The following is a 797,771-nucleotide window of genomic DNA, read 5'->3' as shown; positions in this document are numbered from 1 at the left end:
ACCGAACAGTTCCTGTCCTGGAACCTTGAGGTTCTTATGGTAGAAGTCTATATTCATATAGACATCATACTCTTTGTTTGTAATCTTCCCCTTGAATAGGGTGCTGTCTGTTTGTGCCATACTAGATATACTAATTAGGCATAATAATGTTGCTAAAATCTTTCTTTTCATCTCTTTTTTCAATTAACTGCGACAAAGTTATTCATTTAAATCAAGAAAACTGCATTTTTTTTAGGATTTTAATAAGATTAATTCGTTTTTTTGCAAATATTTATCTATCTTTGCGGTGTTTATTGATAATTATATATGGAAAAGAAAAGATTATTTCCAGATTACATATTTGAGTCTAGTTGGGAAGTGTGTAATAAAGTTGGTGGTATCTACACCGTTCTTTCAACTCGAGCTAAGACTCTTACGGAAAGGTTAAAGGATCAGCTAATCTTCATTGGTCCTGATTGCTGGGGAGACAAGGTGAATCCTTATTTCTCTCAAGATGATACGCTTTATGCGGAGTGGAAAGCAGAAGCTCTGAAAGAGGGCTTAAAGGTTAAAGTAGGTAGATGGAATATACCGGGAGAGCCAGTAGCTGTTTTGGTAGATTTTAATCCTTACTATGCTGTTAAAGACCAGATCTATGGACAACTATGGCAGGACTATCAGGTTGATAGTCTTCATGCTTATGGTGACTATGACGAAGCATCGATGTTCTCTTATGCTGCCGCTCTGGTAGTAGAGAGTTTTTACAAACATGTTGTTGGAAAAGGCAAGAAAGTTATCTATCATGGAAATGAATGGATGACAGGACTTGGTGTGCTCTATGTGAACAAGCATCTTCCTGAGGTGGCTACTGTGTTCACCACGCATGCTACAAGTATCGGTCGTAGTATTGCCGGTAATAATAAGCCTCTTTACGATTATCTTTTTGCCTATAATGGTGATCAGATGGCGCAGGAACTCAATATGCAAAGCAAGCATTCTATAGAAAAGCAGACTGCTAAGTATGTTGATTGTTTCACAACAGTGAGTGATATTACTGCCAACGAGTGCAAGGAATTGCTCGATAAACCGGTAGATTTCGTTTTGCCTAACGGATTTGACAATAGTTTTGTACCTAAAGCAAGTACCTTTACAAAGAAACGTAAGGAGGCAAGAAAGCGTTTGCTCGATGTAGCCAATGCTTTGATGGGTACAGATTTGGATGATGATACGCTCATCGTTTCTACCAGCGGACGCTACGAGTTCCGCAACAAGGGTATCGATGTCTATATTGAGGCTATGAACCGACTGCTTCGTGACAACAATTTGAAGAAGAATGTATTGGCATTCATTGACGTACCTGGTTGGGTAGGAGATCCACGTCAGGATCTGTTGGATCGTCTGAATAGCGGTAAGAAGTTTGACACGCCATTGGAGGTTCCGGAGATTACCCATTGGTTGCATAATATGAGTCATGATAATGTATTGGGTATGCTGAAGTACTTCAACATGCATAATAATAAGGAAGACAAGGTGAAACTGATATTCTTACCTTGCTACTTGACAGGCGATGATGGTATTATCAACAAGAGCTACTATGATGTAGTGTTGGGTAATGACCTCTGTATCTATCCTTCTTATTATGAGCCATGGGGATATACTCCATTGGAGGCTGTTGCGTTCAAGGTGCCTTGTATCACCACCGATTTGGCTGGTTTCGGTCTTTGGGCTAACTCAGAGAAAGGAAGTTACAGTGAGATAGAGGATGGTGTGAAGGTTATCAAGCGTACCGACTATAATTATTCTGAGGTAGCTGATGCTATCAAGGATACCGTAGCTAAGTACTCGGGATTCACCAAGACACAGGTGAACAAGTGTCGTAAAAATGCTGAGATTCTTTCAGAAAAAGCATTGTGGAAACACTTTATCGAGTATTACTATGATGCTTATGACTTTGCCCTGCGCAAGGCTGAAGTTCGTATGAAGAAATAATAATCTCTCTTTCTTGATGGCGTAAGCCATAAAACAAATATTTGGATTCTGCAAGAATCGCTATGTTTGCAAGATAGAAAATATACATCTTAAAAATAAAACACAATGAAAATTAAGGCAGACTATGCTAATGCTCCTCAATGGAAGGAGACAACCATTAAATCAAGCCTTCCTAAGGAGTTGAAGTGCTTGGATGAGATCGCTCACAATATGTGGTGGGCATGGAATTATGAAGGTCGTGACTTGTTCAAGAGCCTCGATGCTGATTTGTACGAGAAGTGCAATGCTAACCCTGTATTGCTCTTGGAGCGTTTGAGCTACGACCGCAAGGAGGCTATTGTTAAGGACAAGGAGACAATGGCTAAGGTTAAGAACGTCTATAAGATGTTCCGCGAGTACATGGATGTGAAGCCTAATGCTAAGCGCCCATCTGTAGCTTACTTCTGCATGGAGTATGGTATTAACCAGGTGGTTAAGATTTACTCTGGTGGTCTTGGTATGCTTGCTGGTGACTACTTGAAGGAGGCTTCTGACAGCAACGTGGATATGTGTGCTGTTGGTTTCCTCTACAGATATGGTTATTTCAAGCAGTCTTTGAGTATGGATGGTCAGCAGATTGCTAACTATGATGCTCAGAACTTCAACTCTCTCCCTATCGAGCGAGTATATGATGAGAATGGTAACCCATTGGTAGTTGATGTGCCTTACACAAACTATCAGGTACATGCATACGTATGGCAGATGAATGTAGGTCGTATCAAGTTGTATCTCCTGGATACAGATAATGATATGAACTCAGAGTTCGACCGTCCTATCACTCACTCTCTCTACGGTGGTGACTGGGAGAACCGTTTGAAGCAGGAGATTCTGCTCGGTATCGGTGGTATGCTCGCATTGAAGAAGATGGGTATCAAGAAGAATATCTATCACTGCAATGAAGGTCATGCAGCTCTTTGCAACTTGCAGCGTCTCTGCGACTATATCGAGGAGGATGGCTTGAACTTCAACCAGGCTCTCGAGTTGGTTCGCGCTTCTTCTCTCTATACTGTTCACACTCCAGTGCCAGCTGGTCATGACTACTTCGACGAGGCTCTCTTCGGCAAGTACATGGGTGGCTATCCACAGCGTCTTGGTATCTCTTGGGATGAGTTCATCGGTATGGGTCGTGAAAATCCAGACGATCACAACGAGCGTTTCTGCCTCTCTACATTCGCATGCAACACTTGCCAGGAGGTTAATGGTGTAAGTAAGCTTCACGGTTGGGTAAGCCAGCAAATGTTCTCTAACATCTGGAAGGGCTACTTCCCAGAGGAAAACCACGTAGGTTATGTAACCAATGGTGTTCACTTCCCAACTTGGACTGCAACAGAGTGGCGTAAGCTCTACGATACATATTTCGACAAGAACTTCATGAACGACCAGAGCAACGAGGAAATCTGGCATGCTATCTACAATGTTTCAGATGCTGAAATCTGGAATACCCGTATGACATTGAAGAAGAAGCTCGTAGCTTATATCCGTGAGAAGTTCACCCAGACATGGTTGAAGAACCAGGGTGATCCTGCTCGTGTAGTATCTTTGCTCGAGCGTATCAACCCTAACGCTTTGATGATTGGTTTCTGCCGTCGTTTCGCTACATACAAGCGTGCTCACCTGCTCTTCACCGACTTGGAACGCTTGTCTAAGATCGTTAACGATCCTGAGCACCCAGTATTGTTCTTCTTCTCAGGTAAGGCTCACCCAGCTGATGGTGCAGGTCAGGGCTTGATCAAGAAGATTTTCGAGATCAGTCAGCGTCCTGAGTTCCTCGGCAAGATTATCTTCCTCGAGGACTACGATATGACTTTGGCTCGCCGTCTGGTTTCAGGTGTTGATATCTGGATGAATACTCCTACACGTCCATTGGAGGCTTCTGGTACATCTGGCGAGAAGGCTGAGATGAATGGTGTTGTCAACCTCTCTGTACTTGATGGTTGGTGGGTAGAAGGTTACCGCGAGGGTGCTGGTTGGGCTCTTCCTGAGAAGCGTACATACCAGAACCAGGGTTACCAGGATCAGCTTGATGCTGCTACTATCTACAACCTCTTGGAGAACGACATCATCCCTATGTATTACAACAAGAATAAGGAAGGCTTCAGCAAGGAGTGGATCCAGGTAGTAAAGAACTCTATTGCTACTATCGCTCCTCACTATACAATGAAGCGCCAGTTGGATGACTACTATGATAAGTTCTACAATAAGGAGGCTGCCCGCTTCAAGAAGTTGAGCGCTAACGACAATGCACTTGCTAAGGAGATTGCACTCTGGAAGGAGAGCGTTGCAGAGCGTTGGGATGGTATCCACGTTGTATCTAAGGACGACTGCATGCTGATGGCTGCTGAGACTGGTCAGAAGATTAAGGTTCAGTATGTTATCGATGAGCAGGGCTTGAACGATGCAGTAGGCTTGGAGCTTGTTGTATTGAAGGATCAGCCAGAGGATGGCAAGCAGATTTATGCTGTTTATCCATTCAAGATGGTTGGTCACGAGGGTAACAACTTTACATTCGAGGCTGAGATTGAGCCAATCAATGCTGGTTCATTCAAGACAGGCGTACGTATGTATCCTAAGAATGATAAGTTGCCACACCGTCAGGACTTCTGCTACGTGAAGTGGTTGAACTAATATAATAGCGACATTGTCACATTATAAATATATGAATCCTGTATCTCTTTTTGGGATACAGGATTTTTTTTGTTGAAATCGAAAAATGAACAGTGTTATTGTAGTTGTGAAAAGTGAATTGTGAAAAGTGAATTGTGAAAGTAGATTAGAAACAGGGGAAGAATGGAATCATAAAAAAGGAGTCTTCCTTTTTAAAAGAAAGACTCCTTGTAAACTTGTATGATGATATTTCCTTATACCAGATACTGGGAAGAGATACTCTCGTTATCCTCAACACGGCGAATGGTTTCTGCAAACATATCTGCAATAGAAATCTGCTTAACCTTTGCGCAACGCTTGGTGTAAGGGATGGAATCAGTGAATACTATCTCCTCAAGAGCTGAATCCTGAACACGCTCAGATGCAGGACCACTCATCACGCAGTGAGATGCACATGCACGAACAGTCTTTGCACCAGCCTGCTTCATGATGTCGGCAGCCTTCGTGATAGTACCGGCTGTATCGACCATATCATCAATGATGACAACATTCTTGTCTTTTACATCACCGATAATCTGCATGCTTGCTACTACATTGGCGCGAGCACGGGTCTTGTTGCAGAGCACGAGAGGGCAGCCGAAGTACTTAGCATAAGTGTTGGCACGCTTAGAACCACCAACATCTGGAGAAGCAATGACCATATCCTTGAGGCGTAAGCTCTGCAGGTATGGCAAAATAACGCCAGATGCATAGAGGTGATCTACAGGAACATCAAAGAAGCCCTGAATCTGGTCGGCATGGAGATCCATGGTGATGAGACGGTCGATACCGGCAACGCTGAGCAAGTCGGCTACCAGTTTAGCGCCGATGCTGACACGTGGTTTGTCCTTGCGATCCTGACGGGCCCATCCGAAGTAAGGAACAACAGCAATAATATTGCGGGCAGAAGCACGCTTTGCTGCGTCAATCATCAGGAGCAACTCCATCAAGTTGTCTGAATTAGGGAATGTGCTCTGTACGAGGAAAACATCGCGTCCGCGGATAGACTCCTCGAAAGATACGCCAAATTCACCATCAGAGAACTTGGTTACAACCAAATTACCCAGTGGGCAACCTAAACTAGCGCAGATTTTTTCTGCAAGGTATCTCGAGTTAGTACCAGAGAATACCAAAAAAGAGTTTTTGTCACTCATTTCTATTAGTGTTTATGTGTATTAATAGTTATTTTTATCTGTTTTCATGTAGGGGGATGAATCTTTTTTCGGGAACCTCAGTATTAGCTGATAGCCTTTCTCAATTTCTCGAAGTGAAGAATCAACTCTTTGAAATCGCGCTCGTTGTGAATGTCGAAACGGTTCCAGAGATCTCCACAGATTACTACTCCTCCAAATCCGAGTTCCTTGGCAATCTTGAGATTTTCCAGACTCATGCCTCCCAAGGCGTATACCTTCTTGTCTATGAGTCCTGCCTTGGCTGCATTCTCAAGCTGCTGCAGATTGAAGGAAGACTTTTCGTCTTTAAACTCAATACAGTCGAAGATGTTTTTCAGAAACACATAGTTTGATTTCTTCTTCATCTCTTTCAGCATCGAGAGATCTGTGCAGGTGCGACTGAACTTGCCTTTGTATCCATCCGGTACCGGTGCTAGCGGATCGTCTATATGGATTCCTGCTAAATCATACTCCTGTTTGAGGTAATAATGATCATGAACAGTAATCTTGCGAAGATAGTCTTCAGGCAGTAACGTGAGCAGTCGCTCAGCATACATTGGTGACGAACCTGGCTTGAAAAGATGCAGGTTGTCCATGCCCTCGTCGAACAGCGAGGATAGTATTTTATCTTCTTCCACAAAGAATGTGGACTTGGTCATTATCGCTAATTTCATCGTCAAAATGATTTTTATGATGCAAAAGTATTAAAAAAAACGCAAACTAGCAATTATATTCGGGATAAAAAGCTATCTTTGCACCATAAAATTAATATTTATCAAGTTATGCAAGTAAATTTAGCGAATTTTAATGAGATTCATCGACCAATTTACGTTTTAGAGGAAGAACGTTTGCGACACAATCTGTCGCTCATCAGGAGTGTGGCTGAGCGTGCCGATATGGAAATTATTCTAGCTTTTAAGGCTTATGCTCTTTGGAAGACATTTCCGATTTTCAGAGAGTATATTTCTTCGACCACGGTCAGCTCTCTTAGCGAGGCAAAACTGGCGTATCATGAATTTGGCAGTAAGGCGCATACTTTTTCGCCGGCTTATACCGATTATGAGATTGATGAGATAGCACAATGCTCAAGTCATCTTACTTTCAACTCGCTTACGCAATATGAGCGATATCATGAACGGGCTCGTAGGGCAAATTCTGACATCAGACTGGGATTGAGAGTAAATCCGGAATATTCTGAAGTCGGAACATTGCTGTATAATCCGTGTGCACCTGGAACCCGATTCGGTGTATCGGCAGATAAATTGCCTCAAACTTTGCCTTCAGATATAGAAGGTTTCCATTGTCATTGTCACTGCGAGAGTGGGGCGGATGTCTTTGAACGTACGTTAGCTCATATCGAAGAGAAATTCTCTCCTTGGTTTCCGCAGCTGAAATGGATTAATTTCGGTGGAGGTCATCTGATGACCAGGAAGGATTATGATGTGGAACACCTTATTAATATAATTAAGGGATTTCATCAGCGTTATCCTCATCTTAAAATTATCATGGAACCTGGTAGTGCCTTTGGGTGGCAGACCGGGCCGCTTGTAACTCAAGTAGTAGATGTGGTTGAAGATAAAGGTATCAGGACAGCTATCATAAATGCCAGTTTTACCTGTCATATGCCCGACTGTCTGGAGATGCCGTATATGCCAGCTGTCAGAAATGCAGAAACCCTGGAGGTTGATGATCCGACGAAGGCTCCTGAGGGCGCACATATATATAGAATAGGTGGCAACAGTTGTCTGAGTGGAGATTTTATGGGCTTCTGGAAATTTGACCATGAATTGCAAATAGGCGAGAATGTTATTTTCGAAGATATGCTGCATTACACTACGGTAAAGACAAATACCTTTAATGGAATCACTCATCCATCAATAGGAATCGTACATTTAGATGGAAAATTGGAAATTCTAAGAGATTTCAGCTACGAAGATTATCGCAGTAGGATGGATTAGTATAATTTCCATTTTCCCGATTTTTCTGCCGGATGAGTTTAAAAATCGGCAAAATAAGGCTTAAAATGTGTGTTTTGCTCACTAAAAAGGGCAAAATGCACATTTTTTTTCAAAAAAATCGAAGAAAAGTTTGGTAATTCAGAAAAAAGTAGTACCTTTGCACTCGCATTCAGAGGAACGCTCCTAAGTAATAGGAAAAACTGCGGAAATAGCTCAGTTGGTAGAGCACAACCTTGCCAAGGTTGGGGTCGCGGGTCCGAGTCCCGTTTTCCGCTCATTTTTTTTGAAAACAACATCAAGTTTTATCTTGGTTAGATAATTGATGACAATATACTTGGAGAGGTGGCGGAATTGGTAGACGCGCTACTTTGAGGGGGTAGTGACAATTGTGTCGTGGGAGTTCGAGTCTCCTCCTCTTCACTGGTATTGTTATCTTACAAGCGGAAATAGCTCAGTTGGTAGAGCACAACCTTGCCAAGGTTGGGGTCGCGGGTCCGAGTCCCGTTTTCCGCTCGATCATTTTTGTATTAAACCAAGATAGGTTTAAGTTTAGGGCCCAAGTGGCGGAATTGGTAGACGCGCACGTTTCAGGTGCGTGTGTTTCACAACGTGCAGGTTCGAGTCCTGTCTTGGGCACAATGTTTAAATTAGCTTAGTGTTGGAGAGGTGGCGGAATTGGTAGACGCGCTACTTTGAGGGGGTAGTGACAATTGTGTCGTGGGAGTTCGAGTCTCCTCCTCTTCACTTTTATTGTTGTTTTATAAGCGGAAATAGCTCAGTTGGTAGAGCACAACCTTGCCAAGGTTGGGGTCGCGGGTCCGAGTCCCGTTTTCCGCTCTTTTTTTTGAACTCGAGAAACATACCCATTTATGAATTTATATTTAAGATATTTTGATCAGGAGACATTAGTTACTAGTGTTGATGATGCTATTGGTTTTTTAAAGAGTATTCCTGAGATTGAGATGGATGCGGAGCTAGAGGCAGATGTTCGTGAATATGCCGCTAGCGATTTGACGTATCCAAAAAGATATAAGGTACGCCCACGTGTTTATTTTATTGTGATAAAGACTACGGCGCAAACTATGCAGGATTTTAAGGATAAGAAAGCATTGCGTACTCCTACTCCTGCAGAGAGAATGGAGAATCCTGTTGTTGCCAGTTTGGCTCAAGAGGCTCCAGGCTGGTATGAAGGATCACTTGATTTCAAGCGTGTTGTGATGGTACCGGCTACAGGAAAGTTTGAGTACCGTGATACTCATTTCGTTGCGGATGTTAAAGCTGAATCAGGTTTGGATTGCTACAATCGCATCGTAGATTATCTGCGCGATTGTGTAGATTCACGCAGCCAGTTCCCATCTGCAAAAGGTAAGAATTTCCATTTCCGCTATCTGGGAATGTGGAAATAAAATATTCAGAAATTTAAAAGATTCGTGTCATGAACAAGGTTATGCTAATTGGTAATGTAGGTAAAGATCCTGACATTCATTATTTCGAAGCAGATCAGGCAGTAGCTCAGGTCTCTCTCGCAACTACAGAGAAAGGATATACTTTGCCTAATGGTACCCAAGTGCCAGACCATACAGATTGGCACAATCTTGTTTTTTATCGTGGGCTTGCAAAGGTAGTAGAGAAGTATGTGCATAAGGGTGACCGCCTTTATGTGGAAGGAAGAATCCGCTACCGCTCCTATGATGACAAGCAGGGTAGAAGACAATATATTACGGAAATCTATGTAGATAATATGGAGATGTTGAGTACTCGCCCTGCTACTAAAGAACAATAATTATTAATTTTTAGCTCAGAAATTGGATATATCCACCATAACTGATGCCTTTGGTGATGTGATGCTGATGCAGCCTTCCGCCGGGGTTATTGTAGCTGCTGTACTTGCAGCTATATTGTTAGGCATGTCTGCTTTTGCCAGTGGTTCCGAAATTGCTTTTTTCAGTTTATCACCAACTGATGTTGCGGAACTTGAGGATGAAAAGACTGATGCTGATAAGAAAATACAGATGTTGCGTGATGATTCTGAACGTACGTTGGCTACCATTTTGATAACCAATAATTTTGTGAATGTCACAATCATCATGCTCCTTAATTATGTATTCGCAGGAATCGTAGAGTTTGGTCCTAAAGCTTATTGGCTTCAGTTCCTGATTATTACGGTTATTCTTACTTTCTTGCTTTTGCTTTTTGGTGAGATTATGCCGAAAGTGTATGCCCGCCAGGATTCTCTGAAGTTCTGTCGCCGGTGCGTAGGGGGAATTCTGTTTGCCAGAAAGTTGTTTTGGCCTTTAGAAACTATCTTGCTGAAAAGTGGAATTCTTGCAGAAAAGATTATACAGAAGGAAAATCATGTGCTGAGTGTTGATGACTTGGAACAAGCTCTTGAACTGACTGATAAAAATGATATCAAGGACGAGCAGAGCATGCTGAAGGGTATCATCCGCTTTGGCGATGAAACAGCCAAGGAGGTGATGACCAGCCGACAGAATATTGTTGACCTGGATATCCGTAGTTCTTATCCAGAAGTATTAAAGTGCATTGAAGAGAATAATTACAGTCGTATTCCTGTTTATCAGGATAATACAGATAATATTCGTGGTGTACTGTATATCAAGGACTTATTGCCTCATCTTACGAAGTCTTCCAACTTCCGTTGGCAGAGCCTGATTCGTCCTCCTTACTTTGTTCCTGAAACCAAGAAGATAGATGATCTGCTTCGCGAGTTCCAGGACAACAAGGTTCATATCGCCATTGTGGTAGATGAGTTCGGAGGAACATCGGGTATTGTTACTCTCGAAGATATTCTGGAGGAAATTGTAGGTGAAATCAATGATGAATACGATGAGGAGGAGAAGTTCTACTCGAAATTAAATTACAATACCTTTGTTTTTGAAGGTAAAACGCTTCTTTCTGATTTCTGCAAAATCCTGAATGTAGATGACGAAGAGTTCGAGGAGGTTGAGGGTGATGCTGATTCTCTGGCTGGTCTGCTCTTGGAAATCAAAGGCGATTTCCCAAGTATGCACGAGAAGATAGATTATAAGAACTATACTTTCGAGGTTATGCAGATAGAGGAGCGTCGCATCAGCAAGATTAAGGTGACGGTACATCCTTTGAAAGATAACGTGGAGGATTCTTCTAAGTAATCATCAGTATTCATCAATATCAGAATATAAAAAATATGGCAGTTGTCAATATACGAGAAGTTTATCCGGGAGTGAGTCTTGGTTTATGGCAGATGGATGAAACTGTAGAACAGTTGTTCGAGCAGTATCCTCATCTGCAGGCTTACCGTTCTCAGGTGGAAGAGAAATATAAGAACGATGGCAGGAAACTGGAGTTTCTTGCCATTCGTGCATTAATGTATGAGATGCTCAAGACGAACGGGGCTTCCAAGGGCTTGCTTTCTCATGCGGGTGACATTACCCACAACGAGGCTGGCAAGCCATTGTTCCGTGGTTATCATATCAGCGTTTCGCATACCAAGGGTTATGCTGCGCTTATCCTTTCCAAAAATCAGGAAGTGGCGGTGGATATCGAATACTTCAGCGATAGGGTAGAGCGCATCGCATCCAAATTCCTGCGCAAGGATGAGAAGGCGGAAGATCTGGATGCCAAGCTGGTGCATTGGTGTGCCAAGGAAACGGTCTTCAAGTTATTCTCTGAAGAAAACCTGATGTTTGAGGATATGCGGGTGAAGCCGTTTGATACGATGGCAGATTGGTCGTGTGATGTGGAGAATCTTAAGAGCAGGAAGACGGCGCATGTAGATTTCGAGTTAACCATGGAATTTGTTCTGACTTATGCTGCGCTGTAATATCCTGTCTGTCTTCCTGGCATTCAGCTTGCTGGCTGGGGCACAGGATTGGAAAGTAGTGAGAGAGAATTCTCAGAAAGCTTTTCCGAAAACCGTGGCTGCGGGTAACTACAGTGGCATTGCTCATCTGCATGATGATATCTATGCAGTGGTAAGCGACAAGTCGGATAGTGCCCTGTACTTCAACTTCCGGATTCAGGTGAATCCCAAGACCGGCGAACTGGAACAGGTAGAGAACCTTGGGTTTACCGAGAGAACAGATGGAACGCTGAACGATGGAAAGTTTTGGCAGGGGCAGGAGAAAGGTTTTGACCACGAAGCCATCGTGAAGGCTTCTGATTCTACCTTGGTGATAACAAGCGAAGGATATTGCCGTTTAAAGGAGTTTCCTGTTCTGTCTACTTCGGCTAATGCTCCCAAGATTAGCTATCAGCAGAACCTTTGGGAGAGCAGATGGCCTTCTTCTGATTTTTATCAAAATTATAATTTTGAGTCTTTGGCTTTTGATTCCGTCCGTCAGTATCTCTGGACGATTCCTGAGAGCACGCTCCGCAAAGACGGACAGCCTGCTACTCCTCAAAACGGATTGGCCAACCAGCTTCGTTTGATGAGGTATGATTGGGGAAAGATAAAGGAAAATCGTAACAAGGAAAATAATGGCAAGGAAGACTGTAGCGAGCAAGAGAGTAGCAAGAAAGCCTCTCGTTACATGACAGCCTATGCCTATCAGATGGATCAACCTTCTACCCATAAGAAAGCAGATATCTATGTGATGGGGGTGAGTGAGCTTTGCGCCTTGTCCGATGGACAGCTTCTGGTTCTGGAGCGTGAGGCCTTTATCCCGAAGATTAAGATTGGGGCTTTCTGCAAGTGTAAACTCTATCAGATTAATCCTTTGAATTCTGAGGAGTTTGCTTTGAAAGAGAAGTTTTCATCAGATACTCCTTTCTTGAAGAAGAGATTGCTCACGGAATGGAAAACCGGCTTGTCACTTTCCAAGCGTTCCTTTGCCAATTACGAAGGTATGTGTCTGGGACCCAAGTTAGAAGATGGTTCCCAGGTTGTCATCCTGCTGTCTGATTCGCAGGATCAATATGCGGGAGTATTGAAAGACTGGTTCAAGACGATTGTCATCAGAAAGGAATAAAGTTGTTATGTTGTAATCTTCAATCTCGTCCATAACCATCTAGGAATGAGTCGCCAGAGGAAGACGAGGATATCATATCTCCAGTCTATCACCTTAACTTCCTCTCCGTTTTCGATGGCACTTACGATATGCTTCGCCACATCTTCCGGTTTGAGTTGCAGCGGATAGCTGCTGCCTGCGATAAGGTCGGTCTTTACGAAGCCTGGTCGGATATCTGTGATGGCGATAGGGAGATGACGCATCCGTGCCTGCTGCGACAGGCATTCCAGATAATGGTTCTGGAATCGCTTGGTGGCAGAGTAGGCTGGGGCGGCACCGAGACCTTTGGTTCCGGCAATGGAAGTGATGCAGGCAATGCGGGCTTTTGAATTGCTCTGATGATGAGTAGCAAACCAGTTGAATGCCGTATCCACCATTCTTGTGAATCCCAAGCCGTTGGTTTCCACAGTCTTCAACTCCTTTTCTATATCCAGCGAGTTGTTCTGCCAGCCAATGCCGGAACTATGGAAGTAGAGGTCCATGCCTCCCAACTTATCGATGAGTTCGAGAAGTTGGGCAGGAGCATCGGGAGAAGTTACGTCTATTTGCTGGTAGCAGGTAATGCCGCTCTGCGAAGTCAGAGCCTGCAATCTTTCAATTCTTCTTCCGGCAATTCCGACCTGCCATCCTTTTGCAGCAAGCAGTTTTGCCACTTCCATTCCGATGCCCGATGTGGCACCCATTACAATTGCTTTCTTTGCCATATAGTCCTATTATATAAGGTGAAATTTTGATAGTTCTATTTAAATAAGGTGAAGTTTGGTCTAAATTTATCTAAATATCTAAATCGCTTTTACTCTTCAGCAGGTCTTCCGCCTTCTTCACGCTTCCTGCTTTCAGTATCAGTTGCTTCACTTTCTCGTAATCCGTATATTGCGGATTGCGTTCCATGAAGATGCGGCAGGCACGGTCGATGAGTTTATGATTGATGAGCTTGGCGTTCACCATCTTGTTGCCTTCCACCCGTCCTTGTCTTATCAGTAGGGAAGTGCTGATCATATCCAGAATCATCTTCTGCGATGATCCTGCTTTCATGCGGGTACTTCCCGTTACGAACTCCGGTCCCGTGATTACTTCTACGGGATAATCGGCTGCTTGGGCGATGGGAGCGTGGGGATTGTTGACGATGCAACCCGTAGGAATGCCTGTCTCCTTGCAATGCTGCAAGATGGAAAGCACGAAGGGGGTTGTTCCGCTGGCAGAAAAACCGAGCACGAAATCCTGCTCTGAGATATGCTTGTCGCAGAGCTGGTGCCAACCATTCTCCAGGTCGTCTTCTCTGGATTCCCTGGTTTGTGTAAGGCAGCCGATGCCTCCGGGGAAGATGGCTTGTATCTGCGAACCGTCGATGCCATAGGTGTTCTGCACTTCGATGGTATCGAGCGTAGCCAGTCTTCCGCCCGTTCCGCAACCGGCATAGAAGAGTCTTCCGCCCTTCTTCAGCTGCCCTTCGATGGCGGAAATCAGTTGGTTAATGGCAGGTAATGCTTGTTCTATTGCCACAGCCACCTTCTTGTTTTCTGCATTGATATGAGCGGTGAGTTCATCCACGCTCATCTTTTCCAGATGTTCGTAGAGCGAGCTCTGCTCTGTTATTCTCTTTTCTTCTTTATTTGGCATATTACTTTATCTTTAGGGGGTAGATTTAATGTAATGAAGCCTAGATGGTCGCGGAGGCTATGGCTTGCAGTCATCTAGAGAGTTCTATCATGATGAGACCTATCATCCGATGGGTTCCTATTCTTCAGCCAGGAAATAAACCGGCGCATTCCGGGAACCTTCTTTAATCAGGAAACCGGATTTTTCCAGTTTCTTCAGCCAGTTGAGTGCTGTCTGTTTACGGATATGAAATTCCGCTTCCAGTACTTTTCTGTTAATGGAACGGTTATGCTTCAGATACTCTCTTATTTTCTCCTTCAATGCATCTTCAGAGAAAGGGTAGGAGCGGGAAGTATACTGTGATTTCTCGAAATGAGTATTATATTTCACCTGTTTCAACAGGTCTGCATTGGGGCGAAACTTGATGCCTCTTACGCTTACATATTCAGCTCTCACTTTATTGTCGGGTTTCAGGTCATCCATATCCAGATCTACCGAGAGCGAGAGATAACCTATTTCCGGAATGTTGACACGTTTTCCATCCTGCAGGTCTTCTTCTATGATATCACGCAGTTTCATGAGTACGGACGAAACTTCTCCTTCTCCCAGACAGCTATGTCTGGCGATTCGGCTGATCATCTCCTTGTCAGTCATAGCTGTTTGCTCAAAGATATGGGCGAATCGGCGAGTCTCTTCATTTCCTCCTGCATTGGGAAGATAATGGATTTCATATTTTATAGCCATCGTATTCTTCTTTCTGTTTAGCGATACAAAGGTAATCTTTTATTCTTAAACTACCAAATAAAAATGGCACTAATATGGATGAACGGTTTGATTGATACGAATGAGCGGTGTTATTGATGTGGGTTAGAACTGCTTATCAATAGGAATAAGCATCGTAAGAAGCCTTTATAAGTTGTCGGAAGAAGTAGGATAAGTTGTTGGAACAGTAAGTATATGTTGCTGGGAAAGTCACTTCCGTCAGTCGCACAACAGCTGTTGTGCGCTTGCATATCAGCTGTTATGCGCTTGCACAACACGTGTTGTGCGAGCGTAAAACAGTTGTTGTGCAGTAAAATTTGTAACTCCCTTCATCATATTGCAATTCCTTCCTTATTTACGTTATGATTGAATAAGGTATAATGGTTCTCCTCCCATTCTTTTTGGGAGAAGAGTACAGGGTTGATGATTTCATCAATATCCCAGCCTAATTCTCTTAGTGGATAAGAATACTTATCGTAATCTTGAAGCGTAACTTTTGGTTTGTCTAGAAGAATCAATACATCCCAATCACTTCCTTCATGTTCTGTACCTCTAGCGCGGGAACCAAACAAGATAGCTTTTGCATGAGGATCAATCTCATGCAATCTATTGTGCATTGCTTCTATGATTCGTTTCTTCTCCATATCTATCAATATTAATATATGTGTTGCAAAAATACAATAATAATACGAAACTGCAAGGACTTTTTATAACTTTTTACGGTTAATTTTCTGTAATTATATAATGTGGCATTATCGTAATTGCAAAAAAAAATGTATTTTTGTAGGCAAGAATCGTATAAAAACAAGACCCGATAGCTTGACGAATCAGAGGCTACCGGGAATCAACGCTACAAAGATAGTGCTTTTTCTTGTTAAAACCAAGTAAATGAACGAATTTTATGGAATATTCAGAATAGCTTATGAATAAAGAAAAAGAAGATTTCTTCCTCCATTCCAACGAGGTGAATCATATCAACAGAGAAGATTACGACAAGATAGAATTATTGGTGAATGCGGCAAAGGCTTTTGCCCGCAGCACCTACCAGTGCGTCTATATCATCGACTATTTTCATCAGGACTTCATCTATGCATCAGACAACCTCGCTTATCTCTGCGGATTGGAACCGGAGCAGTTGATGGAGGCTGGTTATCAGATGTATATCGACCATGTTCCGGATGCTGACCTGCAGATGCTGCTCGAAGTGAACAAGAAAGGTTTTGATCTTTTCAATGAATTGCCTGTGGGCGACCGTCTGGACTATACCATCTCGTACGACTTTCATCTTACCAATGGCAGACATAGCCGATTGATTCATCATCACCTCACTCCGATACTTCTTTCTGATGATGGAAGAATCTGGCTTGCCCTCTGCACCGTATCATTGGCAGCAACCGATGAACCGGGACATATCATCATGCAGAAGAATGGTGAGCGTAGCTATTTTGAATATTCCACGTTACGTCATAAGTGGGAAAAGAAAGAAGGCATAACCTTGAGCGAGACAGAGAGAGATGTTTTGAGATTGTCTGCCCAAGGTTACACGATGAATGATATTGCCGACCGACTATGCAAGTCGGTGGATACGATAAAGGCTTGCAAGCGCAACCTTTTCGCTAAGATGGGCGTGAAGAACATTGCCGAGGCGCTGTTTCATGCCACAAACTATCAGATGATATAATCGCAATCATATCTCTTCCAACAATGGCGAGAGATAGAACTTGGGGAAGTATTTTACCTCCTTGCCTTCCGCAAGGTTTGCGAGGATGTTGGCACAATAGCCGGCGGCTATGTATGCCCCGATGCCCAGTTGCGGGAAAGACTCCTTGGAATAGTGCCTGATGGCTTCATCTATCCAAGGCACAGGCATCTGCCAGAACATACCGTACTGCGAGATATACTTGCCCAGTGAGCACCGGAAATCATCCGTTCCTTTTTTCACTACTTCGCTGAATGGATAGCCTTTCGGTTTCTCTATAGCGAGAAAGGCAGCCTTGCCAAGATTGACGGCATGGATAACGGGGATGCCCTGCTCCTTACATTTCTCATCGAAAGCGAAAGAGGCTTCGTTGTCATGTAAGGTTGCATTCACCGCATACCGGATGCCCGACAAGTCGCATGCATCCACATCTTCCATCGTCAGCGTATCCTTTTCTATGCGATAGATTTGAAATCTATCTTCCTGCCGAGGGCTTTTATGGAAGTCATGGTGCAAAGCACAGGAGGCTATCAAGCCTCCCATGTCTGCGCCACTAATCAACAATTTTATTGGGTTGTTCATTTATAGAGAGATTTATTGTCATTACACCATTGCTGGATTCAGCAGATAGACAGATTACATTCTGTTCTTCTGGCTTTCTCCTGCACCTGTACCCTTATACTTGCTTCTTGCAGTGTTGAACTTATACCGTACAGTAAGCGACACTTTGCTTGTTGACAGTCCATCATACACCATTTCCTTTATTTTGCCAAAATGAGCAATCATATGACTATCGTTTGTCCCGAACAAATCATAGATGAAGAGCTGAAACGACAAACGATCCTTCAAGAAAGCCTTATACGCGGAAATATTCGTGCAAAACATTGGCTTGTACAGATACTGATTCTCTTCATGGCCTTTCGTGATATACGACATCATCAACGTAAACATTCCTAATTTGGTGTTGAGCGTATTGTCAAAACGGAATGAAGCCATTGGTTTATTGAGCGATTTCCCATCGTGCGTCTCCATATCAAACCATTGCTTGTCAACGGATGCTGTAAGCGAAGGATACCAGATGCCAAACGAAGGGCGCAAGTTGATGGATGCAGCTACGTCATTATACGAATTCCCATTTACTGGCTTCATCAAGCCTATTGCAGGATTATCCTTATAAGTCTCCACTGTGGATATAATCGGATTGGAAGTATGGCTGTAGGTCATATCGAATGTCAACCATTTGTAAGCCAACTCGTAGTTGAGATTTCTGCTTATCTGAGATACCAGAAATGGATTTCCCGTTTCATACGTGTATCGGTTGTCATACTGAATGCCACTGCGCAAATTATGATAGGAAGGACGATTAATGTCGGCTGCATAGCTCAATTGCATCTGTATCTTGCCTACAGGCATCGATAAGCTAAGCGATGGGAACCAATTGCCGTACGACTTGCTTTGCCCAGGCACATACTTGCCATATTCATAGTAATTGAAGTCGATGTACTCGTATCTCATACCTGCCTCCAAACTCAGATTACCGAAATCTCTTGAATAGGTCAAGAATGAAGATGTCATACTTTCTGTAATACGGCTGTCGTCATCCGATACCAAGTTAGTTGGCACCACTTGATACTTTGAGGTACGATGGGTGTTGGAATATTCACCACCCAAAGACAAATTACCACCTAATAATGGATAAGAAAGCACCAGTTTGGAAGCGAGCAGATGATAGTCCTTGTTAGTCAAGCTATGAGCCGTCTGGCTTTGCGCATCCATTCCCACTTCCTGGTATTGCTCTTTGGTAACATCGTTCTGGTATTCCTTCGACCATAGCCAATCTGTATTGAAATCGATGCTGAGCTTACCAATCTTTCCTACATAGTAAATATTGCTTGAAAGATTATTCTTCTGCCAAAAGAAATCAGCATGACTATCAGAATTTTCAGACAATTCTTCGTCTTGCAATATAGAAGAACTCATATCGCCGTTCCATGTTTGCTTAGGATTTCTAAGAAAACCAAAGTTGGCACCTATAGAGTTGTTGGCATCCAACTGGTAGCTGGCATCCAGGCGAAAGTTCATGGCTTCGATAATACCTACTTGTCTTATCTCACTTTTCTGGTTCCAAGTCTTGTCAAGATAAGTCTTCTGCTGTAAGTCTTTATTGTCTGGCTGGTATTGTCTTGCTCCAAAGGCGTATGCGCCCAGCTCTAAGCCATTCTTGCGATAGCTCATATTCAATTGGCTAAACCCGCCGAAGTTTTTCTTTTCATCATATTCACCAGTAGTCTTCGCATCAAATCCGAAACCCTCGCCCTGTATCTTCTTCGTTGTGATACGGATGACCGCCTTGGTGCTGGCTGCGTAACGAGCACCAGGGTTAGTGATGACTTCCACCGACTTGATGTTATCTGAATGCAAACGGTCCAGCTCGCTCTTGTCTCTCATCTGTCGTCCATTGATATAGATAACAGGCTCACCGCGTCCGAATACCTTGATGCTGCCATTCTGGGCAGACACGTTGGGGATGCGGTCGAGCAGGTTCTCCATGGTTCCTGCCTTCTCAAGTACGGATCCGACGACGGTTGTCGTCATTCCGCCATTCTTCAGGATAGTCTTAGGCAGGGATGACTTCACGACAACTTCGCCGAGCATCTTGCTGTCTTCTTCCATCTTGATGATGCCCACATTCTCGCCTGTGCAATCCTTGCAGATTGTCTTATAGCCTACGGATGTCACCTTGATGATTCCACCGTTGCAGGAAGAGTCGATGACAAAGCTGCCATCCTCTCCACTCACTGCGCCCTTGATGAAAGCCGAGTCTGTTCTATTCAATAATACTACATTGGCAAACGCCAAAGGTTCTCCCTTGGTGTTCATCACCTTGCCGATGATATTCTGCGCCATCATCGGAGTCATAGCCGAGAGGCACAACGCTGTGGTAAAAATTACTTTTTCCTTCATATTGCTACAGTTTTGCTTGATTTTTTTATTTTTCTGCTGCAAAAGTATAGCTTTTAAGGAAAAAGCCTTTGACACAAAAGTGTATTTCTCAAGAGTGTGGCTTAAGAATTACACTTTTGTGTATAAAAAGAAAGGATAAATAGTGTTTGGTGATAGATTTTTGATGAATTTACCTTATTTTTTCATCACCAAATCAGCGAGCACGATGGCGGATTCCTTCTCATCCCTCGGTGCATCCTTTGACTTCCATGCCACGATGAAGCGGATTCGGGCATCGGTTACCTTGTAGCCTTTCAACTCCCATTTGCCTAGTTTCTCCTTCATCTTGATGGAGAGCTGGGCTATGTCTCTGCCTGTTGATGGGAGACAGAGGCAATGGTCGTGGTAGGTTAGCGGCATGCCACTTCTCAAGGAAAGAATAGCGTCCTTGTGAGGCTTGGAGAAGCCCAGGTTTACATCCTTGTGTGAGAGCTGGAGTACTATTTCGTTGGGCTCATCGTAGGCTTGGGCATCATAGAGATGCTGGGCACTTTTCAGGCTGTCGAAGAGATTGCCGTTGGTGTGGATGGCAAGCGTACGCTTGGCACGGGTCATACCCACATAGTATCGGCGCAGTATGTCATCGGTAGGATGTTCGGGATGGGTAATGAGCATCAGTACATGGTCGAACTCATGACCTTTTGCCTTGTGGATGGTGCTGACCACGATGTCTGATTTCGAGATATCACAGAAGTCTTCTACTGATGATTCGAACACGAACTCCCTCAGGTCGCTGTAGTACTTGGCACGATTGGTCTGCTCAAATACCTGGAGGCTGTGGCGCAGATATGGCAAAGCCTGGCTGGTGGCATACTTTTGGAATGTCTGCTGCTTGGCTGTTTCCCAAATATCATCAGGGATGATAGGGGATTTCGTTTCCTTGATACCTTGGTCTATCTTTTTCAAGAAGTATCTTACCTCTGCCAGATTCCAGAAGCGCAAGCCGTCCATTGATTGCACCAGTTTGGCCTTGATGTTATGGCAGTGAAGAAGAGCCAGCATGATGACAGCCTCCTCATTCGTCTGCGTGAGGATACTGATGGTTTCGTTCTTCTTTCGGGAAGATGCATCGGCTTCTTTTGAAGCGTTACTTCCTAGTAATCGCGTAACATCTTCAAGGATAGGCTGAAACATATAAACCTTTTTCTCCTGAATCTCGTATGGATGCTTCACGATTCTTACCTCTCCATCTTCTTGACTCATGGAGATGATAGGGGTAGATTTGATTCGCTGACGGATGTTGCGGGCGAAGTCGTTGGCAGCATTCACGATGTGGCGAAGGCTGCGGTAATTCTCCGTCATCTCGATGAAACGGCTGTGCTCTGTCTGGGTCAGTTCATAGAGATACTGCGAGTTGGACCCCCTAAACTCATAGATGTTCTGGTCATCATCGCCTACGGCTATCACCCTCATCTCTTCGTTGGCTTTCATCAGAGCAGAGACAAGGGCATAGTCATCCTTGCTCATGTCTTGTGCCTCGTCAATAACGAGCACAGTCTTGCTGATGCGATTGGGTTCAACTTCTCCATTGTTTATCATTTCGGCGGCTTGCTTAACCACATCTCCAGCCTCATCCAGATTGCCAACCCTGCCCAGCAGGTCGAAGCAGTAGGAATGGAAGGTCTTGATCTCAACGAAATGGGCGGCATTGCCGATGAGTTGCATCAGTCGCTGCTTGAACTCGGTAGCGGCTGCACGTGAGAAAGTGAGCATCAGGAGTTGTTCGTGCTTTACATCTTCCAACAGCAGGAGAGAGGCAAGCTTATGTACGAGCACACGTGTCTTGCCGCTGCCAGGACCGGCAGCGACTACGATGCAGCGAGACTCATGGTCGTCGATGATTTCCTTCTGTCGCTTGGAGAGCATTCCGAAGAGTTTCTTATACTTCGAAGGTGTTACGTTGCGCTCTATCTCAGTCTCCCGGTTGCCCTTGAAGTACTTTAAGATGAAGCAGTGGTAGTCCATCTGGAAGTAATCCTGCACATATTGCAGGGCAGCGTCGTAATCTCTTACCATCAGGTTGGCATATTCGCCCACGATGTGAATCTGCTGAATCTTCTGCTTGTAGAATTCATTGAGCATGCGATAATCTTCCTGTTTATAGCGGAGGCGAAGTTCCTTGGTACGCTTAATCGCCATTGCATTGTAGAGTACCAGGAATCCTCCTTCCAGCTTCATGGCTCCTATCTTGGAGAGATAGAGCAAGGCTTCCTCCACGTCTTCCAACTGCAAGGAAGAGAAGTCGGAGAAGAGTGACTGGTTGCTGGATTTCAGATCGTTCAGAAGTTCAACTACCGAGAATTGGAGAGGCTTCTCTTTTGAATCTACAGAAGAGCTATTATTGCTCTCTTCTGTTATAGTTTTATTGTTTTCTTCAGCCAGGCTGTATAGTCTTTCGATGATGAATCGGCAAACCTCAATTCGTCTTTCGAATCGCTTGATGATGGTCTCTATATCCTTGTCTCTTGTTACGATGAGATTGCGACCACCGTCTTCCTTCTTGTGCGCATATCTCTTCACTGCCAGGAAGTATAGCAGTGTGCGGATTTTCTTTTCGGTTGAAGTGTTGATGCCGTCATGTACGGCATTGTCATTGAGTTGTTTGTATGTGATGTGCAGCGATTCATCCGGGATATGTTCCAGGATGTATCTTTCCAGTTTGGCGTAGTTCTCCAGCATCTGCTGAGGCTTGCGTTGTTTGTCGCTGATGTCTTGCAGATAGGCTGAGATGTCACGGGTATCGGCAAGAATGCCTTCCTGTCGCATTCGGTCAACGGAAGAGATGACGTCTCGCTTGCTGAGTCCGAGGATGTCGGCGAGGTAATCGATGCGGGATTCTGCCTCGCTATCCTGCGCCCTGGCTATATGCTTCTGGGTGATAAGCGACTTGATGATGCGGATGGCATTCTGCATCTCATCTTCTGAGAACAGGGGGGATTCGGTGAGGCGCAGTCTTGCCTCGTCCATGTTCTTGACGGTGATACCTGTGGCATAGACGTGCGGAATGTTGTTGCCACGCTCTATGTATCCGCTCTGTTCTAGAGCAGAAAGGGCGGTGCGAACACGGGTTTCTATGTCGGATACCGAGTCATCCCAACCGGCTTGACGGGCTATCTCCAGTGCCGAACAACTTACATGTGGGCGCTGCTTGGTAAGAACTTTGATGGTATTCCATACCTGTTGTATCTCGCTGATGCTCAGCTTGGTTTGGTTGAGCAGGATGAAGTGCTTGTCCAAGTCCTCATCGCTATAGAGTACATAGCATTTGGCATTGAGGTGTGGGTCTCTTCCTGCACGTCCAGCCTCCTGTACATAGTTCTCCAGAGAGTCAGAGATGTCGTAGTGGATAACCAGCCCCACATCGCTCTTATCTACTCCCATACCGAAGGCGGAGGTGGCAACGATGATTCTTACCTTGTCGCTCATGAAGGCATCCTGATTGTGTATCTTCTCATCGGCATCCATCTTGCCATTATAGGGCAGGGCGGATATACCATCACGTGTCAGTTTCAGGGCGAGTTCCCGGGTTCGCTTGGTGCGGGATACGTAGATGATGGTAGGGCAATCTGTCTGCTCTACCAGCGAGCGCAGTAGATTGTATTTGTTGCCGTCACTATCTACGTGGATAACGGAATAGTGCAGGTTGGTACGTGAGGCTGATGAGGCGAAGAGCTGGAGGTCGGTACCCAGCCAATGCTTGAAATAGTCGCAGATGTCCTGCACCACCTTCTGTTTTGCTGTGGCGGTGAAGCAAGATACGGGTATCAAGGTTTGACCATGGTTGCGGGCCATAGCATCCTTGCCAAACTTGCGTTCCTGATATTCCTTGATAAACTTGCCGATGTATAGGTAATCCACCCGGAAGTCTTGTCCCCATGCAGAGAAGCAGTGAGCTTCGTCAATGACGAATCTCACCACATGCCGTGCCATCAGGATGCGCTCGATGGTTTTGGAGCGCAACATCTCTGGTGCTATATATAATAAGGTGGCATCTCCGCTCTGTACTCGTTCGATGGCTAGGGAGCGGGAGATAGGGTCGAGGAGACCGTTAATGGTTACGGCATCAGTGAAGCCGCGGTCTGCGAGGTTATCTACCTGGTCTTTCATCAATGATTGCAGAGGCGAGATAACCACAGTGAGTCCATGTACGGTTCTGCCATCCATCAGGGCTGGCAACTGGAAGGTGAGCGACTTGCCGCCACCTGTAGGGAATATCGCCAATAATGACTTGCCATCCACTGCTGCCTGCGATGCCTGTTCCTGCAGCGGTTCGCCGTCATAGGTACGGAAGGCATCATAGCCAAAGAGTTGCTTCAGGTTGTGATGAATGTCGAGCATGCGGTTGCAATACTCGCAGCCATCGGTGCATTGGGTATGGCAGAGCATATAGATGATATGTTCTACTTCGGGATAATGGAAGAGTACCCAACCTGGGGTTACAGATTGGTAATCGTCTGTGCCTATGAGAGCCAAGGCGTATGCCAAGCCGCAAGGCGACTGGGCTGCAAGAGCCGGAATGTCGGCATGGGCGCAAATATGATTCTTGTATTCAGAAAGGATGTATTCTGAAACGCCTATCATTGCGTCATCCTTTTCGATGGCTCCCACATACATCAGGAATCCTCTGAATTCCTCTTCATTCTGTAGCAGCAAGGTGAAGATTTTCCTCTTCCTTTCTGATAATTGATTCCATGCAGCGATTTCATCCATCAACAGCTCCTTGGCTTTCTCGCAGTCGTTGACAGGATTGTTCATCTGCTCGCTCATCAGTTTGTCGTCCTTTACCAGATGATGGTAAGGGCGCTTGGGGAAGAGGAGTGGGGAGAGATAGAGGGTATCTATCAGTATGCCGTTGAGTTGGAGATAGCGGGCATCGTGATGAATGAGGTTATGCCCGCAGATATAGTCAACCTTTCTTTCCTGCAGGAACTTGTTCAGTGCCGTCTGCGATGCTTGGTGAAAGGTAGCTCCGTCATAACTTAATGCCCCGATATCGTGTATTTTATGGTCTTTCAGTCCCACTTCGGTATCCACGAAGGCAATGTTCCTGCTTCTGGCATCTTTCTTCTTGATGTCAGAGTTTACGGTGAGATTGTTCTTCCTTCCAAAGAGGTGACTGAATATTGACATAATCTTCGATGTTTATATTTACACCGCAAATGTACAATTATTATTTGATATATGCAAATAATCAAGCGCTTTTATCTTCTTTGAAAGCTGTTTTTATACAATCCCAAGAGGCTCGTGAGGATATCTTCAAGGCAGATTAATATGCCCCTAGAACCTTCCAGTCGTCTATGAGTTTGAACAGGCGGGGCATGGCTGGCTTGTAGCTGTCGGGATAGGTGAGGGAATAAACGAAGAGTATTCTGCCACTCTTGATGAATTTATCGTAATGACTGTAGCCATCTACTCTTACTCCGTTTTCATAAACAGGACCGGAGAGTATGAATGCTTTATTCGATGCCTGCATCGTCCGCTCCGAATGAAGCTTCTGGGCAAGAGAATCGGCACAAGCCTGGAGGGTGTTGCTATAGTTGGGGGTAACGTAACTCTCCAGGATGATGTTGGCATGATTGGTGAATGAGAAGCGGGCATAGCCCTGGTATCCCGATACCGAAGTATCCTCCTGCTGGAAGAAGCAAGGATATTTGACAACGTAGCCGAAGTCCGGGTCATTGTATTCCTTCATGGGTGCCATCTCTACCTTGGTTTTGAAATCCGCCATCGGTGTATGCTTCTCTTTCGTAACCTCATGGTGATAGTTGATGATGAAGTTTATCATCATCAGCAAGACAACTGCTATCAAAAAAATCTTCTTCATATCTTTGTCACTTTTATATTTTAGCAGCAAAGGTATGAAGAAGATGGGAAACAGCCAAATAAAAAGTATGACATTTGGCTGACATTTCTGAACTTATCTGATTATCAGTCGGTAAGACTTGCCTCTTTCCGACTCAATCATGAGGTTGCTATTCTGCTCAATCACCGGTTTGATACGGCGAATCAAGGTATAGAGCGTTTCGCTGGCATCCGGTTTCTTGGGCCAAAGAGCATCACAAATCTCCTGTTTGGAGAGTTGATGATGCGTATTGTTGAAGAAGAGTTGCATCAGCTGGTGCTGCATCGGAGTAAACTTGACGGCTTGTCCGTTTTCCTGATTGTAGAAGGAATCCTCGTCTTGAGTATAGCACATGGTGCCGAACATATCAGCCTCATGATTCCAGGGTTGTTTTCTGCGATGATAGTATAGCGATCCAATAGCCCAAATCATAGCCATGAGGGTAAGCGTCAAAGAGGTCCGCTGGTTGCTCATACTCAAAACATCTGCCATCGAACAGTTAGCATAACTTTGGATAGAATGCTCGTTGAGAAGCATCTCTTTGCTGCTGAGCAGGTTGGCGCTATTTACCAGCTGGGAATTGTTCTTGCCTCTTCTTCTGTCTTCCATCACATAGCAGAGATAACTGGTCGACTTCAGCAGGTCGATGCTGAGATGCGAGCGGTAGCTCTGGATGGTATCAGGCGTAATCCATTGATATTTATTTTCCTGAAGAGTCAGAGCCAAAGCTTTGTTCATATCTTGTACAATGGCATACTGTGCCTTGCGGTAGTTGCTTACGCTGGAGAATGCCGCAGACATCACAAGGATGGCAAAGATGAGGATGGAATGATATGCTTTCAGTTTCATATTATCTATTCTGTTTAAATGATATACTGTTTAAAGATTCAAATGCAAAAGTACAGAAATTCTATGAAAGATGGTATAAAACTAGATATAATATTCGTTAATTGATAAATGTCAGACTCATGTCAGTCATATTTTTCGCTTCGGTCTTCTCTTTTTGATACCTTTGCAGCAGAAAACAAGTTTTAGGAAAGTATATGATGACAATGAAGAAAAGTAAATTGTTAACAGCTATGGTGATGCTGTGGGCATTGATCTCTTGTGTAGAAATACGTGCCCAGGAGATCCAGAAGGTATCGAATGATTCTATAGCCTTGCAAGAGGTTGTTGTGAAGGCGGCACGAGTGGTCAACAAGGAAGATGGCAAGTTGATATTCCCAAGCGATATTCAGAAGCAGCGTTCTTTTTCTGGTTTTTCGCTTTTAGGAAAGTTGGCTTTGCCTCATATCAGGGTTGATGAGGCTGGTCGTTCCATTTCTGCTACCGATCATAAGGGAGAAGTGCAGATTCGTATCAATGGCATTCTCGCCAATAAGCATGACGTGCAGATGCTGGATGTAGCTTCTATTATGAGTGTAGATTATATCGATAGCCCTGGCGTAAGATATGGAAAGAATATTGCATACGTGATAGATATTCATACCCGCAGGGCTTCATCGGGTGGCAGTTTGGGCTTCAACCTGACTAATGCGCTAACTACCAAGCTCGGTTCGAACGATGTCTATGCATCTGTCAATAGGGGCAAGAGCCAATTGAATATTTTATATGAGCAGACTTATGTGGATAATAAGGCATCCGAATATAATGAGGATGCTCAGTATCTTCTACATGATGGTTCTGAGTATCAGATATCTCGAAAAATCATGAATGTGGCAACTCGAAATTATGATAATACATTGCAGTTGAAGTATAATCTGGCTGATTCTGCCTTATATGTATTCCAGACAACGCTTACCACGGATTTCAGCAATCAGCCTTATACATCGAATGAGATGTGGTTTTCTGAATCTGGAAAGCCTGCGTATCCTGTTTACAGAACCAGCAAGGGTAGGGATTTTACTCCTGCTCTCGATTTGTATTTCTATCATCAGTTGGGCGAGCATCAGTCTTTGTCGGCAGATGTTTTGGGCACTTATATCCACACCAAAGGAGCCTATTATGAAGGTGAGGGCGAACCCTATCAATATCTGGTAGCTGGAAAGACCTATTCGCTCATAGCTGAGGCTATCTATGAAAACCGGTTGAAACCCTTTACTTTTTCTGCAGGAACCAACTTGAACTGGAAATATATGGATAATCAGTATTTGGGTGATGTGGTTAGCGAGAATGGTATCCGTTCATTGGGTATTTATGGCTTTGCACAAATCAAGGGAAGTTTGGGACAATTCAAGGAAGGAACATCACGTTTAACTTATGTGGCTGGCTTCGGGTTGAGTAATCAGTCTTATCGACAGGGAGATGAGGAATTTAGTTTTTGGCTTTGTCGTCCGAAACTCACATTGGCTTATTCCTTGACATCTTCGTTTCAGATCCGCTTGGGAAGTGAATTATCACAGCATATTTCGCAGATAGCTATGATTTCGGATACCCGTATTCGAAAGAACAGTATGGAATGGACTGTGGGTAATCCTTCGCTTAAGCCTAACAGTATATATGAGAACTGGGTGGTATTCTCTTTCAGTAAACCAAGGATAAATACTGATTTTACCTTGAATTATCGCATCAATCGTCATTGTAATTTGGCGAAATACACCCGCACGGAAGATGATCAGTTTCTTTATACCCAGGAGAATCAGCCCCATTGTAATATGTTGTATCTTACGAATGATACCCGGTTTGACATTATCCCCGACCACCTTATATTATCTGTGAACGCAGGTATTTACCGTTTTTTCAATAAGGGCGATGAGTACAGTCATTGTTATACCGCTTATAATTATGGTGGAACATTACAGGGGTATTGGGGAAAATGGACAGTGATGCTGTATGCTGATAACGGTTGGAACTTTATGGAGGGAGAGAACATCGGGCATAATCCTCCTTCATTGGCAGTCTCAGCCAGTTATCATATAGGTGATTTCGATTTTACGCTCTATATGCATAATCCGTTTATGGCTCATCCGAAATCCTATTCAGCAGAAATCGTCAATGCCTTGCTCCGTAAGCAGGTTCGTGGTTATGACAATTCGGGAGGTAATTTGTTCCGTATCGGTGTTGCCTGGAATATCAATCGGGGAAAGGAATACCGTAAGATACAGCGGAATATCAACAATGAGGAGCGCGAAACGGGTATCTTGAAATAGGTGGCTTTGCTTTCTATATGGGTTGCATGGGCAACAGCCGGAATTTATTTCTTCCCTTTATTGATGATATAAATTCCGGCAGTAGCCAATGCGCCTGCTATCAGATACTTCCAGTAGAAGGCTTCACCAAGACAGAGACAGGAGGTGATGGCTCCTACTACGGGGATGAGCGAATTGTATATCGCTACCTTTCCTACGGGATTGCAGCTCAATAGTTTGTTGTAGAGAGCGAAACTGATGGTTGAGATGGCAATGAGCAGCAGAAGGATAGTGATGCCCCAGAGGCTGATGACTGGCAGATAGCCACCCATTAACAATGCAGGAATCACCAGCAAGGCTCCACCGATGCTCAGCGAATAACCGGTTCCAACGAAAACATCCACCCTCTTGCTCAATCCTCGGGTCAGCAGGGAAGCACTGGCTCCACACAGGGCATTGAGGATAATCATACCATCGCCCAGGAATGTGAAACTTCCGCTTTCCTTTCCGCCAAGGTTCAAGGCAAGGATGCCCAGGAAGCCGATGATGCAGCCCAATGCCTTTCGCCACGTCATCCTGTCGCTCTTGAAGAAGATGCAGGCAAGGATAACCACCGTGAAGACGCTCATCGAATTGAGTATCGCCGAACGTGCTCCTGCATTATGCGAGAGTCCGAAATAGAAGAAAGCATAATGAAGGGTGGTGTTGAGGAGTGCATAGAGGAGAAGGAACCAGACATTCTCTTGAACAGTTTTCTTCTTGAATCCGAATTTACGGTGTGAACTTCTGGCGATGGCAAGGATGATGATGCCGGAGATGAAGAAGCGGATGCCGGCAAAAAGCATCTTGCTTCCGGTCATGTCTGCTGTAATCTGATATTCCTCCATTCCCATTTTTATCAATGGGTAAGCCCATCCCCACGAGATAGCAGCCGTAAGGGCGAACAGGCTTACCCATACCGGGCGCTGAAATAAACTGAGTGTATTTGTTTCTTTCTTTTCCATTATAACTTAATTGATATTCCCTTGCTAATTGCTTCTGTGTTTGCTAAATGGCAATCTACAAGTCCCCCAGATGCCTTTCTATAGGAATTCCGCGGTTCTTGTCCTTGTCATCCTTGTTGATGTCTATCCAGTTGCGCAGGGTATCCATGGCGATGCGGGTGGCATGGCGGAGATGATCGCCGTCCTTCAGTCTGCCCACGATGATGCTGGAGAAGATGTCGCCGGTGCCCGGGAACTGAACAGGGATTTCTTCGTAGGGCAGGAGGAAATACTCTTCTGTAAGATGATTGAAACCTACCACGGCATGCTGACCCTCTACGATGCACGAGGTGATGAGCACGGAGTGGGAACCGATGGCTCTCAGTTTATCTATCAGTTCATAGGCTTCCTTCTCCGAGATTCCCTCTTCCTTGTATTCCGAATCCGTCAGCAGGCAAGCCTCGGTATAGTTGGGAAAACAAAGATGCGATACGCTCAGCATCTCCTTCATGCATCTCACGGTACTCTCACTGGCTCCACCATAGAGCTTGCCGTAATCGCCCATCACGGGATCCACATAGATGTCGGTGCCCAGTGCAGCCTGTTCTCTGCAATAGTGTGCCACCAGCTTAGCCTGACGCTCCGAAGCCATGAAACCCGTGGTGATGGCATCGAAGTGAATGCCCAGTTCGTTCCACTTTTGCAAGGCTTCCTCGATATACGAAGTGCATTCCAGAATGGCGTACTTGCCGTATGGGAAGGTGTTGCTGATGAGCATGGTTGGCAGATTGAACACGTCGAGTCCCATATAAGAGAGGATAGGCATCTGAACTGCAGCAGATACCTTTCCGTAGCCACACATATCGCTGATAATAAGGATATTACTTTTCGCTTTCATTCTTTCTTTTTTCTACTTGCTTTTCTTTCTTATCCTGATTATCTCTTAATAGCTGGCTGTACACTTGATGCCCAGTGCCTCTACACGGTCCTTGATGGCATCGAGTACTTCCTTTGGTGCCTTTTCCAGCAACTTGTCTGGTGTTTCGCGGGCGATGGTATAAACCATTACCTGCTGAGGCTGGATGTCTTTCACTGCCTCCAGCCAAGGAGCTACGAAATGTTCGCTGGTATTGTCCAAACCGTCACCTCTCAGGAACATGGTCTGGATGATGACGTGCCCCTTGAACATCTTCAGATATTTGATCACATCCTTCACGTCGTAGTTAGGCTGCTGAGGGCGGTCCAGCTTCTTGATGTAATCCATATCCACGGTATCCAGTTTCAGGATGTTGTTATCCACGAGCATCAGCGCCTCTCTCACTTCCTCCTTATATATATAGGTGGCGTTGCTGAGTACGGATACTTGTGCTTCAGGGAAATATTTCTTGCAGAGTTCCATCGTATCTTCCACGATTCCCTTGAAGTCAGGGTGTCCCGTAGGTTCACCGTTTCCTGCGAAGGTGATGTCGTCCAGAGGCTGGTTGTTGTCGTGGCGCTCTTTCAGAACCTTCTCCAATCCTTCTCTTACCTCCTCGCGGGTAGGGCGCTTCTTCTTAGGACGGAAGTCGGCGTTGAATCCGCATTCGCAATAAACGCAGTCGAATGAGCAGACCTTGCCATCAGATGGCATGAGGTTGATGCCTAGTGAAACTCCCAGACGGCGGGAGTTTACCGGACCGAATATCGGTGATGGATAAATAATCGTTGACATAATCTTATTCTCCTTTATCTAATCTATTCTTTATTTTATCTTGGTAATACCTATTTTTATACCAATCTTATTTACTTGTTCGTAATTTGATGGGCAAAAGTACTAAAAAATGTTGGAATGAACAAATAAATCAACAGAAAATCGATTTATCCTTACCATTTGTCTTCTATCTCCGATAGATTGTGTACTTTTGCATTCAAATTCGGAGAGATTCTTGGTGATTTCGATTCGGATTTAAAGGAAAAAACAAAAAAGTTATTGTTTTGCTTAGTTTTTTGCTTGGCTCAACTGTATAGATAGTATATGAACAGAAAAAAGGACATAGAACAGTTATTCCGTCAGCATTACACGAAGATGTACAATCTGGCCAGATGCATTCTTTCGGATGATGACGAGAGCAAGGACATCTCCTTGCAGGTTACGTATAATTTCAATGCCAAGCGCAGTAAGTATAAGGGTACGGGAGCAGGCAATGAAGAAAAGAGCCGATTGTAGCTCTTGTTAGGAAGAAACTCTCTTAATAAACAATGAATATATGACAATCGGTCAAGCGAAGGCAAAACCATGTTGGTTTGCTCTTTGCTTGACCGATGTTTTTTACTTCTCTTCTGTTAGATACTCCTTTATTTGTTGCTCTAATATCGGAAGGTCGTTTGTAATCACATCCCAAACAACGTTGTTATCAACTTGGAAATATTCATGAACGATATAGTTCCTCATGCCGTTCACTTGTTTCCAAGGAGTCTTAGGATGCGCTTGTCGAAATTCTTCAGTTAGCATATTCGATGCTTCTCCAAGAATTTCTATGTTCTTGACTACTGCGTAATACATCATGTCGTCTGCGATAAAATCCTCAAAGTTTTTACCTTTTGTATATCGGCAGATTCTTTCTATTGCCTGGAGCATGTGCTCTAAGCGGTTTTTATCTCTACTTCGTTCTCTCATAAACTAAGATTTTATCACGTTCTACTGATTCCTGTGCAAAAGGGAGTAAGGTTCCTTCTGATACCAAATCAACTTTTCTACCTAAGAGTTCTTCCAAATCACTCCACATGCCGAAGAATTTTAAACCAATAGGTTTGCTCTTGTCCAAAGAAACCATAATATCGACATCGCTATCCTTCGTTTCTTCCCCTCTGGAGAAAGAACCGAACAGCCAGGCTTTCAGTACGGGTTGGGTGCTGAAATAATGGCGTAAAGCTTCTATGATGGCTCGTTTACCCATAATATAATGATGTTGTTTCTTGGTGCAAAGATACACTTTTTATTCGAAAGAGCAAGCTTTTTTCCAGTTTTTTATTACCTTTGCATTGGTTTTTCCAAAGGAAGTAGAAGATTTCTTCATTTTAGGGGTAATTGATTTCAGGAAAGCTTGTATATAAGAGTAGAAACAAGAAGAAAATGACGTGATGACAGAAGAAAATGAACAGCGGATGGAACGGCTGTTCCACGACCATTACGAACAGATGTATCGCTTCGCCTTTGCCTTGCTCCATGATAATGAGGAGGCGAGGGATGTGGTGAGCGACGTGTTCTCCAGATTGTGGGATAAACAGCTGGTTCCAGACCGGGCTTACCTGATGCGGAGCGTGAAGAATGCCTGCATCAATCTTATAGCCAGAAAGAAGAGAGATGAACGACTGAAACGGCTTCTCCCTCTCTCGGAAGAGAAATTGACGGAGGAAGAACCTTCTCGTCTGGAAGAGCGATGGCAGGCTGCCGTGGATTGCATCGACCATGACCTGACCGACCAGACTGCTTCCGTCATCCGATTGTGCTATCGGGAAGGAATGTCGTATAAGGATACGGCGGAGGAACTGGGCATCAGCGTCTCTGCAGTGAACAAGCATATCGTGAAAGGTTTGCGAACGCTCAGAGAAAAGTTGAAAGGAAAATAATAACCCTAAAATGAAGAAAGGAAAAGAAAATGAAACATGAATTATCTGACATAAATCCTCAGAAGATGGATTCTCAGAAATGGGATATGCTCCTCGATCTCCTGGAGCATCCCGAAAAGTATTCCGAAACCCAGAAGGATGAACTTCTGGGCGATGAGGAAGTGAATGAACTCTATCAGCAGTTGGTAGAGACCCGACAGTCTCTGGATTTCGCCAAGTCGAAGGAAAAGATGAAGATGCCTTCGATTGATGCAGAATGGGAGAAGCTGAAAGATGAGATGAAACTGAAAGAAAAGCAGCAGAAAGAAGAAAAGCAGCAGAAAGAAGAGATGAGTCAGAATGCAGAAAACCAGCAAACCGCCAAGTCGTTTCCTCTCTGGAGCCCGATGAGAAAGGTGGCTGCCGTTGCTGCCGTCCTTGTCGTCTCCGGCATCACCTTTGCTGCCATTCATCTGGTAACCCGTTCTCATCAGGCATCAGATAAGAACAATACCGAACTCGTGTCATCCCGAAAGGATTCTATCCAGCAGGTTTCTGCTCCTCAGAAATCCAACATAGAAGAAAAGACAGATTCTGCAAGTCTTGCCCAGCTCCCATTGGTTTACGAAAACGCTGAGCTTCAGAATATCCTGACTCCCATTGCCGGGCATTTCCATCTCCAGGTAACTTATCAGAACGAGTCGGCTCGCCATATCCGTCTCTTCCTGCAACTGGAGAAGAACATGAGTCTGGATGATATCATCGAACTGTTGAATCATTTCGAGAAAGTGAATATTCGTCATGAAGGTCAAACTTTAATCGTGGAATAAGATGAAAAGATTAAGATATATCATGCTGCTGGCAGGTCTGATGACCCTTTCTCTTCAGACCATCTATGCCCAACGCATCACTCGCAGCTTCCGCAACACTTCTATGTCAGAAGCGCTCACCATCCTTGCCAAGAGCACCAAGGATTATCGTATCAACTTTATGTATGATGAACTGGAGGATTTCACGGTTACTACGAGTATCGTGAAGCGAACCGCTCCGGATGCCATCCGCCAGATTATGGGCTTCTATCCGATGAAGATGACGATAGATGGCGAAAACATCTTTGTGGAGTGTACGCAGAAGACTCCCACCAAGATGATAGGTCGCATTGTAGATGCGCATCATCGCCCTGTAGATTTCGCCAATGTTGCCCTGCTGAATGTTCGTGATTCTTCATTGATAAATGGCGGTGTGACGAATGAAAACGGCCAGTTCGTGATTCCCTGTGGAGCCAGAAAGGTGATAGTAAGAGTAAGTTGCGTGGGCTATAATACGACAAGCAATACATATAATACAGGTAAGATTGGTTCAATTACTCTGAAGGAGGCAACGATGAACCTGCAGAAGGTGATAGTGAAGGCGGTTCGCCCCAAGACAAAACTGACTCGCGAGGGATTCCAGACCCAGGTGCAGGGTACAATACTGAGTGATGCAGGTATGGTTGCCGACTTGTTGAAGCAGGTTCCAAGAGTGCGTGTGGATAAGGATGGAAACTGTTCGGTGTTTGGAAAAGGCACACCGGAGATTTATGTCAATGGCAGAAAGCTGACCGACAAAAATGAATTGCAAACCATATCTTCAAAGGATGTGAAGAACGTGACGGTTATCACGACTCCTGGTGCGCAGTATGATGCCCAGGTCAATTCGGTGATTCGTATAACCACGGTCAAGAAGCAAGGTTATGGATGGAGTGGTAATTTCCAGGCAAAATATGGTTTTGCCATGAAGAATACCTGGCAAGAGCAGGCTAATCTCAATTACCGTGTGGGTGGACTGGATGTATTCGGTGGATTGATGTGGTCAGATTCGTATTTCTATGATAAGTTGGGATTGGATGAATATATCAATGGAAATCAGCATCAGATATATCAAAAATCAGTAGGGCGCATTGATTCTAGAGATTATGGACCTGATGCCAATCTGGGTTTCAATTATGAATTCAACGAAAATCATACCATCGGTCTGAAATATAAGTTTGGTTCTGGCAATACTAAGTATTTTACTGTTAGGCAGAACTATTCCATCTTTCAGGATGGAGTTCACCAGGGAGATGTAAATTATCTCAACGATGAGTCTGATTCCAAGCAGACTCCTATTCATCAGGCTGACTTTTATTATAATGGTAAGATAGGCAAGTGGAGTATAGACCTGAATGCATCTGCTATGTGGCGGACGAAAGACCAGATACAGAAAGCCACCGAAACCAGTACTGAGTTGGGCGACCAGATTGTATGTTCAGATAGTCATACCAAAGGAAAGTTGCTTGCCGGTAAATTGGTTGTTTCTTATCCTTTGACCGACCAGTTGAACATAGACTTTGGTTCGGAATACACAAATTCTGATAGTCATACCAACAACCAGAACGAGGGTGGTGTGGCTGCATCCAATGATTCCAGAATCAAGGAACAGAACATTGCCACCTTTGCTGAGGCTGCATGGTCGTTGGGAGATTATTCTCTGAATGCCGGTGTGAGATATGAGCATGTGAAATCAGACTATTATGCCGATGGAGTGCTCAATCCGGATATGAGTAGAAAGTATGATAATGTATTTCCTAATGTATCCTTGGGATATGACAAGGGCAAGTGGCATTCTTCGTTGAGTTTTACGGCGAAGACCTATCGACCAAGTTACTTCCGTCTTTCCGGTTATACCCGATATACGAGTCGTCATTCCTATGAAAGCGGCAATCCGAACTTGCGTCCTACGGATGCCTATCATCTGGAATGGGATGCGCAATATTCCTGGCTGAGTTTCTCTGCTGAATATATCTACAACAAGAATGCCTCGGTATATATGATGAAGCCATTCCAGGGCAATAAGGATATAGCCCTGTCATATTACGAGAATGTAGATAAGATTCAGAACCTGAAGTTCTATCTTGAGGCTACTCCTGTGATAGGCTTATGGCATCTTGACTATACGGTAGGTCTGGTCAATCAGTTCTTTAATGCCGAGAAATATGTCAGCGACTATAATGCCAACCGTCCTTCTCTCTATCTGGATTTGGAGAATACCTGGGTATTGCCACATCATTGGAAGGCTCGATTGGAATACGCTTACCAGTCGCGTAATTATAGCGAATTGGGTGTCAACTATGCATGGAATTCCCTTGATGCGTCTATTTCCAAGTCGTTCCTGAACAACCGACTGGTTGTGAGATTGGAAGCAGAGGATTTGCTTCATGGTCAGAACGAGAGTTGGAAATATAATAATTCGTATGCGCACTTCACCAGAACCGGTATAGATAATACCCGCATGTTCTTGGTCAATGTAACTTATAACTTCAATGCCACCAAGAGCAAGTATAAGGGTACAGGTGCTGGTAATGCAGAAAAGAGCAGATTATAGCTCATTTTTAAAACACGGACAAATTCAATTTGTCCGTGTTGTTTTTTTCTATGCTTCAGGCTAGGAGGGATGAAGAACTGGATGGAATTGGTAATTTGATGCAGTTATACAAATTTAACGGAAGAGATGTAATGGCTTTGGATAATAATGTGTACTTTTGTACTAGATAATGATGAATTAAAAACATATTGTAAGAATGAAGACGGTTTTTTGCTCTTTTGGACTGCTGATGGCTGCTGTACCCGTGTTCGCTCAGAACACTGGGAAGGACTCTATAGTCTCTACTAAAGCTTTGGATGATGTGGTGGTATCAGCCTCCAATATCAGTCGTGTGGGTGATCATCTCGTCATCTATCCCAACAGCCAGCAACGAAAACATGCGGTTAATGGATTCGAGGTGTTGGAAAACCTGAATATCCCAGGACTCATCATCGACGCGAAGTCGAATCAGGTGGATGTGATGGGACTGCAAGCCACCTTGTATCTGAATGGGCAGGAATGCGACATCCGGGAAATACAGATGCTCCGACCTCGTGACATCGAGAAGATAGAATATCATGATGCTCCATCGGGAAAATACGCCAAGGATAAGCTTGTCGTCAACTTCATCACCAAACAATACCGATATGGAGGATATGTGCAGGCTGACGGACTGCAGACAATAGGATATGACCATGGCGACTATAACGTTGCCACCAATTATGTAAAAGGTAACAATTCCTATACTGTATTTGCTGGTGCAAACTATAGTCATGTAGATGGTACTGAGACCTGGAACAATGAGAACTATCTGTTTCCGCAATCCCTATTTGATAGGGAGAGCTATAGTAAGAATTCTTACCGGAATCATCAGGAATATATGCAGTTCCGCTATCAGAACCAGAAGGGAAAGAGATATTGGGTGGGTAAGTTTACGCTCGTCAACCTCTCTACTCCAAGAAATGCATCTTCTGGTTTTGCGAGGGAAAGCACAGAGACGGACATCTTCTCAAATATCCGGAAGAAGAGTCTGTCTCCTAAGATTGATCTGAACGCCAACTTGCCATTAAGCAAGAATCAGACGCTTACCTTGGGAGTACATGGCAAGTATTCTGCCAACTCCTATCATCGTCTTTATCAGGAACAGCCTTTCGAGGCAATGACCGATGAAGACGAGAAAGCGCTGTCGTTCCAGCTGTCTGCCATCTATAATTATTTCTCTCAAAAGCATTCCTTATCTGTGGAACTGTTTCATTACCACGATGTCTGGAATGCCGATTATTCCGGCAATTGCGAACTTTGGCAGCATCTGTGGAAAGGGGAGTCGTTGGCTTTCTTCTCCTATAATTTCCAGGCTAGCAGGCGCTTGAGCCTGAAAACCCGCATCGGATTGGATTGGCTTCAATATCATCTGCACGGAGACAACAGTTTTAGCCAGCTGTCTCCTCGCATCAATACGAATGTGCAATACCAGCTGAATAAGGGAATGCTCTTGTGGTCATTCAGCTTTGTGAACTCCAATCATGGTATGGATGTCATCAACCGGGCTATGATTCAGGTCAATTCCCACATGATGGAAAAGGGAATGCCCGAACTGAAGAAATCGCATGACATCAACACCTATTTGTATTATATGGGGCGTTTCAACAGGTTGAGTGTTTCTGCCATCGGACAATTCCGTTACAATCATCATCCTGTAACTGATGATTATTACCTGGATGAGGCAAACGGGAAAATAGTGAAGACTTACTCGAATGGTGGAAATGCTCAATATTATTCTGCTATCCTCGCCTTGCAGTACAAATTGTGTAAGTTTGCCAATCTGTCGGGAGATATCAGATATAACCATGCGGAGGTGAAGACTACCTGGTCGAAGCATAACAACAATTTGACGGGTAATCTTGGGTTGAATATGTTCATGGGTGATTTTGCCTTGAAGCCTTACCTGCATTTTGGCAAGAAGTCTTTAGATGAAGCTGCTTTGGTGATAAGCAAGACTCCTGTCGACTATGGAATGTCGGGTTCTTACAGCAGGGGCAATCTCTATGTAGAACTTCAGGCAGCATCGCCTTTCAAAAAGCAGGAGAAGCGATATTGGTTGGATTTGCCTATCTACAGCTACAGTAAGAGCATCAAAGACCAGACGGCTTCGCAATATGCCAGCATCAAGGTTGCTTACTCCTTCGACTTTGGCAGGAAAACCCAAAAAGTAGAGAAGGATGTTAATAAGAACATAAACAGCTCTTTGTTAAGAGTGGAGTAGAGTTTTATAAAACAAAAGATATAGGAACGGATGAAAATGTTAGATTTTAAGGTAAAAAGATTTGTTGGTATTATATTTCATTTGATTTTAGCTCAAATCTGTTTAGCTCAGACTGGTATCGCTAACCAAAATTTTGGAAAGGATACTCTGCAATTAAGGGAGGTTGTTGTTAGAGCCACCCGTCCTTTGGCAAAGTTGAACAGCGAAGGCTTTGTGACAGAAGTCAAAGGTACCGTTTTGGAAAAACTTGGTTTTGCAAAAGACGTTATGGGTATGTTGCCTGGTGTACTGAATAATAATGGTTCCATTGAAGTTTTTGGCAAGGGAAAACCAGTCTTCTATATCAATGGACATATTGTCCGCAATAATATAGAAGTTGAGCAATTGAAGGCTAACCAAATAGATAAGATAACAGTTATAACGAATCCAAGTTCACGTTATGCTTCAACCGTAGGTTCCATCATAAAGATAACAACCATTAAAAAGGTTGGGGATGGTTTCTCCTTTGATAACATCGCGACTATTGGTTATCGTAATTATCTGTATGGCAAAGACAATTTGGACTTGAACTATAGAATTGACAATTTGGATGTTTTTGGAACGTTGGGATTTGAGAAAGGTAAGGATACGAACTCTAGCAAAAATGTTCAGAATTCATGGCTCTCGTCACATCATCAGCAGAATACGACTATGAAATCGACACAGCACTCAAAGTTGATTGATGGTAAATGGGGATTTGATTTTTCCTCATCTCCAAAACTCTCATTTGGCGCATTTTACCAAGTATCTTATGCTCCAACAAAGACCAATTCGAGCATTATGTCATCATTGTATTCTGATGATGTAATTGAAAGTGAGACTTCTGCATACAAGGATATCAAATTAAGAGATTTGGAACATTTGTTAGATGGATATTGCCATGGGGCTTGGGGAAAATGGAATTTGGAAATGACTTTTGATTTAATGTGGAAAAAAACACATGAAAATCAAAACGTTATAGAGCAAACCGGCATCAATCAGAATTTCGGAATAAAAGATGTTGGGCATGCTAGGTTAATGGCAACGGAATTATATGCGTCACACCCATTTCTTAAAGGTAATTTTAGCTTTGGAGTAGATTTCACCAATAGTAGCCGTGAGGAAAATTCAGAAAGTGAAAATAGCATTATGGCAGGCGAGAACAATAAAATACAGGAGCTGAATATGGCATATTACGTTGAAACAATGCAGCATCTAGGCAATGTAACATTCCGTATCGGTGGCAGGTATGAGCATGTGAACAGTGAATATTTTATAGGTGGCAGAAAAAATCACGAACAGTCACATGTTTATGATAAGTTTTTCCCGACTGCTTCATTGTCTCTGCCCATTGGAAAAACTATGGTGCAGCTGAGCTATTCTAAGCAGTGCTATCGTCCATTGTACTCTCAGTTGAGCAACACGGTTCACTATGTTAACAAATATCTCTATCAAAGTGGAAATCCGTATTTGCAACCATCCTATAGCGACAACATCTCTTTAAATTTGAGGTATCGCTGGCTGGCATTAACTGCTAATTATAAAAAGGTGCAAAACCAAATAATAACATCATATACATATTATGATGATGCGAAGACTATTGCTTTGCTCAAAAAGGAAAATTCTAGAAACAGTCTGTCTAACTTACAGATAATGGCTTCTTTTATGCCCGGATTCCTTTGGAAATGCTATTATCCTGTATTGGCATGTGGTGTTGTCTCGCAATTTTACAAGATTGATTACAGAGGAAATATAAAACACGTGGACAATCCTTTGGTTGTAGTTAAGTTCAATAATATTTTCAAATTCCATAACAACTATATGGCGACAGTAAATTACAGTTGGCGTAGTGAGGGAAATAGTGAGAATATTAAGATGGGGAGTGTTGGACAGATAAATCTTTCTTTGGCTAAGGACTTATCTGAAAAATGGAATGTCAAGTTGTCTGCAAATGACATCTTTAATACTGCCCGCAAAAATACTTTTACCATTTTCAGCGGAATGAATGATGTCTATCTTGAAAAGGCTGCGTCTGTAAGGGCAGTGGAATGTATCGTAAGATATAAGTTTAATACAGTTAAAACAAAATATAAAGGTAAAGGGGCAGGGAAAAAGGAAATGGATAGATTGTAACTGTTTAAACTCTATCCATTCCGGGATATGCTTATCGATTGTTTGTCGTAGTTCATATACCCTTATAAATGCAGCTTTATGCTTCAATTTAACAGGATTTTTCCCTCCGTTTCCTGACTTTGACTATGCGTCACCCATCTTGGATTTTTCTATTTTTCGGGGGCAGAATCGTCACTTTTGCCCCCGTCTAGTATCTTTTGAACATCAAACAAGGGCTTGATAGAGTGTTGGGCAGGAGTCAGCAGCAATGTTTCTTGCCTGACCTTCCCATTATTCGGCATGTTGATTCTGATAGTAGCTATGGTCTTAGCAATTTTCAAAACTGAATCTACACTTTTGTTTATCTTGGCAATTTTTAAGATACGCTCCAGTTCTTTATACACCTTGTATGCAATGAAGCATATGCAGATATGTGCCTCTATTCTTTTCTCTGTGAAATGAAAGATGGGGCGTGCCTCCAAGTTCCCTTTGGTTACACGAAAGGCTCGTTCCACGACCCATAGACCGTGGTATTGTTCGACAACTTCCTTTGGTGTGATGGAAGTATTGGTTATATAACCTTTCAAGCCATCCCACTGTGAATCTTCCTTGATTTTGTCTTCGCTGATAACTACATCTATGTCTTTGCTGATTTCCAAGAATTTATTATAGCCACGCTTATTTACGGAGGCTTTTGTGATTTTTCCATTTGCATATGCCTTCTTGAGCCTTGCCACTCCCTTATCACGATTATGTGCATCCTTCTTTGCTCGTTCTTCGGAATAGCCGAGGATCAATCTTGCATTGTCACCATATCTGTATTCGTGAAATTTTCCAGGCATCTTGTCTTGCTGCAAGATCCATTCTTTTATCTGCTCAGACTCTGTATGAATACGAGCACCTATTATATATTTGTATCCTGCATCCTCCAGTAACTTTACATTGCGCTTACTCATGAGCCCTGCATCAGCCACCACTACAAAATCGTCCAGAAAGAAGCGTTGTATGAAATCATCTATGATAGGTAGCATGGTGTATCCCTCGTATTGGCTTCCATTGAAAATACAATACGACAGAGGATAGCCATCACGGCTGACCAAGAGGCCTAGCACTATCTGCGACTCTGATGTCTTGCCATCCTTTGAAAAACCAGACTCTCGCAGCACATCTGTTCTACTGGTCTCAAAATACAGTGTGGTCACATCATAGAACATCAGACCTACATGTCCACCGAGTATGCGCTTGGTGTGCTCTACACTGATGCGTTGTACCTCTTCTTTTTGGGTATAGTACAACTTGTCCATGTAGCGATAAAGCTTATACAACTCGACATCTTCATCAAAGTATGACTTCAGGTAATCTACTGTTGCGTGTTTGCTCATGGGTTGAGAGATGCGAGCGATAACCAAATGGCGAAGTATGGAATCTTGAATTTGGTTGAAACCTATGCTGTCATATACTTGGTTTAGGATAATTTGGTGTCCATTTAGAAGCAGGGAGTCTATGTTAGACAGTACTCGTTCTGTCTCTTCCTCTTCGTTTTGCTTGATGTCTGGTTCTGTGAAGTTAATCTCTTGCTGTCCACCATAAGTTCTTATCCATTTGTTCGCTTCTAGGCACAGAGCATCCGCTTCGGCATCTGTCTTCGCAACACCGAAACTCTTGATTTCACGGAACTTGCCATTGCTCTTGTCCACCACAAGCACTCCGATATGCCCACTGCGGTGCTTCTTCTTACGTACAAACATGGTGCAAAGATACAAAAAATAGTCGTTGCGTCACCCATTTACAGAGATTATTTTTGCTAAATGCCTGAAAATTAGGATATGTTATTTTATAGGTACACATTTTGTCAAAGTCAGGAAATGCAGCTTTATGCTTCAATTTAACAGGATTTTTCCCTCCGTTTCTTTGCCATTTCCATCTTTTTCCTTAATTTTGCAGCGGAAACTTTATAATAGATATATGTAATGGCAATAAGAATGAAGATGAAACAGAAAAAGATGAGAAAGATAGGCATCGCTTCGGCTCTGGGCCTGGTGGTGCTCGTGATGCTGGGACTGTATGGTGCCAGCAACTATATGCTCAATTATTCGCTCAACTATCCGAAGGAGGAGAGAATGACGGCTGAGCATTGGAAGAACAGAATGAAGAACGAGTGCCCCTGGATGATTGGCTGGATGGACTCTGTGTATCAGCACCATTGCGTGAAGGATACCTTTGTCACGATGCCATCGGGCTACAAGGCACATGCCATCTATCTCTATGCACCGAAGACTACGGAAAAGACAGCCGTGGTGGTGCATGGCTATCAGGTGCGCTCCGAGGGAATGCTGCACATCGCCTATCTCTATAATCACGATATGGGGTATAATGTACTCCTGCCAGATCTGTATGGACATGGAGAGAGTGAGGGCGACCATATCCAGATGGGATGGAAGGATAGATGGGATGTGATCAAATGGTCGGAAATCGCCAATGAGATTTTTAAAGTGAAGGGTGAAGAACGAAAAGTGAAGAATACCCGTCAGGTGATTCACGGTATTTCGATGGGTGCGGCAACCACGATGGCAGTTTCGGGAGAGAAGACTCCCGATTACGTGAAGTGCTTTGTGGAGGACTGCGGCTATACCAGCGTATGGGATGAGTTTGCTGCTCAGCTCAAAGACCAGTTTGGCTTGCCTTCCTTCCCGCTGATGAATACTACTTCCGCCCTTTGCCAGTATCGCTACGGCTGGTCGTTTGCCGAGGCTCAGCAGATAGAGCAGGTTCGCAAGAGCACCAAACCGATGCTCTTTATCCATGGCGACAAGGATGCCTTCGTGCCCTACGCCATGCTTCATCCCCTTTACGAGGCAAAGACGAAAGGCAGAAAAGTCATCTTCATCGCTAAAGGCTCCGTTCATGCTATGGCATATCGCGACCATCACGAGGAATACACCCGCATCGTGAAAGCCTTTGTTTCGAAAGAGGAATAGGCTATTCTCCGATATGTTGTCCCACCACATACCCCGTGGTCCAGGCTGCCTGCAGATTGAAGCCGCCGGTGATGGCATCAATGTCGAGCACTTCGCCGCAAAGAATCCTGCGGCACCCCCACCAATAATTGCAATATGTAGTGATTGTGGCATATCGTATTTTTGGTTGATTAGGGTGCAAAGGTACTGCTTTTCTTTGATAAAAGAAGAAAAGTTCTCCTTTTTCTTTTGCAGACACGATAGATTTTTGTAACTTTGCGCAAAAATCATAGTATATTAAGTATCAAATAGATTTATGGCAAAAAGAGAATATGTTGAGGCCAACAAGCGTTGGCTGGAGGAAAAGGCAAAGGAGGAGGGCGTTATGGCGCTGCCTCGTGGTATTTATTATAAGGTGTTGAAGCAGGGCGACCCGAAGGGAGCACAGCCTAGCCGACGCAGCATCGTGACAGCTCATTACACCGGTTGGACCATCAACGGCAAGAAGTTTGATTCCAGCCGTGGCGGCACGCCGTTCGCCATGCGATTGAGCGACCTGATTGATGGCTGGATTGTTGCCATGCAGCAGATGCACGTGGGCGACCAGTGGGAACTTTACATCCCAGCCGAAATGGGCTACGGCAAGTTCTCGCAGCCGGGCATCCCAGGCGGTTCTACCCTGATATTCGAAGTAGAACTGCTGGGAGTGGGATAACCCGGATACTTGAAATTATAAAGATCATTAAGATAAGAGAGTCTTGTCCGGCTATAGTCGGTTCAATTCATCTTCCGCACTGTTCATGCCGTTGTATCTTCCCTTGCGCTTGTTGAATTTCCAGGTTACGGTCAACTTGTAGCTCCATAGCTTGTAATCCTCAGTCTGGGAGAAGTCAACGGCATGCTCGTGGGTTCGCTCCTTGAAGAACTGCTGATGGAAGAGGTCGTTGGCACTGAAGGCAACCTGTAATCTGCCGTCCATCCACGATTTGTTGGCACCAAGACTCCAGTTCTGAGTGGGGCTGAACTTCGTTTTGCCCACTTGTCCTCCGTTGTCAAAACTGTAGGAGAGCGACAGCTGATAGTCGTTTGGTAGCGTGAAGTAATTATCAAACGATGCATTCCAAGTTGCTCCGTTGTAACTGATTAGCTCTCCATGATCATTTACGGAGAAGCGCTGGTAAGTGATGCTTGCATTGACATTCGGACGCCAGTAGCCGAAGACGTGTCCCCAGTTGAGATATGCCATGTATTTCTGCATCTTATTGAAGTTCATGAATGTACTCACGTATCTTACGGGCTTGTCCTCCGGCACTTCATGCACGTACATGATGGAGTGGTCGATACGGGTATATCTCAGCATTCCCATGAAATCTTTCCACTGTACCGAGTAGGTCAGACGATAGGTGTTGACAGGCTGCAGCTTCGGATTGCTGATCTGATATTGAAAGCGCGAGATATAGTAGATGTTCCCACTGAGCTGACTGAAAGAAGGTCGGGCGGTGGTAGTTCGGAAACTGAGCGAGTGATGCCACGATGGTTCGTTGAGAGTGATACCGAACGATGGAAACCATTGGTCGTAATGGCGCTCCATATTGTCGGGAGATTCCTCCGACAGATTGGTGTATCGGGAGGTGAGATGCTCGTATCGGATGCCTGCCCACCAACTCCATCTGCCAGCTTCACCTTGATATTGCAGGTAAGCAGCCGTCTTGGTATCGTGGTTTTTGTATTCCGTAGTTCCGAGCTTATCGGCAGAACTTTCGGTTTTTCCCTTGCCATCCATCAGGCTCCATTCACCACCATAGTTGATGGAATGTTTGTCTGAGATGAGTTGCTTGACTTCGATTCTTCCACTATAGATATCGTAGTTGGAATTAGAGCGGTTGAGGGTTTCCTGCATCTCGCTACCTTCTTTCTCCGTGATAGGCTGTCTGTCAGAATCCTTGTTTCTGGCATAGTCCAGATAAATCTGTGACGAGAGATGTTTCGACCATTTAGCCAGATGGAAGAGATTGAAGTGGTGGCTGCGCTGGTGTCCCCATTGCTGGCTCTCCGCATCAAAATACTTCATTTCGCCATCCGCATCAGAAAGCTTCATCTTGCTATTTGTATCTTCTCCTGCTGGGTTAGGATAGCGATAGTACTGCTGCTGTTTCTCGCTTCTACCGCCATTCAGCCAAAGCCCTTCCCATTGTATTCCCACTTCGTGCTGCTTGCAGATTAACCAGTCGAAGTTGAGTTCCGTAGCGTTATAATTTGCTTTGTTCTTGCCATGGCGGTCGGCTCCGAAGAGATATTCGCCATCATTGGCTCTTACGAGCGCTTCCTGTGGCTGATGCACATTGTATCGGTTGTCTGTGTAACCGTAAAATCCTGTGAGCGAAATTTTCTTCGTTACCCAACCCAGAGTCAATTCCTCGTGGTTGGTGTTCACCTCGCTCAATTTATCATACACCTGCATCTTGCCGAATATACCTTCGTCTGTTCTTCTTGTCAGGATTCTCAGTACGGCTCCCGTCGTTGCATCATATTTTGCACCAGGAGAGGTAATGAGTTCTATTTCATCTATCAGCTTCACATCGAGATGAGAGAGTTCGGCAGAGGTAGCCTTCTTGTCGTTGAGATAGATGGTGGGTGCTCCCAGTCCGTTTACTTCCAGAGTTCCATCGACGGTTTGTTTCATGCCGGGGATGTGCTTCAATACATCTTCCAGCGTTGGCTCCTTTGCCAAAGGAGTGTTGCGGACACGGGTAACCAGGGCATCGTTTCTCATCTTGTACATCGGGCGATGACCTGTTACGGTTACGGCTTGAATCTCGGCTTCCTTGTCTGCTTTGATTTCAGCTTCTTGGTTAGCTTTGATCGAATCTTTTTCCGTCTGTATTGAGTCTGCGGAAACTCCGGATGTCGGGAATTTCCCGTATTGTGCAGTTGCACAGGTGGTGGTGGCTAGCATCGCCCATAAAACTGTTTCTTTCTTCATTTTCTTCCTTGTTTTTGTTTTCGTCTGCAAAGGAACAGTTTTTTGGGCTCAAAATCGCAAATAATCATTACTGAAACATTACGCTGGCAAAATAATCTTGCTTCACCTTATTATATATAATGAAATCTTCGTACCTTTGCACTGAAAAAAGAAAAAATGATATGAATAGAAGAATCAAACAAGTCTGGCTGCTCGCCATCCTTTCCTCTTTCCTGCTGATAGGCTTGCAGACCTATTGGCTCTATAATAGCGTGACCTATTCGATGGGAGAGATGGGGAAGAAAAATGCCGAAAAGGCGGAACAGGCAATAGTCACTTATCAGACAAATATCGGAGCAGCGGTAAAAGAAAAATCACATATCGGTTATGTCGTTACGGCATATTTTTCAGACTTCAAGCGTCCCTGTACTACGATTTGCTCTCCGCTGGATATGGATACAATCATTGGTGGAGTGGTGTATAGCAAGCCGGGATTCGGCAACGTGATGGAGAAGAGAGATACTTTCGATTTGCGTGAGACGGATTCCAACAATTCTTTTGATTGCCTGAATACTTACATCACTTACCAGCTTACCCGCTTTGACAAGGCGCATTTTGATCGTTTCATCAGTAGGAAACTGGGCAATGATTTCATCGGGGCAGAGATGAAGACGGGAAAGCATCGTCTGTGGCAGACAAGAATCGTAGAGCCTCCTACCTTGTTTCATCACGAAATGCTGGTAGAAGTGCCTTTCAATCCTATCCAGTATCAGTCGATGCAGATGAGGATGCAGGTGCCGATGCTGCCCATCCTGAAGGGAATGATGTGGCAGATGATAGGAAGTCTGCTGGTTACCATCATGCTTCTCCTGAGCATAGCTTATCTCATCAAGGTGATGCTCCTGCAGAAGAAGGTGGATAAGATGCGAAGCGACTTCGTGCATACGATGATTCACGAGTTGAAGCGCCCCGTGCAGACGTTGAAGATGTGTGTATCCGTATTCTCTGCTCAAAAGACTGATGAGAAGGATGAGAATGCCCTTATCATGGAGACCGTAAGAGAGGAGAGCGATAACCTGACCGCCTATCTCGCCAAACTCCGAGAAGTAATCAGGGCAGAGGAACATATCCCACTCCAGATAACTTCTTTCGATATCCATGCCGCTTTACTGAATCTGGTGGCAGTTTATCGAAAGAATAAGCAGAAGGAGGTGAATGTTTCGCTCGATTACCAGCGCACTTCCGACCGGATGATGGGAGATAGAGACCAGCTTCTGAATGTGGTCAGCAATCTGATGGAAAACTCGGTGAAGTATTCTGGCGACATAGTCAATATCCATGTTGCCTGCCGAGATACCGAGAAGGAGGAAGTCATGATTTCTGTATCAGATAATGGCATCGGCATCTCGTCCGATGAACAGCAGAGAGTCTGGACGAAGTTCTATCGCAGCAATGCTTACCCGGATATGATGCAGCCGGGCATCGGATTGGGTTTGAGTTTTGTGGATATGATTGTGAAGGCCCATGGGGGCAGGAAAATGATGCAGAGCGAAGTGGGCAAGGGAACCAGGATTTCGATTGTCATCCCGCAGCACTCCTGATGCATCCGGTTTAACGCTATAAAGAACAGAAAAAATGATCAAGATATTATTTGCAGACGATGACTTGAAGTATTCCATGTTGCTGAAGAGTTTCCTGCAGCAGCATGGCTACGATGTGACTTATGCCGGCAATGGCAAAAAGGCATGGGAACAGTTCCCGGAAGTGAAGCCCGACCTGGTATTGCTCGACATCAATATGCCGGAGATGGATGGCTATGAGGTGGCTGAGTGCATCAGAACCATCGACCCGAAGGTGCTTATCTTCTTTCTCACTGACCGTACGGAGAAGAACGATCGACTGAAAGGTTTCTCCCTAAAGGCAAACGATTATCTTGCCAAACCCTTCTATCCGGAAGAGTTGCTGGCAAGAATAGAGGAGCGGTTCTCCATGAATGAGAGTGAGACGATAGAAGAGGAGGTGTATCATTTCGGAGAAACCACCTTCTGCTATAACAACAATGAGCTTCGTACCCGTTCCTCTCGTGTGCTCATCACCAGCCGACAAGCCGACATCCTCCGTCTGATGGCGAAGAATATCGGCAATGTAGTAAGCAAGGAGATGATACAGGAGGCGGTGTGGGGTACCGTAAGCTATGCCAACTCCCTGGCTGTGAATGTGCAGATGACGTATCTTCGCCATGCTCTTCAGCATGATGCGACCGTTAAGATTGAGTCGCTGAAGAAAAAGGGATATGTCTTGTCTGTTATTTCTCCAGAGTAACGATGATGTAGCTTCTGCCATCGTCTTTTAGACCTCTTTCCAGAATGGCCTTGGTGCCCTCTTTCAAGACCTCGATGGCTCTGATCTTGCTGGGAGAAATCTTGTAGAATTCCTCTTTAGTCAGTTCCTGCTCTCTGCCCTTGATCAGATAGTGAGGGGCTGGCTTGGGGGCAGGAGGTGTGGTAGTGGTGATGATATGAATCTCTATCACATCTCTTTTGGGTGCCGGCAGGACGTTGGTGTTTACCTGGTAATTCTTGATGGTTTTACCGATGAGTTCCTTGCCGGTGAAGTTTGGAATGCGCTCACCGTCAATGCTGTAGATACGCAGGGTATCTGCCTTGGATGCCATACTGCTGGTTATGCCCAGCAGAGCAAATGCAATGGTGAAAATATACTTTTTCATAAGCGTGAAATGTTTATAATTCAGCGTGAAATGTTTTATCATTCGTTTAACTGTGCCAGTGGAAGTAGTTGATAACTACCATCTTGTGTTTCTGCGACATTGATGGTGTAATGCAGCATGTTGCCTTCGTTGTCCAGGGTTGAGATAACGATGTTATCGCCTTGGCGGTTGATGGTAAGCTGCTCGGCAGAAGGCAGGGCGGCAGAGGCTACTTCATAAATCTGATTGAAATCTTCATGAATGCTTCTTTCTGTTTCAGAAGAGGTCTCTTCTGTATTTTCTGCAGTCTTCCCTGCATGTTTCTCGCTTCTTTCTGCGATATTCTTTCTTTTGGCAAGGGCCATCTTGCTTGACTTCATTTCCTGCGGGGTCACGATATCCTGGGTTGCAGCCAGGAAGAGGGAGTCGGCACGTTCCATCTTTTCGTACGCATTCAGGTTCCCGTCTTCATCCTCGGAAGATGGCTGCGAGCGAACCACCTGCTCTGTAGGAACCAGGTTGGCAAGGCCAGGTTGTTGTTCAGAAGAGGATGAGAAATAATCCTTGATAGGGAAGAGCAGGAAGATGAGTCCTGCCAGCATCGCCGTAGCGAGAAGAATGGCAGAGAGGCGTACCCATCTTGTTTCGTGTTTTTTTGAAGCTGCAAGGGACATCTCTTTCGTTTGCAGCTGTCCATCAGCTTCTTCTTTTCTGTCCAGTTCTTTCATCTCTTCTTTTCCGTCCAATTCTTCCATCATTTCCATTTCTGTTTGATGGAAATTCGGAGTATAGTTCTCCATTCCCAGCATCAGGTTTCTGATGTCGAGATCCTCATCCGTTAAATCCTTATTCTCGCAATGGCGATAGAAATCAGCCAATGCCTGTTCTTCCTCCACGCTGGTATCAGCATCGAGGTAGCACTCTATCAGCTCGTGGCGATAGGTTATATCTTCTAGTTTCTTCATTTCTTTCATTTTTAGAGTTCCTTTTTTAGAATTCAATTTGAAGTTTAATATAGAGCTCAATTTGAGCACCAGCCTTTTATGACTTCATCATTTTCAACAATGATCTTCTTGCTGCAGAAATCATCGTCTTGGTGCTCGTCTTGTTGGCTCCACAGATTTCGGCAATCTCATCGAGGCTCTTTCCCTCGCTTCTCAATAGCAGCATTCTTCTCTGCGTATCCGGAAGCCTGTCCATCGCTTTGTTGAGTCGCCTTTGCGTATCTTCGCCGATGATTGTCTGGTCGGTACGTTCGGTTGCCGTACAGATTTCTGCAGGATGCTTCATCTGTTCCAGCGATGCCGTCTGGGCTTTGTTGCGTCTCAGATGGTCGATGCAGAGATTCCTGGCTATCGTCATACCTAGGGCCTCGATGCTCTGGTATTCAGAGAGCCTTTCGCGCATCTTCCAGAGCTTCACCAGGGTTTCCTGCACGATGTCATCGGCTTCTTCGGCAAGGGTTCCTGCCGAGAGATAGCGTTGACAATGTGCCGTCAACCTGGGGCGCATTTCCTGGGCGATATGTTCAAATTCTGTTTCTTCCATTTGTTTCTTTTTATGTGTATGACGCAAGAAGAGGCGAAAGGTAAACAAAAAAATGCTACCTTCGCACATTTCCGTGCAAAGATAGCATAAAAATTTGAGATATAGACATATCTTTTATTTTATTTGTGGATGAAGTGGTTTATTCCTCTGTTTTAGCCATCATTACAATGATATTACAGGTGCAGAAAATCAGTGATGTAACAGCTTTGTAATACTTATGTTTTACGGTAGAAATATCTTCTCCTTACCTTTGCAGTCGAAATGAAGAAGATGTCTTTCCGCATCATCGGAAAAGATTTCATTCGGAATAAAGAAAATCAGATTTACGTGTATATATAATAAGGTAAGAAATGAAGAAGAAAACGTATTTGTTGATGGCACTCACGATGGTGTCGATGGGAATGAATGCCCAGAATTTTGGAAAAAGCTCTGTTGAGAAGGGTATTGAGAATTTCGCCAAGACCATGACCATTGGTGGAACCATCCGCTCTAAGTATGAGTACCAGACCGAAGAGGGGGAGGGACGATTCGAGGTGCGTACAGCCCGCATCAACGTGGCTGGCAATGTAACACCTCAGGTAAGCTATAAGGCGGAAATCGACCTCTGCGACGAGGGTAAGATCAAGATGCTCGATGCCTATACACGCATCAAGCCTTGGAAGACCCTGCAGTTCACTATCGGTCAGGAGCGTGTGCCATTCACCATTGACGCTCACCGTTCTCCTCATCAGCAGTATTTCGCCAACCGTTCGTTCATCGCCAAGCAGGTGGGTAACGTGCGCGACGTGGGTGCCGAAATCGGATACACCTGGAATGTAGGTTTCCCTATCGTGGTGAATGCCGGTATCTTTAACGGTTCGGGTTTGACCAACCAGAAGGATTACTGGACCAAGGGTGTCAACTATTCAGCCAAGGCTCAGTTCCTCTTTCCGAATGTCAATCTGGTGTTGAGTACCCAGAAGATCAAGCCATCTGATGTTACGGTAACGATGTATGATGGCGGTATCACCTTCCACAAGGGCGGTTTCATTGCTGAGGCTGAGTATCTTTACAAGCATTACAGCAAGGATGCCTTCCACGATGTTCATGCATTCGATGGTTTCGTATGCTATGACATTCCGGTGGCTAATCCTAAGAGCCTCATCAGGAAGGTTTCGCCTTTGGCAAGATATGATTTCATGAGCGACCACAGTGATGGTACAAGATATGGCGGTTCTGATACCGAACTCGGTGCCTTGAAGATTAATGATTATAAGCGCCATCGTGTTACGGGCGGTGTAACCCTGAGTCTTGCCAAGCCATTCATCTCTGATATCCGTATCAACTACGAGAAGTATTTCTATCGCAAGGGTGGTATAGCTAAAGTTTCAGAAAAGGATAAGATTGTTGTGGAGTTCATGACAAAGTTTTAGTCAAGATAAAACTTGTTTTTGGATGTAATAGGCGAGGGTGTGTCATAAGCCACATCCCATACGCCCTGAAAGGGCAGAAGCTCCTAGCCCAGGGTAACACCCTGGGTTACGCATAAGCAAGAAAGACGCCCTGTAAGGGCAAAAGCTTCTCAAATACAAAGCTTTTGCCCTTACAGGTAGGGTGTTCAAAATCCGTTTAAAATCCGACGCATTTATTCCCTAAGGTATTGATGCGTTTCACGGTCAAATTAGGAGAGAGGTTTGTACTAGTCCATTCTTTGATGTGACGATGTCTTCCTTTCTCCAAACGTTCTTTAAATTCGAAACCAACTCGCCTATTTTTGTCAGCCAAGGCTATGCGCAGAGGTATTATAAGAATCATTGGGGTAACACCAGTAAGTTTGTCGTTAGACATTCTAGCCTTAGTCACTCCAAATGTTGATTCTATTGGGTCAGAACTTGCATTGTGTACATCTCCTTCATTTAAGAGAGAGAGCTCACGTTCTAAATATCCCAAGATATAAGAGCCAACTTTTCGCTGTCGCTCATGCTTCAACATCAAGCTTTCTGTCACGAGTTTTTTGCAACGGGCAATAGAGACTTGAGACCACCCGTTGTTTTTTATGTCTTTTTCAATCTTCGTTATACAGTCCATCGTTTCGGCCAATTCATCAACCAGAGAAGCATTCTGCGGAATAAAGGCATATATGCTCTTTATATCCTCTTGCAATGTATGATATACATACTGCATCCTGCTTATCCAGTCAATCCATTTTGACATGTTCATAAAACGTGCAATACTTCGTTGCGATGGAGGTTGTATATAAGCAACATCTTGCATGTTATATTTAAGACGTGCCATCTGAACATTACTTGAAAGCTCCTGAAAATCAAGATCATTCTTGTAAACTCTTTCAAGAAACATGCCAAGAGTATGACTAATATCATGGTGATGTTTATAGCCAGCATCTCTAATGGCCTTACATATACTGGAGCCGTTGTCGCTGATAACATATTCTGGCTCATGCCCAATTTTAGCTGCGACTTTCTCCAATACTTCCTGAATAGTTTTTCCATTCCAACTCTTAGCGATAGATATGTCTACAATGGATATGTCTTTTTCAGTAATAGCCATTCCTATATTATCTGCCGCAACAGCAAGTGTAAGCAGCATCTTCTCACTGCCAATCATCATGCTTTCATCGACAATCAAGGCATAACGCTTACCCTTGAAAAGGGTACACGATTCCTTATAGACACTAAGCCCTAACTCTTGTGCCCAATAGCCAATTGTCGTATAAGCTGGTACTTTACCGAAAATATTGTCCATAAACTCATTCAGGATATTGAATATTTCAACAATCTGACGTGAACCTATAGACAGACGAGCATAAAAAGCCGTACTCAAAGCAACCATTAAGGATGAATAATGATGTCGTCTAATAGACTCATCATTTGTTCGTAAGTCTCCTTGTCCAATCCTACGTTCGGCTTTTCTTTTTTTTTAAGTTCAGAACGATACTTATTGGACTTATTCTGAGAGGTAGACAATCTTCTCTCAAGATTACGTTTGTCCCTTTTTAGAGACTTATTTTCCTTCTTTAGTTTTTCGGCATACTTTTGAAGCTCTTTTGGCTCCATATCTTTGACTGATTTTTTCATATCTTATGTATTTGTTTTTATTTGCAAAGATACTAAAAATCAGCGAGTTATACAAATTTTTAAAGAACTATTTTGTATATTAAAGTGTTAAATATCAGTAACTTAAATACACCTATATAACACCATTTTTTTATACCAGATTTTGATTCGGATTTTGAACAGCCTACCTTACAGGGCGACTTCTTTATCCCATTATATACCCAGGGTGTTACCCTGGGCTAGGAGCTTCTGCCCTTTCAGGGCGTGCTGCTAATAACAGGGCGTGCTGCTAATAATAACTATTTGTTTTTCTTACAGCATTCCCTTAGAGCTAGGAAGCTCGAAGTGGTAGATGTCTCTCTTTACCGCCATTTTCAGCGAACGGGCAAGCGCCTTGAAGATGCCTTCTATCTTATGATGCTCGTTCTCGCCCTCAGCCTTGATGTTGAGGTTCATCTTTGCCGCATCACTCAGACTCTTGAAGAAATGCTTGAACATCTCTGTAGGCATTTCGCCCACCTTCTCTCTGTGGAACTCGGCATCCCAAATCAGCCATGGACGGCCACCGAAATCCAATGCTACCTGACAGAGACAGTCGTCCATCGGCAGACTATAGCCGTATCTTTCTATTCCGCGCTTGTCGCCTAAAGCCTGCAGCAGGCATTCGCCCAGAGCAATACCCGTATCCTCAATGGTATGATGCTCATCCACATAGAGGTCGCCCTTGGTGTGGATGGTGAGGTCCATCATGCCGTGCTTGCCTATCTGTTCCAGCATGTGGTCGAAGAAACCAAGACCGGTAGAAATGTCGCATTTTCCTGAACCATCGAGATTTACCTTGATGTAGATATCCGTTTCCTTGGTGGTGCGCTTCACCTCTGCGATGCGGTCGCCGGCAAAGAGAATCTCAGCAATCTTATCCCAGTCCATGCCGTCTTTTCCGAGAATCAGACTCTTGCAACCCAAGTTTTCGGCAAGCTGGGCATCGGTTTCACGGTCGCCGATTACATAACTGTTTGCCATATCGTAGGCAGGGTTGTCGATATATTCAGTCAGCATGCCTGTGCCCGGCTTTCTCATTGGTGAGTTATCCTCAGGGAAGTGGCGGTCGATGTGCTGCTTGGCAAAGTGGATGCCTTCGCTCTCCAGGGTCTGGATGATGAAGTTGTGGACTGGCCAGAAGGTATCTTCCGGGAAGGAGTCGGTACCCAAGCCGTCCTGGTTGCTCACCATCACCAGTTCGTAGTCGGTGTGCTGGGCAATGAAGGCGAGATTGCGGAACACGCCCTTGGTGAATACCAGCTTCTCGAAGCTGTCAATCTGTTCGTCCTCTGGTTCCTGAATCAGAGTTCCATCGCGGTCGATGAAGAGTAATCTTGTCTGTTTCATGTCTCTTATATATTATGTTAATACGATTAATATTTTTCTATCTCTGTAGTTGCCATTTTCTGGCTTTCCTTCATTCTCTTCTTCTCTTCGTCTTGCACCTTGTAAGAGCCGAATTGATAGGCAAGTGAAATGCCGAGCCAGCTCAGGGCGTATATGATGAGCAGGAAGGTGATGGTGAACACCAGAAAGAGGAGTGGGGTGAAATAACCCGGCACACCGAGCGGGTCGCCATCAAGTGCACCGAGCTGTGAATAGAACTGTGCGATGATGAGGATGATGGAAGGCAGGGCTGCGATAAAGGTAGCGATGCCTACGATAATCATGCCGAGAAAACTGGTCAGAAAGAAACCTCCGAAGTGGCGGAGAATGCGGAGGAGGGATTTTCCTATCTTGCGCTTTTCGCCCTTAGGACACAGTTGCTTTCTTGGCAGAAGATGCCAGAATGATACGATAGCCATCATGATAGTGGCTCCGTAAATGATGGTTTGCAGAATGAACGAAGCCATCGGATTCACGGCTCCCCAATCGTGAAGCGGTTTGTTGGGGAGGAGGAAATAGAGTACGATAGCCAGCAATACAGCAAATGGAATATGGGTAGTCCATGTCTGTTTTACGAGTGATCTGAAGTCACTTGTTATGGTATCGTATGATGCTCTCATGCAGGAAGTTATACTTCGGTGCTTAAATAATTCATTTACTTCCATAACTATCTTGTTTTAATTTCTAATTATCGCTTTTTTATTTTTTTACCTTTTTACTTTTTTACCCTTTTACCTTTAAAAGTTTCTTCTGAATTCAGAGCAAGTAATGGCGGTAGCGATAGCCACATTCAGACTGTCGGCTGTAGCTCTACCTTCCGGAAAGTTAGGGATGAGCAACTTGTGGTTCACCTTCTTTGCCAGTTCTGGCGAGATGCCTTTTCCTTCGTTTCCCATCACGATAAGTCCTCGGTTTTCGAGTTTTTGCTGATAGATGTTGTCGCCATCGAGCAGGGTGCCGTAAACGGGAACATCAGCAGGAAGTGATTCTACCAGTCCCAGCAGGTCTCCGTATTCTACCTTCACTCTTGCTATGCTGCCCATCGTGGCCTGCACTACCTTCGGATTATATACGTCGGCAGTATCCTGACTGCAGTAGATATGGGTGATGCCAAACCAGTCGGCGATGCGGATGATGGTGCCTAGGTTGCCCGGGTCCTGAACGCCGTCGAGCGCCAGACTCAGTTCGCTGGTATTAATAGAGTAATCTCCTGATGTTGCCTGTTTGAATACGGCAAGCACCTGTTGCGGATGTTGCAGGAAACTTACCTTCTTCAGTTCTTCATCAGTAACCTCTATCACTTCGGTTTCAGCCCCGAAGTGTTTGCCCCGGAGCCATTCGCCGGTAGCCACAATCAGGTCGGCAGGTTGCAGAGCGAGCAGATCGTCTACCACCTTGAAACCTTCTGCCACGAACTTTCCTTCTTTATTTCTGTTCTTCTTCAGTTCGAGCGAACGTATGTACTTTATTTTATTCTTGCTAATCATTTATTTTTTGTCTATATGTGTGCAAAGGTAACATAAAATATAGACATTTCAAAATAAAAAGTGCTAAATATTTTGTATTTAATTTGTTTTGCATTATCTTTGCATATCAAAAACGATAGATATTTTGAAAATACAGAAGATTTCATTACTTGCCTTGCCGCTGCTCATAGCATCTTGTTCTTCAAGCAAAATGGTGCCGGAAGGGGAGTATATATTAAATAAGGTAGAAGTGAAGAGCGACTCGGCAGGGTATAATGCCGGGGCGCTCAAGCAGTATGTGCGCCAGAAAGAGAAACCGAAACTCTTCTCGCTCTTCAAGAATCCTTTCAGCAAGAAGCCTGTCATCTACGATACTTTGCAGGCGCGGCTCTCCTGTCAGGATCTGCTTACCGCCATGCAGAACCAGGGCTTCATGCATGCCGGGGTGTCGCTCTATACCACCAAGAAAGGAAAGAAACTGGATGCTACCTATCTGTTGCATCCCGGAGAACCTTTTGTGATAGGTAAGGTGAAATATGAAGTGGAAGATGAACATATCCAGCAACTTCTGCATCTCGATAATCCCGATAATCAGCAGATTAAGCCGGGAATGAGATTTACGGTAGAAACATTGGATAATGAACGCAGGCGTATCTCCAGCCTTCTGACCAATGATGGCTATTTCCGCTTTCATAAAGATTTTATCCAGTTTTCTGCCGATACGATTGCGGGACAGAAGGATATCGCCCTGACGCTCCACCTGATGAAGTATAAGGCAAACAGTAATGCTCCTGAGGTTGATCATCCCCGATATGAAATCAGAAACATCAACTATCTGAGTAATGACAGCGACCGAATCCATCTGCGCCATCAGGTTTTGCTCAATGCCACTGCCCTCAGAGAAGGCCGTCCCTACAGTGCTGCTGCCTTGCAGCGCACCTATAACAACTTTGCCCGTCTGCAGGCGGTGAAGTATACCAACATCAGTTTCTCGGAAGTTCCTGACAGCAACCAGGTTACGGAGAACGGAATGGAGAGGGACAGCATCAGCCGGCAGATGGATTGCAATATCCAGATCAGTACCAACAAGCCTTCTACCATCGCCTTCCAGCCGGAGGGAACCAATACGGCGGGCGACTTGGGAGCTGCTGCATCGCTCACTTATACCAACCGAAATCTCTTCAGAGGCAGTGAGCAGCTGAGCATCGAACTTCGTGGAGCTTACGAGGCTATTACCGGTCTGGAGGGGTATCAGGACCAGAACTATACTGAATATTCGGTTGAAGGCAAACTGGTTTTCCCTCGTTTCTTGGCGCCTTTCCTTTCAAGAAATTTCAGAAGAAGACAGACGGCAAACAGCGAGTTGTCGGCAAGTTGGAATCTTCAGAACCGTCCGGAGTTTCATCGCCGCGTATTCTCTACTGCTTGGCGTTATCGCTGGACAGAACCGCGTCATCACCTGGCTTGGCGTTTCGACCTGCTCGATCTCAACTATGTGTATATGCCATGGATATCCGAGACTTTCAAGAGAGACTATCTCGATAATGCAGAAAACAGAAATGCCATACTCCGCTACAATTACGAAGACCTGTTTATCATGAAGATGGGTTTCGGTTTGAGTTATAGCGATGGGGTAGATGCTGTGCGAGTGAATGTAGAGAGTTCGGGCAATCTGCTGAGTGGTGTTTCCAAGACTTTCGGTTTCAAGGTGAACAGCCAGGGGCAGCGTACATTATTTAATATAGCTTATGCCCAGTATGCCAAGTTTGATGTAGATTATACCCATCTGATGCAGTTTGATAAGCGCAATGCTCTGGCGCTGCATGCGGGCATCGGTGTGGCTTATCCTTACGGCAACAGTACGGTGCTACCTTTCGAAAAGCGTTATTTCTCGGGGGGTGCCAACTCGGTAAGAGGTTGGGGCGTAAGAGAATTAGGTCCGGGCAAGTTTAAGGGAACTGACGGCAGAATAGATTTCATCAACCAGACGGGTGATGTGAAGCTCGACTTGAATGCAGAATACCGCACTTCGCTCTTCTGGAAGTTTGAGGGTGCAGCGTTTATCGATGCCGGTAATATCTGGACACTTCGCAATTATCAGGATCAGCCTGGTGGCCAGTTCAAGATAGATGAATTCTACAAACAGATAGCTGTAGCCTATGGCTTAGGTCTCAGGTTGAATTTCGATTACTTCATCCTCCGTTTGGATATGGGTATGAAGGCAATCAATCCAGCTTACGGAACGAAGGAAGAGCATTGGGCGATTATCCACCCGAAACTAGACCGCGATTTCGCCTTCCATTTCGCAGTTGGTTTGCCGTTCTAAATGCAGCTAATAGTTGATAGTTTATAGCTAATAGTTTATAGCCAGGAGTTTCTGTAGGGCATTTTTTTTGATTATGATGCCCCTCAGAAACTCCTTACTTTTTTCAAGGCAATTTTTCCAACTTAATCTTCCAGAGTCCCTTTTCCATACACATCGGCAGTTGGAAATCGGCCTGTTCTATGAGCTGCGGGTCCTGCCCGATGCTGTCCATCTGCAGAAAATTATGAACCGTAAGGGTTATGGTGGCACTTGTTTCATCGTCACCGAAATCAATATCCGTAATCTCGATGCTGGCATCCTCCGGTTTCTGGCGCAGCAGTTCCACGTCGGTCTCGTTCACATTACTTGCAGCATAACGCAGCCAGCGCTCCGATTTCTGGGTGCAATACTTCACGGCTTTCGGGAAATGCCAGTTGAAATAATTGTTGGCAAACGAATCAACGTCAGCCTTCAGCTGGTCCTCGCTGCCTTCGTGAGGTTCACAGCCCGAAAGGCTGAATATACTTGCGGTCATGCATGCCACAGCTATGCATAAACCTATCATCGACTTCTTCATCATGATTCTCAAATCTTAAAAATTCTATTTTTTTGCGATATTTCGGCACAAAGATAGTAAAAAACTTTGTAATAAGAATCTTTTTTGCTAACTTTGCATGGAAAATAACAATTAAAATGCTGAAATTTATATCCTTTGGCAGTGGAAGTAGTGGCAATTGCTATTATCTTTACACTGATACGGATTCGATACTGATAGACGTAGGAGTAGGAATAAGAATATTGAAGAAGCATTTCCATAACTATGGACTTCGCTTCGAGGATGTGCATCACGTCCTCATCACCCATGACCACGCCGACCATGTAAAGTCGGTGGGGAGTCTGAGTACTGACTATCATCTACCGGTATATACGACCCGTAAAGTACATCAAGGCATCGAGCGCAACTATTGTGTTCGAAAGAAGATAGAGCCTAACCATGCTCGTGTGATAGAGAAGAACGTAACTTTCACACTGGGCGAGTTTAAGATTACTCCGTTCGGCGTACCCCACGACAGTACCGACAATGTTGGCTATTTCGTGGAGTGCGGAGGTGTGAACTTCTGCCTCATCACCGATGTGGGCCATATTACCGAAGAGATGCACGACTTTATCGGCCGTGCCAACTATCTTGTACTCGAGGCGAACCATAGTGTAGAGATGCTCCAACAGGGTCATTATCCCCAGTATCTGAAGGAGCGCATTCTGGGAGATAACGGTCATCTGAGCAACGACGATTGTGGCGAGGCGCTTGCCAATTATGCTACACCGGAGCTTCATCACGTCTGGCTCTGTCATCTCAGCGAGGAGAACAACCATCCTGAGCTGGCACGCAAAACCGTGGAGCAGATCCTGCGCAGCAAAGGCATCATAGCCGGCAAGGATTTCCAGCTGGAAGTATTGAAGCGCAAGACGCCGAGCGAAATCTATAACCTGGTGTAGGGCAGGTGTAAAACTAAAAAAGTAGCCGGATAAGGAGTTATATTGAGTTAACTCCTTATCCGGCTATTTCATGAATACGAAATAAATGGCTGCAATCAGGCAGCAGAAGGCTGCGAAATGATTCCAGTGCAATCCCTGTCCCTGAAAGAGGATATTGGCGATGATGGCGAAGACGATAAGCGATACGCATTCCTGTATCACCTTGAGCTGGACCAGATTAAACGGTCCGCCATTATCCACGAAACCGATGCGGTTGGCTGGTACCTGACAGCAATATTCGAAGAAGGCGATGGCCCAACTGAAGGCGATGACACCGATAAGAGGCCAGTTGCTGCTCACGCCCGTTTGTTGCAACTTGAGGTGTCCGTACCAAGCCAGCGTCATGAAGATGTTGCTCAGCACCAATAATAATATAGTATACAATCCGTTCATAATCTTATTTTTTTGCGGGTGCAAAGGTAATATATTTTTTTAAACCCTCCAAATTTCAGGGAAGTTTCATTGCGGTTTTAGTTTTATATCTCGGTTTTTGGCAGATAAATTTCCGATGTTCTGATATTTATCTCTGAAAGATAAGTGTGCTGTTTTCTTATGGCCAGTCGGCTGTTTGGGGCGAACAGCCTACTAGCGGAATAGGGAACAGTAGACTGTTCCTATAAGACAGTCATCGCAGACGGGGAAACCAGATTTCCCAATCCTATCAATATGATTTATGTTTAGCATTCTGCAAAAATCTCTTCACTCTTCACCTTTCTTCCCAAATCCCCTGTGTTTATCGGCATTTCGGGAGGTGAAGAGTCATCAGCAACTCTTCACCCGCTCTTCACCACTCTTCACCTCCGTCAACCTCCCTGTTTATCTGGGGTAGGGTGAAGAGCTTTATCTTGATTACAAAGACTCATCCACTTCTTTCCAATCTATCAATCCCTTGCCCTTTTCATCGAGTTCCACTGCCAGGGCGATAACTTTGCGTTTGTCTGCCTTGAATGGTTCTGTGTAGCTCTTTTCCTTTATCTGGCTCTCGGCAGCAGAAATGCCGCCATTGTTCGATAGCTTCAGCTCCAGGACGTAGATGAAGGATGGAACCTCTACAATCATATCAATCCTGCCAGTGGCCAGCATCCTTTCTACTTCCACCCTAAAGCCCAAGGCTCTGAATATCGTACTCATTATCAGTCGGTAACGTTCCTCCATATCCATACTTGCCATCTTCTTGTTGCTGTATGGAACATCGGCGATAAGAGCCTTTAATGCCTTTTTGGCTTCAGCGGTATTGCCGTCCTGCATCATTTTTCTGAGGAAGCTCTGCGCAGAAACCACTTCCGAATTCGACTTCATGGTCAAGGCAGGAACCACTACCCGGTATAATGCCTTGCGAACTTCAAAGTTAGGGAAGCCCAGGATGTAAACGCCATCGTCGTAACCCTTGATGGTGAGATAACCCGACTGATAGAGGAAGAGCTCGGCTCCGCCATTCACCACATCCGATGTCTCCAGGGTATCGCCCTCGATAAAACAATGGTCAAAGTATTCCATCCTCATCTCCATATTATCCACAAATTTTGGTAATAGGGAAGTGGCGCCAGATGAAGCCCAGTAATTTCTCAATTCCCTATCCGATAAGGCGTTGATGAGGCTGAATGGATTGAAAATATCTACCATGTTTCTGTGGCAGAAATGATATCCGTCGTAATAGGCCGTGAGCTGCTTCAGCGTCTCTTCCGGAGTCCATCCGTTTTCTTCACCCATCGCCTCAATCTCCGGCATGAAGTTTTCGGCAACTTCCTGCTTTGAAATACCGCAGATGGTAGTGTATGGTGCATCAAAGCTGATGTTGCTCAGGTTGTTGAGCACGGAGAAGAGGGAGATTTGAGTGAACTTGGTGATGCCCGTGATGAAGACGAAGCGCTCGTGCTCGTCCTCTTTTTTCAAGACGGCAAACACGGACTTGTAGATGGCTGTGCAGGCATCATGCTCTGGAGTCTTCCAAGAATGCTGCAAAGGTGAATCATATTCATCGATGAGAATAACTACCTGTTTGCCTGTCTTGTGAAATGCCGTTTCGATGATGTTCTGGAAACGGACAGCAAGGGAAACCTCTGGGCGCACCGCTACTTCATACTTCTGTTCGAGTTTATAGAAGGCGTCGTCGAGATAGGAGTTGAGTTCTTCGGGTGTTGCACCTCCGCAACTCATGTCGAGTCGAATGACGGGATAGCAGGTCCATTCTTTCTCCAACTCCATCACCTTCAATCCTTCGAAGAGTTCCTTTTCCCCCTCGAAGTAAGCCTGGAGTGTATCCACGAGAATGGACTTACCGAAGCGGCGTGGGCGGCTTAGGTAATGATAAGTCTTGTTGCTATGAGCAAGTCTCCATACCATATCAGTCTTGTCAACATATAGGTATCCTTCTCTTCTTATTTTAGCAAAAGACTGGATGCCTACCGGCAATCTTCTATCGTTCATTTCTGTCATAATCTAATCTCCTATGTTTTCAGGATAGCTTTTTGCGAGCTATTCGCCTTACTACAAATTCTTTCTGCAAAGATACGATAAATATTTTGGTTTCGCAAGAAAAAATGGGGGATAATATAAAAAAATGGCGAATCTTTTTGTTATCTCTGATTTTTGCAGTATCTTTGCAGAAGCAAAGTTGCACTTGGTAATTTGAAAGCAAGCTTTCATTGCGCTCGTTTGCATTTACTTTGCATTCGGATTGATTCGCCCTAAGGGGCGATGACGTCTGTTTTTGTGGGTTAAAATAATAGCGTTTGCTGTTTATTCGATAATAATGTTCCTGAAGTTTGGCCGCGGAAGAACATGTGCAACAGAATAAATAAGTAAGCGTCCGCTATAGCGTGGACGTAAAACTTATCTGTTGCATATAGGTTAGGCCAAACACCTTGGAACGTTGGATAAGTGGATCGTCCACGTTTCTGCGTTCTAATGGGGGATGAGGCTGGTCTTGATGTGCATCAGGGTTGGCTTTGTTGCTATGGATAAGGGTGTTTGGCTGTAGCTTTTATTTTCTGAATACTATCAAAAAGACTATTTTTGCAAAATCATTATGAAGGGTGATGCTCACAAGGGTAGAATAATATGTAGCAACTGCATAGCAAATGTGTCGCTAGGCAAATGTCAAGTGAAGATGTCTACGCTTTGTTATTGCAGGAAAAAGAACTTATAAACGTTTTAAATTAAAGTTTGCAGGACATCCAAACTTGTTGTTGTAATTAATTATGAAGAGAACATTACTTGTTTCCGCTTTTGCAGTCATGGCTTTGGCTGCTAGTGCACAGATTTCTGAAGTGACTAAGGTGAAAGGTGATGGATTTGATTTCATCCCTAAAGGGCTTACTACTACAGGTGTTATTACTCCTTATTCAACTATCGGAGTTGAAAATAATAGTAGCAACCAAACACCTGAGTTTACTGTTTATGATGCTTCTTTTAACGTGGAGAAAACTTTTCAGTATGACCCTAGGGTATTCAAAAGCAATTTGGTACCAATGAAAGCGTTAGCTGATCAGACTGCATTTCCTGCAACTTCTCATTACTCAGTTCGCCAGATTCCCAAAGCTTATCTAATTCTTGCTGCATCCGCTCGTTCATGCGCTTCACTTGTGTTGCCATAATTGTTAATTTTAAATATTTCATGTGCAAAGATACAGATATTTGCTAATACTCCAAAGATTTTAAGAAGAAAAATTAATACAGGGTGTTTTTTTATCCAACTTAATCCGTATAATCTATTAATTTTCAGCGTTCTCTGCCATTTTCTTGTAGATTTTCTTGCAAGTTCCAATCTTTCTTCGTATTTTTGCACCAATAAGTAACGTGGAACTTTAAAAGCGAAAGAAATATGGAGGAAAAGAAATATCATATCGATGAATCGAAGATAGCCGGGGATAAGGTTTGTGAGCCATCGCCTGTTTATGCATCTGTTGCATCAGAGTCTGTATCTCATCACGTGATTGATTCTGAAATAGAGCAGAAAGATGAAATTCCTGTTCTTAAAAATCATTTTAGCTATGAGGGTCTTTTGGGTAGTATCGATTATTGTGAAACCATTAAGGATGATCCTTCTAAATGGGAATCTGTTGATGCCTTTAACGAACGTTTATATGAGGAATTCCCATGGCTGAAATAGTTGTTCACAAACTGTATGAAGAAAAGGAACGCCAGTATATTATCGATGCTTATGAGAATTTTGGTAAGAAAACAGCTCGAAGATGGAAAGAGGAACTGATGAAAATCCAGAACTTCCTGAGAAAATATCCTGAAGGTAAGCCCCCTTTTCTTGGTGCTCCAAAGTTTAGCTATTTGCTTCGGGGTGCTAATTTTATGCGTAATTTCAAGTTGGTTTATTATTATGATGAATCCTTGGATGTGGTGCATATTGTTGATATTTGGGATATGAGACAGAATCCAAAAAGGTTCTCTGTCTCAAAATACAAGTGATTTTATATAACTTTAAAAGCGAAAGAAATATGGAGGAAAAGAAATATCATTCTTCTCTTTTCTGTCGGATTCTTGAAAAAGCATTTAGGTGAAGAGTGGTGAAGAGTGGGTGAAGAGCTTCTGAGAACTCTTCACCTCCGATAACCGCCCTGTTTATCGGTATTCCGGAGGGGTTGGTGAAGAGTGAAGAGTATTTGCTGTGTCAGTTATTCATTTTAATAAGGAGCAATATGATGGTACATCGAGATAATATATTATGTTTTTGGGTTTTATTCTGCTGCTTCTTTGCATATACTCCTCTGCAAGCCCAGCAGCCACGCAAGAAGGTGGGACTGGTGTTGGGTGGAGGTGGTGCCAAGGGTGCGGCTGAAGTAGGTGTGCTCAAGGTGCTGGAAGAGGCTGATATTCCTGTAGATTATATTGCCGGAACCAGTATCGGTGCCATCGTGGGCGGACTCTATGCCATCGGATACGATGCTGCGGATATTGATAGCCTCTACCGTAACCAGGACTGGCTTTTCCTTTTGAGCGACCAGGTGAAACGTGAATCGGAGACTTTTCTTTCTAAAGAAGAAAGGGAGAAATATATCGTTCATATTCCTCTTTCCAAAGAGAGGAAGGTCTCGTTGCCAACCGGTTATGTGAAGGGGCAGAATATCTTTAACCTTTTCTCTAAACTTACCGTGGGGTATCATCAGGTGGATGATTTCTCCAACCTACCTATTCCTTACCGTTGCGTGGCGGTAGATCTGGTAGAAGGCAAGGAGGTCGTGTTTTCATCGGGCTCGTTGCCATTGGCGATGCGTGCCAGCATGTCGATACCGGGCGTGTTTGCTCCGGTAGAATGGAAAGGGAAGATGCTGGTGGATGGCGGCGCCTTGAACAATCTGCCGGTTGATGTGGCAAAGGAAATGGGAGCGGATGTGATTATCTGTGTAGATTTGAGTACCGGTTGGAAGAAAAAGGAAGAGCTGAAATCGGCTTCTTCTGTTGTAGAACAGCTCATAAGTATGATGGGGCAGAACAAATACCGGAAGAATATGGCAGAAGCCGATCTTTATATCAATCCTTCTCTGAAAGGTTATTCGGCAGCCAGTTTCCAATCTGAAGCCATTGATACCATGATACAGCGGGGAGAACAGGCTGCCCGCCAGAAATGGGATGAACTGATGGCTCTGAGAAAGTATATCTATGCTGATGCTTGTGATTCAGTAGCCTCTGATGATACATTACAGGATAAACGCCTCAAACAGCCGAAACCTTCTCAGACGGAAGCTTATCATATAGGAAGCATCCGGATAGAAGGCATCAGCGGAGAGGAGGAAAAGTGGATTAGAAAGAAAATTGCTTTACGGGAGAATTCGGAAGTCAGTCCTGAGGAGATAGATGGCACACTTGCTATGCTCAGGGGACTGAATATCTTTTCGCGTGTAGAATACAGACAGTCTAACGAGGAACCTTATGACCTGGTATTCATGCTGGAACCCAACGAATCGAGAAGAATCAGTGTAGGTGCACGTTTTGATACGCAGGATCTGGCAAGCGTCATTGCTCAGATATCCAACAACCAGCAGTTTTCTACCCGTCATCACTATGCCTTTACAGGACGCATTTCCCGTAATCCATATCTGGAAATGAAATATGCCTATGGCAACCTTTTCGGAGCGAAAATTGGCATTTCCTATCGTATGGCTCATTATGATTTCGACCTTTATGCGGACAAGCATAAGTTGGATGCCCTGGAGTTTCTTTCGCATTCTTTCGCTGGATTCTATACCCGCGATATCGGTAATTTCAGATTGAAATCGGGAGTGCAGTTTGATTATTATCATTATCATTCTGATATGTTCGAACGCGACGGAAGCATCCAGACACGTTCGTCAGACCATTTTCTGAACTACTTTGCATCTGTTGTGATGGATACTTACGACCGCCGTTATTTCCCGACCCGTGGCAGTCGCATTCAGGTTCAGGGCATTCTGCATACGGATGACGGAATACATTATGCTGATGGTAATCCTTTCGGCGAGGCTGCTTTTCAAGGAGAATGTGCCGTACGTCTCAATTCCAGATTCTATCTGCTTCCTAAGCTCAAGAGCCGCTTCTTGTTTGGCAGTTCCGTACCTGCCATTTATCAGAATTATGCAGGTGGAGTAGCTGACGGTTACTATCTGCCTTGGCAGGTGGCATGGGAGAGTGCGCAGCATGTCCATCTGCTGGAGCGCAATGTGGTGACAGGTCAGCTCGGTTTCCGCTATCGGGTGAAAGGAAAGTTCTATCTTACCGCTTTGGGAGAGTATGGCAAGGAAGCCCGCAAGTTTTCCCATATTCTCATCGGTGATGATTTGTGGGGAGGAGCCTTGAGAGCATCCTATGATTTCGTATTGGGTCCGGTAAGCATTCAGGCTAATTATTCTAGCTTGGGTAAGAATGTAGGATTCTATATCAATGCAGGATTCTTGTTCTGATTTTAGAAAACATATAGAATGTATTTTGCAATCTTGAATTTTAGAATATAATAAATAAAAAGAGAGAATCAGATGAAACTGAGATTTTTGAAATTGATGCTGCTGCTCTTCATCCTGCCATTGCAGATGCTGGCGGCAGAACTGGGCGTGGCTGGTAAGCAACTGGCTGCATTGCCTGGAGTAAGTAACGTGGAAACGCTGAAAAGTACGCATTTCCCGGAAAAGTATGTGTTCTTTATCAGGCAACAGCTCGATGCCAAGGATGCATCCAAGGGCTATTTCGAACAGAGGGTGGTGCTCTGCCATAGAGGATTCGACCGTCCTACCGTGCTCGTGACAGAAGGATATAATGCCAACTATGCGCTGCGCGAAGGATATATTGAAGAACTTTCCAAACTCTTCGATACGAATATCATTACCGTAGAGTATCGTTATTTCGACAAGTCGATGCCTAGTCCTTGCAACTGGGATTATCTTACCGTTGAGAATTCGCTCTATGACCTGCATCATGTAAACCAGACTCTGCATGCGATGTACAAGGGAAAATGGATTGCTACTGGCATCAGCAAGGGCGGACAGACTACGATGTTCTACCGTTCTTACTTCCCTGATGATGTAGATATTTCTGTGCCATACGTAGCTCCGCTCAACAAGGGTGTGGAGGATGGACGACATGAGAAGTTCCTGCAATATCAGGTATCAACCAAGGAAAACCGACAGAAGGTGCTCGATTTCCAGTTGCTCCTCTTCAAGCGAAAGGCTGCGTTGCTGCCAATGTTCGAGAAATATTGCAACGATAAGAAATATGTATTCAATGCTCCGCTGGCAGAGATTTTTGATTACTCTGTATTCGAATACGCCTTTGCTTTCTGGCAGTGGGGAGAAGACATCAACAAGATTCCTGCAAGAGAGGCAGATGACAAGACGGTGTTTGATTACTGGATTAATATGTGTGAGCCTGACTATTTCACCAATTATAATGCCACAGCCTCGTTTGATGTGCAGGCAGCCCGGGAGTTGGGTTATTACGGCTATTATACCAAACCATTCAAGAAATATCTCAGTATCAAGACAGCTAAGGGTTATCTGAAGAAACTGATGGTGCCAAAGGGGGCAGAAAACGTGAAGTTCTCGCCAGCACTCTATAATCATACGGTAGAGTTCCTGACCAAGAATGATCCGAAGATGGTTTATATTTATGGCGATATCGACCCATGGGGAGCTTCGGGCATTTATGGCTTGCCTTTCACCAAGAACAAGAAGAACCTGCATGTTTATATGTGTCATGGCGGTTCGCACAAAACTCGCATCTTGTCGTTCCCTGAGCCTACAAGACAGGAAATCATCAGTCTGATAGGTAGTTGGCTGAAGGAATAATGCTTCCATGAACCAATCATAATGGATAAAATGAAAGATTTTTTCAAAAAAATATCCATAAAAGTTTGGTGGTTTCAGAAAAATGTATTACCTTTGCACTCGCTTTTGAAAACAAAGCTTTTAGCAGAGGCACCCTTAGCTCAGTTGGTAGAGCAACTGACTCTTAATCAGTGGGTCTAGGGTTCGAATCCCTAAGGGTGTACAAAAAACTCCGAAGAATCAATCTTGGTTCTTCGGAGTTTTTTTTATGTATGTCCGGTATGAGGTAACCACGGCTCCGTGAATGTTGGTGATATATCACAAATTTGCAGAATTTGAGAAAAAATAAGTAAGATAGTCTTGCTTTTTCTGTTTTTTATAGTATCTTTGCAACCGATGAATAGAATAGACTTGACACAAGGTAGCATTTGGGGGAATATCACGACCTTTTTGTTACCTTATATTCTGGCTTATTTCCTACAGATTCTCTATGGTTTGGCCGATCTTTTCGTGATAGGTAGATATTGTGGTGTAGATAGTACTACGGCTGTATCTAATGGTGCGCAGGTAATTATGGGCTATCATTTTGGACTTCGTTCTGGAAGCAACAGAGCGTTACTCTATAGATGCTACAGGGTTGCTGGCAGATTTCATCGAAAGTAATCCTGTTGCCCATACGCTACGTAATATGTATATTTATAAACAAGCAAGTTGATATTTATTCACTTGCGAAACTTCAGTAATTTACAATTAATAGTTTATAGTTAATAGTTTATAGGTTGCTGTTTACTGATGATTTTTGGGGAATTGGCTGATAAGTTGCTGATGGGCTGGGGGCGATAAAGGGGCGTCGGTCTGAGAATATTAACAAAAAAGAGTGTGTCATGAATTTATGATACACTCTTTTTTTTATTCTGTTTAATTACATCTTCTTTATCCGTTTGCGATATTTCCGAAGAAATCGAATGAGGCATCCCAATCCTTCCAGACTGGCTCTCTGCCCAATTCCTTCAATCTCGCATTGATTACCTTGGCGGTACGCTCATCGCTTACGGTGAACTGCTCCAATGCCTGAGGATAGGTATGGTAACCGCCAGGATTTACCTTTGATTCTGCCGACATGGTGGTGACACCCAGTGTTGCCATGTTGTCACGGATGTAGGCTGGCTCACGGGTAGAGTAGGAGATATCTACATCGTGGTCGAAGATACGCATGGCGAAAGTTGCCTGGGCCAACTGCTTATCGGTCATGAAGCAGTTTGGCTGGAAACCTTCGTTCTGTGCAGGGCGCATACGAGGGAAGTTCACGCTGTACTTGGTCTTCCAGTAGTGCTTCTGAAGGTAGCGCAGGTGATGAGCCATCATCACTACATCCGTGCGCCACTCCTTCTCCAGTCCGATGAGCACACCCATACCGATGGAGTGAACGCCTGCCATACCCATGCGGTCGAAACCATCGCAGCGCCACTCAAACTTGCTCTTCATGCCACGTGGGTGGTAGAGCTTGTAGTGCTCGTGGTTGTAGGTCTCCTGGAAACAGATGACGCCGTTCATACCATGGTCGGCGAGGGTCTTGTAATCCTCTGTAGAGAGCGGCATCACCTCTATCTTCACGTTAGAGAAATACTTCTTGGCGATGTCGATGGCCTTGGCAAGATAAGGGGTGCCAGCCTTGGCTGGGTTCTCGCCCGTAACGAGAAGGATGTTCTCGAATGGAGCCAGCTGCTTGATGGCTTTATACTCGTTCTCAATCTGCTCTGGGGTGAGGATGGTACGAGCCATCGGATTCTCACGATGGAAACCGCAATACACGCAGGAGTTGGAGCATGAATTGGTGATGTAGAGAGGAATGAACATCGACATGGTCTTGCCGAAGCGCTCCTCGGTATATTTGCGGGAAAGACGCGCCATTACCTCCAGGTATGGCTCGGCTGCCGGTGAAATCAGCGCCATGAAGTCGTTCACATCGCAATGGTCCTTGGCAAGGGCACGGCGCACGTCATTATCGGTCATTCGAGCTATGCGCTCCGTGGTCTCCTCCCAACTGATATTCTTTAATTCGTCTGAAAACATTTTCTTACTTTTTAAACTTTCTCAAATCGTGTGTCAACTTGGCTGCACAGAAGTTTGGACCACACATGGTGCAGTACTCACCGTCTGTATGACCTGCCTCCTCGAAATACTTCAAGGCAAGCTCTGGGTCGAGTGAGAGGTGGAACTGGTCTCTCCAGCGGAACTCGAAGCGGGCCTTGGAGAGGGCGTTGTCGCGGATGGTTGCACCTGGATGACCCTTTGCCAAGTCGGCTGCATGAGCGGCAATCTTATAGGTTACCACACCTGTGCGCACATCTTCCTTGTTAGGCAATGCGAGGTGCTCCTTAGGTGTTACATAGCAGAGCATTGCGGTGCCGAGCCATGCTATCTGGGCGCCACCGATGGCTGAAGTGATGTGGTCGTAACCTGGAGCGATATCGGTAACCAATGGGCCGAGGGTGTAGAATGGTGCCTCGTGACAGTGGTCGAGCTGGCGCTCCATGTTCTCCTTGATCTTCTGCAATGGCACGTGACCAGGGCCCTCGATGAATGCCTGCACGTTCTTGTCCCAGGCACGGGTAACAAGCTCGCCCATGGTATCCAACTCGGCAAACTGGGCTGCATCGTTGGCATCGGCAATACAGCCTGGGCGCAGACCATCACCCAAAGAGAGGGCTACGTCGTACTGTGCCACGATGTCGCAGATATCGTCGAAGTGCTCATAGAGGAAACTCTCCTGGTCGTGGTAGAGACACCACTTGCTCATGATACTACCGCCACGGCTCACGATACCGCAAAGACGGCTGTCGGCGAGATGCACGTTGTGGCGACGGATGCCGGCATGGATGGTGAAGTAGTCAACACCCTGCTCGCACTGCTCGATGAGGGTATCACGGAATACCTCCCAGTTCAAATCCTCTACCTTGCCGTTCACCTTCTCCAAAGCCTGGTAGATAGGCACGGTTCCTACCGGTACAGGACAGTTGCGCACAATCCATTCACGGGTTTCGTGAATGTTGTCGCCGGTAGAGAGGTCCATCAAGGTATCGCCTCCCCACTTGCAAGACCATACAGCCTTATCCACCTCTTCCTCGATGCTGGAGGTAGTGGCAGAGTTGCCGATGTTGGTATTGATCTTCACGAGGAAGTTGCGGCCGATGATCATCGGTTCGCTCTCCGGGTGGTTGATGTTGGCAGGAAGAACGGCACGTCCGCGGGCAATCTCATCACGAACATACTCAGGGGTGATATGGGTATCGATGCCCAACTCCTGGCAGTTCATGTTCTCGCGGATAGCCACGTACTCCATCTCTGGAGTGATGATGCCAGCCTTGGCATAAGCCATCTGGGTGATGTGCTTGCCAGCCTGAGCACGGCGAGGCAACTGGATGTGCTCGAAGCGGAGGTGGTCGAGGCTATGGTCAGCAAGGCGCTGCTTGCCATACTCGCTGGTAACCTCCTTGAGCTGCTCGGTATCGTTGCGGTCGAGAATCCACTGCTCGCGCATTCTTGGCAAGCCCTTCTTCAAATCTACCTGATAGTTAGGGTCGCTGTAAGGACCGCTGGTATCGTAGATGTAAACCGGAGCGTTTGGCTCTGTATGAGGAATGCCGCGCTCATCCTTCACAACAGTAGGAGTGAGGTTTACCTTGGTCATTCCAACCTTGATCTGTGGGAAGAGTTTTCCCTGCATATACGCCTTTTCTCTCTGGGCGTAAGCTTTCTTATCGTTTGGCATAATTTTTTAAAGGTAAAAAGGTAAAAGGGTAAAAAGGTAAAAAGAACATTCTGCTTCTTTGCCTTCATCCTTCATGCCTTTGTATTATCTATATTATAATTAGTCGTTGAGGAATGCGGTGAGAGGAGAACTTGCCTCAGCACAATCGCTGATGGCTCCGAGACCTGCCTCGTAAGCACGGCGACCGCATACTACTGCTTCCTTGAATGCCTTAGCCATCTCTACAGGGTCACCGGCAACGGCGATAGCTGTGTTAACCAAGCAAGCGCTGGCACCCATCTCCATGGCTTCGGCAGCGTGGCTAGGTGCACCGATACCTGCATCTACTACAACTGGAACAGTAGCCTGCTCGATGATGATCTGTAGGAAGTCCTTCATTCTCAATCCCTTGTTAGTACCGATAGGTGCAGCAAGTGGCATCACGGTAGCAGCACCAGCCTCTTCGAGGTGCTTGCAGAGGGTTGGGTCTGCCTGACAATATGGCAATACCACGAAACCGAGTTTTACCAGTTTCTCGGTAGCCTTCAGTGTCTCGATAGAGTCTGGAAGAAGATAGCGAGGGTCTGGGTGGATTTCGAGCTTGAGCCAGTTGGTTCCGAAAGCCTCGCGAGCCATCTGTGCTGCGAATACAGCCTCCTCGGCGTTGCGCACGCCACTGGTGTTAGGAAGGAGCTGGATATTTGGGTTCTGCACGATATGAGAGAGCAGATCGTCCTGCTTGTCTTCGAGTTCGATACGTTTCATAGCAACAGTAACCATTTCTGTTTCTGATGCTTTGATGGCTTCAGCCATGAGGGCATTGTTGTTAAACTTTCCTGTGCCCAAGAAGAGGCGTGAGTTAAACTCTCTGCCTGCGATTACTAATTTTTCCATTGTTTTATTATAGAGTTGTTATTTTTGTTTTCATTTCTGTAGGAAAAGTACTTTTGGGTGATTCTTTTCCGCAGTATTCTGGGACCGTTATCCTCCGCAGAACGCTTTTACGATAACGATGTCTGCTCCTTCTGCGATGAGTGTGTTTTCCCATTCATCACGAGGCACCATTTCGTTACTGATAGCTACTGCAACTCCTGTAGCTGGCAAATCGAGTTCCTGGGCTAACTCCCTGATGGTTTTAGCCTGTGTCTCGGTCTCTTTGTTGTTGATAGTTACTTTCATATTCTGTTCGTTTTATATGATGAATAATCCGTTTGTTTACGCTTTTTCTATCGCCCGAAAGCGATGATAAGCTAATATGTGATCAAACACGGTGAACTTCCAGATGAAAGCCTTAAGAGAAAAAATAAAGCGCTATCAAATATCCCTGCGACAGCATTACCTGCATCAGGTTCAATGGGTATCATCTCAGCCGAATCTTTCAGCACCCCGTGATAATCGCTTGCAAAAGTAATGATAATATCGGAAAAACAATAGAATTTCAAAAATATTTATGCTAAATTAACGCAGAATGTACCTTTCGCTTTACTGGTGTTTCTTTCTGCAATCCGGGCATTCGCCTTTGATGACAAAGGAAATAGAGTGGGGGTAAAAGCCTTCGGGCAGCTCGAAACTTGGAATATGGATATCCTCCATACAGAAGGAACGCTGGCAAGATTCGCAGTAGAAATGAATATGCCCGTCGTGATGATCGCAAGCCCCTTTTTCTTCGCAGAGTTCGTAGCAGAGTACGCCTCGCCCATCTTCGAAGGCATGTACCACATCATGTTCCAGAAAGAGGGTAAGGGTACGGAAGATGCTCGACTTGTCCATCGAAACCATCTTTCGTTCCAGATTGCTCAGACTCTGCGGGTTCTGTTCGCCCATCAGGGTCTTCATTACGAGTATGCGGTTGGCGGTTGGCCGAATGCCTTTCGATTCCAACCTGCTGATCATATCTTGTGAGTTCATCGTTTCTTCTTTTTAAATTTTTACTAACCGGTTGCAAAGATACAAAAAAAGCGTGTAAGTATGGTAACTTACACGCTTTTTCTTTATTTAAACGTAATTACTTTTTGCTTTCAATCTGGTTTATGCCGCAGCATGAAGGGATTGGAACCCTTATGCGCAAGCACAGCCACGGCTTCTGTTCAAAGCCTCACCATACATTTCCATTGCGGTCATGTAATTTGCAAGAATAGCCTTCAAGACCTTCTTGATGTTTGCATACATTGTTTTCATAATCGTTATCCTTTTTTAAAAAATTAATACTCGGCATTTCTGCCATTTCCTTTATCCTTTTGTTCATGAACGGTGGTCAATTTTACTTGCCCATCTCCATGTTGTTGTTTACATTTACAGCCTTGGCAATCATTGCTGCCATAACTGCAAGAATCATTACTGTCGTCATCATAATTTGTTTCCTTTCTTTCTTTGTGGAGCCTCCATGTGAGGTCTCCTGTTTTACATTATCCTTTTACAATCTCACTGTTTTCTGGTGCAAAGGTAATGCCTTTTTCTTGAATATCTGTCACAAAGACATGACAAAATGATGAAAAAGGGGCTTTTTTTGATACACGTCAACTAAACAGCAATGGCGGCTTGATATACGTCAAGCCGCCATGCTGTCATATTGAGAAATGTGTCATATTTCTTATGTTTCTTCGGATTTCTGATGCTAGATCAGTTCCAGAATCTTGTCGAGAATCTTTTCTACGGTTGAAGAATCGGTTGCTTCATCGAGTTTCTGGTTGATTTTCTCTTCCAGTTTCTTGCTCACCTTGTCGGCAGCCTGATCCATGGCCTGGTTTGCCTTGTCTTCCAGTTTCTTCTGAACGGAAGCGCCCAGTCCGTCTTCTTCTGAACCATCGTTGCTATTATCGCTTACCGAAGGGGATTCATCGGTTGATGAGCTGGTGGTTTCTTCTATCTGCAGATTGTCGGCACCTTCCAGCGCCTTCACCATATCATCAGCATTCATCGTGTAAACGCTGCCAAGGATTCCGAAGCTTACGGTGTGCTGCTTGCCATTAAACTCAACGGTTCCCTTAGAGCATACGATATAGTTGTGGTATTCGAAGAGCTGGTTCATCACTTCATCAATAGCGCTTCCTGCCATCATCTTGGCAATGGAACGGATGCTTTGGGTGAAGAAGTTGTTATCACTGGTTTCTGTAGCCTTGTCGATAGCCTTGGCTGCCTCAGTCTTTACCTTTTCTTTGTGGGCATCAGGTCCTGGATTGGTTATGGCGAAAACCAGGAAGAGAAGTACGATAAGACCTAAGATGATTTTCCAGAGGGTCTTGCTCGATTTTTTCTTTTCCGGTTCCTGTCTGTAGCCCTGGTTCATTGCTGCGCCGTGCTGAAAGCCTTGCTGGTAAGCTTCCTGCTGTGCCTGCTGGAAACCCTGCTGGTTTGCAGCCTGAAAGTTTGCTGCTTCTGTCCCGTTGTTGCTGGCTGCATCTGCTGATGTTCCTTCTGCATTTTCTTTGTTGGCTGTATTAGCTTTGATTGCTTCTACAGTTTCAAGAACAGTCTTCAGTTCTGCTATTTTCCAAGCTGGAGTCCAGTCTTTCATGCCTTGTGCCCAAACAAGGGTTTCGGGTGTAATAGCCTTCTGGACGAGTTGCTCCAGGCTGAATGGACCCGCTTGTTGTCCGTTATTCTCAATGATAAAATATTCCATCATGTATTCTTTTATATAATATTTTTTTGAAAAGCCAATAAGGAGTTTCTTTCACTCTTCATTGCTTATTAGTGTGTAGCTTTCCACCATGCTGTTTTCTCTCTGCCCTTGATAGCTACGCTGTGCTGGCTAGGGTCGGAGATAGAAAGACCGCAATAATTTTTCACTTTAAAGGTTGTACCTCTATAACTCATTAACATTGTATAAGCTTCATCTGTATGAGCAGCAGCTTTGATTGTGAGTTTCATCTGTGAATTAAATTTGTCTTTCAGAGAGCCGCTTGGAACAAGACTATCTACGTATACGCTCATGTCGTAGAAGAGGTTGGGAGAGAAACCATCCAAAGGCTGTATGGAATCGAGCGGAACGGATGATGAGAGGGTATATTTGCTATTGATTTCCTTCATCACTTGGGCTAGATTATCCATCTGTCTGCAGTCGATGGCCGCCATGTTGCAGAATGGATCGCTACTATTCTTGTAGAAATTGACAACTCCGTTGACAAATCCTGAGTAGTTGGGCGCAGAACTGTTGAGGTAACTCCACATGGTTTTGTATGGAACGCCGGCTCCCATTATTTCGCTACTTGAACTGATCATGAAATTAGTGACATCTTTCAGTTCGTATGCAGTCTCTACATTGCCCATATAGCATGCATCGAAGAGGATGTACTGCATCTTGGTGCCGCTGAGTTTGATTCCTTCGGCTAGGGTAGGAACGTCGAGAGCGTTTTCTTCTAAACTTACGCTTCCGAAGAAACGGGTGACAGGGTTGTTGGGATCGGGACCATACTGTATTCCGCTGAAATTGCCGGTAGCGGTAGGGTAGCTGGTACTTCCTTTCTGAGCAAAACCGGCATTAGGTCTTGCCATATAGGGATAGTGAACCCAATCGCTCTTGTAGGTCCATCCGCAGCCATGAGCTCCGATGATGAGCGAATAATTCAGGGCTTCAGCACGGCGTTTCACCTCATTCAGAATCTCTGCAAATCCTTCTGCTGTAGTATATGTAGCTTCATCGTAAGTCTTCAACGTGTCGCGGATTACGGCTTTCTTATTGCCGTCATACTGAAGATCTATGAGATAGCTCTTCCTGTAATTCTGGCTCATGAAGACCATTACACGCGAATTATTCAAGCCTTTCTTGGCAACAATACCTTCGCAGATACTGTCAACGTTGTTTTCCAAAAAACTTGTGAGACCGGAAGTGTTGGTTCCACCCGTCCAAGGATAGAAGACGAAGATAGTCTGCTTATTGACGCTTTCTACATCAATAGCTTCATCGCCACAACTGGTGAAAGTTGCTGCTAGAGATAGCGTACATATAAATAAGGTGAAAAGCTTCTTGATCATAATTAAAAATGTTGAATGTTGAATGTTGAATGTTGAGTTGCAATCTTGCTAACGAATCAGCTTGACTAATTCAACATTCTACACTCAACATTCAACATTAAATATAATACTATTATTTCTTCTTGAGTTCCTCGATGGTTGCCTTGAGGGCAGCAATCTTCTCAACAGAGTCGCTTTCCTTCTTGCGCTCCAGAGCTACTACCTTCTCAGGTGCGTGAGCTACGAAGTTCTCGTTGCTGAGCTTCTTGCGTACGCCCATCAGGAAGCCTTCCAAGTGCTTGAGCTGAGCCTCTGCCTTCTCAATCTCGGCAGCAACGTCGATCAGGTCGCCCAATGGTACGGCAAACTCGTCGGTACCTACCATGAAGCTTGATGCATCGGCACTCTTCTCAGCGATGACCTCAATCTTATCAAGGTTCGCCATCTTCAGAGTTACGTCGTTGTAAGCCTCGAAATCGTTCTTGCCTACTACCTGGAGAGACAACTGCTCCTTCTGGGCAATGTTCTTCTGGTTGCGAACGGTACGAACACCGGCGATAATCTGCTTCACAGCCTCTATGTCGGCTGCCAACTTCTGCTCCTCGGCTGTAGGTGCAGGAATCTCCAGCTTCTCGCGCATGATGCTCTCGCCATCCTTGCGGTCGTAGATGTGCTGCCACAACTCCTCGGTGATGAATGGCATGAATGGATGCAACATCTTCAGAAGTGCATCGAAGAAACGGAGGGTAGCATCGTAGCTCTTCTGGTCGATAGGCTGGCCGTAAGCTGGCTTCACCATCTCCAGGTACCAGGATGAGAACTCATCCCAGAACAGCTTATATACAGTCATCAATGCCTCAGAGATACGGTAGTCCTTAAACTGCTTCTGCATCTCCTCGTTCACCTCCTTGAGCTTGGCATCAAACCACTTCACGGCGATTTCTGCACTCTTAGGCTGCTCGATATCTGCAGTCTCCCAACCCTTCACGAGGCGGAAGGCATTCCAGATCTTATTGTTGAAGTTACGTCCCTGCTCGCAGAGGCTCTCGTCGAAGAGGATGTCGTTGCCGGCAGGAGCGCTGAGCATCATACCCATACGAACACCATCGGCACCAAACTTGTCAATCAGAACCAATGGGTCAGGTGAGTTACCGAGGCTCTTGCTCATCTTGCGGCCGAGCTTATCGCGAACGATACCTGTGAAATATACGTGCTTGAATGGCATCTTGCCACGATACTCGTAGCCAGCCATGATCATACGTGCTACCCAGAAGAAGATGATATCCGGACCAGTTACGAGGTCGGAAGTAGGGTAGTAGTAGTTGATCTCCTCATTGTCAGGATGCTCGATACCATCAAACAGAGAGATAGGCCACAACCATGAAGAGAACCAGGTGTCGAGGCAGTCGCTCTCCTGCTCAAGATCCTCTGCCTTGATGTTGGCATTCTTCTCCTGAGCGAGTTTCAGAGCCTCCTCTGCAGTCTCAGCTACCACGAAATCCTTCTTGCCGGCATTGTCGAAATAGTAGGCAGGGATGCGGTGACCCCACCAGAGCTGACGGCTGATACACCAGTCCTTGATGTTCTCCAACCAGTGGCGATAGGTGTTCTTGTACTTCTTAGGATAGAACTCGATATCATCGTCCATTACTGGAGGAAGGGCGATGTCAGCAAAGTGCTGCATCTTGAGGAACCACTGTGTAGAGAGCTTTGGCTCGATAGGCACATTGGTACGCTCAGAGAAGCCCACCTTATTATTATAGTCCTCAATCTTCTCCATCAGACCGGCGTTCTGAAGGTCGATGGAAATCTGCTTGCGCACGTCCATGCGGTCCATACCTACATAGAGACCTGCTGCCTCGCTGATGGTACCGTTGTCGTTGAAGATATCGATGGTCTCCAAACCGTGCTTCAAACCGAGGGCGTGGTCGTTGATATCGTGAGCTGGAGTTACCTTCAAGCAACCAGTACCGAACTCGATATCTACGTATGTATCCTCGATGACAGGAATCTCGCGGTTTACGAGAGGAACGATTACGTGCTTACCCTTCAGCCAGGTATTCTTCTTATCCTCTGGGTTGATACACATGGCAGAGTCGCCCATGATGGTCTCAGGACGGGTGGTTGCTACTACTGCATAGTATCCCTTCTCATCCTTGTGTATCACGTTCTCCTCATCCACCTGCTGGCAGTCCTGCTCTACTACATAATACTTCAAGTGGTAGAGCTTAGAGTGCTCGTCCTTGTAGATAACCTCCTCGTCAGAGAGCGCAGTCTGAGCCTTAGGGTCCCAGTTAACCATGCGCACGCCACGATAGATGAGACCCTTCTTGTACAGGTCGCAGAATACGTGGATGACGGCACGAGAGCGGGTCTCGTCCATGGTGAATGCTGTGCGGTCCCAGTCGCAGCTGGCACCGAGTTTGCGGAGCTGCTTGAGGATGATGCCACCATGCTCGTGAGTCCAGTCCCAAGCGTGCTTGAGGAACTCCTCGCGGGTAAGGTCGGTCTTCTTGATGCCCTGCTGAGCGAGGCGGTTAACCACCTTAGCCTCGGTAGCGATACTGGCATGGTCGGTACCTGGTACCCAACATGCGTTCTTGCCCTCCATGCGAGCACGGCGAACGAGAATATCCTGGATAGTATTGTTGAGCATGTGTCCCATGTGGAGCACACCCGTTACGTTTGGTGGAGGGATAACCACTGTATAAGGTTCACGACCATCTGGCTTAGAGCTGAAAAGCTTGTTGTCGAGCCAGTACTGATACCATTTACTTTCCACTGCTTGTGGATCGTATTTACTTGCTAATTCCATTGTTTATATCTAATTTTTATTCTTTTTCTTTCTTTTTCTTTAAAAAACGGTGCAAAGATACTAATTTTTGGGCGAAAAATACTATCTTTGCATCAAAATTATTAATTTTTGCACAAAACGATGGTTAGTAATACAGGAAAAGGACATACGAAAGAAGAAAAACTGGCGGCGTTCAGCCGCTTGCTGGATGTGCAGGACCGTTTGCGCCTGCAGTGTCCATGGGATAAAAAGCAGACATTCGAGAGTCTTCGTCCGAATACGATCGAGGAGACTTTCGAGCTTTGTGACGCCTTGATGAAGCGCGATTACAAAGATATCAAGAAGGAGTTGGGCGATGTGTTGGAGCACGTGATGTTCTATAGCATCATCGGCAGAGAAGACGGCGAGTTCGATATCTGTGATGTTTGCAATCAGGAGGCAGATAAATTGATGTTCCGCCATCCTTTCATCAATTGGAAGGAGGAAGGAAATTGGACGGTTTCGAATCCTGATATGTATATCAACGATGAGGGACAGGTGATATATAGAGAGTCTGAAGAAGCAGAAACCGGGAAGGCTGGAACTGCCAGTTCGGAAGAAACCTTGGCTCTTGGCGGCAGCAAGCCGAAAACTGCTACTTCTGTTGAGAAAACCTGGGAACAGATCAAGCAGCAGGAGAAGGATGGAAATGAGCGGGTGTTGAGCGGTGTCCCTAATTCTCTTCCGTCTCTTATCAAGGCTTATCGCATTCAGGACAAGGCTAGAAATGTAGGCTTCGACTGGAAAGAAAAAGAAGATGTGTGGGACAAAGTGCAGGAGGAACTGGAAGAACTCAAGGTGGAACTGGCTAAAGGCGACAAAGAGAATTCTACCCAGGAATTGGGCGATTTCATCTTCTCTGTAATCAATGCAGCACGTCTCTATAAACTCAATCCGGATAATGCGCTGGAGAAAACCAACCAGAAATTTATCCGCCGTTTCAACTACGTAGAAGATCATAGCTTAAAGCAAGGTAAAAACTTGAAAGATATGAGCTTAGAAGAAATGGATAAACTATGGAATGAAGCAAAACTTCAGGAGAAAAAGGATGATAAATAACGGTGAATCAGATAATCTTATCGACTCATCAATATAATAATAAAAACAAAAGTGTTATGAAGAAATTAGTTTATGTAACAATAGCTTTGGTGGCGCTTTTCGCTGCCAACAGTTGTAAGAACAAAAATAATGTTCCTGTTATCAGTGCAGCAGATTCGGTAGAGGTAGAGGATGCAATGAACGATTCTACCATCTATGGTGTATGCGGTGAGGGAACCTCTATGCATAGCCTGGAGCTGATTTCTGATGATGGTGACACCCTTTCGGTGTTTATTGACGATGAGAATCCTGATGTTGTTCAGGGAGGATTGCTGGCTGGCGACCGTATTGCTCTTATCGGTTATAAGGCAGAGGATGGAGAGATGATGGCCCAGAAGATTATCAACCTGACATCCCTCTTGGGTAAATGGACTTCTCTGGATAAGAATTTTGATATCTTGGAAGGTGGAGAGGTGAAGAATAATGTGAAGGCTGAAACTAATCCTTGGACTAGCTGGAAGATACTCAATGGTAAACTTTTGCTGAATAAGGATACTTTTGCCATTGACAAGTTGGGTTCTGACAGTCTTATGTTGGAGAACACTCAGGGTATCTTTGTTTTCAAGCGCCAAGAGTAAGGTCATCATGTTGAACCTGTAAATTATGATTTAGTTTTGGAACCATTTAAAGTACATATATTGGGGTGTGGCAGTGCTTTGCCCACCCTTCAGCATAGTGCCTCGGCCCAGATTATTGAGATGCGTGGCAAATGCTTTATGATGGATTGTGGAGAGGGTGCCCAGATGCAGTTCCGTCGCACTCATGTTCACTTTGCTAAGATAAATGCTATCTTTATTTCGCATCTTCATGGTGACCATTGCTTTGGCTTGCTGGGACTTCTTTCTACCTTAGGCATGCTGGGCAGAACGGCTAAGTTAAAGGTATATGCGCCAGAAAGTTACGAAGATTTATTTAAGCGTCAGATAGATTTCTTCATGCAGGGAATGGAATATGAAATCGAATTTGTTCCTGTAGATACCGAGAAGTCGCAAGTAGTATATGAAGATCATTCTGTAACCGTAGAAACCGTTCCTCTGCAGCATCGTGTGCCTTGTTGTGGTTACATTTTCAGAGAGAAACCGACATTGCCTCATATCCGTCGTGATATGATAGATTATTACGAGATTCCTGTAAGCCAGATTAATAACATCAAGAATGGAGCTGACTGGACTACGAAGGAGGGGGATGTAATACCTAATGCCAGATTGGTAAAGCCTGCCGCTACTCCCCGCAGTTATGCTTATTGCAGTGATACCCGGTTTGTTCCGGGGTTGGCAGAAAAGGTAAAGGGGGTTACGGTGCTTTATCATGAGAGCACCTATACTTCGGAGAATGAGGACAGGGCTAAACTCTATTATCACAGTACGGCTCGACAGGCAGCAACTATAGCCAGAAATGCGGGTGTAGGCAAACTTCTTCTGGGACATTATAGTGCAAGATATAATAATGAAGAGGTATTGTTGAATGAAGCTAAAGAGGTGTTTACGGAAAGTTATCTTACTCAGGAAGGTAAAGTGTTCTCTATAGAATAATATAGAAATATAAAAAAAATGCCTTGCATCAAAAAAAAAGTTCATTTTTGATGCAAGGTTTTCTCTTTATATCGTTTAATCTTTAAAAAGGATTTGAAATTGGAATCGGAAAAGAAACTCTTAGACGACATCAATAGCGGCAGTCGGGCAGCCATGCACAGATTGTACGAACGCTATGTGGGGTATGCCATGGCCGTAGCGCTGAGGTATGTCCCTATGCGCGATGATGCTGAGGATGTAGTGCAAGATAGTTTTATAAAAGTCTTTTCCGGCATTTCAAAGTTTGAATATCGGGGTGAGGGTGCTCTTCAGGCTTGGCTTTTGCGGATAGTGACAAATGAAGCTGTCAACTTTGTAAGGCAGCAAAAGCGCTTCACTATCGTGGACGAAGTTCCCGATGATATTGAGGATGAAGAGCCTGAAGTAGAAAGTGTTCCGCCTGCAGAACTGACTAGAATGATAGGAGAATTGCCTGATGGGTACAGACTGGTTCTTAACATGTTTGTTTTTGAACAGAAAAGCCATAAAGAAATTGCACAGCTGTTAGGCATCAAAGAAAGCAGTTCTGCTTCACAATATTTGCGGGCGAAAAAGCTGTTGGGCAAAAAGGTGAAAGATTATCTGAGCCAGGCAGATTGTAGTGATAATAAAGAGTTGAATCATATAAATGAGAAAAGTAATGAGTAACGATTGGACAAATAAACTTCGAGATCAGTTGGCAGACTACCAAGAGCCTGTCAGCCACGACATGTGGGCTGAGATAGAACAATCGCTTGCTCAGTCTAAAAAGGTTGGTGATGAGGAAACTGATGTAAAAAAGAGACCACAGACTCGTTATGTTGTCTTGAAAAGATGGTCAGTAGCTGCAGCGATTGCTTTATTGGGAGTAGGAGGCAGTTATGTTTATCTGCATGATGATGAACCGGGACAGGCTAACTTAGCTGTTCAGAGTTCTTTCTCTACAGCACCAGGTTCAAGCAGGACTTCTTCTGCTGTCCGTGCAGAAGCACAATCGGCAGGAAGTAAAAATGCTATCTTGCTTGCTGAAAACAATGCATCTGCACATCAGGTGAATCGCCATTCATCGGGGCGTCAATTGAACCATAGTAAATCTTCTGTCTCTTTCCAGGAGCGGACTGTTGCTGCTGATAATGAAGTAATGCTTGCAGCAGAGGTAGAAATGCCAGAACAGTCTGTTAATGCAGAGGTAAATGGTCGGGAATTATCTGTTTTGCAAAAGCAAAATGAGGATTCTGAAAGACAGATGGCAGTTTCTCCTAATCATGCAACCAAGCCGTTGGAAGCAGATAGTGGGCAGAAGCTTTATGCAGGTAGGGCGCAGGATGGTCATTTTGAACGCAGTTATAAGGACAAGCATGAACAGAACTGGACCATGAACCTGTATGCAGAGAATGTAAGTCTGGGCTCTGGCAGTGATGGAATGTCAAACGGCATGTATGCGTCTTCAGATCCTCTTGCTGGTGGCGGCTTTGCTGATCATGGTGTTTTCCTGGCTGCTGCTTCTCCTTTAAGATATGCAATACCGAAATATGTTGAAGCGAAACATCATGCTCCTTTGGCTATAGGTGCTCAGGTTGGTATCGGACTTGCGCCCCGTTTGTCTTTGAGTACCGGTGTCGTTTATACGCGTGTTGCTTCTGATTTCAAATCTTATGGTGTTTCAGAATTTGATACACATCAGGTTTTGCATTATGTGGGTGTTCCACTTGGTTTAAACTATGAGGTTTGGAGCACGGGAGGCTTTCATGCGTACGTAATGGCGGGTGGAGAAGCCGATTTCAACGTAAAGAATGATACAAAGGTTTCTGGTCATAAAGAGGACGTGAAACGTGATGGCGTTCAGTTCTCGGGTAAGGCTTCGCTTGGTGCACAGTATGATGTTACACCACAAGTGGGCTTCTATATTGAGCCAGGTGCAAAATATTATTTTGATAATGGCAGCGAAATAGAAAATACGTTTAAAGATAAGAAGTGGAATTTTAATCTCCAGTTCGGACTCCGTATTAATCTGAAATAGTGTTTGAGTCCAATTATTAATAAATATATGTACGAACTACATTTCATTTTATAACATTACATACGAGAAAAGGAAAGGGCAGTCTGCGTGATGCATGGCTGCCCTTTATTGTTTCCCGTTTTCTTATTTCTTATTCAATAATTTTTCGCTCATATTGAGAGCGGCCTTTCTGCCGTCTCCCATGGCAAGAATTACTGTGGCTCCTCCTCGTACGATATCGCCGCCAGCGTAGATTTCTTCGATGGAACTCTGCATCTGGTCGTTTACGGCAATGGTGTTCTTCCGGCCGAGTTCCAAACCTTCGATACTCTGTGGAACGAGTGGATTAGGACTTACTCCTACGGCAACAATTACCTGGTCGCACTCCAGCGTGATGGTCTCGCCTGTAGCTTCTGGACGACGACGGCCGCTGGCATCAGGTTCGCCAAGCTTCATCACATCGAGAACTACAGCCTTTACTGCGCCCTTCTCATCTGCCTCATATTCTTTAGGATTGTGCAATGTAAAGAAGTTGATTCCTTCTTCCTTGGCATGCTTCACTTCTTCGAGTCGGGCTGGCATTTCTGCCTCCGAACGGCGATATACCAAGGTTACGTCTGCTCCGAGTCGTTTTGCAGTACGGCAACTGTCCATAGCTGTATTTCCGCCGCCTACAACAACCACCTTCTTACCCAAGTTGATAGGGGTGTCGCTATGAGGATTGGCTGCATCCATCAGGTTTACACGGGTAAGATATTCGTTAGAAGACATGATGTTCAAGGCATTCTCTCCAGGAATATTCATGAAGTTTGGTAGACCCGCACCTGAGCCAACGAAGATTCCCTTGAATCCTTGTTCTTTCAGATCTTTTACGGAAATGGTCTTGCCTACGATGCAGTCTGTAATAAACTTTACGCCCATCTTCTGGAGATTCTCAATCTCTACATCTACGATAGCATTAGGCAAACGGAATTCCGGAATACCATATTTCAATACACCGCCAATCTCGTGAAGCGCTTCGAAAACAGTAACATCGAATCCCTTCTTTGCCATATCGCCTGCAAAACTCAATCCGGAAGGTCCTGAACCAACTACGGCTATCTTGATGCCATTAGGTTCATCGCACTTTGGTACAGAGATGTTGCCACTCTGGCGTTCGTAATCGGCAGCAAAACGCTCCAGGTATCCGATAGCTACAGCAGGCTCGTTCATCTTGAGATGTACGCACTTGCTTTCACATTGCTTTTCCTGTGGACAAACTCGTCCGCAAACGGCAGGTAGGGCAGAGGTGTTCTTTAAAACCTTGGCTGCGGCAAGGAACTGGCCCCGCTCAATATTCTTGATGAAGGAAGGAATGTTGATGCTTACCGGACAACCTTCCATACAGGTAGGCTTAGGACAGTCGAGACAGCGCTTGGCTTCGGTCAAAGCCATTTCCTTGGTTAAACCGATATTTACCTCTTCCGTACGGGTTGTGGCACGATAAAGAGGGTCAAGCTCTGGCATCTTTACGCGCTCTATAGCTGTACGTTCTTTTGCTTTCATCGAAGCGCGTAACTCCTTGCGCCACTCAGCGTTACGGTCGGTCAACTCTTCGATGCTCGCATCTGTAGGTTCTACGTCCATGATTACATCCGTAGTTTCTTTCTTCTTTCCTGCGTCTACAGTTGCAAGGTGCTCTTCGAAGTGTTCCATCTCTTCGCGTTCAACATCCTTGAAAGTGCCCATGCGCTTGAACATCTCGTCCCAATCTACCTGGGCGCCGTCAAATTCAGGACCGTCGATGCAGACAAACTTGGTCTTGCCACCGATGGTCAGGCGGCAGGCACCGCACATACCGGTTCCATCCACCATGATGGTATTGAGCGAAACGTCTGTGGAAAGATTATATTTCTGGGTCAGGAGACAGCAGAACTTCATCATGATAGGAGGACCGATGGCGAAAACCTTATCGATATGCTCCTGATTGATAAACTTCTCGATTCCTACGGTTACAACACCCTTCTCGCCGTAACTTCCGTCATCGGTCATGATGATGAGTTCATCGCTAGATGCACGCACTTCATCTTCCATAATCACGAGGTCTTTGTTCCTACCCGCAATTACGGAAAGGACTCTGTTTCCTGCGGCTTTCAGTGCCTTGATGATAGGGAGCATAGGAGCTACGCCTACACCACCTCCGGCACAAATGACTGTTCCGAAGTTCTCGATATGTGTAGGATTTCCAAGTGGTCCCACCACATCGTGAATCTCATCGCCTTCATTCAATGCACAGAGTTTGGTAGATGAAAGACCTACCTTCTGTACAACCAGCGTGATGGTTCCTTTCTCAATGTCAGCATCTGCGATGGTCAGCGGCATGCGCTCGCTGTTGTTGTCTACACGGATGATAACAAAGTTACCTGCCTTTCGGCTCTTGGCTATAAGCGGTGCTTCTACATCGAAGCGGAATACTTTCTCTGAGTATTGTACTTTCTTGATAATCTTGTTCATGGGCTATTAAAATTCTTAATGCTGATATATTAATATTTCTGGTTAGCTGTTTAGAGTTTGCTTCATGGTACATAAAAATGCAAAAGGATAACATCGGCTACCTTTGTGGCAGTCGAAGTTATCCTCGTACAATATATGTTATTTTTGTTTTTCGAATGTTTTGTATAATCGAGAAAAACTGAAAGTCTTACCGATACTTCAAATTAATCGAAATTTTTGTCATCAAGCATCTCGAAACCGCAATATGGAACCAATACCTTAGGTACGCGGATTCCTTCTGGGGTCTGATTGTTCTCCAAGATGGTTGCTACGATACGTGGCAAGGCAAGTGCTGAACCATTCAATGTGTGGCAAAGTTCAATCTTCTTGTCATCTGTATGGCGATAGCGGCAGTGGAGACGGTTAGCCTGATAGCTCTCGAAGTTAGATACTGATGAAACTTCCAACCAGCGGCCCTGTGCAGCACTCCATGTCTCGAAGTCGTAGCAGATAGAAGAGGTGAAGCTCATATCACCACCGCAGAGACGGAGGATATGGTATGGCAATTCCAACTTCTTCAAAAGACCTTCAACATGGTCGAGCATCTCGTTCAAACTCTCGTAAGAGTGACCTGGCTTATCGATGCGAACAATCTCTACCTTGTCGAACTGGTGCAGGCGGTTCAAACCGCGAACGTCCTTACCATAGCTACCTGCTTCACGACGGAAACAAGCTGAGTAAGCACAACGCTTGATAGGGAGATCTTTCTCATCAAGAATAACATCGCGGAAGATGTTGGTTACAGGAACCTCAGCAGTAGGGATGAGGAAGAGATTATCCAGATTAGCATGATACATCTGACCTTCCTTGTCAGGCAACTGACCGGTACCACGACCAGAGTCCTCGTTTACTACGTAAGGAGGCTGAATCTCCAGATATCCGCTCTTGCGAGCCTCATCGAGGAAGAATGCCTCAAGCGCACGCTGGAAACGAGCCATCTTACCGATATATACAGGGAAACCTGCGCCAGTAATCTTAACGCCGAGGTCGAAGTCTACAAGATTATACTTCTTCAAGAGATCCCAATGGCAGAGAGCATCCTCGCCGAGGTTTGGCTTTTCGCCGCCTTCTTTCACAACAACGTTGTCGGCTGCGTCCTTACCTTCAGGAACCTGCTCGCAAGGGATGTTAGGAATTTCGAGCAACTGGTTGGTCATATCGTTCTGTGCTTTCTCCATGATCTCTTCAAGAGCCTTAGCGTCTGCCTTGAGCATAGCTACCTGAGCCTTTGCGCTCTCAGCTTCCTCTTTCTTACCTTCCTTCATAAGGGCACCAATCTGCTTAGCATACTGGTTAGCCTGCTGCTTGTTGTTATCCAACTTCTGCTGAGCTTCACGACGAATCTTGTCGTACTCCAAAACTTTCTCTACGGCCTCACGAGCATTTGGAAAATGCTTCTTTTCGAGACCCTTAACTACACGTTCAGTTTCCTCACTGATAAGTTTAAGTGTAAGCATAAAATGTCTTTTAATTAAATAATTTACTATTTGTAGGCAAAAGTACAAAAAATATTTGTGATAGCGTAAAAAATTGCTGACTTTTTTACAGGGAAGGGTAGAATTAAAGTTTTTTTGTTGTTTTACAGGGTTAAGGAGCTTAGAGAAAGGGGGTGTGGTGTAATCCGTGCCTAAAAACTTATATAAACGAAGAAAGCCTGCTCTAGGTATGAGCAGGCTTCTATGTTGTTTGTTTGGAATAGTTTTTTCTAAAACTTTAAAAATTAAGCGTCAGCTTTTTTGGTCTTCTCAGCGTAAACCTCTGGAGAGAGAACAGAAACTGTACTCTTGTCCTTGCGGCCCTTGTGGAAGTAAACGATACCATCTGCCAAAGCATACAATGTATCATCCTTACCCTGAGCTACATTCTCACCTGGGAAGTGCTTGTTACCACGCTGGCGAACGATGATGTTACCTGCGATGATGCTCTGACCACCCCAGATCTTAACGCCTAATCTTTGTGAAGCTGATTCACGGCCGTTCTTAGAACTACCAACACCTTTCTTATGTGCCATTTTCTAATTCCTCCTAATTTTAAGCGATTACAGATTTGATTGATACTTCAGTGAACTGAGCACGATGACCGTTCTTCTTGCGATAGTCCTTGCGGCGCTTCATCTTGAAGACGATTACCTTGTCACCCTTTACGAGTGGGTTCACTACTTCTACTACTACTTTTGCACCCTCTACAGCTGGTGCACCGACAGTGATTGAGCCGTCTTTGTCAACGAGCAAAACCTTGTCGAACTCAACAGTCTGACCTGCCTCAACATCCTTGATGTGATGTACGAAGAGCTTCTTGCCCTCCTCAGCCTTGAACTGCTGACCGTTAATTTCTACAATTGCGTACATTAAATTAATTATATAAACGGGTTTCTTCGGGAGGCGTCCTGCATTGTGCCGGATCTTCTTTGAGCCCCTTCGAACTAAACTTTTCTGTAACATTTGCCCAATCCATGAGCATTCGGGGTGCAAAATTACAAATTATCTTTGATATGAACAAAATGTTGGGGAAATAAAGATTGCTTTTTAGAAAGATTTAACAGAAAAGCCTGTTTTTTATAAGAATACCGATTATTTGCTACCAGATAAGGGACTCGTGAATAGTATAATGTTCTTTATTGGGTTCAATAATATACTTCCTTAGGCTCAATGATACGTCTCCTCTGGTTCAATGATATACTTCCTCTGGTTCAATGATATGTCTCCTCTGGTTCAATGATATGTCTTCTTAGGTTTAAGGATACGACTTCTCAGGTTCAAGAAGATACCTTCGTTAAAGTTATGACTAGTGTCAGCAGCTCTGCTGAGCCTAGTCAGCAGGTCTGCTCACTATAGTCGACAGGTCTGCTGACTGCAGTCAGCAAGTCTTCCGACTCAAGTGATATTACCTTTTAATTGTATACTTTCTTCTTGGGAACAATATATGCTATATGCTATTTGATGGAGGAGGTGTATAAAAAGAAAAAAGCGATGACCTTCACAGGCTACCGCTCCAAATCTTCAATAGGTATTAGTTTCCATTAAGGTAAAAAGATTGTTTTCAGGATAACTGGCTGCAAAGATACACGATTTTTTTCAAATCACCAAATATTTATTTGATTATTTTTGTCGTAATTTAATTGTGTGGGCGCACAAGGGCATAAATTAACTTATTTTAGTAAGAAAAACTGTGTAATCGATTGCAATTCTGTTTTCTTTTTGTTTTTGTTTAGATATCTTCAAAAGTATAAAGAGACGAACTTTCGAGACGAGTAGTGAAGTAGAGAAAATAAAAACAGGTTGGCGCAGAAGCGCCAACCTGTTTATGGAAAATACTATTATCTTATTCTGTTTGTTCGAATCAGGAAAAAGAAGTGATTACTTCTGCTTCTTGATTTTCTCTACGTAAGCATCAATGACAGCTACTGCTGTGATGTTTACGATATCCTGTACACTACTTTCTGAGTCAGTGAAGTGGATAGGCTTATTCAATCCCATCTGGATAGGGCCGATAATCTCTGCTTCAGGATTCAAACCCTGGAGAAGTTTGTATGCACCATTGGCGCTACTCAAGTTAGGGAACACCAAAGTGTTGACGTCTTTGCCCTTGAGGCGGGAGAATGGGTACTTCTCGTCGCGCAGATCCTTGTTGAGTGCATAGTTTACTTGCATCTCACCATCGATAGCAAGTTCTGGGAACTCCTTCTGCATCTCAGCAACGGCTTTCTTTACCTTAACAGGTGAGCCAATATTGTCTGTACCGAAGTTAGAGTAGCTTAACATGGCCATAACCGGCTCTTCGTTGAAGAACTTCACTGTACCTGCAGACAACTTGGCAACATCGATCAGCACATCTTCGTCTGGGTGGCGGTTGATGAGCGTATCTGCGATATAATAAATACCTTTCTGGGTGTTAAGGATATGCATGGTACCGAAAGTCTTATATGGCTCACGGATTCCAATTACATCTTTTGCCACCTTAATAGTATTGCTGTACTTTGTGTAAAGACCAGTGATGAATGCGTCAGCGTCACCCTGTTCTACCATTGACATACCGAAGTAGTTGCGCTCGTACATTTTATCATAAGCTTCCTCGAAGCTGTAGCCCTCGCGAGCACGCTTCTCTGCCAGATGCTTGGCAAACTTAGCACGGCGGCCCTGTTCGTTATCGGCACGCATATCTACAATCTCAATATCTGAAAGGTCAAGTTTCAAACGGCTAGCAACACGGTTCAGACGGTCAGGGTTACCCAACAGGATTGGCTGGCAGATACCCTCTTGCTTTGCCTGGACTGCAGCCTTCAGCATAGTTGGGTTGCCACCTTCAGCGAATACTACACGCTGTGGGTGAAGGCGCGCTGTATCGTTGAGCTTGCGGGTCAGTTTGGTCTCCTGACCAAGCAGCTGGCGCAAATCCTGCTTGTACTTCTCCCAGTCTGTGATAGGGGTGCGAGCCACACCACTTTCCATTGCAGCCTTAGCTACGGCAGCAGAAACTTCTGTAATCAAACGTGGATCTACAGGTTTCGGAATGAAGTATTTAGGACCGAATGTTAGGTCGTTAACGTGGTAAACATCGTTTACTACATCAGGAACCGGCTGCTTAGCCAAATCGGCAATTGCATAAACAGCAGCCATCTTCATTTCTTCGTTGATAGCACGGGCGTGAACATCGAGTGCACCACGGAAGATGTATGGGAAACCGATTACATTGTTAATCTGGTTAGGATAATCTGAACGGCCAGTTGACATCAATACGTCAGGGCGGCTGTCCATAGCGTCCTCGTAGCTGATCTCAGGTACTGGATTAGCAAGAGCGAAAACGATAGGGTTGTCTGCCATAGAGCGAATCATATCCTTGGAGAGCACGTTACCCTTGCTGAGTCCTACGAATACATCGGCGCCTTTCACAGCCTCTTCGAGTGTATGGACATCGCGGCGGTCTGTTGCAAAGAGCTTTTTCTGCTCTGTCAGATTTTCGCGGTCGCTGGTAATGACACCCTTAGAGTCGAGCATAATGATGTTCTTTACCTGTGCACCGAGCGCTACGTAGAGTTTTGTACAGCTGATAGCAGCTGCACCAGCACCATTTACGACAATCTTCACATCGGCAATGTTCTTGCCAGCTACCTCAAGAGCGTTCTTCAAACCTGCTGCGGAGATGATAGCAGTACCATGCTGGTCATCGTGCATTACAGGGATATCGAGAGTTCTTTTCAGGCGTTCCTCGATGTAGAAACATTGAGGTGCCTTGATGTCCTCCAAGTTGATTCCACCAAATGTAGGAGCGATTTTCTCTACGGTTTCACAGAACTTTTCTGGGTCTTTTTCATCGATTTCAATATCGAAGACATCCACACCACCGTAAATCTTGAAAAGCAATCCCTTACCTTCCATCACTGGCTTTCCGCTCATGGCACCGATATCGCCAAGTCCGAGCACTGCTGTACCATTACTGATAACAGCAACCAGGTTACCCTTGTCAGTATACTTGTATGCATCGTCTGGGTTCTGCTGAATCTCAAGACATGGGAATGCCACGCCAGGAGAATAAGCAAGGCTCAGATCCGTTTGTGTGTGATAAGGTTTTGTTGGCTTAACCTCAATCTTGCCAGGACGGCCAGTCTCGTGATAACTTAAAGCCGCCTCTTTTGTAATTTTTACCATAACAATATATTGGTTTAAAGTTTATTTTTCTTTCATATTCGTGGATTTTACGTACGAAATTTAAAAGTTTGTGCAAAGGTACAAAAAAACTTAGTAAAAAAGAATGGTTTTTTGATTTTTTTTGTATCTTTGCACAAAAATAGTCTTCAAACAAGTAAAATGGCAGAAATCAATCAATATAGACAAGAACTGAAAGACAGAATCATCTCTTATGCGATGCCTGAATTCTATAAGCGTGGGGTAAAAGCTGTCAAGATGGATGAAATCTCACAGGGACTTCATGTATCTAAGAGAACTGTGTACGAGATTTTTGGTGACAAAGAAGAATTGTTGCTTGCTGGTATGATGCGTCAGCTAGAAGAAAATCGTTCGAAGTTAGAGAATTTCGCCAAGACCCAAGCGAAGAATGTGATAGATATTATCAGCTATGTCTATAAATTGCAGATGGAGCGCAATGGGATGGTGGGCGTTCTTTTTTATGAGGAGGTTCATAAGATGCCTCGTGTAGTGAAATTCTTCCAGGAAAATCATGCTCATGAACGGGAGGAGAGTGTGCGTTTCTTTGAGGCTGGTGTCAAGGAGGGGCTTTTCCGTAAGGATGTAGACTTCAATGTTGTTATGGACATAGGACATGTGATGATGGAGGAAATCATGCATCATCAGCTCTATCGTGTTCATTCGATGCAGGAGATATACGACAATTATATTTTGTGCCTGATTCGTGGATTCTGTACAGAGCGCGGCTTGGAGCAGCTTGACCGTGCTTTGAAAGAGTAGAGGCGTTGGCTTTCATATACAAAATGTACTTTTTGAGCGTATGTGTAATTACGCTTAAAAAGAGAAAGAGGTTTCGGAGATGCTTTATATAGGCTCACGGAACCTCTTTTTCTTAATCCTTGTATAGCCAGTGGAGGAGCAGGTTTATAACTTTTGGATAGAAGCGGAACCAGCGAAACTTGGTAACAGGTTTGCCTCCGAAACCGAGAATGAATTCACGGTAGAGATTACTCTTAAGCGGAAGTCCTGCGTCCATAAAGTGGAGGTGTTGGGCATCCTGCTCCTGTGCATCAGAGAGTGCTTGCCAGATGGTCATTGTGTCCGGATGCAGATGGATGTAAGTCTTTCTCTTGAATGCAGAAAACCAAAGAAAGGCATTGCCTTGGTTGTAGATGCAGGTATAGCCGCCAATCACTTTGTCCTTATAGGTGATGATGACGTTTCTGGCATTACTACTTGTACTCAGTTTCTGAAAGAATGTTTCGTCAGGAACATAACGGCGAAGTTTCAGCCGATAATAATTTTTGAGCAACTGGTGATAACGATGGATGTCTTCGGGTGAAGTTGCCTCTCTACAACTTATTCCCTTTTTTTTCATTTTTTCAATCATAGCAATTTGTTTGTCTGAGAGTCGCTCTTGGGGAAGTTTGCTGTGTAGGGAGTTATGTATCTCTTGCCAGGCAATAGGTACATAGCCCAATTTTCTGAATTCCCGGTAACCCAGCATCTTTTTGCTCATTCGGGAGAACTCGATGTAAAAGCAGAGTCGTTTGTGTAAGTGGATAGTTAGGCTGCGGAGTAACAATGGGAAAATAGCATTCTGTTCAGCATCGGGTGCATAAAATCCCTCTCCATACGCGTGCGCGTGCGTATATAAATAAGGTGGAAATAAAGATTTGCGGTGATAGAGGATGACGAGCATTTGTCCTACCACCTTGTTCTCCTGTGTGGCGACAGCCATAAAAGGGGTTATGCCGGGTGTTTTTTCAAGAATCTGAAAAAGCTCCAAGCTATGAAAAAAGTCGCCTTCCAATAAATGCGGCATTTCTTCCAGTTTACCATATATTTCTACATCATATTTTCTCACGAAGGCAAAAATAATAAATTTATCATAAAAAAGCAAGAAAAAGGGCTCCTCTATCGTTATTTTTTAGTATTTTTGCATAAAAAGTAGAACTTTAAACAAAATTACGTATGAAAATAGTGTTTATTGGGGCAGGTAATCTTGCTACCAATCTTGCGCTCGAAATATCGCAATCAGAACATCAGATTGTGCAAGTTTTCAGTAGAACTAGGGAGTCGGCCTCTCTATTGGCCGAGAAGGTGAATTGTGAGCCTGTCAATGAGATGAGTAAGGTGGTCTGTGATGCAGATTTGTACATAGTTTCAGTGAAGGATGATGCGCTTGAAATGCTTATTCCTGAACTGTGCAAAGGAAGAGAAGATAAGATGTTTGTTCATACAGCTGGTTCCATGCCGATGGATGTTTTCAAAGATTATGCCCGTCATTATGGCGTATTTTATCCGATGCAGACATTTACGAAAGATAAAAAGGTTGCATTCGAAAATATTCCTATTTTCATTGAGGGATGTGGTGCTTTCGAAACTTCTTTCCTTAAGAGGTTGGCAGAACAGATTTCTCGTAGTGTCTATGAATTGGATTCTGATAATCGTAAGTATCTGCACCTGTCAGCTGTTTTTGCTTGTAATTTTGCGAATCATTGCGTAGCTGTAGGCCAGCAGATTCTCGAAAATCATCATATTCCTGGCAGTGTTCTCCGTCCTCTGGTTATGGAAACTATGGACAAGGCTTCTTCGCATTCGGCAGCTGAAGTGCAGACAGGACCGGCTATTCGCGATGATCGGAACGTAATGGAGAAACAAATGCAACTTCTTGAAAAACAGCCAGAACTACAGCAGATTTATGAAATGATGAGCAAAAGTATATTCAACTTCAAGAAATAAAACGGTTGTCGGTTTAAGTTTGCAGTTAGTAATTTAAGTTCTAGAAACAGAAATAAATATGATAAATTACGATTTAAATAAGATAAAAGCAATCATCTTTGATGTTGATGGAGTACTGTCAAGACAGACCATCACGCTTTCCAGTGCCGGCGAACCTTTGCGTACTGTTAATATCAAAGATGGCTATGCCATTCAGTTGGCTCAGAAGAAAGGTGTTCGTATCGTAATTCTGACAGGCGGTAATTCTCATGCCATACAGGTACGCTATGAAAATCTTGGTGTAGAGGATATCTTTATGGGGTGTTCTGTAAAGATAAAGACTTATGAGGAGTTCAAGCAGAAATACTCAATTACAGATGAGGAAATAATATATGTAGGTGATGATATTCCTGATTATGAGATAATGCGTCGTTGCGGATGTCCATGTTGCCCAGCAGATGCATGCTCCGATATTAAAGAAATTTCTACTTATATCTCGGCTTGTAACGGAGGTGATGGTGTGGGACGTGACGTCGTAGAACAGGTACTGAGAGCCAAGGGTTTATGGCTTTCAGATGCTAAGGCGTTTGGCTGGTAGTATTTAGTTAATAGTTGAAAGTTGATAGTTTATAGTAGAAAGTTTGCAACTGAATTTTAATCATAAAGTTCAAAGTAATAAGGTTTAAAATAGATGAATTATAAGATCATTTTGGCGAGTAATTCGCCTCGTCGCAAGGAACTTCTGGCAGGTTTGGATATTCCTTTTGAGGTGAAGGTGATTAGTGGTATTGATGAAAGTTATCCTGCTGACCTCGATGCTTATCAGGTGGCAGAATTCATCTGCAAGAAAAAGGCTGAGGCTTACCGTCCGCTTTTGAACGGAAATAATAGTGTTGAAGAGTTGGACGAGTCAGAAACTTTGATTCTTACAGCAGATACGGTTGTGATTGCGCCAACAGCTGGCGAACAGAATGATCTGGAAGGAAAGGGAGTCATTCTCGGGAAGCCTCGTGATGCTGAAGATGCCAGACGAATGCTGAAGATGTTGAGCGGAAAGACGCATCATGTAGTTACAGGTGTTTGTCTTACTACCCAGCATAAGCAGCGTTCCTTTTCAGTAACAACAGAAGTGACGTTCAAACCGCTTTCTGATGATGAAATCAGTTATTATATAAATCATTATCAGCCGTTTGACAAAGCTGGCGCCTATGGTATTCAGGAATGGATTGGCTACATAGGTTGTACGGGGTTGAAGGGGAGTTATTTTAATGTGATGGGGCTTCCGGTTCAGCGTATCTATGAGGAATTGAGGCGAATTTAGATTTTTTAAAATTAAATATTGTTCTATGTCGTAGATAATGAGTATCTTTGTGCGTTTTATGTAACTAACAAGGATTATGAGTGAAGAAATTTTAGCAAAAGCTCATGAGGTTTTGGACAATTATATGGAGAGCAATCATCACCGGCGCACTCCGGAGCGTTCCACTATCCTCGACACCATTTATTCTATGGGAGAGCATTTCTCGATAGAAGATTTGGGCAGAGAGCTACTGAAAAAGAATTTTCGCGTAAGCAGGGCTACGCTTTATAACACATTGCATCTGTTCCTGGAACTGAGGCTTGTGGTAAAGCACAGTCTGGCAGACGGCACCAAGTATGAGGCCAGTTATAGCGAGGACAATCATGTGCATCAGGTTTGCACGATTTGTGGCAAGGTAACCGAAATTGTAGCACCGCAGGTTACGGCTGCTGTGAAGGATATCAGGATGCAGCGCTTTCGTAAAGATGCTTATGCTCTTTACATCTATGGCGTATGCAGCGGCTGTCAAAGCAAGATGACTCGCAAACGCAAAAAAGAATAAGTATCAAGATAAAAAGATAAAAAATGAACACAGGTAAAGTAGATGTCCTGCTGGGTTTGCAGTGGGGCGATGAAGGTAAAGGTAAGGTGGTTGACGTGTTGACCCCTAAGTATGATGTCATTGCTCGTTTCCAGGGTGGTCCTAATGCTGGACATACATTGGAGTTTGAGGGCGAGAAGTATGTGCTTCGCTCTATCCCTTCTGGTATTTTCCAGGGTGGTAAGGTGAACATCATCGGCAATGGCGTGGTTTTGGCTCCAGACCTCTTTATGGGTGAGGCTAAGGATCTTGAGAAGAGCGGTCATGATTTGAAGAGCCGTCTTTACATCTCTAAGAAGGCACATCTCATCATGCCTACTCACCGTGTACTCGATGCTGCTATCGAGGCTTCTAAGGGAAAGAACAAGGTAGGTACTACTGGTAAGGGTATCGGTCCTACTTATACTGACAAGGTTAGCCGTACCGGTCTTCGCGTAGGCGATATCCTTGACAATTTCGAGGAGAAGTATGCTGCTCACAAGGCTGCTCATCTCAAAACCATCGCAAGTCTCGGTTATACCGACTTCGATATTACAGAGGTTGAGAAGACCTGGATGGAGGGCATCGAATACTTGAAGCAGTTCAAACTTATTGATAGCGAGGTAGAAATCAATAAGGTGCTCCGTTCTGGCAAGGATATCCTCTGCGAGGGTGCTCAGGGTACTATGCTCGATGTTGATTTCGGTTCTTATCCATTCGTTACTTCTTCTAATACCATCTGTGCAGGTGCTTGCACCGGTTTAGGTGTCGGTCCTAACCGTATCGGCAATGTTTATGGTATCATGAAGGCTTACTGTACACGTGTTGGTGCAGGTCCATTCCCTACAGAGCTCTTCGATGAGACAGGTGCTAAGATCCGTGAACTCGGTCATGAGTATGGTGCTGTTACTGGTCGTGAGCGTCGTTGTGGCTGGTGCGACCTCGTACAGCTCAAGTATTCTGTCATGGTGGACGGTGTTACTGAGCTTATCATGATGAAGAGTGATGTGCTCGATGGCTTCGATACCGTTAAGGCTTGCGTGGCATATAAGTTGAAGGATGGTTCTGTTACAACAGATTTCCCATACGAAATCGATGATGTTGAACCAGTTTACAAGGAGTTCAAGGGCTGGAAGACAGATATGACTAAGTTCACATCTGAAGATCAGTTCCCACAGGAGTTCAAGGATTATATTGCTTTCATAGAAGAGTTCCTTGAGACTAAGATCGGTATCATTTCTATCGGTCCAGACCGTGCTCAGACTATTGTACGCAAGTAAATTATATAGTGTTTAATGTTTAGTGTTTAATGTTTACTTTGAGGGGTTTACATGGCGCTAGACATTAAACATTTAACATTCATATTAAACATTAATAAATGGCTCAGAAACCAAGTATACCAAAGGGCACGAGAGATTTTGGTCCTGTTGAGATGGCGAAACGCAACTACATCTTCAACACCATCAAGGAAGTGTATGCTCTTTATGGATTCCAGCAGATTGAAACCCCTGCCATGGAAACCCTTCAGACTTTGATGGGCAAGTATGGTGAAGAGGGTGATAAACTGCTTTTTAAGATATTGAATTCAGGCGACTATATGAATAAGGTGAGCGATGAGGATATTCATTCTCTCGGATCACTTAAATTAGCAGCGAAACTTTGTGAGAAGGGTCTTCGTTATGACCTGACTGTTCCTTTCGCACGTTACGTTGTGCAGCACCGCGAGGAGTTGCAGATGCCTTTCAAACGTTATCAGATTCAGCCAGTATGGCGTGCAGACCGCCCTCAGAAAGGACGTTACCGTGAGTTCTATCAGTGTGATGCTGATGTGGTTGGCTCTGATTCTCTCCTGAACGAGGTCGAATTGATGCAGATTGTTGATACCGTGTTCACCAAGTTTGGTGTTCGTGTATGCATCAAGATTAATAACCGCAAGATTCTTACCGGTATTGCAGAGGTTATCGGCGAGGCTGAGAAGATTGTAGATATCACAGTAGCCATCGATAAGCTTGATAAAATCGGACTTGACAATGTAAACGAAGAGTTGCGCAGTGACGGCATTTCTGAAGATGCCATTGAGAAGTTGCAGCCAATCATCTCATTGTCAGGAACTAATGATGAGAAACTTGAAGTGATAGCGAAGGTTCTCGAAGGTTCAGAAGTTGGTTTAAAGGGTGTAGAGGAAACCAAGTTTATCCTCGATACCTTGAAGACTCTTGGCTTGAACAACGAGATAGAACTGGATCTCACTCTGGCTCGTGGCTTGAACTATTATACAGGTGCAATCTTCGAGGTGAAAGCGCTTGATACTCCAATGGGAAGTATTACAGGTGGTGGTCGTTACGACAACCTCACCGGCATTTTCGGTTTGCCAGGTTTGAGCGGTGTTGGTATCAGTTTTGGTGCTGACCGTATTTATGATGTGTTAGGTGCGCTCGACCTTTATCCGAAGGAGGCAGTAAATGCTACTCAGATACTGTTTATCAACTTCGGTGAAAAGGAGACAGCTTACTGCCTGCCTATAGTAAGTGCAGCTCGTGCAGCCGGTATCCGTACCGAAATCTTCCCTGATAAGGCGAAGATGAAGAAGCAGATGAGCTATGCCAATGCCAAGAATATTCCGTTTGTGGTGCTTGCAGGTGAGAATGAGATGGCTCAGGGCAAGGTTACGCTTAAGAATATGGAAACTGGCGAACAAACCTTGGTTACTGCCGAGGAATTGATAGCCAAAGTAAATAAATAATACTCTCTTTCTCGTCCTCTCGTGCTTGTATATGTGAATATGCAGTGCGGCAGGGCGAGAGCTTTTTATGTGTTAGCGTGTATGCCTAACTATAATTTTAGTAACTTCTAAAAACTACAGACAAATGAAAAAAATAAAAGCTATTTTATGTGTATTCATACTGGCGTTGCTGATGACATCCAGCACAAAGACAACAACGATTTTCGTAATCGGTGATTCTACTGCTGCCGAGAAAGCCGGTTTTAGAAATAGTCCAGAGCGAGGATGGGGGATGGTATTGCAAGGCTTTTTTGATGACAAGGTGATTGTTGACAATCATGCTGTTAATGGTCGTTCTTCTTTGAGCTTTATCAATGAAGGAAGATGGAAAAAGGTTTTGGATAGAATAAAGCCAGGTGATTATGTGTTTATCCAGTTTGGGCATAACGATGAGAAGTCAATGCCTGACCGTCATACTGATCCGGGATCTACTTTTGATGCAAACCTTGCCAGATATGTAAATGAGACCCGTGCCAAGGGTGGCATTCCTGTACTGTTCAATGCGGTGGTTCGTCGCTGCTACTATTCTGCAGAATTGAAGAATGATGATGACGAGAAGCTTCGCAATAAAGTATATGATGGAAAGGAGCAGATTAATAGCGATACGCTTATCGACACCCACGGAGCTTATGTGATAGCTCCCCGCAATGTAGCAAAGCAGCTGAATGTTCCGTTTGTTGATGCTACCAAGATTACCCACGATATAGAAACGGGCATGGGTATTGAAGGTAGCCGTAAATTACATATGTGGTTTATGCCTGGCGAGAATCCGCAGGTTCCTAAGGGTAAGAAAGATAATACCCATTATAATGTATATGGTGCACGTGTGGTTGCCGGTGCGCTTGCTGATGCTGTAGCTGAGCAGGTGCCAGCGCTGAAGTCTCATGTCTGCCATTATGATTATGTAGTCTCTGCAGAAGGTCGAGGCAATTTCATGGATTTGCAGAAGGCTATAGATGCGGTTCCTGTAGGCAAGAAGGCTGTTATCCGTATTTTGGGTGGTGAATGGAAGAAGCCAATCATCGCAAAAGGCAAGAAGATTAAGTTTGTAAAGTCATTTGGTGCTAAAATCAAATAGTAACAGGCTTTTTTAAAACTCCCGATATCTTTGAAATTACATGGCGATGTAGAAGTCTGTGCGTCGTGACATAGAACAAAATGCATCGCCATGTAGTAAACCTATACATAAAAGGAGTACTTTCACAAGCACTCCTTTTCATATTATACAAAAACATTATGAATTATTTCTATTAGCGAACAAGATTTTAATTTCTATCTTTGTCTCAATTATCTAAAAGTTTCAAACGTTCACCAGAATTGCTTTTGGCAAGGGGCAATTCCTACTCATAGGATAACCTCAGTTCTGATGTTTATCATTTACGGTTGCAAAGGTACGAAGATTTTTATAATTGTGCAATACCTAAAAATGGGGGTTTTGATGAATACCTAGAAATGAGGAATGAAAATGGGGGAGAGTAGATATGAAAAAAGGAAGTCCTTATTGAAGAACTTCCTTTTTTTATGAGGTGTCTAGCGGAGTCGAACCGCTCTACACGGTTTTGCAGACCGTTACCTAACCGCTCGGTTAAGACACCTTGTGTAGAACAATCATTTCTGATTTGCGAGTGCAAAGGTACTACTTTTTATTGGTTCTACCAAATTTTTATGCAACTTTTTTAATTAAAACAATCACTTTCTTTGTATCTTGCTCATAATGAACGGGTTCTGAAATGCTTTAATTTTTGTCTGGTTTCCTCGCTGCATGACAGTAAAAGTAGTTTTAGCAGCTCTTTTATGAGAGCTACTCTTGTTCTTTCCGCTGAGTAGCCTCTTTCTTTTTATTCTTTTGGCATTTCTCAACGAACGGGCAACCTGAACATTGATAGTTTTTACACTCTCGTGCTTGTTTGATGGAGCGGTAGATACAAATGGCGGCATACGTGATGCATGCCGCCAATATGATTGCTATGATGATATACTGTATCATAAGCATAGGTAAATTAACATAAAACTAACCTACGGCGTTATAACCATTGGTTGAGTTTTTGCGCATGATGTCGCGGATGTTCATCTCCTTGAAACCCTCTGCGCGTTTCTGCTCTTCAAGCTCTTTCTCTTCCTCGATGTCCTTTTCTGAACGGGTGAAAGTGAAAGCCTTGTACTTAAATTCTGCAATCGCCCAACCTACGAGGCCCATAGCGATTAATGCAACAAATCCAATTAATGCGTTCATTTCTCTTTATATTATAATAATGTATAAACTGAATTAATAATCATCGTCGGCTACGTCTTCTGCATCATCAAGACCGAGGTTCTCCGGGTCTTCGAAGGTAGTACGGTAGCTTTCCTCAGTAAGCTTGTCGTCATCGAATGCATCGTCATCCTCATCTGGATCGTTGTAGTGATCCTCGATTTCAGGTGCATCCTCGTCTTCATCCTCGTCTGGGTCGAGCAGGTCGTCGTTGCGTTTCAAATCATTCTCATCTTCGAATCTCATGCGAACCTTTTCTACCTTTGGCTTCTCCTTGGCAAAGATAGCTTCAACCCAAGAACCTTTTGGTACTACGAGCACTTCGTAGTCATCGGCGAGTTTCTTCTCGTACAGACCTCCTGGCTTTTTCAGGCGGTCAGCAGGAAGAGTAGTTGTGCTGATGTCGAAATTACTTTCGATGATGTCCTGGATGCTCTGAGGCAGACTCTCCCAGCCACCACCAAAGTTGCGCTCCAAGAGTTCGATGAGCTTATTGGCGGTGATGTGACTTACATTTTCGTAAGTAAGATCGGTAACACGCATGATAGGGCGCTTTTTGATGGCATACTTTTCTTTCTTGTCGTTGATACGGAAAGTGCCAATCTTAAAGCCGCGTGCCATCAGTTTGTCAATCACTTCAGGACGGTCTACCGTCACTGGTTCCATTTCGAATGCGCTGCGGATCACTGCGATATACTTGTTCTGGTAATCCTTGAGGTCAGCATCCTTTTCAGCTGCTTCCCAAAGACGGAACACATCGTTCTCCTGCAATTCCCAAATGCTACTTTTAGTAACATTCTTCAGTGTTAATATTTTATCTTTATTCATCTTCAATTATGTTTGTGTGTGCAAAAGTAAGTACTTCTTTTTATATATCCAAATTTTCTTGCTGTTTTTTTGTGTTTTTGGTCACTTTTTTATTTGGAATTCGATTTTTTTCATTACCTTTGCACGTACTATGAGTGAACCGTTAGCTGAAAGAATGAGACCTCACACGCTTGCTGACTATGTAGGACAGCAGCATTTGGTAGGTGAGGGGGCCGTGCTGCGCAAGATGATTGACGCAGGGCGCATATCCTCTTTTATCCTCTGGGGACCCCCTGGAGTGGGCAAGACTACCCTTGCTCAAATCGTGGCACAAACCATCAAGGTGCCGTTCTTCACCCTCTCTGCGGTGACCAGTGGCGTAAAGGATGTCCGCGAGGTGATAGAAAGAGCAAAAAGTGGTAGATTCTTTAATTCGGCTTCTCCTATATTGTTTATTGATGAGATTCACCGTTTCTCCAAGAGTCAGCAGGATTCGCTTTTGGGTGCGGTAGAGAAGGGTATTGTTACGCTGATAGGTGCTACCACCGAGAATCCTTCATTCGAGGTGATTCGGCCGCTGTTGTCCAGATGTCAGCTCTATGTGCTCAAACCGCTCGAAAAGGCTGATCTTGAAGGACTCCTGCATCGTGCCATTACGCAGGATGTAGAACTCAGAGAAAAAAATATTAAGTTGGAAGAGACGGGCGCGCTGCTGCGATATAGTGGTGGAGATGCCCGCAAACTGCTCAATATCTTGGAACTGGTGGTAGAATCTGCCGGATCTTCAGAGATTGTGATTACCGACAAGATGGTAGAAGAGCAGTTGCAGCAGAATCCGCTGGCTTACGATAAACAGGGTGAGATGCATTATGATATTATCTCAGCCTTTATCAAGAGTATTCGCGGAAGCGATCCCGATGCTGCGCTTTATTGGATGGCGAGGATGATAGAAGGAGGAGAAGACCCGCAGTTTATAGCCCGTAGGGTTGTAATCAGTGCCTCTGAGGATGTGGGACTTGCCAATCCGAATGCACTCCTGCTTGCCAATGCTGCCTTCGATACGGTGATGAAGATAGGGTGGCCCGAAGCGCGTATCGCCCTTGCTGAGGCTGTGGTTTATCTGGCCACGAGTCCGAAGAGCAACAGTGCTTATCTGGGCATTAATGATGCGCTGGCTACTGTACGGCAAACGGGGAATCTGCCTGTTCCGCTGCACATCCGCAATGCTCCTACCAAACTGATGAAAGATTTGGGCTATCATGACGGATATAAGTATCCTCACGATTATCCTGGACATTTCACTGAGCAGCAGTATCTGCCAGACGAACTGAAGGATGCCCGCTTCTGGCATGCGCAGCATTCGCCTTCCGAGGAGCGCCTCTACAACTGGATGGTTACCTGCTGGGGAGAAAGATTCAAGAATTAGTGATTAGAAAGAATAATTAGAAATTGATATTTAGAGCAACTAACTGATACGAGAAAATGATGATACATGGCGATCCTGAATTCGTGCTCACGCTTCATAGCGTGATAGAATTCATCGGAACATTTGCTTTTGCCCTTTCGGGCATTCGTCTGGCAGCAAGTAAGCACTATGATTGGCTGGGCGGTTTTGTTTGTGGTGTGGCTGTAGCCATAGGTGGTGGAACCATACGAGATGTGATGCTTGGTGTGCGTCCGTTTTGGATGTTGAGCCCTATCTACCTGATTTGTACGCTGTTTGCGCAGTTGGTAGTGATTGCTTGCCACCGCTATCTCAAGCGTCTTGACAATACCTGGTTTCTGTTTGATACCTTGGGCTTGGCGCTTTTCAATATTGCGGGCATCCAGAAGTCGCTCGAATGTGGTTTCTCTTTTTGGGTAGCCATCATCATGGGCTGTATCACGGGTGCTGCAGGCGGTGTTATCCGCGATGTGCTTCTTAATGAAGAGCCGGTCATCTTCCGAAAGGAGATTTATGCGATGGCTTGTGTCGCCGGTGGTTTGGCTTATTGGGGATTGAGCTATCTGGGTGTGAGCCTCTATATTACGGTGATTGTTGCTTTCAGTGTGGTCTGCGCCATCCGATTGCTGGCTGTAAGATACCATATTTCACTCCCGAAGCTGAGGGATGAAGAACAAACTGTAGAATGAAAAGGAAAAAATGAAATTGATAAATAACAGATAACAGATGAAAAGACTGAAAGCGATTTTGATGCTCGTTGTTGCAATGATGCTGATGTCGTCGGCAACAATGAAGGCTCAGAACAAACGAGAGTTTCGTGGAGCTTGGATACAGTGTGTTAACGGACAGTATCTGGGCAAGAGTACGCAGCAGATCCAGGCGATGCTTACCAGACAGCTTGATGAACTGCAGAAGGATGGCGTGAATGCGATAATCTTTCAGGTTCGAGCTGAGTGTGATGCTCTGTATAAGAGTGATTTAGAGCCTTGGAGCAAGTTTCTTACGGGGGTGCAGGGAAAGGCTCCTTCTCCTTATTGGGATCCGTTGCAGTGGATGATAGAGCAGTGTCACAATCGTGGCATGGAGCTTCATGCCTGGATTAATCCTTATCGTGCCAAGCATAGCGTAACTTCCTATGAGCAGGTTTCGCCGAAGAATATCGTGAAGAGGCGTCCTGATCTCTGTTTTCAGTATGGCAAGCTGACGCTGTTGAACCCTGGGTTGCAGACTGCAGCCGACTATATTTGCGAGGTGGCTGTGGACATTGTAAGCCGATATGATGTTGATGGATTCCATATTGATGATTATTTCTATCCATATCCAGAGGCCGGACGACAGATTCCTGATCAGCAGCTCTTCCGCCAGCAGTCGCGCGGCATGCGAAACATAGGTGATTGGCGCCGTGATAACGTGAGCCGGTTTGTAAAGCAGCTCAGCGAATCCATTCATGCCGTTAAGCCTTGGGTCAAGTTTGGTGTTTCCCCATTCGGCATCTACCGCAACAAACGTACCGATCCTAATGGTTCAGAAACCTTCGGCCTTCAGAATTATGATGATCTTTATGCAGATGTATTGCTTTGGGTGAATAATGGTTGGATAGACTATTGTGTGCCTCAGATTTATTGGGAGATAGGCAATCGTGCTGCCGATTACAAGACGCTCATAACCTGGTGGAATAAGCATGCTGGCAACCGCCCATTATATATAGGTGAAGATATAGAGCGTACAGCCAAGTTTGCTGACCCAGTCAATCCGCGCAGTCATCAGTTGCCTGCCAAGCACCGTTTGCATCAGCAGATGAATAATGTGAAGGGCACTGTGCTCTGGTATGCGCAGACTGCTGCCGATAATGTAGGTAATATCGGACATACACTCCGCAATAATTATTGGAAGTATCCAGCATTGCCACCCTCTATGCCTTTCCTTGATAATAAGGCGCCAAAGGGGGTAAAGGGTCTCAAACTGATGTGGACTGAGAAAGGTCCGCTGCTGGTATGGAAGGCTCCTAAGGCTAGAAAGAAAAAGTGGGGCGATCAGGTGAACCGTTTTGCTATCTACCGTTTTGAGAAAGGAGCTAAGGTAAATCTCAATGATGTTTCTGCACTCCAGGCAGTTACTTATGATAATTTCTATCGCATCCCTTATGTGAGTGGCAAGAAATATGTGTATGTAGTAACTGCTCTCGACCGTGTAGGAAACGAAAGTAAAGGTAAGAAAAAGAAAATTTCTTTTTAGATTGGTTAGATGATATAAACGGAAAGACCATTAAAAACAGAAAAACCGTTGTACTCGATAGGAGAGAGTGCAACGGTTTTTTATTTTGTTGGGATGGGGGAGCGGGTAGTCCTTACATCCTGTATTTTTTTTATTCTTTCAGCAGGTCGTTCAGGAAGTTATCCAGATCGTTGTCCAGATTCTCCATCAAGTCACCACCTACGATGATTGTATCATCGTCAGCAAGATAGAGCTCGCCAATATGCTCTTTATCCTCATCTTCGAGCACAAAGCTGTATGGCTTGAGAATGCCGAGATGATCTATGATATCAGCCTGTTTGCGCAATACATCGCGAAGCAGCTTTGCTACCTCGTCGTAGAAGTCTTCATCCTTGTTTTCTATCCATTGCTCAACAACGCAGCGGGTAATCTCGTTGTCATCGTCGTCAAAGGCCAGGAGTTCGCCACTGTCTTGCGAAACCCTTACGTGGATGTCGGTCATTTGAGAAGTCTCGTCGTCAGATTCTGGCGCAGGGAACTTTTGAGCTACTTTTCTGATAAAGCGCTCTACTTGCATGATTGTTTGCTCTAATGTTTCCATATCAATTCTTTAATAATCAATGCAAAGATACATAAAAAATTGATATCACCAAAAGAAGTTGCTAAAAAAAAGCATTTTTGCTTTTAATTTGTTTTCAAATACCCCGATTTTTAGGGCATAGATAACGTTTACGCTCCTTTTTCATATTTTCTTTTCGATTTTGTTTGCCATTTCTAAATAATGTAGTATCTTTGCACTTGAATTGCAAAAATGCAATCTCAACATTACAAATGAATAACAAAATAAAACATTCTGGCATCGTAGAGAGCGTAGAAGAAGGTTGTGTGTGCATTCGCATCGTACAGTCGTCAGCCTGCAGCGCTTGCAAGGTGGCTGCTCATTGTACTGCATCTGAATCGAAAGAGAAGATGATTGAGGTTTCTACCTCAGAGGCGTCTCTCTACCACAAAGGCGATAGCGTAGTGGTGACGGCTGATTCGGCTGTAGGATTCAGAGCCAGTTTCTATGGCTATCTGTTGCCGCTGATACTGATGGTGATTGCTTTGGTCGGTGTACTGAAAGCTACTCACTCAGAGGGAGCCGCTGCGCTCTCGGCATTGGGCATTCTCATTCCATACTATGTGGTGCTCTACTTATTCAGAAACAAACTTAAAAACAAACTGAGCTTCTCTATAGAAACATAGGGTACGTGATGTGCTTCTGTGGCTTCAGCGATGAGCTTTTATTTTAAAACAAAGAAAATAACAAAACAAAACACAAAAAATTATGAATTTTATTTTGATTGCTGTCTTGGTTCTCGGAGCAATCGCGCTGATTGCAGCGCTGGTTCTCTTCGGAGTATCTAAGAAGTTTGCCGTCGAAGAAGACCCTCGCTTGGGCCAGGTAGGAGAGGTTCTGCCAGGTGCCAACTGTGGTGGTTGCGGTTTTGCCGGATGTTCCGGTATGGCTGCAGCTCTGGTGAAGGGTGCTGATGCCGGTTCTATCGATGGACTGATGTGTCCGGTAGGTGGTGCCGACGTGATGGACAAGGTAGCCGACCTTTTAGGTATGGCTGTAGCCAATACCGAGCCAAAGGTGGCTGTGGTTCGTTGTAATGGTACTTGCGAGAATCGTCCTCGCATTGCCGAGTATGATGGTTTGCACACTTGTGCAGCTATGAATTCATGTGGCGCTGGCGAAACAGGCTGCGGGTTCGGCTGTCTGGGTTGTGGCGATTGCGTGGCAGCCTGCCAGTTTGGCGCAATCTCTATCAATCCTGAAACTGGCATTCCTGAGGTTGATGAAGAGAAGTGTACGGGTTGTGGTGCTTGCGCCAACGCTTGTCCACGTCATATCATCGAGCTCCGCAAGAAGGGTCCTAAGGGCCGTAGAGTTTACGTTCAGTGTGTAAACCACGACAAGGGTGCTGTTGCCAAGAAAGCTTGTAGCGTTGCTTGCATCGGATGCGGTAAGTGTCAGAAGGTCTGCAAGTTTGATGCTATCACCATTGAGAACAATGTGGCTTATGTTGACTTCAATAAGTGCCGCATGTGTACCAAGTGTGTTGACGAATGCCCAACAGGTGCTCTCGTAAAAGTTAATTTCCCAGTTAAGAAAAAGGAGGAATAATCATGAATTTGAGAACTTTTAGAATTGGTGGAGTTCACCCAGAAGAGAATAAGATTACTGCCGAGATGGCTACTCAGGTAGCTCCTCTCCCTAAGCAGGCTATTTTCCCACTTGGTCAGCACATCGGTGCTCCTGCCAAGCCTGTTGTTGCCAAGGGCGACAAGGTGAAGGTGGGTACACTTATTGCTGAGGCTGGTGGCTTTGTGAGTGCTCCTATTTACAGTTCCGTATCAGGAACCGTGTTCAAGGTAGATACATCTATTGATGCTACCGGTTATCGCAAGCCTTGTATTATTATTAATGTAGAAGGCGATGAGTGGGAGGAGAGTATCGACCGCTCTGATAAACTCGAAACGCTTGAGGCTCATACTGAGCTTACTCCAGAGGAAATCGTAAACCGCATCAAGGTAGCAGGTGTCACGGGTATGGGTGGTGCCGGTTTTCCTACCTTCATCAAGCTTTGTCCTCCTCCAGGAGCCAAGGCTGAGTGCGTCATCATCAACGGTGTAGAGTGTGAGCCTTATATCACAGCCGACTATCGCCTGATGATGGAGCATGCTGATGAGATTCTCGTTGGCTTGAACCTCCTGATGAAGGCGGCTAAGGTAGAGAAGGGCTACATCGGTATCGAGGATAACAAACCTGCTGCCATCAAACTCTTCGAGGAAAAGACTGCTAATGACGCTCGTATCGAGATTGTTCCTCTAGCCAAGAAATATCCACAGGGTGGTGAGAAGCAGCTGGTGGATGCCGTTATCCGCCGTCAGGTTCCTGCTCCTCCAGCTATCCCGGTCAACGTTGGAGCAATTGTTCAGAATGTAGGTACTGCCTTCGCTGTTTATCAGGCAGTTATGAAGAATAAACCTCTCTTCGAACGCTATACTACCGTTACCGGTAAGCAGGTGAAGAACCCGGGCAACTTCCTCGTACGTATGGGTACTCCATTCTCTCAGATGATAGAGAATTGCGGCGGTTTGCCAGAGGGCGACAACAAGGTATTGGCTGGTGGTCCGATGATGGGTAAGGCTGTAATCAGCCTCGATGTACCGGTAACCAAGGGTACCAACTCAATCACCGTATTGACCGATGCTGATGCTCATCGCAAGAAGGCTCAGCCATGTATCCGCTGTGCCAAGTGTGTGGATGCCTGCCCAATGGGCCTGGAGCCATACTTGCTCGCTACCCTGAGCGTAGTGAAGGATTATGAGCGCCTGGAGGCAGAGGAGGTTACATCCTGCATCGCCTGCGGTTCATGCCAGTTCACCTGTCCATCTCATCGTCCTATCCTCGATAATATCATCAACGGTAAGGCAGCGGTAATGGGCATCATCAGAGCTCGCAATGCCAAGAAGTAAGCTTTCACGTCAAGAATGAATTTCATTTAAGAAAGAATTTAAAAGATAAAATGGGAAAATTAATCGTTTCATTATCGCCACACGCTCATGGAAATGAGAGCGTAGAGAAGAACATGTACGGAGTGATTATCGCTCTAGTGCCTGCCATCCTCGCATCTTTCTATTTCTTCGGCTTGGGTTCAGCAGTCGTACTGCTCTCCTCTGTGGCAGCCTGCGTCTTCTTTGAGTGGGCAATTACAAAATATCTCCTGAAGGAGGAGACCAGCTTGCTCGATGGTTCTGCCATCATCACCGGTCTCTTGCTCGGCATGAACTTGCCAAGTAACCTTCCTCTCTGGATCATCATCATCGGTGCCCTGTTTGCCATCGGTGTAGGTAAGATGAGCTTCGGCGGTTTGGGTAACAATCCTTTCAATCCCGCTTTGGTAGGCCGTTGCTTCCTGCTCGTCAGCTTCCCTGCCCAGATGACTTCATGGCCTATAGCCGGACAGATGCTCAACTATACTGATGCTACAACGGGTGCTACTCCGCTGGCTATCATGAAGACAGCCATCAAGACGGGCGATGCTTCAGTTCTCAACCAGTTGCCTGATGCGCTGAGCCTGCTCTTCGGTGCCACTGGCGATACCTTCGGTGCCGGTACTACCGGTGAGGTTTGTGCATTCGCCCTCTTGCTCGGTTTGGCTTACATGCTCTGGAAGAAGGTCATTACCTGGCATATTCCAGTCAGCATCATCGCTACCGTATTCGTTTTCAGCGGTTTGATGCATTTGGCTAATCCTGTTTATGCCAATCCTCTGGCTGTCATCTTCAGTGGTGGTCTGATGCTCGGTGCCATCTTCATGGCTACTGATTATGTAACCTCTCCGATGACCCACAAGGGCATGCTTATCTACGGTGTATGTATCGGTCTGCTGACCGTCATCATCCGTAACTGGGGTAGCTATCCAGAAGGTATGTCGTTCGCCATTCTTATCATGAATGCGTTCACACCTCTTATTAACACATACGTTAAACCAAAGCGCTTCGGTGAGAAGCCTGTTAAGAAATAAGGAGGACAGAGACATGCAGAAATTAGAATCATCATTAAAGAACATGGTGCTTGTGCTGGTGGGCGTTGCGCTCATCGTAGGTGCCGTGCTTGCATATATCAATCATCTTACATCTGGTCCTATCGCCGAGAAGGCTGCACAGAGTCTGGCTGCCGGTATCAAGAGTGTGATGGGTACTGAAGACCTCCAGGTGGCTGAGCCTGAAGAGGTAAAGCAGGAGTTTGGCGGTAAGGAATTCTCTTTTACCATCCACAAGTGCTCTGACAAGAGCGGCAAGCAGCTGGGTGCTGCCGTAGAGAGTACTACCGGTGGTTTCGGTGGCGATCTGAAGGTGCTCGTAGGTTTCGATACCGAGGGCAAAATTATGGGTTATACCGTGCTTCAGGCTTCAGAAACTCCAGGTCTGGGTGCCAAGGCTGCTACCTGGTTCCAGAAGGACGGAAAGGGTAGCATCATCGGTAAGACTCCAAAGGATGGCGACCTCCACGTATCTAAGGACGATAAGAGTGGCAATGCAGTAGATGCCATCACCGCTTCTACCATTACCAGCCGCGCCTTCCTCAAGGCTATCAATCAGGCTTATGCTGCCTATGCAGGTAAGAGTGTTGACGGCGAGAGCGGTGCATCTCAGAAAGCAGATGCAGAGAGTGGTGCATCTAAAGTTGAACATAACGAAAAGAAAGGATAAACCGATATGAGTAATGTTAAGATTTTGATGAACGGACTCATCAAGGAGAATCCAACCTTCGTGTTGCTTCTCGGTATGTGTCCTACTTTGGCTACAACAACCAGCGCCATCAACGGTCTCTCTATGGGATTGGCTACCATGGCGGTGCTGATCTGTACCAACTTTGTTATTTCCTGTATCAAGAAGATTACCCCGGATATGGTTCGCATTCCAGTTTTCATCGTCGTGATTGCAGCCTTCGTAACCATCCTGCAGATGTTGATGAGCGCCTATGCTCCTGACAGCATCAACCAGGCTCTGGGTATCTACATCCCATTGATTGTAGTAAACTGTATCATCCTGGGTAGAGCAGAGAGCTTTGCTGCCAAGAATTCGCCTATTGCCAGCCTCTTCGATGGCATTGGTTGCGGTTTGGGTTTCACCCTCGGTTTGACCATCCTGGGTAGTGCCCGCGAGATTCTCGGTGCAGGTAGTGTGTTCGGTATCACTCTGTTGCCGGAGACTACCAACATTCTGATGTTCATCCTGCCTCCTGGAGCTTTCCTCACCTTGGGTTACATCATTGCTATATTTAATAAGGTAAAGAAGTAAGCGTAGGCATCGCTTCAAATCAATGAAATAAAATAGAAATTATGGAATATTTATTGATATTTATCTCTGCGATATTCGTCAACAACATCGTCTTGTCGCAGTTTCTCGGTATCTGTCCATTCCTGGGCGTATCGAAGAAAGTTGATACAGCCATCGGTATGGGTGGTGCCATCGCCTTTGTCTTGACCCTGGCAACCATCATTACCTGGTGTGTTCAGAAGTATGTACTCGATCCGTTCGGATTGCAATATCTCCAGACCCTGGCATTCATCCTCGTGATTGCAGCCTTGGTTCAGATGGTAGAGATTATCCTGAAGAAGGTTTCTCCTGCGCTTTATCAGGCACTCGGTATCTTCCTGCCTCTGATTACTACCAACTGTGCCGTGCTGGGTGTAGCCATCCTGGTTATCCAGAAGGATTACAATCTGCTTGAGAGCGTGGTTTACGCCTTCTCTACCGCTCTCGGTTTTGCCCTGGCGCTTATCGTTTTCGCCGGCATTCGCGAGCAGCAGGCGTTGGTTCGCATTCCTAAGGGCATGCAGGGCGTAGCTATCGTCATGGTAACAGCCGCTCTCCTCAGCCTTGCCTTCATGGGCTTCTCGGGCGTAGATGGCGGTTTGAAATCGCTCTTCGGATTGGAGTAAATCTTTTACTGGAAGTTGATAAAATAATAATGGGAATTTGCGAACGGTATGAACCGATGCAAATTCCCATTTTTTGTACTTGATTTTTCTTACTCTCTTACTTGAGGTCTTGATTTTTTCTTAACTCTCTGTCTTTATAAACTTGAAATTTTAACTCTTTCTCTTTTCTTATCTTCTGTGTCCGAAGCTTCCACCGCCATTGTTCTTGCTTGGTGTAGAAGAGCGAGGGGTGAACCCGCCGCCACGGTTGCCAGACCCGCTGCTGAATGAACGGCTCATGCTGCTGCGGTTGCCCCCGAAGATATTGCTTCTTCCGCTTCCGAAGCTGCTGTTGCTCTGACGGCTGTTGTTTCCAAAGCCACGGTTGTTGCTGGTGCTGCTGTTGCTGCTGCCGAACCCGCGGTTAGGGCGACTGTTGCTATTGCCGAAGCCACGGTTGCTGCTGTTGCCGAAGCCTCCGTTGTTATTTCCGAAGCCTCCGTTCTGAGGGCGGCTGCTGTTTCCGAAGCCAGCGTTGTTGTTAGGGCGGCTTGCATTACCGAAACCACGGTTTGGATTCATCTGAGGTCTGTTCTCGCGGTTCAGATTTCCGAAAGATCTTCCTCTGCCGTAATCGCCGCGGTTGAATCCGTCTCTCATACCTATTCTCGGATTTCCTCCAGGGCGAGGGCCGCCGAAGCTTCTTCCGTGATACCAGCTTCTGTTTCCGTTTACTCGCCAGCTATGACCTCCACGGTAAGATACGTAGAAGTGAGGGCGACCGAAGTAGAAGTAGTCGCGGCGAGGATAGCGGGCGTAGATACCGAAGTGCCAGTAGCCTGCATTCCAGTAGAGCGGACGGTAGAAATAGGTGGCATTGAGATATGTTCTATACTGCCAGTCGAGCAGGATATAGCTCAAATCCATATTGCGCTGGCGCCAGTAAGCACCATATAGGTCATCGTATGTATCTACACTCATCAGGTAGTCGAGGTTCACCTCGTAAGCTGCCTCATACTGATCTTCCGTAAGATTGAGCTCGTAAGCCATCTTGTCTGTCAGGAAGAGAGCCTGCTGTCTTGCCTGCTCATAACTCATTGCTGAAGCGGTAGTGAATGTCATCATGAACATGGCTACCAGAGCTATTATCATTCGTTTCATAATCGTATATTTTTTAATTGTTATACTTCATGTTTCTTTTTTCTGGTGCAAAGATACGATGTTTTTTGCTTCTACGGTCGGGATTTCCCCTAAAGGGGTGGGGGAAAATCCCTACTTCTTTATTTTGTGCCTGCGCAGTTCTATATATAATAAGGTATAGAACCGGGGCGGAGCGTAAAGGTTTGCGTGAAGATTTTCGCAGTTTTTGGAACAATCAAACGAAATATTTACTACCTTTGCACTCAGAAAAAAACAATCTGATGAATAGATTGGAATTTAAAACGGAAAGTAAAAATAATAAAAACAAAATAAACAAATCATGAAAGAGCTAAAAGCATTAAACAAGCGCACCGCTCCTAAGAGCGTCGCTCCAGAGAAAATCATTCAGTTTGGTGAAGGTAACTTCCTCCGTGCATTCGTAGATTGGATTGTATGGAATATGAATAAGAAGACCGACTTCAACGGTTCTGTCGTTGTAGTTCAGCCATTGGCTGGCGGTATGGTTGACTGGTTGAACGGTCAGGACTGCCTCTATCACGTAAACCTTCAGGGTAAGGAGAACGGCCAGGCTATCAACACATTGGAGCGTATCGACGTTATCAGCCGTGCATTGAACCCATATTCTCAGAACCAGGCATTCATGGCTTTGGCTGAGCAGCCAGAGATGCGTTTCATCATCTCTAACACAACAGAGGCTGGTATCGCATTCGATGACTCTTGCAAGTTTACAGATGCTCCTGCAGCTTCTTATCCAGGCAAGTTGGTTCAGCTCTTGTTCCACCGCTATAAGTTCTTCGAGGGCGACCCAACCAAGGGTATGATCCTGATGCCATGTGAGCTGATCTTCCTCAACGGTCACCACCTCAAGGAGTGTATCTATCAGTATATCGAGCTCTGGAAGGGCGATATGGGTGCTGATTACGAGGGCTTCAAGGAGTGGTTCACAAACCACTGCTACGTTTGCGCTACATTGGTAGACCGCATCGTTCCTGGTTTCCCACGCGATACCATCAAGGAGATTCAGCAGAAGGTTTGCTACAAGGACAACCTCGTAGTTAAGGCAGAAAGCTTCCACCTCTGGGTTATCGAGAAGGCAGAAAATATGACTGTAGAGCAGATGCAGGAGGAGTTCCCAGCTCACAAGGCAGGTCTCCACGTGCTTATCACAGATAACGAGAAGCCATACCACGAGCGTAAGGTTACCCTGCTGAATGGTCCTCACACCGTATTGAGCCCTGTTACATACCTCAGTGGTGTAAACATTGTTCGCGATGCCTGCGAGCACCCGGTATTGGGCAAGTACATCCACAAGGTACAGTTTGAGGAGTTGATGCAGACGCTGAACCTCCCAATGGATGAGTTGCAGAAGTTCGCTTCTGACGTATTGGAGCGTTTCGAGAATCCATTCGTAGATCATCAGGTAACCAGCATCATGCTCAACTCATTCCCTAAGTTTGAAACTCGCGACCTGCCTGGTGTCAAGATTTATCTTGAGCGTAAGGGCGAGTTGCCACAGGGATTGGTATTCGGTCTCGCTGCTATCATCACTTACTATAAGGGTGGTGTTCGCGAGGATGGTGCCCCTATCCAGCCAAACGATGACCAGAAGATTATGGACAAGCTCACCGAGCTTTGGGCTACCGGCGATACTCAGAAGGTAGCTGAGGGCGTATTGGGCTTCGACTATATCTGGCACGAGGATTTGAACAAGACAGTTCCTGGCCTTACCGAGTTGGTTAAGAAGGATCTTGACCTTATTCAGGAGAAGGGCATGCTGGAGGCTGTTAAGACTATCCTCTAATTAAAAAAAATGTTCGTTCATAGGTTCAAATAACGATTTAGATTTGAAAATAGTTATAAGGTTTTGTGTTAGTTGTTAGCTATAATCTTCTAGCTAATAGGTTAAAGGCGGGGAGCTTGTGAAAGCGCCTCGCCTTTTTGCTTATTGTCAGCTTTGTGATGTTTCAGAATCCTTAATGACCTTAATGACCTTGTCCTTAACGACCGGATGGTTGATGATGAGCGGCACTCTTTCTACCACTACCATGGAAGTGTCGAGGCCCAATGCCTTAGGCTCGTCAATACCTATCTTGCTGATAAGAGCGTAGATACTCATCAGCAGGTTCTGTTGGCGATTATCTGAACTCTCCGGGTAATATACGCGGTGAATGATGATGAATCGGAAATCGCCCGGAATTCCGTATTTGCGCAGCGAAGGATAGGTGCTTTGCAAATCTACCTTTCCGTCTGTTACCAGATCTTCCACTACTTGTCGCAGATAGAGACTCACCCTAGGCTCTATGCGGAAACCAATGTGCATGGTTACGCTGTAGAGGGTGTCGGGAATCAGGGTCTCGCAGTTGTACTCCAGCGTGTCAGGAGTGTCAACAAACTCCATGTTGATAAGCCAGTAATGGTCAGCACGTTTCGGCTGCTTGTTGATGATGGAGTAGAGCAACTTGTCATCTACGGCACCTTCCTTGTTGGCATGGTTCACATAAACCAGGTTGGAAGCGTACTTAGGGATGCTCTCGTCGGCCTTGATGTCGGAGATAATCTGATAATAATCATCCAGCGGTTTGGTACTGATATAATGGCGTCGTATCTTCATGGCTTTCACCCACACGTACATCATCAGGAACAGGATTCCTCCAATGAGCATCGTACACCATCCACCTGCAAGAAACTTTGACAGATTGGCAGTCAGGAAGATGGCTTCGATGATGCAGTATGCGCCCATAAACAGCATCGTGAAAATCCGTGCCACACCCTTGCTGTGCAGGTAGAAACCGAGCAGCAGGGTAGTCATCAGCATGGTGATGGTGATGGCGAGTCCGTAGGCTGCCTCCATGTGCGAGGAGTCGCGGAAGAGCAGGATGATGAGAACCACGCCGATGTACATGGCGAGGTTGATCATCGGGATATAGAGCTGCCCCTTAACATGGGTAGGATGCTTGATTCGCATGCGCGGCCAGAAGTGCAGGTTCATGGCTTCGCTCAATATGGAGAAGGTTCCGCTGATGAGTGCCTGGCTCGCAACGATTGCCGCACCCGTGGCCATGATGATGGCGAAGAACAGCATGCTCTGCGGCATGATGGCAAAGAACGGATTCGCTGCCAGTGCCGTATCAGCATGATTCAGCACCCATGCTCCCTGTCCCAGATAGTTGAGAATGAGCATGGTCTTTACGAAGCCCCAGCTGATGGCGATGTTCTTTCTGCCGCAATGTCCCAGGTCGGAATAGAGAGCCTCTGCACCGGTAGTACAGAGAAATACGGCACCCAGAATCAGAAACCATTCAGGCGATTTTGCCAGCAGCATGGCTGCATAATAGGGGTTGAAAGCCTTCAGTATCAATGGGTAAGACGTGATGCTGAAAGCTCCCACTACGCCCAGCAGCAGGAACCATAGCAGCATAAATACGCCAAACGATTTGCCAATACTCTCTGTGCCAAACCGCTGCACGAAGAAGATGATGGTGATGATGGCAAGGGTGATGGGGATAACTGGCAGGTTGGGACTGATGCTTTCGAGTCCTTCGATGGCTGTGGTCACGGTGATGGCAGGGGTGATGATTCCGTCTGCCAGCAGGGTGCTTGCGCCAATGATGGCCAGTAGGTAAATCCACTTGTACTTGAGTCGGCGCAGCAAGGCATAGAGGGCGAGGATGCCTCCCTCGCCATTGTTGTCGGCACGCAGCGCCACGCATACATATTTGATGGTGGTCTGGAGGGTGAGTGTCCAGATGATGCATGACAGTGCGCCCAGGATGGTGCTCTCGCTGATGCTTTCGCCCGTATGCAGGATAGCCTTCATCACATAGAGAGGTGATGTTCCGATGTCTCCGAATACAATGCCTAATGTAACGAGCAATCCCAGAAAGCCTACTCTGTGATGATTGCAGGCTACTGAACTTTCTGCTTTTTCTTTCATTTTTCTTCTCTTATTTAAATTAAATATTATCCTTTTTGGGACATGAAAATGTCCTTTGTGATTATAAATTTGCGTGCAAAGGTATAAACATAAGCGGTAAGATAGAATTTGTTTAACAAGATTTATCGGATTTAACCTTTATTCTTTGGCGATATGAAGAGACGAATAAAGGCGAACGCCGATAAGACTACTCCCGAGAAACTTCTGAACCTAGCGAAACTTGAATAATTAATAAAGGCGGGGAGCTTGTGAAAGCGCCTCGCCTTTTACGTATGTTTTGTAAGTTTCTTTTCAAGTGACTGTTGTAAAGAAAAACAGTTATTCAATGATGTGGTTGATGACCATTCCTGCGATAGCCATTCCGAAGGTTGCGGTGATGTGGCAGAGCGAACCGTTGATCTGTGCCTTAGTAGAGCACCATTCGTGTTCTACCAGTTGCTGGTCGCCCGGAGCATCATATACGGCAGTATCGGTACCCCTCTCTCCGCTAATGAGTTTGGCTTTCGGGCATAGGCATCCGCCCGTGCCGCAGGCTTTGTTCACCCCTTGGTTCTGCATCGGTTTTTCTTCACTGTATACGCACTGGAATTTTCGTCGTGGGAAGGTCTTGTTCTTTTTGAATTTCTTTCGCAGTGCTCTTGCCAGCGGGTCTCCATCCACCTTCCAGAATTCAGATTTTCTTACCATGAATGGGTCGGTGCGCAGGGCAGCTCCCATAGAAGATATAAAGGTGATTTCCTTAGGCAGGGCAGTGGCACGCAGAATGAGGTCAGCCTTATCCTTGAGCGAGTCGATGGCATCGATGATGAAGTCGTATTGCTCCATGTGGAATTCATCGGCAGTTTCTGCCTGATATATTTTCTGATAGGCTGTGATGTTGGCATCGGGGTTGATTTCGAGCAGTCGGTTGCGCAGCGCCTCTACCTTCACATCGCCTATGGTTCGGCTTGTAGCCATCAGCTGGCGGTTGCAGTTGGTTACGCATACCCTGTCGCTGTCTACGATAGTGATGTTTCTCACGCCGCTTCTCAGGAGTCCTTCTGCGCACCATGATCCTACTCCTCCGATACCGAAGATGAGCACTCTTGCCTTCTGAATTTTCTCAAGATTATCTTTTCCCAGGAGCAGTTCGGTGCGTCGCTGCATTCCCCGCTCCATTTTCGTTATTTTATTCTCCATTTTATTGTTTGTAAAGAATTCTAATGTATATTCTGATGCAAAGTTAGTGAATAAAATCCGATGTCGGCTGATATGAATAAATGTTTATAATTCTTTAACTCATTTTTTTTATCCCATGCAGCTCGTTACTCCGAGCGTAGTAGCGATAGCGGTCAGAATGCTGATGGCTATCTGCAGAATTGTTTTCCAGGTGTTCGCTTTCATTTTTTTTGAATGTTGAATATTGAGTGTTGAATGTTGACTTTTTGTGGGCGGATAGGCTGGGGCTAGGGGCTAGCACCCTAGCCAGTCTATCCTTGGACTATTCAAGGCCGTCGCCAGTATCGTCCTTGCCGGTAGTGCCGCCGCCTGATTCAGAGCCTTGGCCGTCGCTGCCCGTGCCACCGGTGGTTCCTGAGCCGCCCTGGGGTGAGCCGCCAGGAGTGCCGGTGTTGTCGGTGCCGATGAAGGCGCCATACTCTTCAATCTTGCACTTCTTTCTGAGCTCGGAGTTGCTCCAGGTTTTGGTGTTGCGTACAATCAGGTGAACGCCCTCAACGCTGGCAGCGGTTACTTTGTCGCGGGTGTCTTCCGCTTTTGAACTCATGCCGATGGAGAAGAGGCCGAGACCTGAGAGGCGGACGCTCTTGCCGTCGAGAATCAACTCCTGCAAGTGGTCGAGAGCATCCATCAGTACACCGTGGATGGTGCCTCGGCTGTATGGCGATCCGTGGTCGGCGATGTGAGAAACGAAGCCTTCGAAATCTACTTCGCGGTCGGTTACTGAGGTGGCATACCACTTTTTCTTACCTGCGTTTTCTCCACTCTGTGGTGTACGCTGAATCTTACGATACTTCAATGTTCCTTTCTGTTCCATGTTCTTTTAGTGTTTAATGTTTAGAGTCTGGTGTTATGGGAAGCCGCCGCCATCTTTTGTCCGGAGCTTGATGAGGCTTTTCCTAATCACGATGCAAAGATACGCATTTTTTCTGTAACTGCCAAATTTCAGGTTGCAGATAAGGGCTGTTTTCAGCAAAGGGGATGGAGGGAGGAAGAGAAGGGAGGGGGACCTGCGATGGAACCGCAGGGAACGGGGGCAGGCGGGGGAGGCGAGGCGAGAGGGCGGGGGAAGAGCGATTCTCGTTAATAAAACAAAAAATATAGAGTAGGGGCTCGCTACTCTTAGAGTTATGAGGGATAAGTCATAGATTAGCGCAGAGAGAAACGCTATGGAGGGTGATTCTGGTGCTGCGTTTTGCTGACACTGACACTGACAGTTTTTGTTTCTGCTAGCTGCTCTAATAGGTAAAAGAATGTTAATATAATATTTTATATTTATATATATAAATATAACTTTTCTTCTTACTCTTTTACTACCCTCGGAAAAAATAACTGTCAGTGTCAGTGTCAGAAAATGATAGAAAAAATGTGTTCATTTGTTTGGTCATTCAAAAAATTATATATACCTTTGTGCTACTTTTCGCTTTAAGCGGGAATTGTATTAACAACTATATATTTTTAGATAAAGGATGAGGCCCTGCAGCTTTGTTTCCCGAGCCCAAGCTCAACAAACTTGAACCCCCGAACCGGAACCGCATCTTATACTTTACCCTAAAAACACAATTTAAACAAAAATTATATTTATGAGAGAAGTATTCGAAGGGGACCATAGCCTTAATTATGGAGCTGATGATGAACATTACTTTGTTTATCCTAAGGAGAAAACTCCTTTTGAGTTGTATAAGAAAAAAAATACAACAGCGGAGAAGCAGAAAGAGAAGGTGGAGGATAAAAATGGGCAAAAACAGGTTTCTGTCAGCACCTACCACGACATGATTGATGACGTTAGCCAGAAACTGAAGATTGGATTCGAACAGTATATAATGGCGAAGGAAGGAGAGATTAACAAGCTGAAGAAGGAGCTAGCTAAAGAGAAGAGTATCTCCGATAGTCTGCTATCGAATAACCTGCAGCTGGTTCAGAATCTGGATGAGGCTAAGGAGGAAAATAAGGTTCTGTCTCAGAGTCTTGATAAGGTTCAGGCGGGATACAGGCAGCTGGCGCATAGACTTCGCGAGGTTCAATCGGAAAAACAGCAGCTGGCTCAGAAGCTGGATAAGGTTCAATCGGAAAAACAGCAGCTGGCTCATGACTTGGAAGCAACTCAAGCGGAAAACAGGCAGTTGGCGTATAAACTATATCAGGCTCAGGAATCAAACAAGCTGCTGGCGAAGAATAGTGAAGATATTCTGAAAGCAAACCAGCAGCTGGCTCAGAAACTTGATGAGACTCAAAAGGAAAACCAGCAGCTGGCTCATGACTTGGGTGAGGCTCAGACGAAAAATAAGGAGCTGGCTCGGGGTCAGGGAGAGGCTATGGCGGAATGCAGTATGCTGGAATATAAACTGGAAGAGGCTCAGGCGGAAAACCAGAAGCTCAGTAAGAAACTTGATGAAGCAAGAGATGAAATCAGCAGTCAGGATATCGCCATTCGTCGCATGAAGAAAGATGCAGAACGTAAAGATACAGCCATGCAGGTCGATGTATCTGAGGTGAAAGAAAAATTTGCCAGAGAAATGATTGACTCCGGTATCAGATTTGTTAAAGATATGAAGACTGCGATAGATGATTCGCAGACTTTTAAATGTATGGGGCTGTTAAACCATATGACAGATGATTGCTTTGGCAAACATGAACCTATACATCGCGAACTGAAGGATATGATTCAAGGCATTTTTGGCAGTCGTGAACAAGTTGCAAAGGAGCAGAATGAACCTAGGCCTAACAATGTTACGGTAGAAAAAGGAGGGGTGTACAATGCTGAGGTTCATCATCAGGATATTCATCCTAAGGTGGACAAGCGGGATTCTCTTCCTGAGGCGGACCTGCCGGGTTCTCTTCCTGAGGCGGATTTGATGGATTCTCTGCCTAGATACAAACGTAGAAGATTTAGATTAGAAGGAGAAGATTATGAGTGGAAATAAGATTATTATATGCCCTGGGGCTTATTACAACGAGCATGTTGAACAGCAGAATATCTTTGGCGTGGTGAATGTATATCCGCCGAAAGATGGAGGGAGAGGCGGACAGACGGTTTCTTCTGTACAGCTGATTGACTGTTCGGAGGATGAGGACCTCGAGGCGGAAGATGTTGCTGCTGCTGACATCAGCCAGAAGGAAACCGGTAGGGGCAGAAAGAGCGAGTGTCTCTTTGCCCGTGATGAAAACTACTGCGTCAAGGACGAGGCGGAAACCCGCAAACAGGCTGATCTCTTCTGCAGATTCCTAGAGCAGAATGAGTTGGCAGGGCTGCCTACCAGTTCTAGTAGAAATTCGCCCCTGAACATCGCCATCTTCTCCTTCCTTGATCATTGGAAAGAATATGGGGTAATTCCCCGCAAGCGAGCGGTAGGAGTGAACACCATCTTCCGATTCCTGACCGAAGACTGCAAAATCAAGAAGGATGCAATAAAGAAGTCGTTCAATAATGCCTTCTGTAACAAGCCCCTGGAAAAGGATTCCGATATGGAGAAGCTGGTGGATGCATTTTTTGAAGAGAATATGTAGGATTAATGACTGAAAAAAAGAAAAAACGTAGGAAAAAATAATTAATCCTATTTTGCCTATTTATCCTAAAGGTGAAAAAGCCGTATCTTTGCCCCGTAATCAGATGACAAGTCTGGTTGCGGGGCATTTTTTTTGTCCGTAAATATGATTTATTAATTTTTAATTATTAAGTTTATGAAAAAGATGAAAGTAGTCAAGCTTCTTGACGTTCAGAGTGGTGTAAGCCAGCAGACAGGTAATCCTTGGAAATCTCGCGAGGTAGTGGTGGAATCAATGGAGAATGCGGTTCATCCCGACCGGTATGTGGCGCGGCTCTTCGGCGATGCGGTAGACAAGTTTACGGCTAAGGAAGGCGATGTACTGGGCATCGGGCTCCGCCACAGCGTGAGGGAGTATAACGGCAGATATTATGGCGAGACGCATATCTCGGAGTTTGAGCAAGTACAGCCATTCTGATGTTAGTTAATAGTTGACAGTTAATAGTTTATAGAGTTTTGCTTATTATAAAAAAATAAAGAATTATGTATATTAAGATTCAGATTTCAGATGCTGTGTATCAGGCTCTCCTGACGCAGGGCAAACGCAAGAAGGGCTCTATCGCCCTGGTCAGCCCCAAGGAGGGTAATTTCAACGCATTCGCCAGCAATAGCGAAACGCGGAAACAACGCAAGTTTATACGGCTGGCTCATGGAAGTGCCAGCGTGGGCGATGAGGATGTGAGAATGCATCTGCGTATCAGCCGCAGAGAAGCCGAGGTTATGCCGGCTCAGGTTATCTGCGAAGAGAGTGAGATTGCCGGTGAGTTTGTAATGAAAAATTGCTAGTCTATGAGTTTTGGAATATCCGAAAGTGTAAGGAGCAGGGCGGTACAGGTTTGTACGCCCCAGCTCTTTCATCAGGCAGCCCAGAGCGGTGTGGTGGTGAAGACTTGCGCCGAGATAGAAGACGCACTTGAGAGCCTGCGCAGAGGCGAGATGAGCAAGGATGATTATGTGGCGCTGAAGACGAAGTTGAAGGCTAAACTCCCGATTCTCACTCCGCATGCTACCTTCAAGAACGGCCGACGACTGAATGCGGATGCCATCCCCAGCGGGCTTTCTATCTACGACAAAGACCATATTCCCGACCCGAGAGGGTGGTGGAAGACGAAGAGCCAGGAGCTGAAGCAGAATAAGCCTGAGGTGCTGGAATGCATCCTGCTGGTTCATGTTACGCCTTCGCTCGAGGGACTGAGGCTTGTCTTCGTTATCCCGGGGGGAATGAACCTGGCTGATGCGCAGAAATGGATGTCGGAGCAGCTGGAGGATAAGGATTATGATTCTTGCGTGAAGGACCTGGCTCGGCCTTCGTTCATCGTGCCCGAAGACTATATCCTCTTTATTAATGAAGAGGAGCTGTTTAAGGATAGAGAGGCTGCAACCCCGAGCGAGAAGCTGAAAAAGGACGGAGAGCTGAAGGGGAACGGAGAACTGAAGGGGGACGGGGCTTGGAAAGCCCCGGAACGGGGGCTGCCTGACGGGAGACCGGAGGGAGCTGCTGAAGGAGACGGAGCTGGTGCTGAAGGCAAGCAGGCTGACGGCGGAGCTGCTGAAGGAGACGGAGCTGGCGCTGACGGCAAGCAGGCTGACGGCAAGGGTGCTCCTGCCAGCTATCCCAAGGAATACCAGGGGGTGCCTTATCCGGTTATCATAGAGAAGCTGATAGAGCTGCTGGGAGGAGAGCCGCAACATGGCTCCAGAAACTCGTTTATCTTTACATTAAGCTGCTATCTCCGTTATCTCTGCGATGATAATGCGGAATGGATCAAGCAGGTGATTCCAACCTTTGGCGAAGACCGGAAGAGGGCGTTCATAACCGTGGAGAGTGCCTGCAACAGAAAGCAGAGCTACCGAATGCCCAGCATCGTGAGCAAGGCCGTAGAGCTGGTAAGGAATGAAGAGATGAATACGCTTTCTGCCAACTATGATGACAGCGATTTCGGCGATATCAACAATCCGGAATCTTACTTCTATCATATTCATCAGATGCCGGAAAAATTGCCCAAACTCATCAGACTCCTGATTTCGAAAACACCGGGGATTTACCGTCCAGCCGTATCGCAGGCCATCTTCCCGCCACTGGCATCGCATCTCTGCGAAACCCGATTCCGCTATCTCGATAATGTAGAGCATGAGGCTACCATTTCTTCTATCTTGTGTGCCCCTACAGGAAGCGGAAAGGAAGCCATCACGCAACCTATCAACCACATCATGGCTGACATCAGAAAGCGGGATGCTGAACAGAGAGAAAGAGAGCGACTATGGAAAGATGAATGCAACCGCAAAGGCTCGAACAAAGACAAGAGAGAAAGACCGCAAGGACTTGTTATACAAGAGGTTAATATTGATATGACGAACCCTGCCTTTGTGCTCAGAATGAAGGAGGCTGAGAACCATTTCCTCTATTCAAAACTGAACGAGCTGAACCTCTTCGATGCGCTGAAGGGCAAGACTAACCAGCACTTCCGCATCATGGAGCTTGCCTTCGATCTGGGTAATTACGGACAGGACAGAGTGGGCACACAGAGCGTTACCGAAACCATCAAGGTGCGCTTCAACTGGAATGCCTGCTGCACCCCGAAAAAGTGTCGCGAATATTTCAAAAGGGTGGTAACGGATGGTCCTATCAGCCGTATCTCGTTCAGCACCATCGAGCGCCGTCCATGCGGTTCGGAGCTTCCGGTATACGGCACTTATGATGCAGCCTTCGATGAACAGCTGAAGCCCTATATCGACAATCTGGTGAAGGCTAGAGGACTGGTAGACTGCCCTGGAGCCCGCAAGCTGGCTCAGACGCTTCTGGATGAAAATGCCCAGTTTGCCCGTCTGTCGCAGGATGTGGTATTCGAGAATCTCTCGTTCAGAGCCAATGTCATCGCCTATCTGAAGGCATGCGTGCTGTATGTGGCAAACGGCATGAAATGGGAGAAATCCATCGCAGATTTCGTGCGCTGGAGCGAGCGTTATGACCTCTACTGTAAGTTGAAATTATTTGGACAGATGATTTACGATGCAGACAGAGAGCAGGACAGCGTGCCTAAGACAGCACCGAGGGGTCCGAAGAATATGCTTGAGATGCTGCCCGAACAGTTCTCGCTCAAGGATTATGCCAATCTGCGCAGGGAGCAGGGGTTCGACGACAACCGCAAGCGTACGATGGATGCTGTTTACCAGTGGGTATCGCGCGGATATGTGGTGAAGCTGCTTAAAGATGAAACTGCTGACACTGACACTGACAGTTTAATTTTCCGCAAGGTACATTACAACAGAAGTTATCTTCTCAATAAAGAATAAGCTTATGGAAATAATAGTAAAGCGAATAGCCAAGAAGAAGACCTATACGATAGGTCATCTTTATCTTCTGAAAGAGGAGGAGGTAGAGAGCCGCCAAAGTTTCAGCAAGCGTCTGGAAGACAAACGTGAATTTCGCGATACCTTCTCTGAGACGCTGCTGGATAAGGAGCATTATTTCTGCGATACGCTGGAGCCTACCTGGCGCAATCTGCTGGGCATCACGTTGAGTGCTGGGGAAGTGGATGCCCGTTCGGGCAGGGTGAGCGGCAAGATAGCGCGCAAGGTTCGGGGCAAGACGGCGATACCCGAGGGCACTTATCCGCTGCTTGTTACCCCGTCGCCCAGGTTTAAGTGTTTTCTGCCTCTCGTTCAGGGAGTGCCCGGTTTCGAGGGCATCCGCATCCATGCAGGCAATTATCCTGACGACACGCAAGGCTGCATCCTGGTGGGCGAGAACAAGTTCAGGGGAATGGTTGTGAACTCCCGCATCTGGCTCAACCGCCTCATCAGCCGCATCGCCGAGGCTAGGGAGCAGGGGGAATCTGTATGGATTACGGTTATCTGAAAATAAAAAAGAGGGTGAGTCATCTGGTTATGACACACCCTCTTTTTGGCTTTTATTTCTTTTTCTTCTTCTTCTTTTTGATGCCGAAGAAATCGCGCCAGCCGTTGAAGTCTTTCTTCATGATGAGACCGAGACCCTGCGTGTTCAGACTGTTGCGCGTAAAATAGCGGTCGTTGGTCTGATTGTACATGCGTATGGCGAGGTTGCCGTTAGGGAAGATGAGGTAGCGGAGGTCAAAATCACCGATGAAACTCTGCGTGGCATTCGGATTGTCGCGATAACCGAACTGGCCATTGAAGAGTAACCGGTTGTTGAGCAGCTTGCCACTCAGAATGCCCTCATATTCGGCATTGTTGAAACCTTCATCGCCCGTGGATATGTTGGCACCGAAATTCCAGTTGTTGCTCTTCACCACGTTGGAAAGTACGGTGTTCAGCTGCTGCGAGATGGTGCCGCTCAGCAGGCTCTGCATCGCCAGCGAAGTCTGACTCTGCTGTTCACCGTCCTCGCTCACCTGGTTGTTGTTGGTCTGGGCGTAGAACCGGCCGATGCCCAAGAGATAGAGCACCTGCTGGTTCATCTCTTCCTGAGAATTGATGATAGAGTAGATCATCTGCTTCGCATCGCTGTTAACCGTAGGCAGGTCCATAGAGAAATCTACCTTAGGCGATTGAGGCGTGCCGGTGATGTCCATCAGGCAGTCTACGCGGATGTTGTTGCCCGAGAACGAACGGCCTATGCGCAGGTCGCTCAGCGGCACTCCGTTTACGGTATATTTAGCCCGCAGATTGAGTGGGGCGTTGTATGGGTTGCCACCGAAGGCGATGGTGCCGCCCGGCATAAACTCGAACTCCTTCTTGATGAGATTCTGGATGGTGAGCTTGTAGGTGCCGTGGTCTACCACATAGTTGCCAAACATGTCGAACGAGCCCTTGTTGAAGTAGTTGGCGCGAATTACGCCATCTCCGTTCAGGGTGATGTAATCGCCCGACTGCTCGTCCATAATCAGCTTGAGCGTGAGGTTCTGGTTGGTGTTTACGAGGAAGTTGATGCGCATATCCGATTCGAAATCGATGTCATCCTCTCTCTGTTTCGTGGTTGGAGCCCCGTTCAGGCTGTCCATGATATCCGGCACAATCTCGTGCCAGTGGATAAAGCTCTTGTCGCTGATGGCGTCCGGACTTGCCACATTATATACAAAGATGCTGCCCGGTTCGGGCTCGGCGTTGATATCGATGACGGTTTCGCCGCTCTTGCCGTGGATGCCTACCTCGCCCGTGGCATAGATGGTGCCATAGAAGGTGTTGTCGCCAAACTCGCGGGTATCGAAGCCCAGGAAGTTGTGCGCCTTGATATCGAGGTCGTAGCTCAGCCTGGTGAGGTGCTTGTGGTGGATGCCTCCGCTCAGGATGGCTATGTTGCGGTTGCGGTCGAAGATGGTATCATTCTCTATGAGGATATCATCTGGGATAGCGTGGGCACGGAGCGCATCGAAGGTATAATCGGTGTTGAGCTGCTTGAGGTGTACCTTGCCGTGAGCGGTAATATCGCCCACGAGATTGATGTTTTTCAAATCGCCCACCACATTGAGATGGCCATCGCCCCAGGCTTCTACCTGGTTCATGAAACTGCCGCAGAAATTCTCGAGGAATTTCATGCTGGTGCCCTGGGCATCAATACCCAGGTCGATATAGTTGCGCTTAGGCGAGACGTATCCGTTGATGAGCGTCTGATGCTCAGGACCATCATCGGCAACTGCATGAATATCAATCTGTTCAAGCTCCTTGTTGAAGTTGACACCAGCATGGAGCACACCGAGCGGTCCGTTTTCGAAGGTAAACTCCTTCACGTCTAGCTGGGCGTAGGCATCAGGGTCGTTGAAGAGGCTCTTGATGATAGCCTTGCCCGAAGCCTTGCCGGTGAAATCTACCGAATGGAAATTGACGAGGTTCAGCACGTATGCCACATCCACATCCTTCAGGTCGGCTACGATAGAATCGGTTTTCTCGGGTGTAGCAAGACCGGAAACGATGACGTGCTGCTGGTCGTGGCTCACGGCGAAATGATCTACCAGCAGGCGGTTCTTGCTGTAGATGATGTCGGCAGGATGAACCTTCCACGGTGTGCCGTCGATTCTGATTTCAGACGGGTGTATGGTTACGTGGGCGGTAGAAACATGATTCTCGTTCTTGAAGAACTGCGCCCTGGTATCGATGATGCCCTGGATAGGGAGCTTAGCCGAATGGTTGTTGTAGAAGAGCTTGGCGAAGAGCTGGTTGTCGGCAGCGGCTGCCTTTACGTGGATGCCCGGTCCGTTATCTCCCCATTTGCCCTGCCTGATTTGTGCATCTATCTTGAGCGAATCGTTGATGGTATGCAGTCGCACTTTGGCTCCATGATAGTCTTTTGCGTCATAGCTGAAGTCAGGCACGCTGGCATAGATGTTGACGGTTTTCTCGGCATCGTTCATGAATCCATCGGCAAAGACGGGCTGCTCTATCTTCAGCGGAATGCCCAGCATGCGCTGCAGTATCTCGGTAGAGGTGATTTCTGCCTGGAAGGTGAAATGGTTCTTCGCACTCCTGTCTACCTTGCCGATGCCCGGAAGGGTAGGCAGTTTGCTGGCTACCAGGTTGGTGAAGCTCTTGGTGAGGGTAGCGTAATCGTACTCTCCGTTAACATGGATGCTGGCGAACGGGGCTTCGAGGTCGAAATAGCTGTCCTTGCCCTGATTCTTGGCGCTTACGGTGATGTCATCGAGACTGTAGGTCTTGTCAGAAACCTTCAGTCCCAGGATGGTTGGCAGCAGATGCTGTACATGGGCAGTAGCTGCATACTGCTTGCGGGGGATGGAGTAGGAGCCTTCTACCTGGATGTTGGCGTTAGGGTCGGCGATGGATGCGAGTCCCTCGAGCAATCCCCGGTTATAGCTGCCGTCTATCTGAATGTTGCGGTAGCTGTACTTGTTGAAATCGAAGCGCGGAATGCTGCCCTTGGCATAGAAATGCTGCTTGTTGCCGTGAGCCGAAAGCGATGCTGCCAGAATGCCGAACTGCCCGTTGTCGAGGATTCGGCCCAGGTTGATGCCCTGGGTGTTGATGCTAGCCTTGAGCTCGGAGCCAGCCTTTTCGGCCTTGATGGCTACTTCGCCCACGCCGGTCTTCAGCTGGCCGCGGGTGCCTGCCTTCTTGCCAGCACCATATACTTCACCTATATAATATATGTCGCCCAAGCGCAGCACTTCTTTCGGAATGCTGATGCGTTTGCCCAGATTTCTGGAAACCTCTCCGATGCCATCGCCTGATATCTTGAGGGCTGAGATGTTTGCCTTCCAGCGCAGAAGGCGGTCCCAATCGCTCACACGGCCGTTAGCCCTGAGCAGCAGACTGCCGCTCTGAGTCTTGAATTCGAGGTTATGGATGCGGGCAGATGTACTGGTGCCCGAAAACTGGAGATGAAGCTGCAGGGCATCCTTGAACTTGCGGAGTTCAGGCACGAAGCAGGCAATATCGGCAAGCGTGATGACGGATGGCTTGATGCCGCCCTGAAACTGGAGTGTAGGCTTTACGATATGCTTGTTCTCGATGCGGTAGGTAGCGCGCAGGTCATCAAACTGCAATTGCGAATGAGGGAGCTCGATGCTGAAGTCTCTGAGCAGGGCTTGCTGCTGGTCGGCATCGAGTTTGAATCTCAGATTTCTGAGTTGAAGTCCTGATTTATCTTTCAGCGCTATCTTCTTGACAGCCAGATGGATATCCTTGTCGGTGAGATGGCCCAGAATAATGTGGGCAGAGAGGTCGGTGATGCCTAGATGCTGCGGCGAAAAGACGCCCGGCTTAGGTGCAATATCGCGCTGGTTGTAGGCAACGGCACCATGCCGGATAATCAGGCTTCCGATGTGCAGGTCGAGCGGAGTATGGCGGGTGGTATCTTTCGAAGCCAGCGAATCGAGCACGAACTGGATGTTCATCGGGCTCTTGGCATCCTGCTTGTAGATGTTGGCATTGAGCCCGAAGAGCTGGGCAGATGAAACCGAAATCTTGCCATCCTTCAAAGGCAGGAAATCGAGCTTTGCCGATACGCGCGAAGCACAGATCATGCTGTCGCCCTTCTGGTCGAGCATCATCACGTCATCTATGATAATGCGGTTGAAGAAGCCCAGATTCACCTTTCCGATACTTACCTGAGTGCCGAATTTCTGAGCCAGTGCACCGGCTACTTCAGAGCCGATGAAGGCCTGTACTGGTGGCACGTGCAACAGTACGACAAGCAAGAAATAGACAGCAGCCAGCGTCCATATAATGCTATTGATGATATGTTTTAAATGTTTCAGAGTTGCTTTCTCTAGTTTACAAAAATGTTACTAATTTGAATTTTGCGACAAAATTACTGAAAAATCGGCATAAAATCGAATAATTCACACAATTTTTCTTTTTTATATCACTTTTTTTCACTATTTTTGCAGCACGTTAGAAGTTTCAGCATAGAAGTAGATAAAATATATGTTTTATGGCAGATGGCCAGTATAGCGTCTTGATGAGGGCGCTGACGCATATATCTTGAAGTGATTAGTAAATTTATATTTAATATTTTTTAATGTAGTTATGGCAAATGTAATTAAGTTACGTAAAGGCTTGGACATTAACCTTACGGGTAAGGCTTCCAAGGATGTAACGCTCCAGGTGGCTCAGGCTGGCGAGTATGCGCTGGTTCCTGCGGCTTTCACGGGTGTGACTCCTAAGGTAGTGGTACGCGAGGGCGATCATGTCAATGCCGGAGATGCCTTGTTTGTGAACAAGGCTTGCCCGGAGGTGAAGTTTGCCTCGCCAGTGAGCGGAGAAGTAACCGCCATTGAGAGAGGTGAGCGCCGAAAGGTGCTCTGCGTGAAGGTGAAGGCCGACGCAGTACAGACCTCTACGGATTTTGGTAAGAAAAACGTTGATGCGTTAGACGGTGAGGCTGTCAAGCAGGCGCTGCTTGAGGCTGGTCTCTTCGGATACATCAACCAGTTGCCTTATGCTGTGTCCACAACTCCCGACACCAAGCCTAAGGCAATTTTCGTTTCTGCCCTCCGCGACATGCCGCTCGCAGCCGACTTTGAGGTAGAACTCGAAGGCAACGAAGAGGCTTTCCAGACGGGTTTGACAGCCTTGAGCAAGATTGCGAAAACTTATCTTGGTGTTGGCGTTGACCAGCACAGCAATGCGCTCGGCGAGGCTAAGAACGTAGAACTCAATGTATTCGACGGTCCTTGCCCAGCAGGTAATGTAGGCGTACAGGTGAACAACATCGACCCGGTTAACAAGGGCGAGGTGGTTTGGACAGTAGATCCAGCATCGGTTATCTTCTTCGGAAGACTCTTCCTGACAGGTAAGGTTGATTTGCACAAGACTGTAGCTGTGGCTGGTAGTGAAATCAAGACTCCTGGCTATGCTGAAGTATTGGTAGGTACACCTTTAAGCAGTTTTGTAGCCAATCAGCTGAAAGCTACTGACCATGTGCGACTTATCAATGGTAATCCTCTTACAGGTGTAAAGACAACTGTAGCCGATTTCGTAGGTGGTCATACGTCAGAGATTACAGCTATCCCAGAGGGTGATGACAATGACGAGATGCTAGGTTGGATTCTTCCACGTACCGATCAGTTCTCTACATCGCGTTCATATCTCTCCTGGCTCTTCGGCAAGAAGAAGGAGTATAATCTCGATGCCCGCGTGAAGGGTGGCGAGCGCCACATGATCATGAGCGGCGAGTATGACAAGGTGCTCCCGATGGACATCTATGGTGAGTATCTCATCAAGGCAATCATCACCGGCGATATCGACAAGCAGGAGCAGCTCGGTATCTACGAGGTAAGTCCTGAAGATTTTGCTGTGGCTGAGTTCGTGGATTCATCTAAGCTCGAATTGCAGAAGATTGTACGCGAGGGCTTGAATACCCTGCGCAAGGAGAACGCTTAGTTTTAGTTTACAGTTGACAGTTTATAGTTGATAGCAATGCTGCTAAACCCCTATAAACTTTTAACTATTAATTATTATAATAATGAGTGCATTAAGAAATTATCTCAATAAGATAAAGCCTAACTTCCAGAAGGGAGGTAAGCTGCATGCCTTCGAGAGCGTGTTTGACGGTTTTGAGAGCTTCCTGTACGTGCCTAATACGACAGCGAAGAGCGGAGCCAGCATCCACGATTCCATCGACTCGAAGCGCATCATGAGCTTTGTGGTAATCGCCCTGATTCCTGCTTTGCTCTTCGGTATGTATAATGTGGGATACCAGAATTTCAAGGCTGCAGGTACACTGGATGCTGCCAGCTTCATCGAGGTCTTCGGCTTCGGATTCCTGGCTGTCCTCCCTAAGTTGCTGGTAAGCTACATCGTGGGTCTCGGCATCGAGTTTGCCTGGGCTCAGTGGAAGCACGAGGAAATCCAGGAGGGTTACCTCGTCAGCGGTATCATCATCCCATTGATCATTCCTATCTCTACACCGCTGTGGATGCTCGCTCTGGCGTGCGCCTTCGCAGTCATCTTCTGCAAGGAGATCTTCGGTGGTACCGGTATGAACATCTTCAATGTGGCTGTGGGTGCCCGTATGTTCCTCTTTTTCTCATATCCATTGGCTATGAGTGGTGATAAGGTTTGGGTGGCTAAGGATGCTATCTTCGGTCTGGGTAACACCCTGCCTGATGGCTTCACAGCTGCTACTCCTCTCGGTCAGCTGGCTCAGGGCAGCATGCCTTCAGCTAGTCTCTGCGATTCTATCATCGGTTTCATTCCTGGCTGTATCGGTGAGACTTCAGTCATCGCCATCGCCATCGGTGCCATCATCCTTCTCTGGACAGGCATCGCATCATGGAAGACCATGGGCTCAGTATTCGCAGGCGGCATCGTGATGGCCCTTATCTTCCAGGCTCTCGGCATGACACCTATCGCCTGGTATGAGCACATCGTTCTCGGTGGTTTCTGCTTCGGAGCCGTATTCATGGCTACCGACCCTGTAACCTCTGCCCGTACTGAGAAGGGTAAGTACTTCTACGGATTCTTCATTGGTGCCATCGCCGTTATCGTACGTGTGATGAACCCAGGTTATCCAGAGGGTATGATGCTCGCTATCTTCTTCGGCAACATGTTTGCTCCACTCATCGACTACTGTGTAGTTCAGAGCAACATCTCTCGCCGTGCTAAACGTGCTATTAAATAATGTAGGAGGAATGTAGATATGAAGACAAATTCAAATAGCTATACTATTATCTATTCGGTTATCATCGTGGTAATCGTGGCATTCCTGCTCGCGTTCGTGTCTTCTTCGCTGAAGGCAACACAGGATGCCAACGTGGCTCTTGATACTCAGAAGCAGATTCTGAACTCGCTGAACCTGCGCGACCTTGACAACGCTACTGCGGCTGCCAAATATAAAGAGGTGGTGAAGGACGAGAAGGAGAAAGACGGCATGAAGTATTACGAGTGCGAGATTGATGGTCAGAAGAAGACCGTTTACTCTGTAAAGGGTAGGGGTCTCTGGGGCGGCATTTCAGGCTTCATCGCCGTGGATGCCGACAACAACACCATCTATGGCGTATATTTCAACCACGAAGGCGAGACAGCCGGACTCGGTGCTGAAATCAAGGACAACTTGAAGTGGCAGCAGAAGTTCCAGGGCAAGAAGATTCACAAGGATGGAGTAGAGGGCATCGCTCTGGGCGTAGAGAAAGACGCTCCTGCCAGCGACCCTAACAATGTGGATGCCGTTACCGGTGCTACATTGACATCCAACGGTGTGGATGCCATGCTCAAGGAAGGTCTTGCTAAATTCATTAAATAATTAAGTGAAATTATGGCATTATTTAGTAAACAAAATAAGGAGGCATTCATCAAGCCACTGAACGGCGACAACCCTATCCTCGTCCAGGTGCTTGGTATCTGTAGTGCCCTGGCTGTTACTTCCCAGCTGAAGCCAGCCATTGTGATGGGACTTGCCGTTACTATCATCACGGCATTCTCTAACGTGATTATTTCCATCATCCGCAACACCATTCCTCAGCGCATCCGTATCATCGTCCAGCTGGTGGTAGTTGCTGCCCTGGTTACCATCGTGAGCCAGGTGCTGAAGGCTTTCGCCTACGACGTGAGCGTGCAGCTCTCAGTGTATGTGGGTCTTATCATCACCAACTGTATCCTGATGGGTCGCTTGGAGGCGTTCGCCATGATGAACAAGCCTTGGCCTTCATTCCTCGATGGTATAGGTAATGGTTTGGGTTACGCCCTTATCCTCGTGATTATGGGTGCTGTTCGTGAGCTCCTGGGCCGCGGCTCATTGCTCGGTTTCCAGCTGATACCGGAGGGAGCTTACGACTTTGGATATGTTAACAACGGTATGATGACCATGCCAGCCATGGCATTGATTCTCGTTGGATGTGTAATCTGGGTACATCGTGCCTATATTTATAAGGAGGAGAAGTAAGATGGAGCACGCAATAAGTTTGTTTTTCCGTTCGATTTTCGTCGATAACATGATCTTCGCCTACTTCCTGGGTATGTGTTCATACTTGGCAGTATCCAAGAACGTGAAGACCTCTTTGGGCCTGGGCTTGGCAGTAACCTTCGTGTTGCTCATTACCGTGCCTGTAGATTACCTGTTGCAGACCAAGGTGCTCAGCGCCGATGGAATCCTGGGTGTTGACCTCACTTACCTGAGCTTCATCCTCTTCATCGCCGTCATCGCCGGTATCGTGCAGCTGGTCGAGATGATTGTAGAGAAGTTCTCACCATCGCTCTATGCAGCGCTGGGTATCTTCCTGCCATTGATTGCCGTAAACTGTGCCATCATGGGTGCATCGCTCTTCATGCAGCAGCGCATCCTGATGGAGCCTACCAATACTCAGGCTATCACCTCTGTATGGGATAGCATCGTTTATGCCGTAGGTTCCGGTCTGGGTTGGACTCTCGCCATCGTGCTGATGGGAGCCATCCGCGAGAAGATGCAGTATTGCGACGTGCCAAAGCCATTGCAGGGACTCGGCATCACATTTATCACAGTAGGCCTCATGGCAATGGCTATGCTTTGCTTCTCAGGCTTGAAAATCTAAAATAGGAGGACTATAGATATGGGTAATACATCATTTATATTGGCTAGTATCGGAGTTTTCCTCGTGGTGATTCTCCTGCTGGTTATCATCCTGCTCGTGGCTAAGAAGTATCTGAGCCCTAGCGGAAATGTAAATATCGAAATCAATGGCGACAAGACCATCAACGTGCCTCAGGGCAGCAGTTTGATGACTACGCTGAATGAGAACGGCATCTTCCTGCCTTCTGCCTGCGGCGGTAAGGCAAGCTGTGGCCAGTGTAAGGTTCAGGTGCTCGAGGGCGGCGGCGAGATTCTCGATTCAGAGAAGCCTCACTTCACCCGCAAGCAGATTAAGGACCACTGGCGTCTGGGATGCCAGTGCAAGGTGAAGGGCGACCTGAAGATCAAGGTGCCTGAGAGTGTGATGGGCGTGAAAGAGTGGGAGTGCGAGGTTATCTCCAACAAGAACGTTTCCAGCTTCATCAAGGAGTTCAAGGTGGCATTGCCTCCAGGCGAGCACATGGACTTCGTTCCGGGTTCTTACGCTCAGATCAAGATTCCTGCATACGACTGCATCGATTACGACAAGGACTTCGACAAGGATCTCATTGGCGAGGAGTACATCGGAGCATGGAAGAAGTTCAACATTCTTTCCTTGAAGGCTCACAACCCAGAGCCTACCGTTCGTGCTTACTCTATGGCGAACTATCCTGACGAGGGTGATATCATCACCTTGACGGTTCGTATCGCCACAACTCCATTCTTGCCACGTCCACAGGTAGGATTCCAGAACGTACCAACAGGTATCGCTTCTTCTTACATCTTCTCATTGAAGCCAGGCGACAAGGTAATGATGAGTGGTCCTTACGGAGACTTCCATCCTAACTTCACATCAGGCAAGGAGATGATCTGGATTGGTGGTGGTGCCGGTATGGCTCCATTGCGTGCGCAGATTATGCACATGACCAAGACCCTGCACACCACCGACCGTGAGCTTCACTTCTTCTACGGAGCGCGTGCATTGGGTGAGGCATTCTTCCTTGAGGACTTCTGGGAGCTTGAGAAGGAATTCCCTAACTTCCACTTCCATCTTTCACTCGACCGCAAGGACCCAGTGGCAGATGCTCAGGGCGTGAAGTACTACGAGGGATTTGCTGTTAACTGCATCCGTGATACCTACTTGAAGGATCACGAGGCACCAGAGGATTGCGAGTACTATCTCTGCGGACCTCCAATGCTGATCAAGACAGTAACAGATTATCTGGATTCTCTGGGAGTAGATCCTGAGAGCATCATGTATGATAACTTCGGATAAAACGATAATTCAATCAAAAGAGCAATGCTTGTTCTCAAAAAATGAGAGGCAAGTGTTGCTCTTTTTTTATTTTTCTGAATATATACAATATAATAGAGATAATTACGTTTTTATCTTGAAAGTATAGATTTAATTATGAATAAGATAAAGGTAGGTGTATGTTTTGCCCTTTGCAGTCTGGCAGCCCCATCTATGGCACAGTATATGTGGCAAGAGGAGGATGGCACGGAGAAGCTAGATCTTCGGGCAGATATACAATATGGTGTTGAGATGCAAGGGTCGTTTTCGAAAGGTAAAACCCCATTGTGGCTTAACGCAAACAAACATGGATTAAGTTCTTTAGAGAAGAATAACGGCTATCTCAGAGGTAGTCTGGTTCGTCCGCTTTCTGCAGATTCTGCTCGCCGCTGGGCTGTAGGATATGGAGTAGATGTGGCAGTACCGGTAAACTATACCAGCCATGTAGTGGTGCAGCAGGCTTATGTGGAGGCCCGCTGGCTTTATGGTGTGCTGACTGCAGGTGCCAAGGAATATCCGATGGAGCTAAAAAACCAGTCGCTCTCCAGTGGTAGCCAGTGTCTGGGTATCAATGCCCGTCCGATACCTCAGGTTCGTCTGGCGCTTCCTGAATATTGGACGCTTCCGTTTGGTAGAGGCTGGCTGCAACTGAAAGGTCATCTGGCTTATGGTATGACTACGGATGATGGCTGGCAGCATGATTTTACGAAACGGCAGACTAAATATTGTGACCACATGCTCTATCACAGCAAAGCTGGTTTTCTGCGTATCGGAAACGAGAATGCTTTCTGTCCGCTCAGCATAGAAATGGGCTTGGAAATGGTTGCTCAGTTTGGTGGCAATGCATATCGTCCAATAGGTGACAGTATGGTACAGATTCCTACCGAGAAAAATCTGAAAGGCTTCTGGCATGCGCTGTCGGCAACGGGATCTGATGCAGGTGAAGGGGCTTATGCCAATGTTGCCGGCAACCAGTTGGGCAGTTGGCTGATGCGTATCAATTATGACACTGACAGTTGGAAAGCTGCCATCTATGCCGATCATTATTTCGAAGATCACAGCCAGATGTTTCTCCTCGACTATAATGGATATGGTGAGGGCGCAGACTGGAATAAGAAAGTAAAACGCCGTTTCTTCATGTATTCGCTGAAGGACATCATGCTGGGCTTCGAACTGAATCTGAAGTATTCGCGCTGGCTGAAAAATGTGGTGCTGGAGTATCTCTATACCAAATATCAGAGTGGTCCGTACAATCATGACCGTACATCGGGTATCGCAGACCATATAGCGGGTACTGATGATTATTATAACCACAGCATCTATCCTGGATGGCAGCATTGGGGCCAGGTGATAGGAAATCCACTCTACCGTTCGCCTATTTATAATAATGACGGATATATTGATATCAGAAACAACCGTTTCATAGCTTATCATCTGGGTTTTGATGGTCAGCCTACACAGCGGTTGGGCTATCGTATATTAGGCACCTATCAGAAAGGTTGGGGTACATATAGCAACCCGTTTACAAAAAAGCATCATAATGTAAGCTTTCTGGTAGAGGGTCATTACGATTTCCCGCATCAGTGGCAGTTGAAGGCAGGCTATGCGATGGATTTCGGTAGCGAAAAGATGCTGGGGCATAATGCCGGTATGCAGATAACCATCAGCAAAAGAGGTTTGCTGACGAAAAGAAAATAATAATCGATAAGATAGAAAATATGAAAAAGATAATAGGGGTGCTTTCCCTTGCTGTTATGATGCTCACTCTAAGCTCATGTGAGGTAGAAACAAGCCAGAATGGTGATTTGGATGGTTTCTGGCATCTGGAGCAGGTAGATACTTTAGCTACAGGGGGTACTTGTAACTTTGCAGATAAGCGCGTGTTCTGGGGCTGCCAGTATAAGTTGATTCAGGTTGCTGATTATGACTATTTTGGTGATGGAAGAGGATTTTATCTGCGTTTTGAGCAAACCTCCGACAGTTTGCTGATTACATCTGTTTATCGTAATAAATGGCATGAAGATTATGGAGGCGATGTACTTTTAACAGAAATGAATGATTCTTTGCGTAGCTGTGGCATCAATCATCTGAATGAGCATTTTGCCAAGGAGGTAATGACCGGAGGTAAGATGCAACTGAAGAGTAAAACCCTGAGATTGCGGTTCAGAAAATTCTGAAAAAAAGCCCTCGATGCATGTAGCACCGGGGGCTTTTTGTATGCTCGGTTTCTTACTTCTTCCTTTCTGATTCCTTGATGAAACCATGTCGGTAAGCATAGAGAAGCTCTTTCAGGTCTTCTATCTGCTTACGGAGTTCGCAACCTATATCTGTGTCGGCTACCAGCATTCGGCGGTTCGACATTTCTACAATCTGTGTGGTACTCTTGATGTCGGTACCTTGCTTGATGGCATCTTCCATACTCGTAAATGGCTCGTGCTGGACCAGCTGAAATCCGCGGGAGTGATATACTAAGGTGTAGCCGGCAATGCCAGTCTCGTTGTGGTAGGCTTTAGAGAAACCTCCATCAATAACCATCAGCTTGCCGTTTGCCTTGATAGGGTTCTCGCCCTTGGTTGTGCGAACGGGCACGTGCCCATTGATGATATGGCGGTTAGGACCGGTTACCCCAAACTCATCCATAATATGGTCGATAACCTGTTCGTTATCGCGCAACAGGAAGTAGTATCCCTTCTCTTCTTTATGAGTCTCCTTATCGGTAATGAAATAGCGCTCGAAGGTGGCCATCTTACTCTTGTCGAAGAGCGGACTGTCAGGACCGCACCATAGGTAGATGAAATAATCGATGGCATATTCCTTTTCATTCGGATCAGAATCTGATTGGAAAGCTGTGCGTATCTGCATGCCCGTATGATGCATCAGGGCTCTGCCGCTGAATTTCTTGCCAGGATATATTTCTACCTCTTTTAATGAACCATCTTCGTTGAGCGGACAGGAAGCATGGAAAAGCAGGTTGTTGTTGAAGATAGCGTACATGCAACCATGCTGCAGCATAACCTTGATATGCTTGTGCAGCTTCTCGCAGACCATAAACGAATGATGCAGTTTCTGAATCAGAATTTCCTCTTCTTCAGATAGTTTGTCCGGATTGTCCGGATCGATGGTAGGGAAGTGGCATGAGGTCATGTCATACTCTTTTCCGTCAATCTCTACCTTGCCTTTCCTGTAATCGATATGGTCAAAAAGACAACGGTCTTTCATCTTCCATTCCGGATGCTTCTTGAAAAGCTGGCTCTCTAATTTAAACTGGATGACAGCTATAGCCTTGTGCATCTGAGAGGTGAGCCGCTGGGTCTTTTCATCCATTGCTGCTGCACCTCCGCTGAGCTTAGGCAGAAATTCTTTGCAATCATCCTCCTTGTAGGTTTCCATCGCAAAAGTAGCGAGTGGTACGAGGTTGATGCCATAGCCTTCTTCCAATGTCGAGAGGTTGGCGTATCGCAGGGAGAGACGGATCACATTACAGATGCAGGCATTATTGCCGGCAGCTGCTCCCATCCATAGTACATCGTGATTACCCCACTGGATGTCCCAACTGTGGTAGCGGCGCATCTTGTCCAAGATGATGTGGGCTCCTGGACCTCTATCGTAGATATCGCCCAGAATATGGAGCTGGTCGATAGCCAGGCGCTGGATGACGTTGGCTATAGCGATGATGAAATCATCGGCTCTGCCTGTGCTGATAATCGTATCAACAATAACATTGACATAGGCTGTCTTGTCATGATCTTCGGTGTGCTCGTGCAAAAGCTCCTGGATAATATACGAGAAATCGCATGGCAGCGATTTGCGCACCTTGCTTCGGGTATATTTGCTGGAAACATCACGGCATACAGCCACCAACTGGTGCAGGGTGATGTGATACCAGTCGTTGATGTCGGGTTCGTTCTGCTTGACGAGTTCCAGTTTCTGCTCAGGATAGTAAATAAGAGAGCAGAGTTCTCGCTTCTCCTGTTCGCGAAGGGTATTGCCAAAGAGTTCGTTCACCTTACGCTTGATATTTCCTGATGCATTTTTCAGTACATGCAGGAAGGCCTCATACTCACCATGGATGTCGGCAAGGAAATGCTCGGTACCCTTTGGCAGGTTGAGGATGGCTTGCAGGTTGATAATCTCGGTGCTCGCCTCTGCTATAGTAGGGAACGACTGAGAGAGCAACTGCAAATATCTCATGTCTTGTTCTATATTATAATGTTTCATGTTTTTTTCCATTTTCTTAGAGCCTTTTTACTATTTATTATCTTTTGCAAAGATAGTATAAATAATAGATAAAACAAAGGAAAAAAGTATTTTTTTGAAAAATCTTTCTGTTTTTTCAGATTTTTGCAGTACTTTTGCAGAAGAAATATAATAATTCTTCAAACTAACTATATTTGATTATGAAACAAACTATTCTTGTTACAGGTGGTACAGGCTTCATAGGTAGCCATACTACAGTAGAGTTGCAGCAGGCAGGCTACAATGTTGTTATCGTAGATGATCTCTCAAACTCAAAGATTGAAGTACTCGATGGTATCGAAAAGATTACTGGTATCCGCCCTGCTTTTGAACAGGTTGACTTGCGCGACAAGGCTGCTACCGAGGCAGTATTCCAGAAATATCCTGATATTAAGGGTATCATTCACTTTGCTGCAAGCAAGGCAGTAGGCGAGAGCGTACAGAAACCATTGTTGTATTATCGCAACAATATCGTATCGCTCATCAATCTCTTGGAACTTATGCCAAAGTATCAGGTAAAGGGTATCATCTTCTCTTCTTCTTGTACCGTTTATGGTCAGCCGAAGCCTGAGAATTTGCCTGTAACAGAAGAGGCTCCTCATCAGAAGGCTACTTCACCTTATGGCAATACTAAGGAGATTAATGAGCAGATCATAGCTGATTATATCCATAGTGGTGCAGCCATCAAGAGCATTGTATTGAGATATTTCAATCCTATCGGTGCACATCCTTCTGCTGAGATTGGTGAGTTGCCAAATGGTGTGCCAAACAATCTGATTCCATACGTTACTCAGACAGCTATGGGTATCCGCAAGGAACTCACTATCTTTGGTAATGATTATGATACTCCTGATGGAACCTGTATCCGCGACTATATTTATGTTGTAGACTTGGCTAAGGCACATGTAGCTGCTATGGCACGTGTTCTTGATAAGGAGACTGAGCCTATCGAATATTTCAATATCGGTACAGGTAATGGAAACTCAACTCTCGAAATTGTTGAGACTTTTGAAAAAGCTACAGGTGTGAAACTGAATTGGAAGTATGGTCCACGAAGAGAGGGCGATATTGAGAAAATTTGGGGTGATTGCACCAAGGCGAACAAGGTACTCGGCTGGAAGGCTGAGGCTAAGCTTGAAGATGTGTTGGCTTCTGCTTGGAAATGGCAGCAGAAACTTCGCGCTGATGGCATCATGTAAAGTGTTGGTTGTTTTAGAAAATAATATGAATTGGCTTCTTTTTTCCGTAACTACTCAGCACCCCTATGGGCATGAGTAATCGTCTTACTGTTGTACTACAGCAAGAATTGCATTAAATTTAGAATTTCCGTTCTTCATAGCAGTTTCAGCAATGGAGTGCAACTTGGCAAAATCATCGGCACCGCTGTCTGTTCGGAAGCAACCGCTGACTTTCTGCTTTATCTTGATTTTCCTAACTCCCCGCTCACTGGCATTGTTCTCGTAAGGCACACTTGGATTGGAGAGAAAGGTAAATAGGTAGTCTTTGACTTTAAGGATACCCCTCTTGAATTTCTCAAACTCGTTATCTAAATGCGTGAGGCTTTCACCCAAGAGGTTCTTCATCTTTGTCTTCAGTACCTTTATCTTTCTAGAGGTAATGTTGTCCTCTCTTCTGAGATTTATAGAGTGTTCTATCAGATGGATGAATCTCCGTGACCAGTTCTGGTTTGGATCCAGTTCGTTCAGATACTCTGCATTCCTAAGAAGATGAGCCAGGCAGACCTGATGGTCCTTAACATTCATCTTGAAGTAGCTCTGATGTCTGTCAGTCACAAGTGTCGAATAGGGAAGTCCCTTTGGAAACCTGGAATCTATGGCCTTCTGACCTCGCGATTCTGACTGGAACACGTATGTAAGCAGGTCGTTCTGGAATATCCAGTTCCAATGCAGATGCTTTCCTACCGTAGCACCAGTTTCATCGGCTCCTACGACAGACGCTGTTTCCAGCCTCTTGCGTATTTCCTCATATGCACAGTCTGCCTTGCCGCTATTCTCTTTGAGTATGTTCTGCACTGTACCCTCACTTATATTCTGGCCGGACAGGTCGGATATAAGTTCTGCAATCCTTTTGAACGGAATACACTGCACTACATTAAGGTATGTCACCAGTGCACGGAGGTTGTCACCATACTTGATACGACAGTTGGGAGCTTCGCAGTTGTTTACGCAACCGCATTCACAGACCTTCTCGTAATACTGTTCCTCGCAGGTCTCTACGACCACCTTGATATCAACAATTTGTGTCTTACGGATCTTCTGGCATGGTATATCAATCAAGAGCCGACCACAGCATTTACAATAGACTGGTTCGTGCTTTACAATTACGTCTGGTTCTGCTATAGTCTGCAGTGTGTGACCCTTGTGGCCAGGCTGTCCACCGCTCGGCTTTCCGCTTGGCTTGCGAAGAGACTTTGTCCTGCGCAGCTCACGGGAAGCGATACTTTCTTGGGATGGAGGGATACTGCTGTTACTGCTGTTTTTCTCGGGCTTTCCTGGTGTACTTGATGTATCGTCATCAGCTCCCTCGAGTTCCTTGATGCGCTCTTTAGCAACGGCAAGTTCTGCCTTTGTGGAAGCAAGTTCTGTCTTTAGATTATGTATCTCCACGTCCTTCTGGTTAATGACACGGTTGAGGCGTCCGATCTCCTCAGTCTTCTCGGAGTCGGACTTCTCAAGTTTGCGCAGACGCTGGTTTATCTGGCGCAAAACAACATCTATGTCAGTACAGTCGCTTGCCATTTTTTTGGTGCAAAGATAAGCATTTTTCTCCACATGGCAAAATCACGATTTACATCCATTAACGCAGACTTTTGACTTACGGGGAATGCAAAAACGCATCTCCTGGCAGATAATCTGTTGAAAGGCGATAATAGACAAAGGAGACATGTTGGAGGCATCATCGGAAAAGAACTCGTTAAATGAACTGTTTTAAACAGCCTACGTCCTCATCGACTCAATCATTAAAAAGTTTGTAATGATGAAGAAAATAAGCAAAATCAAGTTTATGCTTTATTAACGAGAAGTTTTCTATAGGGGTGCTGAGTAGTTACTTTTTTCCTCTGAAAGGTTAAAAAAGCTAATTTTTGGGAAACTTATCGTCGGGAAGACGGTAAGTTTCCTTTTTTTTATATATCTTTGCAGAAAGAACTATTGGTTTAACGAAACTTGAAAATATATGAAACGGACTTTACTTTCAATATTGACAATTGCAATGTTAGCACTTTCTGTTCCTTCGGATGCTATGGCCAACGAGGGAAACATAGAATGGGCAGACCTTGATGTGGCAGATATCAACTTGAACTATGCTGGGGGCGTGATGCATATCACAGGCGCTAGCGGGCAAGTGGTGAGAATATATAATGTGGCAGGTGTTACTATCAAGACCTTCCGCATAGAAGGTAATGACAAGCGCGTAAACTTGCCATTGGCTGATGGTATCTATATTGTAAAGGTGGGAAATACCTTTACGCGCAAAATTTGCGTAAAGCATTAATAGTATTATAGAGGCCTTAGAATGCCGTTTTACTTTAATCAGAAAGTAAAAGTCTTTCATTTTTCGTTACTTATCATTTCTTGCTGTTTGATGTTCTGTTCTTGCCACGACAGGGTGCCAAACAGCAATTTCCAATTATCGTTAGATGATTATCAGGACTTACGTTCTTCTGCCTATGCTATCAATTCGAGGGCGGTAAGGAATCTGATAGACAGCATCATGCGAAATGATAAAGACCGACATGCTGCTGATTTGCATACCCGTCGCTATTATCAGAATGAAGGTAATCTGCTTTGGATTACACGTCATGGGGTAAATAGTCAGGCTGACTCCCTGGTGACTTGCCTGCGTACTGTAGCGGATATGGGATTTGATAAACGTCGGTTCTATGTGGATGCTATTGCCCGAGATATTGATAGGTTACGAGATTTAAATCTAGATTCAGCTGATAATCAGATAAATCAAGTGATAGCCCGACTGGAGTATCGCTTGACCAAAGCTTACTTCAGATATACGATGGGGCAGAATTTTGGATTTATGAATCCTAGTTTTGTTTTCAATCGTTTAGATACTCTTGCTCCCAATCCTTATGATAGTAGCAATAGACCCGTTAGGTTCAGAGGTCTGTTTGATGTAAAAATGGCTCATGCAGATGATGCGTTCTATCAGAAGGCTATGCAAATGGTTAGATGCGACTCGGTGGCTTCCTTCCTGAAAGAAGTACAGCCTAAGAATCCTTTCTATTATCAACTGCTGGAGAAATTGAAGGCTGGAGGACTGGGCAAGGCGATGAGAATCAAAATTCTCTGCAACATGGAACGTTGCCGCTGGAGACAGTATGATAATCCCTGGCAACACGAAAAATATGTGGTTGTCAATATACCATCGTTCCATCTGATGGCTATTGATCATCAGGATACGCTCTCGATGCGCATAGGATGTGGAGCCAGTAAAACCAAAACCCCGATATTGAACAGTCATATCAAACGTATGGAGTTGAATCCTCAATGGTTTGTTCCCCGTAGTATCGTTCTCCATGATATGATACACCGGGTGGGGAATCATGGCTACTTTCGCGCGCGTAACTACTATGTAAGGGAAGTGGCAACAGGTAAGGAGGTTGACTTAAACAGAGTAACTCGATCTATGCTTATTTCTGGTGCTTATGGCATCGCCCAGCGGGGCGGAAAGGGGAATGCTCTGGGAAGAATCATCTTCCGTTTTGATAATAATTTCTCGGTCTTCCTGCATGATACTAACAGTAAGGGCGTGTTTGGACAAGAGGATAGAGGAGTATCGCATGGATGTATCAGAATAGAAAAACCATACGATTTCGCAGTCTTTCTATTGGCTGACAAAAACGAGAAACTGAAGGAAAAGATATACTATTCGATGACAGCAGATTCGCTAGCCAATAAAAAACTTGTTGTGAATAACGTAAAGGTTAATCCTCAAGTTCCTCTCTTCATAACCTATTATACACTCTATCCGTTAGCAGGAGGCAGAATAGCTGAATATTCTGATGTGTATGGATTTGATGCGGTAATATTCGATATGTTGAGAAAATATCTATAAACAACACATTTGTAAAAGCAATGATAAACGATAAAGAACTCTTGGCGATGATTAGGGATCCTAAGACCCAACGCGAAGGCTTTGCTGTACTGGTAAGTCAGTATAGCGAGCCGTTGTATTGGAAGGTTCGCCATATTGTTTTAGATCATGATGATGCTGATGATGTGTTGCAGAATGCCTTTGTTAAGGCTTGGACCAATCTCGATTCGTTTCAGGGAAAGTCTTCGCTCTCAACATGGCTTTACCGTATAGCAATTAACGAAGCGCTTGATTTCTTGAGACGCAAGAAGCAGATGGTAAATGTCAGTACCGAAGACGAGCCGGGCTTGGCTTCACGTCTTCTTGCCGATGACTATTTTGATGGAGACCAGATTCAGGCAGAATTGCAAGAGGCTGTAGCCCAACTGCCCGATGTACAGCGCACAGTTTTCACTCTAAAATATTATGATAATATGAAATATTCAGAGATGAGCAAGGTGCTGTCAACAAGCGAAGGCGCTCTGAAAGCTTCCTATCATCTTGCTGTGAAAAAAATAATTGTTTTTTTCAATCGTAAGGATTAAACCTTTTCGGTTAGTTTTCGTCTATTTAATAAAGTATAAAAGAAAGGAATGAGGAATATGTTAAAAGAAGACAATATATTGAATAGCCGTTTTGGTAAGAAAAACCATTTCCAGGTGCCGGCTGGTTATTTCGACCAGCTGACGGATAGGGTGATGGCAAATTTGCCGGAGCAGGAACCCCGCATCATTCACATGCAGCCTAGCTTATGGCAGCGTATGCCGATTCGAAAGATTGCGGCGGCTGTTGCTGTTTTGGCTGTGATGGGAGGTGGTTCGGTACTGGCGCTGAAATATACGGGAAGCAGTAAGCCTGCTATGGCACATGTGGACCATATAGTTCAGAAAGCTGCTGTGAATAATAATGAAGATGCTACTTTTAATGAGATGGCCGATTATACGATGATGGATAATGAAACTATCTATGCATCGCTGATTGCAGAAAATTAATGGTTGGTATTTCTTTTTGTCTACAGATAAAGATTAAAAAAAGATAAGGTATGAGAAAGATAATGCAACATAGGTTTCTTGCGCTTTTAGCTATGCTGATGATTAGCCTGGTTTCACTTGCTTCACAGCCTCAGGGTAGAAAACATCATGATGGATTTGATCCTAAAAGGTTTCAGGCAGAACTAGAACAGTTTATTACGACTAATGCCTGTCTTACTCCGAGAGAAGCTGCTAAATTCTTCCCGGTATATAGACAGATGGGTAAGAAAATGCGTATGATATTCGATGAAATGCGCCGATTCCGTCATGTGAATCCGAATGATAATGAGGCATGTGCCGAAGCTATCAGAAGACAGGATGAGTTGGATATTCAGCTGAAACAGTTGCAGCAAGAGTATCATTCTAGATTTATGACCATCTTGCCACCTAATAAGGTGTTCAGTGTCATCAAGGCAGAGGAACGGTTCCATCGGCAGGCATTCAGGCGGATGAAGAAATAAATCTCTAAAAAAGTAGAGATAAAACTATTTAATATGTATTTATGTGACTTTTGGTCACATTAATAGGGTCGCGAAGATATTTTTAATAATATTTTCGCGATTTTATTTTGTCCTTTCCGTTATTTGTTGTACTTTTGCACTTTGGAAAATAATAATATAATATAATAAGGTATGTACAGAAGTAATACGTGTGGAGAGTTACGTCTCTCTGATGCCGGCAAGGAAGTGACACTTGCCGGTTGGGTACAGCGCTCAAGAAAGATGGGTGGTATGACATTCGTCGATTTGCGCGACCGTTATGGTATCACACAGTTGGTCTTCAACGAGGCTGATAACAAAGACTTGTGTGATGCAGCTAACAAGCTAGGTCGTGAATTCTGCATTCAAATAAAGGGTGTAGTAAGTGAACGACAGAGCAAGAATCCTAAAATGGATACTGGTGACATCGAAATCCTGGTGAAGGAACTCAATGTCCTCTCTCAGAGCCAGACCCCTCCTTTCACTATCGAAGATAATACTGATGGTGGTGATGATATTCGTATGAAGTATCGTTATCTTGATTTGCGTCGTCCTGCAGTGCGCAAAAATCTGGAGTTGCGTCATCGTATGTGCATCTTGATTCGTAACTTCCTCGATGCACAGAACTTCATGGAGGTTGAAACTCCTATTCTTATTGGTAGTACACCAGAGGGAGCACGCGACTTTGTTGTTCCTTCCCGTATGAATCCAGGTCAGTTCTACGCTCTTCCACAGAGTCCTCAGACTTTAAAGCAGCTCTTGATGGTTGCTGGCTTCGACCGCTATTTCCAAATTGCCAAGTGCTTCCGTGATGAGGATCTTCGTGCTGACCGTCAGCCAGAGTTTACACAGATTGACTGTGAAATGAGTTTTGTTGATCAGGATGATGTCATCAACCTTTTCGAGGAAATGGCTCGCCATTTGTTTAAGGAGATTCGTGGTGTAGAACTTCCTAAGTTGGAGCAGATGACCTGGCACGATGCTATGCGCCGTTTCGGTAGTGATAAGCCAGACTTGCGCTTCGGTATGGAATTTGTTGAGTTGAAAGATGCTTTCACAGGTAAGGGTAATTTCTCTGTATTCGATGAGGCTAAGTATATTGGCGGTATCTGTGTTCCAGGTTGTGCTGATTATAGCCGTAAGCAGTTGAACGAATTGACCGATTTTGTTAAGCGTCCTCAGGTCGGTGCCAAAGGATTGGTATATATCAAGTATAATGCTGATGGTACCGTAAAGAGTAGCATAGATAAGTTCTATTCTCCAGAGGAACTTGCAGAAATCAAGACCGTAATGGGAGCCAAGGATGGTGACCTCGTTTTGATTTTGAGCGGTGATAATGCTAACAAGACACGCATTCAGCTTTGCTCTTTGCGTTTGGAAATGGGTGATCGTCTTGGTCTTCGTGATAAGAACGTATTCAAGTGTCTTTGGATTATTGACTTCCCTCTCTTTGAGTGGAGCGATGAGGAGCAGCGCCTGATGGCTACGCACCATCCATTCACTATGCCAAATCCTGATGATATCCCATTGCTCGATGAGCATCCTGAGCAGGTTCGTGCCAAGGCATACGACTTTGTTTGCAATGGTATCGAAGTAGGTGGAGGTTCTCTCCGTATCCATGATACTCAGTTGCAGGAGAAGATGTTCGAGGTTCTCGGCTTTACTCCAGAGCGTGCTGAGGCTCAGTTCGGTTTCTTGATGAACGCTTTCAAGTATGGCGCACCACCTCACGCAGGTCTTGCTTTCGGTTTGGACCGTTTTGTCAGCATTTTGGCTGGTCTCGACAGTATTCGCGATTGTATTGCCTTCCCAAAGAACAACTCAGGTCGAGATGTTATGCTCGATGCTCCTTCTGAACTTGACCCTAAGCAGTTGGATGAATTGGAAATCAAACTTGATTTGAAGGCTGAATAAAAATAGAGAAACGAAGGTATTCACTCCATAAAAGAGTATGCGTAAAATGCCTTGAGAAAAAATCAATGATTTATAATAAGTAATTGATTTTTAGTAAATAAAGTGCTGCGCTTCTTGACGTAAATCAAGAAATGCAGCACTTTTGTTTATAAGTAGTAGTTTTTTCTATTTTTCTAACACTATTTCGAAATAAAAGTTATAAATTTGCAGCAGATATTAAGGTTGAGCTGACGAAATGAGGCTCAATAGAATCATAAAATTCTTAAAACATGGTAGAAAAGAAAGCGACAACTAAGACTGCTGCAAAGAAGCCAGCAGCAAAGAAGGCTCCAGTAGCAAAGAAGGCTCCTGCAGCAAAGAAGGACGTTCTTTACTTGAACGCAGAGAACGCAGGTTTTAGAGCTGGTGATGTATATCAGGCATTGGCAGCTTCAGAAAAAGCTCTCACAGTAGCAGAAATTGCTAAGGCTGCTAAGATTAGTACAGAGGATGTAATCCTTGGTATCGGTTGGCTCTTCAAAGAGGGTAAGATTAAGGATGAGGACAACAAGGTTGCTCTCGCTTAAATAAGGTTTATTTTTCAAAGAGCCGCGGTTGCTTGTAAGTGAGTAACCGCGGTTTTTTCTTTTTCTGTCTTCTCTCTTGAAAGAGGACGAATGTTATGATTATTATATGAAACTTGATCAGGAGATATTCAATGTTCTTTTGGCTGCGGGTGCAAAAGGGTTGAAAGTAGAAAAAATAGCTCGTCATGTATATAATTCCTGTAATTCGATTTTTACACCTCTGAATTACAAGGATGTTCATAGCTATGTTACACAATATCTCACCAGATGCGCTAAAGACCCACAATCGCTTATAGAAAAAGGTAAGGGGTATGGTGTATATCATGTTAATTTTGATTCAAAGGCCGTACAGCAACTGATGCTTAATTTTTCTTCTTCTGTATTAGAAAATAGTAATGAAGGGGAGGACAAGGCTGACGATAGTGCTCCTCAAAGTCTTTTTGATGAGAATATGTTCTAAATTATTTTTTTTATGAGGGGAATGTTGTAGTATGTTCGTATAATATATGTAGACTTTATAATAACTGATAAAAGTTAAACAATAAACATATAAACGAATAAACTATGGCTAGTAGATATTTATTAGGTTTTGACGTAGGCTCAAGTTCTGTAAAGGCTTCGCTTACTGATGTTGACAATGGAGAAATCGTAGCTTCTGCATTCTATCCGGATCATGAAGCACCCATTATGGCTGTAAAGACTGGTTGGGCAGAGCAGGATCCTCAGATGTGGTGGGATAATGCTAAGTTGGCGCTTAAGAAAATCATGGCAGAATCTGGTGCCAAGGGTGAAGATATCCTTGCAATTGGTATCTCGTACCAGATGCATGGCTTGGTTTGTGTTGATAAGAATCAGCAAGTTTTGCGTCCTAGTATCATCTGGTGCGACTCTCGTGCCGTACCTTATGGCGAGAAGGCTTTTCATGATTTAGGTGAGGACTTCTGCTTGCGTAATCTGCTCAATTCTCCTGGAAACTTTACTGCATCTAAACTTGCTTGGGTAAAGGATAATGAACCGGAACTGTTTGATAAAATTGATAAGATTATGCTTCCTGGTGATTATCTGGCAATGAAACTTTCAGGTGAAGTTAAGACTACTATCAGTGGCCTTTCTGAAGGTATGATGTGGGACTTCAACCAGAAAAAGCCTGCTAAATTCCTGCTTGATTACTTTGGCTTCGATGAAAGCATTCTGGCTGATATTGTTTCTACATTCTCTGTACAGAGTGTAGTAAGTAAAGCAGCAGCTGAAGAACTTGGTCTGAAAGAAGGTACACCAATATCTTATCGTGCGGGTGACCAGCCAAATAATGCTGTGAGTCTGAATGTGTTCAATCCGGGTGAAATTGCAAGTACGGCAGGTACATCAGGAGTTGTATATGGTGTATTGGGTGATGTTAACTATGATCCAAAGAGCCGTGTCAATACTTTTGCTCATGCTAATTATACTACAGACCTTGACCGTCTTGGTGTATTGTTGTGTATCAATGGAACTGGTATCTTGAATGCGTGGGTTCATCGAAATATCACTCCAGATGTAAGCTATGCGGATATGAATGATCTTGCAGCTTCTGTGCCAATAGGTAGTGATGGTGTTAAGATTATCCCATTTGGTAATGGAGCTGAGCGTGTATTAGAGAATAAGGAAGTTGGTTGTTCTATTCGTGGCATCAGCTTTAATAAGCATAATCGTGCTCATATTGTTCGTGCAGCACAAGAGGGTATCGTCTTCAGTTTCTGCTATGGAATGGAAATCATGCAGCAGATGGGTATGGATATTAAGAATATTCATGCAGGTAAGGCTAATATGTTCCTCAGTCCGTTGTTCCGAGATACCTTGGCGGGTGTGAGTGGTGCTACTATCGAACTTTATGAGACAGATGGTAGTGCAGGTGCTGCTAAGGGTGCTGGTATTGGTGCCGGTATCTATAAGGATCATAATGAGGCTTTTGCTTCATTGAAGAAACTTGCAGTCATAGACCCTGATGAGGCTAACCGTTCTGCTTATCTCGAGGCTTATTCTGCATGGAAAGAAGAGCTGAAAAAACTTTAAACGTTTGTAATTTACTTTAGACAAACTTTTTTTATAATATCAGATAAAGGGTGGGAGAAGTCTCACCCTTTATTTTTCTTTTTCCCGATTCTTTTGACTTTTGGGGGAGCTTCCGTCTTATTTAAGGATTGGATTTAAATATCTGTAGTTGATGTTTCTGAGTATCTATCCACCTATGTTTTGCCATGATGAACCGCTTTAGAAGATAGATAAGTGATTATACAATGAAAAAATCCCCCAGCCCGCTTGAGAAAGCAGGATGGGGGATTGGTATTTTGAATCAAAACAGTTTAATTCTTGAAACTGTGGATTGGAGCCGGAATACGACCGGCACGGTTTACGAATGCCTCGCAACTGAATGGGTTTACAGGCATGATTGGAGCATGACCGAGCAAACCGCCAAAATCTACATTGTCGCCTACCTTCATGCCCACAACTGGGATGATACGTACGGCAGTAGTCTTCTGGTTAACCATACCGATGGCAGCCTCGTCGGCAATGACACCGGAAATGGTGGTGGCTGGAGTATCGCCAGGGATGGCAATCATATCCAAACCTACTGAGCAGACACAAGTCATCGCCTCAAGCTTCTCGATGGTCAGCGCACCAGCCTCTACAGCGTTGATCATACCCTGGTCTTCGCTGACAGGGATGAAGGCACCGCTCAAACCACCTACATAAGAAGAAGCCATGATACCGCCCTTCTTAACTTGGTCGTTCAGGAGTGCAAGAGCTGCTGTGGTACCAGGAGCACCGGCATGCTCAAGACCGATGAGCTCGAGAATATCGGCTACACTATCACCGATTGCTGGGGTAGGAGCCAATGAAAGGTCGATGATGCCGAAAGGTACGTTCAGACGGCGTGAAGCCTCCTTGGCTACCAACTGACCTACACGGGTAATCTTGAAAGCGGTGCGCTTGATGGTTTCGCAAAGAACCTCGAAGCTTTCGCCCTTTACCTTCTCCAATGCATATTTTACAACGCCAGGACCGCTGACACCGACACTCACTACCGCATCGGCCTCAGAAACACCATGGAAGGCACCAGCCATGAACGGATTGTCGTCTGGCGCATTGCAGAGAACAACGAGTTTGGCGCAACCCAGAGAACCTCTGTCCTTGGTTGCCTCGGCTGTATCCTTTACGATTTCGCCCATCAGTCGGACGGCGTCCATGTTGATACCGGTCTTGGTAGAACCCACATTGACTGAGCTGCAGACGAAATCGGTCTGTGCCATCGCCTGAGGGATAGAACGGATAAGGAGCTCATCGCTCTTGCTCATACCCTTGCTTACGATGGCAGAATAGCCGCCCAGGAAGTTGACACCGAGCTCCTTGGCACACTGGTCGAGGGTCTTGGCAATCTTCACGTAATCGTCGGTAGTCTTGCAGGCAGAACCGCCTACCAGCGAGATAGGAGTGATGGAGATACGCTTGTTGACGATAGGCACACCAAACTCCTTGGAGATTTCTTCGCCGGTCTTCACCAGGTTCTTTGCCAGACGTGTAATCTTATTATGAATGTTCTGACAGAGCTCATCGAGATCGGTAGATGCGCAATCCAAAAGGTTGATACCCATGGTGATGGTACGCACATCGAAATTCTCCTGCTCTATCATCTTATTGGTTTCGATAACCTCAGATATATTGATCATATTGTTTGCTTTTTAAATTCTGTGCATCATATTGAAAATTTCCTCGCGCTGGCATTTGATCTGCACGCCCATAGCCTTACCAACATTGGTGAGTTCATCGGCTACTTCCTCGAAAGTTTTCTGCATCTTGCCCATGTCTACGATCATCATCATGTTGAAATACTCCTGTACGATGGTCTGAGAGATATCCAAGATGTTGATACTGTTCTCTGCCAAATAGGTACATACCTTGGCGATGATACCAACGGTATCCTTGCCCACTACTGTAATAATCGTTCTGTTCATGTATTTATTCCTTATTTTAAATTGGTAAGTTTTCGGCTGCAAATTTACAACTATTTTGTTAGACTACCAAATAAAAAGTCAGAAAACTTGTAAAATCACTAACGTTTTGCAAGTTTTCTGACTCATTTTTACCTTTCTTGTTTCCTTATCTTACTTGATACCTCTTTCGTTGAGTGCCTTAGAATATTTGGCTGCATTCTGCAGGTGCTCATCGTAAGTGCGGGCAAAATTATGAGTGCCGCTGAAATCCTCCTTGGCACACATGTAGAGGTAATCGTGATGCACATGGTTGAGGACGGCATCGATACCTGCTACGCTCGGAATACGGATAGGCCCCGGTGGCAAACCTGGGTTCTTGTAGGTATTATACGGGCTCTTGATAGACAGGAGGTTGTTGTAGATGCGCTTGAGGTCGAATCGCTGCCAGGCATATTTAATGGTAGGATCGGCCTGCAATGGCATTCCCTCTGGATATTCGGCATTGCGAAGCATCAGGCGGTTATAATACATGCCGGCTATCATCGGTTTCTCGCCGTTGTTGGCTGTTTCTTCGTCCACGATGCTGGCAAGGGTGATGATCTCCACCGGTGTCAGCTTCATAGCCTTTGCCTTTTCGGTACGCTCAAAGTTCCAGAACTTGTCGCTTTCTTTCTTCATGCGCTCCAGAAATTTATCTACCGAGATGTTCCAGTAGAGATCGTAGGTGTTAGGTACGAACATGCAGGCGATGGTGGCAGTATCGTAACCGTATTTCTGACAGACGCTCTCGTCGCGCAGGGCATGGTAGAGGTCGTTGCTGCCAAACATCATCTTCTTGCCAATCTCATCAGAGAGTTTGTCGAGCGTGCGGACCGAAGGGATGGTTAGGCTAACCGGTTCCTGCAAACCGTTCTTCATGTGGCGCCATGTCTTGAGGGCACCATCGCCCGGAGCAATGGCGTATCTGCCGGTGCGGATATGATCGGCATAGCCGGAATGGAGAGTCAGGGTCTTGAATGCCTGGAACGGAATGCTCTTGGCAAATGGGCGGAGCTTGTTGTATACAGAGTCGATGTTATCATCGCTGTCGATGTAAACATACTCGGTGTTGCTGCTCTTCGAGAAGGAAGAGAAACAGTAGATGTAGCCCACGATGGCGATGACTGCGATGCAGCCTATAGCACCATACAGATAGAGCTTAGAAAATGATTTTTTCTTTTTCATATTCTTCTTGTTTGTTATTTTTCGGGTGCAAAAGTACAGTAAAAATAGGAAATAGCAAAGTATAGGAATTTAAAATAGGTTAATTGTCATCTTTCTTTATCCGTTGTGTCTGCTTTTTTGTTACCTTTGCACTTGACATTGAGAATCAACATGTGTATCGGTGCTTTCGGGCACATTATTATAAAAGGATTATGAAAATGAAGTTTTCTATAGCGTATGCTGCCAAGTGGGGTCATGCCCTGCATGTAGAATTAACTTTTGCCGCCGCTGACGGCTATCAAGATACGATGGACTTGCCGATGACCACCCGGGACGGTTATCTCTGGGAGGTGGAAATGGCGTCAAGGCAGAACCGCCATCATCCTTTCGTAGCTGTGGCTTACTGCTACTGCGTGAAAGATGCTGAGGGAAAGGTGCTGCGTAGGGAATCGCTCGCTTCTGCCCGCCAATATGTTTTTGATGAGAGTAAGAATTTCTATTTCCAGGACTATTGGCTGGAGGAGGATAATCCTTACGTGGAAAAAAATGCCTTCGTATTGCAGCAGGTAAAGTTTACTGATGTCAAGCCAGCGCGTCTGCCTCTCTTCGACCGTACTATCATCTTCAAGATTCATGCCCCGAAACTCTATGAGGGTGAGGCTGTAGCTCTGTTGGGAAATCATCCTACGCTGGGCAAATGGAATCCTGCTCATTTCCTGAAGATGCAGAACAATCATGGCAAGGACTGGGAAATATCTGTGAATGTGCAGGCTATCGATGAGCCGATAGAATATAAATATGTGGTGATTGATGCACAGACCCAGAAACTGAAGAGATGGGAATTTGGGGATAACAGAATCTTTGGCATTTCGGGTAATGAACAGGCTGGTGGACAGGGAACTCCTCAGGGTGAAATCCGTGTATACCATCAGGATGTTTATGTGCTACACGGCGGTGAGTTCCGCATCAAGAGGGTTCCGGTTCATGCCCAGTTCAATTTCGATACCTATATCTTCGATCTTGACGGAACCCTGATTTCTTCTCTCCACGACCTGGCTGCAAGCTGCAATTATGCGCTGAAGCTGAACGGGATGCCTGAACGTACGCTGGAGGAGGTACGCATGTTTGTAGGAAACGGGGTGAAGAAACTGATGGAACGTGCCGTGCCGGGAGGATTGGAGAATGAGAAGTTTGAGAAAACCCTGCAGGATTTCCGCCAGCATTATATGGTGCACAATATGGATAATACGAAACCTTATCCGGACGTGATGGAGATGCTGGAGGAACTGAAAAACAGAGGAAAGAACATTGCGGTGGTAAGCAACAAGTTTTATGCAGCTACCCAGGAAATCTGCCGCCATTTCTTCGGCGATCTGGTAGATGTGGCGATAGGAGAGCGGGAGAATATCAAGAAAAAACCGGCTCCAGATACCGTAAACGAAGCCTTGCGACAGCTGCATGCGGATAGAGACAGGGCGGTTTATATCGGCGACAGCGATGTGGATGTGATGACGGCGAAGAACAGCGGAATGCCTTGTATCTCAGTGCTGTGGGGGTTCAGAGATCACGATTTTCTGTTGGCGCATGGAGCTTCTATCCTGGTATCATCACCCTTGCAGATATTATAAGAAAGGTAGGATAGAACTATCTGGAAGACCATCATAGAGAATGGTCTTCCAGATATTTCTTGATAAATTCAAAGTAGGTTTCTGATATCGGAATGCTCTGGTCGCCATAGGTAATGTGCTGCTGGTCTACCGTATCGAACTTTGTCATGTTGGCAAGGAACGAACGGTGTACACGCTTGAATTTCTCTCTTGGCAGCCTTTCTTCCAACTGTTTGAGGTTGCCCAGGGTTCTGATGTTAGGCCTGCCCTCAAGATGGAAACGGATGTAGTCTTTGTCGCAGTCAACAAACAGAATATCATCTATCGGGATTCTTACGCATTTGTAATCTCGTTTTACCACCAGAAAACCGTCGCGCTTGATAGGGTTGTAGTTATCGTCCTGCATGTAGCTTTCGAAGACTTTCTGGCATGATCCCATAAAATCATCGTAGGTGATGGGCTTGAGCAGATAGTCGAATGCATTCACTTTGTAGGCTTCGATGGCATACTCCTTGAATGCGGTGGTGAAGACAATCTTCACGTTCTTGGGTACAACCTTTGCAAATTCCAGACCGCTGATCTGCTGCATGTGGATGGCGAGAAAAAGTATGTCGAGATGGTTGTGATGGATGCCGTCTACAGCATCTATCGCACTTTTGTAGGCTCCGATCAAATGCAGGGTCGGAGTTTTCTCTATATACTGTTCCAGGAGTTGCAAAGCTTCCGGATCTTCATCTATGATGGCGCAATTTAAAATCATAATTTTACTGTTTTAGTGATTTTATTCTCGATTTCCGTAAAAACGAAAATTGTGTTTGTTTATTGTGTCAAGCTGCAGATTTTTTCAGATAAAAATCTATTTTCATGATTTTACCTTAAATTTGTTTAATCTATTTGGCTATTTGAGGAAAAAACCGTAATTTTGGAGATTGATAAGTCAGACTATAACTGTAGAATATGAAATACAATAAGAAACAACATACCAAATTGTCCTGTCGGAGCAAGTGTTTTTTCCTTGCCTTGGCTTTGGCTATGGCATCGGTTGATGCCTCAGCCCAGAAGATTTCGCTAGGCTCTTGCATCACCCGTGACGGAGGTCAGTTTAAAGGCGAAATGGTGAGCGGAAAGCCGCAGGGAAAAGGTACTACCATCTATAAGAATGGGGATACCTACGAAGGCTCTTATATGAAAGGTAAGCGCGAAGGTTATGGCGTTTATACCTTCAGTGATGGCGAAAAGTATGAGGGACAGTGGATGCAGGACCAGCAGCATGGTAAGGGTACCTACTATTTCCAGAACAACAACAAATATGTAGGCCTCTGGTTCCGCGATTACCAGCATGGTCATGGCGTCATGTTCTATTATAATGGTGATAAATATGACGGCGACTGGTATAAGGACAAGCGTCAGGGACGCGGCGTTTATACTTATGCCAATGGCGCACAGTATAAAGGCCAGTGGATGAACGATATGAAGAATGGAAACGGCTTCTTCAACTGGGGAGACGGAACTACTTATGACGGTCAGTGGCTAGACAACCAGCGCTCAGGAAAAGGTACTTTCAAATATGCTGATGGCGATGTGTATATCGGCGACTGGAAGGATGATATCCAGGACGGAAAGGGTATCTATAAATTTCATAATGGCGACATTTATGAAGGCGATTATGTGCAGGGAGAACGCACGGGTATAGGCATCTTCCGCTCTGCAAAGGGCGCCAAGTATAACGGACAGTTTAAGGATGGCCTGCGTACCGGTCAGGGTACCTTCATCTGGAAGAATGGCGATATCTATGTAGGCGACTGGAAGGATGATCTGCAGAACGGCAGGGGCAAACTGACCAAGAAGAACGGCGACGTGTTTGAAGGTGAGTTCAAGAACGGTCTGGTTGATGGTAATGTCGTGATTCATTATGCTGATGGCAGAAGATTCAAGGGTGCCTATCACAAAGGTAAGCGCCAGGGACCTTGCATAGAAGAAGATAAAAACGGTAAGCGTTTCGAAGGAACCTACCGTAACGATGTGCGTGACGGAAGATTTGTAGAAAAAGACCGCAACGGACAGGTTACAGCCAAGGGAGCCTACGAAAACGGCAAACGATTTGAAGACTAATCTCTTCAGAAAATTAGAAAAATACAAAGAAATTATAAATAACGAGATAGAGAACCTTTATATTTTAAATAATGAGAAAAAGAACATATTATAATCTTGAATATTGAATGTTCAATGTTCTGTTTTCAAATCTCAAAGTTAAAAGTAAATGTTCAAATCTCAAAGCTTAAACTAGAATTATGGTAGTAGATACTTTAGACAATCTGGAGAAATACGTTTCTCTCAATCCGCTCTTCGCTGATGTCGTGAAGTTTATCAAGGAAAATGACCTCTCTAAATTGGAGGACGGTAAGCATTTTATCAAGGAGAGTAACCTCTTTGTTAACATAACGACAGCTCACGGAAAAAGCGAGGAAGATGCTGTTCTTGAAACACATCGCAAGATGATTGATATTCAGATTCCTCTTGACAACGAGGAGACTTATGGCTATACTCCTCTTGCTGATCTTCCTGAAGTGGAATATAACGAGGCTAAGGATGTAACCAAGTATCCTGGTGTGAAAGCGCAGACGCTCGTTACCTGCAAGCCAGGTCAGTTTGCTATCTTCTGGCCACAAGATGGTCATCAGCCATGCATCGGTAGTGGTGATATCCACAAGGCTATCTTCAAGATTAAGAATTAAATAAGAAATCTTCAAGATAAAATTAAAGAATAATATAGAGTAACCATCTAAAATCATGATATATGGCAACAGAAAAGAAAACTACAGCCCAGAAGGCTGCAACTAAAAAGGCAACTGCAAAGAAAACAGTTGCAAAAAAGGCAGCGAAGGCTGTGGTAAAGCATATCGGACTCGTGAAGAACGACCCATATCTGGCAGACTATGAGAATGCCATCAAGGGCCGACACGACCATGCACTCTGGAAACTCGGTCAGCTGACTAATAACGGCAAACAGACATTGAGCGATTTTGCCAATGGATACGAGTATTTCGGACTGCATAAGACTGCCCGTGGATGGGTGTTCCGTGAGTGGGCACCTAATGCTACAGACATCTATCTGATAGGTGACTTCAACAACTGGCAGGAAACCGAAAAGTATCGTGCCAAAAGAATAAAGAATACCGGTAACTGGGAACTCAAACTTCCGGAGAAAGCGATGAAACATGGCGATCTCTTCAAGATGAAAGTTCATTGGGAAGGTGGTGAAGGCGAGCGTATTCCAGCATGGGCACAGCGCGTAGTACAGGACGACCAGACTAAGATTTTCTCTGCTCAGGTTTGGAATCCGGAACCATATAAATGGAAGAAGAAAACCTTCAGACCAAATGTGGCACCTCTGCTCATCTATGAATGCCATATCGGTATGGCACAGGATGCTGAGAAGGTTGGCAGTTACACAGAATTTAAGGAGAATGTGTTGCCACGTATCATCAAGGATGGTTATAACTGCATTCAGATTATGGCTATCCAGGAGCATCCTTATTATGGCTCCTTCGGCTATCATGTAAGCAGTTTCTTTGCTGCAAGTAGCCGCTTCGGAACTCCTGAAGAGTTGAAGGATCTCATTGATACAGCTCACCAGAATGGTATTGCCGTCATCATGGACATCGTTCACTCTCATGCCGTAAAGAATGAGGTGGAAGGACTGGGTAATCTCGCTGGCGATCCTAACCAGTATTTCTATCCTGGCGACCGTCATGAGCATCCGGCTTGGGACAGTCTCTGCTTCGACTATGGAAAGGATGAAGTCATCCACTTCCTGCTGAGCAACTGCAAGTATTGGCTCAATGAGTTCCATTTCGACGGTTTCCGTTTTGACGGTGTAACATCCATGCTCTATTACAGTCATGGCTTGGGTGAGGCATTCTGCAACTACGGCGATTATTTCAATGGTCATGAGGATGATAATGCCATCTGCTATCTTACCCTTGCCAACTGTCTGATTCATGAGGTTAACAAGCATGCCATTACGATTGCCGAAGAGGTGAGCGGAATGCCGGGACTGGCAGCCAAGTTTGAGGATGGCGGTTATGGTTTCGATTATCGCATGGCGATGAATATTCCAGATTATTGGATCAAGACCATCAAGGAACTGAAGGATGAAGACTGGAAACCATCCAGCATCTTCTGGGAGGTAAAGAACCGCCGTTCGGATGAGAAAACCATCTCTTATTGTGAGAGTCATGACCAGGCATTGGTGGGCGATAAAACCATCATCTTCCGTCTGATTGATGCCGATATGTACTGGCATTTCAAGAAGGGCGATGAAAACGAAATGGCTCATCGTGGTATTGCTCTGCATAAGATGATCCGTCTGGTTACCGCCTCTACAATCAATGGCGGTTATCTCAACTTCATGGGTAATGAGTTCGGTCACCCAGAGTGGATTGATTTCCCTCGCGAGGGTAATGGCTGGAGCCATAAATACGCCCGCAGGCAGTGGAATCTGGTAGATAATCATGAACTCTGCTACCACTATCTTGGAGATTTCGACCGAGAAATGCTCAAGACGATTACAAGCGAAAAGAATTTTAACAAGACACCAGTTGTAGAAATCTGGCATAATGATGGCGATCAGGTTCTCGCCTTTATGCGTGGCGATCTGCTCTTCGTGTTTAACTTCTCGCCAACCCGCTCTTTCACCGACTATGGCTTCCTGGTTCCAACCGGTTCCTACAGCGTAGTGCTTGATTCTGACAGCAAGGATTTCGGCGGTAATGGCTTGAATGATGACACGATGACGCATCTGACTAATTACGATCCACTTTATGTGAAAGACCGTAAGGAGTGGCTGAAACTTTATCTGCCAGCTCGTACAGCTTTGGTGCTGAAGAAAAATTAATAGATTGATTTATGAAAAATAAAAGGAGTAGTACTGCGAAGATGCAAATCGCCTGTGCTATCATCTTTATCACATTTACCTACGTCTACCTGGCATTTTACCAGGCAGACGTACTGGCTGTGGCTCAGCATGTTTTCTCAGGCGGTTTGACCAACTACAGTTACACGCTGGCTCCACTGCTTATCACGCTCGTACTCTATCTGCTGCAAGTGGGAGTGTACGCGGTAACCCGTGTGAAACGCCGTTTCCACGGGCTTACTTATTTCCCTTCGTTCCTCATCCTGACGATGATTACCGATATCCCCGTTGATATCGACCGTTATCATTCGCTGGGGGCGTGGTGGATTATCCTGCCACTCTGTCTGATTCTATGGGGCGGATTGATATGGATAGCCCGCCAGTTGGAGCCGATAGAAACAGAGCCTCACAGCAACGGCTGGTTCTCCCGCTATATGTGGGTGAATTTGCTCCAGATGCTGGTGATGATATTGCTTGTCAACTTTGTTGCTAGCAATGATCGGCTGTTTCATGAACGTATGCGCATGGAACATCTGATGAAAGAAAAACAGTATGAAAAAGCTTTGGAAGTAGGTGAAAAATCTCTGAAAACAGATTCTTCGCTGACGATGCTCCGTATAGCCTGTCTCAACGAAACAGGCGAGCTGGGCAGCCGTCTCTTTACTTATCCGCTGGTAGGTGGAAGTAAGGCGATGATGCCGGATAGCGTAACCGTGAAGGCTATGATGTGGAAGGCGCCAAAATGGATGCAGAAACCTTCGGCATGGATGGTTAAACATCATCTCAAGTATCGTCTGCCTGTTGACTATCAGCTTTGTGCACTCTTGCTGGACAAGCAACTAGACAAGTTCGTAGCAGAGGTGCAGAAACATTATAAAGTAACTTCGGGCAAACTGCCTGTTCATTATAAGGAAGCGTTGGTTCTTTATACGCATCGCCGCAGTAATCCAAGTATCGTTTATCACGATAATGTGATGGATACAGACTTTGAGGATTTCCAGCAGATGGATCACAAATATGCTAATGAGACAGAAAAGCAGAATGCTCTTCGGGATACTTATGGAAATACCTACTGGTATTATTATGAGTATGGAAATAAATGAAAGTTTTAATTTAGGAGATTAATATGAAAATGCAGATATTCAGAAACTTATGGGTTTTACAGATAGCTTTTCTTCTGTTGGCGCCATTAGGGTTGCAGGCACAGAAGAAGGAGATTTCTGCAGCCAAAGATCTGGTAAAGGCGGGCAAGGATTTGGCGAAAGCCGAATCCAGTATGCGTAAACTCCTGACGGATTCTGCCAACCGGAATAACAAGAAAATTTGGAATATTCTCTTCGATGCTGTGAAGAAGCAGTATGAACAGGGTAATGAGAAACTCTACCTCAAACAGGCGTATGATACAGCCCAACTCTTCAATGCAACCCGACAGCTCTTCGTTATAGCCCAAGGACTTGATTCCGTTGAGATGATTCCTAACAAGAAAGGAAAATGTGAGTTTGATTTCCGTAAGTCTCATTCTGAATATTTGAACAGGATACGTCCGAACCTCTATAACGGAGGAACCTGGTTTATCAGGAAGCAGAAATACAAGGAGGCTTATCAGTTCTTTGACCAGTACATAGAGTGCAGTACAGCTCCGATGTTCCAATCTTATAAGTATGTCCAGAAAGACAAATATCTTTCTTCGGCAGCTTATTGGGCTGTATATGCCGGATATAAGATGAAAGATACCAAAGCTACGCTTCATCATTCTTATGAGGCGCTGAAAGATACGGCTCATTATAACTATATGTTACAGTATCTGGCAGAGACTTATAAACTGGAGAAGGATACTGCGCGCTATCTCTCGACCTTGAAGGAAGGTTTTGAGCGGGATCCGAAATTCCCGTTCTTCTTCCCGCGTCTGGTAGAGTATTATTCGCAGAAAAACCAACTCGATTCTGCACTCGCCGTAGCAGATAAGGCGCTGGCGATAGCTCCCGACAATGATATCTATCTCTTTACCAAGGGAACCATTCTCCTGAATATGGGTGATTTCAAGCAATGCATCGAAGTGAGCAAAAAGGCACTTGCCGTGAACGATTCTTTGGCTGGTGCTTATTATAATATAGGTTTGGCTTATTTCAATCAGGCGGTTGAAATGGATAAGAATTCGCAGCAATCCCGCAAAACTCATCAGGAGATAGACGGACTTTACAAGAGTGCGATGCCTTATCTGCAGAAGTACAGAACGATGGCGCCTGATATGCAGGACCAGTGGGCTTTGCCGCTATATACCATCTATCTGAACCTGAACATGGGTAAGGAGTTTGATGAGATAGACAAACTTCTCAATCAGAAAAAGAAATAATGCCTCATGATGAGGAATTTATGAAAGCTTCTCTTGAAAAGAAAACTTCTCTTTAATAAAAGAATACTTCTCTTTAGAAATTGATTATTAGAAATTTATGATAGACAGAATTTTAGATAAACTGGGCATTGAGCTCAATGATATGCAGCAGGATTCCATGCAGGCAATCTTGCACGGGAGCAAGGATGTGGTGATACTTTCGCCAACAGGTAGTGGCAAGACACTGGCTTATCTTTTGCCTCTTACCCAACTTATAGATGCTACTGATGACGAGGCACAGGCGGTGGTGGTAACTCCTGGTCGGGAACTCGCTTTGCAGTCGGCTAACGTATTGAAGAATATGGGCAGCGGTTTGCGTGCGATGGCTTGCTATGGTGGTCGTGCTACGATGGATGAGCATCGCGTGATGAAACAGGTTCGTCCTCAGATCGTATTTGGAACTCCAGGTCGTCTCAATGATCATCTGGATAAGGGAAATCTTTCTCCATATCACATCAAATACCTGATTATTGATGAGTTTGACAAGTGTCTGGAGATGGGTTTTCAGGACGAAATGAACCGACTGATCAAGTCTTTGCCTGGCTTGCGTCGACATTTCCTGCTTTCTGCTACCGAGGCAGAGGAAATTCCTCATTTCGTACACATGGGTAGGGTAGAAAAGATAGATTACCGTGTGGATGAAGATCAGGTTCCTGACCGTGTACATATATATAAGGTGGAAAGTCCGGTAAAGGATAAACTGGAGAGCCTGGCACTTTTGCTACGCAGTTTAGGCGATCAGAGTACCATTGTATTCCTCAATTATCGCGACAGTGTGGAGCGCACCAATAAATATTTGGTGGAGCAGGGATTTTCAACTTCTTTCTTCCATGGTGGATTGGAACAGAAGGAACGCGAGGCTTCTCTCTATCGTTTCAGCAACGGTAGTGCTAATATCCTGGTGAGTACGGATCTGGCTTCGCGCGGACTTGATATTCCTGATATAGATAATATTATCCATTATCACATGCCGGAGAGCGAAGATGGTTATATCCATCGTGTAGGACGTACGGCACGATGGGAAGCCCAGGGAAAGGCTTTCTTCCTGTTAGGTCCTGAAGAGCATATTCCGGAATATGTGGATGCAAAGATTGAGAATTATGAGATGCCCGTTGCTGATCAGCTTCCTGCGCCAGCCAAACCTAAGATGGCTACTATATATATAGGTAAAGGCAAAAAGGATAAAATCAGTAAGGGTGACATCTTAGGCTTCCTTTGCAAGAAGGGTGGGCTGCAGTCGGCTGAAATCGGTAAGATTGATGTTAATGACCGTTATGCTTATGCTGCCATTTCCCGAACGAAGTTGCGCAGCGTACTGAATAATGTAAAGGGCGAAAAGATAAAAGGCGTCAAAACGATAGTGGAAGAGGTAAGGTAGTTGACAAACTGCTATTATCTTTTCTCTGTTGCTTGCTAATGTATAATAAATGTAAAAATAGACATAAATATGCAGTTATTATACTAAAATGACTAACAAAATGAAAGAAATCTGCGCAAAACGCTAAAAATGTGCAGAAAAGTTTGGTAGTTTCAAATAAAAAGTGTAATTTCGCAGTCGTAAATACAATCCAAAGGTTTACTATGTATCCTATATGGGTGTATTGTGCACTAATTTTTCCTGCTAACAGGATTATATCGTATAAAACTTAAATAATTATACAAAGATGAAGAAGTACAATTTTAACGCAGGTCCATCAATGCTTCCACGCGAAGTGATTGAGAACACAGCAAAGCAGATTTTGGATTTTAATGGTTCAGGTCTTTCATTGATGGAAATCAGCCACCGTGCTAAGGATTTCCAGCCAGTAGTTGATGAGGCAGTCTCCTTATTCAAGGAGCTTCTTGACATTCCTGAGGGTTATTCCGTAATCTTCCTTGGTGGTGGTGCGTCATTGCAGTTTATGCAGATTCCAGCAAACTTCCTCATCAAGAAGGCTGCCTACATTAATTCTGGCACTTGGGCTAAGAAGGCAATGAAAGAGGCGAAGCATTTTGGTGAGGTCGTGGAGATCGCATCATCGTCCGACGCCAATTTCACTTTCTATCCACAGGTTCCTAACACTGTACCAGCCGATTGTGATTACTTGCATTTGACAAGCAACAATACTATATATGGTACTGAACTCCGTGTTGATCCAGACGTAAACGTACCATTGATTTCTGATATGTCTTCAGATATCATGAGCCGTCCAGTAGATGTTTCTAAGTATACTGCCATCTATGCAGGTGCTCAGAAGAATCTTTCTATGGCAGGTGTTACCGTTATCATCGTAAAGGATGATATGCTCGGCAAGGCTCCTCGCGAGCTTCCTACAATGCTCGATTATCGTACTCACGTTGAGAAGGGCAGTATGTTCAATACTCCTCCTGTTGTTCCTATCTATACCTTGATGGAGAATCTCCGCTGGTTGAAGGCTAATGGTGGTGTTGAGGCTGCTGATAAGCGTGCTCACGAACGTGCTGAAGTTCTTTATGCTGAAATCGACCGCAACAAACTCTTCAAGGGTACTGTTGAAGAAGCATCCCGTTCTTTGATGAACATCTGCTTCGTGATGAACGATGAGTACAAGGAGTTGGAGAAGCCATTCCTCGACTTCGCTACAGAGCGTGGCATGGTAGGTATCAAGGGTCACCGCTCAGTGGGTGGTTTCCGTGCCAGCTGCTACAATGCACAGACCATGGAGGGTGTTCAGGCACTCGTCAAGGCCATGCAGGATTTTGAAGCACAACATTAATTTTTGAATTTGTATGAAAGTATTAGTTGCAACAGAAAAGCCATTCGCAGCGGCTGCTGTGGACGGCATTAAGAAAGAAATAGAGGGAGCAGGCAACGAATTGGTGCTGCTCGAAAAATATACAGAGAAGGCTCAGCTTCTCGATGCAGTGAAGGATGTGGACGCGATGATTATCCGTTCTGACAAGGCTGATGCCGAGGTGCTCGATGCAGCAAAGAACCTGAAGATTATCGTTCGTGCCGGTGCGGGTTATGATAACATTGACCTTGCTGCTGCTACTGCTCATAATGTAGTGGCTGAGAATACTCCTGGTCAGAACTCTAACGCAGTAGCTGAGTTGGTATTCGGCTTGTTGGTCTTTACTGTACGTAATTTCTACAACGGCAAGGCTGGCAGCGAGTTGAAGGGTAAAAAACTGGGTATTCTTGCTTTTGGTAATGTAGGTCGAAATGTGGCTCGCATCGCCAAGGGATTCGGCATGGAAGTAGCTGCTTACGATGCATTCTGCCCAGCTGATGTTATCGAGGCTGCCGGTGTGCATGCTGTAAAGTCACAGGATGAGTTGTTCCAAACTTGTGACATCGTTTCTCTTCATATCCCTGCTACTCCAGAGACTATCAAGAGCATCGACTACAAGACTGTAAACCAGTTGCCTAAGGGTGGCATCCTCATCAATACAGCGCGTAAGGAGGTTATCAATGAGCCTGAGCTCCTGAAACTTCTTGCTGAGCGTGAGGACTTGAAGTTCATCACTGATATCAAGCCTGATGCTGATGCAGACTTTGCCAAGTTCGAGGGTCGCTACTTCTCAACTCCTAAGAAGATGGGTGCACAGACAGCTGAAGCAAATATCAATGCCGGTATTGCAGCAGCTAAGCAGATTAATGCGTTCTTTGCTGATGGCTGCACAAAATATCAAGTAAATAAATAAAAATTAGGATATAAAAAAGCTCATAGAGGGTGCTTTAACTAGTGCCCTTTATGGGCTTTTATCTTTACAGACTTCATGATATACTTACCCTTCGTGGGCTTTTATTCATTAAAATCAATAAAACATTATGGCTATAGTTAAACCATTTAAGGGTATTCGTCCCCCAAAAGATTTAGTTGAGCAAGTTGAGTCTCGTCCTTACGATGTTCTCAATTCTGAGGAAGCACGTGCCGAGGCAGGCGATAACGAGAAGAGCCTTTATCATATTATTAAACCTGAAATCAATTTCGAACCAGGAACTTCTGAGTACGATCCACGAGTGTATGAAAGCGCTGCCGAGAACTTCAGAAAGTTCCAGGAGAATGGCTGGTTAAAACAGGATGATAAGGAACAGTATTATATCTATGCACAGACGATGAATGGCAAGACTCAGTATGGTCTTGTGGTAGGTGCGTATGTAAACGACTATATGACGGGTGTCATCAAGAAACATGAGCTGACACGCCGCGATAAGGAAGAAGATCGTATGAAGCATGTGCGTGTATGCAATGCCAATATCGAACCAGTATTTTTCGCTTATCCTGATAATGAGGTGCTTAACGGACTTCTGATGCGTTATGCAGCAACAACACCGGAATATGATTTCATTGCTCCAATTGATGGTTTCCGTCATCAGTTCTGGGTTGTAAGCGATGATCAGGATATTGCCACAATTACAGCGGAATTTGCCAAGATGCCTAGCCTTTATATTGCTGACGGTCATCACCGTAGTGCAGCAGCAGCTCTGGTAGGTGCAGAAAAAGCTAAGCAGAATCCTAATCATACAGGTAAGGAGGAATATAACTACTTTATGGCAGTTTGTTTCCAGGCAAGTCAGCTTACCATTCTCGATTATAACCGAGTTGTGAAGGATTTGAATGGCCTGACTTCTGATCAGTTCCTCGATGCTTTGACAAAGAACTTCGAGGTGATAGATATTGATGCAATCAATGTGAATGTATCTGGTGATGAAGAGGGCATACCTTGCTATGAAAAGATGGCTATTGATGATGCTATTAGCCAGTTTGGCTTGGATATTCTGAAACCAGCAGCTCTCCATTCTTTCCTCCTGTATCTGGATGGTAAATGGTATGGTTTGTTTGCCAAGCCGGGAACCTATGATGATGCTGATCCAATCGGCGTGCTTGATGTGGATATTTCATCTCGTCTGATTCTTGATGAAATTCTGGGTATCAAGGATTTGCGTTCTGATAAGCGCATCGATTTTGTGGGCGGTCTTCGCGGTCTCGGTGAGTTGAAACGTCGTGTGGATAGCGGCGAGATGAAGATGGCACTTGCTTTGCATCCGGTTACTATGCAGCAGATTATGGACATCGCTGACAGTGGTAAGATTATGCCACCTAAGGCAACATGGTTTGAACCTAAGTTGCGTAGCGGTTTGATTATTCACAAGTTGGATTAATGATAGACGAATTTAAGACTATATCAGATACGATAGGCGAGGGATATTACACCGAGAAAAGGAGTAAGTTTCTCGCCTTTGCTCACCATGTTACAACTGTTGACGAGGTGAAGGAAATTGTTGCCGGGTACCGTAAGAAATATTACGATGCCCGACATTGTTGTTATGCATATATGCTAGGTCCTGAACGGACAGAGTTCCGTGCCAATGATGATGGCGAACCTTCTTCTACGGCAGGAAAACCAATCCTCGGCCAAATCACGAAATCAGAATTGACGGATATTTTAATTGTCGTCATCCGATATTTTGGAGGAGTGAAATTGGGAACCAGCGGACTCATTGTTGCTTATCGTGAAGCTGCCATTGATGCTTTGGCTCATTGTGAGGAGGTTACGCAACAGATAGAGGAAATAGTAACCTATGATTTTACTTATCCGATGATGAATGATGTGATGAGGATAGTCAAAGATATGAATCCGCGTATCCTGGATCAGACTTTCGATAATACTTGCAGCATCAAACTTTCTATCAGAAAGAGCGAGGCTGAGCAGTTACGTTCCCGTCTGAAAAAGCTGTCGTTTGAATAGCAGATAACTGACAGACAGATGAATAACTGCTGGGTAAACAAAAAGAGGGTGAATCATTAATTTATGATACACCCTCTTTTTGATGGTTATTTCTTTTGAATTTATCCCTTTTCTTCCAATTCCTTCTGCAATCGGATGATTTCATCGCGATATTGGGCAGCTTGCATGAAGTCGAGGTCTTTGGCAGCTTGCTTCATCAATGCCGTAGTATTGGCAATGCTCTTCTCCAATTCTTCCTTGCTCATACTGCGAACAATAGGGTCGGCAACGAAGGCTGCACTTTCCGGTTCCACGTAAACGCGAGGCTTGGAACCCTCGGCTCCCATCGGAACAATCTTTGCTCCTTCTTCCTTGCTAGTAGGCAGAGCTGAGGTTATTGCTTTCACAATCTGTTTTGGAGTAATGCCATGGTCGGCATTGTATTTCAACTGGATGCTTCGGCGGCGGGCAGTTTCATCTATCGTTTTCTGCATGCTGTCTGTGATGTTGTCTGCATACATGATTACCTTGCCGTTCACGTTTCGGGCAGCACGGCCTGCCGTCTGGGTCAGAGAACGGTGACTGCGAAGGAAGCCTTCCTTGTCTGCATCGAGAATAGCTACGAGCGAAACTTCCGGCAAGTCGAGTCCTTCTCGTAACAGGTTGACGCCCACCAGCACATCGTAGACGCCAGCACGTAGATCGTTCATAATCTTTACTCGGTCTAAGGTTGCCACATCACTGTGGATATAGGCAGCCTTTACGTTGTGGTTGAGCAGGAACTCTGTGAGTTCTTCTGCCATGCGCTTTGTAAGAGTCGTAATCAGAACTCGCTCGTTGCGGTGTGTTCTTGTTAATATTTCGTCCAGAAGATCATCTATCTGATTCTCACTTGGACGGACTTCGATTTCCGGGTCCAGGAGTCCTGTAGGACGAATCAACTGTTCTACAACCACGCCTTCGGCTTCTCTCAATTCATAGTCTGCTGGAGTTGCGCTTACATAGATGGCCTGCGGAATGAGATCGTGAAATTCCTCGAATTTCAGCGGACGGTTATCGAAGGCTGCAGGCAAGCGGAAACCATATTCTACCAGGTTTTTCTTTCGTGCCCGGTCGCCTCCATACATGGCTCCAATCTGCGGGATGCTCACATGGCTCTCGTCAACCACAAGCAGGAAATCTTTAGGGAAGAAATCGAGCAGGCAATACGGGCGTTCGCCTTCGTGTCTGCCATCAAAATAGCGGGAATAGTTCTCGATGCCCGAACAGTGGCCCAATTCCTTGATCATTTCCATATCATATTCTACACGTTCCTTGATGCGCTGTGCCTTGATTCCATCTCCAATACTCTTGAAGAATTCTACTTGTTTAACCAGGTCGTCCTGAATTCTGCGAATGGCACTTTCCTGCTGTTCTTTTGTTGTTACGAAAAGGTTGGCTGGATAAATCTCGTAATCTTCGAACGAGGCAAGGCGGTGATAAGTGAGCGAATCCACTTCTTCGATACTGTCAATCTCATCGTCCCACCATGTTACGCGCAAAACATGATCGCTGTAAGCCATAAAGATGTCAACCGTTTCGCCTTTCACTCTAAAGTTGCCACGTTGCAGTTCTATGTCATTTCTAACGTAAAGTGCATCAACGAGTTTCCTCAGAAATTCATTTCTGTCGAGTCGCTGCCCGCGATGAATCTTGATGATGTTCTCCTGCATCGCCACAGGTCCGCCCATACCATAGATGCACGATACGGATGAGACAACGATGACATCCTTTCTGCCCGAGAGAAGGGCAGAAACAGCACCGAGTCGCAACTTGTCTATTTCATCATTGATGGCGAGGTCTTTTTCTATATATGTATCAGTCGTTGGCAGATAAGCTTCCGGCTGATAATAGTCGTAGTATGAAACATAATATTCTACAGCGTTCTCAGGGAAGAAACCCTTCATCTCCTGATACAGTTGGGCGGCAAGAGTCTTGTTGTGGCTCAAGATGAGCGTAGGCTTCCCCACGTTGGCAATCACGTTTGCCACCGTAAAGGTTTTACCCGAGCCGGTTACACCCAACAACACCTGTGCAGGGTCTCCTTTAAGCACCCCCTCTGTGAGTTGCCTGATGGCTTGCGGCTGGTCGCCAGTCGGCTTATATTTCGATGTAATCTTAAAATCCATTTTCTTCCTGATTTCTTCTCAAAAGTTCTGTTTCAAGGTGCAAAATTACAAAAAAAACGCCATTAATCGTTATAAAGATTAATTTTTTACGAAAAAATGTATCTTTTCTTTTGATAATAAGTAAATTATGAGTAACTTTGCAGTTCAAAATGAGAATTATGAAAAAATTGACTCTTATTGCATCGTGTGTTGCATTGCTCTTGTCGAGCTGTGCCCACGAATATAACCAGGTATTGAAATCAGGCGATTATACTTATAAGTATGAGTACGCCAAGCAGAGCTATGCCCAGGGCAAGTATTCCCGTGCCATTCCTCTTCTGCAGGAACTGGTAACGATGAAGAAAGGTTCTACCGAGGGTGAGGAATGTTTGTACATGCTGGCTATGGCCGAGTATGGTATGAAGGATTATGAGACTGCTGCAGAGTATTTCAAGAAGTATTACTCTTCTTATCCTAAAGGTAAGTTTGCTGAAAATGCAAAGTACTTTGTGGGAGAGAGTCTGTATCAGAATGCTCCAGAGCCTCGTCTTGACCAGAGTACCACGATTACCGCCATCGCAGCCTTCCAGGAGTTCCTGGATCTTTATCCAGATGCCCGACTCAAGCAGCAGGCTACAAACCGCCTTTTTGCTCTTCAGGACCTCTTGGTTGAGAAGGAGTATAAGAGTGCCAAGCTCTATTTTGATATGGGTACCTATTTCGGGAACTGTACCAGCGGAGGCAACAATTATGAGGCTTGTATCGTAACTGCACAGAATGCGCTTAAGGATTATCCTTACAGCAACCGACGCGAGGAGTTTGCATCGCTCATCATGAAAGGTAAATACGAACTGGCAAAGATGAGTGTCGAGAAAAAGCAGCTGGAGCGCTATCAGGATGCTGAGGATGAGTGTTATGGCTTTATCAACGAATATCCTGATTCAAAGGACCGTGCACTTGCCGAGAAGTATATCGAGAAGTGCAAGCAGTACGAGAAAGAGCATCCGGAGTCAGCTCTCGACCAGCTTGGCAATAATGCCAATTAAAAAAAGCATATATATAATAAGGTAAAAACAATATAATAATAATAGTACTATAATTATGGATTTCAAAAAATCAAAGGCACCAGTAAACACAGTAACTCGCAACATTATGGATCTCTGCGATGATACCCATAATATCTACGAGAGCGTAGCTATCATTGCAAAGCGCGCTAATCAGATTTCTATCGAAATCAAGCAGGAGTTGAGCAAGAAACTTCAGGAGTTTGCTTCTTATAACGATTCTTTGGAGGAAGTTTTTGAGAACCGCGAACAGATTGAAATCTCTCGCTACTACGAGAAGTTGCCAAAGCCAACTTTGCTCGCTACAGAAGAGTTTATTGAGAATAATATTTATTGGCGCGATCCTACCAAGACATCTGCACCAATGGTTCACGAGAGCGAAATTTAATATTCCTGAGCTATATGATACAGCGTAAACAGACATTATTTCTGCTCTTTGCTGTCATCGCCATTGCTATCTGTCTTTTCCTTCCTATCGCCAGCATCGCAGCTAAGACGATGGGAGGAGACGCTATGGTTTATAATCTCGGAGTGGTAGGGGAGGCAGGAATGCAGATTTCAACTACTTGCATTCCTCTGTTCCTTCTGCTCGCCGTTTCTGCCATCATAGCATTGGTAAACATCTTTTTGTACAAGAATCTGAAGCTTCAGAAATCACTCTGTACTCTGGCCATGCTTTTTGCAGGTTTATGGTATGTAGATTATATCGTGATGTTTATGGGCTTGATTCCTGTTCCTGAAGCAGAAGGAACGATGAAGTTTCAATTTGCCGCTTGCCTTCCTTTGGTAGCAATCATATTCGAATGGATGGCAATGAAAGGTGTGAACGATGACATCAAACTCTTGAGAGCAGCAGACCGAATCAGATAAAAAATGCTAAAAAAGCATTTGAATATCGATAAAAGTTTGCTCAATTCAAATAAAAGTAGTAATTTTGCACCCGCTGTCACGAGATGGCAGCATAAAATTCAAACCTCATTATAAATTAAATTAAAATTAAGATTTAAAAATGGCAACAAAAATCAGATTGCAGCGCGGCGGTCGTAAGAGCTATGCTTTCTACAGCATCGTAATCGCTGACGTTAGAGCACCACGTGATGGTAAATTTACTGAGAAGATTGGTACTTTCAACCCTAACACCAATCCAGCTACTGTAGATTTGAATTTCGAGCGCGCACTCTACTGGGTAGAGACTGGTGCACAGCCAACAGACACAGTTCGCAACATCCTCAAGGGCGAGGGCGTATACTTGATGAAGCACCTCAAGGGTGGCGTTAAGAAGGGCGCATTCGACGATGCTGAGGCTCAGAAGCGTTTCGACGCTTGGAAGAATAGCAAGGACGCTAAGATTTCTGCTGTTCGCGAGGGCGATGCTAAGGCAAAGAAGGAAGCTGCTGCTAAGGAGCTCGAGGCTGAGAAGAAGATGAACGAGGCAATCGCTAAGAAGGTAGCTGATAAGAAGGCTGCTGCAGCTGCTGCTGAGGCAGAGGCTAAGGCTGCTGAGGAAGCTCCTGCAGAGGAGGCTCCAGCTGAGGCTTAATCTTCGACAGAATCTTCTTTTGAGATTTTAAAGTATAAAGGTTGAATTTCTCTTTCGGGAAATCCAACCTTTTTTTTGTTTCTTTTGATTATGGGTGATAAAAAGGAAAACAGTTATTCGCATATTCTGAAATATACAGGATTGTTTGGCAGTGTGCAAGGATTGGGAATTCTTGTAGGAGTTTTGCGTAATAAATTTACGGCGCTCTTCCTCGGACCTTCTGGAATGGGACTGCTGTCTCTTTTCAGCTCAACGATTTCTGTTCTCAGTTCTGCGTGTAATTTCGGCATTCCTACAAGTGGTGTTAAATTTATTTCTGAAAAGGAACATGCTGCAGATGAATCGCAGTCCGAAAAGGCTGATATCGCCGGGGCGGTTCTTCTTGTCCGCACCTATAGTCTGCTTGCTGCATTTTTCGGAGCCATCGTCTGTGTTCTTCTGGGGCCGTTACTCAATGGGTTTACTTTTTCCTGGGGCAATCATACGCTACATTTCATTCTCCTGGCACCAACCATTTTCTTCACGATTCTGGCTGGAGGTGAAACAGCCATTCTGAAAGCTACCGGACAGTTGCGTGCGTTGGCGATGCAGGCAAGTCTTCTGGCTATTCTTCTGCTTTTGGTTTCGGTTCCGGTTTATTGGATATTTGGTGAGGGAGGTATTCTGCCCGTTCTGTTCATTTTGGCATTTATGCAATGGGCTCTGAATTTTCGATATTCCCGACGAGTTGTAAGGTGGGGCGTAAATATGCGAAAAATGACGCTAGTTGCAGGTTTCCCACTTTTGCGACTTGGCGGGGCATTTGTACTTTCGGGTTTGATGAATAGCGGATGCGAATTTCTGATTCGTGCCTTTTTGAACCAACAAGGCGATCTGGAAGTTGTCGGACTTTTCAATGCCGGTATAACGATTGTCTTTGTTTATGCGGGAATGGTGTTCTCGGTCATGGATCAGGATTTTTATCCCCGTCTCTCCGGCATTTCGGGTTCCAGAAAAAACGAGGAGTCTGTAAAAGAACGCAATCTCTGTGTAAACCGCCAGCTTGAGATGAATGTCCTGTTGTTGGGGCCTATCGTTGCAGCTATCATTTTAGGTCTACCTCTCATTATTCCGATTTTATACAATGCCCAGTTTATGGGGATGCTCCAGATGACTCAGCTTGCTGCTGTTGCCATGTTGTTCAAGGCGGTTTATCTTCCAATAGAATATCTCCCGCTGTCAAGAGGCGATTCCAGACTTTTTCTCATTCAGGAAAGTTTTTGTGTTATCTTGCTGATAATCTGTGAAATAGCTGGTTATCAGTTAGATGGATTGAGAGGAGTAGGGGGAGGCATTGCTGTGGCTTATGCCATAGAGACCTTAGCTGTATTGGCTTTCAGCAGAGCCGTTTACGGTTATCGGTTATCCGCTCTTGGTTTCAGATTCAGTATTTTTCAACTTCTGATTCTGCTTCTGGTGTTGTTCCTGGTTTTCATGATCTGTTATCGTGATTGGCTTTACTGGCTGATTGGCGTAATCATTGCACTTATGAGCACATCGTTTAGTTTTAGGAAAATTCGAAAACTTGTTAGATAAGAATAGAAATACTGTAGGATAAATTATTTTTTCCGAAAGATAGAAGTATATCTCCGAAAGATAAAAGAATATCTCTCGGAGATATTTTTTTATTCCAGTAGGATATAGGATTATTCCAGTAGGATAAATAAGAAAAAGCCTTGAGAATCAGTTGATTCTCAAGGCTTTTATATGTTTTGTATCTCAAAGAAATTACTTCTTGTTGATAGCGAGGTCGATAGCTACAGCGATAGCAACAGTAGCACCTACCATAGGGTTGTTACCCATACCGAGGAAGCCCATCATCTCTACGTGAGCAGGAACTGAAGAAGAACCTGCGAACTGAGCGTCTGAGTGCATACGACCCATAGTATCAGTCATACCGTAAGAAGCAGGACCTGCAGCCATGTTATCTGGGTGCAAAGTACGACCTGTACCACCACCAGAAGCTACAGAGAAGTATGGCTTACCAGCAGCAATACGCTCCTTCTTGTATGTACCAGCTACTGGGTGCTGGAAACGTGTAGGGTTGGTAGAGTTACCAGTGATTGATACGTCTACATCCTCGCTCCAGTTGATAGCAACACCCTCGCGAACGTCGTCAGCGCCATAGCAGTTAACCTTAGCACGTGGACCGTCGCTGTAAGCGATGCGGTTAACAACCTTCAACTCACCTGTATAGTAGTCGAACTTTGTCTGTACGTATGTGAAACCGTTGATGCGGCTGATGATCTGAGCAGCATCCTTACCAAGACCGTTCAAGATAACGCGCAATGGGTTCTTGCGAACCTTGTTTGCCATCTCAGCAATCTTGATAGCACCCTCAGCAGCAGCGAAAGACTCGTGACCAGCCAAGAAAGCGAAGCACTGAGTCTCCTCACGGAGCAAACGAGCAGCCAAGTTACCGTGACCAAGACCAACCTTACGGTCGTCAGCTACAGAACCTGGGATGCAGAAAGCCTGCAAACCGATACCGATAGCCTCAGCTGCATCAGCAGCAGTCTTAACACCTTTCTTGATAGCGATAGCAGCACCAGCTACATACGCCCACTTAGCGTTCTCGAAGCAGATACGCTGAGTATCTTCACACATCTGATAAGGGTCAACACCTGCGTCCTCGCAGATTTGATTAGCCTCTTCCAAGCTCTTGATACCGTTAGCATTAAGAGCAGCAAGAACCTGCTTCTCGCGACGTTCCTGACTTTCGTAACTTACTTTTCTAATCATATCTGTATCTCCTTATTATTCTTTACGTGGATCAATAGCTTTAACAACACCCTGCTCAGCAGTTGTACGACCGTAGCTACCTGTGAACTTCTTGACAGCCTCGTTAGCGTCCATACCGTTCTTGATAGCTTCCATCATCTTGCCGAGGTGAACATACTCATAACCACAAACCTGGCTGTCCTTATCGAGGAACTGCTTTGTGATGTAACCCTCTGTCAGCTCGAGGTAACGTGTACCCTTAGCTACAGTACCATAGAGAGTACCAGTCTGTGAACGAAGACCCTTACCCAAGTCCTCAAGACCTGCACCGATAACGAGACCGCCCTCAGAGAAAGCGCTCTGGCTACGACCGTAAACAATCTGGAGGAAGAGCTCGCGCATAGCTGTATTGATAGCATCGCATACGAGGTCAGTGTTCAAAGCCTCAAGAATAGTCTTGCCTGGGAGAATCTCAGAAGCCATAGCAGCTGAGTGAGTCATACCAGTACAACCGATAGTCTCAACAAGAGCCTCCTGAATAACGCCTTCCTTGATGTTCAAAGAGAGCTTGCAAGCACCCTGCTGAGGAGCACACCAACCCACACCGTGAGTATAACCAGAGATGTCTTTGATCTCTTTTGCCTGAATCCATTTTCCCTCTTCAGGAATTGGAGCTGGTCCGTGGTTAGGACCCTTAGCGACAACGCACATGTTGTCTACTTCTTTAGAATAGATCATATTCGCTAAATTTTATATTAATGAATATTATAAGTATAAAGTTCTGTACTTAATTCATATTGTTTTGCTGAAACATCGGTGCCATCACCTCAATTCCGAGCACAAAAGTACAAAAAAAATCCGGAAAATACCTAAAAATGGGTATTCTTTTTAACTCTTTAACCTAATATTTAGATTTTTTCTTGGGTTTATGCACAATTTCATGTATCTTTGCAAACTGAAAATTGCAATTTTGTAGATTATGATCGAAGTAAAGATAAACGATGCCAAGCTTCAGCATGCTGCCGAGGCGGGCATGGATGAATTTGTAAAGGCTTTCGTGGACGCTATCCGCGAAGCGATTGGTGGTGAACTGACTGCCGAAACCATGGCGCAGCTCAACAGCGACCAGATTACTCTTCTGGCTTGGGATATCCTGCATGAGGAGATGATGGATGGCGGAATGGTTCAGCTCATACATAACGGTTACGGTGCTTTCCTCTGGAAGAACCCTACCGACAAGGCGTTTAAAAACTGGGGATTGACAGAACTCGCCAAACTCATCAAGAAGAGTCATTTCCTGTATAAAACAAACCATGAGGAGATTGAGCGCGATCTGACCGATGAGGAGTTTATGGCGCTCTACGAGAAATTTCCTGAGTTTGATGATTTTGACGATGAGTTCGTTGAGAACGAAGAAGAGTGGACCAGCAAGGTTGCCTTCTACATCGATGATCATATCGACAATTTCTGCGAAATTGTCAAACTATAAACTTATAATACATTATTATATATATGAACAAGCAAGAACAGGAACTCCGTAAGAAGAGTCCGATACAGATACGCAACAAGAAGGCTTCGTTCGAGTACTTCTTCGTTGATACTTATACCGCAGGCATTGTGCTTACGGGAACAGAGATTAAGTCAATCCGTGGCGGAAAGGCTTCGCTGGTAGATTGTTATTGCGATTTCTATCAGGGCGAACTTTGGGTCAAGGGAATGAACATCTCTCCTTATTTCTATGGCTCTTTCAGCAATCATGAGGCTCGCCGCGACCGCAAGCTTCTTCTCACCAAGCGCGAATTGCGCCGTCTTGAAGAGGACAGCAAGCAGCCTGGTTTCACCATTGTTCCAACCCTCATCTTTATCGATAATCACGGTAGAGCCAAGGTGGATATTGCCCTCTGTAAGGGAAAGAAGGAGTATGACAAGCGCCAGACTCTGAAAGAAAAGGAAGACAGAAGGGAGATGGATAGAGCAATCAAGCACTTTTAGGCAATGAAGAATTTAAGAGAGATTGTGAAGGAGAAGATTCTGATTCTCGATGGTGCCATGGGTACTGAGATTCAGAAGTATCATCTTACAGAAGAAGACTTCAGAGGAGAGCGGTTCCGCGATTTGCCGGGTATGATGAAAGGCAACAACGATATGCTCAACATTACTCGTCCTGATGTGATATCTGATATTTACCGACGCTACCTGGAGGCTGGCGCCGATATTATTACCGCGAATACTTTTTCCTGCCAGCGCATTTCGCAGGCTGATTATCACCTGGAGAACTGCGCCCGCGAAATGGCATTCGAGGGTGCCCGACTGGCACGTATCGAATGCGATAAGTTTTCTACACCTGATAAACCACGCTTCGTTGCAGGAGATGTGGGACCAACCAACAAGACTTGCTCCATGAGTCCGGACGTCAGCAATCCTGCCGCCCGCGAGATTACCTACGATGAGCTTTTCACCGATGTATGCGAACAGGTGGACGGACTTATCGAAGGAGGTGCTGACGTGATTCTCATCGAAACCATCTTTGATACACTCAACTGCAAGGCGATGATAGATGCAGCGCTCACCATGATGAAGAAACATGGAGTAGAGTTGCCTGTTATGATCAGTCTTACGGTGAGTGATCTGGCGGGCAGAACGCTCAGCGGTCAGACCGTAGATGCTTTCCTTGCTTCGCTTTCTCCTTATCCTATCTTCTCTGTCGGCATGAACTGCGCCTTTGGTGCTCCTCAGATGAAACCTTTCATCGAGCACATGGCTCAGGTTGCACCTTATTATATTAGTGCGCATCCTAATGCCGGTTTGCCTAACGAAATGGGCGAATATGACGAAACAGCCGAATCGATGGCTCCGCAAATAGCCGAATTCATCGATGAAGGCATCGTGAACATCATAGGCGGATGCTGCGGTACTAGTCCTGAATTTATCGCGCATTACGCCCGTATCGCTGAGGGTAAGAAGCCGCATCAAGTGGTGGAGAAACCTAAGTATATGTGGCTCTCGGGATTAGACCTTCTGCAGGTCGATGATTCCGTACATTTGCCGGTTGACGCCAGCCGGTTCGTCAACGTGGGCGAACGCTGTAACGTAGCTGGTAGCAGGAAGTTCCTGCGTTTGATTAACGAAAAGAATTATGAAGAAGCCATCGGTATTGCCAGAAAGCAAGTGGCTGATGGAGCGGCTGTCGTTGACGTGAATATGGACGATGGTTTGCTCGATGCGAAAGCCGAGATGGTTAATTTCCTGAATATGATAGCAGCCGAACCAGACATTGCGAAGGTTCCGGTGATGATCGACTCTTCCAAATGGGACGTCATCGTGGCTGGCTTGAAGTGCTGCCAGGGCAAGTGTATTGTCAATTCCATCAGTTTGAAGGAGGGTGAGGAAGTATTCCTTTCTCATGCCCGCGATGTGTTGCGCTATGGTGCAGCCGTTGTTGTGATGTGTTTTGATGAGGTAGGACAGGCTACCACTTTCGAGCGCCGCATCGAGATAGCAGAACGTGCTTATCATCTTCTGGTAGACAAGTTGGGCATGAATCCGCTCGATATCATCTTCGACCCGAACGTACTTGCCATAGCTACCGGTATGGAGGAGCATGATAATTATGCCGTTGAGTTCATCCGTGCAACGGAGTGGATTCATCAGAATCTGCCTGGTGCACATGTCAGCGGAGGTGTCAGTAACCTCTCGTTCTCATTCCGTGGCAATACTTACATCCGTGAGGCTATCCATTGTGTTTTCCTGCATCATGCCCAGCAGGTAGGTATGGATTTTGGTATTGTAAATGCCAAAGCCAGAATGGATTACAATAAAATTCCTGAAGAACAGCTTCAGCTCATCGAGGATGTGGTGCTGAATAGGAGAAAAGGTGCAGCTGATGAACTCATCGAGCTTGCGGCAGAGATAAAAGCCCAGGCTGATGCTGCCAAGGCTGCAGCTAAGGCAGGCGGTGTTGCTCCCAAGAAACCGGCTGCTCCTGAATGGCGAAAGGAGAGTGTGGAAGAACGTCTGAAGTATGCGCTGAGAAAGGGAATCACCGATTTCCTGCAGCAGGATATTGACGAAGCACTTGCCAAATATCCTCATGCAGTAAACGTAATTGAGGGTCCTCTGATGGACGGCATGAACCTGGTAGGCGAACTTTTTGGAAAAGGCGAAATGTTCTTGCCGCAGGTTGTCAAGACGGCTCGCACGATGAAATCGGCAGTTTCTATCCTTCAGCCTCATATCGAGGCAGAAAAACAGGGTGGAGCAACAACTGCCGGCAAGATTCTGATGGCAACCGTGAAGGGCGATGTTCATGATATCGGAAAGAACATCGTCTGCGTGGTTATGTCATGTAACAATTACGAAATCATCGACTTAGGTGTGATGGTTCCAGCCGAACAGATTGTACAGAAAGCTATCGATGAAAAGGTAGATGCAATCGGTTTGAGCGGACTTATCACTCCTTCGCTTGAAGAAATGGTTCATGTGGCCCGGGAAATGCAGAAAGCTGGTTTGCGCATTCCTATCATGGTGGGTGGGGCAACGACGAGCGAACTGCATGTGGCTCTGAAGATTGCGCCTGAATATGACGGACCGGTCATCTGGGTGAAGGACGCATCGCTCAATGCCGGAATCTGTGCCCGCTTCCTCAACGAGGCTGAATGTCCTAAGTTTGAGGCGGAACTGAAGGAACGCTACGAGAAACTTCGCCAGAACTATCATGAAGAGCAGGCTAAGATAGCCTCGCTCTCAGAGGCAAGAAAGAACAAGCTGGAGCTGTTCTGACAAGATTAAAGAATACAACGTTTTTAGGATAATTATATGATTAAAACTGTGATTTTTGATATGGGTGGTGTCATCATCACCCTCGACGAGAATGAGGCAGGCAAACGTTTCATTGAGTTGGGTATGAAGGAGTTTGCGGAGAAGATGGACCCTTATAAACAGGTTGGCTTAAACGGCCAGCTGGAAGAGGGCAAGATTTCCGAGGAGGAATACCGTCGGGAAGTGTGCAAGAAGATTGGCCGCGAGGTAACCTTCGAGGAACTGCAGCATTGCTGGCTGGGCTACATGAAGGAAATTCCAGAACGCAATCTGGTTACTCTCCGCAATCTTAAGAAGCAGGGCTACCGTGTAATCTTGCTCAGCAATACCAACCCTTATGTATCAGCCTGGGTAGACAGCGAGGCGTTCTCCGGCGATGGTCATCCTATCGGCGATTATTTCGATGCGATGTATCGTTCTTATGAAGTAAAGTATATGAAGCCGGATGAGAATTTCTTCCGTTATGTCCTTTCTCAGGAGCAGATTATGCCAGAGGAGTGCCTGTTTATTGATGATGGTCCCCGTAACTGCTGTGCAGCCTCTGAACTGGGACTGTTTACTTATTGTCCACAGAATGGCGAAGACTGGTGCGATAAGATTTACGAGCATTTGAAGTAATTATTTGTGGTGATTATTTGCACTAAAATGCAAATAATTGCCATTTTATTTTGTGCTCTGCAATAAAAAATGTACTTTTGCAGTCGCAAATATTAAATACATAATACAATGATTAAGAAGAAAAGATGGCATTGCTTGCCAGGTCAGCCTCTTACAGAGCTCGACAAGCAGGTAATGTTTTGGGAAAACAAGGGTAAACTTGTTCCTACCCGTGACTTGATTAAAACTCCAGAACAGATAGAAGGCATCCGCAAGAGTGGTGTCGTAAACACCGGTTGTCTTGATGCGGTAGCCGAGATGATCCGTCCGGGAATCAACACCCAGGAGATTGATGATCTCTGCATGCAGTATTGCAAGGATCATAATGCCATTCCTGCGTGTCTCAATTACGAAGGCTATCCTAAGAGCGTTTGTACCTCTATCAACGAGGTGGTTTGCCATGGTATTCCTAAGGAAGAGGATGTGCTCGAAGAGGGTGATATCATCAATGTGGACATGACAACCATCGTAGATGGCTATTACGCTGACGCCAGCCGTATGTTCATCGTTGGCGGCAAGACTACTCCTGAAAAGGAGCAGCTGGTTCGCGTAGCCAAGGAATGCCTGGAAATCGGTATGGAGGTTGCCAAGCCATACTCGTTCGTAGGTGATATCGGTCATGCTATCGAGAAGCATTGCAAGAAGTATGGTTATGGTGTGGTTCGCGATCTTTGCGGTCATGGCGTAGGTTGCCAGTTCCATGAAGAGCCTGAGGTTCTTCACTATGGTCATAGAGGCACGGGCATGCTGCTCGTTCCGGGCATGGTATTCACCATCGAGCCAATGATCAACATGGGCACCTGGCAGGTTTTCCTCGATGCCGATGATCCGTACGGTTGGGAAGTAATCACCGGTGATGAGAAGCCATCTGCGCAGTGGGAACACACGCTTGTGATGACAGAGACAGGTGTGGAGGTTTTGACTTATTAATGTTAAATGTTAAGAAATGAAGGATATATATATATTAGGTATAGAGAGCAGCTGCGACGATACCTCTGCTGCAGTGCTCAAGAATGGTGTGCTGCTGAGCAATGTAACCGCCTCTCAGGAGGTTCACAAGGCTTATGGCGGTGTTGTTCCGGAGTTGGCTTCCCGTGCCCACCAGCAGAATGTGGTTCCTGTCGTTGACCAGGCCATCGCGCGTGCCGGCATCAAGAAGGAAGATCTTTCTGCCGTAGCCTTCACCCGTGGTCCGGGTCTGATGGGTTCGCTTCTCGTGGGTGTAAGTTTTGCCAAGGGATTCGCCCGTTCGCTCAATATTCCGATGATAGATGTAAACCATCTGCAGGGTCATGTGATGGCTCATTTCATCAAGGAAAGCGATGATGACCAGAGTGCACCTCCATTCCCGTTCATCTGTCTTCTCGTGAGCGGTGGAAATTCGCAGATTGTAAAGGTGAATGCCTACAACGATATGGAAGTGCTGGGCCAGACCATTGATGATGCGGCTGGCGAGGCTATTGACAAGTGTGCCAAGGTACTGGAGTGGGGCTATCCTGGTGGTCCTGTCGTAGATAAGTATGCACGCCAGGGCAATCCGAAGGCATTCAGTTTCTCTGAGCCTCATATTCCGGGTTTGAACTACAGTTTCTCAGGCTTCAAGACAAGTTTCCTCTACAGCCTGCGCAAATGGGTGGCTGCTGATCCTGATTTTGTTGAAAAGAACAAGTACGATCTGGCTGCCAGCATAGAGTTTACCATCGTTGATATTCTGATGAAGAAACTCCGCATGGCTGTCAAGCAGACCGGTATCAAGCATGTGGCTGTAGCTGGAGGTGTGAGCGCCAATAATGGTTTGCGCAACGCTTTCCACGACCATGCCAAGCGCTTCGGCTGGACTATCTACATCCCAAAGTTCAGCTATACTACCGACAATGCGGCGATGATAGGCTGCGTGGGAACCTTCAAGTATCGTGATGGCGAGTTTGCAACCATCGACTTGCCAGCCTATAGTAAAGTAACATTTAAGTAATTAACAAAACAAGATGGAATTTGAAACAAAGATATTGAGCAAGGGCATCCAGGAGATGCTCTACAATAGTGACAAGACAGTAGGCACAGCAGAGAGCTGCACAGGCGGTCGTATCGCCGAGGCGCTGATTTCTGTGCCAGGTGCCAGCAATTACTTCAAGGGTGGTGTAATAAGCTACACCAACGAGGTAAAGGAGAATCTTTTGGGCGTGAGCCATGAGGTTCTGGAGGAGCAGACTGCCGTTTGCGAAGAAGTGGCTAGGGAGATGGTGCTCGGCACAATCAAGACCCTGAATGTAGACTTCGCCATTTCAGCAACGGGTGTGGCTGGTCCAACGGGTGGAACTCCAGCCATTCCTGTGGGCACAATCTATGTAGGTTATGGCGATAAGAACGATGTTCGCGTGGTAAAACTCACCGAAGATTTCGGACGCGACATCAACCTTGCAATTGCCACAAATACAGCGCTTAAAGGCATGCTCGAATTCTTGAAAGAACATGCTGAAGAACTTAAAAAAGAGGCTTAAATTGCTAATTTAAGGCTATCAAATATTAATAATCCTTAAAAGACAGCGTTCTTTTAGGGATTATTTTGTTATTACCAAATTATTTTGTAATTTTGCACTCTGTTTGGAATAGGTATCAATTAACGAATTACAAAATTAAAGATAGAAATGTCTAAGATTTGTCAAATTACAGGTAAGAAGGCACAGTTAGGTTGCAATGTGTCTCACTCAAAGCACCGTACAAAGAGAAGCTTTGATGTTAACCTCTTCAGCAAGAAATTCTACTATGTAGAAGAGGGTTGCTGGATCAGCCTCAAGATCAGTGCTGCTGGTCTTCGTCTTATTAATAAGGTAGGTCTCGATGCTGCTTTGAATCAGGCAGTAAAGAAGGGCTACGTAGATTGGAAGGACATTAAAGTTATAGGAGAATAAATATCATGGCAAAGAAAGCAAAAGGTAATAGAGTACAGGTTATCCTCGAGTGCACTGAACACAAGAACAGTGGTATGCCAGGTACAAGCCGTTACGTGACTACAAAGAATCGTAAGAACACTCCTGAGCGTCTTGAGTTGATGAAGTACAACCCAATCCTTAAGAAGATGACTCTTCACAAGGAGATTAAGTAAGCTTAGCTTACAAGTTTAATAATTTTATCAATTTAAATAGACTATGGCAAAGAAAGCGGTCGCTACCCTCCACGAAGGTAACATGGATGGTCGCGCATATACAAAGGTTATCAAGATGGTTAAGAGCCCTAAGACTGGTGCATACGTTTTCGATGAGAAGATGGTACCAAACGAGGCTGTTAAGGATTTCTTCAAGGATTAATTTCCTTGCAGATGATGCATCGTTGAATTTAGATTACATCAAAATTCAAATATAAAGATAAAGGTCGCTACCTAGATAGGGGAGCGACCTTTTTTTCTTCTTTTTCTTTTCTAAGGTCAAGAAAACAGCTTTTGGCCTTTTACAATACTACTTGAAGCTTCTTTCATCGTCTCTTACGAATCTTCTTAGCGTTTGCTTCTTCTTCTTATCATCGTTTGACACCTCTCACGGCCTGGCTCTCTAACGGATTCTCCGGCCAGAAATGCTTAGGGTATCGGCGCTTCAGTTCCTTGCGCACTTCGAAATAAGTGCCTTGCCAAAAACTTGCGAGATCCTGAGTAAGCTGAACGGGCTTGAAACCGGGAGATAACAACTCAAGCAGAAGAGGCTGTCTGCCAGCATCGACAGTGGGAGTTGATGTCATTCCGAAACACTCCTGAAGCCGCACACTCAGAACCGGGGCTTCGGCCCCCAAGCGATAATCGATGCGGATATTGCTGCCCGATGGTACACGGATGTGAGTGGGAGCAAGGCGGTCTATCTCCTGCTGAAGCTCATAAGGAAGGATGTTCCAAAGGATTTCGCACAGGTTGAGTTTCTTCAGCTCTGTAACAGAAGTCTTCATCTTACCACCTTCTTCGAGATAGAAAGGGAGCCACGCTCGGGCTGTTGTCAGGAGATGCTCTGTTGACAGGTCGGGAATCTCCAGTTCCGGATGCCATTCAGCTACTTGCGCCACGCGCTGTTGCAGACGATGAACCGATTCGTTCCAATCGAACATGCTGAGTCCGTCTTTTCTGGCAGCTTCGCAGATAATATTAGAAACAGTCTCTCGGCTGGCATTCTGTATCGGCTTGCTGTCTATGACGAGTGCTCCTATCCGTGTTTCCTGTTGCATCTTTACTGCCAGCGCTTTGCTGTCCCATGAAATATTCTCGCAGGTTTGTGCCGGCAAGTTCTTCCAGTTGACGGGGGCTGAGAGAAATACCCTTCCTTTCCGCCCCTGCCTAGAACTGGATGATGAGGTTGAAGCGAGGTTGAGTGATGCGATGGCAAGCCATTCGTTTGCTGCCATGCTGTCGCACGGGTCGATGAAAATCGTGTTGCCATTCGACATCTTGAAGTTGCCCGCATGGTCGGTGGCATGGGCGATGCGCTCAGGGTAGGCTAGGGCGATGAGATGGCCCACTTCCTCAGCATCAATTGGCTCGTTGTCTTCCCTGATACGCAGCATCTTCCTGTATTCCTGGGCAATCTGAGCGATACGGTTCCAACGTCCCAGATTCTTCTTGCAGCGTGCGGAACGTAGGATAGAAAGGCGGAGCGTCATGTCTGAATCCTCATTTTCGCCCATCGGGTCTTTCTCTTCCAGCAGAGCAGCAATGTCGCAGGCCAGGGCTTGGCTCGCCGGAGAATCGCTGCTGATCATCATCTTGGCAATGCGCGGATGACAAGGAAGTTGAGCCATTCTGCTGCCTTCTGCGGTGATGCTGCCACTGAGAGCGTGAGCATCATGATCAGGAGTGAGGGCGTTGAGCGACATAAGAAGTTGCTGTGCCAATACGAGGTTGCCCTTGGGAGGAAGGGTGAGCCAAGGCAGCAGTTCCGGTTTGTTTTCGCCGAAAGCTGCAATGTCGAGAACCAGCGAAGAGAGATCTGCATCCAGTATTTCGGGCAGCCGTTGTTCTGGCATCAGATGTTCCGAGGTCTGTGTCCAAAGCCGGTAACATACGCCTGATGTTATTCTGCCCGCACGCCCCCTTCGTTGCGTAGCCATGTCCTGACTGATACGAACGGTTTCGAGATGGCTCAAGCCTGTACGGGCATCATAAACCAGTTTTCGGCAGAGTCCGGAATCCACAACGATTCTTACTCCTTCGATGGTGAGAGATGTTTCGGCGATAGGAGTGGCCAGTACGATTTTTCGTTCACCCGGTTTGGAAGGAGCGATTGCGAGCCGCTGCTTTTCTGGCGAGAGGTTGCCGTAGAGTGGATAGATTTCCGTTGAAGATAAGGCAGAGCGAAGCAGTTCTTCGCATATCATGATTTCTCCCTGTCCCGGCAGAAAGGCAAGAATGTCACCTTCCTGGTTTCTGAAAGCCTGACAGATAGTGGCTGCCATTTCCTGCGCTACCTGATATCTGTCGATGTCGTGGTCTGCATAAATGGTTTCTATCGGAAACATTCTGCCTTCACTCTCGATAAGCGGAGCCTGGAGTGCTTGACAGATACTGGAAGCATCGATGGTTGCCGACATGATGATGAGCTTCAGGTCGGGGCGGATGATTTCCTGTGTTTGCCGGGCCAGTGCTAACGCCAAGTCGGAGTTGATGCTGCGCTCATGAAACTCATCAAAGATAAGGCACGAAATGCCTTCGAGTGTAGCATCATTGACCAGCATTCGGGTGAGAATGCCCTCGGTAAGGACTTCGATGCGTGTTTCATCCGAAACCTTGCTTTCGAATCTTACCCGATAGCCGATGGTTTTGCCCACGGGTTCTCCCAGAATCTGTGCCATCCGTTCGGCTATCTGGCGAGCAGCCAGGCGGCGCGGTTCGAGCATCAGAATCTTACCCTGACTTTTAAGATGATTATGGATGAAGCCTTCCAATGCCTGATCACTCATGCCCCGCAGAATGGTGAGCGGGAGGAGGGTAGATTTACCGGCTCCAGGAGGAGCTGTAATAACAAGGTTAGCCGACTCCATCAATGCTTCATTGACAGAGTCGGCTATCTGGTAAGCTGGCAGATGACCAGCCTGCTGTTCTATTCTATCTAAGTTCATTTCTTCTTATTTCACAAACTTCAGATTTCTTTTATTTCACAAATTTCAGAATCTCTTTACTCTTTCTGCCCTTTTTGGCAGGAATCGGCATGAAGCCTTCTGTGAGTCCTGTTTTATCTGTCATGGTCTGGAAAACGGAGGCGGCATAGGAAGAGAGTTTCTTCTCTGCCAGTTCTTGCTTGATAGCATCCTCATCATAATCATCAGCATAGAGGAGAGTGTGTAAATCGTCAAGATATTTTTGCGGAATATTCTGATGCGGCATGCGGCTTTTTATCTGCATAATCTGTGCGATGATTGCCTGTTTGGTTTGGGCAGCGATGGCTTCTGCCTTTTGCTGCTCGAAGACTGCCAGCGTCTCCTCATCCGTCTCCTGCCAGTTTTGCATCATGGCTTCAGTGTTGGTAAGATGACTGTAGCCTGCATAGCGAATCAGGGCGATGCGCTTGTTCCAACCTTTCTTTTCCAGATAGTTTTTCTCCATAGGGGTAGTAGCTACTATGAGGTTGGCTTTGGCGTACATGGCTTTCTGATACATAGACTGTTGCAGTGAACGCTTCAAGTAAGGGTTCTTGCAGTTTCTCTCAGAAATATCACCTAGTGGACAAACGATGTAGGGAATGTCCATCTGCTTTGCTTTCTTGGCTATCTGGGCTCCCTGCCATGTCCATGCTCCTATAATCAACACAATGTCGGCATCAACCAGGCTGTTGGTGATGTCGAGCTGCTTATTCAAGGCTTCGATGTATGGAAGATACATCTTCAGCAACTTCTTATGGTTGGAAATGAACAAATATACTTTCATCGTTCTGTCGGTTATTTTTAACTGTTATTATTCTGATAGACTGTTACTTCCTTATTACCCTGTTTAGAGTTTATGAGAAGTGAAATCGTTTTTGTCAGCTCGCCAATAGCGCAATTTGGTAGCCAGATTTCTCCAGATAATTCCATATTCGAAGAATGGCAGTTTGAACATCGCTATTCCGTCATCAAAGTGTTTGATGGCCTTGTTGGCTATCAGCATTCTCACGATAAACAGCAGGAGGAAACTGAAACCTGCGCATCCTGTAAGAATCCAATTCTTCATGAGGATAGAGTAGGCTGCAACGGCCAGTGTTGCTATCAGGCTGAGATGTGGCATGAGATGGTCGAAGAACATGAGGGTTCGCATGGAACCGGCTCTTTCCAAACTCTTGCGTGAAGCCTGCAGATAGAGGTGGGCATTGTGCCAGCTCTTGTTCGATGGTGCTTCGCGGATGAGCCATGCATCGCAATCCAGTTCTGTAGCAGTATCGCCATAAAGGGCATACTTGTTGACGAGAAAATCGTATTCGCCGCGAACATATTCCAGGTTGCCCTGATAGCCCTGTTCCTTCATGAAGTCGCTCTTGCGGAACGCTACGTTTGGCATGTGGCTGCGATAGCCGTAGGTCTGCTGGGCACGGCGCAAAACATAGTAAGCCTTGCGGATGCTGTCGAAACGGCGTACGCTCTTGGTTTCCTCATCAAGGGCTACATATCCCAATACCAGATGGTTTGGGTCCTGACATTGACGGACCATGGTTTGCAGCCACTTGTCGTTGCTTGGGCGGCAATTAGGTTCTGTCAGAATAATCCATTCATGTTTGGCTGCCTTCACACCCAGTGTAATCTGCAATTTCTTGCGGCTCATGTAGCGTGAACTCTCAGGAATGTAAGTATAATACAGATGAGGGTTCTCGGCTGCTGTTCGCTTCAGAAAATCCTGTGTCTCGCCATCTGTACTCTGGCAGACTACGATTACCTGATAGTCGGCAGCATACTGCTGACGCAGGAACATAGGGAGATTCCTCTCCAATTCTGCAAGATTATCGTGTGCGGTAATGAGTATACTGACAGGAGGCTGATTCTCTGCCGTTTCTGTTTTTTGAAAGCGCAACGAGCGCAGAAATGGATTTATCAGCGATCCGAGAACCGCCAATAAAACCACCACTGCGCCTGCTATTATAGTAGTTGTACTAATGATCATCATATTCTTTTTCTCGTAATATAGAAAGCTAGAGAAAGGAGAATCCTATAAACTCTTAACTTTTAACTTTCAACTATATTAAAAGTCTTCTGTAATATAACCCTTTGGCAACTGGCGACAGTTATACTGGCTCGCCATAATCTCACCATAGGCTCCGGCTGAGCGGAGGGCGATGAGGTCGCCGCGATGGGCTTTGTTGATGTCGACAGCCTTGCCGAAGACATCGCTTGATTCGCAGATAGGACCTACTACGTCGTAAGTTTCTACAGGTTCATCGCTTGAGATGTTCTCAATCTTATGGTAAGCCTGATAGAGTGCTGGACGGATGAGGTCGGTCATTCCTGCATCCACAATGGCAAACTGCTTGGCTGTGCCCTGCTTGATGTAGAGTGTCTTTGTGATGAGAGAACCCATCTGCCCCACTACGGCGCGGCCCAACTCGAAGTGAAGTTTCTGACCATTGCGCAACTTCAGTTTCTTTGCGTATGTATCGAAATAATCCTTGAAATTAGGGATTGGCTGGCGGTTTGGATGATTGTAGTCAATGCCCAGTCCGCCGCCCACATTGATGTTCTTCACAACGATGTGATGTGCTTCAAGCTGGTTCTGAAGTTCGTTGATACGGTTGCAGAGTGCCTCGAAATCCCCCATGTCGAGGATCTGGCTTCCGATGTGGAAGTGCAGTCCGAGGAACTGGATGTTCTTCATCTTGGCAGCCTCTTCGATTACGGCTTCCATGTCGCGCATGGCAATTCCGAACTTGTTTTCTGCCAGACCTGTTGTGATGTTAGCGTGCGTATGGGCGCCGACATCCGGATTGATGCGGAAACAAACCTGCGCAATCTTATTCTGTTTTTCAGCCAGTTCGTTGATGATTTCCAACTCCGGAATACTCTCTACATTGAAGCAGAAGATGTCTTTTTCCAATCCGAGGTTGATTTCCCAATCGCTCTTGCCTACACCAGCGTAAACAATCTTGCTGGCTGGGAATCCGGCTTTGATGGCAGCCTGAATTTCTCCTCCGCTCACACAGTCAGCTCCTAAACCAGCCTGACAGATGATATTGAGCACCTTAGGATTGGCATTTGCCTTTACGGCATAGTGCACTTCAAATCCCTCGTGCTTGCCAGCCTCTTCATTGATGGTTTTCAATGTCTGGCGCAACACATTGGTGTCGTAATAGTAGAACGGAGTCTGTATCTCCTGAAACTTATCTATCGGAAATGTACCTTTCATTTCGCTTAATCTTAAATTAATACCTTATTATAGTTAAATCAGAATATCCAATTTATAGTAAATCAGAATATCCAACGAAGAGTGGATAGGAAGCATTACATACGAATTCTTCACTCTTCACTCTTCGTTTTCATTTGCATTACTTCTTCTCGAACAATACGTTGCTCAAGTTCTGCAATGCCTGCTTCTTATCTTTCTCTCTGATGAGGAATGAGATGTTGTAGTTAGAACCACCGTAAGAAATCATGCGTACAGGAATGTTCTTCATCGCATCGGTAGCGATGGTCTCGAAGCCAACGTTGCTCCAGTCCAAATCACCTACAACGCAGATGATGCACATATCAGAATCTACAGTTACTGTACCATATTTCTTCAGCTCGTTTACGATGTCGTTAAGATGAGAATCATTATCAATACTCATGCTGACACCCACCTCAGAAGTGGCAATCATATCAATTGGAGTCTGATAGCTCTCGAAGATTTCGAATACCTTGCGGAGGAAACCTGTAGCGAGCAACATGCGGCTACTCTTGATCTTGATGGCTGTGATGTTGTCCTTGGCAGCAACAGCCTTGATCTTGCCGCGTACGATGACATTGTCGATGATTGTACCGTCGGCCTTAGGATCCATGGTGTTCTTCAAGCGTACAGGGATGCCTGCATACTTAGCTGGCTGAACACAGGTAGGGTGGAGAATCTTGGCACCGAAGTAAGCCAACTCAGCAGCCTCCTCGAAGTTCAACTGGCGGACAGCTTCAGTGTGCTCTACGACACGAGGGTCGTTGTTGTGCATTCCGTCGATATCGGTCCAGATCTGAATCTCTTCTGCTGGGAGAGCTGCACCGATAAGAGATGCGGTGTAGTCGCTACCGCCACGCTGCAGATTGTCAACCTCGCCGTATGCGTTGCGGCAGATGAATCCCTGAGTGATGTAAATCTGATAGCCCTGGTTCTGCTCCATGATAGCAGCCAACTTCTCCTTGATGTACTGAGGATCCGGTTCTGCGTTCTTGTCAGTACGCATAAAGTCTAATGCACTGAGCAATACGGCCTTTACACCCTGTTCCTTCAAGTAGTTTGCAACCATGTTGGTGCTCATCATCTCGCCCTGAGCCACGATGCTCTTCTCCTCGAAAGAAGTGAAGAGGTCTTTGGTAAATGAGCGGAGATAGTTGAATTCGCCCTGCAAGAACTCACGAGTCGTATTTTTCATCTCCTCGGTAGAGTAGAGTTCTTCTACATGCTGCATGTATTTTTTCTCCAAGTTGTTGATTACCTCGTTGGCGCCCTCTGGATTCTTCTTGTAAAGATAGTCAGAGATCTCAACGAGAGAGTTTGTTGTACCGCTCATCGCAGACAATACGATGAAAGTTGGTTCACCTGATTCTGTAACCAAAGAGGCTACTCCCTTCATGCGCTCTGGTGAGCCTACAGAAGTACCTCCGAATTTCATTACCTTCATAGTCGTAATTTTATTTAATTATTTCACTTAATTATCTTCTCCATCCTCTGTGAGGTCGATGTGGTTGTACTCGTTGGTTACGTCGTAGAGCACACCTTCCTTACAGCGGTAAACGATGCCTGGGAATTTGTCGAGCATCGGGATGTTATGGGTTGTCATCACAACAGCTGTGCCTTGTTTGGTGATGTCTTTCAGCAGACTCACGATGTTGCTGGCTGTCTCTGGGTCGAGATTGCCTGTAGGCTCATCGGCGATGATGATCTTAGGATTATTGAGAATGGCGCGGGCGATGGCTACACGCTGCTGCTCACCACCTGAGAGCTCATGAGGCATCTTGTCGATTTTATCAATCATGCCTACTTCATTGAGCACCTCTTCGATACGCTTTTCTCTGTCTTTTTTGTTTTTCCAGCCTGTTGCCTTGAGTACGAATTCAAAGTTCTTGCGAACGGTGCGGTCATGTAGCAGCTGGAAATCCTGAAAGATGATTCCCAATTCCTTGCGCAGAGCCGGAATCTCCTTTCGTCTGATAGTTTTGAGGTCTCTGCCGAGGATTTCAGCCTTCTCGGTTTCGCCTTCTACAAGGTCTAGTTCGCAATAAAGTGTCTTTAATAGCGAACTTTTACCAGAGCCGACTTTTCCAATAAGGTAGGCGAATTCTCCTTCGTCAATATGAAAATTGATGTTTTGGAGCACGCACTTGTCGGCCTGATATATGCTGACGTTCTGATAATCTATTAACATCTTCTATTTTTTTCTCCTTAATGTTGGTTTGTTATTTCATTTCGCCCTTGCTCTTGGCAACGCGGCGTTTTTTATCCCATTCCGGATCGTGACGCATCTGAAGTTCTTTCACTACATCTTCTATTCTCAAGCCTTTGCTTGTGAGCAGAACGATGAGGTGATAGAGAAGGTCTGAACTCTCGTAAACGAGTTTTTCGTTGTTGCCGTTTGTGGCTTCGATAATGGTTTCAACAGCTTCTTCTCCAACCTTTTGTGCCATTTTATTAACGCCTTTCTTGAAGAGGCTGGTAGTGTAGCTTCCCTCTGGCATTTCTTCGTGGCGCTTGTTGATGAAGTCCTGAAGCTCTGAGAGGAAGAGAATAGGGTTGAGCGTATTCTCTTCTGCCCAGCAGGTGTCTGTACCTTTGTGGCAGGTTGGACCATCAGGGTGAACCTTAACCAGCAAGGTGTCGTTATCGCAGTCGTTCTGAATGCTAACGAGATTCAGGAAGTTGCCTGATGTTTCACCTTTTGTCCAGAGGCAGTTGCGTGAACGGCTCCAGAATGTTACCTTTTTGGTTGCTATTGTCTTATCGTATGCTTCCTGATTCATGAAGCCAAGCATCAAGACGTTCTTTGTAACTGCGTCTTGGATGATGGCAGGAACCAGTCCGCCTAATTTTTCGAAATCTATTTCCATTTTATCTTGTTTTTATTTTCTTACATTATTATATACCCCGTGTTCTATATTCTCACGTTGATTCCTTCTTCTCTCAGGTATTTCTTGAGGTCAGGAATGGCAATCTCGCCAAAGTGGAACACGCTGGCTGCCAGGGCAGCATCTGCTTTGCCTTGGGTGAACGCATCGCGGAAATGCTCCATCTTTCCAGCACCTCCTGAGGCGATGATAGGAATGCTTACTTCTTCAGCAAGACGGGCGAGGGCCTCGTTTGCGAATCCCTGTTTCACACCGTCATGATCCATACTGGTAAAGAGAATTTCACCGGCACCCCGGTCGGCCACTTCCTTTGCCCAGTCAAACAGTCCTAGTTCCACCCGTTCTCTTCCGCCTTTCACATAACAGTGCCAGCCGTCAGAATCGAGACGTGCATCAATGGCGCATACGCAAACCTGTGAGCCATAATGGTTGGCAATTTCATCGATGAGCTCCGGATGTCGGATGGCAGCACTGTTGATGCTAACCTTGTCGGCTCCTGCGTTGAGCAGGCGGTCAACATCTTTGAGTTCATTGATTCCACCTCCCACAGTAAATGGGATGTTGATTTCGGCTGCCACACGGGTTACCATATCCGTAAAGGTTTTGCGCTCTTCGAAACTCGCTGTAATATCGAGGAATACGAGCTCATCGGCTCCAGCATCGCTATAAGCTTTTCCCAGTTCTACCGGGTCACCAGCGCTGCGAAGGTTTACGAAATTGGTTCCCTTTACCGTCTCGCCGTTCTTTACATCAAGACAAGGAACGATTCGTTTAGCTAATCCTTTGCTTTTACTTTGAATTTTCACCATTGTATTTTAATTCTTATCGATTGAAGCTATTAACTAGTTTCTTAACATCGATTTTCCCTTCGTAGAAAGCTTTTCCAAATACTACGGCAGGAATTCCTGCAGTTTCCAATGCTTCGATGTCTTCGTTGCAACTCACTCCGCCTGAGGCGATAAGATGCAGTTGAGGATAAGCAGCCATTACTTCTTTGTAGAGTTCTATGGCAGGTCCCTGCAGCGTTCCGTCTTTGCTGATTTCTGTGCAGAGAACATAGCGTACTCCTTTATCGATGTACTTTTTCAGGAAAGGAAGGAGATCTTCAGAAGAATCTTCTTTCCATCCGTTGATAGAAATCTTTCCGTTTCTTACGTCGGCTCCCAGAATCAGGCGGTCAGCTCCATACTTGTCCAGCCATTGCATGAAGAGTTCAGGATTGGTGACGGCAATACTGCCCACTGTAACCATGCTTGCTCCCGCAGCAAAAGCTTTTTCAATATCTTCTTCGGTCTTGATTCCGCCACCGAAATCAACCACGAGAGAGGTTTCTGTGGTAATGGCCTTCAACACCGCATCATTTACGATGTGCTTTGACTTGGCTCCATCGAGGTCTACTACATGAAGGCGTTTGAAGCCCATCTGCTCAAACTGTTTTGCAACATCGGCAGGATTGTCATTGTAAACCTTCTTCTGGTCGTAATCGCCTTTTGTAAGACGAACACACTGGCCATTTATCAAGTCGATAGCTGGAATTAATTCTATCATATTAGTATTTCCTCTTTTATTTTATCTCAAAAAAGTTCTTTAAAATCTGTTCTCCCACCTTTCCGCTCTTTTCCGGATGGAACTGGCAGGTATAGAAATTGTCTTTGTGGAGCGATGCGCTATAAGGAAGAATGTATTCTGCCTTGGCAATGGTCTCCTCGCAGAGTGGCACATAATAACTATGTACGAAATAGGAGTAGGGATGAAGCAGCGCATCAGCGGTAGACTTGTCTGAGTCAGAATCTATTCTGTTTCCGAACCCCTTATAAAGGTCAGTCTTCAAATCATAGATTTCATTCCATCCCATAGCAGGCACCTTGTCTTCGTGTTTCTGAGGCTGGAATCGCTTTACATCTACATCAAAGATTCCGATGCAATCTACGTCACCTTCTTCCGAATGGCGGCACAAGAGCTGCTGTCCTACACAAATGCCCAGGACGGGTTGCTTCAAGTTCTTGATTACTTGATCAAGCTGATGAGCCTTCAGATATTCCATTGCTTCTCTTGCCTGGCCTTGTCCTGGGAAGAGAACGCGGTCAGCCTTCTGGAGCATTTCTGCATCATCTGTAAGTACAGGTTCGATGCCTAAACGCTTCATGGCGTTGACTACGGAATAGATATTTCCGGCATTATATTTTACGATTGCTACATCCATAACCTAACGTAATTCATTTCTATTTCTTATATTCCGATGCAAAGGTACACATTTTCTTTTAATTTAAAGAAAATAAAAGCAAAAAGATTACGAAATATAGTAGATTTCTTTCAGAAAGTTAGAAATATGGCGGGATTTTACGTTTTCGTTAAGTGAAAAAGGAGCAATTAGATGTAAACCAACATCCAATTGCTCCTTTTGAAGTGTTTATTTTGATAATCGAAACTTCTTAGTTTTCTTCTTCACTGTCTGCTGTGCGGAGAATGATAGAAGTTGCTCCGATGGTGAACAGGGTTCCGTCTTCGATAACGCGGCGTTCTCTGTCGCCCAGAATCTCATTGTCAACGAAAGTTCCTGTATAACTTGGTCCATCACGGAGTACATATTTCAATTTGCCTTTCTTGTCGCGGCTAACGTTGATTACGCAATGGTTCATGTCAACGCTTGGGTCTACGGTTTCGATAGGGCAGTTGATTCCGCTGTTCTTCATGTAGCGGCCGATGATGTTGTCGCCTAACTGGAGCGGGATGACCTGTTTGTAAGCGAATACGTTCTCGATGACAACGATAGAACCGTATCCCTTCTCGTTGGCATTCTCATCAAGTTTTTCCTCCTTGCGAGTTTCGCGGAGCTTGGAAACTCCCATTCGGATACCAAACTGCTTATTGCAATTAGGACAAACGAAAACGAGACTCTGACCTGCCTGATACTTGGTCTCATCGAAGGTGATAAAATTATCGCATTTAGGACAACGTACTCTTTTCATATTCTTTTTCTTACTTTTCTGTCTTTATTATAATAATGTGTTGTAGAAGTTTCCGATACTCCTTGCTCTTTGTTCTAGCTAAAAACTATAAACTCTTAACTATCAACTATTCTTTCACTTTCGTAATCCAGCCGTCAGTAAAAGCATCATAGTTGTGTAAACGGTTGAGAGCAGTATAAGCTTCGCCCTCGGTAGAGTATGTTCCGTATATAACTTTCACATTATTATCCGTAATCAACACCCTAGCTTCCTTGAATCCCTTGTTTTGGAGGAGTTCAGCATAGCAGGCAGCATTGCGCTTGGTAACACGACTTGCCAAAACGATGCTATAGTAAGAAGAAGCTGTTTGCAATTCGTTGTCCTGAGTCATGTTGACAGACTTGGCAGGAATGCTCTCTTCTGCCTGCGATTCTGTACTAAGTACCAGTTCTTGAGGTTGCGCAACCTTATTAATCTCCTTAGGCATGATGCGGTTCAGCATGCCTGTGTCGATTTGGCTCTTCTGAACGGTTGGGGTTCCCAATGGAGAAGAGTAGGTGAAGAATGCAATGAGAGCAATGCAGGCTGCTGCAATATTGCGCAACCAGCTCTTCTTGATGCTGATAAATTCGGCATTTGATTCTTCATCTTCTTCGTTAACGAACACAGAATTGTTGACAGAGAGTCCACTCTCCATCTTCTGGTTACTATCCTGATTCTTGACTTCGCTTTCTGTACGATTGCTTTCTACTGTCTTTGCTGGCATTTCAATGATTGAAGCAGCAGAATCTTCAGCCTTCTGAACCTCTTCTGCAGAAATCTGCGCGAGTGGGAGCATGTTTAAGCCACCCAAACCATACAACTCAGGAGTAAGAATGCCCGCCTCGCATGGTTCGAAGGTATAATTTCCGTCTTCGTTCAATATGATGGTGCCAATATCATTCAGTTCAAATTTTCCTGAATTCTCCAGAGTCTGACGCATCTCTGTCACTTCATCAGCAATGCGGTTCAAAGCTTCCGGATAGCTGATGTCGTATGCTTCAACATACGAAAGTGCAAGGAGAGAATCGTTCATCTGGAGCTGTGGGTTAAATCCAATAGTTCTCAGCGGTGGCAAAAACATGCTGTCTCTGCCATCGTAACGCGCATCTACATGATGAGCCATGAAGCCACCAAATCCTGGGACAATCACGCAATCGTTGCTCAAAAGTAGGATCTCTATATGTCTTTCTAGTCTATTCACGTTTGCAAAGGTAGTGATTTTTTCGGAAATGACCAACAGAAAATAGAGAAAATTTTCGATGAAATCATAAAAAGTCTAATTTGTTTTGTCGTTTCGGGAAAAAGTATTACCTTTGTGCCTAAAATAAATAAGGTATAAATCAATGAAATATACAGAGACAGAAATTGAAGGAGTCTGGCTGATAGAACCTCGGGTATTTGATGATGCTCGCGGCTATTTCTTTGAAGCATGGAAGCAGGCTGACTTTGATGCTCACGTTGGAGGGCATGTGGAGTTTGTGCAAGACAATGAATCTATGTCGGCTCGTGGTGTGCTCAGAGGTTTGCATTATCAGAAAGGTGAATTCTCGCAGGCTAAGTTGGTGCGTGTCATCAAAGGCCGCGTGCTGGATGTAGCTGTTGACTTGAGAAAGGGCAGTAAGACTTTCGGTAAATATGTAATGGTTGAACTGAGTGGAGAGAACAAACGTCAGTTTTTCATTCCTCGCGGTTTTGCCCATGGTTTCCTGGTACTGAGTGACGAAGCCATCTTTACTTATAAAGTAGATAATGTTTATGCTCCTGATTACGAAGCCAGTATTCATTGGGATGATCCTACTATCGGAATAAAATGGCCTATTGAAGGAGTTAAGGTGCTTACGTCAGAAAAAGACAGAACCAAGGCAAAGTCTTTCGAAGAGGCTGATTATTTCGAGTAGAATTGGTATCAGCTTTTATCGGTTAATTTATTTAAAGAACTCATCATGAAAAAGATAGTTAATTTATGGCTGCTCAGTTGTATCTTGACTCTTGTTGCTTGTGGGCAGAAGACCGAAAAGCAACAGGAAGTGAAGGAAGATACTGCGGCTAAGAAGATGTTGCAAGGCATTTGGCTGAACGATGACGATGAGGATGATGTGGCGTTCCGCGTAAAAGGCGATACGATTTATTATCCTGATTCTACCAGTCAGCCTGTCTACTTCTACATTGCTGGCGATACGCTTGTAATGAAGGGTGCTAATATTGCAAAATATCCGATCGTAAAACAGGCTGAGCATATTTTCCAGTTTAAAGTGCAGAATGGGGATGTGGTTAAGCTGGTGAAGACGGAAGATAAGTCTTATTTGCAGCAGTTCATCCACAACCATGTTTCCGTGGCGCTGAATCAGAATACGCTGATTAAACGTGATACTGTGGTTGTAAGGGGCGATGAGAAATATCATCTCTACGTACAGGTTAACCCAACAAGTTATAAGGTCTACAAGAGTTCTTATAATGATGATGGTGTTGAGGTAGACAATGTTTATTATGATAATATTGTGAACTTGCATGTTTATCATGGTGCCAACTGTCTGTTCTCTCGTGATTTTCATAAGAAGGATTTCGATAAGCAGGTTCCTGCTTCTTTCTTGAACCAGTCTATATTGAGCGACATCGTATTCAATAAGATAGATGAATCTGGCATTCATTATCTTGCTGTTCTGGCAATGCCTGACAGCAGTTTGAGTTATCAGGTTGAGGTTATCATTTCCTTTGAAGGAAAAATGAGAATGCGGGTTAAGAGCTAAAAAAAGAAATAAAAAAGTCGCCCTGAAAGGGAAAGCATTGAATGTAAGATGCTTTTGTCCTTTCAGGGCGATTCTATTTTTTATGTGCTTATCCTGGAGGGATAGCTTGGTGGCTCAACTTTTAATTGAAGAATCCCAGCAAAGCTCCGGCTGCAACGGCAGAACCGATGACTCCCGCAACGTTTGGTCCCATGGCGTGCATGAGAAGGAAGTTGTGGCGGTCGTATTCCAGACCCAGGTTGTTGGAGATGCGTGCACTCATTGGTACGGCACTCACTCCGGCGTTTCCGATAAGTGGATTCAGTTTCTTGCCTTTTGGCAAGAAGAGATTCATCAGCTTGACGAATAAGATTCCGCTTGCCGATGCGATGATGAAAGCAAGAGCACCGAGAGCAAAGATTTTGATGGTGTTTAATGTCAGAAACTCTGAAGCCTGGGTAGAACAGCCTACGGTCAGGCCGAGGAGGATAACGACAATATCATTCAAGCTGCTGCTTGCTGTCTTGGCGAGTCGGGTTGTCTTTCCACTCTCTTTCAGAAGATTTCCGAAGAACAGCATTCCTAATAATGGCAAACCGGATGGAACGATGAAGGTGGTGAGAAGCAGACCGATGATAGGGAAGAGAATCTTTTCGGTCTGTGAAACCTGACGTGCCGGTTTCATCTTGATGACGCGCTCTTTCTTGGTTGTAAGCAGTCGCATCAAAGGTGGCTGGATTACAGGCACCAGTGCCATGTAAGAGTAGGCGCAAACCGCAATGGCTCCCATGAGGTTCGGACTCAGTTTGCTGCTCAGGAAGATGGCGGTTGGTCCGTCTGCTCCTCCGATAATGGCAATACCAGCTGCCTGGTTAGGTTCGAACCCAAGAGCCAGTGCAATCATATATGCGCCGAAGATTCCAAATTGGGCAGCGGCTCCAATCAGGATGAGCTTCGGGTTGGAAATGAGCGCAGAGAAGTCGGTCATGGCTCCAATGCCCAGAAATACGAGTGGCGGGTACCAGCCCTGTTTCACTCCCTGGTAGAAGATGTTCAGAACGGAGTTGTCTTCGTATAAACCTATTTCGAGTCCTGCATCGGCACGGAATGGAATGTTGCCAAGAATGATTCCCAATCCGATAGGAACCAGGAGCAGCGGCTCAAAATCTTTCTTGATGGCGAGCCAGATAAAGAGTGCTCCCACCAGAATCATGATGAGGTTTCCTGCCGAGGCGTTGGCAAAGCCCGTAAAGGTAAGAAACTCATTGAAGTTTTGTATGATGAAATCCATAATTTACTTTGAACTTTGAAAGTTAGACATTGATTTACTTTGAACTTTGAAAGTCGAACATTGAACTTTATGATTAGTCTTTTGATTGGAAGAGTAATCATTAGCTTTTGTCTAAACAGCTTATTACGCGATTGTAACAAGCGTGTCTCCTTCCATTACTGCGTCTCCCTTGTTCACGTTGATGCTGGTAATGGTTCCCGAAGTTTCTGCATCGATGTTGTTCTGCATCTTCATGGCTTCGAGAACGACAACAGTATCGCCTGTGTTCACCTTGTCACCGACTTTCACCTTGATTTCGTTGATAGTGCCAGGCAGAGGGGCAACAACTGGTTTGCCTGCAGCAGGAGTTGCCTGTTTGCTTGATGAAGCAGAATCAGAACTTGTTGCAGAACTGGAACCTGCAGCAGAACCTGCGCTTGCAACAGAGCTGGCAGAAATGTTGTTTTGTCCATCACTTAACTTTACTTTCTGCTTACTGCTCTTAACCGGCTGTTTCATTTCCACTTCGAATGGAATTCCATTCACGGTTACATTGGCGATATTGCCTTCAATATCCTGTATTTCAACGACGTAATCTACGCCTTTAACCTTATATTCGTACTTTGCCATAGTTTTATATTTTAACGTTGTTATTGTTGTTGTTGAATTTCGGAGCATTCCATCTGGTCTGTTTTGGCTTGATGGTGATAATGCCTGGTTCTACATCATGAACATCTTCCAGATATTCCTGTAGTGCAAGGGAGATGACTGCCATGTAAATCTCCTTATCAATACCCTTGGTTTCTAAACCATCTTTCAGAATCACGTTGGTCTTATGACTGAGGTCATGAGTAACCTCGATGGTCTTCTTTCCTGTCTTATATAATAAGGTGGCGTGCTTCTCAGTAGCACGGGCGATGCGCTGTTTATGTTTCATGTAGGCTCCGAAAACCCAGAACACGATGAAGAGGAGAGCAAGGCAGGCAAATACGATTCCCATTGAAAGTACGGCGATTCCTATTCCGTATGGGTCGCTTTTCTTCAATTGCTGGGCTTTACTCAAACCTGTGTTTTGAGGCAGATAGCCTGGAGTTACTGATCCGGCAATGGCTTTCTCCCATGTCTTGAAGTCCTTACTCAGTTCAAAACTCTCATCGGCAGCCAACACTGGCACGCTTACGGAATCTATCAGGTCAACGGCATTTCCGTCATAGAGTGCTATCCAGTTGGACATCTTTTCCTGTAGAATAAGATTGAGATGAAAAGGTCCCGAGTTGGAAGAATTCTTTGCCTTCCAATGTTGTCCGTTCCTGCCATTCTGGTACCAGGAACTGCTGTCGAAGATAACGATGCTCTTCTTGCCTCCCAGTGTGGTTCGTGGTTCATTGTTAGGCAATGGACACATCAACTGTCGGCGAGCTTCAGGCGACATTTTCTTGTCGAGAACCCTTCGGTCGGTGGTTAGGAACATACCACGCACATTATACGTGGTAAAGGAGGAATTGCTCAATTCCACCCATGGTTTGTGCTGCCCGTACTCATCTACAAGATTGGTACGGTTGTCGGTCATCACCTCCGTAATACGGATACTTTTGGCTCCTTGACTCCAAGCGGGCAAGGACGTGATGACTAGCATGGTTATCAGAAATCCCAATTTCTTCATACGCTTACTAACGTTTATAGGGTTATTGTTTCATATTTCGAAAAAATCTGCATCATATAGGAACGATAGCTGTTCCTAGAAGATTCATTAGGTTTGTTTCTTGTGCTCAAAGGTACGAAGAATTTCTGAAAGGACAACAAAAAAGGTGCACAATTTTTAGTCATTGTGCACCTCTTTTATAATTTATAACTATTTCCAGTTGTTTTGTTAACTTTTGTAAGTCTTACGCTCCGCAGAAGAACAGCACCACTATCTGGGCTGTAAAGATACGGAGGAACATGCTCAATGGATAAACCGTAGAGTATCCTACAGCTGGAGCCTCTTTAGAGCAAGAAGCATTTGCATAAGCCAATGCAGGAGGGTCTGTGTAAGTACCGGCGAGCATACCCATGATGGTGAAGTAGTTGAACTTAAACTTCAGGCGGGCAATCGTACCGATGATGAAGATAGGAATAACGGTGATGAGGAAACCGCATCCCACATATTTCAAACCGTCACCCTGTACTACTGTGTCCCAGAATCCGGCTCCAGCCTTGATTCCCACACTCGCCAGGAAGAGTACAAGTCCTATTTCTCGCAGCATCATATTAGCCGAAGTCGTCGTATAAGTTACCAGCTTCATGCGATAGCCGAAACGACCGATGAGGATGGCGATGATAAGCGGACCTCCGGCAATACCCAACTTCAAAGGCACCGGCATTCCCGGAATGGCAAATGGGAGAGAACCGAAGATAATACCTACCATAATGCCTACGAAGATAGTGGCAATGTTAGGCGCATCGAGGCGCTTTACAGAGTTACCCATGATTTCAGCCACACGGTTCACATTCTCTTCAGGACCTACAACCAGAATCTTATCACCTACGTGGAAGTGGTGGTTTCTACCTGCAAAGATGTCCATTCCCTGACGGGAAATACGGGTTACGTTAACGCCGTATACGCTGGAGAAGTGCATCTTACCCAAGGTCTTACCGTTCATTTCCGGACGGGTAACGATGATACGGCGAGAAACAAAGTGCTGTACTTCATCCTTCTCGCGGTCCCATTCAGCTTCAACCTCTGGTCCGATGAAAGCCTTGATGGCTTCAGCATCAGCCTCTGCACATACAACGAGCAATTCATCTCCAACCTCAAATTTAGTCTTGCTGTTAGGAATACTCACCTCGCCATTGTGGAGCAGTCGTGAACATACAATGTCACGGTTCAAGAATTCTGAAACTTCTCTCAGCGTTCTGCCTGTAATATAAGCATTTTCCACGCGCAAGTGCATGTTATGGGCCTTAGCGTGTGGGTTGGCAGCATCTTCTTCGTTAAGCTGTTCTTCCTCATCAGCAGTATTAATCTTACAGATGTACTTGATAAGGATAGTAGCACCGATAATGCCCACTACACCAAGAGGATAAGCACAAGCATAACCATTGGCAATACTTGGAGCGCCATTAGGGAAGACGCTGAGCAAAGCCTCGTTGGCTGCACCAAGACCCGGAGTATTGGTAACCGCACCATAGAGTGTACCTATCATCATAGGCAGGTTGTTAGGGTTGCTCGTATCAAAGAAGAGATAATAGCAACCAAACATCACGAGAATGTTGAGCAGAATAGCGCTAGCCGAAAGCATGTTGAGCGTAACACCACCTTTCTTGAAACTCTCGAAGAAGCCAGGTCCTACCTGGAGACCAATCATGAAGACGAAGAGGATCAGGCCGAAGTCTTGCACGAAAGTGAGAATTTCCTTTGGACCGGTGAAGCCAACGTGGCCAGCCAAAATACCTGCGAAGAGAACGAAGGTGACACCTAACGAAATGCCGCCAATCTTTAGCTTTCCGAGGTAAACACCAATAGCTATCACGATAGCGTAGAGTAGGGCGATGTGAGCCACCGACTCGGTATTGGTGAAGAGATTAACAATCCAATCCATGTATTCGTTTTAAAATCAGAAAATTATATTCCTGTAGTTTACCAAATTATTTTAGAATTTATGTTTTCTGTTGCTTGTTTTAAATGAAAGATACAGTTCTGTTTATAGAGAGAATCTGTAGATTATTAGGGGATTCAGTTAAAACTGAAAATTGGAGGACATCACATAGGATGCCCTCCAACCTATTTTTTCTTGTAAAAAATCAAGCCCTTTTTACAAATGGCTTTCTTTTTGACATGAGATTACTTCTCGATAGCTGCTACACCTGGCAATACCTTACCCTCGATAGCCTCGAGGAGAGCACCACCACCTGTAGAGATGTAAGATACCTGATCAGCCAAACCGAACTTGTTGATACAAGCTACAGAGTCACCACCACCGATGAGTGAGAATGCACCTTCCTTAGTAGCCTCAGCGATTGCGTCAGCGATAGCCTTAGAACCACCAGCGAAGTTGTCGAACTCGAATACACCTGCAGGACCGTTCCAGAGGATAGTCTTGGCACCCTTGATGGCAGCTGCGAAAGCCTTGCGAGTCTCAGGACCTGCGTCCATACCCTCCCAACCGTCAGGGATGTTGTTAGATGGGCAAACCTGAGTATTGCAGTCGTTCTTGAAGTCGTCACCGCAGATAGAGTCTGTGCCGAGTACGAGGTTTACACCGTTCTCCTTAGCCTTCTTGATTACGTCGAGAGCAACGTCGAGTTTGTCATCCTCGCAGATAGACATACCAATCTTGCCGCCGAGAGCCTTAGAGAATGTATAAGTCATACCACCGCAGAGAATCAGGTTGTCAACCTTAGTCAACAGGTTCTCGATGATACCGATCTTAGTAGAAACCTTAGAACCACCCATGATAGCTGTGAATGGGCGCTTGATGTTGCCGAGAACTGCGTCAACAGCCTTAACTTCCTTCTCCATCAAGAAGCCGAGCATCTTGTGATCCTTGTCGAAAGAATCAGCGATGACAGCTGTAGAAGCGTGCTTGCGGTGAGCTGTACCGAATGCGTCCATTACATATACGTCAGCGTAAGAAGCCAACTTGGCAGCGAACTTCTTCTGACGCTCCTTCATCTCAGCCTTAGCAGCATCGAATTCTGGAGTACCCTTCTCAACGCCAACTGGCTTGCCTTCCTCTTCAGGATAGAAGCGGAGGTTCTCGAGCAAGAGAGCCTCACCTGGCTTCAAGGCAGCTGCCTCAGCATCAGCGTTACCGCAGTCCTTAGCGAACTTAACGTCTACGCCGAGAGCGTCTGATACGTTCTTAACAATCTGTGAGAGAGAAAGCTCTGGTTTAACCTTGCCCTTTGGCTTACCCATGTGGCTCATCATGATGAGCGCACCGCCGTCTGCAAGTACCTTCTTCAATGTAGGAAGGGCACCGCGGATACGAGTGTCGTCTGTTACATTACCATTTTCATCCAATGGCACGTTGAAGTCAACGCGCACGATTGCCTTGTGACCGGCAAAGTTAAAATCTTCAATTTTCATTTTACCTAAATTTTATTTAGTTTATGTACTAATTTATTGTTCTAAACCTTTCTGCTGGTTTCAAAAACCGAAGGCAAAGATACAAATTATATTTGAATCAGCAAAATATAGTAGCGGTTTTTATGATTTTTAGTAGATGAAATCGTCTGTTTGCTATATCGGGTTTGCAAAATTCGTGTTTTGCGCTTCCTTCTGCCTGATTTGTTAAACAAAATGGAGAGAAATGAAATATATTCTTAACAAATTACTTTTTTTTTGGATTTTTCGATAATAAATAGTACCTTTGTGCGCAGTTAAAACGTTATTACATATAAATGAGATAAAATGGCGAAAGATAAAATTGCTTTTGTGTGCAGCAATTGCGGACAGGAAAGTGCCAAATGGATGGGCAAATGTCCTAGCTGCGGACAATGGAATACATTTAAGGAAATTCGTATTGCTGCTGATTCCGGATCGCAGGCTGCGAAGAACGCCGGAATGACCATGCGTCATGGTGGGGCTGCCACGATGTTTGGCGGGCAGCACAGCGAGCATGATGCTGCGCCGATGAAGCTTCGCGATATTTCTGCGATTGATGAACCGCGCATCGATATGAGGGACGAGGAGCTGAATCGTGTGCTGGGTGGCGGAATGGTTCCTGGCAGCATTACGCTCCTGGGCGGTGAACCGGGAATCGGTAAGAGTACGCTCACCTTGCAGACTATTCTGAACATGACTGACCGCCGCATCCTGTATGTGAGCGGAGAGGAAAGTGCCCATCAGATTAAACTCCGTGCCGACCGGTTGGCTAAAGGACAGGCGATGCTCAGAGAGGGTTCTTCTGCAGACATTCTGAAAACGGCTTCTCTTTCATCAGAAGGAGCCTTTGATCATATTACGGTCCTCTGTGAAACGCAGTTGGAGAAAATCTTCAGCCATATTCAGGAAGTGGCTCCACAACTGATAGTTATAGATTCTATCCAAACTATTGCTACGGAAGAAGTAGACAGTTCGCCGGGTTCTGTTTCCCAAGTTCGTGAGTGTGCAGCCTCCCTGCTCCGTTTTGCCAAGACGAGTGGCATTCCGGTTATTCTGATAGGACATATTAATAAGGAGGGAACGCTTGCCGGACCAAAGATTCTGGAGCACATCGTAGATACGGTGATTCAGTTTGAGGGCGACCAGCATTACATGTACCGCATCTTGAGAAGCATCAAAAACCGATTCGGAAGTACTTCTGAGTTGGGAATCTATGAGATGATGCAAGGCGGACTCCGACAGGTGAGCAATCCTTCAGAGTTGCTGCTTACTGAAGATCATGACGGGCTTTCGGGTGTTGCCATCAGCGCAGCCATCGAGGGTGTCCGTCCGTTTCTGGTAGAGACGCAGGCTTTGGTTTCAACAGCAGCCTATGGAACTCCGCAGCGTTCGGCAACTGGTTTTGACCAGCGCCGTTTGAACATGCTCCTGGCGGTTCTAGAGAAACGTGTGGGGTTCAAACTGATGCAGAAGGACGTGTTCCTGAATATTGCCGGAGGATTGAGAGTAACCGATCCTGCCATGGACTTGAGTGTATTGGCAGCCGTATTAAGCAGCAATGTTGACACGCCTATCGAGCAAGGTTGGTGTATGGCAGGCGAGGTAGGTCTGAGCGGTGAGGTTCGTCCGGTGAGCCGTATCGAGCAGCGTATTGCTGAGGCCGAGAAACTGGGATTCCAGCACATCATCATTCCGAAGTACAACAATCATGGTTTCGACCATAAGAAATATAAGATAGAAATTCATCCCGTAAGGAAGGTGGAAGAAGCATTCCGCTGCCTGTTCGGGTGAAGTAATAGTAATCAAACAGTTCAAATTTCAAAATTCAAAGTTCAAAGTAAAATGAAGGATTCAGTAATCATTGTGAGCGGCGGCATGGATAGCATCACGCTGCTCTATGACAAGAAGGACGAGATAGCCCTGGGTATCAGTTTTAACTATGGAAGTAATCATAACGAGCGTGAAATTCCTTTCGCCAAGATGCATTGTGAGCGTTTGGGAATCAAGCATATTACGATAGATTTGGGTTTCATGCATCAGTATTTCAAGAGTTCTCTTCTTGAAGGTGCCGATGCGATTCCTGAAGGTCATTATGCTGATGATAATATGAAGAGTACGGTGGTTCCTTTCCGTAATGGAATCATGCTGAGCATTGCCATCGGCATTGCTGAGAGTAATAATCTGAAGAAAGTTTTCATCGCTAACCATGGTGGCGATCATACGATTTACCCAGACTGCCGTCCGGAGTTTATCAAGGCGATAGATGAGGCTGCTGAAGCAGGAACGTTCGTTGATGTGCGCGTGGTGGCTCCTTATACGAATATTACCAAAGGGCAGATTGCGGAGATAGGTAAGAAGTTGGGCATTGATTATGCTGAAACCTGGAGCTGCTATAAGGGTGGTGAGAAGCATTGTGGCAAATGCGGAACTTGCGTTGAGCGCAAGGAGGCTTTGGCCGAGGCGGGTATTGAGGATACTACCGAGTATGAAGAATAAGGATGACGACGAACCAGGCGTTCTTCGTTCCCTATATATAATAAGGTGTAATCAGAATAAATATAATAAAAGAAAATGAAAACAGCGATTTTATCTGCGGCTCTGATGCTTGCATCAACCGTTGCGATGGCTCAGAAGAGCAACTTCCAGTTGAAGGTGGATTTGAAGAATTTCAATTCCGATTCTGTACTTGTTTACAAGGGCAGAAATGTTAAGATGGATACGGTTTTGGTGAAGAATGGCAAGTTTACCTATTCTGCAGACCTTGATAAGGCAGCCGGATACGTTTTCCTCTCACCTGAAGCTTATCGTGGTGCAGGTCAGTTTATGTTCAACCTGCCTTGTGTTCCTGGCGAGAAGGCTGAAGTTAAGGGCGATGCAAAGACCCGCTTCGATATTTCGGGTTCTAAGTTCTATCAGCAGTATCATGAAGTAGATGTTCTGCTGGAGAATGCTAATAAGGAGTTGAGAGATTACGAAGCTTCCCTGGACCAGAGAATCAAGAATGGTGAGACCCAGCAGAGCATCATGGCAGAATATGAGCAGAAGGCTCCTGCCCTGCAAAAGGCAAAGGACGATAAGATTTTCGATTTCGTAAAACAGCATCCTGATTATGAGGCTTGTGCTACTATCATAGAGCAGTTTGATGATGTCAGCAAGATGGAGAAACTGCTGGGCTTGCTCTCTGAGAATGTGAAGAACGGCAGAATGAAGGCTTTCTACCAGCCAATGATTGATATGGCTAAGAAGCGTGCTGAGGCTGAGGAGAAGGCAAAGAAGGTGCAGGCTGCCGGTGTTGAGGCTCCTGACTTCACGCTGAAGGATATTAAGGGAAATGATTTCAAGCTTTCCAGTCTTCGCGGCAAGATTGTAGTTCTCGACTTCTGGGGTTCATGGTGCGGATGGTGCATCAAGGGAATGCCTAAGATGAAGGAGTATTACGAGAAGTACAAGGGCAAGTTTGAAATTCTTGGTGTAGATTGTAATGATACAGAGGCTAAGTGGAAGGCTGCTGTTGAGAAGCATCAGTTGCCATGGATTCATGTTTACAATCCTAAGGACAGTAAGGTTCTCAGCGACTATGCTGTTCAGGGTTTCCCTACTAAGATTGTGATTGATGCTAACGGTAAGATAATCAAGACCATCGTTGGTGAGGATCCTGCTTTCTACACTTTGCTTGATGAAGTGTTGGGCAAGTAATGTTAATATAAAACAATGTCGCCCTGTAAGTGCAAAATTACATTTGCTCTTACAGGGCGATTTTTTGTTTGTTCAGTATTTTATTTCTTTTTCTTCTTCAATTCCAGTTTCGGAATCTTGATTTTCTGTCCGGCTTTTACGGTGCTTGTACCATTCAGGGCTTCTACGTAGCATTCCATGCCAGAACCTAAATAGCGGGTGCTGATCTGTTCGAGGGTCTGACCGGCGCCAACCGTAACGGTCTGGGCAACTCCTATGATTCGGTAAGCTCCCGTGCGTACGCGAGCATCCTTGTCAAACTGGGATGATGCTATTTTCGAAGTAGCCTTTTCTTCGGCTTTATCTTTAGCCTTTTCTTTCGCTTCAGCCTTAGCTTTTGCTTCAGTCTGCTTAGCTTTTTCAGCGTTAGCACTTTCCTCATCCGAATTTTCAGCCAGTTTTACTGCTTCTGCAGTTTTAGCCATACGGATGCTGTCTTCCATCGCTTTCTGGCGGAGTTTCTGTTCCTGAGAGAGTGGGGCGGCAACTGGTTTGGCTGGGACTTTCTTGGCTGGAGCCTGATGATACTGGTTTAGCTGCATGGCTAGATGATCGCGCTGGGCAGTCATCTGACCATAGTTGAAGGCAAACCATCCCATTCCGCCAATCAAAGCTACTACGATGAGACAGACTGCAACGACCAGATAGCGAGGAATAACAATATGATGAGAATTGGAAGATTCTTCTTCCTCCTCTTCATCTTCAGATTCATCTGATGCAGGTACTGCGGGTTCAACAACTGCTTTCAGGGCTTGCTGTTGCTGGGCTAATTCAAGCTTCTCTTGCTCCAGTCTTTCCTGCTCAAGTCTTTCCTGTTCCAGTCTTTCCTGCTCAAGTCTTTCTTGCTCAAGTCTTTCCTGCTCCAGTCTTTCCTGCTCCAGTCTTTCCTGCTCCAGTCTTTCCTGTTCCAGTCTTTCCTGCTCAAGTCTTTCCTGCTCCAGTCTTTCCTGTTCAAGTTTCTCCTGCTCAAGTCTTTCCTGTTCCAGCCTTTCCTGCTCTTGCTTTTCTTTCTGTATTCTTTCCTGCTCCAGTTGAGCTTGTTTTAATCTTTCCAGTTTAGCTTGTTCAATAGCAATTTGCTTTGCCAGTTCGTCTTCGGCTTCTTTTTCCTTTTCCTTTTCAGATCCGTTTACGACAGCCTCCGGATTTGGAGTTGCAGTTTTTTCTTCGTCCAGAAAATCGATTACTTGTGCAGGAGCATCTTCTGTCTGTTCTTCTCCAAACTTCTCATCTATTTCATCGAAATCTACGCCGTCATTTACCACCACCGTTTCAAATTGGGCGAATGGCTTGTTCACGATTTCTTTCAGGATGTTGTCAGGCGTGAAGGTGAGTTTGTCTCTGCCTTCAATGGTGAAGCGCTCGCCCGTGTTCACATTGATGCTTTCACGGTCTTTCGTGGCCTGTACCTTAAAGGTGCCCAGCCATTTTATCTTCACCTGCTTGTCGGCTTCGAGTCCCTGGTTGCACACATCAAACATCTTTCGGATGAAGAGTTCTGCTTCCACCTGGCTCAGACCGCTCTTATCTGCCAGCAGTTTTCCGAGTGTATTTAAACTGAATTTGCTCATTGCTCATCCCCTCCATTCTTTAGTTTTTCCTTGACCGAAGCAACCGGTCGGAAACCCAACACCAACTTAGGCGGCACCAGCTGGCGCTTCTTGGTAGTAGGATTAACCACCACTCGCTCCATGCGCTTCTTCACTTCGAAGGTGCCAAAATTGGGGATAGAGACAGCTTCTCCATCCTCAAACTCGGCAATCATAGCGTCTATCGCCTTGCGCACCAACTTCTGGGTGTCTTCCTGCGAATAGCCGGTTTGCTGAGCCAGTTCAGCGATGTATTCCTTATTGTTCATATTTATTTAATATGTAGTCAAAATTTCTTAAACTCCAGGCTATGGGGGAGAGAATGATTATTTCACCACCTTGCCATAGAGGTCAAATTCCTCGCTTGCAGTAATTTCTACCTGATAGAAACAGCCCACGCGCAGACGCTTCTCATCGGCACGGATCAGAACCTCAGGGTCTACTTCCGGAGAGCAGAACTCTGTTCGTCCGATGTAGTAATCGCCTTCCTTGCGGTCGATGATAACGGTCATGGTTTTGCCCACCTTATCTGCCTCAATCTCAGAGCTGATGTCTTGCTGCAGAATCATCAGTTCGTCCAGCCGGCGCTGCTTTACCTCGGCAGGCACGTTGTCTTCGTAGTGGGTGGCGCTGTAGGTTCCTTCTTCCTCAGAGTAGGCAAAGGCGCCCATGCGCTCAAATCTCTGTTCGCGTACGAAGTCGAGGAGCTCGTGGAAATCCTCATCTGTCTCGCCTGGGAACCCAACCATCAGCGTAGTGCGGATGTGAATGCCTGGCACGCGTTCGCGGATGGCCTTCAGCAGATTGATGGTTTCCTGCTTCGTTACGTGGCGATGCATGCTGGTGAGCATGTGGTCGCTGATGTGCTGGAGGGCAATGTCGAGATATTTGCATACGTTTGGCTTCTCGCGCATCACGTCCAGAAGATCCATAGGGAACTGGTTTGGATAAGCATAATGCAGGCGAATCCATTTCACGCCCGGAATATCAGCCATCTCGCTGATGAGTTCGGTAATATGATGCTTGCCGTCAATATCTACGCCGTAGTAGGTGAGTTCCTGAGCGATAATCTGAAACTCCTTCACGCCTTCTGCCACCAGTTCGCGCACCTCCTGCAGAATCTCTTCCTTCGGACGGGAAACGTGCTTGCCGGTGATGATAGGAATGGCGCAGTAGGCACAGTGGCGGTTGCAGCCCTCAGCTATCTTGATGTAGGCATAATGGTGCGGAGTGGTGAGATGACGCTGGCCGTTGCAGGATGAAACTTCCGCCTTGCCGAGTTCCTGCAGGAGCTGCTTGTAGTTGAATTTGCCGTAGAACTTATCCACTTCAGGCATTTCTTCTTCCAGTTCCTTCTGGTAGCGCTGCGAGAGGCAGCCCATTACGTAGAGCTTTCTGAGTCGGCCTTCTTCCTTAGCCTGGATAAACTCCAGGATGGTGTCGATGCTTTCCTGCTTTGCATCCTCGATGAATCCGCACGTATTGATGACGGCTATCTCGCCCTGAGGGCGCTTTGAATCGTGAACGCAATGGTAGCCGTTTGCCTCAAACTGCTTCATCAGCAACTCGCTGTCTACGAGATTCTTCGAGCAGCCCAGGGTAATAATATCTATCTGATTTTTCTTCATTTTCTAATTTTTAAAGAGCGAGTCTACGAATTCTGTCTTGTTGAAGAGCTGCAGATCTTCCATACCTTCGCCCAGTCCGATGTATTTTACAGGCACCTTGAGCTGGTCGCTGATGCCGATGACAACGCCGCCCTTAGCGGTTCCGTCGAGCTTGGTGATGGCGAGCGAGGAGATGTTGGTAACGGCAGAGAACTGCTTAGCCTGCTCGAATGCATTCTGTCCGGTACTTCCGTCGAGCACGAGCATTACCTCGTCTGGTGCTTCAGGCATTACCTTCTTCATCACTTCCTTTATTTTCTTGAGCTCATTCATCAGGTTCACCTTGTTGTGCAGTCGGCCTGCCGTATCGATGAGCACCACGTCGGCGCCGTTTGCCTTGGCGCTCTGCAGGGTGTCGAACGCCACGCTTGCCGGATCGCTTCCCATCTGCTGTTTCACTACAGGCACACCCACGCGCTCGCCCCAGATGCAAATCTGCTCTACGGCAGCGGCACGGAAGGTGTCGGCTGCTCCCAGAACAACCTTCTTGCCAGCCTTCTTAAACTGGTAAGCCAGCTTGCCGATGGTGGTTGTCTTGCCCACGCCGTTTACGCCTACTACGAGGATAACGTAAGGCTTATGGTCGGCAGGAAGTTCCCAGTCTGCCAGGTCATCGCTGTGATTCTCAGAGAGGAGAATGGCGATTTCCTCGCGCAGAATGCGGTTGAGCTCGCTGGTTGAAACATATTTATCGCGGGCCACACGTTCTTCGATGCGGCGGATAATCTTGACCGTGGTTTCTACACCTACGTCTGAAGTGATGAGTACCTCTTCGAGATCGTCGAGCACATTATCATCGACGGTAGACTTTCCGGCAACGGCGCGCGCCAGTTTGCCAAACACACTCTCCTTGGTTTTTTCAAGTCCCTTATCGAGAGTTTCCTTCTTTTTGTTGCTGAATAATCCGAATAATCCCATAATTTTGTTTTTTATCTTCTGCAAAGATAATGCAAACGAGCGCAATGAAAACTTGCTTTCAAATTGCCGAGTGCAGCTTATCTTCTGCAAAGATACTCATTTTTTTTTATTTTATGGCTTTTTCACTTGCTTTTTCGCCCTTTTCGAGAAAAAAAGTAAAGATTTAGAGGGTTTTATGTCATGATGGAAGAGTTTTCGCCGATATTGTGGGTTAATAAGGTTTAATAAATAATGTTGTCAGATACAAAAACAAATCGCCCTGCAAAGGGACAGAAGTGGTTTGGCTTCTGGACCCTTGCAGGGCGTTCTGTTTATTTCTTCATCATTTCCTTTACGGCTCTTTCGAGCTGGGTATCATGGCCATTGATGAAATCTTCCGGACTGTTGTAAACCTCAATGTCTGGGTTCAGCTGGGTGTTTTCGCCGAACACGCCACGCATGTCGCGGCAGCCTACCTGAGGAATACCGAATACCAGCGTGTTGTCCATCAGCGTTTCCCACCATACGGCTGTCATGGTTCCTGCTACAGGAGCACCAATCAGCTTGCCGATTCCGAGTTCCTTGTAAACCCATGGGAAACCATGACCGTTGCTGTAATCATTCTCGCAGATCATGACGCAAGATGGCTTCACCCATTTGTTGAACGGATCGCGGCCAACTACCTTACCGTGAGGTACAAACTCCTGATACTGCTTGCCGTTGAGTAGGGTGCAGAGATCATCGTGCAACCAGCCGCCACCATTATGGCGCTCGTCTACGATTACAGCGTCTCTGTTTCGGTTCTTGTCGCTCAGCAGTTCGCTGTAAACGGTGCGGAAACTCTCCGAATCCATCGCCTTAACGTGAACATAAGCGATGCGTCCGCCCGAAATGCTGTCAACGAAAGCGCGGTTGCGGTCTACCCATCGCTTGTAGAGCAGGTTGTTGAGTTTGCCCTGAGAGATAGCCTTCACCGTAACCTCCATCTTCTTGCCCTTGGCGTTTCTGATGCCGAGGCGTACATTCTTGCCAACCTTTCCGTCGAGCAATGGGAAGTAGTCCATTCCGGCTTTAATCTCCTCGCCGTCGATGCTCTCGATGATGCTGCCGGCTGTAACGCCCGTATTCTTCACATCGAAAGGACCACGCTTGATAATCTCCTGAATCTTCAGGCCGTCGCCCTGGTACTGAGGGTCGAAGAATACTCCCAGGTTGGCGGTGGTAAACGCACTGTTCGAAGCGTAGTAGCGGGCTCCTGTATGCGAAGCGTTCAGCTCGCCAAGCATTTCGCTCAACATCTCCTGGAAGTCGAAATTGTTGTTGATGTAAGGCAGGAACTTCTCATAGGTCTTGCGGTAACCTTCCCAGTCAACACCATGAATCTTAGGGTCATAGAACTTGTCTTTCACCTGTCGCCATATGTGGTCGAAGAGATACTGGCGCTCCTCGGCTGGCTTATAATTGAAGTTAGCCTCAAAGCTGATATCCTTGGTGCTGAATCCGCTCAGATCCACCTTCTTGATGCTGCTTCCGTTGCAGATGAAGAGGTTCTTCACATCCTTGTCGGTCTGCAGGTTGCCCTGGCCTACGCCCTTCATCACGAGCTTGGTAGAGCCGTCCTTCAGGTCGTGCTGCCAGAGGTCGTAATCATCCTCGAAGGCTGCCTGGTAGTAGAGCTTGTCGCCGTCTTTAGAGAGCACAGCATCGCCCATGTGCGAAGAGTTTGCGGTGAGGCGTACGATTCTGTCGCGGCAGTTTTCGATGTCCAGCTCCAGTGGCTTTACCTTTTCCACCTCTATCTTTCCGGTCTTCTTCTGCTTTTCGTCAGCTTTCTTTTTTGCCTCTTCCTTCTTCTCGTCTTCCTTCTTCTCCTTTTCGTCCTTGTTGGCGTCAGCCAGTTCTATCTCTTCCTTGCTCATGTTGAAGCGGTTGTAGGCGTCCAGGTCGAAGAACATGATGTAGGCATCGTCTTCTGCTCCCCAGCTTCCATGACTGCGGTAGCCGGCTCTGTCGCTCTGGAAGAGCATTGCCTTGCCGTCGAGCACCCATTTGCCGTTGCTGTCGCTGTAGCCGGAATTGGTCAGGTTGTGAACCTCTTTGCCGTCAGCCTTTACCAGCGCAATATCCTGGTTGTTCCAGCCGCCGTTGCCGATATAGGTTGAAAGGAGCCATTTGCTGTCTGGCGACCATTCGAAAGCGATGTCTCCATCGCTGTAAGAGTAGACGTATTTGCCATCGAGCACGGTGCGGATTTCCTTCGATTTCAGATTGATGATGCGGAGTGCTGCACGGTCTTCGAAGAAAGCCACTTCCTTGCCGTCAGGAGAGTATTGCGGATACTGCGATGTAATGCCTGTTTTCACCAGCTGCTCTTCCTCGATATCGGTAGCGTAGGTGAAGTTCTTCTCTTTCTCGTTCTTGATTTTAGACTGGTAAATCTGCCATACGCCGTTGCGCTCGGCTGCATAGACCAGGGCTCTGCCGTCTGGCGAGAAGCTCAGGTCGCGCTCCTGCTGCGGTGTGTCGGTAATGCGCTTGGTAGTGGTATATTCTACAGAAGTTACGTATACGTCGCCATGCATCACGAAAGCCACTTCCTTGGCGTCTGGCGAAACGGAAATCTCTGTAGCTCCCCAGCTTTTAATCTGACGTACGAGGCTTGGAGCATCGTTATCTGTTGTAATGGAGATGTTCACCTTCTGAGGCTCTCCACCTTCTTTCACGGTGTAGATTTCGCCATCATATCCGTAGCAGAGCAGGTCGGCGCTGGATGCAGTGAGGAATCTTACCGGATTGCCTTTGTGGTGGGTAATCTGCTTGTCGCTTGAACTTTTGAGGCTGCGGCGGTAGATATTGAATGTGCCGTCCTGCTCGCTCAGATAGAAGAATGATTTCTCGTCTGATGTCCATACTGGCGAGCGGTCTTCGCCGGCAAAGGTAGTCTGCTTGGCAAACTTACCGTTGCTCTTCAGCCAGATGTCGCGAGCGATAGGTGATTTCTGGTGTTTGCGCCAAGGGTCTTCGTATCCCTTTTTGTCGTGGTAGAGAATGTCGCCGTTCTTGGCGATGCTGATATTCTCCATGGTGAGGGTAGAGAAGAGTTCCGGTCTTCCGCCCTTGGTGCTTACCTTATATACTTGTGGGAATGTGTTGTCGCCGAAGATGATGCTCTGGGCTGTAGGCTGCAGACTGGCAGAGTAGAGCACATGGTCGTTGTCTGCAAAGGCGATAGGTGTTTCGCTGCCGCTGTTGGTGGTGAGTCGGGTAGGAGCACCGCCTTTTGCATCGATTACGAAGATGTCGAGACTTCCTTCGCGGTTAGACTGGAAGGCAATTTTCTTGCTGTCAGGGCTCCATACAGGATGCGAATCGAAGGCTGCATGGGTTGTGAGCTGTCGTGCTTCACCGCCGTTGACAGAAACACTGTAGAGGTCGCCTTTATAAGCGAAGGCGATGGTAGTGCCATCAGGCGAGATGGCTGGGTAGCGCATCCAGAGCGGATGTTCTTCTGCGCTGGCAGAGAGTGCTGCTGAGAGCAGGGCTACTGAAAAGATTAACTTTTTCATTTGCGTATGTTTTATGTTTGAATATGCGTTATAAAAATCTCTTCTCTTTCGGGGCCAGAATGCTGTTTCTTGCTCCTAACGGATGCAAAGGTAGTTATTTTTTGCGATATTTAAGCATAAAAAAAGAAAAAAGTGAGAAAAAGTTTGGTGTATTCAAAAAATATATGTACCTTTGCAGCCGCAAATAAGAAAAGTGGCTGATTGCGTTATTGGTTAGCTGGTTTGCGATTTAAAAGTGTTGGTTCCGTAGCTCAGTTGGATTAGAGCAACAGCCTTCTAAGCTGTGGGTCTTGGGTTCGAACCCCAACGGAATCACTATAATAGGCAAAATGAAACTTATTTGTACAAAAATAGCGTGAGAGAACAATAGTAGTAAGTTACTTATTCATAGGTACTTATCTCTGTTGTTCTTTTTTGTTTTTAAATATATTTTATCACTTATTCCTCTTTTATATACTCTTTTTGTAAATGGCTATTAATCAATATGTTATGAATTTGACGTATTGAGAAATCATCCATGTGTGTTACAAATGTGTTATCAAAAAGCGCTAATGTGTTACCAGAATAGAGAAGTTGAAATCCTTAATGACCTTAATGACCATGACCTTAATGACCGGAAAATGGCCCTAAACATTCATTTGTTTTTCTGATGAAATTCCTTCCTTATCTTAGCCATTGCTTCCGTAGCTATGTCATGGGTTTCTATCAGCAATGGGCTCTTGTGGTATTGCACGATTTTGACTCCGACTGAGTTGTGCCTTTTCTTTACCTCGATGCATTGAATGATCAAGTCCGGATTGGCTGATTTAGCCGTTGGAGTCTTGTCAAAGTTCTGAATATAGGCAGCGTTGGTCAGGAAGAAAATGTCGGAACCTTCCGGTATTTCCTGCATTACTTTCACCATGAGGGTTAGCATCATGCGGAATTCCGTGGTGTGTAGGTCGCTGATTACATTACGGCTGATGATATTGCCGTTATGCTCAATCACAACGGCTGCACCACCAGCTCGCTCTTTATGGTCATAATCACATGAGCCACCTATCCAAACGTAATATGTTGATGTATCTTGTGTCATAATTATTTTATCTTCAATGTCCGCAGATATTCCTTCTGTTCGGGCGTGATTCTGTAGCTCTCGATGGCCTTTTGGATGGTCTTGTTGTGCGTCCAGGGAGCAAGGCGGTGTTGCTCGATGTAGGGAATCGCCTGGTCCCATTGCTTGGCAAGGGCGGTGGCGAAGAACCAGGCTACCATCATTCTTACGTAATACTCTTCGCTCCTTACTGATGCAGGAATTTCAAGATATTCTGCCTTGAAGTCTTTATCCAGGTAATGAGACATAAGTGTCTCTATTCCAAAACGACAAGTATAAACGTGTGACGATTTACTCCAAGTCTTAATCTTCGCCAACAGTTCCTTCTTGTGTTTGGCAAATACCTTCGGAGACATGATGTCGCACACTGCCCAGTTGTCCACGAAAGGCAGGAAACTGTCTGTAAGACGAATGCATTCTTCGTAGTCCTTCACCTCGGAAATGAGGAGACCGTGAAGCATGTTCTCATCGTAGTATTCGTGAGGAAGCAGATGAAGGAATTCCTCGCATTCAGCCTTTTTTGTAAATTCTTTTGCGAACTTGCGAAGCACAGGCACACGAATGCCTATGAAACTCTCCACAGGCACTCCCGGTGTCAGTTTGGCTTGGAAAGCAGCATACTGCTTATCCTGCATGGCGAACAGTCTTTCTTGAAGTGAAGTCATAAATCTTATTGTTATTTTATCTTGTTATATTCCTCATCGCTCACAGCCTCCTGCCACTCGTTGGATGTGTTCTCGCCAGGAATTTCAAAGGCGAGGTGGGCAAACCAGCTGTCTTTTGCTGCACCGTGCCAATGCTTCACGTTGGCAGGAATATGGATGACTGTGCCGGGGAGGATTTCCTGCGCAGGCTTTCCTTCCTCCTGATACCAGCCACGTCCGGCTACGCCTACCAGCATTTGCCCGCCACCCTTTGTAGCGTGGTGCGTGTGCCAGTTATTGCGGCAACCTGGCTCAAAGGTAACGTTGAAGAAAGGTATCTGACTATCAGATATTTGTGCCAGATAACTGTTGCCTTTGAAGTATTTGGCGTAAGCGGTGTTGGGTTCGCCAATAGGGAATATCATCTCGCGCTGGAAAGCAGCCTTGGCGTCTTCTCCTTTCACATCTTCATTCCATACCTCCTTTGCCAGATTGAAGGCAGCCCAGGCCTTTGGCCAACCGGCGTAGAAGGCGATGTGAGTAATAATCTCTGCTGCTTCCGTGCGGGTAATTCCATTGTTCTTTGCCGACTGCAAGTGATATTTCAGCGAGTTGTCGGTGATTCCTTGGCTGATGAGCGAAGTGATTGTTACCAAACTGCGGTCACGCAATGAAAGCAGGTCATTGCGGCTCCATACTTCTCCGAAGAGAATGTCGTCGTTGAGGTGGGCGAACTCCGGGGCAAACTCACCCAGCTGGGTGCGCCCTGCTGTCTGTACTATTTTCTTCATTGTATCATATTTTTAAATTCTTCTTCAGGAACATCTTCAATGTATTAAAAATAACAGTTATTCTATATATACATCATTATATCTACATATCTATGCTGTTTTGCGATACTCGCTTGGAGTCTTTCCCGTCTGCGCCTTGAAAAAGCGGACGAAGTGCTGAGAATATTCAAAGCCGAGGCGCTGGCTGACTTGCGTAATGGTTAAGGTTTCATCTACAAGTAGTTGGCGGGCTGCAGAAAGCAGTCGGTCGTTGATCAGACTCTTGGCGGTTCTGCCAGTCTCTGTCTTGACTAATTCACCGAAATATTTGGTAGAATAGCAGCATTTGTCGGCAAAGTAGGCTACGGTAGGTAGCCCTTCATGCTCCGCTTTCCGGACAATGTATTCATCGAGCAGAGAGATGAACTTCTTTACCACCGAATGATTAATCTCCTCGCGTGTAATAAACTGTCGGTCGTAGAAGCGCAGGCAGTAGTTTAGCAGCAACTCGATGTTTGAAACGATGAGTTCACGCGAATGTCTATCTATAGGATGCTCGAGTTCCTGCTTGATCATTGAGAGCACGTCACGGAAGATGTTTACCTCGGCAGCGGATAGATGTAGTGCTTCGTTGCTTGTATAGTCGAAGAACTCATAGCGGGAGATGTTCTTGCCAAGCTGGGTGCGGTTGAGCAACTCGGGATGGAAAGCCAATACCGTATATTTGGCAAGCGGTACTCCTGGATTAGGTTCTACTTTAACCGACTGTCCTGGAGCAAACGAGGTGACGGTCATCTCGTCAAAATCATATTCTGTTCTGCCGTATGACAATTTGCAGCCCTTGTTTTCCTTCAGGAAGAGGGCATAAAGTCCGTAATGGTGCACAGCCTCCTGTATCGGAGAGGTGTTCTCTACACGTGCAATGCTTACCAGAGGATGAAGCGTTTTCACCCCAATGTAGTCGTTGAACTCCTGTATCGTATTAAAGAATAATTCCTTCATAATCCTAAGCCTTTTAAATTTCTTGGGTGCAAAGATACGCACATTCTCCAAAAAAACTTATACCTGGTTTCCGGAAGATTTTACCATTATCGGAGATTTATTCCATTCTTCCATATTTCATCTCCACGCCTTCTTTATCATACTGCTTGCGCTTGCCGGTTGGTGGCTCAGTAAGTGTGATGCGAACTACAGCCGTGCGTGACAAGGAACGGGCGATGCTCTCGTCGAAAGCATCCATGTGTTGAGGAAGGAAGCACCATGAAAATACCAATTCACATCATCATCTGATGCGAGTGACAGGGGTAAGCCGTAAGGTTTGCCGTCTTCGTCAATAAAACTGACCGTTATATACGGAGCCTTGTGCATTACTTCCAAAGCCCACTCACTATCCATTGCTCTTGATTCCTTTCTCATTTTTATCCAATTAATTTAATGATCTGTTTATCCGAAGCATCAGGCAGGATTTCTTTCAGATGCTCGAAAATCCTCTGATAAGATTCCTGGGGAGTGCGATTGCATTGGCAAACCTCCCTGCCATAGAGATCTTCGGGAGTATTGAGCAGCGACCATCCCCAGCCATATTCGTGATTGTGCTTGTCACGAGGGTAGATGAAATCCTCGGTCACGATGTAAGTCGCCATTTCCAGTCGGGTGAGATAACCGTCAAACTTGCTTCTCATTCCCTTGCCGGTGAAACCGCAGGCTGCCCGAAGTTCTCTTGTGATGAGACTGCCGGTAGATTGAAGCGTGCAGAGAATGGCTCCTTCTATCGATTCTTCATTCGGGCGAGGAAACTTGCTTCTTCTGTAGTTACAGAAGTCCGGCCACCATTCCTGGCTGATGAATCCAGCCTTCTTGTTAAAGAACTTTCCGTACATACACGGCATTTCCTGCACAATCTCGCCCTTCCATTTCCAAAGCGGCCAGTCCCAACCGCCTTCAGGAAATGTTACATAACCGCAGTCTTCCGCCACAATGTCTTCGGCAGAGAAGCCTTCAATGCCGCTATCAAGGAGAGGGAGAAAGCCGATCTTCTGAATCAGCTCCATCATGCCTGTTGCTGAATATATTTCCGGAAAATTCATATTCATTTATTTTTTATCCGTTGAACTTAAATAATCTTGACGTTACATCTGTCTTCTTATGTATCGTGCCAGTCCGTAAACATATCTTCGGCAACCTGGACGATAGTGGAGCAGGCGGTCGAACCATGCAAGATGTTTGTTGAATAGGCGAACTGTAACACCTACATAGACCATGGCGAAGAGCGTTCCGATGCCCACGATCTCCCATTTCCATGAACCGAGAAGCAGGAAACAGAACAAGACGGCCAAGACCACGAGCGTGATGTCCACCCGAATCTTGGCTTTAGGGAAAGGCCAGCCGGTAACCTTGTGAATGGCGATGGAAATGCCCTCGCCAGGCATGGTTACTGAGCCGCACTTCACCTCCATGGCAATTCCGAAACCGAGGATGGTGCAACCGGCAATCTGCACAAGGGCATTGACCAGGATATATTCTGAAACCATCCACTGTGTAAGCACCATATTGAGGTCTATGAACATTCCGAAGATAAAGCCGATAGCGAGCTGGAAGAGTTGCACCCACTCGAAGTTTCTTCTCAGAATCAGAATCTGCAGCACCACGAAGATCGCATTCATCATGATGGTGTAGCCGCCGATAGTCCATCCTGGGATGTAATCAAGCATCTTTCCTGCCGAAGCCATCACGTAAGGGATGGTGGAAATAACGCTTGAACCTAACTGACTTCGCACACATGCTGCGACTCCGAAAGTCATTACATACAGCGAAGCGAGCAGCAGAATATGCTGCCATACAAAAGATATAACTTCTTCTTTCTTAATCATCTATATTATTTTCTTAATCAATTCATTCAAATTGTCCTCTCTGATAATCTTAGGCTGAGCCTTGCCAGCGAGAACGAGAATCTTTTTACCATTACGATAAATATGAAGCTGTCGTGAGCGAACCGCGGCAGTCAACTCCTCATCGTTCTGCATGGCTTGCCAGATAGGATAATATACTCCCTCAGGTTCAAACAACTTCTTTTGAAGATGCGAGCAGAGGTTTGTTGTATCAATAGTTATTGCCATATTTCCTTCAACTTCTTCTTATCACTTTAAAATCCCAACTCCACATCCTTGCCGAATGGTGCGAGCGAAAGCGCGGCCATCTTGAAATGCTGTTTTCCCCAAGGAATGCCGATGATGGTACATGCAAGAGCCAGACTTCCGGTGAAATAACCGATGGCAGCTTCGAGACCTCCGAAGAGCCACCAAAGTAAGTTTCCTATTATGCGCATAAGATTATTCTTTTATATTTTTGATTATATCAAGAATGGATCAAGCGTAGCCAGCAGTTCGGCTTTATCTACCACACCGCTTGTGCGCCACAATACTTCTCCGTTGCGGAAGAGCATCAGCGTAGGCACGGATTGGATGCGGTATTGGCTTGCTGTTACGCCGTACTTGTCCACATCCACCTTGATGATTCGGATACGGTCGCCCAACACACTCTTCACCTGTTCCAGAATGGGGTGCATCGCCTTGCAAGGTTGGCACCAGGTAGCAAAGAAATCGACCAGAACAAGCTGGCCACTGTTTATTACATTATTAAATGTCTCCATAATTATTTATCTATTTCTGTGAAACGATTAAAAGTTCTGCCGTCCCTCGTAACTTTCCCGAAGAACATGTTTTCCGGTCTTACCCAATAGGCTTGGTCTCCATAGAGAGCCTGATAAACCACCATGCGCTCCTGAGTCTCGGAGTCGAAGGCAGAATGGATGAACTTGTATTTGCCGCCCTTAAAGTGCTGGAAATATCTTTCTTCCTTTGCCGAAAACTCCATCAGCATTTTCTGGGCAAGGGGAGCGTACCAGGTCTTTACCTCCTGTTCAGTAGGCGTATGACCGCCAGGGAAATGGAAGGCTTGGTTGTAATGCTGCAGGAAAAGAGGGGAGAAGTGAGCCAGGGTGTCCTGCTCACCAAAAAGTCCCCACACACGATCCTTATAATAGGGGTTGCAATGGTCAAACTGCACGGCTTCCAGCTCCGCAAACTCCTCAATCAGCGCCTCGTCAATCACAAGCCGTTGATTTCCGTCCCTTCTCGGTGCTTTGTATTCATGCTCGCCGATTCGCTCCTTCAGAAACTCCGTCATCATGAAATACGGATTGCCGAGCAGGGCAGGAATGCCCACCACCGGAGCCAGCATCTGGGCGAGGAAAGAGCCGCAGCTGTTGCCCAGAAGCAAGTCGGGCTGTTCGCGGTCGATGATGGAGCGAATCTCCTTCAGTGCCTCCTTGGGGTGCAATGGGAGGTCGGGAGTCAGCACCACCGCCGTCCCCTCAAACGCCTCTTTCAAGGCTCTCGCCATCGGACAGCTGCCCGTGGCGAAGAATCCGTGTAGGAATAATATCTTCTTCATGCTCTAATCATTTGATAATGATGCGCCTGTAATTTAGGGAGATAAGCCATGCTCAACTCCCATATTAGGCAATATATCTGCAAAAATACAAAAAATATTCAGAAAAGTGATTTTATGGATGGATTTTGTTGGCAGGGCGAACTTGATTTAACCTTATTTTATAAGATAGAGGGATATTTTGATAATCAGAAATCCTTAATGACCGGATTCATGAATATATGTACACATATACACCAAGGGGAGTTTGCTCGTGATGAGTAAACTCCCCTATAATTATCTTAAAAAATCTTATTTATTCTATAGAAAGTTTTGATATTCAGAATATAATCATTATATTTGCACGTAATATTAGTGGTGTTATTATGTGCAATATTAAATATTATATAGCTGAAACTGCTGCATATTTCGGCAACATGTTGGGCGAAAAAGTAGCTTTGGAACCAGCAGATAAAGATTTGCTGGAAGGAATCCCTATGAATGTTTCTTCCAGGTTCTCTTTTTATAAAGGATGTATTTGGGGGCAGCACATTTTGATGGCTTACCTAAAGGATGGTGACTCTGTGCCACCTGCCCAGTTGAAGAAACTATTGGATATTATAGGTCGACAGACACAGCTCGTCGTCGTTTTAATCACTCCATGCATTTCATCTTATAATAAGGTTAGATTGGTGGCACAAAAAGTTAACTTTGTTATCCCCAACAGGCAAATGTTCCTGCCATCTCTTTTGCTTGACATCAAACCAGACAGAAAGGTTGGCTTGGATTTGAAAGAAACTATTCCTCCCTTTGCCCAATGTTTGTTGCTTTATCATTTGCAGATTGAATCCATTGTTGGGGCAACAGGTTATGGACTGAGCGATAAGTTTGGCGTTTCTTATGCGACCGCAAACAAATCATTGCGCTGGCTTGTCTCCAAAGATCTGATTAAGTTGGAAGGAACAAAGACCAAGACGGTGCAAATTGATATAAGCAATAGGGAACTTTGGAATAAAGCATTGCCAATGTTGGTTTCTCCGATTGAGCAGCTTTATTATACGGATGCAGTACTTGAAGGACAACAGATAAGTGGGGTGAATGCGCTGGCTTTCTACACGATGCTTAATGAAGAATCATGGCAGTGTTGGACTGTTACAAAGAAAGAGCTGAAAACTCTGGCCATCGTAACCGACAAGCAGTTCGGAGAAAATGAAATTCAAGTATGGAAGTATAACCCAAAAATATTAAGTACTGAAGGAGTGGTTGATAAGCTTTCGCTTTATCTGTCATTGAAAGACAATGAAGATGAGCGAATACAAATAGAGTTAGAACGATTAATAAATGAAATGTCATGGTAAGAGGAATAGATACTTTCAAGGAGTTCTTCAAAGGTTTTGAGGACAATTATGTTATAATAGGTGGCACGGCATGCGAAATTCATGAGGATTTGTATGCTCAGGTACCTCGTGCTACTAAGGATATTGACATTATCTTAGTGGTTGAAGCTTTGTCGGCTGAGTTTGTTGCTAAATTCTGGGAGTTTGTAAAAAAAGGCAATTATGAGCAGCGAAACAAGGGTGTTAATGAGAATGTTGAGCCCAAACATGAATATTTCCGCTTCATGAAGCCTGCTAATTCTGCTTTCCCATATCAGGTTGAACTCTTCTCACGTAGTCTTGGCTTGATGAATTTCCCAGAGGAGGCTCGTATCACACCGATTCCAGTGGATGAAGACCTTTCAAGTTTATCGGCAATACTCATGGATGAAGACTATTATCGTTTCACGATAGAACATAGCTTGCAGGAAGATGGCGTGCATATCGCCAATATCGAGAGTCTTATCTGTTTGAAAAGCAAGGCTTTCTTGGATTTAAGTCAAAGAAAAGCTAAAGGTGAAAGTGTTGATAGCAAGCATATTGCAAAGCATAAGAAAGATGTCTTTCGTCTTGCAGCAATGCTTACTCCAGCAAGTAGATATGAATTGCCCGACACATTAAAAACTGATGTTAGTGACTTTTGTGATGCTATCATGCAGGATTTGCCTAATGCCGATTTCATCAAGTCTGCAGGACTTGGCAATGTGACAAGCCTGCAGATTATAGAACAACTTAAGGAATCAATGTTGTAGTTATGGTTAAGATACAATATGCTTCAGATTTGCATTTGGAATTCATGGAGAATACCCTGTATTTGGAGACTTATCCTCTTCAGCCTGTTGCTGACATCCTGGTGTTGGCTGGAGATACTGGCTATTTAGGTGATGAAGGCTTTGTCAAGCATCCATTCTGGGATTGGGCTTCAGAGAATTTCAAGCAAGTAATAGTAATACCAGGTAATCATGAGTTTTATTTGGGTTATGACTTGGGGCAACTCCATGATGGATGGTGCATGGAAATTCGGCACAATATCAGATGCTATTATAATGCTGTAATACATCTTTCGGATGATACAGACCTTATCGTTTCTACACTATGGGGATATATAGAGCCGCAGGATGCTTTTTCAACCGAGCGCAGAGTAAATGATTTCTACCGTATTAAGGATTGTGGCGTTGTGATAAATAGTGAACGGTTTAATCAAGAGCATGCTAAGTGCCGTGCTTTCATCGAAAAGGCTGTTAGTGAAAGCCAGGCAAAGCATATTGTTGTGGCAACGCATCATGTTCCATCATTTCAACTGGTGTCTCCGGATTTTAAGGGAAGTCCGATAAACGGTGCTTTCACAGCAGAGCTGGGGAACTTCATTGCTTATAGCCGAATAGACTATTGGATTTATGGTCATTCTCATCGTAACATAGACAGGATAATAGGAAATACTCAATGTGTTTCGAATCAGCTTGGGTATGTGAATCATGGAGAATCTGAGTCTTTTGATTCAAAGAAATGTATTAATTTAATGCTTTAGTTGAGGCTCTACATTATATAGAGAAGCAATAGCGTCCGTACTGCGGACGCTATTGGCTTAAGCTCATAAAAAGACACTGCCCCTTCATGACACCCTTGGAAATTCGTAATTTGGCACTTAAGTTATACGTGTCGAATGGCATTCTGTTAGTTACCAGTGTATTCGCATTTTGCCCCCCAAAAAATCCTTAATGACCGAAAATGACCGTGACCTTAATGACCGGACCCTTTGGGGGGATTGAAAATGAAAATGACCCTTAATGACTTTGACCCTTCATGACCGGAATTCTCGGTAGAACGAAAACGGCCGCTCTCCTCATGATTTTTACTCAGAGGTGAGCGGTCTATTTTTATGGTTGAGTCTCCTTATTATAATAAGGTAGACTCCATGTTCTTTATCCCATGCAGCTCGTTACTCCGAGCGTAGTAGCGATAGCGGTCAGAATGCTGATGGCTATCTGCAGAATTGTTTTCCAAGTTTTCATTTTTTTTTGAATGTTGAATGTTGAATGTTGAATTTTTTGTGGGCGGATAGGCTGGGCTAGGGGCTAGCACCCTAGCCAGTCTATCCTTGGGCTATTCAAGGCCGTCGCCAGTATCGTCCTTGCCGGTAGTACCGCCGGTTGATTCAGAGCCTTGGCCGTCGCTGCCGGTCTGACCGGTGTTTGAACCACCTGGGGTAGGACCGTCTGGCGTATTATCCGGAGTAGTTGGCGCGTTGAGGTCAACGTTGGTCTTACCCTCCTTAATCGCCTTGATAACGGCTGCCTGAGCGCTGCGGCTGGCTACGAGGTTGAACTCGGCGTCATCGCGAAGGTTCTTGAACTCCTGACCAGGCTCCCACTGAACCTTCACACCGGTGATGTTCTGCGAGGTGAACTTGTCGGCATCCTCGGCACCCTTTGAGGTGAGAAGGAGAGAGAAATCGCCGAGGTCGCCCAGACGGATTTTCTTGCCCTCAAGCAACATCTCACGCATGCAGTCTACGGCGATGTAGAGGATGGCGCTGATGTCGGCTCTCGAATAAACACTTCCATGAGAGGTGATGTGCTTGGCAAACTTCTCGATGGTCATGATGTCAGTGTACTGTGAGATAGCGAAAGCGTTCTGCTTCTCAGTCTTCACGAGTTCCAGGTCCTTTGGGTCAGGGGTAGTACCCTCCTTCTTTGCCTGGTTGATGCGTGACTTAGCCTGGTTGATTTCCAGAAGATTTGCGTTCACGCTACGCATTACGATGCTGTAATTAATCATAGTCGTTTGTAGTATGTTTAGAGTCCTTTGTTTTGCAACTCCCCAGAACGCCCCGTTCCTGCCGTTTTCGGGGTCTTCATTGATGACCGGCGCCTGCCATCATTTATGACCCGTGTTGGTCTTAATAGAAGACCCGAGCAAGGCACAAAAGGCTGTTCTTTCGATTGCCGGTGCAAAGATACAACATTTTCGGGCAGAATACAAGCTTTTACCCTAACTTTCTATGCAGAAAATGACGTAAGTAGCTGATAGATAATACTTTCTATCGTTTTCTATCAGAACTTTATTGCAGAAACATAGCAAAACAGGAAAATACGCATTGAAGGTAGCCGAAGAAACGTGAAAAAGCGGTCATTAAGGTCAAGGTCATTAAGGTCATTAAGAAAATGGGAATCGGTCATTTTGAGCTATAGTATATATAAATATTATTTATATATATACTATAGGAAAATGTTTTTCCCCCGAAACCTTAATGACCTTAATGACCTTGACCTTAATGACCGGATAGAATATTTCTGTTTTAAAGACTTGCAGTAAATAAGGTAACGTATCGTAATTAGTTGTTTATTACACATTTATACCTGTATATTAAAGTTGCTATTAATGTTTTTATGTATAAGTATAATCTACATTCTCTAGTGCCGGAAATGAGTTCTTGCATTGCTTTATCTCCTCTGTTTACCTCATTCTACCCCTTATTTACCCCTCGAATTTGTCAAAAATACGTCAAGTCTGAGACAGATTTATGTCTGAGGAGGGGCATTTTTCATCCTTTGGAGAGGGGGTAAAACATCTTCCTAACCTCCATATTTTGCATTTTTCCGTTAAATAACGTGATAAAATTCTTTGGTTTGCCTGCTTTTTATTATCTTTGCTAGTAATTGACAAATTATTGACGTATCAATAGTTCGGAAAGCTAGAAACTACATAACAACAATGCTGAGATGGAAATGGGTAATCTATTGTTATATAGCTATTTTGTATGTATATTTCGTGTGTAAAGTGAAGTCTGTATGTTGGGTTACGAATGGAATATATATTTACTTTTTAAATCATAGCGCTCGCTTTTTATGCATTCTCCCAATACCTGTTTTCAGCGATGAAAAACGGAAAAATTAGAGTTTTCTGATTACATAAACCCGTTTTTTAGCCCATGAATAGCCGATTTTGCCCTTTAATTCATGCCCTCATTGAGCAGCTGATGGAGGAATATCCATTAGCCACGATTCATGGTCATAATGAATTTGCCAACAAAGCTTGCCCTGCTTTGATGTGAAGAAGGAGTGGGGCTAACAGATAGGGAACGCGCTGCGTTCCCTATTTATACTTATTTCCCGATGCAACATGTGGATGTTGCTGATAGTTAAGCTTTTATCTTTTAAACGGTACAACTACCCTTTTTACAAGTGCAGAGAAAATGAACAACAAATGTAATATGCTTATTCTCAGCCTGTTAGCGATGAAGTTGTACCGCTCCTTTTTAGCCTTTTTTGTAAGATTCTGGAAACAAATGCAATGCATTGTTTCTCAGCCTCTTCCGTTTCTTGTGTTACAGAACGCTTATCTGGTTGCAAAGATACAGATTTATATTGGATTAGAGCAAACTATTATCTTAAAAAATATTATTTTATTCCTTGTGTTATTTCATCAATACAGGCTTATTATCGTAGCCGTTCATCTTGTTTGTCACTATTGTCGTTCCAAATAACCTCTGGTTCATGTATAGTTTGCAATGGTACTTTAACAAGAGAGTCAGAAGCCACTTTCTCATAGTCATTTGGTGAGTGATTGGTTTGCTCTACAAAGGTTTTAAAGAGAAAATTTCTTCCCATACCATTACCGAATATTACATCCAATGGTTCTCCTGTATCTTTCCATATTCTGACTCTTGCTGCAAAACCAAAATCAAATTTAACGGCACATTGTCTGCAACTCATTGACTGTGGCATTAACCTCTACATTCAAAAGGAACAGCTTATATTATTGGACGATGAAGGACATCCGTCCCTCTTTGCTCCGATAATGATAGCCACGCTTTCAACCTGTGCGCAATTGGAACGTGATAATATCTCATTCCGATTGCAGTCAGGAAGGAAGCGGTATATAGAGAGAAGGTGGAAAACTCGGACGCAATGTAGGCTCTGTAAAAACGGCAGAACAGATGAAAGCCGAATATAGGGAAGTTATTAGTTTGCTCCGCAAGGGGTATTCCATTCGGGATGTGGCGAAGTTAAGTGGAAGGGGCGTGAGTACGGTGCAACGAGTTAAGCGATTAATAAAAGTGCAATCACCGCAATAATACTATTGATTTTACGTTCTTTTCAAAGAAAGGGGTTTGTGCAATAGTGGCTTATAGGCTAAAAGCACTACCTTTGAATGCTGTTAAATATGGTAATGTTCAAAGTCACAATTTGTGATATTGGAAAAATGAATATAAATATGACAGATAAAATAGAAAAAAAGGAGAGCAGCGAACTGTGTATATCACATAGGTGCATCCATTAAGGACTTAGGCAAAAAGCGGTTTGGCTTCTCCAAGATGGAGATATATAGTATTAAGGCGCATCGCCAGTAAACGTCCTTTGTTATTTGATCAAAAATAGAACACTTTAAAACGGAGGTAGAATGAATAGATATTTCGACTCTTACGGTTCAGACCCACGCCGCATCCAGTATGCTGGTAGTGAGACTGATGGCTTTTTTGTTGATTATAAGGTTATTGAATTTTCACTTGCGAAACTTCAATTAATTACACCTAAGCGAATTTCCACAAGTAAAAGGTTCTACTATCTTGCTGGATGAGTTTTATAATTTAAAATACACTATCTTCATGAATAAGTTATTAAAAATATTTTGTTTTTGTGGGTTGTTTTGCCTATGGAATTGTAGTAAAAATAGCATACATCCTAATCTTATAAACAAAAAAGTTTGTAAGCAAATATTAGTGAAAAATTATTTTAATGATAATGAATACATTATTAATAATAATGTTTCAATTCAAGAACTGTATGAACTCTTACAGAATGCAACTCTCTGTGATATAATCAAATTGCCTCCAAGATTAGTATTAACTATAAAAGGTACAAATTATCATCAGACTTTTTTCATATGTGATGATTATATAAAAGATGACAAAAGAAAAATATATAGATGTAAAAAAAATATAGAAAAGGAGTTAAAGAAAATCATCAAAGATAATCGTTCACACAACGGTTTGGAACGTAGTGAATGGCAGGCTGTATATAGTGAGAATATTTCGCGTGGTCAACTAAATCGACCTTTAAGAACTTATTATATAACAACAAAAGCCCCGTCAGGTAATTATGTAGGGGGCGATGGTCCTTCTATTTTAGCAGACAAAAATATTCCAATTTCGCTATATTGGTATAAAAAGTAAAATAATTCGTACGATAAAATTGCTTACATATTTCATCGTACGAACATGTTGTTATCAAAAATATAGAACAGATGAAAATAAAGTTTACATTATTATTTTTGTTATTAGTAACATTTTCTGCAATTGCAAATTATAATTTGCCTAAGGAGAAACTCAAAAAAGTCAAGTTACAATTAAATAATAAAACTTTCGAACTCTGTGTACCTGAAGGATACATGTTGTCAATCAACTATACAACAGAAGAAATCGAATATTTGTTTAGATATCAAGATTCTTCATGTATCTATTTAAGTGGTTTCTTTTATTGTAAAAATGAACGAAATATAAGTCTTTTAGGGGATAGTATATATAATCTTCGTTTTCAAAACTCGAAACTAATTAAAGAAATTAACGAGCTTCTTACAAAGAACAAAATTCCTATAAAACCAGATACTATTAAATTGAAGGGAATTCAAGAAAATCAATTAATGTGGAAGGATATTCTATTGAAAGATATAAGTGTAGGCTATTATAATGTGTCGAAATTAAATGTCGCCTTATTTGATAGGTCAATATCATCATTGAAACAGAAAATGAAATAATTAAAGAATGAAACATCCACATGAAGAATATGAGGCATCCAGGCTTTGGGAATTTGTAAAATCTTCAATAGAAGATTTAGTTGAGAATAATGATATTGAGCTTTTTACTCCGATAGAGTATATTGTAGGTCATATTTGCAAAATATATCCTCAACCGATATAAATAGTGGAGAAAAGTCGCCCAAATAGAGCATTTCATCATATTAGAAATGTCTAAATGGAAGAGAGTGTAAAACAGTGTCAAGCGAGAGTGTAAATTAAACTGTGTCAAGCTACAATAAAAGTAGTTTAACACAGTTTTTATATTATGGACAACTTAGAAATTGATTACAAGAAAGCAGCTCAGCAGTTGCGTAGTGGTGAAGCCTTATTTGGCAAGGACGGAGCATTAGCTCCATTGTTAGAGCGTATTCTCAACTCAGCTCTCGAAGGTGAGATGGATGCTCATTTAAGTGAAGAGGAACGCTCTTCCGGCAACCGTCGTAATGGTAAGATGAGTAAGAAGGTTCAAACAAAATATGGTGAGGTCACTATAGAGACTCCTCGTGACCGAGACGGAACTTTCCAACCTGAGACCGTAAAGAAGCGTGAGACTATTCTTGCCAATGGCATGGCAGACCAGATTATTGAGATGTACGCCATGGGCACCAGCACACGTGACATCAGCAGCTACTTTGAGCGTGAGTTCAACACAACTCTATCAGCCGATACTATCAGCTCTATAACAGACCGTGTATTACCCGAAATCACCGCCTGGAAGTCTCGCATGCTCGATCCTGTATATGCCATTTGCTGGCTTGATGCTATCCATTATAAGGTAAAGGATGAGAATGGCAGAGCTGTCACACGAGCCATTTACAACATTCTTGGTATCAACAAGGAAGGCCAAAAAGAACTGTTAGGTATGTATGTGTCTAAGAGTGAAGGAGCTAACTTCTGGCTAGAAGTTCTTACGGATCTTCAGAACCGTGGTGTTCGAGACATCTTGATTTGTTGTATTGATGGTCTCAAAGGCTTCCCAGATGCCATCCAAAGCGTATTTCCTGAGAGTTCTGTGCAGCTCTGTATTGTCCATCAGATACGCAATTCTATCAAGTATGTTGGCAGTAAGCATCAAAAGGAGTTTATCAAGGATTTAAGAACAGTATATGGTGCAGTAAACAAAGACTCCGCTGCTGCTAATTTAGACCTGTTAGAGTCTAAGTGGGGAGAGATGTACCCAATTGTCATCAAGTCATGGCGTGACAATTGGGAACGTCTGACAGAGTATTTCCAATATACTCCAGCCATCCGTAAACTCATTTATACGACCAATACGGTTGAGGGGTATCACAGACAGGTAAGAAAGGTCACAAAGACTAAAGGGGTCTTTCCTACGGATAATTCTTTGGAGAAGCTTGTATACTTAGCTTACCGCAACATCCGTAAGAAATGGACTATGCCACTGGCAAATTGGGGACAACTTTCTCAACAATTGGCAATAAAATTTGGAGATAGATTTAAAATTATGTAACTTTGCAGCCGAAAAGACTTCCCTGCTGGGGGCATGCCCCCAGCAGGGAGTGGGAATGAAAGTTAAGAACAAGCCTTGACACAGTTTAATTTACACCCCCGTGTCAAGCTATAACAATTATAGTCCAACACAGTTTATTTACACTCTCCATACTTTCTTATTCAGAATATAGTTCTTTCCATCCTCTTTTTTAGTTTCATTGCTAAACGAGTCTATAAGAATAATGTAGTTTGTATCAATCACCTTATGGAAAAAATGTCACCACTCAAAGGATGCACAAGCATCAATATGTTGCCGTCAAGCACTTGGAAAGAACCTTTTAACCTTTCCTGTTCGTTCTGCTTTTCTTTGAATGTCCGTATCAACAAGTAGGAACCATCAGCATTTAACGTGAGAGTTGTTTCCACATTCGGCGGTAACACACCGTTATAAGTTTCAGCTATGGAATCCAAGCTAACTCTATTTTATAAAGCATATCATTCGATTTTAATTGAAATATATGCATGTCGCCAAGTTTTCTATGATTATTTAAATATAGCGTAATACGTATAAAACCATTGATAGATCTGTATTTTGAGGTAATGCTGCAATTCTATGCAATAAAATCAAATGTCTATCGTTCTTTAGATAAAACATAAAATAAAGACGTATGAAAGTATCAACAAAACAAAGTAGCAAGATTGAATGTCTAAAATTTCTTGAACCGTTCATAAAAAAAGAATGGTTCAAGAAACTTGTGTGCTTTGTTAAACGCATGAGAAAGAATAAGATTATGAGGTGGGTAACAAATATTGCTTTTATCTTTATTGTAATGAGGATTGGTCTTTATTACAGTTACATTTCTGCACATACAATCCTTGAATTTCCATTTTGGGTGTGGGGAATCATACCTGCCATAGCTATTTATGTATTGTTGTTCGTTGTTGGAGCTAAGGGAAAAGAAGTTCCATTTGCTATATTTTTCGGGTGCTGTGTCGGTATTTTTATTACTGGATTGCTGATTATGCTGGTTCAATCAACTAACTATTGGTTTGCTAATTCGGAATCCTATCATAGAGAAGCGTATGTTATGGGGAAGAAACATATAACAAACCATGGTTATAGACATTGGTTTTCAAAGCTAAAGTTTCGCAAGTGAAAATTCACAAGCGTGATTTAACGTAATTTTGGAATAAAAAAGGCTCTGAAGTTTGTATAACTCACAGAAAATGAGTATCTTTATAATCGCTAAACAATAAAGATAAAACTTCAAAGCCGTGAGCAAAGATACAAAAATTATTTCAGATCTGCGAAGCTTTTTCGCAAAAAATGACGATAATCGTGCAATTAAGTGCATTATGGGTGTGATGGAACATATAAATATACGCTCCAGCCAGATTGGAGTAGAGAAGAAAGAGAACTGCAAGTTCACTACCTTGCAGGTACTCAACCTCCTCATGCTCTTCCCGTTCTTCGTAGTCAAGAATGCGAGTCGATACTCAAACTCGTCCTTGAGTAAATTGTTCAATTGTGATAAAGACATGTTCTATCGTTTTATGAATGATGGCAACGTCAAGTGGCGCAAGTTACTATATGCAATGAATCTTCAGCTGATAAAGAAGATATCAAGCAGCACAACTGTTCATCATGACAAGCCAGTTTGTTTGATTATTGATGATACTGATGCACCTAAGACTGGTATGACGACCGAACTCATAGGAAGAATCTGGTCTCATGTTCATCAAAAGAGCATCCTTGGTTATAAGTGCCTGACCATGATGTTGTCCGATGGCGTTAGCCAGCTCTTTCTCGATTTCTCTCTTCATGTTGAGGAGGGAAAGGACAAGCAAAAGGTTCAGGGACTTACTGCTAAGCAACGCAAAGCTCGCTATACCGAGGACCACGAAGGGCAAACGGTAAAAGAGCGTGTGGATGAATATCTGATGAAGAAGACAGACAAGGCCATAGATATGGTCAAGTATGCCATCAAGCGAGGTGTTCGCTTTGATTACTTGCTCGTAGATAGCTGGTTTACAAACACTAAGCTCGTGCGTTTCATTTCCAGCAGACATATCAAGTGTCACCTGTTGGGCATGATTAAACTGGGCAAAACCAACTATGCAACGAAGCATGGTAAGATGAATGCCAAGCAAATCATCAAGCACCTGCAAAAGGAAAAGGCATGCAAATACAACAAAATGCTTCGCTGTACCTATTGTACAATGGACGTCAAGTTGGATGGTGTGCCAGTCCGTTTGTTCTTTTGCAAACGAGGACGCAAGGGAAACTGGAATGGGTTGTTGACCACAGACCTTTCTCTTAGCTTCCTTGAAGCGTATCGTATTTATGCCAGACGATGGGCTACCGAAGTTGCATACAAGGATTGTAAGACCTTGCTGAACTTTGGCAAATGCCAGTCTGTACATTTTGCCGCTCAAATTGCTAGCTTCACTTTGACAATGATGCAGTATAACATCTTGTGTACAGTGAAGAGATTTGAAGCGTATGAAACCATCGGCGGCCTCTTTACAGAGGTTACCAATGACACTCTCGAGTTGTCCGTAACGGACAAGATATGGGCTATCATTTTGGACTTCGTTCTGGAAGCAGCAGAGCGTTACTCTATAGATGCTACAGAGTTGCTGGCAGATTTCATCGAAAGTAATCCTGTTGCCCATACGCTACGTAATATGCATATTTATAAACAAGCAAGTTGATATTTATTCACTTGCGAAACTTCAGAAAGTTTAATGTGAGTCTAATATTTTTAGATAATAAAGAATACTTTAGATTGGATGATTCTGATATTTATAAAACATGTGACCAGGGTGATACCGTGAATGTAACTTTGTGTAAAGGTCTTTATGGCATACCTATTGTCAAGGATTTGAAAACTGAAGTTGTCCCTGCGGATTGACAGTCGTAAGGACAATTAGTAAAGATTCTATATCTGTTTTTGACTTTATGTGCCTTTTAATGGCACGAAATTTATTTGTGTATAATCATTATTTGGTGGAAAATATGGTAAAAAAGATAATTTTATTATTGGTGGTCATTTTGCCCCTTTGTGGTTGCAATCAAAAAGTCCAATGCACAGAAACCTCTGAGAATGACAGCATAGCGGAATTTTTTAGGAAGTTTTATGTTGGCTGTAATGACTATTATGCTCAAAGAGTTAATGTCGATGATTCTAAAGGCAAAGCCTACTGTCAAGCTTTGCAAGACGATTTTGTATCATTCCTCAAAAACTTCTGCTGTGATGATATTGTTGCTGACGTTAATAGGATGAATTTTGATATATATGGGTGCGATATAGATACCCTTAATGATAGTGTATTTGGTTCTTTGTATGTGGAAAAGATGAAATATGACAAGAATGTTTATATAGTGCATCTGCAAACAGATTCCCTACATATTCAAAGACCATATACACTTACCAAACAGGGTGGAAAAATGAAAATCTCTGCCATTGGCAAACGCAAACTTCCCATGGTATTTTGTAATGACACATTATGGATAAAGGATAGTCCTCAATGTATTGATGAATTTAATAAATGGCATGGAGTTGCTATCTCAACCAATTATGATGTAGTTGATAGCTTAAAGCTCGCTAAAGATTTTAGGGTGGCAATTTTGTCTCCTAATTTTGATAGTTGGAAAGATGCTCCTATACCTCCGATTTGCTCTGATCGTCTCTTGCTTGTTGAGTATAAAAATAAACAGGAGGTTTATGATAATGTGATAGGCAATGGAGAGCCTACTGGTGGGTGGTTACCATATGAAATGCTGGTTAAACCATGGAAAGACAAAACTACGGATTTTGTAGAACGCAGTGACTTCATTCTTTCATATGGTGATGGTAATGGGTACAAGATTTATTATACAATAGGTATCAAAATGATAGAAGGTAAGGCTTATGTGACGGGCATAAAGTGGGAAGAACATGACTCTGGACTTTTATTTCGCAAACAAATCGTACAAGAGTATGATGGCAAGCAAATGCCTTTATCTTCATATAGTAGGTGTATGCCTTGGGAGTTGTCGCAAGAATAGGAATCATTAATCGATGACATATATAGTAGAAAGAAAAAATTGGCTTTTTCTACTCATTCCATGTAAAACGTTTTATCATATGACATGCATATATATACGACAGTAAATCAATGAATCTATACGACAGTAAGTCATCATATATGCAATTCTCTGCTTACCGATAGGTTGATTCAGATACTCGACTTTGGAGAGGTATCTACCGATAGGCAAGTGCTTTCGAGAGTAACTCGAAAGGTTTTGAGTAACTCAAAACATAACTTGCTATCGTCAGATACCTCGATTTTTCAAATCATCTCAGAGTCTGAAACCACGTTGCCTTTTAGGAGTGCGGAAACGTGGTTGAGGCTCGTCAACAATTTCGAGTTTGAAGACATCTATCAACTTCCGAATGGCAGGATTCTGTTTGATGAGGGCTTGAAGTTTTGCTTCTGCAGGCTTGATTTTGAGCAAATAATCAGCAATGTCCAAGCCTTTAGCTTTATCTTCTTCGCAGGCTTGATGCTCTAAAAAGTCGAAAAGCGTTGCACGGATGCCGAGAACTTGCATCATTGGCAGCTTGTCTTGCCAAACTGTTGTCGCTCCCAAATCAGGGAATAAGACCACATCTCTGTTTTTCAGAACAGATAACGACTTCGTGTTAAAGCAACCATTCTTACCACCACTTGCTATCCATAAGAATTGAGGAAGATAGTAGGAGGCTATCAAGGCTGTCTTCTCACTTTCAACCAATGCTATAGGCTTGGTCTTGTCTTTATTGATAAGATGTTCGCCAAAGAAGCATTGACAGAGATTGAAATCCTTGTGGGGGATAAGCGAGTGTACCCATGAAATATGGTTGTATGGTTCTTTTACTCGCTTACCAGTCTCGGGATAATAGAGCATTACCTTACCAGTTCTCACCTTGCCTTGATTGTCAACTTGCCAAAATACCGTGGCACCAGTCCAGTGTTTGGAAGTTCCGACATGATATTTCTCCATCAAAGAAAGAGTAGCTGTTTCACCGAATTGAGAAGATAGAAACAAGAAAAGGTTGTTCGCCTCATAACATTTCTGAGAACTTCGCATGATGTTCTCGTCTATATAAGAAGTGGGTAATGGCTTCGGCATTTCTCTCTTCTTATATGAAATAGTATCATCCTTTGTGAATGTCTCATTCTTTTCGGGATTTTTCTCAAAAAAATCCTTGGGAGTGAAGTGATAACCACAACTTTGCTCATGGTTGCAGCGCCCTACGTAAGGAGGAAACTCAATCTTCCCTTCTGTGTCAATATATCGGGCGAAGCTACGTTTCTTATGACATTCTGGACATGTATGTCGGGTAGTGATGCCTTTGTATGGCTCTAATATGAATCTATGTGTACTCATTTCATTTCTTTTTTTATGTGGCGGTTCTGTCGGTTTTGTCGCTTTTGGTATTAAAACCGTCAAAAGCGACAATTCCGACAATACCGTCACGAGTTAATCTTTGAATATTCTCCATGCTTCTCTTTGCGAAATAGGACTCCGATGTTATCATTCAGAAATCTTTCCAATGTCCTTGGCTTCATGTCGTTCTCTTTGGCGACATCATGAGCTTGGGCCGTGGTGAATGTTGCAGGAAGATGGTTGACGATTGCTTGTTGTTGAGCGGTGAGCATATTCTCGTTGAGGATATTTTGTACTGATATGGCAGAGTTCTTGAAATAATCTGTCAATCGGATGGCTCGCTCTACACTCAGCAGGTCGATGGCTTCCTTATCACATTCTCCACACGTCCATCGTGCCAATTGAATAATCAGACTGAAACGGATGATGTATATCTCCAACTTGCAATAGATGCTGACAATTGTATCATTTGTTTCATTGTCGCATTGCTCGGAGAAATGATGCTGCCATTCATAGAGCCTTGTCTTAGCTTCTTCAGTGAATGATAAGACATGAGGCTCGATTTCCTGTTGCTCATTTATTGGACACTCCATATCAATAAGGTGTTGAATGATGGTTTGCCAATCTCGCTCTATATTATCGGGCAACTCTCGGTCACTCCATCTCGCTTTCTGCTGAAGGTTAGGCATGACGAACAAAATGCGATCGATGAAGCCGTTGCTGGAGCGTTCGCCTTTCGCCAACTCACTAAGTATCTTCTTTTGGATGGTTCCGATTACTGAGATATAGGGGCGTTTAATGAAGATGGAACTCTTGGAACTTCTTCTGTCTGATATGGTTGTCTTGGCGCTAAAGACAGATAGCCAGAACTGTTCCTCTGAACCATTGTTATAGCGGTTGAAGTTTTTGAACCATGCAGATAGCTCGTCTGTCCATAGACATAAACCCCTCTTGTTCTGCGCATGAATATAGCTCAAGCCTTCTGGTGTGACATCAGAGACCAAGAAACGTTTGCGTACAGGTTCTTGCGGAAATCCATCCTCTCCATTTTCAATGCGTTCCTTGCGAGACATGCACATCTTTTCCTCAAACTTACTGTATTGCTCCTCGAACAACTTGTTTTGCTCATAGTCGTAATCGAGGAATGGCTTCATAGCGAAGCTAAGTGGGTGACTCTTGTTGGCTCCTGGTCTTCCGATAAGAGCCATGTATAAGATAGGACTTTCAAGCCAACCTTGTTTCATCTGTGCCAAGTGCGTATTGCCGATACCAACAGCCAATGCAGTGAGTATGGCTGCTGATATATAGTCGGTAGGAAAACTGTGGCATTCGTGTACCTCCTTGATGATTCTCTGAATCTTGGCAGGAAAGATGCTTACGGGAAACTGGCTTCCTGATAGGCGAGTACCCACATCAATAGCCTTATCCATGATAATCATTGGATTGATGGAAGTTTCCTTATTGTTATTTAAAGCTGTCATTTGGCATAGAGTTAAAAATTATACATTGACTTGGGTTTGCGCTTCATTCCTCCTTGCATGGCTTTTAGCATTTCAGAATGGTTCTGCTCCTTGGTAGCTTTTCGACCATTCTCAATCCATGCAAGTAGCTCATCCTTATAGAAGTATAGCTTCTTACCTTTTTTATAGGATGGCAGAATGCCTTGGTTAACCAATCGATAAATGGTTGGCTTCGACTTCATTATAATAATAGCAGCCTCATCAATCTCAACCAATATATGGTTATTTGCTGATGATGTAGGTTGAAGTGCTGATACCATTTGCTTCAACTCGATAACTTGTTCTGTTAAATAAGATACCGCTTGTGGTAACTTATCAAAGGTGATACTTTCATTTATCATATCTGTTCATTTTTTATTATTCGGGTACAAAGTAAATGAGTTATGTAATGGGGATAAATATCACTGAGATATAAACTCTGAATAACCGCTCAATGCTTATCAGCAACAATAATTTGTCTTGATTCCGCCTTGAACATCTAAGCTTGGTAGTAATTCAATGATGCAGGTACCTTCCATTCTTAACTTCCTTATAATAGTGGATATTTCCACATCAACCAGCGCATCAGCAAAAACTTGTTTTATAAAGGTTGCTGTATCAATGCCTTTCTTCTTGAAGAGATTTCCTATATTCCAAGCATAATGCATTAAGTCTATAGTACGAATAGCCTTATCAACAATCAATGAATGATGTCTCATGTGTGTAGAGGCACAACACTGGAAAATAGCGATGTTGTCACAAAGTTGGTTCAAATGCTCCTCTTTCATGTAGGCAGCAAAAGTTCTTCTGGTATAATCGATAGCTGAGTTTAACAAGACCTTTTCCTTTTTGGCTTTGTCTTCCAATGCTTCCTGTCTCAACTGTTCATAGCTTGTAATACAAGAAGAGGCTTCATCTGCATAGACGAAAGTTACATCTTCCAGGTTTAGCTCTTCCCCCTCGTCATATGTATTTGTTTCATTGATGGCAATAGAAGACAGACGCTTTCTTTCTGTATTGTTTACTGTATTACAAAAGATATGCTTAAACCATGGGGCAAGCAATCGTACGATACTATCTAATGCATGGAGATAAACAACCATCAGTATGGTGGTTGAGATAACGAACGTCAAGTTGCAGCTAAAGGTGTCTACGCCATATTGCATAGCTTCGTTGCGAACAAGTGCACCAATGATAGACATTGCACACAAAACCAATAAATGCTGTGTCAAAAATTCTTTTTTAAACTGTTTCATATTGCGTATTATTAATCATTTGTGGCGCAAAAATAGGAAAAACTGCAGAAACAGACACGTGAGTCACGCGTGACTCACGTAAAACTTTTAGGATCCTTTAACTAAAAAGCCCGATATTGAACATTTTTTCAATATCGGGCACCATGAAATGAATGCAATGGCTTTATTTAAGAGAAATCTTATTTGCTGTCTCTCTTTTCTTTGCGTTCACGAGGTCGGCATATATCTGTGTTGTGCTTACATTCTTATGGGTAAGCATCTTCGAAACCGTGTAAATGTCTGTGCCTAAGGCGATTTGGATTGTTGCATACGAGTGCCGGAAGCAATGCACAATTTAAGCAAAAGCAACGGAAAGTGAATATGAGAGGATTGAACTGCAAGTGGTTGAGAATGAGCAATATTTCATAATTCTGCCAATTGGCTGCAAAGCAAAGCCGAGCAGGATATTGAGTTATTTCAGTTACCAAACCGTTAGCGGTCAGTTACCGAAACCAACACTGCTAACGAGGTGAAAAACAAATAGTTTGTCACCAGTGTTTGTTGCACTGTTCTGCACAACTTTCAATGACAGAGAATGCTTACTGATTGATTATTTTTGCAAACTAAAAAAGTAAGCAGATGAAAGTTAAAAAATTCAAGGTGCTGCTCTACCTCAAAAAGAGCGGATTGGACAAGAACGGTAAGGCTCCCATCATGGGACGCATCACCCTCAACCGAACAATGGCGCAGTTCGGTTGCAAGTTGTCATGTACGCCAAAGTTATGGAATCCACGTGAGAGCAGACTTGACGGCAAGAGCAAGGAGGCTGTGGAAGTGAACGCCAAGATTGACAAGCTGTTGCTGGCAATAAACTCAGCCTACGAGTCACTTGTGGAGCGCAAGACGGATTTTGACGCAAAGGCGATAAAGGATCTGTTTCAATGCAGTGCAGACACTCAGATGACCTTGTTGAAGCAGCTTGACGCCATCATTGCGGACATTGAGTCAAGAATCGGCATCGACTACAAGAAAGGCACGCTGCCAAACTACCAGTACACTCGCCTGACATTGGGATTGTTCATCAAGAAGCGTTATGGAACTGACGATGTGGCATTCGGTGAGCTTGACGAGCAGTTTATCCGTGAGTACATGGACTTTTGCTTGGACGAGAGAGGTCTTGCACTTGATACAGTCCGCCACTATCTCGCCATCTTGAAGAAGACCTGCCGAATAGCTTTCAAGGCAGGACACTCCGAGCGTTATCATTTCATGCACTTCAAGCTACCTCAAAAGAAAGAAAATCCACCAAAGGCATTGACACGTGAGGACTTCCTGAAAATTCGTGACCTCGAAATACCGGAGCGAAGAAAATCGTTGGCTTTGACCCGTGACCTTTTTCTTTTCGCCTGCTATACAGGCACGGCTTATGCCGATACTGTTTCTATCACGGAAGAAAACCTCTTTCGTGATGAGGAGGGTAGCCTTTGGCTGAAATACCACAGAAAGAAGAACAAGATGCTTGCACGTGTGAAGTTACTGCCAGAGGCGCTTGCCATGTTGGAGAAATACAAAGACCCGACAAGACCTACTCTTTTACCGCCACAGGAATTTCGAGTGCTGAGAGGTAACATGAAAAGTCTCCGAGTACTATCTGGCATAAGTATGGATTTGGTCTATCATGTTGGACGGCACAGTTTCGCATCGCTCGTTACGCTCGAAGAAGGTGTTCCGATAGAGACTATCAGCAGAATGCTTGGTCACAACAACATTCAGACCACGCAAATCTATGCACGTGTCACCCCGAAAAAGCTATTTGAGGATATGGACAAGTTCATCGAAGCTAACAAGGACTTCAAGTTTGTCCTGTAATATTATCACAAAATAAGAAAGGAACATAACAATGAGAAGTACATACAAGCAGTTTTATTATATCAACCGTGGCAGAGTAAAGGCAGACGGAACCACATCTATATTTTGCCGTATCACGATTGACGGCAAAGTGTCAGCCATAGCAACAGGTCTTTACTGTGCTCCCGAAGAATGGGACACGAAAAAAGGTGAAGCCAAGAATGCAAGAGTGAACGGACAACTGCAAGCGTTCAGACAAAGAATTGACGAAGCCTACGAGCAGGCTACAAAGGAAAAGGGCATCGTCACCGCCGAGATTCTGAAGAATGTTATTGTTGATGCAAATACTATCCCGATGACATTGCTTGCCACTGGCGAGGAGGAGCGTGAACGCCTTAGGCTGCGCTCCATCCGTATTAACTCAACATCTTCTTATCGCCAATCTAAGACATCGCAGCTAAACTTGCGAGAGTTCATCGGGTTACGAGGAATGAATGACATTGCATTTGAAGATTTGACTGAGGAATTTGGCAAATCTTATAAGTTGTTCTTGATTGGCAAAGGGTATAGTGCATCCAATACGAACCATAATCTTTGTTGGCTGCAACGCTTGGTTTATATCGCTGTTGACAGAGGTCTGCTGAAATTCAATCCATTGGAAGATGTCGGATATGAAAAGAAAGGCTCACCAAAGCGTAGACATATATCCAGAAATGACTTGCTGCTCATTATGGAGACTCCTATGGAGGATAAGGCTTTGGAGTTGGCACGCAGAATGTTTGTTTTCTCCAGCCTTACAGGTTTGGCTTATGTCGATTTACGTAACCTGTATCCACACCATATCGGGATGACGGCAGACGGTAGAAAATACATCCGTGAGAAAAGAGCAAAGACCAACAACGAAGCGTTCATTCCTTTGCATCCGATAGCTGAACAAATAATGTCGCTATACAATACAGCGGATGATAGCAAACCAGTTTTCCCTCTTTCTTCACGTGATTCCATGTGGTTTGAATTTCATTCACTCGGTGTGGCTTTGGGTATAAATGAGAACCTTACCGCACATGTTGCAAGACATACATTCGGAGTAAACATGGTTACTTCGGGCATATCAATGGAAAGCGTTGCCAAGATGATGGGACATTCCAATCTGCGAAGCACCCAAATCTATGCCGTTATCACCGATAACAAGATTTCCATAGACATGGACAAACTGATGCAACGCAGAAAAACAAAAGAAACTGACCAAAAGAGAAATAAGGAGGACGAAAAATGAACAGAGGTGTTATAACTATCAGCGAGAGCGGAACGGTATCCATGCCGACCAATACTGTATGGATGACCATGCAGGAGATTGCCGACATGTATAATGTATTCGGCTGCTATGTGCGCAAGGCTGTCAAGGCTGTATTCAAGGATGGCATTCTGAAAGAGCAGGGTGTACGCCGTCATGTCAGGAAGAACGACCGCATCAGCTATGATGTGTATAGCCTTGAACTCGTCATTGCGGTAGCCTTCCGTATAGACAGCATTGAGAGCAGAGCCTTTCGGGAGTTCATTATGCAGTCCGTCATCGGCAAGCAGACAAGCCGCACTAAACTGGTCTGTATCTTTACAGAGAACGCAATGGCATAGACCTGCCTAAAGCAACGTTCCTTGGAGGCTTTGCGCCTCCAGCCACTTGGGCGAACCACCGCAGTGTTTTAGCATGGTATTAGATTTTATACAGACCATACGGAGAACACTCGGCAAACACGACCAACTCGGTATAGCCAATAAAACGAGGCGACAACCTATAACAGCCACACTCGGTAAGTTATACGTTGTCGCCTTGTTCATTTCACACACTCATCAAGGACATTCTCCTACACACTTTTCATTCTGTACGCTTCACGATAGTTAGCCATCAGAATCTTCTGAATGTCGGACTCGCGGTAGAGTATCTTTCCGCCAAGCTGGATATACGGGATGACACCGTTGTTTCGGTAGTCCTGCAGGGTTCTTCGGCTCAGTTGCAGCCTGGCGCAAAGCTCCTTGTCCGTCATGAACCGCTCACCGCCAAGCATGGGGCGGTAGTTCATCACGGCACGTTCAAAATTGTCAACCATTCGGTTGAGGTGGTTCACGATGTGGTTCATCCACTCGCTGTTTCTTGTCATTACTTCATTGCTCATAGTTGTCTCGTTTTATTGTTGATACTTACGTTACTCGGTTTACTTGCTGCATTGGATAAAGTGGCTGTTGTATATTGACTGCCTAACCTGTGCGCTTGCGAAAGCGCATGTCCTTTTTCTTGTCCTCCACTACTGCTACGATAGCCATCACGTCCTCCGGCTTGTAGTAGGTCTTGTGGCTGATTTGCGTATAAGCCAAAGTTCCGTTGTCCCGAAGCGTCTGTACTGTCCGTGGGCAGATGTTGAGCGTCTGACACACGTCCTGCGTGTCGAGCCACTTGTTCATGGTCTTGTCCTCACTGCGCTCACGGATTCTGTCCATGCGCTTCACGAAGTTCTCCAACTGGGCATCAAGATAGTTGAATGCCTCTTCCTCGAATACGATGAATCCCATACTTTTCTTTTTTCTAAGTTAATACTATGTTGTATGTCGCAAAGCTCCACGCATATGCAGTGCTCCACGTTTGTGAGTGCAAAGATAAGGCACGGCAATCTAAAAACAAGCGTTTTCAATTTCTGTGGCAGTATGTTGCCGGGGTTTGCCGACTTCAACGCCAAAAACAACAAGAAAAACTTGCACGACTGCAACGGATACATGAACGATGATGAGTTGAGAAATACGTAGAAGTTCTCACAACTATCTCGGTATGCAAATAAGCAAGCCACAACTAAATTGCCACGTTACACCCAATCAGTTGCATGGCTGCACTCAGTACACTTACTTTGCACCCGACAATCGGTCAATGGTGCAAACCGTGACCACTATACTAACAAATAAAACAGCATAAGCTATGGCAAGAACAAAAGAAACGAAAATGTTTCCTGAACAGCAGGAGAAAATGACACAGGAGGTGATGGCTTCGCTTCACCCATCCACTTATGGTAAAGACTATGCCCAAAAACATAGCTCTTTCTTTGAAGAGGTGGAGAACTCCGATTTAGAAGTTGTGACAGAGAATGTGGCTGCAACAACCTCCAACATGGAGGACGAGCTTACGAACGAGGTTCAATCGCCACCGAATCCGCAGAAGCGCATCAGTGGCAAGCAGCGCAAGGCGACATTAGAGGAGTATCAGCAGACCTTCCTCCAAGTTCCAAGGATTGACGACCGCAAGCCAGTCTTCGTCAGTTCCGATGTACGAGACCGTCTTGATCGTGTCGTCCGCATCCTCGGAGGGAGACGCATGAGCGTATCGGGCATCATCGAGAACATCGTGCGCCACCACCTAAGCCTTTATGAAGAGGACTTCGAGGCTTGGCGCAAATTGTGAGAATTAAGGTCTGCGACCTTGGGCGTGGATAGCTGAAAGGCAGTAGTTCCAACTAACGTGTTCTGAGAGGGAGCGAGGTTATGTTTTGGGAACCCCAAAACGCCTCGCTCCACCATGAGGGCGGAGGAATTTTGCTCCCAACGGTCGCAGAAAGTGAGTGTACCAACTGTAATCAGTATATAGAATGACAAACATACAGGAACAAGACAAGAGAAAGGGCGGAAGACCGCCCACAGGCAGGGTTCGCAAGCTGTCGAAGTCTGTCACGGTGAAGTTCTCGAAGCCAAGCTACGAGGCTTTGAGACTGAGGGCGAGAAAAGCCAACCGCAAGTTGGCGGAGTACATCCGTGAGTCCGCCTTGAACGGCGAGGTGGTCAGTGGACACAACACTGAGACGATAGCCATCGCCAAGAATCTCATTGGCATGGCGAACAATCTCAACCAACTTACCAAGCTGTCGCATCAGAAAGGTTTCCATAAGACCCATGTGTACGTGATGGACTTGTTGAGAAGATTGAAAGCCATCCTTGGTGAGTATCACCAAGCAAGTCCAAAATCGAAGTCATGCGGAATAGGCAGAAAGGAGGATACCACATGATAGGCAAGCTAAAGAAAGGCAGCTCATTTGGTGGTTGCATCCGCTATGTTACAGGCAAGGACGAGGCGAAAATCATCGCCTCGGATGGTGTGTTACTCGGCACGAATGCCGAGATAACGCAAAGTTTCGAGCTACAAAGGCAGCTAAATCCAAGGATTAAGAAGCCTGTAGGGCACATAGCTTTGAGCTTCAAGCCCGAGGACAAGCCACGTTTAACGGATGAATTCATGGCTAAGATAGCCCTTGAATACATGCAGATGATGGGCATCACCGATACCCAATTCATCATCGTAAGGCATCACAACACGGACAATCCACATTGTCATATCGTGTATAACCGCATCAACAATGAGAGCAAACTCTTATCAGACAGGAATGATTACAGGCGTAATGAGCAGGTGACCAAGGCTCTTAAATCCAAATATGGACTTACTTACGGAACGGACAAGAGCAATACTAATACTCGTAAATTACGCAATGCCGAGCGTGCAAAATACGAGATTCACAATGCAGTCAAAGATGCCTTAAAAGTTGCAGATAGCTGGCAGAAGTTCAAGAATGAACTTGCAAAACGAGGTGTTTGCTTGGAGCTTGTCTATAAGGACAAGGAGAGAACCAAGGTACAAGGCATCCGTTTCAGCAAGGATGGATATAGCTTCAAGGGTACACATATTAGCCGAGACTATAGCTTTGGCAAACTGAATGCGAGATTTGAGGGAACGGAGAACCATGTATCAGCAAGAGCCATTTCTACTCAACAATATGAGCAAGGTAGTTTCAAGGACGAGCTGTTGCCATTCATGTCGGAGAGCAGCCAGAACCCATGGAATGGTATTTCTTCCATAGGACTTTTTGCTTCTGCCAATGCACAGACCTTTGAGCAATTCCCAGAGGATGAATCATCCAAGAAGAAAAAGAAGAAACGCAGAAGAGGCTTTAGCCTTTGATGCAAGTTACAAACCATTCAAACAACATAAGAAAGATGAAAGAAGAACTATTGGAAGCCATCTACGGCACAGTTGAGAGATTGGAGCAGAAAGTCGATGAACTTTCTGCCTCACCAAAGAATACAGAGGTAGGAAGTACTCCTGTTCCTGTAAGTGTTGATACGAGCATACTTGAAAAAGCCATACTTGCTATGGCTGCAAAAGAAGGGGAAGCTATTGACAAATTGGCAAGATTAAGAGAGGCAATTTGCATCTTTACCGACCTTACCAAGAAAGAAGCAAGCAACGGCGAACAGCGAAGCAAAGTCTTGTTTGACACAGTTAAGCAGTTGAAGCAAGAGCAAGATGCTACTTCACAAGTAGTACACGAAAAGCTACATGCTATGGTCAACACGCCTCAGAAGAAGATTGTTATCCACCGCTTTGAACCTACCTCCAAGTATGTTCTTCTTTTCATCGGTAGCTTGGTTCTATCTCTCGTTATTTCCATTTGGGGCAACCTCACCCAATGGCGAGAGCACCAAAATTGGGAGGAAGCAGACTTGAAGTATCGAGCATTGCGAATGGTACTGCCATCTGATGACCCGAATATTCGCTACATAGAAAAACACTTTTCAGTACAACGTGATGATGATACTATTAATAATGTTAGAAATCGTGTCGCTGTTTATGAGGATTCTATCCGCCGACATTATGAAATGATTGAAATGGCTGCTTACAAGGATAGCCTTGCAAAACAATTAAACAAAGAAGCTAACGACATAAAAGAAAGGCTTAAAAAGTAAAAGAGCCTATGCCTATTTTCTTCATTCTTACAATGTAATAGATTCTTAATGTTGATGCAATGATACTGTAACTAAAAAGCCGTACTTTTGCAGCCGAAGTATCCTGAATCATTCAGACTCATTCGATACTACGATGAAGAAGATGATCGTGAGTTTACTTTTCTGACGAATGCAAAGCATCTTTCTGCGTTGGATGTCGCGAATCTATATAAAAAAGATGGTTGGTCGAGCTGTTTTTCAAATGGCTAAAGCAGCATCTTAAGATAAAGAGCTTCTGGGGCACAACGGAGAATGCTGTACGCATACAGATTAGTGTTGCCATTATCACTTATTGTCTCGTGGCTATTGTTCACCATGATATGCAATTGAAACGCTCAACATATGAAGTTTTGCAGATTCTAAGCATTTCATTGACGGACAAAACCCACCTAAGAGATCTATTTGATAAGACTATTTTCAACGATGTCAAAGAACTCGATTATTCCCTCTTTAAGGGACTAATGTCTTAAATTATATAATAAGGGGTAGACATATATATATAATATGCATACCTCTTATTATATGGTTTTGTATATGTTTGTTATACAAAATACGAATTTGTAAGTACAAACCGTTTATTATGTTGGTTATATTTCACTTTGTTAAAAATAACGCTTTATATGTGTCAAATTAACACATTGCATTGATTAACAAAAATATTTTGATTGACACATTTTGATGAAATAGTTTTTTTATTAATTTTGCAAATGAAAACTTACATGACTTGGCTTTAATAGACCTCGACCAAGCTGTGCTATTATTGTAGAGGTTGCATAAGGAGTAAAAAAATGAAGAAGTTTTTCATGGGCATGATTGCCGTTATTGTGTGTGGTACTGCATTTGCAGGAAACTTAAATGAGATTAAGGCTTCAGCAGTATCAGATGATGATCTTAGCTCATCTACACCAGACAAGATTGTATCTACTTTCTATGGTTCAAAGGCTTCAACTAACGCAAACAATCCTTGCAAGGGAGCAACTATCAGAAAGTGCGGAACCATAGAGTCAAGTTTGGTGTCATTTGAAGACCAAACTTTGGTGATGCAGCAGGTAAAGGATGCTGATGGTAACACATTATTTACAAACAATTTCTTTGCTCCATCTTCCGTGTCAGAAACAAAGGCAAATATTAAGCTTGAAACAATGAAATTGGGTGGAACGTTCAAGGCAAATGTGGCAGAATGAAAATAAGGCATATTTTAGCACTCCTTTTCTTTATGTTTTGCACGACCATATTTGCACAGGGGCGTGATTATATAAATGAAATGGAGCAGAACGACTTGCAAATCAGACAGAAGCCTAACACTGAAGGGCTTCTGTCTGATTATTTGCATTCAGCAAACATTAAGGAAGATACAATTTTTGCAATTCTTTATAGTCCTGCTGAATGTTTTAGATGTGAAGCTGCAATTCCTGCATTTTATGATAAACTGAAACGCAATAATCCGAACAACAAGTTATTACTAATAACTGCATATGGGGATTCTAAAACAGCAAGTTGGTATAATTCTAAAAACAACTATAAGGCTGATTATTACATTTATGATACGAAATCAGTTTATAGCAACATCTTCAGTTTCAACTCTGAAGGAATGTACGGATTGTATATACTCAAATTAGTTCCAAAAGAAGGCGTGTTCGTCACAGGTGGACAATATACGGTCTTAGGGGCAGAGTTTGTGAAGCAGTTGGTACTTTGTAAAAAGAGAATTGCTCCTCACATGTATGAATTGGATAAGAAAGACTCATATAAAGAGGTGTCAGACCAGATTGCGATGATAAATGTTCCTATGCCGAAATGGAAACAAACGGACATTGAGGTCAACACGAAAGATGGAGTAGAAATATCGTCAATATATGATATTCCCAAAATAGAGAATGGACACCTTTTTTTTAACGACATGCTGAACAATGGTATAATGCTGTTTAATAAAGAAAATGGTTTGTTTAAATTCAAGCGACTCTTCCAAGCAGACGAAGCGGAGAAAAAGAAATTTGTTTCCGTGCCAGATAAGGATTTCAGAAACTTAGTAAAACAAGGACAAGTCTTTTACATAGCATTGTCTGCAAATATGTTGGACTCTTCTCATATCGGAATTTCCTATTCCCTGCCAAAGATTCTTCGAGAAAAAGTAGGCAACGAATGGAACTTTAGCTTTTACAATGCCCCTGCTGTCTTGATACGAGACATCAACAATTATACGTCAGGCAAGATGATTTCACCAGATTTCGATTTGGAACATTCCAAGTATTTCTATCTTCACTTTGTGTTCGACTTGTTCAATAACAAATTATGGACAGGAAGCGAAAAGTTGACATGGCCTATGGATGGATTTGAGAAAGAGGATATTGTAGGACAGAAAGATTTAGACCCTTTTAATGGCAGCTTTTATAAGACCTTCAATCCAATAATAGCTTCTTTTCGTATCAATGACGGAAAGTGTGATGGACATTACGGCAAATTAGAGCGTATTCAAGAAAATAGCAGAACAGGCTATTATTATCTTAATAATGTATTCGCACATGAAGGAAAAACTTTCTTGTATGGAAATGGTTACACAGGAAAACTGTATGTGACAGATAGCCTTCATCTTGACAAATATAAGGTTTACATGGTGTTTGACACAGATACAGTTCCTATGATTGCACCAGACTCCACAAAATTTTATACGCATGAATATGGAAATCTGTATCGTTCTTACTTCACAAAGTGCATCACAACTGTAAAAATGGATAAAAGGAACATCTATTGTCTTGTAAAGCATGGTATGCCAAGGACTGACAACTTCCAAAAAGACAGATATTCCTTTGTTATTGTAAATAGGAAAAATGGGAAGACTAAGGAATATCCACTTCCGCCTATTGCTCCTGCTGAATACAAATGCTTGGGGTATGGAATAAATGCACAAGATAAGCATTTCAACCCATTCATGTTTATCAAGAAAGATGGTAAGTACATTATAAGGATGTTAGAAATCTAAGCGTCATTATCGTGTGGATATTTTTTATCAATAAAGCCGTATCTCGCCCCAAACAAGTCTTGATACGGCTTTATTCTATTTAATTCATAGGATTATGACAAATAATAGAAATCTATAAGTGTAAGTGTTTGCATCCGTATCACGGAATGAATATCCATTGTAGGATATTTTTTCCTGTAATCGTCTGTCAAGTCTTCATATAAGTACCATTGAGTTCTTTTGCCCTCTTGGCTGATAGAAAAAGCAACATCATATTGAGCAATTATAGTGTCTTTTTTATCCGTCATTAAATGAAATGTCCAATGTTCATAACTTGGAAGAGTCTTTTGGTCTGTTTTGATAAAGCTATATTTTTCAGACCATTCTATGGAGGAAGTTGTTTCTATATAGGCTTTCCACTGTTCTTCTCTTGCACTATTGAGGAGTGAAACAGTTCTTTCAGCCGACAAAGCAGACGACAATTTCCTCATGTAAAAATAGTAAACATCAGATGGCAAAGCAGGAGGATTGTCTTCTAATTCCTTTTTTATCTTTTCTGCATTAAAAGGTGCATCGACATAAACCTCAGTTTTCACAGACCAATAACTCTCAGATACATAGGGAGTAAATTTCGGTTGGTCAGGAACCTCATCATTCACCTTGTCACAAGCTGTTATCGTGTAAACACACAATAAGCATAATATATATTTTAGAAAAATACGTTCCATATTCGACTCAGACTAAAAGATATTTTGAATTTGGTTACAAATTTACAAAAAAAATTCATAAACATGAATTTTTAAAGTCGCATTGTAAGGAAGCAAAATGCTTTTTAACACTTTCCATGTTTATAATGCCGAATATGAAACTTGTAAGCACTTCATAAGATGGCAACTTTGCTTTTGTGAAGAACAATTATGTTCTTTTCAAAATTTAATAATCTATAAAAACAAAGCAAAATACATTGCTTTTCATATTTTTGATTTATCTTTGCACTTGTAATTGAAGCGTTCTTTGTATATCGCAAAGTTGTAAAAGATAAAGAAGATTGCTCGTTTCTAAATCGTTAGCAGTTACATTATTTAAAGTGTTTAACTCGCTGATATTCAATCAATAAAAGATTTTATTGTGACTCCACGAATGGAAAGTTATCTTTTTGTCTATTCCTGCCCTCAGTACCCATCTTTTGATTGTTTCGTTGGTGCAAGTAGGAGAATGGATGTCTGTAAACATATGCTCATCGGGCTTACCTCTCTCTCCAAGGAGTTCTGCTGCTTGTGGGGTAATGTCGAGGTATTCTTGCCCTCCTGTTTTCTTCTGACGGAATATAATGCGAGTGAAATCTCCCTGCTTTTTGATTTCTGACCAAGTGAGACGTAAAACATCGCTTCGTCTGAGTCCTGTAAGGCAAGAGAAAAGAAATGCTCGCTTGATGTTTGGGTATTCGCATTCAGTCTGGGCGAGTTTCTTCACCTCTTCAATGGTAAGATACATTCTCGTACCCTCTTCCTCTTTGAAGTTCTCGATACCCCTTATCGGGTTGTATTGGATGATGCGCTCTTCGTATGCCTGTGTTAGGCAAGCACGCAATTTGTTGAAGTAACTCAGCTTTGAGTTTCTTGATAGGGGATGGTCTTTTATCCTCTTTCGATAATCATTGCCCCATGCTACCGCATCATTCTCCAAGTAGTCACGGAAGCCTTGCACCCATTGAGGGGTGATTTCGGCAAAGGTGATATTCTGGTTAGGGTCGTACTTCTCCAAATGCTTCAAGCATGACCGCCAATTTCCCCAATTACCTCTGCTTTCCTTTCCGAGTCTCTTCTCACACATCATTCTATAATAAGGATAGAATAATGTATCTTCCTTGTATGCCGACTTGAAACCAAACTCCCCATTTTGCAAGTCCACCGTACGCTTTGCTCTGATGGAGTTTGCAAGAAGCATGGTTCGTTTGTTCTTCTCCTTGTCCTGCTTTGTCTTCTCTGGGATAAGGTAGAGTTTCAAAAACTCATACTCACGCTTGCCATTTCTGTAAATGTCGAGATAGAGAGATATGTTTCCATTGGCAAGTTTCTTCTCTCGTATCTTAATCGGTTCTTTGCTGATGTCTGCCATATCCTTATGCGTTGAATTATTGTTACTTTTGTTACCCATTTTGTTACGAGTAACAGAATAGTAACGCAAAGATAGCACATAAACGGCATACTGCCGACACAATACCCAATAATTTATATTTGCTTAACAAATCGTAAATAATTGATACCTATGTTGTTTATGTGCGGTGGTATGCCGTTTGTGTGATTTCTTGTTTTCAAAGAAAATTCGCCTTACTTTCCGATGCATCATACGTAACCAACTGAGTACCAGTTGTTTAATGCATGTTTGAGCCATATGAAAGCCGGACTGAAATGTAAGGATTTTTATCTCCTTAATTATCTGATATTCAGTGCTTTTTAGTCCTACTTTCCTACTTTTTTCAAGTATCTTTTTAAGCCCTTTTCTACGCCTTTCACTTTCCCACGCAAATAATGAATGTCGTTGATTCTCAATCGGTTAAGTACTGACGTGCTATTTGTGAGCCGCTTTCCTTCTGAATGAAAAGAATGTTGATTATCAGATACTTACGATTTTCGTATTTTCACTTGGTTTCACTTGATTTCATTCATTTCGTTTGTTATATATCTTTACAAATGCCCATTTTTAGGGGGCGAAGATTTAACATATTTAACCTTTGTAAACACTCAAAATCTGCATTTTCGTGCTAAAACGTGTTTTTTTACCATTTTTGAGAGGTCGGCTTTTATCTGAATAAATCTGCCATCGTCAGCTGGCATTGGATGTCATCAGAATAGCCGCCTGGCGCAAGTCCAAAGGAGGTGATCATCGTGATGAGTACCGTTTTCTCGGTACCTGTTTTCCTGATGAAGGTCTCCCTTCGGTTACGGATGCGGTTGTCCTCTTCTTCTGTAATAACGTAAGGGGCGTTGGATTATTGCATCGTCTTGGAATGTATCTCACGACTTATCTGTACGGTCATTATCTGTCCATGATGCTTTTTGCAAGTAAATAAACTCTGGTTCCAGTAGTCTGCGGCCATCTGTCTTTTGGGTTTATATCCAGCTTTTCAGCTCTACATATAGCCTCTTCGACATGTGGAAGCAAGATGGATGGATCATAGTCTGATTCCTGATAATGTCCCATCAGTTTGCGAAGATGATATTTCGTCCATGTACCATGAGTTGACAAGCGAGGATTTTCAAAGAGGTTCTTCTTTTCCTCTTCCGAATAATCTTCGATGTCTTCAAGGTGTAATATCAACCAAAGTTCGAAACATGGATTGCTCATGCAGAATCTGAGATTGCTGTTTTGCTGACATAGCTGTGCAATGTCGGCAAGCATCTTTTCCTTCCAGTCGTCACGATCGATAACAATCCACAGTTGGTCATCATCCAAGATGTTGTATTCATCCATGAAATCCTTAATCTGGCGATGAACATTGGCTGGATTAGAGTTGTCATCTTCTCGGTTTAGAACAACCAGCTGTACATTAGTTGCACATAGTTCCTGGCGCATAGCCTCGAAGTAAATGTTTTCGGTTGCTCTTCCTTCGGCAGCTATGACGATGAGTCGAGAAGATTTAACTCCTTCTATTCGTTGAAAGTCTTTTCTTTGTCTCATAGCTGTTACCATTTTAATTGACTTATAGGCGCGAAGAACGGAATGGCTCCGTAGCGTCCTAAAAGATAACCCTTGCGAACATCTTCACGAGGTTTGAATTCTGCCAAGGATGTAAGATGTGATGCTCCATCTTTTCCCTTCTCGACAAACCAGACTTCATCAGCTCTGATAAGGTCGAGGTTGAGCAGGTTACATTCATGAGTGGAGAAGATGAGCTGAGTGTCTCTTCCAGGCTCCAGTCCTGAAAAATAGCACTCTAAGATTTTCTGCGAGAGCATAGGGTGCATACTGCGGTCAATCTCATCGATGAGATAATCAACTTCATTTTGCTTCAAATCGATGAGCATTGGGATGAAGTCGAGCAATCGGATGCTGCCATCAGATTCTTCGCTCAGATCAAAAACAACCTCTGTGCCGGAAGTAAGATTCCGGTGGACAGCCTTCTGCTTGTAAATCTCATATCCTCCGTTGGCATTTACCTCGAATAGAAGCATTTCGCCTCCAACTGTGGCAGCCATGCTGTACGCCTTGCCGTTCTTGGCCTTGCTGAGTATGTTGTCAAGTAAATCGGAAGATAAGTTCACATCCTCTTTCTTGATTTTGTACAGGCGCACGTCTGAAATGCCCGTGTTGAAGTAGGCAAGAAGCGAGCGAGTCGTTTCCTGCAGCTCGTCATTGTTTTCAGTAAGGAAAGAAATTCCCTGCAGGCGTGTGCTTGGAAAGATGATCTTCAAGCCGTCTGCAAACCAGTTTTTGGCCATGCGTATGGTTTCAAGTCCCTTGCCGTTTCTGCGTACATACTCTGAAAGGAAGCTGGAATCGGAAGGAGTACTGTGGGCGATGAACTTCAGGAGCATGGATGTTTCTTCATTTCCATCCACCTTGCCAAACGTGAACTCGTTGCCGTCATCAGTAACCTTTCTTGTGAAAACTTCCTTGTCGGTACGGCTGTTGATTTCAAACAACCATTCCTCCTTGATTCCTCCGACGGTGAACTCCATGCCATAGGCGAAGCACTTACCCTTGGTCTTGAACTCGATTTCTACCTTGGAGTTTTTCTCTTCGGTATCAGCAAGTTTGAAAGGTTCCACCTTGCTTTGCGGAAAGCTTCCATTGGCTATCTGCTGGAGCAGGGCAATGGCCTTGATAACGTTACTCTTTCCGGAAGCATTGGCACCATACACGATACCAGCCTTCAGCACAGAAATATCGTCACGCTTCTCTGCACGGGAAACATGAGACGGATGTGCGTTGCTCTTACCTGCCACAAAGCTGATTTGAGTCTCATCCTTGATGGAATATATATTTTCAAATGTAGCTCTAAGTATCATAACAATGTCATTTTCTTATTAATGTTGATGCAAAGATAAGCTTTTTCTTTGAAAAATGAATAGCTTAATGTCGAATACTTGCAAAAGCGTTGCAGAATTAACACAAATTAGCTGATTTGCGACCTTTTGCTTGTCAAAAGCTGTCGCTATTTGTGGAAGTTACTGGTTGTATAAAAATACATTTATCCTGCAAAAACCTCCAAAATATATCGATAAGTCGTGGAAATCTATTGAAATCCGATAGATTTCCACGACTTATCGGCATGTTTTTGCGATTTTCATCCTAATATGGATGAGTTTTCCCTCTCCATTTCGTATAACTATTCTTGCATTTCAGCAAGGAAAAATAGATTTTCCCAAATTCCTTGATTATATGTTAATAAACAAGTTTATTTCGGCATATATACATATATGGTTTTCTTAAACTTGTAAACTTCCTGGTTTAAACGGTTGTAAGAGGGTAGAGGTTTACTATTTGAGTTTGAAAGAACCTGTATATATACATGGGTAAACTTAAACCTTAAACTTGTATGCGCCCTAAGCTTTGCCTTGGCTGCTCCTTACTGGTGCATGGCTTTACTTATCTTCTCCTTGCTGAAATTCTGTTGTCCTTTTAGATATACAACAGCTTCATGTCACAAAAAAACATCGTTTATGTGACAAAAATCATTGGCTTGCCTCTTGTCTCAGGCATCATGCTTCTCTGATTAGCTGTCCTCTACATGCTGATGCTTACCCTTGGCAGTCGTAGGTCTGATCGTTCTTTCCTTAGCTTGCCCATATTCTTGTTCATGATGAAGTTTGAGTTTTCCTGCCAGTCTCTTGAACTTATAAGCCATATAGAGCAACCAGTTTGCTTGAACAAACATCGAGGAGGATGCAGCTTTCCTTTACCCAACCAACTGCAGATATTTTCTATTCATCCTTTTCATTCATATTTTTGGACGAAGCATCCACACTTACTTTTTCCGCTGCAAAGTTAGTGCAAGCCACATTTCTGCAAGTACCAGGTGCCTTATTCTCTGAATTTTTTCAAAAACTTTTCCGTCTGCTGCTCATCCAAAAAACTTTTCCTGCCCAAGGGTGAAATAATTCGATAATTCCTTGCTTCCTATGTTTTCCTTGCTAACTCTGATAGCATCGTAAAAAATAAATGTTTCACTTCTAAAAATATTGAATTATGAAAAAGATGGAAAATTCTTTCGCAGTAACTGGTTTCGTAGGTAAGGATGCAAGCATCCATCAGTTTACAACAGCAAGCGTAGCTCGCTTCTCACTGGCCATCAGCCGCAATGAGAAGAATGGCGATGAAAACTCTCGCACTTCTGCCTTCATGAATGTAGAGGCTTGGCGCAAGAACGAGAACACCTCTTCATTCGACCGTCTGGTCAAGGGAGCACTCCTCACTGTAGAGGGCTACTTCAAGCCAGAGGAATGGCAGGATGCCGAGGGAGTCAAGCACAACCGAGTGATTCTCGTAGCCACCAAGTTCTATGAAGCTGTAGAGAAGGAGAATGCTCCTGATTCTCAGCAGGGCAAGACCCAGAAGGATAAGTAAATCCTTCTCTCCAGATGATAGAGCGGCCTTCGGGTCGCTTTTTTTGTGCTTATACTTTTCCTTGCTGAAAGGGGAAACCTATTATAAGGAGATTCTTGCAGGATTGATAATCCCTCAGCATCTTGTCATTCACTCTATTATTTTGTTATTTTATCCATATACCAAACCTTATCTCCCCATCCTTCGCCAAAGAGAGCAGGAGAGAGGGATGCAATAAAATACTGAGCCTTGTAGTTGAGATGAGTGAGCGTAGTGGCTAACTTGAATTGCCATTCAATATCTAGTGAGTATGTAGGCTCATCTATCATTACGATGGCTTCGTTTCCATTTAGCAGGAACACTCTCAGCAAAATCAATAGAATTTGCTTTTCGCCAGAAGACAGTGCTTCTACAGGTAATATTCCATTGTCTGTAAAAACAGTAAACTTGCTGCCTTCTATTTCGATGCGTTTGCCAGTCATGGCAAAGAAATCGTTTATTACCTTCTGAAAATCAGCTATCTTGGCTTTCATTTCAATTCTTCTCTCCTCTGAACTGTCTAGCATAGACATGCGGAGGCTCATGAGTGAAGGTCCGGTCTTCATGTCATATATATAGTAATCCAACTCCTGCGATAGGACATTGCTTGTCTTACGCTTGTCTCTCAATGCAATGTTGTCAATGGAGGGAAGATAGATTATATGATCTTTGCTTTCTTTGTCTTCTGCTAAAGATTGATATAGATTTCTCAGAAATGTGGTCTTGCCACTTCCATTGCTGCCCATAATGATATTAACATCAGAATGTGGCTGCAACTGAACGTGTAGATTATTCCTGATTTCAACATCTATATGATTCAATATTATCTGTTTCATATTTCAATATATTTTCCTGGATTGAATGATTCATGTTCCCCATGAAATACATATCCCAGCTGATTTGACATACAGTTGGTATTGCCAATCTTCACATCCACGTTGTAGTGAGAGTGACCGAATATCCAGTAATCTATGCCGCTATTCTTGATGTACTCTTCCAATTCCACCGTGAAGGCACCGTTGGCTTGACTGTCTGCGAACTTGGGACATTGCATCTGAAAAGACGGAACATGATGTGTGACAACTATCTTTCTTCTGGCCTTGCTGCATGAAACAGCATCTTTCAAGAAAGACAGGCATCTTTCATGTTCACGGTTGAAGTCTGCAAATGTGAGAAGATCTTCATTGAAGATGATGCGTCGAAAGTCGCTTATGACTTCTTCTGTATAGTATGCCTCCTTCAGTGGAATTTTAGACCACAATGTTGTTATGAAGAGGTCGATGTCTCCTATGTGTACGACAGCATTGTAATAGCTGTGAACATTGGGACGTATTTCAAGACAATAGCCATCGTTAAGCTTGGCAATGTCATAGTATTTGTAGAACTCATGGTTGCCCATGCAGGCTATGACTTGCTGATAGTTCTCAGAAGCCCAGTCCCAGAAGGGATGCTTGGAATAGTTCTCGTCTCCCAGGTAGCCAATGTCTCCAGCCAGAACGAGAATATCTCCTGTTACTTGCAGGGGATTCTCCTTCAGGAATCTCCAGTTGTCGGCAAATTCCAGGTGGAGGTCAGATGCATATTGTATTTTCATAATTGTTCTGTTGTAAATAATTCGTCTAATTGTTCCAATAAAGCCTCAATGAATGATGAATTCTGATCAAGAGAAGTTGGCTTCAAAAGCCTCACGAAATTTCTCTAATTCTTCCATTGTCTTTCAGACGAAGGAACTATCGCTCGGCAGAATTGATGTAAACATCATTCTGCTCTCGCTTAACCGTTCCATTCTATTTCATTAATTAAACGTTCAACTTCGCCTTCCACTCGTGGGTCTTCATCCTCACTCAGTGAAATGGCCAATGATAATCTGTCCACCCATTCGGCTTTGGTACCAATGGCTGTGACAGGTGGGTATTTCCATGCCTCAATGATGATGTTGCCATCAAATTCGTTAGGACGCACCAAAGCTCCTGATGATTTGAATTCCCGGAGTTGTTTGACTGGCATCATGATCATCCTTTCTGAATCAGGATTCAGCCATGTATAATGTGCAAGTGCATTGATTCCGCATCTTGGGAAAGAATCGTTAGAAAGCAGATCGTCACAGAAGATGCGTTCTTCTACAGGATTGAGAAGGTAAGGCTGGGCTTGTTTCCACAGTTCTTTTCCCTTCTTGTCGAAGTGAACGACCTTTCGCTTAGATCCATCGGATACTTTCTGGCAAAGTCCCAAGTCTTCAAGGCAGGTTATTCCAAGCGTAATGCTTGCATAGGAATATGGAATCTTATCCTCCATGTCACGTGCAGCCAATCCTTCAATACTCTCTATCTGCAGATGATAGAGAAGCAGGTATTGGGCTACTGGTGACAGAGCCTTAGCCTGTTTGGTCTTGCGGATACGCTCATTAGCCAGAAGCATAGGCAAATGAACGTATTTATCCGAGACAATGAAATAAACATCTTTGTCTATGAGTCTCTGCCTTTCATAAGCAGGACAGGTTGGCAGAAGAAATACGACAGGAAGCTGGAACAGTGAAGCGAGATTGCTTGCTGTAATGGCCAAACTTCGTGGTGGAGCTACCTTTCCTTTAGGTTCGGCGAAAAGCAAGGACATACCGTGGTATTCGCCATCGAAGAACTTGTATGCAAGTGAATCTCCAATGGTGACACCTTTCATCTGCGCCTTCTTCCGTTCTTGCAGCTGTATAGGTCTTCCTAATATGATGACATCATTTCTCATTTTAATCATTCTGCTTCATTTTAACACCCTATTAAAACGATGCAAATATATTAAAATAAACTGGTAATACCAAAGTTTTTTGCATTTTTTATGCAGAAAGGTTAAAATGTATGCAAAAACCAGATTTTCTTTGAGATAAACATGGTTATTTCCAAATAAAAGAGTATTTTTGCACTTTACATAAATATACGTAAAATCACTAGTGTCCCGTTTAAACGAGACGACATCTATTTAATTTATTTATAATCAATTAGTTATTCATTTAAAATCGTGTATTCGATTTGATTTTGTATCTTTGCACGCAACTAAAAAGAAGCGTGCGATGAACAACGGAAAAACAATATTCTCTCAAATCATGTCAAATATCCCAGAACGAGAATTCAAGGCTTGTGTTGACCGATACAAGGGCAATTATAGATCAAGGAACTTTACATGCAAGGATCAGTTTCTTGTGATGAGCTATGCTCAGCTAACTAATCGTGGTAGCCTGAGAGATATTGAAAATTGTCTAACGGCATTGTCAAGCAGACTGTATCATTGCGGTATCAGCTATGCTGTTCCTCGTAACACACTTGCCAAGGCTAATGAGAAAAGAGACTGGAGAATCTATGCCGATTTCGCTCAAGTTCTTGTTAAGAAGGTTCGCCCTCTCTATGCAAAGGATGACTTTCGCCTTGATCTTGATAACATGATTTATGCTTTTGACAGCAGTACCATCAGCCTTTGTCTTAAACTTTGCCCTTGGGCTAAGTTTCGCAAGCATAAAGGAGGTATCAAGATGCATACATTATTAGATTTGAGAGGTAACCTACCAGTATCAGTTTATCTAACCGAAGCATCAGTTCATGATATTAAAGCATTGGACTATCTTTATATTGAACCATCTGCTATATACTTGATGGACAAGGGATATGTTGATTTCTATCGCTTGTTCCACCTCATTCATGAAAAGAATGCATTCTTCGTAACCCGAACAAAGGACAATATGCGTTTTGATATTACCGCCTGCTGTGAAGTTGACAAGTCTACAGGTGTCATTGCAGATGAGAAAATAAAACTCATCGGTCTACGTACATCACAATGGTATCCAGAAGAAATAAGGATGGTTACCTATGAAGATTATGCTACCAACAATGTCTATCGATTTCTCACAAACAACATGGAGTACGAAGCGCTTACAATCTCAGAACTTTATAGGGAAAGATGGAATGTGGAGCTTTTCTTCAAATGGATCAAGCAACACTTGCACATCAAATCCTTCTATGGAACATCTGAGAATGCTATCTATCTCCAGATTTGGATTGCCGTTTGTACATACCTTCTATTGGCTCTAACCAAAAAGAAGATGCACATGAATCAATCTTTACACACAATTTCAAAGAACGTCGGGTTGTTCCTTACGGATAAAACCCCAATTAATGAATTATTTAACAAGACTGTTCCCGAGAAAGAGTCAACCGATTACTATATGCCGAGCCTATTCGGACCGGAAGATTTCTAAACGGGACAGCAGTGACGTAAAATATAAGGATAGAGCCGTGATGCGGCTTAGCAATATAGTAATAATGAAATATATTTGGTTGATTATCTTTCTGGTATTGTCGATAGTCGGTATTCTTTATACCGCTTGGCGAATGTGGCATTTACTGCCTTTTTCCATTGCCATGAAATGGGTGGCAGTGGGAGTTTTAGTTGTATGGTTCAGCACCATATTCATCGCCTTTTCGGGAGCGTTAGAGAAAATGCCACTTTTTGCGGCAACAGCAGTTTATGAAGTGGGCTTTTCCTTCATCTTCATCCTGTTGTATCTGGTAATGCTGTTCCTCGTGCTCGACGTTGGACGCCTTGTTCATATAGTGCCTAAAGCTTGGCTATTTGACAATGGTTATACTTCCATCGGCATTTTTGCCTTCATGCTGCTGATTTTCGGCTATGGCAGCATACACTATAATAATAAGGTGAGAGAACAGATTGATATCAAGACCGATAAGGCTATCAGTTTAGAAAAGAAGAGTACAAAGATTGTACTTCTTAGCGATCTTCATCTCGGTTATCACAACCGCCGTTCTGACTTCAGGAAATGGGTGGATATGATCAATGCTGAGCAGCCCGACCTCATATTGATAGCTGGAGACATCATAGATAACAGCGTCCGTCCTTTGATGGAAGAGAACGTAGCAGAAGAGTTTCATCGTTTCAAAGCCCCTATCTATGCTTGTCTTGGCAACCATGAGTATTACAGCAACCAACCTAAGGCAAGGCGATTTTATCGCGAAGCTGGCATTACGTTGCTGCAGGATAGCGTGGCAAAGATAGGCAATCTGTGCATCATCGGCAGGGACGACCGCACGAATATGCAGCGCAAATCCCTGGCGATGATTATGGAAGAGGCAAGAAAGAAGGGCTACATTTCTGACTTGCGTCATGGGAAATCTTCGGATGAGTTTTTCATTCTTCTCGACCACCAGCCTTATCATTTGGAAGAGGCAGAACAAAACGGCATTGACTTCCAGTTTAGTGGTCACACTCACCACGGACAGGTTTGGCCTGTCTCCTGGGTTACCGATGCATTATACGAGAAAGCCTATGGCTCACTTCAAAAAGGAAACACTCAATACTACATTAGTTCGGGTTTGGGAATTTGGGGTGGAAAATTCCGCATTGGTACTCAGTCAGAATATGTAGTGCTGACAATTGAGTAAAAGTAAAATATAAAATCAGTGTATTTATAAAGAGCGGCCTTCGGGTCGCTTTTTTTTATGCTTATACTTTTCCTTGCTGAAAAGATAGTCTTGTTATAGGAGGATTTCATTCATCGACTTCTGGGAATCGGTAAGAATTCTGTTGCGAAGGTAACGGTTCTGTCTTATCTTTACAAGGTCAGGGCGTTGCTTTGCTGAAAAATCTCCACACCATTCGGGTAGTATTTTGCAGACAAAACCTTGTATGGATAGCCATAACACCTTCTGAATGCAACATAATTTTTAACCATCCCCGAAGTAGTTGATCTACGAAAGGGAGATAAAATCAGATGGCATTATGACAACAATGAAATCAATTCTCAGCCGACTTACCCAGGCAGTGAGCGGCACAGACAAGGAGCTCTTCAATGAGCAGGAGTTGAACCAGTTTGCTTCATTCTATCTTGACAAGTGGGATGAAAACACAAGCGAGGACGTGGTGGCAGAGTCTTTCGTGGACTATTGGTGGAACACCGACAGGGCTTGCAGACGATGCTCTGAATGCGGCAAGCTGATGCGTGAGGGTTATTGTGCAGACATGGGAGTAGCCTACTATTGCAGCAAGGACTGTCTGCATAGCGACTTCACAGATGAGGAATGGGCAGAGGAATGTGAATCCAACGACCAGAGTTATTATACAGAATGGTAATCAAATAAATATACAAGACAATGGCTAATCAGGCAACAACAACCTATAAGGTTACAGGAACCCAAAAGGCAGTAAGCAACCTTTGGAACACCCTTCAGCGCATGGAGGTGAACAGCAGGAACATCTGGCTGGATGACCTTGCCAAGCACTATGGAATCGACTATCAGAAGAAGCACATCAGCGTGCGTGGTCACATCTACTGGGCAGAGTATGAGGAGGATGAAGACACCAGTCTGCTTTCCTTCGAGACCGAAACTGCCTGGGATGCTTGCAATGACCTCTTCTTTGAGATAAACCGACTCCTGGATGATGAACAGAGCATTTCCTACAGATGCTGCGAGTGTGGATGTGAGGTCTATTACACACACGATGAAGGCGATTATTTTCCCGAAGAATGTTGTGTCAGCGCATCCGGCGAACCATTCGAGGATTGTTGTGATGATGTTTACGGCACTATCGGAGAAGCCATCAGGGAATGGACTTCCAAGACCGGCATTGAGCAGGGAGAGCGAACCGATGAGCAGATGATGGACTTCATCAATGAATATGAGTATGAGGACGATGACACCTATTTCTACATCCGCACCTTCACTTTTGAATAAATGATACCTCAAATCCTGACGTTTCCCCTGACACTTTGGGTTGTTAGGGGAAGCGTGAAGGAACTTTCGCCAGATACCCGTACCTTTGTACACGTTAATACATGTAGCCACGTACACGTGGAGCCATGTACACATGAATACGTTAATACATATATACAAAAGATTTTATATTATGTCATTGAAAATCATTACATTCGCCAATCATAAAGGTGGCGTTTCGAAGACCACCTCTACAGCCTCCATCGGGGCTTGCATGGCACGTATGGGCAAGAAAGTCCTGCTTATAGACCTTGACGGTCAGGCAAATCTTACCCTGTATTTCATTCCGAATGAAGATGAAGTGCAGGCAAGCATCTTTGACTCTCTGGTTGATGGCGCACCCCTGCCAGTGAAACACATCAGGGAGAACCTCGACCTCGTTCCTTCCTCCCTCGAAATGGCAAGCGCAGAGATTGCCTTGACCAATCTCCTGGCAAGAGAACAGCTGCTGAGCCGACTGCTCGAACCCGTGAAGCAGAACTATGACTACATTCTCATAGACTGTCCTCCATCTTTGGGAATCGTCACCACAAACGCTTTCCTTGCAGCTGATGAGATTATCGTTCCGATGACTCCCGAACTTCTTCCTCTGAAAGAAATGAGAATGCTCGATTCCTTTGTCTCTACATTGCAGCGAGTGAAGCCGAACCTCAGACTGGGAGGAGTTTTCATCGCCAGATTCAACCATCGCAAATTAAACAAGGTGGTTGAGCAAGCTGTGAAGTCCCGTTATGAGACTATCACCATGAAGACTTGCATCCGTGAAAACATCGCCCTGGCAGAATCGGCAGGCAGTGGTCAGAGCATCTTCGAGTACGACCCTCAGTCGAACGGAGCGAAGGACTATCAGGCATTGACAGAAGAAATTATTTCACGTAATCAGTAAAGACTATGGCAAAGAAGAATATGGACATCTTGCTTGGCAACATTCTCGGAAAGGCTGCCATTCATCCGCAGGACAGATTTGACAAGTCTCCTGGGAATCCTCAGGAGCAACAGATTTCTGCTCCCAACCCTCAGACAGAGAGCAATTCGCCAAATGATGAACCCTGGCGACATTTCTCCTTTATCTGCTCAAAGGAACTCGTTGACAAGGTTCAGACCATCGCCCGAAAGGAAGGTTTCACCATCCGCTCGTTCATGGAATACGTCATGAAACAAGGCATTGAAGCTTATGAGTCGAAGTATGGTAAGGTCAAGAAAATCAGGACTAAAACCATCCGGGAAGTCATGTAGAATGTGTGGACGTGTAGCCATGTACACATGAATACAATGATACACGTGTACGTTGATACATATATACATATAGACGTTGATACATGTCCACGTGTGGATATGAATACAATGAAATTAAATAACATCAAAAACGAAAAGTCATGAAAATGAAAAAGTATCTTTCAATCGCCATCCTTCTGATGATGATGGCTTTACCAGTAGTATTCACCTCTTGCGGCAATGATGACCCGATGGGGGAGGTCGAGAGTCCGGAAACAAAACTGGACGTTTGGACAGAGCCATTCCACATCATGGGTGCGAATGTGGATGAGGTCAAGAGCTATATGGCTCAATCCATGAAGCGTTACCGCCAGGTAGCTGAGACTTCCGGCGACAACATCCAGTTGACCTTTATGACTGGGCAGGGTAGTGAAGGCATTCTTTACAGTTTCTCCCGTCTTGACGGTTCGCTTTATTCTGTCATTGATACGGAGCGAAGTGTGAACCGTGGGCTTGTCATTGACTATCTGAAGAAGCACTACACGCTTGTTTCTGCTGATGAACCCAGCCTGCAGTATTGCTTCACCAACCAGGACAAATCCATGGTGATTACAACCATGAAAATTTCAGATTCCTATTTCAATGTGAACTATTCATTGGTTTATTGATAGAGAAAAATAAGATTTCCGCCATCAGAACTTCGTGCTCTGGTGGTGGTAGTTTTAGATGTCTGTGCGTGCTTGAAGGAGCATCCTGCTCTTTGTTTTGCTAAATAATAATAAAAATAACGTCTGATGGATATAAAAACAAGTTTTATTTCTTATATTTGCTATCAAATTACAAATATCGAGGTTAAAATGGTTTTAGAGATACGTTTAAGCAATATGCTCTCGTTTCGAGACGAGGTGACTTTGGACTTGCAGGCTGCCAAGATTCAGACAAAGAAGGCAAGGGAGCTTGAAGGTAATCTGTTTTCCGTGGATGGAGAACAGATGTTGAAGAGCGTTGCCTTATTTGGAGCCAACGCTTCGGGTAAAAGCAATGTGATTAAAGCCATCAGAGCTTGTGTGAACATGGTTCGTTCATCACATAATTATAATGTTGACACCAGGTTTGCCATCTCACCTTTCAAGTTTGAGGATTATGCCAACAAGCCAAGCTCTTTCTACATCCGTTTCCTGCTGAATGGAGTAGAGTATGAGTATTCCTTCTCCTTTATGCATGATGAAATCATCACCGAGACTTTGTACTATTATCCGAATGGTCGCAAGTCGCTGGTATTCAGCCGTGATGAAAGTAGAGGAACAGAGAAGAAAGACATCTATGAGTTTAAGACTGTCATCAAGCGTCCTTTCGATGTAGCTGACAATACATCGAAGAAGACTCTCTATATTTCTCGTGCCAGCCAGATGGACAGGGAAATAGCCCAAAAGATTTTCCTGTTCTTCTGCAATGACATCGTACTTGATTATCAGGTGGCTAACATTGATTCTCTGGATAATTTGTTCAAGGAACGAAAGGAGCAGATGCTGGAGGTGTTGAGAACGGCAGATAGCGACATCATTGACTTCAAGATTCAGAACAATGCCATCACGACGTTTCATCGTACCAACCCTTCCGTTGCGTTTGATTTCGAGACGGAAGAGTCGGAGGGAACCATGACTTTGTTCCGGATGATGGTGAGGATGATCGGTATTATCCATGAGGGCAAGATGCTTCTTGTCGATGAGATAGACAACAGTCTCCATACCCAGCTGGTGGAATTTGTGATAGGTATGTTCAATCATAGCGACCATGCCCAGCTCATCTACACCACTCATAACACCCATTTGCTGAACACCGATTTCCAGCGAAGGGATCAGGTGTATTTCGTGAACAAGCGAGAGGATGGAAGCAGTGATTTGTATTCTCTTTTTGATTTTAAGGATTTCCGGGACACGCTTGATATGGAGAAGGCTTATCTGCAGGGACGCTTTGATGCTATTCCTACTATATCTAATCTCGCTATTTAGTTTAGTATGGAGCATTTTACTTATCTTCACACATAAATAAAAAATATATGGCACAGATGAATCTTACTCCATTGGATGATGTGCTTGACAAGCACTTTGGAAAAGTTGGTACTCCGAAACGTGACGCTTTTGAGAGTGACGTGGACGAAGCTTTACATGCTTACCGTTTGGAAAAAGCCGTTAAGAATACTCGTATAGAGCAGAACAAGCCTCTCGATTAGAAAAATGTTACTATTTATAAGATACGTTTAAACGAAATACTGCGATATAAAATAAATAAGATGAAAGAATTATTGGGTATTATATTATTGACATTATTGGTAGTGCTTGGTTCGTGCAACTCCAATACAAATGTGTCTCTTATGGAAACATCTCCGCAACTATTTGGTGTACGCCAAGTAAGCACAGGTAATCCTGGTTATAGAAATAGAGAGTTGTTCATAAACGAATTGGAAAAAAAGTGTAAATATCCTATTGAGTTTCAAAAAAATAATTTGGAAGCATACGTTGCTGTTGAATACAAAACAGACCAACGAGGATATATTGTAAAAAAAAGAGTGGTTGCTTGCGACAACAAAAAATTCAAAAAAATAACATTGGATATATTCGACGAAGTTAAAACTCTCAAAATAGCCACAACAGAGAAAATAGATACAATCTACTTCCAATACAAGATACAAGGTTCACCAACTTTAATCCATTCAAAAGTAGATGTCAAGATTATCGGCTATGGCAGCAATAATAAATCAATTTTAATGAAGTAACTCGATTTATCATAAATAATAATTATTAAAGAGTCATGAAAGTATATTAGTCTTTCGTGACTCTTTAATGTCTAAGTATTATAATTTTCCTATAATGCCAATTTTATTTTCTTTTTTTTTACTTTTTAGTTAAAAATCGCTCAAAAAACAACTTTTTTGAAACTTTTTTCTTGCTACGAAAAAAGACTTCACTCTCCCTTTCTACCTTTGCATCGTCAAAACAAGGAAGTATGGGTGAGCGGCTTAAACCAGCACACTGCTAACGTGCCGGACCGAAAGGTTCCGAAGGTTCGAATCCTTCTGCTTCCGCACATTGGCTCGTTAGCTCAGTTGGATCAGAGCACGACGCTACGAACGTCGGGGTTGGGAGTTCGAGTCTCTCACGAGTCACAACATTGGAGGTTTGGCAGAGTTGGTCTATTGCACCGGTCTTGAAAACCGGCAGGCGGCAACGTCTCAAAGGTTCGAAATCGCCTTAAGCGAGTGCAGAAGCCAAGCTTGCTTGGGTTATGCCGAGTGTCTGGCGATTCTCATAGAAATCCTTTAGCCTCCGCAAACTTGCCCTATCGCATAACGGTAGTACGGCAGATTCTGGATCTGCAAGTGGTGGTTCGATTCCATCTGGGGCAACATCAGTAAGGAGCTTTGGCAGACTTGGTGTATGCGCGGGACTGAAAATCCCGAGAACGTGGTTCGACTCCACGAGGCTCCACTTTAAAATTCGGGAGTGCTCCAGTGGCAACGAGGGCGGACTGTAAATCCGCTGTCTGATGACTTCGTAGGTTCGAGTCCTACCTCCCGAACTCAACTTGCCCTATGGTATAATGGTAGCACAACGGGTTTTGGTCCTGTTAGCGAAGGTTCGATTCCTTCTGGGGCGACAAGTTAAGAAACAACTCCATGGTGTAATTGGTAGCATACCAGATTTCAGATCTGGAGGTGGTGGTTCGAATCCATCTGGAGTTTATATGGAGTTTGTAGCTCAGTTGGTAGAGTGCCAGGTTGTGGCTCTGGTGGTCATGGGTTCGATTCCCATCAAACTCCCAAATGCTTCAATAGCACAGTGGTAGTGCAGCTCCCTTGTAATGAGCAGGTCGTAGGTTCGAATCCTACTTGAAGCTCCACATAAGAAAGGCTTCTCTTCAGGCAGTTTAGCTTGAAAAGAAGCCTTTTAGCTTTCTTGTAAGACGATGTCTCGTTGATGTTCGTTCATAATTTTCCTCCTTTATCCTTACACAAAGTTCAGAATAGATTTGAGTCTGTCCTGTACCTTGTTGAGCACCTGGATGGTGTCTTCGTTGTTCTTATCCTTCTTGTTTTCAAGAAGAATGATAGCCTTCTTTATCAGCTTGCAGTCCTCTATGGATAAAGGCATTTCAGTGATAGAATAGTCAGGATCAGCGTATCTGTAGTATATTCTATCATAAACCTCTATAGGAGCATTGTAGCCCAGTTTGTCAGATCTCATAATCTGTATGTCCATCTGAACAGTTCTGGCGCATACTCCTTTGGTGATTCCCTCCATGTCGTAGAGAGCATCGCTACATGCCTCCACGAGATCATCGAGAGTCCATCTTCTGTATCTGTTTCTCAAACAGTTGTCTATAGTTTTGTACCTTATTAAGGCATTCTTATTTGCTGGCATAGTTCTTTCATTTTAAGCGTAAAAAAATGGTTGGATTTCATCCAGCTTTTTCTCGCCATGTCAGAGCTGAAGCCAAGAATTTGGCTAAAAAGAAAAAGTTGGATTCTCCCGGCAAGGAAACTCCAACTCTTTCGTATTATCTTTATTCTCTGTGGGGTACGCTGCTACGATGCCCGATAGAAATAACTATGCGAATAATGATGTGGGAATCCTATACCGGCTGTATCTGATGTACTTGATGTATGTACATAACTATTCCGCTCAAAGCGTCGATAGCTCTGAACGAATGATTGTGATGTTATGTGCATATTTAAATTCATTTCCGTATAGGATTTTTATTGTATTTTACTTCTAAATTCTTTTAACGGGTGCAAAGATACAAAATTAGTGCGAAATCTTTTTGCGTAGCAGCAAAAAAATGGTATAAACATGCGTATTTTAACCTAAATGAGCTGTTCTTATAGTGATAATCGGCTGATTTTCCCTGATAATGCTTCGCCCCACGCCATGAAGGATGCTACTGGAGTTCCACCTAATAGACTTTGCATTTATGTCAGCAGAGCATGACGTAAGTGCAAAGTCCCTCAGTCGGAAGGTGCCCACGAAACGACATCCGGTAGCTTACAAACTGAGTAGGTGGGACGCAAGCGATTCCCACTTAATCAGTTTGCCACTACTGCATGTCCATTCGTCGAGAAGGGCACTGGCTCACAGCATCAACCTTCATTTTCCCTCCCTTCCACCTTATTATAATATTCTGGTCTTCCTCTTATAAAATGTATTCATGTGGACGTGAATACATATATACATGGATAGGTGTGTACGTGTACACATGAATACACCTTAAACCCTCATACCATGATGAGTAGCAGGTCTTTATAGATTTACATTTTTATAAACAATATGATAATGCTTCGCCCCACGCCATGAAGGATGCTACTGGAGTTCCACCTGATAGACTTTGCAGTTATGTCAGCAGAGCATGACGTAAGTGCAAAGCCCCTCAGTCGGAAGGTGCCCACGAAACGACATCCGGTAGCTTACAAACTGAGTAGGTGGGACGCAAGCGATTCCCACTTAATCAGTTTGACACTACTGCATGTCCATTCGTCGAGAAGGGCCCTGGCTCACAGCATCGTCCTTCATTTTCCCTCCCTTCCACCTTATTATAATGTAATGCATTTCGTTTTTATAGGCATTCTGTCATTTCTCCTTCTAAAATGTATTCATGTGGACGTGAATACATATATACATGGATAGGTGTGTACGTGTACACATGAATACACCTTGAAACTCATACCATGATGAGTAGCAGACCTTTATATATTTGCATTTTTATAAACAAGATGATAATGCTTCGCTCCACACCATGAAGGACGCTACTGGAGTTCCACCTGATAGACTTTGCATTTATGTCAGCAGAGCGTGACGTAAGTGCAAAGCCCCTCAGTCGGAAGGTGCCCACGAAACGACATACGGTTGCTTACAAACTGAGTAGGTGGGACGCAAGCGATTCCCACTTAATCAGTTTGACACTACTGCATGTCCATTCGTCGAGGAGGGCACTGGCTCACAGCATCAACCTTCATTTTCCCTCCCTTCCACCTTATTATAATATCCTGGTCTTCCTCTTTATAAGCATTCTGTCTTTCCTTATAAATCTTTCGGTTTTTCTTCTTTATAATCTTCGCCCACGCCATAGTCCAGTAAGCATGAACAGTTAGCCAGGGTGTTGTTCTTTCGCAGGCCGATTTTATCGACTTACGAAGGAGCAACACGCTGGCTTTTAAAACTGTTGATACTTGCTTGGACTATTCCCACCCGGCTTTTTATCCCTGCAGTCATTCCCTGTTATATTTTTTCTTCTTACTGAAGCCAGAAGTCTTTGATTCCGTATCGTCTTTGGGATTTCGGGATTCTTTTTCTGCAAAGTTATCGCGTATCTGGCAAATAGCAAGTCGTGATTCGGTAACAATCTTCCTTTTCCTTGAAAAGAGTATTCTTCCCATCAGACTTGCCTTATTGCCTTATACGCACTTTGAAAAGCAGAAAAAGCTTCCCGATCCCAAGTCCGAAAGGACTTAACGAAAGGGAGAAAATAAATTTAGAGACTATGGCAAAAGATTTCAACAACCGCCTGATTACTCCAGAATTGGAGAAGGCAATGCAGGACTATCCGCTCTATTCCCAGGATAGCAAGAAGAAGGATGCAGTTTGCATCGCAGTGTTTTTCATCGGCAATGCTCGCTGGTACATTCTTGAAGGACAGCGAGAGAATGATGATTTTGTGCTCTTTGGCATCGTTGTAGGTCTGGCTGAGACTGAATACAGCTACATTTCTGCCAATGAAATGGCAAGTGTGGAACTGGACGCAACCAAGTTCGGACTCGGCATAGTCAGAGTGGAGCAGAGAAAGCCATTCCAACCATGTCAGCTTTCTGAAATCATCGACAGAGAGTTGCAGTCTTTCCTCAGCAGACTTTACGATTGAAAACATTTTTCATGGTGGGTAGTGGCTGATGGCTGCTACCTGCCAAGTAACAACACTTAAAGCAATGAACATGGTACAGGTTTACATCAAGGGGCAGGAGGATAAGGAGTTGAGCAGCTTTTTGCGCTATTATCCGGTACGTATCAAGAACATCGGTATGGATGCTTTCTTCGACCGCCAGGTTATCTATGATTTCAAGGATGGTCGAAACCATGCTGATGTGGCGAAGTGCGTGGCAAAGATGCTTGTCAAGAAGTTTGGTCGCAAGGTTCGCAGCGTTGTCTTCTCTTGCGTTCCTGCAAGCAGCCAGGAGCGTAACGAGGCACGCAACAAGAATTTTTCTGAACTTGTCTGCAAGTTTTCAGGAGCAATCAACGGCTTTTCCCATGTCAAGGTTGTTGGCGAACGTACCGCAGTTCATGGCACAAAGGTCAAGAAGGAAGAGCGAGCAAAGCGCTTGAAGGAAAAGAATAATATTGAGGTGGATGCGAACTTCTTTAAAAACAAGATAGTCTGCATTTGGGACGATGTGGTCACTACCGGCACTTCTTTCTGTGCCTACACCGCACAATTGGAACAAGTAGGGGCGCACGTAACAAACGGTATTTTCCTTGGCAAAACATCATATAAATATGTACAGCAATGAAAAGAAAGAATATGACAAAGTTTGACAAGGCTGTTTCGGCAGCCTTTACAGGTCATCGCTTTTACAACTTCTCACAGCAGGAGGTCATAAGAGAGCGATTGACCAAAGCCATCCTCGAAGCTTACGAGCATGGCATCAGCAATTTTATTTCGGGATTCGCCATCGGTATTGACTTGATGGCAGCCCAGATTGTGCAGTCGCTGAAACCTTCCTGCCCAGGAATGACGCTTACCGCAGCCATTCCTTTCAGAGGTCAGGCTGATAGGTTCAAGTCCGGTGATAGGGTGGTTTATGATGGATTGATGGCTTCAGCAGATGAGGTGATCATCCTTTCAGAATACTATTACAACCGATGTTTTCTTGACCGAGACGAGTTCATGGTTGAGAATGCGTCCCTTCTCATAGCCTTCTATGATGGGAGAGAGAAGGGTGGAACCTACTACACTTTCAAGAAAGCCAACTGTTTGGGCATTCCTGTGGTAAATGTATATTGAATAACTCGCTAAATATCAAGCTTATGAATGAATTTGTTGACATCATCGTTATCTACATTGTTCTCCGTGCCATCCTCGCCTTCCTGGGCGCATGGTGGCATGGAGACGGACGCAACGATTTCAGACGAGACCGATAAAAGGATTGGTCTCAATAGTTTTGTGTACTGTTTCTCAATGACCTATACGAGCATCATTGCTACAGAAAGTATTGTGACAATCTGGATGAATCTTCGGAAGGCTTTTTCTGGGAAGAGTTTTACCAGACGGATTCCGAGCAAGGCTCCGATTCCAATTACCGGTAGCATCAGGAGGTTCAGTGAGAGCGAGCCCCAGGTGATATTGTCCCAGGCAAAGATTTGGAAAGGAACTTTCAGCAGATTGACAACGAGGAAGAACCAGGCGTTAATGCCGATGTATTCCATCTTCTCCTTGCGCATCGAGAGCAGATAGACTGACATTACCGGTCCGGCAGCATTGCCAATCATCGTGGTGAAACCGCCGAGCAGACCGAAGAGGGCAGAATACCACCATTTATGCATCCATCTGTTTTCCTTGCCGAATATTTCGCTCCAAATCATCACCGCCATCGCCAGGGCGAGCGTCCAACCCATCAGTTGGCGGAATCCCTGTGCCGGGACGAGCTTGTCAACAAAAAGTGCTACGAGAAAGCCTAATAAGGCTGTTGGCAAGAGCTTTGCTACTACTTTCCAGTCGGCTATGCGCTTGTAGTAAGCCACAGCCATGATGTCGGCCATGCAGAGCATCGGCAGGATAACGCCTGTTGATTCCTTGGCTCCAAAAGCCATTGCCATGTAGGGCACGATAAGGAGCATCATTCCCTGCACACCGGTTTTCGACATTCCTATGCACAATGCAGCCAGTGCCAGGATTGACCATTGAAATACGGATAAAGTTTCTAACATTTTCTCTCTTCTTTTAATTTGTTTCTATTCTATTTTTATTTGTGGGTGCAAAATTACGGCTAATCTCGCACAATATTATCCATTATATTTGCGTTATCATAGTGGATATTTGCACAAACGCAGATAAATGGAGATTATGCCTATATTAGAACGAAAGATTGCGCACAAAATGACAACCTTGTGCAGCCATATTACTTATCCGGAGTTCGTTCTGCCCCTGCATAAGCATGCGGAGTATGAACTCATGATTTTCACCCACGGCAGCGGAAAGCAGTTCGTGGGCGAGGGTGTTGCGCCTTATGCTGAAGGCGATGTGGCATTGATTGGAAGCAATGTTCCGCATCTTCATCTTTGTAAAAGCCGGATGAAGAGTGGGGAGAATGCTGGGAAAGAAGAACTTAAACCAGGGCTTGAAACAGAACTTGAAGATAGGCTCTATAGTAGTGGCGAAGCCATCCAGTTCAGTCCCGATCTGTTTCCTTCGTCTCTTTTGAATCTACCCGATTACGCCCATATTTCAGAGCTTCTTTCAAAGAGCCAGTATGGAATACGGTTCTATGATGAGGGTTTGTATGATGAACTCTTAGAGATGATGAAGGCTTTCGATTCATCCACCCACACCTCACGGCTTATCATCCTGCTCCAGATTCTCGACCGTCTGCATCATTGCAAGGAAACGCAACTCTTGTCATCAACAGCTTATAACAATGCCAACAGACAACCCGAGTTGGAGGAGCCTGTCGGCAGAATCTACACCTATTTATATAATAACTTCCGTGAGAAGGTGGTGCTGAAGGATGTTGCCGATTTTGTAGGTCAGAATCCGACTTCGCTTTGCCGCTATTTCAAGAAATCCACCGATAAGAGCATCTTCCAGGTATTGGCAGAAATCCGTATCGAATACGCCTGCAAGCTGCTTGCCAATTCTGATTTGACCATCACAGAAGTGGCTTTCAGTTCCGGCTACAATACGCCGACTCTCTTCTTCGAGCAGTTTCAGAAGATCATCCATCTTACTCCTGCAGAATATCGCAGGGAAATCAATGGGGCTGCCAAATAGAGCAGATTAGCTGTTGAACATCTGCAAAATCTAAAGACTTTGCAAAGATACACGATGATATTGCAAACATACAGAACTTTGTTAAGCGGAAAAGTCAGTAACTTTGCACCGTCAAAAGAATAGTTGAAATTTAAAAGATTAGTTTAATTATGGAAAAGGAAATATTATTGAATAATGGAGTGAAGATTCCTACACCGGGCTTCGGAACGTTTCTTACTCCTGATGGAGCAACCTGCGTTGAAGCTGTGAAGGCTGCCATCGCTGCAGGCTACACCCACATCGACACCGCTGCTATCTATAAAAATGAGAAGAGCGTGGGCGAGGGAATCAAGGAAAGTGGAATCAAGCGTGAGAATCTCTTCGTTACCAGCAAGGTTTGGAACACGGAGCGTGGCTACGACAAGACCTTGAAGGCGTTTGACAAGACTTTGAGCGATTTGCAGCTTGATTATCTCGACCTCTATCTCATTCATTGGCCAGCCAACGAATTTCAGTTTGGTAAGGATGCTAATCAGCTGAATGTAGATACTTGGAAAGCGATGGAGCGTCTGCATGAAGAGGGCTTGATTTGCAGCATCGGTCTTTCCAACTTCATGCAGCATCATGCAGAGCCAGTAATGGCGAAGGCAAACATCTGTCCGATGGTTGACCAGATAGAGTATCATCCTGGATTCACCCAGAAGGAGTGCGTGGAGTTCTGCCAGAAGAACAACATTCTCGTGGAAGCATGGAGCCCATTGGGAAGAGGCAATGTCTTGGACAATCTTCTCTTGAAGTCGATTGCTTCTAACCATGGCAAGAGCGTGGCTCAGGTAGTTATCCGCTGGGTGATGCAGACAGGCGTGCTGCCACTGGTAAAGTCGGTTACTCCAAGCCGAATCAAGGAAAACTTCGATGTCTTCGACTTTGAACTCTCTCAGCAGGAAATGCTTGAAATCGCATCGCTGAAGGCTGACAGAATCGGTTCTGATCCAGATACTTGTGATTTCTAAAATAGCAAAACCGACTGATTATAGTGTCAGTCGGTTTTACCTATTCTTGCTTGTAAAGGGGCTATATTGATTTGGAATACAAATGTTAGCTTCTTACAATCCAACCTTCAACCCCCTTTGTTTGAAGTTGAATTCATCGAAGACGTCACCTGCTTCCACTTCCACTTTCATAAAGCGGTTAGCATCCAGTGTTGTAGGCTGAATGGTTACAGTCAATATATTTCCTTCACTTTTAGCAGTCAGCCAATCTGTGGTAATGGATGCATCCTTGTTGTCATCATAGTTGGGAGAAAATCTCTTTACTTCACCTCCAGCTTCTTTTTCTGTAGCCGACACTACCCAAAAAGAACTATAGTTTGTGCAATATAATATCTCCGAGTGCTCGCTGCTTGCGTTAAAATGTCAAGACCGACACACCTAAAATCTTGCATCAACGTGCTCTAAGTCACAAATTATATTTATCTTTGGGTGAAATTTTACCCCCAAAATATGCGCCTATGAAAGCAGTATGCGGTCTTGACGTGCACAAAGATAACGTTTATCTTTGTATTTTGAATGAGTTTGGAGAACTTATTGAAAAAGTTCTCGGAGTTTTAACTTTTCAGTTGGAAGATATGCGTGATGAAGGCTATCAGCCCATCGTGGAGCTACAGATCTATAATCTCTCCATCTTCGGGAATATGAATGCGGTCTGCCTTGCCGCACTTCAAGACTTCTTCTCTCATGGCAGCACGGGTGACTTGATTGTGGTTGACACCTTCAAGATGGGTTGCCACGAAGGTTGCCCAAGGAGCATAGTCCATTGACTTTATAACATCAGGAATGTGCATGATGACATGTCCGCCTATATAGAATTTGTTTCCTCCAGCGTTCACGATAATAACCTGTGGATGCCAGCGGTCTATGTTTCGGCGTACTCCGCTGTACCAGATGGTGTCACCTGCCAGATAGCAGACCGGTTCTGCCTCATGACGCAGCACATAGCCGCAGGTGTGACCTGCCAAGGGGAGCATCCACCAGTGACCGTGACGGCTTTCTGTCTTTGACAGACGGATGTCGCCGAAACGTGAGTCTTCGCCAATGATTTCCACGTTGGTAAATCCATGACTCTTAACAGTATTCCTATCTTGCTCGTCTTGCACAAAGATGTGAACCTTCTTGTTCAGCAGCTTGTAGGCGGTATTGTCGATGTGGTCAAGGTGCAGATGGGTAAGTAGCACGCAGTCTATGTTGTTGACAATTTCTTCTGCCTTCATGGGCAGGTCGTGTAGCGGGTTTCTCAACTCCTGATGGTGAGAGAACGGAAAAGGGGCAAACGACCCTTTCTCGCCGAGCACGGGGTCAACGAGAAATCGCTTTCCCGCATACTCGATAATGATGGTGGCATTTCTAATCTGTTGAATCTTCATAATCTTAATGTTTTATTTCTAACTATGGTGCAAAGGTAGCCTGAAATGTTAAATTTATCTATACCATTTCATTCTCCAGTTGTGCCATTTTGATAAATCATCGAAAAAATGTACCTTTGCATAAAAAATAACTGATTAAGATTATGGCAAAGCAAAGACAGCGTCTGGTAGAAGTGCCATTCAGCAAGACGGACTGTGGCGTAGATTTCTACATCAACACAGCTTATGGCGGCGAGTGCCCTTGGGTGCTAACGGAGCATGAAGTGTTCAAGACCGACTTCTTCGAAATATTTTTCATCAAGAAAGCCAATGGCTACGTGCTGATAGACTACAGGAAGATAAACCTGAAAGACGGCATGGTGCTTATTGTGAAGCCTCACCAGCAGCAGGAATGGCACATCGATGAGGAGGCTCTCGACTACGAGTTTTTGATATTTCGCGAGGATTTTATGCGAACGTTTATTGCCGACAAATTCTTTGTCTATCGTCTGCAATACTGCCAGCAGACCGAAATACCGCCCTATTTGATGTGTTCGGGAAATGAATGCGAAGAATATCAGCGGCTGCTCAAGAAAATACGGACAGAACTTCGGCAGCCGCAAGCCGACAGCTACAACATTATCGTCAGTGTGCTCTACTATCTGTTGGCAATTATGAATCGCCATTATGCCCTTGAGTATCAATTGCCTCTGGCTGCTCCTAAGAATTATTATGCCTTTCAGTTTGTGGAATTGATGGAAACCCACATCCGGAAGTTGCAGCGTGTGCAGGACTACGCCTCGCTACTCAAGATTAGCCGCATCACCCTGAACCATAGCGTGATGGCGCAGTATGGAGTATCGGCTACCTATCTGCTGAAACAGCGACTGTTGGCAGAAATCAAAAATGAACTTCTATTCACCAGCAAGTCTATAAGTGAGATAGCCTATGCTTTCAACTTCTCCGAACCACCCCACCTGATGCGTTTTTTCAAGCAGCAGACGGGCAAGACATGTAGAGAATTCCAAGATGACTATAAGAATGGTGTGTATGAATGAGAATGATTTATCATTTTGGCATTTTTGGCGTTCAGAAAAGAGCGTGGGCATTGCTTGTCGGATGAGTCACAATTAATTCTTTTCTCAAAATGGTAGAGAAGAAATTGTATATGGTATAATGTGTCTTTGTTTTATGCACTACCTTTGCACCGTAATCAAAACAAATAGAAATATGACAGAAATACTTATTGAAGCGAAAAAGTCAGTAACTTTGCACCGTCAAAAGAATAGTTTAAATTTAAAAGATTAGTTTAATTATGGAAAAGGAAATATTATTGAATAATGAAGTGAAGATTCCTACACCGGGCTTCGGAACGTTTCTCACTCCTGATGGAGCAACCTGCGTTGAAGCTGTGAAAGCTGCCATCGCTGCCGGCTACACCCACATCGACACCGCTGCTATCTATAAAAATGAGAAGAGCGTGGGCGAGGGAATCAAGGAAAGTGGAATCAAGCGTGAGAATCTCTTTGTTACCAGCAAGGTTTGGAACACGGAGCGTGGTTACGACAAGACCTTGAAGGCGTTCGATAAGACTTTGAGCGATTTAGGGCTTGATTATCTCGACCTCTATCTCATTCACTGGCCAGCCAACGAGTTGCAGTTTGGCAAGGATGCAAATCAGCTGAATGCAGATACTTGGAAAGCGATGGAGCGTCTGCATGAAGAGGGCTTGATTCGCAGCATCGGTCTTTCCAACTTCATGCAGCATCATGCAGAGCCAGTAATGGCGAAGGCAAACATCTGTCCGATGGTTGACCAGATAGAGTATCATCCTGGATTCACCCAGAAGGAGTGCGTGGAGTTCTGCCAGAAGAACAACATTCTCGTGGAAGCATGGAGCCCATTGGGAAGAGGCAATGTCTTGGACAATCCTCTCTTGAAGTCGATTGCTTCTAACTATGGCAAGAGCGTGGCCCAGGTAGTCATCCGCTGGGTGATGCAGACAGGCGTGCTGCCACTGGTGAAGTCGGTTACTCCAAGCCGAATCAAGGAAAACTTCGATGTATTCGACTTTGAACTCTCTCAGCAGGAAATGCTTGAAATCGCATCGCTGAAAACTGACAGAATTGGTTCAGACCCAGATACATGTGACTTCTAATACTGTATAGTTTTGGAGTGAAATGCTCCCAAAAACATATAAGATGAAAATGTAAAAAGTTACGGAGATAATTCATATTCTCCGTAACTTCTTACATTAAGCCTCCATTTTTGAAGTTATTGGGTTTCCCTCAGTTCTTCTATGAGGTTTTCAAGAATATAATCATCACTCATAAGCTGTAAACCATATTTCGGGTCAGACAGTTGCTGGTACACCTTAGTAGTGTAAAACAAGTTGAGTGCCCTTTCTGCATCAATATGCAGAGTTTCTGCCAGCATCATTATTATTCGGCTTTGTTTGCGCCATAATACAGAATCCCTCATAGTCAATCCTCCTTTTCTATTTGTTCTGACGAAATAAACGACAGATAGTTGTCAACAATCTCTTGGTTCAATATGCAGAGTTGATGATTTACAGCCTTGTATTTCAATTGTCCTAGGGCTTGCTCGGCTGTAATGACATTGTTCTCGTAGTCTTCTACTGTATCAATGACATTATCGTTGGCAACACCACCTTCCACGATGTCATACATGGTTTGCTTTGTACCTCCTTTGCGGCAATCTACAACATATTCCAGCCATTCAAGGTTGTAACTGTCGAAGATTTTAATGCGATAATCCTTATTCTTTACTGCGTCATAATCAAATGAATATATAGATAAAGTCGGTAGGGCGTTGCGTCCTTTTCTTTCAGCAATAGTTTTTGCCCATGAGGAAGCCTGTTGGCGCAATTTGGTAAGGTAGAAACCTTGCCCAAAGTCCACCTTCTTTCTTCCTAATTTTACAAGTGGTTTTCCAACTTGTATATAAGAGCCATGATATAGTGTAATCATACTTCTTTCTCCCAGTTTAATAATGTTTCACTAATGTCGTCTGCCACCCAGTCAAGGCTTTGCGTATGCAGGTCTTCATACCGTTTAATCAGCCTACGATGAATCAGTCCCTGCTTCAGCAGGCGGTCGTGCATCTCCTTTCCGGAAATGCCCAGTTTCCGTGCTCCACTCTCTATTGCCATAACGGCGAAGTGAATATGTCTGTATGTATCGTTGTCTGTATATGCCATATTCTGTATTCCGTTAATTTTGTATTCATTATTGTTTCTTCATGCTCTAATCATTTGATAGATATGCGCCTGAATCTATGGTATAAGCCAAGTTAAACCCCATATTGGCACTATATATCTGCAAAAATACAAAAAATATTCAGAAAAGTGGTTTTATGAATGAATTTTGTTTGCAGGGCGAACTTGATTTAACCTTATTTATATGCTAGATAGGCATTGAGGGACAACTTGGGGGCATCTTGAATAACCAGAAATCCTTAATGACCTTAATGACCGTGACCTTAATGACCGGAAAACGCCCCTAAACATTTACTTGTTTTTCTGATGAAACTCCTTCCTTGTCTTAGCCATTACTTCTGTAGCCCTATCATGGGTCTCTATAAGCAATGGGCTTTTGTGATATTGCACAATCTTGACACCAACAGAGTTGTGCCTTTTCTTTTCCTCGATGCATTGGACAATCAAGTCCGGATTTGCCGACTTTGATGTTGGAGTCTTGTCAAAGTTCTGAATATAGGCAGCGTTGGTCAGGAAGAGAATGTCGGAACCTTCCGGGATTTCCTGCATTACCTTAACCATGAGGGTTAACATCATGCGGAACTCTGTAGTGTGAAGGTCGCTGATTACATCACGGCTGATGATATTGCCGTTATGCTCAATCACAACGGCAGCACCACCAGCTCGCTCTTTATGGCCATAATCACATGAACCACCTATCCAAACGTAATATGTAGATGTGTCTTGTGTCATAATTATTCTTTACTTACAGTTTCATTTGTAGATAATTTCCCAGGATGTTGCCAACACGCAATTGTCGGGCATAATCCATTAGTTTACTGATATTTCTTCCTGGTCTGGAAAGATAGTTATCGATGATTTCAGAACAGACGTCAATGCCCACCTTATTGCGGAACTTTACTGCATCGCATACGCATCGTTCTACATCATATACCTTTACCTTAAATCCATCTATGACTTTCTCCATCACGCCGATTTCAAGAATGTTGGAAGTATAGTGATGGAGCTCTATCTTTGGGAATGAAGGAACTTTTACTTTTCTATCCCTTTTGATGGCGACATGATAAGCCTGCGGCATGGATGTCGTAAGCTGATGGATATTCCAGGCAGACCAAAGGCAGAGAATGCCGTTTGGGACAATAGACTCAATATCAACCATACATGCTGACAATTGGTCTATGTTAGCATATACTCCTCGACAAACCTGAATCAGTTCACCTTGGCGAACGGCTTCTAGCATTTTGTAGTAAGCTGTTCGTCCTTGCACTTTGACGTTTGCTGATGATATGAATGAATTCTTTGTTTCCATAATTGTTCTCCTAATTTTGGTACAAAAGTACCACAAATATTTTTAATTGTGGTACTTTTGTACGGAAATCTTTTAAAATCCACCTAAATTTTAATACCTTTCAACAGTTTTATAGCTATTTTAGTACAAAAGTACCACAAATATTGCTAAGTGTGGTAGTTTTGTACAGGATATTAAAAAGGATCTTTCTCCAATGTATGGTTATTCGCCTTTTCCATATTTTTCCTTTTATTTTATCTTCAACGTCCGCAGATATTCCTTCTGCTCGGGAGTGATTCTGTAGCTCTCGATTGCCTTCTGGATTGTCTTGTTGTGCGTCCAGGGAGCAAGGCGGCGTTGCTCGATGTAGGGGATTGTTGCGTCCCATTGCTTGGCAAGGGCTGTGGCAAAGAACCAGGCTGCCATCATTTTTACGTAATACTCTTCGCTCATTATTGATGCTGGAATTTCAAGATATTCTGCCTTGAAGTCTTTATCCAGGTAATGAGACATAAGTGTCTCTATTCCAAAGCGGCAAGTATAAATGTGTGACGATTTACTCCAAGCCTTGATCTTCGCCAACAGTTCCTTCTTGTGTTTGGCAAACACCTTCGGCGACATGATGTCGCAAACCGCCCAGTTGTCCACGAATGGCAGGAATCTGTCTGTAAGACGAATGCATTCCTCGTAGTCCTTTACCTCGGAAATGAGGAGACCGTGAAGCATGTTCTCGTCGTAGTATTCGTGAGGAAGCTGATGAAGGAAATCTTTGCATTCTGACTCCTTTGTAAATTCTTTTGCGAACTTGCGGAGCACAGGCACACGAATGCCTATGAAACTTTCCATAGGCACTCCCGGTGTCAGCTTGGCCTGAAAAGCAGCATACTGCTTATCCTGCATGGCGAACAGTCTTTCTTGAAGTGAAGTCATAATTTCTTTGTTTTATATTGAACCTTAGTTAGAGCGATAGTTACTTATTCTGTAGGTTTCACCACAGCTCTCCACTCCATAAACTGCTTGGTTGTTTCTCCGCTATGATGGTCGAGGAAGAGACTGTGGGCGGTGTCGAGCGCAGCTATCTTCTGCATGTCTTCAGCATCAAGTTCGAAGTCGAAGAGATTCAGATTCTCCTGCATTCGTTCCTTATGAACGGTCTTCGGGATGATGATTACATCGCTCTGCAGCAGCCAGCGTAAGGCTACCTGTGCAGCAGTCTTTCCGTACTTCTCGCCAATCTGGGTGAGGGTGGGGTTGGTGAACAGTCCGTTCTGTCCTTCTGCCAACGGAGCCCATGCCATAAGCTTGGTGCCAATCTCATCCATGAATTTTCGGGTCTCATGCTGCTGGTTGAACACATGCGTCTCCATCTGGTTCACCATTGGTGCAATCTCCATGTTTGAAGCCAGGTCTATAAGGTGATCAGGGAAGAAGTTGCTCACTCCGATGGCACGAACCTTTCCTGCTTTGTAAGCTTTTTCCAAGTCGCGATAAGCACCGTAGCGGTCGCAGTAAGGCTGGTGGAGGAGCATCAGGTCGATGTGGTCGGTCTGCAGCTTGCGCAGACTCTCGTCGATGCTCTTCATGGTCTGTCCCTCGCCATAGTTGGAATGCCAGACCTTGGAAACGAGGAAAATCTCATCACGATTCACACCGCTTTTCTTCCATGCGTTGCCCACGGCTTCCTCGTTGAGATAAGCCTGTGCAGTATCTATCATCCGATAGCCCACGCTGAGAGCATCTACCACACAACGCTCACACTCATCAGGTTCCACCTGATAAACACCATAACCCAGTTGCGGCATTTCCACGCCATTGCTTAACTTTATCTTCTTCATAATCAATATGTTTTAAAGTTCATTTATTCCATTCTTCCATATTTCATTTCCACGCCTTCCTTATCATACTGCTTGCGCTTTCCGGTTGGAGGCTCAGTAAGCGTGATGCGAACAACAGCCGTGCGTGATAGGGAACGGGCGATGCTCTGGTCGAAAGCATCCATGTGTTGAGGAAGGAAACGCTCACAGATTAGTCTAAGACCATGAATCTTCTCTGCATCCTCGGTCACGATTTCTGCCTTGCCGAATGCAATGGCTGATTTGAATTGCAGGGTAAAACTGCCGTCCTTCGGACCAACCGTAGGCGCACAACGGGTTACGGCTGAAAGGCAGACCTCTGGATGAGCCTTGATTACCTCCAACTTCTTGCCTTCCAAGGCACCATGAAAATACCAGTTCACATCATCATCTGATGCGAGTGACAGGGGTAAACCATAAGGTTTGCCTTCTTCGTCAATAAAACTTACAGTTATATACGGAGCCTTGTGCATTACTTCCAAAGCCCACTCACTATCCATTGCTCTTGATTCTTTTCTCATTTTTATCCTATTAATTTTATGATCTGTTTATCCGAAGCATCAGGCAGGATTTCTTTCAGATGTTGGAAAATCCTCTGATAAGATTCTTGGGGAGTGCGATTGCATTGGCAAGTCTCCCTGCCATAGAGATCTTCGGGAGTATTGAGTAGCGACCATCCCCAGCCATATTCGTGATTGTGCTTGTCACGAGGGTAGATGAAATGCTCGGTCACGATGTAAGTCGCCATTTCCAGTCGGGTGAGATAACCGTCAAACTTGCTTCTCATTCCCTTACCCGTAAAACCGCAGGCAGCTCGAAGTTCCCTTGTAATGAGACTGCCCGATGATTGAAGCGTGCTGAGAATGGCTCCTTCTATCGAGTCATCATCTGGACGGGGGTATTTGCTTCTTCTGTAGTTGCAGAAGTCCGGCCACCATTCCAGACTGATGAATCCCGCTTTCTTGTTGAAGAACTTTCCGTACATACACGGCATTTCCTGCACAATTTCGCCCTTCCATTTCCACAATGGCCAATCCCAACCACCTTCTGGAAGTCTTACATAACCGCAATCCTCTGCCACGATGTCTTCGGCAGAGAAGCCTTCAATTCCACTATCAAGGAGAGGGAGGAAGCCGATTTTCTGAATCAGCTCCATCATGCCTGTTGCTGAGTATATTTCTGGAAAATTCATGTTCATCTATATTTACCTGTTGTACTTAAATACCTTGACCTTATATCTGTCTTCTTATGTATCTTGCCAGTCCGTAAACATATCTGCGGCAACCTGGGCGATAGTGGAGAAGGCGGTCGAACCACGCAAGATGCTTGTTGAATAGGCGAACCGTAACGCCTACATAGACCATGGCGAAGAGAGTGCCGATTCCCACAATTTCCCATTTCCATGAACCGAGAAGCAGGAAACAGAACACAACGGCTAAGACCACGAGCGTGATGTCCACCCGAATCTTGGCTTTAGGGAAAGGCCAGCCGGTCACCTTGTGGATGGCAATGGAAATGCCCTCGCCAGGCATGGTTACTGAGCCGCACTTCACCTCCATGGCGATTCCGAAACCGAGGATGGTGCAACCGGCAATCTGCACAAGAGCATTGACCAGAATGTTTTCTGAAATCATCCACTGTGTAAGCACCATGTTGAGGTCTATGAGCATTCCGAAGATAAAGCCGATAGCGAGCTGGAAGAGTTGCACCCACTCGAAGTTTCTTCTGAGAATCAGAATCTGCAGCACCACGAAGATTGCGTTCATCATGATGGTGTAGCCGCCGATAGTCCATCCTGGAATGTAGTCAAGCATCTTTCCTGCCGAAGCCATCACGTAAGGGATGGTGGAAATAACGCTTGAACCTAACAGACTCCGCACACATGCAGCGACTCCGAAAGTCATTACATAGAGCGATACGAGCAGCAGAATATGCTGCCATATAAAAGATATAACTTCTTCTTTTTTAATCATTATTTCTTCTTTATCGTTTCTTTAAATATTTTCCATTGCTTCTCAAATGACAAATCTTTTTCTGTCGAATCAAAGTAACTGATGTTGAGATTTTTCTCCCAAGGATTCCAGTTGCCGCAAATTCTGCCATCATGGGCGATAACAGGAAAGAAAATGCCATTATTAGTGTATGCAGACGGCATTTAATGTGGATGGATTACTAATTCCCGGCTTTTATAACCAATCAGATATTCATCAAAGGGAGCTATCAGATGAGTCTTTCCTCTTCTGAATCCACGTGTTCTACATGATTCATGCAGATAGAACCGATAGTTTTTCCATTTTTCAATCCTCAGTTCTGAACCAAGCAACTCAATGCCTCGTTGGCAATCAGAAGTGCTCAGTCCTGACCACCAGACATAATCTTCGAATGTGGCTGGCGAATGACTCTGAAAATATTTTCTTGCCAGAAGCATCAGCATTTCATCACGTTCCAGCCTGGCTGTTCGGGGAATCTTCTTCTCCGTGAGACTGTATGTTGCCTTTGTGGGAAGAAGATTGCCGCTGCAGAAAGTACCGTTCAATTCGTTAAAACGAATGTGGTAGGATAGGCGATGACTGTCCATAACGATGCCTCTTTCGAGCAAAGCGTCGTTCAGGTCTTTGCTTGTCACAGACTGCAACTCTTCGGTTTTTTGAACAAATATGTCGTGAATCTGATTGAGCTCAGAATCATCGATACTGATTTTGTTACTCTTCATCCATCCTTTTACAACGGAAGTTGCCTTAGGTGAAATCAGGTCCAGCATCCACCAATAGTCTTCATTTGAAACCAGTTGCCAAGTGCCACGCAGCAGGTGAAGACGGACAATCTCACCCTCATCGAATGCTTTTTTGAAAGCTGTAGAAGAAGGTTTGCGGGTACGCATCATCACTGCCCATCTTACCATCCGGTAATCCTGGGCTTGCATGGCCCCAAAATGAGACACCACCTTTTGGGGAGTATCAAATTGAGGGCAGATGAGTTGCTGTGAAAGCAGGCGTATTGCTATTGGATTCATTGTTTCTTACAAGCTATTTGTTATTAATTCATATGTAAATACGCCATCAGCGCAATCTGCATCAGCAGAATGGCAGGAATGCCGTATTTGAATTTCTTGTGCATCGTCTTATGGTGCCAGACTTTCATTCCCATCCATGCTCCGATGCTTCCTCCAAGTACAGCCAGCAACAAAAGCGTGGCTTCCGAAATGCGCCACTTGGCTTTCTTCGCCTTGTACTTGTCAATGCCGTACATGATGAATGCAACTGCATTGATGGCCAGGAGATAGTAGATGAGATAACTATGTAATGTGTTCATACTCTTCAACTGCGTTTTCTTATCTCTTTAAAATCCCAACTCCACATCCTTGCCGAATGGTGCGAGCGAAAGCCCGGCCATTTTAAAATGCTGTTTGCCCCAAGGAATGCCGACAATCGTGATACATAAGAGAAAGCCGAAGAACAGATGCATGAGGCAAGCCCACAATCCTCCGAAAATCAGCCAAAGTAAATTCAGTGGGATGCGAATGCAACCTGTTGGACTATTCGATTCTCTTACTGTAGAGCCAAAAGGGCATAGACAGAGCAGGCCAATCTTGAATGTCTGTATTGCAAATGGAATGCCGATGATGGTACATGCAAGAGCCAGACTTCCGGTGAAATAACCGATGGCAGCTTCGAGACCTCCGAAGAGCCACCAAAGTAAGTTTCCTATTATGCGCATAAGATTATTCTTTTATATTCTTGATAATTTCTTGCCATTCCTGATGCTCTTCCAGATGATTGGTCTTTACCAGTACGCTCTGGAAACCAAATCGCTTGCCAGCTTCGGCATTCTCTGCACGGTCATCGAAATAGAGAGTGGTGGCAGGATTCAATCCAGTCTGCTGTGTCATCTCTTCGTAGATTTCGATGGATGGCTTCTCCTTCCGCATGGCGTATGAGAGAAAAACTTCATCAAACAGCTCGTCTGTGGAATATCCCAGCTGATTCATCAGACTGATTGATTTCTGCCAAAGCGTGTCGTTGATGTTGCTGAGCAGATAGACCTTGTATCGCTTCCGTAGTTTGACCAATGCTTTCAGTCTTTCCACGGGCAGATTGCCACACAACTTTTCCAGGACTTTCTCAATATCCTCGGTTGTGGTTCCTTTGCGGCAAAGGCTCAGCATCTCTTTCAATGTTTCTGCTTCTGCTACCAGACCATTGATATATTGGTGCATCAGTCTCTTGATTTTGCGGACATGGATTAGCCGCTTGAACGTCGTAACGCCCAGGCTCTCCATGGCTTTTACAACAGAGGCATCATCAATGTTCACGATGACACCTCCATAATCAAAGACGAGTGTTTCTATCTGTTTCATGCTCATTTTCCTGTTGTTAGAATTTATCTATTTCCGTGAAACGATTAAAAGTTCTGCCGTCCCTTGTTACTTTCCCGAAGAACATCTTTTCCGGTCTTACCCAATAGGCTTGGTCTCCATAGAGAGCCTGATAAACCACCATGCGCTCCTGAGTCTCGGAGTCGAAGGCAGAATGGATGAATTTGTATTTGCCGCCCTTAAAGTGCTGGAAATATCTTTCTTCCTTTGCCGAAAACTCCATCAGCATTTTCTGGGCAAGGGGAGCGTACCAGGTCTTTACCTCCTGTTCAGTAGGCGTATGACCGCCAGGGAAATGGAAGGCTTGATTGTAATGCTGCAGGAAGAGAGGGGAGAAGTGAGCCAGGGTGTCCTGTTCACCAAAAAGTCCCCACACACGATTCTTATAATAGGGGTTGCAATGGTCAAACTGCACGGCTTCCAGTTCCGCAAACTCCTCTATCAGCCCCTCGTCAATCACCAGCCGCTGATTACCGTCCCTTCTCGGTGCCTTGTATTCATGCTCGCCGATTCGCTCCTTCAGAAACTCCGTCATCATGAAATACGGATTGCCGAGCAGGGCAGGAATGCCCACCACCGGAGCCAGCATCTGGGCGAGGAAAGAGCCGCAGCTGTTGCCCAGAAGCAAGTCGGGCTGTTCCCGGTCGATGATGGAGCGAATCTCCTTCAGTGCCTCCTTGGGGTGCAATGGGAGGTCGGGAGTCAGCACCACCACCGTCCCCTCAAACGCCTCTTTCAAGGCTCTCGCCATCGGACAGCTGCCCGTGGCGAAGAATCCGTGTAGGAATAATATCTTCTTCATGCTCTAATCTTCAATGTCTTGTTTACTTTGTGTCTCTTTTCTTGATTGGTCCGGAGTGGTTGCCTCTATTCAGCTTGATTCCGTGCTTGTTGAGAATGCGGAATACGGAACTTCGGCTTCTGAATCCGCTGGCTCTCCAGATTTCATCTATCGGATGTCCTGCAACATAGAGGTTCACCACAGTCTTCTCTCTGTCGAGCTTCTGCATCTTGCTGGCAGAAACAGGAGGGAGAGACACAATCATCTTCTCCTGCAGCTTGATTACATGCTCTGCAGATTTTCTGAGAGCAAGTACTTCGTCGGGCAGGGAACCCATCATTACCAATACGTCAGATGGCTTGGTTTCCGGAAACAGAATGTTGCTGGAGTCAATCCGGTCGTGGATGCTGATGATGCGAATAACCTTGACCCGGCAGAATTCCAGGAATATTGCCAGTTCACGACTGCCACGCAAGGCGTTGGAAAATTTCGGAATCACCAGTTCATCGCCTCTTTGCAATGCTGCCATCAGTTGTTTCCACAGCGGTCTGTGGCGTTCGTTATCATCACTTTCTTCGATGATTCTTACACAACCGAACTCGTTCATCCATTTGCGGTCTTCTTCCAGTTTGTCATACTGGGATGTAGCCATGATGTAGCCTACTTTTGCCATATCAAAATGTTTTATTGACTGATAACTTGATAGTTATGCGCCTTTTTACGGCAGGATAATACCTGCTCAGGCACGATTCTTCTGCAAAGATACAAATTATATTCAGAAATGGATTCATACTGTCTGGTTTTGTTGGGTCAGCAGACTTGATTTAACCTAATTTATAAATTAGGAGCACTCCTAAAAGAATCATACTGCAAAGAGTATGAAACATAAAATAACATAAAGTCTGATTGTAGTGTCGTTAATGTGGAATTTTATCTGTATCTTTGCACGCAAAATTTTCAATTACATGCCAATGGATAATAGGAATACAGTACAGTTGAACAGTTTTGTCGGTTGCCTCGGTAACTCCTCAGCAACAGGTCTCAAAAACCAAATGAAAGAAAGTAAAGCAAGTGAAAGAAAAACAACTCAGCAGAGTTTATTCTTTCACTTGCTTTTTTTATGTGCCTTACTCATGATCACCTCCTGCAGTGGAAGTCGTCAATATGATTTCAAGTCTTCTGAAGATGCCTTGAAACAGTACCAGGCTTTCTTTCAGACGATAAAAGGGCATTCAGACTCTGATTCAGAGCAGCTTGCAGGTTTCATCAACCAGTGGCACGAGTATGGAGACACCGTCTTGAACTACATCAGGAAGGATCCTTCGTTCTCTGCGCACAGTGGACTTTCCATGAAGTATGATCTGATTTCAGACTCCATCCGCACAGAACTGCTGGGGATGACTGGCAACTGTACTTTGAGCGATGTGGCTTATGTAAAGCTCCACACCTCTTTATATAAGGACAACAAGGAACTCGGCTCTTTGAAGGAAAATGCCACAAAGTTCTTCGCCACATTGGATAAATCGCCAGTCTATGACCTGGAAGTTCACAGAGCCTTGACCAACTACTCCAAGTTCCTGCTGAGCACTAAGTCGCAAGGAATCAAATCCAGGAAAGAACTCGTGGCGTTCCTGCATGAGGAAGACCGCCATTTCCGCACGTTCCTCGCCCATATCGACGAATGCTCATCCATCGGAATGACGGAAATCACCAACCATACGGCAGAAATCTGTTCTGCCATCTACAAATCCGCTTCCAGGAATAAGCTGCCAGCTTCTGAGACCCTCGTCCTCATGTCGATGCGAACAGACCGCCGTCTGATTCTCAACGCTCAGGTTTGTCGTGATGCTTTGAAGCGAGGAAAAATCAGAGATGCTATCCAAGCCAATGCCTATCTCTGGATGATATTGCAGCCCTATCTCTCGATGGATGCGCTGGCCATTGCCATGCTCACCCCGGAGCAGGCTCAGCTGATGACGGACATCGCCAAGGATTATCCTGCCATCATCACGAGACTTGAAGGCAAGCACCTTGTCAACAAGGAAGTGTCCAACAAGATTCCAGCCCAGCTGATGCGTCTTTACATATCAACCTTCTAATCTTTCATTATCATGTTACAGGAAGCTATCTACAAATTCAAGGCATCCGGCCCCATGCTGTTGCCAGAGCTGATTGACAATTATTGGATTGGCGAGATAAAGGCATACGAAGATTATGCCATTCTTCCCTACGAAGTGCATATCCCACAACCTATAGACAAGGTGATTGATATGTTCGAAATGAATGCCGACCTTGCCATTCTCTACCATCTGGAGCCATCAGTCCATACGGTGTTCGGACATGAATGCTGCGCCTACTGCTATCCGGTCACCGAAAGGATGTTCAAGATCAACTGCAAGACTTCCGCCGATGGACTCATCCACGAGTTGAATGTGACGATTTACAACTCCATCGAACTCATGTCGGCTGATCTTTTTGAAGACCTCCGGCTGCACGAGCGTCGCGGCACGTTCCGGGCTAAGCGAGAACACGTACAGATCATGAATGATTTCAACTGCGGTCTCTAGATGAACAACAAGACGTATTACCTGATTGCAGACATCATACAAAGATACAGAACATGGATAATAGTTAAAGATACGGAACAGCTGGTAGAGATGAGAATCCTGCAGGATGGGGTGTTGAAGACCCTGTTTTACAAGGGACTCTCGCTCCAGAGTTACAGAGATCATTACTCTTTCAGAAAGAAGCGAACCTGGAAAATCAATGAATACGACTTGAACCAGGGTCTGGCAGCTCTTTGTAGAAAAGATCCGAGTGCCAAGGGTAGAGTAGAGAAGGGCACTCTCACCCGGCGTGATGTCGAATACATTATAGAGAAAGCATCCTTCGGAATCATCAAACTTGAATTAAGCGATTATGAGTACTAAAAGAAAAGTATATACATTCTATATAATAGCCATCCTGGTAATGGTGCTTGTTCTGATGCTCTTTGATTTAAACATCATGGCCAAGGCGATTGTCGGACTGATGATAGTCTTCTGCATCTTCGTGATGCGAAGCATTCAGACGGCTTACCAACTTCCAGATGACATCGACCCTGATACGATGCAGCTGATAGAGCCTCATGGCAAATCGACTGCAGCCATGCCTACAGAGAAGTCAGACCACAATTCCAATGTGGATCTCTATCTCCGTCTTCTTATAGAAGCTGATGAAGAACTGGCAAAAGACCCTACCATAGACCAGATGTCGCCCAGTTACAACATCCAATTAAACAACAGAATAGCTGAGCGACTTGAATCACTCGACAAAGGTAATAACAAGTAAAAAAGAAAATTATGATACAGATATTAACCCTCATCCGGTTCGCTTTTCCCTTCCTCTTGCTGACAGCGTTCTTCTGTCTTTACAAGAAGGAATATGGATTCATGAAGCGGTTTATGTGGAAGATGCCCATGTTTCAGAGCGCAAGAAATCTCTATGCCTACCTGGTCGTGCTGATGCTTATCTTCATCAACTGGTGTTGCCATGTCACGGCTCCCAATCTCTCAGTAGTAGTGTCAACACTCCTGACTTTGGTGCTTCTGAATAGAAAAATCGCAGAAAGCACTTTCCATCTTTTGCATGAGAGAAAAAAACTGTGGTTCGCCACCTTGCTGCTCTCGATGGTTTGCTACGCCTTACCTTACATGAACAGCATGTCTCTGTTCCTCTTTACCGTCAGCGTGGCAGCAGTCTTCTATCCATCTGGAAAAGTGCTCAGCATGAAGAGCCATCCTGAGGCCATCAACAACCCGAAGGATCTGCTCGCGCTGATTATCAGAAATTACTATTAGGTGCCACTTACAACTGGCACAATACAATATCCACTTGCTCTACATTCCACATTCAAAAATGACTCAAATGACTCATCATCACAATCAACAGACACCAGAAGCAGACAGATGCAGAGGTGTTGACCGTTCGTTGCTGGAGTTTCTGAAGCCGAAAGCAGAGGAACGTTACAGCAAGCTGGAAGCCTACTGCGACCTGCTTTCGAAAGCATCCTCAGGAGCCTATCAGTCTCCTGGAACCGATGGAGCCCTCCAGCTGTTGCCCGGTCAGTTTGTTGCCACTATTTCCGAACTTGCCCGTCAGTGGCAATGGCAGCGTGCCACGGTTCGCCAGTTTATCTCCGGACTCACCAAACTTGGTCAGCTTTCCGTAGAGCCATACTCCAAGAGCTTCATCTTCTCAGTCAATCTGGAGCAACGTCTGTCTCTTCTTATCGAGAGTCCGGACGACATCCTCGACTTCTGCGCCATGCAGTTCATCCGCTTCATCAAAGGCAGATCCACCGCCGAGGATGTAGCCGATTCCTACAGCCGTTATTACGACTTGAAGATGAACATGGCCAAGCAGGAAGGATATGGCGGCATTCCTGAAAGGCGTGTAGTCAATCAGCAAGCCCAGGTGTTCGATTCACTGGCAGTTTCCATCCTCCGTTATCTCAATCAGGAGAAAGAACTGCCCGAGGAACTTTCCGATTCCGTGAGCCTGCTCTTCGGAAAAGACCATGTCTGGGACTGGCACAAAGTGATAGATTCTCTTGACATTCTGGCTAAAGCCATCAGTGGCAACACCAAGCCGAGTTATATGGACGAAGTGGCATCCCGATATTCGAAAGCGGAGATAGTACTCCTGGATTGCATCTTCGAGCACTACATCTCCGGCTCCGCATCCCACTACTATGTGAATCCCCCTCGTCCTCTTATTGAGGCCAGGGAGCCATCCGAAAAGGTAGCACCTGCGGAGTCTTCCGACGATTAAAAACAACAGTCATATTCCCCTTATTCCATGCGAGGCACGCTGATGGCGATCAGGACGCCCGTTAGCACATCGCTGAATGATTTCAAGCAACGTGAGGCAGCGTGCTTGCACCTGCCACTTTTTTTCAGTCTTGGGAAGCCTAATACCCCGACCTACTGAAGTAGTCGGGAGGGCTGACCAGATAAACAGCAAGCTGGGTCAGATTTCCTGGTGTTGCCAAGACTGAAAAAGGCTCCTGGAGTAAGGGCATTAGCAAAGAAATACGATATGGGAACATCATCAAAACAGGTCATGGACATCAAGGTCACCAAAGGTCTTGCTTCGGTAGGTAACGAGGAGTTGAGAGACTGGACGGAGAAGGGATGGAACCAGGCCATGCGTGAAGGCAACTATGACCGTAGCCGTGAGCATCTCAACTTCGAGATCCGTCCAGGTGGCATTGTCGCCCCGATAGACAAGAGCCGTCCGCTTATAAGGCGTATGGCAGAAAATCTCGCCTCACGTGGCATCAAAGACCCCAACGAAGGACTGGCAGAGCCACGTTTCCGAACCGTGGTGAATTTCATCTTTGGCGGTTCAACGGAACGCATGCGAGAGCTTGCCTTTGGCAATCAGAAGGTAGATTTTGAAAGCAAAGGTGGCAACGAGCATATCCAGCGAAAGCCCGAAATAGAAAAGTGGGCACAGGACATCTACCGCTTTGTGGCAGATAAATATGGAGAGGAAAACATCGTCTCCTTCATCGTCCACTGCGATGAGAAGAATCCGCACGTCCACTGTGCGCTTCTGCCGATAGACAAGGACAAGAAGTTCGCCTTCAAGAAAATCTTCCATGGTCAGAACCGCATAGATTACAAGAACTATCTTCTTGCCCTACACGACGAACTTGCCAAGGTCAATGAGAAATGGGGACTCACGAGAGGGGTGTCGATAGCAGAGACGGGAGCACGTCACCGTTCTACTGAAGAGTATCGACGATGGCTCGCCAACGAGTGCGTGACACTCGAAGCCCAGATGCTGAACACCCGGAAAGCCCTCGAAGATCTGAATGTGGAACTCTCCATCGCCCAGAAGAAACAGAAATCCTTCACCTCCATGATCGAGAATCTGAAGGCTGAAATTAACCGCCTCGAAGCTGAACTCAAACCGCTGAGAGCCTTGCAAGCCAACAGCGACAATATCAGTGCCGACATCGCCCGTAAGATTCAGAGCCTTGAACAGCAGAAGGCTTTGGTGGAAGATAAACTGGCAGACAAGGAGAAGAAACTTTCTGAGACCAACCAGTTGCTTGATACCCTCCGCAAGGACAAGGAAGAGATTGAGAAGCAGGCGAGTGAACTGGAAGACAAAGCCAACCAGTCTGAACTTTCCTGGGCTCACAACATGAGCTACCATCTCAACGGAGTGATGCTCGACACCATGGCACATGAGTTTGCCACTCGCTTCCCGAATCTCCCTGACAGCGTAAAACTCGACTTCGACGGCACGCTTCTCTGTCAGTTGGCAGAAGACGGAAACCATGTCGTCAAGGTAGCCTTGAACCTCGTGTGCGGTTTCGTGGATGATGCCACGACCATCGCACAGACGCATGGAGGTGGAGGCGGCAGCCCAGGCTCAGGATGGGGCAAGCGACCGGATGAAGACGATAGGGAGTGGGCAAGAAGATGCCTGGCAATGGCACGCAAGATGTGCGCTCCGTCCGTCGGAAGAAGAAAGAAGATGTAACACCATGCTCATTTGTTTACGCAAGTAATCAATCATCAAAGACAACAACATGAGAAAGAAAATATTATCAATAGCAATGATGTGCCTGGCTGTAATGACAGCTTCGGCGCAAACTGCCAGACAGAGTTCTGACAGTCTTTATATCCAGAAATCATACAGTCAGGAGCAGATGCTCATGCCTGTAAATCCTACATATCTCAAGCATGTAAGCGAAGCAGCCAACTGGGGTAGAAATTGGTTTATAGAAGCAAAGGGCGGAGCTTCAGCTTTTCTTGGGACGCCCATTGGTTGCGGTGACGTGTTCGACCGTGTCACTCCTCTCTTGCAGATAGGAGTCGGCAAATGGTTCACGCCCGCAATCGGTGGACGAATAGGATTTCAGGGACTCAGCTTCAAGAACGCAGAGTTCCAAACGATGAAGTATCAGTTTGTCCATGCAGACTTTCTGTACAACATCACGTCCGGCATCCGTCAGAACGAAAGCGGAATCCCTCTTTGGGATGTGATTCCCTTCGTAGGAGTCGGCATGATTCATAATTCCGACTGGATCAACAACTGTACCTGCCAGGGCGGTTCAAGTGGCAGTCATCCGTTTGCCTTCACCTATGGTGTGGAAGCCCGTTACCGCATCAGCGACCGGGTTCATCTTGTAGGAGAGGTGAGTGGAATGCTGACCGCCAGGAACTTTGACGGCATCGGAACTTCAACCAAGTTCGGCGACAACATGATTTCCGTATCAGCCGGTCTTTCCTTCACGATAGGCAAGACGGGATGGAAGAGAGTAGTGGATGCAACTCCTTACATCGAGCAGAATCTCGCCCTCCAGGACTACATAGCCTACATGAGGGATAGGAATGCTCATCTGGAAAAGCGACTTGCAGGAAATGATGATGGCAAGACCGTCTATCCGAAAAACAGCTACAGCGGTCTCAACTCCCTCCGTGCCCGACTCTCGATGAATGGCAACAGTAAGCAGGGTGCAATGGGCAGCGGTGATGGCAATATGGCTGGTCATGCTGATGGCTATCGCTCAGATTCCCTTTCATCTTCTGACCACCTGAAAGTAAGCATTGGTGTTCCGGTGTATTTCTTCTTCAAGCTCAACACTGATAAATTGGTTGACAAGTCTCAGCTCGTGAACCTCGATGACATTGCGAAGATGGCCAAGCAGGAAAATCTGAAGATTAAAATATCCGGTGCAGCCGATAGTGCTACCGGTACTCAGTCCGGCAACCAGGATTTAGGTAAGCGGCGTGCCAAGTTTATAGCCAAGGCTCTCATCAAGCGAGGTGTAGATAAGAGCCAGATTAAAGCCTACAACTTAGGCGGAATAGACAAATATGCGGCGAATGAGGCAAACCGCTTCACAACCGTTGTCTTGCTGAAATAGGCTGAAACGTGTATTCATGAATACGTGAATACATGTACACATATATACATAATATATACTGAATGTAGCTTTTGAGTAAAAGCACTAAAATTCTTCTCTCATACACCAAGGGGAGTTTGCTCGTGATGAGTAAACTCCCTAATTTTGTTTTAGGAAGATACGGAATTGTACTGGATGTCAGTAATTTATTCTTGGGTATCATTTGAGTATCATCTTCAGTATCAGCTTGGGTATCTTGGGTGCCACTTTGAGTGCCATTACATCATTTCTCTTTACCTCACCTTAACCTCACTTAACCTCACCTTTACCTCAATTTACCTCACCTTAACCTCACTTTATCTCATCTTAACCTCACTTTACTCCATCTTAACCTCACTTTACTCCATCTTAACCTCACTTTACTCCATCTTAACCTCACTTTGCAAGTGACACCTCTCCTTACCAAAATGAAATCTCATGAAATTATAATTTTTCATAAAAAGAACATTATATGATACTTTTCCTTGTTAAATCCAAAAATATTTCTTATCTTTGCACGAAAAGTACAATATAATACACTACTTGATATGAAAATTCAAGAAGTAATGAAATTGCAGCGTAAGGCCTTGGGGATTACCCAGCAAGACCTCGCAGACATGTCTGAGATAGCCATTTCAACCATCAAGAAAATAGAGAGCGGCAAAGGCAACCCATCCCTTTCGACGGTTGAAAAAATCATGGATATCCTTGGCATGGAGGTTAAATATGAGATTCGTCAAACAGTTTAAATATAGTAGGATATGAGAAAAGCTATCGTTTATTGTCACGACAAAGAGGCAGGACTCTTAGAGGAAGCTACTCCTGGCAGAGGTTATACCTTCACATACGACAAGCAGTATATGATGGATAAGACCCACGATCCTGTCTCACTTACCATGCCTTTCAGAGAAGAGCCTTATCAGTCTGATTATCTATTCCCGGTTTTTACCAATATGCTTCCAGAAGGAGCAAACAGAAAGATTGTCTGCAGAAGTTGGCGATTGGATGAGAAGGATTTCTTTGGACTTCTTCTGAAGATAGCAACCCATGATACGATAGGAGCAATAACTGTAAAAGAAGTAGAATCATGAAAGAATTAAATCATTGCCCATCCACCCTTGCAGATGGTTTTTCCACTTACTCTCCTACAGCTTGCAAAAAACTGTTTGATGGTCAGAAAGTGTCGCATTTGCTTGATTTTGAAATAGATGAAATCAGTAAGACATCAGAGACTATGATAGCCATGAGACGTATCTCTGTTTCTGGAGCTCAGGAGAAATTTCCTGCAGTGATAGAAAATGGAATCATCAGAATCTCGCAGACAGATGAACGCTCTCGCTATATACTGAAGCCAGCACCTTGGGACAACACGCTCTATACCAGGAAGCAGATTCCTGCCAATGAGCATCTTACCATGCAAATAGCTTCACAAGTATATGGTATCATTACTGCAGAAAACGGTCTTTGCTTTACCCCTCATGGAGATATGGTATATATTACCAAGAGATTTGACATAGCTAAGGATGGAAGCAAATATCACATGGAGGATTTCGCTTCTCTGGTTGGTAAGAATGAAGCCGAGCAAGGTACTTATTTCAAATATGATGGATGCTTCGAGGATATTGCCTGTGCAATAAAGCGATTTATTCCTGCCTGGATGATAGCCATGGAACGTTTCTTTAAGTTAGTTGTATTCAATTACATCTACGGCAATGGCGACGACCATCTGAAAAACTTCTCCATCATGAGAATTGGCGAGCATTACCAGCTTGCTCCCGCCTATGACCTGATGAACACCTGTCTCCATATCGAGGGCGATGATCTGGGGTTGAATGGAGGGCTTTCCTTGACTCTGGAGAAAAGTGATGTGTATGAGCGAACAGGACATCCATGCCGTCTGGACTTTGAGAGATTCGGAGAACTTATCGGTTTGAAGAAGAAGCGTATAGAAATGATTCTTGACTCTTTTTCTGTCTTGCCTGACGAAGCAGAACATTTGGTCAACAAGTCTTTTTTGACAGACAAGATGAAACGTACCTATTTACGAATAGTCAAAGAACGAATTCAGCGATTCAATCGTAAATCTGAATGAGAAATATTTTGGTTAGGAGAGGTGTCTATCCACGGACTATCTCCCCTGAGCCAAGAAAAGGTTTAGGTAGCCCAACTGACAATAGCGTCCGCAGTGCGGACGCTATTGAATTAAAACTATTATATGTTGGTCATATCTGTATAAAACGTGTTATTGGGTGACATCTTGGGTGACACCTTGAGGGACACCTTGGGGGACATCTTGAGGGACATTGAGTGACATTTTATAGATTCGGTTAGAGCGCATTCGTTTTTATTGCTGTTCTTACAATACTGCTTGAAAAGTAAATCCCCATATTTATTGCATCAAAAAAGACAGCCAACAAAGTGACTGTCTTTAATTGAATGGGATGAATTATCGTCCTCGATGGTAATGTTGCTCTTCTTCCTGAGCAACAACCTCTTCTTTTTCCATTTGCTTGGCAACTTCCTTTACGTCGTCCGTTGCATCTTCTGGGAGACCATAGCGGATGATGTTATCCTTGATTTCCTCTGCGCTTACCTTGCGCATCACATCGTATGTGCCTCCAACAGTCGGATTATATACCACAGCATAATGCTCATCCTCAACAAGGAGATCATCGCCACGGTATTTAGTTGGAGAGAGATTGATTTTGGAGAGGTCAGGAGCATCACCTTGGTCGTATTCCTTAGCCTCAGTAAGGAGTGCATCGTAGTTGCCGTCATTTTTGAACTTGTCGAGACGGTCTGTAGCATCGGTAGTCTGGAGATACGCCACTGAAGCGTAATACATCGTTGGAGCTATCTCTTGCTTCTGCTCAGCCTCTTGACTTTGCTCCTGGTCTATTTTCAGCTGCATGGCATCGATATGCTGGTTGATCATGTGAGAAGCTTTCTTCACATCGGTAAGCGTAGTCTTGATAAACTCAGGTGATTCTTTCAAACTGTCCAACCAGTTTTTCAGATAACTGGCACTGTCTTCCTTCAAGTGCTTGGTCATACCAAAACGCTGGGCCACCAGGGCGGCACTCAGTTCGGCAACTAGTTCCTCACGGGCATATTCTGCGCTTCCGAAAGATGCAGGCTTCAATCTGCCCAAATGGTTCTCTGACCCCGTAGAGTGAGCCATCTCATGTCCGAGATTGGTGTAGAAGGACTCTCCATCCTTGAACTGGCGTTTCTCAGGAATGACAATCTCATTCTTCGAAATGCTGTAGTAGGCATTGTCACCATAGACAGGCTTGATAGGACAGATCCATCCGTTTTCCTTGATCATCTTATCCATGGCAGGGAAAGAGAAGTCATCACCCTGATTCAAAGGTCGGTTCACTCCTGCAGCTGCCTCCAGCTTCTTATAGAGTTCCGGACGAGCCTCCTGCAAGTTGGTCTGCGCCACATTAAACACATTGTAAACCTGCAATTTAGGATATACGTTATACTCCTTGCGTCGCTCCTCGGACATCAGGCGGTAGTCATCGTATTTGATTTTCTCTCTTGTCTCCTTGTTCACAACGGTGAAAGTTGTGATGAAAACCGGGAAACTCTTTTCGCCTTTGAGGATTGTCACCTGAGGCAAAGCTTCTCCGTTGTTGTCCTTCACCTGCTGTCTTCTTCCTTGCTTGTCCTTATTGAAGTTCAGACCGGCCACTCTGTCGAAGGTGCAGAACACAGGCAACTTATAACCCTGCTTCTCACAGTGCATCATGAGCATCAGGGCATTCATGCCGTTATACTCACGCCCCGACAGGTTCTTTGGCCATGTCAGGGAACCTTCAGTGAACCAAGGCTTCTTCCAGTCGTTCTGTAAGGTATTGATTTTCTCAATCATCATCTCGGCAAACTTGTCCAAAGCCCGGTCTTCACTGCTACGGCCATCTGTATTATATTTCTTGTAATCAGCCATAATTATTCATTATTGGTTGGTGGATGCTGCTTTCTTATCCCATGGAGTAAGCTCGGTGATACGGCAAGTGAGGTCGAGGCGGTCGTTGTAGGCTCCCACCTGCAAATCACCCTTGGCATTGATGCCTGCCTTTGCCTGTACCCAGTCTGCCTTTGTGGTGTCGAACTGCATGAAACGAATCCAGGTGTAGGCATAGTTGTCACCGTCTTTCTCGCTGCTGTAGGCAGAGAATAGGGTATAAGGCTTGCCCTTCTTGTCGGTCTTCACATCAACCTGCTTACCGATAGTTCCTCTGAACTCGATGGTGCCGGTGATTGCGTCCTGGCTTCCTGCATTGAAGGTATTCACTCCCGAAGCCGAGAGATTGAGGTAAAGCGCATCGCCTTTCTTATGGAATTGGAGAACTCCTGTCACCTCGATACGGGAACCTACTGGATAGTTGACCAGTTCAGCCTGGTTGTCACCATCCTTGGCCACGCTGATTTCTACAGTCTTGTTGATACCGGTCTTGGCTTGAACCACTACGCTGATTCCAAAAGAGATAAACTGCTTACCTTCCTTGTTGGCACGCATCTGTGCCTGGCGACACACCGTGCCGCATACGGTTACATTACATTTAATCATAATAAACTTGGCTTATTGTTTTACTTCATTATTTGATTTGAACAGATTCCTGTCTGTCCTGCTGATTGTCAACGCCTTTCTGATAGTTCTGTGACATCTGCTGAGAAACTGTCGCTGCCTGGATGATAGAGGCAACACCTCTTCGCTTGTCTTCATCGCTCAGATTGGCATTGCCGAGCGTCTGCTGGAGCTTTGTCATTTCTGCCTGGGTCATTTCTCTTGTAAACTGGACGGTTCCGTTATCTACATGGAGATAAGGCTTTCCATCCTGAATGTTCACGGAACAGGCTTTATAAGAGGGAAGGAGCGAGGAGAGGTCGATGCTCTTGCTGACAACCGAGTCGGTCACTTTTTGCATTTTCTCTTCTTCGCTCTTGTTGTCTATCTGCAGGGCAAGTGCCATGAGAGAGGTGAACATGGTCATAGCCATCTCAATGACAGGGTCATCGCCTGGCATTTTCACTCCGCTGTCCTCTGATGACAGAAGCTTCTTCATCCAGTCTTCAGGACTTTGTGCCGTGTCAGTCACTTCGCCTTGTGAGGCAGGATTGCTAACCTTGTACTGAGCGGTGATGTCCTTGCCGTTGTGGAGAGTCTGCAACTGGATGTTTCCCTTTTGAGAGATTTCTGCAAGATATGCCGCTGGGTCTATATCCCGTGCCTTGCCATCCGCAGAGATGCTTTTCACCCCAAAATGCAGATGCTCACCAGTGGTTCTGGTTCCTGTATTGCCAGTCACGCCCAATCGCTGACCGGCATTTACAGAGTCGCCTATCTTGACGGCAATGCTGCTCAGGTGCATGTAGGTACATTGATACTTGCTGCCGTCATTTCTGTTGTATTCTACAGTTACAGACAGACCACCTGCAGTATTTGGATTGTTATTGACCTGAGTGACCTTGCCCTTGTCTTCCGTTGCCAGTACATTGTCATGCTTGGCTTGAATGTCGATGCCCTTGTGCATTTGCGTGTTGGCAGGATTGAGCGGATCTTTCCTCATTCCGAAGGGTGAGGTGACGAGCATAAACTCGTTTCTCTTCAAGGGATAGGAATACTTTTCGCTCTCAGTAGGCTTTGAAACACTCGTTTTCTGGCTGCTTTGTTCTCTTTGCTGACGAGGATTGGCTTCGGTACCGAAGGATTTGCCTTGCGATTTCATTTCCTTCATGACCATCTGGTCATACTTCTGCAGGTTGTTCTTCTCGATGATGCTTTGAAGACTTGAAGCGTACTTCTTGTTGGAGGCATAACCGGAGTTCTGCAGTCCGTTTGTCCATCCCTTGTAGTCATCGGGGGATAGCTTGAAGAGTGCGCTGTACCTCTTGTTTCCCTTCAGAAACTGGGAATGATGCTCATATGAGTCGCCAACAGAAGCGTATTGACAGAACTTCTCGTTGGGACGGTCGTCGGTATATACGAGGTACTTGCCTCCGTTCTGAACCCAACCGGAAGTTGCCTTGATACCGAAATGATTGTTTCCCTTTCGGGACAACTCGCTCTGTCCGCTTGCACTCTCGCAGATACCTTGTGCAAGGGTGACAGAAGCAGGTATGCCATATCGGCGCATCTGCTCCATGGCATACTCTGCATATTGTTCTACATATTCTTGATTCCTTGACATGATGATTACATATTATCTGTGTATTCCTGAAGAATTGTTCTGTTCCTGCTGAGGACTCTCTACCTTGGAGGGAGAAATTTCCTCAGTAGCACGTTTGGGGGCTTCCAACTGGTCGCAGATGGCAACCCGTTCTCCTGCACGGATGAGTTTCGGCAGATAGGTGTCGAGAGCATGATATGGGAAACCAGCCATGGACAGAGGCTTGCCGTCAGCATCCTTGGTATGGGAACTCTTGGTGAGTGTGATGCCCAGGATTTTTGAAGCTTTCTCTGCATCCTGGCTATAGGTCTCGTAGAAGTCTCCACAACGGAAAAGTAACACAGCATCAGGATGTTTACCTTTTAGCTCGTAGAATTGCTTTAACATCGGAGTCATTGCTACAACGGCAGCCTTTGTCTCAGCCTTCGTCTTCTCTTCCTTTGCCTTTTCTTCCTTCTGCTTCTGCTCTTTCTTTTCTGTAGTTTCCTCTTCCTGTTCCTCCGTAGCCTTGTCTTCCTCTTGCTGAACGGTGTTCTGCTTTACCTCATTGCTCTGGGCTTCCTGCTCCGATTTTTCAGTGCCTACAGCTACCGCATCGGTCCGGTCTTTGCGCAGTACATCGGCAAAAAGACTGGCAGCAAGGTGTTTCTTGTAATCCTGCATGTTCTCGGCGAGCCACATACGTTGCCACTGGGATGGTGAAATCTCACGAGGTTTGAGCTTTTCACCATTCACTGTAGGCATACAGAGGATGACACTCGGCTGATTGTCCGTCTCTTTGGTCTTGAAGATGTTGACACGTTGGATTTTGTCCACTTCTTCGGCAGGAACGTTGCTCTTGAAAAGGTCAACCTTTATTTCCGGCTTATTGGAAGCTTCCATGTAGTATTTCTGTGCCATGTCCTGACGCATAGTGTCTGAAAGCTCCTCGTCTCCTTGCTTTACTGTGGTGAAGAACAGGTTGACATCGGCCTTGTCTGGATATACGCTGAAAGCCTTTTCATTCTCAGGTTTCAGATAGAGAGCCCACTTGCCTTCATCGTCACGCAGCATCAGGATCTTGTCGAAGTCCACGGCTCCAGAGCGTTTCACTGCATCTGAGACATCAAGCAGGGTGATGGTCTCCAGGCTCCAGTTGTTGAGTCTGGCAACAGAGACTGCCTTGCCGTCAAAGAAACTGTCGTCAGGACGGTAGCCCATGGAACCATCAACATTGTAGAAGGTGACAGTTTCATATCCTTCCTTCTGTAGGGCATGCTCGATACGTCCTTTCTTCATGCCAGGGATGTCGTTATCCATACCTAAGGATGCACCTTCCGGAAGTACCACGTCAGCCATCTTACCCTCTGCGTCCTTTACGAGGACAAACTCCTTGGTGGACTTGTTGGGAAGGGTCTTGATCTCGTCAGCCACATAGTAGTGCTTTGGAAGGATGCTCTTGATGGCATCTGCCTGGTTTCTGGCAGTCTTGCTGTTCAATTCAACCTTTTCGCCACGTTCTGCCTTGTGGAGCATATCCACGGCATTGTTGACATCTCTCTCCAGTATATCAATGAGACATGGGTTCTCTTTCAGTTCTCTTGACCAATAATCGGTCATAGCCATGCTTTCCGGGGAGAGCTTGGCTGAGATTCCCAATTCCTGAAGCTTTACGGCTGTAGCAACCTCTGTGACCAGACGCTCCTGCTTCATGGCATCCTCTGCAGAGACCTTTCCGTTCTTCGTTACCATACCTTCACGAGCCAGTCGTTGCCCATGCCCAGTGGCTGTAACAAGTAGCGATACTGCATCACGGGCATAATCCTCATAGTGTTCGTATGAAGATGCCTTGGGCAGGAAGACAATGTCTTTCTTGCTGTCGTAATGTGCCACACCTGTAGAGTCACTGCGGATTTCGACCATGTTCTTACGTGCCTTCTCCAGAAGTTCTTCTACACTGTTGCGAATGGCTGTGGAGGCTGACTCTACATCCTTTCGGTCGTTCAACCTGCCATATTCCTGGACTGTTGCTTCAAAGGCGGTCTTGTCAACCATGGGTAGGGTAGTCTGCTCGATATTGAACAAGGCTCTTACTTCACGGCTTCTGATACCTTTGTAATCTGCTTGCTTGTCTGAAGGGAGAGCCTGGTAGTCTGCACGGCTGATTTTGTCCTCAGGGTTGTGCTTGTTGACATACTCGTTCCAGTTGTACCAGAGGAATGGTACTCCTTTCTCTTTTGATTGAACAGACTCGCCACGTTTCTTCGCTTCCGAAAAAAGCGTATATTGGTTGGTCTTGTAGCCGTTTTGAGCGGCGTGCATTCCTAAGATGATGGCATTGAAGGCTGATACCTGCAAATGCTTCTGGTAGAGTCCAGGAGCCTTGCGACCATTGTTGTCCAGCCAAATGCCATTATCTTCCTTGGCTTTCCCGAACGCCTTGGTGAACAGTTCCACCTGACGTTCTGCTGCCATCTTTTCTTGCTGATTCTTTTCTGTCATGGATATGATGTTTTTGTGATCATTGCTTATAGCCAAGAACACCAAGAACCTTGGTCTCGGCTATGGATTTGATTTCCCACTCTGTCACACTGCTGCTCATGTGCTGACGTAGCATGCGGTCTGCTTCCTTTGTCGAAGGAGCATTGACGTAGATGGTCTGTGGTGAGAACTTCTTTACGCCAGTGTCTTCATCCTCAGTGACAGGGGAGACGACGGTCTTGTACCAGTGGCTGCCTTCATTCTCGTCTTCTTTCAGAATCTCCGTGATAGGTTCACGTGAGATGGCCGTGATGTCGAAGTCTCTGGTACCGATAAGCTCTGTAGCAGCTTTGGTGGCACGTTTCTCTGTCTCGGTGAAGCTCTCGGCATCTACCAGGTATTCTTCACTGACTTTCTTATTCTTTCCGGTGTCAAGGGCTTTACCGTATTTGACACGGAATTTATACCAGTATCTTTTCATCTTTGTTCTATGTTATCTTTGAGCAAGTGGTCTCTCGATGACTGTCTGTCGTTCGCCAGCCTCGTATTTCTCGGATGCTATCTGTCGCATCTGGTCGTTCTTGGTCAATACCGCATTGACAAGGGTGTTGAGAGGCAGCGCTCCTTGACGGTAGGCATCCACAACTTTTTCTGGAAGGGCTATGGTGCAGGGCACTCTGTCAATGGTTGCAATCAGGCAGTTGGCTCTTATCTCCGGATTCTGGATGCGTGCATTCAGAGGCTCTTCGGGATAGATACGATAGTTGACTCTGCCACCAGCTTGTTGCGGATGATCCTGTGCCTTGAAGTTGTCCAAGGCTTCATGTCCTGCCTTATTGAGAAGATTCATGCCTCCCATGCCAATGAGCACCATTTTGAGAATCGGGTTCTTGACAAACATACCTGCAACAATGCTTGCAATAGGCATCATGTTGTCCTTGATATTGATGGACTTGATCTTACCGGTGAACATGCCGACGAGCATATCAGGAAGCATGGCCAATACATATCCAAGATTATGGCCTATGTCACTGATACCGTTGAGGCCGAATGATGTGAGAAGCCCTTGCCAACCGTTCATGTTAGTCTGTTCGGGCTGCGTGTTATTGGCTTCACCTTCAGATTGGTTCACTCCTTCTGTTGGTTTTGCCTGCTGTGCTCCTTCCTCAGATTGTGGCTTGTTCTGCGGTTTCTGCTCCGCTTGTTTCTTCTTTTCCTGCTGCGTTCGTCTGTATTCATCCTCCTTTCCCGGTGCAATGATCATGGGAACATCGGAACGGTCATTGAGTTTGTCACTAACATGGGTGACGAGCATGTCGCTTCCAATCCATGTGGCGGCAGTCTTCAAGCCACCTCCCAATCCTCCCATACAGGCAAGGTCGGTTACAGAGCCAAGGGCTATACCAGCGTTCTTTTCCCAGACCGATGGCTTATACCGCTTCTCTGCCTCCGAGTCAATCTTGTGCTCCAATGGCGATTTTGCGACTTCCTGCGGTAGGTAGAAGATGGTACTGGTGGCAGCCTTTCGCATGATGTAGTCGATGGATGATTTCGGTATTTTGTCCTTTATCATCTTGTCGATCATCTTCTGTTCCATGGAAGCATTGACCGTGATATGCTGTCGCTTCAACTCTTTCTTGACCATCGCAATATAGTCTTCCGTGGTTTTGGATGTCCATTTGCCTGTGTATTTGAGAGTGTCATTTTGCGCCTGCATGGATGCCATACCACCGTCAGGTCCAGCTGCTGCTGCCATCAGACCTGCAAACGAATTGGAGTTTGACCGCAACTCGTCTGCAAGCTTGTTCTGCAGGTCATTCCGAACTTTATTCATTATCGGTATGACCTTAGTATTGAATATCTTATCCTGTTTTGACTCTACCATAGCTTTATGTTTACAAGTTTAATTGGTTGAGGATTTGTTCCCTGGTCTGTTCGATGGCGTTGTGATAGACTTCCATCTGTTTCGGGAAATATTCTTCCAGCCATTCGTCCTTCTCGATGTTGTCGTTGATGAACTTGATGGCCAGATTTCTTTCTATCTCAATAGCTGCTTCGCCTTTCTCGCTGTTGTTGAACCAAGCCTTAGTCCACCATCTGATTCCCGATTTATCGGGATAGACGCTCACCAGGCGTGGAATGTCGAAGCTTTGAACATCGATGTCCAGTTCTGCCAGTGGGTCAACTATTCCGCTTGTCGCTATTGCCCGGTCTTGTGCTTTTTTTTTTCGATGGCGCTCATGCTCGACAGAAAGATCTGATGGCGCAAGGCGAGATAGTTGAGGAAATCTCCAATGAGGAGGTTCTGTACTCGCTCGGCTATTGGAATGCTTCTAGATCCCATTCCCAATGGATTCGCCATGGAAGGCAGAGTTTCATAGAAGTAATTCTTCATGGCCGACATGGTGAAGATGTTGCGAAGTGCAAGTTCTGTATGCTCTGGTAGGGCATAGATGCCTTGGCTCATGTCGCTCATGTAGTCGGGGAAGAAGCGCATCATGAGGTCTTCAATCTCCTTCTGGTCTTTGTCATACATGGTATGAACATCCATGTCAAGGGTAACGAACTGAGGTGCAGCACCTGGCTTGCCGTTCTGTTCCATCACTTTCAGATTGCTATAGATCATGGTGAGGAACTCCAGTGGATTGAGTTCTTCGCCCTTGTATTTGACTTCTACATGGAGGGACTTGGCACTGACGGCGATGACTTGCCCTGCCTTTACCTCTTTGCCGTAGTTGGCAAACACGTTGCTCAGGTGGGCATAGGTCACTTCATAGTCACCGTATCTGGTAATCTGGTAGATGCCATGAATGGCATCGTTGCCCAGACCTGTCACCTTGCCGGTAGCTACAGCAGACAGCAGATAGTTCCTGACCTTGAAGTCAACTCCATGATGGAAAAATGACTCTCCAGTGTGCGGATGCTTCTGTTTGCCGTAGCCCAGGGACATGGTCACTTCTCCGTTTCTTTCCTCGAATGGCATGCAATAGCCACTGTCGGAATGCAGTATCATTTCTTGTGTATAGTGCATTGTATAATACTTTATTATAGTGTTTGTTATCTTCGTCTGCTTACAGTATTGGTTTGTTCTACTTCTTGCTGCTTTTCTTCTTCCTTGTGGTTGCTTGCCTTACGGCCACTGTTGCCACCAAGTAGGCTGCTTAGATTGGCATTGTTGCCTATCATCATCATTCCGAGAACGGCTCCAGCTATCTTGCCTAACCATCCGAAGCGACCGAAGACGAGGAGGGCAGAGACCACAAGTCCTACAAGGCTGAGACCTGAAACGTTGCCTTTGCCGATGTTGCTGAAGAAGTTTCCGAACATGTCACCACCATGACCAGAGAACATGGCTCTAAGGAAGCCAGACATCCCGCTCCACTTGGAATCCACGCTGCTGATAGCCCCATTAACATTGTCAGAGAGTCCTGTAACAGAGTCTTTCAAGTCTTTCACGCCATCGCCAATCCCAGATACGGTGTCGCCAATCTTCTTGGTGGTGTCTTCTCCTATGACGGCATCGCTGACAATGCCAACAACGCTTTTGTCCGTGGTGAGCTTCTCCCAACCAATGTAACCGAGACTTCCTCCGACTACTGCGCTTTTAGTGGCAGTACCTACGCCTTTCAATGTCTGCTGAGGATGAAGCACAGCACTGCCCACAGTGTGTGCAGTTGCACTGGTCATCCTTCCTCCCAATCGGAGGGTTGATTTTAAAAATGAACCCCAACCCATAATGCTTTTTATTTCTAAATTATTGTACTATTGTTTGTTAACCGAATATATTGAACCTTTACTTCATTGTCTTGCATTCCTTCGCCATCGTTCTTTGCATCGCTGTACAATGGTAGGCTTGTCAACTTCACTCCTGGCTCCATAGTCTATTTCTGCCCATACGTCTGACAGTCTGGTATATTTCACTGCCCGTATCAACCGTTTGAGTTTCTGGTTCATCAGTTTGAGTTTCGGTCGTATGCCAAAGACTATCTCCAGTCGCTGCTTCTCTGTCATCTTGCTATTAGAGAGGCATACCTGCCTAACGTCATTGACTATCTCGACACTGCTCATGACAAGTTCCCGATAGAGCTTATTTCTATTTGCCGATAGAGCTACGGCCAGAGCATTGGTCGTCTGATGGCTGAGCTGGTGGCTGTAAGTGCCGAGCTGTCCAACGAGTCGGTCTATCTCATGATAGAAACCATAGATCTGAGCTGCATAGCTGATGATGCTGTTGAACCGGTCAAGATAGTTATTGAACTCCTTCTGTAGCTTGGTTGTACCTTCTACCTCTTCCTTGATCCATATATGGCCTGTAGAAACAAGTTGCATCATCTGTTCCTGCTGCTTCAACTCTTTCTTGGCTTTGTCGGTATATTGGAATATCATACCTGCCAGGACAGGGTCATTGCCCTGGGCACGGAGAAAACTCCCATCCTGCCCATCAAAGGGAAGAATGAGAGAAAAGAGAAGTAATATGAGAGCATAGAGACGTTTCATAAATGTTATCCTCAAATAATCTTTCTTATGGTGTTACAACTCTGGCGCATCTGCGCCATCTGCCAAGGGCTTGACTGGCTATTTCGGCATTGCTCCGGTCGAGCATTCCTGCCGTGACATTGTTCCAGACATCGGCCATGGTGTAGTATCTGATGCTTAGACATAGCCTTGACAGCTTCTTGTTGAACTGTGCCAGACGGTCGTTCAGTTCCCAGAGGGTTTTGCTTCGTTCTGCACCAGTGAGCATATTCTCATTGCCACCTTTGGCTATGGCATCCTTTAAAGTGGTATATATCGTGACGAGCTCTGTGGCCGTCTCGATATAGAGATTGTTCATGCTCGCTGTCGCCACAATGCCCTGTGGGTTGCTTGCTATGGCCTTCTTCAGATTGCACAAGTTGATGAAGATCCTCACACCGTCATCATAGAGCGAGGTGCAGGCTTTCAACGTGGAAGCATAACCCGATGCCGTTTTCAAATAGCTGTTGTACTTCTTTTCCCATTTGTGAATCTGCGAGAACTCGGCTGCGATGGTGTTCTGCAGGAATGCAGTCTTCTGCTGGTCTTCTATCTGGCTCTTGATTTGACCGTTGATACGTTCGTTTCCCTCAGCCAAGGCAACATACTCCAATGGATTGCTGGAGGCAACCTGAGCATGAGCTATAGTAGGCAGCAGCATTAACGCCAAGGTAATGGTTGCAACAACCTTGCTTCTTCTGTTATCTGTTGGTAATTTCATATATGCCTTTTCTCTTTTTGTTGTATTCTACACGTTCACGGATGATTCTCACCACGTCCAACCTTTCTTTCACACCGTAGATGTCCAGTTTGGGATTGGAGCGGTCTCCGCTGAATATCCATACTGTCTTTAAGCCGAACAACTGTTCCAGGATGTCACGGTTCTCGCTGAAATCTATCACTCGGTACAGCTCGATGTAGTCACTGGTTCTGGTCAGTACTCCATGCTGGATGATGAGCTGCTCAGAGGTGATGATGTATCTGAGTTTGTAGAGATATAAGCATCTATAGAGCATGATGCAGGTCATCACACCTCCAAGTACCACGAAAGGCATCTTGTAGGTGATGCTTTCGTGACCGGCAACAAGGAACAGGGCACAGCTGATGATGAACGACATCCCTTGCGAGATGATATACTGCGCCCAATGAGGGCGTAGGGTGATGATGTTGTATCGTCTGATTGGGTCTGCCATATTCATTATCGTTTAAATCCATGATGTTTGGTTTCCTCGTTCTCTTCTTGCCGTTCAATGGTTAAGTCCACACCGTTCTCGTCAAATGCGGTCTCTACTACGTCGGTCATAGAGAACTGTTTCTTGTCAAGTAGCTCATCGTTGAAGTCCTTGTAGCCTTCCGATGGCTCTTCCCGTATAATCTTCACGGGAACGAGGTCTTGGTCTTCGTGCAGGTTGAGCTTCTGTATCAGTGCATCCTTGAAGTCCTTGAAAGCTTTATTCATCTTGTCAGCAGCTTCCTGCTTGTCTTCTTTACACAAGAAGGGAGAGTAGTGATACTCCAATGCCTCTTCTTTTGCAGAATCGTAAATTAGGTAGAGCTGTTTGAGTTCTTGGGGTAGTAAGCTGTAGTTCTCATCATTGAAACTTAGCAGTTCCTTGATGTTTCTCGGCTGTTTGTCGAAGCTTTCCATGAACTCCCTCATTTCAGCAGGTACATTTCCTGGAGCTACAGGACTCTGTTTGCTTGCTATATCCTTGAAGTTTGCCACAAACTGCTTTCCTGCCACATCCTTGTCAAAGCCAAGGTGGAAGGTGGCTTGGGGTGCTGCTTTCAGCAATCCCTGTATCTGCCCATAGCTTGGGTTACCTCCAGTAGAGACATAGACTCCGGCTTTCAGATCCTGCCGTCCACGCTGGTCCAATCCTGATTCCTTGCGCATCTGCAGCTGGTAAAATGCCATGGCATCGTATGCGCTTTCAAAGACAAGTACGATACGGGCATCCTGGAGTGCCGTATTCTTGGGACTTGCCATCCATAATCCTTCGCTGGCGTTGGTGCCGATAGCCATGCCTTTTCGGGCAGAACCGTCCTTTCGTGGATAGCCTCTTTCCTCTAAGCCTACACATTTGTCCGGTTGCCCAGGGATGTACATGGGGAAGGAGAGATTCTTATAGGTGCTGCCATCTTTTGCTGTTTTCGATGCGAGGAAGAAGCTGTAATGGAAGGCACAACGGGTGGCGAAATCAATTCCTCTTGACTTGAAGAAGGCGTAGAACGGCTTCTGTGACTCGAAGTCTTTGGGATTGAAACGGTCAATCTTGTAGTCATTGATATCAAATGGCTTGCTGCTGACAGTTGGATTATGCACGTCCTGACTCCGATGTTCTACCGGGATGTTAAGCAGGCGTTGGCAGACCTTATGGACAAGGGCTGATTCCTTGATGCCATACTTGTACTCCTTGAAAAGGTCTGGATGTTCCCAGATGAAGGAGGTAACAGAGTAGAGCTTGATGATTGGCGGCTGGAAACAGCAGTTTTTGTTGGGCATGACAATGTACTTGTCTCCACTGATTCTTTTTCCGTCGCTGCCCAGACGTACATACGCAGGATAGCGCAAGCCATCACGCTTGTAAAACGTGTAGCCTGCGTCCTCCAATACGTCCTTGATGTTAAGACGGCTTCTGTAGTCTGCAAATGTCTGTTCGTCTGTCATCTCTTGAATGTGAATTATTGTTTATCTGCCATGACCTAAGCCTACACAGTGTTCTCCTGCATTGAGTCCTGCATCGAAGGCTCGTGAAGCAAGGTCTTGCGGTGAATCCACGCTGCCCTTGAAATAGACATGTGGCCCATGGGCATGGTCATGATGGTGTTCTACAAATACTGCCGGTGCTGGACGGTCTCTGCCCAGTTCGCTCATCACAGCAAGTCCTGCAAGGAGAGCTCCTCCAATCTGAGCCCCGATATTCTTGCCTTCTCCAGGGATGGTTTTCATATCCACCTCCTTGAAGATGTGGGAAAAGAGTTTCATGCGGTGGTAGTCATCGATAGCCATGAACTTGTCATACTGCTTTTGGGTAATCTCATGGCTGATGCTCTCTCCGTTGATGACGGCTGTCATGCGAAACTTGGCGTTGCCTTTCTCATCTTTCTGGATTTCTCCCTGCTCATTACGCACTGGTTCAACCTTGATGTCATCAACCTGAACCTCTCTGCCATGCTTGCCTTCACGGAACCATCCCTTGCTTTCGTTCTGCTCATACAGGCTATTGCCATCTACATGGGCAACACTGCGGTCTTCTGGCTCAATAGTAATCTGGTCGCCATTAGATGGGAGTGACTGGTCAATCACCATCTGTTGGCGGTTGTTGAGTTCTGCCTCAATCTCTGGTCTGAGCTTCAAGCTGATCTGCTCTTTGGAATTGAGCATATCCATCGTCAGTTTGTCCTGGAAATCGTTTCTGATGGCATTGTTGATGATGTCGATACGGTTCTGGACTGGTACTTGCTTGATGGAATTGTTGGTCAACTTCTTCACCTCATCCTCAGTGAGATCATAGACAAAATCCTGCTTGGCAGCTGTGGACTGGATGGTCAGAGTCTTGTTGGCTGCATCTACGATAATGCCATGAGACGAAAGACACTCCTGCCATTTGTCATTGCTGAAATAGACCTTGGAGGTGATGAGTTCTTTGTATGGCTTGGCAGGTTCCTGGGGACGTGGACGAACCACTACAGGGGTAATGACTGATTGCAGGTCTGCCAACACATCCTGCGAAGGTTGCTGTACCATGTTTTGCTGACCACCTTTATAATAGAAGCCATAACCGCCATTTTGCAACTCGCCCGGCTTCATTCTGCCATCAGGACGTTCTGGTACGATCGGAGCACCCTGCATGAACATGGCTCCTCCAACTCTGCGCATGTGGAATCCTTCCTGACAACGTGGAGTCCAACCGAGGAATCTTCCGTGATATGGATCCATCATCATGTGGGCATGTCGTTTGTTCCAGGGAAGTCTGCCGTATTCGCCAACGCCTATGCGGTAGCCGTGGAGTCCCATGGCAACACGGCCATTGGCATTTCTGGCATGAACGAAGTCACGTGGCATGTAGAAATCATTCTTCACGAGTTCTGCCACGGTGTTATAGGCTTGCTTGTTGGCTGAGTTTGCTCCCCAGTCAACCAAGGCCCTGTGCTGCTGTGCTGTGATGGCGTAGGTCAGCAGAGGGGAATCGTGACCTTGAACAGCCAACTGATAACCTTCTCCTTGTCTGATGATATGTGCTTGCATACCATTCTTTCTGAGAATCTCCTGAAGCTCTGGAGCCAGGTCTCTGCCTACTGGTAATGCATTTGATCTGATAGACATATTCTAATGCTGTTTATTGTTTCTGTACTGTGTGATTATTCGCCAGCTTCAATCTGCTCGCCCTTCCAATCGACAAATTCCTCTGCCGACTCCTCATTGACAATGAGATCCTTCTCTTTGCAGAAGGCAGTGTATTCCTCCTGCCATTCAGGGGAGTGGTGGTTGATGTAGTCAAGCCAGCCATATTCTCCGCTCTGGACTTTCTCCACGAGCACGTCTTCTGGATAGTACTTTACATTTGCCATGAAATCTTGTTTTATGGGTTAATACTTTGGGTTATCGCTGCATCATGCGCATACCCAGTTTCTTCTGTTCGTTCCACATCTCTTCGGTATAGTTCTCTTCTGGGATGTAGTCGAGATTGCCATCTTCATCCATAGTCCAACAGCCGAAGATGCCAAAGTTGAACTTATCCCAGTCACGCTTGGCTTCTCTCTTCCAGACAAGTTCGTTGCCTGCTGCGAAACGGATGCCGGTGTTGGAGTTGAGGTCGATACCGATGGATTGTTCCTCGTCATCCTCTACGATGGTAAGAATGTCACCATTCTGCAACTTCTGCATCTCTGCGCCAGTAAGGTGGTAGCGGTCTGCTACATACTGGATGTTTCTGCCGATGACTGGGGTTGGAACACTGAGCACCTGCTTGCTTTCTGGATCAAGCTGGAAGAAACACTTACTGCCGAGTTCCTTGCCAACCTCGTTGCTCTCCAAATGGCCAACGATAGGCTTTCCTGCAACAAGGTTCTTCTCCTGCTGCTCGTTGAAGAGTTTCAAGTCCAACTCATCGAGCTGTGGATAGAAAAGCACGTCAACGCCACCTTCGGCTGTTCTTACCAGGCTGAATCTGGTTCGTGCTTTGACTTCCTCACCATCATCGGCTGTGATATGAACTGGCAGGACTGGCGACTTGCGGCCATTGTAGATGTTCTGGAGGACATCGGTGGGTAAGTCGTCAATCATTGTCTGGGTGAGTCCGAAACGTTCAAGGATGCCATAAGGCATCTCGTTCTCATCGAAATTGTAATTCATTTGCTTCTGTTTTATTCGTTTTTTATTTGGTGGCTGACCTATGACAAGTCTTATTCAGACTGCGCTTAAAGCCAAACCGACAACAAAGTTACATTGTAGATATAGAAGAAGTTAAACATGTACGTTAGTATCATCAAAGTTTTATAGATAGTTATGAAAGTAGTATGATTATTCTTCAATTATCATACTATAAACATAAATAAAGTTAGATATAATAGGGAAGAGGTAACTTCTTTCGTGTTATTGAACTGAGTCTGATTACCTTTGCAACATGAAAGCAATAAAGACACTCATATTGATACTGACAATGATGTTCACAAAGACTCCTTCACATGCCCAATTCAATACGATTGGGTATGTGAAGAAGCATAGTATATCTAAAAAGAAGAGTCCACAAGAAACAACTCATGTTGCCACTGTGGACTCTGTGATGAAGGCAGATTCTTCCCGAGATGTTCTTCCTTATCTTCGGGCTTCGTTTCCGTTGAAAAGCATTCAGATCAATTCAAGGTTTGGAATGCGTAATCACCCGGTGAAGCACAAGACCATCATGCACAATGGCGTGGATCTGGCAGCTCATTACGAGAAAGTGTTTTCCATGTTTCCTGGAGAAGTGACTGGCGTTGGCCATGACAATCGCTCAGGTAAGTATGTCACAGTCAGAACTGTCGGCTATACCATCAGCTATTGCCATCTTTCTTCTTCCTGGGTATCAAAGGGGATGTTTGTCAATGCAGGAGAGGTGCTTGGGGTATCTGGAAGTTCCGGAATGTCAACTGGCCCTCATCTGCACCTGACAACAAAAAAGGATGGCAAGGTGTTTGACCCTGTCATCCTTCTGAAGTATGTTCAATGCATTACAAAGTAGTGCTTGATTGGTATTATTGCTTCTTGCATTTTACCCAAATAGATTCGTCACCAATAGACATTTTCATTTCTGATACTGTAGAAGTCGCAGAAATGATGGTGTAAGAAGCAAATAGTTACCCCAGTTCGGGATAAAATAGCGATTAGTTGCATGTGAAGACAGATACGCGAGTTCTCTTCCCATGCCATCAGACATGGGCTGTATATAAAGAATCGAAAGAGATTATTCTGTCTTTAGAACAATGAAAGTTGCTTCGTGTCTTCGATGCAGTATCCTTGCAATGCCATTGGCTTGTTGTCAAAGAAACAATATGCTCCCAATGCTGAGATGAGGTTCATGACAAAGTTGTTCACAGACCTATGACGCGAATGTACAATCTGTGCCGTATTCTTCAGCATGTCGTTAATTGTTTCGATAATGTATCTCTTGCGCAGCATCATTCTGTCATAGAACGGCATCAGCTTGTTTTTCATGTTTACGCGCAACCCTGTCACCAGCTGTATTCCATCCTCAAAGAGGAAGTCAAACAGCTTCTGTGAAATATAGCCTTTGTCAGCGAACAGCTTGCCATACAACCGTTTAGCAAGAACCTTGAATACATTCGGGTCCTTATCACTGACATTTGTGCCAGTAAGTACAAACGCAATTATCTCGCCTCTGTCATTACACGCAAGGTGGAGTTTAAAGCCATGGCACCAACCCATTGTTCCTTTTCCGTCAGTGGCAATTCCCTTGAATACCTTATTGGCATATCTCCTGAGATTATGGCATACGGGTATCATCGTGGAATCAACGAATGTTATGCCAGTACATCTTCCGAAAGCTCCCAGATTAAGGAAGAACATGAGCTGGAAGAACACGCGGCTTTCCAACTCCACAAAGCGGTTGTACGACACAGCTTTCGGAAAATACGACTTCATCGTACCCTTAATGAAGAACAGGTAGTAGTGCTTAAAATTGCGGAATGTACCAAAATGAAAATACAACAGAATGGTCATGATTTCACTGTCGGACAACGACGCTTGACGACGTCTACGCTTGGTTCCGCTATTGTCTTCAAGTAGGTTTCCTGCATTTTCTGCATCAAAATGTTTACAAAACTCGTCTATAATACAAAATAATTCTGTAACTTTGTAATCGGTAGTCATATCAAATATATTTGTAACTTGTTGTAAATCACCTATAAAGGTACAAAATATTTGTGAGACTACCAACTTTTTTATGAACTATTCTTATCCCGAACTGGGGTAAATAGTTCACCTTCAACATATGTATTCAGTGTGTTTCCTTTCAAAGACCATGTTCCTCGACCTGTTCCGAAATATCCGGAGCCGTAATATGAACCGTCTGCATTGAATGTGGCGTAAGTCTTTCTGAAAGGCCAGTCAACATACGTACCAGACTCCGATGTCTTTACTGCTGTCATTTCCCAGGTTCCCACAATCATAGACTTGTCATAGTCTCCATTGTCATCATCGTCACTGCTGCATGATATGAATGCAAAAGATGCTACCACGAGGGTAAGAAGGAAAAATAAATACTTTTTCATAATGTTCTTGTTATTTTGAATTTACCAATTGTCGTTTTCATTACCAGATAAGCCATTCTTGATGCACTCCTCAATCTTGTCCATTACAACATTAGAGTAGGCATGAGCCATGACAAGTGCTTTGCAGGAAGTCTTCTTGTGAGAGTCCTTCTTGGCAAAAGGATAACATTTATCAAGTGGCCAATTCTGATCAGAACGGGTAGGGATAGTGCCTCCCATTGCACCCATCCAACCGCCACCAACGGCAACATTGACAGAATAGAATGGTACTGTATAGGTAACACGAACCTTATTGTCCTTTATATCACACTTGATAACTGGTCTTAAATTAACGTTGTAAGAGTTAGTACCACCTGCATGTTGTGCAATACTCTCTACAAAACCCTGTGCGATGATGGTTCCCAATTCCTTGTCATTCAATTTGATGACGGAGTTCGCATCATTGAAAGTTGCGGTGAACCAATAGTTAAGCAACACATAAAGCTGATCTTTGGTCTTGCCTTCAGCAGGGATTACCTGAGTATAGGTGATGGCATTGTTCTTATCCAATGTCAACTGGGTACCGAGATTAGTTGCTGCATCAACCCATTTCTCTCCATACTTTTCTTTTGCGTACTTTTCCAACTCTTCTGCTCGCAGGATTTGAGCATCTACCGCACTGCATACAAATAATGCAGCAAATGCAACTAAAATAAACTTTTTCATTTTTCTATATTGTTTTGATATACATTATTCTTTTAAAAATCAAATCCAAGTTTGACGCTAACAGACTCTGTATCATATGTAGCAGGCTTGCGAGTATAACTCATATCATATCTGCCATTGAAACGTTCAAATGTTTCAAATTCAAGTTTCTCAGCAGCATATCCTACAGACAAGCTAAGTCCCTGTTTGTTATTCAATGCATATCTAACACCCAATGATGCCACCACGTAAAGACCACCATTATTGGTAACAAACGTTCCTCCTTTGATGTCAAAGAAAGGCGAAATCTTGCCTTTCGTGAAATTGCTGCGGAAGTTTGCGAAAACCGGAATATCTACTTTGCTATCTCTTACATCAAGTGGTATTTCCATATCACCAGTTTTATAAGATGACATAAAATGCAAGCCAGTACCAGCACCAAGGAAGATATAAGGATTTACTTGATAGCCATGTGTTGTATTGACTTCAAAACGACCAAAGTCATAGTCACCGATACCAACAGAATAACCTGCGTCAACATGGCCTTTATAGCCAGATTGCATACTTTGCGCATTGCTATTGATGGCTAAAGCCATTGTAGCTGCTAAAAGAATTGCTATTTTTTTCATAACCTTATAATATAATAATGTGAATAATCCATTTTCAGAAGGTAACTACCAACCGCAATTATCGTCATAGCACTCATCATTCTCGCAGCCTTCATACTCATCACGATCGCAATAACTACTATCATGATAGTCTTCATAAGAACAATCATGTTCGCAGCAACAGTCATCATAACCATCTTCATAGCCACGAGCATAATTTTCATGGTCTGAGGTATTATTACCAGCGTTGCGATGCGCTTTCTTTTGGCTGTTTGAAACGCCGCTTGAAAATAAAAAATCGAATAGTCCCATACCTTTTTCTATTAATGTTTAACTTCTGGTGCAAAGGTATGAATTGATTGTGCAGTCTATCTGCACAATCAAAAGAATGTGCAAGAATGAAAGAAAAAAAGCAGAAAGAACTATTTCTTCCTGCTTTAATAAGTTGTTTTGACTAATTATAATTGTCTTAATGTATCTACAAAGAATGCTTCTTTTGCTTTCATCTTTTCACAGAAGTCTGCATAAGATGTGGACGTATGACAAATCTCAATACCTAATATATATAGTGATGCAGATGAGTCCTTCAATCGTGATTTTGGAATTTTCTGCTGTCTTTCAGTCAAAGGAGCTATAAAAACTCCTTTCGATGCCTGTAAGTTAGTGATGTATGTAATTAACTGATGAAGGTCATTGCGATTTACTTTTGAAACTTTTTCATAACTTTCAAGCTTCTTGTATTTTGCATCGAGAACAATATCATCTTTATAGAAATCTGGATAACGGATTCCACTATGATCTTCAAACAAATAGATGCCACCTTTATGTTTCTTGTTTTCTGGATGCTTGAAGCCCTCTTTTTGTAGAATGGTATACAGATACTCTTCCCAAAGCCAGGCTCCATCAAACAGAATACCGCAAATCTCCTCATCTGTTTCTCCGTACTTTACTTCTTCCATTCTTAGAATCTGTAAGCAAAGGCATTGCAGGGGCTGGTATTCCGTATAGTAAGGATGACTCTTATGTCTAAGGTTCTTACCAATAATTGCACCACGCTCATTTTTGTTATATGAAGGAGTTAGTGAAATTATAGATTTTACATTGTCTATAGTTTCCTGGTCTAAACCTAATACGGATTGACCATATCTCTTTGACTTCATAAACTCAATTGTATGACGGATTAACTCTGTCATGTCATTATCATAGGTATATTCACGAGTGGAGTATGCCACATTTCCTGCAAACGGAATGTTTTGGGCAATATGCCGTCCCCAGTCAATCGTACCTTTTAATTTTGAGTCGTTATGTTTGAAGTTCTGATACTCTCTGTATATGCCCTGGCGCATTGCGTTCCTTAGCAAGTGAGGGAACATAAACATGATAAAGTCAAATACATCCTCTTTTTCGTTGTTGTGATTAAGGTCAAAGAGATTGAATGAAAAGACCTTTTGAAGCATGTAATGTAAGAGATAGTCGTCGCGTCCTTCGTCAAAGCGGGATTTGATTTTTATCTGCAGGTTTCCAACACCGATAAACCCCATCACATTTCCTGTGGTAATACGTACCTTTTCAGAGTCACTTGTATTTAGAATGGTCATAACTGAAGCTTCACCGACTTTGTCGTCTGAATCCTCTATACTAAAGGGAAATACTAGCAGATTCTCATTTTCATGACATAATTGAGCTATTGTCTTGTCGGCAATAGGGAATAAAGCTGAGATATCTTTACGAAGAAATATCCCAGCTTTTACCTGTCCAATATTATTGTCTGTTAAGTTAATTCTCATCGACCAATTCGTTATCATTAATATTTGAGTTGCTTTCTTTGGTATTGAAGTAAGCATTTCTCAACTTTTCCATGATTTCTTCTGATTTGCGGAAACCACGGATATATTCTCTAAGCAATGGTTCGATATTCATATTCCATAGCTTTTCAAAGTTTCCACCATTATCACCCAACTTTAAGAAGTATGATGGGCCAACTTGGTAGGCTGGACCAAGCCCTTCAATCTTGGATATCTCATTATTCAATCTTACCATAACGCTCTTTGCCTTAGTGGCACATTCGAGTTTGTCGAGCATAGATTGTGTATCTTCTGGCTTTATCTCCTTCCAGGTGAATCTGCGACGCATAGCAAAGTCCATGCTCTCGATACTACGGTCTATATCATTCATTGTACCAAGAATGAATACGTTTTCAGGAATATAAAATCCTTCTGTAAATACATCTGTTTCAGGGACAAGGTTCTGATATTGAGTCTTTACTCGTATATCTTTCTTGCCTCTATAACCAGGGTCAATGGCGTAGAATAACTCTCCAAATATTTTTGAAGCCTCTCCACGATTGATTTCATCAATGATGAAAACAAAATCTTTTTTAACTACGTTACTTGCTGTTAATGTTGAAATGTTCTTTTGTTTGTACACTTCTTTAAGTACAGCCCAGTAAGCAGAAGCATGACAACCTCCGATAGCATTCCTTACAGCATCGCTAATGTTTGAAATATTGTTCAAAGCCTCTGTTGTAGTAAATACTTTTGCAAGTTTTGCTAATCTGTCAAAAGAAACGGTATAAGTACGATTACTACTAGTTCCAGGAGTTTTCAGTTCTATATTATTAAAGTCTGTAACCTTAACCACCTCCATGGATTTTCCGTTTGTTTTAAGCTTAAATTCATTCAAATCACCATTATTAATTTTATCAATAACTGTATTATATTTATCATTCAGTGATTTTTCTTCCGATAACTCAGTGAGAGTTTTTTTGCTGTCCTCCAAATTCTTGATAGCTTTTTTACAAAACTCTTTAAAAATACCATCTTTACGCTCAAATCCCATCTGTCCATCAGACATCATAATAGGTCTCAGCCCTTCTACAAAATCAGTATAGTCGTAAGAGGGATGAAATTGCACAAAGCACATTTCGTCCTTACCACATCCCATTTCTCTTGCTATGGCCTGAGCCATAAAGGTCTTACCGGTACCAGGAGCACCAGTTAGAACTAAGTTCTTGCTTTCTTTAAGCAAGTCAATATATTTTTGATACATCATAGTGTTGTCTATTTTTGTTTCAACAAGATCATTTTCATTATCTTCCTTGTCAGTATCTGTATTTTTTAATAATGTCCTATTATAGTACCACAATACCGTTTGGGCTGTAAGTGGCATACTTTGAATACATCCATTATTCTTTATTTCGTCATTGATGGACAAAATCAATTCATTCTCTTTCTCAATCTCTGGAATAACGTATTGATCCAGTAATTCGTAAAAATGAACAAGCTTTAGACCTGCCTTTCGTGGCTTAACCTCTAAAAGTTTACATAAATTCTTATATACGTCATTTTTATAAAAAGTATATTTCTGAGGATTATGGAATGCCAAGAAACAACTGATAAGTCGCTCATCACACATTGCACTCGTATGATTGGTAAACTTTGCTTTGATCTTATCATCCCATAATGTTTTGCAACTTTCAGTAAAATTTTCTACTCTTTCTTGCAGAAGGATGTTTTCATCAAACAGTGCTCTAAAGAGTTTTCTATACTCTTCAGGTTCATATTTCGCAAAATTTCTAATTGCGGTAATCTGTGAACTAAAACATAGATTCTTAAATTCCAGTGAATTAATCTCTTTAGAAAAATTTACAGCATTAGGGTCAGGGTGTCCATTTTGTTTGGACACCAATTCCCATTTATATAATTCTTGCATTTGGTTTTCAGAATCACCATTTAGCCCATATTGGATTTGATGATTCTTGAATAATGTAACTATATCTCTTAAATTCATTTCGTATCTTCTATTGCTATATCAAATTTAATATCCTTATTACGATAGAGATAAATCTTTGTATCGTAGGTTATTGTCTCTACTTCAAATCGTTCGCCATTTGGCTGACGGGCAATGTTCCACTCGTTTATGAAACCTCCATCAGGATAGATAGAGAGCTTCTTGTTACCACAAGTAATTGACAAAACACGCCAATGGGTGAGGGTACGCTTAGGAACGGAAACGACAGGGAGTAAATGACCTTCTATGTTCTGATCATATTTGAGGTCATCTATCCATGCATTTGTGAAGTTCGTCAACCATTTGTCGCGCACTTCAGAAGATGGCATGTTGGTGCATATCTTGTTTGCATTGCCCTTGTCGTCTCTGTAGGCTTCAACTTTGAACTCGATGTCGAAGTTTGAACCAATCTGTTTCACTATGTGCCAGATGGTCTGTATGGTAATCATCATACCCATGATGCTCTTCAGATGTTCGTCCTGATAGCTAATCTTCAAATTGCCACCGTTCTGCTTAGCATAGGAAATGAACTCATCAATGAGACCATTCGATTTTGTTTGGAGAATTTCACCCAACTGATAGGTATGAATCTCCTTGAACTCATCACCAGCCAGTTTCAGCAGCATAGCCGATGGTTTATAAGACAAGTCCATAGACTTCGCAGAAGCAATAGGATTATCCGTGCGAACAAAGAACATGGTGTCATTGCCCCATTGGGCATTCAGTTGTGTATGTTCCTTATTACTCATGAAGTAAAGGCTGCCGTCAATGTAAGCAATAGGGTAGAGACCCTTGCTTGCCCATGGATTCTTCATATTCTTGACATCGCCGCCTTTAGCCCATGCTTTTATCTCACGGCACATTGCCACAACAGGTTCCACTATTGCAGTCTGTTCCGATTCCATCAGACAGAAAGTCGTAGTCTGGCTCTTTATCACAAAACGATTCATGAACTGTGGTTGCCATCCGTTTTCTCTATCCTCATAATCCCATTCGGCATAGTCATTGTCAGCAAACAGAACCAGTTCTTGATGGGATGCTGCAAATGCCTTCTCCAAATCGTATAATGTGGTTTGTGATGGCGAAGTACCAGGGAACGCATCCTTGATATTTTGTGGAACAGTATCACCCACCTCTTCCTCTTCTTCTATCCAAGCCAAAGCTGCATCTACATCAACGAACTTGGCATATCTGAGTGTAAACTTGTCGAGGAGCATATCCTTGGATTTCTTCTCACGAGCTTCCAACAGGAGTTTCTTCGTAGCCTTGATAACATCCTTCATTACCTGAATGTTAGCCATTTGGTTAGCATAGCCAGCTCCTCCAGGATTACAGTCGAAGATACAGAGATGACCGTTTGGCATGATGGCGAAGTCAACGGCTCCACGTTCTTTGCCCAGAATGTCCACCAAGGTCTGAGTGAAGGCTATACCCAATGTAAAGAGCAGGTTCTCCTCCTCATCACGGTTAGACATCCATTTGTTCTTTCCCTTATGGCGAATACGAATCTCGCTATAGTCGGTTTGTATTGTATCGCCAATAATCACATTGCGCTTCACCTTTGTTGTATCATGTGAGCAACCGCAAGCCTTGCGCATTTCCTTACCGGTGATTGCGAAATGGAATTTTGGCTTCTCAGGCTTTCCTTCCTTCTTTTCAGGCTTTATATTGTTAAACTCATACGGGAACTTCAATGGTTCATCCTTGTCTGCTACATCTTCTTCCAATACTGTACGTCCACATTTAGGACAGAAGCAATATCCATATCCCTTACCTTCGTTGTAATAGAGAATCTTGGCATTGCCTGAATCACTATTAGGGCGAACAGAGAAAAGATGAGGTTCCGTCACATTGTTTGCCCAGTCGTCAGCATCAATCAGCTGAGCACTAACTCGTGTATAGACATTACTGTCCATGATTCGGGTCTTGTCCTCATTCATATCTGGCATGAAACCAACTGGCTGAATCAGTTCCAGCCCATAATTATCATTCACAGTCCATTTGATCTGATTACTGAGCGTAGAATCATTAATCACCGTCTTGTCACTGTTTCGATAGATGGTCTTGTATGTTTTGTGGTTGTCATCATACATGTTGGTGATTTCTATACCACGAACGATATATACTACACCATCCACAGCCACGCTGTTGCCTGGCGCATACTGGGCGATGGCATCACGCAATGAGTAGGATGGATTGGATGATGTCATAGGAGTAAAGAAGTCTTTCTTGCCATTGCTGTTCAAATCGAGCGTGAGTACGTTGACCGGCATATTGGCATTCGGAGTGAAACGACTGGTTGCCCAGAAGTTCAACAATCGCTTATACAACACCTCTATATACTGCATTTTCAGCTTGATGCGGAATTTGTCCGTGATAGGACCACCTCCCGAAAATGCAGTCTTGTAGTCTATCAGTTTGTTGCGCAGTTCAGAATAGCAACGCTCGTTGATTTCCTGAGCATTCTTGACCACCTGATTGATTTGATCATCATAAACCGTACCACTCAAAAGTTTCATCAAGTCCTTACGTACCTCTGGTTCAAGTTGCTTGGAACATAGAATGTTGAATTTCTCATACATTGTTCCCTTTGGATCGCCAAGCAGGTCGTTAGGGTCGGCATTACTTGAATTGTCCTTCACAAACTCTATTTTACCGTTGATTACCTTCACTTCAAATGGGGTATAATAGTCTGCTACTTTTTGTGTCAGGCGTCCACCATTGGCACCTTCGGTAAACACGCCAAAGGCACGTACAAGGAATGAGTTTACATGACGCTGAATCACCTGAGGACTCTTCAAATCTACAGATGGTACTCTTACTGGTCGACTGATAATCTTGTCTATAGGATTACTCAAAGTTCTGAGACCTATTACATCTGATCCACAAAGAGTTATACAGGCACTGCGAACTTTATTGTTACGTCCGCTTCGACCTGCACGCTGCTTATAGTTGGCAGGCAGAGGAGGAACACTCGACAGCAATACTACCTCCAGGTTACCCAAGTCCACACCCATCTCCATAGTTGTAGAGCAGGCAAGAATATTGATGGTATGATCCTTGAACTTCGACTGCAATCCACGAGCCACACTCTTATCTACCTGAGCAGTATGCTCCTGCTGTACAAAGAGATTTGGGAAGACATGAATATCCTCCAGACGGTCTGAGAATACACCATCTGTTCCCCAAATGTTATTGTTCCAAAGTAAGGCTCTATGCGTCTTAGCCCAGGATTCTATAGTCTTTTTGTCTGCTTCCTTTGCTGAACCCTTATAGTATGGGAAAGCCTCCCAATGTTCATGCAAGTCCTCACGTAATTCCACAGGAGTAGTACCCTCCAGATATGGAGAGAAACGCTTGAAATTGTTTCCGATAGGGCGCAGGCAGACTGCATGGCGGTTACCGTCTGCTTTTGTATCGCAAAGATAAACGTCATCATAGAGCTTGAAGCACAGGTCATTGAGATTGAAACGAGGCGCATTGTCTTTTTCATTGACAAAGTGTCCTGTATCATCCAGACGCTGACCCACCTGCAATATCTTATACTCATCGCCTGTCAGAGTTTCCCAAAGAGAATCTATTACGGCTGAAATCTCTTGAAAATACTGACGCTGAGCATCGTTCATGGTCAATGTGTTGTCATCACGTGCTATCAGCGCACAGAGATAACGCACAATACGGGCTGTTGAAACCTTACCTTCTTCCAGTTTAGGTTTGTTAAATGGACGACGGCGAGGCTTCTCTGTAGCAAAACGTACCGTTGAGAAGATGTCTATCTTGTCATTTCCTGGAATGCGAAGATAGAAAGACTGGTTGCTTCGTACCGTATAGTCGAGATAAACCTGCATCAGGTTTCTCCAGTCCTCTTCTGTAATCTGGTTAGCTGGGTTGTCAAGTAAATCATTGAAGTCCTCTACGGCCTTTGGCAACTTGATTTTCTTCAGTTGAGGATAACATGTCTCAAACAAACCCAAAGTTTCTGGAGATGCTGCAGATGCAGGACGATGTGCCAGATACATCACCATAATACTTTGGATATACTTGTCAATGATTTCATCAGATGGAAGTCCGTTTTCCACCTCATCGCTATCACCCGAACGCTTCACGAATACGGATGCAAATACCGGACAGTATGGATCATTTTTCAGAAGTTCTGCTATCTCTGACCAGGTCATATACTTGCACGACATCTCGTCCAGCTGCTTCTGAACCACCTTAGGATCAGGCGACTGGAGATTAGCCATCATTGGCGTATATTTCATCATAGACATAGGATCTGCTTGAACAGCAGCTAAGATTTGTGCCATAGCAGCCTCTTTGGTCAGACCATTTGCCTTCCTGCGACACAGTTCATGGTATATGGTACTGTTGAACCACATACGTTCCTGTTCCAGATTCTGTTTCAAGGTAGCCTTTGCTGCAGCCTGACGGCTATCAACAAAACTGATATATTGCTGACCGTCATGAAGTACGATGCCGCCCGTCTTTGAATCGCCTTTATCCAACTGATCAAGGATGCTTGGAGCCATCATGCGTGAGATGAAGTCGGCAGAAAGACGGAACTTCTGAAGACGGTTGTCTTCCATATTTCCGTTTGCATCACCTTCCACATCCTGGTCTGTATTGTGGTTCTTGGTCTGTTTGGCATTGCAGTAAGGACAGCATCCCTGAATGTTTCCAACAACATGCCAACTGCCCGTTTCTTTTTCATCGGCAGGAGTCAATGGTTGAAGTTTTCCTCCAGGAACCAAACGGAATTTCACGTTACCGTCTCCCTTCATGTTCTTTTCATTAGAGAGTCCGAAGATGGCATACTTCTTCGTTGAGTTGTCATTACTTTCTGCCATGTCGAGGTCGAACATATCGCTATCATCAGTTGCGATGGCCTCATAAGTCCAATCCTCAGTATTGACAGAAGCCAATGCTACATACTCGCCACAATGCTTGCATCGGCTGAGTTCCAGCAGTGGAGCTTCCTCGATAGGAGTCAATGACAGAGCATCTTCACCAATCTTCTTTCCGATGGCGTTTTCTGTATATATCTTGAAAGAACCATCAGCAAACTCATTCAATCGGACAAAGAGTCCGTTGTTAGGGACACGATAGAAGTAGTGTACCTTCAATTTACATACAGGCATCTTCAGTCCTTCAGACTTGCAGCGGTCTTCTTCACGCTGACACATCTCGTCAAGACATTGCAGTTTCTGACTGATAGATGCATTTTCAGGATATAGTTCATCCAGAGATATATAGTCAGCCTTGAAAATCTTTCTCCAACGATCTTCGTCATCACCCTTTGGAATTTCTGTTTCTCCGATACGCTTACCTCCAATAGCTTCCACCTGGTCAGTTCTTACGCCAGTGATACCGGCAATAAACTCCTTCAGTTCTCTTTCTTCCTTCTCTTTGTCCTCACCATTTCCGAAGGTAGCAGATGATGTTGCGAAACGAACATTCTGTGCATCCACCTTGAAGGCGAGAAGCACTCGGCGAAGAAGCATGGCAAGTTCTGCTGCGCCTGCTCCAGTATAAGAGTGAGTCTCGTCGATAGCAACCCAGCGAAGACTATGCTTTCCTGCAACAATCAACTTCGCATCGGCTCCTCTCAGCAAGATGTATTCCAGCATGGTTGGGTTGGTCAATACGATATGGGGAGGATTGTTGCGAACATCCTTACGGGTATAGATCATGTGGGGATATTTCGAGTTCTTCAGCTCGTAATGTCCTTGACCGTCAAGATCATTCTTTACCCATTCATATTTGCCTCCTGTCACATGCTCAATACGACGGCGCATTTTCTCTGCATCATCCGACTTGTCTGTATTTCTTGGTTCCATCTCTGGCAGGTCACCATTATATACAGTATAGGTCAGGCGAGTGCCGGTAGAAGATTCGGCAACCGTCAGAAGTTCTTCCAGACGTTCCTTCTGATCTTCCATCAAGGCGTTGAGAGGATAGAGAAAGAGAGCCTGTATCTCATTTGGTAGTGCGTTTTGTGAGAGGTCATAAATCAATGGCATCATAAAGCACTCCGTCTTACCAGAACCAGTACCCGTGGTCACGACTATCGACTTTGGCTTATCGTCTGCCGTTCTTTGTCTGAGCAATACATCCCAGCATTTATACTGATGCTCGTATGGAGAATATTTAAAGTTCCACAGTTTGCCCACCAAAGCCTTGGCTTCCTCAGCTTTCTCAGGCGCAACTGGGATATATGAGTTCATGCATTGAACTACAGGCACGGCATTTTCAGGCGCAAATAGATTGCCGATAAGAGTCTTCATCTGCTTGATGTATGAGCGCTGACTGTCGTTGTTCGACTCACCGCACCACATCGCAACGAGGGCTCTTTCCACCGCTGTTCTATTGTTGTTATATAGTTCAGAGAAGTTCATAATCTTGTTATATTTCTTGTCTATATTTCGTTATCTATGTGTATATTAAACTCTTGCCAGTCAAATCCAGACTCTTCGGCAAAGCGGAGCAGTCCTTGTTTGTCTTCTGGCGTTAATGTGCCGTTTCTCTTTTCGAGTAAAGGCTCATATATTTCCGACACAATCTTGTCCTTGTCCATATCTCTCAATGGCTTCATCAGGAAGAAGTATGTTCCATAATGATTTGCCACTTCAAAAGATTTAAGGATGGATTCCGTAACAGATTCCTCGATGTCGTCCCATGCCCATGGATCATTGTCGATATCCATTCCCAGGTTGCATTGCAGATTTTCTGTCGTGCTGATGTCTTGAAATATCACGCCCATATTCTTTGAGTCTGCATCTTCATTTGGATTGATAGGCTCAGGTTCAGTCTGCTCATCATAGTTCCAGTATAGAGCTTGTTCTTCTTTCCATGAACTGTGCTCTTGATCATTGCCGAAACAAACTACCAGGCTTTCAGGAGCCATGGCATCGAGTAGCTTTCCTACATAGTGATTGTCATTTCTCCAGGCGTTTAAGGCAGCTTCACCTACCGATGGATTACCTGAGATATTGATGAAGTCCTGCGAATAAATACTACGCAGATTCCTGCATTCGTATGCCTGATAACCTTTCTCGCTGAAGTCATTCAGCTGAACCCTGTCTTTGAAGATGTAAGGAAGATTGAGCTTTTCCTCATCATTCAGATACTCGATAATCTTGCCGTCAAGCATAACCTCTTTCAATAGGGTTGGCCGATAGACATCTACTTCATAGTAGCTTTCACCTTCACCGTACCTTATGGGTAGTGTAGGGGAGAGAGGATTTCCATCAATCGGGATTTCATCTTGAAGTTCAGCCTCTGTTCCGTCCACTTCCTTGTATCGAATGAGAGTCCGCTCAAAGTCTCGCTTAATAGGCGATGCTTTCTCCATTCTTGGCAGATAAACTACGGTAAACAATAACGGCTTTCCTTTTATTGTTACCCTTAATGTCACCTCACCATACGGAGGCTCATCCATCTTTGTCCATTCTGCATATCTGCCGTTCTCTTGCTTGAATTCTATCATTTCTGCCTCGGTTTCCTCCTCTGGCTGAGCATGGAGAATATCATCCTTTGTAGCAAAATGGCGAACGATCACATCTTCCCATCCAAATATCAGTGGCAGTTCATCTACCTCATATTCATCGCTGATGTCTGGGTCGTCTATATAGTAATGCTTCACCTTTCCGCCACCCACATATCTAATGGTGTCGGTATAAAGCCTTGTGGTTACCTGGTCATAGCCTATGCGGTTATACAGGTTAATTTCCTTGCCTTGCTCATCCAGGAAGCTGACGCAATCATAGATGTAAATCCAGTTCCATGTATCGGTTGTACCAAACTTCTGGTCACGGAATCGCTTGCGATATACTTCTTCGGAAAAGGTCTCATCCTTCAAGTTGCAGCGGTTTGAAAACAGCACTGCCGTTTCCTTCTGCGTGTTCTGGGTAGAAGACCATGCTTCCCCATAGTCTCCCTGTCGCCAGAGTTGGATGTATTCTGTTGTATTTTGTGTTTGAGCCAGATATTCATTACCATCGTCATCCTTCACCACGATTTCGATCTTATCAAATCGTGATGTAGGGATGTTTTTAATCTGTACTCCTTTTTCTACGCCAAAGGCAACGAAGTCGTTCACGCTGTGGTTCAGATAGGTGATGATAGGATTTTCCATGGTCGATGGTTCTATCACCTCATCGCCTCTTTTGAACCTTATATATATAAATAGGTGTAATTGCTTCTCAGGGTTTGGCACGCCCCAGAGATGCACACGATCATAACGAAGATACTGGTGCAAACCTCCACCAACCTCCTCTGGCTTCAGCCAAAGGTTGAGTCGGCGTGTCATAAAGGTATAGTCTGGCGAGAATATTACTTGCCATTCAAAACGGAATTTTACCTTTAATATCTCATCGTTGGCAGCCTTGATAGTTGCCACGAATCGATTCACGTCAGATGCAGCATCCTGCAGATCGTCTTCATGGAAGGGCATTTCACCATTCAGAATCTCCTTCATGTATTCATAAAGAGAATGCTGTCGCTTGATGCTCTCTCTGAAGGCTGCAGCTCTTGATGCTTCATCCAGATTTTCCAATGTATAGTTCTCGCCATGATAGATACGGCAAAGTCCCTTCAGGAACTTCATCTTGTCATGTCGGTTCAGTTCATGCTGTATGGCAAGACCACCAAGCACATAGATGGAGTAGAGCCATCGCTTCTGTCCGCTATCATCCTGATATAGATAGCGTTTCTTGCTGATGCCTGAGTTGGACCAGAGTGTTTCCAAATCCAGATTCTCTATCAGTGGGTTTCTGTTGCCACTTTGGTATTTGCGCTTATACCATTCTGCCATATAGACAATGGTTGATGTGGCATTTTCGGGTTTTGCCAACGCTGCTACTCCACAATCAGACATAATAGCGCTTAGGCAGACTTCAAGTTCATTGAAATCTGCCTCCGACAATCTCAGCTTCCAAACGTATGGATGCGTGATGTCCAGGGATGCTATTTTGTCTGCAAGCTTCTTGCTTAGTCTTGTTTCCATATTTTAATTTCTTTCTTCATGCCTCGGTATGCGTCACGCAAATCCCTTAACGGATGTTCCGAATCCTTGATATGATGAATCATACTGTGGCAGTTGCTGCATAGCGGTACCAGATTTTCCAGGAAGTCTTTGGGCACACCATCGGTCTCGTATGTGGAAATCATCTTTAGATGATGCACTTCCATGAAGTTGGCACCCAGTTCTTTGCCGTAGGTTCCCTCAAAATCCATTCCGCAGCATTGACATTGATAGCCATACTTGTCAAGGCACATCTGCCGGAGCTGAGGATTGCGCCTTATCACATCCATCTCTTTCAGAATATGCTTCCGTTCGCCTTCGGTTTCTTCCCGGAATGATGGAGTAGAAAGTACTGATGGTTCCGCATCAGATGGCAAATCCTCTATGGCAATCTTTGTTTTGATGAGATTGTGGAATGCTTTTGATTCCAGGAACCCTGACCATGTTTTTAGATGTAAAGAATACCTGTTGTCAGCAGCATTGTCTTCTGTTCTCATCAGTCCGTCTATAGCCATATCATGGCGTACTCGGTCATAGAAGTTATGGTCGAGCTGCGTATAGATGCTTTCAAAGTTTGGCGACTCATGCTTTCGGATGAAGTCTGCCAATTCCGATTCTGTGAATCGGGCAAACTCTTCTGCATCAGGCCTGCGTTTCAGATATTCTTCCACGTATGCCTTGCGGATGGATGCTGGTGTTGGTATCTCTTGTTTCATTGCCCTCATTCTATTTTTCGGAAATCTCACTATTATTTACTACCCAATAACCATGTGCGCTACTTCCTACACGATGGATTAGTTCCTTTTTCTTTAAACATTTTACTATTTTGTAGATAGTAGTTACACCTAATGATAAGCTTTTTCCAATTTGCTCATATGTAATTTGGGTGTTTTGTTTAATGAGGGATAATACTTCTTTTTCAGAGTTTGTAAGAGTTTCAGTTTGATTCTTTACCTCACTCTTTACCTCACTCTTTACCTCACTCTTTACCTCACTCTTTACCTCACATCCGTTTTCAGGAGTGATTTCTTTGTTTATAGTATATGTGGTCCAGCGGTTTTTGCTTTCTTGGTTAAGCAGGTTTTTATCAACCATATTATGTAATAACTTGCCTATTTCCAGAGAGTTCATTCCAAGCATTTGCTGCAGTTCCATATTACTTACGCTATCACCATTCCAAACGTATGCCATTACTTGTTGCTCATTGGCAGTAAAGCTATTGTATGTTTCTTCGCCATAATAAGCTTTCATTTCTGCTAAAGTTGATGCTGGAAGAAGACTTACCATAGGCAGAGTGAGATCTACCTGACGCAATTCTGTTCGATCTATCAAGATCGGTTTGCGCCAGTTTTGTTCCTTCCATGTCTTTAATATTGTTGGATAGCCACTACCAATGTTTTCACCATAGCCAATCATACGCAGCATATTTTGTATTCGTGGATTTCTTGCTTTAGAATTACCACCATGCATGATGTCCTCCATTGGCAGTTTAAGCGAGCCTGGATTTGAGAAGAGAAATTCTTTCTCGTACTTCTCTATTTTCAGTACACCTGTGATGAGTAGATCAGCGTGGATAATCATATTGGTCAGAGCTTCACGAACGGCTTTGTGTATAGGGGTGTCATCGATACGTTCCATACCTTCGAGTTTGAATGGGCGTTTCAAATCTTGCGTGAGTTTGGCAATAACTCGCATAAAGAAGTTAAAAAGGTTGTTTTCCCATGTTCCATCATATGTCAATCGGTCGCTCCAACGGCTATCTGCTTCTAAGTTGGTCTTGTCTATATAGTCCATACGTATGTTGTCGAAGCGGTCACGCACAGGAAGTCCTTTGCCGAACATCATGAGTCCGGCTACGGTTAATCCCTCGCGATGCGTGTTTCTATCAAAAACATATCCTCCCATATTTCTCAGAAACTCTTTGTCGTCAAGTTGATTGAAAGCATGATCCACATTTCTCACTTCAAAACGATTACGGTATGCGTGTAGGGTAGGCATGTCTATGTCGTTTAAATCATAATTTTCTACCAATGTACCATCGTTGCCATTTTCATTTGCATCACGCAACATTGATTTTACTTCTTCATCTGTGCAATGATAGTCTCCTTCAAAGTTGCGCTTATACGAACCTCCTATCAGGTTCTTATTGATGTAGATAGGACGCATGGTATAGTTTGCCATAGGTACGTGTATGGCTATAATGTTTTTGCCATTATAGTCAATACATTCCACATTGTCCTCCATGAGAATATTACGACTTACCTTATCACTATTAATAGTGTCCCAAAATGATTTCAGGATTTTGTCGGTATCGTTAACTCCTGTGACTTCTAAACGTCCTTGCTCAATTGTACGATTTCGGCGTTCCTTGATACCAAGTACAATTGTTCCGCCAATAGTGTTGGCAAAGGAAGAATAGGTTTCCCATACCGACTTTGGAAGCTCGTTTGTGGCTTCCTTATATTCTATGTTTATGCGCTCACCATAGAGCATCATATCGTTTATATCGTTTGATGTCATATTGTCTTTATTTTAAGTTATGGTTTAACTCTTTTTCCTTTTAAAATTACATTCAGTACCACTTTTAGTACCGCTTAACTGGTACTGGAGTTTATCTTAGGTGGTACTGGAGTATCAAGTAACTGACACCTTAGTAACACTTATGTGGTACTGAGAAGGTACTTTGAAGGCATGAATCAGGCACTCCAATTGATGTGCTCCTCGTATTTGTCGAAGTCCATTTTGGAGTCAGCTCCTACCTTTTCAAGCATCAGTCTTATCACCTCTTGCTCTTCTGGTGGAAGAAGAATGTCACCACGCCTACGCTTGAAATATTGGTTGCGTCCGAAGTGGAGGATGAGGGTAGTCATGAACTGGTCATACTGCTGTGGGTACATACGCTTTTGGAAGTTGGTGAATCCTCTGGCGAATATCACCGGCTTTTTATCCCGATAGTATGTACATGCCTCATCCTTGCTGCATCTGGTGGGATTGATCAGACGCAAATACTCTGCATTCTGCTCCATCATCATGGAGTAGGCTACCTGATGTAAGCAGGTAGCTGCCATAGGGCAACTGCTATGCTCACATACAGGATAGTTTATCGGTAAAGAAGTATATTCTTTCTTTGGCATAATCTACTTTGTTTTGATACCTTTATTCTTGAAGAATCACTCGAGAGGGAATTAGTCCATTGGCTTAATCATCTTCTCGATAAAGGCAATTTCATCGTCGGAGAGATTGTACTTAGTATAGAGCTGGCGGTCGATGTCTGGAATGCTTTGGCTCCAGTCGATGTCGCTGTTGTTTTTATAATTTTGAATAGGTACGAATTTAAATTTATCCCTAACGATGTTTTGAGTAATTAGAATAGAAGCTAGTAGAAATCTTGTAAAACAAGTACGAATGTACTTTTTTAGATTCTGTGCTTCTTCCTCATTATCGAATATATCTAATAGAAGATATGATTCTGTACATATAGTATAAGGTGGTAAGACTTCAAGTCTTGAAACGATTCTTTTGCGTCCATTTGCATCTGTTTGTCCTGCATGTTCAGCTGAAGCTTTTGACCTGATTACTTTCCACTTGTCTACTATTTCTTTGTTTTGTGGCACATCCTTCTCTTCCATGTAGGTGATTCCATCGCTGCCGAAAAGTGAAATATTTCGACCCGGCTTCGCCGGGAAACCGCGCTGGAAGCTTCTTATCCCAAACGGTTTACGTGAGTAAACCGTTTGGGATAAGAAGCCTGTAAAGGTTTGAGACTTAACCTTATTGATAATATCAAGAACCTTTTGGTTTCTTATAAATGTATCATGTTCATTAAGATATCTAGTACTTTCATTACGGAAACTACCAAGAATGCTTGTTACTACACATTTGTTATCAGATCCTTTGTTCCATAAGAAATAACAAACCCCACCTGCAATATCTACAGTAGGGAAACAATCTCTTGAATCCTCGTAGTCAAATAACTTTATGAGTTGTTTATCATTAAGCATATTTGCCCTAAACTCATCAAGCCCTTTACCTCCTGTATACCATTTTGCTGGTATAATCATAGACACATTATTAGGGTTAAGTAATTTGGCCAAATCTACAAATTTATTATAAATAGGAGTAGCACTACTTCCTGTTCCACCACCATCCATAATCTGATACGGCGGATTTCCCACTACAGCATTAAATTTCATTTCTTGCTTACTTGAATTGCCCTTCCAGAAACCAACAGACTTCAGCTCTTTTACGAGTCCTTCCTGGTCTTTAGAAGCACGTTCGATTAATTGTACGTTTTTGATATTCGCTTTCTGGTCAACCTGGCGGAAGCCAAAGAGGGTGCGGTGAGTAATTCCCTTAGCCATAGGAGTATTGCAGATAACATACATATTGTTCTCCACTATATCATCCCAAACCACTTGTTCTTCCTGCACACTGACCGTCTCCTTTTCGATGCATTCCGCCTTGATATATTCTTCCAAGCGACGACGGAAGAGAGAGTAGGTTACGTAAAGAGGATAGAGACCAGTCTTTGAATTGATCTCCAATATCTTTGTCTGAACCTCTCCTGCAAGGTCAACATTATCAAAGAGTTGGCGGGTGACATCGCCCTGGTCAACATAACGAGGAGTGCAGAGCATTCCAGTCTTTTCGTCAAAACTTTCGTCGTACCAGCACCAACCACCAATCGTGTCACTCATGTGCATATTTACCACACGCCAAGGAGTAAGCACCGTCTCTTTATCTGGATTGCGGAAATAAGAGAAAATCTCCGTAATCTGACGGATGCGTTCATCAATATGCATGAAATCTGCTTCTCGGGTAAGGGCACGATATTTCTTACCCGCTTCCTCGAAACGGGTAGCATTGAAGCACTTACGAATCTTGTTGAAATCTTCTTTCGAGATTCCCTTCGGCATAAACTCGGTCCATGACTCATCCTTAATCTTTCGGGTGAAGTTGTCAACAGTCAGTTCATCCTTAGGGTCGCCAGCATCAGCACCACCATACATCAGCAACGGAATACGGAGCGCAATACCACGGATATTGGTCATACGCTTCTTGAACTCCTCACGTTCTTCCTTCGCCTTCTCACGTCGGGCAATGCGCTCAGCTTCTGCCTTCAGCCAATCCTCACGCTCTTCATCAGACATGGCTTCCCATTGCGCCTTAAATTCTTCGTCTTTCTTCAGCTTTTCTTCTGCTTTCTTCTTGGCTTCAGCAATCTTTTGTCTCTTATTTTCCTCCCATTCCGCACGTTCCTCTGGTGTCATGTGACTGAGATCGACAGATTTGCTTGCATCTTTTCGCTTCTCGTCAGGAGCCTTGCCACCATGCTCACCAATATGATTGATGATTTCCGGATTTACCTTATTCAGTTCATCTTGGTTATAGAGGCATGGATCGTCAAAGCCCTTGCGTACCAGTCGGTCGATAAACACATTCTCCAACTGCTTGTAGATGTCATTGACATCCATAGGACTCATCTTGCCTCCATCCATTGAAAGAACAGGACAAAGCTCGATAAATTCACGAACAGTCTCCTTGTCGCGCATTTCCTGCGTCTTCTCTTCATCGCCTTCCTGCTTCTTCTTCTCCTTAGCTGTAGCCATAGAAGAGAATTTGGCTGTTTCAGCCACAATCTTCAAGGCGCGGTCGGGCGCAAAGTCGAATACATAACATTCTTTCTTGATCTTACCTTCATGAGTCTTGTATGGAGACTGCACACGGAAGATGGTCTGCATGTAAGTGGCAGCACGGTCGCCACCTTTCAGATAGAACACGGCAGTCCAAGGCGCTACAGTAACGCCTGTAGTCAGACGGCCACAGGATATGGTGATGGTAGAAGTCTTCTCTGGATTGTCGCCAATCGCTTTAAGCACCTTATCAAGTGCATTCTCGTTTTGTTCGTCTGTTTCGCTTCTACCTGCTACATTCACTATAGTGAAATGACGGAAAATCTTGTGCTCTTTCAGCAGTTGCTCCAAAGCAGCCGCTTCGTTGACATGAGAAACTACCCAAAGTGTATGACGGAACATCTGGCGATATTCATTGGTAGAGAATGGAAAATTATTCTCAGCATCCTTTTTGCAGAGTAAATCCAAAAACTCAGATACTTCTGGCTCATGTACAAAACGACCTTTAGCACCCTCTGGCATAGATGCATTGTCGGCTTTAGGATTACCTGTCCAGGTACGGAAGAACTCAGGGAACGAGAATACACCTGTCTGGTCAAGGATATTATCAATATTCTTGGTAATATCGTAGGTGAAGATATTCATCTTCGGCAGTTCAGCGTACGGATTCTTCCCGTTGGGATGTTCCAGGTCCCAGTTATGCTTGGCTGTTTGCTCGGCAATATAGTCCCAGGTGTAGATTTCATCCTCTTTGAAATCCTCATAGAGATTGAAAGGAGTTCCAGAGAGATAGAGCATCTTGGTTTTCTCTTTCTTCAGAAAGTCCTGGATGACACCTTTGCCCAATGAGGTAAGAGTTCCCTCGTGAGCCTCGTCAATAATAATTAAATCCCAGTCGGTTTTCAGAATGTCAGCTTTCAGCTTCTCGTTCGATGCGGAAGTTGTGTTGCCAACACCTGCATTTTTTGCCTGAGTCTTACTATTAACAAGTTCCGAGAGACGAATATATTGCATGGAAACGAAGAAGGCATAATGATTGCCTGGAGTCTCGACAAAGCTTTCTAAATCATAGTAGTTACCTACAGTCTCACTCTCATCATCCGAACGCATACCGAAACCATAGGTTTTGTGGATGTCGCTGTTGCCTTTTACCTTAGGCTCAGAACTTTTGCTGCCCACAACCTGTTTGAAGGCTTGGAGCCAACTTTCTCCTACTACAGGGCGGTGGGTGATGATAAGGGTGCGCTTCACATCCAGTTCGCGCATAAGCTGCATGGCACAGATGGTCTTGCCGAAACGCATCTTGGCATTCCAGAGGAACTGGCGATATTCAGGAAGAACTTCATACTGGTATTCACCGCGTCTTCCACTTCTTTTACAGAAACGCTCCTTCGCTTGATCGATTGCGTCCCTTTGCTCAGAACGAAGAGTGATAAAGTCGTCGGCAAACAGGTCATCCTGCATGCCGGTCTTTATTTCTTCAAGGGTTGAGTACGTTGCCATAATTATGTTATTTATTATTATTCTTGTTTACTAACGACTCGAAGGTCTGTTTGATAGCCGACTTGTCGTGAAAGTCTATATTTCTCAGCGTTGCCTTCTGAAGGTTGATGCCTTTGAGGAAGTCTTTGATAAGACAGAACCGCTCAAAGGGTGGATATTCTTTGTAGATTAATCTATCTCCCTCAGCATCCAATTTTTTCACGGCTTCTGGAGTTCTGAATATTCCCAAATCAGACTTTTTCTTTTCAAAGTCTTGAATGATCCGTTTTTTCTCTTCTGAAGACAACTCCTTAGGCGTATGCCCAGGAAGTCCGTATGTCAATCCATCCATCTGCCACACGTTCCAGGAGATAATGTAAGCAGCACCTGGCATCATGCGCATCTTGTTCTGGTTGAACTTCTTTTCGCCAAACTGAGCGATATAATGCTCTTCGAATGTAAAGAAGAGAGCTTCTCTGGCAAGTAGGAGGTTATCGCCTTGCCATTCGAAACCGTATGTTGCACGGAGAGCTATCTTAGCCCAAAGAATCCAATCCTTGGAATCCTTCGTATTCTCGGAAACGATTCTGAGTTTACGGTCGAGCATTCCTATGCGATATTTCACATTCTCGTTATACTCACCAGTAACGGCATCATATCTATTACAGAGGTATGGAGCTTCGCCACAGGTAATCTCCAGACGGGTATCAGCCACATAGTCTTTCCAGGTCTTACCTTCTGGAAACTCAATTTTCTCCTCATTGTTAATCCACTTCTGAGGGTTTTCTGGGTCGGGCGAATTGAAGAGTCCCTCTTTTCTGCCGAACCATTCTTCATCAATGAGATTGTTCTGTGCATTACAGATCCATGCAGGAGTAAACACCTCAGCCTTATCCTTTGCACGCTGCGTCTGTTCTTCTTTCGACTTTACGGCACGTGGTCGGATAATCTCCTGGTAATTGTCTTTCTCCTCAGGATTCTTTTTGACCAACTCATTATATTGCTCCTTCGTAATCACCTTGCCTTCTTTTGAGGCATAGGATGTGATCTTGTCGAGCGTGATAGGTGCAAAGAAAGTAAAATCCTCTCCGTAGTCAGCATACGAATCCGTAGCCCAGTAGATATTCTGCTGGGTAGTATGATCTTTCAGAAGATTCATACATACCTTCTCTCCGTAGCTGTGAAGGAGTTGGTTCTCACTTATGTCTGCGTCATTTATCATTGTTTATATTTTAATTGCAAAATTATCATTCTATGTTGCAGTCTTTCTGCACTATTGAATATTTTTTCAATAAATTCTCTATTTTCTCAGCAATTTGCCGTCTTAACCACTCAGGTTTGAGTACTTCAACCTGATTTCCGTATGAAAAGATGCGTGCTTCAAGTTCCTTATTAGGACGAACCATAAGCTTGATGATTCGCTGTTCTTCGTCTTCAATCTCCTGTGAAGGATGAATTGGCTTGTTCACCACATAAGGGAAACGGGCTTCATCAAATTTCAACAGCACTTCCTCTGCAACTGGATGGTCTTCGGGTAATGTTACTCCAACTACGTCCATGAAATATTCATTGAAGTCTATATCCGTATTGGGAATAAACGGCACATTGGCACGTGAGAACTTCACGATACGGTCGAGTGCTTTATTAGTGATGTAATTGCCATGACTACCTTCCTGTAATCCGATGAGGAACCAACGGTTGTTGAATTGCTTGATGTGGTAAGGATGGAGGATGGCAGTTCTTTCATTGCCAGCGAAAGTGCGATAGAGCAAATTCAAAGGCTGATGATTCAATGCGGATTCTATCAGTTCGCCTAAGAACTCTGTTCCCTTCAGCAGATCATTGTGGTCAAATGACACGATATTCTCTGTATTGGGCTTGACACCAAAACGGAATTCGAGATTTGAGATGACATCTTCCAACCATGCGTTACTCGGCACACCACGGAAACGACTTAGTATGTCGATAGTGGAGCGAAGAGACTTTATTTCTTCGGCTGTCAACTCATTATTAAAGATGGAGAAGCTTGGGTCTGAATAACGGTAGTAACTTTTCCTTCCATCGAAGGGATATGTTTCGATAGGGGCATTGTAGGTGACTCTATCTCTCATGTATTTGATGTCTTCACGTATCTGACGGATGCTGACCTGCGAGCCATAGAGATCCATGAGGGACTCATTGACCGTGTCAAGGAGGTCCTCAATACTATATGTTCTATGAAAATCGCTAAAGCATCTGTCCAGAATCCGGTAGCGAAGTTGCGCATTCTTGTTTGTTGGCATAGAGTCTTTTCTTAATTAGTTTATTTATCTGTTTTTATAGTAACGACATCATCCAGTCTGACAAGGTCGTTCATGTCGCATTTGAGACAGCGAGCTATCTCAATCAAATTCTCTAAAGTTGGTTGTGATGTGTTGGTGACCCACTTTGATATTGTAGCAGGATCTTTACCGAGCATCTCAGCCAGTTGCTTGTTGGTTAGCATGCGTTCTGCAAGCATCACCTTAATCCGATTTAGAGGTTGTTTCTCCATATTTCTTGTTTTTATATATTATCAATATGCAAAAATAAGGTTTTTTCTTCGAAAAACAGACATTTTTCATAAAAATAACACTCCTAAAGCAAATAAATTGATGTTTTCGTCATGTTATTCGAAAAAATATTGTATTTTTGTAGAAAAAAGGCTGCATCTCAGCAATCGGAGCAAGCTCCATTGCGTTCGGTTTGCACTTTTTTTGCATGTGAAGGGCGTCTTTTTTCTGAGAGTGCAGATAGATTGCATAATGGCTTTCTACTTTTGCATCCAGATTGTAACAGTTAGACCTTTAGGTCGTGGTATAAACAAAATCATAAGAACGATGGAAAAGACGAACATCTACACAGATGAAGAGCGTTATTGGATGACTGGAGGTAATACAGGAACATTGCCTACACGTATCATCCCATCTGTGATTTACAGTTTGGCACCAAACGAAATCTTCGTGTTTGGAAGCAATGCTCTGGGTATGCATCATGCAGGTGCTGCTCGTGTGGCCTATAATGAGTTTGGTGCAGAATGGGGAAATGGTGAGGGATTGCAAGGTCAGTCATACTCTATCCCCACGATGGAGGGTGAGCATAATACAAAGCTTGCCATCATGAGATTTACGCAATATGCCAGGGAACATCCTGAACTAAAGTTTCTGGTAACTCCTGTTGGCTGCGGTATCGCTGGATATACTCCAGAAGAGATTGCTCCTATGTTTAAGGATGCAGCTTATTTGGAGAATGTGTATTTACCCATCAGCTTCTGGAAGGTGCTGATGAAAACGTAATATTAAAAATGAATATGGATAGAGAATATAGTCAATTTGAATTTCTTTCTAAATATGACCAAGAGATTGTTATTCAATATCTTGGTTCTTTACATCTTTGTGAATTTAATTCACCATTTGCCAGTAGACAATCACGCTTGATTATACAAGCGCTTATTAATTGTGATGGAAATGAAAAAATTAATGATTCTTTTGGAAATTTAATTAAGGAAAATTATCGTCAAGAGTTCACTGAAGACCCACAGGAATATCTTTACGTGGATTGTGTTCATTCTACAAAGCGAACATATAGAGTATTCCCTGGACTATTTACAAATCTTCATAATAATTTAACTAGATTGTTTGAACTTTCTGATAAGCTATCTGTCAAATCTGATGATCAAAAATTAGTAAATTTCCTTCTTGAGTTATCTGATATTATAGCAGGTAGAATGGGGTATGTACGATATACTCTTGGTAATCCTCAGGCAGAAGAAATAGTATATCTTGATATTGAGAAATCAAGAAAAATCTCTCAAAACCTGATTTTTTCTAGGGAAGAAATCTCACAAATTGCCTATCGAAATGGTTTGTCCTACAATGATATCTGTGTTCTGTTATATGTTCATTGTAAACAAAAACTTATCGATTTTGAGTTAAAAAGGCAAGGGTATAGTCCGGTAGAAACTAATCCGTTGTACAAATTGAATAATGGAAGTATATTCGTAATTCAACCATCAGCCTTGCTTAGTGCAGCTCACAGAATTATGATTAATTCTTTAAAAGAACTTCTTCCTAACTCTTTTAGCGCAGAATACCACAAGGAGTTAACGATAGATTTAACGCATTGTACTCCAGAAACTAAAGAGTCAAATAAGGGTTATGGGGATATCGATGATGGGACTTTTTTATTATTTCGGGTTGATAAAGACAAATTACTTGTAGTCATAATTGTGTCTGATATAATTTTATCGAACATGAATTCGTGTGTATTACCAATAAAGTCTTTTTTTTCTCAACAATTCGCAAAAGACAAGATTCATTATATATTTACTCATAACTCTCTAGAATTAGGGGTTTATTATGAAGTCAAATCAGATTACATTTTAGTTGATTTTGATGACTTAAAAGTAATGCTTTCTTTGAAAGATATATCATTAAGAGACATATGGTATTATTGTGAGGATAGAGCAAATCTAAACGTTAAATTAATTGGACAAGAGATAGATTTATTCGCATTCTATTTACAAAACAAGCACACTTTTTATACAGAAGACACTTATACCACTATGATGTCAGAAATCGGTAATGCTTTGGGGTTAAGATACAATGTGAGTAGAAATAGGGATGTTCATTATCTTGTATTTAAGGGCAAATCGTATTTAATGGAACATTATTTTGATTTTCCAATTACAGTACCATTATATTTGTTTTGTGGAAGTCATAGTCAATATGAGCAATTTGGAGAATTGAGGAATTCTTCTATAAGATTTTGTATTGATAGAGAAAATCCGTATTCAACATTATGTTGCGAAATTTCTAGAAGCATATTGGTTTGGCTATATGCCATTGAGTATAGATTTAATAAAGCAATTATATCTGGTGATATACAGGTTATCATTGATTTATCAGAAGATAAGGAAACAACTCTTTTGTGTGATTGTCAGAGAAGTTGGTTTAAGTTTACATTATCTTTGAAATCTTTCTATGCCGAAGAGGATAAAAGGGAGAGGTATATCCTCTACCAGTTCTTAAGTCGTCTTTATACGATTGGAGTTACAGTTGATGACGGCTTTATTGGAATGATATCTACAGTATTTTCTGAATCTCATGGGGCTATATTGCAAATGTGTGACTATGATGATATACTCTTGGAAAATGATGGACATATGAATTTCTATTCAGTAAATGATAGATGTTGTGATTTTGTTTTAACAGAAATAGCAAACCATCTTAATCTGAAAGGTAAGGAAATAATATTAGATGGGAATGAGTCAAAAAAAATAGCTTTGACTATTCAAGATTTTCTGGGTGAAAAAATTGATATGATTCTTAAGGTATACTCAAAAGCCTTATTCTATCAATTATTGGAACTCCATCATTCATTACAATACTGGAAATTTAATTCAAATAATCGGTTTTATGGCATAGATTCTGTCTTCCGATATGTTGGCGAGAAATTTGAAAATCAACTCCAGTTTGCGGATATATATACAGAAACTGATAATCTAACTACGTTTATAATAGAAAGGATTGTTAGAAATAATTTTATTTCCATGCAGGGAGTGTCCCCTTCTCTAGAAGAAATAGACATGTTGTATGCATACGCAAAACAATATTATATAATTTGTCAGTATTTGGATTTAGCTTCAACAGGAAGAAAAGATGCAACTCTGACTATTTAAAAAAACGGAAGATTCACCCTTCCTGTATTGTTGTTGAATAAATATCTTAAATATTTCAGAATGTTACGTGAGGAAGAGTACAATAATGTGAACTATAAAAAAATAAAATCAGAATTATTTCCTGAATATAGCATTCAAAAAAATGATGATGCTTTTTACAGAGCATTTATGGAAGAGTTTGATTTGTCATACGATTCTTACATCAACATTTGTAAAATATGTATAGACTTCAGTGCAGACCAAGGTGGAATCGCATGTATGAAAGTCGCTGACTTTTCACACTTAGTTTCAACAGAAATAAATAAATTTGACTATAACATATTTAAAGACAAATTTATTCTCTCTGAAGATGTTGCATCAAAAATTTCGAAATATAGTGAGTTTTATCCTCATAGGTATAATCGAGTTTTTCAAGTATCTTCGCGACCTTGGATAGAGTATCATGATCATATATATTTTTCTAGTAAATCTATTTCTACAAGTAGTAGAATTTTATTAGATAGAATATGTAATGCAGTTCTTGTTGCTCAATCACCAGGTATGAATAGTTATTTAGGAACAATTAGAGACCGAAAAGGTCATGATTTTAACTCTGCTTTATTCAAATATGTTAAAGATCATGCTTCCTCTGAAATTGTAGTTAAGCTAGAAGTAAAAATCTGTCAAGGTAAAACGTTAGATGCCGACAAGGACTATGGTGATATCGATCTCTTGATTATTGACACAAAATCAAAAATCATAAAATGTGTAGAGGCGAAAGATTTTGTCGAAAGTAGATATTTGTGGCAGTTGTTAGACCAAGAAAAGAAAATTATTGGCGCATTGCCAAAAGTATGCTCTAGAGATAATTGGTGCCGTAATAACATACGTCAATTTTCAAAAATCTGTCATTTAGTTGATAATAGCTACACAATACAGACTGTTTTTTTAACTTATAATTTACAGCCTGAGACTTTTGATAAGTCCGGACCTTATAAGAACATTAAGTTTGTTTCGTTAATTGACCTGATAAAAGACCCGAAAATTCTTTTATAAAGTTAAAGCCTTACGAAACGAGTTTGAATAATCATCAAGTAGCCTATCACTCATTGCATAAGCGAGTACAATTCCTTTATTGCCAAGAGCGTGATAGGCTGCTTTTGCACTTGTACCCGTATCAACACAGTTATCTATGATAATAGGTACGCAGTCTATAGGCAGTTCTTTCACTGAGTAAAATCCCATTTGTGATTCTGTTAATGGATGATTTTTACATTTGGCAAGATAGTTGGACTCTCTCGACTTACCACGAAGAATATCTGCCACTAATACATCTGAATATGAAGCAATGGCATTTGCCAAGAGCAAGGCATTGCTCGAAACACCAGTATGTCCTGGAACAGGAACCAGTACAGCGTTACTAAAAGGAATGAGTTTTGCCATATTTCGAGCAGCATAGTTAATGGCATCTTTATCTATCTCTTTTATCTTATGGCATACCCACCGGTTAATACCATCATAGTATCTACCAGTGGATAGGAATGTAATACCGTCTGAAACTGTTTTGATTGGTTCGTTCTCTGTCATGGGGTAAATAATAAAATGAGTTCTGCATATCGTCTGCGCTCAATGGAAGGGATTCGTTTCCCTCGCCAATGGCAATGATTCACATAATCGTCTCTGATGTTCCGGTTGCCTACTTCGAGTTTCTTTAAGACAGAACTTTTCGGGTATTTGCCCTTATATCCAGTAACTTTATATGGTCCGATGTTATAGGATAAAGCTGCAAGGAGTAGGGAGTCCTGACCATAGGAACGAAACATAGCACATAATTCTCTGAGGTCTTTACGAAGAAGTTGCTCTGCTTCATATGTTGACATATTAGCAGAGTAACGCTCTCCAGGTCTGAGCTTATGCCCATAACCAACATAAGGATAATCCTTAGCACGGTGCATGCCTTCATAGAACCTAATGCAGCATACTGCACGTTCGAAAGGTGGCAACTCGAATATGGAAGCCGGGGTTGATGCCGGTCGCTCTGTTGGCATTCGAGCCTGGACATTCGCAACCAGACTCAATGATATAAGCAGGAATAATATTATCTTTCTGAAAGTCATTTTATCTTGAATTTGTTTATCTCGTCAATCATATTCTTGACATCGAGGTTTACACTCACGAAATTCTGATACAGGATTCGTTCCTTGGCATCCTTGGATGGGAAGGTGTAGAACTTCGGTATCTTATAGTTCGCATAGTCAGCTTCTTCCTCTGCAATCTTCTTCATGTCGAAGTCCGTCTTGCAGTAGAACTTGGAGGTCTGGAACTCTGCTGACTCCTGGATGTTCATGCTGTCACCTCGTCCGGTCTTTGTCTTTATGAAGTCACGGGCAGACTGTCCACATATCCAACCAGTAGGCATATCTGAGATTTTACTGGCAGGAACAAGGCTGTCCATGTTCTCATTGAGGTTGATGGAAGTCTTGTCACGGTCGATGGTCACACCTTTCTTTAACTGAACTACCTTGCCGAAGATGTCGTTGGAGAGCCATTCCAATGTCTCTTTTGCTCTTGCAGAACCACTAACCACGTTACCTACTGTGGTGATTACCTTCTGCATACCCACCTTGCCGTAGTCAGATTCAAGCTGTGGCAGCTCCTGAAAACCGAGAGCCACGCTTACCTTGTTGCTTCGGGCAGTACCGATAAGTCGATCAATCTTGTGAAAGTAGAGCGTAGGCAACTCGTCCACGATGATGCTGACAGGAATATTCTTGCCCTGGCCAGTGTTGACACGGGTAACAAGACGGTTCAGAATCAAAGCATTCAACGCACCAATAATACTTTCCATCTCTGGGTCGTTGGCTATGAGCAGATATGAAGGATTCTTCGGATCGGACACCTTCAGGTCAAAATCATCACCATCCTTATGGAATATCCAATACGACTCCTTGGTAGCCAATCGAGAGGTATAGACACGGAGTGTACCAATCATACCTTCCAACTGTTCCATAGCCTTATTCTTCATGGCTGTCTGGAATGGGCCAAGGAGAGGAGCAACCTCTGGATCTGTTTCCAAAACCTCAAAAATTGTCTGGTAATCGAGATTGAGGAAAGAAAGGATATGTGGCATGTCACTGTACTTGCCCAGCCAATACTCTGGCTCCACCTCTCTGCCAGTATGGTCAAAGACTCTGCCAGTAGGTTTCGGGCGATGAGTCTTTGGCTCTGTTGTCATCTCAGCAATAAGAGGATTGCCGTTCTTGTCGTATGGCACCTTCTTGTAATTGACAAAGAAATAGATACAAGCTGCCAGGAAGTTGACCGCTGATGTCTGGAAGAACTGGTCGCTACCGCCACCACCTTCCTTCTTTCCTTTCTGCAGAGACTCCAAAAGGGTTTCAGCTGTTTCACTAGCTGCAGCAAGGTTGCCGATGTATTTTTGCTGAATAGGATTCACACGTCTGGAGTATTCCACATCCACAAAGTTGATGATATTGAACTTGCATCCTCGTGGCACCTTCCCTGCTTTCTGGTTTATCTTGTAGTGATAATACAGCTTCTGCGCAAGAGTCGGGAACTTGTAATCATATACAACCATAGCAAACCCCTTGGCACTGTGCTGGCGGATGAACGGCTCGATGATGGAGAATGTCTTACCAGAACCAGGAGTACCAACTACCCATGTTCCTCGGAAAGGATTCACGATATTCACCCAACCTTTGCGGAACTTGCCCTTGTAGTAATAGCGCATCGGGATGTTTACGCTATACTTGTTCTCCTGCAGTTCCTGGCATTGCTCAAAAGACTCGTTCTCGAAGTTGAAACGATCTTTAAGCAATCCTTCCTTCAGGAACTTGGAGATATTGTCAAGGGCAACATGGATGCAGATGGTACCAAGAATAGAGGCAGCCATGTAAAGCCAGATGTTCAGACTGATGGTATAGAACCTCATATCCATACGATGACCGAAAAGCCATATAGACAGTATGGTGACGAACAGTCCACCCACCAACGGATAGAACACCTGACGGCGAGCATCAAATTCCAAGTGTTTCTTGTTTCGGGTGCCAATGCAGGTGATACAGATAAGCACGATGGTAGCAATCTTGCTCCATACAAGGTTTCCATCCATATAGATGAACCACCTCTTTACACGGCTATGAATGTCACAAACAATGCCACCCCAATAGTCAAGCAACGCAGGGTCTATAGCATACTCAAAGAACTCCACTATCAATGATAAGTATATCAGACAGCGGAATATTTTATACATGGTCTGTAATTCTTTTGTTTCCTCCATGAAACCTATTCTTGTATTATAGTGAATATTTAATGCTAATTATATAAAGTAATGATTGGACGGACTTTATGTGCTTGCGTCTTTGGTGTTTCTTGAAGTGCCCCTGAAGCTAATGAGTACAACCAAGCTTTGGCTGTTTCCTGGTCTTTAACCTCTGTCGAAGTCCAATACCAACACTCATCCGGATTGTCTGGTATCACATCGCCTCCGCACTTGCGAATATACGTATTTACCGCACTGCGTGCTTGATACAAGAGTTTGATCTGAGCAACGGAAGGGATGTAGGCACTCTGACCATACTGCCACATGTCAAAGACTGCTGAAGCTGCAGGTGAAGTGCCAGTGGAATACATGGCATGCGTATTTCCATTGCCATCGAATGCTGCAATATCAGCTGATGTGTTATGCTTCAATCCGAGAGAGTCTGAGTATGCAAACGGCTCAATGTCCTTTAGATAGACAGCATAGCCTGTGCCTTGGATGTCCTCGTTCTGATTCACATAGAATACCACGGCTATAGGAGTCTTGTTTTGGGACTTAACTTCCTCGAATCTTACGACTTTGCCATCTGTACAGAGGATGTCGCAGGTCTTCATTGCCGTATCAGGAAAGTCTCGATGCTCATCGCATGAGGCAAATGCTACTGCCATGAGAGTAGCACAAATGATATTTAGTATCTTCATTGTTGCTATTTCTTTAATGTGGGTATCTTGAATCCTATCACGATGCCAGTACGAAACAAGTCTTCCCGTTTGGGAAGAGTGAGGTCACATTTGGCTTGAACAAACAATCCCCATCCATGACGTAGGGCAAAGTTATGCTCGTAACCTACATGCAAGCCACCGACTAACTTGTCTGTGTCACTGCCTGCACTTGCGCCAATACGGAGGTTTCCGTAGTTGTTCCTTCCTCTTGCCACACAGGGTTTGTAGGCTGCGCCAATTCCCCATGTGCGGTAGTTGTTCCAAAACGACTCTGGACAGACGTGTCCGCATGATGCACATTCATCCCATTTGATGTAACCGTTGACAAAGTACTCCCAGGCATGGTGGTAGCGTGTTTCATGTTCCCATGAGATGGTGGCATCCAAACCTCTCTGATACAAAGCACCTACACCTACGGATATTCGGTCGCTATGGCTCTGGGCGAATGATGAGACTGAAACGCACAGTCCCATCATCAATGACAATATGTATTTCTTCATCGTCTTATTCCTCCAACATTAAGCGTGAGTTGAATGAGTCGGCATACAGAACATCTTCGTAGTCTATATCCAAACTAATGGTTCTTCCGCTAATCTGCTTCTCTGAAATCTCGATAGACAGGACCTTGTCGTTAGGGAATGTCATCTTTTTCAGGACGATGACGTTTCTATAACCATACTTGAAGGTTTTGGACTGGTCAAGCACCATAGCTGGCGTAAGTTCAATCATCTGGGCATTAGTTGCCTTGGAAACCTTCTTGTCATTCAGTTTGATGCGCATCTCGTCGATGTCAAAGCGGATATTGGTGCGGTTCTCAATGCTGAAATCAATGAAGAAGTATTCTCCAACAGAGTAGATGTTGTTCAACCTCATGGTCATTCTGTGCTGCTTGGTGCTCACATTCCGTATTCTTGCCGGTGAGTTCCATATCTTTCTGGCATATCTGGTCATATCCTCAGTACTCATTGATACAGAAGGATTATGATATGGAATCTTCTCAGAGGCAAGTATCTGTTTGTCTGTGACTGCTTCCTGCATTCTTGTAGTGTATATCAGAGCATACTGGGTTCTGTAACGCTCGGTAACTATCGTCACAATAGCAAGGATGTCACCATCGGCATGTACGGATGCACCTTCCTTGGGTTTCAGACGAATGGTATTGTTGATTGGCTGGTCGCCGACCACTGCATCCGTAGAAATATCAACGAAGCGTACTGGCTCAGAGGCGGTAATGACTGTTGTGACATTCTCATTGATGGTTAGCTGCTCTATTTCCTGATACGTCTGTTGTGCCATGGATGGGAGAGAGGCTAATGCGCATACTACCAATGCGCAGAATTTCTTGATAGTCTTCATATTCGTATATGTCTTTATTATTTTTCTTTCTGGTTTGAACGTGAATTGATGAGATACACAAAGGTTCCGTATTTCAGCTTGGCTGAGTTCTTCTTGATGGCTTTGCTAATGGCGTTGCTTGTCTTCTGAACGGCATTGGTAACGGCTTGTGCTCCCCAACTTGCCAGGTTGCCACCTCCAGTAGATGTGCTGTTGGTTAGGGTTGAAGTGTTGCTCAAAGCACCGCTACCAACATCTTTTGTGGTCTCTCTGAACTGGCTGCTTGGTACATATAATCCTTCAAGTCCGTCGGTATCATAGAGCGAAAGGTTTACCTTGACGATGTCATCATCTATCATGATACTCTTGACTGTGCCCTTGACACGCTGTGAACCGAAGCCGCTCATGGTGGCATAGATGTAGGAGCCTTTATGAATGACCGTTTCATTGATGACAATATCATCGAGCAGACGAAGTCGTACTCTTGATCCATCCACCGCCTTGATGTTCTCGTCTATGATAGCCTTGATAAGTCCAGCTTCCTTGTCATTGTCACACAGGGTGTTGAAGTAGTCGGAAGTAACCTTGACCTTCTTGACGACCTCATGCGGTTCATCATCGGTCTTCTTCTTTTCCGGAATTTCAACCTTTCCTTCCTTGGCATCGCCCGTTTTGGCAGTTACTTCGGCCTGCATGGATGGGGTAGAGACCTGCTGAGCCTGAATCCTTGCCTGGGCAATGGCTCGATTGAGTTCTTCCATCGCCTCCTGCTCACGCTGTTTGCCACGAGCTAAGCGATCATTTTCTGCAGAATTGTTGCCTTTGGCGATTTCCTGGCCTTTCTGTGCGCTCTCCTGTAGCTGCCTTTGCATCTCAGAGAGCTTCTCGGCTTCCTGGGCTTCCACCTGTTTACGTTCTTCATCTGAGTACTTTGTATCATACTCTTCCTTGGTATCTTCTTCATTGCGTTCAATGTTTCCTACTGCTGAATAATCGTCTATCTTACCGTATGATTTGAGCATACTCTCATACTTGTTACCAATACCGTCTCCCTTCATTTTGGCATCAGGCAGGTCTGGATTAAGATACTCGGTCGTAGTGAGACCATCAGGAATCTCAGCCTTCTCCGTATGAAAGAGGTCAATGACGAAGTAGCCGACAAACAACAGAGGGAAGTAAATGATAAGCGGTATCATATACTTGGGCTGTTTCCAGTTAATCTTTTTCAATGCGTCCATCGTTTTCTATCTTTTCGTTATTATTCTTTTGATAATCTCTATTCATGGCAGGATGCGTGGTGTAGGCATTTTCAACAGCTTTCCAGACTTTGCAGTGTCGCAGACGCAACATCTGCTCTTGCCTTTCCGTAGCACTTTGTCTTGACTGTTGATGACTATACACCACTACCAACCTGTAGATGTTCAGACCAAAACAGAAGATTATGAAACCAAATACAAGGTAGAGGAACAACCGTTTATGGTCATTCGCAAACAGTTGTACCTTGGCTGCAAGCACATCAAGCTTCATAGTCTTGGCAAACTTGCGTCCTGCCTGCACCTCAGTCTCATATCTCTGACGATATTGAGGATCATCTTTGTCTGGCATCTTTTCACCGATAAATATATTCTTCCATCCCATATCAATATGTCAGTTTGGTCTTTTGTTCTATATCCTTATTGAGAAGGGTTCTCCAGTTGGTGATGAGCAAACCATGTGGGTTGTTGTCAGTACGGGGAACACGCTTCAAATGACCTGCCGTCACAAGTTCTCTGGTAAGAATGCTTGTGCGTCGCTCAATACGCTGTCTGCCATAGTAGGTGAACTCCATCTTCTCCTTGTCGAACTTGATACTGTCACAGAAGATACTGAATACGGCACTCGTACCCATGATGTTTGAGTAGAAGCCTTTCTCCTTTAATGTATTGTACTGCGCAAGACCCGTTTCATCGACCAGATACATGGCTTTATCCATTGTATATTTGATGTACTTGTCATCTGGCGCAAGAGTGAAGAAGTAATGATGGAACATCTCCACATGACTCTTTGCTTCCACATCGAGCGTTTCTTCCATGGTGCTGCGCTGAACGAGAATAGGAACATTGCCATCCAACACGTACACTTTCTGATGAGCATCCGAAACCATTTGCTTGGCTGTCCAAATGCTGGAGATACAGATGATGATGCAGCCCACAAGGAAGAGTGAGCAGATAATCATCACCAACTTGATTTTGTTTTCGAGATTCTTTATTACCATACCTTATTATATATGTATTATTTGCTGTTTACATCACTTTGCTAATCATGCCCTGGGTTGAAATCTTGGCTTGCTGTGCCACACCTTCACCGAAGTTTCGGGTAGAGAATGCTGTATCTCCTTCAGGAATCATCCATGCAGCAAGGTCTGGAACGAGGTTCAGACATTTCAATGCCACAATGCTTGCTGCCATCAGATAACCGGCTGAGAAGAACGAGTTCTGCAGATATGCTGCCATCGTCTGCTCACTTTCGGTAATGGCTGTAAGGTTCTCCACCTGAATGCAGAGCACTATATCAAAGAGTAAAAGGACATAAAAGCCCACGAAGTATAGCATTGCTCCATAGAAATGTACCGTGAGATAACGTATCAGCCACTTTGCCCAGGCTCCTTCCCATTTCGGCAAGAGAGAGAATGCCCATTGTATCGGACCGAATATCGTCAGCATACCCAGGAGTATCTGTTGGCAATAGATTGTTGCCCACCAACCTATACGGAAGACAATCAAAGCTATGAGCATAATCACCTTATCTATGCCTACCACCGCACCAGCTGTGAGTGATGTGAACCAGAGCTTTGATGCATCAGTTTCCATGTTTGTCACTTCATCCACACCTGCCTGTTCCATGGTGGACTCTATCAGGTTTGGATCCGATGTGCCAGAATGGGCTACGTCAGCCTGGGCTTGTAATGAGTTATAAAGAGTATCACGTGTATAGATGAGCTCCTGGACTTCTTCAAACTTATCCTCAATCTGTGCGGACTCCGCTTCATACAAGTCGTGGGTGTATGAACCTATGCAGTTAGGAATATAGGAGAGAAAGTCAAGTACACACCAGCTGCTGCCGTTGTTTGTAATGCCGGTATCTGCAGGTGGGTACCACCAACAGAGGATCACACTGACCACAAGAGGCTTGAACAGCTTCATGATGTCTATCGGCTCATGCTTTACCATCATCTTGTAGGCCATACTGCCAGCTACGACTATCGAGAACAGCGCAGCTAGAGCCATACACATCTGCAATATCCACCAAAACGGACCTTGTGAGCCTGTGAACGTGGCATCACAAAGGAACTCGTTGGTCAGGAAAATCACATCATCAATCTCCTGTTCGAGGATCTTGATACCGAAATCGGAAAGGATGTTTGAATCTGCCATGTTTTATCGTCTTACTATGTTATTTTCGTCGGAGTCATCAGTTCCTGATCCTCCGGAGTTATTTCCTATATTCTTTTTGCCTGCTTCACGCCATCGGCTGATTGCTGATGATGCGTGGCTGGCCACATTGTTTCTTCTTTCAAGTCGGGCAGCAAGCAAGGATGATGTCTTTCGCTTGTTGCTTAGTTGGATAAGAAATGAGATAAGTGTCTCATTCTGCTTGGTAATGTCATCATAGATGGCAAGATACTGCTGTTTGCGCTGGGCATTGGGCATATAGGCATCCTGCATCTCCTTGATGGCTGTCTTATACATCTTGTAGTATTCTGTCCATCGTGTCTTGTCTGAAACAGAACCACCAGCGCTTACTATTCGGTCAATATTCGCCTGAAAGTCCGAGAGCTTGGAGTTGATCTTGTTTCCTTCTGCAAGCCAGGCAATGTCAATCTGCCGGTCTGCAATGTTGAGTGCTTCTATTTCTGCTCGTTGGGTAAGAGATGCTTTGATACTGTCAGCAACATCAACCTGCTGATATGCAGAGACTCCTGCCATGGTTCTGAAAAACTGCTTGTTCTTTTTTGCTGCAGTCTTCTGATAGCTGTTGTGTAAGGCATCATAATAGAATGCAGGAGTGAGACCACCAGAACCAATCTCCTGAACCGTAATCTGATTCATCTTGGCTGCATCATGGTTGTAACTCACATATCCTTGGGCTGATGCGTTAAAGCATAACGTCAAGCCACATAAGCAAAGTGCTGTCCGTGAAGAGATTAAATGTTTCATATTCATTGTATTTTTATTTATTATCCTAATAGCCTAAATATCCTGCGCCCCTCCATCTTCCAAAGGCATCACTTATGATTTCCTCCTTGCTCTTGGCACGGTACACCTGTTTTTTCCAATAGCCGATTCTCACTTGGATATATTTCCAGGTTTCGAAGTATGCCTTGTTGAGATGCTTGTTGATGTTGTCGAGCGAGTTGTTGATGCTCGTAATGATGAGAAGCAAGTCGGACGTTGAACATGCCGCAGCTCCAGTAGCATATAGCAGCAAATCACTGACTGACCTATAGAGATTGTCGCCTTCATCTGCAATCTTAGCCAAAGCCTTGGTGTTGATGGTGATGATCAGCGTATCGGTACTCATGATGTTTCCTCTTTCCAGGCATTTCTTCCTGAAATCATTGAGCATCTTTCTATAGTCACCGACTTTGTCACTCACATTCTCATAGGTGCTGTACACATTGAGACTGGTACGGAGTGACTGATACAGAATGTCAATCACATCAAATGCCCTGGTGTACTTATCCAGTTCCTTATTGATGTCCCTGAATCCAATGTTGGCATCGCCGCTGTAGTCATGCAGCAGTTTATTGCTTGCCTCCAAGGTGGAACGCACAAGCAGCAGACTACGCTGTTGCTTGTGATCTTTGATATAGGCCTCGATAGAAGCTGCATCAAAACCCACCTGAGCCTTTGCCACCGAAGGCAAAAGGGTCAACAGACAAATGAGTATTGTCAGTATCTTGCTATTCACTGTTGTCTTCTTCATCGTCATCATATTTTCCGTTATAACTATCTGAATGTCCGCTATCAGCTGCATGTCGCAACCATCGTTTCCTGCACTTTTCTATGAGCGTCAGTCTTCTGCCTTGCTCGTCATTCAGTGGGGGAGCGACACTCCTCAGAATGTCTATGATGGAATGCTTGTAATGCATCATCTTCTCCAATGACACCAGATCGGCAAATATCTTGGTGAGACGGCTGTCTATCTGACGTGCAATCTCCAGTCGGTCACTTGACCAGAGCAAATGATAAGTATCATCCGTATTGTCTGATTCCACAGGGCTACTCTTGGCATATTCAACCGTAGGGTCACAGTCTGGATAGTCACGGGCTATCTCAGCAAGTTTGGCATTCACTTCGGCTGCTTTCTCCTCATCGGTTTTAGCAGGATCGAGGTTTACTACAGCCACAACTTGCGTATCGCTATATTCCGTGGTCAGAGTCCATGAAATCTGCACGATGGCACGGTGTATCTTGATGCCCATGAAGTACTTAGGCTTTCTTGCTATTGAAACTGTTGCCTTGAAAGTAATGACACCATTGGTATTCGGCATGGAAGCAGTACGAACGAAAGTATTCCCTTCCCAAGCCCCCGAACCATTCCAACTGAGATTATAGGCAGTCTTGCAATCTTGCATGATGGCCGAAATGCGGTAATAATCGTCTGTCACGGCATTTTCTCCATCAATAGCCTCTTGCTTTGCCTTTTGGTACTGGGCAAGTTCTGATTCGGCTTTGCTCTTATCTGACTTCAATGCTGTTATACGGTCTTTGTTGGCATTGTACTGTTGACGATACCTCGCTGCATCATTCACATTTGAATTCTTGATTCTTCTCAGAAGTTCCGTATTCTCTGCCTCCAAGTTTGTGATTTCAGACTGTAGAGAAGCTATTTTCCTCTCTGTTTCAGCAATCTTGGAATCAATCTCAGAAGTGTTGACGCTTTCATGAGTGACACTCGTGGCCATGGCACACTGCTTGGTGTGACCATTCACGCTACCTCCACAACTCGAACACTTGTATTGGGTCGATGCTTCACCAAGTTTGGTACCGCCATGACAAGTAACACTGATGGTTGCGGTTTCGCATCCTGCGATTTTCTTGGCATCGGTTGTCTGATAATATCTCTTTGCATCACTTGAAAGATAGTAGGTGTAACCTTCCTCGTTATCATTGAGTTCTTTCAGGCGTGCATTCAATCCGGTTTTGAACGTGTTCATGTCCATCGTGTAGGAATCAAAGACATCCTCAAAGGCAACTTCCTTTTTATACCAGCTCTTTGAAACATGAATCTCGTAAGCATAGGCTTTAGCATATTGACCACTTTTCTTCTTGCTGAGAATATAGCCTGACATATAGTAGGTCATGCTATAATTGAAGCCGTCATTCGAGTTGTTATGCTGCTGAACATCACTTCGACTCCATCCAGCGTGGCTTTCTGAGTTTCTCAATGCAGCTTCTCTTTCTGCCGATGTTGGAGTATAGTTTTTATCCTTTGTGCTAATACGATACCAGTGATCACCTTTGATGATGGCATCATTGTCTGTTGGTGGATAGTAGTCACACAGCTTCACATTACCGGCATCGACTCTATAGATATACCATCGCTGGGTGTAGTATTGCCCCATTCCTTCACGGGCATAGTCTGTTACCCAGGAGGTCAGATTGTAGTTCGATAAAGAGAAGAGATTTGCAATGCTGTCCCTTCCTCCAACAAACTGCAAGAGCGTGTTGCCTGCATTTGCAGACAGACTGTTGTAGAGTCCATACACATTTTCTGCAATCTCAATAACGCTGCTTGTCTTGTCCATCATCGTTCCACTGAAACTGCTGTTGCCAAGGATTGAGCCTACAACATTGCCAGCTCCAGCAGAAGCAAGATTGACTCCCATGGCATACAGGTTGTCTATGTCTTCCTTCAGATTCTCCTTGGTGAAGTTGGAACCGAATCCTGAAAAGTTGTCAAACATCGCTTCCCAATCCACGTTGCCCAACTCCGAGAGTTTCAGGATGGCAGCCAATTCCTGGTTAATCTCCAGAAATGCTATATCCTTGAACGAGAGGGTGCTGTTGGTGACGATAGACTCGAACTGATAGCAGAGAGTCTTGGTCTCTTCACATACCTTGTATAAATAGCTTCCCCAATAGAGAGCATTCTGAGGACTTTTGAGCATTATACCTGCCACAGTCCAAATCTTCGGCATAATCTTGGCCGACACCATGTTATAGATACGGCGGTAATAGTAGTTCTCAGTGGCACTTGTCCATAGTCCCAGATGGGTGAGGGCTTTGCGGTCAAGGAACTTAGATGTGAAGATTCCTGCCGCTGCCACCTCTGCCGCCTGATAGTGATCACGTATCTTAGCTACCTGTTCGGCATAATACGCCTCAGTAGCTGCCTCTGTTGCAAAAGCGGCTGTCATTGCTTCTACAGTGCGCTTGTCATAGTTAACACTGTAGTACTGCGCCATCATCGGTACTACGGCACAGAGATAGAGAGTAAGTATTATCAGATAGCGTTTCATTTGTCTGAATATTATTGTTTATGACTTGTTACATATACTCATCAAATTTCCTCTTGGGTTTGAGGTTCAGCACATGACCAGTCTGGTTCACCTTTTGGGCAAATGGCAAGGATTTGGTGATCCCTGACAGTTCCCAGTCTCGGCAATAGGCTTCGATGGCATGCTGATGGTCGCATTGCAACTCTTTCTTGTAGAGCTTCAAGGCTTCCTTCTCAGCTCGCTCGGTGGTATAGGTCATATAGCACTCGTGAGGTTCTTCTACACCAAACACGCCTCCGACACTTCCTCTTCGGATAAAGACTTCTCGGAAGAAGCTTCTGCCTTCTTTGTTTTCAAGGCGGTTGATGGTGAAGATCTTCTTGCAGTCCACATCTGTCAAACCCAGGATTGCCTTGATCTCGTCGAAACGTTCACGGAACTTACTTTGGTCAAGCAGCATCACCACATCAGAGTTGTTGATGATGGCTTCCTTCACGATAGGACTTCCCACGATGTCCTGGATCTCCTGAGTAACCACACCCACCGATGCCCAGAACTTACGGGCTGTCTTGTAGAGGTACTTGATATATTCTGCCATCATTGGCGAAGCTATGGCTTTCCATGCCTCCTCGATGACAAGCACCTTACGGTTCTTCTTGATACGCATCTTCTGAATGAAAACGTCCATGATGATAAGTGTAACAAGAGGGAAGAGGAGAGGGTCATCCTTGATGGAGTCAATCTCAAAGACGATGAAGGTCTCATCAAACAGCTTTGTGTCGAGGTTCTCATTGAGTGTAAGCTCATGACTACCACCCTTGTAGAAGTCCTTCAGCAGATAGTTGTAGGATGCCAAGTCAATTCCTGCCAGATTGTTCTCCTTTATAATCTGAGGAATACGGACTTTACTGTACTCGTAGAATGTGTTGAACGACAGGTTCTCTATCTGTTTCTTCATGAAGTATTCATCGAAGTATTCCGTGATAACCTGCTCTATGAGACGGTCTTCCGTCTTGGTGACTTCACCTTGGGTTCCTTTCCAGATGAGCATGACCAGATTTTTCAGGAAGCCTATCTTCTCGATGTTCAACTCCTCACGCTTGATGGCAAAAGGATTCATCGTGATAGGATGCTCGTCTGTGTAGCTGATATACTTGCCACCAACATATTCGCAGAGTCCTTCATATGAATTACCGGTATCAACCATCACGACGTCGGTGTTCTGTTCCCACATCTGACGGACTACACTATTCATGTGGAAGGACTTACCGCTTCCAGACGGACCGAGGCAGAAGAAATTGGAGTTATCCGTTATCTTGTTCTTTCCCTCCTTTCCGCTGATGTCGATGGCCACTGGCACACCTTGGCGGTCTGTATAGTAAATCTTCAATGGGGTTTCCTCACTATGCTGAATGCGCTCTTTGTACATGAGACAGGCTGCTGCATCACTGAGAGTCAGGAAACGGTCATACTCTGGGTTGGTGGAGTAGCAATTTCCAGGGAATGAGTTGACAAACAGCTCCAACTGGTTGTAGGCTCTTTTGCTGATATGAATGCCCAATCGACCAAAGGAGTTCTCCAGATGGTTGGTACATTTCTGAATATCAGCATCTATAGGTACTCCAACGACAAGGTTGAAGTGGGCATATACCAACTGTTTGTTTTCTCTTGCTATCACATCCTGTACCTTCTTGATGTCCTCCACGGCTATTTGGTTGCTTGGATTTGGCATACTGGCATGACGGTTTTTCTTCTTGTCGAGAAGGGAGAGCTCTCTTTTCTGGTTAGGAATAAAGAACATCTGGTTATACACTACTACATCTGCAGAAGGAATACAGTCAACCAATGATACCATATCCACTGGCATCGAAACATTGTTCACCTCAATATTGGTGAATGGACGGACTATAGATGGTGTGCTGACACAGTCAACATCAACAAGACTATAGACCTTGCATCGTTTGTTGCCCATGCTGATAGACTCTTCATCAACTTTGAAGTTTGTCATTGACACAGTCTTGTCGTTGAAGTTCATGGAGAAATAGCGGTCAACATATTCACGAGCCGTATTTCCGTCCAGGTAGGATGCTTCCATGCCGGAATCCTTCAATTGGTCTTTGACTTTTCGGATCTTCACCATAAAGTCGCGCCATTTCTTACTGTCAAAAGAGAAGATGCGGCTTTTCTTATTCTCCTGGGTGATAATCAGATAAGTCTGGCTGTCAGTATAGGAACGTCCATTGAAATACTTGAAGTAAGACTCTGACAAGAACTCATGGTTGTCGTTACTCTCATCCTGAAACTGCTTACGCACGAAGACATCCTGCTTATGAATGGCATAGCCTTCACCGAGGGTCTGGGCAAGTGCGGTGACAAGATGATTGAACTCATAGTAGCTGTCTATGTTGGCAGAATACTTCTGCACCGGGTTCTCCATCTTCAAAATGGCTGAGTATTCGCCAGTCTTGGTGTAGAGCACGCCAATGCCATCCACATCCTCAACAGAGAAGTAGATGTCCTGAAAGATCTTCTTGCGTTTGCCTCCGGTTCCAAAAGCAGAGACTGAGATAGCCATGCCTATGAGTATAGCTACAAATGCTATGATTACATATATGATCATTGTTATTTGCTCTTTTATCAAATGAAGATAGGCTCATCCTTGCGAGAGGGTGAGCCTACCGATTTACACTATTCAGATTTCAACACACTTGCTCATTTGTTTACGTTTGAATTTTGTTTGATTACATTCTATGCGAACAAGCATAGATGAACACACCATGCTCTTCCTTCTTGGTATGCAACCCTTTCTTCTGTTTGAAGAAGATGAGGGCGGCTCCCGAACAGAGGGAAACAGCAAGAACCACAAGACCAACCACAAAGCCGAGAATGCAATATGCTATGATAAAGCCGAGGATGGCTCCACCAACGGCACAGGCTGTCCAGGTGATGTAGCGTCCCTGGAACCCCATAAATTCAAGGGGCTTCTGGAGACCCTTGAACATGGGATAGCTTACGTACTGATTTTCGTTTACTTCTTCTGACATGATGTATTCTTTAATGCTTGAACGATAGATTAGAGACCGAAGAACAAAGGCAGAGCCTGGGCTGCAGCAACGAGGAAGATACATGCGCCAACAACCATCATGATCTTCTTCTTGACATCCTGCTCCTCATTGTTCATAGCGATGTAAACGCTGATAGCACCTACAACGGCTACTACACCGGCAATGGCATAGCAGAGCTTAACCACAAAAGGTACATACTTGGCAATCTCCTCCGTCACAGTTGCGAGGGCATCTGTTCCGGCTGTGTAATCACCAGCTGCATTCTGTGCATAGGTCGCCAATGTTCCACAGAAAAGGAGCATGGTGAGCGTCTTCATACGCTTGGCACTGAAAAGTTTTTTTGCGAAATTCTTGATTTTCTTCATTTGATTTCTTTTGATGTTACTTAAAAAATTACACTCATTTATCTCTCCTGCAGGTTGAGATGTTTTGTTATCCTATCTTTTTACCTTATACTATATTATAACCGAAGAATGCAGGGAACAGGATAGTTGTACCTATCATGAACAGGCAGGCACCAATCAGCATCATGATGGATTTTGTTACATCACCTTCGCCCGTATTCATCTTTATATAGATTTGTAAAGCTCCTATGATGGCTACGATGGCTGCTATGGCATACACCAGATAGACTACATAGAGCATCATTGTTACCGTAAAGTCATGAGCATTGCTCAGAGCGTCTGCCCCCCAGCTATAATCGACACCTCCGCATTTGGCAGATGCCAACATTGGCTGGAAGAGCATGACACCTATTAACATTATGGCAAACAAAAGATTGTGTTTACAGCTTATCTCTGGCATTCTTCTTTTCTATTTTTCGGGTGTTGTGCTTATTGTTGAGATTCTGCATAAACTCATCTGAGAGGTAACTGCATTGTGGCACTGGATCTATGTGCTCCAAAATCTCATCGTTTTTCTCATTGAGTTCTTCACTGGTCACGGTATGTGACTGTGGCTGCTGCGATTGCTCTTCACCAGAAGGAGGTTGCGGATATGGCACGTTTCCTGTCGGGTTGACAACTCTGAGTCCATCATCCGTGATTTGCTCCGTGAAGGTCATATCACCCTCGTCAGGACCCTCGTTGCGTTCTTCGATTGCAACTGGCTGTTCCTCATTGGTCAAATCACCTACATCATAGGTCTCTTCTTCTGTTTTCTTTTCATCCTTCTTTCCATGTAGGTCTAATGTGATCATTACTGCAAAGTACACTACATACACAAAAGTGAGGACGAGCGCAAAAATTACGAATCCTGACATTTTCAATCTGAATTTTATTTGTTATTTTTATTGTTATCATACTCGGAACTTACATCCGACGAGTCGGCGTATTTCCCAAAAACAGTGCAAAGGAACATATATTTGTGCGATAAATGAAAAAACAAAGCTAAAACCGTTTCAGTCTTAACACAGATTATAAAAGAAGTATGATAATATTTTAATAATCATACTATAGAATAACGAAAGGGCGTATAAAACAAAAAAGGAGACCCTCTCGAAAGAGAACCTCCTGATTGGTTAGTGTCATGGCAGTTTCACACTATTTGGGTGGTTTGATGATACCATTGATTACATCATTAACATCTTTGTAGTTGACGTATCGATGAGATTCATTTATCACCTTATCCTGATAAGCAGCTTTTATCTTCTCTACAGTCTTTGCACCTGCATCATCGTTATCAAGATAACAATGTATCACGGAGTATTCCTGCAGGTATGGCATCAGAACCTTGATGTTACTGACAGAGTTGAGAACGAGATAGTCGCATTCATGTGGCAGGCAAAGCTCATTTCCTGTTATCCATTTCTTGATACTGGCATATGTCAGCATATCAAAGAAACCTTCAAAGATGCAGCATTCTTTGTGTGGCTCGTTGTTTGGTCTGATGATTGAAATCGACTTTTTGCCGATGCTTCGTTTGCTGTATTTGTTTCTGGCTTCCATTCCGCCCTCGATATTCTCAAATGCTATGGCATAGTAACTCTTGTCATAGATACGATAATGTACTTCCTTGCAATACTCCTTGGCTATGTCATAGTCTATTCGTCTCTGCAAAATGTAGTCTCTGAGATAAGGGTGACTGAGCCCAACAATACGCTCAATGATGGTGCTGGCTTCTTTTGCCTTCTCTCGCTGAGCAACTTGGTCTTGCTTCCAGGCTTCCTTTCTCTCATCTTCCTTTCTTTGGGCTTCATAATCCTCTGAATACTGAAGATGGTGTTCCTTTATCTTCTGTTCCAGATAGGTCAGAACTTCATGGTTGTTCCAGGAAGGGTTCATTTTCTGAACCAGATTGATGAGATTGCCACCTTCGCCTGCTCCAAAGTCATTCCATAGATTCTTCTTGGGACTGACATTGAATGAAGGCGATGCCTCTGTCCTAAAAGGAGACAGATACCAATAATTCTCCTTTAATATATAGACATGATGATAGCCCTGTGATTCCAGGAACTGCACAATGCTGACTGATTTAATTTCTTCTATAGTCATGCTGTTACATATATTATGGGCACATATTAGTTTAATATATATATACCCGGTTAAACTTAAACTCGTAAACTCACTTGGACGGAAACAGAGTTGGGTGATAATGGTAGCCGTCTTTTTCTTTTGTTATCAGCTTTCGTTCATTGAAAATCTTTAGCATCTCCTTCACTGCATTATCACCACGCTTGTAGCCTTCTTCGGCGTAAGCTTCACCCAGAGCCTTTACCAGATCGACGTATCTCTGTGGAGTACTCTTGGAGAATATCTTTTGAAGTACCATCGTATGAACATCGTCTGGCAGAGAAGTGAGCGGCTTGTCTTTGGGCTTGACAACAGTGACGTGATAACCGACATCAAGTACAGGCAGAGAGTTGTCGTCAATGTGGAATGCCCAGCTCGAAAACTCTTTGTCTCGCATGTGCATGGGTCTTACCTCACTGATATTGGCATCCTGCTTGTTCTTACTGATAATCAACACCGTTTCTGCCTTATTCTCCAGCTCTGTACCAATATGACCACGAGTATTGTTGTCATTCTTGTTTAGGTGGAGCACACAATGAATATGCAGATCATACTTGCTCGTCCATGCCATTAGCATCGTCATTACGTCTGTGGACTCCTTGGCGTTGTTAATGTCGTACATGAGATCTCGCAAACCATCGATAATGACAAGTCCCACGCCATCAAAAGTTCTTAGCGCATAATCTATGAGGGCTATGCGGAGAGTAGGGGTGAACTCCCTTAGACCATAGAATTTGATGCGCTTGTCTTCCTTGTTAAGACTGAGTCCTGCCAGTCGGTAGATTCGCTCAACAACATTGTGGCAATGATAGCGACTCTGCTCCGTATCGAAATAGAGAATTTGTCTCTTTCCTTCTGGAAAACTTGCTCGGTAGTTGAGTACCGTCGAATTGGTTAACGCAGCTGCTACCATCGCCGTGATGTTGAATGTCTTTTTACTCTTTGCCTTACCTGTTGATGCGCTGAAATTTCCGAAAGTGGCAATGGTACAGTCGCCGACCCATAACACCTGGGGTGGTACGGGCGGTTTTTCTGAAGCTTTTATCTCTCCTTGTCTGAGATACCTTTCCAGTTCACTGTCGTTGAAAGCACTCTTGCACAGCATGCCTACTTCCAAGGAACTTGCTGCAGACTCTTCTTTCTCACTTTTACTGTTTCTTCCTCTTGCCATTGCTTCTTTCAATTTGATTTCTACACTTTGAGGGGTCAATCACTATCTCAGACTTTTCCAAGAGAGCCGTCAGTTGGACATCAGAATAAACTCTGGTCTTGTTTTTCTTTCTGTCTTTCATAACGCTTCTCTATTTGTTGGCACTGTCCTTTCGTGCCGGGGTGATATGGTTGTTGCGCATCCATTTCAAAAGCTCCTTCTTGTCGAAATAGATGGTTTTGCCCTGTGGCTTGTAGTGAGGAATCTCCATGTTCATGGTGAGCTTGTATATCTGAGACTGAGAAACGCCAAGATATTCAGCGACCTCGGTGGTGGTGAGCATCTCTTTGTTTGAGAAATATCTTTCCTCAATCTTTGAAAGACGCTCGTTAAGTGCCTCAGGTTCTACCGAAGTGAGTTCCTTTACTCTCATTTCCAAGAGTTCTACTCTCTTGGCAAGTATGTTCATGTCAATTTTGCTATTTCCCATTTTCTTATTACTTTTAATGTTAGACAATAAGGGGGCTACCCCCGAAACTGAATCGATTCGGGGGCAAAATTACCCCAATAAAATCTAATACAACTGACCTTACTCCTGACACTCGGAAGTGTCAGGGGGGATGTAAGGAGATTTTTCTTTTCAGTTGTTTAACTTACTTTACTTCATCGCATTTCTTTCAGTTGTTTTGCAAAATCCAAAAACTCCCCACTTGGGAACTTTGCAGATGAAGCCTTCAGTTCACTAAGTCGGCTGCTGATAGCACCTCGCTTGGATGCCTTTCCCGTACTCTTAGGGGTGAGCAGCTGATTGTCCGCAATAAGTGATACCCAGTTGTGGGGAATCATCTTCTCGATAGACAAAGCATACAGCAATTGAAGAACCTGTCGCATGTTGACTACAACCAGAGATTCATCCAACGCACATTTGAAGAATCCGTCCATCGTTTCTTCATCGATACCATCTACAAAGAAATTCGACTCATTGGCGAATTTCGTAATGAGTCGAATCTGTTCTGGAGTGAATGAAGCAAGAATGCGAGGACTTTCAACCACAACTTCAATGTGGTTGAACTCATAAACCATCGTCTCAAAGTCTCCTTTCTCAAATGAGGACTTGGCGAAGTACTTAGTGACAAGGTCTTTTCTGGTTGTAAGCAACTCATACAAGCTGAATACATGCTTGAAATGGTTGCGGACGATCTGCTCCTCGGAAGAGAAGACCGGCAGGTGATAGCTAACAAAGTCGTTGACATATCTGTCATACAACTTGCCATCGTTAAGGATTTCCAACTTGTACTGCTCGTAAGCAGCACGATAGAGTGTCCAAAGTTCATCTTTGGAAAGCTCAATCTCTTGTTTTGGACAATGATCTGAACACTGTAAACACAAAAAGAGAGAGCACAGAGGAATTGTTCTTCTGACTCATATTACTTTTTGTTAATGAATAAATTTGATATACGCCTACTTAATGAAGCAGGCGGAAATGTGTATTTTACTTGACGTTTATTTGTTATGTAAGTCATCATTTCAGTGCAAAGATACACCAAAATTGTGCAATCTATCTGCATTCAGTATAAAAAATAACATCAGTATGATTATTTAGACTCTTCTCAAAAGAAAAGCCTACATTAGGGAATATCCAATGTAGGCTTCTGAATTTTAGGCACTTATCTATCCTTTCAAATTCTTCGTCTTGGTCTTTTGCTGAGTATCTGATTAATCTCCATGGTGCTGATTGGAGCCTCTATCTTGCAGCCAGATTCTAACCATTTGATAAGGTCATCCCTAAAGAAGGTATATTTCTTACCCTTCTGATTGACAGGGATTTCACCGTTTTGTATGTAAGTGTACATAGTGGATTTCTTGATTTTAAGAAATTCACAAGCTTCCTTCACATCCATTGGAATATGATCTGACAGGGAAGGTCTTTTAGTCCTGCGTACTTCTTCTCGAATCAGTTCCATAGACTGGTCAAGAAGATCGAATCTTTTCAGTATCTCTGACAATACTTCCGGTATGTCATTGAATGTTATTTGTCTTTCTTCGTTCTGCATATTAAAACTTTCTTTATTTCTGATGATGAAATTGATAATCATTATAATCGGGTACATCAATCTCAATTACGCATTTGCCCTTCTGTCTTAATGTACGTCTCATGCTTTCTACTTCAACATCTTTGAGTTCGGTAGGGAAACACAGCTTGATGAAGGTTGCTCGTTTCTGACCGCTCCAACCAAGGCGTTCTCCAATATTCCAGGAATAATGCCTGATGTCGAGAGTATTCAAGGTTCCATTTGTCTTCACAGGAACAATACATGATTCAGGGATGTCGTACAGTTTGATGTTCTGGCACAGTATCTCCAAGTACTCATCTGTCATATATGGCGAAAGTACAGAGTAGGTGTAGTCTTTGACCGCATCATATTTTGAGCTTTCAAGACTATACTGCCTATTGCGATAGCGTTCACGCATTTCTTCTGCTTTCTCCACATCCGATATGGATGGTTCATTGGAAGAAATACTGTTGTTGATCACGATGTCTCTCACAGCTTGCGGCTTACGTAAGCACATGAATGCACAGACAATGATGGCAAATGATATATAGTAGAATATCATCGGCAAAGAGAAACCGGAATCTGAGTCGGAAACTGTCATCATCAGGTTAGCAATCGCTCCATATATTCTTGGAGCGACTACTATCATAATGATGGTGAGCATATTCGAAATGAGGAGAATCAAGAAGTTCTCTTTTAACTTTTTAATCATTGCAATTGTTACTTTTTGGAGTTTTTGTGGCTGCAAAGATATAGAGAATCTTGCTATTTTCTACTATTTCGTATCAACAAAATGCGTCTCTTAAACACTATTTATTATTCTGTGTTTCAACGCTTTAAACTATATTTTAGTTTCTCTTTTTTGCCTTTTTATAATCTTATTTTCTCTTATTTGCTTTTGGGTGTATCGTACTTTCTGTTGGCTTCTCGTCGTCTTTCACGTTCGTTAACGTAATTCTACCTGCTGCCTCACGTGTTTTTGGGTTTGCGTGGGAAGCGTAGATCTGTGTCGTGCTGACATTCTTATGGTTGAGCAGATGCTGAACGGTATATATGTCTGTACCAAGTTCGAGCTGCAACGAGGCATACGTATGACGGTAACAGTGGAAGGTGATATGCTTTTCGATACCGCACTCTTTCAGCCAGCTCTGCATCACACCATACGTCATAGTACGTTTGAAACCTTGAAAGATATATGTTCTGTTGGTCTTTGGATGGATTAGAGCATAAGCATCATCGCCAATTGGAACCTGGGTCTGGCATTTTGTCTTCACGCAAATGAAATCCAGATAATATCCACCATCAGCATAGCTACGGATATTCTCCCATTTCAATCTCAGGATGTCACTGATACGGAGACCTGTAAGACAGGAGAATAATGCCGCCTTTCGAACCACCGGAATAGAACATTCAGTGGCATACATTCTTCTAACTTCCTCCAATGTAAGACTTTGCTTCACTGGCGTTGTACATGAAATGTTTTCCAAAAGGCTGGCAAGATCATCTGTCAGCCTTCGCTCACGGTATGCCTTTGTCAAGACCTGCTTGAACACATTCCAATAGGCTGATGCCGTATTTCTTGAAATAGACTTCTTGATAACATGTCCACCTCTTGATGACACTTTGGTATCAAGGAGATATTCCATATACTTGTTACAGTAAAGAACATCAAGCATCTCAAATGTACATTTGCCTTTACAGAACTTCTCGAAATGCTTGTAGGCTGCATCACACTTCACATAGTTGCGATTGACCATATTTCTGAAATATCCGAGAAAGTCCTCCTTCAATCTGTCACGGTTGAAGAAATCATACTTCTCATCGAGAACATCAATGTACACCTTACAACGAATAGCTTCTGCCTTGGCGAGAATCTTCTCATTGTAGAGCTTCTGCTGCTTGTTGGCAGGATCGGCATAAATGTACATGCCAAGTGAGCGACGGCGTATCAACTCCATCGTCTCCGGGTCTCTATATCCTGGCCAGAAGTCCAGGAAAAGTGACTTTGTTCCGTTGCGTCTGTCACGCATACGAAGCTTAACGGTTTTACATACTTGCATAATATATCTGATTTTTGAATTAATAAAATTCGGTTGCAAAATTCCTAAATGATACTACATTGACAGCAGTAAAGAGAAAGTAAATCATACTATTCAGTATAATCTGTTTTCAAATCATCATTTTTGAAACGTTTTTCCATGAGTCTGTCGAATTCTTCTTTTCTAAAGAACATGAATTGTCCCTTCTTTACTTTAGTGACTTTGTAATGCTTGACGTAATAATGAACAATATCCTTAGTCATTCCATACTTCTTCATTGCTTCTTCTACGGAATAGTAGCGTTCTCTTCCTTCGAAATATCCAGTCTTCAGCGCCTGGATGTGCTGCTTTGAATAGTAGGTTACTCCATATTCTACTTTTGAAGGTATCTTATGCCTGTGGATGAATGAACGTACTGCATCATGCGTCATCTTGTAGGTATCTCTCATCTCTTCAGGAGTAATCCAGTCATTTATATCCGCATACTTATGTTTCTGATTATACAGGATGTCAATGGCCTTCTTCTCATAGAAGTTGAAATTTTTAAGAGCTATTTTAGGAGTTTTGTTCTCTCTGGTCATCACACCGACATGCTTGATGGTAATCTTGAACATTTCTGCCACTTCCTCAGTTGAGTAATATCCTTCTGGAGTAGGAGGACATGCTCTCTCCTGTGCTTTTGGTTGGAAGATGACACGTTCTGTACCATCCAAGTTCTCAACTTTCTTGGTGTTGCCCATTCGCTGTTGAGTAATCTTGTCGAAGTCGGTTCTATATATCATCGTGAACTTACCTCGCTTCTCAGTCCTTACATCATAATTTTTAAGAGTGTAGCTAATCTGATCCTTTGTTAGGCCATACTTTTCTGAAATCTCTTCGTAAGTGTACCAGTCCGGATCTACCTCATTGCCTTTTTGCTTGATACTATCAATATGTATCTTGGAATAGTAAGCCTTACCATTACGGTTAACTCTTGGTACCTTATGATAAGTAACAAAACTCATTGCATTAGTTCGAGTCATACCATACATGTCCATCACCTGATCCATTGTATAGTAGTTGTCTAGATTGATTTCTTCAAGAAGATCTGCAAACTTAGCATCAACAGCCTTTTTACTGAAGAAGGTGTTACGACCTTCATAAACTTTTGGAATACCCATACGGTCACAACGTCCCCATACGGCTTTGCGACCGATGTGATATTTATCCATGATTTCACGAAGGGTATAATACTCCTGCTCTTCCTTGATTTGATATTTTCTCTTCTTGTATGGTGAAGCTTCATCGAACATCTTATCTAGGTCTGATGTTCTAACAAAAGTTTTATTTCTAATTTTTATAGCTTTAACAATACCAGTTTGGAAATATCTATATACGGTAGCACGGCTTACACCGAATAGAACGCCAACGTCTTTCGGGGTAAGGAATGCCTTTTCTCGCAAGGATTTTACCTTCTCTTCCTCACGCAAAGCTTCGGCACTTTCTTTCTCATTTTTCTTCTTTTCGGATTCTCTTTTCCGGAAAGCGACACGTTCACAGCGTCTTGAACAGTATTTACTGGTCATTTTGCTGGCAACAAACTCCTTTCCACAGACTCCACACACCTTAATTATTCTCATTTTTACATGCTCTTTTTGGTTAATGAGGTCGTCGATTTTGTCTCAGACTGTCTCACATATTCTCAGTATTTCTCACGAGGTGCCAAACATGAGAAATGGTCGAAGGATTGAAACTGTCTCATTTTGTCTCAGAAGGTACCAAAACATAGATTTTTTCCTTTCCATTTTCTCACAGAATTGAGGGCCACGAATGAAATTTGAGCCAAAAATACACCAAAATATTGGTTTCAGCAAATTACAAATGGAATGTGTTAAGACGAAAAAAGCCACCTAAGTAGATGGCTTGCAATCAGTTATAAAAATGTTCGTTTTAGAGCTGTACAGGGGGTTACTTTCCGATGCAAAAGTGCTTGAAGATATTGTTTAGCGTTTCCTGGCTACTGATCTGTCCGCCAGTGATTTCACCCAATTCTTCCAATACCATTTTCAGGTCTTCGGCGATGATGTCGCCGCTCATGCCCATTTCCATCGACTCCAATACTCGGGAGAGGGAATCATGGGCACGGAGTAGGGCCTCGTAGTGGCGGGCACTCGTTATGATGACGTCGTTCTCGGTAATCTCAGGAATATCAGCGGCTTTTACTAATGCCTGCTCCAGGGATGAAACGTTCTCGCCTGTGCGGGCACTGATGAAGAGTGGGGATTCTGATTCACTGGAATCTGAGCCACAGGAATGGGTGAATTTATCGAACGCAAGTTTATCATTCTCAAGTTTATCCATCTTATTAAATACTACCAGCAGCTTCTTGCCCTGGTTCTTCAGCTTCATCTCCTTGATTTCTGAGGCTGACGGCTGCTCATCTAATAGCCAGATTACTATCTTCGCCTCTTCCATCTTCTGGAAAGTGCGCTCTATTCCGATGTTTTCTACCACATCATCCGTCTTGCGGATTCCGGCTGTGTCAATAAAGCGGAAGGTGATTCCGTCGATGAGGGTGGTGTCTTCGATTACATCTCGGGTGGTTCCGTGAATGTCGCTCACGATTGCCTTCTCCTCGTGGAGCAGACGGTTGAGCAGGGTGCTCTTGCCCACATTCGTCTTGCCTACGATGGCTACGGCTACTCCCTGCTTCAGGGCATTGCCGGTTTCGAAGGAGTGGGCGAGGGTGGTAATCTTGTGATTGATTTCTTCGGCTAGTGCCTGGAGTTCGCTGCGGTCGGCAAACTCCAGTTCTTCGTGGTCGCTGAAGTCGAGTTCCAACTCCAGGAGCGAAGTCATCTTTAATAATTTTTCGCGAAGGAGGGAGAGTTCGTTGCTGAAATGACCCTTCAGTTGGCTGAGCGCCATCTTGTGGGTTGCCTTGTTGGTAGAGGCGATGAGATCAGCTACGGCTTCTGCTTGAGAGAGGTCCATCTTGCCGTTGAGATAGGCACGACGGGTGTATTCGCCCGGTTCTGCCTGGCGACATCCTACCTCCGTAAAGCGATGGAGAACCTGCTGAAGAATGTATCGGCTGCCATGACAGGAAATCTCGGTGGAGTTCTCGCCTGTATAACTGTGGGGTGCACGGAACACGCTCACCAGTACATCATCGATGGTGTTGCCATCCTTATCCTTGATTTCGCCATAATGCAGCGTGTAGGGCTTGGCTTCTTCCAGGGATTTGCCGTTGGCAGACTGGAAGATTTTGTCGGTGAGGGTAATGGCGTCGGAGCCGCTGAGTCGGATAATTCCGATAGCACCGCCGGCTGGGGTTGCCAGGGCGCAGATACATTCTTCTTGATTCTTCATTTATTTGTTTCTTTCTTTTAAAGCTTTTGCCCTTACAGGGCGACAGGGGGTGTTTGCTGTTTTAACCCAGGGTGTTGCCCTGGGCTAGGAGCTTCTGCCCTTTCAGGGCGTATTGCTGCAATGGAGCTAGATTCTATCTAATACAACTTTTATCAAATTGTCGATGGTGCTCTTGTAACCGGTGTTGGCGCTGAGGGCACGGCGGTTGGCGATGACCATGCAGCAGGTTAATGCCTTATGACCGAGGAGAAGGGAAAGACCGGCGAGGGCTGAACTCTCCATCTCGAAGTTGTTGACGCGCAGACCGTTATACTCGAATGCTTCAATCTTCTGATTAAGTTCCGGGTCGGCAAGTGGGGCACGGAGTTCGCGGCCCTGAGGTCCGTAGAAACCGCCACAGGCTATGGTAATTCCGCGTACCATATCATCGCCGGCTATCTGGTTGAGCAGTTCCGGATTGTTGTCTACACAGTATGGATTGCCAATCTGGTCGTTCCATTTTACCTGGCGCTTGAATTCTGCCTCTGTTTCGAGGTCGCAGATTTCGTTGCGACGGGCATAGAAGTTGATGAGTCCGTCGAAACCGATGCTCTTCTGCGAGGCTACGAAGGTTCCGGCAGGGCAGTTGAGCTGCAGGCCGCCGCAGGTTCCGATGCGCACGAGGGTGAGCGTGGTGTGCTCGGGTTTCTCGGTGCGGGTTTTGAAATCGATGTTCTTCAGCGCATCGAGCTCGTTGACTACGATATCGATATTATCGCATCCTATTCCGGTGCTCTGCACGGTGATTCGCTTGCCTTTATATGTGCCGGTGATGGCGTGGAATTCCCGACTTGAGACTTCGCATTCCTTCTCATCGAAATGGGAGGCTACGAGGGCTACGCGACCTGGGTCGCCAACGAGGATTACTTTATCAGCCACTTGTTCCGGGCGAAGATGAAGGTGGAAGCAGCTTCCGTCTTCATTGATAATCAATTCTGATTCTGCAAAATATTTGCTCATGGTTCTTTTGATTTTAAGTTATACATTTTATATTAGGGCTTTGCGCCCCTCTGTGTTTAGATAAGCAAAGATACGAATAAAAAATGAAATGCGATATTTTTTTAATGATTTTAAACAGTAAAAAACACGAAGGGCAAATCCCGAAAATGGAACTTGCCCTTCTCTTTCAAATCTCTCTTCTTTTATATACTAGTTTTTGCTCCACACGCCCTGAAAGGGCAGAAGCTCCTAGCCCGTACTTAAACCACTTGCTAAACTTGGGTTATGAATTCATAGAGAGCAGGAACTCGTCGTTGTTGCGAGTATGCTGCATATTCTTGTGGATGGTGCTCATCGCCTCGATAGCGTTCATATCTGACAGATACTTGCGCAGAATCCACATGCGGTCGAGCGTTGTCTTGTCCTGCAGCAGATCGTCGCGACGGGTAGACGAAGAAATGAGGTTGACAGCAGGGAAGATGCGCTTGTTGCTGAGTGAGCGGTCGAGCTGCAACTCCATGTTACCGGTTCCCTTGAACTCCTCGAAGATGACTTCATCCATCTTACTACCTGTATCGATGAGGGCAGTAGCGATGATGGTGAGCGAACCGCCGCCTTCGATGTTACGCGCAGCACCGAAGAAACGCTTAGGTTTCTGGAGGGCGTTTGCATCTACACCACCGGTGAGCACCTTACCAGATGCAGGAGCTGTGGTGTTGTAGGCACGGGCGAGACGGGTGATAGAATCGAGGAAGATGACAACATCGTGTCCGCATTCTACCATTCTCTTAGCCTTCTCGAGCACGATTCCGGCAATCTTGACATGGCGCTCTGCTGGCTCGTCGAAGGTAGAGGCGATAACCTCTGCATTCACGGTGCGGGCCATGTCGGTAACCTCCTCAGGACGCTCGTCGATGAGCAGCATCATGAGGTAAGCCTCAGGATGGTTGGCTGCGATGGCGTTGGCAATATCCTTCATGAGGATGGTCTTACCGGTCTTAGGCTGAGCCACGATGAGCGCACGCTGACCCTTACCGATTGGCGAGAAGAGGTCTACGATGCGGGTGCTGAGATTGGTGGTGCGGCGGTCGCCACAGAGATTGAACTTCTCATCAGGGAAGAGTGGGGTGAGGTGCTCGAAAGGAACACGGTCACGAACCTCTGACGGGTCACGGCCATTGATCTTGATGATGCTGGTGAGCGGGAAGTATTTCTCGCCCTCGTGAGGCGGACGAACCTTGCACTCGATGACATCGCCAGTCTTCAGACCGAACTTCTTGACGAAGCTGGATGCTACATAAACATCGTCCGGTGAAGAAAGGTAATTGTAATCGCTGCTGCGCAGGAATCCGTAGCCCTCTGAAATCACTTCGAGCACACCGTTGGATTTCACGAGATTGCTGAAATCGTAAGCTGGTGCTTCCTGCTTGTTCTTGGCTGCAGGGGCAGCAGCAGGTGTGTGCTGGTGAGAAGTCTGCGGAGTGGTAGGACGGTCGAAGATGTCGACAGTAGGAATGGCAGCCTGGTCTTCGATAGGAATGTCGACTACCGGGATGAAATCGGTTCCATCGCCCGGATCACCCTTCCAGGTTCCGTCTGCATCGAGTTCTACCTTCATACCTTCAGTATAGTGGATAGGAGCTGACTCCTGTTTCTTATCGGTTGCAGTTTTTTCAGTAGCTTCTTCCTTTGCCTCCTCAGCTGGAGCCGGAGTGGCTGCTGGAGCTGGAGCTGCTGCGTTCTGTGCATTCATCTTAGCCTGGAGCATCGCCTGCAAATCGCCGCTGATGTTAGCGCTCTCTGCGTTTCCGGCAGAGAACTGCTCTTCAGGAACGGCTGCCTGCTCAGGAGCTGCTGCCTGCTCAGGTGCAGTCTGCTGGTTATCGGCTGTTGCCTCTTCCGGCTGTTCTGCCTCAGGAGCAGCCTGCTGGTTAGCCGTCTCCTGTGCATCTTTCGCCATCTGCGCTTCTAGCTCGGCTTTTACCGCCTGATGCTTTCTGATGGCAGCTGCTCTGGCTTCTGCAATAGCTTCGAGTTCAGCCTTGCTTCTTCTGCCGCGGTGTTTCGGGAAGTTGGCAAGTACCTGAGCCTCGATGTCTTCGCCTGATTGGTTTAGAGTCTGCTTCTGGGCAGCTGATTGTAAACTCTGCTCTGCCGGGCTGAACTGGATTTCTTCCTCAACCGCTGGGGCTGGGGCAGTTTCGCTCATAGCCTGAGGAGCAGTCTCGCCGCCGTTAGGACCCAATACCTGGTTCTTCTGCACGTCGAAATTCTCTCCTTCATTACCGTGTACGGAATAAACACGGTCTTCTTTCTTGGTTGCAATGCGGGTGCGCTTACGCTTAGGGGCTGCTTCAGGAGCTGGCTGTTCTGCCTGGGCGTCGAGAATGGCGTAGACGATAGTTCCCTTGTTATCGCTCTTCTTTACCTTGGCTCCAAGTTCCTTGGCAATGTCCTTCAACTGAACGACACTCTTTGCTTGTAATTCTTCTTTGCTATACATATATTATATATTGTATATTAATGATTTTCTTTCTGAAATGTCGCGTTTCTGAATGGAAACACGGTATTGATTGATAAATTCGTGTGCAAAGATAATTAAAAAATTTGTTTCTGCCAAATATTTTGCCTATCTTTGCACAAAAAAAATAAAAATGGCTAGTCAAATACCCTATTTAGACGTTCAAAACCTCACCAAACGCTTTGGTGCACAGGTTCTTTTTGATAATATTTCCTTCTCTATCGCTGAAGGACAGAAAGTGGGACTCGTGGCGAGAAACGGCACGGGAAAGTCTACGCTCATGTCGGTGCTGATGGATAAAGAGGGACATGAGAGCGGAGACATCATCTACCGACGCGACTTGAAGGTGGGCTATCTGGAGCAGTCGCCGCAGTTTGATCCGGAGGAAAGTGTGCTGCAGGCGTGCTTCAATCATGAGGATGATCCGGAGAAGGTGCTGAAGGCGAAACAGATTCTCACCCAGCTGCACATTACCAACCTGGAACAGCCGATGGGACAGCTCAGCGGCGGACAGCAGAAGCGAGTGGCGCTGGCGAATGTGCTGATTACGGAACCCGACTTTCTGATGCTGGACGAGCCGACCAACCATCTGGACCTGGAGATGATAGAGTGGCTGGAAGGTTATCTGAACCGCGGCAACAAGACCATCTTCATGGTTACGCACGACCGATTCTTTCTGGACAAGGTGTGCAATACGATTCTGGAACTCGACGACCGCACCATCTACACCTATCGTGGCAATTATGCCTATTATCTGGAGAAGAGGCAGGAGAGAATGGACAATCTGAGAGCCGAAATTCAGCACTCGAAGAATCTCTACCGAAGGGAACTCGACTGGATGCGCCGTCAGCCTCAGGCTCGCGGACACAAGGCGAAATACCGCGAGGATGCTTTCTACGAGCTGGAGAAGGTGGCAAAGCAGCGTATAGAAGACCGACAGGTAAGGCTGAAGGCTTCTACTGTTTATATAGGTTCGAAGATTTTTGAATGCCAGTATGTGAGCAAGGCTTTCGACGACAGGGGACAGAAGAAGGTGATTCTCGACAACTTCTACTACAACTTTGCCCGCTTCGAGAAGATGGGCATTGTGGGTAATAACGGAACGGGAAAATCGACCTTCATCAAGATGCTGCTGGGCGAGGTTCAGCCCGACAGCGGCAAGTTTGACATCGGCGAGACGGTTCGCTTCGGCTATTTCTCGCAGGAGGGACTGAAATTCCGTGAAGACCAGAAGGTGATTGACGTGATTACGGAGATTGCCGATTACATAGATCTGGGCGGCAAGCACATGACGGCTTCGCAGTTTCTGCAGTTCTTCCTCTTTACGCCCGAGGAGCAGCACAACTACGTTTACAAGCTGAGCGGCGGCGAGAAGCGCAAGCTTTACCTCTGTACGGTGCTGATGAGGAATCCGAACTTCCTGGTGCTGGACGAGCCGACCAACGACCTCGACATCCAGACGCTGCAGGTACTGGAAGAATATCTTCAGGATTTTGCGGGTTGCGTAATCGTAGTGAGCCACGACCGCTATTTCATGGACAAGGTAGTAGACCATCTGCTGGTTTTCAAGGGCGAAGGCGAAATACAGGATTTCCCAGGCAACTATACGCAGTACAGGGAATGGAGCCGGATGCAGGCGAAGGACGAGGCAGAACAGGCGAAACCGGCAAAGAGCGGAAATGCAACAGCAGAAAGCGACGGAGCAGGCACGGCCAAGCGCGACGCCAATTTTGAGAACAAGCGCAAGATGAGCTACAAGGAGAAGCGCGAATATGAGCAGCTGACCCAGGAAATAGATGCGCTGACCGAGGAACAGAAGAAGCTGGAAGAGGAACTCTGCAGCGGAAATCTATCGGTTGAGGAACTGACGGAGAAAAGCAAGCGCCTGCCTGAAATCAAGGATGAACTTGATGAGAAGGAAATGAGATGGCTGGAACTGGCTGAAATGCTCTAGACTTAGAAGTACGGGCTGAAGGCACAAAAGTTCTAACGCCTCTCGCCCTGAAAGGGCGTGTGGAGCTCACTTGCGAAACTTGAAAATAATAAAAATAATAAAGAAAATAGAAAGAATGGAAATTAAGAAATCAGAATTTACAATATCGGCTCCACGAGTGAGCATGTGTCCGAAAGATACGAAGGCTGAATATGCTTTCATCGGCAGAAGTAATGTGGGAAAATCGAGCCTCATCAATATGCTCTGCAACCACAAGGGTTTGGCTAAGACTTCAGCCACACCGGGTAAGACGCTGCTTATCAACCACTTCATCATCAACAACGAATGGTATCTGGTTGACCTTCCTGGCTATGGTTTCGCCAAGCGTTCGAAGACCGTACAGAAGCAGCTGGAACAAATGATAAGCAGTTATATTCTGCAGCGCCAGCAGTTGGCTAATGTCTTTGTGCTCATCGACGTACGCCACGAGCAGCAGAAGATAGACCGCGAGTTTGTAGACTGGCTGGGCGAGAGCGGCGTTCCTTTCTGCATCGTCTTTACCAAGGCCGACAAGTTGGGTCCGGTCAAGGCTCGCATGAATGCGGAGAAATGGATGCATGCGCTGGAAGACCGCTGGGAAGCACTTCCACCTTATTTCATTACCAGTAGTGAAAAGAAGATGGGACGCGACGAGGTGCTCGACTATATTGACGAAATCAACAAATCGCTCGCCGGAGAATAATCTTTCGGGAGAGAATAAACCAATAGAGAATGAAACAGATAAACTGGGGATTTATCGGCTGCGGAGAAGTAACCGAAAAGAAAAGCGGACCGGCTTTCAACGAAGTGGAGGGTTCGCAGGTGGTGGCTGTGATGAGCCGAAGCGAGAACAAGGCACGCAGCTATGCCGAGCGCCATCATGTGCGCAAATGGTACACGGATGCATCGGAATTGATAGAAGATCCCGATGTGAATGCTGTTTACATCGCCACGCCACCTTCTTCTCACGCCACCTTCGCCATCATGGCGATGCATGCGGGCAAACCCTGCTATATAGAGAAACCGCTGGCAGCGAGCTACAACGACTGCATCCGCATCAACCGCATCAGCGAGCAGACGGGTGTTCCCTGCTTCGTAGCTTACTATCGCCGTTATCTTCCTTACTTCCAGAAGGTAAAGGAGATTATCGAGAGCGGAACCATCGGTAACGTGGTGAATGTTCAGGTGCGCTTCTCGGTTCCTCCGCGCGATCTCGACTTTCAGAGCGGCAAGGAAATGCCTTGGCGACTGCAGCCGGATATTGCGGGCGGCGGCTATTTCTACGACCTGGCTCCTCATCAGATAGATTTGCTCCAGAATCTGTTTGGTGTGATTACCCGTGCGCACGGCTATCCTGCCAACAGAGCGCATCTTTATCAGGCTGAAGATACGCTCTCGGCGTGCTTCTTCTTTGAGAGCGGAATTCCGGGCAGCGGAAGCTGGTGCTTCGTGGGACATGAGAGTGCGAAGGAAGACTGCATCGAGGTGATTGGCGAGAAAGGTTCGCTCTCATTCTCGGTGTTCACTTACCAGCCGATAGAAGTGATTACGAGCGAAGGAAAGAACTTGATTACGGTTCCGAATCCGCCTTATGTGCAGCTGCCGCTCATCAAGAGTGTGATTCAGCATCTGCAGGGAATAGGAAAATGCGACTGCACCAGCGTTTCGGCTACGGCTGTCAACTGGGTGCTGGACCGAGTATTGTGGAAGAACTGATTTTTTACAAAATCATCATCAGGATTAGAGCGTAAGTTATGAAGAGATGTTTCTGTATAGTAGGATTTATCTGTTCCCTTGTCTGCACTTCGGCAAGGGCAGGGGAGCCCGTGGATTCTACCATGCTGGGAACGCTCTTCAACAAGACGATGTTCATGTCCAATTCCCAGGACAGCCTCGTGAAAGAGCGCCATCGCAAAACCTTCTTCCATCAGGTGGGAGATGTGTTCACCCGGTTCTTCAGAGAATTCAACAGTACGGATTCGGCTTATATAGAAGACCAGCATTACAATTATACGGTGATGCTGCAGAACACCAATACCTACGAGGAATATACGCTCAGAAACAGCGAAGGACAGAGCATTTCCTTCTCGCCTGATCCTTCTTACCGCCTGGGGCCTTATCTGGGCTGGAGATGGGTGTTTCTGGGTTATACGTTCGACCTGAAACACATTAATTTCAGGAATAACCACACTAATAAAAAGGAGTTTGACCTGAGCCTCTACAGCAGTCTGCTGGGAATAGACCTGTTCTGGCGACAGACGGGAAATGACTATCATGTTCTGCGGATGAATCTGGGTGAGCACATCGATTGTGACCCTATCCGCAAGGCTCCTTTCGACGGTTTCAAATCGAGCATCAAGGGATTCAATCTTTATTACATCTTCAACCATCGCCGCTTCTCTTATCCTGCCGCCTATTCGCAGAGTACGGTGCAGCGGAGAAGTGCCGGTTCCATGCTTCTGGGAATCGGTTACACGGAGCATGAACTGGAGGTGAACTGGGATAAACTGACCAATCTTGTAGATGAAAAGCTGAATAAAAATCTGACAAACGGGGGAACTCCGGAAGCTAAGATAGACAGTTCGCTGATGTTCAGTAAGGTGAAATACAGCGATGTGAACGTAACCTGCGGCTATGCTTACAACTGGGTTTTCGCCAAGAACTGGCTCTTCAACGCTTCGCTCTCGGTAGGTGTGGCTTACAACAGCTCGAAATCGGATAATGAAAGGGAACATCTGGACATTACCAACTTCAGTTTCAAGAATGTGAACCTGGATGGAATAGGCCGCTTCGGTATTGTGTGGAACAACACGCATTGGTACGCGGGCGCCAGCACCATCATCCATTCCTACAACTATAAGAAAAAACAGTTTTCTACCAACAATTCGTTTGGCTCACTCAATATTTATGTGGGTGTGAACTTCGGCAGGAAACGTCATCATTAACATATTAAAAGAGAAGAGATGAAAATATTTACGAAAATGGCAGCTGTCGTGCTGGCTTGCGTGCTGGCTGTTCCGGGAGAAGCCAGGGTGAATGTGGTTTATCAGCGGCAGGACAGTCTGCGGATTGTAGGACTGCTGCAGCAGGCAAGGGCGATGAAGAAGAAACCTGCCAGTTGGATGCTCTGGTTTGGCAAGCAGATGGCGGGCGTTCCTTATGTGGGCGGCACGCTGGACCGGACGAAGGAAGAGGTGCTCATCGTGAACACCCGTGAGCTGGACTGCACCACATACGTAGAGATGGTTACGGCGCTCACCCTGTGCGCCAAGAAGAACGAGACTTCTTTCTCGGCTTTCTGTGAACATCTCCGAAATGTGCGTTATGTGGGCGGAGAGATTTCCTATGTGAAGCGTCAGCATTATTTCACGATTTGGATGGATGCAAACGAGCGCGAGGGAATCGTGAAGAATATTGCGCCCAATCCTCCTTTCTCGGCCGTTCAGACCGTGAACATCAACTGGATGAGTACGCATGTTTCGAGTTATAAGATGCTTAAGGCTCATCCGGAATGGAAATCGGGAATCAGAAAACTGGAACAGAGTGTGAACGGCAAGCGTTACCGTTATGTTCCGAAGGGTAAGATTGCCAACACGGCAGTTTTCCGCAACGCTATTCACGATGGTGACATTATCGCCATCATTACCAACAAGAAGGGGCTCGACACGACCCACATCGGTATTGCTTCCTGGCACAAAGACGGATTGCATCTGCTCAATGCCAGCAGCATTCACAAGAAGGTGATTGATGAACCGATGACGCTTTATACTTACATGCACAAACATCCGGTGCAGATAGGAATCAGGGTTTGCAGAGTTCAGTAAAAAATATTAGAAAAGAAAAGATAAATGGAAGAGAAAAAGAATTTTGAAGCGATCTTCAAGGAAGATCTTTATCAATATCTGCTGAGTATTGATAAGGTAGATGCTCATTTGCCGGAAGCTCCGGATTTGGAAGAGCTGTGGCAGAAAGTAGGCGAGAGTTATCTGCCTGATGCGATTCGCGAGTTTGCCAAATATCCTACGGTTTCATTGGGTTGGATCATGTATGTAGGAATGGCGCTTGCCAAGTATTGGGATGAGGATTGGGAACTCTACAGCAAGGTAGAGAATCATTATGAATATCTTCGTGACAGAATAGATTTCGACCACATGGATGATTACATCTGCGAAAAGGTTCTGCTGCTGAATGAGGAAGCGCATAAGGCTGTTACGAATGTAGTGGCAGAATGTGCTTCGCGCTCTTACAGCAAGCTGATTCATCTGAATCTGCAGCCTGGAAGCGAGGAAGCCTTCCGTGGTTTCGTTGCCGCCCTTCACCAGATGTTCCTCATGGGAATAGCCGTAGAGCTAAAAATGCTGGGTTACCACATGACTAAAATGTAAAAGAAAGTCCGTAGGCGTTCTGTTAAAATGCCTACGGACTTTCTTACTTATTACTAAAATAATTACTTCATTTTCTTGAGATATTCTCCAGCGCGGGAATCGCCGAGTTCCTGGGCTTTCTTCAGGTTCTTGATGGCCTCTTCCTTATTTCCTTTCTCCTTCTGGAGCAGACCTAAGAGAAGGTAGCCGTCAGCATATTCAGGAGCCAACTCTATGCAATGGGTGGCTGCGCTGATTCCTTCATCATAACGCTTTACACGCAAGTCGAGACTTGCCCATTCTGCAAAATATGTAGGCTCTTTAGGAGCCAGGTAACAGGTGCGGGCAATATCAAGCAGGGCTGGCTGCCACATGCGTAACTTGGTTTCGCATTGGTAACGGGTGTAGAAGAAGGCTGGCGAAACAGGACGGGCAATGGAATCGTACATATTATAATCCTGAATAGCGCGGCGGAATTCACCCTGCTCCTTCAGAAATTCTCCACGTGCCAGATAATAATTCGCAACCATTCCGGTCTTGTTTCCAACGCTTACCGCACTATCGAGCAAAACCTCAATCTCCTTGGCTGGAGCCTTGAGATTCTTCTTAGCCTGGGCAGCCTCAAAATAGAGTTCGCCGCTGAGAAGTGAAGTATTGGTCAAATCCATGAAAGTATCGTAAGCTTTCTGATACTCACCCTTTACAAAATTAATCTGCGCTTCCTGATGGCGGTAAATAGGCTGAGCTTTGATTTCGTATGCCTTCTGAGCCTCAGCTATGGCCTTATCAAGCGTCCAGTCCTTATAAACAGAATCGCCCTTGTAAATAATCTTCTGATAAATCAGGTCGGCATAGTTGGAATGAGCCTCATCCTTGGCAGCCGATTTCTTAATGCCTTCTTCCATCAGTTTGGCAGCTGCATCATATTCTGCCTTATCCGTCAGATAAGCGGCTTTCTCCTTGTAACCGAAGGCTGAAGTAGGGAATTTGCTGATAAACTCATCGCTATATTTCGCATACACATCAGCTGTAGTCTGGCCTTTCTTCAGAGTCATCATCGTCATCGCTTCGTTCTCTGTATCAGGAAGAGCTGTACGGATGGTGGTTTCGCGAAGTGCTGCATCAAGACTCGAAAGACCGGTTACCTTCAGCTGCTTGGCGTAGTTGGCGTCGATGGCCGTTACCTGACCATTGCTGTGCATCAGACCGATGACCTGGCCGTTCTTGTTGGCAAACGGACAACCTACTGCATTTTCGGGAGCACTATTCGAGAAGATGTAATAGTTGTACGTAGTCTTGAACTTCTCCACGCTGCTGATGTCCTCCTGCTGGTAAGCCGGCTTCTTGATAGAATAAGGAACCAGCCAGACCTTGTCGCCAGCAGCCGATTCCTTGGTTGCGATAGGGGCAGCAACTGTAGAGGCGTTGATGCGGAATTTAGCCACATCGTAGAGCTCGTCGGCTCCCATGATGGCCTCAACAGGAATCGATTTGCCGGAAGCGTCAACAACGCTAGCCTTTACAGCTCCGACAAATGGCTTGAAGGTGCTGATAGCCGTTCCCTTGTTGTCAATAAAAACACCTTGGGTAGAGGCGATAATGTCGCCTTTCTGATTGAAAGTAGTCAAGGTGAAAACGCTCTTAGCCAGTTTCTGGACCGAACCCGGCTGGGCATAGAGGGACGATGCTCCGAGCATCAGTCCCATCATGATCATATTTATTTTTTTCATAATCTTATTTGTGTTGCTTGTGTTTATTGAGCAACTCCTTAGCATTTGCCAGGGCAGCAGGTGTAATGTCGCTTCCGCTGAGCATCTGGGCGATTTCTTCTATACGCTGCTGCTCGTTGAGTTCCTTCATGTGAGAAAGAGTTCCCTCTTCGGTTTCTTCTTTCAGAACCTTGTAATGATGGGTTCCCATGGAAGCAATCTGCGGCAGGTGGGTGATGGAAATAACCTGGCGGTTCAGGTTGCCCATCTCTGTCATGATTTCCGCCATCTTTTCAGCAATCTTACCACTTACTCCCGTGTCGATTTCATCAAAGATGATGGTTGGCAGTTTTACGGCGCCGCTGATCATGGCCTTCAGAGAAAGCATGACGCGGGCGATTTCTCCACCGGAAGCAACCTGGCTGACCGGCTGGAGAAGCGTGCTCTTGTTAGCGCTGAACAGGAAATTTACCTTGTCAACACCATCAGAACTGAGCGGCTTGGCGGAGAATGAAATTTCGAAGCGGACGTTTGGAATTCCCAGAGGAATGAGACGTTTCTTCATTTCTTCTTCTATCTTTCTGGCCGATTTCGTTCGGATGGCAGTCAGATCACCAGCCAGCTTTTCAGCCTTGGCAAACAGAAGGGCAACTTGCTTTTCCTGTTCTTCTATGTCTTCATCTCCATTATCGATGTGCTGCAACTGTTCGTTGATTCGCTCGCGAGTGGCGATGAGTTCCTCTACATTTTCCACATGGAATTTCTGCTGGAGCGAGTAGAGCTGGTCAAGCCGGGAATTGATGGTTTCAAGCCGGTTCGGGTCGAACTCTATATTATCAACGCTTCCACTTATTTCCTGTGCAATATCCTTGAGTTCTATATAGCTGCTCTGCATTCGTTCAGCTACCTCCTTCACATCCGGATAAACCTCCTTGATGTTGTCAATCTGCTGGGCTGCATTCTTCAGTTTGTCGAGAATGCTGCCGTCTTCGCCCGAGAGTGCATTATCTGCCTCATAGAGAGCAGTCTTGATGTCTTCAGAATGGCTCAGGGTTTCTGCTTCCTGTTCCAGTTGCTCAAGTTCGCCTTCCTGCAGGTTTGCATCATCCAGTTCTTTAAACTGGAAGCGCATGAATTCCTCGTTCTCCCTGTTCTTTGCGATTTCTGCTTTCAGGTCTTCCAGCTGCTGCTTAGCCTTTTTATAGTTCTTGTATTCGGCAAGATAAGCCTTCTTCTGCTTTTCATCGTGGGCAATAATGTCGACCACGCTGAGCTGGAAGTCTTCCTTCTGCAGCAGGAGATTCTGGTGCTGTGAATGAATATCGACGAGCTGTTCGCCCAGTTCTCTCATCTTGCTCAGGGGGACGGGCGTGTCGTTGATGAAGGCACGGCTCTTTCCGGCAGCTGTCAGTTCGCGGCGGATGATGGTGTCTTCTGCATCATAATCAATATCGTTAGCATCGAAGAAATCCTGCATTCCGTATTTTGACAGGTCGAAGTGGGCTTCTATCACGCATCGGTCTCTTCCTGCCTTGATGGCCTTGCTGTCAGCACGGTTGCCCAGGAGCAGTCCGATGGCTCCGAGAATGATGCTCTTTCCTGCACCCGTCTCGCCCGTGATGACTGAGAATCCTGGATAAAGAGGAATGTCCAACTCGTCAATCAACGTGAAATTCTTGATGTATAATTGCTTGAGCATAATTTCTTATCTTATTTTTTTAAAGGAACTTAACTTATCTAGGAAGAATCTTTGCTTTATCATCCGGGAAGTTGCTTCGAATCATTATGCATGTAGCCTTATTCCTTGATTTTGTCCCAATATGAGTTTTGAGAAGGATTGATGGAGAAGAGCAGCTCATAAATGCTTTCTTTCTCTTTCTGAGTGCCATGTTTCTGATAGATGTTAGCAAGCTCGTCCTTCTTATAGTCGGTCCAAATTTGTGGCAGCAGACTGAGCGGTCTGTCCGTACGTGCCTTCTTCAGATCCTGGAGCAGGGTGTTGGTGATTTCAGTTCTGCCTCGTTCCACATTATTCGCCATTTCATCGAGCCCTTTTCTGTAATAGTTGTATTGCAGCATTCTGAAAGGTTCCATGGCTCCGTCGAGATAATCGGAAATGATGGCGAACCGGTTTCTGTTGTCACTAAACGCTTTCCAGCCCGGAAAATCAAGATTCTGGGCGTTGTTGGTGAGGTTCATGCAACGTTGCAGAATGTCTTCACCACCTTTAGGCGCAAAACTGTCAAGATCTAAACCGATGATGAGGTATGCATAGTAGGCGAGCAGAGCCGTTAGCTGGTTGTCAATCCGCTCTTCGGTAAACTCCAGCTGGTCGAACTCGGCAAACTTGAACGTGAAGTTTTCATCCACATTATTATATAAGGTGGACGTATAGGCTGAATTGTAGACGGGACGGTTGGCCTGGATGAGCGCCTTGCAGGTAAAGATATTCTGGTCTTTATCATACTTGCTTACCGTGATATTGAAGTTGCACACGATGCGCTCGTTCTTCCTGAATTGAAGATTCGTCCATTGCCTGTCGTTCACAAACTGCTCAAGAGTTTGCTGCAGATTATCGAATACCCGGTTTTCCGTGCCCTGAATCTGTGCATGGTTGATGGTAATCTTAGCCTGCAACTCCTGAGCAGCTGATGTGATGGGACTACAAGAGATGAGCCAGCTCGTTGATAATGTCGCGAGCCACTTCAGTTTTCGGTTTCTTCTCATATTCTTTCTTACCCTCTTCAGAAATAATCGTTATCTGGTTGTCATCCGTACGGAATGTGGTTCCCGGATTGCGAGTAGAGTTAAGCACGATGAAATCGGCATTTTTCTTTTTGCGTTTTTTCTGTGCATTAGCCTCTTCGTCGTTGGTTTCCAGGGCGAAAGCCACAATTCGCTGATGTTTTTGTTTCATCTTGCCAAGGGCTGCAGCAATATCGTGAGTAGGGACGAGGCGGAGTTCCAAATCATCTTTCTCGCGCTTGATTTTCCTGTCAGCAATCTCGCTTGGCTTGAAATCAGCAACAGCAGCACAGAGAATGGCAGCATCGGTAGAGGCAAAAGCTTTAGTGGCTGCCTGATACATTTCCTCGCAACTTTCTACATCGATGCGATGAATGGCTTCGGAACAGCTGAGCGAAACCGGACCTGCAACCAGCGTAACCTCAGCACCACGACGGCAGCACTCTTCAGCAAGGGCAAAGCCCATTTTGCCGGAAGAATAATTGCCGATGAAACGTACCGGGTCAATCTTTTCGTAAGTTGGTCCGGCTGTAATCATGATTTTCTTGCCTTTCAAATCGAGCTTATCGCTTTCTTTTTCCTTGCAGTTTTCTGATGCAGCTTCAGAGGTCTCTGCATTCTGCTGAGCCTGTTCATCGAAGAATCTGTCAAGGCATTCTACGATAATATCAGGTTCTTCCATGCGTCCCTTTCCTTCCAGTCCGCTTGCCAGGAATCCCACTTCGGGTTCTATGATGTGATTTCCATAGCCCAGAAGTGTTTTCATGTTGGCTTGGGTAGAAGGATGCTTATACATGTCGAGGTCCATGGCTGGAGCGATGAAAACAGGCGCTTTCATCGACAGATAGGTTGTGATGAGCATGTTGTCAGCAATTCCGTGAGCCATCTTACCCATGGTAGAGGCTGTGCAAGGAGCGATGAGCATGGCGTCGGCCCACAGACCTAAGTCTACGTGCGAATTCCAGGTTCCATCGCGCTGTGAGAAGAATTCGCTTACCACAGGCTTATGCGTAAGAGCCGAAAGGGTGATGGGAGTGATGAACTCCTTTCCTGCAGGCGTAATGACCACCTGCACTTCGGCTCCGCGCTTGATGAGACCTCGTATGATGAGGCAAGACTTGTAGGCTGCAATAGAGCCCGTAATGCCCAATACGATTTTCTTTCCTTTTAACATGAATTTTTCTAACTGTTAAGAAATAAATCCGACTTTCGCAAGGTTTGTTCTTCAACTGCTTGCGAAAGCCCGGTAACAATTATTTACCCATTCTCTTGTTGAATTCACGAAGGCGGATGCGGGTAAGTACCTGCTTGGTATTGTTGGTGAAATCGCTTCCCAAGACCCATGTAAAATAACCCGGGTCTTTGGTCAGAATCTCAGCCACATCCCATCCTTTGTATTTGCCGAAGTTGAATACTTCGTGCTTCAAAGGATTTCCGTTCTCATCGTTTACAACGTTGCCCTGGGCGTCTTTTACTTCTTCCCAAACGATGCGTCCGGCGAAATCTACATTATCCTTCTGCTTAGAGAAATCGGCTAGTTCATCCATGTTGTTGTTGAGCACGCGCTCAGGTTCATCCTGCACGCCTGGAGCATACTTGTCGAGCTCGCCCATGAGCACGCGGTAAGTAGCCTCTGTATCCTGATCTGCACGATGAGCTTCGAAATCTTCCTCCATCTTTCTGCCGCAATAGAACTTGTAGGCTGCAGCCAGGTTACGGCGTTCCATCTTCATGAAGATGGTCTGCGCATCGATGAGACGGCACTTGTTGAAATCGAAGTCGATTCCAGCACGCAGGAATTCTTCTGCGAGCATCGGTACATCGAAGTGGTTGGAATTGTAGCCTGCGAAATCGCAACCTGTAAATTCCTTCTCTAATGTGGCAGCCAGCTGCTTGAAGGTTGGCGCATCTTTTACATCTTCGTTGCTGATGCCTGTAAGGGCAACTACTTCGGCAGGAATCTCCTTGCAAGGATTTACGTAGAGGTTCTTGCGGTCTTCAGTTCCATCAGGCATTACCTTGATGTAAGAAATCTGTATAATACGATCCTTGATCATGTCAAGACCCGTTGTCTCCAGGTCGAACACGATCAGAGGCTTTGTCAAATTGAGTTTCATTTTTGTAGAAATACTTTTCTTTTTGTTGTTTCAGAGAAAGCCCGTGCTCCTTTAGTCGTTAAGGAGCATAGGCATGATGAGCATCAGAATATCTTCGTTCTCAGGCTGTTCTGCTGGTACGATGATTCCGGCACGGCTTGGGTCTGCCAGCTGGATGATGATGTTGTCGCTGGTGAGATTGCTCAGGATTTCCATCAGACTGTTTCCCTTGAAGCCGATGCTGATAGGAGAGCCGTTGTATTCGCAAGACAACTGTTCCTTTGCAGATGTTGAGAAGTCAATATCCTCAGAAGAAACCTCGAAACGGCCTGACTCGATGTGGAAACGGATGAGCTGGCTGCTCTCGCTTGCAAATGGCAATACGCGGCGCAAAGCACTCTGCAAGCCTCTGCGGTCTACTGTAACCTCGTTAGGGTTGTTTGGAATGACAGAGTTGTAGTTAGGGTAGCGGCCATCAATCAGTCTGCATCTCATAACGCCGTCAGTAAACTGGATTTCTGCGCTTCGGTCATCAAACTTGATGATAGCGTCGTCGCCGTCCTTGCTCAGAATGTTCTTCAGCAGAGAAGCTGGCTTCTTAGGCAAGTTGAATGCTGAAGGAGATTCGCTCTTGATAGTGAAGTTCTTGCTGCGAACCAGCTTGTGACCATCGCTTGCTACGATAGCGAGTGCATCTGCAGTCAGGTCGAAGTAAATACCGTTCATGACAGGGCGCAACTCATCGTTGGCTGTAGCAAAGAGCGAGCGTGAAATGTTGTTGATCAGCATTTCTGTAGGCAAAGAAACGGTGGTGCAAGCATCGTTCATGCTCTGTGTGCGAGGATATTCCTCTGCGCTCTGACCTGTGAAGTTGTAAAGACCGTTCTGGTAAACAATCTTGATGGCAACGGCTTCTCCGGCAGCATCCACATCGAAGTGAAGAGGCTGCTCAGGCAGTTCCTTCAACGCATCGAGGATAACGCGGTTAGGCACACAAAACTCACCTTCTCCATCGTGGTCGGTAAGAGCGAGTGTACTCTTGATGACATTATCACTATCGCTAGCCGTGATGCTCATTTCACCGTTAGCAACTTGGAAAAGGAAACAATCGAGGATTGGCAACGAATTCTTGCTTCCAATCACTTTTGCGAGCATGTTGAGCTTGCTGCTCAATGCAGAACTTGATACTGTAAATCTCATGAGTATTTTATTTAAATTTTATTTTGTTTTCTGTTTCACCTTAATTTAATTAGGCAATATCACCTAATTGAGCACAAAAATACAAAAAATATCGCTGATAAGCAAAAATAATTGGAGAAAAGTTCTAGTTTTTGAACTATTTTTAGTAATTTCGCAGTCAGAAAGAAAAAAACACCCTTTAAACAAAGGAAAAACTTTAAATATTATCATATGGAATTACAAGGAAAGGTTATTGCCGTTTTGCCTGAAAGAAGCGGCGTCTCTGCAAGAGGAGAGTGGAAAGCTCAGTCGTTCGTAATTGAAACCCACGAGCAGTATCCAAAGAAATTGTGCTTTGATGTTTTCGGAGCAGACCGTCTGGCTCAGTTCAACATTCAGAGTGGTGAGGAACTCCTGGTTTCTTTCGATATTGATGCTCACGAGTATCAGGGCCGTTGGTTCAACAGCGTCCGTGCCTGGAACATCCAGCGTGTTGACCCTAACGCCGTTGCTGGTGCTATGGGCGGAATGCAGCCAGGTGCGTTTCCTCCAGTAGGTGCTCCTGTAGCTCCTGCTCAGCCAGCAGCTCCTGCTAATGGCGCAACTGCAGCATTCCCTCCTGTTCAGCCTGCAGCTCCTGCAGCAGAGGGTGGTAGCGCAGATGATCTTCCTTTCTAAAAACAGAAAAGTAAGATAAAAATAAGAGCACTTCGCCTGAGACTTTCTTCTGTCTCGGATGAAGTGCTCTTTTTTTATTCATAATCTTATATTTCTCTTTATCAACTGTTTTCTATTCTCTGCGTCTCTTCTCAAAGAATTGTTTCGAAGCGGCGAAGAAGAGGAGAACGGAAGCTGCATTTTCTATAGCAACCATCCAGAATGTTCCGTTGTAACCGAAATGTTCTGCCACGACTCCGCCTAGCAGACAGCCGATTCCGAAGCCCAAATCCCAACCTGTAAGAATGCTGCTGTTTGCCGTTCCACGCTGGTCGTGACGAGCCACATTAATAAACATATTGAGAAAGGCTGGGTAAAGATGACCGTTGCCCAGGCCGATGAGACAAGCCGAAAGATAATAGGCTACCGGGTGCTTGACGGCAACAAAGATTATGAAACCAACAAGCGAAAGCAGCATTCCTTCGGCCGCATTCTGGGTAAGTTTGCCCTGGCTCAAGGCTTTTCTTCCCTGCAATCTTGACAGGAACAGACCCATGGAAAGAAGGGCGAAAAAAGTGCCCGTTCCGCCCGTAATTCCGAGTTCTTCCTTGCTGTAGATTGCGAGATAATTGCTCAGAACGCCCCAGCAGAAACCGAACATGGCGATGTTGATGGCAAGGAGCCAGGCACGCGTCAGGAAGAAGCGGTCGAGAGAAAGCTTCTCCTTGTTCTTAACGATTTCCTTTTCGGGGAGGCGGATGGTTCCTGCAATCACAACTGAGGCAATCGCCACGATGAAAGCTATCCAGAAGAGAATCATATAACTGTCTACCGCATTATGGAGATAGATTCCGATGGATGGAGCAATTGCCATGGCAAAATTGTTGCTCAGTCCGTAGAGTCCGATTCCTTCATTTCTCCTACTTGCCGGAAGAACGTCGATGGCGCAGGTGCTATTGGCAACCGTTACGGCTCCGAACGGACCTCCGTGCAGGGTTCTGCAGATGGCAAACATCAGGATGGTGCTGGCTGCAATATAGCCGGCAAAGAAGATGGCGAAGGCCGTGAGACAGACCATCAGAACCTTCTTGCGCGAAAAGCTGTCAACCACATATCCGCTGAACGGACGAATGATGAGGGCGGCAACCGTATAGCCGCTCAGCACAATTCCAATCACATCTTTCGTGGCTCCAAAATTTTCGCTCAGATAGAGAGGGAGCAAAGGTGTGAGCAGATAGAAGGCGAAATACAACAGAAAGTTGGTAGTCATCACCTTGATGTAGTTTGCATTCCAAAGTTTCTCTTTCATCATTTTTTAGAGTTTATCCTCACTTTTAGAGTTTGTCCTCATTATTAGAGTTTGTCCGCCAGCCAGGCGTCGATGAGTTTTCGGGCGATGGAAAGTTTCTCTGGGAGAATAGGGAGATTCTCTTTCGTGAACCATTTACCACGAGAGAGTTCTTCTTTCTGAAGATGAATTTCTCCATCTACATATTCTGCCGAGAAGCCAATCATCAGACCGCTCGGATAAGGCCAAGGCTGGGAACCGAAATATTTCAAGTTCTTGATAGTCAGACCGGTTTCTTCCATTACTTCACGATGAACCGCCTCTTCCAGATTCTCGCCAGTCTCTACGAAACCAGCCACGAGACTGTCGAAATTTCCCTTGAAATTGCGAGCGTGTACCAGCAAGACCTGATCATCTTTCTTAATCAGAACGATGATGGCTGTGGCAAGCGAAGGCCAGACCTGTTTGCCGCATTCTGTACATTTCTTACTGATGTCGGTTGCCATTTTCATCGGAGCTCCGCAAACGCTGCAGAATTGGGTATTCATGTCCCAATAGTTGAGTTCCTGACACTTTCCTGCTTTCTGGTAAAGGGCAGGAGAGAGTTTGTAGAAACTAGGGCGCAAGCCGCACATTTCGTACTTCGGATTGCCGGTAACGGGCTCAGGAATGGTGAAGGTCTTCACCTCTGTTCCGTCTTCCATCGGGGTAATATTGAGAATGTGAGTCCAAGGCTTTGTTGGGATTGGACTCTCTTCTGAACAAGGAATCGTATAGGTTCCGTCTTCTTTCTTTTCGAGCAAGAGATCAGTCTTGCAAAATATAAACCAATACTTCATTCTTTATTTTGAACTTATTTGCTTTTTTACTTTAATCTTTATAATATGCTTTTCCAGAAGCGTTTCGAGGAGCTATTTCTTCTTACCGAACAGCAATTCGAAATCGCGCTGGGCAGCTGGCTTGGTCCATGCTTCCGGCACAAACTTCCAGTTGTTGTTTGGTTTTGCATCAACCGTTCCCATCTTTTCGATTTCTTTCATCAGATAGTAGCGCTGGTCGCGCTTGCTGCGATAGATGATTCGGCTTTCAAGACTGTCTTTCGGGATTCCGGCACCCTTGGTAAGGAGTTCGCCGCCGCCATTTCCACGATAGCTGTTAACGGCTACCTTGTACCATTTCTTCTCATCGAAAGGTTCGCCGTTGCTCATGCGCAGAATCTTCACCTTCTCGCCATCTGGCTTCGTTACGTCAACTTCGTAATCGATTCCCGCAGCACTATCAAAGTTGAACGAGAGATTCTTGAAGCCGAGGCGTTGCTGGTCGCCAACGGTCTTTTCATCGAGCAGCAGAAGATGGTCGTCCGGGCTCTTCATGGTGTTCACCCAGAGGTCGTAACTCATTTCCAGATGCTTTCTGATTTCTTCGCCCGTCATGCGCATTACGTAGAGCTGGTTCTCATATTTATATAGATTGAACATGTCGCTCACGTAGATTGGACCGGCTTTCAGAACCGCGTTGAACTGAAGGGGAGCGTTGAACGAAATGTCGGCTTTTGTCATCTGCAACTGGAGGTTGAGGATGAAATCGTTGAAGGCAGAACTGCCGAAGAACTGGTCGCGGCTGTAGATGGTAGTCTTGAAGTTGCCAATCTGCTTGCCCACATATTTCTTTACTTCCGCAATCTGAGGTTCGAAAGTTTTCATGAAATCCTCGTCGATAGGACAATCTGTCACATCCACAATCTTGCCTGTCACCTTTTTGTCAGTTACCACCAGCTGCTTCTTTCCGTTCACCTTTTTCTTGTTGAGGGTGAGGGTTATTTCAGCATCAGCCACGCTAATGGCGTTGTTGGCAGGATCCAGGCAAACCACCTGCTTTCCATCAGTATTGGTTACGGTTTCGTTGTCGCGCGTATGGTCGTGGCCGAAGAGAATGAGGTCGAAGCCTGGCACTTCTTTTGCCACCTTGATAGAGGCGTCTTCATCATATTCGGCAGTCTGGATGCCTCCGTCTTTTCCGCTGTGGAAGAGGCCGATGATAACATCCGGTTTTTCATTCTCCTGGAGATACTTCACCCATTTGCGGGCGTTTGTTACCATATTTTCAAATTTCAGTCCGCTCCAGAGATTCTCCGTGAGCCAGTTTGGAATGGCAGGAGTAATCATTCCCAAGACAGCCACCTTCACGCCCTCGCGGTTCAGGATGAGATAAGGCTTAACGTATGGCTCGCCTGTAGAAGTGCTGATGATGTTGGAACCTAGAACTGGGCAATTGAGTTCTTTTATCCATTTGTCGTAAACCGGATGGCCCGTTTCAACATCATGATTGCCAAACACTTGCGCATCATACTTCATGTAGTTGACCACCTCGGCAGCCACGTTTCTAGCCTCTGTGTTTACATAATTATAATAATAGCAGGTAGGCTGTCCCTGCAGAATATCGCCATTCTCCAAGAGGATGAGGTTATCCTTGTAGTCTTTTCGCAAATTATTGACGTAGGAAGAAACGCGCGCCAAGGTTCCTGCTTTTGGCTTACGGTTGATGAAATCGTAAGGAAAGAAAGAGCCGTGCACATCGCTTGTCTCTATCACTCTCAGTTTTACGGTACGTTGTTGTGCCATCGCTTGTGAATTGAAAGTTAGCGCCAGAAGAAGCGCAGCAAATAATTGTTTCATATTAATTAATGTATTACTTTTGAGTAATGAAAGCCCATCAGTTGAGCTCTGTTTCTTATTTTCTCTGCAAAAGTACAAAAAAGAACTTAAATAGGCATACTTTTTGTTGGATATTTTTTAAAAACTAAAAAATAGGAGGTTTTATAATATGGCATTTGTTGATTATTACAAGATTCTCGGCGTAGACAAGAACATTCCGCAGAAGGATGTGAGAGCTGCGTATCGTAAACGTGCAAAACAGTTTCACCCAGATTTGCACCCTAACGACCCGAAGGCGAAGGCTAAGTTCCAGGCGCTGAACGAGGCGTATGAGGTGATTTCTGACCCAGATAAGCGTGCTAAATACGACCAGTATGGCGAACAATGGAAGAATGCTGATGCATTCGGCGGTTTCGGCGGAGCTGGTGGTGCAGGCGGTTCCGGAAGCTATGGTGGAGCAGGTGGAAATCCATTCGAGGGTTTCGACTTCAGCCAGTTTGGCGGAGGCGGAGGTTTCTCCAGCTTCTTCGAAAATCTCTTCGGAGGTCGTGGCAGAAGCCAGCAGTCTGCTGATGGATTCGGTTCCGGCAATTTTGGCGGTTTTAATGGTTCTGCCGGTTATGGTAGCGGCTTTAATGGGGCTGGCTACGGAGCTGGTGCTGATTTCGGTACTGGTGGTTGTGGCGGCGGTTGCGGTCAGAATGGTCGTGCCAATAACGGCGAAATGAACATGAATGTGAATATCGACCTTTATACGGCTCTGCTGGGCGGCGAAGGAATCATTAAATTGAGTAATGGTTCTAAAATCAAACTGAAGATTAAGCCGGAAACGCAGAATGGCACGAAGGTTCGTGTTCGCGGAAAAGGATACGACCGAGGTGACGGAACCTTTGGCGACCTGATGATTACTTATAACGTGAAGTTGCCAACCGGGTTGAATGATAAGCAGAAAGATTTGCTCCGTCAGATGAAGGATGCAAAGTAATTTCTAAAAGAAGGGAACGAGTTTCTCGGACATGAGAACCTTCCCGAAACATGAAGGTAAAAAGAAACGCCCTGCAAGAAGGGAACATTCAGAAATGAAGTTCCTGATTTTGCAGGGCATTTTTTATTCTATTTTTTTTTAAACGATTCTCTGAAATAAAAATCGCTTCGTCTCAGATGAGTCTCTATTTATTATTCTGCGGCATTAATCTTCGACATGTTGAACGCAGAAACCTTGCCGTCTGGCGAAACGGTTGCGTTGATTTTGAAATGGTTGGTTTTCTTAGTACCGTCGGTAAGCTGAACTTCCTCACGTGCTGAGAACTGAACCTGATATTCATAATCTTCGTCACCCACCTCGCGCTTTTTGATCTTATAATCGTTGGTGAGGAACCAGTTCAGGTTGGTCACATCTTCCTTATAAAGCTTATTCATAAAGGTAACAACATCTGCCTTGGTAGCAGAATTCTTACCCAGAAGCGAAGAGAGAATGTCCTCGCATGAAGCCTGCAAACCATCAGCATCGCGGGTATTGATGCTTTGGAAGAAATGGCGGAACAGACTGCTTACCATATCTTTCTCTTCTGGCTGCAGATCTCTGCTCTTGGCTTTCTTCATCGCATTCTCAGCCTCTTCGATATGCGAACCGTCAGCATGAGCGGCGAGATAAGCCTGGTAAGCTTCTACATTATCAGCATTCTTGGCCACATTCCAGTCGATGGAATCTATCTTGTTCAAAACCTCCTGCTTGTGTGGACTGTTTGGGTATTTGTCGAGATAAGCCTGCAGGGCCTCTTTCGAACCGCTTACTACGGCGTTGGTCCAGTCCTGATCGGTCTGTTTCAGAAGTTCGAGGTGAGCCATGATGGAATCACGATGCGCCTCGTCAGCATCTTTGTAAGTATCTAGGTAACTCTGCAGAACCATCGGGTCGCTACTCTGCATCGCATATTCGTAAGCTTCCAGCTCCTTATTCTTATTGGCACTATCATAGAAATAGTAGAAAATGCCACAAACGAGGAAGGCGAAAATCAGAGAGATGATGATGACGCCACGGTTACTTTTTTTCTTTTCCTGGGTTCCCTCGCCGTTTCCGCCGTTCTGAGAATTAGATTGCTGTGGGCGAACCGGAGGAACGGGTGGAGTAGGAGGTGTTGCTATTCTGACAGGTGTCTGAGGACGAGCCTGCTGCCTGAGAGCGTCCTGTCTGAGAGCCTCCTGTCGGCGAATTTCTTCTTGTCTGATAGCATTCTGTCTGGCTACATTTTCAGCTTCTTGCTGCTGAGTCATAGAAGCCTGGCTGGCAGGAGTCTGCTGGCTCATTCCTGTCGGAGGCGTCATTCTTGTGAGCGAAGGATTCAGCTCATGGCAGTTAGGACACATTTCCAGGTTGCTGAAATAAATCTCGCCGCAATTTGGGCATTTGGTAATTTTGCCTGCTATTTCTACTCCGCAACTAGGGCAGGTAGGTGCTTTATCGCTAATTTGGCGTCCGCATTCCGGACATTTTATAATTGCCATAATTCTATTTTGTGTTTATTAATTTACTTATATAATTCATGCTTCTCTACTTCCAGACCTTATCAACTCTTTACCTTGAAGCTAATCATAAAGTTCCAAGTTCAGGGTTCCAAGTACTATCGATGTCTGAATCTGATTTCTCTGAGCTTGTGGCGCCCCATGAAACGGCTTTTGTCAACATAGCCGTTTATTCCGTTGAGTTTGCCCTTACCCGTATATTGCCACATTTCGAAATCTCTACCATCGCGCAATACAGGGATGCGCTTCGTATACTGGGCAATCATCAGCTTGTAGCTGTCTAGCTTGCCCAGAAGATAGTTGTCATAGAAATTGGCTCCCGTATAGATGAGGGGTTTCTGCTTAAATGCTTTCTCTACGAGGTGCAGAAACTTAAAGAGCGAATCGCAGAATTCTTCTGTATTCATGCCGCTTTTCGTCTCCACATCAATCATAGGCAAGAGGTCCTGATCTCCCGGACGGCATTGGGCCATGAAATTTTCCAGCTGCGTCTGCTGTGGGATGCGGGGTCTGTAGAAATGATAAGAACCTACTTTCATTCCGTAGCGATGAGCCAGGTCGATATTCTTCTTGTATTTGCTGTCGATGTTGGTTCCGCCCTCAGTAGCTTTCAGATAAACGTAAGCCATCTTAGAGTTGTCGCCCACGGTTTCCCAGAACACGTTGCCCTGATAATGACTCAAGTCGATGCCGTGAACGTGCCGACAAGTGTCTTCGCATTGCACCTGGGCATGGGCTCCCAAGGCAATAATGGATGCTATAATAGAGATAAATAATTTTTTCATAGATGCAAAGATACGAAAATCAGATGAAAATCGTACTACTAAGAGATTAATTTTATAGATATTTTACTCTTCGTCCTGATGAATCCCAGATTAACCCCTTCAGTCCTTACTGAAATTTACTCTTCAATCTCAGATAATGAACGGAAGAAATTGTTCATGAAATTGCTCATGGTTTCTATCGGAGCGTATTGCAGATAGCGCATGCTGCGGCGCAGATTCTTGCGCATGGTTCCCCCCGTGGTGCGTACAAAGCCGCTGCTGGTCTGCTCAAACTGAATGGCCTGCTGGTCCATGATATTATAGTAGAGCGAACGGAGCGTCAGCTTGTAGGCGCCTCTTTCTATGTGATGAACGAACGGGATTTCGTCCTGTTCGAAATCGAAGAAGGTGATGAGCACGCTTCCTTCCAGCTGGGCGATGCGCTGGATGCGGAGCTTGGCAAGCCACTTCTCCAGTTTCACGAAATCTACCTTGTCGCCTCGGGTTCTCAGGTAGTCTCCCAACTGGATGATTCCTCTGAGATTGATTCCGTTAGCCAGCATTCCATTTACGTTTGCCACGATGATGCGCAGCAGATAAATGGTCTCGATAGAGGTATCGATGGCATGGCGTTCATCTTCCTGAATCTTGCTGAGCCGTCGGTTCAGAAAACCGTTGTTCATCTTCACCTCTCCGGCAGGAACATCATTCACGTTCTTGAGCATCTGAGCTATCTTTTTCTTCTTAAAGGTAGTCATCGGTTCCATTTCTTCCTTGATGCCGAAGTTGTCGGCACGGAGCTTAGTAAAAAGGTTGCGCTGAAGAAAATTCATATGCCTTGTTCTTATTAATAGTCAATAATAAAGTTTTGTTCTTCCTGTCAAGAAATCTCTAACGCAGAAGGAGACCCTCCTCTGATTTGAGAAGTCTTCTCCTAACTGTATCTCTTAGGATAGCGCAAGAGGATGGCTAGCAGGGCTGCCACACCTATCGCCAGCGGATAGTAGAGATAAGGAAGAATGTCCATCGGACTGAGATTGGCCAGACCGGCTGCCAGGAGCATCTGCACGCCATAAGGAATCAATCCCTGAACCATGCATGAGAAGGTGTCGAGAATGCTGGCTGCCTTGCGGTTGTCTACGCCAAACCGGTCGCCTATCTTTTTCGAAATATTTCCTACTGTCAGAATCGCTACCGTATTATTTGCCGTACAGATGTTTACCATCGAAACGAGGGCGGCGATAGAAAGTTCGGCTCCACGCTTGCTGTTTACGTGGGCTGTAATCTTGTTGATGATGAAATCGATTCCGCCGTTTTCGCGGATGATTTCGAGCATACCACCTGCCATCATGGCGATGATAATGAGTTCGCCCATGCCGATAATGCCGTTGCCCATGGCTGAGAACCAGCCAAAGAGGTCGTAGCTTCCGGAGGCACCCAGAAGATGACTGCCTATGCCGATGGCGCCACAGAGTAGGGTGCCCAGGGTGAGAACAGCCATTACATTCATGCCGGCAATAGCGGTAACGAGGACGGTGAGGTAAGGCAATACTTTCATGTATTCTACCTCGTTGATGTGGGTTGGGGCCTGAAGACCGACTCCCATGACAGAATAGGCGATGAGCACGAGTACGGCGGCCGGAACCACAATCATGGAGTTGACCTTGAACTTATCGCTCATCTTGCAGTTCTGCGTCTGCGTAGCAACAACCGTCGTATCGGAGATGAACGAGAGGTTGTCGCCGAAATAAGCGCCACCTACGATGATGGCGGTCATCATGCCTACGTTAGCATCCATCGAGTGGGCCAGTCCGGCGGCTATCGGAACCAGAGCCACTACGGTTCCCACACTTGTTCCGATAGATACGGAGATAAAGCAGGCAGCCAGGAAGAGTCCTGGCAGAATCATGCTGGCTGGCAGGATGCTGAGCGCCAGGTTGACGGTTGCATCAACGGCTCCCATCGCCTTGGCTGATGCGGCAAACGAGCCAGCCAGCACGTAAATCCAGAGCATGAGCATCAGGTTGTTGGCGCCGGCACCCTTGCTGTATGTGTCCACTCGTTTCCTGACAGGCATTCCGCCGGAAATAGCCACGGCATAAATGCTCGAAATCATGAACGCTACTGTGAGCGAGAGGCTGGTGTCCTGATGGCTGCTGTCTACCGAATATACGGTAAAAGCCACGATGAGGACAATCAGCAAAAATAATGGCGACAACGCCAGCAAACCTTTTTTGTTACTCATACTTCTTTTTCCTTCTAAATTAAAGAGTTACTCCATTTTTGAAGATGGAGATTTCACGATAGCCATTATACTCGTTGCGAGCCTCCTCGCCACTTGCTACGGCTATAATCTTATCAATAAACTTGCTTACCAAGTCTTTCATTTCTACACCTTCTACCAGAGCGCCGGCGTTGAAGTCAATCCAGTTTGGCTTGTTCTTTGCCAGATTGCTGTTGGTAGAAATCTTCATCGTTGGCACGAAGGTTCCGAATGGGGTTCCGCGACCTGTGGTGAAGAGGACTAGCTGGCAACCTGCTGAAGCCAGAGCTGTGGCTGCTACAAGGTCGTTACCCGGAGCTGAAAGCAGGTTCAAACCGGTTGTCTCCAGACGGTCGCCATACTGGAGCACGCCGCTTACCGGAGCACGGCCGCACTTCTGGGTGCAACCCAAAGCCTTATCTTCGAGGGTTGAGATACCACCAGCCTTGTTACCTGGAGAAGGGTTCTCGCCAACTGGTTCACCATGGCTCAGGAAGTACTCCTTGAAGTCGTTAATCAGGTGAACGGTCTTGTCGAAGAGTTCCTTATTTTCGCAACGGTTCATCAGAATGGTTTCTGCGCCAAACATTTCCGGTACCTCTGTCAGGATGCTTGTACCGCCCTGAGCTACGAGCCAGTCGCTAAATTCACCTACCAATGGGTTGGCTGTAATTCCGCTGAAGCCGTCAGAACCGCCACACTTCAAACCTACGCGCAGTTTGCTTACCGGAACTTCCTCGCGCTTGTCTTCCTTAGCCTGGGCATAGAGGTTGCGCAGAATCTTCATGCCTTCCTCTAGCTCATCGCCTTCAACCTTCTGTGTTACAAGAAGTTTGATGCGGTCGTGATCATAGTCGCCGAGCATCTTCATGAAATCATCTGGCTGGTTGTTCTCGCAGCCTAGCGAGAGAACGAGCACGGCACCTGCGTTTGGATGCAGACAGATATCGCGAAGCACCTTGCGGGTATTCTCATGGTCGCCCGAGAGCTGTGAGCAACCGAAGTTGTGGTGCCATGCGTGGATGGCGTCGATGCCTTCGCAGCCTGTTTCTTTCTTGAGGAGTTCTACCAGTTTCTCAGCCACGCCGTTAACGCAGCCCACGGTAGGAACTACCCATACTTCGTTTCTTACGCCTACTTCGCCATTCTTGCGAACGTAGCCCATGAAGGTGCGGTTTTCCTTAGCGATGTTCAGCTGCTCGTTAACCGGGTTGTAGGTATATTCGAGCGTACCGGCAAGATTAGTCTTGAGGTTGTTCTCGTTTACCCATTCGCCCGCCTTGAGACCGGTCTTTGCATGACCGATAGGGTAGCCATACTTCAGGATATCTGTACCCTCGGCAGCATCGTTGATGAGCACCTTGTGTCCTGCAGGAGTATCCTGCAATAATGTGATGGTCTTGCCATCTACTTCAATCGTTTCACCCTTCTTCATAGGGCGCAAGCATACCACTACCGAGTCGGCAGGGTTAATCTTGATAAAACTTGATTGTTCCATACGTAGTCTGTTTTTTATTTATTGTTTATAATTTATAATGTTCCTGTATTGTCGCTAGTTGGCTCCATACGCCCTGAAAGGGCAAAAGCTCCTAGCCCAGGGCATCGCCCTGGGTAATTACGGACGCAACCCTGTCGCCCTGTAAGGGCAAAAGCTTTAATTCTGCCAATTCGCCTTAGAGCTGGGTTCTGCGATAGAAATCTACGTTTTCCTTCATCAGCAGCTCGATAGGCATATAGTTTACCGGCGTAACTTTCTTCTTCAGCACGATGGCCTGGAAGAGCGTGTCTACGCAGGAGTAACCCTGCATGTAGGCGTGCTGGGCGATGAGGAAGGAGATGCTTCCTTCGCGCAGACAGCGGGCGTTTTTCTCTACCATATCATAGCCCATGATCTGAACGTCGCGGCGGTTGGTCTTCAGCAGGAAATCGCCCACGATGTGCGCCTTCGAAGTCATGGTGATGCAATGGTGGATGTTCGGATGCCCGGCAAAGAACTTCTCCAGCATTTTGACGAATTCAGCACGTGTGCCGCTCAACGGCAGGTCGAGCAAGGTAATCTTCACGTTAGGGAAGTGGTCGTGCATGTAATGGCGGAATCCTACCTCTCGGTTGTCCTGCTGCTTGCTGACCACTCTTCCGTCTTTGGTCTGCCTCATGAGTAGGATTTCATCTTCCTTTGCTGCAAGCATCATCAGCATCTTGGCTGCGAAGAAACCGGAACAGAACGAATCCTGGCCGAAGAAAGAGAGCGGACGCAGATCGGGCATGTAGGAGTCGAGCAGGATGAACGGGATGCTTTTGTGATGCAACGCCTCGGTAAACTCGCGGGTTACGTCGAGCGATGAAGGCACCACGATGACTCCTTCCGGACTGGCCTCAAGAATCTTGTTGCCTTCTTCGCGGAACGATTCCTCGCTGGAACGCTCATAGAAACGAATCTCTACATCGATATGGAAGTCACGTCGGGTATCTTCACATTTTTTTGCGCCTTCCTCTATTTCCTCCCAGTAAGCCTCCGATTCATGTTTCGGAATCAGCAGGTAGAAGGTATAGGATTTGTTGTAAGCCAGAGCGCTGGCGTACACATTAGGCTGATAATTCATTTCCTTGAGGGCTTTCTCGACCTTGTCGCGTGCAGGTTTCGACACGTTTGGGCGGTCGTGCAGAACTCGGTCTACGGTTCCAACGGATACGCCAGCTCTCTCGGCAATATCCTTGATTCTGATTTTTTCGGCCATTGTTTTTTAGCATTACGGGTCTGGTTGCCTCGCGTGTACTTATTATATAAGGAGCCTCTCCTGGGGGCTACGATAGATAAAACGTCGCAGGTACTTCCTAGCTGTGCACAGACCACAATTAGTATTAAGCAATTCTGTTGTGTGCGACCACAAGTACGAATTTTGCCGCAAATATACAACAATTTTTTGAATTGTGCGAAGACACAGCAACTTTTTTGCACGAAAAACAAAAAAAAATGCGATTTTATTTCGTTATTCGAGAAATTATGGTTATTTTTGCCCTCGAAATTGAACGACAACTGATAATTGAACTTCATTTCTCTACCGAAAAGTGGAATTTAATTTGTTACTCATAACAAACAAAATAAAAACAAAAAAATTAAAACTATCAAACATGGCAAAAATTGTAACATTAGGTGAGATCATGCTTCGTTTATCACCAGAAGGCAATGATCGTTTCATTCAGAGTGAATCACTTCGCATCATCCCTGGTGGTGGTGAGGCTAACGTAGCTGTAAGCTTGGCTAACTATGGTCATGATGCTTACTTCGTATCTAAGCTCCCTAAGCACGAGATCGGTCAGATTGCTGTCAACGGTCTCCGTCGTTACGGCGTTAATACAGAATTCATCGCTCGTGGTGGCGACCGCGTAGGTCTCTACTATGCCGAGACAGGTGCTTCTATGCGCCCATCCAAGGTAATCTACGACCGTGCACACAGCGCAATTGCTGAGGCTGACCCATCTGATTTCGATTTCGACAAGATTATGGAGGGTGCCCAATGGTTCCATTGGAGCGGTATTACTCCAGCTATTAGCGACAAGGCTGCTGAACTTACCAAGTTGGCTTGTGAGGCTGCTAAGCGTCACGGCGTAACTGTTTCTGTTGACCTCAACTTCCGCAAGAAGCTCTGGACTTCTGAGAAGGCTATCTCTGTTATGCGTCCTCTGATGAAGTATGTTGATGTTTGCATCGGTAATGAGGAAGATGCTCAGCTCTGCCTGGGCTTCAAGCCAGATGCTGACGTAGAGGGCGGTAAGACTGATGCTGAGGGTTACTACGGAATCTTCAAGGGCATGATGAAGGAGTTCGGATTCAAGTATGTTGTTTCTACTCTCCGCGAATCTCTCTCTGCTACACACAACGGCTGGAAGGCTCTTATCTATGATGGTAAGGAGTTCTATCAGAGCAAGCACTACGACATCAACCCTATCATCGACCGCGTTGGTGGTGGCGACTCTTTCTCTGGTGGTCTGATCCACGGTCTTCTAACTAAGGAGACTCAGGGCGAGGCTCTTGAGTTTGCGGTAGCTGCTTCTGCTTTGAAGCATACTATCCCTGGCGACTTCAACCTGGTATCTGCTGACGAGGTAGAGAGCCTGGCTGGCGGTAACGCTAATGGTCGAGTTCAGAGATAATTATAGTTTAAAGTTTATAGTTGATAGTTTATAGACTGTCTTGCTTACGGCGTAGCTCCTATAAACTATAAACTATTCATTGTTAATTCATATAAGGTAATGGCAAAGTTTAGCAAAATGCAGGTTATGGCAGCCATGAAAGAGACTGGTATGGTACCTGTTTTCTTCAATAAGGATGTTGAAATCTGCAAGAACGTCATCAAGGCTTGTTACGAGGGTGGCGTACGTGTTTTCGAGTTTACTAACCGTGGTGACTTCGCTCACGAGATTTTCGGAGAGTTGGTAAAGTGGGCCGACAAGGCTTGCCCTGAGATGATTCTGGGTGCAGGTACAGTTGTTGATGCCGGTACAGCTTCTCTGTATCTCCAGCTCGGCGCTAACTTCATCGTAGGTCCTAACTTCAACCCAGATATTGCTCCAGTTTGCAACCGTCGTCTGGTTCCTTATTCACCAGGTTGCGGTTCTGTAACAGAAATCAATAATGCTCAGGCTGCCGGTTGCGACGTAACCAAGGTATTCCCAGCAGGTAACGTAGGCGGTCCTTCATTCGTTAAGAACGTAATGGCACCTTTGCGTTGGAGCAACATCATGGTAACAGGTGCCGTAGAGCCAACAGAGGAGAATCTTACTCCTTGGATCAAGGCTGGCGTTCTCTGCGTAGGTATGGGCTCTAAGCTCTTCCCTAAGGAGACAGTTGCTGCTGGCGACTGGGCTGCCATCACAGCCAAGTGTCAGGAGGCTCTCGGTTACATCGCGAAGGCTCGCGCTTAATTTAGACTATTTTTCATCGAGATGCAAATTTCAGCATCCTTTTTTTCCATGTCGCCATCATCAGTTCTGGTGGTGGCGACTCTTTTTCTTTCAGCTTGTTCTCCTGCGAATAAGGCAAGGGTAGATGAGCTGAACGAGCAATCCTATGCTTATCATTATCGCAATCTCGATTCTACTAAAGTGCTGGCTGAGAGGGCTTTGAAGCTTTCAGAAGATTATCCCTCAGGCCGTGCCGAAGCCTATAACAACCTTGCCTTCGTATGTATAGCCAAGATGGATTACAAGGGAGCCAAGGGATGGCTGAAGAAGATTGAAGAGGAGAGCGATAATCAGATAGAACTCGCTATTGCCGATGTTCAGAACATGCGACTCTGCCAGAGAGAATCGCACAACAAAGATTTTTATGCTTATCGCGAAAAGGCGATGAGGCGTTTGCGCAGAATTCGCGAAGAGGTGAATTCCATGCCCCCGAGGGAAAGCAAACGCGTGATTTATGCGAAATCTGAATTCTATATTGTGGCCGCCACCTATTTTTATTATGTGGGCTTAGACGAGCCGATGCTTCAGGAGCTTAACCGTCTGGACCCAGATGAGCTGGAACAGGATTCGGCACAATATCTCAACTATCTTTATAATATAGGTTCGGGCGGAGCTATCGTCAAGGAAACCGAAAACGAAATCAATCAGGCGGAATTCGACCGGCTGATCAGCTGCTACATGCTGGCTAGCGACCCTGCCCATCCTTATCCTTACTGGCAGGCTAACGCCCTGCAGTCTATTAGCGAGCACCTCAGAAAAGGAGAGGTGAGCGATTTCCTCATACGCAACAACCTGCCTGCCTTCCAATATCTCAACATCGAGCAGATGCCAAACAATCTGCTGGCAGGCAACTTTGCCCAGCGTGCCCTCAACCTCTTTTCGAGCTACGGAGATGTTTATCAGACTGCCGGAGCCAACCGTACGCTGGCTGAATGTTTCTGGGATATCCATGATTATTCTTCGGCGCTCGACTGCCTGAATCATGCCCTGAACGACAACAAGGCGATAGAGCAGGCACCCGACCTCGTAGCGTCGATACGTGAAAGACTCTGCCTGGTTTATTCGGCTATAGATGATAAGCAGCAGAGCGATTACAACCGCAATATCTATCTGGATTTGCAGGACCGTTCGCGACAGGACCGCCAGCTGGAGGCACGTGCCGCAGCACTCGACGAGAACGCCCAGCAGCTCAACCTGATGATTGCTGCCGTGGTGGCGATGATTGTGCTCGTGGTGGTTCTGCTCTACGTTTTCGACCACATGAAGCGCAAGAAGATGAAGAACCAGTCGATGGATGAACTGCTTGCACCTTTGCGTGAGTGGAGCGAGAATAACACTAAGAAAATCAACGAATTAAAAGATAAGCAGGAGGAGGTTCACGATGAGCTGAACGTAACCCGACTGCATATCGAAGAAAACAAGAAACGCAATCTGGAACAAAGGGCTAAGATTTCGCTCGTAAACAGCATTACGCCTTTCATCGACCGCATGATTCACGAGGTAAACCGACTCTCCGAAGGGGGCGAAAGCGATGAGGTGCGGCAGGAACGTTACCAGTATATCGCCGAACTCACAGATAAGATTAACCAATATAACAACGTGCTTACGGAGTGGATTCAGATGCGCCAGGGCTCACTCAGCCTGCGTATAGAAAGTTTCCCGCTCCAGCAGCTTTTCGATATTGTTGCCAAGGGCAAGATGAGCTTCCAGATGCAGGGCGTGAAACTGGAAGTAGAGCCGACCGATGCCGTGGTCAAGGCCGACCGCATCCTTACGCTCTTCATGATCAATACCATAGCTGATAATGCCCGCAAGTTTACACCCGAAGGCGGAAAGGTAACCATTAGCGCCAAGGTTTCTGACTTCGTGGAAATCAGCATCTCAGATACCGGAAAGGGTATGGACGAGGAGCAGCTGGCGCATGTCTTCGACCGGACCTATACGGGCGGTCACGGCTTCGGACTGCTCAACTGCAAGGGCATCATAGAGAAATATAAGAAGGTGAGTTCGCTCTTTGCCGGCTGCCAGATTAAGGCAGAAAGCAAGTTGGGCGAGGGGAGCCGCTTCAGTTTCCGCCTGCCTAAGGGCATCGCCCGCCGAGCCCATCAGCTGCTGGGCATCATCATCATGCTCTTCGTGCTGCTGTCGGCTTCGGTCCAGCCTTGTGAGGCTAAGAAGGCCAACGACATCCGCCAGCGCCACAATCATCACAAGACGAACGTAGATGCCAATCTCCAGCGTGCCGACGATTTTGCAGATAGCGCCTACTTCAGCAATATCAACGGCACCTACCAGCGCACCCTGGCCTTTGCCGATTCTTCGCGCCATTATCTCAACGCGTTCTATCTATCGAAATATCCCGACGGCAAGTATCTCATGGTGGCTCATCCGGAGGTGGGAATGGCGGCAGAACTCTCCTGGATGCGCTCCGGACTGCCAACCAATTATCAAGTCATCCTGGACCTGAGAAACGAGTGTGCCGTGGCTGCCCTGGCGTTGCACCAATGGTCGCTCTACCAGAGCAACAACAAGGTTTATACCCAGCTGTTCCGCGAAATAAGTGCCGATAATACGCTCGATAATTACGTGCACACGATGCAGCAGAGCGAGAACTCGAAGACCGTGGCCGTGGTGCTGCTCATCCTGTTGCTGCTGCAGTTGCCGCTGGCTTATTATCTGCTCTATTACCGCCACGTACTGAGCTACCGGTTTGCCATGATAGAACAGACCAAGGCCAAGCGGACCGACGAGGCTGAGCAGGAATCGCTGAAACTGGAGCTGATGACCGATGAGCTGCATAGGGCTGAATATGAGAATGATAAGCTTCATATCTCCAATTCCGTGCTCGACAACTGTCTGTCTACGCTCAAGCACGAAACGATGTATTATCCGTCGCGCATCCGCCAGCTTATCGATTCGCAGCCCGATGATGTAGATTCGCTCAAGGAACTGGTAGCTTATTATAAATCGCTCTATTCTCTGCTCAGCGCCCAGGCGATGGAGCAGGTAGAAGGCAACATCAAGGCAGATGATTTCCTGAACCGCTATCTTGTTTCTCTGATGCGCGGCAATTCCAAGGATTACCATACCGGAGTGGCTGAGATTCCGGGTTCTGCCTACGTGAGATATTGGATTGACCAGCAGGATGTGGCCTATGATGCTGCGCTCCATGCCCAACTCTTTACCCCTCTGACGGGCGATTTGCACTATCTCCTGTGTCGGCAGATTGTGAGGGAACTGGGCGAGATTACCAATCTGCGCGGCTGCGGCATCAAGGCTTGCCAGGGCGATAAGGGTTGCCTCAGGATAGAGGCCGTGCTGCCGGCACGCATCAAATGGAAAAGTTTAAAATCATAAGAAAATAAAAATATCAGAAAATGGAAAATTTTAAAGTCATCATAGTAGAAGACGTGCCCCTGGAACTGAAGGGCACAGAGGGTATCTTCAAGAATGATATTCCAGAGGCTGAAATCATCGGTACTGCCGAGAGCGAAATAGCCTATTGGAAACTCATCAAGCAGCAGTTGCCCGATCTGGTTCTGCTCGACCTCGGACTGGGCGGTTCCACCACGGTAGGCGTAGAAATCTGCCGCCAGACCAAGGAGAAGTATCCTGACGTGAAGGTGCTCATCTTTACAGGAGAAATTCTGAACGAAAAACTCTGGGTAGATGTGCTCGATGCGGGCTGCGACGGCATCATTCTGAAGAGTGGCGAACTCCTTACGCGTGGCGATGTGGCGAGCTGCATGGGAGGTAAGAAACTGGTGTTCAACCAGCCTATCCTTCAGAAGATAGTAGACCGTTTCAAGCGGAGCGTAAACAGCCAGCTGATGCGTCAGGAGGCTCTGGTGAATTATGAGATTGATGAGTATGATGAGCGTTTCCTGCGCCATCTTGCGCTGGGCTATACCAAGGAGCAGATTACCAACCTGCGCGGAATGCCTTTCGGCGTAAAGAGTCTGGAGAAGCGACAGGCAGAACTGGTTCAGAAACTCTTCCCTGACGGCAACCACGGCATGGGCATCAACGCCACCCGCCTGGTGGTAAAAGCCTGCGAGCTCCGCATCCTCGATATCGACCATCTGCAGGCAGATGAAGAATAACTCGTTTCAATAAGTGCTTTTTAAAGAATGTATAAGAAAGTATTGGCCTATCTGGCATTATCGTTGGGAATAGCCGAAGTAGTGGTGATTCTGATTTCGTGGCTGCTAACAGCTGCGATGCCCGAGTCGTTCGCCCATTCGCTTACCAGCCCCGAGGGCATCCGCTGGTTTACGGGCCATTTTGTAGACCATCTCACCTCAGTATGGCTCGTATGGCTGGTGCTCATCAGCATCACCATCGGGGTGGTAAAGCAGAGTAGGGTGCTCCATTTCGACCATACCCAGTATCGCCAGCGCACGGCCTTGCGCCTGATGCTCATCGAGTTGTGCATCTCTGCAGGTATCATGCTGGCGCTCACACTCTTGCCCCATGCCATTCTGCTGAATGCCGTAGGAACCCTCTTTCCGGGTCCGTTCACGCATAGTCTCATTCCGTACATCTGTTTCTCGGTCATGGTGATGAGCATGAGTTACGGCATCATGAGCGAGAGCATCAAGGGCATCAGTCAGGTTTATGATGCGATGAATCAAGGCATCCGCCTCCTGTCGCCCTGCTTTCTTTTCTACATTCTCGTGATGCAGCTCTATACATCCATCCTCTATGTAATGGAGTAAGATAAAAGCCCCCGATGCTCGTTTCCTCGCATCAGGGGCTCTTTTCTTATTGTGGTAAAATCAGGGGTTCCTGTTCGGTTTTTCGGGGAGTTCGCTTACTCCAAACCGTCTCCCTCATTACCGCCGGTGGTTCCGCCGCCTTCGGTATTTCCGCCGCCCGGGGTGTTATCCGAACCGCCGCCACCACCTGGGTTATTGTCAGGGTCTTCCACATCGCCCTTATCGTCGGAAGTAACGTTTTTCACCACCTTGCCGTTGCGGTCGTAACAGGTAATCTGGATGGAGGTTTCCTGCAGCTCGCGCTTGATGTCAACGCTTGGGGTGAAGATAACACGGCGGTTGGTAATCAGACTGGTAGCCACTTCGCCTACGGTAGGCACACTCTTGGCTCTTACGCCGAATCGCATGGTTCCCAATCCAGGAACGGCTACGGAATGGCCTTCGGTACACCACGCCTTGATAACCTCGCCTGCTGCATCCCAGCAAACCTGCATCACGCCCACGCTAACGCCGCTTCTGATAGCAGCCTCCTTGATCACCTTGCTCTCTGAGAGCTTGTTGTAAAGTTCGGTACCGAGGATGAATCTGTACTGACCCTTCATTTCGCCTACTTGGATAAGGGTCTCCTTTGCTTTCAAATTAATTGCCATAATCTTTTGATTTTTAAATGATGAATACTCTTGTTAACTTGTAAATCCTACCGGATGGTGATGGTTGGCACGTAGTAGGTAGAATCTACTTTGGTGGAGATGTTATTCTCCTGATGTTGCCGCTGGTTCTTTCCGATTACGAGTCCTGCCGTGCAGGAGCTGGATAGGAAGGTGACGATGGCTGAGCAGATTGCCACGATGAGATACCTGATGAATGCCTTCATGTTCTGGTTCATGATTTTTTTTCTGCCCCCTGCTAAGTTTCGCTAGCGAAACGACTCGTTTCGAGGCTTGGAGTCTTGGTTTCATTTTCTTTTTTATTTTCCCAATTAGGGAAATATTTTTCTCCAATTGGGCAAGTGATTTTGCGCGCTTTCTGAATCACGATGCAAAGATACGAAATCCCGATTTATCAGGTGTGCGATAGCGTGCGATACCATGCGATACCGGAACATTTTCTTCAAAACACTCACCATTTAACATTTAACATTCAACATTGAAAAAGCCTCCGTTCCCAGCGATTCTATCGCTGGTCCGTCACCCGCCAAGTAAACATTAAACACTAAACACAAATAACTATCCCGGTTCCCCGAGGTTATCGAAAATAGCCTTCACTTGCTTGGGAGTGAACGACTTGCAAGTCTTTTCATACCCCATCTCCTGCAATTCATCCCAGAGCGGCTGGCAACGGCGAATCCAACTCATGAGATGATTCACGGCCGTGCGTGGCATACTCTCGGGAAAGTACATCAGTCCCAGTTCCTTCTTCGTATACGAACGGTTTATAAAATCTTCCATAATCTTAATTTTTTAAATCATTTGTTTATCGGCTCCTTGCTCCCGGAAGTTGCAGCAGCCTCTAAAAGATAGTATTCGCTGAAATCCTTGCAGCCCGGTGGCAACTGGTGGTGAACCAGCTGGGGGAGCATCTCCCTGAGTTGCATAAAGAGGCTTTCGCCCGGCACATCCTGATCAGGAAACATATGGAATTCCACCTGATACAGTCTTCCGATATCCACCAGCAGCTGCTTATCCTCGGGCTTGAGAAGCGTGGCAGAAGGGATGGCTATCGCCTTATGTCCGGCAGAAAGCATCGCCCAGCAGTCGCTACATCCCTCCGTAATAAACAGCCTATCGCCCGGTTTCAGTCTCTTTACAACCGGCAGATTATAGATGCTGCATCTTGCGCCGTAAGGGAACCGGAAGCGGGGAGCATCCTGCTCCTTTTCTTCGCCCGGCCTTTTTTCTTCAGAAGAAACATTCTCCTCAGAAGAACCACCTCCCGATGAAGATTTTTTCTTCGTGTAGTCCAGGTTTCTGTTCTGGATACCGATAAGCCGCCCATCGCTATCGAAGTAAGGAATCTGCAGCCAGTTGATGCCCTTCTTATCCGTCCATGAAGTAAGTCTACACCAGTTCACCACTCTCCAGTCAATCTTCCTCTCCTCAAAGAGAAATCTCCGAGCTGCCTGGTTGAGCCAGGGATGTTCGAAGAATCTCGCATACCTGCTTGCATCGAAGGAAGATTTCCCCGAATCATCACCCGAAGAAGAATCACCGGATGAAGAGCCCGAAGAAGAATCCTCCTCCAACTGAATCTGATGTTCTTCTGCGAGCCATCGGCAAGCCGCCGGGAAATCCTTCCCCAGGTATCTCATCGCCAGGTCGATGGTGCCGATAGAACTCCTCATGCAGACATAGCATCTACAGCTGTTCTTGGTCTTGCTGAACGTAAGGCTGGCGTGGTGGTCGTCATGGAATGGGCAGAGCGCCTTATGGTGCTCTACCTTCATCCCCAACTCTTTCGCAACCTTCTCTATTGGAAGCTCGCGCAGTTTCTGAATCTCATATTTCTCCATCATATCCCTTTCCCTTTCTTTTTCTTGGCCGGTATACCCGTCAGATATTCTGCAGTCTTTGTATAGAGTTTCGTCTGGCTGTTATAAGTAATAAACTGGCGGTTCTTCCATACGTTGAGCTGATGCTTGGTACCTTCCTGATTCTTGCCCAGACTCAGGCGCAGGGTTTCCAACTGCAGTTCGTTGAAGGAATTCTCCAGCTGGTCGAGCATGTTTTTCGGACCGCTTCTCTGAGCCTCTTCCTGTCCATCGCCCGCTTTAAACATGTCGCCGAACACCTTTACCTTCGACCACAAATCGTAGTAGCAGAACCATTCAACGAAGTCGCCGATGGATTTCGACCAGCTCTGGTCGTTCAGAATCCACAGCACGGCTCCCTTCTTCCATGCCGAGAAGATGCTGCGGTGGGAGAGTTCCCAGAGCGTATCATCATCGGCAAGGTCGGCAAGGCGTGCCATTTCCTCTGCCAGCTTATCGGCTATCTTGTTGAGCTGCTTCACCACAAAACTGCCCTTGCAGTTGTCCAGCCTCAGCAGGTAGCCATCGAGCTTTTCGAGGAAATCTTTGTTGTACGTTCCCTGTCGCGGAATCTTTCCGCTTCGCTCGCCACGGGCTTTGTAGGCGAAAGGTATGCGCCCGAAGAAACCATTGGTCAGGTCTTTCTTGTAGAAGAGTCGGGCCGCTTCGGGAGTAGAGGTAAAGGTGAGGTTCACGCGGAGCAGAGGGTTGCCCGTTACGCCATCAGCCGTGGCGCGCAAGGCTCCAGCCCTCTGACAGTCGAAGATATTTCTTACCATCTGGCTCACCTGCTTATGCCCACCACACATTCTGTCGGCCATCTCCACCTCAGGCAGATTGATGTACTGGGTTCTTCCGCCCAGCTGTTCGCAAGCCATAGCGTTCTGGATGAATGCAGGATTGGTGACATCAGAAGGTGGAAACCAGAAACTCACGTCCGGGCGCTCCGGTTTTTCCTTGTTGGCGCCCTTGGTTTTCATCTGTCGCTGCCAGTCAACCAGTTTCTTGAACTCAGTCTCATCATGCTTTCTGAAAGGTCTCATGATGGCCTCTACAAGATGACCCAACTGTGCCTTTCCGATACCCGATGGACCTATCAGATGGCCCATTTGCCCGCACATTTCGTAATATTTGTTGTCGGAATACATGAATCTTACGTCTGTGAGATGAGCTGCTAATGCCGGAATTGCCATCGGAATGAGCACTTCCTGCATGTCTTTTGATGCCTGAGAGATGGCAAATTTTACAAATTCAGTACCCTTGCTGGGTTTTGGCATCGCCGGAGCGTTGTTGCTAAAAATATTATAATCCATTGCTTTTTAGAGAGTTAAATCAAATTTCATGTTCATTTTTTCTTGCTTGCAGTCTCAGTCTCAGAGTCTCAGTTGTTTTTTTATGGTCTCGCTTCCTATATATATTATATATAACTAATTAATAATCAATAAGTTATGAAGTCTTAAGAAGCGGGTTTGAAGTTGGATTGTGACATTTATCCTAACTGAGACTGAGATTTGAGACTGCTTTGAAGAGGAAATGAGGGTAGGGATAATCCTGTTACCAGCCTCCCCGAAGTCCCCATTTCCTCTAGAAAGCCTCAACTCCGTTTATCTGTCATCACTCTTACCGCTAATGATGCGCAACTCGTTGGTGGCACCCTGGCAGAAGTCCTGGAAGGTAAAGCGCTCTGAGAACTGCGGGCGGTTGAAGGTAGGGTAGAGCGTACCGTCTTTCTTCCGGTTCACGTTGATGTACTTTCCTTCATACACGTGCGGATTTCTCTGCACCACCTTCTTCAGTTTCTTCTCCTGGTCATTCTGCACAAAGGTGAAGTGGTCTTCTTCATCGTGCGTAATGGCTCCATCCAGATACTCGCCAACAGCCATGCGCCCTGGCTCCTTAGTCATCAACTTGAGGTCGATACCCAATTCTGTGTTTGGGTAGAAAATCATTTTAGACATAATTGTCGTCTTTCCGGTTATTCCCTCTGTTTCGATGAGAGGGGACCTCCATTCCGCATCAGCCAAATTCGAAACAGGCTTCGGTCTGCGCTTGCCCAGGTCTGATGTGGTTTGGTGCTGCAAAGGTCGGGATTTTGGGAGAGATAACCAAGAAAAAAAGTAGATAGAAGTGAACTGAATAATATTTACACTTTTCGAAATATAGATGTTTATCTGAGTTAAAAAGTAGATTATAAGAAAGCAAAGTAGATTATAAGAAACAGAAAAGTAGATTAGGAGGTTACCGGAAATCTACTTTTCTCAAAAAGTAAATCTGTTTTACTTGGAAAGTAGATTACCATTTGAAAAACAAACAAAAAAAAGTGTATCAGCCATTAATCTGATACACTTTTTATGAGTTTCGAGTCATTTCGCCCATAATCAAATCTACTTTTTAAGCACTAAAATCCATCAGTTCAGCATTATTGCTATTTGCAAAAATAACATTGATACCTGCCGTAAAATCTTTTACCATTTTAGAGTTCTTGTCATATCCTAGACTATGCTTGTTTACTGCGGCATATTTTACGGGTTTGTAGATTCCGTTGTAATGTTCCAGGAAGTAATCTACAGCCTGTTTCACATTCTCAGGCAAGGCCCATTGACAGAAAATATATTCATACATTCCCATCAGTTTATGCTTGAATCTTGCTGGCAGCAGTTCATCGAAGTGGCTTATTACATATCTGATTTTCTTTATGGTTTTCGGATTGTTGCCCCAAAGCACCTTCTCTTTAATGGTAATATCCTCATTTTCGGTCTTAGCTTCAATAAGGCATAGATGATCCATCGATGCACAATTCTGCTTGTGGAATTCTCCTTGTGCAAATCCTTCTTCCGAAGCATATTGCTGATATGCCTGGTAAGCGGGACTAGTTGCTTTGAGATACTCTATCGCATCTTCAGAGATGAGCATAATCATATTTTCCATACGTTTGTATGCATTCTGTCTGTATTTATCCAATATGCATTTGCTCTTAATGGGGTCTTTGCGTATATCCCGTTCCTCTTCTAGTATTTCTGTGCAGATATCCATGCATTTCTTTTCTGCCTTGAAGAATTTTATCATCTCGTTATACAGCCCCTGTACTTCTGCCGGAAAACTATCGAGTTTAAACAAATCTGCCTCATAGACTTCATCTCCAAGTAATGATGCATCGATTACCGATTTGGGTGAAATCTTGTAGGTCTCACATTCTTGAACCGTAGGATGCTTTCTTGGGCAGAATTTCTTGAGGATAATTTTCAGAGGAGATAGGTGGCTTCTGATATGTCTTAGAACTTCGCTTACAGAATTATAGTAGTTATTGTGGTCCGTAGCAAATTGATTGTTGAAAGTGGGTTCAAACTTTTTCAGTCGTTCCAGTTCTTTTTCCATTTTTTCGCGGGCTTGAGCTATGAATTCTGAAAGCTTTTCTATTTCGTCTAGGTCCTTGTGCTTCATTTCGAGTGCACAAGTGAGGCGATTTGCTCCATCCTTTTCAAAATTAGAGACTATGTCCTTTATCTGATTTAGTCGGTCTAGTGTAGGCTCGATATCAGTATGGTAATATGCCTGAAGGCATTTTTCTTTCTGATCTGCTTTCATATATTTTATATTATTGTTTTGATGCAAAAATACAAATAAAAAAATGAATTCTGCACAAAAACTCTAGAATATTTTTAAATTTCACAGAATTTAATGTATAAATAGCAATTTGATGCAATATTTTTTCGTATTCAACCAAGCTTTTTATTGTAGTAAACAGAATATCCGTTTCCCTCTCGCCTCCCGTTCCAAGCAGTTCCCCCTCTCGCCTCCGTTCCAAGCGATTCCATCGCTTGTCCCTTATCCCTTCTCCCTCCACCCAGCCTCCTCTCCAAGCGCCTCCATTTTCCCTATCTCCATTCCGCAATCCTTTCCGCCATCTCATTCAGTTCCAGGCATTGCTCCCTGGTAATAGTCTTCTTCTCCATATGGTAATCCCAGGGGCTAATCTGAAGCAGCAGCCCCTCAGAGCAGGCATAAAAGCTCTCCCCGCAAGGCTTATACAACCTTGGGAACCCGTTCTCCCTCAAGAGCACAATACGGTACCCCCGGTTCATAGCCTCGCGCAAAACCTCCTTCTCCTTAGTCGAGATAGCAGCACTCACCAGCACGCCACCACGTTCTCCGCAAGCCAGCCATTCCTCGCGCAAGCGCCTCAAATCCTCCTCAGAATACCGGCGATGTACAACGACCGCCACCTTATCTGGAATATCGAGCAAGAAACAGTTGCCCACCATCTGGCATCTGCGACCCGCCACCTCTTTATTCTGCATCACGGTAAAAAGCCCCGGGTTCATCCTCTTCACCATCAGTCTTCTCGGGTTATCCTCCAAGTATTTCTTCCATCCCTCCAGTTGCCTCTCATGCAGCAGGACCTTGTCATTATACCCCAATTCAAAGAGCCCCTTCCTTGGTGCCGTATTCATCCCATAAATCCTCCAGTAAGCCTTGTTGCATCCCATCTTAAACCCCTTTATCACCATTCCCAGCGAACCCATCTCTTTCTCTCTTTTCGCCGTCATCCCAATCGAGCCAGCCTCATTCTCTCCAGTCTGAGCCTGGTTAGCTCCTCCAGCCAGAGCCAAGTTAGCCCCTCCAACCAGAGCCGAAGCCTGTCCCCCTCGAGCCTCCGTTCCAAGCGATTCCATCGCTTGTCCCCCTCTCAAGTCCTCCTTCACCCTCACAATCAGGTGAATATGATCAGGCATGATGCAAACCCTCCAAACCTCCACCTGGGGGTAATATTTATGAATCTTCGGAATCTCCTCCTTCGCGATGGCAATCCCCAGTTCAGAAAGCATCACTTTCGGCGCATCACCATCCCCAGGACGGGCATCCACCCGTCCCCACAGTTTCCCCAGCAGAGGCATGCGTCCCTCCACCACAAGCGTCAGCATATAAGTACCCCTTCCATGGTAATCATGCCATGGGCTTCTGCGTTTCATGGAGTGCTGGGTTTCATGCACCCTCAATCCTCTAGCTATAGCTTCATCTCTTTCCATAATAAAATAAGTAAAAAAGTAAATAATTAAAGTTCCCGCCCCCCCCTTCTCCTGCAAGCCCGCCCCTCCAGCAAAGAAGCAAAGAAGGGAGCAGTCCCCCTCTCACCCCCGTTCCAAGCGATTCCATCGCTTGTCCCTCATCGCTTGTCCCTCATCGCCAATCTTCACCATTCATCCCTGCCTTCTCCCTTCACAATCTCCTTCACCCGTTCCTCTATTTTCCTCCAAGGTTGCCCCAGGTTTACCGTCCTCACAAAGATGCGATGCCCCGTCTCCTTATACCTATAAGAAAAGTCGAAATCCTCATCCACGGTAGGGTAGACCAAAGCTCCGCAAGCATTCATAGTATGCGGCTTGCTCCGGTCTTCCTGGTTCATCACGTAAGAAAGAATCTGCGAGAGATGAACCCTGCGAACCTTCTCCCTGCCGCCAAACTTCGAAACCAGCGCCTCGCGGTAAAACTTGGCATCAAGAATAAGCTTCTCCTGCGTATTCGGATTAAAAAGCGTCACGTCGGTTTCCATCATCGGTAGAGCCTCGCCAGCCTCCTTAAACATCATCCCGAAAGGTGAAAGCTGGAAATCAATATATTCCCGATGCACCTCAGGATACTCATCCCGGCAATTCTGCTTGCAGAAATTCATGAGGAATCGCTCAAAGATGCAGTTCATCCGGAAATCATCCTCCGTGAAATCCAAAAACTCCAGTCTGCCATCCTTATCCTTGCAGGGAAGGGTAGAGTCCCAAATCAACCGTCAGATATTAAGAACCAGCTTATAAAACCCGCTAAGCCTATGCTGAAGAAGCCGCCCCAGTAAACCTTCTGTAACCCGAATCTCCTCAATATGAGGAAATTTTGCCAAAGTCTTTCGCAACCTGGCTCTGATATTCTCATCAATTCCCTCTATCCTCATCAGTCTCTTCAAGGTAGAAAAGATAACCCGGTTGATGACTACATCCTGCGTAAGCTCATCTATCTGGCAGATGGTTTTGCCTTTTAGCTGCTTACCGCTTTTCAAAGTCTCAGCAAGATTCAGCTTGCCGCGAACGCCCTCCACTTCCTGCTCCTCAAAGCGATACGCTCTCAAAAGTCCTTGGCGCAAAAGCCTATCGCAGGCGTTGAACAAAACCATGGACAATAGGTTCTCCAGCGAATGGCATTTCTCGCCATCCACCTTTACCTTGTCAAGCTGGTCGCTTACACCCCAGGCATAACAGAGCAGATAATACAGATTTTCAATTGGAATTTTCTGTTGCATTTCAGAACTTCAGTTTGTTGCAGATTAACTCATATTTATCCTCATCATCAAAGCAGATTTCACGAAGATACGGAAACAATTCATACTCACAGATATCGTTCCACCAGACAGAAAAATCTTCACAACCCTCTGCCTGACAGAAATAACTGTGCCCGATTTCCAGCCCTCGGTCGATGGTAGAAATTACCTCGTTGGCAGATTTTACCTTGCTCACAACCAGTTCCGCATTCTTCTGACTGATGCCTTTTTCTTCCAAAAAATTGATGAAGGCTTCGTTGAATTCCGGCTTGATAGGGCAGAAGCGGAACCGGCGCCGCAGGGCGTAATCCACGATGGCTAGCGAGCGGTCGGCCGTGTTCATGCAGCCTATCAGATAAACATTCTCGGGTACAAAGAAACGTTCGTCATCCTCGTTGCTGTAGGTCAGCTTAATGGCGTATTGCTTCTTGCGTTTGTCGGCTTCTATCAGCATCATCAGCTCACCCAGAATCTTGCTGATGTTTCCTCGGTTTATCTCGTCGATGATGAAGACAAACTGCTGGTCCGGCGAACGTCTTGCCTTGCTGCAGAAGTCAAAGAAAATGCCATTCCTCCGTTCAAAGCCGCCCTCCTCAGAAGGACGGATGCCCTGCACGAAATCCTCATAGCTGTAGGATTGATGAAACTGTACCATCTCGATATTCTCATCCTTCACAAAGCCAATCAGCTGATAGGCTATCTTTCTGGCCAGAAAGGTTTTGCCCACACCAGGTGCTCCCTCTAGGATGATGTTCTTCTTTGCCTTCAGCAGGGAAACAAGCTTCTTGAATTGGCTGGCGCCGATGAATGGCTTATCTGGGTCTTTGTCAAACTCGTAAACAGGCTTGCCTTTCAGACCTTCGCAGAAGTTCAGAAATTCGATGTATTTTCTTACGTGGCATCTCAGGCTTGTCATTTGGTGCCTCTTGCCGTAGTCCAGTTCTTCGTCTATTCTGCCTGTCAGGAGTTTGCTCACTTCTGTGGCATCCTCTGCTTTCTTGATTTCCAATACCGAGTTTACCCCGCAAGCCTCTTTCGCTACCTTGCAGATAACCTTGTTTGAGCCTACGCTGGCATAGCCACCGGGCTTGGTTTTGTCTATTTTCAGAAATTCCAGAAAGGCTTCCTTTACCTGTTCCTGGCTTTTCCCTTCTAATTTAAAAATATTCTTATCTGCCATATTTATTGTCTTATTTATAAGTTGTTTTGTAATTATATTTTTAGTTGGATCTAAGAAGATCTAAATCCTATGGGTATCGATCTAAGAAGTTCTAATTGATTTGTTCATTTCGATAGGATCTTCTATCTTTGCAACGTGTTTGATAATTATATTGAGAATTTAACAACGAAAATTATGGAAAAACAATGGATTTCAACTATTGAGCTGCTTAACTATCTGAAGGAACATCCTAATAAGGAGAAAGAATGCAGACTCAGTTTGGGCTATGGTCTAGGTTCCACCCATTATTGGTATTGGGACCCCAAGACAAACATGTTCATGCACTCCCGTGACTGGGATTTTGAGCCTTATACCGCAAGTCAAGTGGTTAAATGGTACGGGGAAGGCAAATGGAAGATTGAGCAATAATTTGAGAGTGGGGGTGAACAGAACGTTCATCCCCTTATCAGTTTTGCTTGGGAAAACAGCATCAGAAGGTAGCTCTCTCAGTAAATAATCCAGCAATACCTCGTTAAGTTTCAGCATCTGCTTTACTTTTTCCTGACTATATGTTCTTTCAATTCTTGCCATAATCGAAATCATTTTATGTTGCAGATAAAACCTTTGATGATTCTGAGTGCCCGACAATCTTGGTTTTACCTTAGAATTATGCCGCAAAGTTAAGATTATTATTTTGAATAAGCAAAGTTTTTTGAGCATTTTTCTTGGCGGTTTATCAAAAATGTGTTATTTAGTGCAGGAAAACTGCAGGAACCTGAATATCATGTAAAGGGAGAATTTTGAAATGAAGAAAATGAAAAATATCGGAATGAAATCATGAGTGGCTGACAACGGAATATTTCCTCTCTTTTTTATTTTCCTCTTTTTAATTCTAACCGGTATTATGGTAAATAGGCGTTATGAGAAAAAGAAAGAGGTAAAATTTGGAGCCTGAAAATGGAAACGGTTCACCCCTTTCTGAGTATATCTTTTTTGAGTAACTCTTTTCTGAGCATTTCTTTCTGATCTTTTCTTTTTATTCTGAGATGAATCCTGATTTCAATATTATGAAAGCTTGGGGTTCATCTCAGAACAGAATCCTACATCATGCCCGTAAGACGCTGGATGGCGATGACTGCCTGATTGTATTCATTAATCGCATCGGCATGCTTCATCAGAACATCGATGGTTTCCTCGATGACATTCACATATTCTACATACGAAATTTCGCCATTTTCATATTCTATCGCACTCAACTTCGAAATTTGCGCAGAATGAGCCTGATTGTTCTGCTCGTAATATTTCAGACGGTTGGATGCTGCCTGGAGACGCTTCGTACAAAGACGGAAATCGCGCTCTTTTTCTGTCTGCTCCTGGCGCATTTCGATTTCAGCCAATTCGCGGTCTTTCTGGGCTGCCTTTACTTTTGCCTTCGTAGAACCGTAAAATAAAGGGATGCCTACGCCAATCTCGAAACCGAAGAAATTGCCTTCGGAAAATCTCGAACGGTCTATGTTGTATGGATTCCAACTGGAAATGACACATTGGGTGCGCAAAGATAAGGATAAACTTGGAGCAAAACCAGATTTGGCAGCCTTGATTTCCTTATCCAGAGCGATGAGCTTGTCCTGCTGGTAAATGCCGTCGGCAGACTGCTGATAATTATAGGAATTGAGATTCTGGGCTGCGATGGCCGAGAGATTCTCTTCTGCCGGTTTTATGGGCTCCTGCGTGTTGAGCTGCGTCATGAGGTCGATTTGCAGACGCTCAATTTCGCTCTTTACATCTGCCATTTCCAGACGGTTTTCGTTGCATTTGCGGTCGGCTGAGAGATATTCCAGCTGGCGGCTCTCTCCTGCCTTGTAACGCATTTCTGCAATCTGGCTGTAACGCTCTAATACTGAGTCGATTCGCTCCAATATCTGGAGTCTGTGAGTCTGATAAAGCATCTGATAATAGGTGTTGGCGATTTCAGCCTTCAGTTGCTGGCTAACCACGTTCAGGCGGCTCTTTTCTGCCTGGGTTTCAGCCTTCAGCTGGTTGCGGCGTGAGGCGTAGACGGTAGGAAAATCGAGGCTCTGGGTAAAGGTAAAGCCGTTGTCCGATTCGCCACCCGTAGCAGGGTTTTGAGAGAAAGCAACCTCGGTTTTATCCAGTTCCCAAGCCGTGCCTTGCATCACCTGCGCACGCTCTACCGACTTCTTTCCTGCCTGCATCTGAAGGTTCTGCCTGGCAGCCAAATCGAAACATTCCTGCAGGGTAACTTTCCTGCCCGCAATATGAGCATCAAAATGCTGGGCTCCGACTGTGGCTGGCAGCAGGAGCAGGATGGCGGCAAAGCAAGCCACCACCCTATTCTTTGTTATCTTTATTCTGTTCATTATTTTCATATCTTGAAATCTTACTTTTTCGTAAACATCTTATAGATGGCTGGCAGAACCAGAAGCGTAAGGAGCGTGCTGGTAATGAGACCGCCTATTACAACCGTAGCTAAAGGACGCTGGACTTCTGCTCCGTCGCCATGGGATAATGCCATCGGGAGGAAACCCATAGAAGCTACCAGGGCCGTCATCAGAACCGGACGGAGACGAATCATACAACTGTCAATAATTCTGTTCTGAATAACAGCTGCCAAACTTGCGTCATTCTCCTCAGGAACCGCTGCCGCCTGCTTCTGTATCTGGTTCATCTGACCTATCAGCACGATGCCGTTGAGAACCGCCACGCCAAAGAGGGCGATGAAACCTACGCCCGCCGAAATGCTGAAAGGCATTCCGCGCAACCAGAGCGCCCAGACGCCACCTATCGCAGCAAGCGGAATGGCGGAGAACACGAAGAGGGATTCGCGCAGATTCTTAACCGTAGCGTAGAGCAGCAGCAGAATGATGATGAGCGCTACCGGAACCACGATTATCAGGCGCTGGGTGGCACTCTGAAGATTCTGAAACTCGCCACCATAATTATAATAGTAGCCCTCAGGCAGCTTCAGCTTCTCATCAAGGATGGACTGAATATCCTTCACGGTACTCTGCACGTCCCTACCCTTCACGTTGAAACCTACGTAGATGCGGCGGGCACCATTCTCATGAGAAACCTGAGCAGGAGCCGGTTCGTAAACCACATCAGCCAACTGAGAAAGCGGAATACTCTCGCCACCAGCCAGCGGAATACGGAGCGACTGAAGCGACTGGAAGTTGCGCTCCTTAGGGTCAAGACGCAGAACGATGTCAAACTTTTTATCGCCTTCGTACACAGCTCCAGCCGTAGCGCCCGCAAAGGTGGTTTCAAGAATGCGGTTGATTTCGTCAACAGTTACCCCATAAGCCGCCATGCGTTCATGGTTATATTTTACCTGAATCTGAGGCAATCCGGAAACCTCTTCCACGAAGATTCCACTCACGCCCGGCACATTCTTTATCATTCTTGAAACCTTATCAGCCTGCTGGGTAAGCACATCGAGATTGTCGCCAAAAATCTTAACCGCTACATCCTGCTTGATGCCCGTAAGCAACTCGTTGTTACGCATCTGGATAGGCTGCGAAATCTCAGCTTCCAAGCCCGGAATCGTCTTCAGGGTTTCTTCCATCTTCTCCATCAGTTCGGCGGTAGTTTCTGCCGAAGTCCATTCAGCTTTCGGCTTGAGCGCCACCATGATGTCGGCCCTTTCTACCGGCATCGGATCGGTAGGAATCTCGGCGCTACCTATGCGGCTCACCACCTGCTTGATTTCAGGATATTCAGCCTTCAGAAGTTTCTCAGCCTTGGAGCAGCTCTCTACCATCTGCGAGAGCGAAGTGCCCTGCGACATGCTCATTTCTACCGCAAAATCCCCCTCTTCCAGACTCGGAATGAATTCGCCACCCAGGAAATGGAAGGCTACTGCGCTCATGCAGAAGAGCGAAACGGCGCCGGTAATCACATCCTTATATCGCGCCAAGACCCATTCCAGAACCGGTCGATACCAGCCCTGAAGTTTCTCTATCATTCTGTCGCTAAAGGTTTTACGCACATGTCCCTTCTTGCTCAGGAAGAGCGCACTCGCCATCGGAACATAGGTGAGCGAGAGGATGAAGGCACCCAGGATGGCGAAGAAAACGGTAAGCGCCATCGGGCGGAACATCTTGCCCTCGATGCCCACAAGCGTCATCAGCGGAATGTAAACTATCATGATGATGATTTCGCCAAATGCCGCACTCTTGCGGATGCGCGAAGCGGAATCATGAACCTCCTCATCCATCTCTGCCTGAGAAAAACGGATGGGAGTATCGGCAGAAATTCTCGCCTTCCGCTCAATACTCTTCACGCCCAGATGGGCCACAACTGCCTCTACGATAATGACGGCAGAATCGACTATCATACCGAAATCGATGGCTCCGAGCGACATCAGATTGCCGTCGATTCCGAAGGTCTTCATCATGCCGAAAGCAAAGAGCATGCTGAGCGGAATGACACTCGCCACAACCAGTCCGGCACGCCAGTTGCCCAGGAAAATAATCAGCACGAAGATGACGATGAGTCCGCCTTCAGTCAGGTTTCGGGCGATGGTTCCCTCTACTCGGTCAACCAGGTGGGTTCGGTCGATAAACGGCTCGATAACCACGCCCTCGGGCAGAGATTTCTGAATCTGCTCTATGCGCAGCTTCACATTCCTGATAACCTCCTGAAAGTTTTCGCCCTTCAGCATGATGGCTATTCCGGCAACCACTTCGCCCTCGCCATTTCGGGTAACGGCTCCGAAACGGGTGGCATGACCCAGCTGAACCTTCGCCACATCACCTATCTTAATAGGAGTGCCGTTTACGGTCTTCACGGCGATATTTGCCACATCTTCCAGACTCTTCACCACGCCTATGCCGCGGATGAAATACTGGTTGGAATTTTCCTCTATGTAACTTCCGCCCGTGTTGGCGTTATTCTTTTCGAGCGCATCAAACACCTCGCTCACAGTCAGATTGCTGGCGTTGAGCTTATCCGTATTGATGGCCACCTCATATTGCTTCACATAGCCTCCCCAGCCGCTCACTTCAGCCACGCCCGGGGTTCCCGAGAGCTGTTTTCGCACAATCCAGTCCTGGATGGTTCGCAGCTGGGTGAGCGAATATTTGTGCTCGTAGCCCTTCTCGGCGCGCACGGTATAATGGTAAATCTCGCCCAGTCCGGTAGCAATCGGTCCCATCTCGGTTTCCACATTTTTGGGCAAATCTTTCTCCACCTGAGTCAGCATCTGGCTCACCTGCGAACGTACCCAGTAGATATCTGCATCATCATCAAAAACGAGGGTGATGACCGAGAGTCCGCTTCGCGAGATGCTTCTGCGCTCCTTGAGTTCGGGGATGTTGGCGAGCGCCATTTCTACCGGAGTAGTTACGTATTGCTCCACCTCCTGCGCTCCGAGCGAAGGCGCCTGGGTGATAACCTGCACCTGATTGTCGGTAATATCCGGCGTAGAATCGAAAGGAAGATGGATGAGCGAAACGATGCCCCAGATGACGAGGGCTATCGTGAAAACTCCCACCACCAGCTTGTGGCGGATGGAGTAAGTAATCAGTTTCTGAAACATAATCTGTTTTTCTTTAAAAAGCTCTTTATTGATGAAAAGCTCACCTTATATTAATGCTCATCCGCATGTTCGCCCGTGAGCGAAGCCAGATAATATGCATTTTCTGTCACAATCTTCTTGCCCTCCTGCTTCAGATGTTTGCAGAGTTTTACCTCGGTATAAGCTCCATCCGAAACGCCCGTAATAACCTCGTGGCGGGAGAAACTGTACTCGCCCTTCTCTGGCTTGCCGTTTAGAGCGAAGACAAACTGCTTGCCGTCGGTACTGACGATGGCCTTGGAAGGAAGGGCGATGCACGACTGGCTGCCCGTAGCTATCTTGCCGCTTACGTACATTCCGTCGAAGAGTCGGGCTGAGCCGTGAACGCCGCTGGTTTTAAGAGACTGCGCATCTATTTTTACATGAACAGCAACTGATTTCGAATTATCGTTAAAGTATTGGTTTAAACCATAGACATGGCCGACGAGCTTGATGCCCGGCTGATTGGTAAGCGAGAGATAAACCTTATCGCCCGGCTTTACCTTCTGCAAATCTTTCTCGAAAATGTTCAAATCGCACTCTATCGCCTGGTTGTTCTGAATCTTCATGAGCGGAGTCTGCATGTCGGCAAAGCTGCCCAAGCTGGCTGTAATCTGCGAAACCGTACCCGCAATCGGAGCACGCAAAGGGAAGGCTGTGGTAAACTTGCCCCTGGCTACGGCGGCGGTAGAAATGCCCATCTGGGCAAGCTGCTTGCCGATGCCGATGAGTTTGGCGTGGGCCACATGATACTCCTTAGCTGCCTGCTGCGCATTCTTCTTGACGCCAGCTCCGGCCTTGTTCAGCAGTTTCTGTCGCTCCAGGTCGGCAAGTGCCAGTTCGCACTCCTTGCTAGCAGAAAAATATTCGCGTTGCAGACTGACCACATCTGTATTTTCGACCAGCGCCACCACCTGTCCGCGCTTCACATTCTGTCCTTCCTTCACGTAGATAGCCTTCACCACGCCACCCATGAGCGAAGCCACATCGCCCTTGTTCTGGGCGCGCAAAACGAGCTGACCGTTGGCTGCAATCGTAGCATCCATCACGCGGTCAACCGCCTCGCCCATCTTCAGATCTACAGCATCTACCTGTTTCTGAGAGAGCGGAATATTGTCAAAATCCACCTCTTCATGTTCATGCTCATGTCCGTGTTCGGCAGCATGAGCCTCTGCTCCGGCGTGGTTTGAGAAAAAGGTGAAACCACCCCAGGCTAAGATTGCCGCAACGGCAACCACCAATATTCTTTTCATTTTTTCTTCTTTTTATTGATTAATAATTTCGGGTGCAAAAGTACGCACTTTTCCCTGCAACCCGGTTGCAAAAGCTGCATCCTGGTTGCTCTAACTGCAGAAAATCAACAAAAAGAAGGAGGTCCTCGCCTACTGATGGCCGTTTCATCAACACAAGGAAGGCTGGCTGCAAACTGCTGCCAACGCACGCTAATAATCGACGAGGTAGGGATAAACAAATACTCAGAAGAAAGCACGGAAAGAAGATGGTCGCCATCGAAAAGCTGCTTCTGGATGCTCTTCACAATCTTGCCGTTGGTTACAAAATGGTGCATCTGATGCACGCGGCAACCATCGTTTTCATTCTCATGATGCTCAGTATGCTCATCGTTGAGCTTACCATCCTGCTGGCAACGTTCTACAACCATACATATACGCCCCATGTGATGATGATGCATCACCACCGTAGAGAGCAGCACACTCATCGTGGCCACCAGGAGGCTGAATAAGTATAGTTTCTTCTTTGCCATTTTATTCTGTTTCCAATTTTACGATTGCTTTCATTCTGCCCGCAAAATTACATTAAAAGTACGAAATAGCCAAGTAAAACTGAGAAATTTAGCATTTTTTCTTAAAAAAATTAAAACCGAGTACCCTTAAAGCCCTTTGAATACGTAATATGAGTAGTTTTTAGTAACTTTGCAACATAAAATAAAAAAATAGAAATGAAAAAAGTATTTTTAATCTTTCAATTACTCCTTGTAGTAATGCTGGCTCAGGCGCAGATGATGAACCCTGTGAAGTTCACCAGCTCGCTGAAAACAGACGGAAGTGCTGTGGCCGAAATCGTGTTTAGCGGAAAAATCCAACCGGGATGGCACGTCTACTCTACCGGTTTGGGTGGCGATGGACCTATTTCCGCTTCGTTCAACGTAAACAAGCTTGAAGGTGTTGAACTCGTAGGAAAACTTCAGCCACGCGGCAGAGAGATTGCAAAGTTCGACCCTCTCTTCGAGATGAAACTCCGTTATTTTGAAGGTAGTGTTACCTTTGTACAGAAGGTGAAGTTTACCCAACCAAATTATCATATTGATGCCTATCTGGAGTATGGCGCCTGCAACGACCAGAACTGTCTGCCACCAAGCGAGGCTGGTTTTAAGCAGAGCGGCAAATCGCCAGCCGTTGATGCTCCTGCAGCTGGAGCAAAAGATGCTCTGAATGCGAAGGCGATTGATCCTGCTCTTGCAGCCAAGATGAAGGCCGATTCGCTGGCAAAGGTTGCAGCTCTGGCTCAGACCGACAGCGCTACTCAGCCTGTAGATTCCGCAGCTTTGGCATCAGCTATGGAAAATCTGAACGTCAAGGACTTATGGAAACCTGTCATTAAAGAACTTCAGGCATTTGGCGGAGCTAACGACATCGCCAACCATTCGCTCTTCTATATCTTCTTCATCGGTTTCGTGGGCGGTCTGCTTGCGCTCGTCATGCCTTGCATCTGGCCTATCATCCCGATGACCGTAAGTTTCTTCCTGAAACGTGCTAAGAACGATAAGAAGAAAGGTATCCGCGATGCGATTACTTATGGTTTGAGCATCGTAGTCATCTATCTGGTTTTGGGTCTTGCCGTAACAGCCATCGCAGGTCCTAGCACCCTGAATGCGCTCAGCACAAGTGCCGTGTTCAACATCATCCTCTTCCTCCTGCTGGCAGTTTTCGCCTTCTCGTTCTTCGGTTGGTTCGAAATCAAATTGCCTGACAGTTGGGGAAATGCGGTAGACAACAAGGCTTCCAGCACCACGGGTATGATTTCTATCTTCCTGATGGCTTTCACCCTGGTATTGGTCAGCTTCTCCTGTACAGCTCCTATCATCGGTTTGCTGCTGGTTCAGACCGTTACATCCGGCGACTGGCTCGCTCCTACCGTGGGAATGTTCGGTTTTGCGCTTGCTCTGGCGCTCCCATTCACCCTCTTCGCCCTCTTCCCATCATGGTTGAAGTCGGCTCCTAAGTCGGGTTCGTGGATGGAGACCATCAAGATTGTGCTCGGCTTCATCGAGCTTGCCTTCTCTCTGAAGTTCCTCTCTGTAGCCGATCTGGCTTACGGCTGGCACATCATGGACCGCGAGGTATTCCTCTCTCTCTGGATTGTCATCTTCGCTCTGTTGGGTCTCTATCTCATCGGCAAGCTGAAGTTCCAGGTTGATGCAATCGGCGGCGACATCAACAAGCCTATGCCTGTAGCCTGCATCATGTTGGGTCTCTGTTCTTTGGCATTCTCGGTTTACATGATTCCAGGTCTCTGGGGTGCTCCTTGCAAGGCTGTGAGCGCATTTGCTCCACCTATTAATACACAGGACTTCAACCTCAACACCAAGACCGTAGAGCCTGCTTACAAGGATTATGAGTTGGGAATGGCTGCTGCCAAGGCTTCCGGCAAACCTGTATTGCTTGATTTCACGGGTTATGGTTGTGTAAACTGCCGCAAGATGGAGGCTTCTGTATGGACAGATCCATCGGTTGCCGATAAGCTGGCAAAGGATTATGTTCTCATCTCACTTTATGTAGATGACAAGACTCCTCTTCCTGAGCCTATGGAGGTAACGTTTAATGGCGAGAAGCGCACCCTGCGTACCGTTGGCGACAAGTGGAGTTATCTGCAGGCAAGCAAGTTTGGAGCTAATGCCCAGCCATTCTATGTGGCTATTGACAACGATGGCAATCCTCTTGCAGCAGCCTTCAGTTTCAAAGAAGATGTTAGTGCTTATCTCGACTTCCTGAACAAGGGTCTGGATAATTACAGAAACAAATAATGTTTTTGATTTAATAGTTCAAATAAGGCCGGTATTAGTTCTTTAAGTAGATTTATGAAGGATAATTTCATTAGGTTAGTTAATTGAAGGTAGATTTATTTAGGATTAATACTTTCCCCCGACAGGTAATGGCTTCCAAGCCTTCCTGTTGGGGGATTTTTTTGTATAGGCACAAAAAAATAAAGGCACAAAAAAATAGGGCCTGTTTCACAACAGACCCTAAACATACTTACTAAAACTAAATTAACCACTAAAAAAACTAATATTTTTTAATCCTAGAAAATAAGGTGAATAACACCTTTAATCTAAAAACCTAATCTATGACACGAAATCATCCCGATTTCTTGATTGCAAAGATAGGGCTTTTATATGAAACCGCCAAACTTTTTCCCAACTTTTTTTCTAAGAGTGGGCTTTTTTATCGGGATTTCACATTATTTAATCAATAACTCCCCTACTTCACATTTTAGAACCTATAGCCAACTGTCATCAGCAACTGATGGCGCTTGTTGTCAACCTTGGTTGCATTAACAGAACAGCCCATATCCTCAAAACTTTCGAATGGATAGAAATCTCCCTTCTGGGTAGAATACTGATAAGCCACATCAATAGCCAAATTCTGGTAATTGAAACCAATACCTAAAGTAAAACGGTTTGTTGCCTTCCAGTTGGTATAATCAGCAGAAGAAGCGATGTAAACACCATTACTGTCAAATGTCTGATCGCGTAAAGCATTATCTTTATACATTGGCGATACATAATTATAACCTAATCGGATTGACAACATGTCAACAGGCTTAATCTCTGCACCCAACTTCAAGGTACTTACACCTTGCAGGTTCAATTGAGTATCGTGATTCATAGCCTCATCACTACTACTGCTCTCATAATAGTCTCCCCAATAGGAATCATAATAACCACCATCCTTCACACGGTTGTCCATATGATCGTACCAGGCATATTCATAAGTTGCACCAAGTGCCAGATAATTTCCTATAGTATGACCCAAGCTGGCGCCCACCTTCCATGGTGTATTGAGACGGAAATCATAATCTATACTCTGTCCCCTACTACCCTTGACATAACAAGGCTGCTGACTTCCATCTTTTTCCTCATAGGTAGCAGGATCATTATTCCCCGAAATAGTAATATCATTATCGCCACTAACTGTGAGATCATAGAAGATAGGGCTATTGAAATAAGCACCAATACGGAAAGGAGAATCCTTGACTGGACGGAAGATAACACCCGCCTTCACATCAAATCCTGTTCCAGTAATCTTCAACTGCTCAAATGAATCCATTATATTGCCATCAACGAAGTCTTCAGAATAAAGAGAATTACTATTGTAATGAACATCATGAAGTCCGACTGTCAAACCAAGCCAAACCTGATTATTAAGCGAGCCACTAATGTTGAAATCATAGGTGCCAATATAACCATGCTGATACTGACCAAACAAATACTTATTAGCCTCAGCATAAGCCAAACCACCATCAGTAGGAACTGTAAACAAACCTGGCTGATAATTTCCGGAATTATCCTTGTATCCACCAAGGTTAGCATCCTGGCTGGTCCAACCAGCATACTCTTTGTAATTCTTTGCAGCAGTTATTTTGTTAAGAGAAACATTCTTTAAAGCTCCGGCAGCATTCAGAATCTGTCCAAAGTCGGCACTCTTATGATAACTGAAAGCCAGATTCAACCAATTGGCACCTTTGTTTTTCGGACTCCATACAATACCAACCTGGTCGAAGGTAGGATGACTTTTTTTACCATTAAAGATAATTCGAGAACCATCGAACTCCGTATAATTCTCAGCATCTGTTTGGGCGATAACTCCTGCAGTAAGAGTCACCTGGCTTTTACGGAAAAGACCAATACCAGCAGGGTTACTGCTGATAGTGGAAATATCGGCGCCCAAGGCTTCCATAGCACCACCCATACCCACATAGCGGGCAGTACCAGTAAGCTGGGGTGCAGCCAACTTAGCGTCCTGATAAGTTTCTTGCGCAGCAGCCGTCATGCTAGCCATGAGCATACTGGCAAAGAATATATGTTTTAAATTATTCATAATCTTCTCAAATACTAATTATTGTTATCAATTTATCTTCTTCCTCCGAAGCTGCCGCCACCAGAGCGACCACCACCGCCTCCGAAGCTACCGCCACCGGAACGGCCGCCACCTCCGAAGCTACCACCTCCGAAATTACCGCTATTGTTACTAAAGCCAGAATTACTACGACTACCCCAAGAAGAGTTATTGTTAAAGTTGCCGGTATTCTGACGCTGGCCAAAACTACGGTTAGAACCACTACGACGTGAATAAGTATTACGATTATTACCGCCAACACCTGTATACTGGTGATTAGAACCATCAATACGACCTGGGTTGTTATAGCGAATGTTGCCTGCGAAGCCGCCATAACTTACATGTCCGTATATCGGACCGCCCCAATACCAAGGATTGTAGTAGCCGCCCCAGCCATAATACCAAGGGTCGTACCAGCCACCATACCAGCCGCAGTAACCATAATACCATGGATCATACCAAGGGTCGAACCAAGGATCATACCAGCCGGCATAATAGCCGTAGCGCCAAGGATTGTGCCAGCCCCACATGCGGCTGCGCCAGTAGTAAGGACCGTAACCATAATAATCGTAGAACCATGGATCATAGAATCCGTCCCATCGGCTCATCTCGCGCGTGCGTACGAAATCCTCATCCCTGTCAGCATACTTCTGGGCGAAGTAAGCATCATCATAAATGCTGTCTGGCGCCACACCCTTGCCCACATGGAACTGGATAATGTCGTTGCCAAGGGAATCTTTCCCTACATTCTCATAATGGCTGAAGATTCTGCCGCCTCGATTGTATTCATCTACCGAACGGTCGCTTCCGCTCCAAAACAGCCGATAAACACTATCTCTACGTGCCCGCTGCTCAGCATACTGGCGCTGGAGCAGAGCCCGTCTTTCAGCCTTTTCTTTGGCCTCCTTCTTCGGATTGAAGTAGAGGTCATCGTCCTGTGCCATCGAAGTGAGTGGCATCGCAGCTGCGATAAGGACTGCAAGAAGATACTTTCTTTTCATATTCTGTTCTCCTATTTATTTTTTTTCTCCATTTTTCTCTTTCCAGATCTATCATAAACCATCAGGAAAAATACTCCAGAAAGAGCCATTTCCTGATTATATAATAATCTGGATGCAAAAATATTGCTTATCTTTATGCAAAAATACAGAATTTCCCTAAATAATTGTAGGTTTTCCCCTATTTTTTTATAATTTTGCAGAAGATTTAAAACAAATCTAGCTTTTTTGAACATTCGAAGGCGTTTTTAGACAAGAAATTAATACAAATTAAATATGAAATATTTAGTAGCAACATTCACTATTGAAACGACTGCCGACTTGATGCAGGCCTCTCAGGATCTGCTTGCCGATGGTGCAGCCGAAGCCGGATTTGAATCTTTTGAAGAAACAGAAACCGGACTGGAAGCGTATGTGCAGAAAGAACTCTTCGACAAGGAGATGCTGGATGCCTATATTGCTGATTTCCCTATCGGGGATGCGAAAATTACCTACGAGGTGAAAGATGCAGAAGACAAGGATTGGAACCAGGAATGGGAAGAACAGGGATTCGAACCAATTTATGTGGACAACCAGGTGGTGATTTACGATGCGAAACATCCCGAACTCTATCCCGATACGAGCAACAGACCCGACATGATAGAAATAGGTATTGAGGCGAAACTGGCGTTCGGAACAGGAAACCACGAAACCACACGCATGATCATTTCGCAGCTGCTCCACATGCCTATCAGAACCAAGCGCATCCTGGATTGCGGAACGGGTACGGGAATCCTTGCCCTCACCTGCTCAAAACTCGGAGCGAAAGACGTGGTAGGCTACGATATTGACGAGTGGAGCGTAGAAAATGCCAAGCATAATGCCATGCTCAACGGCGTAACTAACATGGAAGTACTCTTTGGCAACAGTCAGGTAATCAACCACATCAGCGGCGTTTTCGACCTGGTTCTAGCCAACATCAACCGCAACATACTGCTCGACGACATGCGCACTTTCCGTAGCGTGATGAATATCGGCGGAACCCTGGTTCTGAGCGGCTTCTACGAAGAAGATATTCCTGTACTCCTGGAGAAAGCAGAAGAACTGGGAATGCATGAAATAAACAGACAGATTGACAACAATTGGGCCTGCCTTGTTTTAGGTTCATAAAGATTCTTTTCTGATTCTAAACATTCAGAACGAAAAATCTGAAATCAGAAATATCAGATTAAAACATACGAATAAAGGTTGGATTTTCGCATATTGCCAAAAGTCCAACCTTTATTCCATGAATTTCTTCTCATTATTATTGCTTCCTATGCAGAGCTGCTTGAGCTCATAATAACTGCCGTTGTAAATATTGAAATCTACGTAGCCTTTAATGCCCGGCAACTTGCCCACATCCGTATGCTGCCAGAACTTCCATTTGCCCTTATACTGAACCTTGTCAACATAATAGTGGGCTATCCAGTAAGGATAATCTTCGAAGACAGGCGCACTCAGATATTGCTCCTTGAATTTATAATAGGTGTAGATGATAGGTTTAACATGATACTTATCCTCTACAATATGCAGCCAGGTAAGCACATCACGCTGGAAATCCTCCACACTCTTATCTGCCGGCTTATGTTCAATATCCAGTACCGGAGGCAAATCGCCATCCGTAAGATGAACCTGGTCTAGGAAATAATAAGCCTGTTCTCGGGCTGTCGACTTATTGCTCCAGAAATGATAAACACCCCGGATGAAACCGAAATCGCGAGCCTGATTAAAGTTCTCGCGGAAATTCTCATCGAGCCGTGAAGAACCTTCCGTACTCTTGATGATGACGAAGCGCACAGGACAACCCTTGATCATCGCATTCTTGAGCTGTTCCCAGTCTATCTTGCCCTGATAATGCGAAATGTCGATTCCATGAATCTCGTAACCTTCGGGATATTCAGCATCGCCATAAAGCGCACGCCAGCGGAAACCAGTTGGACCCACAAAGAAATGATAGAACAGAAAGACATAGAGCACGATAACCGCCGTTCCGCCTATCCACCACGCCCAACGGGGATAGCGTTGCAAAAAAGAAGACGAACGCCTTCTACCACGGGAGCCGCCACGCCGAGGAGTTTTCTTTCTCGCCATGGCACTCTTTTTCTGTGAAGAAGCCGTTCGTCTTGTTGACATATAAAAAAATATTTATTCTATTTTTTACTTAGCCTGCTCCAACTGGAGAGTCTTTGTGGTCTGGTCGCAAACCTCAGAAGGACCCCAGTACTGGATAGGACCTGGATAAACGTAAGCTGTTTCCTTAGCCCACTCATCGCGCTTAGAAGCGAAGAACTTGAATGGAGCACCATCCAGCTCAACGAGAGCCTTGCGGATAACTGGCTTGTTAGCACCATTACGACGCTCGATGTTCATCATCATAGTGATTGGCACACCACCTGCAATCCACTCTGCTGCAGGAGCTGTTGTATTCTTGATGATTGACATGTAACCGGTCTTGCCGTTAGCGATGAGGCGTGAAGCGTTGAAACCGAGTGAGTAGCAGTAGTCAGCATCGTAGTTAGAAGGAGCTGCGCAACGTCCCTCGTAACCGAAGAAGTGGTGCTGTGCAGAGAACTTACCAACAAACTTGCCTTCCTTCTTCCATGCAGCCAACTTCTCAGCTACCATGCGAGAAAGCAACTTCTCTGTCTCGATGAGAGAAACCTGTACGTTTCCGTGAGGGTCGCGGTCGAGGCAAAGCTGGCGAGCTACGTCAGCTGGCAAAGACTCCAATACTGCGAGGTTGTCCTTAGCGATGGCACCCTTAACGAATGCAATCTGCTCCTCAGCACTTGCAAACTCACGGCTCTCGCCTGTTGCAGGGTCTGTAAGAACCTCGTTCAATTCTGCGATGAGCTTCTTGATAGCTGGGATGAACTCGATCAGGCCCTCTGGGATGAGAACAGTACCGAAGTTGTTGCCCTCAGCAGCACGGTTAGCTACTGCAGTTGCAATATAAGTAACAACATCATCGAGTGACATTTCCTTAGCCTCTACCTCCTCAGAAATCAAGCAGATGTTTGGCTGAGTCTGGAGAGCGCACTCAAGAGCGATGTGAGATGCTGAACGACCCATCAGCTTGATGAAGTGCCAGTACTTACGTGCTGAGTTACAGTCGCGCTCGATGTTACCGATGAGCTCAGAATATGTCTTGCAGGCAGTATCGAAACCGAAAGAAGTCTCAATCTGCTCGTTCTTCAAGTCGCCGTCAATAGTCTTAGGGCAACCGATTACCTGTACGCCATACTTCTTGGCAGCATAGTATTCTGCGAGAACGCAAGCATTGGTATTTGAGTCGTCACCACCGATGATGACAAGTGCCTTGATGCCGAGTTCACGAAGAATCTCAATACCCTTCTCAAACTGGTCTTCCTTCTCAAGCTTGGTACGACCGGAACCGATGATGTCGAAACCACCAGTATTGCGGTATTCGTCCATGAGTTCAGAAGTAATCTCCATGTACTTATGGTCAACGAGACCACCAGGACCGAGGATGAAACCATAGAGCTTGTTAGCTGGGTTGAGAGACTTCACACCGTCGAAGAGACCAGAAATCACGTTGTGACCGCCAGGAGCCTGACCACCAGAGAGGATAACACCTACGTTGAAAGCAGGAAGTTCCTTAGCCTCACCTGCCTCGAATGTAATAACAGGCATTCCATAAGTGTTAGGGAACAACGCCTTGATTTCATCCTGATTACCTACTGACTGTGTTGCTGCACCTTCAACTGCCTTTACTGGGCCCTGGAGAGCCTTAGGCAATTTTGGCTGATAAGCAGCTCTTGCAATCTGCAATGCACTTTTTTCCATAATTCGTTTTTATTTTAATTAGTTGAAACTTCAAAAACATCTGCAAAAATAACTCTTTTCTGCGAGATACGGAAAGAAAAATGCTAAAAATGCGTTAATAGATACATTTTTTCCCAAAAAATGATGTTATTTCAAAGAAAATGATTATCTTTGAGCGATATTTTTAATTATTCATTAATTAGGAGAAAAGAATTATGGCTAATAAAAGAGATTTAAAGCGCACGATCAACTACATTACAAGCGAACTTTTCGCCGAGACAGTAGCTGCATCTTTGTATAATGGTAAGCCTTCACAGGAAGATGTGGATGGCATTCTTTCAGCTATCGTCATGATCAACGGCGATTACATCAGCCGCGTGTCTCACCCGGAACCGGGAATCAAGAAGGGTGAATATTATAAAAAGCTCATAAGTGACTTCAACAAGCAGATGAGTGAAATCATCGACCAGATTTCAAACCTGGCATAATCCTTTCATCATCAGAATCAGAAAATACACCTATTTATATATATGGTAAAAGGAATTTGTCAATGGATATTGTATAAGCGCTTGGGCTATAAGAAAATCATCACCCAGGAGCTTCCTGAAAAGTATATTATCTGCATGGCTCCGCACACCAGCAACTGGGATCTGATACTGGGCCAGCTCTTTGCCCATGCTGAGGGAATCAAATGTAATTTCCTCATGAAAAAGGAATGGTTCTTCTGGCCGCTAGGTCCTATCTTCAGAAAGATGGGAGGTATTCCTGTGTGGAGAAGCAAACATACCAGCATGACGGATAATCTGGCTGCAGAAGCGGATAAGCGGAAGGCTTTCGGACTGTGCATTACGCCCGAAGGTACTCGCTCGCTCAACCCGGAATGGAAAAAGGGATTCTATTTCATAGCCCTCAAGGCGCATCTGCCTATCCATCTCTATGGACTTGACTATGAGAAGAAGGTCATCCAATGCACCAGGCAGATTATCCCGTCAGGAGATGTTGACAAAGACATGCGTGAAATCAAGTTGTACTTCAAGGATTTCAAAGGAAAGAAACCGGAGAAGTTCACAATCGGAAATATTGATTAAACGTTAGAAGATAACGGTTTAGTCAGCTATTAAAGAAGGAGTATTCGTATAGTGAAACACCAAAACATAACATATTGTTTGATAAGCAGTTTGCTGTTAGCCGCTGGAGCTTCGCTTCAAGCTAACGGCAAATCGTTTATTTCTACCTACGATGAGGCTAACAGCGGCGCATGGCAAGGCATAGATTATGATGGCGACCCATGGGTGTTTAATGTTTCCCGCCCTTATTTCGTTACGGCAGGACTACAGAACAGACACCTTTCGCTATGGGCCTCGCACGGACGGTATTATTATGCCGACAGAGATGTATGGAAATGGCAACGCCCTAACCTGTTTTGCACAAACGAAGATCTCTTTACCCAAACCATCGTCGTGCCCTACCTCATCCCGATGCTCCAGAATGCGGGAGCCATCGTCTTCACACCCCGCGAAAGAGACTGGCAGACGAACGAAATCGTCGTCGATAATGATGATGCTGTCAAGTCGGTTTATTATTTCGAAAAGGAGGCGAGCAAGCGATGGAAAAACTGCGATTCGCTCGGTTTTGCCAACCGCTACCGACTGAAAGATGGGGAAAATCCGTTCCGCATGGGAACCGTGAGACAGGCGAAGGCTACCAAGCGCAAGAAAACCAGCCAGGTAAGCTACCAGCCCCGTTTCAAGGAAGCCGGCAAATACGCTGTCTACGTAAGCTACCAGTCGCTCCCCAAGAGCGTGAGCGATGCAAGATACATCGTTTATCACAAGGGCGAAGCCACGGAGTTTTCCGTTAACCAGCGCATGGGCGGAGGCACCTGGGTTTACCTGGGCACCTTCGATTTCGACAAGGGCTGCAACGAGTTCAACCGCGTGGTCTGCACCAACAAGGCTTCACGCCGTGGAGTAGTAACTACAGATGCTGTCCGCTTTGGCGGCGGCATGGGAAACATAGAGCGTGGCGGTTACACCAGCGGATTGCCCCGTTGCCTGGAAGGAGCCAGATACTACGCCCAATGGGCTGGTGCTCCTTATAAGGTTTACGGAGGCAGAAAGGGAGAAAATGATTACGCCGACGACATCAACACCCGTTCGCTGATGACCAATTGGCTGGGCGGCGGTTCGGTTTACATGCCTGCCAAAAATGGCAAGCACGTGCCTATAGAACTCTCGCTGGCACTTCATAGTGATGCGGGTTACAATAAGGACGGAAAATCTACTTTTGGATCCCTTGCTATCTGCACCACAGATTATAACGACGGAATACTGAACAGCGGAATCTCAAGATTCACATCCAAGGATTTTGCCAGGGCTCTGCGCGATAATCTCGTTACGGATCTCACGGCTCAGTTCGGAGAATTCGGCAAACGCTACCTATGGGACAGAAACTATTCTGAAACCCGTCTGCCGGAAGTTCCGTCTGCTATTCTCGAAATGCTTTCGCATCAGAATTTCCCTGACATGAGAATTGCTCAGGATCCGCTCGGAAAGTTCTATATCGCACGCTCCATCTACAAAACTATCCTGCGCTTCGTAAACAGCAATCATGGAACCCGATATGTGGTCCAGCCGCTGGCTCCGCAGAACTTCAGCGTTACGCAGAACCAAGGTGTTGCCCTACTCTCATGGACTGCCCAGCTGGACAAGACGGAACCATCTGCCCGCCCTACTTCTTACATTATTTATAAGGCTGAGGGACAAGGCGGTTTTGACAACGGAACCATCGTGAACACCACCCGCTGCCAGATGCAGCTGGAACCGGGCAAGCTTTACCATTTTAAGGTGGCTGCGGTTAATGCCGGAGGAGAAAGTTTCACCACCGAAACCCTCTCTGTGCTCTATAATCCTGCTGCCAGCAAGTCTGTGCTCATCGTAAACAATTTCCATCGCCTTGCCTCTCCGCAGGTCGTGGACGATGAGGAAAAGCAGGGATTTGACCTCAATCAGGATCCGGGCGTAAGCTACGGACTGACGGCGGGATGGAGCGGCAAGCAACAGGTGTTCGACAGAAGCAGAATGGGCAACGAAACCAGTTTCGGACTCGGTTTCAGCGGCAACGAAATGATTGGCAAGTTTGTGGCAGGCAACGACTTCAACTACGTTCAGGCGCATGCTACAAGTATTGCGGCTTCGGGCAAATATAATATTTCCAGCTGTTCGAGCGAAGTCATCGCCAGCGGCAGGGTTCAGATGAAGAACTATCAGGCAGTTGACCTCATCAACGGACTGGAGCGCCATGACGGCTATACTCACGCCTTCTTCAAGTCGTTCACGCCTGCCCTGCAGAACAGCATCAGGCAATACGCCAGCCAAGGCGGCAGAATCCTGATAAGCGGTTCTTACACCGGAAGCGACATGCAGACTGAAGAGGAACAGGCGTTCCTGAGCGATATTCTGAAACTCAGTTATGAGCCTACAGGTTCTACGGCCATCACCAGGGACATCAATCCCGAAGATTCAACCGTAACAGAACGAGACAGTATTGTTTACACTTCGCCTAACGTCAAGGGGTTAGGTCTGCAGTTCAGCTATTATAACGAGCTGAATGCCCAGCATTATGCGGCAACCCATCCCGAGATATTGAAACCGGTTGGCAATTACGCCTTCACGGCGATGCAATACGATACGGGAACGAGTGCGGCGGTTGCCTACAAGAGCACTACTTACCGCAGCTTCGTCATGGGATTCCCGCTGGAATGCATCATCGACGAAAGAACCCGCACCAGCGTATTGCTCGGCATTCTCAAATTTCTGACAGATTAAATTAAAAGTAAAACAGATAAAAAATTTTAAGCTTATGTATAAGATTCAAGCCAACCAGTCTGGCACTCGCTCTATCGAAGTGAGCGACCAGCATTTAGAGACCATCGAAAAGTATCAGTTACTCCGCAACCTCGTAGACAGCAACGGCATTATCGACGAGGAAGTGCTCGATAAACTGAAATTCAATGTGCGTTCACTCCTCGAGAGCAGCGACATCAAGGATAAGGAGTTGCTCGATCTCTGTCTCGACGTCATCTACAATCAGAACATGAAGGCGCTCGGTCTTCACAACCTCGTTCTGCTCTACGTAGACTGGAAAGACAAGAAGCAGGCTGAGGCTGCAGCTGATGCAGAACCAGACGCAGTAAATGATTAAAAAATATTGAATGGATTATAAGTTAACAGATTTCTTACCTACCACCAAGAAAGAATGCGAGTTGCGCGGATGGGACGAACTCGACGTCATCCTCTTTTCAGGAGATGCTTACGTTGACCACCCATCCTTCGGCCCTGCCATCCTCGGACGAATACTGGAAGCCAACGGCTATCGGGTAGCCATCGTTCCCCAGCCCGACTGGCACGGCGATTTCCGAGACTTCAAGAAACTCGGTCGCCCTCGCCTCTTCTTTGGTGTTTCTCCGGGTGCCATGGACTCGATGGTGAACCGCTACACGGCCAACCGCCGCATGCGTAGCGAGGACGCTTTCAGTCCTGACTCCCGCCACGACATGCGCCCCGACTATCCATCTATCGTCTATACGCAGATACTGAAGAAACTCTTTCCCGACGTACCTGTAGCACTAGGCGGTATTGAGGCTTCGTTGCGCCGCATCAGCCACTACGACTATTGGAAAGACGAGCTCCGCAAGTGCATTCTCTGCGATTCGGGCGCCGACCTCATTCTCTACGGAATGGGCGAACGTTCTATCGTAGAACTGGCCAATGCCTTTGCTGGAGGCAAGACGCTTAGCCAAATCCACGAAATGCCGCAGGTGGTTTTCTACTGCAAGGAAAGTGAGATTCCGGGCGGTTTCAAGGACGATGACATCATCCTCCACAGCCACGAAGAATGTCTCCACAACAAGAAGGGACAGGCTGAGAACGTGCGCCATCTGGAGGAAGAAGCCAACAAGATGCATGCTCAGCGCATGATTCAGGAAGTTGACGGCAAATATGTAGTGGTGAATCCGCCTTTCCCGCTAATGACTACCGCGGAACTGGATGCGGCTTTCGACCTGCCTTATACGCGTTTGCCTCATCCAAAATACAAGGGCAAGACCATTCCTGCCTACGAGATGATCAAGTTCTCCGTGAACCTTCATCGTGGCTGTTTCGGCGGCTGTTCTTTCTGCACCATTTCTGCCCATCAGGGTAAATTTGTGGTTTGCCGCAGCAAGGAGAGCATTCTGAAGGAGGTGAAGAAAATCATCCAGATGCCTGATTTCAAGGGATATCTGAGCGATTTGGGCGGTCCTTCTGCCAACATGTACGGAATGCACGGCAAGAATCAGAAAGCCTGCGAAGTGTGCAAGCGCCCGTCGTGTGTAAACCCTCAGATTTGTCCGAACCTCAATACCGACCACAGCAAGCTTCTGGAGATTTATCATGCTGTAGATGCTTTGCCGGGAATCAAGAAGAGTTTCATTGGTAGTGGTGTGCGCTACGACCTTCTGCTGCATAAGAGCAAGGACGAAAAGGTGAATCAGGCGGCTAGAGAATACACGCGCGAACTGATTACCAAGCACGTGAGCGGCCGACTGAAGGTGGCTCCCGAACATACGAGTCCGGAGGTTTTGAAGTTCATGCGCAAGCCATCGTTCGATCTATTCTACGAGTTCAAGCGCATCTTCGACAAGATCAACAAGGAAGAAGGTCTGAACCAGCAGATCATTCCTTACTTCATCAGTTCGCATCCGGGCTGTCATGAAGAAGACATGGCCGAACTTGCCGTCATTACGAAGGGACTGGATTTCCATCTGGAGCAGGTGCAGGATTTCACCCCTACTCCTATGACCATTTCTACCGAGACCTGGTATACGGGTTACGATCCTTACACCCTGGAGCCGGTCTTCAGCGCCAAGACTCAGAAAGAGAAGCTTGCCCAGCGCATGTTCTTCTTCTGGTACAAGCCTGAAGAGCGCCGCGCCATTGAGAGTGAACTTCGCCGGATAGGCAGAGCCGACCTCATCGACAAACTCTACGACAGGAAGAGCATGGGTGGCAGTTTCAAGGGTAAGAAGACGCATTATGACGATAAGGCGATAGGTTCTACATACGATAATCCAGGTGTAGGAAAAGGTGCTAAAGGCAAGCGTGGAGCTGGCAGAAATGCTTCTGAACCGAATGCAGGAAAAAGCCGTGGCAGAAATGCTTCTGACCGCTTTGCCCCAAAGGGATATGGTAATGTGGGTTGCTATGATGAAGATAAATATCTGAATGAAGGCCGTCCGCTAAACGGAAAACCTTCTAGAGGCAATCATTCCCAGAAAGGCTCGGCTCAGAAAATTTCTCAAGGCAGAAGCAACAACGCCAACGCTAACATACGTGATGCGGTAGCAGCGGCCAGAGCCGAGCTGAGAAATCAGAAAGACCAAGGTGCCGGCTTCTTCAAGGACAAGAAGAAAAAGAGTTTCAACCCTAATTTCGACAACGACAACCATAACCGCAAGAACCGCTACAACAGCGGGGATAAGAACGAACGCGGCGGTCGTGGAAATCAAGGCCGTGGAAATCAAGGAAGAAATGAAGGTAGAGGCAGAAGAAGATAAATGCTAAAAAGAGGGTGAATCATATATTTATGACTCACCCACTTTCATATTATATACTGAACTTTCGCAAGTAAGCCCCACACGCCCTGAAAGGGCAGAAGCTCCTAGCCCAGGGCAACACCCTGGGTTTAGAATGTGGTATACTAAAGTCGCCCTGTAAGGGCAAAAGCTTCATATATTTAAAGCTTTTGCCCTTACAGGGCGACATGGTTGTTAATATATAGACCCAGGGCGCTGCCCTGGGCTAGGGGCTTCTGCCCTTTCAGGGCGTGCTGCTTAAATGCTAATATTGTCTCAAAGCAGGGCGTGCTGCTTAAATGCTAGTACTGTCTCAAAGCGCCGAGTAATTCAGCATTCTCGCTCTTGTTTCCTATCGTAATTCTCAGACAGTTGCCGCACAACTGAACCTTGTTGCGGTTTCTTACGATAATGCCTTGTGCCACCAGATAATTATAGATGGCGTTGGCATCGGTCATTTTAGCCAAGAAGAAGTTTGCATCAGTAGGATAAACCTTCTCGCAGATAGGCAGATCCAGGAATGCAGCCATTACCTTAGAACGCTCCTGCAGGATGTTCTTCACCCATTCGTCAACCTTCAGCGGATTCTTCATCACTTCCAGCGCATGCTCCTGAGTAAGCAGATTGACGTTATAAGGATATTTCACCTTATTGAATATGTCAACAATCTCCTTGCTCGCAAAAGCCATTCCCAAACGGAGGGCTGCACAGCCCCACGCCTTACTCATGGTGTTGAGCACAATCATGTTGGGAAATCTGTCGAGCACGCTGCGGAATGTGCGCTCCGGAGAGAAATCGCTGTAGGCTTCATCGATGATGACAATACCCTGGAATTTCTGCAACACCTCTACGATTGCCTCGCGGTTGATGTGATTGCCCGTAGGATTGTTCGGACTGCAGATCCAGATAACCTTTGTCTGTTCATCGCAGGCTGCCAGCAGTTTTTCTGCAGAAATCTGATAGTTTTCATCAAGCAGCACAGAGCGATACTCCACATCGTTGATGTCTGCACAAACTTCATACATTCCGTAAGTAGGTGCAATCGCTACTACATTATCCTTGCCCGGGCGGCAGAATACGCGGTAAACCAAATCGATGGCCTCGTCGGAACCGTTGCCCAGGAAGATTTTCTCTTCAGCTACACCCTTAATCTTGCTGATCTGCTTCTTCAGTTCAACCTGCAGCGGATCAGGATAGCGATTGTAAGGGTCATTATATGGATTTTCGTTGGCGTCGAGGAAGACGCGGGCATTTCTGCCTGCAAACTCCGTACGGGCGCAACTGTAAGGTGCCAGATTCCAGATGTTCTCTCGGCACAAATCTTTCAATTCTTTCATTTTTCTTTCAAAAACTATTAAGAAGTATCTTTACAACTTTCCGTTTCACCCTATTGTTTCAAACTGTTCACTCTCAGTCTCATCGCATTGGCATGAGCTTCCAATTGCTCATTTTCCGCCATGGTCACTACAGCATTTCCAATGTTACGAATACCTTCTTCTGTAAGATGCTGGAATGTGATTTTGCGATTATAACTGTCCAGGTTCACTCCGTTGTAAGCCAAAGCATAACCATGAGTTGGCAAGGTATGGTTCGTACCGCTTGCATAGTCGCCTGCACTTTCGCACGCATAGTTTCCGAGGAATACACTACCTGCATTCACAACTTTTTCTGCCAGCTGCTCGTAATCGGCTGTGGCGATAATCAGATGCTCCGGCGCATAAGTATTGCAGAGGTCGATTGCCTCCTCTTCGGTCTTCACGAGGATAAACTTAGAATTGTCTAACGAGGTCTGTGCCATCTCCTTACGTGGCAAACGTTCAAGTTGTGCTTCAACTTCATTCTTTACATCATCCAACACCTTTTCAGATGTAGTAATGAAGAAAACCTGTGAATCGAAACCATGTTCAGCCTGCGACAACAGGTCGGCAGCAGCAAATACAGGGTTGGCTGTTTCGTCGGCAATAAGACAAACTTCAGACGGACCGGCAGGCATATCTATAGCCACATCGTGCAGGGAAACCTGCTGCTTGGCAGCCATGACAAACTGGTTGCCCGGACCGAAAATCTTATAAACCTTAGGCACGCTCTCCGTACCGTAAGCCATGGCTCCGATAGCCTGAACGCCACCCGCCTTAAAGATCTTGCTTACGCCCGCAATCTTTGCCGCCATAAGGATAGCCGGGTTCACCTTGCCCTCTTTATTAGGAGGAGTACACAGTACTATTTCTTTACATCCCGCAATCTTGGCAGGAGTAGCCAGCATCAGAACGGTGCTAAAGAGAGGAGCAGTACCTCCCGGGATATACAATCCCACCTTCTCTATAGCCACACTCTTCTGCCAGCAGGTTACACCAGGGCAAGTTTCAACCTTTACACCATCAAACTTCTGGCTATGATGGAATGCGGCAATGTTATGATGGGCGAGGTGCAAAGCGTCTTTCAGTTCTTGAGAAACCAATTTCTCTGCCTCTTCGATTTCAGCTTCAGTCACAGCCAAAGAATCGAGATGGGCATGATCAAACTTCTCCTCGTAACGCTTCACGGCTTCGTCGCCATGGTTTTTCACATCGTCGAGTACACCTTGTACGGTCGCATTCAGCTGCGAAACATCCAGGTGTGGGCGTTTTACAATCTCGCTCCATTCCTCCTTTGCAGGATACTTTATTACCTTCATTCCTATTATTAATATTTAATTATTCATGTTTAATGTTTGGTTTTTAACGCATAATGTCTCTCAATAAACATTACACATAAAACACTACACATTATTATAATATCATCTTTTCGATTGGTGTTACCAGGATGCCCTGTGCACCGAGTTCCTTCAACTTGCCTATGATTTCCCAGAAACGCTTCTCATCGAGCACGGTGTGGATAGAGCACCATTCCTCATCAGCCAATGGGATAATCGTAGGACTCTTGATGCCTGGCAATACTTCTGTAATCTCCTGAACCTTTGCCTTAGGAGCATTCATCATCACGTACTTCTTGTCCTGTGCAGAACGTACAGCCTCGAAGCGGAACAGCATCTCGTTCAGAATCTCATGCTTCTCCTCGTCCATGTTCCAGTTGCCGATAAGCAGAGCCTCGCTCTTCATCACCACCTCAACCTCAGCAAGATTGTTGCTGACCAGAGTAGAACCTGAACTTACAATATCGAAAATACCGTCAGCCAAACCGATGCCCGGACTGATTTCTACAGAACCCGTAATGACATGGATATCGGCATTGATATTATTCTTCTTCATAAACTTGCGCAGGATGTTAGGGTAAGAAGTAGCAATCTTCTTGCCGTTGAACCATTGCAATCCCGGATAATCAATTTTCTTAGGAATGGCGAGGCTCAGGCGGCATTTGCTGAAACCCAGACGGTCAATAATCTGCGCATTCTCTCCACGCTCTACAAACTCGTTCTCGCCCACGATTCCGATATCTGCCACACCAGAGGCTACGCTCTGAGGAATATCATCATCACGAAGGTAGAGAACCTCGAGAGGAAAGTTGCTTGACTGCACCAGGAGGGTGCGTTTAGAGGCGCTTACTTTGATGTCAGCCTCTGATAAAAGATTCATGGTGTCGTCGAAAAGACGACCCTTACTTTGTACTGCTATTCGTAACATATTTCTATATTTTGTATGAAAAACATTGCAAAAGTACATATTTTTATTAGAATAAACAAATAATTTCTCACTTATGTGCAAAATATTTCGTACTTTTGCAGCTGAAATGAAGAATAAAGGATATTTATACGCATTATATGCACTATTTTTGCTCGCTGCCTGTGCCGACAAGAAACCGCAGCAGGAGCTTACGCCATGGGGAACTCCCGTAGGCGAAATGGAGTATGCTGATAATTCTGATGGGGCTGATGGCGATGAAAAGAAACCTGCTTCAACCAGCAAGGGGCTTTCGCTCGAAGATATTCAGGCCAATGGTGAGCTCATCATGCTTACCGTTAACGGCCCTACTACCTATTATGATTACCACAGCCACGGAATGGGACTGCAATATCTGCTCTGCGAGAAGTTTGCCCAGCAGATCGGCGTGTCGTTACGCGTAGAAGAATGTAAGGATACGGCTGAAATGGTGCGTAAACTGGAGAAGGGAGAAGGTGATGTGATTGCCGTGCCCCTACCCCGAAAACAGACCAGAGGCAACCTGCTGTTCTGTGGAGTTACGCCCGATAGCACCCGAACCCAATGGGCTGTACTGAACGGTAACAAGAGTCTTGCCGACACCCTGAACGGCTGGTTTAAGCCTAAGCTGATTGCTCAGGTCAAGCAGGAAGAATCGTGGCTGCTTTCTTCTGCCAGCGTTCGCCGCCACGTTTATTCACCATTCCTGAACCGTTCCAAGGGTGTTATTTCCCGCTACGACCACCTCTTCCAGCGCTATAGCGGAACGGCTCGCATGGACTGGCGTCTGATGGCTGCCCAATGTTATCAGGAGAGCTGTTTCGACCCGAATGCGAAGTCATGGGCTGGAGCTTGCGGACTGATGCAGATTATGCCAGGCACGGCTGCCCATCTGGGTTTGCCGATGAGCATGATTCATGAACCTGAGGCGAATGTGGCTGCAGCAGCCAGATATATGGCGGAACTGCAGGGGCATTTCTCTGACGTAGGCGACCCTTTCCAGCGCATGCTTTTCGCCCTGGCTTCTTATAATGGTGGCTATTTCCACATCAGAGATGCGATGTCGCTGGCTCGCAAACATGGTCAGAATCCGCACAATTGGGGCGTAATCCGCGATTATATTCTGCGCCTTTCTCAACCGGCATATTACACAGACCCGGTAGTGAAATATGGTTATATGCGAGGCACGGAGACGGTTAATTATGTAGATAGAATCAGAGCTCGCTGGGGCGAATATAGCGGTGGTTCAGGCTTCCATGAGAGTTTTCGTGGCAGCGGTATGGGCAGCGGTTCTTTCCATGGAGCCCCTGTTAAATCCAAGCGCCACTACCAGAATAAGTACCATATATAATATAAATAGGTACTGAAAACGATGAGGAAAGGTATATTTGGGGCTCAATTTACTCTGATTTCTTGCAAAATTTGGAGATAAGAGCCCCAAATATACCAAATAACGTGGATGTGAGTTTGCGTTCTTTTATAGGGCGTTTTGTTATTTTGTAAAGAAAAATACAAGATGCTAAAATGTCGTTATATCATCTTCTACAACGATTAAAAGGAGTATTTATATATATGTATGTATAATATCCTTACTACAGAAAATAGTAACGGAAATGATGCGAAAATCAGCAGTTTTTTTGCGTTTTAGAAGATAAAATGTAAAATATGGAGGTTAGGAAGATGTTTTGCCCCCTCTAGTATGGGCAAAAATGCCCCTCCTCGGACGTGAAATCATGCTCCAAAGGTAGGTGTTTTTGACAAAAATAGAAGAAATGACAGGTAGAAAAAGGGCAAAAGAAGAACAATAAGGTACAAATATGAGCCTGATGAATGTCGATTATTTTATACGTATACAATTATAGCAAGACTACATACAAATCATATATAACATTAATAACCAACACTTTAGCGCATCTAATAATTTATTATCTCCCATCACTATGAGGATTATATTCCGGTCATTTTCGGTCATGGTCATTTCCGGTCATTTTCGTTTCGGGGGAGAAAAGGTCATCTATAGTATAATATAAATAATATTTATATTTACTATAGCTCAAAATGACCCAACTCATTTTGAAAATGACCGAAAATGACCATGACCGGAAATGACCGCTTTTGCCTTTCTTTGTTCTCCATTGTACTTTTTCTGCGTTTTTCTGTTATTTGCAATAAAGTTCAGACAGAAAATCAACAGAACTTATTGTATTACAGCTACTTATAGCTTTTCTTACATAGAAAGTTAGGGTGAAAGCTTGCATTCTGCCTGAAAATGTTGTATCTTTGCACCGGCAATCGAAAGAACAGCCTTTTATGCCTTGCTCGGGTCTTCTCTTAAGACCAACACGGGTCATAAATGATGGCAGGCGCCGGTCATCAATGAAGACTCTGAAAACGGCAGAAACGGGGCGTTCTGGGGAGTTGCAAAACAAAGGACTCTAAACATACTACAACGACTATGATTAATTACAGCATCGTAATGCGTAGCGTGAACGCAAATCTTCTGGAAATCAATCAGGCTAAGTCACGCATCAACCAGGCAAAGAAGGAGGGTAAGACCCCTGACCCAAAGGACCTGGAACTCGTGAAGACCGAGAAGCAGAATGCCTTCGCCATCTCGCAGTACACCGACATCATGACCATCGAGAAGTTTGCCAAGCACATCACTTCACATGGTAGTGTTTATTCGAGAGCCGACATCAGCGCCATCCTCTACATCGCCGTAGACTGCATGCGTGAGATGTTGCTTGAGGGCAAGAAAATCCGTCTGGGCGACCTTGGTGATTTCTCTCTCCTTCTCACCTCGAAGGGTGCCGAGGATGCCGACAAGTTCACCGCTCAGAACATCACCGGCGTGAAGGTTCAGTGGGAGCCAGGTCAGGAGTTTAAGAACCTTCGCGATGACGCCGAGTTCAACCTCGTAGCCAGCCGCAGTGCTCAGGCAGCCGTCATCAAGGCGATTAAGGAGGGTAAGACCAACGTTGACCTCAATGCGCCAACCACTCCGGATAATACGCCAGGCGGTTCTACCCCAGGCGGTTCAAGCACCGGTCAGACCGGCAGCGACGGACAAGGCTCTGAATCAGGCGGCGGCACTACCGGCAAGGACGATACTGGCGACGGTCTTGAATAGCCCAAGGATAGCTTGGCTAGGGTGCTAGCCCCTAGCCCAGCCCATCCGCCCACAAAAAATTCAACACTCAACATTCAACATTCAAAAAGATGAAAGCGAACACTTGGAAAACAATTCTGCAGATAGCCATCAGCATACTGACCGCTATCGCTACTACGCTCGGAGTAACGAGCTGCATGGGATAAAAATGATAAAATAAGGTTAAATCGAGTTCGCTCTGCTAACAAAATCCATCCATATCATCAACTTTCTGAATATTTTTTTGTATTTTTGCAGATATATTGCAAGAATGTAGGGGTTTGAACATGACTTATCCTCCTAGATTAAAGGCGCATAATTATTAAAAGATTAGAGAATGAAGAAAATATTTATCATGAGCATTATAACCATGCTATCAAGCCTGTCTTCTTGTCAGGCGCAAAATAAGGGCTATAAGAGTCTGTCGGCAGATGACTATGAGAAAGCCATCGCTGACACCGCAGTAATCCGTCTCGACGTACGAACCGCAGAGGAGTTTGCCAATGGGCATATTCGTGGGGCAATCAACATTGACGTACTGAAATCAGACTTCGAGCAGAAGGCCGCTGCCACTCTTCCCAAAAGCAAGACTATCGCCGTGAACTGCCGAAGCGGCAAGCGAAGCAAAAATGCCGCAGCTATATTGACAAAGAACGGCTATCAGGTAATAGAACTCGATTCCGGATTTATTGGCTGGCAGGCAGCAGGAAAAGAAATCGTAAAGGAGTAAAGTTAAAATAACTGAACTTCCCCACATGCGAAAGTTCCGTTAGTTATTATAAATTTTTAATTTGTAGCTTATGAAAAGAATGATGAAAATTCTGATGATTGCCATTTGCTGCATACTATCATGCAATATGGCAGCAAATGCAGGCAATGACAAGCCTATCGCCGTTAATGCACTCCCGATAAAGGCTCAAACCTTACTCAGCAACCATTTCAACAATCAGAAGGTGATGCTTGCTACCATTGAGACGGGGGTTATCAACAAGAGCTATGATGTGGTTCTGCAGAACGGAACCAAGCTGGAATTTGATAAGAAAGGCAATCTCACAGAGATTGACTGCAAGCAGGGAAAAGTGCCAGTCAAGCTGATTCCGCAAGCCATCAGAAACTATCTGATGGAGAATTATCCAGCGCAAGCGGTAAAGAAGCTTGAAATGAACAAGAATGAATACGAAGTGGAATTGGCAAATGGGTTGGATTTAACCTTCAACAAACATTTCCAATTAATAGATATCGACTGATTATCAAGTTAACTGAACTTTCGCATATCAGTAAGCTAAGTTTAGCAAGTGGTTTAAGTACGGACTGAAGGTCCAAAAGCAAAAAAAATCCCAGTCAGGATAAAACCTCGACTGGGATTCTTATTTTAAATCTCTCTCTTATTTTTCTCATCTATAAAAAGATGATTACTTCAAACCACGGTTGATAAGGGTTGTGTTGAGAAGCATCACGTACTTACGATACTGACTGTTGTCCAAGATAACGTGCATGTACTTGAGATCCTTCAAAACTGCCTTGTCAATCATTGCAGAACGATCCTCACCCTTTGCTGTTGCAGCATTCATCATGTCTGCAGTGAAGTTCTTGTGTACATCAGCTACAGCCTCTACCTGGTCGATGTTCAAGCTCAAAGCATCTGCCAAGCTAGACATCTTAATGTTCATGTTGTAAGCTGCTGTTGCATTTGTCTCCTCATCTGCTGCGAAAGTAGCTGTTGCCATTGCAAACATAGCTACTGCTAATACCATAATCTTCTTCATAATCTTTTTACCTTTCTTTAATTTGTGAGTCCTGCACATCCGAAGACTCGGGCTCTGTTAAACATTATCCTATAGTCTTTTTCTTTAAGACGCTGCAAAGATACGAACTTTTCTCTGTGTGCGCAAACATTTCTTGGGATATTTTCAGTTTTCCGCCTATTTCTTGACTTAAATCAACAACAATACCCCGAAATAGGCGTCAGAACGTTAGAGATATTACATTTTCTCTATCATTTTGTAATATCATCGAAAAAAAAGACCTTTTTCTTCGTTTATACCAATTATTATTTGTACCTTTGCAAAAGATTCAACCTATAAAACAAGCAAAATGGTACAGGAAAATCATATAGACAAGGCACTCGCCTTTATGGAAAGTCTCGAGAAACTGGGCAACCAGCTCAAGGCGGCTGAGGAACACCAGAAACAGCTCATCGCCCGAATGCTGGATCTCAAGAAAGAGAATCTGACCGACGGCGAGGAATATGCTGAACTCTCGCAGAAGAGCAAAAGTCTGCAGGACATCATCGACAAATGGCGCCCTATCTATCTGGAGCGCATGGAGATGGTAAAGAGCGTAAGCATTCAGAAAAGAAAAAGAAATAATAAAAAATAAATATAGAAATGGAAACAAACAACAAAAACAAGTTTATTGTAGTTTCATACGCACTGTATGATGTAACTAATGGTGACAACGGCGAGGAGATGCTCATCGAGCGCACAACTGACGAGCGTCCGTTCATCTTCATCAGCGGTATGGGTGTTACCCTGCCAGCTTTCGAAGAGAAGGTGGTAAACCTGGCTAAAGGTGAAGAGTTCGACTTCCAGCTGGACCCAGAGCAGGCTTACGGACAGCACTATGATGAGCGCGTACTGGAGCTCGACAAGCAGATTTTTACCGTCAACGGCCAGTTTGATGCACAGCACGTACAGGTAGGCGCTATCATCCCATTGCAGAACGAGGATGGCAACCACTTCAACGCAGTAGTGAAGAACATCAGCGATACAAAGGTAACCTGCGACCTGAACCACCCATTGGCTGGCTTGAAGCTCAACTTCTGCGGTCAGATTCTCGAGAGCCGCGAGGCTACTGCTGAGGAGATTGCCAAGATGGCTCAGATGATCAGCGGCGAAGGTGGCGGCTGCTCAGGTGGCTGCGACAACTGCGGCGGCGACTGCAAGGATGGCAACTGTGAAGGTGGTTGTGAAGGTGGTTGCGAAGGCGGCTGCAACAAGTAATAAACACCTTTATAATATATTAAGGTAATGAGGAATACATTTGGCAATCTTTTCACTCTCACTACGTTTGGAGAGAGTCATGGAATAGCTGTAGGAGGCGTTATTGACGGATTTCCTGCAGGCATAGAAATCGACATGGACTTTATCCAGAGCGAGCTGAACCGCCGACGCCCAGGACAGAGCCACATCACAACGGCCAGAAAGGAAGCTGACAAGGTAGAGTTTCTGAGTGGTGTGTTCGAAGGCAAATCAACAGGAACCCCTATCGGCTTTGAGGTGCGTAACCAGAACCAGCATTCTCAGGACTATGAGAACATGCGCTGTCTCTTCCGCCCTTCTCACGCAGATTTCACCTATCACGAGAAGTATGGCGTACGCGATCATCGTGGCGGCGGCCGTTCTTCAGCCCGCATCACCATTGCCCGATGCGTAGGCGGAGCCCTGGCTAAACTTGCCTTGCGACAGTTGGGCATCTGCATCACGGCTTATACATCACAGGTGGGCAGTATTGCGCTGGAGAAAGATTATCATCTGTATGACCTTAACACCATAGAAGATAATCCGGTGCGCTGTCCTGACCAGCAGAAGGCGAAGGAAATGGAAGATCTCATCGCCCAGGTTAAGGCTGACGGCGATACGATTGGTGGAATTATCACTTGCGTCATCAAGGGTTGCCCGGTAGGATTGGGCGAGCCTGAGTTTGACAAGCTTCATGCCCAACTGGGTGCTGCCATGCTTGGCATTAATGCCGTGAAGGGTTTTGAATATGGCGAGGGATTTGCCGGAGTTACTGCCCGCGGAAGTGAGCAGAATGATGTCTTTATCCCGAAGGCTGATGCTGCAGAGACGCCAGAAGATGCTGCTGTGAATCAGAATGTTGCTGCCCGTATTACAACAAAGAGCAATCATAGCGGAGGAATACAGGGCGGTTTGAGCAATGGTCAGGACATCTATTTCCGTGTTGCCTTTAAGCCGGTTGCTACTCTGCTGATGGAGCAGAATACGGTAGATTTGGAAGGAAATGCCACCACGCTGACTGCCCGCGGCCGTCATGATCCTTGCGTTTTGCCAAGAGCCGTGCCGGTGGTTGAAGCCATGGCTGCCATGGTTATACTGGATAATTATCTCTTGAATAAAACAATAAAACTTTAATTAGTGATTAATTAGTAGTGATTAGTGATTAACAAACTAATCACTACTAAATAATCAATAATAACTAATCACTAATCACTACCTAAAGTTTGCTGTCCTTCAGCAGTTTTGGGCAATATTCATTAAAAAAGCATTTATCGCAGAGCGGTTTCGTACTCTTGCAAATATATCTGCCATGCAGCAGAATCCAATGATGCGCATTCGGAATATCCTCAGCCGGAATGTGTTTCATCAGATAATCTTCTACTTTTCTGGGCGTATCTGCCGTTTTCGGCACCAACCCCATACGATGACTCACACGGTAAACATGCGTATCCACCGCCATCGTAGCATGACCGAACCATACGGCACGAATCACATTCGCCGTCTTGCGCCCCACTCCTGCCAACTTCTCCAAATCATCCGCAGCCTCAGGCACCTCACCTCCGAACATCTCAACCAGCTGGCGAGACATTTCTGCAAGATGCTTCGCCTTGGCATTCGGATAACTCACCGAACTGATCAACTCATAAATATCTTCCTCGCTCGCCTGTGCCATGTGCTGCGCATCAGGATAACGGGCAAAGAGAGCAGGCGTAACCATGTTGATGCGTTTGTCGGTGCATTGCGCAGAAAGCAAGGTAGCCACCAGAAGCTGAAATGCGCTACCGAACTGCAACTCGGTAGTTACATTCGGCAGCGCACTTCTGAAATGATTCAATATAAAATCGTATCTTTCCTTACGAAGCATTTCTCTTACTTTTTAGCAGGAGCAGCCTCCTCTTTCTTCAGCTTACCCTTGTAAGCCTTGTTCAAGCCGGAAATCACCTCTTTTGTAATATCGTAAGCCTTGTCAGCATAGAGCAGGTTATCGCCGCTCTTAGAGAAGATGATGCTGTACTTCTTGTCCTTGTTGTAGCGGGCAAGATAGTTGGCAATGCTGTCGTGGAGTGCCTTGTTGTACTTCTCTTGTTCAGCAGCAAACTCGTTGCTCAAGCGCTGCTGCAAGCCCTGCAGGTCGTTGTTCTGCTTCTGCAGTCCAGCCTGGATAGCCTCAGCCTGCTCGCGGGTGTAAGCATTCTGCTGAATCTTCTGCTGGAAGTTGGCTGCTGCAGCCTGGAGCTGCTGGCCCTTCTGCGCAATAGTAGCCTGAATGTTCTGACCCTTCTTCTCCAAGATAGAAGAATACTCCTTAGCAAAGGTATACTGAGTCATGATAGAGTCTACCTCTACATAAGCAATCTTCAATTCAGCAGGAGCCTTGCTCTCTGACTTAGCCTCTACCTGAGGCTGAGATTTGTTGCATGATGCCAATGACAGGGCAGCAACAGCTGCAATTGCCACTGAACTCAAAATGTTCTTTCTCATTTTTTCTATCATATTATATTATTACTATTTTCTAATAAGCCTTGTTGGCTTCCCTTGCCTCGCGGTCCTGATCCACCACACAATGAATGCCCTGCTTGCGCAAGCCCGGATTGTCGTGCACATGCTGGGAAGAGAACTTGCCATTCTTCTTAAAAATCAACTTTACGCAAAATAATGCCATGCAGATAGCAATTATTAACACGCTTAATAATATTAATTTTATCATTTTTATTACCTTTGCAGTGCCTTAGTGCACTTTTGGGTGCAAAGGTACTATTTTTTTGGGAATAACCAAAACAAAATAGCAGAAATAAATGTTTTATCAAAACAAAATAATAGAAAATAAATGAATAAAAGTGAATTGAAGCCTGCTCTCGTGTTCGAGCAGTTCGCAAAAATCAACGAAATACCTCGTCCTTCCAAGCACGAGGAGAACATGATTGAGTTTTTGAAATCTTTCGGTGAGGCTCATCAGCTTGAAACGCTGGTAGATGAAACCGGTAATGTGCTCATCCGTAAAGCTGCCACTCCAGGCTACGAGCATGCTGAAACCATCATCCTGCAGAGCCACATGGACATGGTTTGCGATAAACTGGTAGATGTTGATTTCGATTTCCACAAAGACGCCATCCAGACTTACGTAGACGGAGAATGGCTTAAGGCAAAAGGCACTACATTGGGTGCTGACGACGGTATAGGCTGCGCCATCGAGCTGGCTATCCTGGCAAGCAACGATATTGAGCATGGTCCTATCGAGTGCGTCTTTACACGTGATGAAGAAACCGGACTGACCGGTGCTCACGGCATGAAGGCGGGCTTTATGACCGGAAAGATGCTCATCAACCTCGACTCAGAGGATGAGGGCGAAATCTTCGTATCCTGCGCCGGTGGTCAGACAACCCATGCCACTTTCCACTTCTCTCGCGAAGAGGCTCCTGCGGGTTATTTCTTCATGGAAGCTTCGCTGAAGGGTCTCAACGGTGGTCACTCGGGCGATGACATCAACAAGAAGCGCGCCAATGCCATCAAGATTCTTGCCCGCTTCCTCTTCCTCGAAAATGAGAAACTGGATGGAAGTCTGCGCCTCGTAAGCTTCAACAGCGGCAAAATGCACAATGCGATTCCTCGCGACGGAAAGATTGTTTTCGCCGTCAAGAATGCTGATAAGGAACAGGTTCGTGCCGACTGGAACATCTTTGCATCAGAAGTAGAAGATGAATTCCACGTAACCGAACAGGCTATGCAGTTCAATATGAGCAGCACCGATGCTGCACCTGTCATCGAGAAAGCTGTAGCTGACAAGTTCGTAATGGCTCTCCAGGCTGTAGACAACGGTCCGCTTACTACCTGTCAGGATGAGGCGATTGCCTGGATGGTAGAAACCTCAAGCAATGTGGCAAGCGTGATGACCGACGAAAACAGCATCAACATCGTAGCTTCTCAGCGAAGTAACGTGATGAGCAATCTGGAGAACATGACCAACACCGTAAAGGCAGCCTTCCTTCTGGCTGGCGCCGAGGTAACTGTAGGCGACAAGTATCCTGCTTGGAAGATGCGCGCCAACAGCGAGCTTACCGACCTGGCTGTGAAGGCTTACGAAAAGCTCTTCGGCAAAAAGCCATTGGTAAAGGGTATTCATGCCGGTTTGGAGTGTGGTCTTTTCTCAGAGCGTTATCCTGAGCTCGATATGGTAAGTTTCGGTCCTACCCTTCGCAATGTTCACACCCCAGACGAGGCTCTTCTCATTCCTACAGTAGAGATGGTTTGGGATCACTTGCTGGAGATTCTCCGCAGCGTGGCTAAATAAGCAAGCGTGCTAAATAAAACAACGAGCTTCATAAAAGCAGCGCGGCTTAATAAAAAAGAAGATGTCTATGATAAAGAAAATGATGTTTGTCATGGCTCTAGGACTTGTGCTGATGTTCACCTCGTGTGGCGATCAGCACAAGGCTCAATCTCTGGTCAAGGATTTTCTTGATGAAAACCTCGTTGATCAGGACTGCAGCTATGAGCGGTTCTCTCGCCTCACTCCTACCGCCATGATCAGTTTCGGCCAGATGAAGGTGATGCGACAAAATGTCAGCAAACTGCCTTACGTCAAGAAGAATATTGATTATAATGATGCAGCTTATCCCGACACCTTATTATATTTAAGGGCTACATACAAGCTGACCAACCATCAGGGCGATAAGCAGGAAGTAACCCAAACCTTTTATCTTGATAAAGGTTTGACAAGAGTAATCGGGTTTAAGGAAAACTAAAAAAATAGTTAAGAATTGCCTTTCAGCAAGGCAGTAAGAATAAACAGAAAGAGTTGACTAGCATTTTTAACTAGCCAACTCTTTTTTCATATAATCTCTTATTTCTTTTCTAGCCAGAGTCAGACGATTCTCAGCCGCTTTATATCCGAGGTTCAGACTTTGGGCAATCTCGCTCACCTGCATTCCTTCGAAGAGATTCAGGCGGTAAACCTTGCTTCTCTTCTCCGTGAGCCGGGCAATGCCACGCTCCAGAATCTCGTTGATCTGCTGGGCAGAGAAAACAGATTCGCCATCAACATCATATCTTCCCATCCAGTCGGTAGCTCCCAGGAAGTGTTCATACTCCTCAATCTTATGCTTGCGACGGTAATAATCGATAATCAGATTCTTGGTAATGGTGTATACAAAACAAGGTAAAGTAACAGGCGTAATCATCTTATCGCCTCGAAGTAATCGCACAAAAGTATTCTGCACGATGTCTTCAGCCTCGTCTGCCGGAAGCGAACGGGACATGACATACAACTTCAGCTCGTTGTAGTGTTCAGAGTAATAATCAGCAATAATGCTGTAATTTGAATTTGTTTGTTCCATGATGGCGATTTTTTTAATCATGTTTTTCGTTTATCGATATTGCAAAGGTAATAAAAAAAAAGAAAGCCACCAAAGGAAAGCGAAAAAAAATGTGCTAAATGTTCATTTTGAAACATTTAGCACATATGATGAAACAATTTGTAACATGAAATGTTACGCATCGCAAAGTTTTATTTCTCCATTCATACCTTTTTTCAGGTTGGATTACTTAATCATGTCAACGCTTCTCTTGAGGAATGCGTCGAGCGAAGCACCCTTCAACATACCGTTCTGAAGCAGGGCAAGGTCGATGAGCTGGTGAACAATGTTGTTGTTCTTAGCATAGCCCGAGATGATTTCGTTGCGCTTAGCCTTCTCATCGCTGATGGCCTTCTCTGTGTTGTGAACATCATCCTTCTCCTGCTGGGTAATCTCTTCAGGCTTCTTCTTGTTCTGCTCCTGATGGAGTACGGCAAGGCGAGCTTCCTGACCCTTGATTTCTGCAAGGATTGGCTTCAATGTTTCAGCAGTGTTGGCCTCAGCATCTTCCAATACCTTCTTTACCAGAGCATGGTCTGAGTTCAGTACGATGTTGTAGCTGTCTGGCATCTGACCGTAGAAGTTCATGCCTGCCTGGAACTGGCTCATCGCCTTCATACGGCGCATGTACTCGTTCTGAGTGATGAGCACTGGCTGGTTCTGTTCACCCAAAGCCTGAATCTCAACAAAGAATTCTGTCTTGTCAAGTTGAGGCATCTGAGAGCGGAATACTTCTGTCAAGTTGTCAGACTGCTCTTTGCTCAAATCGGTCTTCTTAGCATCTTCCTTCACGATGAGGCGGTCGATGATGTCGGCGTCAACACGTGTAAAGCGGCTCTTCTCCAACTTCTGCTCCAGCATGTTTACCATCGGCGTATCGAGCTGACCTTCCATCAGGAGTACAGAATAACCCTTCTGCTTGGCAGCCTCGATGTAAGAATACTGCTCTTCCTTATTGTTGGCGTAGAGATAAACCAGGTTGCCGTCCTTATCGGTCTGGTTGTCCTTAATCAGCGTCTTGTACTCCTCGAAAGTAAAGTACTTGCCCTCAACATCTTTCAGAAGTGCGAAGTCCTTTGCGCGCTCGTAGAAATCTTCCTGAGAGAGCATTCCGTAGTTGATGAAGATCTTGAGATCATCCCATTTCTCTTCAAACTCCTTGCGGTTCTCCTTGAAGATAGAGTTCAAACGATCGGCTACCTTCTTGGTGATGTAGGTAGAAATCTTCTTCACGTTGCTGTCGCTCTGAAGGTAACTGCGGCTAACGTTCAGCGGAATGTCCGGTGAATCGATTACACCATGAAGCAATGTGAGGAATTCTGGTACAATGCCCTCTACCTGGTCGGTTACGAACACCTGGTTGCAATAGAGCTGAATCTTGTTGCGCTGCATGTCGATGCTGCTCTTGATGCGTGGGAAGTAGAGAATACCCGTGAGATTGAATGGGAAGTCTACATTCAGATGAATCCAGAACAACGGGTCGTCCTGCATCGGATAAAGGGTGTGATAGAACTTCTTGTAGTCCTCATCCTTCAAGGTGCTAGGAGTCTTTGTCCAGAGAGGCTCCACATTATTAATAATGTTATCCTCATCAGTCTCCACATTCTTGCCGTCCTTCCACTCGGTCTTCTTGCCGAAGGCTACAGGCACTGCCATAAACTTGCAGTACTTGTTCAGAAGTTCTTCAATCTTGCTCTTCTGCAGGAATTCCTTGCAATCATCAGCAATATGGAGGATGATGTCTGAACCACGCTCAGCCTTGTCTGCATCTTCGATTTCGAAAGCAGGTGAACCATCGCAGCTCCACTTTACTGCCTTGCTTCCCTCTTTGTAGCTCTTAGTGATGATTTCTACCTTGCTGGCTACCATGAAAGAAGAATAGAAGCCGAGACCGAAGTGGCCGATGATGGCGTTGGCATTCTCCTTATACTTGTCGAGGAAGTCAGTTACGCCTGAGAATGCAATCTGGTTGATATATTTATCGATTTCCTCCTCAGTCATACCTATACCATGGTCGCTGATAGTCAAGGTTCCAGCCTTCTCATCGAGAGAGACACGAACGGTTGTGTCGCCAATCTCGCCCTTAAAATCGCCCTGAGCTGCAAGAGTCTTCAACTTCTGTGTAGCATCTACGGCGTTTGAAACCATCTCACGGAGGAAGATGTCGTGATCTGAATATAAGAATTTCTTGATGACAGGGAAAATGTTCTCTGTCGTTACACCAATATTACCTTTCTGTGCCATAATATAAAATGTTTTTATTCGTATTTACTTTATTATTGTTTGGCAAGGGGGCTAACAAATAGCGTGCCAAAATAAAAGCCCTCTTACCAAACAGAATAAAATAGCTGAAAAACATTTTATGATTCAGCGAAGCATTTTATGATTAAATATCTCTTGGAAATCCCTTTGCCAAACCGCCTTCGCTTGTTTCCTTATAAAGCGAAGGTAGGTCATGACCCGTCTGTCGCATTACTTCAACTACACGGTCGAAAGATACGGTATGATGGCCATCTGAGAAGGAAGCGTAGAGGTCTGCATCCAAAGCTCGGGCGGCAGCAAAGGCATTTCGCTCGATGCAAGGAATCTGAACCAGTCCGCAAACCGGGTCGCAGGTCATTCCGAGATGATGCTCCAATCCCATTTCGGCAGCATATTCTACCTGAGCCGGACTGCCTCCGAAAAGCTGACAGGCTGCAGCCGAAGCCATGGCGCAGGCAACACCTACCTCGCCCTGGCAACCTACATCAGCACCACTGATAGAAGCATTATGCTTTACGATGTTGCCCACCAATCCGGCTGTAGCCAAGGCTCTCAAGATGCGCTGTTCACTCATATCATGAGAAGTAAACATGTGGTAGAGTACTGCTGGCAATACACCACAGGCGCCACAGGTAGGAGCTGTAACGATGGTGCCACCCGAAGCATTCTCTTCGCTCACAGCCAGCGCATAAGCATAAACCAAGCCGCGGCTCTGCAGGGAAGCACGGTAACCCTTCGCCTTTATATAATAGGTAGCAGCCTTACGCTGTAGCTTCAGCGGACCAGGCAAAACACCTTCATGGTCCAAACCATTCCTGATGCTCTGCTTCATCGTTTGCCAAACCATATCGAGATAATCCCAGATATCTTCCGATTCGCATTTCTCAACATACTCCCAGAATGAGCGTCCGTTATCATAGCACCATTGCTTGATGTCGGCGAGCTTGTTCAGATCATAAACATCCTTGGCGCCCAGCTCTTCGTTGCCGGCAGTACCATCTGATATGGCTCCACCACCAATACTGTAAACGGTCCATTCTTCAATAATATCGCCGTTCAGATCCTTGCCCACGAATTTCATTCCGTTGGGATGATAAGGCAGGAAAGTCTGTGGCTGCCAGATAATATTCACAGTTTTATGAGGTTTGAGCACTTCTTCTATTGCCACATCAGTCATGTGTCCCTTACCTGTAGCAGCCAGACTGCCATAGAGGGTTACTTCATAATAAGAAGCGTTAGGGCAACGCTCCAGAAAAAGTTTGGCAGCACGCTGAGGCCCCATCGTATGACTGCTCGATGGTCCCTTACCTATTCTATATAATTCCTTTAATGATTTCATACTTTTCTCTCGTATTTAATAATTTTACTTATCGATTTTTCCCTTTTAATGGGCTCAGTTACTTATTTCTTCAGTTTACCATCCGAAAGTTACTTCACCTGCTTGGCTTTCAGGATGATGACATCCGTGAGAGGTCTGTCGTTGTTCGCCTTATCGGTAGCCACATTCTGAATCTTATCAATCACATCCATGCCTTCAAGCACCTCTCCGAATACAGTGTAGCCGTTGTCAAGGTGAGGAACACCACCATGCTTGATGTAGCCCTTCTGCAACTGTTCTGAAGGAATGGCGTAATACTTGCCGTCCCGTTTCAGTTTTTCTACATAATATTCCATCTGCCGTGGAGAAAAATTTCTGCCCCAGGTGATGTAGAAATCAGTAGACGCCGAAGCTTTGGTCGGATTTTCATCATCTCCTTCGCGAGCAGCACAGAGCTGTCCGCGCTTATGATAATATTTAGGATAGATGATTTCTGCCGGAACCGTATAGTTTACATCAAACTTCTGCGGCTTTTCCATGTTCACCTTTCTGCATGAATAATCGCCACCCTGAATCATGAAATTCTTGATGACACGCTGAAAGATGCAACCGTCATAATAGCCCGAATTGACAAGTTTCAGGAAATTATCCCGATGCTTGGGAGTATCGTTGTAGAGAGCCACGAGAATGTTGCCCATCGTAGTTTCCAGCAACACCTGAGGGCAGGTTGGATCGTGCGGTGTTTCCCAGTCGAGCAGAGAATCGGGCTTAGACGCCACAACTTTTCCGGCTGGTTCTGATGTGTTCTGATTGCCTTCACTCTGAGCGAATGTCGTAACAGGCACCGTAAGAAGAGCGAGTGTCAATAATCTGATGATCTTCTTCATATTTTTGTATAATTTTACATCTATTTATGTTATCGGATGCAAAGATAATGATTTTATTCTAAAAAATTGATTTTTTATGCGGGAAAAGTTCCTTTGTTTCATACATTCTTCATATCTTTGCACCAGAAGACAGAAAATGCAATCAATTATGAAGAAAAAAATATATATTATCATCGCTTTTTGCACTTTCCTCACTACAGAAGCAAGTGCACAGCAACAGGTAAGCTTCGGACCATTGCACAGTCCGGACAGTCCGCGCGAAGAATGGTTGCTGCCTGGCGATACGGTTTACCAGGCAGGAAAACCTATGATTTATCAGGGAAAACCGGTGAAGAATGCATATATGACTCCTGCCCGACTATCTGATAAGAAAGAAACTCTCGGCAAAAACGGATTGCTGGGTGATGCTTCGCTAGACAGCACCTATTATAATAATCCCATCTCCAACCTTACCAACAGTTTGAGTTATCCGTTAGGCTATGGCTGGGGGCTGCACAAGGGATTGAATCTCTCGGTAGATCTTTCTGCCTTTGCCACATTCGGCAAGAATGTGCCTCACAGAGGTGGTTTCACTCAGACGATCGATGCAACCTACCTAACGCCACTCACCAAAGACAACAAACTCTGGTTGGCTCTGGGCACTTATATCAACAACGTAAACTATGGTGGAGACAGTTATCATGACGGTGGAGTCTACGGCATTCTGGGCTACCAGTTTAATGAGCATTGGGAGGCTTACGTTTACGGTCAGCTTAGTGTTGCCAACAATTACAATTCTCTCTACGGCCGTTATGGCGGTTATAGCTATGGTCCATACGGCTATTCGCCTTGGGGCTACGGAATGTATCCTTGGGGAATGGGCAGAGGAATCATGCCGGGTGGTTACGGAATTGGAGTACCTGGCGCCAACGTTTTAGGAGCCGGCGTAAGATACACTAATTCCAAAAAGACTTTCTCTATCGGCTTAAACGTAGAAGGAGTATGGTATGATAATAAGACGCCGTCCTATTTCAAGCAATACGACTATCCTGTGCCAAAGGCGCCTGAAAAGGATTAAGGAAAAGGATGGTTTTAACTTAAGAAAAAGATAAAGCATAAAAAGAAAGAGGTTCACTTTTCAATATAATCATATTGAAGTGAACCTCTAAGTTTATTCTGAAAAGAATCAGTTTACATAGAATTATCTCTCTCCATGAGATTATACCTATGAGTTTAGATTCTATTCAGCGAGAATCTGGACTATTCTTTCTGCTGAGCGGCCATCCCATCTGTCAGGAATGCCCGCTTTCTTCCATTCACCCTTCAGAAGTTTCTGCATAGATTGCTTCAGTAACTCCGGATCTTCAGCAACCAATTCGTTTGTACCCACCTTTACGGTTTCAATATGCTCAGTATAGCTGTTGAGCGTAATGCAAGGAACCCCATTGAAGGTAGCTTCTTCAGCCACATTACCGGAATCGGTAATCACACCTTTTGCGTGAGCTGTAAGATAAGCAAACGACAGATAATCGAGCGGCTGAACCACCTGGATTCCACTCTGATGATTACTCTCTTCCTGATAAGCCTTGAATGCGAGCACGAAGCCCAAGGCTTTGCCTCGAAGCGGAGCAATTACCTTCACTCCAGCCTGGCGCGCCTCTTCATCTATGACAGAAATGAGCGATTTCATCTCATCAATGTTATTGACGATGGCCTTGCGGTTCAAGGTCAGAACCATATATTCACCTTCTTTCAGATGAAACTCGTCCATGACTTCCGGACGCTGCATTTTAGACTGAAGGAAGCGGATGTTGTCGATAAGCACATTTCCTACCATATAAACCTTAGACAATTCTGCACCTTCCTTGTTGGCGATGCTGTTGTTTGAAATGCCAGCGGTAAAGAGAATATCTGACAAGCCATCAATCACCAGACGGTTGATTTCCTTTGGCATGGTAATGTCAAAACTACGGGTTCCGGCTGCAATATGAGCAAGCTGCACACCCTGCTTCTTGGTAACAATAGCCACAGCCATGGTTGAAGCCAGATCATCAACCACAATGACAACATCTGTAGCATTCTGCTGCAGATAGCGCTCAAACTGACCCATCACCTGTCCGGTAAGTTCGTTCATGTTTGGACAGTCTACGCCGAGATAAGCATCCGGTTTCTGAATGCCTAAGTCATCGAAAAGAGAAGATTCCAAAGTCGGATCATCCTCTTTTCCTGTGTAAACCAACTGATAGCTGATTTCGTTACCAGCTTCCTGAGCATTACGAATTGCTCTAATTACGGGCGCAACCTTGATAAAGTTAGGTCTTGCGCCTGCAACGATACAGATTTTCTTCATTTTTATCCTGTTTTATATTTTTACTTACTGAAGTTACAGTTTACTGATGTCAGAGTGCTTTATTTCTTGAGTCAAAAGGCATTATCCATTGACTCAGAGGTCTTTATCCCTTGAAAAGGTCTTTGATTCCTCCAATAGAACCCAAGAGATTGGTTGCCTCGTATGGCAGATAAACCACCTTATTATCCTTACCCTGTGCTACTTCCTGCATCATGCTGATGTATTTCTGGGCCAGGAGATAGTTGGCTGGATTCGTACTCTGTCCTACAGCTTCCGTAATCTTCTGAATGGCAATAGCCTCGGCCTCAGCCTTACGGATGCGGGCAGTAGCCTCACCTTCTGCATTCAGGATAGCCTGCTGTTTGGCAGCCTCAGCCTTGTTCACGATGGCAGCCTTCTCACCTTCTGAGAGCAGGCGCTGCTTTTCCTTCTCACCTTCAGAAGTCAGGATGGTAGCACGCTTGTTGCGTTCTGCTTGCATCTGCTTTTCCATGGCCTGGAGCACACTCTCAGGAGGTGTAATATCCTGCAACTCTACTCGGTTTACCTTGATTCCCCACTTATTGGTTGCATCATCCAAAACTGCACGGAGTTTGGTGTTAATCGTATCGCGGGAGGTAAGAGTCTGGTCAAGTTCCATCTCACCTATTATATTACGCAAGGTGGTTTGGGTCAGTTTCTCTATGGCATTTGGCAGATTGTTGATTTCATACACACTCTTGAATGGGTCCACAATCTGGAAATAGAGCAACGCATTTATCTGCATCTGGATATTATCCTTAGTGATTACGTTCTGACGGTCGAAATCGTAGACCTGTTCACGAAGGTCGATGCTGTTTGTATAAAGGTATCTTCCGTTTCTCATCGCCACAATATCCTTGGCATGGTCAATGAAAGGAATGATGACATTAATACCCGGCTTGAGCGTAGCAAAATATCGTCCGAGACGCTCTATGATTTTCGTCTCACTCTGAGGGATGATGACGATGGTTTTCTTAACCACTACGAGTGCAAGTACTACTAGAGCCACCAGCACATAAATTCCTATGTTCATGATGTTTATACGATTAAGTGAATAATGTTGAATCTAAATTTTTCCTATCTAAGCTTTTTCTACCTTGAGGATGATGGATTCGTGACCTAAGATTCGAACCTTATCGCCCACAGCAAGCGGTTCGGCAAGATGCGGAGCTTCCGCTTTCCAATCATCTCCATCCAGCTTCACTCTACCATATCCTCCGGCAGGAATCATCTCGGTTACTTCCCCAATCTGTCCTGCCAGCGCATCGGCGTTACTGCGGCGGTCTTCCCCACCCTTGTGTAGCGATTTCAGCAGATGCGGACGAACCAGCCAGATGCTAAGCATAGAGCAGATAGCCCAAACCACTACCTGCACCCAGAAAGGTGCTCCTACTAATGCCACAGGAATGCTGATGAGCGCACCAATGGCAAAACAAGTAACATAGAAATCGCCGGAAGACAACTCTAAGATGAGGCAGATGAACATCACCGACGTCCATACCAGCCAAAGGTTATGAGATAAATACTCCATACTTAACTATTTTAATTTGATTCTTCAGATTCGAGAGATTCGAAAGAGAAGATGAATTCATTTCTTCAGATTCGAGAGATTCGGAAAATTCCTTATTTTCTGCGGGTTGTAGTCTTCTTTTTTCTACTGGTCTTCTTGGTTGTAGAAGTCTTGCTCGTAGAACCTACCTTATAAGTTGTCTGAGGTTTATAATACTTCAGCGCAGTAGGCATTTCCTTCTGCAAGGCTGCAATACGCTTGGCGTCTGAAGGGTGATCACTGAAAATATCACTCTGATTGCTGCTAGAGCCCTGTGACATTCTCTTCCAGAAAGGAATGGCCTGCTGAGGATCGTAACCAGCCATGGCAGCGAAGATAAGCCCCATGTAATCTGCCTCGGTTTCATTATCACGGGAATACTTCAGATTGCGGAATGAGAAATACTGTCCGGCAACTGCACTTGCCACATTTCCTACACCATTACCTACTGTCTGGTTCAACACAGTTCCCAGGATACTTGTACCGGTTTGCTGATTCTGCTGTTTGGTGAGCTGCTCAGCACTATGTTTAGCCACAGCATGAGCTATTTCGTGACCCAAAACGATTGCCAAACCGGTTTCATTCTGAGTGTAAGGCAAAAGTCCTTCATAAACCACGATTTTACCGCCAGGCATACAGAATGCATTGGCAGACTTATCTTGTACCAGGTTGAATTCCCATGAATAATTCTTCACGTCGGCTTCAAATCCATTCTGCTTCAAATAGAGTTCAACAGCATTGGCAAGTCTTTTTCCTACCCGCTGAACCATAGCCGTATTGGCTGCATTGGTCGACTTCTTGGCAGAAGCCATGTACTTTGTGTATTCCTGATTAGACAGACTGAGTACCTGCTCATCGGATACAGAGATGCGATGAGTGCGACCGGTCAGAGGCACCGTCTGAGTAGTGCCGCAAGATGACAGCGCAAGAGCTGCCACAACCGTCAAAACTAAAACCTTAAACTTTTTCATCTTAACTTACTTATGTATATAAAATATGTTTATTCATTAAGTTTATGTGCTGTTTGAAACACATTTTCTCTGCAAATATACTATTTCTAGTTGAAACCACCAAAGAAAAATGAGAAAAACATGAAATATAACCTAAAAATAACACAAGATAACTGACAAAAAAGGGGTGTACGAAAAAAAGATGGCAAAAAAATAAGGTGTGGCACAATCTTTGCAGTTTCGCAAAACCGTCAGACTGCCAGATGACAGCTGCCCGAGAAAGCAGCATTATCAGCAGACTGGGTTTAAGAAGTATAACATTAAAATATTTTAATATGAATGCAAAGAAGGAAGTGCCTGTATTGCTCTTGACAGGCTACCTGGGTAGTGGAAAGACAACCCTTCTCAACAAGATTTTAGCTAACGAAAAAGGTATTAAGTTTGCCGTCATTGTCAACGATATTGGTGAAGTCAATATTGATGCAGCCCTGATAGAAAAAGGTGGCGTAGTAGGTCAGAAAGATGATTCGCTTGTTTCTCTCCAGAATGGTTGCATCTGCTGCACATTGAAGATGGACCTGGTAGAACAGCTCAAGGAAATCGTAGACATGAAGCGTTTCGATTACATTGTCATCGAGGCTTCCGGAATCTGCGAGCCTGCTCCTATTGCACAGACCATCTGCTCTATCCCATCCCTCGGTCCTCAGTACATCGAGAATGGCATTCTGCGCCTTGACAGCATCGTTACCGTAGTAGATGCTTTGCGCATGAAGGATGAATTCTCCAACGGCAGCGACCTGATGAAGAAGAATATGGATGAGGAAGATTTGGCTTCGCTCGTCATCCAGCAGATTGAGTTCTGCAACATCATTCTTCTGAACAAGGCTGCTGAGGTTGAGCCTAAGGAACTGGAGCACCTGAAGCAGATTATCCGTGCCATCCAGCCTAAGGCAGAAATCTTTGAATGCAACTATGGTGACGTTGACTTGAATCTGATCGTCAACACCAAGAAGTTTGATTGGGAAACCGTATCCACTTCAGCCGGTTGGATTCAGGAAATTGAATCAGAAAGAAACGAAGAGCATGAAGATGATGATGATGATGAACATGAACATCATCACCACGATCATGACGAGGAAGACGAACATGAGCATCATCACCATGACCACGATGACCATGACCACGATGAGCATGAACATCATCATCATCACCATCATCACGATCATGACCATGATCATGATCATGAAGGCGGAGAAGTTGAGGAATACGGAATCGGCACCTTCGTTTACTATCGTCGCAAGCCTTTCGACCTGGGTCTCTTCGATGATTTCGTAGCAAGAAAATGGCCTAGAGACGTGGTTCGCGCCAAGGGAATCTGCTATTTCGATGATGAGCGCGACATGTGCTACGTGTTCGAACAGGCTGGCAAGCAGAAGACTGTAAAGCAGGCTGGCCAATGGTTGGCTACCATGCCGAAAGACGAACTCGCCCAGGTCTTGATGAATAACCCACAGCTGCAGAAGGAATGGGATCAGGAATTGGGCGACCGCATGATAAAAATCGTATTCATCGGTCAGCATATCAAGGAACAGAAAGATGCTATCATTGCTGAGCTCGACAAATGTCTGGCATAAAACAGATTAAAGAAGTAGACAAGCAGAACAGAAGTCTATCTGCAGAACAAATATTGCAGAATCTATTCTGCCCAGTTCTTAGCAAAAAGCAAAGGAAAAATAGCTCAAAATGAGCAGGAAACAAGAAAAACGGAGGAAAACGAACAAAAAAGTGAAGTTTTTCCTCCGTTTTTTAGTTTAATTCGTTTTTTTTTGTTAATTTTGCACCCGAATAATAAAAGCGTAATTAAAATATGAAGACAAACTTCAGACCGGCGTATATAAAGGACTTTGCTGCTTGCTGGAAAGTCATCGACCAGGCTCGCCAAAGTATGATAGAATCGGGACGTCACCAATGGACTGAGGAATATCCATCAGAAAAAGACATCAGAAAAGACATAGAAAATGGCAACGCCTTCGTTCTGACAGTAAACGAAGAGGTGGTTGTCTATGGAGCAGTCATATTGAATGGTGAACCCAAATATAAGAAATTAGTAGGCAACTGGATTACTGATGGCGATTATTATGTAATACATCGCTTTGCCACGTTGCCTAGTTTCCAGCGTGAAGGTTTGGCGCGTATTTTCATCAGTAAGGTGAACAGCATGTGCGAGGTAGAAAAAATACCTAGCATCAAGGTTGACACCAACTTTGACAATACGCCGATGATTAACCTTCTGTCTTCGATGGGTTTCTGCATCTGCGGACGTGTAAACTATGGAGGAAACAGAGGTCAGCGTTTCGCCTTTGAAAAACTCTCCATAGCCATGGAACCTGCAGAATAATTTCTGGCCATCGAAAAACACAACATTTGATAAACATCCTCAAACATTCATTATGGAAGAGAAACTATTGCAGATGAAGAGCTTGGTTGAAAGACTCAACCAAGCTTCAGATAGTTATTATAACGGAAAAGGCGAACTCATGACCGACTATGAGTGGGACGCCCTTTTCGACCAGCTCAAGAGATTGGAAGAGGAAACAGGCGAAATTCTGCCTGACTCCCCTACTAATCGCGTGTCAGAAGATTCTATCGTAGGAAAGAAAGAGGAGCATGAATTTGCCGCTCTCTCTCTGGCAAAGACCAAACAGGTAAGTGATCTTGTAAAATGGGCTGAAGACCGCCCTATCTGGATTTCATGGAAACTGGACGGACTGACCCTCGTAGTAACCTATGACGGCGGAAAACTCGCCAAAATCGTTACCCGCGGTAACGGACACATCGGCACAAACATTACCCACTTGGCTCCAGCCATTTCAGGCATTCCTGCTACCATTTCAGAGAAAGGACATCTTGTAGTAAGAGGAGAAGCCGTGATTTCCTATGCTGATTTCGAACAGTTTATCATCGAAAGCGAAGGCGATTACGCCAATCCACGAAACCTCGCTTCAGGCTCACTCACGCTGAAGGATATTGAAGAGGTGAAGCAGCGCCACATCCAGTGGATTCCGTTCACCTTGGTTTATACTGAGCGGAATCTTACCTCATGGGGAGAACGCATGCAGATGCTGAAAGACCTGGGAATGAATCCTGTAGAACGTGAGCGTATTGACCACCCTACCACAGAAAACATCCAGCTGGAAATAGACAAGTTTACGGAGAAGGTGACAAGCAAGAAGAATCCTTTCCCGGTAGACGGACTGGTGATTTGCTACGATGATACGGCTTATGCAGCTACCGGTTCGGTTACAGGCCACCACGCTACGAGGGCAGGATTTGCCTTTAAATGGCAAGATGAACATGCTGACACCGTACTCGACCACATCGAATGGTCGTGCGCAGCCAGCACCATCACGCCTGTAGCTGTTTTCAAACCGGTAGAACTTGAAGGAACCACCGTGCAGCGTGCCTCGCTCTGCAATGTAAGCGAATGCGAGCGTCTGGGCATTGGCGACAAGGGAACCAGACTACAGGTCATCAAGGCCAATAAGATTATCCCAAAGGTAATCAATATTACAGAGGTTGTGGGGAGTTTTGTCATTCCCAACGAATGTCCGGTCTGCCATGCGCCAGCCGTAGTGCGCGAGAGCGAGAGCGGCACCAAGACTCTCCATTGCACCAATGCAGCCTGCCCAGCCAAACAACTTAAGAAATTTGCCCGCTTCGTCAGCAAGGAAGGAATCAATATTGACGGAATCTCAGAACAGACTGTCTGGAAATTCATCAATCATGGTTTTATCAGGGAATATGCTGATTTCTACAAACTGAAGAATTATGCGTTCGAGATTTCCTGTTTCGAAGGATTTGGCAAGAAGAGCGTAAGCAATCTTCTGGAGAGTGTAGAGAAGAGCCGCCATACTGACGGCCGTCATCTGCTCTACGCCTTGAATATTCCGCTCTGCGGCGGCGATGTGGCTAAAAAACTGCTCAGCCGTTACAAGGTAAAGGAACTGATAGAAACGGCGCGTCTGAGCATGTTCGATGATGAGTTTGCAAGCATTGATGGTATTGGACCTGAAAAGAGTGCCAAGTTTATCGCCTGGTTCAAGGATGATGTTCATTTCCAGCATGTGCAGCATCTGCTGTCCGAGCTGATTATCGAGGAGCAGGAGCCTGTAGAAACGGGAAATAAATGCCAGGGACTGACTTTCGTCGTAACCGGAGATGTGCATCATTACAAGAACCGCAACGAGCTGAAGGCTTATATTGAAAGCCAGGGCGGCAAGGTTACGGGAAGCGTGAGCAAGAGTACTAACTTCCTGATAAACAACGATGCAGCTTCGCAGAGTTCGAAGAACAAGAAAGCACATGAACTCAATATTCCAATCATTACTGAGGATGAGTTCATTGAAAAATTTCAGGAGTAAACAAGTTTATTAAGCGAAATAAAAAGCGAAAGCCAGATTCCTGATTACGGACTTGGCTTTCGCTTTTCTAGTTTTAAGAACCTGCAAATTCTCTGTTATTATTCTCCCAGGAACTGACCCATGAAGAGAATGGCGCCACTATTACGTTCAGTAATGAAATAAACGAATGGGCGGTTGGCATGAAATTCTACACGCTTCAACTCCTGAGGACCCAGTGAGGTCAGCATCACAGCCGCTGTTACGGCAGCAGCCTTGGTTCCACGCTCGCTTACCTCAATCTTTGCCTTCTGCAACATCTTCGATACGTAGAAGTTGCCATTGGCAAAACGGCTGAAATCTGCCGTGCCTGGCTGGAAGATGCTTGGAGCGCCCAATTTACTGATAATCTGGTTGAGCGACAAATCCATCTCTGTGGTAAACTTAGGGAATTTTAAATCTACCTGGCAACGGTCCATGTCATTACTCAACTTCTGAAGTTTATCAGCATCCATCTCCTTCATCACCTCGCTGATGCTCTTGCCAGCCTTAGGAAGAAGAACGGTCATCTGATAACTTCCATTTCCGTATGGCAGCTCTACAGCCTGCAACATATCATTTTCAGTATAGGCAAACTTCTTGTTCTGGTGCATCATGTTCACCTTCTTAATATCGCGGGTGTAACCGCTGAAGTTCTCGAGGCGGGTATTCTTCGCATCAAACTTCTCCTGCCAGATTCCATTAAAATAAATAGCATTCAGGAGGTAAGAAACGGCTGTAGGGTCTACCTGGTCGATGATGCTAGGAATCATTCCTTTAGTCTGCTTCTTGCACCAGTCATTAATGCGAGTGGCAGATTTAGAATTGGTAAAGTCCATGCTCTCAACACCAGCCTGATAAGAATCGGCTACGGTACGAGCGAAATCGCTGTTCAATGTGAAATTCTTGTTGATAGCGATAAAGTTGGCTATATTTACGGTTGTCTGCTTGTCGAGCTTGCCAGCCGAAAGCATCAGCGCCTTATAACAGTCGTTGAGTTCCTTTACGCTTACGCCCTCGCAACCGATTGCCTTCAGAATCTCCTGCTGAGTCTTGCCGTCGGCACCATTCGCAAGCATTCCCATCAGATAGGCGATGCTCATTGGCGAAACCACCTCAGAATCCATGCCGCTAATCTGCTGATAGAGTTTGAAAGCGAAATCATTATTCTTCTTCACGATGTTCTGCTGAGCCTCTGAAAGGACAAGATAACCCTCGTCCATTTCCTCATCTGCCGACGGACGGGCAGCCTCTGCCTCTGTTATCTTCTCAGCTTTTGTTGCGTTCTCATTCTGTGCATTCTTGCTTGAGCTGCAAGAAGTCATTGCCATTGCAGCTGAAGCTAAAATAGCTGCACTAAATACTTTCTTGTTCATATTTCTCTAATTTATTGGTTCATTTTAATGACTCAACGCTCCTGAACCCAAAGGGACAGTTCCTCTTTAAAAGGCAGTTTCCGAATCGGAATCTGAATCGTGAGTTCTGAAGATAAAATGAAAAATCGGCTAATCCTTGCACGGGGAAAGCCGATTTTACTATTTCTTAACAAAAACATCTATGTTCTTTACAAAAAAAATCAATGCAGCGGTGCCTCTTCCGAAGGTCTGCCAGGCTTTATTCTGAGATGATATCTGTTTCCATCATATTCCACGCGCATGATGTTCGTCCTGTTGGTCTTCATCTCATCGCTCGAATGAGCCACAAGATGTTCGTATAGATCTACTGCCACATGACCCATCGTTCTGCGCAGATTGATTTCGATGCAAGGAACCACGCCCAGTCCGGTTCTGTTTACGTCCTCACCTTCCTGATTCAGCACAGCCTCGCAGAATTCCTCCTTCTCCCCTTTCGTGCAGATCATCATGTCTACTCCAAACGGACCACTGTAAATATCCTTCAGCGCCGGCTCCATTACCTCGATGATGCGCTGTCTGATTCCGGCAAGCTGCGCCTCGCTAATGAGCGGTTTCATCATTTCCACCTTATCATCTTCAGAGCAGAGCACATTGCCCGAATAGGCATTCTTGATCGTATCGAATAGCGAAAGACCGCGATAGAGCACCTTGCCATCTTTCATTTCAAACTCCATGGCGAAATCTCTCACCTTATTATATAGGGGTTCTACGGTTACGCCGCCCTGATGATAAATCATGTTTGCCACCCATCTTTCGAAGGTAGGATAATCTCCGGCTGTTCTGAAGTCCTCAGCACTCACATATTTCACTCCCCTCCCACTACTGCTCCAGGGAGCCTTGACAACAGCTTTGCCGTGCTGGAGAATGAGTTCTTTGACGCGAGCCGTCTCAGTAACATATTCCACGCCACGCTGCAGATGAAGGGCAGCCCATTGCCTGCTGCTCACCTCGCGTACCTTATTTAATACAGCATCAGTCGGCAACATAATCTCCGGCATTCCCAAACGCTCCAACTCACCTTTCAGCGACAGGTTCCATCCCCAGGGATGAACACTGTCCAGAAATTCAGTCTTGAGCAGATGCTTCAGCTGAGGCTTGGTGATGAACTCAACCTTGCTGTTCAGCTCAGCCCCAAAATGGCGCACCCTGTTCTTCGCAAAATCAATATCATCCACAAGTACGAGGTCGCCCTCTTCCGCCCAAAGAGCCGGAATGAAAGCAAGATCACTTCTAAGTTGTCTACCCGCATGAGGCGCGGTGAACTGTTTCAGATTTGCAGCCAAAGCCAAATCATGTTCTGGATTGAAAATATGTAACTTCATGGTGCAAAGATATAAAGAAAAGTGCGAAAAAGGGCAGAAAATCCCCATTTTTACTTAGACAAGTGCTAAATAATGAAAAAAAAGTTACTTTTTGCTATCTAGAGTTTGCAAATTAGAAATATTTAATTACCTTTGCATCGTAAAAACAATTAGAAACGATATAAACTCATGGAAGAAGCATTCTTCAGAACACATACATACCTCGTAGAGCATACGGACGCACCAGTAAGACGCACTCTGATGGACGAAATCGACTGGAGCGACCGTTTGATTGGCATAAAGGGAACACGCGGTGTAGGAAAGTCTACATTCCTCCTTCAATATGCCAAGGAGCACTTTGGCCCTACTGACCGCAAGTGCCTGTATGTGAATATGAACAATTTCTATTTTCAAAGCAGAGGAATCGCAGATTTTGCAGGTGACTTTGTTCGTCACGGCGGCAGAACCCTTCTCATCGACCAGGTCTTCAAGCAGTCGGACTGGAGCAAGGAACTGCGCAAATGCTACGACCTCTATCCAGAGTTAAGAATCGTGTTCACAGGTTCCAGCGTGATGAGACTGAAGGAAGAGAATCCTGAGCTCAATGGAATCGTGAAAAGCTATAATTTGCGAGGCTTCTCTTTCAGAGAGTTTATCAACCTGCAGACTGGCAACAGTTTCAAGCCATATACACTCGATGAAATCTTGCGTAATCACGAGCACATCATCAAGCAGATACTGCCTAAGGTGAGCCCGATGAAGTACTTTCAGGACTACTTGCACCATGGATTCTATCCATTCTTCCTGGAGAACCGCAACTTCACAGAGAATCTACTAAAGACAATGAACATGACGACCGAGGTAGACATCCTCCTCATCAAGCAAATCGAACTGAAATATCTCACCAAGATCAAGCGGCTCTTCTATCAGCTAGCTGTAGAAGGTGCCAAGGCTCCCAACGTGAGCCAGCTTGCCGAAGAGATCAACACCAGCAGAGCTACGGTAATGAACTACATCAAGTATCTTGCTGATGCGCGACTCATCAACATGATTTACCCTACCGGGCAGGAGTTCCCAAAGAAACCATCCAAGGTGATGATGCACAACACCAACCTGATGTACGCCATCTATCCTATCAAGATAGACAAGCAGGAGGTGATGGAAACATTCTTCGTCAACTCGGTCTGGAAAGACCACAAGGTAAGCCAGACCGGCAAGGACCACTACTTCATTGTAGATGGTGAGAAGAAGTTCAGAATCTGCGATGCGCAATCTCCAAACAAGGTGCGCAACAATCCCGACATCATCTACGCCCGATACAATACCGAGGTAGGCAAGGACAACAGGATTCCGTTATGGCTTCTGGGTTTCCTATATTAGGGAATGTTGAATGTGGAGTGTTGAATGTTGAATTGCCTAACGGCATCAGCATGAAGACACATAAGGGCGCAAGCCTAACTCAACACTCAACATTCAACACTCAACATTAGAATAAGAACATTAGAATAAGAATGAATTAAATACAAAACATTTTTAATATTTTATCTAAAAGTAAAATGGCTAAAGAGAAAAAATTTATCACTTGTGATGGTAACACAGCTGCCGCACACGTAAGCTACATGTTTACTGAGGTTGCTGCTATCTACCCTATTACTCCATCATCACCAATGGCGGAGCATGTAGATGAATGGGCTGCCAAAGGTCGTAAGAACCTTTTCGGTCAGCGAGTTTCTATCCAGGAAATGGAATCAGAGGCTGGTGCTGCAGGTGCAGTTCACGGTTCTCTCCAGGCTGGTGCCTTGACTTCAACTTACACTGCTTCTCAGGGTTTGTTGCTGATGATTCCTAACATGTACAAGATTGCTGGTGAGTTGCTCCCTTGCGTGTTCAACGTATCAGCTCGTACATTGGCTTCTCACTCACTTTGTATCTTCGGTGACCACCAGGACGTAATGGCTTGCCGCCAGACAGGTTTCGCTATGTTCTGCTCAGGTTCTGTTCAGGAGGTTATGGACCTCTCTGCAGTTCCTCACTTGGCTACATTGGAGACAAAGGTTCCTTTCATTAACTTCTTCGACGGTTTCCGTACTTCTCACGAGTACCACAAGATCGAGGAGATGGATATGGAAGACATCCGTCCATTGGTTAAGGAAGAGTTCATCGAGGACTTCCGTAACCGTGCTTTGACTCCTGAGCGTCCTGTTACTCGCGGTACTGCTGAGAACCCAGAGACATTCTTCACTCACCGTGAGGCTTGCAACACTTACTACGATGCAATCCCTGAGGTAGTAGAGAAGTACTGCCAGGAGATGACTAAGATCACTGGCCGTGAGTATCACCTCTTCAACTACTATGGTGCTGAGGATGCTGAGAACATCATCATCCTGATGGGTTCTGCTACAGAGCCAGCTCGCGAGGCTATCGACTACTTGAACAAGCAGGGCAAGAAGGTTGGTATGGTTGCAGTTCACCTGTTCCGTCCATTCTCTGTTGACTTCCTGAAGAAGACTATCCCAGCTACAGTTAAGCGTATCGCTGTTCTCGACCGTACTAAGGAGCCAGGTGCAGAGGGTGAGCCATTGTACCTCGACGTTAAGTCAGCTCTCTACGATGACGAGCGCAAGCCATTGATCGTTGGCGGTCGCTACGGTCTCGGTTCTTCTGATACAACTCCAGCTAAGATTGTTGCTGTATTCAAGAACCTCGAGTTGCCACAGCCTAAGAACCACTTCACTGTAGGTATCGTTGATGACGTTACATTCACTTCTCTCCCAGAAGAGGAGGAAATCCCAATGGGTGGCGACGACTTGTTCGAGGCTAAGTTCTATGGTTTGGGTGCTGACGGTACTGTTGGTGCTAACAAGAACTCAGTTCAGATTATCGGTAACAATACTAACAAGTATTGCCAGGCATACTTCTCTTACGACTCTAAGAAGTCTGGTGGTTTCACCTGCTCTCACTTGCGTTTCGGCGACAGCCCTATCCACAGTGCTTACCAGGTAAATACTCCTAACTTCGTAGCTTGCCACGTACAGGCTTACCTCCACATGTACGATGTAACACGTGGTTTGCGTAAGAACGGTTTCTTCCTGTTGAACACTATCTTCGACGGTGAGGAGTTGGTTAACTTTATCCCTAACAAGGTAAAGCGTTACTTCGCTCAGAACAACATCACAGTTTACTATATCAACGCAACTAAGATTGCTCAGGAGATTGGTCTCGGTAACCGTACCAACACCATCCTCCAGTCTGCATTCTTCCGTATCACAAAGGTTATTCCTTTGGATCTCGCTGTAGAGCAGATGAAGGCATTCATCGTTAAGTCTTACTCTAAGAAGGGTCAGGACGTTGTAGACAAGAACTTCGGCGCTGTTGACCGTGGTGGTGAGTACAAGCAGTTGACAGTAGATCCAGCTTGGGCAAACCTCGCTGACGATGAGGCTAAGGAGGATAACGCTCCAGCATTCGTTAAGGAGCTCGTTCGTCCTATCAACGGTCAGGCAGGTGACCTCTTGAAGGTTTCTGACTTCGTTAAGCACAACACAGTTGACGGTACATGGCAGAACGGTACTGCAGCATTCGAGAAGCGTGGTGTTGAGGCATTCGTACCAGTATGGAACGTAGAGAACTGTATCCAGTGTAACAAGTGTTCATTCGTTTGTCCTCACGCAGCTATCCGTCCATTCGTATTGACCGATGAGGAGCTCGCAGGCATCGAGGGTCTCCAGACTCAGGATGTTAAGGCACCTAAGGCTTTGGCTGGAATGCACTTCCGCATCGAGACTTCAGTACTCGACTGTCTTGGTTGTGGTAACTGTGCTGACGTCTGCCCAGGTAAGAAGGGTGAGAAGGCGTTGACAATGGTTCCATTCAACGTAGACGCAGAGGATATGGTCAAGGAAGCAGCTAACTGGGAGTACCTCGTACACAAGGTAGCTTCTAAGCAGGATCTCGTTGACATCAAGCAGAGCCCTAAGAACTCTCAGTTCGCTCAGCCATTGTTCGAGTTCTCTGGTGCTTGCTCTGGTTGTGGTGAGACTCCATACGTTAAGTTGATTTCTCAGCTCTTCGGTGATCGTCAGATGATTGCTAACGCTACTGGTTGTTCTTCTATCTACTCAGCTTCTATCCCATCTACTCCATATACAAAGAACGCTAAGGGTCAGGGTCCTGCATTCGACAACTCATTGTTCGAGGACTTCTGCGAGTTCGGTCTCGGTATGGTAATGGGTAACAAGAAGATGAAGGAGCGCATCGCTCACTTGCTCGAAGAGGCTAAGGCTAGCGAGAAGGTTTCTGCTGAGTTCGTAGCTGCTGCTGACAAGTGGATGGCTAACATGAACGATTCTGAGGGTTCTAAGGAGGCTGCTGCAGAGTTGAAGCCTCTCATCGCTGCCTGCGCTGAGAAGGGTTGCCCTATCTGCAAGGAGCTCAAGACTTTGGATCACTACCTCGTTAAGCGTTCACAGTGGATCATCGGTGGTGACGGTGCTTCTTATGATATCGGCTACGGTGGTCTCGACCACGTATTGGCTTCTGGTGAGGATGTTAACATCCTGGTACTCGATACTGAGGTTTACTCTAACACTGGTGGTCAGTCTTCTAAGTCTACTCCACTCGGTGCTATCGCACAGTTCGCTGCTCAGGGTAAGCGTATCCGTAAGAAGGATCTCGGTTTGATGCAGACTACATACGGTTACATCTACGTAGCTCAGGTAGCTATGGGTGCTGACAATGCTCAGACATTGAAGGCTATCCGCGAGGCTGAGGCTTATCCAGGTCCATCACTCATCATCGCTTACGCACCATGTATCAACCACGGTTTGAAGCGTAAGGGCGGTATGGGTCGTTCACAGCACGAGGAAGAGTTGGCTGTTGAGTGCGGTTACTGGCACTTGTGGCGTTACAACCCACTGTTGGCTGATGAGGGTAAGAACCCATTCACACTCGACTCAAAGGCTCCTAACTGGGAGAACTTCCGCGACTTCTTGCTCGGTGAGGTTCGTTACCTCTCTGTACAGAAGGCATTCCCTAAGGAGGCTGATGAGCTCTTCTCTCAGGCAGAGAAGATGGCTAAGCTCCGTTACCAGACTTACGTTCGTAAGAGCCAGGAGGACTGGAGCGAGCAGATCTAATCTAGCGATATTTCAATAGGTTAAATATATCATCTCCGAAGACCTTGGTTGCGTTCTGCAATCAAGGTCTTTTTTGTTTAAAAATGCTCCATATTCATGTAAAAATTGGAAATAAGTGATGAAACATAGGGAAAAATCGTGATTTTAAGATTGAGTTCTTTAGGGGCAATTCTAATTGTTTTGTAAAGAAAACAGAACATTCACATGTGGTATAAGACGGGCTGAAAGCCCAAAAGCTCTTAGCCCAGGGCGTATTGGATAATTTCAACCGTACAGATCGAACTATTATGGATTTTTAATCCGCTAAAAAAACGGCGCAAAAAACGCAATCAGTCTGAGTAATGTAAATTATCCTTACCTACCCAAAACAGAAACCCTAAGAGGCAAAAATCAGTGCTTTTTAGTGATTTTTCGAATGAAAAACGCAAAATAAGAGGGTTAGAAAGGTGTTTTACCTCCTCTACAAAGGGTGAATAATGCCCATCCTCGGACTTCAAAACCCTATCGATTTTAGATATTTTTGACCGAAACAAAAGCGAAACAAAAGGTAAATAGAGGACATTAGAGTACGAATAAGGCATAATCATATAGTGACAGATATAGATTAGGTTACACCAATGCTATTGAAGTAATTCTATATATAAATTCCGTATGGTGCTAACAATTAACACTTTAGCATATCTCACCTTTCATCATTTCACATGTTCTCAAATATTATAATCCGGTCATTTCCGGTCATGGTCATTTTCGGTCATTTTTATTTCGGGGGAGAAAATGGTCACCTATAGTATAATATAAATAATTATTTATATTTACTATAGCTCAAAATGACCAAACTCTTTTTGGAAAATGACCGAAAATGACCATGACCGAAAATGACCGCTTGCCACTCTGGTTCTCAATGCCCCCATTCACCCCCATTTACGTTAACCAGTAATAGAGTTCAGCTAGAAAGCCAATAGAAATCAGTATCAATCAAACACTTACACTACTTCTCCGAAAGAAAGTCAGGGTAAAAGCTTGCATTCTGCCCAAAAATGTTGTATCTTTGCACCGGCAATCGAAAGAACAGCCTTTTGCACCTTGCTCAGGTCTTCTCTTAAGACCAACACGGGTCATAAGTGATGGCAAGCGCTGGTCATCAATGAAGACCCCGAAAACGGCAGGAACGGGGCATTCTGGGGAGTTGCTTAAAGAAACAAAAATTTGAACAAGAAGAAAATAATATGATTACAGTTGATGGATTGACCGTAGAATTTGGCGGCACCACCCTATTCAAAGACATTTCCTTCCAGATCAACGAGAAGGACCGTATAGCCCTGATGGGAAAGAATGGCGCAGGAAAGAGCACATTGCTCAAGATTATCGCCGGTGTGAGAAATGCTACTCGTGGCACCGTTTCCGCTCCCAAGGATTGCGTCATCGCCTATCTGCCTCAGCATCTGATGACCGAAGACGGCAGAACCGTATTCGAGGAAACCTGTCAGGCGTTTGCCCATCTGCACGAAATGCAGGCTGAGATTGACCGCATCAACAACGAGCTCACCACCCGTACCGATTACGACAGCGATGATTACATGCAGCTCATTGAGAAAGTATCCTCTCTCTCAGAGAAATTCTACGCTATCGACATGACTCATTTCGAGGAAGATGTAGAGAAGACGCTGCTCGGTCTCGGTTTCGAGCGCTCTGATTTCAACCGCCCTACAAGCGAGTTTTCGGGAGGATGGAGAATGAGGATTGAGCTGGCAAAACTGCTCTTGAAATCGCCAGACGTACTGCTGCTCGATGAGCCAACCAATCATCTCGACATTGAATCTATCGGCTGGCTCGAAGACTTCATCATCAACAGTTCGAAAGCAGTAGTTGTCATCAGCCACGACCGAAAATTCGTTGACGACATTACAACAAGAACCATCGAAGTAACCATGGGCCGCATCTACGACTACAAAGCCACTTACAGCCAATATCTGGAACTGCGCAAGGAACGCCGCGAACAGCAGATGAAGAAATATGAGGAACAGCAGAAGATGATTGCTGAAACCAAGGACTTTATAGAACGCTTCAAAGGCACTTATTCTAAAACCTTCCAGGTGCAGAGCCGCGTGAAGATGCTAGAGAAACTGGAACTTATCGAAGTGGATGAAGAAGATACAAGCCGCCTTCGACTCAAGTTCCCGCCGAGCCCACGAAGCGGTGCTTATCCGGTTCAGATGAGCGACGTGGCGATGTCGTTTGATGACAAGAAGATTTTCAGCGGCGTGAATCTTACCGTAGAAAGAGGCGACAAGATTGCCTTCGTGGGAAGAAACGGAGAGGGTAAGTCAACTCTTGTGAAATGTATCATGGGGCAGCTTCAGAACGAAGGAAAGTTGGAATTGGGACATAATGTGCAGATAGGTTATTTCGCCCAGAACCAGGCTTCTCTGCTCGATGGCGAACTTACCGTATTCCAGACCATTGATGATGTTGCCAAAGGTGAAATCCGCAACAAGATACGCGATTTGCTGGGAGCATTCATGTTTGGCGGAGAGGACTCTACCAAGAAGGTGAAAGTATTGTCGGGAGGTGAGCGCACCCGCCTTGCCATTCTCAAGCTGCTGCTGGAGCCGGTGAATCTGCTGATTCTCGATGAGCCTACCAACCACCTCGACCTGAAGACCAAGGATGTGCTGAAACAGGCCTTGCTCGATTTCGACGGAACGCTCATCGTGGTTAGTCACGACCGTGATTTCCTCGATGGTCTTGTCAGCAAGGTTTATGAGTTCGGTCATGGTCGCGTCCGCGAACATCTCTGCGGCATTTACGAATTCCTGGAATCGAAGAAGATGGAAAATCTTCAGGAACTGGAGAAGAAGCAATAACCCCTATTCTATTGTTTTCTTATCAAAAAATATTTCAAGCATAAAACAAAAAGTCCTGATGTTTCAAACAAACAAAACATCAGGACTTTATTTTTTCTATCTATTCGGAAAAAACATTCCCGAAAAATTCTATTCGGAAAAATTTCCTTCCGGAATTACCAAAGCTCCAGGCGCTGGTTCTTAGGAATGAACAGCTTATCGCCCTCCTTTACACCAAATGCCTCATACCATGCATCGATGTGAGGAAGCGCACCATCAACACGCCACTTGCCGAGAGAATGAGGATCATTCTTTACGCGGTTGCGGATTTCCTTATCAGTAATGTTCTGTCCCCAAACACCTGCATAGGCGAGGAAGAAACGCTGGTCAGGAGTGAAACCATCCTTGTTCTTCAATGGCTTCTTAGCTGTAGCATTCTTGAAGGCATTGTATGAAACCATCAAACCACCGTGGTCGGCAAGATTCTCGCCGAGGGTGAAACGGCCGTTGGCATTCAGATCAGGCAACACCTTGATGTTGCTGAAGAAATCAGCATACATATCAGCACGCTTATTGAAACCTTCTGCATCAGCAGGAGTCCACCAGTCCTTCAGATTACCGCTAGCATCATACTGACGACCCTGATCATCGAATCCGTGAGTCATCTCATGGCCGATTACTACGCCGATAGCACCATAGTTGAATGCTGCATCTGCCTTAGGATCGAAGAAAGGATACTGGAGAATACCAGCTGGGAAGCAGATCTCGTTGGTAGTAGGATTATAGTAAGCGTTCACGGTCTGAGGAGTCATGTACCACTCATCCTTATCTACTGGCTTTCCTGCCTTCTTTGCAATCTCCTTATCGTTGGCAAACTTGCGGCAAGCCAACACGTTCTCATAATAGCTCTTAGATGGATCGATGCTGAGCTTGCTGAAATCAGTCCACTTGTTAGGATAACCAATCTTTACATAGAACTTGTCGAGCTTGTTGTGAGCAGCTTTCTTTGTAGCATCGCTCATCCAGGTCTGAGCATCTATACGCTGACCGAGGCTGATCTGAAGATTCTTCACGAGTGTCTCCATCATCTTCTTAGAGCTTTCTGGGAAATAGCGCTTGCAGTAGATGCGACCGAGCGCCTCGCCCAACTGAGCCTCTACCTGAGTAGTAGCGCGCTTCCAAAGAGGATAATCCTCCTTACGGCCACTCATAGTCTTGCCGAAGAATTCGAAACGGGCTTCGCGAATCTCATCGCTGAGGTAAGAAGCAGAACTACTGATGATGTCCCACTCCATCAAAGCCTTCAATGTGCCTGGACATTCTGCAGCTGCCACCTTGTCATAACCGGCGAAGAAAGCAGGCTGACCTACGATCATCTCCTTGAGATTTTCGCTCTTGATTCCCTCCGCGTTGGCAAGTGCCTCGAGAGGAATGTTAGGATAATTCTCCTTGAATTCTGCCAAGGTCATCTTGTTGTAGTTGGCCTGAGGATCACGAAGTTCGGTACGGCTCTTAGAGAAAGTAGCGAGCGTTGTTTCGTGAAGGAATACGGCAGAAGCCTTCTTGGCAGCTTCATCAGCAGAGAAACCATAGAGCTGGAACATCTTGTTGAGGTAAGTCTTATAAGCCTCACGGATAGCTACGGTTGCAGCATCGTTGTTGAGGTAATAATCCTTGGTACCGAGAGTAAGACCGCCCTGCATCAGGATGTAGATGTTCATGGCTACGTTCTTCTCATCGGCATCGAAACCTGAGACATAGCCCAAACCGAGACCCATCCATGCATACTTAACCTGAAGCTTCTGAAGCTCGTCCTTGGTCTTGGCAGCTTCAATCTCATCCAACAGAGGCTTTACTGGAGCGATTCCAGCCTTGTTGCGGCTGTCAACATCCATAGAGAGTTTGTAGAAATCAGACAATTTCTGCTCAATGGTTCCAGCCTTGTAAGTCTTCTTCTGGAGTTCAGAAAGAATGGTGTTGATGCGCTTGTTGTTGTTCTCAGCCAGCCGGTCAAAACTGCCATAACGGCTGTAAGCGGCAGGAAGAGGATTGTTCTTCTGCCATCCGCCTGTAGCAAACTGATAGAAACTGTCTGCTGGCTTCACTGTCTGGTCGAGATTGCTCATGACAAGACCCGATTTATTCTGAGCATCAGCGCCTAATGGCAGAGCTGCGATCAGCATCATCGGTAAGATCATTTTCATTTTCATTTTCTTCTCTTTTATATATTAATGTTATTATTATTTCGAAACTTCTTCCAGTTCTTCCGAAAGGAGCATCCAGCGCTCGTTCTCCTCATCGAGACTCTTCATGAGTTCGGTGTATTCGGTCACGAGTTCCATGTTGGTTGCATTTTCCGGTTTCATCAGGAGCTCATCAATCTCCTTCTTTCTCGCTTCCAGCTTCTCTATCTTCGTCTCACATTCCTTCACGGCTTTCTCAGCCTTACGGATCTTCTTCTGCTGTTCCTTATGTTCAGCGTAGCTCTGCTTGCCGGATGTGGCAGAGGCAAGGCTGTCGGCTGTAGAACCTGATGCAACAGAAGAGCCGGAAGTATTGGCAGAAGGCGAACCGGCAGAAGCCATGCTCTGGTTGGCAAGAGCCTGATTGATGTTCTCGGCATTATGGGCACGGAGATAATCGTAAATACCACCGAGATGCTCACGAACCTTGCCGCCGCCAAACTCATAGACCTTATCTACCAGACCATCGAGGAATTCACGGTCGTGGCTCACGATGATGGCTGTTCCATCGAAAGCCTTGATGGCTTCTTTCAGCACATCCTTCGACTGCATGTCGAGGTGATTGGTAGGCTCATCAAGAATGAGGAGATTCACCGGTTCGAGCAGGAGCTTGATCATAGCCAGTCGGCTGCGTTCGCCTCCACTCAGTACCTTGACAAACTTCTCAGAAGTCTCGCCGCCAAACATGAAGGCGCCCAGGAGATCGTTCACCTTCAGACGCATTTCGCCTGTTGCCACATTGTCGATAGTCTGGAAGATGGTAAGATTCTCATCCAGGAGCTGCGCCTGATTCTGGGCGAAATAACCAATCTGCACATTATGACCAATCTTGAGCGTTCCGGTGAAAGGAATCTCACCCATGATACATTTTACCAGGGTAGACTTACCCTCGCCGTTCTTACCCACGAAAGCCACCTTCTCGCCACGCTTGATGGTAAAGGTAACATGGTCGAAGACGGTATGGGCACCGTAATCCTTGCGCACCTCATCGCAGATGATAGGATAATCGCCACTTCTGAGACAAGGAGGGAATTTGAGGTGCATCTGCTTGTTGTCAACCTCATCCACCTCGATAGGCACGATTTTCTCGAGCTGCTTGATTCTGCTCTGCACCTGAACCGCCTTGGTAGGCTTGTAGCGGAATCGCTCGATGAAATCCTTGATGTCGGCAATTTCCTTCTGCTGGTTTTCGTAGGCACGGAGCTGCTGCTCGCGTCGTTCAGCACGCAACACCACATACTCATCGTATTTCACCTTATAATCTTCTACCCTTCCGCAAGTAATTTCGAGGGTACGGTTAGTTACATTGTTGATGAAAGCACGGTCGTGACTCACAAGAACCACAGCCTTAGCACTCTGCGCCAGGAACTGCTCCAACCACTGGATACTTTCAATATCAAGGTGGTTGGTAGGCTCATCGAGGAGCAGTACATCAGGCTTCTGCAACAGAATCTTGGCAAGTTCGATACGCATTCGCCAACCGCCGGAAAACTCCTTGGTTGGGCGCTCGAAATCATCGCGCGTAAAGCCAAGACCGCTCAAGGTGCGCTCTATCTCAGCCTCATAGTTTTCGCCACCCATCATCATGTAGCGTTCATGTTCCTGGGTAAACTTCTCTACGAGCTGAGCATAGCTTTCGCTCTCATAGTCGGTGCGGTCGGCCATTTCCTGCTGCATCTTGTCCAGACGCGCCTTCATCTCGGTATTATGGGCGAAAGCCTTGCGGGTTTCCTCTTTCACGGTCGTATCGTCCTGCAGTTTCATCACCTGTGGCAGATAGCCGATAGTGGTTTCGTTAGGAATAGCCACAATGCCGTCAGTAGGTTTCTGCAAACCGCAGAGAATCTTGAGCATCGTAGATTTTCCGGCACCATTCTTACCCACCAGGGCAATGCGGTCGCGGTCGTTGATGACGAAACTTACATCATGAAAGAGAGGCTTAACGCCAAACTCTACTTTCAGTCCTTCTACTGAAATCATCTATTTTAATTTATAATTTACAATTAATAATTTATAGTTTTCCTAACTTCTTTTACGGAATGAGCAGGGATGAATCTCCATAGCTCAGGAAACGGAAATCATGCGAAAGAGCATAATCGTAAACCTTCCTCCAGTCGCCCTTGAGGAAAGCACTCACCAGAAGCAGGAGCGTACTCTGAGGCTGATGGAAATTGGTGACCAACATCTTCACAATCTTATACTGATAGCCAGGAGCAATGATAATCTGCGTGCTGGAATGGAGAGCCTCCAAGCCGTTGCGGTCCAGATAATCGATGATTGCCTGAATAGCCTGCATCGGAGTAATTCCATCTACCAGATTGCCATCTTCAGAAAGCTCGTAAGGATCCCACTGTTTTACGTGCAGATCTTCTTCGTTTGCCTCAGGATGCTTCAGCAGATGAACGCCCATGTAATAGAGGCTCTCGATGGTACGGACGCTGGTGGTTCCTACGGCAATGACCCGACACTCGTGCTTGATGAGTTTTTCCAGACTGCGGCGATGAACAACAATGTATTCCGTATGCATCTGATGTCCTTCGATTTCAAGACTCTTCACCGGTTTGAATGTGCCGGCTCCTACATGCAGGGTTACTTCTTCGCGGTCGATTCCATGCGCATCAAGATCCTTGAGAACCGCATCGGTAAAATGAAGTCCGGCAGTTGGAGCAGCCACACTTCCCTTGATTTTAGAATAAACCGTCTGATAGGTGGTCTTGTCGCTCTCCTCTGTCTTGCGGTTGAGATATGGAGGAATAGGCAACTCGCCTACTGCTTCGAGAATCTCAGCGAAAGACACCTTGTCGTTGTCCCAATCAAAGTCAACCCAATAGTTGGTTCCTCCGCCTTTGGCAACCATTTCCTTCGCTTCAGAACCGAGAGCATCTCCGCGTCGCATGGTAGCGCTGAGCGTAAGCTTGTGGCCCTTGATTTCGAAATCACGCTTCAGGCTTCCCTCTTTCCATTTCTTCAGATTACCGATCATGCAGAGCCAGGAACAATGTCCGGTGGTCTGGAACATGAGTTCATAATCAGTAGGTTCTGCAGGCTCCATCAAGAAAACCTCAATAAGCGCACCTGTTTCCTTGCGGAAGTGCAGACGCGCTTGTATCACCTTGGTATTGTTGAATATCATCAAGGCTCCTTGAGGGAGATATGTGGGAAGATGATGGAAAACATCATCGCTTACTTCGCCGTGCTTATAGACCAGCAGTTTGCTGTGGTCGCGCTGGGCAATAGGGAATTTTGCGATGCGCTCATCCGGTAAATCATAGTTATAATCACTAATTTTAATGTGTTTTGTATCCATTATTTATTTTACTTTTGAACTTTTATTTCTGTACTAAAGATTTGCCATCTGACAGGTGGCATAAAACACAACCATGATAAGGGTAAATATCACTACGGTCATGATTTTATCTACATCATCATAGTCGTAACCCGTACTCGTATACTGGTTGGAAATATACTTAATCTTTGGGGAGATGCGGTAATACATCCTGATGTAGATAAGATAAACGACAACTCCCACCACAGCTCCGATAGCCAGACCGCAAAGAATGTCGACCGGATAATGAACACCCAGGTAAAGACGGGTCCAACAGTTCACGAGCGACCATAATAACAGGGTCCACGTAACCAGTTTGCTGCGGATAAGCAACGAGAAGAAGATGGCTAACGAAAGCGTATTGGCTGCATGAGCCGAACAGAAGCTGAAACTCTTGAGGCGCATATTGTCAACCACCTGAACCGTATACTTGAACATCGGGTCGCTGGAAGGTCTGCATCTTTCAGCCAGCGGTTTGATGATTCCATCCACCAGTCCATCAGCCAGAAAGATACAGAGCACCGCTCCTCCTACCACGAGTGCAATCTGGCCCATCATCTCGTTGTTTCTTATCACAACAACGAAGAGGACGATATAAAGCGGAATCCATGTCCAGCCCGACGTAAGCGCCATCGCCATCTGATCGAGCCAGACATTCTCGCTGCCGTTAAACACATGCAACAGCTGCATGTCAAAATCTTGTATCCTACTAAAATCCATTCTCTTTATTTTAATCAGATTTTTTAAAATCAGATTTCCTCAATTGCCTTGGTTTCAATCCAGCCTTCTCTACCGTCTCCTACCTTGATTTCACGCCAGCCTTTCATCGCCTTATCGGTAATGTCAACTCGGGTTCCTTCATGCAGCAGGAAGAGGTCAACGCTCGTCTTGGCGGGAGTCTTCTTCACATTGACAGAAGGAGCGATGATGATGGCTCCCGTACGGTTGATGAGCATCTGCCGCTGCTGGTAAGCAAAGAGATTGCTCAGCAGGAAGACTGCCACGAAGAAGATTCCACCGAAGAAACCAATCTTGCGCAAAACGATATGCGAACCGAAGAGATAAACCAATACCAGAACCAGTGCCATGATGATGGCTATGATGCCTGTCTTAGCCCAACAGTCAACACTCGTAAAGTTAACCAGCGCCTTCCACCAGGTTACGAAGAACATCTCGCTTTCCGGAGTAATCTTATCGATGGTCTTGCTACGTGCAAACTGCAGGTTGAAACTGATGTCTTCATCGCCTGGCGAGAGCAGATGGGCACGCTCATAATTGAGCACAGCCTTGGTAATATTGTCTGTACGGTAATAAGCATTGCCCAAGTTATAGTAAACTTCGGCAGAAACACCATAGTTGTTCAATATTTCCTCATAGTCGCGTATGGCCTGCTGATAGTTACCTTTCTGATATTCCGTATCAGCATTGTTCTTGGTTACAGCGCCTGCAGAAACCGAGCAGCCCAACATTACCATGATCATCAAGACGAAGGAATATCCGGTTGCACTCTTCTTGCGCTGCTTACGCGTTGCATTGATAGCATTTTCTATATCCATAATAGCAGTCATTGCTGATTCGAATGTACGGTTCATATTGCCGGCAGGGTCGCCCGGCGCATAGCGTTCAAACTCACATTCATCGAGCGCAGTTGTAAACTTCTCGATAGTTCTCTCCTCAACACAATGTTTTTCGAGCATAGCCTGAATGTTTTCACGTGAGAGCTTTTCGGCAGGCATGTTGAGCTTGTAGCTTACATAGCCCCACAAAGCACGGAGCACTTCATCGTAGAATTCTTCCTGCTTGCCACCGAGCATCAGCAGATGAGCCTTCTTCAGGCGCTTGGTTGCTATCTTGTTTGCCTTGTTGGAACGGACCTTTACAAGGTCGGCATTCTCGAGAGCACGGCGGCGGAAGACAATGAGCAGGGCAAAGAAGGCTGCCAATGGAACCAGCAGACTGGTCCAGTAGCCGAAGCTTCCGTAGAACATATCGTCAATATCATGGAGCTTAGACTTGCCCAGTTTCAGCGCATGAATGTCCTTATCCTTGTTGCTGAAATCTGAGGTTTCATTGTCTGATGTTCCATCGCCCTTCTCTACATTCAGCGTAAACGGCTGGGTCTTGATTGTCTTGTACTTGTTAGCCGAAGTATCATAATAGGTGAATTCTACCGCAGGAATGGTATAATTTCCCTGATTACGAGGCACAGCCAGGAAGTCATAAATCATATTGCCTTCTACGCCATTGGCTGTAAGGCGGGTCTTATCTGTCACCTTCGCATCGTACTTGTCAAAATCCTTAGGGAAGGTAATGACAGGCTGCTTGAGCAACTTCAGGTTTCCGATTCCTCCTACCACTACACGAATGGTGATTGGTTCGCCAGCCTTTACTTCCTTCTTGTCTATGGAAGCACTAATATTGAATTTACCTACACCGCCCGAGAAGTTGGCAGGGCGCTGAGGCAATGGATCAACCTGAATTTTCACACTAGGAGCTATAATATCTTTCTTTACTTCAACATAGCCAGAACCGCCATTGAAGAAAGCTTCCATCGGGTCAACGTTTCTGTTCTGCTGAACCACGATTCCCTTGAAGGTAATGGCTGGAATGGTGAGGCTTCCCGTCATCTGCGGATACATAACATACTGGCTCCATGTAACGCATCGGTAAGGTCGGCCGTTTACGGTTTCAGTATGGAAGGTCTTCTGCTGAGGCAGTGGAACTTCCTGGTTGTGGAATCCCTTCAGGTCAGGCATCTTGCCTTCCAGCTGGGTAAGGTCTACCTGCGTGTAAACCTTATAAGTAAGGAGCACCGGTTCCTGTTCGTGAACACGTCGCTTGTTGGCTGTAACCTTGATGAAGAGGTCACGGCCTGATATTCTTGATCCGGCAGTTCGCATGCGTGGTTCATTATAATCATTCTGTCCGTGCATGGAAGGTGCACCGTTGTTGCGTGCAGCATGGCCAGAAACCGTAATCTTAACCGGATGGGAAGAGAGTTTCTTACCATTTACGATGGCATGAGAGGCACCAATGCCAAAGGTTCCGTTCTTAGCTGCGTAGAGCGTATAGGTAATGGTTACCGACGATGAAGAGGAAGTATGGCCATTGATCATCTGATAACTGGACTGCGATGAGGTGTAAGGACCTGCGATTACCTCAAGTCCTTCTCCTACTCCGCCCAGGCGGAATTCCTCTACATCACGTGTATTGATGGTATAGGCCACACGGAAGTTTTCTCCCGCCGCCACGTGTGTTGGTGCCGACACACTGATATGCTGGGCTTTCAGCTGCAAACTGAAGCCCAGAAGCATTGCCCATATAATAATAAACCAACCTATATGTTTCATGTTCTAAATTTATTATACTCGTTGTATTATTTTACTTTTTACCAGTTTTTCTCATATTGCTTTCTGCGAGGCTGACTCATCGCTTTCTGCATCTTGCGCTTCGTATCCTTCTCCTGCTGGATGGCAGCGTTCAAGAGTTGTTCAGCATTATCTTTGCTCATCTTGTCCTGATTGTTCTGATTCTGCTGATTGTTCTTATTCTGGTTGTTCTTGTTTTTGTCGTTCTTGTTCTTGCCTTTATTCTGATCTTTGTTCTGATCCTTGTTCTGCTTGTCTTTGTTCTTGTCCTTGTTTTTATCCTTTTTGTTCTTATCGTTCTGCTTGTTCTGCTTCTGGTTTTTAAGCAGTTTCTTGCAGAGGGCAAGATTATATCGGGTTGCATTGTCCTGCGGATTGCAGCGCAGGGCGTTCTCATAACATCCTATGGCTTGCGCATATTGCTGATGCTGCTGCATGACCACACCCATGTTGTGGTAACTTTTGGCGCGTCGCATCTTGTTCGTTTCCAGTTTCGAAGCATTCTCAAACTGTATCATTGCCATCGAATCCTTCTGCTGCATCATCAGGGCGCAACCCAGATTATAGACAGCCTGCGCATTCTTCTGGTTCTTGGAGATAGCCTTGCGATATTGCGTTTCGGCTGCAGCCCACTTCTGTTTATGATAGGCGCGGTTTCCCTGGCGGATGAAGTTGCGGTCGTTCTGCGCTCCCACCTTCGCCAAGCCCAGCACCATCAGGGCAAAAACCAATATATATCTTAAATATCTCATTCCTATTATATAATAATGTATAAACGTTTATCAGAAAGGCTTCTTGATGTCTTTCTTAAAAAACTTGATGTTTCTGAGCAGAGGATTCTTTACCTCAAGCAGACAGATTTCGATGATAAGCAACAGGATGACAAGAATACCTACAGCCTGGAACTGTTCATCATAGGCGCTGTAAACCACACTCGTTACATCGCCTTTCTGCAATTTGGCAATATCATCATTCAATGCTCTTTCCGCATCGCTGGTGTTATCTACATGAATGTACTGACCCTTGCCTGCCTGGGCAAGTTCCTTGCACATCTGCTCATTCAGGGCGGTCATTACGGTGTTGCCCGCATTGTCCTTCAGATAAGAGCCGTCGCCCATAGGGATTGGCGCTCCCTTGGTGTTACCTATGCCCAGGATAAAGACATTGATTCCTTTCTTGTTGGCAGCAGCCGCTGCCTCCTGTGCACCAGGCTCATGGTTTTCGCCATCGGTAATAACGATGATGGCTCTGCCCACATTCTCCTGCTGAGTGAAACTCTTGGAAGCCAAATCGATGGCTGCTCCGATATTGGTTCCCTGGGTCTGGATAAGACCAGGGGTTATGTTCTGGAGAAACATCTTTGCCGAAACATAATCGGTGGTGATTGGCAACTGCACAAATGCATCGCCTGCAAAGACGATGAGTCCAATCTTGTCGTTGTTAAAGTTGTCGACCAGATTTTCGATAAGCATCTTACTCTTGTCCAAACGGGATGGAACCACGTCCTGACAGAGCATGGAATTTGAAATATCGAGGCAGATGATGGTTTCAATACCATGTCGCTTATCGTGAGAAATCTTGCTGCCCATCTGCGGGCGAGCTACCATCACGATGAGAAGCGCCAAGGCTGCAAGCATCAGCACAAACTTAACTGTAGGGCGATATTTGGAGATGTTGGGCATGAGCTGTTTCAGAAGTTCCGGATCGCCGAGCTTCTTCAGTTTAGCCTTTCTTCTTCTCCATCCTATCAGTCTGATCAGAATCAGTACTGGTATTATCCACAACAGCCAGAGAAATATAGGATCTTCAAATCTTAACATTTTCTATTCTAATTATATCTTCTATTCGATTATCCGATAATCAGTAAAATATCTCCGATAACTGGTAAAATATCTCCGAAAGATAGCAGAATATCTCCGAAAGATAGCGGAATTTCTCCGATAATCAGTAATGGCTCAGTATCCGGATTACGGAATTCTTCTGAACCAGGTGATGCGGAGCAGGATTTCTACCAGCAATACCAGGAGAGCTGCCAGGGCGAATGGCTGATAAGCTTCATATCGCTTAGCGAAATGCTTGACATTAAACTTGGTTTTCTCCAGTTTATCAATGTCCCTGTAAATCTTCTTCAGCTCATTATTGTTCGTAGCGCGATAGAAATTACCATCGGTTGTCTGCGCAATGTCGCTCAGCGTCTTCGTATCTATCTCTACCGGAATATTGACGTACTGTACTCCTCCTGCCACAGGCATTGGATAAGGAGCCACCTTGTTAGTTCCTACACCGATGGTGTAAACACGTATTCCGTAGCTTTTGGCAATCTCTGCTGCGGTCATAGGTGAGATTTCGCCCATGTTGTTACTGCCGTCGGTAAGAAGAATCACAACCTTCGATTTTGACTTAGAATCCTTCAGGCGGCTCACAGCATTGGCCAGTCCCATTCCCACTGCAGTTCCATCGTCAATCAGTCCCCGGGCGGCAATATCCGTACGGGTTGCCTGCAAGAGGCGCAACAGACTGGCATGATCGGTTGTCATCGGGCACTGGGTGAAAGCTTCACCGGCAAAGATAGTCAGACCGATGTTGTCGTTCGGTCTTCCCGAGATGAATTCTGTTGCCACATCCTTAGCCGCTTCCATACGGTTCGGTCTCAAATCTTCGGCAAGCATAGAGGTGGAAACGTCCATTGCCAACATTATGTCAATGCCTTCTACCGTCTTGTTGTCCCAAGCCGTATGCGTCTGCGGACGAGCCATCGCACAGACGATGAGCACGAAACAGATGCATCTCAGCACCATTGGCAGATGGATGAGACGCACACGCAGGCTCTTCGGAGCATATTGATACTTTTTCGTGTCGCTCATGCGCATGGTTGGCGCATTCTTCTTCCTGTAGAGGAAATACCATAATATATAAGGTATCAGCAACAGGAGCAACAGAAAATAGCCTTTACTTGCAAATTCCATTTCTATATTTTTCTATTTATAGCCAGACAAAGAGTTGCGGAATAAACCGCTTTGCCCGGCGAAACGTTTCATAAGAACACCCTGCTTTACATCAGCAGCATGGCTGACTGATAAATGATGTAACCCAACAGAGTCAGACCTACGATGACTCCTATCCAGAGGAGCGACTTGATGAGGCGGCGCTGAGATTGCGTCTTCTGCTCTTCATTGGTCAGCTGCGGAACCACCTTTTCTTCTGTAGGTTTCTCATCTGTCTTGGTCTGGTCGATGAAGTTGATGGCATTCACCAGGTTTGCGTCGTTCTCATTCACCAGGGTTTCATATTTGGCAAACTTCACGAGGTCGGCAGTCTGGAAGAGTTCCTTCAGTTCATCAATCATCTTCTGGTCGCCTGCTTCGCGCAAACGTTCGATGATTTCCATACTGGTCATTTCCATCGCATTGAATCCGAAACGGCTCACGATATATTCTCTCAGCGTATTGGTAAGCTGGGTGTAGTAAGCCTTCTGTGTTTCCTGATTCTCTACGTGCTGCTGCTTGATGACGTTGATTTGATTCAGCGCCTTTTCATGAGCCGGAACACGTTTTACGATGCGGATATGGGTGATGATTGGCTTGTTGTTCTTCAGTCTGTTGCGCAGATAAAGCCATGCGCCACAGAGGATTAACAGCAATAGGCTCAACCAGAACAGCGCACTCCATTCGCTCCAGGAGAAAGGATTATCCTGAACATCCTTAGGCGGATAGAACTGGTTGGGATGAACCGTATCTACGGGCACGGTGAGCACCTTCAGCGCAAGCTGGTTGCCATGACAGTTCTTGCCGTTTACCTTCACATTGAGCGCAGGAATCACGTACACCTTTTCGTCAAATGAAGTCAGCGTATAGTCGCGGCTCACCACCATGCGGTCGTCGCCTATGTGCGAAGTGTCGCCCTTACTCTGCTCTACCACTTCCACTCCAGGCGTAATTTGCTGCTGCGGCTTGAAAGATGGCAGTTGCACCTTATCGCCCTGCTTTACCGAAGCCTTCAGATGCAGCACGGTCTGCTGTCCTATCAGTATCTGCAGCGAGTCGATGCGTTGCTCTACCTGCTGGGCTTGAGCCAAGCCTGAGCACCCCAGGAGAGCGAGCGACAATATGATATTCTTTACTTTAAACATAGTTTCTTTACTTTGAGCTTTCGGTTTATCAGCCCCTCTGCTTGAAAAGCATCAGGAGCGCCTTCGAGAAGTCCTCGTTAGTGGCAATCGAAGTCCAGTCGACCTTGCTTTTGGCAAAGTCGGTTTTCAGATTCTCCTGCTGCATCAGCCATTGCTGGGTATGGGCCATTCGCAGTTTCTTCGAACTTGTATCAATATACATTTCGTGTCCGGTTTCTGCATCCATCACCTTGAGCAGTCCTACATCTGGCAGCACCTTGGCACGCGGGTCGTAAACCTGGATGGCTACTACATCATGTTTCTGGTTGGCAATCTGCAACTGATGCTGGAAATCCTTATGATCGTAGAAGTCGCTGATTACGAAAGCTGTGCAGTGGCGTTTCATCACGCGGGTGAAATATTCCAGGGCGCAACCGATGTCGGTACGCTGGCTCTGCGGCTGGAAGTTGAGCATTTCTCTGATGATATAGAGAATATGCTTTCTTCCTTTCTTAGGCGGAATGTACTTCTCGATACGGTCAGAGAAGAAGATGACACCTATCTTGTCATTGTTCTGAATGGCACTGAAGGCGAGTGTGGCAGCAATCTCAGTAGCCAGATCGCGCTTCATCTGCTTCATCGTACCGAAATCGAGCGACCCGCTGACGTCTACGAGCAGCATCACCGTCAGTTCCCTTTCCTCTTCAAACACCTTGACGTAAGGCTTATGAAAGCGGGCGGTCACGTTCCAGTCGATGTCTCTCACATCATCGCCATACTGATATTCGCGCACCTCGGCAAAGGCCATTCCCCTACCCTTGAAGGCAGAATGATACTGACCTGCGAAGATGTTCTGACTCAGTCCGCGAGTCTTGATTTCTATCTTCCGAACCTTTTTTAAGATATCTTGTGTATCCAACTTATTACTTTGAACTTTGAATTTTGAACATTGAACTTTATGATTAGTGAAGCAAGCGAATTTTTCACTCTTCGTTCTTCACTCTTCACTTACATTATCAAGGCACTTCCACCTTATTAATGATGCGGCTTACGATTTCCTCGCTTGTCACATTGCTTGCCTCAGCCTCGTAAGAAAGGCCGATACGATGACGCATTACGTCATGGGCTACAGCTCTTACATCTTCAGGAATCACATAGCCGCGATGCTTGATAAACGCATAGGCTCTGGCTGCCTTGGCAAGAGAGATGCTGGCACGAGGACTGCCGCCGAAGGTAATCATGTCTTTCAGCTCGCCCAGTCCGTAGCGCTCAGGATAACGTGAAGCAAAGACGATATCGGCAATATACTGCTCAATCTTCTCGTCGAGATAAACCTCGTTTACTATCTTGCGAGCCTTCAGAATCTCCTCGGCTGAAGTTACAGGAGTAACCTCAGGAAGTCCGCCCTGAATATTCTCGCGGATGATGAGCTTCTCCTCTTCCAGTGTAGGATAATCGATGATTACCTTCAGCAGGAAACGGTCTACCTGTGCTTCAGGCAACTGATAGGTTCCTTCCTGCTCGATAGGGTTCTGTGTAGCCATTACCAGGAACGGACTAGGCAGTTTGAAGGTTTCATCGCCAATGGTAACCTGGTGTTCCTGCATGGCTTCGAGCAGCGCACTCTGCACCTTGGCTGGGGCACGGTTAATCTCATCTGCCAAAACAAAATTGGCGAAGACAGGACCGCGCTTTACATGGAAAGCCTCATCTTTCTGTGAATAAATCTGAGTACCCACCACATCGGCAGGCAACAGATCAGGAGTAAACTGAATGCGGCTATAGTCGGAGCTGATAAGCTGTGACAATGTCTTGATTGCAAGTGTCTTCGCCAGTCCAGGTACACCCTCAAGCAGGATATGACCATCAGAGAGAAGACCGATAAGGAGGCAATCTACGAGGTGTTTCTGACCTACGATTACCTTATTCATGCCCATTACCAGATTGGTAACAAACTGACTTTGTTGTTCTATCCGGATATTCAATTCGCGGATATCAATAGCTTCTGCCATAATTCTATATTTTTACGTTTAATTTCTTAATTCAAACAATATATTTCCAAAACCAAACGCAAAAGTACTCAAATTAAGCCACAAAAGCGAAAAAACCTATCTAAATAATATTAAAAATGTTTCATAAAAGCTATTTTTAGGTTCTTTTAAAGAATAGCTTTTATGAAACAAACTAGATTTCAAATATTTTATCTGTTTTTATGCTTCATGTACCAAGGATGAACCAAGAAATTGTATACCAGCAACGATACGATTGTAAAAAGAAGCGCATAGTGCAACATCCCTGATTCAACCATATTATACACAGGATGATCTACGTCAAAATGCGCTCTCGCCGGAAGATTATGGAACATGAATCCGAGACCGAATCCCAAGCTCAATCCCAACTCCCAAGCCAGGAAGAACGAATTCACGCTCGTGCCGCGCTGGCAATGTTTGGCAAGCTTGATATAGAAGAGCAGAAAACGGCTTCCAATGATTCCCAAGCTGAAACCCAGCAAGGTTGGAACCACGATTTCTACAGCAAGCTCCTGAGTTCCGAACGAAATCAGCTGAGCTGCTCCCAGCAGTACCAGACCTACTATTATCTGACTCTTCAGATCTGCATCAGCAAAGACAAACTTTTCTGCCAGGAACGCCAAGACCAATCCTCCAAAAATCATCAGAAAAATGCCAGAGGAATGAGGCACAGAAAAGTATAATCCCGCAGAAAAAGTAATCAGGATGATATTGACAAACAGCGGAGTTCCCTGTGGCAGATAGAAGCGGTCGAGGCTGAAAGTCTTGATTCCTTCGGCAGGTGCCTTAAAAGGAAACTTGGCGCGAGAAACCAGCACGAAGGCTCCCAAAGCCAGCAACGAAGACGTAGGGAAAACATAGCTCATGCCGAAATAGTTGTAAACAAAACATGCCACCAAGGGTCCTACGGCTATCGAAAAGCGGGCAAACCAGGAGGTAATGTAATTAGCCTCGGTGCGCTGGAACGACTCGCAGGAATCAATAACCAGCGTACTGGCAAGCGACATCTGAGCCAGCCCCAGAAATGCTCCCAACAGGAAACGGACCGCCAGAAGAACCTCAAAAGAAAACCTGATGTTCCAGAACGTATCCAGATAGTAAAGAACCGAAAGGCAAACAACCACACCTAAAATGGAAAGCTGACAGACCATATTCCTGCGGTAGCGCTGCACCAGATAAGAGCAGAAGCCGCCAAACAGAAACAGTCCAAAGCCGTATGCAAGAAGCACACACCCTATCTGCCACATCTGATACTTCTCCTGAAGCAGGATATAAGGAATGGCAAAAATGAGCATGTACACACTCGACATCAGCAAGAGGTTGGCAAAGCATAATCGCCAGAAGTCCTTGTGCCACAGCTTGATATGTACTGGTGTATTTTGTGTATCCATTATTCTAAACTCTTTATGAATCTATCTTATTTATACTCTCTTACACTTCACGAAAAAGAGAGTTAATGTTAGTAACTCTCTTCAGCGCTAGGATAATCTACGGTCTTCACCGCATCAATATAAGCCTTCACACCCTTAGTCATTTCCTCGCCTACCTGAGCAAAGTGGCGCAGGAACTTAGGCTTGAAGCCCTGTGTCATTCCGAGTGCATCAGCATAAACCAGAACCTGTCCGTCGCAGCCGTTACCAGCACCGATTCCGATGGTTACAGCCTTTACCTTCTTGCTTACTTCAGCAGCGAGCTTAGCAGGAACCTTCTCCAGCACGATGGCAAAGCAGCCTGCTTCGTCCAGCGCAATGGCGTCGCTGATAAGTTTCTGTGCCTCAGCCTCTTCCTTGGCACGAATGCCATAACCGCCAAACTTATTCACGCTCTGCGGGGTAAGTCCGAGATGACCATGAACCGGGATTCCGGCATTAACCAGCGCCTTAACCGTGTCGCAGATTTCTACGCCGCCTTCCAGTTTCAGAGCGTCTACACCCGTCTCCTTCATCATGCGGCAAGCATTGCGCAGCGCCTCTTCCTTGCTGACCTGATAGCTGCCGAAAGGCATGTCGCAAACCACGAAAGCATGCTGGCAGGCGCGTGCCACGCTGCGGGCGTGATAAATCATCTGGTCTACGGTAATCGGCAATGTGTCTGCATTTCCTGCCATCACATTGCTGGCCGAATCACCTATTAATATAGAGTCAATTCCTGCAGCATCTATAATTCCGGCTGTTGTAAAGTCGTATGCTGTCAGCATGGTTACTTTCTCGCCAGCCTTCTTCATTTCTGCGAAGGTCTTGGTGGTAATTTTCTTCTTGTCAGTAGATAAATATCCCATTTTTTATTTTGTTTTATTTATTGTTCTGCGTTGAATCTATTTCGCATTCTCCACGATGCGCTGCAAGTCAGCAAAGCTGAAACCTCTGTAATCATCTATCACATAGTCGGATAGCGGCTGGATGGCTTCTCTGCTGTTCGTTGTGGCAAGACCTAGGGTGAAGGCTCCTGAAGCTCTCACCGCCTTCAGTCCGTTAAAGCTGTCTTCCAGCCCTACACAGTCCTCCGGTTCCACACCGAAATAGGCTGCACCTTTCAGATAGCAGTCTGGATGAGGCTTGCTCTCGGCGAAATCCTCGCTGGTCAGCACGCGGTCGAAATAAGCCTTGAATTCCGGGTGACGTTCATAAACATTCAGCATCTTCTGAATGTTGCTGCTCGTTACCACAGCGCATTTTACGCCATGCTGCTTCAAGTCGCTGATGAAGTCTTCGAACCCTGCAATATATTCATACTGCATGGTCTTTTCAAACTCATCCAGTCGGGCTGTAATCTTAGCCTGTTCCTCCTTTGCGCCTGTAAAACCTTCGATGTGGGCGAAGACGGCTTCATCGGTGAAATACTTGTCGTAAATCTGAACCAGAGTCTGTCCTTTGATGCGATATTCGAAATCGGGCATTTCCGGATGATACTCCCTGCCTATCATTCCCCAGAAGATGGAGTACTGTGATTCTGTATCGAAAACCACGCCATCCAGATCGAAGAGTGCTGCTTTTATCATATTTCCTTGTCTGTTTTTATCTATTTTTGCTTAAATTATATTGAAAACGGGTGCAAAGTTACGCAAAAAACTTAATATACGAGCATAATCTGACAGATTTTGATATTTTTATTACGTGTTTTCCGATTTTTTACACTACCTTTGCAGAAAAATCAGTAGAAATAAAGAAGAATACATATAATTATATGATAGAAATAATAGAGAAATACTTCCCGAACCTCACGGAAGAGCAGAAAAAGCAGTTCGAGGCACTCGATGCATTATACCGCGACTGGAACAGCAAAATCAATGTCATCAGCCGCAAGGACATCGATAATCTGTACGAGCACCACGTGCTCCATTCTCTGGCAATAGCCAAAGCCATCCATTTCCGTCCGGGCACGGAGATTCTCGATTTCGGCTGCGGCGGAGGTTTCCCGGGCATTCCGCTCGCTATCCTCTTCCCTGAATGCAAGTTCAAGCTGATAGATGGAACGGGCAAGAAAATAAGAGTCTGCAACGAGGTGGCTACGGCCATCAATCTGCAGAATCTCAAGGCAGAGCACCTGCGCGGAGAGGACGAAAAAGGCAAGTACGATTTCGTGGTAAGCCGTGCGGTAATGCAGCTTCCTGACCTGATGAAGATTATCAAGAAAAACTTTAAGCAGAAGGGGCAAAACGCTCTGCCTAACGGACTTCTGTGTCTGAAAGGCGGCAATCTGAAAGAAGAACTGAAGCAATACTTCAAGATTTCAGAAATCACTCCGCTCAGCACTTTCTTCGATGAAGAATGGTTCAGCCAGGACAAGCAACTGGTTTACGTTCCGGCTTAGAAGAGTGAAGAGTGAAAAGTAATCATAAAGTTCAAAGTAAGAAATGTTACATATAGAAAGATTTCAAGTAAACATGTTGCAGGAAAACTGCTACGTGGTGAGCGATGAGACCAAGGAATGCGTCATCATCGATTGCGGCGCCTTCTATCCGGAAGAGCGGACGGCTATTACACAATATATTAAGGAGAACCAGCTCAAGCCCGTTCACCTGCTCGTAACCCATGGCCATCTTGACCATAACTTCGGCAACAACACCATCTATCAGGAGTTCGGACTGAAACCTGAAGTATCGGCAGCAGATGAAAAACTGATGAAGGGACTCGCCAAGCAGGCAGAAACCTTCTATCAGATGCAACTCGATTACCAGTTTCCGCCGATTGGCAAATTCTTCGAAGATGAAGAGGTCATCAAGTTCGGCAACCACGAGTTCCAGGTCATCGCCACTCCGGGCCACAGCAGCGGTTCCGTCACCTTCTATTGCGAGGCAGAGCACGTAGCCTTCACCGGCGACACCCTCTTCCACAGCTCTATCGGCAGAACCGATTTCCCTGGAGGCAGCATGTTCCGCATCATCAACAGTCTGCGCCATCTCGGTCAGTTGCCTGATGAAACCCAGGTCCTCCCGGGTCATGGCGAATACACCAGCATAGGCGAAGAACTCGCTCACAATCCATATATGGACCGTTAAAACAGCATTTTTAAAAGTCAGGAGATTTATCAGCGATGATCAAGAAATCGAATACAGAGAAGATCATTCTCGGCATTGACCCCGGAACCAACGTGATGGGCTATGGCGTAATCCGCATCATCGGCAACAAGGCCGAACTGGTGGTGATGGGCGTCATCGACATGCGCAAAGAGAGCGATCCCTATCTCCGGCTGGGCAAGATCTTCGACCGCGTAACCGGCATCATCGACAGCTATCTGCCCGATGAGATGGCCATCGAAGCCCCCTTCTTCGGCAAGAACGTGCAGTCGATGCTCAAGCTAGGCAGAGCGCAGGGAGTAGCCATCGCAGCCGCCATTCATCACAGCGTTCCTATCCACGAATATGCGCCGCTCAAAATCAAGATGGCCATTACGGGACAGGGACAGGCTTCGAAGGAACAGGTGGCGGGAATGCTGCAGCGACTGCTCCATATTCAGCAAGACGAAATGCCGAAGTTCATGGACGCTACCGATGCGCTGGGGGCAGCCTACTGCCACTTTCTGCAGATGAACCGCCCGGAGACCGACGCCAAGCACTACAGCAGCTGGAAAGACTTTGCAACAAAGAATCAGAGTAGAATAAAAAAATAAGAGAGATGCAAAAGATTATTAGCATTAAAAATGGTGTTACCCGTATGCCTGAATGGCGTATGGCAGAACCCGTAAACTTCGAGGCGTGCGATGGTGAACACATCGCTATCGTAGGTCCGAACGGTGGAGGAAAATCAATGTTTGTCGACATCATCGTAGGTCGCCACCCACTCCTGATGCACGACCCTGATTACGATTTCTCACCTAGTCAGAAGACAATGGTGAGCGACAACATCAAGTATATTACCTTCCGCGACACCTACGGAGGCGATAACGACCGCACTTATTTCCTGCAGCAGCGCTGGAACCAGCTCGAGATAGACGAGAACACGCCTATCGTAAAGGACAAGCTGGAAGAAGCCTACCAGATGGCCGGCGAAGACACTCCGGAGCGCAGAGCCCTGCAGCAGCACATCTACGAACTCTTCCACATGCAGCACCTGATGGACAAATACACCATCCTGCTCTCAAGTGGCGAGCTCCGCAAGTTCAAACTTGCCTCTACCCTCTTCTCAGAGCCTCGCGTGCTCATCATGGACAATCCGTTTATCGGACTCGATGCTGAAACCCGCGACCAGCTGAAGGAACTGCTCAAGACCCTCTCTTCTGAGCGAGCCCTGCAGATTATCCTCGTATTGAGCAAGAGCGATGATATTCCTGATTTCATCACCCACGTGGTAGAAGTGAAGGATATGAAGGTTCTGCCTAAGGTAACCCTCGCAGAATATCTTGCCGGCAGAGAATCCGTGCCAGCCCATGTGCTGAGTCCGGAGTTGGAACAGGCCATCGTTGACCAGCCTTACAGCGACCGCGAATATCACACCCGGGAAGTGGTGAAGATGAACAAGGTGCGCATACAGTATGGCGAGCGAATCATCCTCAAGGACCTCGACTGGACCGTGATGAACGGCGAACGATGGGCTTTGAGCGGACAGAACGGAGCCGGAAAGAGTACACTCCTCAGTCTGGTCTGTGCCGACAATCCGCAGAGCTACGCCTGCGACATTACCCTCTTCGACAATCCTCGAGGCAGCGGCGAAAGCATCTGGGACATCAAGAAGCACATCGGCTACGTATCGCCTGAGCTTCACCGCTCTTACCAGCGCGACCTGCCAGCCATCCGCATCGTGGCAAGCGGACTGATGGATTCCGTAGGTCTCTATGTAAAACCAAAGGAAGAAGATATGGACAAGTGCCGCTTCTGGATGAAAGTATTTGGACTGGAAGGTCTTGAAGACCGTGGTTTCCTGAAGCTCTCCAGCGGCGAACAGCGCCTCGTTCTCCTGGCACGAGCCTTTGTCAAGGATCCGGAACTGCTGATTCTCGATGAACCGCTCCACGGACTCGACAACCGCAACCGCCGACTCGTAAAAGACGTCATCGAAGCCTTCTGTCGCCGTCAGAACAAAACCATGATCATGGTAACGCATTATAAGGAAGAATTGCCAGCGTGCATCGACCACAGCATCTTCCTCTTGCGCCACACCAACGATTAAAAAGAATTGATAATTAATAATTTCAGAAAGATGAGATACATAATATTATTATTTGCGCTCACCCTCAGCATGGCTAAGGCAAGCGCCCAGGATGTATTAAACGAGGTGCTCCGCACTTCTGATGCAATCATCAACGACACCACGAAGAGCATGGACGAGCGCCGTACAGCCCTCTTCAAGTTTGACGCAATGACCTACATGCGCAGCAAGATTCTGCCACCGTATGTAATGCTCGACAAGAATCTGAGCAAGGACACCTTGAACATCAAGGTTCGCTATCTCAACGAGCAGGCCTACGCCATGAGCGTTTATATTACGCTCTATCAGAGGCGACTGAAGGAGGCTTCTAGCAAGAACAAGCCGCTCGTAACCCAGTTTTTCAAGCAGGCAACCATCGACCACAAGGCATTTAAGGATGCAGATACAGAGTTTACCCTGGCTTATTACAACACCCCGGATGTTCCTACTCCTTTCTGCCTCGACTGCGATTGGGTTTCAACCTTGGCATTTATCCGCAGCATCGACTGGTCAAAGCTTTAAGAAAATTCAAATATTTTTAAGTTATAATCGGTCTTCAAAAAGACCAACTGTACAAACCTCTTCCTTAGCTGTTGATTTGCTGAGGGAGAGGTTTTCTTTTAAAAACACATGATTTACTGAAGTTTCGCATGTAGGCTCCACACGCCCTGCAAGGGCAAAAACTTTAGAATTCCAGGCAATTAGAAAAGCTTTCACACTATCATTCAAACAGTTACAAACGTATGCAAACACAGGTCGTTTTTTTTTTAAAAAGCGGATTCTAAACTTCATGCAAAAAGCTTAATGACCTTGACCTTAATGACCAAAAATGACATATTATCAACTCAATACCTATAAGCATCCTCCCAATACTCATTTTGCAAATGTAAAGTATTTATACCACAAACAAACATTCAAAAACTGGTGTTCCCCGGTCATTAAGGTCAAGGTCATTAAGGTCATTAAGGGTTTCGGGGGGAACGGAATATATATATAATATAATATTAAATAATTTTAATATTATATTATAAGAAAAGAGAGCGAGCGAAAAGTGCTTAATGACCTTAATGACCTTGACCTTAATGACCGCTTTTCACGTTTCTTCGGCTACCTTCAATGCGTATTTTCCTGTTTTGCAATGTTTCTGCAATAAAGTTCTGATAGAAAACGATAGAAAGTATTATCTATCAGCCACTTACGCAATTTTCAGCATAGAAAGTTAGGGTAATAGCTTGCATTCTGTCCGAAAATGTTGTATCTTTGCACCGGCAATCGAAAGAACAGCCTTTTGTGCCTTGCTCGGGTCTTCTCTTAAGACCAACGCGGGTCATAAATGATGGCAGGCGCCGGTCATCAATGAAGACCTCGAAAACGGCAGGAACGGGGCGTTCTGGGGAGTTGCAAAACAAAGGACTCTAAACATACTACAAACGACTATGATTAATTACAGCATCGTAATGCGTAGCGTGAACGCAAATCTTCTGGAAATCAACCAGGCGAAGAAGGAGGGTAAGACCAACGTTGACCTCAACGCCCCAACCACTCCGGATAATACGCCAGGCGGTTCTACCCCAGGTGGTTCAAGCACCGGTCAGACCGGCAGCGAAGGCCAAGGCTCTGAATCAACCGGCGGCACTACTGGCAAGGACGATACTGGCGACGGCCTTGAATAGCCCAAGGATAGACTGGCTAGGGTACTAGCCCCTAGCCCAGCCTATCCGCCCCCCAAAAAAATCAACATTCAACACTCAACATTCAACAAAATGAAAGCGAACACTTGGAAAACAATTCTGCAGATAGCCATCAGCATACTAACCGCTATCGCTACTACGCTCGGAGTAACGAGCTGCATGGGATAAAAAAACTGAGAAATCCGGTCATTAAGGTCACGGTCATTAAGGTCATTAAGGATTTCCAAAGAAAGTTAAAGGGAAACGAGTAAAAAATCATCATTTTTTTGCTCATTTTCCTTTTTTTTATTATCTTTGCCTTAAAAATTAATAATTGAACTTTCGTATGTGGTTCAAGTACGGGCTTCTGCCCTTTACCTTTCCCTTCGGCCGGTGACCGTTGGTTCAGGGCGTGTGGGCGAAAGTTCAGTAGATAACAAAATAAAGAACGAAGAATTTCATTGAAATAATCTGATGGAAACAGAAAGAATTTTACTTCGATATTGGCAGGAATCAGATGCAGAGGCGCTCTTCAAGTACGCCTCCGACCCTGACGTAGGACCACGTGCTGGATGGCCGGCGCATAAGTCTGTAGAAGAAAGTCGGGAGATAATCCGGACATTCTTCCATAATGACACGACATGGGCGATTGTATTGAAAGAGACTGGCGAGGCTATCGGCTGCATCGGCTACTACACCCATGAAACCAGCAACATCCCTATCGGAGAAAACGACTGTGAGGTGGGCTATTGGGTAGGAAAGCCATTTTGGAACCAAGGAATCTGCACCGAAGCCTTGAAGCTGATGCTTGACTACTGCATCAACGAGAAGCATTTCGAAAACATCTGGGCAGACCATTTCACAGGCAATCCTGCATCAGGAAGAGTCATGGAGAAATGCGGTTTCTCAGACACCGGAATGCTGAACAGATGTAGCCAGCTTGTGGGTGGCGACAAGGAAATGGTCAAGGTGTTCAAGTACAACGGATAAAGGAGAAATAGAATGATGAAACTCAATAACACCAAAAGTGAGTGGTTTATGTAAAAAGTTACGGAGAATATGAATTAGCTCCGTAACTTTTTACATTTTCGGCTGACTTTACCGCTTCAGCGCTATGTTATAATTATAATATTTGCTGTTGCCCGTAATATCCTCCAGCACCTGAATGAAAGGAGGAAACTTCACACTCTCGTTGGCAGAAATGCCGCGGGTTTCAAGAATCATCAGGTCGGAAACCGGCTCAAGAAACTCGTCGAGCTCGAAATACTGGCCCTTCCAGATAAAACTCTTGCGATGCTTATGAATGCGCTGGCGGTAAGGGTCAGCCTGCTGAAGCATACTCTCGTAAAGATTGGCATTAATCTGTCGCTCGGTCTCTATCTGCTCATTGTCTGAAATACGCTTCTTGGTGGTGTGAACATACACATACTTGCCTCCCTCGAAACCGCGACGGCGAAGACGAATCTCGCTACCCGGCTCACCCGTAAGATAAGTCTGAACAATATCGCTGTCTATCGCATTAGGAACCTCGCCCGTCAGCTTCACGATATATTTTCGCTCCTCCTCTATCGGCTGCGGAATGGCAAGCACATTGCTTATCTCCTTGAGCACACGGTTCAGCTTGTTGTTGAAATCTTCGTGGTTATTGATTACCCTGAGATGAGGATGACCCTTCCATGCAGAAACAATCTTCTTGTCCAACTCGCGCGCTATCTTCAGTCCTTCTTCATCGGCCTTCTCCAGGCGCTGCGCATTGTTGGCTGTAGTATAAAACTGCTCGGCACCATCAGCAGCACTCACCAGATGCAGCACAGCATCATAGCGGTCGCGAAGCTGGGCATCTGTATAACCCTCTTCAGAGATGATGCGGTGCCAGAAATCGGGAGTGAGATAGGTAGAAATATCCATCGTACCACGATCGCAGACGATGATGACCGGCTGCTGCAATGTTTCAGCCATGCGCTGGAAACTGTCTTCCAGGTTGATCTGAGTCTGGAAAGTAGCCTTCTCGCCCTCGAAGAAAAAATCCTTGTTGGAGGTGAGATAATTCATGCCCGCCTGGGTGAACATGGTTGGAACCTCGGGAATGGTAAAGACCTTATAGCCGAGACTGGAGAAATGTTCAATCACCTTAACCATAGCGGTAGTCTTGCCCGCACAAGGTCCACCCGTCAGTACAATCTTCTTAATCTGATTCATATATCAAGTAAATATTTTTCGTTTTTTCTAATTGATGTTCTTTCCGGAGCATCTTATTTTCGGGTGCAAAGATAACAATAATTCTTCAAACGAAAGCAATAATTTATGCAAGAAAAGAAAAATAATGTATTTTTATTTTGATTTCTCATTGTTTTGATGTACCTTTGCAAAGGAAATGGCTCATTTCGAGCCATCGGAAACAAAAATATAACTATAAGATTAAAATGGAAAAGATAAAGACATTAATTATAGGTAGCGGTCCTGCAGGATATACGGCTGCCATTTATGCCGGCAGAGCCAACCTGCAGCCAGTACTCTATTCAGGTATGCAGCCGGGCGGACAGCTCACCATCACCACAGAGGTAGAAAACTTTCCGGGTTATCCTAACGGCGTAGACGGAACACAGATGATGATGGACATGAAGGAACAGGCAGCCCGATTCGGAGCCGAAATGAGAGACGGAAGCATCGTGAAGGCAGATTTCAGCTCACGCCCATTTCATCTTACCGATGAGCGCGACAACGAGATTGAGGCAGAAACCGTGATCATCGCCACAGGCGCATCTGCCAAATATCTGGGTCTTGCCGATGAAGAGAAATATCGCGGACAGGGCGTTTCAGCCTGCGCTACCTGTGACGGATTCTTCTACCGCAAGCGCACCGTAGCCGTAGTGGGCGGTGGCGATACTGCCTGCGAAGAGGCTATGTATCTATCCGGACTTGCCAAGAAGGTTTACATGATTGTGCGCAAGCCTTATCTCCGTGCTTCAGAAATCATGCAGCAGCGTGTAAAGAACAAGGAAAACATCGAGATTCTGTTCGAAACCAATACGCTGGGGCTCTTCGGCGAGAACGGTGTAGAAGGTGCTCATCTCGTGCGCCACAAGGGCGAAGCCAATGAAGAGAAGTTTGACATCAGCATCGACGGATTCTTCCTGGCTATCGGACATAAGCCTAACACCGACCTCTTCAAGGGACAGATAGATCTCGACGAGCAGGGATTCATCAAAGTAGTGCCAGGTACTGCCACCACCAACATTCCGGGTGTTTTCGCAGCAGGCGATGTAGCCGACCCAATCTATCGCCAGGGTGTTGTTGCCGCAGGCTCGGGAGCCAAGGCTGCCATCGAGGCCGACAGATTCCTGCAGCAACAGTAAAAACTATAGTACTGAAGTTTCGCATGTGGTTCAAGTACGGGCTGAAGGCCCAAAAGCTCCAGAAGCAGCACGCCCTGAAAGGGCAGAAGCTCCTAGCCCAGGGCATCGCCCTGGGTATAATGGCAATCAGCAAGGCGCCCTGTAAGGGCAAAAGCTTTGTATATTGCCAGGTATTTGAAAGCTTTTGCCCTTACAGGGCGACAGGTTTGCGACCATAAACACCCAGGGCGATGCCCTGGGCTAGGAGCTTCTGCCCTTTCAGGGCGTGTGGCTAGGAGCTTCTGCCCTTTACCTTTCCCTTCGGCCGGTGACCGTTGGTTCAGGGCGTGTGGGGCTTACTTGCGAAACTTCAGTATAATATAAAATCCTATAAAGCGGGGTTAATATAGTTAAAAAATAACAGCAATATTTTGTCAGATGCAAAAAATGTATTACTTTTGCATCTGATAAAATAAAAAGGAAGATTGGCAGAGTGACCGAATGCGCTGGACTCGAAATCCGGTATACCCTCTTCCGGGTATCGGGGGTTTGAATCCCTCATCTTCCGCTAAGTTCCCCTACAGGAACCGTCATTTTATAGTTTCATAAAAACAACTCGACATGAAAAAAATCATCATCCCCATATTTATGCTCCTCCCGCTGATGACTGCACAGGCCCAAACTGTGCTGACTGAAGAGCAGCAGCAGCTGGAACAGGCACAGAAACAGCTGGAAGCTGCCAAGAAGGCACTGGAAGTGGCTAAGATTAAAGCACAGGCTGCCAAACTGAAGGCTCAGGCCGACAGCATCAACGCTGCAAGCGCCAAGGCTGAAGCTAAGAAAAGCAATGCTACTGAGCCAGAACCAGTTGTTGTAAAGGAGCCAACCACACCAACCACGGGATGGGCGGTTCCTGTTGCCGTAGCCGCTAAGCCAAAGGAGGCTGCCAAGCCTGCCAACAAGCTGGCAAATGGCACAACAGCCAAAGTGGACATGAAATATCTGGCAGGCGCCATCACATATAATGATGAAAACAAGATAGAATTCACACTCGATACGGATGCTAACGGAAAAACTGCCAAGCAGATTTACGACATCGTATTAAAATACATGAGTGAACTGACACAGAACGAGCAGAACATAGCAAGCCGGGTAGCACTGGTAAACGATGCAGAACACGTCATCGCCAACACGATGGACGAATGGCTCGTCTTCAGCCAGTCATTCATCTCACTCGACCGCACGGAATTCAAATACCAGCTGATAGCCAGGATTTCAGACAATCATCTGAATCTCTCGCTCTGCCGCATCATCTACAACTACGAGGAAGGAAGAAGCACCGGTTTCAAGGAACCTGCAGAAGAGGTAATCAGCGACAAGATTGCGCTCAACAAGAAGCAGAACGACCTGGCTAAGATCTTCGGAAAGTTCCGCAGATGCACCATCGACCGCAAGGACCAGATATTCGCAGAGTTAGCTGCATTAGTAAAACAATAAGTTGAAGAAAAATGGATAATCAGAATACAGACAACAAGATACAACAGAACGAGGCACAGCAGCCTGAAAACGCTACAGCCCAGCCTACAGCTGAGCAGGGAGCAGAACAGACAGAGCAGAAGCAGCCTACCAACTACGCCGTAAGACCTCAGCACCGCCGGCTTCGCCCATTGGCCTACAGCGACCAGAACAACATGCTGAAGGTGCGCAACTATCTCAACATCGCCTTCATGCTGCTCGCCATCGTGGGGGTAATACTCTGGACCCAGCTGGAAGAAAGCCGCAATATCGCCTACATCGTACTCATCGTGGGTGTAGTGCTCAAGATTGCCGAAGTATGTATCCGACTATTTAAGAAATAATGAAGAAGAAGAAAATTATATTCTCATCACTCCTTTTTTGTGCTGCAACCCTCCCGGTTGCGGCACAAAACGATTTTAACTATAACGAAGATTCGCAGTTCCGTCCTCAAACCAACCGCAAGGTGAACACCGATTCACTGGGCTCAGACAAGGAGATTCCGAAAGGCATCAGGGTATGGACCGTAGACGAACGCTTCGGCGACACAAAGGCTGCGGTAGTAGACACCCTGCAGCACATGTACATGAACTCAACCTTCACGGAAGGACTGAGAGGCGAATACAATACCCTCGGAAACATGGGTACTGCCCGACTGAACCGAATCTTCATCGACCGCCGCAACACGCAGGGCAACTTCATCTTTACAGAGCCCTACGATTATATCGTAAATCCGGTAAGCGACTTCCACTTCACCAACACCTACTCACCTATCACGAACATAACGCTGAACAGCTGCGGTGACAAGGTGACGGGAGAAGACGATTTCAAGGCCATGTTTGCAGTAAATGCCAACAAAAGGCTAGGCGCCGGTTTCAGATTCGACTACAAGTATGGCAGAGGATATTATAACGCTCAGAGTACCAGCCACTTTAAATACACCATGTGGGCATCTTATCTGGGCGACCGCTATCAGGCACATCTCCTCTTCAGTACCAATCATGAGAAGATGACTGAGAACGGCGGTATTACCAACGATGATTACATCAAACATCCGGAAATCTATACCGAATCGTTTGCCACCAATGAAATTCCTACCGTTCTGGAACAGAACTGGAACCGACTGGACAACCAGCACATCTTCTTTACCCACCGCTACAACGTAGGTTTCAGCCGAAAGGTAAAGATGACCGAAGAAGAAATCAAGGCAAAGAAATTTGCCATGGCTTCGAAAAAGGAAAATGCTGAAGAGAATGCGAAGGAAGAAGCCAGAAAGAAAGCCAAGGAACAAGGCAAGAAATTTGATGAGAAAGCCTACGACAAACAGCAGGGTGCTAAATTCAGCGGCCGTCCTGACGGAGCCAAGATTGCAGGCGATGAACCGGCTAAAGACTCAGCAGCAAAGGATATAAAGACCGATAGCACCCGCATCACAGTAAACGGAAAAGCTGCTGCCGACAGTCTGCTTGCCGTCCAGAAGAAAAATGCCGAAGACTCGCTTTTCTACAAGAGCGAATATGTTCCGGTAACGAGTTTCATCCATACGGTAAAGTTTGACAACTATCGCCGTATTTACGAAGCTTATCAGACCCCAGCCGACTATTATCTGAATGAATATTACGATGCAGGCAGGCTGACCGGCGACTCCATCTACGACCAGACCAAGCACTGGCACATGAAGAATACCTTCGCCATTGCCATGCTTGAAGGTTTCAATAAATGGGCAAAGGCAGGTTTGAAGGCTTTCGCCAGCTACGATCTCCGTCACTATGAACTGCCAACCATGGAAGGCGGTTTAGAAAAATACAACGAGCATGTGCTGAGCGTAGGCGGACAGCTGAGCAAGCAGGAAGGCAAGACACTCCACTACAATGCCGTAGCAGAAATCGGACTGACGGGTGTTGACGCCGGAACCCTTGCCATAGATGGTAATGTAGACGTGAACATCCCATTCCTGGGCGACACGCTTCAGGTAAGAGGCGATGCTTTCTTCCATAGAGAAACCCCATCGTTCTATTACCGCAACTATCACGCCCGCCATCTGTGGTGGGAGAATGATCTCGACAAGACCATCCATACCCGCATCATGGGTACGCTCTCCTTCCCTAAGACACGCACCAAGCTGAGAGTGGCTGTAGATGAAATCAAGAACTACACCTACTTCTCGCAGAGCTATGACATTACAGAAGAAGGTTTGCGAACAGGAGTCATGGTAACACCGATGCAGGAAAGCGGAGGAATCAATCTGCTGACAGCACAATTGGAGCAGAACTTCAGACTGGGCATTCTGAACTGGGAAAACCAGTTTACCTACCAGCACTCAAGCAAGGAGAGTGTTCTGCCAGTACCAGCCTTCAATGCCTACACCAACCTCTACATCAAGTTCAAGGTAGTAAAGGTGCTGAACGTAGACCTGGGTGCTGACATGCGCTACTTTACAAGCTATGAAGCTCCCGACTATTCACCTTATATGGGACAGTATACGGTACAGGGCAACGGCGAGAACAACGTAAAGATAGGCAACTATCCTATCGTCAATGTTTACGCCAACGTTCACATCAAGCACACCCGTTTCTTCGTAATGATGAGCCACATCAATGCAGGACAGGGCGACAAGAACTACTTCTTCGCGCCTCATTATCCTATGAACGAAAGAGTGTTCCGTATTGGAGTAAGTTGGAACTTCTTCAATTAATCTTTCTGATTTTCCTTAAGAATTTCAGGAGATTCAATTTTAATCTTTTCAGAATATGATAGAAACAAATTCTATAAAAGCATGGTATCTAGCCGCTCGCCCGAAGACTCTGACGGCGGCGGCTGTTCCTGTTTTATTGGGTATTGCGCTGGCTTATAAAGACGCTCAGCAGATACAGACATTGCCAGCCCTACTCTGCCTGCTCTTTGCATGGGTAATGCAGATAGACAGCAATCTGGTGAATGATTATTTCGACTTCAAACATGGTAATGACGACGAAACCCGACTGGGACCGAAACGTGCCTGCGCTGAAGGCTGGATAACATTGGGAGCCATGAAATGGGGAATCATCCTCACTACTCTTCTGGGCTGTGCCATAGGGCTTCCGCTGGTTCTTTTCGGAGGTTGGGAAATGGTTATCGTAGGCATCTGTTGCGTAGTCTTCTGTTTTCTCTATACTACCTGTCTCAGCTATCTGGGCATGGGCGATCTTCTGGTACTGCTCTTCTTCGGCATTGTACCCGTATGCTGCACATACTATCTCGTAATGCCCGAAACCATGCAGGGAGTAAGCATGGAAACGGTTCTCGTATCTGTAGCCTGCGGTCTGGTAGTTGATACGCTGCTCATTCTGAACAATTACCGCGATCATGACAACGACCAGAGAGCCGGCAAGAAGACTCTTGTGGTTCACATAGGAAAGAAGAATGCCGAGCGGTTATACTGTGCATTGGGCAATCTGGGCATCATCACCATAATAGGTGTAACCACCTACGAAGTATTTCAGCATGAAGCCAGCAGCATCTTCCTGCCGTTTGCAGCACTCTATATCGTTCTGCACAACAGAACCTATATGGAGATGAAAAAGATAGGTGAAGGCAGAGAACTGAACAGAATTCTAGGCAAAACAGCTCTGAATATCTTCTGTTTCGGCATTGTATCATCCCTGATCATCATCGGAATGGCGAATTGAACAATAATAACCTTATAATAATGTACGCGCGTACCTTATTATATAAATAAAGTGGAGGAATATCTATGAAGCAACAGGTAAATCTCGAAATCATGGACTTTGTGGAGAAACAGATTCTCCCCAAATATAATGCTTTTGGCGAAAGTCATGGACTCAGACATGTTACCCGAGTCATCAGAAACTCTCTGAAACTGGTTCCAGTAACCGGAGCCGACATCGATATGGTGTATGTAATAGCCGCTTACCACGACCTGGGGATGAGCGGTCCGCGTGCCATTCACCATATTACCAGCGGTAAGATTCTGCAGGCGGATGCAAGACTGAAGCGCTGGTTCAATAAAGAACAGATCAAAATTATGAAAGAAGCTGTTGAGGACCATCGGGCTTCATCCAGCCGTCAGCCTCGCAGCATCTATGGAAAGATTGTGGCAGAAGCCGATCGCGATATTGATGTTCACGAAATTTTTCTGCGCGCCATACAGTATGGCAAAGAAAACAATCCAGATGATGACAAGGAGCAGCAATGGGAGCGGTTCAGCCAGCACATGGACGAAAAATATTCACGAAACGGATACATCAGGTTATGGATTCCCAACTCCCCTAACGAGAAAGCGCTCAACGAACTGCGCAATATCATAGAGGACAAAACAGAGTTGAGAAAATATTTCGAAAAAATATTCGAAGAAAACAGCTAAAACATTTGGTAGTTTCAAAATATTGCATTATCTTTGCATTATCAAATAATGACTAAGATGTTTGCACCGTTGCATCGTGATGATGCATGGGTGCCAGAAGGAATAAGGGTCGTTTCGGTTCGATCGGGATACTCATCAAATTACACTATTGAAACCGAGAGGACATTCTCTTGCTCATGGCGGGCCACATAAACTGCAGCAGGCAGGTAAGCTGAAAAGCCGGTGGATTACAAAGGCGGAGAACTCTCAAATGTTTATACATTCGGAGTTTCATCACATCATCGAGCGGCCCTTTCTTTTACAAGAGGCGGATTTCTGAGAAAGAAATCCGCCTCTGCTCGTTTTAGGAATGAAAGCATTCATAATACTGAAAGAAAACAACCCCTGATAATGTGGGAGTTACAAAGAAAATGCATTTTTATCGAAAAAAAGTTGCAAAAAGATTTGGTAGAATCAGAAAAAAGTAGTACCTTTGCACTCGCATTTAAGAACGATGCTTGGTTGATTCGGTTAAGAATCCGACTGGAAGGTTGGGTGAGTGGCTGAAACCAGCAGTTTGCTAAACTGCCGTGCGGGTTACCGTACCGGGGGTTCGAATCCCCCACCTTCCGCAAGCTATCGTCCGAAAAATGTACCGTTGGTCGATTCATCTAATGGTTAGGATACAAGATTCTCAATCTTGGCATAGGGGTTCGATTCCCCTATCGACTACATGTGTTTTTCATGGTATTAGATTAATAAGTCTCTATAAGTCGGGAGACCAATAGAGATTTTTTTGAATGGTCGATTCATCTAATGGTTAGGATACAAGATTCTCAATCTTGGCATAGGGGTTCGATTCCCCTATCGACTACAAAAGTGTTTTCATGTATTAATTTAGATTGTTTAAGCTTGCATTTAGTTCTTTGTCAAAAGGCTACTGCAAGTTATTTTTTTATATATACGTACGAAGCCATATGAAACAATTATACACTATCATCTCCCTTCTCTTTCTGTTTATCCATCCTGCCTGGGCGCAGCAGCACGAGATATTCAACCAGCGCATCAGAACACTACAGGTTGTAGGCGGAACGAACTGGTTATCGCTCCCAGTATCGTCACTGGGCGGAGAACCTATCCATATCGATTTTGACGACATGACGCACGATTATCATCGGTACAGCTACAAGATTGAACATTGTGATGCAAACTGGAACGTATCTTCTTCGCTCTTTGAAAGCGACTATATGAGAGGCTTCAACGGCAATCAGATGATTGAAGATGTAGAGCAATCCATCAACACCAATCATCCTTATACCCATTATCATCTGGCAATTCCCAATGCCGACTGCCAACTTACCATGAGTGGCAACTACAGACTGACTGTTTATGACGACAATGCGGAAAACGAGGAAGAAGGCAAAATGTTTACAGCCTGCTGGATGATTACAGAGCCTCAGCCATTGGTTAAACTGAAGTTAGAAGCTACTTCTACAACAGATATAGATATCCAGAAGGACCATCAGCAACTGAAAATGGAACTGGATCACAGCCAGCTGAGAATCACTCATCCCAACCAGCTGAACATCGTAGTGCTTCAGAACGGAAGATGGGACAATGCTGTCATCAACCCTAAACCCGACTACCTGAGTGCGGGGAAAATGAGTTGGCAGCATGTGAGAGCTCTGATTTTCGATGCGGGCAATGAATACAGAAAGTTTGAGTTTCTGGACACCGACCATCCAACCATGGGAATAGACGCTATAGATTGGGATGGAAGCGACTATCAGGTAAAGGTAATGACCGACAGCCCTCGCCCCAATTACGTATACGATGAAGCTGCCAAAGGTTCGTTTTATATCCGCAACAGCGACAACGTAGAAAACAACAACACCTGCGAATATGCACAGATTCACTTTACCCTGAAAGCTCCAAAACTGCCAGGCGATGTTTATCTGAACGCAGATTGGACCTACGGCCGTTTCCTCCCCGAATATCGGATGGAATATGATGAAATGACGAAAACCTATCATGCACGTCTCTTCATGAAGCAAGGTTATTACAGTTATCAGTATCTCATGAAGATGGAGGACGGAAGCATCAGGCTTCTTCCATCAGAAGGAAATTTCTACCAGACCCAGAACAAATACAATGTACTGGTTTACTATCGGGCTCAGAGCGACCGCACCGACCGGCTGGTAGGATATGGAGAATTAAAATAAAGGAAGGAAATAAATGAGATTAAAAAGAAAAGGAGTTCTAGCATTTCAGAATGCCGGAACTCCTTTTCTATTTAATCCTAAAAGTGGAATTTCAGATCAACACCACATTGGAAAGGATTGCCACGCTGGGCAAAATACAGTTTCTTTCCTGTTGCTGCATTATCAACAGCAAAGGTATTGTAATTAGTATCTGTGAGGTTCCTACCCCAGATACTGATGCTCATCTTACTGAAATCAATATCACAATGCGCACCCATCCCGAAATACATCTTCTGGCTGTAGGTATTGGCATTATCCCAATAAGTCTTGCCCTGCGCATTCATGTTCAATCCGAAGGTAAACTGTCCTAAATGATAGTCAGCCATGGCTGCTATCGTATGCTGAGGAACATAAGGAACCTTCTTGTCCTTATAATTCACAGCCTTATCACCCTCGCCATCAGTATATTCATCAAATACGGCGCGTGTAAAACCATAGTTTACACCCCAATCAAAAGCACCGTCGAAAGCCTGACCCTTGAGCGCGGCTTCAATACCACAACTGTGACTCTTACCTGCATTAACCATCATTCGGCCAAAGCCATAGGTTCCTGCCATCACAGAGAGTTGCTGATTGCGAACCTGCATATAGAAGGCACTCAAATCGAAATGAAGACGATGATCAAAAAGATTGAGATGCGTTCCAACCTCATAATTCCATGAGGTTTCCGGCTTAAAGGCAATAGTCTGGTTCACTCTATCATAATCTTCATCGGTATGAGGAACGTCATAATTGCCTCCCTTCGCCTGCTGACGGTGAGCTTTCAGATCGGTCTGCAAAATATCACTGAACATCTGGATATTATAACCGCCTGCACGATAGCCCTTGCTCACCGTGGCATAGACATTGCTACCCTGCTCATCAAGCTTGTAACTTAAGCCAAATTTTGGCAGGAGCTGGTTGTAATCATCACCCGTTTTGCGGTCGAGCATTGAACGCAATTTAGAAGTAACCTCCATGCCCATCACCTTAACTGTCATCGCCATATAAGCATAAGTATCGTAATGAATACTTGTATGCATGAAATCGTAGCGCAAACCAAGCGTTGCTTTCAGACGGGAAGAAAGATCAAACGTACTCTCGTGATAGAGACCAAAATTGCTCTGAGGAGTATGGAACAAACCCGGAGCTCCCATGCTCGCCGCCATGCTGATGCCGCCCGCCTTCTCTATCGCGGCCGTAGCCGCCGCATTAGCCGCAGGTTCTTTCATTCCCTTACTCATCATTTGCTTCACCATCAAAGAATGGATGGCGGAATACATCTGACTCTGGATAACGTTACTGATAGGCTTCGTCAATTCTGAACCGAATTTTACAGGACCATTTGTCTTCAACCACATATGGGAGAAGAATGCACCCTGTGTAAGATGCCAGAAGCCGAAGAAAGGCTGACGACTCTTAAATGTAAACTCCTGAGTGATAGAATTCTGCAACTGGTCTTGCTGCAAGCTCAAATAATCTCCAGGAAGATAATCCTGATCCATCTTCATATTGTCATCCAGGAACTGATAGCTGGTAGTAGAAGCAAAATCCCATTTCGCTCCTTCATGACGAAGATTGACACCCGAAAGCAGCATGTTGCGGTGATAAAGCCCAGGGAATGTTGTATTTGGCAATGCTGCCTTGCCACTGTTTAAATCCAACTGACCATAAGGAAATGCATGCTGATAAACAAATTGGTAATTGGCCAGCAAATCCATGCTCCATCCTCTATCAAAACGGAACTTAAGATTAAACTTACCGCCAGCCTCATCATAATTGTCGGCATAATCGCTGGTTCCTGCACGATGGAAGAATCCCTTCTGTCCATCATAAAAAGCAGCTACCCCTAATGCGATACGAGGTGAAAGCTTCATATAATGAGCCGCTTCTACATTACGATAGAAATGAGAGCCCAATCCCAAATTAACGTAGGTGCCCTTGCTATCATAAGCATCGCGGGAATAGATGCGCACCAAACCACCTTCAGAATTCTGACCATAGAGTGTTCCCTGTGGACCACGGAGAATATCTATACGGCTGGTCTGATAATGGTGAAGATTGAAAGCAGCCTTGCTCAACACCGGAATTCCGTCAAGATAAATTCCTACAGCCGGACTGTTGATACGGCTTCCAATGCCGCGCACATACATGGCGTTGGTAAAACGCGATCCATAGTTGGGCATTACGAAGTTAGGAACATAGCAGGAAAGTTCGCGCAAATCGCGAGACCCCAGTCGCTGCATCTGATAAGAACCGAAGGAAGTGCTGCTGAGAGGCTGTTGACGAAGACGGAAATTCTCCTTAGGCTGCGAAACAACCACAACTTCATCAATATCATAAACTCGGCTGCTATCAGCCAGCAAACCGTTAGCTTCTGCAAACTTTTCACTCGTACCCAATGACAGGTCAGAACAAGTAGCCCTTTCGTTATCCGCAGCACTAGCCTGCAACGCTACCGCTGCCAAACCAATGCATACGCTCTTTTTACTATAAAATACTATTCTTTTCATAACGGGTGCAAAAGTACATATTTTTTCCTGCACCCCCTATCCTTATTTATGAGGAAACAGATAAACCCGTATGGCAAACCATATATAGGCTACGAGCAACAAATAACCTATATAATATAAGGTAGTAACACTGAAAATGATGTAATCAATGGCGCAAACACCCACTAAACCACCAAGATACAGAACTGCATCACCTGCAGGCAAACGGTGTTTCACCTCATCAACACAAGCCAATCCTACTATTAGTATCGCCCAGACTGTAGCCAGGAAAAAACCCAATATAGGCGGTACGGCAAAAGGATTGAGCGTAGGATGAAAATAAAAATGACGCCATACTTCTGGCAAAAACAGCTGAATGGTTGCATAGAAGGTTGCTGATATCGAAACAATAAGCACCAAGGCTGTAGGATATGGTGAATCAATATCATTAAAATGAACCAGTTTACCATTGCTATGGAAAATCTTACGAACTGTATAGGCTACGGCTATGAGAATAATGATAACCATGAAGATGAGCAAGTGAGTATTGCTGAAGGTCATAATGAACTCCGAAATAGGATCATCGGGAACAACCTTCGGCAACAGACGGGACTCACGGGTCCAGCCAAACTGATTATCTTCAGTAGCCAACTGCACCCAAACTGAATCTATAGAATCCTGAGGAACCATACGGATATCCGTAACCACCAGCAGGCGGTTCTTTCGGACGGCGAAGGAGTCGATAGGCAAATTACTCAAAAATTCTTCAGGCTGTTGCTCTATCAATTCCAGGGAATCCTTGAATACCAGAAAATTGAATTTGTTGGTATAATGATGGGTAGTAGAAAACGAAATGGAATCGAGTTGTTTATTACTGTACTCTACCATAGCTGCATGCATCTGGTGATGAGCACGGCGATGATAACAACTGCTGAACATCAAGAGGATGCCCAGCATACAAAGAATCTGTATCGTCCATTTCTTTTTCATTTATTTCTCACTATATAAGTTCATCTGACATTCGTTGCACGCAAACTCCAGACGGAAGCGGCGACCGTCGCCCAACTGAAGGAAGAGAGGCTCTCTCCAGGATGGTTTCTTGCCTCCACGCTTCACACAGTAGCCCAACGAATAGCGGATACAATGGCGGCACTGCATCAGGAGCGATTCTCCCATTTCGTTGGTAAACTTAGGTTGCATACTTCGGTTTGCCTTGTCTTTTTCTATATTCTCATCATATTCTTCCTGGGTCTTAGCATCCCATGCAGAAGGAATATTCTTACCCAACTCAAATGCCGGAACTACTGGCGACAGACCATGAATCTGATAAAAATCTCTTGCATCATAGTTAGCTATATTATAGAGATATCCCCATTTTCCGTATTCCGGCTGCCAAGTAAATTCCTCTTTCGTAAGTCGGTGCTCACCGGGCTGACTGAATCCAAAACCATTGTTGAACAAGGTTCTATCCCATCCACCCCACAACGACTTATCAAGCTGTTTCTGATTTGCCTTGGTCAGTTCATCTATCAATTCACGCCGGATAGCAGTGAGAATACTGTTCGGAACGAAGTATGTCTCCATTCCCTTCAGAAGTTCTACCTGGTAAGCTTCGTAAATCGTATCGCCCAGTTTGCTCATCTGAGCCTTTATATTTTCGCCCTGCGGGCGTTTCGCCTTTTCGAGTTTCAACTCTTTAAACACCTCAGCCACCTGATAAATCAAGCCACCATCAGCCTCTTTCGTCTTCATGATGTTGACAACAGCCTTTACCCCCTGTGGCTCTTCCCTGAACTCATTACCCATCACAGGCTCCATTGCTATGACAATATAGATTTTACGTTCAGCAGACTTACGGGCCAGCAAAGCCTCGAAAGCCCGATCGTTATTACGATAAAGAGCCATGCCCGGACGCAAATGTTCAGGCATTCCAAACGGATAGAGGCGATTGCCCTCTACTCTGTTCACACGAAAGCCTTCCAACTCACGGTCATCATTGATAAAACACAGTCCATCGCCATTTTTAAAGCTGGCAACTGTGGCTACGTTGAAAGAGATGTTGCCACGTATCTCCTTAACCTTGCCCACAAACTCGCCGATAGCTTTCGGTGTATCGAAAGAAGCAATATCCGGCTGTCGCCCATTCAGGAAATAATGGGTAAAGCCACGATTGAAAGTCTTCTTCAGATTAGGTGTAAAATTATATTGAACATGTCCCACCGATGCACGGCGATACTTACGCGGTTCAGCTTTTACGATTGCATCGAGTTGACTGCTATAGGCAGCCACCACATTCTTGACGTAGTTGATATCTTTTAATCTTCCTTCTATCTTGAACGAAGTAGCTCCAGCATCAGCAAGATCCTTGAGATGATCAAGCTGACAAAGATCCTTGAGCGACAACAGATAACGCTGATGTTCAATCTCCTGACCATTGGAATCAAGCAAATCAAACTTCATACGACAGAACTGTGCACATTCTCCACGATTGGCAGAGCGCCCGAAACACTTCTCAGAAGCATAACAGACACCCGAATAGCTTACGCAGAGCGCTCCATGTACAAAGACCTCTATTTCTCTATCAGGAATCGCCTGATGGATCGCCTTGATTTCATCGAGCGAAAGCTCACGAGCCAGAACAACACGTTTGAAACCTAACGTGGTAAGCCAATACGCCTTTTCTGGAGTTCTTACATCACACTGGGTACTGGAATGCAATTCTCTACTCCACAAATTCTGCGCCCTCACCTCAGTAAGCACACCCATATCCTGCAGCAAAAGTGCATCAACACCAATCTCATCAAGTTGCTGGATCATCTTAAGCGTATCCAACATCTCATCCTGATAGATGATAGTATTCACTGTAACATGAACCTTTGCTCCAAACTGATGAGCATAATCACACAACTGTCTGATATCTTCCAGCGAATTGCCTGCTGCTGCTCGTGCCCCAAAACGAGGTGCACCAATATATACGGCATCTGCACCATGATCAATGGCTGCAATACCACATTCCAAGTTCTTGGCAGGCGCCAATAATTCTAATGTTTGCATAAGAAATCTATCTCGAAATCACCCGAGTCCTTCAAATTAACTGATTTCGTCAATATTGTAAGGAGTCTCCTGATAAACATAATAGTTGATCCAATTACTATAGAAGAGGTTGGCATGAGCACGCCATGTCACCAGAGGTTCTTCGTTCGGATCGTCATGATAATAATAATTTTTTGGCAGTTCTACATCATCACGCTTGCCCATATCACGCTTATATTCCTTATCCAGCGTGTTTGGCGCATACTCAAGATGACCCGTCACAAAGAATTCGCGGCCGTTTCTGGCCATCACAATGCTGACACCGCTTTCAGGCGATTCGGCAATGATGTCAAGTCCTGGCACTTTTTCAATATCCTCACGTCTTACCTCCGTATGGCGACTATGAGGCATGCTAAAGACATCATCGAAACCGCGGAAGATTGGCTGAGACAAATCGAGAGGCTTCTGCTTAAAAATACCAAACATCTTCTTCTCTAAAGGATACTTAGGAACACCATAGAAATGATAAAGACCAGCCTGGGCACCCCAGCAGATATAGAGTGTTGAAGTAACATGGGTACGGGCCCAATCAAAAATCTCTTGGATTTCAGGCCAATATTCTACCTCTTCATAAGCCATCGTTTCGATAGGAGCACCGGTAACTATCATTCCATCAAACTTCTGTTTGGAAAGTTCCTGAAAATCCTTGTAGAACATCATCATGTGCTCTATTGGAGTATTCTTTGGCGTGTGACTTTTCAACTTCATAAAATAAACCTCTAACTGAAGAGGAGTATTCGACAGAAGACGAACGAGATCCGTCTCTGTCGTAATCTTGAGGGGCATCAAATTGAGCACACAGATTTTCAACGGACGAATCTCCTGTTTATGCGCACGACTTTCGTCCATCACGAATATATTCTCATGCTTCAACAGTTCGATAGCTGGAAGCTTATCTGGTAATCTTAACGGCATTTATTTTATTCCTTTCTTAAAATTTTTCTGCAAAGTTACACAATTTCAGCGAAGATAACGAAAGAAGAAACATTTTTTTGAGAAATATAAATAAATTAATGTGGAAAAGCAAAAGAAATCTTTCACTATGAAAAGGATTGTTAAAGATAAATGAGAATATTAAACCTATCATCACGTTTCTAATCAAAAACACATATCAGTTGCAACTTTATAGGCGACGCTTACGTCAAAGCTAAAAATGATGTATCCTATTAAGATTTGCAATTATGGAAAGTAAGAACATTAATCCACATTTAATCAGAACAGATGCAAAGAGTTCTGTAAAAATGAAAACAAAAAGTAAAAAGAGTATGAACGCAAGTTTAAAAAACATGGCGGTAGCGCTGTTCATCATGTCGGCTCCTATCGCTGTACAAGCTAAGCAATGGTCACTGCAGGATTGTATCAGTTACGCACTGGCTAACAACATTCAACTGCAGAAGACTCAACTCACAAAAGCTTCAGCTCAGGAGGACTATCTGCAATCAAAGTCAGCGCTTCTGCCATCGCTCTCTGCCAGCACCAATCAAAGTGTAAACTATACGCCTTGGGTTTCTAATGGAATCAGTGGAGAAGGTTTCAGCAAAGCTTCCATCGACAAGGTATATTACAATGGCAGCTATAGCGTGATGGGCAATTACACGATTTGGAACGGAAACAAAAACAGAAATCAGGTGAAACTGAACAAGCTGGCAAAGGAAGCGGCACAACTCGATTCGACAGCACAAGCCCTCAACCTGCAAGAACAGATAGCTCAACTTTACGTACAGATACTCTACTCTACAGAGGCTATCAACGTAAACAAAGAAAGTTATCAGTCGAGTGTTCAAAACGAAGAGCGTGGTAAGGAAATGGTAAAAATTGGCAAGATGAGCCAAGCAGACTTAGCACAACTTACAGCACAGAGAGCACAAGATGAGTTTAACATCGTGCAGGCTGAAAGTAACGTTAAAAACTATAAACGACAGTTGAAGGAACTCCTGCAGATTACCAGTGAAGAAGCTTTCGACATCGCTATTCCAAGCACAACTGACCAGATGGCTCTGGCCTCTATCCCAGGAATGAACAGTGTCTATACAGCTGCGCTTCAGAATCGCCCTGAGTTTTTGAGCTACCAAAACAAACTCGACCAGAACGATCTGAACATCAAGATTGCAAAGGCAGGAAAGTTGCCAACCATCAGCGCAAATGCAGGAGCTACGACCAGCACCACATCCATGAACAAAAACGGTTGGGGCAGTCAGATGAAAACCAACTTCAGCATGGGTGGTGGAATCGGTGTCAGTATTCCTCTCTTTGATAACCGACAGACCAAGACTTCTGTCAATAAAGCACTCATTCAGCGTGAAAGCATCTTGCTCGATATAAAGAATGAGCAAACTAAGCTCTACTCTACTATCGAAAACTATTGGTTGCAGGCTAATACAAACCAAAGCCAGTTTAAGGCTGCCAAGGTGAGCAGCGAGAGTGCCCAAACAAGCTACGATCTGTTAAGTGAGCAGTTTAAACTGGGATTAAAGAACATCGTAGAATTGAGAACTGGCAAAGATAATCTTCTGAAGGCTAAGCAGAACGAACTTCAGGCAAAGTATCTTACCATTCTGAATATCAACATGTTGAAATTCTACCAAAACGGCAGAATCTAAAGAGAAAGATTGGTATTAACATCCGAAAACATATTGCAAATCATTAATAGGTATACATACATTTTTATGAAAAAACTTAGAATCAGCAAAATCTGGATTGCCATGATTGTGGTAATCATCGTGGCTGTGGCAGCATGGCTGTTCTCTGGAAGTAAAAACGAAGAGCAAATAGACTTCAAGCAGGAAGCTGTAACCACACAAACATTGCAGAATAGTGTAACTGCAACCGGTACTATTGAAGCGGTAACTTCTGTAACGGTTGGTACACAGGTGAGTGGTATTGTAAACAAACTTTATGTTGATTACAATTCGCAGGTAAAAAAAGGTGAAGTCATAGCTGAGCTCGACAAAACCAACCTGATGAGCGAGTTGAATACTGCCAAAGCTAACCTGGCAAGTGCGCAAAGCAGTTTGAACTATCAGAGTGCAAACATGAGCCGCTACCAGACCCTCTATAAGAAAGGTTTGGTAAGTGCTGACGATTATGAAAATGCGCTTCTCACCTATCGCCAGGCGAAAGAGCAAGTAGCTTCGGCCAAGGAAAATGTACAGAAAGCCCAAACCAACCTGAGCTATGCTACAATTACATCACCAATAGATGGAACTGTCATATCAAAAAGCGTAGAGGAAGGACAGACCGTAGCAGCAAGCTTCAACACACCAGAGCTCTTTACTATCGCTAAAGATCTGACCAACATGCAGGTGATTGCAAATGTTGACGAGGCAGATATAGGCGGTGTAAAAGAAGGCGACCGCGTTAATTTTACAGTAGATGCTTACCCTGACGATGTATTCCAGGGAACAGTAAAACAGGTTCGTCTGGAAGCTACTACAACAAACAATGTAGTCACTTACGAGGTTGTCATCTCTGCACCCAACGCAGATCTCAAGTTAAAACCAGGACTGACTGCAAATGTTACCATCTTTACACAAGAACGAGCTGGTATTCTTGCCGTTGCCAACAAAGCACTCCGCTTTACTCCAACCAAGGAAACTGTGGGAAAGAATATCAAGATTGTTGACTGCAAAGGAAAGAACAAAGTTTGGACTCTTGCTAACAATACCCTTACAGCTCATTCTGTAACCATCGGTCAGAGCGATGGTATACATACTGAAATTATCAAGGGTTTGAAGAAGGGACAGAAGATTGTAACTGAAATCATAGTTAATACCCCTGAAGAGAATGAGGAGCCTCAGCAAAGTCAAGGTTTGATTAGCGGTCCTGGACCTAGAGGAAAGAAAAAATAAAAAATAAGAGTATGGCAAACGACAATATTCAAGCAAACAGCGAAAAGAAAGTTGTGATAGAACTCGACAATGTTCGTCGCGACTTTCTTGTGGGTGAGGAAACTGTCCACGCTCTAAAAGGTGTAAGCTTTAAAATATACGAAGGTGAGTTTGTTACCATCATGGGTAAATCAGGATCAGGTAAATCTACCCTGCTGAACCAGCTAGGTTGTCTCGATACCCCATCCAGTGGCGAATACTATCTGGATGGAGTAAGCGTACGAAAGATGTCACGTAATGATCGCGCCATTCTTAGAAACCGAAAGATTGGATTCATCTTCCAGAACTACAATCTTCTACCGAAGACTACAAGTGTAGAAAATGTAGAACTTCCACTGATGTACAACCCGAACGTAAGCGCAGAAGAACGAAAGCAACGTGCTATCGAATCGCTGAAAGCTGTTGGTTTAGGAGAACGTCTCTATCATAAGAGTAATCAGATGTCTGGAGGACAGATGCAGCGAGTAGCAATAGCTCGTGCGTTGGTCAACAACCCCGCTGTGATACTTGCTGATGAAGCAACGGGTAATCTCGACACCAGAACCAGTTTCGAGATTCTGGTACTCTTCCAAAAACTTTATGCTGAAGGAAGAACCATCATCTTCGTTACCCACAACCCAGACATTGCAAATTATTCGAGTCGTAATATCGAACTGCGTGATGGTCACATCATCAGCGACACCTATAACGAACATATTCTCTCGGCAGCCGAAGGTCTGGCAGCCTTGCCGGCCAACACGGACGAATAAGTTTTCAATGTTAAGTGTTCAATGTTAAATTACTTAGCATCCAATAGCAAACGAAGTTTTCATTTAACACTTAACATTTTAACATTTAACATTACAACAAGTAAAATGAATTATCAGAATCTTTTCAAAATAGCCATCCGCGCCATTGCTGCCAACAAAATGCGCTCTTTCCTTACCGCACTTGGCATCATCATCGGTATTGCTGCGGTTATTACCATGCTTGCCATCGGACAAGGAAGTAAAGCCAGCATCAAGGCAAACATCGCAGAGATGGGCTCAAACATGATTATGATTTCACCAGGTGCAGACATGCGTGGCGGTGTGAGACAGGATGCTTCGTCAATGGAGACGCTGAAGCAAGCCGACTATCAGAGCATCAAAGACGAATGTAATTATATCTCAGCTATTTCTCCTACTGTAAACAGTTCCGGACAGTGGATCTACGGAAACAACAACACCCAAAGTTCCATTTATGGTGTAAACCAAGACTATCTTTCCATCCGACAACTGAAGGTGGCAGATGGAGAAATGTTTACTGATACAGACATTAAGGCTGCATCTAAAGTTTGTATTTTAGGACAGACAGTAGTTGACTATCTTTTCCCTGATGGCAGTGATCCTATCGGTAAGGTTGTGCGATTTAACAGCATTCCATTCAGAGTAATCGGTGTCTTGAAGAAAAAAGGTTACAATAGTATGGGTATGGACCAGGATGATTTGGTACTTGCCCCCTATACAACAGTAATGAAGCGAATTATGGCACAAACCTATTTAGGAGGCATCGTCTGCTCAGCTATCACCGAAGAGGCTTCTCAACCTGCCCAAGATCAGATTACAGAAATATTGCGACGCAACCACAAATTGAAAGACGCAACAGATACTACTGAAGCAGATGAAGATGACTTCAATATCCGCTCACAAGAGGAAATTTCAAGCATGATGAATTCTACCATGTCTACAATCACCATCCTGCTCGGATCCGTGGCAGGAATCTCGCTGCTGGTAGGCGGCATCGGAATCATGAACATCATGTATGTATCTGTAACAGAGCGCACCCGCGAAATAGGTCTTAGAATGAGTGTGGGCGCACGAGGTATTGATATTTTGAACCAGTTTCTGATAGAAGCTATCTTACTTTCTGTAACTGGCGGCATTATAGGAGTGATATTGGGAGTTAGTTTATCGCTCAGTCTGAACTCTTTCTTCCATATAGCCACCCAAATAGAGCCTTGGAGCATTATTATGAGTTTTGCAGTCTGTACATTTACTGGCGTTTTCTTTGGATGGTATCCTGCAAAGAAGGCAGCAAGGCTCGACCCTATCGAGGCTATCAGATACGAATAAAAAATTGGGGAGAACATAAAATATTCTCTGAGGTTTTTCAAAAAAAAACAAAAAGTTTTTTGGTGAATACAAAATAAAGTTGTACTTTTGCGTCTGCGGAAGTGCAACTTTTTTTATTTGAAGTTAAACGAATCGCATGAATTAAATAGTAAACAGGTTTAAATATAGAAGATTATGAAATTTATAGGAATTATTCCAGCAAGATACGCATCAACACGTTTCCCGGGAAAGCCACTTGCCATGTTAGATGGCAAACCAGTGATACAGCATGTTTATGAGAAAGTAGCAAGTTGTCTAGAAGCAGCCTATGTTGCAACAGACGATGAGCGAATTTTCAATGCTGTAGAAGCATTTGGCGGTAAAGCTGTTATGACGCGCAAGGATCATAAGAGCGGTACTGACCGCATAGAAGAAGCTATCGAAAAAATTGGTGGAGACTGGGATGTCATTGTCAATGTTCAAGGAGATGAACCTTTTGTTGACAAGAGTCAACTGGAAACCATCTGCCAGTGTTTTGATGACCCAACAACCCAAATTGCCACTTTAGGAAAAGCTTTTACCAGTATGGAAGCTGTAAAAAATCCTAATAGTCCAAAGATTGTTGTAGACAATCAAGGCTTTGCTATGTATTTCTCTCGCAGCATCATTCCATACGTAAGAGGAAAGGAAGAGGAAGAATGGCTCAAGAGTTTTCCTTATCTGAAACATTTGGGCATCTATGCTTACCGCAAAGAAGTTTTAAAAGAGGTAACCAAACTGCCACAAAGCTCACTAGAAATAGCAGAGAGCCTGGAACAACTTCGATGGCTGCAGAATGGCTACAAGATAAAAGTTGGTACTACAGATGTTGAAACTGTAGGCATCGACACGCCAGAAGATTTGCAGCGGGCAGAAGACTTTTTGAAAAACAGAAAGTAATAAGAAACATCATATACTTTTAAAGTACCGCAGAATGAACAAAATTGAAAATATCGTCAAAAAATATATTATTCACCATGGTATGTTCAAGTGGCAAACACCATATATCGTTGCCTTGTCCGGAGGTGCCGATAGCGTTGCCCTTTTGCTTATCCTGAAAAATATAGGACTGAATATTTCTGCTGCGCACTGTAACTTTCACCTCCGCGGCGAAGAGAGTGACAGAGACGAGCAATTTTGTGTAAATCTGTGCAAACAACAGGGAATCAGTTTGTCTCGAATCCATTTTGATACTTATGCTTATGCCCATTTGCACAAGGTAAGTATCGAAATGGCTGCACGCAACTTACGCTACAGCTATTTTGCCCAATTAGTAAAAGACTTGCATGCAGGAGGCATTTGTGTGGCCCATCATCGCGATGACAATGTAGAAACTTTACTTCTGAATCTGTTAAGAGGATCTGGAGTAGACGGATTAGCAGGCATCGCCCCCAAAAACGGAAATATTCTGCGCCCTCTTCTCTGCATCAGCCGACAGGATATATTGCAATACCTAAAAGAAAAAAAGCAAGATTTTGTCACAGATTCAACAAATTTGGAAGACGATGCTTTAAGAAATAAAATTCGCCATCATGTAGTACCTCTTTTAGAAAGTATCAACCCGGCAGCAAGTGAAAATATCGCTCTCTCTGCCAAATACATACGCCAAGCGAAAAGTATACTTGAGAGCATGGATAGCATCAGTACAACCGACTCTTATAGGAAAGTTATATATATCCCTAAAGTATCTGTCATGAATGCTGTAAGTCCGGAATTCATACTCCATAAAGAATTAGGCAGATATGGTTTTCATGGCAATGTCATTGATGACATCTGTGAAAGCCTCTTCAGTCAGGATCGTGGTGTCGGTAAAATCTGGAAAAACGAAGACTATATGATAGTCATCGACAGAGAACAGCTGTTGATCTCTAATATAAAAGACTTGAATAACATTCAGGAGCAAAGAGCGTTCCGACTGCCAGAAGAAGGCATTTACAACATGGACGAAGGAACCCAAATCAAGATAAGAATCTTCTCGCATATGGGTGACTTCATGCCAAGCAAAGAATCGCAATGTATCACTTTGGATGCTGAAAAAGTCAGCTTTCCCCTCACCTACCGACTGGTAAAAGAAGGAGATAGATTTCAACCTTTCGGCATGAAGGGTAGCAAACTGTTGAGTGACTATATGACCGATAAGAAATTTGACTATATACAAAAGAAGACACAGCATGTATTAACTGATAGTAAAGGTGAAATCATCTGGCTTATCGGCGAACGTACGTCTGAAAAAACAAAGATTACCGAAGCCACCAAGAAAATATTGGAGGTCATCATCAAATGAAAAAGAAAATATTATATATCACAAGTTTAGTTCTCATTCTGCTGGCTGCCGCCAGCACATGGAGCTATTATTGTCTGAACCCATCAAGTGATAGAGTGAACAAGGCAAAAGCAAACATAAAAGTATACAGTCACTACGAATTAATTCAAAATGGAAAAACAATACTCCGGTTCGACGAAGACACTACGACACTGGCTGCCAACTTTATGAACCGTTGGGCGTTGATTCCTTCATGTGAAGGAAGACTTGCCGCCTGCTACAACAACAGCATCAGCCGGAATCACTATCTTGGCAAAGATGCGGATAGCATCTTTAAAGAGAAAGTTGATTCTTTAGACAGTTTGTATAGAGACTCCAAATGGAAAGTTGGAGAACTGAACTATTATATTCACTCTCATTCTGTCATGGATGCAGGCTACAACTCTATTTGCGCTTATACCCAACACGAACTGGAACTACGCGATTCTGCCAAGAAACTGATTGATTCCCTAAAACATGTACAGAAAAAGGGACATTTCAAGTTGAAACGCTCCATTTCATATCAAGCCTATTATAGAGACGAGAACGGAAAATGGAAGAGTCAGGCATGCAAACTCATCAAAGCAATGAATGGAGAAACTGCACAAGGAAGCCACACATTCCAACTTTCCTCAGAAACAACTCCTGAAGGGGTTAAAGCTATTTCACCTCAACTTGCAGCATCTTTAGCAACAGCTCATGGAGCCACACTTCGACGCTCTATTGATTACACCCTCTTACCTGATTCTCTAGGATATTATCGGGGTACAACTGACAGTATCTATCAACCAAACGGTCATGGATGCTGGCAAGGATACGATGGAACCTATTATGAAGGTTACTGGAAAAACGGGAAACGTGAAGGATTCGGATTCAGCATTGCTCCCAAGAAGCCTTTACGAATAGGCGAATGGAAAAATGACCGCTATAAAGGCGAAAGACTCGTATATACATCGGAACGTATTTATGGCATTGATCTGAGCAAATACCAGCATGGAAAAGGAAGAAAAAAATATGCTATCAACTGGAACCGTTTACGCATTACACATCTTGGCCGCCTCAGCAAAAAGACAGTTTCAGGAACAGTAAACTTCCCGATTCGCTTCATCTATATCAAGAGTACAGAAGGTAAATCGCTGTTAAATCCTTATTATAGAAAAGATTATCGTGATGCAAAAGCACATGGTTACAAGGTTGGATCCTATCACTTCTTTACCACCATAACACCTGCCGCCGAACAAGCACGACACTTTCTGAAACACAGTATCATTAGGAAAGGCGATTTTCCCCCAGTTCTTGATGTTGAACCGCTTCCTAGTCAAATCAAGAAAATGGGAGGGTCTGGAGTATTGTTTGCACGCATTAGAACTTGGCTTAGAATAGTAGAGAGAGCAACTGGTGTTAAGCCTATTCTTTACATCAGCCAAACTTTCGTAAATCGCTATCTGCCAAAGGCTCCCGATCTGAAACATAACTACCAGGTTTGGATTGCACGATATGGAGAGTATAAACCAGACATCCGATTGGTATATTGGCAACTCTGCCCCGACGGAAGAGTTGCAGGAATACATGGAGAGGTAGACATCAACGTGTTTAACGGATACGATGACGCTTTTCAAAGTTTTGTAAAGAACAAGACCGTAAAATAACCTTTAAATGAGTAAGTTAGGTTAATTACGTTAAAGTAAGTTATAATTCTAGTCGTGTATCAATATTTTTACTATCTTTGCGCCAATTGTGCAATGTGTAACTAAGAGGAAAGATAATGAGACAGCTTAAGATACAAAAGAGTATAACCAATCGTAATAGTGAAGCCCTCGACAAATATCTTGTAGAGATAGGTAGAGCCCCTATGGTTTCTATTGATGAAGAAATAGAATTGGCTCAAGCTATCCGCAAGGGAGGTAGAGCTGGCGAAAGAGCAAAAAATAAGTTGATTGAAGCCAACTTACGTTTTGTGGTGTCGGTAGCAAAACAATATCAGCACCAGGGACTCACCTTGACAGACTTGATTGACGAAGGAAACATCGGACTCATCAAAGCTGCAGAACGCTTCGACGAAACACGAGGGTTCAAATTTATCTCATACGCTGTATGGTGGATTCGTCAGAGTATTTTACAGGCTATAGCAGAGCAAAGCCGAATTGTTCGACTTCCTCTCAACCAGGTAGGATCACTCAATAAGGTAAACCAGGAAATTAATAAGTTTGAGCAGGAAAACCAACGTCGTCCAAGCGTTGAAGAACTTGCTGCCAGAACGGGTGTTGACGAGGACAAGATTTCTCAGAGCATGGCTGCCAGTGGTCATCATGTAAGCATCGATGCTCCATTCAGTGATGACGATGACAACTCTATGGCAGATGTAATGGCAAGCGGAGACGATGCCAGAACAGACAAGCAGGTTGACCATGAAAGTATGGCACAAGACCTAAGACAGGTTTTAAAAGTTTGTCTCAAGGATCGCGAACTGAAAATTATCTGCGCATGCTACGGAATTGGGGAAACCGAAAAGGGACTCGAGGAAATTGGTGATAAAATGGGGCTGACCCGTGAGCGAGTTCGCCAAATAAGAGAAAAAAGCATCACCAAACTGAGAGAATCCGGGAAGATAGGAATCCTTATGAAATATCTTGGTTAGGAAAGCTGCAGTCCAAAATATTTGGCATAGTTTTTCTGCCAAGTAACATCTTAACTCATAATAGATGAAGAAATATCAAACACACATCATTTTGACGATTATCTTCTGCATGATGGCTTTTGCAGCAAATGCAAGAAGAATGTCACCGAGAGACACCTTTAGTGACTCGGTGATGTGTTTGGTATTTAAATATTCACAATCTGTTGACACAACAGGTAGAGCTGAGCACAAGAGTTATGCCTACACTAAATTTCAAATCAAAACAAACAAACGTAATGCAACGCTCATGCTAGTACCGACAATGTATGCGGTGGCTCATGGGGGTGGCAGAAGATTCATCAGCGAGTTTTATAACCAAATGACGCTAGACGCAAATGGCAGACCAGTTGCCAAGCGTTTGCTGAACATAAGCACCATTCCGCATAGAAGCAACACATTGTCATCAGTTTTGAAATACATGACTCCAACGGTATATGGAGAAACACTTTTCGAAACTAATATTCTTTCTCCTTTCCACTATAAGAATCGCAGATATTATAAATATGCCGTCACCCAATTACCATTCGGCAAAGCACAAGTCTACGTATATCCACGTCTCAAAAACACCCAAGTTATTGAAGCACGTGCCATTGTTGATTCAAAAACCGGCAAGATAAGCATGGTAGACTTTGAGGGCGAATATGATATGACCCGTTTCTATATCTCTATTATTATGGGTAAAGACGGATTTGGTTCACTTTCTCCTGCAAGGTGCAGCATGAGAGCCAACTTCAGTTTTATGGGTAACAAGATAACGGGCATGTATACAACTGTATACGGACTGCCGAAAATATTAAGTGATTCACTCAATAATGTAGCCGATACTGCATTAATGGCAAAAGTGCGCCCTATTGAGTTAAACCAAGATGAGGCTGACATATACAGAAAATTCTACGAAAAAAGGAAACAAATAACAGATTCCTTGAATAACAACATACCAGAGAAAAACTTTGCAAAAGACATACTTTGGGATGTTATCGGTGACAATGTATTAAACAGGATTTCTCAAGGCTTCGGAAAACAAAACCAAGGCTACTTCCGTATCAGTCCTATTCTCAACCCACTCTATATGGGATACTCCGAGCGAAAAGGAATTGTATACAAGTTTGACCTGAAGGGTGGCTACAGGTTTACAGAAAATCTGGAATTGGGGCTTCGCTTTAAAGGTGGTTACAGTATGAAACAACACAGATTTTATTTCAATATACCATTGACATTCAACTATAACCAGAAGCACAATGGATATCTGAAGTTAGAAATCGGTAATGGTAATAGAATATCGAATAATCGTGTTGCACGAAAGATGTTAGGCATCAGCAAACCTGAAGATAACGATTTTCTATATCCACTATTCTCAGAATATCCAGGATTGTCATTACCGGAAATTTCTACAGATATTGAGGCAAACAACAGAAAACTGACAGAGTTTAAAGATGATTACCTTCGTCTTACTAACCACTGGAGTTTCAACGACTATGTCGGTTTTGAGATTGGCTTGGTTTCACATCAACGAAAAGCTGTAGTAGAAAGTTTCTATAAACTGTTTAATTATCCAAGCAAATATGTGTCAGTAGCACCAGCAGTAGCTTTAGAACTCTTACCATGGGGTAAGAAAGGCTCTATCTTTAAAATAGACTATGAAAAGGGATGGAAAAACCTACTAGGTTCAAACATAGACTACGAACGGGTAGAAGCAGATGCACAAACTATTTTTCAAGCATCACGCCGTCAATCATATTCTATAAGATTAGGAGCTGGCTTTTATACCCGCAAAGGTGATCATTGGGACTTCGTTGACTATACCAATTTCCATGACGACAATATTCCTGGAGGCTGGAATGATAGCTGGAGTGGAGAATTCGAATTACTGCCATCCCAATGGTATAATGCCAGTGATTATTACGTTCGCGGAAATTTCACTTATGAAGCTCCCATGATTGCAACTGCATGGCTCCCCCTGATTGGGAAATATATAGAAGCAGAGCGTCTGTATGTAAGCAGTCTTGTTGTAAACCATTTACACCCATATACAGAATGGGGATATGGAGTAACAACAAGAGCTATTACATTAGGATTCTTTGCAGCCTTCAAAAACACGAAGTTTAATGGCATAGGTTGTCGCTTCGGTTTTGAACTATTTAGAGATTGGTAATATTCATAAAAGCATGGATAAAACATGATTTCTAGGGCACAATATCAATAACATCATAAAAAAAAACAAAATATGAGTTCACAACTAACTGTTTATAAAGCAAGTGCAGGATCAGGTAAAACATTTACTTTGGCTCGCGAGTATATGACACTCGTGATAGCTAATCCTGCTTCCTACAGAACCATTCTTGCAGTAACCTTCACCAACAAAGCTACTGAAGAAATGAAAATGCGTATTTTAGGAAAATTATACGAAATTGCACACGGACTACCAGAAGCAAACGATTATGTAAATCAAATACAGCAGGCTTTACCGTATCTTTCATCCAAACAAATTCAGAAAAATGCAGAATCAGCCCTGCATTTGCTCATACATAATTATAACTATTTCCGGGTTATGACCATCGATACGTTCTTTCAGAGTGTATTGAGAAATCTAGCACGTGAACTTGATCTGACTGCCAATTTACGGATAGAACTCAATGACTATCAAATAGAACAGCATGCCGTTGATGAACTTATAGAAAGTCTTGAAGATACCGATCGTCTACTTTTCTGGATTATGGATTATATCAAAGAAAATATTGATGATGATAAGAGTTGGAATGTCATAGGACAGATCAAGAAATTCGGTGAGAACATATTCAAGGATTATTACAAAGCTCATTCCGACAAGCTGACAGAATTGATGGAACAAGAAGATTTCTTCAAGGATTTTACCGACCGAATGAAAAAGATGCGCAATAAGGCAAAAGAACAGCTTAAAGAAATTGCTGCTACTTTTTTCGATTCCCTTGAAGAAGAAGGCTTTACGGCAGACGACTTAGCTGGAAAAACGAGAGGTATTTGGAGCTATTTCAACAAGCTGAAAAATGGCAAATACAGTGATGATGATCTACATAATGATACTTTCTGTAAATGTCGGGAAAGTCCGGAAGCATGGGTCAAAAAATCTGATGTAAAAAATTGTACTGATATCTTCAATTATGTAGAATCGGTGCTCTACCCTATCCTGCTGTTTGCAGAAGATAATCGTCCAAGACTCACCCGAATCTTCAAAAGTACCGATCTGACCATAAAGCATCTTAATCAGCTCCGCCTTTTGGGAAGCATAGATAAAAAAGTCAGGGAGATGAACAGAGAGGCAAACCGTTTCCTTTTGAGCGATACTCAGACCTTGCTCAACTCACTGATAAAGGATAGCGATTCGCCATTCATCTTTGAAAAAATTGGCACTCAACTCGACCATATAATGATTGACGAGTTCCAAGATACCAGTACAATACAATGGAAGAACTTTAAAGTGCTGCTCGAAGAAACCATGAGTAGAGAAAATGCAGGTAACCTTATTGTTGGTGACGTAAAACAAAGTATTTACAGATGGCGATCCGGCGATTGGAGACTGCTCAATAATATTGATAAAGAATTTAATAAAAGCGCGAAAAAAGTAAGCATAGAAACTTTGGATACCAACTACCGGTCTGATAGAAACATCATTGAGTTTAACAATGCTTTTTTCACAGAAGCAGTAAAGTTGGAGATTGAAGACCTGAAAGATAAATGTCCTGAGGAATGTAAACAGCTGGAAAGCGCATATAGCGATGTCTGCCAGCAAGTACCAGACCACCATTCTGTTCCTAATGGTTCTATCAGTATTCAGCTCCTGGGCGGTGAAAATATTGAAGACAGAATGATGCAAACCACACTGGACACTGTAGACAAGTTGGTTGAAAGAGGTGTTCCTTGCAACAAAATAGCAATCCTGGTAAGAAGCAACCGTAACATACAGGACATTGCTGAGTATTTTATGAACCATTCCGACTATCCGTTGGTTTCAGATGAGGCATTCAGGCTGGATGCCTCCCAAGCAGTATGCACATTGGTTAACGCTCTCTACATACTGGTACACCCAAATGACAATATTGCATTAGCAACTCTCAACAAGTTTTGTGACACGTATTCTGTAGCTGGAAATATGCCGGAACAACTTTTGACCAATCGTTCTGAGTATCTGGAAATGCCACTGTTCGATCTCACAGAACGCCTTTTTGCAGAACTTAAACTTGGCGAAATAAAAGACATGATCAAGCAAACTGCCTACATCTGTACTTTTTATGATTGCTTAAGTAAATATCTCACAGATAACAGTAGTGATATCACTGGATTTCTGAAAGAGTGGGATAACCGTATCCACGAAAAAAGCATTCATAGCGATGGCGATGGAGGTATCAGATTCCTTACTATACATAAGAGTAAGGGACTGGAATACGATCATGTTATCATGCCTTACTGTGACTGGCAACTAGAAAAAGCCAACACGATCTGGTGCACACCGCAAGAAGCTCCATACAACGAGCTTCCACTTGTACCTATAGATTTCAGTGCTAAACTGATGAAGCAAAGTATATATGAAGCAGATTATAATCATGAACATCTGCAAAACATAGTCGACAATTTGAATCTGCTTTATGTAGCCTTCACGCGTGCCAGTCACAACCTGATTGTAATTGGCAAACGAGCTAATAGTGCATATCGTTCTGCCATTATCGAATCTGTACTCGACAAGGTAGCCAGCCGACTTGAAGCTAATGATGTAAAGATGGAGTTAACAGGAATAGGTTCTGATGCCAAAACAGATGACATATCTTTCTGCTATAATGAAATATATGTACCTGATTCTTCCAAGAAATCAAACGAGAAGAAGGATACAAACGTGCTCTCAGCCTATTCTCAACCTTTAGAAATTAAAATAAATGTTACGCCTGAAATGCCAGAATTCAGACAAAGTAACCAGAGCCGTGACTTTATAAAGCGTGATGAAACTGAAGAGCAACAGAAGTTTTATATCAAAATGGGTACCATTTTGCACAACCTCTTTTCTACAATCCGCACGGTTGATGATATTGATGGAGCCCTGAAACAGTTGGAGTTAGACGGACTTTTATACGATCAAGACCTCACACCAGAGAAAATAAAGGAGATGATCAGGAAAAGACTTGAATCACCAAAGGTCGCAAAATGGTTTGATAAGGAACTGACCATACTAAATGAATGTTCTATCCTGACAGTTGAAAATGGAAAAGTGGCTGAATACCGTCCAGACCGTGTAATGCAAAACTCAAAAAATGAAACCATCGTGGTAGACTTCAAATTCGGTAAACAGAAAGTAGAACACCATGAACAGGTTAGAAAATACATCGGCTTGTTAAAAAGTATGGGACATCACCGAGTAAAAGGTTATCTATGGTATGTATACCCTAACAGAATAGTTGAAGTAATAAAATAATATGGTTCTATTGCCCCTTTCCCAAAAGTAGGGCAACATAAAGAACAGTTGCAAACATTGAAAAGTCCATTAAGATATGAAAGCATTTTTAAAATATGTAGCAAGAGATATACTCGAGAAATATGGAAACAATCTCAGCGACATTGCCGTCGTGTTTCCAAATAAACGCGCCGCTCTTTTCCTCAACGAGAGTCTGGCCCGTTTGACTGATCACCCTATCTGGTCGCCATCTTACATAACAATCAGCGACCTTTTTCGCAAACATAGCACATTGAAAGTTGGAGACCCAATCAAACTTGTTTGCGATTTACATAAAACATTCGTAGCCTGCACTGGTATTGATGAGACCCTAGACCATTTTTATGGATGGGGACAACTTCTTATCACAGATTTTGACGATATTGATAAAAACATGGCAGAAGCAGAAAAACTCTTTGCCAATCTTAGCAATATACATGAACTTGATGACATCTCATATCTTACAGAAGAACAGAAAACGCTGATTAAGAAATTTTTCAGCAATTTCAACGATGATCACAACTCAGAACTCAAAAAGAGATTTCTACAATTATGGAGCCATTTTCTTGATATCTATAAGCAGTTCAACATGCGTCTTGAAGAACAAGGATTGGCTTATGAGGGGGCTCTGTATCGGAAAGTTGTAAATGATGAAAATATCAAATTCCAACACAAGAAATATCTCTTTGTCGGATTTAATATGATGCAAGTAGTAGAACGGAAACTCTGCGACCGCTTGATGAAAGAGGGTAAAGCACATTTCTATTGGGACTACGATGACTATTATATGCAAAACAATCATGAGGCAGGTCACTACATTCGTGAATATCTCAAATATTATCCTAACGAATTGAATGATATGCCTCCTCATGATCTTCGTGAAATTTATCATAACTTTGATAACAATAAAGACATTACATACATTTCGGCATCAACTGAAAACATACAGGCCCGTTATGTAAACCAATGGCTTAAAGAAAAGAAACGCTATAAATATGGAAAAAAAGTGGCTATAGTATTAGCCGATGAAGGATTATTGCAAAGTGTTATACATAGTCTTCCTACAAACGAAGACATCAAGTCGTTGCCAGATTATTCTGAGAACGACAAGTTAGCATATAATATAACATTGGGCTATCCGCTTCAACAGACACCATTCTACAGTTTGCTGCAACAGCTCATCAAGTTGCAGGGCGTAGGTCATCCCAAGCATAGTAACAACTATCGCTTACACAATGTACTCATGGTGCTCCGTCATCCATACACACGCTATATTTCTCAAAATTATAGCAAACTCTTGAGCGCTCTTGACGAGCAGAAGCAGTTCTATCCTACCCGCCAATTCCTAAGCATGGATGGTGATGAAGGTTTGTCACTGCTTTTCAAAGATTTGGGTGAGACTGCAACAGAAAATGAATACAATTTGAGACTCATCCAGTATCTGCTGGATATTTTGAAGACAATAGGTGTGAACAGTAAAGAACAGGACGATCCTTTATTCCAGGAATCGCTCTTCAGGACTTATACCTTATTGAACCGTCTGCAAGAACTCATCCAGACAGGAGACTTAGCAGTAGACTGCATCACTCTGGAACGACTCATCCAACAGCTCATCCAGTCAACAAGTATTCCTTTCCATGGTGAACCTGCAGAAGGAATACAGGTAATGGGAGTATTGGAAACTCGAAATCTGGATTTCGAGCATATCTTAGTACTCTCATGCAACGAAGGGAAACTGCCGAAAGGAGTAAACGATGCTTCATTTATTCCCTATTCACTGAGAAAGGCATATGGCTTGACTACGGTAGATAACAAAGTAGCCATATACGCCTATTATTTTCACAGTCTGCTCCAACGCTCACACGACATCACTTTATGTTACAATAACGCAACAGAAGATGGCCAATCGGGTGAGATGAGCCGTTTTATGCTACAACTCCTGGTAGAAAGCCATCATGACATCAAGCGCTTTTCTTTGGTCGCAGGACAAAACACACTGCGTCCTACTTATGAACCAATAGAGAAAAAACAGCATGCGCTCAGCCAGCTCAAGAATTTGAAAATGCTTACGCCAACATTTTTGAATACCTATTTGAGATGTGAAAAGCAATTCTACTATAAATATGTAGAAGGACTGATTGAACCAGATGAAATTGATGAGGACGAAGTAGACAACAAAGTATTTGGAAATATATTCCATCGTGCAGCAGAACTGTTCTATCTGGGATTAGCAAGCAGCGATGCTCTGACAACCGACGGTAAAGGAGAACTCAAACTGACTCGTCCTATCGTTGTATCAAAAGAGCAATTAGAGCAAGCCTTAAAAGATGAATCGCTTGTTTATCGCCTGGTAGATCAGGCGTTCAGAGAAGAACTCTTTAAAGTTAGCGCTGCAGGGTATCGTCCAAAATATAATGGTCTGCAACTGATCAATAAAGAAGTAATAGCAAGGTATATCCGGCAACTAGTCACGATAGATATGCGACAGGCTCCATTCACCATACTCGGATTAGAGTTGGTTGTAAAAACTGACGTCGAAGTAGAAACAAGTATCGGCAATTTATCTCTGTCAATAGGAGGTTTTATCGACCGACTGGACGCTGTTGCAGCTAACGGTCATGCAAATGGCAATAATCTTGCAGAACGAATCCGCGTAATAGACTATAAAACAGGACGTATTTCAACAACACGTCCAAGAGAACTGAGCGAAGTGTTTGATCCATCCATGCTCAACAAGCATACAGATTATTATTTACAATCTATGCTCTACTCGATTATTGTAAGACACAACAGAAATCTGAATCCGGCTCAAGAGCCCGTATCTCCAGGCTTGCTGTTTATACAAAATGCGGGAGCAGAAGATTATGATCCGACATTAAAAATGGGCAAGGAACTCATCAGTAGCATAGATGTATACGAAGAAGAGTTTATGAAACAACTGAAAGTTCTCATCGCCAACATCTTTGACAGGGACCAGCCATTCCGGCCTACAGATGATAAGCATCGTTGCGAATACTGTCCATATGCAGCTTTATGCAAGTCATAGAAACATATATAATATGTGGAAACCAAAATGATTGGTTAAAATGAGCAAAATACTTGCTTTTTTGAATTATTCTATGTATATTTGCAAAAAGAATTATTGAGTATGACAGAAAAAGAAATAAACAAGATAGTTAGTGAGAACTTAAACTATGTAAAATCAGTAGCCAACCAGTATAAAGGTAAAGGCGTTGAGTTTGATGACTTGGTTAGCGAAGGAACTCTGGCAATGCTTATGGCAGCCAGAAAGTTCCAAGCCGACCGGGGCACCGATTTTGTGGCTTATGCCGGTCCATTCGTTCATAAGGCTATATCACAGGCCATCGATAAGCAATCAGGACTTTATCGTTTACCGAAAGACCAGAAGAAATTTGCCCCAAGAAACGCAGACAAGGCTGTATCTGTAGATGCGCCACTAAGCGCAAACAATCCGTATACCCTATTAGATATATTAAACGATCCGGATGTAAAGATTGCAGATGATACCCTGAATATAGAAATGATGAAGAAAAAAATGGCAGAAAGCATTGCAGATTTATTGCCACGAGAGAAAGAAATCATCACCAAATTCTATGGTATAGGTGTTCCTAAAGAAACGATGGCTGAAATTGCTGAAGATATGGGGCTCAAACGCGAGCGAGTTCGCCAGATACGAAATCTGACCATACGCAGATTGAACAGGAGTATCCGCCACCAGGCATTGAGAAACTACTTCAAGAGGTAACTCGCAATAGTTTGTAAAAACAAAAAGGAGGGTGAATCATTAACTTATGATACACCCTCCTTTTTGTTTCATGTTCTAGTTATTAACAATTAAACTTCCTCCAATCCCTTTAAATGATTAGCACGATATTGACGGGGAGTAACGCCTATTCGCTTGAAGAAATTAGCATAGAAACTCTGACGAGTATTGAAACCAGCCATTTCGCTGATACCTTCTACAGTCATTCTTGCATAACGCTTATCGGTAAGTAAAGACATAGCATCGTTTACTCGATAATCATTCACCAACTCGGCATAATTCTTATGGAATCGAGTTGCGCATACAGCAGAAATATAGCGAGAGTTAGTATTCAAATCCTCTGCAAGTTTCTTGGAACTATAGTCTGGGTCCTTGTACTTTCTTTCAGTAACAAGAACACGGATTATCTCGTCGCGAAGGCGGTCCTTAGTTTCTTCACTCAGCATAGATTGATATCTTGCTATTTTTTCTTTTTTAGGTTGAATATTGTACTTAGCCATAGTTATGTTATAAAATTTATTACAACAAAGGTACGACTTTTATTTAGAACGACCAAATTTTTTCTCACTTTTTTGAAAAATAAACACAAAAAAGTCGTTTATATGAAATAAAATGGTTATTTTTGCATTAATTTTCAAGCTCAAAGCCGAGTATATCATAATTATTAGTCAAGAAGCATAGATATGAAGCAAATATTGTGGTTTATAAAAACGTATTTTACGTTTGTCATTTTGTTCAGTATTCAGAAACCATTTTTCATGATATTGGAAAAGGCTTCTGCTACACAACCTATCGATAATATCTGGAGCGAAATGCCTACAGTGATGTGGTACGGTTTATCACTCGACCTCTCTATGGCTGGTTACCTCACCGCACTACCGGGTTTGTTGCTCATCGCAATGATTTGGTTTCGTAAGGAGATTATACGTCCCATTCTGAATGCTTATTTTATACTGGCATCTTTCCTGGTTTCCATTACATTCGTACTGAATGCAGGATTATATCCATATTGGAACTTCCCGCTAGATAGCACTCCATTATATTATTTCTTTACTTCGCCAAAGGATGCACTTGCAAGTGTTGGAGGGCTTTACATCTTTTTTGCTCTCCTCATCACTGTGCTGCTTACCATAGCCGTCTGGTTCGCACTCCGCATGCCTCATAACCAGAAGCGCTATTCCAGCAGATACAGCAACTATGGTTTTGGAGATTTCGGCAGTGGTCGTAGAACACGCTACTCTGACATAGAGCATCATCGTATGCGCCATTCTCTTATTCTGTTGCTGCTTACTGCCCTTCTCTTCATCCCTATCAGAGGAGGATTTACTGTATCTACAACAAATACAGGAAAGGCATATTTCAGCCAAAATGCGTTTTTGAATCATGCTGCTGTCAATCCGATGTTCAGCCTGTTTGAATCACTTACCCATCAGGAAGATTTTGCATCGCAATACCGATACATGTCAGAAGAAGAAGCTAACAAGCTCTTTGCTCAAATGGTAAGTTCAAGCGACCGGAACACCTACCCGCTCCTGAATGAAGAAACTCGGAAAAACGGAAAGCCGGATATACTTATTATTATTATGGAAAGCTTTGCCAACGACATCATGCCTTCCGTCGGAACACATAAAGACGTAGCTGTCTGCTTGGACTCAATAGCCAAAAAGGGAATTTTCTTCCCAAGATTCTATTCCAACACTTTCCGCACGGATCGTGGTCTGGTTGCTGTTTTGAGCGGTTATCCTGCACAACCTACAACCAGCATCATGCGCTACCCGGCAAAATCTGCACAATTACCATCATTGGCACGTTCATTGGCTAAAGCAAAGCATTACGGCAATGCATATTATTATGGTGGTGATGTTGATTTTGCCAACCAACGCTCCTGGCTGGTTTCCCAGGGCTATGAGAGAATCATTTCAGATAGTGATTTCCCTATAGAAGACAAATTGAGCAAATGGGGAGTACACGATCATATAGTAGCTAACCGGCTGCTTGCAGACCTCAGGAAAGAACAGAATGCCAAACAGCCTATGCTGAGAGTATTCCAGACATCAAGCAGTCATGAGCCATTCGATGTACCATATAGCAGACTGAAAGACAAGCGTTTAAATGCATTTGCTTACACTGATAGTGTCATAGGTCATCTTCTGCGTGAATACAGCAAATTGCCTAGATGGAAAAATACTTTGGTATTACTCGTTGCCGATCATGTTGGCGCATACAAAGAACATCTTGACAACTTTGACCGCAGCCGCTATCAGATTCCACTTATCATGACCGGCGGAGCAATAGCTCGCCCAATGAATGTTAAGCTCATAGGAAGTCAGCATGATATAGCAGCTACACTGCTCGGACAATTAGGCATTCCTCACAAAGACTTCTTGTTCAGCAAGAATATGTTGAGTGATGCTACTCCTAAATTTGCATTCTTTGATGTACCCGATGCTTTCGGCATGGTATCAGAGGAAAACTCTATCATCTACGACAACAAATCCAAAAAGGTTGTTTATGATAAAGGCAAAAAAGGTTATAACCTGAAGCGAGGCATGGCTTATCTTCAGAAGTTGTACGATGACTTGAGTGCAAAATAGCCCAAACGACAGGACAACAGATTATCAGAAACAAGAAAGCGAACATTACAGATTTTCATAAAGAAAGACTATGATAGAATTACTTCATCAAATAGAACAGATTGATACGCAGATTTTTCTGTTTTTCAATGGTTTTCACAACGTGTATTGGGATTACTTCATGATGATTTTCTCAGACCGTTTTGTATGGGTTCCGTTCTATGCCAGTTTTATCTTTGTACTGCTTAAGAATTTTCCTGTCAAGGTTGTGATGAGCACTATAGTTGTCATCACTCTGATTATCTTGTTTTCAGACCAGACTGCATCAGGAATTCTAAAGCCATTAGTAGCAAGAATGCGTCCCAGCAATCCTGATAATCCTATCAGTCCGATGGTACATGTTGTTCAAGGATATCGGGGTGGCAGATATGGTTTCCCATCTTCTCATGCAGCCAATGCATGGAGCATGGCCTTCTTTGCCCAATATCTGGTTCGCCGGAGCAAACTCACGATATTCCTATGCCTATGGGCATTGATAACCAGTTATTCCCGAATGTATCTCGGTGTACACTATTTTGGCGACATCCTGATTGGTACCCTCATTGGTTTTCTCTATGCCACCTTATATTATTATATATTTCAGTATTTTTTAAGGAAGCATACCGAACGTTTTAAGCCCAACCACGACATCAGATTTGCAAGCGTCCCTATCATTACGGGGCTCGTTTCTATTTGGGTAATCATTTGTACCAGTGGAATACTGTCTTTCTATAGCATACCACTGAGATAAACAAATGTATAAAAAGAGTTAGCTTATAAAAATGGTTTAGATTATACATTATTATTAACATATAAAATTTAAAGATTATGAAGAAATTATCAATTCTTGCATTTGCTATGGGTCTGATAGCTTTCACAGCATGTTCTGAGAAAAAGGCACCTGCACCAGCTCAGGCAGAACAGACAGTTGTAACCGATTCTGCATTTCAGGCTGCCGCAGCCGGTGAATATAAGAGCGCAGATGGAGAGCGTAGTGTAACTTTGAACAGTGATTTCTCTGTTAAAGTAAAAGGCCTTAACAAGGAATTTTACAAGTGGGAATTGCCAGCTAAGCCAGAAGGTAAAGCTGCTGTAATTATCCTGAGCCGCAAGGGTCTCGATGCCGACATCCAGGAACAGGCTACACTCGATACAGAAGAAGGTTCTATCATTATTAAGAACGAAACTTTCCGCAAAAAGTAATAGAATATGAACCTGGTATAAAAGCAAAACGCCCTCGCTTCACAGCGAAGGCGTTCCTTTTGGTATTAGTTTCATTTAAGGTAAAAAGATTGTATTCAGGATAACGATGCAAAGGTAGACATATTTTTCGAAACAAACGAATCTTTTTATATGTTTAAAAACATATTTTGTGAATTATTGCTTTTAAACGCAAATTATCGCTCCCAAAACAAAATTATCTGCCAGATAATTTCGGTACTTACAATTAAATTTGTATCTTTGCACCATAAATTTAAAAATTATTCTTTTTATTGAATTATGGCAATTAATGAAGAAAACAATTTGGAAGAGAAGAAAAGTATCTCTTTCGTAGAACAGTTAGTTGAGGAAGACCTCAAAGAAGGCAAAAACGGAGGACGAATCCAGACGCGTTTTCCGCCAGAGCCTAATGGTTATCTGCATATCGGCCATGCCAAAGCTATCTGCATGGACTTTGGTGTTGCAGAGAAATATAATGGTGTTTGCAATCTTCGTTTTGATGACACTAACCCTAGCAAGGAAAACAATGAATATGTAGAGAATATTCTTCAAGACATCCTGTGGCTCGGATTCAAGTGGGGCAATATCTACTATGCTTCTGACTATTTTGAGAAGCTTTGGGATTTTGCTGTCTGGATGATCAAGAAGGGCAATGCATATATTGATGAACAAACTGCTGAAGAAATTGCACAGCAGAAGGGTACCCCTACCACACCGGGTACTGCTAGCCCATATCGTGATCGCCCAATCGAAGAAAACCTTGCTTTGTTTGAGAAGATGAATACTCCTGAGGCCGTAGAAGGCAGCATGGTTCTTCGCGCAAAACTCGATATGGCGAATCCAAACATGCATTTCCGCGATCCTATCATGTATCGTATCATCCAAACTCCTCATCACCGTACAGGAACAAAATGGCATGCATACCCTATGTATGATTTTGCTCACGGACAGAGTGACTACTTTGAGGGGGTAACCCACTCTATCTGTACATTGGAATTTGTACCTCACCGTCCGCTTTACGATAAGTTCATCGACTTCTTGAAGGAGAAGGACGGAACTGCAGATGTATTAAACGACAATCGTCCACGCCAGATTGAGTTCAACCGATTGAACCTCACTTATACAGTAATGAGCAAGCGTAAGCTTCACCAGCTGGTTGATGAGAAACTGGTTATCGGATGGGACGACCCACGTATGCCTACTCTTTGCGGAATGCGCCGTCGCGGTTACTCTCCTGAGAGTATTCGTATGTTTATCGACAGCATCGGTTATACTAAGTTCGATGCTCTCAACGATATGGCCTTACTCGAAGCATCTGTTAGAGAAGACTTGAACAAGAAAGCATGTCGTGTGAGTGCAGTACTTGATCCTGTAAAACTCGTAATTACCAACTATCCGGAAGGTGAAACAGAGGAAATGGAAGCAATCAATAATCCAGAAAATGAAGCTGATGGCACACACACCATCACATTCTCTAAGAATCTCTGGATAGAGCGTGCTGACTTTATGGAAGATGCTCCTAAAAAATTCTTCCGTATGACTCCGGGTAAAGAAGTTCGTCTGAAGAATGCTTACATCGTTAAGTGCACTGGATGCACAAAGGACGAAAATGGCGTTATCACTGAGATTCAGGCAGAATACGATCCTATCAGCAAGAGCGGCATGGAAGGTGCCAACCGTAAGGTTAAGGGTACATTGCATTGGGTATCAGCTGATCACTGCGTAAAGGCAGAGGTGCGCGAATACGACCGTCTCTTTATGGTAGAAAATCCATCTGCTGATGAACGTGACTTCCACGAGTTGCTCAACCCAGACAGTTTCCACGACTATCCTAACTGCTATGTTGAGGAATATGCAGCCAGCAAGAAGCCAGGTGAATATCTCCAGTTCCAGCGTATCGGTTATTTCATGGCCGATCTTGATTCTACTGCAGAAAAACCAGTATTCAACAAAACCGTTGGTTTGAAGGATACATGGGCAAAACAGAATAAATAAATCACCTATATCTGTCTCTGTTTCAACAGCTGAGACAGATATTATTTAGATTCAAGATAACAAATGAATACAGCAGAGCTTTTTCTTTGGATACTCGACAATTTAAATTACTGGGTAGTAGCCCTTTTCATGGCTATCGAGAGTTCATTCATCCCATTCCCATCAGAGGTGGTTGTTCCACCTGCAGCATGGAAAGCCATGGATCCTGATAGCGGAATGTCGTTTATCCTGGTCATCGTATTTGCCACCATTGGTGCCAATATCGGTGCACTTATCAACTATTATTTAGCTAAATGGGTAGGCCGCCCTATCATCTACCGTTTTGCCGACAGCCGCATCGGACATATGTGCCTGATAGACCGCCAAAAGGTAGAAGTTGCAGAAGAGTTTTTCCGCAAGCATGGAGCCGCATCCACTATTTTTGGGCGCCTGGTACCAGCTGTTCGCCAGTTAATCAGCATTCCAGCCGGTTTGGCAGGTATGCATGTAGGCAAATTCTTGCTCTATACCACTATTGGTGCTGGCATCTGGAATACTGTTTTAGCAACCATCGGTTGGGGTATTTACCGATATACAGACTATAAAACAACTCAAGATGTATATCAGCAGGCATTAAAGTATAGTCATGAGCTCGGTTACATCATCTTGGCTCTTGCCGTTGTTATTGTAGCATTCCTTGCATACAAGGGGCTCAAGAAGAAATAAGAAACTATCCCCCATCCTGCTTCCTCAAGCGGGATGGGGGATTTTTTCTTTCGTATAATTACTTATCTTCTAAAGCATCTCATCATGGCAAAACAAGGTTGGATTCAAGTGACCTATTCCTTGATAATCCAATCACCTATCGTCCGCTGTGTGCTGTCATAATTTACACCAATCTTAAACAGACGCTTACCATCGGCAGAATATGGAATCAGATATCCCTTTTCATCTATCTGTCTGATAGCTTCCTCGGCTGAACCATCATATTTCAACTCGAAAACAAATACGGCATCAGGCATATACACCACGGCATCAGCCCTGCCTATCGCACTATCCTCCTCTACCCTCATGTGTGCTCCCATCAGGTTAAAGATAAGATAGAACACCGTCTGGAAATCCCGTTCGTTCTTATTGCTCAAACGGTTGGAAATGCTGGCAAGATAAGCCTTCAGGCGCACCATCGCTCCCTCAACGTCTGCCTCATAGAGCATTTCCAGGAAATCACCTACAAGACTATTATTATCCAAAGATATTGGTGAAAGATAGTTAGGTGCAAGACTCTTGAGCATGCCAATCTTAACCTCTCTGTTAGGATATTCCAAGGTATAACGTTGCAGCATCGGGTTATACTTCTTGATGGTGAGATAACCACTCTGATAGAGCAACGGAAGCGCAGAAGTCATCATTTCCGGCGAAACATCAAAGTCATCCACATCACATGATTTCTTCTCTATATCCATCACATTGACGTGATACTTCTGCAGCGTCTTGATAAGATAAGTCGGCGTACCCGAGCCAAACCAGTAAGGAGCAATCTTTCGTGCATTCAGTGCCTTTACCAGACTGAACGGATTGAAAACATCCTCTGATTTCTCACTGAAATGATAACCGTCGTAGAATCTTGTCAGCTCTGCCAGGCACTCCTCATACGTCATACCCAGGTCTTCTCCCAATGCCTCAATATCCGGTTTCATCTGAGTGGTAAGTTCCTTTTTGCTGATACCGCAGATAGCCGAATACTGGTCGAACATACTGATGTTATCGAGGTTATTCAGTTCGCTGAAGATGCTGAGCTGCGAGAACTTGGTGATACCCGTGATGAAGGTAAACTCCAAGTATGGATCGAGCATCTTGATGGGACTATAGAAGTTCTGCATGATGAATCGCAGCGGTTTCAAATTTTCCTTTTCATGCACTACATCCAGCAAAGGGGCATCATATTCATCAATGATAATCACTACCTTCTTACCCGTCTGCTTGTATGCTTCTTTCACCAGGTCTTTCAAACGGAGGTTAGCGTCCACCTGATGCGTCTTATATCCCCAGATTGACTCCTGCTCTTCAAGCATATCAGCCAGGTATCTTTCCAGCTGCTCCACTCCCATGTGCTTGGCGCCGCTCAGGTCGAAATGCAGCACAGGGTGCTTCACCCAATCCTTCTCATAATCAGCAATGGCCAATCCCTCAAAAAGTTCTTTCCTTCCCTCGAAATAGGCCTGGAGGGTAGATGCAAAGAGCGACTTTCCGAATCGTCTTGGACGACTCAGAAAAACATACTTCATTTTTTTCTCTCGAAAATCCACGATGTATTGGGTCTTATCTATATAGAGATAATTACCCTCTCTGATATTCGAGAATGTCTGTATTCCTACAGGATAGAAATTTACCATTTTTGCCATATTCCTACATGCTTTACGTTTTGCGCTGCTAAGTTACGAATATTTTTTTGAATAGGAAAATTTTGGGAGAGATATTTTTCACAATTATCTTTTGCACTATTAATTTAATAATTGCTTGGCAGAAACTTCTACTACCCCGCCATTTCCGTCACTAATGACCACAGGACGATTGTATAAAGCCTTTTCTACCAACATATCATGCTGAGCTTCAACTAAACCTGATTCAACTTTGTTGATAAAGCCCTCAATCTCACTTTCACTCATAATCCTTAATTATTTTAAATTTAACAATATCCTTAATCTTTGTTGGAATAAGATCTGGTTGCTAAAGTAGTTTTAAATTCTTTTGGATGCAAATATACTGCAAAATCTTGATAACGCCAAATATTTGAATGAAATTAACATCATTATTGGCTAATAACTGAACTTTCGCATATCAGGAGTTAAATGAGTTAAGGAAGTTAAGGAGTTAAGACAATAGAGTCTGAAAACGTTAAAAAATACAAACAAGGTGTCGCATTGCCCACGAATGAGACACCTAAAAACAAAAAATCATACCTGAAAAAACAAATATTACCCCCCACTTTCAAATAAAAACCTTATCTTTGCACCAGGATTTTTACAATCTTTATCATGAAGGATTTAAAATAATGTAAATTATAATCAAAACATAATAGATTAATATGAGAAATTATTTAACTGGAAAAGAACGATTACTGGTTGCAGCACTTGCTTTTATTCTTCCAAAAAGAAGATTTGATATTTGGTTATGGGTGCTGTTATGCGTCCCATGCCTGTTGACAAGTTGCGACCATGATGTTCATGATGACAAGGAAGAAAGCGGCTTGTCGGTATCGCTCACTTGGGCTGATGAAGCCGACCAAGGCACGAAAGTGAAGGATGTGAAACTCTGGATATTCAATGCCTCTGACGGTTCGCTTGTAGAGGAAAAACAATATGGCAGTGCTCAGGAGGTGGCAAGCCAACGCTTCCAACTCCCGGAAGGAACCTATCGCATCCTGACTACCACCAACCTAACAGAACCGTTCTTTATCAGCGAACAGACCCGGTCTTTGACCAACTGGAACAATATTCTGATAGGTTTGACCAATCCTAAAGATGTGAAGCATAATGCCTATTTCGGAGTTGCCGATGTGAAGATAGATAACAAGGAAGGTAGCTATGTGGTGCAAACCCCTATAAAGAGCGTGCTTTCGGAACTGACCATCATCATCGAGAACATACCGAAAGGCACAGAGATGAGTGGCAAGGCTTTGGATTGTGCTTGTTGTCTGTTCCCTACACAGAAGAACAGTGATGGAGACTACGGTTTGCCGAGTATAGAGCCAACGGAAGTGGAACTCCCTACCCTCCTGGCTACGGAATCAACCCTGAAATCAGAAGTCATCCGGCTGATGCCGACCATACAGGGAAGTTCCGCCTCTCATGTTTATCTCCGCCTCTTGCTCCCTGACGGGACCTTGCAAGAGTTTGACATCACTGCTCCTAAGATGAATGTAGGAGGAAAGTATGAGCTTAGGTTCAAGTACGAAGAAATGCAGCCGAAGATGAATCTGGATGCTACCATCAACGGTTGGACGAACCTCAACAATGAAGTAGAAACCAAATAATAATAATAACTTTTAAAATATTGATAATATGAAAAAGATGACGAAGTTTTTCGCCCTTGCACTCTTAGCAGGTGCAATGGTTTCATGCAGTACAGAAGATACAGCTCCTACAACAGCAAATGGTAAGGTAGCCGTGCAGTTTACTGGTGGTATCAGCGTAAACACCCGTGCCAGCGGAACCACTTGGGACAACGGTGACCGTATCGGCATCACCGACATCGACAACGATACCCAGTACGGCAACGTGCCTTTCATCCTGAAGAACGGGAAATTTGAGGCAGAAGGAAAGGTCATCTATATCGAAGATGCAAAGCCCCATACTTTCCGCGCCTACTATCCGTACAACGCGGCGGGAGGCATCCTCACAGCCACGACCGATGCCACGGCGCAGCAGAACCAGCCTGCCATCGACTTCCTCTTTGCTTCAGGAGCCACGGGAGACAAAAACAGCCCGGTGGTGAGCTTTACCGACAAAACTTACAAAGGCGGTGAAGACAACTCCTTCCACCACCGCATGAGCCGGATAACCCTTACCTTCGAGGCGGGCGATGGTGTGGATTTCAGCGTGGTCAAGCCTGAACGTTACACGCTGGACGGATTGTTACTCACTGGTACGTTCAACACGGCCGACGGTATTGCCACAGCAGACCACGGAGCACAGACCGGAGAACTGGCCATGAATCTGGCAGACGGCAATCTCACGTCATCGGTCATCCTCTTCCCGCAGACAGTTGCATCCCTGCCGTTGGTTGTGAATTACAAAGGTCAGGAATATCCTGCCACACTCACCATGCCCGACGGCGCACTGCTGGCGGGCAACAACTACACCTATACTGTCAAGGTGAGCAACAAAGTCCTTGAAGTCAGCGAAGCCACCATTGCAAAGTGGAACGATATAGACGGTGGAGAAGTGGATGCTGACCTGTAGGATTTTAATAATTAATCGATTAGAATGAAGAATTATGAGACATAGATTATTTATCCCCGCAGTCCTCGCGCTGCTGTTCGCCCTCGCCGCCTGCACACAGGACGAACTGGCTGACGATAACCGTCTGTCCAAAGGTGAATATCCTGTAGTCATCCGTGCCACCGGACTGTCCGTGGAGGCAACGCCGCAGGCAGCCCCATCAACCCGTGCCTCCGTGGACGGCGACTGGCAGGGCGTCACTTCCGTGGCACTCAAGATGGGTGATGCGGTAAAGGAATACACCGTTACGACTTCTACCGATTTCAAGAGCGCCACGCTCTCACGCGAGAGCGACCCGTACTACTGGACCAACCGCAACCCGATTACCGTATCGGCATGGTGGCCCTTCGACAATGCCGACATCACACAGATGCCTGCCGTGAAGGTGGCCGAAGACCAGAGTAAATTGGCTGACTTCCAGAACAGCGACTTCATCGCCGCTGAGAACCGGAAAGTGGAATTTAACAACCCGACCTTGGAGTTCAACCACCGCACGGCACGCGTGGCAATCGAGCTGAAGCCCGGTGCGGGATTCACGAGCGTCGCCGGTGCCACGGTGAGCCTCGTGAGCCTGTCCGCCGATAACGGCAACCCGACCGCCATCAAGACTTACAACGCAAGCGCCAACACCTACGAGGCACTAACCGCTCCGCAGACCGTTGCGGCAGGCAATCCGTTCGTCCGGGTGGAACTCGGCGGCGGCACCTTCTACTTCCGTCCGCAGAACGACGTCGTATTAGAGGCTGGCAACCGCTATACCTACACCATCAAGGTGAACGCCACCGGCTTGACGTTAGAGGGTTGCACTATCGGTGACTGGGCTGACGGCGGCGGCGAGAGCGGCGCAGCTGAGGATTTGGGCTACATCTACGACAGCAACACCAATACCTACACGGTCTATAACGCCGACGGCCTGATGAATATAGCCGAATTAGTGAACGGAGGTAAGACCGACATAAACATTACCCTCGACAAAAACATTGACCTCACAGGCAAAGTCTGGACGCCGATAGGCACAGACTACGACAACGCATACACCGGCACCTTCGACGGCGGCGACCATACCATCACGGGGCTGACCGTTACGACAAATGACGAATATGCGGGTCTGTTCGGCTATCTCGGTAATTTCAATAATGCCGCCGCTACGGTGAAGAATGTGGTGATGGATGGCATACAGATAACATGCAATCACAGGTCGGGTTATGCCGGCGGCGTGGTAGGATATAGCTGGGGCACCATTGAAAACTGCTCGGTGTCGGGCAGCGTTAGCGCCACGGTGAGCGTCGGCGGTGTGGTGGGTGTTCAAAGGGACGGTTCCATCACCGGATGCAGTTCCTCTGCCACAGTGAAGGGAACGCTCTATGTCGGCGGCGTGGCAGGTTGGACGAATTTTGGTGCCACCTTGACCGCTTGCTATGCCACAGGCAACGTGATCATAGAAATAGCCCCCACACAGAATATCTCTGGCGGCGGTCTGGTAGGATTCAACGACGGAATCAGCCTCCTTTCCTGCTATGCCACGGGCAACGTAACCAGTACAGGTAGTAGCACTGGCTATGTACATATCGGCGGCTTTTTGGGAGATAACTACACCACCGTGACCGCCTGCTATTGGAAAAACAATCATGAACAAGGTATCGGCTACAATAGGAGAAGCACCAAAGTCACAGAGGTGGACGGCACCAGCGTAACCTGGAAGAACGCCGTTGATGCCATGAACACCGCCTTGCAGAACGCAGGCTCAGAGTGGCGTTACGAACTTAAAGGAGCATTGCCTACCTTGATGAAGCAGTAAACCGTCGGGCGGAAAAGTTACGCCCGCAATGGAAAGAACCAGAGTAATAAAATAACAGATATTATGAGGATAAGATTTTTTGCACTTGCAGCGCTCGCCCTCTTATTGGGCGCCTGCACGCAGGACGAAGCGGGCTTCCTGCCTGAAGGGGCGGAAGGCACAGCCATCGTCTTCACCGCCACGGGGCTGAACCCCGCTGCGACAACCATCGCCGGCACCCGTGCCCCAGCAGACGGCAATTGGACGGGTGTGCAGAGCGTGGCAGTCCTGATGGACGGCACGGTGAAGGCATACGACGTGACGCCCATCACCGCCGACCCCACCAGCGCCACGCTGACCTCCACCGATCCGTACTACTGGACCAACCACAACGACATCACCGTCACGGCGTGGTGGCCCTACACCGCTGGCGAGACAACCCCACCTGCGGTAAAGGTAAAAGCCAACCAAAGTGCCCAGAAGGACTTTGAGGGCAGCGACCTCATCGTAGCCGACGGACAGACGGTGACCTACGGTAGCCCTACGCTTCACTTCACCCACCGCACGGCACGGGTGACCATCGTTCTGACGGACTACACCGAGGGGCTGGCATCCGTGCAGCTGACGGGCCTCTCCACCGAAGGCGACAACCCGGATATAATCGTCCCGTACAGCAAGGGCAGCAACACCTACACCGCCCTCGTAGCCCCGCAAAGTGTGGCAGCTGGCACGGCATTCATTACCTGCACCTTCACTAACGGCAAGACCTTCGTTTATAAGATGAAGAATGCTACCGACTGGCAGGCGGGCGGTGAATATACCTACACCGTCTCCCTCGCAGCGGCAAAAGACCTGGGCTATACCATAGAGAGCAACGGCAGCTACACGGTTTATAACGCCGACGGCCTGCTGAATGTAGCCGAATTAGTGAACGGAGGTAAGAGCGACATTAACATTACCCTCGACACAGACATTGACCTCACAGGCAAAAACTGGACGCCGATAGGCACAAGTTTCAGCAACAAATACACCGGCACCTTCGACGGTGGCGGTCATACCATCAAGGGGCTGACCGTTACGACAAATGACCAATTTGTGGGTCTGTTCGGCTCTATCGGTTATGCTGGTACGGTGAAGAACGTGATGATGGAGGACGTACAGATAACAAGCAATCGCAGTTCGGGCTTTGCCGGCGGTGTGGCAGGATATAGCGATGGCACCATTGAAAACTGCTCGGTGTCGGGCAGCGTCAGCGGCACGGTGTACGTCGGCGGTGTAGTGGGTGCTCAATGGAACGGTTCCATCACCGGATGCAGTTCCTCTGCCACAGTGAAGGGAATGGTTGATGTCGGCGGCGTGGCAGGTCAGACGAATTCGAGTGCCACCCTGACCGCTTGCTATGCCACGGGCAACGTGATCATAGAAATAGCCCCCACAAAGAATATCTCTGGCGGCGGTCTGGTGGGAATGAACGGAGGAAAAGGCGTTCGTGCCTGCTATGCCACGGGCAACGTAACCAGTACAGGTAGTAGCACCGGCAATGTACATATCTTCGGCTTGTTGGGAGATAACTACACCACCGTGACCGCCTGCTACTGGAAGAACAATCAGGAACGAGGCTATAAGACCGCCCCCGAATCTACGAAGGTGGACGGCACTTACGTTACCTGGCAGAACGCCGTTGATGCCATGAACACCGCCTTGCAGAACGCAGGCTCAGAGTGGCGTTACGAACTTAAAGGAGCATTGCCTACCTTGAGGAAGCAGTAAGCCGTTGCGGGCGGAAAAGTTCCGTCCGCAACGAACATTAAACGACAAGGGTCTATATGCCACGATGAAAAGGTGGCGTATAGGCCCTTGATTATAGGATGATATTCGTAATCTACATCTCCGCTTTCTGTTTTTTATGAATTGCCCAGATTTTTAATGATATCTAAAGGCAGCTGGGTAGCCTTGGCAACCTGTTCGGCAGAAAGTCCCATTGCCAGCATATTCTTTGCTATATCCTGAGCTTTCTGATTCATACCGATTTCAATACCCTCCGCAAGACCTTCACGCTTGGCGGTGTCTACGGAATTCTTGATGTCGCGATATGCCATCTTGCTGGTCTCGTACTCCCTCATCTCCTGCGGAGTGAACTTGGCTATTTCGGCTTCCTCGAAGAGGCGATCGAAGACCTTGTCGCACAGTTCTTTAGGGCGCTGGGTAAGCTTATAGAGGTTCTTCAGAGCATAGAGCCACTTCTCGTAGAGCGTATCCAGTTCTTCCAGGGGTTTGTTGAACTTGGAAATCTCTACATAAATATATTCGAGCTTGTCGTAAAATACTTTGTGGGTAGCGGTGTCGCACAACTGCACATGATGGCGGATTTTCTCCTTGTCGAATGCATCCTCGTTCATGCTGAAGTTGAGCAGGGCAACGGTATAGACATGATTGAGTCTGAAATCCCATTCACTCCCCTTTGGTGCCTGTTCACGGATAGGGAAGGTTGAGTAGAAAAGGGCGCGATCCTTGAAATACGTCTGGTAGGCATTCTGCATTTCTACGATGAACTTCTCGCCGTTTTCGCCCTCGCAATATACATCAAAGATGGCTCTGCGGTCGGTATAGACATCTCCCACATGCTCCGGGTTCAGATACGATACGTCCTTCACAACCTGTTTGCCATTAAACAAGCTGTTGAGGAAGCAAATGAGCAAATCCTTGTTCATTGCTGTTCCAAAAATTCGCTTGAAACCGAAGTCGGTCAGCAAGCTGATGTATCTTTCTTCTACCTGTTTCATAATCATCTGTTTTAAAAATCCATGCCGCAAAGGGCGACTCTAGTTAAAAGAATGATAAAACCTTTTCTAATTTAATAATTGCTTGGCAGAAACTTCTACTACCCCGCCATTTCCGTCACTAATGACAACAGGACGACTGTATAAAGCCTTTTCTACCAACATATCATGCTGAGCTTCAACTAAGCCTGATTCAACTTTGTTGATAAAGCCCTCAATCTCACTTTCACTCATAATCCTTAATCCTTTTAAATTTAACAATATCCTTAATCTTTGTTGGAATAAGATCTGGTTGCTAAAGTAGTTTTAAATTCTTTGGATGCAAATATACTGCAAAATCTTGATAACGCCAAATATTTGAATGAAATTAACATCATTATTGGCCAAACAACTGAACTTCGCATATCAGGAAGTTAAAGGACTGAACTTTCGCAGTGCGAAAGTTCAGTTATTTAATTATAGACCCTTCTTGCACTATTATACTTCCTTCCAGTCAACCAGTCCCTTTCCCATATCATCCAGTTCTATGGCAAGAGCAATCACCTTGCGCTTATCAGCCTTGAAAGGTTCGGCATACTGCTTGGCTTTCATCTGCTCCGTGGCAGCATCCACACCACCGTTATTGCTCAGCTTCAACTCCAGCACATAGATGAAATTGGTGTTTTCTACCACCATATCAATCCTGCCCGTAGCAATCATCTTTTCTACTTCTACCCGGCAGCCGATAGCATAGAAGATGGTGCTCATAATCAGCCGGTAGCGCTCCTCCATATCCATGCTGGCAAGTTTCTTGTTGCTGTAGGGCACGTCAGCTATGAGAGCCTTCAGGCATTTCATGGCTTCGGGAAGATTGCCAAGGCTGAGGTGAACATTCAGAAATGCCTGGGTAGATTGAAGGTCATTATTCTTGCGCATGGCAAGCGTTGGCAACACGATTTCATTCAAGGCTTGCCGAACCTCGAAATTAGGAATGCCAAGAAGATAAGTTCCGTTTATGTAACCCTTAATCGTGAGATAGCCCGACTGATAGAGAAACAGCTCTGCTCCACCGCCTGTTACGTCAGAAGTTTCTATGATTGTGTCCAACAGGGCACTATGATCAAAATCCTTCAAACGAATCTCCATGTCATCCACAAACTTTGGAAGCAGCGAGGTTGCACCCGATGAAGCCCAGTAGTTCCTCAGTTTAGAATCAGCGAGTGCATTGATAAGACTGAATGGATTGAAGACATCAACCATATTTTCATGGCTGAAATGATAGCCATCATAATAAGCTGTCAATTGCACTACAGCTTCATCGAAAGTCCATCCCTTACTTGCTGCCAACTTGTTGATTTCCGGTTTGAAATCACGTAAGACTTCTTCCTTCGTGATACCGCAGAGAGCCGCATACGCAGAATCAAAGCTGATATTGCTCAGATTATTGAGTACAGAGAAAAGAGAAATCTGCGTAAACTTGGTGATGCCAGTGATGAAGACAAACTTCTCGTATTTATCATCTGCCTTGAGAATGGCAAAAACTTCACGATAAACAGCGGTACATGCTTCGTGATAAGGAGTCTTCCAGGAATGCTGCAATGGAGAATCGTATTCATCGATGAGGATGGCAACCTGCTGTCCGGTTTGCTCATACGCCCCCACGATTATTGCATTGAAGCGGTCGGCAAGTTTGGCGGTTGGCTTAGGTGTAATACCATATTCCTTCTCTAATCTGTCGAAAGTGATGTCGAGATAAGAGCGCAAAGTTTCCGGTTCTGCACCTGCACGACTCATATCGAGTCTGATGACAGGACGCTTCACCCATTCCGTCTCCAGCTGCATGATCTTCAACCCCTCAAAGAGTTCCTTCTTACCCATGAAGTAGGCTTCGAGCGTATCGACCAGCACAGATTTACCAAAGCGGCGTGGGCGGCTCAGGTAATTATACGTTTTGTTTCTGTTGGCAAGTTGCCAGATGATATCTGTCTTGTCAACATAAAGGTATCCATCCTTTCTGATTTTCTCGAAAGACTGGATGCCTACAGGTAATTTTCTATCATTTATCTCTACCATAATTCCTAATCTTTGTTTTCCAATTGCAAATTTACGATTATTTTCCGAAACCGCCATACTTTTCTCATCTTTTTTGCACTTTCAAAATAATTACTTACTGAACTTCGCATGTGGCTTAAGTACGGGTTGAAGGCCCAAAAGCTCCTAGCCCAGAGCACGCCCTGGATAATTACGGACACAAACTTGTCGCCCTGTTAAGTAGTTCAAAAAGGATGTGACATAAATCCATGACACACCCTCTTTTTATTTTTGCATAGATTATTCTTCATTACAAGCATATTTTGTCCCTTCAGAGAACACGCCAGGCAATAAGGTGGCAACATATCGAAGTTTTACATCATCCGAGATGAAGGTCTTCTTTTCACAGAGGTTGTCAATAATCTCAGCCCCTTTCAGCATAAACTCCTTCTCTTTCTCGCTGAAGGCATAAATATCATTTCCTGAAACAGGCAAGTCTGCATTGAATGTGTACATCTTGCCGCAAATGTCACACTCTTTCTCATTGAACTGTTGATATTCTACACTCGAAAACTCTCTAAAGTCCTCTTCTTTAGGGATAAACCCTAACTGAAAGATACTCTGTATGGCTTCACCGCCACCGAACAACAAATCAAAAAAATCCATATTTTCTAATTCTTAAAATGAATAATATGATAGACTCTATGTATGCATAATACATTGATACTTCTATCGTTACATTTAATTTTTGCTGCAAATTTAATAAAAAAGATCTATTTTTCGCTCTTAATTAACATTTATAATATTTAATTGATCTTTTTTGATCAAAAAGGTAAAAGAATGATCTAATGCCTCTTTTCTTTATTTTTTTTTGTTCCTTTGTACAATAAAACTAAAGAGTATAGCATTATTAGAATATTCAATTACTCTCGGGTAACTTGATTATCGTCATAATACTTAAAAGACAATTAGGTCATCTCTTTATAAACAAAAAAAATAAAAGTAATAAAATGAGTAAAGCAAAACCATTCATCAAGTGGGTTGGCGGCAAAGGTCAACTCATCGAACAACTAGAAGCGCAACTTCCAGCTGACTTTGATAATTGGGAAGATGTAACTTATATCGAGCCTTTTGTAGGTGGAGGAGCCATGCTCTTCTATATGTTGCAATCTCACAAGAACATCACAAATGCTGTTATTAACGACATTAACCCGAAGTTGACGGCATGTTATGAGGTTATAAGAGATTTTCCACACCAACTGATAGACTCTTTGAGAAATATACAAAAAGAATACTACCAGCTACCAGACGAAGAGGCTAAGAAGGAGTTCTTTATGGAGAAAAGAAAGGCCTTCAATGGAGAATTAGACAGGTTGGATATGTGTACATTATTTATATTTCTCAATAGAACATGTTTTAATGGTCTATACAGAGAGAACAAGAAGGGAGAATTCAATGTTCCATTCGGTAAATATGGTACACCGACCATTTGCGACGAAACGACAATATTGGAAGATAGTCAAATGCTGCAGCATGTAAATATCCTAACCGGAGACTACCAGCAAGTGCTTGAAAGAGCGGAAGGCCGAACTCTATTTTACTTCGACCCTCCATACAGGCCATTGAGCAATACATCAAGCTTTAATGATTACACAAAGCAACCATTCAACGATGATGCCCAGATAAGGCTCAAAGAATTCTGTGATACAGTCAGCAATGCGGGCTACTCGTTTATGCTGAGCAATTCAGATTGCTTTGGAAAGGATGGTAAGGATCGTTTCTTTGATGATTTGTATGCAGATTATCACATAGAACGTGTATGGGCTAAGCGCAACGTCAATTCAAATGCCAGCAAGCGAGGAAGGCTAACAGAAATACTCGTAAGAAATTATGGAAATATAAAGAACCAGAACCTTTTCGAAACAGCTTTTGTTGCAGAGGATAGGCTTCATTAAAACAACAATAAATATGAGTGCACATACTGAAGAAGAGTTTAACCTCTTTTTGTCACAACTCAAAGAAACCAATCAAACATTGGATTTCTTCTGTGACTTCGAAAAAATTAACAACAACGTTGAGGATATCAAGTTAAGTTTATGTATCCTCAATAGTATGATTGGTTCTACTGATTTACGTAAGTCAGTAGAAGCCATCTGGAATAGAGACAAGTCCGCTTTCTCTGTTATGGACATTCTTATTGCCGTAAGAAGAAAAGACAAGAAGAAGGTTATAGATTCTATCGGGAATTGCATTCCTGTAGAGAATTTGTTTAACTCTGTGGACAGCGTTATGGAGTTTCTTGAAGGAACAGGTTTAGCAGAAATCTTTACCTCTAGAAAGGTCAAAGACCTGGTAGATTATGTTTTTGGTATCGAAACAGGCCTTGATACTAATGCTCGCAAAAACAGAAGTGGCAAGATTATGGAAGGTACTGTACACAAAATCCTTTCAGAAGCTGGCATAGAGCACCGCAGTGAAGTATATTCTAGTGAGTGGCCAGAAATCACGTCAGTCCTGGGTGATGATGAAAAACGTTTCGATTTCGTAATTGAGACTCCATCCAAGGTATATCTGATAGAGGTAAACTTTTATAGTGGAGGCGGTTCAAAACTCAATGAAGTAGCACGCTCCTATTCAGATATATCACCAAAAATCAATTCCGTACCAGGCTTTGAGTTCATTTGGATTACAGATGGTAAAGGTTGGAATTCTGCAAAGAATAAGCTACAGGAAGCCTTCAGCATCATACCAGGAGTGTATAATCTGACTTCTATTTATCAATTTATAGAAAATATAAAATCTTAACAAAACATTGTCTGTTTACCCTCCGCTCAAGGATTTCTATAGAGGAGAGCAACATTCTGTGTATGGCTATCAATAGATATAATATGTTATTCTGTTTTTCGAAGAAGATATGGACGAATTATTATCATTTAGTCAACTTATAAAATCTCTAATTCAAGATAACGAGATTTTAGACATCAAAGATGCAAGAGAAATTGTCAAGACAATTAACAATTTTCTCTACACCAATTATGAAAGTATCGGGCATACAAAAGCATTAGGAAACACATATGAATATTTGTCTGACTTTCATAAATATTGGGAAAAGAATCATGCCAAAATTCTTGATTGTCAAATTAACGACGACAAGTGCGAACTTGTAGCAGATGCTTTGCATTCTGTATTTCTTAAAACTAAAGGAAGCGCATTTCAAGAGATTTTCCACACATGTGGTTTATCCCCTAAGGAAATCTGTCGTGTTCGTTTTTTAACTGCAAATCAAGATTTTAGAGGCTCACGTAAATTTTCCGAACTAGCAGAAATTTTCAACAATGACAATTCTATTTTTGACGTAGAATCTATCGAACAAGATCCAGAAGGTTTTCTGAAAGATATAAAAGTCGCGAATTTATCTCAAACAGATAAGCGCATTTCATATGCCCAAAACATAGCAAAATTTCTCTTACAGCACAACTGTACACCTTACGAGCTCATTAAGAAATACGACAATGATATTTACAAACTTCGTACGGCTTTAATAAATTGCAAAGGTGCAGGATACGGCAGCAAAAAAGCAGATATGTTTTTAAGAGACATGGTAGTATTAGGGGTATGGAAGGATGTGGTAAATTTTGACAAGATAAATGTAGCTAGTGATATTAACACTATAAAAGTAGCCTTAAGAACTGGCATTATAAGTACAGCAATACCACTCGTTTCAAGTTTCTTGGATATATTTTGCCACCAATATTCATACATTGACAAAATGAATGCCCTTGCCTGGAGACGTGTATGGGAGTTTTGGCAAGCTAAATATCCGTCAGAAACAATCAGCAGCCCTTGCTTAATGGATTATTTTGTGTATGGCGTTATAGGCAAACAATTCTGCATTCCCTCCTTGGCTATATTTGAATGTGAGACTATGCACCATATTTTCAGATGGCATTCAAGCCAAAATAAAACTTGCCAAATATGTTTTAAAAGGACTAAAAAAAGAACCAATAAAGCTCATGTAATAAAAAAGGTGTTACCATGTAGCGATGCAGAAGGAAGTATTGCTATTCGAAATAGTAAATACATTAAATCTCTTCCTGATGAACAAAAGTTCGACAGATGTCCTTTTTCTGAAATTTGTGGTGAAAGTAAAAATTTAATGCCTCCAAAATCCATCAGTATACTTGGGCAAACCGGGTGGACAACAGCTTATGCTAGAAACGATGAAGGCGGCGGCGGATTAATGGCATAATTATATGATAAAGTCTTATTATAAGTCTCCAAACCGCGACTTCACTCTCCTTCACGGAGACTGCATCCGGCTGATGGGCGAATTTGATTTCAAGTTCGACATGATCTTCGCCGATCCTCCTTACTTCCTGTCGAACGGCGGCATCAGCGTACAGAGCGGGAAGGTGGTGTGCGTAGACAAGGGGGAATGGGATAAGGGAGGAACGCCCGAACATATCGACCTGTTCAACGAGGAATGGATTGCGGAATGCAGGGAACACCTGACGGAAAGCGGAACAATCTGGATTTCGGGAACTTATCACAATATCTTCTCGGTGGCCAACAAACTGACGCAACTCGGATTCAAAATCCTCAATGTCATCACATGGGCGAAGACAAATCCACCGCCCAATATCTCATGCCGGTACTTTACCTACAGCACCGAGTTCATCATCTGGGCAAGAAAGTGCCCGAAGAAGCCGCACTACTTCAATTATGATCTGATGAAACTGCTGAACGAGAACAAACAGATGACGGATGTATGGAGGCTGCCAGCCATCGCAAGATGGGAGAAATCGCAGGGCAAGCATCCTACGCAGAAACCGCTCGCCCTGCTGGTACGCATCATCCTGGCATCAACCCGGCACGGAGCATGGATCCTCGACCCGTTCTCGGGAAGCGGAACTACCGGCATCGCTGCCTCGCTGACCGGCAGACGCTATCTGGGCATAGAAAGGGAAAAGGAATATCTGGACCTGAGCATCAGGAGAAGGGTGGAACTGGAGAACGGGAGTATCGTAAAGAGCTACCGCAAGAAGATAAGGGATATCGTGATTGCGGATGGAGAACCGGAAGAGGCTGATATCTTCGGGGTAACGGATGAGAACAGAATTCAGGATTTGCCTTTCTGATTTTTCGCCGACAAAAGCATCGCATTACCTTTGCTTTACTGAACTTTCGCATGTGGTTCAAGAACGGGCTGAAGGCCCAAAAGCTCCTAGCCCAGGGCATCGCCCTGGGTATAATGTGTGCAAGCCAGGCGCCCTGTAAGGGCAAAAGCCTTATGTTTTGCCTGGAGTTTTAAAGCTTTTGCCCTTACAGGGCGACAGGTTTGCGTCCGTAATTACCCAGGGCGGTGCCCTGGGCTAGGAGCTTCTGCCCTTTCAGGGCGTATGGGGTAAAACTTGCGAAAGTTCAGTTACTTACTGAACCTCGCATATCAGGAAGTTAAGGAGTTAAGACGTATGTCTTGCAGCTTTAAAAACTACGCCAAAAAGACTGTTGTCTTAACTCCTAGCGAACGTAGGGAGCGATAACTCATTTAACTTCTTTAACTCATTTAACGATTTAACTCCTTTACCTCCAGAACCTGCGAAAGCTGAATCTAATATGCGAAACTTCAAGATTTCCGCGTTAATATTTGTTTAAAAATCAGTCCTTTTTCGGTATCGTTAACTTCTTTTATCTGATAATTGTTTAACACAACATAAGACGGGATTCCCTACCCCACTCGCTTTTCAGAGATTTCAGCGGTAAGAAAAGAGGAAAAAAGGGACCCTAAAAAAAAGGCACCCCTTTCGGAACCAAAAATAAACACTTAAAATATGTAAAAACGGACTGAATTCTTAAAATATGTTTATAAAAAGCGGAAAACACCCTTCACCACCCTTCACCCGTAACTATTTGACACACAAAATGTTAAATAAAAAGGTGAAGGGTGAAGGTTTGAAAACTCTTTTTTATATATACGCGCGGCAAGGAAAAAAATCCGTTTTTTCATTTTTCTGACTTTCTGGATTTTCCAAAAATCCTAAAAAAAGAATATAATATAAGATTTAAAATATACCCTTCACCCTTCACCTCGTCACTTTTCCGCTGTTTCGCTTCTTCACTACTTCTTCTTCAAAATACCCCAACAAAAATGGGCGCAAAAATGCTGCGTTAAAAAGTTTAACCTAGGTTATTCTTTGTAAAAATCGAGCTCTATAGAGCTCCCCACCTAAGTAAAACATTTTGTTTACCTTCGCAACATGTTAACAACAAAGAATAAAACAATGAAAGATTTACGAAATTTTATGGCAGAACTCGAAGAAGAAGCCAGATTTAAGCTGGCTATCGCAAAGACATGTGGTGTATCACCAACTAGGATTCTTAAAGAAACTGGTGGAAAGAACACTATCGATAAGAGGATAGATAACATGACGCTCATACCTGAATACATATTCGCTATGGATAGAGCCATCAAAACCATTCTCATGGAAAAAGACGAAGACGATGCCTTCGAAAGTAAAACCTGGATACATGAAGAAAATGTCCATCATAAAACAAGATTCCAGTATTATTGCGATGAAGTGTACATATGGGAACAGAATAAAGGTTCGGTATACTGGAGGGAACATAACAGAGCATGGAGCTACTGGAGAGAAGCCCTTCCCTACAAGAAAATTACTAATCAACTTAAAAAAATATTAGAAGATACAGATTCATAAAATCCAAAAAGAAATGAAAGAGATTAAACCCACAAACGAGACCGGAAAGAACCCGGAAACAGAACAGGAGAAAGAGGTCTTGCCCTCTTTTTTCCAGACTCTGAAGACCTCTACCAGCAAGCCTCTCCCCAACAGAGCGGTGCTGGAGTACAACATCATGCATTCGGCACCGGTGAAAACCAATACCGAAGGCTACAGGTCGATGATAAAGGTGGACAAGAGAACGGCAGAGGACATCAAGCACAGGCTGCCCTGCATCACACCCAGCGTGCAACTCAAGGGAAGCTCCAAGAAGCTGACTGACTTCAGGAAGGAAACCTACTGGCTGATGCTCGATTATGACGACGTGCCCCCAAAAAACATCGCGGCACTCAGACAGACCGCCCGGAAAATCCCCTTCACCATGGTCTTCTACATCACCGTCTCGGGCAAGGGATTCCGCATCCTGCTCAGATATATGCGGCCTGAAGGATGCAATCTCACTGCCACCGAACTCCACCAGCTCGCCATACAGAAAGCCATGAGCATCTACGACAAACTGCTGGGTATCAGCTGCGACAAGCAATGCCAGGACATGGTGAGAAGCTGCGGACTGGCTTACGACCCCGAGGCTTACTTCAACTGGAATGCAGAAGTTCTCCCCATCAGCCGGGAGGAGGTGGAGAACTTCGAAAAAGCCACAAAGCAACAGGAGGAACAGAACAGGAAAAGGCAGACAGAGGCAGAAAAACCCAGAAAGAAAAGCCCGCGCAAACAGGAAGACGAGGCACCACCCAAAACGCTCACTACCGAAGAGATTCTGCAGTATGTAGACAAACTGGCAGAGAGCTGGGAAGAGCGGTTTGAGGAACATCATCACAACAGCTACGTAGTGAGATACGCCACATTCTGCCTCTGTTTCGGAGCCGAAAAGGAGGAGGCTGTGAAACACATGGCAGATAAGTTTGGCGGCGAATATGCCGATACCGAGCGGGTGGCACGGGAGATTTACAAGCATACCGAGCGGCTGGGAACCTGGAAGATAAGACAGCAGGGAGATGATGAGCAGAAACGCTATACCAGCATGAGAGCACTGCTGGGATGGCTGGGAGCCCGATATGAAATGCACCACAACACGCTGAGCAACCAGTATGAAGTGCGCGCCATCAACACCGGAGAGAAGCTATATCTCGACTGGACCGAAGTGGATACCCGGGTGAGCAATTCCCTGTTCGTGAAGATGGAACTGGAGAACATCTGTACCACCCAGAAAAAGCTGGATACGGTAATCAGAAGTAACTTCAGTCCCGAATTCAACCCCATGGAGGAATATCTGAAGAGTCTGCCGAAATGGGACCGGAAGACTGACTATATCGCAGAATTAGCCCATCGGGTAACCGTGATGCAGACCGGCGGTTACCGCCATACGGAGGAGGATTTTGCCTATGCCTTCAAGAAATGGCTGGTCAACATGGTGGTTTGCTGGGTTCGGCCCGATGTCACCAACCAGTCTATCATGGTTTTCGTAGGCAAGGGCGGCATCTTCAAGACCACGTTTTTCGACCATCTTCTGCCGCCCCATCTGCGCAAGTATTTCGCCAACGATTCTACGGGCGACTACAAGAATAAGGATTTCCTGCAGATGTGTGCCAGCAAGGCGATAGTGTGTCTCGATGAGTTCAGTTGTCTGCGCGGCAAGAACCTGGATTCCTTCAAGAGCAACATCACGAAGCGCAACATCAGCATGCGAATCCCTTATGCCGAGTGGGACTGCATCCTGCAGAACAATGCGGGGTTCTGTGCCACGAGCAATGAGATTCATATCATCGATGATGACGAGAACCGCCGTTTCCTCATCTGGCGCATCGAGAAGATCAAGAGTCCCATCGACTTCCCCTTCAATTACGAGGGCATCTACTCCCAAGCCGTGGCACTGGCTCAGGAGGTGATAGAGAAGCGCCGGAGGGGTGAGCCTTGCGACTGGGTGTACTGGTTTACGAAGGAGGAGAACGAGGAGATACAGCGCCACAATCTTTATTTCCGTGTAAACAACTACATAGCCGAGCGCATCAACAAGTTCTACCGTGTTCCTGATGCCGATACGCCGTCCGAGTTCTGCAAGTTTGTTACGGCGAGTGATGTGATGGAGCGCATCTGCACGAACCCCGCCTTCCGCCAGTCGATGTCGAACAAGGATATTTCGATGTTCATGGAGGCGCTGGGATTCAAGAAGATTCACCGCAAGACGGGCAACGGCTGGAAGGTGATAGAAATGCGTCCTGACGAGATAGAGAACAACCAGAAGATGGATGGCAGCGAGAATATTCCGCCCGAAGATCTCCCATTTTAGGAAATTCTGCTTCGGAGATATTTTTTTATCTTTCGGAGATATTTCCGTATCTTTCGGAGGGATTTTCTTATTATTCAAAAACGAACAAATTATGATAGAAGACAGAAGTTACGGGAAGGCAGAGCTCGCCATGCTCTACTTTCCCACCGCTACCCCCAGGGTAGCGCTCAACCGGCTGGTGAGATGGATCAACCGGTGTCCCGAGCTCAAGCAGAGCCTCTGTTCGGGCTACGCCGGCAAGTTTTCCCACTTCTACACCCGGCAACAAGTAGCAGAAATCATCGAATTTCTGGATGAACCATAAAAAAATCACCCTGGAAGGGAATGCATACAACACGCTATGCATATCCCTTTCAGGGTGAGTTTAATAAAACTACAATCACAGCAATAAAACTATTAATTTTACGTTCTTTTCAAAGAAAGGGGTTGTGCAATAGTGGCTTAAAGGCTAAAAGCACTACCTTTGCATACAATAATTCAACAAGAGACAAGAATATACAAATTCTTGGAAATCAAATATTAAAAAGAATGGGAAGATATGATGCAAAAAATAAAAGATACAAACCTCTTATTGAAGAGTAGAAAACGATTCCTTCTTATCATTGCTGTGGTTATTCTAACTATTGCATATATGACAAGTACATTTTCGCATAAAAAAGTGGAAATTCGTTTATATGGGTATTGGAATATGGTTCTTGACAGTCTTGTTATAAATAGAAATACAAAAATTGAGTTTAGTAGCATAAACTTTAATTTTTCTAATAAGAATGTTGAACTTCCTTTGCTCAGAACACCAGAGATAGATTTTAAAGGTAAAACATTGTTAGATGAAGACATAGATGAAGATTCTCTTAAAAAAGATTGGTATTATTATCAAAAGTCTATAAAAGAATCTAATGGAACATGGGAATTGTACAGTTCAAAAGATTCTGTAAAAATCCAAGCTCTATCACATCCATTAAACGGAAGCTACAAATTAGTATTTTTTAAGACACATTCTATGGGACAGGAACACTATTATATGCGTATGATGAATGATTCTACATATATAGTTTGTGAAAAATTCTTTTCTGGATATGTCAACAATAAATTGTTAAAGGAATGGAATGATTAGGTGAAAATATTTACAGAAGAGTAAGTCTAAAATCAGCAATAAAATGGAACGCAAGAAACAGACTGGACATGTCTGCCGATGGATGGCTTTTGGCATAACGATTGTCACCATCGTCGTAGGATGTACCAGTGTAATCGGCCTATTTGAATGGCGCGACAGAAGCAGGATGGAGAGCAGGATTGCAGAGACGCTCCTTTGGCGGAAAAGTATATATGACTTGAATATGCGTGTCGCCAAGTTGTCCCCGCTTGGGGAGACAATGGAAAAGCATTGATAGACATATTATTGTGCGTTTTCTGATTAATACAGCAATTCAATGCAATAAATTCAATATATAGTCGTTCTTTAGTTATAACATAAAAGCAAAACAATATGAACTATATTTGTCTTTGGGGAATATTAGCGTCTATAACAGGAATTGCAATAATGTTTTCTGTTATTAAGCACAAAAAGTCGGTAAGTGCCATAAAAAATGGCACTTACTTGATTTTTTCAATTTTGATGATATGCTTAGGAATAACAACCATCTTATTTAAAAGATATGATAGTATTTGTGCAATATCCTTTGGTATTACATTCCTAAATATCACATACAAAGACAGGCGTAATTTCCCACCGAGTTTTACAATAAACTATATTGATTATCTTAAAGGATATTTTGTTGGTTTTGGGTCTATAATGTATGGTTTGTTTAGAATTTTTGAATAAATAATCAAGTAATATGTCACGACTTATAAAAAACGTGAGTAGCAAAATTGCTATCAACGTTTTTTATAAGTCGCATATTTTTTACTTTTTTCAACACATAAAATTTTGCAGTCTCACCCTCTGGCTCATTACCAACAGAGTCTGTTAATACAATAAAGCTGGCTCTATTTCCCAAAACTGCCGTATATTCTTCAAGCTTATCGGCACACCTGCCTCCAGTGTAATGAGGCTGGCGAACGAGTGTCGTCACGAATGGTAGGAATAGGTAAGTCCATTTTCTTTTCCACAAGCACATCGAAAGCCTTTTGGATGGAAAGCAACAACTGCTCGATGTCCTTGTTGGTCTCCACGGCTTCCTTGCTCTTGTTCTCCTTGGCTGCTTTAGAGCTTTATGTTAATAAAACTACAATCACAGCAATAAAACTATTAATTTTACGTTCTTTTCAAAGAAAGGGGTTGTGCAATAGTGGCTTAAAGGCTAAAAGCACTACCTTTGAATGCTGTTAAATATGGTAATGTTCAAAGTCACAATTTGTGATTTTAGAAAAATGAATATAAATATGACAGATAAAATAGAAAAAAGGAGGCAACCTTTGCAGTGCCGTACAATGGCGAGGACAACAACGACTATGTGGATGGCAAGGGCTTCTGCTGCAATGACGGCAGCTTGGAGGCTGCTCAGACACGAGCTTTAGCGAGAGCTGCAAAGAATAACTTCCAAGAAGGCGATACATACGAGAAGATGCAGTTCTACTACCCCCCAGACCATTTGGGTAGCAATAGTTACATCACCAACCTTAACGGCGGGGTGGTGCAGCATATTGAGTATGTACTTTTCGGTGAGGTTTTCGTTGAGGAACGCAATAACATTTCAAATAATCCATTAAGAAGAGAGAGAAATGGCAAAAGATAGGATGCTTTATATGAAATTATGTTTTGTAGTAATAGTCTTTGGACTATCTTTTATTATTTGTAACAAGCATTATATTAAGTATAGTGCTTGTTACAAGCTTCCGATACCTAAAACTCCATTTTATCCAGATGCTTATAAATTTGTAAATACAAAAGAAGAGCTTTTGTCAAATATGAAATTAATTAATAATGCAATAAAAGTAGAAGCCATTATTGATACAAATAAACTTGATTTTAACAATCATACATATCTCTTTGTGTTTGGCGCACCAATAAAAAAAATGTACTATAGTTTTAAGACTACATTATTTGACGATAAATCTCCGAGTTACGCAAAGGCTATAAGACATAAGAAAAAATGTGTATTTATAAATTATAATATTCCAACAGGGTACACGTATTTGTATGAAATAAAAAAAGACGAGACCCTTACTGGTTTCAATGGAATATAAGAAATTCATTGAATTGACAAAGAATAGAAATCCGTGGATTATTGTTTATCCACGGATTTCTATTTCTTCGCCTGTATATAAGTATAGGGCGTTATGTGTCTATCAATTTACAGCAAGCACATTGGGGCGCAAAAGCTCTTGATAGTATTAGTGAGAGATTGCAACGTGAATTACCAGGATTAAGAGGCTTTTCTTCAGGCAACTTGAAGAAAATGCGTATCCTCTATGAGGAATGGCAATGCCTTTCAATTGGTTCGCCATTGGCGAACCAATTACAACAGCTTGAAAATAAGATAGAAGAAGGTGTTGAAATAGGAGAAAAGACACTCCTTTGTATTAACAGACCTATAGGGTCAGCAGACTTGCGTATAGAGGATTTTGTGGGCATTAGTTTCACTCATCATATGGAAATTTTGCATAAAACTACCACTTTAGATGAGCGCATCTACTATATACATCAAGTGAACCTGTATCATTGGAACAAGTACGTATTACGGAAATACTTATCAGATGACCTATATCACCATCAAGGCAATATGCCTAACAATTTTCCGAAAGCGATACCAGACATTAAGCAATCAATGAAAACAATATCAATGTTTAAGGATGAATATTTGCTTGATTTCATCAATACTGAAAATTTGGGACAACTATGTACATATCTACAGGCATTAGACCTTACTGTTAAAAAGCCACACGAAAATCCTTCTATTGGTATTGTTTTATGCAAAGAAATGAACAAGGCCTTTGTTGACATTGTTGTAAGGAACTACGACAGCCCAATGGGAGTAGCGACATATAAAACCAAACAGGATATGCCTGAAGAATTACAGAAGGCTTTGCCTGATTTGGATAAGATGAAAGATCTGTTTTGCAAATCGTTGTAAATGTGTATTCACATTATATAAAATACGTATTAAGGAGTAAGGCTATAATGTTCTTACTCCTTTTTTCATTTGTACAACGAGTGAAGCGATTAATAAAAGTGCAATCACCGCAATAATACTATTGATTTTACGTTCTTTTTAAAGAAAGGGGTTGTGCAATAGTGGCTTAAAGGCTAAAAGCACTACCTTTGAATGCAATAATAAGTAACAACACGTTTAAGGTCACAATTTGTGACCTTAAAAATAAAGATAGAAATATGGCAGAGAATATAGAACATCAAGATAAAGGAGAACTGGTCGCAAATTGTGACCGGTTCAATAGTTTGAAGCACTCAACAGTTCGCTCATATGCTTTTACAGAACAGGGAGTAGCAATGCTCTCTACTGTTCTCAGAAGTGAAACGGCTATTCGTATAAGCATACGTATTATGGATGCATTTGTTGCAATAAGACGTTTCATGGTGACAAATGCAGAAGCTTTCCAACGTCTTTCAACAATGAAGTACCATCAATTGGAAATGCAGCAACACTTGCAAGAATCCGACAATCGTATAGAAGACCGCTTCCTTTGTATAGACGATGATGTATATCACATAGGTGCATCCATTAAGGACTTAGGCAAAAAGTGGTTGGGTTTCTCCAAGATGGAGATACTTACACCAGACGAATTGGTGGAAAGAATCAACAGGGGATAAGAAAAAATCAGAGTTTCTATTGAATATGGAAGAACTTTTCAGATATTATTTGAGTAATATTATTATTCTTCGTATCGGTACAGGCTTACGTTATCTATGGCTACGCTTTGTTAGGCATCGCAAGATTTCTTACCGAACCCTTTATGAAGGTAGTAAATCGAAGAAAACATCAGAATTATCTAATTTTGAGAATGAAATGTCAAATCGGGCATGGGGATGTGGCTTTATTCTTTTTGTGATATTCTTAATTATATTTTTACGCAGATTTTTATAATAGACATACAAAAAAAATGATTATGCAACAGACATTGTTTATCGTAATACTAGCCGTTGCCATTGCTTTCGTTTTGGCGTACAGGTGGAAGAAAAAGGCAGAAAACAAAATGGACAATATGAGCCTTAATTATAAAAGCAAGCAGCAAATATTCTTTCTAACAAAAGCTGATATAGTCAAGATGATGACTGTTGTTGAAAGAAAAATTCCTATAAAATATGCCCTAATTGGAGCATTTAAACAGGAGACGATAAGAAGAGAAAATACCATATCAAATTTTTCTATATGAATTCACTATGTTTATGTGTAAAAGAATAAAATTTTGGCTTTGCAAACTTCTCTATTCCCATAGAAAAAAGTCTTGTTGCATTTCCTTTTCATCAAAAGGTTTCAAGGTGATAACTCTCTATCGGATTTTTGAGGGATGCCAAGTAGAAGATAAACCAATTATCTTTCTTCCTGCTACAGCATCCGAGGAAGAATTGGCCAATGCGATATTTTTCTGTTTGGGTAAAAGTAGTATGGTCATACGAACTTCAATAAATTCCACATCCGCTTATCTGAAGTTTATTAAAGAACGTTCGTTGAAAAGTTACTATCAACAATCCGTGGCTTGCATAGTAAAGTTGAATGTTCAAACAGGCATAATTCATTTAGAACTTTGGCAACAAGCTGATGATGGTAGAGGAATGACTCCTTGTCATGAACAGAGCCTTATGGCATTTGATGTAAAAGGCAATAGTCAACTTCTCGCCAAGTATGTCATGGAAATCTTAAGTGAAAGATTAGCTTTGAAAAAGGATAAGGTAACTATGGAATAAATAATAAGAATTGTAGCAAGAGAATAAACAAATGGATTCTGATAGTCTTGGCGATAAACATAGGTTTGCTGTGTTTTACAATATATGCATTTAGGCAGTACCAGCATCGGCAGGAAATTGTTAAGTTCGCACATTAATATTATTTCTTGTTTCCATAATGCGAATCGTCTAATTACGGCAAAAATACGCTAAATACCTGATACAACAAAAACTTTTTTCGATTTTAACATAAAAAATACCACTTTTTTCAACCTTTTTTTCCCGAATCCCTGCAAATCGCACAAATCGCATAGTTGGGGGTTCGGGAATGTTGTATCTTTGTATCGTCAATCAGAGAGGTTGATGCAGCAACGGTCTCGGCGGAGACACAGACTGCTTTTACTAAAACTAAATTTTTAAAAGTATGATTCTCATCAAATTAGCGAAGAACAAGAACAAGACAATCAAGGAAGCGTATGGCAAGTATTATGCGCGACCAGTAGTAACAGAAACCATCGGCATCGATGAACTCGCCGAACACATGGCGAGCCACAACACCCCGTTCTCGAAGGGTGCCATCAAGGGCCTTCTCACCGATATGGTGAGCTGTGTGAAGGAGCTCGTGCTCCAGAACAAGGCAGTGAAGATAGACAACCTCGCCATCTTCTCCATCGGCATCATCAACAAGATGGGAGCCGCCAGCATCAAGGAGTGGAGCCTCGCCAAGTTTGTAGAAGGCTACCGCCTCAGAGCCCGTGCTACCGGCAAGCTCAGCAACACCCAGCTCTCTCTCGATGCCAACGCCAAGAACGCTATGGATCTCCTCAACTCCAGCGAGAGCGCTGCAGGCGATACCACCACTGGCGATACCACACAGGGCGGCGGTACATCACAAGGCGGCAGCACCGACGGAACAGGCGACAGCGGAGACGGCCTGGAGTAGTAATCCGTCTCTCAAATATGCGAAACGACAGAAGAAGGAAGGAATGAACTGACCGGCGACAGGGATATTCCGAAGGCACAAAGCGGCTGGTTTTCATCCTGACGATTACGGATAAACAGCAAATCATAATGACCCAAGAACCTGCCTTTTACGGGTATCCGGGCCATCAGTTACTCCCCCGCCCTTCTTCTTCCAGAAACGCTTACTGAAACTAAATTTCAACCACTAAAACAAGCATGTGACTATCATTATCCACTTAGTATTAATCATTAAAAAACAAAGCAAAATGAAAAAAGTAAATTGGAAAGCCATCATCAACTTCCTCATCACGGTATTAACAGCTGTAGCCAGCTCATTCTGTGTACAGAACTGCTAAAAGAAAGGAGGTTGCCATGACACAGAAACATCGTAGCATTTCACTCATCGTGATCCACTGTTCTGCCACGAGAGTGACTCAGGATTTCACATTCGAGCAGTTGGAGGCCTGCCATCTTGCCCGCGGTTTCAAGAGTATCGGCTATCATTATTACATCACGAAGGATGGTGTGGTATATCCGGGTCGTCCGGAATCAGAGGTAGGAGCCCATGCCCGTCATTACAATGCCCACAGCATCGGCATCTGTTATGAGGGAGGTCTCGACAAGAACGGCAAGCCTGCCGATACGCGCACTCCAGCCCAGAATCAGGCTCTGTATTCGCTTCTGGAGAGCCTCTGCCTCTCCTATCCTGATGCAGAGATACTGGGCCACCGCGATTTGCCGAACGTTCACAAAGACTGTCCGTCGTTTGATGTCAAGCGATGGCTGAAGTTGGTAGATTTCCACATCTAGCCGAATTTCGGAAAGGAGTTCATCATATTTATTTTTTTAAGTTGATTCAAGCCCCACAGGTATTATTCCTGTGGGGCTTTTTCTGTTTCATCGGCGTTATATGGACTATTTATCTGAAAAATCACTGAGCTTTCGCAAGTTTTTGCCCTTAGACTTCCAGTCGTCAATCGTCCCCGTCTTAGACGAGAAATTGCAGCCTATCAGGTAAATCGTTCTGTTGTCTGTAGCATACTCACGGACATATCCTTTTTCCTCGATTTGTTTCAAGGCTTCAGTTGCTGACCCATCACGCTTAAATTCGAAGATATATACAAACATTGGGGTCTCAATAATGCAATCAACCCGTCCTTCACTTTGCTCCTTTTCTATTAGAACGGTAAAACTGCTTATCATGCGAATCACCAGATAGAAGGTATATTGAAAGTATCGCTCTTTTTCCCGCTCGTCATCTTTACGACGTTGGCTATAGGGTATACTGGCGAAGAAGGAAGTGAGTAGTTTCTCCAATTTGTCACAATCTCCCATCTTCATCGTATTAACAACTTCTACGACCCAAGCGTCAGGCGATTCCTTGGGCTTCAGATAGTTGGCAGCCACCATGGTTACGAAACCAGCTTTTACTTCATCATTTGGAAAATCCAAGAGATAAGAATCGGTATCCATGTTCCAATCCTTAATGGTAAGATAACCACTCTGGTAAATCATTGGCAATGGAGCCTCTGTATCCGCCTTGTAATCTATAAAACTGCTGGTAGGATAAAATTTCCCTGTCAGTTCATTGAGGTTTTCGTCGAAGTGAGCTAATAAGCGGACCAGATAAGTAGGCGAACCTGTACGGAACCAGAAATCACTCAGGATTTTCTTGCTCAGTGAGTTCAAGATACTGAAAGGATTGTAGATGTCGAGCATGCTTGGGCTGAAATGGTAACCGTCATATTTGCGCTTGAGCCGATATTTCATCTCATCCTCAGACACTTTATATCTTGCAGCCATTGCCTTGATTTGCTCATCAAAGACAGAATACAGTTCCTCTTCCGTGATGCCGCAAAGAGCCTCGTAGCGGTCGTCCATGCTGATGTCATCTGGTTGGTTGAAACCACTGAATACGCTTACTTGCGAGAACTTGGTAACACCTGTCAACAGCACGAATTTCAAATCTCTGTCAGCAGCCTTGAAGACACTGTAGAAACCTTTCATGATTTCACGATGTCGGTCTTCCAGCAAACGTTCGTTGCCTTCAGAATCGAAGGTCTTTAACCCTGTGTCTAAAACATCCAGTAAAGGTTTGTCATATTCATCAATCAGGACAACGGCGCCAAGTCCTGTCTTTTCGTGGGCAGCTTTCAAAACAGCCATAAATCTGTCTCCCAAGGTGTTGGCCAATGGGTTTCTGCCATAATTCAGTTCTTGGGTTTCAACAAAAGTCTGCAAGGTTTTTTCCAATTCGCCTGCCTGTGTGAAGTTCTTGCCGTTGAAATCAATATGAAAAACAGGATATTGCTTCCATTCTTTTTCTAACTGTTCGATGGCAAGTCCTTTAAACAATTCTTTTTTTCCTTGGAAGTAGCATTCCAGGGTAGAAATCAACAACGACTTTCCGAATCGTCTTGGACGACTCAGAAAATATATATTCCCATTGTGTACTAAATCATAAATCAAGTCTGTCTTGTCAAGATAGACATAACCATCATCTCTGATTTTTCCAAAGTCTTGTATTCCTATAGGATATTTCATATTGTTGCTTTTTATTGAATTTTTGGCAAAGTTACGAAAAAAGTTGGTATCTGCAAAATAATGCGGAATAAAATGTCTTTATTTTCAGATAAAAGCAATTCTTATGCTATATATCCCTGCGCTCCGCTATACATCGTTGAAAGTTCAGTACCATAAAAAAATACCACTTTTTTCAACCTTTTTTCCCGAATCCCTGCAAATCGCACAAATCGCATAGTTGGGGTTCGGGAATGTTGTATCTTTGTATCGTCAATCAGAGAGGTTGATGCAGCAACGGTCTCGGCGGAGACACTGACTGCTTTTTACTAAAACTAAATTTTTAAAAGTATGATTCTCATCAAGTTAGTGAAGAACAAGAACAAGACAATCAAGGAAGCGTATGGCAAGTATTATGCGCGACCAGTAGTAACAGAAACCATCGGTATCGATGAACTCGCCGAACACATGGCGAGCCACAACACCCCGTTCTCGAAGGGTGCCATCAAGGGCCTTCTCACCGATATGGTGAGCTGTGTGAAGGAGCTCGTACTCCAGAACAAGGCAGTGAAGATAGACAACCTTGCCATCTTCTCCATCGGCATCATCAACAAGATGGGAGCCGCCAGCATCAAGGAGTGGAGCCTCGCCAAGTTTGTAGAAGGCTACCGCCTCAGAGCCCGTGCTACCGGCAAGCTCAGCAACACCCAGCTCTCTCTCGATGCCAACGCCAAGAACGCCATGGATCTCCTCAACTCTAGCGAGAGCGCTGCAGGCGATACCACCACTGGCGATAACACACAGGGCGGCGGAACCACTGGTGGCGGCGGTACATCACAAGGCGGCAGTACCGACGGAACAGGCGACAGCGGAGACGGCCTGGAGTAGTGATCCGTCTCTCAAATATGCGAAACGACAGAAGAAGGAAGGAGTGAACTGACCGGCGACAGGGATATTCCGAAGGCACAAAGCGGCTGGTTTTCATCCTGACGATTACGGATAAACAGCAAATCATAACGACCCAAGAACCTGCCTTTTACGGGTATCCGGGCCATCAGTTACTCCCCCGCCCTTCTTCTTCCAGAAACGCTTACTGAAACTAAATTTCAACCACTAAAACAAGCATGTGACTATCATTATCCACTTAGTATTAATCATTAAAAAACAAAGCAAAATGAAAAAAGTAAATTGGAAAACCATCATCAACTTCCTCATCACGGTATTAACAGCTGTAGCCAGCTCATTCTGTGTACAGAACTGCTAAAAGAAAGGAGGTTGCCATGACACAGAAACATCGTAGCATTTCACTCATCGTGATCCACTGTTCTGCCACGAGAGTGACTCAGGATTTCACATTCGAGCAGTTGGAGGCCTGCCATCTTGCCCGCGGTTTCAAGAGTATCGGCTATCATTATTACATCACGAAGGATGGTGTGGTATATCCGGGTCGTCCGGAATCGGAAGTCGGAGCCCATGCCCGTCATTACAATGCCCACAGCATCGGCATCTGTTATGAGGGAGGTCTCGACAAGAACGGCAAGCCTGCCGATACGCGTACTCCAGCTCAGAATCAGTCTCTGTATTCGCTTCTGGAGAGCCTCTGCCTCTCCTATCCTGATGCAGAGATACTGGGCCACCGCGATTTGCCGAACGTTCACAAAGACTGTCCGTCGTTTGATGTCAAGCGATGGCTGAAGTTGGTAGATTTCCACATCTAGCCGAAGCCAGAGGATATAGATGTCTATACTTAGAAAATTACTAAAAAAGGGTGTGTCATGCTGTTATGACACACCCTTTTTTAGTTTTAAGAACATAAACGCAGGCTAGTAAGTCAGCTAGGCGTATTAGAAAGAAACTCATCAACAAAAGACTGGGGAGTCATTATTTTGATTCGTTTATTATCTGAGACACCAACGAAGTCTTTAACATTGATAGTCAACAAAATGTCAGCACCACAATTAATAGCCGCCTGGTATTGATAACTATCTTCTAAATCTCTAAAGTTTTCATCCTCAACTCCTTGTTTCAGTCCAAATCTTGAAGCAGACGAAATTTGGAAAGTGTCAAGAATGCGGAGCAGAATTTTCCTTTCCTGTACTAAACGTTCAGGATTGTAGATACTCATTCTTCGTAATTGTTTATCCACGAGAAAAGTGATGGTGTAGAATCCTCCTTCAGACAAGAACAAAGTATGACTAGTAGATGCCAAGGTAAGAATTTTAGCCACAGCATCAAACAGAAGTCTTTTTTCTAAAAATTCCGTTATAATATTGGTATCACAAAAGATTTTCATATCCCATATTTTTCTTCCAGATACTCATCACGCAGTTCTTTATCACTTTTATCTGAAGCGAACATGCCGCCCATTTCTTCCCAACTGAACATTTTTGACTCAGCAGGAGCTTTCATATCTTCCTTTTCAGATATATCAACAACAATTTTTTGCAGGATTTTATTTACCCAATCCTCAATATTAAGTTTATCTTTTCTTGCAAAGATTGCCGCTTTGTCATATACATCTGGTCTTAATGTAATTGTTGCCATAATAATCTTTTTCTATTTAGCAATTGCAAAACTACATTTTTTTATTGAAAGTGCCAAATGAATTTGAAAAAAAATGCATTATTTTACTCTTTTTCCTCATATAACGGAATTTTTCCCGAATCCCTGCTAATCGTACAAATCTCTCAAATATGCGCAACGACAGAAGAAAAATAAGTGTTATTCATAGAAAATTACTAAAAAAAGGGTGTGTCATGCAGTTATGACACACCCTTTTTCTGTTTATCTATTTCTTTTTCGGCAAACCTATCTTCTTGCCTACCTTGAAACGGTCGAAACCTTCGCCATAAACACCGATGACGGCACTCTGGCTGACAAAGGCGGTAGGATCAATCTCGTCGATAAGACGGAATATCTTCTGAGACTCACGCTGACGCGCCAATACAAACAGCATGTGGACATCCTTGCCACTGTAACAGCCATGACCATCCATCACCGTACAACCTCGGTCGGCAGCAGTATTGATGGCTGCACTGAGCTCCAGATATTTGTCGCTGATGATGAAGAACTGAACCGAACGGCGCAACGCATTCACCACATGATCTACACAGAGCGACTGCACAAAGAGGCAGACATAACCGTAAATCACCATCTCCCAATCGCGCAATACCAGATAAGAACTGGTGATGATGCACAGGTCGCAAATCATGATGGCATGACCCAGGGAAATGTTCCAGTACTTGTTGATCATCGCCGCTACGGTATCAGAACCACCCGTAGAACCATTGCAGGAAAGACCCAGACCGGCACTGCTGCCCATGAAGAACGCACCGATGACCGTTGCCATGAACGGCTGGTCGTGAAGCAGCGGCGTCATGCCTACCGTATGCGTCTCTATCAGACGGGTAGTTAAGGCAAAGATACCAACACCATAGATGGTCTTCAGACAGAACTTATAGCCCAGAATGCGGAATGCGATGAGAAGCAGGAACACATTGAGCGCCAGATAAGATACAGATGCCGGGATGCCAAATCCCCAGTAAAGGATAGAAGCGATACCTCCTACACCACCCATCGTGATATGATTGGGAAGCAGGAAGATGTTCAAACCGATACTACCTTCTATCATCGCCAGGGCAATGATAACGTAGTCGCGGATTTCATGAAGTTTTGTTTTTCTCGTCATAAAAATATACGTATTTCTTAAAATGCGGTGCAAAGGTACTAAAAAATAAGTAAAAAAAGGGCAGCTACGTGAAATATTACTTAAAAAACAAATCTTTTTTATGAAACCGGCACATTAATTCGAAAAGATTTCCTATTTTTGCAGAAACTATGCATTATTAATAATCAAAAATTTCTAGTCTATGGCTAATTACGAAAATGAAATCAACTCGTGGCCAGTCCTGAAAAACGGACTGCACTACAAATGGCTTGTCGACTACGCTGCATTCAGCGCCTTCGGTACTTTTGAGCTCACAGCAGAGGAATGGGAAAAACGCGACCTTATCGTCAACTTTAAAGGTAACTCTGAGCTCACTACGGAGATGGACCATCAGGAAGCACTGAAGAAGGCTATCGAAATGGTATCAGACAAGCTGAAGAGTCTTTTGGGCGAAGAGGCAGCACAGTTTACCCTGGTCTGCATTCCTGCAGCTCTTGAGGCGCATACCAAGCGCCGTTTCAAGGAGTTCAGCGAGGAGATATGCAAGGCTACGGGCATGACCAACGCCTACCCTGCCTTCAGCTACACGCATGATGTAGATGAAGATGGCGATCCTGTAGATGAACTCCATATCGACGAGGCTTTCTTCCAGGGCAAAAAGATCATTCTCTTTGATGACATCATCGCATCCGGCAATTCGGTAGCCAAGTTTGCCGACCAGCTGGAGGGATATGGTGCCAAGGTTGAACTGGCGCTAGCACTGGGAAAAAAGATTTCTGACGGATATGACCAGAAATAAGATACTATAAATTAATAGTTTTTTAGGCACGGATTACCGTGCCTAAAAAAAACCGTTTATTAACAGAAAGCGATTTGCTTTCCCTTTTCTATGAACTCTGCATTCACGATGTCGATATCCTTCCACATCGCCATATCCGACTCCAATGCGGCCAGACTTGAGATATCCTCGCCAAAACTGAAGAGGCGCTCTATCATCACACCATAGGTAAGATGCTCTATCTTCTCTATCGGATGAAGAACCACTGATTCCTCAAAACTGCTCTTCTTACCATTCCGGATTTCTACCAGCAAACGGGCACGTAACAGTTCCTTAACCGACTGGTTGACAATCTGTTGAGGTATCTTCGTTAAATCATGAATTTCTTTCGGAGTATACGCCTGTTCGCCCTGATTGAACCGACGACATACCAGATGCATCACTACCCCACAAACCTTGATGCGCTGCACCAGTTTCAGGTAATCGTACTGCAAATCACCATCATAATAATGGATGTTCTGGTTGGTATGGCAAAGCAAGGCGCCAAACACTACGATAGCCCACGAAATCTGAAGCCATAACAGGAAAAGCGGAATGGCTGCCAGCGAACCATAGATGACATTGTAGCTGGACAGAAAAACCTGCAGATAGATATATCCATACTGAAGTGCCGTCATGCAGACACCCGCCAGGAACGATGGAACCAGGGTGCTGCGCACCCGGATATAGGTATTCGGGATGACATAATAGCAGAACACGAAGAACAGGAACATCGGAACAAAAGCCGCCAGATGAAGGATGAACGAAGGAATGGTATCACCGATATCCGCTATCCTGTCTACATTATCCACCATATTCACCGTCCATACATTGATGCTCGAAGCAAAGAGAATCAGCAGTCCCAGACCAAACAGAATGGTAGGATATTCGGTAACAATCTGCTTCCACGAACGCTCGCCCGTATGCCAGATATCATCGAAGGTAAGCTCTATCTTCTGCATCAGCGAAACGATGGTATAGAGAAACATCACGATACCCGTACCGATGATATAGTTGCTCTGCGTATTCTCGATATAATTGTGAACGAAGTTAACGATGGTCTGCGCCACAACGGGCTGTGCCTCGAAGGTGGTAGAGAGCCAGGATTCGAGCAGAGAGGCATAGCCGAAACCACGGGCTATGACAAACATCATTGCCATGAAAGGTATCAGAGCCATGAAGGAGGCAAAAGTCAAGGCTGCCACATCCCTGGCCCACATATCCTTGAGATAGAAGATGCGACCGGCAAGCATACCCATCTTGATCCAAGACTTGAGCTTGCCCCGGAAGTCTTTGATATTAGAAGAATTGAACTCTCTGATATCTTCATAAAAACCTAGTATTCTGTTTATTACCCCCATAAGCTTAAAGTATTGGTTTCACGATAAAACATCAAATCCCTCCACAACACCACCGGGATGCCGTGAAGGGATTTGTCTTAGTATAAATTGCTTCTGTTCTATGGATTAATAGAACTTGAAGTAGTTGCGAGCATTGTTGTAAGAGATATCCTCTACCATACGAGAGAGGCTCTCCATGTCGTTAGGAAGCAAGCCCTTCTCTACATCATTGCCGAGGAGGTTGCAGAGCAAACGACGGAAGTACTCGTGACGTGGGTAGCTGAGGAATGAACGTGAGTCGGTCAACATACCTACGAAACGGCTCAGGAGACCCAATACAGAGAGTGCATTCATCTGGCGGGTCATACCATCGAGCTGATCGTTGAACCACCAGCCAGAACCAAACTGGATCTTACCTGGGCAAGAACCATCCTGGAAGTTACCGAGCATGGTAGCGATTACCTCGTTGGCACATGGGTTCAATGTATAGAGGATAGTACGTGTAAGCTTACCCTCCATGTTGAGCTCATTGAGGAAGCTGCTCATAGCCTTGGCTGTAGTGAACTCACCGATAGAATCGAAACCGGTATCAGCACCGAGCTTGTTGTACATCAGTGTATTGTTGTCGCGGATAGCACCATAGTGGTACTGCTGTGTCCAGTCGGCAGCGTGATCCATCTCAGCGCAAACCTTGAGGAATGCATGCTTGTACTGACGGATTTCGAGAGCAGAAAGCTGCTGGCCACGCATAGCCTTGGCAAAGATAGTCTCAATCTGAGAATCTGTGTATGGCTCATCGTAGAACTCCTCGATACCGTGGTCGCTCAACTTACAGCCGTTCTCAGTAAAGAAGTCGTGACGCTTCTGCAAAGCATCAACCATATCCTGGAATGTAACGAGGTTAACACCTGCTACCTCACCGAGCTTGTTCATATAGTCAGCGAAATCTGGCTTCTCGATGTTCATAGCCTTGTCAGGACGCCAAGCAGGAATCATCTTGATTTCGAAACCGCTCTCACGTGTCTGCTTGTGGTAACGCAGGTCATCGATTGGGTCGTCTGTTGTACAAACACACTCTACATTATAATGACGCATCAAGCCACGAGCGCTGAACTCAGGCAACTGCAACTTCTCGTTACACTCATCGTAGATTTCACGGGCAGTCTTAGGACTGAGCTGCTTATCGATACCGAAAGCAGTCTTGAGCTCCAGATGAGTCCAATGATAGAGAGGGTTACGGAAAGTATAAGGCACTGTTTCAGCCCACTTCTCGAACTTCTCCCAGTCGCTAGTATCAGTACCTGTGCAGAAGCGCTCATCTACACCGTTGGTACGCATAGCACGCCACTTGTAGTGGTCACCGCCGAGCCAAAGTTCTGTAATACTCTTAAACTTGTGATCATTGGCTACCATCTCAGGGATGAGGTGGCAGTGATAATCGATAATTGGCATTTTAGCCGCATGATTGTGGAAAAGATCCTGTGCAGTCTTCGTGTCGAGCAGGAAGTTTTCATCCATAAATTGCTTCATAATTCGTTATCGTAGTTTTTAAATGTTTATTTATACATTTCAAATTGTAGCGCAAAGATACAACAAATATCGGAAAAAAGAATCGTTTAAGCGAAATATTTTTGATAATTTCACTTAAACGATTACGTAGGCTGTATTATACAATGATTCTTGTCTTATGATAGCTTTCACGGAACTCGCTTGGCGAGCATCCTTTCTTTTTCTTGAAGATGCGGTTGAAGTTGCTGAGATTGTTGAATCCGCAATCAAAACCTATCTCGCTGATACTCTTGGCGGTATCTACCAGCATGCGGGCAGCATAACCCAGCCGCAGGTCGATGATATACTCAGAGATATTTCTGCCGGTATGAAGCTTGAAGAAACGGCTGAACGCACTGCTGCTCATGCCTGCCAGCGAGGCAAGCTCCGGCAGACGGAGTTCATCCATATAGTTCTTGGAGATGAAATTCTTCACCTTCAGGATGCGCCGGCTATCGTCTTCTACCGTTACCTTGGCATAACTGCTGGAAGCCAGGGTGCGGGCATTTTCGCAGCGTGACAGTTCGTAGAGAATGGTCAGGAACTGCTGTACGGCATAGAAACCGTCTTTTACGGAACTTAAAGTATCGAGCAATCCGTATACCTTCATGATTGCCTGCATCGGGAATGAAAGTCCCTTCTTCGCTTCCTGCATCATACGGGTAATGCTGGCGTAGGGATTTCTTCCGAAGAGCGTTTCATCACTCATGGAGAAATCAAACTGGACGGTAATCTCACGGATGTCATCGCTGTGGCATTCGTTCTGCTCCCATACATGCTCCAGATCGGGCGATGTGATGAGACAGAGATCATAATCGCCTATCACCTCCTGCGAATCTCCAACGATTCTTCTTACTCCCTTTGCATTCTCAACAAAGTTCAACTCGTACACCGAATGGTTATGGATAGGATAAGTAAACTCCTTCTTGTGTCGGTCTGCAATATAGAGCACATCCTTACCCATCAGCGGTGTTATCTCGTGTATGATTCTTCTATCTTCTGCCATGGTACTAAATGATTAATAACTAATCAATATTTTAGATATTCAAAGTCTTCAGAATGTCGCTCATCTTCTGCTTGGTTGCGATACGGGTAGGAACCAGAGGCAGACGGAGCTCGTTCTCGATGAAGCCCATATCATTGAGGAGCGCCTTTACGCCAGCAGGGTTACCGTCAACGAAGAGCAGACTGTAGAGCTCGGTGAAAGAATGATGAATCTTACGGGCTGGTTCATATTCGCCACGGAACTCGAGACGGATCATGCGGCTGAAAGCCTTAGGCAGGGCATTGCCGATAACAGAGATAACGCCGGCAGCACCACTGGCAATCATTGAGAAGGTAAGCGCATCATCGCCGCTGATAACATCAAAATTATCAGGCTTGTTCTTGATAATCTCATCTACCTGTTCCAGACTGCCACTAGCCTCCTTCACGGCTACCACATTAGGGAAGTCGCGGGCGATACGGCAGGTTGTTTCAGGCTTCATATTGACACCGGTTCTGCCAGGAACATTGTAGAGCACGATAGGCAGCGGACTAACCTGGGCGATGGCCTTGAAGTGCTGATAGAGACCTTCCTGAGAAGGTTTGTTGTAGTAAGGACAGATACTGAGGATGCCATCGATGCCACTCCAGTCGGTGTTCTTGATTTCTTCAACGACAGCAGCAGTATTATTACCGCCACAATATTTCAATATCTTGATGCGACCCTTGTTCACGTCTTTCACCAATTCTGTGATTTTATCTTTCTCTTCCTGTGTAAGACATGGAGCCTCACCAGTTGTGGCAAGGATGCAAAGGAAGTCTGCACCATTGTCAATTTGAAACTCTACCAATCGCTTGAGCGACTGATAATCAACCGAGCCATCGGTGTTGAAAGGAGTAATAAGGGCAACACCTAAACCCTTGAATATGTTCTGTGCCATAATCTATAATATCAAAAACGTTGGCAAAAGTACACAATTATTGTCAATTTGCAAAATAAAATTGAACTTTTCTTTCAAGATTGTACCATTTTTGAAAAAAATCTGTATTATTATACCATATTTCACGTTTTTTTAGTAACTTTGCACCCGAATTAAGCAAAGAACGTAGAACAAATCAAAGCTCAAAGTTCATAGCAAAAAACAATAAAGTTCAAAGATTATCATGAGATATTTCATATTCTTCGGTTACGACGGCACCAACTACCACGGCTGGCAGATTCAGCCCAATGCCAATTCGGTGCAGCAGGAGTTGCAGCGCGCCCTCTCCATACTTCTGAGAAAGGAAATGGAGGTGGTGGGAGCAGGAAGGACCGATACCGGCGTACATGCACGACACATGGCAGCCCACTTCGATACCGACAGGATTCCGATGGAACCCGACCAGCTGGTATACCGCCTGAACCGCATCCTGCCCCGCGACATCGCCGTATACGAAGTAAGGGAGGTAGCCCCAGAGATGCATGCCCGTTTCTCTGCCATCTCGCGCACATACCATTATTATATACATACGCAGAAAAATCCGTTTGAGCGCCATTATTCACTGCAGATGAACTATCCCCTGAATTTCGAGAAGATGAACGAGGCGGCTCAGCATTTTCTGCATCACGAAGACTATGCGGCATTCTGCAAGGCGGGTGGCGACAACAAGACTACCATCTGCCACGTAACAGCCGCCCGATGGATACAGACCTCTCCTACCACCTGGTATTTTGAGATTACCGCCAACCGTTTCCTGAGAAACATGGTGAGAGCCGTAGTGGGAACGCTCATCGATGTAGGCAGAGAAAAGATTACGATGGAACAGTTTCTCGATATCCTGCACAACGGAAGCCGCAGCGATGCAGGCGAAAGCATGCCGGGTAACGCATTGTTCCTGGAAGAGGTGGGGTATGATTTCAAAGATTAAATGATTAGAAACACAAGGGCGCGAGCCTCATTCAACATTCAACATTCAACATTTAACATTCATAAAAATGTGGTTAGTATTAGCATTTCTCTCAGCAGCGCTGCTGGGATTTTATGATGCCTTCAAGAAGAAGGCGCTTTCAGGTAACGCAGTGATTCCCGTGCTCTTTCTGAACACGCTCTTCTCATCGCTCATCTTCCTGCCGTTCATCGTGATGAGCTATACAGGAAATTCGCTGGATGGAACGATGTTTCATGTAGCAGAAGGCGGATGGGAAGTTCACAAGTACATCGTGCTCAAGAGTTTCATCGTATTGAGCAGCTGGATTTTCGGTTATTTCGGCATGAAACACCTGCCGCTCACCATCGTGGGACCTATCAACGCCACCCGACCGGTAATGACACTCGTGGGTGCCCTGCTGGTTTATGGCGAGGTACTGAATCTGTATCAGTGGGTTGGTGTCATACTTGCCATCATCTCCTTCGCCATGCTTTCGCGCAGCGGCAAGAAAGAGGGTATCGACTTCAAACACAACAAATGGATTTACTTCATCGTGCTGGCTGCCGTGCTCGGTGCAATAAGCGGTCTCTACGACAAGTATCTGATGGCTCCACCAGAGAATGGTGGTGTAGGATTAGACAGAATGATTGTGCAGAGCTGGTACAACATCTACCAGTGTTTCCTGATGGGAGCCATGCTGCTGATGATATGGTGGCCTACCAAGAAGAATTCTACCCCATTCCACTGGCACTGGAGTATCATCTTCATCAGCATCTTCCTTTCGGCAGCCGACTTCGTTTATTTCTACGCTCTGAGTCTGCCTGGCGCCATGATCAGTATCGTGAGCATGATTCGCCGCGGTTCGGTCATCGTCAGCTTCCTCTTCGGTGCAGCCATCTTCCATGAGAAGAATCTCAAGGCGAAGTTCGTAGATCTCCTCCTCGTTCTGCTCGGAATGCTCTTCCTTTATTTCGGAACGAAGTAATGATTAGATAAAAAAAAGTCTTGCAAGCATATAGCCTGCAAGACTTTTTTTATGTTTTTACCAGATATGTGCACGCTTGTTCTTAGGAACAAAGAGCTTGTCGCCCTTTTTGATGTTGAATGCCTTATACCATGAATCCACCATCGGGAGGGCACCGTTCACACGAGCCTCGTTTGGAGAGTGAACATCCACGGTCATCAGATACTGCAGGTACTCAGGACGGGCATTGCCTGCCCATACACGTGCCCATGCCAGGAAGAAGCGCTGTTCTGGAGTAAATTCATCCTTCACACCCAACTTCTCTGTCTTCATCACATTCTGAAGTGCACGGAAAGCGATGTTCAAACCACCATTGTCACCGATATTCTCACCCAGGGTCATCTGGCCGTTTACCTTCTTGCCAGCCAACTCAATCTGGTTGAAATGGTCAACCAGGATCTTGGTGCGAGACTCGAAGTTCTTCTTGTCAGCAGCAGTCCACCAGTTGTGCTGGTTACCAGTCTTGTCAAACTGGCTGCCCTGATCGTCAAAGCCATGACTCATCTCATGACCGATTACAGCACCGATACCACCATAGTTCATCGCATCATCGGCTGTTGGGTCGAAGAATGGAGGCTGGAGAATAGCTGCAGGGAAGCAGATCTCGTTGGTAGTTGGGTTATAATAAGCATTGATAGTCTGAGGAGTCATTCCCCACTCTGTCTTATCTACCGGCTTGTTCACCTTGCGGGCGATTTCATCCTTGGTAAAGAACTCAGAGATATTTGCCATATTCTCGTAGAGAGAAAGGCTATCATCTACCTGCAATCCGCTATAGTCCTTCCACTTGTCAGGATAGCCGATCTTGATGATGAAGTTCTCCAGCTTATCCTTAGCCTGTGCCTTGGTAGCAGCACTCATCCATGTAGCCTCGTCGATGCGCTGTGAAAGCGCAGTCTGGAGATTGTGAACCAGTTCGAGCATACGTTTCTTGCTGCTCTCCGGGAAGTACTTCTCTACGTAAATCTTTCCGATAGCCTCGCCCAACACACCGCTCACGGTACTTACGGCACGCTTCCAGCGAGGACGGTCCTGCTGAACACCGCTCATTACCTTGCTCAACTCAAAGGATACGGCACGGAAATCATCACTCAATACGCTGGTTGCACCAGAAATCACCTTGATCTCTGCGTATGTTTTCAGATCATCCAGAGAGGTCTCTGCGAGAATCTTCTCAACCTCGTGGATTGGTTCAGGCTGACCCACGCAAATTTCCTTGAAAGCAGGGAAACCGGATGCCAGGAACACATTGCCCCAGTCGATGCCAGGATAATCGAGCACGAGCTGGTTGTAGGTCATCTTGTGATAGTTCTTGTCGATGTCGCGGAGCTGTACCTGGCTATAGCTTGCCTTAGCGATGCGGGTCTCAATAGCCATCACAGCCTCCATCTTCTTCTGGGCGGTAGCCTCGTCGTTGCCTACCATCTGGAAGAGCTTCTTCATATAAGCCTTGTATGCATCACGAATCTTCTTGGTCTGCTCGTCATCGTTTACATAATAATCGCGTACACCAAGACCAAGACCACTCTGGTCTACCTCAACGAGGTTGTTGGCGGCATCACGAAGGTCGGCGCCCACACCGATGCCATACATCATGGTACCCTCGCCACGGAAATCGAGCTGAGCGGTAACGAGCTGATACTCTCTGCGGTCCTTGATGGCTGCAACGCGGTCGAGAGTTGGCTTGATAGGTGCCCAGCCCTCCTTGTTCAGGCGAACGCTGTCCATACGGAGGTTGTAGAGCGAACCGATCTTCTGTCCGAGTGACCCCTTCTGCTGTGGCTTGGAAGCATATTCAAGGATGATGTCCTGAATGCGCTTCTGGTTCTGCTCAAAGAGGTCGGTGAAAGCACCATTGTCGGTATGCTCGGCATCGAGTGGATGATTCTTCATCCAGTTGCCTGCGGCATAGCGATAGAAATCATTACCCGGCTTGATGGTCAAGTCCATGTTGGTCTTGTCAATACCGGAGCCCAACTTCTCCTGCTGGGCAAAAGCAGTTGTTGCACTGAGCAACAATGCTGCGAATAATACTTTTGTTCTCATTATTGTTTGTATTTAACTGTTTCTTTTTTTATAAGGGCGAGACCTGCAAATGTCAGAGCGCCATTCAGCATCAGAAGCTCATAGCCGAACTTATAGCCCACATACTGCGAGGTAAGGGTATCGATGGCGAAGCAGATGAGCGGACTGGCGATGCAGACCCATGGCGACCAGCGGTCGTTTACCTGACGCTTGGTGAGCAGACTGAAGGCAAACAAACCCAACAGCGGACCGTAAGTATAAGAGCAGAGGATGTAGATGGCATCTATCACGCTCGTAGAATTAATCGCCTTGAAAGCAATGATGAAGAGCATGAAGACGAAAGCCACCAGCAGATGCATACGCTTGCGGAGCTTCATATCCTCTTTCCTGCCCAATATATCCACACAGAGACTCGTAGTAATGGCGGTCAATGCTGAATCGGCACTGGAGAAACTTGCCGCCACAATGCCAATGGTAAACAAGACCACCACCAGGTTTCCCATCGCCCCCGAAGCCGCAAAAATCGGCAACAGATCATCCGGAGCCTGCGGCAGCGCTACGCCCTGTTTCTGAGCCAGCATCACCAGCAACACACCCAGACTCAGGAAAAGCAGATTGGCAGGCACAAAGGCAAAACCATAGCTGCAAACATCCTTCTGGGCCTCACGGAGCGACTTGCAGGTAAGATTCTTCTGCATCATGTCCTGATCAAGACCAGTCATCACAATCACTACAAAGACACCGCTGAGGAACTGTTTCCAGAAATTCTGTTTCGACATCCAGTCATCAAAGACAAAAATACGGGAATGACTGTCGTGAGCTATCGCAGTGATTGCTTCGGAAGGAGTCATGCCCAACGCCGACATCACCTGACAGATAATGAGGATGAGCGCAGCAAACATACAGAGCGTCTGAAAGGTATCCGTCCACACCAGCGTCTTGATGCCACCCTTGCGCGTATAAAGCCAGATAAGCAGTACCATGACAGGAACCGTGACCCAGAACGGAACACCAATCCCATCGAGCACGAAACGCTGCAAGAGGATACAGACGACAAAGAAACGGACCGCCGCACCCGTCATCTTGGACAAGAGGAAGAACGAAGCTCCAGTCTTATACGAACGTTCCCCCAACCGCTGCTGCAGATAACCGTAAATCGTAGTGAGATTATACCGGTAATAGATAGGAAGCAAAAGAAAGGCAACCAGGAAATAACCCAGGATGAAACCGATGCACATCTGAAGGTAGGTCATATCCGTTCTCATCACCATGCCCGGCACACTGACAAAAGTGATGCCCGAAATAGACGCACCCACCATACCGAAAGCAACCATATACCAAGGCGAACGGCGGTTGGCACGATAGAAAGTTTCATTACTTGCCATTTTACGGGCAGTAAGATGACTGAAGAGCAGCAGCACACAGAAGTATGCCAGAACTGTGATAACGATAGCCATATTCTCTTAGATTTAAATAAAAACAAAAAACCTCCGAGATCACTCTCGAAGGTTTCTGCGGTGCGTACGAGACTCGAACTCGTGACCTCCTGCGTGACAGGCAGGCATTCTAACCAACTGAACTAACGCACCATTATTATTATGGAGGAGTCGAAATGTTCAAATGAAATTAGCGGTGCGTACGAGACTCGAACTCGTGACCTCCTGCGTGACAGGCAGGCATTCTAACCAACTGAACTAACGCACCAAACTATTTTGGCAAACCTGCAAGATGATTTTGAGCGGTGCGTACGAGACTCGAACTCGTGACCTCCTGCGTGACAGGCAGGCATTCTAACCAACTGAACTAACGCACCAATCATGAAATCAAATTGAATGGCTTAGCGCTCATTTTTCATTTGCGAGTGCAAAGGTACTACTTTTTTTTGGTTCTACCAAATTTTTATGCAACTTTTTTACAGAAAATATTGAAAAAACATCGCATCCTCATATCCAACTGGGCTACAAAGCCATTGTTTCAGGACATTATTCCCCTCAAATCCAACAGATTGCAGCATTTTAGCCGCTTTTTGGTTTCTGATACCTACAATAGCATAAATCTGCTGAAGATGAAGTACATTCCGAGCATATTGCAACAAGCGTGACACAGAAGCCTTCGCGTAACCCTGCCCCTGAAACTCCTTTTTGATGACAATTCCGAGTTCGGCACGGTGATGACGGGGATCAAAATCTGTAAGATCCAGGATACCCACCTGCTCATTCTGCTCATTCTCTACTATCAGGCGCACCTGATTATCTACATAAATATCTGCCGAAGCACTGGTTATATAGTCGAGCAGCACCCGGCGCGAATATGGAACATTGGAAACACCCAGTTCCCAAAGCCGATCATCATTCTCTATCTGGTAGAGAAAATCAAGATCTTCCAACTCTAAAGCACGTAATCGAATATTCGGTTCTTTCATAAACTACACTTATTAATAATGTACGCGCGTACCTTATAATATAGAAATAAATCTATCCTTATAAATAACCAAATTCATCCTTATCCATCACCTCCCTATCCGTAATCACCTTACCGATGTCCTTCGTATAGGTAGCCAGTTTGATATTCTCGTCAGACCGCTGCGCAAGCTGATGCAGCATCTCTTCATAGCTCATCTCGTCAGCATCAAACAATACCTGGTTTGACAGGTCGACATGAGAAGGAGAAAAGAATCCCAGACTCTTTCTGATTCTCGCAGTCATCATCTGCGTAAAAGCTACAGAGGCACGGGCATAGATGGCAAATTTGATAGGAATACTCAAGAGATGCGACATGCCCGAATAATGTTTACGGAAGAAGATAAGCATCGCCTCGTAAAACACATGAACATAGCGGAAGCTCGACTTCTGAGTGCTTTCACCTTTGTAATGCAGGATATCTACAGGCAGATAATAGTTCTGATAACCACCCTTCAAGATACGGTAAGAAAGATCAATATCCTCGCCATACATGAAGAAATCCTCATCCAGCAACCCCACCTTCTGCAAGGCTTCACGACGAATCATACAGAAAGCACCGCTCACAACCTCTATCTTTGCCGGCTTATCCCATGGAAGATAACCCATGTAATAATGACCGAAACTGCGATGCTGAGGAAAACGGCTGCACAAGCCCATCATCTTATAGAAAGCCACCATCGGAGAAGGCAATCCTCTCCTACTCTCAGGAGCTGGTTTGCCATTGGCTCCCAACATCCTTACACCCAGAGCACCGGCATCAGGATGAGAACGCATAAAACTGACAGCATCCTTGAGAACATGCTCACCGATAATAGTATCCGGATTCAGCAAAAGAACCAGATCACTCTCGCTCTTGCGGATAGCAAGATTGTTGGCACGGGCAAATCCGTTATTATGCGTACAGGCTACAACATGGAGATTAGGATATCGGGAAACCGGGAAACACTGTTCGAGATATTCCACCGTTCCATCCTGAGAATGATTATCAACCACGATAATCTCTGCCGTATCGCCACTTGCATCACCCTGCTGCCCACACTCCAACACGCCGATAGCTTTCTCTACCGAACGCAGACACTGGGCAAGATAGTACTTCACATTATAGCTTACTATGACAACACTGAGTTTCATATCGAATAGCAAATATTAGATACTGAGAGTTTAACCTTCCGCCTCTGTTGTTTCGTCCTCACATCTTCCGACAGAAGGATAAACAAAGAAGAGACAGAGAAAAAGGATGATAGCCATATATCCGAAAGCAGGCGCCATCGTCTGATAATACATAAACGTATTGATCAGCATTGGCAAGCAGAGCATATTCAGACGGGCAGTGCCCAGAGGAAGAAGTGCATCTCCCTTACGGGTTACCAACTGACGGTGAATAGCCTTGAAACTGAAGAGTTTGAGCGCCAAAGGAATAACGGCAATGGTAAGAAACTCCATCGCTACGGTTATCACATAGACCAACGTAACATCCCCTGCCAGATTAGTAGGTTCCAGAATCTCTGTCTCATAGAGCAAGACCAGCAGGAATCCTACCAACAGGACAAAGAGGAAATTGGTCATCAATATTCGTTGTACTTGTTTGATTTTCATTTTGTTGTCTTTTGTTATTGTCCAAATGGAGTTCTGTTCAGAATACTCCGTCCGAGGGTAACCTCATCTGTATACTCCAATTCATCACCCACCGAGATACCACGGGCGATAACAGAGAGTTTAACAGGATAATCAGCAAGTTTACGGGAGATATAGAAGTTGGTAGTATCACCCTCCATCGTACTGCTGAGAGCAAAAATCACCTCCTTCACCCCACCTTCAGCCACACGCTGAACCAGCGATTCTATCTCTATATCCGAAGGACCGATACCATCCATCGGCGAAATGATGCCGCCCAAGACATGATAAAGTCCGTGAAACTGCTGCGTGTTTTCTATCGCCAGTACATCCTGCACATTCTCGACAACACAGATGGTAGAAGCATCGCGCCGGGAATCAGAACAGATCGGACAGACATCAGTATCGCTGATATTATGACAAACTCTGCAATATTTCACTTCACGCCGCATCCTGGAAATGGTATCAGCAAAGAGTTCCACATCCTCACTCTTACGCTTGAGCATAAAAAGTACAAGGCGCAAAGCTGTTTTGCGCCCTATACCTGGCAATTTAGAAAACTCCGCCACTGCCTTTTCCAACAAAGTCGAAGAAAACTGTTGTTGCATCTTAGCAGTTTAGAGATAAATACCAATACCCAGTTTCAAACCTACGGTAGAATAATCTACATGCTTCTTGAAACTCTGATCGTAGTAGATAGCTGGCTCAATGGTAACCGACTTGCCGAGGAAGAAAGCATAACCTACCTCTACCCCTGGCATGAAATCATTATAACCTCCGGAATGAGCCAACTTTACGCCGCCACCCAGATACAGACCATTCTGCTCGATATAATAACGTGCCTGGGCACCGACAGAGAAATAATCCTTCACGCCTTCAAGACCAGAATGATTATATTCTACCTGCCCCAACAGCATCCAATCGTCTTCTACGAAGTATCCAGCCTTAGCCTGAATACCGAGATTGAGGTCCTGAGAGCCATTATAACTCAAGTTTAAGCCCGTCATCGACGCACCTATATACTGTTTTCCACTTTCAAACTGAGCATGGGCAGTTGTCGAAACGACAAGTGCCAATGCTGCAATAGCTAATTTTTTCATTCGTATCATATAAATTTACGTATATTGATTAATACTTATATATAAATCTATTGTTTCTTCTGATAACTGCGATACCAACCCAGGAACCATACCAAGGCAATCACCAGAATGATGACACTGCCCGTATAAGCCAGGCTCTCACCCAAAGCCAAAGCTGTTGGCGAAATGAGCAGGAAGGTTGAGCATATCACGGTCATAAACAAGGCAGGAACCAGCGTCATCACAAAAGGCTTCTTCTGCTGTACCAGATAAACCGTCAATGTCCAGAGAGTGAACACAGAAAGCGTCTGGTTAGCCCAGCCGAAATACTGCCAGATGATATTGAAACCATCAGGATTCTCCATCTGCCAAACCAGAATGCCCACCGTAAGAGCAAACAACGGAACGCAGATATAAAGACGCTTGCGCATTGAGCGCTGCTCCAAACCGATAAACTCGGCGATAATCAGACGGGCACTTCTCAAAGCCGTATCGCCACTGGTAATAGGCGCTGCAACAACACCCAGCAGAGCCAGGATTCCACCAGCCACACCCAACCAGCTGGAACATACTATCTTCACAACGGTAGGCGCATCGAAGTTCTGGATAAGCGACTTGCCGCCATCAAACTGAGCGATAAACTGCTGAGCCACCTCAGGACTTACGCATTCACGCCATCCACCATAGTAGAAGAAATACATGGAAACCGTAGCCCATATCAAGGCAACAACACCTTCTGTAATCATGGCTCCATAGAAAATAGGGCGACCCATCTTCTCATTCTTCATGCATCGGGCCATGAGCGGACTCTGCGTAGCATGGAAACCACTGATGGCACCACAGGCTATCGTGATAAAGAGGCAAGGGAAAATCGGACTCTTCTGTACAAAAGACTCCGTTCCCAACCAAGCCGGATTCTCATTGAGATTGCAACTCTGCAAATTGCTCCAGAGTTCAGGCAATGAAGGCCACTTCACAAAGAGACCTATCATCAGAGCACCCGCCATAAAGAGAAGCGAGAAAGCAAAGAGCGGATAAACCTTACCGATAATCTTATCGATAGGCAGTAATGTAGCAATGACGTAATAAACGAAAATCACGACAATCCAAAACATCTGGCTGCCCCAGAATGCATCCGTATTACAAATGCCACTCATAATGATAGCCGGACTGTATACAAACACAGCTCCCACCATCATCAGCAAAAGTACCGAAAAGACCAACATCACTTTCTTGGTGCGTCCACCCAAATACTTACCTACCAATTCCGGCAAACCAGCTCCACCGTTACGGATACTGAGCATACCGCTCATGTAATCATGCATGGCTCCTGCAAAGATACACCCGAAGATAATCCACAGATAAGCCACCGGTCCGTACCAGGCACCCATAATGGCACCGAAGATAGGACCCGTTCCTGCAATGTTGAGGAACTGAATCATGAAGATTTTCCAACTAGGCAGTACCATAAAGTCGACCCCATCGGCTTTGGTCACTGCAGGCGTAGGGCGGTCATCAGGACCGAACACATGCGCCACAAACTTTCCATAAAGAAGGTAACCCAATACAAGGGCGACCAAACTAATAACGAAACTGACCATTTTTCTTTTATTGCTTAAAATTTTCTCTCTTTTCGGTGCAAAATGCACTTTATTTTAATATTTCAACCGCAAAAGTAATATTTTTATTTGAAATAAAAAAAAATATTGGTATCTTTGTTGCCAAATTGTAAGATTATGAAGAGATTTAAGATATTTTTTATCGTTTTATGCTCTGTTTTGGCTGCAAAAGCCCAGAGTATCGTGTTCAATAACCAGGTGCCGAAACATGAAGTAAGAGCTGTATGGCTGACAACCATAGGAGGTATCGACTGGCCACACTCTTATGCCCAGTCTTCTTATTCTGCCGAAAAGCAGAAAAAGGAACTGACGGATATACTGGACCGGTTACATCAGGCTAAAATCAATACCGTACTGATACAGACCCGCGTAAGAGGTACCATGATGTATCCGTCGGCATACGAACCTTGGGATGGATGCCTGTCAGGATTTCCGGGCAGAAGTCCGGGCTATGATGCCCTGCAGTTTGCCATCGACGAATGCCATAAGCGCGGTATGGAACTGCATGCCTGGGTGGTAACCATCCCTATAGGAAAATGGAACGCACTCGGCTGCAAAACCCTCCGACAGAAGATGCCGAAACTCATCAAGAAGATTGGAGCAGACGGATACATGGATCCGGAAAACAGTCGGACAGGTGATTATCTGGCAAACATCTGCAGGGAAATTACACATAAATATAATGTTGACGGTATTCACCTCGACTACATCCGTTACCCTGAAACCTGGAACATCAAAGTGAGCCGGGAACAGGGACGCCGGTATATCACCAACATCGTAAGAAAGATTCACGATGCAGTGAAGGCTGAAAAACCTTGGGTAAAAATGAGCTGCTCACCTGTAGGAAAGTATGATGACCTGAGCAGATACCGGAGCTTTGGCTGGAATGCATACACGAAGGTCTGCCAGGATGCACAGGGCTGGCTCAAGAGCGGTCTGATGGACGAGCTCTTCCCTATGATGTATTTCAAGAACGAACACTTCTATCCGTTTGCCATCGACTGGCAGGAACAGAGCCATGGCAAGATTGTGGTTCCAGGACTGGGCATCTACTTTCTCGATCCGAAAGAAGGAAAGTGGAACATCAATGACGTGACGGCAGAAATGTATCATATCCGAAACCTCGGAATGGGATATGCATTCTTCAGAAACAAGTTCCTCCTGGACAACAAACAGGGTATTCTCGACTTTACCCAACGTTTCAATCCATACCCATCATTGGTTCCGCCGATGACTTGGGCAAGCAAGAACCAACCAGAACAGCCACAACAATTATCGGTAATCACCACCGATAACAAGGTATCAGTTTCCTGGAGCAATCCTTCAAACTATACAGATGGCACTAAAATCGCAACCCCTTATATATATAATAATGTATACGCGAGCAAGAAATATCCGGTTGACATCACCGATGCACGCAACCTGGTTGCCGCACGAATCATAGGAAATTCGTTCAAAATAGAAAATCCTGATGCAAAACATCTGTTTGTTGCCGTAACTTCAATGGACGGATATGGCATCGAAAGCCAGCCAACCCAAGAAAAAGAGGAAGAGAATCCACTTTTTGCCAAAAACACAGGAGCTGCGAAATTACTCGAATGTGACGGAAAGAAGGTATATCTAGCAGAAACCACCAAAAATCTCGTTTTTGACGTTCTGATGGTCGAGACCCTGCAAGGATGCGATATTCTGTACCTCCATGCAAAAGATAACACGCTAGATGTTAGAAACTTAAAGGAGGGTACCTACCGCGTGGTAAGCATCAACAAGAAGGGGTACAAGCATACGTTAGGAACCTTCAAGATGAAGAAAAATTGATTTTTTTCGAAAAAAGTTGCGAAAAAATTTGGTGGAATCAAAAAATAGTAGTACCTTTGCACTCGCAATTCAGAAATGAGGCTTTTAAATGTTGCACCCTTAGCTCAGTTGGTAGAGCAACTGACTCTTAATCAGTGGGTCTAGGGTTCGAATCCCTAAGGGTGTACAAAAGATAAGAATTGGCTCCGTAGCTCAACTGAATAGAGCACTTGACTACGGATCAAGAGGTTCAAGGTTTGAATCCTTGCGGAGTCACTATCCTATCAAAGCTTCACTGAAACAAACGGTTTTGGCTCCGTAGCTCAACTGAATAGAGCACTTGACTACGGATCAAGAGGTTCAAGGTTTGAATCCTTGCGGAGTCACCAACAAATAGTTGCACCCTTAGCTCAGTTGGTAGAGCAACTGACTCTTAATCAGTGGGTCTAGGGTTCGAATCCCTAAGGGTGTACAAAAAAGAGCATTTCTTAACAGAAATGCTCTTTTTTGTTTTATATTTCTCCCTACCATTTAATATTACCTTTAAATATCACTTTATATCTCTTTAAATACCACTATAAAAAAGTTGCAGCCATCCAAAGTTTACACCCAGACAACTGCAACCAATTTACCAATCAAAAATATCTAAAATCTTATCCCGTCATCATCATACAACTCTACTATCAACAGAAGAGCCAGTAAAGAACTGCCAGCACGGCTATCATAACAACAGCTACCATTGCTTTAATCATGCAGGTAGCCACCTTCTTTAAGACAAACAGTCCTACAACAAGGACTACCAATACCAGCGCATAATATCCAAAATCATTCATATCACATTATTATATAGTATAAACTACCAATCTGTATTCATCACCCTATTAACGATCATTCTTTAACGCCCTGCGGAATTCAGCCGGTATCGGAGTTTCAAATTCCATAGGCTGATGCGTTACGGGATGATAGAAACACAGCACATAGGCATGCAGGCACAAGCGCTGGCATGGATCATCACCATTACCATACTTGATGTCACCACACACCGGATGCCCCATATCGGCCGTATGAACACGAATCTGATTCTTACGGCCCGTTTCGAGTTTGAACTCCACCAGAGAATGAGCCGTTGTACGCTCTAATGTATGGAAATGGGTAACAGCATACTTACCGCCATTATCCGTATCACTACTGTAAGTAATGTAGGCCTTGTTATCTTTCAGCCAGTTGGCAACGGTACCTTCATCTTCTTCCATCTCTCCGGAAACCAGAGCCACATATCTACGGTCGTACACATTATGATGCCAATCATCCTCCAAAGCCAGTTCCGTCTGCTTATCCTTGGCATAAATCATCAAACCTGATGTATCACGGTCCAGGCGGTGTACTACATGCGCCTGGCAGTTCTGGCGAGTCTTATGAAAATAGTCATCAAGTACCGTTTTCACATTCAAAGTAGAATGACCGGCTGCCATACTCAAGATACCAATGTTTTTCTCGACAACAATCAGATATCTGTCTTCATAAACAATCTTAAGGTATCTGCTTTTAAATACCTCCTGGTTCTTCTTTGTCTTGCTCACACTCACCTTCATACCCGGCTTCAGGGCATAATCAAACTGGGTAATGGTTTTGCCATTTACCTTGATTCCTCTACCCTGCAGAGTCTGCTTCACCTTAGTCTTGCTAGGTCCCTTCACATTCTCCATCAGCCATTCCAGCAACGGAGCAGGCTTTTCTACCTTATAATGCTCATATTCATTTGGGTTTCCGTAGCCATAAGCATTATTGGTATGCTTATTAAAATTTCCTTTTCTATTTTGTTGTCTCATATTGTTATCGATATCATTTTCTTAACATGAAAAACACAGAATCAATGCTGCATTTTCTCCGTTTCAGCCTACAAAAGTAAGACTTTTCTGCAAAATAACAAAAAGCCACCATGTTTTTAACTAAAAATTAGTAACTTTTGCCAATAAATCATTGTGTTTCAAATATTTTTTTGTAATTTTGCAGCAGAATAACAGAAATTGCAATGACGCAAAGAGAAGATAAAGAAAGAAACAAAACTGCCCGAGAATGTCTCGGAAAGTTTTTCTACGACCTTGCCAAGACATGTTTCTTGGTCATGGTTGCAGGTAATGCCGTCACGATATATGCTGATGGCGAATTAAAAATCTTCAATATTACCAGTATAATTATTGGTTTATTCCTTACTTGGCTTTTTTGCATATATTGCTAATAAGGTATTAATTAAAAAGTAGAATCATGGGAGAAGGTTTAACAATTATATTTTCCATTATATTGGTACCTGCACTGGGGTTTGCCATTTGGCTTCGTACTCCGCAGGGTGAGCGTTTCTTGAAAAGTCTAGACTAACAACTCGATTCTTTCAAGGCATTAATAGTAGTAATAAAAAAACAAAAATAAAAGTACAGAATAATAAAAAGGAATGATTACAGTACAAAATTGGGCATCCTAACTATGTAAGTCTCTGTGTATCAGCAATAGTAGTAAAATAACAATCCTTTTATTTTACATAAAAATGCCACAAAAAGGTAATTTAAGGTAATCTGAGGTTACTTTTTGCAAGTAATATGCAAGTGTGGCTTGCATGTAGATTGAAGGATTACAAAAGAAATCATCGCTATGAAGGTATATGTAGAGTCAAAGACAAACAAGGTATTTTTCTCAGTAACCCACATGACAAAGAGGTTCTATGTCTATACCGGGTTGCAGACAACCGAGAAGTTCACCGGCATGATGTTTCCGAAGTCTGATAAGTCAGCAAAAGCGAAGACGAGAAGACTTGCTGAGCTGTATGCCAAGTGTGAGAGCTATGCCCTTGACCATCATGACGAGTCGCCGGATATGATGAAGGAACATCTGAAGGAGATCTGTACGGGAGCAAAGAAAGAAGACAAGTCTCCGTTCCTCAGTTTCATGAAGGCATTCGCTGAGACAAGAGATAGGCCGAATACCAGGAGAAGCTACGATAGGACATACCGATGCGTAGAGGCATACGACGGTAAGTGCAGTTTCAACACCATAACCAAGGACTGGCTTGAAGGGTTCATCAGGCATGAGATGGATAAGGGAAGGAAGGCCAATGGTATCTCGAACGACATCACACACATCAAGGCAGTATTCAAGAAGGCCATCGATGATGGTAAGACGCAGAACTTTCCGTTCCACTATATCAAGCTCAAAAAGGAGGAAACCAGGAAGCGCTGTCTGTCACTGGAGCAGATGAGAGAACTTAGGGATGCCAAATTACACGGCAAGCAGGCTCTGTACCGCGATTTCTTCATGTTGGGGTTCTACCTCATAGGTATCAATGTTTCGGACCTCCTGACACTAAAGAAGGAGGATTTCCACAATGGTAGGATAAGCTACTACCGAAACAAGACAGGTAGATTGTACGACATCAAGGTTGAGCCAGAGGCTATGGAGATAATAAGCAGATACCGCAGCAGAAAGCCGCAGTACCTGCTCAGGTTCTTCGAAGACGCAGGAACTTTCGACGTGGACCACTTCACGAACAACATGAACCGTACGCTGAGAAGGATTGGCCCGAAGGATCCTAAGGATATGAGAAAGTCATCACCTCACCCTATCGACAGCAAGATTTCTTCGTACTACAACAGGCATAGCTGGGCGACGTTTGCGTCAGAGATAGGTATTTCACTCGAAACAATCGGTCGAGCACTGGGACACTCCGTATGGGAGAAGACGGTTACAGCCATCTATGTCAAATACGACAACAAGGCAGTTGACGAGGCGAACCGAAAAGTCATCGACTATCTGAATAAACAGTAAAGAAAAACCCGGCGTCGACATAGGGTAAGTGTCAGACGCCGGGAAAGAGAGTAGCAGCGAAATAGTGCTCTGCCTTAATTCACATACAGCATTCAGATACAAATATACAAAAAAACTGAGATACGCAAGAAATTACTTGTTGTTCATGCTTTTATTGTATTCGTCATTTTTTTCGTTGGATACATTTTTCGAAATCGACTATATTTCGTTGGATACATTTTTCGATATCGGCCATATTTTCCTCGCGAATCCTCATATGTTCCAATAGGCCACTTGTAGTAAGCTTTCTCTTACAGTAGAGAACCTTAGCCTCCGCTAAGCGGCATTTTTCTCTCCATAAATTCCTGTACAGGCATACTAAACTAGCATATCTTGAATATTGATGCAGCTGTAAGAGATTATCATTTGCATTCTTCTCTGCCTCCTTCAGCTTCTCCTTTGTCTCTATCAGCTCTATTTGAAGCTTCTCCTTGCAGCGGAGGATGTAGCAGCATACGGTAGCAAGGAGAGTTATGAAGAAGCAATCAGCAAACATGTTCCAGATTCCAAGAAAGGCTTCCACAATACAGAAGCATAGCCCGATGACAATGCACACGACAAAGATGTCGATGCGGTCGAAAATCATTTTTAATCTTTCTTTCATACGCTACAAATCGTTTTTATAATCGTTAGAAATAATCCAGGAGCTCATTACAATATTGAATATCAGCAGGAGAACAATGATAGCCCAGTACTGCCCGTCGGTAAGCTCTATGGTAAGATAATCAAAATCCTCTAAGTTCTTTCTGTGCCATTCCTTTTCTACAATCGGACCGATATACTCGGCGTACTTTTCGAGATTTACAGGATTGCTCATAAACCAGTCTCTACTCTTAACGCCTACGACCGGGCTATCACACCATGAAAATGCGTTGCACCACTTGACATTCTTGTTTTTGTCAATACCGACGCACACGACAAGTTCATTCTTGTTGCCGCCCTGCCAGTATGAGCGCTGCTTTTCAACGATTTCTTCCGGCTTGTTCGTAAAGAACAGGACGAACACCCTAAACTGCTTCCGCTCGCCATAGTATCCGTTCAGCCATCTCATCGCCTTCTCCTGATTCTTCGGGATCTTCAGTCCAAGCACAGGGTCCTGGTCATAAAGAACGATATCCGGATACTCGAACAGTCCAAGCTTTCGTGCCTGCTGATAATCAATATCCTCAAACTTGAAAATAGAACGTGAGGCTTTCACTTTATTCTTATAATCGTGCTCAGAAGATAATGTGTACGAGTTTTCAATGGAACCATCCCACGCCCATTCCTGAGCATCGCCATCCTTAGTGTAGTAATCCCTGTGCATATCAATGAACACGCTTTTGGTTCCGAGAATCTTTCTGACTACATTAAACTCGTTGTCGGTCATGAAGTATTCTTCCTTGTTCCTAGCATCAAAATAAGTCCAACGTTCAGGGTGATTGTCTACGTACGAACAATCGTATGTTTCCGTACGTTGATTCTTTCCGCTTCCAACGGTCCTTGTACACGTGCGGTGTATGTACTCATTCCAGGCATCGTAATGACGGATTCTTGTAACGTAGCTTCCGAGATACTCCGTGTCAGCAGCATTTGACTGTTTGAACACGAACTCCATGAGGATACCTATGAGGATGGAAGGAACAATGAGTACTGCGTATTCCCACCAGGTGGTCTGCTTCCTGAAGAAAATCAACAGGAAAGCAGCAACCACGAATGGGATTAGGAATATGAATATTTCCATAAGCTGTTATTTCTTGAACAGGTCTACGTCGTTATCCTCTCCAAGCTGCATGATCATCTTTGTCTTGGATGAGGAGATAACCTTGTATTCGATAGGTTTGGTGTCAGATATGAACCACTTCGCCGGATATGTCTTCACGAGCGTCTCGTGCTCACGGATGATATCGAGCATTCTCTCCTGTGATGTCTGAAACTCGGAGCGCTGAATCTCTATGGACTGCATGAGGTCCTTGTAGAGCGAAACGTCGAAGTTAGGATTACTTTCCTTGATCCACTTCATAAGAGAGCCGTCTCCCTTTGAGTATCTGCCCTCGATAAGTTTCGGATAGATGGACTCGAATGCGGACTTGTACTCATCCGTAACCTGTGCCTTCTGCTGAAGAACCTTCCACATCTTGTCGTGAACACCCTCAATCTTGCCACGCTGAGCCTCTGACTGCTGGCGAAGTGAGATTTCCTGGTTGTTGTAATGGAAATAACAACCGATAACTGAACCTGCGGCGAGTACTACTATTGCGAGTACTGATGCCAAAATAATGTTTTTTACACTCATAATGTTTAAAAATTAAAAAAATATACTTAGTCTTTTATTTTAACCTCAAATCCGCAACCTATAGGGTTTCGTGGGAATTTACTTGTAAAACGACAAAAATTCTTTTATTGTACATATTCCTTGGGCATAACAGAAACGTCGTAAACACAAAATTCCCTTACCCCATAAAGCGACTTGAGGTAATACGCCGGTTTAACCAGAAAAGCATGGCCTTTAACCAAAGTCTGTCTTGAACAGGTTGGCATAAGCATAGTTGTCTGAATAAATGTTCAATACATGCCTACGTGACGTCTTAATCCATTTTGCAGGAACAGAGATGAACTTGAACACAAAGGTCTTGATTCTGCTGGTGGCACGCAATCCAAATTCATGGGTTTTCAATCTCTGCATAATAGCTTTGTAGAAGTTTCTGATGAAAGCTGTCATAAGCAGGAATACAGTATTCTGTGCCATGAACGATTTTGGCAACCGATTCCAGCCAAAGCCATTGTTCATGTCATCGAAGATGCGTTCCTTGCCACCACGAAGATTGTAGAATTCCACAATGTCTCTTGCACTCGACTTGTAATCGTTAGTCAGTATACATCTGTAGGTATATTCGCCTTCCCAAATGTCAAGGTCTCCCTCTATTCGCCTTTGTCTCTGTATGACAAGACGATACGGTTTTCCTTTCCATTTCTCAACAAGGATGGAATTCAGCTCAAATTCAATACCGTTGATTTCAACAGTTTTCCATCCAGTCAAGGCAAACATGGAATCGTAGAAGGAAGAGCATCTGTTGGCACGAATATAAAAATGCCTGCAATGGGCCTCTACCATATCTACGATTTCCTCCGAGCATGAGCCGCAATCCATGCGGGCACGGGATATATATACTTCTGATGCCTCCAGTCGCTTGAAGATTCTTTCCAAAGTCTCTCTTTGGTTGAAGCGCACGTTTGTGTTGCCGTCTCTATTTTCAATACCGACAATCATGTCGTTAATGACTGCCACACCTGGACTATAGCCCAGGAACTTCTTGTAGGTTGGTTTTGCATCATGCTTCTCTGTTTCAATGAACTGATGGTCAAAGTCAAAATCATACTCTTGACCGGATTTCAATTGACCAGTAGCAAGCAGGGCTTTGATCAATAAGCAGTTCATCTTGTCTGCAGTATTGAAATCATAGGAGTTGCCAGAAGCAGATTTATAGGTGATGTTCTTACAAGTCAGTTCTTCGATAGCACGCAATATGGTGTCTGCGCTGCAAGTGCGAAGAGTTGGATGAAGAGACAAATGTTTCATCAAGTGAGTTGTAACATCCTCAATACATGAGCCGCCACAAAGATATACGCACATCAGAGAGCGTAGAATTTCGCTATATTGATAACCAAACATAGTGCATCTCAATCCCAAGGTGGAATCTATGGTTTGAGCTAAAAGAGCATCAAATTGCTCCATAATAGAAAAAATTCCTCCAAAAGGAGTGAGTTTCTCAGATTTTATTTGTACTTTTGCCATGTCATTCAGAGTTTTATTTGTTTTTTATTTGCAACACTAAGATAAGTGAAATTTCTGACATGGCAAAATCCTGAGCAACTTTTTGTTGCTCAGGTGCTTATAAAAAATATTAAATTATAGTGTTGCGGAATTAAGGTTTAAAAATATCAATCAACACAAAAGCACCTAGGAAGAAGAACCAGATGCTCTTCTCTCCGTATGCCCTACTGACGTCAAATCTTACAGTCGGTACTAGGTAATAAGAACCTTTCAGAATATCGCAACTGAAGGCTATCATTCTCTTTTCGGTTCTGATTTCCAGACGGTCAGTACACTTGTTTAGTCTTATTTTCATATACTTAATCTTTTTGGTTTGACAACTTGTTATTGAGTCTGATGTAGAAGTCTTCCTCAGACTCTCCGTTCTCCTTGAAGTCGAGATTGTTTTCCTCAACGAAGTCAAGGATAGCCCAGACGCTCTTCCTGCCAAGATTCCTGAGCTTCATAAGCTCTGACCTTCCCCGGAGATTACGAACCAAGTCGCCTACGGTATATACGTCGAAGCCTTTGAGTGCATTCAGGATGCGGACAGAGAAGCCACAGTCCTTTAAATCCCTGGAAAGGATCAGCGGAGGAAGAACTGCGCTACTGACAGGCTTGTCTCCTTTCGCGCGCCGGTATTCGTCGAAGCTTACCTGTAGCGACTTGATTACCTTCTTCAGGCGCTCAACCTCATACTGCAAGGTTCTGTTCGTTGAGAGCTCAGCAATGGCAATATCCTCGTTGTAGGTGAGTTTATTGCAAGTCTTTTCTACAATCTGCCTGATTCTCGTTGCAGACACGCCGTACTTGATTGACAGTTCGTCATAGGTCATTCCGTTAATGATGTCCTTGAGAAGACTGGACTCACGATAGGTCAGATTCGGTAATACACCAAGATGTGACATTGCATTAATTACACCGAACAGAGCATGCCTACGGCGTTTGCAGCCAGCTTGCCGTTTGCGGTAGCTCTGTCTCTCAGTTCAGTGAGCTCTACGTTGATTGCGCGCTTGCGATACTCGACTTCCTTGAGCTTCTCGTCAATCATCTTCTCGTTTGCTGCAATCATCTTGTATTTCTGAGCATATTTCTCGATATCCTCGCTGTTGACATACAGGATGCCGTGTTCACCTACGTAGCTTCCAAGGATGCCTTCCTTGATGTAGTTGCTGATAGTCTGTCTTGATACTCCCAGTATCTCGGCAGCTTTGTTTCTTGTTATTCTTGCCATAGAACTAATGTTTGTAGTATTTAACTAAATGTCATATTCCTGACATTATGAAAGTTTGCAGACAATCTGATCTTGCGCAACCTTGTGACATTCTCTGGAATTGTAATCTTGGACAACATACATGATTGCCGGGCGTCCTTGTGCCATCATGGCTTTATAGCTACCAAGCACCTCTATAATCTCACAAGGTATATCTTCATATATAGGACTACCGATTCCGACTTTTACAATATCTCCAACACGAAACTTGGAATTTCTTACTGCGTACTCGGTTGCCAGATTATTCATATCTTCTCTAAATTTGTTACATAACGCCATACGGCGGTTAGTAAGCTCATCAAGTGGCATCCTACATTTCTCTACGAGCAAGCCGTCAGGGGACTTTATTCCTATCTGTCTTGTATCATACTTCATAATCTCTACAATTTATGATATTAATATTCTTTTTTAAAAAGGTTATATGAAACAGGCAATAGACCTCTGAGAGAGTGGTTCTCCCCCTTACCCCCATCAGTCATTGAAACGATGAGAGCTTGGTAGGAATATTCCACTCGAAGTTACATGAACCCAGTATAATGAGCCCCTTCGGTCGGATCGGTTGCCAAATCGTACAGCACCTAATCTAAGCAGCTTTCTAGGTACGCCTAGCCCTGCCCGCCTTCTGCCTTCAGTTCCTGCGGTGTCACCATGCACCTCTTGTGACGTGGGTTTAAAGTCTGTGTAGCCGAGTGTATTTAGCCGACAAGCCACCAAGACTACCTGTCAGACCGAAAAAGGAAGAAAACCCTATCCTTTGTTCGTGTTGCGCTCCGAACTCTGGATAGGGTTTCGTATAGGGAAGTGAATAATCACTTAAATATACTCAATATGTCCGCTGCTTAGTGCGCAACTACTAACAAGCACTGCAAAGATACGACGATTTTCTATTCCGTGCAATATTTCTGTTTTCACCATAAACCGTACTTATTAAAGTAAAAAGTGAGGACAAACGTTTTAAAGATACTGGTATAGCTAGATGTTTCAAGCGAAGTAAAAACAGCTGATTGCAATATTCATTAAAGTACAGAATATTTACAATTAACGTAGTTTAAGAAAAAAGTGTGATTTTCGTTGCTTTTTGGTGGTTATCTTAATAAAATAGCCGCCTATCTGTTAAGTGATAAGCGGCTAGTTGTGGTCTAGAACTTCCATTCTATTATCTTGTATTGTACATCAGGAGATTCTTTCTTCATAGCTAAATATCGCTGCTTGTTACAAATTCCGTTCGATTCAACTTTCCTTATTAGTTCCTCTGCCTCATCTTTATCTCCAAACAAGTCGGCATCAATTCTTGAATTTGCATAAAACAATCCTGGACGACCGAAGAAGTTGCTTGTAACGACCGCAATCTTTTCGTGGTTCTCGTTGTAAACAGCCACGTAATACACATTTCTTCTGCCGGGAATAACTTTCGAAAATTTCGATTTTAGTTCCTTGAATGAGATTTCTTGATGAGAAGCGTTATCTGGAAAGCAAAGGGAAATCGATTCTTTTAATTGCTCGTCAGTTGGACAATATATGTAGTCAGCAAGAATCGCCTCTCCAAGATTATCGCACTTGCTAATGTCGAATAGTAAACTCTCGCCGTCATCAAGAAGTGTAATATGTTTTGTTTCTCTTGCCATTCGCTAATGACTTAACCGTGCTGTCGAGGGCTGTATGGGTTATTAATTGGCAGGAGCCGAAGCTCCCTATTTTTGGCTAATCGGGGCCGTTTAAAAAAATCCCCTCCTACCCTCACGGGCAAGAGAGGACACTCATTTAAACAATCTAGCTATGAAAAACTAGAAATATCTTATTTCCCGCACTTAACAACTTCGAAAACACGATGCTCTCTGTCGGCGGAAAGTCTATTACCTTCTTCATCGCATATGTGGCCATCTTCGTTGACCCATAGCTTCTGGTTGAACATTTCTTCGCACATTCCCAGGATCTTAAGATATTCCTGTGCCTCGAAGATGACGTTCTTGCCATCACGCTCTGCCCTCTTGAAGTTATCGATAAGATCTGGATTCAGGTCAGGTGCAGTGATATCGTACTCATCCATTTCATCGTGATAGTGGATGTTGAGAATCTCCAACTCTTCCACCATTGCGGAGTTCGTACCAATCTCGCCAGTCAGAGCCTTCATAACGGTCTCCTTTTCTAGCTTTTCGTACTTCTTCCGACACTCATTGATGAGTTTATTCAACTCTTCTACTGTATAATCTTCTACCATATTCATTATTTTAATTGGTTAAACAATGGCAGGAGATGGCTTCTAACCACCTCCAGTTTTAGCTTAATCCTCATCTATACCGTTATCGAGGTCTTCTTCATAGACGCCGAACAATCTCAGTGTATTGCTGTCAATCTCGGTCTTACCGACGATATAGCGCTGTGTCATCTGGATATTCGGCATACCGTTACTAGTATGTCCCATCATGACGGCAATCTGCTCCAACGGCACTCCCTTCTTTGAGAGATTCGTTGCGAACGAGCGTCTGCCGGTATGGGATGATACGAACCGATACTTCTTTCCGGTCTCTTCCTTTCCAGCTTTGAACACCTTTGTATTCGTATCTATTCCGCAGTCACGACAGATATCGCGGAGTGCTCTATTGAACGTCCTTTCACCTATCTCACCCGGAAGAGGCTCGTCACCAGTACCGCATACGAGGAACTTGCGGAGCTTCTTGTGAAGTGGAACCCTTACCTCGGTCTTTGTCTTCTGAGTAACATACACGAGGAAGTGTCCGGTATCATCTATGTTCTCTTCCGTCATTCTCTGGCAGTCGCTGTAACGTGCGCCACAGAGACATTCCATGATAAACATTCTCTGAACATATCTTTTTGTTTTCCCGTGAGGGTTGTACTTTATGATTCTGTTTATCTCCTCATCAGAGAGATATACAGACTGGACCGGCACAGCCTTCGCTCTAAGTATTCTGCCGAACGTAGGACTAGGAATTTCCCTGGTAGCATCGTTCTCACGTATCACAGCCTTGATGGTTGCACATACGGTTCTTGCCGAGTTAGGAGCGTAGTTCTCCTGGATCTTCTCGAAGAGGTCGCGCAGATTGTCGTCTGTGATGTCTTCCCATAATGGCTTATGTCCAAGCATCTCTTCGAACATCCTTACAACCTTAATAAGCTTCGGATATTTCCAGATGTATGCGCCATAGAACGTGTCATGCCTCCAGGCGTTGCTGTGATAATTGGCGAACCAACCCTGCTTGATGGCAGTCTTGTACTTCTGCTGCTGTGTGTAGCTAAGAAGTCTCTCCCAATCTCTTGTCTTGATTCTTATTTCTTCTGTCATAATTCTATAATTTTGGTTACTAGTGGCAAAGATACGAAAAGTTTATAATATAAACCATCGTCTTTGCCGTTTTTAACGCTAATTTAACCTTCCGAAGCAGTCTGCTTCTCGACTGATACGAGTCTTAGGGTAGAACCATTATGGTCATTCCACACACGCATGTAGTCTTCCGCCTCATCCAATGCATCTTTATATGATTCTGCCCGGAATACGTACGGATTCTCCTTAGGAATGAAAATTCCATCATTGTAGGCAATCTTATACTTTGCAGCATAGACACCAATATAGCCGTTCAGCTCGTCGTTCAGACTAGTAGCGATGTCTGCAAGAAGGTCAACTGGTATATCGTCATCGATAGCTTTTGCTTCCGGGAACTCAAACCCTACAGAAGTGCATCGGCTATGAATGATAGGGATAGCTGTATCGCTGTCGCCTACTTCTACGATGTTCACCTCCCTGTTGTCGCCGGCAAGTACAGGCCAATCGAACACCTTTCTGCTCACATTGTGCTCTCTCATTATCTCACGGATGGTGCATGCAAGTTCCATCTTTGCTGTTGAACGCAACTCATCAATCTTGTCTTTCAATACTTTTCTATCCATAATCTTAATGTTTTGGTTTAACTTGATGCCCACCGTTTCCGGCAGGCTTGTTTGGCTTAGTCTTTTCTTTCGATATCAAGACCCGTAAGCACGCCTTTCATATAGGCTAATGCCTCTTCCTTGCATTCCGACAGAAACTTCTGGCAGCCATCAATGATAACGCCATACTTACCGCTCGGATAATTCTGTAGAGAGCACGAGTGGTAATACTTTCCGGATTTCTCCTCGATTTCTCCTGCGAGTCGCTTCCCTTCGTCGGTCTCATTTGGACGATTTTCTGGGTACTCATCGTAAAAATACTCGTGCCATAAATCTAGTAGCATATCCTTGCAATCCTCCATATCTTGCAAAATATCCGATAATTTGTATGGCGCGCCGTTAGCACCATGTCCATCCTCGCCAATCCATTTACTGGCTTCCTCGTCAGGATCGAAGTCGCTATAATATTGATACAACTTATCCATGAAGTCAGACTTATTGCCATTCTCGAACCAAATTGTGGCGATGAAATCTTGGTTTTGTGGGGAATACTTCTCTAACTCGACGCAAACCTCACCTCTTTCGTTAGGTGTATCGTCAACATTATAACTCCATCCTAAATCCTCTGCTAATTTTAAAAAATCATTCATATTTTTAATTTTTATTGGTTAATACTGGGAGCGTGAAACAATAATGTTCCACGCCTTGTTCGGCTTTACACCGGCAGAGACACGATGTATTCCTTCTTCTTCTTTCGTGTTCTGCTCTTCACAGTGAATCCACAAAAATCTCTCAGCCACCCGGCAGCATTGCCGATGAAAGGCTCGTTCACCATAAGGATAGGACGGAGCATTCCGTTCTTCTTCATGAACTGATAGTCGGTGAAGTCGAACGGATCATCCAGGTCCTCACTCTTCTTTGCCCATATGTTCACGTCGAGATAGTCAATGAAGTCTCCCTCTGGCGGGTTATCCATCTCGATGAATCTCTTCGGAGTTAGGAGAATCGTCTCCTTAGGCTCATGGGTCATAAAGAAATTCTCTACAACCTCGTTGAACTTGTCCATGTCCATCTGTTTCTGGACAATGCCCTTTCTCTTCATGATGTCAGAAGCTTTGAGCATTCTTGTACCTCTTCTTGCTGTTGCCATAATTCAAAATTTTAATTGGTTAAACATAGTACCCTCCGAAGAGGGCATTTGGCTAGTGTGCGAGGAATCCTACCGCCTGTCCTTTCCCGATAGACCAGCACAACCTATCTTCCTTCAGACACTCTGTGCAGTTTCCGGTACACAGGCGTGTCCCTTCCGGAGCAGACGTTCCGCTCTCGAAGATAGGATGCGCCTCCGGGAATCCGTGGCGGTTATCCATCTTGAGACCAAGCCATCCGCTGAATAGGATATGCATGTTCTCAGGGATTACGTTGCCCTCATCGAGGTACTCGTTGCACACATCGAACATCTTCGTGAACGCCAGGAACTTGGTATCCTTATGTTTGCGAGCAATCTCGCACATTTTGTCAAGATACCATTTGTCCTGGATGTCACCACCGATATGGAATCTGAATGCTCTAGGATAGCGGTAGTTGAGGTAGCCATCAATCTCATTGAAGTATCGTTCGGGATCCTCGTGGAGGATGGCAGAATTGATAGCTCTCGTCTTGATGACCTCCTTGTAAATCATGTCATTGCGCAGGTCGTAGCAGCTCTTGGCACAGATTGCACAGTTACCGCAATCCATGACCGGAATGAGCGATACGGATGGGATTGCTCCCAACTTGTTGTTGCCATCACTGATCTTGACGTGCAGGTTCTCTACATTCTCCAATGCGTTCTCGTAAGCTGCCTGTGCCTTTGACAGACGAGTCTTCATTCCTTCCTTACCTAATGTCCAGTAATTTCTACTCATAATTCTAATTTGATTGGTTAAACTTGGGGAACAAAAAACCGGCGTGTCTCACGACAGACCGGTTTTGAACCATTTAAACAAAATTTAGTTATGATAAGGAGTCAGCCGCTGCTAACGACTGACATGTTGGCTAATCGACATCTACTTTTACATTGTAGTGAAATCTTACAGTAAGGTAGTCTATACCCAGAAAGAATGTATAGATTAAAGGCTCTGCCTGACGCTCGTCGAGATACTGCTTCGTCTCGTAACAATATATGTTATTATTGGACTCGCCTGTTAGCCGTTTGACAATATCTCTGCCCCACTCTGATGTGCTCCATGGGCGTAGCTTCTTAATAGATAGATAGTTTTCATTATACTCTATCATCGTAGGTACACCTCTGACAAATCCCAAGGAGAACTTGTTGCTAAGATATTGCGAATCATCAAAGATAGAATCTAGAAGTGATTCTTCAACGACATTCTTTCCATCAATAGGAGCCTTAATATACTTTCTTGTGTCTACATTAATCTCTTTCATAATCCTTCATTTTATTGGTTAGACATTGAATCGGTTACCGAATCAGTAACCGACTTTTGGCTAGAATGGTCCCCGGCTGGCGCCTTACTCTATAAGTTCGATCTAGAGAGCTTTAGCTCGAAGGATCTCCTCCAGTAGCTACTGGAGGAGATCCTTCGTTGAAGAAGCTCTTGTAAACACAAGCTGCCGAGCCACCATTCTTTAGGCGGCGAACCTTACGTCCTACTGATAATTACTTGTTCTCGCTCTTGTCTTTATTCCACTCAAGAATCTTGCCCTGGACGCTGATATTATTGTCCTTGATAAGCTGCTTGAGTACACCGAGCATCTTCCAACCCTCTTCATCGTAGAGCTTGGCTTTAGACTCAAGTTCCTTCAGAGAATTGGTCTCTGACATCTTTCGTCCGTTCTTCATGAATCTTGCTCCATGGAACATGATGAGGTTTCTCATCGTGTAGTAGGAACCTGAACCCTTGTAGGCAGTAATGAACGCATCAGCCTGCTTGGTATCCCACGCGAGATGCTTGCGGTTCTTGTTGAACTTGCGAACGGCATCGTAGAGTTCCTTGTAGGTTTCTACAGCACTCATCTTGTTGGCAAGGTCACGGAGAGGATTGTATACCTTTCTCTCCAAGTCAGCGACGAAGATGTTTTCGTTTTGAAGACGGATATAAGGATTACCCTTGCAGGTATGCTTGTATGTCTTCTTCTTTTTTCCATCCTTGTCTATCTTGGTAGTGTAGATGCACTTGTCGTCAATATAGCTGCGAAGCTTGTTAATATAGTCAATAGCCATATCGTGTGCTACAACTCCGTTGAACCAGCGATTTCTCGCCTTGATGTTCTCGTAGTCCTTATGTTCGCACATCTTCATCTGAGCGTAGAACTCATTTTCAAGCATGCGCCACTGATACTCGTAGCCCTTGCGCTGCAACACCTCGTTGAATGACTTTCCGTCCTTCTCCATGTCTCGCAACATGTGAAACATCTGGCTCATCACCCAACGACGGAACAGCTTCCAGTTACTTACGTATCCACCCTCGACAATCTGCTTGCCTACCGCATCGATGGTTGCATCGTCCATGTCTACAGGAACTGCTGCGCCATTTTCGATCTTGATAAGCTGGTCGTCACCGAGAGGGAAATATTTACTAGTATCAACACCTGCTGCCTTAAGAGCTTCGAGACGCATCTGCGCCTTGGTCTTCTTACCGGTAGCTGCTGTAGTCTCTACGTTCTTTGTTACGATGTTCAAGTTTTCACCAGTGATTGTTACAATCTGCTTCATAATTCTAATTATTTTAAATTGGTTACTAAAAATTTATTTAACTCTAGTGGATGAGGCTTACGCCCCACCCTTGTTTGGCTCAACCCAGTCTCTGAGGATAACCAGGTCCTTGTCGTTCTCGGACTTCCAGAACCATCTTCCCCATCTGTTCTCCCATGCAAGGTTGCCTCTTAGAAGCTGAATCAGTATGTATAGCTCAAGCTTACATCTAGCTACCTCCCGTCGCTCACCATACATCATATCTTCGTCTGAGAGCTCTTTCTCTGGCAAAGACTTGAAATAGTAGCGGTGATGGGATTCAGAACGCTCCGAAGGCACAGAATGCTTGTATGCCTTATATCTCTGTTCTATTGCGAACAGGACTACTGCATGAGTCAGGTAAGGTGTATCTTTCGGCTTATCTTCCTCGGACATTACTATCTTACCATTCACCCTACATGTTCTCTTCTGGAAGTTGATGGTGAACTTAGCACCATTCTCAACTGCATTGATAATCTCGTCGTATGTCATAATTCTATTGTGTTGGTTAATAGGGATAGTGCTTATTCTAGCACTATCAAATTGGCTTCTTCGAGTTCCTCCTTACTCAGTACATCTTCGTCTTCTCCGATGTGGATATAGAATTTATCTCCGTTCGCCCACTCCATTGCACGCATATACAACCAGTTAGCATCCTCGATAGAGAATCCGTCTGCACTTATAGAATCAAGCATCTCACCCATGCAAACTTCTGACGTTTCGTACTCTTTCTTGATTTCCTCAAGCTTCTTTAGTAATTTGCTGTTCATAATTCTTAAATATTGGTAAATAGGAGTGCGCTCAGAGAATCTGTTGCGTAACTATAAGGTCTTGATTAATACTGTATCTGAGTCCTGACGGATCCAGGTAATCACCTGGATGCTCAGGATGATTGATACCGTATTGTACAATCTATTCTCCTTGCGCACAATTCGGCTCGCAATAACCTAGTCTGACTCAACCTGATACGTTGCATTGCTTTAAGTTTTTGATTAAGGGCGTGGCATTGTTATGAAGCCAACCTCAGGAAGCGTACGCTTCCCCATCCTTGGCTTCAGAATCAATGAAACGCTCGATGAACTCTCAGAACTTGTCAGACATCGCTGCAATGCGCATGACTTATCTCATGTATTATGTTGCATGGATATATGTTCTTGATTCGATCCCGTGTTTGGATACCTGCGCCTGCGGGGATAACGGCAGGCGGCAGGTATACCACTCACGGGATATAAAACCTCATACTCTTGATAAGTCGTGATGCAATTCACATGGTTGTTTGTAGGTACACTCATAGGGCTGTTGCCTTCCTCTATCTTGACGATTGAGGGAGCTGATATCGCGGGGAGCATCGTTGCTCTAAGGATGTCTCCCCGCGAGTTACAAAGCTCGTGATATAAATGATTCCTCCTCGTGTACCTCGTTTGGCAATAACGTTGTCTTTATCTGAGAGCGTGGCACGTAGCTGTAGCAGCTTGATTCGAGGGCTGTTATAAGCGCCGGCTGACGCTGGGAACCCCCAGCGTCAGCCGGCGAGCACAACAGTCACTCATAAATTCACTCTCCTCTAAAGACTACCCTCGTGCTTGGGTTATTCTCTGACCGATGGCTCGGCACAATACTTTATGATTCTGATTTGACACAGGATTCGCCAGACTCAGGATCCTGGGACGTCGTAAGTAGTATACGACGACGTCCTGGATCCAGAGTCTGGTTAAGAGACCTGTTTCATAAACTTCAGTCATCCGTCAGGGATTGGTGGTGTGCGCCACCTGTGGAAGTCATACGGACTGGCACATTTCTGTACTTCGTTGATGAGCTACGCCTTGTGCGTCATACGAGGGGCCCGAGGTGTCTCAAGTTGCAAACTTGGATAACTCGGTTCCCTCAGATGATGTTATAGAGGCGTCGCCTGAATCTGTCCGTCCTTCTCCAACGTCCGTGTGCTCGGTTACAGAGTCTGCCGGTCAGAAGATACTGCGCATAGCTATATCAGATTGATAATATCCGGTTTAGGACGAGCGTAGGACCCATCTCATTGAGATGAGGTCCATGCACTCCGCAACCGGGATATTTAAAACCTTGTGTCTTCATTTCGGCAAAATCCTTGCGCTAGGATGCTCATCTACAGAGTATTCACCAATGTGTTGTACGCTGCCCTGCTCGTCCGCAAGGCATTCTGAGCACAGCCGATTGATAGATACCCCTTGATTTCGCTCTCTGTCTTACTCCTGTTGGCTTTCACGTTTCTGCCACGACCTCGGTCTATGCAACCTACAGCCTGAGTCTTCACGTATCCGAGACCACCGACCTTTCTCTTGCCTGTCTTGACCGCACGGATGCAGTCCATGACGAATGCGTTGAGTTTGTCGATGTCCTCTTTCACGTTGATGACCGGAAGAACCTGAGTGGCCCATGAGTAGTCGCAATATCCCTTGTAGAGATACCTGTTTACTGAATTGATGGCTTTCGTCATCGTGGTGTCACGCTTCTTTATCGTCCTTTTCTCAATCTCCTTCTGAAAGGTCTTGATACGTGTGGACGACAGGGAGATATTGGGACCCTTGATGGAATATCCCAAGAACTTAAACCAGTGATTAGCGTCAAGATACTCAACCTTCTTCGGATTGAGCGTCATCTGCATCATCTCCAGCTCGCTCTTCATGATATCCATGGCTTTCTCATAGTCTTCACCGACAAACAGCGTATCATCTGAATAGCGGACGTAATATCCGTTAAGCTTAGACAGCTTGTCGTCAAGATGATAGAGTATGACGTCAGCCAGCCATGCAGCAACAGAACATCCCTGCTTGAGGGACTGATACTTCTCGCAGAGGTTGTTATCCTCATCAAAATAGATGTCTGTGTGATAGTAGTCACGGATGACATCTATCAGCGCAGACTTTCCGTGCTTCTCCTCTACCTTGTCGAATGCCCAATCGATGAACCGAATGGGCACAGAATCAAAGTACTTGGAGAAGTCACCTTTCCATCCGATGATTTTACCATCTGCCGAGTATATTATCCGAGAAACATCTTGCACCACACGACCGCAGCCGATACCCTTTTGGTATGACGTACAGCGTGGATGCACCATCTCTGGCATCAGCTCGAACAAGAGGTCGTTTGCTATGCTCAAGAGGATTCTGTCTACAGCTTCATTCACGTAGACCGTGCGGAAATCTCCGTTGTCTTTCGGAATCTTTGCTGTATGTGGCGGCATTATCTTGTAATTGCCGCTCTTGATCCTCTGATACATAGCCAGACGAGCCTTTGGTGTTGTCAGCTGATACATTACTGCTTTGTCCATGTCCTTGAATAAGCCTTTCTCAATGGCATACTGCCATCTGGCTTTCTCGAAGAACATCTCTAGGATTCTGTCTTCATTCATAATTCTTATGTTTTGGTTATTGGTAGGGAGATTACTCTCCCCGTTTGGCTAGTCGATATGCTGATAAACATCTCCTCCCTGCTCTTTTTCGTTGTCAGCATATAACTCCTGATTAGAGTCAAGTTCTATTTCTTCGTCTACGAAATTATTAGAATCAAGGACGATGTTGCAATTATCGTAGGCCTTTTGTGTCTTCTTTACTGCCTCTTCCTCGCTCTCAGCATCTACGCTGACAATCTTGTTTAAAGTCTCTGTGACTGATACGTAATATCTCTTCATAATTCTTGTAATTTTGGTTAATATTGTTCCGTGTCGGGTCTCGAACCCGATGTGCGCCTGTCGCTCACGGATGATAGATGTTAGAGTCTCTTGAGAGCAGCTTCGATGTCTGCGACTTCTTTGTCCTCAATCTTCGATATTTCTTGTAATATTTCGTCCAAGTGAGTAACAAAACCAAGTGCATCTACTACGCGACCAACCTTCACATTAAGGTCATCAGCAGCATGTATGTCGCATATACCAAACTCTTGCAACAAATAGTAAATGGTGCCACTCTTTCGCGCAAGAAGAATGCGTTTAATACAACTTATTTGCACGGTAATAACTCTGAAGGTAATACCACTGCGAGGGATGAAGATTTCTGTCATGTCAAGCTCAATGAGCTTATCGCATATAGCTTTCGCCAGTTCCTCGCACTTTTTTTTCAGTTCTTGAGACTTGTGTGCGTAATCGTCACGTCCAAGTACTTTCCACATTTCTTTTTTCTTCATAATTCTTAATAATTTATTGGTTAATAATGTCAGAGGGATTGCTCCCTCCGTTTTTAGGCTACCACTCTTTGTTGTAAGCAAGTTTTCCTTCGCCAAATTTACGCATTTGGTCTGTAAAATCCTTGAAATTTACTCCTATTGCCCACTGCCCACCATAATGATCGCAGGCTATATAATCCTTGCCATACGACGGACCGCATCTTTTACAAGTGTATATCCACATCTTTAGTTTCCCAACGATAATGGTATATCCATCTTTCAAATCACTATAAGCTGCACGTAAATTTGCCGTGCGAGTTCCTAAATTAACTTGTGTCATAATTCTCTTTGTTTAATTGGCTATAGTGATAGCCCGGAGGCTATCTTTAGGCTAATGCATTCAGCACTCTGTGAGCGTTGTATGCGACAGGATTGCTGTATTTCGTCTCTGCCGATATTCTGCGCTCACAAATCTCAATGCATCTCTCGTGTGCAATATTCTCGGACAAGGCATCTAACTCGATATGGGTGCTGCCAGATGATGACTTGCCCACACAATACTTGTGCCCGTCACGATAGCACACGATTCTTCTGTTCACTCTGTAGATAGTTCTACTTCCCTTCTGTGAAATTGTAATCTTTCCCATAATTCTATTTAATTGGTTAATGGAAGAGGAGCATGCAAGCTCCCCTTGTTAGGCTACTCCTTCCACCACTCTGCAACATCAGAGCGCTTCAGGTTTCTCTTTTCTAAAAATTCCTTCAGAGTACTACAATATGTATTCATGCTGTAGAAATCTCCTTTAAGTCTTACTATTACCTGCTTCATGATCGTATAAGTTTAATTGTACAACATTGCTTTTCCCTTACACTCTCTGAGCTTGGCAAGCAGATACTTTCTGTCACTGCCGGAGAATGAATCACGCACGAATTTCTCGCACTTCTTCTTCGTCCAGAAATATTCGCTCTCCTTCTTTTCAGGAGACACGCAGAACCACATTCTGCCACCTACAACATCACAAAGACCTACGTAGGCAATACCTTTCTTGAAATCCATAATCTAATCATTTAAATGGTTTAACATTGAATATCCCCATGCTAGGGGACATTGTTAGGCTTCCTCATAATCTTCCTCCATCATGGAGTGAACCTCTTCAAGCTCGTTCGAGAAATTGTACTTGATGTTGTATGTACCGAAGGCTTCGAAATACCACTCTTCAAGATATTCTCTATCCTCGTTAGCCTGTTCGCTGTCCTCTGCGGCATCAAGTCTGGCTACCATCTGAGGATACAAATCGTAGTAATCGTCGCCATCGTAGTCCGTCGCCCAGAACGTACCTGTAACGTGTCTAGGATAATCGTTGTACAGATTGGCAAAATTACCATCCATGCGCTGGTCGTTAAGATGGAGATATTTCTTCATCTCTCTGTTTACCTTGTGAGTAAACTCCCATGCAAGAGACTGGATATTCTTTCCGTACAAATCGGCAATGTATTCTTCTAGATCATCTGCGTCATCGAAATTCTCCAGGCATTCGCGATAGAGGCCTTCGATTGTCTTGGCAAAGCTTTTTACACCGATATAATCGGCTACTTTTTCGATAACCTCACCCTTGTTGTTCATAACATATTCCCAAATATTCTTTTCCATAATTCATCTGTTTAATGGTTCATAATGGTTCCCCACGATGATGTGAGGAGTTTTAGCCAAACAAGATAGCGTCGCCATAATTTCTGTAGAAATATCTGTGCGCTTCAAACTCGTCTGTTTCTGGAATGTCAGACACTTCAAGTTTGCCTGTATCCTTGTGTACTATGGCAATGGAAAATGTATTGTCGTGCATCCATTTGATGAGATCAACACGCCTTACCTCGTTCTCTGCTGAATTCACGATTTCACACTTCAGCAAATCGTCATTCAGGATTTTCTCTAAATCACTCATAATTCTGTAATCTTTGGTTAATAGAAATCCCCACCCGCAAGAGTGAGGATTGGTTTGGCTAATCACCGAAATCGCTTTCGTCCTGATCGTACCACCAGTCCTGGAATCGATTCGCAACCTCTTCCAGTGCATACTTAGCAAACGTGTCGTAGATGTATCTGCTCTCACCCTCGTTAAAAGGAGCATACAGAGCCTTGCCAATAGCATCATAGGTGACAGATTTGTCGTCCTTGAAATTCCCGAAGCCCTTAATCATCGTGATAAGGTCTTCTCCCAAATCATCGGCAAGCTCGTGCATATTCTCCATGATAGCACTCTTGTTCTCGTTCCAGAACTTGCTTGTCTGATAAGGATAACAGAATCCAGTGTACCCGTCATTTGCATTTCTGCAACTATCGAGAGAATTAAGCAGTGTGTCTTCATTAACACCGCCAAGCTGCTCTACTACGGCATATGCCATCTTTACGAATGATGGATTATCATTTTCCTTGATAAACGCATCCCATACTTTCTGTATATTCATATTTCTGTATTTTGGTTGATAATAGAAACGAGCAAGCGCACCATACGCTTACCCGTAATTTTAGCCGAAAACCCAGATAGCCGTAGTTCTTGCACAAATGGCATACAGCTTTCCGCTGTGACCACGGAACAGCATTCCGTTGCATCCGTACACACCGGAAGAATAGCCTACCTGACTATATTCTTCTGGGATGGCTGCACGGCTAGAACTGTGTGTTATATCCTTGGCAGCTCCTACTCTAACGAGTCTTTTCAACTCTTTCTGTGTCATTTTCTCCATAATTCTTTAATTTTGATGGTTTAACATGGTTTCTGTGCAGATAGACTGCACAGAATGTTTGGCTAGAACTTGCGAGGGCGCATGCACGATTGCTCAATCTCCTGAGCTTTCTTGTCTGCACGTGCTACGCGTCTGAAATACTCGCTCTTGTCGAGGTTCTTGCGTCTGCACTCCTCGCTGATAACTGCCTTGTGACTCGCTACGAGTCTTGCAAGGAACTTTCTGTCTCCGTCTGTCATAATTCAAAATTTGATTGGTTAATAATAGAAGCAGGACACAAAACGTGCCCCGCTGTTTTGACTACTTGTCACCGCACGCAATACTATGAGGGCAGCAATGAATCTTGCCATCCATCAATCCGTGAAAGCAGCACCCTACACACATCTCTCTGTGACTATATCCCACTCTCGCTCTATTCCGTGTCTGTCAGTTACTCTTACTGTTTCCATAATTCTAATATGTTTTGGTTAATAGAAGGCAGCACATTATCGTACTGCCCAGTTTCGGCTAGAGATTGTACACCGGACTTTCTGAAGAATTCAGAATAGAACTGCCGGTGAGGATGGAGAACGCACAAGGGTCGAAACTCTCGATTTTCTTCATGCTCTCTATTTTCTTCTGTATCTCAGCACGTATGGATGACAGACTCAATCTGCCGTCGATAGGCATAATAGAATCCATGCCTACCATTTCCACAATACTGAAATCATCTGTAAATCTCATGTTCACAAGGTCAAACTTATTAATCTTGTGGTAAAATTGTACCCATTTGCTCATAATTCTACATTTTTGGTTTGTAGGAGAGGGAGTTTTATCTCCCTCAAATTTAGGCTGTGTGATCAACGGAAAAGCTATGATGCCTGATATAAGACGATAAAATTCAAAAACTTCGTGTACCTAGAATCTATATCCTCACGGCTTTCGTATACGCACAAATGTACAAAAATGTTGTTCTGCATTTCGCCACACTTCATAATAGCGGCATACGCTGTGACGTATTCCCCATTTGGACCGACGCTTACATTTATTGTCAAATGATCGTTACCGAATAAATCACGCTGCATCCCCTGCAATCTAGGCAGGATTACGTTACGCAGATAATTTCTGCTATCTTCCAATTTAGGATTCTCTAATTTCTTCATAGTCTAAAATATTGGTGAATAGTATGCGTGACAAATGCCACGCACATATTTAGCTCATGCACAATACTGCAATCTCAGAGAAGCTCTTGGAGATAGCCTCCTTGCTGCGATAATCTCTGTAACCCCTTGTATTGTTGTTGTGCCACTGGCGTGCGGCTATTTTTATCTTCTCCATCTCATGCATAAGCGCACGCTCAAAATTCTTCTGTGATTTTCTGTCGAACATAATTCAATTTGTTTAATGGTTTTACATAGTATGCCCAGGAAAATGCCTGAGCACATTTTTGGCTACTCGTACTTGTTGAGCAGGAAAATCAGAATAATGCCATCGCCATTCAGGAGAGTCTGGCTCTTGTTCTCGTCATTTATTATGTTTTCACATATTCTCTCAAAGAACGGATACGGGTCTCCGGCAATACTCTTGTAATACAATGCCATGTACGTACCGGGGATGAGAGGATAAGAGCCCTCAGGTTCTCCACCGAATACGTCACACGCCTGTGTATTGATCAGGACACGACGTATAGAGAAATTTCCCTCAACTTCCTGTGCGTCCATTCCACGCAAGATGCCTATAACATCATTCTTGCTCAAATCTTGCTTTAATATTCTATCCATATTTCTCTAATAATTTGGTTAATAGAAGAGAGGAGCGGAAACTCCTCTCTGTTTTGGCTACTTTCTGAGACCTACGAACGTTGTAGCTCCCTCTGCTGTGTAACTGCCGTTTAGTTCCAAAATCTCGTTCGCCTGGCTGATAACTGTCTTTCTCAGCATCACGTTTGCTCTGAGACAATTTACGAGAGTAACTGAAACCATTACTAATGCAACACACACTACGGCAAACAATGCCACGAAAATATTCTTCTTCATAATTCTGTAATTTAATTGGTTATATTATCGTACTGCCTAGATTTCTCCAAGCAGAATTTAGCCAAATGTTTCCAAGCACAATTTTCGTACTTGCCAAATTTCTCACACTCCAGGCAGGATGAAATTCTCCAAGCGGAGTGTGGATCGCCACAGCTCGCGGAAATACCACTTGCCCTTTTTCGTACTGCTCCAAATATGCACAAGCAGAATCCCATAAAAAATTCCAAGCACATTCAGGAGAATTATCGTACTTGCCAAGCAAATGAATATTGGCGATGCCTGAATAAATCCAAGCACAGTTATCGTACTTGAATAAATAATCTGTCTTGCTTTCATATCTATATTTTTTTTGGTAATTGTTCCGTAGCCACACACGACAATTATCGTACTGGCTACAGATTTTTAGGCTCACGCCACGCAGAATAATGTAAGCACACCATTCTTTAGCGACCCGAATTCTACGTGACTCAAAATCTCCTGAGCATCTGCAATGATACTCTCAACCTCGCACATATCGAGGCATTTAATTCTCAGCGTACTCATAATTCTAATATTTTTGGTTATTGTTCCCTACAAGCGTAGGGAGATTTTAGGCGATGCCGGCAGACCAAGCGAATCTTTCTTCTTCATCATTCAGTCTGTAGATACTGGAAAGCATACCAAACAAGCGAGGGCTGCTGTTAACGAGTTCATCGTAGGCATCCTCTGCACTCTGGTCTGTTACATTAATACGCACAAGCGTCTTTCCTATCTTCTTCAAAATCTGTTCTTTCATAATTCTATTTTTAAATGGTTCATAATTGTAGAGCGGAGATTTCTCCCCGCCCCGTTAGCCAGGATGTGCATCTTTGCACCACGTTTTATCTTTATCGTCTTAACTACGTGGCTCACACCCTACAGATTTTATGCTTCTGCCAGCAGCTTGTTTATTTCTGAGGAGATAAATCTCGCACGGATGACAAGCAACCGATTTCAGTCAGCGTGGATAGTGTGTACCTTGAACGCTGCAATCGTGATTGCACACACTGGGATTTCTCGGGTAACCACTCCCGAACGGCTCACAACACCGAATAGAATATGAATTATGATTTCTTTCTATAAACTCTCATCTCGCTAGATGATACAAATCCCCTAGCCGTCGTGCCGTCTCATCTCATTCGACGCTCACGCCAGGAATTTTTGCGTATCTCTCGGATGGATGTCTCTGAGTAACACGTTACTCTCTCCCATCTCGGTGTGCCTCTCGCACTCTCGATTTACTGAGATACTTCTCTTGAATTTTGGCAATTAGTCCCCTGAGGGAGAATAAATTCTCTCTCTGAGTTAAGCCCACACACCACGACAAGGTTTACCAATTGTGTGGGAAAAATAAGGACACGACGACCCGCTCCAAGTTGAAAAACCTGGAGTAAAATTTCCCACTGGCTACCGGTCAGATAGTCAGCGGGAAAAACTAGATAGCTAGATTTCTCTAGCTACCTTGTTTGTGTTACTTTTGCGCTGCTGCTAACTTCGCCTGCAATTCTGCTATCTGTTTTTGCAGGTCTGTTATGCTTTCGCTCTTCTTCTTTGCTACCTTTGCACCACTTGTAAATGATTGATGCAAAGAGCACAACTTAGAGCCAAGACGCTGCAAACTATCTATAATAGTAGTTTGCGTATCTTTGCCGTTATCATCAAACCACTTAAAGAAATTAGGTAGTTTATGCTTACGTGAAAACTCGCTTACAGCAGAACGCACACACTCAGTTTGCAAATTGCAATAGCTTTCATCTGAAAGTACATACTTTGTAGCTAGTTTGTTGTAGCGTTCTCTAGCTACTTCAAGCTCTTTCTTTGCGCTTACTACTTCGTTATCTTTGCACTCGCTTAATAGCTTTTTGCGGTAACTATTAAGCACTTCTAAACTTTGTGCTAAAACTGCACTACCTTTGCACTCTGCTACATAACTAGCTACCTTTGTGCTTGTGTGCTCATAACCTAGAGCACCTTTTAACTCTAAATCTTTCATATCTAAAATGTTTAAATGAATAACAAGCAATATTGCTTGTTACCTACATAATAGCAAACCATATACCAAACAACCAGTAAAAAATTGAGTGTTTATGCATTTAACCTTTTGTAAGTACTTGATTTATAGGCAGTTAGCTATTTGTAATAATTACAGCGTTTGTCAGTAGTTGTTAAGATTTAAATAATTTAACGTTTTCGCCAACATGGCAGACTTGTAACCATCTAATAATCAAGCATTTATAAAGCTATAGTGGCAGTAATTGTTAAATATTTAACTTAAGAAACATTAATCTTTACTAATTGCTAACTAATTGATTTACAGGCAGTTACACCCGACAAAGTGGCAGTTTATGTTAATGTATTTAACTACTCGTGTAATAACCTTTTACCAATTTCGTTAAAATATATTTAATAAGTTAAACGCGAATATTTATGCATGAATAAATATGGTAAATAATTTTCGGTCAAGTATATTGTAATAAGTTTTGATGTTTCACGCTTTATTGATAATGTATAATTATGCAATAAAATGAATATAAACAAAATTATAAAGTGTTGATTATTAAGGAGTTACGTATTTTTTTTATAAATATAAACCGACAATTTGAAATAATTACAAAAACAATGTTTCACGATGGTTTACACTATATAAACCGACACAAAATGTAATAATTTCAGAAGAAACACCCCCACACCCCCTTTATAGCTATAAATCAGCGCGGTAGTCACCTCATCTAAAAATTTTTTCTTCCGACTTTTTAGCCTTTTTGTAAAGTTTAATTACTTTCCGACATAAAGGATAATTATGCATATTCATTCATCCGTTATTTATTAACATTTGATACCATAAACTCTTACTTTGCAGACCAAACCATAAATGTATACCTATTCTTCATTTAATGTATACCTAAAATGTATATTTATACCCTTTATTTACTAGGGTTTTACCGGATATTCAGGATATTATCTGTATCTTTGTATTGTCGATATTTTATAGACGACATGTTATAAGGACGACCTGACACGTGTTATCCTTCAGAAAGCCCTTGTTTATCGGGGTTTATCCTACACAATAACGGAAAATTAATATTATTATTGTACATAAATGGAAAATGGTATTGCTATAGACACATTGCACGCTCAGTTGCTTGACCTTTCGAGGCATGACGAGTACGGCTTCGAAGAACTCCGTTGCCAGGACTGGGGCAAGGCAAACTCTGAGAAGTACAACAAGCTGAAGTCCAATTTCATCAGGTCAATGAGACGTCTGGCGAAGAAGGCTCCGGTGAAGTACTACAACGGTGCTTACTACATGTTCAACGGCAAGATATACGAAGCTGTTCCGAAGATAGTCCTTGAGCAGGCTTACCAGCTTCTGCTCCTCGACCTGGCCATGGCTCCGATGCTCGGCATCAGTACGGTGATGAACAAGTCGTTCATGGAGGTGATAGAGTGCTACAACATACTGAGACCCACCTTCGACATCGTTGCATTCGCCAACGGAGTTGTTGACTTCGGCAGCGGTCTGAAGTATCCGAACGTGATGCCGTTCTCTCCCGAGTACCATGTCACATACTACCACCCATACGACTACAATCCGAAGGCGAAGTGTGACAGGTGGATGAACTTCATCAAGGAGGTCCTTCCGGACAGGACATCAAGGATGATCCTCCAGATGTTCCTCGGTCTCGGTCTCATACAGAGAGGTACTGCATACAATCCGTACGAGGGGAAGGAATCATCGAAGATTGAGCTCTGTCTTCTCCTTATAGGTACGGGAGCCAACGGAAAGAGTGTCATCTTCGACGTTGCCTGCAACATATTCGGCAAGGACAGGATAAGCAAGATGGACTACGCTGACCTCACTGCTGACGGCGACGAGGGAATGAGGGGAAGGTATCCAATAAGGAACGCCATCTTCAACTGGTCTTCCGATTCTGACCCGAAGAAGTTCGGAAGGAAGAACACAGGCATGTTCAAAAGACTCGTGAGCGGTGAGCCCGTCCCGATGAGAAAGCTCGGCAGGGATATCCTGGAGGGAAACTCAATCCCCTACCTCATCTTCAACCTCAACGAGCTCCCGTTCCCAGACGATGCGTCGCTCGGATTCATCAGACGCTTGCAGTACGTGAGCTTCGATGTCACCATTCCAAAGGAGAGGCAGGACCCGGAGCTGGCGAGCAAGATCATCCGTGAAGAGCTGAGCGGAGTGTTCAACTGGATATTCCGTGGCGCGATGGAGCTGAGGAGCAGGAAGTACAGGTTCCCGGCAGCGGAGGGCAGCAGGAGGCAGCTGCTCATCTCCCTTCTCGGAAGCAATCCTATCTATGCCTGGATAAGGGCGTATGATATGAGATGCAGCCAAGAGGCGAGGGGCGAGATTTCGGAGTGCATGCTTGCCAAGGAGATGTATGAGAGATTCGTCGAGTTCTGCAAGGCCAACGATGTCGAGGAGAAGGATATCCCTACGATTCAGAAGTTCGGGCGTGACATGAGCGACAAGTACGGCTTCTTCAAGAAGAGGTCACAGGGCGGAATGACGTATCTGGTTTACGGCGCACAGATGATTGATCTGAAGCAGGAGCTTCTCATCAATGACGTGAAGAATAAATTGCGTGGTGAGGAGGACATCAAGCAGCCTGAGAGCTTCATTCAGCCTGATGATTAACGGTTATAAAACAGATTTCTATGATAGACAAGGAATATATCAAGGAGATTATATCCCGTATCACGAAGAAGAAGGCTGATGGGAATATTGTTCCGGCCACCGCTTCGATGCAGGAGATTATGATTGCTGTCCGCGATGATGCCCTGGAGTGCATGAGGATCATGTGTAACGAGAGGGAGATTGCTGTGAACAGGACGTTGAACAGTGTTTCATTCAAGTGCCTATGAGAAGACATCACAATCCTAATAAAGTGCCGCCGTTCAAGCCGGACCCGGAGCATTGGACAAGAAAGGTTCATTCATGGAAGGCGAAGGTCGCATACGAGACAGAGGATGATGCTTGGGAGTTTCTGAATCAGATTCCGAGGTTGAAGGCACTCGGCTGGCATCCTTACTTATGCAAGGTTTGCTCAAAGTGGCATATTGGTAGGTTACATAATAAATAGTTGAGATATGGAAATTAGAGTTAACGTTTTAGGAAAGGTCGCATACATACAAGGAGAAAGTAGGGATAATAAGGCGAAAGCCGAACTATACCCATCAGGAGAGGGTGTGTATGCTGTAATGGATGGAGACGATTTCGTGTGTCTAAGAGTTGTGTCTTCCAAGATTCATGATGATACAAAAGGCGATTATTATGCATGTGTAGAAGAAAACTGGACGCATGCAAAAATCGCAAACTCTATAAACGTTATAGAGTACGAAGAAAGGTTGAAGGATTATATAGACAAGCGTTTCGATGAGCTGCAATCAGCTATCGAAAATACGATGAGTAGTGCAGATAGCATAAATGATGCAGTATGCTCTATAAAGAGTTCCATTGAGAAGCTAGAGAAAGATGGTGTTGGTAGTGGAAAAGGTATCAGCGAGAAGACATTATTGTCTGCTATCGAGATTGTATCAAAACAGAAATAGTTGAGAATATGAAGAAGAAAGGATATTACGAATACGAAAACGGAATCTACCCTTTGAAACTTTGGGCACACATCGGAAAAGACTTGAAAGAGCTGATAGATTCCTGTTTTGACAAATGCAAGGCTCCCGATATTGATTACGGCGGCGTTACGTATTCCGATGCTGTCAGAAAGAGCGACAGAAGGCGAGGCGTTCTTGTATCGTTTCCGTGTCAGAAGGTTATGTCGATGAACTATTGCTGCCATGAAGCTTCTCACGGCGGCGATGCCATCGAGGAATATACTGACTTAGAACACGGCGGCGAGCCTTCTGCCTACCTGATGGGTTGGATTGCGTCTTGCATCAACAATGCTCGTTTGGGTATTGGCGATTTCGTTGAACTAAAAGATGAGGAGGAATAGCTTATGAAGCCGATTATAGTAATTGAACTTCCTTTGGGAATGGGCATTGATAGAGAAATCACAGAGCCTTATGGCTATGATTTATTCTACGGAGACGAAAATATCGAAGCTCAGTGGGAGAAGCTAGAGGAACTTCGGGAAACTGGTGGCGTTATTGTTGTTCAACCAAGCCATACTAGTGCTGTTCGCGAGATCCTTGATCCTTATATTGGTGAGGATGGATTTATCAAGGAATGTGGTTTACGAAAGGTTCACACAGAAGACCATGGTGATTTCTGTATTATCCTTTATCACAACCCATCAGAGGTTATGGCTCTTAGAGCATTTTATTTGAATAGTAAAAAGAAATAGCTTATGATTAAGAAAGAAGATATTAAGGTTGGATTGAAGTTTTTACTTCCATGCGAGAGTATAGAACGCACCAGAGGTGGATTTCTCTATTATGTCAATACAAAGAAAGGATGCTGTATGTCACTAATTGAACCTACAGATGTTTTTTGTGTAAAGTCTGTTAAAAATGACTGTGTTTATTGTGGCGTTCGCGACATTACTAATGTACGCGTAGATTTAGATATTTTGCAGAAGAATGGTTTATATCCCGAATATGCAGAAAAGCTGATGGATGAATGGAAGGATTGTATCATCGGCGATAATCTTGATTGGAGCAAGTTGCCGCTTAAGGGGAAACAAAACGAAAGAACCGATGCTGACCGCTTCAAGGATATCACCGACAAGATGAGCGATACCTACAAGCGCAAGAATCACGATTATGGGAATGCTTTTTCCGAAATGTATGATGAGCTTGGTATCAACTACGGCTACGGAAAGATACGAGAGAAGGTAAATCGCATCAAGACGCTGAAGGACAATGAGGCGCAAGTTGCTAATGAACCATTGGAAGATGCTCTTCTTGACTGCGCTAACTATTGTATCTTGACATTGATGGAATATCAAAAACGTAAGGAACATGGAACAGACTGATTACACTTGCAAGGATTGCTTCTTCTTCAAGAATGGAGCTTGTAACCACCCTAATGAGATTAGGTTTACTTCTGAGGAGAATCCTTCTTGCACAGATTTCGAGTATAAGGGAATAAAAGTTGAACTTTAAAATATTGTTATCATGGCATTACCATTTGGAAAGACTATCAAGACAAGACACTTCACCGTTCTGAAGTTCAGTAAGAGCTTGTCTAAGAAAGAAGTTGCTTCACTCAGAGAGGATATCCCTGCTGAGATCAAGAAGCATTTACAGAGAGGCTCGCTGCCTTTCATCAAGATTGCGAACATTGCCGGCACATGGGGAATCGAGTACTCTATCGGCACATCCATGTATGCTGCACTCGATGAATGTGTTCCTGTGGCTGTAGGAGACCATTATGAGTTCTCCAAGGATGATGGAAACATCATCGAGGCATTTGCCCAGCTTATGTATGCGGATACATCGTTGCCTGGCGATGCAGAATACACGGCAGGTAAGTTGAAGCTTCGTGACGAATACCTTGCTCGTGAGGCTGCAAGAAGAAACGCTGCTGCCGACGAGGGGAAGACTGAAGAGCAGCTTCGCAAAGAAAGCGATGAGGCAGTTCAGGAGGTCATCGACCGAGACAAGCACGCCGAGACTATTCTTGAGATGGCAGAACAGATTAAGAAGGAAGGAGGCAAGGATGAGCGATAAATTGCTTGAGGTCGTTCAAGACCATACTTCCCTAGTACAGGCACTCCAGTTCATTTTGGAGGCCGCAGAGACGAAGAAACTGCCATCATACGGTGTTCTTCCTACGTTTAATAACGATATGCTTGAAGATCAGGTGCGAATTGCGCTTGAGCTCATCACTGGAGAGAAGTATCCCTGATTGAATTTATATTTTTCTTCTACTTTATATATATAAAAATGATGGGTGGTATCTGTGAAGACACCACCCATCTAACCAAAAAAAAATTGAATTATGATTCGCAGAAAGAATCTGTGAACATTTATTCGCCTGCAAAGGTACTTGGTTTTGCTGAAATTCTAGTAAAACAAAGTTACTTTAACACGAATTTAACTATTTGCCACCCTTACAGATAGGCTGTTCAAAATCCGAATCAAAATCTGGTATAAAAAAATGGTGTTATATAGGTGTATTTAAGTTACTGATATTTAACACTTTAATATACAAAATAGTTCTTTAAAAATTTGTATAACTCGCTGATTTTTAGTATCTTTGCAAATAAAAACAAATACATAAGATATGAAAAAATCAGTCAAAGATATGGAGCCAAAAGAGCTTCAAAAGTATGCCGAAAAACTAAAGAAGGAAAATAAGTCTCTAAAAAGGGACAAACGTAATCTTGAGAGAAGATTGTCTACCTCTCAGAATAAGTCCAATAAGTATCGTTCTGAACTTAAAAAAAAAGAAAAGCCGAACGTAGGATTGGACAAGGAGACTTACGAACAAATGATGAGTCTATTAGACGACATCATTATTCATCCTTAATGGTTGCTTTGAGTACGGCTTTTTATGCTCGTCTGTCTATAGGTTCACGTCAGATTGTTGAAATATTCAATATCCTGAATGAGTTTATGGACAATATTTTCGGTAAAGTACCAGCTTATACGACAATTGGCTATTGGGCACAAGAGTTAGGGCTTAGTGTCTATAAGGAATCGTGTACCCTTTTCAAGGGTAAGCGTTATGCCTTGATTGTCGATGAAAGCATGATGATTGGCAGTGAGAAGATGCTGCTTACACTTGCTGTTGCGGCAGATAATATAGGAATGGCTATTACTGAAAAAGACATATCCATTGTAGACATATCTATCGCTAAGAGTTGGAATGGAAAAACTATTCAGGAAGTATTGGAGAAAGTCGCAGCTAAAATTGGGCATGAGCCAGAATATGTTATCAGCGACAACGGCTCCAGTATATGTAAGGCCATTAGAGATGCTGGCTATAAACATCACCATGATATTAGTCATACTCTTGGCATGTTTCTTGAAAGAGTTTACAAGAATGATCTTGATTTTCAGGAGCTTTCAAGTAATGTTCAGATGGCACGTCTTAAATATAACATGCAAGATGTTGCTTATATACAACCTCCATCGCAACGAAGTATTGCACGTTTTATGAACATGTCAAAATGGATTGACTGGATAAGCAGGATGCAGTATGTATATCATACATTGCAAGAGGATATAAAGAGCATATATGCCTTTATTCCGCAGAATGCTTCTCTGGTTGATGAATTGGCCGAAACGATGGACTGTATAACGAAGATTGAAAAAGACATAAAAAACAACGGGTGGTCTCAAGTCTCTATTGCCCGTTGCAAAAAACTCGTGACAGAAAGCTTGATGTTGAAGCATGAGCGACAGCGAAAAGTTGGCTCTTATATCTTGGGATATTTAGAACGTGAGCTCTCTCTCTTAAATGAAGGAGATGTACACAATGCAAGTTCTGACCCAATAGAATCAACATTTGGAGTGACTAAGGCTAGAATGTCTAACGACAAACTTACTGGTGTTACCCCAATGATTCTTATAATACCTCTGCGCATAGCCTTGGCTGACAAAAATAGGCGAGTTGGTTTCGAATTTAAAGAACGTTTGGAGAAAGGAAGACATCGTCACATCAAAGAATGGACTAGTACAAACCTCTCTCCTAATTTGACCGTGAAACGCATCAATACCTTAGGGAATAAATGCGTCGGATTTTAAACGGATTTTGAACACCCTACCTTACAGAGTCCATTTTTGAATAACAAGCAGTCATTCTTGCCGGTTGGATAATTTATTGGGAGGTAAAAATGGCAAGTCGTATCTTCCGTCTGAAGCTCATCCTGCTTAATTTTGGCAAAGTCTCCAATCATCTTTGTGTAGTCAGCCCATTCTTTGGAAGATGTATTCTTAATTTTTGAGCGGGCGATAACGAGGTCTTTGAGAATCTGTTCCTTTGATGTAGCCTTTGCGAGCTGTTCCGGGGTTAAATCTTCGCTATGCTCGTTTTCAATCTTCTTGCCATGTACCTCTGCGATTCTCTTCTGGACGGACTCCTGGGCTTCGAGCTTGTTCATCTCTCCTTCAAGGAAAGACTTCTCCCAGTTGAATCCTTCTCCCTGAAAGGCGATTGCCCAACAATCCCTCATTGGCATACCTGAGCCACGGAGGCTTGCATAGATGTAATAGCGAGGGTCTTTCATCTTGAGAGCCTTCGCCTTCTTGTACGTATCGACGGATAACGTGTATCCTTTTGTTTCTTCAATCATAATCTTGATATTTAAAAGTTCAACGTTTGCTGCCTGCGGTGTTCTCTCCATACATTGATAGACTTGCCGTATATCCAATAGTCGAACACCTCTTCCGGCGACAATCCTTCGTCTATCATCCTTCCGCTAGCCTGGATATCCTTGATGGCCTTAATCCAACTATTATAGATATGCGGATAGCGTTTGCAGTCGGCGAGTTTCTGCTTATAGTTGTGCATAGGGCAGCACAGGCAGCCAATCCTATAGTAGCCCTCGTCGTACAGCTTGCAATGCTTAATACCGAGTGTGTTCAAGAATAGCCATACATCATCATCTGTCCACTCTATGATTGGAGAGATTAAGAGCGATTCGTAGCCTCTGATGCAGCCAATGGTACGCTCATCACTGGCATTGGTGATGTTAATCTCGTGGATGCCCCACCGGGTTGGACGGCCACGCTTCTGACTGTTCCTTTTATCACGGAACTCGTCAAGACCTTCAAGGGAGCCGCAGTACTTATGGTTGGTAATCTCAACCTCACTCCTACCCGAACGCTGTCTACTTTCTGCGTGGCGGATGCCTATGAGAACCACGTTACCTGCGCCAATACCTTCTTTATAGACTCGACAGCACCATCGTATCAGTCTTGTCGGAAGCATGCCTTCCTTACGGGCCTGGTTATAGATGCTGATTTTCGGCTTTATCATATCTACGTCTGGATAGTGCTTGCGACAGAACTTGATTACTTCTGGTGGATCGACGGACGTAAGCCCCATGTGAGCCTTGAACTTCACGCCTGCAATCTTGGCAATGTGATAAAGACACTGACTATCCTTGCCTGAGCTGAACGATAGATAGAAGCCTTCGTTAGGTGAGTATGCCTGTGCAAGCTTCTCTGCCTTTCTCAGCAGCTCAACAGAGTGCTTTATCTTCTCCTGGAATTCTTTAGGGAACTTCGGAAGGATTTCTTCTAAAGTAAAATTTAATTCAGAATTTATCATATCATTTCCTGAAGTTTCGCAAGTGAATAAATATCAACTTGCTTGTTTATAAATATACATATTACGCAGCGTATGGGCAACAGGATTACTTTCGATGAAATCTGCCAGCAACTCTGTAGCATCTATAGAGTAACGCTCTGCTGCTTCCAGAACGAAGTCCAAAATGATAGCCCATATCTTGTCCGTTACGGACAACTCGAGAGTGTCATTGGTAACCTCTGTAAAGAGACCACCGATGGTTTCATACGCTTCAAATCTCTTCACTGTACACAAGATGTTATACTGCATCATTGTCAAAGTGAAGCTAGCAATTTGAGCGGCAAAATGTACAGACTGGCATTTACCAAAGTTCAGCAAGGTCTTGCAATCCTTGTATGCAACTTCGGTAGCCCATCGTCTGGCATAAATACGATACGCTTCAAGGAAGCTAAGAGAAAGGTCTGTGGTCAACAACCCATTCCAGTTTCCCTTGCGTCCTCGCTTGCAAAAGAACAAACGGACTGGCACACCATCCAACTTAACGTCCATTGTACAATAGGTACAGCGAAGTATTTTGTTGTGTTTGCATGCCTTCTCCTTTTGCAGGTGCTTGATGATTTGCTTGGCATTCATCTTGCCATGCTTCGTTGCATAGTTGGTTTTGCCCAGTTTAATCATGCCCAACAGGTGACACTTGATATGTCTGCTGGAAATGAAACGCACAAGCTTAGTGTTTGTAAACCAGCTATCTACGAGCAAGTAATCAAAGCGAACACCTCGCTTGATGGCATACTTGACCATATCTATGGCCTTGTCTGTCTTCTTCATCAGATATTCATCCACACGATCTTTTACCGCTTGCCCTTCGTGGTCCTCGGTATAGCGAGCTTTGCGTTGCTTAGCAGTAAGTCCCTGAACCTTTTGCTTGTCCTTTCCCTCCTCACCATGAAGAGAGAAATCGAGAAAGAGCTGGCTAACGCCATCGGACAACATCATGGTCAGACACTTATAACCAAGGATGCTCTTTTGATGAACATGAGACCAGATTCTTCCTATGAGTTCGGTCGTCATACCAGTCTTAGGTGCATCAGTATCATCAATAATCAAACAAACCGGCTTGTCATGATGAACAGTTGTGCTGCTTGATATCTTCTTTATCAGCTGAAGATTCATTGCATATAGTAACTTGCGCCACTTGACATTGCCATCATTCATAAAACGATAGAACATGTCTTTATCACAATTGAACAATTTACTCAAGGACGAGTTGGAGTATCGACTCGCATTCTTGACTACGAAGAACGGGAAGAGCATGAGGAGGTTGAGTACCTGCAAAGTGGTGAACTTGCAGTTCTCTTTCTTCTCTACTCCAATCTGGCTGGAGCGTATATTTATATGTTCCATCACACCCATAATGCACTTAATTGCACGATTATCGTCATTTTTTGCGAAAAAGCTTCGCAGATCTGAAATAATTTTTGTATCTTTGCTCACGGCTTTGAAGTTTTATCTTTATTGTTTAGCGATTATAAAGATACTCATTTTCTGTGAGTTATACAAACTTCAGAGCCTTTTTTATTCCAAAATTACGTTAAATCACGCTTGTGAATTTTCACTTGCGAAACTTTAGTCATTTCTTTTTATGCGTGAAAACTTATACAATGATATATCTATAGCCATCCTTTACAATGTTCCCATTGTGCCTAATATTGTTCATACGCAGAAAACCGCGATGGAGGTTGTTCTCTCTTTCTGCGTCTCTCATACTATCATAACATGCTGAAAGATAGCCTTCGCTGTCATATTGAAACACGGATACATGACGGTTCTTGTTCTTTTGCTCGTACGGTTTTAATTCTTCGCCGTGGAACGCGAATCTGTATCCTTTGCTACTCTTTACGACACCCTGGCAAACGCTATACAAAGCCCTCCTGTTAACGTTTAGCTCTATGCAAGCCTCGTTGCTACAATCGAAAGTCTTTAGGAATGTACCTTTCATATCATAAACGTCAATAGGCCTATTGTTTCCATTTGCAATATATGACTCTTTTAGGCGCTTCATGTGATTACCGTAATTAATATTATACTTCTGTGTACACCACTCTAAGTTATCGTACCTGTTATTAGACTTATCTTCATCCTTGTGATTAATAATCGGAAAGTTTTTTGGATTTGGGACGAATGCAGATGCAACAAGTCGATGGACATAAAATCGTCTTCCTTTATTGAATTTCCAAAGTGAGACAAATTGATATCCATGCCCATTGTCGCTATGTGGCAGAATGTGTCCTTTTGCGATTTGTCCTCCAGAGTTCGGCTTCACTCTGTCTAAAGAGCGAACTCTTCCCATGTTGCTAACCTGATACATACCTTCGTATCCTTCAATGTCTTTCCAAATTTCAATACTGTTATCCATCCTCAGTGAATTTAAAAGTTACCTCAGTGATTAAAAGAATGGGAAGGCCCACTGAGTTAGCCTTATCAGTTGGTAGCTACTCCAACCTATCCCAATGCAAATATACGAAAAATACTGCATATTTATGCAATTAACTACATATTTATACAGCATTTTTATTATTTTCTCCGAAAAGCGAACTCAACTCTACATTTGCACGAAACATGCGCCGGGATAACCATCGTATTTAATGGATGCATATACCCACATAGGTCATCACACACCGGGCAGTTGTAGCTACTACCTCTGTGAACGAAGTATCCAACAGCTCCACTCTCCTGCCCATACTCCTGCTCTGCCTGTCCCCACGCCAAAGCTATCACCTGTGAAGCGTTTCTTACGATATTCTGATAGGCGTTCTTGTAGTAGCCCTTTCCGTAAGAAGGAACATCGATGTTGATGTCCTTTCTCTTCGCCTTGGTGATGACTGATGTGTGGTATGGGTCCTTGTAGCCGGTTCGGATGGAAGACAGGAGCTGCTGGTCAGAATATCCCATCAAGGTTCCTGCCTTGATCATCCTTACAATATCTTCCGCAAAGTTTCCGAGATATACGGCGTTTCTTTCAGATGTCGTCTTTCCGTAGATGTCGCTAACGAGAAATGATTCTATGTTCTCGCTGTCAATCCCGAGAATCTTGCATGAAACCTTGGAGTAAGCAGAGATGTAACTGTTGATACTCTCCTCTGCTTCAGCAGTAACATTCTTGGCGTAAGAGAGCAGGGCTGACTCGTTTGTGAGCCTGCCCGCACCTCTGTATCGCTTGCTTGCGGTAACTATCTTCTGTGTTGATTTCCAGAGAATATCTGCAACATGGTCCTCGCAGTTTCGGATTGCCTGCAAGCGCTTTCTGCTGTAATCGACAGAACGTTTTAACTCATCCATAGGCTATTAATGAGTTTGGTTAAACGTTTTCCAGTTGTTTTCGTTTGGCTGGTTGCCCCATTTGTCGGTATCTTTGCCCTCACTAGGTCTTCCTGCCTTCCTGCCATTACCGGTACGAACGTTGCCTCCGCTTCCTCCGTTAATCTGAGCTTCTGCTTTCTGCTCCTCAATTGCATTTTGAGTTTCGTTATCCGCACGTTGCATATCCATGAGGAGGTCCTGCTGGTCTTCCTCCTTCTTCTCCCGCATGATACGGTCGTATTCATCGTTAACCGGGAAGTCTGGGCAACGCTCAGATGCAGTCTGCTTTGAGAGGAAGTTGTTCTGAACAGCTGTAGCTAAGTTTGTAATTATTTCAGATTTATTCTGATGCACATAGATTTCCACCCAAGCGTGAATAGGAAGACCGGTCATAGTGGCCATGCAGTTTTCTTCAACTCCGATACCATACTTTGAGATACGAACAAGTTGATCCAGGAACGGATGCATCTTCTTAGCATCGTTCTCTGCAACCTCGATGGCAGGAGAATAGAGCAGCTTGATGGCAACGCCCGGAAGGTCACCCGACTTCAGCTCCGGTGGCTTTACTGTGAACGAAAGCTCATAGATGAGGTCATACGACTTGTTGAGCTGTGTCGCAAATGCATCGGAAGCGTCTGTTCCGTTAATGAAGTCAGCATCACCATTCGTATCGGTAATCTGAATCATCTTTGCAGAACCATTCGTGTCACCAACAACGGTAATGTCGTCACCATCGCCCTTCAACTTCATTATAGGGAAGGCGTAAGCCTTGTTGTTCTCGCAGAGATAAGAGAAAGCTTCCTCGTAGTCCTCGATGTTCTTCTGTACAACAGACCAGCATGGGCCGTCATCGTTCCTTACGTATGCAACAGGGATAAATGGGAAGCCGTGAGCTTTCTCTTCAACGCAAGTGTAGTCGTCTATTCCGAATATCTTGGCAATTCTCTTGATAGTCTCCTTAACCTTGCCTTCGTTAACTTGCTTCTTGAAGCGGTAGAATGTCTTGTCATCCCACACCTCTACCCATTCAATCTTTTCATTACCTTCCTCGTCGAAGTCGTAATACTTGCGAGCAAACACAACGAGTTCACCAGTAAGAGGGTCGAACTGAGGATACAATGTGTCTCCTCTATCGAAAGCCAATGTGCGAGTACCGAATTTCTTGTTTTTATCGAAGAATCCGACTACAGCAGCTTCAGCAACCTTCATGTACGAACTTACAGCCTCATAGTGACGAATCTCCATATCGTGCATATACCATCCCTTCTTGAACTTGGCAAGGAGATTTATATACTCTTCCTGTTTCTTCATCTCAGGATCACCGGCAAGTTCAAACTGAATATCGTTACCTGTCATGTGGAGAACATGCTTCGTATGAATAACTTGCTGGAAAGCAAATGCCGTTCTTTGAATCTCCTGGACATACCATTTCCCGTCTTCCGGGTTCTTTCTCCAGATGTCAGGGTAGAGATCCTTGTCGAAGATTTTGTGGGACGTAGGATAGAACTCACGAAGGAAGTCCTTCTGAGTCTTAATCACTCTGTACAATGTATCTTGCGGCATCTGAGGGTCTTCATTATCGGACACCTCGTTCCTGCAATAGCCATCGTGGGTCATGTACCCCTTTGGCGTGAGTTCAAAGAAAGGCTTCTTTACCAGAATCTTTCTGAAATTTGTTACCTTGATAGCATCCATAATCCTTTTACCTTTTTATTTTTCTTTTTTGTTAAACTGAATATCATTACATAGAACCAAGATTCAAAGAAGTCAGGCGAGTGCCCGACATATTTCTTGGCAATCTTCTTAGGTAATAGCTTGAATCCCCTATCATCGCTATTCTCGTCACGTCTGAGCATCTTACGCTCCTTCTGAAGAATCTGTCTGAGAGGAACCTTGTCAAATCCGTTTCCTGAATACTTTCTTTCAAGCAGGGCCGAGTCAATGGAAATCTGCTTCTCCTTTATCATCTTATAGAATAACCATGCGCACTGAGACTTCAAATCCTTATATAGGTATTTGATTCCTTCTTCTTCCTGATGATTCCTAGCGATAGGTGCTGCCTGGTTGTTGAATGGGACGGCATCCTTGAAGAATCCCTTAAAGTACTGACCGATACCCTGCATATCGTAAGTGAAGTTACATTCCTCGACACCCCACTCTCTCAGCTTGGCCTCAACTACAGAAACGAGTGTCTTAGGGTCCAGCCTCAGAACAACCAAGTCTTTACAATGCCATCCTTCCCAGAGCCACATCACGAAGTTATCGCCGCCGGTGAATGCGATATCGGCAGAGGCTCTACGTTTTCCGTCTCCGATTTGTTCCGCATTGTCGTAGATTTCATCAAGGTCTTCCATCTTGATCATGTCATCTCCGGCAGCTTTCCAGTTCCAGTTAGCTTCCAGGTCTCGCATACGCTGTTCCTCATCCTGTTGGGCAAGGTTGGCGATATATGACGCATCAGTAGAGATAAGCTTGATGTTCTCAGATACATCTGCACGGATAAATGTTGCCGACTTGATGAACATTTCGAGCTTTGTGTATCCAAGTTCCTCGTAGCTGTCCTTCCAGAGGCTATCGATGATGCCCTTGCACTGTTCGTATACCTCTTCTCTTGTGTTACCCCAGTAGATAGAGTCCGGCGTATCACCATCCATGAAGCAGTAGCGAATAACTCCATCTCGCTCCGGTATAATGTATCCATTCTCGTCAACCCACCAGTCGATGAACTTTCTCACCCAAGATTCCGGGTCCGGGTTACAGGTAATCCAGAATCGGTTTCGTATGTGAGCTGCGTTTCGGTTGTTGGTCAAGAGGTACTTGAACTTCTTGTATGGACACTGAGTACCCTCATCGATGCAGACATAGGCATACTGGCGACCCTGGAATCGTGTCTTGAAGTCCTGATAGGCTCCAGCATAGTACGAGAATTTGAGCCATCCTCCGTTATCGAAGTTCCAGGTCATATCATTTTGTGACTTATTGTAAGTTCCAAATTGGGAGAACAATTTATAAGAGTCTGTCACTAAGGACTGTAAGTCGTCTTTTTCGTTACGAAGAATTGTTGCATGAAAATCTGGATTTTTAATATCCTTCAGAACTTCCATTAGGGAAGAGAACGATTTTGAGCCGCCTCGCGAACCGCCAACTATCTTAATATCAGCGTCTATAGACAGCATGCGTTCCTGACCGCCACGCTGAGCTATAATCTTCAGCTTGTCGGGATGCTTCTTGTCGGCGTCTCTTAATGATTGGATATACTCTTGAGTGTAAATAGGCTCTCCGTTATCCAATTTTAATCCTGAAAACACATCTTTCTGCATAAATATACATTTAATACTGCAAAAATATACAATTTTTCTTTGATAATTGCATATTTATTCATATATTTGCAAAATAAAAGGTATATTTATACGTTTTCGAGGTGGAGGGACCACTTTCGGGATAACATTTTTAATCAAAAAACAACATGACAAGAGAGGAACTCTTAGCATTAGTGAACAAGGAGGTTGATACCACCAAGTTCAAAGAACTTAGCCAAAAGACCATCGAAGAGGAACTTGATGATGTTTTGGAAGATTTCGGTGATGACGAGGAAGCAAATTCCAAGTTGGTTACCAAGTTAGCAAACCGTCTGAAGCGTATCAACGGCAACTTGCACAAGAATATCTCTGACGAGGTAAAGAAGAGCAAGGAGGAAGCTGAACGCAAGAAGAAGGAAGAGGAAGAGGAGCGTAAGCGCAAGGAGGCTAAAAAGGGTGACGATCCTGACGACAAATACTCCAAGCTGCTTGAGAAACTTGAAGCTCTCGAAAAGGCTAACGCAGAAAGAGACAAGAAGGCTGCAAGGAAGGCAACCATCGAGTCTGTAAAGGCAGGTTTGAAGGATAAGTTCGACAAGGCAAACCTTGAAATGAAGAACTACTTCCTCAATGCTGCAATCGCAAAGCTGGAGATTCCGGACGAAGATGTCGACATCGACGACCTGGTTTCTAAGGCTGAGAAAATCTACACCGCAGAGTACAAGGAGGCTACCGGTGAAAACGGTATTCCTGCAAAAGGCAGTCGCACGTCTAGCGGAGGCACGTCCACAGATGATGACAAGTTTATGGAAGAAGTGGCCGAGCGTCGAAAGAAGAGATTCGGCGGTGAAGACAAGAAGTAATTTCAGGATAACAATTTTAAAAAGGTAAAAAGATTATGGACAACACTTCTATTTCCTACATGGAACAGATGGGTACTCGTGGCATGCTGAACCACGGTGCGACCATCATTCAGACAGAAGGTAAGGTCGGCGGAACCCGATATGTGTTTGCCGGTCTTGAGGCGCTTATCAAGAATGCCTTCGTTCACCCACCTATTGGTGGTAAGCTTGTCAACCCATTCAAGGGCCCGGCTAAGATTTATGCCGGCGACTTGATTGAGCACGACCTCGGCTTTACAGCTGGCAACGAGGGTCCTGGTGCTACCATCAAGATTCTGAAAGCTTACGGCGTGGCAAAGGCCACTGCTGCGGCTACAGACACAGACATTTATATCGTTCGTAATGGTTTCGTCCACATCCCGTTCCCTGGCGACACCATCATGATCGGCCAGAAGGACTTCAAGACCAAGGCAAAGGGCGTGACTGTTTCAGCAGTTGAGGCTACTACCGATGACGCCGCAGGTGACGTTTGGAAGGTTACTCTTTCTGCTGCCCTCGGCGCATTGAAGGTAGGTGACGTATTGGTTGAGGCTGCTAGTGCCGGTGATTCCGTATTGCCGATGGTGACTAACCCTAACTGCTTCGCTCCGAGCGACAACGATTTCCCTTATTTCGATGCCGGCGGCGACAAGTATCACAAGCCTCGTACAAACGTCAACTTCTGTATGTTGAATCCAGACTGCGTTATGTGGCTTGACCGCATGGGTCCTGTTCCTCCTGCTGTTAAGGCGATGAACAAGTCACTCTACCCAGAGTTCTGGCACATTTAACCTATTGTATAACGTAAAAAGATTGATTCAGGATTATGGCAAAAATTGATATTGGTGTCGAGCAGCTTGCGAAGTTCTTCACTGGTAAGGGTAACAACACTTACCTTCAGAAGTTCGTCAATCGTGACGGCGTACTTCGCTGTAACAACGGCTGGTATCTGACACAGGGTGACATTGATCCAGATCTCACCCCTACATCTAACAATGGTGATGCAACCTTCAAGGTTCGCACACGTACATTGAACCCTGCAACCTTGATGAACCTCCGTGCTCCTCTCGGCGAGGGCTATCAGAACGACCATGAGGGTATTGAGTGGTACACCGCTTCAATTCCAGACTTCGCAGCTGACGGCTTCCGTGAGACTGCGACAGAGCGTTACCACAAGATGAAGCTTCTCCAGGATGAGTTCGGCAACGACGCTGACCTGGTTGATGCTTACCTCGACAAGGTACAGGTATTGTACGACTCACTCGACATGACTATGACCTACATGTCAGCCCAGTTGAGCTCGACAGGTTTCATCGACTACGACAAGATTGGTCGTGGTATCCAGGAGCCTCTGTATGACGCAAAAGTTCCAAAGAAGAACTTCAAAAAGGCGGGTACGCTTGCCTGGAACGATCCAAACTGCGACTTGCTTGAGCAGATGCGCAAGTTTGAGGAGGATTGGCGCAAGGAGAACATCGAGTACCGCAGTGTACCTCTCGTATGGCAGATGACCAAGAACGACTACAATAACGTGTTCTTGAAGAACAAGCAGATTGCTGAGTTGTACAAGAGCTGGGCGAACGCTAACTTTGTGGCAGTTTTGCAGAACTACGGTCCAAACAACGCAATGTTCTTGAAGTCTGTTGTTGACCTCAACGGTCTTTCTCCTATCGAGATTGTCGATGAGGTTGAGCACAACAAGCGCTTCGATGGCACAGTTACAGAGATTCGTGGTTGGGCAGACGGAACAGTCGTTCTTCGCCCTGCTGGCAAGCCTTTGCGTTTCATGCGTAAGGAGATCCTTGACAAGCGTATCTTTGACACCCTTGGCAACAAGCTCATTGATGTGGCTTGGGCGCAGACCAACAACAAGCTTGGCTTGCTGCGTAACATGATTACCGCGAACGGTCTCTACCAGGAGTTCAAAACAGACTTGTTCCTCGCTTCTGTTCCTGCCATGCTCGATTCTCCTTACCGTTGGATTATCGACATTACCAAGAAGGGTTAATTCTTTAACGTAACAAGATTGTATGACTATGGATTCGGAGATGAACATTTACACTGTGAACGACTACCTTATTAATAAGGTGAAGTTCGAGATGCCGATGAAGGCTCTGTTGGGCATCATGCACGACAGGGAGCTTGAAAATGGCATCGACCTCGAAGCCTGCGACAAGGACAAGGTGAGACTTGCCTATGCCGACATGCTGAAATGGTTTGTTCTTGGTCCGAGCAAGGTGAACAACACCTCCGATTCCGATAACGGATGGACTCATTCGGGAGGTGGCTATGATATGTCGGACAACGACAGGAGCGAGATGAAGGCAGAGGCTAACGCTATCTATGCAGAGCTGGAGCCTGATTCGATGCTCAAGAAGAAGTCCACCTTCCGGGTGACCTCCCACGGAGTAAAGAGGGCGAATTATTCTCCTTGGGGAGAACCTCTCCCTCACATCATCAAATAAGGCGTATGGAAAAGGAAAACATCAGAAACCCAAGATATCCTCACATCATCAAGATCGTGAGGAAGGTCGTCGGAAAAGCCGACCCTGATGACCCATTTGCCGATGATGATGCTCCAGTTGGTGAGGACAAGGAAATCATTCTCTATTATGGCGAAGGCCGCAGCTACACCGATACCACTACAGAGGGAGACAAGAATGTCGACCAGAACAAGAGGAAGGCATCGATTCCGGTCAGATATGACGAATGGGATGCTGACAGATGTCCTCTTGACGGCGACACCATCTACTCCACTGTCGGCAACAACACCGAGGTAGGTATGGTTAAGGACTGCGAACCGGATAATAACAGGACTGTTGTGTATTGGAGTTTGACAAGGGTTTAGATTATGACAAGTTTATCAGGTCAGTTTTTACAGGTCGAGAAGAAAATCCGTCAGATGGCTGTAGCAAAGATGCAGCAGAAGATGGATCATGCGGCTGAAATGACAATGAAGGCTGCTGACAAGTCTCGAAACTATGATGACGTAACCGGTAACTTGTACAAGTCAACAGCCATCGGTACATATTACAACGGCTCATTGCAGTCGATTCATTATGCTCCAGGCCCAGAGCCAACCCGAGTAACCCTTGCTGCCGGAGAGAGATACAACCTCGATAAGTATTATCGCAGCTCATTCTCCTTCAAAGACAGCGGAAGGAGACCTTACAAGGGTGAATACGGAGAAGGTGGTGAATATGGTCCAAACGCGGCATGGGATGAACTTGTTTCCAGGGAGCACAACAAAGGAAAGTACGATGCCACATGGCAGATGCTTCTAGTTGCCGGCGTAGATTACGCTAAGTTTGTCGAGGTAAAGAGAGGTCACGATGTGATTACCTCTCTTAGAGAATATTTGGTTAGATACTTTAGATCGATGTAAGATATGGTTAGTATTAAGACTCTATATTTCGATGTCGGTAATGCAATGAAGGGGATTTGTGACAAGCTCTACTCCCGTAGCCGACCAAAAGCAGTTGATACGAAAATCAACAGCTACATCGTGGTATACTTCCCATCTAGTATCTACAATAACGAGATGAACTCAAGTGGAGTTTACAATGATTTCACCACTATAGCTCAAATCGAATTGTATGTGCGCGATAAGAATTCGGCAAGCAGCCCGCACACACTTGATGTATCTAGCGTTGACGAGAAAGCCCAGGAGATTATGGACAGATTTCCAATCTCCACAAAAAATCTCATTGTTTCCAATCCTCGTATAACACTACAGACAGACGATGGCGCAGGTTTTTCCGTGACAATCATACAGGGAAGGTTACGCACGAAATAAGTATTCAGGTATAACAATTTAAAATATTTTAGATTATGGCTATGACAACTATTGACAAGATGAAGGACATTTTCAATGGTCCTAAAACTCTGCTCTACTCAAAGGCTATTACCGATTTGAGCAAGGCTACAGTTGACATCACCCCAGAGGTTGAGCTTCCGGTTACCGTTGACTCGCTGAAGGCGACTATGGATGACCCAACCATCAACCACTACAAGGTTATCGGTCTTGCAGGCGACTGGGCAACTACCGCAGAGCTCGGCGACTTCAACGTAGAGTTCGTTGTTCCTTCAAAGGCAAAGGACTTGCTGACAATTATGTTTGGTGAGGATGCTATCACCGAGCTGACCAAGGTTACCCTGAAGGGTACAGGTGACGCTACTCTCGACGCTACTACCGGCTTTACAGGTATCGCTGTTGAGCCTAAGAAGTTCAAGATCAAGGGCACTATCGTTATCGTTGACGACGAGAAGGAGAACCTCATGGTTATTACCAACATCGCTCTCTACGCTACCTTGCAGTGGGATAACTCTGGTACTGAGCCTGTTGCGTTTAAATTCTCCGGCTCTATCGAGGGTGCAGGTAAGCGTAGCATCGCTTGGCTTACTAAGGCTCCAGCAGCAGCTGGACCAGGCATTGGCGGTTAATCAAGTAAAGGCTTCTTTAGGTAATTAGATTCAGGATAACAAACCGTTGGGCGGCAGGCTAATCAACAGCCGTGCCGCCCTTCTTCATTTAATAACATACAATCATGGCAGAAGAAAAGAAAATTGAGCAGCCTTCAGTGGACTTGCAGGAGTTGCTTGACAGCGTGCTGCACGACGAGCCTACCGAGTTCGTGTTCAGAGGAAAGAAGCACAAGCTCGGCTGGCTTCGCAAGGGGACCATGAGCAAGTGTTCCCATATCCGGGCAAAGGAGAAGAACGAATGGAAGCGCAACGTCAAGATTTGCGTCTGCATTCTCCTCAACAACATCTGGAAGATTCGATTCCTGTATTGGATCTACTGGCGTTGGCTCTACTACATCAAGGATGTGGACGTGGCCGAGGTTCTGAGAGTCCTCGATGTTTCTAAAAAAAAAATTCCATCGAACGCATTCTCACTGGCTACCATATTAGCGACCGGGATGACGGACGTGATGATGACGATGACGAGGAGCGAAGCAAAAGCTATCCAAGCAGAACAAGCTGGGGAGCAGCCTTCTCACTAGCGGAGAAGTTCGGCTTCCTCTTTCAGCGCAAGTACTTCATCGCAGCCTACGACTACTGGTGGGGCTATTCGTCGGCACAGATTGACCTCATGGTTGCAGACCAGCCTCTTGTCGTCTATCCAAAGGCCAAGAAGGAAGGCGGTCCGAAGAAGCATACCAAGAAGGAGATGGATGACCTCTACGACAGATGGATGGAGAAAAAGAAGAATGAGGGAAGCCTCGTTGACAAGAAGATAAGTCTTGCAGATTACTTAAACAATAAACTCTAATTTAAAAATATTCAGGATATGGCAGGTGGAAATATGGGAGACCTCAGTTTCTCGCTCACTCTAAAATCGAGAATTGAAGAGGAAACCAAAAAGATTATCAGAGAATTAAACAAGGTTGATTCTACTGGTAAGCAGGCACAGAATGCTATGGAAGCAATATCCGAAGCAACAAAAGGTATTGGAGATAATGGAGGTCGTAGTTTTGAAAAGCTAAACAACTTCGTTAAAGAATTACGTCGTAACATTGGCGTATTTTCAAGCGAAGATTTCTTCAGTTCGAAAAAACTCCAGCAGTTGGAGTCTGTCCAGGACGGGCTGTACAAAATAGGCCGCATACTTGGAGAGGTGTCTAAGGAAGGTGCTGGATTCAACATATTCCCTAACAGTGTTTCCACTGAGGCAAACAAGGCAGAGAGAGAACTTTATAAGTTATCTTCTATTATTGACGAAATCAACAAACGCCATGGTGAAGGAATACAGTTGTTTGGCATCGATTCAACGAACAACATACGCCAGTCGTTGTCAGAGCTGTCTAAATACAGAACTGAGTTAGAACAGATCAGGAATAACAGAGGTATTCATCCTATCACAGGACTCACAGCAACTGATCTCGTAAAGAGTTCCGGGTATCTTAATGCTATAGATAAAGCAAATACTTATGCAAAGGTTATAAAGGACGCAGCACGCGAGGCAAAAGAGGCAGAGAGGCAACGCCAGAATGATTTGAAGAACACGGAGCGTCGGTATGATTCTCTCGGAAATAAGGTTCGCCAGCTTCGCTCTGAATACAGCCGAGGAATTTCTGTCGGAGCAGATGTTAGTAAAGCGGAAGCTGAGATTAGCAGGCTCCTTTCTTTAATGAGAAATCTTAGAACCATCAAAGACAGGCTCAATTCGGAGAATTGGAGAGAAGGCCTAGGTATGCTTGGCAACATTGGTAGTGGGCACGATACCACTTTAGCATCGAGGATACTTCAAGACCAAAAGGCAATAAACCAAGAGGTTCAGAAAGGTATCGAGCTTGAACAGAAGCGTCAGCAGGAAATTGCTCAGTCTGCTGCAAGAGCACGAAACGATCTCGCAGCAGCATTCGCCGGAGCAAACGCTGAAGCGAAGAAGATGCAATCCATAGTCGGAGATATCAAGTCTCTCTTCTTACAGGGAGGTATTGTCTTTGGCGCACAGCAATTCTTTAATTCAATCGTACAGACCGGTGGTGAGATTGTTCAGCAGCATGTTGCGTTACGCTCCATCCTTGGTGATGTACAGAAGGCTGACGAGCTGTTCGCTCAGACACAGCAGCTTGCGTTGCAGTCTCCATTCAAGTTTGGAGAGCTGAACCGAGATGTAAAGCAGCTGGCTGCATTCGGAGTTGAAGCAAATGACTTGTATGATACCACAAAACGACTTGCGGATATTGCATCTGGTCTTGGTGTAGACTTCGGACGATTGGGCTTGGCATTCGGCCAGGTAAAGGCTCGTTCTTGGCTCGATGGTAAGGAGTTGCGCCAGTTCGCTTACGCCGGTCTTCCTCTCTTGCAGAAGATAACGGAATTATATAATTCTGAAGGCAAGAACGGGCGCAAGAATTACACCCAAGCAGACGTCAAGAAGATGATATCTGGAAGGCAGGTAAGCTTCGAGGATGTTCAGAAGGTACTGTGGAAAATGACTGATGAGGGTGGCCAGTTCTACAATATGCAGCTCGTGTTGTCCGAAACACTGCTTGGTCGCTGGAATAAGCTTATCGACGCGTGGGATATTATGCTCGGTAAATTTGCAGAAGGAAAGAATGTCATAGGCGGTACGTTCTCGTTTATTATCAACCGAGTAACAGACTTAGTATTAGCTCTTGATAAACTGTCCCCTGCTATGCTTTCTTTCGGAGCTATATTTGCTGCAAGGAAACTTGGACTGATGGCTTCCAGTAAGCTCGGATTGGGCTCAATAAACAAGAACTACACTCAGCAGATGAATGCTCAGCTGAGGACTTACGCTATCGAACAGCAGCAACTTGTCACAGAAGGTAAGATTACTCAACAGAAGGCGTTGCAGAATGTACAGGCAAGGGCATACTTGCTGTCTGATACCGCTTCAAGGGCGAATGCTATGTCTCGTCTTGCACTTGAAGGGAAGATGTCTGTTCTTCAGATGCAGAAAGCTGTCAAGGAAGGTCTTGTTACAAAAGAACTTATCAGACAGCTTGCCGTGATGGGGCAGATTACAGCAAGACAGGAGCAGATTATACTCGGAGGAACACGATTTGCCGCCGTAATGAATATGGGTATCTCTAAGATAGGTGGAGGAATTAAGTCTCTCTTTACGATGCTTGGCGGCTGGTGGGGACTTGCAATCGGTCTAGCTGTTCAGACATTCTCAAGCTACAGCAGTGATATGGATAGAATTTCTGAGAATGCGAAGGGGTTCAGGGATTCTGCATACAACAAGAAGAAAAACTACGAGGATGAGCTCGCAAATGAGAAGCCGGCAAACAGCGCGGACTTACAACAGCGAGTAAACTCAATGAAAGAGCTTCTTCGAAACAGCGGAGATTTCACACAGACAATAGAAGATCAGATTACAAGGGCGAAGAATCTTAACGAGCAGTATGATATTCTCAATAAGGGAATAGTTGCCGCTCGTGACAACTCACAGCAGGAAGCAAACGACTCGGATGTTGTTGCTGGAGCACTTGGAGCTTCAGGTGGTTGGGGTTCCGGTAATCCTTTTGCAGACACGATGGAGGATGCTGTCGAAGACCTCAACGAGGCGGTTATCAAGTACCAGACGCTTTTATCTGGACTTGATGAAGATACAAAGTCGAGAATGGATAGCGTTGCTAATCAGTTCCTGAAGCCAGAGGAAAGAGCCATGTCTCTCGATGAGAAGATTCGTATTCTTGCAGAAAGAGGAGGCGCAAATTGGGATTCTTTCGTTTTGAAGTCAAGTAACGGAAGCAATGATATTGCAAATAGCATTTACAAAATAGGAATAAGGGCAAACAAGGTTAGTGATCAGATAAATGATATCGCTAAGAAGAATATTCCTAGAATCATTAACTTCCTTAAGAAGTCATTCAACCTGTTCGGTGTAGATTTCTCGAAGTGGTGCAACAGGAATTCTTCACGCTTTGCGAGCATGATAGAAAGAATGCTCGATGCGTGCAAGGTGAATGTTCCTCAGATTCGTGAGTACTTGAAGTCTATCTTCTATCAGGAGGCTGGTGCAAAACAGCCAAAGAAAGCAGGTGGCGGCAAGGTCGAGAAACCAAAGACGCCTATGCAGCAAAGAGTCCGCAGAAATTTATCCAAGACAGGAAAGAGTAAAGCGAGGATAGAAGCACAGGCGACTATGCTCGCTTCTTATCTTGACGAAACTTCCGACTACAATACGGATAATAACCTGCAAACAGAGTTGCAGAACAGGTACAACGAGTATAAGAACCGCGAGAACAAGTTTAAACGCGGCAAGATATCTAAGGCACTTCGAGATGAGGCTTGGGAAAGCTACAATAGCTTGAATCAGGCGGCATGGGAAGGTCTCGGCTATAAATTCTATCCGCAAGACAAAAAGTCCAATAAGGTTCCGAAAGGAAGAAACAGAAATTCAGGTCGCAAAGAAGATATAGAGCTCAAGCGTTTACAGGAGCGTCTAAGCAGTCTTAAGTCAGCAAGGCAGATGTACCAGAAGTACAAGAGCATAATGTCTGATGAAGAGGCAAAGAAGAAGACTTACAATCTCTTCCCAGAGGTTACCGGTCTTAATCTTGACGACTATCAGAAGGCTGTCCATTCTCTCCTTGAAGGATTCAGTATAAATACCACCGAGAGAAAGAAGTTCCAAACTTCTATCTATCGCGAGGTTGCAGAGTGGCTCTTCGACGAGAAGGACAAGAAGGAGTACGAGAGAAAGGCAGCTGACTTCAATGAGTCCATGAACAAGCTGTCAGAACGTTGGGATTTGTACAAGAGTCTTCTCGAAAAGACAGGCAGCAAGTTCTTTGCTGAGTCCGCATGGGTTGACGCTTTTCAGATGGATGACAAGACTAAATCTCTTATGGACGAGTATTACGCTAACTACCATGAGATATTTAATCTTCAGAACTCTCTCAATATGACGGATGGTGAAGCTAAGGAAAAGCTTAAGCTGCCAAATCAGTACGAAGAGTGGAAGAAGATTACAGAACTACTCCGTGGTAATTACGTTAAGTCTTTGCAGGATGCCGCCGACATCATCGAGAAGACAGAAGATTATGAGGATAAAATCTTGAAGATAAGGGAGAGATACAACGAGCTTATTAGCAAGACGAATGATCCTGGTATCAAGGCGAGATATGAGATTCAGAGAGACAAGGAGATTGGTCAGGTTAAACTTGACAAGTTCAAGAACTCTTCTGATTATCTCAACTTCTACGGAGCCATCGTGTCTCTCGGTATGGATAAGGCTCAGACTATCGGAGCAAGAATCAGGCAGAATATCAATGAGGCCCTACAAAGCGGAGCCATTGATACAAGAGAGTACGCCAAGGAAATCAAGCAGCTTGATGAGCAGTTATCGAAGCTGACGAGTCCAAAGAAGACTTTCCTTAATGGCGGTCTGAAGGGAATGGCCGAGCAGAAGATTTCTGATGCCAGCGAACAGATGACGCTCGCGGCAAGCAAAATTGCCGAAGGCAAAAAGGTTCGCGAGCTTGGTCTCAAAATGGGAGACGAAAATTTCATCAAACGCGGTGACAGTATGATCGCCAGCGGAAAGGCTATGATGAAGGCTGCTGAGATTCTGTTTAAAGATGGAACAAAGGCGAAAGAATCTCTTGATAAGTTTGCTAACGTAGTAAGCATTATCGACCAGAATGTCCAGGGAATGAGTGAAGCATTCAATGACATCAAAGAGACTGCTTCCCTTCTCGGAGCTGACACTGAGTCTGATGGATGGCAGGACGCTTCTGCGTTCTTCGAGACATTCTCCGGTATGTCAAGTTCACTGTCAAAGGTGGTAACAAGCGCGGAGTCCGGCAACGTTGGTGGAATCCTTGCCGGTGTCACCGGCATATTTACCTCACCTATCAAGGCGTTTGCAAAGGCTCATGATGCCAAGCTCGACAGACAGATTAAGCTTGCAGAAAGGCAACTGAATGAGCTGAAGAACCTGTCCAGCAATATCAGTTCCGTTATTGAAAAGACACTCGGTGGAATCTATTCTTATGAGAGGTCTTCTGATACGACTAAAAAGCTCAACGATGTCAAGAATGACTATAAGGCTTGGGAGACTTATTCCAAGACTGATATGGGCAAGGCTTTCTTCGGTGGCAAGAACTTTAGCCACTACAGCAAGGAGACCTATGATGCTGTGATGAAGACAGAAACGAATCCATCCGCATACGCAGATCAGCTCGCCCTACTCCACGCTCAGGAAGACGAGTTGAGAAAGCAGAGACAAGCTGAGGAGGATAAGAAAAAGACGGACAAGGATAAGATTGCCGACTACGATCAGCAAATCAAGGAGATGCAGTTGCAGATTAAGACGTTCGCACAGGACTTTCTGAAAGACGTTTACTCTATCGATATGAAGAGCTGGGGAAATCAGCTGACTGATACTGTTGTGAGCGCATGGACTAAGGGGGAAGATGCGGTTGAGGCTTACAAGAATAAGGTCAAGGAAATGGTTCGCGAAGTTACGAAGAATATTGTATCTCAGAAAATCATGGAGAAGGCACTTGAAAAACCTCTCGAATGGCTTACAGGTATCCTTGATGAAAAGGGTAAACTTGATGAGACCGACATGGACGATTTTGCGGACAAGCTCTACCAAGTTGGCGAAAATGTAGTTCCTCAGTTAACCGGTATCTTCGATGCTCTAAAGGAAAAGGGACTTGATTTGAGAGAAAACGGAAGTTCCTCTTTGACCAATTTGATTAAGGGCATTAATGAGGAAGAAATCGGCCTTCTCGCATCGTACCTTAATTCCATCAGATTATATTGTGCAGAAGACAATGCGAATCTCAAGCAGCTGACGGAATTAACTAAATCTGTTCTACCTGAGATAAGCGTAATCGCAAGGTCTCAGCTTACCTCTATAAATCAACTCGTTACGCTTGCTGAGTACAGAAACGGTAGACTTGACGAGATATACAGCTGGATGCGCTCAATCACTAAGGAGACTGGCGCAAGAAGTATAAGGATTAACTAAAAGTAAAAGCTATGTTTGAAAAAAGAAATTTATCAGACAGGATGAAGAACGAGGCTGTTTCACTGGGTCTTTGCGCTCAGTGGACCGCCGAGTGGCATGACAACTCATCCAAGCATGAGATGGTCGAGAAGTTTGTTAAGGGTATTGACTTCTGCATCGGAAAGAACTGGCCTTCGACCAAGGATATGAAGAAGTACTTTGGTGATGTCATTCACGATCATGGTGTGTATGTTGACGAGAACGTTGACCTGCAAAATCCGAAGGTTGTCATCCTCAATGGAGAGTGTGTAGCAAATATCAGCTATGACTGGATGGACAGTGGAGAGATATACGTAAGGCACAACTCTTCACTTTACCTGAAGGTTAAGGGATTCTCCAGGGTGTTTGTCAATCTGTTAGATGGTGCAGAGCTTCATGTTGAATGCGAAGATACCGCAAAGTGCTTCGTCTACCAATACGGAGGAACAGTCGTGAAAGCTACCGGACCAGTCAATGTTAGGGATAGACACGACTTTAAGTTCAATTAACGCATATTTATACGCATATTACTTGCATATTTATGTATTATTTCGTATATTTGCAATTATAAAAAGTTGATTTAAGGTATGAAAGATTATTTCAGGATATACATGCAGAAGGAAGGCGATGGGAACGAGGTGAAGGACTCCATCGCCGACTTCGGTATGTACGTTAGCGAGAACCCGTTCAAGCCTTGTGATTCTGTCAAGGAACCTGCAAAAAGGGAGTGGCACGACGAGCATGGTGACGACGAGTATATCGGAAAGGATGGTCTCTATATGGCGGCCTACGAGAATAAGGTTAAGTTTATGTTCCACGGCGAGGCTTTCGGCGCTAACGAGAAATGTAAGGCATTCATTGATTACATCCGCAAGTCAGGCATGATGAAGATGTATTGCGACTTCAATAGAATCGGAAGACAGCATGTAAGACTTAAGGATATTGATCCAAACCTCTATAGGGATCCGGATAACGAGGACTTGCTAGTCCTCTCTATTACTTTCAAGTTTAACGACCCTGTTACTGATATTAAGCCGATTAAGGATACACAGGGCAATATTTCAAATTTAGTATAGCATACAGATGAGCGCTTGGAATATTTATCATAAGGATGGCTCGAAGCTGACAGACGTTAACGGAGAGCAGATAACCGTTCATGGATTGGAGTACTCTGATTCCTGGATGGGTGAGTGTTTTTTGACTATCAACTTCAAGCATGAAGTGCCTATCAACTTTCAGATAGGCGACTATATTGTCTATCGTGGCGAGCGATTCGAGCTCAACTACGAGCCGGGCAAGGATAAGCAGGCAAGACCTGACACCTACGGTGAGGGCTTCGTGTATGACAGCGTAAAGTTCAACGCATTGCAGGATGAGCTTGCCAGGGCAGAGTTCCTCGATGTGGTATTGAACGATAACGAGCTTCACTACACTTCCCTGCCGAAATTCCCATTCTATGTACAGACTTTGGATGATTTGCTAGACAGAATCCAGGCATGCTTAAACGAGCAGATTGGTGCAGGTCTTTGGAAGATTTACTCCAGAAACAAGGACCGTTCCGTGCAGCGTGGAGCCCTTGAAAGTGAGTGGTTGTCGGTTTATGGTGAGAAAACCGACGATAACGTCATCGAATCGATGTCCATTACAGTGGATTCGCAGACCTGTTGGCAGGCCCTTGCGCTTGTGAACGAGAAGTGGGACATAAACTTCATCGTCAGAGGAAGAAACATCTATGTCGGTACTACCGGAATACAGGCTAATCATATCTTCAAGTACGGACTCGGCAATGGACTCTATGAGATTGTTCAGAACGCTGATTCCGATCAGAGTGTCGTTACAAGACTAAGAGCATATGGTTCCGAGAAGAATCTTCCTTCTCACTACTATGCGGACCTCGGTGTCAAGTATGTGGCGAACATCACGAAAGTCGTCGGAGCCAGCACGAATGTTGAACTTGAACTGGACCTCGATTATATAGAGACATATTTCAAGAATCCGAGAAAGTATATTGTTTCTCCAGAAACTGGCGAGCAGTCTTCCGGTTGGGTACTTAAGGTTACATTTGATTTCAAGACTGAGATTACCGGTTATGTAACACAGGGATACGGCTCTAAAAAATGTAGATTCTATTCTGAGCTGAAGGGAACACAGACTGACACCGGAGATGAGGAGTCAAAGGAGAAGCTTGATGCGTTTATTGCGCAGGTCAAGGCCGGAAATACAAAGATGTATATCACATCGGGCCTCAACAAGAAAAATGTTCCTTCGTCCATGAAGGAGTACGCAAAGAATCTTCCGAACAACATGTCCATCAACAGACTTATGTTGCCTGGATTCCCTCATGTATCGCTGAGTGATTTCTATAACACACTCACGGATGAAGAGAAGAAGTACGTGAATCCTACCGGGAGACAGCATAAATTCTCCACAGATCCGCACAGGCCATACATCGATTCTATCAACATCGAGCAGATTGGCCTTCGTTCTGCATCGCAGTTCTTTGAAACAGATGATAAGACAAATGGAGTTATTGAAATCTACCCTACTATCGAGGAGATGGAAATCGGTGGCGTACGTGTTGATGAGATTGATGAGGGTGTGGCTCCTGATGATGACGGAAGATTTGGCGATAATGAAACCGTAAAGAATGTTGATATCTATCTTAAAAAGGCTATCGACTTTGATATCAACGACTTAAAGGATGACGACTTCTCCATCTCGATGAAGGATGGTATGTGTGGCGGACGAACATTCAAGGTAGCTTCATCAGCCAAGATTGATGGAAGATGGAGGCTTACTATTGAAAGAGTAAAGGACGACGCTCTTGAGCTGTGGTTCCCATACAAGGACTACCCTATCAAGAATGGCGACCATTTCGTTCTTACCGGCATCACACTTCCTGATTCGTATGTCAATGCTGCGTCTCTGAAGCTCCTTAAATACGCCATAGCATTCATTGACAAGAACGACTACACAAGGTACGTCTATCAGCCTAAGGTTGATGAGATTTTCATGGCAAGACAGCATGATCTTGCTGAAAAGGATACTACAGGAGTTATCAAGAGTCTTCATGATACGCTCAAAGCCGGAGACTTGATGGAGTTTGAGGATGCTGACCTCAGAATTGGCGGTGTAATATCCATAGATCAGCTCACAATCAAGGAAGAAGATGGTAAGATTCCTACCTACGATATAACTCTTCGCGAGGATAAGGAGGTTGGAACTATCCAGAAAATTCAGCAACAGATATCGTCGCTCCAAAGTGGAAATGGCGGAACAGGTGCAGGATTGACAACTACACAAGTCAAGGGCCAGATTGCAACAGAGGGAAGTAAGCACTTCATCTCAAAGATAAACGATGACATAGCCAACGGCACGATCACTTGGGAAAAGGTGCAGAAGCTTTTAAGTGGATTGCTTATCGGTAACTCCAACAATGAGAACGGAGGCTCGTGGACTCCAGATGCAGAAGGTCGTTCGCACCTCATCACAGATTACTTGGAGGTAAGAATGAAGGCTATCTTCGAGGAGCTGGTTATCAATAAAACATCCACCATCGGTGGTAAGGAGATAATCTCTCCTGCTGGCGGTGTGGTGGCTCATAAGGTAGAAGAGGTTACTGTGACATATAATAATGTGTCACAGAAGGCATATCGCTGCTATTTCTTAGCAGAGCAGGATGGTGATGAGGTAGATAACGACTTCGCGGTTAACGACCAAGTGCGCTCGGAATCATTCAATGTTCGCAAGGGCACTTATCACAAGGCTGGTAATCACTTCTATTGGCGATTGGTAATCGGTCGTGATGAAGACCCTGTAGAGCTGGAAGGAAAGAAGTATCATTATATCGACCTCTCTGATACCGATTGCGCTACGGCAAGCGACGTACCTGCTAAAGGTGATGTGCTCAACCAGTGCGGTAATAGAACCGATGTAGAACGTCAGAACTGCCTTATCTTCTCGGCGGTAGATACCTATTCGCCATCCATCAGCCTCTATCACGGCATCAACAGCTATTCCTTTGCCAATAGGGAGTACGTGGAATATGGTGTGAATAAGCAGAATAACAAGGCATTCTTCAATGTCTATGGTGATATGTATGTAGGTGATAGACCTACAAAGGAGAATGGCTATGAGGGCAGCTCTTATATCAGATATGATAGCAGCACTAAGCAATTGTCTGTTAAGGGTAAGATTTCCGCTAAATCCACTGTGGATGGCAAGGAATTGTCTCAGTATTTCAATAAGATTGCCGAATTGCAGAATCAGGTGGATGGTGCTATCGAAACGTGGTTCTATGATGGTGTGCCTACCTTGGAGAATGCCCCAGCCATCAGTTGGAAGACCGATAAGGATAAAGAAATCCATCTTGGCGACCTTTACTACAACAACAAGACGGGCAAGGCATACCGCTTTGCCAAGGATAGCAACACCTATAAGTGGACTATCATTACAGATACCGACATCGCCAAAGCCCTTTCCGATGCAAGAATGGCACAGGAGACCGCAAACGGGAAGATGAAGGTGTTCAGCGTTCAGCCTACGACACCTTATCAGGTTGGCGATATATGGGTTAATGCCACTTATCCTTCTGACGGCAGTACCTACAAGAATGAGGTATTGCGCTGTCAGACCAACAAAGCGGCTGGTTCTCAGTTCGCCATCGGTGATTGGATTAAAGCATCTAAATACACTGATGATACAGTTGCCAACGCAGCCAAAAAGGCAGCAGAAGATGCTCAGAAGGCGGCACAGACCGCACAGACGGACATTAAAAACCTCGGAAATACGGTCACTGATAATAAGAAGGAATTCGATAATTATGTTACCGATGGCTACCTAGAGCCTTCCGAGATTGCGGCAATGGCGCAGGATTCTAAGCGACTTGAAGATGATTTTGCGGCTGCACAGAAGTCGTATAATGAGGTGAAGGATGCAGAGGTACTGAAGGACACCAAGGAACTCACTGACCTCACTTCCGCTTTCACTGACCTCTCTGATGCCAAGAAAGAACTCATCAAGTATCTTTCAGATATATCTAAAAGATACAATGAGACTGATACCAACGGCAAGGCTGCTATCGTCTCAGCCGTGGGAACGAAGTTCACCAACTTCCAAAACGCATATTCTGCCTTCTATGACAAGCTGGGTTTGGCAAACGCATATATCACTAGGAAGATATATGGCGACTTGAAGCAGAATATCACAGACCTCGCAGGTTACAAGTATCTCAAGGATGCGCTCGGTCAGACTACAGATATTGACGGTGGTCTTGTAATGACAACGCTCCTTGCGCTGAGAGACGGAGACGGAAACGTTCAGAGCGGTATCAACGGAGCAATAGACCCGAACAGAGGAAAGAAGAGTATCGCAACGTGGTGGGGCGGTCAGATGGTGGATAAGGACTATAATAGCGGAAATCTTACCCCTGCAACCTCCCTCATCCGCTTCGACGGCTCTGGCTACCTTGCCAATGGTGCTATCTGGTGGGATGTGAGCGGAAAGGTTCACGCAGACCCTACATCGTTTATCATCAGCGAAAAGAATCTTGGCGCATACCTCATCTTCTTCGAGCCGACTTGGAAGGAAGGAAGTGCAGGAACGAGCGTTGCCGACCTTGTGTCTTTGAAGCCAAACGCTCCATTCTCTAAACTTGGCGTATCGGGCGATGCTACCTTCGAGGGCGCAATCTCCTTCCATGGCATTAAGCTCACGTATGATTCCACAAACAAGGCTATCAAGATTGATGGTAATCTCTATGCCACAGGCGGTATCACGGCATACGGAGCAGGAGCATCTACCACGGGCGGTGGTGGCGGCTTGAACGGCAGTGTGAAGAGTTATTCAAATGCCTTGAAGCTTACATCAGAATCGCTGTCTGAGATAGCTTCTGCCTACTCCATCAAGGCTCTTGATTCTCGTATCTCCAGCCTAGAAGGAGGCTCGGCTATGGACGTTAGTGTTAGCGGTAGTGGAAACGCAGTGACAGCCATCAGTAAGAGCGGAACGACTATCATCGTGACAAAGGGAACTACGTTCTTGACTTCACATCAGAGCCTTGCGAGCTACCTTACTAGGACTGACGCTGCCAGCTTGTATCAGCCAAAGGGAAACTATCTTACCGCTCATCAGAGCCTAGATGGCTACGTCAATGAGGTTGCGACTAGCGGCACTGGTAACGCCATCACCTCGGTATCGAAAAGTGGGAAGAAACTCACCTTTACCAAAGGTGCAACGTTCCTTACTTCTCATCAAAGTTTAGCAAACTATGTTACTATTAATGATAGTAGACTTAGTGATAGTCGTTATCCTAAATTTGCTAATAATACTTGGTATTTAGTAGGAGACGATGCTTATATGGGAGACTGTAATGTAATGGGTATGATTGGTGTTAAAAGCGCAAATGCTGCAACCCCTGGATTTGCGCTTTACAACAATAGTGGAACGCTACTCGGCAGATTGTATGCAAGTAAAGGTACATTGGTTTGGGACGGTGGTACTATTCAGACTACAAATTTCAGCGGTAATGCCTCTTCCGCAACCACATCGTCAATGTTGAAAACAGCGGATTGGAGGGGAGCTATGTATGTTCCTTCAGACACGCATTATATGTGTTTGGGATATATGGATTGTACTGGCTCTTATGATTCTTTAACCTTATTAGTTACATCTGCTTTTTGGGGCAACCAACATGGCTCGCAAGATATAATTACAATTCAGCAAAGTAACAATACAAATGATACTGCAAGAATTCAAACAACCGTAGGAAGACTTAGGTTAGGTGGTTCAACTGAGAGAACTTTCTACTATTATAAGGATAATAGCAGTTTTAGACTTTACTTATATGTCTATGTCACAGGTGGAAATTCTTATGGAAGGTGGAATATTTCTTATTTAGGAGGAAACGCAACGTGGGTTACTGCTCATCAGGAAAACGTAACCAAATCCTCTTCTTGGATTACCATTGGATATAGTGCGCAAGTTAATTATGCAAGTAATGCTGATATGGTTGATTATTGTCATGTCGCTAGGTGGAATGGACTTCCATTTGTTGATGTAGCTGGAGTTATGGAAATTGGAAAATTTATAGATTTTCATAATGCTAAAGAAGATTCAACAGATTATTCTACTCGAATAGAATGCACAGGTGTGCATAATAATATAATTAAGCTTCCATCAGCAAGTGGTACATTAGCTTTAACATCTGACAATGTAGCTTCTGCAACCAAACTTGCAACAGCAAGAACTATTTGGGGTCAAAGTTTTGATGGTACTGGTAATGTTAATGGAACAATATACATAAATAATAGTGATTCTGAAAACGGAGCTATAATATTAAATAATAATGTAAATACTCATGCTCGTATATCAGCTATAAAAGACCAAGTAGTATTTAATACTGGTGCTGCTATTCGTTTTGGAGCAACCAACTGGGAGTATAGTGATTGGGCTGGTCTTAAATATGATACTGTTGCTAATGCTATATATTTAGGTATAGCCGATGGAACTGTATTTAATTATTATTCTAATAAAAGAAGTAATGGTACACTGAAATTTCCAGGTATTACAACTATAACTCCTGATAGTGGAGCTAGAATTGGAGGTAGTGGTGGTGATTTATATTTAGGTAATGGTAATAATACTAATTGGGTGAAAGTTCAAGACATGTGTAGTCAAGTAGATAGTAATAATTGGAAAATAATGCAAGGTGGTTATGCTCTTTTTAAAGATATAACTATTATTAATACTGCTACTATTAATGGTTCTACTCATATTAATAATTTATTAACAGCTAAAGGTATAATGCCTACCACGGCTGATGTAAATGCTTTTGGTACTAATGTAAATAATTGGGATGGTAGTATTGCAGCTAATGTTACTAATATGTTTAATGGTATTGATATGGGTAATATACAAGTAGAATATTCAATGGATAACGGTGCTAGTTGGAATACGTATCCTGGTAATCCTGAAAATAGATTTAATCTTGTAAATGATAATGTTGGTATATTTAATTATTTTTTAGGTAATAATAATATTACTGGTAATAATGATGCTAATAAACTTGCTCAAATAAAGAAAAATCAACTTAGAGTTACTGTTAAGGTTCCTAATGAAGCATATCAAGAACTTAGTTGGATAAGTGTTGATGTAAATAATGGAGTTAATATAAAATGTCAAGTATATTTGGGAAATAGTAGTGGTGCTTATACTGAATATGCTTCTAAAGTAATGAATGGATGGTCACATAAATGTGATATTTGTGTTGGTCCTTTAAATGTAGCTGTTGGTAATGATACACATCGTTATGTAAGATTAGTATTTAGTCATCCTAGTAATAATACTAATTTACGTAATGGTATTGTTGCTAAAATTAGAGCTTTAGCTTTAACTAAATATGCTTTTAATGATGGTAGATATACAATTGCTGCCACTGGTCATATATATAATTATGATGCTTATATGAATACTTACTTCCCTAATAGTATTCTTGCTAAAGGTGGAGTTACAGCTTATCAATCTTCTGACATCCGCTTGAAGCAGGATTTGCGGAAGCTGGACTACTTTGGTATCATCAAGGCAATGGGTGGCACGTTCGGCTTTGCTTGGAAGAAGGACAATACAAGGTCTATCGGTTGGATTGCCCAGCACGTCTTGTGCAACCCTCACTTAAAGGACATCGTTGAGACGGACGAGAAGGGCTACTACAAGATTAACTACTGGTCTCCGAAGCTGATTGCAACGGCATTTGGTGCTATCGAGCAGGTGGGCGATGAGGTCAGCAGGTTGAAGGCTCGGGTGGTCTTCCTCGAATCAGAGGTTCAGCGATTGAGCGGAGATAAGGAAGACTGCAACAAGAAGAGATTAGATAACAAGAATATTAATTCATTAAATTAGATTAGAAAATGGAGAATTTAAAGATTAACAAGAAAAGTGAACAGACAGCTGCCACTTACACCAAGGGCGGCTATCGAGTAGAAATCACCTACAATGTTGACAAGACGAGTGGCAACATTGAGAGCATCAATATGAGTATCTATGGTGACCCAAATGGTAATTATCTCGGCAACGCGAATGCCAGCTCCAACGGCAGCGAACTGACCTACAACATCAGCGGTGTTCCGCAGAGCAAGCTCAGTGAGGTATCAGCATTGATTAAGGAGGTTAATTCCGCTATCGCCGCTAATATGGCAAGCGAGGCAGCAGAGTAAGTATCGTGAGTATTAACGCAGGGTGGCTCTTATAGAGCTGCCTTGCCTAGTGTTCAATGTAACAGTAGAGCGAGTTGTTACTAAAGAAGTTGTAACAGAATAAGGAACTGAAGTTGAATATTAAAAAAATAAAGATTATGTCTTACAATAGTGAAAATGGAATTATTAGTGCTCCTGTTAGCATTGATGATGTTAAACGAGCTCTTGGAGAGAGTAGCAATGACCTTGCTACTCTTTGTAAGAGTGAAAATATAAATATATGGAGTAAGTATAAACCTATTAATTGTAAAGGTGAATTTAAAGAATATCCTATTAGAGAAGACTCTGATGAAATAGTAACATCTTCATATAGTAAATATACTTGTGTTGTTCGTTGTGGTATGAATATACCTATGGATACTTATAAGAACTTACGTTATAATTATGGTGGAGAAGGTTTTGCTATTGAAGCATGTAAAAATTTTTATATTGATAATGTATATGGAAGTAACGGTATTGATAAAGATGCAAGTACTGGTGGTTCGCCTGCTGTAAATGCTTCAGGAAAACACTTTCCAAAAGGTGGTACTAATTCTCCTTATAGATTAGGTGATTTTAGAAACTATAATGCTAAAGCAGAATTTAATCGTTTCCAAACTTCTATTCGTGAATTAAGTGATATTGACATTTATTATTCTTCAACTCCTAAATTTAATTGTGTTCTATATAAGAATGCAGGTGTTGATGATAATACAAATGTTACTATGGAAGATATAATTACCGATTTGTATTTAGCTTGGTCTTTTTGGATTCAAATTTGTTATGATTCACCATATAATACTACTGATAAGATTTATAAAAATTATTATGTTGGTAATTGCCAAAAACCAACGGATTATGTATATGCAAGTAAAGAAATAACTTTTGATATAGGTCATAATAAAAGAATTGAAATTGTACCTTTTTTAGCGAATGTTCGTAACGCAAATTTACAAGATAATTCAAAAATAATTTTTATAAGTTGTCCAGGTGGTATTCGTTTTAATTATTATCCTAGACAAATTAATATGGAAAGTATTAAAAGTGGTTCTAGTGGTTTTGTTGATTTCTCATCGTTGAGAGAATTAGTTGGTGCTACTTGTATTTGTAAAGCTAAAATATATAAACTTCCTGATGTTACATTTACAGTTAATGATGGTATATTTAGAAGTGTTTGCTCATATGGTAATAATAAGACAACATACGGAAGAGGTTATGTGTCTAATAGCTCTGGTCAAGGTACAGGCTCTGTAACTATTCCCGAAGGTGATAGAACAGATTATATTGAAGTATATATAAGATTTGATAATGTTTATGAAGGAGGATATTATGGACAAAGATGTCAATTATCTTTTGAAATTAATATAGATGGTGGATGGAAACAAGTTCCTCCAGGAGGTAGTTATATTATGCGTTAAAACGTAAATATTATTAATGTAACAAATATACTAGAAATGTATTTGTGGTTTACGTTCTCACCGAGAAAGCAGACACGTTGCGACCTAGTGATTACCCAACGTGGGGAAGCTGATTTTTAAAATTCGTAAATTTTGCTCCTCCTGCATTGCTATTCGGAATTATTTTCTTAACTTTGCAGTGTTAATAGGAAAGGTATTCTGCTATGGCAATCTGGAGAAGAATATTGTATAACATATAAATAAAGAAACAATTATGAAAAAGATTAAGACATTCGAGGCTGTTGCAGCCTACAAGACATTGAAGGCATTGAAGACATCATCAATGAGCGATGATGCCGCTATGCGAGTTTGGAAGAATATGAAGGCTCTGCGCCACGTAGCCGATACCTACGACAAGGATGTGGAGGAAGCACAGGAGAGCATGAAGGACGATAAGTTCGAGGAGATGCAGCGCAAGCTTCAGGAGTGCCAGCAGCTAGAGCAGAAGCACGCCAATGAGGGCTACGAATACACCAAGGACGATTCAGCCAAGTTCGCTGAGGTCAATGAGTACTTCTTCAATCAGAAGCAGAAGACAGAGAAGTACTTCTCAGACCTTGCCAATGCCGAGGTAGAGGTAGCCATCGAGGACGTTGACGAGAAGGAGCTGTTCAAGGCAGCGAAAGATTGCGGCTTGAAGTTCGCTGATATGGAGAGCCTTGAGGTTGTGATAGGATAAACACTAATAGCGTTAGAATTTGGTAAGGAAACCGTTCTAACGCTATTTTTGCAGCCATCTACTTTCAGATTGTTACTTTTTATAAAGTTTAACACAAAAATATTCTCATTTTCGCTGGTTTTGTGCAAAAGAGTGTATCTTTGCACCATCATTTAATTAAAATCAACGCTTATGAATAAAGAAGACGAAGACAACCTGTTAAAGTGGTTGAAAGACAAAGATGTCAGTGAGGTTATGGACTTACTGATGCGACACGGTAATCGGTATAGTAGAAGGATTCTGAAATTTTTCAGATGGTTTTGTAAGTACGTTCCTATCACGCTTATGTGCTTTCACGCATACGGCATTTATGAATTCTCTCAGCATCCTCGTGAAATGTTCATCCCTTATGCGGAGAATGCAACTTGCTATCTCTACATATATTTTATGGTGTACGTCCTGCCAATGGTTTTGATATTAGCAAGCCGATTTTTCTTCTTGTGTTGGAGATACCGCATTCCCTTCTTCTACTTTGCAAGCATCAATGCGGCTCACATTGTGGAATGGAGTTGGTATACCACCAAAGATATGGTAGATTCTTGTTTTACAGTCATGGTAGTAACGGCAATATTCTATCTGTACTCTTTTACTGATTTGTTTATCAGCAGGTCAAAGTTAGGACGTAAAATCTGTGCATAATGGGAAAGATATTGAATTATAAGATACTCGGCACGGCTTTTAAGTCATTAGTTGATGCTTGCTTTAAAGCTGATGAGCAACAGCGAAATGGTGAGAAAATCACCGCCTGCGGAATGAGCGATGAGGATCTTGATAGATTGTGTGACATCATCCCCGATATGCTCAACCCGATGATGAGCACCGAGGAGGTCAAGGAAAAATTGCGAGTTTCTGATGCTACCCTTAACAGAATGGTGGCTAGGGGCGATTTGCCCCATGGCGAATGCAAGAAACGTGGGCACACCCGATATTGGAAGAAGTGGGATATACTGCACTTCATTAAGAGTAAGAGAAAATCATAACGGATAAGCCCTATCGCAGCACGGATAAGCGAGAACGTATGAGTATTATTATGGATTATATGTTTTGTACTTTGATTATAGTAGCGATACTGGTAATTATCAACTGCACGTTCATAGCATACCTGTATCTTTCCTATAAGTATAAAACGATAGATAAGTTCTTCATGGCTTGGGTGACATCATCAACTATGATATTGATAATGTGGTTCGGGGAAGGATTGTATCTGTATCTAACAAATTAATGATGAAAAATTTGGTGGTTTCGGAATTATTGTCTATATTTGCAGTGCTTTTTAGAGCAGCACTTTTAAGAGCATCGCATTTCCGAGCAGGAATGTAATATTCCCCTATACTACGCCAATAGTATAGGGGAATTTTGCTTCTACTTCTATCCTAATAGTTGAACATGTAAGTGTTCCTTACAAGTTGAGCAAGAGAGGCAAGTGACTGCCTCTCTTTTTTGTTATTTATGATATTACCTCATATCACCTTAAATCTCTGATAATCAACCACTAAAAGAAAGTGTGATAGAGTTATATTTGCTCTCCCCTATTCTTTGTACCTTTGCATCCGTAACGTTACAATAGTGTTAGTTAATATTAAGGATAACTTAAAAAGATTGTATCATGGAAATGACAGATGCAAAGGTCGTAGAGAAGAAAATCTACGAAGAGGGGAAAAAGCATGACGATTATGCTTCTAAGGCTACAGGTAATGCTGGTCTTACCCTTGGTATCATCGGCACAGCACTCGGTGCTGGCGCTTGGTTGCTTGGCGGTAACAACCGCAGTGTGTTTGGTTCACTCGGTGGCAGCAATATGCCTGAGAACGTGAACATCAACGCCTATGGGGCTAACGCAAGTTCAAATCAGCCAACCGCCTTACAGGTGATGGAGAAGGAATGCGATGATGAGGTGAAGTTGCTTACCTACATGTTCGGTATGAAGCTCGACACCGCTAACAAGTTCTACGCTATGCGAGAGACAGACATCGCTGAGAAGTTCTCTATGTATAAGGGTGCTAACGATGCTATCAACGCCGAGAACCGCCGTGCAATGCAGGCTGAGTTCGGTCTTTACAAGTCTCAGATTGATGCAGATTTTGGCTTGTACAAGAATCAGAGAGACCAGTACGATGCGTTGCAAGCAAAGTATAGCGACCTCGACAAGAAGGTAGCCGTGATGGAAGCCCTCACTCCTTACAAGGAGAAGCTTATGATGGCTTACGTTAACGAGAAGACCTGCAATTGCTTGCGTGGTCAGTTGGTACTCCCATCTACGCCAGTAATTTCGGGCTACGGCAGCTATTGCTGTAACGGTACTGCTACTTCCACGCCCACTACAGGAGCGTAACAGAGCAGTAAGGAAGTCGGTTAGACGGACTAAAAAGAAATGAGTTGGTGAGGGGTGTTTGCCCTCGTTGGTGGATGCCCTCTCACCTCTCTATAATATATCACCAACTTAAAGATATTGATTATGATGAATTTTGGAAACAGCCCATTATTGGATATGGGTACAAGTCAGCAGCAGCCGCAGATGATGGATGCCGAGCTACAGAAGATGTATGAGGCAATACAACAGAAGCGAGCATCTATCAACATGCAGGCGCAGCAGTCTTCCACCCCTTTATGGGATGAAATCGACAAGATTGAAGACAATCTTACAGGCGCACAACGTCAGTACTTGATGCAAAATCAGGAGTACGTCAATAGCTTGCAATATGTGTCTAAGCTAGTGCAAGACGAGGAATTGCGCATCATACGTCCTCGCATTGAGAGTACTCAGCAAGGACAGGAGGCATTAAAGAAACATTTGTCTTTGATGCAACGACTGAGAAAAGAAGTAGCACAGGCGGAAGAGCAGAAAACCGCTATGCTTAACGACTATATGACAAATCATAGTGATAAAACGTGGCAAGAGTATCTCGCTATGGTTCAAGGGACAAAGAAGGGAGGAACTAAGAAATGAACGTAACAGAATTGAAAGAGAAACTGCTTACATCGCTTGATTTGTGGGCAGATGCTAGAATAGACGATATGGTTAAGGCTAACCAGATGCTCGCCATACCATCAGTGTACATGAAACGTGCGGCGCACAACATCATCGCCAAGCACAAAGATAGTTGGGGCAAGAGCATTGACAACGCTACCCTATTCATCGCCGATGAAGACGGCAACATAGATGCCAACACGATATTTGAAGATATGATGCAGATGCTAAAATCCGTGGAAGATTACAAATTCGATGTAGGTTTTATACACGGACATATCGACAAAGGAGTTGTGTCTATTGACCTGCCAGATGGAATTGCTACTGCTATTCTCTTTGGTAGCAAGCGAAGTATCAACTTCACAGAGGAGGACTTTGTAGAGTTGAGAGATTTGATAATAGGTTAAAATATATAAGATATGGAAACAAAAGAGATTATGAGTAAATTTGATGAGCTGTACGGAATGATGGCATCATCAGCAAACGTAAAGTATATGCACGTATTCGGTAATACGATGCGTTGCATGATGAAGGATATGGCATCCAAGCACCCAGAGTTGGCACAAGAGTATCTTGATAAGCTTTGCGCTATCAAGTGGAAGAACTATCTTACGAAGAAGGAGGCTTCGGAGATTGTAAACGGTATGAATCCACCAGTAACCTGGGATATGCAGACATGGATCAATGCTATGACCGGTCTCGGACTTGCAACAGAAGAGAAACCTTATTACAACGATTACGCTTTGTACGTTGCGATGAATCAGGTTGTAAGCGACCACGGATGCACAATTGCTAAGATACTCGGCAAGGAAGATGTTAAGGACATTGATACAGAACATCTGGTTAAGTATGCCCACAGCCTTGCACTCGATTTGTTGAAAGACAAGGATGGTGTATACAACATCAGAGAGTATTTTCTGAAGTAACATCAAAAATATACGGTTATGAAAAAGATATTCGAAGACATTATAGCTAGCAATGACATGCAGGCTATCAAGAACTGTGTTACGATCATGGCAGATTGTTGTGAAGTCGGAATGAATGACAGCGTAATGCTTGATATGATGAAGCAGGTCCAGGGAGAGATTGGCGCGTGTCATTATAACGAAGAAATGGCAGATATGCATCTTTGTCTCATAGGCCAGCTTCACACTAAAGATGTAGCCAAGGACTATTGGCATGAGGTCAAGAACGACAACATCAATCTCGAAGACTGGTGCGTTCTCTGGGGTGAAATGGTAAAACGCAACGACGCAAAGATAAAGAAATGGTTCCCGAAGATCAATACGTACAACTACGAGCAAAAGATTTTCGATGAATGTATTTCCTTCCTGGAAAGTGGCAGACTTCCATATTATGACTTGAATGTCTAAAGTTTTTCGTTATTCTGAATAAAGTTTCGGTTTTTTTTGCTATCTTTGCAGAAAGAGACCGAAACTTTATTTTTATTAATTATTCAGGATAACAGATTATGACAGATTTATTAGATTCATCACAGATTCGGCAGATAGGTGTTACTATTTTTTCAGCTATACTTGCCTTTGCAACGCCAACAGAGGGATTCATCTTGGCGTTGGTTATCGCATTTGGCTTCAATATCTTCTGCGGTATGCGAGCTGACGGCGTGAGTGTTGTACGATGCAAGAATTTTTCTGTATCAAAGTTCAAGAACGCACTTTTAGAGATGCTCTTGTATGTTGTTATTGTGTATGTCATGTATGGAATCATGGTAAGTTGCAACGACAATACAGAAGCATTATTCGTGATTAAGATGCTTACGTATATATTCTGCTATGTGTATCTATGCAACGCGTTCAAAAACCTCATCAAGGCATACCCTAAGAATGTAGCATTCAGAGTTATTTACTACATTTTGAGATTCGAGTTCGCAAAGGCACTGCCTAGTTACTGGAAACCGATTATTGACAGACTCAACAATGAGTTTGATAAAAAAGAGGAGGAAAACAAAAATGGCAAACAGTAAGATTTTAGAGCCGTTTATCCTAAAGTGGGAAGGTGGCTTCGTTAACGACAAAGATGATTTGGGAGGAGCTACTAATATGGGTGTGACTCTTGCTACGTACCGCTCAGTATTCGGCAGCAAGAAGACGGTTAACGATTTAAAGCGTATGACCAGTGTGCAATGGGGTGTAATCTTCAAGAAGTACTACTGGGATAAGTGGAATGCTGATGATATTAAAGACCAGAACGTAGCCAATATCCTCGTCGACTGGGTATGGGCTAGCGGAGCCTACGGTATCAAGATTCCTCAGAGAGTTCTTGGCGTTGATGTGGATGGTATTGTCGGGCCGAAGACTATCGCAGCTGTCAACGCAAGAGATGGCCGGGAACTGTTTGATAACATCAAGCAGGAAAGAAAAAATTTCATTGACCGTATCTGTCAGACAAGACCACAGAACAAAAAGTTCAAGAATGGTTGGCTGAACAGAATTAATTCACTTGCTTATGAAACTGATAGATAAGATAACAAAGGTTGTAATTACCATTGCAGTAGCAATGCTGATTCTATCAATGTTCTGTAGATGTAAGGCGAAAGAACGTGTGATAGAGAAGAAAACGTACATCACAGACCGGCGCAACGAGGCTAAGTGGGATTCACTCTTTAATGCAAGGCTTGTCAAGGAGCTGGAATCATACAGAGCATCGCATAAAGAGTCTATGAAGTCAACTACGAAAGAGAAGACACATATCAAGGATAGTACAGCTTCGAAGTATGATGCGAACGGCAACAAGGTTGGTGAGGATAAATTTCACTACGAATATCACGAAATATCACAAGAGGACGTACAGATACTGAGAGATAGTATTTCTAGTCTTAAGGAATACAAGGATAGTGCTGCGATATATCATAGCAAGTGTGACTCCTTAATCTCAGTGATAAGTAAAATATCGAAAGATAAAGTATATGTCGAGAAACAGCTATCAAGGACTGACATGGCATTTTTAAATATAGGTAAGATAACTTCAGTTTGCCTTTTCATAGGCATTCTCGGGGGGTGTAAATTAAACTGTGTCAAGGCTTGTTCTTAACTTTCATTCCCACTCCCTGCTGGGGGCATGCCCCCAGCAGGGAAGTCTTTTCGGCTGCAAAGTTACATAATTTTAAATCTATCTCCAAATTTTATTGCCAATTGTTGAGAAAGTTGTCCCCAATTTGCCAGTGGCATAGTCCATTTCTTACGGATGTTGCGGTAAGCTAAGTATACAAGCTTCTCCAAAGAATTATCCGTAGGAAAGACCCCTTTAGTCTTTGTGACCTTTCTTACCTGTCTGTGATACCCCTCAACCGTATTGGTCGTATAAATGAGTTTACGGATGGCTGGAGTATATTGGAAATACTCTGTCAGACGTTCCCAATTGTCACGCCATGACTTGATGACAATTGGGTACATCTCTCCCCACTTAGACTCTAACAGGTCTAAATTAGCAGCAGCGGAGTCTTTGTTTACTGCACCATATACTGTTCTTAAATCCTTGATAAACTCCTTTTGATGCTTACTGCCAACATACTTGATAGAATTGCGTATCTGATGGACAATACAGAGCTGCACAGAACTCTCAGGAAATACGCTTTGGATGGCATCTGGGAAGCCTTTGAGACCATCAATACAACAAATCAAGATGTCTCGAACACCACGGTTCTGAAGATCCGTAAGAACTTCTAGCCAGAAGTTAGCTCCTTCACTCTTAGACACATACATACCTAACAGTTCTTTTTGGCCTTCCTTGTTGATACCAAGAATGTTGTAAATGGCTCGTGTGACAGCTCTGCCATTCTCATCCTTTACCTTATAATGGATAGCATCAAGCCAGCAAATGGCATATACAGGATCGAGCATGCGAGACTTCCAGGCGGTGATTTCGGGTAATACACGGTCTGTTATAGAGCTGATAGTATCGGCTGATAGAGTTGTGTTGAACTCACGCTCAAAGTAGCTGCTGATGTCACGTGTGCTGGTGCCCATGGCGTACATCTCAATAATCTGGTCTGCCATGCCATTGGCAAGAATAGTCTCACGCTTCTTTACGGTCTCAGGTTGGAAAGTTCCGTCTCGGTCACGAGGAGTCTCTATAGTGACCTCACCATATTTTGTTTGAACCTTCTTACTCATCTTACCATTACGACGGTTGCCGGAAGAGCGTTCCTCTTCACTTAAATGAGCATCCATCTCACCTTCGAGAGCTGAGTTGAGAATACGCTCTAACAATGGAGCTAATGCTCCGTCCTTGCCAAATAAGGCTTCACCACTACGCAACTGCTGAGCTGCTTTCTTGTAATCAATTTCTAAGTTGTCCATAATATAAAAACTGTGTTAAACTACTTTTATTGTAGCTTGACACAGTTTAATTTACACTCTCCATTCTCGCATTTTTAGGTTGTATATACTGGAAATTAAAGTTACACAAACGTTCTTAGTTTTTTCTAATGTTTTTATTTGGTTATTGATTTATAAACAAAAAGGGGTGACCGCACGCGATGTGTAGCCACCCCTAAACATATAGATAATGCACAGAAATTATTCTTCAGCTCCCTGGAGGAACTTGATACCATACTTCGTCTCGTAGTGTTTCTGCTGCTCTTCTGTCAACATTTTGGTTTCGCTGTCGTAGAACACGGTAAGCAGCTCTCCGTAATCTTTGTCGTAGAAGTAGTTGTATTTATTGCAGAGATAGTTCCTTGCACAGAGACATCTGCTCGGAATGGTCTTGAACTTGCGTCGTGTCTTCTGTTTTATTCCATTCGTTGCTCTGTACCTGTCAAGCCTCAGCGTCTTTTTTAGAGATTCAGAACGTTTAGCTATTATCTCCGGTCTTATTATTGCCTGTGCACATTTCAACCGAAGTCTTTCTTCCGTTTCCTGGGTATGAGTAACGCCAAGTGCCTTTGCTATGCTTGTTACACATGACTTTGTTATTCCAAGTTCTTTGGAAATTTCAGAAGAAGAGTAATCCGGATATAGCTTACGGACAGATTCCCTGATCTTCTCTCTTTGCTCTTTTCTTGCGTCCTTGAACGAATCCCCATGCAGCCTATGTAGCCACCAGTAAACAGTCTGTACTGCGCAACCGAAGCTCTTGGCCATTGCGTAAGGAGATTCGTAAGGGTGTTCCTTTATATACGTTTTCTGTTCATCTGTGATATTCATGTATTACTTTTTATCAGAAGAGCCGTAGCCGTTATCGCCGCGCTCTGTTTTGTTTAACTCATCCGTCTCTATAAACATGATGTTGTCACAAGTTTCAAGATGAAATTGTACCACTTTGTCGCCAACCTTATATCGCGGCATTTTTGGAAATACGTGATAGAATACAGCAGAAATCTCGCCTGTATAATTGTCTATTGTACCAATACCGTTACTAAGAATCATTCCTGTATTACATATAGAAGAACGTGAACGAAATGTAAAACATCTTGAAATGTCAACAGGTTTCTTTTGGTCTTCAATCTGTAAAGCGAATCCTAGACCATACTTCCATACATTAGGGTAAATCTCCATTTCTGATACAGCATAGCAGTCGTAGCAGAAATCATCATCGTGCGCCTTGGTTGGCATAATAGCATTCTCGTCTGTTTTCTTGAACAAAACTGGTTCACCAATAACTTCGGTAAACCGGTTCATTATTACACCTCCAACATTAACTTTACCGTAGAAAATATCGGCAGGGCGCGTCCAAATCTTGTGTTCACCATAGAGTGCCATATAAACAACTTCTTTCTCCTGAGTTTCACTATTAGTGACCTCAGTAATAAATCTGTAATAACCTCCTTTAAAATATCTGTAGATCTTTTCCATTTTAATATTTAAAGTTTAAAATTCATGTTCATCACATACTTGGTCGCAAGATGATTCATGCTCGTTATTACTGCACCATCCTACACCATAAGCGTCTTCGCTATCAAACCAATGACAGTTACCGCAACATTTTTCTTCATTCATACGCTGTACTGTTTTAATCTTTCTACACTACGGCGAAGGTCTCTCGGACGGAACGGATTCTTTTTATTAAACTTTGCCGCCTCGTTTCTGTACCTACGAGCATTCCAATATTCAACTAAACTTATGGCTTTTGTGATGCGGTGGTCTTTGCAACCATCAAACCCCATACAATACAAATCGTATCGACTATGCCAATAGCCTATCTTTCCATTACGAAAGTTTGGCTTCATTATCTTCTTTGCTAATCTAATCTTCATCCCTACACCTCCTCCCAGTCTGTTGCGAGAATATCCTCAGAATCTTTAAAAACACAAGGAAAGAATTCTCCATCGCATACAGCCACAATAGTCTCAGAGACAATATGGATATAAGCTCCACATTCTTTCCAGATTACCCTTCTCACTTTCTTTCCTTCCTTCATTCTTCTCAGAGCCTCCGAGAAGTCAAATATTTCCTTCTTCATTTATTCTATCTTTTTAAGCTTCATACGCTAATTAATTGCCTCCTCAATCGTTTTGAGATAGTAAATTGTATTATTGATACCTGTAAGTTCCTTGCAAGGACTTTGATAAGTCTCAGAGATTTGTTCCAAATCCTCGATAAATTGTTGTAGCTTAATTTTATCCTCCCAATCGAGAACTACTACATTTCTTGTTTCTTTTTTCATACGCTAAAAAGGTATTTTTTATTACTACTGCGAAAATGCATATGTTTTCTTCTCCACGCCAAATTATTTTCTACTTTAATATGTCCGTCTGGGAATTGATGTACTCTACCCCAATAAGCAAACATAGAGAATATACTTTTCATACGCTATAATTCTTCTTTTTCAAATTCACTCTTTGGGACACGATAACAAACTTCTGCATCATAAGAACGTTTTACGCCTTTTAAGGGCATTAACCTTTCTAGAATATTATGTACCTTAGTGCCTTTTCTAACACTAATAGATATATAATCATATCCATAATTTGCTAGTAATGGCGAGTTGTTTGCCATATACACCTTGCCATTTTTACCAAGATTACTATGATTTCTTGCAGGCTGGTAGTACAACCCGCTAGCCTTATGCTTGATTCTGTAAGGTTTTGCCATAACTACTTACTTTTAAGTTCTTCAATTCTTTTATCACAATTCTTTATCATTCGTCTGAAGAAATTTTTTCTCTTCTCCATGACGAAGATTCGGTCGTACTTACCAACATAATAATCTCCTGACAAGAGGTCATCAATGTGTATTCGTACAACGTCTTGCGACCAGTTATCTATAAATAGATAATAGGTTTCACGATTAGGGTGTACCATAAGGTACTCGTAGAAGTGGAAATTATCATTTTTAATAAATGTCACTCCGCAACCTTTTGTTAACTGACTTATGTCTTTTAATACTTCCATATCTATTTCTCCTTTGCTTTAACGTTATACACTCCATCAATGACCTCTACTTCATAACAATCGGGACAATAGTGTTTGCCATCTATCATTTCCCAATCTGAGTAGTCACCAATATCGACTTCTTTATTGCTGAATAGTGCAGAGCAAGTATCTGTACCGCCAAATACTTCTCCGCATCTATCGCAAACAATCTGATACATTGTAATCGGTCTATACATAAGCTATTCTTCCTTCCCGTATAAAAGTTCAACACTCTTTCTTAGCACTGCCTCTATATGGTCTCTTTCGAGGTCTCTAGGCTGTCTAAGAAGCCATTCTATATCTCCGTCTATCAATTCTTGATAGGCTCTCCTTGATATTTCCATAACTATTCCTCCACTTTTACCCCAAACGGAGTCCCATCAGCAAAGGTGAATTTTTCCTTAGCCTTATTAAAAGAAAACACAAACATCTCCCCAGGAAATGATGGTAATAAAATAGCTCCATCGCTTGTTTCTAAGATATTCCGATAGAGGTTATTGTTCTTCACCCATCCAAAAGGCTGATGCTTTAACATCTCCTGCCAACATTCTTCTGTGTTTACAAATGGACGGTACTTTGCTTTGGGCTGACTATCTGATTTGATGCGATAGCTTTTTACACTTCCGTGATAAACGAACTCATCAACATCTTCCCACTTGTCATTTATTATGTCTAGATGTTGAATTGTTTCGCCTTCACTGAATGCCTTAATGATAGGCAATAACTTTTTAACTTCTTCTCTTGTCATACTCAATCCTCCAACTCTTTAAGTGCCAAGACTAACTCGTTTTGAATATGAATTGCCATACCTTCACTCAATTTTATTCTTTTTGAGCCAATCAGCTTGGAAACATTATTAATGTGAACTATTGCTTTTTCTTTGCTCATTGCTTATCCTCCTTGATGATTACCATATTCCTTCCGAATCTCGTATGATGATGAATTTCACCTTCATCATCAAAAGCTTCTATTCTAGCCCTTGTGATACCGATTTCAGTAACATCCCCTATTAGGATACGTTCATTATTGCAATTGGAAAATAAAACCTTATCACCAATTACAATTTCTTTTCCAAAAAAATCTTCCATATTCTCTTCTTTTTACCCTCTCCCTGTTGCCAAGGAGAGGGTGGTTAGCTACTCATTAACTTCAACAAACTTTCCGTTTTTAAGTTGATACCAAGTATCAGCCTTGATATTCTCTCCATCAACGTACTCTGTCTTAACACATACTGGAACATTACGATTCTTTTCATCGCTCCACTTCCATTCTGCCAGCGTTATCCAAGAGCCAACCTTTGCTTTGGCTTTAGATTCGTTTCCAGCACACATAATAACGGAATCTTCTCCTGTACTGTCAATCTGAGCAGAGTTGCCCGATGAACCAATCTGAGCATAGTTGCCCGATGAACCAATCTGAGCATAGTCGCCCGATGAACCAATCTGAGCATAGTAGCCCGATGAACCAATCTGAGCATAGTCGCCCGATGAACCAACCTGAGCATAGTAGCCCGATGAACCAATCTTTGCATAGTTGCCCGATGAACCAATCTTAGCAGAGTCGCCCGATGAACCAATCTGAGCATAGTCGCCCGATGAACCAATCTGAGCATAGTAGCACGATGAACCAATCTGAGCATAGTCGCCCGATGAACCAATCTGAGCATAGTAGCCCGATGAACCAATCTGAGCATAGTAGCCCGATGAACCAATCTTAGCATAGTTGCCCGATGAACCAATCTTAGCAGAGTAGCCCGATGAACCAATCTTAGCATAGTTGCCCGATGAACCAATCTGTTTTCTTCTGTATCCATTGTCGTTTAACACACCATCTGCCTTAACTTTAGATGGTGATGTTATATCTTTCAGCCACTCGACACCGATATTAATGATGTCAGCCAACTTTAACTCAGCCTTAATCTTGATACGAGAAGAGCATATCTTTGTTGACATTTCTTCTTCGTCTATCTTGCCAGACTGCTCTACTTCTGCAAAGCGAGAGTTAAGCATATCGTAGTAGTCCCACACTTCAATCGGAGACTTGCAAGCATGGAAGCCTCGGTTACAACACCTGATTTCTCCGTCCATTTCATACTCTTTTCCAACTTCGTACTTAAATCCACGGCATTTCATATTCTTGTCGAATCCCTTGTACGATGTGATTACATTTTCACTCATTTCCTATCTATTTATATCCCATAAGGGATGGTTAGTTACTAAAGCTCGTCAAACTCTTTCTGAATACTATTTAAAGCCTTTTTTATAGCATTCTTTATGTCGGCAGATTCTTTTGGCGCATACTTGTTTATATCTATTAGAGCACACCCCAGTCTGTTTTCATTAACACTCATGCCATTACAATATCTACCGATAACTTCTTTATAAGCATTAACAAAGTTGCTTAATTCGTTAGCTCTAGATAATCTTTCTTCTGTCATATCTTTATATTTTATTGCCCGAAGGCAGTTAATCACCATATTTATATAATTCTTCACCACTTGAATCATATCCGCAACAAGGACATACCCACCCGTCAATTACAACGGATTTTTTACATTTAGGGCATAAACCTCTGACTTTATTAAAGGATTCTAAAGCATATTGGCAAGCTTTCAAATACTCTAATTCATCTTCGTCAGCTTGATTATCAATAAGTGCCTTATATTCATCCTTATCTAAAACTACAACTTCTAATGCCATATTTACACCTCCATTAATTGTTTTATAGCCATACAAGTAAAGCATAAGCCTATCACGAAAATAAGCAGTCCGATATGAGCATACCATAAATCTCTGCAAATTCTTATGCCTATAGCTATGAATATGATTGATAATGCTGTTAACATACCTACACCTCCATTTCTGAGTTAAGCCCTAGACCAAAGAGAAGGTGTTGGAGTTCATGGACATATTTAATATATACAATTTGTTTGCAAACGCGGTTATCTGTAAACGGATATACATCAAACTCTTTTCCGATACCTTTTTCTATGTAAATAGGAAAATATCCATATTCTTCAATATCGGGTTTTGTATATACCCAATGACTATTCTTTACTCCTCTGCTCATCACTTCTTTCACCCATCCATTCTTCTCTAGAATCTCTGGAGTGAGAGGAATCGGACGAACAGCATTATTACTAATAGAGTATGTTGTACTACTATCATTTAACATGACTACCTTAACAAAGCCACCACTCAATGAAGATATTACTTTAAATATTTTATCTTTAGCAAATCGAAGTGCTGACTCCTTTACCATCACCAAATCTCCTGGAATATATTCTAACTTATCCATACGTTTATATTTTTAAATTGCTATCTAATTGCAAGCCATAAAGAATATGTTGGAGTTCATCTACACATTTTATCATAACAGTATCGTCTTTTCCGTCATTGAAAGATACTCCGTAAATTTTCAAGAAATTATTACATCGCAAAGTGAAAGGGTATTCTTGGTGTTTATACCACCTATGCCCAAAACATTCTCCTTCAGAGCGATAACATGTCCATCCATTCTTTTTAAGAAACTCTTCCCAAATATGAACGTGCATAATATCATTTTGATAAATTTTGCCCAAGCTTTGCCCATCAATAACTTTCAAGTCGTAAGAATAATCTATATTGAACGGATAGATGCTACAGATAATACAGATAAATCCGTGACTATAAACTATATCGCCCACCATATAACGAGGTGGCATTCTAAATTCTTTGTGTGCCATACACTTTAATCTTTGCTATTAATGAAATCCTCATACTCACCTATCGTGATTTCCTTGAAATCAGGATTGTACTTCTCAGCTCGGATGCTGTCATCAAAGTAAACGAAAATGCGGTCTTTGTGACGGAGGAGCTGAGTAATAGAGAAACGGCTAACTTGAGAGACTTCTATATTCAGTTCCTTCATTACCTTGAAATGGTTAGTAACTGATTTATAGGAGAGAAGAGCGGAGGCTATTGCCTTGCCTTGCTTATATCGTTTATTAGGAGCAATAGCTACATAGTAACCATCCTCCAATTTTACACCGTCTATCTTCTTCCACACCTTCTTATCTAGCGTATCGTAACGCTCAGAATGAACCCATATAGCAGTAATCTCATACACTCTTGTGAGGGTTCTGTTAGGCTGATAGCCCTGATATTTTTCAAACTCAAATCCTACGGCTTCTTCTACTCGTTTCATGTAGGCTTGATGCTCTTCAAATTCGGCTTCGAGAATACCTTTAATGTATTCGTAAGCCTTACTTCCCTTTTTTGCTTCGTACAACATATCTCTTTACTTTTTATCCAACATTTCTTTAGCTTTATCAAATGTCTCACAACACATTTGGCAAACATCTTCGAGACTTCTTGTGTCCCAATTATAGTACATTCTTCCGTGGTCTTCGGTTATTACTACAACCTGTCTGTCACGGAGGATTCGCCATATCATTCTCAACTTATGTTTCATACGCTTTACTCCTTTACTTCCTTAACTTCTTTAAAGATTACATTTTTATGGTCTGAGCGTCTCTCAAAATCACAATATCCATATCCTATATTTATACAGGTAAAATCATCAAAAAAACATCCATCACATAAAGAATGGCGGTCTCGTTCTTGAACTTCAATCAAATATCCATCATCGCCATCTGGAATAATAAATCGTTCTCCAACTTTAAACTCTTTCATACGCCTGGTCTTTTATATATTCATTTACTTCACCCAAAACCTTTGTTAGCAGGTTCTTTAGAATCTTCAATTCATCATTAGAATATGTATCTATAGGATAACCATCAAGGGTAGTTTCGCCAAAGTAGCTACGACTTATCTTTAATGAGTGTTTATTCTTTTTCATTTTTCTTTGCCTTTTACAATATTGTACACTTGTTTTAGCTCATCTGTTGATAAGCGTTTGAAATCAAAAGAACTGATAGCGTAGACGAGATTATTACGAAGATTCTCTTCTTTAATATCTGATATTTCCTTTTCTGTAGGAACAGATATACTTTTCCTATTCCAGCTATCGCCACCATATTGCCAGCCAGAATCTCTCCTAAATCTAGTGTTATTAGCAATAATTTGAGTCTTTGTCACTTTATCAACCTTGGCGATACGTCTATAATACCTACTTATAACTAGAACATCATCACCAGCCACCAAATCTTTAAGCTCTTTCATTGCTTCCTCCTTTCTTTTTAGGAACGTACTCATCTAACTCATCGTCAAACTCATAGCAATCTGGGCAGTAGTGTTTATTGCCTATCTCTGCCCATTCGCTTTCCATTGCTTGCTCTTTTGCAGTTCCTTCGTCCAACCAAGCCCCAATGCCATTAAACTCTTCAATGAAGGTCTTTCCACATCTGTCACAAACGACAGAGTACATAGTAACTGGCTTAATCATGGTTGCATCCTTTCAGTAAATTGTCAATATATATCCACCTCTTGATAGTATAGTCGCTGCGCTTAAAACTAGATTCATCCCAACCAAAGTTGGTTAGGTGCGAAGTAACATAGTCTATCTCATCCGTCATGTTGAGTGGTCTATGATACACAACTTCTACCAAACATTTATGGTACTTTTTGGGATTTTCATCAATAGCATGCCACAAGTCTTTAATAAACTCATTGATAGCAAACTTAGCACCTAGTCCAATAGCTTCTTTGATGTCCTCTTTGTAGAACATTTCCTCTTTAGTATCATTGTCGAAGACTACTTCTTCACCATTTAACAGAAATCTATCTTCATAGATTTCTTCCTTGGCTTCTTCTATTTTCTTATCTATCATATTATTAAGTTTTAAAATGACCTCCACGACCAGTATTGTGCTGGGGCTAAGAAGGTATATGGGCATAAAGCCTTGACTTACTTTCGCTCATTCTGTGTCGTGGAAGTTGTATTATTCAAAATTTGCTGTAGCCATATTACTTTATTCTTTTGAATTGAACATTCTTTCCGTCTTTTCGCTCATTTGATGCGCACTTGATTCGATTACACATGTCTATATTGATACAGTTTGCAATTTCATAAAAGAAACAACCGCTACAATCGGCTTCCATGGTCTCAACCACCTTTAATGTGACTTCTGCGCCTACAGGCAAATCTTCCATAATTACACCTCCTAATCGTTATTACGTTTTAGTTTAAGTTGTCTCATTTTTGCCTTTACTGCACCAACAGATCGTCCTAGAGCCTTTGCAAGTTCTTCATCAGACATTTTATCGAAGTTGCGTGCCAGGAAGTTAACCTGGATGCCGTTCCAAGGAAGGAATGCGTTATTCTGGTGTTCTTCACCATGATAGTCAACGCCATTAAGCTTCAGTCCTTCGTCGGCAGCGTTGTCTATCCTTTCCGGATTGCATACCTTCATTGCAACCACCTGCAAAGCCCTGTAAATCTGACCGCCTTCCTTGAAGTATTCAGCATCCTTATCAGGTATAAGGATCCTGGCAACCTCTCTCATCGAGGCATACATACCATACATAGACTGTATAAATTCTCCGCAAGGTCTTATGCTGCCAGAACTGATGCCGCGTTCACTCATAACGTCATCAAACTTCGTACACATATCGTGCAGCATGATTGACAGGTTGTAGGCTACGCATGCATACGCCTGAAGCTTGTGTTCTTTGATGTTGTTCTTCAGAAGAATATTATCGGTCGTGTAGAAGAGTCTCTGTATATCAATCTTCAGGTCTTCCTCCATGCTGTCTGTAATATCAAGCCAGAGCTCGTACTGCGAAATCTCGGTAGTATACTTTTTGAATATACCTATAAGAGTCTCTGAACGGGAGAATGCCTCCTTTATGCGATACTTAAGTTCATGCTTAAACAGGTCCTTCCTCTCACTGAGATTGTCGTGCAAGTCTTTGATTGCCGTCTGTGTGATTGTAGCGAGAGAACCGATAATGAGGTAATAGAGCGAAGTGATATGGTCTACTGTTTCCCTGTCCGGATCCTTGTAGTTGATGAAGAATGCTCCTTTTGGTGTGAAATTATATGCCGACATTCCTACACCTCCTTCTTTACTGCCAATGCGCAGCTGATACAGAACAGCATCAGAAGCGAAAGGAAAATGTGTTCAACCATGAAACAGATAAATCCGTAGCCTGCGATAATTGCTGCGATAACAAGCAGGATCATCACTATTGTATGTTTGTATTTCTTCATATTTACTTTGATTTAATGTTTCCGTATACAGCCACATAGCTATCAAGTTGCCGTGTTGCGTGAACTAGTTTTTGATTGTAGCTATCTCGTTCTGCCCTAGCCTTAGAGATAAAGATAAAGCTAACGATAAATGATATTACTACCGTTACCACGATGAACAACCAAGGCAGCTTGTGTACTGCCTTGTTGATTGCTCTTCCCAGGTTTCTCACAATAACCCAGGAATAGATCCAGATGAACACTACCGCTTGCTTTGTGGTAGCATTCTCGATACGTTCTTTCTGTGTCATAATTCTAAAATTTACTTGGTCCGGTTGCACCAGTTATCGGTAGATTGCCAATAACCGGCCATCCATATTTCTTTCTTTGTCGCATCAGGATGCTCACTGAGCCATTCCTCTGCCATTTTACTTACGTCTGCCATTTTGGTCTCGTTTTGATTCTTTTTCAAGTTTTCTCTTTAGCTTTTCAAGAGGTGATTTTTCAATATCAACGCCCTTTAAGCGGCAATGTTCTTCGTAGGATATTGCATTTCTTCTAGATTCCTCATCTTCTTTTTTCTGTTTCTCAGCTAACTTCTGAGAATCAATTTCAGCTCTCTTTTCATAAAGCTTACACATGTATTTTTCGAGAGCAATAAAAAGTTTTTGAGGATTTACTGTCTTTCCTACATAGATTTCGCCATACTCGCCCATAGAAAACTCATAAAAGAATCTAGTAAGTTCACTAGGCGTAAGGTGATAGTATTCTTGTCTGATACGCTGCGCCATAGCCTTGAACTGATAAGGAGTAGTCGAATCAATAGCACCAATAACCATAAACAAGTCAATGAGCATTATCTTAATCCAAAACTCGCTTGCACCCTCTTTGAAGTACTTATCAATACTAACAAACGACATACCGCCTCTAGCTACAGAATCATATACAGATGTGATTGCATCTGTCCGATTTTGCAGGGTAGGATATTTATCCAAAAATAGCGCATATTGTTTGCCATATTTTGCTACCGCTTGGCTACATTCAGTCGGCAAGGATTGAACTAATTTTGTTGAAAGTTCGTTGCTGTTGTTCATAACTATTCACACCATTATTTTTAGGAGCGTACAACCCGGAATAGTTGTTTCCCATTGAATGCTCAACGATAACTTTTGCGTATTCTGGATTTCCGTTCGACATCTTTAAAAGCTTCTTTTTAAGAGCCGCAAGACCACGAGGTTGATACTTCTGACGTTTCTCTCTCTTGTATGCAAGCCACATATCGAGAGCTTCCTGGCAAGGGTAAATCTCCTCCTGCTGCCCTTCTTCCTCAAAGTCTGATAAATCTTTGCCTAACGAGAACGCTGCGCCCATGCAAAAGATTTTCTGCTTTTCCAAGTCATTCGGGAATAGCTCGCCAGACTTCTGACGTATATTAATTGGTAACATCATAAGCTTATTGTATGTAATTTTGTTGTCTTTCTATATCATGTTGAATATGAAGTAGTGCGATATATTCATAAGAATCAGGAAAATCAAATCCAGCTTCCTCTTTTGCCCACGATTTGAAATCAGAAATTGATTTGCTCATTTCGTCTTTCGTAAGGTCGGCAGAAGAACGGAGATACTTATAGTATTCTCCTGTAAATTTATCAATTCCTTCTCTGAGGAATATATCTTTGTTCACTACCAGCTTATAGAAATGTGTCTTAACTTCGTCTAGAGTGTAGCCGTATTGGAGACCGAATGCAGATAGGAGCAAATGAAGATAGGCATTCTGCTTCAAAGAACGTCCACGTTTTTCTTTCAGCTCTACCATCGCGCCTTTGTTCTCCAACTCGGCTACTTTTTTCCTAAACGTTTCAAGTTCAAACACATTTTTCAGGTTGAACCACATAAGCGTTGAATGCTCGTTTGATTAATTCTACACTAGAAGGGAAGGTCATCATAGTTCCCTCGTTGCTGTGCTTGCTGCTGTGCAGACTGCTGTTCAGGTGGAAACAGATTTTGCTGATTCGTCGGGTTTGCCACGCCAGCAGCATTAGCAGAACTTGCCATAGCTTGTTGTGCTGCTTGTTGTGACACCTTAGTAACATTCCAAGCACGAATCTGATTAAAATATCTGCCCTGATATTCATGTGCATCAATATCAAAGCTAACGTTAATAACCTCACCATTCTGAATGTTGAACTGAGCCAGACGGTCTGCTCCGAAAACATCAAAGGCCATCTTCTTAGGATATTGCTCTTGTGTTTCTATTACATAAGTCTGGGACTTCCACTCACCTCTTGCAGAGACGCCGCTTCTTTCAGGTAAAACGGCAATAACTTTTCCTTGAATTTCCATTATTTTTTATTTAAAGAATTTTGTAAAACCAAATCGGCCAGCTCGTCAAAATAAGCTGCATCCTTGATAGCGGAGTCCTGTTCGCCTGTAACCTTTGATGCTATTGAGCCTTTCTGCATAATCAAGCTATAAAGATAGCCGTCGATGGTATTTGCACCCATGAGAATCCATGATGTAACCGCATTCTTCTGACCGTTACGATAGGCACGGCATTCACACTGCGACAAGTCCGCCATCGTCCATGGGAGCTCGACGAACACCACATTGGAAGAAGCCGTAAGCGTAAGGCCTACGCCTGCTGCCTTGATGGAGCAGATGATGATTCTCTTTTTCCTAGCCTGAAAAGAATCGATAGCCCACTGCTTCTGCTGCTGGCTATCGGAACCGGTTACGGTGCAAACCTCATCCGGGAACTCTTTCTTGATTGCACTAACGACATCACGATGCTCGGCAAATACGATTATCTGTTCTTCGGTATCATGGAGAAACTCTATAGTCGCCTTCATCTTCCCTCGCCCAGATATCGAGCGAAGGTTCATAAATCTGACAAGAGCCTTCATTCTAAGCTTTTTCCTAGCCTCTTCCTCGGAGCAGCTCTTGTATTCGAGAAGGAACGTGAGCAGGTCTTTCTGACAGGTATCGTACTCTTCCTGCGTTTCAGGGTCGAGGGCGACACTGATGGTCGTTCTGGTCAGATCCGGCAAATCCTTAAGAACATCTTTCTTTTCTCTGCGGAAGTAGCACGTTTCGTGTATCTTCCGGTTAAGCTCTTCAAGATTCTCGTTCTCACCGTACCTGTTACAAAACTCGCCAAACCCTCCGAACTCGTCGTTCAGACGACCGAGGATAGCAAGCTGGCAGGCCAGGTCTGTTGCGTGATTGACAACGGGCGTACCTGTAAGCTCATAGATATACTCCTTACCCTGGCACAGTCCCATGATGATTTTAGACTGCCTTGTTGATGGATCCTTGACTCTTGCAGACTCGTCGATAATCACAGACTTGATAATCTTCAGTTCATCACGAAACAGGAAGTTTTTCAGCCGTAACGGTTTCGGACCGAGGCTTACGACGAAGTATTTTGCGAGCGACTCGTAATTACATATCACTACATCATACAGGTTCATCTTAGTAAGATGATATCCGTATGTCGCATTGACGGAATCGGTAAGAATGAGAGGCCGGAGGTTCGTAAACTTCTTTATCTCTCGTTCCCAATTAACCTTAAGTGCGGCAGGGCAAACAACAAGGCAAGGAGTTGCCTTTGCACGTTCAATGGCGACGATAGACTGAACCGTCTTACCGGTTCCCATGTCATCGCCATTGATACAGCGCTTCATGGCAAGCTCCATGCGCACACCTTCTTCTTGATAATCGTATAATTTCGGTTTATCTGACATAATAATAAATTATAATAAACACCACATGCGGAAAGCCCATTCAAGAGCCTTCTCCCTACCACGCAAATACAACTCGTCACCACGTTCAATCTTCTTGTAGAATACTTTCTTCTTGGTCTTGGAGACCGCAAAGATAAAGTCCATGTTTCCGTATCTTGGGTCTAAACTGTGCGTAAGATCCATATACCATGCACGGCTTCTATCCCAATCGACGAAATCGATCTGAGCCTCAAATTGCTCCTGTGACGTAGCTGCGGTAGTCTTCAAATCACCGCCGAACTCGCCGAGCCACCAGTCGAACTTGCAGCGTACAGGAAGCTCGAACTCGAAGCCCTGGTATTCCATCTTCATATGCGGATTGATGAATGTTTTCTGACCGACCGCATTCTTCAGGACGAAATCAAGGAACCTATCCTTCGTTGCCTGTTTCTTCAGAACAGCAAGCCGGTCTAGCCCCCATTTCCAATCCTTCTCTGTATATTTCTCGTCATCGACCGTCATGGCGTAATGATTGCACTTTTCTGGTTCGGTAACGAGAGCGTCAACGAGAGTTCCGAGATGGAAAGCCTTTCTCTTATCCTCTTCCTTTACGAAGTTGAGCTGCGGGTTCAGGGCAAATTTCAACGCAGTGAGGTCCGAATTGGAGACCTCACCACGAGAATAATAAGGGTCAAACGGTTGTTCCGCCATATTACTTAGCCGTTACCTCATCCTCATATTTAATATAAGGAGAAACGATATACTCTTCTTCGCTGTTTGCGTGTTTCTCGCAAGCCTTGCGCATGAATTCCAACTTAGAAGCAAGTTTGTCAGGAGCCATCTTGGAGCCTTCAATCGTCCACCACTGCTGGATGATGTCGAGCCAGGCATTCTTGTCGGTAACAACAAGGCGTTTTGTTACCTTGATTTTCTGCTTACCGGTTTCTCCAACGGAAGTCTGAGCGAAGAGCGACTGAGCCTGTGCAGTAGCGTGCTGGGCTGCATTCTCTGCATCACGCTTCTCCTGCTCAGCCGCAAGCTTTCTCTGCTGCTCTTCCTTAGCGGCCTCATCAGCCTTACGGATAGCCTCTTCCTTAGCCTTGCGTTCAGCCTCAGCAGCGGCAGCTTCTGCCTCCTTACGTTTGCACTCTTCCTCAGCAGCCTTCAGCTCGGCTTCCTTTGCCTTGCGTTCAGCCTCGGCAGCTTTCCGCTCTGCCTCCTTGCGCTTGCGTTCAGCCTCGTCCTTGATACGCTGAATCTCCTCCTGCTTCTTGCGCTCTTCCTCAGCAGCCTTACGTGCTTCCTCCTCTTTGCGCTTACGCTCCTCAGCAGCCTTACGTGCTTCCTCCTCCTTACGTTTGCGCTCTTCCTCAGCCTTCTTGATTTCAAGAAGTTCAGCAATCTTAGAATCAAACTTCATAAGAAGCTCATCACGTGTAGCATTTACGGTCTGCTTATAAGATGCAAGCAACGATGCGGAAATCTCCTTGTATGCGCCGTTCATAATATCCTTTGCATCATTTTCCTCAATTTCGGAAGAGTATGAAGGCTTGTTATTAACGAACAGATGTCCGAGGTCAAGAACATCAGAACACTCTGTAATACGTTTCTTAACTTCATCCTTGTTGTCAAGGGTGAGAAGAGAGAACGTGTTATTAAGTGAGTTGATAGCAGCAGAAGAATGCTCTGTGAGGAGATTGTTCAAGATATCAATCGTATCAGTCTTCAGCTTAATCTTGGCCTCCTTGATGCGCTCCTGGCGCAGGCGTTCCTGCTCAGCCTTACGCTGCTGTTCAAGCTTGTATGCCGCATACTCGTTGCGCTTCTCCTGAATCTTATAGACAACAGAATCGGTGTTCTTGATAGAGATAAGGTTCTCCATCATAGTAAAACCCTTACGGACAATATCGAACACTTGGGTAACACCCTTACGTTTCTCCGTCATTGCTTTCTCTGTCAGTTTAGCTTTCTTGATAAACTCAGCGGCTCTCTCGTCAAGAGCATCGTTCATTCCGGATACGCCAATATCAAACAACAGAGACTCACCTGCATTCACGCATGCCTCATAAGATTTCCTGTTGGCTTGCACCGCATTTTCCGTATCAGATTTTAGCGTTGCAATCTGTCTTGTAATATTGTTGGCTTGTTGTTGTACCAACTGCAATTCTGTATTTTCTGCCATATATAACAATTTTAAAATGGTGAATCACTGTCAACCTTTACCTTGACGCCTTTGTCTTCCGGTGCGGTATCTCCGGCGCCAAAGGCTTCCTGAGTCGGTTTCTGCTGAGTCTGCATGTCGATATCGGCCTGCAAAAGAGCGCCCAGACCAACCTTCAGTTTAGGATAGCCCTTGAACGCATGCTTGCATGTCTTCGAGATAAGGAAGCCTGTATCAATATCCTTGAAGTACGTTCTTCCATCGCTGCCGACATAGTTTCCTCCGTAAAGGGCATTAGCCTTGCGGTCTTTCCCGCCGAATTTAGCCGAATACTCACGCAAGCGGTCAATACCTTCACGGTCAAGAACGAAGTAATCGTAGGCATTGTTCGGAAGAATAATCTTCACATAACAAGCAACGATGTATGAATTTTCAGGTCGAGGATAAGTCTTTGCGTAATCAACGTACTTATGACCGTCTCGTTCACCGAAACGAAAATCGTCACAATTGTAAACTACTACAGGATTGTCACAACGAACAATCTGACCGGCTCGCTGGCGAAGAAGGATTTCTCCATATCCAGTATAGGTGATCTTGGCCGTATAATTCGTTTGTCGGGTATTCTTGTCGTAGTTACTGTAGCCCATGAGGTAACAGAGTGTCGTAGTTCCCTTTTCGAGAGACAAACCGTTAATTGCCAGGTTCATGAAGGCATCATGAATATTCAGTGATGGAGCCTTTTCAAGATAGCCCTTGAACGAGCCATTGAGAAGTTCTTCGTTGAAGAATGCCTTCTGCTCTTCGAAGAATACTTCTCCGCCCTCTCCGAACTTCTGATTGTACACCTCGATGAATCTGTCTCTTGCCAAATCGCAAATCTGATTATGAGGCGTTTTGTTTAACTGCTCTATATCCATTTGTATAGATTTTGAAATTAATGAACTCTATCTAAATATCTGAAGTAAGTTTCCACCGTCACGCTTTCGCCCTTTTCATTAAGGCGTTCATAATGAAGTGGAACCTTACCGAGTTTTCTACCCTCACCTTCAATGTAGTTGAGGTATGCCGCCTTTCGGGCCAGCTGTACCGACTTGCTTCGTGGAAGTTCCATGATGCACGCATGCACCTTACGCAAGTCAAGTACAGCAAAGGCCATCTTGGCGGGCATTTTTGCTATTCTGTTATCCATTTCTGTCATTACACTTCCATAATAGGAATCTCAGGACAGAGCTTACGAATCTTGTCAAGCTCCGTATTGATGATCTTGTCGCGGGATTCTTCGATGATACATTCTGCATCAGCAGAGATAAGCGTCAGTAATGCCATGTTGCCTTCGACGTGAGCGATAGTCTCGATTGAAAGCTTCTCAGGCTCTGCGCCCTTGAAAATAGGAATATTGATGGTGAACGATGGAGGAAGATTAGAGTCTACAGCCTTCTCATAGTTGTCAGTCACGGAACCATTGTCGCTGTATTCCTTCTTGATTGTTGTCTGAACCTTCGCCGAGAAGCTCTTGAGGAGATTGACGAGTTCCATGTTCTTCTCCTTCGTCTCGAAGAAAGAACGGTTGAGTCGGAAAAAGTCACCAAGCTGTACCGGTTTCCACAACTGACCGTCATTGATATGAAATCCCGTAAACTGACGAGACAGCTGAATAGAGCCGATAATTGTCTGTGTAGTGCGCTCATCATTCTCGTTTGTAACAAGAGTAACAACGAGCTTCTCTCGATTAACCAGGATATGCGTATGCTCTTTGTCAATCTGCTCTGTACCCCAACGCTTCTCAAGAAAGGCATAGATACAGGTAATAACACCGTCTACCTGAAGATTAAGAGGCTCCTTTGCAGGAAGCTTATAAGGGTTCTCGTTACCTACCTCACGGAGAACAATCTCCGCATGATCCTGTCCAGGAGCGAGGTCTATCTGCAATTTTTCATTGTTCATTTTACAAAATATTTTAGAATTTAGAAACTATGTGAAAGCAGACTACATAGCCTGCTGATCACGGTTAATTGAGTATACATTGCTAGGGAGTTCGTCACGTGTTGCCGGACGGGAAGAAACAAGATTACCCTCCTTGTCATAGAAGGCAGTCATCTTTGCTTCACGGTCAACAAACTTGTAAACCTTCTCGTTAACCATGCTACCCTTCTGCTTGATTTCCTTAAGGAGAGAAGAAATCTCTTCCTTGATAGGCTTCAGCTCTGCCTTTTTCTGCTCACGGAAATCCTTGATTTCCTCCTCGATGTCAGATGCTCGTGCAGACTGAAGAGCGAACAGGTCCTTCTTCTTCATCAGCTCATCAGAGTTGAATCGCTTGATGAACTCCATTTTCTCAACAGAGTCCGCGTTGTTGGCGAGGAAATCCTCACGCTCCTCCAGGTCCTCATACTCATGACCGAGGGTTGCTGAAATAGTTGCTTTTTCTTTTGCCATTGTGTTATATGAATTAATGTGTTAATACTCGGCGCCAGCGTCCACGCTTAAATTTCTTGTCCGCGTGAATTCCGAACAATTCCGGTGTTGTTACGCCATTCATCATAGGAAGCACATTGCCCTTCTGCAAAATACTTTCGAAATGAGAAGAAGTGACAGGAGCGTGGCAGATGATGTTCTTCTTGACATCATACAGGTTGCCGTACTTTGATACTACGCCCATTACACGTCCTCCTCCATTATTTTCAACAACTCACGGAAACCTTCAGCGCCATGCACCTCTCCGTTTTTCACTTTTTCCTGGAGTTCGTCGAGCTTCTTCATCTTAGCGAGGAAAGAGTTCTTCTTGTCCTCAAGCGAATTGAGGCGCTTGGTGATTGCCAGTTCCGGGTTATCACTGAGAATGATGTCCAATGCGATGCCGGCGAAAAGGTTCGTATTATTCTCCCTCTTGCCTTCATCATCAATCTCGTCGATATCACGAGTAAACTGGTTTTTGCCGTCGATAACCTTCTTGATTTCATTGAACTCAGAAAGATTCTTCGAGATGTCGAATGCTCTGCCAACAAGAGCCTGCTTGTCAATTACTACACTGACGATAATTTTGTCTTTGTCCATAATTTAAAATATTTAGAATTAAACTACTAGTCTTCCTTATCCCAACCAAGGAGATGTGCGACGAATGCGCATGCAGCGAACATAGCTACTGTTGCTATGAGACTATTGATAATAATAACCATATCTTCTTGTTTTATACCTTATTATATAATATAGCAATCGGACGGTGGATAATCAACGATTTTCCACTCGTTCTTCTTTATCTTGATAGCCTTACGGAATATCACAACAGACTCGCCGTTATGACGTTTCCTATTGTGAGCGATAAGTCTTGCCACCACAGCCTTTGTTGTAATCGAGAACTCTCTGAGCTTTGAGGTATAGAGGCTCTTGACATCACATATCACAATCTTCTCGCCTTCCCGGTAAACGAAGTCGGCAGTATAGTTATGCCCGTAAAGCAGTGACCTTCTCTCATACTTGACCTTAGTTTTAAGCTGCTTTGGTTTCAGCATCCATACCGGGTTGATGGCCGTGATGGTTACCTGTCTGTGTATGCAGCTTATACCAGGATCATCGAGGATGGTCTGCAAGTACAGATACTCCTCTCTTGAATCGTATTCGTTCCCGTCAGGAGCGTAATACTTCTTTGAACCTACGCGTCCCATGTCTTGCCGGCCTCCGCTCCGGGATTTTTGGAAAGCAGATTGATAGCATCAGAGCCATACCTCTGCCACATTTTATTACCCCACTGAATAAGATATTCACCCTTTCTGGCTTCAAGTCTACCATCCGTATATTTCGGTTTAATGCGAACAGTAATGTCCTTTCCGTTCTGTTCTACGTTTTCAACGCATTCCAGATTCCGAAGAGCATTAATGTTTTCCTTACTGATTCTTATTATGTTTTTAACTTTCATCTATAGTAAAACCTCTCCGTTTAGCCAACCACGCAAGGCAGGAGAGGTGATTGCACGTGGTTATTGTGAGATGGAGTAGAAGTCAATGTTAAAGGGAGGAGGGACAATAGACACCCTCACTCCCAAAGATAATCAAAAACTGTAAATTTATGGCACTCACAATTAAGTGAGCCACATGCAGGACTCGAACCTGCGACCTGTCGGTATCTTGGACTGCTCTGACCAACTGAGCTAATGTGGCTTGTACCTCCTACTTTCACAAGCAAGAGGATATTAATACTCAAATTTAAATATAAATGACTTATAAGAAAAAGTGCCGACCTCTGTCAGCTAATGAAAAAATATTTTTTGAAATTTACCTACTTGGGAAGCCCAGGGGAGACTCCAACTCCCAACCTCGCGGAAAGAGAACCGCGGCTCTATGCAGTTGAGCTACTGGGCGACGCATAAGTTAACCAATCAAAATTCTTGAAAAATGAAAGAAAATTGGGAAGAGAGGATGGATTCGCACCATCGACCTCCAAGGAACCTTCCCCTGGCGCTCTACTACTGAGCTACTCTCCTCAGAAATAAAAAATAATCTATTCTAAAATAGATAGACGTACCCTATCTTCTCAGACCCCAGATACGCAAAAAACAATCTTTTCACATGTAAACAATTTATAGCTTAAAAAATAAACATTTGTGGCAGGTACAGAACTCGAATCTGTGACCTCTAGGTCATGAACCTAGCGAGCTACCAACTGCTCCAACCTGCGATGTATGCAGCCTATCTTCACAGACGAGCTGCATTTTTAATTGAATTAATTTGAATATGAAATACAATGAATTACTTTTTGGAGGCTAGGGCTCAACGAAGAACCTCTTGCGATGATAAGATCGGTATCATTTTGTTATCGCCGTGCATCAGTTACACTACTAACCTCTTGATTATATTTTATGAATGAGCAATTCTCACTTCATTTGGATTTACCAGACTGCAACGTTTTCGGCAGTGCTTGCACCGACAATTCTTCGTTCCGGTGTAGTCCGTCTGCTTACTTGATGCAGATTAGCTGGATTTTCGTATGTCGTGCGTCCTTTCGCCAGGTCACGGCATCCATTGATGCTCTCCAGTTACTTCTTTTACACGCATACTATTTCTGTGCATCAACATGTCAAAGAACTATCTTCCATGTCCGCTCAATGAAACTCTCATCTGACGCAAGATTGTCGCTGCCCGAACGACCTACTTTATAAGGTATAAGGACTTACCTTTGCGCCGTCAGAGAGGAATTCAACTACTAAACGGAACTAAAAAAAAGAGTGTGACTGAGGCGAGGCTCAAACTCGCGACCCGGTGATTAGGAATCAACCTGCTCTATTCAACTGAGCTACTCAGTCTGGTTTGGTGCGAAAGAAGCTAAACGAACAGACATCGCCCCAAAGTGTCTACCGCTGTAGACGTAAACAAAATAACTAACAACATGCTCTCACGAGCAAATGAAACAAACCTATAACTTTAACCATACCAATATTCATCTTATTTCCAATGCTAGCAGATGATCCTATTCTTTTCTACCATCTTTCGAACATCAGAGACCTTATAGAATATGGTGTTTCGCACCTTATAGTAAGGCAGAACACCCGATTCTCTCAAATCTTTTATGTATTCCTTACTAACACCGCCAAGGTATGCCAGGATAGTCTTATTGGTCAGGAATTCCTGGTCTACTTCCTTCAACGAGATGATTTTCTCCACCACGTCGATACCGACCTTGCTTCGGTTCTTTCCTACCATAGGTTTAATCTTTAACGGATTCTTTTTCTATAGTAGGTATAATGCCATGTTTCTTTAGCTCATTATACAAGAATAATCTTCCTTTCTGAGTCCACTTTGTGTGCATTACTGAACCTACACTACCATCACGGTGAGTGATAGAAACTGTTTCTGACTGAACATAGCCACAAGGGAGATACTTTGCGTAGAGAATCCACTGACCGCCAACTTTATGCTGAATGCCGAAGTTTCTCAGCAAGATATTGAACGATTTTGCTGATTGACCGTAGTCCTGAGCAATCTGTGTCGTCGTAACGGTCTCCTTGCACGAAAGGATTGTATCAACATAGCTAACCTTTGGCTGCATCTCGGTGATTGTGGCCGAGAGCTGTACAATCTCTTTATTCTTCGATTCTAGAGCAAGCTGTTGTTGCTCTATCTTCTCCTGCTGCTTTGCTGCAAGCATAAGGGCCTCAGAGAAAGACTGAGGTACTTGATACTGCTCCAGGTGATTCTTCTTCTCAAGTTCTTCAAGCTTATTTATGATTTTCTCACGGAGCAAAGCGTCATAGCCGCTCGCCAAAATCAAGCAACCCTTTGGCGTTAGCTCAAACATTGGCCTCACCTCTCCTTTTTTATCTTTATAACGAACCAATCCAAAGTTGGATCCGTTAACTCCCTGCTCTATCAATGAGCGAATATCACGCATCACATGAGCATGCTTTTTCCCGGTTATCTCTGCAATTTCGAGAGATGTCATTGTATCGGTTCTTCCGAGTTTTATGATTTCCTCCATACTTTAATCTTTTAAAGTTTACTACTCAACCGGAACAGCGGTGATAATCGCTGTATGGTTCTTGTAATCTGCCGAGGTTGAGTACTTAAGCACTCCTTTAGGCAAATCTTCGTATTGAGCAAGCTGATAGGCGTATGTTACTGCCGACCGAACTGCTTTTGCGGACTCAAGCAGAAAGATTTCAAATTTTCCTGGTTTGATGCCCAATATGTCCTGTTTTGTTATTCTTGCAACTTTTTTCATCTTTGTTACTTAAATAATTCATTAAAAATTTGGAGGTATGCGAAAAAAGTCGTATATTTGCAGTGTCAATGTAAAGTACGTACTTTCGGTCGCACAAGCCTCCGTTTGTAACGGCTTTGTTGGTTACTCGACCGTCAACGAGTGCAAAGGTACAAAAACTTCGGTAAAGTACCTAATGTTTCGGTAAAATACTTCGGTATATTACCGAATTTTAACGTTTCGAGTCGATTTAGTTGCGTATATAAAACTAAGAAGCATTATGGGAACATTAAATTCGGTACAAGAAAGGTTAGATTACCTCATCAAGATTAAGAAGATGAGCGAGAATGCCTTCATGAAGGCTACAGGAACAAACAACATCGGCAAGATGAGAAGCGGGAAGCTGTCAATATCCGAGGGAACGATTAGTAAAATATGCAATTCTCTTGGGGTTAGCTATAGCTGGCTAAAGTATGGAAGCGGTAGTATGAATGGAAATATGGTAATTCAGCTAGGCGAAACGCATCAGAAGATAGAAGAGTCCATCAACGAGGCGTTTAAGCACGGCATACCGATGGCGCAGTTGATAAATGCCGGGAACGTTGGTGACAATAATCAAAACATAACTACGGGAACGGAACGAGCCAAGGAGCGTGAAGAGGAGTCGTTCAAAGACAAGAATGCCCAGCTCATTCAGATCATCAATGCACAGAACGAGACTATCAAGTCTAAGGACAGTGAGATTCGTCTTCTCAGGAAGATTCTTGCTGATAACGGAATCGAAGTATAACATTATAATATATAAGGATTATGAAGAAGGTATTATTAGCAGCAATGATACTTCTTGCAGGAGCATCATTCACATCATGCAGCAGTAGCGATGATGACGGAACAATTCCTGGAGCAGAGAAGCCAAACTACAAGATTCACGACAACAATATTGTCGGAGTATGGAGAGGAGGCAACTACTACTTTGTTTCATTCTCGTCTGACAAGCACAACGCTTCTCTTATCTCAAACAAGTTTCTTGATGAAGGAGATTATAGCATCAAAGGGGACACGATTACCGTAAGCAACAAGTACTTCGGCAACGAAACGAAATATGTTGTGAACAGCTTAAGCTCAAACAAGCTTTCTATGACCATTACATATAACGACAGATGGGAAGGAAAGAAAACAGAAACCATGAGCTTCACCAAGTCTGAAGACGAACCATGCACAAAGACTAATGATTTGGTCGGCAAGTCATACTATGCTCAGTATTCAGTAAGTCACGGAAGCCAGCACTGGAACAAGACATTTCTGACATACAACACCATATCATGCACGAGAAGCGATGCAGCCAGCTCTACTCCATCCACATTCTACTATGTATATATGAAGCCAACGCTTTACTTCTATGTAATAAGGAGCAATGAATTCTACTACGATACCGTAAGATGCGGCAGAGTTGAGTTCAATTCAAACAACCAAATTGATGGCATGGGTTCGCTTTATGGTGATAAGCTATACTAAACGTATTTGTCAGCAATATGCAAGTAACAGAAAATAAGAATTTATAAACAATTGATAATAAGGGACTTATAAAATTAAGATGATTACAGTACAAAATCTTGCGATCCAATTCGGAAAGAGAGTGCTTTACAAGGATGTAAACCTCAAGTTCACTCATGGTAATATTTATGGTATCATCGGTGCTAACGGTGCCGGAAAATCTACTTTCCTCCGCGCTATCAGCGGCGACCTTGAACCAAACAAGGGTACAGTAGAAATGGGACCAGGCGAGCGACTTTCTGTCTTGGAACAGGACCACTTCAAATATGACGATTTCCGCGTGATGGATACCGTTCTGATGGGTCATCAGCCATTATGGGAAAACATGAAGGAGCGCGAGCGCCTCTATGCTAAGCCAGAGATGACAGAAGAAGATGGTAACCTCGCTGCTGAGCTGGAGCTCAAGTTTGCAGAAATGAATGGTTGGGAGGCTGAAAGCAATGCCGCACAACTTCTGCAGAACCTCGGTGTAAAGGAAGACCGCCACGACAAACTCGTTGGAGAACTCTCTAATACAGAGAAGGTGCGCGTGATGCTGGCAAAGGCACTCTTCGGCAACCCAGACAACCTCCTTCTCGATGAGCCTACCAACGACCTCGACCTCGACACAGTTGAGTGGTTGGAAGAATATCTCAGCAACATTGAACAGACCGTACTCGTAGTATCTCACGACCGTCACTTCCTCGATGCTGTAAGTACCCAGACCGTAGATATCGACTTCGGTAAGATTACGATGTTTGCAGGTAACTACTCTTTCTGGTACGAGAGTTCTCAGTTGGCTCTCCGCCAGGCTCAGAACCAGAAGATGAAGGCTGAAGAGAAGAAGAAGCAGTTGGAAGAATTCATCCGCCGATTCTCAGCTAACGTTGCTAAGAGTAAACAGACAACATCCCGCAAGAAGATGCTGGAGAAACTGAACGTCGAAGAAATCCGTCCTTCAAGCCGTAAATACCCAGGCATCATCTTCCAGATGGAGCGTGAGCCAGGTAACCAGATTCTGGAGGTAGAGGGACTGAAAGCATGCGACGAAGACGGAACAGTGCTTTTCGACCATGTAAACTTCAACATAGAAAAGGGCGAGAAGGTAGTATTCCTCTCTCACAACCCTAAGGCGATGACCGCACTCTTCGAAATCATCAACGGCAACCGAAAGGCTGACGCAGGTGACTACAAGTGGGGTGTTACTATCACAACAGCTTATCTCCCACTCGATAATACAGAATTCTTCCAGAGCGACAAGAATCTGGTAGACTGGTTGAGCCAGTATGGTCCAGGTAACGAAGTTGCCATGAAGGGCTACCTCGGAAGAATGCTCTTCAGCGGCGAAGAAGTACTGAAGAAGGTAAATGTCCTCTCCGGAGGTGAGAAGATGAGATGTATGATTGCACGCATGCAGTTGCAGAACGCCAACTGCCTGATTCTTGATACACCAACCAACCACTTGGACCTGGAGAGTATTCAGGCATTCAACAACAACCTGGTAGGTTTCAAGGGCAATATCCTCTTCTCTAGCCACGACCACGAATTCATCAACACCGTGGCAAACCGTATCATCGAGCTCACTCCATCAGGCACCATCGACAAGCTCATGTCTTATGATGAGTATATCTACGATGAAGCTATCAAGGAGCAGAAGGCTAAGATGTACGGATTCTAAACAGAAAGTTATTCTGCTGTTTTAAACAGCAACCACAAATTATCTTATAATTTAATAGTGCCAATTCGATGAGAATCGGGTTGGCACACTTTTTGTCAAGCAACCAATAACAAGAATTATCATGTTTAAAAAATTTAAGACTATGTCAAAAGAAAAAGAAATCAATATAGAGGACGGAAACGTTCAGGAGACTGTTCAGAACGAAAATAATGAGCAGACAACTCAAAATGAAAATACTGAGGAAAATCAGAATACTGACAACAAGGCAGAAGAAGGTGACAACAATACAGACGCTGCTGACAAGAAGGCAGAAGAGATTGATCCTTTAACAAAAGCACAGCAAGAGGTAGAGGAACTCAAGAAACAGTTGCTCTATAAGACAGCTGAGTTTGAGAATTACCGCAAGCGTACCCTCAAAGAGAAAGCAGAACTGATTTTGAATGGCGGTGAGAAGACTGTAGCTGCTATTCTGCCTATTCTCGACGACTTTGAGCGTGCCATCGCTGACAAGAGCGAAGACCCTAAGGCTATCAAGGAAGGTGTCCAGATGATTTTCAACAAGTTCATAAAGACACTCGAAGGTCTTGGCGTAAAGAAGATTGAAACCAACGACAAGGATTTCGATGTAGATTTCCACGAGGCTATTGCTATGGTTCCAGGAATGGGCGATGACAAGAAGGGAAAGATCATTGACTGCGTCCAGACAGGTTATACGATGAACGACAAGGTGATTCGCCATGCCAAGGTAGCTGTAGGTCAGTAAGAAAGAAATATCAAGAATTATTTTTCAAAATCCAGAACATTCCATTAGAATTCTGCAAGAAAATTCAATATTTGAAATAAGCAAATGGCTAAGAGAGACTATTATGAGGTGCTGGGCGTAGACAAGTCGGCATCAGAAGACGAAATAAAGAAGGCTTATCGAAAGATAGCCATCAAGTATCATCCAGACCGCAACCCTGGCAACAAAGAGGCGGAAGAGAAATTCAAGGAAGCTGCCGAAGCTTACGAAGTTCTCCACGATGCCCAGAAGCGCCAGCAGTATGACCAGTTTGGTTTCGACGGCCCACAAGGTGGATTCGGCGGATTCGGCGGTGGTGCCAGCATGGACATGAACGACATCTTCTCTATGTTTGGAGATATCTTTGGCGGACACGGCGGTTTCAGCGGCTTTGGTGGAGGCGGATTCGGTGGCGGCTCACAGAAGCGGGTTTACCAGGGTGGCGACCTTCGCGTAAGAGTAAAACTGACTCTCCAAGAGGCAGCAACAGGTGTTACCAAGCGCTTCAAGATTCGCAAGGATGTAACTTGCTCTGCATGTCACGGAACAGGTTGCGAAGGTGGTGCCCAGCCAGAAACATGTCCGGAATGTCATGGAAGCGGCTATGTCTTAAAGACGGTGCGCAGCATGTTCGGCATGATGCAAACCCAGGCTGCCTGTACAAAGTGTGGCGGTGAGGGAACTATCATCAAGAACAAATGTAAGGAATGCGGTGGCGACGGAATCGTGAAGGGCGAGGAACTCGTAGAAATCAATATCCCTGCAGGTGTCGACAACGATATGGTTGTTACCGTTGAAGGAAAGGGTAACCAAGGCAAGCACAATGGTCTCTACGGAAACCTACAGGTAATGGTAAGCGTAGAAAAGAACGATGATTTCGAGCGTGTTGGTCAGGACTTATACCATAATCTTGTTCTTGACTTTGCAACTGCCACTTTGGGTGGCGAGGTAGAAGTCCCTACCTTGGATGGTAAGACGAAGATCAAAATAGAACCAGGCACACAACCAGGCAAACAGATCCGTTTGCGTGGCAAAGGTATGCCGGCTATTCAGGGATATGGTTATGGCCGTGGTGATATTATCGTCAATATTACCGTTTTCATCCCTACCTCTCTGACCAAAGAAGAAAAGGATCTTGTTGTGAAATTCAAGGAATGCGATAATTTCAAAGCAGATAATGCAGAGAAGAAATCTCTCTTTGAAAGTTTCAAGAATCTCTTTAAAAAATAAACAGTAAAGAGCAATCCCCGAAGAGGGCGAACTATCTTCGAAAGAACGGTTCGCTCTTTTCGGGGATTATCTGTATATATAATAAGGTATAACATATAACATGAATTATCAAGAAACTGTTGAATATCTTTTCACCAGCACGCCGGTTTTTGAAAAGATTGGAGCCAAGGCATACAAACCTGGGCTTGATACGATGTATAAAATGGATGAACACTTCGGACATCCTCATAACCAATATAAATGTATCCACATTGCAGGAACCAACGGAAAAGGTTCATCATCCCATACCCTTGCTGCAATCCTGCAGAGCCAGGGCTATAAGGTCGGTCTGTTCACATCTCCACATCTTGTAGATTTCAGAGAACGCATTCGCGTAAATGGTGAGATGGTAAGCGAAGAGTATGTAATCGACTTTGTAGAAAACAACCGGAAATTCTTCGAACCGCTACATCCTTCGTTCTTTGAACTGACCACCATGATGGCATTTCAGTATTTTGCAGAACAAAAGGTAGACTTTGCCGTCATCGAAGTTGGATTGGGAGGAAGACTGGATAGTACCAACATCATCACTCCTATCCTATCCGTTATCACGAACATCAGTTTTGACCACACCCAATTCCTCGGGAATACACTCGGCGAGATTGCAGGCGAAAAGGCGGGTATCATCAAGCCACAGATTCCTGTCGTTATTGGCGAATGGAACGAAGAGACCCAACCTGTATTCATCAAGAAAGCCCATGAGCAGAATTCTCCTATCCATTTTGCACATACAACTGACGCAGACACGAACTTCGAACTGAAAGGCAACTATCAGAAAAAGAACTTCTGCACCATATCCGCAGCCGTAGAATGCCTGAAGGAAGAAGGAATAAAAATCAAAGATGAAAGCATAAAGAACGGCTTCGAACATGTATGCGAGCTGACAGGCTTACGTGGCAGATGGGAAAAACTCAACGAGCACCCTCTCACCATCTGTGATACGGGACATAACCTTGCCGGATGGGAGTATCTGGAACCTCAGATTGCATCCGTCAAAGCCGATACGAAACATATTGTCTTCGGAATGGTTGACGACAAAGATGTAGAGCATGTAATGGGACTATTAGAAAAGTTGCCAAAAGAAAGCACGATTTTCTATTGGACACAGCCATCAACCAAAAGAGCGATTCCTGTAGACAAATTATACGGATACGCACAAAAGCACGGCTTAAACGGAACATGCTATCAAACTATCGCACAGGCATTTAACAAAGCAAAAGCAAACGCAAAAAAAGATGATTTTATCTTTATTGGCGGATCAAGTTACGTCGTTGCCGATTTGCTATCAGAATCGTTTTAGGATTTTTTAAATCAAAAAGTTCATAAAATATTTGTAATACTCATTTTTTTTTAGTTACTTTGCAGTACATTACTTAAACCAAAGTAAGGTAACTAAAAAAAAAGTGAGATATTATGAATACAGAACCAGCAAATAAGTGTGGTTTGAAAAGAGAAGATTTTCAGACCACAGTGAATGGCAAGAAGACTGATCTCTTCGTGTTAAGAAACAAGCAAGGCAACGAAGTTGCAGTGACTAACTATGGTGGAGCAGTCGTAGCCATCATGATGCCTGACAAGGATGGCAACTATGCCAACCTCATCCAAGGCCATGACAACATACAGGACGTCATCAACTCACCAGAGCCATTCTTGAGTGTGCTCATCGGTCGTTATGGCAACCGTATTAAAGAAGGCAAGTTCATACTTCACGGCAAGGAGTATCATTTGGCATGCAACGATGGTCCCAACCACCTGCATGGTGGACCTACAGGTTTCCACACCAAAGTTTGGGATGCAACCCGCATGAGTGATAGCGCTGTCGTGTTGAAATACACGAGCCCTTATGGTGAAGAAGGCTTCACTGGTGAGTTGACAGTTTGGGTAGCTTACACATTGACCGACGACAATGAGTTCGTTATCAAGTATCAGGCTACAACCAACAAGACAACCATCTGCAACCTGACACATCACGCTTTCTTCTCAATCCAGGGTATTGCTAATCCTACCCCAACAGTTGACAATATCATCTGTGAGGTAAACGCAAACTACTATCTCCCTATTGATAAGTATTCTATCCCTACAGGTGAAATTTTGAAGGTTGAGGGCACACCATTCGATTTCCGTACACCAAAGCCAATTGGTCAGGACATCAATGCAGACAACGAGCAGATCAAGAATGGTCAGGGCTATGACCACAACTATGTATTGAACAAGACAGAAGAAGGCGAGTTGAGTTTCGCTGCCCGTATAAAAGACCCTGTAAGCTGCCGTACCATGGAGGTTTATACCACAGAACCAGGTTTGCAGATGTACACAGGTAATTTCCTTGCAGGTATCTCAGGACAGTTTGGTGCAACATTCCCACGTCGCAGTGCAGTCTGCTTCGAGGCACAGAAGTTCCCAGACACTCCAAATCACACCTATTTCCCAAGTTGCAGATTAAATCCGGGTGAAACATACACCCAGAAGACAATCTATAAGTTTGGAATTGACAAATAAATCAGAATAAATCATGGAGCAGGTACTCTAAACAGCACTTGCTCCATTTTCGCGCTTGAATGACAAAACTCATCCAGCGCGACAACAATCTTAAAGAGAAGTCTTAACGTCTTTAAAGAAGAAACAACCTCTTAGAAGAAAAGAGTAGCAACCTCTTTACCATAAAAGAGAATCAATAACCTCTTCAAAAAGAGTATAAACAAGCTTTTCGCAAATAATAATAACAAATAACAATATCAACTATCAAAAAAAATGGAAAACCAAAGTAAAAATGGCAATATCATCGCCATTATCACGATGATGTTCCTCTACGCCATGATTTCGTTCGTAACGAATTTGGCTGCTCCTATCGGAGTTATTTGGAAAAATGTATTCGCTGACAGCGGAAGTGCTAACATGATTGGTATGTTGGGTAACGCCATGAACTTCTTGGCTTACCTCTTCATGGGTATCCCTGCAGGTAAGTTGCTCACCAAGATCGGTTACAAGAAGACAGCCCTCACCGGTATCGCTACCGGATTCGTAGGCGTGCTCATCCAGTTCCTTTCCGGTAAGTTCGGTACCGACATCTCAGGCTTCGCCGTTTACCTCTTCGGTGCGTTCATCTCAGGTTTCGCAGTATGTATTTTGAATACCGTTGTAAACCCAATGTTGAACCTTATCGGTGGTGGTGGCAACCGCGGTAACCAGCTGAATCTCATCGGTGGTACACTGAACAGCTTATCTGGTACTTTAACCCCAATGCTCGTTGGTGCCCTTATCGGTACAGTTACTGCTAATACCAAAATGGTAGATGTGAACCTCGTGCTTTACATTGCCCTTGCCGTATTCGCAGCAGCATTCGTTATCTTGAACTTCATCCCTATCCAGGATCCAGAGATGGGTAAGACTACAGACAAGACTGTATTCGAGCATTCACCATGGGCTTTCCGCCACTTCAACCTCGGCGTTATCGCAATCTTCGTTTATGTAGGTGTTGAGGTAGGCATTCCTGGAACATTGAACTTCTACATTTCTGATACAACAGCAAATGGTGGTGGTTTCATCAATGGTACAGCCTTGGCAAATGCAGCAGCTATCGGTGGTTTCGTTGCAGGTACATATTGGCTCCTGATGCTGGTTGGTCGTCTTTGCTCCAGTTTTATTGCCGACAAGGTATCTAGCCGCATGATGATGATGATTGCCAATGGTGCAGGTATGATTTTTATCGTCCTCGCCGTACTTCTCGGCAAGTCAACAACAGTAGAAATGCCTGTATTTACAGGTACATCATTCCAGATGGTAACAGTGCCTATCGCTGCCATGTTCCTGGTACTCTGCGGTCTCTGCACTTCTATCATGTGGTCTTCTATCTTCAACCTTGCTACTGAGGGTCTTGGCAAGTATACAGCCCAGGCTTCAGGTATCTTCATGATGATGGTAGTAGGTGGCGGATTGATGCCATTGGTACAGAACTTCATCGCAGACAACGCTGGCTATATGGCTAGTTACATTGTGCCTCTCATCTGTATGGCATACATGTTCTTCTATGCTATAGCTGGTTGCAAGAACATCAACAAGGATATTCCTGTTGATTAATAACACGAAATAAATTAGCCCTAAGGCACATATATAGTCTTGGGGCTAAATCATATAAACAAATCTTTAGTAACAACACAACAAAACTTAACTAATTATGGATATTGAAAAAGTAAGAAGCCGCTTCATCAAGCATTTCGATGGTAAAACAGGTAACATCTACATGTCACCAGGTCGTATTAACCTGATTGGTGAGCATACCGATTATAATGGTGGATTTGTTTTCCCAGGTGCAGTAGATAAGGGTATTATGGCAGAAATCCGTCCTAACGGAACAGATACCGTCATGCTCTACTCTATCGACTTGAAGGATCGTGTAGAATTCAAGGTTAATGATTCTGAAGGTCCTCGCGCTTCATGGGCACGTTACATCTATGGTGTTTGCCAGGAGATGAAGGCTTTGGGCGTTGACGTAAAGGGTTTCAATGCAGCTTTCTATGGTGATGTGCCTCTTGGTGCTGGTATGTCTTCATCTGCTGCTCTTGAAAGCTGTTTTGCTTTTGCTTTGAACGACCTTTTCGGTGACAACAAGGTTTCTAAATGGGATCTCGTTCTCGCTGGTCAGGCTACTGAGCACAAGTATGTAGGTGTTAACTGCGGTATCATGGACCAGTTTGCTTCTGTTTTCGGTAAGGAAGGTAAGTTGATGCGCCTCGATTGCAACAGCCGCGAATTTGAATACTTCCCATTCGAGCCTAAGGGCTATAAACTCTGCCTGGTAAACTCTAAGGTAAAGCACGAGTTGGCAGGTTCTCCATACAACGACCGCCGCAACTCTTGCGAAAATGTTGTTAAGCACATTGCAGCAAAGCACCCAGAAGCTAAGTTCGAAACTCTCCGTGATTGCACATGGGAACAGTTGGAAGAGGTTCGCGCTGAGGTAGGCGAAGAGGATTACAGCCGCGCTCACTTCGTATTGGGCGAGAAGGACCGCGTATTGGCTGTCTGCGATGCTCTTGAGAAGGGCGACTACGAGACAGTAGGTCAGAAGATGTACGAGACTCACCACGGCTTGAGCAAGGAATATGAGGTAAGCTGCGAGGAACTCGACTTCTTAAACGATGTTGCTAAGGAGAACGGTGTTACTGGTAGCCGTATCATGGGCGGTGGCTTCGGTGGCTGCACCATCAACCTGGTAAAGGACGATATCTACGACAAGTTCGTTGAGGACGTTACAGCTAAGTTCACAGCCAAATATGGTCATGCTCCAGAGATTTACCCTGTAATCATCTCTGAGGGTTCTCACAAGGTTTGCTAATATATACATTATATTATAATATAAGGAACTGCAGTTAGTATTTGCTAACTGCAGTTTTTTTTGTCCCAAATAAGACAAAAACAGACGTTTTCATACAAATAGTGTTAAAAAGACACTTTAGAAGAAAAAAAGTTAGGGAAAACGCTTGCAGATTCGAAATAAAATTGTAATTTTACACCCAAAATGAATAGACAATAAAAAACAGCCTAAAAATGAGTACATTTAAGACCCTATTTATGGGAGTTGGTTTTGCGGCTATCGCTACCCTCTCAGCTTGTTCATCAAGCAGCAATGCAAGTCTCACACAATCTGGTTTGAATCCTGCAGATTTCGATTCAACAGTATTGGGCAAGAAGACTGAGTTAGTAACTCTCAAGAATGCAAACGGCATGGAAGTTTGCCTCACCAATTATGGTGGACGCGTCGTTTCCATTTCCGTTCCAAACAAGGACGGAAAGCCAACAGATGTGGTTCTTGGTTACGATAATATCCATCAGTATGCTGACACCCTTAACTCTCCTTCAGATTATGGTTCTTCTGTAGGACGTTATGCCAACCGTATCAAGGATGCTAAACTTTCACTTGCTGGTTCAACATACCAGTTGAAGGCAAATGATAATGGCAACTGCCTGCATGGTGGTGGTGCTACAGGATGGTTGAATCAGGTTTACGACATTACAGAGAAGAACGACTCATCCGTTACCTTCACTATCAATGCGAAAGATGGCGAGAATGGTTTCCCTGGCAACGTAACAGCAACAGCTAAATATACAGTCAAGAGTGACAACACACTCGACATCGAGTTTGGCGCTACAACAGACAAAGAGACCGTTGTCAATATGACCAACCACAGTTACTTCAACTTGAATGGCGATCCATCTAAGGAAGGTTTCGATCAGGTAATGTACATCAATGCAGATAAGTTCACTCCTGCAGATTCACTTTACATCCCAACTGGTGAAATCAAGAGTGTTGAAGGAACCCCTATGGATTTCCGTAAACCTGCAGAAATCGGCAAGAAGGTTGATTATAACTTTGATCAGATTAAGAATGCCACAGGTTACGACCACAACTGGTGCTTGAACACATATAAGAATGGTAAGGGCGATGACAAAACAGTTTGCGCAAGCCTCTACTCACCAAAGAGCGGTATCCTTCTTGAAGTATTTACCAACGAGCCAGGCATTCAGGTTTACACCGGTAACTTCCAAGGCACAGGTATTGCCTGCAAGCATGGCATCAAGTATCCTAAACACGTAAGCGTTTGCTTCGAGAGCCAGAAATATCCTGATTCTCCAACCAAGATTACTCAGGGTGTAAAGGATTGGACAGATGCCACATTGAAGCCAGGAGAGAAATACTATTCTCACCTCGCTTACAAATTCAGCGTTAAAAAGTAAGCGTAAGTTAGTTTAAAAGTTAGCTGTTCCGGCGGATAAAGTCCGCCGGAACAGCTAACATCCAACAAGAAGTTTTCGCAATGACAAAAAACGAAATGTGCTGGATAAGAAACTAACATAATAAGCATCCAATAAAAGAAAAGAATAAACAAATAATAATAAACAAACAATCTTATAGTAATTATGAATTGGAATTCAACAGAATTCGTATGGCTTGATTGGGCTATACTCGCCATTGGTGTTATCGGCGTAATTTGGGCTGTCTGGCACGCAATCATGAAAGACAGAAAGGCTCAGAAAGGTGAAGACTCTTCTGCCTACCTCTTCGGTAAGGGTGAGCCATGGTATGTAATCGGTATGGCTATTTTTGCTGCCAACATTGGTTCTGAGCACCTCGTTGGTTTGGCTGGTACAGGTGCCAAGAGTGGTGTCGGTATGGCACACTGGGAGATGCAGGGCTGGATGATCCTCATCTTGGGTTGGCTGTTCGTACCTTTCTACCAGTTGCTCATCAACAAGATGGGTAAAATCATCACCATGCCAGACTTCCTGAAGTTCCGCTATACCCAGCGCACAGGTTCATGGCTCTCTATCATCACCCTCGTAGCTTACATCCTTACTAAGGTGAGTGTTACAGCCCTTACAGGTGGTATCTTCTTTGAATATCTTTGGGGCTTGAACTTCTGGGTTGGTGCCATCGGCTTGATTATCCTCACTACCATCTTCACCGTATTCGGTGGTATGAAGGGTGTGATGACATTGTCAACCATCCAGACTCCTATCCTCGTCATCGGTTCTTTCCTCGTACTCTTCCTCGGCCTCTCTACCCTCGGCGGTGGCAGCATCTCTGCCGGTTGGGCCGACATGATGGATTACTGCGGCAAGCTGAACAATGGTTATGGTACAACTCACATGTTCCACTGGGAGGCAGGTGACTCTATGTATCAGGATTATCCTGGTTTCGTAGTATTCATCGGTGCAACCATCATCGGTTTCTGGTACTGGTGTACTGACCAGCACATCGTTCAGCGTGTACTCGGTCAGGTTCCTGGCGAGAGCAACGTAGAGGTTATGAAGCGTGCCCGCCGCGGTACTATCGCAGCCGGTTTCTTCAAGGTACTCCCTTGCTTCATGTTCCTGATTCCAGGTATGATTGCAGCAGCCTTGGCTCAGAAGGGTGCCATCCAGATGAACGAGACTGATGCAGCCTTCGCCATCATGGTAAAGACCGTTCTTCCTGCAGGTATCAAGGGTATTGTAACCATCGGTTTCATCTGCGCACTCGTTGCTTCATTGGCAGCATTCTTCAATAGCTGTGCTACCCTCTTCACCGAGGACTTCTACAAGCCATTGAAGAAGGGCATGTCTGAGGCTCACTACGTACTCGTTGGCCGTATCGCTACCGTTGTAGTTGTAGTTCTCGGTTTCGCATGGTTGCCAATCATGATGAAGATGGATACTTTGTACAACTATCTCCAGGGTATCCAGTCACTCCTGGCTCCAGCCATGGTAGCCGTATTTGCAATGGGTATCTTCTTTAAGAAGATTACTCCAAAGGCAGGTGAATACACCATGATTACCGGTTTCCTCATCGGTATGCTCCGCCTCGTTACCAACGTCATTACTGACACAGGTAAGGCAACAATGGATGGTGCATTCTGGGATTACACCGCATGGTTCTGGCAGACCAACTGGCTCGTATTCGAGTGCTGGTTGCTCGTATTCCTCATCATCTTCATGGTAGTAGTAAGCTGCTTCACTCCAGCTCCAAGCAAGGAGCAGGTAGAGGCAATCACCTTCACATCAGACTTCAAGAAGTCTATCCGTGAGAGTTGGAGTGCCTTCGATATTATCGGTACCCTTGTAGTAATCGGCCTCTGCGCAGCATTCTACGCATACTTCTGGTAAAATATTATTCACGTCAGGAGTAAGAAGTGAGGAGTCTGGAATTTTCTCAAAGATCAGACAAAACTGTTTCCGTTGAAAAAATCCGCGATCCTTTCTTCTCCTTCTTACTCCTTGATTTTCCTCTCGAAGCTGCGCTATGAAGAGCAAGCAAAAGAACACAACAATACATACATTGAATCATTACATCAAAACAGCAGAAAGGCCATGACCCAGTTTTATAATGAATACTCCAAAGTATTTGTATCCGTCGATTGTATTATTTTCGGTTTCGACGGTAGTAACCTCCAGGTACTGATAGGCAAACGCAAGATGGACCCGGGAAGAGGCGAATGGTCACTCTATGGTGGTTTCGTTGGTTCAACAGAAAATCTCGAAGATGCTGCCAACAGAGTCATCTTGGAACTTACTGGAATGAAAAACCTCTATATAAGACAAGTAGGAGCTTTCGGCCGCATCGACCGAGACCCAGGTGAGCGAGTTATCTCTATCGCCTATTGTACTCTCATCAATGTGAAAGACTATGATGACAGCCTCCGTGTAGAACACGGATTGGAATGGGTTAGTCTGAACGAACTTCCAGAACTTTACTCAGACCACAAACTCATGATCCGCAACGCTATCGCACAGATACGCCGCCGCATCAATCATGAACCATTAAGCTTCAAACTCCTCCCAGACCTCTTTACGCTGACACAGCTTCAGCACGTATTCGAGGCAGTAATAGGCGAAGAGATTGATAAGCGCAACTTCCGCAAACGCGTGAAGGATATCGACTTCATCGAGAAAACAGAACTCATCGATAAAGTCAACTCGAAACGAGGCGCCGCCCTCTACCGCTTCAACAAGAAAGCATACGAGGAAGACCCATCGTTCAACTTGAAATAGAATAAACAACTTAAAACAAAAGATATTATGTTAGAAGAATTAAAAGAAAAAGTGTTCAAGGCAAACCTTGATCTCGTTAAGCACAACCTCGTGCTCTTTACATGGGGAAATGTAAGTGGTATCGACCGCGAGAAAGGTCTGGTTGTCATCAAACCATCAGGCGTCGATTATGACACCATGAAGGCTAGCGATATGGTAGTGGTAGACTTGGAAACAGGTAAGGTAGTAGAAGGCGATCTGAATCCATCATCAGATACACCAACTCACCTGGTTCTCTACCGCGCATTCCCAGAGTTGGGTGGCGTAGTTCATACTCACTCTACTTATGCTACCGCTTGGGCACAGGCTGGCTTGGACATCCCTAATATTGGTACAACTCATGCTGATTACTTCCACGATTGCATCCCTTGTACTGATGCGATGACAGAGGATATGATGGCAGAATATGAGCACAACACAGGTGTTGTCATCGTTGACCGTTTCAAGAAAGATAACATCAACCCAGTTCATACTCCTGGCGTATTGGTTAAGAACCATGGTCCTTTTACATGGGGTAAGGATGCTGACCAGGCTGTTTATCACGCAGTAGTAGCTGAACAGGTGGCAAAGATGGCTTTCATCTCATTCTCTGTGAATCCAAACACCACCATGAACCCATTGCTCGTAGAGAAGCACTTCAACCGCAAGCACGGCCCTAACGCTTACTACGGACAGAAAAAGCACTAATTAAAGGGTGTTTCAAATAAAGATATTGAATCACATTAACAATAACAATTAATACAACAAACAATCATGATTAAAGCATTTGAAAATTTAGAAGTATGGTTTGTAACTGGTGCACAGCTTCTTTACGGAGGCGAAACAGTTAAGATAGTTGATGGTCACTCTAAGGACATGGTAGATGGTCTGAACAACAGTGGCATCATACCAATCAAGGTAGTTTACAAGGGCACAGCTAACTCTTCTGCAGAGGTAGAGGCTGTCATGAAGGCTGCCAACAACGACGAGAAGTGTGTAGGTATCATCACATGGATGCACACCTTCTCTCCAGCTAAGATGTGGATCAAGGGCTTGCAGGCTCTCGAGAAGCCTCTCCTCCACTTCCACACTCAGTACAATGCAGAACTCCCTTGGGATTCTATCGATATGGATTTCATGAACCTCAACCAGTCAGCACACGGCGACATCGAGTTCGGTCACATCTGCACCCGTATGCGCATCCCTAGAAAGGTAGTTGTAGGTTACTGGAAGAGCGAAGAGGCTCAGAAGCAGATTGCAACATGGGCTCGCGTAGCTGCTGGTGTTGCTGATGCTCACAACGTACGCTGCTTGATGTTCGGTATGAACATGAACAACGTTGCCGTAACAGATGGCGACCGTGTAGAGTTCGAGCAGCGCTTGGGTTACCACGTAGATTACTATCCAGTATCTTCACTCATGGAGTACTACAAGAAGGTAACTGATGCAGAAGCTGATGCTCTCGTTGAGGAGTACAAGAAGGAGTACACCATCAAGATTGATGAGTCTGGCGAGGAAGTATATTGGGAGAAGGTGAAGAACGCAGCTAAGGCTGAGATCGCTCTCCGTCGCGTATTGAAGGATGAGAACGCAGTAGCATTCACAACCAACTTCGATGACCTCGGCGATGCTGACATCGACGATCCAAACTTCTGCGGTTTCGACCAGATTCCTGGTTTGGCTTCACAGCGTCTGATGGCAGAGGGTTATGGTTTCGGTGCTGAGGGTGACTGGAAGACAGCTTGCCTCTACCGCACACTCTGGGTAATGAACCAGGGCTTGGAGAAGGGTTGCTCATTCCTCGAGGACTACACACTCAACTTCGCTGCCGACCGCACATCTAGCCTCCAGAGCCACATGCTCGAGGTTTGCCCATTGATCGCAACAGACAAGCCAAAGCTCGAGGTTCACTTCCTCGGCATCGGTATCCGCAAGCAGCAGACTGCCCGTTTGGTATTCACATCTAAGACAGGTAAGGGTGTTAAGGCAACTGTAGTTGACCTCGGCAACCGTTTCCGTCTCATCGCAAGTGAGGTAGAGTGTATCGAGCCAAAGGCAATGCCTAAGCTACCTGTAGCTTCAGCTCTCTGGGTTCCACAGCCAACCTTCGAGATTGGTGCAGGTGCTTGGATCCTCGCTGGTGGTACTCACCACAGTGCATTCTCTTACGATATCACTGCCGAGTACTGGGAAGACTTCTGCGAGATTCTCGGTATTGAGTTCGTCAACATCGACAAGAACACAACTATCAGCAGCTTCAAGCAGCAGCTCCGCAACAACGAGATTTACTACATGCTCAACAAGGCATTGCGATAATTAAAGTAAAGAGTGAAGAACGAAGGGCTAAAAAGTAATGAAATTCAACACTTTATCCTTTGTTCTTTACATTAAACATTTAAAAGAAATGAGCGCAAAAACTATTATAGAATCAGGTAAGGCCATTCTCGGTATCGAGTTTGGATCTACCCGAATCAAGGCTGTCTTGATCGACACCGACAACAACCCTATCGCACAGGGTAGCTTTGAGTGGGAAAACCAGTTGGTTGATGGTCTCTGGACTTACAGCATCGACACAATCTGGAAAGGTTTGCAGGATTGTTATGCCGACCTCCGCAAGAACGTGAAGGCTGAGTACGACTGCGAAATCAAGCAGTTGGCTGCCATCGGTATTTCTGCGATGATGCACGGCTACATGGCATTCGGTAAGGATGAGAACATTCTCGTTCCTTTCCGCACATGGCGTAACACCAATACAGCCAAGGCTGCAGCTGAACTTTCAGAGCTCTTCCACTTCAACATCCCATTGCGTTGGAGTATCTCTCACGTATATCAGGCTATCCTGAATGGTGAGGACCACATCAACAAGATTGACTTCCTTACCACTCTCGCCGGTTATATCCACTGGCAGCTCACAGGCAAGAAGGTTTTGGGCGTAGGCGATGCATCAGGTATGCTCCCTATCGACTCTAACACCAACAACTACGATGCAGAGATGGTAGCTAAGTTCGATAAGCTCATCGAGCCTAAGAACCTGGGCTGGAAGATTCTCGACATTCTCCCTGAGGTACTGAACGCAGGCGAAGATGCTGGCGTATTGACCGAGGAAGGTGCAAAGAAACTCGACCCATCAGGCACACTCCAGGCTGGTACTCCTCTCTGTCCTCCAGAGGGTGATGCTGGCACAGGTATGGTGGCTACCAACGCTGTCCGTCAGCGCACCGGTAACGTCAGTGCAGGTACTTCTTCTTTCTCTATGATCGTGTTAGAGAAAGCCTTGAGCAAACCTTACGAAGTCATTGATATGGTGACTACTCCAGACGGCAGCCCTGTAGCAATGGTTCACTGCAACAACTGTACTTCCGACCTCAATGCATGGGTAGGTTTGTTCAAGCAATATCAGGAGTTGCTCGGTGTTCCAGTAGATATGAACGAGGTATTCGGCAAACTCTACAACCACGCTCTTGAAGGCGATGCTGATTGCGGTGGATTGATTGCTTACAACTATATCTCTGGTGAGCCTGTAACAGGTCTTGCGGAAGGTCGCCCTATGTTCGTACGTTCTGCCAACGACCACTTCAACCTTGCCAACTTCATGCGTGCCAACCTCTATGCTTCAGTAGCTGTATTGAAGATTGGTAACGATGTATTGTTCAAGGACGAGAAGGTACAGGTAGATCGCATCACAGGTCATGGCGGTTTGTTCAAGACCAAGGGTGTAGGTCAGCGTATCCTCGCTGCTGCCATTAACTCCCCTATCTCTGTCATGGAGACAGCAGGCGAAGGTGGTGCATGGGGTATCGCCCTGCTCGCAGGTTATCTCGTTAACAACGATGAGAAGTTGAGCCTGGCAGATTATCTCGACAAGAAGGTATTTGCAGGCAATACTGGTGTAGAGATTGCACCTACTGCCGAAGATGTAGCCGGTTTTGATAAATATATCGAAACCTACAAGGCTGGTCTTGCTATCGAAAAGGCAGCAGTTGAGAACAAAAAGTAAATAAACGATAAATACGTTTGTGGGGATTCTACCTCCACAAACGTATTATACTTAAAATCGACAACAATTAATAAGAACAATGATGAAGAAACTTTTCGCTACCACATTGCTTTCAACAGCAGTTGCATTCTCAGCTCAAGCTCAGGATGTAACAGGAACAATCCATGCCAACCAGGGAACACAGAAAATCAATAAAGAGATTTACGGCCAGTTTGCCGAGCATCTCGGAAGTTGTATCTATGGTGGTCTTTGGGTAGGTCCTGATTCTAAGATTCCTAACACTCAGGGTTACCGCAACGACGTGCTCCAAGCCCTCAAGGACCTGAAAGTGCCTGTATTAAGATGGCCTGGAGGATGCTTCGCTGACGAGTATCACTGGATGGATGGTATCGGTCCACGTGAGAAGCGACCAAAGATGCAGAACAACAACTGGGGTGGAACCATAGAGGACAACTCTTTCGGTACACACGAGTTTCTGAATCTCTGCGAGATGCTGGGTTGCGAGCCTTACATCAGCGGCAACGTGGGTTCCGGCACTGTCGAGGAATTGGCAAAGTGGGTGGAATATATGACCAGCGATGGAGATACTCCTATGGCAAAACTCCGCCGACAGAACGGCCGCGACAAGGCTTGGAAGGTAAAATACCTCGGTGTTGGTAACGAAAGTTGGGGCTGCGGTGGCAACATGCGTCCTGAGTATTATTCAGATCTCTTCCGCCGCTACTCTGTTTATTGCCGCAACTATGACGGGAACCAGCTCTATAAGATTGCATCTGGAGCGAGCGATTACGATTATAACTGGACTAAGGTATTGATGGACCGTATTGGCAACCGTGCCAACGCCATCTCTCTACATTATTATACAGTAACAGGCTGGACAGGCAGCAAGGGTTCTGCCACCAAGTTCAACAATGAGGATTACTACTGGACCATGGGCAAGGCGCTCGGCATAGAAGATGTCATCAAGAAGCACGAGGCTATCATGGACAAGGCTGATCCAAAGAAGCAGGTAGCCCTCCTCGTTGACGAATGGGGAACCTGGTGGGATGAGGAGCCTGGCACTATCAAGGGCCACCTCTATCAGCAGAACTGTATGCGCGATGCCTTCGTTGCTGCCCTCTCACTGAATGTATTCCACCGCCATACAGAGCGTGTGAAGATGACCAATATCGCACAGATTGTCAACGTACTCCAGTCAATGATCCTGACAGATACAAAGGGAACAGGTCACATGGTTCTGACTCCAACCTATCATGTATTCAACATGTACAAGGACTTCCAGGAGGCAACCTATCTCCCAATGGATGTAAAGTGCGACTCTATGGATGTTCGCGGCGATGATCACGCAAGAGATGGAAGAAAGATTCCATTGGTATCTACTTCAGCAGCCAAGAAGGCAGATGGAACCATTGTGGTTGCTCTTGCCAATGTCAGTCTTGACAAGGCTCAGCAGATAGAGTTCAATCTGGATGGTGCAGCTGCTCCAAAAACTGTAACAGGACAGATTCTTTCCTGCAACAAGGTGAGCGATTACAACGACTTCGCACACCCGGATGTAGTGAAGCCTGCAGTTTTTAAGGATGCAAAAGTAAAGAAAAACACCCTTAAGGTAAAAATTCCTTCAAAATCTATCGTAGTTTTGAAAATAAAATAGTATCTTTGAAGGCGAAAAAGGAAGTATCCTTCTTTTGAGTAGCCTTCAGAGCTAGAAAAACAAGAATATTTCAGCAGAAATAACAACAATAATAAATATAAAATTATGAACGACATTAAAGTAATGAATCATGCAGCTGATAACATCCGTATCTTGGCTGCTTCAATGGTAGAAAAGGCAAATTCCGGTCACCCAGGTGGTGCTATGGGTGGTTCTGACTTCATCAACGTGCTCTTCTCAGAGTACCTGGTTTATGATCCAGCAGATCCAACATGGACAGGTCGTGACCGTTTCTTCCTCGACCCAGGTCACATGAGCCCAATGCTCTATGCTGGTTTGGCTTTGCGTGGTTTCTTCTCAATGGAAGACCTCAAGCAGTTCCGCCAGTGGGGTTCTGTAACTCCTGGTCACCCAGAGCTCGACCTTCAGCGTGGTATTGAGAACTCATCTGGTCCTCTCGGTCAGGGTCATGCCCTCGCAGCTGGTGCAGCTGTTGCAGAGAAGTTCCTCGAGGCTCGTCTGGGTTCAACCATGATGCAGCACAAGATCTACGCATACATCTCTGATGGTGCTGTAGAGGAAGAGATTTCTCAGGGTGTTGGCCGTATCGCCGGTAACCTCGGTCTGAACAACCTCATCATGTTCTACGATTCTAACGACATCCAGCTCTCTACAGAGTGTGGCGTTGTAATGAACGAGGATACAGAGATGAAGTACAAGGCTTGGGGCTGGAACGTCATCAAGATCAACGGTAACGACGTGGCTCAGATTCGTGAGGCGCTTGATGCTGCCCAGAAGGAGCAGGATCGCCCTACACTCATCATCGGTAAGACCGTAATGGGTAAGGGTGCCCTCCGCGCAGACGGCACAAGCTACGAGGCTTGCATCAATACTCACGGTGCTCCTCTCGGTGGCGACGCTTACGTTAATACTATCAAGCACCTCGGTGGTGATCCTGAGAATGCATTCGTTATCTTCGACGATGTAAAGGAAATCTACGCTAAGCGTGCTGAGGAGTTGAAGAAGATCGTTGCAGAGCGCAAGGCTGCAGAGGCTGAGTGGCGCAAGGCTAACCCAGAGAAGGCTGCCCAGATGGATGAGTGGTTCAGCGGCAAGGCTCCTAAGGTAGACTGGAGCAAGGTTGAGCAGAAGGCTGGTTCAGCTACACGTGCAGCATCTGCTGCTTGTCTCGGTGTTTTGGCAGAGCAGGTTCCTAACATGATCTGTGCTTCTGCTGACCTTTCTAACTCTGATAAGACAGACGGTTTCTTGAAGAAGACCAAGAGCATCGTTCGCGGTGACTTCTCAGGTGCTTTCTTCCAGGCTGGTGTTGCTGAGTTGACTATGGCTGATATGTGTATCGGTATGATGCTCCACGGTGGTGTGGTTGCAGCAATGGGTACATTCTTCGTATTCTCTGATTATATGAAGCCAGCTGTTCGTCTCGCTGCCCTGATGCAGGTTCCAGTGAAGTTCATCTGGACTCACGATGCATTCCGCGTTGGTGAGGATGGACCTACTCACGAGCCAGTGGAGCAGGAGGCACAGATTCGCCTCATGGAGAAGTTAAAGAACCACGCAGGCAAGGACAGCGTTCGCGTATTCCGTCCTGCTGATGCTGACGAGACTACAGTTTGCTGGAAGCTCGCTATGGAGAATGTTGAGACTCCTACAGCTTTGATCTTCTCTCGCCAGGGCATCGCTAAGTTGCCAGAGGGAACAGACTATGAGCAGGCAGCCAAGGGTGCTTACATCGTAGCAGGCAGCGACGAGAATCCAGACGTTATCCTCGTAGCAAGCGGTTCTGAGGTTTCTACATTGGAGGCTGGTTGCGAGGCTTTGCGTGCCGACGGCATCAAGGTTCGCGTGGTAAGTGCTCCATCAGAGGGCTTGTTCCGTGGTCAGAGCAAGGAATATCAGGAGAGCGTATTGCCAAAGAACGCTAAGATCTTCGGTATGACTGCCGGTCTTCCTGTAACACTCCAGGGTCTCGTAGGCGCTAATGGTAAGGTTTGGGGTATGGAGAGCTTCGGTTTCTCAGCTCCTTACAAGGTACTTGATGAGAAGCTCGGTTACACAGGCGAGAACGTTTACAAGCAGGTAAAGGCTTTCTTGGCAGAGGCTTAATTAGCATAAACTAAACAGGAGTTGGAAGCTGGAGTTGGAGATTTTGCCGGATGGCAGATTTCCATTTCCGGCATCCGACTCCTTTCACTCTTTTAATATTAACCTTGTGAAGGATAAGGGTTTACACCGGTTTCTTCACTTAAAAACTTAAGTATTATGGAAGTAAAGACAGTTGGTATTGCATGCGATCACGCAGGTTTTCCATTGAAGCAATTTGTATTGGAATATTTGGAAAAGAAGGGTTATCCTGTAAAGGATTATGGTACATACAGCGATGCGAGTGTAGACTATCCTGACTTCGGTCATGCTCTTGCTAAAGGCATTGAGAGTGGCGAAGTATATCCAGGTATCGGCATTTGCGGCAGCGGCGAAGGTATCGCCATGACATTGAATAAGCATCAGAGTGTACGTGCCGGATTGGCATGGTGCAAGGAGATTGCTCATTTGGTTCGTCAGCACAACGATGCCAACGTATTGGTACTTCCAGGTCGTTTCGTAGACAACAAGACCGCCGAGGCTATTCTCGACGAGTTCTTTGCCACAACATTCGAAGGTGGCCGTCACGAGCGTCGCGTCAAGAAGATTCCTGTTCAGCAGTAAAGTTCTGAATGGATAAAAAAGAATTAAGGCTGAGTCATCGCATGATGGCTCAGCCTATTTTTATATTAACAAGTAGTAGAATTTCAGCCTTCAATCTTCCAATCTTCAATAGTTCCCGTTTCTGAAGAGAAACTACATCCTATTTTAAAGAGTTTTCTTTTATCATTGGCATACTCACGGGCATATCCCCTATTATTTATTTGCGACAATGCCTCCTGAGCTGTTCCGTCAAGTTTGAACTCAAAGATATAGATATACTTCGAGGTCTCAACGATGCAATCTACCCTACCCTGACTCTGTACCTTCTCCGTATAAACCGTGTATGTGCTCAAAAGTCGTAGCAGGAGATAAAAAGTATAATGAAAATAACGCTCCTTCTCCCGTTCTGAATCCTTACGGCGCATCGTATAAGGAATACTTGAAAGAAAAGCTGTCAGATGGACTTGAAAATCATCCAGGTTACCTTTCCTTAAAGCAGAAATTGCCTTTACTATCCAATTATCTATATTGTCTTTCGGCTCCAAATAATTGTTAGCCATCAGAGTAATAAATCCACGCTTTACCTCATCGTTCGGATAATCTAACAAAAAAGTATTCATGTCACTATCATAATCCTTGATGGTAAGATAACCGCTCTGAAATATCATAGGCAAAGGCTTCTCCTTATCTGCACGATAATCAACAAACTGATCGGTCATATAATACTTACCCGTCAACTCATCCAGATTCTCATCAAAATGATTCAACAAGCGGACCAGATAGGTGGGTGTTCCTGTGCGAAACCAATAATCCTGAACATCCTGCTTATCAAATGTATTCAAAATGCTGAAAGGATTATAAACACCCTTCATCCTTTTGCTGAAATGATATCCATCAAATCGCTTCTTCAACACCCCCCGCATCTTCTCTTCGGTATAGCCGTAAACAGCAGCCAACTCCTCTATCTGTTGCGAGAAAGTCTGTTCCAGTTCCTCATCTGTGATACCGCAAATGGTATCATACATAGGCGACATGCTTATATCATTAGGTTGATTAAAATCACTGAACACACTCACCTGCGAGAACTTAGTAACACCGGTGAGGAAAACGAATTGCAGATGCTTGTCAGCTCCCTTAAAGGTGGAATAGAAAGCACGAAGCATGTTTCTGTTTTTCTCCTCCAAGGTTATCTGTTCACCCAAATGCTCTACCATATACCCCGTATCCATCACGTCGAGCAGCGGTTTGTCATATTCGTCCACCAAAACCACGGCACGCAGCCCGGTCTGCTGATGAGCTTCTTCCAAGATCTTTTTAAATCTCAAGTTATAATCGGTGACTCCCGGTTCACGCTCTATCCGATATTTCTTTTCCCATCCCGAGATATAAAACTCGAATATCTGATTGAGAGCATCTGCATTGGCATAAGAACCTGTTCCAAAATCTATATGAAACACGGGATAGGTTTTCCACTCCGTTTCTAGTTTTTCGATGGCAAGTCCTTTGAACAGTTCTTTTTTGCCCAGGAAATAGTTCTCGAAGGTAGAGATAAGAAGACTCTTTCCGAATCGTCGGGGACGACCCAGAAAATAGACAGTACTTCCATGTGCCAAGGAATACACCATAGCCGTTTTATCAACATAAACGTAACCTTCTTCACGCAGATGATCAAACGATTGTAAGCCTATAGGATATCTCATATTATCTTCATTTTACATTTCATCTGCAAAGCTACTCATTTTTTTTTGAATAACAAAGAAAAAGTTGGGATTATTTTTTGCCATTTCGATAAAATGTAATACCTTTGTGCCCAAGTATGGCGAGGCAAATGCCAAGCCTGCTCTATTTTCGTGGGTTAACGATTAGATTCGTATCGATTCGACTGGAAGTTCTAAACAGAATAGCTCCTACCAAAGCAAAATTCTAAGAGAGAACAGAAGGTGAGAATGGATGCGCCTAGATATGGCGTATCCTCTCCTTTTGTATTTCTCTCTTTGGGCCATCTGTGGTAGGAGCAGCCTTGTTTAGGAATACGATAAGGTAGAGGGTACGCTCTTTTTGTATCTTGTATCCTCGGAATACATTTTTATTAGTTTATAGATTTCAGTAATAAGATTTAAAGCTCCTACCAACATGCAAAAGAATCTGTCAATTGAAAATCTTCTAGATGAGTACTATAAGGCATTAAACGCAACCTATAGTACCCATGATGCCAGTGAGTATAGCTACCGCTCGGCCTTGGAGAATTTATTGAATAGTCTGCTACAGCCAGAATATCAAGCTATCAATGAGCCACGCAATATGACTTGCGGTAAACCCGACATATCCATCATTCGCAAGCGTGATGCCGTAACTGTAGCCAGTATAGAAACCAAGGACATCAACAAGCCAGACTTAGAGGGAAAAGGAAGAAACCAGGAACAGTTCGACCGCTACAAGAAGGCGATGAACCATGCTGTCTTTACAGATTACCTCCGTTTTCTGTTTTATGAAAGCGGCAACGATACTCCTATCTTGGACATTCGTATAGGTACATGCCAGAACGATGAAATCATACCCGACAGCGAAAAAGGCAAACAGCTATGTACATTCCTTTACAAATACATCGGGAAGAAGATTCAACCTATTCGCTCTGCTACAACTTTGGCGGATCTTATGGCAAAGAAAAGCCAGATGATGTGTGCCATTCTTACAGACCTATTGAAGGAAAACGGCGAAGACAATGCATCGGGACTATTGAAGAAGACTTATACAGACCTCAAGGATTCTCTCATTCAAAATCTCGACGAGGATGGCTTTGCCAAGATATACTCGCAGACAGTAGCTTACGGCTTATTTGCAGCCCGACTAAACGACTCTACCCCTGAGAATTTCTCTAGGGCAGAGGCCGCTGAGCTGATACCTAAAACCAACAAGTTGCTACGAGGAATCTTCAACGACTTGGCTGGTAATACAATCCATGAGCGCATCTCCTGGATTATCGACGACTTGGTTGAGATGTTCGGTGCCACCAATTTGCAAAAAATGTTCGAACGAGACATCAGAAACAACCGAGACCCACTGATACATTTCTACGAAGACTTTCTGAAAGCATTTAATTCTGCTGACAGAAAGAACTTCGGCGTATGGTACACCCCACTCCCCATCGTCAAGTTTATTGTTGATTCCATAGACATTCTTCTGAAGAACAAGTTGAGCATTGAAGAAGGCTTGGCCGACACAACAACAATCATTCACAAGACGCTGGATAGTGAAACGGAACTTAGTCAAGTACAGATACTAGACCCTGCAGTAGGAACCGGTACATTCTTAGCGGAAATCATCAATCATATCGCTGACCAATATAAGGGACAGGAGACACTTTGGCAGAAATATGTCCACAGCTGTCTTTTGCCTCGTCTGTATGGTTTCGAGATACAGATGGCGTCCTATACTGTAGCACACATCAAGTTTGATATGGTGTTGGCACATACTGGTTATAAGACTGAAAAAGACGATGCATTCCACATTTGCCTTACCGATTCTCTCAGAAAGCCAAACAAAACAGGAGAAAGCAATACTGGATATTGGATTTCCCTAGAACAAGCGGAAGCCGACCGCATCAAGTCGCAACGTCCTATCATGGTGATGTTGGGCAATCCTCCATACAATGGAGAAAGCCAAAACAAGGCTGACGAGATAGAAGAACTCATAGAAAAGTACAAGCAGGAGCCAGACCAGATACTCAACAAAAAAGAAAAGGCAAAGAAGATTTTCGACACGAAATGGCTAAACAATGACTACGTGAAGTTTATCGCTTTGGGACAGCGTTTCATAGAAGAAAATGGTAAGAGTATTATAGGCTACATCACTCCCAACACACATTTAGACAGTCTCACTTTTAGAGGAATGCGTTATCAACTGCTGAAGACTTTTGACAATATGTACATCATTAATCTTCACGGCAGCAACAAAACAAAAGAGACTTGCCCTGATGGTTCTAAAGACGAGAATGTATTTGGAATCGAAAGCGGTGTATGCATCACTCTCTTTGTAAAAACAGGAAAAGAAAAAGGCGAATCTTCCTTAGCCAAAGTATATTATAAAGATGTATATGGAAAAAAGAAAGACAAGTTTGATTTCTTGGAGCAGAACGACTTGCTGGCTGTGGATTTTGAAGAAGTTACACCTACATCACCGATGTATTTTCTTCTCCCAATCAAGAAGAACATGGAAACAGAATTCGGCCAAGGATTCCCTGTTGAAGAGCTCTTTATAAAAAAGGCTCTTGGAATATGTACCAAAAGAGATTCTATCGCCTACCAAGCCAACCTTTCTGATATTAAAAATATCATCGAAGACTTTAAGCTCTTAGAAGAATCTGAAATTAAAAAGAAATATAATATCACAAAGGAAAGCCGAGACCAGAAAGTGGCTTATGCTCAACGAAACGTCAAGGAATTTGGAATTAAAGACGAGTTTTTTAAGAAAGCTCTCGTTCGTCCATTCGATTTGAAATTTACATATTTCACTAATAGATCTAAGGGATTCATAGCATTCCCTGTTTATGACACGATGCGCCACCTTGCCCACAAAGACCAGAGCAAGAATCTAGGTTTAATCATCGGCAAGAGTGGCAATGTAGTTGGCGATATGCCTTGGAATTTATGTTTCGTTACCAACACAATAGTAGACTTGAACATCTTCTATCGTGGAGGAGGATACGTGTATCCTTTATACGTTGATACGAGTAAAGCTGTCAATCAGGGAAACTCCAGCACTCAGGAACTAGGTGACGAAAAGGAAACCATCATTTCTAATCTCAATGGAGACATCATCAAGAGACTAGCCGACTGCTTAGGAGTAGAACCTTTCCCAGAAGATTTGCTCGACTACATCTATGCCATCCTGCATTCCTCAAACTATCGAGAGAAATTCAAGGAACAACTGAAATACCAGTTTCCTCGTATTCCATACCCTAAAAATGAAGAAGAGTTTAAAAAATTAGCGTCATTGGGTAACCACTTGCGCCACCTGCATCTTATGGACAATACGGCGACATGGAATGCCAAGAGTCAATTCCCTTTCAAAGGAAATGGGAGCAGCATAATCGTTAAACCTCAATGGAAAGACGACAAAGTGTACATCAACAAAGAAAACTATTACGACAATGTACCAGAGGTAGTTTGGCGATACTATATTGGAGGATACCCAATAGCAGAGAAATGGCTTAAAGACAGAAAAGGCACAGAGCTAGACTTCAACGCCATCATCCACTATTCCAACATATTGCATGTCTTGACGCAAACTATCTATCTTTCTAAAGAAATAGATAAAATATACATATAATCCTTGCTTCTGGCGAAGCATTACGGCTTTACAGAAGAAAAGCTCGACTTCATTATCAACTACGACATTAAGTATCGTATGGGCGATGAGCTGAACAAGGACAAGGAGTAAAACGAAGAATCCCTGTTACTGATGCTACTCGGTAGGCATCGGCAACAGGGAATTTCGTCGTATTGTTCGGGGGTGTAAATTAAACTGTGTCAAGGCTTGTTCTTAACTTTCATTCCCACTCCCTGCTGGGGGCATGCCCCCAGCAGGGAAGCCTTTTCGGCTGCAAAGTTACATAATTTTAAATCTATCTCCAAATTTTATTGCCAATTGTTGAGAAAGTTGTCCCCAATTTGCCAGTGGCATAGTCCATTTCTTACGGATGTTGCGGTAAGCTAAGTATACAAGCTTCTCCAAAGAATTATCCGTAGGAAAGACCCCTTTAGTCTTTGTGACCTTTCTTACCTGTCTGTGATACCCCTCAACCGTATTGGTCGTATAAATGAGTTTACGGATGGCTGGAGTATATTGGAAATACTCTGTCAGACGTTCCCAATTGTCACGCCATGACTTGATGACAATTGGGTACATCTCTCCCCACTTAGACTCTAACAGGTCTAAATTAGCAGCAGCGGAGTCTTTGTTTACTGCACCATATACTGTTCTTAAATCCTTGATAAACTCCTTTTGATGCTTACTGCCAACATACTTGATAGAATTGCGTATCTGATGGACAATACAGAGCTGCACAGAACTCTCAGGAAATACGCTTTGGATGGCATCTGGGAAGCCTTTGAGACCATCAATACAACAAATCAAGATGTCTCGAACACCACGGTTCTGAAGATCCGTAAGAACTTCTAGCCAGAAGTTAGCTCCTTCACTCTTAGACACATACATACCTAACAGTTCTTTTTGGCCTTCCTTGTTGATACCAAGAATGTTGTAAATGGCTCGTGTGACAGCTCTGCCATTCTCATCCTTTACCTTATAATGGATAGCATCAAGCCAGCAAATGGCATATACAGGATCGAGCATGCGAGACTTCCAGGCGGTGATTTCGGGTAATACACGGTCTGTTATAGAGCTGATAGTATCGGCTGATAGAGTTGTGTTGAACTCACGCTCAAAGTAGCTGCTGATGTCACGTGTGCTGGTGCCCATGGCGTACATCTCAATAATCTGGTCTGCCATGCCATTGGCAAGAATAGTCTCACGCTTCTTTACGGTCTCAGGTTGGAAAGTTCCGTCTCGGTCACGAGGAGTCTCTATAGTGACCTCACCATATTTTGTTTGAACCTTCTTACTCATCTTACCATTACGACGGTTGCCGGAAGAGCGTTCCTCTTCACTTAAATGAGCATCCATCTCACCTTCGAGAGCTGAGTTGAGAATACGCTCTAACAATGGAGCTAATGCTCCGTCCTTGCCAAATAAGGCTTCACCACTACGCAACTGCTGAGCTGCTTTCTTGTAATCAATTTCTAAGTTGTCCATAATATAAAAACTGTGTTAAACTACTTTTATTGTAGCTTGACACAGTTTAATTTACACTCTCTATTGTTCTATTGTTTTATCCTTTAGAATTATAGAAATCTAGCAAGGGCGTACAGAAACTACCTTTGCCACATGTCCCTCAGGAATTCCTGGTACTACTATCGAATAGCTAACAGGATATTTCTTTTCAAACTCCTCAATAGGAAGAGCAAATACTTTTAATTTCTTTTCCTTCATAATTTACTCCTTTCTTCAATAGCATATCAAACTAAGCCATTCTTCTTCAACAAATCTGTCAATTCTTTCCCCTTTATAGTACTCCGCTCCGATTTATCATAAATATAAAGCAAGCCGAGACCATCCTTTATATCGGCTAACACAACTGTTATAATACGGGCACCGCCACTTTTACCAGTTCCTTTCGATTTAATAGCCATACGAACCTTACGCAAGCCGCCACCTAAATCTGCACCCAAAGAAGGGGAAGAACTTAACTCATTCATCAATTCCTTCAAATCAGATTTAAACGACTTATAGCGCTTATTCAATCGTTTAGCTTCCTTTTCAAAAGAAGGGAAAGTAAATATCTTACAACTCATTCAGCACGTCCTCCAATGGTTTAAGCTCTAGCTTTCCTTCACGATAGGACTTCAGCTCATGGAGGGCATTGTCGAAACCCGAGAGTATTTCTTCTTTAGTCATACAAGGCTCTTCTTGAACCATACACGCCTCATTTGCCTCTTTATTTGCAAAGAGGTTTCTTATCCTATCCAAAAGATGGATATCTTGTGTATTAAGCACCTGACGAATAATATCATTCTGTGCTGCTTGTATATTTAATGCTGTCATACAAACTCCTTTTTAAAAATTTGCTTTCTAAATACCGAATATCACTTATTTCATGCAAAATTACACAGAAGTTTTCAAAATACCAAATATTTTCAGGCAAATCTACAAAAAAGCTGGTATTTCCTTTGATTTTCAGCGGATTATTAGTATTATTGCATTATTAAATACACGCAAGCGTATGATATCAAAGGATAATGTGTAAGATACAATCTCAGAATACGGAAGAAGTTGTCGGAAAAGACAGATGAAGTTGTCGGAAAAAATAGTATAGGTTATCGGAGAAGTTAACTCCGTAGGCCGCACAACAGCTGTTGTGCGCTTGCATAACAGCTGATATGCGCTCGCACAACACCTGTTGTGCATGCGTAGACCAGCTGATGGGCACCTACAGCAAACCAACATTAGTCGCAGATGGTTTTATCTATCTGCTTTGTAAAAACTTATAACCGGATTTTTGATATTGATTACTATACAATCTAGAGATAGAAATAGAGCTATTATGCACTTCATTTGCCATATTACCTGTTTTTCTATAAGAGAAAAATCTATAGTTGTACGACTATAATCCCTATAGTCGTACAACTGTAGAGCTATGGTTGTACAACTATAGCACCTATAGTCGTACAACTGTAGAGTTATGGTCGTACAACTATAGGTCATTTAGCCGTACAACTAAAGAATCACTGCAAAAGCCGTTTACCAACAATCACATAACTTCCTGTTTATTAAGGCATTGTGATTTTCTATCATATTTTCAATATTCACAGCAAAATAAAAACAGGATGAAAATACGGGAATCTAAGCAGGGTATTTGTCAAAAAAACTATAGTCATATTCAGATCAATACTTTGGTAAAACTGAGAACAATTCACTATCTCAAAGAAACCCAAAAAAGGGATGCCACACTAGGTGACATCCCCCTATGAGAATCAAATACTTATTTGAAGCTTAAACTTTACTTGCTCTCAGCCTCAGCCTGCTTGGTCTCTGCTGCGTTAGGACCATAGTAGCCATAGTAAGCCTGGTAACGGGTGTAACCCCAGTTAGCCTGAGCCTTCTCTGGATCGAGCTGCTTAGCCTTGTCGAGAACCTTGATAGCCTCCTGGTAAACAACCTTGCGGCCGTTAGGATCCTGCAAGTTACCAGCCTTGCTGTTATAGCAAGCACCCAGATAAGTAAGAACAACTACGTTGTCCTCCTTTGCAGCAAGAGCCTGCTTCAAACACTTGATAGCGTTGTCTGCATCGTTCTTCTGGATATACATCATACCCTTGTTGGCAAGAGCTACAAAGTTGTTAGGGTTCTTTGCAATAGCTGCGTCCAAAAGTTCAGTCTGCTCCTTCTCCATCTTCAATGAAGAGTACATAGAATTCAAACCATCGAGAACAACATCATTGGTCTCGTCCTTTGCAAAGATATCCTTGAGCTTGTTAACATAGGCAAGAGAATCCTCGTGAGTCTTCAAGCCGTCCTTCATCACATAGAGCTTGAGGTTGAGGGCATCCTTAGCCTCCTTCTCACTCTTCATGGCGATGTCGCAATACTTCTCGCAACGGGCTGCATCCTTAGCCTGGTATGCATAACGGGCTGCAAAGAGAGCAACCTGACCGATATACTCCTTCTCGCTATCCTTCTGCTTCTGGTCTACAGAAGCGAAGAGAGGCTCATTGTCTGTATCGAGGAAAGCACCCCAATACTTCAATACCTCATCAGCCTTACTGTTCTGAGCTGCAGTCTGACCCGCATTAACGAGCTGAACACGAGCACCCCATACACGGCTAGCGTTGTTGTTAAACTTAGGAGCAACCTTACCCTTAGCGTTAGGAAGCTGGTCGTACTTGTAGCACTCAATAGCATTGATCAATGCATTGTAAGCGCCCTCAGACATAGCAGCCTCGTCAACCGGGTCGTTCTTCTTCATGATCTGATTGGTCTGCTGGATGCTCTGCTGGTCGTTGAACTGCTTCATAGCGAGATCAACGAGCTTGTTGTAAGCCTTGGCCTTCTCTGCATCGTTAGCCATCTGACCCAAATTCTGCTTAACCAAAGCCTCAGCCTCGGCATAAGACTTAGCCTTCATGACAGCCTTGAGAGCGTCACTGTCGCCTGCGAATGCTGATGTGGCACCTAGTACCATCATTGCAGCTACTAAAAACTTTTTCATTTTTCTTAATGAGTTTAAAAGTTGTTGTTATTTATTTTTACGCGTCTTTTCTTTTATTCGAAATCTACGTTGCCCGAATCGGTATCCTCAGCTTCAGATGCTTCGTCAGCGAGATGAGCCTCAGCCTCAGCAGCCTCCTCGGCAGTCTTGGCACCTACGGTATCATTCTCTATCTCCTCGCTCTTCTTAGCCCAGGCAGAACGGCTCTCCTCTTCTACAGAAGCCTCGAGCTCTGAACTCATCACCTTGCATACGCTGGCAATGACATCATTCTTCTTGGTAAGATTGATGAGGCGGACACCCTGAGTAGCACGGCCCATGACACGGCAATCGGCTACGGCAAGACGAATCACGATACCACTTTGGTTAATAATCATGAGGTCGTTATCATCGGTTACGTTCTTGATAGCTACCAGTCGACCGGTCTTGTCGGTAATATTCAGTGTCTTCACACCCTTACCGCCACGCTTGGTAACGCGGTAATCGAGTACATCAGAACGCTTACCATAACCCTGCTCGCTCACTACCATCACGGTTTCCTTCTCAGGATCGTTGACAACAATCATACCTACTACAGCATCATTACCCTCATCGAGGCGCATACCACGAACACCGGTAGATGTACGGCCCATTGTACGAATCTCGTTCTCGTCGAAACGGACAGCACGACCATTGCGGTTGGCAATAATCAGTTCGTTATGACCATTTGTCAGACGAACATCTACCACCTCATCGCCCTCTACGATGTTGATAGCAATCACACCGTTGGCACGTGGACGGGAATATGCCTCCAGACAGGTCTTCTTCACGGTACCATTCTTGGTAGCGAATACTACGTAATGGTTGTTGATGAACTCTGCATCATTCAATCCCTTCAAGCGGAGGAATGCATTCACCTGGTCATCGCTCTCGATGTTGAGGAGGTTCTGGATAGCACGACCCTTGGAATTGCGGTCACCCTCAGGAATCTCGTAACACTTCAACCAGTAGCAGCGGCCCTTCTTGGTGAAGAACAGCATAGTCTGGTGCATGGTAGCAGGATAGATATACTCGGTGAAGTCCTTATCACGGGTACGGGCTCCCTTAGAACCTACTCCACCACGAGCCTGCTCACGGAACTCTGACAATGGGGTGCGCTTGATATATCCGAGATGACTCACGGTGATAACCACTGGGTCGTTTGGATAGAAGTCTTCTGGGTTGAACTCATGGTCATCTGGCTTAATCATGGTACGACGTGCGTCACCATACTTCTCCTTCACCTCGTTGAGTTCATCCTTCATTACCTTCTTGCAGAGTTCAGGATCGTTCAGAATCTGGTTCAAGTAGTCGATGGTCTTCATCAACTCGTTGAATTCATTGTGCAACTGCTCCAGACGCAAGCCTGTCAACTGGCTGAGGCGCATATCCACGATGGCCTTACTCTGAAGTTCATCAAGTTCGAAGCGCTTCTCCAAGTTGCGCTGGGCATCAGATGGAGTCTTGCTGGCTCTGATAATATGTACCACCTCATCGATGTTGTCGCAGGCAATGATCAAGCCCTCGAGAATATGAGCACGCTCCTGAGCCTTCTTCAGTTCGAACTGGGTGCGGCGGATTGTAACATCATGACGATGCTCTACGAAATACTTCACACACTCCTTCAAGCTCAAAAGACGTGGGCGGCCATTAACAAGAGCGATGCAATTCACTGAGAATGAACTCTGAAGAGCAGTCAGCTTAAAGAGTTTGTTCAAAAGAACATTAGCATTGGCATCACGCTTCACATCAACAACGATACGCATACCCTGACGGCCAGACTCATCGTTTACGTTAGCGATGCCATCTACTCTGCCGTCCTTGGCAAGGTCAGCAATAGCCATCACGAGCTGCTCCTTGTTAACACCATAAGGAATCTCGGTGATAACAATCTTATCATGGTTTTCACCACTTTCAATCTCGGCAGTGGCACGAACCACGATTCTGCCTCGACCCGTTTCGTATGCATCCTTCACTCCCTGGATACCATAGATGGTAGCACCGGTTGGGAAATCAGGAGCAGGGATATACTGCATCAATCCATCGGTGTCGATGTCAGGATTATCGATATATGCACAGCAACCGTCAATTACCTCACCCAAGTTGTGGGTAGGCATATTGGTAGCCATACCTACTGCAATACCGTTACCACCATTTACCAGAAGATTAGGAATCTTGGTAGGCATCACGGTAGGTTCCTGCAGGGTATCATCGAAGTTGTTGGTCATATCAACCGTTTCCTTGTCAAGGTCATCCATGATATGCTCACCCATCTTGGAGAGGCGGCACTCAGTATAACGCATGGCAGCAGGAGAGTCACCGTCAACAGAACCGAAGTTACCCTGTCCGTCAATCAAGGTATAACGCATGTTCCACTCCTGTCCCATACGCACCAGAGCGCCGTAAACAGAAGCGTCACCGTGAGGGTGATACTTACCGAGCACCTCACCAACAACACGCGCACATTTCTTATAAGGTTTGTCACTGGTGTTTCCAATGCCGAGCATACCGTAAAGAATACGGCGGTGCACAGGCTTGAAACCATCGCGTACATCAGGGAGGGCACGAGCCACGATAACTGACATCGAATAATCGATGTAGCTCGACTTCATCTCCTCCTCAATGTTGATTTTCATGATTCTATCATGATCCATTGTCTGATTTTCGTCCATTTCTTATATTAATGTATTATTGTTTATTCGTTACTTTCAAAACGCCTGTTTTCCATCCGGAAATCGCGTTTAAGGGCATTTCCTTGCGTTCTAAGCCGTTTTACCCTTTTGAAATCCCCGACAAAGATACAAAAAAAAATGATACTAAAACGCTTTAGAGGCGAAAAATCGCATTATTTTAGCATTATTTGTATTTTAACAATGCAAAAAAGTTGGCATATCATTTGCTATTATTGAAAATAATGTGTACTTTTGCACTGAGATATTTAAAAATATAAGCAAATATGATAAATCCGTTTTCACATATACAGGACATACTGAACAGAAGTAGCAAAGAAGCAGCACGCACCTTGGGAAGAGAAATCAGCGTGGAGCATCTGATGCTGAGTCTGATCAGCCAGAACGACAGCGATGTCAACAAGCTTCTGAAGGGCGCAGACATCAGTCCGATGGCTTTCAGCGGAGTCCTTAACAGCAAACTGGAAAAGCGTGTGGAAGAAACTCCTGCCGATAACATGAAGGAGAACAGCCACATCCCATTCAGCCAGATAACAGACAGCATTATCAGAGACTCTATCCGCGAGGCAAACAACTACGAGCACTCCAAGATTGTAGAGCCAAGACATCTGCTGCTTGCCATCTTGAGAAATGACAAGAACCCTGTAGCCAACTGGCTGAGTCAACTGGGCTTAAGCTACGACCGTGCCATCGAAATGCTCTATCCTACTGACAAGGATGATGAGCAGAAGACAGAAGAACCGAAGGATTTCAAAATGGAACCACAAACACCAGATTCAGAAATCCCTGATGCTGACAGGCAGGAGGAAGCAGAGAACCTGGAGATGGCTGGTGGAATAGGAACAGAAGATGACTACAACGAGCAGAACGACATGATGGAAACTGACGAAGAGCCATTCGATATGGAAAAGGACCAGAACCCGATGAGACTGTCTACCCGTTCAAATGGAACTCCGCGCAAAAAGAGCAGCACCCCTACCATCGACAAATTCAGTTTCGACTTGACCAAGGCTGCAGCCGATGGAAAACTGGATCCTGTCGTGGGCAGAGAGAAGGAGATTCAGCGCGTGCTCGAAATTCTGGGTCGCAGAAAGAAGAACAACCCAGTATTAATAGGTGAACCGGGCGTAGGAAAGAGTGCCATCGTAGAAGGACTGGCACAACTCATCAACAACCAGGAAACATCACCTATGTTCTTCAACAAGCGTCTGGTAAGTCTTGACCTGACTGCCATCGTTGCAGGAACCAAATTCCGCGGACAGTTTGAAGAGCGCATCAAGAATGTCATCAAGGAACTGGAGGAACATCCGGAGATCATCATCTTCATAGATGAGATTCACACCATGATAGGCGCCGGTTCCGGCGAAGGAAGCATGGATGCCGCCAACATTCTGAAACCAGCCCTGGCAAGAGGTATCATCCAGTGTATCGGTGCCACTACGCTCGATGAGTATCGCAAGAGCATTGAGAAGGACGGAGCCTTGGAGCGCCGTTTCCAGAAGGTTATCGTTGAACCAACTACACGCGAAGAGACCCTGCTGATACTGCACAACATCAAGGAACATTACGAGAAGCATCACTGTGTGAGATATACAGACGAGGCTCTCGAAACATGTGTCAAACTGACAGAGCGCTATATCACCGACCGCCACTTCCCAGACAAGGCTATCGACGTGATAGATGAAGCCGGCTCGCGCGTACATATTAATAATGCAAGTGTTCCTGCTCCATATATCAAGCTGGAAAAAGAACTGAAAAAGATTATCAGCAAGAAGCAGCAGGCTGTAGCAAACCAGAACTTCGAGATGGCAGCCTCATGCAGAGATGCCCAAACCAAGATCGAGAAAGAGATTGAGGACATGAAGGCGCAATGGCAGCAGGGAGAGATTGGCGAATATGTTGAGGTGACAGCCGAAGATATTGCCAACGTTATCAGCATGATGACCGGCGTACCGGCCCAACGCATGGCAGAGGGTGAAAGCAAACGTCTGAAAGATCTGGAACACAACCTGAAGCACAAGGTGATTGCTCAGGATAATGCCATCAACAAGATGGTAAAGACCATTCTGAGGAACCGTGTAGGCTTGCGCGACCCTAACCATCCTATTGGCGTATTCATGTTCCTGGGTCCTACAGGTGTAGGTAAGACCTACCTTGCCCAAAAACTCGCCGAAGAGCTGTTTGGTTCGAAAGATTCACTCATCAGAATAGACATGAGCGAATTCTCCGAGAGTTTCAACACCTCACGTCTGGTAGGTGCACCTCCAGGATACGTAGGCTATAACGAAGGTGGACAGCTGACCGAAAAGGTACGCCGCAAACCATACAGCATCGTATTGCTCGACGAAATAGAGAAAGCCAACAGCAAGATATTCAACCTGCTCTTACAGGTACTCGACGAAGGAAGACTTACCGATGGCAACGGCAGACTCATCGATTTCCGCAACACCATCATCATCATGACCTCTAACGCAGGAACCCGCCAGCTGAAAGATTTCGGCAGAGGCGTCGGCTTTACTTCTGCAGGTATAAAAGGCGGATTGGCGATGGATGAGAAAGACAAGGAGTACGCCCGCAGCATCGTCCAGAAGAGTCTGAGCAAGCAGTTTGCTCCAGAGTTTCTGAACCGTCTCGATGACATCATCACCTTCGACCAGTTGGATCTCAATGCCATCAAGCGCATCATCGACCTTGACCTGGAAGGACTGGTCAAGAGAATAGAAGAACTGGGATTCCATTTCCAGATTACCGAAAAGGCAAAGGAGATGGTAGCTAAGAAGGGATACGATGTGCAGTTTGGTGCCCGCCCACTCCGCCGCGCCATCCAGACCTACATCGAAGATTCCGTTTGCGAGATGTTACTTGATGGCACAATGAAGCCAGGCGACACCATCTCGGTAGGCAAAAATTCGAAAAAAGAAGAATTGACATTCAAGAAACTATAATCAGAAGAGGGACTATCCACTGGCGATAGTCCCTCTTTTATTATGAACCCGGTATAGCAACCAACGAACTTTAGTTAATAAGAGTTAACCACGAGAAAAGTTTAGGCAATAATTTCTTATTTCAAAAAATATTCATTACCTTTGCATCTGCTTTTGGGCAAAAAGCCATGATGGCTCAGTTGGTAGAGCAACGCATTCGTAATGCGTGGGTCGCGGGTTCGAGTCCCGCTCGTGGCTCTTTCTTGTGAAAGGAGTTAGTATTTTCCTTCGCGAGATTAGCACATCGGTAGTGCACGGGCTTCCCAAGCCTGTGAGGCGGGTTCGACTCCCGTATCTCGCTCAGAACATCAGCAAACCCAGGGTTCAGCCCTGGGTTTCTTGTTTTATTAACATCTTTTCAATCTTCTACTACAACAAAATAACTCATTTCGAGTTATTATATAAATTAAACTAAGATAAAAGAATAATAATGAAGAAACATATCATACTTGTACTGGCGCTCGTCCTGTCTTCAGGACCACTTTTCGCACAGAGTTCACACATGACCGATGATCAGGTCATGAGCTTTGTGGTGAAAGAACATGAGCGTGGCACATCCAACTCACAGATTGTTACCAAACTGATGCAGCAGGGCGTAGACATCTCCCAGATTCGACGTGTACGCAATAAGTATCAGAAGATGTCGCAACAGAACGAACTCTACAGCACAACCGCTGCAGGAAATACAGGCAACAAGAGAATGCGAACCAACAATGGTAAACAAAGAGAAGATTACCAGGACAAGGATAATGAGAAGCAGGTTTCAACCTATAGCAATTATCGCATCCAGAGCAAGCAGAACGACAGCTACTATTCATCTTATGATGAGAATAATCCTGACTATGCTAACTTCAGCAAGGAGATGAATGCACTGGTTCCAGATACAGCTACCATGATTAAACAGATGCAGGCTGAGCTCGGCATCAAGCGCAACAAGGTATTCGGCCGCGACATTTTCAATAACAAGGATCTCAGTTTCGAGCCAAATATGAACATCGCTACCCCACAGAACTATCGTCTGGGACCTGGCGATGCGGTTATCATCGATATCTATGGTGCCTCACAGAAAACCATAGAGAGTACCGTTTCGCCAGATGGTGAAGTAACCATCGAGGGGTATGGACCAGTCAGCGTTTCAGGCTTGACTGTAGCTCAGGCTAATGCCCGCCTACGCAATACAGTGGGCAGCAGATACCGTTCAAGCCGCATCAAGCTTACCGTAGGACAGACCAAGACCATCATGGTAAACGTGATGGGCGAGGTTAAGATTCCGGGCACCTATACCCTCTCAGCCTTCGCTACCGTATTCCATGCACTCTACATGGCTGGCGGAACCAACGATCTGGGTACATTGCGAAACATCAAGGTATACAGACACAACAAACTGGTAACAGTTGTTGATATCTACGACTACATTCTGAACGGCAAACTGACGGGTAATGTCCGTCTTGCCGACAACGATGTCATCGTAGTAGGTCCATACGACTGTCTTGTAACCATTTCCGGAAAGGTCAAGCGCCCGATGATTTACGAAATGAAGAAGAACGAGAGCGTCAATTCCCTTCTGAAGTATTCCGGCGGTTTTACAGGCGATGCCTACAAGAAATCAGTAAGACTGAACCGCAAGACCGGCAGAGAACGTGCCGTATATAATATAGAAGAGTTCGACTTCTCCAGTTTCCGTATCGATGACGGCGACTCAATCAGCGTAGACAGCATCCTGCCACGCTACGCCAATACCGTAGAGGTGAAAGGAGCCGTATTCCGTCCGGGCATGTACAATCTCGGCGAAGAAATCAACAGCGTACGCACCCTTGTAGAGCATGCCGAAGGATTGACAGAGGAAGCCTTCACCAACCGTGCCGTAATGCACCGCATGAAGCCAGACCGCTCACTCGAAGTAGTAAGTGTAGACATTGCCGGCATTATGAACGGCAAGACTCCAGATATCCCATTGAAGGAAAACGATGTTCTCTTCATCCCTACCCGACAGGAAAAGATTGTAGAGCGCACCCTCACCATCCGTGGCGAAGTGCAGTATCCAGGCGTCTATCAATATGCCGACAATGAGACCCTCGAAGACTTCGTTCTTCAGGCAGGCGGTTTAACCGACAAGGCTTCAACCGTTAATGTAATGGTAAGCCGTAGAGTAATGGATGCCAAGGCTTTACGTCCAGACAGCGTTATCGCCAAGACCTACACTCTATCTCTTAAAGACGGCTTCGTTATCGACGGCACCCCTGGCTTCAAGCTGATGCCATTTGATGAAGTAATGATTCGTCAGAGTCCGGCGTATGTAGAGCAGCAGAACGTATCAATTACCGGTGAAGTGATGTTTGCCGGTCTCTATACATTAGACCATCGCAACGCCCGCCTGAGTGAACTTTTCAAGAAGGCAGGTGGAGCTACCGACCAGGCATATCTCAAGGGAGCCCGCATCATCCGCAAAGCCAACGAACAAGAGAAGCAGCGCATGGAGGCAGTATTGAAGATGCAGCGCGAAGAGATGCAGAAAAATCTTCTGCAGCTTGCCGCCAGCAGCAACAATTCCAGTGCACTCACCCAGACCTCTAAGGATGTAGAGCGCACCAACATAGAGAAGTTCAATGTACCTAGCGAGTATCCAGTAGGTATCGATCTTCCTAAGGCATTGGCGAACCCAGGCAGTGATGCCGACATCATCTTGCGAGAGGGCGACCGTCTGGTCATTCCTCAGTACAATGGTACGGTAAAGATCAACGGTGCTGTAATGTTTGCCAATACGGTAGCCTACGAAAAGGGCAAGAAGCCAAGCTACTACATCGATCAGGCCGGTGGCTTTGCCTCAGATGCATTAAAGAGCAAGGCATACATCATCTATATGAATGGTAAGGTAGCCAAACTCTCTCATGGTGCCAAAGTGCAGCCAGGCAGTGAGATTGTCATCCCAGCCAAGCTGAAGCGCAAGATGAGTACCGCCGAAATGATGAGTATGGGAACCAGCATGAGCAGCATCGCCGCTATGATTGCTACGATTGCTAATATGAGTAAGTAAGAATAATCAAACGCCTATAAGAAAGGAGCCATTCTATGAAATATCCTATAGGAATACAAGATTTCGAAGACTTGCAACGTAATGGTTATGCATACGTTGATAAGACAAACTTCGTATACAAGCTCGCAGATGAGGGCAAATATTACTTTCTGAGTCGCCCACGCCGATTCGGAAAGAGCCTCTTTCTGTCTACTTTGGAAGCATACTTCCAGGGTAAGAAAGAACTCTTCGAGGGCTTAGCCATATATGACTTGGAGACAGAATGGAAGAAATATCCTATCTTCCATATTGATCTCAACACAGCCAACTTTCGAGAGAAAGACAGCCTGTATATGGTGCTTAATGACTACCTCACAACTTGGGAATGCAAATATGGAACCCGTGAGTCAGAAGCCACGCTTGCCCTTCGTTTCAAGGGTGTGATAGCACGAGCTGCAGAGAAAGAAGGATGTGGTGTTGTAATTCTTATAGATGAATACGACAAGCCTATACTTCAGACCTTGCGTGCCCCAGAGTTACAGGCTGAACACCGTGCACAGCTGAAAGCATTCTATTCGGTATTGAAGACACAAGACCGGTATATCAAGTTTGCATTCCTCACAGGTGTAACCAAGTTTGGCAAGGTTAGCGTGTTCAGTGACCTCAACAACCTGACGGATATCTCGATGGACCACCGCTATATTAGCATCTGCGGAATGACAGAGAAAGAACTGCTTACGAATTTCAAGGAAGGTATCAACGAATTAGCCGAAGCCAATGGCGATACAGAAGAAGCCACAACAGCAAAACTGAAGGCAAGATACGACGGATATCATTTCGAGGAAAATACAGTAGGCATCTATAACCCATTCAGCGTACTGAACACTTTGTCAAGACTTCGCTATAAAGACTACTGGTTTGAGACTGGCACACCCACATTTCTAGTTGACTTGCTGAAAATGCACAACTATCGTTTGCCAGACATGACAAAGGAAAGGGTATCAGACGATGTAATCAACAGCGTGGATTCGCTGTCAACCAATCCGATACCTGTGATATACCAGAGTGGTTATCTCACTATCAAAGGCTATGACGAAAGGTTTAAGAAATACCTACTAGGCTTCCCTAACAAAGAAGTGGAAGAAGGTTTCCTTAACTTCCTCCTACCGCTATACTGTTCTGCAGGTGATCGTTCCGCCTTTATGGTCGATGAGTTTGTGAAGGATGTTGAAGCAGGACATGTTGAACAATTTATGAATCGGCTTACCGCTTTCTTTGCAGACAACAGCTATCAGGTAGCAGGCGAAGCAGAACTTTACTTCCAAAATGCCCTATATCTCATTTTTAAGATTATGGGATTCCACACACAGGTAGAAATACCGACAAGTGAAGGCAGGATGGACGTTCTCATTCAAACTTCCGACTACATCTACATCATTGAATGCAAATTAGATGGAAGTGCCGAAGAAGCTCTGCAACAGATAGAAGACAAAAACTATGCAGCTCCTTTCGCTATGGATAAGCGAACAGTCGTCAAGCTAGGCATCAACTTCTCTAGTAAGACAAGAAGAGTTGAGAGTTGGAAACAGAGATAAGTTAGCAGCATCGCCGCCATGATTGCTACGATTGCTAATATGAGTAAGTAATAAAGATTATAAAGACTTAATTCCCCAACACTATTATAACTTAAAAAGTTTAATTTATAAGTTATAATAGTGTTGGGGAATTAAAGGTTGATAAAAAGCAGGAAGAGGTGCGCCTGTATCACAAAGCAGAATCCTGTATCTCCTACCATCTTAGGAAGTTAAGTACTAAGATAGGAATCAAGGACAAGCTCACTCTCTATATTGCCCGCCATTCTTGGGCAACAGCGGCAAGACAACAATATCTCTATCTCCGTCATCAGCGAGGCATTGGGACAAAACCGAATACTTTCGTTCAATCAACGACTTAGGAAATTATGTACGAAAAGAACAGTGAAAAAAATATTGATTTCCGTAGAATGTTATTAATTATTTAACATGCATAATTTGCTAGTTTCCAACATTTTTCTTACCTTTGCAAGGAAATTCTGTATATCTTATGTAGAGATTCAGATGACCGACATCAAAAAACGAACTTGATTCGCATGATGAAAGAGACAAATATACAACCACAAGTTACGTCCACTATTGCAGGGGACGACGGCGAAGCCGTGTGAAAAAGTGAAGAAAACGCTAAGAAAATGGCTTCCAAAAAGCCTAATGAAGGGCTTAAAAAAAACTGATGATGCAGGATGGTATGTGGCTGTAGTGAGAGTGAATTGTGAAACGAGAATAGCTGATTCTATACGAATAAATCTTAATCCTCAAATTCGCAACTAAGCCTTTAAACGTCCTTCTTGCAACAGGCGCAAGGGAAAGAGAATTTAGTAGTAATAAAAAGTGTTTGAATGAACAATATAAAGAACATAACAATAAGAAATTACCGCGGAATCCGCTATGCCGAAGTGAGTGACATGGCGAGGGTGAATGTATTCCTCGGTAACAACAACTGTGGTAAATCTTCAGTATTGGAGTCTGTGCTCATGCTTTTGGGTGCAAACAGTCCTGCGTTGCCCTTGGCGGTAAACGTAAACAGAAACTATTCAACAGTAGACAAAAACGACTTTGCCTTGTTCTTCCATAATTGTGATGTTGCTAATGTCATAAATATAGAAGCATGCATTGCTGACAATACATCTATGCGTTTGGATATGACGTATTCGGAATCTGCGATTGAAGAGATTCCCGTTTCTGATATGCAGAATGGTATAATTGAAACGTTGAAAAGATACACTCTCAATCAGAAATATACATATGGCGCAAAAGAGTATCGTACAGCATTGGTGTATAACGCAAAAGATTCTAAATTGTCTTTTGTTCCTGCAGAAGAAAATGCGAAGTGTCCTTCTGCATTCTACATGGCGCCACGTTATAACTTCAATGACTACATTAGCCATTTCAATCAAATTGTAACAGACAAGGAAAAAGCCAAAGTAGTAGAAGTGTTGAATTCTATAGAACCGAGAATAAAAGACGTAACGGTAATAGGTCACAATGTTATGGTTGACACTGGTCTTGACAAGCTTATACCGATAAATCTTATGGGTGATGGTACACGTAAGTTGTTTACTATAGTGACAGCGTTGTATAATGCAAAGAATGGAATTCTTATAATTGATGAAGTGGACAATGGACTTTATTATAAGTCTATGAAATCCTTGTGGAAATCAATACTAAAGATGTCGCAAGAATATGATATACAGGTATTCCTTTCTACTCATAGTGTAGACTCCCTAAATGCATTGAACACTTTGCTTGAAGGCGAAATGCCGGAATATCAGAGTGATGTCAAGATATTCACGTTACGCAAGAATATGCAGGATGAATTGAAATCTTATGATTATCAATTCGAAAAATTCAACTATTTGCTTGATAGGGAGGAGGAAATAAGATGAGGAAACTGCATATATTTATTGAAACTTCAATATCGTCAGCAAAGAAGAAGCAAGGACTGTATACAAATGAATATCATTTTGTTGACCAATACCTTAAATATATATTACCTGATATAAGTGCCATTGATTATGATATAACAGATGTCGGTGGCAAAGACAAATTGTGGATGTTCGACAATGCGATGAAACAAAATACGGAAGCAGGAGATATTAATCTTGTCATTTTCGATTGCGATGAACAATCTACTGGAGGAGGATATGCAGCACGATCATGTGAATTGAATTCTTTGCAGACAAAGCTTGGCGTGAAGTTCGACTTGTTTCTGTTCCCCAACAATAAAGACGAGGGGGCTTTTGAGGATTTACTTCTTAATATTATAAACAAGAAGCATCAAGGAGTGTTGGAATGCTTTGAAGGTTATGAGATGTGTCTAAGAGGTCATGACCCCAATGAAGAACTATATGAAACTCCAAATAAGAAAGCCAAGATTTATTCATATATAACAACGTTCAAGCATAGTAGAAAAGAGAATGAGAAGATAAAAAGTGGAGATTGGAATTTCTCGAATGCTGAATATTGGAATTTGGATGCTGAATATCTGGAGCCTCTTAAAAGATTTATAATGAAGCATGCAACATAAAAGTATGTAAACAAGCCAAAGAACGCTGGGGCATTGCAAAGGTAATGACTGGCGCAAGGGAAAGCAAATATCAATATAATATTAGGTTAGGTAATTATTAAGACCTTATATATATCGTCTGTATAATAGTTGTACATTTGTGCAGTTAACTTAAATTATTGTTATATTAAATATTAACTTTGTAGTTCTATTAATAGTTAAATTATAAATACAATGACACAAGAAAGCAATAAAGCTCCTATTGATTTAATCAAAATAATAGGTATACTTTGGAAAGAGAAGAAGCAATACTTTATAGTTTTGCCTATAACACTAATTGTTACATATATACTTACATTATGTGTTCCACGATATTATACGTGTAAGTTAGAATTGGCTCCAGAGGGAAAAGGTACAGTAGGTAGTGGTTCTCTTTCGACGCTTGCATCTTCGTTTGGATTAGACGGTCTTAGTAAAATGGCAGGAAATGATGATGCTATTTCGTTAATGCTTTATCCTAATTTGCTCAAGTCCCCCAATTTCTTGGTTACACTATTTCCTGTGCATGTGTCTACTAAGGACGGCAAGATAAGAACTAATTACTATCATTATATGGCTGATTGTCAAAAAGAAGCATTATGGAATAGGTATATAGTTAGTCCGATAGTAAATTTGTTTGTTGATAAAAAGCCTTCGTCTTTCAAGGGTACCGAACACGTTGATGTGAAGACTATGTCTAAAAAACAGCAAGAAGTAATAAAAAGAATATCGTCTTCAATATCATGTTCGGTAGATAAGAAGAATGATGTTATAACACTTGTTGTGACAGATCAAGATCCCGTTGTATGTGCCACTATCGGTGATTCGGTAATGTGTCGCATTCAAACTTTTATAATTGATTATCGTACAAAGAAAGCTCGCAATGATTATGCTTATTTTCAAAAATTATGTAATGAAGCGAAGGTACGATACGAAAAGTCTAGACAATTGTATTCCAGTATGTCGGATGCAAATACAGATGTTACTTTACAGAGCGTACAATCAAAAATTAACGATTTAGAGAATGATATGCAGTTACAATATAATACCTATTCTACCCTAGCTGCACAGGCATTAGCTGCTCAAGCAAAAATTCAAGAAAAGACACCTGTATTTACGCCGATATCTACAGCTGTCATACCTGTTAGACCAACTGGACCAAAGCGTTCTTTAATAGCATTAGCTATCACAATGTTAGTAGCTATAATTCTTAGTGGTAAAATATTGGTAAAAAACTATAACCGATAAGAACTTATAAATGTATATATTTTTGTTTGTCTTATTTGTATTGGTTGCATTATTGTCATTAGTAGAAGACCATATAGACTATAGGAAACGCCTATATATCATTCTTGCAGCAATACCTATAATGATAGCCGCCGCCACATTTAAAGACATTACAGTAGTGGCAGATAGCGAGGCATACGAGTCAATGTTCTACAACAATGACGATGCACTGATAGAAATAGCAACAGAGCCCTCGTTTATATACCTTAGCCGTATTGTGCTGTTTTTTGGTGGCGGTATAGCTGTTGTCTTTTTTATATATGCTTTAATAAGTATATCTTTGAAGATGATAATAATAAACAAGATGACCCCATATCTGTTTTCGGCATTAGTAATATATATACCTGTCTACTATGAGCTGCACGACCTTGTACAGATTAGAGCTGCGGTGGCTGGTGCCTTCTTAATGTTGGCATTATATTTATATGCAGATAAGCGATATTTACATACCACACTTGCATTCATTGCAGCTATAATGTGCCACTATTCGAGTGCTGTTTTTTTACCTATATTCTTTGTGGGCAATCTTAATATAAACAAAGCATGGCGTATTGTACTATCTTGCCTCATCCCTATAGGCTTTATGTTCTACCTCACGCATAGAGACCTGATGTTTATATTACCAGAATCTGTAACTGCAGGAAAGATAGATCTTTATAAAAAATCAGCAGAAACAGGAACGGGTTGGGAAGAGCTGTTAGCACCATACAAAAATATGTATTTTATGATAAAATGCGTATTGTTCTATCTGTACATCTACTTCTACGATTATCTAAAACAGCGTAACCGCTACTTCTCTTTAGTACTAATAGTTGAAGCATGTAGTCTTTTTTGGCTTCTGTCAATGGCTACTATACCCGTGTTGGCATCACGTGTGAGCGATCTTTACGGCATCATAGACGCTCTGTTCTTCACCTATATCATATATTTGATTAAGCCTAAGATTGTAGCACGTCTGTGCATCATATCCACTGGCTTGTATATGTATGTGTATAATATGCTCTTCTCTAGGTACTTCGGTTAATCCACAAAAGTATGGAAAAGGAATCACCAGAAAACAAAACCATAGCAAAGAACACTCTGTATCTGTATGTGAGAACATTTGTTACAATGCTCATAACTCTATATACGTCAAGAGTTGTACTGGCTGTATTAGGGTTTGACGACTATGGTATATATAATGTAATAGGCGGAATATCGGCATCGTTCGTGTTTCTATCGTCAATGCTATCAAACGCTACGCAACGATATCTAAACTTCGCTATAGGTCAAAACGACGAGACAAAAGCCAATCAAGTGTTCAACATGAATATGTTGATATATCTTGTATATGGCATTTTGTCTGTGCTTTTTGTAGAGATTGTAGGTCTATGGTTCATTGCAAATAAGATGGTGATAAGCCCAGAGCGCTTAAACGCTGCCTATTGGTGTCTACATACTACGGTCATAATACTATTCGTGTCACTTATTTCATCGGTATACGAATCGGTACTTATATCTCGTGAGAACATGAAGATATACGCATATATGGGCATTTACGATGCTATAGTTAAGCTATTAATAGTATTTCTTATAAGCATTTTTACGTTCGACAAGCTTAAGATATACTCAGTACTTATGGCTATTATGCACATATCTGCACGACTAATTCCCGTGGCATATACCATCAGACATTATCACGAAACAAAACTAATATGCTATTTTAATCGCAATAGTTTTGCCGACATGTCCAAATTCATAGGTTGGAACTTTGTCAGCACATCGGTATTCATACTAAACGACCAAGGTATAAACATGCTTCTAAACATGTTCTTCGGACCTGCCGTGAATGCAGCACGTGCCGTATCTGTGCAAGTAAAAAACTCTATAAGCAACTTTGCTATGGGTTTTTTTACTGCTGTTCGTCCACAGATAGTAAAATCGTATGCCATAGGCGACAATCACCGTTTCATCGAACTTGTATTCAATAGTGGCAAATACACATTTTACCTGTTATGGATTATATGTCTTCCAGTAATGGTAAGAATAGACAACATTCTTAGTTTTTGGCTAAAAAACATACCTGATTGGACAGGTGAGTTTGTTGTGTGGATACTAATATTCAATCTAATAAATAGCAGTTTGTGCGACCCTATATGGCAAGGCATGCAAGCTATAGGCAAACTAAACAAATTTGTGTTGATAGGTAGCATTGTTTATCTAATTGCATTTCCCATCACATGGATTACATTTAAGTATGATAGTTCTCCATTGTTGGCCTTCCAAATTTTGGTCTACATACGACTCGCTTACTTTATGGTAACAATACACATCTTCAAGAATTATATCTACTTTACATATCGTAACTATATTCTTTCTGTGATTGTTCCCATTATAAAAGTTGTCATAATATCAACCACCATAACTGTAGCTATCGACAAGTTTTTGCCTAAAAATATAATAGCCACTTTATTATCACTAAGCATATCGCTTATGGTAAGTGCTGTTACTGTCTACTATTTAGGCATCAAGAAAACACAACGAGTAATATTGACCAAAACAATAAAAAGAAAGCTATGCAAAAAACAATAGATAATCACTCTGAACTTGGAACGAATAGCCATATCGGCAGAATAATATTCCTACTTCCATGTCTTGATATAGACCCTAAAACAAAGAAATGTACAGCCGTAGGTGGTTTCAAGGTTGTTTACGAGTATGCCAATAGATTTGCAGCTGATGGGTTCGAAGTACATCTTGTTTACCCACATAATAGTTGTCGATATAAGAGTGTCTTTCATTGCATTCGCTCTTTTGTAGGGTTCTGCTTTAGACGCATTTTTAGACAACACAGAGCTGGAGAATGGTTCAAGATAGACAAGAACATAAAAAAGCAGTTCGTATTCAACTTATCAACACCATGGTTACGCTTAAAAGCAGACGACTGTGTATTTGCCACAGCATTAGAAACTGCCGAAAAACTTGACAATATAAAAAACATTACACTTGACAATAAATACTACCTTATTCAAGGTTACGAGCTATGGGCTGGCGACAAGGAAAAGCTACACAACTCATATCGTATGGGAATGCACAATATTGTCATTGCACCATGGCTCAAAGAAAAAGTAGAAAAGGTAGGCGCTACAGCCACTCTCATTACTAACGGTTTCAACTTCAAAGAGTTTACTCTGAACAACCCTATAGAGAAGCGTAATCGGTATGAGATTGTTATGCTTAATCACGAACTCGAGCATAAGCGTTGTGTTGACGCATGGGCTGCACTTGACATTGTTAAACAAAAACATCCACAACTACACGTTAGCATGTTTGGCGTATTCAATCCTCCAGTAAATATGCAACCATGGTATACATATCATCGTAATCCAACACATAAAGAGCTCAACGACATATACAATAATGGAGCTATATATGTAGCAGCGTCCGACTTCGAAGGTTTTGGACTAACTATTGGCGAAGCAATGATATGCGGATGTGCAGTGGCATGTACAGACAATGGAGGTTTCAAATGTATGGCAGAGGACGGCAAAACAGCATTGCTTTCACCTATCTACGATATTGAGGCTCTTGCCAACAACATAAGTAAACTTATAGAAGATAATTGTTTGCGTAAGCGTATAGCCTATGACGGCAACAACTACATACAGAATTTCAGTTGGGAAAACTCTTACACGCAAATGAAAAACTTAATAACAAAACAATAAATTGAATATGAAACCTTTGATTTCTATTATAATTCCAGCATACAAAGACACCTATCTTGACGAATGTATAAACAGCATTATAAAACAAAGCTATGACAACTGGCAACTGATAGTAGTTAACGACGGCTCTCCTTATAATCTTGACACAATCATTAATAAATATAATGACAATAGAATACACTATTCAAAGAGAGAAAAAGGCATCGGCAGCGAACGACTTGTAGATAATTGGAATGAATGTTTAGAAATAGTCACAGGTGAATATGTTATCAATATGGGGGACGACGACATTCTCCTTCCAGAATGTTTTGCCGAGTATGTTCGATTGATTGAACAATATCCTAAAGTTGATGTATTTCACGGTTGGACAGAAATAATAAACGAACACTCTGAGGTGACAGACATTTGTCCAAAGCATCCCCCAAAAGAATCGGTATATGGATTTATACAACGTATATGGAAAGGTGAAACTTTGTACATAGGAGATGTGCTTATAAGAACATCTAAACTACGTGCTATCGGCGGTTATCAGTATTTTCCTATGGCTTGGCACTCTGATCATATTACGGCTTTTGCAGCTGCCTTTGACAATGGTGTAGTAAGTACAGAGCAGATTGTATTTGGTTATAGAAAACATAGCCGAACTATCAGCAACTCTAAACAGAACGTAATATCAAAGCTTAATGCCAATAAACAAGCATTCAATTGGTATGCCAACTTTATACAACAAGAAAATGCCAATGCTGACACTACAGACAATTTGTTGCGCAAATGTCTTCTAAATATGCTACCATACCAGTTCAACCGAAAGACATGTCAAGATATATCCGAAGGATGCAAGCATAAGCCTTGGCGTGTAGTAGCATATTTGCCTAATCTAATTAAACTCGGCATGGGGTTTAAAACAATATTAAGGGCTATGGCCTATTCACTATAAAAACAAACAATATGAAAATAGCATATCTTGGAAAGATACAACTCTCTGATGCTGATTTATCTTATCTTAATGCAGCGCAGAAGCTGTCGGACATAACATACATAATGGAAGTTACGCCACGCTTCATGAAAGGTCCGGCATACAATATTGGCAAGATATATCCGCATTCGGGTGTGTTTAAGGCAACAGAGGCTTATCCGGAGTTCGAGAAATATTCGCGTATCATAGACGTAGACAAGTTCTATGTCGTAAACACATGCGGCAAGTTCTGGCAGCTGAAAGCCTTCTGGACCAATTTTCTGCTTTTGTTGTTTCTGATAAGGAACAAGTTTGACGTCATCCATCTCACATGGCCGGCAAACGTATATGAGTTCATCATATATATGCTGAAGCGCAAGATTATATTGACAGTCCACGACCCATTTCCGCATACCGGACTCGATACCCGTATTGTGCGTCTGCGCCGTAAGGTGGCATTCAGATGCGTGCCACATTTCATTATATTGAACAAGGCGCAGAGAGAGAAATTCCTTTCCTTCTACCACCTTCCCTCGTCAGCGGTAATCGACAGCAGACTTAGTTGCTATACCTATCTCAATATGGTAGAGCAGGACATGACGACCGTGCCGGAACAGAAATATATCCTTTTTGCAGGAAAGATATCAAAGTATAAAGGGGTGGAGTATCTGCTTGAGGCTATGAAGAAGGTGCATGATACGTTCCCTGACATCAAGCTCGTTGTTGCCGGCGGCGGTAAATATCATTTTGACATATCCGAATATGCCGCCCTGCCATATATAGACATAAGGAATCGCTTCATTCCCGATGAAGAACTCGTGGCTTTGATGAATAAGACACAGTTTATGGTCTGCCCTTATACTGATGCCACGCAGAGTGGAGTGATAATGTCTTCATTCACATTCGGCACACCGGTAATAGCCACGAGGGTAGGTGGACTACCAGAGATGCTCGGCAACGGCAAGTATGGAATGCTGGTGAAAGAAAAAGACACGGATGCCCTTTACCAGGGAATATGCAGTTTGCTTTCCGACGAGGAGCAGCTCGCCGACTATCGTAAAGAGATAGCAAAGGATTATACAAGCGACGGCTACCTGTCGTGGAAGACCATTGCTGAGGAACTGCGCGAATCCTACCTGCAGATGGCAAGTAGGAAACAGACACTTTGTTTTACTTTAAATTACTGCGTATGATGAAGACTCTGTTTATCACCCGTCATTATCTTGACGAGATGCTGGGAGGTCCCAACTGTTCAAAGGCGTTTGTGAGGGCGGTTGCAAGTATCTGTCCTGACACGACATTGATATATCCGGAACATAATGACAGGAAGAGCAACCTCTACTTCCTTAAGGAGTATGACGGAATGAAGCTCCTGCCCGTATACGACAAGCGTCCTAAATGGCAGAAATGCCTGGATATGTACAGAGGAAGACTTCATCGCTTCGGACCCTTCGTAAAGGACTATCTTAAATCGCATGCCTTCGATATAATATTCATCGACCATTCCTTCACCGCATCATCGGGAGTACTGGAGGCTGCCATGCGGAATGGAGCGAAGATAATAACCATGCACCATAATGTGGAGGCGCAGTATATCAAGGACAACCAGCCGAGCTGGCTGTTCCGTATACCGAACAACCACTTTGCCCTGAAGGCAGAGCGCAATGCCATACTGAACAGCACGCTGAATCTTACGTTGACAGACGACGACAAGGCAACGTTCATCGCCCGCTATCCCGAAAAGGAGTCCTCTTTCCATACCATCGGAGTCTTTGAGTATGATGAAGCTACGGAGAATAAGATAAGCGTGGAAGAAGGGCTGAAGTTCGTCATCTCCGGTTCTATGAGTGCCGCGCAGACGGAGACTGCCACTCTGCATTTCCTTGAAGAATACATGCCGGTGCTTAATGCGACCTGTCCGGATGCCGCACTTGTGATAACGGGAAGAAACCCTTCGCACCGAATCCTTGACTCTTCAGCCAGATACAATAATATAAAGGTGATACCAAATCCAGAAGACCTTACGGCAGAAGTCATAAAGGGCAACTACTATATCTGCCCGTTGCATACGGGAGGCGGCTTGAAGCTGCGCTGTATGGATGCCCTTCGTGTGGGACTGCCTATACTGGCACACAGAATGTCCACCCGTGGCTATGAGGCAATACAAGCCGACGGTTACCTCTTCTCCTATTCCACTCCAGGCGAGTTTGCGGTAGCGTTGCAGAAGATAACCGCCATACATGGCTCCCATGCGAGAGTGGTGGAGAGCTTCAACTCGCATTTCTCCTTCCAGGCAGGAAGAAGACGGCTTGAGGAAATGATAAAACTTATCCGGTAGAGAAATCGGGAGATGATGTACATGATGAGAAAGGTAATTCGATAAAAAGAACATGATATCTTTTGTCGTATGCCGTAATTACGTTACTTTTGCATCTATTATAAAATCCTGCCGCCCTATATATATAATAAGGTGGAAGGGATAAACAAGAAAAAGGAAAATATTAATTAAATGGAGCGGACAATGAAACTGATTATAACCGGCGGTTCTGGATTTATCGGAACGAATGCCGTGGAGCACTTCTCCAAGCATTTTGAAGTGATAAACATAGACCATCAAAAACCACAGATAGAGGAACACATGAAATACTGGAGGAATGTGGACCTGCTGGACTACCATTCCCTCAGCAAGACAATACAGGATTTCAACCCTGACTATATACTGCATCTGGCTGCACGCACCGACCTTATGGGCGAGACTCTCGACGACTATTCGGCAAACACCATAGGCGTGGACAACCTGCTGAAGGCAGTAAAGGAACTGAAAAACCTGAAGAAGATACTTGTCACATCATCCATGCTCGTCTGCCATGTGGGCTATATTCCCAAAGACCAGTTCGACTATTCAGCTACTACGCTGTATGGAAAGAGCAAGGTGGAGACGGAGAAGCTGACGTGGAACGCCGACCTGCAATGCGACTGGGCGTTGCTGCGCCCTACATCTATATGGGGCCCGTGGTTTCATGAGCCATACAGAAACTTCTTCAACATGGTCAAGAAGCGTGCCTATTTCCATATCGGACATAAGGGCTGCACCAAGACATACGGATACATCGGCAACTCTATCTATCAGATAGAGCACATCCTCATGGCTGACACCAACGACAGGAACAACAAAGTGTTCTTTATCGGCGACCGTCCGGCGATAAACATAACGGAGTGGGCAAACCAGATCGGCAACGAACTGGGGTTCAGAATACCCGTCATGCCGTGGGCACTCATCAGGATGGCGGCATACTTCGGCGATGCCCTGAAGGCAGTGGGGATAAAGTTCCCTATGACATCCTTCCGCCTGAAGAATATGACTACCGACAATGTCATCCCGCTTGGCAATACCTATGAAGTGGCTCCCAACCCACCTTTCGACAGACTGGCGGGCATACGCAAAACGCTGAAATGGATGGAGAACCACTAATCACTCACCGAAAAACAATAACTTATGAAGATATCCTTGATAACAGCCACATATAATAGTGCTGCCACTCTGAAGTCGACCTTCAAGTCTGTACTCTCGCAGACGTATACCGACATAGACTATTGGGTCATAGATGGAGGTTCCACCGACGGAACCATTGACATAATAAAGGAATACGAAGCCGTGTTCGGTGGCAGGATGCACTATATCTCGGAGAAAGACCGCGGCATCTACGACGCCATGAACAAGGGAATCAGCCGCTGCACGGGAGATGTGGTGGGAATACTCAATTCCGACGACTATTTCACTTCCGATGATGTGTTGCAGAACGTGGCGCATACCTTCAGCTCCAATGAAACCATCGATGCCGTATATGGCGACATTCATTTTATAAGCGACAACAACCCCGACAAGATAGTGCGCTACTACTCTTCGAAGATGTTCCGCCCGTTCTGGCTGAGATTCGGTTTCATGCCAGCCCATCCGTCGTTCTATGTAAAGCGGAAAATTTATCAGGAGCACGGCGACTACTCTCTCGACTATAAGATTGCCGCCGACTATGACATAATGGTGCGTCTGTTCTACAAGCATAAGATACAGGCAGAGTATATAAAGAAGGATTTCGTGACGATGCGTACCGGCGGAATGAGTACCAAGAATGTGCGCAACCGTCTGCTTATCACCAAGGAAGACGTGAAGGCATGCCGTGCCTATGGCATGTATACCAACCAGCTGATGATTTCCGTAAAGTATCTTTATAAGATATTTGAGTTCGTTTAAAATAGTCTATACCAAACCGTAAAAGTATGTAACCCACGGATAAAAGATAAAACAAAAGCCTTATTCAATCGAATAAGGCTTTTGTTTTTATAAATAAGGGCTTTGTTTTATTGTATAAAGCTTTTATTTTAATAAATAAATGATCATAGCGCTCAAATGATACCACCTAAACTCTAAACTCGAAGATCTTATACAAATATTTCAAACAGATAAGCAAGGAATTGGTGTAAAGGCCATTGTCACGACAAGCCTTTACATCCTCCTTGATAAGCGTAAGGCGACTTCTTACATTACTGTTACTTGCACCACCTGTACGCATGGTAACAAAATCCTTAGCTATGTATTTAGCCACTATCTTATGCTTTTTGAAGAGACGAACCATCATCTCATAATCTGAACCAATCTTGTAATCTAAACGATAAAGACCAGCCTTGTCGTATACATCTTTCTTGCAATAAAAAGATGGATGAGCGGGCATGAAACCAAAACGAAGCCAAAAAGGAGAAAACATTTTGGAGGAATAATATCTCACACATTTGCCTAGATTACCTTCATGAACAAAATGAATATCACCATAAATAGCATCTACGGAATGATTAAGAAAGTTATCAGCAACAGTCTGCAAAACATCTTCATCTGTATAGAAATCATCGGAATTCAAAATTCCAATTATATCTCCAGAAGCCATTTTTATGCCTTTATTCATGGCATCATAAATACCTTTATCTTTTTCAGATACCCATTTCAGTCTACCAGAGAATTCTGATTCACAACTTTTCACAATATCAATAGTTTCATCTGTTGACCCACCATCAACAATGATATATTCAAAATCTTTATTTGTTTGACACAATACAGATTTTATCGTATCATTTATTGTTTCAGCGCTATTATATGTTGCAGTTATTATTGAAATCATTATTTTATGCATTAATTAAAATTTAATTTATTTATATTATATATAACTAACTTTTCAACATATTATTGCTTTAAAATTATTTTTTTAACTACATATCTCAAGACAATCCCCCAAAAGGTTTATAGAAAAGAACATGCTTGCTTCACTATATTCTTCACAGTTTCTTCCAATCTATCAGCCCTCTACTTTGCCTGTCAAACTCGAGGGCTAAAGAGATAACAGGCTTAGAAGATGCAGCATAGGCATCAGCATAATGACGAGAAGAGATTTGATATGAGGCAGAAACTACCCCACCATTATCTGACATCTTAAGTTCTAAAATGTAGATATTTTCTGAGGTCTCGACCACCAAATCTATTCTACCTGCAGACATCTGCTGTTCCTCTGAGACCTTAAAGCCACAGAGATAGAAAATGTTCTTCAGAATAAAACGGAAATGCTCCTCAAAAACAAAGTTTTCCTTCTTTTGGGTACTGTAAGGAGTGCCAGCTACCAACTGCTTAAGACAAAGCATACTCCTATCAATATCAGCAGCTAGCATCGATATCTTTAATTCTTGAATAGCATTGCTTACTTGCGAAGACTCCTTATGCAACATTATCGGAAGAATCATACCAAACATCGCATTTCGTACTTCTCGGTTAGGATAACCTAACATATAACTGCTACCTACTACCTTTTTGATTGTAAGATAACCAGACTGATAAAGGAAGAGTTTTGGATCATTCATATTGACATCACTCATTTCCAAATAGTCAGAATCAATCAAACAATTGTCCAGCTCAGGAATCTCGTTGATGAATTTACGCAAGACCTTGAGCAACATTTCGTTGGAACCAGAGGCTATCCAATAAGAATTTAGGCGCAGATTAGCCAAGGCATTACATACACTAAAAGGATTGTAAACACCAATGAGACCACGAGAGAAATGATAGCCATCATAGATAGAACTCATTGTATCCATAAGGGTACTCTTCGTGATTGCATAGTTATCTGCCAATTCAGATAGCTGTTCTGAAAAATAGAACTGAATTTCATCTTTAGTCAAACCGCATATTGTTGCGTACTCATTCCTAAAGCTGACATTAGTTAATGTATTAAGCATACTAAACAAACTTATCTGAGTAAACTTAGTAATGCCAGTAATAAAGACGCACTTGATACAGTAACCATAGTCCTTCAATCCAGTAAAGAAATTGCGGTATATTTCACGGCATGCATCATGATGATTGGTTTCATAAGTATGCTGCAAAGGAACATCATACTCATCTACTATAATGGCTATCTGTACTCCCGCCTGTTCGTATGCTCTTTGGATAATACCATTTAAACGATTACCTAAAGACTGCTCATCCGGATTTCTGCCATATATCTTCTCGTATGAAGACAATACATTGTTCAAATATTCTGTAAGTGTCTGTGCAGAAGAACCACCCAAACTCATACTAAAATAGATAACAGGACGTTTTACCCACTCTGTTTCAAGTTCCATCATTTTGAGACCTTCAAAGAGTTCCTTTCTACCCTCAAAATAACACTTAAGGGTAGAGCACAAAAGAGACTTACCGAAACGGCGTGGACGGCTCAGGTAATTGTATTTAGTACTATTAGCCAGTTTCCAAACCATATCAGTCTTATCAGCATAGATATAATGATCTCTACGCATCTCTTCAAAATCCTGTATGCCTAAAGGCAATTTTCTATTCAATTGCGTCATATTGTCTCATTTTTCTGCAAATATACGCCTTTTATATGAAACAGCCAAACAATTTTTATGTTTTATACAATATTCACGTACCTTTTCAGTTTAGTAACTACTCAGCACCCCTATAGAAAACTTCTCGTTAATAAAGCATAAACTTGATTTTGCTTATTTTCTTCATCATTACAAACTTTTTAATGATTGAGTCGATGAGGACGTAGGCTGTTTAAAACAGTTCATTTAACGAGTTCTTTTCCGATGATGCCTCCAACATGTCTCCTTTGTCTATTATCGCCTTTCAACAGATTATCTGCCAGGAGATGCGTTTTTGCATTCCCCGTAAGTCAAAAGTCTGCGTTAATGGATGTAAATCGTGATTTTGCCATGTGGAGAAAAATGCTTATCTTTGCACCAAAAAAATGGCAAGCGACTGTACTGACATAGATGTTGTTTTGCGCCAGATAAACCAGCGTCTGCGCAAACTTGAGAAGTCCGACTCCGAGAAGACTGAGGAGATCGGACGCCTCAACCGTGTCATTAACCAGAAGGACGTGGAGATACATAATCTAAAGACAGAACTTGCTTCCACAAAGGCAGAACTTGCCGTTGCTAAAGAGCGCATCAAGGAACTCGAGGGAGCTGATGACGATACATCAAGTACACCAGGAAAGCCCGAGAAAAACAGCAGTAACAGCAGTATCCCTCCATCCCAAGAAAGTATCGCTTCCCGTGAGCTGCGCAGGACAAAGTCTCTTCGCAAGCCAAGCGGAAAGCCGAGCGGTGGACAGCCTGGCCACAAGGGTCACACACTGCAGACTATAGCAGAACCAGACGTAATTGTAAAGCACGAACCAGTCTATTGTAAATGCTGTGGTCGGCTCTTGATTGATATACCATGCCAGAAGATCCGTAAGACACAAATTGTTGATATCAAGGTGGTCGTAGAGACCTGCGAGGAACAGTATTACGAGAAGGTCTGTGAATGCGGTTGCGTAAACAACTGCGAAGCTCCCAACTGTCGTATCAAGTATGGTGACAACCTCCGTGCACTGGTGACATACCTTAATGTAGTGCAGTGTATTCCGTTCAAAAGGATTGCAGAACTTATATCCGACCTGTCCGGCCAGAATATAAGTGAGGGTACAGTGCAGAACATACTCAAAGAGAATAGCGGCAAGGCAGACTGTGCATATGAGGAAATACGCAAGAGGCTGGAAACAGCGTCTGTCGTAGGAGCCGATGAAACTGGTGCTACGGTAGGAAAGCATCTGCATTGGAACTGGATATTCCAGAACGACCTGCTTACATACGTGTTCCAGTCAGAATCGCGAGGTCAGAAGGCCATAGATTCCAGGTTTCCAAAGGGACTTCCCTATTCGACACTTGTGACTGACAGACATCAGAGCTACTTCAAGATGAATGTTAAGGACCATCAGGTCTGCCTGGCTCATCTTCTTAGGAATGCAGAGTATCTGAACGAACTGGATCCAAACCAGAACTGGTCACGGAGATTCATCCATCTGATAGAACACTCTATAAATCTCAGAAGAGAGGACAACATTACCTCTAGAAAGATAAAGGTACTGAAGACAAAGATGAAGAACCTCTTGGGTGAAAGCCTCACGCATTTAGATAACGAGTTTGAGAAATTCAAGAGGGGTATCCTTAAAGTCAAAGACTACCTATTTACCTTTCTCTCCAATCCAAGTGTGCCTTACGAGAACAATGCCAGTGAGCGGGGAGTTAGGAAAATCAAGATAAAGCAGAAAGTCAGCGGTTGCTTCCGAACAGACAGCGGTGCCGATGATTTTGCCAAGTTGCACTCCATTGCTGAAACTGCTATGAAGAACGGAAATTCTAAATTCAATGCAATTCTTGCTGTAGTACAACAGTAAGACGATTACTCATGCCCATAGGGGTGCTGAGTAGTTACTCAGTTTATATAACCTCAAATCCGCAACCTATAGGGTTTCGTGGGAATTTACTTGTAAAACGACAAAAATTCTTTTATTGTACATATTCCTTGGGCATAACAGAAACGTCGTAAACACAAAATTCCCTTACCCCATAAAGCGACTTGAGGTAATACGCCGGTTTAACCAGAAAAGCATGGCCTTTAACCAAAGTCTGTCTTGAACAGGTTGGCATAAGCATAGTTGTCTGAATAAATGTTCAATACATGCCTACGTGACGTCTTAATCCATTTTGCAGGAACAGAGATGAACTTGAACACAAAGGTCTTGATTCTGCTGGTGGCACGCAATCCAAATTCATGGGTTTTCAATCTCTGCATAATAGCTTTGTAGAAGTTTCTGATGAAAGCTGTCATAAGCAGGAATACAGTATTCTGTGCCATGAACGATTTTGGCAACCGATTCCAGCCAAAGCCATTGTTCATGTCATCGAAGATGCGTTCCTTGCCACCACGAAGATTGTAGAATTCCACAATGTCTCTTGCACTCGACTTGTAATCGTTAGTCAGTATACATCTGTAGGTATATTCGCCTTCCCAAATGTCAAGGTCTCCCTCTATTCGCCTTTGTCTCTGTATGACAAGACGATACGGTTTTCCTTTCCATTTCTCAACAAGGATGGAATTCAGCTCAAATTCAATACCGTTGATTTCAACAGTTTTCCATCCAGTCAAGGCAAACATGGAATCGTAGAAGGAAGAGCATCTGTTGGCACGAATATAAAAATGCCTGCAATGGGCCTCTACCATATCTACGATTTCCTCCGAGCATGAGCCGCAATCCATGCGGGCACGGGATATATATACTTCTGATGCCTCCAGTCGCTTGAAGATTCTTTCCAAAGTCTCTCTTTGGTTGAAGCGCACGTTTGTGTTGCCGTCTCTATTTTCAATACCGACAATCATGTCGTTAATGACTGCCACACCTGGACTATAGCCCAGGAACTTCTTGTAGGTTGGTTTTGCATCATGCTTCTCTGTTTCAATGAACTGATGGTCAAAGTCAAAATCATACTCTTGACCGGATTTCAATTGACCAGTAGCAAGCAGGGCTTTGATCAATAAGCAGTTCATCTTGTCTGCAGTATTGAAATCATAGGAGTTGCCAGAAGCAGATTTATAGGTGATGTTCTTACAAGTCAGTTCTTCGATAGCACGCAATATGGTGTCTGCGCTGCAAGTGCGAAGAGTTGGATGAAGAGACAAATGTTTCATCAAGTGAGTTGTAACATCCTCAATACATGAGCCGCCACAAAGATATACGCACATCAGAGAGCGTAGAATTTCGCTATATTGATAACCAAACATAGTGCATCTCAATCCCAAGGTGGAATCTATGGTTTGAGCTAAAAGAGCATCAAATTGCTCCATAATAGAAAAAATTCCTCCAAAAGGAGTGAGTTTCTCAGATTTTATTTGTACTTTTGCCATGTCATTCAGAGTTTTATTTGTTTTTTATTTGCAACACTAAGATAAGTGAAATTTCTGACATGGCAAAATCCTGAGCAACTTTTTGTTGCTCAGGTGCTTATAAAAAATATTAAATTATAGTGTTGCGGAATTAAGGTATAATAAAATGAAGATATAAATATGTTAACAGAAATATTACCAATCATAGGAGCATTCATACTGAGCATGACATGTGGTGTGTTTTTCATTCCATCAGTGCTGAAATTCTGCAAGAAAAAAAAGTTGTATGATATTCCAACCCTAAGAAAAGTGCATAGCGCACCCATACCACGATTGGGTGGCATTGCATTCATACCAAGCATGATGATTTCAGCTGTGGCAGTATTGCTTATCATAGCTACAAATAATATTCAAGACAAAATCTCTCTCAGTATGTGGAGCGTAGGTTTTATCTTGAGTCTGTCGATTATCTACTCTGTAGGAATCATTGACGATTTAATCGGACTTAATGCTAAAGTGAAATTTGTCGCTCAAATTCTCGCTGCCAGCATCATGCCTATATGTGGGCTCCAGATTAATGACCTCTATGGTTTGTTTGGTATTTACGAGATACCTTCGGTTGTTGGTATTCCTCTAACCATCCTTGTATTTGTGTTCATTGACAATGCACTCAATCTGATAGATGGCATAGATGGATTGGCAACAAGTCTCTCCATCATAGCTCTGCTGGGGTTCTTTTATTGCTTCATACCATACGACTTGATTGCTTATGAAGTAATGATTGCAGGATTGTTAGGCGTTCTGGTTGTATACCTGTATTTTAACATGTATGGGAAAGTAGAAAAAGGAACCAAGATATTCATGGGCGATTCGGGCAGCTTAACGTTGGGATTCTTCTTGGCATTCCTATTTGTCAAAGCAATTGCCGTAAATCCCAATATTATGCCAATGTCTCCAAAACGCGTACTGATAGCATACAGTCTGCTCATCATACCTACTTTTGATGTCGTACGAGTAGTGTTACATCGCATCAGAAACAGGAAACCAATCTTTGATGCAGACAAAAGCCACATACATCACAAGTTCCTGGCTATGGGATATAACCAGCACTATACATTATTCATTATTATCCTACTAGCCCTAGCATTCATTGGAACCAACGTAATACTAGGTAATATGAGTGTAGGATTAACAGGAATATTACTTATCGATATAGCCCTCTATACGATGCTACACATCGGTATCAATCAAAAAATCAAACTAAAGAAAAAAGTAGAGAAATGACCAAACAAAACAAAACAGAAACCAAGAATAGAAACAACAGAATGGAGCGTTTCGTAAAACGTTCCACAGATATTCTTGTTTCTGTACCTTGTCTCGTTCTATTCTCTCCCCTATTTGTCATTATCTCCCTAGCTATCAAATGGGAAGACGGATTACCAATCATCTACAAGCAAGAACGCATAGGTTTGCACGGGAAACCTTTCAACATCTATAAGTTCAGATCTATGAAGGCTGATGCAGAAAAAGATGGTCCAATTCTACTGGAGATTGAGGGCGACACGCGACTCACACGTGTGGGAAAATTCATTAGGGCACACCATTTGGACGAACTTCCACAATTGTGGAACATCGTAAAAGGCGATATGTCATTAGTCGGTCCACGCCCGGAACGGAAATACTACATCGACCAAATCATCAAGCATGATCCTCGCTATAGTTATCTGTATCAGATCCGACCGGGTGCTACTTCTTATGCCACCCTGTATAACGGATATACGGATACAATGCCGAAGATGTTGAGAAGACTGAGTCTTGACCTCTACTACCTGGAACACAGATCCTGGTGGTTCGATGCCAAGATTCTGTTCAAAACTATGATGAACATCCTGTTTGGCAAAATATTCTAATGATGAGCTACTGATGCAATAAAGGGGTGAATACTTGTTCATAGCGATCTTTTAAATTATTTTATCTCAACAAACTTTGTAAATAGAAAAGAAAGTTGTATTTTTGCATTTTTAAATAGGCAAAAATTATGGCGAATAAATATATATTGTATCTTGATGAATGCGGAGATCAAAACTTAGCAAGTTTTGACCCACAATTCCCTATATTTACACTTTGTGGTATTGTTGTCTCCGAGGAACAGGACAAAGTGTTGACAGAACGAATCAATGTCCTTAAAAAGGAAATCTGGAACAATATAAATATTATTTTTCATAGTCGGGATATAAGAAAGTGTCAAAATGGATTCGAGGTTTTGTTTGACCTTGATGTCAAAAAACGATTCTTCCAGGGTGTTAATGATATACTTGGAGATAATGGATATGTCGTAGTTTGCTGCTCGATATTAAAAGAACCATATATCAGGCAGTATGGTAAACTGAATGATGTATATGGGTTGTCTTTATCGTATATCATGGAAAGAGTCGTGTTTTATTTAGACTCTCTTGGTTTGACTGACATAGAACTTTGTACCATTATCGAAAAACGTGGCAAAAAGGAAGATGCATCCCTTCTTAATTATTATAATCAGCTGTTAGACAGAGGAACATATTGGGTGGATAGTCATCGAATGAAAAAAGTTTTTAAAAAGTTCGACATGAGATGGAAATCTGAAAATATAATTGGACTTCAGATTGCTGACTTGATAGCTTATCCGGTAACTCGACATGTTTTGAATCCTAATGGAGTGAATCTTGCTTTTGATGTACTGAAAAAGAATATCTTCCAATTAAACGGAAAGGTATATGGTATGAAGATTTTCCCAAAAGAACAAGGAAAATAATACAAAAAAAAAGAGTCACTGTGAAGTAACCCTTTCCCGACCGGGGACACCCCAATCCTGAATAAAGAAGCCTTTATCCGATTGCAAAGATATGGTAATTCTTTTATATATGCAAATAAATAGATGATTATTTATTGATTTTTTAAAGAATTAACATAAAAATGAAGGTAACAGATCTGACTCTGTTTGCTCCTGATGTAACTTCTATCTCCATAGCTTGTTTGATCTTAAAGGAGTTAACACTTGTAATTCGCGTCGTAAGCCAGTGGATTACGGGGCGTAAGTAACTAACTTTCGTATCGCAAGTAACTAACTTTCGTATCGCAAGTAACTAACTTTTGCATCGTAAGTAACTGACTTTCGTATCGGAAGTAACTGACTTTTGCATCGCAAGTAACTGACTTTTACTTCGTAAGCACCGGCTTCAGGGTGACAGGGTGACACTGGTGACAGTGATTTCTGAAGATTTACTCTCGCGCGGGCAGGCAGGAACTTTCGGCCTGATTTTTCCTGCCTGCCCGCGTGCGAGGCGAAAAGTTGAAAAACTAGTGTCACCCTGTCATCGTGTCACCGTGAACACTGAGCAGAGAATGCGCTGTATAGCTCACTTGCTATGGGCATAAACTCTCCTGTCTCCGCCTCCGTTGGCTTTCGGAAGTAGAGATCCACACATTACTGTTTTTGTCGCGGCGCCTCTAAAGTAGGTAATAAGGTTCTAAATTGTGTCACACGGTGCAAAGATAGCAAAAATAAAATAAATGAGAGTTCCCATAGTGGGAACTCTTAAATAATAATTATTGGTTTTTAGAATCTTTTAAACGATAAAGGCTAAAAAATATACCCGATACTAGCAAGTTGCAGAAGAAATTGATGCGAACTGTATGGTTGAAACGGGCTGAAGGGCGTAATGGGTAATTTCAACCATACAAATCGAAATATTTTAGACATGGAACGCAATGAAAGGGAAAAAGACGGTTTCGTGACAGTTTTTCCATTTCACAGCTTTTTATTTGGCATTATTTATATAAAAATCTGTTTTCTCGTACAAACAGAAAAGACTCCGCAAAGGGTTTTTTAAACTTTTTTTTAAGTTGATGGTAAATTTGTTGCCATTTTATTTTTTTGTTTCATTTTTTTTTAGTACCTTTGCAAACGTTATCCTGAATACAATCTTTTTACCTTAAAGAAAACTAATACCTATTGAATGTAGAGCAGTTGTCTGAGAAGATAGCTGCTCTTGTCTTTTTTTATAGCTCCCCATATAATAAATACCGCAAAACATCCGTTTTTATTTATAGAAACAAGTCTTATCACTTGTATAAATCATCACATAAGAAACAATGGAAACAGAAGTTAAGAAGATTCCTTATCTCGACCTGAAGGCTATCAATGAGCCTTACGAGAAGGAGATAAAGGATGCTATCAACAAGGTGGTCAACAGCGGATGGTATCTGCAAGGTGAAGCCGTAAAAAGGTTTGAGAAATCGTATGCACAGTTTATCGGTACAGAATACTGCATCAGCTGCGCTAACGGGACGGATGCGCTCAAACTGATGCTGATGGGCGAACTGGCTATCGGAAAGTTACAGAAAGGTGATGAGGTGATCGTGCCTGCCAACACTTATTTCGCTACCGTACTTGCCATCAGCAGCGTAGGACTAACACCTGTATTGGTGGATGCCAATATCGATACATTACAGATAGATGACCAACTGATAGAAGCCCGAATCACACCGAAGACCAAAGCCATCATGATTGTTCATCTCTATGGCAAACTGGCATGGACTCCGAAGATTGCTGAAATCTGCAAGAAGCATCATCTCTTGCTTTTCGAAGACAATGCGCAGGGATTCGGATGCTCCACTACTCTAGCTGATTCTTCTGAAAAACCATCGAAAAGAAGATATACCGGAAATCTTTCGGATGCTGCCGCCCATAGTTTTTATCCTAGCAAGAATCTGGGAGCTTTGGGAGATGCCGGAGCTGTAACTACCAGCAACAGGGAATTGGCTGAAGCTATCATGGCACTACATGAATATGGAAAGATTGAAGACGGCATCTTCAGATATCAGGGCGTAAACTCGCGCATGGATGAGATGCAGGCTGCAGTACTGAATGTTAAACTGCAATATCCTGAGAACGAACAGAAAGCGAGACACAGACAGGTACAGCTATACCTGGAGCATCTGGATGACAGCATCAAGGACAGATGCATCGCTGCGAAACTCCTCGCTCCTGCTCATGAAAATGTTTTCCACGTCTTCCCTTTCCTTACCCCGAAGCGAGACCAACTGAAAGCTTTCCTGGCTGAGAATGGGGTCGGCACAAAGATTCATTACTTCCGCCCACCCTATCTGCAGCCATGCTATCCGGAAATGAATCATCTGGAATTTCCGGTAGCCAAGAGAATAGCTGACGAAGAACTGAGTCTGCCTTGCAACTCATCGCTCAACGATGAAGATATCATCAGAGTAAGCAAACTCATCAACCAGTTCTTGGTTTAAAGGTACTGCACCTTGGCACCGATAGAGAGACCGAAGACGTCCCAGAAACCGGCATTGCCATTACGGTAGAAACGCATAAAGTAGATATCCGTTGTACCCAACTCATAGAAGAACGTGATGCTCTTGATACGCTTACGTTTATTGTGCGGAATATCATACTTAAACCGTTCACCCAAGGCGATATTAGGACGGATGCGGGTAGAGAACGGATAGTAGCCGCTTTCATACTTGGTAGGCTGCTTCGTCCAGAAATCATGTCCGAACACCGTATTGAAATACAGGCTGCATTCCAGCGGTTCAAACCACCAGCCTTTACCGATATTACGACGCCATGGAATGAAATTCTCCTTGAGCGTCATGGTAAACTTCTCATCGTCAGAACTATACTTCGGGACGTAGCCAAACAAGAGCTGCGTTTCCCATTGGTGGTGCTTACCATATTCCCATCCTATACCCAGCGAAATGAGACCCATATTACCACAGGTCTGAATGATGCCCTGAGTAGGTATCAGCAAATCCCAGTGCTTGCGGTAACGCATCACGCGGCGGTCATATCGGGTCAGTTTGCCATCAGCCAACACCAGAGTATCATGAACGATACTATCCTTCTGTTCCAACTCCTCACTTTTCCCGGTAACCTCATCGGCAGCATGAACCTGTACAGAACCTGCAGCAAGCAAAGCTCCCAGAATGAATATATGCTTAAAACTCAATAATTTCATAACGATAACCTTTTGGAGTAATGGTGAATATATAGTACTGATGCTTAGCGGCATTGGCCACCTGATAATAGATAATTCCATCGCCATAAATATCTTCTTGCTTGGTATGATGACCATGACCGCAAAGGCAGCACATCAAACCTGGGAACTGATGGGTATAAAAATTGAAGACCTTAGCTACATTATTATTAAACTGCTCTGAATAAGGTCCTGCATGCATGCAGACAACGGTACGCGAAAAGTCATCAGCATCTGCCTTAACCTGCTCTTCCATGAAATCGAAATTAGGTACAGGGCGGGAATAGTCAAACTCAATAGCATTGGTATTGAGGCAGACAAACTTTACCTTGCCGGCAATGAAACTGAAATCCGGATTACCAAAGATTTTCTCATAAGCCTGGTTACCTGTTCCCAAACAGTCATGATTACCCAGCAGAGCCACGTATGGAATCTTCAGTTTCTGAAGACGGTCACGGGTCCACTGGAACTCACGGGTAGCACCAAAGTCGGTAAGGTCTCCACAATGAATCACGAAATCGAGGGAATCACTGCGGCGATTGATATCATTAACCTCACTCTTCAAATCATCCAACCACTGGTGTGAATCGCTGATCATAGCGAAACGGATGGTATCTTTCGACTTGACTGCAGCCTCAATCCTCTTAATATTGGAAGCATTCAAGTTTCTTGCCCCATCGATTTGTACATCATACGGATGGACATCGAAGACGGTATCGCAGGATGCTATCATACAGAGGCAACAGGCAGCCAGAATATAGGGAATAATTTTATGCATTCTTGTCTTATTTATCTTTAAAAACTCCTTTTTTATAACTCTTAAATACTACTTTTTCTTCTTTTTCAAACGTGCATAGAAACCTTGCAAACGACCAGGCTGACAACCGGCATCGAGCAGTTTCTTCAAATCACGATAGGCTTCGTCTTTTCTTCCTAGCAGAATCAGAATGTCTACATGATTAAAAGCAAAATCCTCGTTACCAGCATCCAGTTCCATCGCCTTGGCGTAATCAAACTCAGCCAGTTCAAGCATACCTCTCTCCTTCTCCATGCCACCTCTTGCAGCATAAGCCATCGCACTGTCAGGGTATTGCTCTATCAAGCTATTGATGCCGTCGTATGCCTCGGTATAATGCTTATCTTTCTCATTGAGCAAAGCCAGACCGAGTTGCGCCTGGAAATTGCCAGGAACAAGTACCAGAAGATTCTGATAATCGAGACGTGCAAAGTTATAACGGAGCAATTTCTCATTGACAAAGGCACGATAGAACAAACCGGCTATATTGGTATTGTTCAGAAAGAGTACCTTATCAAGATCATCCTTGGCATATTGCCACTGCTCCAACTGGATGTTCCAGGCTGCCTTTTTCAGTCGCAGATCGATGCTGTCGGGATGATATGCAAGCACTTCTGTAGCCTTGGAGAGTGAATCGCGCAAAGCTTTATTCTGAGCAGCACGTACCTTGTCTGCATCTACGTTCTGCGCAGATACAGATAAAGAAACAAACGATGCCAATAATAATGTATAAAAACTTTTCATGGTGCAAAGTTAAGAAGACTTTCGCAAACTGCCAAATAAAAAACTATAAAACTTATTTGAGTTTACAAAAAGAACTAAATTTCAGAAAGACAGGACAATCAACAAGAAAAGCCTTAAGAGAAAGAAACACTCCTCTTAAGGCTTTTATCTATAAAGCATCTGGATAGAAAATTCACCCAGCGCCGAAAAAATCCATTTACAGATTAAGCATTCTTAATCCAGTTAACGATCCATGCGCCAACCTCTGTTGTGCCATACTGAGCACCACCCTCAACCTGAATTTCAGGAGTGCGGACATTGGCATCGAGAGAAGCATCAACAGCCTTGCGAATCAAGGCACCCTCCTCGTTCAAACCGAAGTGCTCCAACAACATGGCTGCAGAAAGAATCTGAGCTACTGGGTTAGCCAGGTTCTTGCCAGCTGCCTGTGGCCATGAACCATGAACAGGCTCAAACAATGGTGTGTGCTCACCGAGAGAGCTAGATGGCTGCAAGCCCATAGAACCGGTGATGCAAGAAGTCTCATCGGTCAGGATATCACCGAAGGTATTCTCTGTAACGATAACATCGAAGAATGTAGGCTCAGTCAATACGCGCATAGAAGCGTTGTCGATGAACATATAATCGGTATTTACCTCAGGATACTGTGGCTCCATCTCCTTGGCAATCTGGCGCCAGAGACGAGAAGATGCCAATACGTTTGCCTTATCTACTACTGTCAAGTGCTTGTTGCGCTTCATGGCAAACTCGAAAGCTACCTTCAGGATGCGCTCAATCTCAGGACGGGTATAGATATCAGTATCGTATGCCTTATCGTTATCCTGATACTTTTCACCGAAGTACATACCGCCAGTTAACTCGCGGATAACTACGAAGTCAGCACCCTTCAGGAGTTCATCCTTCAATGGTGACTTGTGGAGCAGGCAATCGAATGTGGCTACTGGGCGAACATTGGCGAAGAGGCCCAACTTCTTACGCATAGCGAGCAAACCCTGCTCAGGACGAACCTTGGCTGTAGGGTTGTTGTCGAAACGTGGGTCACCAACGGCTGCGAAGAGCACAGCATCAGCATCCATACAAGTCTTGAAGGTTTCCTCTGGGAATGGATCACCTACCTCGTCGATAGCGTGAGCGCCGCAGATAGCCTCGTTATAAGTAAACTCGTGGTTGAACTTCTCTGCAATGGCCTGCATAACTGCTACGCCCTGCTTCATAATCTCTGGTCCGATACCATCACCGGCGAGAACTGCAATGTTTAATTTCATCTTATTTGATTTTTTAATTGTTTATTTTTTGTAACCTTCGGAGATATTTTCATATCCTTCGGAGATAATTTCGTAACCTTCGGAGATATTTCTGTAATCTTCGGAGATATTATTCCATATCCAGATTTCGAGGCGAAACAGCCTGTTCGTCGCTCTTATCTGCCTCGTACATATTAATCATCTTCAGCGTTGCCTTGATAGCAGCTTCTGTCTGGTCGGCATCCAAGCCTCGGGTGCGCCAGATACGGTCACCTTCACGCCAGGTGATGACGGTCTGAACGAGGGCATCGGTACGGCCACCAGGTGGGATGGTTACCTGATAGTTATCGAGCTTAGGGAAGGTCTTGCCGAGCTTTACCTTGTAGATATTGCGGAGGGCTTTTACGAAAGCATCATACTGACCATCACCGGAGCTACGGTCTTCATACTCCTTACCCTCTATTTCTACCTTTACACTGGCTATAGGCTTCAAACCATATGAGGTTGATACCATGTAACTTACCAGTTTCACCTTATCCTCTAGAGCTCCATGCTTCAACACATCACTCACGATGTATGGCAGGTCGTCCTGGGTTACCAGTTCCTTGCGGTCGCCGAGTTCTGTGATTCGCTTGGTCACCGCCTTGGTCTGCTCAGGCGTCAGTTCCAATCCCAGTTCATTGAGGTTCTGCACGATATTCGCCTTACCAGAGTTCTTACCCAACGCATACTCACGATGTCTGCCGAAACGCTCAGGTACCAGGTCGTTGCAATAAAGCTTATCCTTGTTATCACCATCGGCATGCACACCAGCCACCTGGGTGAAGACATTATCTCCTACTACCGGTGTATTCGGAGCCACGGCGATGCCGCTGTATCCTTCAACCAATCGGGAAATATCGTTCAGACGGTCTTCCTTAATATTGGTCTTTGCCTCGAACATGTCTTTCAGAATCACCTGAACACTTGCCAAAGGTGCATTGCCACAACGCTCACCCAGACCATTCACGGTAACGTGGAGACCCTTGGCGCCGCTCAATACGGCAGCCAGCGAGTTGCTCACAGCCAGATCGTAGTCGTTATGGGCATGGAAGTCGAAGTGAGAATTCGGATAACGGCGCACCATCTGGCGCATATACTCCACACACTGCAATGGGTTCAGAATACCCAACGTATCAGGAAGAAGGAAGCGCTTGATAGGCAGTTTTACCAACTCATCCATCATCATGAAGAGATAGTCACGACTGTCACGCATACCGCTCGACCAGTCCTCCAAGTAGAGATTCACGGTGAATCCCTTGCTCAAAGCATAGTCGATGGTCTGCTTGATATGAGCGAGATGCTCCTCAGGCGACATCTTGAGTTGCTGGGTGCAGTGCTTGTAGCTACCCTTAGCCAAGAGGTTGATGACATGACCGCCGCATTCAGCAATCCAATCCACGCTCTTGTTGTTATCCACGAATCCCAATACCTCAACGGAATCCAGTTTACCTATAGTCTTAGCATAACGGCAAATTCGAGCGACAGCATCCTTTTCACCTTCTGACACACGCGCTGAAGCCACCTCAATGCGATCTACATTGATGTCGTGCAACAGCATTCTTGCTATCATCAACTTCTCGTGAGGAAGGAAACTGACACCATTGGTCTGCTCGCCGTCGCGCAGCGTGCAGTCCATGATCTCAATCTCCTTGATGCGGGAATTATCTCTCTTTGCGTTAACGTTCATCTTAATTATTAATGTTAAGTGTTAAATGTTAAGTGTTAAATGAGGCTTTCGCCCTATCAACCTGCTTCTTACCCTGCAAGTCAACATTCAACACTCAACATTCAACATTACCTATTTATTCTTCTCTTCCCAAGCCTCAACCTTGTCGCGGTTCTGAACGAGGAAGTCTACATCGTCCAAACCATTCTCCAAACAGTGTTTCTTGTAGCCGTTGATTTCGAAGTGCTCGCTCTTGCCGGTAGCAAGATTGGTCACGGTCTGGTTAGGAAGATCTACCTTCACCTCTGTCTTGTGATCCTTGTCAATGCTCTCGAAGAGTTCCTTCAGGAATTCCTCGCTTACTACTACTGGCAATACGAGGTTGTTCAACTCGTTGTTCTTGTGGATATCAGCAAAGAAAGAGCTGATGACTACACGGAAGCCTGCACCTGCGATAGCCCAGGCTGCGTGCTCACGGGAAGAACCTGAACCGAAGTTCTTACCAGCTACGAGGATGACACCACTGTAAGAAGGGTCGTTCATCACGAAGTCTGGCTTTGGAGTTCCGTCGGCATTATAACGCCAATCGCGGAAGAGGTTGTCGCCCATGCCCTCTTTATCGATGGCCTTGAGGAAACGGGCTGGGATGATCTGGTCTGTATCTACATTCTCCAATGGAAGAGGAATGCAGCTTGATGTAATTACATTGAATTTCTGTTTCATAACTGTACTTGTCAATTGTACATTATTAATTGTACATTATTAATTAAAAATTACATAAACTCTCTTGGGTCGGTAATCTTACCTGTAATAGCAGCAGCAGCTGCTACGTATGGACTGGCAAGGATGGTGCGGGAGCCTGGTCCCTGACGACCCTCGAAGTTACGGTTGGATGTACTTACAGAGTACTTGCCTGCAGGAATCTTATCATCGTTCATTGCCAAGCAGGCAGAGCATCCTGGCTGACGGATTTCGAAGCCGGCAGCCTCAACAATCTTATCAATTCCCTCTTCACGTATTTGTTTATCAACCAACCATGAACCTGGTACAAGCCAAGCAGTTACGCCATCTGCCTTCTTCTTTCCTTTAACAAGAGAAGCGAAAGCACGGAAGTCTTCAATACGACCATTGGTACATGCGCCCAAGAATACATAATCGATAGGATGACCCTCGAGTTTCTCGCCTGGCTGGAAGCCCATGTAGTTGAGGCTCTTCTTGAAACCAGCCTGCTCTTCCTCAGGAATCTCATCAAGAGTTGGGATGCTTTCGGTAATACCGATACCCATACCAGGGTTGGTACCATAGGTGATACGTGGTTCGATATCCTTTGCCTCGAAAGTCAACTCCTTGTCGAAGACTGCATCATCGCCACTCTTCAAGGTCTTCCAGTAAGCCACAGCCTTGTCCCACTCTTCACCCTTAGGTGCATATTCACGACCCTTGATGTACTCGAATGTTGTCTCATCAGGAGCTACGAAACCACCACGGGCACCCATCTCGATAGAGAGGTTGCAGAGGGTGAGACGACCTTCCATAGACATATCCTTCACTACATCGCCACTGTACTCAACGAAGTAACCGGTAGCACCTGAAGTAGTGAGCTGGCTCATCAGATAGAGAGCAACGTCCTTGGCAGTAACGCCCTTGCTGAGCTTACCGTTGATGCTGATACGCATAGACTTTGGCTTGCTCTGGAGAATACATTGTGAAGCCATCACCATCTCCACCTCAGAAGTACCGATACCGAAAGCTACGGCACCCATTGCACCATGGGTAGAAGTATGAGAGTCACCGCAAACGATGGTCATACCAGGAAGAGAAAGACCCTTCTCAGGACCTACTACGTGGATGATACCATTATCCTTTGTGTTCATGGCAAAGTGAGTAACGCCGAAATCAGCGGTATTCTTTGCCAAGGTATCTACCTGCTTCTTTGAGATAGGATCCTCGATTGGTTTATCCTGATCGTGAGTAGGAGTATTGTGGTCAGGCATACAGAAAATCTGGTCTGGACGGAACATCTTGAGTCCGCGTGCTCGCATACCAGCGAATGCCTGAGGTGATGTTACTTCGTGACAGTAGAGACGGTCGATGTAAAGCTGTGTAGGACCGTCCGGAACAATCTGGACAACGTGCTTGTCCCAAATCTTGTCGAATAATGTATTCATAATATCTCTTGTTATATATATGTTTATCTAATCTTAAACTTGTTAATACAATCAATATAAGCCTCAACAGAAGCCGTAACGATGTCGGTATCTGCGCCGAAGCCATAATATACATGACCATCGTATTCTACCTGCATGTGAACCTTGCCCACATCATCAGAGCCCTTGTCGATAGCCTGGATGGTGAACTCCTTGAGGTTCATCTCCTTGGTGATGACCTTCTTGAGAGCATTGATAGCAGCATCTACCGGACCGTTACCAGATGATGCAGCCTCAAACTTCTGACCTGCAATATCAAGACCGATACTTGCCACGCTCTTCACGCCCTTACCTGTAGTAACCTGCAACCAGTCGAGCTGAACACCATGCTTATCAGCAGAATCAGCACCGGCAAGCATCAAAACATCCTCATCGGTAACTTCCTTCTTCTTATCAGCCAGTTGGAGGAACTTCTTGTAAATCTTGTCGAGCTTCTCCTCATCATTAATCTCTACACCATTGACATGGAGACGATACTTCAATGCAGCACGACCAGAACGGGCTGTCAGAACGATAGCATTGTCATCCAATCCAACTTCCTTAGGATCAATGATTTCGTAAGTCTGGACATTCTTCAAGACACCATCCTGATGGATACCGGAAGAATGAGCAAATGCATTGCGACCCACGATAGCCTTGTTTGGCTGAACAGGCATATTCATCAGGCTGCTCACCATGCGTGAGGTAGGAATAATCTTGGTGGTATTGATGTTGGTATCAATATTGATATGCTTGTGACACTTCAGAATCATGGCAATCTCTTCGAGCGAAGTATTACCTGCACGCTCACCGATACCATTGATGGTAACCTCAACCTGGCGTGCACCATTCAAAACACCCTGCAGGGTATTGGCAGTAGCCATACCGAGGTCGTTATGACAGTGGGTAGAAAGGCGTGCCTTGTCAATGCCATCAACATGCTCCATGAGATACTTGATTTTGTCACCATATTCATCAGGCAGACAATAACCTGTAGTATCAGGAATGTTCACTACAGTAGCACCCGCCTTGACAACAGCCTCTACGACACGAGCCAGATACTCATTATCGGTACGGCCTGCATCCTCAGCATAGAACTCAACGTCCTCAACATACTTTTTAGCATACTTGACAGCAGCTACAGCACGTTCGATAATTTCCTCGCGGGTAGAATTGAACTTATACTTGATATGACTGTCGCTGGTACCGATACCGGTATGGATTCTCTTATGCTTGGCATACTGCAAAGCCTCAGCAGCACAATCAATATCTTTTTCTACGGCACGGGTAAGTGCACAAATAGTAGGCCAGGTTACAGCCTTAGAGATTTCTACCACTGAATTGAAGTCGCCCGGACTTGATATAGGAAATCCAGCCTCAATTACATCCACGCCCAACTGCTCCAGTTGCTTTGCCACCTGAATCTTCTCAACTGTGTTCAACTGACATCCCGGAACCTGTTCGCCATCGCGGAGGGTCGTGTCGAAAATGTATAATCTGTCACTCATATCTTTAAAATTTTAAATTTACACCTTATTATATATATAAGAGCTACACATTCAGAACGCACTACGTTTATATAGCAATCCGTGCAGAAGCATCAGATAAAGTAAAAAGCCTTCCCCCACTCCATAGACGGAAGTGTAGAAAGGCTTTTAATATCTTAAGCGATGAACTATACGCACACCTTATCACTTCCGCCCACAAACTGCAGTCGAAGTCGAATAATAATGCTTGTAATGTTCAACAATGTTGTTCTCATATCTATCTTATTATGTTATATTCTTAAATTCGCATGCAAAGGTAACACTTTTATTTGATACTAGCAAACAATTTATAACTTTTTTAATAGAAATGATAACAAATTCCTATAATCTTATGGATTTTTTACCCAAAAACGTTAATCCTGTGCAAGAATTTGGCGAAAAAGCCAGTTCTTGAGTGAAAAAATTGACAAACTCTAACCTTAGAAAGGCAGATTCTCTGCAGGCGGCGGTGGTAGCGGACTACCATCCTGCCCTCCGCCATTCATCCTAGAGCCTACAATCTCACCACCTTCTTCGACAGGTGCTGCTGCAGCATCCTGCGGATCCTGGAATCGGGTAAATTCTCCACGGAAGTTCAGGAGAACATCTCCAACAGAGCCCTTACGGTGCTTGGCAATGATAATCTGTGCCATACCATGAAGGTCATTACCCTTTTCATCCTGATAGATGTGATAATATTCCGGGCGGTGAACGAAAAGCACCATATCGGCATCCTGCTCGATGGCACCGGATTCACGGAGGTCACTCAACTGAGGTCGCTTTCCTTCCAAACCCTCACGGTTCTCTACATTACGGGAGAGCTGCGAAAGAGCAAGCACAGGAATATTCAGCTCTTTGGCAATACCTTTGAGCGAACGGGAGATGGTAGATACCTCCTCCTGACGGCTACCAAACTTCATACCATTGGCATTCATCAGCTGGAGATAGTCGATCATCAACAGTTTAACACCCTTTTCCCTTACCAGTCGGCGCGCCTTGGTGCGGAGTTCGAAAACAGAAAGACCAGGCGTATCATCAATATAAATAGGTGCACCTGTCAGTTTTCTCAGTTTTTTATCCAACCGTTCCCATTCTGGCTGTTCCAATTGTCCGTTCAGTATTTTCTTACCCGAAATCTCGCAAACATTCGAGATGAGTCGGTTCACCAACTGAACGTTATTCATTTCCAGAGAGAAGAATCCGATAGGCACATCATAATCTACCGCCACATTCTTGGCAATACTCAATGCAAAGGAAGTCTTACCCATGGCAGGACGACCGGCGATAATCACAAGGTCGGACGGTTGCCAACCTGATGTCATATCATCCAATCCACGATAACCCGTAGGAATACCGGTAAGACCACCCGAGTTCTGAGCAGCGCGCTGCAAGATGGCAACGGCCTCCTTTACAACCGGATCAATCTGTGTATAATCCTGCTTCATATTGTTCTGCGAAAGCTGGAAGAGTTCACCTTCAGCTTTCTGCATCAGTTCATCCACATCCACACCTTCTTCATACGCCATCGTCTCGATGTCGCCGGCATAATGAATCAGCTGGCGCTGCATATATTTCTGCGCCAGGATACGGGCATGCGACTCTACATGGGCAGCCGAAGCCATGCCTGCAGAAATATCCATGAGATATTGTGCTCCTCCCACCTTATCCAGTTCGCCAGTCTTGGCTAACTGATCGGCAAGAGTCATGATATCCACAGGCCGTTCCTCCATGTTCATCACCTGGATAGCCTGATATATTCTCTTATGACGCGGGTCATAAAAAGTATCTGGCTTGAGCAACTCCGACACCACCGAAAAGGCATCAGAATCTATCATCAAGGCACCCAGTACCGCCTGCTCCACATTCACAGCCTGCGGCTGCAAATGGGCATAGGTTGGATCTATCTGTACCTTATTCTTATTTTTATTATTCTCCGCCATCTTTATTGTTTTTCCTTTCCTCGAAAACTTTTTTTGTTATAAATTCCAATTCTATAGGCGCAATACCACGATCATCAAGCCAATTTCCCATATCGAGCAGGCCGAATGCATCTATATCTTCCTTAGGGGAAAAAGCTGCATGACCAGATGCTTCATTCAAAAATCTGATAGCTGCAGTTCCTCCCTTTTTCACGAGAACGCAGAATCCATAATAGAAAAATTTCATAGACTCCCATCTGTGGTCTTGTGGCTTGGAAACTTTGCTCACCATCGCAGATAACATTTTCATGAACATGCGTTCCTTTTCATCCTTATCCATATCTGTCATGTCAGAATTCAATATATCCCTGATTTCATTATCATCACTATTTTGCAGATAAGGTTCTATTAAAGCCATTGCGTGGTCAATGTTTTTATCGCCTTCCGATTCTGAAAAGAGCAAAGAGAAAGCCAGTCTGCATTCAACCTGTTCTTCCTTAGGATACTGTTCATCCATCTGGAAAGCCCATTCCAAAGCCTCTTTATAATGATGGAGTTTCAATAAGAGATCGGTCTTTTTCAGCTTGAGCTTAAACTGCTTACTCTCATCTGATTCTTCTTTAATCAAGCAATTCAATGTTATTAAAGCCGCCGGGTCTTTTATCTCCTCTTCTATTTCTAATTTCAACTCCGTGGCAGCCTTATAAGTTGGGCTTGTATTCTTAATCACATAGAGATGTTCAAGCGCTTCATCATATTTTTCCTCCGATTTGTATGCCAATGCAAGCATCATATGCTCTTCGTCGGTATATTTTTCCAGATTACGCAAAATCTTACTAACAAAGGCATAGTCACCTCTTTTAGCAGAGAAACGGGCCAGCGACAGGCGATACTTGTCATATTCCGGTTTTGCAAACAGTCCCGTAGTAAAGAAAGGAATTTCCTTCTGCACTTCGAAAGGATTATCAAATGCCTTCCTCATTGGAGAGAGAGTATAGAATCGGTAGAGGTCCTGCACATAGCGATGACGAACCCTGATTGCACGTTTCTTCTTTTCCTCTTCAGAGAGATTCTCTTCATGTTCCATTACCGAATCAAGCAGTGTGACATTTTCAGAATCCTTTGCTTCTGTAGAATCTGTCTCATCCTCTACTGGCTCTTCGGTATTCTGCTCTTTTTCCACCTCATCTTCTTCGTCATAAAAAACAGGACCAGACACCATATTTTCCGGGGTAACATCCAATGATTCAATAAATTCCTTAGATGTATTATTCAATGAAAGAATGATGCTATACAGATCGGTATCACACATAGAGGCGCCTCTCAAGAGATTGTTGATGAAATTGCGATGCTGTTTCATCGTAGCCCGAACATTCTTGAGCGTAGAATTACGGACATAGAAAGGAACAAACCAATTATAGAGTGAATGGAAATGACCGAAGCTCTTCTGGTTGGCAAACTGATGATAATAGACATCAACTCCTATATCTTCTGAATTCAACATATAGTCGAAGGCTCCCTTAAGGGCATCATCAGGATTCTCCCCATCTGCTGAGAAGCAATTAAGTCCCAATTCACCCGTTTGGTCTATCTTTTCGGCCAAATCCTGAGTAAAAGAAGTGAACATGGTCTTCACCACGGAATGCATCATCTCCTTGCTATCCTTTTTACTTGTAAGACATAGACGCATCTGGCGTTGGAGATCAACACAGGCTGCCAAAAATTCATCATCCATGATCAAGCCAGCAGCAGAATCCCAATATTTCTGTTTTTCACCCGAATTGGTTATTGCACAGAAAACGAAACCCACCAAAGCTCGCTGGCGAACACTGCAAGTACTGTCGTCAGACTTGATTAAGCGCATCAAGACTGCAAGTCTAGGGGCATCAAAGAATACAGAGCATGACAATGAAACAGCCGAAACTATCATATTGATGGTGTATGGATCTACCAAATCGGAAGCGATGATATCAAGAATATTCTTGACAAAATCATCATTCCATTCTTCAGTTGTCAAAATATAAGAAAACACCATATTGCGATAGGCATTAAGCTGCTCTTGTATCTTTTGTCTTTCCTCGTCTATCTGTTCTTCAGACAAGTCTACCCTCAAATTTAGCATAGCTTCATCTGTAGCAAATTTCTCAAAGGTTTCCTGTACCTCATCAAAACTTGTCAGATTCTGAGCTCTTTTGCAAAGTGCAACAAATGTAGACTCATTAGCCAAAATCCATTCGTGACGCACTTTACCAAAGAACATATCAGTATCAAGATCTAAAGTTTGAGCAAGATTATAAAGTTCTCGGTGTTTAAGTTTGCCGTCTATATAATCATGATACAAATCATCATATCTTTTTTCAATTTCAGCAATTCCAGGCTGACACGATTCGAGCCCCACTTCCTGGTCAATTATCTTGCGAATAGCCTCAATTCTGGATATAGTAGTGACATTTTCATGCGAAAACTTTGTCCAGCTAAAATCTTCTCTTTTCATAAGCCGTTTATTTTTGTGCTACAGCCAGATCACGACGTCTTGGTTCCATAGCATGTTCATATTTAAGTTTTGGAAGATTACTGATGGTTTTAGCATCGGCACCCGTATATTTTGTGATGATTCTTGCATAATGCTGTACCCCACGACTGTTTATGCTATCAACAGCAATATTATACGCCTTGATAAACTTGGCAACTTGGTCTTTACGGCGCGGTTCTGAAAGTATTTTCTTGCGGAAAGCCACAACACCTAACTGCAAGTTCTTATCTCTGCTGTCAAAGAGTTTTACATGCTGTTCAATTCGGGCTTTGGTAGCTTGAGGTTCTGGCAGCAACATGGCATCCATCTCGTTGTTAAGCAACATACGCAGACGGATGTTCAAATCGTTGATTTGAACCTTATAAGCATCATATTTAGGCTTACCGCTATCGATTGCTAAAGTAGCCAGATAATCAGTTGCAGAGTAGCGGGTCATTGCCACCATCTTATCTGACAGTTGTTTCAGTTCGGATATACGCGAACGCTTATTGGTGATAAACTGCCAATAAAGATTGGTAGAAATAGGGTACGTCAAAGCAGTACCCCGTTTCTCTATATGATGAGCACGAATCAGATCGGTCACGGCTCCCTCTACGCGCTTGCGCTCGATAGCAGTATCACAATCCATTTGTGCAGTATATCTACGCAAATGTACGTCTACACCTTGCTGCTGGAAGATACTGTCATCACATGCCAGAAAGATTGGCAGGCAGTCCATTGTTGGCATCACCGCTATCTTCAGCGCAGCACGGTCTAGGCTATCCAATCTAGCCTTTTCCTTCTTGCTCAAGCGATGACGTTCTGCTTCCGACTTGCCACATCCTGCAAATCCTATAGCCAGCAAGAGCATCAAGGCTGTAAACGTTTTGAACTTATTCATTATCTATCCTTTAATCATTTGTTATTCTACATAGAGAACCAATCCCTTCAAATATTCACCTTCCGGATGATAAATATTGATAGGATGGTCGGCAGGCTGGTGCAACTGGTGCAAGATGCGAACCTTTCTTCCAGCCTGCGCTGCAGCAGTAAACACAGCATTGCGGAACTGATCCTTCGTAACCACCTGAGAGCAACTGAAGGTAAAAAGGATGCCGCCCTTCTTAATACGCTGCAAGCCCTTTACGTTCAGGCGGGTATAGCCCTTCAACGCATTGCGCAAAGCCGCACGGTGCTTGGCAAAAGCAGGAGGATCAAGAACAATCAGATCATACTGCTGGTCATGTTCATCAAGATACTTGAAGGCATCTTCGCAGATAGCCTCATGGCGTGCATCTCCAGGGAAATTGAGCGCAATATTCTCATTGGTCAATTCTATCGCCTTGGCACTGCTGTCTACGGAGTGAACAGCCTTAGCCTCGCCTCTCATCGCATAAACAGAAAAACCGCCGGTATAGCAGAACATGTTGAGCACGCTCTTACCCTTGGCATAATGCTCGAGCAGCGAACGGTTCTCACGCTGATCTACGAAGAAACCCGTTTTCTGACCACGCAACCAGTCGATATGGAATTTCAGTCCATTCTCTACAGCAACATCATCAGCATCACCTCCCAGTATAAAGCCATTTTCCTGTCTGAGGTCAGCCTTATACGGTAAGGTTGTCTCACTCTTATAGTAGATATTCTCCAGCGCTTCGCCCATCACCTTCTTCAAGGCTTTGGCTATCTCCATGCGGCAAACATGCATACCCACACTGTGAGCCTGCATGACAGCAGTAGGACCATAGCAGTCGATAACAAGTCCCGGCAAGTTATCGCCCTCACCATGAACCAAGCGATAAGTAGTATTGGATGAATTACCGGCAATACCCAAAGCGAGTCTCATTTTATATGCCGAATCCAATCTGGCACACCAGTACTCCTCATCAATCTCAATATCTCTAAAAGAAAGAACACGTACAGCGATAGAACCGATCTGATAATGACCTATAGCAATGAATTCACCACTACGGGTAAACACTCTCACAATGTCGCCCTCCTCTATGCCCTCATCCATTGCCTGGATAGCACCCGAGAAGATCCATGGATGAAAACGCTTGAGCGATTCTTCCTTACCTTTCTTTAAATATACGCTTTTATACATATTTATATATGAAGTTTCTTACGATTATCAATTTCTATTCCTTACCACCTTATATTATACCCTGAGTTCATCGAGCTCGTAATCGCCTGTAGCAGACAAACGCTTGAATTCCTCATACAGATTAATGCAGCACCAGGCATCTGTAGCTGCATAGAGAGCCTGCGATTCCTTCAAATCGCTAGCCTCCCAATTGCTCAACCGTTGCGCCTTGCTGATTTTCTGGTGAAACAGGTTAGCATACAGTTTCTGCAGACTCATGTCTGCGATACCAAAGTTCTTTGCAACATCCTGCAACTCGATAAAGTAGCCAGCCTTAAAAGCAGCTCGCTTATGGAGCTGCAGCAAGTCATCGTGCCAGGAAAGTCCTACTTTTGGCACGGTGGTATCTTCGAGCAAGCGAATGATGGCAGGAGTCATGCCCGTATGATGCAGGCGGAAGAGATAACAAGTATCATGTGTACTCACCTGCAACAACGAAACATGGTAAGCCTGACCACGCTTGAATGATGGGCGCGTTTCTGTATCCACACCCAGTATATAATGGCTAAGTAGGTCATTAACAGCCGCTTCTGTATCTTCAGGCTTGTCAACGACTACGATTTTGCCAGGAAACAAAGCTCTTGGCAAATTCGTGATTGCCGCCTTGTCAAAACTAGTGAAAATAATCTTCATTATGCTTTTTATTCTTTACAAGTTGCAAAATTAGAAAAAAAAGATGAGAAAAAGAATTGTTTTCTCAATTATTTTCGCTAATTTTGCAGATAAATTATTCAAAAATATATAAAATGGCTAAAAAAAGAACTGAAAAAAAGACCAAAACCTTTAGCGAAGCTATTGGTTTACAGTATATTTTCAACAATACTATCACCGACTTTTTCATAGGATTAGCCTTGGTAGTCATTGCTGTGGTTATCATCATCGCTATGATCTCCTTTCTCAACACAGGAGCCAATGACCAGAGTTTGCTCGAAAATCTGAAGCCGGGCGAATGGACCAACACGGAAAAACTGTTTCAGAACTACTGCGGATCCTGGGGAGCCATTGTATCCTATTGGCTCATTGCCATCAATTTCGGATTTCCAGCCTTCATGCTCCCATTCTTTGTCATCATGGTGGGATTGCAGATGATGCATGCCTACAAGCTGAACCTGTGGAAATGGTTCTTCTGCATGATTGTGGTCATGCTATGGATGTCGGTAACCTTTGCCAAGTTCATCGCACCTATCATGCCAAGCCTCACATTCAATCCGGGCGGAAAGCACGGACTCTTTGTCGTGCAGAATCTGGAAAACATCATGGGTCCTCCAGGACTTACTGCCATTCTTTTCTTCGTGGCGGTAGCATTCCTCACCTATCTCACCACTGAAACCATTACGGTAATCAGAAAAGCACTCAACCCTATCGGTTATATATCAAATAAGGTGAAATTTGAGATTACTAACCATGGAAAGAACAGGAAAGATACGGAAGCTATCGACGAGGTATACGCCAGCGCAGCATATGGTGCTGGCACAGAGGATGAGAAAGAAGAATATAAGGAAGAAGAACCTGCCAAAGTCATCGACCTGAATCTGGATCCGGACCAGACTTTCGCAACCCCAGACACACCTTCTACTTCTGTTGAGCCAGCGGCAGACGAACCGGAAGCTACAGGAACAGAAAGTGATACAGAAAAAGATGAAACCATCGCTATAGCCAACAGCACGCAGAACGAGAATATGTCACTCATTGCACGTCAGCGCGAACTCCGTACAAAACGGGCTGAACAGGAAGCATTGGAAAAGCAAGCTGCCGAGGCTGCTGCAGCTTCTGAGCATATAGGTATGGACATCTCTGTAGCCACAGCCGACGAGAAGGCTACAGGCAACACCTTGAGCAATGCAGAAGTACTGAATACTCCGATCAATCCGAAGGAGCCGTTCACCAGATATAAATATCCGGTACTCAACCTTCTGAAGAAGTATGAGGATGACGGCGTATCCATCGATGAGGAAGAGCAGCGCGCCAACAAAAACCGCATCATCGAGGTGCTGGGCAACTTTGGCGTACAGATCAAAACCATCCGTGCTACGGTTGGTCCTACCATCACACTCTACGAAATCCAGCCTGCAGAAGGCGTACGTATCTCTAAGATCAAGAATCTGGAAGATGACATCGCCTTGAGTCTGGCAGCTCTCGGCATCCGTATCATCGCTCCTATCCCAGGTAAGGGAACCATCGGTATTGAGGTACCTAACGCAAAGGCGAACATCGTTAGTATGGAAAGTACTTTAAACTCAAAGAAATTCCAAGAAACCAAGATGGAGTTACCTATCGCTTTGGGTAAGACCATTACCAACGAAGTGTTTATGGTTGATTTGGCAAAGATTCCTCACCTGCTTGTTGCGGGTGCTACCGGACAGGGTAAATCTGTAGGTTTGAATGCCATCATCACCTCTTTATTATACAAGAAACATCCAAATGAACTCAAACTGGTTCTCATCGACCCTAAGAAGGTGGAGTTTAGCGTCTACTCCCGTATTGCCAATAAGTTTATGGCTGCGGTTCCTGATGAGGAAGAACCTATCATAACCGATGTAACCAAGGTGGTTAGAACCCTGAACAGTCTGTGTGTACTGATGGATAGCCGTTATGACTTGCTCAAAAAGGCAGGAGCCCGTAACATCAAAGAATACAACCAGAAGTATATCAACCACAAGTTGAAGTTGACAGATGGACATGAGTATATGCCATACATCGTGGTGATTATAGATGAGTTCGGTGATCTGATCATGACAGCCGGCAAGGAAGTAGAACTTCCTATTGCCCGTATCGCCCAGCTGGCACGTGCCGTGGGTATCCACATGATTATTGCCACCCAGCGTCCTACAACCAGCATCATCACGGGTAATATCAAGGCTAACTTCCCTGGCCGTATCGCCTTTAAGGTTACATCTGCCATCGACTCAAAGACCATTCTTGACCGTACAGGAGCCAACCAGCTGATTGGTCGTGGTGATATGCTCTATCTCTGCGGCAACGAACCTGTCCGTGTACAGTGCGCCTTTGTTGATACACCTGAAATCGAGCGCATCAACGAGTATATCTGCGAACAGCCTGGCCCTATCGAACCTATGGAGTTGCCAGAACCAGCTAATGATGAAGGAAGCGCAGGTGGAAGCGGCAGCATCAGTGCCCGCGAACTGGATCCGTTCTTCGAAGAGGCAGCCCATGCGATTGTTCTTTCGCAACAGGGTTCTACCAGCATGATCCAGCGCCGGTTCAGTATCGGCTATAACCGTGCAGGACGACTGATGGACCAGATGGAAGCTGCAGGCATCGTAGGTGCAGCACAGGGCAGCAAGCCTCGTGAGGTACTGATACAGGATGAAAACCAGCTTAATAATCTGTTAATGGCACTTCGAAACTCTTAATTTTAGTAAAGAACTAAGGGTATGAAAGAAGATAACATTGGAAAAGGTTAAATTATTAAACCCTGAAGCCGTGAAAACGTCTAAGAGAGAAAAGACGTTTTTACGGCTTTATGATAGAGTATGAAATTTTAGAAGATATAATATAACATAGAATTTTAAAAGAAAGGAAAAGATAAAAATGAAAAAGATTTTAGCATTGGCTTTCGTTGCAATGATGAGCATCGGAGCCATGGCGCAGACTGCGCAACAGGTACTTGATAAGACCGCTGCCGTTATTAGCAACAAAGGTGGAGCTAGCGCCAACTTCAAGATGAGCAGTTCTAAGTATGGATCAGCAAGCGGCAGTATTGCCATCAAAGGCAACAAGTTTAACGCCCGTACCCCGCAAGCTATCGTCTGGTTCAACGGCAAGACCCAGTGGACTTATCTAAAGAAAACCAACGAGGTGAATGTCAGCAACCCTACACAGGCTCAGCAGATGTCCATGAACCCTTATACCTTTATTAATATATATAAGACTGGTTATAAGTCAACGCTCAAGACAGCAGGCAGTAACTATGTAGTACATCTCGTTGCCAATAACCAGAAACGTTCTGTAGCCGAAATGTATATCACCATCAACAAAAAGACACATATTCCATCAGTTGTCAAGATGAGACAGGGCAATACCTGGAGTACCATCACGGTAAGTAACTTCAGAGCCAAGAGCGTTTCTAACAGCACATTCAATTTCAACAGCAAGGAATGTCCAGGAGCTGAAGTCATCGACCTGAGATAATCGCCTGAAATATCGTATAAAGTTTATTTTCAAATAAAATTCCCCGCCACAACACTCCGGTAGCGTGACGGGGAATTACTTTTTCCAAAAGGGTTTTAGTATCAATAATTTCCAAAAGCGAATCATAGACTCTCCCTTTTTGCACAACAAATCTTAAAACAACTATGCAATTGTAAAATATTCAAAAATACTTTGGAATATTTGCAAAAATATTTGGCAGATACAAAAGAATTGCTTATCTTTGCATCATCAAATTATAAAAACAAGTAATTATGAAGCAGACAGAAGCCTATCAAAGACTCGTGGAGAAAGGTATCCGACCATCACTCCAGCGTATTGCCATTATGGATTGGCTCATCAAGCATCCCACTCATCCAACTATCGAGGATGTGTACAAAGGATTAGCCGAGAGTATCCCAACATTGAGCAAGACAACCGTTTACAACACACTCAGAATGTTGAGTGAGCACAATGCGGCTCAGATGATCACAATCGATGAACATCGCGTATGTTATGATGGAAATATTAAAAGCCACGTTCATTTCTATTGCAGAAATTGTGGCAAGGTAATTGACTTTTTCGGCGAACCAGCTCCAAAAGTGGAACCAGGAAAGGAAATTGAAGGAAACATCGTATTGGAAGAACAGCTCTACTACAGAGGAATCTGTGCAGAATGCGCTAAAAAAGGCGTAAAGTCACCTCTCACAGAGACTGTTCACTAATTCAAAAGACAATAATTATACAACAACATTTAAAACAAAAACATTATGAAGAAAAAGTTTATTTGCACCGTTTGCGGTTACATTTACGAAGGTACAGAAGCACCTGAGAAGTGCCCTATCTGCAAGGCTCCAGCCAGCAAGTTCAAAGAGATGGAAGATGCAGTAGATGACGATATGACATTTGCTACCGTTCACGTTCTCGGTCAGGCATATAAGGATGGCGTTAATGAAGACGTTATCAAGGGTTTGAAGGACCATTTCAATGGTGAGTGCGGCGAGGTAGGTATGTATCTTGCTATGGCACGCCAGGCAGATCGTGAAGGCTATCCTGAAATTGCAGAGGCTTACAAACGTTATGCCTATGAGGAGGCTGATCACGCTTCTCGTTTTGCAGAACTTCTCGGTGAGGTTTTGGGTGATACCAAGAGCAATCTCGAAGCTCGTATTGCAGCAGAGAAGGGTGCTTGTGAGGATAAGTTCCGCATTGCCAAGCTTGCTAAGGAGCAGGGTTCAGATGCTATCCACGATACCGTTCATGAGATGGCTAAGGATGAAGCCCGCCACTGTGCAGGTTTTGCAGGTCTCTACAAGAGATACTTCAAGTAATAGATTTTAAAAGACGTAACTTTAAAAATTATAATACGATTATTTAGTATTGTTAGTCTAGAAAACAGGAAAGCCGATTCTTGTATAGTAATATACTTGAATCGGCTTTCTTTATGTGATGATAAATATTGTTACTTTGTTTCAGGAACCAGGAACTTGTCTCCTGTTTGCTTAATAAGTTCCTTGGCATATTTCTCAGGATACCCAGGACGAACTGGAGTTGCACCTAATCCATAAGGAGTCTTCTCGAAACTGCCATCTTTTTTGGTTGGCTTGATAATCATGTCATTATACTTCACTACCATAAACTGGAAGAGCTGTTGCCAACGCGTCAACATCTGCTGTGCCTTCTCAATACCATAATCATTGAGATACTTGACTGCAGCCTGTGGATTCTGTGCATACAGTTCCTGAGCCTTAGCCTCAACACCTGGCTGTGCAGCAAAATAGCTGTTATCCAGACTATCACGAACCTCCTTCAAGGTTGGGAACATCTGGCTGTAACGAGGATAAACCATATTGCTGGTCATATTGCACACCCAGTAAGCATTCTTGAAACTGAAATTCACAGCATCTGCTCCCGGTGTGTTATAACACTCAGGACGAACTGTAGAAGAACAGTAGATTGGTGTGAACGCTACCATATTGGCATCATCATTACCAAACCAAAGAACACCGCCAATCTCTCTAGGCATCCATGAACGCATCTGGCTAACAAAAACAAAACCAGTCTGCTGGGTGCTGACCGGACGTTCGTTGAAGCACTGCTTTCCATCCACCTTAAACATCAATGGAGTTGGTCTGTAAGGCATCTGCCAGATACCACCTCCGATATCAGTGCCATCAGCAACAGAAAGAGGTGTACCCTCATAATGGTCACGCATGCAAGCCTCAACATCAGCAACACTCACCTTCTTGTTTGGAACCACCCAGAGAGGCATATCCTTCGCATTAGGATCCTTGCCCAAAGCCCAATCAAGATAAGGACTCATATCATAGAAATGATTCAAGAGAGCCCAAGCACGAGCATCGCAGAAACGACGTCCTGAGAAATCAGGCTTAGCATATGCCATTTTCCATGAGAAATCAGCATCCTTGCCCTTGAACCAGCCCTTACTGCGAGCAAAAGAAACGACATCCTTGGCATACATCACGTTTTTCTTATCCTTCATATTGAACTTGCCGATGCGACTCTGGTTAGCATGTGCACAAATAGCATTATCAGGAATACGGAGAGCTACCCAAACCACGCCCTTAGAGCCTGGTCCCTTGCCCATCATCTCCATAATCCAAGCTTCGTTCGGATCACAGATGGTAAAGGTCTCGCCTTCTGAATTATAACCGTAAGTATTGGCGATGGTTGTCATCACTTTGATAGCCTCACGGGCAGTCTTACTACGCTGCAGGGCAACATAGATGAGTGAACCATAGTCCATGATACCTGTAGAATCAGCCATCTCCTCACGTCCACCATAAGTAGTTTCACCGATGGTAACCTGCCACTCGTTGATATTGCCAATCACATTATAAGTCTCGGCAGCCTCCGGAATCTCACCATGATATTTATTGGTATCCCAATCGTAAATCTTACGCATCTCGCCCTTAGCATGCTTACCGGCAGGAAAATGACAGAGATTTTGGAACATACCATAGTCATCGGCACTATATGAACACATTACAGATCCATCAACCGATGCTTTTTTTCCTACTATAAAGTTGGTACATGCCTCAGCCTCAGAGACACTGCCCAACATAGCTACAGCCATCAAGGCAGAAGCAAAAATCTTATTCATAAATATACCTTTATTAATATACACCTAAATAGAATGTGGAGTTAGAAAAGTCTCCTAACTCCACAAAATTATTTCAGAAGAACAAAGAGAAAAGCATTTGAATTCTTCACTCTTCCCTCTTCACTTAAATCACTCTTACTCGCAAGCCTTGAAACTCATATCCAAGCCCTTCACACTATGTGTCAAGGCACCAACTGAGATGAAATCAACACCCTGCTCTGCATAGTCACGGATAGTATCGTAGGTGATACCGCCAGATGACTCAGTCTCATACTTACCTGCGATGATGTCTACTGCCTTCTTAGTATCAGGCACAGAGAAGTTATCGAGCATGATACGATTTACACCACCATGCTTCAATACCTGGTCAAGTTCATCGAAGCTGCGAACCTCGATTTCAATCTTCAGATCGAGCCCCTTCTCCTTGAGATAAGCGTGGCAACGGTCGATGGCGTTATCGATACCGCCAGCGAAATCGATGTGGTTGTCCTTGAGGAGAATCATATCGAAGAGACCGATACGATGGTTCATACCACCACCAATCTTCACAGCCTGCTTCTCCAACATGCGAAGACCTGGAGTTGTCTTACGGGTATCAAGGATATGAGTCTTTGTACCCTCAAGACGCTTTACATACTTAGCAGTCATGGTAGCAATGCCACTCATACGCTGCATGATATTGAGCATCAAACGCTCTGTCTGGAGCAAAGAACGGGTCTTACCCTCTACAATCATTGCAATGTCACCCTTCTTAACATGGGTTCCATCCTGAAGCAACACTTCTACCTTCATGGTAGGATCGAAACGGGCAAATACCTTCTTTGCCATTTCAACACCTGCCAACACGCCATCTTCCTTGATAAGCAAGTGGCTCTTACCCATGGCGTCTTCTGGGATACAACACAAAGTTGTGTGGTCGCCATCACCGATATCCTCAGCAAATGCCAAGTCTATCAACTTGTCTTCTAATTGATCTACGCTTAACATATTATTAATGTTTATGTTTAATGTTTATTGATTACTTTTCCGTTCCATAGGGCACGGAGGATGCCTTCCTCATCGCGTTCGACCCGGATTTCGCCGCCTAACCATTCGGTCATCGGCAACTCCTCGCGAAACTCGAAGTAGTTCACCACCCTGCCCTCTTGTATTTCTACCACAGCCTGCTGCAATATCGAGCCATCCGGCAATATAACCTGATGGGCTCCGCATCTTCTCATTTCAGCCATATCTTAAACATCCAGACTAATTACTCGTCATCTGAATAGGTTTATCAGGCATAGGAACCGGTGCACTGGTCGGTGGCGCCAAAGCTCCATCCGGACGTGCTGGAACACTCGGACCTGGTATACGGGTCTTACGAGCAGTATCTACTTTTGCCGAATCTGAAGATGCTGCAGAAGAAACCGGTGCTACCTTTTTAGGATGCATACGGATGAGACGAATCTTATTGACAAACATCAGTTTAAGAGTCGTCAAAGAACCGGCATCAGAACTGAAGCCACCCTCATTCAACATAAAGTACCCCTTTATGCATTTAATTCCAAGGCTATCATTATCAGCGAGTTCTACACTATAGTGCTGAGCACTCTGAATATGAACTACAGTCTGTGCCACACTATCGTTCTTGAACTGAACAGCCAGCAAAGCGATACCATCACGCATACCATCCTGGAAGATAAACTGCGATTCGAAATCAAGACGGAACCGGTCACCCTTATGGAAAGCAGTATCAGCTTCAATTTTAAAACTGCGACTGTTGAAGCCCTCATCAGGCGAGAATACCATCGAAGTAGCATCTTTCCAGATATTGGCAGTATCGCCAACAGCAGTAAGATTGTCAAAATCACTATTTCCTGCACTGTTTCCACCCAATGCAACCACCTCTTTATCCAATCTTTCAGCCAAATCCTTATACACATCATGCAGCAATTCAGTATGGCGCATATAATAAACCATCGAACTGTCGAAGTCTGCCGAGGTGACATCATGTTTCTTCAGTACGGCCTCGCGATAAGCCAGACTATTCTTCTCACTACCACCGTCTTCGCTCTGCGCCATAGCAAGAGCGATGTGATAATCGAAGAGAATATCCGTCATCTTTCCTTTAGAGAGCACATCTCTTGGCAGCGAAGGCTTGCAAGAAGCGAAGACTGCACAAAAGGTTACTATCCAACAGAGATAAAGAAAAGCTTTCTTCATGATTACTTGTCCTCCTTATTTTCTTGAGATTGAGACTTTATCTTTTCTTCAGCAGTTTCAATAAAAGAAGAATCTTTAACCTTCTTCTCCTTATCACCACCTCCGAGAGCTTCCAGTTCTTTTCTACAGAAAAGCAAGAGAGAAATGATGCCGACTGATACACAGGAATCTGCAAAATTGAATACAGGATCGAAGAATGTACCATGCTGTCCACCCCAGAAAGGGAACCATTCAGGCCATGTATAGGTGAAGAACGGAAAGCGGAACATATCAACCACCTTGCCCATGAGCACGGGTGCATACCCCTCGCCGAAAGGCACAAGATAAGATACATAATAAGGTGAGGCACCGGTGAAGATAAGTCCGTAGAAGATGGAATCAATCATATTGCCGATTGCACCCGTCAGAACCAGCGCCACCAAAATAATGTATAACAAGCGATAGGTACCACGCTTAATGATGCGATGCAGATAAATGCTCAACGCACAGATGGCTACCAGGCGCAACAGACTTAGCCAGAACTTGCCGATAAACGACATACCCCAAGCCATTCCGCTGTTCTCAACAAATTCGATATAAAACCAATCAGTAACACGAACAGACTCGCCAAGGCAAAAATGGGTCTTGATGTACACCTTGATAATCTGATCGATAACAAGAAGCACAACCACCATTGCCGTGACGAGCCATCCGTATTTAATTTTACTTGTTTTCTCCATTTATTACTTCTTTCTAGCCTCTTTAGAAGCTACACTCAAAGTGGCATGAGGTACAGCACGCAAACGCTCCTTAGGAATCAACTCACCTGTTTCGCGGTCAATACCATAGGTCTTGTTCTGGATACGAACCAAAGCTGCTTCCAATCCCTTGATGAACTTCTGCTGACGCTGAGCCATCTGGATGATTTCTTCCTTGCTTTGTGCTTCACTACCCTCTTCAAGAGCCTTGTAGGTTGGTGATGTATCTACCACATCATTACTGTCTGAGTGGTTCAGCTGAGCCATACAATCATGATAAGTCTGCTTTGCCACCTTCAATTTCTCATCAATGATAGCGCGGAACTCCTCGAGCTCCTGATCGCTATAACGTAGTTTTTCGTTAGCCATAGATGTTATCTATTATGTTATTTGTTAATGTTTTTAGGAAATAAGGGCTAGAAAGTTAGAAGCAAGCAGTTTGGAAATGCTCCTAACTTCTAACTCCTAACTCCTAACTATTTAATTCTTCTCTACGAGAATGTTCAACTTAAAGTCATCAAACTCGGTCTCAACACCTGCGTTGTCGCCGATTTCGATGCTGTCTGCCAATACCTGACCCTTGATGTAGTCGGCGAATGCCTTGATGGCTGCATTGGTCTCCTCATTAGGAGCCACAGTTACGTTGATGCGGTCGGTAATCTCCAGACCTGTCTCCTTGCGGAGGTTCTGGATACGGTTGATCAACTCACGAGCCATACCCTCCTTCTTCAATTCTGGGGTCAACTCTACTTCAAGCGCTACGGTCAGATTGCCCTCGTTAGATACGAGCCATCCTGGAATATCCTCAGAGATAATCTCCACGTCGGCTACCTCTACCACGGCTTCCTGTCCGTCGATATTCAATGTGATGTTGCCTGCCTTCTCGAAGGCTGCAATCTGGTCCTGATCGAGCGCTGACATCTGGGCAGCAACACCCTTCATCAGCTTGCCGAACTTCTTACCCATCACTCTAAAGTTACACTTCACCTTCTTTACGAGAATGCCCTGACCCTCAATGAAGTTAACCTCCTTCACGTTCACCTCGTTCTTCAACAGTCCGGCTACTGCCTCGATGTGTGCCTTCTGTACATCATCTACTGCAGGAATCATGATCTGCTGGAGTGGCTGACGCACCTTGATGTTCACTTTGCGGCGCAATGCCAATACCATAGAAGTAATCTTCTGGGCGATGGCCATACGCTCCTCCAGGTCGGCATCGATAGCAGCCTCATCAGCTACAGGGAACTTATCGAGATGTACGCTCTCCAACTCGCCGCCCAAGTCGTGATACAACTCGTCTGCATAGAATGGAGCGAATGGTGCCAGCAGCTTAGCCACTGTCATCAG

Annotated in this window: 744 protein-coding genes, 35 tRNA genes, 9 pseudogenes and 1 riboswitch (2 of these 789 cut by a window edge); of the genes and pseudogenes, 367 read left to right on the top strand and 421 right to left on the bottom strand. The window is 44.4% G+C overall.

Annotation, left to right across the window (positions count from 1 at the left end; all coding sequences use genetic code 11):
* Positions 1 to 120, bottom strand: the 5' end (the start) of a protein-coding gene (locus KUA46_RS07020) for a hypothetical protein (protein ID WP_228112430.1). 249 nt of this gene lie to the left of the window's left edge; the window shows 120 of its 369 coding nt (coding positions 1-120); the start codon lies at positions 118 to 120; the stop codon falls past the left edge of the window.
* Positions 121 to 306: 186 nt separating this feature from the next.
* Between KUA46_RS07020 and KUA46_RS07015 the strand changes: the two genes are divergently transcribed.
* Both KUA46_RS07015 and glgP read left to right on the top strand, forming a co-directional pair.
* Positions 307 to 1,968 (top strand): glycogen/starch synthase, encoded by a 1,662-nt coding sequence (locus KUA46_RS07015; RefSeq protein ID WP_118081753.1) that lies wholly within the window; start codon positions 307 to 309, stop codon positions 1,966 to 1,968.
* A 105-nt stretch (positions 1,969 to 2,073) separates the two neighbouring features.
* Positions 2,074 to 4,632 carry an alpha-glucan family phosphorylase gene (glgP, locus tag KUA46_RS07010; protein ID WP_203054549.1) on the top strand — a complete coding sequence of 853 codons (2,559 nt, stop codon included), beginning with the start codon at positions 2,074 to 2,076 and terminating at the stop codon, positions 4,630 to 4,632.
* 233 nt (positions 4,633 to 4,865) lie between these two features.
* On the opposite strand, the gene KUA46_RS07005 is transcribed toward glgP, so the two are convergent.
* Both KUA46_RS07005 and KUA46_RS07000 read right to left on the bottom strand, forming a co-directional pair.
* A complete protein-coding gene (locus tag KUA46_RS07005) occupies positions 4,866 to 5,804 on the bottom strand; it encodes a ribose-phosphate pyrophosphokinase (RefSeq protein WP_006849494.1) in 939 nt (312 codons plus the stop codon).
* Positions 5,805 to 5,887: 83 nt separating this feature from the next.
* The gene (locus KUA46_RS07000) at positions 5,888 to 6,496 is read right to left on the bottom strand and encodes a thiamine phosphate synthase (protein ID WP_022120692.1); all 609 of its coding nucleotides are present in this window, start codon (positions 6,494 to 6,496) and stop codon (positions 5,888 to 5,890) included.
* A gap of 108 nt (positions 6,497 to 6,604) precedes the next feature.
* Here KUA46_RS07000 and nspC point away from each other — a divergent pair, with 108 nt between their 5' ends.
* From nspC to KUA46_RS06940, 12 genes are all read left to right on the top strand, one after another.
* A complete protein-coding gene (nspC, locus tag KUA46_RS06995) occupies positions 6,605 to 7,780 on the top strand; it encodes a carboxynorspermidine decarboxylase (RefSeq protein ID WP_218487600.1) in 1,176 nt (391 codons plus the stop codon).
* Between the two features lie 202 nt (positions 7,781 to 7,982).
* Positions 7,983 to 8,055, top strand: a tRNA-Gly gene (locus KUA46_RS06990).
* 61 nt (positions 8,056 to 8,116) lie between these two features.
* Positions 8,117 to 8,200 (top strand) — tRNA-Leu (locus KUA46_RS06985).
* Positions 8,201 to 8,220: 20 nt separating this feature from the next.
* A tRNA-Gly gene (locus KUA46_RS06980) sits at positions 8,221 to 8,293 on the top strand.
* Positions 8,294 to 8,334: 41 nt separating this feature from the next.
* Positions 8,335 to 8,416 (top strand) — tRNA-Leu (locus tag KUA46_RS06975).
* Between the two features lie 24 nt (positions 8,417 to 8,440).
* Positions 8,441 to 8,524, top strand: a tRNA-Leu gene (locus tag KUA46_RS06970).
* A gap of 20 nt (positions 8,525 to 8,544) precedes the next feature.
* Positions 8,545 to 8,617: transfer RNA gene (locus KUA46_RS06965), tRNA-Gly, on the top strand.
* 32 nt (positions 8,618 to 8,649) lie between these two features.
* The gene (locus KUA46_RS06960; protein ID WP_006849491.1) at positions 8,650 to 9,186 is read left to right on the top strand and encodes a hypothetical protein; all 537 of its coding nucleotides are present in this window, start codon (positions 8,650 to 8,652) and stop codon (positions 9,184 to 9,186) included.
* A gap of 29 nt (positions 9,187 to 9,215) precedes the next feature.
* Positions 9,216 to 9,563, top strand: coding sequence for a single-stranded DNA-binding protein (locus tag KUA46_RS06955; protein WP_022120694.1), 348 nt, complete (start codon positions 9,216 to 9,218; stop codon positions 9,561 to 9,563).
* A 61-nt stretch (positions 9,564 to 9,624) separates the two neighbouring features.
* Entirely contained in the window at positions 9,625 to 10,932 is a 1,308-nt protein-coding gene (gene gldE / locus KUA46_RS06950) for a gliding motility-associated protein GldE (protein ID WP_194252657.1), read from the top strand.
* Positions 10,933 to 10,967: 35 nt separating this feature from the next.
* A complete protein-coding gene (locus KUA46_RS06945; RefSeq protein ID WP_119237079.1) occupies positions 10,968 to 11,603 on the top strand; it encodes a 4'-phosphopantetheinyl transferase family protein in 636 nt (211 codons plus the stop codon).
* Positions 11,590 to 12,750, top strand: a complete 1,161-nt coding sequence (locus tag KUA46_RS06940; protein WP_218487601.1) for an esterase-like activity of phytase family protein — start codon at positions 11,590 to 11,592, stop codon at positions 12,748 to 12,750. Before KUA46_RS06945 ends, KUA46_RS06940 begins: the two co-directional genes overlap by 14 nt.
* A gap of 5 nt (positions 12,751 to 12,755) precedes the next feature.
* Here the strand turns inward: KUA46_RS06940 and KUA46_RS06935 are convergent, their stop codons facing one another.
* The 4 genes from KUA46_RS06935 to KUA46_RS06920 form a co-directional block, all read right to left on the bottom strand.
* Positions 12,756 to 13,493, bottom strand: a complete 738-nt coding sequence (locus KUA46_RS06935; RefSeq protein WP_218487602.1) for an SDR family NAD(P)-dependent oxidoreductase — start codon at positions 13,491 to 13,493, stop codon at positions 12,756 to 12,758.
* A 70-nt stretch (positions 13,494 to 13,563) separates the two neighbouring features.
* Positions 13,564 to 14,409, bottom strand: a complete 846-nt coding sequence (locus KUA46_RS06930; RefSeq protein ID WP_153093157.1) for an N-acetylmuramic acid 6-phosphate etherase — start codon at positions 14,407 to 14,409, stop codon at positions 13,564 to 13,566.
* 117 nt (positions 14,410 to 14,526) lie between these two features.
* On the bottom strand, positions 14,527 to 15,132 hold the full coding sequence (locus KUA46_RS06925) for an HU family DNA-binding protein (protein ID WP_153085385.1): 606 nt from the start codon (positions 15,130 to 15,132) through the stop codon (positions 14,527 to 14,529).
* A gap of 350 nt (positions 15,133 to 15,482) precedes the next feature.
* Positions 15,483 to 15,794 carry a nucleotidyltransferase domain-containing protein gene (locus KUA46_RS06920; RefSeq protein WP_089544510.1) on the bottom strand — a complete coding sequence of 104 codons (312 nt, stop codon included), beginning with the start codon at positions 15,792 to 15,794 and terminating at the stop codon, positions 15,483 to 15,485.
* Positions 15,795 to 16,072: 278 nt separating this feature from the next.
* On the opposite strand from KUA46_RS06920, the gene KUA46_RS06915 reads away from it, so the two are divergent.
* Entirely contained in the window at positions 16,073 to 16,831 is a 759-nt protein-coding gene (locus tag KUA46_RS06915) for a helix-turn-helix transcriptional regulator (protein WP_119237083.1), read from the top strand.
* A gap of 6 nt (positions 16,832 to 16,837) precedes the next feature.
* Here the strand turns inward: KUA46_RS06915 and KUA46_RS06910 are convergent, their stop codons facing one another.
* The 5 genes from KUA46_RS06910 to KUA46_RS06890 all read right to left on the bottom strand — a co-directional run bounded on the left by KUA46_RS06910 (position 16,838) and on the right by KUA46_RS06890 (position 26,543).
* On the bottom strand, positions 16,838 to 17,431 hold the full coding sequence (locus tag KUA46_RS06910; RefSeq protein WP_218487603.1) for a type I 3-dehydroquinate dehydratase: 594 nt from the start codon (positions 17,429 to 17,431) through the stop codon (positions 16,838 to 16,840).
* A gap of 54 nt (positions 17,432 to 17,485) precedes the next feature.
* Positions 17,486 to 19,813 (bottom strand): TonB-dependent receptor domain-containing protein, encoded by a 2,328-nt coding sequence (locus KUA46_RS06905; protein WP_119237085.1) that lies wholly within the window; start codon positions 19,811 to 19,813, stop codon positions 17,486 to 17,488.
* A 174-nt stretch (positions 19,814 to 19,987) separates the two neighbouring features.
* Positions 19,988 to 24,982 (bottom strand): RecQ family ATP-dependent DNA helicase, encoded by a 4,995-nt coding sequence (locus KUA46_RS06900; RefSeq protein ID WP_218487604.1) that lies wholly within the window; start codon positions 24,980 to 24,982, stop codon positions 19,988 to 19,990.
* A gap of 136 nt (positions 24,983 to 25,118) precedes the next feature.
* The gene (locus KUA46_RS06895) at positions 25,119 to 25,676 is read right to left on the bottom strand and encodes a hypothetical protein (RefSeq protein ID WP_022120415.1); all 558 of its coding nucleotides are present in this window, start codon (positions 25,674 to 25,676) and stop codon (positions 25,119 to 25,121) included.
* Between the two features lie 93 nt (positions 25,677 to 25,769).
* On the bottom strand, positions 25,770 to 26,543 hold the full coding sequence (locus KUA46_RS06890) for a winged helix-turn-helix domain-containing protein (protein ID WP_256625082.1): 774 nt from the start codon (positions 26,541 to 26,543) through the stop codon (positions 25,770 to 25,772).
* A 203-nt stretch (positions 26,544 to 26,746) separates the two neighbouring features.
* Here KUA46_RS06890 and KUA46_RS06885 point away from each other — a divergent pair, with 203 nt between their 5' ends.
* Positions 26,747 to 28,843: a hypothetical protein gene (locus tag KUA46_RS06885; protein WP_218487605.1), complete on the top strand. Its 2,097-nt coding sequence runs from the start codon at positions 26,747 to 26,749 to the stop codon at positions 28,841 to 28,843.
* A 44-nt stretch (positions 28,844 to 28,887) separates the two neighbouring features.
* Here the strand turns inward: KUA46_RS06885 and KUA46_RS06880 are convergent, their stop codons facing one another.
* From KUA46_RS06880 to KUA46_RS06870, 3 genes are read right to left on the bottom strand one after another with little or no spacing between them, the layout of a single operon-like run.
* On the bottom strand, positions 28,888 to 29,826 hold the full coding sequence (locus KUA46_RS06880; protein ID WP_218487606.1) for a DMT family transporter: 939 nt from the start codon (positions 29,824 to 29,826) through the stop codon (positions 28,888 to 28,890).
* Between the two features lie 55 nt (positions 29,827 to 29,881).
* Positions 29,882 to 30,703: a bifunctional hydroxymethylpyrimidine kinase/phosphomethylpyrimidine kinase gene (locus KUA46_RS06875; RefSeq protein WP_218487607.1), complete on the bottom strand. Its 822-nt coding sequence runs from the start codon at positions 30,701 to 30,703 to the stop codon at positions 29,882 to 29,884.
* Positions 30,704 to 30,748: 45 nt separating this feature from the next.
* Complete coding sequence (locus KUA46_RS06870) at positions 30,749 to 31,516, bottom strand: radical SAM protein (RefSeq protein WP_117692488.1); 768 nt, start codon at positions 31,514 to 31,516, stop codon at positions 30,749 to 30,751.
* A 303-nt stretch (positions 31,517 to 31,819) separates the two neighbouring features.
* On the opposite strand from KUA46_RS06870, the gene KUA46_RS06865 reads away from it, so the two are divergent.
* Positions 31,820 to 32,011 carry a hypothetical protein gene (locus tag KUA46_RS06865; protein WP_256625083.1) on the top strand — a complete coding sequence of 64 codons (192 nt, stop codon included), beginning with the start codon at positions 31,820 to 31,822 and terminating at the stop codon, positions 32,009 to 32,011.
* A 102-nt stretch (positions 32,012 to 32,113) separates the two neighbouring features.
* Here KUA46_RS06865 and KUA46_RS06860 read toward each other — a convergent pair whose 3' ends face one another.
* Both KUA46_RS06860 and KUA46_RS06855 read right to left on the bottom strand, forming a co-directional pair.
* On the bottom strand, positions 32,114 to 32,461 hold the full coding sequence (locus KUA46_RS06860) for a HepT-like ribonuclease domain-containing protein (RefSeq protein ID WP_118065935.1): 348 nt from the start codon (positions 32,459 to 32,461) through the stop codon (positions 32,114 to 32,116).
* Positions 32,445 to 32,741, bottom strand: a complete 297-nt coding sequence (locus tag KUA46_RS06855) for a nucleotidyltransferase family protein (RefSeq protein ID WP_117585943.1) — start codon at positions 32,739 to 32,741, stop codon at positions 32,445 to 32,447. Before KUA46_RS06855 ends, KUA46_RS06860 begins: the two co-directional genes overlap by 17 nt.
* A gap of 184 nt (positions 32,742 to 32,925) precedes the next feature.
* Between KUA46_RS06855 and KUA46_RS06850 the strand changes: the two genes are divergently transcribed.
* The 5 genes from KUA46_RS06850 to KUA46_RS06830 all read left to right on the top strand — a co-directional run bounded on the left by KUA46_RS06850 (position 32,926) and on the right by KUA46_RS06830 (position 41,188).
* Positions 32,926 to 33,414 carry an RNA polymerase sigma factor gene (locus KUA46_RS06850; protein ID WP_228113455.1) on the top strand — a complete coding sequence of 163 codons (489 nt, stop codon included), beginning with the start codon at positions 32,926 to 32,928 and terminating at the stop codon, positions 33,412 to 33,414.
* 29 nt (positions 33,415 to 33,443) lie between these two features.
* Positions 33,444 to 34,223, top strand: coding sequence for a DUF4974 domain-containing protein (locus KUA46_RS06845; RefSeq protein ID WP_217746072.1), 780 nt, complete (start codon positions 33,444 to 33,446; stop codon positions 34,221 to 34,223).
* 1 nt (position 34,224) lies between these two features.
* Complete coding sequence (locus KUA46_RS06840; RefSeq protein ID WP_218487608.1) at positions 34,225 to 36,795, top strand: TonB-dependent receptor domain-containing protein; 2,571 nt, start codon at positions 34,225 to 34,227, stop codon at positions 36,793 to 36,795.
* Between the two features lie 196 nt (positions 36,796 to 36,991).
* On the top strand, positions 36,992 to 39,037 hold the full coding sequence (locus KUA46_RS06835) for a hypothetical protein (RefSeq protein ID WP_218487609.1): 2,046 nt from the start codon (positions 36,992 to 36,994) through the stop codon (positions 39,035 to 39,037).
* A 36-nt stretch (positions 39,038 to 39,073) separates the two neighbouring features.
* Positions 39,074 to 41,188 carry a TonB-dependent receptor domain-containing protein gene (locus tag KUA46_RS06830; RefSeq protein WP_218487610.1) on the top strand — a complete coding sequence of 705 codons (2,115 nt, stop codon included), beginning with the start codon at positions 39,074 to 39,076 and terminating at the stop codon, positions 41,186 to 41,188.
* A gap of 149 nt (positions 41,189 to 41,337) precedes the next feature.
* Here the strand turns inward: KUA46_RS06830 and KUA46_RS06825 are convergent, their stop codons facing one another.
* A complete protein-coding gene (locus tag KUA46_RS06825; protein WP_218487981.1) occupies positions 41,338 to 42,915 on the bottom strand; it encodes an IS1634 family transposase in 1,578 nt (525 codons plus the stop codon).
* A gap of 240 nt (positions 42,916 to 43,155) precedes the next feature.
* On the opposite strand from KUA46_RS06825, the gene KUA46_RS06820 reads away from it, so the two are divergent.
* Together KUA46_RS06820 and KUA46_RS06815 are read left to right on the top strand one after the other, a co-directional pair.
* Positions 43,156 to 44,145 carry an alpha/beta hydrolase gene (locus tag KUA46_RS06820; protein ID WP_256625111.1) on the top strand — a complete coding sequence of 330 codons (990 nt, stop codon included), beginning with the start codon at positions 43,156 to 43,158 and terminating at the stop codon, positions 44,143 to 44,145.
* Between the two features lie 295 nt (positions 44,146 to 44,440).
* Positions 44,441 to 44,839, top strand: a complete 399-nt coding sequence (locus tag KUA46_RS06815; protein WP_022121977.1) for an FKBP-type peptidyl-prolyl cis-trans isomerase — start codon at positions 44,441 to 44,443, stop codon at positions 44,837 to 44,839.
* Between the two features lie 51 nt (positions 44,840 to 44,890).
* On the opposite strand, the gene KUA46_RS06810 is transcribed toward KUA46_RS06815, so the two are convergent.
* Positions 44,891 to 47,107 (bottom strand): outer membrane beta-barrel protein, encoded by a 2,217-nt coding sequence (locus KUA46_RS06810; protein ID WP_218487937.1) that lies wholly within the window; start codon positions 47,105 to 47,107, stop codon positions 44,891 to 44,893.
* 161 nt (positions 47,108 to 47,268) lie between these two features.
* Here KUA46_RS06810 and KUA46_RS06805 point away from each other — a divergent pair, with 161 nt between their 5' ends.
* Both KUA46_RS06805 and KUA46_RS06800 read left to right on the top strand, forming a co-directional pair.
* Positions 47,269 to 48,687 carry a sensor histidine kinase gene (locus tag KUA46_RS06805; protein WP_218487936.1) on the top strand — a complete coding sequence of 473 codons (1,419 nt, stop codon included), beginning with the start codon at positions 47,269 to 47,271 and terminating at the stop codon, positions 48,685 to 48,687.
* Between the two features lie 34 nt (positions 48,688 to 48,721).
* Complete coding sequence (locus KUA46_RS06800) at positions 48,722 to 49,408, top strand: response regulator transcription factor (protein WP_218487935.1); 687 nt, start codon at positions 48,722 to 48,724, stop codon at positions 49,406 to 49,408.
* Here KUA46_RS06800 and KUA46_RS06795 read toward each other — a convergent pair.
* The 3 genes from KUA46_RS06795 to KUA46_RS06785 all read right to left on the bottom strand — a co-directional run bounded on the left by KUA46_RS06795 (position 49,392) and on the right by KUA46_RS06785 (position 51,341).
* Positions 49,392 to 49,814 (bottom strand): hypothetical protein, encoded by a 423-nt coding sequence (locus KUA46_RS06795; RefSeq protein WP_218487934.1) that lies wholly within the window; start codon positions 49,812 to 49,814, stop codon positions 49,392 to 49,394. The two genes, KUA46_RS06800 and KUA46_RS06795, sit on opposite strands and share 17 nt — an antisense overlap.
* Positions 49,815 to 49,852: 38 nt before the next feature.
* Positions 49,853 to 50,758 carry a hypothetical protein gene (locus KUA46_RS06790; protein WP_218487933.1) on the bottom strand — a complete coding sequence of 302 codons (906 nt, stop codon included), beginning with the start codon at positions 50,756 to 50,758 and terminating at the stop codon, positions 49,853 to 49,855.
* Positions 50,759 to 50,834: 76 nt separating this feature from the next.
* The gene (locus KUA46_RS06785; protein ID WP_117662028.1) at positions 50,835 to 51,341 is read right to left on the bottom strand and encodes an RNA polymerase sigma factor; all 507 of its coding nucleotides are present in this window, start codon (positions 51,339 to 51,341) and stop codon (positions 50,835 to 50,837) included.
* Between the two features lie 350 nt (positions 51,342 to 51,691).
* Between KUA46_RS06785 and KUA46_RS06780 the strand changes: the two genes are divergently transcribed.
* Positions 51,692 to 52,753 carry a porin gene (locus tag KUA46_RS06780; protein WP_218487932.1) on the top strand — a complete coding sequence of 354 codons (1,062 nt, stop codon included), beginning with the start codon at positions 51,692 to 51,694 and terminating at the stop codon, positions 52,751 to 52,753.
* 196 nt (positions 52,754 to 52,949) lie between these two features.
* Here KUA46_RS06780 and KUA46_RS06775 read toward each other — a convergent pair whose 3' ends face one another.
* The 5 genes from KUA46_RS06775 to KUA46_RS06755 all read right to left on the bottom strand — a co-directional run bounded on the left by KUA46_RS06775 (position 52,950) and on the right by KUA46_RS06755 (position 57,309).
* Positions 52,950 to 54,170, bottom strand: coding sequence for a hypothetical protein (locus KUA46_RS06775; RefSeq protein WP_434725800.1), 1,221 nt, complete (start codon positions 54,168 to 54,170; stop codon positions 52,950 to 52,952).
* On the bottom strand, positions 54,170 to 54,415 hold the full coding sequence (locus KUA46_RS06770; RefSeq protein ID WP_218487983.1) for a hypothetical protein: 246 nt from the start codon (positions 54,413 to 54,415) through the stop codon (positions 54,170 to 54,172). The genes KUA46_RS06775 and KUA46_RS06770 overlap by 1 nt, the downstream gene beginning before the upstream one ends.
* Before the next feature lie 291 nt (positions 54,416 to 54,706).
* Entirely contained in the window at positions 54,707 to 55,783 is a 1,077-nt protein-coding gene (hisB, locus tag KUA46_RS06765; protein WP_006849292.1) for a bifunctional histidinol-phosphatase/imidazoleglycerol-phosphate dehydratase HisB, read from the bottom strand.
* A 26-nt stretch (positions 55,784 to 55,809) separates the two neighbouring features.
* Positions 55,810 to 56,487 (bottom strand): hypothetical protein, encoded by a 678-nt coding sequence (locus KUA46_RS06760; protein ID WP_218487160.1) that lies wholly within the window; start codon positions 56,485 to 56,487, stop codon positions 55,810 to 55,812.
* Positions 56,488 to 56,559: 72 nt separating this feature from the next.
* The gene (locus KUA46_RS06755; protein WP_119237105.1) at positions 56,560 to 57,309 is read right to left on the bottom strand and encodes an RNA methyltransferase; all 750 of its coding nucleotides are present in this window, start codon (positions 57,307 to 57,309) and stop codon (positions 56,560 to 56,562) included.
* Positions 57,310 to 57,499: 190 nt separating this feature from the next.
* Between KUA46_RS06755 and KUA46_RS06750 the strand changes: the two genes are divergently transcribed.
* Positions 57,500 to 59,614 (top strand): BamA/TamA family outer membrane protein, encoded by a 2,115-nt coding sequence (locus KUA46_RS06750; RefSeq protein ID WP_228113458.1) that lies wholly within the window; start codon positions 57,500 to 57,502, stop codon positions 59,612 to 59,614.
* A 103-nt stretch (positions 59,615 to 59,717) separates the two neighbouring features.
* Here the strand turns inward: KUA46_RS06750 and KUA46_RS06745 are convergent, their stop codons facing one another.
* Entirely contained in the window at positions 59,718 to 60,173 is a 456-nt protein-coding gene (locus KUA46_RS06745) for a hypothetical protein (RefSeq protein ID WP_218487161.1), read from the bottom strand.
* A 113-nt stretch (positions 60,174 to 60,286) separates the two neighbouring features.
* On the opposite strand from KUA46_RS06745, the gene KUA46_RS06740 reads away from it, so the two are divergent.
* Positions 60,287 to 61,090 carry an MBL fold metallo-hydrolase gene (locus tag KUA46_RS06740; RefSeq protein ID WP_118152359.1) on the top strand — a complete coding sequence of 268 codons (804 nt, stop codon included), beginning with the start codon at positions 60,287 to 60,289 and terminating at the stop codon, positions 61,088 to 61,090.
* Between the two features lie 63 nt (positions 61,091 to 61,153).
* Here the strand turns inward: KUA46_RS06740 and KUA46_RS06735 are convergent, their stop codons facing one another.
* Both KUA46_RS06735 and KUA46_RS06730 read right to left on the bottom strand, forming a co-directional pair.
* Complete coding sequence (locus KUA46_RS06735; RefSeq protein ID WP_218487162.1) at positions 61,154 to 61,522, bottom strand: DMT family protein; 369 nt, start codon at positions 61,520 to 61,522, stop codon at positions 61,154 to 61,156.
* A gap of 456 nt (positions 61,523 to 61,978) precedes the next feature.
* On the bottom strand, positions 61,979 to 63,565 hold the full coding sequence (locus tag KUA46_RS06730; RefSeq protein WP_153137313.1) for an ATP-binding protein: 1,587 nt from the start codon (positions 63,563 to 63,565) through the stop codon (positions 61,979 to 61,981).
* 764 nt (positions 63,566 to 64,329) lie between these two features.
* Here KUA46_RS06730 and KUA46_RS06725 point away from each other — a divergent pair.
* The 6 genes from KUA46_RS06725 to KUA46_RS06700 all read left to right on the top strand — a co-directional run bounded on the left by KUA46_RS06725 (position 64,330) and on the right by KUA46_RS06700 (position 69,598).
* Positions 64,330 to 64,725 carry a hypothetical protein gene (locus tag KUA46_RS06725; RefSeq protein WP_218487163.1) on the top strand — a complete coding sequence of 132 codons (396 nt, stop codon included), beginning with the start codon at positions 64,330 to 64,332 and terminating at the stop codon, positions 64,723 to 64,725.
* A 227-nt stretch (positions 64,726 to 64,952) separates the two neighbouring features.
* Positions 64,953 to 65,240 carry a hypothetical protein gene (locus KUA46_RS06720; protein WP_218487164.1) on the top strand — a complete coding sequence of 96 codons (288 nt, stop codon included), beginning with the start codon at positions 64,953 to 64,955 and terminating at the stop codon, positions 65,238 to 65,240.
* Positions 65,228 to 65,551: a type II toxin-antitoxin system RelE/ParE family toxin gene (locus tag KUA46_RS06715; RefSeq protein WP_022120705.1), complete on the top strand. Its 324-nt coding sequence runs from the start codon at positions 65,228 to 65,230 to the stop codon at positions 65,549 to 65,551. The genes KUA46_RS06720 and KUA46_RS06715 overlap by 13 nt, the downstream gene beginning before the upstream one ends.
* A 230-nt stretch (positions 65,552 to 65,781) precedes the next feature.
* Positions 65,782 to 68,019, top strand: coding sequence for a patatin-like phospholipase family protein (locus tag KUA46_RS06710; RefSeq protein ID WP_217746116.1), 2,238 nt, complete (start codon positions 65,782 to 65,784; stop codon positions 68,017 to 68,019).
* A gap of 72 nt (positions 68,020 to 68,091) precedes the next feature.
* The gene (locus tag KUA46_RS06705; RefSeq protein ID WP_217746117.1) at positions 68,092 to 69,396 is read left to right on the top strand and encodes a S28 family serine protease; all 1,305 of its coding nucleotides are present in this window, start codon (positions 68,092 to 68,094) and stop codon (positions 69,394 to 69,396) included.
* 129 nt (positions 69,397 to 69,525) lie between these two features.
* Positions 69,526 to 69,598: transfer RNA gene (locus KUA46_RS06700), tRNA-Lys, on the top strand.
* Positions 69,599 to 70,308: 710 nt separating this feature from the next.
* Here the strand turns inward: KUA46_RS06700 and thiH are convergent.
* The 8 genes from thiH to KUA46_RS06660 all read right to left on the bottom strand — a co-directional run bounded on the left by thiH (position 70,309) and on the right by KUA46_RS06660 (position 80,894).
* Entirely contained in the window at positions 70,309 to 71,448 is a 1,140-nt protein-coding gene (gene thiH / locus KUA46_RS06695; protein ID WP_006848700.1) for a 2-iminoacetate synthase ThiH, read from the bottom strand.
* A gap of 4 nt (positions 71,449 to 71,452) precedes the next feature.
* Positions 71,453 to 73,147: a phosphomethylpyrimidine synthase ThiC gene (gene thiC / locus KUA46_RS06690; protein ID WP_022121899.1), complete on the bottom strand. Its 1,695-nt coding sequence runs from the start codon at positions 73,145 to 73,147 to the stop codon at positions 71,453 to 71,455.
* A 99-nt stretch (positions 73,148 to 73,246) separates the two neighbouring features.
* A complete protein-coding gene (locus KUA46_RS06685; protein ID WP_022121898.1) occupies positions 73,247 to 74,020 on the bottom strand; it encodes a thiazole synthase in 774 nt (257 codons plus the stop codon).
* An 87-nt stretch (positions 74,021 to 74,107) separates the two neighbouring features.
* The gene (gene thiS / locus KUA46_RS06680; RefSeq protein ID WP_153084837.1) at positions 74,108 to 74,305 is read right to left on the bottom strand and encodes a sulfur carrier protein ThiS; all 198 of its coding nucleotides are present in this window, start codon (positions 74,303 to 74,305) and stop codon (positions 74,108 to 74,110) included.
* Positions 74,306 to 74,430: 125 nt separating this feature from the next.
* A riboswitch (TPP riboswitch) is annotated at positions 74,431 to 74,525 on the bottom strand.
* A gap of 83 nt (positions 74,526 to 74,608) precedes the next feature.
* A complete protein-coding gene (locus tag KUA46_RS06675; RefSeq protein WP_006848696.1) occupies positions 74,609 to 75,034 on the bottom strand; it encodes a Fur family transcriptional regulator in 426 nt (141 codons plus the stop codon).
* A 706-nt stretch (positions 75,035 to 75,740) separates the two neighbouring features.
* Positions 75,741 to 76,751, bottom strand: a complete 1,011-nt coding sequence (locus KUA46_RS06670; RefSeq protein ID WP_218487165.1) for a GYF domain-containing protein — start codon at positions 76,749 to 76,751, stop codon at positions 75,741 to 75,743.
* Between the two features lie 65 nt (positions 76,752 to 76,816).
* Positions 76,817 to 78,100, bottom strand: coding sequence for a clostripain-related cysteine peptidase (locus KUA46_RS06665; RefSeq protein ID WP_218487166.1), 1,284 nt, complete (start codon positions 78,098 to 78,100; stop codon positions 76,817 to 76,819).
* A gap of 112 nt (positions 78,101 to 78,212) precedes the next feature.
* Positions 78,213 to 80,894 (bottom strand): valine--tRNA ligase, encoded by a 2,682-nt coding sequence (locus KUA46_RS06660; protein WP_153084841.1) that lies wholly within the window; start codon positions 80,892 to 80,894, stop codon positions 78,213 to 78,215.
* Between the two features lie 120 nt (positions 80,895 to 81,014).
* On the opposite strand from KUA46_RS06660, the gene mazG reads away from it, so the two are divergent.
* The 5 genes from mazG (at position 81,015) to KUA46_RS06635 (ending at position 85,580) form a co-directional block, all read left to right on the top strand.
* Entirely contained in the window at positions 81,015 to 81,971 is a 957-nt protein-coding gene (gene mazG, locus KUA46_RS06655; protein ID WP_218487167.1) for a nucleoside triphosphate pyrophosphohydrolase, read from the top strand.
* 56 nt (positions 81,972 to 82,027) lie between these two features.
* Positions 82,028 to 82,588: a hypothetical protein gene (locus KUA46_RS06650; protein WP_022121891.1), complete on the top strand. Its 561-nt coding sequence runs from the start codon at positions 82,028 to 82,030 to the stop codon at positions 82,586 to 82,588.
* Positions 82,589 to 82,624: 36 nt separating this feature from the next.
* Positions 82,625 to 83,542, top strand: coding sequence for a ribonuclease Z (locus KUA46_RS06645; protein WP_218487168.1), 918 nt, complete (start codon positions 82,625 to 82,627; stop codon positions 83,540 to 83,542).
* A 93-nt stretch (positions 83,543 to 83,635) separates the two neighbouring features.
* On the top strand, positions 83,636 to 84,229 hold the full coding sequence (locus tag KUA46_RS06640) for an RNA polymerase sigma factor (protein ID WP_218487169.1): 594 nt from the start codon (positions 83,636 to 83,638) through the stop codon (positions 84,227 to 84,229).
* Positions 84,222 to 85,580 carry a hypothetical protein gene (locus KUA46_RS06635; RefSeq protein ID WP_218487170.1) on the top strand — a complete coding sequence of 453 codons (1,359 nt, stop codon included), beginning with the start codon at positions 84,222 to 84,224 and terminating at the stop codon, positions 85,578 to 85,580. The genes KUA46_RS06640 and KUA46_RS06635 overlap by 8 nt, the downstream gene beginning before the upstream one ends.
* A gap of 123 nt (positions 85,581 to 85,703) precedes the next feature.
* Here the strand turns inward: KUA46_RS06635 and KUA46_RS06630 are convergent, their stop codons facing one another.
* From KUA46_RS06630 to KUA46_RS06610, 5 genes are all read right to left on the bottom strand, one after another.
* Complete coding sequence (locus KUA46_RS06630) at positions 85,704 to 88,052, bottom strand: bifunctional dihydroorotate dehydrogenase B NAD binding subunit/NADPH-dependent glutamate synthase (protein WP_218487171.1); 2,349 nt, start codon at positions 88,050 to 88,052, stop codon at positions 85,704 to 85,706.
* 203 nt (positions 88,053 to 88,255) lie between these two features.
* Entirely contained in the window at positions 88,256 to 89,548 is a 1,293-nt protein-coding gene (serS, locus tag KUA46_RS06625) for a serine--tRNA ligase (protein ID WP_218487172.1), read from the bottom strand.
* A gap of 263 nt (positions 89,549 to 89,811) precedes the next feature.
* Entirely contained in the window at positions 89,812 to 90,102 is a 291-nt protein-coding gene (gene rpmA / locus KUA46_RS06620) for a 50S ribosomal protein L27 (protein ID WP_006848684.1), read from the bottom strand.
* 19 nt (positions 90,103 to 90,121) lie between these two features.
* Complete coding sequence (gene rplU / locus KUA46_RS06615) at positions 90,122 to 90,439, bottom strand: 50S ribosomal protein L21 (RefSeq protein WP_006848683.1); 318 nt, start codon at positions 90,437 to 90,439, stop codon at positions 90,122 to 90,124.
* A 1,008-nt stretch (positions 90,440 to 91,447) separates the two neighbouring features.
* Positions 91,448 to 93,736 (bottom strand): NADP-dependent malic enzyme, encoded by a 2,289-nt coding sequence (locus tag KUA46_RS06610; protein ID WP_218487173.1) that lies wholly within the window; start codon positions 93,734 to 93,736, stop codon positions 91,448 to 91,450.
* A gap of 159 nt (positions 93,737 to 93,895) precedes the next feature.
* Here KUA46_RS06610 and KUA46_RS06605 point away from each other — a divergent pair, with 159 nt between their 5' ends.
* The gene (locus tag KUA46_RS06605; protein ID WP_117692418.1) at positions 93,896 to 94,513 is read left to right on the top strand and encodes a TetR/AcrR family transcriptional regulator; all 618 of its coding nucleotides are present in this window, start codon (positions 93,896 to 93,898) and stop codon (positions 94,511 to 94,513) included.
* Between the two features lie 112 nt (positions 94,514 to 94,625).
* On the opposite strand, the gene KUA46_RS06600 is transcribed toward KUA46_RS06605, so the two are convergent.
* Entirely contained in the window at positions 94,626 to 95,111 is a 486-nt protein-coding gene (locus tag KUA46_RS06600; RefSeq protein ID WP_256625046.1) for a GNAT family N-acetyltransferase, read from the bottom strand.
* Positions 95,112 to 95,707: 596 nt separating this feature from the next.
* Here KUA46_RS06600 and KUA46_RS06595 point away from each other — a divergent pair.
* The 7 genes from KUA46_RS06595 (at position 95,708) to KUA46_RS06565 (ending at position 102,197) form a co-directional block, all read left to right on the top strand.
* Positions 95,708 to 96,478 carry a Rossmann-like and DUF2520 domain-containing protein gene (locus KUA46_RS06595; RefSeq protein WP_218487175.1) on the top strand — a complete coding sequence of 257 codons (771 nt, stop codon included), beginning with the start codon at positions 95,708 to 95,710 and terminating at the stop codon, positions 96,476 to 96,478.
* Between the two features lie 58 nt (positions 96,479 to 96,536).
* The gene (locus KUA46_RS06590) at positions 96,537 to 97,055 is read left to right on the top strand and encodes a KdsC family phosphatase (protein WP_022121881.1); all 519 of its coding nucleotides are present in this window, start codon (positions 96,537 to 96,539) and stop codon (positions 97,053 to 97,055) included.
* 93 nt (positions 97,056 to 97,148) lie between these two features.
* Positions 97,149 to 97,778 carry a Maf-like protein gene (locus KUA46_RS06585; RefSeq protein ID WP_153114311.1) on the top strand — a complete coding sequence of 210 codons (630 nt, stop codon included), beginning with the start codon at positions 97,149 to 97,151 and terminating at the stop codon, positions 97,776 to 97,778.
* Between the two features lie 76 nt (positions 97,779 to 97,854).
* Complete coding sequence (locus tag KUA46_RS06580) at positions 97,855 to 98,319, top strand: Fur family transcriptional regulator (RefSeq protein ID WP_022121879.1); 465 nt, start codon at positions 97,855 to 97,857, stop codon at positions 98,317 to 98,319.
* Positions 98,320 to 98,342: 23 nt separating this feature from the next.
* Positions 98,343 to 99,617, top strand: coding sequence for an adenylosuccinate synthase (locus tag KUA46_RS06575; protein ID WP_022121878.1), 1,275 nt, complete (start codon positions 98,343 to 98,345; stop codon positions 99,615 to 99,617).
* A 98-nt stretch (positions 99,618 to 99,715) separates the two neighbouring features.
* Positions 99,716 to 101,080, top strand: coding sequence for a histidine--tRNA ligase (gene hisS / locus KUA46_RS06570; protein ID WP_218487176.1), 1,365 nt, complete (start codon positions 99,716 to 99,718; stop codon positions 101,078 to 101,080).
* A gap of 124 nt (positions 101,081 to 101,204) precedes the next feature.
* Positions 101,205 to 102,197: a rhamnogalacturonan acetylesterase gene (locus KUA46_RS06565; RefSeq protein ID WP_218487177.1), complete on the top strand. Its 993-nt coding sequence runs from the start codon at positions 101,205 to 101,207 to the stop codon at positions 102,195 to 102,197.
* Positions 102,198 to 102,643: 446 nt separating this feature from the next.
* Here KUA46_RS06565 and KUA46_RS06560 read toward each other — a convergent pair.
* From KUA46_RS06560 to KUA46_RS06550, 3 genes are all read right to left on the bottom strand, one after another.
* A tRNA-Cys gene (locus tag KUA46_RS06560) sits at positions 102,644 to 102,714 on the bottom strand.
* A 416-nt stretch (positions 102,715 to 103,130) separates the two neighbouring features.
* Positions 103,131 to 103,352: a hypothetical protein gene (locus KUA46_RS06555; RefSeq protein WP_153092514.1), complete on the bottom strand. Its 222-nt coding sequence runs from the start codon at positions 103,350 to 103,352 to the stop codon at positions 103,131 to 103,133.
* Positions 103,353 to 103,385: 33 nt separating this feature from the next.
* Positions 103,386 to 104,198, bottom strand: coding sequence for a hypothetical protein (locus tag KUA46_RS06550; RefSeq protein WP_006848669.1), 813 nt, complete (start codon positions 104,196 to 104,198; stop codon positions 103,386 to 103,388).
* Positions 104,199 to 104,328: 130 nt separating this feature from the next.
* Here KUA46_RS06550 and KUA46_RS06545 point away from each other — a divergent pair, with 130 nt between their 5' ends.
* The 3 genes from KUA46_RS06545 to KUA46_RS06535 are packed head-to-tail and all read left to right on the top strand — an operon-like array spanning position 104,329 to position 107,856.
* On the top strand, positions 104,329 to 105,603 hold the full coding sequence (locus KUA46_RS06545; protein ID WP_006848668.1) for a replication-associated recombination protein A: 1,275 nt from the start codon (positions 104,329 to 104,331) through the stop codon (positions 105,601 to 105,603).
* A 59-nt stretch (positions 105,604 to 105,662) separates the two neighbouring features.
* Positions 105,663 to 106,310 carry a trimeric intracellular cation channel family protein gene (locus KUA46_RS06540; RefSeq protein WP_117585997.1) on the top strand — a complete coding sequence of 216 codons (648 nt, stop codon included), beginning with the start codon at positions 105,663 to 105,665 and terminating at the stop codon, positions 106,308 to 106,310.
* Positions 106,311 to 106,347: 37 nt separating this feature from the next.
* Positions 106,348 to 107,856: a glycoside hydrolase family 10 protein gene (locus tag KUA46_RS06535; RefSeq protein WP_218487178.1), complete on the top strand. Its 1,509-nt coding sequence runs from the start codon at positions 106,348 to 106,350 to the stop codon at positions 107,854 to 107,856.
* 130 nt (positions 107,857 to 107,986) lie between these two features.
* Here KUA46_RS06535 and KUA46_RS06530 read toward each other — a convergent pair whose 3' ends face one another.
* Positions 107,987 to 108,436: a hypothetical protein gene (locus KUA46_RS06530; protein ID WP_117585988.1), complete on the bottom strand. Its 450-nt coding sequence runs from the start codon at positions 108,434 to 108,436 to the stop codon at positions 107,987 to 107,989.
* A 230-nt stretch (positions 108,437 to 108,666) separates the two neighbouring features.
* Between KUA46_RS06530 and KUA46_RS06525 the strand changes: the two genes are divergently transcribed.
* From KUA46_RS06525 to rsxA, 7 genes are all read left to right on the top strand, one after another.
* Positions 108,667 to 109,080, top strand: coding sequence for a SoxR reducing system RseC family protein (locus KUA46_RS06525; RefSeq protein ID WP_118064879.1), 414 nt, complete (start codon positions 108,667 to 108,669; stop codon positions 109,078 to 109,080).
* Positions 109,081 to 109,162: 82 nt separating this feature from the next.
* The gene (locus KUA46_RS06520) at positions 109,163 to 110,005 is read left to right on the top strand and encodes a Fe-S cluster domain-containing protein (protein ID WP_218487179.1); all 843 of its coding nucleotides are present in this window, start codon (positions 109,163 to 109,165) and stop codon (positions 110,003 to 110,005) included.
* A 2-nt stretch (positions 110,006 to 110,007) separates the two neighbouring features.
* Positions 110,008 to 111,360 carry an electron transport complex subunit RsxC gene (gene rsxC, locus KUA46_RS06515; RefSeq protein WP_117727673.1) on the top strand — a complete coding sequence of 451 codons (1,353 nt, stop codon included), beginning with the start codon at positions 110,008 to 110,010 and terminating at the stop codon, positions 111,358 to 111,360.
* 50 nt (positions 111,361 to 111,410) lie between these two features.
* A complete protein-coding gene (locus KUA46_RS06510) occupies positions 111,411 to 112,412 on the top strand; it encodes an RnfABCDGE type electron transport complex subunit D (protein WP_218487180.1) in 1,002 nt (333 codons plus the stop codon).
* Positions 112,413 to 112,425: 13 nt separating this feature from the next.
* Positions 112,426 to 113,100, top strand: coding sequence for an RnfABCDGE type electron transport complex subunit G (locus tag KUA46_RS06505; protein ID WP_118416515.1), 675 nt, complete (start codon positions 112,426 to 112,428; stop codon positions 113,098 to 113,100).
* A 6-nt stretch (positions 113,101 to 113,106) separates the two neighbouring features.
* On the top strand, positions 113,107 to 113,691 hold the full coding sequence (gene rsxE, locus KUA46_RS06500; protein ID WP_022121864.1) for an electron transport complex subunit RsxE: 585 nt from the start codon (positions 113,107 to 113,109) through the stop codon (positions 113,689 to 113,691).
* Between the two features lie 41 nt (positions 113,692 to 113,732).
* Positions 113,733 to 114,335 carry an electron transport complex subunit RsxA gene (gene rsxA, locus KUA46_RS06495; protein ID WP_006848658.1) on the top strand — a complete coding sequence of 201 codons (603 nt, stop codon included), beginning with the start codon at positions 113,733 to 113,735 and terminating at the stop codon, positions 114,333 to 114,335.
* A 168-nt stretch (positions 114,336 to 114,503) separates the two neighbouring features.
* On the opposite strand, the gene KUA46_RS06490 is transcribed toward rsxA, so the two are convergent.
* Positions 114,504 to 115,475, bottom strand: a complete 972-nt coding sequence (locus KUA46_RS06490) for a hypothetical protein (RefSeq protein ID WP_218487181.1) — start codon at positions 115,473 to 115,475, stop codon at positions 114,504 to 114,506.
* 319 nt (positions 115,476 to 115,794) lie between these two features.
* On the opposite strand from KUA46_RS06490, the gene KUA46_RS06485 reads away from it, so the two are divergent.
* Entirely contained in the window at positions 115,795 to 117,276 is a 1,482-nt protein-coding gene (locus KUA46_RS06485) for a tagaturonate reductase (RefSeq protein ID WP_117727669.1), read from the top strand.
* 147 nt (positions 117,277 to 117,423) lie between these two features.
* Here KUA46_RS06485 and KUA46_RS06480 read toward each other — a convergent pair whose 3' ends face one another.
* From KUA46_RS06480 to KUA46_RS06465, 4 genes are all read right to left on the bottom strand, one after another.
* Positions 117,424 to 119,409 carry a KUP/HAK/KT family potassium transporter gene (locus tag KUA46_RS06480; RefSeq protein WP_218487182.1) on the bottom strand — a complete coding sequence of 662 codons (1,986 nt, stop codon included), beginning with the start codon at positions 119,407 to 119,409 and terminating at the stop codon, positions 117,424 to 117,426.
* Between the two features lie 318 nt (positions 119,410 to 119,727).
* Entirely contained in the window at positions 119,728 to 120,588 is an 861-nt protein-coding gene (locus KUA46_RS06475; RefSeq protein WP_153081607.1) for a tRNA threonylcarbamoyladenosine dehydratase, read from the bottom strand.
* A gap of 108 nt (positions 120,589 to 120,696) precedes the next feature.
* Positions 120,697 to 120,792: a smalltalk protein gene (locus KUA46_RS06470; protein ID WP_153072405.1), complete on the bottom strand. Its 96-nt coding sequence runs from the start codon at positions 120,790 to 120,792 to the stop codon at positions 120,697 to 120,699.
* A gap of 97 nt (positions 120,793 to 120,889) precedes the next feature.
* Complete coding sequence (locus KUA46_RS06465; protein ID WP_218487183.1) at positions 120,890 to 121,444, bottom strand: HU family DNA-binding protein; 555 nt, start codon at positions 121,442 to 121,444, stop codon at positions 120,890 to 120,892.
* 766 nt (positions 121,445 to 122,210) lie between these two features.
* On the opposite strand from KUA46_RS06465, the gene KUA46_RS06460 reads away from it, so the two are divergent.
* The 6 genes from KUA46_RS06460 to KUA46_RS06435 all read left to right on the top strand — a co-directional run bounded on the left by KUA46_RS06460 (position 122,211) and on the right by KUA46_RS06435 (position 128,031).
* Positions 122,211 to 123,551, top strand: a complete 1,341-nt coding sequence (locus tag KUA46_RS06460; protein WP_218487184.1) for a hypothetical protein — start codon at positions 122,211 to 122,213, stop codon at positions 123,549 to 123,551.
* Entirely contained in the window at positions 123,538 to 124,134 is a 597-nt protein-coding gene (locus KUA46_RS06455) for a hypothetical protein (protein WP_218487185.1), read from the top strand. Before KUA46_RS06460 ends, KUA46_RS06455 begins: the two co-directional genes overlap by 14 nt.
* Positions 124,135 to 124,308: 174 nt before the next feature.
* Positions 124,309 to 124,590, top strand: a complete 282-nt coding sequence (locus tag KUA46_RS06450; protein ID WP_022121856.1) for a DUF3127 domain-containing protein — start codon at positions 124,309 to 124,311, stop codon at positions 124,588 to 124,590.
* 65 nt (positions 124,591 to 124,655) lie between these two features.
* Positions 124,656 to 124,958 (top strand): cell division topological specificity factor, encoded by a 303-nt coding sequence (locus KUA46_RS06445; protein ID WP_218487186.1) that lies wholly within the window; start codon positions 124,656 to 124,658, stop codon positions 124,956 to 124,958.
* Positions 124,959 to 124,961: 3 nt separating this feature from the next.
* Entirely contained in the window at positions 124,962 to 127,466 is a 2,505-nt protein-coding gene (locus KUA46_RS06440) for a VirE protein (protein ID WP_218487187.1), read from the top strand.
* Between the two features lie 4 nt (positions 127,467 to 127,470).
* A complete protein-coding gene (locus KUA46_RS06435) occupies positions 127,471 to 128,031 on the top strand; it encodes a DUF5675 family protein (protein WP_218487188.1) in 561 nt (186 codons plus the stop codon).
* Between the two features lie 52 nt (positions 128,032 to 128,083).
* On the opposite strand, the gene KUA46_RS06430 is transcribed toward KUA46_RS06435, so the two are convergent.
* Positions 128,084 to 132,283 carry a translocation/assembly module TamB domain-containing protein gene (locus KUA46_RS06430; RefSeq protein ID WP_218487189.1) on the bottom strand — a complete coding sequence of 1,400 codons (4,200 nt, stop codon included), beginning with the start codon at positions 132,281 to 132,283 and terminating at the stop codon, positions 128,084 to 128,086.
* A 352-nt stretch (positions 132,284 to 132,635) separates the two neighbouring features.
* Between KUA46_RS06430 and KUA46_RS06425 the strand changes: the two genes are divergently transcribed.
* The 8 genes from KUA46_RS06425 to KUA46_RS06390 all read left to right on the top strand — a co-directional run bounded on the left by KUA46_RS06425 (position 132,636) and on the right by KUA46_RS06390 (position 140,604).
* A complete protein-coding gene (locus tag KUA46_RS06425) occupies positions 132,636 to 133,991 on the top strand; it encodes a Na(+)-translocating NADH-quinone reductase subunit A (protein WP_218487190.1) in 1,356 nt (451 codons plus the stop codon).
* An 82-nt stretch (positions 133,992 to 134,073) separates the two neighbouring features.
* Positions 134,074 to 135,231 (top strand): NADH:ubiquinone reductase (Na(+)-transporting) subunit B, encoded by a 1,158-nt coding sequence (locus KUA46_RS06420; RefSeq protein ID WP_117727986.1) that lies wholly within the window; start codon positions 134,074 to 134,076, stop codon positions 135,229 to 135,231.
* Positions 135,232 to 135,249: 18 nt separating this feature from the next.
* A complete protein-coding gene (locus KUA46_RS06415; protein WP_022121849.1) occupies positions 135,250 to 135,852 on the top strand; it encodes an FMN-binding protein in 603 nt (200 codons plus the stop codon).
* 12 nt (positions 135,853 to 135,864) lie between these two features.
* Positions 135,865 to 136,491 (top strand): NADH:ubiquinone reductase (Na(+)-transporting) subunit D, encoded by a 627-nt coding sequence (locus KUA46_RS06410; protein ID WP_022121848.1) that lies wholly within the window; start codon positions 135,865 to 135,867, stop codon positions 136,489 to 136,491.
* A gap of 1 nt (position 136,492) precedes the next feature.
* Positions 136,493 to 137,116: an NADH:ubiquinone reductase (Na(+)-transporting) subunit E gene (nqrE, locus tag KUA46_RS06405; protein ID WP_006848996.1), complete on the top strand. Its 624-nt coding sequence runs from the start codon at positions 136,493 to 136,495 to the stop codon at positions 137,114 to 137,116.
* A gap of 18 nt (positions 137,117 to 137,134) precedes the next feature.
* The gene (nqrF, locus tag KUA46_RS06400) at positions 137,135 to 138,409 is read left to right on the top strand and encodes an NADH:ubiquinone reductase (Na(+)-transporting) subunit F (RefSeq protein ID WP_022121847.1); all 1,275 of its coding nucleotides are present in this window, start codon (positions 137,135 to 137,137) and stop codon (positions 138,407 to 138,409) included.
* Between the two features lie 135 nt (positions 138,410 to 138,544).
* A complete protein-coding gene (locus tag KUA46_RS06395; RefSeq protein WP_218487191.1) occupies positions 138,545 to 140,125 on the top strand; it encodes a capsule assembly Wzi family protein in 1,581 nt (526 codons plus the stop codon).
* A 20-nt stretch (positions 140,126 to 140,145) separates the two neighbouring features.
* A complete protein-coding gene (locus tag KUA46_RS06390) occupies positions 140,146 to 140,604 on the top strand; it encodes a lipocalin-like domain-containing protein (protein ID WP_117727982.1) in 459 nt (152 codons plus the stop codon).
* A gap of 52 nt (positions 140,605 to 140,656) precedes the next feature.
* Here KUA46_RS06390 and KUA46_RS06385 read toward each other — a convergent pair whose 3' ends face one another.
* Positions 140,657 to 142,645 carry a fructose-1,6-bisphosphatase gene (locus tag KUA46_RS06385; RefSeq protein ID WP_118080050.1) on the bottom strand — a complete coding sequence of 663 codons (1,989 nt, stop codon included), beginning with the start codon at positions 142,643 to 142,645 and terminating at the stop codon, positions 140,657 to 140,659.
* 179 nt (positions 142,646 to 142,824) lie between these two features.
* Between KUA46_RS06385 and galE the strand changes: the two genes are divergently transcribed.
* The gene (galE, locus tag KUA46_RS06380; RefSeq protein ID WP_006849003.1) at positions 142,825 to 143,862 is read left to right on the top strand and encodes a UDP-glucose 4-epimerase GalE; all 1,038 of its coding nucleotides are present in this window, start codon (positions 142,825 to 142,827) and stop codon (positions 143,860 to 143,862) included.
* 84 nt (positions 143,863 to 143,946) lie between these two features.
* On the opposite strand, the gene tnpC (KUA46_RS06375) is transcribed toward galE, so the two are convergent.
* A complete protein-coding gene (gene tnpC, locus KUA46_RS06375) occupies positions 143,947 to 145,422 on the bottom strand; it encodes an IS66 family transposase (protein ID WP_434725783.1) in 1,476 nt (491 codons plus the stop codon).
* A gap of 436 nt (positions 145,423 to 145,858) precedes the next feature.
* Here tnpC (KUA46_RS06375) and KUA46_RS06370 point away from each other — a divergent pair, with 436 nt between their 5' ends.
* The 9 genes from KUA46_RS06370 (at position 145,859) to KUA46_RS06330 (ending at position 153,811) form a co-directional block, all read left to right on the top strand.
* Complete coding sequence (locus KUA46_RS06370) at positions 145,859 to 146,176, top strand: T9SS type A sorting domain-containing protein (protein ID WP_006849004.1); 318 nt, start codon at positions 145,859 to 145,861, stop codon at positions 146,174 to 146,176.
* 114 nt (positions 146,177 to 146,290) lie between these two features.
* Positions 146,291 to 147,751: a L,D-transpeptidase family protein gene (locus KUA46_RS06365; RefSeq protein ID WP_334649968.1), complete on the top strand. Its 1,461-nt coding sequence runs from the start codon at positions 146,291 to 146,293 to the stop codon at positions 147,749 to 147,751.
* A 20-nt stretch (positions 147,752 to 147,771) separates the two neighbouring features.
* Positions 147,772 to 148,314 carry an RNA polymerase sigma factor gene (locus KUA46_RS06360; protein WP_118085821.1) on the top strand — a complete coding sequence of 181 codons (543 nt, stop codon included), beginning with the start codon at positions 147,772 to 147,774 and terminating at the stop codon, positions 148,312 to 148,314.
* 48 nt (positions 148,315 to 148,362) lie between these two features.
* Positions 148,363 to 148,761, top strand: coding sequence for a hypothetical protein (locus tag KUA46_RS06355; RefSeq protein WP_153081592.1), 399 nt, complete (start codon positions 148,363 to 148,365; stop codon positions 148,759 to 148,761).
* Between the two features lie 50 nt (positions 148,762 to 148,811).
* Positions 148,812 to 149,261: a hypothetical protein gene (locus KUA46_RS06350; RefSeq protein WP_117586734.1), complete on the top strand. Its 450-nt coding sequence runs from the start codon at positions 148,812 to 148,814 to the stop codon at positions 149,259 to 149,261.
* Between the two features lie 171 nt (positions 149,262 to 149,432).
* Entirely contained in the window at positions 149,433 to 151,193 is a 1,761-nt protein-coding gene (gene aspS, locus KUA46_RS06345; protein WP_117693621.1) for an aspartate--tRNA ligase, read from the top strand.
* A 269-nt stretch (positions 151,194 to 151,462) separates the two neighbouring features.
* Positions 151,463 to 151,759: a winged helix-turn-helix domain-containing protein gene (locus tag KUA46_RS06340; protein ID WP_022121836.1), complete on the top strand. Its 297-nt coding sequence runs from the start codon at positions 151,463 to 151,465 to the stop codon at positions 151,757 to 151,759.
* A gap of 106 nt (positions 151,760 to 151,865) precedes the next feature.
* A complete protein-coding gene (locus tag KUA46_RS06335) occupies positions 151,866 to 152,219 on the top strand; it encodes a hypothetical protein (RefSeq protein WP_118152594.1) in 354 nt (117 codons plus the stop codon).
* Positions 152,220 to 152,323: 104 nt separating this feature from the next.
* On the top strand, positions 152,324 to 153,811 hold the full coding sequence (locus KUA46_RS06330; RefSeq protein WP_217745991.1) for a xylulokinase: 1,488 nt from the start codon (positions 152,324 to 152,326) through the stop codon (positions 153,809 to 153,811).
* Positions 153,812 to 154,101: 290 nt separating this feature from the next.
* Here the strand turns inward: KUA46_RS06330 and KUA46_RS06325 are convergent, their stop codons facing one another.
* The 3 genes from KUA46_RS06325 to mltG form a co-directional block, all read right to left on the bottom strand.
* The gene (locus KUA46_RS06325) at positions 154,102 to 155,466 is read right to left on the bottom strand and encodes a PFL family protein (protein ID WP_117693627.1); all 1,365 of its coding nucleotides are present in this window, start codon (positions 155,464 to 155,466) and stop codon (positions 154,102 to 154,104) included.
* A gap of 12 nt (positions 155,467 to 155,478) precedes the next feature.
* On the bottom strand, positions 155,479 to 155,751 hold the full coding sequence (locus tag KUA46_RS06320) for an ACT domain-containing protein (protein WP_006849014.1): 273 nt from the start codon (positions 155,749 to 155,751) through the stop codon (positions 155,479 to 155,481).
* Positions 155,752 to 155,901: 150 nt separating this feature from the next.
* Complete coding sequence (gene mltG, locus KUA46_RS06315) at positions 155,902 to 156,954, bottom strand: endolytic transglycosylase MltG (protein ID WP_022121832.1); 1,053 nt, start codon at positions 156,952 to 156,954, stop codon at positions 155,902 to 155,904.
* 191 nt (positions 156,955 to 157,145) lie between these two features.
* Between mltG and KUA46_RS06310 the strand changes: the two are divergent.
* Together KUA46_RS06310 and KUA46_RS06305 are read left to right on the top strand one after the other, a co-directional pair.
* Positions 157,146 to 157,799 (top strand): annotated as a pseudogene (locus tag KUA46_RS06310) (carbohydrate-binding module family 20 domain-containing protein); the annotation flags it as partial.
* Between the two features lie 99 nt (positions 157,800 to 157,898).
* Entirely contained in the window at positions 157,899 to 158,561 is a 663-nt protein-coding gene (locus tag KUA46_RS06305) for an HAD family hydrolase (RefSeq protein WP_228114345.1), read from the top strand.
* Positions 158,562 to 158,592: 31 nt separating this feature from the next.
* Here the strand turns inward: KUA46_RS06305 and KUA46_RS06300 are convergent, their stop codons facing one another.
* The gene (locus tag KUA46_RS06300) at positions 158,593 to 159,300 is read right to left on the bottom strand and encodes a LytR/AlgR family response regulator transcription factor (protein ID WP_022121830.1); all 708 of its coding nucleotides are present in this window, start codon (positions 159,298 to 159,300) and stop codon (positions 158,593 to 158,595) included.
* Positions 159,301 to 159,572: 272 nt separating this feature from the next.
* Between KUA46_RS06300 and KUA46_RS06295 the strand changes: the two genes are divergently transcribed.
* From KUA46_RS06295 to KUA46_RS06250, 10 genes are all read left to right on the top strand, one after another.
* Positions 159,573 to 160,652 (top strand): phosphatidylinositol-4-phosphate 5-kinase, encoded by a 1,080-nt coding sequence (locus KUA46_RS06295; protein ID WP_118080022.1) that lies wholly within the window; start codon positions 159,573 to 159,575, stop codon positions 160,650 to 160,652.
* A 179-nt stretch (positions 160,653 to 160,831) separates the two neighbouring features.
* Positions 160,832 to 161,275, top strand: a complete 444-nt coding sequence (locus tag KUA46_RS06290; protein WP_153118798.1) for a YhcH/YjgK/YiaL family protein — start codon at positions 160,832 to 160,834, stop codon at positions 161,273 to 161,275.
* A gap of 62 nt (positions 161,276 to 161,337) precedes the next feature.
* Positions 161,338 to 163,437: an alpha amylase C-terminal domain-containing protein gene (locus tag KUA46_RS06285; protein WP_218487117.1), complete on the top strand. Its 2,100-nt coding sequence runs from the start codon at positions 161,338 to 161,340 to the stop codon at positions 163,435 to 163,437.
* Positions 163,438 to 163,448: 11 nt separating this feature from the next.
* Complete coding sequence (locus KUA46_RS06280) at positions 163,449 to 164,558, top strand: DUF6057 family protein (protein ID WP_118139437.1); 1,110 nt, start codon at positions 163,449 to 163,451, stop codon at positions 164,556 to 164,558.
* Positions 164,559 to 164,581: 23 nt separating this feature from the next.
* Positions 164,582 to 165,808 (top strand): tetratricopeptide repeat protein, encoded by a 1,227-nt coding sequence (locus KUA46_RS06275; RefSeq protein ID WP_218487116.1) that lies wholly within the window; start codon positions 164,582 to 164,584, stop codon positions 165,806 to 165,808.
* Between the two features lie 97 nt (positions 165,809 to 165,905).
* Positions 165,906 to 167,225: a DEAD/DEAH box helicase gene (locus KUA46_RS06270; RefSeq protein WP_218434313.1), complete on the top strand. Its 1,320-nt coding sequence runs from the start codon at positions 165,906 to 165,908 to the stop codon at positions 167,223 to 167,225.
* A 286-nt stretch (positions 167,226 to 167,511) separates the two neighbouring features.
* The gene (gene serC, locus KUA46_RS06265; RefSeq protein WP_117727969.1) at positions 167,512 to 168,582 is read left to right on the top strand and encodes a 3-phosphoserine/phosphohydroxythreonine transaminase; all 1,071 of its coding nucleotides are present in this window, start codon (positions 167,512 to 167,514) and stop codon (positions 168,580 to 168,582) included.
* A gap of 13 nt (positions 168,583 to 168,595) precedes the next feature.
* Positions 168,596 to 169,513 carry an NAD(P)-dependent oxidoreductase gene (locus KUA46_RS06260; RefSeq protein WP_006849026.1) on the top strand — a complete coding sequence of 306 codons (918 nt, stop codon included), beginning with the start codon at positions 168,596 to 168,598 and terminating at the stop codon, positions 169,511 to 169,513.
* 127 nt (positions 169,514 to 169,640) lie between these two features.
* On the top strand, positions 169,641 to 170,975 hold the full coding sequence (locus KUA46_RS06255; RefSeq protein WP_218487115.1) for a DUF1015 domain-containing protein: 1,335 nt from the start codon (positions 169,641 to 169,643) through the stop codon (positions 170,973 to 170,975).
* On the top strand, positions 170,975 to 171,562 hold the full coding sequence (locus KUA46_RS06250) for an IMPACT family protein (RefSeq protein WP_006849028.1): 588 nt from the start codon (positions 170,975 to 170,977) through the stop codon (positions 171,560 to 171,562). Before KUA46_RS06255 ends, KUA46_RS06250 begins: the two co-directional genes overlap by 1 nt.
* Before the next feature lie 101 nt (positions 171,563 to 171,663).
* Here KUA46_RS06250 and uvrB read toward each other — a convergent pair whose 3' ends face one another.
* Positions 171,664 to 173,709, bottom strand: coding sequence for an excinuclease ABC subunit UvrB (uvrB, locus tag KUA46_RS06245; protein ID WP_218487114.1), 2,046 nt, complete (start codon positions 173,707 to 173,709; stop codon positions 171,664 to 171,666).
* 158 nt (positions 173,710 to 173,867) lie between these two features.
* Between uvrB and KUA46_RS06240 the strand changes: the two genes are divergently transcribed.
* From KUA46_RS06240 to KUA46_RS06220, 5 genes are all read left to right on the top strand, one after another.
* The gene (locus KUA46_RS06240) at positions 173,868 to 174,734 is read left to right on the top strand and encodes an outer membrane protein assembly factor BamD (protein ID WP_118253384.1); all 867 of its coding nucleotides are present in this window, start codon (positions 173,868 to 173,870) and stop codon (positions 174,732 to 174,734) included.
* 55 nt (positions 174,735 to 174,789) lie between these two features.
* Positions 174,790 to 175,140 carry a DNA-directed RNA polymerase subunit omega gene (locus KUA46_RS06235; protein WP_006849031.1) on the top strand — a complete coding sequence of 117 codons (351 nt, stop codon included), beginning with the start codon at positions 174,790 to 174,792 and terminating at the stop codon, positions 175,138 to 175,140.
* Positions 175,141 to 175,154: 14 nt separating this feature from the next.
* Positions 175,155 to 175,622: a DUF4293 domain-containing protein gene (locus KUA46_RS06230; RefSeq protein ID WP_218487113.1), complete on the top strand. Its 468-nt coding sequence runs from the start codon at positions 175,155 to 175,157 to the stop codon at positions 175,620 to 175,622.
* Positions 175,623 to 175,761: 139 nt separating this feature from the next.
* On the top strand, positions 175,762 to 176,292 hold the full coding sequence (locus tag KUA46_RS06225) for a 30S ribosomal protein S16 (protein ID WP_022121818.1): 531 nt from the start codon (positions 175,762 to 175,764) through the stop codon (positions 176,290 to 176,292).
* A 90-nt stretch (positions 176,293 to 176,382) separates the two neighbouring features.
* Positions 176,383 to 177,867, top strand: coding sequence for a hypothetical protein (locus tag KUA46_RS06220; protein WP_153091246.1), 1,485 nt, complete (start codon positions 176,383 to 176,385; stop codon positions 177,865 to 177,867).
* Positions 177,868 to 178,059: 192 nt separating this feature from the next.
* Here KUA46_RS06220 and KUA46_RS06215 read toward each other — a convergent pair whose 3' ends face one another.
* Positions 178,060 to 179,073 (bottom strand): GGGtGRT protein, encoded by a 1,014-nt coding sequence (locus tag KUA46_RS06215; RefSeq protein WP_022121816.1) that lies wholly within the window; start codon positions 179,071 to 179,073, stop codon positions 178,060 to 178,062.
* Positions 179,074 to 179,088: 15 nt separating this feature from the next.
* Positions 179,089 to 179,790: an iron-sulfur cluster assembly scaffold protein gene (locus KUA46_RS06210; protein ID WP_006849036.1), complete on the bottom strand. Its 702-nt coding sequence runs from the start codon at positions 179,788 to 179,790 to the stop codon at positions 179,089 to 179,091.
* Positions 179,791 to 180,031: 241 nt separating this feature from the next.
* Here KUA46_RS06210 and KUA46_RS06205 point away from each other — a divergent pair, with 241 nt between their 5' ends.
* From KUA46_RS06205 to KUA46_RS06160, 10 genes are all read left to right on the top strand, one after another.
* Positions 180,032 to 180,541: a DMP19 family protein gene (locus KUA46_RS06205; protein ID WP_022121815.1), complete on the top strand. Its 510-nt coding sequence runs from the start codon at positions 180,032 to 180,034 to the stop codon at positions 180,539 to 180,541.
* Positions 180,542 to 180,564: 23 nt separating this feature from the next.
* A complete protein-coding gene (gene smpB / locus KUA46_RS06200) occupies positions 180,565 to 181,044 on the top strand; it encodes an SsrA-binding protein SmpB (protein WP_006849038.1) in 480 nt (159 codons plus the stop codon).
* Between the two features lie 3 nt (positions 181,045 to 181,047).
* On the top strand, positions 181,048 to 183,831 hold the full coding sequence (gene metH, locus KUA46_RS06195) for a methionine synthase (protein ID WP_218487112.1): 2,784 nt from the start codon (positions 181,048 to 181,050) through the stop codon (positions 183,829 to 183,831).
* Between the two features lie 36 nt (positions 183,832 to 183,867).
* The gene (locus KUA46_RS06190; protein ID WP_153091250.1) at positions 183,868 to 184,488 is read left to right on the top strand and encodes an HAD-IA family hydrolase; all 621 of its coding nucleotides are present in this window, start codon (positions 183,868 to 183,870) and stop codon (positions 184,486 to 184,488) included.
* A gap of 108 nt (positions 184,489 to 184,596) precedes the next feature.
* Positions 184,597 to 185,457 (top strand): type I methionyl aminopeptidase, encoded by an 861-nt coding sequence (gene map, locus KUA46_RS06185; protein WP_006849041.1) that lies wholly within the window; start codon positions 184,597 to 184,599, stop codon positions 185,455 to 185,457.
* Positions 185,458 to 185,473: 16 nt separating this feature from the next.
* On the top strand, positions 185,474 to 186,499 hold the full coding sequence (gene tsaD / locus KUA46_RS06180) for a tRNA (adenosine(37)-N6)-threonylcarbamoyltransferase complex transferase subunit TsaD (RefSeq protein WP_006849042.1): 1,026 nt from the start codon (positions 185,474 to 185,476) through the stop codon (positions 186,497 to 186,499).
* 13 nt (positions 186,500 to 186,512) lie between these two features.
* Entirely contained in the window at positions 186,513 to 187,025 is a 513-nt protein-coding gene (locus KUA46_RS06175) for a CinA family protein (protein ID WP_118152562.1), read from the top strand.
* A gap of 147 nt (positions 187,026 to 187,172) precedes the next feature.
* Complete coding sequence (gene rpmB / locus KUA46_RS06170) at positions 187,173 to 187,436, top strand: 50S ribosomal protein L28 (RefSeq protein ID WP_006849044.1); 264 nt, start codon at positions 187,173 to 187,175, stop codon at positions 187,434 to 187,436.
* 5 nt (positions 187,437 to 187,441) lie between these two features.
* The gene (gene rpmG, locus KUA46_RS06165; protein WP_006849045.1) at positions 187,442 to 187,630 is read left to right on the top strand and encodes a 50S ribosomal protein L33; all 189 of its coding nucleotides are present in this window, start codon (positions 187,442 to 187,444) and stop codon (positions 187,628 to 187,630) included.
* 43 nt (positions 187,631 to 187,673) lie between these two features.
* A complete protein-coding gene (locus KUA46_RS06160) occupies positions 187,674 to 187,832 on the top strand; it encodes a DUF4295 domain-containing protein (RefSeq protein ID WP_006849046.1) in 159 nt (52 codons plus the stop codon).
* A gap of 208 nt (positions 187,833 to 188,040) precedes the next feature.
* Here the strand turns inward: KUA46_RS06160 and hrpB are convergent, their stop codons facing one another.
* From hrpB to KUA46_RS06100, 12 genes are all read right to left on the bottom strand, one after another.
* A complete protein-coding gene (gene hrpB / locus KUA46_RS06155; protein WP_153137460.1) occupies positions 188,041 to 190,617 on the bottom strand; it encodes an ATP-dependent helicase HrpB in 2,577 nt (858 codons plus the stop codon).
* Between the two features lie 31 nt (positions 190,618 to 190,648).
* Positions 190,649 to 191,422, bottom strand: a complete 774-nt coding sequence (locus tag KUA46_RS06150) for a hypothetical protein (protein ID WP_006846455.1) — start codon at positions 191,420 to 191,422, stop codon at positions 190,649 to 190,651.
* Between the two features lie 63 nt (positions 191,423 to 191,485).
* Positions 191,486 to 192,628 (bottom strand): glycosyltransferase, encoded by a 1,143-nt coding sequence (locus KUA46_RS06145; RefSeq protein ID WP_119237573.1) that lies wholly within the window; start codon positions 192,626 to 192,628, stop codon positions 191,486 to 191,488.
* Between the two features lie 75 nt (positions 192,629 to 192,703).
* Complete coding sequence (gene lysA / locus KUA46_RS06140) at positions 192,704 to 193,861, bottom strand: diaminopimelate decarboxylase (protein WP_153137458.1); 1,158 nt, start codon at positions 193,859 to 193,861, stop codon at positions 192,704 to 192,706.
* Between the two features lie 139 nt (positions 193,862 to 194,000).
* Entirely contained in the window at positions 194,001 to 195,323 is a 1,323-nt protein-coding gene (locus tag KUA46_RS06135) for an aspartate kinase (RefSeq protein WP_218487111.1), read from the bottom strand.
* A gap of 27 nt (positions 195,324 to 195,350) precedes the next feature.
* Positions 195,351 to 196,067, bottom strand: coding sequence for a cell division ATP-binding protein FtsE (locus KUA46_RS06130; RefSeq protein WP_022121797.1), 717 nt, complete (start codon positions 196,065 to 196,067; stop codon positions 195,351 to 195,353).
* 31 nt (positions 196,068 to 196,098) lie between these two features.
* On the bottom strand, positions 196,099 to 196,746 hold the full coding sequence (hisIE, locus tag KUA46_RS06125; RefSeq protein WP_117728361.1) for a bifunctional phosphoribosyl-AMP cyclohydrolase/phosphoribosyl-ATP diphosphatase HisIE: 648 nt from the start codon (positions 196,744 to 196,746) through the stop codon (positions 196,099 to 196,101).
* 44 nt (positions 196,747 to 196,790) lie between these two features.
* Positions 196,791 to 197,573, bottom strand: a complete 783-nt coding sequence (gene hisF, locus KUA46_RS06120) for an imidazole glycerol phosphate synthase subunit HisF (protein ID WP_022121796.1) — start codon at positions 197,571 to 197,573, stop codon at positions 196,791 to 196,793.
* A gap of 13 nt (positions 197,574 to 197,586) precedes the next feature.
* Positions 197,587 to 198,312 (bottom strand): 1-(5-phosphoribosyl)-5-[(5-phosphoribosylamino)methylideneamino]imidazole-4-carboxamide isomerase, encoded by a 726-nt coding sequence (hisA, locus tag KUA46_RS06115; protein WP_218487110.1) that lies wholly within the window; start codon positions 198,310 to 198,312, stop codon positions 197,587 to 197,589.
* A 16-nt stretch (positions 198,313 to 198,328) separates the two neighbouring features.
* Entirely contained in the window at positions 198,329 to 198,967 is a 639-nt protein-coding gene (gene hisH / locus KUA46_RS06110; RefSeq protein WP_119237575.1) for an imidazole glycerol phosphate synthase subunit HisH, read from the bottom strand.
* A gap of 229 nt (positions 198,968 to 199,196) precedes the next feature.
* The gene (locus KUA46_RS06105) at positions 199,197 to 199,733 is read right to left on the bottom strand and encodes an FHA domain-containing protein (protein WP_006846465.1); all 537 of its coding nucleotides are present in this window, start codon (positions 199,731 to 199,733) and stop codon (positions 199,197 to 199,199) included.
* 106 nt (positions 199,734 to 199,839) lie between these two features.
* On the bottom strand, positions 199,840 to 200,991 hold the full coding sequence (locus tag KUA46_RS06100; RefSeq protein WP_218487109.1) for an SPOR domain-containing protein: 1,152 nt from the start codon (positions 200,989 to 200,991) through the stop codon (positions 199,840 to 199,842).
* A 106-nt stretch (positions 200,992 to 201,097) separates the two neighbouring features.
* Between KUA46_RS06100 and rfbC the strand changes: the two genes are divergently transcribed.
* Both rfbC and KUA46_RS06090 read left to right on the top strand, forming a co-directional pair.
* The gene (gene rfbC, locus KUA46_RS06095) at positions 201,098 to 201,652 is read left to right on the top strand and encodes a dTDP-4-dehydrorhamnose 3,5-epimerase (protein WP_153081564.1); all 555 of its coding nucleotides are present in this window, start codon (positions 201,098 to 201,100) and stop codon (positions 201,650 to 201,652) included.
* Positions 201,653 to 201,697: 45 nt separating this feature from the next.
* Positions 201,698 to 202,501, top strand: coding sequence for a DUF4738 domain-containing protein (locus tag KUA46_RS06090; protein ID WP_218487108.1), 804 nt, complete (start codon positions 201,698 to 201,700; stop codon positions 202,499 to 202,501).
* A 121-nt stretch (positions 202,502 to 202,622) separates the two neighbouring features.
* On the opposite strand, the gene KUA46_RS06085 is transcribed toward KUA46_RS06090, so the two are convergent.
* The 5 genes from KUA46_RS06085 to KUA46_RS06065 all read right to left on the bottom strand — a co-directional run bounded on the left by KUA46_RS06085 (position 202,623) and on the right by KUA46_RS06065 (position 208,821).
* Positions 202,623 to 203,771 carry a sodium ion-translocating decarboxylase subunit beta gene (locus KUA46_RS06085; RefSeq protein ID WP_022121790.1) on the bottom strand — a complete coding sequence of 383 codons (1,149 nt, stop codon included), beginning with the start codon at positions 203,769 to 203,771 and terminating at the stop codon, positions 202,623 to 202,625.
* Between the two features lie 123 nt (positions 203,772 to 203,894).
* A complete protein-coding gene (locus KUA46_RS06080; protein WP_218487107.1) occupies positions 203,895 to 204,380 on the bottom strand; it encodes a biotin/lipoyl-containing protein in 486 nt (161 codons plus the stop codon).
* Positions 204,381 to 204,384: 4 nt separating this feature from the next.
* Complete coding sequence (locus KUA46_RS06075; RefSeq protein WP_153092788.1) at positions 204,385 to 205,413, bottom strand: OadG family transporter subunit; 1,029 nt, start codon at positions 205,411 to 205,413, stop codon at positions 204,385 to 204,387.
* 223 nt (positions 205,414 to 205,636) lie between these two features.
* Entirely contained in the window at positions 205,637 to 207,331 is a 1,695-nt protein-coding gene (locus tag KUA46_RS06070) for a putative transporter (protein ID WP_218487106.1), read from the bottom strand.
* Between the two features lie 242 nt (positions 207,332 to 207,573).
* Positions 207,574 to 208,821, bottom strand: coding sequence for a phosphoglycerate kinase (locus KUA46_RS06065; protein ID WP_022121786.1), 1,248 nt, complete (start codon positions 208,819 to 208,821; stop codon positions 207,574 to 207,576).
* Between the two features lie 324 nt (positions 208,822 to 209,145).
* Between KUA46_RS06065 and radA the strand changes: the two genes are divergently transcribed.
* The 3 genes from radA to KUA46_RS06050 all read left to right on the top strand — a co-directional run bounded on the left by radA (position 209,146) and on the right by KUA46_RS06050 (position 212,535).
* Positions 209,146 to 210,630, top strand: a complete 1,485-nt coding sequence (radA, locus tag KUA46_RS06060; protein WP_153086536.1) for a DNA repair protein RadA — start codon at positions 209,146 to 209,148, stop codon at positions 210,628 to 210,630.
* A gap of 51 nt (positions 210,631 to 210,681) precedes the next feature.
* On the top strand, positions 210,682 to 211,335 hold the full coding sequence (gene queC / locus KUA46_RS06055; RefSeq protein WP_006846476.1) for a 7-cyano-7-deazaguanine synthase QueC: 654 nt from the start codon (positions 210,682 to 210,684) through the stop codon (positions 211,333 to 211,335).
* A gap of 75 nt (positions 211,336 to 211,410) precedes the next feature.
* Complete coding sequence (locus tag KUA46_RS06050) at positions 211,411 to 212,535, top strand: redoxin domain-containing protein (protein WP_218487105.1); 1,125 nt, start codon at positions 211,411 to 211,413, stop codon at positions 212,533 to 212,535.
* 80 nt (positions 212,536 to 212,615) lie between these two features.
* Here KUA46_RS06050 and KUA46_RS06045 read toward each other — a convergent pair whose 3' ends face one another.
* The 5 genes from KUA46_RS06045 to KUA46_RS06025 all read right to left on the bottom strand — a co-directional run bounded on the left by KUA46_RS06045 (position 212,616) and on the right by KUA46_RS06025 (position 220,293).
* A complete protein-coding gene (locus KUA46_RS06045) occupies positions 212,616 to 214,145 on the bottom strand; it encodes an HU family DNA-binding protein (protein ID WP_218487104.1) in 1,530 nt (509 codons plus the stop codon).
* The gene (locus tag KUA46_RS06040; RefSeq protein ID WP_006846479.1) at positions 214,142 to 214,432 is read right to left on the bottom strand and encodes an HU family DNA-binding protein; all 291 of its coding nucleotides are present in this window, start codon (positions 214,430 to 214,432) and stop codon (positions 214,142 to 214,144) included. Before KUA46_RS06040 ends, KUA46_RS06045 begins: the two co-directional genes overlap by 4 nt.
* Before the next feature lie 57 nt (positions 214,433 to 214,489).
* The gene (gene rimO, locus KUA46_RS06035; protein ID WP_218487103.1) at positions 214,490 to 215,791 is read right to left on the bottom strand and encodes a 30S ribosomal protein S12 methylthiotransferase RimO; all 1,302 of its coding nucleotides are present in this window, start codon (positions 215,789 to 215,791) and stop codon (positions 214,490 to 214,492) included.
* Between the two features lie 3 nt (positions 215,792 to 215,794).
* Complete coding sequence (gene ftsY / locus KUA46_RS06030; protein WP_218487102.1) at positions 215,795 to 216,748, bottom strand: signal recognition particle-docking protein FtsY; 954 nt, start codon at positions 216,746 to 216,748, stop codon at positions 215,795 to 215,797.
* A gap of 311 nt (positions 216,749 to 217,059) precedes the next feature.
* A complete protein-coding gene (locus KUA46_RS06025) occupies positions 217,060 to 220,293 on the bottom strand; it encodes a S41 family peptidase (RefSeq protein ID WP_218487101.1) in 3,234 nt (1,077 codons plus the stop codon).
* A 240-nt stretch (positions 220,294 to 220,533) separates the two neighbouring features.
* Here KUA46_RS06025 and KUA46_RS06020 point away from each other — a divergent pair.
* Positions 220,534 to 220,608, top strand: a tRNA-Arg gene (locus KUA46_RS06020).
* 319 nt (positions 220,609 to 220,927) lie between these two features.
* On the opposite strand, the gene KUA46_RS06015 is transcribed toward KUA46_RS06020, so the two are convergent.
* The 11 genes from KUA46_RS06015 to KUA46_RS05965 all read right to left on the bottom strand — a co-directional run bounded on the left by KUA46_RS06015 (position 220,928) and on the right by KUA46_RS05965 (position 227,252).
* The gene (locus KUA46_RS06015) at positions 220,928 to 221,368 is read right to left on the bottom strand and encodes a ribonuclease H (protein WP_218487100.1); all 441 of its coding nucleotides are present in this window, start codon (positions 221,366 to 221,368) and stop codon (positions 220,928 to 220,930) included.
* Positions 221,369 to 221,370: 2 nt separating this feature from the next.
* A complete protein-coding gene (locus tag KUA46_RS06010; RefSeq protein WP_218487099.1) occupies positions 221,371 to 222,051 on the bottom strand; it encodes a DNA alkylation repair protein in 681 nt (226 codons plus the stop codon).
* An 11-nt stretch (positions 222,052 to 222,062) separates the two neighbouring features.
* On the bottom strand, positions 222,063 to 222,821 hold the full coding sequence (locus tag KUA46_RS06005) for a carboxymuconolactone decarboxylase family protein (RefSeq protein WP_022121776.1): 759 nt from the start codon (positions 222,819 to 222,821) through the stop codon (positions 222,063 to 222,065).
* A gap of 90 nt (positions 222,822 to 222,911) precedes the next feature.
* Entirely contained in the window at positions 222,912 to 223,802 is an 891-nt protein-coding gene (locus tag KUA46_RS06000) for a helix-turn-helix domain-containing protein (protein ID WP_218434332.1), read from the bottom strand.
* A gap of 97 nt (positions 223,803 to 223,899) precedes the next feature.
* Positions 223,900 to 224,040: a hypothetical protein gene (locus tag KUA46_RS05995; RefSeq protein ID WP_228114938.1), complete on the bottom strand. Its 141-nt coding sequence runs from the start codon at positions 224,038 to 224,040 to the stop codon at positions 223,900 to 223,902.
* A 178-nt stretch (positions 224,041 to 224,218) separates the two neighbouring features.
* The gene (locus tag KUA46_RS05990; RefSeq protein WP_217326214.1) at positions 224,219 to 224,887 is read right to left on the bottom strand and encodes an AlkZ-related protein; all 669 of its coding nucleotides are present in this window, start codon (positions 224,885 to 224,887) and stop codon (positions 224,219 to 224,221) included.
* A gap of 42 nt (positions 224,888 to 224,929) precedes the next feature.
* The gene (locus KUA46_RS05985) at positions 224,930 to 225,670 is read right to left on the bottom strand and encodes a YczE/YyaS/YitT family protein (protein ID WP_218487098.1); all 741 of its coding nucleotides are present in this window, start codon (positions 225,668 to 225,670) and stop codon (positions 224,930 to 224,932) included.
* Entirely contained in the window at positions 225,671 to 225,910 is a 240-nt protein-coding gene (locus tag KUA46_RS05980; protein WP_119237594.1) for a hypothetical protein, read from the bottom strand. It abuts the gene before it with no gap.
* A gap of 32 nt (positions 225,911 to 225,942) precedes the next feature.
* Positions 225,943 to 226,125, bottom strand: coding sequence for a YccF domain-containing protein (locus tag KUA46_RS05975; RefSeq protein ID WP_117695838.1), 183 nt, complete (start codon positions 226,123 to 226,125; stop codon positions 225,943 to 225,945).
* Between the two features lie 24 nt (positions 226,126 to 226,149).
* Positions 226,150 to 226,449, bottom strand: a complete 300-nt coding sequence (trxA, locus tag KUA46_RS05970) for a thioredoxin (protein ID WP_022121765.1) — start codon at positions 226,447 to 226,449, stop codon at positions 226,150 to 226,152.
* Positions 226,450 to 226,451: 2 nt separating this feature from the next.
* On the bottom strand, positions 226,452 to 227,252 hold the full coding sequence (locus KUA46_RS05965) for a YqiA/YcfP family alpha/beta fold hydrolase (protein WP_153086547.1): 801 nt from the start codon (positions 227,250 to 227,252) through the stop codon (positions 226,452 to 226,454).
* Between the two features lie 362 nt (positions 227,253 to 227,614).
* Between KUA46_RS05965 and KUA46_RS05960 the strand changes: the two genes are divergently transcribed.
* Genes KUA46_RS05960 through KUA46_RS05950 form a run of 3 tightly spaced genes read left to right on the top strand, consistent with a single transcriptional unit; the run spans position 227,615 to position 230,132 of the window.
* Positions 227,615 to 228,586: a hypothetical protein gene (locus KUA46_RS05960; protein ID WP_218487096.1), complete on the top strand. Its 972-nt coding sequence runs from the start codon at positions 227,615 to 227,617 to the stop codon at positions 228,584 to 228,586.
* Positions 228,580 to 229,356 (top strand): hypothetical protein, encoded by a 777-nt coding sequence (locus KUA46_RS05955; protein ID WP_218487095.1) that lies wholly within the window; start codon positions 228,580 to 228,582, stop codon positions 229,354 to 229,356. Before KUA46_RS05960 ends, KUA46_RS05955 begins: the two co-directional genes overlap by 7 nt.
* A gap of 2 nt (positions 229,357 to 229,358) precedes the next feature.
* The gene (locus KUA46_RS05950; RefSeq protein ID WP_218487094.1) at positions 229,359 to 230,132 is read left to right on the top strand and encodes a metallophosphoesterase; all 774 of its coding nucleotides are present in this window, start codon (positions 229,359 to 229,361) and stop codon (positions 230,130 to 230,132) included.
* Between the two features lie 394 nt (positions 230,133 to 230,526).
* Here KUA46_RS05950 and KUA46_RS05945 read toward each other — a convergent pair whose 3' ends face one another.
* From KUA46_RS05945 to KUA46_RS05935, 3 genes are all read right to left on the bottom strand, one after another.
* Complete coding sequence (locus tag KUA46_RS05945; RefSeq protein WP_153082247.1) at positions 230,527 to 230,616, bottom strand: smalltalk protein; 90 nt, start codon at positions 230,614 to 230,616, stop codon at positions 230,527 to 230,529.
* A 91-nt stretch (positions 230,617 to 230,707) separates the two neighbouring features.
* On the bottom strand, positions 230,708 to 231,382 hold the full coding sequence (locus KUA46_RS05940) for a DNA-binding protein (protein WP_218487093.1): 675 nt from the start codon (positions 231,380 to 231,382) through the stop codon (positions 230,708 to 230,710).
* Between the two features lie 1,661 nt (positions 231,383 to 233,043).
* Positions 233,044 to 233,319 carry a hypothetical protein gene (locus KUA46_RS05935; RefSeq protein ID WP_218487092.1) on the bottom strand — a complete coding sequence of 92 codons (276 nt, stop codon included), beginning with the start codon at positions 233,317 to 233,319 and terminating at the stop codon, positions 233,044 to 233,046.
* 109 nt (positions 233,320 to 233,428) lie between these two features.
* Between KUA46_RS05935 and KUA46_RS05930 the strand changes: the two are divergent.
* The 5 genes and pseudogenes from KUA46_RS05930 to KUA46_RS05910 form a co-directional block, all read left to right on the top strand.
* Positions 233,429 to 233,681 (top strand): annotated as a pseudogene (locus KUA46_RS05930) (helix-turn-helix domain-containing protein); the annotation flags it as partial.
* Between the two features lie 531 nt (positions 233,682 to 234,212).
* Positions 234,213 to 234,779, top strand: coding sequence for a hypothetical protein (locus tag KUA46_RS05925; protein WP_218487091.1), 567 nt, complete (start codon positions 234,213 to 234,215; stop codon positions 234,777 to 234,779).
* Between the two features lie 71 nt (positions 234,780 to 234,850).
* Positions 234,851 to 235,360 (top strand): hypothetical protein, encoded by a 510-nt coding sequence (locus tag KUA46_RS05920; RefSeq protein WP_218487090.1) that lies wholly within the window; start codon positions 234,851 to 234,853, stop codon positions 235,358 to 235,360.
* A gap of 7 nt (positions 235,361 to 235,367) precedes the next feature.
* Complete coding sequence (locus KUA46_RS05915) at positions 235,368 to 235,523, top strand: hypothetical protein (protein ID WP_218487089.1); 156 nt, start codon at positions 235,368 to 235,370, stop codon at positions 235,521 to 235,523.
* 144 nt (positions 235,524 to 235,667) lie between these two features.
* Entirely contained in the window at positions 235,668 to 236,873 is a 1,206-nt protein-coding gene (locus tag KUA46_RS05910; protein ID WP_118142106.1) for an IS256 family transposase, read from the top strand.
* Positions 236,874 to 237,112: 239 nt separating this feature from the next.
* On the opposite strand, the gene KUA46_RS05905 is transcribed toward KUA46_RS05910, so the two are convergent.
* Positions 237,113 to 237,280, bottom strand: a complete 168-nt coding sequence (locus tag KUA46_RS05905; RefSeq protein WP_420377708.1) for a copper resistance protein NlpE N-terminal domain-containing protein — start codon at positions 237,278 to 237,280, stop codon at positions 237,113 to 237,115.
* Between the two features lie 242 nt (positions 237,281 to 237,522).
* Between KUA46_RS05905 and KUA46_RS05900 the strand changes: the two genes are divergently transcribed.
* The 3 genes from KUA46_RS05900 (at position 237,523) to KUA46_RS05890 (ending at position 240,905) form a co-directional block, all read left to right on the top strand.
* Positions 237,523 to 238,011: a hypothetical protein gene (locus KUA46_RS05900; protein WP_218487951.1), complete on the top strand. Its 489-nt coding sequence runs from the start codon at positions 237,523 to 237,525 to the stop codon at positions 238,009 to 238,011.
* 118 nt (positions 238,012 to 238,129) lie between these two features.
* Positions 238,130 to 239,569, top strand: a complete 1,440-nt coding sequence (locus KUA46_RS05895; RefSeq protein ID WP_420377707.1) for an IS4 family transposase — start codon at positions 238,130 to 238,132, stop codon at positions 239,567 to 239,569.
* A 259-nt stretch (positions 239,570 to 239,828) separates the two neighbouring features.
* Entirely contained in the window at positions 239,829 to 240,905 is a 1,077-nt protein-coding gene (locus tag KUA46_RS05890) for a hypothetical protein (protein ID WP_434725811.1), read from the top strand.
* Positions 240,906 to 241,199: 294 nt separating this feature from the next.
* Here the strand turns inward: KUA46_RS05890 and KUA46_RS05885 are convergent, their stop codons facing one another.
* The 5 genes and pseudogenes from KUA46_RS05885 to KUA46_RS05865 all read right to left on the bottom strand — a co-directional run.
* Positions 241,200 to 242,270, bottom strand: coding sequence for a DUF6371 domain-containing protein (locus tag KUA46_RS05885; protein ID WP_218487954.1), 1,071 nt, complete (start codon positions 242,268 to 242,270; stop codon positions 241,200 to 241,202).
* Positions 242,271 to 242,356: 86 nt separating this feature from the next.
* Positions 242,357 to 243,751, bottom strand: a complete 1,395-nt coding sequence (locus tag KUA46_RS05880) for a DUF3987 domain-containing protein (RefSeq protein ID WP_218487955.1) — start codon at positions 243,749 to 243,751, stop codon at positions 242,357 to 242,359.
* A gap of 11 nt (positions 243,752 to 243,762) precedes the next feature.
* Positions 243,763 to 244,131, bottom strand: coding sequence for a helix-turn-helix domain-containing protein (locus tag KUA46_RS05875; protein WP_089542644.1), 369 nt, complete (start codon positions 244,129 to 244,131; stop codon positions 243,763 to 243,765).
* A gap of 99 nt (positions 244,132 to 244,230) precedes the next feature.
* Positions 244,231 to 245,025, bottom strand: a complete 795-nt coding sequence (locus KUA46_RS05870) for a hypothetical protein (protein ID WP_218487956.1) — start codon at positions 245,023 to 245,025, stop codon at positions 244,231 to 244,233.
* Positions 245,026 to 245,188: 163 nt separating this feature from the next.
* Positions 245,189 to 245,353: pseudogene (locus tag KUA46_RS05865) on the bottom strand (tyrosine-type recombinase/integrase); the annotation flags it as partial.
* Positions 245,354 to 245,643: 290 nt separating this feature from the next.
* On the opposite strand from KUA46_RS05865, the gene KUA46_RS05860 reads away from it, so the two are divergent.
* From KUA46_RS05860 to KUA46_RS05850, 3 genes are read left to right on the top strand one after another with little or no spacing between them, the layout of a single operon-like run.
* Positions 245,644 to 246,873: a tyrosine-type recombinase/integrase gene (locus KUA46_RS05860; RefSeq protein ID WP_434725810.1), complete on the top strand. Its 1,230-nt coding sequence runs from the start codon at positions 245,644 to 245,646 to the stop codon at positions 246,871 to 246,873.
* A gap of 31 nt (positions 246,874 to 246,904) precedes the next feature.
* The gene (locus tag KUA46_RS05855) at positions 246,905 to 248,128 is read left to right on the top strand and encodes a site-specific integrase (RefSeq protein WP_153122286.1); all 1,224 of its coding nucleotides are present in this window, start codon (positions 246,905 to 246,907) and stop codon (positions 248,126 to 248,128) included.
* Complete coding sequence (locus KUA46_RS05850; RefSeq protein WP_434725809.1) at positions 248,125 to 248,487, top strand: hypothetical protein; 363 nt, start codon at positions 248,125 to 248,127, stop codon at positions 248,485 to 248,487. Before KUA46_RS05855 ends, KUA46_RS05850 begins: the two co-directional genes overlap by 4 nt.
* Positions 248,488 to 248,717: 230 nt before the next feature.
* On the opposite strand, the gene KUA46_RS05845 is transcribed toward KUA46_RS05850, so the two are convergent.
* The gene (locus KUA46_RS05845; RefSeq protein WP_118220348.1) at positions 248,718 to 249,026 is read right to left on the bottom strand and encodes a helix-turn-helix domain-containing protein; all 309 of its coding nucleotides are present in this window, start codon (positions 249,024 to 249,026) and stop codon (positions 248,718 to 248,720) included.
* Between the two features lie 82 nt (positions 249,027 to 249,108).
* Complete coding sequence (locus tag KUA46_RS05840) at positions 249,109 to 249,420, bottom strand: helix-turn-helix domain-containing protein (protein ID WP_008656559.1); 312 nt, start codon at positions 249,418 to 249,420, stop codon at positions 249,109 to 249,111.
* A gap of 397 nt (positions 249,421 to 249,817) precedes the next feature.
* On the opposite strand from KUA46_RS05840, the gene KUA46_RS05835 reads away from it, so the two are divergent.
* From KUA46_RS05835 to KUA46_RS05805, 7 genes and pseudogenes are all read left to right on the top strand, one after another.
* Entirely contained in the window at positions 249,818 to 250,297 is a 480-nt protein-coding gene (locus tag KUA46_RS05835) for a DUF3408 domain-containing protein (RefSeq protein ID WP_071122670.1), read from the top strand.
* A gap of 184 nt (positions 250,298 to 250,481) precedes the next feature.
* Positions 250,482 to 250,895: a plasmid mobilization protein gene (locus KUA46_RS05830; protein WP_218486646.1), complete on the top strand. Its 414-nt coding sequence runs from the start codon at positions 250,482 to 250,484 to the stop codon at positions 250,893 to 250,895.
* Positions 250,892 to 251,842 (top strand): relaxase/mobilization nuclease domain-containing protein, encoded by a 951-nt coding sequence (locus KUA46_RS05825; RefSeq protein WP_218486645.1) that lies wholly within the window; start codon positions 250,892 to 250,894, stop codon positions 251,840 to 251,842. Before KUA46_RS05830 ends, KUA46_RS05825 begins: the two co-directional genes overlap by 4 nt.
* Positions 251,843 to 251,877: 35 nt before the next feature.
* Positions 251,878 to 252,627 carry a hypothetical protein gene (locus KUA46_RS05820; RefSeq protein ID WP_071122916.1) on the top strand — a complete coding sequence of 250 codons (750 nt, stop codon included), beginning with the start codon at positions 251,878 to 251,880 and terminating at the stop codon, positions 252,625 to 252,627.
* Between the two features lie 99 nt (positions 252,628 to 252,726).
* Positions 252,727 to 253,136 (top strand): annotated as a pseudogene (locus KUA46_RS05815) (transposase); the annotation flags it as partial.
* A gap of 318 nt (positions 253,137 to 253,454) precedes the next feature.
* Positions 253,455 to 253,850, top strand: coding sequence for a hypothetical protein (locus tag KUA46_RS05810; protein WP_071122673.1), 396 nt, complete (start codon positions 253,455 to 253,457; stop codon positions 253,848 to 253,850).
* An 80-nt stretch (positions 253,851 to 253,930) separates the two neighbouring features.
* On the top strand, positions 253,931 to 255,646 hold the full coding sequence (locus KUA46_RS05805) for a hypothetical protein (RefSeq protein ID WP_256624990.1): 1,716 nt from the start codon (positions 253,931 to 253,933) through the stop codon (positions 255,644 to 255,646).
* Between the two features lie 92 nt (positions 255,647 to 255,738).
* Here the strand turns inward: KUA46_RS05805 and KUA46_RS05800 are convergent, their stop codons facing one another.
* The 5 genes from KUA46_RS05800 to KUA46_RS05780 all read right to left on the bottom strand — a co-directional run bounded on the left by KUA46_RS05800 (position 255,739) and on the right by KUA46_RS05780 (position 261,506).
* Positions 255,739 to 256,353: a hypothetical protein gene (locus tag KUA46_RS05800; protein WP_005942192.1), complete on the bottom strand. Its 615-nt coding sequence runs from the start codon at positions 256,351 to 256,353 to the stop codon at positions 255,739 to 255,741.
* A 382-nt stretch (positions 256,354 to 256,735) separates the two neighbouring features.
* Positions 256,736 to 257,743 (bottom strand): phage integrase SAM-like domain-containing protein, encoded by a 1,008-nt coding sequence (locus KUA46_RS05795; RefSeq protein ID WP_256624989.1) that lies wholly within the window; start codon positions 257,741 to 257,743, stop codon positions 256,736 to 256,738.
* Between the two features lie 921 nt (positions 257,744 to 258,664).
* On the bottom strand, positions 258,665 to 259,306 hold the full coding sequence (locus KUA46_RS05790; protein ID WP_218486643.1) for an RloB family protein: 642 nt from the start codon (positions 259,304 to 259,306) through the stop codon (positions 258,665 to 258,667).
* Between the two features lie 5 nt (positions 259,307 to 259,311).
* Positions 259,312 to 260,637 (bottom strand): AAA family ATPase, encoded by a 1,326-nt coding sequence (locus KUA46_RS05785; RefSeq protein WP_218486642.1) that lies wholly within the window; start codon positions 260,635 to 260,637, stop codon positions 259,312 to 259,314.
* A 707-nt stretch (positions 260,638 to 261,344) separates the two neighbouring features.
* Positions 261,345 to 261,506: a hypothetical protein gene (locus tag KUA46_RS05780; RefSeq protein ID WP_218486641.1), complete on the bottom strand. Its 162-nt coding sequence runs from the start codon at positions 261,504 to 261,506 to the stop codon at positions 261,345 to 261,347.
* Between the two features lie 311 nt (positions 261,507 to 261,817).
* Between KUA46_RS05780 and KUA46_RS05775 the strand changes: the two genes are divergently transcribed.
* Positions 261,818 to 262,195, top strand: coding sequence for a single-stranded DNA-binding protein (locus KUA46_RS05775; RefSeq protein ID WP_006846538.1), 378 nt, complete (start codon positions 261,818 to 261,820; stop codon positions 262,193 to 262,195).
* Between the two features lie 137 nt (positions 262,196 to 262,332).
* Here the strand turns inward: KUA46_RS05775 and KUA46_RS05770 are convergent, their stop codons facing one another.
* The 3 genes from KUA46_RS05770 to KUA46_RS05760 all read right to left on the bottom strand — a co-directional run bounded on the left by KUA46_RS05770 (position 262,333) and on the right by KUA46_RS05760 (position 264,961).
* Positions 262,333 to 263,049 (bottom strand): AAA family ATPase, encoded by a 717-nt coding sequence (locus KUA46_RS05770; protein WP_218486640.1) that lies wholly within the window; start codon positions 263,047 to 263,049, stop codon positions 262,333 to 262,335.
* Positions 263,046 to 263,807 carry a metallophosphoesterase gene (locus KUA46_RS05765; protein ID WP_218486639.1) on the bottom strand — a complete coding sequence of 254 codons (762 nt, stop codon included), beginning with the start codon at positions 263,805 to 263,807 and terminating at the stop codon, positions 263,046 to 263,048. The genes KUA46_RS05770 and KUA46_RS05765 overlap by 4 nt, the downstream gene beginning before the upstream one ends.
* A gap of 179 nt (positions 263,808 to 263,986) precedes the next feature.
* Positions 263,987 to 264,961: a hypothetical protein gene (locus tag KUA46_RS05760; protein ID WP_256624988.1), complete on the bottom strand. Its 975-nt coding sequence runs from the start codon at positions 264,959 to 264,961 to the stop codon at positions 263,987 to 263,989.
* Between the two features lie 313 nt (positions 264,962 to 265,274).
* Here KUA46_RS05760 and KUA46_RS05755 point away from each other — a divergent pair, with 313 nt between their 5' ends.
* The 19 genes from KUA46_RS05755 (at position 265,275) to KUA46_RS05665 (ending at position 274,098) form a co-directional block, all read left to right on the top strand.
* Positions 265,275 to 266,453 (top strand): IS4 family transposase, encoded by a 1,179-nt coding sequence (locus KUA46_RS05755; RefSeq protein WP_218486638.1) that lies wholly within the window; start codon positions 265,275 to 265,277, stop codon positions 266,451 to 266,453.
* Between the two features lie 64 nt (positions 266,454 to 266,517).
* Positions 266,518 to 267,654 carry a metallophosphoesterase gene (locus KUA46_RS05750; RefSeq protein ID WP_218486637.1) on the top strand — a complete coding sequence of 379 codons (1,137 nt, stop codon included), beginning with the start codon at positions 266,518 to 266,520 and terminating at the stop codon, positions 267,652 to 267,654.
* Positions 267,655 to 267,991: 337 nt separating this feature from the next.
* Positions 267,992 to 268,342, top strand: a complete 351-nt coding sequence (locus KUA46_RS05745) for a hypothetical protein (protein ID WP_199656160.1) — start codon at positions 267,992 to 267,994, stop codon at positions 268,340 to 268,342.
* Between the two features lie 20 nt (positions 268,343 to 268,362).
* The gene (locus KUA46_RS05740; RefSeq protein ID WP_218486636.1) at positions 268,363 to 268,944 is read left to right on the top strand and encodes a hypothetical protein; all 582 of its coding nucleotides are present in this window, start codon (positions 268,363 to 268,365) and stop codon (positions 268,942 to 268,944) included.
* 172 nt (positions 268,945 to 269,116) lie between these two features.
* Positions 269,117 to 269,869 carry a ParA family protein gene (locus KUA46_RS05735; protein ID WP_218486635.1) on the top strand — a complete coding sequence of 251 codons (753 nt, stop codon included), beginning with the start codon at positions 269,117 to 269,119 and terminating at the stop codon, positions 269,867 to 269,869.
* Between the two features lie 5 nt (positions 269,870 to 269,874).
* Positions 269,875 to 270,219: a hypothetical protein gene (locus KUA46_RS05730; RefSeq protein WP_218417792.1), complete on the top strand. Its 345-nt coding sequence runs from the start codon at positions 269,875 to 269,877 to the stop codon at positions 270,217 to 270,219.
* A gap of 140 nt (positions 270,220 to 270,359) precedes the next feature.
* A complete protein-coding gene (locus KUA46_RS05725) occupies positions 270,360 to 270,866 on the top strand; it encodes a hypothetical protein (RefSeq protein WP_218417791.1) in 507 nt (168 codons plus the stop codon).
* A gap of 216 nt (positions 270,867 to 271,082) precedes the next feature.
* A complete protein-coding gene (locus KUA46_RS05720; RefSeq protein WP_256624987.1) occupies positions 271,083 to 272,210 on the top strand; it encodes an AAA family ATPase in 1,128 nt (375 codons plus the stop codon).
* Positions 272,211 to 272,257: 47 nt separating this feature from the next.
* Positions 272,258 to 272,431: an XRE family transcriptional regulator gene (locus KUA46_RS05715; protein WP_218486633.1), complete on the top strand. Its 174-nt coding sequence runs from the start codon at positions 272,258 to 272,260 to the stop codon at positions 272,429 to 272,431.
* A gap of 60 nt (positions 272,432 to 272,491) precedes the next feature.
* Positions 272,492 to 272,974: an energy transducer TonB gene (locus KUA46_RS05710; protein WP_256624986.1), complete on the top strand. Its 483-nt coding sequence runs from the start codon at positions 272,492 to 272,494 to the stop codon at positions 272,972 to 272,974.
* Between the two features lie 224 nt (positions 272,975 to 273,198).
* A tRNA-Ser gene (locus tag KUA46_RS05705) sits at positions 273,199 to 273,283 on the top strand.
* Between the two features lie 6 nt (positions 273,284 to 273,289).
* A tRNA-Arg gene (locus KUA46_RS05700) sits at positions 273,290 to 273,364 on the top strand.
* A gap of 7 nt (positions 273,365 to 273,371) precedes the next feature.
* Positions 273,372 to 273,527: transfer RNA gene (locus tag KUA46_RS05695), tRNA-Ser, on the top strand.
* A 6-nt stretch (positions 273,528 to 273,533) separates the two neighbouring features.
* Positions 273,534 to 273,604, top strand: a tRNA-Gln gene (locus KUA46_RS05690).
* 9 nt (positions 273,605 to 273,613) lie between these two features.
* A tRNA-Phe gene (locus KUA46_RS05685) sits at positions 273,614 to 273,686 on the top strand.
* A 9-nt stretch (positions 273,687 to 273,695) separates the two neighbouring features.
* Positions 273,696 to 273,777 (top strand) — tRNA-Tyr (locus tag KUA46_RS05680).
* Positions 273,778 to 273,784: 7 nt separating this feature from the next.
* A tRNA-Gln gene (locus KUA46_RS05675) sits at positions 273,785 to 273,855 on the top strand.
* Positions 273,856 to 273,945: 90 nt separating this feature from the next.
* Positions 273,946 to 274,018 (top strand) — tRNA-His (locus tag KUA46_RS05670).
* Positions 274,019 to 274,023: 5 nt separating this feature from the next.
* Positions 274,024 to 274,098 (top strand) — tRNA-Thr (locus KUA46_RS05665).
* 241 nt (positions 274,099 to 274,339) lie between these two features.
* Here KUA46_RS05665 and KUA46_RS05660 read toward each other — a convergent pair.
* Positions 274,340 to 274,619, bottom strand: a pseudogene (locus KUA46_RS05660) (hypothetical protein); the annotation flags it as partial.
* Between the two features lie 2,113 nt (positions 274,620 to 276,732).
* Here KUA46_RS05660 and KUA46_RS05655 point away from each other — a divergent pair.
* The 3 genes from KUA46_RS05655 to KUA46_RS05645 all read left to right on the top strand — a co-directional run bounded on the left by KUA46_RS05655 (position 276,733) and on the right by KUA46_RS05645 (position 278,250).
* On the top strand, positions 276,733 to 277,110 hold the full coding sequence (locus KUA46_RS05655; RefSeq protein WP_256620994.1) for a DUF2958 domain-containing protein: 378 nt from the start codon (positions 276,733 to 276,735) through the stop codon (positions 277,108 to 277,110).
* Between the two features lie 64 nt (positions 277,111 to 277,174).
* Positions 277,175 to 277,756, top strand: coding sequence for a ribonucleotide-diphosphate reductase subunit alpha (locus tag KUA46_RS05650; RefSeq protein WP_119227945.1), 582 nt, complete (start codon positions 277,175 to 277,177; stop codon positions 277,754 to 277,756).
* Between the two features lie 11 nt (positions 277,757 to 277,767).
* Positions 277,768 to 278,250 (top strand): SLOG family protein, encoded by a 483-nt coding sequence (locus tag KUA46_RS05645; protein ID WP_256620993.1) that lies wholly within the window; start codon positions 277,768 to 277,770, stop codon positions 278,248 to 278,250.
* Positions 278,251 to 278,429: 179 nt separating this feature from the next.
* On the opposite strand, the gene KUA46_RS05640 is transcribed toward KUA46_RS05645, so the two are convergent.
* Positions 278,430 to 279,173, bottom strand: a complete 744-nt coding sequence (locus KUA46_RS05640) for a sulfite exporter TauE/SafE family protein (RefSeq protein ID WP_218486632.1) — start codon at positions 279,171 to 279,173, stop codon at positions 278,430 to 278,432.
* Positions 279,174 to 279,309: 136 nt separating this feature from the next.
* Between KUA46_RS05640 and KUA46_RS05635 the strand changes: the two genes are divergently transcribed.
* Positions 279,310 to 280,233 carry an AraC family transcriptional regulator gene (locus KUA46_RS05635; RefSeq protein ID WP_217314959.1) on the top strand — a complete coding sequence of 308 codons (924 nt, stop codon included), beginning with the start codon at positions 279,310 to 279,312 and terminating at the stop codon, positions 280,231 to 280,233.
* Between the two features lie 149 nt (positions 280,234 to 280,382).
* The gene (locus tag KUA46_RS05630; RefSeq protein ID WP_256624985.1) at positions 280,383 to 281,225 is read left to right on the top strand and encodes an aldo/keto reductase; all 843 of its coding nucleotides are present in this window, start codon (positions 280,383 to 280,385) and stop codon (positions 281,223 to 281,225) included.
* Between the two features lie 93 nt (positions 281,226 to 281,318).
* Here the strand turns inward: KUA46_RS05630 and KUA46_RS05625 are convergent, their stop codons facing one another.
* Positions 281,319 to 281,561, bottom strand: a complete 243-nt coding sequence (locus tag KUA46_RS05625) for a hypothetical protein (RefSeq protein WP_153081426.1) — start codon at positions 281,559 to 281,561, stop codon at positions 281,319 to 281,321.
* Positions 281,562 to 281,722: 161 nt separating this feature from the next.
* On the opposite strand from KUA46_RS05625, the pseudogene KUA46_RS05620 reads away from it, so the two are divergent.
* Positions 281,723 to 281,848: pseudogene (locus KUA46_RS05620) on the top strand (IS110 family transposase); the annotation flags it as partial.
* A 24-nt stretch (positions 281,849 to 281,872) separates the two neighbouring features.
* Here the strand turns inward: KUA46_RS05620 and KUA46_RS05615 are convergent.
* Positions 281,873 to 282,634 (bottom strand): MBL fold metallo-hydrolase, encoded by a 762-nt coding sequence (locus KUA46_RS05615; RefSeq protein WP_153081427.1) that lies wholly within the window; start codon positions 282,632 to 282,634, stop codon positions 281,873 to 281,875.
* A gap of 143 nt (positions 282,635 to 282,777) precedes the next feature.
* Here KUA46_RS05615 and KUA46_RS05610 point away from each other — a divergent pair, with 143 nt between their 5' ends.
* Both KUA46_RS05610 and KUA46_RS05605 read left to right on the top strand, forming a co-directional pair.
* On the top strand, positions 282,778 to 283,671 hold the full coding sequence (locus KUA46_RS05610; RefSeq protein ID WP_218486631.1) for an AraC family transcriptional regulator: 894 nt from the start codon (positions 282,778 to 282,780) through the stop codon (positions 283,669 to 283,671).
* Between the two features lie 257 nt (positions 283,672 to 283,928).
* Positions 283,929 to 284,771 carry an aldo/keto reductase gene (locus KUA46_RS05605; RefSeq protein WP_256624984.1) on the top strand — a complete coding sequence of 281 codons (843 nt, stop codon included), beginning with the start codon at positions 283,929 to 283,931 and terminating at the stop codon, positions 284,769 to 284,771.
* Between the two features lie 116 nt (positions 284,772 to 284,887).
* Here KUA46_RS05605 and KUA46_RS05600 read toward each other — a convergent pair whose 3' ends face one another.
* The 16 genes from KUA46_RS05600 to KUA46_RS05525 all read right to left on the bottom strand — a co-directional run bounded on the left by KUA46_RS05600 (position 284,888) and on the right by KUA46_RS05525 (position 294,821).
* Positions 284,888 to 285,052, bottom strand: a complete 165-nt coding sequence (locus tag KUA46_RS05600; protein WP_252190672.1) for a DUF3791 domain-containing protein — start codon at positions 285,050 to 285,052, stop codon at positions 284,888 to 284,890.
* A gap of 44 nt (positions 285,053 to 285,096) precedes the next feature.
* Entirely contained in the window at positions 285,097 to 285,603 is a 507-nt protein-coding gene (locus tag KUA46_RS05595; protein WP_118141131.1) for a DUF3990 domain-containing protein, read from the bottom strand.
* Positions 285,600 to 285,833 (bottom strand): DUF3791 domain-containing protein, encoded by a 234-nt coding sequence (locus KUA46_RS05590; protein WP_006846555.1) that lies wholly within the window; start codon positions 285,831 to 285,833, stop codon positions 285,600 to 285,602. Before KUA46_RS05590 ends, KUA46_RS05595 begins: the two co-directional genes overlap by 4 nt.
* Before the next feature lie 309 nt (positions 285,834 to 286,142).
* The gene (locus KUA46_RS05585) at positions 286,143 to 286,583 is read right to left on the bottom strand and encodes a hypothetical protein (protein WP_006846557.1); all 441 of its coding nucleotides are present in this window, start codon (positions 286,581 to 286,583) and stop codon (positions 286,143 to 286,145) included.
* Between the two features lie 13 nt (positions 286,584 to 286,596).
* Positions 286,597 to 287,160 (bottom strand): type IV toxin-antitoxin system AbiEi family antitoxin domain-containing protein, encoded by a 564-nt coding sequence (locus KUA46_RS05580; protein ID WP_218486630.1) that lies wholly within the window; start codon positions 287,158 to 287,160, stop codon positions 286,597 to 286,599.
* Positions 287,161 to 287,388: 228 nt separating this feature from the next.
* On the bottom strand, positions 287,389 to 288,069 hold the full coding sequence (locus KUA46_RS05575) for a DNA alkylation repair protein (protein ID WP_218486629.1): 681 nt from the start codon (positions 288,067 to 288,069) through the stop codon (positions 287,389 to 287,391).
* A 44-nt stretch (positions 288,070 to 288,113) separates the two neighbouring features.
* Positions 288,114 to 288,974 (bottom strand): aldo/keto reductase, encoded by an 861-nt coding sequence (locus KUA46_RS05570; protein ID WP_218486628.1) that lies wholly within the window; start codon positions 288,972 to 288,974, stop codon positions 288,114 to 288,116.
* Positions 288,975 to 288,997: 23 nt separating this feature from the next.
* Positions 288,998 to 289,513: a pyridoxamine 5'-phosphate oxidase family protein gene (locus KUA46_RS05565; RefSeq protein WP_218486627.1), complete on the bottom strand. Its 516-nt coding sequence runs from the start codon at positions 289,511 to 289,513 to the stop codon at positions 288,998 to 289,000.
* Positions 289,514 to 289,515: 2 nt separating this feature from the next.
* On the bottom strand, positions 289,516 to 290,184 hold the full coding sequence (locus KUA46_RS05560; RefSeq protein ID WP_218486626.1) for an AlkZ-related protein: 669 nt from the start codon (positions 290,182 to 290,184) through the stop codon (positions 289,516 to 289,518).
* 40 nt (positions 290,185 to 290,224) lie between these two features.
* Positions 290,225 to 290,965 carry a YczE/YyaS/YitT family protein gene (locus KUA46_RS05555; protein WP_218486625.1) on the bottom strand — a complete coding sequence of 247 codons (741 nt, stop codon included), beginning with the start codon at positions 290,963 to 290,965 and terminating at the stop codon, positions 290,225 to 290,227.
* A 182-nt stretch (positions 290,966 to 291,147) separates the two neighbouring features.
* Positions 291,148 to 292,005 carry a winged helix DNA-binding domain-containing protein gene (locus KUA46_RS05550; RefSeq protein WP_256624983.1) on the bottom strand — a complete coding sequence of 286 codons (858 nt, stop codon included), beginning with the start codon at positions 292,003 to 292,005 and terminating at the stop codon, positions 291,148 to 291,150.
* A 23-nt stretch (positions 292,006 to 292,028) separates the two neighbouring features.
* Positions 292,029 to 292,304, bottom strand: coding sequence for a DUF1294 domain-containing protein (locus tag KUA46_RS05545; protein ID WP_218486624.1), 276 nt, complete (start codon positions 292,302 to 292,304; stop codon positions 292,029 to 292,031).
* A 27-nt stretch (positions 292,305 to 292,331) separates the two neighbouring features.
* Positions 292,332 to 292,709, bottom strand: coding sequence for a YccF domain-containing protein (locus tag KUA46_RS05540; protein ID WP_218486623.1), 378 nt, complete (start codon positions 292,707 to 292,709; stop codon positions 292,332 to 292,334).
* Between the two features lie 4 nt (positions 292,710 to 292,713).
* Positions 292,714 to 293,349 (bottom strand): HAD-IA family hydrolase, encoded by a 636-nt coding sequence (locus KUA46_RS05535; RefSeq protein ID WP_218486622.1) that lies wholly within the window; start codon positions 293,347 to 293,349, stop codon positions 292,714 to 292,716.
* Between the two features lie 16 nt (positions 293,350 to 293,365).
* Complete coding sequence (locus KUA46_RS05530; RefSeq protein ID WP_218486621.1) at positions 293,366 to 294,169, bottom strand: YqiA/YcfP family alpha/beta fold hydrolase; 804 nt, start codon at positions 294,167 to 294,169, stop codon at positions 293,366 to 293,368.
* Between the two features lie 22 nt (positions 294,170 to 294,191).
* Positions 294,192 to 294,821 carry a recombinase family protein gene (locus KUA46_RS05525; RefSeq protein ID WP_118119228.1) on the bottom strand — a complete coding sequence of 210 codons (630 nt, stop codon included), beginning with the start codon at positions 294,819 to 294,821 and terminating at the stop codon, positions 294,192 to 294,194.
* 517 nt (positions 294,822 to 295,338) lie between these two features.
* On the opposite strand from KUA46_RS05525, the gene KUA46_RS05520 reads away from it, so the two are divergent.
* The 11 genes from KUA46_RS05520 (at position 295,339) to KUA46_RS05470 (ending at position 304,185) form a co-directional block, all read left to right on the top strand.
* A complete protein-coding gene (locus KUA46_RS05520) occupies positions 295,339 to 296,247 on the top strand; it encodes a hypothetical protein (protein ID WP_334650087.1) in 909 nt (302 codons plus the stop codon).
* A gap of 12 nt (positions 296,248 to 296,259) precedes the next feature.
* A complete protein-coding gene (locus KUA46_RS05515; protein ID WP_094880475.1) occupies positions 296,260 to 296,715 on the top strand; it encodes a hypothetical protein in 456 nt (151 codons plus the stop codon).
* Positions 296,716 to 297,078: a hypothetical protein gene (locus tag KUA46_RS05510; RefSeq protein WP_218486619.1), complete on the top strand. Its 363-nt coding sequence runs from the start codon at positions 296,716 to 296,718 to the stop codon at positions 297,076 to 297,078.
* Positions 297,068 to 297,478: a hypothetical protein gene (locus KUA46_RS05505; RefSeq protein ID WP_218486618.1), complete on the top strand. Its 411-nt coding sequence runs from the start codon at positions 297,068 to 297,070 to the stop codon at positions 297,476 to 297,478. Before KUA46_RS05510 ends, KUA46_RS05505 begins: the two co-directional genes overlap by 11 nt.
* Positions 297,479 to 297,489: 11 nt before the next feature.
* Positions 297,490 to 297,987 carry a hypothetical protein gene (locus KUA46_RS05500; RefSeq protein WP_218486617.1) on the top strand — a complete coding sequence of 166 codons (498 nt, stop codon included), beginning with the start codon at positions 297,490 to 297,492 and terminating at the stop codon, positions 297,985 to 297,987.
* Positions 297,988 to 298,045: 58 nt separating this feature from the next.
* Entirely contained in the window at positions 298,046 to 298,960 is a 915-nt protein-coding gene (locus KUA46_RS05495; RefSeq protein WP_218486616.1) for a hypothetical protein, read from the top strand.
* 267 nt (positions 298,961 to 299,227) lie between these two features.
* Complete coding sequence (gene mobV, locus KUA46_RS05490; RefSeq protein ID WP_218486615.1) at positions 299,228 to 300,685, top strand: MobV family relaxase; 1,458 nt, start codon at positions 299,228 to 299,230, stop codon at positions 300,683 to 300,685.
* Positions 300,686 to 300,734: 49 nt separating this feature from the next.
* Positions 300,735 to 302,075, top strand: coding sequence for an OmpA family protein (locus KUA46_RS05485; protein WP_218486614.1), 1,341 nt, complete (start codon positions 300,735 to 300,737; stop codon positions 302,073 to 302,075).
* 566 nt (positions 302,076 to 302,641) lie between these two features.
* Positions 302,642 to 302,842, top strand: coding sequence for a helix-turn-helix domain-containing protein (locus tag KUA46_RS05480; protein WP_040553377.1), 201 nt, complete (start codon positions 302,642 to 302,644; stop codon positions 302,840 to 302,842).
* A 12-nt stretch (positions 302,843 to 302,854) separates the two neighbouring features.
* Complete coding sequence (locus KUA46_RS05475; RefSeq protein WP_218486613.1) at positions 302,855 to 303,184, top strand: HipA N-terminal domain-containing protein; 330 nt, start codon at positions 302,855 to 302,857, stop codon at positions 303,182 to 303,184.
* Positions 303,181 to 304,185: a type II toxin-antitoxin system HipA family toxin gene (locus tag KUA46_RS05470; RefSeq protein WP_218486612.1), complete on the top strand. Its 1,005-nt coding sequence runs from the start codon at positions 303,181 to 303,183 to the stop codon at positions 304,183 to 304,185. Before KUA46_RS05475 ends, KUA46_RS05470 begins: the two co-directional genes overlap by 4 nt.
* A gap of 354 nt (positions 304,186 to 304,539) precedes the next feature.
* Here the strand turns inward: KUA46_RS05470 and KUA46_RS05465 are convergent, their stop codons facing one another.
* The 16 genes from KUA46_RS05465 to KUA46_RS05390 form a co-directional block, all read right to left on the bottom strand.
* Complete coding sequence (locus tag KUA46_RS05465) at positions 304,540 to 306,048, bottom strand: zincin-like metallopeptidase domain-containing protein (protein ID WP_218486611.1); 1,509 nt, start codon at positions 306,046 to 306,048, stop codon at positions 304,540 to 304,542.
* Positions 306,049 to 306,057: 9 nt separating this feature from the next.
* Complete coding sequence (locus tag KUA46_RS05460; RefSeq protein ID WP_218486610.1) at positions 306,058 to 306,672, bottom strand: hypothetical protein; 615 nt, start codon at positions 306,670 to 306,672, stop codon at positions 306,058 to 306,060.
* A 28-nt stretch (positions 306,673 to 306,700) separates the two neighbouring features.
* Positions 306,701 to 308,293 (bottom strand): glucosaminidase domain-containing protein, encoded by a 1,593-nt coding sequence (locus KUA46_RS05455; RefSeq protein ID WP_218486609.1) that lies wholly within the window; start codon positions 308,291 to 308,293, stop codon positions 306,701 to 306,703.
* 12 nt (positions 308,294 to 308,305) lie between these two features.
* Entirely contained in the window at positions 308,306 to 310,753 is a 2,448-nt protein-coding gene (locus KUA46_RS05450; RefSeq protein WP_218486608.1) for a zincin-like metallopeptidase domain-containing protein, read from the bottom strand.
* A 19-nt stretch (positions 310,754 to 310,772) separates the two neighbouring features.
* Positions 310,773 to 311,213: a DUF4494 domain-containing protein gene (locus tag KUA46_RS05445; RefSeq protein WP_218486607.1), complete on the bottom strand. Its 441-nt coding sequence runs from the start codon at positions 311,211 to 311,213 to the stop codon at positions 310,773 to 310,775.
* 12 nt (positions 311,214 to 311,225) lie between these two features.
* Entirely contained in the window at positions 311,226 to 312,617 is a 1,392-nt protein-coding gene (locus tag KUA46_RS05440) for a hypothetical protein (protein WP_218486606.1), read from the bottom strand.
* A gap of 10 nt (positions 312,618 to 312,627) precedes the next feature.
* Entirely contained in the window at positions 312,628 to 312,909 is a 282-nt protein-coding gene (locus KUA46_RS05435) for a hypothetical protein (RefSeq protein WP_094880505.1), read from the bottom strand.
* Positions 312,910 to 312,932: 23 nt separating this feature from the next.
* A complete protein-coding gene (locus KUA46_RS05430) occupies positions 312,933 to 313,763 on the bottom strand; it encodes a M23 family metallopeptidase (RefSeq protein WP_218486605.1) in 831 nt (276 codons plus the stop codon).
* A gap of 26 nt (positions 313,764 to 313,789) precedes the next feature.
* Positions 313,790 to 314,467 (bottom strand): hypothetical protein, encoded by a 678-nt coding sequence (locus tag KUA46_RS05425; protein ID WP_218486604.1) that lies wholly within the window; start codon positions 314,465 to 314,467, stop codon positions 313,790 to 313,792.
* Between the two features lie 63 nt (positions 314,468 to 314,530).
* Positions 314,531 to 315,229 (bottom strand): hypothetical protein, encoded by a 699-nt coding sequence (locus KUA46_RS05420; RefSeq protein WP_218486603.1) that lies wholly within the window; start codon positions 315,227 to 315,229, stop codon positions 314,531 to 314,533.
* A 25-nt stretch (positions 315,230 to 315,254) separates the two neighbouring features.
* Positions 315,255 to 315,968: a hypothetical protein gene (locus KUA46_RS05415; protein ID WP_218486602.1), complete on the bottom strand. Its 714-nt coding sequence runs from the start codon at positions 315,966 to 315,968 to the stop codon at positions 315,255 to 315,257.
* Positions 315,949 to 316,440, bottom strand: a complete 492-nt coding sequence (locus KUA46_RS05410) for a PH domain-containing protein (protein WP_218486601.1) — start codon at positions 316,438 to 316,440, stop codon at positions 315,949 to 315,951. Before KUA46_RS05410 ends, KUA46_RS05415 begins: the two co-directional genes overlap by 20 nt.
* A gap of 5 nt (positions 316,441 to 316,445) precedes the next feature.
* Positions 316,446 to 317,918, bottom strand: a complete 1,473-nt coding sequence (locus KUA46_RS05405; protein WP_218486600.1) for a toprim domain-containing protein — start codon at positions 317,916 to 317,918, stop codon at positions 316,446 to 316,448.
* 21 nt (positions 317,919 to 317,939) lie between these two features.
* Positions 317,940 to 319,577: a hypothetical protein gene (locus tag KUA46_RS05400; protein ID WP_218486599.1), complete on the bottom strand. Its 1,638-nt coding sequence runs from the start codon at positions 319,575 to 319,577 to the stop codon at positions 317,940 to 317,942.
* Between the two features lie 35 nt (positions 319,578 to 319,612).
* On the bottom strand, positions 319,613 to 319,822 hold the full coding sequence (locus tag KUA46_RS05395; protein ID WP_117695413.1) for a hypothetical protein: 210 nt from the start codon (positions 319,820 to 319,822) through the stop codon (positions 319,613 to 319,615).
* A gap of 31 nt (positions 319,823 to 319,853) precedes the next feature.
* A complete protein-coding gene (locus tag KUA46_RS05390) occupies positions 319,854 to 320,606 on the bottom strand; it encodes a DUF4099 domain-containing protein (protein ID WP_218486598.1) in 753 nt (250 codons plus the stop codon).
* A 271-nt stretch (positions 320,607 to 320,877) separates the two neighbouring features.
* Between KUA46_RS05390 and KUA46_RS05385 the strand changes: the two genes are divergently transcribed.
* Positions 320,878 to 321,474 carry a M23 family metallopeptidase gene (locus KUA46_RS05385; RefSeq protein ID WP_218486597.1) on the top strand — a complete coding sequence of 199 codons (597 nt, stop codon included), beginning with the start codon at positions 320,878 to 320,880 and terminating at the stop codon, positions 321,472 to 321,474.
* A gap of 233 nt (positions 321,475 to 321,707) precedes the next feature.
* Here KUA46_RS05385 and KUA46_RS05380 read toward each other — a convergent pair whose 3' ends face one another.
* The 16 genes from KUA46_RS05380 to KUA46_RS05305 form a co-directional block, all read right to left on the bottom strand.
* Positions 321,708 to 322,622, bottom strand: a complete 915-nt coding sequence (locus KUA46_RS05380; RefSeq protein ID WP_218486596.1) for an IS982 family transposase — start codon at positions 322,620 to 322,622, stop codon at positions 321,708 to 321,710.
* A gap of 71 nt (positions 322,623 to 322,693) precedes the next feature.
* Positions 322,694 to 323,023, bottom strand: coding sequence for a lipocalin family protein (locus KUA46_RS05375; RefSeq protein WP_218486595.1), 330 nt, complete (start codon positions 323,021 to 323,023; stop codon positions 322,694 to 322,696).
* Positions 323,024 to 323,044: 21 nt separating this feature from the next.
* Positions 323,045 to 323,728: a DUF4468 domain-containing protein gene (locus KUA46_RS05370; RefSeq protein WP_218486594.1), complete on the bottom strand. Its 684-nt coding sequence runs from the start codon at positions 323,726 to 323,728 to the stop codon at positions 323,045 to 323,047.
* Positions 323,729 to 323,760: 32 nt separating this feature from the next.
* Positions 323,761 to 324,336: a hypothetical protein gene (locus KUA46_RS05365; RefSeq protein WP_218486593.1), complete on the bottom strand. Its 576-nt coding sequence runs from the start codon at positions 324,334 to 324,336 to the stop codon at positions 323,761 to 323,763.
* A gap of 45 nt (positions 324,337 to 324,381) precedes the next feature.
* Entirely contained in the window at positions 324,382 to 324,627 is a 246-nt protein-coding gene (locus KUA46_RS05360) for a hypothetical protein (protein WP_218486592.1), read from the bottom strand.
* Between the two features lie 146 nt (positions 324,628 to 324,773).
* The gene (locus KUA46_RS05355) at positions 324,774 to 326,102 is read right to left on the bottom strand and encodes an McrC family protein (RefSeq protein ID WP_218486591.1); all 1,329 of its coding nucleotides are present in this window, start codon (positions 326,100 to 326,102) and stop codon (positions 324,774 to 324,776) included.
* Positions 326,092 to 328,104 (bottom strand): McrB family protein, encoded by a 2,013-nt coding sequence (locus KUA46_RS05350; RefSeq protein ID WP_218486590.1) that lies wholly within the window; start codon positions 328,102 to 328,104, stop codon positions 326,092 to 326,094. The genes KUA46_RS05355 and KUA46_RS05350 overlap by 11 nt, the downstream gene beginning before the upstream one ends.
* On the bottom strand, positions 328,101 to 334,499 hold the full coding sequence (locus tag KUA46_RS05345) for a DEAD/DEAH box helicase (protein WP_218486589.1): 6,399 nt from the start codon (positions 334,497 to 334,499) through the stop codon (positions 328,101 to 328,103). Before KUA46_RS05345 ends, KUA46_RS05350 begins: the two co-directional genes overlap by 4 nt.
* A gap of 20 nt (positions 334,500 to 334,519) precedes the next feature.
* Positions 334,520 to 337,108, bottom strand: coding sequence for a hypothetical protein (locus KUA46_RS05340; protein WP_218486588.1), 2,589 nt, complete (start codon positions 337,106 to 337,108; stop codon positions 334,520 to 334,522).
* Positions 337,093 to 337,842 carry an HNH endonuclease gene (locus KUA46_RS05335; RefSeq protein WP_218486587.1) on the bottom strand — a complete coding sequence of 250 codons (750 nt, stop codon included), beginning with the start codon at positions 337,840 to 337,842 and terminating at the stop codon, positions 337,093 to 337,095. Before KUA46_RS05335 ends, KUA46_RS05340 begins: the two co-directional genes overlap by 16 nt.
* A 10-nt stretch (positions 337,843 to 337,852) precedes the next feature.
* Positions 337,853 to 339,646, bottom strand: coding sequence for an RNA-binding domain-containing protein (locus tag KUA46_RS05330; protein WP_218486586.1), 1,794 nt, complete (start codon positions 339,644 to 339,646; stop codon positions 337,853 to 337,855).
* 176 nt (positions 339,647 to 339,822) lie between these two features.
* On the bottom strand, positions 339,823 to 340,260 hold the full coding sequence (locus KUA46_RS05325) for a DUF6078 family protein (RefSeq protein ID WP_218486585.1): 438 nt from the start codon (positions 340,258 to 340,260) through the stop codon (positions 339,823 to 339,825).
* A 51-nt stretch (positions 340,261 to 340,311) separates the two neighbouring features.
* Positions 340,312 to 344,262 carry an Eco57I restriction-modification methylase domain-containing protein gene (locus tag KUA46_RS05320; protein ID WP_218486584.1) on the bottom strand — a complete coding sequence of 1,317 codons (3,951 nt, stop codon included), beginning with the start codon at positions 344,260 to 344,262 and terminating at the stop codon, positions 340,312 to 340,314.
* 7 nt (positions 344,263 to 344,269) lie between these two features.
* Positions 344,270 to 345,463, bottom strand: coding sequence for a restriction endonuclease subunit M (locus tag KUA46_RS05315; protein ID WP_118191459.1), 1,194 nt, complete (start codon positions 345,461 to 345,463; stop codon positions 344,270 to 344,272).
* Positions 345,464 to 345,488: 25 nt separating this feature from the next.
* A complete protein-coding gene (locus KUA46_RS05310) occupies positions 345,489 to 346,523 on the bottom strand; it encodes a helix-turn-helix transcriptional regulator (RefSeq protein ID WP_218486583.1) in 1,035 nt (344 codons plus the stop codon).
* A gap of 20 nt (positions 346,524 to 346,543) precedes the next feature.
* Complete coding sequence (locus KUA46_RS05305; protein WP_006846518.1) at positions 346,544 to 346,774, bottom strand: helix-turn-helix transcriptional regulator; 231 nt, start codon at positions 346,772 to 346,774, stop codon at positions 346,544 to 346,546.
* Positions 346,775 to 347,099: 325 nt separating this feature from the next.
* Between KUA46_RS05305 and KUA46_RS05300 the strand changes: the two genes are divergently transcribed.
* Genes KUA46_RS05300 through KUA46_RS05290 form a run of 3 tightly spaced genes read left to right on the top strand, consistent with a single transcriptional unit; the run spans position 347,100 to position 350,974 of the window.
* Positions 347,100 to 347,555: an A1S_2505 family phage non-structural protein gene (locus tag KUA46_RS05300; RefSeq protein WP_420377680.1), complete on the top strand. Its 456-nt coding sequence runs from the start codon at positions 347,100 to 347,102 to the stop codon at positions 347,553 to 347,555.
* 14 nt (positions 347,556 to 347,569) lie between these two features.
* Entirely contained in the window at positions 347,570 to 349,939 is a 2,370-nt protein-coding gene (locus KUA46_RS05295) for a hypothetical protein (protein WP_218486582.1), read from the top strand.
* 60 nt (positions 349,940 to 349,999) lie between these two features.
* Entirely contained in the window at positions 350,000 to 350,974 is a 975-nt protein-coding gene (locus KUA46_RS05290; protein WP_218486581.1) for a hypothetical protein, read from the top strand.
* Here the strand turns inward: KUA46_RS05290 and KUA46_RS05285 are convergent.
* From KUA46_RS05285 to rho, 29 genes and pseudogenes are all read right to left on the bottom strand, one after another.
* Positions 350,969 to 351,505 carry a phosphoribosyltransferase domain-containing protein gene (locus KUA46_RS05285; RefSeq protein WP_218486580.1) on the bottom strand — a complete coding sequence of 179 codons (537 nt, stop codon included), beginning with the start codon at positions 351,503 to 351,505 and terminating at the stop codon, positions 350,969 to 350,971. The two genes, KUA46_RS05290 and KUA46_RS05285, sit on opposite strands and share 6 nt — an antisense overlap.
* Positions 351,502 to 352,035 (bottom strand): glycoside hydrolase family protein, encoded by a 534-nt coding sequence (locus tag KUA46_RS05280; RefSeq protein ID WP_218486579.1) that lies wholly within the window; start codon positions 352,033 to 352,035, stop codon positions 351,502 to 351,504. The genes KUA46_RS05285 and KUA46_RS05280 overlap by 4 nt, the downstream gene beginning before the upstream one ends.
* Positions 352,032 to 354,218: a type IV secretory system conjugative DNA transfer family protein gene (locus tag KUA46_RS05275; RefSeq protein WP_218486578.1), complete on the bottom strand. Its 2,187-nt coding sequence runs from the start codon at positions 354,216 to 354,218 to the stop codon at positions 352,032 to 352,034. Before KUA46_RS05275 ends, KUA46_RS05280 begins: the two co-directional genes overlap by 4 nt.
* Before the next feature lie 35 nt (positions 354,219 to 354,253).
* Positions 354,254 to 354,901, bottom strand: coding sequence for a DUF1566 domain-containing protein (locus KUA46_RS05270; RefSeq protein ID WP_218486577.1), 648 nt, complete (start codon positions 354,899 to 354,901; stop codon positions 354,254 to 354,256).
* A gap of 5 nt (positions 354,902 to 354,906) precedes the next feature.
* Positions 354,907 to 355,422, bottom strand: a complete 516-nt coding sequence (locus KUA46_RS05265; protein ID WP_218486576.1) for a hypothetical protein — start codon at positions 355,420 to 355,422, stop codon at positions 354,907 to 354,909.
* A 4-nt stretch (positions 355,423 to 355,426) separates the two neighbouring features.
* The gene (traN, locus tag KUA46_RS05260) at positions 355,427 to 356,278 is read right to left on the bottom strand and encodes a conjugative transposon protein TraN (protein WP_218486575.1); all 852 of its coding nucleotides are present in this window, start codon (positions 356,276 to 356,278) and stop codon (positions 355,427 to 355,429) included.
* Positions 356,279 to 356,295: 17 nt separating this feature from the next.
* Positions 356,296 to 357,495: a conjugative transposon protein TraM gene (traM, locus tag KUA46_RS05255; protein ID WP_218486574.1), complete on the bottom strand. Its 1,200-nt coding sequence runs from the start codon at positions 357,493 to 357,495 to the stop codon at positions 356,296 to 356,298.
* On the bottom strand, positions 357,473 to 357,895 hold the full coding sequence (locus tag KUA46_RS05250; protein ID WP_218486573.1) for a hypothetical protein: 423 nt from the start codon (positions 357,893 to 357,895) through the stop codon (positions 357,473 to 357,475). The genes traM and KUA46_RS05250 overlap by 23 nt, the downstream gene beginning before the upstream one ends.
* Before the next feature lies 1 nt (position 357,896).
* A complete protein-coding gene (gene traK, locus KUA46_RS05245; protein ID WP_118079520.1) occupies positions 357,897 to 358,511 on the bottom strand; it encodes a conjugative transposon protein TraK in 615 nt (204 codons plus the stop codon).
* Positions 358,512 to 358,539: 28 nt separating this feature from the next.
* On the bottom strand, positions 358,540 to 359,670 hold the full coding sequence (locus tag KUA46_RS05240) for a hypothetical protein (protein ID WP_118139845.1): 1,131 nt from the start codon (positions 359,668 to 359,670) through the stop codon (positions 358,540 to 358,542).
* A gap of 3 nt (positions 359,671 to 359,673) precedes the next feature.
* Complete coding sequence (locus tag KUA46_RS05235) at positions 359,674 to 360,453, bottom strand: DUF5045 domain-containing protein (protein ID WP_218486572.1); 780 nt, start codon at positions 360,451 to 360,453, stop codon at positions 359,674 to 359,676.
* A 25-nt stretch (positions 360,454 to 360,478) separates the two neighbouring features.
* Positions 360,479 to 361,222, bottom strand: coding sequence for a hypothetical protein (locus tag KUA46_RS05230; protein ID WP_218486571.1), 744 nt, complete (start codon positions 361,220 to 361,222; stop codon positions 360,479 to 360,481).
* Positions 361,200 to 363,761, bottom strand: a complete 2,562-nt coding sequence (locus KUA46_RS05225) for a hypothetical protein (RefSeq protein ID WP_218486570.1) — start codon at positions 363,759 to 363,761, stop codon at positions 361,200 to 361,202. The genes KUA46_RS05230 and KUA46_RS05225 overlap by 23 nt, the downstream gene beginning before the upstream one ends.
* Before the next feature lie 28 nt (positions 363,762 to 363,789).
* Positions 363,790 to 366,330: pseudogene (locus tag KUA46_RS05220) on the bottom strand (TraG family conjugative transposon ATPase); the annotation flags it as partial.
* 151 nt (positions 366,331 to 366,481) lie between these two features.
* The gene (locus tag KUA46_RS05215; protein WP_218486568.1) at positions 366,482 to 366,784 is read right to left on the bottom strand and encodes a DUF4133 domain-containing protein; all 303 of its coding nucleotides are present in this window, start codon (positions 366,782 to 366,784) and stop codon (positions 366,482 to 366,484) included.
* A gap of 29 nt (positions 366,785 to 366,813) precedes the next feature.
* Positions 366,814 to 367,170, bottom strand: a complete 357-nt coding sequence (locus KUA46_RS05210) for a DUF4134 domain-containing protein (RefSeq protein WP_218486567.1) — start codon at positions 367,168 to 367,170, stop codon at positions 366,814 to 366,816.
* An 85-nt stretch (positions 367,171 to 367,255) separates the two neighbouring features.
* The gene (locus KUA46_RS05205) at positions 367,256 to 367,567 is read right to left on the bottom strand and encodes a DUF4134 domain-containing protein (RefSeq protein WP_181976460.1); all 312 of its coding nucleotides are present in this window, start codon (positions 367,565 to 367,567) and stop codon (positions 367,256 to 367,258) included.
* A 22-nt stretch (positions 367,568 to 367,589) separates the two neighbouring features.
* Positions 367,590 to 368,003, bottom strand: coding sequence for a hypothetical protein (locus KUA46_RS05200; RefSeq protein WP_238405100.1), 414 nt, complete (start codon positions 368,001 to 368,003; stop codon positions 367,590 to 367,592).
* A gap of 343 nt (positions 368,004 to 368,346) precedes the next feature.
* Entirely contained in the window at positions 368,347 to 369,297 is a 951-nt protein-coding gene (locus KUA46_RS05195; RefSeq protein WP_118139841.1) for a toprim domain-containing protein, read from the bottom strand.
* A gap of 70 nt (positions 369,298 to 369,367) precedes the next feature.
* Positions 369,368 to 370,420: an AAA family ATPase gene (locus KUA46_RS05190; protein ID WP_434725815.1), complete on the bottom strand. Its 1,053-nt coding sequence runs from the start codon at positions 370,418 to 370,420 to the stop codon at positions 369,368 to 369,370.
* Between the two features lie 196 nt (positions 370,421 to 370,616).
* Positions 370,617 to 370,955: a helix-turn-helix domain-containing protein gene (locus tag KUA46_RS05185; protein WP_094881200.1), complete on the bottom strand. Its 339-nt coding sequence runs from the start codon at positions 370,953 to 370,955 to the stop codon at positions 370,617 to 370,619.
* A gap of 173 nt (positions 370,956 to 371,128) precedes the next feature.
* The gene (locus tag KUA46_RS05180; protein ID WP_218486566.1) at positions 371,129 to 371,854 is read right to left on the bottom strand and encodes a hypothetical protein; all 726 of its coding nucleotides are present in this window, start codon (positions 371,852 to 371,854) and stop codon (positions 371,129 to 371,131) included.
* A 290-nt stretch (positions 371,855 to 372,144) separates the two neighbouring features.
* Positions 372,145 to 372,519 (bottom strand): helix-turn-helix domain-containing protein, encoded by a 375-nt coding sequence (locus tag KUA46_RS05175; RefSeq protein ID WP_094881202.1) that lies wholly within the window; start codon positions 372,517 to 372,519, stop codon positions 372,145 to 372,147.
* 13 nt (positions 372,520 to 372,532) lie between these two features.
* Positions 372,533 to 373,231, bottom strand: a complete 699-nt coding sequence (locus KUA46_RS05170; RefSeq protein WP_218459436.1) for a hypothetical protein — start codon at positions 373,229 to 373,231, stop codon at positions 372,533 to 372,535.
* Between the two features lie 166 nt (positions 373,232 to 373,397).
* Positions 373,398 to 374,579, bottom strand: a complete 1,182-nt coding sequence (locus tag KUA46_RS05165; protein ID WP_218486565.1) for a site-specific integrase — start codon at positions 374,577 to 374,579, stop codon at positions 373,398 to 373,400.
* An 89-nt stretch (positions 374,580 to 374,668) separates the two neighbouring features.
* Positions 374,669 to 376,177 (bottom strand): helix-turn-helix domain-containing protein, encoded by a 1,509-nt coding sequence (locus KUA46_RS05160; RefSeq protein WP_218486564.1) that lies wholly within the window; start codon positions 376,175 to 376,177, stop codon positions 374,669 to 374,671.
* A gap of 328 nt (positions 376,178 to 376,505) precedes the next feature.
* On the bottom strand, positions 376,506 to 377,909 hold the full coding sequence (mnmE, locus tag KUA46_RS05155; RefSeq protein ID WP_218486563.1) for a tRNA uridine-5-carboxymethylaminomethyl(34) synthesis GTPase MnmE: 1,404 nt from the start codon (positions 377,907 to 377,909) through the stop codon (positions 376,506 to 376,508).
* Between the two features lie 126 nt (positions 377,910 to 378,035).
* A complete protein-coding gene (locus KUA46_RS05150; protein WP_006846571.1) occupies positions 378,036 to 378,908 on the bottom strand; it encodes a nucleoside phosphorylase in 873 nt (290 codons plus the stop codon).
* A 262-nt stretch (positions 378,909 to 379,170) separates the two neighbouring features.
* On the bottom strand, positions 379,171 to 381,390 hold the full coding sequence (rho, locus tag KUA46_RS05145) for a transcription termination factor Rho (protein WP_218486562.1): 2,220 nt from the start codon (positions 381,388 to 381,390) through the stop codon (positions 379,171 to 379,173).
* A gap of 151 nt (positions 381,391 to 381,541) precedes the next feature.
* Between rho and KUA46_RS05140 the strand changes: the two genes are divergently transcribed.
* The 6 genes from KUA46_RS05140 (at position 381,542) to KUA46_RS05115 (ending at position 387,765) form a co-directional block, all read left to right on the top strand.
* The gene (locus KUA46_RS05140) at positions 381,542 to 383,362 is read left to right on the top strand and encodes an ABC-F family ATP-binding cassette domain-containing protein (RefSeq protein WP_119229018.1); all 1,821 of its coding nucleotides are present in this window, start codon (positions 381,542 to 381,544) and stop codon (positions 383,360 to 383,362) included.
* A gap of 115 nt (positions 383,363 to 383,477) precedes the next feature.
* Complete coding sequence (yihA, locus tag KUA46_RS05135; protein WP_217326326.1) at positions 383,478 to 384,083, top strand: ribosome biogenesis GTP-binding protein YihA/YsxC; 606 nt, start codon at positions 383,478 to 383,480, stop codon at positions 384,081 to 384,083.
* A 29-nt stretch (positions 384,084 to 384,112) separates the two neighbouring features.
* Positions 384,113 to 385,096 (top strand): Gfo/Idh/MocA family protein, encoded by a 984-nt coding sequence (locus tag KUA46_RS05130; RefSeq protein ID WP_144153223.1) that lies wholly within the window; start codon positions 384,113 to 384,115, stop codon positions 385,094 to 385,096.
* Positions 385,097 to 385,251: 155 nt separating this feature from the next.
* Positions 385,252 to 386,325 carry a DUF4421 domain-containing protein gene (locus KUA46_RS05125; protein ID WP_118190637.1) on the top strand — a complete coding sequence of 358 codons (1,074 nt, stop codon included), beginning with the start codon at positions 385,252 to 385,254 and terminating at the stop codon, positions 386,323 to 386,325.
* A gap of 18 nt (positions 386,326 to 386,343) precedes the next feature.
* Positions 386,344 to 387,204: an N-acetylmuramoyl-L-alanine amidase-like domain-containing protein gene (locus tag KUA46_RS05120; RefSeq protein WP_119229017.1), complete on the top strand. Its 861-nt coding sequence runs from the start codon at positions 386,344 to 386,346 to the stop codon at positions 387,202 to 387,204.
* Between the two features lie 24 nt (positions 387,205 to 387,228).
* Positions 387,229 to 387,765, top strand: coding sequence for a hypothetical protein (locus KUA46_RS05115; RefSeq protein ID WP_022120659.1), 537 nt, complete (start codon positions 387,229 to 387,231; stop codon positions 387,763 to 387,765).
* Between the two features lie 62 nt (positions 387,766 to 387,827).
* On the opposite strand, the gene KUA46_RS05110 is transcribed toward KUA46_RS05115, so the two are convergent.
* The 6 genes from KUA46_RS05110 to dnaN all read right to left on the bottom strand — a co-directional run bounded on the left by KUA46_RS05110 (position 387,828) and on the right by dnaN (position 395,494).
* Positions 387,828 to 389,474 carry a tetratricopeptide repeat protein gene (locus KUA46_RS05110; protein WP_217326324.1) on the bottom strand — a complete coding sequence of 549 codons (1,647 nt, stop codon included), beginning with the start codon at positions 389,472 to 389,474 and terminating at the stop codon, positions 387,828 to 387,830.
* 4 nt (positions 389,475 to 389,478) lie between these two features.
* Complete coding sequence (recN, locus tag KUA46_RS05105) at positions 389,479 to 391,152, bottom strand: DNA repair protein RecN (protein ID WP_218486561.1); 1,674 nt, start codon at positions 391,150 to 391,152, stop codon at positions 389,479 to 389,481.
* A gap of 98 nt (positions 391,153 to 391,250) precedes the next feature.
* Entirely contained in the window at positions 391,251 to 392,180 is a 930-nt protein-coding gene (locus tag KUA46_RS05100) for a DUF4835 family protein (RefSeq protein ID WP_082231212.1), read from the bottom strand.
* Positions 392,116 to 393,372, bottom strand: coding sequence for a bifunctional phosphopantothenoylcysteine decarboxylase/phosphopantothenate synthase (locus KUA46_RS05095; protein WP_218434351.1), 1,257 nt, complete (start codon positions 393,370 to 393,372; stop codon positions 392,116 to 392,118). The genes KUA46_RS05100 and KUA46_RS05095 overlap by 65 nt, the downstream gene beginning before the upstream one ends.
* A gap of 79 nt (positions 393,373 to 393,451) precedes the next feature.
* Complete coding sequence (locus KUA46_RS05090; protein ID WP_022120655.1) at positions 393,452 to 394,315, bottom strand: 3'-5' exonuclease; 864 nt, start codon at positions 394,313 to 394,315, stop codon at positions 393,452 to 393,454.
* A 51-nt stretch (positions 394,316 to 394,366) separates the two neighbouring features.
* Positions 394,367 to 395,494 carry a DNA polymerase III subunit beta gene (dnaN, locus tag KUA46_RS05085; protein WP_218486560.1) on the bottom strand — a complete coding sequence of 376 codons (1,128 nt, stop codon included), beginning with the start codon at positions 395,492 to 395,494 and terminating at the stop codon, positions 394,367 to 394,369.
* A 210-nt stretch (positions 395,495 to 395,704) separates the two neighbouring features.
* Between dnaN and KUA46_RS05080 the strand changes: the two genes are divergently transcribed.
* Positions 395,705 to 396,151 carry a DUF3127 domain-containing protein gene (locus tag KUA46_RS05080; protein WP_022120653.1) on the top strand — a complete coding sequence of 149 codons (447 nt, stop codon included), beginning with the start codon at positions 395,705 to 395,707 and terminating at the stop codon, positions 396,149 to 396,151.
* 112 nt (positions 396,152 to 396,263) lie between these two features.
* On the opposite strand, the gene KUA46_RS05075 is transcribed toward KUA46_RS05080, so the two are convergent.
* The 3 genes from KUA46_RS05075 to KUA46_RS05065 form a co-directional block, all read right to left on the bottom strand.
* Complete coding sequence (locus KUA46_RS05075; protein WP_218486559.1) at positions 396,264 to 397,442, bottom strand: MFS transporter; 1,179 nt, start codon at positions 397,440 to 397,442, stop codon at positions 396,264 to 396,266.
* 41 nt (positions 397,443 to 397,483) lie between these two features.
* Positions 397,484 to 398,257: an NAD(+) diphosphatase gene (nudC, locus tag KUA46_RS05070; protein WP_218486558.1), complete on the bottom strand. Its 774-nt coding sequence runs from the start codon at positions 398,255 to 398,257 to the stop codon at positions 397,484 to 397,486.
* A gap of 72 nt (positions 398,258 to 398,329) precedes the next feature.
* The gene (locus KUA46_RS05065; protein ID WP_218486557.1) at positions 398,330 to 400,093 is read right to left on the bottom strand and encodes a bifunctional metallophosphatase/5'-nucleotidase; all 1,764 of its coding nucleotides are present in this window, start codon (positions 400,091 to 400,093) and stop codon (positions 398,330 to 398,332) included.
* A gap of 148 nt (positions 400,094 to 400,241) precedes the next feature.
* On the opposite strand from KUA46_RS05065, the gene KUA46_RS05060 reads away from it, so the two are divergent.
* Entirely contained in the window at positions 400,242 to 401,057 is an 816-nt protein-coding gene (locus KUA46_RS05060) for a J domain-containing protein (RefSeq protein ID WP_006846592.1), read from the top strand.
* 191 nt (positions 401,058 to 401,248) lie between these two features.
* Here the strand turns inward: KUA46_RS05060 and KUA46_RS05055 are convergent, their stop codons facing one another.
* The 6 genes from KUA46_RS05055 to KUA46_RS05030 all read right to left on the bottom strand — a co-directional run bounded on the left by KUA46_RS05055 (position 401,249) and on the right by KUA46_RS05030 (position 408,360).
* On the bottom strand, positions 401,249 to 402,577 hold the full coding sequence (locus tag KUA46_RS05055; protein WP_218486556.1) for a double zinc ribbon domain-containing protein: 1,329 nt from the start codon (positions 402,575 to 402,577) through the stop codon (positions 401,249 to 401,251).
* A 116-nt stretch (positions 402,578 to 402,693) separates the two neighbouring features.
* Positions 402,694 to 403,380 (bottom strand): glycoside hydrolase family 25 protein, encoded by a 687-nt coding sequence (locus KUA46_RS05050; protein WP_218486555.1) that lies wholly within the window; start codon positions 403,378 to 403,380, stop codon positions 402,694 to 402,696.
* Between the two features lie 116 nt (positions 403,381 to 403,496).
* Complete coding sequence (locus tag KUA46_RS05045; protein WP_118080082.1) at positions 403,497 to 404,192, bottom strand: hypothetical protein; 696 nt, start codon at positions 404,190 to 404,192, stop codon at positions 403,497 to 403,499.
* A 101-nt stretch (positions 404,193 to 404,293) separates the two neighbouring features.
* Positions 404,294 to 405,604, bottom strand: coding sequence for a Na+/H+ antiporter NhaC family protein (locus KUA46_RS05040; protein WP_006846596.1), 1,311 nt, complete (start codon positions 405,602 to 405,604; stop codon positions 404,294 to 404,296).
* Positions 405,605 to 405,623: 19 nt separating this feature from the next.
* Positions 405,624 to 407,120: a UxaA family hydrolase gene (locus tag KUA46_RS05035; RefSeq protein WP_153085917.1), complete on the bottom strand. Its 1,497-nt coding sequence runs from the start codon at positions 407,118 to 407,120 to the stop codon at positions 405,624 to 405,626.
* A gap of 175 nt (positions 407,121 to 407,295) precedes the next feature.
* Complete coding sequence (locus KUA46_RS05030) at positions 407,296 to 408,360, bottom strand: LacI family DNA-binding transcriptional regulator (protein ID WP_217326317.1); 1,065 nt, start codon at positions 408,358 to 408,360, stop codon at positions 407,296 to 407,298.
* A gap of 394 nt (positions 408,361 to 408,754) precedes the next feature.
* On the opposite strand from KUA46_RS05030, the gene KUA46_RS05025 reads away from it, so the two are divergent.
* The 5 genes from KUA46_RS05025 (at position 408,755) to KUA46_RS05005 (ending at position 415,305) form a co-directional block, all read left to right on the top strand.
* A complete protein-coding gene (locus KUA46_RS05025; RefSeq protein ID WP_022121227.1) occupies positions 408,755 to 409,777 on the top strand; it encodes a sugar kinase in 1,023 nt (340 codons plus the stop codon).
* Between the two features lie 99 nt (positions 409,778 to 409,876).
* Complete coding sequence (locus tag KUA46_RS05020) at positions 409,877 to 410,548, top strand: bifunctional 4-hydroxy-2-oxoglutarate aldolase/2-dehydro-3-deoxy-phosphogluconate aldolase (protein ID WP_006846600.1); 672 nt, start codon at positions 409,877 to 409,879, stop codon at positions 410,546 to 410,548.
* Positions 410,549 to 410,596: 48 nt separating this feature from the next.
* Positions 410,597 to 413,944, top strand: a complete 3,348-nt coding sequence (locus KUA46_RS05015; protein WP_218486554.1) for a sensor histidine kinase — start codon at positions 410,597 to 410,599, stop codon at positions 413,942 to 413,944.
* A 20-nt stretch (positions 413,945 to 413,964) separates the two neighbouring features.
* Complete coding sequence (locus KUA46_RS05010) at positions 413,965 to 414,690, top strand: DUF5932 domain-containing protein (protein ID WP_117694157.1); 726 nt, start codon at positions 413,965 to 413,967, stop codon at positions 414,688 to 414,690.
* Positions 414,691 to 414,717: 27 nt separating this feature from the next.
* Positions 414,718 to 415,305: an AbgT family transporter gene (locus KUA46_RS05005; protein WP_217745517.1), complete on the top strand. Its 588-nt coding sequence runs from the start codon at positions 414,718 to 414,720 to the stop codon at positions 415,303 to 415,305.
* Between the two features lie 95 nt (positions 415,306 to 415,400).
* Here KUA46_RS05005 and KUA46_RS05000 read toward each other — a convergent pair whose 3' ends face one another.
* The 16 genes from KUA46_RS05000 to KUA46_RS04925 all read right to left on the bottom strand — a co-directional run bounded on the left by KUA46_RS05000 (position 415,401) and on the right by KUA46_RS04925 (position 432,635).
* On the bottom strand, positions 415,401 to 415,955 hold the full coding sequence (locus tag KUA46_RS05000) for a DNA-binding protein (RefSeq protein ID WP_154480013.1): 555 nt from the start codon (positions 415,953 to 415,955) through the stop codon (positions 415,401 to 415,403).
* Between the two features lie 47 nt (positions 415,956 to 416,002).
* Complete coding sequence (locus KUA46_RS04995; protein ID WP_040552569.1) at positions 416,003 to 416,191, bottom strand: hypothetical protein; 189 nt, start codon at positions 416,189 to 416,191, stop codon at positions 416,003 to 416,005.
* 340 nt (positions 416,192 to 416,531) lie between these two features.
* Positions 416,532 to 416,753: a DUF4248 domain-containing protein gene (locus KUA46_RS04990; protein WP_217326316.1), complete on the bottom strand. Its 222-nt coding sequence runs from the start codon at positions 416,751 to 416,753 to the stop codon at positions 416,532 to 416,534.
* A gap of 17 nt (positions 416,754 to 416,770) precedes the next feature.
* Entirely contained in the window at positions 416,771 to 417,817 is a 1,047-nt protein-coding gene (locus KUA46_RS04985; protein ID WP_218486553.1) for a CHC2 zinc finger domain-containing protein, read from the bottom strand.
* Complete coding sequence (locus tag KUA46_RS04980; protein ID WP_218486552.1) at positions 417,814 to 419,145, bottom strand: hypothetical protein; 1,332 nt, start codon at positions 419,143 to 419,145, stop codon at positions 417,814 to 417,816. Before KUA46_RS04980 ends, KUA46_RS04985 begins: the two co-directional genes overlap by 4 nt.
* A gap of 291 nt (positions 419,146 to 419,436) precedes the next feature.
* Positions 419,437 to 419,790 (bottom strand): hypothetical protein, encoded by a 354-nt coding sequence (locus KUA46_RS04975; protein ID WP_218486551.1) that lies wholly within the window; start codon positions 419,788 to 419,790, stop codon positions 419,437 to 419,439.
* A gap of 433 nt (positions 419,791 to 420,223) precedes the next feature.
* The gene (locus KUA46_RS04970) at positions 420,224 to 421,417 is read right to left on the bottom strand and encodes a hypothetical protein (protein WP_218486550.1); all 1,194 of its coding nucleotides are present in this window, start codon (positions 421,415 to 421,417) and stop codon (positions 420,224 to 420,226) included.
* A 290-nt stretch (positions 421,418 to 421,707) separates the two neighbouring features.
* Positions 421,708 to 422,859, bottom strand: a complete 1,152-nt coding sequence (locus KUA46_RS04965) for a hypothetical protein (RefSeq protein ID WP_218486549.1) — start codon at positions 422,857 to 422,859, stop codon at positions 421,708 to 421,710.
* A gap of 164 nt (positions 422,860 to 423,023) precedes the next feature.
* Complete coding sequence (locus KUA46_RS04960; protein WP_218486548.1) at positions 423,024 to 423,611, bottom strand: hypothetical protein; 588 nt, start codon at positions 423,609 to 423,611, stop codon at positions 423,024 to 423,026.
* A 3-nt stretch (positions 423,612 to 423,614) separates the two neighbouring features.
* The gene (locus KUA46_RS04955) at positions 423,615 to 424,118 is read right to left on the bottom strand and encodes a 5-methylcytosine restriction system specificity protein McrC (protein WP_218486547.1); all 504 of its coding nucleotides are present in this window, start codon (positions 424,116 to 424,118) and stop codon (positions 423,615 to 423,617) included.
* Between the two features lies 1 nt (position 424,119).
* Positions 424,120 to 425,316, bottom strand: coding sequence for an AAA family ATPase (locus KUA46_RS04950; RefSeq protein WP_218486546.1), 1,197 nt, complete (start codon positions 425,314 to 425,316; stop codon positions 424,120 to 424,122).
* 270 nt (positions 425,317 to 425,586) lie between these two features.
* A complete protein-coding gene (locus KUA46_RS04945; RefSeq protein ID WP_218486545.1) occupies positions 425,587 to 425,886 on the bottom strand; it encodes a hypothetical protein in 300 nt (99 codons plus the stop codon).
* Between the two features lie 509 nt (positions 425,887 to 426,395).
* Positions 426,396 to 427,676 carry a TolC family protein gene (locus tag KUA46_RS04940; RefSeq protein WP_194256782.1) on the bottom strand — a complete coding sequence of 427 codons (1,281 nt, stop codon included), beginning with the start codon at positions 427,674 to 427,676 and terminating at the stop codon, positions 426,396 to 426,398.
* Positions 427,677 to 427,696: 20 nt separating this feature from the next.
* A complete protein-coding gene (locus tag KUA46_RS04935; RefSeq protein WP_218486544.1) occupies positions 427,697 to 430,855 on the bottom strand; it encodes an efflux RND transporter permease subunit in 3,159 nt (1,052 codons plus the stop codon).
* Positions 430,856 to 430,905: 50 nt separating this feature from the next.
* The gene (locus tag KUA46_RS04930; protein WP_218486543.1) at positions 430,906 to 432,126 is read right to left on the bottom strand and encodes an efflux RND transporter periplasmic adaptor subunit; all 1,221 of its coding nucleotides are present in this window, start codon (positions 432,124 to 432,126) and stop codon (positions 430,906 to 430,908) included.
* A 104-nt stretch (positions 432,127 to 432,230) separates the two neighbouring features.
* A complete protein-coding gene (locus KUA46_RS04925) occupies positions 432,231 to 432,635 on the bottom strand; it encodes a hypothetical protein (protein ID WP_119229131.1) in 405 nt (134 codons plus the stop codon).
* Between the two features lie 195 nt (positions 432,636 to 432,830).
* Between KUA46_RS04925 and KUA46_RS04920 the strand changes: the two genes are divergently transcribed.
* Positions 432,831 to 434,915 (top strand): protein-disulfide reductase DsbD family protein, encoded by a 2,085-nt coding sequence (locus KUA46_RS04920; protein WP_218486542.1) that lies wholly within the window; start codon positions 432,831 to 432,833, stop codon positions 434,913 to 434,915.
* Between the two features lie 466 nt (positions 434,916 to 435,381).
* Here the strand turns inward: KUA46_RS04920 and KUA46_RS04915 are convergent, their stop codons facing one another.
* Genes KUA46_RS04915 through KUA46_RS04905 form a run of 3 tightly spaced genes read right to left on the bottom strand, consistent with a single transcriptional unit; the run spans position 435,382 to position 438,241 of the window.
* Positions 435,382 to 436,989, bottom strand: a complete 1,608-nt coding sequence (locus KUA46_RS04915) for an OmpP1/FadL family transporter (protein ID WP_218486541.1) — start codon at positions 436,987 to 436,989, stop codon at positions 435,382 to 435,384.
* Positions 436,990 to 437,021: 32 nt separating this feature from the next.
* Positions 437,022 to 438,008 carry a hypothetical protein gene (locus tag KUA46_RS04910; protein ID WP_153114200.1) on the bottom strand — a complete coding sequence of 329 codons (987 nt, stop codon included), beginning with the start codon at positions 438,006 to 438,008 and terminating at the stop codon, positions 437,022 to 437,024.
* A gap of 11 nt (positions 438,009 to 438,019) precedes the next feature.
* Positions 438,020 to 438,241 carry a hypothetical protein gene (locus KUA46_RS04905; protein WP_022121205.1) on the bottom strand — a complete coding sequence of 74 codons (222 nt, stop codon included), beginning with the start codon at positions 438,239 to 438,241 and terminating at the stop codon, positions 438,020 to 438,022.
* Between the two features lie 40 nt (positions 438,242 to 438,281).
* Between KUA46_RS04905 and prmA the strand changes: the two genes are divergently transcribed.
* The gene (gene prmA, locus KUA46_RS04900) at positions 438,282 to 439,154 is read left to right on the top strand and encodes a 50S ribosomal protein L11 methyltransferase (RefSeq protein WP_153093761.1); all 873 of its coding nucleotides are present in this window, start codon (positions 438,282 to 438,284) and stop codon (positions 439,152 to 439,154) included.
* Between the two features lie 111 nt (positions 439,155 to 439,265).
* Here the strand turns inward: prmA and KUA46_RS04895 are convergent, their stop codons facing one another.
* A complete protein-coding gene (locus tag KUA46_RS04895; RefSeq protein WP_117586208.1) occupies positions 439,266 to 440,117 on the bottom strand; it encodes a glycoside hydrolase family 25 protein in 852 nt (283 codons plus the stop codon).
* Positions 440,118 to 440,183: 66 nt separating this feature from the next.
* Positions 440,184 to 441,833, bottom strand: a complete 1,650-nt coding sequence (locus KUA46_RS04890) for a diphosphate--fructose-6-phosphate 1-phosphotransferase (RefSeq protein ID WP_153082063.1) — start codon at positions 441,831 to 441,833, stop codon at positions 440,184 to 440,186.
* A gap of 194 nt (positions 441,834 to 442,027) precedes the next feature.
* On the opposite strand from KUA46_RS04890, the gene KUA46_RS04885 reads away from it, so the two are divergent.
* The 5 genes from KUA46_RS04885 (at position 442,028) to KUA46_RS04865 (ending at position 448,407) form a co-directional block, all read left to right on the top strand.
* On the top strand, positions 442,028 to 442,300 hold the full coding sequence (locus KUA46_RS04885; protein ID WP_153093760.1) for a hypothetical protein: 273 nt from the start codon (positions 442,028 to 442,030) through the stop codon (positions 442,298 to 442,300).
* 42 nt (positions 442,301 to 442,342) lie between these two features.
* The gene (locus KUA46_RS04880) at positions 442,343 to 442,900 is read left to right on the top strand and encodes a 1-acyl-sn-glycerol-3-phosphate acyltransferase (RefSeq protein WP_022121200.1); all 558 of its coding nucleotides are present in this window, start codon (positions 442,343 to 442,345) and stop codon (positions 442,898 to 442,900) included.
* A 90-nt stretch (positions 442,901 to 442,990) separates the two neighbouring features.
* Complete coding sequence (locus tag KUA46_RS04875; RefSeq protein ID WP_218486540.1) at positions 442,991 to 445,639, top strand: fibronectin type III domain-containing protein; 2,649 nt, start codon at positions 442,991 to 442,993, stop codon at positions 445,637 to 445,639.
* A 34-nt stretch (positions 445,640 to 445,673) separates the two neighbouring features.
* Positions 445,674 to 446,015, top strand: a complete 342-nt coding sequence (locus KUA46_RS04870; protein ID WP_022121198.1) for a hypothetical protein — start codon at positions 445,674 to 445,676, stop codon at positions 446,013 to 446,015.
* 10 nt (positions 446,016 to 446,025) lie between these two features.
* Positions 446,026 to 448,407 (top strand): YgiQ family radical SAM protein, encoded by a 2,382-nt coding sequence (locus KUA46_RS04865; RefSeq protein ID WP_334649924.1) that lies wholly within the window; start codon positions 446,026 to 446,028, stop codon positions 448,405 to 448,407.
* 320 nt (positions 448,408 to 448,727) lie between these two features.
* On the opposite strand, the gene hisC is transcribed toward KUA46_RS04865, so the two are convergent.
* The 3 genes from hisC to hisG form a co-directional block, all read right to left on the bottom strand.
* Entirely contained in the window at positions 448,728 to 449,762 is a 1,035-nt protein-coding gene (hisC, locus tag KUA46_RS04860) for a histidinol-phosphate transaminase (RefSeq protein ID WP_218486539.1), read from the bottom strand.
* 50 nt (positions 449,763 to 449,812) lie between these two features.
* Entirely contained in the window at positions 449,813 to 451,099 is a 1,287-nt protein-coding gene (gene hisD / locus KUA46_RS04855; protein WP_218486538.1) for a histidinol dehydrogenase, read from the bottom strand.
* 94 nt (positions 451,100 to 451,193) lie between these two features.
* Entirely contained in the window at positions 451,194 to 452,045 is an 852-nt protein-coding gene (hisG, locus tag KUA46_RS04850) for an ATP phosphoribosyltransferase (RefSeq protein ID WP_119230206.1), read from the bottom strand.
* A gap of 73 nt (positions 452,046 to 452,118) precedes the next feature.
* Here hisG and KUA46_RS04845 point away from each other — a divergent pair, with 73 nt between their 5' ends.
* The 5 genes from KUA46_RS04845 (at position 452,119) to KUA46_RS04825 (ending at position 456,455) form a co-directional block, all read left to right on the top strand.
* Complete coding sequence (locus tag KUA46_RS04845; protein WP_022120710.1) at positions 452,119 to 453,411, top strand: transglycosylase SLT domain-containing protein; 1,293 nt, start codon at positions 452,119 to 452,121, stop codon at positions 453,409 to 453,411.
* A 1,104-nt stretch (positions 453,412 to 454,515) separates the two neighbouring features.
* The gene (locus KUA46_RS04840; RefSeq protein ID WP_218486537.1) at positions 454,516 to 455,190 is read left to right on the top strand and encodes an HU family DNA-binding protein; all 675 of its coding nucleotides are present in this window, start codon (positions 454,516 to 454,518) and stop codon (positions 455,188 to 455,190) included.
* A gap of 89 nt (positions 455,191 to 455,279) precedes the next feature.
* Positions 455,280 to 455,375, top strand: coding sequence for a smalltalk protein (locus tag KUA46_RS04835; RefSeq protein ID WP_153072405.1), 96 nt, complete (start codon positions 455,280 to 455,282; stop codon positions 455,373 to 455,375).
* A gap of 170 nt (positions 455,376 to 455,545) precedes the next feature.
* Positions 455,546 to 455,938, top strand: a complete 393-nt coding sequence (locus KUA46_RS04830; RefSeq protein WP_006846644.1) for a rhodanese-like domain-containing protein — start codon at positions 455,546 to 455,548, stop codon at positions 455,936 to 455,938.
* A gap of 79 nt (positions 455,939 to 456,017) precedes the next feature.
* Positions 456,018 to 456,455 (top strand): PepSY-like domain-containing protein, encoded by a 438-nt coding sequence (locus KUA46_RS04825; RefSeq protein WP_228113738.1) that lies wholly within the window; start codon positions 456,018 to 456,020, stop codon positions 456,453 to 456,455.
* 165 nt (positions 456,456 to 456,620) lie between these two features.
* Here KUA46_RS04825 and KUA46_RS04820 read toward each other — a convergent pair whose 3' ends face one another.
* Positions 456,621 to 456,974 (bottom strand): hypothetical protein, encoded by a 354-nt coding sequence (locus tag KUA46_RS04820; RefSeq protein ID WP_022120210.1) that lies wholly within the window; start codon positions 456,972 to 456,974, stop codon positions 456,621 to 456,623.
* Positions 456,975 to 457,302: 328 nt separating this feature from the next.
* Here KUA46_RS04820 and KUA46_RS04815 point away from each other — a divergent pair, with 328 nt between their 5' ends.
* The 3 genes from KUA46_RS04815 to aroC are packed head-to-tail and all read left to right on the top strand — an operon-like array spanning position 457,303 to position 459,362.
* Positions 457,303 to 457,587 (top strand): hypothetical protein, encoded by a 285-nt coding sequence (locus KUA46_RS04815; protein ID WP_006846647.1) that lies wholly within the window; start codon positions 457,303 to 457,305, stop codon positions 457,585 to 457,587.
* An 8-nt stretch (positions 457,588 to 457,595) separates the two neighbouring features.
* The gene (locus tag KUA46_RS04810) at positions 457,596 to 458,210 is read left to right on the top strand and encodes an FKBP-type peptidyl-prolyl cis-trans isomerase (protein WP_218486536.1); all 615 of its coding nucleotides are present in this window, start codon (positions 457,596 to 457,598) and stop codon (positions 458,208 to 458,210) included.
* A 27-nt stretch (positions 458,211 to 458,237) separates the two neighbouring features.
* The gene (gene aroC, locus KUA46_RS04805) at positions 458,238 to 459,362 is read left to right on the top strand and encodes a chorismate synthase (protein WP_218486535.1); all 1,125 of its coding nucleotides are present in this window, start codon (positions 458,238 to 458,240) and stop codon (positions 459,360 to 459,362) included.
* 82 nt (positions 459,363 to 459,444) lie between these two features.
* Here aroC and nth read toward each other — a convergent pair whose 3' ends face one another.
* From nth to KUA46_RS04790, 3 genes are read right to left on the bottom strand one after another with little or no spacing between them, the layout of a single operon-like run.
* Entirely contained in the window at positions 459,445 to 460,092 is a 648-nt protein-coding gene (gene nth / locus KUA46_RS04800; RefSeq protein ID WP_006846651.1) for an endonuclease III, read from the bottom strand.
* Positions 460,093 to 460,097: 5 nt separating this feature from the next.
* Positions 460,098 to 460,709, bottom strand: a complete 612-nt coding sequence (locus KUA46_RS04795; RefSeq protein WP_040552750.1) for an OmpH family outer membrane protein — start codon at positions 460,707 to 460,709, stop codon at positions 460,098 to 460,100.
* 31 nt (positions 460,710 to 460,740) lie between these two features.
* A complete protein-coding gene (locus tag KUA46_RS04790) occupies positions 460,741 to 460,935 on the bottom strand; it encodes a hypothetical protein (RefSeq protein ID WP_153138486.1) in 195 nt (64 codons plus the stop codon).
* A gap of 120 nt (positions 460,936 to 461,055) precedes the next feature.
* On the opposite strand from KUA46_RS04790, the gene KUA46_RS04785 reads away from it, so the two are divergent.
* Both KUA46_RS04785 and KUA46_RS04780 read left to right on the top strand, forming a co-directional pair.
* Positions 461,056 to 462,516 (top strand): aminoacyl-histidine dipeptidase, encoded by a 1,461-nt coding sequence (locus KUA46_RS04785; RefSeq protein WP_022120207.1) that lies wholly within the window; start codon positions 461,056 to 461,058, stop codon positions 462,514 to 462,516.
* Between the two features lie 67 nt (positions 462,517 to 462,583).
* A complete protein-coding gene (locus tag KUA46_RS04780) occupies positions 462,584 to 462,970 on the top strand; it encodes a hypothetical protein (RefSeq protein ID WP_218486534.1) in 387 nt (128 codons plus the stop codon).
* 66 nt (positions 462,971 to 463,036) lie between these two features.
* Here KUA46_RS04780 and KUA46_RS04775 read toward each other — a convergent pair whose 3' ends face one another.
* The 4 genes from KUA46_RS04775 to KUA46_RS04760 all read right to left on the bottom strand — a co-directional run bounded on the left by KUA46_RS04775 (position 463,037) and on the right by KUA46_RS04760 (position 468,046).
* Positions 463,037 to 463,561 carry an RNA polymerase sigma factor gene (locus tag KUA46_RS04775; RefSeq protein ID WP_256624980.1) on the bottom strand — a complete coding sequence of 175 codons (525 nt, stop codon included), beginning with the start codon at positions 463,559 to 463,561 and terminating at the stop codon, positions 463,037 to 463,039.
* A gap of 204 nt (positions 463,562 to 463,765) precedes the next feature.
* The gene (gene htpG, locus KUA46_RS04770; RefSeq protein ID WP_022120204.1) at positions 463,766 to 465,823 is read right to left on the bottom strand and encodes a molecular chaperone HtpG; all 2,058 of its coding nucleotides are present in this window, start codon (positions 465,821 to 465,823) and stop codon (positions 463,766 to 463,768) included.
* Between the two features lie 142 nt (positions 465,824 to 465,965).
* A complete protein-coding gene (locus KUA46_RS04765; protein ID WP_218486532.1) occupies positions 465,966 to 467,180 on the bottom strand; it encodes an L-serine ammonia-lyase in 1,215 nt (404 codons plus the stop codon).
* An 89-nt stretch (positions 467,181 to 467,269) separates the two neighbouring features.
* Positions 467,270 to 468,046 (bottom strand): peptidylprolyl isomerase, encoded by a 777-nt coding sequence (locus KUA46_RS04760; RefSeq protein WP_218486531.1) that lies wholly within the window; start codon positions 468,044 to 468,046, stop codon positions 467,270 to 467,272.
* A 148-nt stretch (positions 468,047 to 468,194) separates the two neighbouring features.
* On the opposite strand from KUA46_RS04760, the gene KUA46_RS04755 reads away from it, so the two are divergent.
* On the top strand, positions 468,195 to 469,103 hold the full coding sequence (locus KUA46_RS04755) for a hypothetical protein (protein WP_256624979.1): 909 nt from the start codon (positions 468,195 to 468,197) through the stop codon (positions 469,101 to 469,103).
* 162 nt (positions 469,104 to 469,265) lie between these two features.
* Here the strand turns inward: KUA46_RS04755 and KUA46_RS04750 are convergent, their stop codons facing one another.
* From KUA46_RS04750 to KUA46_RS04735, 4 genes are all read right to left on the bottom strand, one after another.
* Positions 469,266 to 470,375: a UDP-N-acetyl glucosamine 2-epimerase gene (locus KUA46_RS04750; protein WP_022120200.1), complete on the bottom strand. Its 1,110-nt coding sequence runs from the start codon at positions 470,373 to 470,375 to the stop codon at positions 469,266 to 469,268.
* Positions 470,376 to 470,478: 103 nt separating this feature from the next.
* Positions 470,479 to 471,429: an SPFH domain-containing protein gene (locus KUA46_RS04745; protein WP_153139813.1), complete on the bottom strand. Its 951-nt coding sequence runs from the start codon at positions 471,427 to 471,429 to the stop codon at positions 470,479 to 470,481.
* A gap of 48 nt (positions 471,430 to 471,477) precedes the next feature.
* Positions 471,478 to 471,927: an NfeD family protein gene (locus KUA46_RS04740; RefSeq protein WP_153139815.1), complete on the bottom strand. Its 450-nt coding sequence runs from the start codon at positions 471,925 to 471,927 to the stop codon at positions 471,478 to 471,480.
* A gap of 92 nt (positions 471,928 to 472,019) precedes the next feature.
* Positions 472,020 to 472,916, bottom strand: a complete 897-nt coding sequence (locus tag KUA46_RS04735) for a M48 family metallopeptidase (RefSeq protein WP_153139816.1) — start codon at positions 472,914 to 472,916, stop codon at positions 472,020 to 472,022.
* A 314-nt stretch (positions 472,917 to 473,230) separates the two neighbouring features.
* Between KUA46_RS04735 and KUA46_RS04730 the strand changes: the two genes are divergently transcribed.
* From KUA46_RS04730 to ligA, 3 genes are all read left to right on the top strand, one after another.
* Complete coding sequence (locus KUA46_RS04730; protein WP_218486529.1) at positions 473,231 to 474,529, top strand: CobW family GTP-binding protein; 1,299 nt, start codon at positions 473,231 to 473,233, stop codon at positions 474,527 to 474,529.
* Between the two features lie 233 nt (positions 474,530 to 474,762).
* On the top strand, positions 474,763 to 475,293 hold the full coding sequence (locus KUA46_RS04725; RefSeq protein WP_006846667.1) for a GNAT family N-acetyltransferase: 531 nt from the start codon (positions 474,763 to 474,765) through the stop codon (positions 475,291 to 475,293).
* Positions 475,294 to 475,345: 52 nt separating this feature from the next.
* Positions 475,346 to 477,316: an NAD-dependent DNA ligase LigA gene (ligA, locus tag KUA46_RS04720; protein ID WP_218486528.1), complete on the top strand. Its 1,971-nt coding sequence runs from the start codon at positions 475,346 to 475,348 to the stop codon at positions 477,314 to 477,316.
* Between the two features lie 98 nt (positions 477,317 to 477,414).
* Here ligA and KUA46_RS04715 read toward each other — a convergent pair whose 3' ends face one another.
* Positions 477,415 to 478,707: a serpin family protein gene (locus tag KUA46_RS04715; protein WP_218486527.1), complete on the bottom strand. Its 1,293-nt coding sequence runs from the start codon at positions 478,705 to 478,707 to the stop codon at positions 477,415 to 477,417.
* Between the two features lie 200 nt (positions 478,708 to 478,907).
* A complete protein-coding gene (locus KUA46_RS04710; protein WP_218486526.1) occupies positions 478,908 to 480,068 on the bottom strand; it encodes a hypothetical protein in 1,161 nt (386 codons plus the stop codon).
* 168 nt (positions 480,069 to 480,236) lie between these two features.
* Between KUA46_RS04710 and KUA46_RS04705 the strand changes: the two genes are divergently transcribed.
* The 3 genes from KUA46_RS04705 (at position 480,237) to KUA46_RS04695 (ending at position 488,046) form a co-directional block, all read left to right on the top strand.
* Positions 480,237 to 481,427: an ATP-binding protein gene (locus tag KUA46_RS04705; RefSeq protein WP_022121990.1), complete on the top strand. Its 1,191-nt coding sequence runs from the start codon at positions 480,237 to 480,239 to the stop codon at positions 481,425 to 481,427.
* A gap of 176 nt (positions 481,428 to 481,603) precedes the next feature.
* The gene (gene nifJ / locus KUA46_RS04700) at positions 481,604 to 485,182 is read left to right on the top strand and encodes a pyruvate:ferredoxin (flavodoxin) oxidoreductase (protein WP_022121989.1); all 3,579 of its coding nucleotides are present in this window, start codon (positions 481,604 to 481,606) and stop codon (positions 485,180 to 485,182) included.
* Between the two features lie 1,226 nt (positions 485,183 to 486,408).
* Positions 486,409 to 488,046, top strand: coding sequence for an ABC-F family ATP-binding cassette domain-containing protein (locus tag KUA46_RS04695; RefSeq protein WP_117727937.1), 1,638 nt, complete (start codon positions 486,409 to 486,411; stop codon positions 488,044 to 488,046).
* A 155-nt stretch (positions 488,047 to 488,201) separates the two neighbouring features.
* Here the strand turns inward: KUA46_RS04695 and KUA46_RS04690 are convergent, their stop codons facing one another.
* From KUA46_RS04690 to KUA46_RS04625, 14 genes are all read right to left on the bottom strand, one after another.
* Positions 488,202 to 490,235, bottom strand: a complete 2,034-nt coding sequence (locus KUA46_RS04690; RefSeq protein WP_218486525.1) for a M13 family metallopeptidase — start codon at positions 490,233 to 490,235, stop codon at positions 488,202 to 488,204.
* A 30-nt stretch (positions 490,236 to 490,265) separates the two neighbouring features.
* Positions 490,266 to 492,248, bottom strand: coding sequence for an ABC-F family ATP-binding cassette domain-containing protein (locus KUA46_RS04685; RefSeq protein WP_218486524.1), 1,983 nt, complete (start codon positions 492,246 to 492,248; stop codon positions 490,266 to 490,268).
* A gap of 52 nt (positions 492,249 to 492,300) precedes the next feature.
* Positions 492,301 to 493,575: an S-adenosylmethionine:tRNA ribosyltransferase-isomerase gene (locus tag KUA46_RS04680; RefSeq protein ID WP_153137412.1), complete on the bottom strand. Its 1,275-nt coding sequence runs from the start codon at positions 493,573 to 493,575 to the stop codon at positions 492,301 to 492,303.
* Between the two features lie 33 nt (positions 493,576 to 493,608).
* Positions 493,609 to 494,313 (bottom strand): phosphatase PAP2 family protein, encoded by a 705-nt coding sequence (locus KUA46_RS04675; protein WP_153092259.1) that lies wholly within the window; start codon positions 494,311 to 494,313, stop codon positions 493,609 to 493,611.
* Positions 494,314 to 494,342: 29 nt separating this feature from the next.
* On the bottom strand, positions 494,343 to 496,943 hold the full coding sequence (locus KUA46_RS04670) for a BatD family protein (protein WP_218486523.1): 2,601 nt from the start codon (positions 496,941 to 496,943) through the stop codon (positions 494,343 to 494,345).
* 38 nt (positions 496,944 to 496,981) lie between these two features.
* Positions 496,982 to 497,713, bottom strand: coding sequence for a tetratricopeptide repeat protein (locus tag KUA46_RS04665; protein ID WP_218486522.1), 732 nt, complete (start codon positions 497,711 to 497,713; stop codon positions 496,982 to 496,984).
* Positions 497,714 to 497,743: 30 nt separating this feature from the next.
* Complete coding sequence (locus KUA46_RS04660) at positions 497,744 to 498,781, bottom strand: vWA domain-containing protein (protein ID WP_022121981.1); 1,038 nt, start codon at positions 498,779 to 498,781, stop codon at positions 497,744 to 497,746.
* 147 nt (positions 498,782 to 498,928) lie between these two features.
* Positions 498,929 to 499,927, bottom strand: a complete 999-nt coding sequence (locus KUA46_RS04655) for a vWA domain-containing protein (protein ID WP_006846684.1) — start codon at positions 499,925 to 499,927, stop codon at positions 498,929 to 498,931.
* Between the two features lie 86 nt (positions 499,928 to 500,013).
* On the bottom strand, positions 500,014 to 501,090 hold the full coding sequence (locus tag KUA46_RS04650; protein WP_218486521.1) for a BatD family protein: 1,077 nt from the start codon (positions 501,088 to 501,090) through the stop codon (positions 500,014 to 500,016).
* A 28-nt stretch (positions 501,091 to 501,118) separates the two neighbouring features.
* The gene (locus KUA46_RS04645) at positions 501,119 to 501,988 is read right to left on the bottom strand and encodes a DUF58 domain-containing protein (RefSeq protein ID WP_006846686.1); all 870 of its coding nucleotides are present in this window, start codon (positions 501,986 to 501,988) and stop codon (positions 501,119 to 501,121) included.
* Between the two features lie 97 nt (positions 501,989 to 502,085).
* The gene (locus KUA46_RS04640) at positions 502,086 to 503,081 is read right to left on the bottom strand and encodes an AAA family ATPase (protein WP_117586534.1); all 996 of its coding nucleotides are present in this window, start codon (positions 503,079 to 503,081) and stop codon (positions 502,086 to 502,088) included.
* 188 nt (positions 503,082 to 503,269) lie between these two features.
* Positions 503,270 to 504,490, bottom strand: coding sequence for an MFS transporter (locus KUA46_RS04635; RefSeq protein WP_218486520.1), 1,221 nt, complete (start codon positions 504,488 to 504,490; stop codon positions 503,270 to 503,272).
* Between the two features lie 68 nt (positions 504,491 to 504,558).
* Positions 504,559 to 505,377 (bottom strand): 3-methyl-2-oxobutanoate hydroxymethyltransferase, encoded by an 819-nt coding sequence (panB, locus tag KUA46_RS04630; protein WP_117694810.1) that lies wholly within the window; start codon positions 505,375 to 505,377, stop codon positions 504,559 to 504,561.
* Positions 505,378 to 505,413: 36 nt separating this feature from the next.
* The gene (locus tag KUA46_RS04625) at positions 505,414 to 506,097 is read right to left on the bottom strand and encodes an HAD family hydrolase (RefSeq protein WP_117586532.1); all 684 of its coding nucleotides are present in this window, start codon (positions 506,095 to 506,097) and stop codon (positions 505,414 to 505,416) included.
* Between the two features lie 185 nt (positions 506,098 to 506,282).
* Here KUA46_RS04625 and rsmG point away from each other — a divergent pair, with 185 nt between their 5' ends.
* Genes rsmG through KUA46_RS04600 form a run of 5 tightly spaced genes read left to right on the top strand, consistent with a single transcriptional unit; the run spans position 506,283 to position 510,244 of the window.
* Positions 506,283 to 506,909: a 16S rRNA (guanine(527)-N(7))-methyltransferase RsmG gene (gene rsmG, locus KUA46_RS04620; RefSeq protein ID WP_040552760.1), complete on the top strand. Its 627-nt coding sequence runs from the start codon at positions 506,283 to 506,285 to the stop codon at positions 506,907 to 506,909.
* Between the two features lie 43 nt (positions 506,910 to 506,952).
* Entirely contained in the window at positions 506,953 to 507,597 is a 645-nt protein-coding gene (locus tag KUA46_RS04615; protein ID WP_218486519.1) for an MBL fold metallo-hydrolase, read from the top strand.
* A gap of 35 nt (positions 507,598 to 507,632) precedes the next feature.
* A complete protein-coding gene (gene ruvC / locus KUA46_RS04610) occupies positions 507,633 to 508,208 on the top strand; it encodes a crossover junction endodeoxyribonuclease RuvC (RefSeq protein WP_006846693.1) in 576 nt (191 codons plus the stop codon).
* Positions 508,209 to 508,213: 5 nt separating this feature from the next.
* The gene (locus KUA46_RS04605) at positions 508,214 to 509,704 is read left to right on the top strand and encodes an ATP-binding cassette domain-containing protein (RefSeq protein WP_218486518.1); all 1,491 of its coding nucleotides are present in this window, start codon (positions 508,214 to 508,216) and stop codon (positions 509,702 to 509,704) included.
* 30 nt (positions 509,705 to 509,734) lie between these two features.
* Complete coding sequence (locus KUA46_RS04600; RefSeq protein WP_218486517.1) at positions 509,735 to 510,244, top strand: hypothetical protein; 510 nt, start codon at positions 509,735 to 509,737, stop codon at positions 510,242 to 510,244.
* Positions 510,245 to 510,265: 21 nt separating this feature from the next.
* On the opposite strand, the gene KUA46_RS04595 is transcribed toward KUA46_RS04600, so the two are convergent.
* Positions 510,266 to 510,514, bottom strand: coding sequence for a hypothetical protein (locus KUA46_RS04595; protein ID WP_218486516.1), 249 nt, complete (start codon positions 510,512 to 510,514; stop codon positions 510,266 to 510,268).
* A 644-nt stretch (positions 510,515 to 511,158) separates the two neighbouring features.
* Between KUA46_RS04595 and KUA46_RS04590 the strand changes: the two genes are divergently transcribed.
* The 3 genes from KUA46_RS04590 (at position 511,159) to KUA46_RS04580 (ending at position 512,382) form a co-directional block, all read left to right on the top strand.
* The gene (locus KUA46_RS04590; RefSeq protein ID WP_153072447.1) at positions 511,159 to 511,395 is read left to right on the top strand and encodes a hypothetical protein; all 237 of its coding nucleotides are present in this window, start codon (positions 511,159 to 511,161) and stop codon (positions 511,393 to 511,395) included.
* Positions 511,396 to 511,485: 90 nt separating this feature from the next.
* Positions 511,486 to 511,581, top strand: coding sequence for a smalltalk protein (locus KUA46_RS04585; RefSeq protein ID WP_153072405.1), 96 nt, complete (start codon positions 511,486 to 511,488; stop codon positions 511,579 to 511,581).
* A gap of 285 nt (positions 511,582 to 511,866) precedes the next feature.
* Positions 511,867 to 512,382, top strand: a complete 516-nt coding sequence (locus KUA46_RS04580) for a GNAT family N-acetyltransferase (RefSeq protein ID WP_153087173.1) — start codon at positions 511,867 to 511,869, stop codon at positions 512,380 to 512,382.
* A 108-nt stretch (positions 512,383 to 512,490) separates the two neighbouring features.
* Here the strand turns inward: KUA46_RS04580 and KUA46_RS04575 are convergent, their stop codons facing one another.
* Complete coding sequence (locus KUA46_RS04575; protein ID WP_022121167.1) at positions 512,491 to 513,591, bottom strand: AAA family ATPase; 1,101 nt, start codon at positions 513,589 to 513,591, stop codon at positions 512,491 to 512,493.
* A 224-nt stretch (positions 513,592 to 513,815) separates the two neighbouring features.
* Here KUA46_RS04575 and trxB point away from each other — a divergent pair, with 224 nt between their 5' ends.
* From trxB to KUA46_RS04520, 11 genes are all read left to right on the top strand, one after another.
* A complete protein-coding gene (gene trxB, locus KUA46_RS04570) occupies positions 513,816 to 514,748 on the top strand; it encodes a thioredoxin-disulfide reductase (protein WP_022121168.1) in 933 nt (310 codons plus the stop codon).
* A gap of 458 nt (positions 514,749 to 515,206) precedes the next feature.
* A tRNA-Ser gene (locus KUA46_RS04565) sits at positions 515,207 to 515,295 on the top strand.
* Positions 515,296 to 515,348: 53 nt separating this feature from the next.
* On the top strand, positions 515,349 to 516,224 hold the full coding sequence (locus tag KUA46_RS04560) for a DUF4468 domain-containing protein (RefSeq protein WP_217746182.1): 876 nt from the start codon (positions 515,349 to 515,351) through the stop codon (positions 516,222 to 516,224).
* A gap of 11 nt (positions 516,225 to 516,235) precedes the next feature.
* A complete protein-coding gene (locus KUA46_RS04555; RefSeq protein WP_256624978.1) occupies positions 516,236 to 516,586 on the top strand; it encodes a mechanosensitive ion channel protein MscS in 351 nt (116 codons plus the stop codon).
* Positions 516,586 to 518,937: a putative porin gene (locus tag KUA46_RS04550; protein WP_218486515.1), complete on the top strand. Its 2,352-nt coding sequence runs from the start codon at positions 516,586 to 516,588 to the stop codon at positions 518,935 to 518,937. Before KUA46_RS04555 ends, KUA46_RS04550 begins: the two co-directional genes overlap by 1 nt.
* Positions 518,938 to 518,992: 55 nt before the next feature.
* Entirely contained in the window at positions 518,993 to 519,910 is a 918-nt protein-coding gene (gene menA, locus KUA46_RS04545) for a 1,4-dihydroxy-2-naphthoate octaprenyltransferase (RefSeq protein ID WP_218486514.1), read from the top strand.
* Between the two features lie 65 nt (positions 519,911 to 519,975).
* A complete protein-coding gene (locus tag KUA46_RS04540; RefSeq protein ID WP_119238454.1) occupies positions 519,976 to 520,605 on the top strand; it encodes an HD domain-containing protein in 630 nt (209 codons plus the stop codon).
* A 524-nt stretch (positions 520,606 to 521,129) separates the two neighbouring features.
* Positions 521,130 to 521,216 (top strand) — tRNA-Ser (locus KUA46_RS04535).
* Positions 521,217 to 521,244: 28 nt separating this feature from the next.
* Positions 521,245 to 521,316, top strand: a tRNA-Glu gene (locus KUA46_RS04530).
* A 70-nt stretch (positions 521,317 to 521,386) separates the two neighbouring features.
* Positions 521,387 to 521,458: transfer RNA gene (locus KUA46_RS04525), tRNA-Glu, on the top strand.
* A 103-nt stretch (positions 521,459 to 521,561) separates the two neighbouring features.
* Positions 521,562 to 522,806, top strand: a complete 1,245-nt coding sequence (locus KUA46_RS04520) for a DUF5103 domain-containing protein (protein WP_218486512.1) — start codon at positions 521,562 to 521,564, stop codon at positions 522,804 to 522,806.
* A gap of 77 nt (positions 522,807 to 522,883) precedes the next feature.
* On the opposite strand, the gene KUA46_RS04515 is transcribed toward KUA46_RS04520, so the two are convergent.
* From KUA46_RS04515 to metA, 4 genes are read right to left on the bottom strand one after another with little or no spacing between them, the layout of a single operon-like run.
* Positions 522,884 to 525,337 carry a TonB-dependent receptor gene (locus KUA46_RS04515; protein ID WP_218486511.1) on the bottom strand — a complete coding sequence of 818 codons (2,454 nt, stop codon included), beginning with the start codon at positions 525,335 to 525,337 and terminating at the stop codon, positions 522,884 to 522,886.
* Positions 525,338 to 525,379: 42 nt separating this feature from the next.
* Positions 525,380 to 526,306, bottom strand: a complete 927-nt coding sequence (locus KUA46_RS04510; RefSeq protein ID WP_217326963.1) for a zinc ribbon domain-containing protein — start codon at positions 526,304 to 526,306, stop codon at positions 525,380 to 525,382.
* Positions 526,307 to 528,370, bottom strand: a complete 2,064-nt coding sequence (locus KUA46_RS04505) for a peptidase U32 family protein (protein WP_218486510.1) — start codon at positions 528,368 to 528,370, stop codon at positions 526,307 to 526,309.
* 36 nt (positions 528,371 to 528,406) lie between these two features.
* Positions 528,407 to 529,324: a homoserine O-acetyltransferase MetA gene (metA, locus tag KUA46_RS04500; RefSeq protein ID WP_153092437.1), complete on the bottom strand. Its 918-nt coding sequence runs from the start codon at positions 529,322 to 529,324 to the stop codon at positions 528,407 to 528,409.
* Between the two features lie 350 nt (positions 529,325 to 529,674).
* Here metA and KUA46_RS04495 point away from each other — a divergent pair, with 350 nt between their 5' ends.
* The 12 genes from KUA46_RS04495 to KUA46_RS04440 all read left to right on the top strand — a co-directional run bounded on the left by KUA46_RS04495 (position 529,675) and on the right by KUA46_RS04440 (position 548,607).
* Positions 529,675 to 531,009 (top strand): TolC family protein, encoded by a 1,335-nt coding sequence (locus tag KUA46_RS04495; protein WP_153092439.1) that lies wholly within the window; start codon positions 529,675 to 529,677, stop codon positions 531,007 to 531,009.
* A gap of 66 nt (positions 531,010 to 531,075) precedes the next feature.
* Positions 531,076 to 532,257 carry an efflux RND transporter periplasmic adaptor subunit gene (locus tag KUA46_RS04490; RefSeq protein ID WP_153083121.1) on the top strand — a complete coding sequence of 394 codons (1,182 nt, stop codon included), beginning with the start codon at positions 531,076 to 531,078 and terminating at the stop codon, positions 532,255 to 532,257.
* Positions 532,258 to 532,268: 11 nt separating this feature from the next.
* On the top strand, positions 532,269 to 533,045 hold the full coding sequence (locus tag KUA46_RS04485) for an ABC transporter ATP-binding protein (RefSeq protein ID WP_117586656.1): 777 nt from the start codon (positions 532,269 to 532,271) through the stop codon (positions 533,043 to 533,045).
* A 105-nt stretch (positions 533,046 to 533,150) separates the two neighbouring features.
* Entirely contained in the window at positions 533,151 to 534,389 is a 1,239-nt protein-coding gene (locus tag KUA46_RS04480) for an ABC transporter permease (RefSeq protein ID WP_117694876.1), read from the top strand.
* A gap of 174 nt (positions 534,390 to 534,563) precedes the next feature.
* Entirely contained in the window at positions 534,564 to 535,307 is a 744-nt protein-coding gene (kdsB, locus tag KUA46_RS04475) for a 3-deoxy-manno-octulosonate cytidylyltransferase (protein ID WP_117586658.1), read from the top strand.
* A 34-nt stretch (positions 535,308 to 535,341) separates the two neighbouring features.
* On the top strand, positions 535,342 to 536,691 hold the full coding sequence (gene tilS / locus KUA46_RS04470) for a tRNA lysidine(34) synthetase TilS (RefSeq protein WP_218486509.1): 1,350 nt from the start codon (positions 535,342 to 535,344) through the stop codon (positions 536,689 to 536,691).
* On the top strand, positions 536,688 to 538,358 hold the full coding sequence (locus KUA46_RS04465; protein ID WP_256624977.1) for a GH25 family lysozyme: 1,671 nt from the start codon (positions 536,688 to 536,690) through the stop codon (positions 538,356 to 538,358). Before tilS ends, KUA46_RS04465 begins: the two co-directional genes overlap by 4 nt.
* Before the next feature lie 116 nt (positions 538,359 to 538,474).
* Complete coding sequence (locus KUA46_RS04460; protein ID WP_006846722.1) at positions 538,475 to 539,347, top strand: sigma-70 family RNA polymerase sigma factor; 873 nt, start codon at positions 538,475 to 538,477, stop codon at positions 539,345 to 539,347.
* A gap of 64 nt (positions 539,348 to 539,411) precedes the next feature.
* Positions 539,412 to 541,538: a DUF5686 family protein gene (locus tag KUA46_RS04455; RefSeq protein ID WP_218486508.1), complete on the top strand. Its 2,127-nt coding sequence runs from the start codon at positions 539,412 to 539,414 to the stop codon at positions 541,536 to 541,538.
* A 72-nt stretch (positions 541,539 to 541,610) separates the two neighbouring features.
* Positions 541,611 to 544,823 carry a UvrD-helicase domain-containing protein gene (locus KUA46_RS04450; RefSeq protein ID WP_218486507.1) on the top strand — a complete coding sequence of 1,071 codons (3,213 nt, stop codon included), beginning with the start codon at positions 541,611 to 541,613 and terminating at the stop codon, positions 544,821 to 544,823.
* Between the two features lie 76 nt (positions 544,824 to 544,899).
* Positions 544,900 to 547,887 carry a PD-(D/E)XK nuclease family protein gene (locus tag KUA46_RS04445; RefSeq protein ID WP_218486506.1) on the top strand — a complete coding sequence of 996 codons (2,988 nt, stop codon included), beginning with the start codon at positions 544,900 to 544,902 and terminating at the stop codon, positions 547,885 to 547,887.
* 102 nt (positions 547,888 to 547,989) lie between these two features.
* A complete protein-coding gene (locus KUA46_RS04440; protein ID WP_006846726.1) occupies positions 547,990 to 548,607 on the top strand; it encodes a sigma-70 family RNA polymerase sigma factor in 618 nt (205 codons plus the stop codon).
* A gap of 89 nt (positions 548,608 to 548,696) precedes the next feature.
* Here KUA46_RS04440 and KUA46_RS04435 read toward each other — a convergent pair whose 3' ends face one another.
* The gene (locus tag KUA46_RS04435; RefSeq protein ID WP_228113743.1) at positions 548,697 to 549,071 is read right to left on the bottom strand and encodes a helix-turn-helix domain-containing protein; all 375 of its coding nucleotides are present in this window, start codon (positions 549,069 to 549,071) and stop codon (positions 548,697 to 548,699) included.
* Between the two features lie 237 nt (positions 549,072 to 549,308).
* On the opposite strand from KUA46_RS04435, the gene KUA46_RS04430 reads away from it, so the two are divergent.
* The 5 genes from KUA46_RS04430 to KUA46_RS04410 all read left to right on the top strand — a co-directional run bounded on the left by KUA46_RS04430 (position 549,309) and on the right by KUA46_RS04410 (position 555,158).
* Positions 549,309 to 551,219: an LTA synthase family protein gene (locus KUA46_RS04430; protein ID WP_218486505.1), complete on the top strand. Its 1,911-nt coding sequence runs from the start codon at positions 549,309 to 549,311 to the stop codon at positions 551,217 to 551,219.
* A 70-nt stretch (positions 551,220 to 551,289) separates the two neighbouring features.
* The gene (locus tag KUA46_RS04425) at positions 551,290 to 551,988 is read left to right on the top strand and encodes a phosphatase PAP2 family protein (RefSeq protein ID WP_117694862.1); all 699 of its coding nucleotides are present in this window, start codon (positions 551,290 to 551,292) and stop codon (positions 551,986 to 551,988) included.
* Positions 551,989 to 552,065: 77 nt separating this feature from the next.
* Complete coding sequence (locus KUA46_RS04420; protein ID WP_218486504.1) at positions 552,066 to 552,440, top strand: hypothetical protein; 375 nt, start codon at positions 552,066 to 552,068, stop codon at positions 552,438 to 552,440.
* Positions 552,441 to 552,737: 297 nt separating this feature from the next.
* The gene (locus tag KUA46_RS04415) at positions 552,738 to 554,453 is read left to right on the top strand and encodes a glutamine--tRNA ligase/YqeY domain fusion protein (RefSeq protein ID WP_218486503.1); all 1,716 of its coding nucleotides are present in this window, start codon (positions 552,738 to 552,740) and stop codon (positions 554,451 to 554,453) included.
* 63 nt (positions 554,454 to 554,516) lie between these two features.
* On the top strand, positions 554,517 to 555,158 hold the full coding sequence (locus KUA46_RS04410) for a DedA family protein (protein WP_218486502.1): 642 nt from the start codon (positions 554,517 to 554,519) through the stop codon (positions 555,156 to 555,158).
* Between the two features lie 113 nt (positions 555,159 to 555,271).
* Here the strand turns inward: KUA46_RS04410 and KUA46_RS04405 are convergent, their stop codons facing one another.
* Together KUA46_RS04405 and KUA46_RS04400 are read right to left on the bottom strand one after the other, a co-directional pair.
* The gene (locus KUA46_RS04405; RefSeq protein ID WP_218486501.1) at positions 555,272 to 556,834 is read right to left on the bottom strand and encodes an ATP-binding protein; all 1,563 of its coding nucleotides are present in this window, start codon (positions 556,832 to 556,834) and stop codon (positions 555,272 to 555,274) included.
* A 99-nt stretch (positions 556,835 to 556,933) separates the two neighbouring features.
* Positions 556,934 to 557,098, bottom strand: coding sequence for a hypothetical protein (locus KUA46_RS04400; protein ID WP_006846734.1), 165 nt, complete (start codon positions 557,096 to 557,098; stop codon positions 556,934 to 556,936).
* Between the two features lie 419 nt (positions 557,099 to 557,517).
* Here KUA46_RS04400 and KUA46_RS04395 point away from each other — a divergent pair, with 419 nt between their 5' ends.
* The 4 genes from KUA46_RS04395 (at position 557,518) to KUA46_RS04380 (ending at position 562,979) form a co-directional block, all read left to right on the top strand.
* A complete protein-coding gene (locus KUA46_RS04395) occupies positions 557,518 to 558,465 on the top strand; it encodes a FimB/Mfa2 family fimbrial subunit (RefSeq protein ID WP_256624976.1) in 948 nt (315 codons plus the stop codon).
* A 37-nt stretch (positions 558,466 to 558,502) separates the two neighbouring features.
* Positions 558,503 to 559,393: a fimbrillin family protein gene (locus KUA46_RS04390; protein ID WP_218486648.1), complete on the top strand. Its 891-nt coding sequence runs from the start codon at positions 558,503 to 558,505 to the stop codon at positions 559,391 to 559,393.
* Positions 559,394 to 559,427: 34 nt separating this feature from the next.
* Complete coding sequence (locus tag KUA46_RS04385) at positions 559,428 to 561,230, top strand: fimbrillin family protein (RefSeq protein WP_218416564.1); 1,803 nt, start codon at positions 559,428 to 559,430, stop codon at positions 561,228 to 561,230.
* 63 nt (positions 561,231 to 561,293) lie between these two features.
* Entirely contained in the window at positions 561,294 to 562,979 is a 1,686-nt protein-coding gene (locus KUA46_RS04380) for a fimbrillin family protein (protein ID WP_218486500.1), read from the top strand.
* A 134-nt stretch (positions 562,980 to 563,113) separates the two neighbouring features.
* On the opposite strand, the gene KUA46_RS04375 is transcribed toward KUA46_RS04380, so the two are convergent.
* The 4 genes from KUA46_RS04375 to KUA46_RS04360 form a co-directional block, all read right to left on the bottom strand.
* Positions 563,114 to 563,998 (bottom strand): Rpn family recombination-promoting nuclease/putative transposase, encoded by an 885-nt coding sequence (locus KUA46_RS04375; RefSeq protein ID WP_218486499.1) that lies wholly within the window; start codon positions 563,996 to 563,998, stop codon positions 563,114 to 563,116.
* 60 nt (positions 563,999 to 564,058) lie between these two features.
* Positions 564,059 to 564,223 (bottom strand): hypothetical protein, encoded by a 165-nt coding sequence (locus KUA46_RS04370; RefSeq protein ID WP_218486498.1) that lies wholly within the window; start codon positions 564,221 to 564,223, stop codon positions 564,059 to 564,061.
* Between the two features lie 243 nt (positions 564,224 to 564,466).
* Complete coding sequence (locus KUA46_RS04365) at positions 564,467 to 566,041, bottom strand: ATP-binding protein (RefSeq protein WP_256624975.1); 1,575 nt, start codon at positions 566,039 to 566,041, stop codon at positions 564,467 to 564,469.
* Between the two features lie 258 nt (positions 566,042 to 566,299).
* A complete protein-coding gene (locus KUA46_RS04360) occupies positions 566,300 to 566,665 on the bottom strand; it encodes a hypothetical protein (protein WP_218486496.1) in 366 nt (121 codons plus the stop codon).
* A gap of 344 nt (positions 566,666 to 567,009) precedes the next feature.
* On the opposite strand from KUA46_RS04360, the gene KUA46_RS04355 reads away from it, so the two are divergent.
* The 18 genes and pseudogenes from KUA46_RS04355 to KUA46_RS04270 all read left to right on the top strand — a co-directional run bounded on the left by KUA46_RS04355 (position 567,010) and on the right by KUA46_RS04270 (position 582,659).
* Complete coding sequence (locus tag KUA46_RS04355; protein WP_218486495.1) at positions 567,010 to 567,954, top strand: DNA adenine methylase; 945 nt, start codon at positions 567,010 to 567,012, stop codon at positions 567,952 to 567,954.
* Positions 567,955 to 567,967: 13 nt separating this feature from the next.
* On the top strand, positions 567,968 to 568,804 hold the full coding sequence (locus KUA46_RS04350) for a type II restriction endonuclease (RefSeq protein ID WP_218486494.1): 837 nt from the start codon (positions 567,968 to 567,970) through the stop codon (positions 568,802 to 568,804).
* A 109-nt stretch (positions 568,805 to 568,913) separates the two neighbouring features.
* Positions 568,914 to 570,248 (top strand): hypothetical protein, encoded by a 1,335-nt coding sequence (locus tag KUA46_RS04345; RefSeq protein WP_218486493.1) that lies wholly within the window; start codon positions 568,914 to 568,916, stop codon positions 570,246 to 570,248.
* A gap of 4 nt (positions 570,249 to 570,252) precedes the next feature.
* Positions 570,253 to 571,137 (top strand): DNA-methyltransferase, encoded by an 885-nt coding sequence (locus KUA46_RS04340; RefSeq protein WP_218486492.1) that lies wholly within the window; start codon positions 570,253 to 570,255, stop codon positions 571,135 to 571,137.
* Between the two features lie 1,143 nt (positions 571,138 to 572,280).
* Positions 572,281 to 572,715, top strand: a complete 435-nt coding sequence (locus tag KUA46_RS04335) for a hypothetical protein (protein ID WP_218486491.1) — start codon at positions 572,281 to 572,283, stop codon at positions 572,713 to 572,715.
* Between the two features lie 13 nt (positions 572,716 to 572,728).
* Complete coding sequence (locus KUA46_RS04330; RefSeq protein WP_218486490.1) at positions 572,729 to 575,044, top strand: BT4734/BF3469 family protein; 2,316 nt, start codon at positions 572,729 to 572,731, stop codon at positions 575,042 to 575,044.
* Positions 575,045 to 575,135: 91 nt separating this feature from the next.
* Entirely contained in the window at positions 575,136 to 575,348 is a 213-nt protein-coding gene (locus KUA46_RS04325) for a DUF4248 domain-containing protein (RefSeq protein ID WP_006846744.1), read from the top strand.
* Between the two features lie 234 nt (positions 575,349 to 575,582).
* Positions 575,583 to 576,158, top strand: a complete 576-nt coding sequence (locus tag KUA46_RS04320) for a hypothetical protein (RefSeq protein ID WP_153139159.1) — start codon at positions 575,583 to 575,585, stop codon at positions 576,156 to 576,158.
* A 372-nt stretch (positions 576,159 to 576,530) separates the two neighbouring features.
* Positions 576,531 to 576,866: a hypothetical protein gene (locus KUA46_RS04315; protein WP_218486488.1), complete on the top strand. Its 336-nt coding sequence runs from the start codon at positions 576,531 to 576,533 to the stop codon at positions 576,864 to 576,866.
* A gap of 592 nt (positions 576,867 to 577,458) precedes the next feature.
* A pseudogene (locus KUA46_RS04310) lies at positions 577,459 to 577,749 on the top strand (RHS repeat-associated core domain-containing protein); the annotation flags it as partial.
* A gap of 16 nt (positions 577,750 to 577,765) precedes the next feature.
* Positions 577,766 to 578,230, top strand: coding sequence for a hypothetical protein (locus KUA46_RS04305; protein WP_218486487.1), 465 nt, complete (start codon positions 577,766 to 577,768; stop codon positions 578,228 to 578,230).
* 41 nt (positions 578,231 to 578,271) lie between these two features.
* A complete protein-coding gene (locus KUA46_RS04300) occupies positions 578,272 to 579,117 on the top strand; it encodes a PDDEXK nuclease domain-containing protein (RefSeq protein ID WP_153139165.1) in 846 nt (281 codons plus the stop codon).
* Between the two features lie 257 nt (positions 579,118 to 579,374).
* Positions 579,375 to 579,812, top strand: a complete 438-nt coding sequence (locus KUA46_RS04295; protein ID WP_153139167.1) for a hypothetical protein — start codon at positions 579,375 to 579,377, stop codon at positions 579,810 to 579,812.
* Positions 579,813 to 580,108: 296 nt separating this feature from the next.
* The gene (locus tag KUA46_RS04290; RefSeq protein WP_151200685.1) at positions 580,109 to 580,375 is read left to right on the top strand and encodes a hypothetical protein; all 267 of its coding nucleotides are present in this window, start codon (positions 580,109 to 580,111) and stop codon (positions 580,373 to 580,375) included.
* A 13-nt stretch (positions 580,376 to 580,388) separates the two neighbouring features.
* Positions 580,389 to 580,907 (top strand): hypothetical protein, encoded by a 519-nt coding sequence (locus KUA46_RS04285; RefSeq protein WP_218486486.1) that lies wholly within the window; start codon positions 580,389 to 580,391, stop codon positions 580,905 to 580,907.
* A 403-nt stretch (positions 580,908 to 581,310) separates the two neighbouring features.
* Positions 581,311 to 581,829 carry a DNA-binding protein gene (locus KUA46_RS04280; RefSeq protein WP_218486485.1) on the top strand — a complete coding sequence of 173 codons (519 nt, stop codon included), beginning with the start codon at positions 581,311 to 581,313 and terminating at the stop codon, positions 581,827 to 581,829.
* Between the two features lie 286 nt (positions 581,830 to 582,115).
* Positions 582,116 to 582,205, top strand: a complete 90-nt coding sequence (locus KUA46_RS04275; RefSeq protein ID WP_287799070.1) for a smalltalk protein — start codon at positions 582,116 to 582,118, stop codon at positions 582,203 to 582,205.
* A gap of 16 nt (positions 582,206 to 582,221) precedes the next feature.
* Positions 582,222 to 582,659: an N-acetylmuramoyl-L-alanine amidase gene (locus KUA46_RS04270; protein ID WP_006846748.1), complete on the top strand. Its 438-nt coding sequence runs from the start codon at positions 582,222 to 582,224 to the stop codon at positions 582,657 to 582,659.
* Between the two features lie 105 nt (positions 582,660 to 582,764).
* On the opposite strand, the gene KUA46_RS04265 is transcribed toward KUA46_RS04270, so the two are convergent.
* Positions 582,765 to 584,393 carry an ATP-binding protein gene (locus tag KUA46_RS04265; RefSeq protein ID WP_153139703.1) on the bottom strand — a complete coding sequence of 543 codons (1,629 nt, stop codon included), beginning with the start codon at positions 584,391 to 584,393 and terminating at the stop codon, positions 582,765 to 582,767.
* 327 nt (positions 584,394 to 584,720) lie between these two features.
* Here KUA46_RS04265 and KUA46_RS04260 point away from each other — a divergent pair, with 327 nt between their 5' ends.
* The 3 genes from KUA46_RS04260 (at position 584,721) to KUA46_RS04250 (ending at position 586,087) form a co-directional block, all read left to right on the top strand.
* Positions 584,721 to 585,257, top strand: coding sequence for a DNA-binding protein (locus KUA46_RS04260; RefSeq protein WP_334670713.1), 537 nt, complete (start codon positions 584,721 to 584,723; stop codon positions 585,255 to 585,257).
* A gap of 286 nt (positions 585,258 to 585,543) precedes the next feature.
* On the top strand, positions 585,544 to 585,633 hold the full coding sequence (locus KUA46_RS04255) for a smalltalk protein (protein WP_022120265.1): 90 nt from the start codon (positions 585,544 to 585,546) through the stop codon (positions 585,631 to 585,633).
* Between the two features lie 16 nt (positions 585,634 to 585,649).
* Positions 585,650 to 586,087, top strand: coding sequence for an N-acetylmuramoyl-L-alanine amidase (locus KUA46_RS04250; RefSeq protein WP_153081464.1), 438 nt, complete (start codon positions 585,650 to 585,652; stop codon positions 586,085 to 586,087).
* 113 nt (positions 586,088 to 586,200) lie between these two features.
* On the opposite strand, the gene KUA46_RS04245 is transcribed toward KUA46_RS04250, so the two are convergent.
* The 3 genes from KUA46_RS04245 to KUA46_RS04235 form a co-directional block, all read right to left on the bottom strand.
* Positions 586,201 to 586,662, bottom strand: coding sequence for a hypothetical protein (locus KUA46_RS04245; RefSeq protein ID WP_117586891.1), 462 nt, complete (start codon positions 586,660 to 586,662; stop codon positions 586,201 to 586,203).
* On the bottom strand, positions 586,659 to 586,913 hold the full coding sequence (locus tag KUA46_RS04240) for a hypothetical protein (RefSeq protein WP_117586890.1): 255 nt from the start codon (positions 586,911 to 586,913) through the stop codon (positions 586,659 to 586,661). The genes KUA46_RS04245 and KUA46_RS04240 overlap by 4 nt, the downstream gene beginning before the upstream one ends.
* Before the next feature lie 244 nt (positions 586,914 to 587,157).
* Positions 587,158 to 588,057 (bottom strand): YitT family protein, encoded by a 900-nt coding sequence (locus KUA46_RS04235; RefSeq protein ID WP_006846749.1) that lies wholly within the window; start codon positions 588,055 to 588,057, stop codon positions 587,158 to 587,160.
* Positions 588,058 to 588,238: 181 nt separating this feature from the next.
* Between KUA46_RS04235 and KUA46_RS04230 the strand changes: the two genes are divergently transcribed.
* Positions 588,239 to 588,835 (top strand): phosphoribosyltransferase, encoded by a 597-nt coding sequence (locus tag KUA46_RS04230; RefSeq protein WP_006846750.1) that lies wholly within the window; start codon positions 588,239 to 588,241, stop codon positions 588,833 to 588,835.
* Between the two features lie 59 nt (positions 588,836 to 588,894).
* On the opposite strand, the gene KUA46_RS04225 is transcribed toward KUA46_RS04230, so the two are convergent.
* The 4 genes from KUA46_RS04225 to dapA all read right to left on the bottom strand — a co-directional run bounded on the left by KUA46_RS04225 (position 588,895) and on the right by dapA (position 593,666).
* Positions 588,895 to 590,214, bottom strand: coding sequence for a YihY/virulence factor BrkB family protein (locus KUA46_RS04225; RefSeq protein ID WP_218487757.1), 1,320 nt, complete (start codon positions 590,212 to 590,214; stop codon positions 588,895 to 588,897).
* 105 nt (positions 590,215 to 590,319) lie between these two features.
* Positions 590,320 to 591,723 (bottom strand): glucuronate isomerase, encoded by a 1,404-nt coding sequence (gene uxaC, locus KUA46_RS04220; protein WP_117586887.1) that lies wholly within the window; start codon positions 591,721 to 591,723, stop codon positions 590,320 to 590,322.
* 136 nt (positions 591,724 to 591,859) lie between these two features.
* Positions 591,860 to 592,747 (bottom strand): AraC family transcriptional regulator, encoded by an 888-nt coding sequence (locus tag KUA46_RS04215; protein WP_218487756.1) that lies wholly within the window; start codon positions 592,745 to 592,747, stop codon positions 591,860 to 591,862.
* A 31-nt stretch (positions 592,748 to 592,778) separates the two neighbouring features.
* The gene (gene dapA, locus KUA46_RS04210) at positions 592,779 to 593,666 is read right to left on the bottom strand and encodes a 4-hydroxy-tetrahydrodipicolinate synthase (RefSeq protein ID WP_022121062.1); all 888 of its coding nucleotides are present in this window, start codon (positions 593,664 to 593,666) and stop codon (positions 592,779 to 592,781) included.
* 223 nt (positions 593,667 to 593,889) lie between these two features.
* Here dapA and truA point away from each other — a divergent pair, with 223 nt between their 5' ends.
* Both truA and KUA46_RS04200 read left to right on the top strand, forming a co-directional pair.
* Positions 593,890 to 594,633: a tRNA pseudouridine(38-40) synthase TruA gene (gene truA, locus KUA46_RS04205; protein WP_218487755.1), complete on the top strand. Its 744-nt coding sequence runs from the start codon at positions 593,890 to 593,892 to the stop codon at positions 594,631 to 594,633.
* Between the two features lie 67 nt (positions 594,634 to 594,700).
* Entirely contained in the window at positions 594,701 to 595,618 is a 918-nt protein-coding gene (locus KUA46_RS04200) for an EamA family transporter (RefSeq protein WP_218487754.1), read from the top strand.
* Between the two features lie 57 nt (positions 595,619 to 595,675).
* Here the strand turns inward: KUA46_RS04200 and KUA46_RS04195 are convergent, their stop codons facing one another.
* The 11 genes from KUA46_RS04195 to KUA46_RS04145 form a co-directional block, all read right to left on the bottom strand.
* Positions 595,676 to 597,703, bottom strand: a complete 2,028-nt coding sequence (locus tag KUA46_RS04195; protein WP_218487753.1) for a M13 family metallopeptidase — start codon at positions 597,701 to 597,703, stop codon at positions 595,676 to 595,678.
* Positions 597,703 to 599,139 carry a sodium:solute symporter gene (locus KUA46_RS04190; protein ID WP_218487752.1) on the bottom strand — a complete coding sequence of 479 codons (1,437 nt, stop codon included), beginning with the start codon at positions 599,137 to 599,139 and terminating at the stop codon, positions 597,703 to 597,705. Before KUA46_RS04190 ends, KUA46_RS04195 begins: the two co-directional genes overlap by 1 nt.
* Positions 599,140 to 599,197: 58 nt before the next feature.
* Positions 599,198 to 599,271, bottom strand: a tRNA-Asp gene (locus KUA46_RS04185).
* A gap of 41 nt (positions 599,272 to 599,312) precedes the next feature.
* Positions 599,313 to 599,386, bottom strand: a tRNA-Asp gene (locus KUA46_RS04180).
* Between the two features lie 35 nt (positions 599,387 to 599,421).
* Positions 599,422 to 599,495: transfer RNA gene (locus KUA46_RS04175), tRNA-Asp, on the bottom strand.
* Between the two features lie 99 nt (positions 599,496 to 599,594).
* The gene (locus KUA46_RS04170) at positions 599,595 to 600,104 is read right to left on the bottom strand and encodes a GNAT family N-acetyltransferase (protein WP_153085512.1); all 510 of its coding nucleotides are present in this window, start codon (positions 600,102 to 600,104) and stop codon (positions 599,595 to 599,597) included.
* 58 nt (positions 600,105 to 600,162) lie between these two features.
* Positions 600,163 to 601,275, bottom strand: coding sequence for a glycosyltransferase family 2 protein (locus KUA46_RS04165; RefSeq protein ID WP_218487751.1), 1,113 nt, complete (start codon positions 601,273 to 601,275; stop codon positions 600,163 to 600,165).
* A gap of 30 nt (positions 601,276 to 601,305) precedes the next feature.
* Complete coding sequence (locus tag KUA46_RS04160; protein WP_144155377.1) at positions 601,306 to 601,740, bottom strand: hypothetical protein; 435 nt, start codon at positions 601,738 to 601,740, stop codon at positions 601,306 to 601,308.
* Positions 601,741 to 601,754: 14 nt separating this feature from the next.
* Entirely contained in the window at positions 601,755 to 602,366 is a 612-nt protein-coding gene (gene recR, locus KUA46_RS04155) for a recombination mediator RecR (protein WP_006846762.1), read from the bottom strand.
* A gap of 9 nt (positions 602,367 to 602,375) precedes the next feature.
* Positions 602,376 to 602,867, bottom strand: coding sequence for a porin family protein (locus KUA46_RS04150; RefSeq protein ID WP_218487750.1), 492 nt, complete (start codon positions 602,865 to 602,867; stop codon positions 602,376 to 602,378).
* Positions 602,868 to 602,905: 38 nt separating this feature from the next.
* Complete coding sequence (locus tag KUA46_RS04145) at positions 602,906 to 604,438, bottom strand: carbon starvation CstA family protein (protein ID WP_117693140.1); 1,533 nt, start codon at positions 604,436 to 604,438, stop codon at positions 602,906 to 602,908.
* Between the two features lie 135 nt (positions 604,439 to 604,573).
* Between KUA46_RS04145 and KUA46_RS04140 the strand changes: the two genes are divergently transcribed.
* The 5 genes from KUA46_RS04140 (at position 604,574) to KUA46_RS04120 (ending at position 606,725) form a co-directional block, all read left to right on the top strand.
* Positions 604,574 to 606,274, top strand: coding sequence for a glycoside hydrolase family 10 protein (locus KUA46_RS04140; protein WP_218487749.1), 1,701 nt, complete (start codon positions 604,574 to 604,576; stop codon positions 606,272 to 606,274).
* A 93-nt stretch (positions 606,275 to 606,367) separates the two neighbouring features.
* A tRNA-Lys gene (locus KUA46_RS04135) sits at positions 606,368 to 606,440 on the top strand.
* A gap of 15 nt (positions 606,441 to 606,455) precedes the next feature.
* Positions 606,456 to 606,529, top strand: a tRNA-Arg gene (locus KUA46_RS04130).
* Positions 606,530 to 606,565: 36 nt separating this feature from the next.
* Positions 606,566 to 606,642 (top strand) — tRNA-Arg (locus KUA46_RS04125).
* A 10-nt stretch (positions 606,643 to 606,652) separates the two neighbouring features.
* Positions 606,653 to 606,725: transfer RNA gene (locus KUA46_RS04120), tRNA-Lys, on the top strand.
* Positions 606,726 to 606,936: 211 nt separating this feature from the next.
* On the opposite strand, the gene KUA46_RS04115 is transcribed toward KUA46_RS04120, so the two are convergent.
* Positions 606,937 to 607,086, bottom strand: a complete 150-nt coding sequence (locus tag KUA46_RS04115) for a hypothetical protein (protein WP_022120708.1) — start codon at positions 607,084 to 607,086, stop codon at positions 606,937 to 606,939.
* A 48-nt stretch (positions 607,087 to 607,134) separates the two neighbouring features.
* Positions 607,135 to 608,082 carry an RluA family pseudouridine synthase gene (locus KUA46_RS04110; protein WP_022120709.1) on the bottom strand — a complete coding sequence of 316 codons (948 nt, stop codon included), beginning with the start codon at positions 608,080 to 608,082 and terminating at the stop codon, positions 607,135 to 607,137.
* A gap of 817 nt (positions 608,083 to 608,899) precedes the next feature.
* Here KUA46_RS04110 and KUA46_RS04105 point away from each other — a divergent pair.
* Positions 608,900 to 610,069: a tyrosine-type recombinase/integrase gene (locus KUA46_RS04105; protein ID WP_218487748.1), complete on the top strand. Its 1,170-nt coding sequence runs from the start codon at positions 608,900 to 608,902 to the stop codon at positions 610,067 to 610,069.
* Positions 610,070 to 610,232: 163 nt separating this feature from the next.
* Here KUA46_RS04105 and KUA46_RS04100 read toward each other — a convergent pair whose 3' ends face one another.
* From KUA46_RS04100 to KUA46_RS03910, 39 genes are all read right to left on the bottom strand, one after another.
* The gene (locus KUA46_RS04100) at positions 610,233 to 610,712 is read right to left on the bottom strand and encodes a hypothetical protein (RefSeq protein ID WP_218487747.1); all 480 of its coding nucleotides are present in this window, start codon (positions 610,710 to 610,712) and stop codon (positions 610,233 to 610,235) included.
* Between the two features lie 3 nt (positions 610,713 to 610,715).
* Positions 610,716 to 611,831: a hypothetical protein gene (locus KUA46_RS04095; protein ID WP_218487746.1), complete on the bottom strand. Its 1,116-nt coding sequence runs from the start codon at positions 611,829 to 611,831 to the stop codon at positions 610,716 to 610,718.
* A 6-nt stretch (positions 611,832 to 611,837) separates the two neighbouring features.
* Positions 611,838 to 612,383 (bottom strand): hypothetical protein, encoded by a 546-nt coding sequence (locus KUA46_RS04090; protein ID WP_153079820.1) that lies wholly within the window; start codon positions 612,381 to 612,383, stop codon positions 611,838 to 611,840.
* Between the two features lie 213 nt (positions 612,384 to 612,596).
* Positions 612,597 to 613,883, bottom strand: a complete 1,287-nt coding sequence (locus KUA46_RS04085; RefSeq protein ID WP_434725798.1) for an IS1380 family transposase — start codon at positions 613,881 to 613,883, stop codon at positions 612,597 to 612,599.
* A 130-nt stretch (positions 613,884 to 614,013) separates the two neighbouring features.
* Positions 614,014 to 614,217, bottom strand: a complete 204-nt coding sequence (locus KUA46_RS04080) for a hypothetical protein (protein ID WP_218487758.1) — start codon at positions 614,215 to 614,217, stop codon at positions 614,014 to 614,016.
* A gap of 4 nt (positions 614,218 to 614,221) precedes the next feature.
* Positions 614,222 to 614,809, bottom strand: a complete 588-nt coding sequence (locus tag KUA46_RS04075) for a DNA-directed RNA polymerase subunit alpha C-terminal domain-containing protein (protein ID WP_218487759.1) — start codon at positions 614,807 to 614,809, stop codon at positions 614,222 to 614,224.
* 8 nt (positions 614,810 to 614,817) lie between these two features.
* Complete coding sequence (locus KUA46_RS04070) at positions 614,818 to 615,135, bottom strand: helix-turn-helix domain-containing protein (RefSeq protein WP_218487760.1); 318 nt, start codon at positions 615,133 to 615,135, stop codon at positions 614,818 to 614,820.
* A gap of 45 nt (positions 615,136 to 615,180) precedes the next feature.
* Positions 615,181 to 615,549: a hypothetical protein gene (locus tag KUA46_RS04065; RefSeq protein WP_218487761.1), complete on the bottom strand. Its 369-nt coding sequence runs from the start codon at positions 615,547 to 615,549 to the stop codon at positions 615,181 to 615,183.
* A gap of 764 nt (positions 615,550 to 616,313) precedes the next feature.
* Positions 616,314 to 616,799, bottom strand: a complete 486-nt coding sequence (locus tag KUA46_RS04060) for a hypothetical protein (RefSeq protein ID WP_218487762.1) — start codon at positions 616,797 to 616,799, stop codon at positions 616,314 to 616,316.
* A 170-nt stretch (positions 616,800 to 616,969) separates the two neighbouring features.
* Positions 616,970 to 617,398: a hypothetical protein gene (locus KUA46_RS04055; protein ID WP_218487763.1), complete on the bottom strand. Its 429-nt coding sequence runs from the start codon at positions 617,396 to 617,398 to the stop codon at positions 616,970 to 616,972.
* A 57-nt stretch (positions 617,399 to 617,455) separates the two neighbouring features.
* Positions 617,456 to 618,475, bottom strand: coding sequence for a site-specific integrase (locus KUA46_RS04050; RefSeq protein ID WP_218487764.1), 1,020 nt, complete (start codon positions 618,473 to 618,475; stop codon positions 617,456 to 617,458).
* 83 nt (positions 618,476 to 618,558) lie between these two features.
* A complete protein-coding gene (locus KUA46_RS04045; RefSeq protein ID WP_218487765.1) occupies positions 618,559 to 619,077 on the bottom strand; it encodes a hypothetical protein in 519 nt (172 codons plus the stop codon).
* 56 nt (positions 619,078 to 619,133) lie between these two features.
* Positions 619,134 to 619,706 (bottom strand): hypothetical protein, encoded by a 573-nt coding sequence (locus tag KUA46_RS04040; protein WP_218487766.1) that lies wholly within the window; start codon positions 619,704 to 619,706, stop codon positions 619,134 to 619,136.
* Positions 619,707 to 619,771: 65 nt separating this feature from the next.
* A complete protein-coding gene (locus KUA46_RS04035) occupies positions 619,772 to 620,206 on the bottom strand; it encodes a hypothetical protein (protein WP_218487767.1) in 435 nt (144 codons plus the stop codon).
* 52 nt (positions 620,207 to 620,258) lie between these two features.
* The gene (locus KUA46_RS04030) at positions 620,259 to 620,963 is read right to left on the bottom strand and encodes a GP88 family protein (protein WP_218487768.1); all 705 of its coding nucleotides are present in this window, start codon (positions 620,961 to 620,963) and stop codon (positions 620,259 to 620,261) included.
* Positions 620,964 to 621,093: 130 nt separating this feature from the next.
* Positions 621,094 to 621,486 carry a hypothetical protein gene (locus KUA46_RS04025; protein ID WP_218487769.1) on the bottom strand — a complete coding sequence of 131 codons (393 nt, stop codon included), beginning with the start codon at positions 621,484 to 621,486 and terminating at the stop codon, positions 621,094 to 621,096.
* Positions 621,487 to 621,718: 232 nt separating this feature from the next.
* Positions 621,719 to 622,774, bottom strand: coding sequence for a ubiquitin carboxyl-hydrolase (locus KUA46_RS04020; protein WP_218487770.1), 1,056 nt, complete (start codon positions 622,772 to 622,774; stop codon positions 621,719 to 621,721).
* Between the two features lie 57 nt (positions 622,775 to 622,831).
* Entirely contained in the window at positions 622,832 to 623,284 is a 453-nt protein-coding gene (locus tag KUA46_RS04015) for a hypothetical protein (RefSeq protein ID WP_218487771.1), read from the bottom strand.
* 32 nt (positions 623,285 to 623,316) lie between these two features.
* Positions 623,317 to 623,562: a hypothetical protein gene (locus tag KUA46_RS04010; RefSeq protein ID WP_218487772.1), complete on the bottom strand. Its 246-nt coding sequence runs from the start codon at positions 623,560 to 623,562 to the stop codon at positions 623,317 to 623,319.
* Positions 623,563 to 624,914: 1,352 nt separating this feature from the next.
* Complete coding sequence (locus KUA46_RS04005) at positions 624,915 to 626,180, bottom strand: reverse transcriptase domain-containing protein (RefSeq protein WP_218487773.1); 1,266 nt, start codon at positions 626,178 to 626,180, stop codon at positions 624,915 to 624,917.
* A gap of 48 nt (positions 626,181 to 626,228) precedes the next feature.
* Positions 626,229 to 626,459, bottom strand: coding sequence for a DpnD/PcfM family protein (locus tag KUA46_RS04000; protein WP_218487774.1), 231 nt, complete (start codon positions 626,457 to 626,459; stop codon positions 626,229 to 626,231).
* Between the two features lie 80 nt (positions 626,460 to 626,539).
* Positions 626,540 to 626,950: a hypothetical protein gene (locus KUA46_RS03995; RefSeq protein ID WP_218487775.1), complete on the bottom strand. Its 411-nt coding sequence runs from the start codon at positions 626,948 to 626,950 to the stop codon at positions 626,540 to 626,542.
* A gap of 58 nt (positions 626,951 to 627,008) precedes the next feature.
* Entirely contained in the window at positions 627,009 to 627,269 is a 261-nt protein-coding gene (locus KUA46_RS03990; RefSeq protein ID WP_218487776.1) for a hypothetical protein, read from the bottom strand.
* Between the two features lie 46 nt (positions 627,270 to 627,315).
* Complete coding sequence (locus KUA46_RS03985) at positions 627,316 to 627,576, bottom strand: hypothetical protein (protein WP_218487777.1); 261 nt, start codon at positions 627,574 to 627,576, stop codon at positions 627,316 to 627,318.
* 53 nt (positions 627,577 to 627,629) lie between these two features.
* Positions 627,630 to 627,758: a hypothetical protein gene (locus KUA46_RS03980; protein ID WP_256625095.1), complete on the bottom strand. Its 129-nt coding sequence runs from the start codon at positions 627,756 to 627,758 to the stop codon at positions 627,630 to 627,632.
* A 12-nt stretch (positions 627,759 to 627,770) separates the two neighbouring features.
* Positions 627,771 to 627,986 carry a hypothetical protein gene (locus KUA46_RS03975; protein WP_218487778.1) on the bottom strand — a complete coding sequence of 72 codons (216 nt, stop codon included), beginning with the start codon at positions 627,984 to 627,986 and terminating at the stop codon, positions 627,771 to 627,773.
* A gap of 54 nt (positions 627,987 to 628,040) precedes the next feature.
* A complete protein-coding gene (locus tag KUA46_RS03970; RefSeq protein WP_218487779.1) occupies positions 628,041 to 628,580 on the bottom strand; it encodes a hypothetical protein in 540 nt (179 codons plus the stop codon).
* 52 nt (positions 628,581 to 628,632) lie between these two features.
* A complete protein-coding gene (locus KUA46_RS03965) occupies positions 628,633 to 628,872 on the bottom strand; it encodes a hypothetical protein (RefSeq protein WP_218487780.1) in 240 nt (79 codons plus the stop codon).
* A 58-nt stretch (positions 628,873 to 628,930) separates the two neighbouring features.
* Positions 628,931 to 629,395, bottom strand: coding sequence for a hypothetical protein (locus tag KUA46_RS03960; RefSeq protein WP_218487781.1), 465 nt, complete (start codon positions 629,393 to 629,395; stop codon positions 628,931 to 628,933).
* A gap of 60 nt (positions 629,396 to 629,455) precedes the next feature.
* Positions 629,456 to 629,674: a hypothetical protein gene (locus KUA46_RS03955; protein WP_218487782.1), complete on the bottom strand. Its 219-nt coding sequence runs from the start codon at positions 629,672 to 629,674 to the stop codon at positions 629,456 to 629,458.
* Positions 629,675 to 629,736: 62 nt separating this feature from the next.
* The gene (locus tag KUA46_RS03950; protein ID WP_182000813.1) at positions 629,737 to 629,913 is read right to left on the bottom strand and encodes a hypothetical protein; all 177 of its coding nucleotides are present in this window, start codon (positions 629,911 to 629,913) and stop codon (positions 629,737 to 629,739) included.
* 268 nt (positions 629,914 to 630,181) lie between these two features.
* The gene (locus tag KUA46_RS03945) at positions 630,182 to 630,451 is read right to left on the bottom strand and encodes a hypothetical protein (protein WP_218487783.1); all 270 of its coding nucleotides are present in this window, start codon (positions 630,449 to 630,451) and stop codon (positions 630,182 to 630,184) included.
* A 74-nt stretch (positions 630,452 to 630,525) separates the two neighbouring features.
* Entirely contained in the window at positions 630,526 to 630,816 is a 291-nt protein-coding gene (locus KUA46_RS03940; RefSeq protein ID WP_218487784.1) for a hypothetical protein, read from the bottom strand.
* 49 nt (positions 630,817 to 630,865) lie between these two features.
* Positions 630,866 to 631,042 (bottom strand): hypothetical protein, encoded by a 177-nt coding sequence (locus tag KUA46_RS03935; RefSeq protein ID WP_218487785.1) that lies wholly within the window; start codon positions 631,040 to 631,042, stop codon positions 630,866 to 630,868.
* Between the two features lie 62 nt (positions 631,043 to 631,104).
* Positions 631,105 to 631,434: a hypothetical protein gene (locus tag KUA46_RS03930; RefSeq protein ID WP_218487786.1), complete on the bottom strand. Its 330-nt coding sequence runs from the start codon at positions 631,432 to 631,434 to the stop codon at positions 631,105 to 631,107.
* Positions 631,435 to 631,491: 57 nt separating this feature from the next.
* Positions 631,492 to 631,689: a hypothetical protein gene (locus KUA46_RS03925; RefSeq protein WP_218487787.1), complete on the bottom strand. Its 198-nt coding sequence runs from the start codon at positions 631,687 to 631,689 to the stop codon at positions 631,492 to 631,494.
* A 408-nt stretch (positions 631,690 to 632,097) separates the two neighbouring features.
* Positions 632,098 to 632,232, bottom strand: a complete 135-nt coding sequence (locus tag KUA46_RS03920; protein WP_256625096.1) for a hypothetical protein — start codon at positions 632,230 to 632,232, stop codon at positions 632,098 to 632,100.
* Positions 632,233 to 632,278: 46 nt separating this feature from the next.
* Positions 632,279 to 632,464: a hypothetical protein gene (locus KUA46_RS03915; RefSeq protein ID WP_218487788.1), complete on the bottom strand. Its 186-nt coding sequence runs from the start codon at positions 632,462 to 632,464 to the stop codon at positions 632,279 to 632,281.
* Positions 632,465 to 633,178: 714 nt separating this feature from the next.
* On the bottom strand, positions 633,179 to 633,700 hold the full coding sequence (locus KUA46_RS03910; protein ID WP_218487789.1) for a hypothetical protein: 522 nt from the start codon (positions 633,698 to 633,700) through the stop codon (positions 633,179 to 633,181).
* 1,107 nt (positions 633,701 to 634,807) lie between these two features.
* Between KUA46_RS03910 and KUA46_RS03905 the strand changes: the two genes are divergently transcribed.
* The 11 genes from KUA46_RS03905 (at position 634,808) to KUA46_RS03855 (ending at position 641,385) form a co-directional block, all read left to right on the top strand.
* Positions 634,808 to 636,370 carry a DNA primase family protein gene (locus KUA46_RS03905; RefSeq protein ID WP_218487790.1) on the top strand — a complete coding sequence of 521 codons (1,563 nt, stop codon included), beginning with the start codon at positions 634,808 to 634,810 and terminating at the stop codon, positions 636,368 to 636,370.
* Positions 636,371 to 636,390: 20 nt separating this feature from the next.
* Complete coding sequence (locus KUA46_RS03900) at positions 636,391 to 636,597, top strand: hypothetical protein (protein WP_218487791.1); 207 nt, start codon at positions 636,391 to 636,393, stop codon at positions 636,595 to 636,597.
* Positions 636,594 to 636,815 (top strand): hypothetical protein, encoded by a 222-nt coding sequence (locus tag KUA46_RS03895; protein WP_118078901.1) that lies wholly within the window; start codon positions 636,594 to 636,596, stop codon positions 636,813 to 636,815. The genes KUA46_RS03900 and KUA46_RS03895 overlap by 4 nt, the downstream gene beginning before the upstream one ends.
* Positions 636,816 to 636,822: 7 nt before the next feature.
* Positions 636,823 to 637,284: a hypothetical protein gene (locus KUA46_RS03890; protein ID WP_218487792.1), complete on the top strand. Its 462-nt coding sequence runs from the start codon at positions 636,823 to 636,825 to the stop codon at positions 637,282 to 637,284.
* 8 nt (positions 637,285 to 637,292) lie between these two features.
* A complete protein-coding gene (locus KUA46_RS03885) occupies positions 637,293 to 637,685 on the top strand; it encodes a hypothetical protein (RefSeq protein ID WP_218487793.1) in 393 nt (130 codons plus the stop codon).
* Positions 637,686 to 637,688: 3 nt separating this feature from the next.
* The gene (locus KUA46_RS03880) at positions 637,689 to 638,036 is read left to right on the top strand and encodes a hypothetical protein (protein ID WP_218487794.1); all 348 of its coding nucleotides are present in this window, start codon (positions 637,689 to 637,691) and stop codon (positions 638,034 to 638,036) included.
* Between the two features lie 3 nt (positions 638,037 to 638,039).
* The gene (locus KUA46_RS03875; RefSeq protein WP_218487795.1) at positions 638,040 to 638,666 is read left to right on the top strand and encodes a nucleotide modification associated domain-containing protein; all 627 of its coding nucleotides are present in this window, start codon (positions 638,040 to 638,042) and stop codon (positions 638,664 to 638,666) included.
* Positions 638,653 to 638,796, top strand: coding sequence for a hypothetical protein (locus KUA46_RS03870; protein WP_218487796.1), 144 nt, complete (start codon positions 638,653 to 638,655; stop codon positions 638,794 to 638,796). Before KUA46_RS03875 ends, KUA46_RS03870 begins: the two co-directional genes overlap by 14 nt.
* Before the next feature lie 12 nt (positions 638,797 to 638,808).
* On the top strand, positions 638,809 to 639,363 hold the full coding sequence (locus KUA46_RS03865; RefSeq protein WP_218487797.1) for a hypothetical protein: 555 nt from the start codon (positions 638,809 to 638,811) through the stop codon (positions 639,361 to 639,363).
* Positions 639,364 to 639,919: 556 nt separating this feature from the next.
* On the top strand, positions 639,920 to 640,165 hold the full coding sequence (locus KUA46_RS03860; RefSeq protein WP_218487983.1) for a hypothetical protein: 246 nt from the start codon (positions 639,920 to 639,922) through the stop codon (positions 640,163 to 640,165).
* A complete protein-coding gene (locus KUA46_RS03855; RefSeq protein WP_434725800.1) occupies positions 640,165 to 641,385 on the top strand; it encodes a hypothetical protein in 1,221 nt (406 codons plus the stop codon). Before KUA46_RS03860 ends, KUA46_RS03855 begins: the two co-directional genes overlap by 1 nt.
* On the opposite strand, the gene KUA46_RS03850 is transcribed toward KUA46_RS03855, so the two are convergent.
* From KUA46_RS03850 to KUA46_RS03820, 7 genes are all read right to left on the bottom strand, one after another.
* Positions 641,382 to 641,933, bottom strand: coding sequence for a hypothetical protein (locus KUA46_RS03850; protein WP_218487979.1), 552 nt, complete (start codon positions 641,931 to 641,933; stop codon positions 641,382 to 641,384). The genes KUA46_RS03855 and KUA46_RS03850 overlap by 4 nt on opposite strands.
* Positions 641,934 to 641,944: 11 nt before the next feature.
* Complete coding sequence (locus tag KUA46_RS03845) at positions 641,945 to 642,913, bottom strand: phosphoadenosine phosphosulfate reductase family protein (RefSeq protein ID WP_218487980.1); 969 nt, start codon at positions 642,911 to 642,913, stop codon at positions 641,945 to 641,947.
* Between the two features lie 33 nt (positions 642,914 to 642,946).
* Positions 642,947 to 644,386, bottom strand: a complete 1,440-nt coding sequence (locus KUA46_RS03840) for an IS4 family transposase (RefSeq protein ID WP_420377651.1) — start codon at positions 644,384 to 644,386, stop codon at positions 642,947 to 642,949.
* 160 nt (positions 644,387 to 644,546) lie between these two features.
* Positions 644,547 to 645,308, bottom strand: coding sequence for an NUMOD4 domain-containing protein (locus tag KUA46_RS03835; RefSeq protein WP_218487671.1), 762 nt, complete (start codon positions 645,306 to 645,308; stop codon positions 644,547 to 644,549).
* 158 nt (positions 645,309 to 645,466) lie between these two features.
* Positions 645,467 to 646,231, bottom strand: coding sequence for a hypothetical protein (locus KUA46_RS03830; RefSeq protein ID WP_218487670.1), 765 nt, complete (start codon positions 646,229 to 646,231; stop codon positions 645,467 to 645,469).
* A gap of 6 nt (positions 646,232 to 646,237) precedes the next feature.
* Complete coding sequence (locus KUA46_RS03825; protein WP_218487669.1) at positions 646,238 to 647,947, bottom strand: phage portal protein; 1,710 nt, start codon at positions 647,945 to 647,947, stop codon at positions 646,238 to 646,240.
* Positions 647,929 to 649,560 carry a terminase large subunit domain-containing protein gene (locus KUA46_RS03820; protein WP_334650126.1) on the bottom strand — a complete coding sequence of 544 codons (1,632 nt, stop codon included), beginning with the start codon at positions 649,558 to 649,560 and terminating at the stop codon, positions 647,929 to 647,931. The genes KUA46_RS03825 and KUA46_RS03820 overlap by 19 nt, the downstream gene beginning before the upstream one ends.
* Positions 649,561 to 649,718: 158 nt before the next feature.
* Here KUA46_RS03820 and KUA46_RS03815 point away from each other — a divergent pair, with 158 nt between their 5' ends.
* From KUA46_RS03815 to KUA46_RS03690, 26 genes are all read left to right on the top strand, one after another.
* Complete coding sequence (locus tag KUA46_RS03815; protein WP_218487667.1) at positions 649,719 to 650,414, top strand: hypothetical protein; 696 nt, start codon at positions 649,719 to 649,721, stop codon at positions 650,412 to 650,414.
* Between the two features lie 35 nt (positions 650,415 to 650,449).
* Positions 650,450 to 651,223: a hypothetical protein gene (locus KUA46_RS03810; protein ID WP_218487666.1), complete on the top strand. Its 774-nt coding sequence runs from the start codon at positions 650,450 to 650,452 to the stop codon at positions 651,221 to 651,223.
* A 35-nt stretch (positions 651,224 to 651,258) separates the two neighbouring features.
* On the top strand, positions 651,259 to 652,440 hold the full coding sequence (locus KUA46_RS03805; RefSeq protein WP_218487665.1) for a major capsid protein: 1,182 nt from the start codon (positions 651,259 to 651,261) through the stop codon (positions 652,438 to 652,440).
* Between the two features lie 22 nt (positions 652,441 to 652,462).
* Complete coding sequence (locus KUA46_RS03800) at positions 652,463 to 652,897, top strand: hypothetical protein (protein WP_118311484.1); 435 nt, start codon at positions 652,463 to 652,465, stop codon at positions 652,895 to 652,897.
* A gap of 5 nt (positions 652,898 to 652,902) precedes the next feature.
* A complete protein-coding gene (locus KUA46_RS03795) occupies positions 652,903 to 653,280 on the top strand; it encodes a hypothetical protein (protein ID WP_218487664.1) in 378 nt (125 codons plus the stop codon).
* A 3-nt stretch (positions 653,281 to 653,283) separates the two neighbouring features.
* Complete coding sequence (locus KUA46_RS03790; protein WP_218487663.1) at positions 653,284 to 653,817, top strand: hypothetical protein; 534 nt, start codon at positions 653,284 to 653,286, stop codon at positions 653,815 to 653,817.
* A gap of 45 nt (positions 653,818 to 653,862) precedes the next feature.
* Complete coding sequence (locus tag KUA46_RS03785; RefSeq protein WP_218487662.1) at positions 653,863 to 654,228, top strand: hypothetical protein; 366 nt, start codon at positions 653,863 to 653,865, stop codon at positions 654,226 to 654,228.
* A 35-nt stretch (positions 654,229 to 654,263) separates the two neighbouring features.
* The gene (locus KUA46_RS03780; protein WP_218487661.1) at positions 654,264 to 654,875 is read left to right on the top strand and encodes a hypothetical protein; all 612 of its coding nucleotides are present in this window, start codon (positions 654,264 to 654,266) and stop codon (positions 654,873 to 654,875) included.
* 104 nt (positions 654,876 to 654,979) lie between these two features.
* Complete coding sequence (locus KUA46_RS03775; protein ID WP_218487660.1) at positions 654,980 to 655,438, top strand: hypothetical protein; 459 nt, start codon at positions 654,980 to 654,982, stop codon at positions 655,436 to 655,438.
* Positions 655,439 to 655,527: 89 nt separating this feature from the next.
* The gene (locus KUA46_RS03770; protein WP_218487659.1) at positions 655,528 to 655,707 is read left to right on the top strand and encodes a hypothetical protein; all 180 of its coding nucleotides are present in this window, start codon (positions 655,528 to 655,530) and stop codon (positions 655,705 to 655,707) included.
* Between the two features lie 18 nt (positions 655,708 to 655,725).
* A complete protein-coding gene (locus KUA46_RS03765) occupies positions 655,726 to 661,896 on the top strand; it encodes a hypothetical protein (RefSeq protein ID WP_218487658.1) in 6,171 nt (2,056 codons plus the stop codon).
* Between the two features lie 11 nt (positions 661,897 to 661,907).
* Positions 661,908 to 662,423 carry a hypothetical protein gene (locus tag KUA46_RS03760; protein WP_218487657.1) on the top strand — a complete coding sequence of 172 codons (516 nt, stop codon included), beginning with the start codon at positions 661,908 to 661,910 and terminating at the stop codon, positions 662,421 to 662,423.
* Positions 662,424 to 662,501: 78 nt separating this feature from the next.
* Positions 662,502 to 662,990: a hypothetical protein gene (locus KUA46_RS03755; RefSeq protein ID WP_218487656.1), complete on the top strand. Its 489-nt coding sequence runs from the start codon at positions 662,502 to 662,504 to the stop codon at positions 662,988 to 662,990.
* Between the two features lie 7 nt (positions 662,991 to 662,997).
* Positions 662,998 to 670,812: a hypothetical protein gene (locus tag KUA46_RS03750; RefSeq protein ID WP_218487655.1), complete on the top strand. Its 7,815-nt coding sequence runs from the start codon at positions 662,998 to 663,000 to the stop codon at positions 670,810 to 670,812.
* Positions 670,813 to 670,820: 8 nt separating this feature from the next.
* Entirely contained in the window at positions 670,821 to 671,126 is a 306-nt protein-coding gene (locus KUA46_RS03745) for a hypothetical protein (RefSeq protein WP_218487654.1), read from the top strand.
* 137 nt (positions 671,127 to 671,263) lie between these two features.
* Positions 671,264 to 672,562 carry a hypothetical protein gene (locus KUA46_RS03740; protein WP_218487672.1) on the top strand — a complete coding sequence of 433 codons (1,299 nt, stop codon included), beginning with the start codon at positions 671,264 to 671,266 and terminating at the stop codon, positions 672,560 to 672,562.
* A gap of 253 nt (positions 672,563 to 672,815) precedes the next feature.
* Positions 672,816 to 673,280, top strand: a complete 465-nt coding sequence (locus KUA46_RS03735; RefSeq protein WP_218487653.1) for a hypothetical protein — start codon at positions 672,816 to 672,818, stop codon at positions 673,278 to 673,280.
* A gap of 677 nt (positions 673,281 to 673,957) precedes the next feature.
* The gene (locus KUA46_RS03730; RefSeq protein ID WP_218487652.1) at positions 673,958 to 674,299 is read left to right on the top strand and encodes a helix-turn-helix domain-containing protein; all 342 of its coding nucleotides are present in this window, start codon (positions 673,958 to 673,960) and stop codon (positions 674,297 to 674,299) included.
* Positions 674,300 to 674,925: 626 nt separating this feature from the next.
* Positions 674,926 to 675,651 (top strand): hypothetical protein, encoded by a 726-nt coding sequence (locus KUA46_RS03725; RefSeq protein ID WP_153080470.1) that lies wholly within the window; start codon positions 674,926 to 674,928, stop codon positions 675,649 to 675,651.
* 123 nt (positions 675,652 to 675,774) lie between these two features.
* On the top strand, positions 675,775 to 676,266 hold the full coding sequence (locus tag KUA46_RS03720) for a hypothetical protein (RefSeq protein ID WP_118078873.1): 492 nt from the start codon (positions 675,775 to 675,777) through the stop codon (positions 676,264 to 676,266).
* Entirely contained in the window at positions 676,263 to 676,694 is a 432-nt protein-coding gene (locus KUA46_RS03715; protein ID WP_218487651.1) for a hypothetical protein, read from the top strand. Before KUA46_RS03720 ends, KUA46_RS03715 begins: the two co-directional genes overlap by 4 nt.
* Positions 676,695 to 676,724: 30 nt before the next feature.
* On the top strand, positions 676,725 to 677,213 hold the full coding sequence (locus tag KUA46_RS03710) for a hypothetical protein (RefSeq protein ID WP_218487650.1): 489 nt from the start codon (positions 676,725 to 676,727) through the stop codon (positions 677,211 to 677,213).
* An 18-nt stretch (positions 677,214 to 677,231) separates the two neighbouring features.
* Complete coding sequence (locus tag KUA46_RS03705; protein ID WP_218487649.1) at positions 677,232 to 677,660, top strand: hypothetical protein; 429 nt, start codon at positions 677,232 to 677,234, stop codon at positions 677,658 to 677,660.
* Between the two features lie 98 nt (positions 677,661 to 677,758).
* On the top strand, positions 677,759 to 678,271 hold the full coding sequence (locus tag KUA46_RS03700) for a hypothetical protein (protein ID WP_218487648.1): 513 nt from the start codon (positions 677,759 to 677,761) through the stop codon (positions 678,269 to 678,271).
* Positions 678,258 to 678,770 (top strand): glycoside hydrolase family 108 protein, encoded by a 513-nt coding sequence (locus tag KUA46_RS03695; RefSeq protein ID WP_218487647.1) that lies wholly within the window; start codon positions 678,258 to 678,260, stop codon positions 678,768 to 678,770. The genes KUA46_RS03700 and KUA46_RS03695 overlap by 14 nt, the downstream gene beginning before the upstream one ends.
* Positions 678,754 to 679,338, top strand: a complete 585-nt coding sequence (locus KUA46_RS03690) for a hypothetical protein (RefSeq protein WP_218487646.1) — start codon at positions 678,754 to 678,756, stop codon at positions 679,336 to 679,338. The genes KUA46_RS03695 and KUA46_RS03690 overlap by 17 nt, the downstream gene beginning before the upstream one ends.
* Before the next feature lie 62 nt (positions 679,339 to 679,400).
* Here the strand turns inward: KUA46_RS03690 and KUA46_RS03685 are convergent, their stop codons facing one another.
* From KUA46_RS03685 to KUA46_RS03450, 48 genes and pseudogenes are all read right to left on the bottom strand, one after another.
* Complete coding sequence (locus KUA46_RS03685; protein WP_118142106.1) at positions 679,401 to 680,606, bottom strand: IS256 family transposase; 1,206 nt, start codon at positions 680,604 to 680,606, stop codon at positions 679,401 to 679,403.
* A 219-nt stretch (positions 680,607 to 680,825) separates the two neighbouring features.
* Positions 680,826 to 681,455: an IS630 transposase-related protein gene (locus KUA46_RS03680; RefSeq protein WP_153137102.1), complete on the bottom strand. Its 630-nt coding sequence runs from the start codon at positions 681,453 to 681,455 to the stop codon at positions 680,826 to 680,828.
* A 3-nt stretch (positions 681,456 to 681,458) separates the two neighbouring features.
* Positions 681,459 to 682,103, bottom strand: coding sequence for a DUF1653 domain-containing protein (locus KUA46_RS03675; protein ID WP_218487555.1), 645 nt, complete (start codon positions 682,101 to 682,103; stop codon positions 681,459 to 681,461).
* Positions 682,104 to 682,243: 140 nt separating this feature from the next.
* Entirely contained in the window at positions 682,244 to 682,504 is a 261-nt protein-coding gene (locus tag KUA46_RS03670) for a hypothetical protein (protein WP_153137100.1), read from the bottom strand.
* A 2-nt stretch (positions 682,505 to 682,506) separates the two neighbouring features.
* A complete protein-coding gene (locus KUA46_RS03665; RefSeq protein ID WP_153137098.1) occupies positions 682,507 to 682,710 on the bottom strand; it encodes a Thoeris anti-defense Tad2 family protein in 204 nt (67 codons plus the stop codon).
* Positions 682,711 to 682,737: 27 nt separating this feature from the next.
* Entirely contained in the window at positions 682,738 to 682,914 is a 177-nt protein-coding gene (locus KUA46_RS03660) for a hypothetical protein (RefSeq protein WP_153080462.1), read from the bottom strand.
* A 146-nt stretch (positions 682,915 to 683,060) separates the two neighbouring features.
* Positions 683,061 to 683,342 carry a hypothetical protein gene (locus KUA46_RS03655; RefSeq protein WP_153137096.1) on the bottom strand — a complete coding sequence of 94 codons (282 nt, stop codon included), beginning with the start codon at positions 683,340 to 683,342 and terminating at the stop codon, positions 683,061 to 683,063.
* Between the two features lie 301 nt (positions 683,343 to 683,643).
* Entirely contained in the window at positions 683,644 to 683,841 is a 198-nt protein-coding gene (locus KUA46_RS03650) for a hypothetical protein (RefSeq protein WP_153081649.1), read from the bottom strand.
* Between the two features lie 167 nt (positions 683,842 to 684,008).
* On the bottom strand, positions 684,009 to 684,410 hold the full coding sequence (locus tag KUA46_RS03645) for a hypothetical protein (RefSeq protein WP_153137094.1): 402 nt from the start codon (positions 684,408 to 684,410) through the stop codon (positions 684,009 to 684,011).
* A 2-nt stretch (positions 684,411 to 684,412) separates the two neighbouring features.
* Positions 684,413 to 684,550: a hypothetical protein gene (locus KUA46_RS03640; protein ID WP_153137093.1), complete on the bottom strand. Its 138-nt coding sequence runs from the start codon at positions 684,548 to 684,550 to the stop codon at positions 684,413 to 684,415.
* The gene (locus KUA46_RS03635; protein WP_153137090.1) at positions 684,547 to 684,750 is read right to left on the bottom strand and encodes a hypothetical protein; all 204 of its coding nucleotides are present in this window, start codon (positions 684,748 to 684,750) and stop codon (positions 684,547 to 684,549) included. Before KUA46_RS03635 ends, KUA46_RS03640 begins: the two co-directional genes overlap by 4 nt.
* A gap of 48 nt (positions 684,751 to 684,798) precedes the next feature.
* Positions 684,799 to 685,839: a DUF7666 domain-containing protein gene (locus tag KUA46_RS03630; protein WP_218487556.1), complete on the bottom strand. Its 1,041-nt coding sequence runs from the start codon at positions 685,837 to 685,839 to the stop codon at positions 684,799 to 684,801.
* 38 nt (positions 685,840 to 685,877) lie between these two features.
* On the bottom strand, positions 685,878 to 686,099 hold the full coding sequence (locus KUA46_RS03625) for a hypothetical protein (protein WP_153137988.1): 222 nt from the start codon (positions 686,097 to 686,099) through the stop codon (positions 685,878 to 685,880).
* A gap of 28 nt (positions 686,100 to 686,127) precedes the next feature.
* A complete protein-coding gene (locus KUA46_RS03620; protein WP_153137986.1) occupies positions 686,128 to 686,361 on the bottom strand; it encodes a hypothetical protein in 234 nt (77 codons plus the stop codon).
* A gap of 148 nt (positions 686,362 to 686,509) precedes the next feature.
* Complete coding sequence (locus KUA46_RS03615) at positions 686,510 to 686,959, bottom strand: hypothetical protein (RefSeq protein WP_153137984.1); 450 nt, start codon at positions 686,957 to 686,959, stop codon at positions 686,510 to 686,512.
* A 4-nt stretch (positions 686,960 to 686,963) separates the two neighbouring features.
* On the bottom strand, positions 686,964 to 687,386 hold the full coding sequence (locus KUA46_RS03610; RefSeq protein ID WP_153137982.1) for a hypothetical protein: 423 nt from the start codon (positions 687,384 to 687,386) through the stop codon (positions 686,964 to 686,966).
* Between the two features lie 5 nt (positions 687,387 to 687,391).
* Entirely contained in the window at positions 687,392 to 687,934 is a 543-nt protein-coding gene (locus tag KUA46_RS03605) for a hypothetical protein (RefSeq protein WP_153137979.1), read from the bottom strand.
* Positions 687,935 to 688,119: 185 nt separating this feature from the next.
* The gene (locus KUA46_RS03600) at positions 688,120 to 688,335 is read right to left on the bottom strand and encodes a hypothetical protein (protein ID WP_153137978.1); all 216 of its coding nucleotides are present in this window, start codon (positions 688,333 to 688,335) and stop codon (positions 688,120 to 688,122) included.
* The gene (locus KUA46_RS03595; protein WP_153137976.1) at positions 688,322 to 688,501 is read right to left on the bottom strand and encodes a hypothetical protein; all 180 of its coding nucleotides are present in this window, start codon (positions 688,499 to 688,501) and stop codon (positions 688,322 to 688,324) included. Before KUA46_RS03595 ends, KUA46_RS03600 begins: the two co-directional genes overlap by 14 nt.
* Positions 688,498 to 688,824: a beta barrel domain-containing protein gene (locus KUA46_RS03590; RefSeq protein WP_153137974.1), complete on the bottom strand. Its 327-nt coding sequence runs from the start codon at positions 688,822 to 688,824 to the stop codon at positions 688,498 to 688,500. Before KUA46_RS03590 ends, KUA46_RS03595 begins: the two co-directional genes overlap by 4 nt.
* Positions 688,811 to 689,047 (bottom strand): hypothetical protein, encoded by a 237-nt coding sequence (locus KUA46_RS03585; protein ID WP_153137972.1) that lies wholly within the window; start codon positions 689,045 to 689,047, stop codon positions 688,811 to 688,813. Before KUA46_RS03585 ends, KUA46_RS03590 begins: the two co-directional genes overlap by 14 nt.
* Positions 689,040 to 689,432 (bottom strand): hypothetical protein, encoded by a 393-nt coding sequence (locus KUA46_RS03580; protein ID WP_153137970.1) that lies wholly within the window; start codon positions 689,430 to 689,432, stop codon positions 689,040 to 689,042. The genes KUA46_RS03585 and KUA46_RS03580 overlap by 8 nt, the downstream gene beginning before the upstream one ends.
* 333 nt (positions 689,433 to 689,765) lie before the next feature.
* Positions 689,766 to 690,653 (bottom strand): hypothetical protein, encoded by an 888-nt coding sequence (locus tag KUA46_RS03575; protein ID WP_153137968.1) that lies wholly within the window; start codon positions 690,651 to 690,653, stop codon positions 689,766 to 689,768.
* A 2-nt stretch (positions 690,654 to 690,655) separates the two neighbouring features.
* A complete protein-coding gene (locus tag KUA46_RS03570) occupies positions 690,656 to 690,814 on the bottom strand; it encodes a hypothetical protein (RefSeq protein WP_218487557.1) in 159 nt (52 codons plus the stop codon).
* A 2-nt stretch (positions 690,815 to 690,816) separates the two neighbouring features.
* Complete coding sequence (locus KUA46_RS03565; RefSeq protein WP_218487558.1) at positions 690,817 to 691,104, bottom strand: hypothetical protein; 288 nt, start codon at positions 691,102 to 691,104, stop codon at positions 690,817 to 690,819.
* Positions 691,105 to 691,115: 11 nt separating this feature from the next.
* Positions 691,116 to 691,238: a hypothetical protein gene (locus tag KUA46_RS03560; RefSeq protein WP_256625074.1), complete on the bottom strand. Its 123-nt coding sequence runs from the start codon at positions 691,236 to 691,238 to the stop codon at positions 691,116 to 691,118.
* Positions 691,222 to 691,887 carry a hypothetical protein gene (locus tag KUA46_RS03555; RefSeq protein ID WP_218487559.1) on the bottom strand — a complete coding sequence of 222 codons (666 nt, stop codon included), beginning with the start codon at positions 691,885 to 691,887 and terminating at the stop codon, positions 691,222 to 691,224. The genes KUA46_RS03560 and KUA46_RS03555 overlap by 17 nt, the downstream gene beginning before the upstream one ends.
* The gene (locus tag KUA46_RS03550) at positions 691,835 to 692,242 is read right to left on the bottom strand and encodes a hypothetical protein (protein ID WP_218487560.1); all 408 of its coding nucleotides are present in this window, start codon (positions 692,240 to 692,242) and stop codon (positions 691,835 to 691,837) included. The genes KUA46_RS03555 and KUA46_RS03550 overlap by 53 nt, the downstream gene beginning before the upstream one ends.
* 4 nt (positions 692,243 to 692,246) lie before the next feature.
* Complete coding sequence (locus KUA46_RS03545; RefSeq protein ID WP_434725808.1) at positions 692,247 to 692,666, bottom strand: hypothetical protein; 420 nt, start codon at positions 692,664 to 692,666, stop codon at positions 692,247 to 692,249.
* A gap of 53 nt (positions 692,667 to 692,719) precedes the next feature.
* The gene (locus tag KUA46_RS03540) at positions 692,720 to 693,136 is read right to left on the bottom strand and encodes a DUF3127 domain-containing protein (protein WP_218487562.1); all 417 of its coding nucleotides are present in this window, start codon (positions 693,134 to 693,136) and stop codon (positions 692,720 to 692,722) included.
* On the bottom strand, positions 693,136 to 694,536 hold the full coding sequence (locus KUA46_RS03535) for a DEAD/DEAH box helicase (protein ID WP_177356646.1): 1,401 nt from the start codon (positions 694,534 to 694,536) through the stop codon (positions 693,136 to 693,138). The genes KUA46_RS03540 and KUA46_RS03535 overlap by 1 nt, the downstream gene beginning before the upstream one ends.
* A gap of 9 nt (positions 694,537 to 694,545) precedes the next feature.
* Positions 694,546 to 695,226 (bottom strand): PD-(D/E)XK nuclease-like domain-containing protein, encoded by a 681-nt coding sequence (locus tag KUA46_RS03530; RefSeq protein WP_218487563.1) that lies wholly within the window; start codon positions 695,224 to 695,226, stop codon positions 694,546 to 694,548.
* Position 695,227: 1 nt separating this feature from the next.
* The gene (locus tag KUA46_RS03525; RefSeq protein ID WP_218487564.1) at positions 695,228 to 696,697 is read right to left on the bottom strand and encodes a hypothetical protein; all 1,470 of its coding nucleotides are present in this window, start codon (positions 696,695 to 696,697) and stop codon (positions 695,228 to 695,230) included.
* 11 nt (positions 696,698 to 696,708) lie between these two features.
* Complete coding sequence (locus KUA46_RS03520; protein ID WP_334670722.1) at positions 696,709 to 697,593, bottom strand: hypothetical protein; 885 nt, start codon at positions 697,591 to 697,593, stop codon at positions 696,709 to 696,711.
* Positions 697,594 to 697,610: 17 nt separating this feature from the next.
* Entirely contained in the window at positions 697,611 to 697,865 is a 255-nt protein-coding gene (locus KUA46_RS03515) for a hypothetical protein (RefSeq protein ID WP_153080437.1), read from the bottom strand.
* Positions 697,866 to 697,873: 8 nt separating this feature from the next.
* Complete coding sequence (locus KUA46_RS03510) at positions 697,874 to 698,620, bottom strand: hypothetical protein (protein ID WP_218487566.1); 747 nt, start codon at positions 698,618 to 698,620, stop codon at positions 697,874 to 697,876.
* A gap of 42 nt (positions 698,621 to 698,662) precedes the next feature.
* Positions 698,663 to 699,112 carry a hypothetical protein gene (locus tag KUA46_RS03505; protein ID WP_153080435.1) on the bottom strand — a complete coding sequence of 150 codons (450 nt, stop codon included), beginning with the start codon at positions 699,110 to 699,112 and terminating at the stop codon, positions 698,663 to 698,665.
* Between the two features lie 13 nt (positions 699,113 to 699,125).
* Positions 699,126 to 699,335: a hypothetical protein gene (locus KUA46_RS03500; protein ID WP_153137944.1), complete on the bottom strand. Its 210-nt coding sequence runs from the start codon at positions 699,333 to 699,335 to the stop codon at positions 699,126 to 699,128.
* Positions 699,335 to 699,730: a hypothetical protein gene (locus KUA46_RS03495; protein ID WP_153137942.1), complete on the bottom strand. Its 396-nt coding sequence runs from the start codon at positions 699,728 to 699,730 to the stop codon at positions 699,335 to 699,337. Before KUA46_RS03495 ends, KUA46_RS03500 begins: the two co-directional genes overlap by 1 nt.
* Before the next feature lie 143 nt (positions 699,731 to 699,873).
* On the bottom strand, positions 699,874 to 700,338 hold the full coding sequence (locus KUA46_RS03490) for a DUF1064 domain-containing protein (protein WP_153137940.1): 465 nt from the start codon (positions 700,336 to 700,338) through the stop codon (positions 699,874 to 699,876).
* Between the two features lie 420 nt (positions 700,339 to 700,758).
* A tRNA-Ser gene (locus KUA46_RS03485) sits at positions 700,759 to 700,830 on the bottom strand.
* 127 nt (positions 700,831 to 700,957) lie between these two features.
* Positions 700,958 to 701,031, bottom strand: a tRNA-OTHER gene (locus tag KUA46_RS03480).
* Between the two features lie 45 nt (positions 701,032 to 701,076).
* Positions 701,077 to 701,153: pseudogene (locus KUA46_RS03475) on the bottom strand.
* Between the two features lie 121 nt (positions 701,154 to 701,274).
* Positions 701,275 to 701,347, bottom strand: a tRNA-Met gene (locus KUA46_RS03470).
* A gap of 550 nt (positions 701,348 to 701,897) precedes the next feature.
* Positions 701,898 to 701,972 (bottom strand) — tRNA-Arg (locus KUA46_RS03465).
* Positions 701,973 to 702,123: 151 nt separating this feature from the next.
* Positions 702,124 to 702,369: a helix-turn-helix domain-containing protein gene (locus tag KUA46_RS03460; RefSeq protein ID WP_153137936.1), complete on the bottom strand. Its 246-nt coding sequence runs from the start codon at positions 702,367 to 702,369 to the stop codon at positions 702,124 to 702,126.
* A 4-nt stretch (positions 702,370 to 702,373) separates the two neighbouring features.
* Positions 702,374 to 703,144: a phage regulatory protein/antirepressor Ant gene (locus KUA46_RS03455; RefSeq protein WP_153137934.1), complete on the bottom strand. Its 771-nt coding sequence runs from the start codon at positions 703,142 to 703,144 to the stop codon at positions 702,374 to 702,376.
* 21 nt (positions 703,145 to 703,165) lie between these two features.
* Complete coding sequence (locus KUA46_RS03450; RefSeq protein WP_153137932.1) at positions 703,166 to 703,387, bottom strand: hypothetical protein; 222 nt, start codon at positions 703,385 to 703,387, stop codon at positions 703,166 to 703,168.
* Between the two features lie 259 nt (positions 703,388 to 703,646).
* On the opposite strand from KUA46_RS03450, the gene KUA46_RS03445 reads away from it, so the two are divergent.
* The 18 genes from KUA46_RS03445 to KUA46_RS03360 all read left to right on the top strand — a co-directional run bounded on the left by KUA46_RS03445 (position 703,647) and on the right by KUA46_RS03360 (position 726,551).
* Complete coding sequence (locus tag KUA46_RS03445; protein ID WP_153137930.1) at positions 703,647 to 704,156, top strand: helix-turn-helix domain-containing protein; 510 nt, start codon at positions 703,647 to 703,649, stop codon at positions 704,154 to 704,156.
* A 20-nt stretch (positions 704,157 to 704,176) separates the two neighbouring features.
* Complete coding sequence (locus tag KUA46_RS03440; protein WP_153137928.1) at positions 704,177 to 704,881, top strand: hypothetical protein; 705 nt, start codon at positions 704,177 to 704,179, stop codon at positions 704,879 to 704,881.
* 79 nt (positions 704,882 to 704,960) lie between these two features.
* On the top strand, positions 704,961 to 706,577 hold the full coding sequence (locus KUA46_RS03435; protein ID WP_218487567.1) for an ABC-F family ATP-binding cassette domain-containing protein: 1,617 nt from the start codon (positions 704,961 to 704,963) through the stop codon (positions 706,575 to 706,577).
* Positions 706,578 to 706,719: 142 nt separating this feature from the next.
* On the top strand, positions 706,720 to 707,340 hold the full coding sequence (locus tag KUA46_RS03430; protein ID WP_218487568.1) for a nucleotide exchange factor GrpE: 621 nt from the start codon (positions 706,720 to 706,722) through the stop codon (positions 707,338 to 707,340).
* 84 nt (positions 707,341 to 707,424) lie between these two features.
* Positions 707,425 to 708,588 (top strand): molecular chaperone DnaJ, encoded by a 1,164-nt coding sequence (gene dnaJ, locus KUA46_RS03425; RefSeq protein WP_022122110.1) that lies wholly within the window; start codon positions 707,425 to 707,427, stop codon positions 708,586 to 708,588.
* A gap of 100 nt (positions 708,589 to 708,688) precedes the next feature.
* Positions 708,689 to 709,927: a bifunctional folylpolyglutamate synthase/dihydrofolate synthase gene (locus KUA46_RS03420; protein WP_217325861.1), complete on the top strand. Its 1,239-nt coding sequence runs from the start codon at positions 708,689 to 708,691 to the stop codon at positions 709,925 to 709,927.
* A gap of 113 nt (positions 709,928 to 710,040) precedes the next feature.
* Complete coding sequence (locus tag KUA46_RS03415) at positions 710,041 to 711,126, top strand: aldose epimerase family protein (protein ID WP_006846772.1); 1,086 nt, start codon at positions 710,041 to 710,043, stop codon at positions 711,124 to 711,126.
* Between the two features lie 252 nt (positions 711,127 to 711,378).
* On the top strand, positions 711,379 to 712,704 hold the full coding sequence (locus tag KUA46_RS03410; protein ID WP_217325862.1) for an MFS transporter: 1,326 nt from the start codon (positions 711,379 to 711,381) through the stop codon (positions 712,702 to 712,704).
* Positions 712,705 to 712,801: 97 nt separating this feature from the next.
* On the top strand, positions 712,802 to 713,962 hold the full coding sequence (galK, locus tag KUA46_RS03405; RefSeq protein ID WP_153113786.1) for a galactokinase: 1,161 nt from the start codon (positions 712,802 to 712,804) through the stop codon (positions 713,960 to 713,962).
* A gap of 212 nt (positions 713,963 to 714,174) precedes the next feature.
* The gene (locus tag KUA46_RS03400; protein WP_119229363.1) at positions 714,175 to 715,362 is read left to right on the top strand and encodes an aldose epimerase family protein; all 1,188 of its coding nucleotides are present in this window, start codon (positions 714,175 to 714,177) and stop codon (positions 715,360 to 715,362) included.
* Positions 715,363 to 715,545: 183 nt separating this feature from the next.
* Complete coding sequence (locus KUA46_RS03395; RefSeq protein WP_006846776.1) at positions 715,546 to 717,270, top strand: sodium:solute symporter; 1,725 nt, start codon at positions 715,546 to 715,548, stop codon at positions 717,268 to 717,270.
* Between the two features lie 204 nt (positions 717,271 to 717,474).
* Positions 717,475 to 718,155, top strand: a complete 681-nt coding sequence (locus tag KUA46_RS03390) for an NUDIX hydrolase (protein ID WP_153093023.1) — start codon at positions 717,475 to 717,477, stop codon at positions 718,153 to 718,155.
* Between the two features lie 27 nt (positions 718,156 to 718,182).
* Complete coding sequence (locus KUA46_RS03385) at positions 718,183 to 718,881, top strand: L-ribulose-5-phosphate 4-epimerase (protein ID WP_006846778.1); 699 nt, start codon at positions 718,183 to 718,185, stop codon at positions 718,879 to 718,881.
* Positions 718,882 to 718,947: 66 nt separating this feature from the next.
* Entirely contained in the window at positions 718,948 to 720,489 is a 1,542-nt protein-coding gene (gene araA / locus KUA46_RS03380; protein WP_117693122.1) for an L-arabinose isomerase, read from the top strand.
* 88 nt (positions 720,490 to 720,577) lie between these two features.
* Positions 720,578 to 722,170: a xylulokinase gene (locus KUA46_RS03375; protein ID WP_217745920.1), complete on the top strand. Its 1,593-nt coding sequence runs from the start codon at positions 720,578 to 720,580 to the stop codon at positions 722,168 to 722,170.
* A 79-nt stretch (positions 722,171 to 722,249) separates the two neighbouring features.
* Positions 722,250 to 723,824 carry an alpha-N-arabinofuranosidase gene (locus KUA46_RS03370; protein ID WP_218487569.1) on the top strand — a complete coding sequence of 525 codons (1,575 nt, stop codon included), beginning with the start codon at positions 722,250 to 722,252 and terminating at the stop codon, positions 723,822 to 723,824.
* A gap of 105 nt (positions 723,825 to 723,929) precedes the next feature.
* Positions 723,930 to 725,951: a transketolase family protein gene (locus tag KUA46_RS03365; protein WP_022122119.1), complete on the top strand. Its 2,022-nt coding sequence runs from the start codon at positions 723,930 to 723,932 to the stop codon at positions 725,949 to 725,951.
* 156 nt (positions 725,952 to 726,107) lie between these two features.
* On the top strand, positions 726,108 to 726,551 hold the full coding sequence (locus KUA46_RS03360) for an RpiB/LacA/LacB family sugar-phosphate isomerase (RefSeq protein ID WP_022122120.1): 444 nt from the start codon (positions 726,108 to 726,110) through the stop codon (positions 726,549 to 726,551).
* Between the two features lie 83 nt (positions 726,552 to 726,634).
* Here the strand turns inward: KUA46_RS03360 and KUA46_RS03355 are convergent, their stop codons facing one another.
* On the bottom strand, positions 726,635 to 728,230 hold the full coding sequence (locus tag KUA46_RS03355) for an ATP-binding protein (protein WP_218487570.1): 1,596 nt from the start codon (positions 728,228 to 728,230) through the stop codon (positions 726,635 to 726,637).
* A gap of 433 nt (positions 728,231 to 728,663) precedes the next feature.
* Between KUA46_RS03355 and KUA46_RS03350 the strand changes: the two genes are divergently transcribed.
* Entirely contained in the window at positions 728,664 to 731,858 is a 3,195-nt protein-coding gene (locus KUA46_RS03350) for a type ISP restriction/modification enzyme (RefSeq protein WP_218487571.1), read from the top strand.
* A gap of 279 nt (positions 731,859 to 732,137) precedes the next feature.
* Here the strand turns inward: KUA46_RS03350 and KUA46_RS03345 are convergent, their stop codons facing one another.
* The 6 genes from KUA46_RS03345 to gyrA all read right to left on the bottom strand — a co-directional run bounded on the left by KUA46_RS03345 (position 732,138) and on the right by gyrA (position 739,046).
* A complete protein-coding gene (locus tag KUA46_RS03345; protein ID WP_118142106.1) occupies positions 732,138 to 733,343 on the bottom strand; it encodes an IS256 family transposase in 1,206 nt (401 codons plus the stop codon).
* Positions 733,344 to 733,442: 99 nt separating this feature from the next.
* Entirely contained in the window at positions 733,443 to 733,580 is a 138-nt protein-coding gene (locus KUA46_RS03340; protein ID WP_186292200.1) for a hypothetical protein, read from the bottom strand.
* 26 nt (positions 733,581 to 733,606) lie between these two features.
* Positions 733,607 to 733,942 (bottom strand): type II toxin-antitoxin system RelE/ParE family toxin, encoded by a 336-nt coding sequence (locus KUA46_RS03335; RefSeq protein WP_006846790.1) that lies wholly within the window; start codon positions 733,940 to 733,942, stop codon positions 733,607 to 733,609.
* The gene (locus KUA46_RS03330; protein WP_006846791.1) at positions 733,932 to 734,192 is read right to left on the bottom strand and encodes a hypothetical protein; all 261 of its coding nucleotides are present in this window, start codon (positions 734,190 to 734,192) and stop codon (positions 733,932 to 733,934) included. The genes KUA46_RS03335 and KUA46_RS03330 overlap by 11 nt, the downstream gene beginning before the upstream one ends.
* A gap of 955 nt (positions 734,193 to 735,147) precedes the next feature.
* Entirely contained in the window at positions 735,148 to 736,356 is a 1,209-nt protein-coding gene (locus tag KUA46_RS03325) for a hypothetical protein (protein ID WP_218487732.1), read from the bottom strand.
* Positions 736,357 to 736,409: 53 nt separating this feature from the next.
* Entirely contained in the window at positions 736,410 to 739,046 is a 2,637-nt protein-coding gene (gene gyrA, locus KUA46_RS03320; RefSeq protein ID WP_218487733.1) for a DNA gyrase subunit A, read from the bottom strand.
* A gap of 284 nt (positions 739,047 to 739,330) precedes the next feature.
* On the opposite strand from gyrA, the gene KUA46_RS03315 reads away from it, so the two are divergent.
* The 15 genes from KUA46_RS03315 (at position 739,331) to KUA46_RS03245 (ending at position 759,396) form a co-directional block, all read left to right on the top strand.
* Entirely contained in the window at positions 739,331 to 742,009 is a 2,679-nt protein-coding gene (locus KUA46_RS03315) for an ATP-dependent Clp protease ATP-binding subunit (RefSeq protein WP_218487734.1), read from the top strand.
* Positions 742,010 to 742,173: 164 nt separating this feature from the next.
* Positions 742,174 to 742,246 (top strand) — tRNA-Thr (locus KUA46_RS03310).
* Positions 742,247 to 742,278: 32 nt separating this feature from the next.
* Positions 742,279 to 742,349: transfer RNA gene (locus KUA46_RS03305), tRNA-Gly, on the top strand.
* A 129-nt stretch (positions 742,350 to 742,478) separates the two neighbouring features.
* Positions 742,479 to 745,082, top strand: coding sequence for an SLBB domain-containing protein (locus KUA46_RS03300; protein WP_218487735.1), 2,604 nt, complete (start codon positions 742,479 to 742,481; stop codon positions 745,080 to 745,082).
* A gap of 35 nt (positions 745,083 to 745,117) precedes the next feature.
* Positions 745,118 to 746,656 (top strand): ATP-binding protein, encoded by a 1,539-nt coding sequence (locus tag KUA46_RS03295; RefSeq protein ID WP_218487736.1) that lies wholly within the window; start codon positions 745,118 to 745,120, stop codon positions 746,654 to 746,656.
* 836 nt (positions 746,657 to 747,492) lie between these two features.
* Positions 747,493 to 748,539, top strand: coding sequence for an AAA family ATPase (locus tag KUA46_RS03290; RefSeq protein WP_218487737.1), 1,047 nt, complete (start codon positions 747,493 to 747,495; stop codon positions 748,537 to 748,539).
* The gene (locus KUA46_RS03285) at positions 748,536 to 749,180 is read left to right on the top strand and encodes a DUF3226 domain-containing protein (RefSeq protein ID WP_218487738.1); all 645 of its coding nucleotides are present in this window, start codon (positions 748,536 to 748,538) and stop codon (positions 749,178 to 749,180) included. The genes KUA46_RS03290 and KUA46_RS03285 overlap by 4 nt, the downstream gene beginning before the upstream one ends.
* A 213-nt stretch (positions 749,181 to 749,393) precedes the next feature.
* Entirely contained in the window at positions 749,394 to 750,446 is a 1,053-nt protein-coding gene (locus KUA46_RS03280) for a Wzz/FepE/Etk N-terminal domain-containing protein (protein WP_218487739.1), read from the top strand.
* 10 nt (positions 750,447 to 750,456) lie between these two features.
* Positions 750,457 to 751,509, top strand: a complete 1,053-nt coding sequence (locus KUA46_RS03275) for an EpsG family protein (protein WP_218487740.1) — start codon at positions 750,457 to 750,459, stop codon at positions 751,507 to 751,509.
* A 1,531-nt stretch (positions 751,510 to 753,040) separates the two neighbouring features.
* Positions 753,041 to 754,189 carry a glycosyltransferase family 4 protein gene (locus tag KUA46_RS03270; protein ID WP_218487741.1) on the top strand — a complete coding sequence of 383 codons (1,149 nt, stop codon included), beginning with the start codon at positions 753,041 to 753,043 and terminating at the stop codon, positions 754,187 to 754,189.
* 7 nt (positions 754,190 to 754,196) lie between these two features.
* On the top strand, positions 754,197 to 755,126 hold the full coding sequence (locus tag KUA46_RS03265; protein ID WP_218487742.1) for a glycosyltransferase family 2 protein: 930 nt from the start codon (positions 754,197 to 754,199) through the stop codon (positions 755,124 to 755,126).
* A gap of 11 nt (positions 755,127 to 755,137) precedes the next feature.
* Entirely contained in the window at positions 755,138 to 756,337 is a 1,200-nt protein-coding gene (locus KUA46_RS03260; RefSeq protein WP_218487743.1) for a glycosyltransferase family 4 protein, read from the top strand.
* Positions 756,334 to 757,482 (top strand): glycosyltransferase, encoded by a 1,149-nt coding sequence (locus tag KUA46_RS03255; protein ID WP_117726931.1) that lies wholly within the window; start codon positions 756,334 to 756,336, stop codon positions 757,480 to 757,482. Before KUA46_RS03260 ends, KUA46_RS03255 begins: the two co-directional genes overlap by 4 nt.
* Positions 757,483 to 757,665: 183 nt before the next feature.
* Positions 757,666 to 758,616, top strand: a complete 951-nt coding sequence (locus KUA46_RS03250) for an NAD-dependent epimerase/dehydratase family protein (RefSeq protein ID WP_117726932.1) — start codon at positions 757,666 to 757,668, stop codon at positions 758,614 to 758,616.
* A 24-nt stretch (positions 758,617 to 758,640) separates the two neighbouring features.
* Positions 758,641 to 759,396 (top strand): glycosyltransferase family 2 protein, encoded by a 756-nt coding sequence (locus KUA46_RS03245; RefSeq protein ID WP_218487744.1) that lies wholly within the window; start codon positions 758,641 to 758,643, stop codon positions 759,394 to 759,396.
* Positions 759,397 to 759,562: 166 nt separating this feature from the next.
* On the opposite strand, the gene KUA46_RS03240 is transcribed toward KUA46_RS03245, so the two are convergent.
* Both KUA46_RS03240 and KUA46_RS03235 read right to left on the bottom strand, forming a co-directional pair.
* Positions 759,563 to 760,318: a glycosyltransferase family 2 protein gene (locus KUA46_RS03240; RefSeq protein WP_118200621.1), complete on the bottom strand. Its 756-nt coding sequence runs from the start codon at positions 760,316 to 760,318 to the stop codon at positions 759,563 to 759,565.
* Positions 760,319 to 760,469: 151 nt separating this feature from the next.
* Positions 760,470 to 762,032, bottom strand: a complete 1,563-nt coding sequence (locus KUA46_RS03235) for an ATP-binding protein (RefSeq protein ID WP_256625094.1) — start codon at positions 762,030 to 762,032, stop codon at positions 760,470 to 760,472.
* 404 nt (positions 762,033 to 762,436) lie between these two features.
* Here KUA46_RS03235 and tnpC (KUA46_RS03230) point away from each other — a divergent pair, with 404 nt between their 5' ends.
* Positions 762,437 to 763,912, top strand: a complete 1,476-nt coding sequence (gene tnpC, locus KUA46_RS03230) for an IS66 family transposase (RefSeq protein WP_434725783.1) — start codon at positions 762,437 to 762,439, stop codon at positions 763,910 to 763,912.
* Between the two features lie 221 nt (positions 763,913 to 764,133).
* On the opposite strand, the gene KUA46_RS03225 is transcribed toward tnpC (KUA46_RS03230), so the two are convergent.
* Entirely contained in the window at positions 764,134 to 765,420 is a 1,287-nt protein-coding gene (locus tag KUA46_RS03225; protein WP_434725798.1) for an IS1380 family transposase, read from the bottom strand.
* 159 nt (positions 765,421 to 765,579) lie between these two features.
* Here KUA46_RS03225 and KUA46_RS03220 point away from each other — a divergent pair, with 159 nt between their 5' ends.
* From KUA46_RS03220 to KUA46_RS03205, 4 genes are all read left to right on the top strand, one after another.
* On the top strand, positions 765,580 to 766,683 hold the full coding sequence (locus tag KUA46_RS03220) for an MraY family glycosyltransferase (protein WP_218487061.1): 1,104 nt from the start codon (positions 765,580 to 765,582) through the stop codon (positions 766,681 to 766,683).
* Positions 766,680 to 767,309: a sugar transferase gene (locus tag KUA46_RS03215; protein ID WP_218487062.1), complete on the top strand. Its 630-nt coding sequence runs from the start codon at positions 766,680 to 766,682 to the stop codon at positions 767,307 to 767,309. The genes KUA46_RS03220 and KUA46_RS03215 overlap by 4 nt, the downstream gene beginning before the upstream one ends.
* A 128-nt stretch (positions 767,310 to 767,437) precedes the next feature.
* Positions 767,438 to 768,190 (top strand): DUF3800 domain-containing protein, encoded by a 753-nt coding sequence (locus KUA46_RS03210; protein ID WP_218487063.1) that lies wholly within the window; start codon positions 767,438 to 767,440, stop codon positions 768,188 to 768,190.
* A gap of 1,340 nt (positions 768,191 to 769,530) precedes the next feature.
* A complete protein-coding gene (locus KUA46_RS03205) occupies positions 769,531 to 770,694 on the top strand; it encodes a DegT/DnrJ/EryC1/StrS family aminotransferase (protein ID WP_218487064.1) in 1,164 nt (387 codons plus the stop codon).
* Here the strand turns inward: KUA46_RS03205 and KUA46_RS03200 are convergent.
* The 13 genes from KUA46_RS03200 to KUA46_RS03140 all read right to left on the bottom strand — a co-directional run bounded on the left by KUA46_RS03200 (position 770,691) and on the right by KUA46_RS03140 (position 786,848).
* Complete coding sequence (locus KUA46_RS03200; RefSeq protein WP_218487065.1) at positions 770,691 to 771,416, bottom strand: hypothetical protein; 726 nt, start codon at positions 771,414 to 771,416, stop codon at positions 770,691 to 770,693. The two genes, KUA46_RS03205 and KUA46_RS03200, sit on opposite strands and share 4 nt — an antisense overlap.
* Complete coding sequence (locus tag KUA46_RS03195; RefSeq protein ID WP_256625035.1) at positions 771,397 to 772,212, bottom strand: metallophosphoesterase family protein; 816 nt, start codon at positions 772,210 to 772,212, stop codon at positions 771,397 to 771,399. Before KUA46_RS03195 ends, KUA46_RS03200 begins: the two co-directional genes overlap by 20 nt.
* Positions 772,213 to 772,260: 48 nt before the next feature.
* The gene (locus tag KUA46_RS03190; protein ID WP_218487066.1) at positions 772,261 to 772,974 is read right to left on the bottom strand and encodes a tetratricopeptide repeat protein; all 714 of its coding nucleotides are present in this window, start codon (positions 772,972 to 772,974) and stop codon (positions 772,261 to 772,263) included.
* A gap of 203 nt (positions 772,975 to 773,177) precedes the next feature.
* The gene (gene leuB, locus KUA46_RS03185; RefSeq protein ID WP_006846817.1) at positions 773,178 to 774,239 is read right to left on the bottom strand and encodes a 3-isopropylmalate dehydrogenase; all 1,062 of its coding nucleotides are present in this window, start codon (positions 774,237 to 774,239) and stop codon (positions 773,178 to 773,180) included.
* 109 nt (positions 774,240 to 774,348) lie between these two features.
* On the bottom strand, positions 774,349 to 775,947 hold the full coding sequence (locus KUA46_RS03180) for an alpha-isopropylmalate synthase regulatory domain-containing protein (protein WP_218487067.1): 1,599 nt from the start codon (positions 775,945 to 775,947) through the stop codon (positions 774,349 to 774,351).
* A gap of 111 nt (positions 775,948 to 776,058) precedes the next feature.
* On the bottom strand, positions 776,059 to 776,649 hold the full coding sequence (gene leuD / locus KUA46_RS03175; RefSeq protein ID WP_118255473.1) for a 3-isopropylmalate dehydratase small subunit: 591 nt from the start codon (positions 776,647 to 776,649) through the stop codon (positions 776,059 to 776,061).
* Between the two features lie 50 nt (positions 776,650 to 776,699).
* Positions 776,700 to 778,094, bottom strand: coding sequence for a 3-isopropylmalate dehydratase large subunit (leuC, locus tag KUA46_RS03170; protein ID WP_022120957.1), 1,395 nt, complete (start codon positions 778,092 to 778,094; stop codon positions 776,700 to 776,702).
* 23 nt (positions 778,095 to 778,117) lie between these two features.
* The gene (locus KUA46_RS03165; RefSeq protein ID WP_200757576.1) at positions 778,118 to 779,620 is read right to left on the bottom strand and encodes a 2-isopropylmalate synthase; all 1,503 of its coding nucleotides are present in this window, start codon (positions 779,618 to 779,620) and stop codon (positions 778,118 to 778,120) included.
* A 458-nt stretch (positions 779,621 to 780,078) separates the two neighbouring features.
* Positions 780,079 to 781,578, bottom strand: a complete 1,500-nt coding sequence (gene dnaB, locus KUA46_RS03160; RefSeq protein ID WP_022120959.1) for a replicative DNA helicase — start codon at positions 781,576 to 781,578, stop codon at positions 780,079 to 780,081.
* The gene (locus tag KUA46_RS03155; RefSeq protein ID WP_218487068.1) at positions 781,565 to 784,051 is read right to left on the bottom strand and encodes a hypothetical protein; all 2,487 of its coding nucleotides are present in this window, start codon (positions 784,049 to 784,051) and stop codon (positions 781,565 to 781,567) included. Before KUA46_RS03155 ends, dnaB begins: the two co-directional genes overlap by 14 nt.
* A gap of 7 nt (positions 784,052 to 784,058) precedes the next feature.
* On the bottom strand, positions 784,059 to 784,970 hold the full coding sequence (locus KUA46_RS03150) for an ABC transporter substrate-binding protein (RefSeq protein WP_218487069.1): 912 nt from the start codon (positions 784,968 to 784,970) through the stop codon (positions 784,059 to 784,061).
* A 21-nt stretch (positions 784,971 to 784,991) separates the two neighbouring features.
* Positions 784,992 to 786,173, bottom strand: a complete 1,182-nt coding sequence (locus KUA46_RS03145; RefSeq protein ID WP_022120962.1) for a class I SAM-dependent rRNA methyltransferase — start codon at positions 786,171 to 786,173, stop codon at positions 784,992 to 784,994.
* 54 nt (positions 786,174 to 786,227) lie between these two features.
* The gene (locus tag KUA46_RS03140; RefSeq protein WP_117586623.1) at positions 786,228 to 786,848 is read right to left on the bottom strand and encodes a 3'-5' exonuclease; all 621 of its coding nucleotides are present in this window, start codon (positions 786,846 to 786,848) and stop codon (positions 786,228 to 786,230) included.
* 110 nt (positions 786,849 to 786,958) lie between these two features.
* Between KUA46_RS03140 and KUA46_RS03135 the strand changes: the two genes are divergently transcribed.
* The 4 genes from KUA46_RS03135 to KUA46_RS03120 all read left to right on the top strand — a co-directional run bounded on the left by KUA46_RS03135 (position 786,959) and on the right by KUA46_RS03120 (position 791,692).
* Complete coding sequence (locus tag KUA46_RS03135; protein ID WP_218487070.1) at positions 786,959 to 789,586, top strand: FtsK/SpoIIIE family DNA translocase; 2,628 nt, start codon at positions 786,959 to 786,961, stop codon at positions 789,584 to 789,586.
* A gap of 178 nt (positions 789,587 to 789,764) precedes the next feature.
* A complete protein-coding gene (locus KUA46_RS03130) occupies positions 789,765 to 790,364 on the top strand; it encodes a LolA-like putative outer membrane lipoprotein chaperone (protein ID WP_153118782.1) in 600 nt (199 codons plus the stop codon).
* Positions 790,365 to 790,636: 272 nt separating this feature from the next.
* Positions 790,637 to 791,086: a Fur family transcriptional regulator gene (locus tag KUA46_RS03125; RefSeq protein WP_117693059.1), complete on the top strand. Its 450-nt coding sequence runs from the start codon at positions 790,637 to 790,639 to the stop codon at positions 791,084 to 791,086.
* A gap of 45 nt (positions 791,087 to 791,131) precedes the next feature.
* Positions 791,132 to 791,692: an NADH peroxidase gene (locus KUA46_RS03120; RefSeq protein ID WP_022120967.1), complete on the top strand. Its 561-nt coding sequence runs from the start codon at positions 791,132 to 791,134 to the stop codon at positions 791,690 to 791,692.
* Positions 791,693 to 791,823: 131 nt separating this feature from the next.
* Here the strand turns inward: KUA46_RS03120 and KUA46_RS03115 are convergent, their stop codons facing one another.
* The 7 genes from KUA46_RS03115 to ileS form a co-directional block, all read right to left on the bottom strand.
* Positions 791,824 to 793,458: a dipeptidase gene (locus KUA46_RS03115; protein ID WP_420377691.1), complete on the bottom strand. Its 1,635-nt coding sequence runs from the start codon at positions 793,456 to 793,458 to the stop codon at positions 791,824 to 791,826.
* A gap of 162 nt (positions 793,459 to 793,620) precedes the next feature.
* Entirely contained in the window at positions 793,621 to 794,472 is an 852-nt protein-coding gene (nadC, locus tag KUA46_RS03110; RefSeq protein ID WP_006846832.1) for a carboxylating nicotinate-nucleotide diphosphorylase, read from the bottom strand.
* A gap of 17 nt (positions 794,473 to 794,489) precedes the next feature.
* A complete protein-coding gene (locus KUA46_RS03105) occupies positions 794,490 to 794,714 on the bottom strand; it encodes a hypothetical protein (RefSeq protein WP_117586629.1) in 225 nt (74 codons plus the stop codon).
* Positions 794,715 to 794,730: 16 nt separating this feature from the next.
* Positions 794,731 to 795,687, bottom strand: a complete 957-nt coding sequence (locus KUA46_RS03100; protein ID WP_218487072.1) for a DUF4296 domain-containing protein — start codon at positions 795,685 to 795,687, stop codon at positions 794,731 to 794,733.
* A gap of 2 nt (positions 795,688 to 795,689) precedes the next feature.
* A complete protein-coding gene (locus KUA46_RS03095; protein WP_218487073.1) occupies positions 795,690 to 796,406 on the bottom strand; it encodes a lipoprotein signal peptidase in 717 nt (238 codons plus the stop codon).
* A gap of 3 nt (positions 796,407 to 796,409) precedes the next feature.
* Entirely contained in the window at positions 796,410 to 796,793 is a 384-nt protein-coding gene (locus KUA46_RS03090) for a TraR/DksA family transcriptional regulator (RefSeq protein WP_022120972.1), read from the bottom strand.
* A gap of 111 nt (positions 796,794 to 796,904) precedes the next feature.
* Positions 796,905 to 797,771 carry the 3' portion of an isoleucine--tRNA ligase gene (gene ileS, locus KUA46_RS03085; protein WP_218487074.1) on the bottom strand. The gene runs 2,745 nt beyond the window's last position, so 867 of the gene's 3,612 nt are visible here — the last part of the coding sequence; its start codon lies beyond the right edge, outside the window; the stop codon is at positions 796,905 to 796,907.

Origin of the sequence: Segatella copri, from assembly GCF_019249765.2 — a bacterium.
GTDB lineage: Bacteria > Bacteroidota > Bacteroidia > Bacteroidales > Bacteroidaceae > Prevotella > Prevotella copri_K.
The sequence above is the reverse complement of the archived record's forward strand: the minus strand, read 5'-3'. Positions and strand labels throughout refer to the sequence as shown.

Coding starts and splice junctions, on each gene's coding strand:
- KUA46_RS03615 (WP_153137984.1), bottom strand. CDS start 686,959: ATGGATAAGTTAGAATATATTCCAGGAGATTTGGTGATGGTAAAGGAG.
- KUA46_RS06780 (WP_218487932.1), top strand. CDS start 51,692: ATGAAGAAGAAAACGTATTTGTTGATGGCACTCACGATGGTGTCGATG.
- KUA46_RS05385 (WP_218486597.1), top strand. CDS start 320,878: ATGAAAGCAATAAAGACACTCATATTGATACTGACAATGATGTTCACA.
- KUA46_RS05550 (WP_256624983.1), bottom strand. CDS start 292,005: ATGAATCCAATAGCAATACGCCTGCTTTCACAGCAACTCATCTGCCCT.
- KUA46_RS03585 (WP_153137972.1), bottom strand. CDS start 689,047: ATGATTAAGCCAGTTACTATGTACTCTGTCGTTTGTGACAGATGTGGA.
- KUA46_RS05840 (WP_008656559.1), bottom strand. CDS start 249,420: ATGGGATTCATCGTATTCGAGGAAGAGGCATTCAACTATCTTGATGCC.
- KUA46_RS05770 (WP_218486640.1), bottom strand. CDS start 263,049: ATGAAACAGATAATATTGAATCATATAGATGTTGAAATCAGGAATAAT.
- KUA46_RS05350 (WP_218486590.1), bottom strand. CDS start 328,104: ATGAATTTAAGAGATATAGTTACATTATTCAAGAATCATCAAATCCAA.
- KUA46_RS05355 (WP_218486591.1), bottom strand. CDS start 326,102: ATGAGAATTAACTTAACAGACAATAATATTGGACAGGTAAAAGCTGGG.
- KUA46_RS04965 (WP_218486549.1), bottom strand. CDS start 422,859: ATGGAAAGAGATGAAGCTATAGCTAGAGGATTGAGGGTGCATGAAACC.
- KUA46_RS05030 (WP_217326317.1), bottom strand. CDS start 408,360: ATGGCCGAAAAAATCAGAATCAAGGATATTGCCGAGAGAGCTGGCGTA.
- KUA46_RS06485 (WP_117727669.1), top strand. CDS start 115,795: ATGAAAGAGCTAAAAGCATTAAACAAGCGCACCGCTCCTAAGAGCGTC.
- KUA46_RS03300 (WP_218487735.1), top strand. CDS start 742,479: ATGAAGAAACATATCATACTTGTACTGGCGCTCGTCCTGTCTTCAGGA.
- KUA46_RS03580 (WP_153137970.1), bottom strand. CDS start 689,432: ATGATAGATAAGAAAATAGAAGAAGCCAAGGAAGAAATCTATGAAGAT.
- KUA46_RS05505 (WP_218486618.1), top strand. CDS start 297,068: ATGAGTACTAAAAGAAAAGTATATACATTCTATATAATAGCCATCCTG.
- KUA46_RS06045 (WP_218487104.1), bottom strand. CDS start 214,145: ATGAGCAAATTCAGTTTAAATACACTCGGAAAACTGCTGGCAGATAAG.
- KUA46_RS04390 (WP_218486648.1), top strand. CDS start 558,503: ATGACGAAGTTTTTCGCCCTTGCACTCTTAGCAGGTGCAATGGTTTCA.
- KUA46_RS05325 (WP_218486585.1), bottom strand. CDS start 340,260: ATGCCAAAGAAAGAATATACTTCTTTACCGATAAACTATCCTGTATGT.
- KUA46_RS03205 (WP_218487064.1), top strand. CDS start 769,531: ATGGAAACAGAAGTTAAGAAGATTCCTTATCTCGACCTGAAGGCTATC.
- KUA46_RS06175 (WP_118152562.1), top strand. CDS start 186,513: ATGGAATTTGAAACAAAGATATTGAGCAAGGGCATCCAGGAGATGCTC.
- KUA46_RS03520 (WP_334670722.1), bottom strand. CDS start 697,593: ATGGATATAGAGCAGTTAAACAAAACGCCTCATAATCAGATTTGCGAT.
- KUA46_RS06900 (WP_218487604.1), bottom strand. CDS start 24,982: ATGTCAATATTCAGTCACCTCTTTGGAAGGAAGAACAATCTCACCGTA.
- KUA46_RS03630 (WP_218487556.1), bottom strand. CDS start 685,839: ATGAGTGAAAATGTAATCACATCGTACAAGGGATTCGACAAGAATATG.
- dnaJ (WP_022122110.1), top strand. CDS start 707,425: ATGGCTAAGAGAGACTATTATGAGGTGCTGGGCGTAGACAAGTCGGCA.
- KUA46_RS04840 (WP_218486537.1), top strand. CDS start 454,516: ATGATTAATTACAGCATCGTAATGCGTAGCGTGAACGCAAATCTTCTG.
- KUA46_RS05455 (WP_218486609.1), bottom strand. CDS start 308,293: ATGTCAAGGAATCAAGAATATGTAGAACAATATGCAGAGTATGCCATG.
- KUA46_RS04020 (WP_218487770.1), bottom strand. CDS start 622,774: ATGAAGCAGATTGTAACAATCACTGGTGAAAACTTGAACATCGTAACA.
- KUA46_RS05175 (WP_094881202.1), bottom strand. CDS start 372,519: ATGCAGAACGAAGAAAGACAAATAACATTCAATGACATACCGGAAGTA.
- KUA46_RS06850 (WP_228113455.1), top strand. CDS start 32,926: ATGACAGAAGAAAATGAACAGCGGATGGAACGGCTGTTCCACGACCAT.
- KUA46_RS06535 (WP_218487178.1), top strand. CDS start 106,348: ATGAAAAGACTGAAAGCGATTTTGATGCTCGTTGTTGCAATGATGCTG.
- KUA46_RS06445 (WP_218487186.1), top strand. CDS start 124,656: ATGTATATTAAGATTCAGATTTCAGATGCTGTGTATCAGGCTCTCCTG.
- mnmE (WP_218486563.1), bottom strand. CDS start 377,909: ATGAAGAATCAAGAAGAATGTATCTGCGCCCTGGCAACCCCAGCCGGC.
- KUA46_RS06685 (WP_022121898.1), bottom strand. CDS start 74,020: ATGGAAAAATTAGTAATCGCAGGCAGAGAGTTTAACTCACGCCTCTTC.
- KUA46_RS06350 (WP_117586734.1), top strand. CDS start 148,812: ATGAGAAAGATAATGCAACATAGGTTTCTTGCGCTTTTAGCTATGCTG.
- KUA46_RS05420 (WP_218486603.1), bottom strand. CDS start 315,229: ATGAAACGTCTCTATGCTCTCATATTACTTCTCTTTTCTCTCATTCTT.
- KUA46_RS05925 (WP_218487091.1), top strand. CDS start 234,213: ATGAATAAGTTATTAAAAATATTTTGTTTTTGTGGGTTGTTTTGCCTA.
- KUA46_RS03265 (WP_218487742.1), top strand. CDS start 754,197: ATGAAACCTTTGATTTCTATTATAATTCCAGCATACAAAGACACCTAT.
- KUA46_RS07005 (WP_006849494.1), bottom strand. CDS start 5,804: ATGAGTGACAAAAACTCTTTTTTGGTATTCTCTGGTACTAACTCGAGA.
- KUA46_RS03995 (WP_218487775.1), bottom strand. CDS start 626,950: ATGAAGAAAAAAGAAATGTGGAAAGTACTTGGACGTGACGATTACGCA.
- KUA46_RS06150 (WP_006846455.1), bottom strand. CDS start 191,422: ATGAAAGTATATTTGTTCATTTCCAACCATAAGAAGTTGCTGAAGATG.
- KUA46_RS06635 (WP_218487170.1), top strand. CDS start 84,222: ATGAGTAACGATTGGACAAATAAACTTCGAGATCAGTTGGCAGACTAC.
- KUA46_RS05835 (WP_071122670.1), top strand. CDS start 249,818: ATGGCAAGAACAAAAGAAACGAAAATGTTTCCTGAACAGCAGGAGAAA.
- KUA46_RS04820 (WP_022120210.1), bottom strand. CDS start 456,974: ATGAAGAAGATTATGGTATTAGCAGTAGCTATGTTTGCAATGGCAACA.
- KUA46_RS04580 (WP_153087173.1), top strand. CDS start 511,867: ATGGAAACAGAAAGAATTTTACTTCGATATTGGCAGGAATCAGATGCA.
- KUA46_RS03565 (WP_218487558.1), bottom strand. CDS start 691,104: ATGACACAGAAAGAACGTATCGAGAATGCTACCACAAAGCAAGCGGTA.
- KUA46_RS05540 (WP_218486623.1), bottom strand. CDS start 292,709: ATGCGCATAATAGGAAACTTACTTTGGTGGCTCTTCGGAGGTCTCGAA.
- KUA46_RS03770 (WP_218487659.1), top strand. CDS start 655,528: ATGGTTGCAGACCAGCCTCTTGTCGTCTATCCAAAGGCCAAGAAGGAA.
- KUA46_RS04110 (WP_022120709.1), bottom strand. CDS start 608,082: ATGAGACAACAAAATAGAAAAGGAAATTTTAATAAGCATACCAATAAT.
- KUA46_RS04165 (WP_218487751.1), bottom strand. CDS start 601,275: ATGAAACTCAGTGTTGTCATAGTAAGCTATAATGTGAAGTACTATCTT.
- KUA46_RS04085 (WP_434725798.1), bottom strand. CDS start 613,883: ATGGCAAAAGTACAAATAAAATCTGAGAAACTCACTCCTTTTGGAGGA.
- KUA46_RS03295 (WP_218487736.1), top strand. CDS start 745,118: ATGAAATATCCTATAGGAATACAAGATTTCGAAGACTTGCAACGTAAT.
- KUA46_RS04445 (WP_218486506.1), top strand. CDS start 544,900: ATGAAAGCATTTTTAAAATATGTAGCAAGAGATATACTCGAGAAATAT.
- serS (WP_218487172.1), bottom strand. CDS start 89,548: ATGCTTACACTTAAACTTATCAGTGAGGAAACTGAACGTGTAGTTAAG.
- KUA46_RS03515 (WP_153080437.1), bottom strand. CDS start 697,865: ATGGATAACAGAATAGCAAAAATGCCCGCCAAGATGGCCTTTGCTGTA.
- KUA46_RS05250 (WP_218486573.1), bottom strand. CDS start 357,895: ATGGGATGGAAGAATATATTTATCGGTGAAAAGATGCCAGACAAAGAT.
- KUA46_RS04490 (WP_153083121.1), top strand. CDS start 531,076: ATGAAAAAACTTAGAATCAGCAAAATCTGGATTGCCATGATTGTGGTA.
- KUA46_RS05000 (WP_154480013.1), bottom strand. CDS start 415,955: ATGGCAATTAATTTGAAAGCAAAGGAGACCCTTATCCAAGTAGGCGAA.
- KUA46_RS03750 (WP_218487655.1), top strand. CDS start 662,998: ATGAGCGCTTGGAATATTTATCATAAGGATGGCTCGAAGCTGACAGAC.
- smpB (WP_006849038.1), top strand. CDS start 180,565: ATGAACAAGCAAGAACAGGAACTCCGTAAGAAGAGTCCGATACAGATA.
- KUA46_RS05445 (WP_218486607.1), bottom strand. CDS start 311,213: ATGAAAAGATACTGGTATAAATTCCGTGTCAAATACGGTAAAGCCCTT.
- KUA46_RS03645 (WP_153137094.1), bottom strand. CDS start 684,410: ATGACAAGAGAAGAAGTTAAAAAGTTATTGCCTATCATTAAGGCATTC.
- KUA46_RS03375 (WP_217745920.1), top strand. CDS start 720,578: ATGAGCGCAAAAACTATTATAGAATCAGGTAAGGCCATTCTCGGTATC.
- KUA46_RS03815 (WP_218487667.1), top strand. CDS start 649,719: ATGACAAGAGAGGAACTCTTAGCATTAGTGAACAAGGAGGTTGATACC.
- KUA46_RS06590 (WP_022121881.1), top strand. CDS start 96,537: ATGATAAATTACGATTTAAATAAGATAAAAGCAATCATCTTTGATGTT.
- KUA46_RS04385 (WP_218416564.1), top strand. CDS start 559,428: ATGAGACATAGATTATTTATCCCCGCAGTCCTCGCGCTGCTGTTCGCC.
- KUA46_RS05040 (WP_006846596.1), bottom strand. CDS start 405,604: ATGAGTAACAAAAAAGGTTTGCTGGCGTTGTCGCCATTATTTTTGCTG.
- KUA46_RS06225 (WP_022121818.1), top strand. CDS start 175,762: ATGGCAACAAAAATCAGATTGCAGCGCGGCGGTCGTAAGAGCTATGCT.
- KUA46_RS04755 (WP_256624979.1), top strand. CDS start 468,195: ATGAAGAAAAAAATATATATTATCATCGCTTTTTGCACTTTCCTCACT.
- KUA46_RS05330 (WP_218486586.1), bottom strand. CDS start 339,646: ATGACATCAAACGATATAAACGATATGATGCTCTATGGTGAGCGCATA.
- KUA46_RS04510 (WP_217326963.1), bottom strand. CDS start 526,306: ATGAAAAAGAAATGGACGATACAGATTCTTTGTATGCTGGGCATCCTC.
- KUA46_RS03510 (WP_218487566.1), bottom strand. CDS start 698,620: ATGAACAATGAAAAATTGCAGATAGACCTCGCTCCTGGACAGGATCAT.
- KUA46_RS06425 (WP_218487190.1), top strand. CDS start 132,636: ATGGCAAATGTAATTAAGTTACGTAAAGGCTTGGACATTAACCTTACG.
- KUA46_RS04355 (WP_218486495.1), top strand. CDS start 567,010: ATGAGTAAAGCAAAACCATTCATCAAGTGGGTTGGCGGCAAAGGTCAA.
- KUA46_RS05160 (WP_218486564.1), bottom strand. CDS start 376,177: ATGAGAATAATTAAGGTGTGTGGAGTCTGTGGAAAGGAGTTTGTTGCC.
- KUA46_RS05290 (WP_218486581.1), top strand. CDS start 350,000: ATGTTACGTGAGGAAGAGTACAATAATGTGAACTATAAAAAAATAAAA.
- KUA46_RS03445 (WP_153137930.1), top strand. CDS start 703,647: ATGGGAACATTAAATTCGGTACAAGAAAGGTTAGATTACCTCATCAAG.
- KUA46_RS06280 (WP_118139437.1), top strand. CDS start 163,449: ATGAAAAATAAAAGGAGTAGTACTGCGAAGATGCAAATCGCCTGTGCT.
- KUA46_RS05045 (WP_118080082.1), bottom strand. CDS start 404,192: ATGAATTTTCTTCAGCGCAACCTTTTTACTAAGCTCCGTGCCGACAAC.
- KUA46_RS05130 (WP_144153223.1), top strand. CDS start 384,113: ATGAAACAGATAAACTGGGGATTTATCGGCTGCGGAGAAGTAACCGAA.
- KUA46_RS03740 (WP_218487672.1), top strand. CDS start 671,264: ATGTCTTACAATAGTGAAAATGGAATTATTAGTGCTCCTGTTAGCATT.
- KUA46_RS06050 (WP_218487105.1), top strand. CDS start 211,411: ATGAAAACAGCGATTTTATCTGCGGCTCTGATGCTTGCATCAACCGTT.
- radA (WP_153086536.1), top strand. CDS start 209,146: ATGGCGAAAGATAAAATTGCTTTTGTGTGCAGCAATTGCGGACAGGAA.
- KUA46_RS03370 (WP_218487569.1), top strand. CDS start 722,250: ATGATGAAGAAACTTTTCGCTACCACATTGCTTTCAACAGCAGTTGCA.
- KUA46_RS05405 (WP_218486600.1), bottom strand. CDS start 317,918: ATGACAGACGAACAGACATTTGCAGACTACAGAAGCCGTCTTAACATC.
- KUA46_RS03920 (WP_256625096.1), bottom strand. CDS start 632,232: ATGAGTACGCTGAGAATTAAATGCCTCGATATGTGCGAGGTTGAGAGT.
- serC (WP_117727969.1), top strand. CDS start 167,512: ATGAAGAAGTACAATTTTAACGCAGGTCCATCAATGCTTCCACGCGAA.
- KUA46_RS05185 (WP_094881200.1), bottom strand. CDS start 370,955: ATGGGAAATAGCAAAATTGACATGAACATACTTGCCAAGAGAGTAGAA.
- KUA46_RS04270 (WP_006846748.1), top strand. CDS start 582,222: ATGACACAGAAACATCGTAGCATTTCACTCATCGTGATCCACTGTTCT.
- KUA46_RS05080 (WP_022120653.1), top strand. CDS start 395,705: ATGGAATTACAAGGAAAGGTTATTGCCGTTTTGCCTGAAAGAAGCGGC.
- rsxE (WP_022121864.1), top strand. CDS start 113,107: ATGAGTAATGTTAAGATTTTGATGAACGGACTCATCAAGGAGAATCCA.
- KUA46_RS06660 (WP_153084841.1), bottom strand. CDS start 80,894: ATGGAATTAGCAAGTAAATACGATCCACAAGCAGTGGAAAGTAAATGG.
- KUA46_RS05265 (WP_218486576.1), bottom strand. CDS start 355,422: ATGAAGAAATACATATTGTCATTGATGATGGGACTGTGCGTTTCAGTC.
- KUA46_RS04495 (WP_153092439.1), top strand. CDS start 529,675: ATGAACGCAAGTTTAAAAAACATGGCGGTAGCGCTGTTCATCATGTCG.
- KUA46_RS04360 (WP_218486496.1), bottom strand. CDS start 566,665: ATGGATTTTTTTGATTTGTTGTTCGGTGGCGGTGAAGCCATACAGAGT.
- KUA46_RS06725 (WP_218487163.1), top strand. CDS start 64,330: ATGAAGAGAACATTACTTGTTTCCGCTTTTGCAGTCATGGCTTTGGCT.
- panB (WP_117694810.1), bottom strand. CDS start 505,377: ATGGGATATTTATCTACTGACAAGAAGAAAATTACCACCAAGACCTTC.
- ligA (WP_218486528.1), top strand. CDS start 475,346: ATGGAAGAGAAACTATTGCAGATGAAGAGCTTGGTTGAAAGACTCAAC.
- araA (WP_117693122.1), top strand. CDS start 718,948: ATGATTAAAGCATTTGAAAATTTAGAAGTATGGTTTGTAACTGGTGCA.
- KUA46_RS05125 (WP_118190637.1), top strand. CDS start 385,252: ATGTCCAATTCCCAGGACAGCCTCGTGAAAGAGCGCCATCGCAAAACC.
- KUA46_RS05415 (WP_218486602.1), bottom strand. CDS start 315,968: ATGAAATTACCAACAGATAACAGAAGAAGCAAGGTTGTTGCAACCATT.
- KUA46_RS04920 (WP_218486542.1), top strand. CDS start 432,831: ATGAAAAAAGTATTTTTAATCTTTCAATTACTCCTTGTAGTAATGCTG.
- ruvC (WP_006846693.1), top strand. CDS start 507,633: ATGATCAAGAAATCGAATACAGAGAAGATCATTCTCGGCATTGACCCC.
- KUA46_RS05340 (WP_218486588.1), bottom strand. CDS start 337,108: ATGGAAACAAGACTAAGCAAGAAGCTTGCAGACAAAATAGCATCCCTG.
- KUA46_RS06220 (WP_153091246.1), top strand. CDS start 176,383: ATGGGTGATAAAAAGGAAAACAGTTATTCGCATATTCTGAAATATACA.
- KUA46_RS03595 (WP_153137976.1), bottom strand. CDS start 688,501: ATGAAAAAGAATAAACACTCATTAAAGATAAGTCGTAGCTACTTTGGC.
- KUA46_RS03915 (WP_218487788.1), bottom strand. CDS start 632,464: ATGAAAGAACAGATTTTGAAGAAGATAGGAAAGACGCTTGTGCGTATT.
- KUA46_RS05230 (WP_218486571.1), bottom strand. CDS start 361,222: ATGAAGAAGACAACAGTGAATAGCAAGATACTGACAATACTCATTTGT.
- KUA46_RS03575 (WP_153137968.1), bottom strand. CDS start 690,653: ATGTCGGCATATAATTTCACACCAAAAGGAGCATTCTTCATCAACTAC.
- KUA46_RS05790 (WP_218486643.1), bottom strand. CDS start 259,306: ATGAGACAAAGAAAAGACTTTCAACGAATAGAAGGAGTTAAATCTTCT.
- KUA46_RS04765 (WP_218486532.1), bottom strand. CDS start 467,180: ATGAAATCATTAAAGGAATTATATAGAATAGGTAAGGGACCATCGAGC.
- KUA46_RS04460 (WP_006846722.1), top strand. CDS start 538,475: ATGAGACAGCTTAAGATACAAAAGAGTATAACCAATCGTAATAGTGAA.
- KUA46_RS06090 (WP_218487108.1), top strand. CDS start 201,698: ATGAAAAAGATAGTTAATTTATGGCTGCTCAGTTGTATCTTGACTCTT.
- KUA46_RS04955 (WP_218486547.1), bottom strand. CDS start 424,118: ATGCAACAGAAAATTCCAATTGAAAATCTGTATTATCTGCTCTGTTAT.
- KUA46_RS06510 (WP_218487180.1), top strand. CDS start 111,411: ATGGGAAAATTAATCGTTTCATTATCGCCACACGCTCATGGAAATGAG.
- KUA46_RS05225 (WP_218486570.1), bottom strand. CDS start 363,761: ATGAAACGCTATCTGATAATACTTACTCTCTATCTCTGTGCCGTAGTA.
- KUA46_RS03950 (WP_182000813.1), bottom strand. CDS start 629,913: ATGACAGACGGAGACAGAAAGTTCCTTGCAAGACTCGTAGCGAGTCAC.
- KUA46_RS05380 (WP_218486596.1), bottom strand. CDS start 322,622: ATGACTACCGATTACAAAGTTACAGAATTATTTTGTATTATAGACGAG.
- KUA46_RS06860 (WP_118065935.1), bottom strand. CDS start 32,461: ATGAGAGAACGAAGTAGAGATAAAAACCGCTTAGAGCACATGCTCCAG.
- traM (WP_218486574.1), bottom strand. CDS start 357,495: ATGGACGCATTGAAAAAGATTAACTGGAAACAGCCCAAGTATATGATA.
- KUA46_RS05295 (WP_218486582.1), top strand. CDS start 347,570: ATGGATAGAGAATATAGTCAATTTGAATTTCTTTCTAAATATGACCAA.
- KUA46_RS05375 (WP_218486595.1), bottom strand. CDS start 323,023: ATGAAAAAGTATTTATTTTTCCTTCTTACCCTCGTGGTAGCATCTTTT.
- KUA46_RS05805 (WP_256624990.1), top strand. CDS start 253,931: ATGGAGCAGAACGACTTGCAAATCAGACAGAAGCCTAACACTGAAGGG.
- KUA46_RS04690 (WP_218486525.1), bottom strand. CDS start 490,235: ATGAAAATGAAAATGATCTTACCGATGATGCTGATCGCAGCTCTGCCA.
- KUA46_RS04685 (WP_218486524.1), bottom strand. CDS start 492,248: ATGATTTCAGTAGAAGGACTGAAAGTAGAGTTTGGCGTTAAGCCTCTC.
- hisH (WP_119237575.1), bottom strand. CDS start 198,967: ATGGATGTAGCAATCGTAAAATATAATGCCGGAAATATCTATTCCGTA.
- KUA46_RS06355 (WP_153081592.1), top strand. CDS start 148,363: ATGAGGAATATGTTAAAAGAAGACAATATATTGAATAGCCGTTTTGGT.
- prmA (WP_153093761.1), top strand. CDS start 438,282: ATGAAATATTTAGTAGCAACATTCACTATTGAAACGACTGCCGACTTG.
- KUA46_RS03090 (WP_022120972.1), bottom strand. CDS start 796,793: ATGGCTAACGAAAAACTACGTTATAGCGATCAGGAGCTCGAGGAGTTC.
- kdsB (WP_117586658.1), top strand. CDS start 534,564: ATGAAATTTATAGGAATTATTCCAGCAAGATACGCATCAACACGTTTC.
- KUA46_RS04200 (WP_218487754.1), top strand. CDS start 594,701: ATGTGGTTAGTATTAGCATTTCTCTCAGCAGCGCTGCTGGGATTTTAT.
- rpmG (WP_006849045.1), top strand. CDS start 187,442: ATGGCAAAGAAAGCAAAAGGTAATAGAGTACAGGTTATCCTCGAGTGC.
- KUA46_RS06525 (WP_118064879.1), top strand. CDS start 108,667: ATGAATAACAAAATAAAACATTCTGGCATCGTAGAGAGCGTAGAAGAA.
- KUA46_RS04780 (WP_218486534.1), top strand. CDS start 462,584: ATGATAAAGAAAATGATGTTTGTCATGGCTCTAGGACTTGTGCTGATG.
- KUA46_RS05890 (WP_434725811.1), top strand. CDS start 239,829: ATGGCACGAAATTTATTTGTGTATAATCATTATTTGGTGGAAAATATG.
- KUA46_RS06460 (WP_218487184.1), top strand. CDS start 122,211: ATGAGAGAAGTATTCGAAGGGGACCATAGCCTTAATTATGGAGCTGAT.
- KUA46_RS05885 (WP_218487954.1), bottom strand. CDS start 242,270: ATGAGTACACATAGATTCATATTAGAGCCATACAAAGGCATCACTACC.
- KUA46_RS03905 (WP_218487790.1), top strand. CDS start 634,808: ATGGAAAATGGTATTGCTATAGACACATTGCACGCTCAGTTGCTTGAC.
- KUA46_RS04560 (WP_217746182.1), top strand. CDS start 515,349: ATGAAAAAAATCATCATCCCCATATTTATGCTCCTCCCGCTGATGACT.
- KUA46_RS03885 (WP_218487793.1), top strand. CDS start 637,293: ATGAAGAAGAAAGGATATTACGAATACGAAAACGGAATCTACCCTTTG.
- KUA46_RS05940 (WP_218487093.1), bottom strand. CDS start 231,382: ATGATTAATTACAGCATCGTAATGCGTAGCGTGAACGCAAATCTTCTG.
- KUA46_RS05650 (WP_119227945.1), top strand. CDS start 277,175: ATGAACATGGTACAGGTTTACATCAAGGGGCAGGAGGATAAGGAGTTG.
- KUA46_RS04595 (WP_218486516.1), bottom strand. CDS start 510,514: ATGAAGTTTAGAATCCGCTTTTTAAAAAAAAAACGACCTGTGTTTGCA.
- galE (WP_006849003.1), top strand. CDS start 142,825: ATGAAACAAACTATTCTTGTTACAGGTGGTACAGGCTTCATAGGTAGC.
- KUA46_RS03435 (WP_218487567.1), top strand. CDS start 704,961: ATGATTACAGTACAAAATCTTGCGATCCAATTCGGAAAGAGAGTGCTT.
- KUA46_RS03400 (WP_119229363.1), top strand. CDS start 714,175: ATGAGTACATTTAAGACCCTATTTATGGGAGTTGGTTTTGCGGCTATC.
- KUA46_RS06285 (WP_218487117.1), top strand. CDS start 161,338: ATGGCAACAGAAAAGAAAACTACAGCCCAGAAGGCTGCAACTAAAAAG.
- KUA46_RS06710 (WP_217746116.1), top strand. CDS start 65,782: ATGATGGTACATCGAGATAATATATTATGTTTTTGGGTTTTATTCTGC.
- rsxC (WP_117727673.1), top strand. CDS start 110,008: ATGAATTTGAGAACTTTTAGAATTGGTGGAGTTCACCCAGAAGAGAAT.
- KUA46_RS04245 (WP_117586891.1), bottom strand. CDS start 586,662: ATGAAAATCTTTTGTGATACCAATATTATAACGGAATTTTTAGAAAAA.
- KUA46_RS05645 (WP_256620993.1), top strand. CDS start 277,768: ATGACAAAGTTTGACAAGGCTGTTTCGGCAGCCTTTACAGGTCATCGC.
- KUA46_RS04435 (WP_228113743.1), bottom strand. CDS start 549,071: ATGCTGAGTGAAGAAACTAAGGACCGCCTTCGCGACGAGATAATCCGT.
- KUA46_RS04845 (WP_022120710.1), top strand. CDS start 452,119: ATGTGCAAAATATTTCGTACTTTTGCAGCTGAAATGAAGAATAAAGGA.
- KUA46_RS04335 (WP_218486491.1), top strand. CDS start 572,281: ATGAAAGATTTACGAAATTTTATGGCAGAACTCGAAGAAGAAGCCAGA.
- nadC (WP_006846832.1), bottom strand. CDS start 794,472: ATGTTAAGCGTAGATCAATTAGAAGACAAGTTGATAGACTTGGCATTT.
- KUA46_RS06715 (WP_022120705.1), top strand. CDS start 65,228: ATGGCTGAAATAGTTGTTCACAAACTGTATGAAGAAAAGGAACGCCAG.
- KUA46_RS05475 (WP_218486613.1), top strand. CDS start 302,855: ATGAGAAAAGCTATCGTTTATTGTCACGACAAAGAGGCAGGACTCTTA.
- KUA46_RS05870 (WP_218487956.1), bottom strand. CDS start 245,025: ATGAAACAGTTTAAAAAAGAATTTTTGACACAGCATTTATTGGTTTTG.
- nspC (WP_218487600.1), top strand. CDS start 6,605: ATGCAAGTAAATTTAGCGAATTTTAATGAGATTCATCGACCAATTTAC.
- KUA46_RS05830 (WP_218486646.1), top strand. CDS start 250,482: ATGACAAACATACAGGAACAAGACAAGAGAAAGGGCGGAAGACCGCCC.
- KUA46_RS03415 (WP_006846772.1), top strand. CDS start 710,041: ATGAATACAGAACCAGCAAATAAGTGTGGTTTGAAAAGAGAAGATTTT.
- KUA46_RS06960 (WP_006849491.1), top strand. CDS start 8,650: ATGAATTTATATTTAAGATATTTTGATCAGGAGACATTAGTTACTAGT.
- KUA46_RS06230 (WP_218487113.1), top strand. CDS start 175,155: ATGATACAGCGTAAACAGACATTATTTCTGCTCTTTGCTGTCATCGCC.
- KUA46_RS03350 (WP_218487571.1), top strand. CDS start 728,664: ATGCAAAAGAATCTGTCAATTGAAAATCTTCTAGATGAGTACTATAAG.
- KUA46_RS05345 (WP_218486589.1), bottom strand. CDS start 334,499: ATGAACTTCTCTGAACTATATAACAACAATAGAACAGCGGTGGAAAGA.
- ftsY (WP_218487102.1), bottom strand. CDS start 216,748: ATGGGATTATTCGGATTATTCAGCAACAAAAAGAAGGAAACTCTCGAT.
- KUA46_RS04290 (WP_151200685.1), top strand. CDS start 580,109: ATGCAACAGACATTGTTTATCGTAATACTAGCCGTTGCCATTGCTTTC.
- KUA46_RS06930 (WP_153093157.1), bottom strand. CDS start 14,409: ATGCCAAATAAAGAAGAAAAGAGAATAACAGAGCAGAGCTCGCTCTAC.
- KUA46_RS03755 (WP_218487656.1), top strand. CDS start 662,502: ATGAAAGATTATTTCAGGATATACATGCAGAAGGAAGGCGATGGGAAC.
- KUA46_RS03340 (WP_186292200.1), bottom strand. CDS start 733,580: ATGAAGGAAAAGAAATTAAAAGTATTTGCTCTTCCTATTGAGGAGTTT.
- KUA46_RS03325 (WP_218487732.1), bottom strand. CDS start 736,356: ATGAAAAAGTTTTTAGTAGCTGCAATGATGGTACTAGGTGCCACATCA.
- truA (WP_218487755.1), top strand. CDS start 593,890: ATGAGATATTTCATATTCTTCGGTTACGACGGCACCAACTACCACGGC.
- KUA46_RS06105 (WP_006846465.1), bottom strand. CDS start 199,733: ATGAAAAGAGTACGTTGTCCTAAATGCGATAATTTTATCACCTTCGAT.
- KUA46_RS06750 (WP_228113458.1), top strand. CDS start 57,500: ATGGTGCCGGAAGGGGAGTATATATTAAATAAGGTAGAAGTGAAGAGC.
- KUA46_RS03720 (WP_118078873.1), top strand. CDS start 675,775: ATGATGAATTTTGGAAACAGCCCATTATTGGATATGGGTACAAGTCAG.
- KUA46_RS04705 (WP_022121990.1), top strand. CDS start 480,237: ATGGAAGAAGCATTCTTCAGAACACATACATACCTCGTAGAGCATACG.
- KUA46_RS04710 (WP_218486526.1), bottom strand. CDS start 480,068: ATGAAGTTACATATTTTCAATCCAGAACATGATTTGGCTTTGGCTGCA.
- KUA46_RS05525 (WP_118119228.1), bottom strand. CDS start 294,821: ATGGCAAAAGTAGGCTACATCATGGCTACATCCCAGTATGACAAACTG.
- KUA46_RS03845 (WP_218487980.1), bottom strand. CDS start 642,913: ATGATAAATTCTGAATTAAATTTTACTTTAGAAGAAATCCTTCCGAAG.
- KUA46_RS03800 (WP_118311484.1), top strand. CDS start 652,463: ATGACTATGGATTCGGAGATGAACATTTACACTGTGAACGACTACCTT.
- KUA46_RS04660 (WP_022121981.1), bottom strand. CDS start 498,781: ATGTTAAGATTTGAAGATCCTATATTTCTCTGGCTGTTGTGGATAATA.
- KUA46_RS04810 (WP_218486536.1), top strand. CDS start 457,596: ATGGAAACAAACAACAAAAACAAGTTTATTGTAGTTTCATACGCACTG.
- KUA46_RS03150 (WP_218487069.1), bottom strand. CDS start 784,970: ATGAATAAGTTCAAAACGTTTACAGCCTTGATGCTCTTGCTGGCTATA.
- KUA46_RS06450 (WP_022121856.1), top strand. CDS start 124,309: ATGAAAAAGATGAAAGTAGTCAAGCTTCTTGACGTTCAGAGTGGTGTA.
- KUA46_RS04100 (WP_218487747.1), bottom strand. CDS start 610,712: ATGAAAGAAAGATTAAAAATGATTTTCGACCGCATCGACATCTTTGTC.
- KUA46_RS03155 (WP_218487068.1), bottom strand. CDS start 784,051: ATGAAAAGAGAAGATTTTAGCTGGACAAAGTTTTCGCATGAAAATGTC.
- KUA46_RS05235 (WP_218486572.1), bottom strand. CDS start 360,453: ATGAAACATTTAATCTCTTCACGGACAGCACTTTGCTTATGTGGCTTG.
- metH (WP_218487112.1), top strand. CDS start 181,048: ATGAAGAATTTAAGAGAGATTGTGAAGGAGAAGATTCTGATTCTCGAT.
- KUA46_RS05960 (WP_218487096.1), top strand. CDS start 227,615: ATGTGCAATATTAAATATTATATAGCTGAAACTGCTGCATATTTCGGC.
- KUA46_RS04830 (WP_006846644.1), top strand. CDS start 455,546: ATGAAGAAAATATTTATCATGAGCATTATAACCATGCTATCAAGCCTG.
- KUA46_RS04505 (WP_218486510.1), bottom strand. CDS start 528,370: ATGCAAACATTAGAATTATTGGCGCCTGCCAAGAACTTGGAATGTGGT.
- KUA46_RS06605 (WP_117692418.1), top strand. CDS start 93,896: ATGGCAGAAATCAATCAATATAGACAAGAACTGAAAGACAGAATCATC.
- KUA46_RS05150 (WP_006846571.1), bottom strand. CDS start 378,908: ATGAGCAAATATTTTGCAGAATCAGAATTGATTATCAATGAAGACGGA.
- KUA46_RS05480 (WP_040553377.1), top strand. CDS start 302,642: ATGAAAATTCAAGAAGTAATGAAATTGCAGCGTAAGGCCTTGGGGATT.
- KUA46_RS03190 (WP_218487066.1), bottom strand. CDS start 772,974: ATGAAAAGTTTTTATACATTATTATTGGCATCGTTTGTTTCTTTATCT.
- KUA46_RS03525 (WP_218487564.1), bottom strand. CDS start 696,697: ATGGCAGAAAATACAGAATTGCAGTTGGTACAACAACAAGCCAACAAT.
- KUA46_RS06145 (WP_119237573.1), bottom strand. CDS start 192,628: ATGATGATCATTAGTACAACTACTATAATAGCAGGCGCAGTGGTGGTT.
- KUA46_RS04350 (WP_218486494.1), top strand. CDS start 567,968: ATGAGTGCACATACTGAAGAAGAGTTTAACCTCTTTTTGTCACAACTC.
- KUA46_RS04225 (WP_218487757.1), bottom strand. CDS start 590,214: ATGGGGGTAATAAACAGAATACTAGGTTTTTATGAAGATATCAGAGAG.
- KUA46_RS05995 (WP_228114938.1), bottom strand. CDS start 224,040: ATGGATGCTTTCGACGAGAGCATCGCCCGTTCCTTGTCACGCACGGCT.
- KUA46_RS04600 (WP_218486517.1), top strand. CDS start 509,735: ATGAGATACATAATATTATTATTTGCGCTCACCCTCAGCATGGCTAAG.
- KUA46_RS04420 (WP_218486504.1), top strand. CDS start 552,066: ATGAAGAAATTATCAATTCTTGCATTTGCTATGGGTCTGATAGCTTTC.
- KUA46_RS03975 (WP_218487778.1), bottom strand. CDS start 627,986: ATGGATTTCAAGAAAGGTATTGCCTACGTAGGTCTTTGTGATGTTGTA.
- KUA46_RS06665 (WP_218487166.1), bottom strand. CDS start 78,100: ATGATCAAGAAGCTTTTCACCTTATTTATATGTACGCTATCTCTAGCA.
- KUA46_RS05035 (WP_153085917.1), bottom strand. CDS start 407,120: ATGGAACAATCAAGTTTTATCAAGATTAACCCTGCCGACTCGGTAGTG.
- KUA46_RS04275 (WP_287799070.1), top strand. CDS start 582,116: ATGAAAAAAGTAAATTGGAAAGCCATCATCAACTTCCTCATCACGGTA.
- KUA46_RS03605 (WP_153137979.1), bottom strand. CDS start 687,934: ATGTTGTACGAAGCAAAAAAGGGAAGTAAGGCTTACGAATACATTAAA.
- KUA46_RS04790 (WP_153138486.1), bottom strand. CDS start 460,935: ATGATAAAATTAATATTATTAAGCGTGTTAATAATTGCTATCTGCATG.
- KUA46_RS03990 (WP_218487776.1), bottom strand. CDS start 627,269: ATGACACAAGTTAATTTAGGAACTCGCACGGCAAATTTACGTGCAGCT.
- KUA46_RS05735 (WP_218486635.1), top strand. CDS start 269,117: ATGTCATTGAAAATCATTACATTCGCCAATCATAAAGGTGGCGTTTCG.
- KUA46_RS03745 (WP_218487654.1), top strand. CDS start 670,821: ATGGAGAATTTAAAGATTAACAAGAAAAGTGAACAGACAGCTGCCACT.
- KUA46_RS03235 (WP_256625094.1), bottom strand. CDS start 762,032: ATGACGCAATTGAATAGAAAATTGCCTTTAGGCATACAGGATTTTGAA.
- thiH (WP_006848700.1), bottom strand. CDS start 71,448: ATGTTTTCAGACGAATTAAAGAATATCAGTTGGGAGGAGACCACGGAG.
- KUA46_RS06135 (WP_218487111.1), bottom strand. CDS start 195,323: ATGAAGGTAATGAAATTCGGAGGTACTTCTGTAGGCTCACCAGAGCGC.
- KUA46_RS04425 (WP_117694862.1), top strand. CDS start 551,290: ATGATAGAATTACTTCATCAAATAGAACAGATTGATACGCAGATTTTT.
- KUA46_RS05110 (WP_217326324.1), bottom strand. CDS start 389,474: ATGAAAAAAATAAATATGATCATGATGGGACTGATGCTCGGAGCATCG.
- KUA46_RS03540 (WP_218487562.1), bottom strand. CDS start 693,136: ATGGAAATTCAAGGAAAAGTTATTGCCGTTTTACCTGAAAGAAGCGGC.
- KUA46_RS04045 (WP_218487765.1), bottom strand. CDS start 619,077: ATGGATAGAAAAGTATTGAAAGACAAGATTGATGAGTTGCGTTCAACA.
- KUA46_RS05820 (WP_071122916.1), top strand. CDS start 251,878: ATGAAAGAAGAACTATTGGAAGCCATCTACGGCACAGTTGAGAGATTG.
- KUA46_RS03705 (WP_218487649.1), top strand. CDS start 677,232: ATGAAAAAGATATTCGAAGACATTATAGCTAGCAATGACATGCAGGCT.
- KUA46_RS04060 (WP_218487762.1), bottom strand. CDS start 616,799: ATGGCAAGAGAAACAAAACATATTACACTTCTTGATGACGGCGAGAGT.
- thiC (WP_022121899.1), bottom strand. CDS start 73,147: ATGCCAAACGATAAGAAAGCTTACGCCCAGAGAGAAAAGGCGTATATG.
- KUA46_RS05990 (WP_217326214.1), bottom strand. CDS start 224,887: ATGAATTTTCCGGAAATATATTCAGCAACAGGCATGATGGAGCTGATT.
- KUA46_RS03570 (WP_218487557.1), bottom strand. CDS start 690,814: ATGAAGAAATACAAACATACAATAGTGATGATCCTGCTTGTTATCGCA.
- KUA46_RS03420 (WP_217325861.1), top strand. CDS start 708,689: ATGAATTATCAAGAAACTGTTGAATATCTTTTCACCAGCACGCCGGTT.
- KUA46_RS04055 (WP_218487763.1), bottom strand. CDS start 617,398: ATGAATATGGTAGAAGATTATACAGTAGAAGAGTTGAATAAACTCATC.
- KUA46_RS03550 (WP_218487560.1), bottom strand. CDS start 692,242: ATGATGTTACCAATTAATATACGTCAGAAGTCTGGCGAGCTATTCCCG.
- rsxA (WP_006848658.1), top strand. CDS start 113,733: ATGGAATATTTATTGATATTTATCTCTGCGATATTCGTCAACAACATC.
- KUA46_RS05920 (WP_218487090.1), top strand. CDS start 234,851: ATGAAAATAAAGTTTACATTATTATTTTTGTTATTAGTAACATTTTCT.
- KUA46_RS05450 (WP_218486608.1), bottom strand. CDS start 310,753: ATGACAGAAAAGAATCAGCAAGAAAAGATGGCAGCAGAACGTCAGGTG.
- KUA46_RS05075 (WP_218486559.1), bottom strand. CDS start 397,442: ATGATGAAAGAGAAACTTTGGAATGCAAACTACATCAAGGTGATGACT.
- KUA46_RS03530 (WP_218487563.1), bottom strand. CDS start 695,226: ATGGCGGAACAACCGTTTGACCCTTATTATTCTCGTGGTGAGGTCTCC.
- KUA46_RS05810 (WP_071122673.1), top strand. CDS start 253,455: ATGAAGAAGTTTTTCATGGGCATGATTGCCGTTATTGTGTGTGGTACT.
- KUA46_RS04150 (WP_218487750.1), bottom strand. CDS start 602,867: ATGATACGAATGAAAAAATTAGCTATTGCAGCATTGGCACTTGTCGTT.
- KUA46_RS04395 (WP_256624976.1), top strand. CDS start 557,518: ATGAGAAATTATTTAACTGGAAAAGAACGATTACTGGTTGCAGCACTT.
- KUA46_RS04815 (WP_006846647.1), top strand. CDS start 457,303: ATGGTACAGGAAAATCATATAGACAAGGCACTCGCCTTTATGGAAAGT.
- KUA46_RS03835 (WP_218487671.1), bottom strand. CDS start 645,308: ATGGATAACAGTATTGAAATTTGGAAAGACATTGAAGGATACGAAGGT.
- KUA46_RS03095 (WP_218487073.1), bottom strand. CDS start 796,406: ATGGAGAAAACAAGTAAAATTAAATACGGATGGCTCGTCACGGCAATG.
- KUA46_RS06410 (WP_022121848.1), top strand. CDS start 135,865: ATGGCATTATTTAGTAAACAAAATAAGGAGGCATTCATCAAGCCACTG.
- KUA46_RS06730 (WP_153137313.1), bottom strand. CDS start 63,565: ATGACAGAAATGAACGATAGAAGATTGCCGGTAGGCATCCAGTCTTTT.
- KUA46_RS03165 (WP_200757576.1), bottom strand. CDS start 779,620: ATGAGTGACAGATTATACATTTTCGACACGACCCTCCGCGATGGCGAA.
- KUA46_RS06790 (WP_218487933.1), bottom strand. CDS start 50,758: ATGAAGAAACTAGAAGATATAACCTATCGCCACGAGCTGATAGAGTGC.
- KUA46_RS06585 (WP_153114311.1), top strand. CDS start 97,149: ATGAATTATAAGATCATTTTGGCGAGTAATTCGCCTCGTCGCAAGGAA.
- KUA46_RS06940 (WP_218487601.1), top strand. CDS start 11,590: ATGCTGCGCTGTAATATCCTGTCTGTCTTCCTGGCATTCAGCTTGCTG.
- hisB (WP_006849292.1), bottom strand. CDS start 55,783: ATGAAACAGACAAGATTACTCTTCATCGACCGCGATGGAACTCTGATT.
- KUA46_RS06595 (WP_218487175.1), top strand. CDS start 95,708: ATGAAAATAGTGTTTATTGGGGCAGGTAATCTTGCTACCAATCTTGCG.
- KUA46_RS03675 (WP_218487555.1), bottom strand. CDS start 682,103: ATGGAAAAGATCTACAGATATTTTAAAGGAGGTTATTACAGATTTATT.
- KUA46_RS06910 (WP_218487603.1), bottom strand. CDS start 17,431: ATGAACAACCCAATAAAATTGTTGATTAGTGGCGCAGACATGGGAGGC.
- KUA46_RS05465 (WP_218486611.1), bottom strand. CDS start 306,048: ATGGCTGATTACAAGAAATATAATACAGATGGCCGTAGCAGTGAAGAC.
- KUA46_RS05720 (WP_256624987.1), top strand. CDS start 271,083: ATGCTCTCGTTTCGAGACGAGGTGACTTTGGACTTGCAGGCTGCCAAG.
- hisD (WP_218486538.1), bottom strand. CDS start 451,099: ATGAAGGTAATAAAGTATCCTGCAAAGGAGGAATGGAGCGAGATTGTA.
- KUA46_RS06215 (WP_022121816.1), bottom strand. CDS start 179,073: ATGATTAGAAAAGTAAGTTACGAAAGTCAGGAACGTCGCGAGAAGCAG.
- KUA46_RS04230 (WP_006846750.1), top strand. CDS start 588,239: ATGGCTAATTACGAAAATGAAATCAACTCGTGGCCAGTCCTGAAAAAC.
- KUA46_RS06885 (WP_218487605.1), top strand. CDS start 26,747: ATGAAGAAAAGTAAATTGTTAACAGCTATGGTGATGCTGTGGGCATTG.
- KUA46_RS04485 (WP_117586656.1), top strand. CDS start 532,269: ATGGCAAACGACAATATTCAAGCAAACAGCGAAAAGAAAGTTGTGATA.
- KUA46_RS03830 (WP_218487670.1), bottom strand. CDS start 646,231: ATGGATGAGTTAAAACGTTCTGTCGATTACAGCAGAAAGCGCTTGCAG.
- KUA46_RS07015 (WP_118081753.1), top strand. CDS start 307: ATGGAAAAGAAAAGATTATTTCCAGATTACATATTTGAGTCTAGTTGG.
- trxA (WP_022121765.1), bottom strand. CDS start 226,449: ATGGAGACATTTAATAATGTAATAAACAGTGGCCAGCTTGTTCTGGTC.
- KUA46_RS03210 (WP_218487063.1), top strand. CDS start 767,438: ATGGCGAATAAATATATATTGTATCTTGATGAATGCGGAGATCAAAAC.
- nqrE (WP_006848996.1), top strand. CDS start 136,493: ATGGAGCACGCAATAAGTTTGTTTTTCCGTTCGATTTTCGTCGATAAC.
- dnaN (WP_218486560.1), bottom strand. CDS start 395,494: ATGAGATTTACAGTATCAAGTTCTGCATTGAGCAGCAAGCTCAACATG.
- KUA46_RS05875 (WP_089542644.1), bottom strand. CDS start 244,131: ATGATAAATGAAAGTATCACCTTTGATAAGTTACCACAAGCGGTATCT.
- KUA46_RS03275 (WP_218487740.1), top strand. CDS start 750,457: ATGTATATATTTTTGTTTGTCTTATTTGTATTGGTTGCATTATTGTCA.
- KUA46_RS05460 (WP_218486610.1), bottom strand. CDS start 306,672: ATGATTAAATGTAATGTAACCGTATGCGGCACGGTGTGTCGCCAGGCA.
- KUA46_RS05610 (WP_218486631.1), top strand. CDS start 282,778: ATGGCAAAGCAAAGACAGCGTCTGGTAGAAGTGCCATTCAGCAAGACG.
- yihA (WP_217326326.1), top strand. CDS start 383,478: ATGGAAATTAAGAAATCAGAATTTACAATATCGGCTCCACGAGTGAGC.
- KUA46_RS03215 (WP_218487062.1), top strand. CDS start 766,680: ATGACCAAACAAAACAAAACAGAAACCAAGAATAGAAACAACAGAATG.
- KUA46_RS06385 (WP_118080050.1), bottom strand. CDS start 142,645: ATGAAACATTATAATATAGAACAAGACATGAGATATTTGCAGTTGCTC.
- KUA46_RS04880 (WP_022121200.1), top strand. CDS start 442,343: ATGGTAAAAGGAATTTGTCAATGGATATTGTATAAGCGCTTGGGCTAT.
- KUA46_RS04935 (WP_218486544.1), bottom strand. CDS start 430,855: ATGTTTCAGAAACTGATTACTTACTCCATCCGCCACAAGCTGGTGGTG.
- KUA46_RS04140 (WP_218487749.1), top strand. CDS start 604,574: ATGAAGAGATTTAAGATATTTTTTATCGTTTTATGCTCTGTTTTGGCT.
- KUA46_RS06295 (WP_118080022.1), top strand. CDS start 159,573: ATGGCATCGGTTGATGCCTCAGCCCAGAAGATTTCGCTAGGCTCTTGC.
- KUA46_RS06390 (WP_117727982.1), top strand. CDS start 140,146: ATGAAAAAGATAATAGGGGTGCTTTCCCTTGCTGTTATGATGCTCACT.
- KUA46_RS05510 (WP_218486619.1), top strand. CDS start 296,716: ATGAACAACAAGACGTATTACCTGATTGCAGACATCATACAAAGATAC.
- KUA46_RS05530 (WP_218486621.1), bottom strand. CDS start 294,169: ATGAAGAAGATATTATTCCTACACGGATTCTTCGCCACGGGCAGCTGT.
- KUA46_RS05165 (WP_218486565.1), bottom strand. CDS start 374,579: ATGCAAGTATGTAAAACCGTTAAGCTTCGTATGCGTGACAGACGCAAC.
- KUA46_RS04050 (WP_218487764.1), bottom strand. CDS start 618,475: ATGACAGAAGAAATAAGAATCAAGACAAGAGATTGGGAGAGACTTCTT.
- KUA46_RS06040 (WP_006846479.1), bottom strand. CDS start 214,432: ATGAACAATAAGGAATACATCGCTGAACTGGCTCAGCAAACCGGCTAT.
- KUA46_RS04520 (WP_218486512.1), top strand. CDS start 521,562: ATGAAACAATTATACACTATCATCTCCCTTCTCTTTCTGTTTATCCAT.
- KUA46_RS04540 (WP_119238454.1), top strand. CDS start 519,976: ATGAAGCAACAGGTAAATCTCGAAATCATGGACTTTGTGGAGAAACAG.
- KUA46_RS03260 (WP_218487743.1), top strand. CDS start 755,138: ATGAAAATAGCATATCTTGGAAAGATACAACTCTCTGATGCTGATTTA.
- KUA46_RS06290 (WP_153118798.1), top strand. CDS start 160,832: ATGGTAGTAGATACTTTAGACAATCTGGAGAAATACGTTTCTCTCAAT.
- KUA46_RS05275 (WP_218486578.1), bottom strand. CDS start 354,218: ATGGAGGAAACAAAAGAATTACAGACCATGTATAAAATATTCCGCTGT.
- KUA46_RS07000 (WP_022120692.1), bottom strand. CDS start 6,496: ATGAAATTAGCGATAATGACCAAGTCCACATTCTTTGTGGAAGAAGAT.
- KUA46_RS03180 (WP_218487067.1), bottom strand. CDS start 775,947: ATGAACGTTAACGCAAAGAGAGATAATTCCCGCATCAAGGAGATTGAG.
- KUA46_RS03970 (WP_218487779.1), bottom strand. CDS start 628,580: ATGGAAAAGAATATTTGGGAATATGTTATGAACAACAAGGGTGAGGTT.
- KUA46_RS04640 (WP_117586534.1), bottom strand. CDS start 503,081: ATGGCAGAAGCTATTGATATCCGCGAATTGAATATCCGGATAGAACAA.
- KUA46_RS04070 (WP_218487760.1), bottom strand. CDS start 615,135: ATGGCAAGAATAACAAGAAACAAAGCTGCCGAGATACTGGGAGTATCA.
- glgP (WP_203054549.1), top strand. CDS start 2,074: ATGAAAATTAAGGCAGACTATGCTAATGCTCCTCAATGGAAGGAGACA.
- KUA46_RS04105 (WP_218487748.1), top strand. CDS start 608,900: ATGAAGGTATATGTAGAGTCAAAGACAAACAAGGTATTTTTCTCAGTA.
- KUA46_RS04250 (WP_153081464.1), top strand. CDS start 585,650: ATGACACAGAAACATCGTAGCATTTCACTCATCGTGATCCACTGTTCT.
- KUA46_RS06420 (WP_117727986.1), top strand. CDS start 134,074: ATGAGTGCATTAAGAAATTATCTCAATAAGATAAAGCCTAACTTCCAG.
- KUA46_RS03610 (WP_153137982.1), bottom strand. CDS start 687,386: ATGGCACACAAAGAATTTAGAATGCCACCTCGTTATATGGTGGGCGAT.
- KUA46_RS06205 (WP_022121815.1), top strand. CDS start 180,032: ATGATCGAAGTAAAGATAAACGATGCCAAGCTTCAGCATGCTGCCGAG.
- KUA46_RS06600 (WP_256625046.1), bottom strand. CDS start 95,111: ATGAAAAAAAAGGGAATAAGTTGTAGAGAGGCAACTTCACCCGAAGAC.
- KUA46_RS05900 (WP_218487951.1), top strand. CDS start 237,523: ATGAAAGTATCAACAAAACAAAGTAGCAAGATTGAATGTCTAAAATTT.
- KUA46_RS04315 (WP_218486488.1), top strand. CDS start 576,531: ATGAACTATATTTGTCTTTGGGGAATATTAGCGTCTATAACAGGAATT.
- KUA46_RS03560 (WP_256625074.1), bottom strand. CDS start 691,238: ATGGCAGACGTAAGTAAAATGGCAGAGGAATGGCTCAGTGAGCATCCT.
- KUA46_RS03120 (WP_022120967.1), top strand. CDS start 791,132: ATGAAGAAAAAGTTTATTTGCACCGTTTGCGGTTACATTTACGAAGGT.
- KUA46_RS06540 (WP_117585997.1), top strand. CDS start 105,663: ATGATACATGGCGATCCTGAATTCGTGCTCACGCTTCATAGCGTGATA.
- KUA46_RS04555 (WP_256624978.1), top strand. CDS start 516,236: ATGGATAATCAGAATACAGACAACAAGATACAACAGAACGAGGCACAG.
- KUA46_RS05060 (WP_006846592.1), top strand. CDS start 400,242: ATGGCATTTGTTGATTATTACAAGATTCTCGGCGTAGACAAGAACATT.
- KUA46_RS05410 (WP_218486601.1), bottom strand. CDS start 316,440: ATGGCAGACCCAATCAGACGATACAACATCATCACCCTACGCCCTCAT.
- KUA46_RS06815 (WP_022121977.1), top strand. CDS start 44,441: ATGGCAAAAAGAGAATATGTTGAGGCCAACAAGCGTTGGCTGGAGGAA.
- KUA46_RS03665 (WP_153137098.1), bottom strand. CDS start 682,710: ATGAAGAAGGAAATATTTGACTTCTCGGAGGCTCTGAGAAGAATGAAG.
- KUA46_RS04890 (WP_153082063.1), bottom strand. CDS start 441,833: ATGGAAAAAAGTGCATTGCAGATTGCAAGAGCTGCTTATCAGCCAAAA.
- KUA46_RS03365 (WP_022122119.1), top strand. CDS start 723,930: ATGAACGACATTAAAGTAATGAATCATGCAGCTGATAACATCCGTATC.
- KUA46_RS05760 (WP_256624988.1), bottom strand. CDS start 264,961: ATGATTAAAATGAGAAATGATGTCATCATATTAGGAAGACCTATACAG.
- KUA46_RS05565 (WP_218486627.1), bottom strand. CDS start 289,513: ATGAGAAAAGAATCAAGAGCAATGGATAGTGAGTGGGCTTTGGAAGTA.
- KUA46_RS06240 (WP_118253384.1), top strand. CDS start 173,868: ATGAAAAAATTGACTCTTATTGCATCGTGTGTTGCATTGCTCTTGTCG.
- KUA46_RS04345 (WP_218486493.1), top strand. CDS start 568,914: ATGGACGAATTATTATCATTTAGTCAACTTATAAAATCTCTAATTCAA.
- KUA46_RS06130 (WP_022121797.1), bottom strand. CDS start 196,067: ATGTTAATAGATTATCAGAACGTCAGCATATATCAGGCCGACAAGTGC.
- KUA46_RS05630 (WP_256624985.1), top strand. CDS start 280,383: ATGGAAAAGGAAATATTATTGAATAATGGAGTGAAGATTCCTACACCG.
- KUA46_RS03680 (WP_153137102.1), bottom strand. CDS start 681,455: ATGAATATCACAGATGAACAGAAAACGTATATAAAGGAACACCCTTAC.
- KUA46_RS06630 (WP_218487171.1), bottom strand. CDS start 88,052: ATGAACAAGATTATCAAGAAAGTACAATACTCAGAGAAAGTATTCCGC.
- KUA46_RS05975 (WP_117695838.1), bottom strand. CDS start 226,125: ATGCGCATAATAGGAAACTTACTTTGGTGGCTCTTCGGAGGTCTCGAA.
- KUA46_RS06025 (WP_218487101.1), bottom strand. CDS start 220,293: ATGAAAAAGTTAATCTTTTCAGTAGCCCTGCTCTCAGCAGCACTCTCT.
- KUA46_RS06160 (WP_006849046.1), top strand. CDS start 187,674: ATGGCAAAGAAAGCGGTCGCTACCCTCCACGAAGGTAACATGGATGGT.
- KUA46_RS05200 (WP_238405100.1), bottom strand. CDS start 368,003: ATGATCACATTAGACCTACATGGAAAGAAGGATGAAAAGAAAACAGAA.
- KUA46_RS04400 (WP_006846734.1), bottom strand. CDS start 557,098: ATGAGTGAAAGTGAGATTGAGGGCTTTATCAACAAAGTTGAATCAGGT.
- KUA46_RS04515 (WP_218486511.1), bottom strand. CDS start 525,337: ATGAAAAGAATAGTATTTTATAGTAAAAAGAGCGTATGCATTGGTTTG.
- KUA46_RS06065 (WP_022121786.1), bottom strand. CDS start 208,821: ATGAAAATTGAAGATTTTAACTTTGCCGGTCACAAGGCAATCGTGCGC.
- KUA46_RS04970 (WP_218486550.1), bottom strand. CDS start 421,417: ATGAAAGCAGATCAGAAAGAAAAATGCCTTCAGGCATATTACCATACT.
- KUA46_RS05020 (WP_006846600.1), top strand. CDS start 409,877: ATGGCAAAGTTTAGCAAAATGCAGGTTATGGCAGCCATGAAAGAGACT.
- KUA46_RS03450 (WP_153137932.1), bottom strand. CDS start 703,387: ATGAAAAAAGTTGCAAGAATAACAAAACAGGACATATTGGGCATCAAA.
- KUA46_RS05115 (WP_022120659.1), top strand. CDS start 387,229: ATGGAAGAGAAAAAGAATTTTGAAGCGATCTTCAAGGAAGATCTTTAT.
- rimO (WP_218487103.1), bottom strand. CDS start 215,791: ATGAAGAAAAATCAGATAGATATTATTACCCTGGGCTGCTCGAAGAAT.
- KUA46_RS04380 (WP_218486500.1), top strand. CDS start 561,294: ATGAGGATAAGATTTTTTGCACTTGCAGCGCTCGCCCTCTTATTGGGC.
- hisF (WP_022121796.1), bottom strand. CDS start 197,573: ATGGTGAAAATTCAAAGTAAAAGCAAAGGATTAGCTAAACGAATCGTT.
- KUA46_RS03925 (WP_218487787.1), bottom strand. CDS start 631,689: ATGAAGAAGAATATTTTCGTGGCATTGTTTGCCGTAGTGTGTGTTGCA.
- KUA46_RS03620 (WP_153137986.1), bottom strand. CDS start 686,361: ATGGCATTAGAAGTTGTAGTTTTAGATAAGGATGAATATAAGGCACTT.
- KUA46_RS06795 (WP_218487934.1), bottom strand. CDS start 49,814: ATGAAAAAGTATATTTTCACCATTGCATTTGCTCTGCTGGGCATAACC.
- hisIE (WP_117728361.1), bottom strand. CDS start 196,746: ATGGAAATAGATTTCGAAAAATTAGGCGGACTGGTTCCTGCCATCATC.
- KUA46_RS05655 (WP_256620994.1), top strand. CDS start 276,733: ATGGCAAAAGATTTCAACAACCGCCTGATTACTCCAGAATTGGAGAAG.
- KUA46_RS05780 (WP_218486641.1), bottom strand. CDS start 261,506: ATGTTTGTTCAAGCAAACTGGTTGCTCTATATGGCTTATAAGTTCAAG.
- KUA46_RS06255 (WP_218487115.1), top strand. CDS start 169,641: ATGGCTATAGTTAAACCATTTAAGGGTATTCGTCCCCCAAAAGATTTA.
- thiS (WP_153084837.1), bottom strand. CDS start 74,305: ATGAAAGTAACTATCAACAACAAAGAGACCGAGACACAGGCTAAAACC.
- KUA46_RS06010 (WP_218487099.1), bottom strand. CDS start 222,051: ATGACTTCACTTCAAGAAAGACTGTTCGCCATGCAGGATAAGCAGTAT.
- KUA46_RS04750 (WP_022120200.1), bottom strand. CDS start 470,375: ATGAAGAAAATCTGTATCGTTGCAGGCGCAAGACCTAACTTTATCAAG.
- KUA46_RS05140 (WP_119229018.1), top strand. CDS start 381,542: ATGGCTAGTCAAATACCCTATTTAGACGTTCAAAACCTCACCAAACGC.
- KUA46_RS03650 (WP_153081649.1), bottom strand. CDS start 683,841: ATGTATCAGATTGTTTGCGATAGATGCGGAGAAGTATTTGGCGGTACA.
- KUA46_RS04825 (WP_228113738.1), top strand. CDS start 456,018: ATGATGAAAATTCTGATGATTGCCATTTGCTGCATACTATCATGCAAT.
- tilS (WP_218486509.1), top strand. CDS start 535,342: ATGAACAAAATTGAAAATATCGTCAAAAAATATATTATTCACCATGGT.
- KUA46_RS04170 (WP_153085512.1), bottom strand. CDS start 600,104: ATGAAAGAACCGAATATTCGATTACGTGCTTTAGAGTTGGAAGATCTT.
- KUA46_RS04215 (WP_218487756.1), bottom strand. CDS start 592,747: ATGGCAGAAGATAGAAGAATCATACACGAGATAACACCGCTGATGGGT.
- KUA46_RS05270 (WP_218486577.1), bottom strand. CDS start 354,901: ATGAAGATACTAAATATCATTTGTGCTACTCTCATGGCAGTAGCATTT.
- KUA46_RS03115 (WP_420377691.1), bottom strand. CDS start 793,458: ATGGCTGTAGCTATGTTGGGCAGTGTCTCTGAGGCTGAGGCATGTACC.
- trxB (WP_022121168.1), top strand. CDS start 513,816: ATGGAAAAGATAAAGACATTAATTATAGGTAGCGGTCCTGCAGGATAT.
- KUA46_RS05120 (WP_119229017.1), top strand. CDS start 386,344: ATGAAAATATTTACGAAAATGGCAGCTGTCGTGCTGGCTTGCGTGCTG.
- KUA46_RS03960 (WP_218487781.1), bottom strand. CDS start 629,395: ATGAATATACAGAAAGTATGGGATGCGTTTATCAAGGAAAATGATAAT.
- KUA46_RS06845 (WP_217746072.1), top strand. CDS start 33,444: ATGAAACATGAATTATCTGACATAAATCCTCAGAAGATGGATTCTCAG.
- KUA46_RS06775 (WP_434725800.1), bottom strand. CDS start 54,170: ATGGTTGCTTTGAGTACGGCTTTTTATGCTCGTCTGTCTATAGGTTCA.
- hrpB (WP_153137460.1), bottom strand. CDS start 190,617: ATGAACTTAGATAGAATAGAACAGCAGGCTGGTCATCTGCCAGCTTAC.
- KUA46_RS06490 (WP_218487181.1), bottom strand. CDS start 115,475: ATGAAACGAATGATAATAGCTCTGGTAGCCATGTTCATGATGACATTC.
- rpmB (WP_006849044.1), top strand. CDS start 187,173: ATGTCTAAGATTTGTCAAATTACAGGTAAGAAGGCACAGTTAGGTTGC.
- KUA46_RS05370 (WP_218486594.1), bottom strand. CDS start 323,728: ATGAAAAAGTTTATTTTAGTTGCATTTGCTGCATTATTTGTATGCAGT.
- KUA46_RS05935 (WP_218487092.1), bottom strand. CDS start 233,319: ATGAGTTGCAGACAATGTGCCGTTAAATTTGATTTTGGTTTTGCAGCA.
- KUA46_RS05395 (WP_117695413.1), bottom strand. CDS start 319,822: ATGGCAAATGTAAAGTACTATCCAGAAGACGTGCTCGTGGAGAAAGTC.
- KUA46_RS05855 (WP_153122286.1), top strand. CDS start 246,905: ATGAGAAGTACATACAAGCAGTTTTATTATATCAACCGTGGCAGAGTA.
- KUA46_RS03660 (WP_153080462.1), bottom strand. CDS start 682,914: ATGAAAAAAGAAACAAGAAATGTAGTAGTTCTCGATTGGGAGGATAAA.
- KUA46_RS03490 (WP_153137940.1), bottom strand. CDS start 700,338: ATGGGACGCGTAGGTTCAAAGAAGTATTACGCTCCTGACGGGAACGAA.
- KUA46_RS05750 (WP_218486637.1), top strand. CDS start 266,518: ATGAAATATATTTGGTTGATTATCTTTCTGGTATTGTCGATAGTCGGT.
- uxaC (WP_117586887.1), bottom strand. CDS start 591,723: ATGAAGCAATTTATGGATGAAAACTTCCTGCTCGACACGAAGACTGCA.
- KUA46_RS05470 (WP_218486612.1), top strand. CDS start 303,181: ATGAAAGAATTAAATCATTGCCCATCCACCCTTGCAGATGGTTTTTCC.
- aroC (WP_218486535.1), top strand. CDS start 458,238: ATGAGGAATACATTTGGCAATCTTTTCACTCTCACTACGTTTGGAGAG.
- KUA46_RS06760 (WP_218487160.1), bottom strand. CDS start 56,487: ATGGAAGTAAATGAATTATTTAAGCACCGAAGTATAACTTCCTGCATG.
- KUA46_RS04280 (WP_218486485.1), top strand. CDS start 581,311: ATGATTCTCATCAAATTAGCGAAGAACAAGAACAAGACAATCAAGGAA.
- KUA46_RS05100 (WP_082231212.1), bottom strand. CDS start 392,180: ATGAGAAGAAACCGAAAACTGAAGTGGCTCGCGACATTATCAACGAGC.
- KUA46_RS05205 (WP_181976460.1), bottom strand. CDS start 367,567: ATGTTAATAGGTGTCATGCTCTTCCAGCCAATGTTGGCATCTGCCAAA.
- map (WP_006849041.1), top strand. CDS start 184,597: ATGATTAAGAAGAAAAGATGGCATTGCTTGCCAGGTCAGCCTCTTACA.
- KUA46_RS03625 (WP_153137988.1), bottom strand. CDS start 686,099: ATGACAGAAGAAAGATTATCTAGAGCTAACGAATTAAGCAACTTTGTT.
- KUA46_RS06825 (WP_218487981.1), bottom strand. CDS start 42,915: ATGTTTGTACGTAAGAAGAAGCACCGCAGTGGGCATATCGGAGTGCTT.
- KUA46_RS06565 (WP_218487177.1), top strand. CDS start 101,205: ATGAAAAAAATAAAAGCTATTTTATGTGTATTCATACTGGCGTTGCTG.
- traN (WP_218486575.1), bottom strand. CDS start 356,278: ATGAAGACTATCAAGAAATTCTGCGCATTGGTAGTATGCGCATTAGCC.
- KUA46_RS04725 (WP_006846667.1), top strand. CDS start 474,763: ATGAAGACAAACTTCAGACCGGCGTATATAAAGGACTTTGCTGCTTGC.
- KUA46_RS06925 (WP_153085385.1), bottom strand. CDS start 15,132: ATGGCTATAAAATATGAAATCCATTATCTTCCCAATGCAGGAGGAAAT.
- KUA46_RS03270 (WP_218487741.1), top strand. CDS start 753,041: ATGCAAAAAACAATAGATAATCACTCTGAACTTGGAACGAATAGCCAT.
- KUA46_RS03735 (WP_218487653.1), top strand. CDS start 672,816: ATGAAAAAGATTAAGACATTCGAGGCTGTTGCAGCCTACAAGACATTG.
- KUA46_RS06545 (WP_006848668.1), top strand. CDS start 104,329: ATGAGTGAACCGTTAGCTGAAAGAATGAGACCTCACACGCTTGCTGAC.
- KUA46_RS06705 (WP_217746117.1), top strand. CDS start 68,092: ATGAAACTGAGATTTTTGAAATTGATGCTGCTGCTCTTCATCCTGCCA.
- KUA46_RS06440 (WP_218487187.1), top strand. CDS start 124,962: ATGAGTTTTGGAATATCCGAAAGTGTAAGGAGCAGGGCGGTACAGGTT.
- KUA46_RS05495 (WP_218486616.1), top strand. CDS start 298,046: ATGACTCAAATGACTCATCATCACAATCAACAGACACCAGAAGCAGAC.
- rsmG (WP_040552760.1), top strand. CDS start 506,283: ATGATAGAAATAATAGAGAAATACTTCCCGAACCTCACGGAAGAGCAG.
- KUA46_RS03455 (WP_153137934.1), bottom strand. CDS start 703,144: ATGGAGGAAATCATAAAACTCGGAAGAACCGATACAATGACATCTCTC.
- KUA46_RS03100 (WP_218487072.1), bottom strand. CDS start 795,687: ATGAAGAAAGCTTTTCTTTATCTCTGTTGGATAGTAACCTTTTGTGCA.
- KUA46_RS06670 (WP_218487165.1), bottom strand. CDS start 76,751: ATGATGGAATATTTTATCATTGAGAATAACGGACAACAAGCGGGTCCA.
- KUA46_RS04735 (WP_153139816.1), bottom strand. CDS start 472,916: ATGAAAAAGTTTAAGGTTTTAGTTTTGACGGTTGTGGCAGCTCTTGCG.
- KUA46_RS05605 (WP_256624984.1), top strand. CDS start 283,929: ATGGAAAAGGAAATATTATTGAATAATGAAGTGAAGATTCCTACACCG.
- gldE (WP_194252657.1), top strand. CDS start 9,625: ATGCTGATGCAGCCTTCCGCCGGGGTTATTGTAGCTGCTGTACTTGCA.
- KUA46_RS04670 (WP_218486523.1), bottom strand. CDS start 496,943: ATGAAACATATAGGTTGGTTTATTATTATATGGGCAATGCTTCTGGGC.
- KUA46_RS05880 (WP_218487955.1), bottom strand. CDS start 243,751: ATGACAGCTTTAAATAACAATAAGGAAACTTCCATCAATCCAATGATT.
- KUA46_RS03105 (WP_117586629.1), bottom strand. CDS start 794,714: ATGGCTGAAATGAGAAGATGCGGAGCCCATCAGGTTATATTGCCGGAT.
- KUA46_RS06275 (WP_218487116.1), top strand. CDS start 164,582: ATGAAAATGCAGATATTCAGAAACTTATGGGTTTTACAGATAGCTTTT.
- KUA46_RS05320 (WP_218486584.1), bottom strand. CDS start 344,262: ATGGCAACGTACTCAACCCTTGAAGAAATAAAGACCGGCATGCAGGAT.
- KUA46_RS06865 (WP_256625083.1), top strand. CDS start 31,820: ATGAACAGAAAAAAGGACATAGAACAGTTATTCCGTCAGCATTACACG.
- KUA46_RS03460 (WP_153137936.1), bottom strand. CDS start 702,369: ATGGTAGGAAAGAACCGAAGCAAGGTCGGTATCGACGTGGTGGAGAAA.
- KUA46_RS05485 (WP_218486614.1), top strand. CDS start 300,735: ATGAGAAAGAAAATATTATCAATAGCAATGATGTGCCTGGCTGTAATG.
- KUA46_RS06085 (WP_022121790.1), bottom strand. CDS start 203,771: ATGGATTTCATCATACAAAACTTCAATGAGTTTCTTACCTTTACGGGC.
- gyrA (WP_218487733.1), bottom strand. CDS start 739,046: ATGGACGAAAATCAGACAATGGATCATGATAGAATCATGAAAATCAAC.
- KUA46_RS03795 (WP_218487664.1), top strand. CDS start 652,903: ATGGAAAAGGAAAACATCAGAAACCCAAGATATCCTCACATCATCAAG.
- KUA46_RS03780 (WP_218487661.1), top strand. CDS start 654,264: ATGGCTATGACAACTATTGACAAGATGAAGGACATTTTCAATGGTCCT.
- KUA46_RS05785 (WP_218486642.1), bottom strand. CDS start 260,637: ATGATACTTAGAGCTACATTTGAAAATATATATTCCATCAAGGATGAG.
- KUA46_RS04985 (WP_218486553.1), bottom strand. CDS start 417,817: ATGATGGAGAAATATGAGATTCAGAAACTGCGCGAGCTTCCAATAGAG.
- KUA46_RS03870 (WP_218487796.1), top strand. CDS start 638,653: ATGGAACAGACTGATTACACTTGCAAGGATTGCTTCTTCTTCAAGAAT.
- KUA46_RS05710 (WP_256624986.1), top strand. CDS start 272,492: ATGAAAGAATTATTGGGTATTATATTATTGACATTATTGGTAGTGCTT.
- KUA46_RS03255 (WP_117726931.1), top strand. CDS start 756,334: ATGATGAAGACTCTGTTTATCACCCGTCATTATCTTGACGAGATGCTG.
- hisG (WP_119230206.1), bottom strand. CDS start 452,045: ATGTTACGAATAGCAGTACAAAGTAAGGGTCGTCTTTTCGACGACACC.
- KUA46_RS06330 (WP_217745991.1), top strand. CDS start 152,324: ATGGCTAGTAGATATTTATTAGGTTTTGACGTAGGCTCAAGTTCTGTA.
- KUA46_RS06720 (WP_218487164.1), top strand. CDS start 64,953: ATGGAGGAAAAGAAATATCATATCGATGAATCGAAGATAGCCGGGGAT.
- KUA46_RS04285 (WP_218486486.1), top strand. CDS start 580,389: ATGTGTAAAAGAATAAAATTTTGGCTTTGCAAACTTCTCTATTCCCAT.
- KUA46_RS05170 (WP_218459436.1), bottom strand. CDS start 373,231: ATGATTAAAAAGTTAAAAGAGAACTTCTTGATTCTCCTCATTTCGAAT.
- KUA46_RS06075 (WP_153092788.1), bottom strand. CDS start 205,413: ATGAAGAAATTGGGATTTCTGATAACCATGCTAGTCATCACGTCCTTG.
- KUA46_RS03890 (WP_218487792.1), top strand. CDS start 636,823: ATGGAAATTAGAGTTAACGTTTTAGGAAAGGTCGCATACATACAAGGA.
- mazG (WP_218487167.1), top strand. CDS start 81,015: ATGGTTAGTAATACAGGAAAAGGACATACGAAAGAAGAAAAACTGGCG.
- KUA46_RS03360 (WP_022122120.1), top strand. CDS start 726,108: ATGGAAGTAAAGACAGTTGGTATTGCATGCGATCACGCAGGTTTTCCA.
- KUA46_RS06235 (WP_006849031.1), top strand. CDS start 174,790: ATGGATTTCAAAAAATCAAAGGCACCAGTAAACACAGTAACTCGCAAC.
- KUA46_RS03865 (WP_218487797.1), top strand. CDS start 638,809: ATGGCATTACCATTTGGAAAGACTATCAAGACAAGACACTTCACCGTT.
- KUA46_RS04365 (WP_256624975.1), bottom strand. CDS start 566,041: ATGGTAGAGATAAATGATAGAAAATTACCTGTAGGCATCCAGTCTTTC.
- KUA46_RS04885 (WP_153093760.1), top strand. CDS start 442,028: ATGGCTAATAAAAGAGATTTAAAGCGCACGATCAACTACATTACAAGC.
- KUA46_RS06340 (WP_022121836.1), top strand. CDS start 151,463: ATGGTAGAAAAGAAAGCGACAACTAAGACTGCTGCAAAGAAGCCAGCA.
- KUA46_RS05360 (WP_218486592.1), bottom strand. CDS start 324,627: ATGGGACTATTCGATTTTTTATTTTCAAGCGGCGTTTCAAACAGCCAA.
- KUA46_RS03685 (WP_118142106.1), bottom strand. CDS start 680,606: ATGGACAACTTAGAAATTGATTACAAGAAAGCAGCTCAGCAGTTGCGT.
- KUA46_RS05955 (WP_218487095.1), top strand. CDS start 228,580: ATGGTAAGAGGAATAGATACTTTCAAGGAGTTCTTCAAAGGTTTTGAG.
- KUA46_RS06480 (WP_218487182.1), bottom strand. CDS start 119,409: ATGAAAGAAAAAGCAGAAAGTTCAGTAGCCTGCAATCATCACAGAGTA.
- KUA46_RS03145 (WP_022120962.1), bottom strand. CDS start 786,173: ATGTATAAAAGCGTATATTTAAAGAAAGGTAAGGAAGAATCGCTCAAG.
- KUA46_RS05570 (WP_218486628.1), bottom strand. CDS start 288,974: ATGAAGAAGATAAAGTTAAGCAATGGCGTGGAAATGCCGCAACTGGGT.
- KUA46_RS03710 (WP_218487650.1), top strand. CDS start 676,725: ATGAGTAAATTTGATGAGCTGTACGGAATGATGGCATCATCAGCAAAC.
- KUA46_RS05765 (WP_218486639.1), bottom strand. CDS start 263,807: ATGAAAATACAATATGCATCTGACCTCCACCTGGAATTTGCCGACAAC.
- KUA46_RS03965 (WP_218487780.1), bottom strand. CDS start 628,872: ATGAGTGATTTAGAGAAAATCCTGAATGACGATTTGCTGAAGTGTGAA.
- KUA46_RS06520 (WP_218487179.1), top strand. CDS start 109,163: ATGAATTTTATTTTGATTGCTGTCTTGGTTCTCGGAGCAATCGCGCTG.
- KUA46_RS06260 (WP_006849026.1), top strand. CDS start 168,596: ATGAAAGTATTAGTTGCAACAGAAAAGCCATTCGCAGCGGCTGCTGTG.
- KUA46_RS05335 (WP_218486587.1), bottom strand. CDS start 337,842: ATGAAACAAGAGATACCAACACCAGCATCCATCCGCAAGGCATACGTG.
- KUA46_RS06835 (WP_218487609.1), top strand. CDS start 36,992: ATGAAGACGGTTTTTTGCTCTTTTGGACTGCTGATGGCTGCTGTACCC.
- KUA46_RS04995 (WP_040552569.1), bottom strand. CDS start 416,191: ATGAACCAGAACATGAAGGCATTCATCAGGTATCTCATCGTGGCAATC.
- KUA46_RS05090 (WP_022120655.1), bottom strand. CDS start 394,315: ATGAAACTCAATTTGACAAAGCCTCTGATCGTGTTCGACCTGGAGACA.
- KUA46_RS04665 (WP_218486522.1), bottom strand. CDS start 497,713: ATGAGATATTTAAGATATATATTGGTTTTTGCCCTGATGGTGCTGGGC.
- KUA46_RS05745 (WP_199656160.1), top strand. CDS start 267,992: ATGACAACAATGAAATCAATTCTCAGCCGACTTACCCAGGCAGTGAGC.
- nqrF (WP_022121847.1), top strand. CDS start 137,135: ATGGGTAATACATCATTTATATTGGCTAGTATCGGAGTTTTCCTCGTG.
- KUA46_RS06935 (WP_218487602.1), bottom strand. CDS start 13,493: ATGGCAAAGAAAGCAATTGTAATGGGTGCCACATCGGGCATCGGAATG.
- KUA46_RS03725 (WP_153080470.1), top strand. CDS start 674,926: ATGGAAATGACAGATGCAAAGGTCGTAGAGAAGAAAATCTACGAAGAG.
- KUA46_RS06870 (WP_117692488.1), bottom strand. CDS start 31,516: ATGTCAACGATTATTTATCCATCACCGATATTCGGTCCGGTAAACTCC.
- KUA46_RS04775 (WP_256624980.1), bottom strand. CDS start 463,561: ATGGAACAAACAAATTCAAATTACAGCATTATTGCTGATTATTACTCT.
- KUA46_RS03855 (WP_434725800.1), top strand. CDS start 640,165: ATGGTTGCTTTGAGTACGGCTTTTTATGCTCGTCTGTCTATAGGTTCA.
- KUA46_RS04930 (WP_218486543.1), bottom strand. CDS start 432,126: ATGAAAAGAATATTGGTGGTTGCCGTTGCGGCAATCTTAGCCTGGGGT.
- KUA46_RS04950 (WP_218486546.1), bottom strand. CDS start 425,316: ATGGCAGATAAGAATATTTTTAAATTAGAAGGGAAAAGCCAGGAACAG.
- KUA46_RS03810 (WP_218487666.1), top strand. CDS start 650,450: ATGGACAACACTTCTATTTCCTACATGGAACAGATGGGTACTCGTGGC.
- KUA46_RS03335 (WP_006846790.1), bottom strand. CDS start 733,942: ATGAGTTGTAAGATATTTACTTTCCCTTCTTTTGAAAAGGAAGCTAAA.
- KUA46_RS06740 (WP_118152359.1), top strand. CDS start 60,287: ATGCTGAAATTTATATCCTTTGGCAGTGGAAGTAGTGGCAATTGCTAT.
- hisS (WP_218487176.1), top strand. CDS start 99,716: ATGGCTCAGAAACCAAGTATACCAAAGGGCACGAGAGATTTTGGTCCT.
- KUA46_RS06070 (WP_218487106.1), bottom strand. CDS start 207,331: ATGGATTGGATTGTTAATCTCTTCACCAATACCGAGTCGGTGGCTCAC.
- KUA46_RS03195 (WP_256625035.1), bottom strand. CDS start 772,212: ATGCATAAAATTATTCCCTATATTCTGGCTGCCTGTTGCCTCTGTATG.
- KUA46_RS06250 (WP_006849028.1), top strand. CDS start 170,975: ATGATAGACGAATTTAAGACTATATCAGATACGATAGGCGAGGGATAT.
- KUA46_RS05365 (WP_218486593.1), bottom strand. CDS start 324,336: ATGAAAAAAATAGCAATTCTTTTAGCAGCTACAATGGCTTTAGCCATC.
- rho (WP_218486562.1), bottom strand. CDS start 381,390: ATGTATAGCAAAGAAGAATTACAAGCAAAGAGTGTCGTTCAGTTGAAG.
- KUA46_RS04430 (WP_218486505.1), top strand. CDS start 549,309: ATGAAGCAAATATTGTGGTTTATAAAAACGTATTTTACGTTTGTCATT.
- KUA46_RS05600 (WP_252190672.1), bottom strand. CDS start 285,052: ATGATGCTGGCAGAAACTCTGCATATTGATGCAGAAAGGGCACTCAAC.
- KUA46_RS03880 (WP_218487794.1), top strand. CDS start 637,689: ATGAAGCCGATTATAGTAATTGAACTTCCTTTGGGAATGGGCATTGAT.
- KUA46_RS05775 (WP_006846538.1), top strand. CDS start 261,818: ATGAAAAAGATGGAAAATTCTTTCGCAGTAACTGGTTTCGTAGGTAAG.
- KUA46_RS05310 (WP_218486583.1), bottom strand. CDS start 346,523: ATGCCAACAAACAAGAATGCGCAACTTCGCTACCGGATTCTGGACAGA.
- KUA46_RS05945 (WP_153082247.1), bottom strand. CDS start 230,616: ATGAAAACTTGGAAAACAATTCTGCAGATAGCCATCAGCATTCTGACC.
- KUA46_RS04190 (WP_218487752.1), bottom strand. CDS start 599,139: ATGGCTATCGTTATCACAGTTCTGGCATACTTCTGTGTGCTGCTGCTC.
- KUA46_RS03670 (WP_153137100.1), bottom strand. CDS start 682,504: ATGAAGATTAGATTAGCAAAGAAGATAATGAAGCCAAACTTTCGTAAT.
- htpG (WP_022120204.1), bottom strand. CDS start 465,823: ATGGCACAGAAAGGTAATATTGGTGTAACGACAGAGAACATTTTCCCT.
- rplU (WP_006848683.1), bottom strand. CDS start 90,439: ATGTACGCAATTGTAGAAATTAACGGTCAGCAGTTCAAGGCTGAGGAG.
- KUA46_RS05640 (WP_218486632.1), bottom strand. CDS start 279,173: ATGTTAGAAACTTTATCCGTATTTCAATGGTCAATCCTGGCACTGGCT.
- KUA46_RS06580 (WP_022121879.1), top strand. CDS start 97,855: ATGAGTGAAGAAATTTTAGCAAAAGCTCATGAGGTTTTGGACAATTAT.
- KUA46_RS03355 (WP_218487570.1), bottom strand. CDS start 728,230: ATGAGATATCCTATAGGCTTACAATCGTTTGATCATCTGCGTGAAGAA.
- KUA46_RS03760 (WP_218487657.1), top strand. CDS start 661,908: ATGTTTGAAAAAAGAAATTTATCAGACAGGATGAAGAACGAGGCTGTT.
- KUA46_RS03330 (WP_006846791.1), bottom strand. CDS start 734,192: ATGACAGCATTAAATATACAAGCAGCACAGAATGATATTATTCGTCAG.
- KUA46_RS04440 (WP_006846726.1), top strand. CDS start 547,990: ATGACAGAAAAAGAAATAAACAAGATAGTTAGTGAGAACTTAAACTAT.
- KUA46_RS03395 (WP_006846776.1), top strand. CDS start 715,546: ATGAATTGGAATTCAACAGAATTCGTATGGCTTGATTGGGCTATACTC.
- KUA46_RS05715 (WP_218486633.1), top strand. CDS start 272,258: ATGGCACAGATGAATCTTACTCCATTGGATGATGTGCTTGACAAGCAC.
- KUA46_RS03280 (WP_218487739.1), top strand. CDS start 749,394: ATGACACAAGAAAGCAATAAAGCTCCTATTGATTTAATCAAAATAATA.
- KUA46_RS03290 (WP_218487737.1), top strand. CDS start 747,493: ATGAACAATATAAAGAACATAACAATAAGAAATTACCGCGGAATCCGC.
- KUA46_RS04325 (WP_006846744.1), top strand. CDS start 575,136: ATGATAGAAGACAGAAGTTACGGGAAGGCAGAGCTCGCCATGCTCTAC.
- KUA46_RS03775 (WP_218487660.1), top strand. CDS start 654,980: ATGGCAGAAGAAAAGAAAATTGAGCAGCCTTCAGTGGACTTGCAGGAG.
- KUA46_RS04080 (WP_218487758.1), bottom strand. CDS start 614,217: ATGAAAATAAGACTAAACAAGTGTACTGACCGTCTGGAAATCAGAACC.
- KUA46_RS06915 (WP_119237083.1), top strand. CDS start 16,073: ATGAATAAAGAAAAAGAAGATTTCTTCCTCCATTCCAACGAGGTGAAT.
- KUA46_RS05860 (WP_434725810.1), top strand. CDS start 245,644: ATGAAAGTTAAAAAATTCAAGGTGCTGCTCTACCTCAAAAAGAGCGGA.
- KUA46_RS06320 (WP_006849014.1), bottom strand. CDS start 155,751: ATGAACAGAACGATTATTACAGTAGTGGGCAAGGATACCGTTGGTATC.
- queC (WP_006846476.1), top strand. CDS start 210,682: ATGAAGGATTCAGTAATCATTGTGAGCGGCGGCATGGATAGCATCACG.
- KUA46_RS06530 (WP_117585988.1), bottom strand. CDS start 108,436: ATGGAAACATTAGAGCAAACAATCATGCAAGTAGAGCGCTTTATCAGA.
- KUA46_RS04370 (WP_218486498.1), bottom strand. CDS start 564,223: ATGAGTGAAAGTGAGATTGAGGGCTTTATCAACAAAGTTGAATCAGGC.
- metA (WP_153092437.1), bottom strand. CDS start 529,324: ATGCCGTTAAGATTACCAGATAAGCTTCCAGCTATCGAACTGTTGAAG.
- KUA46_RS04785 (WP_022120207.1), top strand. CDS start 461,056: ATGAATAAAAGTGAATTGAAGCCTGCTCTCGTGTTCGAGCAGTTCGCA.
- KUA46_RS03955 (WP_218487782.1), bottom strand. CDS start 629,674: ATGGAGAAAATGACACAGAAAGAGTTGAAAAGACTCGTTAGAGTAGGA.
- KUA46_RS03980 (WP_256625095.1), bottom strand. CDS start 627,758: ATGAAGCAGGTAATAGTAAGACTTAAAGGAGATTTCTACAGCATGAAT.
- KUA46_RS05730 (WP_218417792.1), top strand. CDS start 269,875: ATGGCAAAGAAGAATATGGACATCTTGCTTGGCAACATTCTCGGAAAG.
- KUA46_RS04330 (WP_218486490.1), top strand. CDS start 572,729: ATGAAAGAGATTAAACCCACAAACGAGACCGGAAAGAACCCGGAAACA.
- KUA46_RS05425 (WP_218486604.1), bottom strand. CDS start 314,467: ATGGGTTGGGGTTCATTTTTAAAATCAACCCTCCGATTGGGAGGAAGG.
- recR (WP_006846762.1), bottom strand. CDS start 602,366: ATGCAACAACAGTTTTCTTCGACTTTGTTGGAAAAGGCAGTGGCGGAG.
- KUA46_RS03945 (WP_218487783.1), bottom strand. CDS start 630,451: ATGAGCAAATGGGTACAATTTTACCACAAGATTAATAAGTTTGACCTT.
- KUA46_RS04095 (WP_218487746.1), bottom strand. CDS start 611,831: ATGGAAATATTCATATTCCTAATCCCATTCGTGGTTGCTGCTTTCCTG.
- KUA46_RS04480 (WP_117694876.1), top strand. CDS start 533,151: ATGAATTATCAGAATCTTTTCAAAATAGCCATCCGCGCCATTGCTGCC.
- KUA46_RS04010 (WP_218487772.1), bottom strand. CDS start 623,562: ATGAACAGCAAATTACTAAAGAAGCTTGAGGAAATCAAGAAAGAGTAC.
- KUA46_RS03390 (WP_153093023.1), top strand. CDS start 717,475: ATGACCCAGTTTTATAATGAATACTCCAAAGTATTTGTATCCGTCGAT.
- KUA46_RS06300 (WP_022121830.1), bottom strand. CDS start 159,300: ATGATTTTAAATTGCGCCATCATAGATGAAGATCCGGAAGCTTTGCAA.
- KUA46_RS06080 (WP_218487107.1), bottom strand. CDS start 204,380: ATGGCAAAGTACGAATATAAGGTTAAAGGCGTAGATTACGTCGTTGAA.
- KUA46_RS05500 (WP_218486617.1), top strand. CDS start 297,490: ATGATACAGATATTAACCCTCATCCGGTTCGCTTTTCCCTTCCTCTTG.
- KUA46_RS04035 (WP_218487767.1), bottom strand. CDS start 620,206: ATGGCAACAGCAAGAAGAGGTACAAGAATGCTCAAAGCTTCTGACATC.
- KUA46_RS06650 (WP_022121891.1), top strand. CDS start 82,028: ATGAAGAAATTAGTTTATGTAACAATAGCTTTGGTGGCGCTTTTCGCT.
- KUA46_RS03900 (WP_218487791.1), top strand. CDS start 636,391: ATGATAGACAAGGAATATATCAAGGAGATTATATCCCGTATCACGAAG.
- KUA46_RS03285 (WP_218487738.1), top strand. CDS start 748,536: ATGAGGAAACTGCATATATTTATTGAAACTTCAATATCGTCAGCAAAG.
- KUA46_RS05545 (WP_218486624.1), bottom strand. CDS start 292,304: ATGAACACATTACATAGTTATCTCATCTACTATCTCCTGGCCATCAAT.
- KUA46_RS06325 (WP_117693627.1), bottom strand. CDS start 155,466: ATGATCAATATATCTGAGGTTATCGAAACCAATAAGATGATAGAGCAG.
- KUA46_RS06880 (WP_218487606.1), bottom strand. CDS start 29,826: ATGGAAAAGAAAGAAACAAATACACTCAGTTTATTTCAGCGCCCGGTA.
- KUA46_RS05430 (WP_218486605.1), bottom strand. CDS start 313,763: ATGCACTATACACAAGAAATGATACTGCATTCCGACAGTGGCTATTGC.
- nifJ (WP_022121989.1), top strand. CDS start 481,604: ATGGCTAAAGAGAAAAAATTTATCACTTGTGATGGTAACACAGCTGCC.
- KUA46_RS06395 (WP_218487191.1), top strand. CDS start 138,545: ATGAATAAGATAAAGGTAGGTGTATGTTTTGCCCTTTGCAGTCTGGCA.
- KUA46_RS04680 (WP_153137412.1), bottom strand. CDS start 493,575: ATGGATACAAAACACATTAAAATTAGTGATTATAACTATGATTTACCG.
- KUA46_RS06555 (WP_153092514.1), bottom strand. CDS start 103,352: ATGAACGCATTAATTGGATTTGTTGCATTAATCGCTATGGGCCTCGTA.
- KUA46_RS04305 (WP_218486487.1), top strand. CDS start 577,766: ATGGCAAAAGATAGGATGCTTTATATGAAATTATGTTTTGTAGTAATA.
- KUA46_RS03505 (WP_153080435.1), bottom strand. CDS start 699,112: ATGGCAAAAGAAAAAGCAACTATTTCAGCAACCCTCGGTCATGAGTAT.
- KUA46_RS04260 (WP_334670713.1), top strand. CDS start 584,721: ATGATTCTCATCAAGTTAGTGAAGAACAAGAACAAGACAATCAAGGAA.
- KUA46_RS04030 (WP_218487768.1), bottom strand. CDS start 620,963: ATGAGTAGAAATTACTGGACATTAGGTAAGGAAGGAATGAAGACTCGT.
- KUA46_RS06905 (WP_119237085.1), bottom strand. CDS start 19,813: ATGAAGGAAAAAGTAATTTTTACCACAGCGTTGTGCCTCTCGGCTATG.
- KUA46_RS06000 (WP_218434332.1), bottom strand. CDS start 223,802: ATGAAGGAATTATTCTTTAATACGATACAGGAGTTCAACGACTACATT.
- KUA46_RS06770 (WP_218487983.1), bottom strand. CDS start 54,415: ATGAAAAAATCAGTCAAAGATATGGAGCCAAAAGAGCTTCAAAAGTAT.
- KUA46_RS05515 (WP_094880475.1), top strand. CDS start 296,260: ATGTTACAGGAAGCTATCTACAAATTCAAGGCATCCGGCCCCATGCTG.
- KUA46_RS04730 (WP_218486529.1), top strand. CDS start 473,231: ATGAATGCAAAGAAGGAAGTGCCTGTATTGCTCTTGACAGGCTACCTG.
- KUA46_RS05560 (WP_218486626.1), bottom strand. CDS start 290,184: ATGAATTTTCCAGAAATATACTCAGCAACAGGCATGATGGAGCTGATT.
- KUA46_RS06360 (WP_118085821.1), top strand. CDS start 147,772: ATGATAAACGATAAAGAACTCTTGGCGATGATTAGGGATCCTAAGACC.
- KUA46_RS06335 (WP_118152594.1), top strand. CDS start 151,866: ATGAAACTTGATCAGGAGATATTCAATGTTCTTTTGGCTGCGGGTGCA.
- KUA46_RS04835 (WP_153072405.1), top strand. CDS start 455,280: ATGAAAGCGAACACTTGGAAAACAATTCTGCAGATAGCCATCAGCATA.
- KUA46_RS04865 (WP_334649924.1), top strand. CDS start 446,026: ATGGATTATAAGTTAACAGATTTCTTACCTACCACCAAGAAAGAATGC.
- KUA46_RS04065 (WP_218487761.1), bottom strand. CDS start 615,549: ATGAAGTATGATACAAGACAGATAGGAATAAAGTCCCCTGACGGCTTG.
- KUA46_RS06465 (WP_218487183.1), bottom strand. CDS start 121,444: ATGGAACAGAAAGGAACATTGAAGTATCGTAAGATTCAGCGTACACCA.
- tnpC (WP_434725783.1), top strand. CDS start 762,437: ATGGCAAGCGACTGTACTGACATAGATGTTGTTTTGCGCCAGATAAAC.
- KUA46_RS05195 (WP_118139841.1), bottom strand. CDS start 369,297: ATGACTATAGAAGAAATTAAATCAGTCAGCATTGTGCAGTTCCTGGAA.
- KUA46_RS04625 (WP_117586532.1), bottom strand. CDS start 506,097: ATGATAAAAGCAGCACTCTTCGATCTGGATGGCGTGGTTTTCGATACA.
- KUA46_RS06820 (WP_256625111.1), top strand. CDS start 43,156: ATGAAACAGAAAAAGATGAGAAAGATAGGCATCGCTTCGGCTCTGGGC.
- KUA46_RS03785 (WP_218487662.1), top strand. CDS start 653,863: ATGAAGGGGATTTGTGACAAGCTCTACTCCCGTAGCCGACCAAAAGCA.
- KUA46_RS04000 (WP_218487774.1), bottom strand. CDS start 626,459: ATGAAGAGATATTACGTATCAGTCACAGAGACTTTAAACAAGATTGTC.
- KUA46_RS06415 (WP_022121849.1), top strand. CDS start 135,250: ATGAAGACAAATTCAAATAGCTATACTATTATCTATTCGGTTATCATC.
- KUA46_RS04585 (WP_153072405.1), top strand. CDS start 511,486: ATGAAAGCGAACACTTGGAAAACAATTCTGCAGATAGCCATCAGCATA.
- KUA46_RS05635 (WP_217314959.1), top strand. CDS start 279,310: ATGCCTATATTAGAACGAAAGATTGCGCACAAAATGACAACCTTGTGC.
- KUA46_RS06550 (WP_006848669.1), bottom strand. CDS start 104,198: ATGAATAAAGATAAAATATTAACACTGAAGAATGTTACTAAAAGTAGC.
- KUA46_RS03635 (WP_153137090.1), bottom strand. CDS start 684,750: ATGGAAGATTTTTTTGGAAAAGAAATTGTAATTGGTGATAAGGTTTTA.
- KUA46_RS03200 (WP_218487065.1), bottom strand. CDS start 771,416: ATGAAATTATTGAGTTTTAAGCATATATTCATTCTGGGAGCTTTGCTT.
- KUA46_RS03410 (WP_217325862.1), top strand. CDS start 711,379: ATGGAAAACCAAAGTAAAAATGGCAATATCATCGCCATTATCACGATG.
- KUA46_RS06785 (WP_117662028.1), bottom strand. CDS start 51,341: ATGGAAGAAACAGAATTTGAACATATCGCCCAGGAAATGCGCCCCAGG.
- leuC (WP_022120957.1), bottom strand. CDS start 778,094: ATGAATACATTATTCGACAAGATTTGGGACAAGCACGTTGTCCAGATT.
- KUA46_RS04990 (WP_217326316.1), bottom strand. CDS start 416,753: ATGGAAGATTTTATAAACCGTTCGTATACGAAGAAGGAACTGGGACTG.
- KUA46_RS04895 (WP_117586208.1), bottom strand. CDS start 440,117: ATGGCGAGAAAGAAAACTCCTCGGCGTGGCGGCTCCCGTGGTAGAAGG.
- KUA46_RS05575 (WP_218486629.1), bottom strand. CDS start 288,069: ATGACTTCACTTCAAGAAAGACTGTTCGCCATGCAGGATAAGCAGTAT.
- KUA46_RS06745 (WP_218487161.1), bottom strand. CDS start 60,173: ATGATGAAGAAGTCGATGATAGGTTTATGCATAGCTGTGGCATGCATG.
- KUA46_RS05390 (WP_218486598.1), bottom strand. CDS start 320,606: ATGAATTACAATTTCGATGAGAACGAGATGCCTTATGGCATCCTTGAA.
- KUA46_RS06455 (WP_218487185.1), top strand. CDS start 123,538: ATGAGTGGAAATAAGATTATTATATGCCCTGGGGCTTATTACAACGAG.
- KUA46_RS03730 (WP_218487652.1), top strand. CDS start 673,958: ATGGGAAAGATATTGAATTATAAGATACTCGGCACGGCTTTTAAGTCA.
- KUA46_RS05065 (WP_218486557.1), bottom strand. CDS start 400,093: ATGAAACAATTATTTGCTGCGCTTCTTCTGGCGCTAACTTTCAATTCA.
- KUA46_RS03430 (WP_218487568.1), top strand. CDS start 706,720: ATGTCAAAAGAAAAAGAAATCAATATAGAGGACGGAAACGTTCAGGAG.
- KUA46_RS05555 (WP_218486625.1), bottom strand. CDS start 290,965: ATGATTAAAAAAGAAGAAGTTATATCTTTTATATGGCAGCATATTCTG.
- KUA46_RS05585 (WP_006846557.1), bottom strand. CDS start 286,583: ATGACACAAGACACATCTACATATTACGTTTGGATAGGTGGTTCATGT.
- KUA46_RS04910 (WP_153114200.1), bottom strand. CDS start 438,008: ATGAAAAGAAAGTATCTTCTTGCAGTCCTTATCGCAGCTGCGATGCCA.
- KUA46_RS03910 (WP_218487789.1), bottom strand. CDS start 633,700: ATGAAAGATTTAGAGTTAAAAGGTGCTCTAGGTTATGAGCACACAAGC.
- KUA46_RS05825 (WP_218486645.1), top strand. CDS start 250,892: ATGATAGGCAAGCTAAAGAAAGGCAGCTCATTTGGTGGTTGCATCCGC.
- KUA46_RS06435 (WP_218487188.1), top strand. CDS start 127,471: ATGGAAATAATAGTAAAGCGAATAGCCAAGAAGAAGACCTATACGATA.
- KUA46_RS03600 (WP_153137978.1), bottom strand. CDS start 688,335: ATGAAAGAGTTTAAAGTTGGAGAACGATTTATTATTCCAGATGGCGAT.
- KUA46_RS06805 (WP_218487936.1), top strand. CDS start 47,269: ATGAATAGAAGAATCAAACAAGTCTGGCTGCTCGCCATCCTTTCCTCT.
- KUA46_RS03935 (WP_218487785.1), bottom strand. CDS start 631,042: ATGTTCGACAGAAAATCACAGAAGAATTTTGAGCGTGCGCTTATGCAT.
- KUA46_RS04450 (WP_218486507.1), top strand. CDS start 541,611: ATGAGTTCACAACTAACTGTTTATAAAGCAAGTGCAGGATCAGGTAAA.
- KUA46_RS06505 (WP_118416515.1), top strand. CDS start 112,426: ATGCAGAAATTAGAATCATCATTAAAGAACATGGTGCTTGTGCTGGTG.
- KUA46_RS06895 (WP_022120415.1), bottom strand. CDS start 25,676: ATGAAGAAGATTTTTTTGATAGCAGTTGTCTTGCTGATGATGATAAAC.
- KUA46_RS06005 (WP_022121776.1), bottom strand. CDS start 222,821: ATGAAGAAAATAGTACAGACAGCAGGGCGCACCCAGCTGGGTGAGTTT.
- KUA46_RS06840 (WP_218487608.1), top strand. CDS start 34,225: ATGAAAAGATTAAGATATATCATGCTGCTGGCAGGTCTGATGACCCTT.
- KUA46_RS05050 (WP_218486555.1), bottom strand. CDS start 403,380: ATGAAAAAATTATTTATCTCTATTATAGCATCCATTATTGCCTTGGGA.
- galK (WP_153113786.1), top strand. CDS start 712,802: ATGGATATTGAAAAAGTAAGAAGCCGCTTCATCAAGCATTTCGATGGT.
- KUA46_RS06190 (WP_153091250.1), top strand. CDS start 183,868: ATGATTAAAACTGTGATTTTTGATATGGGTGGTGTCATCATCACCCTC.
- KUA46_RS03825 (WP_218487669.1), bottom strand. CDS start 647,947: ATGGATGCTATCAAGGTAACAAATTTCAGAAAGATTCTGGTAAAGAAG.
- KUA46_RS05025 (WP_022121227.1), top strand. CDS start 408,755: ATGGCAAAAATTGTAACATTAGGTGAGATCATGCTTCGTTTATCACCA.
- KUA46_RS05580 (WP_218486630.1), bottom strand. CDS start 287,160: ATGGAAACAAAGAATTCATTCATATCATCAGCAAACGTCAAAGTGCAA.
- KUA46_RS04265 (WP_153139703.1), bottom strand. CDS start 584,393: ATGAAATATCCTATAGGAATACAAGACTTTGGAAAAATCAGAGATGAT.
- KUA46_RS03765 (WP_218487658.1), top strand. CDS start 655,726: ATGGCAGGTGGAAATATGGGAGACCTCAGTTTCTCGCTCACTCTAAAA.
- KUA46_RS03130 (WP_153118782.1), top strand. CDS start 789,765: ATGAAAAAGATTTTAGCATTGGCTTTCGTTGCAATGATGAGCATCGGA.
- KUA46_RS04040 (WP_218487766.1), bottom strand. CDS start 619,706: ATGAATGATTTTTTAAAATTAGCAGAGGATTTAGGATGGAGTTATAAT.
- KUA46_RS05005 (WP_217745517.1), top strand. CDS start 414,718: ATGTATAAGAAAGTATTGGCCTATCTGGCATTATCGTTGGGAATAGCC.
- hisC (WP_218486539.1), bottom strand. CDS start 449,762: ATGAAAGAATTGAAAGATTTGTGCCGAGAGAACATCTGGAATCTGGCA.
- KUA46_RS04255 (WP_022120265.1), top strand. CDS start 585,544: ATGAAAAAAGTAAATTGGAAAACCATCATCAACTTCCTCATCACGGTA.
- KUA46_RS05590 (WP_006846555.1), bottom strand. CDS start 285,833: ATGGCATATACAGACAACGATACATACAGACATATTCACTTCGCCGTT.
- KUA46_RS03850 (WP_218487979.1), bottom strand. CDS start 641,933: ATGATTGAAGAAACAAAAGGATACACGTTATCCGTCGATACGTACAAG.
- KUA46_RS03125 (WP_117693059.1), top strand. CDS start 790,637: ATGAAGCAGACAGAAGCCTATCAAAGACTCGTGGAGAAAGGTATCCGA.
- uvrB (WP_218487114.1), bottom strand. CDS start 173,709: ATGGATTTTAAGATTACATCGAAATATAAGCCGACTGGCGACCAGCCG.
- KUA46_RS04575 (WP_022121167.1), bottom strand. CDS start 513,591: ATGAATCAGATTAAGAAGATTGTACTGACGGGTGGACCTTGTGCGGGC.
- KUA46_RS05440 (WP_218486606.1), bottom strand. CDS start 312,617: ATGGTAGAGTCAAAACAGGATAAGATATTCAATACTAAGGTCATACCG.
- KUA46_RS06755 (WP_119237105.1), bottom strand. CDS start 57,309: ATGATTAGCAAGAATAAAATAAAGTACATACGTTCGCTCGAACTGAAG.
- KUA46_RS06945 (WP_119237079.1), top strand. CDS start 10,968: ATGGCAGTTGTCAATATACGAGAAGTTTATCCGGGAGTGAGTCTTGGT.
- KUA46_RS04240 (WP_117586890.1), bottom strand. CDS start 586,913: ATGGCAACAATTACATTAAGACCAGATGTATATGACAAAGCGGCAATC.
- KUA46_RS03715 (WP_218487651.1), top strand. CDS start 676,263: ATGAACGTAACAGAATTGAAAGAGAAACTGCTTACATCGCTTGATTTG.
- KUA46_RS03535 (WP_177356646.1), bottom strand. CDS start 694,536: ATGTCAGATAAACCGAAATTATACGATTATCAAGAAGAAGGTGTGCGC.
- KUA46_RS06875 (WP_218487607.1), bottom strand. CDS start 30,703: ATGAAAGCGAAAAGTAATATCCTTATTATCAGCGATATGTGTGGCTAC.
- KUA46_RS04115 (WP_022120708.1), bottom strand. CDS start 607,086: ATGAATGATTTTGGATATTATGCGCTGGTATTGGTAGTCCTTGTTGTA.
- KUA46_RS04465 (WP_256624977.1), top strand. CDS start 536,688: ATGAAAAAGAAAATATTATATATCACAAGTTTAGTTCTCATTCTGCTG.
- dnaB (WP_022120959.1), bottom strand. CDS start 781,578: ATGGCGGAGAATAATAAAAATAAGAATAAGGTACAGATAGATCCAACC.
- traK (WP_118079520.1), bottom strand. CDS start 358,511: ATGGTAATAAAGAATCTCGAAAACAAAATCAAGTTGGTGATGATTATC.
- KUA46_RS06955 (WP_022120694.1), top strand. CDS start 9,216: ATGAACAAGGTTATGCTAATTGGTAATGTAGGTAAAGATCCTGACATT.
- KUA46_RS06890 (WP_256625082.1), bottom strand. CDS start 26,543: ATGAAACTGAAAGCATATCATTCCATCCTCATCTTTGCCATCCTTGTG.
- KUA46_RS04005 (WP_218487773.1), bottom strand. CDS start 626,180: ATGAATGAAGACAGAATCCTAGAGATGTTCTTCGAGAAAGCCAGATGG.
- KUA46_RS05095 (WP_218434351.1), bottom strand. CDS start 393,372: ATGTTAAAAGGAAAGAAAATCGTATTGGGCATTACGGGCTCTATTGCA.
- KUA46_RS04975 (WP_218486551.1), bottom strand. CDS start 419,790: ATGTCTAAAATGATTTTCTACCCAAACACAGAATTGGGTATCGACCTC.
- KUA46_RS04025 (WP_218487769.1), bottom strand. CDS start 621,486: ATGAAAGAGATTAATGTAGACACAAGAAAGTATATTAAGGCTCCTATT.
- KUA46_RS06370 (WP_006849004.1), top strand. CDS start 145,859: ATGAAACGGACTTTACTTTCAATATTGACAATTGCAATGTTAGCACTT.
- KUA46_RS03985 (WP_218487777.1), bottom strand. CDS start 627,576: ATGGGAAAGATTACAATTTCACAGAAGGGAAGTAGAACTATCTACAGA.
- KUA46_RS04405 (WP_218486501.1), bottom strand. CDS start 556,834: ATGGCAAAAATGGTAAATTTCTATCCTGTAGGAATACAGACATTCTCG.
- leuD (WP_118255473.1), bottom strand. CDS start 776,649: ATGAAACAGAAATTCAATGTAATTACATCAAGCTGCATTCCTCTTCCA.
- KUA46_RS04340 (WP_218486492.1), top strand. CDS start 570,253: ATGATAAAGTCTTATTATAAGTCTCCAAACCGCGACTTCACTCTCCTT.
- KUA46_RS03805 (WP_218487665.1), top strand. CDS start 651,259: ATGGCAAAAATTGATATTGGTGTCGAGCAGCTTGCGAAGTTCTTCACT.
- KUA46_RS05915 (WP_218487089.1), top strand. CDS start 235,368: ATGAAACATCCACATGAAGAATATGAGGCATCCAGGCTTTGGGAATTT.
- KUA46_RS06855 (WP_117585943.1), bottom strand. CDS start 32,741: ATGGGTAAACGAGCCATCATAGAAGCTTTACGCCATTATTTCAGCACC.
- KUA46_RS04695 (WP_117727937.1), top strand. CDS start 486,409: ATGATTACAGTTGATGGATTGACCGTAGAATTTGGCGGCACCACCCTA.
- KUA46_RS03695 (WP_218487647.1), top strand. CDS start 678,258: ATGGCAAACAGTAAGATTTTAGAGCCGTTTATCCTAAAGTGGGAAGGT.
- KUA46_RS04235 (WP_006846749.1), bottom strand. CDS start 588,057: ATGACGAGAAAAACAAAACTTCATGAAATCCGCGACTACGTTATCATT.
- KUA46_RS05755 (WP_218486638.1), top strand. CDS start 265,275: ATGAACAACGGAAAAACAATATTCTCTCAAATCATGTCAAATATCCCA.
- KUA46_RS03220 (WP_218487061.1), top strand. CDS start 765,580: ATGTTAACAGAAATATTACCAATCATAGGAGCATTCATACTGAGCATG.
- KUA46_RS03860 (WP_218487983.1), top strand. CDS start 639,920: ATGAAAAAATCAGTCAAAGATATGGAGCCAAAAGAGCTTCAAAAGTAT.
- KUA46_RS04795 (WP_040552750.1), bottom strand. CDS start 460,709: ATGAGAAAGAACATTTTGAGTTCAGTGGCAATTGCAGCTGTTGCTGCC.
- KUA46_RS06810 (WP_218487937.1), bottom strand. CDS start 47,107: ATGAAGAAAGAAACAGTTTTATGGGCGATGCTAGCCACCACCACCTGT.
- KUA46_RS04915 (WP_218486541.1), bottom strand. CDS start 436,989: ATGAATAATTTAAAACATATATTCTTTGCCAGTATGCTCATGGCTAGC.
- KUA46_RS05845 (WP_118220348.1), bottom strand. CDS start 249,026: ATGAGCAATGAAGTAATGACAAGAAACAGCGAGTGGATGAACCACATC.
- KUA46_RS05910 (WP_118142106.1), top strand. CDS start 235,668: ATGGACAACTTAGAAATTGATTACAAGAAAGCAGCTCAGCAGTTGCGT.
- KUA46_RS04905 (WP_022121205.1), bottom strand. CDS start 438,241: ATGTTCAAAAAAGCTAGATTTGTTTTAAATCTTCTGCAAAATTATAAA.
- KUA46_RS03790 (WP_218487663.1), top strand. CDS start 653,284: ATGACAAGTTTATCAGGTCAGTTTTTACAGGTCGAGAAGAAAATCCGT.
- KUA46_RS04320 (WP_153139159.1), top strand. CDS start 575,583: ATGATGCAAAAAATAAAAGATACAAACCTCTTATTGAAGAGTAGAAAA.
- KUA46_RS04675 (WP_153092259.1), bottom strand. CDS start 494,313: ATGGATTTTAGTAGGATACAAGATTTTGACATGCAGCTGTTGCATGTG.
- KUA46_RS05740 (WP_218486636.1), top strand. CDS start 268,363: ATGGCTAATCAGGCAACAACAACCTATAAGGTTACAGGAACCCAAAAG.
- KUA46_RS06575 (WP_022121878.1), top strand. CDS start 98,343: ATGAACACAGGTAAAGTAGATGTCCTGCTGGGTTTGCAGTGGGGCGAT.
- KUA46_RS04650 (WP_218486521.1), bottom strand. CDS start 501,090: ATGTTTAAAGTAAAGAATATCATATTGTCGCTCGCTCTCCTGGGGTGC.
- KUA46_RS05795 (WP_256624989.1), bottom strand. CDS start 257,743: ATGGCAGACATCAGCAAAGAACCGATTAAGATACGAGAGAAGAAACTT.
- KUA46_RS03640 (WP_153137093.1), bottom strand. CDS start 684,550: ATGAGCAAAGAAAAAGCAATAGTTCACATTAATAATGTTTCCAAGCTG.
- KUA46_RS03385 (WP_006846778.1), top strand. CDS start 718,183: ATGTTAGAAGAATTAAAAGAAAAAGTGTTCAAGGCAAACCTTGATCTC.
- KUA46_RS06470 (WP_153072405.1), bottom strand. CDS start 120,792: ATGAAAGCGAACACCTGGAAAACAATTCTGCAGATAGCCATCAGCATT.
- KUA46_RS05950 (WP_218487094.1), top strand. CDS start 229,359: ATGGTTAAGATACAATATGCTTCAGATTTGCATTTGGAATTCATGGAG.
- KUA46_RS04550 (WP_218486515.1), top strand. CDS start 516,586: ATGAAGAAGAAGAAAATTATATTCTCATCACTCCTTTTTTGTGCTGCA.
- KUA46_RS04925 (WP_119229131.1), bottom strand. CDS start 432,635: ATGGCAAAGAAGAAACTATACTTATTCAGCCTCCTGGTGGCCACGATG.
- KUA46_RS04160 (WP_144155377.1), bottom strand. CDS start 601,740: ATGAAAATCAAACAAGTACAACGAATATTGATGACCAATTTCCTCTTT.
- KUA46_RS06610 (WP_218487173.1), bottom strand. CDS start 93,736: ATGGTAAAAATTACAAAAGAGGCGGCTTTAAGTTATCACGAGACTGGC.
- KUA46_RS05015 (WP_218486554.1), top strand. CDS start 410,597: ATGTCGCCATCATCAGTTCTGGTGGTGGCGACTCTTTTTCTTTCAGCT.
- KUA46_RS04075 (WP_218487759.1), bottom strand. CDS start 614,809: ATGTCACATCTTGGTGTATTACCGAATCTGACCTATCGTGAGTCCAGT.
- KUA46_RS03245 (WP_218487744.1), top strand. CDS start 758,641: ATGAAGATATCCTTGATAACAGCCACATATAATAGTGCTGCCACTCTG.
- KUA46_RS03940 (WP_218487784.1), bottom strand. CDS start 630,816: ATGAAGAAATTAGAGAATCCTAAATTGGAAGATAGCAGAAATTATCTG.
- KUA46_RS04760 (WP_218486531.1), bottom strand. CDS start 468,046: ATGAAGAAGATCATCAGATTATTGACACTCGCTCTTCTTACGGTGCCT.
- KUA46_RS03250 (WP_117726932.1), top strand. CDS start 757,666: ATGAAACTGATTATAACCGGCGGTTCTGGATTTATCGGAACGAATGCC.
- KUA46_RS03690 (WP_218487646.1), top strand. CDS start 678,754: ATGAAACTGATAGATAAGATAACAAAGGTTGTAATTACCATTGCAGTA.
- KUA46_RS05725 (WP_218417791.1), top strand. CDS start 270,360: ATGAAAATGAAAAAGTATCTTTCAATCGCCATCCTTCTGATGATGATG.
- KUA46_RS04745 (WP_153139813.1), bottom strand. CDS start 471,429: ATGAACATAGGAATTTATGTGCTGGTGGCTCTAGTAGTACTTGCACTC.
- KUA46_RS05595 (WP_118141131.1), bottom strand. CDS start 285,603: ATGATTACACTATATCATGGCTCTTATATACAAGTTGGAAAACCACTT.
- menA (WP_218486514.1), top strand. CDS start 518,993: ATGATAGAAACAAATTCTATAAAAGCATGGTATCTAGCCGCTCGCCCG.
- KUA46_RS05985 (WP_218487098.1), bottom strand. CDS start 225,670: ATGATTAAGAAAGAAGAAGTTATATCTTTTGTATGGCAGCATATTCTG.
- KUA46_RS06800 (WP_218487935.1), top strand. CDS start 48,722: ATGATCAAGATATTATTTGCAGACGATGACTTGAAGTATTCCATGTTG.
- KUA46_RS04715 (WP_218486527.1), bottom strand. CDS start 478,707: ATGAACAAGAAAGTATTTAGTGCAGCTATTTTAGCTTCAGCTGCAATG.
- KUA46_RS05280 (WP_218486579.1), bottom strand. CDS start 352,035: ATGACTTTCAGAAAGATAATATTATTCCTGCTTATATCATTGAGTCTG.
- rfbC (WP_153081564.1), top strand. CDS start 201,098: ATGAAATATACAGAGACAGAAATTGAAGGAGTCTGGCTGATAGAACCT.
- KUA46_RS05305 (WP_006846518.1), bottom strand. CDS start 346,774: ATGGAGAAACAACCTCTAAATCGGATTAAGGTGATGCTTGCAGAACGC.
- nth (WP_006846651.1), bottom strand. CDS start 460,092: ATGCTTCGTAAGGAAAGATACGATTTTATATTGAATCATTTCAGAAGT.
- KUA46_RS04605 (WP_218486518.1), top strand. CDS start 508,214: ATGCAAAAGATTATTAGCATTAAAAATGGTGTTACCCGTATGCCTGAA.
- KUA46_RS04195 (WP_218487753.1), bottom strand. CDS start 597,703: ATGAGAACAAAAGTATTATTCGCAGCATTGTTGCTCAGTGCAACAACT.
- KUA46_RS05300 (WP_420377680.1), top strand. CDS start 347,100: ATGGAAAAGACGAACATCTACACAGATGAAGAGCGTTATTGGATGACT.
- KUA46_RS03590 (WP_153137974.1), bottom strand. CDS start 688,824: ATGAAAGAGCTTAAAGATTTGGTGGCTGGTGATGATGTTCTAGTTATA.
- mobV (WP_218486615.1), top strand. CDS start 299,228: ATGGGAACATCATCAAAACAGGTCATGGACATCAAGGTCACCAAAGGT.
- KUA46_RS03555 (WP_218487559.1), bottom strand. CDS start 691,887: ATGAACAACAGCAACGAACTTTCAACAAAATTAGTTCAATCCTTGCCG.
- KUA46_RS06475 (WP_153081607.1), bottom strand. CDS start 120,588: ATGGAGAATAAAATAACGAAAATGGAGCGGGGAATGCAGCGACGCACC.
- nudC (WP_218486558.1), bottom strand. CDS start 398,257: ATGAAGTATTGGTTTATATTTTGCAAGACTGATCTCTTGCTCGAAAAG.
- KUA46_RS04870 (WP_022121198.1), top strand. CDS start 445,674: ATGTATAAGATTCAAGCCAACCAGTCTGGCACTCGCTCTATCGAAGTG.
- KUA46_RS04295 (WP_153139167.1), top strand. CDS start 579,375: ATGGCAGAGAATATAGAACATCAAGATAAAGGAGAACTGGTCGCAAAT.
- KUA46_RS06210 (WP_006849036.1), bottom strand. CDS start 179,790: ATGATCTATTCTAAAGAAGTAGACAACATGTGCGTTGTCGCTAAGGGT.
- KUA46_RS05215 (WP_218486568.1), bottom strand. CDS start 366,784: ATGTCAGAAGAAGTAAACGAAAATCAGTACGTAAGCTATCCCATGTTC.
- KUA46_RS03700 (WP_218487648.1), top strand. CDS start 677,759: ATGACAGATTTATTAGATTCATCACAGATTCGGCAGATAGGTGTTACT.
- KUA46_RS03135 (WP_218487070.1), top strand. CDS start 786,959: ATGGCTAAAAAAAGAACTGAAAAAAAGACCAAAACCTTTAGCGAAGCT.
- KUA46_RS05800 (WP_005942192.1), bottom strand. CDS start 256,353: ATGGAACGTATTTTTCTAAAATATATATTATGCTTATTGTGTGTTTAC.
- lysA (WP_153137458.1), bottom strand. CDS start 193,861: ATGAAAGGTACATTTCCGATAGATAAGTTTCAGGAGATACAGACTCCG.
- aspS (WP_117693621.1), top strand. CDS start 149,433: ATGTACAGAAGTAATACGTGTGGAGAGTTACGTCTCTCTGATGCCGGC.
- KUA46_RS04635 (WP_218486520.1), bottom strand. CDS start 504,490: ATGGATACACAAAATACACCAGTACATATCAAGCTGTGGCACAAGGAC.
- KUA46_RS05535 (WP_218486622.1), bottom strand. CDS start 293,349: ATGAAACAGATAGAAACACTCGTCTTTGATTATGGAGGTGTCATCGTG.
- KUA46_RS05240 (WP_118139845.1), bottom strand. CDS start 359,670: ATGGCAGATTCAAACATCCTTTCCGATTTCGGTATCAAGATCCTCGAA.
- KUA46_RS03655 (WP_153137096.1), bottom strand. CDS start 683,342: ATGGCAAAACCTTACAGAATCAAGCATAAGGCTAGCGGGTTGTACTAC.
- KUA46_RS03895 (WP_118078901.1), top strand. CDS start 636,594: ATGAGAAGACATCACAATCCTAATAAAGTGCCGCCGTTCAAGCCGGAC.
- KUA46_RS04375 (WP_218486499.1), bottom strand. CDS start 563,998: ATGATTATGAAACAGGTAGAAGAAAGATACATCAGCTTGCTGACCGAC.
- KUA46_RS04940 (WP_194256782.1), bottom strand. CDS start 427,676: ATGAACAGAATAAAGATAACAAAGAATAGGGTGGTGGCTTGCTTTGCC.
- KUA46_RS03315 (WP_218487734.1), top strand. CDS start 739,331: ATGATAAATCCGTTTTCACATATACAGGACATACTGAACAGAAGTAGC.
- KUA46_RS05010 (WP_117694157.1), top strand. CDS start 413,965: ATGGAAAATTTTAAAGTCATCATAGTAGAAGACGTGCCCCTGGAACTG.
- KUA46_RS06830 (WP_218487610.1), top strand. CDS start 39,074: ATGTTAGATTTTAAGGTAAAAAGATTTGTTGGTATTATATTTCATTTG.
- hisA (WP_218487110.1), bottom strand. CDS start 198,312: ATGATAGAATTAATTCCAGCTATCGACTTGATAAATGGCCAGTGTGTT.
- tsaD (WP_006849042.1), top strand. CDS start 185,474: ATGAAGGATATATATATATTAGGTATAGAGAGCAGCTGCGACGATACC.
- KUA46_RS05615 (WP_153081427.1), bottom strand. CDS start 282,634: ATGAAGATTCAACAGATTAGAAATGCCACCATCATTATCGAGTATGCG.
- KUA46_RS05190 (WP_434725815.1), bottom strand. CDS start 370,420: ATGCTGTGCAAGAGTGCTTTCAACGACAGTGAACTGGAAAGGTATCTC.
- rpmA (WP_006848684.1), bottom strand. CDS start 90,102: ATGGCACATAAGAAAGGTGTTGGTAGTTCTAAGAACGGCCGTGAATCA.
- KUA46_RS04590 (WP_153072447.1), top strand. CDS start 511,159: ATGATTAATTACAGCATCGTAATGCGTAGCGTGAACGCAAATCTTCTG.
- mltG (WP_022121832.1), bottom strand. CDS start 156,954: ATGAAAAAGAAAAAATCATTTTCTAAGCTCTATCTGTATGGTGCTATA.
- KUA46_RS04615 (WP_218486519.1), top strand. CDS start 506,953: ATGTTACATATAGAAAGATTTCAAGTAAACATGTTGCAGGAAAACTGC.
- KUA46_RS04090 (WP_153079820.1), bottom strand. CDS start 612,383: ATGAGTGTAAAAAACATTATTTTGGCATCAGTACTCGCAATAGTAGTA.
- KUA46_RS03495 (WP_153137942.1), bottom strand. CDS start 699,730: ATGGACAAAGACAAAATTATCGTCAGTGTAGTAATTGACAAGCAGGCT.
- recN (WP_218486561.1), bottom strand. CDS start 391,152: ATGCTCAAGCAATTATACATCAAGAATTTCACGTTGATTGACGAGTTG.
- KUA46_RS03345 (WP_118142106.1), bottom strand. CDS start 733,343: ATGGACAACTTAGAAATTGATTACAAGAAAGCAGCTCAGCAGTTGCGT.
- KUA46_RS05850 (WP_434725809.1), top strand. CDS start 248,125: ATGAACAGAGGTGTTATAACTATCAGCGAGAGCGGAACGGTATCCATG.
- KUA46_RS03225 (WP_434725798.1), bottom strand. CDS start 765,420: ATGGCAAAAGTACAAATAAAATCTGAGAAACTCACTCCTTTTGGAGGA.
- KUA46_RS06270 (WP_218434313.1), top strand. CDS start 165,906: ATGATAGACAGAATTTTAGATAAACTGGGCATTGAGCTCAATGATATG.
- KUA46_RS06675 (WP_006848696.1), bottom strand. CDS start 75,034: ATGAACTCACAAGATATGATCAGCAGGTTGGAATCGAAAGGCATTCGG.
- KUA46_RS04410 (WP_218486502.1), top strand. CDS start 554,517: ATGAATACAGCAGAGCTTTTTCTTTGGATACTCGACAATTTAAATTAC.
- KUA46_RS04945 (WP_218486545.1), bottom strand. CDS start 425,886: ATGGCAAGAATTGAAAGAACATATAGTCAGGAAAAAGTAAAGCAGATG.
- KUA46_RS03440 (WP_153137928.1), top strand. CDS start 704,177: ATGAAGAAGGTATTATTAGCAGCAATGATACTTCTTGCAGGAGCATCA.
- dapA (WP_022121062.1), bottom strand. CDS start 593,666: ATGGCACAGAACATATTCAAGGGTTTAGGTGTTGCCCTTATTACTCCT.
- KUA46_RS03500 (WP_153137944.1), bottom strand. CDS start 699,335: ATGGGCGTAGTATCAAAGTACGGCAACCTGTATGATGTCAAGAAGAAC.
- KUA46_RS06735 (WP_218487162.1), bottom strand. CDS start 61,522: ATGAACGGATTGTATACTATATTATTATTGGTGCTGAGCAACATCTTC.
- KUA46_RS04415 (WP_218486503.1), top strand. CDS start 552,738: ATGGCAATTAATGAAGAAAACAATTTGGAAGAGAAGAAAAGTATCTCT.
- KUA46_RS05285 (WP_218486580.1), bottom strand. CDS start 351,505: ATGACAGAGAACGAACCAATCAAAACAGTTTCAGACGGTATTACATTC.
- KUA46_RS04455 (WP_218486508.1), top strand. CDS start 539,412: ATGAAGAAATATCAAACACACATCATTTTGACGATTATCTTCTGCATG.
- KUA46_RS04145 (WP_117693140.1), bottom strand. CDS start 604,438: ATGGTCAGTTTCGTTATTAGTTTGGTCGCCCTTGTATTGGGTTACCTT.
- KUA46_RS05315 (WP_118191459.1), bottom strand. CDS start 345,463: ATGATAAATGACGCAGACATAAGTGAGAACCAACTCCTTCACAGCTAC.
- tnpC (WP_434725783.1), bottom strand. CDS start 145,422: ATGGCAAGCGACTGTACTGACATAGATGTTGTTTTGCGCCAGATAAAC.
- KUA46_RS03930 (WP_218487786.1), bottom strand. CDS start 631,434: ATGGATAGAATATTAAAGCAAGATTTGAGCAAGAATGATGTTATAGGC.
- KUA46_RS04015 (WP_218487771.1), bottom strand. CDS start 623,284: ATGACATACGACGAGATTATCAATGCAGTTGAGAATGGTGCTAAGTTC.
- KUA46_RS04655 (WP_006846684.1), bottom strand. CDS start 499,927: ATGGAATTTGCAAGTAAAGGCTATTTTCTGTTGCTCCTGTTGCTGATA.
- KUA46_RS04980 (WP_218486552.1), bottom strand. CDS start 419,145: ATGGATTATAATATTTTTAGCAACAACGCTCCGGCGATGCCAAAACCC.
- leuB (WP_006846817.1), bottom strand. CDS start 774,239: ATGAAATTAAACATTGCAGTTCTCGCCGGTGATGGTATCGGACCAGAG.
- KUA46_RS06920 (WP_089544510.1), bottom strand. CDS start 15,794: ATGGAGAAGAAACGAATCATAGAAGCAATGCACAATAGATTGCATGAG.
- KUA46_RS05400 (WP_218486599.1), bottom strand. CDS start 319,577: ATGTCTATCAGATCAAATGCATTACCAGTAGGCAGAGACCTGGCTCCA.
- KUA46_RS03875 (WP_218487795.1), top strand. CDS start 638,040: ATGATTAAGAAAGAAGATATTAAGGTTGGATTGAAGTTTTTACTTCCA.
- KUA46_RS05210 (WP_218486567.1), bottom strand. CDS start 367,170: ATGAAGAAAATCAAGAATTTCGCAAAAAAACTTTTCAGTGCCAAGCGT.
- KUA46_RS05055 (WP_218486556.1), bottom strand. CDS start 402,577: ATGGCAATTATAAAATGTCCGGAATGCGGACGCCAAATTAGCGATAAA.
- KUA46_RS04740 (WP_153139815.1), bottom strand. CDS start 471,927: ATGGAGTATTTATCTCATAACCTTTGGCTGGTATGGACGTCGGTGATG.
- KUA46_RS06015 (WP_218487100.1), bottom strand. CDS start 221,368: ATGACACAAGATACATCAACATATTACGTTTGGATAGGTGGCTCATGT.
- KUA46_RS05965 (WP_153086547.1), bottom strand. CDS start 227,252: ATGAAGAAGATATTATTCCTACACGGATTCTTCGCCACGGGCAGCTGT.